Raw genomic sequence first — 648,441 nt, forward strand, 5'->3', positions numbered from 1 at the left:
AGCTCAGCTGGGAGAGCGCGTGCTTTGCAAGCATGAGGTCATCGGTTCGATCCCGATAGGCTCCACCAACCTTCGGTTGGTTCCGCCTATCGAGCCTTTGGTTGCGCGCCTTTGGCGCGACAGGCTCCACCAGCGCCTTTTGCGGCGAAGCCGCAAAACCCGCGAGACGATCTGATTGGCAGGTTCATCGGCTGATGAGCCTTCCTGTCCGATCGACGATCGCGACATTCAACTGACATCGTGAAGAGAGCAATACACGAGACGCTGTTCGGGCGCCTGCCAAGTGGGGCGGGAGCCGCGCAGTCGGCCGCGAGGCCGTCTGCAACGACAGCAGTCTTTCCAAGTCAAATGACACTGACCGTGGATCCTGTCTGGCCGTCGAGGCCGTTCAGGGTTCGCGAGCCGCGGCGCCTCTCTGCCGAGGGAGCGCCGTCGGGTCAACGACTTCCGACCAGATCGGGACGCGGGTTGAGGGATGAACCACCCTCGCGCAAAAGGGCCTGTCGTCTTCTGGATCGGATCAAGCGCGATAAGGGCGTTTGGTGGATGCCTTGGCAGCAAGAGGCGATGAAGGACGTGGCACTCTGCGATAAGCCCGGGGGAGGCGAGAGCACCCTTTGATCCCGGGATGTCCGAATGGGGAAACCCACCTGACAGTCTTCGATTATGAGAAGCCGGAGCGGACCTGCGCACAGCAGGGAAACTCCGACATGGCTTCTGATGATCGGAGGTTGAACCAGGTACTTTTGACCTGAACACATAGGGTTAAAAGAGCGAACCCGGGGAACTGAAACATCTCAGTACCCGGAGGAAAGGAAATCAACCGATACTCCGCTAGTAGTGGCGAGCGAACGCGGACCAGCCGAGCCTTGAGAGTTAGCAGAACCAGTTGGGAAGCTGGGCGATATGGGTGACAGCCCCGTATGCGACAACTCGATGGGACACATTAAGTAGGGCGGGACACGTGCAATCCTGTCTGAAGATCGGGGGACCACCCTCGAAGGCTAAGTACTCCTTGCTGACCGATAGCGAACCAGTACCGTGAGGGAAAGGTGAAAAGCACCCCGACAAGGGGAGTGAAACAGTCCCTGAAACCGGACGCCTACAAACAGTCGGAGCCTGCGACGATCTTCGGATCGATGACGGGTGACGGCGTACCTTTTGTATAATGGGTCAACGACTTGGTCTTACTAGCAAGCTTAAGCCGCTAGGCGTAGGCGCAGCGAAAGCGAGTCTTAATAGGGCGAATGAGTTAGTAGGATCAGACCCGAAACCGAGTGATCTAGGCATGTCCAGGATGAAGGTGCAGTAACATGCACTGGAGGTCCGAACCCACACCTGTTGAAAAAGGTCGGGATGAGGTGTGCCTAGGGGTGAAAGGCCAATCAAACTCGGAGATAGCTGGTTCTCCGCGAAATCTATTTAGGTAGAGCGTCGGACGAATACCCTCGGGGGTAGAGCACTGCATGGGCTATGGGGACTCACCGTCTTACTGATCCTAAGCAAACTCCGAATACCGAGGCGTACTATCCGGCAGACACACGGCGGGTGCTAACGTCCGTCGTGAAGAGGGAAACAACCCTGACCTGCAGCTAAGGCCCCCAATTCGTGGCTAAGTGGGAAAGCATGTGAGACGACCAAAACAACCAGGATGTTGGCTTAGAAGCAGCCATCATTTAAAGAAAGCGTAACAGCTCACTGGTCTAGACAAGTTGTCTTGCGGCGAAGATGTAACGGGGCTCAAGCCACGAGCCGAAGCTCAGGGTGCACCTTACGGTGCGCGGTAGCGGAGCGTTCTGTCTATGCAGACCCTGCCTCTTAGCATCCCCCTCGGGGAGTGCGCGGAGGCATGGGTCTCGGCGATGAAGCCGGCCTGTGAGGGACCGGTGGAGCATTCAGAAGCGAGAATGTTGACATGAGTAGCGACAAAGCGGGTGAGAGACCCGCTCGCCGAAAGTCCAAGGGTTCCTGCTTAAAGCTAATCTGAGCAGGGTGAGCCGACCCCTAAGGCGAGGCCGAAAGGCGTAGTCGATGGGAACCGGGTTAATATTCCCGGGCCAGGAGGAAGTGACGGATCGCAAAGCTTGTCGTCCCTTAACGGATTGGGACGGCCTGTCAGCGGTTCCTGGAAATAGCCCTCCATGAGATCGTACCCTAAACCGACACAGGTGGACTGGTAGAGCATACCAAGGCGCTTGAGAGAACTACGTTGAAGGAACTCGGCAAAATGCCTCCGTAACTTCGGGAGAAGGAGGCCCCGTTGGCGCGCAAGCGTTGGCGGGGGGCACAAACCAGGGGGTGGCGACTGTTTACTAAAAACACAGGACTCTGCGAAGCCCAAAGGCGACGTATAGGGTCTGACGCCTGCCCGGTGCCGGAAGGTTAAAAGGAGGGGTGCAAGCTCCGAATTGAAGCCCCGGTAAACGGCGGCCGTAACTATAACGGTCCTAAGGTAGCGAAATTCCTTGTCGGGTAAGTTCCGACCTGCACGAATGGCGTAACGACTTCCCCGCTGTCTCCAACGTAGACTCAGCGAAATTGAACTCCCCGTGAAGATGCGGGGTTCCCGCGGTCAGACGGAAAGACCCCGTGCACCTTTACTACAGCTTCACACTGGCATCAGGCCAGGCATGTGCAGGATAGGTGGCAGGCTTTGAAGCGGGGACGCCAGTTCCCGGGGAGCCTCCCTTGAGATACCACCCTTGCCTTGCCTGATGTCTAACCGCGGACCGTCATCCGGTTCCGGGACCCTGTGTGGCGGGTAGTTTGACTGGGGCGGTCGCCTCCCAAAGAGTAACGGAGGCGCGCGATGGTGGGCTCAGGTTGGTCGGAAATCAACCGTCGAGTGCAATGGCATAAGCCCGCCTGACTGCGAGACTGACAAGTCGAGCAGAGACGAAAGTCGGCCATAGTGATCCGGTGGTCCCACGTGGGAGGGCCATCGCTCAACGGATAAAAGGTACGCCGGGGATAACAGGCTGATACTGCCCAAGAGTCCATATCGACGGCAGTGTTTGGCACCTCGATGTCGGCTCATCACATCCTGGGGCTGGAGAAGGTCCCAAGGGTACGGCTGTTCGCCGTTTAAAGTGGTACGTGAGCTGGGTTTAGAACGTCGTGAGACAGTTCGGTCCCTATCTGCCGTGGGTGTCGGAGACTTGAGAGGAGTTGCCCCTAGTACGAGAGGACCGGGGTGAACGCACCACTGGTGGACCTGTTGTCGTGCCAACGGCAGTGCAGGGTAGCTATGTGCGGACAGGATAACCGCTGAAGGCATCTAAGCGGGAAGCCCCCCTCAAAACCAGGTCTCCCTTGAGGGCCGTGGAAGACCACCACGTCGATAGGCCGGAGGTATAAGTGCAGCAATGCATTCAGCTGACCGGTACTAATCGCCCGATAGGCTTCATCCGATCCGGAAGACGGCAGGACCGTCCTCCAAACCGGAAGTCGAAGAACCCGAGTGTCGCTGGCAACGCCAGCAAAAGACGAACGAAAGACGTCTCGTGTATCCCGAAACCCGGCTCCGCCGGACTTCGTGGGCTTTCCAGGTTTGGTGGCAACAGCGCGAGTGAAACACCCGATCCCATCCCGAACTCGGCCGTTAAGCACCGCCGCGCCGATGGTACTGCGTCCCAAGACGCGGGAGAGTAGGTCACCGCCAAACCTGTAAAGCCCACGAAAAACGCTCTCGACACGAACAGAACCGCCGGCTGTCAGGCCAGAACCCGACAAACCGGTGAAAACCATCCGCCTATGCCAAAATCGGCACACGGCAAAGACCTTGGCGCGGGGTGGAGCAGCCCGGTAGCTCGTCAGGCTCATAACCTGAAGGCCGCAGGTTCAAATCCTGCCCCCGCAACCAACGATACTTGCGAAACCTCCGCCGACACCGTCGCGGAGGTTTTTTGCTGTTCAGAACCATTCCGCAGTGATCGTCTGTTGCGCGTCCCCGCAACCAACGATCCCGGCGATGCGTCCTCTTCCAAGGGAGGGGTCCCATCGTCATCGCCATTTCGCAAAGATCGTCTGTTGCGCACTCCCGCAACCAACGATCCTTGCGAAAGCAGATTGTCCAAAGCCTCGGCCTCCGAAAGGAAGTCGGGGTTTTTCTTGCCCGCAGCAAAGCGCAGGATCGCACCGAGGTCGCCGCGAAGGACGATGGCCAGTTCGCCGTTGTCGGGCATAAGCGTGACCTGATCGACCAGTGAGCGGAAGGTCTCGGCGGCATTCACGCGACCGTCCTCGTCTTGCAGATGCTCGTAAAGCTGCCCGATCCGCCGGGAATAAAGCGCCGCCATGTTCGGATGGAGCAGGGGCGGAGGCACGTCGGCATTGGCCAGCTTCTCCGTCAGCTCGGCTTTGCGGGCTTCCAGCTTCTCGGATTTGTCTTTCAGCTTCGACAGAGGGAAGCCTTGCATGATCGCATCGACGATCTTGTCGAGTTCCCGGTCGATGCGCTGGAGTTCGTGCTTCCATCCCTCAAGGTCGGCGCCGCGCTCGATGCGCAGCCGGTTCACCTCTTTGGTGAACTCGTCGCAGAACTCCTTGAACAGGGCCGGTTCCATCAGGTGTCGGCGCAGGCCGTTCAGGATCGAGGCTTCCAGCGCATCGCGGCGAATGTTCAGCCGATTGTCGCAGGTGCCCTTGTTGCGCGCCGTCAAGCAGCCGAGCAGATCCTTGGAGATCATGGAATAGCCGCCACCACAGCGGCCGCATTTCACGAGCCCGGCAAAGAGATGCTTCGGCCTCCGGCGATCATTCATGAAGTTGGTCGTTTTCTCTGCTCCCGGCCCATAGGAAAGCTGGTTCTGGCGTTCCTTCACTGCATCCCAGACATCCTGATCCACGAGGCGAAGGTCGGGAACATCCTGCGTCACCCATTCGCTGTCCGGGTTCAGCCGCGACACACGCCGGCCCGTGTCGGGGTCTTTGATGTAGCGCAGCCGGTTCCAGATCAGCCTGCCGATATAAAGCTCGTTGTTCAGGATGCCCGTGCCGCGCTTCGGATTGCCGTGAATGGTCGATGGTCCCCATTCGCTGCCTTGCGGACCAGCGATGCCCCGGCGGTTGAGGTCCATCGCGATCGTGCGGGAGGATTTGCCGTCGAGGTAGTCTGCGAAGATGCGGCGGACAACGGCTGCCTCGGCTTCGTTGATTGTGCGATCGCCCCGCACTGCCTCGCCACGGTCATCGAACTTCTTCACGACGTCATAGCCATAGCAGAGCCCACCGCCCGACTTTCCGTCCTCGACCCGACCGCGCAGACCGCGACGGGTCTTGTCGGCCAGGTCCTTCAGGAACAGCGCGTTCATCGTCCCCTTGAGGCCGACATGGAGATGGGTGATCTCCCCCTCTGAAAGGGTGAACATCTTCACGTCGGCATAGGTCATCCGCTTGAAAATTCCGGCGATGTCCTCTTGGTCGCGTGACAGCCGATCCATGGCTTCGGCCATGATCATATCGAAGCGGCCGCGGGAAGAGTCGGTGATCAGCGCCTGGATACCGGACCGCAGGATCATGCTGGCGCCTGAGATGGCGTGATCGGTATATTCCTCCACCACCGTCCAGCCTTCCTTCTCGGCGCGCAGGCGGCACAGGCGCAACTGGTCGGCGATGGAAGCATCGCGCTGGTTGTCGGAGGAATAGCGGGCGTAGAGTGCGACTCTCATGCGAGGGCCTCCTTAATCAGGGAGGCGGTCGCGCGGCTGTCGGGCCGTCTCCTGTTGGACGAAATCGCGTGCAGCCTGGCGTGCGAGCTGGCGGACAAGATCGACGAGGCGGGGGGCCGGTTCGCGGGCCTCGGCAACACGCGCGACGGCTTCAGCACTGGTCTGGGCGACCAGGCGAAGCGCAGTAGCGGTGGTTTGTCGTTGCCGAGCCATTCCCGTCCCATATCCTGAAGAGCCTCCGATAAGACTACATAGGAATTCCAACAGGTTACAGAGAAGCGCCCGGCGGGATTTGGGATATGATCGGCGGTGGATTGAGACAATGGCGTAGTCCTGCGCAGCATGGCGTCGCGAAAATACTGGTGCGACACTTGTGCGAATTTGCGGCTCGCCAAGAGAATTGAACGTCTGCTCGCACAGCGCGACGTTCCAGCCATGTCCTGATGGCAATGTAACCCGGAGGCGGCATCCGTGGCAATAGAGGAGGGAGGAGTCGGCCCCGATGAGCACGACTAGTCCCGAGACTGGTTTGCCCTGTAGAAGCCGTCATCAAGCCTAGGCGTATCCCAGTTCCGTGTTGCGCCAGTCCAGCGATCGACATAGCGCTGAAACTCCGGGTCGCTGAGACGGAGTTGGAAGGTATAGAGCCGGTTGACGACCTGACGCATCAGGTCGCGCATTTCGCTGTCGTCGATCCGCGAGACCTCGGTCCAGGTAGTGCGGTTGCCTTCCGCATCGACGACAAAAACGTCGGAGAAGTCCCCGGTTCTGCTCACAGGCCCCCGACCCGCGTGTATGTCTTCCAGCATGGTGTTGCGAACGCAAATCATCGCCATGGCCTTGGCGAGCTTTGCCGCTGCTCGCTCTTCATCCTTACGTCTCATCCGCCGCTCCTGTTCTGTTCCTGCAAGCCCGGCAGCCCGAGGCTGAGCTGCCGGACGGCTGGTTCGTCTCCTTGCACCTCCAGTGAGGATAGCGTGACGCCGAGGAGGCGTATGCCCTTTTCGACCGGGAACAGGGGCTCCAGCAGTGCCGCGGCGATGCCGGCCAGTTCCCCGGCGCCGTGCAGGCCCCTGCCGATGGTCCGGCTGCGGGTGATCTGCTGGAAATCGGCGTATTTCACCTTCAGCGTCACCGTGCGGCCGGTCAGACCCTGGCCTCGCAGCTTCGCCAGACCTTGGCCGCCAGCGCCGCGATTTCGGCCCTTGCCGGAGAGGGGGTGAAGATGTCCTCGGCAAAGGTGTCCTCCGCGCCGATGGATTTGCGCTCCCGGTGCGGTTCGACCGGGCGATTGTCGATGCCGCGCGAGATGCGGTAATACCAGTCGCCGGACTTCCCGAAATGCTCGCGCAGGAACTCCGCCGACTTCTCGCGCAGGTCTGCGCCGGTGAGGATGTCCAGCTGCTCCATCTTTGCCGCTGCGGCCGGGCCGACACCATGGAATTTCTTGACCGGCAGCTCGGCCACGAATCGCGGCCCGCGCGCCGGGGTGATCACCGCCTGGCCATTGGGCTTGTTCAGATCGCTGGCCATCTCGGCGAGGAACTTGCCGTAGCTGATCCCGGCCGAGGCGTTGAGGCCCGTCACCTCCTCGATCTGGTCCCGGATGACGGATGTCGGTATAAGAACGACTAGTAATGCACCGCGATTTCATCCCGTGGGAGAGCAACATGCCTACGATCACAGCATTCAGAGCCTCGCCCGACAAAGGCGTAGGGCTGGCGCGGGACATGAGTGTCCGGTGGGTGCTGGAAGAGGCGGGTCAGCCTTACGATGCGCGGCTGCTAACGTTTGAAGAGATGAAGCAACCGGCGCACCTCGCGCTTCAGCCATTTGGACAGATACCGACTTTTGAAGATGACGGTATCGCCCTGTTCGAGTCGGGGGCCATTGTCCTTCATGTCGCGCAACGTCATGATGGCCTTCTGCCAGAAGGCGAAGCTGCGCGCGCCAAGGCGATAAGCTGGATGTTCGCAGCGCTGAACACTGTCGAGGCACCAATCGTGGAACTCGATTACGTGAGATACTTCGAAGCGGACAAGAGCTGGCAGGCAGAGCGCTTCGCCATAGTGGGCAAGCGTATCAGGACGCGGCTGGACCAACTCGCCACCGCATTTAGAGACGCGCCATGGTTGGTCGGCTCTTTCAGCGCTGCCGACATTCTGATGGTCCAGGTGATCCGCAGGCTGGAAGGCTCGGGGATACTCGAAGACTATCAGGTATTCATGGATTACATCGCCCGCGCCAAAGCTCGGCCCGCCTACAAGCGCGCATTTCTGGCCCAATACGAGGTTTTTCAGAATGCAACTCCTCATGAAAGCGGACACTCTGGTTAAGCGCTCATGCGGCAGCTTTCTTCCCGCATAGCGAACGACTAGTCGGGGAAAGGGGAGAAAGCCTTCCCCCTGGCCGACGCCAAGGTCGCCGGCACACCCCCTTCTGCGGGGAGACCCCGCAACGCCCCCATGGCAGGCGATCGTCCCGCGCGATCTTCAAAGCATGAGATGCCCGAGAAGAAGAAGGCGACCGAATGCGATTCCTGTTTCCTCATAGTCACGCCTTTCGGAAGGGCCGCGTGACCATCGACGATGACGGGCAAGCCGCGCCCGACTGCCTGGTCGAGTTCGGCGATGGCGTCACCGTCATCGCGGAGTGGCACGCCGAGGGCGATGCCATCCGTATCGCCGTTCCCGACTATCGCACCGCGCGCGGGACGCTGGTCACGGCACGGACCTGGCGGCTCGCCAAGGGCAAGGACGGCAACTGGCGCTCGGAGCGCGTGGCCTGATTGGAAAGCCTGTCTGAACCGGATGCGACGTGAGGCTCGTCGGCGCGGACGTGGTGCTCGGGCAAAGCACGGCGCCTGAAATCTTAGAGTAATACCAGCGCGCATAGGTCCTGACTCACGCGGGGGATTCCCCTGAGGGCGTTGTCGTGATTCATCATGGAGAACGAAGGGGTTTTCCATGGCGGCAGCGATCGGGCTTCGGGGTGATCTGGATGGTGACGATCTTCGCCGGCTGGCGCGGGACAGCCGGGATGCGAAGCAGGTGCGTCGGCTGCTGGCGCTGGCGGTGATCGCGGAGGGCGGCACGCGGACGGAGGCGGCGCGGGTCGGCGGGGTCGGGCTGCAGATCGTGCGGGACTGGGTGCTGCGGTTCAACGCGGAAGGCCCGTCGGGGCTGATCGACCGGCATGCCCCCGGCAAGGCGCCGACACTGACGGCAGAGCATCGGGCGGCGCTGGCGCAGGTGGTGGAGGCGGGACCTGAGCCCTGGCGCGACGGGGTGGTGCGCTGGCGGCGGATCGACCTGGTGCAGTGGCTCTGGGAGGCGTTCCGGGTGTCGGTGAGCGAGGCGACGGTGGGACGGGAACTCCGGGCGCTCGGCTTCCGCAAGCTTTCGGCGCGGCCGCGGCACTACGCCCAGGATCCGGAGGCGGCGGCGGCTTTCAAAAAAGTCTCCCGGAGCGCGTGGCGGAGGTCCGCGCCGCGCATCCCGGCAAGCGCATAGAACTCTGGTTCCAGGACGAAGCGCGGATCGGGCAGAAGAACAAGCTCACCCGAAGATGGGCGCGGCGGGGCGCCCGACCGCGGGCGCCGCACGACCAGCGCACCGCCTGGGCCTACATCTTCGGCGCGATCTGCCCGGCCGAGGGCAAGGGCGCCGGCATCGTCATGCCGTTCTGCGACACGCCGGCGATGCAGACGCACCTCGCGGAGATCAGCACCGCGGTGGCGCCGGGCGCCCACGCCATCCTCATCCTCGACCAGGCCGGCTGGCACCTCGCCCGCGCCCTCATCGTGCCGAAGAACATCACCATCCTGCCGCTGCCGCCCCGCTCGCCCGAGCTGAACCCGGTCGAGAACATCTGGCAGTTCATGCGCGACAACTGGCTCTCGAACCGGGTCTTCAAGGGCTACGACGACATCGTCGCCCACTGCTGCGCCGCTTGGAACGACCTCGTCGACCAACCCTGGCGCATCCGATCCATCGGCCGTCGGGACTGGGCGCAAGGGTTCTGATCAATGCGGGTTGGTATTATCCATAGACAGCGTTCCTGACGTCGATGGGGAAAGCACCCCCAATGCCTTCAAAGGCCGTGTTGGTGAGTGCCACAACGGAGATGCCGTTCTGACGGTCCATAAACCAATAGTGGCCATAGGCCCCGCCCCATTGCAGGGTTCCTGCCGCCTGCGGCGTGCCCGTTGGCAAAGGATCGTCCAGCACCGCCCAGCCGTAGCCGAAACCCCAACCCGGCCCCTGCGTTTCTGCTTGGGCACCGACCTGATCCTTGACCATGGATTCGACGGTGCCGGCCGTGAGGATCGGTGCGCCGCCCGCGCGGATTGCCTCTAGAAAACGCAATATGTCCTTAGCCGTGCCCGCCATGCCTGCGCCACCCGAGGGGTAGGATCGGGCGTCGAAAATGCGGGACGGGGCGAAGATCGCGGCCAGCCCTTCAAGCCCCCGCTGTGCGACCGCGATACCATCCGTCATTGCCACCGGCTCTGGATCGCCGTCCGCATACGCCTTGGCGAGCCGCGACACGTCGCGGATTGAGAAATCCGTATCCTCAAGACCCAGCGGGGCCGTCACCTTCTCCCGCACAATGTCCGGCAGACTCCGACCTTCAACCTTCTCCAGAACGCCGCCAAGCACATCCATCCCGAGCGAATAGAGCCAGCTCGTGCCCGGTGCGAAATTCAAGGGGGCGGCTGCGAGACGGGAAAGATTCTCTTCGAGCGACAGGCCGGGCTGATCTAGGCCATCGGAGACATTCAGCTTGTGATAGGGGCCGTCTGCTGGTTCGAGAAGGCCGTAACCCAGCCCTGACGTATGCAGGAGCAAGTGACGAATGGTGATCTCCGGCTTAGTCCCGTTCGTCAGGGTGGGGCAGAAGTCCGGCAGCCATCGCGTGACAGGAGCGTCAAGGTCTAGCCGCCCTTCCTCCACGAGCCGCATAGCCGCGGCCGTCACGAAGGGTTTGGTGACGGAGGCGAGAAGGAAAATTGCATCCTCACGCATCGGAGTGCGGGCTTCGCGATCCGAGTAGCCCGCAGCGCGATGATGGATGATCTCTCCGTTATGGGCAGCCAGCACAACGGTTCCGACGACACGCTTCTCGGCTAGGGCCTTGTCTATGGCCGCGTCGATGCGGACGGGCGCACTCGAAAAATCTGGGAGACTCATGTGGGATAGTCCTCTATAATCACAATGACCGTTCCCGAATATCTCACCTCGAAGGATATTTCTAGAGTGATCGATGTGAAAAATAAGGAAGATGTGCCGCGCCGTCGCGGACGGCCGCCCGCCTTCGACCGCGATGAGGTTCTGGCGAAGGCGACGGAAACTTTCTGGCGGCTCGGCTATGAAGGCGCGTCCATCGCCGAGCTGACGGCGGCCATGGGGATCACGCCGCAAAGCCTCTATGCGGCGTTTACATCGAAGGCCGATCTGCATCGCGAGGCGCTGGCTTGGTATCAGGCCCATATCGGAGCCTCGGCGACGCGCGCCTTCGAAGACCGAGACGTGGTAACGGCGCTGGCCGGAGTGCTTCGCGAATCCGCACACGAGTTTACTCGGCCCGACCGACCTCATGGCTGCATGATCTCGACGGCCGTGCTGACCTGCGCGGTGGAGAACGAGCCGGTCGCTCGTCATGTCTCCAGCCTGCGCAACACCACGCTCGATCTGCTGAAAGCGCGGATCGAGCGTGGCATCGCCGAGGGGCAGTTGAAGCAAGCCACCGACGCAGCAGCGCTTGCGCGCTTCGTCGGTGCGATGATTCAGGGCATGTCGGTGCAGGCGCAGGACGGCGCGTCCAAAGTCGCCCTCTCGGCTATGGCGGACCTTGCGGTAGCGGAGATCGAGCGTCATCGCGTCTAAAGACACGCCTGTCCATCTATCCCACCATCGGTGGATTGAGGCGGGCGAAACCCTCCTGCCGGCGATATGGGAAATGGGGATAGGGCGCGGTGACGGCGCTGGCCTCGTCCAGCTTTGCGACCTGCTCGGGTGTCAGGCTCCAGCCGATAGCGCCGAGGTTCTGGCGAAGCTGGTCCTCGTTGCGCGCACCGATGATGACCGAGGAAACGGTTGGACGTTGCAGCAGCCAGTTGAGGGCAATCTGCGGAACGGTCTTGCCGGTTTCCTCTGCCACGGCGTCGAGCGCATCGACCACGCGATAGAGGTGTTCGTCGTCCACGGGCGGGCCGAAGCTCGCGGTTTCGTGGAGACGACTACCTTCGGGCAGCGGTGTGCCGCGCCGGATTTTCCCGGTAAGCCGGCCCCATCCGAGCGGACTCCAGACCATCGCCCCAAGGCCCTGATCTTCGCCCAGCGGCATCAAATCCCATTCGTAGTCGCGCCCGACCAGCGAATAATAGACCTGATTGGCGACATAGCGAGGCCAGCCATAACGGTCGGCGACGGCCAGCGATTTCATGATCTGCCAGCCGGAGAAGTTGGAAACGCCGACATAGCGGACCTTGCCTGTCAATCGGCGCGGGATCGGGACCCCTGATCGGCTTCCAATAGGGACCCCCGTCGGCGAGGAGCGGGACCCGGCCCGGCGCAGCGGTGCGGGTGGCGGAGACGGGCCGGTTCCCGCTCCGGTGAGGCGGTGAGGGTGGGGTCAGGCGCGGTTTTTGAAGCGCCAGCTCTCGTTGCCGGTCTCGACGATGTCGCAGTGGTGGGTGAGGCGGTCGAGCAGCGCGGTGGTCATCTTCGGATCGCCGAAGACGGCGGGCCATTCGCCGAAGGCGAGGTTGGTGGTGACGACGACCGAGGTCTGCTCGTAGAGCCGGCTGACGAGATGGAAGAGGAGCTGGCCGCCGGCCTGGGCGAAGGGGAGGTAGCCGAGCTCGTCGAGGACGACCAGGTCCATGCGGCAGAGGTGGTCGGCGAGGCGGCCCTGGCGGCCGGCGCGGGCCTCGGCCTCGAGCTTGTTGACGAGGTCGACGACGTTGAAGAAGCGGCCCCTGGCGCCGCCGCGGATGCAGGCGCGGGCGATGCCGACGGCGAGGTGGGTCTTGCCGGTGCCGGTGCCGCCGACCAGGACCAGATTGCGCTGCTGCGCGAGGAAGCCGCCGCCGGCGAGGTCGCGCACCAGGGTCTCGTTGATCGGCGTGGCGTCGAAGACGAACTCGTCGATCTCCTTGGCCATCGGCAGCCGGGCGATGGCGATCTGGTACTTGATCGAGCGGGCCTGCTTCTCGGAGAGCTCGGCGGTCAGCAGGTCGCTGACCACCCGCTGCGGCTCGTGCTGGCGCTTCACCGCCGAAGCGACGATCTCGTCGTAGGCCGCCCGCATGCCGAAGAGCTTGAGCTCGCCCATCGTGGTCATGATCGCGCTGCGCTCCATCATCCGCTCGCCCTCCTGAGGCTGTCGTAGCGGGCGCAGTCGGCCGCGGGCTCGTGCCGCAGCCGCAGCGCCTCGGGGGTCATGATCGTCGCCGGCGGGCCGGGGTCCCGGCGCCGGGACAGGATGTTGAGGATGACGTCCGCCGAGTGGACGCCCTCCCTCAGCGCCTCGGCGCAGGCGGCCTCGACCGCCGGCAGGCCGTCGGTCAGCACGGCGCCGAGCACCTCGACCATCTGCCGGTCGCCGTCGGGCGCGGACTTCAGCTTGCGGCGCACCCGCTCGAGCGCGCCGGGCAGCACCCAGTCCTGAAAGGGCGCGCCGTTCCTGAGCGCGCCGGGTTTGCGCGCCAGAACGGGGACATAGTGCCAGGGGTCGTAGACGGTCTGGCCGCGGCCGAAGACGCGAGAGTGTTGCCCGACGATCCGCCCGTCCTGCCGCAGCTCGATGCGATCGGCATAGGCGCGAACCTCGACCGGCCGGCCGACCGCGCTCGCCATCACCGAGTATTTGTTGTTGTCGAAGCGAACGAGGCAGGTCTTCGACGGCGAGACCGGCGTCGCATGGAAGCCGTCGAACGGGCCGGCATAAGGCACGAGGCTCGGCCGCTCGGTCTCGAACATCTGCCAGATCGTCCTGTCTCGGACCTCCGGATGCGGCTGCGCCTTCGCCCAGGCGACGCAGCGATCGACGAGCCAGGCGTTCAGCTCCTCATAGCTCCGGACCCGCACCCGCGGCGAGAAGAACCGCTGCCGCACCGTCCCGACCTGGTTCTCGACCTGGCCCTTCTCCCAGCCCGACGCCGGCGTGCAGGCGACCGGCTCGACCAGGTAGTGCCCGCACATCTGCTGGAAGCGCCGGTTGTAGTCCCGCGCCTTGCCGACCAGGATCGCGTCCACCGCGGTCTTCATGTTGTCGTAGATGCCCCGGGTGCAGGCCCCCCGGAAGAAGGCGAAGGCGCGGTCGTGGGCGTCGAACACCATCTCCTGGCTCTCGCGCGGATAGGCCCGCACGAACAGCATCCGGCTGTGGCAAAGCCGGACCTGCGCCACCTTCACCGTCACCGTGGCGCCGGCGATCAGCACCACCTCGTGGCTCCAGTCGAACTGGTAGGCCTCGCCGGGCGCGAAGCTCAGCGGCACGAACGCCGCCGCCGTCGCCGCGGCCCGCTCGCGCTGCCAGCCGGCCGCGTACCGCCGCACCGCGTCGTAGCCGCCCTCGTAGCCGAGACCGCGCAGCTCCTCGAACACCCGGATCAGCGTCAGCCGCGCCCGGCTCGCGCGGCCCGCATTCTCCGCCAGCAGCCGGTCGAGCTCGCCCGCCAAGGCCCGATCTTCGGCTGCGGCTGCACGCTTCGCTCGTAGACGAACGCCGTCTCGCCGCCTCGAACCACCTTGCGGACGACCTTCCGCGAGACCTTCAGCTCACGGCAGATCTCCTTGATCGCCTTCTTCTGGACGAAATAGGCCCGCCGGATCTTGGCGATCGTCTCCACAACCAGCATCCCAATCTCGGCTCCCGATCATCCCTCGGGAGCACTGTGGACCCACTCGCAAAAGGGGTCCCTTTTGGAAGCCGATCACCCCGTAAGCGGGGTCCTTATTCCACGCCGATCCACACCTTGCCGGCGCGAACGAGGGTATCGAGTGTCGAAAGCACTTCCTCGACCGGCGTGCTGGCGTCGAAGGCGTGGAGCTGCAACAGGTCGATATAGTCGGTCTGGAGGCGGCGTAGCGCATCCTCGACGGCGCGGATCAGCCGGAAGCGCGAGGAACCGGCGTCATTCGGTCCGTCGCCCATCGGCAGGCTGGTCTTGGTCGAGATCAGCACCGCATCGCGTCGGCCCTTGATCGCTTCGCCAAGCACTTCCTCGGAAGCACGGTCTGAATAGACGTCTGCCGTGTCGAACAGGTTCACACCGGCCTCTAGGCAAATATCTACGAGGCGGCGGGCTTCCGTGGCGTCCGAATTACCCCAATTGCTGAACAGCGGGCCGGAACCGCCGAAGGTGCCGGCGCCGAAGCTGAGGCCCGGCACCTTGAGGCCGGATTTGCCGAGTGGTCGATAGTCCATGGGATACTCCTTAGTGAACGGGATTGCAGGAAGAGCTGAGGGCCGCGCCCTTGCTCGCCCGGACGGCGATCAACGCGGTGGCGATGGCGAGAAGCGGGAACAGCGCGGCCGTGATCGGCACCACGACAAGGCCCGGCCCATGGTCGATGACCATGCCGCCCGCCCATGCGCCGATGGCGTTGCCGAGGTTGAAGGCCCCGATGTTGAAGCTTGATGCGAGACTCTGGCCTGCGCCTTCGGCCTTGGACAGCACCCACATCTGCAAGGGTGCGACGGTGGCGAAGCCCGCCGCGCCAAGCAGGCCGGTGAAGACGATGGCCGCAATCTGGTTGCCGAAAGCAAAGGCCATCAGACCGAGGATGACGGCAAGCATCGCCAGAGTGCCAAGGATGGCGCGGACCAGGTTGCGGTCGGCCAGCTTGCCGCCCAACAGATTGCCCGCGACCAGTCCGCCGCCGAAAACCAGCAGGATCGGCGAGACGGCGCTTTCGTCGAAACCGCTGATTTGGGTGAGCAACGGCGCGATATAGGTGAAGACGGCAAAGACGCCGGCATAGCCGAGCACGGTGGTCAGCAGGCCGAGCAAGACCGGGCGACGGGCAATGGCGCGCAGGTCGGCCCGCCAGTCTGAGGCTTCGGGCGGCAATCGGTCCTGCGGCACCAGTGCGGCAAGGACGGCAAGCGCGACCAGCCCCACCAGCGTCACGGCCCAGAACGTCGCGCGCCAGCCGTAGTGCTGGCCGAGCCATGTGCCGAAGGGCACGCCGAGCACGGTCGCGACCGTGAGGCCCGTGAACATGATGGCGATAGCCGAGGCGCGCTTGTCCTCCGGGACAAGGCCGGTCGCGACCACCGCCCCAACGCCGAAGAACGTGCCATGCGTCAACGCGGTCAACACGCGCGCCGCCATAAGCCAACCGTATGTCGGCGCGAGCGCGCAGGCGGCGTTGCCGATGACGAAGATGACCATCAGCCCGACCAGCACGTTCTTGCGCCGCCAGCGAGCGGTCAGCGCGGTCAGGAGCGGTGCGCCGATGGTGACGCCGATGGCATAGCCGGAAATCAACAGACCGGCGGCGGCGATGGTGACGTTCAGTTCCCGGCCGACCTCCAGCAAGAGGCCCATGATGACAAATTCGGTGACGCCGATGCCGAAGGCCCCGGCCGTCAGGGCATAGAGCGCCAGCGGCATGATGCGATCTCGATCTTCATTCGGAACAGTTCCGAGGAAGATAGACGTTCGACACTCGATGAAATAGATTGCGCAAAGGAATATCACTTATGAGATGAAGTCACTATGGCGCGACTTGAGGTCAACCGATCCGGCGAGATGGAAGTGTTCGTTCGCGTGGTCGAGTTGGGAGGGTTCTCGCCCGCTGCGAGGGTCGCTCGCATGACGCCTTCGGCGGTCAGCAAGCTGATCGCGCGGCTGGAAACGCGCCTCGGCGCAAGACTGCTGAACCGTTCAACCCGGCAGTTGCAACTCACCCCCGAAGGCTGCGCCTTCTACGAACGGGCGACGCGCATTCTCGCCGATCTGGAGGATGCCGAGCGGGTAGCAAGCGTCGGCGAGCAAGCGGTGGGGCGCGTGCGCGTCAACACCAGCGCCTCCTACTTCAACCATGTCCTCGCCCCGGCACTGCCGGCGTTTCTCGCGCTGCATCCCGGCGTCACGCTCGACATTGTGCAAACCGACGCGGTGGTCGATCTTCTGGCCGAGCGCACCGATGTTGCTGTCCGCGCCGGGCCGCTGAAAAGCTCCAGCCTTGTCGCCCGCAAGCTCGGCGAGACGGCGCTGATGATCGTTGCCGCACCGTCCTATCTGGAACGGTGTGGCGAGCCGCGTTCCATCGCCGATCTCGACGGGCACAATCGCCTCGGTTTTGGCTATGCCCGCGCCGTCGACGGCTGGCCGCTGCGGGAGAACGGGGAAACCATCGTCGTGCCAGCGACGGGCCGCGTGCAGGCAAGCGATGGCGAAGGGCTTCGGCATCTGGCGCTCGCCGGCGCGGGTCTTACTCGTCTGGCCGCCTTCACCGTGCGCGAGGACATTGCCGCTGGCCGACTCGTGCCGGTCCTCGGCAAGCTCGATACGGGTGAACGCGAGGCGTTTCACGCCGTGCATGTCGGTCAGGGTGGTCCACTGCCCTCGCGCGTCCGTGCGCTGCTCGATTTTCTGGCGGAGCATGGAAGGGTGTCCTGATCTGCGTCGGCCTGTGCAGAACACCCCGACGAACTCCCTCTCCGATCCGACGCGCTCGGTTGATTCGACGTTGCGGCCGATGATGAAGACCGCCCATCTCGGCGAATCCGGGCCGCACCCCATGGTTGCCAGTGCCGCTCGCGAGCGGCTCAACTAATCCGACAACGAGCAATCGGGCGTGCTTTCCACCGCTATCTCGCTCCTCGGCCTCTGCCGCGATCCCGTCATCGTCGATGCGGTGAGAATATAGGTGAGCACCGGACAAGGCAGGTGATCTGATGCGATGGCCGCGGCGAAAAGGCTCCATAATCACCGCGAGATTTGCGGGGATTTTCATTGCCCATGCGGCGATTGCCGGCCATAATCACCGCATAAGGAGCGGTAGTTATGACCTATATCCATCAGCGAGCGGAATGGCCCGCCTTCACATGGGCGGCTGACAGTATCAGCACGACCCTGGCCGCGGTTCGCCACAGGCAGGGCCGTCTGGTTGGGCGGATGGAGGCGCTCGGCTTCGATCTTCAAGCCGAAGCCGTCCTCCAGACGCTGACGGAGGACGTTCTGAAGTCCAGCGAGATCGAGGGCGAGAGCCTCGACAGGCAGCAGGTGCGTTCCTCCATCGCCCGACGCCTCGGCATGGAGATCGGCGCGCTTGCGCCGGTCGATCGCGATGTCGAGGGTGTGGTCGAGATGATGCTGGATGCGACGCAGAACCATGCGGCGCCGCTGACCGCGGAGCGGCTTTTCGGCTGGCACGCCGCGCTGTTTCCAACGGGGCGCAGCGGCATGACCCGGATCGCCGTCGGCGCATGGCGCCCCCCGGAGGCCGGGCCGATGCAGGTCGTCTCCGGCCCCTATGGCCGTGAGAAGGTCCATTTCGAAGCGCCGGACGCGAAGCGATTGCCGGGCGAGATGGCCGCCTTCCTGGACTGGTTCGAGCGGCGGGACGCGACGGACCCGGTCCTCCGCGCCGCCATCGCCCATCTGTGGTTCGTGACGATCCACCCGTTCGAGGACGGGAATGGCCGTATCGCCCGCGCTATCGCCGATATGGCTCTGGCTCGTTCTGAGGGGAGTTCGCAGCGCTTCTACAGCATGTCGGCCCAGATCCGGCGTGAACGGGCCGAATACTACGCGATGCTGGAAGGAACGCAGAAGGGCGGGCTGGACATCACCGGCTGGCTCAACTGGTTCCTGCGCTGCCTGGACCGGGCCTTCGACGGCACCGAAGAGGTTCTGGGCCAGGTCCTGCGCAAGGCACGCTTCTGGGAGGCCGTGGCGGGCGAGACCTTCGGCGAGCGCCAGCGCGCAGTGATCAACCGGCTGCTGGATGGCTTTGAGGGAAAGCTGACATCCTCGAAATGGGCCAAGCTCACCAAGGTCTCCACCGACACGGCGCTGCGCGACATTACGGATCTTGTTGATCGTGGCCTGCTTGAGAAAGAGGAGGGCGGAGGCCGCAGCACCAGCTACAGGCTGGTTGAGCGGGGGCAGGGCTGAAGGCTGAGCGTTGCCCCAGTCCAATTCAGGCCGTTTGAAGCTCAAGGAGCAGTCAAAGATCGGTTTTCAAAGCTAAAATAATACGTTACGCTAAGCGGCAAGCTTCGGGATCTGGCTTTCGACCAATCGCAAGTATCGTTGGTGGCGTGCCCCCGCAACCATTTCTGTCATAAGTCTCTAGAAATCGAAGTGTGACAACAGCTTGCACCGAAATCGGCGAACCACACAAAGCCCCGGGCGCGAAAGCGTCGGGGCTTCTGTTGTTCACTCACGGCTTGCAACTCGAATCCCTTGCTTCCGGCAGCAGACGTGCGTGCTGTAACGGCAGAGGGCGATGGGGGCTGGGCTGCGCCGATCACGACAAATCTCCCAGCGGCGGGAGTGACCTCACGATCTTCATGGTCTCCAGGCTGACGGTAATGACGCGTTGGAACAGCCGCAGCGGATAGGCTGGGTCGCCGGCCGTTTCGATGGCATAGCGATTGGCGTCGTTGACGATGCCGCTGGCTTTGTCCTTTTTCACGCATTGACGTTCCATCACCCATTCGAGCGCAGGCTTACCGTTAACAACATAGTCGTATGCCTCAAGCGGGATACCGCTGATCGTGATATTGGCATTGTAGATCACGGTGGATTTATCGAGCTTCGGGCGCTTGCCCGCGAATTTCATCTGCTCCACCCGATAGAATCGCTCGGGATCAAGGGGCGGCACAAGCGATGTGTCGCCGCGTATGAAGGTGACGGGGTAGGGCTCCACCTGCTCGAAGTTCACATGCAGCGCCGCCAGTGCATGCCCTGCCCTGGAAAAAGCCCAGAAATCAGCAGCGGCCTTGACGCGGGGAATGCGCGGCAATTGCTTCGAGAGGTTATCGGCGAAACGGGTGCGATAGTCCTCTGAGTGGAGCAAGCCATAAATGTAATAGAACAGGTCTTTCTTGGTGATCGCCTCACCGGGATAGGCGGCCTGGAAATGGGCCAGACCTTGATCGGTGATCGCGTCGCGGCGAACGAGGCGGGGCTGAGAAACTTCTTTTTCAAACAGGTCGGCCTGCTTGTCGCTCATTTCCCGTCCTCCGTTTCGTAGAGGAACAGCGGAAAGCACTGGCTGCCGTCGATGTCCACCATATGGAGGCTTGGCAGCGCGTTGGTCATCAGGACGGAGAAGCCGACCTTCTGGCCCCCACCCGACGCGCAAATCACCAGATTTTTCTCTTGACATTCCGTCAATGTCAGGCAGCCATTCTCCGCTCCGCTCCGCTCCGCTCCGCTCCGCTCCGCTCCGCTCCGCTCCGCTCCGCTCCGCTCCGCTCCGCTCTATTTCTGTGTCCAACCCATAGAGATATTCCGGGAAACATTGCGTCCCGCCATCGGTTTGCAGTTCTGGGATGCTCTTGGTCATCAGTGCAAACTGACTGCCTTCATGCTGACGTTGCTTGACTATGATGACGTTGTTTTCCGCCTCGGCATCGCCCATCGGGAAGATGCGCGGCATTTGATAAACTCGTTCGTTGAAGGTCCGGTTGTAATAGAGCCACTGGTGAGTAAACGGCCGATAGAGGCTCGACACGATATTCGACTGATCAAAAGTGTGCGTGTTGTTTCGGACAATCTCTGTTTTCAAACCGTCTGACCAACTGATTTTGGTCGGGTTGGTGTCAATGAAACCGCCTATAGCCGCATCACGCGCCCTGCGGTCGGCATGGGGGTGGGTTGCGTTGAAGCGATCCAGTTCAGCATTATAGAAGTCGATCATGGCGCACATATTCGATGCTACGGCTTGGGGGCTGGCGTTGAAGCACCAGACGTCCCTCTGGCTTTTCAGCCCACTGGAATAGTTCGCAAATAGCGCCGTTGCGCCCTTTGTGTCCTTGTCACCCATCGCGATGAAGGTGTCGAAATTCTTGTCTCGCTGGCCCAGCCAGTCGCCATATTCGTCCGGGGTGATGGACTCCCAGCCACTGGCTGCGGTGATACCTCCAACGCTGCCGAACCGGGCAACGATAGACAGCTTTTCCTCACGGGTGAGATAATCGCCGATGTCGTGAAAATGGATGCGCCCCTGTTCGGCAGCATTGGGGTTCTTCACCAAAAGGGTGATGGCAACGGGGGTGCGGCTGCCGGAGCCGAAAATCTTGCCTCCCTCACGCTTCGACCGTTCGCCCGATGTCCGCTGATTGCCGCGTAGGTGGAACACATAGATGTTGGCGAACTCCTCTACCGCGCATTGGCGCAAGCCGTCCGCCGTGTTCGCATCCAACCAGCCCGCGTTGGAGACATAGGCGACAACGCCAGCATCACCGATACGGTCGCTGGCCCAGCGGATGGCGCGAATATAGCTGTCGTAAAGGGCGTTCTTATTAGTGGCACCGGAGCGGGCGGCGTAGGTGTCGCGGATACGCTGGTCCAGCTTGGGATACTCGATATTGGCGGCATTGTCGTTGGCGCTGCCTTGCCCTACGGAATAGGGCGGATTGCCGACGATCACGCGAATATCCAGCTCCTTTTGCCGGGTGCGACGATTGCTGTTATCCGCCATTAGATCGCTGATAAGGTCGCGTTCTTGTTCGTAAAGCTGGAAGGTGTCGGTGAGACAAATCCCCTCGAACGGCACATAGTCGCCGCCAGCCACGCCGTGGTAGGCCGCCTCGATGTTGATGGCCGCGATGTAATAGGCGAGCAGCACGAGTTCGTTGGCGTGAATCTCGTTGCGGTATTTGTGTTCCAGCTCCTCCGGCCTGATGAGGCCGGATTGCAGCAGGCGGGTGATGAAGGTGCCAGTGCCGGCGAACGGGTCAAGGATATGGACGCCCCGGCTACCGAGAGTCTGGCCGAACTCCGATTGCAGCACCTCGTTGACGGAATGGATGATGAAATCCACCACCTCGACCGGCGTATAGACAATGCCCAGCCGGTCGGTCAGCTTGGGGAAGGCATTGCGGAAAAACTTGTCGTATAGCTCGACGACAATTTTCTGCTTGGCGGTCGCGCTGTCGATGCCTTCGGCCCGGCGTTTCACACTGGCGTAGAATTGGGCGAGGCTTTCGGCTTCCTTCGCCAAATTATGTTCGTTGAGTGCAACCAACACAGCCTGCATCGCTTGCGATACCGGATTGGCTTCGGCGAAGCTGTATCCGTCGAATAGAGCGTCAAAGACAGGTCGAGTAATAAGGTGCTGCGCCAACATCTCGATGGCTTCGGGTTCCGTGATGCTATCGTTCAGGTCATCCCTGATTTCTCCAAGGAACGTCTCGAAGGCGGCGCGCTCTGAAGTTTCCGGCTTTACGACAAGGGAGGTGATGCGGGTGATATGCGTCTGGGCGATCTTGGCGATGTCGGTCGCCCAATCCTCCCAATAATCACGCCGCCCGCATTTCCTGACGATCTTGGCCATGATGGCCTTCGAGAACTCGTCAAAAACGAACGCACCCTGGGCAGGAGTGGTTGGCTTGATGTCACCCGGCTCATGGTTGTCATCCCCCCCGGCGGCGCTGCCGTGACCGATGTTGGATTTTCCACCTGCACTGTCTTTCTTGGTGGGGAGTTTGTTGCTGATGGCGATAACCTCGATGTGGTCCGACACGTCCACACCAAGGTCTGCCTTGTTGATCATCGCGTCGAATCGCTCGTCATGGGAGCGCAGCGCGTTCAGAATTTGCCAGACGACACGATAGCGTTCGTTGTCGTTCAAGGCCTCTTCAGGTGTTACACCAGCGGGGACACCGATGGGCAGGATGACGTAGCCCATGTTTTTACCCGGTGCGCGCCGCATGACGCGACCGACCGATTGCACCACGTCGATCTGCGATTTGCGTGGGTGCATGAACAGGATGGCATCAAGCGCCGGAACATCCACGCCTTCGGACAGGCAGCGTGCATTGGTGAGGATGCGGCAGGCATGATCGCCATGTTCCTCTTTCAGCCAGTCCAGTAGGCGATTGCGGGCTTTGGCGTTGAACGTGCCATCCACATGCTCAAGCTGACATTCCAGCGGCTTCGCATCGCCTTCGGCTTCCTTGCCCTCATCTGACGCCAGGTATTCCGCGATAACGGCGGCAAATTCGTTCTGCACCAGCTTCGATGTGGCGATGTCCTTGCAGAAGGCAAGCGCCCGGTGCATCGGCTCCGGGTCGGTCAGCAGCTCGCCTTTCAGGCCATGCTTGGTCAACGCCTTGTAGCAACCAATGATCTTGGTCGCGTCGTCGAGCTTGAGTTCCGCGCCTTCCTTGAGGCGGTTCTGAACGCCGCCGCTCACCATCTGCTCGTCCACGGCGAGGACCAGCACCTTGTAGTCGGTGAGCAACTTGTTCTCGACCGCCCAGCCGAAGCCCCGCGCGAACAGGGTCTCGCCATACAGGGTTTCGTCATCCATAGAGCAAAGGACTGCTGACGCTTCGCTCGCCTTGCTCTTCACCACATCGCCGAACACACGGGGCGTAGCGGTCATGTAGAGGCGCTTTTTGCCCGCGATGAAATCCTGATTGTGGATTTTGACGAAATTGCTTTCGTCCTCGCCTTCGAGCGTCGCACCCGTGGTCCGGTGCGCCTCATCGCAGATGATAAGGTCGAACGCGGGCAGGCCGTGCTTGTGCTGCGCGTCAGAAATGACCTGAATCGACTGGTAGGTGGAGAACACGACCATCATCCGGTCGGGCGCGGGTTGTGCGGCCTTCTGCGCCAGCTTCGCCGGATTGGTCGTCGCCGGATAATCAAGGTCGTGAACCTCGATTTCGGCGATGTCGGAATCCGATTTGCGGCGCTTGCCGACCTGAACATCGGAACAAACCGCGAAAGCCCGTATGGGCGTGGCGGTGTCAATCGTCCATTCCCGGACGGTCTGGCTCATCAGGGCCAGCGACGGCACTAGGAACAGGACCGTCTTTCCCGCGCCCGCCATGTCCTCGGCGATCTTAAGGCCCGTGTAGGTCTTGCCGGTGCCGCAAGCCATGATGAGCTTGCCGCGATCCGCGTCCGTCAAGCCGGCACGGACGGCCTCAAGCGCGTGTTTCTGGTGGGGGCGGATTTCCTTGGGTTTGGCAAGCTTCACCTCGTCGCGGAGAAGATAGGCCGACCAGTCGATGGGGCTGCCTTCGAGACGATCCAGACCAATCCGCGAAACGGGCTTGTCCTGCTCGTCAAGCGCGGTTGCGGCGTTGGTGCTCCACGGCGCGTCGGTCGTGTCGATGATCAGGCGGCGACTGAACTGGCGCTTGCCGGATGCGGTAAAGAAGCTGTCGATGTCGGCTTTCTGGACGCGGTAGCCTTCGCGGTAGAATTTGCACTGGATGGCACAGAAGGAGTCTTCTCCGCGAATCTTGGCAACAGCGTCGATTCCGGTGTCGCGCCCGTCCATGCCATGCGTGGCAGCCCATTCGGAAAAGAGCCAGGCATCCTCATACTCCTGCGCCATACCGTGGTCGTTCTTGATGAAATCGACCGCCAGCCGCTCGAAGTAGTTGCCCTTCTCGCGTTCGCTGCGGGCGGAGTCCCGGTATTGGCTAAGGAGATTGCGAAGGCTGCCCGCCTCGTGAGCGAGTGATTTGGCGTGGTGCTGGATCATCGCTCCCGATTGCCCTTTTGTTGTTCTTCTACCTTGTGTTTGATCCAGCTTGCGATGACCTGCCGCTCGAAGCGCCACGACCCGCCGACCTTGAAGCCGGGAATCTCGCCCGAGAGGGCGAGCTTGTAGGCAGTCTTCTCGTTGAGCTTGAGAAGTTCCGCCACTTGCCGGATCGTTAAGATTTCGTCGGCCATGTTCCCGCCGTGGATCACACCCAGCGAAGCATATATAGAAGATCAGAGAAAATTCGAGAAGATAGTGTCCCGTCCATCACCATTGCACGATGACACTGCGGTAAAGTCCCGGAATGCCCGGATGATGGCGGGCAGCGCTGCGATATGGGTTCTCCGAGCCGCCCGCCATCGGTCACGCCCGATCCCGCGGCGGTGCTCTGCTGTCATGCGCGCCTGCCGTCCGCTCCGCCGCGAACGCAGCCTTTCCCTTTCCGGCCCAGAGTTCCCGCGCCCGCTCACCCTCCTTGCTGTTGAGCTTTTCGGCCATCCAGATCATCGCGCCGTAGATCATGGCGCGGTCGTCATTGGTCAGGTCTACGACGCCCGCCTTGACGACGAGGCCGCCGAGTTCGATTAGGTGCCGGGTGCGCCTGCGGCGCTCGACCTGCCATTTCCGCATGTCATGCCGCGCCCGTTGTGCCTGATGCCGGTTGCGCGCCGCCTGGTTGCGTTTGAGCGCTGCCAGTATCGCGGTCAGATGCCGGAGCAGATCGCCGCGCCCGGCCCTGGAAAAACGTGGCACCGCGTTTCGCCCATGCCTCCCGCTTCGCGGCGTCCTTCGTCTCGGCCAGCACGACCAGCGCCCCGGCCAGTTCCTCGGCGGTGAGGGCATCTGCCCCGGTGGCGATCACCAGCTCACCCAGCCCCGTCACCTTGAGCGCTTTCAACTCCCGCGCCTTGTCTTCCAGCGCCTTCAGTTCCGCGTCATAGTCCCGTGGCTTGCGCATCATCGTCTCCATAAGCTGTTGATGCGGCAATGATAGTTGCGCAGACGGCTGAACGCAGTATTGTTACCGGGACGGTGTGGCACGGCCCGGTCCATCCCGAGATTTTTTCGAGGGAGGGCGCGCTTATACGTCGTTCCGACGTGCGCTTCGCCGTGCCAATGCTTGGATCGCGATGGCGATCTATCATCTTCACGTCAAGGTCATTGGCCGCAAGGCCGGGTCGAGCGCGGTGGCCGCCGCCGCCTACCGATCGGCTTCGCGGATGCGCGACGAGCGCATCGACCGCGTGCAGGACTTTTCCGCCAAGCGCGGCGTTGTCCATTCCGAGGTCATGCTGCCGGAGAACGCACCGGAGGCATGGAGCGACCGCGAACGGCTCTGGAACGATGTCGAGGCGTTCGAGGTCAGGAAGGACGCGCAGCTTGCGCGCGAGGTGGAGTTTGCCATTCCCCGCGAGATGACGCAGGCGCAGGGCATCGAGCTTGCCCGCGACTTCACGCAGTCGGAATTTGTCGATCAGGGCATGATCGCCGATCTGAATGTGCATTGGGATATGGCCGAGGACGGGATGCCGAAACCCCATGCCCATGTCATGCTCACCATGCGTAGCGTGGACGAGAATGGTTTCGGCCCGAAGGTGCGGGACTGGAACCGCACCGAGATGGTGGAGCGCTGGCGGGAGCGTTGGGCCGAGCATGTCAATGAGCGGCTGGCTGAACTCGATATTGACACTCGGATCGACCATCGCAGCCTTGAGGCGCAGGGCATCGACCTTGAGCCGCAAAGCCAGATCGGCGCACCGGCACAGCGGATCGAAGGCGAAGGGATCGAAGCCGCAGACCGCGCCAACATGCACCGCGAGATCGCCCGCAACAACGGCGCGCGGATCATTACCGATCCTTCCATCGCACTGGATGCGATCACACATCGGCAATCGACATTCACGCGCCGAGACATGGCGATGTTCGCGCATCGGCACAGCGACGGCATCGACCAGTTCAACGAGGTCATGGGCGCGATGCGCGGTTCGCCTGATCTGGTCGAGCTTGGGCAGGACGGACGCGGTGAGGATCGCTTCACCACCCGCGAGATGATCGAGGCTGAACAGCGGCTCCATCGCGCGGCGGAATTGATGGCGGAACGCGAACGCCATGAAATGAACGACGCCGACAGGGAGGCGGCACTTGCCCGAGCGGAACAGCGCGGCCTTGTCCTGTCCGGCGAGCAGGCCGACGCGCTGGCGCATGTCACGGACGGGCGCGATCTTGGCATTGTCGTCGGTTATGCCGGGACGGGAAAGAGCGCCATGCTTGGCGTTGCCCGCGAGGCTTGGGAAGCGGCAGGCTATGAGGTGCGCGGTGTTACGCTGTCCGGCATCGCGGCCGAAAATCTGGAAGGCGGATCGGGCATTGCATCGCGCACCATCGCCAGCATGGAACATGGCTGGAAGAACGGGCGCGACATGCTCACCAGCCGCGACGTGCTTGTCATCGACGAGGCGGGCATGGTCGGCACGCGCCAGTTGGAGCGCGTGTTGTCCCATGCCGTCGAAGCGGGCGCAAAGGTTGTGCTGGTCGGCGATCCGCAGCAGTTGCAATCCATCGAGGCAGGCGCGGCGTTCCGCTCCATCCACGAGCGTCACGGCGGTGCGGAAATCGGCGAGGTGCGCCGCCAGCGCGAGGACTGGCAGCGCGATGCCACCCGCGATCTGGCGACCGGCAGAACGGGCGAAGCGATTCATGCCTATGATGCGTATGACATGGTGCATGAGGCACAGACGCGCGAACAGGCGCGCGACGACCTGATAGACCGTTGGGACCGCGACCGGCAGGCATCGCCCGACAGCAGCCGCATCATTCTTACCCATACCAATGCCGAGGTGCGCGAACTCAACGAGGCTGCGCGCGACCGGATGCGGGCGGTGGGTGATCTGGGCGAGGACGTGCGCGTCACGGTCGAACGCGGAGAAAGAAACTTCGCTGCCGGGGATCGCATCATGTTCCTGCAGAACGAGCACGGGCTTGGCGTGAAGAACGGCACGCTCGGCACCATCGAACAGGTCAGCGCGCAGAGTATGACCGTGCAGACCGACGATGGCCGGTCCATCTCGTTCGACCTAAAAGACTATGATCGCATCGACCACGGCTATGCCGCGACCATCCACAAGGCGCAGGGCATGACCGTGGACCGCACCCATGTTCTTGCAACGCCGGGCATGGACGCGCACGGCAGCTATGTCGCCTTATCACGTCACCGCGACGGCATGGACCTGCATTATGGCCGCGACGATTTCGCCAATCAGGATCGTCTTGCCCGCATCCTGTCGCGCGACCGCGCCAAGGACATGGCGACGGATTACGGCCAGCAGACCGACCCCGCGCAGGATTATGCCGAGCGGCGCGGCATCACCTTCCGCGCCCGCGTCGCCCAGATCATGCGCAGGCTGATACCGGAGCGCGTGCGCGATGCCGTCGATGGGATGTTGGATCGCCTGCACCAGCCCGACAAAGGCGCGCCTGGCCGTGAAGTCGGGACCGGGCCGGAAAGGCAGCGTGCGGGAGGGGAAGCGCAGCGTCGGGCGGATGCGAAGTTCGAAACCGCAGAGCTTGATCCACAAGCAGCGATGCGCCGCGCCCGCACACAGGCCCTTATCCGGCATGCCCGGGCTGTGGATGCGTTTCTGGAGGAAAAGCGCCAGGGGCTTGTGCCGTCCGATGATCACTGGCGCGACCTTACTACGGCGCGTGAGGCTTTCAACGAACTGCGCCCCCATGGCTGGCAGGACGCCGAAACCGCTTACAACAAGGACAACAGCCTTGCCCGTGAGGCGGCGTCAGGTCGCGTTGTCCGCACCATCCACGCCCTGGAACTGGAGACAGAAATCCGCACCGACCCGCAGCACCGCGCGGATCGGTTCGTGGAGCGTTGGCAGAAGCTCGCACGGGACAGCCAGCACAAGTATGCGGCCGGTGACTACTCCGGCCACAAGGCCGCGCGCCGGGAGATGGGCAACATGGCGATGAGCCTGGAGCGCGATGCCCAGATGGAATCCCTGCTGCGCGGCCGCAAGCGCGAACTCGGCATCGACATGGATTTCGACTCAGGCCGCAGCCTCGGTCGGGCGCTGGCCTTCTCTCACGGTATCGACTTCGGTAGGAGAAGGGGACTCGGGTTGTGATCTGATAACACTGGCACTTCGAATTCCTGGTCGCATATCGATTGGTGCATACGGTTGAGTAGAGCGGGGGGGGGGGGGGGGGCGACTTCATTGGCATATGTGGGAAACGATATTGGGTCCGGGTTTGGCTGCGCGGCTTCTTCTGCTAGGATTTCCCAACCCGAAGACACCGCTGCCCGTGGTGTCCGGGTTTGGCTGCGCGGCTTCTTCTGCTAGGATTGCATGCTACCGTTCATCGGTGAGGACGCCAGTCCGGGTTTGGCTGCGCGGCTTCTTCTGCTAGGATGACCCCTGTTTCGCCACCAGTGCGGTTATGGTCCGGGTTTGGCTGCGCGGCTTCTTCTGCTAGGATCCAGAGGAGGATGCCTCAATGGCCATCACCGTCCGGGTTTGGCTGCGCGGCTTCTTCTGCTAGGATGATGTCCTTCTCCCCCGAGAAGTGGGTCTCGTCCGGGTTTGGCTGCGCGGCTTCTTCTGCTAGGATCTTAAGGACAAGCTGCGTATGCGCGTCATAGTCCGGGTTTGGCTGCGCGGCTTCTTCTGCTAGGATTATGCCCCGCACAACACCTTGTTGTGCGGGGATTTTTTCTTGAATCCGGGTGGAAAAAACGACGCCGAATCGGTCAGAACAGGGCAAGTTGGCGTGGTTTTTCCGTTGGCCGTGGCTGCGCGCTCCTGCCGCGAAAGACCTGTGTCTGCCCATATTGCTTGTCGGTGAAAAACAAAACCTGCACATGGCCCGCCTCCGGCACGGATTCGCCTATCTGCCGGGCGAGGGATTCGGCTTTCTCTTTGCTCCAAGCATGTCGAATATAGACTGAAAACTGCACCATCTCGAAGCCCAGATCGAGCAAGTCGTTGCGAAAGCGTGTCGCCTGCTTGCGTTCGGCGCTGGTTCCGACGGGAAGATCGAACAATACCCAAATCCACATGATGCGATACCCCGACAGTTTACTGTAACGCTCGATCTTCATCGGAAACCTCCGTTGGTATCGGATGCGACGGGAACGAGAGCTTGAGCTTGCGGTCCAGAAATGACTGCGCAAGGCTTTGGCCGAGGCGGATCAGTACATGGGAGAGCGGCGTTGCGCCGTTTTTGGTCGGGAAATCTGCCGTCAGGCAGCCGATCAGCGCCTCGCGCCCGTCCTCCACACTCTCGACCCCGCCAGAAACCAGGTCGTGGACGATAAGATCTACGGTTGGGCGGAACGGCTCCATCAGGTCGTCCGCCAGTGCCAGCGCATCGCCACCGGAACTGTGGTGCAAGGAAAGCGATGGGTGCAGTCCCGCGGCCACGATGGCACGTGCTGTGGCCGCCCGCAGGATCGCATAACCGTAGTTCAGCATCGCGTTCGTGCCGGGATTTTCTCGGTCGCGCCGGAAGCTCTTTCCCATCAGCAAGGGCCAATAGGTTTGAGCCGCTTGCGCTTCTCGATTGTCGGGATCGCCCGAGCGGACGGTCGCGGTCAGTCGATGCAGGCGTTCGGAAGGCAACCCGAGACGGTCCAGAACCTTGGCTTGCGCCGCGATCTTGTGCCTGACGATGGTCGCCCAAGCCTGCTTCCTGAATGGAAGCGAGGCATCCGCTTGTGCACGGAAACGCTCGGCTTGCGCATGATGGCCGTCAAGTGGCAGGATCACCGCGACCGGAGCGAAGTTCTGGCCGAGGAACATTACCGGAATCTGATGTTCGCTCAGTTCGGCGAGGGCTGTGCTGGACCAGGTAAGGCCCGGCGAGGAGGCAAGCACGGCCTCGATATCCTCGATGGCGAGTCGCCCTAGCTCATGTCCCTTTTCCTCTATGGCAAGAAACCCGCGCCGTTTATGCACGGCGAGGCCATTACGTGTCAGTTCCAATATGCGTCCAACCATGACAGACCCTCAGGATAAGAAGGCCCGACAGGTTCCCGTATATTTAGATCGTGCCGGATGGCACGGTCCTTAACCGCCCCAGTTCGTCTATTCTGACCCGCCGGGCTCGCCTGAGACGCAGCCGGTCGAACGCCGCCGTTGTCGAATTCGTATTTACGGCGTCGTTGACGGGTTGAATTCTGACGTAGTTGTTTGTGGTTGAGTTCGGAATCGATGTAACCAGCATGATCCGGTTCGTGCCCGGAATTATTGACTTTTCTTTGTCATCCCAGTCGAAAAGCTGAATGGTGTCGCCCTTGAACAGGCGCATGATGAACCGAGCATCGGGATGCGCCTCCTGCCAGGGGGCATCCGACCCGGACGCGTTGGACCACAGATCGACGCCATAGCGGAACCATTTCCCATCCGGCCCTTCCAGGATGTCGAGAAACAGGTTCTCGGCTGGGATCATCCATTTATAGGCCGTGCCCTCTCCGGGCTTGCCGAGGCGGGCATGGATCGCGCGCGCGCTTTCGTCGGGGGTGATAACGCGTAACCGGCTATGGCCCGTTCTGACGCTCCATGCGGCGAGTTCGGCTTTCAGCGCACGGTCGTCTTTCCACAGATGCCGCGTCGCCTCCTCCAGTTCCTGCCGGATTTTCTCGTCCCGAACCCGACCGATTTCCTTCGGGCTCAGGCTGATGACCGGCTTGCGCCTGACTAGATTGCCGATCGTTCGCGCTGCCTGGTTTTCGGGAACGTCGCGCACCCGGCCATAGGCGGTGTCCTCATGCAGCTTGCCGCTTGGGGAATGGTCCGGGCGATGGCTGACGACCACCGAGGCGATCCGGCCCCGGATCTCATCTGAGAACCCCTCATAGGGTTGCGGTGGGTCGGGAAGCAGGCGGTCGAGGTCCTGTGCCCCCATCCGGCCCGCATGTGTTTGCAGGTTCTGGATCATGCGCCGGTCGATGGCGCCGACCGTCGCTGCGTCCAGCGCATGGTGGCGGTGGTCGTCGCGGGTCTTGGCGTTGTGGTCGGGCAGATAGAGGCCCCAGCGGCGGCGCAGCATCGCCGTCATGCGGCCGGGCAGCACCCATGCATTGGATGTGCCGTCGCGTGGGAACAGGGCCACCGCATAGGCGCGAACCACTCTCGCAAGATGGCCGGTCGCGTGAAGCTGGCGATCCTCGAACCCCCGACGGTTTTGCCATTCCGCAAGCGCGCCGGGGAGGAACCGCCAGAGCTTCTGACGCATCCCGGGGGCGGCTTTCACACGCGCAAGGATATCATCGAGCGCGCCGCCCGACCAGGCATCGCCAGGACCGCGCTTCCCCTTGATCCGGTTCGCTTTCCTGTAGCACAGCGTCTTGTTGCCTGGGCTGTCCTCGAACGTATCCTCGAAGGGCAGGATATGGTCGATCTCCACCTCGTCCGAATGCAGCCTGTGCAGCGGGATCGGTTCGCCGGAATAGGGGCAGAGCCTGTCGGCGGGTGTCCTGCCCAGCTCCTCCCAGAGCCGCATCCGCAGCAGGTGATCCCCGACCCTTGCGCCCTCGGCAAGCAGGCCGGCTTCTTCCAGTTCGGCCCGCCATCTGTCGTTGCGTTTGGTGTTCTTGCGGATTTCGCTGTCGATCTCGTTCAATTCCCGCGCCGATTTCGCCATGTCGCGGGTGGTTTCCAGCACCACCTGCGCCGGCTTGCCATATTCCGCGATCAGCGCGTTCATCACCCGGCGGAACTGGTTCAGCGCGATATGCACCGTGGGGTTGGGGATGCGGCCATAGCGGATGTCGTCGGGGTCGTTTGGGTCATTGGTGCCGGTGCCGATCATGCGCTGCAATTCCGGCAGCCGGTTATAGGCGGGTAGCAGGTCGAGGCCATCGCCATGCCCGCGCAGGTCGGAGTGATGCCGCTCGATGCCCACTCCGAACAGGCCGGCTTCGCTGGCCTGTTTCACGGCATCGGAATAGACGATTACATCCTGGCGAAACATCTGCACGATGGCGCGGGTCGCGCGCTCGCCCAGCATCAGGTGGCCATCGGGCAGAGGGATTTTCTCGATACGCTCGGCGATGTCGTGGGGCAGGGGGATTTCGTCAACCAGCCTGTCGATGGCGCGCTCGGGTGAAGCCTCTTCGTCGAGGATCGTCAGCAGCCGCAGCCGCGTCTCATCGTCCATCCCGCGCCAGCGATCCGCCAGCGGGCCCGGCTTTTTCGCGGTTCCGGCAAAACGGGCGGCAAGCTGGTTGCTGGAAAGTTCCTTCAACCCGCCGGTTTCAAGGTTGATTTCCGTGCTGCGCGGCAGTTTCAGCTGGCTGCGCAACCCTGTCCAGGACAGCTTTTCCCCACTCATCAGATGCCGGGCCAGCAGGTCGCGCGCGGTCAGGTCGAGGGGGCGCTCAGTCTGATCATCGAGCCGCCGCAGCATGTTCAACTGTTGGAGGATCAGAAATTCCTGCGCGAGAGGGTGCCATTTCGGCAGGCGTTCATCCTCGGGAAAGAAGGTGCAGCGTCCAGGTTTGACCGGCTTCAGCGGGCGCTGAAAGAAGACCGCATCGCGGATGGCGGCCTTCGCCGCGTCGGTCAGCGCGGAATGGTGCTGTGCCTGTATGCCCCAGATATAGTCGAATTCCGCCTCCAGCATGGCGCGCTGCGGGTAGAATTCGTAGGCGGTTTCAGTGCCGCTGGCCTGTGGCCGCACCCGGACGGGCTGCTTCTGCGTGTGACGCGAGGCCAGCCAGGCACCATAGGTGGCGAAACCCTCCTCCACCAGCCGCTGCCGCAGAGTCGCGCTGGCCGAGGCGATCTTGCCGCTTTCGTCCTCATTGCTGCGATCCGTCTTGCGGTTGCTCTTGAACCCCCGATGTTTGGACATATGCCAGATGGCGCGGCCGAGGTCGTGGAGATCGGCCCTGCCCGTAGCAGCACGGGCCCGCGCCTCGTAGGGGTCGATGGCAAAGAATCCGTCCCGCCCTGACGGGGGCATCAGCCCAAACCCGACCAGATGCCCCTCCAACCGGGTGCGGCGATCTATCCGGCGATCAATTTGTCTGCGTTGCTGGCGTGGTTGACGGCGGCCTGCGGCCGTGGATTCCTTCGATTGCGGATCGCGCCCGGTCGGAAAGATGCGCGCGCCTAGGTTGACCAGGCCACAGATATGATTGTTGCTGTCCAGCCGGTAGACCGCCCAGCCAAGCGAGCCCGAACCCAAATCGAATGCGAAACGATGCATCTCCGATCCCCGCGAAATCTCTTGCTTGCGAGCATAGGCGCGAGTAGGTTGAAATTCCTAGCAGAAGAAGCCGCGTGGTCTTTCCCGCGATAAGGTTTTAGACCACAGGATCGGGGCAGGCTGCGGCCTGCCCCACTTCTTTAGCTGGATCACCTCATCACAGATGACGGGCTTGTTGCGGCAGGAGCGAGGCTTCCTGCTGGCGAACCCTGAATGCGCTTTGGACATATCCCACGAATCAGGCTGCCGATCATGTGCCGTATTCGCCGTTAAACGCTGAGTTGAGCCGAGTGACGGTTGGGGTCCCCGACTCTGGACCCGTCCCATTTGTAGCCCTCTCTACGCCACAGTACGACGGGGTGAAAATCCCTCTTGTCCGCCCGTAACTGCTTGTTCTGTCATGGATCATGAGCAGTCAGAAACAACCCGCAGGAGGCAGATCGGTCATGCCCGCACCAGATCGCATCATCCGTCTGAACACGGTCCTCGCACGCACCGGGCTGTCCCGGTCCACCATCTACCGCAAGATGGCCGAGGGCACGTTCCCGGCCCAGTTCAGGATCAGCACCAACGGCACGGGCTGGAAGGAATCCGACATCAACCGATGGGTCGAGAACCCCGCCAAATGGCGGCCAGAGGAAGAGGCCGGTGATGGCCGATGACAGAAAGCGTCCTGGCGGAGAGAGGCCGGCTAACGACAACCGACCACCAGATGGACGGGATGCTGGGGATAGGGCTGATGCATCTGCGCGACTGGATGCGGTGCTCCTGACCATCGCCCGGCTGATCGGCAGGCGGATGGCACGCGAGGACTACGAGAACGCCATGCGGGCAGCCAACGACAACGCTCCGCCAACCCGAGGTGGGGGCGGGCGGGATCGCGATGGCGATGCGTGAGGCTGCCGCATGAGGAGAATAGCTGCGTGGAATATTGACATCCAATGGGATGTCTATAAGTTATCCCCCATGAGGCTGGTTCTGGACACCAATGTGATCGTTGCGGCCTTCCGCAGCCGCAACGGGGCGAGCAACCTGCTTCTGCGGCTGGTTGACCGGGGCGCGCTGACGCCGCTTTGCTCGACGGCGCTGTTTCTGGAATACGAGGCGGTGCTGAGCCGGGAGGAAACCCGGAAGGTGACGGGGCACAGCCTGGAGGATGTGGAGGCGGTGATGAGTGCGCTCGCCGCCGTGTCCGAGGGCGTCGATATCTCGTTTCGGACGCGGCCCATGCTGTCTGATGTCGCGGACGAGATGGTGCTGGAGGCCGCGCTGAACGGGCAGGCCGAGGCCATCGTGACGCATAACGTCAAGGACTTCCGCCCGGCGCTTGCGCTGGGCGTCGCCATCGCAACGCCGGGAGAGATCGTCAGGAGACTGAACACATGACGCAGACCCAACGCTACAAATACCCGCTGCAACTGCCGCAGTCGCTGAAGGAGACAGCGGCGCGCTTGGCGCAGGAAGACGGCGTGTCGCTCAACCAGTGGATCGTATCGGCCGTCGCGCAGAAGATCGGCGCGGTGGAGACGGCGGCCGATTTCCTCAGGGCGCGCGCCGGGACGGCGAAGCGCGGTGACCTGACCCGGTTTCTGGACCGGGCACCGGACGTGCCGCCGATGCCGAAGGATGCCATCAAGGATTGACCGAACGGAGACTGCCGCCATGACCCGCGCTGCCCTTTATGCCCGCTATTCCGACGACAAGCAGAGCGAGGCGTCCATTGAGGACCAGTTCCGGCTTTGCCGCGAACATGCTGGGCGGGAGCGGTGGCAGATCGTCGGTTCCTACGAGGATGCGGCCATATCCGGGGCCAGCACGATCCTGCGTCCGGGCATCCAACGACTGATGCGCGATGCACAGCAGGGCGAGTTCAACATCCTGCTGGCCGAAGCGTTGGACCGGATCAGCCGCGATCAGGCAGACGTGGCGACGCTCTTCAAGCATCTGAAATTCGCGGGCATCACCATCGTCACGCTGGCCGAGGGCGAGATCAGCGAGCTTCATGTCGGACTGAAAGGGACCATGAACGCGCTGTTCCTGAAAGACCTCGCCATGAAGACCCATCGCGGTTTGCGGGGCAGGGTGGAGAAGGGCAAGGCGGGTGGTGGCCTATGCTACGGTTACAAGGTAGTGAAGAAGTTCGATGGAAACGGCGAGCCGATCCGCGGCGACCGCGAGATCATCCCCGCGGAAGCCGAGATCGTCCGGCGCATCTTCCGCGAGTTCGCGTCGGGCAAGAGTCCCAAGGCCATCGCCGTCGATCTGAACAAGGACAGAGTTCCCGGCCCACTTGGCCGCGCATGGGGAGATACCAGCATCCGGGGCCACCGCAATCGCGGCACCGGCATCGTCAACAACGAGCTTTATGCGGGCGTGCTGGTGTGGAACCGGCTCCGTTTCGTCAAGGATCCCAGCACCGGCAAGCGGGTCTCGCGCCCGAACCCGGAATCCGCTTGGATCAGGACGGAAGTGTCGCATCTGCGTATCGTGGATAATACCCTCTGGAACGCGGTGCGTGAGCGTCAGAAGGAGATCGCCGAAATCTTTGGCCCGAACCCGGCCAATACGCGGGAGGGCAGGGCGAAGCGGCTGCATCTGGCGAACCGGCCGGTTTCCCTCCTTTCCGGCCTGATGACTTGCGGATGCTGTGGCGGGAAGGTCGGCATCATCCTTTCCAACCGCCTCGGGTGCCTCAATCACCACCGGCGGGGCTTCTGCACCAACAACCGCACCATCCTGCGCGACAAGCTGGAAGCGCGGGTTCTGACCGGATTGCAGGAGCGACTGGTCTCCGCAGAGGCGGTGAAGGAAGCGGTTCGGGCCTATGTCGAGGAAACCAACCGGCTGAATCATCAGCGGCGGGCGCAACAGGATACCGACCGCCGCGCGATGGCGAAGATCGAGCGGGCCATCGCCGGGATCATCGCCGCCATCGAAGACGGCATGTATCAGCCGTCGATGAAGGCCCGGATGGGCGAGCTGGAGCGCCAGAAGGCCGAGATCGCCGCCCGCTTGGCGAAAGCCCCTGCCGATGTGCCGGATGTTCACCCGAACGTAGCTGCGAACTACAGCCGTAATGTCGCGCGCTTCGCCGAAGCTCTGCGTGATGCCGATGGCGGCAGGCAAGCCGCCGAGGCGCTGCGTTCCCTTATCGGCGAGATCATCGTTACCCCCGGCGAGAAGCGGGGCGAGGTCCATGCCGAGCTACGCGGCGAGTTGATGGGCATCCTCGGCGTCGCCACCGCCCAGCCGGAACAGGGGCCAACACATGTTATGTCCCCGGTGGCCGCACGCCCCCGCAACCAACGATACTTGCGAAACCCGTCGCATCAGCGGCGGGTTTTGTCGTTTTTGCAGATTTTCCAATGGCTTGTGATGTGCCCTGACCTGCCCCCTTCCTGATCCCTCGATTTGAGTGAGAGTCCGCCACCTGAAGGAGACGGACGAGAAGAAGAGCAGGTTTAGCGAAGCGCAGATCATTGGCGTGCTGCGCGAGCAGGAGGCGGGCGGGACGACCGACGAGGTCTGTCGTCGGCACGGGATCAGCCAGCAGACCTTCTACCGATGGAAGGCGAAGTATGGCGGCCTCGAGGTGTCGGATGCGCAGAAGCTGAAGGCGCTCGAGGACGAGAACCGGCGGCTGAAGAAGCTGCTGGCCGAGTCGATGCTGGATGTGGCGGCGCTGATCCTGCTGCGACGGCACTCTGTCGTTCGGGGTTGCCGGACGATCCATCTCGAACGCCATCTTTCCCAGCTTTGTCCAGACGCCGCGTGCGTGTTTGCCGTCCTAGCTCTTGAGCTTTTCGGCGATCCAGATCATCGCCCCGTAGATCATGGCGCGGTCGTCGCCGGTCAGGTCCACGACGCCCGCCTTGACGACGAGGCCACCGAGTTCGATCAGATGCCGCGTTCGCTTGCGGCGTTCGACCTGCCAGCTTCGCATATCATGCCGCGCCCGTTGCGCCTGATGCCGGTTGCGCGCCGCCCGGTCGCGGCGCAGTGCCGCCAATGTCGCGGTCAGGCGCTGGCGCAGGTCGCCGCGACCTGCCTCGAAAGAACGCAGCGCCACGCTTGGCCCATGCCTCCCTCCTTCCGGCATCGGTGGTTTCCGCCAGCACGACCAGCGCACCGGCCAGTTCCTCGGCGGTGAGCGTATCGGCCCCGGTGGCGATGACCAGTTCGCCGAGTTGCTGCACCTTGCGGATTTTGAGTTCCCGCGCCTTATCTTCCAGCGCCTTCAGTTCCGCGTCATAGTTCCGTGGTTTGCGCATCATCATCTCCATAAGCTTTTGATGCAGCGATGATAGTTGAGCGCCTGCCTGAATGCTTCTATGTTGCCGGGACGGTGTGGCACCGCCCGGTCCATCCCGAGATTTTTTCGAGGGAGGGCGCGCTTATACGTCGTTCCGACGTGCGCTTTGCCGTGCTGATGATGACCGCATGGCGATCTATCATCTTCACGTCAAGGTCATTGGCCGCAAGGCCGGGTCGAGCGCGGTGGCGTCCGCCGCCTACCGCTCGGCCTCGCGGCTGCGCGACGAGCGCATCGACCGCGTGCAGGACTTTTCCAACAAGCGCGGCGTAGTGCATTCCGAGGTCATGCTGCCGGATAACGCGCCCGAGGCATGGTCCGACCGCGAACGGCTCTGGAACGATGTCGAGGCGTTCGAGGTGCGCAAGGACGCCCAGCTTGCCCGCGAGGTGGAGTTCGCCATTCTGCGCGAGATGACACAGGCGCAGGGCATCGAACTGGCCCGCGATTTCGCGCAGGCTGAATTTGTCGATCAGGGCATGATCGCCGACCTCAACGTGCATTGGGACATCGGCGAGGACGGGCTGCCGAAGCCCCATGCCCATGTCATGCTCACCATGCGCAGCGTGGACGAGAACGGTTTCGGCCAGAAGGTCCGTGACTGGAACCGCACGGAGATGGTGGAGCGGTGGCGCCAACGCTGGGCCGAACACGTCAACGAGCGGCTGGCCGAACTCGACATAGATGCCCGCATCGACCATCGCAGCCTTGAGGCGCAGGGCATCGAACTGGAGCCGCAAAGCCAGATCGGCGCACCGGCGCAGCGGATCGAGGGCGAAGGGATCGAGACCGCCGACCGTGCCGACATGCACCGCGAGATCGCGCGCAACAATGGCGCGCGGATCATTGCCGATCCTTCCGTCGCGCTGGACGCCATCACCCAGCAGCAATCGACGTTCACGCGCCGGGACATGGCGATGTTCGCGCATCGGCACAGCGACGGCATCGAGCAGTTCAACGAGGTCATGGGCGCGATGCGGCGTTCCGTTCGATCCATGACCGTCACGGCGGCGCGGAAATCGGCGAGGTGCGCCGCCAGCGCGAGGACTGGCAGCGCGATGCTACCCGCGATCTTGCGACGGGCAGGACCGGCAATGCGATCCACACCTATGATGCGCACGACATGGTACATGAGGCCGCATCCCGCGAGCAGGGGCGCGACGAACTGATTGACCGATGGGACCGTGACCGGCAGGCATCGCCCGACAGCAGCCGCATCATCCTCACCCACACCAATGCCGAGGTGCGCGAACTCAACGAGGCCGCCCGCGACCGGATGCGGGATGCTGGCGATCTGGGCGAGGATGTGCGCGTCACCGTTGAACGCGGCGAGCGCGGCTTTGCTACTGGTGATCGCGTCATGTTCTTGGCTAACGAGCGCGGGCTTGGCGTGAAGAACGGCACGCTGGGGACCATCGAACAGATCAGCACGCAGAGCATGACCGTGCGCACCGATGACGGGCGCAGCATCGCGTTCGACCTGAAAGACTATGACCGCATCGACCACGGCTATGCCGCGACTATCCACAAGGCGCAGGGCATGACCGTGGACCGCACCCATGTTCTGGCGACACCGGGTATGGATGCCCACGGCAGCTATGTCGCTCTGTCGCGCCACCGCGACGGCATGGACCTGCATTATGGCCGCAACGACTTCGCCGGTCAGGACGGGCTCATCAATACCCTGTCGCGGGATCGCGCCAAGGACATGGCGACGGATTACGAACAGATCGACCCCGCACAGGATTATGCGGAGCGGCGCGGCATCAGCTTCCGCGCCCGTGTTGCCCAGATCATGCGCAGGCTGATGCCGGAGCGCGTGCGCGATGCCATAGACGAATATATCGACAATCTGCGTTCTCCCGGTGAGCATGTGCCCACAGAGCCGGACAGGGAGGCGGCGAGACGAGAGGTGCAGCGCGACCTTGAAGTCACGTCACGCAAGACCGGCGTCGAACCGGAAGAACTCTTGCGCCGCGCCAGTTCCGGGCAAAGCTTCGTTCGTCATGCCCGTGCCGTGGATACGATCTTCGCGGCGCAGGACCGGGGTGCCGCTGCGACGCCCGAGCAGGTGCAGGAGCTGCACGAGGCCCGCGCGGCCTTCGATGAGCACCGGCCTCACGGTTCCCGCGACGCCGAGGCCGTCTATAAACGTAATCCCGGATTTGCTGCCGATGTCGCCTCTGGCGATCCAGATCGCGCCGCGCCCGCCAGGCGCGCCCTGCAACTGGAAACCGAGATGCGCAAGAACCCCGACCTACGCGCCGACCGTTTCGTGGAACGCTTTCGAGACCTCAGGCAGACCGGCGAACGCCAGTATGCGGCGGGCAACTATTCCGGCTATCACGCCGCGCGGGCGGAGATGGGCAACATGGCAATGAGCCTCGAACGCGACCCGCAGATGGAATCCTTGCTCGAAGGCCGCAAGAAGCAACTCGGCATCGGCATGGATTTCGACTCAGGGATGAGGCTTGGTCGGCAACTTGCCCTCAGTCACGGCCTTGGCAGAGGCAGGGGCATCGGATTGTAGATCGTAGAACTATCCTATTTACCGCCGTTTCTACGCTACACCACTACGGAAGCTAAATATCTATTGCGCAACGATAAATCGTTGCCTTGTCTGGTCTCTGCAACTGTCAGAAACGACCAGAAGGAGGCAGCAGGACTATGCGCCAACCAGACCGCATCATCCGCATGAAGACCGTTCTCGCCCGCACCGGCCTGTCCCGGTCCACCATCTACCGCAAGATCAAGGAGGGCACGTTCCCGCCCCAGATGAAGATCAGCGCCAACGGCGCGGGCTGGCATGAATCCGACATTAACCGCTGGATTGCCTACCCCGCCGGATGGAAGCCGCGCGGCGAGTTCGACTTCTATGACTTCTGATAGCGAGGGCGGTGACGGAAAACAGAGGCCAGCGAACGACAACCGACCGCCGAATGGACAGGATGCTGGGCAGGCGGCGGATGCGTCCGCGCGGGTGGATGCGGTGGTGCTCACCATCGCTCGCCTGATCGGTAGGCAGTTGGCGCGGGAGCATTTCGAGGCATTGCAGGCCGCCAACGATAATAGCGTGCCATCGGAAGAAGAATGATTATCACGCCTCGCGCACCCCATATCACCGGCAAAAGTTGTCTCTACACTGTTGACACAGGCCGCACGACATACCATTGTATCTACATCATAGATACAGGAGGCGTGACCATGCAAGTGAGCATCAAGAAATGGGGCAATAGCGCCTCGGTTCGGATTCCGCATTCGGTGATGACCGCCGCCAACCTTCATGTCGATCAGGCGGTGGAGGTGCGCGAGGAAGATGGGAGGATCGTCATAGAGCCGGTCCAGAGCCTTTCCTATGATCTCGACAAGCTGCTGTCCGGGATGACGCCTGACACCTTCCATGACGAGGCGGATTTCGGCGCTCCGGTTGGCAAGGAAGTCTGGTGATGGCGGCATGGGTGCCAGACAGCGGCGACATCGTGTGGCTGAATTTCGATCCGCAGGCCGGGCACGAGCAGGCGGGCCATCGTCCCGCTCTGGTGCTGTCGCCCGCCCGCTACAACGGGCTGCGGGGCATGATGCTTTGCTGCCCGTTGACCACGAAGCTCAAGGGCTACCCGTTTGAAGTCGTCATCAGCCAGAATCCACCAAGCGCCGTTCTGGTCGATCAGGTCAAGAGCCTCGATTGGCGTGCCCGCAAGGCCAGGCACAAGGGCAAGGTGACTGCCGTGGTGCTCGCGGACGTTCGTGCCAAGCTCAGGGCACTGTTGCAAATCTAGGGAGGCCTGCGCCGCCCTTTACGCCCGCTACTCCGACGACAAGCAGAGCGAGGCGTCCATCGAGGACCAGTTTCGGCTTTGCCGGGAACATGCGGGGCGGGAGCGGTGGCAGATCGTCGGTTCCTACGAGGACGCGGCCATCTCCGGGGCCAGCACGATCCTGCGGCCCGGCATCCAGCGGCTGATGCGCGATGCGCAGCAGGGCGAGTTCAACATCCTCTTGGCCGAGGCGCTGGACCGGATCAGCCGCGATCAGGCAGACGTGGCGACCCTCTACAAGCATCTGAAATTTGCAGGCGTCACCATCGTCACGCTGGCAGAGGGGGAAATCTCCGAGCTTCATGTCGGGCTGAAAGGCACGATGAACGCGCTGTTTCTCAAAGACCTTGCCATGAAAACCCATCGCGGGTTGCGGGGCAGGGTGGAGAAGGGCAAGGCGGGCGGTGGGCTTTGCTACGGCTATCGCGTCGTGAAGAAGTTCGACGGTAACGGCGAGCCGATCCGAGGCGACCGCGAGATCATCCCCGAGGAAGCGGAAATCGTCCGCCGTATCTTTGGCGAGTTCGCGTCCGGCAAGAGCCCCAAGGCCATCGCCGTCGATCTGAACCGCGATGGCGTTCCCGGCCCGCTTGGCCGCGCATGGGGCGATACCAGCATCCGGGGCCATGCCTCGCGCGGCACCGGCATCGTCAACAACGAGCTATATGTCGGCGTCCTTGTGTGGAACCGTCTGCGCTTCGTCAAAGACCCGTCCACCGGAAAGCGCGTGTCGCGCATCAACCCACCCGAAAAGTGGATCAGGAGCGAGGTTCCGCATCTGCGTATCGTGGACGACGCGCTCTGGCAGGCAGTCAGAAATCGACAGAAGGACATTGCCGTGCGGTTCGAGGCGACAGCCGAGGGCGTCAGGAAGGCCAAGGCCCGCAAGCTGCATGAGAAGAAGCGGCCCGTTTCCCTTCTTTCCGGCCTTCTGACCTGCGGCTGCTGCGGCGGCAAATACGGCCTCATCATGCGCGACCGTTACGGTTGCCTGAACCATCACCGGCGTGGCACCTGCGACAACAGCAGAACCATCACCCGCGACAAGATTGAGGAACGGGTGCTATCCGGTCTCAAGGACAGGCTGATTTCCTCGCGCGCTGTCGAGGAAACCGTCCGAGCCTTTGCCGAGGAAATGAACCGCCTCAACCGGGAACGCCGGGCACAAGGCGAGCAGGACCGCAAGGTGCTGGCAAAGATCGAGAAGGCCATCGCCGGGATTATCGCTGCCATCGAGGACGGCATGTATCAGCCTTCCATGAAAGCGCGCATGGATGAGTTGGAGCGCCAGAAGGCGGAGATCATCGCCCGGCAGATGAAGGCCCCCACCGACACGCCGGATGTGCATCCCAACATCGCCAGCATCTATCGCAGGCGGGTGGAGAGGTTCACGGATGCCTTGCACAACGACGAGGATGGTCGCATCGCCGCCGAGGAACTGCGTTCGCTGATCGAGGAAGTCGTGCTTATGCCGGGCGACAAGCGCGGCGAGGTTCATGCGAGGTTACGCGGCGAGTTGTTCGGTATCCTCGACTTCGTGGAAGCGGAACACCGGCAAAGGCCCGGAGAAGTTAGGACAAAGGTTGAAGCCAGCCCCCGCAACCATCTTTACTTGCGATCCACCCCGCCCACCGGCGGGGTTTTTCGTTTGTGCGGAAATCATAAGAATTCCAGCGAGATCGCCCTTGACGTGCCCCCCTCCGGTCCCTCGATCATTGTGAGAGCCCTTGGTTTTGATAGCGGACCTCCGTCGCCGACGGTAGCGGGCGGGCGGCGGAGCGGTTTCCGGTTGGTCAGATAACGGCTCGCGCGGCGAGGGCCACGGCGTAGAACGGTCCCGAACTTCCGGCGATGGCTCGGGGGTCTTCAGCCTCGTCCAGGATGGCGGCCGCGAGTTCGGCGCCGCGCTCGTGACCGATCCCTGCATCAAGGCCGTCGGCTTCACCGGCTCGCTCGCAGGCGGACGGGCGCTCTTCGACCTCTGCGTCGGGAGCCCCGAACCCATCCCCTTCCAGGTTCTGAAGCTGGAAGGATTATATAGTGTGGATCGGCGTGCCTATTGACCCCACCTAGGCGTCCAAGCGTGACCCCCGCTCTGACCTGAATTCTTCTTGAAGACCAGAGATTTGGAGGCCGACGTATGGGGTCACGGTTCGGAGCCGATAGGGGTCATCGGGCGGCGTCGATCCGCAGCCTATGCCCTCGCCGCGCTGCTGCGCTTCCGCCGCACCCTCGACTGACCTGCCTTTTCCGCCTTCGCGCACGACGTTGCAAAAGGCGGTTGTGGCGATGTTGCACGCGGCATTCGCCGAACTGCGAACGGCCGGAGTGGGCGGAGTGGGCGGATTTCGTTAAAGAAGGGAGCTTGAGGGCGGCACGCCTGCACCGGAGCAGAATCGGCGCGAAGAGGGAATCAGCCGCGCGCCCCCCCGTAGAAAATTAACCTTGGAGTTGACTCGTGCACTCCACTCATGCGCTAGCTGACGTATCCCAACAGGGTATCAATACGATCCGGGTCCAAAAGGACCGGCAGGAGGAAGTCAGAGACGCCGGACGAGGAAGCTCTGTCGAATCCCGCAGGTGGCGGGGTAGTAAGGGTTTTCCTCGTCGGCGATCTTATTTGTGGGGGAAGACGCATGAAGCGCTGGATTCTATCAGGCGCGGCCTTGGCGCTGGTGCCGGGCCTGTCGTTCGGTCAGGCCATCTATCCGCTTGATCGGGCGACGATCCTGTCGGGCTCGAAGTTCGACTTCAAGGTCGAGTTCCCGACGATCGTGGCACAGGACGTGATCGCGGTCACGATCAACGGCCAACCCTACGAGGAGATCCTCGGCAAGACGGCCGAGTATGTCGAGAACGAGGACGGCAGCAGCGGCTCGACCCTCATCCTCCGCGACGTGAGCATCGCCGCGCCCGGCACCTACACCGTCGAGGCGAAGGCCGGTGACGCGACGAAGACCGTCGGCTGGGAGGTCTTCGCGACCTCGGCCGAGCCGAAGGCGAAGAACGTGATCTTCTTCCTCGGCGACGGCATGACGGTCGCGCATCGCACCGCCGCGCGGATCATCTCGAAGGGCAACACCGAGGGCAAGGCCGACGGGCGGCTCGCCATCGACGACTTCCAGCACATGGCCTTCATCGGCACCTCGAGCCAGGACTCGATCCACAACGACAGCGCCAACACGATGGCGGCCTACATGACCGGCCACAAGTCGGTGGTGAACGCCCTCGGCGTCTACGGCAGCCGGGCGGAGAGCAACTTCGACCATCCGAAGGTCGAGACCATGGGCGAGGCGATCCGCCGCCACAGCGACAAAGCGCTCGGCATCGTCACGAACACCGAGGTCCAGGACGCGACCCCGGCGGCGCTCGTCTCGCACACGGTCTCGCGCAACGACAAGGCCGAGATCACCGAGATGCACCTCGCCGTCGAGCCGGACCTGCTGTTCGGCGGCGGCTCGGCCTACTTCCTGCCGCAGGCGACGCCGGGCTCGAAGCGCAAGGACGACAAGGACATGATCGCGGCGTTCAAGGACAAGGGCTACGCCCTCGCCACCAGCGCCGCAGAGCTGGAGCAGGCCGTCGCCGACCACAAGGACGGCGGCAAGATCCTCGGCCTCTTCAACACCGGCAACCTCGACCCGACCCTCGACATCCGGGTGACGAAGAAGGGCACCGTCCCGGACTTCCCCGACCAGCCGCTCGTCGCCGACATGACCCGCGCGGCGCTCGACGTGTTGTCGAAGGACCCGGACGGCTTCTTCCTGATGGTCGAGGACGGCTGGACCGACAAGGCGACCCACGCCCTCGACTGGGAGCGCGCGGTCTACGACATGATCGCCCTCGATCAGGCGATCGCGGTCGCCCGCGAGTTCCAGGAGGCGAACCCCGACACGCTGATCGTCTTCGTCGGCGACCACACCCACGGCCTTTCGATCACCGGCACGGTGGACGACGACAAGCCGGGCGACTCCATGCGCGAGAAGGTCGGCACCTACCAGCACGCGGGCTTCACCAACTACACCGACGAGGACGGCGACGGCTTCCCCGACCGGATGGACGTCTCAAAGCGCCTGATGATGTACCTCGGCAACTTCCCGGACCACTACGAGACCTTCCGGCCGAAGCTCGACGGCATCTTCGTGCCGGCGGTGCAGGACGCGGACGGCAAGTACGTGGCGAACGAAGCCTACAAGGACGTGCCGGGTGCGGTGCTGCGGGTCGGCAACATCCCCACCAACATCAACGCCGGCACCCACTCGATCGACGACGAGGTGCTTCAGGCCGACGGCCCCGGTGCCGAGGCGTTCCGCGGCTACATGGAGAACTCGGACGTCTACCGGGTGCTCGCCGACGCGCTGGCGCTGGCGCCGGCCGCGAACTGAGCTATCCTGCGGGAGGGTCCGGGATCGCGAGATCCGGGCCTTCCTTTTTCCCGGGGAGGGGCCGCCATGAATGAACCCGCGACGCTCAACTTTGACGAGATCTTCGCCAGCGTCGGCGTGCTCGGCCACACGTTCTCCGAACGGCTCGCCGCCCTTGACGGCCAGACCGTGCGGATGCGTGGCTACCTCGCGCCCACCGGCCACGGCAACACCGACATCCTCGCCCTGACGCGCATTCCGGTCGCACCCTGCTCCGACTGCGGCAGCGGCCACGACCTTCCCGCCGATGCCGTCTTCGTCTTTCCGGCGGACGGCGACCGCCCGGGCTTCGTCCCGGGCCGCGAGATCGCCGTCGAGGGCGTGCTCGAGCACGGCAGTCTCGCGCTCCCCGAGGCGGAGGCGACGAGCCTTGTGCGCCTGCGCGATGCACGCTGGTCGAGCAACTGAGGAAGGCCCCATGTCCGCGACCCCGCCCCCGGTCGGCCGCCGCGCCTTCATCGGGCTTCTGCTCGGGATGGCGGCGCTCCTGCCGCACCGGGCCGACGCCGCGACCGAGCTTCCGCTTCGACGAGCTTTACGGCAAGGTCGGCGTACTCGGGCTCCAGTTCTCCGAGAAGGTGGTGGCCCTCGACGGCCAGACCGTCCGCATCGTCGGCTACATGGCGCCGCCGCTGAAGGCCGAGGCCGACTTCTTCGTGCTCGGCAAGCAGCCGATGGCGATCTGTCCGTTCTGCTCGTCCGATGCCGACTGGCCCGACGACATCGTCGTCATCTATCTCCGCCGGAAGCAGACCTTCGAGCACACGACCGGTCTGATCGCCGTCGAGGGGGTGCTCGAGCACGGCTCCTGGACCGATCCCGAGACGGGCTTCGTCAGCCTGCTGAGAGTGCGCGACGCGGACTTCCGGTCGGCCTGATGCTGCGCCTCGATATCGAGGGCGTCGCCGTCCGCTTCCCCGACCTCGCCGCTCCGGCGCTCGACCTGCCCCGCTTCGACGTCGCCGCGGGTGAAAGCGTCGCCGTCACCGGCCCCTCCGGCGCCGGAAAGAGCACGTTCATCAACGTCATCACCGGCCTCGAGCGGCCCACCGAAGGCGCCGTCCGCTGGAACGGCACCGACATCGCCCGTCTCGGCGAGGCCGCGCGCGACCGCTGGCGGGCCGGGAACGTCGGCCTCGTCATGCAGGACTTTCACCTCTTTCCCGGCCTCAGCGCGGTCGAGAACGTCCTCCTGCCGGCGCGCTTTCGCCACTTCCGCCTGCCCGACGGGCTCGCCGAGCGCGCCGCCGCGCTCCTCGCCGCGGTCGGCCTCGACGCGGGCGACCGCGGCATCGGCACCTTCTCGCGGGGGGAGATGCAGCGCGTGGCGATCGCCCGGGCGCTCCTGCCGCGGCCCGGCGTGATCGTCGCCGACGAGCCGACCGCGAGCCTCGACGCCGAGAGCGGCGCGGCGGTCGCGGCCCTGCTGACCGGGCTCGCGCAGGAGGCCGGCGCGACGCTTATCGTCGTCACCCACGATCCCGCCCTCTCCGGCCGGCTCGACCGGCGGATCACGCTCGCCGGCGGGCGGCGGACCGACGACACGCTCCGGGAGATCGCATGATCCGCTTCGTCCTGGCCGACCTGCGCCTCCACGCCGTCGGCGCGCTCGTCGTCATCCTCCTGATCGCGAGCGCCACCGCCCTCGGCATGGCCGTCCGCATCGAGGAGCGCGCGCTTCGGCTCGGCAGCGCCCGCGCCGCCGACCGCTTCGACCTCGTCGTCGGCGCGGCCGGAAGCGAGACGCAGCTCATCCTCTCGTCGGTCTTCCTCCAGCCGGCACCACTGACCCTCGTCAGCGGACGGGTGCTGAAGGAGCTCTCGGAGGACCCGCGCGTCGAGTTTGCTGCACCGGTCGGGTTCGGCGACTCCTTTCTTGGCTATCCCCTCGTCGGCACTACGGCGCAATTCGTCGAGAGCCTCGGCCTCGCCGAGGGCGGGCCCGCGTTCGCGACGCTCGGACAGGCGATCGTCGGCGCGAACGTCCCGCTCGAGGCCGGCTACGAGATCCGGCCCATGCACGGCCTGCCCGGCCAGGAGGAGGACGAGCACGAGGAGGTCGTCTATCACGTCTCCGGCCGCCTCGCGCCGACCGGAACGCCGTGGGACCGCGCCATCCTCGTTCCCATCGAGGGCGTGTGGGAGGCGCACGACCACGGCGATGACGAGCCCGGCGAAGAGGGGGATGAGCACGGGCACGGGCACGACCACGACGACGGATATGCGGAGGACGCCCATCTCGGCCCACCGTGGCCGGACGACGTGGAGGGGGTGCCCGCAATCATCGTCAAGCCCCGGACAATCGCGAACGCCTACCAGCTCCGGGGCGAGTACCGCACCGAGACGACGCTCGCGGTCTTTCCGGGCGAAGTGCTGACGCGCCTCTATGCCACCCTCGGCGACGCTCGGCGCGTGTTGACGGCGATCGCGCTCGGCACGCAGGCGCTGGCCGGCGCGGCGGTGCTCCTCGTCGCGATGGCGCACCTCGCCCAGCGCCGGCGCCAGATCGGCGCGCTCCGCGCCTTCGGCGCACCGCGGATCGCGGTCTTCGGGGTGGTATGGGCGGAACTGCTGGTCATCGTCGGGACCGGAGTCGCCCTCGGCGTGCTCCTCGGCTACGTGGGCGCCAAGGCGCTCGCGCTCGGCCTCAGCCGCGAGAGTGGGATCCGCCTTCCGGTGACGCTCGAAGCTTCCGACCTCGGCTTTGCCGCCGCACTCCTCGCGGTCGCCGCCACCATCGCCATCGTCCCCGCGGTCTGGGCCTACCGCCAGTCCCCCGCCGCCGCGCTCCGCGCCTGATACGCTCCACGGAGATCCGGGCGCCTCGCGCTCCTCCTGCGTCGTTGCAGACGTTCCCGGAACCACCCGCTCGCCCCAAGGGCACGGGGGCGCCTGCCAGGGGGCAGTATCCGTTTTGGTCAAGTGGGGTTCGGTGTCCATTTCGGCCTTCGCGAAGCAGGGGGCGTCAGCGAGGACCGGGAGCTTGCGCACGACGGCCGCCAGGGCGAGCTTCTTCGACTTTCCGGCCGCGACGAAGCGCCTGTAGGTGGCGCGCATGTCGGGGGTTGAAGCGGGTGGCGACCAGGGCCGGCATGTAGCGGGCGCGGCGCAGACTGGCCCGGCCGCCGCCGATGAAGGTCCGCCCGGTGGCTCGCCGCCACCTATAACCATCGAGGGTTCGACAGACCTCGCCTTCTCCGAGGACGTGGGCAAGCGCTTCGAGCGCCTACGGTTGGAACGTGATCCGCGTCGAAGACGCTAATGACATCGGCGCGCTCGATTGCGACTTCGCCTAGGTCCTCGGTGCCTTCGAAGTGGCGGGTACGGCGAGGACGCCCCGGCGATCCGCGCCGAGATTGAGCGGCGCGGGCTCGCCATCGAATGCGTCGGCCCGCCGGGGGGCGCGATGGTGCTCTCGTAGGCGATCTTCGCCTCGTTCAGCCGGTGCGGCGTCAGGTAGCGGTCCGCGATCTCGGCGAGGCCGTCGAAGGGGGCGGGGTCCTCGGCGAGGCAGACGAAGACCATGCCGCCGGCGTCCCGGCAGGCGACGGGCCGGAGGCCGTGGTCGGCCGGCTTGAAGTCCGCCCCCATGTCGCGGGCGAAGAGCAGCCGCCCGTCGAGCTCGTAGGTCCACTGGTGGTAGGGGCAGACGAGCTTCGGGCCGAGCCCTTGAGCGCGGTGCACACCCGGCTGCCGCGGTGCCGGCAGGAGTTGTGGAAGGCGCGGATCTGCCCGTCCGCCCCGCGCACGACGAGGACCGGATAGGCGCCGACCTGCAGGGTGACGAAGTTGCCGGTCTTCGGGATCTCGCAGGCCGGGATCGCGAACAGCCAGTCGCGATACCAGAATCTCGGCGAGGTCGACCTCGAGCATCGCGGGGTCGGTGTAGAAGGGCCGCGGCAGCGCGTGATCGGGCACGCGGCTCGCCAGCAGGTTCAGTGCCGTCGGGTTGACGACCATCTCTTTTTCTCCTCGGGGCTACCTCCCGTGGCCGTCCTTGGTTGTGCGGACGGAGAAATGCGACGGCCCCGCCGGCGCGGGCCGGACGGATTCCGTCCGTGCCGCCGCCCGCGGCTCGACGTCTCGCAAGGCTGGTTTCCGGGCTCCGGAGGGGCCTCTCGGCCGACGCGACGCCTTCCCGGGTCCCCAGTGGCATCTCGCCGCGTTCAGTCCTCCGCCACCGTTGCGGGGGCAGCGCCGGCATCCGACCGGCTTCCCAATTCTCCGCTCCTCCCGAAGCGGCACCTTGCGACGACGATGCTACGTCCGGCCGCCGCGCCCATGCACGCGAATTCCGACATCCGGGCGGCCGTTTCGGACCGCTCGGTCCCGCGCGGCAAGACGCGGACGGCAGCGATCGGGGACAACCCCTGCCTTCCGGGATAGGAGCCCTGATCGCCGAGACCGTCTTGTCAGGAGGGCGGGTTCGGGTTAGGGACGCATCGTCGGTTTCCTAAGGGAATTAATAGGGAATCCGTATCCGTCCCCGCGACGGTCAAACGGAACTGCCCCCGCAACTGTAGGTGGTAGTCAACCCCGGATATGCCACTGGGCGCGAGCCCGGGAAGGTCGGGGAAGGCGATGATCCATCAGTCAGGAGACCTGCCGACGCAGGCTGTTCAACCCGAGCGGGTGGGCTCGGGCGCGACAATGGCGTCGGCGCGTTTCCGCACCCGGCCCCCTGTCCGTCCTTCCGCACCGCTCACGATGCATCGGAAGGGACGCACGATGTTGAAGCTCACGTTGAGGCTCACGGCGGCAACCGCCACCACCTTCGCCCTGGCGCCAATGGCGCTGGCCGCGACCGAATACCCGCTGACGCTCACGAGCTGCGGCCACGAGATCACGATTCCGAAGGCCCCGGAAAGCGTGGTCAGCGTCGGGCAGAGCACGACCGAGATCCTCTACGCGCTGGGGCTCGCCGACAAGGTCGCGGGCACGGCGCTCTGGATCAACCCGGTCCTGCCGCAGTTCGCCGAGGTGGACGCGAAGGTCGAGCGCCTCGCCGATAACGCGCCGAGCTTCGAGAGCGTCGTGGGCAAGCACCCGGATCTCGTCGTCACCGCCTACGAGTGGATGATCGGGCCGCAGGGCGCCGTCGGTACCCGCGAGATGTTCGACGATTCGAAGATCCCGAGCTGGGTGATGCCGACCGAATGCGTCGGCAAGGACAACACCCAGAGCATGGACGGCGCGCGCACCGTGATGTTCGACCCCGAGCTCGTCTACCAGGGCATCACCGAGCTCGCACAGATCTTCGACGTGGAGGAGCGCGGCGAGGAGGTGGTCGCCGACCTGAAGGCCCGCGAGGCGGCGGCCACGGAGAAGGCGAAGGCGCTGAACCTGCCCGACAACGTCTCCGCCGTCTTCTGGTACTCCTCGGCCGACATCGAGATCGACCCCTACGTCGCCGGCGCCTATGGCGTGCCGGGCTGGATGCTCTCGACGCTTGGCGTGAAGAACGTCGTCGACTCCGCCGAGGAATGGCCGACCGTCGGCTGGGAGACCATCGTCACTGCCGATCCGGCCTTCATCGTCGCCGCCGAGATGAACCGCCGCCGCTTCCCCGCCGACGACATCGCGGTGAAGCGCGAATTCCTCGCCTCCGATCCGCTGGCGAAGGAGATGAGCGCGGTGAAGAACGACCGCATCCTGAGCATGGAAGCCAATGCGATGGATCCCTCCATGCGCTCGATCTTCGGGCTCGAGGCGCTGGCGGATGCGCTGGCCGGGTTCGACCTGTCGAAATGAGGTCGGGCGTCGCGGTCCGCGGCCACGGTTGGGGCCGAAGCTGGCTCTGGCTCGCGCCGGCCGTTCTGGCCGCGGCGCTGTTCTTCGGCACGGCGGTGGGCGAGACGCGGGTTCCGCTCGGCACCGTCCTCGACGTGCTGGCGGTGAAGTCCGGCCTCGCCGGCCGCGAGGTCAGCGCCGTCGATGTCGGCGTGATCTGGCACTATCGCCTGCCGCGGGCCGTCGTCGCCGCCTGCGGCGGGGCGAGCCTCGCGCTCTCCGGGCTGATCCTCCAGGCGCTCCTGCGCAACCCGCTGGCCGAGCCCTATCTGCTCGGCATCTCCGCCGGTGCCTCGACCGGGGCGGTGGCGGTCTCCGTTGCCGGCATCGGAGCGGGAATGCTGTCGATGTCGGCCGGCGCCTTCGCCGGGGCGCTCACCGCCTTCGCGCTCGTCGCGGCCTTGGCGCGGGCAGCCGGGAGCGACACGGGGCTGCGCGGCGCCGGCGTCATCATCCTCGCCGGCATCGCCGGGTCGCAGATGTTCAACGCGCTGACCGCGCTCATCATCGCCCGGTCGGCCAGCGCCGAGCAGGCGCGCGGCATCATGTTCTGGCTGCTCGGCAACCTCTCGAGCGTGCGCTGGCCCGACACCTGGATGGCGCTTCCCATGGCAGCACTCGGCCTCGGCACAGCCCTCTGGCATGCGAGGACGCTCGACGCCTTCACCTTCGGCGCGGACAGCGCCGCCTCGCTCGGCATCAACCTGCGCGTGACGCAAGCTGTCCTGATCGGCGCGGCGGCGCTGGTGACGGCGATCATGGTCTCGATCGCCGGGGCGATCGGCTTCGTCGGCCTCGTGGTGCCGCACGCGATGCGGATCATCGTCGGGCCGCGCCATGTCCGGCTGGTCCCGGCGACGGCGCTGGCGGGGGCGGTGTTCCTCGTAGTCTCCGACGTGGTCTCGCGCATCACCATCCCCGGCCAGGTCCTGCCCATCGGCGTCATCACCGCGCTGGTCGGCGCACCGGCCTTCGCGCTCATCATGATCCGGGGGCGGCAGCGGTGACGCCGATCCTCGAAGCCGTCGGCGTCAGCCGCGCCGTCCGGGGCCGCGAGATCGTCTCGGACGTGGACCTGCACCTTGCGTCCGGCGAGACGCTGGGCCTGATCGGGCCGAACGGCTCGGGGAAGTCGACGCTCCTCGGCATGCTCGCCGGTCTGACCAAGCCGAGCCGGGGCGAGATCCGGCTCGAGGGCCGGCCGATAACCCGGATGCCGCGGCGCGAGATCGCCCGCCGCCTCGCCCTCGTCGCCCAGTCCGCCGAGACGCAGGACCGCATCTCGGTGCGCGACGCGGTGGAGCTCGGCCGGACCCCGTGGCTCGGGCCGCTCGACCCGTGGGGGCCGGCGCACGAGGCCGCCGTCGCCGCCGCGCTCGACGCGGTCGGCATGAGCGCTATGGCCGGACGCGACTGGTCCTCGCTCTCGGGCGGCGAGCGCCAGCGCGTCCACATCGCACGCGCCCACGCCCAGGCCCCGCGGGTCCTGCTACTCGACGAGCCGACCAACCACCTCGACATCCACCACCAGATCGCCATCCTCGACCTGATCGAGGGGCTCGGCACGACCACGGTCATCGCGCTCCACGACATGCACCACGCGCTGCGCTGCGACCGGATCCTCGTGATGAACCGGGGCCGCGCCTTGGCGCTCGGGCCGCCCGCCGACATCCTGACCCCTGCGCTCATCCGCGAGATCTTCGCCGTCGAGGCGGCGCTGCTCCCCCATCCCGAAGGCGGCCGCCCGGTCTTCGCCTTCCGGCGCCTCGCCGACCATCCTCCCGCCTGAAAGGAGCCTCCATGCTGTTCCGCGCCACCCTGCTCGCCTGCCTGACGCCCCTCGCCGCCATGGCGGAGGTCCACGAGGTGAAGATGCTCAACCGCAACGACACCGGTCCGATGGTCTACGAGCCGGAGTACCTGGTGATCGCGCCCGGCAACTCGGTGAAGTTCCTCGCCACCGACCCCGGCCACAACGCCGCCACCATCGCCGGGATGATCCCGGGCGAGGGCAAGAAGTTCATCGGCAAGATCAACGAGGAGATCGAGGTGAAGCTCGACGACGCCGGCACTTGGGGGATCAAGTGCTCGCCGCACTATACCATGGGCATGGTGATGCTGGTCCAGGTCGGCGACACGCCCGCCACCGAGGCCGACCTGCCCGCAGACCTGCCCGACGCCGTCCGTCAGCGCATGACGGAGATCCTCGCCCGGCACGCTGCGGCGGAGTGAACCGGACCGGATACATGGTTGACATCTCTGGCTGACGACAAGGGTGGCCTGTGTTGGCCGCCATCGCCCGGCCGCCGCAGGGTGGCGTCGGGCCGGCGTAGGTCGGCAGAGCATCCTGATCACTGGACTGACGCCTATCGAGCCGGCGGCTCGAAGTGTCGCCCGTGCTGAAGACCCGTCGCGGATAACTGCGAGATCGGCATCGAGGACCTGAAATTTGGCATTCACGCCACTGGCGATCGGAACCTATGCGAATGCATCGAGGCTGGGCCGCCGAGTCGGGTGTGCTGAACTCGGTGCCGCTGATGATGAAGTCGCCTATGCGGATCGCTGGGACGTGCAGTCCATCGTTACCGCCGGTGCTGCCTCGCCGTTGCCGGTTCTGCCCGACAGTAATGTTGATGACGAGGCTACAAGAGCGAGAGAGCGAGGGCGACGGCGTAGAAGGGCGATACGCGACCCCGTCGGCTCCTGGTCTGGAAATAGGCGCTCGGAGCGAGACGTACCAAGTCGGTTCTCGATCGCTCTAATACCACCGGCCGCGCTTTCTGACTCTCTTGGGATTCCCAATTCGGCTGATCTCTGACTCACTGCGGTCGAGGCAGGAGGAGGCTGGGGATGTCAGCGGCGGTGCAGGTGACAAGAAGGGAGCTGACGGCGGCGGAGCTGAGGCGCGCGGCTGTCAGGAGCCGGGATGCGAAGGCGGCGCGGCGGATGCTGGCGATCGCGCTGGTACTGGAGGGGGTCGATCGGCAGACCGCGGCGGAGACCTGCGGGATGGACCGGCAGACGCTGCGGGACTGGGTGCACCGCTACAATGCCGAGGGGCTGGCGGGGCTCTCGAACCATCGGGGCGGGGCGCAGCCGCGACGGCTGTCGCCGGCGCAGATGGCCGAGTTCGCCTCCTGGGTGGAGGCGGGTCCCGACCCGGCGCCCGTTCCAGTGGGGGACGGGGTGGTGCGGTGGCGGCGGCAGGATCTCGGGCGACGGATCGCGGAGCGGTTCGGGGTGGAGGTGCACGAGCGGACGGTGGGCAAGTATCTGGCGGCGCTCGGCTACCGGCGCCTGTCGGTTCGTCCGCGGCATCCGAAGACCGATCCCGAAGCCCAGGAGGGGTTTAAAAAAGCTTCCCCGACGCGGTAGCCGCGGCGCTGCCCGAGGCGGCACGGGGCAAGCCGCTGGAGATCTGGTTCCAGGACGAGGCAAGGGTCGGCCAGCAGGGCACGCTCACCCGCATCTGGGCGAAGCGTGGCACCCGGCCAAGGGCGCCGCGCGACACCCGCTTCCAGTGGGCCTACATCTTCGGCGCGGTCTGCCCGGATCGCGGCGTGGCGGCGGGCCTCGTCATGCCCTTCGCCGACACCCCCGCGATGAACGCCCACCTCGCCGAGATCGCCGGCGCCGTCGCGCCCGGCACCCACGCCGTGCTCGTCCTCGACGGTGCCGGCTGGCACGGCGGAGGCGGCCTCGTCGTCCCCGACAACATCTCCCTCCTCGTGCTGCCGCCCTACAGTCCCGAACTGAACCCCGTCGAGAACGTCTGGCAATACCTCCGCGCCAACTGGCTCGCGATCAGCGTCTTCGACGACTACGACGCCATCGTCGATGCCTGCTGCGACGCATGGAACCGCTTCGCGACACAGCCAGCAGTCATCGCATCGATCGCATCAAGGGAGTGGGCGAAGGTCAATCCATAAGGCCGGTGGTATAACCAGTAGATCGGCTGCGGTACTTCCGCTTGCTTTGGCCGGGAACGCTACTCGGCAGTGGGCCCGCCGGATGACCATCGGCACCTTCAAGAAGATCGGCAACGAATACACCGGCGAGATCGTCACCCTGAGCGTCCAGGCCACGGGCGTGCGCATCGTCCCCGACCTGCGGACTTCGGGCGAGAACGCCCCCAGCCACCGGGTCCTGGTGGGCCGCGCGGAGATCGGCGCCGCCTGGAGCAAGCGCTCGAGCGAGGGCCGCGACTACCTCGGCCTGAAGCTCGACGATCCGAGCTTCGCGCACCCGAACCTCTTCGACGACGAGGACGGCGAGGGCTACAGCCTGATCCGGTCGCGCCCGAACGCCCGCCGGAGGGACTGATACCACCGGCCGCGCTTTCTGACTCTCTTGGGATTCCCAATTCGGCTGATCTCTGACTCACTGCGGTCGAGGCAGGAGGAGGCTGGGGATGTCAGCGGCGGTGCAGGTGACAAGAAGGGAGCTGACGGCGGCGGAGCACCGCCGCCAGCCTGCTCAAAAAGGGGATGTTCCCCGCCGCATCGGACGCACCAGGGGCGGCCTGAACTCCAAGCTGCACGCCGTCTGCGACGGTGAAGGCAAGCCATTGATATTGCTCATGACCGAAGGCCAGGTCAGCGACGATCGCGGGGCCGCGACACTTCTGCCCGCCCTGCCGGACGCCAAGGTCATGAGTGCCGATCGCGGCTATGACAGCGACTGGTTCCGCGAAGCTCTCACCGGCCAGGGGATCGAGCCCTGCATCCCCGGCCGAAAGAACCGCAAGCAGCCCGTCGACTACGACACCGAACGCTACAAGCAGCGAAACCGCGTCGAGCGCATGTTCGGCAGGCTCAAGGACTGCCGCCGCATCGCAACCCGATACGACCGCTGCGCACACACATTCATGAGCGCCATCTGCATCGCTGCGACCGTCATCTTCTGGGTATGAGTCCTGAACCTAGCCCATAGCCCATAGCGCTTCCTTCCACTCCTTGGAAAAGATTGCACCATCAAAGCCCGGGATCAAACAAGGACTGCGAAGATCTGTCGTGGCGTCATGGCGTATCCCCGTCTCGGGTGCGGCCCCCCACCTCAAGCCTCGTCAAGCGCTTCCAGGACGAGCTCGGCGGTGATGCCGCTGCTGTATTGCTGCTGGCCGGTGATCAGCCGCCCGTCCCGGATGGCGAAGGGCTCGTCGGGTCCGCGGCGGACATAGCCCGATCCGGCGACCCGCGCGGCCTCGCTCTCGATGGTGTAGTCGTTGAGCGTCATGCCGAAGGCGGCGTTGACGGCCGCCTCCTCGGCGTCGGTGAAGCCCGTCCATTTCCGGCCCTCGGCCAGGAACCGCCCGTTCGACAGGCGCGTCCAGAGCAGGAGCGCCGAGCCGTGGCAGATCAGGGCGACGATCCGGCCGGTTTCATAGAAGGATGCGATGAGGGCGTGGAGCGAGACGTCGTCCCGGAAGGTCAGCAGCGGGCCGCCGCCGCCGGCGACCCAGACCGCGTCGTAGTCCTCGACCCGGACGGCCGAGATCGGCAGCGTGTCGCCAAGCATCGCGCCGAACCTCGGATGGTTGACGAAGCCGAGGCTGATCAGGTCGTCGGTATAGGCTCCGCCCGGCGTGCGCGGGTCGCTGTGGGTGTCGTACATCACCGCGCCGCCCGCCGGCGAGGCGAGATCGACGCGATGCCCCGCCTCGGTGAACATCAGGAAGGCGCGGGTCATCTCCTCGGCGAAGAAGCCGACGGGAATACCTTTGAGTTCGGTGGTGTTCGAGACGATCGACAAAATCCGGCGCGGCTTGCGCCGCGCGCCCAACCGGGTTTCGAGCCTCAGGTCCGACGCCGCCATGGCGGAGCTCCTGTTTACTTGGTCGTATAGCCGCCGTTGACGAGGATCGTCTGCCCGGTCATCCACCAGCCGTCGGAGACCATCATCCGGATCCAGGGGACGATGTCGCCGATATCGGTGAGGCCGGTCTTCGAGAAGCCCGAGAGCGCCGCGGCCGATCGGTGATAGGTGACCGCGTCCTCGCCCTCGGCCGGATAGAAGAAGGGCGTGTCCATCGGACCCGGCCCGATCGCGTTGACCGAGATCCCCCGCTCGCCGAATTCCTTCGACGCCGCGCGGGTGAAATGCTCGACCGGCGCCTTGGTCCCGGCGTAGCTCGCGTAGAACGGCGTATAGGCGCCGAGCAGCGACGTGACGAGGGTCACCACCTTGCCGTTGTCGTTCAGGTGGAGCCCGCATTCTTTGAGGAAAAAGAACGCAGTCTTGGAATTGACCGCGCTCATCTCATCATACTCCGCCTCCGAGATCTCGGTGATCGGCTTCTTCAGCACCTTGCCCACGGTGTTGACTGCGATGTCCGGCCGCCCCACGGCGGCCAGGACATCCTCGAAGAGCTTCGCCATCGCCCCGGCCGAGGTCAGATCCGCCTGGAACGCCACCGCCTCGGCGCCCGCCTCGCGGATCGCGGCGACCGTCGCCTCCGCGTCGGCCGCGCTCGCGGCGCTGTTGTAATGGATCGCCACCGCCTTCGCCCCATGCGCGGCGAGATCGCGGCTCAGGAGCCCACCGAGGTTCTTGGCGCCCCCGGCGATCAGCGCGACCTTGCCTTCGATTCCGTTCGTGGTCATCTCCGCAGCCCTTTCTCTCGTTCCGTTCAGGCCGGAGGCGGTGCCCGGTCCGACAGGAGCGCCGCCGATGCGGCCTTCTGTCCCGGGATGCCGGGAGGTGACAAATCGCGCGACACGCACAGGCGAAGTTCATGGCGTCTTTCCGACAGGACGCTCGGATTTTGCAAAATCCGGGGCTGTCACCCGGGGCACGCACGAGCCTAAATCGGCATGGGACATGCGCCGACGGCGCCCTCCCGGACCAATCGCACCCCACACGGACTTTCGAAAGACTCCCGCATGATCCGCCTCGCCTTTCTCCTGCTCGGCGCCCGGACGATCAGGCCGCTCTGGCCCGCCCTCCTCGCCCTCGGCCTGGTCTGGATCGGGGTCGGCGCCTGGCTGCTCTTCAACCTGCGCGATCGCGAGGTCGTTTATGTCGAGGACACGCTGGCGATCTTCCTCGCCCTTGAGGGCGTCGTGCTCCTCGCCGCGGGGCTGATGATGGGAGCGCGCCGTTTCTGGGGTGAACTGGTCCGCGGGATCTGTTTCCTTTTCCTCGCCTTCCTCGTGTTCAACGTCGTCTGGGACCACAATTTCGGCGCCATGGTGATCTTCGGCGCGGCCTTTCTGATCGACGGCGTCTTCCGCGTCGCCTCCGCCCTCGTCCTGCGCGACAGCCGGCTGGTCCGCGGAGTCATCTCCGGGGTGATCTCGATCCTGCTCGGCTTCGTCATCTTCGCTCGCTGGCCGCTGCCGCGCGATCTCACAGTGCCGTTCTGCATGGCGCTGCTCTTTATCTCCTCGGGGCTCGCCACCCTGCGCCTCGCGGCCCAGCTGCGCCGCCTGCCCCCCGGAGGCTCCATCACCAGCCTGCCGATACATCGGGCCCGCAACTGGCAGGCCCGCGGCGTCGCCGTCCCGCCAGTCGACGGCGAGGTGGCCCCGGTCCAGGGCGCGCTCAACATCCGGGTCTGGACCGCGACCGGCTCCATCGCCGATCCCGAGCGACACCTGATCGTCGACCGCTACATCGCAACCCTCGACGCCAAGGGCCACGTCTCCACGGGCCACGCCGCCCTTGAACTGCCACCCGACCTCTATGTCAGCCACTATCCCGCCCAGGAGATCGAGCGAAACTCCGACGAATTGCTGACGATCCTGAACTCCGGCCGCCGCAACGACGTGCCGGGCAAGTTCCAGCCCTCGCTCGCCGTCGAGGCCGCGGACTGGTGTATGCCCGACCAGACCGTGACCCTCGCCAGATACAACGAGGCGGCGTTGCGTGCGTTCTGGGCGGACTATTCGCGCGATACCACCTACAATCTCGCCGCGCGCAATTGCTCCACCACCGTGGCACTCTGTCTCGACGCCGCTACCGAGGGCCTCGCCTCCACCGGCCGACCGTTGCGCGATTTCATCCGCCTGACGCTGAACCCGGAGTTCTGGATGCTGCACCTTGTGCGCGGCCGCGCGGAGGCGATGACCTGGACCCCCGGGCTCGTCCTCGACTATGCTCGCCTGCTGCGCCAGGTGCTGGAATTCGGTCAGCGCCGCTGGCGCGACCGCTTCGCCTATGCGCTCGCCGTGCGCCGGCGGGAGCGCGACCGATGAGCCAGCGTCGGACCCAGGTGGCCGTCATCGCGACCGCCGCCGCCTTCGGCCTCACCTATGGTCTCAGCGCTCCGCTGATCGCGCTTGAGCTCGCCGGGCGCGGCTTCTCCGGCACGGTGATCGGCGTCAACGCCGCGATGCACGCCGTGGGGGTCCTCCTCATCGCTCCCGTCCTGCCCCATGTCGTCGCCCGCGCCGGCCTCGCGCGGCCCGCGCGTGTCTCGCTGCTCGCCGCGGCGATCCTGCTCGCCCTCTTCCCGCTACTGCCTGCCCTCGGCCTCTGGTTCCTGCTGCGGATCCTGCTCGGCATGTCGGCGGAATCGCTCTTCGTCCTCTCGGAATCCTGGCTCTCCGAAAGCGCCGACGAAGCCTCGCGCCCGAAGGTGATGGGGATCTATGTCGCCGCGATGTCGGGCGGCATCGCGCTCGGCCCGACCATCCTCGCGGGGACCGGCCGCGATGGCGCCCTCCCTTTCCTGATCGGCGCGGCCCTTGCCCTCGCCGCGCTCCTGATCCTCGTCCTCAGCCACCCCGACGAGCCGCAGGCCGACCAGGCGCGGGAAGCGGGGCTCCTCGCCTGCTTCCGGCGCGCGCCCCTGCCGGTGGCTGCCGCCGGGCTCAACGCGGCCGTCGAGGCCGCGGGCCTCGCACTCCTGCCGCTCTATGCCATGGCGCTTGGCTGGAGCGAGGCGGGGGGCACGCTGCTGCTCAGCGTGCTCCTGATCGGTGCCATCCTCCTGCAAGCGCCGATCGGCTGGCTCGGAACGCGGATCGACCGAGGACGCCTCACCGTCTGGCTCGCGGTGCTCTCGGGTCTCGGTGCGCTCGCCTGGCCCATGGCCTTCGCCCATCCCTGGCTCGCCTGGCCGCTGGTCTTCGTCTGGGGAGGCGCTTTCGTCGGGATCTACACTCTCGCCCTGACCGAGGTCGGCGCGCGCTTTCGCGGGGCCGACCTCGCCGGGGTCTTCGCCGCCATGTCCGTCGCCTGGGGCCTCGGCGCGCTCGCGGGCCCCCTCCTCGGCGGCCTCGCCGTCGGTCTCCTCCGGCACGGCCTGCCGCTCCTGACCGCCGCGCTCTGCCTCGCCTTCGCCCTCGCCCATGCCGCTCGGCGCCGCTCCTGACCCCGCTCGGGCGCGAAGTCCTTGCGGCGCGTCCCGCCGGATGCTTCAATCCGCGCGAGAAGTGATCCCGCATGTTCGTTTCGGGATCGCCTCGTGATCCGTGGTGGGGACAGGCATATGCGGACCTTCCTTCAGGGCATTCCCGATTCATGGGGTCCGAAGCATTGCACCGCGACCGGGGCCGTCGCGCATACCCGGACCGGGCCGGACCAGATCGTCCTGACGCCGCCCGTGACCTTCGCCCTCATCCTGCTCACGCCGCAGCCCGACCGTGAAGTCGCGCTCGGGGCCGACCGCTGGACCATCGGCCTCGCGCCGATCGGTGGTGTCGAGATCGTGCCCGCCGGCGCCGACCTCTTCGCGCGCTGGCGGACCGAGAAGGAAAACATGCTCTTCGCCCTGGGGGCGGAGCAGCTCGCCGAACTCGCCGACGGTGAGTTCGGCGACGACGAGGTAACGTTACGACCGCCTGGCATCGGATTCATCGATCGCGGCGCGCTCTGTCTCGCCCAGATGGCCCGCGACGAGATCGGGCGGGGCGAGGAAGCGAACACGCTCTGCCTCGACAGCCTGATCGTCCTGCTCGGCACGCATCTGCTGCGCTCCTACTCGACCTTCGCCGGCCGTTCCCCTCGCCGTCATGTCGGCGGCCTTGCCCCGCTCCGCTGGCGGTTTATCCGTGACTATATCGAGTCTCATCTCTCTGAGAGACGGCTCTCGATCCGCGAGCTCGCGACCACCGTCGGCCTGTCGCCGAGCCATTTCCTGCGCGCCTTTCGCGAGACAGCCGGACAGGCGCCTCATAGCTACGTGATCGAGCGCCGTCTTGTTCTGGCCGAGCGGCTCATTCGCGAGGGCGACCTCCCTTTGAACGTCATCGCCTCCATGGCGGGCTTCGCCAGCAACAGCCATATGACATCGAGCATGCGCCGGGTCCGCGGCTATACCCCCAAGGACCTTCGCTCCGATGGAATGCGCCGGCTCATCTAGCAGGGCGCCCAAGAAGCCGGTCACCGAAATCCCGGAGACCGGCTATGACGAGATGAGCGCGGGCTTAACCTGAACGACAACGGCAAGGCGGTGATGCTCGTCACGTCGCTGCTTGGCGCCTGGCGCGCCACCCGTGCGCCGGAGATCGAGACGTCGACGATCCGGCAACTCCGGCGCTCGCCGCGACCCGGATCAGACAGCCCGCGGCTCGTCTCCCGGTCACGCGCCTTGCTTCCCTTTCGCCCTGGCGCGCCGCGCCAGCCAGCCCGCAGAACCACCCGGTGAAATGTAATGCGATTCTGCGAGAATGCGCGGTTCCTGACAGGATTCATGGGCCGCCCGTCCGGCTTCCATCCTATCCATGGACGACGAACGTGGTGATCAGCCGCGGGCCTGCCTCGCGGATGTAAAGCCACACGCAAGAGAAGGAAGGATACCTCTGTGAAAGCGCCCAGAAGCACACTCCTGGCCGGTTCGGTCCTGCTCGCCGCCATCGGACTCGGCGGCTGCGTCGATTTCGACAAGCTCGATCATGACAACTACGTCGCCGGGTGCAAGACGCTCGGAATCGACCAGAACTCGCCCGACTTCAACCAGTGCATGATGCAGCAGCAGCGGCTGAACGAAGCGGATACCCAGGGCATTCTCGACCGGGAGGCGGTGAAGGGCCACTGATACCAACCCGCATTGATCAGAACCCTTGCGCCCAGTCCCGACGGCCGATGGATCGGATGCGCCAGGGTTGGTCGACGAGGTCGTTCCAAGCGGCGCAGCAGTGGGCGACGATGTCGTCGTAGCCCTTGAAGACCCGGTTCGAGAGCCAGTTGTCGCGCATGAACTGCCAGATGTTCTCGACCGGGTTCAGCTCGGGCGAGCGGGGCGGCAGCGGCAGGATGGTGATGTTCTTCGGCACGATGAGGGCGCGGGCGAGGTGCCAGCCGGCCTGGTCGAGGATGAGGATGGCGTGGGCGCCCGGCGCCACCGCGGTGCTGATCTCCGCGAGGTGCGTCTGCATCGCCGGCGTGTCGCAGAACGGCATGACGATGCCGGCGCCCTTGCCCTCGGCCGGGCAGATCGCGCCGAAGATGTAGGCCCAGGCGGTGCGCTGGTCGTGCGGCGCCCGCGGTCGGGCGCCCCGCCGCGCCCATCTTCGGGTGAGCTTGTTCTTCTGCCCGATCCGCGCTTCGTCCTGGAACCAGAGTTCTATGCGCTTGCCGGGATGCGCGGCGCGGACCTCCGCCACGCGCTCCGGGAGACTTTTTTGAAAGCCGCCGCCGCCTCCGGATCCTGGGCGTAGTGCCGCGGCCGCGCCGAAAGCTTGCGGAAGCCGAGCGCCCGGAGTTCCCGTCCCACCGTCGCCTCGCTCACCGACACCCGGAACGCCTCCCAGAGCCACTGCACCAGGTCGATCCGCCGCCAGCGCACCACCCCGTCGCGCCAGGGCTCAGGTCCCGCCTCCACCACCTGCGCCAGCGCCGCCCGATGCTCTGCCGTCAGTGTCGGCGCCTTGCCGGGGGCATGCCGGTCGATCAGCCCCGACGGGCCTTCCGCGTTGAACCGCAGCACCCAGTCCCGCACGATCTGCAGCCCGACCCCGCCGACCCGCGCCGCCTCCGTCCGCGTGCCGCCCTCCGCGATCACCGCCAGCGCCAGCAGCCGACGCACCTGCTTCGCATCCCGGCTGTCCCGCGCCAGCCGGCGAAGATCGTCACCATCCAGATCACCCCGAAGCCCGATCGCTGCCGCCATGGAAAACCCCTTCGTTCTCCATGATGAATCACGACAACGCCCTCAGGGGAATCCCCCGCGTGAGTCAGGACCTATGCGCGCTGGTATTATCGTGCTGTCGTTCCAGCGCTTGCCGGTCGGGTTGGCAATGCCGTCGCGGTTGAGGTCGGCGGCAATGCGCTGCGGCCCCTTGCCCGCGACATATTCGCGGAAGATGCGGCGCACCACCTCGGCCTGTTCCTCGATGATCTCCCGTTCACCCCGGATCGGCTCGCCACGCGCATCGAGCTGGTGAACGACGCGATAGCCATAGGCGTTGCCGCCGCCGATCTTGCCGGCCTCTACCCGGCCACGGATGCCGCGACGAGTCTTGATGGCGAGGTCTTTCAGGAACAGCGCGTTCATCGTGCCTTTGAGGCCTACATGAAGCTCGTTGATCTCGCCTTCCGACAGGGTGAAGATAGTCACATCAGCGAAGCGCAGGCGCTTGAACACCCCGGCCACATCCTCCTGGTCGCGGCTGATGCGGTCCAACGCCTCGGACAACACCATGTCGAAACGGCCCGCCTGCGCGTCGGCTAGCAGGGACTGGATGCCCGAGCGGATGAGCGATGCACCGGAGATGGAACGGTCGGAATAGGTCTCCACGACGGTCCAGCCCTCGCGGGCGGCGCGTTCGCGGCACTGGCGCAACTGGTCCTCGATAGAGGCATCGCGCTGATTGTCGGACGAATAGCGGGCGTAAAGGACAACGCGGGTCATCGGGTCGGCTCCTATGGTTCAGGCTGGGGCGCGCCTGCTACAGGGCGTAGGGTTCGCGTATCCCCGGATCGTCGGGCGGAAAGTCCTTGGTGTTGCGGGTTACGAGCAGCCGCCCCGCCGTCTGCGCCGTGGCCCAGATCACTGCATCGGGTAGTTTGATGCGATGCGCGCGCCGTAACGCCACCGCGCGGTCGGCAATCGCGTCATTCAGTGCAACGATTTCAAAGCCGTCAAGAAATTGCCGGGTTGGCTCAACCAGATCGGTGCTGGCGCCGACCATTACCTCCATCCAGGTGATGATGCTGATGGCGCGGTTCTCAAAGCGCGCGATTTCATCACGCGCCTGGGGGACAGCGTTCAGGTGGTCAATGAGGATATTGGTATCGAACAGCGCGCCTACCATTCGGCGCGCACCTTCTCCTGATAGGTTAAGCCATCGACCTTGCGTTTACCCCACAAGCCGAATCCGTCCTCGACCTGTTCGCGGTGATGGCGGTCAAGATAATCGTCTATCGCCGCCCGGATCAGGGCCGCGCGGGACTGGCGCACCCGCTTGGCAAGAATGTCCAGAGCCTCGATCTGCGCATCGTTCATATCGACAAGGGCTCGCATCGCACTCTCCATATAGATTTGGAGTATGTATATCATATGTGGCAATGCGAGGGAAAGGGAAAGTCCCTTTCCGCCATGTTCAATCGGTATCTCTGGTTTCTGATGGCACGTTATCATTGGCGGCGAGCATGGCTTTCTCGAAGTCCTCGCGCGCCATACGACGGCCAATGATGCGGGCAAGCCGGAGGGCGACAGCGTTGACCTTGCGCAGCGCCTCAGGACCGGGGCGGCTCGCATTGCCGTTGTCATTGGCGGGGACGGGATAGCTTTCGTCATCGGGCGGGTCATTCGGCATCATGACTGGCCGCCTTTCCGCCTGGTGCATCATTGTCGTTGGTGGCGCGCCACGTCACGGGGTTGCCCACCCAGCTATTGATGTCGGACTCTCGCCATCCCGCGCCGTGGATGCTGATCCTGAGCTGGGGCGGGAAAGTGCCCTCTTTGATCTTGCGGTAGATCGTCGACCGGGAGAGGCCCGTGCGGGCGCGAACGGTCTCCATACGGATGATGCGGTCTGGTGCGGGCATGGCAGCTTTGCCTCCTGCTGCTTGTTTCCGGATGCCCCTGATCCAGTGAGAGCAAGACGTTATACCAACCCGCATTGATCAGAACCCTTGCGCCCAGTCCCGACGGCCGATGGATCGGATGCGCCAGGGTTGGTCGACGAGGTCGTTCCAAGCGGCGCAGCAGTGGGCGACGATGTCGTCGTAGCCCTTGAAGACCCGGTTCGAGAGCCAGTTGTCGCGCATGAACTGCCAGATGTTCTCGACCGGGTTCAGCTCGGGCGAGCGGGGCGGCAGTGGCAGGATGGTGATGTTCTTCGGCACGATGAGGGCGCGGGCGAGGTGCCAGCCGGCCTGGTCGAGGATGAGGATGGCGTGGGCACCCGGCGCCACCGCGGTGCTGATCTCCGCGAGGTGCGTCTGCATCGCCGGCGTGTCGCAGAACGGCATGACGATGCCGGCGCCCTTGCCCTCGGCCGGGCAGATCGCGCCGAAGATGTAGGCCCAGGCGGTGCGCTGGTCGTGCGGCGCCCGCGGTCGGGCGCCCCGCCGCGCCCATCTTCGGGTGAGCTTGTTCTTCTGCCCGATCCGCGCTTCGTCCTGGAACCAGAGTTCTATGCGCTTGCCGGGATGCGCGGCGCGGACCTCCGCCACGCGCTCCGGGAGACTTTTTTGAAAGCCGCCGCCGCCTCCGGATCCTGGGCGTAGTGCCGCGGCCGCGCCGAAAGCTTGCGGAAGCCGAGCGCCCGGAGTTCCCGTCCCACCGTCGCCTCGCTCACCGACACCCGGAACGCCTCCCAGAGCCACTGCACCAGGTCGATCCGCCGCCAGCGCACCACCCCGTCGCGCCAGGGCTCAGGTCCCGCCTCCACCACCTGCGCCAGCGCCGCCCGATGCTCTGCCGTCAGTGTCGGCGCCTTGCCGGGGGCATGCCGGTCGATCAGCCCCGACGGGCCTTCCGCGTTGAACCGCAGCACCCAGTCCCGCACGATCTGCAGCCCGACCCCGCCGACCCGCGCCGCCTCCGTCCGCGTGCCGCCCTCCGCGATCACCGCCAGCGCCAGCAGCCGACGCACCTGCTTCGCATCCCGGCTGTCCCGCGCCAGCCGGCGAAGATCGTCACCATCCAGATCACCCCGAAGCCCGATCGCTGCCGCCATGGAAAACCCCTTCGTTCTCCATGATGAATCACGACAACGCCCTCAGGGGAATCCCCCGCGTGAGTCAGGACCTATGCGCGCTGGTATGAGGCGCCGATGCCTCCGTTGACCGTGTCTTCCGCCAGTCGGCGCCCTCGCGGGCGCCGGCTGGCGGAAGGGCTAGAACCGGATCGTCAAGGTCGCGGCGAGCCGATTGGTCGCGGCGCCTGAGGCGAACTCGCCCTGATAGTCGACGGCGAGCGCGGAAGTCGGGCTGAGCGCCATGTCGAGCCCGAGGTCCAGAAGCCCCACGTCCTCCGCGATCGGCACGCCCGCGACCTCGAATCCCGCGCCGCCGTCGAAGGCCATCGTCGCGCTCGACGCGACGTCGCCGAAGGCGTGACGCCAGCCGATCCCACCGCTGAGCGTCGCCCGGGCCGCGCCGAGTTGCGTGTCGTGCGAGCCTCGCACCCCCAGCGTGGTGAAGGTCGTGTCCATCGACGCCGCCTTGCCCGAAAGCGCCGCCGCGCCACCCGTCTCCTCGAAGCCATCGGTCGTCAGATGGACATAGGCGAGCCCGACATAGGGTTCGAAGGCGGTGGCGCCGCTCTCGATCCGCCGGGCCAGCTCGCCGAAGATCTGCGCGGTGCGCCCGTCGTAGTCGGCCGAGAGATCCTCGTCCGAGGAGCGGCGGTCGGTTGAGATCTGGTTCCAGGACATAGATACGCCGGAGCGGAAGCCGACCGCGCCCCAGTCCCGGCCGGCATAGGCGCCGAGATGGAAGCTTTTCGTCTCGCCCGAGGAGGCGCGGTTGTCGAGGTCGTAGGAGCCATCGCCGAAGCCAATCATGCCGCCGACCCGCCAAAGGGCGATCGTCGCGTCGGCCCCGAGCAGAAGCCCGCCCGCGCTCTGGTCGAGCGTCGCCGCGTCGCCGTCGCCGTCGAGATGACCCCAGCCGCCATAGGCCTGACCCCAGGCCGCCGGCTGTTCGCCCGGCACCGGCGCGAAGGCCATCCTCCCATCCGCGAGTCCCGGCGCATGCGTGGCGCCGACCGCGCCCGAGGCCAGGCGCAGCCGCGCGATTAGGGCGTCGCGGGTATACTGGCTGTCCTGCGTCAGCGCGGCGGGCATCGAGGCGTGAATCTCGCCGGAGAGCAGGTCGAATTCGGCGCGCGCTTCCGCCCCGGTCATGCCGACCACGTCGTCGTAGAGCGAATTGCCAGCGCCGAGCGACTCGAGCCCGGTGGCGGTGGCGGCCTGGTTGCCCGTGTCCGCCACGTCGGCGAAGGCGGTTTCGCTCCGCTCCACCGCGAGCGCCAGTTCGGTCTCGCCCGTTTCCAGTTCGAAGGAGAGGAAGGGCGAGTTCTTCACGAGATCGCCCGTCAGCCTGTCATAGCCGCCGGAGATACCCTCCCCGGCGGTGAGGAGGGAGTAGCTCTCACCGACACCGAGCTTCGCCCGTGGCGGCGCGGTTGAGCACCAGCCGCGCGCCGGCTTCGATGGTGGCGGCGCCGGTCACGGCGATGCCAGCCCCCTTGGCGACCTGCCCGAACTCATAGCGCGAGCCAGCACCTTGGGTGAAATCCCCCGCCACCTTCAGCGAGCCGTCCCCGCCTGAGACGACCGCGCCGCCGGAGGCCACGTAGAGCCCGCCATAGCTGCCCGTTCCGCTCGCCACGCCGCCCGAGCGCACGCGGGTCGCGCCGCTGACCGTGCCGTGGTTGGCGAAGAGACCGGAGACCGAAACCGGGCTCGCAAGCGAGCCGGTCAGGATCAGCCCCGCCCCCCCGTCCACGCGCGTGGAGCCGGTATAGCTGTTCTCACCCGACAGCGTCTGCACGCCGCCCGCGACCGTCAGCCCGCCGCCGTGGTGCTTCTTTTCGTCGTCGAGATCGGAGATCGTGCCGGAGAAGCTGTCTCCCGCTTCGGTCAGGACCAGCCGCCGGTCGTAGAGTCGCACGGTGCCCGAGCCTGCGAGGCTCCTGATCCGGGCGTCGTCATAGGCGTCGGAGATGCCCCAAGCCTCGATCCGGTTTCCCTTGTCCCCGATGTCGAGCATCCCGTCCGCCACGACGCGGGAGGAGGATTCGATGCCGCCGATCCCGGCGAGCTCCAGCCCGCCCCCCGCCTCGATCATCGTTTCGCCGGTATAGGTGTTGGCATTGGTCAGGCGCAGCCAGGCATTCTCGGCGATGGTCAGATCGCCCGCGCCGGAGATCACGCCGGCGGCGCCGAAATAGCCGATGTCGCGTTGCTTGCCGTCCGCGTCCTCGCTGGGAAAGGCGCTGCCCATGTCCGCCGTCACCCGGGAGAGCTGGACCTCGCCCGCGCTGGGCGTGTCGGTCGTGAAATCGTTCGCGCTGACGAAATAGGGCGTATAGGCGGTGGTCTTGTTCTCGAGATCGTACATCACCGACTGGGACAGGAAGAAATCCTGTCCCGCGACGAAGGCGGCCCCAGAGCCGGATCCCGGGATGATCGTGACCGAGACATCCGAGAGGCCCACGGGATCGCCGTTCGGGGCGGTGATGGTCAGCTCCGCGATGCTGTAAGCGCCGTCCGCGTCCTGCGTCACCTTGGCGCCCGCGTCGATCAGCTGCTGGAGCTGCGTCACGCTCATCGAGAGCGCGCCCGCGCCCGGCGTCCCGGTATCGAGAAGCGCGGCCACGTCCTTGATTTCCACCGGGTCCTTGCCCTCGCCCGCCGAGAGGCCGAGCGTGTAGCTTCCCTCATACAGGCTCGACGCGTTCGCGCCGGACCCCGGAAAGCTGTCGGCGCTGCGGACAACGGACTCGAGATTTGGATTCTTCTCGCCCCAGGGCATGAGGGAGGTGAACTGCGCCCGCAGGCTCTGGTCGAGATCGACGATCAGGCAGGGCGAGCAGCCGGGCGTCGTGGCATGGGTCGCCTCCGCGCTGTTGCCGTTGGCCGCGACGATGTAGCCGGTCTTCGTGGTGGCGCCGATCGAATAGGTTCCCGGGTGGCCTTCCAAGGTGAAATTGCCGGCGCCGAAGGTGCCCGAGACCGTGCCGCCCTCGTCGGCCGGCTTCCCGGCCTCGATCAGCGCGCGCGCGTCGAGGTCGGCGTAATAGTCCGTCCGCGCGCCCGCGTCGTTCGTCGTGGAAAACACCGGTTCCGGCGACAGATTCAGCTTCGCGGCGCTGGGATTGTCCTTGGTGTAGACGATGTCGAGGATCCGGGCGACTTCGTAGCCCGACTGTCCCACAACCGGCAGCGTGACGTCCGCCGAGGCGTCGTCGAGCGCCGCCGGGTCGTGAAAGGTGAGCGTATCCGCGCCCGCCTGCTGGACCAGATAGCCATAGGTGGACGTGCCGTAGAGATAGAGCGTCTTCTCGCCCTGCGCCGTCACCCCGCCCACGTCCGGGCCGATCTGGGTGTTCGGCCGGTCCGAGCCGGTATCGAAGACGAGCCGTCGCGCCTTGTCGTCGTTGACCGACATCCAGATGTCGATCCGGCTGACATAGCTCTCGCCCTTGTCCGTCTTCTCATAAGAGTAGTCGAGCGGCACGAGCCTCGGCCCATCGGCGGCGATCGCCGCTCCCGGTGCGAGCGCGAGGCCGGGGCCCACGAGGATGGCCACCGATCGCCGGAGCCGTGCCAGCCGCCGCGCGCATCCGCCAGAGGCCGGGGTGGCGGAGAGGGAAAGGAATTCGTGCATGCCTCGGCCCGGATGATCGCTCATTGGTTGATCGCGGTGATGAAGACCGTCGCGGGTGTCGTGTCGCCGAGGCCCGAGAACCAGATCTCGCCATCGCCCACCATGACTCCCCTGGAATTGGCGGAGATGCTCGCGTATTCCTGCGCCGCGAGCGCCTTTTTGACCTTGGGGGTGACGATCTTGTCATACGCGGCCACGAAGTGGTGCGCGTCGCGCAGCGTGACTTTCTTGCCGCCGACCTGGGTCTCGAATGGATAGCTGACGAGCCCGGCGACCGTGGCCTTGTCATCAGCGGCGACCGCCTTCTGGAGCTTGCCGAAGAAGGCCTGGTAGGGCGCATGCTCTCCGTAGAGCTGGTCGAGGGTCGCATTGGTTTCGGCGACCGTCTGGGCGGCCGAAAGCTGGGGAAGGGCGGCCAGGGCGGCCGCCAGCGCGAGCGCGCGGAACGGATTTGGTATGAAGGCTTCTTTCATCGGATACCGGAGAGCCCCACAGGCATGTCGCGTGAGCGACCTTCGGATAGGCCTGTTGTCACGGCTGGCTCGCATAATTCCCATCGCATTTGCTCGCCTTCGCGACCGGCCGGGATGGCGGAGAGCTTCGAAGACGTGAAGCCAGTTTAGGGAGTCCGCAGCCTCAAGCGAGAGCGGTCACTGTCAGAATCCGCGCATACTGTCGAAATCGGAGCCAATCATCCGGTTTCGCATTCGTTATTCAATATCGAGAAGGAGGGGGGCCGCCTTGTTCTGCGCACAGCTTGCCTGCTGGAGCGTCGCCGCGCGTTCTTTTCGGGACAGGCCAAGATTCGTCTGACATACTAAACAACACAATTGACATTTTTGACACATATCAAGGATGTACGCAGGGTACGGGCCTCGGCCGTCCGCTCGTCGCCGGCTTCGGGCGACACTGCGGCCGATCCCGAGCATGCCTTCCTGCTGATCGGCGAGACGGTCACGAAGGTGGCGGGGCGGACCGAGGTTCTCGCGAGCCGACGGCGGGTGGACGACGGCCAGGTCGTGGTGGACCCTCTGCCGATACAGGGCTCGGCGAGCCTTGCGGCCCTCGCGGCAGCCGAGGGCCTCGTCGTCCTGCCGGACGACGCGACCACGGTCGCGCGCGGCACGGCGGTGATGTTCGTGTCGCTCTGCGGGATGCGAGGCGCACGAGAGGAGTGCTGTCGCACGCGTGAGGCGATGGTCGATCCATTGATATCGCGACGAATATCTTCGCGCTTTGACTTTTTGCAAGGGCGCGAGAAGGAGTCCCGTGCGGTGCGGAGCGTCAGTCCACGCCGACCATGACGTCGCTCGCCTTGATGACCGCGTAGGCGTCCTTGCCGACCGCGAGGCCAAGCTCGTCGACGGAGGCGTTGGTGATCGAGGCGGTGACGACGGTGCCACCGACGTCAATCTTGACGTGGCTGGTGGTGGCGCCCTTGGTCACCTCGACGATCTTGCCCTTGAGGGCGTTGCGCGCACTGATCTTCATAGGGTCCTCCCCGGATCAAAGCGATGGAGCGCAGACGGTGCGGCCGGCGGCCGCGACGTAGGCGACGGCGACCTCGACGCCGTAGAGATCGCGCAGGGCCTCCGGCGTCAAGATCGCGTCCGGCGTGCCGGCGGCGATGATGGGGCCACGGCGCATCAGGGCGACGCGGGTCGCGCAGGTGAAGGCGTGGCCGGGATCGTGGGGCGAAAGGACGACGGCGATGCCGCGGGCGGCGGGGGCGCCGATCCGGGCGAGGACGCGGGCCTGGTTGCCGAAGTCGAGGCGCGCCGTCGGTTCGTCCATGACGACGCGGCCGGGTTCCTGCGCCAGCGCGCGGGCGATCAGCGCCATCTGCCGCTCGCCGCCGCTCACCTCGGGAAAGCGGCGGTCGGCGAGATGGGCGATGCCGGTGGCCGTGAGCGCGGCCTCGGCGGCGCGTCGAACCAGCCGAACGGCAGCGCCAACGCGGCGCGGCCGGCCGCGACGAGGAGCACGAGGGCCGCAAGGAAGCTCCGCCGCAGCATGTCCGCTCTCCTGTCCGGGGCATGTCCGTCCCTTGCTATGTCCACCGGGCGATATCGGTCAAGCGGGAGCAATCCGGGCGAGCGAGGCCATCGTCTGGCAGAAATTCCTTCCCGAGGAGGCCGATGGACAGCTTCGGGCCACCCGCCTAAGCTACCGATATATCCAGTGGGCAATTTCGCATGAGGATCATTCGCCTCGTCAGGTCGGTTGCGCTGGCGGTCGGCCTCGCGGGTGCGTCGCAACCGGCGGCGGCCGAAGCGCCGCGGATCGCCGACCTCTGGTTCGCCCACAATGCGGTCGCCGCGATGCTCGGCGCCGGCGACCGCATCAAGGTGACGGTCAGCCCGCCGGCCACTTGCCCCTGGCTCTATCGCATGACCCCGGCGATGGCGGGCGCCGGTCATCGTCAGCGTCATCGTCAGCGGCAACGCGGCGCAGCCGTTGCCGACGCCATCGGGCGGCTGGGAGGGCCTCGCCGCCGTGCGCGACGGCAAGGTCTACCGCAACCCCAAGGGCGTGTTCCTGTGGGACCGCTACTCGCCCGAGTTCGCGCTGCAACTCCTGTGGGCGGCGAAGCTCTTCGCGCCGGATCGCTTCGCCGATATCGACATCGCCGCGGAGACCGGACGCTTCTACCAGCGCTTCTTCGACTACACGGCGAGCGACGGGGACATCGCGCGCATCCTCGCAGCGCTTCCGCCGGAGTGAGCGGCGGGTCTACATCCGCGCGTCGCGGCACCCGACCATTGACGTGGTGCCCGGCCGCGGCATGTTTTCGCTCGACAACGGTCGCGAGCGGCGCTTCCTCACACGCTCGACGCCGTGTGCGGTTCCCCGGTGATTGACCCGCCCGGGCAACGCCGCCGTCAGATATCAAGGGAGAGACGACCATGATCGAGAAGCGCGCATTCTACATCGACGGCGCGTGGGTGGCTCCGGCCGTGCCGCGCGACTGCGCGGTGATCGACCCGGCGACGGAGGAGCCCTGCGCGGTGATCTCGCTCGGCGACCGCGCCGACACCGAGGCCGCCGTTGCTGCGGCGAGCCGCGCCTTCCCCGGCTGGGCCGCGACGCCGCCGGCCGAGCGCAAGCGCCTCGTCGCGGGCATCCTCGCCCAGTACGAGAAGCGCGCCGAGGAGATGGCCCAGGCGATCAGCCTCGAGATGGGCGCACCGATCGACCTCGCCCGCAAGTCGCAGGCGCCCTGTCTGCCGTGGCACTTCAAGGGCTTCCTCGACGCCTTCGACGCGATCGAATGGATCCGCCCGCTGCGGGCAGACACCCCCCACGATCGCATCGCGCTGGAGCCGATCGGCGTCGTCGGGCTGATCACGCCGTGGAACTGGCCGATGAACCAGGTGACGCTCAAGGTCATCCCGGCGCTGATGGCGGGCTGCACCTGCGTGCTGAAGCCGTCGGAAGAGGCGCCGCTCTCCTCGCTGCTCTTCGCCGAGTTCGTCCACGACGCGGGGCTGCCGAGGGGCGTCTTCAACCTCGTGAACGGTGATGGCGCCGGCGTGGGGAGCCAGCTTTCCGTGCACCCGGACGTCGAGATGATCTCCTTCACCGGCTCGACCCGCGCCGGCCGGGCGATTTCGAAGAATGCCGCCGAGACGCTGAAGCGGGTGACGCTCGAGCTGGGCGGCAAGGGCGCGAACCTCGTCTTCGCCGACGCTGGCGAGGCGGCGGTGGTGCGCGGCGTCAGGCACCTGTTCAACAACTCCGGCCAGTCCTGCAACGCGCCGTCGCGGATGCTGGTCGAGCGGTCGTTCTACGACGAGGCCGTCGAGATCGCCCGCGGCGTCGCCGAGGCGACCCGCGTCGGCTCGCCGCGCGAGGCGGGCGGACACCTCGGGCCGGTGGTGAACGAGCGGCAGTGGACGCAGATCCAGGGCTATATCCAGAAGGGCATCGACGAGGGCGCCCGCCTCGTCGCCGGCGGCCTCGGCCGGCCGGAGACCCTGAACCGCGGCTTCTACGTCCGCCCGACGGTCTTCGCCGACGTGGTGCCGGGGATGACCATCGAGCGCGAGGAGATCTTCGGCCCGGTCCTGTCGATGCTGCCTTTCGACAGCGAGGACGAGGCGGTGGCGATCGCCAACGACACCGCCTATGGCTTGACCAACTACGTCCAGAGCGCCGACGGCGCCCGGCGCAACCGGCTGGCGCGGCGCCTGCGCGCCGGCATGATCGAGATGAACGGCGAGGCCCGCTCGCTCGGCGCGCCGTTCGGCGGCATCAAGGCGTCCGGCCGGGCGCGCGAGGGCGGGGTCTGGGGGATCGAGGAGTTCACCGAGGTCAAGGCGATCTCCGGCTGGGATGCCGACGTCAGCGTCGCCGCGGAGTAGGGCGGTCGTTCTCGACGGCCGGGCCCGGTCACGTGCCGGGCCCGGCAATGAACCGCGAAGCTGCGCGCGTGCTGGGGAGCGTGTTCGCGGAAGGCTTGCGGCGCGAAGCTCAGGGCCTCGCCGTCCCGGACGATCGAGGCGAAGTCGCTGATCGGCGCGGCGACCTCTGCCGGCGGCCGGAAGATCAGGCTGCCGGTGGCACTTTCGGGATGGGCGGCGACCGGCGCCACGATCGACGCGTGGCGGCCAAGCCGGCGAGCTTGCCCAGCATTCGGATCGAGCCGACTCCCAGCAGCGGGGGGCCTCGGCAAGAGTGTCGAGGATCGGCTGGATGGCTTCGCGGATCGTGAGGTCAAGTCGGCCGATGGCGACGGGATGGGCGAAACAGTCCGCGAGGGACGTTCGTGGCGCGGTGGCGAGCGGATGGTCCGGGCGCATCAGGGCGCCGCCGCGGATTTCACGGTGGACCATGATCTTCAGCGCGCGCTCGGGTCGCGTCAGGAAGCCGAAGCCGATCTCTGCCGAGCCGTCGAGACGGCGGGTGAGGACGCCTCGGGCCGGGACCACTTCCACATCGACGTGGAGGGTCGGATAGCGCCGGCTGAAGGCGACAATCAGCGCCGGCAGGAAGGAGACGAGACGCCGACGCTCTCGGCCGTGGCGATGCGGACCGAGCCGATCCGCAGGCCACGCAGCATGTCGAGCTCCGACACCGCCGCTTCGATCGGAGCGATGGCGCGATTGGCGTGGCGGTAGAGGATTTCGCCCGCCGCCGTCAGCCTGAGACGCCGGTGACCGCGCTGGAAGGGGGCCATACCGAGGGCATCCTCGAGCTGCCCGATCTGGCGCGAGACGGCCGAGGAGGCGACGTTCAGCCGTCGGGCGCATTCGCGCACCGACTGGAAGCTCGGCGGTGGTGCGGAAATAGACGAGAGCCGGCTGGTGGAACGCCCGCGCGAGCAGGGCCGGAGACAGTGCCTGCTCGCGCGGGCGGGCGAGTTTTCCGGTCGGCTCCATGACGTTCTCCATCGCTGCCGTTCCGGCAACGATCTGCGCTGAAATCAGAAGCGGCAAGAGCAAAGCGAATCCGGCAGTATGGCCGTGCACCGAAAGCCAAGGCCATGGACCTCAACGCGATCACGAGCCATCTCCGCCCCGCCGATCGCGGCGGCCTCCCTGTGCACCAGCCCGGCGACGCCTGTCTCGCCGGCGGCACATGGCTGTTCTCGGAGCCGCAACCGACGCTCCGGCGGCTGATCGACCTGACCTCCCTCGGCTGGGCACCGCTGGCCGCCACCGAGGACGGCCTCGCCATCGCGGCGACCTGCAAGGTCGCGACGCTCGACGCCTTCGAGCCGCCCGCGGCCTGGATCGGCGCGGAGCTGATCGGCCGATGCTGCCGGGCCTTCCTCGCGTCGTTCAAGATCTGGAACATGGCGACGGTGGGCGGCAACCTCTGCATGGGCCTGCCTGCTGGGCCGATGATCTCGCTCGCGGTGGCGCTCGACGGAGTCTGCACGATCTGGACGCCCGATGGCGGTGAGCGGCGCGTGCCGGTCGTCGATTTCGTGCGCGGCCCGCTTCAGCCCGACCTCGTGCCCGGCGAGGTGCTGCGCCGGATCGACCTGCCGCGCGCCGCGCTGGTCCGGCGGGCCGCCTTCCGGCGCGCCAGCCTGACGCCGCTCGGGCGATCGGGCGTGCTCCTCATCGGGACTTCGGGCGCGGGCGGGGACCTCGCGCTCACCGTCACGGCGTCGACGCGGCGGCCGGTGCGCCTCGACTTCGACGCGCCGCCTTCCGCCGACGACCTCGCACGGGCGATCGACATGCGCATCGAGCCTGCCCTCTACTATGACGACATCCACGGGCGGCCCGACTGGCGCCGCCACATGACGCATCTTTTCGCCCGGGAGATCCGGGACGAGCTGGCCGGGGCGATCCGATGACCTTCCGCGTGAACGGCCGGGATCATGATGCAGCCCCACGGCCGGGGCAGTGCCTGCGGACTTTCCTGCGCGAACTCGGCTGGTTCGGCGTGAAGAAGGGCTGCGACGCCGGCGACTGCGGCGCCTGCACCGTCCATCTCGACGGCAAGCTGGTACACAGCTGCCTCGTGCCCGCCATCCGGGTCGAAGGTATCGCGATCACCACCATCGAAGGCCTCGGCTCTCGAAAGAGCGCATCGCCTGGATGCAATCGGCATTGAAAATCACGTTGCAGGGGGGTGGCGTTGCCGGTCAAGGGCAACGATTATCGCCTTGTGGTGGCGGTCGACTTCGAGAAGGCCATCGTCTGGATCAAGTGGATCGGCACCCACAAGGCATATGACAGGATCGATGTGACGGAGGTCAGGCGAAGCGTGAGAAGTGGAAGGTAGTCGGCACCTATAAGGACGCCAGCATCTCCGGCGCGAGCGTGATCCTGCGGTCCGGCATCCAGATGCTGTTGCAGGACGCGCAGGCCGGACAGTTCGATATCGTGCTGGCCGACCGGCGTGCCAGCGTCGAAGGCATGAAGTTGCAGAAGGTCGATATAGTCCGTCTGGAGGCGGCGTAGCGCATCCTCGACGGCGCGGATCAGCCGGAAGCGCGAGGAACCGGCATCGTTCGGTCCGTCGCCCATCGACAAGCTGGTGCTGAGCCAGGCGAACGTCCGGCGGGTGACGGGCGATCGGCGGACGACATGCTGGGCACGGTCGGGCCGGGCAGGACCCTGCTCGCCGACGGGGCCTACGACAGCAACCGACTGCGCGACCATCTGGCCGCTGTCGGCGCCAAGGCCGTCATCAAGCCGATCCCGCGGCGATCCGCCCCGCCGCGTCTCGACCGCGACGCCTACCGACGACGCAACCGGATCGAGCGCTTCTTCTCGAAGCTCAAGCATTACAGGGCCGTCGCCACCCGCTACGAGAAACACGACGCCAACTTCCTCGCCCTCGTCAAGCTCGCCGCAACACGCATCTGGTTGTGCGCTTATGGGTCCCAGCTCTAGGTGTTCAGTCCCGGCATCTGGTGGATCGGGTTGACGATGAATCTGTCTGGCTCTGAAGTCCAGACCTTGCAGATATATTCGTAGGGCGTGAGACCGCTCAGCGTCTTGAGTCTGTGGGCAAAGTTGTAGGCTGCGATGAAGTCGGCAAGGTGCGCCCGCAACTGGCTGTGGCTGTCGTAGTGGAACCGCTTCACCGTCGCCTCCTTGATCGTGCGGTTCATCCGCTCGACCTGGCCGTTGGTCCACGGATGATTGGGCTTTGTCAGCCGATGCTCGATGTCGTGCTCGCCGCATACGCGGCCGAAGATGTGCTCGAAGGAATGGATGTCGCGGCTCCGATTTGTGAACTGCACCCCGTTGTCGGTCAGCACCGTGTGCAGCCGATAGGGAACGGCAGCGATCAGGTCGCACAGGAACTGGGCAGCAGCCATTTTCCCGGCCTTTTCGACAAGCCGGGTGAAGGCGAACTTGCTGGTGCGGTCGATGGCCACGAAGAGATAGAGCTTGCCTTCAGCGGTTCGCACCTCAGCGATGTCGATGTGGAAGAAGCCTATGGGATAGCGCTTGAACCGCTGCCGCTTCGGCTTGTCCCCTTCGACATCGGGCAGGCGGGAAATGCCGTGCCGTTGCGGGCACCGATGCAGCGCCGAGCGGGTCAGGTGCGGGATCATGGGTTGCAGGGCGTAGAGGCAGTCGTCCAGCGGCAGCAGCGTGTGACGCCGGAAGGCGACGATCATCGCCTCCTCTGTCTCGGTCAGGACGGTGGATCGTGGCTGCCTCGGCCCCGTCTTCAGATCCTCGACCGATACCCGCTTGCGCCACTTCGCCACCGTCTTCGGGTTGATGCCCAGTTCCCGGCTCAGCTGCGCGAGCGAAGCCTGCGATCGCTGTATTGTAGCTCGGACGGCGTGCGTGGTCGTGGCGCTCCCATGGCGAACCTGTCCCATACGGCTTCCTTCCATTCCAACGAAAGGATCGCACCATCAAACCATGGGAGCAAACACTTCACCCATGGCTTCCATCCTTCGAAAGCCCGGCGCACCGGTAAGTTCTCTTCAGCCAACCTGTTCGCCCCGAAGGGCCCACTCCACCGCTGGCCGACTTTTGCGCCATGCGGCGCCGCGAGAACGCCGGGACGAGGCGAGCGATCAGGACCGGTGTCGCCGCGCGACAACGCCCGAAGCCGCCACCGGAGGCAACGGAATATGACGATTTCAAGTGATTTTTGCATGATAATGCAAAAATCAAGCGATAATCTCCCGATACTAGCGCAATCAATGCATCGCGCTCTCATAGACTGACCGGAGCACGCTCTCCTGCGGAAGTCGAAATGTCCCAGCTCCTGGTTCCTGTTCAGTTGGCCAGCAATGAACGAGCCACGTACGATCGGCCTTATGGAGATGCTGAACGAAAGGTCGTCAGCATCGCTGGATTCGAGGCTGCAAAGGCTGAAATCGCGGCCTGGCCCGGCTATCTCCCGACACCCTTGGTCAGGATGTTCGGGCTGGGGCGGCGGCTTGGGCTGAGCGAACTGCACTATAAGGACGAAGGCCACAGGTTCGGGCTGGCGAGCTTCAAGGCACTGGGTGGCTCCTATGCCGTTCTGGCCGCGCTTCGGATGCGGCTGGAAGCGGCAGGTCGCGTGCCCTTCCCCGGAACCGCGGCGATCATCGCGGGGGAATCGCGCGATCTGATCGCGTCGGTGACCATTGCCACCGCAACCGACGGCAACCACGGAAAATCGGTGGCCTGGGGCGCCAGCACCTTTGGCTGCCGCTGCAAGATTTATCTGCACGAGCATGTCAGCGCGGAGCGCGAGCACGAAATCGCTAGGTTCGGAGCCGAGATCGTGCGCGTTCCGGGCGGCTATGACGATGCGGTGGCCGCCTGCGCCCGCGACAGCCTTGCGAATGGCTGGGCCTTGGTTGCCGACACCTCGGATGATCCCGATGCCGTGATCCCGTCACTGGTGATGCAGGGCTATACGCTGATAGCGGACGAGATTCTGACGCAGCTTGACGGTGTGGCGCCGACCCATCTGTTCGTGCCGGCCGGTGTGGGCGGTCTGGCTGCGGCGCTTGCCGGGCATTTCTGGGAAAGGCTCGGCCCCGCGCGTCCTCGCATCATCGTCGTAGAGCCGCAGCGCGCCGATTGCGTGTTTCGCAGCATTCTGGCGGGCGTGCCGACGAAGGTTCCGGGCAGCACTGAGACAGTGATGGCCTGTCTTGCCGCGGGATCGGTCTCGGCGCCCGCCTGGACGATCATGCAGCATGTGGTCGACGATGTCCTGGCCCTTGCAGAAGAGGCCGCGCCCCTGGCGATGCGGATGCTGGCGCAGGGTGTCGATGGCGATCCGCCGCTGATTGCCGGGGAATCCGGCTGTGCCGCAACCGCGGGGGTGATGGCTGCAGCCGGAAACCCGATTCTGTGCGCGACGCTGGGTCTGAGCGAGAATGCGCGCGTGGTGGTGATTGGCAGTGAAGGCGCAACCGATGGCCTTGCCTTCGAACGGATCGTCGGTCGGTCCGCCGAGATGGTGATCAACGGACGGTGACATGGGACGGCCACCATACCCGCTGGGAGGACGGGCGGTAGGTCGGAAGCAAAACGCGAAAGGGCGACAATGGCTCAGCTTTCCTCCAAATGGTGCGCTTTCCCCCAAGATCGGCACTTGGCCGCGTCGATCCCGGAGCCTGCCGCAACCCGTGCTGCCGGAAAGCTTGCGCTGATGGCGGTGGGCGATGTTCCAGCGGCCCGCATGGCTTGGCTGGCGGCTGCCCTGAACGCAGGCCGCCATGATCTGCCGGCCGCAGGGGCCAGGCACCTACCGGAATTCGCCGTCTTGTCGTGCGAGCAGCCGGTGCACGGATCGCGCCAGGTCGTTTCCTTTCGGCGCGAAAGGGCAGCGGTGGATGTTGACGGGATGGATTGTCTGGCTGTCACCTGCGGCGACGCGCCGCCGGACACCTTTGCCACCGCTTCGCTTGCACTGCTTGTTCGGGCGGCCGGTCATGGGCTGCCCCTGATCGGTATCGGAACGGGTGTCTTCGCCCTGGCCGCTGCGGGGCTCTTGTCGGGGCGGCGCTGCGTCGTCGTGTCCCGTCATCGTCCGCGATTTGCCGAGCTTTTCCCCGATAGCGAGATCGAGACCGATGTCGAGTTGATCGCCGACGGCCCGATTCTGACCTGCCTGGCTGGCGGCCGGTCCACCCTCGCCGCGGTGGGGCGGATCGCCACTCAGGATTTGGCGGTTGCCGCGGGACCGGCTGTGGGTCAGCAGGTGGCGCGGGCCATACAACTGATGCGCCAGAATATCGGCGAGCCGATCTCGATCGGCGATATCGCCGGCCGCGTCGGCCTGCCGGTGCGCCAACTGACCCGGCGCTTCCTGCAGGAGGTCGAGGCGACGCCCGCCGCGCTCTATCGCAGGATCCGCCTGGAGCAAGCCCGGGCAAGCCTGCTGCAGACCCGGCAGACGGTGACAGCCATCGCCTTTGATTGCGGCTTTTCAGATGCCGCACATCTGACCCGGTCGTTCAAGGCGCATTTCGGGGATCTGCCGTCCGCCTATCGCAGCGCCGCACGCCGACAAGGCGCGGCCGCGGCCCGGTAGCCGAACAGAGCTTTGCCTGCCGCGGCCCCGGTCGGCAGGCCCTCATCATTCTTCGCTGACGGCGGGGCACAACACAGGGAAACAGGAAAATGCAGAAAAGGACGCTCAATCGGCCGCCCCTCGGTATGAATCGACGGATGCTGCTGGGTGGCATGGCGGGGATGGTCGCGGCGGGCAGCCTGCTGCCGAAGCGCGCGCAAGCCGCTGGGCTGACGCAAGAGGACATCGCCGCGGCAACCGGCCCGCTGAACTTCATCGGGGCCGAACCGTATCAGGTGCGCGACACCTGGCCGGCTGGACTGGATATCAACTGGGCCTACAACACCAGCAACGAGGACGTGATCGTCAAGACCACGCAGGCCGGCACGTTTGATGCGCTGATCATTTATCAGGGCATGATCGATCAACTCCGCAAGCTTGACAGGATCGAGCCGATCGACACCAGCCTGCTGTCGAACTGGGATCTGGTCGCCCCGATGTTCCGTGATGCCGAGGTGATCCGGCGCGATGGAGAAATCTACGCCATCCCCTTCATGTGGGGCTATGGCTACCTCGAATACAACGCCGATTTCGTCAAGGCGCCCGCCAGCTATGAGGATCTCTGGCCCCGGAGCTGACGAAGAAGATCGGCCTGCCGGACGATCCCTATGCCGTGATCACGACCTTTGCGATCTTCGCGGGGGCCAAGCGGCCGAACAACCTGACGCGTGAGGAATTCGACAAGACCATTGCGCTGCTGAAATCCTTCAAGCCGCAGGTCTTGACGATCCATGGCGCCGGCGATGAGATCGGACTGTTGTCGCGAGGCGATATCTGGGTTGATTTCCCGGCCTATTCCAACTCGCTTGCCCTGTCGCGCGAGGCGGGCGCAAAGAGCCTGCAGCTGACGCAGCTTGCGGCGTGGAGCTATATCGACTGCCTGATGGTCGTGAAGGATCCTGTGAACAAGGCCGCCGCCTACAAGTTCATCAACTCTTGCCTGTCGACCGAGACACAGCTGGCGGTTGCCGCCTATAGCCTTGCCTTCCCGGTGAACGACGCGGCAATTTCGGCCATCACGCCGGAATTGCGCTATGGCTCGGCGGAAGAGGCGCTGAAACTTGCCCCGATGCTGCCCGGCGTCACGGTTGAAACCGATGGCCCGGATGTTCCGTTCCAGGAATGGATGGTTGCCTGGAACGAATTCAAGGCACTGTAACTGCTGTCCCCGGCGGCGCATTGATGCCGCCGGGATCGGCTCGGGCGATACCAGGACGCAGCTCGAGCATCCGAGGCATGGGTTCGGTCTCAGAGAAGGTTCATATATCAGTGATCAGCGGACAGAATGCAGGTGAAGGCCGGGTGCTGATGCCCGCAAGCGCCATTCCGGCCGCGGCCTATCTGTCACTGTTGGTCATCGCCCCTTTTGCCATGCTGGTCGTCTACAGTTTCTGGCGGGCGGATTTCTTCAGCGTGACGCCCGCATTCACCTTCGAGAACTTCGCCAAACTGGCCACCTCGCCGCTGTATCGCGGCGTGTTGCTGAAGACATTGCTTGCTGCCTCGATCGCCTCGGTCATCGCGGTTCTGGTCGGATATGTCGTCGCCTATGCCATCGTGTTCCGGTTCGAGGCCTGGGGGCGGCGCATTCTTCTGCTGATCATGGCCTCGCTTCTGGCGAGCTATATCGTCAGGGTCTATGCGCTGACGACGATTCTCGGCACCAACGGATTGATCAACCGATCGCTGCTTGGGCTGGGACTGATCGAGACGCCGATCAGCTGGCTTCTGTACGGCTATCCCACGATCATCATCGCACTGGTCTATCTGTATATGCCGATCGTGATACTGCTGCTGTTTTCCGGCATGCAGGGGATCGACACCCGGCTGTTCGAGGCTTCCCGCGATCTGGGGCGTGGACACTTCGGCACGCTGGTCCATGTGTTGCTGCCGCTGTCCCGGCCGGCGGTGCGGACAGCGTTCTTCTTTGTCTTCATCCTGATCGCGTCGGACTACGTGACGCCGCGCATGGTGGGCGGAGTGGACGGCCAGATGATCGGCACGATCATCGCCGACCAGTTCGGCGCCGCGAACAACTATCCGTTCGGCGCAGCGCTGTCGCTCGCCATGCTGGCGGGGTTTGCCGTCTTCATTGGCGGTTTCGCCCTGGCCGAGCGTCTTGTGACGCTGATCGCGCGGCGGATACCGGCCGGGCTGGCCAGGATCGCTGCGGTGTCTGGAGCCCGGATGAGCCTTCCCCGTCTGCCCGTGGCCGAGACCGTGACGATCGTCACGCTTGTCTGCCTGTTTGCGCCATTGGTTACTGTGCTGGTCTTTTCGTTCAACGAGGCCCGCAACCCCGGCCTGCCCTATACCGGCGTAACGCTGAGCTGGTACGGCGAGGTGTTGACCAGCCCCGATTTCCACAGGGCCCTGCTGACCAGCGTCAAGATCGCGGCCATCACCATTCTGGGTGGCGTGGCCTTGGGGCTGCCGACGGCCATCGCGCTTGCCTGGCGGGACTTCGCGCTGAAGCCGTCCTTTCTGGGGTTGACCTATCTGCCCATGATCGTGCCTGGCGTCGTCCTTGGGGTGGCGCTGCTGACCATCCTTGTAACGCTTGGCATTCGTCTGGGATATCTGGTGACCGCCGCCGCGCATACGATGCTGGTCCTGCCCTATGTCGTCCAGACCCTGCGCATCCGGCTGGAGCGGATCGATCCGCGCATCATCGAGGCGGCGGCTGACCTGGGGTCGGGGCGTTTGCGGGTGCTGCGGACAGTCACGCTGCCGATCCTTCTGCCCGCCTTGCTGGGCGCAGGGGTGCTGGCCATGGCCATGTCACTGGACGAGCTTCTGGTCACCAATTTCACTATCGGGCGTGATGTGACCGTGCCGGCCTGGATCGCTGCGCGGATGCGGACCGGCCTGACCCCCGCGCTGAATGCCGTCGCGATCCTGATGCTGGTCGGGACGCTGGCACTGATCGGATTGACGTCGCTGTGGCTTCGCTACCTTGAGCGCCGCGCGACGGCGGCCCAGAGACCGCACCTGCTGGAGAAGTGATGGCATGACCCGGCTCCCTGAAGATTTCCCGGTGCTGTGGGATACGACCGATGCGCCCTCTGCCTTTGAGCCGGCCGACTGGTTTGCCTATTGCAGCCGTCTGAATGGCCGTCCGATTCCGGTTCTGCCACCGCTGGCGATCCAGACCGTGACGCGCCCGATCTTTGACCTGGCTGTCAGCCGCCATGGCGCCAGGGTGGATGACTTCACCCTGGCGGACCATCCCTTTGCCCGGTTCGAAGTGGACGGCGTGCCGATGGTTATCGGCTATTCCGGGAAGGGGTCCTATGCGGCAGGGGGGCTGGACGAACTGATTGCGCTTGGTGCGCGAAAGGTCATCTTCCTGGGCGGGTCGGGATCGATCTCGCCCCGGGTTGCGGTGAACGACCTCGTGGTGGCGACCAAAGCCCTGCGCGACGAATGCGTGTCGTGCCACTATATCCCGCCATCGAGATATGCGTTCGCCGCAGCCGCCCTCTCGGATGCCCTCGCAGTCGAGGCGCAGAGCCGCGACAGAACCGTGCATATCGGGCCGGTCTGGACGACAATGGCCCATTTCCGCCAGACGCTGCCGCGGGTCGAAGCTTTCCGGGCCGAGGGCTGTCTTGTCGTCAACAACGAGGCATCGTCGGCCTTCGCCGTCGGTCAGGCCAGGGGGGTCGAGGTGGCCGCTCTGCTGAACACCGGCGATCTTCTGTATAACGGGCATTTCGAAGTGCCACCCGAGAGGACCGAGACCTATCAGGGTGGCAATATCGCGGCACAGTTGGACATTGCCATTGCGGCGCTGTTGCGCGTGACCAACGGGGACGGAACGGGGGATGACCATGCCGCCTGACTGGCCGGCGAAGCATCTGCAGTCCCCTTCGACCCGGAAGTGGAGGGATTTCCATGCTGCAACCGGATGAAGAAACCGGCCCCGCGTTGGCACGGCCGCCGATCCTGGATTTGCGGGGCGTCTCGAAATCCTACGCCGGGCAACCCGCCGTGCATCCGGTTGACCTGTCGATCGATCAGGGTGAGTTCATCACGCTTCTCGGGCCGTCGGGTTGCGGCAAGACCTCTTTGCTGCGGGTGATCTCCGGGTTCAACGACACCACGGACGGCCGGATCTACAGCCGGGGCGTCGACATCACCCGCCTGCGCCCTGAACGCCGCCCTTTCAACATGGTTTTCCAGAGTTACGCCCTGTTCCCGCATCTGGATGTGTTCGAGAATGTTGCCTATGGGCTGCGAGCCGCGGGCGTCGCCCCGGCGCAGATCCGCGAACGCGTCGATGCTGCACTGGAGATGGTGGGACTGTCGGCACATCGTCACAGCCCGGTCACCTCGCTATCCGGCGGGATGAGCCAGCGCGTCGCCCTGATGCGCGCCATCGTCATGCAACCGGCGATCCTGCTGCTGGACGAACCTCTGGCGGCGCTGGACCTGCGCCTGCGCAAACGCATGCAGCTGGAGCTGCGCGGAATCCAGAGGCGGCTGGACACGACCTTCATCCTTGTAACCCATGATCAGGAAGAAGCCCTAGTGATGAGCGATCGCATCGTGGTGATGAACCGCGGCCGGATCGAGCAGGTCGGCACCCCGCGCGAGATCTATTTCAGGCCGCAGACCCGCTTTGTGGCCGAGTTCGTCGGCGAAGCCTCGTTCCTGTCCTGCCGGGTCACTGCACGCGAGGGCACGATGGTGCGGGTGGTGACATCCTTCGGCTGGAGCGACCGCTTTGCCTGCCATGCGCGCAAGCCGGCATCGCCGGGCGATGCCGGCGCCGTTTCATTCCGGCCCGAGCAACTCTCGCTCACCGCGCCGGGCGAGGGCGATCTGCACGGCGAGGTCCGCGATCTGGTGTTCACCGGATCCGCCACGCTGGTCAGCGTTGCAGTCGCCGAGGGGGTGGAATTGCGGCTTGCAGCGGCGCACAGCCCGGCGGTGGGCGAGAGGGTCGGGATTCGCTATCAACCCGGCACAGGCGTCTTCACCCCGGATCCGGCGGTGGATTGATCGCGATGGACGCGCGGGACTTGACCGAAGACCTGATCCTTGCCGGAACCGAGGGTCGTCCCGGCCTGCGGATCGTCAATGCCCATGTGGCCGGGGTGGACGGCCCGGTGGCCATATCCATCCGTCACGGGCGGATCGTCGGCATCGGTCCCGGGCTTCGCGCGCCCGGGACGCTTGTCTACGATGCGCAAGGCGCTTTCGCCTTTGGAGGGTTTGTCGAAAGCCACATCCACCTGGACAAGGCCGGTATCCTTGATCGCTGCACGATCTGCGAGGGGACACTGGGCGAGGCTGTCCGGCTGACCGCGGTCGCCAAGTCGGGGTTCACCGAAACGGATGTCCATGCCCGAGCGGCCCGCGTGATATCGCGCGCGATCACGCATGGAACCGTGCGGATGCGCAGTTTCGTCGAGATCGATCCCCGCGCCGGTTTCCGGTCTTTCGCGGCGCTGAAGCGCCTGCGCGAGGAGTTCCGCTTTGCGATCGATCTGCAGATCTGCGCCTTTGCACAAGAGGGGCTGACGAATGAGCCGGAAACCCTGAAGATGCTGGATGCGGCCCTGGCGGACGGGGCCGATCTGGTGGGCGGCTGCCCCTATACCGATCCCGACCCCGAACGGCATGTTTCGCAGGTCTTCGACCTTGCGGCGCGGCATGGCGTTGCCGTTGACTTCCACCTTGATTTCAATCTGTCCCCCGATGGAGGCGCGCTGGACGAGGTGGTCCGGCAGACGTTGCGCCGCGGATGGCAGGGCCGGGCGTCCGTTGGCCATGTCACCACCCTGTCGGCCATGGCGCCGCATCGGGTGGCCCGCATCGGTCGGGCCTTGGCGGCGGCGGGTGTTTCCCTCATCGCGCTGCCGGCGACGGATCTTTTCCTGAACGGTCGTGATCATGATCGGCTGGTGCCGCGCGGTGTGGCGCCCCTGCATCTGCTGGCGATTGAGGGCGCGACCACCGCGATTGCGACCAACAACGTGCTCAATCCCTTCACGCCCTATGGTGATGCCTCGCTGATCCGGATGGCCAATCTGCATGCCAATGTCACCCAGCTGGCGCGGCCGGCTGATCTTGCCCGGGCTTTTGCGATGGTCGCTCCGATGGCGGCACGGGCAATCGGGGCCGACCATGGCTTGAAACCGGGCGGACCGGCCACGATCGTGTTGCTGGATTGCGCCGGCCCCGAAGCGGCGGTGCGCGAGGTTGCCCCGGTGATCGCCGGCTGGAAGGATGGCCGCCAGAGCTTTCACAACGGCAGAAGCAAGATCTTCACCCCCGATGGCGCGCGGGGGCCGTGATGACGGCAGGGAACCCACCGGGCGACTGCCTGATCGAGGCGGGCGCGGCCTTGATCGGCGTCGATGCCGATGGGCAGATGCAGACCCGCCCCGCGGTCGTGATCCATGTCCGGGCCGGGGTGATTGCCGCGGTCATGCCTGCCGATGCGGTTTCGCCCGAATTGCGGGATCTGCCGCGCCATGGCGGTGCCGGGCTGGTCGCAATGCCGGGTCTGGTGAACAGTCACCACCATTTCGGGATCACGCCGCTGATGGCGGGTGTTCCCTATGAACCGCTGGAATTCTGGCTGCCGCAGTTCCGGGCGATGCGGTCGGTTGGGCCGCGCCTGGACACGCTTTTCAGCGCGATCGAGATGCTGGAAAGCGGCACGACGACGGTTCACCACATCGCCAGCAGCCTCGTCGGCAGTCCCGAGGCATGGCACGAAACCGCCGATGCCGTGATCGGCGCCTATGGTGAAATCGGCATGCGGGCCGGCTACAGCGTGATGCTGCGCGACCGCAATATTCTGACCTACGACGGCGATACCGGGCTGTTGAGCCGTCTGGCGGCACCGCTGCGTGACTGGCTTGCCCCACGGCTCTACCCCGCGACTACCGATCTGCGAGCTTATCTGGAGTTTCACGAAGCCCTTGCCCGTCGTCACGCGGGCAATCCTGTCCTGAGGGTCAATTACGCCCCCGCCAATCTGCACTGGTGCTCGGACGAGTTGCTCGAGGCGGTTGCCGATGCGGCGTGCCGGGCCGGGGCGCAGATCCACATGCATCTGTGCGAGACCCGTCGCCAGGCTGAGTTTGCCCGCCGCAGGTTCGGGATGTCCGCAGTCCGTTATCTGGAACGTCTGGGGTTTCTGGGCGAGAACGTGACCTTCGGTCACTGCAACTGGCTTGATCCGGGAGATATCGAGACTCTGGCCGGTTGCGGGTGTTCGGTCTGCCACAATGCCTCGTCCGGCCTGCGGTTGGGCAGCGGGCGGGCCGAGGTGGCCGCTCTGGTCGCCGCAGGCGTGCCGGTCGCGCTCGGCCTTGATCAGTCGAACATCGCCGATGACCGCGACATGCTGCTGGAAATCAAGCTGGTCTGGTCCCTGCACCGTGGCACCGGTCTGTATGATTTCCGCCCGGACGCAGCGGCGGTCCTGCGTCAGGCCAGCGAGCATGGGGCGCGGACCGCGGGATATGGCGGTCTTGCGGGGCGGCTGGAACCGGGGCAGCGCGCGGATATCGTGCTGCTGGACCGCGCCACGATCGAGCGTCCGTTTGCCGATCCGCAGACCGCGCTGTCCGACCTTGTGCTGCACCGGTCCCGACGCGAGGCGGTTCGCCAGGTCTTCGTCGACGGGCGGCAGGTGGTGCGCGACGGTCGCGTGACGGGGATCGACCGCGACGCGGTGCTGGCCGAGATCAGCGCGCTTCTGCGTCGCCCGCCAACCCCGCAGGAAGCCGAGGCGCGCCAGATGGTTGCGCAGCTGATGCCCCTGCTGCGGCAGTATTACGCGGACACCCTGACCGACTGATCCCTGCCTGTGGCGGTTACGCGGCTTCGGCGCCGCCGTCGCTGCGCGGGTCATGCGCGCCCTTGATGCAGCCATCTGCATCAACGCGCAGGATCGCCGCCTGACCGCCCAGCTGGCTCAGGGCGTCGATCGGCACAACCGCATGGCCAAGTGCGGCAAGGCCGTCCATCTCGGCCCGGCGCAGGCCGCCTTCGATCTTCAGGCTGTCGTTTGGATCGGAAAAGGTGCGGCCAAGCAGAAAGCGGGGCTGCACCAATGCCGCCTCCGGCGAAAGCCCGTGATCGGCGAGAAGGCTGAGCAGCAGGGCCAGCGTCTGTGGCTGCCCGTCGGCCCCCTGCGTGCCATACAGCAGATGTGGCTGCCCGTTCCGCAGCGCCAAGCCAGGGTTCAGCGTGTAGAACGGGCGCTTTCCCGCAGCAATACGGTTGGGACTGGCGGGGTCCAGGCTGAAGGCCGCGCCGCGGTTCTGCCAGAGGATACCTGTATCGCCCGCGACCACGCCACTGCCCCAGTCGAAATAAAGGCTTTGCAGCAGGGCAGCGCAATTGCCGCGACCGTCGACGGCGGCCAGCATCGCGGTGTCCCCGGTGCGAAAGGGCTGCGGCCAAGGCAAGGCGCACCCGGGATCAATCCTGCGCGCCTTTGCGGCCAGGCGCGCGGGGTCCAGCAGATGTTGCGTCGGATCGCCGCCCCGATCCGGGTCGGCGATCAGATCGCGATCGAGAAACGCCAGTTTCACCGCCTCGACCAGCCGGTGATAATAGCCGGAGCTGCCGAGCGGAAAATCGGCCATGGGCAAATGTTGCAGGATCCCCATGATCGCCAGGGTCGTGGCGCCCTGCGTGGGCGGCGGCGGGGCCAGCAAGGTCAGCCCGCGATAGTCCTGCCGGATTGGATCCGCCTCGCGCGTGCGGGTACGGGCCAAATCGCGCGCGGTCAACGGAGCGCCGGTCGCCGCCAGCCCTGCGATGATGCGGCTGGCCAGCTCGCCCTCATAGAAGCTGCGGGCGCCCTGATCGGCGATCAGCCGCAGGCTGCGGGCAAGGTCGGGTTGGCGTTGCACCCCCTCGCGGCGAAACAGCGGGTGAAAGCCGGGCCAAGCGTCGCTGCCGTCCTTGCGGAAGTCATGCCAATACCTTTGCGAAGCGCTGACGGGAAACCCCTCTTGGGCCAGGCCGATCGCAGGTTCCAGCAAGGGGCCGAGACGCTCGGTTCCGCCCCAGTGCCCGGTCGAAAACCCCAGCAGGTGCTCCCAGCTGTCAACCAGGCAGGCGCTCGTGACGACCGAGCCCGGGCCGCGCAGCGGCAGGCGGGAAAGGCTGTCAGCGGCTTCGGTTGCCTGACCGATGGCCAGAAAGCACCGGCTGGTGCCGCGGATGTCGGAAACGATCCAGACCGCATCGCCGCCCAACCCGCAGAAATGCGGATAAAGCACCGCCAGCGCTGCCCCGGCTGCAATCAGCGCCTCGATCGCGGTGCCGCCTCGCCGCAGGATGGCCGCGCCCGCATGGGTGGCGCCGTCATGTGGCGTGGCGACCATGCCTCCCTCGGCCACGGTGCCGAGGGCCGACCGGGCGGGCGGCGGGGCGTCAGTTGAAAAGGGTGCCGCCGTCGACATTGATCGCCTGTCCGGTGACTGCGCGAGAAAGATGCAGGAAGGCCGCCGCAAAGGCGATATCCCGGGGCGACTGGCTGCGCCGGATCGCTTGGGCTGCCAGCCAGTCGTCGGTCGTGGTGCCGGTTCCGGCGGCAAGCGCGCCGATCATGGCGCTTTGCACCAGACCGGGGCAGATCGCATTCACCAAGATGTCGTCGCCCGCCACTTCCTGCGCCAGCGCCTGCGTGAAGCCCACGACGGCGAATTTCGACGCCGAATAATGCGCCAGCCGGGGATCGCCCCGCCTTCCGGCGATCGACGACAGCGAGAGGATCGAGCCCGGCCTTGCGTGATGGCGCATCTGCCGGACGACGGCGCGCGACATCAGGAAAACGCCCGTCGCGTTGACCGACATCACCTGGTTCCATTGCGCCAGCGTCATCTCGGCGACGGTGGCCACACTCAGCACCCCGGCATTGTTGACCAGCAGGTCGATGCCGTCCATGGCCTGCCAGGCTACCTCGATCCCGCGTTCCACTGCGGATTCATCCGTCACATCGATCTGCACGGCACTGCAAAGCGGGCCGCAGGCGGCGGCGGTATCGGCGGCCAGCGGGCCGGAAATGTCGGCGACTGCCACACGCGCGCCCCAGGTGATGAACGCCTCGGCCATACCCCGGCCGATGCCGCGCCCGGCCCCGGTGATCAGGATCCGGTGGCCGGAGAGATCCGGCTCGGCCAGATAGTTCGGGTGATCAATGCCAGCGGCCATTCACGCCCTCCGTCAGAATTTCAACATGACCGTCGTGGACCAGCAAGGTCTGCTCGGCCGAAGCCGTGCCAGTGCAGGACAGCGTGATCGTGCGCTCGATCGCCAGATACATGCCGGGCGTGATCGGCATCGTTTCATCCGCCGTGATCCAGGGCCTTTCCCAGCCCATGCCCAGTCCGTGACCCCAGTGTACCGGGAACCCGGAATAAAGCGATCCCGGCCCCGCATCGCTGTCAACCACCCCGGATTCGACCAGGGCGGCGTCGCCGGACCGGGCAATATCGGCGATGGTTGCGCCGGGGCTGGCCGCCGCGATGGCGCGATCAAGTGCGGCATGCAGCACATCCAGCAGTCGCGCCTGTGGCGCCGAGGGAGGCCCCATCACCCAGGTCCGGCCAAAATCCGACAGATAGCCGTCCAGCACGATCCCGGTATCGAACCGCATCATCTCGCCCGCCGCGATCTGCCGCGTCGAAAAGCCGGGCGCAGGGTGGCTGGCCAACCTGTCGATCCCGGGGCCGGAGGACATGACGGCAAAGTAGACGCCGCCGCCGCCGCGCAGCACGACATCGGCGAATGTCGCGATCAGACCCGCCTCGGTGCAGCCCGGCACCATCGCGGCCTTCATCGCCTGCACGGCTGTGACATGGAGCTGCGCCGCCCGACGGATCGCTGCAAACTCGGCGGTGCTTTTGCTGCGGCGCAGACGGTGCAGCGCCTCATCGCAGGGTCGCCAGGACAGACCGGGCATCCGTTCTGCCAGCAGGCCCTGCATCTGCCATGTCAGGACATCGCCGCCGACCAGCCCTGCTCCCTGTGCCGGGATGCCGAGTTCTGCCATGGCGCGCGCCACGCTTTCGGCGAAGGTGCCGATCCGGACGATCCCGCCCGCCAGAACACTGCCGGGCGCGAATTCGGCCACCGCTGGGCAAAGCCGGCTTTCCCCTGTGGCATTGATGACCAGGGCCGCATGGGCCCGCCCGGTGAAAAGCCCCGGCGTCTCGGGCATGTAGGAATAGCTCTGGTAGAAGCCCGAAAGGTAGAGCACATCGCCGTACCTGTCCAAGGTCGCTCCGCCGCGGGACAGCACGACCGCTCCGGCAAGACCCATCTCGCGCAGCGCGGCGGCGAATCGTGACTGCCGTATCTTGTATTCGCCGTCCATCCTGCGGGCCTGTCCATGGCATGGCTGTGGGTCGCCGCCTGCACCGATCATGTTCATCATATTGCCCCGGGCGGGGAAGGTATTGAACATCTCGCATTTTTTAGGCCCGTTCCGCGCACCGATCGGCCCAATTATTCAATATCTGATCGCAGGCATTCTATCTGGGCCGCACCGGTGGACCTATCCTGAACGGCATGACGCATGCGGGATCCGGGGAGGTCGCAATGGACGGCCAAGGGTGTAGCTGTATTGACAATGCGGTGGTTGATCTCACCTGCAGGCTGGTGCGGCTTGGCCGGATGTCGGGTGACGAAAGCGATGTTGCCGATCTGGTTGAAGGCGTGATGCGCGATCTGGGCTATCGCGAGGTCGCGCGTGACGGTCTGGGCAATGTCGTGGGCTTGGCCGGTCCGGCGGGGACAGAGCTGGAGCTTCTGTTCGACAGCCACATGGATGTGGTGCCCGCAAGCGGAACCTGGACGGATGATCCGTTCGGGGGCGAAATCCGAGACGGCCGCATTTACGGACGCGGCACGACTGACATGAAGGGGGCGCTTGCGGCCTCGATCCTGGGGGTGGCGGATGCGGCCCGCCGTGGTCGTCTGACCAGGCAAGTGGCCGTTTCGGCCTCGGTGCTGGAGGAGGTGATCGAAGGCGCCGCGCTTGGCCGGGTTCTGGACCGCTATGCGCCGCGGCGGGTCATCATCTGCGAACCGTCGTCCCTGACGATCAAACGGGCGCAGCGTGGCCGGATGGAGATCATTCTGGACGTGTTCGGAATTCCGGCGCATGCCGCCCATCCGGAAAAGGGAAAGAACGCGCTGCTTTTGGCCGCACAGGCCCTGTCGGCCATTCAGGCGATGGACTTGCCCGACGATCCGCTGTTCGGCCGGATGATCATGGTTCCGACGGATATTCTCAGCCATCCTTGGCCGTCGATCTCGGCCCTGCCCGAGCGGGTCAGCATCCGGTTCGATCGGCGCACCGGTGTTGGCGAGACGGAAGAGTTGATTCTCGCGCCGCTGCGCGCGGCGCTTGACCGCATTGATGCCACCGCCTTCAGTCTGCGGATCACCGACGATCCGGTTGACGCCTTCACCGGCGATCGGATCGTGCCGCGACGGATGCTTCTTGCCTGGTCGCAGGCCGAAGACAGTCCGCTTGTCCGCGCGGCCGAGGCAAGCCTTGCCGAGACGGGCTTGCCTGTCCGCGTCGGCCACTACGGCTTTTGCACCAACGGGTCGGAATCCGCCGGGCGGCGCGGAATTCCAACCATCGGACTTGGCCCCGGCGATGAGAGCCATGCCCATGTCATCAACGAATCCATAGCCATAGACGAGCTGATCGCCGCACGCGCGCTGTATTGCAACCTGACCCTTAAACTTGCGGGAGAGTCCTGACATGATTGGCAACGAGGGAACGCTCCTCGACATGTACAAGATGATGGTGCTGATCCGCACCGCAGAGGAAACCCTGCTGCGTCTGTTCGAAGCGGCAGAGATGCCCGGTTTCATCCATTCTTACATCGGGGAAGAGGCAACCGGCGTCGGCGTCTGCCGTGCGCTGCAACCGCGCGACATCATCACCTCGACCCATCGCGGCCATGGCCATGTCATCGCCAAGGGTTGTGACCTGGACGGGTTCTTCGCCGAACTCTACGGCCGGGCCACCGGCACTTGCAAGGGCAAGGGCGGCTCGATGCACGTGGCGGATCTGGAACTCGGGATCTATGGGGCGAACGGCATCGTCGGCGGTGGCGTGCCGATCGCGGCCGGGGCGGCGCTCGCCTCGTCCATGACCGGGGACAGCCGCGTGGCGGTCGCCTTCATGGGCGACGGCGCCACCGACATCGGGCCGTTCCACGAAACGCTGAACCTTGCGGCGGTCTGGAACCTGCCCGTGGTCTTTGTGGTTGAGAACAACGGCTATGCCGACTTCATCCGCGTCGCCGATCACCAGAACATCGAGCGGATCGCGATGCGCGCCGATGCCTATGGGATGGTCGGCGAAACCGTCGATGGCAATGACGTCGAGGCCGTTCACCGTGCCACGACCGCCGCGGTGGACCGGGCGCGGCGCGGCGAGGGGCCGACGCTGCTGGAATGCGTCACCTATCGCTGGCGAGGACATTACGAAGGTGATCCGCAGCCCTACCGTACCCAGGACGAGGTCGAATCCTGGAAAGCCCGGGATCCGCTCAAGACCGCCGAGGCGCGGCTGATCGAACTCGGCCTGGCGGATGCCGCCCTGTTCGATGCGATCCGCCGTGAAGCCGCCAGCCGCGTCGATGCCTCGGTGGCTTTTGCGCGCAATTCGCCGCGCGTCGACCCGACCAGTGCGCTGGAAGATGTCTACACGGACCTGGAGGTTCGGGGATGGTGATGCGTCTTTCCTATTCCAAGGCCGTGATCCAGGCGCTTTCCGAAGCGATGGAGGCTGATCCCGCGGTCTTTTGTCTCGGCGAAGATGTGGGGTTCGGCGGGGCCTACGGCGCAACCCAGGGCCTGCGTGACCGCTTCGGTGCCGCACGGGTGCGCGATACGCCGATCTCGGAAAGCGCCATCATCGGCCTGTCGGTCGGCGCCTCGATGAGCGGGATGCGCCCGGTGCCCGAGATCATGCATATGGATTTCATCGCGATCGCCATGGATCAGGTCGTCAATCAGGCCGCCAAGATGCGTTATATGTTCGGTGGCAAGGCGCGGGTTCCGCTGACCATCCGCTGCGGTGTCGGCGGCTATCTGAACGCCGCCGCACAACATTCGCAGTCTCTTGAAGCGTGGTTCACCCATGTGCCGGGGCTGAAGGTGGTGGCCGCCGGAACGCCGGCCGACATCCGTCAGGTGCTGCGGGATGCGATCCTGGATGACAATCCGGTTCTGGTGCTGGAATCGCTCAGCCTTTACGACACGGTCGGCGAGGTTCCCGATACCTATACGCCGCGCAAGCTGGGTTATGCCGACATCAAGCGCCAGGGCGAGGATATCACCCTGGTCACCTGGGGCCGAACGGTGCCCGAGGTGATGAAGGCCGCCGAAATCCTGGCGCGCGAACGGATCGACTGCGAAGTGATCGACCTTCTGACCGTGATACCCTGGGATCGCAAGGCGGTGATGGACAGCGTTTGGCGCACCAACCGCGCCGCCGTGATCCACCAGGCCCATCGCACCGGCGGATTCGGCGCCGAGGTCGCGGCCACGATCTGTGAAGAGGCGTTCAATGAACTGGACGGGCCCGTCCTGCGCATCGGAGCGCTGGATGTCCCGGTGCCGTTTACCCCCGAGCTTGAGAATTACGTCCTGCCTACAGCAGACCGGATCGTGACCGAAATCCGCAAGCTGTTCTGAACCATGAGACCACATGGGCGGATCCGGCCCGGGGAGCCGGCCGGTTCCCCCCGGCATTTGTAGGGGACGGCGATGACCGTTGACGGAATCCATGTTGTGACCATGCCCAAATGGGGCCTGGCGATGCATGAAGGCGTTGTTACCGGCTGGCATGTCGAGGCCGGCGCTCCGGTTGAGGCCGGTGCCCCGCTTTGCGACGTAGAAACCGCGAAAATCACCAACGAATTCGAATCGCCCTTCGGCGGGACGCTGGCCCGCATTCTTGTCGAGCCCGGATCGGTGGTCGAGGTCGGGGTCCCGATCGCCGTCATCACCAGTGACGGGGCGTCGGCGGCCGATGTGGACAGCGCGCTCGGCGGATATGCCGGACTGGCCGGGGACGAGGTAGATGATTCACCGCATTCGGTGGTGGTCGAAACCGGCCTGGGCCGTATCGGCATGATCCAGACCGGCGACGAAACTGCTTCCTGCGCCGTGCTGTTCATCCATGGCTTCGGCGGCGACCGCCTGAGCTGGCAGATGGTCCAATCCGCCTTTCCGGCAGGCAGGCGGGCCATCGCCATCGACCTGCCGGGCCATGGCCTGTCCGACACGAATGTGGGGGACGGCTCGGTTCGTGCACTTGCGACGGCGGTGCTGGCCTTTGTTGATGCGTTGGGGCTTTCCCGCCTTTGTCTCGTCGGGCACAGTCTGGGTGCCGCCGTCGCGGCCGAGGTGGCGGCACAGCACCCCGATGTGATCGCCGGGTTGGTCCTCATCGCGCCGCCGGCTTTCGGGGGCCGGGCCAATCCCGACTTCCTGACCAGATACATGGCCGCACGGCGCAAGAAAGATATGAAGCCCGTGATGGAAATGCTGTTCTCCCGCCCCGAGCTGCTGGGCCGTGAAAGCGTCTCCGGGGCGGTGTCGCGGCTGCGTGACGAAGCTGTGCGCGATGCGCTGCAACAGGTCGCGGATGGGCTGGTCAACGCCGCCCCCTCGGAACTGGCCGCGGATCTGACCTTCCTGAACCGCTGGCCATCCAGGCTGATCTGGGGCAACGACGACCGGATCGTTCCGCTTCCGGCCGGTCTGGTCGAGGCCGCGGGCACCCTGCTCATCCGTTTCCCCGGCATCGGCCACATGCCCCAGATCGAACGTCCCGCCGAGGTGGCAGAAATCGTTCTTGCCGTGTGACAGATGTACGACTGACCCGGACCGGATCAACTTCGGCTTGATTTTGCTTCCGCCTCAGACAGGTTGAGCCTGCGACAGACTGGCCTGGACACGCGCCACCCGCCGGGAAAAGATGAGTAAGTTCAAACTGGACAGGTTCGACCAGAAGCTGCTGAAAGTGGTTCAGGCAGACACCCGTCGCACAGCGCAGGAACTGGCGGGCGAGGTGGGCCTGTCGCCTTCGGCTTGCCTGCGCCGCCTAAAGCGGATGCGGGACGAGGGTATTATCGAAGCCGAGGTTGCCATCATCCACCCTGCGGCGATCGGCTATCAATTGACGATCCTGATAGAGGTTTCGCTGGAACGCGAACGCCCCGACATCATCAGCGATTTCAAAAAAGCGATCCGCGCCACTCCGGAGATCATGCAATGTTACTATGTGACCGGCGAGGTCGATTTCGTCCTTGTCGTGGCGATGCAGGACATGCAGGCCTATGAGAAATTCACCCACTCCCTGCTGTTCGCCAACAAGAACATAAGGCGTTTCAATACTTTGGTCGTGATGGATCGCGTCAAGGTCGGCTTTTCATTGCCGATCGAGTCTGACGTCTGATCAAGCGGTCCGGCCTCCGGGCATCCTCTCGGATCGCGCCCATCGCCATCGAGCTGCATGTTCGCCGAAGCGCGAATTGGGCCGTAGTCCAACCCCGGATGGCGCTGACGTTCCATGCCTGTGAGCTTCTGAGAACGTATGGACACCTCAATTCTCCGGCGTTTGAGGCTGGGCTGAGGTGCTTGAACAGCGTCGCCACATCGGCCTGATCGCGGCTGATGTGGTCCAGCGCCTCGGCCAGCACGATATCGAACTGGCCCGCCTGCGCGTCCTGCAATAGCGCCTGGATGCCGGGGCATAGGATCATGCTCGCGCCGGAGATGCCCGCATCCTTGTAGGTGCCGACGATCTTCCACTTCTCACGCTTCGCCTGCTCGCGGCAGATGCGGAACTGATCCTCGATCGAGGCGTCCCGCTGATTGTCGGAGGAATAACGGGCATACAAGGCAACGCGGGTCATCGAGGCAGTCCTTTCAAAACTCCATGGTTCAGCGGCGCACCGCGCCGCTCTTCTTGGCGCGGGCCAGTTCGAGGAAGCTGGCCCTGATCTTCGCAAACAGCCCCGGCGGGATGAAGCCATAGGCGAACTCGCCCCGCTTGCCGGGAACCGGCGACAGCCCGCTATTCGGCCATTCGTCGATATTATGCTCCGAGACGATCACCCAGCTCGGCGCATCGTCGAGGCCGATGGCCTGCTTCACCTTCGCCGGGATCTCGATGCCGACCGTATCGCCGGAGGGCGGCGTGTGCGTGATCGGCAGCAGCACCACATAACGTGGACGCACACGGGCGTCCGTCGCGGCGACGAGGCAGGCCGGGCGGTCCTTGCCCTGATCCTGGCCGGCGGCGGCCTCATGCGTCCAGAGATAATCATAGCGGAGGACGAGGCCGGGCTTCGGTTCAGGGATCGCCACGTTGCCCGCCTTACTTCAGCAGATCGTCGAGGTGGGCGTGTTCGGGGTCCATCTCGGCCCGCTCCACGGCGTCGATCACCACATCGGCGGCGTCCGCCGCGCGGTGTGTCCGCTGTGCGGCGGCGCGGAGCCAGTCGTAGTGATCGGCGGACATCAGCACGAACTCGCGCCGCCCGTGCCGGGTGATCTCCACCGGCTCGCGCTGCGCCTGATGCTGGAACTCGCCGAACTTGCGCTGGAATTCGAGGGAACCGACTGTCGGCATGGCAGGCATCCTTTCGGTTGGAATACCTGAATTATACGTGTAATTCGTGTTTTTGCAAGATTGACGTTACGCATCCTCGCCTGCCGGACGCTTCTTCTGCGCCCTGCGTTCCAGCGCAATTCTGCGCTCGAACTGCTCGCGGGCGATCTGGCGACCGATCAACCGGGCGAGGGAACGGATAGCCGCATCGGCGCGCGCAGGATCGTTCCGGCCGGGTTCCGGCGCTATCACCTCGATGCTGATCCTGTCGCGTTTGACCAAGCTGAAACTCGGCCCCATCGCCGACGACAAGCCCGTGAAGATCCGGCAGGCGAAGGGGAGACCGCAGGACGAAGCGGAGCGGATTTCCGGGGCCCGTGGCAGTGGCTATGCCGACGTGGCCGCACTCTGGCGCCGGGCTGGCACGTCGCTGAGGGTGCTGGCCGCGCTCGCTGGGGCAGGTGCGTTCGCGAGCCTCGGGCGGCGCCAGGGAACTGACGGCTGCCCGTCAGGCGACGCGCCTCAGTCTGCGGTCCCACGCGATGGCGCTGATCTGCGCCGCCCTCTGCGCCCGGCGGCGCGCTCGCGCTGAGCAGACGCGGACCCGGAGGGCTGCGGCCGCCACCGGGTCACGGCGGCGGCCGCACGACCGGCCGTGCCGCTCAGGTCGTCGCGTTCAGCTGCGCGACCAGCTTGTCGAGGTTGCCGCCGGCGGCGTCGAGCATGGAGCCCATGTTCGCCCGCTCGGAGGCGAGCATGGACACCCCCTCGATCACCAGATTGACGACCTTCAGCGACCCGCTCTGCCCGCTGATCTGCCAATCGACGTTCACCGTCTCCTGGCCCGGGCGAAGGACCTGGCTGTTGACGAGCACGCCGACCCGGCCGCCGTCCTTGGCGCCCGTCACCTTGATCTGGGCGTTCTTGTAGTCGCGGAACTGCTTGCCGTAGCGGCGCGAGAGATAGTGCGAGAACGCCTTGACGAACGCCTGCTTCTGCGCCGGCGAGGCGGCGCGCCACGGCGGGCCGAGTACGCTGGCGCCGATCGCCGTCAGGTCGGCGTACTTCGAGAGGATGTCCTCGAAGCCCTGGTACATCTGGCTGTCGCCGCGGCCGGAATTGACGAGCTGGGTCAGCTCGCCGGTGAGGCTGGTCACAAGATCCTGCGCCTGGCCGGTCGCCTGTGCACGGGCCGGCGCCCCCAGCGCCGAAAGCGCGCCGGCGGCGGCGAGGCCGAGCAGCAGGTCGCGGCGGCCGAGCCCGCCAAGGTTACTCGCTGGCATAGACATCCTCCAAGGTGTCGACACTGGTGCCACCGGCCAGCGCCGCCCGCATGCTCTGCAGGTAGGCGATCCGCGTGGCGTCATAGCTGTTGGCCGACTGGTGCATGAGCGCCTCGACCACCGAATCCATCTCGTACCGCTGGTTGACCGTGTCGAGGCCACCGACGACCAGCAGGCCGTTCAGCGCGTCCTGCGGCAGCACGAGGCTCACCGGGTCCGCCACGATGTCGAGGCCCCATGCGGCCCAGTCCCGCTCCGTGCCGGGGCCGCCGAGCGGCATCTCGAGATAGCCGCCCTCGGGAACGCCCCACTTGAAGAGCGTCTCGTTGAAGCCGGTGTCCTCGTAGGGAAGATTCATGTCCTTCGCCACGTCGAGAACGCCGCCGAGGCCGAAGGTGGTGTTGACGAGGAATCGCGTGGTGGATTTCGCCACCTCGAGGCCCTGTCCCTGCAGCGCGAACTGCACGACATGGCTGGGCAGGCGCCAGTTGTCGCGGACGTTGGTGATGCCGCGCCGGACCATCGGCGGCACGGTATCGCCATAGGCCCGCGCCACGGGCCCGTAGGCCACCCGGTCGACGCTGACGTTCACCTGATGGGCGGCCATGTTGAAATTGCGGTGCGGATCCCAGTCGAGGCTGTTCGGCTCCGGCGGCGTCGTGCAACCCGCGAGCAGGGCCGCGACTCCGACCCCTGCAATCAGATTTTTCAAATCACTTGTTCCTTCCCGATTACGCGAGTCGCCCTGTCTCTCGCACAAATGCCACCAATCCCGGCGGGATCAAGCCTGCGAGCGAATTTCCGCGGATGGGCGGCGCGAGCGGAACGTCGGATCGACGGAATGGGGGCGTCATGGTAGATTGGCGCGACATTGTCCCACTCGCATTGGTTGTGGAGATACACATGCTGATAGTTGGAACGATTTCGATCATCGTGCTTTGCGCGCTCTACGTCCAGCAGCGCGCCGAAGGCCGGAACGACGATCACCCCTGACGCAATATCCGTTCGGCCGGAACGGTCAGCGGATCGCGTCATCTCGACTGCACCTGCGCTGCCACGGCAGCGCTCTGCCCGCGGGCGGGAGGCCTTGCCACCCCGGGCCGCTCCGGGGTATCAGCGCCGCCGGGGGTGATTAGCTCAGCTGGTAGAGCGCCTCGTTTACACCGAGGATGTCGGCGGTTCGAGCCCGTCATCACCCACCATCCATCACACGCTAGTTGGCATCAGGCGGATCCATGCCGTCACGCCAGTCGTTCGGTCGCAGCCGGCGCTGCGTGACAGGCTCGCCCGACACGAGGCCGACAAGGCGGCGGATGCCGTTCGCGAGCCCGAAGCCGGCAGCGGCGAAGCCAGATCGCGAGGAACACCGCCGCGCCGAGGTCGCCCCGCCACGCGGAGCCGCCGAGCGCCCAGATCGCGATGAAGATCGCCGCGCCCCAGACGATCAGCCACAGCACCATGAAGCCGATGGAGATGCCCCGGCCGCGCGCGGGGCCCCCGCGACCCGGCACCACCGGATCGGGGGTCTGCCGGCCGCGGGGATCGGCCATCCGCGTCAGTTGTTCTTCTGGCGGTAGAGCAGGCGGCGCAGCGAGCCGGTCCGGGAGCGCATCAGGATCGTCTCGGTCTCCATCCACTCGCCGTCACGCTTGGCGCCCGAGACGATCGAGCCGTCGGTGACGCCGGTGGCGGCGAAGATCACGTCATCGGTGACCATTTCGTCGCGGGAATAGATGCGGTCGAGGTTCTCGATCCCCGCCGCCTTCGCCCGCTTCTTCTCGTCGTCGTTGCGGAACAGCAGCCGGCCCCACATCTGGCCGCCCATGCACTTCAGGGCCGCCGCCGCCAGCACGCCCTCCGGCGCGCCGCCCGAGCCCATGTACATGTCGATGCCGGTCTTCGCCGCCTCGGCGCAGTGGATCACGCCCGCCACGTCGCCGTCGGTGATGAGCCGGATGCGGGCGCCGGTCGCGCGGATTTCCCCGATCATCTTCTCGTGCCGCGGCCGCTCCAGCACGCAGACCATGACGCCCGAGCTGTCGGTGCCCTTGGCCCTGGCGAGAGCCGCGATGCGCTCGGTCGGGGTCATGTCGAGGCTCACCACGCCGGTGGCATAGCCCGGGCCGATCGCGAGCTTGTCCATGTAGACGTCCGGTGCGTGCAGCATGGAGCCGCGCGGCCCCATGGCGATCACCGCGAGCGAGTTCGGCATGTCCTTGGCGCAGAGCGTCGTGCCTTCCAGCGGATCGAGCGCGATGTCGACGCCCGGCCCCTTGCCGGTGCCGACCTCCTCGCCGATGTAGAGCATCGGCGCCTCGTCGCGCTCGCCCTCGCCGATGACCACGACGCCCTTGATGTCGAGCAGGTTGAGCTGGGTCCGCATCGCGTCGACCGCGGCCTGGTCCGCCGCCTTCTCGTCCCCCTGGCCCACCAGCTTCGCCGCGGCGATCGCCGCCGCCTCGGAGACCCGGGCGAGCCCGAGCGACAACATACGGTCGGCGAAAATGTGGTCTTCGGCCATCTGGGTTCTCCTGGTACTCGTGCTGCCTGCGTTCTAGGCGATGCGGGCCGCTCGCGGCAAGCGGTTCACGGCAAGGTTCGGCCGCCGGGGCCGAGCGCGCGCTGCATGAGTACCGTGTCGACCCACCGGCCGAACTTCAGGCCGACGTCGCGGAAGATGCCGACATGCTCGAAGCCGCAGCGGCGGTGCACGCCGATCGAGCCCGCGTTGCCGCTGTCGCCGATCACCGCCAGCATCTGCCGCGCGCCCGCCGTCTCGCACTCGGCCAGCAGCCGCTGGAGCAGCCGGGTGCCGAGGCCCTGCCCCTGCGCCACGGGGTCGAGATAGATCGAATCCTCGAGCGAGAAGCGATAGGCCGAGCGCGCCCGATAGCGACCGGCATAGGCGTAGCCGAGCAGCCGCCCCCCGGCTTCCGCCACCAGCCACGGCAGGCCGAGGTCCGTCACCTCCGCGAAGCGCCGCGCCATCTCGGCGGTATCGGGCGGCACCTCCTCGAAGGTCGCCAGCCCCTCCAGCACGTGAGCCGCATAGATCGCCTGCACCGCGTCCATGTCGGCGACGCCCGCAGGGCGGATCAGCGCATCCATCAGAGCGCCTCGATCCGGATCGCCACCGGCGCCTCGCGGCAGACGTCGAGGCCGGCGATCACGGCGAGCGCCGCGTCGAGCGGCTGGCGCTCGGTGTGGTGCGTGACGATGAGGACCGGCGCCTCCGGGCCGTCGTGCTCGACCTGCCGCATGCGGTTGATCGAGATGTCGGCCTCGCCCAGGGCCGCGGCGACGCGGGCGAGGACGCCCGGCGCATCCGCGAGGAGGAAGCGCAGATAGTAGGCGGCCGGCGCCGCCGCGGTGGCGCGCGGCGCCGCGACGAGGCCCGCGGCCGGCTGGCCGAACGGCGGTAGCACGAGGCCGCGGGCGATGTCGATCACGTCGCCGACGATCGCCGAGGCCGTCGGGCCCTCCCCGGCACCGGGGCCGGAGAGCACGATGCGGCCAACGAAGTCGCCTTCGAGGATCACCATGTTCGTCACGCCCTCGAGCTGCCCGATCGGCGAGCCGGCGGGGACGAGGCAGGGCTGCATCCGCGCCTCGATCGCGGCGCCCGCCGTCTCGGCGACACCGAGCAGCTTGATGCGATAGCCGAGCTCGGCCGCGTGCTCGATGTCGGCGAGGCTCACCCGCTCGATGCCCTCGACCGTCATCGACTCGAGCTCGACCGGCGCGCCGAAGGCGATGGTCGCGAGCAGCGCGAGCTTCTGCGCCGCGTCGATTCCGCCGACGTCGAAGCTCGGATCGGCCTCGGCATAGCCGAGCCGCTGCGCCGCCTCGAGCACCTGCGCATAGGGCGCGTCCTCGGCCTGCATCCGGGTGAGGATATAGTTGCAGGTGCCGTTCAGCACGCCGATGACCCGGGCGATCGCGTTGCCCGCCAGCCCCTCGGTCAGCGCCTTGACCACCGGGATGCCGCCGGCCACGGCGGCCTCGAAGCGGAGCGCCACGCTCTTCGCCTCGGCCTGACCGGCGAGCGCGATGCCGTGGCGGGCCATCATCGCCTTGTTCGCGGTGACGAAATGCTTGCCCCCGGCCAGCGCGGCCTGCGCCGTCGCGCGGGCCGGACCGTCCTCGCCGCCCATGACCTCGACCACCAGGTCGACATCGGGCCGTTTCGCCAGCGCGACGGGATCGTCCTCCCAGCCATAGGCCGAGAGATCGACGCCACGGTCCCGGCGGCGGGACCGCGCGGAGACGGCGACGATCTCGACCGGCCGGCCGGCGCGGGCGGCGACCAGCCCGGCGTGCGTCTGCAGGATTCGCACGACCCCGGTGCCGACGGTGCCGAGCCCGGCGAGCCCGATGCGGAGGGGTGCGGTCATCGTGGCGGATCCTTCTGCCGGAGAAATGCGTCCTTCTCGTAGTCGAGCCGCCCCCGCGCCGCAACCCGGGCGCCAGGGCCGCGAAACGGCGCCGCGGTTGCACTTGCATTTTTGCGAACATAGAGGGAACATTCGACGATGGATCCCCGACTCGCCTCGAAGCTGCGAATCCTCGCCGATGCCGCCAAGTACGACGCCTCCTGCGCCTCGTCCGGCGCGCCGAAGCGCTCCGGTGGCGCGAAGGGGCTCGGATCGACCTCCGGGATGGGGATTTGCCACGCCTACACGCCGGACGGGCGATGCGTGTCGCTCTTGAAGATCCTGCTCACCAACTGGTGTCTCTACGACTGCGCGTATTGCGTGAACCGGCGCTCGTCGAACACGCCCCGCGCCCGCTTCAGCGTCGAGGAGGTCGTCAGCCTCACGCTCGAATTCTACAAGCGCAACTATATCGAGGGGCTGTTCCTCTCCTCGGGCGTCGCCAAGTCTCCCGATGCCACGATGGAGGATCTGCTCCGCGTCGCCCGCACCCTGCGCCGCGATCACGGTTTCGCCGGGTACATCCATCTGAAGGCCATCCCCGAGGCGAGCCCCTGGCTGATCGAGCAGGCCGGACGATGGGCCGACCGGCTGTCGATCAACGTCGAGTTGCCCTCCGAGACCAGCCTCAAGACGCTGGCGCCGGAAAAGAGCGCGCCGTCGATCACCGGAGCGATGGACCAGATGCGCGAGCGCATCGACGAGGCCAAGGCCGAACGGCGGCGCTTTGCCCCGGCAGGCCAGAGCACGCAGGTGATCGTCGGCGCCGATGCGACCACCGACGAGGGCGTGCTGCGGGCGAGCAAGCGGCTTTACGGCACGTATCGCCTGCGTCGGGTCTATTATTCCGCGTTCAGCCCGATCCCGGAGCCGTCGGCGGTCCTGCCGGTGAAGCCGCCGCCCTTGCAGCGCGAGAACCGCCTCTATCAGGCGGACTGGCTGCTGCGCTTCTACGGCTTTTCCGTCGACGAGATCGCCGCGGGCGGCGACGCAGGGATGCTCGACCTCGAGGCCGATCCGAAGCTCGCGTGGGCGCTGAAGCATCGGGCGAGCTTTCCGGTCGACGTGAACCGCGCGCCACGCGAGATGCTGCTGCGGGTGCCCGGCCTCGGCGTGAAGGCGGTGGACCGGATGATCGCCGCCCGCCGCCATGCCCGCCTGCGCCTCGCCGACCTCGCGCGGCTCACGCCGTCGCTGAAGCGGGCGCTGCCGTTTCTCGTCGCGGCCGACCACCGCGCGGCCGGGCTCGATGGGCTCGACCTGCGGTCGCGCCTCGTCAAGCCGCCCGAGCAACTGGCGCTGTTCCCATGATCCACGTGGCGCTGAAGGAGGGTGCCGACCTCGACGGGTTTCGTGCCGCCGTCCGCCGGCTCGCCGCCGCCGGTGCCCGGCCGGAGGAGGTGGTGTTCGCCGACGGCAGCCTGTTCACCGCCGCGCCGGAGACGGACGCGCCGGCGGTGATGCTGTCGCGCCCGATGACCGACCTCGTGCGCCTCGTCGTGTGCCACAGCGATCCGGAGCGGTACGCCCTGCTCTACGCCGCGATCTGGCGGACGCTGCACGGGGAGAAGCATCTGCTCGAGATCGCGTCCGACCCGCTGGTCCACCGCCTGCAGCGGCTGGCGAAGTCCGTGCGCCGCGACCTGCACAAGATGCACGCCTTCGTCCGCTTCCGCCGCCTCGAGGTGCCGGGGGGAGAGCGCTTCGTCGCCTGGTTCGAGCCGGAGCATTTCATCCTCGAAGCGACGGCGGATTTCTTCGTGACGCGCTTTCGTTCGATGGACTGGGCGATCCTCACGCCGATCGGGCGGATGCGCTGGGACCGCACGCGCCTGAGCTTCGGCCCGCCCGCGCGGCGCGACGAGGCGCCGGAGGACGATCCGTTCGAGGCGGGGTGGCGCGGCTACTACGAGAGCACGTTCAATCCCGCGCGGGTGAACCTGACCGCCACGCGCGCCGAGATGCCGAAGAAATACTGGAAGAACCTGCCCGAGGCGGCGGCGATCCCGGAGATGGTGCGATCCGCCCCGTCGCGCGTTCAGGAGATGATCGCGCGGGAGGCTGCCATGCCGACGCATCGCACGCCGGAAAAGGCCCTCGCCGCCATGACCGACCAGGCGCCGGAAAGCCTCGACGCCCTCAACCGGATCATCGCGGCCGCGCCGCCGATGGTCGAGGGGGGGACGCGCGCCGTGCTCGGCGAAGGGCCGGTCGGCGCCGCTGTCGCCTTCGTCGGCGAACAGCCGGGCGATCAGGAGGATGTGGACGGCCGCCCGTTCGTCGGGCCGGCGGGACAGGTCTTCGACAAGGCGCTGGAGAAGGCGGGGATCGACCGGGCCGGCGTCTACGTGACGAACGCGGTGAAGCACTTCAAGTACGTCCAGCGCGGCAAGCGGCGGCTGCACCAGAGCCCGACCGCGGGCGAGGTGAAGCACTATCGCTGGTGGCTGAAGTCGGAGCTTGATCTCGTCGGCCCGAGGCTCGTGGTCGCGATGGGGGCGACGGCGGCGCTGGCGCTGGCTGGCAAGGCGGTGCCGGTCACGGCGAATCGCGGCGAAACGCGGTTCGACAGCCGGCCGGGGTACATCACGGTGCATCCGTCCTACCTGCTCCGCCTGCCGGACGAGGATGCGAAACGGCGCGAGTGGGATGCGTTCGTCGCCGACATGCGGCGGATCCGGGAGATCGCTTGAGGCCCTCAGGGGGCGCGCCGCTCGCGCCCGTCGCCCGCTTCCCCGTCACCGGGCGGCCTGCACGGGGGCAGATGTGCCCCGTTCCCTTGCGACCGGACGCCCCCGCGCATAGGTTGATCTCCGACCTCAGGAACGGGATCCGCTTGACCGACGCCGCGCCCTCGACCGACGCCTACCGGGTGCTCGCCCGGAAGTATCGGCCCGCGACCTTCGCCGACCTGATCGGCCAGGAGGCGATGGTGCGCACCCTGCGCAACGCCTTCGAGGCCGACCGCATCGCCCATGCCTTCGTGCTGACCGGCGTCCGCGGCGTCGGCAAGACCACGACGGCGCGGATCATCGCCAAGGGCCTGAACTGCACCGGCGAGGACGGCACCGGCGGCCCGACCATCGCCCCCTGCGGCACCTGCGACGCGTGCCGGGCGATCGCCGAGGGCCGCCACGTCGACGTGCTCGAGATGGACGCGGCCAGCCGCACCGGCGTCAACGACATCCGCGAGATCATTGACGGCGTCGCCTATCGGGCCGCCTCGGCGCGCTACAAGGTCTACATCATCGACGAGGTGCACATGCTCAGCACCTCGGCGTTCAACGCGCTCCTGAAAACCCTCGAGGAGCCGCCGCCGCACGTGAAGTTCATCTTCGCGACGACCGAGATCCGCAAGGTGCCGGTGACGGTGCTGAGCCGCTGCCAGCGCTTCGACCTGCGCCGCATCGAGCCGGAGGTGATGCTCGCGCACCTCTCCCGCATCACCGATGCCGAGGGCGCGACGGTTGCCGCGGACGGCCTCGCGCTCATCACCCGTGCCGCCGAGGGATCGGTGCGCGACGCGCTGTCGCTGCTCGACCAGGCGATCGCCCACGGCGCGGGCGAGACCGGGGCGGCCGAGGTGCGGGCGATGCTCGGCCTCGCCGACCGCGGCCGCATCCTCGACCTCTTCGCCGCGGTGATGGCCGGCGACGCCCGCGGCGCGCTGGCCGAGCTGGCGGCGGAATACGCCGCCGGTGCCGATCCGGCGGCGATCCTGCGCGACCTTGCCGAGGTGACGCACTGGGTCTCGATGCTGAAGCTCGCCCCCGAAGCGGCCGAGGACCCGACGGTCGGCCCGGACGAGCGCGCGCGCGGCCTCGACTTCGCCGCGCGCCTGCCGATGCGCGTGCTGACCCGCGCATGGCAGATGCTGCTGAAGGCGCTGGAAGAGGTGGCGACCGCGCCGAACGCGATGATGGCGGCGGAGATGGCGGTGATCCGCCTCACCCACGTCGCCGACCTGCCGGCGCCGGAGGAGATCGTCCGCCGCCTGACCACCGGCGCCGCCCCCGCTGCGGCGCCGGCGCAACCGCCGGCCGCCCCGGGCGGCGGCCCTGCCGGCATGCCCCGCGGTGGTGCCACCGCCCCCGCCCGCTCCGTCGCGGCCGCGGTGGCGCAGCCGGTCTCGGCCGCCGAGCCGGTGGCCGAGACCGGACCGCTCGCCCGCTTCCAGAGCTTCGCCGACGTGGTGGCGCTGATCCGCGCCCGTCGCGACATCAGCCTGCTCGTCGAGGTCGAGAGCCACATCCGCCTCGCCCGCTATGCGCCCGGCCGCATCGAGTTCGAGCCGGGGGACGGCGCCCCGCCCGATCTCGCCGCCCGCCTTGCCCAGCGCCTGCAGCTCTGGACCGGCGTGCGCTGGGGCGTCGCCATCGTCGGATCCGGCGGCGCGGCGACCATCGCCGAGGTGCGCGCCGAGCGGAGGGGCACGCTGCACGCGCAGGCGCTGGCGCACCCGATGGTACAGGCGATGCTCGCGGCCTTCCCCGGTGCCGAGGTGCGCGAGGTGCGCAGCCCGGACCTCGCCGACCCGACGACAGCCCCGCTCGCACCGGCCGCCGACGAGGCGGACGAGGACGACGAGTGGGATCCGATTGACCCGTTTTCAGAGGAAGACTGACATGCTGAAAGGTCTCGGCCAGCTCGGCGACATGGCCAAGCTGATGAAGCACGCGCAGGAGATGCAGAGCCGGATGGCCGACGCGCAGAACCGCCTCGACGACGTCGAGGTGGTCGGCGAGGCCGGCGCCGGCCTCGTCAAGGTGACGGCGACGGCGAAGGGCGCCGTGAAGGCGCTGACCATCGACCCGTCGCTCTTCGTCCCCGAGGAGCGCGAGGTGGTCGAGGACCTGATCGTCGCCGCGGTGCAGGACGCCCAGGCCCGCGCCATGGCCGCCGCACAGAGCGAGATGGCCAAGATCACCGAGGGCCTCGACCTGCCCGCCGGCATGAAGCTGCCGTTCTGAACGATGGCCGAGGCGGGCGATGCGCAGACGGATGCGGCGGTCGACCGGCTGATCGGGCTCATGGCCCGGCTGCCCGGCCTCGGCCCGCGCTCTGCCCGCCGGGCCGTCCTGACGCTGATCCGCCGGCGCGAGGCCCTGCTCGACCCGCTGTCGCAGGCGCTCGCCGACGTGGCGGCAACGGTGCGCGAATGCGACAGGTGCGGCAACATCGCGACGGGTGAGCTCTGCGCGATCTGCGCCAATCCCGCCCGGGCCACCGGCGAAATCTGCGTGGTCGAGACGGTGGCCGATCTCTGGGCGATGGAACGGGCGGGCGCGTTCAGCGGCCGCTACCACGTGCTCGGCGGCGTCCTCTCGGCGCTGGACGGCGTGACCCCCGCCAGCCTGCGCATCCCCGAGCTGGTGGCGCGCGTCGCCGACGAAGCCACGCGCGAGGTGATCCTCGCGCTCAACGCCACGGTCGATGGCCAGACCACGGCGCACTACATCTCCGGCGAGCTGTCGCCGCTCGGGGTCCGCCTGACGTCGCTCGCGAAGGGCGTGCCGATCGGCGGCGAGCTGGACTATCTCGACGACGGCACGATCGGCGCGGCCCTGCTGGCCCGCCGGGCGCTTTGAGGCCACGGCCGGACAAACTGCGCTGAAGGGATGCCCTCTGTGACCCGTGTTTCGCGGGCCTGTCGGGCACCGGCGCACCAGAACTCCCTCAAAGGCATGGCAGGGCCACCGCCAAAGCGCGGGACCATCGGATTGCAGGAAAACCGCTGTTTTTGGATCAGGCCGCGGCAAGACGTCTTGGACCCTTCCCCCTGTGACTTTCGGCGTATGTTCTTTATATGTTCTCATCATGTGCCACCCCGCCGCCCCGCCCCGCCTGCTTTCCGCCCGCGTCCATGAGGCGCAGGGGCCGGGGGCGGTCGGCTTTGCGGCGATGCAGGCGGCGGGGGTGGCGGGGCGGCTCGTCTGGTTGCGGCCGGAGGTGGCGGCAGCGGGGGAGGTCCTGCCGGCCGGGCTTGCCCGCTTCCTCGCCCCGGAGCGGCTCGTCCGTGTGACGGCGGGCAGCGAGGCGGAGCTGCTCTGGGCGACGGAGGAGGTGCTGCGGGCCGGCGTCGCCGGTCTCGTCGTCGCCGAGCCGCAGCGCCCGCTCGGGCTCACCGCCGGGCGGAGGCTGCAGCTCGCCGCCGAGGCGGGCGGCAGCCCTGGCCTTCTCCTGATCCGCGACGGTGCCGGCAGCCCGGCCGCCGAGACCCGCTGGCAGGTGCGCGCCCTTGCCGGCGACACCCCGGACTCGACACGCGCGGAATGGGCCCTTATCAGGAACAAAAAAGGAACACTTGGCGCCTGGACTGTGGAATGGGATGATGCGACGCATTCTGTCACTGTGGTTTCCGCGGCTGGCGAGCGATTGCCTGCTGCGGCGCGCGCCCCATGACGGGCCCTTCGCCCTCATCCTCCGGCAAGGCGGAGCCGATCATCTGCATTGCCTCAACGCGACTGCTGCGACGGAAGGACTGCACCGCGGCATGCCCCTCGCGGACGCCCGCGCACTCTGCCCGCGGCTCGCGACCGCGCCGGCCGATCTCGCGGCCGAGGCGGCCTGTCTCGGGCGGCTCGTCCGCTGGGCCGGGCGGTTCTCGCCGCAGGTCGCCCGCGACGGCAGCGACGGGCTTCTCGCCGACCTGACCGGCGCCGCCGCCCTCTTCGGCGGCGAGGCGGCGGTGCTCCGGGACGCCCGCGCACGCCTCTCCCGTGCCGGCATCGAAGGCGTCGGCGCCATCGCCGACAGCCGCGGCGCTGCCCGGGCGCTCGCCCGCCACGGCGGCGGCATCGCGCCCCCCGGCCGGCCGCTCGCGGCCCTCGGTGCCCTGCCGCCCACAGCCCTGCGCCTCGACGCCGCGACCGCGGCGGCCCTCGACGCGCTCGGCATCCGCAGCATCGGCGCGCTCGACGCCCTGCCGCGGGCGCCCCTCGGCCAGCGGTTCGGGCCGGGCCTGCTCGCCCGGCTCGACCAGGCCCTTGGCCGCGCGCCCGAGCCGCTGGAGCCGGAGGCGCCGCCGCCCGCCCTCGCCGTCCGGCTGACCCTGCCCGAACCGATCGGCCTTGTCCGGGACGTGGAGGCCGGGCTCGCCCGGCTGCTCGACCGGCTCTGCCCCACGCTCGCCCGGCACGGCCTCGGCGCCCGGGCGCTTCGGCTGGAGCTCGGCCGAGTCGATGGCGCCACTGTTGCGGTGACGGTCGGCCTCGCCCGCCCCGTGCGCGACCCAGCCCGGATCGCGCCGCTCTTCCGCCCCGGCATCGAGGGTGTCGACGCAGGCTTCGGCCTCGACCGCCTGCGCCTTGTCGCCACCCGCACGGAGCCGCTGGCCCCTGTCCAGATCGCGGCCGGCGGCGCGCGGGACGGTACTCCGCAGGCGGAAGCCCTCGCCGATCTCGTGAGCCGGCTCGGCAACCGCCTCGGCTTCGCACGCATCACCACCGTCGCGCCCGCCGAGAGCCATGCCCCGGAGAAGAGCTTTCTCGTCCTGCCCGCCGCCTTCGCACCGGAGGCCCCGACCGCCCCCTGGCCCCCCGGCCGCCCCCGCCCGCTCCTCCTCTTTCCGCCCGAGCCGGTCGAGGCGGACCCCGCCCCCGCGCCGCCCGCCGCCTTCCGCTGGCGCCGCGTCGCCTTCATCACCCGGGCCGCCGCCGGGCCGGAGCGGATCGCCCCGGAATGGTGGCTCGACGATCCCGCCTGGCGCACGGGCCTGCGCGCCTACTGGCGCGTCGCCACCACCGGCGGGCGCCGGCTCTGGCTCTTCCACACCCCGCAGGCCCCGGGCTGGTACGCGCAGGGCGAGTTCCCGTGACCGGATACACCGAGCTCTGCATCACCTCGAACTTCACCTTCCTGACCGGCGCCTCGCATCCCGAGGAGCTGGCGAGCCGCGCCGCCCTGCTCGGGCTCGACGCCTTCGCCCTCACCGACCACAACTCGCTCGCAGGCGTGGTCCGCGCCCACGTTGCCCTCCGCGAGATCGCCCGGCTCCAGGCGGAGGCGGTGGCCGGTGCCGCGATTCCCATCCGCTCGGAACAGGTCACCGACACCTGCAGCCGCCTCGCGATCGGCGCGCCGCAGGGCACCCCCGGCCCGGGCGCCGCCCCGCTGCCGCGGCTTGTCATCGGCAGCCGGATCGTTCTCGCCGACAGTCCGGTCCACTGGCTCGCCTATCCCGAGGACCGCGCCGCCCATGGCCGGCTCTGCCGGCTGCTCAGCCTCGGCCGCCGCCGCGCCGGCAAGGGCGCCTGCCATCTGGAGGAGGCCGATCTCGCGGCCTGGGCCGAGGGCCTCGTCCTCGTCGCCCTGCCGCCGGACGACGCGGGCGCGGAGCGGATCGCCCCCCTCGCCGACCGCTTCCCCGGCCAGGTGCATCTCGGCGCCGCCCCGCGCTACGACGGCCTCGACGACCGCCGCCTCGCCACCCGCGCGGGCCTCGCCGGGCGGCTCGGCCTGCCGATGGTGGCGCTTGGCGACGTGCTGCTCCACCACGGCAGCCGCCGCCCGCTCGCCGATGTGCTCACCTGCATCCGCGAGCGTTGCACCATTGACAGCCTCGGCCTCCGGGCGCTGCCGAATGCCGAGCGCCGGCTGCGTGGCCCCGCCGAGATGGCCCGCCTCTTTCGCGACCACCCGGAGGCCCTTGCCCGCACGGGGGAGATTGCCGCCCGCTGCCGCTTCTCCCTCGACGAGCTCCGCCACGCCTATCCCCACGAGGCGACGGCGACCGAGACGGCACAGGCCCGCCTCGTGCGCCTGACCGGCGACGGGATCCGCCGGCGCTGGCCGGCGGGAATGCCGGAAGAGCTGCGGGCGCGGCTCGACAAGGAATTCGCCCTCATCGCCGAACAGGGCTATGCGCCCTATTTCCTGACCGTCCACGACATCGTGGCCTTCGCCCGGTCGCGCGGCATCCTCGCGCAGGGGCGCGGCTCGGCGGCGAATTCGCTCGTCTGCTATGCCCTCGGCATCACCGAGGTGCCGCCGGAGCGGATCACCATGGTCTTCGAGCGCTTCATCTCGCGCGAGCGCGGCGAGCCCCCCGACATCGACGTCGATTTCGAGCACGAACGGCGCGAAGAGGTCATCCAGTGGATCTACGGGAAATACGGCCGCGACCACGCCGGCCTCACCGCCACGGTCATCCACTTCCGCACGCGTGCCGCCATCCGCGAGGTCGGCCGCGCCATGGGCCTGTCGCGGGACGCCGTCGCCCGCCTCGCCGGCCAGGTCTGGGGGTCCGCAGAGACCCCGATCGCGGCGCGGCTGACCGCCGCCGGCCTCGATCCGGCCGATGCCCGCTTCCGGCTGACGCTCCGGCTCATCGCCGAGATCATCGGTTTTCCCCGCCATCTCTCGCAGCATGTCGGCGGCTTCGTCATCACGGCGGACCGCCTCGACGAGATCGTGCCGATCGAGAATGCCGCCATGGCGGACCGCACCGTCATCGAGTGGGACAAGGACGACATCGACGCCCTCGGCCTCCTCAAGGTCGACATCCTCGCGCTCGGGATGCTCACCTGCCTGCGCAAGGGCCTCGACCTTCTCGCCGACCACGGCGGCCCGCGCCTGACCCTGCCCACGATCCCGCCCGAGGAAACGCCCGTCTACGATATGCTCTGCCGGGCGGATGCGATCGGTGTCTTCCAGGTCGAGAGCCGGGCGCAGATGAACTTCCTGCCGCGGATGCGGCCGCGGGAGTTCTACGATCTCGTCATCGAAGTGGCGATCGTGCGCCCCGGGCCGATCCAGGGCGGCATGGTGCATCCCTATCTGCGCCGCCGCCTCGGGCAGGAGCCGGTCGAGGATCTCGGCCCCGCGCTCAACGGCCTCCTTGCCAAGACCATGGGCGTGCCGCTCTTCCAGGAGCAGGCGATGCAGATCGCCGTCCTCGGCGCCGGCTTCGACCCCGGCGAGGCGGACCGGCTGCGCCGCAGCCTCGCCACCTTCCGCCGCATGGGCACCATCGCGACATTCCGCGACCGTTTCCTCAAGGGCATGGCGGCGAACGGCTATGCCGCCGACTTCGCCGAGCGCTGCTTTTCCCAGATCGAGGGCTTCGGCGAATACGGCTTCCCCGAGAGCCATGCCGCGAGCTTCGCCATCCTCGTCTACGCCTCCGCCTGGCTCAAATGCCACCACCCGGTCGTCTTCGCCTGCGCGCTCCTCAATTCCCAGCCGATGGGCTTCTATGCGCCGGCCCAGATCGTGCGCGACCTGCGCGATCACGGGCTGGAGGTGCGCCCGGTCTCGGTTAACGACAGCGCCTGGGACTGCACGCTGGAGCCGGCGGCGAACGGCCTCGCGCTCCGCCTCGGCTTCCGTCTGGTGAAGGGCCTCGGGCAGGACACGGCCGAGGCGATCCTGCAGGCCCGTGGCAACGGCTACCCGGATGTCGCGAGCCTCTGGCGCCGGACGGGCGCCCCGGTGCGGGCGCTGGCCGATCTCGCCGAGGCCGATGCCTTCGCCCCCCTCGGCCTCGCCCGGCGCGCGGCGCTCTGGCAGGTGAGGGCGCTCGGGCCCCGCCCGCTGCCGCTCTTCGAGGCCGCAGGCGGCGCGGAGATCCCCGAGCCCGCGGTGGCGCTGCCGGCGCTGACCCCGGGCGAGGAGGTGGTCGCGGACTACGTCAGCACCCGCCTCAGCCTGCGCGCCCATCCGATGGCGCTGCTCCGCGCCGCCTTCCCCGGGACGACGGCGCATGCGGCGCTGGCCGGGGCCCCCACGCGGGTGACGGTCTGCGGCATCGTCATCACCCGCCAGCGCCCCGGCACCGCCTCCGGCGTCATCTTCCTGACGCTGGAGGACGAGACCGGGGTCGCCAATGTCATGGTCTGGCGGCGCGTCTTCGAGCGTTTCCGTCCCGCCGTCCTCGCCGCCCGCCTGCTGCGCGTCTCCGGCCGGCTGGAGCGCGAGGGGATGGTCGTGCATCTCATCGCCGAGGAGCTTGCGGACGTCTCCGCCGCGCTCTCCAGCCTCGGCCACCCGGCACCGTCCCACCCCGAGCCCCACCCCGAGCCCCACCCGCCCCCGGCCCGCCACCCTCGCGATCAGGCGAAGGCGATCTTCCCGAGCCGGGATTTCCACTGAGATCCACGATGCCGCCGGTGTCCTGCTGCTCTCGACTCGGGTTGCGCTGTCCCTCGAACGGCACCCAGATGAGCAGGCCGTTCGGTGCCTCACTGCCGCCGACCTGAAGGCGCTGGATATCGAAACCGAGGCAGCTGTCGATCATTCCGTCCGGATCCTGGGCGATCTCGTTGTTGCAGACGGCCGTGGCCTTGACGGGGCGATCGCGACCCAGAGCCGGTTCGGACCAACGGCCGTGACAAGGGCAACAGCGGAGGTGCTCTGGAATGGTCCGGGCGATGCCGGCGACCGAGTTGCGGTGTGATGGGGAGTTCGGCGAGGGGCCATCGGTGCGGTATCCTGTCGCCGCCAGACCGCAGCCGGCATTTGGTCAAGCCTCTGAAGAAAAGCAGTCTTCTTTCGTCTCGCCGCGATTTTCCTCAGGTGAGGCGGTATCGCGTGGCGGGGATGCAGCGGAAAACCGGCCCGAAATGCTGTCCCTCGCGCGCGCATGTGCTATGTTGATCGCAAACAATGACCAAGGAGGAACCCCATGAGCATCGTTCAGATTGATGATTATGCGCGTCAGCTCTATTCCGCTCACGGCGATCGGGCGGAATACGAAGCGGCACAGCGTGCCAAGGACTATGCCGCAAAGGGCGATCGCGATACCGCCGAGCAATGGCGCCAGGTGCGCGAGGCGATCCGGGTGCTGCGCGGCCCGAACGTAAGCTGATCCTGCCGGGCGCCGGCCGGCCTTAGGGTCGAGCCTTGATCTCAACCACCAGATCATGACGGCTGCGAGGGCTATCGCGGAAGCGTGGTTGCCTGCGAGATTGTCGTATCGGGTTGCGGCGAGCCGCCAGTACCGGAAGCGGCAGACCATGCGCCAGATGATGTTGCGACGTCTGTCGCGGCGGGGATCCGTTCCGTCTGGCCGCTCGCTGCGGTCGCCGCCCGCGCCCGTTCGATGGCCCGCGCAAGGCGGGGCGCCTCCACCGGCTTCGTCACGTAGTCCACCGCCTCGAGGTCGAAGGCGCGGATCGCGTGGTGGTTGAACGCTGTCACGAAAACCACCCGCGGGACGTCCCGACCAAGCCGGTCGATCACGTCGAACCCGTCGCCGCCCGGTATCCGGATGTCGAGGAGCAGCAAATCCGGCGCGAGCCGGCGCGTCTCCGCCACCGCAGACGCGACATCGCCCGCCTCTCCCAGAACCTGAACGTGGGGAATGGCGCGCAGCAGGCGCCCGAGGCGGCGGCGCGCGATCGGCTCGTCGTCGACGATCAGCACGGTCAGTGTCATGCGACGAACGGCATACGCATCTCGACGCGGACCCGCCCCGGCCCGGCGGCGCTCGACGCGCAGCCGGAGCGTCCGGGCCAGCGCGCGGCGAGCCTCGCCGTGACGTTGGCAAGGCCGACCCCAAGCCCGGCGCCAGGACCCTTCGAGGCTGCTGCGGGGCTCTCGACCCAGAGCCGCAGTTCGTCTCCGACCCGGTCGGCGCCAATTTCGAGCACCGCGTGTCCGGGCGTCCGGGCGACTCCGTGCTTGATCGCGTTTTCGACCAGAGGTTGCAGGATCAGCGCCGGGACGCGGGCCTCCGGCACGCCGCCCGGCAACGACAGCCGCACCTCCAGGCGGTCGCTGAACCGGGTTTCCTCGATCGCGAGGTAGTCCGTCTGCAGCGCGATCTCCTCGGCGAGGCGCACGTCGACGGCGGGGTCGAGCGCCAAGGTCTGTCGCAGGAAGCCGGCGAGCCGCAACGTCATCTCCTGCGCCGGCTCGCGCGAGTCCTCCTCGATCAGGCCGGCGATCGAATTCAGCGTATTGAACAGGAAGTGAGGGTTCACCTGATACTGCAGCGCCCGCATCTGCGCCTTGAGGCCCTCCTCTCGCGCGGCGGCGAGCTGTCGTTCGGTCTCTCGCGCGCGGGCGTTGTACTGCAGCGCGAGGAACAGGCAGGACCAGCCGAAGAGCTCGGACGTGGTGAAGATCACCACCTGCGCGAAGGCCTCGGGATCGAAGGGCGCGACATTCGGCGCGGTGCAAAGGATTCTGGAGCCCCCGGTCGATCAGCGCGGAAATCGGCGCCAGCGCGAGGGACAGCAGGATGGCCGTCAGTGCCTTCAGCCCGAGGCTCCGCCGCCGCATCCGCCACAGGACCAGCGTGATGACCGCGGCGAGCAGCGCATCGCCTGCCATCCCGATCAGCTTTGACCCGGCACTCGCGACAGGATCGCTTCCCGCGATCGCCCAGACCAGGCTTGCCACGAAGAAATAGACCGTGGCGAAGCCGATCGCGAGATATGCGACCTGGCGACCGAGAGGAACAGAAGCGGGAAAGGGGTGGGTGGCGCTCATCGCGCGAGTCTCGTCGTCGTCCGGATGCCTGTCGAGTGGCGTCCAGCGACGATTCGAGGCCGTTCGAAGAATGCCCGCGTCGCTCGTCGGCGCCGCCATGTCGTTCGCAACTCGGGCGTTGCCCGCTTCGACCGCGCCTCCGTAGCGTCGTGCGCGGTAACGGAGCCGATCCGGTCGGGCTCCTGGCATGGTGGTGAGACGAACGACATGGCGAGGCTTTACGGCACCTCTGGGAACGACACGATTGCGGGCACCTCGAGCCCGGACATGATCTATGGATACCCGAGAGATGGCTTTCCGGACGAGGAATTCGGCAACGACGACCTCCGCGGCGGCGGCGGCAACGACAGCTACGACGGCGGCACGGGCGACGACGTCATCCTCGTCCTCGGCACGGGCGACGATCTGTTTCAGGGCGGCGCGGGAACCGACACGATCCAGCTTGCCGGCGATGTGGTGTACCAGCGGCTGACGCTCGATGTCGCTGCCGGCGTCGAGCGCGTCGATGTCGGGGCGTATCGGCTGTGGGGCAGCGCGTACGGCGACACGTTCGACTTCTCCGGGCTGACCGCCGTCGCGTACCGGAGCCAGTTCATCGACCTTGGCGCGGGCAATGACGTCTTTGTCGGGCACGTCGGCGCCGATTTTGTGCGCGGCGGCATCGGCGATGACCGTCTGACGGGCGGTGACGGCAACGACTTCCTGTCCGGCGGCGCCGGGCAGGACAGTTTCGACGGAGGTGCAGGAAACGACGTCTTCCTGATCGACGGCCGCGATTCGGACGTGTTCCTCGGCGGCGACGGCATCGACACCGTTCGGCAGGAGGCCGCGGCGGAGCGGTATCGGCTGATCCTCGACGCGGCCAGCGGTGTCGAGCGGCTGGATCGTGCCGGCTACGCCCTGACCGGCAGCAGCGGCGCCGATGCGTTCGACCTTTCCGGGCTCAGCAGGGTCAGCGGCGGCGGACCTGCGATCGCGCTCGGCGGCGGTGACGACAGTTTCGTCGGCTGGGGCGGTGCGGATGCGGTCGGGGGTGGCGATGGCGCCGATACCGTGCGCGGCGGCGCCGGCAACGATGCGCTGGCCGGCGACGCGGGCGATGATTTCCTGTCAGGCGGGGTCGGCAACGACCAATTGACCGGCGGCGCCGGCGCGGATCGGCTGACGGGGGGCGGCGGGGCCGACCGCTTCGTCTTCGCGTCGCCGCGCGACACGACGAGCGGCTCCCGTTTCGACGTGGTGGTGGATTTCTCGACCGGCACCGACAAGATCGACCTTTCCGCAATCGACGCGCGCAGCACGGCGGCGGGCAATCAGGCCTTTGACTATATCGGCGCACGGGCCTTCGGCGACCACGCGGGCGAGCTGCGGTTCGCCGGCGGGCTGTTGCAGGGCGACGTCAACGGCGACGGGCTGGCGGACTTCTCCATCCAGCTGGGGCGCGAGACGCATGTCGCGGCTGCGGACCTCATCCTCTGACCCGCGTGGCCGGGTTCCGGGGCGCAGGGCGCCGGCGCGTGCGGACCCGCGTGACGCCCTGCCGATCGCGGCGGCCCCTCCCGGCTGCGCGGCCGTCGGAGGGCCGCAGACGCCACTGGTCGCCGGAAGGCGGGTGGAACTCGCCGTCATGGTCAGTGGCGAGCCGACTGTCGTGCCGGCGGATGGTCTCGATGCTCGCCCGACTGGTGGGCAAAGGCGATCCTTGCGATCTTCCGCCGCTCCCGCGCGCCCGGCATCGGTCCGAGCGAGCGAGGACCTTGGACACGATTCTGGGCTCGACCCTAGGCCCTTAGTCGCCAGACCCGAGTCCCGACGCTGCAAGGGTCAATCCGCTGCGCCCGCCCCTGCCGCCAGTCGGACGCCGCGCCGGCCGGCGAGGTCGGTGACGTACTGCCACGCGACCCGGCCGGAGCGGCCGCCGCGGGTCTGGCTCCATTCGACCGCCTCGGCGCGCAGCTCCTCGTCGGTGATCTCGACGCCGTAGGCGTCGCAGTAGCCGCGGATCATGCTCAGGAAATTGTCCTGGTTGCAGGCATGGAAGCCGAGCCACAGGCCGAAGCGGTCGGAGAGCGAGACCTTCTCCTCCACCGCCTCGGTCGGGTTCACCCCGCGCTGGCGCTCGTTGTCGATCATGTCCTGGGGCATCAGGTGGCGGCGGTTCGACGTGGCGTAGAGAACGACGTTCTCCGGCCGCCCCTCGATGCCGCCGTCGAGCACGGCCTTCAGGCTCTTGTAATGGCTGTCGTCCTTGTCGAACGACAGGTCGTCGCAGAACAGGATGAAGCGGAACGGCGAGCCGCGCAGGAGCGCGAGGAGGCGTCCGATCGAGGGCAGATCCTCGCGGTGCAGCTCGATGAGCTTCAGCCGGCCCGGCGTCTCGCGCGCGGCCTCGGCATGGGCGGCCTTGACGAGGCTCGACTTGCCCATGCCGCGGGCGCCCCACAGCAGGACGTTGTTGGCCGGATGGCCGAGGGCGAACTGCCGGGTATTGGCGAGCAGCGTGTCGCGCGAGCGGTCGATGCCGATGAGCAGGCCGATGTCGACGCGGCTGACGCGGGCCACCGGGTCGAGCCGGTCCGGGCCGGTGGCCCAGACGAAGGCATCCGCGGCGCCAAGGTCGGGAACGGCCGCCGGCGCCGGGCTCATCCGCTCGAGCGCGTCGGCGATGCGGCGCAGGGTGCTCTTCATCGCCTTCACGCGCTGTCGGGGGTCTCGGGATCCTCGACCCAGGCCCCCTGGGCCTTCAGCTCCGCCTCCCGCTTGCGCTCGAAGAAGCGGACGAGGACGATGGAAATCTCGTAGAGCGGATAGATCGCTGCAAACAGGATGAGCTGCGACATGACGTCCGGGCCGGGTGTCACCAAAGCCGCCACGACGAGCAGGCCGACGAGGGCATAGCGCCGGAACGACGCGAGGCCCTTTGACGTGACGATGCCGGCCATGCCCATGAGGGTCAGCGCCACGGGCAACTGGAAGCAGAGCCCGAACGCCACCATGAACTTCATGGTGAGCGAGAGGTATTCGTTGATGGTGCCGAGGAACTGGATCGACACCTCCTGCCCCTCGATCGGGCCGGCGCCGAACTGCTGGAAGCCGAGGAAGAAGTCGTAGACCAGCGGCAGCAGGCCGTAGAACGCGAAGACGCAGCCGAGCACGAACAGCACGGGCGAGGCGATCAGGAACGGCAGGAAGGCGCGCTTCTCCTGCTTGTAGAGGCCGGGGGCGACGAAGCGCCACAGCTGGTAGCTGATGACCGGGAACGACAGGACGAAGCCGCCGAAGACCGAGATGCGGATCTGGGTGAAGAACCCCTGCTGCAGGCCGGTGTAGATGAGTTCCGGCTTCTGGCCATGCTCGATCAGGAGCTTGGCGAGCGGCGCGGCGAGGAAATTGAAGATCGGGCCGGCGACGGCGAACGCCGCGATCATCGCGATGCAGAACGCGATGACGCAGGTGATGAGCCGCGACCGCAGCTCCGCCAGATGTTCCATCAGCGGGGCGGTCGAGTCGTCGATGTCCTTGTCGTCGACGCTCATCCGTGGGCAGTCCGGGAACTCATCGACCGACGGCGACGGCGACTCGGCGAGCGGCGTCTCGGGCGGCGTCGGCTCCGTGCGGGTCTCGGCGGACGGGGAGGCGTCGGAGGATGGGGAGGCGTCGGCGGCAGAGGCCGGCGCAGGGCCGGTGGCCGGAACGTGCGGCCTGGCGGCAGCCCCGCCTTCCGTCGGCTGGGCCATCTGCCGCATCGGCTGGCTCGCGAACTTGCGGGCGGATTCGGTGGCGGAATTCAACGTCTCGTCGATCGAGCGCAGGCTCTTCGAGACCTCGCTCATGCCGGATTCGTTCGCGGCCTGCTCCAGCGACCGCTGGAACTCGCGCGCCATGGCCCTCGCCTTGCCGGTGAAGTTGCCGATCGTCCGGAACAGGGCCGGAAGATCCTTCGGCCCGACCACGATGAGCGCAACGACACCGATCAGGAAGAGCTCGCCCCAACCGATGTCAAACATGAGGTCAGACTTTGTCCTTCTCGGGCGTGATGTCGCGGGCGTGCTCCGCCGCGGCCGCCTGCTGGGCGCTCTCGATCTCCGCCTTGCCCTCGTTCAGGCCGCGCTTGAAGCTGGTGATGCCCTTGCCGACCTCGCCCATCAGGCCCGCGACCTTGCCGCGGCCGAAGAGGACGAGGACGACGACCGCCACCAGGAGCAGACCACCCGGTCCGATGTTGTTCAGCATGTCGCGTCTCCCAACCACGGGGCGGCCTCGGGCGCGCCCCGCATAAGGACGTTACATATGGCGTCGGGCGGGCGGGATCAAACCCCAAACCGCCGGCCCCCGTCAAATCAACCGTGATCGGCGGGGCCCCGCGAAGGGCCCCGGCCGGGCGATCGTCAGCCGACGTGGAACAGCGTGTCGAACAGCCGCGGGTCGAAGCTGTTCTGCCGGAAGGTCTCGCCCATCGTCAGGATCGACACGGCGTCGTGGCTGTGCAGCGATTCCTGATGGCTCGCCACGACGCGGAAGTCGCCGATGCGGCCGTCGCCCTTCAGGCTCTCGCACAGCAGGCGCACGGCGTCCTCGACGAAGATCGGGTTTGCGCCGTTCAGCTCGGCAAAGGCCTGCTCGTCCTCGCGCTTCACCAGTACCTGCGTCTCGGTCGGGATCGCGGCGTTGCAGAGACCGACCAGATCCTCGAACCAGAGCACATCCTCGCCGATGACCTCGGCCGACACGCGCGCGACGGAGCGCTGTGAGTGCGGGGTCGCGATCTGGCCCCGCGTGCGGCGCGCGTGCTCGGAAAGCTCGAGCGAGCACGGGCAAGTCGAGGAGTACACGTAGTCGATGTGAATGATCTTCTGCCGCGTCGCGGCGGTCTTCACCATCTCGAGCGCGATATTGTAGTACTGGTAGCCCTCGAGGCCGCTGCGCAGCGAGCGCTTCTTCATCGGATAGCTGAAGCGCAGCATGATCCGCGCATCGTAGCTGTCGAGATCGTGCAGGTAGCTGTCGAGCACCGCCTCGGCCACCTCGAACGAGAACTGCGTCTCGGAATGGCGATAGAAGGACCGCATGATGCGGCTCATGTTGATGCCCTTCTTGTCAGCCTCGAGGCTGACCGACCCCGTGACCGAGGTCTCGAGCTGCACCTCGCCACCCGCCTTGGTGCGGAAGCGGATCGGCAGGCGGAAATTCGAGATTCCGACGTGCTGGATTCCGGTCTTCGCGCCCTTGATGAGGCTCTCGGGGCCGTTCTGCAGGTCAGGCAGGGTGTCGAGATAGGCGGGCTCGACGGCGAAGTCGGCGGGGTAGCTGCGGGAAAACGTCGGATACGACGCTTCGGCCGCGCGCGCGAGAACCGCCGCCAGCGCGGGGTCCGAGAACTCCGCCGGGCCATGGCCCACCCAGCGCAACAGCGTCCGCGCAGCCTCCTCGGCGTCGGCCATGCTGGGGCGCGGCTCGAACCCGATGGGCTCTCCGGCTTCCGGCGCCGGGTTATACATGTTCATTTCCGTCCTTGCTCCTCACCATAGCCCGGAAGGTCAAATGGTGGCGGCTCCCCAAAATCAAAGGTCGCCTCGTCCACGCCCCGAGTCAAAGTTCAGCGCATCAACCAGAAATGGAAATCTGACCAAATTGCAATCGTCATGATACGGTAAGGTTTATATCACGCGACTGCCGTGTCGAGGGCTCCAAGGATGTCGGCCTTCAGATCCGCGGCGCCTTCAAGCCCGACGGACAGGCGGACCAGTCCGTCCGAAATGCCAAGCGAAGCGCGCTGCGCGGGGCTCAACCGCTGGTGCGTCGTGGTGGCGGGGTGGGTGATGATGCTGCGCGAATCGCCCAGGTTGTTCGAGATGAGCACGATCCGAAGCGCATTGATGAAGCGGAACGCCGCCGCCTTGCCGCCTGACAGTTCCAGCGCGAGCATGGTGCCGCCGGTTTCCATCTGCCGGGCGGACAGCTCGGCCTGCGGGTGGCTCGCGAGGCCGGGATAGATGGTGCGGGCGAGCGCCGGGTGGCCGTCGACCGCCCGGGCGATCTCGTCGGCGGTGGCGGCCTGCGCCCGGCACCGCAAGTCCAGGGTCTCCAGGCCCTTCAGCATCACCCAGGCGTTGAACGGGCTCAGCGCGCCGCCCGTGTGCTTGAGGAAGGTTTCGAGCGGCCCGCGGATGAAGTCGCGCCGGCCGAGCACGATGCCGCCGAGGCAGCGGCCCTGGCCGTCGACGTGCTTGGTCGTCGAATAGATCACCACGTCGGCGCCCAGCTCGATCGACCGCTGGAAAACCGGGGTGGCAAACACGTTGTCGACGACGACCTGGGCGCCGACGGCATGGGCAAGCGCCGCGACGCCCGCAATGTCGATCACTTCGAGCGTCGGGTTGGAGATCGCTTCGAGGAAGACGAGCTTCGTCGTCGGCCGGAGCGCCGCCTGCCACGCGGCGAGGTCGGTGCCGTCGACCAGCTCGATCTCGACCCCGAAGCGCGGCAGCAGGGTTTCGACGATGTAGAGGCACGAGCCGAAGAGGGCGCGGGCAGCAACCACATGGTCGCCCACCTCCAGCTGGCAGAGCAGGGCGCCGTGGACGGCCGCCATGCCCGAGGCGGTGGCGAAGGCGTCCTCGGCCCCCTCGATCGCCGCCATGCGGTCCTCGAACATCCGCACCGTCGGGTTGCCGTAGCGGGCATAGACGAACTCGTCCGGGCCGGACGAGATGAAGCGGCGCTCCGCGGTCTCGGCGTCGGGGTAGACGAAGCCCTGGGTGAGAAAGATCGCCTCGGACATCTCGCCATAGTGGCTCCGCCGGGTGCCTTCATGCACCGACCGCGTCCTCAGGCTCCAGTCCTCGCTCATCGTCCGATCCTCAGGGAATGACCGGCTCCGGGCCGGCCGCAGACGCGGCCAGTAGTCACTATCGCGCCCAGGGTCAACGGATCCCCGCGGTAGGGTTGCCACACGGCTGTTACGCTTCCGTCACGCTGGCTTGACGCTGGCCGGGTAGACCGGCCGCGGAGGGACCTGGCGATGGCGTATCTCGGTGTTCGCGCAACGGAAGCGGGGCTGGCGGCCTCGGAGCCGGGGCTGTCGCTGCGTGAGGGGTTGTCGCGGCGGCTCGCGGCGGGCGACGGCCCCGTGGCGGTTCTGGTCCATGGCTACAAGTTTCACCCGGAGCGGCGACGGCTCGACCCCGAGCAGTCGCTGTTCGCGCCGACGCCCCGCGGCGAGGGCGCGCGGGTGCGCAGCTGGCCGGCGGGTCTCGGCTTCGCCGACGATGGCGGCGAGAGCGGCCTCGCGATCGGCTTCGGCTGGCCGGCGGATGCGCCGCTGGTGCTGAGCGTGCTCGCGGGCCGGCGCAACGGCTTTGCCCGGGTCTATGCCGCGGCGGCCGGGTGGGCCGTCCGGCTCGCCGAGCTGGTGACGCTGGTTCAGGAGCTTGCGCCCGGGCGGCCGGTCGACGTGCTGGCGCATTCGCTCGGGGCACGGGTGGCGCTCGCCGCGCTGCCGCATCTCGCCGAGGCGCCGGGGCGGATGATCCTGCTCGGCGCGGCGGAGTACGAGGCGGAGGCGCGGCGTTGCCTCGCGGGCGCGCGGGCCAGGCAGACGCCGCAGGTCTACAACGTCACCACGCGGGCGAACGACGTCTACGACCTCGCGTTCGAGTGCTTTGCGCCGCGGCCGGCCGGCGCGGGGCGGGCGCTCGGGGCGGGGCTCGCCGAAGCGCCGCCGGACTGGCTGGATCTGCAACTCGACCACCCGGCGGTGACGGCGTGGATCAACGGCCAGGGCATCGCCCTGTCGCCGCCGGAGGCGCGGGTCTGTCACTGGAGCTTCTACACCCGGCCGGGCGCGTTCGCGGTCTATGCCGCGATCCTGCGACGGCTGCCGGGCTGGGACGTGGCGGAGCTGCGGCGGGTGCGCTGCCTCGCGGAACAGCAGCCGCGCTGGAGCCGGCTCCTGCCCCGGCGCGGCGGGTCGGACGGCTTCGGCGGCGGTCTTGGAGGCGGGGTCGGCCTCGGACACGCTTGATTGCGCCGCGGCCTGCGCCATGTAGCGGCACGGTTCCCAAATCGAGAGATGTGTCGATGACCCAACCAATCGCGCTTCACTTCTGGCCGACGCCGAACGGATTCAAGGTGGCCATTGCCCTCGAGGAGATGGGGCTGCCCTACGACCTGCATCTGGTGAACATCGGCAAGGGCGAGCAGTTCAGGCCGGAGTTCCTCGCGATCTCGCCGAACAACCGGATGCCGGCGATCGTCGATCCGGAGGGGCCGGACGGCGCGCCGATCTCGGTCTTCGAGTCCGGCGCGATCCTGCAGTATCTCGGACGCAAGACCGGGCGGTTCTACGGCGACTCCGACCGCAACCAGGTCGAGGTCGAGGAATGGCTGATGTGGCAGATGGGGGGCGTCGGCCCGATGGCGGGGCAGGCGAACCACTTCCTGCGCTACGCCCCGGCGATGGAGCCGCCGCAGGTGCTGCCCTACGCGCAGGACCGCTATCGCAACGAGGTGACGCGGCTCTACGGCGTGCTCGACAGGCGGCTGGCCGGACGCGAGTATGTGGCGGGCGACTACTCGATCGCCGACATGGCGATCTGGCCGTGGGCGCGCGGCTGGGAGATGCAGCAGCAGGATCTCGGCAAGTTCCCGAACCTGGCGGCGTGGCTCGACCGGATCGCGGCGCGGCCGGCGGTCAAGGTGGCGGTCGAGCTGGGCAAGGACGCCCGCAACGACCTGACACAGGACAAGGATGCGCAGAAGCTGCTGTTCGGGCAGGGCGCAAAGAGCTGAGTCCAAGGGTCGCGCCCGTCCGGGGTGCATGCTAATGGCACTGGAATCGCGGCCCTCCCGAGGGGCCGCCGTCCCTGACGCGAGAGGAGTTGCGATGTCCCTGGGCGGCTTTCCCCCCGACGCCGAGATGGCCCGCCTGACGGCCCGCATGCTGCTCGAAGTGAAGGCGGTGAACTTTCGCCGGGATGAGCCCTACAAGCTCACCTCCGGCCTCGCCTCGCCGGTCTACATCGACTGCCGCAAGCTGATCTCGTTTCCGCTGGTCCGCTCGGCGCTGATGGACTTCGCGGTGGCGAAGATCCTGCGGGACGCGGGCTTTGCCCGGTTCGACGCGGTGGCGGGCGGCGAGACCGCCGGCATTCCGTTCGCGGCGTGGATCGCCGAGCGGATGGGCCTGCCGATGCTCTATGTCCGCAAGAAGCCGAAGGGGTTCGGGCGGAACGCGCAGATCGAGGGCGATCTGGTCGAGGGCGCGCGGGTTCTGCTGGTCGAGGACCTGACCACCGATGGCGGCTCGAAGCTGCGCTTCGCCGAGGCGCTGCGCTCGGCGGGGGCCGAGGTCGGGCATACCTTCGTGCTGTTCTTCTACGGGATCTTTCCGCAGACCGAGTCGGCGCTGCTGGAGCAGGGCTTGCGGCTGCACTATCTCGCCACCTGGCGCGACGTGCTGGCCGAGGCGCGGGCCGGCGGGCAGTTCGACACCGGCACGCTGGCCGAGGTCGGCTCGTTCCTCGCCGAGCCGCTGGCCTGGTCCGCGGCGCACGGCGGCGTGACGGAAGTGGTCGGGTAGGGCGCCACGGCTTCCACGGACGAAACCATCGGAAGCGCGTTGGCTCCGGCGGGTTTCATCTCCCATGATCTCCGCTGGCGTCCTCGCTGATCTGGAGAGGGCGGCGCGGGTCGAGGGCGCGGACGCCTCCGGCGGGAGTATTTTCGGCAAGAGGAAGGCACGGGCGCGCTTGCAGAGCCTGCGCCCGTCGCCCTCCCGGCTTGAGGATCAGGCGTAGACCGTTTCCTTGCCGAAATGCTTGGTCAGCAGGTAGTAGACCACCGCGCGATGCTTGTTGCGGTTCGAGCGGCCATAGGTCTCGATGACCGCGTCGATGCCCGAGGCAAGCTCCGGCCCGTCGGCGAGGCCGAGCTTCTTCACCAGGAAATTCTTGCGGATCGTCTCCAGCTCGGCGGGCTGGCTGGCCGCGACGGTGTTCGAGTCGCTGTTGTAGATCACCGGGCCGAGGCCGATCGCGACCTTGGTCAGGAGCGCCATGTCCGGCTCCATCTGGCACTTTTCCCGGAGATCGGCGGCATAGACCGCGATCAGATCATCCCGTTTGCTCATGCATGTTCTCCCGTTGCGCGCGGTTCCGCGTCGTTCTGACGATACTCCCCATCTTGCAGCTTTGGAACCCGATGGAACCCGGCTGCGGGGAACGGTCGCGGGGAACGGTCGCGCGTGCCTCACGTTGCACCTGCGAACGACGGGGGCGCTGCATGGGCGAAGCGGAAACGATGGCCGGGCGTCGCGCGGCCTGGGGGGCGGAGACCGGGCCGGAGGGCACGCGCTTTCGCGTCTGGGCGCCCGCGGCGTCGGCGGTCGAGATCGAGGTCGGCGGCGCGCGGGGCCCGATGGACCGGGCGGACGGCGGCTGGTTCGAGGCGACGAGGCAGGTCGGCGCCGGCGCGCGCTATCGCTTTCACCTCGATGACGGGCCGGTCGGCGATCCCGCGGCGCGGGCGGTCGTCGGCGGGCTGGACGGCGAGGCGGTGGTCGACGACCCCGGTGCCTTTCGCTGGCAGTACCCGGACTGGCGCGGCCGGCCCTGGGCGGAAGCGGTGATCTCGGAAATCCACGTCGGCACCTTCAGCGCGGCCGGCACGTTCCGCGGCGCCATCGAGCGGCTGCCGGCGCTGGCCGAGGCGGGCATCACCGCGGTCGAGCTGATGCCGGTGGCGCAGTTCGGCGGCGCGCGGGGCTGGGGCTACGACGGCGTGCTGCTCTATGCCCCGCACGCCGCCTACGGCAGCCCTGACGACCTGCGCGCGCTGGTCGACGCGGCGCACGGGCTCGGCCTGATGGTGTTTCTCGATGTGGTCTACAATCACTTCGGGCCGGAGGGAAATCCGCTGCCGCGGCTGGCGCCCGAGTTCTTCCACCCGGAGCGGCATACGCCCTGGGGTGTCGCCATCGCCTACGAGCGGCCGGAGGTGCGGCGGTTCTTCATCGACAATGCTCTGATGTGGCTCACCGACTACCGCTTCGACGGGCTGCGCTTCGACGCGGTGGATCACGTGCGCGACGACGCTTCGGATGAGGAGATCCTCGTGGAGATCGCGCGGGAAGCTCCGCGCGCGCCTGCCCGGTCGGGAAGTGCACCTGCACACCGAGGACAACCGGAACATCACCCGGCTGCACGCCCGCGGCCCGGGTGGCACCGTCGAGCTGCACACGGCGGAATGGAACGACGACCTGCACAACGTCGCACACGTGATCGCCAGCGGCGAGACGGAGGGGTACTATACCGACTTCGCCGAGGACCGCTGGCGCAAGTACGCGCGGGCGCTCGCCGAGGGCTTTGCCTATCAGGGCGAGGAGTCGCGGCACGAGGGCGGGCCGCGGGGCGAGCCGAGCGCGCACATGCCGCCGCTCGCCTTCGTCGATTTCCTGCAGAACCACGATCAGGTGGGCAACCGCGCCTTTGGCGAGCGGCTGACGGCGCTGGCGCCTGCGCCGCTGGTCAAGTCGCTGACGGCGATCCTGCTGCTGGCGCCGCACGTGCCGCTGCTGCTCATGGGCGAGGAGTGGGGCGAGCGGGGACCGTTCGTGTTCTTCACCGACTTTGCCGGCGAGCTGGCGGATGCGGTGCGCGACGGGCGGCGGAAGGAGTTCGCGGGCTTCGCCGCGTTCAAGGGCGACGAGGCGCGGGAGCATATCCCCGACCCGAACGACCCGGCGGCGTTCGAGGCGTCGAAGCTCGACTGGTCGGCGCGCGACGGGGACGACGGCCGGGCGTGGCTCGGCTTCGTCTCGGCGCTGCTGGCGGTGCGCGCCCGCGAGGTGGTGCCGCATCTCGCGGGCGCGCGCGCCGGCGGGCGGGTGGTCGAGGCGGAGGACGGGCGCGTCGGGGTCGAGTGGCCGCTCGACGGCGCCACCCTTCGCCTGCGGGCGCGGCTGGTGCCGGAGGGGGACGATCCCGCGCCCCCGCCCGGGCGGGTGATCTGGACCGGCGGCGCGGCGCTCGCGCCCTACGCCGTCACCATGACCCTGGAGGCCGCATGACGCCGCGTGCAACCTACCGCCTGCAGTTCGGGCCGGACTTCGGCTTTGCCGAGGCGGCGGCGCAGGCGCCCTACCTCGCGGCGCTGGGCGTGAGCCATGTCTATCTCGCGCCGGTCTTCGCCGCGCGGCCGGGCAGCACCCACGGCTACGACGTGACCGATCCGACCCGGCTCAACCCGGAGCTGGGCGGGGAGGCAGGGTTCCGGGCGATGGCGGACGCCTTCCGGGCGGAGGGGCTCGGGATCGTGCTCGACATCGTGCCGAACCACATGGGCGTGGGGCCGACGAACGCCCGTTGGCTCGATGTGCTGGCGCGCGGGCCGGAGAGCCGCTTTGCCGGCTGGTTCGATATCGACTGGCAGGCAGGGGGCGGGCGCGTCGTTCTGCCGGTGCTCGGCGACGGCTACGGCGCGGCGCTCGAGTCGGGGGCGCTGGAGCTGAGGGCCGACGACGCGGGATTTTCGGTCTGGGCCCACGACACGCACCGGCTGCCGGTGCGGCCGCAGGATCATGCGGCGATCCGGGCCGCGGGGATCGCGGCGTTTCGCGGGCCGGCGCTCGATGCGCTGATCGCGCGACAGCACTGGCGGCCGGTGAAGTTCAGCCTGGAGCGGGACGGGCTGAACTACCGGCGGTTCTTTGCGATCAGCGACCTCGCCGGGCTGCGGATCGAGGATGTGGCGGTGTTCGCCGAGACGCAAGCGCTGGCGCTTCGGCTGGTGGAGGAGGGGGTGGTCGACGGGCTGCGGATCGACCACATCGACGGGCTGCGCGATCCGAAGGCGTACCTCCGGCGGCTGCGCGCCGGGACGGCGCGGCCGTTCTGGCTGCTGGTTGAGAAGATCCTCGCCGGGGGCGAGGTGCTGCCGGACGGCTGGGGGGCGGACGGCACGACCGGCTACGAGGTGACGAACCTGCTGGTGGGGCTGCTGGTCGATCCCGGCGGCAGCGCGGCGATGACCGAGGCCTATGCGGCGTTCACCGGCGGCGCGGAGCCGGCGGCGGTGGTGCGGCAGGGAAAGCGCGAGGCGCTGGAACGGCTGCTCGCCTCCGAACTGGCGGCGCTCTCCGGGCGGGTGAGCGCGCTTGCGGCGGGCAGCCTGCGGTTCCGCGACGTGGGCGCGGACAGCGTGCGGGTGGCGCTGGTCGAGGTGATCGCGGCGCTCGATGTCTATCGCACGTATGCCGACGCGGACGGGATGGGGACGGGCGACCGGGAGCGGCTGGCGCGGGCGGTGGCGCAGGGACGCGCGGCGGCCGCGTGGCTCGAGCCGGATGCCTTCGAGCTGGTGGCGGCGGTGCTCGGGCTCGACCTGGCGGCGTTCCCCGGCGCCGAGGCGGAGGTGCGCGAGGCGGCGCTGCGGGCGCAGCAGCTGAGCGGGCCTGCAATGGCGAAGGGGCTCGAGGACACCGCGCTCTATCGCTACTCCCGGCTGATCGCGCTGAACGAAGTCGGGAGCGAGCCGGGCCGGTTCGGCGTCGAGGTTGCCGCGTTCCACGCGGCGAATGCGGCGCGGGCGGCGGGGACGATGCTCACCACCTCGACGCACGACACCAAGCGCGGCGAGGATGCGCGCGCGCGGATCGCGGCGTTGCCCCGGCACGCGGCGGCCTGGGCGGCGCGGGCGCCGGCGTGGCACGGGTGGCTCGCGGATCCGGCGGCGGCGATCGACGCACGCGAGGAATATTTCTTCTACCAGTTGCTGCTCGGAGCGTGGCCGATGGCGTGGCGCCCGGGGACGGCGCTGGACGGCTGGGCGGACTTCGCCGACCGGGTGCGGGCGGCGATGCTGAAGTCGGTGCGCGAGGCGGCGGTCAACACCCGGTGGGTGAACGGCGATGCCGGCTACGAGGCGCAGCTCGCGGCGTTCCTCGACCGCGCGCTCGATCCCGACCCGGCGAACGGCTTTCTCGCGTCGTTCCGGGCGTTCGAGGCGGAGGTGGCGGCGGACGGCGCGGCCAATGCGCTGATCCAGGCGACGCTGCGCCTGACGCTGCCCGGGGTGCCGGACACGTACCAGGGGGCGGAGTTCTGGGAGCAGAGTCTGGTTGACCCGGACAACCGCCGGCCGGTGGATTTTGCCGCGCGCCGGGCGGCGCTGGCGGCGTTGCCGCCCGGGCCGGCGGCGTTCGGGGACTGGACCGACCCGGTGGCCAAGCTGGCACTGACCGCGCGGCTGCTGCGGCTGCGGCGGGCGCGGCCCGAGCTGTTCGCGGCGGGAGACTATCGCCCGCTCGACCTTGAGGCGCCGCTGGTCGGGTTTCGCCGTGCGGGCGGCGGGGCCGAGATGCTGGTGGCGGTGGCGCTGCGCCATGGCCCGGGCGAACCGGGGCGGCTGCCGCTGCCGGAGGGGCGGTGGCGCGAGGTGCTGACCGGGACGGAGATCGCCGACCCGGCCGCCGGGCACGCCTTCGACGTGCTGCCGGCGGCGGTCTTCGTCAGTTCGACAGGTTGAGCGCGACGAAGCGCGGCTGGTCGTCGCGGCGCACGAGCAGGAGGATCGAGTTGCGCCCCGCCTGCTCCGCCGCGTCGATCCGCGCCTGCATCTCGGGGGGCGAGGCGACGGCCTCCTGGCCGACCTCGGCGATGATGTCGCCCTCGCGCATCCCCTTGGCAAAGGCGTCGGAGCCGGTCTCGACCTTCGTCACCAGCAGGCCGGTCACGCCGTCGGGCAGGCTGAGCTGGCGGCGCAGCTTGTCGTCGAGGGCGGCGACGGTCATGCCGAGCACCGCCTGATCGGTCGGCGCGGTGGCCTCGGGCTTCGGCTCGCCCGGGGCGGCGGCCAGCGTCGGATCCTCGAGCAGGCCGACCGCGACCTTCAGGGTCTGTTCCTGGCCGCCGCGGAAGATCACGACGTCGACGGTCTTGCCCACCTCGGTGTCGGCGACGATGCGCACCAGCTCGCGCGTGTCGTCGATGTCGGCATCGCCGAACTTGAGGATCACGTCGCCCGACTTGATGCCCGCGGCGAGCGCCGGCCCTTCGGGCACGTCGGTGACGACCGCGCCCTTGTCCGACGGCAGCCCCATGGCCTCGGCCATGTCCTTGTCGACGTTCTGGATGCGGACGCCGAGCCAGCCGCGGCGGGTCTCGCCGAAGTCGCGCAGCTGGTCGACGACGCGCGAGACGACGGCCGACGACATGGCAAAGCCGATGCCGATCGACCCGCCGTTCGGCGACAGGATCGCGGTGTTCACCCCGATGACGTTGCCGTTCATGTCGAACAGCGGCCCGCCGGAGTTGCCGCGGTTGATCGCGGCATCGGTCTGGATGAAATCGTCGTAGCTGCCCTGAAGCGTCCGGTTGCGGGCGGAGATGATGCCGGCGGAAACCGAGAAGCCCTGGCCGAGCGGGTTGCCGATCGCCAGAACCCAGTCGCCCACGTGCGCCGAATCCGAGTTGCCGAACTCGACGAACGGCAGCGGGTCGTCGCTGTCGACCTTGAGCAGCGCGATGTCGGTGCGGGTGTCGCGGCCGATCACCCGCGCCTCGAGGTTGCCGCCGTGATACAGCTCGACCGAGATCTCGTCGGCACTCTCGATGACGTGGTTGTTGGTGACGATGAAGCCGTCCGGCGAGACGATGAAGCCGGAGCCAAGCGCGTTCGACCGCCGCTGCTGCTTCTGGTCGCCGAAATTCTTGAAAAAGTCTTCGAAGGGCGAGCCCTCGGGCAGCGTCGGCCGCAGGCTGTCGTCGACATCGGCGACCGTGGTGGTGGTGGTGATGTTCACGACCGCCGGGCTCAACCGATCGGCGAGCCCGGAAAAGCTCTCCGGGACGAAGCGCGGGCCGGGGTCGACGGTGAGCGGCGCCTTGCCCTGTACCTGCGCGTCTTCGGCGCGCGGCGCCGGCGCGCCGAGCGCAAGGGCGACCGCCGCCGCGGCGAGGCCAAGCGTGACCCGGGGGAAAAGCTCGATCCGGACTGCCACCTCGGCGCCTCCTCACACGTCGGGGATCCGCGGCGGCCGCCGGGACCCGGATAGCCTCGCCCGCCAGCGGTGCCGGCGGCAAGTCACGCCTTCGTGCGCGCGCCGCGCCCCTGCAAGGGGCCACGCGGCGAAGCGTCTCACGCCCGCGTCACCGAGACAAGCAGGATGCCCGCGGTGATCGCGAGCAGACCGAAGAGCCGCCGATGTTCCGGCGTCAGCTGGGCGAGCGCGGCGAGCGCCTGCTCGACCCGGCCGGGAGCGATCGCAAGCACCAGCCCCTCGACGATGGCGACGAGGCCGACGCCGAGGAGCAGGGCGCGGATCATTCCGCGGAGGCAGCGGCGGGGGGCATCCCGGGCGCCATCGCCTCCGGCAGGCTGCGCTGCTGCGGCGAATGGAGATAGCCGAAGAAGGCGCTGTCGGGCTCGACGAGCAGTGTCGCGTTGTCACCCTTCAGCGACGCGCGATAGGCGTCCATCGAGCGGAGGAAGGCGAAGAACTCCGGGTCGGCGCCATAGCTCTCGGCGAGCACCCGGTTGCGCTCCGCGTCCGCGCCGCCGCGGATCACCTGCGCGTCGCGATCCGCCTCGGAGACGATCTCGAGCGCCGTCCGGTCGGCCTGCGCGCGCACCCGCTGCGCCGCCTCCTGGCCACGGGCGCGCTCGTCGGCGGCCTCGCGCTGGCGCTCGGCCTCCATGCGGTCGAAGGTCGCCTTGAGGTTCTGCTCCGGGAGGTCGGCGCGCTTGAGCCGCACGTCGATGATCTCGATGCCGAGATCGCGCGCTTCCTGAATCGACTGGTCGCGGATGCGGTTCATCAGCCCGACCCGGTCGGCGGAGAGCACGGCCTCGGAGCGGACCGAGCCGAGCGCCTCGCGGACGTTGGCGTTGAGGATCGCCTCGAGCCGCTGGGTGGCGGCGGTCATGCCGGCGACGCCGACCGCGCGACGGAACTGCGCCACGTCGGAAATGCGCCACCGCGCGAACGCATCGACGATGAGCCGCCGGTCGTCGAGCGGCGTCACTTCGAGGGCGTTGGTGTCGAGGCCCTGGATGCGGCTGTCGTAGTAGACGACGTTCTGGATGAACGGGACCTTGAAGGCGAGGCCGGGGTTCTCGCGGATGTCGCGCACCTGGCCGAACTGCAGGACCATCGCCTTCTGCCGCTCGTCGACGGTGAAGACCGAGTTGAGCAGCAGGAAGCCGAGCGCCACGAGGACGCCGATGAGGATCGGGATGCGCATCAGTTGTTGCCTCCGGCCGGGGCGGCGGACGACGGAGCCGCCGGGGCGGGCGCCGGCGGCGCCGGGCGCAGGGTGTCGAGCGGCAGATACGGCAGAACGCCGTTCGTGCCGCCGCCGGGGGTGTCGAGCAGGAACAGCCGCACGTCGCCGAGCACGTCCTGCATCGTCTCGAGGTAGAGCCGTTCGCGCGTGACCTCGGGCGCCTTCACGTACTGCTCCTGCACGGCCTTGAAGCGCGCCGCCTCGCCGCTGGCGGCGTTCACCACCTGCGCGCGATAGCCTTCGGCCTCCTGCAGCTTCTGCGCCGCGTTGCCGCGGGCGGCGGCCAGCGTCTGGTTGGCATAGGCATCGGCGCGGTTCTGCAGCGTCGAGCGCTCCTGCCGGGCGGCCTGCACCTCGCGGAAGGCGTCGATCACGTCCTGTGGCGGGTCGGCCTTGTCGAAATTCAGCTGCACGACATTCACGCCCGAGCCGTAGGAGTCGAGGGTCTGCTGGATCAGGTCCTTGACCTCCTGGCTGATGATGCCGCGGTCCCGGTTGAGGATCGGCGCCAGCTGCGAGCGCGAGACGACCTCGCGCATGGCGGACTCGGCGACGGCCTGGATCGTCGACTCCGGGTTCGCGAGGTTGAAGAGGAAATCCTCGGGATTGCGCACGTTCCAGACGACCTGGAAGGTGATGTCGACGATGTTCTCGTCGCCGGTCAGCATCAGGCCGGCGGAGGTGCCGCGGATCGTTCCCGAGCCGATGTCCTCGGTCCGGAGGCCCGTCACCTGGACGATCTCGTGGGTGACGACCGGCCACGGCGCGAAGTTGAGGCCGGGCTGGCCGATGCAGTCGCCGCGGCAGGCCCCGAGGGTCAGCTCGACCGACTGCTCCTCGGGTTTTACCTGATAGACCGACATGGCGAGCCAGATTCCGACCAGCACCACCGCGCCGAGCAGCAGACCGCGCTTGCCGAAGCCGCCGCCGCCGGTGCCGCGGCCACCAGGCCGGCCGCTGCCGGCGCGTCCGCCCATGAGGATCTTGAGCTGCTCCTGCCCCTTGCGGACGATCTCGTCGAGGTCGGGCACCGGCGTCTGGCCGCGGTTGCCGCCGCGATCGTTGCCCCGGTCGTTGCCGCGGTCGCCACCCTGGTCGCCGCCGCCCCACGGGTCGCGGTTTCCGCCCTTCCTGTCATCGCCGCCACCGCCGCCCCAAGGACCGCCGTTGTTGTTGTAGGGCATCCGCCTCGAGACTCCTCTTTCCTTCCGGCCGAAGGCATGTGACGACCGGGCCGCGCGATTTCAACCCTTTGCTGGCCGCCGAGGCGGTTGGCCATTACCCCTCAACCGGCGCGGGCAGCGTCACCAGCTCCTCCGCAGCCGTCGGATGGACGGCGACGGTGCGGTCGAAGTCTGCCTTGGTCGCGCCCATGCCGACCGCGACGGCGGCGAGCTGGATCATCTCGCCGGCGCCGTGGCCGACGATATGGACGCCGAGCACGCGCTCGCTCCCGGCCTCGAGCACAAGCTTCATCAGCATCCGCTCGTCGCGGTGGGCGAGCACGTTCAGCATCGGGCGGAACGCGGTGCGGGCGATCGCCACCGGGCCGCGGGCGCGCGCCTCGGCCTCGGTCAGGCCGACGGTGCCGATCTCGGGCTGGGTGAAGACGGCCGTCGCGATGAGGGCGTGGTCGACTCGCGTCGGTTCGGCGGCGAAGACGGTGCGGGCAAACGCCTGCCCCTCGCGGATGGCGACGGGGGTGAGCGCGATGCGGTCGGTCACGTCGCCGACGGCATAGATCGACGGCACGCTCGACTGCGACCAGTCGCCGACCTTGACCGCGCCGTTCCGGCCGAGCGCGACGCCCGCGGCTTCGAGGCCGAGGCCGTGCGTGTTCGGCGCGCGGCCGGTGGCGAGGAGCACGTGCTCGACCACATGGCTCTCGCCGTTGGTCAGCACGATGCGCTTCTCCGCGCCCACCGGCTCGATCCGGGCAATGTCGCGGCCCAGCTCCAGCACCACGCCGCGGCTGCGCATGGCGTCGGCGACGTGGGCGCGCACTTCGTCGTCGAAGCCGCGCAGGATCTGCGGGCCGCGGTAGATCTGCGTCACGCGGGTGCCGAGGCCGTTCAGGATGCCGGCGAACTCGCAGGCGATGTAGCCGCCGCCGACGATCGCGACCGACTTCGGCTGCCCGGCCAGCTCGAAGACCTCGTTCGAGGTGATGGCGAGATCGGCGCCGGGCACCTCGGGCCGCACCGGCCAGCCGCCGGTCGCGATCAGGATGTGGCTCGCGCTCACCTCGCGCCCGTCGGCGAGGCGCACGCGGTGCGGGTCGGCGACGGTCGCGCGGCAGTCGTGGAGCGTCACGCCGGCCTTGGCGAGGCGGCTGCGATAGGCGGCCTCGAGCCGGGCGATCTCGGCGTCGCGGGCGGCGCGGAAGCGGGGCCAGTCGAAGCGGGCGCCCTCCACAGTCCAGCCGAAGCCGCGGGCGTCCTCGAAGGCGTCGGCGAAGGCCGAGGCGTAGACGAAGAGCTTCTTCGGGACGCAGCCGCGGATCACGCAGGTGCCGCCCATGCGGTATTCCTCGGCCAGCGCCACCCGGGCGCCGGCCTCGGCGGCGATGCGCGCTGCCCGGACCCCGCCGGAGCCGCCGCCGATGACGAAGAGGTCGACGTCGAACGCCATGGCGGGCTCAGGCGTCCCGGTTGCGCATCAACTCCACCTGGTCGACCGGCGTGCCGGGCGCGACGGGGCGCTCGATCACCTCGGTCGTGCCGTCGGCGTGGCCGATCACGACCGCGGCGGCCATGTCGATGAACAGCCCGCTTTCCACCACGCCGGGGATGGCGTTCAGCGCCGCGGCGAGGGCCGGCGGATCGCCGATCCGGCCGAGATGCAGGTCGAAGATATAGTGCCCTTCATCGGTGACGAGCGGCCCGGCCGAGCCGGTGCGCACCGTGATCTCGCGGCCGTCCACGTCCATGCCGTTCAGCAGCTCCGCCACCGCGCGGCGGGTCGAACTCCAGCCGAAGCGCACGATCTCGATCGGCAGCGGGAAGGCCCCGAGCCGGGCGACGCGCTTGCTCTCGTCGGCGATCACCACCATGCGCGCGCTCGACGCCGCGACGATCTTTTCCTGCAGCAGCGCGGCGCCGCCGCCCTTGATGAGGTTGAGGTGGCTGTCGAACTCGTCGGCTCCGTCCACGGTCATGTCGATGTGCCCGACGTCCTCGAGCTTCTTCAGCGGCACGCCGAGCTCCTGCGCGAGCCAGACCGTCGCGCTGGAGGTGGCGACGCCGGTGACGTGGATCCGCTCCCGCTTCATCCGCTCCGACAGCAGCCGCACGAACCAGCCCGCCGTCGAGCCGGTGCCGAGGCCCAGCGTCATGCCATCCTCGACCAGCTGGAGGGCGCGGGCGCTGGCGGCGGATTTGGCCTGGTCGGCGGGGGAAAGCGGCATCGGTGCCTCCGGGGCGGTCGGCGTTGCGGACGGTCGTCGCGGACGGAGCACGCGCGGCCGGGGCGTTATAGGCGGATTGCGCCGCCGCCGAAAGCCGAATTGACGCACACGCATCGGTGGAACCGGCGCCGCTCGACAACCTGTACCCGACGCCGCTAAGTGAGGCGCCCGCTGGACAGGCGGATGCCGAAAGGGGACGGACCATGAAACTCAGACACGCGATTGCCTCGGGCCTGCTCGCGCTTGCCCTGGCCGGCTGCGCGGAAATCAGCGGGCCGCGCAGCAACAACACCGCGTCGACGATGGTGACCACCGAGGCGACCGTCGTCTCCGTGGACCAGGCCACGCGCCATGTCGTCCTGCGCGGCGAAGACGGCACCACCACGCAGGTGGCGGCAGGCCCCGAGGTGCGCAACCTCGGCCAGCTCAAGGCCGGCGACACGGTGCGCATGGACTATTTCCGCGCCACCACCGTCAGCATGGCCGATCCCGCGGACACCGGCGAAGTGCAGAAGGCCGCGATCGCCGGCCGGGCGCCCGAAGGCGGGAAGCCCGGCGCGATGGCCGCGACCAACACCTCTATGGTCGTCACTGTCGTCAACTTTGACAGCAACAACGGCATCGCCACCTTCCGCACGCCCGACGGCATGACCCGGCAGGCGGTCGTGCCGCCGGAGCTGCGCGGCTTCGCGAGCCGGCGTGGCGCGGGGTCGCGGGTGCTGGTGTCGATGACCGAGGCCGTGGCGGTGACGATCGCCCCCGAGGCCAAGGGCTGAGCCTTCAGCCCGCGCCGCGGACGCTCGCAACCGCCAGGCCGAGCAGATCGGCCGGCAGGAGGACGATCATCCGCGGCGCATCGAATTCGAGGCTGACCGGCCCGCCGGTCGCCTCATTCGAGGTTCCGGTGCGCAGGTCGGGCCGGAAGCTCAGGCCGTCGATCGGCCAGCGGAGCCCGCCGGAGCGTCCCTCGACCGGGCCGAGCGGCCAGAGCGACACCCGCGCCCCGGCAGGCAGCGCGGCCTGCCAGCGGACGGGACAGAGGAAGGCCACGTCCTCGGCGCCGATCAGCAGCACCCGCCCGGCCGGCCGGCGCGCCAGCGCGGTGAGCGCGGCGAGCGTATGGTCCAGCCGGCCGCCGAGAAACCCGACCGCGAGATAGAGCGGCGCCTCGACGGAATAGAGGCATTTCTCGAGGTCGGTCGTGTCCTGCTCGGCGATCCGGTGGACCGGCACCCCCGCGGCGCGCAGCCGCTCCGCCCCGGCAAGGGAATCCATGTCGCCGATCGCCGCGCGGAGGCGCGCGCCGCCGGGCAGCGCGACATCGCCGCCGCCGTCGGCCGCCACCACCTCCGGCGCCAGCGCCAGCGCCGCGGCGAGCCTGTCCGCCGGAACCGGCCCGCCGCCGACCAGCGTGACGGGCCCGGACGCGCGGTAGAGCACGGGCCGGTCGTCGCTCACGGCGCGGGTGTCACGACGCGGGCGCCGTCACGCAGCGGCGTCGTCACCGGGCCGGTGCCGTCGCCGGGGTCGTGGGCGCCATGTCGTGGATCGCGACGGCCGAGATGCTGTTCTTCGGCGAGCCGTCGACCAGCTTGTCGGAGTAGGTGAGATACACCAGCGTGTTGCGGGCCTTGTCGTAGAACCGCACCACCTGGATGTGCTTGAAGAGGATGCTGGCGCGGGCGGAGTAGACCTCTTCGCCGTCGTCCAGCGTGTCGCGGAACGTGACGGGGCCGGTCTGCTGGCAGCTGACCGCCGCGTCGGACGTGTCCTCGGCCAGCCCGAGGCTGCCCTTGATGCCGCCGGTGCGGGCGCGGCTGATGAAGCAGGCGACCCCCTCGACCTCGGGGTCGTCGAACGCCTCGACGACGATCTTGTGGTTGGCCCCGAGGATCTTGAACGCGGTCGTCACCTCGCCGACCTCCTCGGCGCGGGCGGATCCCGCCATCGCCACGGCCATCGCCCCTGCGGCGAGCGCGAGCGCCGCGGCCGTCCTTGATGCTGTCATGCCGGTCTCCTCCGCTGTGGCGTCAGGGTTGCTCGTGGGGCGGCGTGTCGGTGCCGGCCTCTGGATCGTCGCGGCCGATGCCGGTGAAGACGGCGCGGAACGGCAGCGCCCAGAGCACGCCGAGGCCGCCATAGACCAGCAGCTCGATCCAGATCGACGGCCGCTCGATGAGCGCGAGCAGGCTCACCGCCGCGACGACGTAGGCAGGCAGGCCGACGAGGAGCAGGACGAGCGACCAGCGCCGCCGCGCCCGCCAGCTCAGGCTCATGCGGCGAACGGGTCGGTGACGAGGATGGTGTCGTCCCGCTCCGGGCTGGTGGAGAGCAGCGCGACCGGGCAGTCGATCAGCTCCTCGATGCGGCGGACGTACTTGATCGCCTGCGCCGGCAGGTCGGCCCAGGAGCGCGCGCCCGCGGTGGTCTCGGACCAGCCCTCCATCGTCTCGTAGACCGGCACGACGCGCTCCTGCTGCGCGGCCGCGGCGGGCAGGTAGTCGATCCGCTCGCCGTCGATCTCGTAGCCGGTGCAGATCTTCAGTTCGTCGAAGCCGTCGAGCACGTCGAGCTTGGTGAGCGCGATGCCGTTGACGCCGCTGGTCATGCAGGTCTGGCGCACCAGTGCCGCGTCGAACCAGCCGCACCGGCGCTTCCTGCCGGTGACGGTGCCGAACTCGCGCCCGCGCTCGCCGAGCCGCTGGCCGATCTCGTCGGTCAGTTCGGCCGGGAACGGGCCGGAGCCGACGCGGGTGGTGTAGGCCTTGACGATGCCGAGCACGAAGTGGACGGCGCCCGGTCCCATGCCGGTGCCGGTCGCGGCCATCCCGGCCAGCGTGTTCGACGAGGTGACGTAAGGGTAGGTGCCGAAGTCGATGTCGAGAAGCGCGCCCTGCGCCCCCTCGAACAGGATGCGCCGGCCCTCGCGACGCTTCTCGGCGAGGATGTGCCAGACCGGCGCGGCGTAGGGCAGCACCTGCGGCGCGATCGCGTCGAGCTGGGCGCGCAGCGCGGCGCGGTCGACCGGCTCGGCGCCGAGCCCGGCGCGCAGCGGGTCGTGGTGCGCGAGCAGGCGGTCGAGGCGGGTCTCGAGCGTGTCGGCGTCGCCGAGGTCGGCGACGCGGATCGAGCGACGGCCGACCTTGTCCTCGTAGGCCGGGCCGATGCCGCGGCCGGTGGTGCCGATCTTGGCCGCGCCGGCGGCTTCCTCGCGCAGGCGGTCGAGGTCCTGGTGCAGCGGCAGGATCAGCGGGGCGTTCTCGGCGACGAGCAGGCTCTCGGGCGAGATCGCCACGCCCTGCGCCGCGAGCTTGGCGATCTCGGCGACGAGCGCCCAGGGGTCGAGCACGACGCCGTTGCCGATGACGCTGAGCTTGCCCGGCCGGACGATGCCGGAGGGGAGCAGCGAGAGCTTGTATGTGGTGCCGTCGATGACCAGCGTGTGGCCGGCGTTGTGCCCGCCCTGGAAGCGGGCGATGACGTCGGCCCGCTCGCTCAACCAGTCGACGATCTTGCCCTTGCCTTCGTCACCCCACTGGGCGCCGACGACGACGACATTTCCCATGGCCGGACCTTCCCCCGCAATTCGCGTGGGTTATAGCGGCGCCGGCCGGAGGCCGAAACCCGTCATTTTGCGAGGGCCGGACAAGATCCCGCCCGGAGCCGGCTGTGCAGGCCGGTCCGGGCGGGTCCCTCGACCTCCGCTGTCACCGGTAAGCGATGTCAGCCGATGAAGCGGAAGACTTCGAGCGGGATGCGGTCGTCCTCGCTGTCGATGAGGAACGACGGCAGTTCGAGCGGCGCGGCATTGTCGAGCAGCGCCTGCTGCGCGATGCGGCGGACCCACGGGTCGGGGGCGTAGAGCTGGATCGCCTTCAGCGCCTCGGCCTGACGCTCCAGCCGGCGCTCGACGGTATCGACGTGATCGCTGAAGACGTCGAAGGCGAGCGCGAGGGCCGCGGGACCGCCGCCCTCGACGGTGCGGAAGGTGGCTTCGGCCCTGGCGCGGCGGGCCTTGTCGGCGCCGCGCCGGACCCGCTCTGCCGGCGGCAGGCCGGCGAGCCCTTCGATCAGCCGGGCGCGCTCCGGGTCGTCGGCCGCAGTCCCCGCGCCGAGCCGGGCGAAAAGCGACTGCACCGCGGAACGGACGGCCGAAGCGGCGCCGCGCTCCGGCACGCGGTCGGAGTGGACGTCGGCATGCGGGTCGGCGGCGAGGGTGGTCGTGCGGGTCATCCCTTGGAACTCCTGCGATCGCGGCCCCCCCGGGGGGAGCGGGTTGGGGTGGTTCCTTCGCACCGCCCGGGCGGGTGCCCGGGGATCGGCGCCGTTCAGTGCGTCGTCAGCGTGCGTGGCGATGCGTGCCGTGCCAGCATGCGGACGCCGGGCGACCGAGGGCCAGTGCGGATGCGATCCCGGCCAGCAGGTGCCGCAAGGTGCTGTCGAACGATGGGGGCGCGACGATCCTGGCAACAGCGACTTGTGCTGAGCGCCTGCGGGCGACATCGCGAAGCCAGGTGGGGTTTGGATCGTGCCTATCCATCATGCGGCCCTCCATCGTTCGACCTCTTAATCTCGATATACTTTATCGAGATTTGCAAGATATAAATTTGGAAAAATGATCGTTTTGAATCAGCGCATTGTCGGCCACCGTGTTTTCGGTAGCCGGAGGGTGCGCCCGGGAATCGATGAATCGGCGGCGCGTCAGGCCGCCTTGACAGCCTTCAGCACCGCGTCGACGTGGCCGGGCACCTTGACCTTGCGCCAGACCTGCCGGACGACGCCGCCGGTCACGAGGAAGGTGGCGCGGTCGATCCCCATGTACTTCCGCCCGTACATGGACTTCTCCACCCAGGTGCCGAAGCGCTCCACCACCTCGCCGGTTTCGTCCGAGAGCAGGATGACCTTCAGCTCGTGCTTGTCGCGGAACTTGTCGTGGCTCGCCACGCTGTCCTTCGAGACGCCGAGGACCACGGCGCCGGCGGCGGCGAAGTCGTCGGCGCGCTCGCTGAAACCGATCGCTTCCTTGGTGCAGCCGGAGGTGTCGTCCTTGGGATAGAAGTAGATGACGAGTGTCTTGCCCGGAAAGTCCGCCGGGCCGGCGGTGCCGCCGCCGTCGCGGGGCAGCGAGAATTCGGGAATCGGGTCGCCGACGTCGAGCATGGCCAAGATCTCCCTCCTGGAATGGCCGTCGCAAGGGACGACAATCCGGCTCGGGTTACAAGCCGGGTCGGCGCGGCCCCGGCGGAGGGATCGGGCGTCAGTCGACCAGCGGCGAGCGCCGCGCCTCCGCCTCTGCCTGGGCGCGGGTGATGCCGACGTCGCGGAGCGCCGCCGCGTCGAGGCGCATCAGCACCACCCGCGACCGCCAGAGGCCGTGCCACGCCACGAGCCGCGCACCGATGTCGCCGAACCGCACGTCCCACACCGGGCGCCAGCCGATTGTCACCTTTTCCAGCATGATTGTACCCCAAATATCGAGTCGATTGCCCGCCGGATTGTTACCATTGATCCGATGCACCTCGCAGCCTATACAATTGCCACCATGACAAATTGGATCCCTGAACCCGCAGGTGGCGAGGGCGCGTTCTACCGCCGGCTCGCCGACGGCATCGAGGCAGCCATCGCCAGCGGTGCGGCGCCGGAGGGGGCGAAGCTGCCGCCGCAACGCGATCTCGCCTACGACCTCGGGGTCACGATCGGCACGGTCGGCCGTGCCTATGCGCTGCTCCGCGAGCGCGGGCTCGTCAGCGGCGAGGTCGGGCGCGGCACCTACGTGCTGCCCCGGCCCGCGCCGTCCGGTGCGGCGATGACCGAGGTTGCGCCCGACGTCGCCGGCACCCGCACCGACGAGGTGGCGCCGGGCAAGCAGCGGCTCGACTCCACTGCGGCGCCCGACCTGGGGCAGGGGGCGGTGATCGGCGAGGTGCTGGCCGGCATCGCCCGGGACCACCCGCTCGAGGTCGCGAGCTATTCGCGCACCTTCCCGGCCAGCTGGGCCGAGGCGGGCCGGCGCTGGCTCGGGCGCAGCGGATGGATGCCGGCGGCCGACAGCGTGCTCTCGACGCTCGGCGCGCACTCCGGCGCCCTGACCGCCATGGCGGCCGTCACGGCGCCGGGCGACCGCATCGTCTTCGAGCAGCTGAGCTATTCGCAGGTCGCGCGCGGGGCGCGGCTGATCGGCCGGCGCATCGCGACGGTGGAGATGGACGCGCACGGGATGATCCCGGACGCCTTCGAGCGCGTCTGCGCCCAGCAGCACCCGAAGCTCGCCTTCCTGATGCCGACCGTGCACAACCCGACGCTCGCCATCATGCCGGAGGACCGGCGGCGGGCGATTGCCCGCATCGCGGCGCGATATGACGTCTGGCTGATCGAGGATGACATCTACGGCGCGCTCGCCGATGACCGGACGCCGATGCTCGCGAGCTTCGCGCCGGAGCGGACGTTCGTGCTCGGCGGGCTCTCGAAGGCTGTTGCCGCCGGCCTGCGCGGCGGGTGGATCGCCTGCCCGCCGCGGCTCCTGCACCGGCTGCGCGTGGTGCAGAAGATAACGATGGGGGGGTTGCCCTTCCTGCTCGCCGAGGCGGCGGCGCGCATGGTGCTGGGCGGGCACGCGGCCGACCTGCGGGCGCGGACGCTCGCCGAGCTCGCCGACCGGCAAGCCATCGCCAGCGCCGCCTTCGCCGGCCACGACTTCCTGTCCGTGCCGACGGCGCCCTATCTCTGGCTCCGCCTGCCGGAAACATGGCTGCCGGGGACGTTCAAGGCGGCGGCGATGGCCGAGGATCTGCTGATCGACGACGAGGACGAGTTCAAGCCGGCGCCGGTCGACCGGGCGTTCCGCCGGGTGCGCATCTCGTTCTCGTCGGTCGATGGGGCGAGCCTCGCCACGAGCCTCGCCCGCCTGCGCCAGCTGCTCGACAGCGGCGACGCCGGGTATGACGCCGTGGTCTGACGCCGGGTTTGACGGGCCGGGTTTGACGGGCCGGGCTCGATGGGCCGGGTTGCGTGCGGAGGCGATTTCCGGGAAACGCTGCGGGCGTCCCTGGTCTGGTGTGCGATGCGGCTTGACGAGTTCGACTATCACCTCCCCGAAGAGCTGATCGCGCTGCGCCCCGCGCGGCCGCGCCCGGCGTCGCGCCTGCTGGTCGTGGGGCCGGGCGAGATGCACGATTCGCACGTCTCCGACCTGCCGGACTGGCTCCGTCCCGGCGATCTGCTGGTGCTGAACGACACCCGCGTGATCCCCGCCCGCCTGACCGGCCGGCGCGAGCGGCCGGGCGGCGCCGGTGCGACGATCGAGGCCACGCTGGTCGGCGTGACCACCGGCGGCCTCTGGCGGGCGCTGGCCCGACCGGGAAAGCGCCTCGCGCCCGGTGACAGGATCGACTTCGGGCCGCTGTCGGCCGCGGTACGGGAGAAGGACGGCGCGGAGGTCATCCTCGCCTTCGACCGCGAGGGCGCGGCGTTCGAGGCGGCGCTGGCCGAGACGGGGCAGATCCCGCTGCCGCCCTACATCGCGACGCGCCGCGCCGCCGACGCGCAGGACCGCGACGACTATCAGACGGTGTTTGCCCGGCGGCCCGGCGCGGTGGCGGCGCCGACCGCCTCGCTGCACTTCGACACCGGCCTTCTGGAGACGCTGGCGGCGCGCGGCGTCGCCACCACGCGGGTCACGCTGCATGTGGGCGCCGGCACCTTCCTGCCGGTGAAGGTCGACGACATCGAGAGCCACCGGATGCACGCCGAATGGGGCGAGATCGGCGAGGCGGCGGTCGAGGCGATCCGCGCCACCCGGGCCGCCGGCGGGCGGGTGATCCCGGTCGGCACCACGGCGCTGCGGCTCATCGAGACGGCGGCGGCGGAGGCGGGCGGGATCCGCCCGTGGACCGGCGAGACCTCGATCTTCATCCGGCCCGGGCACGTGTTTCGCGCGACCGACGGCCTGATGACCAATTTCCACCTGCCGAAGTCGACTTTGCTCATGCTGGTGTCGGCCCTGATGGGTCTCGGGCGGATGCGCGCGGTCTACGCTCACGCCATCGCGGCGCGCTATCGCTTCTTCTCCTATGGCGACTCGTCGCTGCTCCTGCCGCACGGGATCTGAGGGCCCTTCATGCTGACCGTCCTCGCCAGTTCCTGGGCCCTGCTGTTCGGCATCCTGCTGCTGCTCGTCGGCAACGGCCTGCAGGGGACGCTGCTCGGGGTGCGCGGCGGCATCGAGGGCTTCGACGCCAGCACGATGGCCTGGGTGATGAGCGCCTACTACGTCGGCTTTCTCGTCGGCTCGCGCCGGGCGACCGCGATGATCGCCCGCGTCGGGCACGTCCGCGTCTTTGCCGCGCTCGCCTCGCTGATCTCGGCGGCATTCCTGATCTATGCCGTGGCGCCGAACCCCTGGGTGTGGATCGCCATGCGCGCGCTGGTCGGCTTCGCGTTTTCCGGCGTCTACGTCGTCGCCGAAAGCTGGCTGAACGACGCGGCGACCAACGAGACCCGCGGCAAGGCGCTGTCGCTCTACATGGTGGTGCAGATGCTCGGCATCATCTCGGCGCAGTTCCTGCTCAACCTCGCGAACCCCGCCGGCTACACGCTCTTCGTGGCGATGTCGGTGCTCGTCTCGCTCGGGGTGACGCCGATCCTGCTGACCGCCAGCTCGGCGCCCGCCTATCGCACGACCCAGCCGATGAGCCTCGGCGCGCTGTTCCGCATCTCGCCGCTCGGCTGCGTCGGGACGTTCCTGCTCGGCGGGGTCTATGCGGCGATCTTCGGCATGGCCTCGGTCTATGGCACGGTCGCCGGGCTGAGCGTCGCCCAGATCTCGGCGTTCGTGGCGGCGATCTACGTGGGCGGTCTCGCGTTCCAGGTGCCGGTCGGATGGCTTTCGGACCGGATGGACCGGCGCAAGCTGATCCTGGCACTCACCCTCGGCGGCGCGACCGTCACCCTCGGCGGCGCGGCCCTCGCCGACAACTACACCGTCGTGCTGATCCTCGGGTTCGTGATCGGCGGAGTGGCGAACCCGCTCTATTCGCTCATCATCGCCTACACCAACGACTTCCTCGCGCCGCCCGACATGGCGGCGGCCTCCGGCGGGCTGCTGTTCATCAACGGCACGGGGGCGATGCTCGGGCCGCTCGTCATCGGGCTCCTGCTGACGCGGTTCGGCGGCTGGGGCTTCTTCGGCTACGTCGGCGGGCTGTTCGCGCTGATGGGCATCTATGCCGCCTGGCGCATGACCCGTCGCGCCGCGCCGGAGGAGACGGCGGTCGCCTATACCGCGGTTTCGCCCACGGCCTCGCCCGTGGTGCTCGAGCTGTCGCGCGAGGTGGCGGTGGAGCGGGGCGATGCGCTCCGGGCGACCGAGTCGGGGTCCGGCGACGCGGCCGGCGACGCGACGGAGCCGGTCTGAGGCGCGCACGCCCGTTCTTTCGGGCCACTTCCCTTTTGCCGCGCGGTGGCGGAAACTGGGTGCCGGGATGGAAACTGCGGAGAAGGTCGATGGACCCGCGCGCCGAAGAAATTCTCGAGTTCTGGACCAGTATCGGTCCAAAGGGGTGGTACGAGGTCGACGACGCGGTTGATCGCGAGATCACCGAGCGGTGGGGCACGCTCTGGGAGAGCGCGCGCGCCGGCGGACTGCACGAGTGGCGGGCGGTGGCGCGGTCGTGCCTGGCGCTCACCGTGCTGCTCGACCAGTTCCCGCGCAACATGTTCCGGGGCGACGCCCGGGCGTTCGCGTCGGACGCCCACGCGCGCGCCGTGGCACGCGATGCCATCGCGGCCGGCTTCGACAAGGCGACTCCGGTGCCGGAAAGGCAGTTCTTCTACCTGCCCCTCATGCACTCCGAAGTCTCGTCGGATCAGGACCAGTGCGTCCGGCTGGTGCTGCTGAACCTTGGCCGTGGCGGGACGCTCGACCGTGCCCGCGCACACCGCGCGGTGATCCGCCGCTTCGGGCGCTTCCCGTATCGCAACGACGCGCTCGGCCGATCGTCGACGCCGGAAGAGGCGGCGTTCCTCGACGCGGGGGGATACCGCAGCGCGTTGGAGGCCGCCGCCTGAGCGCGACTGCCGATGCGACGCCCCCCGGGAGCACCCGAGGGGCGCCGCGGTTCAGTTCGTCATCATCGACTTGGCGTTCTCCGGCGTGATCGCCGTGGTGTCGACGGTTACGCTTGCCGGCACCTCGGTCGCGCAGTCGAGCAGGATCGACTTCGCCATCTCGATCGCCTCCTTCGCGCCCGTCGGATAGGTGAAGGTCGCGGCCCACTCGCCCTCGGCCACCGCGCGGATGCCGCCGGCCGGCCCGGGCAGGCCGTCGGTGCCGATGATCTTGATGTCACCGTCCGCCTTGCCGGCCCCCTTCGCGGCGAGCCGGGCACCGGCCGCCATCATGTCGTTCGAGGCGTAGACCATCTTGATGTCCGGATGCGCCTGCAGCATCGCGGCAAAGGCGGTCTGGGCCTTGTCCGGCAGCCAGTCGGCGGCCTGTTCGGCGACGACCTGGATCTTCGGATTCCCCTTCACGCCGTCCTTGAAGCCGTTCAGCCGCTCCACCGCCGGGGTGGAACTCGGCAGGCCCTGGAGCACGGCCACCTCGCCACCCTCGGGCAGCAGGGTCTTTGCGGTATATTCACCCGCCGCCAGCGCGATCTTGTAGTTGTCGCCGCCGATGAAGGCCGTGTAGTCCTTGCCGGGCTCGCCATTGGTCTTGCGGTCGAGTTCGATCACCGGGATGCCCGCATCCATCGCCCGCTTCACCGCCGGGGTGATCGGCGCCGCCTCGAAGGGCGAGATCAGCAGCAGGTCGACCTTCTGGGTGATGAAGTTGTCGACCTGGGAGGTCTGGGTGTTCACGTTGCCCTGGCCGTCGGCGATCTGCAGCGTGAACTGCGGCACCGCCGCCGCGGCCGCCGTCAGCTCGTCGTTGACATGCTGGCGATAGGGCTCGGCGTTGTTGGCCTGGCTGAAGCCGATCAGGAACTCGCCGTCCTTCTTGCAGTATTTCGAGATCGGATCGGCGGCGTAGGCCGTCCCGGCGAGCGCCAGGGCGGAGCCGGCGAGCAGGGCCGTGCGGACGAGGGTCTTCATGGGGTCCTCCTGTGGATCGACAAGCCGCTTCTTCAGCGCAGGCCCTCGCGGCGGCGAACGAGAGACTGGAGCACCGCCGCCAGCACGATGATCGCCGCGGTGGCGAGCAGCTGCAGGGCCGGGGTGATGTTGTTGAGCTGCAGCACGTTGGCGAGCGCGCCGAGCATGATCGTGCCGGCGACCGTGCCCACCATCGAGCCCGAGCCGCCGAAGAGCGAGGTGCCGCCGATGACGACCGCGGCGATCGCGGTCAGCTCGTAGCCGGTGCCGTCGTTGGCGCTGCCGAAGTTGAACTGGCCCGCGTGGACGATGCCGGCGAGCGCCGCGGCAAAGCCGGTGATGGCGTAGACCGAGGTCTTCACCAGCGTGACGGGCACGCCCGAGAGCTGCGCCGCGCGCTCGTTGCCGCCGACGGCGAAGACATAGCGGCCGAAGCGGGTGGTGTTGAGCACGACGGTCGCGACGGCGGCGAAAGCGATGAAGACGAGGGTCGCCACGGGGACGGTGTTGTTGAACAGCCGCTCGCCCAGCACCGCGAAGACCGGCGGCGCGAGGCCGGGGCCGTCGCCGTAGGAGATGTTGATGTACTGGTTGTCCGAGACGACGAGCGCGAGGCCGCGCGCGGCCTGCAGGCCGGCGAGGGTGACGATGAAGGGCTCGAGCCGGAAGCGGGTCGAGATCGTGCCCTGGGCGGCGCCGAAGACGGTGCCCATGAGCAGCACGAGGAGCAGGGTGGGCACGAGGCCGAAGCCGCCGGAGATCATCATCGTGGCGGTGACGACCGAGGAGAGCCCGAGCAGCGCGCCGACCGAGAGGTCGATGCCGGCGGTGATGATGACGAAGGTCATGCCGATGGCGATGATCCCGGTCTCGCTGACCGCGCGGACGATGTTGGCGATGTTGTCCGGGGCGAGGAACAGGATCTCGCCGTGGCGCCGGGGCGAGAAGATGATGCCGCCGAGGGCGACCAGCACCAGGCCGATGAGGCTCTGGAAGCGGACGAGGAGCGCGAGCGGGTCGCGCTTGCGGGCTTCGGGGGCCGCGAGGGGCTTGGCTTCGGTCATCAGGCGACCCTTCCGTTTGCCGCCTCGAGGACGGTGTGTTCATCGACCGCGCCGCTGAAGGCGGCGACGTTCCGGCCCGCGCGCAGCACCACGATGCGGTCGCAGAGGCCGATGAGCTCAGGCATTTCCGAGGACGCGACGAGGACGCCGAGCCCTTGCCCGGCAAGCTCGCGCAGCCGCGCGTAGATCTCGCCCTTGGCGCCCACGTCGACGCCCCGCGTCGGCTCGTCGAGGAGCAGGAGCCGCGGTTCGTCCAGCACCTCCTTGGCCAGCACCACCTTCTGCTGGTTGCCGCCGGAGAGCGCGCCGACGGGGATGGCGGGGTTCTTCGGGCGGATGTCGAACTGCCCGTAGGAGCGTTGCACCGCCGCCACCTCCCGCCCGGGCGACATGAGGCCGGAGGGAGATATCCGGCGCAGGATCGACATGACGAGGTTCTTCGCCACCGCCATGCGCAGCATCAGGCCGGTGCCGCGGCGGTCGTCGGTGACGAAGGCGAGGCCGGCGCGGCGGGCGGCGCGGATCGAGGAGAGATCGGCGGGCCTGCCGTCGACCTCGACCGTGCCGCGCCAGCGGCCGGCGGGCCCGGCGCCGAAGAGCGCGGAGAGCAGCTCGGTGCGACCCGCACCCATGACCCCGGCAAGCCCGACGATCTCGCCGGCGTGGACGTCGAGCGTCACGTCCTCCGGCGCCTGCCAGCCGGCGCGCGGGCGTTTCGGCTGGTAGGCGGCGCCGGCGAGGCGGAGCAGGCGCTTGCCGGTGGTGGCGGCCCGGGGCGGGAACAGCTCGTCGAGCGGCCGCCCGACCAGCAGCCGCACCAGCTCGCCCTGCGGCGCATCGGCGGGCAGCGTTCCGACCACCCGCCCGTCGCGCATCACCGTCACCCGGTCGGCGATCTGCGGCACCTCCTCGAGGCGGTGCGAGATGTAGACGATCCCGACGCCCTTCGCGGCAAGCCGCCGCATGATCCCGAACAGCCGCTCCACCTCGCCGGTTGTGAGCGCCGCGGTGGGCTCGTCCATGATGAGCACGCGGTCGGCGTAGGACAGCGCCTTGACGATGGCCACGACCTGCCGCTGGCCGATGGAGAGGTCGGCGACCCGGGTGTCGGCGTCGAGCGCCATCTCGAGCGCCGCGAGGCGCCGCTGCGCCTCGGCCCGCATGGCGCCGAAGCTGAGGAAGCCGCCCGAGGTCAGCTCCCGCCCGAGGAACAGGTTCGCCGTCACGTCGAGGCCGGGGGCGAGGTCGAGTTCCTGGAAGATCGTCGCGATGCCCGCGCCCTGCGCATCGCGCGGACTGCCGAAGCGCACGGGCCTGCCGTCGATCGAGACCGTGCCCTCGTCGGGGGCGTGGACACCGGAGAGGACGCCCATCAGCGTCGACTTTCCCGCGCCGTTCTCGCCGAGCAGCGCATGGATCTCGCCAGCGCGCAGGTCGAAGTCGACGCCGCGCAGCGCCTGCACGCCCCCGAAGCGTTTCGTCACGCCCTGCATCGTCAGGAGCGGTGCCGTCATCGCGGTCTCCCCACCGAATCACGCAATTTCACTTCCGCCGCCAGCTGGACGTGGCGTCGCGGCCCGTGGGGCTCGCGGATGCGCTCCATCAGGAGCGACGCGGCCTGCCGGCCAAGCTCGGCGCAAGGTTGCGCCACCAGTGTCAGCCGCGGCTCGAAGCAGTCGGCCCACTCGAAATCATCGACGCCGACCAGCGACAGGTCTGCCGGCACGGCTAGCTCGCGCGCGCGGCGCGCATTGCGGTGACGGTGACGAGGTTGTTGCCCGCGACCAGCGCCGTCGGCGGCTCCGGCGCGTCGAGCAGGCGGGCGAGCACCGCCTCGGCGTCCTCCGCCGAGCGCGTGCGGCCGGACGACCAGCCCGGCCCCTGCCCGGGATCGTCCTGGGTGTCGGCGAGCAGCACCATCAGGCCGGCCTTGGCGCACTGCGCCTCGATGGCACACACGATGTCGCGAAATAGGGGGTGGCGATAGTCGAGATGGCGAGCCCCACGGCGTTGGTCGAGGCGACCTTGAGCGCGCGGGCGAGCATGTTCGGTGCATAGCCGGCGGCGCGGATCGCCGCCTCCACCCGCTCCGCCGTCGCGGGAGCGACGCGCCGGGTGCCGTTCAGGACATGGGAAACGGTCGACGTCGACGCGCCCGCAGCCGCGGCCACCTCGGTGATCGTCACCATGGCAGATCACGCCAGAAACCGGCCCTGCGCCCCATCGTTTCATTCCCCGGCTGGCAGTCCACGCTGCCTCGGGAGGAGAGCTAGCAGCATCAAAACGATTGCGCAAGATTTTGCGCGCACAGGCACAGACACGGCGACGCCCGGAGCGCGCGGCTCCGGGCGTCAGCTCATCCGCATGCGATCGGTGTCAGTGGGCGGCGGCCCAGCTCTCGCCCCAGCCGGCATCCACCACCAGCGGCACGTCGAGCGCGACCGCCGGCAGCGCCGCCTCGGCCATGACCGCGCGGACCGCCTCGGCGGTCTCGGCCGCGGCGTCCTCCGCGACCTCGAACAACAGCTCGTCGTGGACCTGCAGCAGCATCCGGGCGGGCAGGCGGGAAATCGCGTCGGGCACCCGGATCATCGCGCGGCGGATGATGTCGGCCGCCGAGCCCTGGATCGGCGCGTTGATCGCGGCCCGCGAGGCGAAGCCGGCGTGCGGACCCTTCGCATTGATCTCGGGCGTATGGATGCGCCGCCCGAACAGCGTCTCCACATGGCCGTGCGCCTTGGCGAAGGCCACCGTGCGGTTCATGTACTCGCGGATGCCGGGGAAGCGCTCGAAATAGGTGTCGATGAAGCGCTGGGCATCGGCGCGCGGGATGCGCAGGTTGTTCGACAGGCCGAAGGCGGAAATGCCGTAGATCACCCCGAAGTTGATCGCCTTCGCCTGACGGCGGATGTGCGAGGGCATCCCCTCGATCGGCACGCCGAACATCTCGGAGGCGGTCATCGCGTGGATGTCGAGACCGTCGAGAAACGCCTGCTTCAGGGCACCGATGTCGGCCATGTGCGCGAGGATGCGCAGCTCGATCTGGCTGTAGTCGAGCGACAGCAGCACGTTGCCGGCCTCGGGCACGAACGCCTCGCGGATCTGCCGGCCCTCGTCGGTGCGCACGGGTATGTTCTGCAGGTTGGGCTCGGTCGAGGCCAGCCGTCCGGTTGCGGCCCCGGCAATCTGGTAGGAGGTATGCACCCGGCCGGTCTCGCGGTTGATCGCGTCCTGCAGGGTGTCGGTGTAGGTGGACTTCAGCTTCGACAGCGCGCGCCAGTCGAGCACGCGGGCGGGCAGGTCGTGGCCCTGCGCCGCCAGCTCCTCCAGCACGTCGGCGCCGGTGCCGTAGGCGCCGGTCTTGCCGCGCTTGCCGCCGGCGAGGCTCATCTGGTCGAACAGCACCTCACCAAGCTGCTTCGGCGAGCCGATGTTGAACGGCGCGCCGGCGAGGCCGTGGATCTCGGACTCGAGCGCGGCCATCCGCTGGGCGAAGTCGCCCGAAAGGCGCGACAGGCGGGCGCGGTCGACGCGGATGCCGGCGCGCTCCATCTCGGCCAGCACGGGCACGAGCGGCCGCTCCATCGTCTCGTAGACGCGGGTCACGCGGGCGAACGGCAGCTTCGGCTTCAGCGCGTCCCAGAGGCGCCAGGTGATCTCGGCGTCTTCGCAGGCATGGGTGGCGGCGTCGGCGATCGGGGTCTCGCGGAAGGTGAGCGCGGCCCGGCCGCCGCCGAGCAGCGCCTTGCGGGCGAGCGGCTGGTGCGAGAGGATTTCCTCCGCCAGCGTGTCGCGGCCGTGGCCATGCAGGCCGGCGTGCAGCGCGTAGGAGAGGAGCATGGTGTCGTCGACGGACGCCAGCGCGATCCCCTGCCGGGCGAGCAGCTTCACCGCGCGCTTCACGTCGTGGCCGATCTTGAGGATCGCGGGATCCTCGAGCAGCGGCTTCAGCCGGGCGAGCGCGAGGCCGGGCGGCAACTGGCCCTCTGCGGCGAAGAGGGTGCCCGCCTCGCTGACGTGGCCGAGCGGCAGGTAGGCGGCGGCGCCGGGGCCGATCGCGAGAGCGATGCCGGCGATGTCGCCCGTCACCTCGTCCGCGGTGCCCTCGACGGAGAGCGCGAGGACGCCGCGCGTGTGAACCCGCGCGAGCCAGGCCTCAAGCGCCGCCTCGTCGCGCAGCACGACGTAAGCGGCGCGGTCGATCGGCGGAACCGGCGGCGGTTCGACGGCAGCGGGACTGCGCGCGTCCGGCGCGGGCGAGGCAAGACCGGCGGTGTCGCCGATCACCGGCGCCTCGACCTTGAGCTTCTGCGCCACCCGGGTGGCGAGGGTGCGGAACTCCATCACCGCGAGGAAGTCGAGCAGCCGCGCCGCCTCGGGCTCGCGCACCTCCAGCGTCTCGATGGCGTCGGGCACGTCGACGTCGCGGCGCAGCGTCACCAGATCGCGCGAGATGCGGATCTGCTCGGCGAAGTCGATGAGGGTGGCGCGCCGCTTCGGCTGCTTGATCTCCTCCGCCCGCGCCAGCAGCGTGTCGAGATCGCCATACTCGCCGATCAGCTGCGCCGCGGTCTTGATGCCGATGCCGGGCGCACCGGGCACGTTGTCGACCGAGTCGCCTGCGAGCGCCTGCACGTCGATCACCCGGTCTGGCGCGACGCCGAACTTCTCCACCACCTCGTCCGGGCCGATCGGGCGGTTCTTCAGCGTGTCGAACATCTCGATGCCGGGGCCGACCAGCTGCATCAGGTCCTTGTCGGCCGAGACGATGGTGACGCGCCCGCCGGCCGCCGCGGCGCGGGTGGCATAGGTCGCGATGATGTCGTCGGCCTCGAAGCCGTCCATCTCGATGCAGGGCAGGTTGAAGGCGCGCGTCGCTTCGCGGATCAGGCGGAACTGCGGCTTCAGGTCGTCCGGCGGATCGGGGCGCTGCGCCTTGTAGGCCGGATAGATCTCCTTGCGGAACGTCTGCTCCGACTTGTCGAAGATCACCGCCACATGGGTCGGCGCATCGTCGCCCCGGGTCTCCTGCAGCATCTTCCAGATCATGTTGCAGAAGCCCGCGACCGCGCCGATCGGCAGGCCGTCCGACTTGCGCGTCAGCGGCGGCAGGGCGTGGTAGGCGCGGAAGATGAAACCCGAGCCGTCGATCAGGTGCAGGTGGCTGCCCTTGGCGAAGCTCACGCCCGGCCTCCGCTCGTCTGCCCGCCGCGCATCGGCCGCTCCCCCTGCTCGTTCTCTTGCCGGGTCTAGCGATGTGGCGGAGGGGGGGCAATGCCCGGCGGGAGCCGGCCCGACCGCGCCGTCCCGCCTCGGCACCGTCCAGCCGCGGCGGAATACCTGCGATTCTCCCGGGTTGCGTCAGGGAACGGAATCTTGATCGACACACCCTTGAGTTGCTATGGCAGGGGACGGCGCACCGATGCGGATGCGTCCAACCGGCACGGCCTTGGAGCCGGCCAAGCAGGAACAGGGGACGACCATGAGAACGATGACGCTGCTTCTCGCCGGCGCGCTGGCGCTCGGCGCCTGCGCCGCGATGGACCGGTTCGCCAAGCCCGAGACGGTCGGCAACTGGGTCATCACCAAGAATGGCGAGTCGGGGCCGGGCTGCGTCGCCACGCGGCAGTTCGTGAACCCGAACTCCCAGGTTCGGATGGGCATCAACGCCACCTCGACGCCGCCCTCGGGATATCTCGCGATCTACGTGCAGGGCTACGAGGGCATCAAGCCGGGGCAGTCGATCCCGGCGACCTTCAAGGTTGGCGAGCGGGTGTTCAAGGGCACCTTCACCGGGCAGAACCAGGCGGGCTTCGGCGGCGCCGTGGTGCCGGTCGACAACACCGACTTCATCTACAGCCTCGGCAACTACGACGCGATGACCGTCACCTACGACAAGGATCACCGGGTGATCGTGCCGCTCGACGACGTCGATCCGGCCATCGCATCGCTGCGTGCCTGCCAGGACAGCCTGACGAAGTGACCTGACGGCCGGCGGCGCCCGCACCCGCGGGCGCCGTCAGGCGTTGCAGCGGGCTCAGTGCTCGCCGGAAGCCGCCCCGGGCTTCAGCACATAGCGGCGGTCGCAATAGCCGCACTCCACATATCCCTTTTCCGGGTCGATCTGCAGCCAGACGCGCGGATGGCCGCTGGCGCCGCCACTGCCGTCGCAGGCGACGCGGCTCTGGGTGACTTCGATCGTCTCTGGGGCTGGTGCGGCCATGGGTGGCTCCGTCTGTGGCATTGGCGACGTCGCCTCAGGTCTAGCCCGAGCGCGGTGCCAGGGGCAATCGGGCGACCAACGAAAAAGGCCGCCCGCAGGCGGCCTCTCACGCTCCCGGTCGCCCGGTGGATCAGTGCAGCTTCGTCCCGACCTCGCCGATCGCCGAGTCGATCAGCTTGTCGACATCGCCGGGCTGCATCCGCTGCTTCAGCACGTCGCCGGCGGCGGCGATGGCGACGGCGACGGCGCGGTCCTTGATCTGGCGGATCGCGGCGTGCTCGGCCGCCTCGATCTGTTCGGTCGCCGTGTGCATCCGGCGGGCGACGGAGCGGCGGATCTCCTCCTTCGCCGTCTCGGCGGCCTTTTCGGCCTCGAGACGGGCGGCGGAGACGATCTCCTCGGCCTGGGCGCTCACCTCCTTCTGGCGGCGCTCGTAGGTGGCGAGCAGCGACTGCGCCTCGTCGCGCAGGGCGCGGGCCTCGTCGAGTTCCTGCTTGATGCGCGTGGCCCGCTCGTCGAGCTTCTTCGTCACCATCGCCGGCACGCCCACGTAGAGCAGGACGCCGATGAAGATGACGAAGCCGATGGCGACGACGATCTCGGTGTTGTTGAGAAAGCCCATGGCGTCAGCCCTTCAGCCGGTTGGCGATGGCGGCGTCGACCGCGGCCGCATCGTCGGCCGAGGGCAGCAGTGCGCGAACGATCTCGCCGGTGGTGTCACGCGCGACCTGCTCAACGCTCTTCGCGGCGTTGTCGCGGATCTCGGCGATGCGCTTCTCCGACTCGCCGGCCTTCGCCGCGATCTCGGCATCGGCCGAGGCGGTCAGCGCGGCGAGCTCCTTGTCGATCCCGGCCTTGGTCTCGGCCGCGATCCGGTGCGCCTCGTCGCGGGCCTCGGCCAGCGACTTGGTATAGGCGGCCTCGGCCTCCTCGGCCCGGCGCTTCAGCGCCGCCGCCGCCTCGATGTCGTTGGCGATGGCGTCGTTGCGCTCGGCGATCACCGTGCCGATGCGGGGCAGGGCGACGCGCGTCAGCACGAAGTAGAGCGCGACGATTGCGACGATCAGCCAGAAGATCAGGTTCGGATAAATCCCGGGATCGAGCTGGGGCATGCCGGATTCGGCATGTTCCATGTTCGCTTCCCCGAGCGTCTCCGTGTGGGCACCCGTCGCGTGCTCGGCCGCGTGCTCGCCGGTGGCCGGGGCCACCTCGACGTGCCCGGTCTCGGCCTGCGCGATCACGATTACGGCGTTGCCCGTTTCGGATTGATCGGTCGCCATGTCTCACTCCGTCCTCGAGCGGGCCCGGATCGGCCCGCGGCGTTGCGTCAAAGTTCGCGGATCAGACCGCGAACATCAGCAGCAGCGCGACGAGGAACGAGAAGATGCCGAGCGCTTCGGCGAAGGCGATGCCGATGAAGAGCGTGGCGGTCTGCTCGCCGGCAGCGGCCGGGTTGCGCAGCGCGCCCGACAGGAAGTTGCCAGCCACGAGGCCCACGCCGATGCCGGCGCCGCCCATGCCGACGCAGGCGAGGCCCGCGCCGATGAACTGGCCCATGTCCGCGATATTGCCTTCCATGTTCTTTCTCCTTTTAGGGGTCTTTGGAAGAAGGATTCCGTCGGGGCGTGCCCCCGGGTGTCAGTGGCCCGGGTGCAGCGCGTCGTTGAGGTAGACGCAGGTCAGGATCGCGAAGACGTAGGCCTGGATCACCGCCACCATCAGCTCAAGCCCGTACATCGCCGTGATCGCGAGGATCGGGATGAACGCCGCCGCGCCGAGCGCGCCGGCAAAGCCCGCGAACACCTTCAGCACCGCGTGGCCCGCCATCATGTTGCCGGCAAGTCGGACGGAGTGGCTGAGCGGGCGGACGAAGTACGAGATGACCTCGATCACCGCGAGCACGATGCGGAGCGCCACGGTCGGCGCGCTCGACACCCAGAACAGGTTCAGGAAGTGCGCGCCGTGCTTCACGAAGCCGATCACCGTCACGGTGATGAAGACCGCGAGCGCGAGGATCGCCGTCACCGCGATGTGCGAGGTCGCCGCGAAGCTGCCGGGAATGAGCGCGAGCAGGTTCGAGAACAGGATGAACAGGAACAGCGTCATCACGTAGGGGAAGTACTTGGCGCCTTCCTTGCCCGCGACGTCGGTGATCATCTTGTGGACGAAGCCGTAGGTCGCCTCGGCCATCGACTGCGCCCGGGTGGGCACGAGCGCCCGTCCGCGGGAGCCGACGAGCATCAGCGCGCTCGCCGCGACGACCGTCAGCGCCATCCAGAGCGTCGCGTTGGTCGGGGTGAACCAGTGGACGGAATGCCCGCCGAACAGCGAGTGAACCTCGAACTGCTCCATCGGGTGGATGTTGAACCCGCTGCCGCCCGCTTCTTCCGCCATCGCCCTCTCACTCCTCGTCGGGATCGCTTGGATCCCGCTTGTCGTTGCGTGCCGCGGTCGCGGCCGTCCGGTGCAGCGCCGCCTCGCCGCGGCCTTCGCGCACCTCGGCGGCGGTCCGCATCATCGTCTTGACCCCCGCCGCGAACCCCAGCAGCGCGAACACCACGAGGAAGATCGGCATGGTGCCGGCCGCCCAGTCGATCGCGTAGCCGATGCCGAGTCCGAGGGCCATGCCGGCCACCAGTTCCGTCACCATCCGCCAGGCGAGCGAGCCTTGGGTATATTCCCCGTGTCCCTTCGCCGGCGGCCCCTCCCGGGTCGCCTTCGCCGCGGCAATCCGTTCTTCGAGGCGCTTCAGGCGCTCGTCGAACGGGTCTTCTGCCATGGCCCGATCGTCCCCCCGGGCTGGCTGTTGCCCTGCGAGGTGGTAACGGAAAGCGGAGCGGGCTGTCAAGCGGGCGTGATCGGGCGAGGCATCTCGTAAATAATTGATATGTAATGGATTTGTGAAAGGCGCTGCCTTGGCCGGAAGGGTTTTTCGCAGCGTTCGGCCGTCGCGGCGCCGGATTCCGATCCTCAACCAAACGGTTGAATTTCTCGTTCGGCATCAGCAGGATGCGCCATGGCTGCCGATCTCGACCTGGTCTTCGCCGCTCTCGCCGACCCGACGCGCCGCGCGATCCTCGCGGCGCTGATGGCGGGCGACCGGACGGTGGGCGAGCTGGCGGAGCCACACGAGATGTCTCTCGCCGCGATCTCGAAGCACCTGCAGGTGCTGGCCCGCGCCGGTCTGCTGGCGCAGGAGCGGACGGGGCGCGTCGTCACCTGCCGGGCGCTGCCGGACGGGCTGCGCGCGGCAGGGATCTGGATGCAGGGCGTCGGCGGTTTCGATGCCGACGACCTCGATGCGCTCGAGGCGCTGGTGCGCGCCGGCCTCGCGGCTGGCGCGCAGGACTGACCGCGGTCGTCAGAGCACGACGTCGGCGTCCGAATACACCGACGCGCTCCGGCCGCCATCGCGCAGGAGGATGGCGATCTCGAAGGCCGCGTCGGAGTCCGTGTTGCCGCGCACGAGCGTGTCGGAGCCGAGGTTGACGTCGACCCCTCCAGCCGTTCGAACCCGCCGACCCGGCTGCCGGAGATGTCGCCGTCGAGCCTGAGGGTATCGGTGCCGGAGCCGCCGTTCAGGACGAACGGGTTGTCGTCGCTGGCGATGATCGTGTCGTTGCCGACACCGCCGTAGGCGAGGTCATCCGTCGAGACGTCGAGGAGGTCGTTGCCGCCCTCGCCGTAAAGCGTGTCCCGGGCGCCCTCGTCGTAGCCGTAGGAATAGTACGAGTAGAGTGAGTCGTTTCCCGTCCCGCCGTGCAGCAGGTCGGCGCCGCCGTACCCTTGCAGCGTGTCATTGCCACCACGGCCGCTCATCACGTCGTCGCTGGATCCTCCCGTAAGAGAATCCGGGAAACGCCCGCCATTGTAAGTTGTCATTAATATTGTCCTCCCGGCCGCCAGTTCAATGTATCCGAACGTATGTCGCGGCGCATACCTTGGTGCCAGTGGCGTCACGCGGCGGGTCGCTCTCCGGCTTGCCCGTGCCGGGGGCGCGGCGTAAGACGGCCCGGCTCCAGATCCGAGGACCCCGCATGGCCGAGCTTGCCTATTCCGAGCCCGAACCGAAGATCATCGCCGGCGCCAAGGGCGACTGGGAGATCGTGATCGGCATGGAGGTCCATGCGCAGGTCCTCTCCAAGGCCAAGCTGTTCTCGGGCGCCTCGACCGCATTCGGCGGCGCGCCGAACAGTCACGTCAGTCTCGTCGACGCGGCGATGCCCGGGATGCTGCCGGTCATCAACGGCTTCTGCGTCGAGCAGGCCGTCCGGACCGGGCTGGGGCTGAGGGCGAAGATCAACCCGTTCTCGCGGTTCGACCGGAAGAACTACTTCTACCCCGACCTGCCGCAGGGCTATCAGATCAGCCAACTCTACCACCCGATCGTCGGCGAGGGCGAGGTTCTCGTCGACATGAAGCCGGGCATCGCGCGGCGCGTGCGGGTCGAGCGCATCCATCTGGAGCAGGACGCCGGCAAGTCGGTGCATGACCTCGACCCGGAGCTGTCGTGCGTCGACCTGAACCGCAGCGGCGTGGCGCTGATGGAGATCGTCTCGAAGCCCGACATCCGCGGGCCGGAAGAGGCGGCGGAGTACGTGCGCAAGCTGCGCCAGATCCTGCGCTATCTCGGCACCTGCGACGGCAACATGCAGGAGGGCAGCCTGCGCGCCGACGTCAACGTCAGCGTGCGGCCCGTGGGCTCGGACACGCTCGGAACGCGCTGCGAGATCAAGAACATGAACTCGATGCGCTTCATCCAGGCGGCGATCGAGTACGAGGCGCGCCGGCAGATCGCCATCCTCGAGGACGGCGGAGCGGTGGAGCAGGAGACCCGGCTCTACGACCCGAACAAGGGCGAGACCCGCTCGATGCGGTCGAAGGAAGAGGCGCACGACTACCGCTATTTCCCCGACCCCGACCTGCTGCCGCTGGAGCTGGAGCAGGGCTGGATCGACGCGATCGGTGCCGGCCTGCCGGAGCTGCCCGACGCGAAGAAGGCGCGCTTCGTCGCCGACTATGGCATGACCGAGTACGACGCGGGCGTGCTGACCGCCGAGACGGCGAGCGCCGACTATTTCGAGGCGGTTGCGGCGGGGCGCGACGGCAAGCAGGCGGCGAACTGGGTCATCAACGAGCTGTTCGGCCGGCTCAACAAGGAGGGGCTCGGCATCGACGCGAGCCCGGTGGCGGCAGGCCAGCTCGGCGGGCTGATCGACCTGGTGGCGTCCGACGAGATCTCCGGCAAGATCGGTAAGGATGTCTTCGAGATCCTCTGGACCGAGGGGGGCGATCCGGCGACAATCGTCGCCGAGCGGGGCCTGAAGCAGGTGACGGACACCGGCGCGATCGAGGCGGCGGTCGACGAGGTGGTCTCGGCCAACCCCGAGAAGGCCGCGCAGGCGCTGGAAAAGCCCTCGATGGCCGGCTGGTTCGTCGGGCAGGTGATGAAGGTGACGGGCGGCAAGGCCAATCCGAAGACGGTCAATGCGCTGGTGCGCGCCCGGCTCGGCCTCGACTGACGCGACGCGGGATCCCCGGGGAGGACGGCATGACGAGCTACGACTACAAGGTGGTCCCGGCGCCGCGCCGGGCCCGGAAGATCAAGGGCGTGAAGGGGGCGGACGAGCTGTTCGCCCAGACGCTGGGCGAGGCGATCAACGAGGTTGCGCGCCAGGGCTGGGAATACGTGCGCACCGAGTCGCTCGTTGCCGAGGGGCCGGCCGGGTGGTTCCGCCGCGGTGCCACGACGGATCAGGTGGTGATGGTGTTCCGTCGCCCGCGTGAGGCGCTGGGCCCCCGGCTCGCCGCCGTCGGCTCGGGGCACGAGCCGACGCGCGAGCCCGAGCTGGTGGTGGGTGGCCGCGAGCGGCCCGCTGTCGACAGGGCGGTGGAGCGCGTCGTGGTCGACCGCCTGCAGTCGACCCTGCGCCACCAGCCGGCGCGGATGGAGCCGCGGCTCGACGACGGGGACGACATGTCGCCGGTGCGCCCCGGGCCCCGGCTCGGGCCGGCCGACCCGTCCTGAGCCAGACGTCCCCGGCCCCTGCGCCGGGGGGACACTCAGGCCGAGAGGTCGAGGGCCAGCGCGTGCACGCCGCCGGCAAGCTCGGCGGCCAGCGCCCGGTGCACGGCCCGGCTGCGCTCGATCCGGCCGAGGCCGGCGAGCGCGCTGGCCCGCATCACCACGCGAAAGTGCGTCGCGCCGCCCTCGCGCCAGCCGCCGTGGCCGCGATGGGCCTCGCTCTCGTCGATGACCTCGAGATGTTGGGGATCGAACGCCGCCAGCAGCTTCGCCCGCATGGTTTCGGCCACGGTTTCCGTCATGTCCCTCTCCTCGCTTCCGGACGGGCTTTTGGGGGGCGCCCGCCATGGTTTAAGCTCATGCCCTCCGAGTCGGCCGGACCCGCGTCGCCCCGGCCGAATCGCTCGACAGTACACTGAGGTCTCGCCTTGACAGCCGATCGCCGCAACCCGTTCAACCTCGACATGTCAGTCAGTGCTGACAAGAAACGGCGTTCGCGCAGCCGGGGCGGCCCGGCGGGCGTGGAGTCGACGGGGCGGCAGTGCGAGAAGCCGGGCTGCGCCAAGCCGGGCAAGTTCCGCGCCCCCAAGTCGCCCGACAATCTCGACGATTTCCACTGGTTCTGCCTGGACCACGTGCGCGAGTACAATCTCAAGTGGAACTTCTTCGAGACGCTGCCGGAAGACGAGCTGGCGCAGCGGGTCGAGGAGGATCGGCTCTGGGGGCGCGCCACGCAGCCGTTCGGCGACCGCGGCCCGGCGCATCCGCATTCCGACGGCCGCGCGTGGGAGCGGTTCGGCTATACCGATCCGATGGAGCTGCTCGGCGAGAAGGCGACGCTGAACCCCGGGGACCGCACCCGGCCGCAGCAGCGGCGCCTGCCACCGACCGAACGTCGCGCGCTCGAGATCCTCGACGCGCAGGATACCCAGAGCAAGACCGAGATCCGCCAGCAGTACAAGGCGCTGGTCAAGGATCTGCACCCCGACATGAACGGCGGCCGCCGCGACGACGAGGCACGCCTCGCGGAAGTCGTCTGGGCCTGGGAGCAGATCAAGGCGAGTCGCAGCTTTCGCGAGTGATGCGTGCGGCCGCCCCGGACGGGCCCGATGGCCCGTGCGGGACGGCCGCGGCGTTCAGGCGCGCAGGCGCGAGGCGGCCCGGCCATGGCTCTGGCGCGGCGTGAACCGCAGGGGCATCAGCCGGGACGCAAGGTCCTCGCCATCGCCGTTCGCCTGGGCAATCAGCCGCAGCGCCAGCTCGCGCCCCACGTCGTTCAGGTCGCTGTCGTAGTACGTGAGCGCCGGCACCAGCCAGCGCGCTTCAAACGGCGGGAAGGTGCAGAGCACCGCCACGTCGTCGCCCACGCGGTGCCCCAATCGCGTCAGCTCTCGGTAGAGCGACATCGCAAGGCTTTCGTGGGTGGCGACATAGGCCGTCGGTGCCCGCGGCCCCGCCATCAGGGCGCGCGCCTCGGCGGTCGGCTCGCCGTTCGCCATCGGGATCAGGCGCACGGTTTCCGGCGGCAGGCCGAGGCGGATCACCTCGGCCTGGAAGGCGGCGATGAGAAGGGCCTGATAGTTAAGCAGATCCTCGGCCGTCGCCACGCCCAGCCGGCGATGGCCGTCGGCCACGAAGCGCCGGGCCGCGTCGACCGCCATCGCCTCGAAATCGAAATCCACGAAGGAATAGCCGTCGATCCCGGCGCTGCGCCCGAAGGCGACGTACTCCACTCCCGTCGCCTTCAGGAAGGCAATCCGCGCGTCGCCGGGGATCGTCTGGATGATGACGACGGAGTCGGCGATCCGCCGCTGGACGATGCGCTGGAGGTGCTGGAGCGGGTCCTCGTCGGCCCCGCGGAACAGCAGGATCAGGTCAAGCCCGCGCTGCTGAAGGCTGCGGCGCAGGCCCTCCAGCACGACGAAAAGGCCGGGATCGCAGCCCTCGGGCCCTGCCTGCGAGGGGATGACCGCGGCGACGATGCCGGTGCGGCCACTTCGCAGGCTGCGGCCGGACTGATTCGGCACATAGCCGCTCCGGGCTGCCGCGGCCTTGACCCGGGCCCGGGTCTCCGGATTCACGTCCGGCCGGTCGTTGAGCGCTCTTGAGACTGTCCCAATGGACAGCTGCAGCTCCCGAGCGAGCTGTCTGATCCCCATTCGCTCCTCCTGGGGCTGTAAATCACAATATAAACTTTCTTGGGTATGGCCGCGGACTCGGCGAAACGCAATCCCAAGTCATCCGCGTCCATTTTTTTCGGCACGCGTCAGACGATTTACGATTTTCTCACGTTTGCCGGGCGCCCCGCCCTCTACGACAGTGCTCATCGCGGAATGCGACGGGATGTTCTCGCCCTTTCGGGAACGCATCCAGGTCGAGATGAGCCCATGCCCGAACTGTCTGTCGCCGATCCGATCCTGCCGAATCTCTTCGGGGCGGCGCAGCCGTCGGAGCGGTTCGCGGGTCTCGATCCGAGGTCGGCAGACGGCGCGGCCGAGCTGGCCGCGATCGCCGCGCGGATTGGTGCCACCCGGCGCCCGGGGGCGAAGTCCGACATTCCGGCCGGCGTCACCTATCTCACCCAGCTCGTCGTGCTCGACCTCGACTTTCCGACGCGCGAGGCCGCGGCCGGCGGGCCGTTGCTCGATCTCGGCGTGCTCTACGGCGACGGCCCGAAGCACAGCGCCTGCTGCTATCAGGTGCCGTTCCAGGCCGGCGTGGGCCGGCATCTGCTGCGCATCGGGCGGACCCGGCCGACGGCCTCGTCACCGGCGTGGGGCGCCACCCGCGACCTGCCGCGCGCGGCCTGCCCCAACCTCGATGCCCGCCCGGTGGAGAGCCGCAGCGAGGTGCTCGTCCCCGACAGCGCCTCGGACTCGAACCTGCTCCTCGCGCAGGTGCAGGTGCTCTGGGCCCTGCTGCACAACGCCGTCGCGGCCACGCTCTCGGAAACGCGCCGGCCGGAACTGGCGTTCGAGCTGGCCCGGCGCGTGACCTGCGGGATCTATCGGGACGTCGTGCGGCGGGATGTGCTGGGCAGCTGGCTGCTGCCGGCGCTTCGCGAGCGCTATGCCCGGCCGGTCGCCGCCGCCGGGTTGCACCGTGTGCCGGTCGAGTTCACCGCCGGCGTCGGCCGGCTCGGCCACGGGCTCGTGCGCGAGATCTACACGCTGAACACCCAGACACAGGTGGCCGGGCTGCGCACGCTCCTGCGGCACACCAGTACCGGGCGCCCGTTCGAGATGCCGCTCACCGAGGACTGGCTGGTGGACTTCTCCGGCTTCTTCGCCGTCGGCGACCGCGAGCCGCAGCGCGCCCGCGCGCTGGGCCCGCATGTCGCGCGGCCGTTCGCGACGGGCACGCTGCCCGGCGGCGACGCCGGCACGCTGGTGCTGCGCGACCTTCTCGCCTGCACGACGGGCGAGGTCCGCTCGGTCGGCTCGCTGCTGCATCGTGCCGACGCCGCGACACCCGGGCTCTTCACCGGCCGGTTCGGTGAGGACGGCCGATGGCAGGCGGCCCTCACCCGCTGGCTCGCCGATGCCGGTCTCCCGCCGGCCGCGGTCGAGCGCCTGTCGCAGGATCCGCCGCTGACGCTGTTCCTCATGCTCGAGGCCGAGGCGGACGCGGACGGCAAGTCGCTCGGCACGCTCGGCTCGGTCATCATGGGCGAGACCCTTGCCGCCGCCCTCGGGCCGGACCCGCTGGATGCCGCCGCCGACGCGGCGCGCGCGCTGGTGTTTCGCGATGGCGCGCCGGCCAGCATGGCTGCCGTGGTCCGGTTCCTGCAAGGCCACTACCGCTTTGCCGAAGGCGCGAGGCTGCATGCACTCGACGCGGCCGATCAGCCCGACTCGGCCGCTGCCCATCCCCATAGCGTTGTATCTGGAGGCTTCGAGATGCTTGACACAAACGCACCGGCCCGCCCGGCGATTCCGAGGATCGAAGTGGCCGACTATATCGAGATGGGGCGCCTCGTCGCCCAGTGGTCCGCCGAGCCGGCCACGCGGCCCAAGACGATCCAGGAGCTGCGCGAGCAGCTCGACGGGGTTGCGGTCGTCCCGGACCGGATCACCTCGATCGAGTTCACCCAGAGCCGGCTCGATCACCTGGTCCTGCCGCTGCCGCCGCGGGAGATGATCGAGGATGCGATCGACCGGATGTCCGACCCGATGTCGGACGGTCGTTATCCGCTGCCGCAGTTTTACGCCGATCATTGCCGGCCGGGGTTCGGCCCGGTGATGACGCCGCTCGATACCCTGCTGGCGCGGGTCGGCGACCACATCATTGCCCAGTGCCGCTAGCGGCACGCGGGCTCACGCCGCAGACCGTGCGTCCGGTTTGCTTCCTCCCTGACCACTGACTAGGCGGCTGGCGCGTCCAGCCGCCTTTTTTGCCGCTCTCTCTCCGCCGGGCACCGCGACGGCCTCATATGTCGACGATCGGGGCGAAGCCGCCGAAAATCATCCTCTGGCCGTCGAAGGGCATCTCGCTCATGTCCTGTGGCATCCGCGGGTCCTGCATCGCTGCCGCCATGCCGGCATCGCGCGCCGCCCGCGAGGGCCACCCGATCCATGAGAAGACCACCGTCTCGTCGTCTGCCTTCTTCGCGGCCATCGGGAACGACGTCACCTTGCCATCCGGCACATCGTCGCCCCAGCATTCGACACAACGCTGTGCGCCGTGGTCCCGGAACACCATCCGTGCGGTCAGGGCCTGCTGGCGATAGGCATCGCGGTTCGCGGTCGGCACCGCCACGACGAATCCGTCGACATAGCTCATGCGGGGAACTCCCTCCTGTTTTCCGGGGAGGCAACGCACGAACAGCCGATGCTTTCCCTCGCGGTCTGGCTGATTTTGCGTCAGCCGACGGTCGGGATGGGAAGGTTGTCGATCAGGCGCACATCGCCCAGCCACGCCGCGACGAGCAGGCGCGCCGGCTCGCCCGCGGTTTCCACCGGGGCGAGGTCCGCGTCGCGGCGCAGGTCCAGATATTCCACCTCGCGGAAGCCGGCCGCGAGGATCGCGGCGCGTGCGGCGTCGAGTGCGGTCGCGGGTGCGGTGCCGCCGGCGATTGCCCGTGCGGCAACCCCGAGCGCCTGAGCCAGTGCCGGCGCCGACGCGCGTTCCGCCGCCGTCAGCCGCAGATTGCGCGAGGACAGCGCCAGCCCGTCCGCTTCGCGCACCGTCGGCCGGCCGACGATCTCGCAGGGGATGTCGAGGTCAGTGACCAGCCGCCGCACCACTTGCAGCTGCTGCCAGTCTTTCTCGCCGAAGTAGGCGCGATCCGCGCCGGTCTGCAGCAGCAGCTTGGCGACGACCGTCGCCACCCCGTCGAAATGCCCGGGGCGGTGCGTGCCGCACAGCCCCTCGCTCACCCCGGCGACGGAGATCGTCGTGGCAAACCCCGGCGGGTACATCTGATCCCCGTCCGGGACGTAGAGGAGGTCGACGGCCAGCGGCGCGAGCTTTGCCGCGTCCTCCGTCTCGGTGCGGGGATAGGCCGCGAGGTCGGCGGCGTCGTTGAACTGCCGGGGATTGACGAACAGCGTCACCACCACGCGGTCGCTGCCGGCCGTCGCCGCCTCGACCAGGCTCAGGTGCCCGGCGTGCAGCGCGCCCATGGTCGGCACGACGCCGACCGTCTCGCCCGCGGCCTTCCAGCCGGCAACGATAGCGCGAAGCTCTGTGCGGCTGCGGACGGTCGGCACGGGCATGGCGGCCTCTGGCAAGGGCTTGGGTCAGGCGTCGGCGAACGTGTGCTCGGCCGCGGGAAATGCCCGGGCGCGCACGTCGGCGGCATAGGCGGCAATCGCCGCGTCAGCCGCCTGGCCGAGCTCGGCATAGCGCCGGACGAACGACGGGCGGAAATCGGTGAACAGGCCGAGCATGTCGTCGATCACCAGAATCTGCCCGTCGCAGGCGGGCGACGCGCCGATGCCGATGGTGGGGATCGCCACCGTCTCGGTGATCCGGCGGGCAAGCGGCTCGGCGATCTTCTCGAGCACCACCGAGAAGGCCCCCGCCTCGGCCACCGCCCGCGCGTCGGCCAGCACCCGCTCGGCGTCCGCACCGCGGCCCTGCACGCGATAGCCGCCGGTCATGTTCACCTGCTGCGGCATCAGGCCGACGTGCGCCATCACCGGGATCGAGCGCCGGGTGAGAAAGGCGATGGTCTCCGCCATCGTCTCGCCGCCCTCGAGCTTCACCGCGGCGCAGCCGGTCTCGGCCATCACCCGCGCCGCCGTCTCGAACGCCTGCGCGGGGCCCGCCTCATAGGCACCGAACGGCAGGTCGACGACGAGCAGCGCGTCGGTGGTGCCGCGCCGCACCGCCTGGCCGTGCAGGATCATCATGTCCGTCGTGACGCCGACGGTCGACGGCAGGCCGTGGATCACCATGCCGAGGCTGTCGCCGACGAGGATCACGTCGGCGTGCGGGTCGACGAGCCGGGCCATCGGCGTGGTGTACGCCGTCAGGCAGACCAGCGGCTCGCCGCCCTTGCGGGCGAGAACCGCCGCCGGCGTCATCGCCTTGCGCGGAACGTGCGTGCTCATCGGGACCCCGGCTCTCCCCGACAGGGGCGAAGGGGTCAGTCCTCGCCGCCGCCCTCGTAGATCGCCCGCTCGTTGGCCGTGGCGACGCGCAGGATGTTGGTGCTGCCCGCGACGCCGAACGGGATGCCGGCGGTGACGACGATACGGTCGTCCTCCTGGGCAAAGCCGTGCTCGCGGGCGATCCGGGCGGCGTTGACCACCGCGAGCTTGAAGCGGTCGACCTCGGGAACCACGGCGCAGTGCAGGCCCCAGCTCAGCGCCAGCCGCCGGGCGGTGCCGATGAGCGGCGTGAGCGCGATGATCGGCACCCGCGGCCGCTCGCGTGCGGTGAGCAGCGCGGTGGTGCCGGAGTGGCTGAAGCAGCAGATCGCCTTGACCTTGGTCGTCTCGGCCACCTCGCGCGCCGCGACGGTGATCGCGTCGGACACGCCGGAGCGGGCGGCGGTGCGCTGCGCCTCGATCACCGGACGGAACGTGGCGTCGCCCTCCACCGACTCGGCGACGTTGTTCATCGTCGTCACCGCTTCGATCGGATAGTCGCCGGCAGCGGACTCGGCCGAAAGCATCACCGCGTCGGCGCCCTCGTAGATCGCCGTGGCGACGTCGGACACCTCCGCGCGGGTCGGCACCGGGCTCGAGATCATGCTTTCCAGCATCTGGGTCGCGACGATCACCGGCTTGCCCACCGCCCGGCAGGCGCGGGTCAGCCGCTTCTGGATCGGCGGCACCTTGTGGACCGGCAGTTCGACGCCGAGATCGCCGCGGGCGACCATGATGCCGTCGGACGCGTCGAGGATTTCCTGGAAGGCGTTGACCGCCGCAGGCTTCTCGATCTTGGACAGGATCGCCGCGCGCCCGTCGGCCAGCTCGCGCGCCTCGAAGACGTCGCTCGCCCGCTGCACGAACGACAGCGCCAGCCAGTCGACGCCCATCGTGCAGGCGAACTCCAGATCCTTGCGGTCCTTCTCCGACAGCGCGGCCAGCGGCAGCACGACGTCGGGGACGTTGACGCCCTTGCGGTTGGAGATCTCGCCGCCGACCATCACCTCGGTCACGGCGTGCTGTGGCGAGCGCTCGGTCACGCGGACACGGATCTTGCCGTCGTTGACCAAGAGCATGGACCCGACCTGCAGCGCCTGGAAGATCTCCGGGTGCGGCAGGCAGACGCGGGTGCCGTCGCCCTCGGCCGGATCGAGGTCGAAGCGGAAGCTCTGTCCCTCGGTCAGGGTGTACGGCCCGTTGGCGAACGTGCCGCAGCGCAGCTTCGGCCCCTGGAGGTCGGCGAGGATGCCGATGGGACGGCCCAGCTCGGCCTCGACCTTGCGGATCATCTGATGCCGCTTGGCGATGTCGTCGTGCGTGCCGTGGCTCATGTTGAGGCGGAACACGTCGGCACCGGCGACGAAGAGGTTCCGGATCATCTCGTAACTGTCGGAGGCGGGGCCGAGCGTCGCGACAATCTTGACGTTGCGCTGGCGGCGGATCGTGGTCATGCGGATCTCATTCCCCATCCATGCTGACACGGCCGCCGTTATAGCGGAACAACCGGGCTATGGAACGGCTAATACACCGGGCGCGCCATTAATCTATCCGTGTGACTTATTCGCCGACGCCAGCGCCTCCGGCAGCGCCGCGGCGAACGCGTCGAGATCGGCGGGGCGCCCGACGCTGACCCGGATGCAGCGGTCCTGCGGCGCGACGCCGGGCTTGCGCACGAAGATGCCGCGTCGAACCAGCCCGTCCAGCACGGCGGTGGCAAAGCCGCCATCGCGGCCGCAGTCGATCGCGACGAAGTTCGTGGCCGAGGGCAGGGGGCGGAGGCGGTTCGCCTCGGCGATCCCGGCGATCCGGTCCCGTCCGGCCGCCACCTCGGCGCGGACGTGGGCGAGCCAGGCGCGATCCGACAGTGCCGCCAGCGCCCCGGCGGCGGCGATCCGGCTGACGCCGAAGTGGTTGCGCACCCGGTCGAACGCCGCGATCAGGTCGGGGTGGCCGATCGCATAGCCGATGCGGGCGCCGGCCATGCCGTGCGCCTTGGAGAAGGTCCGCATCCGGATCACCCGCGGCTCGCCGGGGTCGATGGGCGGAACGGCGTCGTCGGGCGCGAAGTCGGCATAGGCTTCGTCGAGGCAGAGCACCGCGTCGCCCGGCAGGCGGCCGATCGTCTCGGCGATCGTGCGCGCCGGATGCCAGCTGCCCATCGGGTTGTCAGGGTTGGCGAGATAGACGAGCGGCGCCCCGGTCTTGCGCGTGGCGAGCAGCAGCGCCTCCGGATCCTCCCGATCCTGCCGGTAGGGCACGGCATGCAGCACGCCGCCGAAGCCTGCGACGTGGTAGTTGAAGGTCGGGTAGGCGCCCGCCGAGGTGACGACCGGCGTGCCGGGCGCAACGAGCAGCCGCACGAGGGTGCCGAGCAGGCCGTCTATCCCCTCGCCCACGGTGATCGCCTGCGGCCTGACTCCGTGGTGCGCGGCCAGCGCCGCCTTGAGGTCGTGAAGCTCCGGGTCGGCGTACTTCCAGGCCTCCGACGCGGCAGCGGCCATCGCGGCGATCGCCTTCGGCGATGGCCCGAACACGCTCTCGTTCGCGCCGATCCGGGCGACGAACGGCCGGCCCAGGGCGCGCTCCTGCGCCTCGGGGCCGACAAAAGGGATGGTGGCGGGCAGCCCGGCAACGAGCGGGGTCAGGCGCATGGTTGGAACCGGGCGCTCACCGCTCGGCCTCCGGGTCGTTCAGCGCCAGCACGATGTCGCCGATCTGCGGCATGTAGCGCTCGCCCATGCCCATGGCCACGCCGAGCTTCAGCGTCTGCAGCGCGCCGTCGGACATCAGCGTCGCGGCGCCATGCCGGTTGGCCAGCCGGTTGTAGTACGTGAGATCCTTCGCGCCGTTCACGATCGTGAAGCGGTGCGCCCCGGCGTCGCGCTCCACCGCGTACTTCGAGAACGACTGGAAGTTGCCGCAGTTCATGCCGGAGTTGGTGACGATCTCGCGAAACACCGCCGGATCGGCGCCGACCTTCTGCACCATGGCGTAGCATTCGGCCCAGATCGCCGCATAGCCGAGCGCGACGAGGTTGTTGATGAGCTTCAGCGCGTGTGCCGCCCCCACGGGGCCGTTGACCGGAATGACCGCGTTCGCCCAGGTCGAGAGCAGCGGCCGCCATTTCTCGACGGTCTCCACCGGGCCACCGACATAGGTCGTCGCCTCGCCGTCCCAGGTGTGCTGCGGCGTCCGCGACAGCGGCGCGTCGATCAGGGTGATGCCGCGCGCCTCCAGCTCGCGCGCCAGCCGCTCGGTCACGTCCGGCTCGGAGGTCGACGAGTCGATGATCGTCAGTCCCGCACGCGCGGTGGTCACGATCTCGGCGACGCTCGCCTCGACCTGCGGCGCGCCGGTGACGCACAGCACGATGACGTCGCACTCGGCCGCCATCGCCGCGAGGCTGGGGCATTCGACCGCGCCCCGCTGCACCAGATCGTCCACCGCCTCGCGCTTGCGGTGCGCAACCACGCGCAGCGGATAGCCCTTCTCGACGGCGTTCTTCGCCATTCCCCAGCCCATCAGGCCCACACCCACGAACCCGACTACGGGCTTTCCGGTATCGGTCATGGAGCGCCTCCCCGCGCTTTCGTTGTTGTCGCGCTGTTAAACCTCGGGCCGGCGCCCCTCGTCCAGTGCTGCCGCGCCGTGGTCGGCGGCCGGTGGTTTGACGGCGATGGTCCGAAGGGGGTCGGACGGCTGTCGGGTGGCGACAGGATCGGGAAGCGGATCGGGACATTGTGTCGGGGCCTGCCGCGTGGTCAACATCGGGCCGCCATCAGGGGAGCGGAGCGATGAAGCCGGAAATCCTGCAGATCTGTCCGATGCATCCGCGCGTCGAGGCCGCCTTCGCCGCGGCCTATGTCGTTCATCGCTACTGGGACGCCGCGGACAAGGCCGGCGTTCTGGCCGCCCGCGGCCCGGAGATCCGTGCGGTGGCGACCGACGGGCACTATGGCGTCGCCCCGGAGATCATGGCGGCGCTCCCGCAGCTCGCCATGGTGGCGAGCTACGGCGTGGGCTACGATGCGATCGACACCGCCGCCTGCAAGGCGCGGGGCATCCGCGTGTCGAACACCCCCGACGTGCTCAACGACGCCGTGGCCGAGATCGCGGTCGGCCTGATGCACGCGCTGGTCCGCCGCATCCCGCAGGCGGACGCCTTCGTCCGCGAGGGCGGGTGGCTCGACGGCACCTTCGCGCTGACCGGCGAGCTGACCGGCGCCCATGTCGGCATCCTCGGCCTCGGCCGCATCGGCAAGGAGATCGCCCGGCGCCTGCAGGTCTCGAAAATGCGCGTCTCCTACCACGGCCGGCACGAGCAGCCGTTCGAGCCCTACGCCTATTATTCCGACCTCACCGCCATGGCGCGGGACGTCGACTGGCTCGTGGCGATCGCGCCGGGCAACGCCGCGACGCGCGGCATCGTCTCGCGCGAGGTGCTGACCGCCCTCGGGCCGCAGGGCGCGTTCGTCAACGTCGGGCGCGGGTCGCTGGTCGACGAGCCGGCACTGGTCGAGCTGCTGGTCTCCGGCGGCCTCGGCGGCGCGGCGCTCGACGTCTTCGCCGACGAGCCGCGCGTGCCCGCGGCGCTGCTCGGCCTGCCCAACGTCGTGCTCTCGCCGCATCAGGGCTCCGCGACGGAGAAGACCCGCGCGGCGATGGGCGACCTCGTGGTGAGAAACCTCGCCGCGTTCTTCGCCGGCGACCCGCTGCCGACGCCGGTGGTGTGAGCTACGGAGCCCTCGACAACTCCGGGAATCTGCGTTACATGTAACGCAAGCGGTCAGGGAGTTTCGCGCATGTCGGCTACGGTTGTCGCGCGCGTTCGAAGGCGGCGCGAGGCGCTGCGCGCTGCCGGATTGCGCCCTGTGCAGATCTGGGTTCCGGACACCCGCCACCCCGGCTTTGCCGAGGAGTGCCGGCGTCAGGCTGGCGTTGTCGCGGCGGCCGACCTGATCGACCCGGACCTCGGCGAGTTCCTCGATGCAACGCTCGCTGACGCCGCGGGCGCCGAGCCGGGGGCGTGAGGCGGGGCGATCTCGTCACGGTCGCGATCCCGGGCGACTTCGGCAAGCCCCGTCCGGCGCTCATCGTCCAGGCGGATCAGTTTGATGCGACGGGCACCGTTGCCGTTCTCCTGCTCACTGGAACGCTCGTGGATGCGCCGCTGCTGCGGCCGACGATCCAGCCGACGGCAGGCAACGGCCTGCGCAAGCCGTCGCAGGTCATGGTGGACAAGGTGCTTTCGGTGAAGCGCGACCGGCTCGGCGAGCCGTTCGGGCATCTGGAGGCGGAGGTGATGCTCGGAGTCACCCGCTCGCTCGCCGTGTTTCTCGGTATCGCCTGAGCCTGCGCTTGACGGCCCGGCGCCCGCGCCGTACCCGCGGGGCCATGGCCGAGCCTCCGCTTCTCACCCTTGCCGACATTCATCTCACCTTCGGCGGCGATCCGCTGTTCGACGGGGTGGACCTTGCCGTGCATCCGGGCGAGCGGATCGCGCTCGTCGGGCGCAATGGCTCGGGCAAGTCGACGCTGATGCAGGTGATCGCCGGCTCGGTGCAGCCCGACTCGGGCGAGCGCTTCGTGCGGCCCGGGACGCTCGTGGGCTACATGGCGCAGGACCCGGACTTTGCCGGTTTCCCGAGCCTTGCGGCGTTCGTCGCCGCGGACCTCGCCGAGGGCGAGGACTGGCGTGCCGCGGCCGCCATGGAGGGGCTGAAGCTCGACGGCACGCTCGATCCGGCCAGCGCGTCGGGCGGTGAGCGGCGGCGGGCGGCGCTCGCGCGGCTCATCGCCTCGGAACCCGACCTCCTGCTCCTCGACGAGCCGACCAACCATCTCGACATCACCGCGATCGCCTGGCTCGAGGCGCACCTTGCCGCCACGCGCACCGCCTTCGTGGTGGTGAGCCACGACCGGGCGTTCCTGAAGAACCTGACCGACCGGATCCTCTGGGTCGACCGTGGCGAGGTGCGCCGGCTCGACCGCGGCTTCGCGGCCTTCGAGGAGTGGCGGGACAAGGTGTTCGACGACGAGGACCTCGCGCGCCACAAGCTCGACCGGCTCATCAAGGCGGAAGGCCGCTGGGCGGTCGAGGGCATCTCGGCGCGGCGCAAGCGCAACCAGGGTCGCGTCCGCCGCCTCGCCGACATGCGGCAGGAGCGGCGGGACGCGATCCAGCGCACCGGCACCGCCTCGCTCGCCTTCGACTCCGGCCCGGTCTCCGGGCGGCTGGTGGTCGAGGCCGAGGGGGTGGCAAAGGCATTCGGCGACCGCGGGATCGTGCGCGACCTCTCGATGAAGATCGCCCGGGGCGACCGGGTGGCGCTGGTCGGGCCGAACGGCGCCGGCAAGACCACGCTGCTGAAGATGCTGACGGGCGAGATGTCGCCGGACACCGGCCGGGTGCGGCTCGGCGCCAACCTGATCCCGGCGGTCTTCGACCAGAACCGCGCCGCGCTCGACCCGGAGGCGTCGCTCTGGGAGACGCTGACCGGCGACGCGCCGGGGCGCAACGATCAGGTGATGGTGCGGGGCAAGCCGCGGCATGTCGTCGGCTATCTCAAGGACTTCCTCTTCGCCGAGTCGCAGGCGCGCGGTCCGGTGTCGGCGCTGTCGGGCGGCGAGCGGGCGCGGCTGCTGCTCGCGAAGCTGATGGCCAAGGAGTCGAACCTGCTGGTTCTCGACGAGCCGACGAACGACCTCGACGTCGAGACGCTCGACCTGCTGGAGGAAATCGTCGGCGACTACGACGGCACGGTGCTGCTCGTCAGCCACGACCGCGACTTCATCGACCGGGTGGCGACGACCACCGTGGCGATGGAGGGCGACGGGCGGGCGATCGTCTACGCTGGCGGCTGGACCGACTACCGCGTCCAGCGCGGCGAGCGCAGCGCGCCGGAGGCGCCCCGGGCGGCGCGTCCGGCGGCACAGGCGGCGCCGCGGCCCGCCGGGCCGGCGCGCGCGCGGCTGAGCTTCACCCAGTCGCACCGGCTGGGGCAGATCCCGGCCGAGATCGACCGGCTGACGGCCGAGATCGGCAAGCTCGAGACGCTGCTCGCAGACCCCGGCCTCTTCACCCGCGAGCCGGCGAAGTTCGCCAAGGCGAGCGAGGCGCTGATCGCCCGGCAGAAGGCGCTCGCCGCCGCGGAGGACGAGTGGCTGACGCTCGAGGCGCTGCGCGAGGAAGCCGAGGGCTGAGCCCCATGGCAAGGCCGGGGCCGGTCAGCCCTTGACCAGCGGGTCGCTCAGCTTGCGGTGCTCCTGCAGGGCGAAGCGGTCGGTCATGCCGGCGATGTAGTCGGCGACCACCCGGGCGCGGCCGGTGGTGTCGAGCGCCGCGCAGGCGTTCCATTCCGACGGCATCAGTTCGGGCGCCTCGGAGAAGGTGTGGAACAGCTCCTCCACCACCAGCCGCGCCTTGCGCCGCATCCGCTGCACCGTCCAATGCCGGTACATCCGCACGTAGAGAAAGCGGCGGATCGCCTTCAGCTCGGTGAAGGTGCCGTCAGAGAAGCCGATCACCGGGTGGCCGAGATGGCGGATCGCGTCGGCGCTCGCCGGGGCCGCGTCGGCAAGCCGGCGCTGGCTCGAGGCGAGCACGTCCTCGACCATCAGCCCGAAGAACCGGCGCAGCGCCTCGTGCTGCCGCCGGCTGGGTGCGAGACCGGGCCAGCGCGCGTCGACCGCGGCGACGCACGGGCCGATCAGCGGCAGCTCGCGCAGATCCTCGAGGCTGAACAGCCCGGCGCGCAGGCCGTCCGCGAGATCGTGGTTGTTGTAGGCGATATCGTCCGCCACCGCCGCCACCTGCGCCTCGGCGCTGGCGTGCGTGGCGAGGTCGAGGTCGAACTCCGCATTCGCATCGGCCAGCGCGAACGGCAGCTCGCCGGACACCGGGTCGGGCAGCACCGGGCCGTTGTGCTTGGCGATGCCCTCCAGCGTTTCCCACGTCAGGTTCAGCCCGTCGAAGTCGGCATAGTGCGCCTCGAGCCGGGTCACGATCTTCAGCGCCTGGGCGTTGTGGTCGAAGCCGCCGTGCGGCGCCATCACCGCCGCGAGCGCGTCCTCGCCGGTGTGGCCGAACGGCGGATGCCCGAGGTCGTGCGCCAGAGCCACCGCCTCTGCCAGCTCCTCGTTCAGGCCGAGCACGCGGGCGATGGTCCGCGCCACCTGCGCCACCTCGATGGAATGGGTGAGGCGCGTGCGGTAGTAGTCGCCTTCGTGCTCGACGAAGACCTGGGTCTTGTGCTTCAGCCGGCGAAACCCCGAGGAATGGATGATCCGGTCGCGATCGCGCTGGAACGGCGAGCGATGCGCCGACTCCGCCTCCGGGAAGCGGCGGCCGCGGCTGGCCTCGGGCAGGGTGGCAAAGGGAGCGATCATCAGCGGGTCCGAAGCGGGTTCCACGCCGTCATAGCCCATCGGCGCAGGGGCCGGAAGCCGCCCGCGCCACGCGGCGGCGACGGCCCTGCGCCGTCTTCACCCGCTGCAACGGGACACCCGGAGATCCCGGGCGAGATGGGCCGAATCCGCGCGGCGCGCCCGATCCCGATCCGCTCTGGCAGATCTTCGACAGCACCCCGGAGGAGCGCGGCGACTGGTATCCGAAGCTCTGCGGCTGATCGACGGGACAGAAGGTCGGCGGGGGGGCGTGGCGGGCGGAAGTGCCTAAGGGTTGAACAGTTCGCCCGCGCGTGCGACGAGACATCGGTGGCCCGGAGGTGGCCCGTCCCGCCCCCTCCGGGCCGCGTCCCGCCCACCGCGAGTCAATGCCATGTCCGTCTCCACCGCTCCCGCCCCGTCGCCCGAGACCCGCACCGCAATGGCCGTGCTGCTCGCGCTCAGTCTCTGCCACCTGCTGAACGACACCATCCAGTCGCTGCTGCCGGCGATCTATCCGGTGCTCCACCAGAACTATGCGCTGACGTTCACGCAGATCGGCTTCCTGCACTTCGTCTTCCAGGTCACGGCGTCGCTGTTGCAGCCGGCGGTGGGCTTCGTCACCGACAAGCGGCCGATGTTCCGGCTCGCGACCGCCGGCATGGGGGCGAGCCTCATCGGGCTGGTGCTGCTGGCGTTCGCGGCGCACTACTGGGTGATGCTGCTGGCGGCGGCGGCGATCGGCATCGGCTCGTCGATCTTCCACCCGGATTCCTCGCGCAACGCCCGCACCGCCTCGGGCGGGCGCTACGGCTTCGCGCAGTCGCTGTTCCAGGTCGGCGGCAACACCGGCTCGGCCATCGGCCCGCTGCTCGCCGCCTACATCGTGCTGCCGTTCGGCCAGTCGTCGATCGCCTGGTTCTCGGTGCTGGCGCTGACCGGGATGGTGCTGCTCTGGAACGTCGGAAGCTGGGCGAGGGCGCAGCACGTCCGGCGCCGCGCCTCCAGGGCGCCCGCGCCGGAATCGGCGCTGCCGCAGCGCAAGGTGATCGTGGTGATCGGCATCCTCGCGATGCTGGTATTCTCGAAGTATCTCTATCTCGCGAGCCTGACGAGCTACTACACCTTCTTCCTCATCGAACGCTTCGGCGTCTCGGTGCGCGATGCGCAGCTCCTGCTCTTCGTCTTTCTCGGCGCGGTGGCTCTCGGCACCTTCGCCGGCGGGCCGATCGGCGACCGGATCGGGCGCAAGGCGGTGATCTGGGTGTCGATCCTCGGCGTGCTGCCGTTCACGCTGGCCTTGCCCTATGCCAACCTGTTCTGGACGGCGGTGCTGTCGGCGATCATCGGCGTGATCCTTGCCTCGGCGTTCTCGGCCATCATCGTCTACGCGCAGCAGCTGGTGCCGAACCGCGTCGGGATGATCTCGGGGCTGTTCTTCGGCTTCGCCTTCGGCGTGGCCGGCGTCGGCGCGGCGCTGCTCGGCATGGTGGCGGACGCACGCGGCATCCTCTTCGTCTACCACGTCTGCTCGTTCCTGCCGCTCCTCGGCCTGCTCACGGTGTTCCTGCCGGCCGACAACGCGATCCGGCGGCGCTGACCCCGCGCCGCCGGGCGGGCGGTCAGCCCTGGGCCATCGCCTCCTCGTTGACGGCGCTGTCGGCGAGGCCGGTCAGCGTCTCGTCGGTCTCGCTCTCTTCCTTCAGCGTCGCGTCGAGCAGTTCGGCCGCCTCGTCCATGCCGAGCATGGTCGCCCAGCGCTTCAGCGTGCCATAGCGGGCGATCTCGTAATGCTCGACCGCCTGCGCCGCGGCGATCAGCCCGGCGTCGAGCGCCGGCGTGCCCTTGTACTCGGCCAGCGTCTCCTCGCCCTCGGCCAGGATGCCTTCGATCGCCTCGCAGGTCTTGCCCTGCGCCCGCTTGCCCAGCATCTCGAAGATCTGCTGCAACCGCTCCACGTGGGTCTCCGTCTGCGAGCGGTGGGTGTCGAACGCCTCCTTGAGCTCCGGCGACTGCGCGCCGCGCTTCATCTTCGGAAGCGCCTTCAGGATCGCGCGCTCCGCGTAGTAGATGTCCTTGAGGGTGTCGTGGAACAGGGTGTCGAGAGTCTTCTCGGCCATGGATGTCTCCTCCCGGGCTGCCGCGCCCGAAGTCCGGTCAACCTTTCGCCGCGCTGTGCGGTTCCGGCCGGACCACGGACGAATCCCTAATCTGGATCAGTACCTTTCACGGTGCCATCGCCGCTGCCTTGCCTACCTGCTGACAGGGGCGGGGCAAGGGGAGCGATGGCGTCGGTGGGGAGGATTGCGGCGATCTCGGACTTCTGCGCCCCGCTGCCGGTGGCGCCGCCGACCGTCGGCGCCGCGGCGTCCCGGGCCGCTCGGCAGCGCTCGGCGCGCCCGGCCTCCCCATCGGCGCCGGAGCGCTTCGCCCGCCACGGTCGCGTGCTGTTCGTCGAGGAGACGATCCCGACGACGCATCATCTGCCCTATCTCGAATTCCATGCCTTCGACGGCACCTCCGTCACCGCCATCCGCCCCCGCGTCCCCGATCGCGCCGCCCCGTCCGAGGCCGCCCGGCTGCTCTCCGGCCTCTACGCGCAGATGCTGGCGCTGCCCGGGGTCCGGGCGCCGGTGCTCTGGTTCTATTCGCCGACGGTGCCGCCGCGGTGGTCTACGACTGCATGGACGAGCTGCCCGCCTTCGACTTCGCGCCCGCCGGCCTGAAGGAGGACGAGGCCGCGCTGATGGCTGCCGCCGATCTGGTGCTCACCGGCGGTCATGCGATCTTCGAGGCCAAGCGTGGGCTGCACGACAACATCCACCCGTTTCCGTCCAGCGTCGACCAGGGCCATTTCCGCCGTGCCCGCGACCGAGCCCGTGACGGCCTGCTCCCGCCCGCCGACCAGCGGGCGATCCCCGGCCCGCGCCTCGGCTATGCCGGCGTGATCGACGAGCGCCTCGATCTCGGGCTCGTTGCCAGGCTTGCGGCGGCGCGGCCCGGCTGGTCGGTGGTGATGGTCGGGCCGGTGGTCAAGATCGACCCGGGCAGCCTGCCGCAGGCGCCGAACCTGCACTGGCTCGGGCAGCGGCCCTATCCGATCGCCAACCATCCCGGATGGGACGACGACCGTCCCTGCGAGAGCGGCCTGCTCGGCGCGGCCCGGGCCGGCGGCGATCACGTCCTTCGGGACTGGAACCCGGCACGTCGATCCGGGGTTGCGGCAGGTGATCCGCGCCACGCCGCTCCTCGCCGGCGGCGGCACGGGTCGCCCGAGCGGGGGCCTCCCGCAGCCCGCCGAAGCCGGAGGCCGCCGATGAGCAGAACCGCCCTCTTCCTGCGCTCGCGCGCGACGACGCTCGACGACCGCGAGCGGGCCTGCCTCGAGGCGGCGATCACCGAGACGCGCACCTACGGCCGGCGGCGCACCGTGATCCGCCATGGCACGGCGATCGACGTCAGCCTCTACCTGATGCGGGGCACGATGTGCCGCTACATCGACAACAACCATGGCGACCGGCAGCTGGTTTCGATCCAGGTCCCGGGCGACTTCGTCGACCTGCACGGCTATCCGCTCAAGGTGCTGGACCACGACGTCGCCACCGTGACCGAGGTCGAGGTCGCGCTGTTCCGCCACGCCGATCTCGACGCCCTCGTCGCGGCCGAGCCGGCGCTGGCCCGAAAGCTCTGGTTCTCGACCCTGCTCGACGCCGCGATCCACCGGGAATGGATCTTCAAGCTCGGGCGCCTGCCGTCGCATGGCCGTGTCGCGCACTTCCTCTGCGAGACCGAGCTGCGGCTGCGGGCCGTCGGCCTGTCGGATGGTGCTCGCTTCGGGCTGCCGCTGACCCAGCCGGATCTGGCCGAAGTCTGCGGCCTCACCAGCATCCACGTCAACCGCGTGCTCCGCGACCTGCGGGAGCAGGGGCTCGTCACCGTCCGCGCGGGGATCGTCGACATCCGCGAGCCCCGGGCCCTGGCGCGGCTCGGGGAGTTCGATCCGGCGTATCTCTACGTCGAGCGCGCTTCCATCGCCGTGTCGCCGGCGCGGGCCGTGCGGGAGAGGAAGGCCAATGGGTGAGCCCGAGGACAGGCGCCACGCCAGCTCCACGCCCGGCACCGCCGCCGCGGAGGCCGGGGTCGTGATCTTCGACGGCCCGCAGGGCGCCGTCGCGACGCTGACCCCCGAGGCCGCGGCGGCAACGAGCGAAAACCTGCGCCGCGCCGCCCGGGCCGCCGCCGAGCAGCGCCAGACCGGCCCGGAGCCGGTGAAGCTCGGAACCGCTGGCCGCGACGACTGAGCCCCCCAATCGGAACATCGCGGGGGTGGCCCCCGGGCGTGCGCGTCGGCTAGAACGGCGGCGGGCGGGACCCGGAGGAGACGAGATGCCGCAGAGCTACCCCAACCATGGCCGGATCGACGGGCCGGTGGTCATCATCGGGTTCGGGTCGATCGGTCAGGGGACGCTGCCGCTGATCGAGCGGCATTTCACCTACGATCCCCACGACGTGCACGTGATCGAGCCGAGCGACACGCACCGCACGTTCCTTGAGCAGCGCGGGGTGCATTTCATCCACCACGCGCTGACGGAAGAGAACTACCGCGCGCTGCTCGGGCAGCTCTTCAAGGGCGGCAAGGGCTTCTGCGTCAATCTGTCGGTTGATACCAGCTCGCTCGACATCATGCGTTTCTGCCGCGAGATGGGGGTTCCCTACATCGACACGGTGGTGGAGCCGTGGGCCGGTCACTACTTCGACCTGACCCTCGCGCCGGCCGACCGGACGAACTACGCCCTGCGCGAGAAGGTGCGGGCCGAGGCGCGGGCCAATCCCGGCGGCGCCACCGCGGTCTCGTGCTGCGGCGCCAACCCCGGGATGGTGTCTTGGCTGCTGAAGGAAGCGCTGCTGCGGCTCGCCGCGGACACCGGGCGGGACGCGACGCCGCCGAAGGACCGCGCGGGCTGGGCGCGGCTGATGTGGAACCTCGGCGTGAAGGGGGTGCATGTCGCCGAGCGCGACACCCAGGCCGGGCGCGACGCCAAGCCCCTGCACGCCTTCGTCAACACCTGGTCGGTGGAGGGGTTCGTGTCGGAGAGCTTCCAGCCGGCGGAACTGGGCTGGGGCACGCACGAGCGGTGGTTCCCGCCGAACGGGCACAGCTTCGACGAGGGCTGCCGGGCGGCGATCTACCTCGACACGCCCGGCCTGCTCACCAAGGTCCACACCTGGACCCCGGAGGCGGGCCCGCAGTACGGCTTTCTCGTCACCCACAACGAGGCGATCTCGATCTCGGATTACTTCACCGTCGGCGACCCGGCGGCGCCGGAGTTCCGGCCGACCTGTCACTACGCCTATCATCCCTGCGGGCAGGCGGTGCTGTCCCTGCACGAGATGCTGGGCTCGGGCGTGGTGCAGGAGCGGCTGAAGATCCTCGACGAGAACGAGATCCTCTGGGGCGAGGACTGCCTCGGCGTGCTGCTCTACGGTCATGACCGGAACGCGCTCTGGTATGGCTCGCGGCTGTCGATCCAGGAGGCGCGCGCGCTGGCGCCGTTCCAGAACGCGACGGGGCTGCAGGTGACGAGCGCGGTGATCGCCGGGATGGCCTGGGCGCTCAGGAACCCGAACGCCGGCATCGTCGAGACCGAGGAGATGGACCACGCCTTCTGCCTCGACGTGATGCGGCGATACCTCGGGCGGATCGAGGCGCACTATACCGACTGGACGCCGATCGCGACGCGCTGGGCGCAGTTCGCGGAAGAGATCGACGAGGACGATCCGTGGCAGTTCCAGAACGTGCTGGCGACCTGAGAGGGCGCATCCAGGGCCGCGGCCGGGCCCCGCTCACCTGACGACGGGCGGGCCGCTTGCCGGGGAGGCGCGTCGGCCCGCCCGCGGACGGGCGCGGCGCGGGGTCCTGGCGGGTGCGGGATCGGAAGCTCTGCGCCTTGGCGAAGCGGCGGCCTCCCGAGGGCGCCGCTTCGAGCGTGCGGATGCAGGTCCGGCCGCCCTTGACCCCGTCCCGTCTCACGGCGAAGGCTGCACGCTGCGCGGCGGGGAGGAAGACATGGGCGAGGCGGTTCCGGCGGGCATCGACGCGACGCAGGCGATGCTGGCGGGCGAGGGGTACGTCGCCGGGCGCGGGCTCGCGACGGTGGTGTTCCTGGCGCTCAGGCTCGGGCGGCCGCTGTTCCTCGAGGGCGAGGCGGGTGTCGGCAAGACCGAGATCGCCAAGGCACTGGCGAGCGGGCTGGGGCGCCGGCTGATCCGGTTGCAGTGCTACGAGGGCCTCGACGCCGCGAGCGCGGTCTACGAATGGAACTTCCCGGCGCAGATGGTGGCGATCCGCACCGCCGAGGCGGCGGGCGGCATGGACCGGCAGGGGCTGACGGCGGAGCTGTTCTCCGGCGACTACCTGATCCGCCGGCCGCTGCTCGAGGCGATGGAGCCGCACCCCGAGGGAGCGCCGGTGCTGCTGATCGACGAGCTGGACCGGACGGACGAGCCCTTCGAGGCGTTCCTGCTGGAGGCGCTGTCCGACTTTCAGGTGACGATCCCGGAACTCGGCACCATCCGGGCACCGGAGCCGCCCATCGTGATCCTGACCTCGAACCGCACGCGCGAGGTGCACGACGCGCTGAAGCGGCGGTGCCTCTATCACTGGGTCGACTATCCCGACTTCGACCGGGAACTCTCGATCCTGCGGGCGCGGGCGCCGGAGGCGGGCGAGACGCTGTCGCGGCAGGTGGTCGCCTTCGTGCAGGCGCTGCGCGGCGAGGACCTGTTCAAGCGGCCGGGCGTGGCGGAGACGATCGACTGGGCGAAATGCCTCGTCGCGCTCGACGCCATCGCGCTGTCGCCGCAGGTGATCGCCGACACGCTTGGCGCGCTGCTCAAGTATCAGGACGACATCGCCCGGCTGCAGGCGTTGGAGGCGAAGCGGTTGCTCGACGCGGCCGAGGCGGCGCTGGCGGCGGGATGAGCGGCGCCAGCGCCTGCGGGTCAGGACTTCGGGCGGACGTAGATCACGATGGGCTGCGGATCGTAGCAGGTCCGGAAGCCCTTGTCGTAAGTGATGTCTTCCGGGATCGCCGTCAGGTGCAGGTTGGCGTCGCGCCAGCACTGCGCGGGATCGAGCGCCACCGTGCCGTCCGGGCCGGTCTGGTCGTCGGTCCAGACATACCCGCCGTGATGGACGGTGCGGACCTGAGCCGGCATGAGGTTGCCGGTGCTGGCCTCTCGCACCTCGACGATGATCGGCTTGTCGAGGAAGTCGGCAAAGGCAGGAAGGACAGTTGCGGTCACGCCAGCGGCGGCCGCGAGAGCGACGAAGACGGGTTTCATCTGAAGTGTTCCACAATGAATTTCGACGCGGATGGAAAGTCCGGCGTCCGGGAATTGGCAGGTGACTCAGGCACGGCGTTGAATGGCGCAAGATTACCACTTCTGCGATGGTCTCTGCAATGGTGACGATTGCGGAGGCGCATCGTGCCGGGAACGGCCGGCTCGTCGACAACATCGCGCATTTCGCCCGGGCGCTGCGCGCGGCGGGGGTGCCGGCGGGGACGGGGCGGGTGATCGACGCGATCCGGGCGGTCGAGGCGGTGGGCCTCGGGGATCGGGGGGATTTCCAGGCGGCGCTGGAGGCGAGCCTGATCTCGCGGCCGGAGCATCGGGCGGTGTTCGGCGAGCTGTTCCGGCTGTTCTGGCGCGATCCGCGGTTCGACGAGCACATGATGGGGCTGCTCCTGCCCACCGTGCGGGGCATGGTGCCGGCGGCGGCGCCGAAGTCCGGGGAGCGGCGGGCGGCGGAGGCGCTGGTCGAGGGCGCGCACCTGCCGCGGCCGGAGCCGGAGGCGGGCGAGGAGGTCGAGTTCGACGCGACGCTGACCTTCTCCGCCGACGAGCGGCTGAAGCGGCTCGATTTCGAGCAGATGTCGCCGGCCGAGGCGGCGGAGGCGAAGCGGGCGATCGCGCGGCTCGCGCTGCCGGTGGAGCCGCTCGCCAGCCGGCGGACGCGGCCGAGCGCGCGGGGCCGGGTGCCGGACTGGCGCGGCACGATGCGCGCGGGCCTGCGCTCGGGCGGTGACGTGGAGCGGCTGGTGTTCCGGGCGCGGCGCCAGCGCTGGCCGAACCTGGTGGCGCTCTGCGACATCTCCGGGTCGATGTCGTCCTATTCCCGGATGCTGCTGCACTTCCTGCACGCGGCGGCGAATGCGCGCGGCGCGGGGTGGGCGCAGGTCCACGCGTTCACCTTCGGCACCCGGCTCACCAACGTCACGCGGCACCTGCGGCAGCGGGACGCCGACGCGGCACTGGCGGCGGCGGGCCGCGAGGCGGAGGACTGGGAGGGCGGCACGCGGATCGGCGAGGCGCTGCACGCCTTCAACCGCGACTGGTCGCGGCGGGTGCTCGGGCAGGGGGCGGTGGTGCTGCTCATCACCGACGGGCTGGACCGCGGCGAGCCGGAACGGCTGGCGCGCGAGATGGAGCGGCTGCAGTTGTCGGCGCGGCGGCTGATCTGGCTGAACCCGCTGCTGCGCTGGGACGGGTTCAGCGCGCGCGCCCGCGGCATCCGGGCGATCCTGCCGCATGTGGACAGCTTTCGCGCCTGCCATTCCATCGCCTCGCTCGAGGCGCTGTCGGCGGCGTTGAGCCGGCCGGACGATCCGGTTGATATGGCGCGTATCCGGCGGTTGCTGGACGACAGGCAGGCAGGAGAAGAAAAATGAGACGGATGGCTCTGGCAGCGGTGGCCGCGCTGGTGGCGGTTCCGATGGCGGCAGGACCGGCGGCGGCAGGGGATGCCTTCGAGACGACGGGCGACGTGCTGCGCTGGGCGCTGCCCGCGGCGGCGGCGGGATGCGCCTGGCAGCAGGACCGGCTGGCGAGCTACGCCGTCGGCCTCGGCACGGCCGCGGTGGTGACGGAGGGCCTGAAGAAGGGCCTCGGCGACTCGCGGATCAACGAGCGGCCGAACGGCGAGAGCGAGGGGTTTCCCTCGGGCCATGCGGTCACGGCGTTCTCCGGCGCGGGCGACCTGATGCTGCACTGCGCCCCCGGCAACCCTTGGGTGGCGGCGACGGCCGGCGGCGCGGCGGTGCTGGTCGCCGCCTCGCGGCTCGATGCCGACGAGCACGATCTGCTGCAGGTGGTGGCGGGCGCCGCGCTCGGGTTCTTCTCGACCGGCATCCAGGTGACGAAGGGCCCGGGCGGCAGCGGCTACGGGCTCAGCTACGAACTGCGGTTCTGAGCAATCTCTCCACGGGCTGCACGACAGTCCGCCTCTGCGGGCGGCGACCGCGTGTCCGTGATCGCCGGAGCGACCCCGGCCGGGCGCCGGATCCTCCGGCCGCTCAGCGCGGCTTCAGTACGCCGCCGATCAGGTGGACGACGCCGTTCGAGGCCTCGAGGTCGGCGAGCGTGACGGGAACGCCGTTGACGGTGAGCCCGCTGCCGGTGCCGTCGACGTTGAGGCTGGTGCCCGCGAGTGTCGTATAATTGATGTCGACGCCGGACAGGAAGGCGACGGTGAAGTCGCCCGGCACGACGTGATAGGCGACGAGCTTCGACAGCGCGCCGGGGTCGGACGGCAGGCCCGCGGCGGAAATCGCCCGGTCGGTCGGGGCGAAGAGCGTGTAGGGGCCGGGGCCGGAAAGGCGCTCGCTGAAGCCGGCCTTGCCGAGCGCGCCGACGAAGCGGCGGGCGCCGTTGGCGCGCGCGACGTCGAGCACGTCGCCGCCGGCGGAGCGCGCGGCCGTTCCGCCGCCGCCACCGCCACCACCGCAGGCTGCGAGCGGCAGGAGGCTCGCGGCGAGGAGGAGTTTCAGTCCGTCGCGGCGGGTCGGCATGGGCGGGCTCCTTGGCAGGCGCGGCGCTGCTGCGACAGGCGCCGGCGGGCGGCCACCCTAGGGGGGGCCGTCGCACCGGTCAACTCGCGCCGCGACCCGGCGTTCCGGCGCGGGGTTGAAGCGCCGGCCCCGGCGCAGTAGGCCCGAAGGCGGACCGTCAGGCGCGAGGACCCCCCATGTTCGACTTCGACGAGATCATCGACCGGCGCGGCACGCATTGCTCGAAGTGGGACATGATGCAGCCGCTCTATGGTGTTGCGCCGGAGGACGGGCTCGCGATGTGGGTGGCGGACATGGACTTCCGCCCGCCGGCCGCCGTCAGTGCCGCGCTCGAGGCCGAGGTGCGGCACGGGGTCCACGGCTATTTCGGCGGCGATGCCGACTGGAAGGCGGCGGTCGCGGGATGGATGGCGCGGCGGCACGGCTGGGAGGTGGAGCCCGCGTCGATCGCCACGACCCACGGGCTCGTCGCCGGCTTCGCGCTGTGCCTGCAGGCGTTCACCGCGCCGGGCGACGGGGTGATCCTGTTCACGCCGGTCTACCACGCCTTCCACCGGATCGTCCGGGCGAACGGGCGCGAGCTGGTGCAGTCGCCCCTCGTGGAGCGGGACGGCCGCTACGAGATGGACCTCGACGCGCTCGCCGGGGCGCTGACCGGGCGGGAAAAGGTGGTGGTGCTCTGCTCGCCGCACAATCCCGGCGGGCGGGTGTGGAGCCGGGAGGAGCTGCGAGCGCTGGCGGACTTCTGTGCGGCCCACGACCTGCTGCTGATCTCGGACGAGATCCACCACGATCTGGTGATGCCCGGCGGCCGGCACGTGGCGATGCCGCTGGCGGCGCCCGAGGTGGTGGAGCGGCTCGTGATGCTGACGGCGCCGACCAAGACCTTCAACATCGCCGGCGCGCTGACGGGAAACGTCATCATCCCGGACGAAGGGCTGCGGGCGCGCTTTGCCGCCGTGCAGATGGCGAGCGGCGGCAGTCCGAACCGCTTCGGCGTGCTGGCCGCGACGGCGGCCTATGCGGAGGGCGACGCCTGGGTGGACGCGCTCTGCGGGTATCTCGCCGGCAACGCGGCGGCGTTCGACGCGGGCGTCGACGCGATTCCCGGCGTGCGGTCGATGCGGCTGGAGGGGACATATCTTGCATGGGTGGACTTCGCCGGCACCGGCATGACGGCGGAAGAGGTGCAGGCCCGGGTCGAGCGCACCGCGCGGATCGCGGCGAGCCACGGCGCGACGTTCGGCCTCGGCGGCGAGAGCTTCATGCGCTTCAACCTCGCGACGCCGCGGGCGCGGATCGACGAGGCGGTGCGCCGGCTGCAGGCAGCGTTCGGCGACCTGCAGTAGGACGAGCGCACCCCGCAGGCGACGGCGGCGGCGACCTCCGGGGAGATCTCTGCCGGTCCCCGACGGCCCCTGCCGCGTGTCCGCGCCGCAGCGGGGGTGGCCTCGCCGGTTTTGCGTCCGCCGGCGGAATGCGCTAGCTCGGGGGCGTGGACAGGGAGACGCGCGCATGACCGAGATCATCCAGTCGCTGGAGGACGTCGGGCCGGGATACCGGACGCTGTTCTGCGACCTCTGGGGGTGCCTGCACGACGGGGTGAAGGCGTTTCCCGCGGCGGTGGCGGCGCTCGAGGCGTTCCGCGGCCGGGGTGGCACAGTGGCGCTCGTCACCAACTCGCCCCGGCCGGCGGGCGACGTGGCGCGGCAGCTCGACGGGCTCGGGGCGCCGCGCTCGTGCTGGGACCTGATCGTCTCGTCGGGCGACGCGGCACAGGAGGCGCTGAAGGCCGGGGCGTTCGGCCGGCGGGTCCACCACATCGGGCCGGAGCGCGACCTCGTGTTCTTCCGCGATGCCGAGGGGCGGCCGCTCGACGTCGAGCGGGTGCCGCTCGAGGCGGCGGAGGGCATCGTCTGCACCGGGCTGTTCGATGACCGGACCGAGACGCCGGACGACTATCGCGCGACGATCCTCTACGGCAAGACCAGGGGGATGAAGCTGCTCTGCGCCAACCCGGATATCGTCGTCGACGTGGGCGACCGGCGGATCTACTGCGCCGGCGCGATCGCCAAGGCGTATCAGGAGGCGGGCGGGCGCGCCTACTACTTCGGCAAGCCGCATTCGCCGATCTATGCGCTGGCGCGGCGCAAGGTCACGGCGCTGACCGGCGAGGCGCCGCGCGAGGACGAGATCCTCTGCGTCGGCGACGGCATCGCCACGGACATCCTCGGGGCGATGGGCGAGGGGCTCGACGCCCTGTTCATCGCCGGCGGCCTGGCGGCGGCCGAGACCGGCACGCAGGAATTCGGCGTGCCGGACCCGGAGCGGCTCGCGGCCTGGCTTAGCGTCGAGCGGCTGGAGCCCCGGTTCAGCATGGGCTTCCTGCGGTAGGGCAATATCCAACCGGGCGGAATCGTCCGGCGGTCGAGATATTGCGCCAGTTCAAGGCTCCAGAGCGGACGGCCCGGCTCTGCCGGGACGAACCGCGCTCCGGCCGTCAGCCGCAGAAGACGCGGGTGATCCTGTCGGTCTTGTCGACGCTGACGTTCATCCGCTCCTCGCGATAGTCCATCGTGGCGGGCGTGGTGGGGAAGAGCACCCGGGTGCCCTTCGGCAGCTCGACTTCGTTCAGAACGTCGACGCGCTTGCCGACCCAGTCCTGATGCGCGTCCGCCGGGCAGGTGCCGCCAGCGGTTTCCGCCGGCGCGGCCGCGTCGCCCGGCTTCTTCAGCTCGGCACAGGCGCCGAGCGCCAGGAGGAGGCCGAGGCCGACGAGCGGGAGGCGGGACATGGGCGCGGGTTCCTTTCAGGGGGGAGGCGGGACGGCCGCGAGGCAACCACAGCGCCGCGGGCTTGGCAACCCGGGCGCTGGGGTCCGGGCGGCACCATCGCCGCCTCAGCCGCACTGCACCTTGGCGATGCGGTTTGCGTCGTCGATCCGTACGGTGGTGCGTTCCGAGCGGAACATCGGGCCGCCGCTCTCGCCCGGGTAGAGCACGCGGAAGGCGCCGGTGAAGGCCGCGCCGTTCGCCGCGCTCGCCTGCTGGCCGACCAGCCCCTGCAGGTGGCTGGCGCCGCAGGTGTCGTCGGCGACGGGGAAGGCGATGCCGTCGCCGGCCGCGTCGCCCACTGCCGGCGCCGCGCCGGTGTCGCAGGCGGCCAGCGCGAGCAGCACCGGCAGCGCGAGTGCGATCCGCAGGCTCATGCCCGGTTCATCCTGTTGTCGATGAGGTCGTCGACGACGGTGGGGTCTGCGAGGGTCGAGGTGTCGCCGAGGGCGGCATAGTCGTTTTCGGCGATCTTGCGCAGGATGCGGCGCATGATCTTGCCGGAGCGGGTCTTGGGCAGGCCCGGGGCCCACTGGATCAGGTCGGGGCTGGCGATCGGGCCGATCTCCTGGCGCACCCAGGCGACCAGTTCCCTGCGCAGCGCCTCGGTGTACTCCTCGCCCGCCATCAGCGTGACGTAGGCATAGATCCCCTGGCCCTTGATCGAATGCGGGTAGCCGACGACGGCGGCCTCGGCGACCTTCGGATGGGCGACCAGCGCGCTCTCCACCTCCGCCGTGCCCATGCGGTGGCCCGAGACGTTGATCACGTCGTCGACCCGGCCGGTGATCCAGTAGTCGCCGTCCGCGTCCCGCCGGCAGCCGTCGCCGGTGAAGTAGAACCCCTTGTACTGGCTGAAGTAGGTGTCGACGAAACGCGCGTGGTCGCCCCAGACCGTGCGCATCTGCCCGGGCCACGAGTCGGCGATGCAGAGCACCCCCTCGCACGGGTTCGCGGTGATCTCCGCCCCGGTGCCCGGCTCGAGCACCACGGGCCTCACCCCGAAGAACGGCTTCGTCGCCGAGCCGGGCTTGGTCGGGATCGCGCCGGGCAGCGGCGTGATCAGGATGCCGCCGGTCTCGGTCTGCCACCAGGTGTCCACGATCGGGCAGCGGCCCTTGCCCACCACCTCGTCGTACCAGTTCCACGCCTCCGGGTTGATCGGCTCGCCGACCGAGCCGAGGATGCGCAGGCTCGAGAGGTCGTGGGCGTCCACCCACGCGCGCCCCTGGCCCATCAGCGCCCGGATCGCCGTCGGCGCGGTGTAGAAGATGTTGACCCTGTGCTTGGCGCAGACCGACCAGAACCGCCCCGCGTCCGGCCAGGTCGGCACCCCCTCGAACATCAGCGTCGTCGCCCCGTTCGCCAGCGGCCCGTAGACGATGTAGCTGTGCCCCGTCACCCAGCCGACGTCCGCGGTGCACCAGTAGATGTCGCCGTCGTGGTAGTCGAAGACGTACCTGTGGGTCAGCGCGGCATAGGCGAGATAGCCGCCGGTGGTGTGCACGACGCCCTTCGGCTGGCCGGTCGAGCCCGAGGTGTAGAGGATGAACAGCGGGTCCTCCGCCGCCATCGCCACCGGCGCGCAGTCCGCCTCGACGCCCGCCATCGCCTCGTGCAGCCAGATGTCGCGGCCCTCGGTCCACGCGATGTCGCCGCCGGTGCGCCGGACCACCAGCTGCTTCACGCCCGAAAGCCCGGCGAGCGCCTTGTCGGCGTTGGCCTTCAGCGGCGTCCGCCGGCCGCCGCGCGGCGCCTCGTCGGCGGTGACGACGAGCTTCGCGCCGGAATCCTCGATGCGCGAGCGCAGCGCGTCGGGCGAGAAGCCGGCGAAGACGATCGAGTGGATCGCGCCGATCCGGGTGCAGGCGAGCATCGCATAGGCCGCCTGCGGGATCATCGGCAGGTAGAGCACCACCCGGTCGCCCTTGCCCACCCCGAGGGACAGCAGCACGTTGGCGAGCTTCGAGACCTCGGCGTGCAGCTGCCGGTAGCTGATGTGCTCGGCGACCTCGGGGTCGTCGCTCTCCCAGATGATCGCCGTCTGCTCGCCCCGCGTCGCGAGATGCCGGTCGATGCAGTTCGCCGAAACGTTGAGCCGGCCGTCCTCGAACCACTTGATCGACACGTCCGGATACGCGAACGACGTCTCCTTCACCTTCGTGAACGGCGTCATCCACTCCAGCCGCTCCCCCTGCTCCCGCCAGAACCCCTCCGGATCCTCAACAGAACGACGGTACATCTCGACGTAGCCCGACGCGTCGATGTGCGCGTGGGCGGCGGTCTCCGGGGATGGCTCGTGGATAGACTCGGACATGGCGGTTCCCCCTGATTGATTTATTCCGGACCTTAGAAAATTGCGCAGGAGATGGAAAGCGCGTCCGATCAGGAAAGGCTGCGCCGGGCCGCGTCGATCGCCCGCATGACCTCGGGCATCACGAGGCCGGCGCCGAAATTGTTCAGGTGGTTGTCGTCGAAGTAGAGCGGCCGGTCGCCGAGGCTGTTGAGGCAGCGGCCCGGGACCTGCGTGTCGCAGAGGATCGACGCGGGTCGGACGCGGTAGAGGTTCGGGCTGTCGATGGCGTCGAAGGCGGCGATCACCGCCGCCTGGCGCCGGGCATAGGCCGCGGCGTCGGTGGTGAGCGTCACCGGCCCGGACGCGGCCTCGCGCCGGCGGGCGAGCTCTTCCGGGACGTTCCAGCCTGCCTCGGGGATCGGATAGACGAGAACGACGCGGTGGCCGCCGGCGAGCAGCGCCTCGATGCCGCGGACATAGGTGGCGATCACTGCCGCTTCGCGGTCGGGCGGCACCGGCTGGCCGAGCGGCGTGAGGACGTCGCCGGGCTGCCCCTCGGCGCCGCCCTCGCCGTTGTCGAAGCCGTGCGGCGCCGTACCGGCGGTCCAGCGGGCGGCGAGGACGACGACGGGGAAGTCCGACCGCGCCACGTAGTCCTCGACGCCGCGCACCCAGGCGTCGCAGGCGGGCGAGGCGGCGTCGCTGGTGCGGTCGAGGCCGGGGACCGGCGGGCAGGCGCTGCGGGTGACGGAGTAGAAGCGGAAGCCTTCGGCCTCGGCCGCGGTGAAGAAGGCGCCCTGCAGCGCGTCGGCATGGCTGTCGCCCCAGAAGGCGACGGCGGGCGCCGAGCCGTCGACGAGGCAGCCGGGGCGCGGGTGCACCGGGTTCGGGTCGGTGAGGCCGGTCTTGCAGGTCTCGCGGTGTGGGTTGGTGTCGGTGACGGTGGCGAGGATGGCGCGCACGGCCGCGGGTTTGCGCGCCTCGAGGCCGTTCGTGGCGATCCCGACGAGGCCGAGCGCGGCGAGGCCGGCGATGGTGGCGCCGGCCACCGCGAGGACCCGGGCCGACGGCGCGCCGCCGGGGCGGCGGAACGGCCGCTCGACGAAGGCCCAGGTCGGCCAGGCGAGCAGCACCGCGGCGGCGCCGAGCGCGAAGAGCACCGCGGGCGGCAGCGCGTCGCCGAAGCGGATGCGGGCGAAGGCGAGGATCGGCTGGTGCCAGAGGTAGGCGGAATAGCTGACAAGGCCGATGCCGACGAGCGGCGGCAGCGACAGGAGCCGGGTGGCGGATGCGCCGGGCCGGGCGCAGGCCAGGACCGCGGCGGTGCCGGCGCAGGCGAGCACGTTCGGCAGCACGCCAAGGTGCAGGCCGGCCGGCGCCGCGGCCATGCCGGCGACGATGGCCGCGAGGCCCGCCGCCGCCAGCGCGTCGGCGCCGCGCGGCGGGCGGGGCAGGGCGAGCGCGGCGAGGCCGCCGAGCAGCAGCTCCCACGCGCGGAACGGCAGCAGGAAGAAGCCGGCCGAGGGATGGCGCGTCTCGATCCACACGGCGGCGGCAAGGCTGGCGAGCCCCGCGACGGCGAGGATGGCGGTGCGTGCCCGGTGGTGCCAGAGCAGCGCGAGGAGGGGCGGGAACAGGATGTAGAACTGTTCCTCGATCCCGAGGCTCCACGTGTGCAGCAGCGCGAGGCGGTGGGCGTCGGGGCCGAAATAGTCGAGCTGCAGCCAGAACAGCACGTTCGAGACCGAGAGCGCGGTGGCGAGGATGCCCTGCCCGAGGCCCTTCAGCTCCGGCGGCGACATCCAGGCGAGGCCGAACGGGATGCAGGCGAGAAGGACGACCGTCAGCGCCGGCAGGATGCGCCGGGCGCGGCGCTCGTAGAAGCGGGCGATGGAGAAGCGCCCGGCGCGCAGGTCGCGGGCGAGGATCCCGGTGATGAGAAATCCCGAGATGACGAAGAAGACGTCGACCCCGAGATAGCCGCCGGCGAAGGCCGGGACGCCGGCGTGGAACAGGATGACGGGCAGCACGGCGACGGCGCGCAGGCCGTCGACCTCGCGGCGCCAGCCGCGGCTGGAAGGGGGGGAGGCGTCGGTCATCGGGCCGTGGCGGAGGCGGGCGGCCGGGCGGGCGCAGGCCGCGCCCGGCCGCGCACCGTCACATCAGCTCGCGCACGTCGGTCAGCCGCCCGGTGATCGCCGCCGCCGCCGCCATCCCGGGCGAAAGCAGGTGGGTGCGGCCGCCGCGGCCCTGCCGGCCCTCGAAGTTGCGGTTCGAGGTCGAGGCGCAGCGCTCGCCCGGCGCGAGCTGGTCGGGATTCATCCCGAGGCACATCGAGCAGCCGGCCATGCGCCAGTCGAACCCCGCCTCGATGAGCTTCTGGGCGATGCCCTCCTCCTCGGCCTGCGCCCGGACGAGGCCGGAGCCGGGGACGATCATCGCGCGGATGCCGTCCTTGACGCGGCGGCCCTCCATCACCTTCGCCACCTCGCGCAGGTCCTCGATGCGGCCGTTGGTGCAGGAGCCGATGAACACCGTGTCGATCTCGATGTCCTGCAGCCGGGTGCCGGGGACGAGGCCCATGTATTCGAGCGACCGCCGGGCGGCGTCGACCTTGCCGCCCGTGAAGTCCTCCGGGTTGGGCACGATGCCGGTGATCGGCAGCACGTCCTCCGGGCTCGTGCCCCAGGTCACGACCGGGGCGATGTCGGCGGCCTCGAGGATCAGCTCGCGGTCGAAGTGCGCGCCCTCGTCGGTGAAGAGCCCGCGCCAGTAGGCGAGCGCCATCTCCCAGTTGCCGCCCTTCGGCGCGTGCGCCCGGCCGCGGACGTACTCGAACGTGGTCTCGTCCGGCGCGATCAGGCCGGCGCGGGCGCCGCCCTCGATCGCCATGTTGCAGACCGTCATGCGGCCTTCCATGGAGAGGGCGCGGATCGCCTCGCCGCAGTATTCGATGACGTGGCCGTTGCCGCCCGCCGTGCCGGTCTCGCCGATGATCGAGAGGGTGATGTCCTTCGCCGTCACGCCGGGGCCGAGCGCGCCGCGGACCTCGACCTTCATGTTCTTCGACTTCTTCTGGATCAGCGTCTGGGTGGCGAGCACGTGCTCGACCTCCGACGTGCCGATGCCGTGGGCGAGGGCCCCGAACGCGCCGTGGGTCGCGGTGTGGCTGTCGCCGCAGACGATGGTCATGCCGGGCTGGGTCAGGCCCTGCTCCGGGCCGATGATGTGGACGATGCCCTGCCGCACGTCGGCGACGTCGTAGATCTCGACGCCGAACTCGGCCGCGTTCCGCCGCAGCGTCTCGACCTGGATGCGGCTTTCCTCGTTCTCGATGCCGTTCGCCCGGTTGATGTCGGTCGGAACGTTGTGGTCGGGAACGGCGACGGTCTTGCCGGGCGCGCGCACCTTGCGACCGGTCATCCGCAGCCCCTCGAACGCCTGCGGACTCGTCACCTCGTGGACGAGGTGGCGGTCGATGTAGAGCAGGCAGGTGCCGTCGGACGCCTCGTCGACGAGGTGGGCGTCCCAGAATCTTGTCATAGAGAGTTTTCGGAGCGGACATGCTTTCCTCCCGCGAGGATGGCTTCGACTTCTGGTTTGGGCAGGCTTGGTGGCAGGCGACGGCGCGCGATCAGCCGCGGGCGAGGATCCCGTGGGTGCTGCCGTAGAACCGCCAGGGGAGGCGGGCCCGGTCGTCCATGTCGAATATCCGTCGCATGGCCGCCGTATCTAGACCCGAATCGCAACCGCGACAAGCTGGCCGCGACAAGCCGGCGTGGTTGCGGTCCCGGCGCCGGCGCGCGATGCTGGCGGCATGGACTGGTCGGCGGCGCAGTACCGGAAATTCGAGGACCAGCGCACCCGGCCCTGCGTCGAGCTGCTGGCGCGGGTGCCGGGCGCGGTGGGGCGCGCGGTCGATCTCGGCTGCGGGCCGGGCAACTCGACCGAGGTCCTGTGCACCCGCTGGCCGGCGGCGCGGGTCACGGCGCTCGACAGCTCGCCCGACATGGTGGCCGCAGCGCGGGCGCGGCTGCCGGGGGTGGAGGTGGTCGAGGCGGATCTGGCGGCGTGGGACGACCCGGGGCCCTTCGACCTGATCCTCGCGAATGCCGTGCTGCAGTGGGTGCCGGCGCACGATCGGGTGTTTCCGGCGCTCGTCGATCGGCTGGCGCCCGGCGGCAGTCTGGCGGTGCAGATGCCCGACAATCTCGACGAACCGTCGCACCGCCTGATGCGCGAGGTGGCGGCCGGGGGCCCGTGGGCGCCGTCGATCGGCGACGCCGCGGCGCTGCGAACGCCGCGGCACCCGGTGGAGTGGTATGCCCGGCTGCTGCACGGCCGGGCGCGGCTCGACCTCTGGCGGACGACGTACCATCACCCGCTCGCCGGCGCGGCGGGGATCGTCGAGTGGCTGAAGGGGACGGGGCTCCGGCCGTTTCTCGCGCCGCTCGACGCCGGGCAGCGGGCCGGGTTTCTCGCGGCCTACGAGGCAGCGGTGGCGACGGCCTATCCGGCGCTGCCCGACGGGACGGTGCTCCTGCCCTTCCCGCGGCTGTTCATCGTCGCGACCCGGCGCTGAGCCCGGCCTTGCCGCAATGCCCGGCGGCTCCTATCTTCGGGGCAACAGTTGTCCAGAGGTCCGGGCCATGCTCGCCATTCCGCCGCGCGTCACCGACCGCGCCTTCGCCCGCCTGCGCGAGATCGGGGCGGTGCAGCCGCTGCGCGTCGCCGTCGAGGGCGGCGGCTGCTCGGGGTTCCAGTACGAGATCAAGCTCGACGATGCCGCCGAGGACGATCTGGTGCTGGAGAAGGACGGGGCGCGGGTGCTGATCGACCCGGTCTCGCTGCCGTTCCTCGCCAACGCCGAGATCGACTTTTCCGACGAGCTGATCGGGGCGAAGTTCGTGGTGCGCAACCCGAACGCCACCGCATCCTGCGGCTGCGGCACGTCGTTCTCGATGTGAGATCAGGGATCTCGCGCATTCGCTCGCTGGAAGCGCGCTGAGATCGCCGGGGTTCATATCGGATAGCGGCGCCCGAACCGGAGGCCGCCCCGCAGGATGTCCGGGCGGTCGCTTGCCGGATCTATCATCCTGGAGTCACGACTGCTCGCCCGCGAGGGGCTGGCGAGCGGCCGGTGGCAGGTAATTCGACGCGTCAGGCCGTTATCCTCCGTGCGCGGCCAGCCATGCCTGCATCTGCGCGATTTCCTTCTCCTGCGCCGCGATGACCCCCTCGGCGAGCGCCCGGATCTCCGGATCCTTGCCCTGCTCCAGCTCGATCTTCGCCATGTCGATGGCGCCCTGATGGTGCGGGATCATGCCCCGCACGAAGTCCACGTCGACGTTGCCGCTCGGCGGCACCATCATCGCCGCGTGCATCGTCTGCATCACCGCATCGAACGGCCCCGGCGCCTCGGCGGCCATCCCGGGCATCGCGCCCTTGGCCATTCCCGGCATCGTGTCCTCCGCATGGGCGGCTTGCGCCAGCAGCAGGCAAAGTCCCGTGAGCATCACGCGCATCTCGTCCTCCGACTTGAGTCTCGCCCGACCCTGCCGCTTCCCCCTGCTGGAAGGTCAACCCCCGCGAGACGGCTGTTGCCAACCCCGGGCGTCCGGTCCCATATCCTTGGCCGAAAAGGGAGGACTGACCTTGACCGCCGAGATCACCAAGGGCCTGCGCTCGCGCGCGTGGTTTGACAACCCAGGCAATCCGGACATGACCGCGCTCTATCTCGAGCGCTACCTCAACTTCGGCCTCAGCCGCGAGGAACTGCAGTCCGGCAAGCCGATCATCGGCATCGCGCAGACCGGCTCCGACCTCTCGCCCTGCAACCGCCACCACCTCGAGCTGGCCAAGCGCGTGCGCGACGGCATCCGCGACGCCGGCGGCATCGCGATGGAATTCCCCGTCCACCCGATCCAGGAGACCGGCAAGCGCCCGACCGCGGGCCTCGACCGCAACCTGTCGTACCTCGGCCTCGTCGAGGTGCTTTACGGCTATCCGCTCGACGGCGTGGTGCTGACGATCGGCTGCGACAAGACGACGCCGGCCATGCTGATGGCCGCGGCGACCGTCAACATCCCTGCCATCGCCTTCTCGGTCGGGCCGATGCTGAACGGCTGGTTCCGCGGCGAGCGCACCGGCTCGGGCACGATCGTCTGGAAGGCCCGCGAGATGATGGCCAAGGGCGAGATCGACTATGGCGGCTTCCTCGATCTCGTGGCGTCGTCGGCGCCCTCGACCGGCTACTGCAACACCATGGGCACCGCGACGACGATGAACTCGCTCGCCGAGGCGCTGGGGATGCAGCTGCCCGGCTCCGCCGCCATCCCCGCCCCGTACCGCGACCGGCAGGAGATGGCCTGGCGCACCGGCAAGCGCATCGTCGACATGGTGGCCGAGGACCTGAAGCCCTCCGACGTCATGACGCGCCCGGCGTTCATCAACGCCATCCGGGTCAACTCGGCGATCGGCGGCTCGACCAACGCGCCGATCCACCTCAACGCCATCGCCCGCCACCTCGGCGTCGAGCTCACCATCGAGGACTGGCAGGCGTATGGCGAGGAGATCCCGTTGCTCGTCAACCTGCAGCCGGCGGGCGAGTACCTCGGCGAAGACTACTACCACGCGGGCGGCGTGCCGGCGGTGTTCGGGCAGTTGATCGAGCACGACCTGATCGACGAGAGCGTGATGACCGTCAGCGGCAAGACCGTCGGCGAGTGCTACCGCGGTGTCGTCATCACCGACGAGAACGTCATCCGGCCGTTCGACCGGCCGCTGAAGGAACGCGCGGGGTTCCGGGTGCTGTCGGGCAACATCTTCCACTCGGCAGTGATGAAGATGAGCGTGATCTCCAAGGAGTTCCGCGACCGCTACCTGTCGAACCCGGCGCACCCGAACCACTTCGAGGGCCGCGCCGTGGTGTTCGACGGGCCGGAGGACTACCACCACCGGATCGACGACCCGAGCCTTTCGATCGACGAGAACACCATCCTGTTCATGCGCGGCGCCGGGCCGAAGGGCTATCCCGGCGCGGCGGAGGTGGTGAACATGCGGGCGCCGGACTATCTGCTGAAGCAGGGCGTGACCAGCCTCGTCTGTGTCGGTGACGGCCGGCAGTCGGGCACGAGCGGCAGCCCGTCGATCCTCAACGCCTCGCCGGAAGCGGCCTCGGGCGGCGGGCTGGCGCTGATCGAGACCGGCGACCGGGTGGTGCTCGACCTGAACGAGGGGCGGCTCGACCTGCTCGTCGACGACGCCGAGCTGGCGCGGCGGCGGGAGAATCTGGCGGCGGCCGGCGGCTATCAGTACCCGGCGCACCAGACGCCCTGGCAGGAAATCCAGCGCGGCCTTGTCGGTGAGCTGGAGACCGGGGCGGTGCTGGAGCCGGCGGTGAAGTACCAGCGCATCGCCCAGACCAAGGGCATCCCGCGCGACAACCACTGACGCGGGCGCTAAACGCGTCTCGAAGCTTGAGACGCGCGCGGTTTGGCACCAGTCGGAGCGCCGAAGAAAGACGGATTTGACGAGTGGCAAATCCGTCCGCGGCTGCCCCTCCGGGGGGCAGACGCGCAAGCGCGTCCGCCGGGGCAGCCACGGACGGATGGTGCGGTACGGAGAAATCTCGGCCCCCTGCGGCTTTCGATTGATCGAAAGCCGCCCGCCCCGGAAAACGCTCCACTGGAGCGTTTTCTTGTCGGGACGGATGTCGCGCGAGCCTACGGCCCGCGCGACATCCGTCAGGTCCCTCTGGGGACACCCGCTAACCCCGCAGGTGCAATCCTGCGGGGTTCAACCTCTCTTCTCAGAAAGATCTCCCGCCGGCGCTCAGCCGAGCGCCTTCTGCAGGTTCTCGTCGATCTTGTCGAGGAAGCCGGTGGTGGTGAGCCACTTCTGGTCCGGCCCGACGAGGAGGGCGAGGTCCTTGGTCATGAAACCGGACTCGACGGTGTCGACCGTCACCGTGTCGAGCGTCTCGGCAAAGCGCTGCAGCGCGGCGTTGTCGTCGAGCTTCGCGCGGTGCTTCAGCCCGCCGGTCCACGCGTAGATCGACGCGACCGAGTTCGTCGAGGTCTGCTCGCCCTTCTGGTGCTGGCGGTAGTGCCGCGTCACCGTGCCGTGCGCGGCCTCGGCCTCCACCGTCTTGCCGTCCGGCGTCATCAGGACGCTGGTCATCAGGCCGAGCGAGCCGAAGCCCTGCGCCACGGTGTCGGACTGCACGTCGCCGTCGTAGTTCTTGCACGCCCAGACATAGCCGCCCGACCACTTCAGCGCGGAGGCCACCATGTCGTCGATCAGCCGGTGCTCGTAGGTGATGCCCTTCTTCTTGAAGGCGTCGGCGAACTCGGCGTCGAACACCTCCTGGAACAGGTCCTTGAAGCGGCCGTCATAGGCCTTCAGGATCGTGTTCTTGGTGGAGAGGTACACCGGCCAGCCGAGGTTCAGGCCGTAGTTCAGCGACGCGCGGGCGAAGTCGCGGATCGAGTCGTCGAGGTTGTACATCGCCATGGTCACGCCGGCGGAGGGCGCGTCGAACACGTCCTTCTCGATGACCTGGCCGTCGTCGCCGACGAACTTGATGGTGAGCTTGCCCTTGCCCGGGAAGCGGAAGTCGGTGGCGCGGTACTGGTCGCCGAAGGCGTGGCGGCCGACGACGATGGGCTTGGTCCACCCGGGCACCAGACGCGGCACGTTGCGGCAGATGATCGGCTGACGGAAGATCGTGCCGCCGAGGATGTTGCGGATCGTGCCGTTCGGCGACTTCCACATCTGCTTCAGGCCGAATTCCTCGACGCGGGCCTCGTCGGGGGTGATCGTGGCGCACTTCACGCCGACGCCGTACTGCTTGATGGCGTTGGCGGCGTCGATGGTGATCTTGTCGTCGGTGCGGTCGCGCTCCTCGATGCCGAGGTCGTAGTACTTCAGATCGACGTCGAGATACGGCAGGATCAGCTTCGTCTTGATATAGTCCCAGATGATCCGGGTCATCTCGTCGCCGTCGAGTTCGACGACCGGATTCGCCACCTTGATCTTCGCCATCGTATGAACGCCCCTCGCAGCTTTGGCTCGCCCGTGGTCTAGGCGCTGCGGCCATAGACCACAAGCGCGGCGAAGGAAAGGGGTGGTATGCGGTGGTATGCTGCCGATTTCGTGGGCAGGTGCGCCAGGCGGCCGGCGCGACGGCCGTCAACCGTGGCTGGTCTGCATCACTGCGGCACATTTCGGCCTCGATCGGTCGACTGAAGCAGTCGGGATTAATACGATTTCGTGACCAGCCAGCGCGACCGCCAGCCGACGAACTTCCGAGCATGGGTGGGACGGAACGATGCGAACGGCTGGTGGGGTCGGCGCGGCGCCGACGTGGGTGCTGTTTCTTGGCACGGCGATGAGCGTCATGACGCTGCCGGCCGCGGCGCAGGAGATCGAGGACAGCAGAGACGAGACGGTCGAGGACGCCTCCGACGGCGGGATCGTGCTCGACACGATCGACGTGACCGCCGCGCCGGGCACCACGACCGAGGACACCGGCTCGTGGACGACCGAGTGGATGCGCTCGGCCACCGGCCTCGTGCTGAGCCAGAAGGAGACGCCGCAGTCGACGTCCGTCATCACCGACGCGCAGATGAAGGACCGCAACATCACCACGATCCCCGAGGTGATGAGCGCGGCCACGGGCATCACCGTGCAGGCCTACGAGAGCGACCGGGTCAACTACTACTCCCGCGGCTTCCCGATCGACGCCTACCAGTTCGACGGCGTGCCGCTGCCGCAGGAGGGCACCTTCGATTTCGGCGACAACGACCCGGACATGGTGCTCTACGACCACGTGGAGATCGTGCGCGGCGCGACCGGCCTGATGCAGGGGGCGGGCGAGCCGGGCGCGTCGATCAACTACATCCGCAAGCGGCCGACCAGCCTGCTGCGCCGCGAGGTCGCCGCCGGCTTTGCCTATCCGCTCGGCGCGCGGGTCGAGACCGACGTCGCCGGCCCGCTGAACCAGGCCGGCACGGTCCGCGGTCGCGTGGTGGGCGCGATCGACAGCCGCGAGGGCACGCTCGACGGCTACAGCAAGGACAAGTACGTCGGGTTCGGCGCGCTCGAGTTCGACCTGACCGACCAGACCGTGCTGAACCTCGGCCTGAGCTATCAGGCGACGCGCACGGACAACGTCACCTGGGGCGGTATCCCGCCGTTCGACAGCAACGGCGACCTCATCGACTGGCCGCGGGGCTTCAACCTCGGGGCGGACTGGACCTATCTCGACACCGACCGCACCGAGGCCTTCGCCGCTCTCGAGCACATCTTCGACAATGGCTGGACCGGGCGCGTGACCGCGACGCACATGCGCACCGAGACCGACATGGAGCTCGCCTGGATCAGCGGCATCCCGGATGCGGAGACCGGGCTCGGCATGGGGACCTGGGCCGCGAAGTACGATGGCGAGGCCGACATGAACTCGCTCTTCGGCGTGCTGAACGGCGATTTCGGCGCCTTCGGCCGGCAGCACCAGTTCGTTCTCGGCGTCACCGGCTCCAGGACCAAGGGGACGTATCGCGGCTATCCGGTCGACACCGCGACGCTCGCGACGCTCGGCAACATCTTCGAGTACCGCCAGGACATGCCGCGACCGAGCTTCGGGTCGGAAGCCACTTACACCTACTCCGCCGAGGCGACGCAGGTCGGCGTCTACGGCACCACGCAGATCCACGCGACGGACCAGCTCGCGCTGATCGCCGGCGCGCGGGTGAGCTGGTGGGACGGCAAGCAGACGCAGAACGGTGACACCTTCGCCTACGACTATACTGGCATCGTGACGCCCTACGTCGGGTTCACCTACGACATCACCGACGTCTACACCGCCTACGGCAGCATCACGAGCATCTACAAGCCGCAGCTGGTGCAGGACGCGGCCGGTAACTACTTCGACCCGGCGATGGGCTGGAACTACGAGCTGGGCGTGAAGGCCGGCTTCTTCGACGGGGCGCTCTATGCGTCGGCGGCGATCTTCCAGACCGACCAGAAGGACGTGGCGAACTACCTCTACTTCGACGAGCAGCTGAACCGCAGCGTCTACGAGCTGATCGACGGCACCAAGACCCAGGGCTTCGAGCTGGAGCTGGCCGGGGCGATCTCGGAGAACTGGAACGCCTCGCTCGGCTACACCTATCGCTACTCCAGGGATGACGACGGCAACGAGCTTTACACCGACCAGCCGCGCAACACGCTGAAGCTGGCGACCGACTACCGCATCCCGGGGGTGCTTCAGGACCGGCTGACCGTGGGCGGGGCGATGCGCTGGCAGAGCGCGACCGACAGCCTGGTGTTCCAGTCCGAGTTCGAGCAGCCGAGCATCCGGCAGAAGCCCTATGCGGTGTTCGACGTGAACGCACAGTACGACCTGACCGAGCAGACGGTGCTGTCACTGTCGGTGACGAACGTGTTCGACAAGAAGTACTACGCCACCACCGGCTTCTACGACACGGTGGTCTACGGCGACGGCATCGCCGCCGAGCTGATGCTGCGCGCCCGCTTCTGAGCGGTCAGGGTCGCAGGCGCAGGCCCGCGTCGTCGAAGTGGAAGACGCGGGCCGGATCCGGGGTGAGGAACACCGTCTCGTCCACGCGGAAGCGGTGCTCGCCGAAGAGCCGCACGGCGAGCAGGCCGTGCGGCTCGGCGCGGACGTAGACGTTGGTCTCGCCGCCGAGGTGCTCGACGTGGCTGACGGTGCCGGGGATCGCGCCGGGGATCGTGCCGGCGCCGTGGTCGATGCGCAGGTGCTCGGGCCGGACGCCGAGGGTCTTGCCGGGGGCGCCGAGGGGAGCCGCGGCGAGGACGTTCATCTGCGGCGAGCCGATGAAGCCCGCGACGAAGAGGTTCGCGGGGTCGTTGTAGAGCGTCATCGGCGCACCGACCTGTTCCACCCGGCCGGCGTTCAGCACCACGATGCGGTCGGCGAGTGTCATCGCCTCGACCTGATCGTGGGTGACGTAGATCATCGTCGCCTTCAGCTCGCGGTGCAGGCGGGCGATCTCGATGCGGGTCGCCACGCGCAGCGCCGCGTCGAGGTTGGAGAGCGGCTCGTCGAACAGGAACAGCTTTGGCGTGCGCACGATCGCGCGACCGATGGCGACCCGCTGGCGCTGGCCGCCGGACAGCTCGGCCGGCCGGCGGTCGAGCAGCGGGTCGAGCGCGAGCATGGCCGAGGCGGTGGCCGTGCGCGCGCGGACGGTGGCGGCATCCGCGCCGGCCTGCTTCAGCCCGAGGCCCATGTTGTCGCGGACGCTGAGGTGCGGGTAGAGCGCGTAGCTCTGGAACACCATGGCGATCTCGCGCTTCGCCGGGGGCACGGCATTGACCCGCCGGCCGTCGATCCGCACCTCGCCGGCGGTGGCGTCCTCGAGGCCCGCGATGATGCGCAGCAGCGTGGACTTGCCGCAGCCGGAGGGGCCGACGAAGACGCAGAACTCGCCGTCCTCGACCGTGAGGTCGACGCCCTTGATGACCTCGGTCGGGCCGAACGACTTGGTGACGGCCGAAAGGGTGAGCGCGCCCATCAGAGCCTGACCGGCCGGCCCGAGCGCACGCTCTCGTCGGCGGCGAGGCAGACCTTCAGCGAGGCGACCGCGTCGGCGAGGTGGCGCCTGAGGTCGAGGTCGTGCGCGATGGCGCGGGCGACGAACGCGGCCTCGCGGTCGCAGAGCTCTTGGTGCCCGGGCTCGTCGGCCATGGAGAGATCCTCGTCCGCCTGCCCGACCCGGTGCAGCCGGATGAGCGAGGTCTGGGTGTGGGTGTCGATGTCGTCGGAGCGGGCGGCCTCCGGCATCCGGATCGAGACGGCGCCGTTCGGCGAGATCACGTCCTTCACGAAGAACGCGGCGTCGGACATCATCGGCCCCCAGCCCGCTTCGTACCAGCCGAGCGAGCCGTCGGCGAACAGCACCTGGAAGTGGCCGTAGTTGTACATCGCGGGGGCGATCTCGTCGGACAGGCGCAGGCCCATGCCGCGCACCTCGACCGGGGCCGCGTCGGTGATCTGGCACATGACATCGACATAGTGGACGCCACAGTCGACGATGGGGGATGTGGTCTGCATCAGCGCCTTGTGCACCTCCCACGTCGGGCCGGAGGACTGCTGGTTGAGGTTCAGGCGGAAGACATAGGGCCCGCCGAGGGCGCGGGCCTCGGCGATCAGGCGTTGCCACGAGGGGTGGTGGCGCAGGATGTAGCCGACCACGACCTTGCGCCCGGTCGCGCGCGCGGTGGCGGCGACGCGCTCCGCATCGGCGGCGGTCGTGGCGAGCGGCTTCTCGACGAAGACATGGGCGCCGGCCTGCATCGCGGCGATGGCGTAGTCGGCATGGCTGTCGGAGTAGGTGGCGATGGCGACGAGATCGGGCTTCAGGCGGCCGAGCGCCTCGTGGAAGTCGCGGAACCGCTCGTAGGGGGCGAGTTCCGGCGGCAGCGGCGGGTCGGAGCGGTTGACGAGGCCGACGATCCGGAACGCCGGGTCGGCGTGGTAGGCGAGGGCGTGGCTGCGCCCCATGTTGCCGAGGCCGGCGACGAGGGTGCGGAGCGGGGTCATGCGATCTCCGGGTGGGAGGGGCGTCGGATTCGGGGCGCCGAACGACCGAAGCGGGGCTTTGCCCCGCGAGTCACGGGCGCGACGAGCGAACGCACTGCGTTCGCCGCGCCGACGGCGGGGAGCGCGGGGACCGCGCGGAGGCCGTCAGGGGTGGAGATTTCTGCGGAAGCGCGCCAATCCGGCCGTGGCTGCCCCGGCTGGCGCGGCAACGCGCCTGCCCCCCGCAGGGGCAGACGCGGACGGATTTGTCGACGGACAAATCCGTCCGGCGTCACCGTTTCAACAGGCGCTCCGGCCGGGGCGTTTCCCTGCCGCAGAGTGGACAATCCCTCCAACCCGCCGTTCTGCCCGGTCATTTCACCGCTCCTGCCGTGAGGCCGCGGATCAGCTGGCGCGAGAAGATCAGGTAGAGCACCAGCACCGGCAGGATGGCGAGCGAGAGCGCGGCCAGGACCGCGTTCCAGTTCGTCACGAACTGGCCGATGAAGACCTGCGCGCCGAGCGTCACGGTCTTGGTCGCCTCGGCGGGCGCGAGGATCAGCGGGAACCAGAGGTCGTTCCAGATCGGGATCATGGTGAAGACCGCGACCGTCGCCATCGCCGGGCGCACCAGCGGCAGCACGAGCCGGAAGAAGATGCGGTATTCGGACAGTCCGTCGATCCGGCCGGCGTTCTTCAGGTCGTCCGAGACCCCGCGCATGAACTCGGCGAGGATGAAGATCGCCAGCGGCAGCCCTTGCGCGGTGTAGACGAGGATCAGCGCCGTCAGCGTGTTGACGAGGCCGGAGGCGACCATCAGCTGCAGGATCGCCACGGTTCCGAGGCGGATCGGGATCATGATCCCGAGCGCGAGGTAGAGGCCCGTCAGCGCGTTGCCCCGGAAGCGGTATTCCGACAGCGCGAACGCGGCCATCGCCCCGAAGAGCAGCACGGCGGCGAGCGAGGCCAGCGTCACGACCAGCGAGTTCTGGAAATAGAGCAGGAAGTCGCCCTGCGCGAGCACGGTACGATAGCCGATCAGGTCGACCGTGGCGGGCGTCGGCAGCGCCAGCGGCTCGGCGAAGATCGCGCGCCGCGACTTGAACGAGTTCACCACCACGACGAAGACGGGAAAGAGCGCGATCGCCGTATAGAGCAGCAGGATGCCGTGGGCCGCCGCGCTCCGGCTGAGCGACGTGCGCGCGCTCGACATCGGCCCTCCTCCCTCGCGGCTGCCCGACGGAAGTCGTCTCACGGCCCCGCCCCTGCCGCAAGCCTCCGGTCGAAAGGGCTGGCGGTCGCCCGCGGTCGCGCTATTGCTGATGCCGACCGCCCCGGGGGAGTCTTCGATGCAGGCCGTAGCCAGTCAATCCGCCACCGGCGCGCTGACCAGCAATGCGATTTTCATCACCCTGAGCGTCGGGGAGAGCGATGCGGATATCGCGGCGGTGCGCGGGCTCTGCGGCGATCTCGCGTCGCTGGTGAAGGCGGTGGGGTTCCGCAGCACCGAGGTCGGGCTCTCGTGCGTCCTGGGGATCGGCGCGCGGCTCTGGCAGCGGCTGGCCCCCGGTGCCACGCCCGCGGGACTGCATCCGTTCCGCGAGATCGCAGGCATCCATCACGCACCCGCGACGCCGGGCGACATCCTGCTGCATATCCGCGCCACGCGCCCGGACTTCTGCTTCGAGCTTGCGACCCACATCATGGACCGTCTGGCCGGCGCCGTGACGGTGGAGGACGAGACGCAGGGCTTCAAGTTCTTCGACAACCGCGACCTCCTCGGCTTCGTCGACGGCACCGAGAACCCGACGGGCGACGCGGCCGCGCGGGCGGTGCTGATCGGCGACGAGGATCCGGCGTTTGCCGGCGGCGCCTATGTCATCGTCCAGAAGTACCTGCACGACATGGCCGCGTGGGAGGCGATTCCGGTCGAGCAGCAGGAGCGCATCATCGGCCGGCACAAGCTCTCGGACATCGAGTTTCCCGAGGCCGACAAGGCGCCCTACGCCCACAACGTGCTGACCCACATCGACGACGCCGCGGGCCATCCGCTCGAGATCCTGCGCGACAACATGCCCTTCGGCAGCCCGGCGCGGGGCGAGTTCGGCACCTACTTCATCGGTTATGCCCGCGAGCCCGGCAGGATCGAGCGGATGCTCGACAACATGTTCGTCGGCGACCCGCCGGGCACCTACGACCGGCTGCTCGACGTGAGCCGCGCCGTCACCGGCTGCCTGTTCTTCGTGCCGAGCGAGGATGTGCTCGACCGGCTGGCCGGCGGCGATCCCGTGGCGGCGCCGCCCGCCGACCCGGGGCCGGCGAAGACGGGCGGCGATGGATCGCTCGGCATCGGATCCTTGAAGCATGGGAACTGACATGGACCATCTCTATCGCGAGCTTGCTCCGATCAACGCCGCCGCCTGGGCCGAGATCGAGGAAGAGGCACGGCGCACGCTGGCGCGGATCCTCGGGGCCCGGCGGGTGGTCGACGTGCACGGGCCGGAGGGCTTCGACCTCGCCGCCGTCGGCACCGGGCACCTGCAGCCGGCGGCGGCCGTCGCCGAGGGGGTCGAAAGCACCCGGCGGGAGGTGAACCCGCTGGTGGAGTTGCGGGTGCCCTTCGATCTGAGTCGCGGCGCCATCGACGATGTGGCGCGCGGCTCGCGCGATTCCGACTGGCAGCCGCTGAAGGAAGCGGCGGCGCGCATCGCGCTGGCGGAGGACCGCATGGTCTTCTCCGGCTATCCCGACGCCGGGGTGAAGGGGATCCTGCCCGAGTCGAGCAACCCCGCGGTGCCGCTGCCGGCCGACGTCGCCGATTATCCCGAAGCCGTCGCCCATGCGATCAGCGACCTGCTGCTCGCCGGGGTGAACGGCCCGTACGCGCTCGTGCTCGGAACGGTGCCCTACCGGCTGGCGACCGGCGGCGCGGAGGACGGCTATCCGGTGCTGAAGCACCTCGAGAAGCTGGTCGACGTCCCCGTGGTCTGGAGCCCGGCGATCGAGGGCGGCGCCGTTCTGACGCTGCGCGGCGGCGACTTCGACCTGTGGCTCGGCCAGGACATCTCGATCGGCTACGCGGGCCACACCCGGGAGACCGTCTCTCTCTACCTGCAGGAGAGCCTCACGTTCCAGATGCAAACCTCGGAGGCAATCGTCGTCCTCACCCCGTGACGGGTGGCCCGACTTTACGGGCCACCCCCTTCGGCGGACTTGGCGAAAGGCGGGTTTCCTGCCAGATTCGCGCGCGGTGGCGGGGTGCAAATCGGTCGATGGTCAGAGCATTCGTTGTTCTCGCGGCACTGCTCGTGCTCGCGCTGGCACAGGCGGGCATCGCCGCGGAGGGGCATCTCACCGGAACGGTTGCGTTTCGCGACATCGGCCCGGTGCCGGCGGACGCGGTGCTGCAGGTCCTGCTCGCCGACGTCAGCCGCGGGACGACCGGCACCGCCCGCGCGCTGGGCGAGGCGACGCTGGCCCGGCCGGACGGGCCGCCCTATGCCTTCGACATCGCCTATGACACCGCCGACGTGAAGCCGGAGGGCACCTATGTCCTGCGGGCGGAGCTGTCGTCCGGAGGGCAGGTGCTCTACCGCTCGCGCGGGCTCCTGCCCGTCCTGACCCGAGGCGCGTCCTCCGATGCGACGCTCTGGCTGGCACAGGTCGACCCGGCGGAGGTCGCCACCGCGGGCCTCGACCTGCCGGTGACCTTCGAGGGCGCGATCCGGTGCAAGGACTGCCGGGACGTGCGCTATCAGCTGAACCTCTGGCCGAATCGGGTGTTCCAGCTGCGGCGGACCTGGGAGGGCAAGGACATGCGGCGGGACGCGATCGGCCTCTGGTCGGTCGACGCCACCTCGCGGACGCTCACCCTGCACGGCGGCGAAGATGATCTCGCGTTCGAGGTGCTGGGTCACGACCGGCTTCGGGTGATGGTGCCGCGCGGCGCCGCGCCTGCGGGCGACGGCGTGCTCGCCGCGTCGCCCGCCTTCGAGCCGTTCGAGCCGCAGCTGGCGATGCGCGGGCTGGTGACGTGGGCCGACAACCGCCTGAGCCTGGTCGAGTGCCTGACCGGGCGGCAGTATCCGGTGGTCGGGGAGGGCGACTATGACGCCCTGCAGCACGCCTATCTCGCGGCAGGAGCCGAGCCCGACGTGCCGCTGATGGCGAGCTTTGACGGCACGATCCTGCAGGGGCAGCACCCGGAGGCGGGGCCGGGCGCGGTGCGCATCGACCGGTTCGTCGGCGTCTGGCCCGGCGAGACCTGCGCCCGTGCCAGCAGCCCGGCGACGCTGCGCAACACCTACTGGCGGCTGCTGCGGCTCGGCGATGCCGATGTCGCCGCCTCGCCGAACCGGCGCGAGCCGAGCCTGATCCTGCGCGAGGGCGAGCGGCGGTTCAGCGCCACGGTCGGGTGCAATCCGCTCACCGGGCGCTTCACCCTCGATGACGGTCACCTGCACTTCGGCCAGATCACCGGGCCGCGGCTCGACTGCCCGGCGGCGCTCGACGCGCTCGAGGACCAGCTGGTGAGCGCGCTGACCGCGACGGCGGCATGGCGGATCACCGGACAGTCGCTCGAGCTCTACGACCTCGACGGCGACCGGGTGGCGCTGCTGCAGGCGGTCTATCTCTACTGAGCGCGCCTTTTCGCGGCGGCGGGGCCGAGGACCTGCAGGATCGGGCCGCTGGCATCGCTGCCGATGAAGACGTCGACGCCGTAGACGGCGGCCATGCGATCCGGCGTCAGCACGTCGAGCGGGCGGCCCGAGGCGATGATCCGGCCGCCGCCGGCGAGCACGACCCGGTCGCACCAGCGCGCGGCGAGCCCGAGATCGTGCAGCGACACGAGCGCGCCGCGGCCCCGGGCGACCAGCCGTCGCAGCGTCGCCATCAGCCCGACGGCGTGGGCCGGGTCGAGCCCGGCGGTCGGCTCGTCGGCGAGGAGCAGCGGCGCCTGCTGCGCGAGCGCCCGGGCGACGAGCGCGCGGGCGCGCTCGCCGCCGGACAGCTCGGTCGCGGGCCGTCCGGCGAGGCCGTCGAGGTCCATGAGCGCCAGCGCGGCGGCGACCGCCGCGGCGTCCTCCGCGGCGCTGGTCCGATGCGGCAGGCGCCCGAGGCCGACCAGCGCCGCAACGCTGACCGGCCAGGCGATCTCGTGCGCCTGCGGCACGTAGGCGGCGGCGCGGGCGCGGGCGCGTGGGCTCAGCCGGGCGAGCGGCGCGTCGCCGAGCGTGATGTCGCCCGCTGCCGGATGCAGGCCCAGCGCCGCGCGGAGCAGCGTGGTCTTGCCGCAGCCGTTCGGGCCGAGCAGGCCGACGACCTCGCCGGGGCTGACCTCGAGGCTCACCCGATCGAGCACTGGCCGCCCGTCCCGTTCGAGGCGCACGTCGCGGAGGCGGAGCAGCGTCATGCCAGCCTCTGCCGGCCGCGCCAGACCAGCCACAGGAAGAACGGCGCGCCGACCAGCGCAGTGACGACGCCGAGCTTCAGGTCGCGCTCCGGCGCGATCAGGCGGACGGCGATGTCGGCGGCGAGCAGCAGCGCCGCCCCGCCCAGCGCCGACGCCGGCAGCAGCCGCGACGGCATCGCCCCGGTCAGCGGCCGCAGCAGGTGCGGCACCACCAGCCCGACGAAGCCGATGGCCCCGGCCACCGCGACGCCCGCCCCCACCGCCAGCGCCGAGCCGAGCACGACCAGCGCCCGGGTGCGCCCGAGGGTGATCCCGAGCGAGGCGGCCGCGTCCTCGCCGAGGGTGAGCGCGTCGAGGTCGCGCCCGACGGTGAGGAGCAGGGCGAGCCCGGCGAGGATGAAGGGCCCCGCGATCGCGACATGCGTCATCGAGCGGTCGGCGAGCGAGCCCAGCAGCCAGTAGACGATCTCCGACGCGGCGAACGGGTTCGGCGACAGGTTCAGCACCAGCGAGGTGAGCGCGGCCGCGAGGCTCGACACCGCCACGCCGGCGAGGATGAGGGTGATCGAGCCGCCGCCCGACCCGGCCAGCGCCTGTACCAGCAGGGTCGCGAGCGCCGCCCCGGCCAGCGCCGACGCGGGCAGCGCCAGCGGCACCGCCGCGGCGAGCCCGCCGTAGAGCGCCAGCGCCGCGCCGAGCGCCGCGGTGCCGGAGATGCCGAGCAGGCCGGGCTCGGCCAGCGGATTGCGCAGGTATCCCTGCAGCGCCGCGCCGGCGGTGCCGAGGCCGGCGCCGATCAGCAGCGCGAGCAGCGCCCGCGGCAGGCGGATCTCGCGCATGATGAGCGCCGCGGCCGGGTCCGCCCCCGTCGCCAGCGCCGCCAGCCCGTGGCCGGGCGCGATCGGCGCCGGGCCGACGAGCAGGCTGCCGGCGAACAGCGCCAGCACGAGCAGCCCGAGCCCGGCGAGCGTCGCCCGCGGGGTCATGGCCGCGCGCTTCATGGCCGGGCCGCGATCAGGTCGGCAACCGCGTCGAGCGCCAGCGGCGTGCCGCAGACCCAGAGGTTGTCCGCCACGCTGGCGCGTCGGGTTTCGAGCGCGCGCAGCACGGGATGGCGCAGGATACCCTGTGCCAGCGCCGGCGTGGGATAGTCCTGGCCGAGGACGAGAAGCTCCGGCCGTTCGGTGACGAGCAGCTCGAGCGGCAGGCTGCCGAGCCCGGCGATGCCGCGCTCGGCCGCGACGTTGGCATAGCCGGCGGCGGCAAGGATCGCGTCGGCCAGCGTGTCGGCACCCGAGGTGTAGCCGTTGGCGTAGTAGAGCGCCGCCCGCGGCCGCGGCTCCGGCTCCGGCGGCGGCGCCAGCTCGGCGAGCCGGGTCCGCATCGCCTCGGCCAGCCGGCGCGCGTCGTCCGGGTTGCCGAGCAGGTCGCCCATGCGCAGGACGTTCGCCTCGATGTCGTCGAACGACCGTTCCACCGGAAAGGTCTCGACCCGGATGCCCAGCCGGCGCAGCAGCGCCAGCGTCGCAGGCGGGTCCCAGGCGCCGGCCAGCACCAGGTCGGGCGCGAGGCCGAGCACCGCCTCGGCGCTGTCGGCGTGGATGGGCACGGTTTCGGCCTCGCGCCACATCGCCGAGGACACCGGGTCGCGGGCGATGGGCGAGATCGCGACGAGCTGTCCGGGCCGGGCGAGCAGCATCGCGAGCTGGTCGGTGCAGAGGTTCATCGAGACGACGCGGCGCGGCGGCGGCTTCGGATCGTCCGAACGCGCGAAGGGCGCGCCGGCGAGGACCGCGGCGAGGGCCAGCGCCATGCTCCACCCCCGCCGGTCCACGCTCAGAACGTGCCCCGGACGCCGAAGTAGACCGCGCTGCCGGACGTCGAGTAGCCCTTCACCGTCTGGTACTGCTCATCGAGCAGGTTCTCGGCGCGAAGGTAGACCTCCGCCGCATCGGTCACGGCGTAGGAGACGCGCGCGTTCACCACCGTGTAGTCCGACCGCCAGGCGGCGCTGGTGGCAAACGGCTCGTCGGGCAGGCCGGCGGCATACTGCACCTCGACGCCCGCGGTCAGCCGGGGCATCGGCGTGGCCTCGACGCCGAGGTTCAGGTCGTGCAGCGGAATACGCACGCGCCGGGCGTCGTTGGCGTCCCGCGCGTCGGTATAGGTGTAGGCGCCGGTCAGGCTTACGCTGTCGGTCAGCGCGTAGGATCCCGCCAGCTCCACACCGCGGCTGCGGGCCGTGCCGGGCACCTGCTCGTACCGGGTGGTGAAGCTGATGAGATCGTCGATGTCGAGCAGGAACAGCGTCGCCGACACCTGGGCGCGTCCGTCGGCGAACACCTGCTCCACGCCGAGATCCGCGCTCACGCTCGTTTCCGGGTCGAGATCGGGATTGCCGAAGCTCGGCGAATACAGCTCGTAGAGCGAGGGCGCGCGGAAGCCGGTGCCGACGGACGCGCGCAGCGTGGTTCCGGGCCTGGCTTCCCAGGCGGCCGAGAGCCGCCCGGTCGGTTGGCTGCCGAACTCGGAGTGGTCGTCGTTGCGCAGCGCGGCCGTCAGGGTCAGCGTGTCCAGCGGCTGCCAGATCGCCTGGCCGAACACGCCCGCGACATCGGCATCGCCCGAGGTGTCGCCATAGGGGCTGGTGGTGTCGGCGGTCTCGCGCGTCCAGTCCGCGCCGAGCTGCAGCAGCAGCGCGTCGGACACGGTGTAGCCGCCGAGGTATTCGAGCCGCAGCCGGTCGCCGGTGAAGTTCGACGCGCCGAGGCCCTCCTCGTCGGTGTCCCGGTCGATGTCGTACCACGACACCGCGAGCCGGTTCTCGAGCGCGCCGGTCGTCAGGTCGAAGCCGCCGCGCGCGCCCCAGGTCGTCGTGTCGTAGGTGTTGTCCTGGTCGGTCAGCTGGAACGTCACCGGATCGTATCCGTCGAAGTCGCCGGATTCGTGCTGGGTGAACGCCGAGCCGAACAGCGACAGGCTGTCGGTCGCCTGGAACGTGCCCGTGGCAGACACCCGCGTCCCGTCGTAGCCGTCCGGCTCGGTGTTGCCGTCCGCCTCCTCGGCGGAGGAGAACCCGTCGGTTCGGAGGTGGGCGACGGTGAGCCCGAAGTCGCCGCGGTCGTTGCGGCCCGCCAGCGAATACGCCGCCCGCGCCGTGCCGTAGGTGCCGCCTTCGAGCAGGTAGGTCGATTGCAGGCCGTCCTCGGTCGCGCGGGGCGAGGTGATGTCGATGACGCCCCCGACCGCCTGGCCGCCGTAGAGCGCCGACTGGCTGCCGCGCAGCACCTCGATCCGCCCCACCCCGTCGAGCAGCAGCCCGGAGAGCGAGGGCTGCACCTGCGTGCTGGTCGGGTCGGAGATCTCGATGCCGTCGACGTTGACCCGCACGTACTGCTGCGGGGCGCCGCGGATGGCGAAGCCGGAGGTCGATCCCGCCGGCCCGGCCTGCGACACGGAGATCCCGGGCTGGGTCGAGAGGATGTCGAGCGCGAACGGCCGGCCGTCGGCGGTGATGTCTTCGGCGGTGATGACCGAGACGCTGGAGCCGGTCGCGGCGGCCGCGGTCGGCGTGCGGTTGGCCGAGACGATGATCTCCGGCAGGACGGTCGCGCCGTCATCGGTGGACGCATCCTGAGCGGCGGCGGCAACCGGCAGGGCGACGAGCGGGAAGGCGAAGGCGGCGAGCAGGGGCGCGGTGCGGCGCATGGCCGGGTGTCTCCTCGTTGCGGTGGCCCGGATGGGCGTCGGGAAGGCTCACCGCTGCGGGGGACCGCACCCTGGCACGCCCCGCGCCCGGGTTGGGTGACGGTCAGGGCAGGTCTCCTGGCTCGCGGGTCGTCGCCCGATGCGCCTCGCCTTCCCGGGAGCGTCCCAGTGGCATCTCGAGGCGCGGGCTCGCCGCCTACAGTTGCGGGGGCAGCCGCGGAGTCGGGGGAGGCCCCTGACCGCAGTTCCCTTTTCATCCCGCCCGTTGGGGCGGGAACCCTGACGCCGCCGTCATCCGTGCCGGGCGGGCGGTTGTCAAGGGAGAGGCGTGGACCGGAATGCGGCGCCCTGCCGGGAGGCGGGGTGCCGCGGACGGATGTCAGAGGATGAAGTCGCTCGCGTCGAAGCTCGCGAGGTCCTGCGCGAGGATCGTCACCGAGGTGTCCGCGTCGAGCTGGAACACCACGTCCGCGTTCGACTGCTGTCCGGTGGCGAGGACGTCGGCCGCGGTGGCAAAGGCGAAGGCCGATACGTCGATCCGGTCGTTGCCGAGGCCATAGTCCGAGATCGTGTCGTGGCCATCCCCGGCGGCGAAGCTGAAGGTGTCGGCGAGGCGGCCGCCGGAGAGCTGGTCGTCGTCCCAGCCGCCGCGCAGCACGTCGCGCCCGGCGCCGCCCGCAAGGGTGTCGGTATGGCTGCCGCCGATCAGCGTGTCGTCGCCCGCGCCGCCGTCGAGCCGGTCCTCGTAGGTGCGGCCGTTCAGGAGGTCGTTGCCGTCGTCGCCGAAGAGCTGGTCGCGGCCGTCGCCACCGTCCATGTCGTCGTTGCCGGCGCCGCCGAGCAGCGTGTCGAAGCCGGTCGAGCCGAGCAGCGTGTCGTTGCCCTCGCCGCCGTCAACCACATCGCCGGCCTGACCGCCGTCGAGGTGGTCGTTGCCGGTCCAGCCGATCAGCACGTCCTTGTTGTCCGCGCCCTCGATGATGTCGTCGGAGACGCCGCCGTTCAGGTAGTCCTGGCCGGCGCCGCCCCGCAGGAAGTCGAGCCCCTTGCCGCCCAGCACCGAGTCGTTGCCGCTGCTGCCGAACAGCGTGTCGTTGCCGGCAAGGCCGACGATCGTGTCCGCCAGCAATCCGCCGGACAGCGAGTCGTCTCCGTTGGTTCCCACAAGTACCGTCATCTTGCCCCTCGCGTTTTCCCGCACGGCGGCGAGGACTGCCGCCGCGCCTGCCGTGGCGCCCCTCTGGCGCCGGCGTCACCATGTTGGCGCGCCGCGGCAGGGTCGAGCGAAATCGCGGTTCCGTGATGCCGCCGCCGCGCAACCGTTGCCGCTGCGCCGCCGCGTGAACCCGGGGGCCGGGGAATTTGCCCTGCGACGGTGTGGCAATCTTGCAACCGATGGGCCCCGATCCTACCTTCCCGTCGTGGTCCTCCGCGATAGCGCCGCATCGGCGGGCATCGGGCGGAGGATGCCGGAAGGGGAGACAGCACATGAATTTCGAGAAGTTCTCGGAGCGGTCCCGCGGGTTCATCCAGGCGGCGCAGACCATCGCGCTCCGGGAGAACAATCAGCGGTTCCTGCCCGAGCACCTGCTCAAGGCGCTGCTCGACGACGACCAGGGGCTCGCGGCCAACCTCATCAAGGCCGCCGGCGGCGACCCGAACGAGGCGCGCGCCCAGGTCGAGGCGAAGCTCGCCAAGCTGCCGCGCGTCGAGGGCGCCGGCGATCAGCTCTACATGGACGGCCAGACCGCGAAGGTGCTGGCCGAGGCGGAGAAGCTCGCGGGGCAGGCGAAGGACAGCTTCGTCACCGTCGAGCGGCTGCTGACCGCGCTCGCCGTCACCAAGTCGGGCGCGAACGATGCGCTGAAGGCCGCAGGCGTCACCGCCCAGGGGCTGAACGCCGCGATCAACGACCTGCGCAAGGGGCGCACCGCCGACACCGCGTCCGCCGAGCAGGGCTATGACGCGCTGAAGAAGTATGCCCGTGACCTGACCGAAGCCGCCCGCGACGGCAAGATCGACCCGATCATCGGTCGCGACGAGGAGATCCGGCGCACCATGCAGGTGCTGAGCCGGCGGACGAAGAACAATCCCGTGCTGATCGGCGAGCCCGGCGTCGGCAAGACGGCGATCGCCGAGGGCCTCGCCCTGCGCATCGTCAATGGCGACGTGCCCGAGAGCCTGCAGGACAAGCAGCTCCTCGCCCTCGACATGGGCGCGCTCATCGCGGGCGCGAAGTACCGCGGCGAGTTCGAGGAGCGGCTGAAGTCGGTGCTGAGCGAGGTGCAGGCCGCGGCCGGCGAGGTGATCCTGTTCATCGACGAGATGCACACCCTCGTCGGTGCCGGCAAGGCGGACGGGGCGATGGACGCCTCGAACCTGCTGAAGCCTGCGCTGGCGCGCGGCGAGCTGCACTGCGTCGGCGCCACCACGCTCGACGAATACCGCAAGTACGTCGAGAAGGACGCGGCGCTGGCCCGGCGCTTCCAGCCGGTGATGGTGAGCGAGCCGACGGTCGAGGACACCATCTCGATCCTGCGCGGCATCAAGGAGAAGTACGAGGTCCACCACGGCGTGCGGATCACCGACTCGGCGCTGGTGGCGGCCGCGACGCTGAGCCATCGCTACATCACCGACCGCTTCCTGCCGGACAAGGCGATCGACCTGATGGACGAGGCGGCGAGCCGGCTGCGGATGCAGGTGGACTCGAAGCCGGAGGAGCTGGACGCGCTGGACCGCGAGATCCTGCAGAAGCGCATCGAGGCCGAGGCGCTGAAGAAGGAGCACGACTCCGCCAGTCAGGACCGGCTTGAGAAGCTGGTGAAGGAGCTGTCATCGCTCGAGGACCGCTCGGCCGAGATGACCGCCCGCTGGACGGCGGAGCGCGACAAGCTGAAGGGCGCCGCGGAGATCAAGGATCGCCTCGATCAGGCGCGCAATGAGCTGGAAGGCGCCAAGCGGCAGGGCAACCTCGCCAAGGCCGGCGAACTCGCCTACGGCATCATCCCGGGGCTCGAGCGCGATCTCGAGGCGGCGGAGGCGGCCGGCAGCCAGGCGATGGTCGACGAGGCCGTGACGCCCGAGCAGATCGCCGAGGTCGTCGAGCGCTGGACCGGCATCCCGGTCTCGAAGCAGCTCCAGGGCGAGCGCGAGAAGCTGATCCGCATGGAGGACGAGCTCGCGAAGCGGGTCATCGGCCAGTTTCCCGCGGTCGAGGCCGTCTCGAACTCGGTGCGCCGGGCGCGGGCGGGGCTGAACGACCCGAACCGGCCGCTCGGCAGCTTCCTGTTCCTCGGGCCGACCGGCGTCGGCAAGACCGAGCTGACCAAGGCGCTGGCGTCGTTCCTGTTCGACGACGACTCCGCGATGGTGCGAGTCGACATGAGCGAGTTCATGGAGAAGCACTCCGTCGCCCGGCTGATCGGCGCGCCTCCGGGCTATGTCGGCTACGACGAGGGCGGTGTGCTGACCGAGGCGGTGCGGCGGCGGCCGTATCAGGTGATCCTGTTCGACGAGGTCGAAAAGGCGCACCCGGACGTGTTCAACGTGCTCCTGCAGGTGCTCGACGACGGGCGGCTGACCGACGGTCAGGGACGGGTGGTGGACTTCAAGAACACCCTCATCATCCTGACGTCGAACCTGGGTTCGCAGGCGCTGAGCACGCTGCCCGACGGGGCGGATGCGGAGTCGGCGCGGGATCAGGTGATGGCGGCGGTGCGCGCGCACTTCCGGCCGGAGTTCCTGAACCGGCTCGACGAGATCGTCATCTTCGACCGGCTCTCCCGGAAGAACATGGACGGCATCGTCGACATCCAGGTCGGCCAGCTCGCCAAGCGGCTCGCCCAGCGGGGAATCGCGCTGGAGGTGGACGCAGACGCCCGGACGTGGCTCGCCAATCGCGGCTATGACCCGGTCTATGGCGCCCGGCCGCTGAAGCGGGTGATCCAGAAGGAGCTGCAGGACAAGCTTGCGACCGAGCTTCTGTCCGGCCGGATCATGGACGGTTCCGTGGTGCCGGTGACGGTTCGCGACGGCCAGCTCGCCGTCGGCGACGAAGCCGTGAAGCCGAAGGCGGCCGTGGTCCACTGAGGCCGCGCCGCCGCGCGACAGGGGTCGCCGGAAGAACCGCGACGAGTTCTCACTTGCGGGACATGACTATACTCGCCCCTTCTGGCCGCTTGCCAGGAGGGGCTTGCGTTTTATGCGCCTGTCATCCTGAACCAATCCCGAGGCGAAGCCCTGACTTGTGGAGCTGAAGGTCCGCCATTGGGGATTTCCTTGAACGCAGCACCCGGGCGTCACCGCCCAGCACTGGGAAGCCGGGCTGACATTCGCCTTTATTCCCAAGGGAACAGGCGTGCTGCTCGTGCCGGTTCCCAAGCGCGAGGCGCTGGCCGGAATCGCGAAGGGCGCGTCGCCGAGCGGCTATCGGGACCGATCGGACCGATCCTGAGGCGTGTCGCGTGCACAGGCTTGCAACAGCCGACGCCATCATTTTCGCCACGGCTCGCGCCCGGAATGCCACTCTTGTCACATGCGATGCGCATTTCGACGGTCTGCCCGGCGTTACGCTGATCGAGAAGGTCAAGTCGTAGACGCCTCGATCGTCCGCATCAGTGGGGTCCATCTCCCATGAGCGAGAAAGGGCCGCCGGGAGACCGGCGGCCCTTGGTCGTCTGCGGCGGTCAGGGTGTCCCGGCGCGGGGCGTCAGGCTGCGCTGCCGCCGACCGTCAGGCCGCCGATCAGCACGGTGGGCAGGCCGACGCCCACCGGCACCCACTGGCCGTTCTTGCCGCAGTTGCCCATGCCGGGGTCGAGCGACATGTCGTTGCCGATGGCGCGGATATGCTTGAGCGCGGTGGCGCCGTCGCCGATCAGCGTCGCGCCCTTGACCGGGGCGCCGACGCGCCCGTCCTTCACCCGGTATGCCTCGGTGCACGAGAAGACGAACTTGCCGTTGGTGATGTCGACCTGCCCGCCGCCGAAGCCGACGGCATAGATGCCGTCCTTCAGCCCGGCCAGCACGTCCGCCGGCGAGGCGTCGCCGCCCAGCATGTAGGTGTTGGTCATCCGCGGCATCGGCGCGGAGGCATAGCTCTCGCGGCGGCCGTTGCCGGTCGGCGCGACGCCCATCAGGCGGGCGTTCTGCCGGTCCTGCATGTAGCCGACGAGGATGCCGTCCTCGATCAGCACGTTGCGCCGGGACGGCGTGCCCTCGTCGTCGAAGCTGATCGAGCCGCGGCGGTCGGGAATCGTGCCGTCGTCCACCACGTCGACGCCGGGCGCGGCGATGCGCTGGCCCATCAGGCCGGCGAAGGCCGAGGTCTTCTTGCGGTTGAAGTCGCCTTCCAGCCCGTGCCCGATCGCCTCGTGCAGCAGGATGCCGGGCCAGCCCGGGCCGAGCACCACGTCCATCACCCCGGCGGGCGCCGGCTCGGCCTCGAGGTTGACCGCGGCGATGCGCAGCGCCTCGCGCGCCACCCCCTGCCAGTGGCCGGTGCCCATGAGCGGCGACAGGCCGTAGCGCCCGCCACCGCCGGCGGAGCCCGAATTCGCGGCGGCCGTCCTTTTCGACGATGACCGAGATGTTGAGCCGGACCATCGGCCGGGACTCGGCGAGGCGGGTGCCCTCGGGGCGGAGGATTTCGACCTCCTGCATCGAGGCGGCGAGCGAGGCCGTCACCTGCACCACGCGGGCGTCGAGGCCGCGCACGAAGGCGTCGATCTCGCGCAGCATCTCGACCTTCACCGAGAACTCGGCGTCGTCGAACGGGTCGCGGTCGGTGTAGAGCCGCTGGTTCGTCGGCTTCGGCGCCATCGCGAGCGTGCCGCCGCCCGCGCCGACCGCAAGGCGGGCGGTCTCGGCCGCGCGGCGCAGCGACGCCTCGGAAATCTCGGTCGAATGGGCATAGCCCGTCGTTTCGCCCCGTACCGCGCGCAGGCCGAAGCCCTCGCCGGCGTCATAGCTCGCATTCCGCAGCCGACCATCGTCGTAGGTGAGCGCCTCGCCGCGGCGGCGTTCGAGGAACACCTCGCCGTCGTCGGCGCCCGCCACGGCCTCGCGCAGGATCGCCAGCGCGCGATCGGCATCGAGATTGTCCTCGAAGGGGCGGAAGCGGGGGGAATCGACCATGGTTCGCAAGCTCCGTCGCGTCAGGGAGACGGCCGGGCCGGGCGTGCGCCCGCGGCAATCCCGCGTCTTGTTCTTCGCACGCTAATATGGTTGATCTGGCGCAAGCTACAACACGCAGGGCCAAGCCGCCACTCAAGAGCGCGCGAGGCCCGACGAACATGAGCGGACGGACACGCCGATGAAATTCTACCGCCTGGGGCTGGGACTCCTCCTCTCGACGCTGGCGGCGGGGTCCGCATTCGCCCAAGCGGCACCGTCCGGCGAGCCGCGCGACCTGCCGGTCATCGGCGCGCCGGTGCCGGGCGGCATCAACTACCAGCCCGCCGTGACCGAAGTCGCCCACGACACGCACTGGCTGTCGTTCTGGGTGCACGCCACGATGCTGGTGATCGTGCTCTTCGTCTGCGTGCTGCTCGCCATCGTCATCGTCCGCTTCAACTCGAAGCGGAACCCGGTGCCCTCGACGTTCACCCACAACACCAAGATCGAGATCGCCTGGACGCTGATCCCGGTGCTGATCCTGATCGTGATGGGCGCGTTCTCGCTGCCGATCCTGTTCAAGCAGCTCGAGGTGCCGAAGCCGGACCTGACGATCCGCGCCACCGGCAACCAGTGGTACTGGTCGTATCTCTACCCGGCGAACAACGTGAATTTCGACGCGCTGATGCTCAACGAGGACGAACTCGCCGAGCATGGATACGACCCGCAGTACCACCTGCTGGCCGCGGACAACGCCGTGGTGGTGCCGGTGAACAAGGTCGTCCACATGCTCGTCACCGGCGCGGACGTGATCCATTCCTGGGCGATCCCGGCCTTCGCGGTGAAGATCGACGCGGTGCCGGGGCGCCTGAACGAGACCTGGTTCCGGGTGGAGAAGGAAGGCATCTACTTCGGCCAGTGCTCCGAGCTCTGCGGCAAGAACCACAGCTTCATGCCGATCGTGGTGAAGGCGGTGAGCCAGGAAGCCTATGACAAGTGGCTCGACTGGGCGATCGACCAGTACGGCGGCACCCGTCCCGAGGCGGCCGCTCCGGGCGCCGCTGCGGCGGCCGAGGCCCCGGCGCCCGCCGCAGCTCCCGCAGCCGAGCCGGCCGCCCCGGCCGCCGAGCCTGCGGCGCCCGCGCAGAACTGAGCCCGCGATGACCGACGCCAGCTGGAGCACCACCGCCCGCGAGCCGGAATTCGGAGATTATGTCGAGCTTCTGAAGCCTCGCGTGATGCGGCTCGTGGTGTTCACGGCGGCCGTGGGCCTGCTGGCCGCGCCGGTCGCGGTGCATCCGGTGATCGCCGCCGCGTCGATCCTCTGCATCGCCGTCGGGGCGGGGGCGTCCGGCGCGCTCAACATGTGGTGGGACAGCGATATCGACGCGGTGATGTCGCGCACCAAGGGCCGGCCGGTCCCCTCCGGGCGGCTGACCCGCGGCGACGCGCTGGCGGTCGGGCTGGTGCTGTCGTGCTTCTCGGTGGTGATGCTGGCGCTGTTCGCCAACCTCGCCGCGGCCGCGCTGCTCGCGTTCACCATCTTCTTCTATGCCGTCGTCTACTCCATGTGGCTGAAGCGGGCCACGCCGCAGAATATCGTCATCGGCGGTGCCGCGGGGGCGTTCCCGCCGATGATCGGCTGGGCGGTGGCGACCGGGGGCGTCTCGGCGGCGAGCGTCGCGATGTTCCTGCTGATCTTCCTGTGGACCCCGCCGCACTTCTGGGCGCTGGCGCTGTTCCGCAACGACGACTACACCCGCGCCGGCGTGCCGATGCTGCCGGTGACGGCGGGCGAGCGGTCGACGCGAAACCACATCTTCGCCTATTCGCTGGTCCTGCTGCCCGTGACGATCGTGCCGGCGTTCTCGACCATCGGCGGGCCGGTCTATCTCGTGGGCGTCCTGCTGCTCAACGCGAAGCTGCTGCTCGGCGCCTGGGCGGTCTGGCGGCGGACGGAGGCGGCGGCGCAGGCGGACAAGTTCCGGGCGGAGAAGCGGTTCTTCGGCTTCTCGATCCTCTACATGACGCTGATCTTCGCGCTGATCCTCGCCGAAGCTGCCCTCCGGGACGGCGGGCTCGCGCCGGCCCACTGGCCGACGCTGTTCTGAGGGGGGCGCGATGAAGCCCGACAGCCACGAAATCTACGGACGCCGCCGCAGCCGCAACCGCGGGCTCGGGCTGGTGCTGGGCGCCTTCGTCCTCATCGTGTTCGCGGTGACGGTGGTGAAGCTCTCCGAGGGGGCCGACATGCGCTCGCCGGACAATTTCAACCAGTCGCCGCCGGGCGGGCACTGACATGGCCCGGGACAAGAACACCCGGGTCGCGCTCTGGCTCGTCGCCTTCGTCGGGCTTATGGTGGCCTCGAGCTTCGCCGCCGTGCCGTTCTATTCGTGGTTCTGCAAGGTCACGGGCTATGCCGGCACCACCGGCCGGGCCGAGGCGCCGCCCGCCGACGAGGTGGTCGACCAGACGGTGACGGTGCATTTCGACGCCAACATCGCGCCCGGGATGCCGTGGCAGTTCCGCCCGAAGCAGGCCTCGATCGAGGTGAAGCTCGGCGAGACCGGGCTCGCGTTCTTCGAGGCGTACAACCCCACGAAGGAGCCGATCGCCGGGCAGGCGGGCTTCAATGTCGTGCCGTTCTCGACGGGCGAGTACTTCGACAAGATCGCCTGCTTCTGCTTCAACCTCCAGGTGCTGCAGCCGGGCGAGCGCATTGACATGCCGGTGACGTTCTACGTCGATCCCGCGATGCTGAAGGACCCGGAGGCGCGCGACGTGACCGACATCACGCTCTCCTACACGATGTACCGCGCCGATCTGCCTGCCGGCACCGCCACCGGCCCGCGGACCGACGCGACGCCGGCCCGCGCCGCGCCCACCAAGCTCGCCGCCGGAGAAACCGGCGGCCAATCGACAATCGCACAGTAGAGGGACCGCCAAATGGCTGGGCACAAGAATCACGCCTACCACATTCTGCCACCCAGCATCTGGCCGTTCACCGGGGCGATCGGCGCTATCGTCATGCTCGCCGGCATGGTCCTCTACATGCACGATTCCGGCCCGTGGCTGGCTCTCGTCGGCCTCGTCATGGTGCTCTACACCATGTGGTCGTGGTGGGCCGACGTCATCGCCGAGGGGCAGGTGGGCGACCACACCCCGATCGTGCAGATCGGCCTGCGCTACGGGATGGTGCTGTTCATCATCTCGGAGATCATGTTCTTCTCGGCGTGGTTCTGGACGTTCATCAAGCACGCCCTCTATCCGAACTACACCATCGACGGCGTGACGGTGACGCCGGGCGTCTGGCCGCCGGCGGGGATCGAGACGCTCGATCCGTGGCATCTGCCGCTCATCAACACGCTGATCCTGCTCTGCTCCGGCTGCGCCTGCACCTGGGCGCACCACGCGCTGGTGCACGACAACGACCGCAAGGCGCTGAAGCAGGGGCTGTGGCTCGCGATCCTGCTCGGGATCCTGTTCTCGGTGTTCCAGGCCTACGAGTACGCGCACGCGGAGTTCGGCTTCTCCGGCAACATCTACGGCGCGTCGTTCTTCATGGCGACGGGCTTCCACGGCTTCCACGTCATCATCGGCACGATCTTCCTCGCCGTCTGCCTCGGGCGGGCGTATGCTGGCCACTTCACGCCGACCGAGCACGTCGGCTTCGAGGCGGCGGCCTGGTACTGGCACTTCGTCGACGTGGTGTGGCTGTTCCTGTTCGCCACCATCTACATCTGGGGCTCTGCCTGACGGGAGGATTGCGGGGGCGGCGATGAACGAGCGAGCGACCATCGTCCGCAGCCCCGCGACGTACCAGGACGTGCTGGACGCGCCGCCCGAAATGGTGGCGGAGCTGGTGGACGGCACCTTGCATCTGCATCCGAGACCAGCATCGAAGCATTCCCGCGCGAGCGTGCAGCTCTGCGGGCGGCTTGCTCCGCTGGATGGACCGACACGGGGCCGGGTCGGCTGGTTCTTCACCTTCGAGCCGGAACTCCACCTCGGGTCCGACGTGCTCGTCCCCGACCTGGCCGGCTGGCGGCGCGAGCGCATGGTGGAGTTTCCCGATACCCCCGCCTTCGACCTGCCGCCGGACTGGGTCTGCGAAATCCTCTCACCGGGCACGCGGCGGTTCGACCTGACCGAGAAGCGGGCGCTCTATGGCCGCTGGGGCGTCGGGCACCTCTGGATGCTCGATCCGGCGGCCGAGACGCTGGAAGCCTTCGAACTGCGCGAGTCCGAATGGGTGCTGATCGGCGGCTTTCAGGATGCCGACGAAGTGCGGGTCGCGCCGTTCACCGAGATCGGCTTTCCGCTCTCGAACCTCTGGCCGCGATGAATTGAGGCGCCTCCCATGACGCGGCGGATGATCGCGCCGCTCCTCTTCGGCATCGTCGGCGTCGCCATCCTCGTGTCGCTCGGGGTCTGGCAGGTGCACCGGCTGGCGTGGAAGACGGCGATCCTCGACGAGATCTCCACCCGGCTCGCCGCCGATCCGGTCGCGGTGCCGCCCGCGCCCGATCCGGCGCGCGACGCCTACCTGCGTGTTTCGGCGGCCGGGGAGATCGAGCCCGGCGAGCTCGACGTCTACACCTCGAACCCGCCCGAGGGCGTCGGCTACCGGGTGATCGTGCCGATGCGGCTGGCCGACGGCCGGCTGATCCTGCTCGACCGCGGCTTTGTCCCGATCGAGCGCAAGGCCGATGCCCGCCTGACCGGGCCAATCCGTGTCGAGGGCACGCTGGTCTGGCCGCAGGAGACCGACTATTTCACCAGTCCGCCGGATCGCGACAAGAACATCTGGTTCGCCCGCGACGTGGCCCTCATGGCTCCGGCGCTCGGCACCCTGCCGGTCATGCTCGTGACGGCGACGAGCGACGATCCGGCCGCGCCGACCCCGATGCCGGTCACGGTGAACATTCCGAATGACCACCTGCAATACGCCATAACATGGTTCCTGCTTGCAGTGGTGTGGGCGGGGATGACAGGCTACATGCTCTGGCGTATCAAGCGCCGGATCGACTGAAGGACTGCTTTCACCCCATGCGTTACGTCTCGACCCGCGGCAACGCGCCCGCGCTCGGCTTCGAGGAGGCCATGCTCGCGGGGCTGGCCCGCGACGGTGGCCTCTACGTGCCGGAGAGCTGGCCGGCGATGACGCCTGCCGAGATCGCCGACCTCGCCGGCCTCACCTATGAGGAGACCGCGTTCCGCGTGATGCGGCCGTTCGTCGGCGATGCGTTCTCCGAGGCCGAGTTCCGCGGCATCATTGCCCGGGCCTATGCCCGCTTCGACCACGCGGGCCGGGTGCCGCTGGTGCAGACCGGGCCGAACGACTGGCTGCTCGAGCTGTTCCACGGGCCGACGCTGGCGTTCAAGGACGTGGCGATGCAGCTCATCGGCGGCCTGTTCGAGGCGTCGCTCGCCCGTACCGGCAAGCGGATCACCATCGTCGGCGCCACCTCGGGCGACACCGGCTCGGCCGCGATCGAGGCGTTCCGCGGCAAGGACGGCGTCGAGGTCTTCATCCTCTTTCCCGACGGCCGGGTGTCGGACGTGCAGCGGCGGCAGATGACGACGCCGGTCGAGGCGAACGTCCACGCGCTCGCCATCGCCGGCGACTTCGACGACGCGCAGGCGCGACTGAAGGACCTGTTCAACGACCACGCCTTCCGCGACGGCGTGGGGCTCGCGGGGGTGAACTCGATCAACTGGGCCCGCGTGCTGGCGCAGGTGGTCTACTTCTTCACTGCCGCCGTCGCGCTCGGGGCGCCGCATCGCAAGGTCAGCTTCACGGTGCCCACTGGCAACTTCGGTGACATCTTCGCGGGCTTCGTCGCGAAGCGCATGGGGCTGCCGATCGACCGGCTGGTGATCGCGACGAACCAGAACGACATCCTGCACCGCACGCTCGCGACCGGCGAGCACCGCCGCGACGGCGTGGCGCCGTCGATCAGCCCGTCGATGGACATCCAGGTCAGCTCCAACTTCGAGCGGCTGCTCTTCGAGCTCTACGACCGCGAGGGCGGGGCGGTCGCCGCGCTGATGGGCGAGCTCGGCCAGGGCGGCTTCTCGCTGTCGCAGGGCGCCCTCGGCCGGCTCCGCGCCGAGTTCGACAGCGCGCGGGCATCCGAGGCCGAGACCTCCGTCGCCATCGCCGAGGCGTATCGCGCGACCGGGATGCTGGTCTGCCCGCACACCGCCGTGGGCCTGCATGCCGCGCGGCAGCGGCGGGGAGACCCGCGGGTGCCGATGGTGGTGCTCGCCACCGCGCATCCCGCGAAGTTCCCCGATGCGGTCGAAGCGGCCACCGGCCGCAGGCCGGACCTGCCCGAGCGTCTGGCGGAGGCGCTCGCCGGCCCGGAGCGGGTGGAGAAGGTGGCCAACGACCTTGGCGCGCTCAAGGCGCTCATCTCGCGCGACATCCGCGCTCGCGAGGCCGTGCAATGACCGTCGAGATCGAGACCCTGCCGAATGGCGTTCGCGTCGCCGTCGAGCCGATGCCGGGGCTGCACTCCGCCTCGGTCGGCGTCTTCATCACCGCCGGCGGCCGGCACGAGCGGCCGGAGCAGAACGGCGTCGCGCATTTCCTCGAGCACATGGCCTTCAAGGGCACGCCGACGCGCAACGCCCGGCAGATCGCCGAGGAGATCGAGGACGTCGGCGGCTATATCAATGCCTATACCGGCAAGGAGATGACGGCCTACTATGCCCGCGTGCTGGCCGCGGACGTGGGCCGCGGCCTCGACATCCTCGGGGACATCGTGCTGAATCCGCTGTTCGCCGGACCCGATATCGAGGTCGAGCGCGGCGTGATCCTGCAGGAGATCGGCCAGTCGCTCGACACGCCGGACGACATCATCTTCGACTGGCTGCAGGAGGCCGCCTATCCGGAGCAGCCGTTCGGACGGACGATCCTCGGGCCGGCGGAGCGGGTCGAGAGCTTCGGCCGCAGCGAGCTGTCCGGTTTCGTGACCGAGCACTACGGCCCCGACCGGATCATCGTCTCGGCCGCCGGCGCCGTCGACCCGGAGCAGGTGGTGGCGGCGGCCACCCGGCTGTTCGGCGGCCTGTCGCCCCGGCCGAGGCTGCCGGTGGCGCCGGCGCGGTTCCACGGCCAGGAGCGCCGCGAGAGCCGCGATCTCGAGCAGGTGCACCTCGCCATGGGCGTCGAGGCGCCCGGCGCCCGCGATCCGGACGCGTTCGTGTCGCAGGTCTACACCACCGCCATGGGCGGGGGCATGTCGTCGCGGCTGTTCCAGGAGCTGCGCGAGCGGCGCGGTCTCTGCTACACGATCTTCGCCCAGGCCGGCGCCTATGACGACACCGGCTTTCTGACCCTCTACGCCGGCACCGGCGAGGACCAGATCCGCGAGTTGGTCGAATTGACCGCCGACGAGCTGCGCCGCTCGGCGGACGGGCTGACGCCCGCCGAGGTGAACCGCGCCCGCGCGCAGATCCGCGCGGCCTCGCTGATGGGGCTCGAGAGCCCGTCGGCGCGGTCGGAACGCGCGGCGCGGATGCTGGCGATCTGGGGGCGGGTGCCGCCGATCGAGGAAACGCTGGCAAAGATCGACGCGGTGACGCCGGAGGGCGTCCGCGCCTTTGCCGAGCGGCTGGTCGGGCGGGCCGACCCCGCGCTCGCGCTGCTCGGCCCGGTCGGCGACGCACCGGATCGCGAGGCGCTCGGCCGCCGCCTCGTCGCCTGAGGAGCCATGCGCGTGCTGAGCTTCCGCCGCAGCACGCCGCCGGCCATCCAGACCGACCGCCTGAGCCTCCGCCTGCCGGAGATCGGCGACCATGCCGCGTGGTCGCTGCTCCGCCGCAATGGCGAGGCGTTCCTGCGGCCGTGGGAGCCGACGTGGTCGACCGACCACTTCAGCCGGCGGTCGTTCCGCAACCGGGTGTACTGGGCGTGGCGGGCGCGGGAGGAGGGCAAGGCGCTGGCGCTGTTCCTGATCCGGCGTGGCGACCGGCAGCTGATCGGCGCGATCACCCTCGACAACATCCGCCGCGGCCCGTCGCAGTCGGCACAGGTCGGCTACTGGGTCGGCCCGGCGCACGCGCGGCAGGGCTACATGCGTGAGGCGCTGGCGGCACTCGTCTCTCACGCCTTCGGCGAGCTCGACCTCGGCAGGATCGAGGCGGCCTGCCTGCCGGAGAACGCCGCCTCCCGCGGCCTGCTCGAGGCGTCGGGCTTTGCCTACGAGGGGCGGGCGCGGGCCTACCTGCAGATCGACGGCCGCTGGCGCGACCATGTGCTCTACGCCCGCCTTCGCAACGACCGGGATGCGGCGGACGTGCCGGCGTCATCGCTGACGGAGGCCGAGTGCCGTGACCCGTGACCTGATCCCCGCCGACGCCGGCTTCGTGGTGCGCCTCGCCGAGGCGCTCGGCCCGGACAGCGTGCGCCCGCCGGAGCCGCGCTATCTCGAGGAGCCGCGCGGGCGCTATCTCGGGCAGGCGGCGGCCGTGCTACGCCCCGCGTCGACCGAGGCGGTGGCGCGCGCGGTGCGGCTCTGCGCCGAGGCCCGCGTCGGGATCGTGCCCTATTCCGGCGGCACCGGGCTGGTCGGCGGTCAGGTGCTGCCGACCGGGCCGATGCCGGTGCTGCTGTCGTTCGAGCGGCTGAACCGGATCCGCGACGTGGACGTGACCGACGGCATCCTCACCGCCGAGGCGGGGTGCATCCTGGCCGACGTCCATGCCGCCGCGGCCGAGGTGGGACGGATGTTCCCGCTCACCCTCGCGTCCGAGGGGTCCGCGCGGATCGGCGGCCTGCTCGCCACCAACGCCGGCGGCGTCCACGTCATCCGCTATGGCAACGCGCGCGATCTCTGCCTCGGCGTCGAGGCGGTGCTGGCGGACGGCACCATCGTCCACGGGCTGAGCCGGGTGGTGAAGGACAACATGGGCCTCAACCCCCGGCACCTTCTCATCGGATTCGAGGGGACGCTCGGCCTCATCACCGCGGCCAGCCTGCGGCTCTTTCCCGCACTGGCGGAGACGGCGACCGCCTGGATCTCCGTCGCCTCGCCCGCCGCGGCGCTGGCGCTGCTCGCGCGCCTGCGCGCCGCGCTCGCCGGCACGATCTCGGCCTTCGAGCTGATTTCGGTCGAAGGCCTGCAGTTCCTCGCCGAGGTGCTGCCGCAGGTGTCGCTGCCGCCGGCGATGCCCGGGGAATGGCGGGTGCTCGTCGAGGTCGACGACGGCCCAGACGGCAACGTCGCGGCGCGCCTGGAGGCGGCGCTCGCCGATGCCATGGAGGCGGGCCTCGCCGGCGATGTGCTGGTCGCGCAGGGCGACGGCCAGCGTGCGGCGTTCTGGCGGGTGCGCGAGACGATCCCGGAGGCGAACCGCACGATCGGCGCCATTGCGAGCCACGACATCTCGGTGCCGCCGTCGCACCTGCCGGAGTTCATCGAGCGGGCCGGGCAGGCGATCGCGGCGATCGACCGCTCGATCCGCATCAACTGCTTCGGTCATCTCGGCGACGGCAACCTGCACTACAACGCCTTCCCGGCGCGGGGCGAGCGGCGGGACCGCTACGATCCCGTCCGCGCGACGGTCAGTCGCACGGTCCACGACCTCGCCCACGCGCTCGGCGGCTCGATCGCGGCGGAGCACGGCGTCGGGCGGCTGAAGGTCGCCGACCTCGAACGCTATGCCGACCCGGGAAAGCTCGTGGCGATGCGCGCCGTCAAGCACGCGCTCGATCCGCTCGGCATCCTCAATCCGGGGGCGGTGCTGGCCTGAGGCGGGGGAAGAAGGGGGCGCCCCAGTCTCCTGGTGGGGGGAACGAGGAGACTGGGGGCGGGAAATCCAGACGGGTGGGTCTGGCCTTCAGTGAGGCGCCTCTGCCCGGGGGGGAGGGCTGGGCGCCGGTTCCGGACGAAGCGTCCGAACTCTTGGTTGGTTGCGCTCCTTCCCCATCGGGGGGGACGAGGGGAAGGAGCGCGCTATCCAGACTGGAGGGTCTGAGTTTTGCAAGCAGCCCGTCCGCTTGGACACCCCCTTTGTGGCGGGGAATCGTTACCAAAGGTTTAAGGAGATTCCTGTTGATCTCCTAAAAGTTGATAACTCGCCGCGGGGCCGCGCGGGCGGAATTCAGGGTTTTTCGCGCGGTGCGCGCGTGATACCGCGGCGGCGAAGGCAGGACTTCGACTCGGGACGGGCGAGGGCGGGCGATTGGCCAGACGAACGGATTCTCTATCCCAGCAGCCCGGCGCGCGGCCGGCGCCCCGTGTCTCCCTGCGTCTGTCCGGGCCGCGCCCGCAAGCCTCCCCGGTGCAATGCTCCGCATCCTGCGTGAGGCGCCGCGCGACCTCGACGAGGTGGAGGCGCTGCTCGACCTGGCCTTCGCTCCCGGCCGCACGGCGCTCAGCTCGTACCGGCTGCGCGACGGGGTGCCGCCGCTGGCCGAGCTGTCGCTCGTCGCGCGCGACGACTACGACGCGGTCGCCGGCGCCATCCGCTACTGGCCGGTGCGGGTGGGCGCGGCCGGCGCCGCCGCGCTTCTGCTCGGCCCGGTCGCCGTCCATCCCACCCGGCAGGGCGAGGGGCTGGGCGCGCTGCTCATCACCGAAAGCCTCGATCGGGCGGCGGACCTCGGGTGGAACCGGATCATCCTCGTCGGCGACGAACCCTATTATCGTCGCTTCGGCTTCAGCCGGGCGGCGGCGCGCAGCCTCGACTATCCGCCGCCGACCAACCCCGACCGCCTGCTCGCCCGCGCCCTGGCGCCCGGCGCCTTCGACGGGGTGAGCGGCATGGTCCGGCGCTGGGAGGACGATCAGGCGTCCGGCAGCAACCCGGCGAGCGCATAGACCAGATCGAGCGCGGCGCGCGGCGTCAGCTCGTCGGGACGCACCTCGCGCAGGCGGGCCTCCACCGCCGAGGGTGCCGTCGCGACAGCCGGCGGCCGGGACGCGGCGGCGAAGAGCGGCAGGTCGTCGATCAGCGCCTTGGCCTTGCCGCCCCGCTCTCGCTCGCCGGTCTCCAGCGCCTCGAGCACCACGCGTGCGCGCTCGACCACCGCGGCGGGCAGGCCGGCGAGCTTGGCCACCTGCACGCCATACGAGCGGTCGGCGGCGCCTTCGATCACCTCGTGCAGGAACACCACCTCGCCCTGCCACTCGCGCACCGCGACGGTGGCATTGCGCAGGCCCGGCAGCTTCGCGGCGAGCGCGGTCAGCTCGTGATAGTGCGTGGCAAAGAGCGCGCGGCAGCGGTTGACGTCGTGCAGGTGCTCGAGCACCGCCCAGGCGATCGACAGGCCGTCATAGGTCGCCGTGCCCCGGCCGATCTCGTCGAGGATGACGAGGGCGCGCGGGCCGGCCTGATTCAGGATCGCAGCGGTCTCGACCATCTCGACCATGAAGGTCGACCGCCCGCGCGCCAGATCGTCGGCGGCGCCGACCCGGCTGAAGATCTGGTCGACGACGCCCACTTCCACCTCGCTGGCCGGCACGAAGGCGCCGGTCTGGGCCAGCAGCGCGATGAGCGCGTTCTGCCGCAGGAAGGTGGACTTGCCCGCCATGTTCGGCCCGGTCAGCAGCCAGACCGGCCGCGCCGCCGCACCGTCCGCGCCCAGACCGTCCGCGCCGAGGCTGCAGTCGTTGGCGACGAAGCTCTGGCCGGCGCGGCGCAGCGCCGCCTCGACCACCGGATGCCGGCCGCCGACGATGCGGAACGCCCGATCCTCGCGCACCTCGGGCCGCACCCAGTCACCGGCGACGGCCAGATCCGCGAGACCGGCGGCGAGGTCGATCTCTGCCAGCGCCTTCGCCGTGGCGCCGATCGGTCCCGCTGCGGCCAGAACTGCCTGACGCAGACCCTCGAAGATGCGCTTTTCGATCTCCAGCGCGTGCCCCCCGGCATTCAGGATCTTGGTCTCGATCTCGGCCAGCGCCAGCGTGGTGAAGCGGATCGCCCCGGCCATGGTCTGGCGATGCACGAACAGCTCGGCGAGCGGCGGGGCCAGCATCCGCTCGGCGTGCGCGGCCGGCGTCTCGATGAAGTAGCCGAGGACATTGTTGTGCTTGATCTTGAGCGCGCCAACCCCGCTCCGGCGCACATATTCCGCCTGAAGCTCGCCGATGACGCCGCGCCCCTCGTCGCGCAGCCGGCGGGTCTCGTCGAGATCCGCGTCGTGGCCCGCCGCGACGAAGCCGCCGTCGCGCAGCAGCAGCGGCGGCTCGGCGACGAGCGCGGCGGCGAGCAGGCCGCCGAGCGCGGCGTGGCCGCCGAGCGCCGCCCGGGCCGCGGCCAGCACCGGCGGCAGGTCGTCCGGCAGGACCGACCGCAGCCGCTCCGCCTGGGCGAGTGCGTCGCGCACCGCGGCAAGATCGCGCGGGCCGCCGCGGTCGAGCGCGAGCCGCGACAGCGCGCGCTCCAGATCCGGCACCGGGCGCAGCAGCTCGCGGACGTCGCGCGCCAGCGCCCGGTCTTCGACCATCTGCGCCACCGCCGCCTGCCGCGCCCGGATCAGCCCGACGTCGGTCGAGGGGCCGGTCAGCCGCGCCTCGAGCAGCCGCGCGCCGCCGCCCGTCACGGTGCGGTCGATGACGCCGAGCAGCGAGCCCTCGCGGCCGCCCGCCATGCTTCGCGTCAGCTCGAGGTTGCGCCGGGTCGCCGCGTCGATCTGCACCAGCCCGCCGGCACTCTCGCGCACCGGCGGGCGCAGCAGCGGCAGGCGGCCACGCTGGGTCAGTTCGAGATAGTCGACGATCGCCCCGAGCGCCGCCAGCTCGGCCCGCTCGAACGCGCCGAAGCCGTCGAGGGAGCCGACCTTGAAGACCGCCTTCACCCGCACCTCGCCGCCGGTCGACTCGAAGCTGGCGCGTGCCATCGGCGTCGCCACCGCGCCGGCCTCGGCGATCATCTCGCGCAGCTCCGCCTCCTGCGCCTCGGAGACCAGCACCTCGCGCGGGGCGAGGCGGGCGAGCATCGGGCCGAGCGTCACCCGCGGGCAGGGGGCGACGGAGAGATCGCCGGTCGAGACGTCGACCCAGGCGAAGGCTCCTTCTCCGCGCACCTCGGCGAAGGCCGCAAGATAGTTGTGGCGGCGGGCTTCGAGCAGGCTCTCCTCGGTCAGCGTGCCCGGGGTGACGAGGCGCACGACTTCGCGCCGGACGACCGACTTCGAGCCACGCTTGCGCGCCTCGGCGGGGTCTTCCATCTGCTCGCAGACGGCGACGCGAAATCCCTTGCGGATCAGCTGCAGCAGGTAGCCCTCGGCCGCGTGCACCGGCACGCCGCACATCGGGATGTCCTGGCCGAGATGCTGGCCGCGCTTGGTCAGCGCGATGTCGAGCGCGGCGGACGCAGCCTCGGCGTCGGCGAAGAACATCTCGTAGAAGTCGCCCATCCGGTAGAACAGCAGCGCGTCGGGGTTCTGCGCCTTCTGCTCCAGGTACTGCGCCATCATCGGCGAAATGCCGGGGGTGCCGTCCACGCGTCGCTCCTGCCCGTTCGAGGTGGCCCGGGTGTACCCGCGCGAGCCCACCCCTGCCAAGGGCGGGCTCGCGCCTCGACGGAAAGCGGGCGTCAGGCCCGCTCGGGCTCGGACAGGATGCCGGCCACATCCTCGTCGAACGTGCCGCCCAGAACTGCATGGGCGCGGGTCCGGTCGATGTCGCCTTCCCAGGCGGCGATGACCACCGTCGCGACGCAGTTGCCGATCAGGTTGCCGAGCGCGCGCGCCATCCCCATGAACCAGTCGACCGAGAGCACCAGCACGAGCCCGATTGCCGGGATCACCGGCACGGCGGACAGCGTCGCCGCCAGCACGACGATCGCCGAGCCCGGGATGCCGTGCGCGCCCTTCGAGGTGAGCAGCGCCACGCCGAGGATCAGCAGCAGGTCGGAGAACGCGAGCGGCGTGTTGGTCGCCTGCGCGATGAACACCGTCGCGAGCGTGAGATAGATCGAGAAGGCGTCGAGGTTGAACGAGTAGCCGGTCGGGATCACGAGACCGACGGTCGAGTCCTTGATCCCCATGTGCTCGAGCTTCTTCATGATCTGCGGCAGCACGCTGTCCGACGACGCGGTGCCGAGCACGATCATCAGCTCCTCGCGCAGGTAGCGCAGGAACTTGAAGATCGAGAACCCGGCCAGCCGCAGGATGCTGCCGAGGACGACGATCACGAAGAACGCCACCGTCAGGTAGTAGAGCACCACCAGCGTCCCGAGTTGCTGGAGCGAGCCGACCCCGTACTTGCCGACGGTGTAGGCGATCGCGCCGAAGACGCCGAGCGGGGCGAGGCGGACGATGAAGCTGATGATCTTGAACAGCACCTCGGTCGTCAGCTCGATGAGGTGCGTGACCGGCGCCGCCCGCTCGCCGACGATGCTGAGCGCCGAGCCGAACAGCACGGCGAGCACCAGCACCTGCAGGATGTCGCCGTCGGCGAAGGCGCCGACGAAGGTCGACGGAATGATCCCGAGCAGGAAGTCGACCGGCCCGTGCATTTCCTTCGTCCGCGCGACGTAGGAGGAGAGCGCGCTGGAGTCGAGCGCCGCCGTGTTGACGTTCATTCCGTGCCCGGGCCCGAACGCGTAGGCGACGAGGATGCCGAGGATCAGGGCGATGGTCGTCACCACCTCGAAGTAGACGATCGACTTCACCCCGACGCGCCCGACCTTCTTCAGGTCGCCGGCGCTGGCGATGCCATGGACGACGACGCCGAACACCAGCGGCGCGATCACCATCTTGATGAGCTTGATGAAGCCGTCGCCGAACGGCTTCATCGCGGCCGCGAACTCGGGCCAGAACACGCCGACGACGATGCCGAGCACGAGCGCGACCATCACCTGGCCGAAGAGGGATCTCAGGAATTGCGGCATGGGGCCTCTGCTGCGCGAACCGCGCCTCTGGGGATCAGGGGACCGGGCGACGGGCGCCGCCCGGCAGAAGGTGGGCTCAGGTGCGGCGGGCGGCGCGCATCATCACCGTGTAGGCGATGGCACCGGACACGGCGCCGATCACCCAGCCGAGGCTGTTCTCGGGCAGGATGTGGAAGAGCTGCGTCGAGAGCTCCCAGCCGATGGCGATGACGCCGGAGAGCGCGAGCGCCTTCAGGCCGACGCGGTTCCAGCCGCCGTCGTAGTGATAGCGCCCGCTCGGATCGAGGGTGTAGAGTTCGGGCGTCACGACCTTCTCGCGCTTCACCAGGTAGTAGTCCGCGACCATCACGCCGTAGAGCGGCGCAAGGATGGCCCCGAACACCGACACGAAGACGGTGATGGCGTGCGGCGAGTTCGACGAAGATCCACGGGCAGACCAGCACGGCGAGGATCGAGGTGATGAGGCCGCCGCGCTTGAAGTCGACATGGCGCGGGAACAGGTTGGCGATGTCGTAGGCCGGCGAGACGAAGTTCGCCACGATGTTGATGCCCATGGTGGCGATGATGAACGTCACCGAGCCGATGAACACCGCGACCTTGTTGTCGATGCGCGAGACGATCTCGACCGGGTCCATCAGCATCTCGCCGAACACCGCGACCGAGCCCGCCGTGACGATCACCACGATGATCGAGAACACCAGGAAGTTGACCGGCAGGCCGAGGAAGTTGCCGACCTTCATCTGCCGCTCCGACTTGCCGAACCGGGAGAAGTCGCCGAAGTTGAGCAGCAGCGCGGCGAAGTAGGCGACGACGAGCAGCATCGCGTTCACCATCTGGCCGAGCGTCGCCATGCCGGACAGCTTCACGTCGCCGAGCGTCAGGTTCAGCGAGCCGAGGCCGGCGTGGTAGAGGATCCAGGCCATCAGTGCGAACATGACGACGTAGACCGCCGGGCCGCAGAAGTCGATGAAGCGGCGGATCGTCTCCATGCCGCGCTGGAAGATCAGGAGCTGACCCACCCACATCACGAGGAACGAGATCCAGCCGAGCGTGTCGAGGCCCATGAACCCGGGCCCGCTCGCAAGCGCCGCCGCCGAGGGGACGAAGAGCAGGATGATCGTCGCGACGGCCTTGGAGGCGAAGTAGGTCTGCACGCCGTACCAGACGATGCCGACCACGCCGCGGATGATCGCGGCGAGATTTGCGCCCATCACGCCCATCGAGACGCGGGCCATGACCGGGAACGGGATCCCCTCGCGCAGCGACGGGCGGCCGATCATGTTCATCAGCACATAGACGACGAGGATGCCCGCCGTCATCGCGAGCAACACCTGCCAGCCGGTCAGTCCGAGCAGGAACAGCGAGGCGGCGAAGGTATAGCCGCCGACCGAGTGGACGTCGGACATCCACATGGCGAAGATCGAGTAGCCGGTCCAGGTGCGCCGATCCATCGGGACGGGCGCGAGGTCCTCGTTGTAGAGGGCCGGGTCGGCAGCGACAGTGCCGACGTGGTGCGGCTCGCTGCCGAGGGAGTGACTCAATGTAGCCATGTCTTCACGATCTCCACTGCGGGCGCTTTCTGGCGCGCCGATTCCCGGTTCCCCTTGTGTCGGGGCTTTTGTCGTCCTGCCTGACATGTTAGCTAATATGTGTGGGCGGCGACAATCGCGCGTGGCGAGAAAGACCTTCGGTTTTTGCCTGAAAGTGGATGACTGCATGGACGGTGCACAGACCCGGCTGAATAGTGTGCAGAACGATCCGCCGGCCTCGATGGCGGATGAGGCCCATGCGCGGCTGATTGCCGCGCTGCGCGACGGCCGGCTCGGCTCGGGGCAGTTCGTGTCGATGCCGGGCCTCGTTGCGCTGCTCGACCTGCCGCTCGCGGCGACGCGCGAGGCGGTCAAGCGGGCGGACGTGCATGGTCTCGTGCGGATCCTGCCGAAGCGCGGCGTGCTGGTGATGGAGGCGTCCCCCAAGGTCACGCGCGACTGCATCGACCTGCGCGCGATGCTCGACGCCGAGGGCGCGCGCCGGCTGGTCGGCGCGGCGCACTCGCTGCCGCTCGCGGCGCTCCGGGCCAGCCACGAGGCGCTGGTCGAGGACGCGCTCGCCCGGATGACGCCCGAGCTGCCGCGGCGCGCGATCCTGACCGACGTGTCGCTGCACGACGCGCTGGCGAGCGGGCTCGACAACCCGATCGCCGCCGAAGTCTACGCGGTGAATCGCGACCGGATCGCGGTGGTGCAGAATACCCGGCCGTTCCTGACCGACCGGATCGTGCCGGCGATGCAGGAGCATCTCGCCATCATCGACGCGCTGGAGCGCCGCGACGCCGAGGCGGCGGTCCACGCCATCCGGGCGCACTACCACTCCACCCTGCGCTGGTGGGGCATCCCCGAAGCGTGAGGCAGACCGTGCCGACGCGGCGCCCCTTCCCGCTAGTCGATCCCGCCGGGCGCGTCGTCCTCCGCCAGCCAGAACAGCGCCAGGTCGTAGAGCACGGCCAGCACCACCGGCCCGAGGAACAGGCCGATCAGCCCGAAGGCGATCGTGCCACCGATCACGCCGACGAGGATCACCAGCACCGGCACCGCGAGCCCCTTGCCCATCAGGAGCGGCTTCAGGAGGTTGTCGGCCAGCGCCGCCGGGAGGAGGTAGAGCGTGAGGAGCAGCGCCGGGGTCGCGTCCTTGGTGATCCAGGCCCAGACCAGCACCGGCGCGACCACCGGCAGCGCGCCGACCTGCACGATGCAGAGCACCAGCGTCGCCAGCGCGAGCAGGCCGGCCCCCGGCACGTCGGCGAAGATGAACGCCATGCCGATCAGGATGGTCTGGATCATTGCGACGCCGATCACCCCGCGCGCGACGTTGCGGATCGTGGCGGCCGTCAGGTCGACGAAGGTCGAGCCGTGCTCGCCGGAGATGCGCCCCGCGAAGCGCCGGACGCCGCGCTGCAGCCGCGGGCCCGGCGCGTAGAGAAAGCCGGCCAGAACCACGCCGAGAAGAACCGCGAGGAGCCCGCCGGCGATGTCCTCGACCCGGACGAGCAGCCAGCCCCCGGCCGAGAGCAGCCCGGCGCTGTGCTGCGAGACGAAGCCCTGGAGGTTCGCCGACGCGGCCGTCCAGAGCGGGGTCACGTCGCCGACGAGCGGCAGGTGGCGCAAGGCCGCCGGTGGCGACGGCAGCATGGGCGCGCCGTCGTGCAGCCGTTCGCCGAGGTGCTCCACCGACACCGCGAGGCTCGACAGCAGCACGGCCGTCGGCCCGAGCGTGACGAGGAAGAACGCGACGGTGAGCAGGCTTGCCGCCAGCCAGCCGCGGCCGCCGAGCCCGCCTTTCAGCCACTCGTAGAGCGGATGGAACGCCACCGCGAGGATGGCTGACCAGATCAGCACCGCGGCGAACGGGCGCAACAGCATCCCGGCGAGCCAGAGCAGCGCGGCGAGAAACAACAGGCGGACCGCCAGATCAATGGCGATCTGGTCGAGGCTGCGCTCGGGGCGACCGCCGGGATCAACGGGCATCGCGAAGACCTGTTCGAACCAGACCCCTCTAGCAGACTCCGGCGCCCTGCACCACGCCGGGCGGACGGCGCGCGGGCCCGGCCTATCCCCCGACCAGTGCCCACCGACATGGTGGTATCATGATACCTATATTGCAATACGTTGATCCGGTTCGGTAATTTCAGGGTCTCAGCGATTGACCCGCGATCGAATCTCCGTCATAAGCCCGCGATCCGGTCGGGCGATCGTCCCGGCCAGTTCGAGACATGCCGAGACACGGGGACGGACCTCAGATGAAGACCTACTCTGCCCGGCCGGCCGACATCGACAAGAAGTGGGTGCTGATCGACGCCGAAGGCGTCGTCCTCGGTCGCCTCGCGAGCCTTGTCGCCATGCGGCTGCGCGGCAAGCACAAGGCGACGTTCACGCCGCACATGGACATGGGCGACAACGTCATCATCATCAACGCCGACAAGGTGCAGATGACCGGCAACAAGCGCGCCGACAAGCGCTACTACTGGCACACCGGCTATCCGGGCGGCATCAAGTTCCGCACCGCCGGCCAGATCCTCGAGGGCCGCTTCCCGGAGCGGGTCATCGTCAAGGCCGTGGAGCGGATGCTCCCGGGCGGCCCGCTCTCGCGCAAGCAGATGAGCAACCTGCGCGTCTACGGCGGGACCGAGCACCCGCACGCCGCCCAGAACCCGGAAGTCGTCGACCTCGCGTCGAAGAACCCCAAGAACACCCGGAGCGCGTGAGTCCCATGGCAGATCTTTCTTCGCTCGAAGAGCTCCGCGACGCGGTTGCCGCCGCGCCGGTCGTCGAGGAGGCCCCGAAGCGGGAGCCGGTTCGCGACAGCCTCGGCCGCTCCTACGCCACCGGCAAGCGCAAGGACGCGGTGGCCCGCGTCTGGGTGAAGCCCGGCAACGGCAAGATCACGGTGAACGGCAAGGAGGTCGAGACCTACTTCGCCCGCCCGGTGCTGCGCATGGTGATCGGCCAGGCGTTCAGCGTCGCGGGCGTTGCCGGCGAGTTCGACGTGATGTGCACCGTCAAGGGCGGCGGCCTCTCGGGCCAGGCCGGCGCGGTGAAGCACGGCATCAGCCAGGCGCTCTCGCTCTATGAGCCGAGCCTGCGCCCCGCGCTGAAGGCGGCCGGTTTCCTCACCCGCGACAGCCGCGTCGTCGAGCGCAAGAAGTACGGCAAGCGCAAGGCGCGCCGCAGCTTCCAGTTCTCCAAGCGCTGACCCCGGCGCTTCGGGCCTCCGAATCGCGAGGGCCGTCCCGGCATCTGCCGGGGCGGTCCTTTTTCTTGTCGGCTCAGGACGGTTCGGGGCGGTGCACGCCCGTGAAGCAGTCTGGAATTCGGTGGGGGAAGGCTGGCGAGGGACTTCCGAGCTGCCGGCAGGAGAACATGAAGGCCGATACCGAGGATGCTGGCCTTCACGTTTGACGCGATCCCGGGGCGCGCGAAAGGCCCCGCCAGGCCGACCCGTCCGAGTCTTCGGACCGGCTCTCAGTGGCAGACGATCGGTACGATCGCGTCCTCGACCCCATCCGGCACGCCATCGTCGGGATCGAAGCGGCCGAGGCCGCCCGTCTCCGCGGCGATGCCGGCCCGGGAGAGGAAGGTGTCGAGTTCGGCCTCGCGCAGCGCGTAGTTGACGTTCTGCGGCAGGCTGCCCGTCGCCTCGACGATGTAGTCTTCCGACAGCCGCGCCACCACCAGCCCGAGCACCCGGCCGCGGGCGTCGAGCAGCGGGCCGCCGCTGTTGCCCGGCTGCACCGGCGCGCTGAAGCTGAAGTAGCGGGCGTCATCGTCGATGCCGGCCAGCGCGCTGACATTGCCGCCGGTCAGGGTCAGCGAGGTGCCGGCGATGCTGTAGTAGGGAAAGCCGATGGCATAGACCCGCTGGCCGAGGCGCATGCGGCCCTCGGCGAATGCGAGCCAGTGCGGCGCCTGCCGCGGCGCGCGCAGCACCGCGACGTCGAGCCCCTCGTCCGCCGCGACCGTCTCGAGCGGGGTGCCGTCGGCCAGCGACGGCGTGGTGCAGCCCGCGACGACATGCGCGGCGGTGAGCAGCAGCTGCGGCCCGACGTAGAACGCCGTGCCGGTGCCGCCCACCGCCTCCGCGCCGTCCGCATCGCCATCGCCGGAGGGCGGCAGCGCGGTGATCTCGGCATCGAAGCGCGCCGGCGTCGCCACCTGGCCCGCCGGGGCAGGGGTGGCGGCCTGCACCAGCCGCGCGGCGCTGTCGACCAGCCGGGCGAGCCGGCCATCGGCGGGCAGGTCGAACCCCTCCGGCCGGCCGGCGTGGAGACTGGCGGCGGCGAGGCGGAGCGCGCCCTCCGCCGAGGGTTCTGCGGTGAGGTAGACGGTGGCCCAGGCGCCCGCGATCAGGTCGGAGCGGGTGAAGAACGCCCGGCCATCGGCGAGGGTGCCGGTCGTGACGAGGCGGTCGGGTCCGCGACGGGTCTCGATCCGGCCGGCGGCGAGGCTCGCGGCGGTGTCGTGCCACGCCGTCGCATCGGCCCGGTCGAAGCGGTGGGTGAGCACCGCGAAGCTGCCGTCGGTGGTCCATTGGCGGGTGCCCCCGGCCTCGTCCACCGGCTGCGACAGCCGCGCGAGCGGCAGCGCCAGCGCGAGCCCGAGGTCGGCGAGCGGGACCTCGCGCCATCCGTCGTCACGGGCGGCATCGAGAAAGCCCGCCACTGCCGCCGCGGCGTGACCGGCGAGCGGCGCCGCACCGAATTCCCGCGCCGACCAGACGTCGAGCGCCGCAGCGCCGTCGTCGCTCCAGCGGCCATCAAGGACGCCGGCATAGTCGCCGCTGGCGGCCAGCGCCGCCTGCAGCACGCGGATTTCGGCCGGCTCGAAGCCCCCGGCGTCGAACGGCGCCTCGATATCCGCGCCGGTCGCCGCTCGCGCCAGCGGCGAGACCGACAGAATCGCCAGAAGGCAAAGAACCAGAACCCGCGGCATTGCCGAACCCCCCACACCCTTAAGGAGATGCTAACACGCGCGGGGCCGGTCCCCCAAAGGAAGCGTTGCATTTTCCTAAACAGCGCAGTGGCTTGGTTAACGCGAGCCCGCTCAGAGCAGCAGGTCGCCCGCCCCCGGCAGCGCCGGGCCGGCCAGCCCGATGCCGAAGTCCGCCCGCCCGTCGCCGTCGATGTCGCCCTGGATCAGGCCGGCGACGACGCGCAGTTCGCCGGGCTCGCCCCCAAAGGCGCCGTCGATCAGGTGGAACGCCTGGTCGCCGCGGGTCGACGGATCCGCATCCATGCCGGAGAGGTCGATCCGGTCGCCGGGCGCGAAGTCGCGGATGGTGTCGCGCGCCGCTCCGGTGCCGGCGTGCCCGGGATCGGCGAAGACGAAGACGTCCCGTCCGGCGCCGCCCGCCAGCACGTCCGTGCCCCAGCCCCCGGCCAGCCTGTCGGCCCCGGCGCCGCCCGACAGCCTGTCGTCCCCCGGGCCGCCGACCAGTGCATCCTGCCCGCTGCCGCCGAGCAGCCGGTCGTCGCCGCCGTCGCCGAGCAGCCGGTCGTGGCCGGCGCCGCCGCGCAGGAGGTCGTGGCCCGCACCCCCGCGCAGCAGGTCGTCGCCGCGGCCGCCGGAGATGCGGTCGGCGCCCCCGAGGCCATAGGCGGTGTCGGCGAAGGCGGTGGCAGCGAAGCGGTCGGCCCGGGCGGAGCCGAGGATCCCCGGCGTGCCGGTCGCGTCGGCCGCGACGCCGAACCAGACATAGAACACCGACCCGCCGTAGGGGCCGGCGCCCGCCGAACTGTCGAGGCCGACGCCGATCGCGCGGAAGCCGATGTCGTCGAAGCCGCCGGTCTCGGTCAGGACGGCGTCGTGCCCGGCGGAGGCCTTCCACCCGGCCAGCGCCTCGCTGCCGCCGGACTGGCCTGCGGCGGCGATCTCGTAGCCGCTGGAGGCATAGCCGGTGCCGAGCCGCGCCGGCGCCTCCCACATCACCGAGGGGTCGCGGCCATCCGCGTCGTATGGCGCGTCGCTCCAGCTGTGCAGGTTGGCGCCGGCGGGCAGGCTGTGGTCGGCGGCCCAGATGTTTTCCCGCATGTCGAGCACGTGGCGCCCGGCGGTGGCGGACAGCGCCTTGGAGAGGCGCAGCTCGGGCAGGCCCCGGCTGGCCCGATACGCCATGATCTCGTGGTAGAGCGCCAGCTCGTCGAGGCTGATGCCGTCCTGCGCGGTGTGGCGGTAGATGTCGACGGTCATGCGCGTTCCCCCCGGAGACGGGACTGCCCGGAGAGCCGGACGGTCCGGCCCGCCCGACGGTCCGGGCGGTCGCTCTACAGCATCGCAGGCACCACCTGGTCCGGCGGACGGTGGCCGTCGGCGAACGTCTTGATGTTGATGATGACCTTCTCGCCCATCTCGAGCCGCCCCTCGACGGTCGCCGAGCCCATGTGCGGCAGCAGCAGCACGTTCGGCAGGTCGCGCAGCCGGGGGTTGATGTCGTGGCCCTTCTCGTAGACGTCGAGCCCGGCGCCGCCCAGCTCGCCCGCGCGCAGCATCCGGGTCATCGCGTTCTCGTCGATCACCTCGCCGCGGGCGGTGTTCACGATCACCGCGTCGGACTTCATCAGCTTCAGGCGGCGCGCGTTCATCAGGTGGAAGGTCGAGGGCGTGTGCGGCACGTTGATCGACAGGATATCGACGCGGGCGAGCATCTGGTCGAGGCTCTCCCACCAGGTCGCGCCCAGCTCGGCCTCGATGTCGGGATGCAGGCGGCGGCGGTTGTGATAGTGGACGGCGAGGCCGAACGCCTTGGCCCGGCGGGCGATGGCCCGCCCGATCCGGCCGAGGCCGAGGATGCCGAGGTTCTTGCCGGCGATGCGGCGACCCATCAGCGCGGTCGGGCTCCAGCCCTCCCACTCGCCGGTCTGCATCAGGTGCGCCCCCTCCGGCACCCGGCGCGGGATCGACAGGATCAGCGCCATCGCCATGTCGGCGGTGTCTTCGGCCAGCACGCCCGGGGTGTTCGTCACCATGATGCCGCGCTGCAGGGCGGTTGCCACGTCGATGTGGTCGAAGCCGGCGCCATAGTTGGCGATGAGCCGCAGGCCCGGGCCGGCGTGCGCAAGGAGGCGCTGGTCGATGCGGTCGGTGATCGTCGGGACCAGCACGTCGGCCTCGCCGAGCGCGCGCCCGAGCGCCTCCTGCGACATCGGCTCGTCAGTCGTGTTCAGCGTCACATCGAAGAGCTCCCGCATCCGTGCCTCGACCGGCTCGGGCAGGCGGCGGGTCACGATGACTCGTGTCTTCTCGGGCATGCGATTTTCCAGTTTGTCGGGGCGCGTCGGCGCGGTATCTTCTCCCGCGAAAGATAATTGCACGGGGCGGTCTGGGAGATCCAGACACTTCCCGGCGTTGGGCAGACGAGCAGGATCTGGGCCATGGATGCGGTGACGCGGTTTTCCTCGGCATGCGGGCTGGTGTTCGCGGTTTCGCTGGCGGGCGGCGCGGCGGTGGCGGGCGGCGTCGGCACGGTGACGAGCCTGCCGATCCCGCGCTTCGTGTCGCTCCGGGCGGAGGAGGCCAACGCCCGGCGCGGGCCGAGCCTCGACCAGCGGGTCGACTGGGAGTTCGTCCATCAGGGCCTGCCGCTCGAGGTGACGGCGGAATACGGCCAGTGGCGGCGGGTGCAGGATGCGGACGGCATGGGCGGCTGGGTGCATCACGCGCTGCTCTCCGGCGTTCGGACCGCGCTCGTGACCGCGACCGACCCGGTGCCACTGCGCGCCGGCCCGGAGGACACGGCGGCGGTGCGCGGGATGGCCGAGCCCGGTGCGATCGGCCGACTGGAGAGCTGCGCGGGCGCGTGGTGCGAGTTCGGGGCGGGCGGCGTCTCGGGCTGGCTGCCCCGCACCGTCCTGTGGGGCGTGGGGCCGGACGAGACGGTGAAGTGACGCCCGGGTCGCCGGAGAAGCTTGCGCGCACGTGATCCCTGCCGCAGGGCGACGTGATCTGTAGTGAGCCGCCGCCAGAGGTGATCGGGACGGCGATCGACCCGACACCGCGGACATCCCGGGATGCCCCCCCGTCGCTACTCCGTCCCGAGGGGCAGGGCGGCCACCCGGCGCCGGATTTCCGCCACCATCGCGGCGTACGCGGGGCTGTCCACGTCGCCGAAGCGGCGGCGGAACTCGGCCTCGCTCAGGCCGCTGGGCAGGCCGTCGATCGGGGGCATGAGAATCCGCCTCGGACTCGATGCGGGCCAGCATGGCGGGCCAGCGCTCGGGCGCCGCGTCAAGAAAGGTGGTGGCGAACTGGACCCCGGCGAGGTCCGCGGCCATGTCGTCGAAGGAGAACCCGCTGCCGCCGGCGTTGCTGTCGAGCAGCTCCTTCAGCTCGCCCATGCCAAAGGCCGCGTCGCCGGTGTTCGCGGCATAGAGGCCGGCGGAGATCAGGAAGTGCTTCCGCAGATCCTCGCGGCCCGAGAGGGTGGTGTGAAAACAGCCGCGGGCGGCGCTCTGCATCTTCTCGTTGAAGCCGATGGCGATCGACCCGGCGAAGTCCGGGTCGCCGCAGACCAGCGCGAGGGCGTAGAGCGCGGCGCGCAGCTCTTCACGGTCGGCCTCGTGCCCGCGCGGCGCGCTCGCCACCTGCAGCGCCTGCCGCAGCCATGGCAGGACAGAGCCGGTGCGCGGCAGGCCACCCCGGCGCAGGCGCTGGTCGAGAAGCCAGGCCTGCATGTAGACGCGTTCGCGCGCCGTGCTGCCCGCCGCCTCGATCACCCGGGCGCGCAGCTTGTCGAAGAACTCGACGCCGCCGGCAGCGTCGAAATCGAAGGCGACGGTCGCCTCCGATGGGGCGAGGCGCACCGCGGCGATGCTGGCCAGCAGGTCGCTGCCGAGGCCGTCGCCGAGCTTTCGGTCGAGCACGAGGCGTGCGGCTTCGAGCGCCAGCGCCGGCGGCAGCGGCAGACGGCCGAGACGGGCCGATTCGAGCACCAGCCCGGAGTCGGACGGCAGCACCGAGAGGTGCAGGTTGGCCCAGAGCGCCCGCGGCACAACGGGCGGGCCGATCGAAAGATCGAGGGTCGCGCGGCCGGCGTCGACGTGCGCCGTGCCGAATGCCCCGGGCGCGAGGCGCTGGCCGGCCGCGAGCACGGCGTTCAGCTCGTCCTCGCCGAGTGTCAGCTGGGCCCGCGGCTCGCCCGCGTCGATCAGCGCCTTGAGCCGGGCCGCGACGTCCCGGGTCTGCTCCGCCGCCACCGCGTCGGGCGGCCCGGGGTCGATCACCCGCGGTCGGGTCTCGACCGCGAGCAGCGCGACGCCGACCGGCGAGAGCACGACGAGCGTCAGCGCCAGCGCGCGGAGGGCGCGGCCAAGGCGGGATGGCCGGGGTCGGCGGGAGATCGCAAGAGCCATGGGCGGAGCATCGGGCGGATCGCGCGACAGCACAAGTGCCGCGCGATCAAACAACCATCACGAGAGCTGCGTGGACAGGTGGTCGCCGAGCCGGAGGGCGAGCTGGACGATGGTGAGCGTGGGCTTCGGCAATCCCGGCGTCGGGAAGACGCTGGATCCGCTGATGTAGAGGTTGGTCATGCCATGGACCTTGCAGTCGGGATCCACGACGCCGGCCCGGGCATCGACGCTCATCCGGGTGGTGCACATGTGCTGGCGCCCGGCGATCATGCCGTTCCCGGTGCCGATCGCCGGCAAGCTGGGGGCGTCCTCGGCGATCCAGTCGCGCAGCTTCAGCCGCCCGATGCCCTGCTCCGCCACATGGGCCCCGAACGCGAGCGTGACCGCGCGCATGGTGTGATAGTCGCCGTCGGTCAGCTGCCAGTCGAGCAGCACCCGGCGCATGCCGAACGAGTCGCGGCGCTCGCACAGCCGCACCCGACTGTCGCGGTTGAGCTGCTGTTCCATCGAGACGCCGACGACGGCGACGGGGTGGTTTTCCGGGTCCTGATGGATGCCGAACTCGGCGAGGCCGCCGAAGACGCAGGGCGACTTTCCGCCGCGCAGCCGGGCCACCAGATGGGCCACCTCGGGCGTCAGGCAACCCGCGGTGCGCGCGAGCAGCTTCACCTCGTTGGTGATCGGAGCGACGCGCCGCGGCTCGATGGTGACGGCGCAGCGTGCGAGCTGGTTCTGCGCGGAGAAGGTGGCGGTCGGGGTGAAATACTGCGCCTCGTCCTCGGCCGGCTGGGCGAGGAGCAGGTTGGCGGTCGCAACCGCCGGGCGATCGCAGAAGTATCGCCCGACCAGATCGTTCTGGTTGCCGATCCCCGCCGGCAGCTGGCTGTCGAACGAGAGCAGCGCCCGGGCGTTCTCGAGCCCGCCGAGGCAGAGGACGAAAGCACGCGCCGTCACCTCGAACGACGGTTCGAGGCCGCCCCAGGCGCGGAAGACCGCGGTCGACACCGACTCGAGCCCGTCGGCGAGCCGCAGGTCGACGAGGCTGGCCCGGACGCCGAGGGTGATCCGCCCGGAGTCCGTGATCTCGTCCCGGAACTTGTCGCCGAAGCGGGTGGGCGGGCTCATCCGCCACCGGACGTGGCGAAAGCGCGCGTCCTCCTGACGCATTGGCACGTCCGGCAGGTCGACGGGCGACTCGAGGTCGACGATGGCGGAGGCCTCGGCGGCATAGGGGTCGAGATCGGCGCGGCCGATCGGCCAGCCGCTGCTTGGCATCCACGGGCGGGCGGCGAAGTCGTCGTCCTCGAAGGCCCGGCACTTGCCTTCCCAGTGGCCCGACGTGCCGCCGAACGCGCGGATCCGGCTCTCCTCGCAGGGATATTCGGGCAGGCCGGTCAGGTCACCGACATAGAACGCCTGCGAGGCGTCGCTATAGTCGATCTCGCCCGCCTCCATCAGCGCGACGTCATAGCCCCGGGCGGCGAGAGATCGGGCAAGGGTGATGCCCGCGGGGCCGGCGCCGGCAATGCAGACATCGAATGGACGGGCGAATGCGGCGCGGTCCGCGGTTGCGGCATCAACCAGCATGGCATGGCCCCACCGCACGGGCGATGTACGTTCTCACCAACTACTCCACAGCCGTTCCCACGAGGTCCGGGCCGCCGACCGTAGCACAGGCGGAGGCAACGACCAAGTTTGTTAACACCTCGCCCACGCCGATGGCGGCAGGCCCTAGCGCGGGCGCAGGCCGAGGCGGGCGACGAGGCCGAGAAAATGCCGGTCGCCGTCCACCGCGAGGAGGTCGAGCGCCGCGGGGATCGTCATCCAGACGGCGCGGTGCCCGGCCTCGGAGGGGGCGCCGAGGCGGCGAACCGGGCGCGCGAGGTAGACGTGGCAGACCTTGCGCGCCCAGAGGTCGTATTCCGGCATGTAGGTGTAGCGCTGGAAGGCGCCGAGCCGACGGGTCACGGCGATGCGCCAGCCGATCTCCTCCAGGCACTCGCGATGCAGGGCGGCGAGCGCCCCCTCGCCGGGGTCGAGCGCGCCGCCCGGCAGCTGGAATTCGCGGGTGGTGGCGGCCTGCTCGGTGACGAGCACGTCGTCGCCCTGCCGGATCACCGCATAGGCGCCGATCCGGTCGATGTAGCGCCGGCCGGCTTCGACGGGCTCGCCGAAGCGGCGCATCAGAGCACGTAGCGCGACAGGTCGGCGGAGCGGCTGAGTTCGCCGAGGTATTGCTCCACGAAGGCGGCGTCGACCGTCACCGCCTCGCCGGAGCGGTCGGGCGCGGTGAACGACAGCTCCTCGAAGACCCGTTCGAGCACGGTGTGCAGCCGGCGCGCACCGATGTTCTCCACCGCGCGGTTCACCTCGGCGGCGATGCGGGCGAGCGCCTCGATGCCGTCGTCGGTAAAGCTGATCGTGACGCCTTCGGTCTGCATCAGCGCGGCGTACTGCCGGGTGAGCGCGTTGTCGGTCTCGGTCAGGATGCGGATGAAATCGTGCTCGGTCAGCGCGCGCAGCTCCACCCGGATCGGCAGGCGGCCCTGCAGCTCGGGCAGCAGGTCCGAGGGCTTGGCGATGTGGAAGGCGCCGGACGCGATGAAGAGCACGTGGTCGGTCTTCACCGGGCCGTACTTGGTCGAGACGGTGGTGCCCTCGATCAGCGGCAGCAGGTCGCGCTGCACGCCCTCGCGGGAGACGTCGGCGCCGCGGGTCTCGGCGCGGGCGCAGACCTTGTCGATCTCGTCGAGGAAGACGATGCCGTTCTGCTCCACCGCGCTCACCGCCTCGCGGTTGACCGCCTCGGGGTCGAGCAGCTTGTCGGCCTCCTCGGTGATGAGCAGCTCGTAGGACGCGGCCACCGTCATCCGGCGGCGGACCTTCCTGCCGCCGAACGCCTTGCCGAAGATGTCGCCGAGGTTCATGCCGCCGGGCACGCCCCCGCCGAGCCCGGGCTGGCCGGGGATGTCCATCATCGGGAACGGGCTCGACGTGTCGGCGACCTCCAGCTCGATTTCCTTGTCGTCGAGCAGGCCGTCGCGCAGCTTCTTGCGGAACATGTCGCGGGTCTGGTCGCGGGCGCCGTCGCCGGCGAGCGCGTCGATCACCCGGTTCTCGGCGGCCTCGTGCGCACGCGCCTTCACCCGCTCGCGCATGTCCTCGCGCACCATGGCCACGGCGGCGTCGACGAGATCGCGCACGATCTGCTCCACGTCGCGGCCGACGTAGCCGACTTCGGTGAACTTCGTCGCCTCGACCTTGAGGAACGGTGCCTTGGCGAGCTTGGCGAGCCGGCGCGAGATCTCGGTCTTGCCGACGCCGGTCGGGCCGATCATCAGGATGTTCTTCGGATAGACCTCTTCGCGGATGTCCTCGGGCAGCTGCTTGCGGCGCCAGCGGTTGCGCAGCGCGACGGCGACGGCACGCTTGGCGTCCGCCTGGCCGATGATGAAGCGGTCGAGCTCGGAGACGATCTCGCGGGGGGTGAGTTCGGTCATGGCTTGCCTCTCGGGCTGAGCGGGCGTCGGGCTTACGGGCGTCGGGGCTTAGCGGGCGTCGAGGCTTTCCACCACCACGTTGCCGTTGGTGTAGACGCAGATGTCGGCGGCGATCGCCATGGCCTTGCGGGCGACGGCCTCGGCGTCGAGGTCGGTGTCCATCAGCGCGCGGGCGGCGGCCAGTGCGTAGTTGCCGCCGGAGCCGATGGCGGCGACGTCGTGCTCGGGCTCCAGCACGTCGCCGGCGCCCGTCAGGACCAGCAGGTCGCGGCCGTCGGTGACGATGAGCATCGCCTCGAGATTGCGCAGGTACTTGTCCATGCGCCAGTCCTTCGCCAGTTCGACGGCGGCGCGCTGGAGCTGGCCGGGCGCGGCTTCGAGCTTCTTCTCCAGCCGCTCGAGCAGGGTGAAGGCGTCGGCGGTGGAGCCGGCGAAGCCGCAGACCACCGGCTGGCCGCCGGGGGTGAGCCGGCGCACCTTGCGGGCGGTGCCCTTGATGACGGTCTGGCCGAGGCTCACCTGGCCGTCGCCGGCGACGACGACGCGGCCGCCCTTGCGCACGCCGATGATCGTGGTGCCGTGCCAGCCGGGAAACCGTTCGTGCTCCGCCATTCGCCCCTCTCCGCCATCCGCCCCTGGTTGGTCGGGCCGAGATATATGGGCTGCAACCCGGCGATGCCAGAGGGGCACGCGCGACGGCGCGGCCGCCCCGGGGAAGGCGACCGCGCCGCGGGTACAGACAACGCGCGGAGAACTCACACCAGAGCACGCGACGGCGGGGCCACGGGCCGCCGGATGTCAGTCGAGCAGACGGATCCCGGCCCGCACGAGTTCGGAGCGAGGACAATGAACGCCGGAGAAAGTGACAAAGGGATCAGGCTCGACTCGGCGGAAGGGCAGGAGAGTGGCGTCCTCGGCGCGGGGACCGCCGAGGTGTTCTCCGCGGTCGACGCGGGCCGCTGTGCTCGTGGTGAAGACCTGCATCGCCGGAACCTCCTTCAGCCACCGGCTCCCCATGGGCGCCGGTGCTCCAAGAGATGCCCGCGGCTTGTGTCGGTTTGGTCCGCGCGGATGTTTCGTCTGCCGCAGGCCTCAGCCCGCCCGGAGATCCACAAGCAGGCGCGCCACGTCTTCGGGCCGGGCGAGGTCCGTGCCGGGATGGAGCACCGTGGCACTGCCGGCCGCCATCCCGCGGAGGAAGGCGTCTTCCGGCGTCCAGCCCTCGGCAAGGGCCAGGGTCATGGCGCCGACGAAGCTGTCACCGGCGCCGGTCGCGCTCCTGGCCGGGACGTCGGGCGGGCGACGGAACACGGTGCCGGCCTCGCTGGCGAGGACGGCGCCTTGGTGGCCCATGGTGACGGCGACGATCTCGGCCCGGCCGGCGCGCACGAAGTCGAGCGCCGCCGCGGCGATGGCATCGGGCGTTTCGAGCGGCAGGCCCGTCAGCGCGCGAAACTCGCCATGGCTCGGCTTGACGAGGGCGAGGCCGCCGACGGCGACGGTGGCCGCGAGGGCGGCGCCGGAGCTGTCGAGCACCATACGGGCGCCGTGCTCGCGGCAGCGGTGCAGCAGCGAGATGAGGCAGTCGTCGGGCAGGCCCGGCGGGCGGCTGCCGCTGACCACCAGCCAGTCGAAATCGAGGCCGTCGACGACCGAGAGGATCTCCAGCCACTCGCCGGGCGAGATGGCCGGACCCTCGGGGACGAAGCGGTATTCGAGGCCGGTCGTGGTCTCGAACACGGCATGGCTGATCCGGGTGTGGCCGGCGATGGCGACCCGGTGGAACGCCAGCCCGCGCTCGGTCATCAGCTCGTCGAGCACGTCGCCGGTGGCGCCGCCCGCGGGATAGACCGGCAGGGCGGAGCCGCCGAGGTTCTGGATCACCCGCGCCACGTTGATGCCGCCGCCGCCGGGATCGTAGCGGTCGCCGGTGGTGCGGATCTTGTGGGTCGGCTGCACCCGCGACGTCTCGGCGGCGCCGTCGATCGAGGGGTTGAGCGTGAGGGTGACGATTGCGCGCATCAGAGGAGCCCTGACAGAAGGGGGAACAGCCGGTTCGCGACCGACGCGCGCGAGAACGGGGCGCCGGCCGGGAAATCGCGGCTCTCGGAGAGGTCGGCATAGATCAGGTCGAGGGCAAGCCCCCACCGGCCGTTGCGCGCCTCCGCAACGCCCATGAAACCGACGTCGAGGCTGGACAGGACGTCGCTCGCACTGAGGCTGAAGTCGAAATCGCCCTTGGCCGTGCCTGCGGACGTGTCGAGCCCGGGCAGCCACAGGTAGGGCGAGAGCGAGAAGCTCCGCGGTTCGGCAATGGCGGGCGCGGCGAGCCCGGTGGCAAGGGTGGCCGCGGTGAGAAGCGTGCGCAGCGGCGAAGTCCCCCAGGACGGTGCCCGGCCGTTGTCGCCCTTGCGCCCTCCTCCGTCAACGATCGCCATGCGAAGTCCCGGCCATGGAAAAGGGCGCACGGGTGTTCCCGGGCGCCCCTTGTGCCGTCGTCGAACCGAGGATCAGGCGAGCGTGCGCTCGACGGTCTCGGTCTCGAAGATTTCGATGACATCGCCTTCGCGCATGTCGTCGTAGTTCTCGAAGGCCATGCCGCACTCCTGGCCGACCTGGACTTCCTTCACCTCGTCCTTGAAGCGCTTCAGCGTCTTCAGCTTGCCCTCGTGGATCACCACGTTGTCGCGCAGCAGGCGCACGCCGGCCGAGCGGCGGGCGACGCCTTCCGTGACCTGGCAGCCGGCGACCTTGCCGACGCCGGTGATCTTGAAGACCTGCAGGATGCGGGCGTAGCCGATGAACTTCTCGCGGATCTCCGGGCTGAGCAGGCCGGACGCCGCCGCCTTCACGTCATCCACGAGGTTGTAGATGATCGAGTAATAGCGGATCTCGACGCCCTTCTGGTTCGCCGCCTCGCGCGCCGGCGCGTTGGCGCGGACGTTGAAGCCGATGATCGGCGCGCCCGAGGCGTCGGCGAGCGTGACGTCCGACTCGGTGATCGCGCCCACGCCCGAATGCAGCACGCGGATGCGCACCTCGTCGGTCGAGATCTTCTCCAGCGCCTGCACGATCGCCTCGGCGGAGCCCTGCACGTCGGACTTCACGACGACCGGCAGCTCCTTCACGTCCTTGTCGGCCTTGGCCTTGGCGAGAAGCTGGTCGAGGGTCGCGGAGGCACCGACCGCGGCGCGCTTGTCGCGGGCGAGGCGGCCGCGATAGTCGGCGATCTCGCGGGCCTTGGCCTCGTCGTCGACCACGTTCAGCACGTCGCCGGCCTCGGGGGTGCCGTTGAGACCGAGCACCTCGACCGGCACCGACGGCCCCGCCTCGTCCACCCGCTCGCCCTTGTCGTTGAGCAGCGCGCGCACCCGGCCCCACTGCTCGCCGACGACGAAGATGTCGCCGCGCTTCAGCGTGCCCTTCTGCACCAGCACCGTTGCCACCGGCCCGCGGCCGACGTCGAGCTTGGCCTCGATCACCGCGCCCTCGGCCTGGCGGTCGGGGTTGGCGGTCAGGTCGAGCAGCTCGGCCTGCAGCGCGATGTCCTCGAGCAGCGTGTCGAGACCCTTGCGGGTCAATGCCGAGACCTCGACGTCGAGCACCTCGCCGCCCATCTCCTCGACCACGATCTCGTGGTTCAGGAGCTGGGTGCGGACGCGGTTCGGGTCGGCACCGTTCTTGTCGACCTTGTTGATCGCGACGATGATCGGGACGCCCGCCGCCCTGGCGTGGCTGATCGCCTCGATCGTCTGCGGCATCACGCTGTCGTCGGCCGCCACCACCAGCACCACGATGTCCGTCACATGCGCACCGCGGGCGCGCATCGAGGTGAACGCGGCGTGGCCCGGCGTGTCGAGGAACGTCACCAGCGCGCCGTTCGGCGTCTTCACCTGATAGGCGCCGATGTGCTGGGTGATGCCGCCGGCCTCGCCGGAGACGACATTGGTCTTGCGGATCGCGTCGAGCAGCGAGGTCTTGCCGTGGTCGACGTGGCCCATGATCGTCACGACCGGCGGGCGCGGTTGCAGGTTGCCGGCATCCTCGCCGGACGCCTGGACGATGACGTCCTCGACGTCGGAGTCCGAGACGCGCACGACCTTGTGGCCGAACTCCTCGACGATGAGCGCGGCGGTGTCGGCGTCGATCGTCTGGTTCTGGGTCGCCATGATGCCGTTCTGCATCAGGGTCTTCACCACCGCGGCCACACGCTCGGCCATGCGGTTCGCCAGCTCCTGCACCGTGATCGCGTCCGGCACGTTCACGTCGCGGACCATCTTCTCGCGGTCGCCGGCCTGGCCGCCGGTGCGGCGCTTGTCGCGCTCCTGCCGGCGGCGCATCGCGGCGAGCGAGCGCTGGCGGCCGTCCTCGTTGGTCGCGTTGGCGATCGTGAGCTTGCCCGAGCGGCGACGGTCGTCGTCGGCCTTGCCGCGGCCGCGCTTCTCGTCGTTGACCGGGGCCTTCTCGACGGTCTTCTTGACCGGGCTGCCGGTGGCGCGGCCGGCCTCGGCCCGGGCGGCCTGGGCCTGGGCGGCGGCGGGATCGACGGCCTCGACCGCGGGCGCGGCCTTCGTCGGCTGCTGCTTGGCGCGCTGGGCGTTGCGCGCCTCCGCTGCGGCCGCCTCGGCGGCAGCCGCGGCGGCGCGCTGCTCCTGGATCTCGCGTTCCTTCTCGGCACGCTCGGCGGCTTCCTTCTCGGCGCGCAGGCGGGCGAGTTCGGCCGCGCGGGCTTCCGCGACCTCGATCTCCTTCTGGCGGCGATCCGCTTCCTGTGCCTTCGCGGCCTCGACGGCCTTCAGCCGGCGCTCGAACTCGGCGTCCGACAGTCCCGCGGTGGCGCCGGTGCGCCCCGGGCCGGCCGGCGAGCCGGGCTTCGGCGTCAGGACCCGCTTGCGCTTGTGCTCGACGGTAACGGATTTCGTCCGGCCGTGGCTGAAGCTCTGCCGAACGTGGCTCGTCTCGGTGCTGCCGCCCCGCAGCCCGAGGGTCTTGCCCTTGCCGGAACCGTCCTTCGTATCCACCATGTCGTCTCTAGCCTTTCCCGCGGGAGCCTTCCCCCGCCGATCCATTGCCTGCGCCCACCCCAGCCGAGTCCTCGGCCGAAGGCAGGTGCGTCTCATCCCGGATGCCTGACAGCCGCAGGGCCTCGTCCCGAATCCGGTCTCTTAGACCGCCCGCCAGCACGGCGGCATGTATCACACGATCGCGGGCGAATGCCAAACCCAATTCGTGTGCGAAAAGACACGTAACGAGGCTGTTCTCGCCCGCCGGCGGCCGAAGTCGGGCGCGTTCACGTTCCGACCCGTCTGCCGCCTGCAGGAGCAGCGTCGCTTCGCCGGAAACGAGCGCCGCCGTCGTCTTCTCGAGACCGCACACGGCCTGTCCGGCCTTGCGCGCCATCGCCACGAGTTCGGTGAGTCGCGCCGTAAGCAGCGCCTCCACCCGGTCCGCTAGGTCAGGCGGAACCGCCACCTGCCGCTTCGCCGCGCGGGCGAAGTGGCCCTTCTTCACGGCGAGCCGCAGGGTGTCTGCGTCGGCCGCGACGTACATGCCGCGGCCGGGCAGCTTCCCGGCCAGATCCGGCACCACCGTGTCGTCGGGGCCGACGACGAAGCGCAGCAGCCCCGCCTTCGGCCCGGTCTCGCGGGTGACGATGCAGCGCCGCTCCGGCTCGTCCCGGTCCTTCACCCGCCCCCCGCGCGTCACCTCAGTCCTGGCTCTCCGCGTCGCCGTCTTCGGACGCGTCCGCCTCGTCCTCCGCCTCGTCCTCCGGCTGCACCAGATCCGCGGCGTCGACCCAGCCGATCTGGACGCGGGCGTTCATCACCAGCGTCTGCGCCTCCTCGAGGCTCATGTCGTACTTCTCGAGCAGGCCGGTGTCCTTCACCCGCTTGCCGTCGACGGTGGTATAACCGCCGGCCAGCTCCCAGTCGGCGCAGGTGGCGAAATCCTCGAGGGTCTTGATGCCCTCGACCGCCAGCGTCTCGATCATCTGGGGTGTCAGCCCCTCGAAATCCAGAAGGCTCTGCTCGACGCCGAGTTCCTTGGCGTGCTCGATCGCCTTCGCGTTGATCTCGTCGATGCTCTCGCGGGCCCGGGCCTGCAGCTCCTCGGCAGTCGACTGGTCGAAGCCGTCGATCGAGGCAAGCTCCTCGGGATCGACATAGGCCACTTCTTCCAGCGTGGCGAAGCCTTCGGCCACCAGCAGCTGCGAGACGATCTCGTCGACGTTCAGCGCCTCCATGAACAGCTGGGTGCGCTCGGCGAACTCCGCCTGCCGCCGCTCGCTCTCCTGCGCGTCGGTCAGGATGTCGATGTCGAAGCCGGTGAGCTGCGTCGCGAGGCGCACGTTCTGGCCGCGGCGGCCGATGGCGAGCGAGAGCTGCTCGTCGGGAACGACGACCTCGATGCGCTCGCTGTCGTCGTCGAACACCACCTTGGACACCTCGGCCGGCTGCAGCGCGTTCACGAGGAACGTGGCCGGGTCCGGGTTCCACGGGATGATGTCGATCTTCTCGCCCTGAAGCTCGTTCACCACCGCCTGCACGCGGCTGCCGCGCATACCCACGCAGGCGCCGACCGGGTCGATGGAGCTGTCGTAGGAGATGACGCCCATCTTCGCGCGGCTGCCGGGGTCGCGGGCGACGGCCTTGATCTCGATGACGCCGTCGTAGATCTCGGGCACTTCCATCTTGAAGAGCTCGGCGAGGAACTCCGGTGCGGTGCGCGAGAGGAAGATCTGCGGGCCGCGGGTCTCGTGGCGCACTTCCTTGATGAGCGCGCGCACCCGGTCGCCGTTGCGGAACGCCTCGCGCTGGATGAGCTGGTCGCGGCGCAGGATCGCCTCGCCGCGGCCGACGTCGACGATGACGTTGCCGTACTCGGTGCGCTTGACGACGCCGTTGATGATCTCGCCCTGGCGGTCCTTGAATTCCTCGTACTGGCGCAGCCGCTCCGCCTCGCGGACCTTCTGCATGATGACCTGCTTCGCCGACTGCGCGGCGATGCGGCCGAAGTCCATCGGCGGCAGCGGGTCGACGATGTCGTCGTCGAGCTGCGCATCCGGCCGGATCCGCCGCGCGTCGGCGAGGGTCAGCTCGGTGAACAGGTTCTCCGGCTCCTCGACGACGTGGCGGTGGCGCGTCAGCGCGAGGTCGCCGGTCTTGCGGTCGATCTTGGCGCGGATGTCGTACTCGGCGCCGTAGCGGGAGCGGGCGGCCTTGCCGAGCGAATCCTCCATCGCCTCGATGACGAGGGCGGGGTCGATCATCTTCTCGCGGGCGACCGCGTCGGCGATCTGCAGAAGCTCCAGCCGGTTGGCAGAGGTCACGCTGCTCATTTCACTTCTTCCTCGTCTTCCTCTTCGGAGGCGTCGGTTTCGTCCGGCCCGCCCGCATCGTCGGAACCGTCATCGGAACTGTCGTCGGGCTCGATCTCGTCGAAGCCCTCGGGGATCTCGCCCGGGTCGAAGCCCTGGGCCTTGCGGCCGGCGAGGCTCTCGGCGATCAGTGCGTCGGTCAGCACCAGCTTCGCGTCCGACAGCATGTCGAAGCCGAGGCCGATCACCGTGTCCTCGGCGATCTCGACCAGCACCTCGCCGTCCTCGACACCCTGCAGCACGCCCTTGAAGCGGCGGCGGCCGTCGATCATCTCGTGCGTCTCGAGCTTGGCCTCGTGCCCGGCGTAGGCCTCGAAGTCCTTGAGCCGGGTCAGGGGCCGGTCGATGCCGGGAGACGAGACCTCGAGCACGTACTCGCCGGAGATCGGATCCTCGACATCGAGCACGGCCGAGACGGCGCGGCTGATCTTCGCGCAGTCGTCCACCTCGATGCCGCCGTCCGGCCGGTCGGCCATGACCTGCAGCACGTTGCGCTTGCCGCTCATCAGCCGCAGGCGGACAAGCTCGAAGCCGAGCCCTTCGATCGTGGGCGTGACAATGGCCGCGAGCCGGCGGTCGAGGGCAGCTTTGGCGATCAGGTCGGCCAAACGGGGCTCCAGAAAACAAAAAACGGGCCGCAGCCCGTTCAAGATTGCCGGTGGGGATTGGCCTAGTGACCGATCCGCCGCTGTTGGCAGCCATATAGGCCCCGCGTCTGGCCAATGCAACCCCCTTTCGCGCATCTCCCGAGCCCGGTGGGCGATGACCGGCCGATGCAATGCGAGCGGCTTCCTGCTTACGGTCGCGGAAGCCCGTCGAGGCGTCTTGTGCCGGTGCACACGAAAAGGCCAAGGTCGGCTGGGCGAGAGGGGAGGCACCCTCGCACCGAAAAATCGAGCAGGCAGCCAAAAAATGCAGACTGGTGCTGGGATCAGGCCGTACAGGCCGGATATAGATGGATTGCGTTCCATCGCGATACTGCTCATCCTGCTGGCGCATGGCGGGTTTACAACGTTTTCGGGTGGAGATACTGCGCTCGCCCCATTCTTCGTCATCTCCGGATTCCTGATTGCACAGGCGCTCGTTCGATCGAGCGGCGTGGTGTCGATCGGCGAATTCTACGACCGGCGGGCGCGGCGCATGTTGCCGACGCTGATCGTCGCAACGGCGGCAACCCTCGTGGCGGGGGCGCTGCTGCTGTCGCCCGTGGAAAGCGCGGCGCTGTCGCGCGCGGCCCTCGCGTCCGTGGCGCTGGTGTCCAACGTCGCGCCTTCCGGCGAGGCCGGCGCCGCGCCGCTGCTTCACACCTCGTCGCTGTCGACGGCGGCGCAGATCTTCCTGCTGCTGCCTGTCGTCGTCGCCTGCTTCGGCCGGGTCGGGGCGCGGGCGGTGGTGCCGCTGGTCGCCACGGCGACGCTTGCGTCCTTCGTGCTCGGCGTCGGCCTGCTGCCCGGGTCGGGTCTGCCGCAGATGCCGCACGCTCTCTGGCAGTTCGGCCTCGGCGCGCTGGTTGCGGTGCTGCCGTTCGGTCCGCCGCGCCGGCGCGTTGCCGAGATGCTCGCGCTGCTGGGGCTGGCCGCGATCCTCGTGCCGGTCATCGCCGCCGGCCCGGAGGCATCGCGGTTCTGGACGGGTGCGGTGCCGGCCGGGCTGGGCTCGGCGCTCGTCATCTGGTCGAACCGGCGCGAGACAGCGGCGCGCGCGCTGCTCGGGTCCCCGCCGATGGTGTTCCTCGGCGTGATCTCGTATTCGCTCTACGTCTGGCACTGGCCCATGCTGGTGTTCGCGCAGCGGATCTGGGGCGAGCTTGGCTTCCGGGGCGCGCTCGCGTGGCTCGCGGCCACCCTGCTGGTGGCAACGCTGTCCTGGTACTTCGTCGAGCAGCCGCTGCGCTATCCGACCGGCCCGATCCGCAGCCGCGCCGCGGTTCTCGCCGCGTCGCTCGCCGGATTCGCCTCGGTCGCCGCTCTCGCTGCCCTGATCGCGGCGGAAGGCACCAGCGCCGGCCGCACCGGCGTTTCCGCCGCCTTCGCGAGCGAGATCGGCTGGTAGCCGGGCGACCGGCCCGGTCGTCAGCCGGCGTAGGGGCGGATGATGTCGGCCTCGCCGAGGCGCTGGAACAGCACCACGCTGCCGGTCGAGTGGCGCGGATCGTAGACGAAACCGTTCGCATGCATCGTCGAGAACAGGCTACGCACGCCCGAGAGGCCGGTGACGTGATCGTGAGTCTCGACGAACACCCGGTCGACGCCGGAGAGGTCGGCGCCTGCGAAGAGATCGGCTTCGGCCCCCTCGACGTCGCAGACGATGAGGTTGATCGCCTCCTCGCGCAGCAGCGCGTCGAAGGATTTCGTCGGCACCTCGACCGTGCCGGTCCAGGCGTTCGGCTCGGCCGAGAGCGAGCCCATCCAGAAATCGCGGCGCAGGTAGAAGGTCGCCGCCGCCGCGGAGCCGTTGGTCAGCACGGCGTTCAGCCGGCGCACCTTGCGGACGTCGTTCAGGGCATGGAGCCGGGCCATGTAGTCGAGCAGATGTGGGTTGGCCTCCACCGCGATGACCTGGCTCACCCGGGCCTCGCGCGAGAGCAGGGTGGAGATGAAGCCGATGCCGGCGCCGATCTCGAGCACGCGGTCGCCGGGCCGCACGATGTGCGGGATCTGCGCCGCCTCCTCGGTCTCGAAGCGCCCGGCGATCATCGCCTCGCGGATCGCCGGCGTCAGCACCTGGCTGTCCTCGGGGATCGTCACCCCCGCGACGATGAGCCCGTCACCGGGAAACCCGAGGGGCGCGTCCCGTTCCGCCAACTGACCCGACATGCACGTTTCCTGTTCCTGATCCGGCCGGCCGATGAACCCCCGACCCGCTCGATTTGCGACAAGCAACTCATCTCATCGGAGATGAGTTCGCGCCAGCCTTTCGCGGAATCGTTAACGTATCGTTCACCGATTTTGTTTCAGGCCGCGACTGCACCTAGCGCGGGCTGCGCTTGCTCAGGATGCGCTGCAGCGTGCGCCGGTGCATGTTGAGCCGCCGCGCCGTCTCGGAGACGTTGTGGTCGCAGAGCTCGTAGACCCGCTGGATGTGCTCCCACCGCACGCGGTCGGGGCTCATCGGGTTCTCCGGCGGGGCGGGCTGGCCGGCGTCGGGGGCGAGCAGCGCGCCGAGCACGTCGTTGGCGTCGGCGGGCTTCGCGAGATAGTCCGTGGCGCCGATCTTGACCGCCGCGACCGCCGAGGCGATGGCGCCATACCCGGTCAGCACGACGATGCGGGCATCCGGCCGGCGGGCGCGCAGGAAGCGCACCACCTCGAGGCCGTTGCCGTCCTCGAGCCGCAGGTCGACCACCGCATAGGCGGCCGCGTGCCGCTCGGTCGCGGCCTTGCCGGCGGCGACGGAGTCGACCGCCGTCACCTCGAAGCCGCGCTTCTCCATCGCCCGCGCCAGCCGGCGGCGAAACGCCTCGTCGTCATCGAGGATCAGCAGCGTCGGATCGGGGCCGATCGCCGCGGGCTGCGGCGCCGGATCGGCCAGGACCGGCACCCTGCCGGCCGAATCGGAATGCTCCAGCATTCAGAGTTTCTCCGTGAAGCAGGCCACCGACTGCGCCATGTCCTCGGCCGGGGTATCCGAGGGGTAGAACTCGAGGAACCCCGCGCCGGGCGCCATCAGGTAGGTGAAGGTCGAGTGGTCCATCAGGTAGAACTCGGGGTCGTCGCCGGCCTTGCGATAGTAGACCTTGTAGGCCTTCGCCGCAGCGGCGATGTCTTCCGCCGAGCCGCTGAGCCCGACGATCGCCGGGTCGATCGCCGAGGTGAACGCCCGCACGGCCTCGGGCGTGTCCCGGTCCGGGTCGATCGTGATGAACGCCTGCCGCACGTCGACGCCCTTTTCCGCGAGGTCGGCAGCGGCCAGCGCGTTGCGCGACACGTCGGTCGGGCAGATGTCGGGGCAGAACGTGTAGCCGAAGTAGACGAGCGTCGGGCCCGTCACCACGTCCGCGTCCGTGACGCGGCGCCCGTCGGTGTCCGTGAGGGTGAACGGCCCGCCGATCGAGGCGGCACCCGCCGCCACCGCGCCGCGGCGGCAGTCCGCGAACGGGTCGCCATCCGCGGGGCGCAGCGCGAACCAGCCGCCGATGGCAAGGCCGACGACGGCAACGGCGGCGGCCACGATGGCGGAAACTCGTGTCATGCGGCGGCGTCACCTCGGTCGATCCAGCCGGGTTTCTCGCACGGCCCCCGGTGCATCACAAGATCGCGGGCCGGTCAAATCCGTTTGATGGGCCGATCCGCGCGCTGCTATGCCCCGCCGCATGGCCGAGTCTTCCTATGCCCCGTTTCCGGTCGGGACGCGCCGCTCCTGGGTCCGGCTGCGCACGCTGACCCTGCTGCGCTGGCTCGCCGTCATCGGCCAGACGGCGACGGTGCTGTTCGCCACGCTGGCGCTCGGGATCAAGATCCCGCACGTGCCCTGCGCGCTGGTCATCCTTGCCTCGGCGCTGTTCAACGCGGTCGGCATGGCGGTCGCGGCGCGCAGCCGCCGGCTGCGCGAGCGCGAGGCGCTCTACATGCTGCTCTTCGACCTCTGCCAGCTCGGGGCGCTGCTCTACCTGACCGGCGGCCTCGGCAACCCGTTCGCCCTGCTGCTGATGGCGCCCGTCACCATCAGTGCCTCCGTGCTGTCGCTGCGGGCGACGCTGTTCCTCGGGGCGGTGGCGGCGACGATCATCACCCTGCTCGTGTGGTTCTACGTGCCGCTGGAGCTTGCCACGGGCGAGCACCTGACGCTCTCGCCCGTGGTCGCGGCCGGCACCTGGACGGCACTGCTGACCGGGACGATCTTTCTCGCGATCGGCGCGCGCCGGGTGACGGGCGAGACGCTCTCCATGTCCGAGGCGCTGGCCGCCACCCAGCTCGCGCTCGCCCGCGAGCAGCAGCTCAGCACCATCGGCGGCGTGGTCGCGGCGGCGGCGCACGAACTCGGCACGCCGCTCGCGACGATCAAGCTCGCCTCGACCGAGCTGGTGGAGGAGCTCGCCCACCTGCCGCACCTGCAGGAGGACGCCGCCCTGGTGCGGGCGCAGGCGATCCGCTGCACCCAGATCCTGCGCGCCATGGGGCCGCGCGGCAAGCAGGACCTGATGGTGCGCTCCGCGCCGCTGTCGAGCGTCGTGGAGGAGGCGGCCGCGCCGCACGCCGGGCGGGGGATCCGGGTCATCACCCGGGTCGAGGGCGGGATCGCCGAGGACGCGCCGGACGACCAGCCGCAGATGCTGCGCCGGCCCGAGATCGTTCAGGGCCTGCGCAACCTGGTGCAGAACGCGGTCGACTTCGCCGCCACGACCGTCTGGATCGACCTCGACTGGACCGAGCGCGAGATCCGCGTCGCGATCGGCGACGACGGCCCGGGCTATCCCCCGGACCTGATCGGGCGCATCGGCGATCCCTTCGTGCGGCGCCGCTCGCGCCTTGCTGCCGAACGGCCGGCCTACGAGGGGATGGGCCTCGGCCTCTTCATCGCCAAGACCCTGCTCGAGCGCTCGGGCGCCCGGCTCGACTTCCGCAACGCCGAGCTGGAGCCTGGGTCCGTGCCGGACCCGGAGGCGCCGCCGCCGGAGTTCGCGCGGCCGACCGGCGCCGTCGTCACCGTGACCTGGCCGCGCCCGAGGGTGGCGCCCGAGGGCGTCGACGCGGTGCGGGGGCAGGCGCACGCTTAAGGCTTCGTTAAGCCCGCGAGTCTCTCATGTCCGGGCCCTTCCTCCGCCCGGACATACCCCATGGACTTTCCGTCGCTTTCGTTGCCCGACCTCGCCTCGCTCCGGCTTCTCGGGGCGATGCCCGAGGCGGTGACGGCGGCGCTGGTGAGTGCCGTCGCCACGATCGGACTGGCGGTCGGCTTCTCGGGCCGGCTCCGCGGCCGCCCGGCCGTCGCCGCGACGGGCGAGGACTCGGGCAGCTCGGAATTCCTGATCGACGGCGCGAGCGTCAAGCCGCTGACCGACGGTGCGAGGCGCGTGATGGAAGGGATCGCGCCCGGTGGCACCCGGCTCGCCGCGCTCGCCCGGCACTTCTCCACGGACTGCCCCGACCTCGTCGAAGACCTCGAGACGCTCGTTCTCTACGGCACGCCGTTCCGCCACCACTGCCTGCGCGGCGACGGCAGCGCGTTCGAGATCGTCGGAGAGCCCCGGGGCGGCGCCGCGCGGCTGTCGGTCCGGCCGGCGAGCGAGGATGCGCAGGCCCTGCGCGAGGCGCGGGCGGCGCTCGCGCGCGCGACCAGCGAGGCGGATTTCCTGCGCGGCGTGCTCGACAGGGCGCCGATCCTGGCCTGGACTCAGGGCCCCGACGGCCATGTCGACTGGGTGAATGCCGCCTATCGCGATCGCTTCGGCGCCGCCGGCCAGCCGGAGCAGCGGATGCCCGACGCCTTCGGGCGCACCATCGAGGAGGTGCCGCTGACCGCCCGGGGCAGCGAGACCCGCCGGCGCGTCGCCGTGCCGGGCCATGACGAGGCCGCGCCCGCCTGGTTCGAGGTGTCGCGCGCCAGCGGCCCCGGCGGCGAGGCGCTGGGCTTCGCCTTCGATGCCGGCGAGATCGTCGCGGCCGAGGCGACGCTGCGGCGCTTCGTCGAGACGCTGACCGAGACCTTCGCCCACCTGCCGATCGGGCTCGCGGTGTTCGACAAGAACCGCCGGCTCGGCCTGTTCAACCCGGCGCTCACCGACCTCGTGAAGATCGACGCGGTGTGGCTCGCCGGCCGCCCGTCCCTGCGCGATTTCCTCGAGCGCCTGCGAGAGACCCGGCAGATGCCGGAGCAGAAGGACTTCGCCTCGTGGCGGCGCAAGCTCTCCGAGCTGGAGGAGGGCGCGCGCGACGGGACCTACGAGGAGAACTGGGTGCTGCCCTCGGGCAAGATCTTCCGGGTCACCGGACGGCCGCACCCGCAGGGCGCGCTCGCCTTCCTGTTCGAGGACATCTCGACCACCATCATGCTGGAACGGAAGTACCGCTCCGAGCTGGAGCTGTCGCAGGCGACGCTCGACCGCCTCACCGAGGCGGTCGCGGTGTTCGATGCCTCGGGGATGCTCGCCTTCGTCAATTCCGCGTTCGAGCGGCTGTGGTCGATCGACCCGATGACCCGCCTCGACGGCCCGGGCGTGACCGAGATGACCGCGCTGTGGGCGGACCGCTGCGCGCCGAGCCCGGTCTGGTCGCGGATCGCGGAGTTCGCCACCGCGGACGAGGCGCGCGCCAGCTGGACCGACGAGGTCGAGACCCGCGACGGCCGGCGGATCGGGGTCATCGTGGCGCCGCTGCCGGATGCGTCCGCGCTGGTGGTGTTCGACGACAGGTCGGCCGCTGCCGCCGCGCCGACTGCCGCGTCCACGGGCTCGACGGCACCCGAGGCCCGGGCGGAGGGCGGCGACGGGCTCGCCGACCTCGCGCTCGACCTGCTGCGCCTGCCCGCCGAGGCGGCGGTGCAGAAGCTCATGTCGGCGATCCCGACGGCGCCGTCCGCCGGCACGTTCCAGGCGCTGAGCAGCGCCGCGCAGGGCCTGCGCGAGGGTCTCGCCCATGCCGAGGACCTCTGCGCGGTGCGCGGCGAGACGGCATCCGGGCCCTTGCCCGGCCTTTCCGCGGCACTCGCCCGGCGCAATCTCCGCCTGGCGGCTCCGGCGGACGCCGGCGGCTGGTCGCCGGAGGTGTGCCGCGCGGCGTTCCTCGTCGGCCTCGCCGCCGCCGACCTCGCCGGACCCGCGGCCGTCGTCACGCTGGCGCTTGCGGACGGGACGCTCACCGCCACGGTGGCGCCGGCGGCAACGGTGGCGGCCGGACGCGGCGAAGGCCCGGGCCTCGCGCTGGCCCGCCGCCTCGCCGAAGCCGCTGGCGCGACGTTCTCGATCGCCTGCGAAGGCGGCACCGCGGTCGTCGTCTCCACCGCCCCTGCCGCCACCGCTCCCGCCACCGCTCCCTCCGGGATCGCGTCTGCCGAAGTCACCTCTGCCGACGGCGCAGGGCAGCCGGACGTCCGACGCCGCGCCTGACGTCCCTCGGGGGCCACGTGCTCGCCATACGCCCGGGCGAGGCTTGCGTCCGGCGGCCCGGCGGGTAGAACGAGGCATCCCTCGACGGAGATGGACCGGCCTTGGAGTCTATACTGACGCTCGCGACTCCCGCGGCGACCGACGCCCTCGCCGCGGCGCTCGCGCCGCACCTCGGCGCGGGCGACACGCTGGCGCTGACGGGGGATCTCGGGGCCGGCAAGAGCCACCTCGCCCGCGCGCTCATCGCCACGCGGCTCGCCGCCCTCGGCCGCCGCGAGGACATCCCGTCGCCGAGCTACACGCTGGTGCAGACCTATGACCTCGGCGACGTGGAGCTGTGGCACGCCGATCTCTATCGCCTCGGCGATCCGGGCGAGATCGCCGAGCTCGGCCTCGACGAAGCGTTCGGCCGCGCCATCACGGTCGTCGAGTGGGCTGACCGGCTCGGCCCGGCGCTGCCCGCCCGCCACCTCGCGATCGCCCTCGACTTCGTGGCGGCACCCGAGGAGGCGCAGCGCGCCTCCGACATCTTCGCCGAGGAGGCGCGGCGCGCCACCGTCACGGCCGCGGGCCCGGGCTGGGACTGGCTCGGGGCCGCGCTGGAGACAGCGCGCGGGGTCGTGCCCGGGGTCGCACGATGAGCCGTGACGCCGAGATCGCCGGCTTTCTCGCCGCCGCGGGATGGGGGGCGGCCGTGCGCCAGCCGCTGGCCGGCGACGCCTCCGCCCGCCGCTACGAGCGGCTGCACCGGGGCGCGGCGCCTGCGATCCTGATGGACGTGCCGCCCGCCTCCGGCCTCGCCGTCGGGCCGTTCCTCGCCGTCGACCGCTGGCTCCGCGCCGCCGGCCTGAGCGCGCCCGAGGTGTTTGCCGCCGACGAGGCCGGCGGGCTCGTGCTGCTCGAGGACCTCGGGGACGACCTCTTCGCCCGGATCTGCGCCGCGCAGCCGGAGCGCGAGGCCGGGCTCTACGCCGCCGCCGTCGACCTCCTCGCCGATCTCCAGGCCCTGCCGCCGCCCGCGGGCGCGTGGTCGCCGCCGCCCTACGATCTCGCGTTCCTCCTGCGCGAGGCCGGGCTGATGCTCGAGTGGTATCTCCCAGCGTCCGCCGGATCGGCGGCATCGCCCGACCTCGTGGCGGAGTTCCAGGCGCTGGCCACCGCCGCGCTCGCCCCGGTCGCGTTGCAGACGACGGCGGTCTACCGCGACTTTCACGCCGAGAACCTGCTCTGGCTGCCCGGGCGTGCCGGCCATGCCCGGGTGGGCCTGCTCGATTTCCAGGACATGCTGATCGGCCATCCGGCCTATGACCTCGTGTCGCTGCTCGCCGACGCCCGCCGCGATGTCGCGCCCGACCTCGCCCGGGCGATGGAGGCGCGCTACATCGACCGCACCGGGGCCGACCGGGAAAGCTTCACCGCTGCGGCCCGTGTGCTCTCGGCCCAGCGCAACATGAAGATCATGGGCCTGTTCACCCGCCTCTGCCGCCGGGACGGCAAGGCGCGCTACGTCGACCTGCTGCCCCGGGTCTGGGGCTACCTCGCGGCCGATCTGGCCCACCCGGGCCTCGCACCGCTCGCGGCCTTCGTCGGGCGGCACCTGCCCGCGCCGGAGCCCGGCGTCCGGGCGCGGATCGCCGCATGACGCCGCGGGCGGTGATGATCTTCGCCGCGGGCCTCGGCACGCGGATGGGCGAGCTGACCCGGACCCGGCCGAAGCCGCTGATCGAGGTGGCCGGCCGGCCGCTGATCGACCACGCGCTCGCGCTCGCGGCCGGATTTCCCCGGATCGTCGTCAATACCCACGCCCACGCCGACCAGCTCGCCGCCCACCTCGCCCGCGTCGCGCCCGGCGTGCGCGTCTCGCACGAGACCGAGCGGCTCGAGACCGGCGGCGGGCTGAAGCGGGCGCTGCCGCTGCTTGGCGCGGGGCCGGTGCTGACGCTGAACGCCGACATGGTCTGGCGCGGGCCGAACCCGCTCGCGCTCCTGGCCGCGCACTGGCGGCCGGGCGATGGCGCGCTGCTCGCCCTCGTGCCGCGGGACGCCGCGATCGGCCACGGCGGGGCGGGCGACTTCCACCTCCGCGCCGACGGCACGCTCGACCGGCGCGGGGCGGCGCCGTCGGCGGATTTCGTCTATGCCGGCGCCGGGGTGATCGACCCGGCGGCCGTGGCTGCCTGTCCCGGCGAGGTCTTCTCCCTCAACCCGGTGTGGGACGCGCTCCGGGCCGAGGGTCGCCTGCGCGGCGTCGTCTATCCCGGCGGCTGGGTCGATGTCGGCCGGCCCGAGGGCATCGCGCTGGCCGAGGCGGAACTGTCCCGGGGAGCGTGGGGGTGACGCTGTTTCAGCCGAGCGACGGCCCGCGGGTCTTCGCGCTGCCTCCCGGCATCGACTTCCTCGGTGCGCTGATTGTGGGCCTCGAGGCGCGCCTGCCGTCCGGCGACCTGTTCGGGCCCGACCCGATGGCGCTGGCCGAGGTGGAGATCTGGGTCAACACCCGCCGCGCCGCGCGGGCGCTGGCCGAGCGGATGGCGGGCGGCGGCCCGCGCCTGCTGCCGCGCATCCGCGTCGTGACCGAACTGGCCGATGCCGCGACCGCGCCGCTCGACCTGCCCGAGCCGGTGCCGCCGCTGCGCCGCAAGCTCGACCTCGCCCGCCTCGTGCGCGGCCTCGCCGCCGCGGCGCCGGAGCTGGCCGCCGGCAGCGCCGTCTTCGATCTCGCCGACAGCCTTGCCGAGCTGCTCGACGAGTTGCAGGACGCCGGGCTGCCGCCATCGGTGCTGGCCGGCGTGGATGCGGCCGAGCACGCGGCGCACTGGCAGAAGAGCCTCGCCTTCCTCCAGCTCATCTCCGGCTATCTCGACGCCGCCGGGCCCGGCGGCGGGCCCGGGCGGCTGCGCGCGGCCGCCGTGGCGCTGGCCGCGCGCTGGGCGGTGGCGCCGCCCGCGCATCCGGTGATCGTCGCGGGATCCACCGGCTCGCGCGGGGCGATGCGGGTGTTCATGGCCGCCGTCGCCCGCCTGCCGCAGGGCGCCCTCGTGCTGCCCGGCCTCGACCCGGACCTGCCGCCGGCGGTCTGGGCGCGGCTCGGCCGCGACGACGCCGGCGCCTCCGATCACCCGCAGCACGGCTTTCGCCGGCTGGCCGACGCGATCGGCTTCGACCCCGCCGCCGTCCCGCCCTGGCACGCCGCCGCGGCGCCGGCGCCGGAGCGCAACGCCCTCGTCTCGCTCGCGCTGCGCCCCGCGCCCGTGACCGACCAGTGGCGCGAGGAAGGCGCCCGTCTCGCCGGCAGCCTCGCGCCGGCCTGCGCCGCGCTCGCGTGGATCGAGGCGCCCGATGCGCGCCGCGAGGCGCTCGCCATCGCCCTCGCGCTGCGCGAGGCCGCCGACGACGGCGCGCGCGCGGCGCTGGTCACGCCCGACCGCACCCTCGCCCGCCGGGTCGCCGCCGAGCTCGACCGCTGGGGCATCATTCCCGACGACAGCGCCGGCCGTCCGCTCGGCCTCACCCCGCCCGGCACGCTGCTGCGTCGCCTCGCCGCGCTGATCGGCCGCGACCTGACGCCCGCCGACCTGCTCGCGATCCTGAAGCACCCGCTGGTCGCCAGCGCGCCCGAGGCCCGCGGCCCGCACCTGCGCCTGACCTGGCGGCTCGAGCGCGACCGGCTGCGCGGCGGCGCGCCGTGGATCGACTGGCCCGATCTCGCGCGCTGGGCGGCGAAGGAGGGCGGCGAGGCGCCGGGCTGGATCGCCTGGCTCGCGGCCGCGCTCGCGCCGCTCGCTCCCGGCGGGCCGCGCCCGCTGGCCGACCTGCTGGCGACGCATCGCACCGCGGCCGAGGCGCTGGCATCCGGTCCCTCCGGCGACCCGGCGCATGGCCTCTGGGACGAGGCGGCCGGCGCGGAGGCCGCGGCGCTCTTCATCCTCGCCGACGCCGAGGCGGCAGCGGGGGGCGAGCTGTCGCCGGCCGACTATCGCAGCCTCTTCCAGTCGCTCCTGACCGGGCGTGACGTGCCGGAGGCGGCGGTCGTCACCCACCCCGGCCTCGCGATCTGGGGCACGCTCGAGGCGCGGATCCAGTCCGCCGACCTCGTGGTGCTCGGCGGCCTGACCGAAGGCATCTGGCCGCGCCTGCCCGGTGCCGACCCGTGGCTCGGCCGCGGGCTGCGCCGGGCGATCGGCCTGCCGAGCCCGGAGGACCGCATCGGCCTCTCCGCGCACGACTTCCAGCAGGCGATCGGCGCGCCGAGGGTGGTGCTCTCCCGCGCGCTGCGCGACGCCGAGGCGCCGACCGTGGCCTCGCGCTGGCTGCTCCGTCTGGAAAACCTGCTGCTCGGCCTCGGGCCCGAGGGCGCGGAGGCGCTGGCCGCCGCCCGCGCGCGGGGGCAGCGCCTCGTGGCGCTGGCCGCGCGCCTCGACGAGCCCGCCGAGCGCGTCCCGCCCGCCCGCCGCCCGGCGCCGCGCCCGCCGGCCGCCGCCCGGCCGCGCGAGCTGTCGGTGACGCGGGTCGAGACGCTGATCCGCGACCCTTACGCGATCTATGCCCGCGCGGTGCTGCGGCTGAGGCCGCTCGACCCGCCCGGCCGCACGCCGGACCCGCTGACGCGCGGCATCGTCATCCACGCGGCGCTCGACGACTTCGTGACCGCAACCCTCGACGGGCTGCCCGCCGATGCCGAGGCGATCTATCGGGCGACGATCGCGCGCGCGCTCGAAGAGAACGCGCCGTGGCCGGCGGTGCGCGCGATCTGGACCACGCGCCTCGCCCGGGCCGCGCGCTGGTTCCTCGACGGCGAGGCCGCCCGCCGCTGCCGGGGCACGCCGGGCGGCCGCGAGGTCGGCGGCCGGCGCGAGGTCCCCGGCCTCGCCTTCGCCGTCACCGCCCGCGCCGATCGCATTGATCTCCTGCCGGATGGCCGCGTCGCGCTCTACGACTACAAGTCCGGCAACGCCCGGAGCGATGCCGAGATCGCCACCTTCCACCTGCAGCTGCCGCTCGAGGCCGCGATCGCCGCGGCCGGCGGCTTCGACGGCCTGCCGCCGGCCGAGGTGGCGCACGTCGAGCTGCTGTACTTCGGCAACCGCGAGTCCCGCGTCATCGACCCGGCGACGCTCGCCGAAACCTGGAGGCGCTTCGCCAACCTCGCGGCCTGCTATCAGGATCCCGAGACGCCGTTCATCGCCCGGCTGCGGCCTCAGAAAATCTCCTGGGCCGGCGACTATGACCATCTCTCGCGCAGGGGCGAATGGTCCGACGGAGACGACCCATGACCCTCGCAGCGGAGGCGCAGAGACAGGCCGCCGCGCCGCGGCGGTCGAGCTGGGTGTCGGCCAACGCCGGGTCCGGCAAGACCCGCGTGCTGACCGACCGCGTGGCGCGGTTGCTGCTCGCGGGCACCGACCCGGCGCGCGTGCTCTGCCTCACCTACACCAAGGCGGCCGCCGCCGAGATGCAGACGCGGCTGTTCCGGACGCTCGGCGAATGGGCGATGCTCGACGACGCCCGCCTGCGCGCCGCGCTGGTGGCGCTGGGCGAGCCCGGCCACGACATCCCCGACCGCGAGCTGGCCCGCGCCCGCACCCTCTTCGCCCGGGCGCTCGAGACGCCCGGCGGCCTGAAGATCCAGACGATCCACGCGTTCTGCGAGGCGTTGCTGCGCCGCTTCCCGATCGAGGCCGGCGTCGCGCCGCAGTTCGCCGTCCTCGACGACCGGCAGGCGCGCGCGCTGCGCGAGGAGGTGCTCGACGCCTTCGCCCTCGACGCACCGCAGGACTTCGCCGAGCTGGCCCACCACTTCGGCCGCGAGGATATCGACGCGCTGCTGCTCGAGATCGCCCGCCACCGCGCCGCCTTCGTCCGGCGGTTCGACGCCGCGGCGCTCGCCGCGACCCTCGGCGCGCGGCCGGACGTGACGCTGGCCGGGATCGCGGACGAGGTGGTCGATCCGGCCGCGCGCCGGGCGCTCGCCGAGCTGCTGCCGCACCTGCGCGCCAGCGGGCCGCAGGACGGCAAGGATGCGGAGAAGATCGCGGGCGCGCTCGCGAGCGCCGAGCCGGGGGAGATGCTCGCGGGCCTCGAAGCTGCGCTGCTCTACGGCAAGTCGGCAAAGGCGCCGTTCGGCTCCAAGGCCGGGAAGTTCCCGACGAAGGCCGTCCGCACCCGGCTGCCCGCGCTCATGGAGGTGGTGGACGATCTGATGGACCGTCTCGCCGAGGCGCGGCCCCTGCGCCTTGCCAACGCGGCGTTCGCGAAGTCGGCGGCGCTGAACCGCTTCGGCCGGGCGTGGATCGCCGCATGGTCCGGGCGCAAGGCGGCGCTGGGCGTGCTCGACTTCGACGACATGATCGACCGCACCGAGGCGCTGCTGGCGCGGCCGGGGACCGCCGCCTGGGTGCTCTGGCGGCTCGACGGCGGCATCGACCACATCCTCGTCGACGAGGCGCAGGACACGAGCCCGGCGCAGTGGCGGGTGATCGAGGCGATCTCGTCGGAGTTCTTCGCGGGCGAGGGGGCGCGGCCGGTGGAGCGCACCATCTTCGTCGTCGGCGACGAGAAGCAGTCGATCTACAGCTTCCAGGGCGCGGAGCCCGGCGAGTTTGCCGCCAAGGCCGCGCACTACACCGCCCGGCTCGATGCGATCGGCGCCGAGCTGCAACGCTGCGACCTGCTCTATTCCTTCCGCTCGGCCGGGGCGATCCTCGAGCTGGTCGACACGGTGTTCGGCGGCCCGGCCGGCGAGGGGCTGTCGACGATCCGGCACCACGCCTTCGACACGGAAAAGCCCGGGCGGGTCGAGCTCTGGCCGTTCCTGCCGAAGCCGGAGAAGCCGGAGGAAACCGCATGGGACAATCCGGTGGACCAGCCCGGGCCGGACGATCCGGTGATGGTGCTCGCCCGTCGCATCGCCACGACGATCCGCGGATGGCTCGACACCGGCCGGGTGCTGCCGGGCGAAGGCCGGGCGATCCGCGCGGGCGACGTGATGATCCTCGTCCAGCGGCGGAACGCGCTGTTCGACGCCATCATCCGCGAGCTGAAGCGCGCCGCGGTGCCTGTCGCCGGCGCCGACCTGCTGCGCATCGGCGGCGAGCTGGCGGTGCGCGACCTGCTGGCGGCGCTGCGCTTCGCGGCGACGCCGCGGGACGACCTCTCGCTCGCGGCGCTGCTGCGCAGCCCGCTCGGCGGGCTGTCGGAGGACGAGCTGTTCGAGATCGCGCACGGCCGCGAGGGCAGCCTCGACGCGGCCCTGCGCCGCCAGCCGCCGGAGCGCTGGCCCGCGGTGCGGGCGCTGCTCGACGACCTGCTGCGGACGGCCGACTACCTGCGCCCGTTCGAGATCCTGTCGCGCATCCTCGTGCGCCATGGCGGCCGGCAGCGGCTGGCCGCGCGGCTCGGCGCCGAGGCGGAGGAGGGCATCGACGCGCTGCTCGACCAGGCGGTCGCCTACGAGGCGGTCGAGGCGCCGAGCCTCACCGGCTTTCTCGACTGGCTCGACCGCGACGAGGTGGCCGTGAAGCGGCGGATGGACGAGGGCCAGGACCAGGTGCGGGTGATGACCGTGCACGGCGCCAAGGGGCTGGAGGCGCCGATCGTCCTCCTGCCCGACACCGCGCCGCGGTCGGAAAGCGCCAATCCACCACAGATCCTGCCCCTCGGCGACGGCCGGGTGGTCTGGCGGGCCCGTGCCGACGAGGCGCCGCCCGCGATCGCCGGGGCCGAGGCCGCACGCTGCGCGCTGGTGCGGGCCGAGAACCGGCGGTTGCTCTACGTGGCGCTCACCCGGGCGAAATCGTGGCTGCTGGTGGCGGGCGCCGGCGATCCGAAGGCCTCCGGCGAGGGCTGGCACGCGCTGGTCGCCGACGCCATGGCCGGCCTCCCCTGCGCGCGCGAGGCCGGGCCGGACGGCGACACGCTGGTCCATGCCCGCGGCTGGACGGACGGTCCGGGCGCGCCGTCCCCGGCCCGGCAACCGGCCCCGGAACCGGCCCCGGCCATCGCATTGCCGGCCTGGGCGCGCGAGCCTGCCCGCGTGCCCGCGGCGCCGCCCCGGCCGGTCTCGCCCTCCGGCCTTGGCGGCGGGCACGTGCTGCCTGGCGACGCGGAGGGGGCGCTGCCCGAGGCCGAGGCCAAGGCGCGCGGCACCGCCGTCCACCGGCTGCTCGAACACCTGCACGGACGCCCGGCGTCCGAGCGGGCGGCACTGGCGGCGCGCCTGCTGCCCGGTGCGGCGGATCTGGACGAGCGGCTGGCCGAGGCGGCAGCCGTGCTCGACGCGCCGGAGCTGGCGGCGATCTTCGCCGAGGGGCTCGCCGAGGTGCCGGTTGCCGCCGACCTGCCCGAGCTCGGCGGCCGGCGCATCCTCGGCCGCCTCGACCGGCTGGTCGTCGGCCCGAAGCGGGTGCTCGCGGTCGATTTCAAGAGCAACCGCGCCGTTCCCGCGGCGGCGGAGGCGGTGCCCGAGGGCATCCTGCGGCAGATGGGCGCCTATCGCGCCGCGCTCCGCCGGATTTTCCCCGGCCGCAGCGTCGAGACGGCCATCCTCTGGACGGCCACGGCGCGGCTGATGCCGCTGCCCGACGCGCTGGTCGACGCGGCACTCGCGCGCGGCGCGCCCGGGTTCCCTTGACCAGCCGGGGGGGCGATCTTACGTTCCCCTCCGACTTACCCATTCTTCAGGAGATGCCACCATGTCGACCGTCAAGGTCACCGAGACCAGCTTCAAGGACGAAGTGCTCGAAGCGGACGTTCCCGTCCTCGTCGACTTCTGGGCGGAGTGGTGCGGCCCCTGCAAGATGATCGGCCCCGCCCTCGAGGAGCTGGCTTCCGAGTACGACGGCCGCCTCAAGGTGGCCAAGGTGAACGTGGACGATCACCCGTCGGTGGCGGCGCAGTACGGGGTGCGCGGCATCCCGGCGCTGTTCATGTTCAAGGGCGGCGAGGTCGTGTCGAACCGCACCGGCGCCGCGCCGAAGGCGTCGCTCAAGGGCTGGATCGAAGAGACGGTCTGACACGGGGACCGCAGTCCGTCCCGAGGCAAGGGTTAGGGGCCGGAGCGCGCGTCGCTCCGGCCTTTTTGCTGTCCGGGGAGGAGGGCAATCGCCTGCTGAACGACGACGAAGAACTCGGGCCTGCCATGTTTTGGGACGGCGACGCCAGACGGATTTGGCAGGTGACAAATCCGTCCGCGGTCGCCCCTGCGGGGGGCGACCGCGAGCCCGCGCTCGCCGGGGCGACCCCGGCCGGATTGGCACCCTTCCGCAGAAATCTCCGCCCCTGACGGCTTCCGCGCGTCACCGCGCTCCCTGCCGTTGGCGCGGCGAACGCAGTGCGTTCGCTTGTCGCGCCAGGTGACTCGCGGGCGCGAGCGCCCGCTTCGGTCATCTGTGCCCCTTGGCAGGCGTGGTGTGGGGTTGGGTGTTCCGCACTGCCAAACAATTCACGCTCAACGCGCGTCCCCGCCGCAGCCCCTCAGAGCGTCCGCACCAGCCGCAGGGCGTCGTAGATCGCCGCGTGGGTGTTGCGGGCGGCCACGGCGTCGCCGATGCGGAAGAGCTGGAAGCGCCCTGCGGGATTGCGGGTGACGGCCTGCGACCGGCGGGCGACCAGCGCCTCGTAGTCGACTTCGCCGAGATTGGTCGAGTGCGGGCGCAGGTCGAAATAGATCTCGTCGAGCGGACGGGTGCCGTGATTGACCACCACCTGATCGACCCGGCGCTCGCGCGTGACGCCGCCGTAGTCGCTGCCCACCTGCGCCAGCAGCTCGTTGCCGGCGCGGCGCACGGCGTCGAGCTTCCAGGTGACGGTGAAGGTCACGTCGCGCTTCTGCAGCTCGCGGAGCGAGGGGGTGAGCGACATCGCCATCACCTCGGGGGCGAAGCTGCGGTCGCGGGTCATGATCTCGACCCGGCCACCCGCCCCGGCGATCTTCTCGGCGGCCTGCAGGGCCGCGTAGTCGCCGGCGTCGTCGTAGATCAGGACGTTCGAGCCGGGGCGCGCGTCGCCGGAGAGAATGTCCCAGGCCGACACGACCAGATCGTCGCCCTCCGCCAGCACCTCGGTGTGCGGCAGGCCGCCGGTCGCGACGACGACCGCATCCGGCGCCGCGGAGAGCACGGTGTTGGCGTCGGCATAGCTGTTGAAGTGGAAGTGCGCGCCGAGCCGGGTGCATTCGTCGAAGCGCCAGTCGATGAGCGAGATCATCTCGGCGCGCCGCGGGGTCTGCGCGGTCAGACGCACCTGTCCGCCCGGGTCGCTTGCCGCCTCGTGGACGATGACCTCGTGTCCGCGCTCGGCCGCCACCCGCGCGGCCTCGAGCCCGGCGGGGCCGGCGCCGACGACGACCACGCGGCGCGGCGTGGCGGCGCGCTCGATGGCGTGCGGCTGCTCCAGCTCGCGGCCGGTCGAGGGATTGTGCAGGCAGAGCGCCATGCCGCCCTGATAGATCCGGTCGAGGCAGTAGTTCGCCCCGACGCACGGCCGGATGCGATCCTCTTCGCCGCGCAGCAGCTTTGCCACGATGTGCGGGTCGGCGATGTGGGCGCGGGTCATGCCGACCATGTCGAGCTTGCCGCTGGCGATCGCGTGGCGGGCGGTGGCGACGTCCTGGATCTTCGCGGCGTGGAAGGTCGGGAAGTTCGTGGCGGCGCGCACCTCGCCGGCAAAGTCGAGATGCGGCGCCGAGCGCATCCCCTGCACCGGGATCACGTCGGTCAGGCCCGCGTCGGTGTCGATGTGCCCCCTCACCACGTTGAGGAAGTCGACCATGCCGCAGTCCTTCAGCCGGCGCGAGATCTCGAGGCCGTCGGCCCTGGTCAGCCCGCCGGCGATGTCCTCGTCGCCGGTGTGGCGGATGCCGATCAGGAAGCGGTCGCCGACGCGGGCACGGATCGAGCGCAGCACGTCGAACGTGAAGCGCAGGCGGTTCTCGAGGCTGCCGCCATAGGGGGCGTCGAGCTCGTTGGTGAGCGGCGACCAGAACTGGTCCATCAGGTGGCCGTAGGCTTCGAACTCGATGCCGTCGACGCCCGCCGCGTGCATCCGCTCGGCGGCGTCGGTGTAGTCCTCGATGATCCGGGCGATGTCCCAGTCCTCGGCCTTCTTCGGGAACGCCCGGTGCGCCGGCTCGCGCGCGTGGCCGGCGGAGATGACGGGCAGCCAGTCGGCCTTGTCCCAGCGGGTGCGGCGGCCGAGGTGGGTGAGCTGGATCATCACCGCGGCGCCATGCTCGTGGCACTCGTCGGTCAGCGCCTTCATCCAGCCGACGACCTCGTCCTTCCAGGCGAGGATGTTGTTGAAGACCGGCGGGCTGTCGCGGGCGACCGAGGCCGATCCGGCGGTCATCGTCAGTGCGACCCCGGCGCGGGCGCGCTCCACGTGGTAGGCGCGGTAGCGGTCCTTGGGCATGCCGTCCTCGGGATAGGCCGGCTCGTGGCTGGTGATGATGAGGCGGTTCCTCAACGTCAGGTGCTTGAGCTGGTAGGGCTGGAGGAGGGGGTCGCTGGACATGGCTGGAACTCCGCTGGCTGGCGACAGGGATTCCAGAAATGTTCATATGTGTCAAGTTAAGGATCATGGCTGTTCATTCCGGTTGCCGCCGGCCGCGCCGACAGCTAGGATCGCCGGCATGACAGTTCAGGACGAGGTTGCCGGCGAGACCGGGAGGGCGTCGGGCTGGCGCGGGTCGCGCGAGGTCTGGCTGGCGGCGGCGCGGCAGGCGCTCGTCGACAGCGGCCTCGACGCGGTGAAGATCCAGCCGCTCGCCACCCGGCTCGGAATCGCCCGGACCAGTTTCTACTGGTTCTTCCGCGATCGCACCGCGCTGCTCGACGCGCTGCTCGAGGAGTGGGAGGCGAAGAACACCGGCGCGTTCCTCGATGCCTGCGGCGCCTATGCCGAGACGATCGTCGAGGGCGTGCTGAACCTGTTCGTGGTGTTCCACGACGAGGCGCTGTTCGAACCGCGGCTGGATTTTGCCGTGCGCGGCTGGGCACACCAGTCGGCGGAGGTGACGGCGCGGGTGCAGGCCACAGACGACCGGCGGCTCGACGCGATCCGCGACCTGTTCATCCGTTTCGGCTATCCGGCCGACGAGGCGGACGTGCGCGCCCGGACGGTCTATCTGGTGCAGATCGGCTATATCTCCATGCAGGTTCAGGAGAGCCGGGCGCTGCGCATGTCGCGGGTGGAGCGCTACGTCGAGATCTTCTCCGGCCGGACCGCCACCCGGCGAGAGATCGCGCGGTTCCATGCCCGCCTGCAGTTCGAGCCCGACGTCGCGCCGTGAGCGGGCGTCGGAGCGTCGGCCGTGTCGGGTCGGCCGTGTCGGGTCGGCCGTGTCGGGTCGGCCGTGTCGGGTCGGCCGTGTCGGGTCGGCCGTGTCGGGTCGGCCGTGTCAGGCGGACGGTGTGCCGACCACCTGCGCAACCGTCGCGGTCAGCAGCGCCAGCGCCTCCGGGCTGCTGAACCGATGGTCGGCGCCCTTCACCAGCGTCAGCCGGATGTCCGGCCCCTCCGCATGGGCGAGCAGGCGCAGCGCCACCGCGGGCGCCACGTCGGTGTCCGCCGTGCCGTGCAGCAGCCGCACCGGGAACGGCAGGCGCAGGGGAGAGCGCAGCACCAGGTTCTCGCGGCCGTCCTCGATCAGCCGCCGGGTGATCGGATAGGGCGCCTCGTGGTCGGAGGGCACCTCGACGCGCCCGTCGCGGATCAGGCGCTCGCGGATGGCCGCGTCCATCGCCGCCCACATGGAGTCCTCGGTGAAGTCCGGGGCCGCCGCGATGCCGACCAGCCCGGCGACCCGCAGCCCCAGCTCCGCCACCAGCCGCAGGGCGATCCAGCCGCCCATGCTGGAGCCGACAAGGACCAGCGGCCCGCGGGTCAGGCGGCCGATCGTCTCGGCCGCGTCGCGCACCCAGTCGCCGATCGCCCCGTCCTCGAAGCGCCCGGACGAGGCGCCGTGCCCGGTATAGTCGAAGCGCAGGAAGCCGAGCCCCGCGCCGGCCGCCCAGCCGTCGAGGCAGTCCGCCTTGGTGCCGGTCATGTCCGACCGGAAGCCGCCGAGGAAGACCACGGTCGGGCTCGCCCCGGGGCGGAGGCGATAGGCGATGCGCCGGCCGTCCGGCAGGTCGAGGAGATCGTGCGCCATGGCGCCGGCATAGCAACCCGGCGGGCAGGGGACCAGCCGGAGCCTTGAAATTCCTCGTTCGGGGAGCTAGGGCCGGGCGCGGTGGCGCCCGAGCGCCCGAGGGGACGGCGATGGACGGCATCAGCGAGCTGAAGACCCGGTATCTGGCGGCGATCGCCGACGCCTCTGACGAGGCGGGGCTCGAGGCGGTGCGCCTCGCCGCGCTCGGCAAGAAGGGCGAGGTCTCGGCGCTGATGCGCGGCCTCGGCGCGATGCCGGCGGACGAGCGTCAGGTGGCCGGGCCGGCGCTGAACGGCCTGCGCGACGAGCTGGCCGGTGCGCTGGCCGAGGCGCGGGCGCGGCTGGCCGACTCGGCGCTCGACGCGCGGCTGGCGGCGGAGTGGGCCGACGTGACGCTGGCGCCCCGCCCGGAGCGCGAGGGCACGATCCATCCGGTCAGCCAGGTGATGGAGGAGGTGGCGGCGATCTTTGCCGACCTCGGATTCGCCGTGGCGGAGGGACCGCAGGTCGAAAGCGACTGGTACAATTTCGACGCGCTCAACATCCCGGCCGAGCATCCGGCCCGGCAGGATCACGACACGTTCTACATGGCGCGGGCCGAGGGCGACAACCGGCCGCCGCACGTGCTGCGCACCCATACCTCGCCGGTGCAGATCCGGGCGATGGAGGCGCAGGGCGTGCCGATCCGGGTGATCGCGCCGGGCCGCGTCTATCGCGCCGACTATGACCAGACGCACACGCCGATGTTCCATCAGGTCGAGGGCCTGTGCATCGACCGGGACGTGTCGATGGCGAACCTCAAGTGGGTTCTCGAGGAGTTCTGCCGGGCGTTCTTCGAGGTGGACGGGGTGGAGCTGAAGTTCCGCGCCAGCCACTTCCCGTTCACCGAGCCGTCGGCCGAGGTCGACATCCGCTGCTCCTGGGCCGGCGGCCAGCTGAAGATCGGCGAGGGCGACTCGTGGCTGGAAATCCTCGGCTCGGGCATGGTGCACCCGAAGGTGCTGGCCGCCGCCGGCGTCGATCCGGAGAAGTGGCAGGGCTTTGCCTTCGGCATGGGCATCGACCGGATCGCCATGCTGAAGTACGGCATTCCCGACCTGCGCTCGTTCTTCGAGAGCGATCTGCGCTGGCTGCGCCACTACGGCTTTGCGGCGCTCGACCTGCCGACGCTGGTCGCGGGACTGAGCCGCTAGAAAAGGCGGGTCGCTTCGACCGACGGCGCGCCTGAATCTGGCACGAATGCCACATTAACCATTTGAATGTCATGGTTAATGAAACCCTGCGAAGTGCGAATCATCTGGTCAGTTCGGTTGAATCGGTGCATGGTAAACGAGCAATTAACGCTCGAAACCCTTTGCCGCCCTGCACCCGAACCGCAAGCCCGTGCGTTTCCCGCGCATCGAGGGAGAATTTGTCATGACCACCACGACCTTCACCACTGACGTCATCAGCGACGGCCATGATCCGGTCTTCGCCTTTGCAGCGGACGGCGACGGGCTGGTGGTCGGGGCCGGGGTCACGTTGTCGTCGCAGGGCGTTTCGGCGGTCGACGGCCGGGGGGCGCAGGGCCTGTTCGGCCTCACCGCGACGATCGGCGGCACGCTGTCGGCGCCGCGCTGGGCCGCGCTCGACGCCTTCGGCTCCTCGATCGACGTCACGGTGGAGGCCGGCGGCCGGGTCGAGAGCACGGGTGCAATGACGATCGAGGCGAGCTTCGACAGCAGCCTCGAGAACCACGGGACACTCTTCGCCCGCTACGGCTTTGGCGTGGTGATGGCCGATGCGACGGTCGCGTCTGTCGAGAACTGGGGCTCGATCTTCGGCGAGGTGGGGGCGGTCGAGTTCGTGACCGGCGCCGCCGCCAGCAGCGGCTCGGTCGTGAACCACGGGCGGCTCGAGGCGGGCGGCGGGGTGAACGACAGGGTGGGCGGCGCCGGCTCGAACCAGGCGGTCTATTCCAACCTCGACACGACGACCGTGGTCAACGACGGCACCATCATCGCGGCGGACAAGTCCGGTGCCGGAGTCTCGCTGATCGGCGATTCCGGGACGATCGACAACGACGGGACGATCCAGTCGACCCGCTACTGGGGCGTGCTGGCGTCGGGCACCACGGCGCTCGACATCACCAACACCGGCACGATCGCCGGCGGCAAGGGGGCCGTCTTGCTGGCTTCGGCGGCCGACACGGTGACGAACGACGGCCTGATGCAGGGGCGGGTCAGCCTCGGGGGCGGCGATGACGTCTATCACGGCGAGCACGGCCGCGTGGCGGGCGCGGTGTGGGGCCTCGGCGGCAACGACCTGCTGGTGGGCGGTGCGGAAGCCGACGTGCTGGGCGGTGGCGGCGGCAGCGATACGCTGACCGGGGGCGCCGGGGCGGACACGCTGACCGGGGCCGGCGGCGCCGACGTGATCGGGGGCGGCACCGGGGACGACGTGTTCCGCTTTGCGTCCGCGGGCGACGCGGCGGGGGACCGGATCGTCGCGACGGAGGGCGCGGTGGCCTTTGCCGGCGCCGGCACGGCGGGGGGCGACCGGATCGACCTCTCGGCGATCGACGCGATGATCGAGACCAGCGGTCACCAGCACTTCAGCTTCGGCACCACCCAGGGCATCGGGGATCTCTGGGCCGTCGACGTGGGCAACGTGACGCATATCCTCGGCAACACCGCCGGCGGCGCCGCGGCGGAATTCGACCTCGCGATCAACGACGGCGCCGGCGTCAGCGCCAGCGACTACGCGGCGCTGGATTTCATCCTCTAGCCACGACGATCCATGCCCGCGCGCCGGCCTTGTGCCGGGGCATCGGATCTCGATGCCGGCAGCCTGAGAATACGGGGCCGAGCGTGATCCTGCTGCCGGGCGCCGCGCGAGCGAGGGCCGATCGCCTGCCCGCGGAACGGGTCAAGCGCGGCGACCGTCTCGCGCGGCTTCGGCACCGGATCGCGCGGCATTTCCGCATCGTCTCCGGCCAGCCCCGGGGGCGGGTTTCATGCCACGCTCGCGCTGTCGAGGGCCCGGCCGGGCGTCACCGCGATCTTCGCGGGCAACGACACGATCGTGCTCGGCGCGCTGGCGTATCTCGGGCTCGCGGTTCCCGGCGACGTGTCGGTGGTTGGCTTCGACGACCTGCCGTTCGCCGGCTTCGTCGCGCCGCCGCTCACGACGGTGCGGATCGACGCGACGCATCAGGGTCGATGCGCCGCCGAGGTCCTGCTCCTTCGCCTGAAGGGCAAGGCGGTTCCGGAATCACGGCAGAGCTTCGAGTTGGTGTTCGTGCCGCGAGGATCGAGCGGCCCGGCCAGAACGTCCACCCGATAGGGGGCATTCGCTGCCGGCCTCGCCGGTCAGTCCTTTATCAGCAGGCGGCGCGGCACGTTGGCCAGGCACTCGACGCCGGTGGGGGTGATGAGGATCGTCTCGGTGATCTCGAATCCCCAGTCGTCCATCCAGAGCCCCGTCATGAAATGAAAGGTCATTCCGGCCTTCAGCTCGGTCCTGTCGCCGCGGCGGAAGCTCATCGTCCGCTCGCCCCAGTCGGGAGGATAGGACAGGCCGACCGAATAGCCGGTCCGGCTGTCCTTCTGGATGCCGTACTTGCCCAGCACGTCGAAGAAGGCGATCGCGACATCCTCGCACGTCGCGCCCGGCCTCGCGACGGCGAGGCCAGCCTCCATCCCTTCCACCGTGGCCTTCTCGGCGTCGAGGAAGGTCTGCGTCGGTTTCCCGAGGAACACGGTGCGCGACATCGGCGCATGATAGCGCCGGTAGACGCCGGCGATCTCGAAGAACGTGCCTTCGTTGTTGCGCAGCGGCTGGTCGTCCCACGTCAGGTGACAGGCGGCGGCGTCGGTGCCCGAGGGCAGCAGCGGCACGATGGCGGGATAGTCGCCGCCGAACTCGGACGTTCCACGGATCGAGGCGTCGTAGATCTCGGCAACCAGGTCGCACTTGCGCATGCCCGGCTCCATCTTCTCGAAGATGCGCCCGTGCATCAGCTCGACGATGCGCGCGGCCTTGCGCATGTAGTCGATTTCCCGGGGGCTCTTGACGGCGCGCTGCCAGTTCACGAGCGCGGTCGCGTCGACGAACCTCGCCTGCGGCGTGCCGTTCACCAGCGTCTGGTGCGCCAGCGCCGAATACCAGTAGTTGTCCATCTCGACGCCGATCACGTCCTTGTCGAGCCTGCGCTCGGCCAGGAGCCCGCACAGCACCTCCATCGGGTGGCAGTCCGGCGTCTGGACGTAATTGTCGGGGTAGGAAACGACGTTGTCGTCCGGGACATAGACGGTTCGCCGGGCGCCGTTCTCGTCGATGATTCGGCCGAACCAGATCGGATCGCCCTCGCTCGGCACGATGACCGCCTGGTGGACGTAGAACGACCAGCCGTCATACCCGGTCAGCCAGTTCATGTTCGACGGGTCGCTGACGATGAGGGTGTCGATCCCTCTCGCGTGCATGGCGGCGCGCGTCTTCCTCAGGCGCTCGGCATATTCTTCGAGACCAAAGTTCAGCTTCGAGGCCGCCATCGTCCGCACCTGTCCCAACGTATGCTCGCCGGGCGTACACCTGCGCGGCCCGGCGGCGGCCATCATCGGGCCGTTGGCACCCGTTGGCAAATGCCGTCCGGTCCGTAAACTGCGTTTGACCGGGCGGGCTCCGGGTGGCCCAATCCCGCAAGCGCCGATGCAGACGCCTCGCGCCCCTTGGAGCCCGCCATGCCAGTCCTCAACAGTGTCGCTGAATTCCGCGCTACCGCCGCCGAGTGGCGCCGGCACCTGCACCAGAACCCCGAGCTGGATTTCGGCGTTCACGAGACCGCCGCGTTCGTCGTCGAGAGGTTGCGGGATTTCGGCGTCGACGAGATCGAGTTCGGCATCGCCCGGACCGGCGTCGTCGCGCTCATCAGGGGGCGTCTCGGCGATGGGCCGGTGATCGGCCTGCGCGCCGACATGGATGCGCTGCCGATCCACGAGGCGACCGGAAAGGCGTGGGCCTCGAGGATCGACGGACGGATGCACGCCTGCGGCCACGACGGCCATACCGTGATGCTGCTCGGGGCGGCCAGGCATCTGGCCGAGACGCGCAATTTCCGCGGCGCCGTCGCGCTGATCTTCCAGCCGGCGGAGGAAGGCGCCGGCGGAGGTCGCGCCATGGTCGAAGACGGCTTCATGGAGCGGTTCGGGATCACCGAGGTCTACGGCATGCACAACATGCCGGGCATCGACGTGGGCAGCTTCGGCATCTGCGACGGGCCGATCATGGCGGCGCTGGACGAGTTCGACATCCTCGTCACGGGCAAGGGCGGCCACGCGGGATTGCCGCATCAGGCGATCGACCCGATCATCATCTCCGCCCAGATCCTGCTCGGGCTCCAGACCATCGTCTCCCGCGGCACGGACCCGCTGCAGTCGCTCGTCATCACGGCCACGAAGATCCACGCGGGCGAGGCGTACAATATCATCCCGACGACCTGCGAGATCGCCGGAACCGTGCGGACGCTCATCCCGGCCCTGCGGGACTTCGCCGAAACCCGGATCGAGGCCGTCGCTCAGTCGATCGCGGAGTGCTACGGGGCCCGGGCCGAGTTGAGGTATCGGCGCCATGACCCGGTGACGGTCAACTCTCCCGCCGGGACCCGGCGCGCCCTGGCTGCCGCCGCGAATGTCGTCGGCGCCGACAAGGTGAATGCGCAGGTCAGGCCGGTGATGGCGTCCGAGGACTTCGCCTTCATGCTGGAGGCGCGTCCCGGCGCATTCATCTTCCTCGGGAACGGACCTTCCGCCGCCCTGCACAATCCCGCCTACGACTTCGACGACGACGCGCTGCCGGTCGGCATCAGCTACTGGGTGTCGCTGGTCGAGACGGCGCTGGCGGAATGAGAGCAGACCGTCGGGGGCGCCGTTACCTGTCCGAGTGGGGGTGGCCAACCGGCGTTAAGGTTGTTACTTCTGCATATTGAGTTGCATCAAAGTAAAATCTAGCCTCGGGCGGCTGGCAATGATTCCAGCGCAGGATCGCTTGCTCCACGCCCGAGCGCGTCGGCTTCCGAGGTGTGTCCACGCCACAGGACCACGGTGGCCGCCAGCGTCGTGCGCCGGATAGCGCGGCGAGGGACGCCGATCCTATGGGAGGACGAATGAGCTGCATGAGACGGGCTGCCGCCGGGCTGGCGCTGACATCCGCGCTTGCCACCTTCGCGCACGCCGAGGACCTGACGATCGCGACGGTCAACAATGCCGACATGATCGTCATGCAGGAATTCTCCAGCCAGTGGGAGAAGGAAACCGGCAACCACCTGAACTGGGTCACTCTCGAGGAGAACATCCTGCGTGAGCGGGTGACGACCGACATCGCCACCAAGGGCGGGCAGTTCGATATCGTCACGATCGGCGCCTACGAGACCCCGATCTGGGGCGCCAAGGGCTGGCTGACCCCGATGGACGACCTCGGGGAGGACTACGGCTACGACGACATCTTCCCGACCGTCCGCAACGGCCTGTCGGCTGACGGCACGCTCTATGCCGTGCCGTTCTACGCGGAAAGCTCCTTCCCCTTCTGCCGCAAGGATTCTCTTCGAGAAGGCCGGGCTCACCATGCCGGACGAGCCGACCTGGGAGCAGATCGGCGAGTTCGCCTCGAAGCTCAACGACCCGGCCAACGGCGTCTATGGCGTCTGCATGCGCGGCAAGCCGGGCTGGGGCGAGAACATGGCCGTGGTCGGCACCATGGTGAATGCCTTCGGCGGCCGCTGGTTCGACGAGAAGTGGACGCCGCAGCTCGACACGCCCGAGTGGAAGAACGCCATCTCGTTCTATGTCGACCTCGTGCAGAAGTACGGGCCTCCGGGTGCGACCAGCAACGGGCACAACGAGAACCGCGATCCGGTCCCCTTCACGGGTGTCCAGTTCGTCGCGATCCCGGAGTTCCAGTCGATCGGCACCAACGTCGGCCAGCTCGTCGCTGCGGCGCTCGCGGGCCAGACGTCGGTCGATGATGCGCTCGCCGAGGCCCAGACAGCCACCGCGCGCGAGATGAAGCGCGCCGGCTACTGGTCCCCGCCGGATTTCCGGCCTGTCGCCCGGCGCACCCGTGCCGGGCGATTCCCTGCGGCGGAGGTGGTGCGATCCTGCCGCCTGACCGCAGGGGCTCCTTCGTTCTCGGGCAGTTCACAGGCCATTTGACATGAGACTAGCCGACAAATCCGCCCTGATCACCGGCGCCGCGCGCGGCATCGGCGCCGCCTTCGCCAAAGCCTATGCGGAGGAGGGCGCAACCGTCGCGATCGGCGATCTCGACATCGGCCGCGCCGAGGAGACCGCGGCCCGCATCGGTCCGCGCGCCTATCCGGTCCGCATCGACGTGGCCGACCAGGCCTCGATCGACGCCGCGATCGCGGCCGTCGTCGCGCGCGCCGGCGGCCTCGACATCCTCGTCAACAATGCCGGCGTCTTCGACATGGCGCCGGTCGCCGACATCACCCGCGCGAGCTTCGACAAGCTCATCGCCGTCAATGTCGCGGGCACGCTCTTCACGCTTCAGGCGGCGGCGCGCCAGATGGTGGCGCAGGGGCGGGGCGGCAAGATCATCAATCTCTCGTCCCAGGCCGGACGCCGCGGCGAGGCGCTCGCCGTGGTCTACTGCGCCACCAAGGCCGCGGTCATCAGCCTCACCCAGTCGGCCGGGCTCGACCTCATCCGCCACGGCATCAACGTCAACGGGATCGCCCCCGGCGTCATCGAGAGCGAGATGTGGGACGTGGTCGACGCCCTCTTCGCGAAATACGAGAACCGCCCCATCGGCGAGAAGAAGCGTCTCGTCGGCGAGGCGGTCCCCTATGGCCGCATGGGCGTCCCGGAAGATCTCGCCGGCATGGCCGTCTTCCTTGCCTCGCGCGACTCGGACTACATCGTCGCCCAGACGTACAACGTCGATGGTGGCAACTGGATGAGCTGAGCCGCGCGCGGCGAAAGCCGTCAGGCCGCGAGGCGCTGCCTGACGATCTCCTCGAGCCTGACCGTGTCGGCATTGAAGTTGCGGATGCCCTCGGCGAGCTTCTCGGTCGCCATCGCGTCCTCGTTCATCTGCCAGCGGAAATCGCTCGGCAATCGGCTCGGGCTGCGCCGTCGCGGCGGCCGGCGAGAGGCGGCGCGCCAGCGCCCCCTCCGCCTCCCCGAGGGCGGCGAGCAGGTCCGGCGAGATCGCCAGCCGGTCACAGCCGGCCAGCGCCTCGACCTGACCGACCGAACGGAAGGACGCGCCCATCACCACCGTGCCGATCCCGTTCGCCTTGTAATAGTCGTAGATCGCCCGCACCGACAGGACGCCCGGATCCGTCTCCGGGGTGAAGGTCTTGCCGGTGGCCTTGGTGTGCCAGTCGGTGATCCGCCCGACGAAGGGCGAGATGAGGAACACGCCCGCGTCGGCGCAGGCCCGCGCCTGCGCCATCGAGAACAGCAGCGTGAGGTTGCAGTCGATCCCCTCGCGCTGCAGCGTCTCGGCGGCACGTATGCCTTCCCAGGTGGAGGCGAGCTTGATGAGGATGCGCGATCGCTCGATGCCGCGGCGATCGTACGCGGCGACCAGCGCTCGTCCCTTGGCGACCGACGCCGCGACGTCGAACGACAGGCGGGCATCGACCTCGGTCGAGACCCGGCCCGGCACGATGCCGGCCAGCTCGGTCCCGAGCCCGACGGTCAGCGCCTCGACGATGGCCGGCACCGACCCCTCGCCCGCGCGGGCCTCGGCGACGGCGCGCGCGACCATCGGCTCCATCGCCGGATCGCGCATCGCCTTCAGGACCAGCGAGGGATTCGTCGTGCAGTCCTGCGGCTGCAACCGGCGCACCGCCTCCAGATCGCCGGTGTCGGCGACGACGACGGTCATGGCACGGAGTTGATCGAGCTTGCTCGGCATCCGGGTTCCCTCTCCATATATCTTTTGCTTCCTTCAATTGACATAAGTCGCAAATGAAGTCAAGAAAGCCGGAGAGACTCACAAGCCGGTGCCCCCATGCCCAAGGAACTTGTCGTCGACCCCGAGCAGATGCATCGGCGCAGCAGCCTTTCCTTCCGCCCGATCCCGATCCACGTCTATGAGCAGACGCTCGCGGACGAGCGCGACGCTCGCGGCGACGCGGCGCTGGTCCGCGTCCTGCGGCACATGCTGGTCGTGCGCGAATTCGAATCGATGCTCGGCAGCTTCAAGGCGACCGGCGCCTACCGCGGGATCCCGTTCGCCTATCGCGGCCCGGCCCATCTCTCGATCGGCCAGGAGGGCGCGGCGGTCGGCGCGGCGCTGGCGCTGGAGCCCGGCGACCATATCTTCGGCTCGCACCGCAGCCACGGCGAGTTCATCGCCAAGGGCCTCTCCGCCATCGCCAAGCTGACGCCGGAACAGTCCGAGGCGATCATGGACGGCCACGAAGGCGGCCGCCTGCGCGACACGGTGGCCAAGGCCCTCGGCGGCACCGGACGCGATCTCGCCGAGAACTTCCTGCTCTTCGGCCTCCTCGCCGAGATCTTCATGCGGGCGAACGGCTTCAACGGCGGTATGGGCGGCTCGATGCACGCCTTCTTCGCCCCCTTCGGCGCCTATCCGAACAACGCCATCGTCGGCGCCTCGGCCGGCATCGCCACCGGCGCCGCGCTCCGGCGCAAGCTCGTGCGCGACGGCGGCATCTGCGTCGCCAACGCCGGCGACGGCTCCACCGGCTGCGGCCCGGTCTGGGAGGCGATGAACTTCGCCTCGATGGCCCAGCTCAACCGCCTGTGGGGCGAGGCGGAGCGCGGCGGCCTGCCGGTGCTCTTCTTCTTCAACAACAACTTCTACGCGATGGGCGGCCAGACCATCGGCGAGACCATGGGCTGGGACCGCCTCAGCCGCATCGGCGCCGGGATCAACCCCGACCAGATGCACGCCGAGACCGTCGACGGCACCAACCCCCTCGCCGTCGCCGAGGCGGTGACGCGCAAGCGCGCGCTGCTGCTCGAGGGCAAGGGGCCGGCGCTGCTCGACGTCGAATGCTACCGCTCCGCCGGCCACTCGACCACCGACGCCAACGTCTACCGCTCGCGCGACGAGCTGAAGCTCTGGGAGCCCTACGATCCGATCACCCGCATGGCGCGCGGCCTCGTCGAGGCCGGCGTCCTGACCGAGAAGGGCGTCAGCGCCCTGCGCGAGGAGGTGGGCGCCCGCATCGAGGCCGTGACCCGCGCCGCGATCGACCCGGCCATCGCCCCGATCGTCGACGTGCCGGCCGACCCGACGCTGATCGGCAAGCTCATGTTCAGCAACACCGAGATCCCGGTCCCCGCCACCCCCGCGCCGCTGATTCAGCCGCTGGAGAAATCCGCCGCGCTGCGCGGTCTCGGCCGCAAGGCCCGCTTCGGGCTCGACGCCGAGGGCAACACCTTGCCCGGGATGCGCGCGATCACGCTGCGCGACGGGCTGACCGAGGCCGTGCTGCACCACATGGTCAACGACGAGAGCCTCGTCGCCTATGGCGAGGAGTGCCGGGAGTGGGGCGGCGCCTTCGGCGTCTATCGCGGCCTCTCGGACGTGCTGCCGTATCACCGCCTGTTCAACTCCCCGATCTCGGAGGCGGCCATCGTCGCCACCGCCGTCGGCTATGCCCTCGCCGGCGGCCGGGCGCTGGTCGAGCTGATGTACGGGGACTTCATCGGCCGCGCGGGCGACGAGATCTTCAACCAGATGGCCAAGTGGCGCTCGATTTCCGCCGGCCACCTCAGCGTGCCGGTGGTGCTGCGCGCCTCGGTCGGCTCCAAATACGGCGCCCAGCACTCGCAGGACTGGTCGGCGCTCATCGCCCACATCCCCGGCCTCAAGGTCGCCTATCCGGCCACGCCCTACGATGCCAAGGGCCTGCTCGCCTCGGCGCTGTCCTCGAACGACCCGGTGGTGTTCTTCGAGAGCCAGCGGCTCTACGACCAGGTGGAAATCTTCCGGGAGGGCGGCGTCCCGGCCGACTACTACCGCATCCCCTTCGGCGAGCCCGACGTGAAGCGGCAGGGCGGCGACGTCACCGTCCTCACCTTCGGACCCTCGCTCTACCAGGCGACGAAGGCCGCCGCCGATCTTGCCCAGACCGGCATCGAGACCGAGGTCATCGACGCCCGCTCGCTGGTGCCCTTCAACTACGACCCGGTGCTTGCGTCGGTGAAGAAGACCGGCCACCTGCTCATCGTCACCGAGGCGAGCGAGCGCGGCAGCTTCCCGATGACGATCGCGGCCAATGTCGCCCGTCACGGCTGGGGCGATCTCAAGGCGCCGCCGCGCGTGCTCGGCGCGCCCAACTGGATCGTGCCGGGGGCGGAGATGGAGAGCAGCTATTTCCCCAACGCCGATGACATCATCGACATCGTGACCGGAGAGTTCTACCCGGCCAAGCGATCCAACCGGCGCGGCCTGCGCGGCTGGGACGACCTCGACCTCGCCCGCCAGGGCCTCTGACAAGGACTGCAATCCATGACCTCCCCCGTCCTGGTGCCCCAGCTGGGCAACGAGATCACCGAGGCCGAAGTCACCGAGTGGCTGAAGGCCGACGGCGACACCATCGAGGAGGGCGAGCCCCTCGTCACCATCACCACGACCAAGATGGCGATCGAGCTCGAGTCGCCCGCCTCGGGGACGCTCCGCATCGCCATCGCCGAGGGTGAGCTGGTCGGCGTCGGCGCGACGCTCGCCGAGATCGAATGACCGCCGGCGCGACTCAGCCCGAGGCGCGGCTTTCCCTCGTCGGCGGCGACGGTCCCGATCTGGTCATGATCCACGGCTTCGGCTCGGACCGGCTGTCGTGGGCGGCGACGGCGCATGCCTTCTTCGCCACCCGCCGGGTCTGGGCAATCGACCTGCCCGGCCATGGCGAGGCGCCGGCCGAAGTGGCCGACGGCAGGCCGGAGACCCTCGCCGCCGCCGTGGCCGGGGCGGTGGCGAGCCTCGACCATCCGGTCGCGGTCGCCGGCCATTCGCTCGGCGGGGCGGTGGCGCTGCATCTGGCGCGGCTCCTGCCGGGCGCCGTCTCGGCGCTCGCCCTGATCGCTCCCGCCGGCCTCGGCCAGCGGCTCGACCCCGGCTTTCTCGACGCCTTCCCGGAAATCGACTCCGACGCAGCCGCCGAGGTGCTGCTGAAGCGGCTGGTCGTGCGCGAGAAGCTGATCCAGCCGGCGATGGCGCGCCATGTCGTCGCCGGGCTCGACCGGCCCGGCCGCCGGGAGGCCCTGCGTCGTGTCGGGGCGGCCCTCAAGGCGGTGGAGACACCGCCCCTGCCCGAGGGGGTGCCGCTGCGGGTGGTCTGGGGCGACGCCGACGCGATCAACCCGCACGATCCGGCGCGCGTTCCAGCCGAACGGTTGACCTTGCTGCCCGGTGCCGGTCACATGCCGCAGATGGAACAGGCATCCCGGGTCAACAAGGCGATCGCCGAGGCGCTCGCGTCATGACGGGCCGGCCGGCCGCGCGCCCGCTCGGCGACGCGTCCAGCCAGCGCCTGCGCGCGGCCTGGCTCTACCACAACCGTGGGATGACCCAGAAGCAGGTGGCCGACGCCCTCGGCCTCAGTCGCGCCACCGTCATCCGCATGATCGAGGACGGCCTGCGCGCCTCCGAGGTGCAGGTCTGGATCAACGAGGATCCGAAGGTCCCGGTCCGGCTCGCGATCGCGCTCGAGGAGACGTTCGGTCTCGCCGAGGCCGTCGTCGTGCCCGGGGCGGCCGATGCCACCCGTGCCGTCGGCGCCGCGCTCGGCGATCTGCTCTCGATCACGCTTGCCGACGGCATGACCGTCGGCGTCGGCTGGGGCAGGACGCTCCACGCGGCGCTGCCGCATGTGACCCGGCAGCGCCGGGACGGGATGCAGGTCGTCTCGCTGCTCGGCGGCCTCGTCACGCCCGGCGCCGCAAACCCGGCCGAGTTCGCCTGGCGCCTCGCCGGAATGACCGGCGCCGGCTGCCACCTGCTGCTGTCGCCGCTCTTCGTCGATTCCGCCGACACCAAGGACCGCCTGTTCCGCGCGTGCGGGCTTGGCAACGTCATCGCCATGGCCGGGCGCCTCGACGTCGCGGTGGTGAGCTGCGGCGACCCGCGCGTCGCCGGCGGCTCGCTCGCGACCGACCATCTCGGGCCGGAGCTGCGCGCCGAACTCGTCGCCCGCGGCGCCGTCGCCGATGTCATCAGCCAGTTCCTCGATGCCGAGGGCCGGACGATCGACCATCCGATCCGCCACCGGGTGATGTCCACCGACCTCGGGCTGGTCGCCAATGCCCGCCACGTCGTCCTCGCCGCCGGCGGCGCGGCAAAGGCCGTGTCGATCCGCGCCGCCCTGCGCCGCTTCCCCGGCTGCACCCTTGTCACCGACGAGACGGCCGCCCGCGTCCTCATCGAGCTGGACGCCTGAGGGTCAGCCGCCGGCGGCGCTCAGCGCGACCAGCTCCCGCGCCGCCGCCTCGTCGGTGACGAGCGTCCGGCAGCGGGTGCGCAGGATCGCCGCGCGGATCGCCGGCGCCCGCGCCCGCCCGCCCGAGGCGAGGATGACGTGGGGCGCGCTGGCAACGATGTCGAGGTCGACCGACATCACCCGATGGCGGATCGGGTGGTCGATCGTCCGGCCCTCGGCATCGAGAAACTGGCAGAGCGTGTCGCAGATCGCACCGGCGGCGAGCAGGCCGTCGAGGTCGTCCGGCAACAGGAACTGCCGGCTGAACGACGATCCCCCGGGACCGACATCGCCGCAGCTCACCACCGCGAGGTCGAGCCGCTGCGCCATCTCGGTCAGGGCGCCGAGCCCGCAGGCGTCGAGCAGCCGGTCCTTGGTCTCGGGGGAGTCGACGATGAGCGGCGCGAGGAACAGCGAGCACTCCGCGCCGAGCGCCGTGGCGATCTGCCAGGAGAAGTCGATGGGGTTCAGCGTGTCGGGTGCGAGCAGGCCGCCGAGCAGCGACACCACCTCGACATTGCGCCGCCGCTGCGGCCGGAACGTCGCCAGCGCCGCCGCCAGTGTCCGCCCCCAGCCGGCGCCGATGACCATGCCGTCCTGAATCGCGCCGGAAAGATAGCGGCCGAGCACCGCGCCGACGTCGGCGGCCGTTTCCTCCGGGGTCCCTTCGCCCGGGGCGATCAGCACCTCCGACATCCCGTAGAGGCCGCAGAGCTCCGCCGCGAGCCCGGCCAGCTCGCCCGGCGTCGGCTCGATCCAGATTCTGGATTTCGCCCCGCCGCCGGGCCTCCTCGAGCAGCTGGATCACGGTCGAGCGGCTGACGCCGAGGTCTTCGGCGATCTCGCCCTGGGTCCGCCGGCGCAGATGGTAGAGCCACGCGGCGCGGAGGCGGAGTGGCGCGGTGTCGGCGAGGGCGGTCTGCGTGGTTCGGGCGAGCTTCGGCATGAAGTCATCCTGTTCGACCACGACCCCGCCGCGGGCGAGGATTGCTGCCTGCCAGACCTAAGGCAGCCGCCGCCGCGCATCAAGGCGGACAACGTGCGGCGACTGACGCCGAGGGTGCCGGCGGTCCGGGGACCGCCGGCGTGTCGTCATCCCCAGCAGAGCTTCAGCCCCTCCTCGGAGGAGATCGAACTCGACGCCCGGGATCGGCTTGTCGGTGACGAGGGCGACACCAGTGTCGAGCGCGATGACGAGGATGCCGGCATCGCGGGCCTTCTTCACCTGCGGCACGATGCCAGCCGAGTCCGACGGCACGAGCAGGATGCCCTTGGCGCCGCTCGCGATGCAGGTCTCGATCGCCTGCACCTGGCTCTCGGTGTCGCCGTCGATCTTGCCGGCAAAGGTCTGCAGCTTGACGCCAAGCTCCTTGGCCTTGGCCTGGGCGCCTTCCTTCATCTTGACGAAGAAGGGGTTGGTATCCGTCTTGGTGATCAGGCAGGCCGATACGTCCGCGGCGTAGACGGGCGTTACGGCGCACAAGGCGAGCGCCGCGAGGACGCTCCGGGACAGGCTGGACGACATGCGGATTCCTCCTCTTCAATCTTGCTTGGGCCTTGCTGGCCTTGTGTGTCTGCCCGACGGCGTTCGTCGCAGGACCGTCCGAAGTGACCGCGGGCCGGGGCGTCAGCGGGACGTAGCAAGTCGAAGGTTACGGTTGACTTAGATATAATGAAATATACAAAAGTTGTAAACAAACGGGTGGACGCGCATGTACCTTGGCCTAGATCTCGGGACCTCGGGGCTCAAGGCCCTGCTCTGCGATTCCGCGCAGCAGCCCCTCGCCGTCGCCCGGGCTGCCTACCCGATCCAGTCCCCCGGGCCGGGCCTCGCCGAGCAGGACCCCGCGCTCTGGATCGCTGCCGCGCGTCAGGCCGTCGCCGAGATCCGCGCCCGCGTTCCCGCCGTCGCGCACGACCTCCGCGCCATCGGCCTCTCCGGTCAGATGCACGGCCTCGTCGCCCTCGACGCCGACGGCAGCCCCCTCCGCCCGGCCATGCTGTGGAACGACTCGCGCGGCGAGGGCTTCCTCGCCCGCGTCCGCGACGGCTTTCCCGACCTCGCGGCGATCACCGGCGTCGGCGCGATGACGAGCTTCACCGCGGCCAAGCTCGACTGGCTCGCGGAAAACGAGCCGGCGTGCTTCGTGGCGATCCGCAAGATCGTGCTGCCGAAGGACTTCGTGCGGCTGTGGCTCACCGGCGACTGGGCGACCGATGCCTCCGACGCGGGGGGAACCCAGCTCTTCGACCAGGGCGCCCGCCGATGGTCGCCCGAGGTCTGCGCGTTCCTCGGCCTCGACCCGGAGACCCTGCCGCCGATTCTCGAGGCGACGGCCACGGCCGGGACGCTCCGGCCCGCCGTCGCCGACGCGCTCGGCCTGCCGCGCGTGCCTGTGATCTGCGGTGGAGCCGATGCCGCCACCGGCGCCCTCGCCACGGCGTGCGTCGACTCCCGGCTGGCGATGATCTCGCTCGGCACCGGCGCCCTCTACCTCGCCGCCTCGGATGCGTATGCGCCGCCGGACAACCCGACGCTGCACCATTTCGCCCACTGCCTGCCCGGGCGATGGTATCGCATGGCGGCGATCCTCGGCTGCGGTTCGGTCTTCGACTGGGCGTGCGCGCTGACCGGCGCCGGCTCGCCCGCCGCCGCGCTCGACGCGATCGACGCGCGCGGCTGGTCCGGGCCGGGCCCGGTCCTGATGCTGCCCTATCTCGACGGGGTGCGCACGCCGCACGGCGACCCGCGGGCCAAGGGCGCGATCTTCGGCCTCGACCGCGCCACCGACGGGCGCGATCTCGTCCAGGCGGCGCTCGAAGGGGTCTGCTTCGCGCTCGCCGACGCGGATCGCGTGCTCCGCGCCTCCAGCACCGTCGCCGAGGTGCCGATGGTCATCGGCGGCGGGGCGCGCAGCCGGACGTGGACACGGATGCTCGCGACGGTCCTCGGCCGCCCCCTTGCGGTCGCGGACGGGGCCGAAGGCGGCTCGGCGCTCGGTGCCGTGCGGCTCGCGATGCTCGGCAGCGGCCTGTCCCTCGCCGAGGTGGCGGTGCCCCCTGCCGCGCACGAGGTCGCGCCCGATCGCGCCCTTGGCCCCGCCTGCGAGGATCGCCTCGCGGCCTTCCGCGCGCTCTACCCGCCGGTCGCGGCCTACGGCGGCGGCGAGGCTCGGGCCAGATCGACGGCCGATCAGGGATAGCGGGAAGGGGCTGGCCGCGAAGCCGGATCAGCCCGGCTCACGCGCCCGCCAGCCGAGACCGTCCGGTCGCCGACGCTGCGCGCTATCGCTTGCGCACGAACTCGGTGCGCAGCACCAGGCCCTTGATCGTGTCGTGGCGGCAGTCGATCTCCTCGTCGTTGTCGGTGAGGCGGATCGAGCGGATCACCGTGCCCTGCTTCAGCGTCTGGCCGGCACCCTTCACCTTCAGATCCTTCACGAGCACGACGGAGTCGCCGTCGGCCAGCGGGTTGCCCGATGCGTCGCGCACCACGCGCGCGCTGGCCGCCGCGATCTCGGAGGCGGGGCGCCATTCGCCGCTCGCCTCGTCATAGACGTAATCCTCGTCGCCGTCGGCCATCGCCTCGTCCCCTGCGTTGCTGCCGCCCGCATATGCGCCGACGGGCGGGAGGACCAGAGGCGGCGTGATGCGCTGCCGGCTCGACCACGCACCGGGCGCTCTCTCCCGCGCTGGTGCCGGCCGGCCAGCGCCGGCCAGCCGGTCGCGTGGTCAGTCCACGCCGACCATGACGTCGCTCGCCTTCACGACCGCATATCGAAATCGCCTCGCTCGGTACGATGTGACAAGGCTGAAGGCGTTCTGGACGAGGATCGGACGCCACGGCGCTGCCGCGCATTGCCCGCGGCGGTCAGCCCTCGGGCGCAGGCTGGGAGACGAGTGCGACACCCTTGATCTGGGCGAAGACCGGCTGGCCGGGGCCGAGATGCAGATGATCCCAGGACCGGCGGGAGATCCGGGCGAGGATGCGGGCCCCCGATCCGTCTGCACCGAGCGCGAGGACAACGGTCATCATGCCCGTCCCGTGCGGCGCCGCCTCGACGATGCGGGCGGGCGGACAGTTCAGGATGCTGCTCGACTGCGGCGGGTCGCGGACGAGCGCGACGTCGGATCCGGCGATGCGCACCCGCCGCAGGCTCCCCACCGCGCCGAAGCGGCCGGGCGCCAGCAACTGCGCCCCGCGCACCGCGAGCGTGGTGAGGTCGTAGGCCGCATCATGCGCGACAACCTCCGCGGCGAGCGTCACCGAAGCCTCCGGCATCCGCGCGAGCGGCAGGTCGGGCCGCGCCTGAAGCTCGGCGAGCGGTCCCGCTGCCGTAACGCGGCCGGCTGCCATCAGAACGACATGGTCGGCCAGGCGCTCCACCTCACCGATGTCGTGGCTGACATAGAGCGTCGGAAGCCCGAGACTGTCCTGAAGCCGCTCGAAATACGGCAGGATCTCCTCCTTCGCGAAGCGGTCGAGCGCGGACAGGGGTTCGTCCATCAGGAGCAGCCGCGGCTGGGAGAGCAGCGCACGGCCGAGCGAGACGCGCTGGCGCTCGCCCCCCGACAAGGCGCCGGGCGCCCGCTCCAGCAGGCGGGCGAGGCCCAGCAGGTCGACCACGTCGTCGAAGCGGATCGTCTCCGCAGCGCCGCCCTTCAGCGCCCGGCGGCGGCCATAGTCGAGATTGCGGCGCACCGACAGGTGCGGGAACAGGCTCGCCTCCTGAAAGACGTAGCCGATCGGGCGGCGGTGGACCGGCCGGAACGCCGAGCCGTCCTGCCAGACATCGCCGCCCAGCTCGAAGAAGCCATCGGAAAAGCGGTGCAGGCCGGCCACCGCGCGCAGGACACTGGTCTTGCCGCAGCCGGACGGCCCGAACAGCGCCGTGACGCCGCGCGCGGGCGCTTCGAAGGCGACATCGAGGGTGAAGCCGCCGAGCGTACCGTGGAAGCGGGCGGCAAGGCCCGACGCCGGGGGATCGACATCCCTCACCGCCCGATCCGGCTCATGCGCTTCTCCAGCACCATCATCGCGAGGATGACCGCGAAGGAGAAGACCAGCATCCCGGCCGAGAGCAGGTGCGCCGCCCGCCACTGCATGGTCTCGACCAGCTCGTAGATGGCGATCGACAGAACCTTGGTCTGGCCGGGGATCGCGCCGCCGATCATCAGCACCACGCCGAACTCGCCGACGGTGTGGGCAAAGCCGAGAACCATCGCGGTCAGGAAACCGGGACTGGCCAACGGCAGCGCGACCGTGACGAAGGCGTCGAGCGGCGAGGCCCGCAGCGTTGCCGTCACCTCGAACGGACGCGCGCCGATCGCCTCGAAGGCATTGCGGATCGGCTGGACGACGAAGGGCAGCGAGGCGACGACAGAGGCGATCACCAGCGCCTGAAAGGTGAATGCGAGCGTCCGCCCGCCCCAGAGCCCGGCGATCCAGCCGCCCGGTCCCTGCGGACCGAGGGCGACCAGAAGGTAGAAGCCGAGCACCGTCGGCGGAAGCACGAGCGGCAGGGCGACCAGCGCGGCCACCACCTCCTTCCATCGCGCCGTCGAGCGGGCGAGCCACCAGGCAAGCGGCGTACCGATGAGAAGGAGGATCACCGTCGTGACGGTCGCGAGTTCGAGCGTCAGCCGGATGGCCTGCCAGTCGATGCCCCAGCCTGTTCCCATGTCAGCCCGACGCGCCCTCCAGCTCGGGCGCGAGCGCGTAGCCGAAGGACTTGATGACCTCCTGCGCCTCGGGACCCTTCAGGAAGTCGAGGAACGCCTTTGCCGCCTCGTTGTCCGCTCCGGTCTTCAACAGAACCGCGTCCTGCTTGATCGGCGCGTGCAGATCCTCGGGCACGTCCCAGCGCGAGCCGCCCTCGATCTTGATGACCTGCGCCAGCGCCACGAAACCGAGCGCGGCGTTGCCGGTCTCCACGAACTGCTGCGCCTGCGCGATGTTGGTGCCCTGCACGATCTGCGGGGCCAGCGCGTCGTAGACCCCGAGGTTCTTCATCGTCTCGACGGCTGCGGCGCCGTAGGGCGCAGACTTCGGGTCGGCGATGGCAATGTGGTCGAAGCGCGGCTCCTTCAGCGTCTCCGGCCCGGTGACGAGCGCCGGATCCTTGCTCCACAGGACCAGCGTGCCGATCGCATAGGTGAAGACCGAGCCCGGTACGCCGAAGCCTTCTTCCACCGCCTTGGCCGGGCGGGCGGCGTCGGCGGAGAGGAACACCTCGAAGGGCGCCCCTTGGGTGATCTGGGTGTAGAACTGCCCGCTGGCACCAAAGCTCAGCGTCGCGGTGTGCCCGGTCTTCTCGGTGAAGAGCTTGGCGATCTCCGTCGCCGGCTCGGTGAAGTTGGCGGCAACGGCGACCTTGGTGTCGCCCGCAAAGGCCGCGGACGCGGACCAGATGAGCAGCAGGGCTGCGACGGTCTTCTTCATGGCAGTCTCCTTCATTCGACGGCGAGGATGACGTGGGCGGGGTCGATGGCTGCGACGGCCGGGTCGCCGACGCCGAAGCCGGGCGCGGTATCGGCGCCGCTGGCGAGGATGGCGCAGAGCGTCTTGCCGCCGCCGACGTCGAGGCTGATCTCGGTCGAGGTCGCGTCCTGCGCCACGTAGGCAACGACGCCCGCAATGCGATTGCCCGCGACGCTGGCCGCGGCGGGCGTCGGCAGGATAGCGATCATCGGCGCTTTGACGAGGGCCACGGCCGGCTGGCCGGGAAAGAGGCCGAGCTCGCGCAGGCTCCGGCTGGTCAGCGTCGCCCGCAGGATGACGCCCTCGGCGATCTCCAGCCCGACCTCGGCGTTGACCGCCCCCTCGACGGTCGACACCACCCGGCCCCACAGGGCGTTCCGGGCGCTGGTGCGGCGAAAGCCGACCAGCATGGCGCGCATGGCCTCGCCCGCGGGGCCCGCCGCAAGCTCGGGCGCGACCGCGTTGAACGCGCGCGCCATCTCGACCTGCAGGCGGCGAAAGCCGGCGATCAGCCGCACGCCGTCCTCGGTCAGGCGGGCGCCCCCGCCGCTGCGCCCGCCGGTCTGGCCCGCCACCAGCGGCCGGCCGACGAGGTTGTTCATCGCGCAGATCGCGTCCCACGCGCCGCGATAGCTGAGCCCGAGCGCCCGGGCCGCCCCCGAGATGCTGCCCTCGCGGCCGATCGCCTCGAGCAGCGCAATCCGCGGCTCGCCCAGCGGCGAGCCGTTCGGCGCGTGCAGCGAAATCTCGGCGTGGAGCGGCATCGGCGAGGCTTTATGCAGGTGAATCACATAACGCCATGCCTGCGCTGAATGCGCCCGGTTTGGCAAGTCCTCCGGCGGTAGGACGCGACTTGTGGAGGAGTAGAGGCATCGCCCGGATCGACGCCCGGATCCCTGCCGTTTCCGGCGAGCCCGCTTCTCAGGCGGGCGGCGTGAAGGCGGCGCGGGCGCGCGCCACCGCGGGCTTCAGCGCGCAGCCGTCGGCGTGGTCGTTGACGAGGCCCATGGCCTGCATGAACGCGTAGACCGTGGTCGGCCCGACGAAGCGCCAGCCGCGCTTCTTCAGATCCTTCGACAGCGCGACGGACTCGGGCGTGGTGGACACCACCGGCCCGCCGTCCCGCGCCGGCGCCTCGAACGCCCAGACATGGGCGGCGATCGAGCCCTTCTCGGCGACGAGCGCGCGGGCGCACCGCGCGTTGTTGATCGTCGCCTCGATCTTGCCGCGATGACGCACGATGCCGGCGTCGGCGAGCAGCCGCGCCACCTCCGCCTCGCCATAGCCCGCGACCGTCTCGATATCGAAGCCGTCGAAGGCCGCGCGGAATGCCTCACGCTTCTGCAGGATCGTCCGCCAGCTCAGTCCCGACTGGAACCCCTCGAGACAGAGCTTCTCGAAGAGCCGGCGGTCGTCCGACACCGGAAACCCCCACTCGGTATCATGGTAGGCGAGGTATTGCGGCGTCGAGAGGCACCAACCACAGCGCGGCAATCCATCGGGTCCGTCGAGCACCGCCAATCGCCGATCCTCCTGCCGCGCCGGCTGGAAACTGCCGCGCGCCGGGGGCGCCTGTCAATCGCCGGCGGGAGAGGGGGGTATCGGTTGCATACGTAATCAAAACGTGCTCTCTGACGGCGGACAAGCGCGAGGAGGGAATCATGGCGCGTCTGGAACAGGCCCGGTCGGACGACGAGGGGGACGCGTGCGGGGACGATGCCGGTCCCGTCGCTGCCCGCAGCGTGCTGCAGGTGGAGCGCCGCGATTTCGTCGATCTGGTGCCGGAAAACCGGCCGCGGGTGCAGCCGATGCGCGGGTTCGATCCGATCTATACCGACATCGTCGACTATATCGTCCGCTGCACGCACCTGATCTGGGACGAGCGCGACGTGGGGCTGATCTACACGCACTACACGCACAACCCTTATGTCTACCTGACGACCAAGACCCTCTACACCCGCGAGGAGGTGGTCCACGACACGATCCAGCGGCTGGTCTCGCTGCCGGAGCGGCGCGGGATGGCGACGCAGGTGATCTGGTCGGGGAACGAGGACGACGGCTTCTACACCTCGCACCTCGTCACCGGCACCGGGCGGCATACCCAGGCCGGGCACTACGGCGCGCCCACCGGGCGGACCTTCACTTCGCGCACCATCGCCGACTGCATGGTCTACGAGAACAGGATCTATCGAGAGTGGATCGTCGCCGACACGATGGCGATCCTCCGGCAGCTCGGACTCGATCCGCACGCCTTCGCCGAGGGGCTGGCGCGCGGGCATTTCGAGAAGGGGATGCTGGCGCTCGACATCGGCGAGAACCGGCGGCTGATCGGGCAGTATCCGCCCGAGGCGGAGCCCGACCTTGAGATCGCGCACAACGACATCGAGCGGGAGACGCTGCGCTGGATGCACGAAGTCTTCAACCGGCGGATGTTCGGCAGGATCAAGGACGTCTACGCACCCACAGTGATGTTCCACGGCCCGCTGATGGTCGAGCTCTACGGCATCGCCTCGGTCATGCAGCAGACGATCGGTCTGTTCGGGTCATTCCCGGACGCGGCCTTCCTGCCGCAGCACATCTGCTCGGTGCCCTGCGAGGAGGGCGGAACCAAGGTGGCGGTGCGCTGGATCATGGAAGGGCATCATCTCGGCTATGGCCTGCTTCAGTCGCTCGGCGCGCCGACCGGCAAGCGGGTGCAGGTCATGGGGATGAGCCATTTCCACTACAGGAGCGGCCGCATCGTCGACGAGTGGCGGGTCTATGACGAGCTTTCCATGCTGATGCAGGTGAAGCTCGCGCAGATGGCGGACAAGCGGGGCGCGGACGAGGTTTGAGGATCGCCGCCCTTTGGCGGCAACTTGAGCGCGCAGGTGCGCGCAGGCTTCTTTGCTGGGTGCGGGCCTGCAGGCCCGCACCGGCGGGGCGCTCGCCGCCCCCGCACCCCCGGCACTGCTCTCCAGGTTTCTGGCCGGAAGAAGGGACGTGGCGCCCACAGGTCAGCGGCGGCGCAAGTCGCGCAAGCGCGCCAGCACGTCGACGCCGAGCTGCATCAGCAGGTCGAGGATGTCGAGCGGGACCCAGTTCTCGCGGATCAGCCCCTCATGGTGCAGGTAGAAGTCCATCACCCGCATTCCGACCAGCCGCCCGGTGGGGCCGAGGCCGAGGAAGCCGCCGCCGGTGTGGGTGGCGGTGACGCTCGGCCAGCCGCCGGTGACGGAGATCGGGCCGTCGCCGATGCGGATATAGTGCTGGCCGCCCTTGCGGTTCGGGAAGGCGATGCGGAAGGGCAGCTGGTGCTGGTCGACGAAGCCGGGGAGGCCGCGGGTGGTGCCGATGCCCGCCGGGCCGTACCACATCATCCGCTCGTGCCAGTGCGCCCGCTGCGGCATGGCGAGGAGTTCCTCGCGGCCGGCATCCTCATGGTCGCGGAAGGCGCCGAGGGTGCCTTGCATGGCGAGCGTCTGGGCAAGGCTCGCGGCCGACTGCGCCGAGTTGGCCGGGGCGAGGCGCAGGCCCTCGCCGGTGATCGGGCCGGGCCACATGCCCTCGGCGCCGAGGCTCGGGGGGAGCGGCCAGAGGCCGGCCTGGCGGATCAGGTCGAGGATGTCCCAGAGGCAGCTCGACTGCACGATGCGCCCGCCCCGCACCTCGTGCACCTCGCCGTAGCGCAGATAGACGGTGCGGCCGGTGGCGGGAATGCCGAGCCAGTCGGCATGGAACACGCCGCAATAGTGCCCGACCGCCGCCACGTAGTCGCGCCCCTCGAAAGTCCCGGCCGCGACGATGAGGTCGCGGCGCTCGAGGTCGGGGCAGGCGGCGAAGAGCGGCTCCCAGACCGCGGCGGCGATCGCCTCGGCCCCGCGCATCTCGTTCAACGGGTGGGCGCCGCGCCATTCGGCGTCAGGGGCGTAGAGGTTGGCGAGCACGGCGGCCGCGCCCCCCGGGCCGGCCTCGGCGAGGCGCGCGAGCCCGGCGTGGAGCCAGTGCTTGGTCTCGAGATGGTTCGTCGGCACCGCTACCCCTCCTTTGGCGAGCGCCTCTGGATAGCACTTTGTGAATACGATTGCAAAGCGGCGTTGCAAGCGTATTCATGAAGTGTTAACACCGGGGCATCGGCGGGCCGCGGCGGCGAATCCCGAGGGCCCCGACCAGCAGAAGCAGTGCTAACCGGCCTCGGAGCGGAACGCCCGCGGCATCCATCAGCAGGAGGCTACCGATGAAGGGACTTCTCGTGGCGTCGGTCGGGGCATCGTTTGGGGCGGCCGCGCTCCTTGCGGGGTCGGCGGCCTGGGCCGACTGCGGCATCGAGAAGGGGTCGGTGCGCATCCTGTCGAACGACTTCGAGGCGCTCCACATCGTTGCGAGCGGCGCCGAGGAATGCGCAAGCGCGACGGTCACGGTGACGAAGAACCAGACCACCGAGCACAAGACCATCCAGGTCCCCGCGCTCACCACCGATCCCGCGACCTACACGGTCGCCATGGTGGCGAACAATTCCATCGTCCCGCTGCTGAACGGCGGCCTGATCCGGCCCCTCGACGAATACGTGGCGAAATGGGGCCAGCAGCTGACGCCGAACCAGCTCGTCAAGGTCGACGGCAAGGTGATGGGCATCGCCTTCATGATCAACGACCAGCATGTGGTCTACCGCAAGGATCTGCTGGAGCAGGCCGGCGTCCAGCCGCCGAAGACCTACGAGGACATCCTCGCCGCGGCGCAGGCGCTGCGCGACAAGGGGATCATGCAGGATCCGCTGGCCGCCAACTTCAAGCCGGGCTGGGACCTCGCCGAAGAGTTCGTGAACATGTACCAGGGCTATGGCGGCGAGTTCTTCGAGCCCGGCACCGCCAAGCTCGCCATCGACAACAAGGAGGGCGCGCAGGCGCTGGCGACGCTGAAGGCGATGTCGGGCTTCATGAGCCGGGACTTCGTGACCTATGACACCAACTCGGTGAAGCCGATCTGGGAGGCCGGCAAGGTCGCCATCGCCACCGTCTGGGGCTCGCGCGTCGGCGCCTTCGTCGATGCCGAGGGTGCGGCGCCCGGCGTCTCGGAGAACTCAGTCGTTACGGAGGCGCCCACGGTCGGCGGCGGTACGGTTCCGGCCTCCAGTCTCTGGTGGGACGGCTTCGCCATCGCCGGGAACATCTCCGACGAGGACGCCGAGGCGTCGTTCCGTGCCATGATGCACGGCATCCGCCCGGAGGTCGCGAAGGCGCACCCGGACGTGACCGCCTGGCTCATCGCGGGCGCCGAGCCCACGCCGGCCCTCGCCGGCGTCTTCGCCACCGCCAAGGCCGGCGCCAGGCCCTATCCGATGCTGCCCTACATGGGCATCCTGCACACCGCGCTCGGCAACGAGCTGGCCGAGTACATGCAGGGGCAGGAGGACGCAAAGAAGGCGCTCGCCGACGTGACGCAGGCCTACAATACGGCGGCGAAGGAAAACGGCTTCCTGAACTGAGAGCCCCTCCCGCCCTGTCCCGCGCCTCGCAACGGATTCCCGCCGATGCCGCACCGCACGTTCCTCGCCTTCATCGCGCCGTCGCTGGTGGTGATGCTGCTCTTCATCGCCCTGCCGATCCTGTCGGTCGCCTACCAGTCGCTCTACGTCGAGCATGAGCAGGTGGTGACGACTGTCGAGAGCTGCGGCCCCTTCGGCTGCCAGACCGAGACCAAGGTTGACGCCGAGGCGATGGCGAAGCTCCGCGCCGAGCAGCCCATGGGCCGGTTCAACTGGCTCGGCACCTACACCAACGCCTCGCACCTCGCCTTCGCCGAGGTGGCGAAGATCTGGCGCGAGGCCCCGGGCATCGGTGCGGCTCTCCGCGCGATGATGAACCTGCCCTTCTACAAGGCGCTGTTCTTCACCGTCGTCTACACCGCCGTCGTCACCCCCATCGTCATTGCCCTGGGCTTCCTGATCGCGCTGGGCGTCAATGGCGTCCCGAAGATCGTGAAGGGGCCGGTGATCTTCTTCTCGCTCCTGCCGATGATCGTGACGCCGCTGATCGGGTCACTGGTGCTCTTCTGGATGATCGACAGCCGCGGCATCATCGGCGGCACGCTGCAACTCCTGTTCAACGATCCCGACCTGTCGCTTAAGGCGTCCCCGACCCTGACGTGGCTGGTGCTGTTCCTCTACGGCGTCTGGCATATGGCGCCCTTCAACTTCATCGTCTTCTACGCCGGGCTGCAGACCGTGCCGGACGACACGCTCGAATCCGCGATGATCGACGGCGCCAGCCGGTGGGAGCGCATCCGCTTCGTGGTGATCCCGCACCTCGCGCCGCTCGTCACCTTCGTGGCGCTGATCCAGCTCATGGACAATTTCCGGGTCTTCGAGCCGATCATCGGCTTCTCGGCCCAGGCCAGCGCCACCTCGCTCTCGTGGCTCATCTACAACGACCTGCGCGCCGGCGACACGCCGCTCTTCGGCTCGGCCGCCGCCACCTCGATGCTGACGATCATCGGCGTCGCCATCCTGCTCACGCCCGTGCTGATCCGCACCTGGCGCGAGTTCAACGCCAAGTCGGCGAGGTAGGCCCATGTCCAGCAAGGCAACCGCCCGCTCCACCCCGCTCGTCGCGTTCTCGACCGTGTTCGTGCTCATCTGGCTCGTCGTCGCGGCCTTCCCCTTCCTCTGGACCGCCTGGGGCTCGTTCAAGGTCGAGGCCGACTTCTTCTCGCGCACGGACTGGATGAACGCGATCACCGGCCCGGCCACCCTGAAGCAGACCGGCCACGCCTTCACCGGCTCGGGCTACTGGGGCGCCTGGATCGGGCAGGGCTTCTGGAAGGCCGCGATCAACTCCGCGATCGTCGTCTTCTTCGTCGTCGTCATCTCGCTGATCATGGGCACGCTCGGCGGCTATGCGCTCGCCCGATCCGGCTACCGCTACACCTTCTGGCTCCTGATGGCGGCTCTCGTCTTCCGCGCCATGCCGCATGTCAGCCTGGTCTCGGGCTATCTCCTCCCCTTCTTCCAGATGAACATCTGGGGGATCCTGCCGACAACGATCATCGTGCTCGTGGCGATCAACCAGCCCTTCACGCTCTGGATGCTGCACAGCTTCTTCCTGTCGATCCCGAAGGACCTCGACGAGAGCGCCATGGTCGACGGCTGCTCGCGCTTCCAGGCGTTCCGCATGGTGGTGATCCCGGTGATGTGGCCGGGAGTGGTGACGACGGGGCTCTTCTCGTTCCTGCTCGCCTACAACGACTTCGCGGTGACCTCGCTGCTGCTCAGCCAGGACAACCAGACGATGATCCCGAAGATCGCGAGCTTCCTCGGCTCGACCCAGGCCGAGGGCAAGGTGATGTATGCGGTCGCGGCCGTGGTGTCGGCGATCCTGCCGCTCTTCCTGCTCGTCCTCTTCTTCCAGAAACAGATCGTCAGCGGCCTGACCGCCGGCGCGGTCAAGGGGTGAACCGATGGCGGAGCTGCGCCTGAAGAACGTGTCGAAGCGGTGGGGCGACTACGTGGCGGTCGACAACTTCGATCTCACCATCGCCGACCGGGAATTCCTCGTGCTGCTCGGCCCCTCGGGCTGCGGCAAGACCACGACGATGCGGATGATCGCCGGGCTCGAGGACGTATCGGGCGGCGAGATCTGGTTTGGCGACAGGCTCGTCAACGACCTCGAGCCCAAGGACCGCGACATCTCCATGGTGTTCCAGTCCTACGGCCTCTACCCGAACATGAGCGTCTACGAGAACATCCGCTTCCCCTTGCGCGTGCGCGGCGTGCCGGCGGCCGAGCACCGCGACCGGGTGCTGAAGGCCGCGAAGATGGTCGAGCTCATGGAGTTCCTCGACCGGCGGCCGGCGGCGCTCTCCGGCGGCCAGCGGCAGCGGGTGGCGCTCGGGCGCGCCATCGTGCGCCAGCCGAACGTCTTCCTGATGGACGAGCCGCTCTCGAACCTCGACGCCAAGCTGCGTGTCTCGACCCGGGCGCAGATCAAGCACCTGCAGAACGACCTCAAGGTCACGACGATCTACGTTACCCACGACCAGATCGAGGCGATGACCCTCGCCGACCGGGTGGTGGTGATGTCGAAGGGCGTCATCCAGCAGGTCGGCACCCCTACCGAGATCTACGACCATCCCGCCAACACCTTCGTCGCGAGCTTCATCGGCTCACCCGCGATGAACCTCGTGGACGGCACCATCGCGAACGGCGTCTTCGAGGCGCCGGGGATGCGCGTCCCAGGCCTGCCCGCGCACGTCGCCGGCCCGATCACCCTCGGCTTTCGCGCCGAGGATGCCGCCATCGTGCCCGCGGGGGGCGAGATCGCGGCGCCGATCTATTCGATCGAGCTGCTCGGCGAGGCTTCGATGATCGCCTACCGCATTGGCGAGGCGCTCGTCGCGGTCAAGGCGCCGAAGGAATACCGCGCCGGCATCGGCGCCGTCGTCAATGCCAGCGTCCCGCCGGCGATCTGCCATCTGTTCGACAAGGGCGCGGGACAGCGCCTCTGGGCTGGAAACGTGCCCGCCAACCTCTGACAGGGACCCCCATCATGAAGCTCGCCTTCCTGCTGACCGCCTCATCCCTCGCCTTTGCCGCTGCGGCCTTCGCGGACTGCGGCATCGACAAGGGATCGGTGCGCATCCTCTCGAACGACTTCCCCGCCCTCGGCGTCATCAACGCGGCGGCGGAGACCTGCGCCAGCCCGACAGTTACCGTCACCGTCAACCAGACCGCCGACCACCAGGACCTGCAGGTGCCGGCCCTGACCACCGACCCCGCGACCTACTCCGTCGCGGTCGTCGCCAACGACTCGATCGTGCCGCTGCTGAATGGCGGCCTGATCCGCCCGCTCGACGATCTCGTCGCCCAGTATGGGCAGGGCCTTCAGCCGAGCCAGCTCGTCAAGATCGACGGCAAGGTCATGGCCATCGCCTTCCAGATCAATGCGCAGCACCTGTGGCTGCGCCCCGACATCCTGGCCGAGGCGGGCATCACCACCCAGCCGAAGAGCTACGAGGACGTGCTGGCCGCCGCCGAGGCGATCCGCGCGAAGGGAATCCTGAAATACCCCCTCGCCGCCAGCGACAAGCCGGGCTGGAACCTCGCGGCCGAGTTCGTGAACATGTACATGGGCTACGGCGGCGAGCTGTTCGAGCCGGGCACCGCCAGGGTCTCCATCGACAACGACAAGGGCGTGAAGGCGCTTGAGACCATGAAGGCGCTCACCGCCTACATGAACCCCGACTTCGTGACCTTCGACACCAACGCCATGCAGGCGCAGTGGCAGTCGGGCGAGGTTGCCATGGAAAACGCCTGGGGCTCGCGTGCCACCGGCGTCATCGACCCGAAGGGCAAGGCCCCGGAGATCGGCGCGAAGACGCTCTTCGTCGGCGCCCCCACGGTCGGCGGCGGTGCCATCCCGGCCTCGACCCTCTGGTGGGACGGCTTCACGATCGCGAGGAACATTTCCGACGAGGACGCGGCCGCCTCCTTCCAGGCCATGGTCCACGCCATTGGTCCTGACACGGCGAAGGCCAACCCCACCGTCGCCGCCTGGTTGATCGCCGGCTACGAGCCGACCCCCGCCGCCCGCGGCGTCATCGAGACGCTGAAGGCCGGCGGCAAGCCCTACCCGATGGTCCCGACCATGGGCATCCTGCACACCGCCCTCGGCGACAACCTCATCGGCTACCTGCAGGGCAGCGAGACCGCCGAACAGGCGCTCGCCGACGCCACCAAGGCTTACGACACCGCCGCCAAGGAAGCCGGCTTCGTCAACTGAGGCGCGGACCTCGCAGCACCAAGGAGACTCCCGTGAAAGGTTCCCGTCCCGAGCAGGCCGTGCTCACCCGCGATACCGACCTCTCGAAGACCGACGCCACCCGCGCCGTCATCGAGGGCATGGTCGACGGCCTCAACGACCACCGCATCGACGATATCGGCCAGTTCTTCACCCAGGGCTTCCGCTGGCTCGGCAACTATGGCTGCGGCACGAAGACCGGCCTGAAGGAGTTCCAGGACAACTGGCAGCGCCCGTTCCAGGCGGCGTTTTCCGACAAGACCTGCGTCGACGAGGCCCGCCTCTTCATGGGCGAATGGGCCGCCGCCTTCGGCCGCCAGGAGGCGACGCACTCCGGCGAGTTCCTCGGCGTGCCCGCCACCGGCAAGCGCGTGGAAATCCGCTACATGGACTTCTGGAAGGTCGTGGACGGCAAGATCGTCGACAACTGGGTGATGGTGGACTTCCCCCACGTCCTCGCCCAGATCGGCGTCGACGTCTTCAAGGGCGAGGGCTGGGAGGCCTTCGACCGCGGCGAGCGCACCCCCCCCCGCGCCCCGTCGCCGCCGAGGCGTGAGGGCGGGGGCATGAGCATCGACCATCTCAAGCGCGGCAAGCCCGAGGCCGCGCGGGCCGAGGACGACGCCAAGGTGCGCGCCACCGTCGAGGCGATCCTGAAGGACATCGAGGCCCGCGGCGACGCCGCGGTCCGCGACTATGCCGAGACGTTCGACAAGTACACGCCGGCGAGCTTCCGCCTCTCGCCGGCGCAGATCGACGCCCTCGTCGCCGAGGTTTCGCCGCAGGATCTCGCGGACATCCGCTTCGCCCAGGCGCAGGTGCGGAACTTCGCGCAGGCGCAGCGCGACTCGATGCAGGATATCGAGATCGAGACGCTGCCCGGCGTCATTCTCGGCCACAAGAACATCCCGGTCCAGTCGGTCGGCTGCTACGTCCCCGCCGGCAAGTTCCCCATGGTCGCCTCGGCCCACATGTCGGTGGCGACGGCCAGCGTCGCCGGCGTGCCGCGCATCGTCGCTGCGACGGCGCCCTTTCAGGGCAAGCCCAACCCGGCGGTGATCGCTGCCATGCACCTTGGCGGCGCGCACGAGATCTACGTCCTTGGCGGGGTGCAGGCGATCGGCGCCATGGCGATCGGCACCGAGACGATCGCCCCCGTCGACATGCTGGTCGGCCCCGGCAACGCCTTCGTCGCCGAGGCCAAGCGCCAGCTCTACGGCCGCGTCGGCATCGACCTCTTCGCCGGGCCGACCGAGACCATGGTGATTGCCGACGAGACAGTGGACGCCGAGATGGTGGCCACCGATCTCCTCGGGCAGGCGGAACATGGCTACAACTCGCCGGCGGTGCTGGTAACGAACTCCCGCAAGCTCGCGGAGGCGACGCTGGCAGAAATCGACCGGCTGCTCGCGATCCTGCCCACGGCCGCCACCGCGGCAAGGAGCTGGGAGGACTATGGCGAGGTCATCGTCTGCGGCGGCTACGACGAGATGCTCGCGGTCGCCAACGACATCGCCTCCGAGCATGTGCAGGTGATGACCGATCGCGACGACTGGTTCCTGGAGAAGATGCACTCCTACGGCGCGCTCTTCCTCGGCCCGCGCACCAACGTTGCCAACGGCGACAAGGTGATCGGCACGAACCACACCCTGCCGACGAAAAGGGCCGGCCGCTATACCGGCGGGCTCTGGGTCGGCAAGTTCCTGAAGACCCACAGCTACCAGAAGGTCCTGACCGACGAGGCCGCCGCCCGCATCGGCGAGATCGGCTCGCGCCTCTGCATCCTCGAAGGCTTCGTCGGCCACGCCGAGCAATGCAACATTCGCGTCCGCCGCTACGGCCGCCGCAACGTCCCCTACGGCGCCCCGGCGCTGCCGGTGGAGACGGTGGGGTGATGTCAGACCAGGCGCACCGGACCAAGGTAGCGGGCAACGGTCCGGTTGGCCGTGAGCAGCACCGCGCCCTCGACCGTCGCCTGTGCAACCAGCATCCGGTCGAACGGATCACCATGGATCGGCGGCAACGCGCCAGCCGCCAGGGCATGCTCTGCCGTGACCTCGATCTCCACCCAGCCGTGAGCGAGGAGGTCGGTGCGCATGACCCTCGGATCAATGGCGAAGCCGCTCAGCCGCTTCGCCGCCTTGATCGCCACTTCCCAGACGCTGACGACGCTGAACATCGGCACGTTGTCCGGGTCCGTCAGGGCGGTGCGGGTCGTGGCGCTCAATCGGCCGACGTCGCCGATGCTCCACAGCAGCAGGTGCGTGTCGGCAAGACACTTCACTCGGCTGCCTTCGGCTTCGGCTTGAACTCGTCAGGATCGAAGGGTTTCGGCTCCAGGTGCGAGAACTCGGGGTTGAGCGCGCCCTTGTACTTGCCATCGAACATGGCGACGATCTCGTCCTGCATGAAGGTGTCGAAGTCGTCGGGCACCCTGAATTGCCCCTCCAGGAAGCCGATCCGCCGCTTCGCCCGCGCGACCCGCTCCGCCTCTGCATCCACCTCGGCCTCTTCCAGCGGCACCACCTTCACCAGGGGCTTGCCCGCTTTGGCGATGACGAAGGGCTCGCCCCGCGCCGCCGCCTCGACCAGCCGCGACAGGTGCGTCTTCGCCTCGTGGATGTTGACCTGCTTCACCGCTGTCTCCGAACTTAGTCCAGTGAACTTAGTTCACCAGCTCAGCCAAGGCAACCGATGACCCTCCCCCGCACCCCCTCCTTCCGCCTCGACGGCCGGCGGGCCCTCGTCACCGGCGCTTCGTCCGGGATCGGCCTCGGCGCAGCCGTGGCGCTGGCCGAGCAGGGGGCGGAGGTCGTGCTTGCCGCCCGTTCGGCGGCAAAGCTCGGCGAGGCGGTGGCCGCGATCCGGGCCGAGGGGCTGCTGGCCGAGGCGCTGCCGCTCGATGTGGCCGACGTGGCGACAACCGCCCGGGCGGTGGGCGAGGGCGGTCCCTTCGACATCCTCGTCAACAGCGCCGGGCTCGCCCGCCACGGGCCGGCGGCGGGCACCGCGCCGGAGGATTTCGACGCGGCGATGGGCCTCAACCTGCGCGGCGCCTATTTCCTCGCCCAGGCCGTCGCCCGCGGCCTGATCGCCGCCGGCCGGCCCGGGTCGATCATCACCATCTCGAGTCAGATGGGCCATGTCGGCGGCATCGACCGTGCGGTCTACTGCGCCGGCAAGCACGCGGTCGAGGGCTTCACCAAGGCGATGGCGATCGAGTGGGGGCCACACGGCATCCGCGTCAACACCCTCTGCCCCACCTTCATCCGCACCCCCCTGACCGAGGCGACCTTTGCCGATCCGGAGCGGCGGCGGTGGCTGGAAGAGAAGATCAAGCTCGGCCGTGTCGGCCGCGTCGAGGACATCATGGGCGCCGTCGCCTACCTTGCCTCCGACGCGGCCGCGCTCGTCACGGGCACGGCGCTGATGGTGGATGGCGGCTGGACGGCGGATTAGAGAAATGGCGAACGAGAAGGTGACATCGGTGGACGTGGCGAAGCGGGCGGGCGTCAGCCAGTCGGCGGTGAGCCGCGTCTTCACCCCCGGGGCGTCGGCGTCGAAGGAGACGACCGCCAAGGTGCGCAAGGCCGCGGCCGAACTTGGCTACCGGCCGAACGTGCTGGCGCGCTCGCTCATCACCGGGCGCAGCCGGATCATCGGCCTCGTGGTCGCCTATCTCGACAACTACTTCTATCCCGAGGTCGTCGAGCGGCTGTCGGTGGCGCTGCAGCAGAAGGGCTATCACGTCCTCGTCTTCATGGCTTCGCCCACCGTTGGCGACGTGGAGAGCGTGCTGCAGGAGATCCTCGACTACCAGGTCGACGGCCTCGTCCTCGCCTCGGTCTCCATGTCCTCGGTGCTGGCGGGCGAGTGCCAGGCGCTCGGCATCCCGGTCGTGCTCTTCAACCGCGACCAGGACGACGCGCGGCTCTCCAGCGTTACCACCGACAACCGCGCCGGCGGCCGGGCGGTGGCCGAGCACCTGATCGACATCGGCTGCGAGCGCATCGCCTACATCGCCGGCTGGGAGGGGGCTTCGACCCAGCGCGACCGCGAGCTTGGCCTGCGCGACGGGCTTGAGGCGGCGGGGCGCACGCTCTACGCGCGCGGCGTCGGCAATTTCGAGCATCCCCAGGCCCAGGAGGCGGCACGGCGGATGTTCGACCGCTCCGATCCGCCGGACGCGGTCTTCGTCTGCAACGACCACATGGCCTTCGCGGTCATGGACGTGCTGCGCTTCGAGCTCGGGCTCAGGATACCGGACGACGTGGCGGTCGCGGGCTTCGACGACGTGCCGCCCTCCGCCTGGCCCGCCTACGGCCTGACCAGCTTCCGCCAGCGCATCAACCGCATGGTCTCCGAGACGGTGACGACGCTCATGGACCGGATCGAGGGCGGCGGCACCGAGCCGCGCCGCATCGAGATCGACGGCGCACTGGTGGTGCGCGGATCGACACGCAAGACCGGAGGGTGAGTGACGTGAGGGGCTTCGACGCGAAATGGCGGGACGTGCCGCATTTCATCATCGGCATCACCCGGGAGATCTGGGAAGACCGCGAGATCGCGAGCCTGACCCACCGCTATCGCGAGGGCCTCATCGTGCGCTCGCCGGCCTCGGTCGTGGTCGGCAACGACCGCATCATCGCCGCGACCATGGCGACCCTCGCCGAGTTCCCCGACCGGGAGCTTCTCGGCGAGGACGTGATCTGGTGCGAGGACCCCGCACGGACCACGGCGGTGACCGAGGCCTATCTCTCCTCGCACCGCCTCGTCTGCACCGCGACCCACAGCAGCCCCGGCATGTACGGCGCGCCCACCGGGCGCCGCGCCACGTACCGCATCCTCGCCGACTGCGCGATCCGCGACGATCACGTCTATGACGAGTGGCTGGTGCGCGACCAGTCGGCCATCGTGCGCCAGTTCGGCTTCGACGTGGTGGACTGGACCCGCGACCTCATCGCCCGCGAGGGCGGCCCGGAGCGATGCGTCCAGCCGATGACTCCGGCGGGTGACGTGGCTGGCCCCTATGACGGCCGCGGCAACGAGAATGAGTGGGGCGCGCGCTACGCCGGCATCATTTCCCGGATCATGGCCGCCGACTTCGCGGTCATTCCCGCCGAATACGACCGCGCCGCCAGTCTTTTCTATCCCGGCGGCCAGGACGGCCTCGGCTGGTCGGGCGCCGATCAATTCTGGATGGGCCTGCGCGCCGCTTTCCCCGACGCGACCTTCACGGTCGAGCACGTCATCGGTCGCGACGACCCCCTGATGCCGCCGCGCGCCGCCGTGCGCTGGTCGCTCCATGGCAAGCATTCCGGCTGGGGCCGCTTCGGCATCCCGACCGGCGCCGAGGTCTACGTCATGGGCATGAGCCACGCCGAGTTCGGCCCCTTCGGCGAGGGCGGCGCCCCGAGCGTCCGCCGCGAGTGGACGCTGATCGACGAAACCGCGATCTGGAAGCAGATCCTGCTGAAGACGGGAGCGGTGCAATGAAGGGCTTCTCCCCCGAATTCGCCGACCTGCCGGACTATATCCTCAAGATCACCAAGGAGATCTGGGAGGATCGCGGCCTCCGCACCCTCGATCACTACTACGCGCGCGACATCATCATGCGCTTCCCCTCCGGCATCGTCTTCGGCAACCAGGGCGTCATCGACGGCACCCTCGCCACCCTGGCCGAGATGCCCGACCGGCGCCTCCTCGGCGAGGACGTGATCTGGTCGGGCGACGAAGAGGCGGGCTTTCTCTCCTCGCACCGCGTCGTCACCAGCGGCACCCATACCGGCCACGGGTCCTTCGGGCCGCCCACCGGGCGCAGCTTCACCGTCCGCGTCATCGCCGACTGCGCCGCGAAGGACGACGTGATCCACGACGAGTGGCTGGTCCGCGACTGCTCCGGCATGGCAAAGCAGCTCGGGTTCGAGCCTGGGGACTTCGCCCGCGCCCAGATCGCCGCCGAAGGCGGGCCGGAGACGGCGAAGCGCCCCTTCACCCCCGCCGACGACCGCCCCGGCCCCTACACGTCCCGCGGCAACCGGAACGAATGGGGCCAGCGGCTCGCGGATATCCTGACCCGGATCATGGACAAGGACCTGACCGTGATCCGCGCCCAATACGACCGCGCCGTGCGCACCGAGCATCCGGGCGCGGTGGGCGGCTGGTCCTGGGACTTCGCCGAGACGAGCTGGATGCGCCTGCGCTCCTCCTTCCCCTCGGCGGTCTTTGCCATCCACCACGTCATCGGCCGCTCCGACCCGCACCAGCCGCACCGGGCCGCCGTGCGCTGGAGCCTCGACGGCCGGCACGACGGCCCCGGCCTCTTCGGCGCCCCGACCGGCGCCCCGGTGCACGTCATGGGCATCTCCCACGCCGAATTCGGCCCCCGGGGCCTGCGCCGCGAATTCACGCTCTTCGACGAAATCGCGATCTGGAAGCAGATCCACCTGCACACGGGAGACATCTGATGGAAACGCTCGAACTGAGCCGCCTCACTGACGCCGACATGGAAAAGCGCATCGTCCGCTATGGCGACCTGCGCCCCTGCAAGACCGCATTCATCGACGCCCACACCCCGGGCTCTGACCAGAAGGAGAACTTCACCATCATCGGCGGCGGCGTCTCCGAGAGCCCGGACCAGCACGTGCACATCAAGGAGACGCCCGGCTTCAACATCGGTGCCGCCGGGCAGCCGCCGAAGTGCCGCAACTCGCTGCACAGCCACCGGACCGCGGAAGTCTTCTTCGTCCTCAAGGGTCGCTGGCGCTTCTTCTGGGGCCGCTGGGGCAAGGCGGGCGAGGTGGTGCTGGAGGAAGGCGACATCATCAACATCCCCACCGGCATCTTCCGCGGCTTCGAGAACATCGGCACCGACTACGGCATGATCATGGCGATCCTCGGCGGCGACGATGCCGGCGGCGGCGTGATCTGGGCGCCGCAGGTCATCACCGACGCGCAGGACCACGGCCTCGTCCTCGGCCAGAACGGCAAGCTCTACGACACGAAGAAGGGCCAGGCCCTGCCCGAGGGCGTGAAGCCGATGCCGCTCCTCACCGACGAGGAACTGAAGGCGTTCCCGGAAGCTCGGCGCCCTCGACGTGGTGCCGGGCTACGTCGCCCGCTACTGGGACCTGATGGCGCTCGCCGGCAAGGCGCCCGCGAAAGTGATCGGCGCCGACGCGATCCTGAAGGACCGCCCGGGCTTCGAGGTCGAACTTCTGACCCGCGGCTCGATCCCCGAAGCCGCCTATTCGACCGATCGCCACGAAGTCCTCATGGTGATGCGCGGCCACTGGCGGCTGGGGTGGGACGGCGGCGAGGCGACTCTCGCGCCGGGCGACACCTGCGCCGTGCCCCCGGGCCTCACCCGCAGCCTCGCGCCGTCGATGACCGGCGAGGCGTCGCTCTACCGGGTGCGCAACACCGACGACAAGGCCGGCCCCACCAGCCGGCTGTGAGCCCCGCGCTCCTGCGGTGCGGGCGGACCCTCCGTCCGCACCGCAGGTCAAAGAACGGTGCGATTTGGTGAGCGGATCAGTGAACAGTCAGATAAATCAACCTCTCGCCGGAAGTTGCGCGGGTGCGGCGCGCGGGCGCGGATGACGCCCCTCGTCCTCCTGCCCGGCATGATGTGCGACGCGCGCCTCTTCGCGCCGCAGATCGCTGCGCTCTCCGCCCGGCACACCCTCCTCCTGCCGAACCTCACCGGCGCCGACAGCATGGCCGCGCTCGCCGAGGCCGTGCTCGCCGCGGCGCCGCCCCGCTTCGCGCTTCTCGGCCTTTCCATGGGCGGTATCCTCGCCATGGAAATCCTCGCCCGCGCCCCCGATCGGGTCGCGCGCCTCGCCCTCCTCGACACCAACCCCTTCGCCGAGACCCCCGAGGCGACCGCCGCCCGCGGCCCCGCCATGGCCCGGGTCGAGGCGGGCGATCTCGCCGGGGCCCTCGACGGGATCATCCCGCGCTATTTCCCCGTCCCGCGCCCGGATCTCGCGGACCTCTGCCGCGCCATGGGCCTCGCCCTCGGCCCGGCGGCCTTCCTCAGCCAGTCGCGCGCCCTCATCGGCCGCGCCGACCGGCAGGAGGCGCTGGCCGGCTTCCACGGCCCGGCGCTGGTCCTGACCGGCGCCGAGGATATCGTCTGCCCCATGGATCGCCACGACCGCATGCACGCGCTGATGCCTGCCTCGCGCCTCGCGGTCATCCCCGGCGCCGGCCACCTGCCGACGCTGGAGGCGCCCGGCCCCACCACCGAAGAGATCAGCCGATGGCTCTCCCTGACCTGACCGACAGCCTGCTCGCGACCCTGCGCCGCGTCGACACCCCGACCGTCTGCAACGCCATCGAGGTGGTGCAGGGCCGGCGTGGCTTCGCCGCCTTCACCCGCGGCACCGTCGCCGCCGCGCACCCCGGCGCCCCGGCCATGGTCGGCTTCGCCGTCACCGCGAAGCTCGCCGGCGCCGCCGCGCCGACCGAGCCGCCGGAGGTGATCCGCACCCGCCGCATGGCCTACTACCGCATGATGGCCGAGGCGCCGCGGCCGGCGGTGGCCGTGGTCGAGGACCTGGATTTCCCCGGCTGCGTCGCCGCCTACTGGGGCGAGATCAACGCCACCGTCCACAAGGGCCTCGGGATCGCCGGCGCGCTGACCAACGGCGTGATGCGCGACCTCGGCGATCTGCCCGAGGGCTTTCCCGTCGTCGCGGGGTCCATCGGCCCCAGCCACGGTTTCGCCCACCTGCGCGAGATCGGCACCAGAGTGCGCGTCTTCGGCCTCGACGTGGCGCCCGGGGACCTCGTTCACGCCGACCGCCACGGCGCGGTGGTGATCCCGCCCGAGGTGATCCCGGCGCTCGGCGACGGCATCGCCCGGCTCCTCGCCACCGAGCGGCTGATCCTCGAGCCCGCCCGCCGCCCGGGCTTTGATTTCGCCGCCTTCGAGGCGGCCTGGACGGCGTTCGAGAATGCCCGCACCTGACCTGACGATCCCCGAGGCCGCCCTCCGCCTGCGGAACGGCAGTCTCACGGCGCGGGCGCTGGCGGAGGCGCATCTTGCCCGCATCGCCGCGCTCGACCCCTCGCTCCACGCCTTCGCCCTCGTCACCCGGGAGGCGGCGCTTGCCGAGGCCGACGCGGCCGACCGGGCACTGGCCGCCGGTGACGACCGCGGCCCGCTGCACGGCATTCCGCTGGCGGTGAAGGACCTCATCGACGCCGCGGCCCTGCCCACCGCCTGCGGCTCCCGCCGATCGGCGCCGCTCGCCGCAGCCGACGCCACCGTCGTCGCCCGCCTGCGCCGCGCCGGGGCGGTGATCCTCGGCAAGCTCGCGACCTACGAATACGCGACCGTCGGCCCTTCCTTCGACGGCCCGGCGCCGCCGGCGGTGAACCCGTGGAATCCCGAGCGGATCACCGGCGGCTCGTCCTCCGGCTCCGCCGCCGCCGTCGCCGCCGGGCTGCTGCGCGCCAGCCTCGGCACCGACACCGGCGGCTCGATCCGCAGCCCGGCCGCCTGGTGCGGCGTCGTCGGCCTGAAGCCGACACGGGGCAGGGTGCCCGCGTCGGGCGTCTTCCCGCTCTCGCCGAGCCTCGACACCGTCGGGCCGCTCGCCGCCACCGTCGCCGAGGCCGCCCTTGTCTTCGATGCCATCGCCGACGCCGGCCCATCCGCCAGCGCCGGCGTGGGCCAGAGCATCGCCGGCCTCGCCCTCGGTTATGCCCGCGACTGGTTCGCGGACGACCCCGCCCTCGACCCCCGCGTGCTGGCCGTCATCGACGCCGCCGTCTCGGACCTCAGCCTGCTCGGCGCCGGCATCGCCGAGGTGGCATTGCCCCGCTACGCCCCGCTCGAAGAGGCCGGCGGCCTCATCCTCGACGCCGAAGCCTACGCCGTCCACCGTGACGGCCTCGCCGTCGACCCGCGGAGCTACGGCCGCGCGACCCGCGACAGCCTCATGCGCGGCCGCGACCTGACGGATGCCGCCGTCGCCGCGGCCCGCCGCACCGGGGCCGAAGCAGCGGCCGCCGTCGACGCGGTGCTGATGCACCACCACGCGGTCGTCACCGCCGTCAACCTCGCGCCCGCGCCGCTGCTCGCGCCCTGTCGCAGTGGCACCGCCAGTTGGAACCCGATGCGCACGCTGCCCTTCAACCTCACCGGTCATCCGGCGCTGTCGATTCCCGCGGGGTTCGTGGACGGGCTGCCCGTCGGGCTCCAGATCGTCGGCCGCCCCGGCGCCGAGGCGCTGATCTGCCGGATCGGCGCGGCGTTCGAGAGCGCGACGGACCACGCCGTGCAGCGGCCGCAGGCCGGCCCGCCGGTCTTCGGGCAGATCGGGCCCGAGACGGAGACAATCGCGCTGCCTTGATCACTGCACATGGCAACAACCTCTCGATGGGCTGCGCCGGCGCAGCGCCTGCAACCACAAGCCCGCCCACTCGACGAGAAGGCGGGAAATGGAGCCCGGGCCTTACGCCGGCTCCGCCACCTGCAGCCGGTCAAGCCGCAGCTGCGCCGCCCGCCGGTGCCCCTCCAGCCCCTCGCTGGCGCTCTGGCGCACCGCCGCCGGCGCCACGGCGTGCACGCCCGCCGGCTCGAGCCACTGATGGGTCGCGACCTTCAGATACGTCCCGACCCAGAGCCCGCCGGTGTAGCGGCCCGCGCCCATCGTCGGCAGCGTGTGGTTCGTCCCGGAGCACTTGTCGGAGTAGACGACGCTCGCCAGCTCGCCGATGAAGAGCGATCCGTAGTTGCTCAGCTTCCTCGCGAAGGCACGCGGATCCCGGGTATGGACCTGCAGATGCTCGGCGGCGATCCTGTCCGAACAGGCGATCATCGCCGCCTCGTCCGCCGCGACCACGATCTCGCCGTAGTCCCGCCACGCCTGTCCCGCGGTCGCCGCGGTGGAAAGCCCGGCCAGTTGCCGCTCGACCTCGGCCAGCACCGCCTCGGCCAGCTTCCGGTCGGTGGTGATGAGCCCGACGCGCGTTCGCACGTCATGCTCGGCCTGGGCGAGGAGGTCGGTCGCGATCATCTCTGCGTCGCCGGTCTCGTCGGCCACCACGTAGATCTCCGACGGCCCGGCCAGCTGGTCGATCCCCACGGGGCCGAAGACTTGCCGCTTCGCCTCGTTGACGAAGGCATTGCCGGGCCCGACGATCTTCTCGACCTTGGGCACGCTCTCCGTCCCGAACGCCATGGCCGCGATGGCCTGCGCCCCGCCGATCCGGAAGATCCGGTCCGCCCCCGACAGGTGGCACCCCGCGATCATCGCCGGATGCGCGTTCGGCGGCAGGCAGGCGATCACCTCGCCAACGCCCGCCACCTTGGCCGGAACGATGGTCATCACCGGCGCGGAAAGGAGCGGATAGCGGCCGCCCGGAACGTAAGCCCCGACCCGCTCGATGGGGATCACGCGGTGCCCGAGATGCACCCCGGGCAGGATCTCGATGTCGAGCGCGGCCATCGTCCCGAGCTGTGCCTCGGCGAAGCGGCGGACATTGGCGATCGCGAACTCGGTATCGGCCCGCGTCTGCGGATCGAGCGCCGCGACCGCCGCCGCGCGCTCCGCCGGCGACACCTCGAACCGATCGAGCCGCACGCCGTCGAACCGTTCGGCATAGCGCGCCACGCCGGCATCTCCGTCTTCTGCCACCGCAGCGAGGATCTCGGCGACAAGCGCGCGCACGGGTGCCTGGTCCGAGGCCGCATTCCTGAGGGCCGACTTGATTTCGACGAGCGATGAAGTGTGCGCCATGGCTTCCCCCCGGGACAACGATTCGCCAATAGCTTGTATCAGATGTGCATACGAATGCAATTGCTCCCCGCGGTGTTCGCGCGCTCCGCAGGACGCGGCATCGCGAGCTGTCGACCTGAGTTGAGCCAGTGGCGGCGTGTGCTGATCGCGGGCCCGGTGCGGCTTGCTATTCCCGTGCCCGGAGCCCGGTGGTAGGGATCGGCTTCGACCACCGCAGCGGGATTTGGCTGACGAATGTCGAGCCCGCCAGGCTCCCATGCCCGCGTCACCGCCGGCATCCCGAGTGGCAAGACCCAGACAAGGCAGGGCGCGCCCGCACGCGAGCGCCTGCGAGGAGGTGACGGCATGACGACCAAGACCCGAGATCCGCTCGAGCTCGCGGACCCGAGCCTCCTGCGCGAGGCCGCGCTGGTCGGCGCCGACTGGATCAGCGCCGGCGGCCGGGGCATCGCTGTGACCAACCCCTCGACCGGGGCTCTCATCGGGCACGTCCCGGACCTCGGCAGCGCCGAGGCCGAAGCTGCCATCGCTGCGGCGGAGGCGGCGCAGAAGGGGTGGGCGGCCAGGACCGCCAAGGAACGGGCGGGAGTCCTGCGCCGCTGGTTCGATCTGATGATGGCGGCGCAGGATGACCTCGGGCGCATCCTGACCGCCGAGCAGGGCAAGCCGCTGCCCGAGGCCAAGGGCGAGATCGCCTATGGCGCGAGCTTCATCGAGTGGTTCGCCGAGGAGGCCCGCCGCGCCTACGGCGAGATCGTGCCGGGCCACGCGCCCGACAAGCGTATCCTCGTCACGCGGATGCCGGTCGGGGTGGTTGCGGCGATCACGCCGTGGAACTTTCCCAACGCGATGATCACCCGCAAGGCGGGGCCGGCGCTCGCCGCCGGGTGCGCGATGGTGCTGAAGCCCGCCTCGCAGACCCCGTTCTCGGCCATCGCCCTCGCGGTGCTGGCCGAGCGTGCCGGGCTGCCGGCCGGGCTCTTCTCCGTGCTGACCGGCAGCGCGCGGGTGATCGGGGCGGCGTTGACCAGGAGCCCGGTGGTGCGGAAGCTCACCTTCACCGGGTCGACGGAGGTCGGGGCGCAGCTCTACGCGCAGTGTGCGCCGACCATCAAGAAGCTCGGGCTGGAGCTGGGCGGCAACGCGCCGTTCATCGTCTTCGACGACGCCGACCTCGACGCCGCGGTCGAGGGCTGCGTGATCGCGAAGTTCCGCAACAACGGCCAGACCTGCGTCTGTGCCAACCGCATCTACGTCCAGGCCGGCATCTACGACGCCTTCGCCGCGCGGCTGGCGGAGCGGCTGGCGGCCATGAAGACCGGCGACGGCTTTGCGGACGGCGTGGTCTTTGGCCCGCTGATCGACGAGGCGGCCGCCGCCAAGGTCGCGGAGCACGTCGCCGATGCCGAGGCGAAGGGCGGCACGGTCATCCTCGGCGGGCATCCGCACGCGCTCGGCGGCACCTTCTGGGAGCCGACGGTCATCACCGGCGTGACCGCCGCGATGGCCGTCGCCCGCGAGGAGACCTTCGGTCCCGTCGCCCCGCTCTTCCGCTTCGAGACCGAGGCAGAGGTGGTCGCGGCGGCCAACGACACCGAGTTCGGCCTCGCCTCCTACGTCTTCACCCGCGACGTCGCCCGCGTCTTCCGGGTCAGCGAGGCGCTCGAATACGGCATGGTCGGGGTCAACTCCGGCCTCGTTTCCACCGCCGAGGCGCCGTTCGGCGGGGTCAAGGCGTCCGGCCTCGGGCGCGAGGGCTCGCGCCACGGGCTCGAGGACTTCATGGAAATCAAGTACGTCTGCCTCGGGGGGATCGCCTGAGGCAAGCGCGCGTCCCCACCGGCGGGCGGCGGCACCAAGGGCGGCGGGCGGCTTCGTCGTCCGCGTGCCAGACCATCCTGACCGGCCGAACGTCGTGAACGGCCGAGCCGGCGCGCGTCAGCCCTCCCGCCCCGCGCGCCGCTCCTGCCAGCGGATCACCGCGTTGGCGCCGAGCCAGGCGAAGGGCTGCGGCGGCGGGCGCTTCGGCGCGGCTGGTCGCTGAACTTCGCCAGATCGTCTGACCGGGTGCCGGTGGTGAGGTCGGCGGCCATCATGCCCGCGAGCGTGCTCTTCACCGTGCCGAGGCCGTTGCAGCAGCAGGCGGAGAAGAGGCCGGGCTCGACCTCGCCGAAGGCCGGGACGTGGTTGAGGCTGAGGCTGAGGCGGCCGGCCCAGCTGTTTTGGAAGGCGAGGCCCGCGAGGTCGGGGAAGCGGGCGTCGAAGGAGCGGCGCTGTTCGGCGGCGATGCCGGCGACGCGCCTCTCGGAGACCTGCGCGCCGGGGTCGTAGGTGAAGCGGGTGCGGACGACGATCCGCGACCCGGCCTCGCCGGTGATCTTGCGCACGGTCGCGCCCATCGGGTCGGCGGGCAGGAGGCCCCAGCGGTCGCGGCCGGCCTGCGCGGGGTCGAAGGGCGCGGTCATCGAGGCATAGGTGAAGACGTGCATCAGGCGGCCGCGGAACTGGCCGAATTCCTGCGCGAGGCCGTTGACGCCGAGGATGACCTTCGGCGCGGTGACAGAGCCCCTTGAGGTTCGGGCAGTCCAGCCGGCGCCGCTGCGCGTCAGCTCGGTGACGGGGGAGTTCTCGTAGAGCGCGATCTTCGGCGCCAGGCCGGTGGCGAGGCCGCGGATATACTCGGCCGGCTGGATCAGCGCGGCGCCGGGCGTGTAGAGCCCGCCGCGGTAGTAGTCGGTGCCGGTGATCTCGCGCATCTCGGCCGCGTCGATCAGGCGCAGCGGCTCGCCGATCTGCGCGAGCGAGGCGGCGAAGGCCGCGTTGAGCCGGTCGCCGCGGTCGCTCGCCGCGGCATGGCGTATTCGGCGGCGGCCTCCTTGGCGAAGGCGATGGCGACGCGGTTCTGCGCCATCTCCAGCATGGTGCCGCCGGCGTCGCCGGAGGTGTATTCGCCGCCCGAGAGGTTGTGCGGCACGTCGATCATGAAGCCGGAGTTGCGCCCCGCCGGCCCCTGCGCCAGCTCGCGGGCGTCGAGGACGACCATCCGCTCGCCCGGCCGCGTCCGGGTCAGGCGGCGGGCGGCGGAGAGGCCGGCGAAGCCCGCGCCGATGATGAGCCAGTCGGCGGTTTCGTCCGCGTCGAGGGTGCGCACGGGGAGGCTGCGGCGGGAGATCGCCTCCCACCCCGAGCGCCCGGTGTCGACGGGCAGACGCTTGACGCGATGGGTGGTCACCGCACGGGCTCGGGCTGCCGGGCGACGGCGGCGACCTCGGCCCGGAGCGCGGCGACCACATCGGCGAAGCGCGCCTTGTCCTCGGCGCCGAGCGGCAGCAGCGGCAGGCGGGGATTGCCGGCGTGAAGGCCGATCAGCTCGGCGCCATGCTTGATCTTCTGCACGAAGTTGCCCTCGTCGAGGTCGTTCATCAGCGGCAGCATCGCCGACATGATCCTGCGGCCCTTGGCGAAGTCGCCCTCGACCACGCAGGCTCTCATAGAGCGCGACATGCTCGGCGGGAAGGAAGTTCGAGCCGGCGCAGACCCAGGACGGCGCGCCCCAGGCGAAGAATTCGAGCGCGAGGTCGTCCCAGCCGCAGGAAAGCGAGATGTTCGGGAAGCGGCGCGCCAGCATGTGGAGCTGGCCGAGATCGCCGGAGCTTTCCTTGATGGCGACGACGTTCTTCGACGCGCTGACGCGGGTGAAATAGTCCTCGCCCATCGAGACGCCCATCCGGCCGGGGTAGTTGTAGAGCATGATCGGCAGGCCCGCCGCCTTGTCGATGGCGAGCGCGTGGGCGGCGTTCTCCGCCTCGCTCGGGGCCGCGTAGGGCGGCGAGGCGACGAGGATGGCGTCGGAGCCGATCTCGCGGGCGTGGGTCGCGTAGGCGATCGAGTCCTCGGTGCGGATCGCGCCGGTGCCGACGATCAGCGGCAGGCGGGTGCCGATCACTTCCTTTGCGTAGGCCGCGAGGTCGGTGCGCTCCCGCGGCGTGTGGGCATAGTATTCGCCCGTCGAGCCGGCGATGATGATGCCGTGCACCTTCGACGCGATCAGGTGCTCCAGCACCGCGGCAAAGGCCTTGCGGTCGATGGCGCCGTCCTTGTCGAGGGGGGTGTTGGCGAGGGTGTAGATGCCTTCGAACTTCATCTGGTTTCCTCCTTCTCGGGGTTATTCGACGCCGGCTTTCCACTCGCGCCACGCGAAGGTCGCCTTGGCGCCGATCAGGGTCAGCGGTCGCGGGGGCAGCGCCCGCGGGGCGGGATAGGCGCGGTAGATGCGGATGAGCGGGGTCTCGGTGCTGGTCACGTCGGCGACGGCGAGGCCCGAGGCGGTGGCGTTGGAGGCACCGAGGCCGTTGCAGCCGACGGCGGCGAGGATGCCGGGCGCGACCTCGCCGAGGGCAGGGACGCCGTTCCAGGTCAGCGCCATGGCGCCGCCCCGGCGGTACTGCATCTTCGTGCCGGCGAGGGACGGGAAGCGGTGCGCGAACTTCGCGTCGTGGACGGCGCCGGCGCGGCGGAGCGTGGCGTCGCCCGCGTCGAGGCCGGGGTGGCAGGTGTAGCGCGAGCGGACGAGCAGGCGGTCGCCGTCCGCGCCCGCGATGCGGCGGAGCCTGCCGTTCGCGCTGCCGAGCATCATGGCCGGGATCAACCAGAGCCTGATGATGGCCTTCGGCATGGTGGTGATCGCCGGCATCGCCGGCTCCGGGGGCCTGGGCGAGTCGATCTACGAGTTCGATCCGCACGCTCGACATCGGCAAGTCGATCGACGCCGCCATCGCCATCGCCATCGTCATCCTGACCATCGTCATCGACCGCATCACCCGGAACCTCGTTCGCCCGGCAAAGGAAAGCGCATGACCTTCTCCCCCGGTGCCGTCCTCGCCCCCGCCGTCGACTGGCTGAACCAGAACCTCCACCCGCTGTTCGGCGCCATCGCCGCCGTCGTCAACGCCGTCGTCAACGCCGTGGTCGGCACGGTGCAGGCGGTGCTGCTCTGGCCGCCGGCGCTCGCGGTCATCGCCGTCGTCGCCGTGCTGGCGCTCGTGCTGCTCGGCTGGCGGATGGCGGTGCTGGCGCTCGTCGCCCTCGGGTTCTGCCTGGTCATGAACCTCTGGAAGCAGTCGATGGAGACCGTCGCGCTCGTCGTCGTCGCGGTGGCGATCTCGGTCGCGATCGCCGTGCCGCTCGGCATCCTCGCCGCCCGCCGGCCGCGCGTCGAGGCGGCGCTGCGCCCCGTCCTCGACATCATGCAGACGGTGCCTCCCTGGGTCTACCTGATCCCCGCCGTCATCGTCTTCAGCCTCGGCCAGGTTCCTGCCATCATCGCGACCATCGTCTATGGAGTGCCGCCGATGCTGCGCCTGACCACGCTCGCCTTCAAGCAGGTGCCGAAGGGCCTGATGGAACTCGGCCAGGCGATCGGCGCCGAGCCCCGCACGATCATGACGAAGATCGAGGTGCCGGCCGCGATGCCCACCCTCGTCGTCGGCCTCAACCAGTGCATCCTGCTCTCGCTCGCCATGGTCGTCCTCGCCGGTCTCGTCGGCGCCGGCGGACTCGGCGCCGAAGTGACCCGCGGCCTCACCCGCATGGAGATGGGCCTCGGCCTGCGCGCCGGCCTCGTCATCGTCGCCGTCGCCATCCTGCTCGACCGCCTCTCGCGCGCCGCCCTCCAGCGCGACCGCAGCCGGGGGGCCGCGTGATGGAAGACTTCCCCCGCATCGGCATCGTCGGCGGCAACGGCTGGATCGGCGGTGCGCTCGCCCGGGCGCTGGTCGCCGCCGGCCTGCCGGCGGCGCGGCTCACGCTCTCCTGCCGCAGCGTGCCGCCGGGCTGGTTGCCGGACGCGCGGTGGACGCACGACAACCAGGCGCTCGCCGACGCTTCCGACGTGATCGTCCTCTCCGTCCGGCCGCAGGACTGGGGCACTGTCGCGCTGTCGGCGGCGGACAAGCTCGTCGTCTCGGTGATGGCCGGCATCCCGCTCGCCGACATTGCGACCGCGGTCGTCAGCGCGCGCGTCGTCCGCGCCCTGCCGAACGCCGCGGCCGACGTGGGCGCCGCCTACACCCCGTGGTGCGCCAGCGCCGCCGTCACCGAGGCCGACCGCGCCGTCGTCCAGCGGCTCTTCGGCACGTGCGGCACCGGGGACGAGGTGCCGCGCGAGGTGGATATCGACTACATGACCGGCTGCTCCGGGACCGGCCCCGCCTATCCGGCGCTGCTCGCCGCGGCATTGATCGCCGACGCGGTTGCCCACGGCCTGCCGGAGGCCGTCGCCCGCCGGGCCGCGGTCGGGATCCTCGTCGGAACCGGCCGCCTCTTCGAGAGGTCCGGCGAGGATCCGGCCGATACCGTCGCCGCCTTCGTCGACTATCGTGGCGTGACCGCCGCCGCGATCGAGGCGATGCGCGCCGCCGGGTTCGACGCGGCGGTCAGCGCCGGCCTTGCCGCGGCGCTCGTGAAGTCCGAAGCTCTCCGGCCCGCAAAGGACGCCCGATGACCCGCGACACCGCCCTCCAGACCTTCGCAGACGCCGCGCTCGCCGCCTATCGGACGCACAGTCCCGGCCCCGAGGCGGCCGCGTCGCTCGATCGGATCGCGGCGGCGCTTGCCACCCCGGCGCCGCGCCGCGCGCGCCCGGGCAGCCGGCTGCCCGTCTGTGCCCACCTCGACGCCGCTCTCGCCGTCGAGACCGGGGACGCCGGCCTCGCCACGCTGCTCGGCGCGTTTCGCGCGATCGAGCCGGACCTCGAATGGACGCGCCGCGCCGCCTGGGACGAAACGGCCAGCGCCAATTTTCCCGACGGCCACGCCAACGCGATGATCCTCGGGCCGGCAGGGCTCGAGAACCGCGACGATCTCTGGCTCGGCGTCTCGCTGCTCGCGCCGCGGGTCCGCTACACCGACCATGCGCATGCGCCGGAAGAAACCTATCTCGTCGTCTCGGAGGGCGAGTTCCAGCACGGCGACGGCGGCTGGTTCACCCCCGGGATCGGCGGCAGCTTCTACAATCCGCCGTGGATCCGCCACGCCATGCGGTCCGGCGACGCCCCGCTGCTCGCGTTCTGGGCGCTCTGGCCGGAACCGCGCTGAGCCGCCGACGCCGGGTCAGCCATCCTCCGGGCCCGGCGGCGCGCCCCAGACCACGGCGCGCTCATGGCGGCGGATGACGTGCTTGAGGTCGTCGAAAGCGGCGATGACGTGGCCGGCGAAGCGGACGGCCGCGGCGGTGCGGAGGCCGTCGGTGCGCCGGAGAATGCCAAGCGAGCGGTTGGGCTGCGGAATGTCGTAGGGCAGGACGGTGATCCGGCTCTCCCGGCGGAGCGCGAAGACCACCGAGAAGGGCAGCACGGCAAGGGCGTCGGTCTCGGCGAGGACGTTGACGACGCTCATCAGCGAGCCGCCGGAATACCGGATGTTGAGTTCGGACATCCCGATCGACATCAGGATCATCTGCAGGTCCGACATCAGCGGCGAGCCCGGCAGCGGCGCGACCCAGGGGTAGCGCGTCAGGTCCTGCGCCTCGAGCGGCCGCTTGCGCATCAGCGGGTGGCCGGGCCGGCAGGCGACGATGTTGCGGCCGGGAAGGATCTCGGTGAACTCGAAGCCCGGCCCGAGGTCGAGAACGCCGATCGGGACGATCCCGAGGTCGATCTGGGAGGCCTCCAGCGCGGCGGCGATCTCGGGCAGGTTCATGTAGCTCTGCTCGACGGTGACGCCGGGCTCGTGGTGCAGGAACTCGCCGATCATCCGGCTGATCATCGCGTCGAGGAAGAACGGCACGCCGGCGAGGCGGACGCGGCCGGTGGAGCCGCGGGCGAAGCCTTGCACGGTGTCGGACGCCCGGCGCGACGCCGCGATGATCGCGCGTCCCTGCACCGCCAGCTGGCTGCCGAGCGGCGTCGCCTGCAACGGCCGGCGGCCCCGGATGAACAGCGGCTCGCCGACGCGGGCCTCCAGCATGGCGAGCGAGCGGCTGACCGCGGGCTGGGTCAGGCCGAGCAGCGCCGCGCCCTCGGACACGCCGCCGGCGTCGAGGACGGCGGCCAGCTGCATCAGGTGGCGTTCGTTCAGCTTCATAGCACACTGCTATACTACCGGCGAAACAACTCAACCAAGGGCCATCCGCGGCGCGCTAAGCCTTCGCCAGGAAGACCGGGGGAGGCGCCGGCGGCATGTATGGCCAGCAGGAAAGGCTTCGCGCTGGCGGCGGCGAGCCGGCGGTGCAGGATACGGCCGGACCGGATGCGGCGGCGCGAGGCTTGGCCAGGGCGTTCGCGGCCCGGCTCGAGCACGCCGCGCCGTCCCGGCTGCGCGAGTCGGTCGGCTCGGCGGTGGAGACGCTGCACGGCCTCGTCGCCGGGCTGGGCCTGACGCCGGCCGAGCTGCGGGCGTCGGTCGCGTTCCTGACCGACGTGGGACACCACGCCGACGATCGGCGGCAGGAGTGGGTGCTCCTCGCCGATGTCCTCGGCGTCTCGTCGCTCGTCGAGGATCTGAGCGCCCCGCGGCCGGCGGGCGCCACGCCGAACACCGTCGCGGGGCCGTTCTACCGGGCCGACGCGCCGGATCTGCCTGCCGGGGCGACGATCTCGCGCGACGGCAAGGGCGAGCCGCTCGCGGTCTCCGGCCGGGTCGCAGCCCTCGGCGGGGGGCCGCTGGCGGGAGCGGTGGTCGAGGTCTGGCAGGCGAACGGCGAGGGCCGCTACGAGAATCAGGAACCCGACCGCCAGCCGGAGAACAACCTGCGCGGCCGCTTCCGCACCGACACGCAGGGCCGCTTTGCCTTCCGCTCGGTGATGCCGGCGGGCTACGCGCTGCCGGCGGACGGGCCGGTCGGGCGGCTGATGGCCGCGCTCGGCCTCGCGCTGCAGCGGCCGGCGCATCTGCATTTCCGTGTCACGGCGAACGGCCATGAACGGCTGACGACGCACGTCTTCGATCGCGACGATCCGGCGATCGACGGGGACGCAATCTTCGGGGTGAAACCCGAACTGAAGGTCGAGTTTCGCTGCACCACGGCGGGGCGCACGGTCGACGTCGACTTCGTGCTCTGCCCGCTGCGGCAGGGCTGACAAGAAACGGAGGAGGAAAAGAATGAGCAAGATCAGCGGCTATCACCACCTGACGCTGTCGACCGACGGCGCACAGGAGGACTTCGACTTCTACACCAAGGACCTCGGCCTGCATTCGGTGAAGCGCACCGTGCTGTTCGACGGCGTGATCCCGGTCTATCACCTTTATTACGGATCGCCCGCCGGCGATGCCTCGACGATCATCACGAGCTTCCCGTTCCGCAAGCCCGGCGTCTATGGCCGCCGTGGCACCAACCAGTCGCGGACGATCATGCAATCCATCCCGAAGGGCGCGGCGTCCTTCTGGGTGGACCGGCTGAACGGCCGCGGCATCGAGGCGAAGGCGATCAGCCGCTTCGGCGCCGACCGCGTGGTGTTCGCGCATCCCTGCGGCATCCCGCACGAACTCGTCGAAAGCGACGGCGACAACCGCGCGCCGATCACCAACGCGGCGCAGGGCATCGGCGCCGCGCACGGCATCAGGGGGATCTACGGCGGGCTGGTCGCCTGTTTCGACCGCACCTCGATGGACGACTTCATGACCATCGCGCTGCCGCTCACCAAGGAAGCGGACAGCGACGAAGGCACGGTCTACCGCGTGCCGGACGCCAACGGCGTGATCCAGCGCGTCGAGGTGGTCGAGGACCGCGTGAGCCCGCAGGGCACCTGGACGCTCTCGGGCGGCACGATCCACCACCTCGCGCTCAACACCGGCGACGAGGAAAACCAGATGTCGCTCCGCGCGCACATCGAGGGCCTCGGCTTCACCGACATCTCCGAGCAGAAGGACCGCAACTACTTCAAGTCCTGCTACGTGCGCTCGCCGGGCGGGGCGCTGTTCGAGCTGGCGTGGACGACGCCAGAGGGCTGGGCGCGCGACGAGCCGCCGGGGCAGATCGGCAAGACGCTGGTCTTTCCGCCGTGGTTCAAGGACCGCGAGGCCGAGCTGCGGGCCGGGCTCGAGGCGGCGGAATTCGCGTGAGCGACGCGCTCCACCTCGGAGCGGGCGCCGGGGCGAGGGCGGTCTGCGTCCTCGTCCACGGCCGCGGCCAGTCGCCGGAGGAGATGCAGGCGCACATCCTCGCGCGGCTCGACGTGCCGGACGTGGCCTTCGTGCTGCCACGGGCAGCGACAGGCTCGTGGTACGCCGCCAAGGCCGTCGATCCGCTGACCGCGGAGACCCGGAGCGCGCTTGCCGCATCGCTCGACGCCCTGGCGGCGGATGTGGCCGCGGCGCGGGACGCGCATCCCGGCCGGCCGCTGCTGCTCGCGGGCTTCTCGCAGGGGGCCTGCCTGTCGCTCGAATACGCCTTCTCCGGGCAGCCGACGCCGGACGCGCTGGCCGCGCTGACCGGCTGCCGGGTCGGGGTGCGGGCGGACACCCGGGACCGCGACCTCGCGCCCGGGCTGCCGGTCTACCTGACCGGCTCGGACGGCGACTCGTGGATCCCGGTGACGGCGTTCGCCGAGGCGGCGGTGGAGCTGGGGCAGGGCAGGGCACGCCTGCGGGCCGACCTGTTTCCCGGCCGCGCGCACGAGGTTTCCGACGCCGAGGTGGCGATGGTCGGCGCGATGCTCGCCGATCTTGCCGCAGGCGGGACGACACGGATGGCGGCCCCGCGCTGAGGGCCGGCGTCCGAACGACAACGAGAGGGAGGAAGCGATGCTGACCAGACGCAAGTTCCTGCACGCCTCGGCGGCCACGGGCCTGACGCTCGCCGCCGCGCCGCGCCTCGCCACGCCGGCGCTGGCGCAGGGGGCGAAGATCAAGCTCGGCTACGTCTCGCCGCAGACCGGGCCGCTCGCCGGCTTTGCCGAGAGCGACGCCTGGAACATCCAGTCCTTCCTGGCCTCGGATCTCGGCAAGAACTTCGACGTGATCGTCAAGGACAGCCAGTCGAACCCCAACCGTGCGGCGGAGGTGGCCAAGGAGCTGATCCTCGACGACGGCGTGAACCTGATGCTCGCCGCCTCGACGCCGGAGAACACCAACCCGGTCTCGGGCGTCTGCGAGGGCGAAGGCCTGCCCTGCATCACCACGGTCGCGCCGTGGCAGCCGTGGTTCATCGGCCAGCAGGGCAACCCGCGCGATCCGGCGAGCTGGAAGCCGTTCGACTATGCCTTCCACTACTTCTGGGGCATGGAGGACGTGATCGAGGTCTACACCGCGATGTGGGACCAGCTCACCACCAACAAGGCCGTGGGCGGCCTCTTCCCGAACGATGCCGACGGCAACGCCTGGGGCGACCCGGCGAACGGCCTGAAGCCCGGCCTTGCGGCGAAGGGCTACACGCTGACGAACCCGGGGCCGTTCCAGAACCTCTCGGACGACTTCTCGGCGCAGATCAACGCCTTCAAGGCGGCGAACACCGACATCATCACCGGCGTGCTGATCCCGCCCGACTTCACCACCTTCTGGAGCCAGCTCCGCCAGCAGGGCCTGAAGCCGAAGGCGGTCACGGTGGCGAAGGCGCTCCTCTTCCCGCAGTCGGTCGAGGCGCTGGGCGACGCCGGCAACAACCTCTCGTCCGAGGTCTGGTGGTCGCCCTCGCACCCGTTCTCCTCGACCCTGACCGGCCAGAGCTCTGCCGATCTCGCCGCCGACTTCACGGCGAAGACCGGGCGGCCTTGGACCCAGCCGATCGGCTTCGTCCATTCGCTGTTCGAGGTCGCGGCCAACGTCATGGGCCGCGCGGAGGACCCGACGGACGGCGACGCGGTGGCCGAGGCGATCGCGGCCACCGACATGACCTCGGTCGTCGGCAAGATCGCCTGGAACGGCGCCGGGATGCCGCCCTTCGCGGCAAAGAACGTCTGCAAGACGCCGCTGACCGGCGGGCAGTGGCGGCTGAAGGACGGCGGCGGCTACGACCTCGTGATCGTCGAGAACGGCGCGGCGCCGGAAATCCCGACGGGTGGCAAGATGGAGCCACTCGCCTGACCGTGTGACAGTCGGGTTATCCAGATGGGAAATTTGGCCATCTGAATAACCCGACGATATGTAATCTGGCGTTCTTCGAATTTGACTGGTGCGGCTCCGGCAGCCGATATGGACGAAATCGCCTGCGACAGATGGGCGGATGACACGGAGGAAGCGGATGGCCAGCCTGGAGCGGATGTTCGACGTGCGCGGCAAGTCGGTGATCGTCACCGGCGGCGCCAGCGGCATCGGCAAGGCCTACGCCGAGGTGATGGCGGAACAGGGCGCCCGGGTCTGCCTGTTCGACATCGACGCCGCCGGCCTCGACGCCGTGGTCGCCGCGATGACCGCCGCCGGCGGCGATGTCTGGGGCCAATCGGTCGACGTCGGCGACCGTCCGGCGATGGCCGCCGCCTTCGACCGCGTTGCCGAGCGCCACGGCCGCATCGACACGGTCTTCGCCAACGCCGGCATCGACCCGGGCCCCGGCTTCATGACCCCGACCGGCGAGCGCAATCCCGACGGCGCCATCGAGAACATCCCCGACTCGCAGTGGGACAGGGGCATCGAGATCAACCTCACCTCCGTCTACACCACGGTGAAGAACGCCGTCCGCCACATGAAACCTGCGGGCGGCGGCGAGATCATCGTCACCTCGTCGATCGCGTCGGAGATCAACGAGAGCATCGTCGGCACGTCCTACATGCCCGCCAAGGCGGCGGTGAACCACTTCGTCCGGCACATGGCGATGGAACTCGGCGCCTTCGGCATCCGCGTCAACGCCATCCTGCCCGGGCCGTTCATCACCAACATCGCCGGGGGGCGCCTGCGCAACAAGGCCGACCGCGAGGCGTTCGAGTCGCAGTCGCTGATCGGCCGCATCGGCGACGTCGAGGACATCAAGGGCCTCGCGCTGCTGCTCGCCTCGCCGGCCGGGGCCTACATGACCGGCTCGCTCGTCGTCATCGACGGCGGCTCGCTCATCCGCATGACCTGAGGACGCCTGCCCGCCGCACCGCCGCAGAGGCGGGCCGGGACAACGAAAACGGGAGGACAGAAGATGACCTACTACAACCGGCTGGTGAAATCCCGCGTCGGACGCCGCGCCGTGCTCCGCGGACTCGGGGCCGGCGTCGCGGTCAGTGCCCTCGGCTCCCCGGCCATCCTGCGCGCCGCCACCGCCGGCAAGATCAAGGTCGGCTATCTCACCCCCGCCACCGGCCCGCTCGGCCTCTTCGGCGAGACCGACGGCTACAGCGTCCAGAAGATCCGCGACCACCTCGGCGGCAAGCTCACCGTGGCGAGCGGCGACACCTACGACATCGAGTTCATCGAGCGCGACACGCAGTCGAACCCCAACAAGGCGGCCGAGCTTGCGGGCGACCTCATCCTGAACGAGGAGGTCCATCTCCTCTGCCCGGCGTCGACCACCGACACCATCCTGCCGTCGATGGAGCAGGCCGAGCTTTACGAAACCCCCTGCATCTCCTCCGGCGCCCCGTGGCAGGCGGTCATCATGCCGCGCGGCGGCGGCGAGTTCGACTGGACCTATCATTTCTTCTGGGGCCTCGACGAGGCGCTCAACACCTTCGTCGGCCTCTGGAAGGGGCTCGAGACCAACAAGCAGGTCGGGATGCTGTTCCCGCAGAACATCGACGGCGAGACCTGGGGCAACGACCAGTACGGCCTGCCGGTCCCGACCAAGGCCGCGGGCTTCGAAGTGACGATCCCCGGCTATTTCCAGCCGCGCACCAACGACTTCTCCGCTCAGATCGCCGAATTCAAGAAGGCGGGCTGCGAGATCATCGGCGGCATCACCTATCCTGACGACCTCAAGACCTTCGTCACCCAGGCGAACCAGCAGGGCTTCAAGCCCAAGGCCGTGACCGTCGCCGCCGCGCTCCTCTTCCCCGGCGGCGTCGAGGCGATGGGCCCGCTCGGCAACGGCATGAGCTCCGAGGTGTGGTGGACGCCGGCCTTCCCGTTCAAGTCCACGCTGACCGGGCAGGTCAGCCGGGACCTCGCCGACCAGTGGGAGGCGGAGCAGAAGCGCCAGTGGACCCAGCCGCTCGGCTACTCCCACGCGCTGCTCGAGGTCTCCCTCGACATCCTCAAGCGCTCGGAGAACCCGCTCGACCGCGAGGCCAACCGCGACGCGATGGCGGCGACCGACATCACCACCGTCGTCGGCCCGATCAAGTTCAGCGGCAAGCCCCACAAGAACGTCTCGGCCACGCCGATCTTCGGCGGCCAGTGGGTCAAGGGCGAGAAGTGGCCGTACGACCTCAAGATCGTCGACAACTCGGTCAACCAGCTGTTCGCGCCGGAACAGAAGATCGTGCCGCTGGCCTGGTGATCCGATGAGGGACGGGGCGGGGATGGCCGGCGAGATTCTCCTCAGTGCGCGCGGCGTGTCGAAGCGGTTCGGCGCGCTGACCGTGCTGCACGACGTGAGCTTCGACGTCGCGCGGGGCGAAGTGCTCGGCATCCTCGGCCCGAACGGCGCCGGCAAGACCACGCTCTTCAACACCATTTCCGGCGACCTGCGCCCGTCGGCCGGCGAGATCGCCCTCGGCGGGACGACGCTCGGCAACGAGCCGCCGTTCCGCCGCTGCAAGATGGGGATCGGGCGCACCTACCAGAATCCCGCGCCCCTACACCGGCATGACCACCTTCGAGAACCTGCTCGTCGCCGCGGCCTTCGGGGGCGGGCGCTCGGAACGCGACAGCTACGCCTTCTGCGCCGCCGTCCTCCGCGACTGCGAGCTCGAGGCCAAGGCCAACACCCCCGCCGGGTCGCTGCGGCTGCTCGACCGCAAGCGGCTGGAGCTTGCCCGGGCGCTCGCCACCGACCCGCGGCTGCTCCTGCTCGACGAGATCGCCGGCGGGCTCACCGACGAGGAGTCGCGCGATCTCGTGGCGCTGGTCCGCCGCATCCGAGACCGGGGCGTGACCATCGTCTGGATCGAGCATGTCCTCCACGCGCTCCTCGCCGTCGCCGACCGCCTTCTGGTGCTGAACTTCGGCGAGAAGATCGCCGAGGGGGTGCCGGCGCAGGTGATCGCCGACCCGGAGGTCAAGCGCGTCTACATGGGGATCGAGGCATGACCGCGCTTCTCTCCACCCATGGCCTCGTTGCCCGCTATGGTGACTTCCAGGCGCTCTATGGCGTCGATGTCGAGGTCGCTGCCGGGGAGGCGGTGGCCCTGATCGGCGCGAACGGCGCCGGCAAGTCCACCTTCCTCCGCGCCGTCATGGGCCTGCTCCGCGTCGAGCCCGACATGGTGCGCTTCGACGGCCGGCCGATCGGCGGCACCCCGGCCGACCGCGTGGTGCGCGAGGGCATCGCCATCGTCCCCGAGGGCCGGCGTCTCTTCACCGGCATGTCCGTCGAGGACAACCTCCGCGTCGCCGTCGACCAGGCCGCGCGCATGGGCCGGAGCGGCGGCTGGACCATGGCCCGCCTCCACCAGTTGTTCCCCATCCTGAAGGAAAAGGCCCGCGTGCCCGTGCAAAGCCTGTCCGGCGGCCAGCAGCAGATGGTCGCGATCGGCCGGGCGCTGCTCTGCCAGCCGCGCGTGCTGCTCTGCGACGAGATCAGCCTCGGCCTCGCGCCCAAGGTGATCCGCGAGATCTATGCCGCCCTCCCCGAGATCCGCGCGCAGGGCGCCGCGGTCGTCGTCGTCGAGCAGGACGTCGGCCTCGCGCGGTCCGCCACCGACCGCCTCTACTGCATGCTGGAGGGCCGCGTGACGCTCGCGGCCCGATCGGCAGACGTCACGCGCGAGCAGATCGGCGCAGCCTATTTCGGAGCCGGCCATGCAGTGGCTTGATCCCCTCGTCCAGGGCGTCCTGCTCGGCGGCATGTACGCCCAGTATGCGCTCGGCATGGCGCTGATGTTCGGCGTCATGCGCATCGTCAACGTCAGCCATGGCGATCTCGTCATCCTGCTGTCGCTGATCGGCATCTCGCTGGCCGCCCGCTTCGGCTTCGGGCCGTTCTCGGTGATGGCGGCGCTCGTGCCGCTGGCGGTGCTGCTGGGCTGGGTCCTCCAGAAGGCGATCCTGAGCAAGGTGGTGGGCGAGGACCCGCTGCCCTCGCTCATCGCCACCTTCGGCCTGTCGCTCGCGCTGCAGAACCTCATGCTGCAGATCTGGTCGGCGAACAGCCGCTCGCTGCCCGGCGGCGGCCTTGAAAGCCGGTCGATCGAGATCGGCGGCGTCTTCATCGGCCTCCTGCCGGTGATCGTCCTTGCCGTCGCGACGGCGCTTACCCTCGGGCTCGACCTGCTGCTGAAGCGCACCCGCTTCGGCCGCGCGCTCCGCGCCGCCGCGGCCGATGTCGAGGCGGCGGCGATGACGGGCATCGACCCGCGCTCGGTCTATGCGCTGGCGACGGCGATCGCGGTCGGCATCCTCGGCTTCGCCGCGGTCTTCCAGTCGCTGCGCTCGACCGTCGCCCCCGCCGACGGCCCGGCGCAGCTCATCTATGCCTTCGAGGCCGTCATCATCGGCGGCATGGGCTCGGTCTGGGGCGCCTTCGCCGGCTCGATGGTGCTTGGCATCACCCAGGCGATCGGCTTCCGCATCGACCCGGGCTTCGGCGTCCTCGCCGGCCATCTCGTCTTCCTGATCGTGCTGGCGACGCGGCCCCAGGGCCTGTTCGGAAGGGCCTGAGCGATGACCACCGTCCCCCTCGACAGCCTGCCCGAAGTCAGCGTCCGCCGGCAGACCACGTCCGGCCGCATCGCGCTGACGCTGTTCGCGCTCGCCATCGTCGCGCTCGTCGCGATGCCGTGGTGGGCGAAGACCGGCACCATCCGCATGTTGCTGGAACTCTGCTGCTACATCGCCGTCGCGCAGATGTGGAACCTCCTCGCCGGCTATGCGGGCCTCGTCTCCGTCGGCCAGCAGGCGTTCATCGGCGCCGCGGGCTACGCGCTCTTCGTGCTGGCGCAGACCTTCGGGGTGAACCCGTTCCTCGCCATCTTCCTGTCGCTCCTCGTGCCGGCCGCGCTCGCCGTGCCCTGCTATCTGCTCCTCCACCGTCTCGACGGCCCGTACTTCGCCATCGGCACCTGGGTCGTGGCGGAGGTCTTCCGGCTCGTGTCGTCGAACCTGACGCTGGTCAACGCTGGCGCGGGCATGTCGCTGACGGTGATGAAGGACTACTCGGCCTTCGAGCGGAACGTCGCGATGTCGCTGCTCTGCGCGGTGCTGACCCTCGTCACCACCGGCGGAAGCTACTGGTTCCTGCGCTCGCGCTACGGCCTCGCCCTCATGGCGATGCGCGACAATCCGGTCGCCGCGGCCAGTCAGGGCGTCAACGTCCGCCGCCTGCGGTTCGGCATCTACGTCGCCGCCGCCGTCGGCTGCGGCCTTGCCGGGGCGATCTACTTCATGGCCCAGCTCCGCATCAACCCGGCCTCGGCCTTCGATCCGATGTGGTCGAACGTGGCGATCTTCATCGTCATGGTCGGCGGCATCGCCTCGATCGAGGGCGTGCTGATCGGAACGCTGATCTACTTCGTCGCCGACCGCACCTTCGGCGAGTACGGCGCCACCTACTTCGTCGTGCTCGGCATCCTGACCGTGCTCGTCGCCCTCTACGCCCGCAGCGGCACATGGGGGCTGATCTCGAAGCGGTGGGATGCGCCGTGGTTCCCGATCCGCCGCCACCTCGTCATCGAAGGGACCGCCCGATGAAAGCCGCGATCTTCGACGCCGTCGGCGCGCCGCTCCGCATCGCCGAGGTCCCCGACCCGGCCCCCGCGCCCGACGAGGTGGTCCTGCGCACCGCCGGTTGCGGCATCTGCGGCAGCGACCTGCACATCACCGAGGATCCCGTTCCCTTCGGCATCGGCGCGGGCTTCGTCCTCGGGCACGAGATCTCGGGCGAGGTCGTCGCCACCGGCGCCGCCGTGACCGACCTGCGCCCCGGCGATCGCGTGGCCGTCGTGCCCATGCGCGGCTGCGGCCATTGCCCGTGCTGCCGCGCCGGCGACCCGGCCCGCTGCCCGGAGATGACGCTGATCGGCGGCGGCTATGCCGAGTACGTCACCGTTGCCGCCCGCCAGTGCCAGCGCCTGCCGGAGGGCGTCGCCCTCGTCGACGGGGCGCTGGCCGAACCGCTCGCCGTCGCGCTCCACTGCATCGTCCGGTCGGGCATGAAGGTCGGCGACCGCGTGGCGATCCTCGGCGCCGGCCCGATCGGCCTTCTCGTCGGCTTCTGGGCCCGCCGCCTCGGCGCCGCCCGGGTGGTCGTCGCCGACATTCACGACCACCAGCGTGCGCGCGCCCTCGCGCTCGGCGCCACCGGCTTCGCCCTGTCGGGCGATGGCCTTGCCGCGAACCTCGCCGACGCCTGCGGCGGTGCCCCCGATATTGTCTTCGAGTGCGTCGGCAAGCGTGGCCTGCTGCAGGCCGCGGCCGAGGCCGTGCGCCTGCAGGGCAAGGTCGTCGGCGTCGGCCTCTGCATCGGCGGTGACACGTGGGACCCCTTCATTGCGCTGTCGAAGGAGATCGACCTGCTGTTCTCGGTCTTCTTCCACCAGGGCCGCGAGTTCGCTGTCGCGCTCGACGCGCTGATCGGCGGCGTCCCGCAGGGGATCGTCACCGACCGCATCGACCTCTCGCCGGTGCCGCAGATCTTCGAGAGTCTTCGCCGCCGCACCACGCAGTGCAAGGTGCTGATCCAGCCCGAACTCGCCTGAGGAGGACCGCCATGGAAGCGCCAATGGACGCGGACATGAAGACCATGGACTTCGAGACCCTCGACTACGACGTCGGCGGCGTCCGCACCGTCGTCAGGGCGATCGGCCGCGGCAAGCCCATCCTGTTCCTGCACGGCGCCGCCACCCTCGAAGGCTTCGACTTCGCCCGCGGCCTCGCCGACCGCTTCCGCGTCCTCTGCCCGAGCCACCCCGGCATGGGCTTCTCCGGCGAGGCTCCCCACGTCTCGGGCATGGCTGACCTCATCGTCCATTACCTCAACCTCCTCGACGCGCTCTCCCTCGACACGAAACCCCACCTCGTCGGCTTCTCCATGGGCGGCTGGACCGCGACCGAGCTCGCCGCCGTCGCCCGCGAGAAATTCGACCGCGTCGTCCTCGTCGCCCCCGCGGGCCTCAACCACCCCGAGCATCCGGCGACCAACCTCGGCGCCGTCGCGCCGCAGGACCTGCCCGGCTACCTCGCCGACGACGTGACCGTCGCGCTCCGCTACTTCCCCGACGGGTCCGACCCCGCCTTCGCCGAAGCCTTCGGCGCCGACCGCGCCCGCGAGGGTGAACTCGTCGGCCGGCTCTGCGCCCCCTTCGGCATGGGCCACCCGAACCTCGCGCGGATGATCGCCCGCATCACCAACCCGACCCTCGTCGTCTGGGGCGACCGCGACCGCCTGCTGCCCGCGAGCCAGCTTCCCCTCTGGGTCGCGAGCCTTCCGAACGGCACGGCGCTCTCCGTGCCCGGCGCCGGCCACTTCGTCCTTCAGGAAAAGCCCGAAACCCTGGCGCGGATCGGCGACTTCCTCGCCGCCTGACGCCATCCGAAACAGGAGGAACACCGATGAACAAGCCCATGAAGCACGGCTACTGGGGCGCCACGGTCGACTACCGGGACATGCTCGCCAAGATCGCCGCGATCGGCCCCGCGCTCGAGGCCAACGCCCCCGGCGACGAGTCCCGCGGCGAGCTTTCGCCCGAGACCTTCGCCCTGCTGAAGCCCCTGCGTTTCTCCCACCTGCTCGCTACCGAGAAGCTCGGCGGCGCCCAGATGCGCCCGACCGAGGTGCTCCAGCTGCTCGAGGCCGTCACCTGGTGGTCGGGCTCCGCCGGCTGGGTCTCCATGGTCCACTGCTGCATCGGCGCCATGTCGGCGGCCTTCCTGCCGGACAGCGCCGTCGAGCGCCTGTTCGGCCCGGGCACCGACAACCGCTTCTCGGGGCAGGGCGCGCCGCTCGGCATGCTGAAGAAGGTCGACGGCGGCTATCGCCTGACCGGCAAGTGGAGCTACGGCTCGGGCTTCAGCCATGCCACCTGGTCGCACTCCGCCTGCTTCGTCGACGACGGCACCGGCAAGCCGGCCAAGAACGAGAACGGCGACGTCATCATCATGTGCGCCCACGCGCCGCAGGGCGAGCACGGCCAGCTCGGCAACTGGGACGTGCTCGGCCTCAAGGGCACGGGCTCGATCGACTACGACGCCAAGGACGTGTTCATCGCCGACGACCTCGTCTTCCCGATCCTGACCGCCCCGCCGCAGCGCCTGCAGGAGCTGTTCAGCCTCGGCATCGTCGGCCTTGCCGCCATCGGGCATACCGGCTGGGCGATGGGCACCGGCCGGCGGATGCTCGACGAGATCGCCAAGTTCGCCCGCTCGAAGTCCGGCCGCGCCGGCCTGCTCGGCGAGAGCGAGAAGTTCTGGCACGACTACGGCCGCGCCGAGGCGTCCTATCGCGCCGCGCGCGCCTTCGTCATGGAGGTCTGGGGCGAGATCGAGGCGAAGTGCGAGGCGGGCCAGACGATGGACACCCGCCAGATCAGCCTCGTCCACCTCGCCAAGGCGCAGATCCACGAGGCGGGCGCCGACCTCTGCAATTTCGCCTACCGCGCGTCCGGCGGGGCGGGGCTGCGCGCCGGCGTCATCCAGCGCACCTTCCGCGACATGATGGTGGCGGCGAACCACTTCACCATCGCCCCGTCCATCGTCACGTCCGCCGGCCGCGAGCTGGGCGGGCAGTGGTCCGACCGGACGTGGCAGTTCTACGACCTGGTCGACAAGAAGTGACGTCCCGCGGGAAGCGCACCTGCCCGCTTCCCGCCCCTCTCCCGCCCGAGGTCCTGCGATGAGCGATCCCCGACCCGTCAGCGCCGCCTTCCGAGAGGCCTTCCGCTGCCATCCCGCCGGCGTCGCGGTCATCACCGCGGACCCGGGCGGCCGGCCGGTGGCGATGACCGTCTCCTCGCTCGTTTCGGTCAGTGCCGAGCCGCCAACCGTCGCCTTCTCGCTCTCGTCCCGCTCCGGCTCCACCGCGGCGGTGCTGGAGGCGGGGACCATGGTCATCCACCTCCTGCGCTATGCCGACCTCGACCTTGCCCGGCTCGGCGCCACCCCCGGCGCCGACCGCTTCGGCGCCGGGGTTCCGTGGGAGCGCCTGCCCACCGGGGAGCCGCGCTATACCGCCGTCGCCACCTGGTTCCGCGCCCGCATCCAGGGCGCCCTGCCCGTCGAGGGCGCGACGCTCGTCGCGGCGGAACTCCTCGACGGCGCCACCGGCGACGCCTCGGACGCGCCGGAACTCGAGTCGCTCATCTACCTCGACCGCCGCTGGCACCGCCTGCGCGAGGCCCCGGGCGGCGAGGCAAGCCTGCTGCCGCTCGACATCGACTATCGCGACGTCTTCCGATGACGATCCTGTCGCTCGAAGGCGTCTCCAAGAGCTTCGGCGCGCTCAAGGTCGCCGACGACGTGACCTTCGCCGTCGAGGCGGGCGAGGCCGTCGGCATCATCGGCCCGAACGGCGCCGGCAAGTCGTCGCTCTTCAACCTCGTCACCGGCACCCTTCAGCCCGACGCCGGCCGCATCCTGCTCGACGGCCGCGACGTCACCGCCGAGACGCCGATGCAGCGCTGTGCCAGCGGGGTCGGGCGGTCGTTCCAGATCCCGCAGCCGTTCGGCCACCTCTCGGTCTATGAGAACCTGCTCGTCGCCGCCCGCTTCGGCGGCGGCATGACGGCGGCCGAGGCGCCGGACGCCTGCATGGCCATCCTCGCCCGCACCGGCCTCGCCCGCCTCGCCGACCGGCCGGCCGGCGGCCTGCCGCTGCTCAACCGCAAGCGGCTGGAGCTCGCCCGCGCCATGGCGACCCGCCCCCGCGTCATCCTGCTCGACGAGATCGCCGGCGGGCTGACCGACGGCGAGTGCGCCGAGCTGGTCGCGACCATCCGCGCGATCCACGCCGAGGGCACCGCGATCCTGTGGATCGAGCATGTCCTGCACGCGCTCACCTCGGTCGTCTCGCGCCTCGCGGTGCTGAACTTCGGCCGGCTGCTGATGATCGGCCCGCCCGCCGAGGTGATGGCGGCCCCGCAGGTGCGCGAGATCTATCTCGGGATCGAGGCATGACCGCGCTCCTCGACATCCGGGGCCTGACCGCCCACTACGGCGACTTCCAGGCGCTGTTCGGCATCGACCTCACCCTCGCCCGCGGCGAGACGCTGGCCGTGATCGGTGCCAACGGCGCGGGCAAGACCACCCTCATGCGCGCGATCACCGGCATCGCCCGCGTCACCGCCGGCGTCGTCACGCTGGACGGCCGGCGCATCGACCGGCTGTCCGCGCCGGAGATCCTGCGCGCCGGCATCGCCATGGTGCCTGAGGGCCGCCGCCTGTTTCCGAGCCTGACGGTGGAGGAAAACCTCCGTATCGGCGCGCACGCCCGCACCGGCAATGGCTTCTGGACGCTGCCCCGCGTCTTCGATCTCTTTCCCGTCCTCGCCGAGCGCCGCGCCCAGCCCGCCACCGCGCTCTCCGGCGGCCAGCAGCAGATGGTGGCGATCGGCCGCGCGCTGATGTCGAACCCGTCCGTCCTCCTCTGCGACGAGCTTTCCCTCGGCCTCGCGCCGGTCGTCATCCGCGAGATCTATGCCGCCTTCCCGACGATCCGCGACGCCGGCACCGCCATCGTGGTGGTGGAGCAGGACATCGGCCAGGCGCTGAAGGTCGCGACCCGGGTCCACTGCATGATGGAAGGCCGCATCACCCTGACCGGCCGCCCGGCCGATCTCGACCGGGCGGCGATCCACGACGCCTACTTCGGGGTGAGCCACGCATGATCTGGCTCGGCACCCTCGTCCAGGGCCTGATGCTCGGCGGGCTCTACGCGCTCTTCGCCGCCGGGCTCTCCCTCGTCTTCGGCATCATGCGCCTCGTCAATCTCGCGCACGGCGACCTGATCGTCCTGGCGGCCTACCTCATCCTCGGCATCGGCACCGTCACCGGGCTCAACCCCTTCGCCGCCGCGCTCCTCGCCATGCCGCTGATGTTCGCCCTCGGCTGGGTGCTGCAGACCGCGCTCCTCGACCGCGTGCTCGGCGAGGACATCCTGCCGCCGCTCCTCGTCACCTTCGGCCTCTCGGTCGTCATCCAGAACGGCCTGCTCCAGGCCTTCACCGCCGACAGCCGCAAGCTCCCCGTCGGCCCGATCGAGGCGCATTCCGTCGCCCTCGGCCCCGTCACCGTCGGCGTCATGCCGCTCCTCACCTTCGCCTCGGCCGTCCTCGTCATCCTCGCCCTGAACCGGCTGTTCTACCGCACCGCGCTCGGCCGCGCCTTCCGCGCCACCTCCGACGACGCCGTGACCGCGCAGCTCATGGGCATCGAGCCCCGCCGCGTCTTCGCCATGGCGACGGGCATCGCGCTCGTCGTCTCGACCATCGCTGCGCTCTACCTCGGCGCCCGCGCCAACTTCGACCCCTCGATCGGCCCAGCGCGCCTGCTCTACGCCTTCGAGGCGGTCATCATTGGCGGCCTCGGCAGCCTCTGGGGCACGCTGGCCGGCGGCATCGTCATCGGCGTCGCGCAGGCGTTCGGCGCCGCCGTCAACCCGGAATGGCAGAATCCTCGCCGGCCACATCGCCTTCGTCCTCATCCTTCTCGTGAGGCCGCGCGGCCTCTTCCCGCGCGCGAGTGACTGATGAAACGCGACAGAGCCCTCCGCCTCGTCCTCCTCGCCGCCGCGCTGCTGCTCGCCGCGCTGCCGCTCATCGCCTCACGCGCGCTGGTGCAGGACGTGTTCGGCGTCCTCTGCCTGCTCGTCCTCGCGCTCAACTGGAACATGCTCGCGGGCTTCGCCGGCCTCGTGTCCGTGGGACAGCAGGCGTTCGTCGGCATCGGCGCCTACACCATGTTCGCCGCCGTCATCCTGCTCGGCCTCGATCCCCTCGCCGGCCTCGTCCTCGGCGGCCTCGCCGCCGCCGTCCTCTCCGTCCCGATCGCCTTCTTCGCCTTTCGCCTGCATGGCGCCTATTTCGCCATCGGCACCTGGGCGGTCGCCGACATCGCCCGGCTGTCCTTCGGTCAGTGGAAGGCGCTCGGCGGCGGCACCGGCACCTCGCTGCCGCGCGACGCCACCCGCGACATGCTCGGCGTCGCCCCCCTGCGCGAAGCCCTCGGCATCTCCGCCGCCGCCGCCGTCGACGCGCTCACCTACTGGCTCGCGCTCGCCCTCGTCCTCGCGCTCCTCGTCGCGAGCTGGCTGTTCCTGCGCTCGCGCATGGGCCTCGGCCTGCAGGCCGTCCGCGACAACCCGGTCGCCGCCCGCGCCGTCGGCGTCGACCCCACCCGCCTCAAGGCCCTCGTCTTCGTCCTCGCCGCCTTCGGCACCGGGCTCTGCGGCGGGCTTCTCTTCATCCAGATCGGCCGCATCTCGCCCGACGCCGCCTTCTCGCTGCTCGACTGGACCGCCTTCGTCATCTTCGTCGTCGTCATCGGCGGCATCGGCACGCTGCCCGGGCCCGTCGTCGGCGTCCTCGTCTTCTACGGCCTCGAGCGGCTGCTCTCCGACTACGGCACGGTCTACCTGATCGTCCTCGGCCTGATCGGCATCGCGATCATGCTCTTCGCCCGCCGCGGCCTCTGGGGCAGCTTCGTCGAGCGCACCGGCTTCGACCCGGCGCCCCTCGGGCACGCGGCGCCGCACTCCCCTGTCTCCTGATCCCGGAGGACCCCATGACCTACTTTACCGAAGCCGCGTCCGCCGAGACGGTCAACGCCCGCATGGGACCGGACACCGCCCCGCGCCTCGCCGAGGTGATGGCGAGCCTCGTTCGTCACCTTCACGCCTTCGCCAAGGACGTGCAGCTCACGCAGGGCGAGTGGGAGACGGCGATCGCCTTCCTCACCCGCACCGGCCAGATCTGCTCCGGCGAGCGGCAGGAGTTCATCCTCCTCTCCGACGTCCTCGGCTTCTCGATGCTCGTCGACGCGATCAACAACCGCCGCCCCGCCGGCGCCACCGAAAACACCGTCTTCGGCCCGTTCCATGTCGCCGACGCGCCGATCCGCGCGATGGGTGCGAACATCTCGCTCGACGGCAAGGGCGAGAGCTGTCTCTTCGAGGGGCGCGTGCTCGGCATCGACGGCGCGCCGATCGAGGGCGCCACCGTCGACGTCTGGTCCGACAACGCCGACGGCTTCTATGACGTGCAGCAGCCGGGCATCCAGCCGAAGTGGAACAACCGCGGCCGCTTCATAACCGGGGCGGACGGGCGCTATTCCTTCCGCGGCATCCGGCCGGTCAGCTATCCGATCCCCGACGACGGCCCCGTCGGGCAGATGCTGGCGCAGCTCGGCCGCCACCCCTACCGCCCGGCGCACATGCACTACCTCGTGACCGCGCCGGGCTTCCAGAAGCTCGTGACCCACACCTTCGTCGGCGGCGACACCTACCTCACGTCGGATGCGGTCTTCGGCGTCAAGGACAGCCTCGTCGCCCCCTACGAGCCCGGTGCCCCCGGCGATACGCTCTGGCGCTCACCCTTCGATTTCGTGCTGGTCCGGGAGTGAGCCGATGCCCAACGTCAAGATCTTCGTCGACGAGACCCAGTATCCGGCGCTTCGGAGCGACCTCGCCGCGCTGCTTCCCGGCCTGCGCGATCAGCTCTGCGGCGACTTTGCCGTCGATCGGTCGGCCTGTCAGTTCGCCGTGATCCCCGTCCTCGGCCTGCCCGACCAGCCGCCGGTCAACGTCGAGCTCAACATCCTGTCCGGCCCGGAGCGGACCCGCGAGGTGGTGGCGGCGGCGGCCGCGCGACTGCGCGAGACGATCGGCGCCGCCACCGGCCGGCACATCGCCGTCCGCATCGCCCAGCTCGACCCCGAAGGCTATGTCGCGCTCAAGTAGCCCCGCCCTAGCCGCGCCGCCGCGTCACCTGCTGCTCGTGGTCCATCCGCGCCTGCAGCCGCTGGCACTCGGTCTCGAGGAACCCGGCGAAATGGCGCAGGGCCGGCGGACCCTGCCGGTCGGTCACGGTCAGGAGGCCGAGCTGCCGGTCGGGATGCTCGATCCGGAGCGGCAGCGCCTCGAGCGGCACCGTCCGGCGCGACAGGAACACCACCGAATACGGCAGCACCGTCAGCGCGTCGGATCCGGTCAGCACCGACTGGATCGACGCCAGCGACCCGCCGGAGAAGTTGACGCGAAAATCCTCCTGTCCGATCGACTTCAGCGCCCGCTGCAGGTCGCGAAAGAGCGGGCTGTCCGCTGGCGGGGCGATCCAGGCGTAGGGCGCGATGTCGCTGAGGGTGATCGCCTTCACCCGGGTCAGCGGATGGCTCGCCCGGCAGGCAATGACATTCCGCCCCGAGAGCAGCGGCACGAAGCGCATGTCCGCCGGCACCTGGCTCGGGTGCAGCGGCAGGATCGCGAGGTCGAGCCCGCCGTTGCGGAGCCCGGTCGCCAGCGCATCGAGATAGCCGTAGGACTGGTCGATCTGCACGTCGGCGTTGCGGCACTGGAACTCGGCGATCATCGTCGAGACCACGCCGTCCATGAAGATCGGCGATCCGCCGACCCGGAGCCGCCCGGCCCCCCCCTGCCGGAACCGCCGCACCAGCAGGCTCGCCTCCTGGTTTGCCGCGCGGATCCGCGCCCCGAGCCGCGCGAGGCTGGCGCCGAGCTCCGTCGGCCGCAGCGGCCGGCGCCCCGGCTCGAACAGCGGCAGGCCGATGCGCTCCTCGAGCAGCGCCATGCTGCGCGAGACCGACGGCTGCGACTTGCCGAGCGCGTCCGCGCCCTCGGTCAGCCCGCCCTTCTCGACGATCGCCGCCAGTATCTCCAGGTGCTCGCTGTCGATCTTCATACCGCAGAGCGATATAACGCCCGCCCGTTCCGATCAATATCGGCAACGAGTGGGTATAGGGTTGCCGCCAAAGCCAGAGGGGAGACGCCACTTGTCCTTCTTCCGTGATGCGTTCACCGCACGCAGCGCCGCCGTGCGCGTCCGCTTCGGTGCCGGGGTCCGCCGCGCCGTGGCCGACGAGATCGACGCCCTCGGCGCGCGCCGCGCCCTGATCCTGACGACACCGCATCAGGCGGCCACCGCCGACGAGTTCGCGGCCTGCTGCGGCGCGCGTACCGCCGGCCGTTTCACCGGCGCCGCGATGCACACGCCCGTGGATATTTCCGAGGCGGCGACGGCCTACGCCCGCGAGATCGGTGCGGATGTCCTCGTTGCCGTCGGCGGCGGCTCGACCACCGGACTCGGCAAGGCCATCGCGCTGCGCACCGACCTGCCGCAGATCGTCGTCCCGACGACCTACGCCGGGTCCGAGGCGACGGGCATCCTCGGCCAGACCGAGAACGGCGTGAAGACGACGCTGACCTCGCCAGCGGTCCAGCCCGAGGTCATTCTCTACGACGCCGAGCTGGTCGCGACCCTGCCCGTCGGCCTCACCGTCACCTCCGCGCTCAACGCCATGGCGCACGCTGCGGAAGGGCTCTACGCCCGCGACCGCTCGCCGCTCTCCTCGCTGATGGCGGTCGAGGGCCTGCGCGCCTTCCGCGACAGCCTGCCGGCGGTCATCGCCGCGCCGGCCGACCTGCCCGCGCGCTCGGAAACGCTCTACGGCGCGTGGCTCTGCGGCACCGTGCTGGGGCAGGTGGGCATGGCGCTGCACCACAAGCTCTGCCACACCCTCGGTGGCAGCTTCGACCTGCCGCACGCCGAGACCCACGCCGTCGTCCTGCCCCACGCCATTGCATTCAATGCGGCCGCGGTCCCCGACCTGCTCGCGCCGGTCGCCGAGCTGTTCGGCGGGGACGACCCGGGACTCGGCCTCTGGCGGTTTGCGAGGGAGTCGGGCGCGCCGATGGCGCTCCGCGACCTCGGCCTCGCCGAGGCCGACCTCGACCGCGCGGCCGACCTCGCCACCGCCAACCCCTACTGGAACCCCCGCCCGGTGACCCGCGAGGGCATTCGCAAGCTGCTGCGCGCCGCCTGGGCAGGGGACGCCCCGGCTGCCGATTGAGACACGCGGGACGCGGCGAAGTCCGCGCCCGGCCGACCTTGGGAGGAAACCATGCCTGACATTACAACCGACGTGCTGGTCATCGGCACCGGCCCGGCCGGCGCTGCCACCGCCGCGCTGCTTTCGACCTACGGGATCGCCAACATGGCGATCAACCGCTACCGCTGGCTCGCCAACACCCCCCGCGCCCACATCACCAACCAGCGCGCGATGGAGGTCCTGCGCGACCTCGGCCGCGACGTCGAGGACGAGGCCTATCTCTTCGCGACCCATCAGGCGCTGATGGGCGAGAACGTGTTCTGCGAAAGCCTCGCGGGCGAGGAGATCGGCCGGATGAAGGCGTGGGGCAACCACCCGCTGTCCGCGGCCGAGCACCTCATGTCCTCGCCGACGAAGATGAACGACCTGCCGCAGACCTACATGGAGCCGCTGCTCTTCAAGACGGCCTGCTCCCGCGGCACCCAGGCGCGGATGTCGACCGAGTACCTTTCCCACGTGCAGGACGAGGCCGGCGTCACCACCACCTGCCGGGACCGCCTGACCGGCAAGGAACTCACCATCCGCTCGAAGTATCTCGTCGGGGCCGACGGCGGCAAATCCCTCGTCGCCGAGCACGCCGGCCTGCCGTTCGAGGGCAAGATGGGCGTCGGCGGCTCGATGAACATCCTGTTCCGCGCCGACCTGTCGAAGTACGTCGCACACCGCCCCTCGGTCCTCTACTGGGTGATGCAGCCCGGCGCCGACGTCGGCGGCATCGGCATGGGCCTCGTCCGCATGGTCCGCCCGTGGAACGAGTGGCTGATTGTCTGGGGCTACGACATCGACGGCCCCGAGCCCGAGGTCTCGCCCGAGTTCGCCACCGGCGTCGCCCGCCAGCTGATCGGCGACCCCGACCTCGAGATCGAGCTGCTCTCCGTCAGCACCTGGACCGTGAACAACTACTACGCCACCCGCACCAGCGAGGGCCGGGTCTTCTGCATGGGCGACGCCATCCACCGCCACCCGCCCTCGAACGGCCTCGGCTCCAACACCTCGATCCAGGACGCCTTCAACCTCGCGTGGAAGCTCGCCATGGTGCTGAGGGGCGAGGCCGGCGAGCACCTCCTCGCCAGCTACGACGCCGAGCGCGCGCCGATCGCGAAGCAGATCGTCACCCGCGCCAACCAGTCGATCGGCGAGACCGGCCCGATCTTCGCGGCGCTCGGCATGGCCGAGGGGGTGGACCCCGACCAGATGCAGAAGAACCTTCAGGCCCGCACCGGGGGCACGCCCGAGGCCGAGGCGCAGCGCGAGGCGATCCGCCGCGCCATCGCCTTCAAGAAGTACGAGTTCGACGCCCACGGCGTCGAGATGAACCAGCGCTACCGCTCCGGCGCCATCGTCCCCGACGGCCAGATCGAGCCCGCCTTCGAGCTCGATCCGGATCTCCACTACCAGCCGACGACCTGGCCCGGCGCGCGCCTGCCCCATGCCTGGCTCTACCGCCGCGACGGGGGCGCCGAGGTGTCGACCCTCGATCTCTGCGGCCACGGCCGCTTCACGCTGCTGACCGGCCTCGGCGGCGAGCCGTGGGCCGCCGCGGCGCGCGCCGTGGCCGCCGATCTCGGCCTCGACCTCGCCGTCCACGTGATCGGCCCGCGCCAGACCTATGTCGATCACAGCGGCGAGTGGGCGCGCGTCTCGGAAATCCGCGACAGCGGCTGCCTGCTGGTCCGCCCCGACCACCATGTCGCATGGCGCGCCACCGGCGGTTCCGACTCGCCTGAGAAGGACCTCGCCCGCGTCCTCCGCGCGATCCTCGCCCGCTGAAAACGGCCGCGCGCGCCGTTGACCGGCGCGCGCGGCTCGGATCAGATGCGCGGTGTTGCAGGAGAGGGGCGAACCGACATGACTCTGGAATCAGGCCGGCGGAGGACCCTCCGGGCCGGACTTCTCGCGCTCGTGCTGCTCGGCGCCGGCGCGGCGCTGGCCGGCGCGCAGGAGGTGCCGGGCAAGCCGGAGCCGGGGCCGATCAAGATGGGGATCGAGCCGTGGCTCGGCTATGGCCAATGGCACATCGCCGACAAGAAGGGGCTCTTCGCGGCGCAGGGGCTCGATGACGTCGAGGTCGTCAACTTCAACACCGACGCCGACATCAACGCCGCGCTTGCCGCCGGCCAGCTTCAGGCGGGCAACATCGCGACGCACACGGCGATGAATTTCATCGCCAACGGCCTGCCGATCAAGATCGTGGCGCTCCTCGACGTCTCGAAGACCGCCGACGCGATCCTGACCGACGGGTCGGCGACCGACATCGCCGGGCTGAAGGGCAAGCAGGTCGCCTACGAGGAAGGCACGACGAGCGACATCCTGTTGAACTACGCCCTCGCCGCGCACGGCATGACCATCACCGACATCGAGAAGGTGCCGATGCCGGCCTCCGATGCAGGCGCCGCGCTCATCGCGCGCCAGGTGCCGGCGGCCGTGACCTACGAGCCGTACCTGACGCTGGCGATGCAGCAGGACCCGAAGGTCAAGATGATCTACTCGGCGGGCGAGGATCCCGGCCTCGTCTCCGACGTCTTCGTCGTGCGCGACGAGTTCCTGAAGGAGCGCCCGGGTGCCGTCGCGGCGCTGCTGCGCGCCTGGGACGCGGCGCTCGCCGACTACAAGGCCGACACGGCCGGCGGGCGCGCGATCATCGCCGAGGCGGTGGGCGCGAAACCCGACGAGCTGGCGACCGCGTTCGATGGCGTCGTCTACTATTCGATGCAGGACAATGCCGCCGAGCTGCCCGGGGCCTTCACGACGAAGATCGTGCCCGACGTCGAGGCCGCCGCGGTCAAGGCCGGCATCCTCGCCGGTCCGGTCGACATGAGCGGAGCCATCGACGCCCGTTTCGTCGATGCCGTCGGGAAGTAGCCGCCGGGCCTTCGGGATCGGTGGCCGGATGGCCGCGGGGCGCTTCGTCGCCATCGCGGCCGCCGTCTTCGGCGCGCTCTTCGTCGTCTGGTGGGGCGTGACGGCGGCGGGCCTCGTGCAGCCGCTGTTCCTGCCGCCGCCGGGCAAGGTCGCCGCCCGCCTCGCCGCGCTCTGGGCGTCGGGGCAGCTCGTCGCGGACCTGTCGGTCAGCCTCTACCGGATCACCGTCGGCTTCCTGATCTCGACGGCGATCGCGCTGCCGGTCGGCGTGCTCATCGGCTGCTATCGCGGGTGGGAGGCGGCGATCGAGCCGCTGGTCGACTTCATCCGCTACATGCCGGTCGTCGCCTTCGTGCCGCTGACGATCCTCTGGGCCGGGCCGACTGACACGCAGAAGTTCCTCATCATCTTCATAGGCACCTTCTTCCAGCAGGTGCTGCTCATCATGGACAACGTGAAGTCGGTGCCGCGCGACTTCCTGAACCTCGGGCGCACGCTGGAAATGCCCGAGCGGCGCATCCTCACGCGCATCGTCGTGCCCTCGGCCCTGCCGGCGATCTGGGATTCGCTGCGCATCAGCCTCGGCTGGGCATGGACGTGGCTCGTCCTCGCCGAGCTGGTCGCCGCGACATCGGGCCTCGGCTACCGGATCACCACGGCGCAGCGGTTCTTCCAGACCGACCTGATCTTTGGCTACCTGCTGCTCCTCGGCGTTCTCGGCCTCCTGACCGATCAGGCGATGAAGGCCGCCGGCCGGCGGATGTTCCGCTACCTCGCGGTGCGGGCATGACCGACAAGCTGGTCATCTCGGGCCTCGGCCGCAGTTTTGCCACCGACCGGGGCGAGACCGTGGCGCTCGCCGGCGTCGATCTCGCGGTCGGGGCGAACGAGTTCGTGACCCTCGTCGGCACCTCGGGCTGCGGCAAGTCGACGCTGCTCTCGATCGTTGCCGGGCTCGACGTGCCGACGGCCGGCACCGTCACGCTCGACGGGCGGCCGGTTCTGGGACCGGGCCGCGACCGCGGCGTGGTGTTCCAGAGCTACACCCTGCTGCCATGGCTGACGGCGCTCGGCAACGTCGAGTTCGCGCTGCGCGAGGCGGGCCGCTCGCGGGCCGAGGCGCGCGAGGTGGCGGGGGCGCATCTCGCGCTCGTCGGGCTCTCCGACTTCGCCTCGGCCTATCCGGCGGAGCTGTCGGGCGGGATGAAGCAGCGCGTCGCCATCGCCCGCGCGCTGTCCTACCGGCCGGACGTGCTGCTGATGGACGAGCCGTTCGGCGCGCTCGACGCGCTTACCCGCCACCACATGCAGGAACTCCTGACCCGGATCTGGGAACGGCACCGGCTGACCGTGCTGTTCATCACCCACGATGTCGAGGAAGCGGTCTATCTCTCCGACCGGGTGGCGGTGATGACCAACCGGCCGGGGCGGATCAAGACGGTCGTGCCGATCGACCTGCCGCGGCCGCGGCACTATGACATGGTGGCATCGCCCGCGTTCCAGACGCTGCACCGCGCCGTCCTCGACGAGATCCGCGCCGAGTCGATCGTGGCGGCGGGCCTCGACGGAGCCCTGGCGTGAGCGCGCTCGCGGGCCGCCGGGCCCTCGTCACCGGGGCGAGCCGCGGCATCGGCCGCGCCCTCGCCGCGGCTCTGGCAGAGGCCGGGGCACGGGTGGCCGTGGCGGCGCGCGATCCGGCGGCGCTGGCCGGGGACGTCGCCGTCGCCATGGACGTGACCTCGGTCGCCTCGATCCGTGACGCGACCACCCGGGCCGCCGACGCCCTCGGCGGGCTCGACATCCTCGTCAACAACGCCGGCGTCGAGCAGGTGGCGCCGTCGCTCGACGTGGACGAGGCGACGTGGGACCTGATCCTCGACACCAACCTCAAGGGCGCGTTCTTCGCCGCCCAGGCCGCGGCGCGCGTGATGGCGGCGGGGCAGGGCGGGGCGATCCTCAACCTCTGCTCGCTCACGTCCGAGCGCGGCATCCCGACCGCCGTGCCCTATGGCGCGTCGAAGTCCGGCCTGCTCGGGATGACCCGGGCGCTTGCCGCCGAGTGGGCGCCGCTCGGCATCCGGGTGAACGCGCTGGCGCCCGGCTACTTCCGCACGGCAATGACCGAAGGATTCTACCAGAGCCCCGGCTGGCAGGACGCGATGCTGGCGAAGATCCCGGCCGGCCGCTTCGGGGCGCTCGACGACCTTTCCGGCGCCGCGGTCTTCCTTCTCTCCGACGCCGCGCGCTACATCACCGGCACCTGCCTGCCAGTCGATGGCGGCATCCTCGCCTCGATCTGAGAAGCCCATGACCCGTATCAACCTCCACGATCTCGCCACCCTGTCGCCCGATGCCCGCAAGCGGCTGCTGACCCGGACCGAGGCCGATCTCTCGGCCTTCGAGGCGCGGGTCGACTCGATCATCGCTGCCGTCCGTGCCGAGGGCGACGCGGCGCTCGCCCGCTTCGCCCGGGACTTCGACCGTTCCCCGGTGGAGGCCGGCGCCATTGCCGCGACCGAGGCCGACTTCGACGCTGCCGAGGCCGCGCTGGAGCCGGAGGTGCGCGAGGCGATGGAGTTCGCCGCGCACTCGATCCGCCGCTTCCACGAGGACCAGAAGCCCGAGGAGATGTGGCTGCACGAGATCCGCCCCGGCGCCTTCGCCGGCGAGCGGACCCGCGCCATCCCGTCGGTCGCCTGCTACGTGCCGCGCGGCAAGGGGGCGTTTCCGTCGGTTGCGCTGATGTCGAGCATCCCGGCCAAGGTCGCCGGCGTGCCCGAGATCGCCATCGTCACGCCGCCGGGGCCGGACGGGCGCATCGACGCGGCCACCCTCGTCGCGGCGCGGATGGTCGGGATCGGGCGGGTCTACAAGGCTGGCGGCGCGCAGGCGGTGGCCGCCGTCGCCTACGGCACCGAGACGATTCCCGCCTGCGCCAAGATCGTCGGGCCGGGCAGCCCGTGGGTGGTGGCGGCCAAGCGGCGGGTGGCGCACGTCATGGACACCGGCACGCCGGCCGGCCCGTCGGAGCTGATCGTGCTGGCCGACGAGACCGCGGACGGGCGCCTCGCCGGGCTCGACCTCCTGATCGAGTCCGAGCACGGCCCCGACAGCTCGGCCTATCTCGTGACCTGGAGCCGGCGGGTGGCCGAGGCGGCCATCGCGGCCATCCCCGGCTACTGGGCGGCGATGGGCGAGCAGCGGCGCGGGTTCTCGCAGGCGGTGCTCGGCGGGCCGATCGGCGGCGTCGTGCTGGCCCGCGACGAGGCCGAGGCGATCGCCTTCGTCAACGACTACGGGCCGGAGCACCTCGAGATCCTCGCCGACGAGCCCTTCCGCTATCTCGGGGCGATCGAGACCGCGGGCGAGATCCTGCTCGGCCGCCACAGCCCGGTGACGCTCGGCAACTTCGTCATCGGGCCGAACCACGTGCTGCCGACGAGCGGCTGGGCCCGCACCGGCTCGCCGCTTTCGGTCTTCGATTTCGTCAAGCGCACCTCGGTCGTGCACGTGACCTCGCCCGCCTATCCCGAGCTCGCCCGCCACGCGCGCACGCTCGCGACCTACGAGGGCTTCGAGGCGCACGCGGCAGCCGTCTCGGAGATCCGCGACCGGCTGCTCAAGGGCTGAGGGGGGAGGGCGGGAGGCAGCGGTCCTCCCTGTCCCGCGCCCAAGCGCCGCGAACCTAGACGGCAACGACCTCCGAGCCGAGCGTGCAGGGCCATCATCACGACGTTGGGTGGGTTGCTTCCGGCCCACCCCGTCGCACAACGGCAAGCGGCGCCAGGCCTGTGGATCCTGAGCCGAGAGCGTTCGCGCGGACGGCGCCCCGCTCGACGCATTTCGCAGTCCGCGCCATTGGCTGCTCCGGCGTGCTACGACCTTGCGAGTTGTTGCATTCCACCTTGTCGAACCTACATTCGTCTCAGCAACTTATCGGGTGTTCTCGACATGGATTCGAGTCTCGCCGCATTCGCCCGCCCGGTTTCGCTGCGAGAAGTATTGCCCCATGCCCGCATCCATTGTCCTGTCCAACGTGTTCTGGTCCACGCCTGACGGCACGCCACTTTTCACCGACCTCAACCTGACCTTCGGGCCTGAACGCACCGGCATAGTCGGCCGCAATGGCGCCGGGAAAAGCACGCTCCTGCGGCTGATCTCGGGCGACCTTCGGCCAAGTTCGGGTCTTGTGAGGGCTTCCGGCACCATAGCAATGATGCGACAGGATGCGATGGAGCGTCCCGAGGACACCATCGCCGATCTGCTTGGCGTTCGCGCTGCCCTCGATCTTCTGGACCGGGCCGAGGCGGGGCTCGCGGATGCAGGCGAACTCGCCGATGCGGACTGGACCTTGCCCTCGCGGATCGAGGCGGCGCTTCTGCGTTGCGGTCTGTCCTGCGATGCCGAGACCCCCCTCGCGATGCTGTCTGGCGGCCAGCGCAGCCGGGCGGCCCTTGCGGCCCTGATCCTTGCCGGGCCGGATTTCCTGCTTCTGGATGAGCCGACCAACAATCTCGACCGTGACGGACGTGGGGCCGTTATCGACCTTATTCGGGGTTGGACGGGAGGCGCGGTCATCGTCAGCCATGATCGCGCCCTGCTGGAGGAAATGGACGCCATCGTCGAAATGACCTCGCTGGGTGTGACCCGGTATGGCGGGAACTACGGCGCCTACCGGCAGCGCAGGGAGGCAGAACTGGAGGCGGTGGCCCGCGACCTCGCACATGCGGAACAGGCTGGCAGAGAGACGGTCCGGCGCGCGCAGCAGGCTGCGGAGCGCAAGGCCCGCAAGGACAGCGCCGGGCAGAAGGCGCGGGCCAGGGGGGATCAGCCGAAAATCCTGATGGATGCCGCGAAGGGCTGGGCCGAGGCGTCTGGCGGTGTGGGTGCGCGCCTGCGCGAAGCCCGGCGCGAAGCGGCGGCAGAGGCCCTCTCTGCGGCGCGCGACCGGATCGAGGTTCTGCAACCGCTGCGCATGGACCTTCCGCCGACCGGCCTTGCCCCCGGCAGGACGGTATTGCGGCTGGATGCGGTGACCGGCGGCTATGACGCCACCCGCCCTGTCATCCGCGATCTGTCCCTGACGATCACCGGCCCCGAGCGCATCGTCATCGCCGGGCCGAATGGCAGCGGCAAGACCACGCTTCTGAAGATGATCACGGGGCAGATCGCGCCGCAACGCGGGCATGTCGAGCGGACGGTGCCCTTCGCGCAGCTTGACCAGCATGTCGGTCTGCTCGATCCGGCGCGGAGCCTGCATGACAATTTCTTGCACCTGAACCCCATGTCGGATCGGCACACAGCCCATGCGGCGCTGGCGCGGTTCGGTTTCCGGGCAGCGGATGCCTTGCGGCGGGCGGGTGAATTGAGCGGTGGCGAACGTCTGCGCGCCGGTCTCGCCTGTGTGCTTGGCGCGGTGCCGCCGCCGATGTTGCTGATCCTGGACGAACCGACCAATCACCTTGATCTTGACGGCATCGCGGCGCTTGAAGCCGCGCTGGCCGACTATGACGGCGCGGTGCTGGCGGTCAGCCACGATGAGGCGTTCCTCGGGGCTCTGGCGCCACACAGGACGATATACCTGCCCGGATGACTTGCTTGAGGGAAACAGGTCAAGGCTTCTTCAGTTCGGACGCGATCGTTCAAGCGCGCAAACGGTGCCGCCGAGAGAGCCTATCCTGCTATGGGCCTGATTCCGCCAAGGGATAGCGTGGCGCACCGATCCGACCCGACCGCCGTTCCCGCCTAGCCGCTTGTTTTTTGGAGGGTTGATGGTGCTGCGAGAGAGGATTGAACTCTCGACCTCTCCCTTACCAAGGGAGTGCTCTACCACTGAGCTACCGCAGCGAATCCCGGTGTCGGGCCTCATAGCCGAGGCGCGCGGTGGCTTCAACGGGCATTCTGGACCGGATCGTCACCATCGGGTAGAGAAAGCGTCGATGACCGAGACCCGCGCGCCCGGCGACAGCCCTCCTCCGACCGCCGCCGGCAACGACCGGCCGGCGAAGGGCGGGGGTGGCCGGGACGAACGGCTCGCGGGGGCGCTGCGGGCGAACCTCGCCCGGCGCAAGTCCCAGGGGCGGGCGCGGGCGGCGGCGGACGCTGTGGATGTCGACCGGCCCGGCGACGCCGGCGACCAAGAAGAGTGAAAAGAGGCGGAGCATGGACAGCATCCTCGTGCGGGGCGGCAGGCGCCTCAGCGGCACGATCCCGATCTCGGGCGCGAAGAACGCCTGCCTGACGCTGATGCCCGCGGCGCTGCTCACCGACGAGCCGGTGACGCTGACCAACGCGCCGCGGCTGTCGGACATCCGCACCATGACCGCGCTCCTGCAGTCGCTGGGCTGCGAGGTGGCGAGCCTGCAGCAGGGGCGGGTGCTGGTCATCGGATCGGAAGCGATCACCAACCACCGGGCGGACTACGAGATCGTGCGCAAGATGCGCGCCTCGATCCTGGTGCTCGGGCCGATGCTGGCGCGGGACGGGCACGCGGTGGTGTCGCTGCCCGGCGGCTGTGCCATCGGGGCGCGGCCGGTCGACCTGCACCTGAAGGGCCTCGAGGCGCTCGGCGCCACCATCGACCTGCGCGAGGGCTATGTCCACGCGACGGCGACGGGCGGGCTGAAGGGCGCGACGTTCGAGTTTCCGTTCGTCTCGGTCGGCGCCACCGAGAATCTGCTGATGGCCGCGACGCTGGCCCGCGGCACGACGGTGCTGAAGAACGCGGCGCGGGAGCCGGAAATCGTCGATCTGGCGCACTGCCTGCGCCGGATGGGGGCGCAGATCCAGGGCGAGGGCACCGACACGATCGAGATCCGGGGTGTCGACCGGCTGTCGGGCGCGACGCACCCGGTGGTGGCCGACCGGATCGAGCTTGGCACCTACATGCTCGCGCCCGCGATCACCGGCGGCGAGGTCGAGCTGGTCGGCGGGCGGCGGGATCTGGTCGCGGCCTTTGCCGACAAGCTGGAGGAGGCGGGGATCGAGGTGGCGACCACCAACTCCGGCCTGCGGGTGCGCCGGATGAACGGCCATGTCGGCGCGGTCGACGTGACGACCGAGCCGTTCCCGGGATTTCCGACCGACCTGCAGGCGCAGATGATGGCGCTGCTCACGCTCGCCAACGGGGTGAGCCATCTCGAGGAGAAGATCTTCGAGAACCGTTTCATGCACGCGCCGGAGCTGACCCGCATGGGCGCACGGATCGAGGTGCATGGCGGCACCGCCACCGTGACCGGCGTCGAGAAGCTGAAGGGTGCGCCTGTGATGGCGACCGACCTGCGCGCCAGCGTCAGCCTGATCCTTGCCGGCCTCGCGGCCGAGGGCGAGACGCTGGTCGCCCGGGTCTATCACCTCGACCGCGGCTATGAGCGGGTGGAGGAAAAGCTATCCGCCTGCGGCGCGTCGATCGAGCGCATCGCCGAGCGGGTGGCATGAGCGTGCCGCAGGACGCCCGCCCGCAGGGCGCCCCGCCGCAGGACGCACGCTTCGAGGATGGCGTCGAGCGGCCGCTGCGCCTGCGGGCGGAGTCGGTCGACGATCTGGCCGTGGTCTCGGCGCTGCTGCAGGACGCGGTGGCGGAGACGGGGGAAATCGCCTGGGCGCGGCGGCGGCGGCGGTTCACCCTGCTGCTCAACCGCTTTCGCTGGGAGGATGCCGAGGCGGCCCGTCTGCAGGGTCGGCCGTTCGAGCGGGTGCGCACGCTGCTCGTCTTCGACGACGTGCTCGCCGCGCGCAGCGAGGGTGTCGATCCGGCCGACAAGGCGACCGTGCTCGCGCTGCTCTCCGTCGGCTTCGAGCCCGGCGAGGACGGGGCCGGGCGGGTGCGGCTCGTCTTCGCGGGCGATGGCGAGATCGCGCTCGACGTCGAATGCCTGGACGCGACGCTGACCGACGTCACCCGACCCTACGAGGCGCTGTCGGGCCACGCGCCGAGCCACCCGGGCACATGAAGCCGCGCTTCACCCACACCGGCGGCCACCATCTGGAGGTGGCGGGCGCCCGGCTCTGGGTCGAGGAGATCGGCCGCCCGGACGGCCCGCCCGTCCTGCTGCTGCCCGGCGGCCTCGGGACGATCAACGACTTCGATGCGCTGACGCCGCATCTTGCGCCGCACGCCCGCCTGATCGGGCTCGACAGCCGCGGCCATGGCGGCTCGACGCTCGGCCGGGCCCGGCTGTCCTATGCCCGTCTCGCCGCCGACGTGCAGGCGGTGGCCGCGCAGCTCGGCCTCGAGGGTGTGACCCTCCTCGGCTTCAGCGATGGCGCGATCACCGGCCTGCGGCTCGCCGCCGCGGGCTGGCCGCGCCTCGCCCGGCTCGCCACCATCGGCGCGACCTGGCGGCTCCTGCCCGACGATCCGGTCGCGGCTCTGATCGGCGGCATCACGCCCGAGAGCTTTCGCGAGACGTCCCGCGATGCCTGGAGTGTCTATCACGCCGCGAACCCCGAGCCCGACCTTGCCGGCCTGATCGCCCAGATCCGCCGGCTCTGGCTCGATCCCGGCACCGACGGCTATCCCGGCGAGAGCGTTCGGTCGATCGCCTGCCCGGTGCTGCTGATGCGCGGGAACGCCGATCCCTATGCTACGCGCGCCGAGACGGTGGCGCTGGCCGAGCGCATTCCCGGCGCGCGGCTGCTGGATTTCCCCTGGTCCGGGCACGGGCTGCACGTCGATGCGCCGGTGGTCGTCGCCGACCTGCTGCGCCGGTTCCTCGCCGACGGTTGAGTGGGCGGCCGCGAGCGGCTATGGCTCGCCGCCGAGGAGATCCGCGATGCCCCAGCACCTCGCCACCAGCGATCCCGACTTCGCCGCCCGCTTCGCCGCGCTGCTCGCGCAGAAGCGCGAGTCCGATGCCGACGTCGACGCCGACGTGGCCCGGATCATCGCCGACGTCGCGGAGCGGGGCGACGCGGCGGTGATCGAGCTGACCGCCCGCTTCGACCGGCTGGAGCTGACCCCGGAGACGCTGGCCTTCTCCGAGGCCGAGATCGACGCGGCCATCGCCACCGTTCCCGCGACCGAGCGCGCCGCGCTCGAGCTGGCGGCGGCGCGCATCCACGCCTACCACGAACGCCAGCGCCCGGCCGATGCCCGCTGGACCGACGCGACCGGCGCCGAGCTCGGCTGGCGCTTCACCCCGGTCTCCGCCGCCGGCCTCTACGTCCCGGGCGGGCTCGCCTCCTACCCGTCGTCGGTGCTGATGAACGCCATTCCCGCCCGGGTGGCCGGCGTCCCGCGCATCGAGATCTGCGCCCCCACCCCGCGTGGCGAGGTGAACCCGCTGGTGCTGCTCGCCGCGCGCCTCGCCGGGGTCGGCCGGGTCTGGCGCATCGGCGGGGCGCAGGCGATCGCGGCGCTTGCCCACGGCACCGCGACGATCGCCCCGGTCGACAAGATCACCGGGCCCGGCAACGCCTGGGTCGCCGCGGCGAAGCGCCGGGTCTTCGGCCGGGTCGGCATCGACATGATCGCCGGCCCCAGCGAGGTGCTGGTGATCGCCGACGCCGACAACGATCCCGACTGGCTCGCCCTCGATCTGCTGGCGCAGGCCGAGCACGACAGCGCGGCGCAGTCGATCCTCGTCACCGACGATGCCGGCTTCGGCCGGCGGGTCGCCGCCGCCGTCGAGGCCCGTCTCGAGACCTTGGCCCGGCGCGAGATCGCCGGTGCGAGCTGGCGCGACTTCGGGGCGATCATCACCGTCGCCGACTGGGACGAGGCGGTGGCGATCGCCGACCGCCTCGCGCCGGAGCACCTGGAGATCTGCACCGCCGATGCCGAGGCGCTGGCGGCGCGCGTCCGACACGCGGGGGCGATCTTCATCGGCGCGCTGACCCCCGAGGCGATCGGCGACTACGTGGGCGGCCCGAACCACGTCCTGCCGACCGCCCGCTCGGCCCGGTTCTCCTCCGGGCTGTCGGTCCTCGACTTCCTGAAGCGCACCACCATCGCCCGCCTGACGCCCGAGGCGCTGCGCGCGCTCGGGCCTGCCGCCGCCTGCCTCGCGGCCTCGGAAGGGCTCGAAGCGCACGGGTTGTCCGTCACGGCCCGGTTGCAGCGGCTGAACGCGGAGCCAGGCCGATGACCGCCGAGCCGTCGACCGACCGGCTGGTCGAGGTGACGCTCGACGAGACCGGCCTGCCCGCGCCGACGCCTGAAGTGGAGCAGGAGCGCCGCGTGGCGATCTTCGACCTGCTCGAGGGAAACCGCTTCGGCCTGCCCGGCGACACGGTGCCGCCCGGCCCCTATCGCCTCCGCCTCGGCATCCGCGAGCGGCGGCTGGTCTTCGGCGTCCTGACCGAGGCCGGCGCCCCGGCGGGCGAGGTCGAGCTGTCGCTCGCGCCGCTCAATCAGGTGGTGAAGGACTACTTCCGGATCTGCGAGAGCTATTTCGATGCGGTGAAGCGCCTGCCCCCGGCGCAGATCGAGGCCATCGACGCCGGCCGGCGCGGCATCCACGACGAGGGCAGCCGGCTGCTGCTCGAACGGCTCTCCGGCAAGGTCGCGACAGACCTCGCCACGGCGCGACGGCTCTTCACGCTGATCTGCGTGCTGCACTTCAAGGGCTGAGCCGGCGCGGCAAGCCCTCCGCGCGCTCGCTCAGTACAGCCCGCCGCTCGACATCGAGCCGAGCGACGGCTTCGACGGCAGGGCGCGGCTCTCGCCCCGGACCGTCACCCGCTCGATCGCCGGCGAGTTGCGCACGTCGTCGAACAGCGGCACGTCCGAGCCCATCTTCCAGCCGCCGTCCACGGTCGTGCCATAGGCGCCGACCATCAGGTCCTGGCCGTCGCGGATATACTCGGCCTGCACCTCGTCGCCGGAGGCGTCGTCAGGCAGCCGCTGGCCGGTGTGTCGGTTGATCTTGATGAAATGCCCGCCCGGCGGCACCGGGAACGTCACCGGCCCCTGGCCCGCCATCGCCTGCTTGATGAAGTCGACGAAGATCGGCGCGCAGAGCGTGCCGCCGAACGCGGTCTCGCCGAGCGGCCGGGGGTTGTCGTAGCCCATGTAGCAGCCGGCGACGATCCGCGGGCTGTAGCCGACGTACCAGACGTCCTTGGCCTCGTTGGTGGTGCCGGTCTTGCCCGCGAGGTTCAGCTTGAGCTTGCCGACCGACGCGGCCGAGGTGCCGCGGCTGACCGCGCCCTGCAGCATCGAGGTGACCTGATAGGCGGTGATCGCGTCCATCACCCGCTCGGCGTTCGAATGGATCATCGGGTCGGGCGCGTCGGCCGCGGCGTCGGCGACGCACTCCTCGCAGTCGCGCTGGTCGTGGCGGTAGATCGTCTTGCCGTAGCGGTCCTGCACCCGGTCGACCAGCGTCGGCTCGACCCGGAGGCCGCCGTTCGCCAGCATCGCGTAGGCCGCCACCATCTTGTAGAGCGTGGTCTCGCCCGCCCCGAGCGAGTAGCTGAGCAGGTGGGGCATGTTGTCGTAGATGCCGAAGCGCTCGCCGTACTTCGCCACCGTGTCCATGCCGACGTCCTGCGCGATGCGCACGGTCATCAGGTTGCGCGACTGCTCGATGCCGGTACGGAGCGGCGTCGGGCCGTAGTAGGTGCCGCCCGAGTTTTCCGGCGTCCAGATGCCTGCCGCCGTCGCCACCTCGATCGGCGCGTCGAGCACGATCGTGGCCGGCGAATAGCCCTGGTCGAGGGCGGCGGCGTAGACGAACGGCTTGAACGACGAGCCGGGCTGGCGCAGCGCCTGGGTCGCGCGGTTGAACACGCTCGACTGGTAGGAGAAGCCGCCCTGCATCGCGAGGACGCGCCCGGTCTGGGTGTCCATCGCCATGAACGCCCCCTGGATCGCCGGGATCTGGCGATAGCTCCAGTGGTCGAAGCCGCCGTCCTTGTCGATCGCCTTGACGAACACCACATCGCCGACCTTCCACAGGTCGGAGGGCCCGCTGGGCGACCGCAGCCGGCCGCTGTCGTTCGCCCGGACCCGCGCCCAGGCGGCATCCGAGAACGGCAGGAAGTCGCCTTCTGGCGATGCGGGGACGCCTTCGATGCCGATCCGCGCCGACTTCTCGCCGAGCGAGAGGATCACCGCCGGGTGCCAGTCGGTGATGTCGCGCGGCACCGCGGCAGTCGAGAGCGCCTTGCGCCAGCTCGCCTCGTCCGCCGGGTCGAAACTCGCGGGATCAATCTCGGCCACAGGGCCGCGATAGACCTTCAGCCCCCGGTCATAGGCCTCGAGCCCGTCCCGCAGCGCCTGTGCCGCCACCGCCTGCAGCTTCGGGTCCACCGTCGCCCGAATCGACAGGCCGCCGGTGAACAGCTCGTCGTCCCCGAACTTCGCTGACAGCTGCCGGCGGATCTCCTCGGTGAAATAGTCGCGCGGCGGCATCTCGCTGCGCGACGAGACGATGGCGCCGGACTGGACGGTGACGAGGTCTTCCTTCTTCGCCGCCTCGGCCTCGTCGCGCGACACGTAGCCGTTCGCCGCCATCTGCGTCAGCACGTAGTTGCGCCGGTCGATCGCCTCGGCCTTGTCGCGCACCGGATGCAGGTTGCTCGGCTCCTTCGGCAGGGCGGCGAGATAGGCGGTCTCGGCCAGGGTGAGCTGGTCCAGCGACTTGGCGAAATAGGTCTGCGCCGCGGCGGTGACGCCATAGGCGTTCTGCCCGAGGAAGATCTCGTTGAGATAGAGCTGGAGGATCTCGTCCTTCGAGAGCGTGTTCTCCAGCCGCGTCGCGAGGATGATTTCCTTGATCTTGCGCTCGCCGGAGCGCTCGCCCGTCAGCAGGAAGTTCTTCATCACCTGCTGGGTGATCGTCGAGGCGCCGCGCAGCCGGCCGCCGTGCAGCGCCGCGTCATAGACCGCGGCGATGATCCCCCGGGGGTCGAAGCCGTGGTGGTTGTAGAAGTTCTTGTCCTCGGCCGAGATGAAGGCCTGCTTGATCTGGTCCGGGATCTCGTCGATCGGCGTGAAGATCCGCCGCTCGCGGGCGAACTCGTCCATGAGCTGCCCCTCGCCGGTGTAGATCCGGCTGAGCGTGGCGGGCTCGTAGGTGGCGAGCTGCTGGTAGTCGGGCAGGTCGCGGCCATAGATCTGGAACACGGCGGCCAACACGCCGAGCGCCATGATGGCGCCGATGGCCAACCAGCTGAACAGAAACCCGAAAAACCTGAAAATCCAGAGGAGCACGATTTTGGTCCCGACCGACGAAGCGCCACCCTATAGAACCCTGAGGTGAAGGTCAAAAACGCGGGTGTGAAAGAGTCCGCGATCAGTTGCGCAGCGCGATGACGGCGCCCGAGGCGACGAGCGCGAGCCCGACGAGGCGCAGCGGCGTCACTTCGCGCACCGCGATCCCGAAGAGCCCGAGGTGGTCGGCCAGCGTGGCGCCGACCAGCTGGCCCGCGACGATGCACATGACGAAGACGAGCGAGCCCGTCACCGGCGCGATCAGCGCGCCGCCGGCGACGAAGGCGGTGCCGATGAAGCCGCTCAGGAACACCCACCACGGCAGCGGGCCGAGCGTCGCGCGCGAGATCTCGCCGCGCCCGGCGACGGCGGTGACGAGCACGATGCCCGCGAGCGTGACGAGGATCGAGATCAGCGCCGCGCCGAACGAGCTGCCGATCGCCCGGGCGATCATGGCGTTCATCAGCGGCTGGTAGGCCACGATCACGCCGAGGCCGACCGCGGACACGAGGTAGGGGAGACTCTGCACGGGCGGCCCTTTCGCTCCTTGAGGACAGGGGAGAATAGCGCGCCGGCGCCGGCCAGCCATCCTGCGCCCGGAGCGCAAGCTCCTTCGCGGCGGGCCTGAAACTCAGGCCGTCCAAAGCTCAGGCCGTCCAAAGCTCAGGCTCCGGCGGCGGCGATCTCGGACAGGATCGCCCGGGCGGCGGCAACCGGGTCGGCGGCGGCCCAGACCGGCCGGCCGATGACGAGGTGGTCGGCGCCCGCGCGCAGCGCCGCGGCGGGCGTCGCGATGCGCTTCTGGTCGCCGGCCTCGGCGCCGGCGGGACGGACGCCCGGGGTGACGATCACCTTGCCGGCCGCCTCGGGCAGGGCCCGGATCGCCGCCGCCTCGTGCGGCGAGGCCACCACCCCGTCGGCCCCGGCGGCGAACGCCCGGCGCGCCCGCTCGATCACCAGCGCCTCGACCGCGCCCGCGACCATCAGGCCGTCGTCGAGGTCGCCCCGGTCGAGCGAGGTGAGCACCGTGATCGCGAGGATCCGCGTCGGCGCCGTGCCCCGGCCCGCGACGGCGGCGCGGACCACGTGCGGGTCGCCCTGCACGGTCAGGAAGTCCGGGCCGATGCGCCCGACCAGCCCCTTCGTCGCCGCCGTCACCGTGGCGCCGATGTCGAACAGCTTCATGTCGAGGAACACCCGCCGGCCCTCGTGCTTCAGCCGCGCCGCGAGGTCGAGCCCGCCGGTCGCGAGCATCCCGAGGCCGATCTTGTAGAAGCCGACCGCCGGTCCCAGCCGGTCCACCAGCGTGGCGGCGCTCTCGGCGTCGGGCAGGTCGAGGCCCACGATGAGGCGATCGTCTGGCATGGCAATCCTCCGGGAATGGCGCCTCCCGGTGCGCCGGCCGACGCCGCCTGTCAAGACCGCGAGCGACAGGGCGGGCAATCGCCGCCGCCCCCCCGCGACGGTTGCCGCCCGGCAGGACCGCCGGCCCCGGGCCGGCGGGTTGCGGCCCGCGCCCCGGGCGGGCTAGTCTCCGGCGGCGCGCAGGGGAGCTTTGGCACATGCTGGCGGGTCGCCGGATCCTTCTCGTCATCGGTGGCGGCATCGCCGCCTACAAGAGCCTCGAGCTCATCCGCCTGCTGACGAAGGCGGGGGCGGCCGTGGTGCCGGTACTGACCCGCGGCGGCGCCGAGTTCGTCACCCCGCTCAGCGTCTCGGCGCTGGCGGGCGAGGCGGTGCACGACGCGCTCTTCGACCTGACGCGCGAGGCCGAGATGGGTCACATCGAGCTGTCGCGCAGCGCCGATCTGGTGGTGGTGGCGCCCGCCACCGCCGATCTCATCGGCAAGATGGCGGGCGGCCTCGCCGACGACCTCGCCTCGACCCTGCTCCTCGCCACCGACAAGCGGGTGCTGCTCGCGCCGGCGATGAACGTGCGGATGTGGCTGCACCCGGTGGTGCAGCGCAACGTCGCGGCGCTGGCCGCCGACGGCGTGCTGTCGGTCGGGCCGAACGAGGGCGCCATGGCTTGCGGCGAGTTCGGCCCCGGCCGCATGGCCGAGCCGGCGGAGATCGTCGCGGCGATCGCCGCCGCCCTCGCGCCCGCCGTGCCCGGGTCGCTGGCCGGCCGGCACGTCGTCGTGACCTCCGGGCCGACGCACGAGCCGATCGACCCGGTGCGCTACATCGCCAACCGCTCCTCCGGCCGGCAGGGCAGCGCCATCGCCGCCGCGCTGGTCCGCCGCGGCGCCCGCGTCACCTTCGTCACCGGCCCGGCCGAGGCGCCGCGGCCGGCCGGCGCGACGGTGGTGGAGGTCGAGACCGCGCGGCAGATGCTCGATGCGGTCGAGAGCGCGCTCCCCGCCGACGCCGCGGTCTTCGCCGCCGCCGTCGCCGACTGGTACGTCGAGGGGGCGGGCGCCTCGAAGCTGAAGAAGGACGGGTCGGGCACGCCCCTGGCGCTGGCGCTGCGCGAGAATCCGGACATCCTGCGGACCATCGCGCGCCGCACCGAGGGACGCCCCGGCCTCGTCGTGGGGTTCGCGGCCGAGACCGACGACGTGGTGGCGAACGCCACGGCAAAGCGGCTGCGCAAGGGGGCCGACTGGATCGTGGCGAACGACGTGCGGCCCGAGACCGGCATCATGGGCGGCACGGAAAACGCCGCGATCCTCGTCACCGCCGACGGCGCCGAGCCCTGGCCGCGCCTGTCGAAGGACGCCACGGCCGAGGCGCTGGCCGACCGCATCGCCGGGGCGCTGGCATGACGCGCGGCACCGGGCCGGCTCCAGCCGCCAGCGCCCCGGCCGCCAGCGTCCCGGCCGCAGTTCCCGTCCGGGTCCTGCGCCTCCCCTCGCACGACCCTGCGCTGCCGCTGCCGGCCTACGCCACGGCCGGAGCCGCCGGGTTCGACTTCTACGCGAGCCTGCCGCCGCAGGACCGTGCCGACGGGATGACGCTGGCGCCGGGCGCGCGGGCGCTGATCCCCACCGGGCTCGCGGTCGAGATCCCCCCCGGCCACGAGCTGCAGGTCCGGCCGCGCTCCGGCCTCGCGCTGCGCCACGGACTCGCGCTGGTGAACAGCCCCGGCACGATCGACAGCGACTATCGCGGCGAGATCGGCATCATCGTCATCAACCTCGGCGCCGGGCCGGTGACGCTGACCCACGGCATGCGCATCGCCCAGGGCGTGCTCGCCCCCGTCACCCGCCTGACCTGGGTCGAGGCGGACGGCCTCGGCGACAGCGCGCGGGGGACAGGCGGCTTCGGTTCGACCGGAACCGGCTGATGGCGCTCTCGCTCGAGGAGCTGGAGCGCTACGCCCGCCACATCGTCCTGCCGGAGATCGGCGGCCCGGGACAGCAGGCGCTCGCGCGGGCCCGGGTGCTGGTGGTGGGCGCCGGCGGCCTCGGGGCGCCCGCGCTGCTCTACCTCGCCGCCGCCGGGGTGGGGCGGATCACGGTGGTGGACGACGACGCCGTCGCGCTCTCCAACCTGCAGCGCCAGCCGATCTTCACCACCGCCGACGTCGGCCGGCCAAAGGCCGAGGTCGCGGCCGAGCGGCTGGCGGCGCTGAACCCGCACGTGACGCTCTTGCCGCGCGTCCTGCGGCTCGACCCTGCGGCGGCGGCGGATTCGGTTCCCGCCGCCGACCTGGTGCTCGATGGCAGCGACAACTTCCCGACCCGCTACCTGCTCAACGCCGCCTGCGTGGCCGCGGGCCGGCCGCTCGTCGCCGCGGCCATGAGCCGCTGGGAAGGCCAGATCGCCCTCTGGCATCCGCAGGGCGGCGGGCCGTGCTATGCCTGCGTCTTTCCCGAGCCGCCCGACCCCGGCCTGACGCCGCCCTGCGCGCTCGCCGGCGTCATCGGCGCGCTTCCGGGGGTCATGGGCTCGATGATGGCGCTCGAGGCGGTGAAGGCGCTGACCGGCGCCGGACGCCCGCTGCGCTCCGCATTGCTGCTCTATGACGCGCTCGATGCCGAGGTCCGTCGCATCCGCACCCGCCCGCGCGCCGACTGCCCGGTCTGTCACGGCGCCGGTGCGCGCGCCTGACGGGACGGGATCAGGCTCGGGCGTCGTCCAGCCCCGCCGTCACCTTGTCGATGCCCTCGGCGATGCGCTCGCGCGCGATCGACGAGAACGCCATGCGGAAGAACCGGCAGGGCCCGTCGCTTGCCGCGAAGAACGGCGCGCCCGACTCGATCGGCACCCCCTCGCCGCGCAGCCGGTCGGCGAAGGCGTCCGCGTCGAGCCCGGCGCCGCCGTCGATCCAGAAGCCGGTGCCGCCGAAGGTCGCCTGACCGGCGATGCGAAAGCCGCCGTCGCCGAGTGCCTTCGCCATCCGCTCGTAGCGCCCGGCGTACTCCTCGCGCATCCGCCGGATCAGCGCGTCGTAGTGCCCGAGCGCGAGGAACGTCGCGGCCGTCCGCTGCAACTGCCCGGGCGGATGCTGCAGGATCAGCGCCCGCGCCTCGCGGATGAGCTCCGGCGGGCCGACGAGATAGCCGAGCCGGAGGCCGGGAAACAGCGACTTCGAGAAGCTGCCGACGTAGAGCACCCGTCCCGACCCGTTGAGCGAGCGCAGCGCCGGCGCCGGCGGCTCGAGATAGCTCATCTCGAATTCGTAGTCGTCCTCGACGATCAGGAAATCCCGCTCCGCCGCCAGTTCGAGCAGCCGTCGCCGCCGCTCGACCGGCATCCGCACCGCCGTCGGCGAATGGTGGCTCGGGGTGACGAACACCGCGTCGAGCCGCTCCGGCAGCCGCTCGGGCGGCAGGCCGTCGGCGTCGACCTCCACCGGGACCACCTCCGCGCCGGTGAGCGTCAGCGAGGCGTGGATGTCCGGGTGCCCCGGCTCCTCGAACGCCACCCGCCGCCCCGGCCCGAGCAGCAGCTGGCTGGCGATCCACAGCGCGTTCTGCGCGCCCACCGTCACCAGGATCTCCTCCGGCCGTGCCTCGATCCCGTGCCGTGGCAGCGATCGGGCCGAGATGTGCTGCACGAGGTCCGGGTCGTCGGCCGCGGCATAGTCGCCCGCGGTGACGCTGAAGTCGGCCCGCGACAGCGCCCGGCGCGTGCAGTCCCGCCAGGCGGCGAGGTCGAACAGCGTCATGTCGGTCTGGCCGTAGAGGAAGGGGTACGGATAGCTCCGCCAGTCGAGCGGCTTTCGGATCCGCTTGGCGATCGAGAACCGGCCGAGCCGCCGGCCCCAGTCGATGCCGCCGGCGGCCCCGCCGCCGTCGTCCTCGCGCGCCGCAGCCGCGCCACCGGCGTCGCCTCGGCGATGCGATAGCCGCTGCGCTCGGAGGCCTCGAGATAGCCCTGCGACACGAGTTCCTGACAGGCGAGCGAGACGGTCAGGCGCGAAATCCCGAGATAGCCCGCCAGCTTGCGCGTCGAGGGCAGGCGCGCGCCCGGCAGGATCCGTCCGCCGAGCACGCCCGCCACCACCGACTCGCGCACCTGCGCCCGCAGCCCGCGGCGCCGGTCGATGTGAAAGATGCCCTCGGAGACGACGGTTCGCATCCTGAAGGGCGTGCAGGCGCACACCATGGACGAGCTGACCGACGTTCTGCGCACCGCCGTGCGCGAGCAGATGCAGGACGGCGTGACAACGTTCGTCGAGGTGGTGCTCAATCAGGAGCTGGGCGAGCCGTTCCGCCGCGACGCGATGAAGAAGCCGGTCGCCGTCGCCGGCGTCCGCAAGGAGGACATGCGGCCGCAGCTCGTCGCGTGAGCCCTGATCCCGGAGGCGCCGGGCCGGCGCCTTCTCCCCCTGCCGGTCCTGCGCCAATCGACCGAAGCGTGCGCCTGCGCGTGCGAGTCACAGGCGCGACAAGCGAAACACTGCTTTCGCCGCGCCAACGGCTGTAGCATGGGACGTGCGGAGGCCGTCGGGGGGCAGATTTCTGCGGCAGGGCACAAATCCGTCCGGCGTCAGCGTCCCGACCCACGGCAGGCCGGCGTTCTTCTCCACCCGCGAACACTCACCCCTCACGTTTCATCGCTAGACCAGACCCCAAAAGCCCCGAGGATGCCCGATGACACATGCCACCTCCCTCCCGGACAGCCGCGTCCGCCGCCTCGGCGGGACGGTGCGCAGGCTCGCTCCCGGCGTCCTCGCCTGCGGCGTGATCGCGCTGGCCGCACAGTTCCTGTCGGATCACTACGGCGCCCCGACGCTGCTCCTCGCGCTCCTCCTCGGCATCGCCTTCCAGTTCCTCTCCGAGGAAGGTGCCGCCGTCCCCGGCATCGCCTTCACCGGCAAGACGGTCCTGCGTCTCGGCGTCGCGCTCCTCGGCGCCCGGATGAGCTTCGAGCTGCTGCTCGGCGTCGGGCTCGACACCATCGCGCTCGTGGTCCTCGCCGTCGCGGCCACCATCGGCTTTGCGCTCCTCACCGCCCGTGTCCTCGGCCGGGGTTGGCGCATCGCGCTGCTGACCGGCGGCGCCGTCGCGATCTGCGGCGCCTCCGCCGCGATGGCGATCGCCGCCGTCCTGCCCCGCAACGAGCACTCCGAGCGCAACCTCATCTTCACGGTGATCTCGGTGATGCTGCTCTCCACCACCGCCATGGTCGCCTATCCGATCATCTGCGCCGCGCTCGGCTTCGACGACAAGGCGACCGGCATCTTCCTCGGCGCCACCATCCACGATGTCGCCCAGGTGGTCGGCGCCGGCTTCTCGGTCTCCGACACCGCCGGCGAGGCCGCAACGCTGGTGAAGCTCTTCCGCGTCACCCTCCTCGCTCCCGTCGTCCTCGTCTATTCGCTCTCCATCCGCCACTGGGTCCCGGGCGAGGGCGTCGGCGAGGCCCGCCCGCCGCTGCTGCCGGGCTTCGTCGTCGGCTTCATCCTGCTCGCCATCGCGAACTCCGTCGGCCTCGTTCCCGCGCCCGCTGCCGCCTTCATGGTCGACGCGTCGCGCTGGGCCCTCGTCCTCGGCATCGCCGCGGTCGGCATGAAGACGTCGATGCGCTCGATCCGCGAGGTCGGCGTGACCGCGATCGCCCTCGTCGTCGCCGAGACGCTGTTCCTCGCGGTGTTCATCCTCGGCGGCCTGGAGCTGCTCGGCCACGGAGGCCACTGATGAAGCCCCTCGACCGGCTCCATGCCGCCGCCCGCGCCGCCCGCCGCCGCGGACTCCTGCGCCACCCTGCTCGACGAGGCGCCGCGCATCGCCATGCTCTCGTTCTCGACCATGGGCAGCGCGGCGCACGCCCGCGTCGACAAGGTCCGCGCCGCCACCGACCTCGTTCGCGCCCGCCGCCCGGGCCTCGCGATCGACGGCGAGCTGCAGTTCGACGCCGCCTTCGTCCCGCTGGTCAATGCCAGCAAGGCCCCGGGGTCTGCTACCCGCGGCGAGGCGAACGTGCTTGTCTTCCCCAACCTCGAGGCCGGCAACATCGGCTACAAGATCGCCCAGCGCATCGGCGGGGCGCTGGCGATCGGCCCGATCCTGCAGGGCTTGGCCCGCCCCGCGAACGACCTGTCCCGCGGCTGCACCGCCGAGGACGTCCATGCGCTCATCGCCGTCACCGCCGCCCAGCGGGCCGCCCCGGTGTCCTGACCCGCGACGGCCGCCGTGCGCGGCGGCGTCAGTCGATCGGCTGGAGCCCCGCCTCGATCGACGCCCGGCGCCCCTCGAGGAACGGCGGCAGCGACAGCCGCTCGCCCAGCGTCTCCAGCGGCTCGTCGACGGCAAAGCCCGGCCCGTCTGTCGCAATCTCGAAGAGAGTGCCGCCCGGCTCGCGGAAGTAGAGCGAGCGGAAGTAGTAGCGCTCGACCTCGCCGCTGGTTGCCACCCCGGCCGAGGCGAGGTGCCGCGTCCAGTCGTGCATCCGCTCGACGCTCGGGGTGCGGAAGGCGACGTGATGCACCGCGCCCGCGCCCTGCCGCGCCACCGGCAATCCCGGCTGCACCGCGACGTGCAGCTCCGATGCCGGTCCCGCCTCAGCCTGCCCGCCCGCGCCCATGCCGAAGACCCGCACCTCGCCCACGCCGTCCGGCGAGGCATAGGCCCGCAGCTCGGCCATCCCGAGCACCCGGGTGAGCAGCGCCGCCGTCGGCGCCAGCTTCGGCACGGAAATCGTCACCGGCCCGAGCCCGCGGATTCTGGTGCGCCGCCGGCACCGGGCTGCGCCCCCAGGCGTGTGCCGCGCCCAGGCCGCCGTCGTCGGTCAGGCGCAGCCGCTGGCCCTCCGGGTCCTCGAAGTCGAGCGTCGCCCGCCCATCGACCGTGGCGATCTCGCCGACGGAGAGCCCCTGCGCCGCGAGCCGCTCGCGCCACCAGCCGAGGCTCGCCTCGCCGGCGACCCGGAGGCCGGTCCGCGAGATCGAATGCGTGCCGCGCCGCTCGCGGGCCACCGGCCAGTCGAAGAACGTCAGGTCGGTGCCCGGCGAGGCCAGGCCGTCGGCGTAGAACAGGTGATAGGCGCTGGTGTCGTCCTGGTTCACCGTCTTCTTCACCAGCCGCAGGCCCAGCGTGTCGGTGTAGAACCGGCGGTTGCCGGGCGCGTCGGCGGTGATCGCGGTGACGTGGTGCAGGCCGGTCAGTTCGAGGTCCATGGTCTCTCCTCCCGTGCGGTGGATCGTTGCTGGACCGAACATCGGGACGGGGCCAGCCTTGCGAAAGGCCCCGTCCTGGAAACAGCCTGTTCCGGCTCAGGCCTTGTAGGAACGCAGCTTGAACGCGAGCAGGATGTGGTCGATCCCGAAGATGATCGCAAAGATCGCGATCATCCAGACCACCGCCAGCGCGCCGGCCAGCGGCTGCATCACCAGCACGAGGCCGAACAGGATCGAGATGACGCCGCTCACGATCAGCAGCCACTCGCCCTCGATCTCCTTGCGCAGGCGGATCGCGCCCCAGATCTGCAGGATGCCGGTCGCGATCGCCCACGCCGCGATGAAGAGCAGCAGCACGCCCGCCGTGCCCACCGGCCAGACGAAGGCGAAGATGCCCGCCGCGATGCCGAGCAGTCCGACGAGCAGCAGCCAGCCGCGCGAGCCCGCGCCACCGCCGGTGATCGCCGCCCAGAGCGAGGCAACGCCGTCGATCAGCGCATAGCCGCCCCAGAGGAACGTGAGCGACAGGGCGGTGATCCCCGGCCACATGAACGCGAGCAACCCGAAGATCACCCCGGCGATACCGCGCAGCAGGATCAGCCACCAGTTTGCCGCCAGCGCCCGGAGAAGCGGCTTGTTCGCCCGGTCGAGCGTTGGATTGAAAGTCATCGGCTCTTCCTTCCAAAGGAGAAAGCGCGATCCTACCCTCTTTCGTAAGGCGAGGTCACGGCCACCTGCGCCGGTTGACAGAGGCGTGCCCGCGGCGCAACACCGGGCGTGCCGCACGCCCCCGAGGGTCCGCATGTCCGCGCCATGTCCGCGCTAGTCTTTGCCGCCGTGCTCTGCGGCGCCGCACTGCACGCGAGCTGGAATGCCATCGTCAAGGGCGGCAGCGACAAGCTGCTCTCCACCGCGCTGATCGCCGCCGCGTCCGCCGCGATCGCGGTCGTCGTCCTGCCGTTCCTGCCGCAGCCGGCACGGGCGAGCTGGCCGTATCTCGCGCTCTCGCCCGCGCTCCAGACGCTCTATTTCGCCCTCGTCGCCGCCGCCTACCGCGCCACCGACATGAGCCGGGCCTATCCGCTGATGCGCGGGCTCGCCCCGACGCTCGTCGCACTGGCCGGCGCGCTGTTCCTCGACCAGCACCTGCCCGCCGCCGGCTGGATCGGCGTCGGCCTGGTCTCGGTCGGGGTCTTCGCCATGGCCTTCGCGCTCGGCGGCGGCGTGCCCGCCAGCCGTCGCGGCACGCTCTACGCGCTGGCCAACGCCGCGGTGATCGCCTGCTATACGCTGGTCGACGCCGCCGGCGTCCGGGCCTCCGGCGCGCCCGTCGCCTACGCCCTCTGGATTTTCGTGCTCGCGATCCCGGTCACGCTCTGGGCGCTGGCCACCCGCGGCGGCGCCTTCCTCGCCTATGCCCGCGTCAACCTCTGGCGCGGCTTCGTCGGCGGCCTCGGCAACCTCGGCTCCTATGGCATCGCGCTCTGGGCGATGACTCGCGCGCCGGTCGCCATGGTCGCTGCGCTGCGCGAGACCTCGATCCTCTTCGGTCTCGCCATCGCCGCGCTGTTCCTGGGCGAGCGCGTCGGCCCCGCCCGCGTCGCCGCCGCCGCGCTGATCGTCGCGGGCGCGATCATGCTGCGGCTGGCCTGACGTCAGGGCCGCGCCGCGACGAACGCCCCGAACGCCCGCGGTCCCTCCGGCACCGGGATCTCGCGCACCACCGCGTGGGTGGCCGCGTCGATCACCATCACCGTGTCGGAGAACCAGTTCGCCAGCACCAGCGACCGGCCGTCGGAGGTGGCGGCGATGCCCTCGGGATAGTCGCCGACCGCGATCGTGTCGGTGACGGCGAGGCTGCCGGCGTCGAACACCGTCACCGTCGAGCCGTACTGGTCGCTGACGAACCCCTCGCCGCCGGCGAAGGCCACCGCATACGGGCGCTCGCCGGTCGGGATCGTCCCGACCACCTCGCCCGCGGCCAGATCGACCACCGACACCGTATTGGCCAGAACGTCCGCCGTGTACGCCCGCCCCTGCCGCAGCGTCACGCCGAACGGGTGCTCGCCCACCGCCACCGTGCGGGTGGTCCCGGTCGCGAGATCGACGAGGCTGAGCGCGTTCGCGTCCCGATCCGCCGTCACCATGATCCCGTCCGCGATGGCGATCCCCGACGGCGTCGGCCCGACCGGAATCACGCGTCGCACCGTGCCGCTCGCGGGATCGACCTCGAAGGCCCGCGGCACCTGCCAGTCCGAGACGTAGGCAAGCCCGCTCGCCGGATCGACCGCCACGCCGAACGGCGCGCCGTCGAGCGCCACCTGCCGGAGTTCCTTGCCGGCGAAGTCGAAGACGTGCAGCCGCGCGGTCCCGACCGCCACCGCCAGAATCCGCCCGCGCGCGGCATCGACCGCCACCGCCGCCGGCTTGCCCGGCAGCACGACGGTCGCGGCGGTCTCGCCCGTCGCGGGATCGAGCAGGGTCAGCGCCCCCGCCCCCTGCGAGGTGATCGCCGCCAGGTCCGCCGCCCCGGCCGCCCCCGCGCTCGCGGCCAGCAGCAGGGCGGCGAGCTTCATCCGCCCGCCCCGAACCGCGTCTCGAGCGCGCCGAGGCCGGTGTCGATGAACGCCTTGGCCGCCGCCAGCGCCGCCTCGTCGTTCATCTCCGGCGGCGGATTGCCGTTCGGATCGCCGCGATAGAACGCCGCCGTCCACTTCACATGCGCCTTGCCGCCCTCGTCGCTCAGCACGATCGTGTTGGCGAAGTTCGTCACCGGGATCAGCTTCACGTCGTCATGCGTCCGGCGAAACGCGATCGTGTGCTTTTCGGCGTCGAACTTGCCCAGCTCCTCGGGCACCGTCACCTCGCCAAAGCTCACCGTGCGGGTCTTGCCGTCGGCGGCCGCCTCGGTCTTCGTCACCCCGGGATACCAGCCCATGTCGGCGAAGTTGCCGACCACCGCCCAGACGTCGGCGACGCTGGCCCCGAGCGTCGCCTCCTCGCTCGCCTTCTGCCGCGATGGCCCGTGCGCGTTCGCGACGCCGCCGCTCCCCGCGAGCGCGGCGACCAGCACCAGCCCGACCGCACCCCTCCGCCAACCTGCCATGGCATTTCCCCCGCGTTGTTTTTTGGTCCCGGGACGATACCGCCGCGGGGCTCGCCCGCAAGGCAACCAAAGTCGCAGCCGGCGGGGCGACCTGCCGGGGTCCGACCCGTAAACCTTGACGAACCGGAATCATTGCCCGCGGCCCGATGTTGCGCGCCAATTGGCGCACTCGCTCTTCGGGGAAGCGCCATGGCCGTCCTTCGCGCCTTTCGTCCGCTCGACATGGACCACGTCCTGCCTGACGCCGCCCCGGTCACGGCCACCGGCCGCATCGTCATCGACGGCGGCGACCTCGTGACCACGCTGACCGGCACGATCGGGGACGGCAGGTTCGGGGTGCATGGCACCGTCACCGCCCTTGCCCAGACGCTCGCGGGCGCGGCGGTCTTCGAGATCACCGGCGTCGAGCGCTCGGCCCGCACGATCCTGTCGATCGTCGCCACCGGCGACAACGACCGCCTGCTTGCCTACACGCTCTCGGGTGACGACCGCCTCGTCGGCAGCGATGGCGCCGACCACCTCGCCGCGATGGGGGGTGCCGACACGCTCCTCGGCGGCGCCGGTTCGGACAGCCTGATGGGCGGCAGCGACAACGACACCCTGAGCGGCGGATGGGGGCCGACTTCCTCGCCGGGGGCCTCGCGTCCGACCGGCTCGACGGCGGTGCCGGCCGCGACCGCCTGCTCGGCGGCGGTGGCGCCGACACCTTCGTGTTCCGCTCGGCCGCCGAGGCCGACGGCGACCGCATCCTCGACCTCGGCGCCGGCGACCGGGTGAACCTCGCGGCCATCGACGCCGACCTGACCCGCGCCGGCAACCAGGCGTTCCACGATCTCGGCGCCTTCGGATTCAGCGGCCATGCGGGCGAGCTGACCCTGCGCGCCGGCTGGCTGGCCGGCGATCTCGACGGCGACGGCGCCGCCGACTTTCGCGTGCACACCGGCGACATCGCGGCGCACACCCTCATCCTGTGACGCCCGCGGCCGGGCCCCGCCCCTCTCAGACGGGTGCCGCCTCGACCCGCACCGGCAAATCCGCCAGCCGCCGCAGGATGCGCTTCTCGCGCCGCAGCAGCCACGTCTCGAAAACCAGCATGTCGACGGGCCGCCACAGCGCCACCCATCCCACGATCACCACGCCGTCGCTCAACAGCCGGTGCGTCAGCCCGTCGCTGGGCAAGACCCGATCCAGCAGGACCGACAGCACGACACACACCAGGACCATGACCAGCGCCAGCCCCAGCGTCTGCAGTCCCTCGCGCCGCAGCGCCATCCGCCTGAGCTCGACGTCGCGCACCCGCACGTCCACATAGCGCCGGAGCCCCGTGGCCAGCCGCTCGGCGGCGCCGGCCTCGGGCCGGGGCATCCGCACGATCAGCGCGCCTTTGGCCGGAGGCAGGGCGCTCACCTGCGCCAGCAGCCGCTCGATCCCGGTCGACCGGCCGAAGCCCGGCGCCATCGGATCCTCCGGCGGTGGTGCGAACATCGCCTCCGGCCGATCGAGATCCACGGTTATGTCCCGACTGCCCACGCTTTCATCGCTCCTCGAGAGGGGTCTGCCGCAGCGATCCTGCATATTGCAGGCGGCAGCACAATTCCCCGGCCTTTCCCCGCGCAGGGTTGCGCTCCCGCAACGCCCCTCTATAACCCAGCGCAATTTGCCCGCCCGGACGAATCCAACTCCGCCGTGCCCACCGGGGACCGGCCAGATCGCGCAAGGCCACAAAATGCCGAAGAGAACCGACATCCGCTCGATCATGATCATCGGCGCGGGCCCCATCGTCATCGGCCAGGCCTGCGAGTTCGACTATTCCGGCGCCCAGGCCTGCAAGGCGCTGCGCGAGGAGGGCTATCGCGTCATCCTCGTCAACTCCAACCCGGCGACGATCATGACCGACCCGGAGATGGCCGACGCCACCTATGTCGAGCCGATCACCCCCGAGGTCGTCGCGAAGATCATCGAGAAGGAGCGCCCGGACGCGCTGCTGCCGACGATGGGCGGGCAGACCGGCCTCAACACCGCGCTCGCGCTCGCCGACCTCGGCGTCCTCGACAAGTTCGGCGTCGAGCTGATCGGCGCCAAGCGCGCGGCGATCGAGATGGCCGAGGACCGCAAGCTCTTCCGCGAGGCGATGGACCGCATCGGCCTCGAAAACCCCAAGGCGACCATCGTCACCACCATGGCCGAGGCGATGGAGGCGATCGAGTACGTCGGCCTGCCGGCCATCATCCGCCCGGCCTTCACCATGGGCGGCACCGGCGGCGGCGTTGCCTACAACCGCGAGGACTACGAGCGCATCTGCAAGACCGGCCTCGACGCCTCGCCGGTCAGCCAGATCCTCATCGACGAGAGCCTGCTCGGCTGGAAGGAGTACGAGATGGAGGTGGTCCGCGACAAGGCGGACAACTGCATCATCGTCTGCTCGATCGAGAACATCGACCCGATGGGCGTCCACACCGGCGACTCCATCACCGTGGCGCCCGCCCTGACGCTGACCGACAAGGAATATCAGGTCATGCGCAACGCCTCGATCGCGGTGCTGCGCGAGATCGGCGTCGAGACCGGCGGCTCCAACGTGCAGTTCGCCGTCCATCCCGAGACCGGCCGGCTCATCGTCATCGAGATGAACCCGCGCGTCTCGCGCTCCTCGGCGCTGGCGTCGAAGGCCACCGGCTTTCCCATCGCCAAGATCGCGGCGAAGCTCGCGGTCGGCTACACGCTCGACGAGCTCGACAACGACATCACCCAGGTGACGCCCGCGAGCTTCGAGCCGACCATCGACTACGTCGTCACCAAGATCCCCCGCTTCGCCTTCGAGAAGTTCCCCGGCGCCGAGCCGCTGCTGACGACCGCGATGAAGTCCGTCGGCGAGGCGATGGCGATCGGCCGGACCTTCCACGAGTCGGTGCAGAAGGCGCTCTGCAGCCTCGAGACCGGCCTCACCGGCTTCGACGACATCGAGATCCCCGGTGCGGACGGCCCCGACGCCAAGGCGACGATCATCCGGGCGCTCAGCGCGCAGACCCCCGACCGCCTGCGCCTCGCCGCCCAGGCCATGCGTCACGGCCTCAGCGACGACGAGATCCACGCCGTCACCCGCTACGATCCGTGGTTCCTCGCGCGCATCCGCGAGATCATCGACGAGGAAGCGCGCCTGATCCGCGACGGTCTGCCGCGCGAACCGCACGGCCTGCGCCGGCTGAAGATGCTGGGCTTTTCCGACGCCCGCCTCGCGACGCTCACCGCGCGCACCGAGTCCTCCGTCCGTGCCGAACGCCAGCGCCACGGCGTGCGCGCCGTCTTCAAGCGCATCGACACCTGCGGCGCCGAGTTCGAGGCCCAGACGCCCTACATGTACTCGACCTATGAGGTCGAGGCGATGGGCTCGGTCGAATGCGAGGCCCGCCCGACCGCGAACCGCAAGGTGGTGATCCTCGGCGGCGGCCCCAACCGCATCGGCCAGGGCATCGAGTTCGACTACTGCTGCTGCCACGCCTGTTTCGCGCTGACCAAGGCCGGCTACGAGACCATCATGGTCAACTGCAACCCGGAGACGGTCTCCACCGACTACGACACCTCCGATCGCCTGTACTTCGAGCCGCTGACCCTCGAGCACGTCCTCGAGATCCTGCGCGTCGAGCAGGAGAACGGCACGCTGCACGGCGTCATCGTCCAGTTCGGCGGGCAGACGCCGCTGAAGCTCGCCAACGCCCTGCACGACGCCGGCATCCCGATCCTCGGCACCACGCCCGACGCCATCGACCTTGCCGAGGACCGGGAGCGGTTCCAGGCGCTGCTGCACCGCCTCGAGCTGCGGCAGCCGCGGAACGGCATCGCCCGCTCTCCCGCGCAGGCGATGGCGGTGGCGAAGGAGATCGGCTATCCCCTCGTCATCCGCCCGAGCTACGTGCTCGGCGGCCGCGCCATGGAGATCGTCCGCGACGACGCCCAGCTCCAGCGCTACATCACCAGCGCCGTGCAGGTCTCCGGCGACACACCCGTGCTGCTCGACAGCTATCTCTCGAACGCCATCGAGGTCGACGTCGACGCCATCTGCGACGGCTCGTCCGTCCACGTCGCGGGCGTCATGGAGCATATCGAGGAAGCCGGCGTCCACTCCGGCGACAGCGCCTGCTCGCTTCCGCCGTGGTCGCTCGATGACGTGACGATCGCCGAGCTGAAGCGCCAGACCGAGTCCATGGCGCTGGCCCTCGGCGTCGTCGGCCTGATGAACGTGCAGTTCGCCATCCAGGACGGCGACATCTACGTGCTCGAGGTCAACCCGCGCGCCAGCCGCACGGTGCCCTTCGTGGCCAAGGCCACCGACAGCTCGATCGCCGCCATCGCCGCCCGGGTCATGGCCGGCGAGCCGCTCTCGAACTTCCCCCTGCGTCCGCCGTATCCCGCCGGCGCCGGCCCGGACGACACGCTGCCCTACGCCGACCCGCTCACCCTCGCCGACCCGGACATGCCGTGGTTCTCGGTCAAGGAGGCGGTGATGCCCTTCAACCGCTTCCCCGGCGTCGACACCCTGCTCGGCCCGGAGATGCGCTCGACCGGCGAGGTGATGGGCTGGGACCGCACCTTCCCGCGCGCCTTCCTCAAGGCGCAGATGGGGGCCGGGACGTCGCTGCCCGAGAAGGGCACGCTCTTCGTGTCCGTCAAGGACGCCGACAAGACCGACGTCCTGCTCGAGGCCGCCGGCATCCTGCACGCCCTCGGCTTCAAGGTGCTGGCGACGGCGGGCACCGCGAAGTTCCTGAGCGAGAACGACATTCCCGTGACCCGCGTCAACAAGGTGTACGAGGGCCGCCCGCACATCGTCGACACGATGAAGGACGGCGGCGTGCAGATCGTCTTCAACACCACGGAAGGCGCCCAGTCGATCAGCGACAGCCGCGCGATCCGGTCCCTGACGCTATCGGGGAAGATCCCGTACTACACCACGGCCGCCGGCGCGCGGGCGGCGGCGCTGGCGATGCGGGACCGGCTGGAGGGGGATCTAAGGGTGAGGGCGTTGCAGGGGTGATAGACGTGGAGATAACTGATGTCGCGGCTGCCTATCCCGGATGTTCCAGATCTTCCGAGACTTGAATACATACACGCTAACGTGTCTACCGAAGAGAGAAACGCGCTCTTTGAGCTAAATGCTCTTTTAGGACAATCCACTCGGAGGTATCGCGGTTCCGTGCCGCGATCGCTCTTGCAGACATTGGATTTGACCGGCGGGAAGTTCCTGTCTCATCAGCGCCGTGGCTCGCGTGGGATTTCCGTAGTGAGTGGCCAGTAATTGCGGCGCACGCCGCAATCGCCTGCTTGTTTCATATTAAGGACATCGTTAGATGTATCGGAGTTCGATTAACTTCGCCTGTCCTCAGGCGATATTTTTCGGGAGATAGTTCGGCGGCGAAGGCGGCTGCAGACTTAGATAAGATATTTCCTAAGGCCACGCAAAGCAGACACTCGACTGCGCACTCTGGTCAAATTTTGGTGGAAGCTGAAAAGAACTACCATAGAGCGCCCATTAGGAGAAAAGTATGCCTCGATAAATCAGGGTATAGGTGCATGATTTTTGAAAATCAATTTCATGATATAACCTTTATAACTACTCGGAATGGTGATATTCTTGAGTTTTATGTCACTTGGGAGAGTTATATAAGTCTGTTCGCCTGGTTTGATCGAATGATTTCCAAATTAGCTCGATCAATGCAAACTTCGGCCTGAGGTGGTTGAAGAGTAGAAGACATAGCGGGTGTTCGCGCCCACCAGCTTCAAGCAGCCCACCGTTCCTTACGCCGCCTCTCCCCCGACCCTGCGCCGATCCCCGCGCCCGGCCAGCAGCCCGTCGACCGACACGTCCTCGTCCAGCGCCTCCCAATGGATCCCGAACGGGCTGATCTCGAACCGCTCCCGCTCCTCAGCCGACGCCGCCCGCAGCCGCGGGAACCACGCCAGCGGCACGCCGACCACTCGCCCGTCCGACAGCCCGACCCACATCCGCTCGCCCTCAAAGCGCACAGTCTCAGCCGAAATACTCAAACCACGCCCTTTCGATGACTGCGCGGCGCTCGATGACCACCGCGCGCAGACGCTGGATCGTTCGCGCATCGAAGCCTCGGCTCGCCGCCACCGAAACCTCAGGATCGAGCCAGACCTTCACCTCGCATCCGTCCTTCAAGACGTGAACATGCATAGGCTCTCGCGGATCGCCCTCGTTCGAGTAGAAGAAGAACCGAAAGCCATCATAGCGGAAGATCGTCGGCACGGGGAGGGGTCCATGTCATCTGTCCGCGAACGACCGTCTTCGCCAATCGTTACGACCGTCTTTAGAAGTCGCGCACTCTCGATCGCAGGCGGCTTCAATGCCCGCCTTGCCAAGGCCGGGGGGCTCGGCGAAACCGGGCCACTGTCCTTGATCTCGGAGAAGCCGGCGTGACCGCAATCGTCTCGAGCCTTCCCCGCCTGACCCGGCCGGAGGGGCCGCGGCCGGGTGTCGGCATTGTCCACCTCGGGCTCGGCGCGTTCTTCCGGGCGCATGGCGCCATCTATGTCGCGGACGCGATGCGTGTCTCGGGCGGGGATTGGGGCATCGTCGGCGTGAGCCTGGTCCGGCCGGACCAGCGCGACCGGCTGGCGCCGCAGGGTTTCGCCTATACCGCGCTGGAGCTCGGGCCGGAGGGCGAGACGCCGCGGGTCGTCGACGTGATCGACGACATGCTGGTGGCGCGGGAGGACCCGGCGCTGGTGGTCGCGCGGATGGCGGACCCGGCCGTCCGCATCGTGTCGCTGACCGTGACGGAAAAGGGCTACTGCCACGATCCGGCAACCGGCCGGCTCAACTTCGGCCACCCGGACATCGTCCACGATCTCGCGTCCCCGGCGGCGCCGCGCTCGGCGCCCGGCTTCCTCGTCGCCGCGCTGGCGCGGCGGCGGGCGGCGGGCACGGCGCCGTTCACGGTGCTCTGCTGCGACAACCTGCCGGAAAACGGGTCGACGGTGCGTGGCGTGGTGCTGGAGCTGGCGGGGGCGAGCGATCCGGGCCTCGCGGCCTGGATCGCCGCGGAGGCGGCGTTTCCCTGCACCATGGTCGACCGGATCGTGCCGGCGACGAAGCCCGAGGACATCGAGCGGGTGGGGCGGCTGACCGGCCGGCTGGACCTGTCGCCGGTGATGCACGAGCCGTTCCGGCAGTGGGTGGTCGAGGAGCACTTCGTCGGCGGCGCCCGCCCGGACCTCGGCGCGGTCGGGGTGCAGCTCGTGCGGGACGTGCGTGGCTTCGAGGCGATGAAGCTCAGGATGCTGAACGGCACCCATTCGGCGCTGGCGTATCTCGGGTATCTCGCCGGGCATGAGACGATCGCCGCGACGGTGGCCGACCCGGTCTTCGCCGCGTTCGCCCGGCGGCTCTGGGCGGCCGAGATCGCCCCGACGCTCGTGCCGCCGGAGGGCGAGGATCTCGGCGCGTATGCCGAGGCGCTGCTCGCGCGCTACCGGAACCCCGGCATCCGGCATCGGACCTGGCAGATCGCCATGGACGGCAGCCAGAAGCTGCCGCAGCGCCTGCTCGGCACGCTCGCCGACAATGCTGCGTCCGGCCGCCCGTGCCCGGGGCTGATGCTCGCGGTGGCGGCCTGGATGGTCTACGTCGGCGGCCGCGACGAGGCGGGGGCCGAGATCGACGTGCGCGACCCGCTCGCCGCACGGCTGCGGGTGCTGAGCGATGGCGCCCCCGATCCGGCCGGGAAGGTTGCGGCACTGCTCGGCGTGGCGGAGGTGTTCCCGCCGGCGTTCGCGGCACTGCGGGACGATCTCGCGTCCGCCTATGCCGGTCTGGTCGCGCACGGCGCCCGCGCCGCAGTCGAGGCGCTCGCGGGGCCCGCCTGAGTGGCCGGGGTGCCGCTACCGGCGCGCGCGCGTCACACCAGTACCGCCTCTTCCCGCTGCGCGCCGACCGCGAACACCCGCTTGTAGCGCGCGATCTCCTCGGCCGGGCCGAGCGCCTTCGCCGGGTTGTCGGAGAGCTTCACCGTCGGGCGGCCGTTGGCGCTCACCGCCTTGCAGACCAGGCTGAACGGCGCCAGCGCGTCGCCGGGGGCGAGCCCGCGGAAGTCGTTGGTGAGCAGCGTCCCCCAGCCGAAGCTGAGCTTCACCCGGCCATGGAAGCGGGCATAGAGCGCCTCGATCCGGTCGACGTCGAGCCCGTCGGAGAAGATCACCAGCTTCTCCCGCGGATCCTGCCCGTGGCGCTTCCACCACTCGATCGCCACCTCGGCATTCTCCTCCGGCGAGCCGGAATCGACCCGGATTCCGGTCCACGAGGCCAGCCACTCCGGCGCGTGCTCCAGGAACCCTCGCGTGCCGTAGGTGTCGGGCAGGATCACCCGCAGGTTGCCGTCATAGTCCTGATGCCAGTTCTCCAGCACCCGGTAGGGCGCCGTCGCCAGCGTCGCATCGTCCTCGGCGAGTGCCGCGTAGACCATCGGCAGTTCATGGGCGTTGGTGCCGATCGCCTCCAGGTCGCGCCGCATGGCGATCAGGCAGTTCGAGGTGCCGGAGAACCGCGGCCCCAGGCCTTCCATCATCGCCTGCACGCACCAGTCCTGCCACAGGAACGAGTGTCGCCGCCGGGTGCCGAAATCAGAGATCCGCAGGTCCGGCAACCCCTCCAGCCGCTCGATCTTCTCCCAGAGCCGGGTCATCGCGCGGGCATAGAGCACCTGCAGCTCGAACTTGCCCATGCCGCGGATCACCGCCCGCGAGCGCATCTCCATCAGCACGGCGAGCGCGGGGATCTCCCACATCATCACCTCGGGCCACGACCCCTCGAACGTCAGCTCGTACTGGTCGCCCTTCCGCTCCAGCTGATAGTCGGGCATGCGGAAGTCCTCGAGCCAGGCCATGAAGTCCGGCCCGAACATCCACCGCTTGCCGTAAAACGTGTTGCCGCGCAGCCAGGTCGACTCGCCGCGGGTCAGCCGGAGGCCACGGATATGGTCGAGCTGCTGGCGGATCTCGCTCTCGTCGATCAGCGCCGCCAGCGGCACGGTCTTCGTGCGGTTGATGAGCGAGAACTTCACCCGCACGTCGGCGTGCCGGCGATAGACCGTCTGCAGCATCAGCAGCTTGTAGAAGTCGGTGTCGAGCACCGAGCGAACCACCGGGTCGATCCGCCAGGCGTGGTCGTAGGCACGGGTCGCGATGTCGGTCATGCGCTTTCCAGCTCCTCGGCCAGCGCGAAGCGCACGCCCTGTTCGCGCATCGCCCCGCTCATCCGCGCCAGCGAACCGTCGAGGTCGATCGCCCGGCAGGCGTCCTCGAGCAGCGTCACGCGAAAGCCCTGCGCCACCGCGTCGAGTGCGGAATGGGCGACGCAGAAATCGGTCGCAAGCCCGGCGAGCCAGACCTCGGACACCCCCCGCTCGCGCAGGTAGCCCGCAAGCCCGGTCGGCGTCGTCTTGTCGTTCTCGAAGAAGGCGGAATAGCTGTCGACGTGCGGGCGGAACCCCTTGCGCAGCACCATGTCGGCCATGTCGGTCGCGAGGTCCGGGTGAAACGCCGCGCCCGGCGTGCCCTGAACGCAGTGGACCGGCCAGAGGACCTGCGCGCCGTAGGGCATTTCGGTCACGGAGAACGCCTCGGCGCCGGGGTGGTTCGCCGCGAACGACTTGTGGTCCGGCGAGTGCCAGTCCTGGGTCAGCACGCGGACGGAGAACCGGCCGGCGACGCGGTTGACGAGGGGCACCACCTCCTCGCCCCCGGCGACGGCGAGCGCCCCGCCGGTGCAGAAATCGTTCTGGACGTCGATGACGATCAGCGCCGTGCCCGGTGCCATGCCGCTCTAGCCTCCCCGCGCCCAACCGGAGGCGCCAAACCGCTGGCGAGATTGGCAGCGATCCCACGGCTTTACAACAGGCGCGTCCAGCGGCGGCGGGGATGCCGGCGGCGCAGTTCCATCTCCGACTAAACGAATCGGGATTGACTCATCCTGAGTGAATTGGTCATGTAATCCCAGCCAGTCCGTCGGGGCGAGCCAACCCTCCGCAACCATGCAATCTGGAGCCGACCGGCATGTACCACGTCCGCTCGTCCGAGACCCGCAGGGCCACCCCGATGGACCGCGACCACGCCCCCCTCGACGGCTTTCTGCCGCATCCCCGCCGCGAGCCGGTGCGCCAGGCGCCACCGCCCGTCCACGACGCCCGCCTGCTGACCGGCGGCGGCAACGAGGCGGAGATCCGGCTCGACGGCGTGCGCTACGTCCTGCGCATCACGCGTCAGGGCAAGCTGATCCTGACCAAGTGAGCGCCATGCCGCGAAACCCGGGCGCGGCCGCCGTCGGCCGCCTCTCGGAACTGCCGCCGCTGGAGCGGCAGGTGATCCGCTGCCTCCGCTTCTGGTGCGCCGGGCCGAACGGACAGGGCGCACTCGGCCGCGAGCTGGCCCAGCGTCTTGGCGCCCCTGCGGCGGAGCGGGTGGCGGACGGTCTCGCCGAGCTGCTGCATGTGACCGCGAGCCACGCCCGGCGGCCGCTGATGGGCCACGCGCTCGACTGTCCCTGTGCCGGCGGCGACGAATGCGTGTTCGCCCGCTTTGTCTCGCTCGCGGCCGAGGGCGCGCGGGAGGAGGCCGTACTGATGGCGTCGCTGATCGTGCGGCCCGACCTCGCGCTCTGCCTCGCGCAGCTCGCCGAGGATGTCGGCCTCGGCCTGATGCGGGGGCAGGAGCCGCGCATCCTGCAGTAGGGCCCGGCCCGTCAGGGCCGGCGCCGGGCCACGATCGGGCCGCCCCGGGCGTCCAGCACCCGCCGCTCGACGTCCTCGAGGCGCTCCACGGCCACCGCCATGTGGTGCGCGTTCGCATGGACCAGCGTCTCGCCATCGACCATCAGCGCGACGTGGCCGCGCCAGAACACCAGATCGCCGCGCGCAGCCGGCGCCGCCGGCAGCAGGGCGTCGCCCACCAGCGCGGCCTGCATGTCGGAATCCCGCGGCATCGCCACGCCGCAGGCGAGATGCGCCACCTGCACCAGTCCCGAGCAGTCGATGCCGCGGATGCTGCGCCCGCCCCAGAGGTAGGGGGCGCCGACGAAGCGCAGCGCCTGCGTCACCGGATCGCCCGAGACCGCCTGGAGATGCGGCAGCGGCACGTGCCCGCCGCCCCGCAGCCGGGCGAAGCCGCCGGTGCTGCCGGAGACCGGCACGTCGGCGAGCAACGGCAGCTCGCCGGTGACTCTCCCCTGCACCGATGGCCGGTCGTAGACCTGCGACCACGTCGCCGTGACCGGCCGCCCGGCCCCGCGCTGCGCCATCAGCCCGTCGCGCGCCACGTATCCCACATAGCCGTCGAGCTGTGCCTGGCCCCAGGCCAGCCCGTCGGGGCGCTCCTCGTAGACGACGAACACCTCGCCGTGCAACAGCTGCGTCGCGCGCTCGGCACCGGCGTCGGGATCGAGCGTCAGGTCGAGCAGCGGCGCCGCGACCCGCGCGGGCCGTCCTTCGGCGAAACGCGCGGCCGTGACCCGGCCGCGCAGGTGCGCGGCCGCGAGGTCGGCGCGGGCCGGCATCAGGCGGCGGTGGAACGGTCCGTTCAGGTGCGGCAATACCGATCCTCCAGCAGCGCGAGAAGCGCCCGCGCCGCCTGGAACGCGCCGCCCTTCGGTCGTGCCGGCTTTGCCGCCGGTGTCCAGCCGTAGATATCGAGATGCAGGTAGTGCGGACTCGCCGTGACGAACCGGCGCAGGAACAGGGCGGCGGTGATGGCGCCGGCCATGCCGCCGGAGGGCGCGTTGTCGAGATCGGCGATGCCGGGCTCGATCAGCGGCTCGTAGGGCGCCCAGAACGGCAGGCGCCAGAGCGGATCGGCCACCCGCGCGCTCGCGGCGGCGAGATCGGCAGCCAGCGTCTCGTCGTCGGTGAAGAACGGCGGAACGTCGGGCCCGAGCGCCACCCGGGCCGCCCCGGTCAGGGTGGCGAGGCTGACGATCAGCTCCGGCGTCTCCTCGTCCGCGACGGCCAGCGCATCGGCGAGCACGAGGCGCCCCTCCGCGTCGGTGTTGTTCACCTCGACCGTCAGTCCCTTGCGGCTCGGCAGGATGTCACCGGGGCGCATCGCGGCGGCCGAGATGGCGTTCTCCACCGCCGGCACCAGCAGCCTGAGGCGGATGTCGAGACCCAGGCCCATGATGATCTCGGCAAGGCCCATGGCGGTCGCGGCCCCGCCCATGTCCTTCTTCATCAGGCCCATCGACGCGGACGGCTTGATGTCGAGCCCGCCGGTGTCGAAGCACACGCCCTTGCCGACCAGCGTCACCTTCGGCGCGTCTGCCCGGCCCCAGGTCAGATCCAGCAGCCGCGGCGCCTCGGTGGCGGCGGCGCCGACCGCCTCGATCATCGGCAGGTTGGCCGCCCGCAACGCCGGCCCGCCCCGGACCACGCCAAACGCCGCCCCATGCCGGGCCGCAAGCGCCGCGACGGCGGCCTCCAGCGCCTCCGGGCCCATGTCGCGAGCCGGCGTGTTGATCAGGTCCTGTGCCAGCGCCGCGCCGCGGGCCAGCGTCTCCACCCGGTCGAGGTCGACGCCCGGGGGGCAGACCAGCTCGACCGTCGACGGCTTGCCCGCGCGATACCGCTGGAAGCGATAGTCCGCGAGCCGCCACCCGAGGCATTCGAGCCCGGCGTCGATCTCCACGCCGCCCGGGTCGAGCACATAGCGCCCGGCCGGCAGCCTGGCCGCCGCGGCGGCCAGCGGAAAGCGGTCGCGTGCCCGGGTGCGCGCGCTGCCCCATCCGGCGAGGACACCGGCGATCCCTGCCTCTCCCGGCAGCGCCAGCACCTCGCCGATGCCTGCGCCAAAGCCTGACGCCTCGACCCAGGCGCGCACGCCGGGCGGGGCGCCTTCCACCCAGGACGCGAGCCCGTCGGCCTCGATCAGGCGCAGCGCGATTGTCCGGGCGTCTGGAGCGGCGACGAGTGGCATTCGGGGGCGCCTTGGATGGAGGGAGAGCGCCGCATCCTAGGGCGCGTCCCGCCGCCGTTACAAGGCCGAGTGGTCCGTAAACACGATGACGGAGAAGAGGGAATCCTCGCCGAGCCGCGAGAGCCGCGCCGAGACCGCTGCCGTGGCGATCTCGTCGCCCGTGGCAAGGCACCCGGCGAGATCCCGCGCGACCCGGGCGAAATCCGACAGGCCGACCTGCTCGGACAGCCCGGCGAGCCGCGAGGCCAGCGACTGGGCCTCCACGTCGTCGCCCTCGTCGAGCGCGGTCTGGAGCAGCCCGAGCCGGTCGGTCAGGTGGAACACCACCTCCGACACAACCTCGCGGCAGCGCTGGTCGCCGAGTGACTGACGCAGCAGATGAATCCGCGACCTGTCAAGTTCGGCATCCTCGTGCGCCGGTATGCTGAAAAGCTCCGCTCCCATGGCGATCCCCCCGGTTCCCGAGGCAGGAGATTGCCGCACAGCAGTAAAGGCATACTTGACGACGGCGCTTGCCGCAGCGCGGCATAAGCCCGAAAGTCGCCGCGACTTTAGCCAAATCCGACCGACGAATCGACCGGGGGACAAGCAATGGAACACGCGAAGCCGCTGCCGGAGGCGCTGGTCGCCCGCTATCGCGCCTGGCAGGATCGCCGCTCTTCGGACGAGATCGCCCGGTATGCCGAGCTGGCCGAGAAGGGGCAGAATCCGACGGCGATGATCATCACCTGCTGCGACAGCCGGGTGCTCATCTCCGAGATCTTCGGCAACGAGCCGGGCGACTTCTTCATTCACCGCAACATCGCCAACCTCGTGCCGCCCTACGAGCCCGACGGCGAGAGCCACGGCACCTCGGCGGCGATCGAGTACGCGGTGATCGCGCTGAAGATCCAGCACCTGATCGTCATGGGCCACCATGCCTGCGGCGGCGTGCGCGGATGCCATGACATGCTGGCCGGGCTCGCTCCCGACCTCGACACGCCGACCAGCTTCGTCGGCACCTGGCTGCGGCTGCTGAAGCCCGGCTTCGATTCCCTGGCCGGCCGCGGGCTGGGCTACGAGGCGCGCATCGCTGCGCTGGAGAAGCAGGCGGTGCTGGTCAGCCTCGAAAACCTGATGACCTTCCCGTTCATCTCCGACCGGGTCGCGACCGGCACCCTGCAGCTGCATGGGGTATGGAAGGACATCCGCGACGGTGGCCTCGAACTCTACGATGCGGAAAGCGGCGGGTTCGCACCGCTCTGATGCCGCACCGCGACATCAACTTCTGTTGATCCCGCGCCGGCTTGGCAGGCGCGCGGCGGCAATGGTTAGATCGCATCGCCCATTCGTTACCCAGACAGGGAGGAAGGCATGCGGAAGCTCTACGGCCTGGTCGGAGCGTTCGTCGTCGCCGGCACACTGGCCTCTGCCGCAGACGATCCCGTCACGGCCCGCGTCTCGCTGATGAGCGCCAACGGCGCCGCGACGGCGCTGGCGGGCGGGATGCTGAAGGAGCAGGTGCCCTATTCGCCCGCTGCCGGCAAGGCGGCGATCGCCACGTGGGAGGCGGTGGCGGCCTCGTTCGGCGCCTTCTTCCCCGATGGCAGCGAGGGCACCGGCCGCAGCGAAGCCTCGCCGAAGATCTGGCAGGACCGCGCCGGCTTCGACGCCGATCTCGCCAAGTTCCAGGAGGCGGCCCTCGCCGCCGTCAAGGCGGCCGGCAAGAGCGGCCCGCCCGATCTCGCCAGTTTCCAGAAGCTCGCGCAGCCGGTGATGGGCACCTGCAAGAGCTGCCACGAGTTCGTATCGTCTTCAGGACTGATGCTCGGCGTCCTGCGTCTCCTCGGCTGGCTCGCGGTGCTCGGCCTCGTCGCCGGGGCCGGGTTCTGGCTGCTGACCATGCCGCGCGGCCTGTCGCAGCAGACGCTGGCGGCGATGCCGGCGGGCGACGCGGAGCGGGGCGAGGCCCTGTTCTGGGTCGGCGGCTGCGCCTCCTGCCACGCGGCACCGGGGGCCAGGGGCGACGACCGGCGGAAGCTCGGCGGTGGCCGGGTGCTTGCGACGGAGTTCGGCGATTTCGCGCCGCCGAACATCTCGCCGGACCGCGAGCACGGCATCGGCGGCTGGACGCCGGCCGCGTTCGCGAACGCCATGCTCCGGGGCATCGGGCCGGGCGGCGAGCACCTCTATCCGGCGTTTCCCTATGCCTCCTACACGCGGATGACGCTCGGTGACGTGGCCGACCTCTGGGCCTATCTCCAGACCCTGCCGCCGGTGGCGGAGACGCCGGCCGCGCGGACGGCGCTGCGGTTTCCGTTCAGCGTGCGCCGCGGCGTGGGGCTCTGGAAGCTCGCGTTCCTCCGGGACGGCCCGGCGGTGACGCTGGCGGCCGCGACCCCGGAGGTGCTGCGCGGCCAGTACCTGAGCGAGGGGCCGGGGCACTGCGGCGAGTGCCACACGCCGCGGAACTTCGCCGGGGCGATGGACACGCGCCGCTGGCTCGGCGGCGCGCCGAACCCGGAGGGCAAGGGGCGGGTGCCCAATATCACCCCGGGTGGCAAGGTGCGGGACTGGTCGCCCGAGGACATGGTGTATTTCTTTCAGTCCGGCTTCGAGCCGGACTATAACGCCGTTGCGGGCAGCATGGTCGAGGTGCAGGAGAACCTGGCGATGCTGCCGGACGACGACCTGCACGCGATCGCGGCGTATCTCGCGGCGGTTCCGGCGATCGAGGGGGCGGCGCGGCCCTGAGGCGAGCCGGGGCCGGGCAGGAGCGCCGTCCTCGGGGGGCAAGCCCCCGCTCGGCCGGCGCTTGTCGGTCGGCCGCCTTTGCGGCCTCCCTTCAGCGGCAGCGGGCTTTCGCCCGCCGGGTCTCTTGGTCTCCCCGCTGTTGCGGGGCCCCTTGCGTCCTGCCCGATAGGGTTTCTGCCTGTATGAAAACCGGGACCTGCGAGAGAGGCCCCGGTCGCGGCGCGGGCGTCAGGCGACGGTCGCCGGCATGTCGCCCTTCTTCAGCACGCGGCGGCCGAGCAGCTCGGCGATCTGCACGGCGTTGAGCGCCGCGCCCTTGCGCAGGTTGTCCGAGACGATCCAGAGCACCAGCCCGTTCTCGACCGTCGGGTCGGTGCGGATCCGGCTGACGTAGGTGGCATAGTCGCCGACGCACTCGATCGGCGTGACGTAGCCGCCGGCCTCGCGCTTGTCGACGACGAGCAGCCCGGGGCTCTCGCGCAGGATCTCGCGGGCCTCGTCCTCGTCGAGGACATCCTCGAATTCGACGTTCACCGCTTCGGAATGGCCGACGAACACCGGCACGCGGACGCAGGTGGCGACCACCTTGATCGCCGGATCGACGATCTTCTTGGTCTCCGCCACCATCTTCCACTCTTCCTTGGTGAAGCCGTCCTCCATGAAGACGTCGATGTGCGGAATGACGTTGAAGGCGATCTGCTTCGGATAGACGCTCGGCTCGACTTCCTGGCCGGGGACGTAGAGGCCCTTGGTCTGGTTCCAGAGTTCGTCCATCGCCTCCTTGCCCGAGCCGGAAACCGACTGGTAGGTCGAGACCACCACCCGCTTGATCCGTGCGCGGTCGTGCAGCGGCTTCAGCGCCACCACCATCTGCGCCGTGGAGCAGTTGGGGTTGGCGATGATGTTCTTGTTGGAATAGCCCACGATCGCGTCCGGATTCACCTCCGGCACGATCAGCGGCACCTCCGGATCGTAGCGGTAGAGCGACGAGTTGTCGATGACCACGCAGCCGGCCTTCGCGGCGATCGGCGCGTACTTCTTCGTCGCGTCCGAGCCGATGGCAAAGAGCGCCATGTCCCAGCCCGCGAAGTCGAAGGTATCGAGATCCAGGGTCTTGAGGGTGCGCTCGCCGAAGGAGACCTCGGTGCCGAGCGACTTTCGCGACGCCAGCGCCGCGATGTCGTCGACGGGAAACTCCCGCTCGGCGAGGATGTTCAGCATTTCCCGGCCCACGTTGCCCGTGGCGCCGACGACCGCGACGCGGTAGCCCATCACACCTACTCCTGGAACAGTGCGCGTGCGCTGTTGCGCAAAAAGCCGGAAATGTAAACCGGAATCACTTCCGAAGCGGCCGCAAAGTCGCTTCGGAAGGGCACCTGCCGGCTGGCAACCGTGACGGGACGACGCGCGACGGCTATTCCGGCATCGTCTCGCCGGAGCCGCCGAACGCCGCCGGGAAATCCCTGAGCTTCGGCAGCCCGTCCTTCATCCGCAGCACCGTCTCGGCATAGTTGACGTGCACGCCCGGCACGAACGCCACCGTGGGGATCGTCGCGGCGTAGACGTCGACCAGCCCGAGCCCCGGATGGTTCGTCAGGACGTGCCCGCCGCAGACGGTGCAGAACTTGCGGTCGGAGACCTCGGTCTTGGCGTAGTGGCCGAGCTTGTCGGCGCCCTTCGTCACCGTCACGTTCTCCGGCTTCCAGAGCGTGAAGGCGTTGACCGGCCCGGCCGACCACGACCGGCACGAGGCGCAGTGGCAGTACCCCATCGCCTCCGGCGCGCCCGTGACCTCGACGGTGACGGCCCCGCAGAAACAGCTTCCCGAGTGGCTGTCCGGCATTTCAGTTCTCCCGCGTGGTGATGTCCGGGGGCGCAGCGGCCCTCGCGCCGGACGCTACGCCTGTTCTGACGCCACTGGAAGCCGTCGCCCCCGTTCCGCCCCGCGTCAGCGCGCCGGCAGGGCGAAGGCGACCACCTGATCCGCGACCTTGTCCGACAGGATCGAGTTGCCGCCGGCGACAAACACCACGTACTGCCGCCCGTTGTAGGTATAGACCGCCGGCAGGGCCACGGCCGGCGCGTCGACCGGCGCCTTCCAGAGCACCTTGCCGGTGGCGAGGTCGAGCGCGCGGACGCGGCTGTCCATCGACGCGCCGATGAAGACGAGGCCGCTCGCGGTGATGACCGGCCCGCCGATCGTCACCGATCCCCACGACTCGGGCATGTAGAAGCCCCACTTCTGCACCTGTCCGAACGGTTCGTTCCAGAGCCGCTTGCCGGTCTTCAGGTCGTAGGCCGCGATGGTGCCGTAGGGCGGCTTCCAGCAGGGCATCCCGATCGGGTTCAGGAACGTCGAGAGCTGCAACCCGTAGGGCGTGCCGGTCATCGGCGAGAATCCCCCGGTCTCGCCGCCGCGCGCGGCCGCGTCGTCGTACTGGTCGCGGGGAATGAGGCGGTAGATCTGCACGGCACTCGACGAGTTCACCACGTAGATGCCGCTGCGCGGATCGACCGCCCCGCCGCCCCATTCGGTGCCGCCCACGGTCGCGGGATACGTGAGCGAGCCCTTGAGGCTCGGCGGCGTGAACGACCCGTCGTCGCGCAGCCCCGCCGCCGTGCGCGTGCAGAAGCCGCCGCTGACCAGATCGGCGAGGCCGAAGACGCCGGGCCAGCGATCCGGGATCACCCGCTCCGGCAGCGGCACGTAGGGCTGGGTCGGCGACGACACCTCGCCCGGCACGTCGGTATGCGGGGCGGCGCGCTCCTCGATCGGATAGAGCGGCTCGCCGGTCTCGCGGTTCAGCACGTAGAGAAAGCCGGTCTTCGAGGTCTGCACCAGCGCCGGCACGCTCGCGCCGTCCTTCTGCAGGTCGACGAGCGTCGGCGCGGCGTTGGTGTCGAGATCCCACAGGTCATGGTGGACGAGCTGCCGGGTCCAGACCATCCGGCCGGTCTCGGTGTCGAGCGCCGTGACCGACGTCACCACCGGCAGATCGGCCGGCACCGCCGCCTGGTAGAAGTTCGGGCTCGGCGACGACACGGGGATGTAGAGCAGGTGCCGATCCGGGTCGATCGACATCGACGCCCAGACGTTCGCCGTGCCGGTCTTTTCCCGGACCTCGGCGGGCAGGGTGTCGAAGCGCCATTTCATTGCGCCGGTCCGCGCGTCGAGGGCGTAGACCGCGCCCGGCGAATCCACCGCCTCGGCCCAGTCCTTGCCGGCCCAGCCGACGAACAGCGTGTCGCCGAACACCGTCGGCGGTTGCAGCAGCGACAGCGGCCACTTCGCGTCCGAGGTGTTGAAGGCGTTGAAGTCGAGCACGCCGCCGCTGCCGAAGTCGGCGCAGGGCTTGCCGGTGTCGGCGTCGACCGCGTGAAGCTTTGCGTCCATCGTGCCGATGTAGACCCGCTTCTGGCAGGCCACGCCGCTTGCGGGCACTGCCGCCGCCCAGTAGGCGACGCCGCGGTTCTTCAGGTCCGGCTGGGTCAGGGCCGCGAGGGTGGCGTGGGTGTCGTAGGTCCACTTGACGTGCCCGGTGTCGGGCTCGACCGCGAAGATGCGGTAGAACGGGGTTCCGACGTAGACCGTATCGTTGACGAAAAGCGGCGTGGCCGACCAGACCGAGGGCGGCGGCACGTCCTCGTCGCCGGCGGGCCCGTGCACCCGCCCGTGCGGCCGGTGCACCCCGTCCGAGACGTCGCCGGTGTGCAGGCTCCAGGCTTCCGTGAGGGTGCCGACGTTCTCCGGCGTGATCTCGTCGAGCGGCGAGAACTTCTGCGCCATCAGGTCGCCGTTGAAGGTCTGCCAGGTCGGATCCGCGGCACGGGCGTCAAGCGGGGCGAGCAGCGACAGGGCGGCGAGGGTGGTGGTGGCGAGGACGAGGCGGGGGCAGGTCTGCATCTGGAACCTCCTCAGGCGGTCGGGCGGCGGGAGACGAGCCGGACGATCCAGCCGACGAGGCAGACACCCATCAGCGTGACGAGCAGCGGGCTCTCGATCAGCCGTCCGGTGAACGCCGTGCCGAAGATGCCGACGAGCGTCCCGAGCATCAGGAAGGCGACGAGCCACGGGTTGCGCGCGGATCCGGCGAGCACGAGACCCGCAAGGAACAGCGCCAGCGTCGCGGCCACCGCCAGCAGCGCGGCGGGCGTCCAGGCGATGGCGCTGGTCGGGGCGAACAGCCCGGTCGGCGCGACGAGGTTCCAGAGCGAGAGCGCGAGCGCCAGCCCGGCCCCGAGTGCGATCAGAAGCCCGCCGTCGTGTCGCATCCCTCGCCCTTTCGCCAGCCCGCCCGAGCGCAACGCGCGGGCGTCGAGATCGCTGCGCTCGCGGGCGGCTGGTGCGGCAAGATACCGCGGGTCTTCAGCCGTCCGGAAACCAGCAGTTGCGCGGCACCCGGAACGCCGCAAAGTCGATTGTGGCATAGCCCTGCGTCGGCCGCCAGTGCGCGACCTCGACGCCGGGCGTCCCCCCCGGGCGGCAGGCCGGCGGCTCGCCGCGGCTGACATAGAGCACCTCGCCCGGACCGGGCGGCAGCGGGTGCTTCTGCGCGTAGTGGTGCGGCGGAAAGCCGTCGACGGGCTCGGCATAGATCGCGAGGCCGGAGTCGCGCAGGGTGTAGAACAGATCGGCCAGGATCGCGCGGTTGTCGCTCACCACCACGCCGAGCCCCTGCGCCTGCGCCACGGCGTGCACCTGCCGGCTCACCGCGGCCTGTCCGACGTAGCGGTGCAGCACGAGGGTGCCGTCGACCTTCCAGCTGTCGGCGACGAGCGTGGCGAGCGGCAGGGCGAGGCAGACGGCGACGTTGAGGGCAAACCCCGTGGCGAGCCAGCGCGGCCGGGTCTCGAGCACCGCCGCGGCGAGGACGAGTGCGGCGAGATGCGCGGTGGCGGCCCAGTTGGCATTCGCCCCCGAGATCGTCGCCTGAACCGAGACGAGGGCGAGGATCGGCAGCGACATCGCGGCAAGGTAGCGCGTGCGCTCGTCGCGCAGCCGCGCCAGCCCGGCGAGGTAGGCCGTGAAGAACACTGGTCCCGCCACGCCGAACTGGCCGCCAAGAAAGGCCGCGAGCCCGGCGAGGTCGAGGCCGCCGTCGCGCCAGTCGGCGTTGTCGGCGGTATGATGCAGCGTCGCCAGCTGGTTCGACATGTTCCAGGCGATGTTCGGCGCCACGATCAGCAGTGCCACCAGCGCCGCCACCCCGGCGTCGCGGAGCGCGATGCGGGCCCGGGGCGCGACCAGCGCCGCGATGGCGGCGGCGATCGGGAAGTAGATCATCGCGTACTTCGCAAGCAGCCCGATCCCGACCGCCGCGCCGAGCGCGATCGCCCAGCCGAGCGAGCGGCGCTCGCCGAGGGCGATCTGCGCCCTGAGCGCCACGGCAAACGCGAGCAGCAGCGGCGTGTCGGTCGAGAGCAGCAGGCTGCCGAGCGCCACCGCGGGCAGCGTTGCAAAGCCGGCGCCAGCGATGCCGCCGACCCGCGGGCCGAAGAGCCGTCGCGCGACGAAGGCCAGGGTGACGGCGGTGGCGGCGTGCATCAGCGGAAAGGGCAGGCGGATCCAGAAGGGCGCGTCGGAGCCGATCGTGGTCGAGGCGCGGATGATCCAGGCGATCAGCGGCGGCTTGGAGTAGTAACCCCAGGCGAGTTCCTGCCCCCAGAACCAGTACTGCGCATCGTCGACGAACAGGTCGGCCCGGTCGAACGGCAGCAGCGCCACGCGCCAGAGCGTAATGGCGGCAATGGCGATCAGGCCGAGCGCAAACGCGCGCGTCGGGTCAGCCGGCCTGCGTGTGGGCATGAATCAGCCACAGGTTCCGCATGTAGACCACCAGGCCCATGCCCTGTCCGAGCATGAACACCGGGTCCCGCCGATAGATCGCATAGGTCAGCAGCACGACACCGCCCGCGAGCGAGAAGTACCAGAACGCGACCGGCATCACCGACTGCTTCGCGCGCTCCGACATGATCCACTGGATCAGGAAGCGCATCGAGAACAGCGCCTGGCCGACGAAGCCGACCACCACCCACCAGAATTCCCCCCAGTGGTCGACGCGAAAGATCTCGAACAGCGTCTGCATCATGCCTCGCCGTCGAGCGGTGCCAGCTCCATCGGTCGCGCCTTGCGCTGCCGCCGGATCAGCCACATGACACCGAGCAGATCCCAGACACCGGCAACCGCGCGCCCGAGGTTGGCATAGTTCGACCGGCCGGCATGGCGGGCGGCGTGCGCCACGTCGACGTGGATCGTGCGCCAGCCGTCGCGGGCGACCAGCGCCGGCAGATAGCGGTGCATGTGGTCGAAGTAGGGCAGGGCGAGGAACACCGCCCGGGGCATCAGCTTCAGGCCGCAGCCGGTGTCGCGCGTGCCGTCATGGAGCAGCCACTGGCGGATCGCGTTGGCCCAGCGCGAGGCGACACGCTTCGACGCGCTGTCCTGCCGCCCGACCCGCTGCCCGGCGATGAGGCCGACGCCGGCGGGAAAGCTCGTGCCCTCGAGCCGGGCGACCAGCTTGCGGATTTCCATCGGCGGGTTCTGCCCGTCGCCGTCGAGGGTGCAGATCACCCGGCCGCGGGCAAAGCCGACGCCGCTCGCGATCGCCGCCGACTGTCCGGCGCTGCTTCGGTGCTGCACGAGGCGCAGCATCGGCAGCTCCTGGCGCAGCGCCAGCACCCGGTGCGCGGTGTCGTCGATCGAGCCGTCGTCGACGAAGACGATCTCGAAGGGCGCGAGGTCGACACAGGCCGCGGCGATGCCCTCGGCGACGAAGACCACGTTCTCCGCCTCGTTCCTGAGCGGCACCACCACGGAGAGCCAGGGTGCGACCGATCCGTCCAAGCTCGACGCCATCTGCCCCCCCGCATCTCTACTTCGGCCATGCCGACCGCGACAGGTTTGTCCGTCGCCGGGGTAAACCGGGGACGGACAGCGGTCAAGCGACTGGCCCGCCGCGCCAGGGGGATCGCTTGAACGGGAGGGGGATTCCGGTCCGGGATTTGCTGTGATTCATTGGGGGGCCTCGAAGCAGCGGGGCAATCCATGTCGGGCAAGGCGTTTATCGACCATTTTTCTGCACTGGAGGACCCGCGGCAGGCTTGGAAGGTGGTCTACCCGTTGCCCGAGATCCTGCTCGTCGTGCTCTGCGCGACGCTCGGCGGGGCGGAGGACTTCGTCGAAGTGGCGCGCTGGGGCCAGAGGAAGCTCGACTTCCTGCGCCGGCTGTTGCCGTACGAGCGGGGCATCGCCTCGCATGACACCCTGAACGACGTGATGAACGCGCTGCCGGCGCCGCTCTTCGCCGAGTGCTTCACGGCTTGGGTGGAGAGCCTGCGCGAGCAGGCACCCGACATCGTGGCGATCGACGGCAAGACCTCGCGGCGGAGCCGCGCGAAGGGGAGCGATCCCCTGCACCTCGTCTCGGCCTGGGCGAGCCGGCAGCGGCTGGTGCTCGGGCAGGAGGCCGTGTCGGAGAAGTCGAACGAGATCAATGCGATCCCTCAGCTCCTCGCGCGGCTCGAGCTCGATGGGGCCCTCGTCACCATCGACGCCATGGGCTGCCAGACCGAGATCGCCAGGGCAATCCGCGGCAAGGGCGCCGACTACCTCCTCGCGCTCAAGGACAACTGGCCGGCACTTGCCGAGGAGGTGCGGCGCTACTTCGACACTGCGCCCGCCGACAGCCTCGCCAGCCACGAGACCACCGACGGCGACCATGGTCGCATCGAGGTCCGCCGCGCCTTCGTCAGCCACGACGTTGGCTGGCTCGCCTCCGACCGGCGCTTCCCCGGCGAGTGGCGCTTCCCGGACCTCGCCATGATCGGCATGGTCGAGGCCGAGGTCGAGCGCGATGCCAGAACCAGCCTCGCCCGCCGCTACTATCTTTCCTCCGCCCCCCTCACCGCCCCGGCCTTCGCCGCCGCCGTCCGCGCCCATTGGGGCATCGAGAACCGGCTCCACTGGGTGATGGACGTCGTCTTCCACGACGACCTCATGCGGCTCAGGACCGGCAGCGGGCCCGCCAACATGGCCACCATCCGCCACGCCGCTCTCAACATCGTCAAGGAGATACCCGACAAGGCCAGCCTCAAGGTCCGACGAAAGACCCTCGGATGGGACGACCAATACCTACTCGCCGCCCTCAAGCCCTCCCCCCAATGACCTTCGAGCGATCCCCCTGCCGCCGCGCGACAAGCCCTGTCGCAGGCGTTGCCTCCCGGCTATATCGGGGCGCATGACCGAGACCCTGCCCCCATGCCCCGAATGTCGCTCCACCTATGTCTATGAGGCGGATTCCCTGCTCGTCTGTCCCGAGTGCGGCCACGAATGGGCCCCCGGAGCCGCGTCCGCGGGCGCCGAGGTGCGCGACAGCGTGGGCAACCTCCTCGCCGACGGCGACACGGTGACGGTCATCAAGGACCTGAAACTCAAGGGCTCGTCCGGCGTCGTCAAGGTCGGCACCAAGGTCCAGAAGATCCGTCTCGTCGACGGCGACCACGACATCGACTGCCGAATCCCCGGAATCGGCCAGATCGGGCTGAAGTCGCAGTTCGTGAAGAAGGTCGTGGACTGAGGCAGGCGCTCGACACTAGCCAGGGAGCAGAAGCTTAAGCCCAGGCTCTCTAAACTACTGATTCCGCCAAAAACGGCATCATAAAATCCATTGACCACGCGGCTAAACGCATCCACTAAAGAATAGTTAGATTATAATTGCGGACAATGATAGACATCATTAAGGTTATCCACATCGTTCGTCAAGATATTCACCTTCCTTGAGCTACATTTTAATTTCTATAGAGAGGGGGGATACGATTATCACCAGAAAAACACATACCGACGCGCACGCAATAGCACCGATTTTTGACATTCTGAAGGGTGGAGGCAGCGTATAAACCATCTTTACCGTTAAAATCCAATGAATATACTTACAGATATATTATATACTACGTCAACCCATCTCGGATAGATATGTATCGGCGTAGTTGCGCAAAATGTGAGAGTCGCCATTATGACTATTGAGACGAAAAATCTTTGATCTGCCATGCGAGAATTCACAGAATCTCGCTCCCCCCCAATAAGCTGGCCTCGACTCTACGGCAGTTCCATGGTGAGCGGCAAACGGTGAATGCACCCGTGAGTTGTCTCTCGCGGCGGCATTTCGACGCTACAGGGCAGTCGCGGCACTCACGGAGCGATCAATCGGGAATCCGCGGACCCCGGCGCCATTGGCGCAGGCTCGCGCCCACTCGGCACGGGAAGGATGACCCTGTGATTTGAATGGTCGGAGTGAGAGGATTCGAACCTCCGACCCCCTGCTCCCGAAGCAGGTGCGCTACCAGGCTGCGCTACACTCCGACTGGCGCGTCTCTTAATGCGGTTGCCGGGGGAGCGCAACGGTCATCGCACAGGTTGGCGGCTGTCCGGCCGGATTCCGGTCAATCGAGATTGTCGAACAACAATGCGCCTGCAATCAAGGACATGCCGGCCAATTCGCTGGAGAAACCCAATGGTTTCACCCCGCGGTCAGTCATCGTCCCCCCGGCGCAGCAGCCGGCGCAGCAGGCTGATCCGCGGATAGATCCCCGACACGTACCGGCTTTCCGTCCGCAGGACCGGGCGCTTGCTCGACCGGCTGTCCTCGCGGAACACCACGTAGATGCCGCTCACGATGATGATCGCCGCGCCGAGCGCCGTCGCCCAGTCCGGCGTCTCGCCGAAGAACAGCGCGCCGTAGACCACCGCCCAGAGGATCTGCGAGTACTGCATCGGCGCCACCACCACCGCGCGGCCGGTGCGATAGGCGGCGATCTGGCACAGCGCCGCCATGAACCCGAGCAGCGCCATCAGCGCGACGCCCCCGAGGTGCAGCCCCGGCATCGGGCGATAGACGAACGGCAGGACGCAGCCCATCACCAGGATGTTCGCCACCATCGGATAGAGCAGCAGCACCGCGCTGCGCTCCTCCGAGCCGATCTTGCGCACCACCACCGCGGCGACTGACGAGCAGACCGCCGCGGCCAGTGCCGCGGCATGTCCGGCCGTCAGCTCGGTCGCCCCCGGCCGCAGCACCACGAGCACCCCGAGCAGCCCGACCATCACCGCGATCGACCGATGCAGCCCGACGGTCTCGCCGAGGATCGGCACCGCGAGGATGGTGATGAGCAGCGGCGCCGCGAAGATCAGCGCATAGGTCTGGGCCAGCGGCAGCACCGAGAAGGCGTAGAACGCCGAGCTGGTGCTCACCATCGCCGCCCCGGTGCGCAGCAGCGTCCACCACGGGTGCCGGGGCCGCAGGTTCCCCTGCATTTTGTCCCGGATCAGCATCAGCGTGACGATCGGAAAGCCGAAGAGCGTGGAGAAGAACACGATCTGGAACGGCGCGTAGACCTCGCCGAGAAACTTCACCACCACGTCGTGCGTGGAGTAGATGCCGAAGGCGGCGAGGGCGAACAGCGCCCCCCGGGCATTCGAGTTCAGGGGCATCCCTGTGCCTGTTCAGTCTCCGAGCGCCGCGACGATGGCATCGCCCATTTCCGAGGTCGATACCGGCTTGCCGCCGCCCGGGCCGATCAGGTCGGCGGTGCGCAGGCCGTCGGCGAGCACCCGCTCCACCGCCGCTTCGAGCCGGTCGGCGTCGGCGCCGGCGTCGAAGGAATAGCGCAGCGCCATGGCGAAGGAGAGGATGCAGGCGATCGGGTTGGCCCTGCCCTGCCCGGCGATGTCCGGCGCCGAGCCGTGGACGGGCTCGTAGAGCGCGCGGCGCCGGCCGGTCTTCGGGTCCGGCGCGCCGAGCGAGGCGGAGGGCAGCATCCCGAGCGAGCCGGTGAGCATCGCGGCCACGTCCGACAGCATGTCGCCGAAGAGGTTGTCGGTGACGATCACGTCGAACTGCTTCGGAGCGCGGACGAGCTGCATCCCGCCGGCGTCGGCCAGCATGTGGGTGAGCGCCACGTCGGGGAAGCGGGCGTGGGTGGCCGTGACCACCTCGTTCCAGAGGACGCCCGACTTCATCACGTTGCGCTTTTCCATCGAGCAGACGCGGCGGTCGCGGACCCGGGCCATCTCGAAGGCGACGGCCGAGATCCGCTCGATCTCGAAGGTGTCGTAGACCTGGGTGTCGATCGCCCGCTTCTGGCCGTTGCCGAGGTCGGTGATCGTCTTCGGCTCGCCGAAGTAGACCCCGCCGGTCAGCTCGCGGACGATGAGGATGTCGAGCCCCTCGACCAGCTCGCGCTTCAGCGACGAGAAATCCGCAAGCGCGTCGAAGCACTTCGCCGGGCGCAGGTTGGCGAACAGCTCCAGATCCTTGCGCAGGCGCAGCAGCCCGGCCTCGGGGCGCACGTCGTAGGGCACCTTGTCCCACTTCGGCCCGCCGACGGCGGCGAGCAGCACCGCGTCCGCCGCTTGAGCCTTCTCCATCGCCGCGTCGCTGATCGCGGCGCCGTGGGCATCGTAGGCACAGCCGCCGACCAGATCCTCGTCGATCTCGAACGGCCGGCCATGGGCACCGAACCAGCCGATCACCTTGCGGACCTCGGCCATCACTTCCGGGCCGATGCCGTCGCCGGGCAGGATGAGAAGGGTCGGGGTGGCCATGGCAAACCTCGGGGGCAGGGGGGAGAGACGGCCCCGCGGTATCCCCTCGCCCGGCGGCGGTCAAGCCGGCCGCTCATCGCCGGGAAGCGGGTCAACAGGGGTTCGGCAGGGCAGGCGGTCGGGCGCTGGCCAGGTCAGGGCAGGGACAGGTCCACCCAGACCAGCCGATGCGGCGAGGCGGCCGCCACGGCCTCGGCCAGCGGCGCGCCCGGGGCGGGCCAGAACACGCCGGCCCCGGCTACGGCCAGATCCGAGGACGGCAGCACGTAGTCCACCCGCAGGTTGCCGGGCCCGGCCTCGTCCCAGTCGGCGGTGTCGAGTTCCGGCGCGCCGGCGTGGCCCGGGCTCGCCGCTGCCCGGCCGCCGTCGCTCGTCGGCCGCGGATCCTGCAGCCGGGGGCTGGCGATGAGGCCGGCGATCCCGTCGCGCAGCCCCGCGCCGTCCGCCGGGTCGGCGTTGAGGTTGCCGAGCACCACGAAGTCCCGCGCCGGTGCGCTGGCGGGCTGCCCGCCGTCGTCGGGGAAGACGGCCCCGCCGAGCCAGGCGGTCCAGAAACCGATCTCGTCGTGGTTGCGCCGCCGGTTGAAGCCTTCCGCGCCATCGAACAGCGGCGGCGTCGGGGCCGAGGCGAGCAGGTGCAGCGTCCCGCCACCCGGCAGCGTCACCGGCACGTCCCAGTGCGACCGGGACGAGAGCCGCAGCTCCGCGGCCGACGCGGCATCGGGATACGGCGTGCCGTCCGCCCGGGTCGGCAGCAGGGCGCCCGGCAGATCGTGCCAGCGCAGCAGGCGGAAGGTGTGCGCGGCCGCAGCGTCGATCGGCAGGCGCGACAGGAGCGCCATGCCGCCGTTGCCGGGAAAGCGCCCCCAGCCCCAGCCGTCCGCCCAGTCGGTGCGCTTGCCGTTGCCGTCGAGGTCAAAGCCCGACGGCTCGCCCGCGTTCACCGCCGCGCGGAAGCGGTGCGGATAGGCGATGCCGTCCGGGCCCGCCGCAAGCATCGTTGCGAGCGCGGCGAGCGCCATCCCCTGATGGTCGTCGTCGACGCCCGAGAGCAGGACGACATCCGGCCGCACCGACTGCAGCACGGCGGCGACCGCGGCGATCTGTGGCGACGGCGGCTTGGCCAGCTCGCCCAGCAGCACACCCGCCCCGCCCCGCGCCAGCCCGACGTCCCAGGCGGCGACGCGCAGCGTCCCGGCCGCGGCGGGGCCGGCGAGACAGGCGAGGAGGACCAGCGTGCGCAGCATGGGGCGCAGGCTCGGGCGCCGGCGTTGACGGGAGGTTAACGACACGTGTCGCGGCGCGCCGGGCTGGCGCGTCGCGACAGGGGCGGCTAGGCAGGCGTCTCGCAACAGGAGGGCCGTTGCCGAACGGCGGCCGGATCGGGATGCAGGGCTGGAAGCGGCGGGCGGTCTATGTCGTCGCCTACGAGACAATCGCCATCGTCGTGACCGCGGTCGGGGTTGCCGCGCTCTACCGCGTGGGACCGATGCACGCCGGCGGCTTGTCGGTGCTGTCCTCGGCGATCGCGATGGCGTGGAACCTCGTCTACAACATGGCCTTCGAGGCATGGGAGGCCCGCCGTGCCGTCGCGGGTCGGACGTTCCGCTGGCGCGTCGCCCATGCGGTCGGTTTCGAGGGCGGCCTCGCGCTCATCCTCGTGCCGGTCGTCGCCTGGTGGATGGAGATCGGGATTGCCGAGGCCCTGGTCCTCGACCTCGGGCTCCTCGCATTCTTTCTCGTCTATACCTTCGCGTTCAATCTCGCATTCGACCGGATCTTTGGTCTGCCGGCGTCGGCAGCCGGAAAGCCGTCGTGAAAGTTTCGGTTGAACCGGCGGCGAGGCCGGCGGATGGTCGCGCCATGGTTGACGACCCCCGGGCGCCCGCCGCCCGCCCCTTGCTCAAGTTCCGAGGCCCATGCATCACCGCGAACCGCTGACGGAGCTGCCGCTCGTCGTCCCGCAGAGCCAGCCCGACACGCTCTATACCGATGCCGCCGCGGCGGTGGGCGATCTGCAGCGGCGCTATGCCGCCGCCACCGGCTTCCTGCGGGAAAGTTTTGCGCGGGTCATGTCGGGCGCGCGGCCCGAAGGGCACTATCGCGCGTTCTACCCGAACGTCAGCCTGACCACCGCGAGCTTTGCCAAGGTCGACTCACGCCTGTCGTTCGGCCATGTGACCGAGCCCGGGGTCTATGAGGCGACGATCACCCGGCCGGACCTGTTCAAGGGCTACCTGACGCAGCAGATCGGCCTGTTGATCCAGAACCACGGGATGCCGATCCGGGTCGGCACCTCCGACACGCCGATCCCGCTGCACTTCGCGATGGGCGAGTTCGCCCATGTCGAGGGCTCGATCGAGGACACGCTGCACCGGCCGCTGCGCGACCTGTTCGACGTGCCGGACCTCAACAACACCGACGACCACATCGTCAACGGCTTCGCCCGGCCGAATGCGGCCGGTGCGCGGCCGCTCGCGCCGTTCACCGCGCAGCGCATCGACTACAGCCTGGCCCGGCTGGCGCACTACACCTCGACCAGCGTCGCGCACTTCCAGAACCACGTCCTTTTCACCAACTACCAGTTCTACATGGACGAGTTCGTGGAATACGCGCTGGCGGCCATTGCCGATCCGGACTCCGGCTACACCGCCTTCGTCGAGCCGGGAAATGCCGTCATCACCCGCGAGGGCCGCACCGATGCACCGACCGCGCGGCTGCCGCAGATGCCGGCGTTCCACCTGATCGGGCCGAACCACTCCGGCATCACCATGATCAACATCGGCGTCGGCCCGTCGAACGCCAAGACGATCACCGACCACATCGCCGTCCTGCGCCCGCATGTCTGGCTGATGGTCGGCCATTGCGCCGGCCTGCGCAACTCGCAGTCGCTCGGGGACTACGTGCTCGCCCACGCCTACATGCGCGAGGACCATGTGCTCGACGACGACCTGCCGGTCTGGGTGCCGATCCCGGCTCTGGCCGAGGTGCAGGTGGCGCTGGAGAACGCCGTCGCCGAGGTGACGGGGCTCGAAGGCTACGAGCTGAAGAAGGTGATGCGCACCGGCACGGTCGCGACGATCGACAACCGCAACTGGGAGCTGGTCGACCAGTCCGGCCCGGTGGCGCGCCTGTCGCAGGCCCGGGCCATCGCACTCGACATGGAAAGCGCGACGATCGCGGCGAACGGCTTCCGCTTCCGGGTGCCCTACGGCACGCTGCTCTGCGTCTCGGACAAGCCGCTGCACGGCGAGCTGAAGCTGCCCGGCATGGCCACCGCGTTCTACAAGCGACAGGTTGCGCAGCACCTGCGCATCGGCATTCGGGCTGTCGAATCGCTCCGCGACATGCCCCTGGAAAAGCTCCACTCGCGAAAGTTGCGCAGCTTTGACGAGACGGCGTTCCTCTAGTTGGGACGCGCCAATTCCTTGAGCAAATTTGCAAAATGCAACCTAAGATTGAGCATTTATTGATGAATCGTTCGGGGGGCCTTCGATCCCCGGTTGAGTTTCCGGGACGCCGGTGCGTAAGTTCGCCCCCGTCGGCGCCAGGGCCGACCACAACCACAAACAACAGGAATCGGGGATGACCCAGAAGCCAATGACGAAGACGCAGCTGGTCGCCGCCATTGCCGAGAGCGCCTCGCTCGACAAGGCCGCCGCCAACCGCGCCCTCGACGCGCTGGCCGAGATCGTGACGAAGCAGGTCGCCGACGGCGGCGCCGTCACGCTGCCCGGCCTCGGCAAGTTCGCCTGCCGCGCCCGGCCCGAGCGCACCGTCCGCAATCCCTCGACCGGCGAGCAGATGCTGAAGCCGGCGGATCGGGTTGCCAAGGTCACGATCGCCAAGCAGCTCAAGGACGTCATCAACGCCTGACCGGCGGCCGTCAGGGGCGACGATCATCGCTTGATCCTGACGCCGATCCGGGTGAATCGAAAAGGCCGCGGCGTACGCGGCCTTTTCGTTGGGCGGGAGCAGAGACAGGTGTCCGAGGTCGACTGGAAGGGACTGGGGCTCGGCGTGCTGTTCGCGGCGATCTGGAGTTCGGCCTTCACCTCGTCGCACATCGTCGTACAGTACTGGCCGCCGTTCCTCGTGCTCAGTGTCCGCTTCCTGATCTCCGGCGCCATCGCGCTCGCCATCGGCTTCGCGGTCGGTCAGCGCATCCGGCTGACGGCGCAGGAATGGCGCCTGGTGGTGATCTTCGGCCTCTGCCAGAATGCGCTCTACCTCGGGCTCTTCCACTACGCCATGCAGACGGTGGAGGCCGGGGTCGCCTCGATCATCGCCAGCTCCATGCCGCTCGTCGTCGCCACGCTCGGCCGGGTGTTCATGGGCCAGCGCCTGCGGCCCCTCGCCCTCGCCGGCCTCGCGGCGGGGTTCGTCGGCGTGCTCGTCATCATGGTCGCGCGGCTCGGCCACGGTCTCGACCTGCGCGGCACCGTGGTCTGCATGATCGGCGTCACCGCACTGGCCATCGCCACCCTGACGCTGCGCGGCGCCGCGGCAGGGGGCAACCTCTGGATGGTGGTGGGGCTGCAGATGTTGGTCGGCTCGGTGGCGCTGCTGCCCGCCAGCCTGCTGCTCGAGACGTGGCAGGTCAGCTCGCCGCCGCGGTTCATCGCGGCGCTGGCCTATTCCGTGCTGGTCTCCGGGGTGGCGGCGACGATGATCTGGTTCGTTCTGGTCCGCCGCATCGGCGCGACGCGGGCGGCAACGTTCCACTTCCTCAACCCGTTCCTCGGCGTCGCCATCGCGGCGCTCGTCCTCGGCGAGCCGGTCACGCCGCGCGACTTCGTCGGCGTCGCGATCATCATGGCCGGCATCCTCGCGGTGCAGCTGTCCGGTGCCCGCGCCTCAGCGCCAGACAAGCCCTGAGGTGCGCGTCCACGGCCCGAGCACGACGTTCTGCTGCTCCAGCTCGGCCCGCGCGGTCGTCGAGCCCGCCCGCGCCCGATCGAGCAGCAGCGGCGCGTCCTCCGGCTGGTCGCCTTCCGCCGCGGAGGCCATCACGTCGCGCATGTGCACGAAGCCATACGCCTGCTCGGTGAGCGATGCGGCGTCATAACTCATCTGCCCGAGGCCGACGTAGTGCCGCACCGTGCCCGACCGCCTGAGCCGCTGCTCGAAGAACGCGCAGGCGATCAGGCACTCGTCGGCCAGCGCCCGCAGCACGTCGCGCGGCGCATCGCCGTCGAGCGCGCGCGTCACCCGCACGGTCAGCAGGTCCACCGTGACGTGACGGCCGATGAAGCGGGCGAAGGTGATGGAAAGATACGCTTCGAGCGTGGTCGAGAGCGGGATGCCGGCCTTGTCGATGCCGGCCTTGACGAAGTCGGAGGCGATGCCGAGGGTCGTGCCGTTCATCCGGGGTGCCTCCCTCCGGGGGCAGGGGGACTGGCCCTGCTGCCCTCACGAGTGCTCCCTTGGACGCCTTCGACCATGGTCACCTCACTGGTTCCGGGGAACCTTTCGACTTGCGACTATGAAACGCAGTTCTTAACCTTTCCTGATCGGACACGGGTCCACGTCCCGCGGACGCGGCTGTTCACGTTGACGACAGGGGACAGACGGGCGACCCGGGCAGGCGAAACGCTGAAGATGAACTTCCGTAGAGCCATCGGGTCCGATCGGCGAAAGGTCTTCCAAGGGTGACCATATCATGACTGGCCGACGAAACCAACGGTCTTGCTGCGCCGCGGCATGATCGAGAGCGAACTCAAGATCCTGCTCGATGACGCGGGCATGCGGGCGCTGTCGGCGCATCCGAGGCTCGATGCATTCCGGCTCGGGCCGCCGCGCACCGAGACTCTGGTGTCGATCTATCAGGACACGGTCGACGACCGGCTGCGGAGCGCGGGGATCGCGTTGCGCCTGCGCAAGATCGGCCGGCGCTGGGTGCAGACGGTCAAGCGCAAGGGCGCCGCGGGTGAGGGCGGGTTCTTCGCCAATGCCGAGGACGAGCGGCCCGCGCCGGGCGGCCGGCTGGTGCTCGAGGGCGACGATCCGGACGGCGCGCTCGCCGCGGTCCGCGCGGCCATCGGCGACGCGACGCTCGTGCCGGTCTTCGAGACGCGGGTGCAGCGCACGTCGCAGCGCCTCGGCATCGACGGCCTCGGCGAGGTCGAACTGGCGCTCGATGTCGGCGAGGTGCGCGCCGGCGAGCGCACGGAGCCGATCCGCGAGGCCGAGTTCGAGCTGAAGGCGGGGGGCGTCGGTGCGATCTTCGCGGTGGCGCGGCAGGTGCTCGACCGCGCGCCGTTCCGCCTCGGCACCACCAACAAGGCCGCGCGCGGCTATCGCCTGCTGCGCGACGGGGCGGCCCCCGCCTCCGCCCCGCGCAAGGCCGGCAGCTTCGACTTCGGCCCCGACACCGGGGTCGAGATCGTGGCGCGCGACGTGCTGCGGGACTGTCTCGCGCAGATTTCCGCGAACCTGCCGGTGGTGCTCGAGTGCGACGCGAGCGAGGGGCCGCATCAGCTCCGCATCGGCCTGCGGCGGCTGCGGACGGCGCTCCAGGTGTTCGCCCCGGAGCTGGGCGACGCCGGAATCGAGCCGATCGAGACGGCGGCGGCCCGGCTTGGTCGCGACGTCGGCCATCTGCGCGATGCCGACGTGCTGATCGACGAGGTAGTGGCACATGCCGCGGCGCACGGGCTCGACCCGGAGGCCCGGCGCGTGCTCGACGCCGCGCTCGCGTCCCGCCGCGAGACGATCCGCGCCGAGGTGCGCACGGTGCTCGCAGCACCGGAGACCGGGCGCTTCCTGCTCGACCTGCTCGAGTACATCGAGACCCGGGGCTGGCTCGATCGCGCCGACTATGGCCAGACCGCGCGGCTGGCGCAGCCGGTCGGCGAGCTCGGCCCGCGGCTGCTGCGCAAGCGGTGGCGCAAGGCCAAGTCGCTCGGCGAGGACATCCGCGAGCTGGAACCCGAAGAGCTGCACAGCCTGCGCAAGTCGCTGAAAAAGCTGCGCTATACCGTCGACATGCTGATCTCGCTCTATCCGGGCAAGCGGTCGGCGGCCTTCCTCGCGGCGCTCAAGGACCTGCAGGACAGCTTCGGCAGCCTGAACGACGCGGCGATGGCCGACGCGAAGCTCGGCACCGACCCCGTGGCGCCGGAGGATCCGATGGTGCAGCGGGCGGTGGGCTTCACCCTCGGCATTCTCGCCGGCGCGTCGGCGGCCGAACGCCCGCAGGTCTTCGCGCGGTGGGACGCCCTCGCCGACACCAAGCCATTCTGGACATGAGGCACTCGTGAAGCGATCTGAGATCAACGACATCCTGCGCGCGGGTGACGCGTTCATCCGCTCGTTCAACTTCCTGCTTCCGCCTTTTGCGGCCTGGACGCCCGACGACATGCGCGCGCGCCGCCCGAATATCGGCGAGATCATCGGCTCGGACCTCGGCTGGGACATCACCGACTTCGGCTCCGGCGCCTTCGAGGAGCGCGGCCTTTTCCTGTTCACCCTGAGGAACGGGCGGGAGGAGGATCTGCGGCGCGGGGCGGGCATGTGCTACGCCGAGAAGATCATGGTGGTGCGCCAGGATCAGATCACGCCGATGCATCGCCATATCGTGAAGGGCGAGGACATCATCAACCGCGGCGGCGCCACCCTCGCGGTGAAGCTCTACGCCTCCGACGAGGAGGGCGGCATCGACCGCAGCCACGACGTCCGCGTGGCGACCGACGGGCTGGTGCAGGAGCTGGATCCGGGTTCGATCCTGCGGATTGCCCCGGGCGAGAGCGTGACGCTGCTGCCCGGGGTCTGGCATGCGTTCTGGGCCGAGGGCGGCGATGCGCTGGTGGGCGAGGTCTCGACGGTCAACAACGACCGGACCGACAACGTCTTTGCCGAGCCGGTCGGCCGCTTTCCCGAGATCGAGGAGGACGAGGCGCCGTGGCGGCTCCTGGTGTCCGACTACGGGAAATGGTTCGCCTGAGGGAAGAAGGCGTCCGGCCTCACCGTTGCATGAGACGATGACGCCAGACTGAACTGGCGGGTGAAAAATCCGTCCGGGGCTGTCCCTGCGGGGTGCGCCACGGACGGACTGGCACTCTTCCCACAGAAATCTCCGCCCCTGACGGCTTCCCCGCGTTCCGCGATCCCCGCTGTCGGCGCGGCCGAGTCAGTGCCCGGGCTTGTCGTGGCCGCACGCTTCGGACGTTCAGGGCCGCACGGGCCGGCGTCGGGATCGTGTCGGGTGGCGTGAAATCCGCCGCCCTCAGGCGTCCTTGTCCCGCGCCAGCCATTTCTCCAGCCAGTGGATGCTGTAGCGCCCCCGCTGGATGTCCGGCTCCTCGAGCAGCGCGTGGAACAGCGGCGTCGTGGTGTCGATGCCGTCGACCACCAGCTCCGACAGCGCCCGCTGCAACCGGGCGATCGCCAGATCCCGGGTGCGGGCATGGACGATCAGCTTGCCGATCAGGCTGTCGTAGTACGGCGGGATCACGTAGCCGTCATAGACTGCGCTGTCCATCCGCACCCCGAGCCCGCCGGGCGCGTAGTAGGTGGTGATCTTCCCCGGCGACGGCCGGAAATCCGGCAGCTTCTCGGCGTTGATCCGGCACTCGATCGCGTGCCCGTTCGGCACGAGGTCGTCCTGGGTGAACGACATCGGCAGGCCGGCGGCGACGCGGATCTGCTCCTGCACCAGGTCGACGTCGAAGATCGCCTCCGTCACCGGATGCTCGACCTGCAGACGGGTGTTCATCTCGATGAAGTAGAAGTCGCCGTCCTCGAACAGGAACTCGATCGTCCCCGCGCCGGAATAGCCGATTTTCGCCACCGCATCGGCGCAGACCTTGCCGATCTTCGCGCGCGTGGCCGCGTCGATCACCGGCGAGGGCGCCTCTTCCATCACCTTCTGGTGCCGCCGCTGCAGCGAGCAGTCGCGCTCGCCGAGATGCACCGCCCCGCCCTTGCCGTCGCCGAACACCTGAATCTCGATGTGCCGCGGCGTGGTCAGGTATTTCTCGATATAGACCTCGTCGTTGCCGAACGCGGCCTTGGCCTCGGAACGGGCGGTCTGGAATGCGGTCTCGATCTCGGCCTCGGACTTCGCGACCTTCATGCCGCGCCCGCCGCCGCCGGCCGTCGCCTTGACGATCACCGGATAGCCGATCTGGCCCGCGACCTTGCGCGCGTCCTCCAGCGTCGGCACGCCGCCGTCCGAGCCGGGCACGCAGGGCACGCCAAGGCCCTTCATCGTTTCCTTGGCGGTGATCTTGTCGCCCATCAGCCGGATGTGCTCGGCCGTCGGGCCGATGAACGTCAGGCCGTGGTCCTCGACGATCTGCACGAAGGTGGCGTTCTCGGAGAGAAAGCCGTAGCCGGGATGGATCGCCTCGGCGCCGGTGATCTCGCACGCGGCGATCAGGTTCGGCATGGCGAGATAGCTCTGGCCGGCCGGCGGCGGCCCGACGCAGACGCTTTCGTCGGCCATCCGCACGTGCATGGCATCCGAGTCGGCGGTCGAATGGATCGCCACCGTCTGGATCCCCATTTCCTTGCAGGCGCGCACGACGCGGAGCGCGATCTCGCCGCGGTTGGCGATCAGGATCTTGCTGAACATGGGCGCCAGCTCCGCGCGGGGGGGTTATTCGAGGATCATCAGCGGCGCGCCGAACTCGACCGGCTGGCCATCGGTGATGAGGATGCGCTTCACCCGGCCGGAGCGGGGCGCCGCGATCTGGTTCATTGTCTTCATCGCCTCGATGATGAGGATCGTCTGGCCCTCGGCCACTTGGTCGCCAACCTTGACGAACGACGGTGCGCCGGGCTCGGCCTGAAGATAGGCCGTCCCCACCATCGGCGAGGGCACGACGCCGGGATCATCGGCCGGATCGGGCGCGGCCGGCGGCGCCGAGGTCGCGGCCGAGGCGGCGGGCGCAGCTACGGCCGGAGCCGGCGCCGCGACCGGGTAGGCGACCGGCGCCGGAGCGGGGGCCGGGATCTGGCGGGCGACGCGCACCGTCATGCTGTCGTCGTCGCCGAATTCGCGATTGACCTCGATCTCGGTCAGATCGTTGTCGCGCAGCAATTCCGCCAGGGCCTTGATGAACTCGACGTCCTGCTCCTGGGGTCTCTTGCTCATGGATGCGCCCTGTTGCCTCTTCGCGGACTCCGCCGCCTGTCCCTGCCTCGCAGGGTGCTCCTGTATAGGCGGGAGCAACGACGGTTGAAAGCGGAAAGCTTGCAGCCTCGGCCGACCGGCAAAGGCTTGCAGCACTCTGAAACAATTGGTTATTTGCCAGCGTCGGGTACGACGCCGGCTTATTCGACGGCCCGGGCCTGCTCCAGCATCCCCTCGATCTGGGCGAGCGGGATATAGCCACGGACCATGGTATCGGCCAAGACGAAGGTCGGCGTGCCGGAAATGCCCAGCGTCTCGGCCAGCGCGTGGGTCGCGTCGATCCGCCGCGTCACCTCGGGATCGTCCATCGCGGCGCGGGCCTTCGCGCCGTCGACGCCCGCCTTCGCGAAGGCGCGATCGAGGCTCGCATCAGTGATCTGGCCCTTGCTCGACATCAGCTCCTGATGCAGCCGGCCATAGGCTTCCGGCCCCTCGGACACCATCGTCGCCACCGCGGCGCGCGCCGCCAGATCCGACCCGGGCCCGAGGATCGGCATTTCCTTCACGATCAGGCGCACGTTGTCGTTCTTCTCGAGCAGCGCGGTGATCTCCGGCTGTGCCTTGCGGCAGTAGCCGCACTGGTAGTCGAGGAACTCCACGATGGTGAGCCTGCCGTCCGGGTTGCCGCCGACCCAGGAAAACCCGTCGTCGAAGATCGCCGGCGCGTTGGCTGCGACCAGCGACTTGTCGTCCGTCGCGGCGGCGGCCTTCTGCTTCTGGTCGAGGATCTTGACCATCTCCATCACGATCTCGGGATTCGCGAGCAGGTAGCTGCGGATCTCGGCGTGCAGCGCGTCGATCTGGTCGCTGCTGAACGGCGACGAGAGCTGCGGCGCGGCCGCGGCGCCCGGCACCGCATTCTGTGCAGCCGCGGCGCCCGGCGCCGCCTCCTGTGCGACAGTGGCGCTGGCGGCAGCGAGGGCGAGGGTGGCGACGGCTACTCGGGCAAGACGGCGGATCATGGCTTTCTCGAACTCTTCAGCGCGCGGGTGGAGATGGTAACGAGATCCTGCGCCCGCTGCCAGCCCGGCGAGGCGTAGGGTAACAGGTCCGCGGCGCGCTGGGCATTGCGCGCCGCATCGCGCCACTCGCCCGTCAGCGCGAACCGCTCGGCCGTCGCCAGCGCCGCTGCGCCGTCGTGGCCGAGCCGCGCCTCGGCCAGCGCCAGATCCCGCAGCATCCCCGGGTCGCCCGCCTTGTCGAGCGTCTGCGCCCGGGCCAGCACGTCGCGCGCCTCGGCGGTGGCGTCGTCGCGGTCCTCGTTCAGGAGCGCCCGGCCGAGGCCCGCGAGCACCAGCGGCTCGTCCGGGGCCAGCTCCGCGGCGCGTCGATAGGCCGCGGCCGCCGGCACGGCCTTGCCGGTCTCGAGCAGGAACTGTCCCTTGAGCTCGTTGTACCACGGATCGTCCGGGCGGATCGCGATCAGGCCGTCGATCGCGGCCGCCGCCTTCGCCGGGTCCGGCCGGCGGTGCCAGGCGACGGCGCGGGCAAGCCGCGCGGGCTCGCTCGTGTCGCTCTCGGGATAGGTCCGCAGCGTCGTCGCCGGGCTGTTCAGGAAGGCGTCGAGCTTCGCGACCATGCGGCGATACCAGTAGTCGTCCTCCGGCGACGGCGGGCTGCCCTTCGGCAGCTTCGCCACCCGGTCCTCGATCAGCGAGATGCGCTCGCTCCAGAGCGGATGGCTCTGGGCATAGGCGTCGACGTTGTAGCCGCCGAGCATCGCATCCTGTCCGCGGAAGTGGTCGAGGACCCGCAGCATCGCGTCGGGCTCGGCCCCCGCGGCGGAGAGGTAGCGCAGCCCGGACTGGTCGGCCGCCGCCTCCTCCGCACGGGTGTGGGCGAGGACGTTGCGCATCGCCGCCTGCGAAGACCCGGCGGCGATGGCGAGGCCGGCCTGCGGGCTGCCGGCCACCGTTGCGGCCGCCGCGCCGATCATCCCGAGCACGCCGAAGACCTTGGCGCCCGCCATCGCCTCGTCGCGGGTGATCTGATGGCCGCCGGTCAGGTGGCCGAGTTCGTGCGCAATGACGGCCTGCACCTCGTCCATCGAGCCAAGCTCGGTCAGGAGGCCGGTGTTGATGAAAATGTTCGAGCCGCCCGCGACAAAGGCGTTGGGCTCCGGGTCGTTCACGATGAAGATCCGCACGCTCGACGGGCTGACCGCCGCGGCACGGAACAGCGGATAGGCCAGCCGCTGCAACGTGCGCTCGATCTCGGCGTCGCGGATCAGGCTCTGCGCCGCCGCGGGCCACGCCTGGCAGATCGCGAGCGCCACGGCGAGCCCGCTGGCGACAAGCCCGCCGACGATCCTGCGGCGGAGGGCGTCGGTTGCACGGGGGCGGGTTTCGTGGCTCATGGGCCCGGGCAAGCTAGGAGAGGATTGGTGCGTACTTCAAGCCGCGGCGAAGTAGATCCCTTCATTGTTATGGACGTCATGGAGGCCGCGCGCGCCGAGGAGGTGGCCGGACGCTCGGTCATCCACATGGAGGTGGGGCAGCCCGGCACGCCGGCCCCGCGCCTCGCCCGGGAGGCGCTGGCCCGCGCGATGGAGGCAAGCGCGCTCGGCTATACGGTGGCGCTCGGCCTGCCGGCGCTGCGCGCGCGGATCGCCCGGCTCTACGGCGAGTGGTACGGCGTCGATCTCGACCCGAACCGGGTCGTGGTCACGGCGGGGTCGTCGTCGGCGTTCATCCTCGCCTTCACCGCGCTCTTCGACCGCGGCGAGCGGGTGGCGATCGGCGAGCCGGGATATCCGAGCTATCGCAACATCCTCTCGGCGCTCGACCTCGTGCCGGTCGGCATTCCGACCGGGCCGGACAGCCGCTACCAGCCGCGCCCGGAGGATCTGACGCCGGATCTCGCCGGCGCGCTGGTGGCGAGCCCGGCAAACCCGACCGGGACCATGCTCGGCACCGCCGATCTCGCGGCGCTGATCCACCGGGCCGCGGACCTCGGCCTCGGGTTCGTGTCGGACGAGATCTACCACGGCATCCAGTACGCCGGGCGCGCCGTGACGGCGCTGGAGATCTCGGACGACGTCTATGTCATCAACTCGTTCTCCAAGTATTTCTCCATGACCGGCTGGCGCATCGGCTGGATGGTGGTTCCCGAGGCGCACGTCCGGCGAGTGGAGCGGCTGGTGCAGAACATGTTCATCTGCGCGCCGCACGCCAGCCAGGTCGCGGCGCTGGCCGCGCTCGATGCCGGCGACGAGCTTGACGCCAACATGGCGGTCTATGCCGCCAACCGCGCGCTGCTGCTCGACGGCCTGCCGAAGGCCGGGTTTACCCGGATCGCGCCGCCCGACGGCGCCTTCTACATCTATGCGGACGTGGGCGAGCTGACCGACGACAGCCGCGCGCTTTGCGCGCGCATCCTGCGCGAGGCGGGTGTCGCCGTGACCCCGGGCCTCGACTTCGACCCGGGCCGCGGCGCGCGCACGCTGCGCTTTTCCTACGCCGGATCGACAGCCGACGTGGCCGAGGGGCTGCGCCGGCTGGAGGCGTGGGCCAGTGCGTCGCCGGCCCACGCGAAGACGTTCACGAGCCGCTGATCGCCCGCGACCACCAGCCGCGGCGCTTCGGCTCCTGAGGCTTGTCGTCCTCGACCGCCGTTTCGGCCACCGTTTCCATCGCGGCCTCGACCGAACCCTCGGATGCCGAAGCCATCTCGGGCTCGGGCGATGCCGCGGATTCGGGGGTGGGTTCCGGAGCGAACTCCGGGGCAGCCTCGGGCGTCACCGCCGCCTGCTCCGCGATCGCATCCGACGCTTCCGTCTCCGGCTCGCGCTCGGCTTCGGCGACATCGGACGCCTGCGTCGGCGCAAAGGCCGGCGCCACCGCCGCGACGGCTCCGGTGGGCACGTCGGCCAGCACCGTGGTCGCGGGCTTGCGCACCCGCTCCCGCGGCTTGCGCTGCGGGGCGTTGGCCTCCGGCACGTCGACGATCTGCGACACGGCCTCGTCACCCAACTCGATCACCTCGTCGAAAGGCGAGGCCGGTGCGACTGCGGGTGCAACCGCGGCAACCGGGGCGGTCTCGGCGGCGGCAACGGGGGCTGCCTCGGCCGCCGGCTCGTCGGCCGTGCGGCTGCGCGAGCGACTGCGCGAGCGGCGGCGCGGCGCGGCCTCGGCCTCCGGCTCCACGCTCACCGGCACGACCTCCGCGGCCGACTCCGGCGCATCCCCGACCTCGGGGGTGTCCTCGGCCACCGCGCCGTCGGCGTCGTCGCCCTCGGCCTCGTCGTCACCGGCGGCGTCCTGCGCCTCGTGGCCGTTCTCGCCGTTGCCCTTGCCGCCACGCCGCCGACGGCGCCGCTTGCGCTTGCCGTTCGACTTCTCGCCACCCGGGGCCTCTGCCGCCTCCGGCGTCGCGACGGCCTCGGCGATCTCTTCCTCTTCCTCCACCTCGTCCGGGTATGCCACGACCGGCAGCAGCGCGCTCGCCGCCGGCACGATCCGCGAGGCGGTCTTGAACCGCTCGACCCGGTAGTCCGGCGAGATCAGCGACGGATCGCCCTCGACCCGCACCGACAGGCCGAACCGGCCCTCGATCATCGCGATGTGCTCGCGCTTCTGGTTCAGCAGATAGTTGGCGATCTCGACGGGGGCGACGATCAGCACCTCCTTCGAGCGCTGCTTCACGCCCTCTTCCTCGATCTCGCGCAGCATCGCGAGCGCCATCGAGTCGTCGGAACGCACCCTGCCCGTGCCGTGGCAGTGCGGACAGCCCTTGGTGGTCGCCTCGATCATGCCGGGGCGGAGCCGCTGCCGGCTCATCTCCAGCAGGCCGAACGCACTGATCCGGCCGACCTGGATGCGCGCCCGGTCGCTCTTCAGCTTTTCCTTCAGACGCTTCTCGACCGCGGCGTTGTTGCGCCGGTCTTCCATGTCGATGAAGTCGATGACGATGAGCCCCGCGAGGTCGCGCAGCCGCATCTGCCGCGCCGCCTCTTCCGCCGCCTCGAGGTTGGTCTTGAGCGCGGTGTCCTCGATCGAGGCCTCGCGGGTCGCGCGGCCGGAGTTCACGTCGATCGCGACCAGCGCCTCGGTCACGTCGATGACGATGTAGCCGCCGCTCTTGAGCTGCACCACCGGGTTGAACATCGCCGAGAGATAGCTCTCGACCTGGAACCGGGAGAACAGCGGCAGCGGATCGCCGTAATGCCTCACGTTCTTCGCATGCGAAGGCATGAGCATCTTCATGTAGTCCTTGGCCTCGCGATAGCCGCGCTCGCCGTCGACCAGGATTTCGTCCATCTCGCGACTGTAGAGATCGCGGATCGCCCGTTTGATGAGGCTGCCTTCCTCGTAGATCGGCGCGGGCGCGATCGACTTCAGCGTCAGGTCGCGGATCTGCTCCCACTGGCGCAGCAGGTACTCGTAGTCCCGCTTGATCTCGGTCTTGGTCCGGCTCGCCCCCGCGGTGCGGATGATGAGCCCCGCGCCTTCGGGCACGGTGATCGACGACGAGATCTCCTTCAGCTTCTTGCGGTCGGCAGCGTTGGTGATCTTGCGGCTGATGCCGCCGCCCCGTGCCGTGTTCGGCATCAGCACGCAGTAGCGGCCGGCCAGCGACAGATAGGTGGTCAGCGCCGCGCCCTTGTTGCCGCGCTCCTCCTTCACCACCTGGACCAGCAGGATCTGCCGGACCTTGATGACCTCCTGAATCTTGTAGCGGCGCAGCTTCGACCGGCGCGGAGCGGTCCGCTCTTCCTGCACATCGTCGCCGCCGACGGACTCGTAGCCCTCGGGCGCATCGGCGTGGTCGTGGCCGCCATGGTCGTGGCCGTCGTGGTCATGGTCGTGCGACGCCGCACCGAGATCCTCTTCGTCCTCCTCGACCAGCGCGTCGGCCGGAGCCGCAGTCGCGGTGTCGGTCTCGAGGTGCGGATCGGCGGCCGCCGGGTCGATCGCCGCGGCCTCGGCCATGGCGTCCATCACCGGCGGCGGGGCGAGTTCGTCCGATGGGCGCTCCGGCTCGTCGGGCACCTGGATGTCGATGTCGCCCGCGGCGGCCGACGGCGGCGGCATATCGGCGAACTCCGCGGCGCCATCGACCTGCGTCACCACCTCCTCGGAGGCGATCACTGCATCCTCGACGGTCGCGCCGGCCGGTGCCGGGCGCTTGCGGCTGCGCGAGCGCCCGCGCGGCTTGGCCTTTTCGCGCGTGACCTCCTCGTCGGCCTGACGGGCGAACTCGGCCTCCTCGCGCAGCAGCGCCTCGCGGTCGGCCTTCGGGATCTGGTAATAGTCGGGGTGGATTTCCGAGAACGCGAGGAAACCGTGGCGATTGCCGCCATAGTCGACAAACGCCGCCTGAAGCGACGGCTCGACGCGCGTGACCTTCGCGAGATAGATGTTGCCGGCGAGCTGCCGCTTGTTCAGTGACTCAAAGTCGAAGTCCTCGACCTTGTTTCCGTCCACCACCACCACGCGGGTCTCTTCCGCATGGGTGGCGTCGATCAACATTTTCTTTGTCATGGCTTCTTTCGTGAACGCACACGACCGCCGGCGCGCGGAGGCGCAGGGCGGCGTGCATTCCAGGGGGTTGTGCCGTGGTGCGCGGAAGCGATGCCAGACCACCCTGTTCAGGGGAGGGGGTCTGGACCGATGCGGTTCCTGCGCGCTTCACAGCGGATCGTCTCCGGCGCGGGGCGGATCGCACGTCCCGTGCCCATACGTGGCGGACCTTGCGGTCCGGGGATGGCTGTCGCAGGTGTGCCGGGATCATCCAAGACGACGTCAGCGGTCTTGCAATGCCGCGAGCGTGCGACGAATACGTGAGCGGACGGAAGCGCATGCAACCGGACCGCCGGCCACCTTATGCACGCACGCGGCAGAATGACAAATGGTTTTTCCGTAGGCAGTCGGCAGAATGACCGGCCGTTTCTCGCGGCAACTGCGCGCGTGTGCGCTACATTAGCCGCTGCATTTGTCGCGGCCGTCTTCGCGGCCGTCTTCGCGATCGTGACCGGACTTGCCTGTCGCGCGGCCGAGCCGGCCCATGCGGATGGCGCGCGCTCGAGCCTGCGAGAGGGCTGGTTCGGCCGCAGCCTCGAGGTCGGGATCGCCCTCGACCGGCCGGTGCCGTTCCGGGTCTTCACGCTCGATGGCCCGCCGCGACTGGTCCTCGACTTCGCCGGACTCGACTGGGCCGGCTTCGATCCGCGCGACATCCGCCGAGACGGGGGCGAGGCTGCGATCCGGGTCGGGCGGATCGGGCCGGACTGGTCGCGCCTCGTGCTTGACCTGACCGGGCCGCAGGCGCTCGTCACCGCCGAGATGCAGCCCGATGGCCCGGGCGCGCGGCTCCGCGTGACGCTGCGGCGCACCAGCCCGGAGGCTTTTGCCGCCGCGTCCGGCGCGCCGCCCGGCGTCTGGCCCTCGGGCGGCCTGCCGTCTCCGGCCGTGCAGGGCACGGGGGCGGTCTTGGTGGCGATCGACCCGGGCCATGGCGGCATCGACCCAGGCGCTATCCGCGACGGCGCCGAGGAGAAGGATCTGGTGCTCGCCTTCGGCCTCGCGCTGCGCGATGCGCTGGCGGGGCGCGGCTTTCGCGTGATGATGACGCGGGACGGCGACGATTTCGTCGCTCTCGCCGATCGGGTGGCGCTGGCGCGGCAGGCGGGGGCCGATGTCTTCCTGTCGCTGCACGTCAACGCTGAATCGACACCCGCGGTCGCCGGGGCGATCGCCTTCACGCGGGCCGATCGCGGCTCGAGCCCGGGCGCCGCGGCGCGGGCGCGTGTCGAGAACGCTGCCGACGGCCTCGCGGGTCTCGATCCCGGCGATCCGGTGGGGGCCGTGCTCGCCGGCGTCGCGCGCATCGAGACCGATGCCCGCTCGGGCGTGCTGGCCGATGCGCTTGTCGACGCGCTGCGCCCGGTCGCGACCGTCTGGGCCGAACCGCGGCAGGCCGCGAACTTCGAGGTGCTGCGCGCGCCGGACATGCCGTCGGTGCTGCTGGAGCTCGGCTTTCTCTCCAGCCCCGCCGACCTCGCGGCCCTCACCTCGCCGGACTGGCGCCGCGGCACCGCCGATGCGCTGGCCGCCGGGTTGCAGGGGTGGCTCGCACAGGACGCGGCGCTCGCGGCAAAGCTCCGCCGCTGACCGGGCCGACGAAAGGGAAATTTTCCAGGGGAGAGTGGTGCGGTCGAGAAGACTCGAACTTCCACGGGGGTTAGCCCACAGCGACCTCAACGCTGCGCGTCTACCAATTCCGCCACGACCGCACTGCGCGGGCTTCTAGCAAAGGCCTCGGGCCGCCACAAGGCCCGAAGCGCAGGATTTGACGGCGCGGCCGCGCGTCAGTTCGAGGCCGGTTTGGGCAGGGCCATGACGGCCGGCGTCGTCGCCGTGGTGCCGGCGCCCGGCGTGCCCGGGGTCGTGTCCTTGGCGTCGATGACCGTCGCCTCGCTCTGCCCGAACATCAGCAGCGTGCCGGTCGTCTGCAGCAGGGCGAGCCGGCCGTCCTCGTCGGCGGTGACGAGCGGCGTGGCGCCGTTCGACAGCGCATCGCCGGCGGCGTTCAGCCAGTCGACCCCCAGCGAGCCCCGCGCCGCCACGCCGAAGCCGTTGATGAGATGGTAGGCGACGAGCTCGTCATAGGCCGCTTCGCCGAGCCCGACGAGCACCAGTGCCGAGGCGAGCGCCACATCCGGGTTGTCGGTGCGATAGCCGACGCCGAGGCAGATGCGCGCGTTCGCGCCCAGCTGCGCCGGCGGGATGCCGGTGCCCGACGCAAATTTGCGCAGCGCGTCGGTGGCCTGCTCCGGCGTTTCGTCGACGAGCTTGCCGACATAGGACGCCATGCTGGGGGCGAAGGCCTCGCATTGCGTCTGGATTTCGGCGGCGGTGAAGGTCTGGGCCGTGGCAGCGAGGCTCTGGCCGTCGTCGATCGCGTAGGTCCGCGCGAGGCAGAACTGTTCGTTGACGGCCTGCACCGGGTCGAGCTTGGCCCCGACCTTGTAGATCTGCGGCCCGCCGTTGCGGCTGGTGGCGACGGCGGTACGGTCGCACGAGTCCGACATCGAGCGTGCCGCGGGCGCGGCGATGAAGCTCGGCATGGCGCCGGGCGCCGCGCTTGAGGCGGTCGCGACGGCGGGCGGGGCGGTGGCCGGGATTGTCGCCGACGCCTCGGTCACGCCGGCCGTCGCCGCCTCGGTCACGACCGGATGCGGCACCACGGGGACCGGCGCGATCTGCTGCGGCGCGATCTGCTGCGGGGCGACCGGGGCCGCCGGAATGCCCATCTGCTCCTGCCGGTAGGCGATGAGCAGGCCACGGGTGCCCTGGCCCTGCGCGGCGATCGTCTGGCCGGTGGCGGCACCGCCGGAGATCGCCCGGTCGTAGGAACTGGTCAGGAACACGCGCTGGTAGTCGGTGAGGACGCCGGTGGCGGGCTCGCTGAGGAAGGCCTGGTACTGGCCGATCGCCGCGCGGCTGTTGGCGCCCATCACACCGTCCGGAACGCCGGCGGGGAAGCCGAAGTAGTTGAGCGCCGACTGTACCTGCCGGTTCGACTCGCGGTGATAGCTCGGCACGCTGGGGGCGATGTATGTCCGTTGGGTGACGACGCGCTGCGGTTCGCGCGCGTGCTGGACGGCGAGCGTGCCGAGCACGCCGGCCGCGACGCCACCGATGAAGGCGCCCGCGTCGCCGGCCGAGGCCGGATTTGCCACGGAGGCGAGCGCCATGGCGCTCGCGAGAGCGCCGGAAAGAGCGATGCGACAGGACATGAACGGAATCCCCCTCGAAATATTCTGTGTGGCTGCTCAAAAAGGCTTTCAGCGAAGCTTACGTGATTCGCGTCGGACAAAGAAAGACTATCGAATGGCCGAAGTCGCCAAAGTCGCAAAGCTGGCGGCACCTGTCCCGGAATGGAAGATTTCCACAGGTCTGGTGCCATATCCCGAGGCACTCGCGGCGATGGAGGCGCGGGTCGACGGAATCGTCTCGGGCCGGGCGGAGGAACTCGTCTGGCTGCTCGAGCATCCGCCGCTCTATACCGCCGGTACGTCCGCGCGGCCGGAGGATCTGCTCGACCCCGACCGCTTTCCCGTCTTCCCGGCCCGGCGCGGCGGCGAATACACCTACCACGGTCCCGGCCAGCGGGTCGCCTATGTCATGCTGGATCTGAACCGGCGGGGTCGCGACGTGCGCGTGTTCGTCCGCCAGCTGGAGGACTGGGTGATCCGCACCCTCGCAGAGTTCTCGGTCACGGGCGAGCGGCGCTCGGGTCGTGTCGGAGTCTGGGTGGTCCGTCCCGACCGCCCGCCCCAGCCGGACGGGAGTCCGGCGGAAGACAAGATCGCCGCGATCGGCGTGCGTCTGCGCCGATGGGTCAGCTTCCACGGCATCTCGATCAACGTCGAGCCGGATCTCTCGCACTTCGGGGGCATCGTCCCGTGCGGCATCCGGGAGCACGGCGTGACGAGCCTCGTGGACCTCGGCCTGCCGGTCACGATGGCCGATCTGGACGTGGCGCTGGCGCGCACCTTCACGCAGGTGTTCGGGAGCGCCTGACGGACGCTCGCGCCACCCGTCGGCCGGGCTTCAGTGCCGGCCGACTCCGGCGAAGGCCCGCGGGTCGATGCCGAGACGGCGCAGGTGCGCCGGGTCGGGACGCTCGTTCGCCTCGAGGGCGGCGGCGACATGGCTGGCGCTGCGGACGGTTCCGAGCGCATCCGTGATGCGGGCAACAATGCGGCTGAACGGCATGTCGGTCTGCTTTCGCTTGGGGGGGAGTCGGTGGCCGGGGCTCGAAGCCTCAGCCGTGGCCGATGCTCAGGAACACGCGCGGGTCCATGCCGAGGCGACGCAAATCCTGCGGGTCCGGCTGGCGGTTGGTCTGGAGCGCGGCGACCACCCGGCTGGCCGAGCGGGCCTGACCGAAGGCGTTCGAGATGCGGGCGGCGATGCGGTTGATGGTCATGACTGCGATACTCCTTTTGAACACACGGGAAAGATGGCACCTTTCCCCACGGCCAGTTAGGTGCGGTGCAACAGAGCCGTTATGCGCGGAGCGCAACGACGCTTACACTTTGGCAGTAGTTGCGGCGCGCTCGGACCGCGGCACGAATGCGAAGCCCTGCGGACCCGCGGCCAGGCTGCGCCGCGCAGACTGGCACCGACAGACCTGAAATCGGTCAAGCAACGGCAAAGAAAGACTTATTTCGTCAATGCGCGCGCTTCTCGATGCCGTCCGCCGTCCATGACACGCCGGAGCGGCGCGCCGCGCGCACCCGCTCCCGGTTCGCGCGGACGGTCGCCGGATCGACGTAGCCGCGCCCGTGGTCGAGGTGCAGCACCGACGCGAGATAGCGGGTATGCTGTCCGCGAATGCCGGCGTTCGCCAGCCTGACGCCCAGCTCCTTGTCCTCGCCGCCGTACTTCATCGACTCGTCGAAGCCGTTCACCGCGAGGAGCGCCGCCCGGAAGGCCGAGGCGTTCGACCCGCCCCACGCCCGCTGCACCGGCGTCAGGCGATCGAACATGGCGAGCGCCGGCCTGGGAAACGGCCGGGTCTTCAGCCACGTGCCGAAGCGGTCGATGGCGCGATGCGACCGCAGCCAGCCGGGATCGAAGACCGCGCCGGACACCACCAGCGGCTCTGTCACCTCGGCCGTCGCCGCCGCATCGAGGCGGATGAGACTGCCCGAGGACCAGCGGTCGGGCCGGGCGATCTCCAGGTGCCGCGCGACGAAATCCGGCCGGATCAGCACGTCGCCGTCGAGAAACAGCAGGAAATCCGCATCCGACGTGGCGATCGCCCGGTTCAGGATCGCGTTCTTCTCGAAGCCGCGGTCTTCGTGCCAGACGTGGCGCACCGGCAGCTCGGGGTGCGCCGCGGCGAATGCCCGGACCACGGCGGCGGTCTCCGGGCCCGAGCCGTCATCGGCGATGGCGATACCGCCGGGCAGCACGTCCTGCCGCGCGACCGAGGCGAGGCAGAGCTGCAGCGACCGCGGGTTCTGGTAGGTCGAGACGATGACCTCGGTCCGCACGCCTAGACCCCGAGCCGCGCCAGATAGTCGAGCGCCGCCCGGTCCTCCACTTCGTCCGCCTCGATGTTGGCCACCGTGCGGCGCACCTTCCGCTCGTACTCGCCCATCTTGGCGGCAAGGTTCGGGCCGCGCCCGATCTTCGCCGCCAGCTCGGACTCAGAGCGGGTGTAGTAGTGATTGAGCTGCAGGTGGTCCGCAGAATAGAAGGCCGGCCGGTCGCGCTCGCGCTCGGCCACCACGACGCCCCGGTCGTTGCAGGTCTGCCCGGAGCCGTCGGTCTCCATCGAATGCACGCGAAGCGCGGTCAGGTGGCAGGGATCGACGATGCACTTGAAGGCCCGCACCCCCCGCACGTCGCTCATCGGGTCGCGCGCCCGGCGCAGGTAGTTCCGCACCACGCCGCCGTCCGGTGGCGCGACGTGGCCCGAGCGGCCGAACATGTGCCAGGGCAGCGACAGGTTGCGCGCCTCGCCGAGATGCGCCAGCGCCTCGGGGATCGACGCGGCCCGCTTCGGCACGAGGAATTCGTCCGCGTCGATGAACGCCATCCAGCGCAGGTCGCCGCCGAAATTCGACGCGGCATGTGCATAGGCCAGCACCTGGTTGTGGATTTCCCGCCCCATGCGCGCGTCGCTGAAGATCTGCCGCCACGGGACGACCACAAGGGCCTCCGCCGGCAGCGTCTCGCGCAGGATCCCGATCGTGCCGTCGCGGCTGCCGTTGTCGTAGACGAGGAACCGCCGCACCCCGGCCCGGTGGTGAAAGTCGGCCCACTCCGCCACATGGCGCGCCTCGTCGCGGACGATGAGCGCGATGGCGATCCCGGAACGGCCCGGCTCGGCCGCAGGCGGCCGGATGCCGATCTTGCTGATCTTGCCGAGCGCCGGCAGCTTCCAGAACATGCCCCCGATCTAGTGCATCGCGCCCGGGCGCGGAAGCGCCCTTCGCCGGTTGTGTGCCCGGATCCGCTCGGGCAATACTCCGAGACGCTGGGAGCAGGAGACGCAGAGCATGCGCATGGGCGTGGACTACGGTGGAACCAAGATCGAGGGGATCCTGCTCGACGACGACGGCGCGGAACGCGCCCGCGCCCGAATTCCGACGCCGCGCGGCGACTATCACGGCGGCCTCGCCGCGATCCGCGGCCTGATGCAGGATCTGGAGCGGCAGGCCGGGGGCCGGGTGGCGCAGGTCGGCATCGGCGTCCCCGGCTCGGTCGACCGCGAGACCGGCCGCGTCAGCATGGGGAATTCCACCTGGCTGCATGGCATGGACCTGAGAGGCGACCTCGCGGCCGCCGTCGACCGCCCGGTCAAGGTGGCGAACGACGCGAACTGCTTCGCGCTCTCCGAGGCGGTGGATGGCGGCGGCAAGGGCGCGCAGGTGGTCTTCGGCGTCATCCTCGGCTCGGGCGTCGGCGGCGGCATCGTGGTGCACGGCCGCCTGATCGAGGGGGTGAACGCGGTCGGCGGCGAATGGGGCCACATTCCGCTGCCCACCCCGCTCGACGACGAACGCCCGGGCCCGGTCTGTTCCTGCGGCGTGCCGGGCCACACCGAGGCGTGGCTCTCGGGCCCGAGCTTCGCCCGCGACTATGCCCGCCGCGCCGGCCTGCCCGAGACGACCGGCCCCGCCGCGCCCGAGGTCATCGCCCGCGCCGAATCCGGCGAGGCGGCGGCCCTCGAGACGCTCGAGCGCTACGAGGACCGGCTCGGCCGCGGCCTCGCCACCATCGTCAATGTCCTCGACCCGGACGTGATCGTGCTCGGCGGCGGCATGTCGAACGTCCGGCGCCTCTACGACACGGTTCCGCCGCTGATCCAGCGCCACGTCTTCGGCGACAGGTTCAACACCCGGCTGGTCCCGAACGTCCATGGCGACAGCTCGGGGGTGCGCGGCGCGGCGTGGCTCTGATCTGTCAGTTCCGCCGCAGCGCGCCTGCCACCTGCGCCTCGCGCAGGACGGCGTAAAGGCCGGCGGCGAGGATCAGCGCCGCCCCCGCGACCGTCCAGGTGTCCGGCCGCTCGCCGAACAGCGTCACCGCGAGGATCGTGACGAAGAGCAGCTGGAAGTAAGCGAACGGCTGCACCGTGCCGGCCTCGGCCACCTCGTAGACCTTGATGAGCAGGAAATGCCCGAGGATCGACGTGACGCAGAGCGAGGCCATGAATGCCCAGTCGGCCGTGCCGTGGATCGGCGTCCACCAGAACGGCGCGACCAGGGTGATCGCCACCGCCCCGGCCACGCCGGTGTAGAAAAAGCTCGTCTCCGCACTGTCCCAGCGCGCCACCATGCGCGTGAGCAGCGAATAGAGCGCGAACATGAACGCGGCGAGGAGCGGGATCAGCGCCTGCGGACTGAAGACATGGAAGCCGGGGCGCAGGATCACCAGCACGCCGACGAGCCCGACGGCGATCGCGGCCTTGCGGCGCCAGCCCACCGGCTCGCCCAGCACCGGCCCGGCGAGCGCCGCGACGAGCAGCGGGAAGACGGCGAAGATCGCGTGGGTGCCGATCAGCCCGAGCACGACGAAAGAGACGACGGTCACGCAGATTTCCGCGACGAGCAGCACCGAACGGAAGATCTGCAGGCCCGGCCGCCGCGACCGCGCCGCGGCGCGCAGGCCGCCCGGGCGCCGCGCGGCGAGCATCACCACGAACAGCGCGAACACCCAGTAGCGCAGCATCACCACCGTCATCACGCTGTAGTGTTGCGCGAGATGCCGCGACACCGCGTCCTGCCCGGCGAAGATCGCGGTGACGAGGATCATCAGCGCGATGCCGAGGCGCGGGTTGTTGCGTTGCGGCCGCGCCGGATGCGGATGGTCCTCCGGCGTCTCGGCGACAGTGCTCAGAGCAGCCCCTCCGCCGCGAACAGCGCCTTGAGATCGGCTTCCGGCCGGGCGCCGAGATGCGAGATCACCTCCGCGGCCGCGACGTTGCCCATGCGGGCGCAGGTCAGCCAGTCGCGGCCGGTGACGATCCCGTGCAGCAGGCCCGCGGCGAAGAGGTCGCCGGCCCCGGTCGCGTCGACGACCTTCGTGCCGTGCGCCGGCGCATGCACCCGGGCGCCCCGGCTCACGACATGCACACCGGCGGCGCCGACCGTGCAGGCGGTGACGGGAACCTCCGCCGCGGCGCGGGCGATCGCGTGCTCGAGATCGTCGGTCTGGTAGAGCGACTTCAGCTCGTGCTCGTTCGCGACCAGAAGCTCGACGTCCGCCCGGATCATCGCCAGGAACGCCTCGCGGTGCCGCTCGACGCAGAACGGGTCCGAGAGCGTGACGCCGACCTTGCCGCCCTGCGCGCGCGTCGCCCGGATCGCCTTGGCGAACGCCGCGTGGCTCTCGGGTCCGTCGAAGCGATAGCCTTCGAGGAAGATCCACTCCGCCGCGCCCATCTGGTCGGCGTCGATGTCGTCCGGCGACAGGAACTCGGACACCCCGAGGTAGGTCGACATCGACCGCTCGCCATCCGGGCTCACCAGCACGATGCAACGGCCGGTCTCGTGGGCGTGGTCCGCCGGCGCGAGCGGCGTCGCATAGCCCGCGCCCTGCGCCCGCAGGTCGTGGGCGAAGATCGCGCCGAGCTGGTCGTCCTTGACCTTGCCGACGTAGGCCGTCGTCGTGCCGAGCGCCGCGAGCCCGGCGATGGTGTTCGCCGCCGAGCCGCCGGAGATCTCGCGCGCCGGACCCATGTGGCCGTAGAGCTCGACGGCCCGGGCGGTGTCGATCAGGGTCATGATGCCCTTCTCGACGCCGTGCTCCGCGAGGAAGGCATCCTCGACATGCCCGAGAACGTCCACGAGGGCATTGCCGATGCCGACGACCTGATAGGGCTTCATCTCCGCTCCTGCCTTCCGGGGGAATTTCGCTGCGGCGCACTCATGGCGAATTTCCGCGGCGAGGAAAACCCCCGCTCAGGCCGTGCGCGTCTCGACCGAGCCCGCGTGGACCGCCAGCACGCGCCGAACCGCGGCGTCCGCCTCCAGCCGTTCGACCAGGCCCCCGAGCGCGGGCCAGCGCTCCAGCTGCTCGGGCAGCTTCGCGCGCCCCCAACGCAGCATTGGCAGGGCATAGGCGTCGACCACCGAGCGCGCGTCCAGTATCCACTCCCGCCCGGCCATGTGCGCCTCGAGAAGGTTGAGTCGCTTTCTGACGAGGCCCAGTGCCGCCTCGACCACCTTGGCACGGCCCTCGTCGCTCGGGTCGGTGGTGTAGCGCATCGGCCCGAACACCGGAAAGAACGACGGGTGCAGGTCGCCGGTCAGGAACGACGACCAGCGATCGAGCTCCGCCGCGCCCCGCAGTCCGCCACTGCCACCGAGCCCGGCCTCCGGATGCTTCGCTGCGAGATATCGCAGGATCGCTCCACCCTGGGTCAGGATCCAGCCGTCGTCCTCCTTCAGCACCGGCACCGCGCCGGCGGGATTGAGCTCGAGCAGCAGCGCGGAGCCGGCGGCGACCGGCACCGCCTCGTAGGGCGCCCCGATCCATTCGAGCACCACATGCGGCGCAAGCGCACACGTTCCGTTCCTGAAATAGAGCGTCGTCATTGCTTCCTCCTCCCGTTTCGGTTCTGCGCGATCCGGCCAGCCGGTTTCGCACGCCTTCGGTATTCATACAGGCAGAAACCCTATCGGGCAGGACGCAAGGGGCCCCGCAACAGCGGGGAGAAACAAGCCTCGCGAGGCGCGAAAGCGCCTCGTTCCGCTGAAGGGAGGCCGCAACGGCGGCCGACCGGCAAGCGCCGGCCGAGCGGGGGCTTCATGCCCCCCGAGGCCGGCGCTCTCCCTCACGCCGCCTGAAGCCAGCTCCACACCCGCGACGGGGTGAGCGGCATGTCGACGTGCCGCACGCCTTCGTCCCAGAGCGCATCCAGCGTCGCGTTCGTCACCGCGGCGAGCGCCCCCACCGTGCCTGCCTCGCCGCAGCCCTTCATGCCGATCGCGTTCGCCGTCGACGGCGTCAGCTCGGCATGAAACGGGATCATCGGCACGTCGACCGCCCGCGGCAGCCCGTAGTCCATCAGCGAGCCCGAGAGCAGCTGGCCCTCCTCGGAATAGACCACGTGCTCGCTCAACGCCTGGCCGATGCCCTGCGCCACGCCGCCGTGCACCTGTCCGGCGGCGAGCATCGGGTTGATGAGATAGCCGAAGTCGTCGACCACCGTGTATTTCACCACCTCGACCTGGCCGGTCTCGGCGTCCACCTCGACCTCGGCGAAATGCGCCCCGTTCGGGTACGAGCGGCCCGGCACGGTGAACTCCTCCGTCGTGACCAGCAGATCGCTCTGCCCCTTCGCCCGCGCCACGCCCGAAAGGGTCATCACGTCGACCGCCCGGTCGGTGCCGGCGACCCGGAAGGCGCCGTCCTCGAACACGAGATCGACGCCCGCGACCTCGAGTTCCTCCTCGGCCAGCGGGCGGAAGCGCTCGATCATCACGTCGCTGGCGTGGTTGATCGAATTGCCCTGCATCGTCACCGAGCGCGAGCCGCCGGTGCCGCCGCCGGAGGCGATCCGGTCGCTGTCGCCCTGGACGAAGCGGATCCGCTCGAACGGAATGCCGCTGCGCTCCGAGAGGATCTGCGCGAAGGCCGTCTCGTGCCCCTGGCCGTTCGACTGGGTGCCGACCAGCAGCTCGACCATGCCGTCGTCCGCGAACGCAATCGTCGTCGTCTCGTTCTGCGCGCCGAGAATCGACTCGATGTAGTAGCTGAGCCCCAGCCCCCGCAGCTTGCCGGCCGCCGCGCTCTCGGCCTTGCGCGCGGCAAAGCCCGCGACGTCGGCCTCGGCGATCGCCCGGTCGAGCACCCGGTCGAAGTCGCCGGTGTCGTAAAGCTCTCCCGACGCCGTCCTGTACGGAAACGCCTCCGGCGGGATGAAGCTCTTGCGCCGCAGCTCCACCGGATCGACGCCGAGCTGCCGGGCGGAGACGTCCATCAGCCGCTCGATCACATAGATCGCCTCCGGCCGCCCCGCGCCGCGGTACGCGTCCATCGGCGGCGTGTTGGTGAAGACGCCGCGCACCCGGAAGAACGTGGTCTGCACATCGTAGACGCCCGGCATCACCTTCAGCGCCAGTTCGGACTGGATGAACTGGATGTAGGGCCCGTTGTATGCCCCGAGCCCCGCCACGCAGTCGATGCGGAGCGCCGTCAGCTTCATCTCCGCGTCGAACGCGGCCTCCGCCACCGTCACGTGGTCGCGCCCGTCGCAGTCGGTCAGCATCGCCTCGCCGCGCGTCGACATCCACCGCACCGGCCGGCCCAGCTCACGCGCGGCAAAGGCGCAGGCGAAATATTCCGGGTACGCCGCCGCCTTCATCCCGAAGCCGCCGCCGACGTCCGGCGTCGTCACCCGCACGTCGGCCTTGTCGAGCCCCATGGTGCTCGCCAGCTCGCCCTTCAGCCCCCAGACCCCCTGACCCGAGAACGCCACGTGCAGCCGCGACCCGTCCCATTCGGCGAAGCAGCCGCGTGGCTCCATCGGCATCGCCTTCGCGCGGTTGTCGACCAGCTCGAGCCGCGTCGTGTGCGCCGCCGCGGCGAACGCCCGCTCGGTCGCCTCGCGCTTGCCGTGCGCCCAGTCGAAGCCGACGTTCTCCGGCGCCTCCGCGTGGATCGCCGGCCCGCCGACCGCCGTCGCCAGATGCACCGGCAGCTCGTCGAAGTCCGCGACGATCAGCTCCGCCGCGTCGAGCCCGGCCTCGCGCGTCTCGGCCAGCACTACCGCCAGCGCCTCGCCGGCAAAGCGGACCACCTCCCCGGCCAGCACCGGCCGACGCGGCTTTGCGCCGTTCGTGCCGTCCTGATTCTTCACCACCGCCGCGTCGATCGAGTTGACGAGCTTGCCCTCGAGATCGGCGGCGGTGAACACCGCCACCACGCCCGGCGCCTCGACCGCCGCGCTGATGTCGAGCCGCTCCACCCGCCCGTGCGCAACCGGGCTGCGGAAGAAGATCGCGTGCAGCGCCCCGTCCGGCACCGCATCGTCGATGTACGTGCCGGTGCCGGTCAGGAAGCGCACGTCCTCCTTGCGGGCCACGCTCTGGCTGGTTCCGAACTTGCTCGCCGACGTGCTCACCTGCTGCCCTCCCAAGGTCGCGTGAAACGAGACACTAGCCGTCCGCGCGCGCCCGTCCAGTCCCCGCTGAAGCCGCCGCGCGGGCCGGGCTTTCGTTCGCACCGCGGCGGCGCTATGAGACGCCCCGGTACGAGCCCCGGGGATATTGCAGCCATGGCGATGGAAAAGACCTTCGACGCACGCACCGCCGAGCCCGAGGCGAGCGCCCGGTGGGAAGCGGCGGACGCGTTCCGCGCCGGCGCGGGCGCCCGCCCGGGCCCGGACGGCGCGGCGCCGGAGGCGTTTTCCATGCTGCTGCCGCCGCCGAACGTCACCGGCAGCCTGCACATGGGCCACGCGTTCAATCACACGCTGATGGACATCCTCGCCCGCTGGCACCGGATGCAGGGGCACGACGTGCTCTGGCAGCCGGGCCTCGACCACGCGGGCATCGCGACGCAGATGGTCGTCGAGCGCCGCCTCGCCGCCGCGGGCGGGCCCGGCCGGCGCGAGATGGGACGCGCGGCGTTCACGGCCAAGGTCTGGGAGTGGAAGGAACAGTCGGGCGGCACGATCCTCGAGCAGTCGAAGCGCCTCGGCGACTCGTTCGACCTCGGCCGCAACCGCTTCACCATGGACGAGGGCTTCCACGACGCGGTGCTGAAGACCTTCGTCGATTTCTACGACCGGGGCCTGATCTTCCGCGGCAAGCGGCTGGTGAACTGGGATCCGCATTTCGAGACGGCGATTTCCGACCTGGAGGTCGAGCAGGTCGAGGAAAAGGGCCATCTCTGGCGCCTGCGCTATCCGCTGGAAAACGGCGCCACCTACCAGCATCCGGTCGCCTTCGACGACGAGGGCGAGCCGACCGAGTGGGAGACCCGCGACTATCTCGTTGTCGCCACCACACGGCCGGAGACCATGCTCGGCGACACCGGCGTCGCCGTCCACCCGGACGATCCGCGTTATACCCACCTGATCGGCAAGACCGTGCGCCTGCCGCTGGTCGGGCGCTCGATCCCGATTGTTGCCGACACCTACGCCGATCCGGCGAAGGGCACCGGCGCGGTGAAGATCACCCCGGCCCATGATTTCAACGACTGGGGCGTCGGCGAGCGCGCCGGGCTCGCGGCCATCAACGTGATGGACACCCGGGCGCGGATCGCGATCCGCGACAACGCCGCGTTCCGGGAGGGGATCGAGGGGTCGGACGCACTGGCCGGCCTCGACGGGCTCGACCGCTACGCGGCGCGCGACCGGATCGTGGCGCTCGCCGGCGACGAGGGCTGGCTCGACGGCATCGACGCCGAGGTCCACATGGTGCCGCACGGCGACCGCTCGAAGGTGGCGATCGAGCCGTACCTCACCGACCAGTGGTTCGTCGACACCTCCGACCTCGCGCGGCAGGCGATGGACGCCGTGCGCGACGGCCGCACCCGCATCCTGCCGGAGCGCGACGAGAAGACCTATTTCCACTGGCTCGAGAACATCGAGCCGTGGTGCATCTCGCGCCAGCTCTGGTGGGGGCATCGAATCCCGGTCTGGTATGGCGACTATGTCACGCCCGAGGGGGAGCTCGACCACGCCGGCGGTGCGGCGGTCGACGAGCCGCATGTCTATGGGGACGGCAGCCGGCGCGTCCGAGCGTTCTGCGGCACGTCGGTCGTCGCCGTGCGCGAGGACGCGGAGAACTGGTATCGCGCCCGCCTCGGCGAGCGGGTGGTGGTGCGCTTCGAAGGGGAGCCCGTCGCGGACGCCGAGGGATTCCCGGAGGAGGACGACACCGTCGTCGTCACCCTCTACCGAGACCCCGACGTCCTCGACACGTGGTTCTCCTCCGGCATCTGGCCGCTCGGGACGCTCGGCTGGCCGGACGACACCGAGGAGCTGAAGCGGTACTACCCGACCTCCGTCCTCGTCACCGGCTTTGACATCATCTTCTTCTGGGTCGCCCGGATGATGATGATGCAGCTCGAACTCACCAAGAGCCCGGAGCATCCGAAGGGCCTCGTGCCGTTCCGCGACGTCTACATCCACGCCCTCGTCCGCGACGAGAAGGGCAAGAAGATGTCGAAGTCGCTCGGCAATGTGCTCGACCCGATCGAGCTGATCGACGAGTACGGCGCCGATGCGGTGCGCTTCACCCTTGCCGCGATGGCGGCGATGGGGCGGGACCTGAAGCTCTCGAAGGAGCGGATCGCCGGTTATCGCAACTTCGGGACGAAGCTCTGGAACGCGGCGCGGTTTGCCGAGATGAACGGCTGCGTGCCGGTCGAGGGCTTCGATCCCGCGTCGGTGACGCTGACCGCGAACCGCTGGATCGTCGGCGAGACGGGCAAGCTGCGCGAGACGCTCGACGCCGCGCTGGTCGCCTATCGGTTCAACGACGCGGCGAATGCGCTCTATGCCCATGTCTGGGGCAAGGTCTGCGACTGGTATGTCGAGCTGGCAAAGCCGCTGTTCCAGACCGACGAGTCGGGCGAGACCCGGGCGACGATGGCCTGGGTGCTCGAGCAGTGCCTCGTGATGATGCATCCGTTCATGCCGTTCATCACCGAGACGCTGTGGAGCGCAACGCGGGCGGATCTGCTCGCCCATGCGGCCTGGCCGGCCTACGGGCCGGAGCTGGTCGAGGCGGGCGCGGACGCGGAGATGAACTGGGTGATCGGGCTGATCGAGGAGATCCGCTCGGTCCGGGCGCAGATGCGGGTGCCGGTGGCGGCGAAGGTGACGCTGGTCGAGCTCGACCTCGCGCCGGCGCGGGCGGCGGCGCTGGAGCGGAACCGGGCGCTGGTGGCGCGGCTGGCCCGGGTCGAGAGCTTCGAGACCGCGGCGGACGCACCGAAGGGGGCGGTGACGATCACGGTGCCGGAGGGGACATTCTGCCTGCCGCTGGCGGACGTGATCGACATCGGCGCCGAGCGGGAGCGCCTGATCAAGGCGTTGGAGAAACTGGAGAAAGAGGCGAAGGGCCTGCGCGCGAAGCTGTCGAACGCGGCCTTCGTGGCGCGGGCGCCGGAGGAGGTCGTCGACGAGCAGCGGGCGCGGCTCGAGGCGGCGGAGGAGGAGATCGGCATCCTGCAGGCGGCGGAGGCGCGGCTCGCGGGGCTGTAGGTTGCGCGGACGCATCGGACAAGGAACTGAGGCGGCGTGGGAGACGCGATTGCGCCGCGGCGCGTGGCGTTGCCGCGCGTCGCAGCGGCTTTCCCGGCCCGGCGCTTCGGGGTATGGGTCGGAAAAGCCCGGGGAAAGCGATGTTTCCGAAGTCCATCAGCCTTGTGACGCTCGGCGTCTCCGACCTCGCGCGGTCGCGCGCCTTTTACGCGGCACTCGGCTGGGAGGCGCACACGGCGCAGGAAGGCGTTGTCTTCATTCAGCTTTCCGGGCAGGTGCTGGCGCTCTTCGGCGTCGATGATCTGGCCGACGACATGGGCGCGCCGCGGGGCAGCCTCGGGCACGGGGCGGTGACGCTGGCGCGCAACTTCGGCTCCGAAGCGGAGGTGGATGCGGCGTTCGAGCTGGCACTCTCGGCCGGAGCGAGCGTGCTGAAGCGGCCGGAGAAGGTGTTCTGGGGCGGCTATTCCGGGTACTTCGCCGACCCGGACGGGCATGTCTGGGAGCTGGCAATGAACCCGTTCTGGCCGCTCGGCGAGGACGGAACGTTGTTCCTGCCGGAGGCGCAGAAGCCCTGAGGACGCCATGCACGACCCATGCACAATCCATGCACGGATCATGCACATGATCTCCACGACCTGCGCCCGGGAAAGCACCGTTCCGCGGTGCCGCTCCTGACCATCGCCGCGACCCAGATCGGCGCCTGTGCGGCCGCGCTGGCCCTGCCCCGGGGCCGGCGGCTGCGGCGCTGATCGCCCGCGCGGCGTCGCGGCGGCGATCCCGCTCGCGGCCGGGGGGGCCGTGGGAGATGTGGCCTGGCCGCTGCTCGCGATGCTCGGGCTCGGGGTGCTGGCGAGCGTCTGGGCGGGGCTTCTCGGGGCCCTTCGGCTGGTCGGTGCGGCGATCCTGATCTGGATGGGGGTGCAGCTCGTCCGCAAGGCAGAGGCGGCGGCCTTGCGCGCAGCGGCCGGGACGGCGGAGCCCGAACGGCCGCTCGCCGGCGTTCTCGCCGGCGTCTCGATCACCGCGGGAAACCCGAAGGCGATCCTCTTCGGGCTTCCGGCATCGCCGGCGCCCATATCCCCGCCGGTGCGCAAGCACCGGCAGCGCCTGCCTGCCCCCCGGCAGGCGCTTCGCGCCAGCCCAGGCAGGCGCGCCGGTGCTGTAGTTCGGGACGATTCAGAACTCGCGCAACTGCCGGCGTCTGGAAGGAGGATCCGGGGGTAGCCCGGGGCGGTCAGGCGCCCTTCCTCAATACCCCTCCTCCACCCACCGCTGGCTCTCCTTCGCCGGGCGGACATATCCGTCGTCCTTCTGGCGCTTGCCGAGGCGGACCTTCACCGGCTCGATCTCCTCATAGGGGATCTGCTTCAGCAGGTGCGCGATGCAGTTGAGGCGGGCGCGCTTCTTCACGTCGGCGTCGACCACGTGCCACGGCGAGAGGTCGGTGTCGGTGGCGGCGAACATCTCGTCCTTGGCGCGGCTGTAGTCGACCCAGCGGGCGCGGGACTTCACGTCCATCGGCGAGAGCTTCCAGCGCTTGATCGGATTCCGGATGCGGTCCTGGAAGCGGCGCTCCTGCTCGTCGTCGCTGACCGAGAACCAGTATTTCACCAGCACGATGCCGGAGCGGATCAGCATCTCCTCGAACTGCGGCACGGCGCGGAGGAATTCGGCGTGCTCCTCGGGCGTGCAGAATCCCATCACCGTCTCGACCCCGGCGCGGTTGTACCAGGAGCGGTCGAAGAGCACGATCTCGCCCGCCGCCGGCAGATGGGCGACGTAGCGCTGGAAGTACCACTGGCCGCGCTCGCGCGTCGTGGGCGTGCCGAGGGCGGCGATGCGGCAGTACCGCGGATTGAGGCTCTCGGAGATGCGCTTGATGACGCCGCCCTTGCCGGCGGCGTCGCGACCCTCGAAGATCACGACGAGGCGCAGGCCCTCGCGCTTCACCCAGTCCTGCAGCTTCAGCAGCTCGAACTGCAGGCGGACGAGTTCGCGGATGTAGTCGTAGGGCGGGCGCTCTCGGGCCGTGGTCGGGGCGAGACGCCACGCCGCTTCGCGCGCGGTGGCCTCGATCGTATCGGCGCGGATCTCGCCGCCCTTGGGTGAGCCCCTGCGCTTCCTTGCCATCCTCGCCGTCCCCTGTGCCGGTGTCGTCCAGTGCCACCATAGGGCCGGGGAGGGCCGGGAGAAAAGCGCCAGATCGCCGACGGCCCGGCGCCGCGGCGCGTGCTCCGCATAAGCCTTTGACGGCGGCTGCAAAGCCGCGGCCGCGGATCGTACCGGCGCGTGACATTTCCCGCGGCGCCCGGTAAGGTGCGCCACCACTGCCCAAGGACCTCTCTCACATGGCTGAGCCCGCCCGCGCCCCTGAGGAATACGGCGCCGATTCCATCAAGGTTCTCAAGGGACTCGAGGCCGTCCGCAAGCGGCCGGGAATGTACATCGGCGATACCGACGACGGCTCGGGCCTGCACCACATGGTGTACGAGGTCGTCGACAACGGCATCGACGAGGCGCTGGCCGGGCACGCCACCGAGGTGAGCGTCACGCTGCATGCCGACGGGTCGGTCAGCGTGATGGACAACGGGCGGGGCATCCCCGTCGGCATCCACGAGGGCGAGGGCGTCTCCGCGGCCGAGGTCATCATGACCCAGCTCCACGCCGGCGGAAAGTTCGACCAGAACAGCTACAAGGTGTCGGGCGGCCTGCACGGCGTCGGCGTCAGCGTGGTGAACGCGCTTTCGGACTGGCTGGAGCTGACGGTCTGGCGCGAGGGGTGGGAGCATACCGCCCGCTTCGAGCGCGGCGACACGGTGGTGAGCCTGCACCGGGTGGCGGAGAGCGACAGGAAGGGCACGCAGGTGCGCTTCCTCGCCTCGACCGACACGTTCTCGAACGTCGAGTACAGCTTCAAGACGCTGGAGCACCGGCTGCGGGAGCTGGCGTTCCTGAATTCGGGCGTGAGGATCAGCCTCACCGACCGGCGGCACGCGGAGATCGAGCGGACCGAGCTGTGCTACGAGGGCGGGGTTCGGGAATTCGTCAAGTATCTCGACCGCTCGAAGACGCCGCTCATCAAGGAGCCGATCTACATCTCCGGCGAGGCCGCGGGGATCGGCGTCGAAGTCGCGCTGTGGTGGAACGACAGCTATCACGAGACGGTGCTGCCGTTCACCAACAACATCCCGCAGCGCGACGGCGGCACGCATCTCGCCGGGTTTCGCGGCGCGCTGACCCGGACGATCAACGCCTATGCCGGCGAGAGCGGGCTGGCGAAGAAGGAGAAGGTGCAGCTCTCGGGCGACGACGCGCGCGAGGGGCTGACCTGCGTGCTCTCGGTCAAGGTGCCGGATCCGAAGTTCTCGAGCCAGACCAAGGACAAGCTGGTTTCGTCCGAGGTGCGGCCGGCGGTCGAGAGCCTGATGAACGAGAAGCTGGCCGAGTGGTTCGAGGAGAACCCCGGCGACGCGCGCGTGGTCGTCGGCAAGATCGTCGAGGCGGCGCTGGCGCGCGAGGCGGCGCGCAAGGCGCGCGAGCTGACGCGGCGCAAGACGGCGATGGACGTCGCGAACCTGCCGGGAAAGCTGGCGGACTGCCAGGAGAAGGACGCGAGCAAGGCCGAGCTCTTCATCGTCGAGGGTGACTCGGCGGGCGGCTCGGCGAAGCAGGGGCGGAGCCGGCAGAACCAGGCGGTGCTGCCGCTCCGGGGCAAGATCCTCAACATCGAGCGGGCGCGGTTCGACCGGATGCTGGCGTCGGAAGCGGTCGGCACGCTCATCACCGCTCTCGGGACCGGGATCGGGCGCGACGAATTCGACCTGAGCAAGCTGCGCTACCACAAGATCGTCATCATGACCGACGCGGACGTCGACGGCGCGCACATCCGCACGCTGCTGCTGACGTTCTTCTTCCGGCAGATGCCGACGCTGATCGAGGCGGGGCACCTCTATATTGCCCAGCCGCCGCTCTACAAGGTCGCCCGGGGGCGGTCGGAGGTGTACCTGAAGGATCAGGCGTCACTCGATGCGTACCTGATCGAGGCGGGGCTCGAAGGCGCGATGCTGCGGCTCGGGTCGGGGGCGATGGTGGCGGGGGCCGATCTGCGGCGGGTCGTGGAAGACGCGCGCACCGTCCGCGCGACGCTCGCAGCGTTCCCGACGCAGTACCCGCGCCCGGTGCTGGAGCAGGCGACGATCGCGGGCGCGCTGCTGCCCGGCGCGCTCGACGCCGATCCTCAGGGGGTCGCGGATGCGGTAGCGGCCCGGCTCGACCTGATCGCGCTGGAGTACGAGCGCGGCTGGCAGGGGCGCCCGACGCAGGACGCGGGCCTTCGCCTCTGGCGGACGCTGCGCGGGGTGGACGAGATGCGCCTCCTCGACGGCTTCGCGCTGCGCTCGGGCGAGGCGCGCCGGCTCGGGGCGATGACCGCCGGGCTGCAGGAGATCTATGGCGCCCCGGCGTCGCTGGTGCGCAAGGACCGGGAGCAGGCGATCTATGGCCCGACCGAGCTGCTCGACGCGGTGACGCGCGAGGGCGAGAAGGGGCTGAGCCTGCAGCGGTACAAGGGTCTGGGCGAGATGAACCCCGAACAGCTCTGGGAAACGACCCTCGACCCGGAGGCCCGGACGCTGCTGCAGGTGCGCGTGGAGGATCTGGCCGAGGCCGACGACGTGTTCACCAAGCTGATGGGCGACGAGGTGGAACCGCGGCGCGAGTTCATCCAGACGAACGCGCTGAGCGTGGCGAACCTGGATTTCTGAGGGGGTGTGAGGGGCGAGGGCGCACCATCCCTCGTCCCTCGGTTCGTGCCGCCGCATCCTGCGTCGCTCCCCATTCTCGCAGGGTTGACGCCGCGACCGCGCGGAAGCGGAATCCCTGTTGCGGGACAGGGCCTTAGGCTAGCCGTAGACCATGAACCCGCGGCCGGTCTTGCGGCCGAGATAGCCGGCGCTGACCATCTGCTTCAGAAGCGGGCTTGCGCGGTATTTCGGGTCGTCGAAGCCCTGATAGAGGGTCTCCATGATGTTCAGCACCCCGTCGAGCCCGATCAGGTCGCCGAGCGCCAGCGGCCCCATCGGGTGGTTGGCGCCGAGCTTCATCATGGCGTCGATGTCCTCGGGCGTCGCCAGCCCCTGCGCCGCCCCCTTGCGGCGCTGGTTCGCGTGCGCCTCCGCGGCGAAGGCGAGCGCCTCGGTGAGGCGGAGGACCGGATCGTTCATGGCGTTTCCCTCATCCGAAGACCGCCCGCCGGCGGAAGCGGCGCGCCCGAGGGACGCGCCGCACAGGCTCCCCCGGGGACGGGATCAGAAGACCTGCGAGAAGAGGAAGAACAGCACGCCCGAGAGCAGCATCGAGGCCGGCAGCGTCAGCACCCAGGCGAGCAGCAGCGACCGGACGGTCGACCACTGGAGCCCGGAGCCGTTCGCCGCCATCGTGCCGGCGACGCCCGAGGAGAGGACATGCGTCGTCGACACCGGCAGGCCGTACATGTCGGCCGCGGCGATGGTGCCCATGGCGACGAGTTCGGCCGAGGCGCCCTGCGCGTAGGTGAGGTGCGTCTTGCCGATCTTCTCGCCGACGGTGATGACGATCCGCTTCCAGCCGACCATGGTTCCCAGGCCGAGGGCGATGGCGACGGCGATCTTCACCCAGAGCGGGATGAACTTCGTCGCGCTGTCGAGCGAGCCCTTGTAGGCGGTAAGCGCGGCCATGCCGGTGGCGTCGAGCGGTGCGGACCTGGCCTTGCCGAGATAGCGGATGGTCTCGGAGGCGAGGTACATCTCGTTGCGGGTGTTGCCGACCGCCGCCGCCGGGATCTGCTTCAGCGAGTCGTAGCCCTGAACATTGTCCTTCAGCGCCGTCACCATCGCGCCAAGCGCCGGCAGCGTGTCCGGCGAGATCGTGCGGGTCTCGACATACGTTGTCAGGACGGCATGGGGGTCGGCGACATCGACGGCCCCGACCTTGGCGATCGCCGCCGACGCCGCGTCCGAATTCTGCACGAAGGCGGCGATGCCGCTCTCGGGCATCGCGCGGTTGAGCGCATAGGCCGTCGGCATGGTGCCGATCAGGATGAGCATGATGAGACCCATGCCCTTCTGGCCGTCGTTGGAGCCGTGGGCGAAGGAGACGCCCGTGCAGGTGAAGATCAGCAGCGCGCGGATCCAGAGCGGCGGCGGCTGGTTGCCTTTCGGCTCCTGGTAGAGCTCCGGGTTGCGGATCAGCGCCTTCGCGGAGAGGAACAGCAGCGCCGCGGCGCCGAAGCCGATCAGCGGCGAGAAGAGCAGCGCCTTGCCGATGTTGGTCGCCTGGCCCCAGTCGACGCCCGACGTGCCGCTGGCGCCGTGCATCATCGCATTGGTGATGCCGACGCCGATGATCGAGCCGATCAGCGTGTGCGACGACGAGGACGGCAGGCCGAGCCACCACGTCCCGAGGTTCCAGATCGTCGCGGCGATCAGGAGCGCGAAGACCATGGCGAAGCCGGAGGAGGAGCCGACCTGCAGGATCAGCTCGACCGGCAGCAGGCTGATGATGCCGAAGGCGACCGCGCCGCTCGACAGCAGCACGCCGATGAAGTTGAAGAACCCCGACCAGACCACCGCGACGTTCGCCGGCAGGGCGTGGGTATAGATCACGGTGGCGACGGCGTTGGCGGTGTCGTGGAAGCCGTTCACGAACTCGAAGCCGAGCGCGATGAGCAGGGCCACGAAGAGCAGGAGGAAGGGGAGCAGCGTGGTCGGCTGGGCGCCGGCGTCCTGCACGTCGGAATAGATGCTGTAGCCGATGAAGGCGAGGGTCGCGGCGATCGCGGCCAGCATCAGGATCGCGGTCAACGGATTCGTCGGCGCGTCGAGGCTGGGGCCACGCGATCCGGCGGGTGGCTTCATGGTATCGACCGACATGGGGGCGGCTCCTGGATTCTCTGGACTCGGCGGCGGCCTGGCTGGACGAGGCGGCCGGGGGAACTATTCCGCGGCCGCCGCGACACCCGGGCCTTGGGAGAGGCGGCGCGCGGCGCGGGCGATCATGATTTCCTCGTTGGTCGGGACGACGAGGACATGCGAGCGGCTGTAGGAGCTGTTGATGCGCCTCTCGTTGCCCTCGTTGCGCGCGCGGTCCAGTTCGATGCCGAGCCAGTCGAGATTCTCGCAGATCCGCGCCCGGATGGTGCGGGAGTTCTCGCCGATGCCGCCGCAGAAGACGAGCGCGTCGAGCCCGCCGAGGACCGCGGCAAGGCCGCCAAGCTCGCGCCGGCAGCGGAAGACGAAATAGTCGATCGCCTCGTTGGCCTCGGTGGTGCCGGCGGCCTCGAGCGTGCGCATGTCGTTCGAGAGGTCGGAGATGCCGAGGAGGCCCGACTTCGTGTAGAAGAGGTCGCGCACCTCGTCGATCGTCTTGCCTTCCTGCTGCACCATGTAGAACACGACGCCCGGGTCGATCTGGCCGGTGCGCGTCCCCATCGGCAGGCCGTCGAGCGCGGTGAAGCCCATGGTGGAGACCATGGAGCGGCCGCCGATCATCCCGCACATCGAGGCGCCGTTGCCGAGATGGGCGACGACCACCCGTCCCTCGTGCAGGAGCGGGGCGAAGCGGCGGATCTCGCCCGAGACGTATTCGTAGCTGAGGCCGTGGAAGCCGTAGCGGCGCACGCCCTTGTCGTAATATTCGCGCGGCAGGGCGAACTCGTCGTTCACCCTGGGCTGGTGCCGGTGGAAGGCGGTGTCGAAGCAGGCGACCTGCACCGCGTCCGGGAAAGCCTCCATCGCCGCCTCGATGCCGGCGATGTTGTGCGGCTGGTGCAGCGGCGCGAAGGGCGCGAGCGCGCGCAGGGCGTCGAGAACCTTCGGGGTCACCACCGCCGGCTCGGCGAAGCGCGGGCCGCCGTGGACGACGCGGTGGCCGACCGCCGTTGCGCGCACGTCCGGGAAGCGGGCGCGCAGGAGGTCGAGGACGGTGGCGAGCGCGCTGCGGTGGTCGGAGGCGTCCGCCGCCGCGAGTTCGCGCGCCTCGCGGCCCTCGTCGGGCCCGAAGTCGACCTTGAGCCGGGGCTGGCCGCCGATGCGCTCGACGAGGCCCATGGCGCGCTCGACCGGCTCGCCTTCGATGTCGTAGAGGCCGAACTTCAGCGACGAGGAGCCGGCGTTGAGGGTGAGGGCGGTCGGTTTCATTCGGCCGCGAGCCCCCGGACGGGCACCGCGGACACCCGCGCGTGATGGATCGCCGCGACGGCGCAGGAGGCGAGCCGCGCCTTCTCGCCATCGGCCCGCGAAGTCAGGATGATCGGCACCTTCGCCCCCATGACGAGCCCGGCACCCTCGGCGCGCGAGATATAGGCGAGCTGCTTCGCCAGCATGTTGCCGGCGTCGAGGTCGGGCACCACCAGCACCTCGGCCCGGCCGGCGACGCGGCTCTCGATGCCCTTGGTGCGGGCGGCGCCGATGTCGATCGCATTGTCCATGGCGAGCGGCCCGTCGACGATCCCGCCCTTGATCTGGCCGCGCTCCGCCATCTTCGAGAGGAGGGCCGCGTCGACCGACGAGGGGATGGCCGGGTTGACCGTCTCGACCGCCGACAGCACGCCCACCTTCGGCTCCTCGATGCCGAGCGACAGCGCGAGGTCGATGGCGTTCTGCACGATGTCGACCTTGGTCGCGAGGTCGGGGGCGATGTTGATCGCCGCGTCGGTGACGAGCAGCGGATGCGAAAGGCCCGGCACGTCCATCACGAAGACATGGGTGAACCGCCGCCCGGCGCGCAGGCCGTTCTCCTTGCGCAGCGCGGCGCGCAGCAGCTCGTCGGTATGCAGGTGCCCCTTCATCAGCGCCTGCGCCCGCCCGGCCACCACCAGATCGACGGCAGCATTCGACGCCGCGCCGTGGTCGGCCACGTCGAGGATCTCGATGCCGCCGAGGCTCGCGCCGATCTCGCGCGCCGTCGCCTCGATCCGGGCCCGCGCCCCGACGAGGATCGGCACGATCAGGTGGTGGCGCGCCGCGAGCAGCGCGCCGCCGAGCGAGTTCGGCTCCTCGGGCGCCACCACCGCGACGCCGATCGGCGGCAACGCCTCGGCCCGCTCCAGCAGCGCGTCGAAATGGCGGTGCCGCTGCACCACGAGGCCGGGCAGGTCCCCGTCCTCGAAGCGGTGCTTGATCCGCGGTGCCAGCACCGTCGCCTCGCCGCGGACGATGACGGAACCGTCGCCGGCCCGCACCACCTCGGTCCCGAGCCGGACCGTCCCGTCCTCGGCCTTGGCGAGCACGGTGACGCGCGCCACGAGGTCGTCGCCGGCATGGGCGCGGTCGAGGAATTCGAAGCTCTGGCTCCGGTAGAGCGTGCCGACGCCCGGCAGCACGTTGCCGAGCACCGCCGAGATCAGCGAGCCGACCCACATCGACGGGGCGACGGCCTCGGTCGTCGGATCGTCGTCGCCGTCCTCGCCGGGCAGGTGCATCGGGTTGTGGTTCCCCGAGGTCACGGCGAAGGCAAAGAGGTCGTCCGCGGTGCAGGTGCGCCTGAGCTCGGCGGTATCGCCCGGCTGGAGCTCGGCGAGGGTGCGGTTCTCGAGGATCATTCCGCGGCCGTCCCGACCGCCTGAGCGGTCATCACCTTCGTGACCGTCGCCGGCACGGGGGCCAGCGGATCGGTCGTCACGTCCTCGGTGATCGGCGCGACGCCGAGCACCTCATGCAGGTGCTGCAACAGGTCGAGGGTGTGCGGCGCCATCTCGTCGATGCGGCCGGGGATGAACTGGACCACCCGCAGCGCAAGGTCGCGCTCCTTCTGCGTCGGCAGCAGATCCTTCAGCGTCTCGATCGCGTCCTTGCGGGCGAAGGTGACGATGAGCGTCTGTTCGCCGATGATCCGCTGGCGTTCGTCGACGGAGATCGAGCGGAAGGGCTCGTCGCCGGCCAGCACCTGCGCCGAGCGTTCCAGCCGGTCGCGCCGCACGCTGCCGCGCGACTCGGCGAGAAGGATCAGCATGCGGATGACCGCGTGGGCGAAGCCGCCCGACCGCATGTGCGCCAGCGCCATCGCCACCTGCGGCAGCGAGCGCAGCTCGGCCGGGTTCTTCAGCGTCCGCGGGGCGGTGTGCGTCCGCCCGCAGGCGCGGGCCCAGGGCGCATTCCAGACCGAGAAGAAGACCTGCTCGTTCATCGCGTCGCGCAGGTCGCGGGCGAGGTCCATCGACTGGATCAGCATCGACATCGCCGTCGCCTCGGCCGCGGCGAAGGGGTTCGCCGCGCCGGCCGGCCGGCGGATGTTCCCGACGATGCCCGCGGCCATCTGCACCGCCGCCATCATCGGGTTCTCGTTCAGATAGGTGATCGCAAGGTCCGCGCCCTGCGCCCGCAGCGCCTTCGCGCATCCCCAGGCAATCGACTGGTCGTTCGCGATCCCGACGACCAGCGCCTTCCGTCCCACAAGAGAAAACACGAATCGCCCCTTTTCCGCCGATACCGGCAGGTTATGCTGCGGCGCGGCAGAGGGCCCGCGAATTTTTTGCGACGCAGCAACCATTGCGCGAGCGAGCGGCCGGCTGGCCAAGGCCACCTCACGTGCAGATCATTGCCCGCATCCACGGCCGGGCCCGCAGAGCCAGAGGGACCAGGCTCACGGCGCCCGACCACCACGACGCTGCGCGTGCCCTCTCGTCTGTTTTCGCGTGACTGCCGAGTTCCAGTCGGTGCGTGAATGCGCCCGCCGTCTCAACGTCGCCTCCGCGGCCGTCTCGCGCCAGGTCGGGCAACTCGAGGACGCTCTCGGCATGGCGCTCTTCCAACGCGGCCGCGGACGGCTCAGGCTGATGGCGGCCGGCGAGAGCCTCCACCGCCACGCCAATCACGGCCTGCGAGGTCGCCCTGCACTTTGTGGAATGCCTTTCCCGCAGGGTTAGCGGCGCTCGGAGCCGTAACGAGGGGTGAGGGGAAAAAGGCGTCCCGACCGTCCGCGCCACGGTCTGATATGACTGCGGCAGGCTGCTCCCGCTGCGCCACATGCTTACGTGCCGGCAACGGTCCGCCGCATAAGCAAAAGGCGCCCCGGAGGGCGCCTTTTAGCGATTTGATTTCCCGGTGGAAATCTGGAGCGGGCGAAGGGATTCGAACCCTCGACCCTAACCTTGGCAAGGTTATGCTCTACCCCTGAGCTACACCCGCGTTCCGGGGGCGGATATAGGGGAGGCCGCTGGGGGGCGCAAGCGCAAAATTCGGCTGTCGTGACGGCGAAACGCCCGGCGCTTTCCAGGGGTCAGAGCAGGAAGTCGTGGGCGGTGTAGTCGTGCGCGCGGACGCGGCCGTCGAGGATGGCGATCTCGAACTCCGCGGCCGCGTCGTCGTCGACGTTGCCGTAGACGTGGGTGACGCCGCCCACGTCGTCGAGCCAGAGATGGCCGCGTCCGCTGCCCCCGAACGTGAAGCTCTGGCTGCCGTGCCGCACGACATCGGCGTCGATGCCGCGCAGGTCGATGACGTCGCCCGCGGCGTCCCCCGCGCCGTCGAAGGCGGGGGCGTGGCCGCCGGCGGCCAGCTTGTCGACGGCGCCCGGACGTGAGTCGGCGGTTCTGGCGAAGACGAAGACGTCACGTTGCCGGCCGCCGACGAGCGTGTCGGGACCGGCGCCGCCCACCAGACGATCGTGGCCGCCGCCGCCGCCCAGCCAGTCGTTGCCGGCGCCGCCGGCGAGCCGGTCGTTGCCGGCGTTGCCGATCAGGACGTTGCCGGCGGCATTGCCGGTCAGCACGTCCGACCCGGCGCCGCCGGTGGCGTTCTCGATCAGCGACCGGGCATCGCCGTCATGCAGCAGCGCGTTGAAGATGTTGCCGCGCGCGTGGCCGGCATTCGGGCCGCCGCCGAGGTCGGCGAGCTGCCCTGTCGAAAAGACCGACGCGGCGCCCGGGGCGAGGTTCACCTTCACCCCGGTGGCGTAGGCGGACAGGTCATAGGTGTCCCGGCCACCGCCGTCCCAGATGGTCGCGAAGATGCGGTCGCCGCCGGGATCGAGGCCGACGCTGCCGTTGACCAGCGTGCGGCCGGATCCGGGCGTCCAGCGATAGATCGTCGCGCCGGCATTCACCGTGTAGTTCGCGCCGTACATCTCCTGCAGGGCGGCGATGTCGAGCATCATGTAGGTCTGCGGCGCGTCCCACGCCCCGAAGCGGTAGCTGGTGGCCGGCGCCCCCGCCCAGGCGCGATAGGTCATCACGGTGAATTCGGGCGAATCGAGGGCGAGCGGCACCGCGCCGAAGCTGCCGGCCTCGTGGGAGTGCTTGAGGCCGAGGGCGTGGCCGAGCTCGTGCAGGACGGTGACGTAATCGTAGTTCCCGACCCGGGGCGCCCGCCCGGAGCCGCCGAACCAGACGTCGCCACCGGCGCCCTCGCCGGGCATGTAGCCGAAGGCGGTCGCGGCGGTGCTGCTGTTGCCGAGGCGGATGTCGGCGGCGCCGCTGCCCCCGGCGAGATAGCGCAGCGACAGCCCGGTGAAGCCTTCGACCGTGAACCCGGCGTGCGCGGCGCGCCCGGAGTCGGCGTCGAGCGCGGCGCGGGCGGCGGCGAGCGTCGCGGCGGAGACGCGGGAAAAGCCGGAGAGGCTGGAGGGATAGCCGCTGCCGAAGTCGGCCGCCTGGTCGGGATCGCTGAAGGTCAGGCTGAGACTGTCCCAGGCGTAGCCCGACAACAGCCCATCGACGCGCGCGTCACCGCTGCGCGCGACCGTTCCAAGACCGGCCATGGCACGTTCCCCTCACCACTCCCCCGAGCAGAATCCGAGGTAACGGCAACAGCTGCCGCCGCGCAACGATCGCGAGACGGTGTGGTGCAGGGGAGGTTAAGTGGCCGGCGCGCGCGGCTCGGGTGAGCCGGACGCGCGCTCAGACCTTGAGCTGGCCCGCGCTTTTCCGGCCGTCGCGGCCGTCGATCAATTCGTACTCGATCGGCTGGTTGTCCTTGAGGGTCTGGAGGCCGGCGGCCTGGACGGCGGTGATGTGGACGAAGATGTCCTTGCCACCGTCAGCGGGCTGAATGAAACCGTAGCCCTTTTCGGTGTTGAACCACTTCACAGTGCCTTTTGCCATTCCAAGCAACCTTTATCTTGCGCCGTCGACCCTTCGCGACCCCGCGGATGACTTGGAAGCAGCCTCAGGCAGCGAAGATCTTCAGGAGCAATGTTTACCCCAATTCGGGACTTAAAAAAAGCGAGTCGTCAGCGCGGGTGACGGCAGTTTCGCGCGTCCTGTGGAAATGCCTGCTCGTGAGGCAGTCCCGGTGGCGTCCATGCCGGCCCGCAGCCTCTGGCAACCGGGGCGGCGCGCCATTATGTTCCGGAGGCAACAGGCCGAGGGTGCCAACGTCCAGATGAATCAACCGATCGTGCGGCTGTTTGGATTTGTCGTGCTGGCGGCGATCGTGCTCGCCACCGGCTTCGGGGCGCTCGGCTGATGGCCCAGCGCTTCGGCGGCAGGTATTCGCCCGATGGCGCCCGGGACGGGGTGCGCCAGGATCGTCCCGTGCCGCTCGTCGCGGCCCGCCGGGCCCGTCGGGTCAGCCTGCGGGCGCGGCTCATGTTCCTGCTGCCGACGCCGCTGCTTTTCGCCGGTCTCGGGGCGATCTCGCGCGGCAACGCGGCCGAGATGCTGGGCGAGCTTGGCGCGTTTGCCGGGCTGATCGCCGGAGCGGTTCTGCTGAACGAGGGCCTGCGGGCGGAGGCGTCGTATGACGCGCGCACGGTGGCGCGGCCCCCGGCGATCCCGCGCAAGCTCTTCGCCGCGGCACTGACGGGAGTGAGCGTGCTGGCGGCCGGTGTGCTCAGCCTGGGTCAGGCGGTGCCGGTGGCGGTCGTCTTTGGCGCCGTGGCGGCAGGGGCACATGTGCTGGCGTTCGGGATCGACCCGATGCGGCGCAAGGGCATGGGTGGGGTCGACGATTTCGCCAACGACCGGGTGGCGCGAGCGATCGACCAGGCGGAGGATCTGGTGCGGCAGACGGTGGCGGCGGCCGCGGGGTTCGGCGACCGCCGGCTCGAGGGACGGGTCGACCGGCTCTGCGACAAGGCGCGCGATGTGTTCCGGGCGGTGGAGCGCGATCCGCGCGACCTGCCGCGGGCGCGCGCGTTCCTCAGCGTCTACCTGCTCGGCCTGCGTGACGCGACGGTCAAGTTCGCCGACGTCTGGGCCCGCAGCCGGGATGCCGGTGTCCGGGGCGCCTACGAGGATCTGCTCGGCGACCTCGAGACGAGCTTCGATGCGCAGCGGACGCATCTGCTGGAAGAGGACCGCAGCGATCTCGATGTCGAGATCGAGGTGCTGCGCGATCGTTTGAAACAGGACGGGCTCGTCGCCCGCTAGACCGACAGAGGAGACCGGCGATGGCCGAGGATGTGCGCGCGGAGGCCGAGGCGACGCTGAAGGACGTGGAGAGCGTGACCGCGACCCTGCTTCCGGAGCCGAAGGGTGAGGTGCAGCCGGCCGATGTCGCGGACCCGGCGACGCGGGCGGAGATCGAGCGGCGAAAGGCCGAGATCGACGTGACGAACACCCAGTCGATCATCCGCTTCGGCTCGGCCGCGCAGGTGGAGCTTCAGGCGATCAGCCAGGAGATGCTGTCCGGCGTCCGCAACAAGGACGTGGGCCCTGCCGGCACCTCGCTGCGCGAGATGGTGACGAGCCTGCGCGGCTTCACCGTCGACGAGCTCGACCCCAACCGCAAGCGCAGCTGGTGGGAGCGCATCACCGGCGGCGGCGAGCCGATCGCCGGCTTCATGGCGCGCTACGAGCAGGTGCAGGGCCAGATCGACCGGATCACCGGCGAGCTGCTGCAGCACGAGCACACGCTGCTGAAGGACGTGAAGTCGCTCGACAAGCTCTATGAGAAGACGCTCGCCTTCTACGACGAGCTGGCGCTCTACATCGCCGCGGGCGAGGCGAAGGTCGCCGAGCTGGACGCGAAGGACATTCCGGTCAAGCAGGCCGAGGTCGACGGCGCGCCGGAAGGCCAGGCGGTGATGAAGGCGCAGGAGCTGCGCGACATCCGCTCGGCCCGCGACGACCTGGAGCGGCGGGTGCATGACCTGAAGCTGACGCGGCAGGTGACGATGCAGAGCCTGCCGTCGATCCGGCTGGTGCAGGAGAACGACAAGAGCCTCATCACCAAGATCAACTCGACGCTCGTCAACACCGTGCCGCTCTGGGAGACGCAGCTGGCGCAGGCGGTGACGATCCATCGCTCGCGCGAGGCGTCGGGTGCGGTGAAGGAGGCGAACGACCTGACGAACGACCTGCTGCGGAAGAACGCCGAGAACCTGCGCACGGCCAATGCCGAGATCAGGACGGAGCTGGAGCGCGGGGTGTTCGACATCGGGGCGGTGGAGAAGGCGAACGAGGATCTCATTGCGACGATCGAGGACTCGCTGCGCATCGCCGACGAGGGCAAGGCGAGGCGCGCGGAGGCGGAGCGGAGCCTGCTGCGCATGGAGGGCGAGCTGAAGGCGACGCTCGCCTCGGCGCGGGCGCGTTCGGCGGCACCGGGCACGTCGGCAAAGTCCTGAGGAGCGTCATGGCAGCGGCGCCGCGTCGCGGCCCGATCCGTGCGGGACGGATGCAGCTCGGCGCGGGCGCGCTGGCGCTGGTCGTCGCCGGCTGCGCCGGCACCCCGGAGGTCGCCCCGCCCGCACCTGCCGCGGCCAGCCTGCTGGAAGACGCGCCGCCCGAGCCTCGGGCGCCGGCGAGCGGCACCCCCCCGTCGGACGTCGAGGCGTTGCGCACGTTCTACGCCGGTGTCGAGCAGCAGCTGTTCGCGGCCGGCCGGCTGCGACAGGATCCGGCGCCGCCGGACGCGCCGTTCAGCAACGACGACCTGATCCGGGATTTCGTGCACATCGCGCTCTACGACGAATACACCGACGTGAACGGCCGCTTCATGCACGAGGAGCGGCCGGCGCCGATCCGGCGGTGGGAGACGCCGGTCCGGGTTTCGGTGATGACCGGCGCGTCGGAGTCGCCCGAGGATGCCGCGCGCGACCGTGGCAACGTCGCCGCGTTCACCCAGCGGCTCGCGCACCTGACCGGCCGCGACATCGCGCTGTCCGACGGAACCAGCCCGAACTTCCTCGTGCTGTTCATGACCAGCGCCGAGCGCCAGGCCTTTGCCGATCAGGTGCACTCGACCTACCCGGACTTCGCGCCCGCCGTCGTCACCGCGCTGCGCAATGCCTCGGTGGACGACTTCTGCATCACCTACACCTTCTGGGACAAGACGAACTCGTCGGTCTACTCCGCCGTGTTCGTGCTGATCCGGGCCGAGCATCCGGCCTTCACCAAGATGTCCTGCGTTCAGGAAGAGATGTCCCAGGCGATGGGCCTGCCGAACGACAGCCCCGAGGCGCGGCCCTCGCTCTACAACGACGATCTCGAATTCGCGGTGCTGACGGAGCACGATGCCATCCTGCTCCGGATGCTCTACGATCCCCGCCTCAAACCGGGCATGACGGCGGCCGAAGTGCTGCCGCTCCTGCCCGCCATCGCCGCCGACGCCCGCGCCGCCGAGGAGCGCGACTCGGGCGTGACGGTGGCGACGAACTGAAGGAGCGACGCCTTGGCGATCTTCGACTTTCTGCGCGGCGAGTTCATCGACGTCATCCACTGGACCGACGACACCCGCGACACGATCGTCTGGCGCTTCGAGCGGCAGGGACATGCGATCAAGTACGGCGCCAAGCTGACCGTGCGCGAGGGGCAGGCGGCGGTCTTCGTCCATGAGGGACAGCTCGCCGATACCTTCGGGCCGGGCCTCTACCAGCTCGAGACCAACAACCTGCCGATCCTGACGACGCTGCAGCACTGGGACCACGGGTTCCAGTCGCCGTTCAAGTCGGAGATCTACTTCGTCAACACCCGCAACTTCACGGATCTGAAGTGGGGGACGCGCAACCCGATCATGTGCCGCGACCCGGAGTTCGGCGTGGTGCGGCTCCGCGCGTTCGGCACCTACACGATGCGGGTGAAGGATCCGGCGAAGTTCCTGATCGAGATCGTCGGCACCGACGGCACGTTCACCACGGACGAGATCGAGTTCCAGATCCGCAACATCATCGTCACGCACTTCAGCCAGATCATCGCGTCGAGCGGGATCCCTGTGCTCGACATGGCGGCCAACACGCTCGACCTCGCGAAGCTCGTCCATGAGCGCATCGCGCCGATGGTGGCCGCCTACGGCCTCGAGCTGCCGGCGTTCTTCATCGAGAACGTCTCGCTGCCGGCCGAGGTCGAGGCGGTGATGGACAAGCGCACGTCGACCGCGGTCGCGGGCGACCTGCAGAAGTACACCGACTTTGCCGCCGCCGAGGCGCTCGGCAAGGCGGCGGAGAACCCCGGCGGGGGCGGCGGCATCGGCGCGGGCATCGGCATGGGGATGGGCATGGGCATGGCCGACCGCCTGTCGCGCACCGGCCCGTGGGGGACGGCGCCGGCCGCGCCGGCCGCTGCCGCGTCCCCGGCCGCCGGTGCCCCAGCCGGTGCGGCGCCGGCGGCTGCGGCGCCACCGCCGCCCCCGGCCGAAACGAAGTGGCATCTCGCTGTCGACGGCAAGGCGACCGGCCCCTACGTCCGGGCCGAGCTGGCGCGCATGGTGGCCGACGGCACCGTCACCCGCGACAGCTGGCTCTGGACACCCGCCGGCCCGGACTGGGTGCGCGGCCGTGACGTGGCCGAGCTGGCCGAGGTCTTCGGCGCCGTGCCGCCGCCCCCGCCGCCGGCCTGAGGCCAAGGGACATGACGCTCGACACGGCCGCTCCGGCGGCGCTGGACCACCGTTTCGCCTGCCCGGCCTGCGGCTCGGAGCTGCGATTCTCGCCGGGCCCGGGCAAGCTCGTCTGCGATCACTGCGGCCACGAGGAGCCGGTCGAGGAGCACCGCGGCCGCCTGCCCGAGCTCGACCTGCGCGCCGTCGAGCGCGGCGGCCCGCCGCCGTCGGCGGTGCAGGACGCGCGCTTCGTGCAGTGCCCGAACTGCGGCGCCAAGGTGGAGCTGGGGCACGACGAACACGCCCGGGAATGCCCGTTCTGCGCCACGCCGATCGTCACGGACACCGGCATCGCCCGCCAGATCAAGCCGCAGGCGCAGCTGCCCTTCCTGATCTCCGAGGCCGAGGCGCGCGCCGCCATGAGCCGCTGGCTCGGGCGGCTGTGGTTCGCCCCGTCGAACCTCGTCGAGTATGCCCGCGCCGGCCGGGCGATGCAGGGGATCTACGCCCCGTACTGGACGTACGACGCCGAGACCGTGACCGAGTACACCGGCCAGCGCGGCACGGTGCATCACGAAAGCCGGCCGGTGACGGTGATGGTGAACGGCCGGCAGCAGACCCAGATGCAGCAGGTCGCCCGCGTCGTCTGGCGGCCGGCGAGCGGCCGGGTGTCCCGGACGTTCGACGACGTGCTGGTGCTCGGCTCGTCCAGCCTGCCGAAGCGGTTTACCGACGCGCTCGCCCCGTGGGACCTCTCCGCGCTGTCGGCCTATGATCCGAAGTTCCTCGCCGGGTTCCGTGCGGAAGGCTACACAGTCCCGGTAGAGGATGGCTATCGCGAGGCAAAGGACATCATGAACGCGGTGATCCAGTCCGACGTCCGACGTGACATCGGCGGTGACCAGCAGCAGATCGGCCGGCTCTCCACCGAGGTGGGCGCGCTGACCTTCAAGCATGTGCTGCTGCCGGTCTGGCTGGCGGCCTACCGCTACCGTGGCAAGAGCTTCCGCTTCGTGGTGAACGGGCGGACGGGCGCGGTGCAGGGCGAGCGGCCCTATTCCACCGGCAAGATCGCGCTGGTGGTGGTGGTGATGGTGCTGCTCGCGGCGCTGCTCGCCTTCGTGCAGATGGGAGGACGGTTCTGATGCGCCTGCTGACGGTGAGCCTCGGGGCGCTGGTGCTGGCCGGCCGGGCCTGGGCGGGCGCGGAGCCGCCGCCGGAGCTGATGGAATTCACCGAGGAGCAGACGGCATTCTGTCGCGATCTCGGCGGCACCCCCAGCATCCTCTCGGGCTACCAGACCGTTCGCGACCTGAACGGCGACGGCCGCGACGACTTTCTCGTCAATCTCGCCAACCTCGAGTGCAGGGACGCGTGGAGCGCGTTCTGCGGGTCGGCCGGCTGCCCGGTCAGCGCCTGGCTCTCCGAGCCGGGCAACGGTTATCACCGCTTCGATTTCGGCTATCTGCAAGGCGTCGAGATCGAGAGCGGCTCGCCTCTGCCGCGGGTGCTCGCCGGCTATCACGGTTCGCTCTGCGGCGAGGCCGATCGCATCGGCGCCGACACCTGCACGCGGACGTGGACCTTCGCGAGCAACGACCCGGCGGAACCCGCGATCGACGCACCCGCGCCGTCCGCCGGTGCTTCCAAGTCCGCCGGAGACGCCGCGCCGGCCCGGATTCAGGCGATCGCGCCGGGCTGGACGTTGCGCAACGTGCCGGGATCGAGCCCGGTGGCGCTCGGCGGCGGCACCGGCGGCATCGCGTTCCTTGCGGCGTTCTGCCTCGGCGGCAAGCCGTTCCTCGCCGTGACGTTCCACGAACGGCCGAAGGCGGATGCGGTCAGCCTCGGATTCGCGTTCAGTCAGGGGGCGGAGACGGTAAAGGCGTCGTTCGAGGAGGGCGCCGGCGGGGCCTTCGTCGTGCCGCTGGCGGACGGCGACCTGTCGGCCCGCCTCGGCGGACGGGACCGCGACGTGGCCGTGACCGTCGATGGCGCCACCGAGGGCAAGCTCTCGCTCTCCGGCTCGAGCCGCAGCCTGCGCGGCGCGCTCGCGGCGTGCCCGGTGGGATAGACCCCCGGGATCGGTCCCGGGATCGGCTCGGGCATCAGTCCCGGCGGCTGAGGATCGAGCGGGTTTCGGCGCTCGCCTCGGCGGCGACGAGACGGTCCTCGGCGGCGGGCTCCATCAGCCGGGCCGCCCCGTGCCCGCTCTCGCCCAGCCAGAGCGCGAAGTCGTCGGGCTCCACCACCACCGGCATCCGCTCGTGGATCGGCCGCAGGGCGGCGTTGGCCGGACAGGTGACGATGGCGACGCTCGGCATCAGGCCGTTCGGCCCGCGCCATGCCCGCCACAGGCCGGCGAAGGCGAAGAGGCCGCCAGCGGCCGGGTGGATCGCCCACGGCACCCGCGCGCCCTTCTCGCCCTGCCACTCGTAGAAGCCATTCGCGGGCAGCAGGCAGCGGTGGGTACGGATCGACTCCTTGAAGGCCGGTCGCTCGGCGATCTTCTCGGAGCGCGCGTTGATGAGCAGCGGCCCGCCGGTCGGCGACTTGTACCACTGGGGGATGAACCCCCAGCGCATCAGCTCGATGCTGCGCGTGCCGTCCTGGCTCCGCACGACCGGCACCTGCTCGGTCGGCGAGACGTTGGGCCGCAGCTCCTCGGGGCCGAGCTCGCCGGGCTCCGCCTCGAAAAGCTGCGCCATTGCCTCGAAGCTCGAGGTTATCATGTAGCGGCCGCACATCGGTCAGGCAGTCTCCGGTCAGCCGAGCTGGAAGCCGGGCGTCGAGCGCATGACCTCGAGTTCCGACTCGTTCATGTCGGCGCCGTAGGGCTCGAACAGCGGGGTCGAGAGATAGCGCTCGCCGGTGTCGGGCAGCATGGCGAGGATGACAGAGCCTGGCGCGGCCGTCTCGGCCACCTTGAGCGCCACCGCGAAGGTCGAGCCACCCGAGACGCCGGTCAGGATGCCTTCCTTCGCGGCCAGCTCGCGCGCCCACTTCATGCCCTCGGGGCCCGCGACCGGCACGAGCGCGTCGTAGTAGTGCCCGTCGATCGCCTCCTGCAGCACCAGCGGGATGAAGTCGGGCGTCCACCCCTGGATCGGGTGCGGCTCGAAGGCCGGATGGCTCGCCGCCGGCTCGCCTTCGGCGGTCCGCTCCTGCGGCTTGCCCGAGCCGATCAACTGGGCGTTCGCCGGTTCGGAGAGGACGATCTTCAGGTCGGGCCACTGCTTCTTGATGACCCGGCCGACGCCCGCGAGCGTGCCGCCGGTGCCATAGCCGGTGACGAAGTAGTCGAGCCGGCCCGTGCCGAAGTCGCCGACGATCTCCTGCGCCGTGGTCGACTCGTGGATCGCGGCGTTGGCCCCGGTCTCGAACTGGTGGGCGAGGAACCAGCCGTGCTTCTCGGCCAGCTCCCTGGCCTTCTTGACCATGCCGGTGCCCTTCTCGGCCTTCGGCGTCAGGATGACCTTGGCGCCGAGCATCCGCATCAGCTGCCGCCGTTCGACCGAGAAGGTCTCGACCATGGTGATGACGAGGGGATAGCCCTTGGCGGCGCAGACCATGGCAAGGCCGATGCCGGTGTTGCCGGATGTCGCCTCGACGACGGTCTGGCCGGGCTTCAGCCGGCCTTCGCGCTCGGCGGTCTCGATGATGTTGAGCGCGAGGCGGTCCTTCACCGAGGCGGCCGGGTTGAAGAACTCGCACTTGACGTAGATCGTCACCCCCTCCGGCGCGAGGCGGTTGATCCGGACCGCGGGCGTGTTGCCGACGGTATCCACGATGCTGTCGTACAGCCGGCCGCGGCCGGTGGTGCGGCGCAGGCCGCTCTCGCTTCCGTCCATGCCCATGGCGTTCATCCTCTCGGGGCCGGCCCGATGCCGGTCGGGGCGGCAACCTCTCACAGAGCCGTGCGCGGGGCAAGGAGAGGATTTCGCGCGGGAGGGTATGGGCAAGTAGTTGAAATATCGCATGAAAAGTCGCGCTTAGATTGTCCGGTCAGCGGCGCTCGGCGAAGAAGGCGCGCATCAGCGCCTGGCAGTCGCGCTCGGCGACACCGCCCCAGACCTCGGGCTTGTGGTGCGCCTGGGCGTGGGCGAACACCCGCGCGCCATGCTCCACGCCGCCGGATTTCGGGTCGGCCGCGCCGTAGCACAGCCGGGTGATGCGCGCGGCCGAGATCGCGGCGGCGCACATGGCGCAGGGCTCGAGCGTGACATAGAGGTCGAGGCCGGGCAGCCGCTCCGACCCGAGTGCGGCGCAGGCGGCCCGGATCGCGAGGATTTCCGCGTGTGCCGTGGGGTCGTGCAGCTCCCGCGTGCGGTTGCCGGCCTGCGCCACGATCCGGTCGGTCGCCGGATCGACAATCACCGCGCCGACCGGCGTCTCGGCCCGGGCGAAAGCGGCGCGGGCCTCGGCGAGGGCGGTCTCCATGTGCGGCGCAAAGCGGACCATGCCCGGTGCTATGGCGCCGGGGCCGGCGCGGGGCAAGGGACATTAACCTATCCGCGCCGGGGGATTTTGCCGCCGCGGGTCGTTCGCTTAACGTTCCGTTTAGGTTCGGGGTGGCGATGCGATTCGGGGTGGCGTCGGTGGAACAGGACATCTTGCTCATCGTGCTGGGCGCGCTTTTCCTCGCGGGATGGGGGGCGGTGCGCACCGCCATTGTGGACGTGTGGCGACATGGCCTAAGAGCGGGGCATGAGCGCGGCGGGCGACAGGGACGATGGCGGGGAACGCATTGCGCGGCGGATGGCGCGTGCGGGGGTGGCCTCGCGCCGGTCGGCCGAGGCGATGATCGCCGAGGGCCGGGTTTCGGTGAACGGTCAGGTCATCGACAGCCCGGCGCGGAACGTCACGGCGCGCGACCGGATCCTGGTCGATGGCCAGCCGCTGGCGGCACCGGAGCCGGCGCGTCTGTGGCGATACTACAAGCCGGTCGGGCTCGTGACCTCGGAGCGCGACGAGAAGGGGCGGGAGACGGTGTTCTCGCGCCTGCCCGCGGAGATGCCGCGTGTGGTGAGCGTCGGCCGGCTCGACCTGAATTCGGAAGGCCTGCTGCTCCTCACCAATGACGGCGCGCTGAAGCGCCGGCTGGAGCTGCCGACGACCGGCTGGCTGCGCAAGTATCGCGTGCGCGCCCACGGCGAGGCGACCGACGTCATGCTCGAGCCCTTGCGCCGGGGAATCACCGTCGACGGCGAACGTTTCCAGCCGATGACCGTCACGCTCGACCGGACTCAGGGAGCGAACGTCTGGCTCACGGTGTCGCTGCGCGAGGGGCGCAATCGCGAGGTGCGCCGGGCGCTCGAGGCGGTGGGGCTCAAGGTGAATCGCCTGATCCGCGTCTCCTATGGTCCGTTCCAGCTCGGCGAGCTGGAACCGGGCGGGGTCGAGGAGGTCCGGGCAAAGGTGCTGCGCGAGCAGCTCGGGCTCACCGGCGCCGGCGGCCCGGCCCGCGAGTCGGGCCGTGGCGCCTCGGGCAATGGCGCCTCGGGCAATGGCGACTCTGGCAATGGCGACTCTGGCAACGGTGGCTCGGGCAACGGTGGCTCGGGCAATGGCGACTCGGGACACAGCGGACCCGGCGCTGGCGGAAAGGGCAGGGGCCGCTCAGGCAAGGGCGCTTCGGGCAAGGGCGGTTCGGGCACGGGTGCCTCGGTCAAGGGCGCTTCGGGCAAACCCGGCAAAGGCGACTCGGGTCGAGGAGATTCGGGTCGAGGAAATTCAGGCCGGGGCGACTCGGGCGCAGCGGGAAGCGGCGCCCGCAGCCGCCCGGGCGACGCGGGTGGGCGCAGCGGGGTGAAGCCCTTCAAGGCCGCCAGTAAATCCCCCGGCAAGGCTGCGCCCGGCGCCGCCGCCGGGGGGGCTTCCGGCCGGGCCGCGGGCGCGGCGGAGGCGCCCGGGTCCGCCGCGAAGCGCGGCAGGGAATACTCGCATAAGCCGCATTCTGGAGGCGGCAAACCGGCGGCGACCTCGCGGGGAAAACCCGGGAAGCCGTTGACCCCGGCGCCGCGCCGGCCCAAGTAGGGCGCCGTGCGGACGGCCGGGCGACCGCGGCGCGAAAGTGTCGAGGAAAGTCCGGGCTCCAGGGAGAGATGGCGGCGGGTAACGCCCGCCCGGGGCAACCCGAGGGAAAGCGCCACAGAGAGGAGACCGCCGCCCCGATGCGCTGCCATGGATTCGTCCATGGGATTGCATGGGACGGCAAGGGTGAAAGGGTGGGGTAAGAGCCCACCGCGCCGGCGGCAACGTCGGCGGCATGGCAAGCCCCGCCAGGAGCAAGGCCAAATAGGGATCGCGCGGGGCCTGTCCCCAGGGTTTCTCCCGCCCGAGCGATCCGGGTTGGCTGCTGGAATCCGTCGGCAACGGCGGGTCTAGAGGAATGGTCGTCGGCGGTTTTCTGCCGTCACAAGACCCGGCTTACAGGCCGTCCGCACGAGAAATCCCAACGATTCGAGGCCGCAAGGCGACCGAGTGGACTCGGTTCCTGAGAGTGCACAACTTTAACGATTTTTTTGCGCCGCAACAAAACCTATGGTAGAGGCACATGTTGTGGTTTGCTGCAGATGCTAACGCAACTCTTGGGACAATTTCGCGTGAATACAGCTGTGCGCAACACTGTTTCGAAGAGAGGGGCTCAAGTCCCACAAAATTCCATTGAATCCCATGACCTCCCATGTTATCCACTGAATCACGGAAGGCAGCGGTATTCGGAATAAGGGCGAAAAGACCCGGATCAGAAACCAGGCAGGTTTCATACAGGCCCGCTACTTCCTCACTGAAAGAAGACCCGACCTAGACCAGACGGAACGAGCAGTAATACCGCGGCAGTCGGGCCAGGCCCAAAGGGACCAGATGGCGGGTCGTGCCCAGGCAGCACGGCCCGCCATTTTCGTTTCGCATGGGCGAAAGCGATGATCCGGCACAAGACCGGACCCGAGGACAGGAGAAGAGGCCGGTGATACGGCGCTTCAGGGGCGAGTCGGTCCACAAGGTGGACCAGAAGGGCCGCGTGTCGGTCCCGGCCCCGTTTCGCCGCGTCCTCGAAGACGGCGATCCCGACTGGGGCCCCGGCCAGAACCCGACACTGGTGCTGATCTACGGCATGCCGAGCGGCTGTCTCGAGGGCTTCACCGTCGAGGGGGCCACCCGGCTCGACGAGAAGGTCTCGAAGTTGCCGAGCTTCTCGCCGCAGAGAAAGGCGCTCGAACGTCTGCTCAATACTCAGTCGATCTATGCACAGGTCGACGAGAACGGACGGATGGTCTTGCCGCAGAAGATCCGGGAGCGATTCAACCTGACCGAAGAGGCGCTGTTCGCCGGCATGGGCGAGCATTTCCAGGTCTGGGCGCCGGCCGACTACGCGCAGGACATGGTGGATCTCGACGCCTGGCGCGACGGGCTCGCCGAGGGCGAGGATCCGTTCGCGGCGCTCGACGCTCTACCTGGAGGCGAATCATGATGGCCGCCCCGTTCGCCGCCCATGTCCCCGTCCTCCTTCATCCGCTGATCGAGGCGGTGGCCCCGGTCGCGGGCGTCTGGCTCGACGGCACCTTCGGCGCCGGCGGCTATTCCCGGGCGTTGCTCGACGCCGGCGCGGCGCGGGTGATCGGCGTCGATCGCGACGCGAGCGCGCTCGCCCGCGCGGCTGGCTGGGCGCCGGAGTTTCCCGGCCTGACGCTGGCCGAGGGGCGGTTCGGTACGCTCGACCGGCTGGCGGCATCCGCCGGCGCCCCGGCGCTCGACGGCGTGGTGCTCGACATCGGCGTGTCATCCATGCAGATCGACGAGGCGGATCGCGGCTTCTCGTTCCAGAAGGACGGGCCGCTCGACATGCGGATGGGCGGCACCGGGCCGAGCGCGGCCGACCTGGTGAACCGCCTGCCCGAGGCGGTGCTCGCCGACATCTTCTATGGCTATGGCGAGGAGCGTGCCTCGCGGCGGATCGCGCGGGCGATCGTCACGGACCGGGCCAAGGTGCCGTTCGAGACGACGCTGCAGCTCGCGGGCCTGCTGGAGCGGCTGCTGCCACGGCCGAAGCGCGGCGAGCCGCACGCGGCGACGCGGGTGTTCCAGGCGCTCCGCATCGCGGTCAACGACGAGCTGGGCGAGCTTGCGGCCGGGCTGGCCGCGGCGGAGCGGGCGCTGGCGCCCGGCGGTTGGCTCGCGGTCGTGACGTTCCACTCGCTCGAGGACCGCATGGTGAAGCGCTTCCTGCAGCTCCGCTCCGGCGCCGGGCCGCGCGGCAGCCGGCACGCGCCGGAGGCCGAGGCCGAGGCGCCGCGGTTCATGCTGGCGCCGAAGAAGGCGATCCTGCCGTCGGAAGCCGAGGTCGCGGCAAACCCGCGGGCGCGCTCGGCCAAGCTGCGTGTGGCGCGCCGGCTCGACGTGCCGGCGGGTCGGGTGGACCCGGTGGCGCTCGGTCTGCCGCAGGTCGGGTTCGGAGGTGTATTGTGAAACTGGTGCTTTATCTGTCGGCGTCGGTCCTGGTGGTGGTGTGCGCCACCTGGGCCTACCGGGTGAACTACGCGACGCAGGAAGCGATGAACCGCGTCGCCGACCTGCGCGAGGAGATCAGTGCGGAGCGCGAGGCGATCGCGGTCCTGACCGCGGAATGGGAGTACCTGAACCGTCCCGACCGGCTGGAGCAGCTGGTGAAGGCAAACGAGGCACAGCTCGGGCTGGCCGAGCTGACACCCGACCAGTTCGGCGACGTGGCGAACGCGCCGTTCCCGCCGGATCCGAAGGACGCGCTGGCCGACATGGTGGCGGGCGTCGTCGCGGCCAACCCGGCGCCGTCCCAGGGCGCGGCGGCGTCGAACGCCCTGCGCGCGGCCGCACGGATGCCGCTCGCACGACCCGTGGGAGATTCGCAGTGATCCGCCGCCCGCTCCGGCCGCTCGCCCGCATCCTGCGCGCCCGGGCAGAGGGCAGCGACCCCGATCTGGTGGAGGCCGAGGAGCGCGCCGCGCGCCTCGCCGAGCGGCACCGGGCCGAGCGGGCCAAGGCGGAAACGCGCCTCCTGCTGCTCGGGGTGGTGTTCATCCTCGGATTCTCGACCGTGGCGGGCCGCATGGCGCTGGTCTCGGCCTCGGTGCCGGTCGAGCCGCGGGCCGCGGGCGACGGCGAGCCGATCCATGCCCAGCGGGCGGACATCGTCGACGTGAACGGCGTGGTGCTGGCGACCAACATCGTCACCGCCTCGCTCTACGCCCAGCCGAAGGATCTGATCGACCCGGAGGGCGCGGCGCGGAAGCTCGCGGCGATCTTCCCCGACCTCGACGAGAAGACCCTGGCGGCGCAGCTGACCGACGGGCGCAAGTTCCTGTGGATCAAGCGGACGATCTCGCCGGAGCAGCGCCAGCTGGTCCATGACATCGGCGAGCCCGGGCTGCTGTTCGGGCCGCGCGAGACGCGGCTCTACCCGAACGGCGCGGTGGCGGCGCATGTGCTCGGCGGCGCGAGCTTCGGCCGCGAGGGGGTGGATGCGGCCGAGGTGGTGGGCACGGCCGGGGTCGAGCGGGTGTTCGACGCCCGCCTGCGCGACCCGGCCGAAGTGAACGACCCGCTGCGGCTGTCGATCGACCTGCGCGTGCAGACGGCGCTCGAGGACGTGCTGGCGCAGGGCGTGTCCGACCTGCACGCCAAGGGTGCCGTCGGCATCCTGATGCAGGCGAAGACCGGGCAGATCGAGGCGCTGGCCAGCCTGCCCGACTTCGACCCCAACAACCGCCCGGCGCTGCCGACCAAGGGCGACCCGGCGGACAGCCCGCTGTTCAACCGCGCGGCACAGGGGCGCTACGAGCTTGGCTCGACCTTCAAGCCCCTGACCGTCGCCATGGGTCTCGAAGCGGGCCTGATCTCGCCGCAGACGGTGATCGACACCAAGGGCCCGATGAAGTGGGGCCGCTTCACCATCCGCGACTTTCACAACTACGGGCCGCGGCTGACCGTCGAGGATGTGCTCGTCAACTCGTCCAACATCGGCGCGGCGCACATCGGCCTCATGGTCGGGGCCGAGCGGCAGAAGGCGTTCTTCGACAAGATCGGCATGATGGCGCCGTCGCCGGTCGAGCTGACCGAGGCGGCGAAGACCGCGCCGCTGCTGCCGAAGCAGTGGTCGGAGCTGTCGACGATCACCGTCTCCTACGGCCACGGCATGGCGGTGACGCCGCTGCATCTCGCCGCGGCCTATGCGAGCCTGGTGAACGGCGGCCTGCGGGTGAAGCCGTCGATCATCGCCGGCGAGGCGCCGCCGACCGAGGCCGACCGCGTGGTCTCCGAGCGCACCTCGCGGCAGATCCGCGCGATGCTGCGGCAGGTGGTGGTGCGCGGAACCGCCGAAAAGGCCGACGTGCCGGGCTACGACGTCGCCGGCAAGACCGGCACCGCCGACAAGCCGACCGCCTGGGGCGGCTATGCCCGCGACAAGACGATCGCGACCTTTGCCTCGTTCTTCCCGGCGGACGACCCGGAATACGTACTGGTGATCTGCCTCGACGAGCCGACGAGCTTCATCAACAACACCGCGTTCCGCACCGCCGGGCTGACCGCCGCCCCCGTGCTGGCGCATGCGATCCGCCGCATCGCTCCCGTGCTCGGGATGCGCCCGGAGGAACCCGCGCGGGCGGAGGCGCCGCTGCTTTACACGCTCGCCGGAAATCACTAGCCGAGGGGGGTGCGGGGCAATCGAGCCATGGGCCGGGTGCGAATGACGGGATCGGATCGGACGGACAAGCTGACGGAGTTCGAGACGCTGGGGCTCCTGACCGGGACGCGCCGGGCCGGCGACTGGTCGGGCCGCCTGCCGGAGCTGACCGGGCTGTCGGTCGACAGCCGCGACACCCGCGGCGGGCACCTGTTCGCGGCCCTGCCCGGCACGAAGGTCCACGGCGCGGATTTCGCGCCCGCCGCCCTGCGCATGGGCGCGGCGGCGCTGCTGACCGATGCCGCGGGGCTCGCGCGGATCGAGGCGACGCTGGGGCGGATCGACGTGCCGGTCATCGTCAGCGACCGGCCGCGGCACGTGCTCGCCATCGCCGCGGCCCGCTGGTTCCAGAGCCAGCCCGAAGTGATGGTCGCGGTGACGGGCACCAACGGCAAGACGTCGGTCTCGAGCTTCACCCGGCAGCTCTGGGAGGCGATGGGCGAGAGCGCGGTCAACATCGGCACCGTCGGCGTCGAGGGCGCGATCGCGGCACCGCTGTCCGCGACGACGCCCGAGCCGATCACGCTGCACCGCCTGCTGGCCGAGCTGGCCGACAAGGGGGTGACGCACGCGGCGATGGAGGCGTCCTCGCACGGGCTCGACCAGTGCCGGCTCGACGGGGTGCGGCTGCTCGCGGCGGGCTTCACCAACATCACCCGCGACCATCTCGACTATCATCCCGACTTCGAGGCGTACTTCACCGCAAAGCTCGCGCTGTTCGACCGGGTCCTGCCGCGGCAGGGGACGGCCGTCGTGAACCTCGACGACCCGCACGGGCCGCGGGTGCGGACGATCGCCAAGGGGCGGGGGCAGTCGGTCCTGACCGTCGGGCGGGCGCAGGGCTGCGACCTGCGCATCCTCGGGCAGCGGTTCGACGCGACCGGGCAGGAGCTGCTGTTCGCCTGGGGCGGGCGCAGCCAGAAGGCCCGGCTCGACCTGATCGGCGGCTTTCAGGCGCAGAACGCGCTGGTCGCGGCCGGTCTCGCCATCGCGGCCGGCGCCGCGGCCGAGGCGGTGCTGCCGGCGCTCGGCGCGCTGCGCACGGTGCGCGGCCGGATGGAGCGGGCGGCGACCCGGACGAACGGCGCGGCGGTGTTCGTCGACTACGCCCACACGCCGGACGCGCTGACGACCGCGATCAACGCGCTGCGCCCGCATGTCATGGGCCGGCTGCACGTGGTGTTCGGCGCCGGCGGCGACCGGGACCGCGGCAAGCGGCCGCTGATGGGCCGTGCGGCGGCGGAGGCGGCGGACGTGGTCTATGTCACCGACGACAACCCGCGCAGCGAAGATCCGGCGGTGATCCGCGCGGCGGTCCGCGAGGGTGCGCCCGAGGCGACGGAGATCGGTGACCGGGCCGAGGCGATCCTGACGGCCGTCGACGCGCTGGAGCCGGGCGACGCCCTGCTCATCGCCGGCAAGGGACACGAAACCGGCCAGATCATCGGCCAGGACATCCTGCCTTTCGACGACATCGAGCAGGCAAGCGTCGCGGTGGCGGCGCTCGACGGGCTCGGCGCGTGACGGCGGGCGGCGCGATGGCGGGCGGCGCGATGGTGGGGGACGCGATGGCCGTGCGCGCGATGCCGGCGCTCTGGACGCGCGACGCAGCGGTGGCGGCGACCGGAGGCGTGAGCGCGCGGGACTGGGTGGCGACGGGTGTTTCGATCAACTCGCGCTCGATCGCGCCGGGGGATCTCTTCGTGGCGCTGTCGGCGGCGCGCGACGGGCACGAGTTCGTCGCGGACGCGCTGGCGCGCGGCGCGGCGGCGGCGCTGGTCGCCCGCGTGCCCGAGGGCGTGCCGGCGGATGCGCCGCTGCTCGTGGTCGGCGATGTGCTCGACGGGCTGCGGGCGCTCGGACGGGCGGCCCGGGCGCGGTTCGGTGGCCGGGTGGTGGCGGTGACGGGCTCGGTCGGCAAGACCGGGACCAAGGAGATGCTGCGCACCGCGCTCGGGGCGCAGGGCTCGGTCCATGCGGCGGAAAAGAGCTTCAACAACCATTGGGGCGTGCCGCTGACGCTGGCGCGGATGGCGCCCGACCGCGACTATGCGGTGTTCGAGATCGGCATGAACGCGCCGGGCGAGATCGCGCCGCTGGCGCGGCTGGTGCGGCCGCACGTGGCGATGGTAACGACGGTCGAGGCGGTGCATCTGGCGGCGTTCCGCGACATCCGCGACATCGCGCGGGAAAAGGGTGCGATCGTCGAGGGGCTGGAGCCGGGCGGCGTGGTGGTGCTGAACCGGGATACGCCGACCTACCCGGTGCTGCTCGCCGCCGCGCGGCGGGCGGGCGTGCGCGCCGTCCGCTTCGGCGCGACCGGCCGGCCGGAGTACCGTCTGGCGGAGGTGCGCGTCGACGGTTCGACCACGTCGGCCGCAGCGGTCGCGGGCGGGCGGAAGTTCTACTACCGGCTCGGCGCGCCGGGGCGGCACCTGGCGATGAACGCGCTCGGCGTGCTGGCGGCGGTCGAGGCGCTGGGCGGCGATCTCGGCCGCGCGGTGCTGGCGCTCGGCGGCTGGCAGGCGCCGGAGGGACGGGGCGCGCGCTGGACGGTGGCGCTGGGGCCGGCGGGCGTCGACGGCGCGATCACGGTGATCGACGAGAGCTACAACGCCAATCCGGCGGCGATGGCGGCGGCCTTCGAGGTCTTCGCCGGGGCGCGGCCGGAGGATGGCGTCGGCCGGGTGGCGCGCGGGCGGCGCATCGCCTTCCTCGGCGACATGCTCGAGCTCGGGCCCGAGGAGCGGGCGCTGCACGCCGGGCTCGCGGCGGTGCCGGCGCTGGCGCAGATCAGCACGGTGCACTGCGCGGGCACACGCATGCGGGCGCTCTACGAGGCGCTGCCGGGCGGGCAGCGCGGCGAGTGGTTCCCGGACGCGGAGGCGATGGCGGCCAAGGTGCGGCGGCTGGTCGATGCCGGCGACATCGCCATGGTCAAGGGCTCGAACGGCTCGCGGGTCGGGCAGGTGGTCGAGGCGCTGAAGCGGCTGGGCGAGGCCCGGCTGGCCGACGCGGCCGAGTGACGAGTCGGGGCCTCCGGGCCCTCGTGATATCCCTAGAGGCGAAACCGGACGCATGCTCTATTACCTTGCCGAGCTGTCGCAGAATCTCAGCGCGCTCAACCTCTTTCGCTACATCACGTTTCGCGCCGGCGGCGCGTTCTTCACGGCGTTGATCTACGGCTTCCTGTTCGGGCGGCCGCTGATCGAGATGCTGCGGGTGAAGCAGGGCCGGGGTCAGCCGATCCGGGCGGACGGGCCGGCGAGCCATCTGGTGACGAAGGCGGGCACGCCGACCATGGGCGGCCTGCTGATCCTGTCGGCCATCGTCGCCTCGACGCTGCTCTGGGCGCGCTGGTCGAACGGCTTCGTCTGGATGGTGCTGTTCGTGACGCTGGGCTTCGGGCTGATCGGCTTTGCCGACGACTATGCCAAGGTGCGGAAGCAGACGGTGGCGGGCGTCTCGGGCAAGGTGCGGCTTCTCGCCGGCTTCCTGATCGCGCTGGTCGCCGCCGGCTGGGCGATGTACCTCCACCCCGCCGACCTGACCGGAGAGCTGGCGTTTCCGGTGTTCAAGAGCGCGCTCCTGAACCTCGGCTGGTTCTTCCTGCCCTTCGCGATGCTGGTGATCGTCGGCTCGGCCAATGCGGTGAACCTGACCGACGGGCTCGACGGGCTCGCCATCATGCCGGTGATGATCGCCGCCGGCTCGCTCGGGATCATCGCCTATGCGGTCGGACGCGAGGACTTCTCAGCCTATCTCGGGGTCCACTACGTGCCCGGCACCGGCGAGCTTCTGATCTTCGTCGCGGCGCTCGTCGGCGGCGGGCTCGGGTTCCTCTGGTACAACGCGCCCCCGGCGGCGGTGTTCATGGGCGACACCGGCAGCCTCGCGCTGGGCGGGGCGCTCGGCGCGATCGCGGTGGCGACCAAGCACGAGATCGTGCTGGCGATCATCGGCGGCCTGTTCGTGGTCGAGGCGCTCTCGGTCATCATCCAGGTCGCCTACTACAAGCGGACGAAGAAGCGGGTGTTCCTGATGGCGCCGATCCACCACCACTTCGAGAAGAAGGGCTGGGCCGAGCCGCAGATCGTCATCCGCTTCTGGATCATCTCGCTCATCCTCGCGATGATCGGACTTGCCACGCTGAAGCTGCGGTAGGGCGTGGCTTCAGGCGTGAACGAGTGGGTGAGGGGATGATTTCGCGGGGATTTGCCTTTGACCGATGCCGGGCGCCGGCGTGTCCCGCCGGGCCTCGCATGCAAGCGCGCTCCGGGCGTCCGGCGCCTGTCTCGATAGGAAAATACGCATGATCCCCGTCCGCGGCTATGACGGCCACAAGGTCGCCGTCCTCGGCCTCGGCCGCTCCGGCCGGCCCACGGTTGCCGCGCTCGAGGCGGGCGGGGCCGAGGTCGTCGCGTGGGACGACGGCGAGGCCGCACGGGCGGCGGCGGCGGCCGAGGGCATCGCGCTCGCCGACCTGACGAAGGCGAAGGCGTGGGACGGGGTGAAGGCGCTGATCGTCTCGCCCGGCATCCCGCACCTCTACCCCGCGCCGCACCCGGCGGTGCGCGCCGCCTGGGATGCGGGCGTCGCGGTCGACAACGACATCGGCCTGTTCTTCCGCTCGTTCGCGACGGAAGCGTGGCATGAGTTCGAGCGGATGCCCTCCGTCGTCTGCATCACCGGATCCAATGGCAAGTCGACCACCACCGCGCTCACCGCGCACGTGCTGGCCGCGGCCGGGCGGTCGGTGCAGGTCGGCGGCAACATCGGCCGGGGCGTCCTCGACCTCGACCCGGCCGAGGACGGCATGGTGGTGGTGCTGGAGCTGTCGTCCTATCAGATCGAGCTGGCCCGCGCGTTGCAGCCCGATATCGCCGTCTTCCTGAACCTCTCGCCCGACCACCTCGACCGTCACGGCGGCATGGGCGGCTACTTCGCCGCCAAGCGCCGGCTGTTCGCCGAGGGCGGGCCGTCGCGCTCGATCGTCGGCGTCGACGAGGACGAGGGGCGGTTTCTGGCGAACACCATGCGCGAGGAGGCCGGCACCGGCGATCCGGTGATCGAGATTTCCTCCGGCCGCAAGCTCGACCGGCCCGGCTGGTCGGTGTTCGCGCGCAAGGGCTTTCTCGCCGAATGGCGGCACGGGAAGCAGCAGGCGTCGGTCGACCTGCGCGGCATGGCGACGCTGCCCGGGGCGCACAACCACCAGAACGCCTGTGCGGCCTATGCGGTGGCGCGCTCGCTCGGGCTGGGGCCGCGGGCGATCGAGCCGGCGCTCGCCACCTATCCCGGCCTGCCGCATCGCAGCCAGCTGGTCGGCGAGTGGAATGGCGTGCGGGTGGTGAACGATTCGAAGGCGACGAACGCCGACGCCGCCTCGCGCTCGCTCGGCAGTTTCGAGCGGGTGCGCTGGATCGCCGGAGGGCGGCCCAAGGAGGGCGGCATCGCGCCGTTGCGCGGGCTGTTCCCGCACGTGGCGAAGGCGTACCTGATCGGCGAGGCGGCGGAGGATTTCGCGCTGACGCTGGGCGAGGTGCCGCACGTCGTGGCGGGCACGCTCGAAGCCGCCGTGGCGGCGGCGATGGCCGAGGCGGAGCCGGGCGACACCGTGCTGCTGGCGCCGGCCTGCGCGAGTTTCGACCAGTTCACCAGCTTCGAGGCGCGGGGCGATCGGTTCACCGCGCTGGTGCGGGAGCGGGTGGGGTAGGGATCGCCGCCAGTGCGGTAGCTGGAGCGCGCGCGCCTGCCCGGGGAGCTTGCCCGGGCGCTATCCCCGCATGAGCTCGAGCGCAGCGGCGTGCAGCTCGGGCGTCGCGGCGGCGACGACGGTGCCGCCACGCAGCGGGGGGGCACCGTCGAGGTCGGTCACGACGCCACCGGCCGCGGTGATGATCGGGGCGACGGGCTGGATGTCGTAGGGCTGGAGCGAGCTTTCGACGACGAGATCGACAAAGCCCATGGCGAGCAGGCAATAGGCGTAGCAGTCGCCGCCGTAGCGGACCATCCGCACCGCCCGGGCCACCCGGGCAAAGCCGGCGCGGGTGGCGTCGGTGGTGAAGATGTCGGGGTGGGTCGAATAGAGGATGGCGCCGCCGAGATCGGTGCGGCGCGAGGTGGCGAGCGGCGTCTCGACGCCGTTGCGCCGGTGCAGCGCGTGGCCGGCACCGCCGAGAAAGGTCTCGCCGGTGAACGGCTGGTGCATCATGCCGCCGACCGGCTGGCCCTCGTGACGCAGGCCGAGCAGCACGCCCCAGGCCGGCATCCCGCTGATGAAGGCGCGGGTGCCGTCGATCGGGTCGACGATCCACGACCACGGGCCGGTGCCCGGGGTGAGGCCGGCCTCCTCGCCTTCGACCGGGCAGTCGGGCCAGAGCGCGAGCAGGCGTTCGCGAATCAGCGCCTCGACCTCGCGGTCGGCGACCGTCACCGGGTCGAAGCCCCCGGCGCCGCCGTGGCCGGCGAGCTTGTTCTCCACGGCGAGCGGCTGGCGGAAGTAGCGCAGCGCATGCGCTCCGGCCGCCTCGACGATGGGCAGGGCCGCGGTCAGGCGGGTGGTGATGTCGGCGGCTTGGGTCATGCGGCGTCCTCGATGCGGCCCTGGTCGAGGCGCAGGGTTCGGTCCATGCGGGCGGCCAGCTCGGGGTTGTGGGTGGCGATGAGCGCGGCGAGCCCGGTGGAGCGGACGAGGCCGAGCAGCATGTCGAAGACGCGCGCCGAGGTCTCCGGGTCGAGGTTGCCGGTCGGCTCGTCGGCGAGCAGCAGCTTCGGGCGGTTGGCGAGCGCCCGGGCGACGGCGACGCGCTGCTGCTCGCCGCCCGACAGCTCGGCCGGACGATGGTCGAGCCGGTGGCCGAGGCCGACGGCCCCGAGCAGCTCGCCGGCGCGCGCGGCGGCGGCGGCGCGCGCAACCCCGGCGGCGCGCTGCGGCAGCGCGACATTCTCGACGGCCGAGAACTCCGGCAGCAGGTGGTGGAACTGGTAGACGAAGCCGACGCTGTCCCGGCGCAGGCGGGTGCGCGTGGCGTCCGAGGCGGTCTCGACCGGCTGGTCGAGCAGGCGCACACGCCCGGCCGACGGCTGGTCGAGCAGGCCCGCGATGTGGAGCAGCGTCGACTTGCCGGCGCCCGACGGCGCGACGAGGGCGACCACCTCGCCGGCCCGCAGCGTAAGGGAGGCGCCGTCGAGCACGGTGACAGCGGCGGCGGTGCCGGGGTTGTAGGTCTTGGCGACGGCGTCGAGGCGGAGGACTTCAGGCATGGGGGGCTCGCGACGTTGGAGCGGCACTCGGCTGGCAGCCGGTCGCGACAGCGGAGAAAGACGGATTTGACGCGTGGCAAATCCGTCCGCGGCTGCCCCTGCGGGGGGCAGACGCGATTCCGCGTCCGCCGGGGCAGCCGCGGACGGATGGCGCCCTGCCGCAGAAATCTCGACCCCCCGCGGCCTTTGACGGGTCAAAGGCCGCCCGCCCCGGAAGATGCTCCACCGGAGCGTCTTCTTGTCGGGCCGGGACTCGCGCGCGGGCGCGCTTCGGTCGAAAGAAGAAAAGCAGGGCGATCGCGACGGTCTCACTCATACCGCAGCGCCTCGACCGGGTGCATCCGGGCCGCGTTGCGCGCCGGCCAGATGGTGATGACGAACGACAGCAGCAGCGCCATGCCGGCCACGGCGCCCACGTCCTGCCAGCGCAGGCGCGAGGGGATCTCTGTCAGGTAGCGGATTTCCGGGTTCCAGAGCGAGGCGCCGAGCAGGCTTTCGACCAGCATCTGGATGTCCTTGATATAATACGCGAAAAGGCAGCCGAGCACGACCCCGAGCACCGTCCCGACCACGCCGATCAGCGAGCCGCAGAGGAAGAAGATCCGCATGATCGAGCCCTGGGTCAGGCCCATGGTGCGCAGGATGCCGATGTCACGGCCCTTGTTCTTCACCAGCATGACGAGGCCGGAGATGATGTTCATCGCCGCGATCAGCACGACGAGCGAGAGGATGATGAACATCACCCGCCGCTCGGTATCGAGTGCCGAGAGGAAGGCGCCGGAGGCGTCCTTCCAGGTCCAGAGCACGGCGCGCGGCCCGGCGGCGGCGGCAAGCGCCGGCAGCATCGCCTCGATGCGGTCGGGGTCCTCGACCATCACCTCGACTTCGTCGGCGCCGCCCTCGCGGTCGAAGAACGACTGCGCCTCGGTGAACGGCATGTAGACGCGGGTCTTGTCGATGTCGTAGCGGCCGACGCCGAAGACGTAGGTGACCGTGTAGTCGCTGACCCGCGGCTGCGTGCCGAAGGGCGTGTCCATGCCCTGGGGCGAGATCAGCGTCAGCGTGCCGCCGACCCCGACGCCGAGGTCGCGCGACACGCCGGCCCCGATGGCGATGCCGTTCCCGAAGTCGTCGAGGCTGCCCCCGGAGGTCTCCGGGTGGGCGACGAGCGGGATGCTGGCGAGGTCTTCCGGCCGGATGCCGATCACCTCGACGCCGGAGGCGCGGCCGTTGGCCGACACCATGACCTGCCCGCGGATCTGCGGCGCGGCGTGGGTCACGCCGGGCACGGCGGCCAGCCGCCGCGCGAGATCGTCGTAGTCGGGGATCAGGCGGTCCTGGTTGCCGTTCGCGTCGAACTCGGGCGCGTAGTAGACGGTGACGTGGGCGTTCGCCCCGAGGATTCGCTCGGTAAACTCCTCGCGGAAGCCGAACATCACCGCCTGCACCACGATCAGCGTCGCGACGCCGAGCATCACGCCGATCAGGGCGTACCAGGCGATGACCGAGATCCCGCCCTCCTTGCGCCGGGCGCGGAGGTAGCGCCAGGCGATCAGCCATTCGAAGGCGGCGAAGGGCGGGGGCGATGCGGCGTCTCTCATGGCGCGCGGACCCTGCGAGCGCCGGGCCGCGGGGTCAAGGGCCGTGGCGTGGCGTGGGGACGGATTCCGGCAGGCGGGCCGCCGGTTGACCCCGCCTGTCCGCGGTCAGGCGGCCCGTGCCGCCTCGGCAAGGCAGGCCGCGACCACGGCCACCGCCGGGCTGTCGCGGAGGTCGCGGTGGTAGGTGAGCCAGATGTCGCGGTCGAAGGACTCCGCCGGCGCCACCCGTTCCAGCCCTTCGGCGGCGAAGAGCGGGAGACTGACGACACCGGCGCCGGCCGCCGCCGCCGCGCGCTGCACGCCGAGGTTGTTGGAGCGCAGCACCACCGGCCGGCCCGCCGCCATCGCGGTCAGCCAGAGCTGGTGCGGCGCGCCGGCCAGACTGTCGTCGAAGTCGATGAAGCGCCACGCCTCCGGCGGCCGGGCGGCATAGCCGGGCGCCGCGTAGAGACCGTAGCGCATCCGGCCGACGCGGCGCACCATCAGCGTCGCGTCGGCGGGGCGCGACAACCGCAGGGCGAGGTCCGCCTCGCGCTGTTGCAGAGACAGCGTGCGGATCTCGGCGATCAGGGTCAGCCGCAGGTCGGGATGCTCGACCATCAGCGCCGACAGCCGCGGCACGACCAGCGCGGAGAACAGGAGCTGCGGCCCGGTCACGACGAGTTCGGCATCAAGCCCGGTGCGGGCGCCGACAATGGCCCGCTCCAGCGCCAGGGCCTCGTCGCCGATGGTCCGGGCATGGGCCGCGACGCGCTCGCCGGCCTCGGTCAGGCGGATGCGGCCGGCGCGGCGATCGACGAGCCGGGCGCCCACCGCCGCCTCCAGCGCCGCAATCCGGCGCGCCACCGTCGCGTGTTCCACCCCGAGCCGGCGGGCCGCGCCCGACAGGGTGCCGGCCTCGGCCAGCGCCGCAAAATGCCGCAGGTCATCCCAGTCAAACACCTGTCGATTTCCTCACAGTTGCTGCGCGGTCTTCCCCAATTTCGCACAGCCGAGGCGTGGGGCAAGGTGCCCCTGCAACCGAAGGAGACGAAGATGGACACGATTTAAGAAAACCCGGCCCGCGGGCTGCCCCGCTGGCGCAAGCTGCCCGCCCGCGCGCACGCCATCGTCTTTCCCGCCGTCCTGTCGCTGCTGATGTCGGGGATCGTGACGGTGGTCGCGCTGGCGCGGGCCACCGGCCTGTCGATGGACATGCTGCGCCACGTTCCGGCGGCGTGGGCCACGTCCTACCTGATCGCCTTTCCGAGCGTGCTGATCGTCCTGCCGCTGGTCCGGCGCATCGTGGCGCTTCTGGTCGCCCCACCGGCCTGAAGGTCGGTGGGTTCAACATGTGCCGGCCTGACGGCCGGCAGATTCAAGACACGCGTTGTACGGACGCGCCTCAGGCGCGCACCAGACCGTGCGGCGCGTAGATTTCCCGCAGCCGCGCGACCGCCACCTCGGGCGACAGCTCCTCGCTCTCGCCCGTCCGCCGCGAGGTCAGCTCGACCTTGCCGTTCGCGAGGCCGCGCGGCCCGACGGTGATCCGCCACGGCAGGCCGATCAGGTCCATCGTGGCGAACTTTGCGCCCGCCCGCTCGTCGCGGTCGTCATAGAGCGGGTCGATGCCCGCCTTTGTCAGCTCGGCATAGAGCTGCTCGCAGGCGGTGTCGGTCGCCGCGTCGCCCTGGCGGAGGTTGACGATGCCGGCGCCGAAGGGGGTGACGCCCTCGGGCCAGATAATGCCCTTGTCATCGTGGCTCGCCTCGATGATCGCGCCGATCAGGCGGCTGACGCCGATGCCGTGGCTGCCCATCTGCACCGGCACGCGCTCGCCCGCCTCGTTGACGACGACGGCCTTCATCGGCTCGGAATACTTGGTGCCGAAGAAGAAGATCTGCCCGACCTCGATGCCGCGGCCCTCGATGCGCCGGTCCTCCGGCACCTTGGCGAACTCGTCCGCATCATGGCGCTCGTCGGTGCGGGCGTAGGGCGCGGTCCAGGTTGCGACGATCTCGCTGAGCTGCCCGCGGTCGGCGAAGTCGATCGCCCGGTCGCCGAGGGTCAGGTCGGTGACGGCGCGGTCGTAGAACACCGCGCTCTCGCCCGTCGGCGCCAGCACCAGGAACTCGTGGGTGTGGTCGCCGCCGATCGGCCCGCCGTCCGCCCGCATCGGGATCGCCTTCAGCCCCATCCGCTCGTAGGTGCGGATGTAGCTCACCATGTGGCGGTTGTAGGCGTGCAGCGCGTCCTCGACGGTCAGGTCGAAGTTGTAGCCGTCCTTCATCAGGAACTCGCGCCCGCGCATGACGCCGAAGCGGGGCCGCACCTCGTCGCGGAACTTCCACTGGATGTGGTAGAGCGTCAGCGGCAGGTCCTTGTAGCTCGACACCGCCGAGCGGAAGATGTCGGTGATGAGCTCCTCGTTGGTCGGACCGTAGAGCATGTCGCGCTGGTGGCGGTCCTTGATGCGCAGCATCTCGGCGCCGTAGTCGTCATAGCGGCCGCTTTCCCTCCAGAGGTCGGCCGACTGCAGCGTCGGCATGAGCAGCGGGATGTGCCCGGCGCGCTGCTGCTCCTCGTGGACGATCTGCTCCAGCCGGCGCAGCACCTTGAAGCCGAGCGGCAGCCACGAATAGATCCCGGCCGAAGCCTGGCGGATCATGCCGGCGCGCAGCATCAGGCGGTGGCTCACGATCTGCGCCTCCGCCGGGGTCTCGCGCAGGATGGGCAGGAAATAGCGGGTGAGGCGCATGGGTCCGGGCTCCGGGGAGGGTCGTGGCGATGTAGGCCAAGGGGCGCGGCCCTGCAACCGGCGGGTCGCAGGGCGCGCCGCCGGTCAGCCGAGCTTGTACTCGCGCGTCGCTTCTGGATCGTGCGTCTCGAACGGCAGGGTCTCGAGTTCGGCCCAGAGTTCTTCCGGAATCGGGAAGGCGGCCCAGTCGAGCGTCTCCTGCACCCGCACGGGCCGGGTGACACCGCAGATCGTCGCGGCGATGCGCGGGTCGCGCACGGAGAATTGCAGCGCGGCGGCGCCCGGCGGCACGCCGAAGCGGGCACAGGCGGCCTCGACCCGGCGCACGGGCGCGCGCATCTCCTCCGTCGGCTCCTGATAGACGTAGCGCGCGTTCGCGGCGCCCTTCGCCAGCATTCCCCCGGCATAGGGGGCGGCATTGAGCACGGCGATCCCGCGCGCGGCGGCGAAGTCGAGCATCGGCTCGGCGTTGCGGTTGACCAGGGTCATGCGGTTGTGGGTGACGAGGCAGTCGAAATCCCAGTCGGCGAGGATCGGCATCATCACGTCGACCCGGCCGGCAGCGAGGCCGATGGCGCGCGCCAGCCCCTCGTCGCGCAGCGCGACGAGGGTATCGAGTGCGCCGCCCTTGCGCGTCACCTCGTCGAGATCGGCGGCATACTCCGGGTCGTGCAGGTGCAGGATGTCGACGCGATCGACGCCGAGCGCCGCGAGGCTCTCCTCGATCGAGCGACGGGCCTGGGCCGCGTCGAAGCGTCCGGTCTCGTTGTGCCGGTCGAGCTTGGTCGAGAGGAGACGGCCCGCGGGCCAGCCGCCGAGCCCGGCCACCGCCTTGCCGATGCGCGCCTCGCTGCGGCCGGTGCCGTAGTTGCGCGAGGTATCGAGCATCCCGTCGGGCAGCGCCAGCACCGCGCGGATGGTGTCGAGCGCCCGGTCCTCGTCCACGTCGTAGCCGTAGGTGTCCGGCATGCCGCCGAGCCCCGACGTGCCGAACACGATCTTGGGCAGCGTGATGCCGCGCGCCTGAGTGCGAAGTGCGGTCATGTTGCGGATAACTCCCTTTCCCCCCGTTTGCCCGCGAGGCATAGGACACGCGGTTCCGCCGGACAAGCGGGCGGTCGCACGGGCGCGCGCCCCGCGGGGCAGGCTCAGGGCGCCTTGCCCTGAAGCCGGTCGAGGAGGATGCGCTGCACTTCGCGGACCTGTTCGCCCGGTTTGAGCAGCGCGTAGGGATCGGTCTCGCCGTCGGTGGCCGTCGGCGTCTGGGCCGGCTTCGACGCCCGTGCCGCCGTGCGCGCGGGCTCTCCGGCGAGCCAGATCTCGACGCGGCCGGACACCGTCGGAGTCGGGTAGCTGGTGAAGTCGCGTGTCTCCGGTGCGCCGTCGAGCGCCCCCGCGAGCAGCGCGCCGGTGCTCTCGGCGGCCGGCCGGTCCGCATCGTGGTAGAAGCGCACGTTGGAGCGGCCGATGGCGAAGCCGACCGGCACGCTCGTGACAGCGGTGACGCCGGCGGCGCGCAGTTGCTCCGCCACCGTCGTGGCGAGCCCTTGCGCCGACCGTGGATAATGGATGGTGACGCTCTGCGGCAGCGTCGCGCCCGCCGATCCGGTCACGGGCGGCGTGTCGCTCGCCGCAGCCGACGCCCCTGCGGCCGGGCGCGGCGGCGGGGCGGCGGCGTCGATGAGCGCGCCGATCGCCGGCCCGGGCGACGCCACGGGCGGCGGCGCCGGCTCCGAGACCGGCGCGGCGAGCCGGGCCGGCGCCGGCTGCTCGGGGATCGCGGCCGGCCGCTCGGAAGCGCCGGCCGGATCTCCCGCGGCGGGCAGCTCCGCCGCCGGCAGGGCGGCAACGGCGACCGGCGGATCGCCCGCGTCAGGCGCCCCGGATTCGGTTGCGCTAGTCTCGACAGCGGGCGCTTCGGGCGTGGAAGCTTCGGGCGTGGAGGAAGCGGAATTGGTCGCGACGGATACGGCCGGAGCGGGCGCCTCGCGCGACGGGCGCAGGGCGAACGCCACCGCGGCGGCGCCGACAGCGAGTCCGGCGACAAACAGCAGCGCGGCCGGCGGCAGCCGGTTGCCCCTGGCTCGTTCCGGGACAGGCGTGGCGGCGAGCGGCCGGGCGGCGGGCGGCGCTGCGGTGTCGGGCGGGGGGGCGGGCATCGTCCGCGCCGGGCCGCCGGTGGAGGCGAGGAGCACGGGGCGCACCCGCGTCGTCGGTCCACGGGCTTCGGCCTGCACCGCGCCCTGCATGGCGGCCTCGTCCTCCGCCGTGTCGTCGTGCAGCCACGCCGGCGGCTTCGGGGTCAGCGCCACGGTCGGCCCGCGCTGCGACGCCGCGCTCTCGCTGCTCGACTCGCTTCCGCGCCGCGCCAGGGCCTCGGCGCGGCGGGCGCGCGCATCCTTCAGCCGCGCTTCGAGCGTCACCGGGTCCATCAGCTCCGCGATGGTGGCATCTGCCCCCGGCGCGAGCCCAGCCGCCTGCCCGTCCTCTGCCATTTTGTTCCCCTGCCGTCCGCTGGCGCGGCGACCGTTTCGCGGCGACCGCGCGCCGCCCGGCATGCGCCGGACCCCGCGGGAACCGCCAACATGTTAGCGCACCGGGAGAATTCAGGCCATCGGCGGGGCTATCCGTCTCGGGGCGCGGGATGGCCGGCCGGCAACAATCCGCCGACGTGGTGAGATTTCAGGCGGTGTCCCGCCCACCCCCCGAATCAGGAGAGTGAAGCCGTCGGCCTCGGGAATCCCGACCCCGGAAAAAACAAAGGCCGCGCAATCTGCGCGGCCCCGCATGTCCGACTGGCGGACAGATCAGCCCTGGCGGGCCTTGTAGCGGCGCTGGGTCTTGTTGATGACATAGACCCGCCCCTTGCGGCGCACGACGCGGCAATCGCGATGGCGCAGCTTCAGGGAGCGAAGCGAATTAACGACCTTCATGGCCTCTCTCCTCTGCGGCGCGCGTGCGCCTCTGGTTACGTTGCGGCCCCGCGGAGGGCCAGATCGACCCTATCGGGCCGAAAGAAATGGTGGGCGTAACAGGGATTGAACCTGTGACCCCTTCGATGTCAACGAAGTGCTCTCCCGCTGAGCTATACGCCCGAGAACCGGCCGCAAGACGCGTCCGTTTCGTCGGCAGTGCTATAGACGGGGCCGCAGCGGTGTTCAAGGCATTTCGCCGGCAGATTTCACCGGCTATGCTGCCGGCGAGGGGATGCACGATGGAAGATGCCTTCACGATCGCGCTGCCGGCCGACCACCGCTCCTGCGCGGTGTTCAGCTCGCCCCACAGCGGGCGCGACTATCCCGCCGCGCTGACCCGCAGCTCGCGCCTGACGCTGCGGCAGCTGCGCTCGTCCGAGGACGCGTTTGTCGAGGAACTGTTCGCCGCGGCGCCGGCCGCCGGCGCGCCGCTCATCGCCGCGCGTGCGCCGCGCGCCTGGGTCGACCTGAACCGCGGCCCGGAGGATCTCGACCCCGCCCTCATCGCGGGGGCGAGCCGCGCGGCGCAGAACCCGCGGATCGCCGCCGGCCTCGGGGTGATTCCCCGGGTGGTGGGCGAAGGGCGGGCAATCATCGAGGGCAAGCTCAGCCTCGCGGACGCAGAACGGCGCATCGCGGCGGTCTGGCGCCCGTTCCACGCCCGGCTCGCGTCGCTCGTCGCGGAGACCCGGGCGACGTTCGGCGTGGCCGTCCTGTTCGACTGCCATTCGATGCCGCACGACGCGCTGAACGCCACGCCGTCGGTCTGGGGGCGGCGGCCGAACGTCATTCTCGGCGACCGATTCGGCACGGCCTGCGACCGCTGGGTGATCGACCTGGCGGCCGACGTGTTCGGCGAGGCGGGCTTTCTGGTCGCCCGGAACACGCCGTTCGCCGGCGGCTACATCACCCAGACCTATGGCTGTCCGCGCCGGGGCGTGCACGCGCTGCAGATCGAGATCGACCGCGCGCTCTACATGGACGAGAGCCGGGTTGAGCGCAGCGCCGCGTTTGCCGAGGTTGCGGCCCGGCTTGCGGAGGTGACGCACCGGCTGGCCGCGATCAGGCCGCGCAGCCTGCCGATGGCGGCGGAATAGCTCCCGGCTTCATATCGCGCCGCGCGGCACCTCTGGCCTCCGGGCAAAAAAAGAGGCCGTGCACGAGGCACGGCCCAAGTTTAGGGAGGAAACGCCCGTAGGGCGTGTATGATGCAATGCATCACGTGACTGACTTTATGCCGCGCCGCAGCATAGTCAACTGCCCCAAAGCGAATTTTCGGAATCCCGCGCAAATTTTCGGTTCTGTGCACAGAAATGTGGCAACCGCACACCGACGTCGACCGAAAACGCCGCCTTCAATCCAGCGAGCGGCCCAGAATGATGGCCTTTTCACCAAATCGGGCGCGGATGCTGTCAGCGGCGCGTTCGGCTTTCAGCCTTCGCTCCGAGGCCGGGCTGAGCAGATCGCCCGATTCGGCGCCGAGCGCCGACAAGGTTGCGACGCCGATCCCGATCAACCGGAACGGACCGGCGCCCGTGTCGCGCTGCAGCAGGGGCAACGCCGTCCGATACATCCGGTCGGCCATGGCGGTCGGCTCGTCGAGGGTCTGGCGCCGGGTGAGGATCGAATGGTCGGCACGCTTGAGCTTCAGCGTCACCACCCGGCCGGCGAGCCCGAGCCGCTTGGCCCGCGCCGACACCTTCTCGGCAAGCTGCCAGAGGTGGCGGCCCAGCACCGCGACGTCGGCGATGTCGGCGTCGAAGGTCGTTTCGTGCGAGATCGACTTGAGTGGCCGATCCGGCGTCACGCTGCGGCCGTCCTCGCCGCGCGCGAGGTGCCAGAGCCGGTCCCCGAGGCTGCCGAAGCGGCGGACGAGGGTCGCGCGGTCGCGGCCGCGCAGGTCGGCGATCGTGCGAATTCCGTCACGCTCCAGGCTGCGCAGGCCGGCCTGGCCCACGCCCCAGATGATCGACACCGGCTGCGGCGCGAGAAAACCGTCGGTCTCCTCCCGTCCGATCACCGCGAATCCCCGCGGCTTGTCCCGCTCCGAGGCAATCTTGGCGAGGAACTTGTTGTGGCTGAGGCCGACAGACGCGGTGACGCCAAGCTCGACCTCGATCCGCCGTTGCAGGCGGGCGAGCAGCAGTGCGGGCGGCGCGCGGTGCAGCCGCGCGGTGCCGCTCAGGTCGAGAAACGCCTCGTCGAGGGACAGGGGCTCGACCAGCGGGGTCAGCTCCAGCATCATCGCCTGCATGGCCCGCGAGACTTCCGCGTAAAGCGCCATGCGCGGTGGCCGCACCACGGCATCGGGGCAGAGCTGCAGCGCCTTGAACATCGGCATCGCCGAGCGGACCCCGCGGACCCGGGCAATGTAGCAGGCGGTCGAGACGACGCCGCGATGGCCGCCGCCGACGATCAGCGGGCGGTCGCGCAGGCTCGGGTCCTCGCGCTTCTCCACCGCGGCGTAGAAGGCATCGCAATCGAGGTGAGCGACCGAGAGGCGATCCAGCTCGGCATGGCGCAGCAGCCGCGGGGAACCGCAGGCGGGGCACCGCACCGATTCGGCCGGGAGCGGAGAGAGGCAATCGCGACAGAAGCAGGGCACGACCGCAACGCGTCTCAATGCTTGTGAGGCTGGCATGGTTGCATCAGCTTCCTTAAATCTCAACCATGCGCGCCAAGCCCGACTTGACCGGTGGTCCGCCATAGGCGAATTTCAGCCGATAGGGTGCTTGTTCCGGGATGAGGGTCGAGATGCGTCACTTCTTCATCGCGATTGTCGCGGTCGCAATCGCTGCGACCGGCGCGTTTGCCGGGTCCGGGGACGCCGAGTTCGTCGAGATCACCGGTGCCGCCGGGGCGCTGGTCCTGCGCGAGGGGCCAACCACCGGCGCTGCCATCGTCGCCCGGCTGGACGACGGAACGCTGTTGCGCACCGTGAGCTGCCAGATGGCGGCCGGCCGCAAGTGGTGCGAGGTCAAACTGCCCGAGGATGCCGCGGTCAAGGGCTGGGTCGGCATGACGAATCTGCGCGTCGTCCCGGCACCGACTCCGACGAACTGACGCCACATTGCCGGGTCGGGGTGTGGCTGCGCGCACACCCGTTCCGGCAATCGGCGCTGCACTGCACCATCCTTTGACACCCTCCGCGCGCGGCTGCTACCACCCCACCGAGTTCGAATCAGTTGGTGGGGTACCCTAGAGATGACCGCGACGAACCTCGTGCCGATCCCGGAGCTTTACGTCTCGGCGGAAAGCGCCGTGAAGCTCAAGCTCGAGGCAACGGACCTCGTGTCCTGGGACCTGACGCCGCGGCAGATCTGCGACCTCGAACTGTTGATGAACGGCGGGTTCAACCCGCTCAAGGGCTTTCTCGGCAAGGCTGATTACGACGGCGTCATCAAGGACATGCGCCTCGCCGACGGCTCGCTCTGGCCGATGCCGATCACCCTCGACGTCTCCGAGGCGTTCGCCGGCAAGGTCGAGCCCGGCCAGGACATCGCGCTGCGTGACCAGGAGGGCGTGATCCTCGCCATCATGTCGGTCACCGACAAGTGGACGCCGGAGAAGTCGCTCGAGGCCGAGGCGGTGTTCGGCGCCGACGACCTCGCGCATCCGGCGGTCAACTACCTGCACCACAAGGCCGGTCCGATCTATCTCGGCGGGCCGATCACCGGCATCCAGCAGCCGACGCATTATGATTTCCGCGGCCTGCGCAACACCCCGAACGAGCTGCGCGCGCTGTTCCGCAAGCTCGGCTGGCGGCGGATCGTGGCGTTCCAGACCCGCAACCCGCTGCACCGCGCCCACCAGGAGCTGACCTTCCGCGCCGCGCGCGAGGCCCAGGCCAACCTGCTGATCCACCCGGTCGTCGGCATGACCAAGCCGGGCGACATCGACCACTTCACCCGCGTGCGCTGCTACGAGGCGGTGCTGCCGCAGTACCCGGCTTCGACCACGGCGCTGTCGCTGCTCAATCTCGCGATGCGCATGGGCGGCCCGCGCGAGGCGGTGTGGCACGGCCTGATCCGCCGCAACCACGGCTGCACCCACCTCATCGTCGGCCGCGACCACGCCGGCCCGGGCAAGAACAGCCAGGGCAAGGACTTCTACGATCCCTACGGCGCGCAGGACCTGTTCCGCCAGCACGAGGCCGACATCGGCGTCGAGATGGTTGACTTCAAGCAGATGGTCTACGTCCAGGAAAAAGCCCAGTACGAGCCGCGCGACGAGGTCGAGGAGGGGCAGACCATCCTCGACATCTCCGGCACCGAGCTGCGCCGCCGCCTGCAGGAAGGCCTCGAGATCCCCGACTGGTTCTCGTTCCCGACCGTCGTCGAGGAGCTGCGCAAGTCCAAGCCGCCGCGCGCCGCGCAGGGCTTCACCGTGTTCTTCACCGGCTTCTCCGGCTCGGGCAAGTCGACCATCGCAAACGCGCTGATGGTGAAGCTCATGGAGATGGGCGGGCGTCCGGTGACGCTGCTTGACGGCGACGTGGTGCGCAAGCACCTCAGCTCCGAGCTCGGCTTCTCCAAGGAGCACCGGGACATCAACATCCGCCGCATCGGCTATGTCGCGTCCGAGATCACCAAGAACGGCGGTATCGCGATCTGCGCGCCGATCGCGCCCTATGCCGCGACCCGCGCCGCGGTGCGCGAGATGATCGAGGCCTACGGCGCCTTCCTCGAGGTCCACGTCGCGACCTCGATCGAGGAGTGCGAGCGCCGCGACCGCAAGGGCCTCTACAAGCTGGCGCGCGAAGGCAAGATCAAGGAGTTCACCGGCATCTCCGACCCCTACGAGGAGCCGGCGAAGCCTGAGCTGAAGCTCGAGACCGAAGGCAACGAGATCGACTATTCGGCGCAGCAGGTGATCCTGAAGCTCGAGAACATGGGCCTCATCAAGGCCTGATCTTCGGGCGTGCTTCTGGTTTCGCGGCGCTGGCCCCCGGGCTGGCGCCGCGTGCGTTTCGGGGCCTTCGACAAAGCGGCGCGTCAGCCGCGCGCGCGGTGGCGTTCGGCGCGCGCCGCGCTGCGAGGGAGTCGCGGGTTTTGACCCGGGCCCTGCCGGCAACCTTCGCGAGGGTTGCTGCGTTTGAAGATCTGCGTGGGAGGCGCTTGATGAAGCGGCTGCTTCACCAAGGCGCCGCTTCCAGCCTCGGGTGCCGAGGCGGGCCGGCCTCAAGGGTGAAGGGCGGCCAGCCGCCCCGGGCCGCAGGCGGCCCGCCCTTGACCCCATCCCGACCCAGCCGGAAGAAAAAGGAGTCAGCCGCCCTCGGCGATGCGCACGAGGTAGCGGCCGTATTCCGTCTTGAGGTACGGCTCCGCCAGCGCCTTGAGCGCGGCGGCGTCGATCCAGCCCTCGGAGAACGCGATCTCCTCCGGGCAGCCGATCTTCACGTTCTGCCGTTCCTCGATCATCCGCACGAAGTTGCCGGCATCGAGCAGGCTGGCGTGCGTGCCGGTGTCGAGCCAGGCAAAGCCGCGGCCCATGCGCTCGACGTTGAGCAGGCCGTCGGCGAGGTAGGAGGTCAGCACCTCGGTGATCTCGAGTTCGCCGCGTGGGCTCGGCCGCACCGCGCGGGCACGCGCGGGCGCGCTGCCGTCGAGCACGTAGATGCCGGTCACGGCGAAGTTCGATCGCGGCTTCACCGGCTTTTCCTCGATCGAGAGCACCGTGCCCTCGCGATCGAACGCGACGACGCCGTAACGCTCGGGGTCGCGCACCTGATAGCCGAACACCGTGCCGCCCTCCGGCCGGGCGCCCGCCCGCTTCAGGAGCTGCGGCAGATCGTGGCCGAAGAAGATGTTGTCGCCGAGCACCATGGTCGAGGCGGCGCCGGCGAGGAAATCCTCCGCGAGGATATAGGCCTGCGCCAGACCCTCGGGCCGCGGCTGGACGATGTACTCGAAGCGCATCCCCCACTGGCTGCCGTCGCGCAGCAGCCGGCGAAACTGCTCCTGATCGTCCGGCGTGGTGATGATCGCGATCTCGCGCAGGCCGGCGAGCATCAGCACCGACAGCGGATAGTAGATCATCGGCTTGTCGTAGAGCGGCAGCAGCTGCTTCGACAGCGAATGCGTGATCGGATAGAGCCGGGTGCCGGAGCCGCCGGCCAGGATGATGCCCCTGCGGTCGGTCATGCGCTGGTTTCTCCGAGTTCCTCGAGCACCTCGTCGAGCGCGAGGCGCCAGTCGGGCTGCGCGATGCCATAGGCGGCCTCGATGGCGCTGCAATCGAGGACCGAGTTTGCCGGGCGCGCGGCCTTGGTCGGCCAGTCGGCGGTGGTGATCGCCGTCACCGCCGGCCGCTCTGCCCAGCCGGTGCGGGCGAAGATCGCCTCGGCGAAGTCTGCCCAGCTCACCGCCGGCGCGCCGGCATAGTGGAAGATGCCGGCCCGGCCGCGGCCGCGGCTCCAGTCGGCGGCGATGGTCCAGAGCGCCCCGGCAATGTCGGCGGCGGCGGTCGGGCAGCCGTGCTGGTCGCCGACGACGCGCATCTCCGGGCGGCCCTTGCCGACCTTGAGCATGGTCTTCACGAAGTTGCCGCCGTGGGCAGAGAACACCCAGGCCGTGCGCAGCACGACGTGATCGGGGCACGCGGCCACCACCGCCTGCTCGCCGGCGAGCTTGGACCGGCCATAGGCGCCGAGCGGCCCGGTCGGGTCGTCCTCGCGCCACGGCCGGCCGGGGGTGCCGTCGAAAACATAGTCGGTCGAGACGTGCAGAAACGGCACGCCCTTGTCGGCGCAGGCAGCGGCGATGACCCCGGGCGCGGTCCCGTTGATCCGCAGGGCAAGCTCCGGCTCGTCCTCGGCCCGATCGACGGCGGTGTGCGCGGCGGCGTTCAGCACGACATCGACGCTGGCCGCGCGCACGGCGGCGGCGCAGGCGTCGGGGTCGGCGAGGTCGGCGGCGGCGCGGTCGAGAAAGCTCGCCTCGATGCCAAGCTCGCCCGCGGCGCGCCGCAGCTCGCGGGCAACCTGGCCGGTCGAGCCGAAGACGAGGGCGCGCATCAGCCGCCGGCCTGCTTCAGGCCGAGGCGCTCCAGCGTGTGGCCGCGCGCCTGGATCGCCTGCCACCAGTCGCGGTTCTCGAGATACCAGCGCACGGTGCGGCGCAGCCCCTCGTCGAGCGTGACCGACGGCTGCCAGCCGAGTTCGCGGCGGATCTTCGTCGCGTCGATCGCATAGCGGAAGTCGTGGCCCGGCCGGTCTGTGACGAACTCGATCAGCCGCGCATGCGGCGCGCCCGCCGGATGCATCTCGTCCATCAGCGCGCAGATCCGCTCGACGATCGAGATGTTCGTCGCCTCGGCGTTGCCGCCGATGTTGTAGCTTTCGCCCACCTGCCCGCGGGTGGCGACCGCCAGCAGCGCCGTCGCGTGGTCCTCGACGAACAGCCAGTCGCGCACGTTCTCGCCACGGCCATAGACCGGGATCGGCTTGCCCGAGAGTGCGTTCAGGATCACCACGGGGATGAGCTTTTCCGGGAAATGGAACGGCCCGTAGTTGTTCGAGCAGTTCGACAGCACCACGGGCAGGCCATAGGTCTCGTGCCACGCCCGCACCAGGTGATCGCTCGCCGCCTTCGACGCGGAGTAGGGCGAGTTCGGCGCGTAGGCGGTCGTCTCGGTGAAGAGGCCGGTTTCGCCGAGGGTGCCGAACACCTCGTCGGTCGAGATGTGGTGGAAGCGGAAATCCCGCCCGGGCTTGTCGCGGCTGCCGCCCCAGAAGGCGCGCGCGGCTTCGAGCAGGGTATAGGTGCCGGTGATGTTGGTGTCGATGAACGCCGCCGGCCCGTCGATCGAGCGGTCGACATGGCTCTCGGCGGCGAGGTGCATCACCGCGTCGGGCGCATGCCGGGCGAAGATCGCGTCGAGCGCCGCGCGGTCGCGGATGTCGGCCCGCTCGAAGGCATAGCGGTTCGAGGCGGCGATGCTGTCGAGATTCGCCGGATTGGCCGCGTAGGTCAGCGCGTCGAGCACGATCACCTCGTGCCCGTCGGCCACCGCCTGCCGTGCCACGGCGGAGCCGATGAAGCCCGCCCCTCCCGTCACCAGAAGCCTCATGCTCGAACCCCTTACTCAGGCCGTCGCGAACTCGAACGGCGAGACCCACTCGCGGAATGCCGTCGCGGCCCGGTCCTTGTCGGACAGCGTCACCTCACCGGCGGGAACGCCCCAGTCGACGCCGAGCCCCGGCGAATTCCACAGCACGCTGCCATCGCTGGCCGCGTCATAGCCGTTGTCGACCTTGTAGATGACCAGCGTGTCGCGTTCCAGCGTGACGAAACCGTGCAGGAAGCCGCGCGGCACCAGCAGTTGCGCGCCGTTCTCGGCCGACAGCACCTCGGACACCCACTTTCCGTAGGTGGGCGAGCCGCGGCGCACGTCGACGGCCACGTCGCGCACCGCGCCCTTCGCCACCCGCACCAGCTTCGCCTGGGCGAACGGCGGCGCCTGGTAGTGCAGGCCGCGCAGCGTCCCGGGCTTTGCCGACAGGCTCTCGTTGTCCTGCACGAACTCGGTCGAGAGACCGGCCGCGGCCATGCGGGCCGCGCTCCAGGTCTCGCTGAAATAGCCGCGCGTGTCGCCGAAGCGGCGCGGGGTCAGTACCTTCACGTCGGGAAGGTCGGTGGCCCGGATATCCATGAGGCGCAGGCTTAGTCGATCCCCGCGCGGTGCGTCCAGAGCCTTTTGCGGTGCAGCAGGAGGCCGCGACCGTTGCGCTCCTGCATAAATCGGCGGGAATTTTCCGGCGGGATGCCGCCGCGCTTTGCCGGACGCGTTCGATTGCTTAAGATTCCCGTAACGAAGAAGAGGTGGGCAGGCATGGGGGCTCGGGCGGGAGATCGATTCCTGATGCGCGGCTTGCTTTGCGCGTCGGCGCTCGCCGCGGCTCTGGCATGTCCGGCGCCGGCCGGCGCGTTCACGCTGCTCGGGATCCACCTCTGGGGCGCGCGCGAGGACGAGAACCGCGTCGAGGTGATCGACCCGCTGACCTATACCGTGACGCTCGACGTGACCGGCCCCGGCGCCGGGCTGCGGGCGGGTCTGCAGCGGGCGTCCTCGCTCTGGACCGGCCGGAACGACCCGGCGTCGGGCACCGGCGGTCTGCTCTCCGTCGCCCGCGGCGACTACCGGCGGCTGCTCGCGGCGCTCTATGCCGAAGGATACTACGGCCCGTACGTCAGCATCACGATCGGCGGCAAGGAAGCCGCCGACCTGACGCTGGCGCGGGAGTTTCCGCAGGACGTGCCGGTGGCGGTGCGAATCGACACCGGGCCGCTGTTCCGGTTCGGCACGGCCGCGGTGGTGAACCCGCCGCCGGAGCAGATCTCGGCGAACGACGAGGTCGGCACGCTCGACTCGATCGGCTACAAGACCGGGCGCCGGGCGCGTTCGGCCGTGGTGACGCAGGCGTCGGCGCTGATGATCGAGCAATGGCGGCAGGTCTCGTACGCCAAGGCGCGCGAGGCCGACCGCGAGATGCTGGCCGACCACGCCAACGACCAGCTCGACGCGACGCTCACCCTCGATCCCGGCCGGCCGGCACACTATGGCCCGACCAAGGTCGTCGGCACCACGCGCACCGATCCGGCGTTCATCGCCTTCATGGCCGGGCTGCCGGAGGGGCGGGCGTTCGACCCCGACGACATCACCGCCGGCCAGGCGCGGCTGAACCGCCTCGGCATCTTCCGCTCGCTGCGCTTCGAGGAGGCGCCGGAAATCCTCGACGACGGCAGCCTGCCGATGACGATCAGCGTCGAGGACCGGGCGCCGCGGACGATCGGCTTCGGCGGCACCTACTCCACGATCGACGGCCTCGGCGTCTCGGCCTACTGGATGCACCGCAACCTGATGGGCCGCGGCGAGCGGCTGCGCTTCGACGCCAGCGTCGACGGTCTCGGCGCCTCGCTCGATCCGCAGGATTACGACTACAACCTCGGCGTGACGTTCACGAAGCCAGGCGTCCTGACGCCGGACACCGACTTCGTGACCTCGCTCGTGGGCAGCAAGGTCAACTACGACACCTACAGCGAGCGCTCGGTCACGGCGAAGGCCGGCCTGCAGCAGTCGCTCGGCCGCTTCATCACCGGCAGCGTCTTCGTTCTCGCCTCGCGGTCGCGTTTCGACGACGACTTCGGCATCCGTCACTTCACCAAGTTCGGCCTCGACGGCACGTTCCAGTACGATCGGCGCGACAACAAGTTCGACGCGACGCGCGGCTACTATCTCGCGATCACCGCAGACCCGTTCTACGAGGCGGAGTACGGCAACACCGCGCTCCAGACCACGATCGAGGGGCGCGGCTATCTCGGCTTCTTCGAGGACCGCAAGCTCGTGCTCGCCGCCCGGGCGCTGGTCGGCACCTACGTCGGCGCCAGCATCGAGGAGAGCCCGCCCGACATGCTGTTCTTCGCCGGCGGCGGCGGTTCGATCCGCGGCTATTCCTACCGCTCGATCGGCGTGCCGTTCACCAATGCCGACGGCGTGTCGTTCACCGCCGGGGGCCGGGGCATCGTCGAGGCGTCCGGCGAAGTGCGCTATCGCTTCACCGACAACTGGGGGGCGGTCGCCTTCGTCGACACCGGCTTCGTCACCGCCGACCCGACCCTCTCGGGCGACAGCGACTTCAAGACCGGCACCGGCCTCGGCGTGCGCTACTACACGCCGATCGGCGTCCTGCGCGGCGACCTCGCGACCCCGCTCGAGCGGGCAAGCGGCGACTCGCGCGTCGCGCTCTACATCGGGATCGGACAGGCGTTTTGAAGCGGATCCTCGCTCTTCTTTCGGTGCTCCTGCTCGTGGCAATCGCCGCGGTGGCGCAGGACGAGGCCAACGACCCCGGCGACAACACCTTCATCACCCGCTTCATCCAGAACCGCATCTCCGCCCCCGGCCGCGAAATCCACCTGAGCGGCGTCTCCGGCGCGCTCTCCTCGAGCGCGCGCATCCAGCGGATCACCGTCTCCGACGACCAGGGCCCCTGGCTGCAGATCGAGAACGCGCAGCTCGACTGGAGCCGCCTCGCCCTGCTGCGCGGCCGGCTCACCATCAACCGGCTGGCCGCGGACCAGATCCTCTGGCTCCGCCGCCCGGTGATGCCCCCCGCGCCCAAGCAGCTGCCGCAGGCCGAGACGCAGCCGTTCTCGCTGCCCGAGCTGCCCGTCGCGGTGAACCTCCGCGACCTGTCCGTGCCGCTCGTGCGCTTCTCGCAGCCGGTCTTCGGCCAGGCGGCGGACATCAGCGTCGCGGGCCGGCTCACGCTCGCCGACGGCGCCCTCGACACCGCGCTCGACATCAAGCGCCTCGACCAGCCCGGCGGCACCCTCGCCCTCAACGCGGCGTTTTCCAACGCCTCGCGCCAGCTCGACCTCGACGTGGCGCTGCACGAGCCGAAGGGCGGCATCGTCGCGACGCTGCTCCGCATCGAGGGCACGCCGGCGGTGGACCTGACGCTCGCGGGGTCCGGGCCGCTCGAAAAGGTCGACGTGAACTTCGCGCTCGACGCCGACCAGACTCGCGTCGCCGCCGGGCTCGTGGCGCTGCGGGCCAGGGACGACGGCCTCGGCTTCGACGTCGACTTCGGCGGCGATCTCGCGCCGCTGATCCCGGCGCAGTTCCGCGACTTCTTCGCCGGTCACAGCAGCGTCAGGGCGCAGGGCGTCTCCAAGACCGGCGGCGGCGTCCGCGTCGACACGCTGGCGCTCGCCAACGATGTGCTGAAGCTCGACGGCAGCCTCGAGACCGGCACCAACTATCTCCGCCGCCTGACGCTGACCGGCAACCTCGGTGATCCGGCCGGCCCGCCGATCACCCTGCCCGTGCCGGGCGCGCGCACGCGGCTCAATTCCGCGGCGCTGCATGTCACCTATGGCGACGCGGCGCACTGGGACGGCCTCCTCGTCCTCGACCGGCTGCAGGCCGCCGACCTCGCCATGGAGGACGTGACCTTCCGCATGGGCGGTCTCGCCCAGAACCTCGACGACCCGGCCACCCGCAACGTCACGGTCAACGTCGAGGGCCTCGCGACCGGCCTGTCGTCGCCCCGCCCGGAGGTTGCCAACGCGCTCGGCAAGCGGATCGACCTCTTCGCCGACGCGGTGCTGCCCCCCGGCGGCCCGGCGACGATCAACCAGCTCCAGCTCAGCGGCAACGGCCTGTCGATCTTCTCCGCCGGCGAGCTGAAGAATTTCGTCTACACCGGCCGCAACTCCGTGCGCGTCGCGGACCTCGCGATCTTCGCCGGCCTCGCCAACCGCGACCTCGGCGGCGCCATCGACCTGACCGCCGAGGGCAGCGTCAGCCCGCTGGTCGGCGGTTTCGACCTCGCCTTCGACGGCACGGCCAACGATGTGCGCGTCGGCATCTCGCAGGTCGACCCGCTGCTCGCGGGCGAGACGACGCTCTCCGGCCGCGTCGTCCGCGACAGCCAGGGCTTCCGCACCGAAGACCTCAAGCTCGCCAACCCGCAACTTGCCTTCGCCTCGAACGGCCAGGTGTCGAGCACGAAGACCGACATCGGCTTCGAGGCGTCGATCTCCGACCTCGGCCTTGTCGACCCGCGCCTCGGTGGCGCGCTCACCGCCTCCGGTCACGCCTCCGGCGCGGGCCAGCCCGTCGCCGTCAGCCTCACCGCGGCGATCCCGACCGGCCACCTCGCCGACCGGGCACTCACCAACGCCACCCTCGGCTTCAACGGCTCGGTCAACGGCACCGATGTCATGGGCACCGTCACCGGCGGTGGCGGCCTCGACGGCCTCACGCTGTCGCTCGCCGGCGACATCGCCTCGGTCGGGCAGGATCGCTCGGTCAAGGGTCTCGAAGTCATCATCGGCCCGAATCGCCTGAGCGGCGACCTCGCCCGATCCGGCAGCGACCCGCTGGTCGGCCGGCTCAACCTCCACGCCCCCGACGTCGCCTCGGTCGCGGCGCTCGCGCTCGTCGACGCCCGCGGCGCCGTTGATGCCGACCTCACCTTCGCGCCGGTCGATGTCGGGCAGGGCGCGGCCGGCCAGCGCGTGAAGATCGCCGCCGGCGCCAACGGCGTCGCCGTCGGCGCCACCCGGGTCGGCCAGCTCAACCTTCAGGCGGACGTCACCGACGCCTTCGGCGTGCCGCTCGTCGACGGCACGCTCAATGCCAGCGACGTGGCCGCCGGCGGCATCGCCGTCAGCTCGCTCAACGCCACGGCCAGCCGGGCCGAGGCGAACCGGATGCAGCTCTCGGCCAACGCCCGGCTCGCGATCGGCACCCAGATCGACACGTCGGGTGAACTCGCCCACCTCGACGGCGGCGGCGTCGAGGTGACGCTCGCCTCGCTCAACCTGCGGCAGCAGGACATGTCCGCCACGCTCGCCGCCCCCTCCACCGTCACGGTGCAGGGCGGCAACGTGATGCTGACCCCGCTGAAGCTCAGCATCGGCAACGGCAGCCTGACGGCAGAGGGCAAGGTCGCCGACACCTTCGACGTCGACGTGGCGCTCTCCGCCGTGCCGCTGGCGATCGCCAACACCATCCAGCCGGCGCTCGCCCTCGCCGGCACCGTCGACGGGCGGGTGCGGATCACCGGGCCGCGCGGCGCGCCCGACGTCACGTATGACCTCACTGCCGCCGACGTGGCGTCGGCGATCACCCGCAACGCCGGCCTGCCGCCCGTTCACCTCGTCTCCTCCGGCCAGACCCAGGCCGGCCGCCTCGTGCTCACCGCCAATCTCAGCGGCAACGGCATCGCGGCGTCCGCCAACGGTGCCGTGCCGCTCGGACAGGGCAACATCGACCTCGCGATCGAGCTCGGCTCGTTCCCGCTGGCCCTCGTCGACCGGGCCGCCGGCAGCCGCGGCCTGCGCGGCACCGTCGCCGGCACCGGCCGCGTCACCGGCACCCTCGCGAGCCCGCAGGCGGTGTTCAACGTCCACGGCACCGGGATCACCGCGAATCTCCTGTCGTCGAACGGCCTGCCGGCGCTCGGCTTCACGCTCGACGGCAACTTCCGCTCCAACACCGTCCGGCTCGAGTCTGCCCGGTTGACGGCGCCGGGCGGCCTCGACATCGCGGGCTCGGGGACGATCCCGCTCGCGGGGCCCGGCCTCGACGTGCGGGTGAACGGCAGCGTGCCGCTCGCCGTCGCCAATCCGTTTCTCGCCGAGCGTGCCGCCCAGGTCGCCGGCACGGCGCGGATCGACGCCACCGCCCGCGGCGCGCTCACCGCGCCGCAGCTCGGCGGCACCGTCAAGATCGCCGGCGCGACCTTCGTCGACCCGCAGACCAACGTCCGGCTGGAGGGGATCACGCTCGACGCTGCGTTGCAGGGCAATGCCGCGATCCTGCACACCTTCCGCGCCAATGTCGTCTCGGGCGGCTCGATCGAGGCCGAGGGCCGGGTGACACTGGCCGCCGGCTATCCCGCCGACCTGACGGCGCGGATCAACGACGTGGTCTACACCGACGGCGCCTTTGTCAGCACCCGGGCCAACGGCACGCTGGCCATGCGCGGGCCGCTCGTCGGCCGGGGCGGGATGCTGACCGGCCAGATCGACCTCGGCCGCACGGAGATCTCGGTCGCCGAGGGGCTCGGCGCCGGCGGGGCCGCGCTCGACCAGGTGGAGCACCGCGCCCCGCCGCGGCCCGTCTCGGTCACGCTGAAACGCGCCCGTCTGAACGAACCGCGCCGCGCCGACAGCTCGCCGCCGCAGATCGGCCTCGACATCCTGGTGCGCGCGCCGAACCAGATCTTCGTGCGCGGGCGCGGCCTCGACGTCGAGGTCGGGGGCGAGCTGCGGGTGCAGGGCACCATGGCCGACATCCAGCCGGTCGGGCAGTTCGACCTGCGCCGTGGCCGGATCAACATCCTCACCCAGCGCATCGAGTTCGACGAAGGGTCGGTGCAGCTCATCGGCAACCTCGATCCGCAGCTGCGCTTCGTCGCGGAAACCCAGTCGGGCGACGTGACGGCGATCGTCACCGTCGAGGGCCGAGCGTCGGCGCCGACCATCACCTTCTCCTCGCAGCCGGAGCTGCCGCAGGACGAGGTGGTTGCCCGCGTGCTCTTCAACCGCGCCACCGACAGCCTGTCGCCGTTCCAGCTCGCCCAGCTCGCCGCCGCCATGGCCGAGCTGGCCGGCGGCGGCGGTCCGGGCATCATGGACCAGCTGCGCAATGCCACCGGCCTCGACGATCTCGACGTGGTGACGACGGAGGACGGTGCAACCGCGGTGCGCGCCGGCCGCTACATCTCCGACCGGGTGTATGTCGACGTCCAGAGCGATACCCGCGGTGTCAGCCAGGCGCAGGTGAACTATCAGATCAGCAACTCGCTGAACGCCCGCGGATCGGTCGGCACCGACGGCAACACCACGATCGGCCTGTTCTTCGAACGCGACTACTGATCGAGGGACGGGCCGGCGGGCATGTCTGCGCCGCCCAGGGTATTCATACTGGCAGAAACCCTATCGGGCAGTCGCGAGGGGCCCCGCAACAGCGGGGAGACCAGATGACTCTGCGGGCGACAGCCCGCTGCCGCCGAAGGGAGGCCGCAAAGGCGGCCGACCGACAAGCGTCGCCCGAGCGGGGGGCGCCTCGCCCCCCCGAGGACGGCGCTCCCTCCCTACGCCAGCAGCCGCGCCACCCGCTGCCGCCCGCGCTCCAGCACGGTCCCCAGCTCGAAGCCGGTGAGCTGCCCCTCCGCGACCACCTGCCGTCCCTCGACGATCAGGTCGCGCACGGCGAACGGCCCGCAGAGCACCAGCGCCGCCACCGGATCCCAGGCGCCCGCGGCGCCGAGCCCCGAGACGTCCCAGACCGCCAGATCCGCCCGCCGCCCCGGCGCGATCACCCCGAGCTTCGCCCCCGCGGCCCAGCACCTCGGCGCCGCCGCGAGTGGCGATCTCCAGCGCCTCGCGCGCGCTCATCGCATCCGCGCCGTTCCGCACCCGCTGCAGCAGCATCGCCTGCCGCGCCTCCGAGAGCAGGTGCCCGGTGTCGTTCGAGGCCGACCCGTCGACCCCGAGCCCGACGCGCACGCCCGCGTCGCGCATCTGCCGCACCGGCGCGATCCCCGACCCGAGCCGGCAGTTCGAGCACGGGCAGTGCGCGACCCCCGTCCGGCTCCGCGCGAAGAGGTCGATTTCGCCGGCGTCGAGCTTGACGCAGTGCGCGTGCCAGACGTGCTCCCCGGTCCAGCCCAGATCCTCGGCATACTGCCCCGGCCGGCAGCCGAACTGGCTGAGCGAATAGGCGATGTCCTCGTCGTTCTCCGCGAGATGGGTGTGCAGCATCACGCCCTTGTCGCGCGCCAGGTCCGCCGCATCGCGCATGAGGCCGGTCGAGACCGAGAACGGCGAGCAGGGCGCGAGCCCGACCCGCACCATCGCGCCCGGGGCGGGGTCGTGGAACGCATCGACCACCCGGATCATGTCGTCGAGAATCGCCGGCTCGGCCTCCACCAGGCTGTCCGGCGGCAGCCCGCCCGCGCTCTCCCCGAGGCTCATCGCGCCGCGGGTCGGATGGAACCGCACGCCGACCGTCGCCGCGGCCGCGATGGTATCCTCGAGCCGCACGCCGTTCGGGAAGATGTAGAGATGATCCGAGCTGAGCGTGCAGCCGGACAGCGCCAGCTCGGCCAGCCCGATCTGCGCCGAGACGAACATGTCCTCCGGGTCCATCCGCGCCCAGATCGGATAGAGCGTCTTCAGCCAGCCGAAGAGCAGCGCGTCCTGTCCGGCGGGAACGGCCTTGGTGAGGGTCTGGTAGAGGTGGTGATGGGTGTTCACCAGTCCGGGCGTCACCACGCAGCCGGTGGCGTCGATCGCCGCGTCGGCCGGCCCGAGGTCGGGCCCGACCGCGACGATCACCCCGTCCTCCACCCGGATGTCGCCGACCAGCTCGCGCCGCTCGTCGTCCATCGTCACGATGGTGGCGTTCCTGACCACGAGGCTCGGCATCGCGTCCCTCCGCTTGCAGCGGGCGAGCCCCTCGCTCCTGCCCGACGCTCGAGCGTGCCGGGGGTTCTCCACCGGAACAAGACGCATCCGGCGGCAAGAGCTTCGGAAAAATCCTGAAAGTCGTGGGCTTGCAAGGCGCCAGCCGACGCGAGGCCGGCGCGGGCGGGGCGGCGGTCAGACCACCACCACCCCGTTGTGCTTGGCCTTGTCCTCGGGCTCGACGTGGATGGTGACGAGCGTCCCCTCCACCGCCTGCTTCAGCGCCCGCTCGATGCGGTCGCAGATGTCGTGCGCCGCACTCACCGGCATCTGGGCCGGCACCACCAGGTGAAAGTCGATGAAGGTCACGCGCCCGGCGTGGCGGGTGCGCACGTCGTGGGCCTCGATCGCGCCTTCCGCATGCTGGGCGATCACCTCGCGGATGCGGCTCAGCTCCTGGTCGGACACCGCCTCGTCCATCAGGCCGCCGAGCGACTGGCGGATCACCTTCCAGCCGGACCACAGGATGTTGAGCGCCACGAGACCGGCAAGCGCCGGATCGAGCAGCGCGATGCCGGTATAGAGCGCGAGGCCGATGCCGATCACCACGCCGATCGAGGTGACGACATCGGAAAGGAGATGCTTGCCGTCCGCGACCAGCGCCGGCGAGCGCAGCCGGCGGCCGCGGCTGACGAGGATCCAGCTCCAGCCGGCGTTTGCGACGCTGGCGAGGCCCGCGAGCGCAAGGCCGAGGCCCGGGGCCTCGATCGTCCGCGGCGCCCGGATCGCGCCCCAGGCCTCGCGCAGGATCAGGAGCGCCGCGATGGTGATGAGCGCGCCGGCGAGGACCGCGCTGAAATACTCGACCTTGTGGTGGCCGTAGGGGTGATTGTGGTCCGGCGGCTGCTCGGACAGCCGCACCGCCAGCAACGCGGCGATGGCGGTCGCCACGTTGACGAAGCTCTCGATCGCGTCCGAGTAGAGCGCGACCGAGCCTGTCACGGCGTAGGCGAGGTACTTGATCCCGAGGACGATCACGCCGACCAGGATGCTGCCGGCAGCGATCTTCACCGTCTCGCTCATCGTCCTCTCCCGACCTGCCGCTGGCGAGGGCTTTAGACGCCCCCGCCGGGGTGGACAACCCACGCGGGGCGAGTCCGTGGCGGGCGGGGTCAGTACCGTTCCGGCACGTAGAGCTGTTTCGGCAACACCTGGCGCTCGTAGTCCGGATTGAAGATGCGCTCCGGCAGGTGGATGTCCTCGTGCGGCACCGGCTCGTAGGGGATGAGGCCGAGCAGGTGGTCGATGCAGTTCAGCCGCGCCCGCTTCTTGTCGTTGCCCTCGACGATGTACCACGGCGCCTCGGGGATGTTGGTGCGGTCGAACATCTCCTCCTTGGCCTTGGTGTAGTCTTCCCAGCGGACCCGGCTCTGCAGGTCCATCGGCGACAGCTTCCACTGCTTCAGCGGGTCGTGGATCCGCATGAGAAAGCGCAGCTGCTGTTCCTCGTCGGTGATCGAGAACCAGTATTTGACCAGCCGGATGCCGGAGCGGACCAGCATGCGCTCGAATTCCGGCACGTCGTGGAAGAACTCGCCCACCTGGTCCTCGGTGGCGAATCCCATCACCCGCTCCACCCCGGCGCGGTTGTACCAGGACCGATCGAACAGCACGATCTCGCCACCGGCGGGCAGGTGCGGCACGTAGCGCTGGAAGTACCACTGGCTACGCTCCCGGTCGGAGGGCGCAGGCAGCGCGACGACTCGGGCGACGCGGGGGTTGAGGCGCTGGGCGATGCGCTTGATGACCCCGCCCTTGCCGGCCGAGTCGCGCCCCTCGAAGATCACCACGACCTTTTCCTTGTGGTACTGCACCCAGTCCTGCAGCTTGATCAGCTCGGACTGCAGCCGCAGCAGCTCGCGGAGATAGGTGATCCGCTCCATCGAGGGCGGGTGGTGCCGGCGATAGATCTTGCGGATCTCGCTGCTGAGCGCCGGCTCGGAAAGCTCGAGCTCATAGTCCTCGTCGAGGGTGTCGGCCAGTTCCGCCGCCAGCCAGTCGTCCGCCTCGTCCCGCATCTCTTCCATTGTCTCGCCCCTGTCCCGGTTCGCGTCCTGATGGCCCGCCGGAGGCGCGGGGGAAAGTGAACCTTTGGTGACGCCGGGACGAATGGGCAGGCAGCCGGTTCCCGCACATCGAGAGTGACGCATTCCGCGCGGTGGGACACGGGCCGAGTCCGCCCAAGCCGGTAGCGGCAGGTGTGCACCCACTTGGCCGAACCAACTCCAACCTGGCTCCACTCTTGATAAGTAGCGCCGATGGCGCTACTCTTGAAAATGTCGAAGGGCAATGAAGCCCGCCAGCCGCTGGAGGATCGACATGACCCAGGCCGAGCAGAACCTCGCTGACGACAAGATGCGCGCCGTGATCGCGAAGCTTCTTGCGGAGACGAAGCAGATCGGCCTCAACACCTTCCTTGCGCCATTCCTCGCCGCTGCCGGCGTGATGGGCGCTACGGCGGCCTTGGTGAAGATCTTCCTCGGATGAGTCCGGAGGAGTTCAAGGACGCCAGGCGCGAGCTGGGCCTTACCCAGTCGGAACTCGGGGCTATCCTCGACACGGCGCCCCAGACGATTCGCAAATGGGAAATGGCTGGCGAGCGCTCGACCGCACGCAGCGTCAATCCGGTGGCGGCTCGCGCCATGAACTGGTTCCTCTCCGGCTTCAGGCCGCCCGAGTGGCCGGACAGGGAGCCGTGAAGGATGCTCGGCGCGAATATTGGTGTTCGCAAGGAGCGTTGCGACAGGCGATCTCGGCCGTCCCCTCTGCGGTAAGATTTCAGGATCTTACGGCTTCTGCGTATGCGACGACACCTCGGGTGTGTCCTACCGCGCGGAATGCGTCACATCGAGAGGGAGGGGGTCGGGGTCGGCTCAGGTGACGGCCGATCCGCCCAAGGCGGCCGGTATCAGGCGGCCCGGGCGCCGAATATCGCCGAGCCGACGCGGACGTGGGTGGCGCCATGGGCAATCGCGGTTTCGAAATCGTCGCTCATGCCCATGGAGAGCCCGTCGAGGCCGTTTCGCGCGGCCATGGCGGCCAGCGCGGCAAAGTGCGGCGCGGGGTCTTCGTCGACGGGCGGGATCGCCATCAGGCCAAAGACCGGCAATGCGAGATCGCCGCGCAGCCGGGCGAGGAAGCCGTCGAGTGCATCCGGGTCGATACCGGCCTTCTGGGGCTCGCGGCCGGTGTTCACCTGCACGAACAGCGTCGGGCAGGCGCCGCGGGCCTGCACTGCATCCGCGAGCCGGAGGGCAAGGCTGTCGCGGTCGACGCTGTGGATCGCATCGAACAGCGCCAGCGCCTTGCCGAGCTTGTTGGTCTGCAGCGGACCGACCAGATGCAGGGTGATGCCCGGCACCTCGGCCCGGAGCGGCGTCCACCGGCCCTCCGCCTCCTGGACGCGATTCTCGCCGAAGACCCGCTGTCCGGCGGCGAGCACGGCGCGCACCCGCTCTTCCGTCTGCACCTTGGAGATGGCGACGAGCGTGACCGACCCGGGCGCCCGGCCGGCGCGGGCGGTGGCGGCCGCGATGCGGCTCTCGATGTCGGGAAGGGGCATGGGCGGGCGCTCCGGCTCGGCACGTCTGGCCGGCACGATATACGGCGGCGGTGCCGCGCGATCCAGACCGTGGCCGGAAGAAAGCGCGCCCCGGAGCACCGGAAGAGGGCGCGGCCAAAGAAAGGCGGGCCGAGGCCCGCCTTTCCCTCTCACTGTCCCGTTGTTCGGGATCAGAACGCCATCGTGATACCGAAGTCGCCGACGGTGTCGCCGTTGTAGTCCTGGCCGACGCCGCCGTTGACCGTGGCGCCGCCGCCGAGGTCGTACTGGCCGGTGACGGCGAAGGTGTCGTCGCCGTCGACGTCCGACAGGTCAATGGCCGTGCCGCTCGAGTCCAGCAGGGTGCCTTCGGCCTTCAGGATGTTGCCGTAGAAGGCGCCGAGCGTGAAGGCGTCGAAGCCGAACGAACCACCGACGAGCAGGGACTGGAACTTCGGATCGCCCGAGCCAGCCACGGTGCTGTCCATGTCGGCGTTGACGTAGGTCGCGCCGAACGAGAAGTTCTCGTACTCGGCCTTGAGGCCGGCCGACCACTGCTTGCCGTCGTTGTAGACGACGCCGGTGGTGGAGGTGAAGCCGGTGAAGTCGTTGTAGCCGAGGCCGATCGTCCAGCTGCCGCCGCCGAAGTCGGCGGTGTAGCCGGTGCCGACGACGATGTCGTCGAGGTCGCGGTTGGTCGACGCCGAAATGCCGAAGCCGGCGACATCGAAGTCGTAGCGGACGGTCGGACGCGCCGCCGGGTTGGCCGCGAAGGCACCGGCGTAGTCGTTACCGAAGTGGCCGCCGTTCGAGATGAACGAGGTCTCGTCACGATCGCCGAGGCCCGTGAGCGAGAAGTCGCCCGGGACGTCGCCAACCCACTGCTCGTCAGCCGCGTTGGTGTCGCCGTAGGTCAGCGTGCCCCAGCTGCCCGACACGAACACGTCGCCGGCCGTCTGGCCATCGGTGCCGCCCTGGCCGCCCGAAGCGTTGTCGGCGCGGATCGTGGCGCCGAAGGTGATGCCGCTGTCGGTCTCACCGGTCATGTTGACGCCGAAGCGGACGCGGGAAACCGCGCGCAGGTCGTCCGTGGTCTCGCCGTTGTCGCCGAGCCAGGTCGAACCGTCGTTCTGAATGTTGTAGCCGAGACCCAGACGGGCGTCGCCGAACAGCGCGATCCCCTGGGCCGAGGCCACACCGGCAATCGCCAGGCCGGCGAACGCGGTGGTTGCGAAGAGCACCTTCTTCATCGCTTTTCCTCGTTGTTCTTCTTTGAAACCCATCTCAAATCCGAGACATCCCGGACCCGTGAGCCTCTCATCTCTCATCGCCCGGCTCAGGGTCAAGCGAATGGCAGGCGGGCGAAAGATTGCCTGCGGCCCTGATGCAAGGACGCCACAGTGGCCGACGGGGCGCACCCGTGCTTTGGGCTTGCCGCCCGCGGGGCTTCACTTTACACACCGCGCGGAGATGCCTGAGGGACCGTCCGGCTCGTGATTGACAAGCGTGCATTCTGTCTCGCCCTTGCCGCCCTCGGGGCGCTGAGCGCCTGTGGCAACTCGGAGCTTCAGCGCCAGAAGGCCCTTGAGCGCCGCAACGAAGAGCAGGAGATCAGCGACGACAGCTTCTTCGACCTGTTCCGCGGCCGGGGCGACGTGAACCATCAGGTCGCGGTCAACCGATTCCTGTGGCAGGCGTCGCTCGACACGCTCTCCTTCCTGCCTCTCGAGGCGGCGGACCCGTTCTCCGGCCTGATCGTCACCAACTGGGGCAGCCTGAACGGCGGCGCCTATCGCGTGACCGTCTATATCTCCGACCCGTCGCTCGACGCGCGGGCGCTGAAGGTCGCAGCCTATCGCCAGCAGGGCGGCCGCGCCGTGCCGGTGGGGGACGCGGAGAACAAGGCGCTGGAGGACGCGATCCTCACCCGCGCCCGCCAGATGCGCATCGCCGTGGCGGGCCAGCAGGGCTGACCGCTGCCGCCTTTCGAGACCTGTTTTCGAGGAAGACAATGTCGCGCTACGACCCCCGCGAGATCGAGCCCCGGTGGCAAGCTGCCTGGGACGATTCCGGCATCTTCGTCGCGCGGCATGACCCGTCGCGGCCGAAGTACTACGTGCTGGAGATGTTCCCCTATCCGTCGGGGCGCATCCACATGGGGCACGTGCGCAACTATACCATGGGCGACATGGTGGCGCGCTATCGCAAGGCGCGCGGCTTCAACGTGCTGCATCCGATGGGGTGGGACGCCTTCGGCCTGCCGGCCGAAAACGCCGCCATGGAGAAGGGCGTGCAGCCCGGCGCGTGGACCTATGCCAACATCGACGCGATGCGGGCGCAGATGAAGCCGCTCGGCCTCTCGATCGACTGGAGCCGGGAGTTCGCGACCTGCGATCCCGAGTACTACGGCCGGCAGCAGGCGCTGTTCCTCGACATGCTCGCCGCCGGGCTCGTCACCCGCAAGAGCGCGCAGGTGAACTGGGATCCGGTCGACATGACCGTGCTCGCCAACGAGCAGGTGGTCGACGGCCGCGGCTGGCGCTCCGGTGCCGTCGTCGAGCGGCGCGAGCTGGTGCAGTGGTTCTTCCGGATCACCGACATGGCCGACGACCTGCTCGCCGCCATCGACCGGCTGGAGCACTGGCCGGACAAGGTGCGCACGATGCAGCGCAACTGGATCGGCAAGAGCCGGGGCCTGCAGTTCAGCTTCGAGACCCGCGGGGCGCCGTCGGACTTCCCGTCGCTCGAGGTGTTCACCACGCGGCCGGACACGCTGATGGGCGCGAGCTTTGCCGCGATCGCGCCGGAGCATCCGCTGGCGAAGGCGCTGGCCGCCGACCCGGCGGTCGCCGCGTTCATCGCCGAGTGCCGGCAGTCGGGCACCTCCGAGGAAGAGATCGAGACCGCGCCGAAGATCGGCTTCGACACCGGCATCCGGGTGGTCCACCCGTTCGATCCGAACTGGGAGCTGCCGGTCTGGATCGCCAACTTCATCCTGATGGACTACGGCACCGGCGCGATCTTCGGGTGCCCGGCGCACGACCAGCGCGATCTGGACTTCGCGCGCAAGTACGGCCTGCCGGTCGCCGATGTCTTTGCCGCGCCGGGCTCCGACGCCCGCGTCGGCAGCGAGGCGTTCGTGCCGCCGAAGACCGAGGCGGTGGCGTATCTCCGCCCGCTCGGGGCGGGTGAGGCGACGACCGGCGAGGTGATGACCGGCGAGGCGGCGGTCGAGGCGGCCATCGACCTCTGCGAGGCGAAGGGCGTCGGCCACGGTGTCGTGCGCTATCGCCTGCGCGACTGGGGGATCAGCCGGCAACGCTACTGGGGCTGCCCGATCCCCGTGGTCCACTGCCCGGCGTGCGGCGTGGTGCCGGAGAAGCGCGAGAACCTGCCCGTCCGGCTGCCCGACGACGTGAGCTTCGAGAAACCGGGCAACCCGCTCGAGCACCATCCGACGTGGGCGCGCACGACCTGCCCGGCCTGTGGCGGGGCGGCGCGGCGCGAGACCGATACGATGGACACCTTCGTCGAATTCGTCGTGGTACTACGCCCGCTTCACCGCGCCGCACGCCGAGGCGCCGACCGACATGGCGGAAGCGGCGTACTGGATGAACGTCGACCAGTACATCGGCGGGGTGGAGCACGCGATCCTGCACCTGCTCTACTCGCGGTTCTTCGCCCGCGCGATGGCGAAGACCGGCCACCTGCCCGAAGCGGCCGGCGAGCCGTTCGACGCGCTGTTCACGCAGGGCATGGTGACGCACGAGACCTACTCCACCGCGGGGCCCGACGGGCGCCCGGTGTGGCGCGACCCCTCCGAAGTGCTGCGGGACGGGGGGGAGCCGCGGCTTGCCGACGGGACGCCGGTCGACATCGGGCCGTCGACGAAGATGTCGAAGTCGAAGAAGAACGTCGTCGACCCGGCCGACATCATCGCCCACTACGGCGCCGACACCGCGCGCTGGTTCGTGCTGTCCGACAGCCCGCCCGACCGGGACGTGGAGTGGACGGCCTCGGGCGCCGACGCGGCGGCGAAGCATCTCGGCCGCGTCTGGCGGCTGGCGCACGAGGCGGCGGGCGCGGTCGGCGGCGAAGGTGATGCCGAGCCGATGATGCGGGCCGTGCATCGGGCGATCCGCGACGTGACGGCGGACATCGAGGGCTTTGCCTTCAACAAGGCGATCGCCCGGATCTACGAGCTGACCGCGGCGATCGGCCGGGCCGAGCGGGTGCCGGCGGAAGAGCGGCGGCTGGCGCTGCGCACGCTGGCGCAGCTCATGGCGCCGATGACCCCGCACCTCGCGGAAGAGGTCTGGGCGACGGTGGGCGGCGCGGGGCTGGTCGCCGCCGCGCCGTGGCCGGTGGCCGACCCCGCGCTGCTGGTCGAGGCGAACGTGATCCTGCCGGTGCAGGTGAACGGCAAGCGCCGGGCCGAGGTGGCGGTGCCGGCCGGGTCGGACGCCGCCACGATCGAGGCGCTGGTGCTTGAGGACGAGGCGGTGCGGCGGGTGCTGGCCGGGGCGGTGCCGCGGCGGCTGATCGTCGTGCCGGACCGGATCGTCAATGTCGTGCTCTGACGTCTCGCGGCGGGGGGTGCTCGGCCTCCTCGCGCTGCTGCCGGCGGCTTGCGGCTTCCAGCCGCTCTATGGCGAGGGCGCGCCGGCCGCGCGCATGTCTGGCCGGGTCGATGTCGGCCTGATCGAGGGCGAGGCCGGCTTCGCGATGCGTGAGCGGCTGACGAACCGCCTCGGCGAGCCGGCCGATGCGCCGTACCACCTCGAGGTCAAGCTCACGCTGACGAGCGCCGGCACCGCGCTGACGCAGGAGAACGTGACCACCCGCTTCGACGTGACCGGCGTCGCGGAATACACCCTGACGCCGGTGGCCGGCGGGCCCGCGGTCGCCTCGGGCGTGGTGCGGTCGGTGACGGGGTTCAACGCGCCCGACTTCGTCGCGTCGACGGCCTTTGCGGCGCGGGCGGCGGAAATCGACGCGGAACGCCGGCTGGCGGTGACGCTCGCCGACGAGATCGTGCAGCGGCTGGCGCTGTCGGCCGGCGGCTGGGCGTGAAGCGCCTGCCATGAAACTCTCGGGCCGCGATGCCGCCCGCTTTCTCGCCCGGCCCGACCCGGGCATTGCCGGCATCCTGCTCTACGGCGCCGATGCCATGCGGGTGGCGCTGAAGCGCAAGGCGCTCGTCGAGGCGCTGGTCGGGCCGAAGGCCGCGGACGAGATGCGGCTGACCCGGCTCGCCGGCGCCGATCTGCGCCGCGATCCGGCGGCGCTCGTCGACGCGGTGAAGGCCGTCGGCTTCTTTCCCGGCCCGCGGGCGGTGCTGGTGGAGGATGCGGGCGAGCCCGCGCTCGCCGCCGTCAAGGCGGCACTCGAGGACTGGGCGGCCGGCGATGCCGCCATCGTCGCCACCGCCGGCAACCTCGGGGCGGGCAGCGGGCTGCGCAAGGCATTCGAGGCGGCGAAGACCGCGGCGGCGATCGGCGTCTATGCCGACCCTCCCGACCGCGCCGAGGTCGAGGCGGCGCTCGCGGCGGCCGGGCTCGCCGGGGCGGGGCGCGAGGTGACGGGCGAGATCGAGTTGCTGGCGCGGGCGCTCGACCCCGGCGACTTCGCGCAGTTCCTTGAAAAGCTCGCGCTCTACAAGCACGGCGACGCCGGGCCGCTCGTCTCCGACGACGTGGCGGCGGTTGCGCCGCCCTCCGGCGAGGCCGAGATCGACGAGGTGCTGATGCTGGCCGCCGACGGCGACGCGCGCGGGCTCGCGCGCGCGTTCCGCGACCTCGGCGGCGGCAGCGCCACCTCGGTGACGATCGCCGCCGCCCGGTATTTCCGCACGCTGCACGCCGCGGCGGCGGCAGGCGATCCCGAGGCGGCGCTGTCGCGGGCGCGGCCGCCGGTCTTCGGTCCGCGGCGCAGCCGGATGGCGGGTCAGGCCCGGGCCTTCGGCCGCGAGCGGCTGGAGACCGCGCTCGGCCTCGTCATGGAGGCGGAACTGGCGCTGCGTTCGTCGCGGCCGGTGCCGGCGAGCGCCCTGGTCGAGCGGCTGCTGATCCGGATCGCCATGCTGCGCCGCGGGTAAGCTGGCGCAAGCGTGATGCCGCCGACCCCGCCGAGGGGGTGTCGGCGGCGGGCGGGCGTTCTACGACTCAGGACTGAAGAGGGGAGGGTGGCATGTCTGCACTGAACGTCGCTCTGCTGGGGCTCGTCCTCGCCGCGCCGCCGGTCGCGGCGGCCGAGGCGCTCTATTCGGTCGACGGCCAGAACCTGCACGTGCAGACGCTCGGCCGCGCGGGGCCGGGCGTGGTGTTCGAATCGGGCCTCGGCGCCGACAGCCATGCCTGGGACAAGGTGGCAGGGCCGATCTCCGGCTTCGGGCAGGTGATCCTCTACGACCGTGCCGGGCTCGGCCAGAGCCAGCCGCTGCAGGCCGCCGACCCGGTAACGGCCGAGACGGTGGCGACGCGCCTGCACGCGCTGCTTGACGCGGTCGGGGTGCCGCCGCCCTGGGTGCTCGTCGGGCACTCGCTGGGCGGGCTCTACCTGCAGATGTTCGCGCGCACCTATCCCGCCGACGTGGCCGGGCTGGTGCTGCTCGATTCGACCATCGCCGAGGAGCCGCCGGAGCTTGACCCGCTGTGGCAGATGGAGCCGGGGACGGCGGAATACCTCGAGGGCGCCGGGATGCCCGAAAGCAGCCGGCAGGTGCGCACCGCCGGGCCGTTCCCGGACGTGCCGCTGACGGTGATGGCGGCGACCGATCACGGCACCGACCTGCACGCGCTCGAGCCCGTCCTGCTGCGCTTTCAGGCCCGCCTCGCCGAGATGTCGCCGCAGGGCCGGCTGGTGATCGCCGAGGGCAGCGGCCACCAGATCCAGGACGACCGCCCGGATCTGGTCATCGACGCGGTGCGTGAGATCGCCGAGCGTTAGTCTTCCGCCCGAGGCTCCAGGCGGTCGAGGATCTGGTCGAGCCGGGTCAGGATGGCGTCGTCGAGCTTGGCCTGGATGCGCAGGATCTCGATCTCGGTGCGCAGGTTCACCTGATAGTCGAGCTGCGCCGCCAGCCGATCCTTATCGGCCTGGCGGTTCTGGCTCATCATGATGACCGGCGCCTGGATCGCGGCCAGCGTCGAGAGCATGAGGTTGAGGAAGATGTACGGGTAGGGGTCGAAGGCGATCCCCCAGCGGCCGAGCACATCGCTGTTCAGCACCATCCAGCCGAGCAGGATCACCGAAAAGCTGGCGATGAAGCCCCATGAGCCGCCGACCGACGCCACCTTGTCGGCCAGCCGGTCGCCGAGGCTGGCCTGGGCGGCGATGACCCGGTTTGCGTCCTGGCTGATCGGCTCCTGCCGGTCGATCTTGCGCAGCACCGCCGCCTCGGCTTCGGCGAGGGCGTGGATCTGCTTGCCGAAGAGGACCTGGGCGAGCCCTTCCTGCCGTTCTGCCATGCTGTCCGCTCCGCCCTGTCTGCCGTTGCGTGCGGCGGAAGATGCGGGATTTGCCGATGCCGTCAACTGCGTTCGCGCCGAGGTGATGCCGTGGCCGCGCAACCGCGGGCGGCACGATCGGCGAGCACACTTGCGTGGTACGCGCATCTGCCTAAACTGAGGGCAATTGCGCAGGGCGGGTTGGCGGCATGGGGCGGAGACGGGGCTCGTTGAATCGGCTCGATGACGCCGCCCGCGCGGGCTGGCTCTACTATGTCGCCGGGCGCACCCAGGACGAGATCGCGGCGGAGATGGGGACCTCGCGGCAGGTGGCGCAGCGGCTGGTATCGCTCGCGGTGTCGGAAAAGCTGGTGCGGGTGTGGATCGAGCATCCCATCGCCCGTTGCCTCGACCTCGCCAAGGCGCTCACGGATCGGTTCGGCCTGGTGCGGGCCGAGGTGGTGCCGACCGATCCGGGCAGCGACGGCGGCACCGTCGGGATCGCCGAGGCGGCGGCGGCGGAGATCACCCGATGGCTGCGGCGGGAGCAGCCGATCGTGATGGCGGTGGGCACCGGGCGCACGCTCAAGGCGGCGATCGACCACCTGCCGCCGATCGAGTGCCGGCAGCACTGCATCGTTTCGCTCACCGGCAACGTCGGGCCGGACGGCACGGCTGCGTACTACAACGTGATCTTCTCGATGGCGGAGGTTGTCGACGCCCGGCACTTTCCCATGACGCTGCCGGTCTATCTCGCGTCGCCGGAGGAGCGTGCGCTGATGCGTCAGCAGAGCCTGCTCCGCTCGACGCTGGCGCTGGCGGACACCGCGGACGTAGCATTCGTCGGCATCGGGCAGATGGACGAGGTGGCGCCGCTGTTTCTCGACCGGTTCCTGACGAGCGAGGAGCTGGCTGCGGAACGGGCTGCGGGGGCGGTCGGGGAGATCTGCGGCTGGATCTTCGACCGCGACGGCCGGCTGCTCGACGGGGGGGCGAACGCCCGGACCGCGAGCGCGCCGATTCCCGACCGTGCCCGCAGCACCGTCATCGCGCTGGCCAAGGGCCGCAGCAAGCGCCGGGCACTCGCCGCTGCACTGCGCGGCGGGCTGGTCAACGGGCTCGTTACCGACGAGGCCACCGCGGAGAGCCTGCTGGCCGACGTCTGAAGTCTGGCAGTTGCCCAGCGGACGGGCGAATGCTCTCAATCCAGATTGACAGGTCGACCGAATCTTGCGATCGTTGCGCCCAACGAAGAATGACCGCGATAGTGCGGTGCCAATGGAGGAAACATGCGTCCATTCGCCTTTCTCATGGGGGCGGCGTCCGCCCTTGCGTTCGCCGTCACGGCCAATGCCGCCGCGATCACGATTGCCACCGTCAACAACGGCGACATGATCCGCATGCAGGGGCTGACCTCGGAGTTCACCAAGGCGCACCCCGACATCACGGTGAACTGGGTGACGCTCGAGGAGAACATCCTGCGCGAGCGCGTCACCACGGACATTGCCACCGGCGGCGGCCAGTACGACATCCTGACGATCGGCAACTACGAGGTGCCGATCTGGGGCAAGCAGGGGTGGCTCACGCCGCTCGAGTTCTCGGCCGACTACGACGTGGACGACCTCCTGCCCGCGATCCGCGGCGGCCTGACCGTCGACGGCAAGCTCTACGGCGCGCCGTTCTACGGCGAGAGCGCGTTCCTGATGTACCGCAAGGACCTGTTCGAGAAGGCCGGGCTCACCATGCCCGACGATCCGACCTGGGAGTTCATCGGCGACGCGGCGCGCAAGATCACCGATCGGTCGGCCGGGATCAACGGCATCTGCCTGCGTGGCAAGGCCGGCTGGGGCGAGAACATGGCGCTGGTCAGCTCCATGGCCAACTCCTTTGGTGCGCGCTGGTTCGACGAGAACTGGGCGCCGCAGTTCGATCAGCCGGAGTGGAAGGAGACGCTCCAGTTCTATGCCGACCTGATGAAGGACGCCGGACCGCAGGGCGCGTCGTCGAACGGCTTCAACGAGAGCCTGACGCTGTTCCAGCAGGGCAAGTGCGGCATGTGGATCGACGCCACCTCCGCCGGCTCGTTCGTCTCCGACCCGAAGCAGTCGACGGTCGCCGACAAGGTGGCCTTCTCGATCTATCCGCACAAGGAAGGCGTCGACAACCACGGCAACTGGCTGTGGTCGTGGAACCTCGCGATCCCGACCAGTTCGAAGAACGCCGACGCGGCGAAGACCTTCATCGAGTGGGCGACCGACAAGGCCTATACCGAGATGGTCGCGGCCAAGGAGGGCTGGGTCAACGTGCCGCCGGGCACCCGGACCTCGCTCTACGAGAACCAGAACTACCTCGACGCTGCCGGCTTCGCGGCGAAGGCGAAGGCGGCGATGGACGCCGCCGACATCACCAAGCCGACGGTGAAGCCGGTGCCCTACACCGGCGGCCAGTTCGTCGCGATCCCCGAGTTCCAGTCGATCGGCACCACGGTCGGCCAGCTCTTCGCCGCGGTGATCGCCGGCCAGTCCAGCGTCGATGACGCGCTGGCGCAGGCGCAGAAGACCACCGAGCGGGAAATCCGCCGCGCCGGCTACGGCAAGTAGCGGCTTCCCCCAGACCGACCCGCCCGGGTACGTGCCCTGGGCGGGTCTTCGTCCCTGGGCACTCCGACGCGAGGAATTTCCCCATGGCCACGCGCCAGACCGCGAGCATCGCCCGCCTCATGCGGCTGCCGGCGATCGTCCTGCTCTTCCTGTGGATGATCGTTCCGCTGGTGATGACCGTCTACTTCTCGTTCCGCTACTACAACCTGCTGAACCCGGCGGCGGGCGGCTGGGCGGGCTTCGAGAACTACCAGTATTTTCTCACCGATCCCGCGTTCTGGCAGGCGATCCGCAACACGCTCGCCATTGTGCTCGGTGTGCTCGCGATCAGCGTGATCGGCGGCATCGGCGTCGCGATCCTGATCGACCAGCCGATCTTCGGGCAGGGCATCGTGCGGATCCTCGTGATCTCGCCGTTCTTCGTCATGCCGCCCGTGGCCGCGCTGGTGTGGAAGAACATGATCCTGCATCCGGGCTATGGCGTGGCGGCCGACATCGCCAAGTTCTTCGGCATGCAGCCCGTCGACTGGTTCGCCACCTACCCGCTGTTCTCGGTCATCCTCATCGTCGCCTGGCAGTGGCTGCCGTTCGCGGCGCTGATCCTGCTCACCTCGCTGCAGTCGCTCGACGGCGAGCAGAAGGAGGCGGCGGAGATGGACGGGGCCGGGGTCTTCTCGCGGTTCTGGTATCTGACGTTGCCGCACATGTCCCGGGCGATCACCATCGTAGTCCTGATCGAGACGATCTTCCTGCTCGGCGTCTATGCCGAGATCCTCGTCACCACCAACGGCGGCCCGGGCTATGCCTCGACCAACCTGCCGTTCCTGATCTACCGCGCCGCGCTGCTCAACCAGGACGTCGGCGGTGCCGCGGCCGGGGGTGTGGTTGCCGTCATCATCGCCAACATCGTCGCGGTCTTCCTGATGCGCGCCGTCGGCAAGAACCTGGACTGAGGGGAGAAACCATGGCCCGCGCCGTCTCGACCCGCACCAAGCTCAGCTTCACCGTCGCCGCCTGGGTGGTGGCGCTGCTGATCTTTTTCCCCATCCTCTACACGATCATCACCTCGCTCAAGACCGAGGGCGAGGCGGTGGCCGGGTTCAACCTGATTCCGTCGTTCACGCTGGAGAGTTTCCGCGAGGTGCAGAACCAGCAGAACTACATCAAGCCGTTTATGAACTCGGTGATCCTGTCGGTCGGCTCGACGGTCCTCGGACTCCTCGTCGGCATCCCCGCCGCCTGGGCGATGGCATTCTCGCCGACCAGGCGCACCAAGGACGTGCTGATGTGGATGCTCTCCACCAAGATGATGCCGGCGGCTGCCGTGCTGGTGCCGATCTACCTGATCTTCCTCAAGCTCGGCATCATGGATACCCGGATCGGCATGACCGTGCTGCTCATGCTCATCAACCTGCCGATCATCGTCTGGATGCTCTACACCTACTTCCGCGAGATCCCGGGCGAGATCCTCGAGGCGGCGCGGATGGACGGGGCGAACCTCTGGGGCGAGATCTGGCACGTGCTGACGCCGATGGCGGTGCCGGGCATCGCCTCGACGCTGCTCCTCAACATCATCCTCGCCTGGAACGAGTCGTTCTGGACGATCCGGCTCACCACTACCAACGCGGCGCCGCTCACCGCCTTCATCGCCAGCTTCTCGAGCCCGCAGGGGCTGTTCTGGGCCAAGCTGTCGGCGGCCTCGGTCATGGCGATCGCGCCGATCCTCATCATGGGCTGGTTCAGCCAGAAGCAACTCGTCCGCGGCCTGACCTTCGGCGCCGTGAAATAACTACCGGGGGAATTGAGACATGGGCACCATCCAGCTCCGCGACGTTCACAAGGCCTTCGGGGCGACGAACATCATCCCGAAGCTCGATCTCGACATCGAGGACGGCGAGTTCGTCGTCTTCGTCGGCCCCTCGGGCTGCGGCAAGTCGACCCTGCTCCGGCTGATCGCCGGACTCGAGGACACGACGAGCGGCAAGATCATGATCGACGGCCGCGACGTGACGCACGAGAGCCCGGCCAAGCGCAAGCTCGCCATGGTCTTCCAGTCCTATGCGCTCTACCCGCACATGACGGTGGCGAAGAACATCGCCTTCCCGCTCAAGATGGCGGGCGAGAGCCAGGCGGACATCGACAAGAAGGTGGCGAACGCCGCCCGGATCCTCAACCTCGCGAACTACCTCGAGCGCCGGCCCGGCCAGCTCTCCGGCGGCCAGCGCCAGCGCGTGGCGATCGGCCGGGCGATCGTCCGCCAGCCGTCGGCCTTCCTGTTCGACGAGCCGCTCTCCAACCTCGACGCGGCGCTCCGCGGCACGATGCGGCTCGAGATCTCCGAGCTGCACCAGAGCCTGGGCAAGACGATGATCTACGTCACCCACGATCAGGTCGAGGCGATGACCATGGCCGACAAGATCGTCGTGCTGAACGCCGGCAACATCGAGCAGGTCGGCAGCCCGATGGAGCTCTACCGCAATCCGAAGAACCTGTTCGTCGCCGGCTTCATCGGCAGTCCGACGATGAACTTCGTCACCGGCCCCTCGGCGGAGCGGCTGGGGGCGAAGACGATCGGCGTGCGGCCGGAGCACCTGAAGATCACCGTGACCAGCGGGGAGTGGCGCGGGGTGGTCGGCGTGGCCGAGCACCTCGGCTCGGACACGTTCCTGCACGTCCACACCGACGATCACGGCACGATCAACGTGCGCGCAGACGGCGAGATCCCGGTCAGCCACGGCGACGTGGTGTTCGTGACGCCGGATCCGACAAAAATCCACCTCTTCGACGCCAACGGGAAGGCACTCTGACAATGCGACTGGAAGGCAAGTCCGCCCTCATCACCGGAGCGGCCCGCGGGATTGGCGCCGCGTTCGCCAAGGCCTACGTGGCCGAAGGGGCGACCGTGGCGATCGGCGACATCAACATCGAGCGGGCCGAGGCCACCGCGGCGGCGATCGGACCGCAAGCCTACGCGGTGAAGCTCGACGTGACCGACCAGGCGTCGATCGACGCGGCCTTTGCGACCGTGGTGAAGCGCGCCGGCGGGCTCGACATCCTCGTCAACAACGCCGCGCTCTTCGACCTGCAGCCGATCGTGGAGATCACCCGCGAGAGCTATGACCGGCTTTTCCGGATCAATGTCGGCGGCACGCTGTTCTGCATGCAGGCGGCGGCGCGGCAGATGATCGCGCAGGGCCGGGGCGGGCGGATCATCAACATGGCGAGCCAGGCCGGGCGCCGCGGCGAGGCGCTGGTCGCGGTCTACTGTGCCACCAAGGCGGCGGTGATCAGCCTGACGCAATCGGCGGCGATGAACCTCGTCGAGCACGGCATCAACGTGAACGCGATCGCCCCCGGCGTGGTCGACGGCGAGCACTGGGACGGCGTGGACGCGCTGTTTGCGAAGTACGAGAACCGGCAGCTCGGCGAGAAGAAGCGGATCGTCGGCGAGGGCGTGCCCTACGGGAGAATGGCCACCGCGGACGATCTGGTCGGAATGGCGATCTTCCTCGCGTCGAAGGAAGCCGACTATATCCTGGCGCAGACCTACAACGTTGATGGCGGGCAGTGGTTTAGCTGACATGGAACTCGGATTGAACGGAAAGGTCGCCGTCGTCACCGGCGGCAGCGTTGGGATCGGCCTCGGCGTCGCGCGGGCGTTCGCGCGCGAGGGGGCGAACGTGCTGATCGCCGCCCGCGACCGCGAGCGCGTCGTGCGGGTCGCGTCGGAGCTGACGCAGGAGTACGGCGTCAACGTCGTCGGCCACGCCTGCGACGTCGGCACCGCCGAAGGCTGTGCCGGCCTGATCGCGGCGGCGAAGGCGGATTTCGGCGGTGCCGACATCCTCGTCAACAACGCCGGCACGGGCTCGAACGAGACGATCCTCGAGGCGCCGGACGAGAAGTGGCAGTCCTACTGGGACCTGCACGTCATGGCGGCGGTGCGGCTCGGGCGCGGGCTCGCGCCGATGATGGAGGCGAGGGGGGGCGGCGCGATCCTCAACAACGCCTCGATCTGCGCCACGCAGCCGCTCTGGTACGAACCGATCTACAACGTGACCAAGGCTGCCCTGGTGATGTTGTCGAAGACCATGGCGACGGAGTTCATCCCGAAGGGCATCCGCGTCAACACCGTCAGCCCCGGCCTGATCCTGACGCCGGACTGGCAGAAGACCGCGAGGCAGCTCACCGCCGACTCCGGCGGCGATTGGGAGGGCTATCTCCAGTCGGTCGCCGACGAGCATGCGGCGATCAAGCGCTTCGGCACGGTGGAAGAACTCGCCGACTTCATGGTCTTCCTCTGCTCCGCCCGCGCGTCCTACGCGGTCGGCGGCAACTACTTCGTCGACGGCGGCATGCTCCGCACCATCTGAGAAAGCGTCCTCATGGCCACCACGTCCCTCGCGACGCCGCTCTCGCTCGCCACGCTCGACAAGCTGCCAGCCGACGTGGCGCGACCGTCCTATGCCCGTGGCGATCTCACGGCCGGCATCGTGCATTTCGGTGTCGGCAACTTCCACCGCGCCCACCTGCACGTCTATCTCGATCGCCTGATGAACGCGGGCCGGGATCGGGACTGGGCCGTCGTCGGCGCCGGCGTCACGCCCTATGACGTGAAGATGCGCACCGCGCTGATGGGGCAGGACCTGCTCTCGACGGTGGTCGAGCAGTCGGCCGAGGCATCGAATGCCCGCGTGACCGGGGTGATGACGGATTTCCTGCCGCCGATGGACGGCGCGGCGATCATCAAGGGCCTCGCCGATCCGAACGTGCGCATCGTCACCCTGACCGTGACCGAAGGCGGCTATTTCGTGAATCCGGCGACGGGCGGGTTCGATCCGGAGAACCCGGCGATCGCCGCTGATGCCGCGAACCCTGACGAGCCGAAGACGGTGTTCGGCCTGATCCTCGCGGGCCTGAAGGCGCGGCGCGCCGCCGGCGTGCCGCCCTTCACCGTGCTCTCCTGCGACAACGTGCCTCACAATGGCCGCGTGTGCCGCGACGCCGTGGCGGGCCTCGCTGCGGCGCAGGATCCGGCCTTCGCCGCCTGGGTGCGCGAGAGCGTGGCGTTCCCGAACGCGATGGTCGACCGCATCGCGACCGTGACCAGCGACCGCGAGCGGCAGATCGCCCGCGAGACCTGGGGCATCGAGGACGCCTGGCCGGTGTTCTGCGAGGACTTCATCCAGTGGGTGATCGAGGACGACTTTCCGCAGGGCCGTCCCGCGCTCGAGACCGTCGGCGCGCAGTTCGTCGAGGACGTGACGCCGTTCGAGATGATGAAGCTGCGTATCCTGAACGCCGGGCACGCGATGATCGCGTATCCCTCGAGCCTGCTCGACATCCACTTCGTCCACGAGGGGATGGAGCATCCGCTGGTGCGCGCCTATCTGCGCAAGATCGTGCTGGACGAGGTGGCGCCGATCGTGGCGTCGGTCCCGGGCATGGAGCCGGCGCAGTACTTCGAGATCATCGAGCGGCGCTTTTCCAACCCTAAGATCGCCGACACCATGCGCCGCCTCTGCTTCGACGGCTCGAACCGCCAGCCGAAGTTCATCATCCCGTCGATCGCCGACCGTCTCGCCAAGGGCCTGCCCGTCGAGGGCCTCGCGCTCGAGAGCGCGTTCTGGTGCCGCTACTGCGCCGGCACGACGGACTCCGGCGCGGTGATCGAGCCGAACGATCCGGGCTGGAGCCACCTGCAGGCAACCGCGCTCAAGGCCAAGGATGATCCTGCCGCGTGGCTCGAGATGCGCGACATCTACGGCGCGACGGCCGACGCGCCCGCCTTCAGGGATGCCTTCGCCCGCTGGCTCAAGGCGCTCTGGCGGGACGGCACGGTGGCGACTCTCGAGCGGTATCTCGGCCGCTGATGGCGCGGCCGGGGCTCGTCATCTTCGACTGCGACGGGGTGCTGGTGGACAGCGAGCCGATCTCGCTGCGCCTGCTGCTCTCAATGCTCGCCTCGGCCGGGCTCGACCTCGCGCCGGCCGAGGCGGATGCGCGGTTTCTCGGCCGTTCGCTCGCGAGCACCCGCGAGATCCTGGCGCGTGACTTTAGCCTGACGGTCAGCGACGCGGCGCTCGACGACATGCGGCGCGACCTCTACGCCGCATTCCGCAAGGACCTGCAGCCGATTGCCGGGATCGGGCCGACGCTCGACGCGCTGGGGCTGCCGTTCTGCGTCGCCTCGTCGTCGCAGCCGGAGCGGATCGAGCTGTCGTTGCGCGTCACCGGCCTCTGGCCGCGCTTCGAGGGGCGGGTGTTTTCCTCGACGATGGTGGCTCGCGGCAAGCCTGCGCCGGACCTGTTCCTCTACGCCGCCGAGAGCCTCGGGCACGTGCCCGGGGACTGCCTCGTCGTCGAGGACAGCCCGGCGGGAATCATGGCGGCGCAGGCGGCCGGGATGCGGGTGGTGGCCTTCACCGGCGGCGGTCATGCCCAGTCCGATCGGCACCGGGCCGATGTCGCGAGCCTGAAGCCCGACGTCATCATCGACCGGATGCCGGCACTTCTCGATGTCCTCGACGCGTGAACTGGTCGCGGCCGTCGATGGTGCGTCGGGCGGCTGCTGGATGTCGTGCCGCCGTCCGGCTCGAGCGTTGCGGCGGGGGCGCATCACCCGGCCGAAATCGACGCGATCAACGCCGATGGCCGCGGCCGAGTTCAGGAAGCCAGTTTTAAATTATTGAACGACAAGGCGGAATGCCGCCGCGCTGGCGCCGTCCGGCCGGCGTTTTGACCGCCGGTTACTATTCATTAACACAATCGTCCCATGGTGCGGCTGATAAGCTTCAGCACTCCAAAGGGAGGCATCCGGATGTCGGGTCGAGTCTTGGTTGTGGATGACGTTGCCACGAACCGGCTCCTCCTGCGCGCCAAGCTATCCTCCGCATACTACGATGTGGTGGTTGCCGAGAACGGCACGCAGGCGCTCGAGATGGCGCGCAGCGAGCAGCCGGACATGGTGATGCTCGATGTGCTCATGCCCGACATGGACGGCTTCGAGGTTTGCGAGGCGCTGAAGGCGCGGCCGGAGACGGCGCACATTCCCGTCATCATGGTGACGGCGCTCGACACGCCGGAGGAGCGGATCCGCGGCCTCGAGGCGGGCGCCGACGACTTCCTGTCCAAGCCGTTCAACGATCTCGCGCTGTTCGCCCGTGTCAGAAACCTGATGCGGATGAAGATGATGTTCGACGAGCTGCGCCTGCGCGACATGACGTCGCGCGAGCTGGGGCTCGCGGACTTCGTCGGCGAAGTCGGGGCCGAGATCGACCTCGACACCGGCGGGCCGATCCTGCTCGCCCCGCCGTCGGATATCCAGGGCGCGCTCTGGGCGCGGCAGCTCAGCGACCGGCTGGCGATCCCCACGATCGTCACCCACTCGGAACGCGAGGCGATGAACCTCGCCCGGATGGAGCTGCCCGACTGCTTCGTGGTGCATCAGTCGCTCGCCGAGGGCGGCGACGGCCTGCGCCTCGTCTCGGCGCTGCGCTCGCGGCCGGAGACCCGGCAGTCGGCGGTGATTCTCGTCGTCGAGAACGGCGACGTGCAGGTGGCGGCGAAGGGCCTCGACCTCGGCGCGTCCGACTACATCGAGACGCCGTTCGACGTCAGCGAGCTGATCGCGCGGATTCGCTCGCAGCTGCGGCGCAAGCGGTATTCCGACCGGCTGCGTAGCAACCTCAGGAACGGGCTGAAGCTCGCGGTGATCGACCCGCTGACCGGGATCTACAACCGCCGCTATGCGAGCCAGCACATGCTGCGGGTGATGGAGCGGGCGCACGAGACCGACGGCGTGTTCGCGGTGATGATGATCGACCTCGACAAGTTCAAGTCGATCAACGACCGGTTCGGCCATGACGCCGGCGATGCGGTGCTGAAGGAGTTCTCGCGCCGGCTGCAGGAGAACATCCGCGGCGTCGATCTGGTCTCGCGCTTCGGCGGCGAGGAGTTCTTCGTCGCTATGCCCGACGTCGACCAGAGCGCGGCGGCGGCGGCAGCGGAGCGGATCCGGCGGGCGATCGAGGGTGCGGCGGTGCCGCTGCCCGACGGCGGCGAGGTCGAGGTCACGGTGTCGATCGGCGTTGCCATCGCCACTGCCGCCGACAGCGATCCCGAGGCGATCATCAAGCGTGCCGACTGTGCGCTCTACCGCTCGAAGGAAACCGGCCGCAACCGGGTGAGCTTCGCGCAGGCCGCCTGAGCGGCCTGCGGGCGTCAGGCCGTCTCCATTCCCAGCATCCGGTCGACCAGCAGCTCTGCCTGCGCGTTGAACATGCCCGCTCCCGGCATGATGGCGCACCCGAGCGCGCGGGCGGCGACCAGCAGCGGCGAGATCTCCGGCTTGGTGATGACGTCGGCGACGAACTGCGTGCCGGCGAGCTTCGTGGCATCGACGGGCAGCGGGTCGCCGTCGCGCATCCCGAGCGGCGTGGCGTTTGCCACGAGGTCGACGCCGGACGGATCCGCATCGCCGACCGAGATCCGGCCGGGGAAACGCTCCCCGAGGCGACCGACGATGCGGTCGCGGCGGGCGGTGTCGATGTCGTGGACCTTCAGGTGCGCGGCGCCACGCGCGAGGATCTCGTAGGCGATCGCCGCGCCCGCCCCGCCGGCGCCGACCAGAAGCGCGGTCTTGCCGGCGACGTCGAAGCCGCAGGCGGCGATCCCGTCCATGTAGCCCTGGCCATCGGTGTTGTCGCCGCGCCAGCGGCCATCCGCCCCCCGGCGCATGACGTTGGTCGAGCCGGCAAACCGCGCCCGTTCCGTCGGTTCGTCGCAATGGGCGAGGGCGGCCAGCTTGTGCGGCACCGTTACCACGATGCCGTCGACGTTCCGGGTGGCGCGCGCCGCCTGCAGGAAGAGCTCGAGGTCGGCCGGCGCGACATGGGCGGGGACGAGCAGCGCGTTGGCGCCACGTTTCATCAGGATCGCGGTCAGCGCGGGCGGCGACTTCACCTGAGCGATCGGGTCTCCCACGATATAGAAGAGGCGGGTTTCGCCAGTCAGCGTCACGTCCATTCGAGCCACCTCCCCGGGGCCGGGCCGAGCCGCCATGCGATTCGGCGACACGGCCTCCTGCATGGTCATAAACGGGCTTTCGTTCAAGTTTAGAATTACATTCCATTTATGGCGTGCATGTGCTACGACCGCGACGGAGACAACGCGGAGAGTCGCAGATGAGCGGCGTGCTGGAGCGAACCTTGGGCATTCTCGAGCTGCTGTGCGGGCAGCCCGGCGGCCTGTCGGTCGGGGCGATCGCCACGCGGCTCGACATCCCGCCGAGCGCGGCCCACCGGCTGCTGAATGATCTTGCGAGGCTCGGCTACGTCCGGCAGGACCGTGCGCAGGGCGACTATGGCCTGACGATCAAGCTTGCGGCGATGGGCCTGAGCTTCCTCGGCCAGAGCGGCATCACCGACGTGGCGCAGCCGACGCTCGACCGGCTGGCGGCCGAGTTCGGGCGAACTGGTGCGGCTCAGCGTGGTCGACGGCGAAAACCTGGTGTGGGTCGGGGTGGCGCAGGGCGCGACCACGGGCCTGCGCTACGATCCCGGCCGCGAGCAGGGCGTGGTGGCGCACCTCGCCTCCTCCGCCGGGGGCACGGCGTGGCTCTCGACCATGAGCGACGAGGCGGCGCTGATGGCGGCGGCCCGGCAGGGGATCGCGCCGACGCGGGCAGGGGCGGGCAGCCATGCGCCGACCGGCGCGACCGACCTGCTGGCCCGGCTCGCGGCGGCGCGTCAGTGCGGTTATGCGGTGGCGGTCGACAGCTATCTCGCCGGCATGGCAGCAATGGCGGTGCCGGTGCGCCGGCCGGACGATGGCAATGTGGTCGGTTGCCTGTCGATCGCGGGGCCGAGCGTGCGGCTCGACGCCGCCCGCATGGAGGCGCTGGCGCCGCCGCTGGCGGAGGCCGCCGCCGAGATCGGCGCGGCCAGCCGGGGATCGCGGTTCTTCACGCCCGGGCCGGCGCGGACGATCCCGGCATGAACGAGCGGGCCATGCCGCTGGTGCCGCAGGACGGCGCGCTGCTTCCGGCCACCTGCGATGTGCTGGTGGTGGGCTCGGGCGCCGGCGGTCTTGCGACCGCCGTCGTGGCGGCCCGCGCCGGGCTCGAGGTGCTGGTGATCGAGAAGGCGCCGGTGCTTGGCGGCACCAGCGCCTGGTCCGGCGGCTGGCTGTGGATCCCGCGCAACCCGCTCGCCGAGCGGGCAGGGATCATCGAGGACGAGACCGAGCCGCGGCGCTATCTGGCGAGCGAGCTCGGCAATGCGGCCGGCGATCCGCGGATCGACGTGTTCCTGGCCAACGGGCCGGAGATGGTGCGCTGGTTCGAGGCCGAGACCGAGGTGGCGTTCGTCGACGGCAACCGCGTCCCGGACTTTCACGCCACGCCCGGCCACGCGACCGGCGGGCGGTCGGTGGCGGGCGCGCCCTATGACGGGCGTCGGCTCGGGCCGTGGCTCGACAAGCTGCGGCCACCGCTCGACCTCATTTCCGTCGGTGGCATGGGGATCGCCTCGGGGGCCGACCTCGGGCATTTCGTCAACTGGCTGCGCTCCACCGCCTCGTTCGCGCACGTCACGCGCCGGTTCCTGCGGCATGGCCGCGATCTGGTGCGGCACGGGCGCTCGGCGCAGCTGGTGAACGGCAACGCGCTGGTGGCGCGGCTGCTGCGCAGCGCGCTCGACGCGGGTGTCGCGATCCGCACCGGGGCGCCGGCAGTGGCGCTGATCGTCGAGGACGGCCGGGTGGTCGGCGCGCGGGTGGCCGGGGCGGCGCCCGGGACGGTGCGGGCGCGGCGGGGCGTCGTGCTCGCCACCGGCGGCTTCCCGCACGATGCCGCGCGGATCGCGGCGATGTTCGAGCATGCGCCGGACGGCACGGGCCATCACTCGGCGGCACCGGAGGGGAACACCGGCGACGGGATGCGGATCGCCGAGGCGGTCGGCGCGGTGGTGGCCGACGATCTGGTGCACCCCGGGGCCTGGGCGCCCGTGTCGCTGGTGCCGCGCAAGGATGGCAGCGTCGGGCGCTTCCCGCATCTGGTCGAGCGGTCGAAGCCCGGCTTCCTCGCCGTCGACTCCCACGGCCGGCGTTTCGTGAACGAGGCCGACAGCTACCACGATTTCATGGCGGCGCTGTTCCGCGCGACGCCGGCGGGCGAGGCGCCCGTGGCGTGGCTCCTCGCCGACCACCGGGCGCAACGGCGCTGGGGCCTCGGCGGGGCAAAGCCGTTCCCGTTCCCGCTGCGGCCGTATCTCGCATCGGGCTATCTGAAGCGGGGCCGGACGATCGGCGAGCTGGCGCTTGCCTGTGGTCTCGATCCGGCGGCGCTGGAGGCGACGGTCACGGCATTCAACCGTGCTGCGGCGGCGGGCGACGATCCGGCGTTCGGCCGCGGCCGCTCGGCCTACAACAAGGTGCAGGGCGATGCGGCAGCGACGGGCCGGAACCCCTCGCTCGGGCCGGTCGAGGCCGGGCCGTTCTATGCCGTCAGGATCGTGCCGGGCAGCCTCGGCACGTTCGCGGGTCTCAGGACCGACGCGGCGGCGCGGGTGCTGGGCGCGGGCAGCGCGGCGATCCCGGGGCTGTTCGCCGTGGGCAACGACATGTCGAGCATCATGGGCGGCACCTACCCGAGCGGCGGAATCACCCTCGGGCCGGCCATGACCTTCGGATACGTCGCGGGCCGGGTGCTCGCGGGGCTGCCCGTCACGGGGTTGCCCGTGGGCGGGCTTGAGGAAACCAGGGAAGAGATCGGGGAAACCGCAGGATGAAGGTCTACGAGATCGCGACGCTGAAGACGGTGATCTTCGGCGCGGGCAAGGCGGCGCCGGCCATCGAGGCATGGGTGACGGCGCCGGAGGCGCGGGGAGCGCTGCTCGGGGCGTTCGGCTCGGACATCGGCGCGCTGAACGAGGTGTACGTGCTGCGCGGCTTCGACAGCCTCGACGACCTCGCGGCCGAGCGCGACCGGGCGCTCCGGAGCGAGAACCCGTTCGGGTGCCTCGAGCATCTGGTCGGCCTGACGTTCGACACCTACAAGCCGTTCGATTTCCTGCCGCCGGTGGTGCCGGGCAATTTCGGGCCGTTCTACGAGCTGCGCACCTACCGCGCGAAGCTCAACGGCCTGATGCCGACCATGGGCAAGTGGGAGGCGGCGGTTCCGAAGCGGAGCGACTACTCGCCGCTGACGATCGCCATGTATGCGCTCGACGGCCCGCCGCGGCTGACCCAGCTCTGGCCCTATCCGAGCCTCGAGGCGCGGGCAAAGGCGCGGGGGCAGTCGGTGGCGGATGGCGCCTGGCCGCCCAAGGGCGGGCCGGACTGGCTGAGCCCGGACATGACCTCGGCGATCCTGATGCCGCTCGCTTTCTCGCCGCTGCAGTAGGGGGGCGGGATGGCGCACCGGTATTCGCTGGCGTTTCTCACCGTCTTCGACCTCGGGCCGGTGCAGGCGGTGCGGGCGGCGGGCGCGGCGGGATATGACCTGATCGGGCTCCGCATGCTGCCGGCCGCGCCGGGGGCGGAGGCGGACTATCCGCTGCTGACCGATGACCGCGTGCTGGCCGAGACAGAGGCGGCGCTGCGCGACACCGGGGTGGGCGTGGCGGACATCGAGATCGTCCGGCTGAAGCCCGACACCGACGTGGCGGGGTTTGCGCCGTTCTTCGAGCGCGGCCGGCGGCTCGGGGCACGGAACGTGCTGGTGGCGGGCGACGACCCGGAGGAGGCGCGGCTGGCCGACAGCCTCGGCCGGCTGGCGCGGCTCGCGGCCGGGTTCGGCCTGACGGTGGACCTCGAGTTCATGCCGTGGACCAGGGTGCCCGACCTCGCGACCGCGCTCCGGATCGTCGAGGCGGCGGGCGAGGCCAACGGCGGGGTTCTGATCGACGCGCTGCATTTCGACCGCTCGGCAACGACGCTGGCCGAGGTGGCGGCGATGCCGCGCGACCGGCTCAACTACGTGCAGTTCTGCGACGGGCCGGCGGTCTACGATCCGTCCGACGCGGGGCTGATCGAGGTCGCCAGGCGGGGGCGGCTGATGCCGGGAGACGGCGGGATCGACCTCGCCGGACTGGCCCGGGCGATCCCGGGGGATGCCGTCATCAGCATCGAGATCCCGAACGTCGCGCTGGCCGAACGCGTCGGCGGCGCCGAGCGGGCGGCGCTGGCGCTGCGGGCGACGCGGGCCGTGGTCGAAGGGGTGGACGTGGCGTGAAATCGGCGATCTCACGGGTGACATCAAGCGGGTCGGCGACAAACATCTCTTCGTTGATCCCGAGCGGGGGGATGACATGAGACTGGCGGTGATCGGTGGGGGAGCGATCGGGGCGACCCATGTGCAGGCGATCCTGGAGACGGAGGGCTTCGAGATCGCCGGGGTCGCCGATCCGTTCGACGGCGGCGCGGCGCTGGCGGCGCGCTCTGGCACGGCGCACTACCGCGACCACCGGGCGCTCCTCGAGGCCGAGCGGCCGGACGGGGCGATCATCGCCACCCCGAACGAGACGCACGTGCCGATCGCACTCGACTGCCTCGCGGCGGGCGTGCCGGTGATCGTCGAGAAGCCGATCGGCAACACGGTGGCCGAGGCCGAGACGCTGCTCGCGGCGCAGGCAGGCAGCGGGCTCGCGGTGCTGGTCGGGCATCACCGCCGGCACCACCCGACGCTGCAGAAGGCCAAGGAGATCGTCGACGCCGGCACTCTCGGGCGGCTGGTCTGCGTCAGCGCCAGCGCCTGCATGATGAAGCCCGACGACTATTTCGCTCCGGCCTGGCGCCGGACGCCGGGGATCGGCGGGACCTTCCTCATCAACCTGATCCACGAGATCGACCTGTTGCGCTTTCTCTGCGGCGAGATCGTGTCGCTCGCGGCCTACGCGTCGAGCGCGACGCGCGGGCTGGCGGTCGAGGATACCGGCGCGATCACCTTCGAGTTCGCCGACGGGGCGCTCGCCTCGTTCGTCGTGTCGGACACCGCGGCGGGGCCGTGGAGCTGGGACCTGACGGCCGGCGACAGCCCGCGCTTCGCCGTGCACGACGTGAACTCGCACCGCTTCGTCGGCACGCATGCGTCCGTGACGCTGCCGCGGCTCGAGGTCTGGCGCCACGACGGGGCGCGCGACTGGACCGTGCCGATGACGATGACCCGGGCGGAGGCACCCCATGAAAGCCCCTACGCCCGGCAGATCCGCCACTTCCGGGCCGTGGTGGAGGATGGCGCCCCCACCCGCGTCGGTGCCATCGAGGGGGCGCGCAACCTCGCGGTGATGGATGCCGTCTGGCGCTCGATCGAGACCGGGCGGCGGGCTGACGTGGCGACGGTGGCAGCCCGCTGACCGCGCCTTGTCCGGGTGGTGGCGTATTCCCGCCATGACGAAGGGCGGAGCCGGGCGCGCGAGTCTCTGGAGGTGCGCGCGGCGGGTCGCCAGGACGCGCGGGCGCGGTCAGTTGCGAGGTCGTCTGCCATGAGCGCCATCTTTTCCGTCACCGGGCCGATCTTCGCGCTGATCGCGCTCGGCTATGCGGTGCGCCGGGGCGGGGTGTTCGGGCCGAGCGACCTGCGCGCGCTGGGGCGCTATGTGGTGATGCTGGCGCTGCCGGCGCTGATCTTTCGCGCGGTCGCCGGGCGCGAGTTCGGGACGCTGGTCGATCCGGCGTATCTGGCCGCCTATCTCGTCGGCTCGCTCACGACGTTCGGGCTGTTCTGGACCGTCGCGGTGCGGTCGGGGCGGACGGGCGGCGGTCCGACGTTCGAGGCGATGGGCGCGGCCTGCGCGAACAGCGGCTTCTTCGGATATCCGATCCTGCTGCTGGCGCTGCCGTCCATTGCCGACCGGGTGCTGGCGCTCAACATGATCGTCGAGAACGTGGTGCTGATCCCGCTGATCCTGGTGCTGGCGGAAGCCTCGCGCGGTGGGCGGGCCTGGGGGTGGACGATCGCGAGCGTTGCGCGCAACCCGCTCATCCTCGCGCTGGTGACCGGCCTCGTGCTGACGGCGCTCCGCATCCCGGTGCCGGTGCTGGTGTCGCAGGCGGTGGAGATCATCGCCCGCTCCAGTGCCGCGGTATCGCTGATCGTGATCGGCGGTGCGCTGGTCGACGTGCCGCGCGCGGCGCGGAGCGCGCGGGTGCTCTGGGTGGCGGCGGGCAAGCTCGTGGCGCATCCGCTGGCGGTGGGCGTGGTCTTCGCGCTGCTCTGGTTCGCCGGGGTCGCGCTCGACCCGGCGATGGTGCGCGCGGGCGTGCTGATGGCGGCAATGCCGGTGATGGGGGTCTATCCGGTCCTCGCGGCGCAGTACGGCGAGGGCGCGCCGGCGGCGATGGTGATGCTCGCGACGACCGTCGGCGGCTTCGTGACGATCGCCGGGCTGCTGCTGGTGCTCGGGCCGCCCTGAGCCGGTTGCTTGCCTCGCCCCGGAACCCCGGCCATATTTCCGGCCGCAGCAGGGTTGGCCCGTTGGGGGAGAGCGGAGATGGCGGCGGATATCGGACTGGTCGGGCTCGGCACCATGGGCGCGGCGCTGGCGCTCAACATCGCCGAGAAGGGCTTCGAGATTGCGGTCTACAACCGCACGACGAGCGTCACCACGGCGTTCGTCGCCGGGGCGGGGGACCTCGCGGCCCGGATCACGCCGTGCGACTCCCTGGAGGCGCTGGTGGCGGCGCTGACGCCGCCGCGGGCGATCATCCTGATGGTGCCGGCGGGCGCGCCGGTTGACGAGATGATCGACCGCCTGACGCCCCTGCTCGACACGGACGATCTCGTCATCGACTGCGGCAACGCCAATTTCCACGACACGGTGCGGCGCGCGGCCGCGGCGGCGGAGCGTGGCGCGCCCTATCTCGGCGTCGGCGTCTCCGGCGGCGAGGAAGGCGCGCGGCACGGGCCGGCGATCATGGGCGGCGGCCCGAAGGCGGCATGGGACCGCGTGGCGCCCGTCTTCGACGCGATCGCCGCGCGGTTCGGCACGACTCCCTGCGCCGGCTGGATGGGGCCGGACGGGGCAGGGCACTTCGTCAAGACGGTGCACAACGGCATCGAGTACGCCGACATGCAGATGATCGCCGAGGTCTATGGCGTGCTTCGCGACGGGCTGGGGCTGACGCCGCTGCAGGTCGCGGACGTGTTCGACCGCTGGAACGGCGGGCCGCTCAAGTCGTACCTGATCGAGATCACCGGCATCGTCGCGCGGGCGCTGGACCCGAAGACCGGCAAGCCGATGCTCGACGTCATCAAGGACAGCGCCGGGCAGAAGGGCACCGGGCGCTGGACGGCGATCGAGGCGCTGATGCTCGGGGCGCCCGACACCGCGATCGAGGCGGCCGTGGCGGCGCGCAACCTGTCCGCGCGGGTGGCCGAACGGGTGGAGGGCGCGCGGATCTTCGGCCTCTCCCCCGAGCCGGTGCCGGTGGACGGGATGGTCGACAAGCTGGAGGCGGCGCTCCTGGCGGGCAAGATCGCCTGCTATGCGCAGGGCTTCGGCCTGCTCGCGGCGGCGTCGAAGGAGTTCGGCTGGTCGCTGCCGCTCGGCGGCATCGCCCGGGTCTGGCGCGCGGGCTGCATCATCCGCTCGGCGATGCTCGACGACATGGCGGCGGCGATGGAGACGGGCGAGGGCGCGAACCTGATGTTCGCGCCGCAGTTCGCCGAGAAGCTGAAGCGCAGCGAGGGCGGCCTGCGCGCGGTGGTGGCCGCCGCGGCACTGGCGCGGATTCCGACGCCGGCGCTGTCGGCCGCGCTCGCCTATTTCGACACGATGCACACGGCGCGCGGCACGGCGAACATGCTGCAGGCCCAGCGCGACTTCTTCGGGGCCCATGGCTTCGAGCGGGTGGACATGGCCGGAGCGCATCATGGCCCCTGGGGCAGTCACGAGCAGTAGCCGGGTGGATGGTCCCGGAAAAGGAGCGGGCGGGGAAGACCCCGCCCGTTCAGGTGGAGAAGCGACTGACTGGGCCGCCTCTCGGGACATTTCGGAAGTGTTGACGAGGCGGCGCGCGGCCGCAAGAGCGTTAGCGGCGGGTTAAGCGCAAGATATCCTTCGGATTGTTTCGATCCGGGCCGTGCGCCTGCCTGCGCTCCTGCCGCTCAGGCGTCGATGAATTCCGCGACGAAGCGGGTGGCCGGACGGCTGCGGATCTCCTTCGGCGTGCCCACCTGCTCGATCCGGCCCATGGACATGACGACCACGAGGTCGGCCAGCTCCATCGCCTCGTCCTGGTCGTGGGTGACGAAGATGGTGGTGAGCCCGGTCTGGTCGTGAATTTCACGCAGGCCGGTGCGCAGCTCCTTGCGGACGCGGGCGTCGAGCGCGCCGAACGGCTCGTCGAGCAGCAGCATCCGCGGCTCGATGGCGAGCGCGCGGGCGAGCGCGACGCGCTGGCGCTGGCCGCCGGAGAGCTGCGCGGGATAGCGCCGGCCGATGTCGGGCAGCTGGATCAGGTGCAGGAGCTTGTTCACCCGGCGGTCGATCTCGGGCGCGGTCGGCCGGGTGGCCCTGGGCCGGGCACGCAGGCCATAGGCGATATTCTCGAACACCGTCATGTGCTTGAACAGCGCGTAGTGCTGGAAGACGAAGCCGGCGCGGCGCTCCTGCACCGACAGGCCGGTGGCGTCCTGGCCGTCGAAGAGCACGCGGCCCGAGGTCGGGAACTCGAGGCCGCCGAGGATGCGCAGCAGCGTGGTCTTGCCCGAGCCCGACGGCCCGAGCAGCGCGATGAGCGCGCCCGACGGGATCGAGAGGCTGACCGGCAGCAGGGCGGTGGTGGCGCCGAATTCCTTGGCGAGCTCTTCGACTTCGATATGCATCGGACTGGTTCCTCTCAGGGCTCGGGACATCTTGGGGCGCGGTAAGGCAAACGGGGTCAGTGGCGGCGGGTGGCGGCCAGCTCGCCGCCGTGACGCCACTCGAGCAGCGACTTCGCCGCCAGCGTGACGAGGCCGAGCAGCGCCAGCAGCGCGGCCAGCGTGAAGGCCGCGACCGGCATGTACTCGTTGTAGAACATCTCGATCATCAGCGGCATCGTGGTCGTCTCGCCGCGGATGCGGCCGGAGACGACGGCGACGGCGCCGAATTCACCCATGGCGCGGGCGTTCGACAGCAGCACGCCATAGAGCAGCGCCCAGCGCACGTTCGGCAGCGTCACGGTGCGGAACATCCGCCAGCCGGAGGCGCCGAGCGTCAGCGCCGCCTCTTCCTCGGCCCGGCCGTGCTCTTCCATGATCGGGATCAGCTCGCGGGCGACGAAGGGGAAGGTCACGAACATTGTCGCGAGCACGATGCCGGGCACGGCAAAGACGATGGGGTAGCCGTGCGCGACGAACCAGCCGCCGATCCCGCTGTTCGCGCCGAAGAGCAGCACGAAGCAGAGGCCGGCGACGACCGGCGAGACCGAGAACGGCAGGTCGATGAGCGTGATGAGGAACGCCTTGCCGCGGAAGTCGAACTTGGCGATCGCCCAGGCGGCGGCGAGGCCGAAGACGGCGTTGAGCGGCACCGCGAAGGCGGCGGTGAGCAGCGTCAGCCGGATCGCGGCCTGCGCGTCCGGGTCGGCGAGGGATTCGAGGGCCGAGCCGATCCCCTCCTGCAGCGCCTGCGAGAACACCGCGATGAGCGGCGCAAACAGCAGCACGCTCAGCAGCGCCAGCGACAGGCCGATGAGCGCGATGCGGAGCCAGATCGGCTCCGACGTCACGCTCCGCGGCATGCGCGACGACCGCCGGGCCGGGCGCCCGGAGTCGGCAGGGGAGAGGGCCAGATCGACCATGTACTCAAATCCTGTGGAAATGCAGCGGCGCGGCGGCGCGGCGGATGATGGCCGCCGGGCGGAGCGAGGCGAAGGCAACAACCGCGAACAGGGTCAGCGAAGCGCCGAAGCTGTAGGCGAGGAAAGCGGCGATCAGGCCGGCGCCGGAGGCGTACACCCAGGCCGCGAGACCGAAGCCGGTCAGCAGGCCGAGGAGCATCCCGGCGCGCGGGCCGAAGGCGCGGCGCTGTTCGCTGGAGCGGTAGATCGAGGGGACGAAGCGATCTTCAGGCATTGCCGTACTTCCTCCGGTTCAGGACCTGTACGAGGTTGATGGCCAGCAGCATGGTGAACGAGATGGAGAGCATGGCGATGGCGATGGCCACCGCGCCGTCGTAGTTGAATTCCTCGAGCCGGATGACGATGAGCAGCGGCGCGATCTCCGTCACCTGCGGCAGGTTGCCGGCGATGAAGATGACCGAGCCGTACTCGCCGACACCGCGGGCGAGCGCGAGGGCGAAGCCGGTGAGCAGCGCCGGCGAGAGCGTCGGCAGGATCACGCGCCAGAAGGTGCGGATCCGGCCGGCGCCGAGGGTGGCGGACGCCTCCTCGACCTCCCGGTCGAGCTCGGCGATCACCGGCTGCACCGTCCGCACGACGAACGGCAGGCCGACGAAGACGAGCGCGATCCAGATGCCGAGGGGGGTGTAGGCGACCTTCACCCCCATCTGCAGCGCGATCGAGCCAAGCACCCCGTTCGGGGCGTAGAGCGCGGTCAGCGCGATGCCCGCGACCGCGGTCGGCAGCGCGAAGGGCAGGTCGACCGCCGCGTCGATCAGGCGGCGGCCCGGGAAATCGTAGCGGGTGAGCACCCACGCGAGCATCAGGCCGAACACGAGGTTGAAGACCGCCGCGAGGAAGGCGACGCGGAACGACAGCGCCAGTGCCGCCCAGACGCGGGGCGAGTTGATGTCGGACCAGAGCTGGCCCGCCCCGATCTCGCCGCCCCGGGCGAGCAGCGCGACGATCGGCAGGATGACGACGATCGAGAGCACCGTCATCATGATGCCCGTTGCGAGGCCGAAGCCGGGGAGGGCGGACTTGTTGCGGAAGCGGGCCATGCTCGTCACTTTGCCTGATAGATCTGATCGAAGACGCCGCCGTCGCCGAAGTGTTCCGGCTGGACCTTCTTCCAGCCGCCCAGGTCGTCGATGGTGACGAGCTCGAGCTTCGGCAGCAGGGCGACGTCGGCCGGGTCGGCCTTGCTGGTGTCCCAGGCGCGGTAGAAGTTCTTCACCGCGATCGCCTGTGCCTCGGGGCTGTAGAGCCAGGACAGGTATTCTTCGGCCGCCGCCTTCTGCGAATCGGAGTGCAGGTTGCCGTCGACCACGGCGACCGTCGGCTCGGCGAGGATCGAGAGCGACGGGCGGACGATCTCGAACTGGCCTTCGCCGAGTTCCTTCTCGGCGAGGAACGCCTCGTTCTCCCAGGCGAGCAGCACGTCGCCGATGCCGCGCTGGGCAAAGGTGGTCGTGGCGCCGCGGGCGCCGGTGTCGAGCACCGGAACGTGGGCGAAGAGGTTGTGCATGTAGTCGCGGATCTGGTCCTGGTTGCCGCCGAAGTGCTTGTCGGCCCAGGCCCAGGCGGCGAGGTAGTTCCAGCGGGCGCCGCCGGATGTCTTCGGGTTGGGCGTGATGACCTGCACGTCATCCTTCACCAGGTCGCCCCAGTCCTGGATGCCCTTCGGGTTGCCGGAGCGCACCAGGAAGACGATCGTCGAGGTGTAGGGGGCGGAGTTGTGCGGCAGCTTCGCCTGCCAGTCCGCCGGGATCTTGCCGGTCTTCGAGGCGATGGCGTCGACGTCGGAGGCGAGCGCCAGCGTCACCACCTGCGCGTCGAGCCCGTCGATGACCGAGCGGGCCTGCGCGCCCGAGCCGGCGTGCGAGGTCTTGATCTCCACCGCGTCGTGGCCGAGCGCCTTCCAGTGCTCGGCAAACGCCTTGTCGTACGCCTTGTAGAGTTCGCGGGTCGGATCGTACGACACGTTGAGCAGGGTATCGGCGGCGAGCGCCGCGCCCGGATCGAGGGTCAGGCCGAGGCCGAGCACGGCGAATGCCGCGCCCGCGAGCCAACGCTTCACCACCGCGGGGGTGAGGCGGGCGGCATCGCGGAGGCCCTCTTCGCGGCGTTCGGCCTTTGGGTCCTCGCTGTCGTCGCTCGCCACCACCTGGTGGATCGCGCCGAACATGTCGAACACGTAGACCGTGCGGACTGCGGCGGCCTCGGCCACCTCGTTCGCAGCGCCGGGGAGCATCCGGTCCATGAAACCTCCATCACTTGTTCTTCGATAATGACGACAGAGTTTATCGTGATAATCAAGCAAAACTGAGTGGCAGGGAATTGCCTCGGATCAATGGGTTAACCAGGAGTTAAGAGGAGATTGCCGAATTCGAGCAGCGGCGCAGGCAGCTCATTGACCCGAATCAGGTCCTCGACGGTCATCGAACTCGACCAGCAGCAGGTAGGCGGAGAACACGTCGCCGAAGGCGCGGCGGATGGTGCAGGTCGCCTCGTCGACGCAGTCCTCGCAGCGCTGGTAGGCGCCGCGCGACAGGCAGGGCAGCGGCGCGATCGGCCCGTCGATCAGCCGCAGCACCGAGCCGAGCGTCACGGTCGCGGGGTCCTTGATGAGCTGGTAGCCGCCCACGCGACCGCGGCGGCTGCCGATCACGCCGCCGTTCTTGATGACGAGCAGGATGTGCTCGAGGAACCGCTTCGGCACGCCGGCGCGGGTGGCGATTTCCTCGATCGTGAGCGCCGAGCCGCCACGCGACCGCTCCTCGGCGAGCGTGCCGAGCGCCTTCAGAGCATACTTCGCCTTTTGAGAAATCATTCCTAGTGGTTAGGCTTCGCGGGCCTCGGTTTCAAGGATCTTGGCCTTGCCGAGGCAACCTTTCAGCGAACTGTCATCTTCGAAGGGCTTTCGGCGCGCCAAGATGACGCGGCAGCCTCTCGCCGGGACTGGCGCGCCGAGATCATCGGGCACGACGGGTTGGCGGTGCCGGCGCGATACGTCTTGTCGCAAGAGTGTCGGCGCACTACGCCCGATCCTGACGATGGAGGGGAGGCGGCGTTGGCAACAGCCCGGACGTCTGGCGCTGGTCCGGCCACCGTTTCCGGGGCGCAGCCGGGCCCGAACGGGCCGGAGCCGAACTGGCCGGAGCTGAACTGGCCGCTGGTGATCTGCGGCTACTTCGCGCTGCAGGTCGCGTGGCGCCGCCTGCTCGGCGGCGGGCTCAACCTCGACGAGGCGGAGATCCTGCTCTGGAGCCGGCAGCTCGCGCTTGGCTACGGGCCGCAACCGCCGCTTTATTCCTGGTTGCAGTGGGGGTTCCTCAAGCTTGTTCCCGACCCGCTACTGGCGCTCTCGCTCCTGAAGAACCTGGCGCTGGCGGCCACCTACCTCGCGGTCTGGCGGCTGCTGCGCAGCGCGCATCCGGCGCGCGTGGCCGGGCCCGCGGCGCTGGCGCTGTTCCTGATCCCGCAAATCTCGTGGGAGAGCCAGCGCGACCTGACCCACTCGGTGCTCGCGACGGCGCTGGCGGCGGCAACGGTGCTGGTGTTCGTCACGCGGACGCTGGCCGGCGCGCGGGGTGGCTGGGCGCTCCTCGGGCTGCTGACCGGGCTCGGGCTGCTGGCGAAGCCGAACGTCCTGATCGTCCCGGCCGCGCTGGTGCTCGCGGCGCTGACGCTGGCGGAGCTGAGGTCGCGGATTTCCGTCGTCGGGTTGCTGCTGGCGGCGGCGATCGCAGCGGCGCTGGTGGCGCTGCCGCTGCGCTGGGCGCTCGCGCATCCGGAGCTGGCATTCGCGTCGGCCCACAAGCTGCAGATGGCGGAGGCCGGCGGCGCGGCGGCGGTGGCGGGCCTGGCGGCGCTGGCGCGCGCGCTGGTCGACCTGCTGGCGCTGTCGCTGCTGGTCGCGGGCGGCATCCTGCTGCTGCTGCGGCGGCGCGAGCGGGAGACGCCGGGGCCGTGGACGACTCTCGACCGGCTGATCCTGCGGGCGGTGCTGATCGGGCTCGCCATGGCGGCGGCCGGCGTGCTGCTCAGCGGGACGACCAACATCCGCCGGCTCTGGCTGCTGCCGGTGGTCTATCTCGCGGCGCCGCTCGTCGCGGTGCGGCTGCTGCAGGCGATCGGCGCGGGCGGGGCGCGGGCGCTGCTGCGGACCATCGGCGTGCTGGCGGTGGTGGTGTTCGTCGCGCTCGGCATCAATATCCGCTACGGCGAGCCGGGCAATCCGGCGCTGAACCGGGCGCCGGTGGCGGCGCTGGCCGATGACATCGCGGCGCGCTTTCCCGGGGCGGAGCGGATCGTGGCCGCGCCGAGCTGGCTCGCCGGGAACCTCGTCTACCTGCGGCCCGACCTGCCGGTGGTCGGCACCGACGATCCCGGCGCGCCGCCAGCGGACGGGGCGCAGGTGGTGGCGGTGTGGTGGGACGGCGACCGGGGCGGGCAGATTACGGACGCGCTGGGGCGACGCTGGGGCGGGCCGGTGGCGCTGCGGCCGGCCGGCCGGGTGACGCGGGCGTTTCCGCTGCAACCGGACGAGCCGTTCGACGCCGATCTGGCCGAGGTCGTGCGGTGAGCCGGGCGCTGATCCTGACGCGGCCGGCGGCGCAGTCGGCGGACTTCGCCGCGGCGCTGGCCCGGCGCCTGCCCGGGCGTTTCGCGCCGGTCGTCGTCGCGCCCCTCCTCGCCATCGCGCCGGCGGGGGGGCCGGTCGAACTCGCGGGCGTCGGCGGGCTGCTCTTCACCTCGGCGAACGGGGTGGAGGCGTTCGCGGCGGCCAGCCCGGAGCGGCGGCTGCCGGCGCTCTGCGTCGGCGCGATGACCGCGGCGGCGGCGCGGGACGCGGGCTTCGAGGCGCTGTCGGCCGACGGGGACGTGGACGCGCTGGCATCGCTCGCCGCCTGCTGGTGGCGGCCGGGCGGGGGCGACCTGCTGCACGTCCGCGGGCGGCACGCGGCGGGCGACCTGCTGGGCGCGCTCTCGGCGCGGGGCGTGCCGGCGCGGGCGGCGGAGCTCTACGAGCAGGTCACGCTGCCGCTTCCGCCCGAGGCGCAGGGGATCATCGCCCGCGGCGACCCGGTGGTGGTGCCGCTGTTCTCGCCGCGCACGGCACGGGCGTTCGCCCAGGCGGTGGCGGGCCTCGATCTCGGCGCGGTCACGGTGGTCGGCCTCAGCGCGGCGGTGGCGGCGGCGGTGCCGGTGGCGGGGCGGCGGGTCGTGGCGCCGGGCCCGGGACGCGAGGGGATGCTCGCGGCGCTCGACGCACTCGACCAGCCCTGACCGGCCGTCAGGCGGGCAAATCCTCGGCCGTGCCGACGTCCTCGGGGGACAACGGGCCGCTCGCCCAGGGGCGAAAGCGCAGGCGGAAGGCGGCCAGCACGTCGGCGAGGCCGGCGTCCGCGAGCGGATAGCCGAAGCGTTCGGCGGCGGCGGCAAACGCCGGCTCGCCGCCCGGGGCGGCGCGCTCGGGCACCCAGACCGCGCGGCCGCCGAGGGCGAGGCGGCGCCAGTCGAACGCCCGGCCGGGATCGGCCTTGCGGCCCGGGGCCATGTCGGAATGTGCGATCACACCCGGGGCGCCGATGCCCCAGCGGCCGCGGATCCCGTCGAGCAGCGCCTCGAGCGTCGCCATCTGCGGCTCGGGGAACGGCGGGCAGCCGGCGAGCGGCCCGGGGTTGGCGAGCTCGATGCCGATCGAGCGGGAGTTCACGTCGCCCCGCCCCTGCCAGCTGCCTGCGCCCGCGTGCCACGCCCGCTCGGCCTCGTCGACGAGGGCCCAGAGCGTGCCGTCGCCGCCGATCACCCAGTGGGCGGAGACCTCCGCCCCCGGGTCGCACAGGCGCTCGACCGCGGCCTCGGCGGTCTGCATCGCCGTGTGGTGCAGCACGACCAATGTCGGCCGGAGGCCGTCGCGGCGGGGGCCGAAATTCGGGCTGGACGCGCGGATCAGGCGCATGGCCTGATGCCCGTGGAGGTCCGCCGATGCCCCGTCCCTCGCCGCTGCAGAACCGCGCCGCGCCGGACGGCAGCCTGCACGCCGTGGACGCGCGCGGGCTCCTGATGGGCAATCGCGGCGGGCGGCTGCACTGGGCAGACGGGACGCTCGGGGCCGCGCGATGGCGCAGCCGGGCGTGGATCGCCTGCCGGCTGACGTTTCACGGGCGACAGCGGGCGGTGATGGGCGCGGGCTATACCGAGATCTTCTTTCTCGACGAGGCAACGGCGCTGGCCGCCGGCCATCGTCCCTGCTTCGAGTGCCGCCGGGCCGAGGCACTGGCCTTCGCCGCGGCCTGGGCCCGGGCGCACGGGCTCGATGCGCCGCCGCGCGCTGGCGAGATCGACCGGGTGCTGCACGCCGAGCGGCTGCGGCCGCCCGACACGGTGCCGCGCGGCAGCCTGCCGCCGGGGGCGGTCTTCCGGCTCGACGGCGGGTTCCGCCTCAGCGTGCCGGGGGGCGCGCTGGCGTGGAGCTTCGGCGGCTACACGCCCGCGCGGGACGCACCCGCAGACGCGCCCGTGGTCGCGGTCACGCCGGCCGCCGTGCGGGCGGTGCTCGCCGCAGGATACGCGCCGGGACTGCACCCGAGCGCCGAAGCTCAGTTGAGCGCGCGGTAAGGCGCCGGATCCCACTTGCACGCGAAGCCGTCGCCGTCGGGATCGAGGCCGTTGGGGTCGCGATCCGGCCCGCCGGCGGCCAGGAAGGCGCGCTGGGCGTCGTCGTCGGACCGATAGTGGCCGCAGGCGCCGATGCTGGACACGCGCGCGCCGACCGAGCGGTCGTACACCTTCTCGCCCACCCGATTCGTCGACTGCTTGGCGTAGAGCGCGACGTTGACGCCGTTCTCCGAGGGTACGTTGGTCGGCTGGAACACCACGAGCTGCCGGCGGGCGTCGTCGAGGTCGGCCTGTGCCTTGGCGGCGTCGATCTTCTGCTGCGCGAGGGTCCACTGCATCAGGTTGATGCGGTCCTGATCGAGCGCCGCGCCGGTGCCGTCGGCGGACGGCGCGCCGACGGGCGGGATCATCGGCCCCTCCGGATGCGGCTCGCCCGAGAGGCTCGCCGAGCCATAGCTCGACGCACTGCCGGTGAGCGGCACCTCGGTCACGTTCGCATCACTCGGCACCGACACCACGCTGCTGGTGCATCCGGCGAGCGCCGCGCACAAAACCACCGCCACAATCCGCATCTAGTAGCCTGCCTTTCGCGTTAAGCCCGCTCGCTTTGCGGCGGTCTTACCACCATTTCGACGGTTTTGCAGCAAAACCGCTCGCTTGTTCGATCGCGAAGGCAACATCCAGCATTTCTGCCTCACCCCATGGCCTGCCGATCACCTGCAGCCCGAGCGGCAGGCCCTGCGCGGAGAGGCCGGCGGGCACGGCGGCCCCGGGCAGGCCGGCGAGATTCACCGTCACCGTGAAGACGTCGTTGAGGTACATCTCCACCGGATCGGCGTTCGCCATCGCGCCGATTCCAAAGGCGGCGGAGGGCGTGGCAGGGGTGAGGATCGCGTCGACGCCGGCCTCGAACGCCGCCTCGAAGTCGCGCTTGATGAGCGTGCGAACCTTCTGCGCGCGCAGATAGTAGGCGTCGTAGTAGCCGGCGGACAGCACATAGGTGCCGATCATGATCCGGCGGCGCACCTCCGGGCCGAAGCCTTCGGCGCGGGTGCGCTCGTAGAGCGCGGTGATGCCCTCGTTCGCACCGATCTTCGCCCGCCGGCCGTAGCGCACGCCGTCGTAGCGGGCGAGGTTCGAGGACGCCTCGGCGGGCGCGATGACGTAGTAGGCGGGCAGGGCGTACCTGGTATGCGGCAGCGAGATGTCGACGATCTCGGCGCCCGCGGCCTTCAGCATGTCGGCGCCCTGCTGCCACAGCGCCTCGATCTCGGCGGGCATTCCGTCGACGCGGTACTCGCGGGGGATGCCGATCTTCCGGCCGCGCAGGTCGCCGGTCAGCGCGGCCTCGAAGTCGGGGACGGCGCGGGGGGCGGAGGTCGAGTCCTTCGGGTCGTGGCCCGAGATCGCCTTGAGCATGATCGCGGCGTCGCGCACGGTCTTGGTCATCGGGCCGGCCTGGTCGAGCGACGAGGCGAAGGCGACGACGCCCCAGCGCGAGACCCGGCCGTAGGTCGGCTTCACCCCGACGATGCCGGTGAACGCGGCGGGCTGGCGGATCGAGCCGCCGGTGTCGGTGCCGGTGGCGCCGAGGCAGAGGTCGGCCGCGACCGCCGCCGCCGAGCCGCCGGAGGAGCCGCCGGGGGTGAGGGCCGTGTCGCCCTCGCCGCGCCACGGGCTGACCACGGGGCCGTAGACCGAGGTCTCGTTCGAGCTGCCCATGGCGAACTCGTCCATGTTCAGCTTGCCGATGCAGGTGGCGCCGGCGGCCCAGAGCTTCGCGGTGACGGTGCTCTCGTAGGGCGGGCGAAAGCCTTCGAGGATCCGCGAGGCGGCCTGGCTCTGCACGCCGTCGACGCAGAACAGGTCCTTGATGCCGAGCGGGATGCCGCAGAGGTCGGGCGCGTCGCCGGCCTTCAGGCGCTGCGCGGCGGCCCCGGCCTGGGCCCGGGCGAGGTCGGGGGTGGGCGCGGTGACGGCGTTGAGCGCCGTGGCGGCCCCGGCGGCCGCGAGGCAGGCGTCGGTCAGCTCCACGGCGCCGATCGCGCCGGAGCGCAGGCCGTCGCGGGCGGCGGCGATGGTGAGCTTGGCGAGGTCGGTCATTCCACCACCTTCGGCACGGTGAAGAACCCGTCGCGGGCGGCGGGGGCGTTCGAGAGCACGCGGGCGGCGTCGCCGCCGTCGTTCACCACGTCCTCGCGCAGCGGCGCGGACATCGGCGTGACCGAGGTCATCGGCTCGACGCCGTCGACGTCCACCTCGCGCAACTGCTCCATGAAGCCGAGGATGGCGCTGAGTTCCGTCGCCAGTGCCGGCAGCGCGGCATCCTCGACCTCGATGCGCGCGAGATGCGCCACCCGGCGCGCGGTCTGCTCGTCGATCGACATGGGGGCCTCCGCGGTCGGATCGGCGCCCGCTTTAGCGTGCGCATTGCCGCGGTGCAAGACGACGGGCGGAACCCGTATCCGGCGGGTGGCGTTGCTGCGGTTCACGTCATGGCGAAAGAGTGGGCGGATGCGGCTGAAGATCGACGTGCGGCTGGACTATGCGGTGGAGGATCTGACGACGATCCTGCTGCAGATCAAGGCGGCCGCGCGGGCGGATCAGCGCATCCTCGACGCGAAGCTCGACATCCGCGCGCCGGAGAGCTTCTCGCGGTTCCCCGGGGAGGATCTGGTGGGCGAACGCGCCTGGGTGCGGGTGCGCGACCGGCTGCGCTGCCACTACCGGGCGAGCGTGGAGGTGGACCGGGCGGAGCCGGATCTCGCGGCGATGCGGCAGGTGCCGACGCACGAGGTGCCCGGCGACGTGGTGCGCTACCTGATGGAGTCGCGCTACGTGCCGTCGGAGGCATTCCAGGGCTTCGTCGACACGGAGTTCGCCGGGCTCTCCGGCGGGGCGCTGGCGCTGGCGATCCGGGATTGGGTGAAGGCCGCGCTGAGCTACGTGCCGGGGTCGGGGCCGGATGCCGCGCCGTACTTCCGGGTGTTCAGCCCGGTGCGGCAGGCGGAGACCTACGATCCCGACGGCGCCTATCGCCGCCGCCTCCTCGATCCGGGCGAGCCGGACGCACGGGCGTTCTTCGACGCCGCGCCGCGCCACTGGAAGCTCGACCCCGGGGCGCCGCCGCCGGAGCCGCTGATCGAGGCGGGCGAGGGGCGCAAGCGCGCGCTCGCGGCCTACGAGGCGTTCCGCTGAGCGCGCCGGGGTGGTAGTCGGCAGAGGGCATTCGAGAGAGGGGACCCCGCGATGAAGCTTCGCTGGCTCGGACATTCCGGCTTCCGCCTGGAAATCGGCAATCAGGTGCTGTTGATCGACCCGTGGATCGGTAACCCGCTGTTCGACGCCGGCCGGCGGGGCGAGGCGATCGAAGGCGTCACGCATGTTCTCGTCACCCATGGGCATTTCGACCACATCGCCGACACCATCGCCATCGCGGCGGAAAAGCAGGTGCCGGTGGTCGGGATCTACGACCTCGTGACCTGGTGGCAGCAGGAGCACGGCATCGAGGTGATCGGCTTCAACAAGGGCGGCACGGTGAGGCTCGGCGACGTGGCGGTGACGATGGTGTCGGCGACGCACTCCTCCTCGTTCGGCGGCCCGCACGGGCCGGTCTATGCCGGCACCGAAGCGGGCTACATGATCGAGGGCGAGGGGCGGACCATCTACCTGTCGGGCGACACCGACGTGATGGCCGACATGGGCGTCTTCGAGGCGCTGCATCACCCGGAGATCGGCATCCTCTGCGCCGGCGGGCATTTCACCATGGACATGAAGCGGGCGGCGTTCGCGGCGCGCACGTTCTTCAACTTCCGCACGGTGATCCCCTGCCACTACCGCACGTTCCCGCTGCTGGAGCAGTCGGCCGAGCCGCTGCGCGCGGGGCTGCCGGGGGTGGCGGTGCTGGCGCCCGAGGTGATGGAGGAGGTGGTGCTGTGATGGATCTCACCCGCGATGCGCTGCCGGTCGAGCTGACGCAGCCGGAGGTGGCGCTCTGGTGGCTGGCGAAGGGCGACTTCACCGTCGGGCCGGCCTGGGCGCGGGCGCACGAGATCGCGCAGGCGAGCGAAGGCGTGGCGGCGTTCGACCGGGTGCATGCGCTGCTGCACTGGGTGGAGGGCGACCGGGGGAATTCCGACTACTGGTATCGCCGGGCCGGCGTGGCGCGCGCCGGCGCGGACCCGCGGGCGGAATGGGAGGCGCAGGTCGCGGATCTGCGCCGCTGAGGCACGACCAACCGAGAAGCTGCGGCCGCTGGCGGCCACGCCGCACGTAGTCCCACGGGTGCCATAGTTCGAGCGTTGGCAGGCTGGCGCGACGACCGCGCCGCGAGGTCGGCTGAAAGCCTTCAGCCCTCGATCGCGCCGAACACCGCCACGCGGTTCATCACCGCGCGGATCCGGTTCAGGAGGCAGAGGCGGTTCCGCCGGACGGTGGCGGAAGGGGCGTTGACGACGGTCGTCTCGAAGAACGCGTCGATCGGCGCCCGCAACCCGGCGAGGGCGGCCATCGCGCCGCCGAAGTCCTCGGCCGCCAGCGCCGGCGCCAGCGCCGCCTCGGCGGCGTCGAGCGCGGCGAACAGCGCGCCTTCCTCCAGCGTCTCGGTAAAGCGCGGGTCGGGATCGAGCGAATACTCGACGCCGTCCTTCTTCTCCTCCTGCGTCAGGATATTCACCGCCCGCTTGTAGCCGGCGAGCAGGTTTGCCCCGTCCTCGGTTGCGAGGAACGCCTGCAACGCCCGGACCCGGGCGACGAGGAGCACGAGGTCGTCCTGTCCGGGCATCGGGAGCGCTGCGTCGATGACGTCGTGGCGGATGCCTTGGTCGCGGAGGTAGACCTTGAGGCGATCGTGGAGGAAGGCGAGGAGGTCAGCGGACTTCTCAGCAGCCGCTTCTTGAATGTCTGCCGTCGCCGCTCTTTCGCTCGCCTTGTTGTATTCGGACAGCAACACCTCGAAGGCAGCCTGACCGATGCCTACATTGCCGCTATGCGCTATTAGATCAAGAAATGGCGCCTGCTGTATTCGAGAAATAAAGTAACCCTCCCAGCCGCCGATCAAGAGGTTAATAATTTGACGCAGTGGTAGTCGGAACTGGTTCCCAATGGCCAATCGAATAATCCCGAGCCCGGCGCGGCGGAGAGCGAAGGGGTCTTTCGAGCCTGTCGGCTTCTCGTCAATGGCCCAGAAGCTAGTCAGCATGTCCAGCTTGTCAGAAAGTGCCACGGTAACGGAGACCGGCGACGTCGGAACGGCGTCGGACGGACCAGTGGGCTGGTAGTGTTCAGCGGCGGCGTTGGCGACGGCCTCGGGCTCGCCAGTGCGGAGCGCGTAATATCGGCCCATCGTCCCTTGGAGCTTCTGGGAATTCGTAGACCATCTGACTCGCGAGGTCGGCTTTCGCAAGCCGGGCCGCCTGCCCTGCAAGGTTGGGGTCGGCGCCGACTTGGCCAGCGACGATGCGGGCGATAATCGCGATCCGCTCTATCCTCTCGCCTTGCGTGCCGAGCTTGTTGTGGAACGTCACCGCGTCGAGCTTCGCGGCCATGTCGGCCAGGGGCGTGCGCAAGTCGTTCTGCCAGAAGAATTCCGCGTCGGCGAGGCGCGCGGTCAGCACCCGGGCGTTGCCGGCGGCGATCGTCGCGCCATTGTCGGCGGTCTCGCGGTTGGCGACGATCAGGTACGCCGTCGTCCGGCCCCCGGCGTCACGCAGCGAGAAGAATTTCTGGTTCTCGCGCATCGAGGTGGTGGCGACCTCGGGCGGCAGGTCGAGGAAGCGCGGCTCGATGCGGCCCATCAGCACCACCGGCCATTCGGTGAGGCCGGCGTTCTCGGCGAGCAGGCCCGGATCCTCCACCAGTTCGAGGCCGTTGGCGAAGGCGAGCTGGCGGGCGTCGTGCTCGATCTTCGCGGCGCGCTCGGCCGGGTCGAGCAGGACGTGGGCGCGCGCGAGCTTTGCCGCGTAGTCGTCGAACGACGTGACGGCAAAGGGCGCGGGCGCGTGGAAGCGGTGGCCGCGGGTCACGTCGCCGGCCGCGATACCGTCGATCTCGAAGGGCACCACCTCGGCGCCGGCCTCGGTCGTGAGGATGCAGAGGATCGACTGCAGCGGGCGCACCCAGCGCAGCGAGCCGGAGCCCCAGCGCATCGACTTCGGCCAGGGGAAGTCGCGGACCACCGCCTCGACGGTCTCGGCGACGATCTCCGCCGCCGGCCGGCCGGGGCGGTCGATGACGGCGACGAGGATGTCGCCCTTCTTGTCGGCCCGGGTCTGCAGCGCGTCGCGGCCGAGGCCGGTCGCGCGCAGGAAGCCCTCGATCGCCTTCTCCGGCGCGTCGGCCCGCGGCCCCTTGCGCTCCTCGGTCAGGCGCGGCGAGGCGTCGGCGAGGCCCTCGATCGCCAGCGCCAGGCGCCGCGGCGTGGCAAAGCTTGCGGCATGGGCGTAGGTGAGGCCGCGCTCGACCAGGCCGTCGGTGACGAGGCGGCGCAGGTCGGCGCTGGCCTTCGCCTGCATTCGGGCGGGGATCTCTTCGGAGAAGAGCTCGAGGAGCAGGTCGGGCATCGGGGGAATCAGCCGGCGAAGAGGTGGAGGAAGCCCTGCACCACCAGCGCGTTCGCCAGGTCGACGAAGACGGCGGAGACGAGCGGCAGGACGATGAACGCGGTCTGGCACGGGCCGTACTGCTTCGTCACCGCGGTCATGGTGGCGATGGCGGTGGGCGTCGCGCCGATGACGAAGCTCGCGTAGCCGGCCGACATCACGCCGGCACGGTAGTCGCGGCCGAGGAAGCGGAAGACGACGAACCACGAGATGGCGACGGCAATGGCGGTCTGGACCAGCAGAACGGCGGCCAGGGTGCCGGCCATGCCCGCCAGCGCCCAGAGCTGCAGCGCCATGAGCGAGACGGCGAGGAAGACGCCGAGCGCGAACTCCGAGACGAGGCTGAGCGCGGGCGTGTGGCTGATCGGACGGACGAACGGCACCCACGGCATCACGTTGCCGACGATGATGCCGACGATGAGGCAGGGCACGAACAGCGGCAGCATCAGGCCGAACGACAGCACCGTCCGCTGCAGCAGGTAGCCGAGCGTGATGCAGGTGAAGATCCAGAGCAGCGTCCGCATCAGCGCGTTGCGGGTGATCGGCTCGACCGTGTCGCCTTCCGAGAGGCCGACCGGGTTCACCTCCGTCTCGGTCGAGACGAGGTTGTTGCCGCCGATCAGCGCCCGGCCGAGCGGGCCGCCGATGACGCTGGCGACCACGAGGCCGAGGGTCGCCATGGCGATGCCGATCTCCGGCCCGCCGGCCAGCCCGCGCTGGGTCAGCTCCGGCGACCAGGCGATGATCGTGCCGTGCCCGCCGAGCAGCGAGGCCGATCCGAATACCACGCCCATGCCGGCCGGCAGCCCGGTGATCCACGCCGCCGCAAGGCCGACGACGTTCTGCACCACAAGCAGCGCGGCGGTGACGGCGATCAGGATGCCGAGCGGCTTGCCACCGGAGAGCAGGTCGCCGATGCGGGCATTGAGGCCGACGCCGGTGAAGAAGATCAGCAGAAGCAGGTCGCGGGCGTGGGTGTCAAAGCTGACCTCGACGAGGCCCACCTGGCGCAGCGCGAGGAAGAACAGCGCGACGAGCAGGCCGCCCGTCACCGCATCGGGGATGTTGAACCGCCGCAGCAGCGGCACGCGGTCGTTGATCGCCTCGCCGATCAGATAGGCGACAAGGCCGATGGTGACGGCCATGAAGTCGGGAAACTGGATCTGCGGCACGGGAAACGGGCTCCTGCGGCGGGCGCCGCGCTCCATAGCGCGCGGGCGGGCGGCGGGTCAATCGCGGGTGCTGCGCGCACGGACCGTGTTCACGCGGCCGGAAAGAGCCCGGCACGGGACGTTTCCTGAAAACGGGAGCACCGGACCGATCTGGCGGGCGACAGGTCGGCAGAGGGTTTCGCGCCTGACGGCTTCCGCGCGGTCCTGTGCGTCGAACACAGCGCGTTCGCTGGTTGCATCAGTCGAATCGCGCGCGAAAGCTTGGCTTGGCGCCCTGCCGGCCGGGTCTCCGGGCGCGCGGGGGCCTGCCCGTCACTCCGCCCGGCGGCGCAGGCGGATCACCACGTCGATGCGGTCGAGTTCGGCGCCTTCGGGAATGATCGCCTCGCCGATCAGCTTCACCGCGTCGTTCGGGGCGTCGGTCAGGCTGCCGTCCTCTTCCCAGTAGTAATGCGGGTGCTCGTCGACGCGGGTGTCGAAATAGGTGCGGCTGCCGTCGACCGTCACCTCGTGCATCAGTCCGGCCTCGCAGAACGCGCGGAGCGTGTTGTAGACCGTCGCCAGCGAGACCGGCGAATCCTGCCGCGCGGCGGCGGCGTGCAGGCCCTCGGCGGTGACGTGGCGGTTGCGGCCGTCGCCGATCAGGAGTTCGGCCAGCGCAAGGCGCTGGCGCGTCGGGCGCAGGCCGCCGCCGGCAAGCCACGCGGTCGCCCGGACCCGGGCGGGCCTGCGATCCGTGGTTCTGGCTGGCATCATGGCGGGCGTCCTCCGATCGTCTGTCAAATAAGCAGAACGCGGGGCGGATTTCCAGTCCTCCACCCGTCCCGGGCAATACCTTTGACATTTCTGCCGGGGGGTTCCGGTCTTGCGCCGGCCGCGGCGCGGGTGCTAGAGGTCCGGCGATGTTCCGGCGGGGGAGGCCGGGCTTGCACATGACCGAAATGCCCTCATGACAGATCGCCCGACGCGCTTCGACTACGACGGCCTGATGGCATGCGCCCGCGGCGATATGTTCGGGCCCGGCAATCCGCAGCTGCCGGCGCCGCCCATGCTGATGATGGACCGCATCACCTCGATCTCGGCCGATGGCGGGCCGCACGGCAAGGGCCACGTCGTCGCCGAATACGACATCCGGCCGGACCTCTGGTTCTTCGGCTGCCACTTCATCGGCGACCCGGTGATGCCGGGCTGCCTCGGGCTCGATGCCCTCTGGCAGCTCACCGGCTTCAACCTCGGCTGGCGCGGGATGACCGGCCGCGGCCGCGCGCTCGGGGTGGGCGAGGTCAAGTTCACCGGCATGGTCACGCCGCAGGTGAAGCTCGTCGAGTACACGGTGGAGTTTACCCGCGTCATCGACCGCAAGCTGAAGCTCGGCATCGCCAACGGGATCATGAAGGCCGACGGCGAGACCATCTACACGGCCACCGACATGAAGGTTGGCCTCTTCACCGATTGAGAGGAGGGACGCGCATGCGCCGCGTCGTCGTCACCGGAATCGGCATCGTATCCTCCATCGGCAATGATGCCGACGAGGTGCTGGCCTCGCTGCGGGCCGGCAAGTCCGGCATCAGCTTTGCGCCGGACTATGCCGAGCACGGCTTTCGCAGCCACGTGCAGGGCAGCCTGAAGATCGACGTCACCGAGCACATCGACAAGCGGCAGCTGCGCTTCATGGGCGACGGGGCGGCCTATGCCTACATCGCGATGAAGCAGGCGATCGAGGATTCCGGGCTCGAGGACTCGGACGTCTCGAACGAGCGCACCGGGCTCATCGCCGGCTCCGGCGGACCGTCGACGCGGAACATGTTCGAGGCGCACCAGACGGTGATCGAGAAGGGCAGCCCGAAGCGGATGGGGCCGTTCATGGTCACCCGCTGCATGTCCTCGACCGTCTCGGCCTGCCTCGCGACGCCGTTCCGCATCAAGGGCCTGAACTACTCGATCACCTCGGCCTGCTCGACCAGCGCGCACTGCATTGGCAATGCGGTCGAGCAGATCCAGTTCGGCAAGCAGGACGTGATGTTCGCCGGCGGCGGCGAGGAGCTCGACTGGACGCTCTCGTGCCTGTTCGACGCCATGGGCGCCATGAGCACCCGCTACAACAACGATCCCGAGCGGGCGAGCCGGGCGTTCGACGCCGACCGCGACGGGTTCGTGATCTCCGGCGGCGGCGGCATCGTCGTGCTGGAGGAGCGCGAGCACGCGCTGGCCCGCGGCGCGAAGATCTATGCCGAGGTGACGGGCTATGGCGCGTCGTCCGACGGGCACGACATGGTCGCGCCCTCCGGTGCCGGAGGTGAGCGGGCGATGCGGCTTGCCCTCGCCTCGCTGCCGGAAGGCCGCCGGGTCGGCTACATCAATGCGCACGGCACCTCGACGCCGGTCGGCGATGTCTCCGAGGTCGAGGCCGTGCGCCGCGTCTTCGGCGAGGGAAGCGTGCCGCCGATCAGCTCGACGAAGTCGATGACCGGCCACAGCCAGGGCGCCGCCGGCGCCCAGGAGACGATCTATTCGCTGCTGATGTTGCGGGATGACTTCATCGCGCCCTCAATCAACGTCGAGACACTGGACGCAGGGATCCGGCCGGGCGAGATTGCCTTGAAGCGGGTGGACAATGCGGGGCTCGACAGCGTGATGACCAACAGTTTCGGCTTCGGGGGCACCAACGCCTCCCTGATCCTGAGCCGCCATGCCGGGTGAGCCGGTTCCGGGCGAGCTGCTCAAGGGCAAGCGGGCGCTGATCCTCGGGGTTGCGAACGATCATTCGATCGCCTGGGGCATCGCGCGCGCCTTCGCGGCACAGGGGGCGACGCTTGGCTTCACCTACCAGGGCGACGGCTTCGGCCGCCGGGTGATCCCGTTGGCCGAGAGCGTCGGCGCCAGCATGATCGTGCCGGCCGACGTGCAGGACGCGGCCTCGCTCGACGCGCTGTTCGAGACGGTGACGGCGGAGTGGGGCGGGCTCGACATCCTCGTCCACGCCATCGCCCACTCCGACAAGAACGAGCTCGACGGCAAGTTCATGGCGACCACCCGGGGCAACTTCCTGCACTCGCTCGACATCTCGTGCTACAGCCTCGTCGAGCTCACCCGGCGCGCCGCACCGCTCATGTCGCGCGGCGGCTCGATCATGACGCTCACCTACATCGGCGCGCAGCGGGTGACGCCGCACTACAACGTCATGGGCGTCGCAAAGGCCGCGCTCGAGGCGTCGGTGCGCTACCTCGCCAACGACCTCGGGCCCGACGGCATCCGGGTGAACGCGATCAGCCCGGGGCCGATGCGCACGCTCGCCGGTGCGGCGATCGCCGGCGCGCGCAAGGTCTACAACGTCACCGAGCGCAATGCCCCGATGCGGCAGAACGCGTCGCTGGCGGCGGTGGGCGGCACGGCCGTGTTCCTCGCCTCGGAGCTGTCGCAGGCGGTGACGGGCGAGGTGGTGTTCGTCGACGGCGGCTTCCACATCCTCGGCATGGCCCAGCCGGAATATCTCTGACCCCCGCGGGAGGCCGCCCATGAGCTTCACCACCTCCGACGGCCTCCGTCTCGACTGGCAGGAGGAGGGGAGCGGCCCGGCGGTCCTCTGCCTGCCCGGCCTCACCCGCAACGGCAGCGACTTCGACGAGCTGGCCGCCGCGCTCGCCGGCCGCGTCCGGCTGATCCGGCTCACCCTCCGCGGCCGGGGCCGCTCGGATCGTGATCCCGACTGGCAGAACTACAACCTCATGATCGAGGCCCGCGACGTCGTGGAGTTCCTCGATTTCCTCGGGCTGCCGCAGGTGACGATCGTCGGCACCTCGCGGGGCGGGCTCATCGCGATGGTTCTCGCCGCGACGGTGAAGGGTCGGCTCGCGGGCGTCCTGCTCAACGACGTCGGCCCGGTGCTGGAGGCCGAGGGCCTCGGCAACATCATGGGGTATCTCGGCACCGCCCCCACGGTGAAGACCTATCCCGAGGCGGCCTTCGCGCTGGAGGAGCGCATGGGCGCCCGCTTCCCGTGGCTGTCGCCCGGCAAGTGGCTGAGCCTCGCCGAGCGCTGGTTCGACCAGGGCCCGGACGGGCTCGTGCTCAACTACGATCCGAAGATCCGCGACGCGCTCGCCGCCGGGTTTCCCGCGCCGGACGCCCCCGCGCCGGACCTCTGGCCGCTGTTCGACGCGCTGGCCGGCCTGCCGGTCGCGGTCGTGCGCGGCGCGAACTCCGACCTGCTGTCGCCGGCCACCGTCGCCGAGATGGCCCGCCGTCACCCGGGGCTGATCGAGGCCGAGGTCCCCGACCGTGGCCACGTGCCGTTCCTCGACGAGCCGCAGGCGCTCGCCGCCTTCGATGCGCTGATGGCCGAGGTCGGCAAGGGATGACCGACATCGCCGCGATTCGCGCCGCCGCGGCGCGGGCGTGGGGCATCCGGGTCACGCCACTGCTCGAGTCGCCCGGACTCAACCGCCGCGCCGGCCGGCGCGTGCTGGTGAAGGCGGAATGCCTGCAGGTGACGGGCTCGTTCAAGGCGCGCGGCGCCTGGGCGGCGATCTCCGGCCTTTCGGAGGCCGACCGGCGCCGCGGCATCCTTGCCTATTCGTCCGGCAACCACGCGCAGGGCGTCGCCTGGGCCGCCGCCGCCCACCACGCGCCGGCCGTCATCATCATGCCGTCGGACGCGCCCTCGGTGAAGATCGAGGGGACGAGAGGCTTTGGCGCCGAGGTGGTGCTCTACGATCGCGGCCGCGACGACCGCGATGCGCTCGGTGCCGGCCTCGCGGCCGAGCGCGGCCTCAGCCTCATCCCGCCCTTCGACCATCCGGACGTGATCGCTGGCCAGGGCACGGTCGGGCTGGAGATCGCCCGGCAGGCGGCGGAGGCCGGCGTGACGCGTGCCGACGTGCTGGTCTGCTGCGGCGGGGGCGGGCTCTCCGCCGGCACCGCGCTGGCGCTCGAGGCCGAGGCGCCCGGCCTGCGCGTCCGCACCGTCGAGCCCGCCGGCTTCGACGACATGGCCCGCTCGCTCCGCGCGGGCGAGCGGCTGGCGAATGCGGCCACCACCGGCTCGATCTGCGACGCGATCCTGACGCCGCGGCCCGGAGTGCTGACCTTTCCGCTGCTGCAGCGGCTGGCGGGGCCGGGGCTGGCGGTCGACGACGACGAGGCGCTGGCGGCGGTGGCGGCCGCGTTCCGCCACCTGCATGTGGTGGTCGAGCCGGGCGGGGCCGTCGCGCTGGCGGCGGCGCTGTTCCGGCGCGAGGCCCTCGCGGGGGATGCGGTGATCTGCGTCGCCTCCGGCGGCAACGTGGCGACCGGGGTCTTCCTGCGCGCGATCGGCGGGGGCGAGCCGTGAACCCGTCGCCGCCATTGCCCGCGAGCTTCCTGCGTCTGCCGCTGGCGCACCGCGGCCTGCACGACCGGGCGGCCGGGGTGATCGAGAACAGCCGCGCGGCGTTCCGGGCGGCGATCGCGCGTGGCTATGGCATCGAGCTCGACGTGCAGCGCAGCGCCGATGGCGAGGCGATGGTGTTCCACGATCACGAGATGCCGCGGCTGACCGATCGGCCGGGGCTGGTTCACGACTACGACGCGGCAAGTCTCGCGACCATTCCGCTCTCGGGCGCCGCCGATGGCGAGACGATCCCGAGCTTTGCCGAGGTGCTGGCGCTCGTCGCCGGCCGGGTGCCGCTGCTGGTGGAGATCAAGGATCAGGACGGCGCGCTCGGTCCCGATGTCGGGCCCCTCGAGTCGCGGGTGGCGGCGCTGCTGTCGGGCTATGGCGGGCCGGTGGCGGTGATGTCGTTCAACCCGCATTCGGTGGCGGCCGTCGGCGCGGCGCTGCCCGGTTGCCCGCGCGGCCTGACCAGTTGCGACTACGACGACCCGGACCTGTCGGTGCCGGACTATCGCCGGGCGGAGCTGGTGGCGGCGCTCGCGGGCTTTGCCACCGCTGGCGGCGCCTTCATCTCGCACGACCGGCACGACCTCGCGAGCCCGCTCGTCGCCGGCCTGAAGGCACGGGGCCTGCCGGTCCTGACCTGGACGGTGCGCAGCCCGGCCGAGGAGGCCGAGGCGCGGCGGGTCGCCGACAACGTGACGTTCGAGGGATATCTCGCCGCGCTGTGAGCAGGTCTCACCTGCGACGCCGGCAGCGGTTGACGCGGCGCCACAAGCGACCATCTCCTCAAGGCGATGGATGGCGGCGCCTCGATCGAACTCACCGTGCTCGGCTCCCTCGGCGAGATCGCCGCGGACGACTGGGACGCGTGTGCCGGCGACGGCGGTGCAACCCCGGTCGATCCCTTCACCACCCACCGCTTCCTCGCCGCGCTGGAAGACTCGGGCTCGGTCGGTCGCGGCACCGGCTGGATCGCGCGGCATCTGGTGGCGCGGCGCGGCGGCACCGTGATCGGCGTCCTGCCGCTCTACGCCAAGACCCACAGCCAGGGTGAATACATCTTCGATCACAACTGGGCGCACGCCTTCGAGAACGCGGGCGGCGCCTACTACCCGAAGCTGCAGGCCGCGGTGCCCTTCACCCCCGCGACCGGGCGGCGTTTCCTGACCCGGCCGGGCCTGGAGGCGGAGGGCCGCTCGGCGCTGCTGCAGGGCGCGCTGCACCTCGCCGAGCGCATGGAGGTGTCGAGCCTGCACGTCACCTTCTGCACCGCGGCGGAACGGGAATGGGGAGAGCAGGTCGGCCTGCTCGGCCGGACGACGCAGCAGTTTCACTGGCTGAACCGGGGATATGGCGACTTCGACGCCTTCCTCGCCGATCTCTCGTCCCGCAAGCGCAAGGCGATCCGCAAGGAGCGCGAGCGGGCGCGGGATTTCGGCGGCGAGATCGTGGCGCTCACCGGCGACGACCTGCTGCCGGAGCACTGGGACGCGTTCTGGCAATTCTATCAGGACACCGGCAGCCGGAAATGGGGGCAGCCCTACCTGACCCGGGCGTTCTTCGACCGGATGCAGGCGACCATGCGGCGCGACATCCTGCTGGTGCTGGCCCGCCGCCGCGGACGCTGGGTCGCCGCCGCGCTGAACTTCCTGGGCCGCGAGACGCTCTTCGGGCGCTACTGGGGGTGCACCGAGGAGCACCCGTTCCTGCACTTCGAGCTCTGCTATTATCAGGCGATCGACTGGGCGATCGCGCACGGCCTCGCCCGGGTTGAGGCCGGGGCGCAGGGCGAGCACAAGCTCGCCCGCGGCTATCTGCCGGCGCCGACCCAGTCGCTGCACTGGATCGCCGACGCAGGGTTCGCGCGGGCGGTGGCGCAGCACCTGCGCGCCGAGGAGCGGGCGGTGGATCAGGAGATCGAGGTCCTGACCGCCTACGGCCCGTTCCGGCGCGGCGGCGAGACGCCCGAGCCGGACTGAGCCGGTGGTTTGCCCGGCGTTGGAAAAAGACTAGGCTGCGTGCTGCAGCGGACAGGGAGGCCCCATGGCCGACGAACTCGTCTTCTACACCAACCCGATGTCCCGGGGCCGCATCGTGCGATGGATGCTCGAGGAGGTCGGGCAGCCGTATCGCACCGAGCTGCTGGATTTCGGCCCTGCGATGAAGACCGACGCCTTCCGCGCGCTGAACCGCATGGGCAAGGTTCCGGTCGTGGTGCACGGCGACCAGGTGGTGAGCGAGGTGGCGGCGATCTGCGCCTATCTCGCCGACGCCTTCCCGGCCGCGGGACTGGCCCCCGAGCCTGCGCGGCGGGGTGCCTACTACCGATGGCTGTTCTTTGCCGCCGGGCCGATCGAGGCGGCGATCACCGACGCGTCGCTCGGCGTCACGGTGCCGGAGGAGCGGCGGGGCATGGTGGGGTATGGCACGCTCGACAATGTACTCGACGCGCTCGAGGCGGCGCTTGACGGACGGGCGTTCATCGCCGGCGATCGGTTCAGTGCCGCCGACGTCTATGTCGGCGCGCACGTGAGCTGGGGCCTGCGCTTCAGGACAATCCCGCCCCGCCGCGCGTTCACCGACTACGCCGAGCGTCTGGAAAGCCGCCCGGCTGCGGTCCGCGCCCGCGAGATCGACGACGCGCTGATGCCGAAGCAGCCCGAGGAAGCCGGCGCATGACCTATCGCCTGAGCGACGGCGAGCGGTCCGAGCTGCTGCCAGCCCTCGGGGCCGCCGGCTGGGGCGCGGTGCCGGAGCGTGACGCCCTGCGCAAGATCTGGAAATTCCGCAGCTTTTCCGAAGCGTGGGGTTTCATGACACGCGTGGCGCTGGTGGCGGAGAAGCTGAACCACCACCCGGAATGGACCAACGTCTACAACGTGGTGGACGTGACGCTGACCACCCACGCGTGCGACGGGCTGTCGCGGCTCGACCTCGACCTTGCCCGACGGATGGACACGCTCGCCGGGGATGCGGCGGAGGTGCAGCGCGACCACTCGGAGCCGGTGGAGTGCCTGTGCAAGCTGCAGCATGGGGACGGCGAGTAGGCGAGGCCCGTGCCTCAGGGCGTCCACCCGGGCAGCCCGGCCGCCTGGCGCAGCCAGCGCGAGAGCTGGTCCGCGTCGATCGCGTCGGCTTCGCCGATGTGCAGGAGGCGCGCCTTCGGGTCCTTCGCGGCGACCGGCGGCATCGGGTCGAGGCAGGCGCCGTCGAAGAACGTCACCTTGACGTAGCGGGTGAAGCAGTGGAACGACAGGAACCAGCCGCCACCCTCGACCCGGTAGAATGGCGAGTTCCAGCGCACCGCCCGCCGGACGTCGGGCACCGCGGCGGCGACGAGGGCGTCGAGACGCTCGCCGACCGGGCGTTTCCCCCCCGGCATCGCGGCGATGTCGGCGGCGGCCGGGGCGTCGCCATCGCCCTTCGCGATCTGCGGATTGCCGCCGGAGAGCAGCGTCGGCGGCATCGCGCGCGGCCTCAGGCCCGCCGCGCGCCGACCCGGGCCACGTCCATCAGGCCGAGCACCTTCGCCTCGATGTCCGCGGCGTTCATGCCGGCGACCGCGTACATCCGTTCCGGGCTGTCCTGCTGGATGAAGCTGTCGGGCAGCACCATCGAGCGGAACCTGAGGCCGCGGTCGAACACGCCCTCCTCGGCCAGAAGCTGCGCCACCTGACTGCCGAAGCCGCCGACCGAGCCCTCCTCGATGGTGATGAGCCCGGCGTGCTCGCGGGCGAGGCGCAGGACCAGCTCGCGGTCGAGCGGCTTGGCGAAGCGGGCGTCGGCGACGGTCGGGCGGATGCCCTTGGCGCCGAGCGATTCGACCGCCTTCAGCACCTCCGCGAGGCGGGTGCCGAACGAGAGGATCGCGATCCCGTCGCCCTCGACGACGATGCGGCCGCGGCCGATCTCGAGCGGCTGGCCGCGTTCGGGCATGTCGATGCCCACGCCCTCGCCGCGCGGGAAGCGGAAGGCCGAGGGGCGGTCGTCGAGGGCGGCGGCGGTCGCGACCATGTGGACGAGTTCGGCCTCATCGGCGGCGGCCATCACCACCATGTCGGGCAGGCAGGCGAGGAAGGCGATGTCGAAGGCGCCGGCATGCGTCGGCCCGTCGGCGCCGACGAGGCCGGCCCGGTCGATGGCGAAGCGCACGGGAAGCTTCTGGATCGCGACGTCGTGGACCACCTGGTCATAGCCGCGCTGCAGGAACGTGGAGTAGATCGCGCAGAACGGCTTCATGCCGGCCGCGGCCATGCCGGCGCAGAACGTCACCGCATGCTGCTCGGCGATGCCGACGTCGAAGGTGCGCGCGGGGAACCGCTCGGCGAAGAGGTTGAGGCCGGTTCCCTCCGGCATCGCAGCGGTGACGGCGACGATGCGCTCGTCGCGCTCGGCCTCGCGGATCAGGCTCTGGGCGAACACCTTGGTATAGGTCGGCGCGTTCGACGGCGCCTTCTTCTGGGCGCCGGTCAGCACATCGAACTTGGCGACGCCATGGTACTTGTCGGCCGACGCCTCGGCCGGGGCATAGCCCTTGCCCTTCTTCGTCAGCGCGTGGATCAGGATCGGCCCCGTTCCGCGGGCCTTGGCGACGCGCAGCACGGAGACGAGGCTGTCCATGTCGTGCCCGTCGATCGGCCCGACGTAGGAGAAGCCCAGCTCCTCGAACAGCGTGCCGCCGATCGCCATGCCCTTCACCAGCTCGCGGGCGCGACGGGCCCCCTGCTGGAACGGGGTCGGGAGCAGCTTCACCGCTTCCTTCGCGGCGGCGCGCAGGTCCTGGAACGGCTCGCCGGTGTAGAGGCGCGAGAGGTATTTCGACATGGCGCCGACCGGGGGCGCGATCGACATCTCGTTGTCGTTCAGGACGACGAACAGCCGTTCCTTCATGTGGCCGGCGTTGTTCATCGCCTCGAAGGCCATGCCGGCCGACATCGAGCCGTCGCCGATCACCGCCACCACGTCGCCCACCCCGGGCGCGCCGAGGTCGCGCGCGACGGCGAAGCCGAGGCCCGCGGAGATCGAGGTCGAGGAATGCGCCGCGCCGAACGGGTCGTACTCGCTCTCGTCGCGCTTGGTGAAGCCCGAGAGGCCGCCGCCCGCGCGCAGCGTGCGGATGCGTTCCCGCCGGCCGGTCAGGATCTTGTGCGGATAGCACTGGTGGCCGACGTCCCAGATCAGCTTGTCCCTGGGCGTCTGGAACACCGCGTGGATCGCCACGGTCAGCTCGACGACGCCGAGGGCGGAGCCGAGGTGGCCGCCGGTGACGGAGACCGCCGAGATCGTCTCGGCGCGCAGGTCGTCGGCAACGGCCTTCAGCTCCGGCACCGACAGCCCGCGCAGGTCGGCGGGGCTGTGGATCCGGTCGAGATGCGGGGTCTTCGGTCGATCGCTCACGGCTGTCTCCCCTCCCGAGACGTCAGTTGCCCCGCGTCAGCACGAACCGGGCCGCCCCGCGCAGGTTGGTCGCCGCCGAGCCGTAGGGCGCAAGCGCATCACAGGCGGCGGACACAAGCTCATGCGCCTTCTGCCGCGCGCCGTCCACCCCGAGGAGAGAGACGAACGTCGCCTTTCCCTGTTCGGCGTCCTTGTTCAGGCGCTTTCCGGCCGCGCCCGGATCCCCCTCGACGTCGAGCAGGTCGTCGCGGATCTGGAAGGCCAGCCCGAGCGCCGCGGCATAGGCGCGCAACGGCTCGGGGTCGGAGCGGCCGAGAAGCGCGCCCGACTCCGCCGACCAGACGAACAGCGCGCCGGTCTTCAGCGCCTGGAGCGTGCCGATCGAACTCGAGGTCGAGCGGCACCGCGGCGGTCTCGGCGGCGATGTCGAAGGCCTGGCCGCCGACCATCCCGCCGGCGCCGGCCGCCTGGGCGAGGCGCAGGATCAGGCGCACGGCGAGGCGCGGGTCGATGCCGCCCTGCGGCGCGGCGAGCAGCTCGAATGCGAAGGTCTGCAGCGCGTCGCCGGCCAGCACCGCGGTCGCCTCGTCCCACTTCACATGCACCGTCGGCTGACCGCGGCGCAGGTCGTCGTCGTCCATGCAGGGCAGGTCGTCGTGGACGAGGCTGTAGGCGTGGATGCACTCGACCGCCGCGGCGGCACGCAGCGACTGCGCCGCCGGCACGCGGAAGATCGCGGCGCTCTCGATGGCGAGAAACGCCCGGAGCCGCTTGCCGCCGGACAGCACCGCATGACGCATGGCCGCGCCGAGCGTGGTCTCGCCCGCCGGCAGCCAGTCGGCCAGCGCCGTCTCGGCGCGGGTCGCGGCCTGGCTCAGCGCCGCGTGGAATTGCAGGGTCTCCGGGTCCATGGCTCAGGAGATGTCGACGGTCCGGGACTTCAGCCCGTCGGCGCCGCGCGCGATCTCCTCGACCCGCGCCTCGGCGGCCTTGAGCTTGTCCTCGCAATGGGCGCGCAGCTCGGCGCCACGGGCGTAGAGCGCGATCAACTCGTCGAGCGCCACCTGGCCCTCGAGCCGCGCCACCACACGCTCCAGCTCGGCCAGCGCCGCCTCGAAGGTCATCTCCGCGACGGGCTGGAGCCCGCCCGCGTCCGTATCAGCCATATCCGCGATCCATCAGCACCCGAACGTGCGCCGCCACCGACGACGCCAGCGCGCTGAGATCATATCCGCCCTCGAGAGTCGAGACGACGCGCCCGCCGCAGTGCTTGTCCGCGAGGTCGCAGAGCCGCGCGGTCGCCCAGGCGAAATCGTCCTCGGTCAGGTTGAGGTTGGCGAGCGGATCGCGCGCATGGGCGTCGAACCCGGCGGAGATCAGCACCAGCTCGGGCGCGAAGTCGTCGAGCTCCGGCAGCACGCGGCCGAGCATGCCGGCGCGGAACACGCCGCCGCTCGACCCCGGGGGCAGGGGCACGTTGACGATCTGGCCATGCAGTCCCACCTCGTCGGCCGCGCCGGACCCCGGGTAGAGCGGCATCTGGTGCGTCGAGGCAAAGCGGACGCGTGGCTCGCCCCAGAGCAGATCCTGGGTGCCGTTGCCGTGGTGGACGTCGAAATCCATGATCGCCACGCGGCTGAGCCCGTGCTCGTGGATCGCGTGCAGCGCGCCGATCGCGACGGTGCCGAAGTAGCAGAAGCCCATGGCGCGCTCCAGCTCGGCGTGGTGGCCGGGCGGGCGGACCGCGCAGAACGCGTTGCGCACCTCGCCGGCCATCACCATGTCCACCGCCCGGCAGACAGCGCCGGCGGCGCGGCGGGCGGCGCGCAGGGTGGCGGGGCCGACGAAGGTGTCGCCGTCGATCGGCCGCCACCCCTCGTTCGGCACCATCGCCTCCAGCCGTTCGCGGTGGGGCGCCGGGTGGACGCGGTCGATCATCGCGTCGGTGGCGAGCGGCGCGTCCTCGCGCACGAGGTAGGCGAATTCCTCGGCCTCCAGCACCGCGTTGATGGCGCGCAGCCGCGCCACCTGCTCGGGATGGCCCGGCGGGTTCACATGGTCGAGGCAATCGTGGTGGCTGAGCAGCGCGGTGTTCATCCGGCGAGCTTAGGTTCCGTCCGCGCGCGTTTCAATCGAATCCGGCGCGCTTGCCCCCGCGCATCTCACGGGCCTATCCTCGGCCCCCGAGGGAGGACGATCATGCGAGCCCGACCGGCATCAGCCGCCCGCCTGCCACGCCCGCACCGCGTCGATCGGCCAGAGCAGCATCAGCACGTTCAGCGTCAGCCCGTCGCGGATCAGGACCGTCGTCAGGATCTCGAGACCGAGCGCGATTGCGACGGTCAGCCAGACCGGCAGGCGCGAGGCGAGCAGGAAGCCGACGATCATCGTCAGGATGTCGGACACCGAGTTGAGGACGCTGTCGCCGTAGTAGTCGAGCGAGATCGTCACCGCGCGGTAGCGGTTGATGATGACGGGGCTGTTCTCGACGATCTCCCACGCGACTTCCACCAGCGTCGCCACCAGCAGGCGCCAGCCGAGCGGCGCCCGCGGCATCAGGAGCCAGAGCAGCCAGTAGAACAGGAAGCCGTGGATCAGGTGCGACGGCGAGTACCAGTCGAAGATGTGCTGCGAGTTGCCCGAGTCGTTGACCGTGCCGTGCCACAGCTCGACGTAGCCGCAGGTGCAGACCGGCACCCGCCCCATCGCAAGCAGCACGAGCGCGGCACCCGCCACCGCCAGGGCCGTCAGGATGAAGGGCAGCGCCTGTCGTGCGGTCATCGCGATTCTCTCGTCGTTCGCGGCGGAGCCTAATGACAAAACTACGGAGGAAACGTTGAACCTTGCCAGCCTGCCGGACGCCTCCACCGAGGACGGCCGCCTCGTCGTCGTCTCCCGCGACCTGACCCGCGCGTCGGACGTGCGCCACATCGCGCCGACGCTGGCCGCGGCGCTTGCCGACTGGCCCGAGGCGGCGCGCGAGCTCGATCTCGTCGCGCGCGGCCTCGAGGCCGATGCCCAGCCCGAGGAGCGGTTCCACGAGCGCACCGCCCTCGCGCCCCTTCCGGCGCAGTGCCGCCCGGCCCGGGGCGCGAGCGTGCCCGCGGGCACCAGCATCACGGTCGGGTTCCACGCGGTGCCCGATGTCGCCGGGACGCCGCGTCTGCTGATGCTGATGGCCGAGGCGCCGGAGGCCCGGCTCAGCGTCGCCGCGCCGGCCGCGGTCGACGCGACCGTGCTGGAGGAGGCCGGCGTGCTGCGCCTGCTGATCGACGGCGCCGCCAGCGGCGAGGCCCCGGCGGCGCTCCGCGACAGCGGGCCCGTCGCCATCGTCACGGCCCCGCCGGGCGGCACCCTGCGGATCGAGGCGCAGGACGCGGCGGGGCGGCCGGTCTTCGGTGCGATCGAGCTGACCGGCATCGCGGCGGGCTGACCGGGTGGCGACCGACCGTCCGGCGATCGACTGAGCTGCGATCGACCGGGCCGCGATCGACTGGGGGCGCGCTTGCGGGCGCGTGCGTGCCCGCCTACATCGGTGCGATGAAAAGCCCGTTCGCCTTCCTCCGCCGCCGCCCGCGCGTCAGTGTCCTCCGGCTGGAGGGCGCAATCGGCGCCGCCGGCCGCCTGGGCGGCCCGTCGCTCACCGATGCCCGACTGGCGCCGCTCGTCGAGGCGGCGTTCCGCAAGGGCAAGCCGAAGGCCGTGGCGCTGTCGATCAACTCGCCCGGCGGCAGCGCGGCGCAGTCGAGCCTGATCGCGGCGCGGATCCGGCGCCTTGCCGACGAGCTGGGCATCCCCGTCCATGCCTTCGTCGAGGACGTGGCGGCCTCGGGCGGCTACTGGCTCGCCACCGCCGCCGACCGGATCCATGTCGATCCCAATTCCATCGTCGGCTCGATCGGGGTGATCTACGCCGGCTTCGGCTTTCCCGAACTGCTCGCGCGGCACGGCATCGAGCGGCGGGTGCATACGGCCGGCACCGACAAGTCGATGCTCGATCCGTTCCGCCCCGAGCGGCCGGAGGACGTGGACCGGCTGATGGCGCTGCAGCGGCAGATCCATGCGAACTTCATCGGGCAGGTGAAGGCGCGGCGCGGCGCGCTGCTGGCGGAGCGCGACCTTTTCACCGGCGAGATCTGGGTCGGGCAGGGCGGCATCGACGTCGGGCTTGCCGACGAGGTGGGCCATCTCGTGCCGACCATGCGCGCGCTCTACGGCGACGACCTGCGCTTCAGCGTCATCGCGCCGCGGCCGCCGCTCTTCCGCCGGCTCGGGATGCCCGGAGTGGCCGACGCGCTGGGCGAGGCGGTGGGCGCGGCCGAGGCGGCGAGCCTCTGGGCGCGCTTCGGGCTGGCCGCGCCGTGAGCCTGCGCGTCGCGCTCCTGATCCTGCTCGCCATCGCGGTGTGGAAGGTGATGGCGTGGCGCAAGCGCGTTGCCGCGCGACCGCCGGCGCCGTCGGTCGAGGCGACGCAACCCTGCCTGACCTGCGGCGCCTACGTGCTCGCCCGGCACCCGAAGCCCTGCGCCCGGCCCGATTGCCGGTTCCGCCGCGCCGCCTGAGCTTGTCCCGGGTCGTGCGATCGGCATGATTGGCGCCGGGATGAAACGAGTCGCAGGGCAATGAGCGAGACCACCCCCCGGGCGTCGGCGCTGGCGCCGCTCGGCATTCCCACGTTCCGGGCGATCTGGATCGCAAGCCTCGCGTCGAACTTCGGCGCGCTGATCCAGTCGGTCGGTGCCGCCTGGATGATGACGCAGATCTCCCGCGAGGCCGACATGGTGGCGCTGGTGCAGGCGTCGACCACGCTGCCGATCATGGTGTTCTCGCTCGCCTCCGGCGCCATCGCCGACAACTTCAACCGCCGCACGGTGATGCTGGCGGCGCAGCTGTTCATGCTCGCGGTCTCGGTGGTGCTGACGATCACGGCGTGGCACGGGCTGCTGTCGCCGTGGTTGCTGCTCGGCTTCACCTTCCTGATCGGCTGCGGCACGGCGCTCAACAACCCGTCGTGGCAGGCGTCGGTCGGCGACATCGTGCCGCGCAGCCACCTGCCGGCGGCGGTGGCGCTGAACAGCGTCGGCTTCAACATCACCCGCAGCGTCGGGCCGGCGCTCGGCGGGTTCATCGTCGCGGCCGGCGGCGCGGCGGCGGCGTTCGCCGTCAACTGCCTGAGCTATCTCGCGCTGATCGGCGTGCTGTTCTTCTGGCAGCCGCAGCTCGCGCCGAGCCGCCTGCCGCGCGAGCGGCTCGGCGCGGCGATGGGCGCGGGGCTGCGATACGTCGCGATGTCGCCGAACATCCTCAAGGTGCTGCTGCGGAGCTTTCTCTTCGGCCTGTCGTCGGTGGCGGTGCTGGCGCTGTTGCCGCTGGTCGCGCGCGAGCTGGTGCAGGGCGGCCCGACGCTCTACGGCGGGCTGCTCGGCGCGTTCGGGCTCGGGGCGATCGGCGGGGCGTTCCTCGGGGGGCGACTGCAGGTGTGGATGGCGAGCGAATGGATCGTCCGCCTCGCCTTCGCCGGCTTCGCGGTCTGCTCGGCCACGCTCGCGCTCGTGCCCTCCGCGCCGCTGATCGCGCTCGCCATGATGGTCGGCGGCGCGTCCTGGGTGCTGGCGCTGGCGCTGTTCAACGTGACGGTGCAGCTCTCGACGCCGCGCTGGGTGGTGGGCCGCGCGCTCGCGCTCTACCAGACCGCCGCGTTCGGCGGCATGGCGCTCGGCAGCTGGCTCTGGGGTCTCGTCGCCGCGGCCCACGGGCCGGCGGATGCGATGCTGGCGGCGGCGGCCGCATCGCTGGTCTTCGGCACGGTCGGATTCCTGCTGCCGCTGCCGGCGCGGGCGGACCTCGACCTGTCGCCGCTCAACTCCTGGACCGAGCCGGATGTCGCGGTGGCGATCCAGCCGCGCTCCGGGCCGGTCGCCATCTCGATCGAATACGTGATCGACGAAGCCGACATCCCGGAATTCCTCGACGCCATGGAGGAGCGGCACCGCATCCGGGTGCGCGACGGCGCGCGCAACTGGCAGCTGTTGCGCGACCTCGCGGACCCGCGGCTCTGGGTCGAGAGCTACGAGACGCCGACCTGGGTCGAGTACGTCCGGCACAACTCGCGCCGCACCAACGCCGATGCCGGCTGGACCGAGCGGCTGCGCGCGCTGCACCGGGCGCCGGGGCTGCCGGCGGTGCGCCGGCGGATCGTGCGTCAGGTGCGCTTCTCGCAGCACGACCCGATGCCCAAGGCGCCGGTGGACTTCCACTGAGGTTCAGGGCGCGTCCGGCGCGATCTCCACGGCGAGCACCTCGAGCTCGACCGGCGCGCCTCGGATCATCGCGGTGACGGTGCTGCCCGGCGTCGCGCCGATCAGCGCGCGGGCGACCGGGGCGGTATAGGCGATGCGGCCGGCGGCGGGGTCGGCCTCGTCCTCGCCGGTGATCGTCACGGTGCGCCGCTCGCCGTCCTCGCCCTCGTAGGTCACGCGGCTGCCGAACTGTGCCGACGGGTCGGACGGATCGGGCGCGCTGGGGCGGGCGGTGGCGTGGCGCAGCGTCCAGTAGCGTTGATCCCGCCGCAGGCGCGCCGTCTCCGCCTCCGGCGGGCCGGCCGCGAGCGCGGCCTCGATCCCGGCGATCTTCGCGGCGATCAGGCGCAGGCCGCGCAGCGTCACGAGGTTCGGGTGCGGGCTGACCGGCAGCTCCGGCAGCACCTCGGGCCGCGACCCGTCGTCCTCCTTCACGAATGCCCGGCTCATCGCGCCCCCCCTTTGCCAGAGGCTACAGATCCGCGGGGTACGGGGCAACGCGGCCGCGGCCGTCCCGGGTGCGGCGCCGCGAGGGGGCTTCCCGCCCCCTCCTGGCCGTTGGCCAGTTCACCCCCGAGAGTACTTTCGCCAAGAAAAAGCCTGCGAGGCGGACGCGCGGCGATCGCCTGTTCGTCTTGTGTTTGCACGGGCCTTCGCCTATTTCGCGGCCATGGCCATCCGTCCGATCCTGATCCATCCCGAGCCGCGGCTGCGCAAGGTCGCGGCGCCTGTCGAGGCGGTCGACGATGCGGTGCGCAGGCTCGCGGACGACATGCTCGAGACGATGTACAAGGCGCCCGGCATCGGCCTCGCCGCGCCGCAGGTGGGCGTGCTGCGCCGGGTGTTCGTCATGGACTGCGCCGGCAAGGATGACGAGCCGGCGCCGATGGTGCTGCTGAACCCGGAGATCGTGCTCGCCTCGGACGAGATGGTCACGAGCGAGGAGGGCTGCCTGTCGATCCCCGACATCTACGACGACGTGACGCGGCACGCCGAGGTGCGGATGCGCTGGCTCGGGCTCGACGGCGAGGTCCACGAGCGGGATCTGGGCGAGCGGTGGGCCATCTGCGCCCAGCACGAGCTGGACCACCTGAACGGCAAGCTCTTCATCGACTATCTCGGCGCGGTGAAGCGCACGATGATCACCGCCCGGATGAAGAAGCTGAAGAAGGAGCGGGCGCGGGCCTGAGCCCGGGCCGTCCCGCCGATGCGCGTCGTCTTCATGGGAACCCCGGACTTCTCGGTGCCGGCGCTGGAGGCGCTCCACGCCCGGCATGATGTCGTCGCGGTCTATGCCCAGCCGCCGCGGCCGAGCGGGCGGGGGCAGAAGCCGCGGCCCGGGCCGGTCGCGGCGCGCGCGGAGGCGCTCGGGATCCCGGTGCGGACGCCCGTGTCGCTGCGCCCGGCGGAGGCGGTGGCCGAGCTGGCCGCCTTTCGCCCGGACGTGGCGGTGGTCGCGGCCTACGGCCTGATCCTGCCGCAGGCGGCGCTCGACGTGCCGGCGCGCGGGTGTCTCAATATCCACGCCTCGCTGCTGCCGCGCTGGCGCGGGGCGGCGCCGATCCAGCGCGCGATCATGGCCGGCGACGCGGAGACCGGGGTCTGCATCATGCGGATGGAGGCGGGGCTCGACACCGGGCCGGTGCTCTTGCGCCGCCCGACGCCGATCGGGCCGCGGGACACCGCCGGCGGCCTGCACGACCGGCTGGCGTCGATCGGCGCCGAGGCGGTGATCGCGGCGCTCGACGGGCTCGACCGGCTGGGCGCGGAGCCGCAGCCGGCGGCGGGCATCACCTACGCGGCCAAGATCGACAAGGCCGAGGCGCGGGTCGACTGGGCCCGGCCGGCGGTCGAGGTCGACAGGCTGATTCGCGGGCTCGCGCCGTTTCCGGGTGCCTGGACCGAGGTGGGCGGCGAGCGGGTGAAGCTGCTGCTGAGCGAGCTCGCCGAGGGGATGGGGGCGCCCGGCGAGGTGCTGGACGGGCTCACCGTCGCCTGTGGCGACGGCGCGGTGCGGGTGCTGGGGGTGCAGCGCGCCGGCCGCGGGGCGATGGACGTGGCGACGTTCCTCCGCGGCTCGCCGGTGGCGCCGGGGACGCGGCTCGGGTGAGGCTCGATCAGGCGCTGGTGGCGGCGGGGCTGGCGCCGAGCCGGGCGCGGGCGCAGGCGCTGATTGCCGCGGGTGCGGTGACGGTGGACGGGCGCGTGGCGGGCAAGCCGTCGCTGCCCGTCACGGCGTCGGCGGCGCTGGTGGTCGACCAGACGGCGCTGCCGTGGGTGTCGCGGGCGGCGCTGAAGCTCGTGGCCGGGCTCGACGCCTTCGGGCTCGATCCGGGCGGCGCGGTGGCGCTCGATCTCGGGGCGTCGACGGGCGGCTTTTCCCAGGTGCTGCTGGCGCGTGGCGCGGCGGAGGTCTGGGCGGTGGACGTGGGCCATGGCCAGCTCGCGGCCGAGCTGCGGGACGATCCGCGGCTGCACGTCATCGAGGGGCTGAACGTGCGCGAGCTGACGGACGGGCATGTGCCGCCGCCGGAGTTCGTGGTCGCCGACCTGTCGTTCATCCCGCTTGCCGTTGCCCTGCCGCCGGCGCTTCGGCTGGCCCGGCCGGGGGCGGCGCTGGTGGCGCTGGTGAAGCCGCAGTTCGAGGTGGGGCCGGCGCGGGTCGGCAAGGGCGGGATCGTGCGCGACCCCGCCGCCTGGGCCGACGCGGTGGTGGGCGCGAAGACGCTGCTCGCCGGCGAGGGCTGGAGCGTGCTCGGCGAGGCGCCGAGCCCGATTCAGGGGGGTGACGGCAACCGGGAGTTTCTGGTCGCCGCGCGCAAAGGGTCGAGCGATACGCAGCCGGATGGGATCGGGCGCACTCCGCGCTAGACGGCCGGCGCCTCGGCAAGCAGGGCCTTCAGGTCGAGCCGCTTCGTCCCCATGGCGAGGCTGCCGTCGGCGTTGCGGGGCCAGTCCGCCTCCGGCCGGTCCCAGTACAGTTCCACGCCGTTGCCATCCGGGTCGTCGAGATAGAGCGCCTGGCTGACGCCGTGGTCCGAGGCGCCGGTCAGCGGGATGCCGGCGTCGATCAGGCGGCGCAGCGCGTCGGCGAGATCGGCGCGGGTGGGATAGAGGATCGCCGTATGATAGAGCCCGGTGTGGCCGTGCGGCGGCGGGGTGGCGCCGCGGCTCTCCCAGGTGTTGAGGCCGATGTGATGATGGTAGCCGCCCGCGGAGAGAAACGCCGCCTCGCGGCCGTATCTCTGCTGCAGCTCGAAGCCGAGCACGCCGGAATAGAAGGCGATGGCGCGGTCGAGGTCGGCGACCTTGAGGTGAACATGCCCGATCCGGGTGCCGGGTGCGACGGGTTTGGGCATTTGCGGTGCTCCAGAAGCTCGTTGATGGCAGGAAGATAATGCAAGGCCGTTCCCGGGATAATCGCGTCGAGTGGAAACAGAGGGTTTCATGAGTTGGGTGGTGCGGATCGAGCGGCTGGGCCGGGAGGGCGACGGGATCGCCGGCGCCGACCGCGTGCCGTTCGCGCTGCCCGGTGAGGCGTGGCGTATCGGCGCCGTCCCCGAATTGCTCGAGCCGGTGCCGGAGCGGGTGGCGCCGCCCTGTCCACACTTCGGGAGCTGCGGCGGCTGTGCGCTGCAGCACGCGGCGCCGGGGTGGCTGGCCGGATGGAAGGCCGGGACGGTGGTTCGGGCGCTGGCCGCGCAGCGGATCGAGGCGGAGGTGCGCCCGACGCTCACCTCGCCGGTCGCGTCGCGGCGCCGGGCGGTGTTTGCCGGCCGGCGGACGCGGAAGGCCGCGCTGGTGGGGTTCCATGGCCGGCGGTCGGACACGGTGGTTGCGGTGCCCGACTGCCGGGTGGTGCGGCCGGAGATCGTCGCCGGGCTGCCGGCGCTGCAGGCGCTGGCCGGGCTCGCCGCCAGCCGGTCGTCCACCGTCCGTCTCGCGGTCACATCCGGTCCCGTGGGGCTGGATGTGGCGGTCGAGGGCGGGCGGCCGCTCGACGCCCCGCTTGCCGCCGAGGTCGCGGGCGTGGCGGAGGAATTCGACCTCGCGCGGGTCGCCTGGGAGGGGGAGCCGGTGGCGGCGCGGCGGGCGCCGTGGCTCGCCATGGGCCGGGCGCGGGTGGTGCCGCCGCCGGGCGCCTTCCTGCAGGCGACGGCGGAGGGCGAGGCGGCGCTGGTGGCGGCGGTGCGGGGCATCGTCGGCGATGCCGGGCGGGTGCTCGACCTCTTCGCCGGCTGCGGCACGTTCAGCCTGCCGCTGGCCGAGGGTGCCTCGGTGGTCGCGGTCGAGGGCGAAGCGGCGATGCTGGCGGCGCTCGGCCTCGGGGCGAAGGCGGCGGCGGGGCTGCGCCCGGTGCGGACGCTGGCGCGCGACCTGTTCCGCCGGCCGCTGCTCGCGGCGGAGCTGGCGGCGGCGGAGGCGGTGGTGATCGACCCGCCGCGGGCCGGGGCGGAGGCGCAGGCGCGGGAGCTGGCGGCCTCGGGCGTCGCCCGCGTGGCGGCGGTGTCGTGCAATCCGGCGAGCTTCGCGCGGGATGCGCGGATCCTGATCGACGGCGGCTATCGGCTGGAGTGGGTGCAGCCGGTGGACCAGTTCCTCTGGTCCGGCCACGTGGAACTTGTCGCCGCCTTCGGCCGCTAGAGCGGCGTCCGTCCCGGAAAAGCCGCGCGGTCCGCTCTCGAATCCTGATTTGTCGCGATATCTGAACCGCCGGACGATCCCGTCCGGCTGGGTGTCGCTCAGCCGATCGTGCCGCCGGCGTCGCCGATCTGGCCGCGGTGGAGCAGCAGGTGGTCGAGGAGGCAGCAGGCGAGCATCGCCTCGCCGACCGGCACGGCGCGGATACCGACGCAGGGATCGTGCCGGCCCTTGGTGACGATATCGGTCTCCTCGCCGGTCACGGTGATCGTGCGCCGCGGGGTGAGGATCGAGGACGTGGGCTTCACCGCGAAGCGGACGACGATGTCCTGGCCCGACGAGATGCCGCCGAGGATGCCGCCCGCGTGGTTCGAGCTGAAGCGGGGCTGTCCGTCGTTGCCCATGTAGATCTCGTCGGCGTTCTCGGAGCCGGTCAGCGCGGCCGAAGCGAAGCCGTCGCCGATCTCGACGCCCTTCACCGCGTTGATCGTCATCATCAGCCCGGCGAGGTCGCTGTCGAGCTTGCCATAGACCGGCGCGCCCAATCCGGCGGGGACGCCCTCGGCGACCAGCTCGATGACGGCGCCGACGGAGTTGCCGGACTTCCGGAGGCCGTCGAGGGTGCTGGCCCAGGCGGCGGCGGTGGCGGCGTCGGGGCACCAGAACGGGTTGTTCGGCACCTCGTCCCAGTTCCAGGCGGCGCGGTCGACGCGGTGCTCGCCCATCTGGACGAGCGCGCCGCGGATCCGAATTGCCGGCGCGAGGGCCGCGAGCGCGGCGCGGGCGACGCCGCCGGCGGCGACGCGGGCGGCGGTCTCGCGGGCGGAGGAGCGGCCGCCCCCGCGGTAGTCGCGCAGGCCGTACTTCAGGTGATAGGTGATGTCGGCATGGCCGGGGCGGAATTTCCGGGCGATCTCGCCGTAGTCCTTCGACCGCTGGTCGGTGTTGCGGATCAGGAGCGAGACGGGCGTGCCGGTGGTGCGGCCCTCGAAGGTGCCGGACAGGATCTCGACCTGATCGGCCTCCTGCCGCTGGGTGGTGTAGCGGCTGGTGCCCGGGCGGCGGGCGTCGAGCCAGGGCTGGATGTCGGTCTCGGTCAGCGCGATGCCCGGGGGGCAGCCGTCGACGATGCAGCCGAGGGCGGGCCCGTGGCTCTCGCCCCAGGTGGTGACGCGGAAGAGGTGGCCGAAGCTGTTCATGGACATGGGGCGCGTTCTATCGCAGGGGGCGCGGGTGCGAAAGCAGGGATTTCAGGGGGCGAAGCAATTGGAAGCACGTTGAAATCATTGGATTCATCCTTGCCGATTCCGAACTGCAGTCTCCGCTCGGGCAACGCGCGGAAACTCCGGTTCTGCACGCAGGTCGGCGGCCGCCTTTGCGGCCATCTTGTGCGCGCGGGTGCGCGCAGAGTTCTTCTTCCCTTGTTTTCCGGCTGTTGCCGGAAAACCGTCTGCTCTCCAGGTTTCAAGGCCGTATGAAGACCTCGGGGTGAGCTTCAGCGGGCGAGCCATGCGGCGAGGGCGGCCGCGAGCTTCGGGCGTGTCGTCGCGGCGGCGGCGAGCCAGTCGTCGGGCGGCAGGGTGGCGAGGCTGGTGGCGTCGATCACCGGAAGCGGTGCGGGCGGAAGGGGCCGACCGGCAAGCAGGTGGCCGGGTGGCAGCGTGGCGCTGCGGGACCGCCCGGCGAGCGCGCGCGTGAGGTAGAGGCAGGCGTCGTAGTCGACGGCATAAAGGCTGCCGCCGGAGACGAGCAGGTTTGGATTCGTCGCGGTGCGGTCCATGTTGGCGAGCAGCGCGTCGGCGCGGGCGATGGCGTCGAGCGTGGCCGGATCGGCGGCGGCGATGTCCGCGGGGCCGGCCGGACGGGCGTCGGGGAGGAGCGCCACGCCGAGGTTCCAGCCGGTGCTGCGCAGGAGCATCGCGTCGAATTCGTCGGTGCCCACCTCCCACGGCAGGCCCGGGGGCAGCCAGAGGGGCCGGGCGGCGGGCACAGGGGCGCCGAGGGCGGCGGCAATGGGAAGCGCGAGGAGTTCGGTGAGAAGGCCCGCGGGGCCGGGGCCGGCGCCGGAGAACTTCAGCACGGCGCGGGTGCCGTCGCCGGTCTCGATGAGGGCCGGGGTGGTGCTCGCCGCCGGAAAGACGGCGAGCACCCGCGCGACGGTATCGGCCGGAGCGGGTGTCAGGCCCGCTTGTCCCCGGCGGAGTGAGCGCCCTTGTGCGGCGCCCAGATCTTCTTGTTGGTGAACCAGAGCAGCACGGTCAGGCCAGCGAGGAACAGCACGGCGGTCAGGCCGGCCTCCTTGCGCGCCATCATCTTCGGCTCGGCGGTCCACATCAGGAAGGCAGCCACGTCCTGCGCCATCTGCTCGACGGTCGCGGGCGTGCCGTCGGCGTAGGTCACCTGGTCGTCGGAGAGCGGCGGCGGCATCGAAATCCAGCCGCCCGGGAACACGTGGTTCTCGTAGAGCGTGACGCCCGCCTCTTCCTTGGTCTCGCCGGTGAAGCCGTGCAGCAGGGACGCGATGTATTCCGGCCCGCCGATGCCGTGCAGCAGCTGGTTGAAGCCGAGGCCGATCGGACCGTGGAAGCCGGCCCGGGCCTTGGCCATCAGCGTCAGGTCGGGCGCCACGGCGTCGGGCGAGTGCTGGAAGTGGTCCGACGGCGTGGCCGGGCGGTCCTCGCCGGTTTCGGCATCGGTCACGGTGTGCTGCGCGGCATAGGCGCGCATCTGGTCCTCGGGCAGCGCCGGGCCGCCCTCCTCCGCCAGCTCGCGGTAGGGCAGGAACTTCAGCCCGTGGCAGGCGGAGCAGACCTCTGTGTAGATCTGCAGGCCCCGCTGCAGCTGCGCCTGGTCGAAGCGGCCGAACGGCCCCTCGAAGGAGAAGCTGTAGTCGGTGACGTGCGGTTCTTCCGCGGCGACGGCGGTGCCTGCGCCGGAGAACGAGGCGCCGAGGGCAAGAGCGGCCGCGGCGGCGAGGAGGGTGGTCTTCAGCATGGTCATCGTCCCTCGCGCGCTCATTCGGCCGGCTTGCTGATGGCGGCGGTCTCCGTGCCCTGCTCGCCATGGCCGTAGTGGGCGAGGAAGTCGGCTTCGATGCTCGCCGGCGGGGTCGTCGGCTTCTCGACGATGCCGAGCACCGGCAGGATGACCAGGAAGAACGCGAACCAGTAGAGCGTGCCGAGCTGGCTCATGATGACGAACGGCTGCTCCGGCGGCTGCGAGCCGCACCACATGAGCATCACGAAGTCGACCACGAGCAGCCAGAACCAGACCTTGAACATCGGCCGGTAGCGGCCCGACCGGGTGCGGCTGGTGTCGAGCCAGGGCAGCAGCACGAGCAGCGCGATCGAGCCGAACATCGTCAGCACGCCCGCGAGCTTCGAGTTGATCCAGAGGATGTCGAAGGTGATCGCGCGCAGCATCGCGTAGAACGGCAGGAAGTACCATTCAGGCACGATATGTGCCGGGGTCTTCAGCGCGTTCGCCTCGATGTAGTTGTCCGGGTGGCCGAAGAAGTTCGGCATGAACCCGACGATCGCCGAGAAGACCGTCAGCACGAAGAGCAGCGCGAACAGGTCCTTGATGACGAAGTACGGCCAGAACGGCAGGGTGTCGCGCTTCACCTCGTCGCGCGAGCCGGTGCGCACCGGAACGCCGGTCGGGTTGTTGTTTCCGGTGGTGTGGAACGCCCAGATGTGGACGATGACGAGGCCGGCGATCACGAACGGCAGCAGGTAGTGCAGCGAGAAGAAGCGGTTCAACGTCGCGTTGTCGACCGCCGGCCCGCCGAGGAGCCAGGTCTGGATGTCCGGCCCGACGAGCGGGATCGCCGAGAACAGGCCGGTGATGACCGTGGCGCCCCAGAACGACATCTGGCCCCAGGGCAGCACGTAGCCCATGAACGCGGTCGCCATCATCGCGAGGTAGATCAGCATGCCGATGATCCAGGTGATCTCGCGCGGCGCCTTGTACGAGCCGTAGTAGATGCCCCGGAAGATGTGCAGGTAGACCGCGAAGAAGAACAGCGAGGCGCCGTTCGCATGCACGTAGCGCAGCGCCCACCCGGCGTTCACGTCGCGCATGATGTGCTCGACGGAGGCGAAGGCGAGGCTGACGTGCGGGGTATAGTGCATCACCAGCGCGACGCCGGTGGCGATCTGCAGCACGAGGCAGAACGCGAGCACGATGCCCCAGATCCACATCCAGTTGAGGTTCTTGGGCGTCGGGATGAACAGGGTCGTATGGATCAGCGAGAGAATGGGGAGCCGGGACTCCACCCACTTCTCGATGCCGGTCTTCGGTTCATAGGGGTCGTGGGGAATGCCGCTCATCTTGCTTCCTCAACCGAGCTGGATGACGGTGTCGGACGTGAACGACGCCACCGGGATGTGCAGGTTTTCGGGCGCCGGCCCTTTGCGGATGCGGCCGGCGGTGTCGTAGGTCGAGCCGTGGCAGGGGCAGAACCAGCCATTGTACTCGCCCGACTCGCCCAGCGGCACGCAGCCGAGGTGCGTGCAGACGCCGGTCATCAGCAGCCACTTCCCGTCCGGGTCCATGGCGCGGTTCTCGTCGGTGGCGGGCGCGTCCGCGGGCTTGTTGGCGTTGCGGGCAAGGCCGTCGGGCAGCTGCGCCACCGGCGTGTCGCGGGCGGCGGAGATTTCCTCCGGCGTGCGACGGCGGATGAACACCGGCTTGCCGAGGAACTTGATGGTGAGCTGGCTGCCTTCCTCGACCGCCGAGACGTCGACCTGGATCGAAGCCAGCGCCTGGACGTCGGCGCTCGGGTTCATCTGGTTGATGAGCGGCCAGATCGCGGCCCCGGCGGCGATGCCGCCAGCGGCGCCGGTCGCGACGTAGAGGAAATCCCTGCGGGTGACTGCCGGCTGGTGGGCGTGCTCGTCTACCTGGGCCACGCGTTTGCGCTCCTTAGTTTATTCTCGTGCCCGCCCCGGGGGCACCCCTCGTTGGCTCGCTCACTTTAGAGCGAGCGGCTCATTCGGGATTAAAGCCTCGGGCGGCTTTGGTCCAGCGGGTTTGATGTCGCGCCGGTTGCGCAGTTCCGCGCGCCGGTTCAGTCGGCGGGATCGGGGGCGGCCACGGGGGGCTCGCCGGAGTCGAGCGCCGCCGCGCCCGCGGAGGGCGGTGCGATGCGGCTCGAGAGCCACTGGAAGACGCCGAGCGCGATGAGCGCGAACATCGACCCGGCGAAGAGAAGCGCGGGATAGACGGATTTCGTCACGTCGGTCCGGCTGGTCTCGAACACCATGACCAGCGCCTCGAGCGAGGCGGCGATGACGATGATGGTGATGAACTTGGTGAGCGAGCGGCGGGATTCGACGGCGGAGCGCAGCTCCTTCTCGCGCAGGCCGATGATCTCGCCATGGAGGAGGGCGACCGCCGCCTCCCACACCGCGCCGAGCAGGAGGGCGACCGCGAGCAGCATCAGGAACCAGGTGGCGACGAGATAGTAGCCGTCGGCGATGCGGTTATAGAGCCGGCGCATGGGATCCCCCAAGGGTGGCCTTTCCGCGACAATCGCCGGAGCGGGCGGAGGTTCCGTCAGCCGCCGCGGTGGTAGGGGGAGCCCGTCAGGATCGAGGCGGCGCGGTAGAGCTGTTCGGCGAGCATGGCCCGGGCGAGCATGTGTGGCCAGACCATGCGGCCGAACGAGAGAGCGTGCGCCGCCTGGGCGCGAAAGCCGGGGTCGAGGCCGTCGGCACCGCCGATGGCGATGGCGAGGTCACGCGTCCCGGTGTCGGCGAGGCGCTGGAGCAGGCGGGCCAGTCCCGGCGAATCGGGCGTGTCGCCGCGTTCGTCGAGGACGGCGAGGGTGGCGCCGCGGGGCAGGGCGGCGGCGAGGAGCGCGGCCTCGGCGGCGGGGCCGGCGTTGCGCTTGTCCTCGACCTCGATCACCTGCGCCGGGCCGAGGCCGAGCGGGCGGCCGGTGCGGTCGAAGCGGGCGAGGTAGTCGGCGACGAGCGCCGCCTCCGGGCCGCCGCGCAGGCGACCCACGGCAAGGATGTGCAGGCGCATCGGACGCTATCGGCCTTCGCAGGGGGCAAGGTTCGGCAGGAACTGCTGGTCGGCGCGGACATTCTGGTCGTCCTTGTCACGATCTGCCAGTGGAGGCGAGATGAGTTGCGACGTGACGATGAGCGGGCCGTTGGCGAGGGGGGCGCCTGTCCGGCAGAGCTTGAAGCCGTAGCCGATCATGGCGTCGGGACGCTCGGCCATCGCGGGCAGGTTGCGCAGTTTGGTCAGCCGATCAGCGGGGGCTGTGAACGTGCGGCGGGTGCGCCCGTCCGACAGCTGTGCCGCTCCGGCGGGCGAAAGGCGCAGCTCCGGGGAGAACCAGAATCTCCTTTGGCTTCATCATGGGCCGGAACGTCGCGAAGTTGACCATCACCGACCGCTCGGCGACGCCGACGCCGGGGGGCAGGTCGATCCTGACCGTCGGCTGGCCGAAGGTCGTCGGCAGAGCGGTGGCGTCCGCGGGCGACATCGTTGCCGCGCGCGGCATCCCGACAGGGCCGCGGCAGCGGCGGCCGCAACGACAAGGGCGCGTCCCGGCATATCCCGCTCCGACAGCTGCAAGGCCACCCTTAGCACTGGCCGGGCCTGTGCTGAAGACGCTGCGCGGAAGGGGCCGAGGCGGCCCCGCTGGACTTTCAGGACACGGGAGTCAGAGCGTGCCGGCGGACTTCGGCTTTGCCTGGGCCTCGGGCAGCCACATCTTCTCGAGCTGGTAGAACTCGCGGACCTCGGGGCGGAACACGTGGACGATCACGTCGCCCGCGTCGATCAGCACCCAGTCGCCGACATCCTTGCCCTCGATGCGCGGCACGATCCCGGCCTCGCCCTTGAGCCGATCCGCGAGCTTTTCCGAGATCGCGGCAACCTGGCGCGACGACCGGCCGCTGGCGATCACCATGTGATCGGCCATCTCCGACTTGCCCGCGAGAGGGATGGTTACGATGTCCTCGGCCTTGTCGTCGTCGAGCGACGTAAGGACCAGCGACAGCAGCGCGCTGCTGTCCGAACGTCCCCCGAGCGGCAGAAAAGCCCCCGCGGGGGTGGTGGCCGAAGCCACCGGAGCGTGATGAGTTAGGTGAGACTCCTCCTGGCGGTCACGCCGCAGATGCCCGGCGCTGGCAGGTGTAATGTAGATGAGAAACGCGAATTTCTCAAGACGACGTATGGTTGACGAAAGGGACCCGCCTGCGACGAGCCCCCTGCCGCCGATCTCGATGCAAGCTCACGCCGTGACGAGTTGTCCCCGGACCAGCTTCTCGTAGTCGCGGGCGATCGACTTCGTCAGCTCGCCGACCTCGAAGGTGTACTCGCCGATCGAGCCGACCGGCGTGACCTCGGCGGCGGTGCCGGTCAGCCAGCACTGCTGGAAGTCGGCCATCTCGTGCGGCTCGATGTGGCGCTCGTTCACCCGGACGCCGCGCTCCTTGAGCATCTGGACGACCGTCTGGCGGGTGATGCCGTTCAGGAAGCAGTCGGGCTCGGGGGTGTGGACCTCGCCGTCCTTGACGAAGAACACGTTGGCGCCCGTCGCCTCCGCGACGAAGCCGCGGTAGTCCATCATGATCGCGTCCGAGCAGCCCTTGGCCTCGGCGGCGTGCTTCGACATGGTGCAGATCATGTAGAGGCCGGATGCCTTGGCCTTCGACGGGATGGTCTCCGGGCTGGGGCGCTTCCACTTGGAGATGTCGAGCTTCGCGCCCTTCATCTTGGCGTCGCCGTAGTAGGCGCCCCACTCCCAGGTCGCGATCGCCATGTGCACCGGGTTCTTCGACGAGGCGACGCCCATGTCCTCGCCGGAGCCGCGCCAGATGATCGGCCGGACATAGGCGTCGGTGAAGCCGTTCTTCGCCAGCGTCGCCGCCTTCGCCGCCTCGATCTCGTCGGCGGAGTAGGGGTGCGGCATGTCGAGCAGGTCGCAGGAGGCGAGCAGCCGGTCGGTGTGCTCGCGGCTCTTGAAGATCGTGCCGCTGTAGCAGCGTTCGCCTTCGAAGACCGCGCTGGCGTAGTGCAGGGCATGGGTCAGCACGTGGACCTTCGCGTCGCGCCACGGCACGAAGCCGCCGTCCATCCAGATGAATCCGTCCCGATCGTCGTATGCACCTGCCATGGCGGGTCCTTACCTTGAAAAAGATTGCGCGTCGACCGTTGCTTGCGATCGTTTGTTTCGTGCGGCGGAGGTCGAACTATCATTTGAGTCTTGGAATGTCAACATGCCTGACATAAAGTGTGAGCGAGGCCCGGCGCGAACGCGGGCGCGGGGGCAGGAAATCGAGATGGCGGCGCGCTTTACCACGAACCCGACGCGGAGCGAGCAACTCCTGTTCCTGACGGACGATCAGCTCCGGCAGGGGATCGAGCTGATGTACTTCGCCTATCGCGGCTTCACCGCCGACCCGGACCGAATCCTCGAGGAGCGGGCGTACGGGCGGGCGCACCACCGGGCGATCCATTTCATCAACCGCCGGCCCGGGCTGACGGTGAACGAGCTCATCGACCTGCTCGGCGTGACGAAGCAGAGCCTGAACCGCGTGCTGCGGCAGCTGGTGGACGACGGGCTGGTCGAGAGCCGGGTGGGGCTCGAGGACCGGCGGCACCGCAACCTGCACCTGACCGAGGCCGGGCAGGCGCTGGAGCAGGAGCTGACCGCGGCGCAGCGGCGGCGGATGCGGGCGGCGTTCTCCAATGCCGGGCCCGAGGCGGTGGCGGGCTTTCGCAAGGTGCTGGAGCAGATGATCGACCCGGAGCTGCGCGCCCGGGTGGTCGGCTGGCTTGACCGGCCGTGAGCCGGGTGGTGCGGACGGGCGCCGTGTGGCGGGTGGTGGCAGGCTCCTGCACCTCCCCGACGCCGGACTGGTGGGGGGCCAGTCTCCGCCGGTGCGCCGGCACCGGGAGCGCCTGCCTGCCCCCCGGCAGGCGCGCCGGTGCCACAGGTCGGGCGTTGTCAGGCTCGCTCATCTGTCGACGCCGGGAATGGCACCGGGCGGGCGCCCCTGTCCCCGCCGGCGCATCCGGCCGGGCGCGAGGCGCATGATGACTGACACCCAGGCGCATATTCTCGTGGTGGACGACGACCCGCGGCTGCGCGGGCTGTTGCAGAAGTTCCTGACGCGCAGCGGCTTCATGGTAAGCGGGGCGCGGGACGCCGCGCACGCCCGCAACCTGCTGCTGAGCCTTGAGGTCGACCTCATCGTGCTCGACGTGATGATGCCGGGGGAAGACGGGCTGACGCTGACCGCCAGCCTGCGCGACACGATGACGACGCCGATCCTGCTCCTGACCGCGCGGGGCGACGCGGAGGACCGGATCCGCGGGCTGGAGGCGGGGGCCGACGACTATCTCGGCAAGCCGTTCGAGCCGCGGGAGCTGCTGCTCAGGATCAACGCGATCCTGCGGCGGGTGCCGAAGCCGGCCCCCCGCGGCGAGCCGCCGCGGACGCTGCACCTCGGGGCGATGCGCTACGACATGGGGCGGGGCGAGCTGTGGCGCGGGCCGGAGATGGTCCGGCTGACCGCGACGGAAGCGACGCTGATGCGGATGCTCGCGGCGCGGCCGCACGAGCCGGTGAGCCGGCAGGAGCTGGTGGAGGATCTGGGCGGCGGCATTGCCGAAGCGCAGGAGCGCGCCATCGACGTGCAGATCACCCGGCTGCGCCGCAAGCTCGAGGATGATCCGCGGGCGCCGCGCTACCTGCAGACGGTGCGCGGCTCTGGCTACATGCTGGCGCCGGACTGAGGCCGGAGCGCGAGCCAGAGGGCCCCGGCGACGAGGGTCGCCGCGAGGTCCACCGCGACGAGCGCTCCGGGCGGCGCCGGCAGGACGAAGAGCGCGAGGGCGTCAAGCCCCGAGGCGGGCGCGAGGACGAGCAGCGCCACGACGTTGTTGGCGACGTGAAGGCCGATCGCGGCCGACAGGCTGCCGGTGCGCACGGTGATGTCGGCGAGGAGCAGGCCCGCGAGCGTTGCCGAGACGACGGCGAGGGGCGCGGCGTGGCCCTGATCGGCGGGGTTCCAGTGCAGCGCGCCGAAGGCCAGCGCCGGCAGCAGCCCCCAGACCAGCGGCGAGCGGAAACGCGTGGCGAGTCCCGGAGCAGGTAGCCGCGAAAGAACAGCTCTTCGGCCACGCTTTGCAGCACGACGAGCGGCACGGCCAGGGGCAGTACGCGCAGCCAGGCGGCCGGTGCAAGGCCGCGCGTCGGCGGTGCGAGGAGCGCGGCGGTGAGCCCGGACGCGGTGGCAAGGCAGAGGCCCGCCACGGCGCCGGCCGCGAGCGCGCGGCGATGCAGGCCGCGGGGGCCGAGCAGGCTTGCGAGACGCGCGCAGTGCAGCAGGCGCTGGGCGGCGGCGAGGCCGAGCACGAGCCCGCCGAAGCTCGCCAGGAACAGCAGGACTTCCGCGCGCCGGTCGCCGGCGCCAGGCACCAGCGAGAGGGTCGCGCCGAACCAGCCGCCGGCCGCGACGCAGGAGCCGGCGGCGAGCCGCCAGAGGCCGCCGCGGTCGGGCGCCGGCGCCAGCGGCGCCGCGGCGGGAGAGACGTCTCGGGGCATCCGGCCGGCCTTGGCTTGAGTTTGCGGGAGGGCTCGCCTATGCGGAGGGGTCTAGACGGCGCCGGGCGGGACGAGAAGCCCCCTCGAAGCGCGCACGTCCGGCAGGGGGAGGGACGGGCATGCGGATCGGTCGACTCGGACGCGTGTCTCTCATCCTCGCCGGCCTCGCGGCTCTGACGGCGTGCGATCCCTCGGCGATGGGCGCCGGGCTCGCCGGCGGCTCGCCGACCCGGGCGCGCTTCGACGTGGGCGGGGCCGGGGTGACGATCGCAGCACCGCCGGGCTGGTGCCTCGATCCGTCCACGGTGCGGAAGTCGGCCGACGGGGCGTTCGTGCTGCTGACCGACTGCGGCCTGCTCGGCAAGCCGGGGGCGACGGTCGGGCGCAAGGGCGCGGCGCTGACCGCGAGCATCTCGGCGGGCAGCCTGCTCGAGGCCGAGGGCGACGCCGATACGCTGGCCGATTTCCAGGACTTCGCCGGCAGCCGCGAGGGCCGCGCGGTGCTCGGGCGCAGCGGCGAGGCCGCGCGCGTGCGGATCCTCGCGACGCGCGAGAGCGGCGGGGTCTACTACGTGCTGGTGGAAGATCGCGGGCGGTTGCCGATTGCCGGGCTCGACCGGCAGTTCTGGCGGGCGTTCTTCGACGTGAACGGCCACACCGTCGCGCTGTCGAGCCTCGGGTTCACCGGCGAATCGGACGCGCAGGCCGAGCTGAACGAGCTGGCGACCTTCGCGCGGTGGATCCAGGCGGCGAACGGCGCGAAGGCCGGGGCGTGATCCGCCCCGGCGGGGTGCGGGCCGGGTGAGCGGCCCCGCGTCAGTAGTCCAGGGTCAGCGGCAGGTATAGCCGCCGTCGATCGGCAGCGTTACGCCGGTGATCATCGAGGCGCCGTCGGAGAGCAGGAAGACGATCGGCGCCGCGATCTCCTCCTCGGTGGCCCAGCGGCCGAGCGGCATCGACTCGATGAACGGCCCGGCGATCTCCGGGCGGCCCCAGTACCAGGCGGAGATCGGCGTCATCACCACGGTCGGGTTCACGCTGTTGACGCGGATGTTGTACTTGCCGAGCTCCAGCGCCGAGACCCGGGTGATGCTGTCGAGCGCCGCCTTGGACGAGGCATAGGAGATGTGGCCCCAGAGGGCGACGAGACCGGCCTGGCTCGAGACGTTGACGATCGACCCGCCATTGCCGAGGCGCACCATCGACTGCGACGCATACTTCGTGGCGAGCAGCGCGCCGCGGGTATTGATGGCGATCACCTTGTCGAAGACGGCGATGTCGGTGTCCATCGGCGTCGCGATCTCGCCGCCGAAGCCGCCGCAGTTGACGAGGCCCCAGAGGTCGAGACCCTCCAGCGCGCCCTTCACCTCGTCTTCCTTGGCGAGGTCGAATTCGAGCGTGCGGCAGCCGGTCTCGGCGGCGATCTTGGCGAGCGCCTCCCTGGAGCGGCCGGTGGCCACGACATCGGCGTTCGCGGCGACGAGCTGGCGCACGGTGGCGCCCCCGATGCCGCCCGAGCCGCCGGTGACGACGATGGTGCGTCCGTTGAAGTCGGTCATGACGGGCTTCTCTCCCTGAAGCGTGGTGCGCCGGCGCCTCTCGCGGGCGCCGGTCATGCGGGGCGGTCTGCCGGGAGGCGCGCGCCCCGTGCGCGCCCCGGCGTCGCGTCAGGCCGCCTTGGCTGCGGCGGTCTTCAGCACCTCTTCGGTAACGATCCGATCGTCGCTGAGCGGGCGGATCGGCTTCACGCCGAGCGTCTGCAGCTCGCCGTGGTAGGCGCGCACCGCCTCCTCGGGGGAGATGGTGCCGTCCACCACCTGCCGCATCAGCGCGACGAGGTGCAAGGGCAACTCGGCAAGGTTGATCTTGCGGCCGAACAGCGCAACGCGGGCGCCGTAGCGCTCGCCCTGCGAGAGCAGCTCGAAGGTGTCGCGGGTGGTGCCGGCGCCGCCGCCGAGGATGCCGACGATGAGCGACGAGTCGAAGCTCGCAAGCTCCTCAAGCGCCTTCGGGCCGTTGAACGGGATCTTCAGGAACTCCGGCCGCTCGGCCTTGGTGAGGCCCGCGAGCGAGGCGAGGATCGCGTCGTTCAGGTACTCGCCCAGCTGCTGCTGGGTCATGCCGATCTCGATGTTCGGGTTGAACACCTCGTAGAAGTACCGGAAGTTGTTGGCCTGGGCCTCTTCGCGGAAGCGCTTGAACTCTTCGAGGGCGTGGGCGTCGCGCTCGAGGTCGTTGAGGAACGTCACCGAATAGAGACCGAGGTCGGTGCCGGTGATCGGCGCGCCCGGTGCCGGCTGCGCCGTCCCGGTCATCGCGCGGGAGACGGTCACGGCGCGGAAGGCGCGCGAGGGGAACTGCCGGTAGGTGGCATTGCGGATGCCGGCCCAGCAGTCGGTGGTGCAGTTGGCGCGGATCGCCGGCTTCATCGCGGAATTCTTGAACGTGCCGCGCTCGTGCAGCAGCTCGAGGTTCGACACGGTGAGCAGCATGATGTCGAGGATGTCCTGCTCGACCAGCCTCTCGATGGCATCGAGGAATTCGGAGCGGGTGCGCGGCCGCGGGCCGGCCGGGTCGCTGTGGTCGAAGCCGGCGCAGGTGACGCCCGAGCCCGCGTCGCCGTCCTTGGCGTCGGCGATGATGAAGTCGGTGGGCTTGTAGCGGCCCGCGCGGATGTTCGCGAGCTTGGTGTCCATACGGGTGGTCATGGGGGCTCCTCCAGACGGGTCCGTGCCCTGGGCCGGACCGCGATATGAGGCCGTGAGGCCGCTGTTTCTCGGAATCGACGGGTTCGTTCGCCGGGTGATACCAGACGTTCTCAAACTCTGTCAAAGCCTTTCAGCATGTCAGTCCGTCCCGCCGTCGGCCATGTCCGTCTGCGCCAGCGTCACCGTGACGCCGGCCGCCTGCAGGGCGTCGAGATGCTCGGGCGCGATGCCCGCATCGGTGATGACCTCGTCGATCTCGGAGAGGTCGCCGAAGCCGCTGAAACAGGGCGGGCGGAACTTCGAGCTGTCGACGAGCAGGATGCGCCGCTGGGCGGAGCGCATCATCGCGCGCTTGAGCGCGGCGACCTCGATCGTCGCATCGGTCAGCAGCGTGCCGGTGACGGCGAGGGCGCCGACGAGGAAGACGTCGGCGTGGACGTCGGCGAAGAACGCCTCGCCGCCGCTGCCCGCCAGCATGGTCGAGCCGGTGCGCACCGTGCCGCCGGGCACGATGACCCGCCAGTCGGGGACCGCGGCGCTTTCGAGCGCGATCTCGAGGCTGTTCGTCACCACCGTGAGCGGCAGGGCGCGGCGGGCCACCACCCGGACGGCCTCGAGCACGGTGGAGCTGAATCGAAGATCACGCTCTGCCGCGCGGACAGCCGGCTGGCGGCCTCGAGCCCGATCGCCTGCTTCTGGGTGCGGCACATGGCCTGGTGCAGCGAGAACTCGCCCTCGAACGCCGCGCGCGCCGGCGGGATCAGCAGCGCGCCGCCGTGGGTGCGCTCGAGGTAGCCGGCTTCGGTCAGGTGCTCGAGGTCGCGGCGCACCGTCGACTGCGATCCGCCGATCACCTCGGCGAGCTGCTGGATCGAGGCAGGGCCGTGTGCTCGCAGGTATTCGAGGATCAGGGCCTGCCGCTTGGCGGGGACCAGCTCGACGCGCTTCGGCGGTGCCTCCACCGGCAGACCCCTCTCCCTCACCAGATCGTATAGCCGCAGTCGACCAGCAGGATGCTGCCGGTGCAGGCACTGCCGGCGTCGCTGGCGAGGAACAGGATCGCCGAGGCGATCTCGTCGGCGCGCGCCACCCGCTTCATCGGCGTGCCGGCCATCCAGTGCGGCATCAGCGTCGGGTCGTCGAAGCCGCCGCGCGACATGACCGTGTCGACATAGGTCGGCGCCACCGAATTGACCCGCACGCCGCGCTCGGCCCATTCGCCGGCGAGCGAGCGGGTCATGTGATGCACGCCGGCCTTGGCGGCGTTGTAGTGCGCCTGACGCTGCGGCTTGTTGGAGATGAAGCCCGACATCGAGCCGACGGTGACGATGGAGCCGCGGCCGCGCGCCAGCATCGGACGCGCGAACTCGCGGCAGGACCAGAAGGTGCCGTTGAGGTCGATGTCGATGATCTTGCGCCAGACCTCGTCGGGCATGTCCTCGCCGCCCGTGTCCGGCCAGGCGATGCCGGCGTTCGCGACCAGGATGTCGACGGCGCCGTGGCGGTCGTTGGCCTCGGTCGCGACACGGCGGGTGGCGTCCGGGTCGCTCACGTCGAGCAGCATGGTGTCGGCGTCGTGGCCTGCGGCGGCCAGCGCCGCGCGGCCGGCGTCGAGCGTGGCCGCGTCGATGTCCGAGATGATGACCTTTGCCCCCGCCTCGGCGAGGGCCTGTGCGCTGGCGAGGCCGATGCCGCGACCGCCGCCGGTGATGAAGGCGGTCTGGCCCGCGAGGTCGTACTTCTTCAGGTACATGTTGGGTCCTTTCGGGCCGCGGCCTGGTCCTGCTGCGCGGCGCCGAGCACGAGCAGGCAGCCGCCGGTGAAGCTGTCGCCCAGGCCGAGCGTCGTGACGGGGTGCGAAAGGTAGGGCGTCGAGACCGCGACCAGGTGCCAGCCGTCGCCAAGCGGGCCGCCATCGAAGGGCGGGGGCGCGAAGTGGGCGGCGGCGGGGACTGCGACGGTCGCGACCGGCGCGCCGGCCTCGGCCCGGGCGGCGGCGAGGAGCGAGCCGCTCATCAGCGCCTCGCGCTCGCGGTCCGGGTCGCCGCGGGTGACGGAGGCGGCCCACTCGTCGGCATGGACGCAGAGCCGGGAGACCCGGGTGCGCTCGGCAATGGTCCGCATCGCCGCGGGCGTGTCGACGCCGGGCGCGATCTGGCGCAGCTCGGAGTGGCTCATGCCGATCGAGGTGACGACGCCGGAGAACGCGTCGAGCACCGTCTCCATGCGCTCCATGGTCTCATAGCCGGCCATTTCCATGTGGATGAGGTGCAGCCCCGCGCCGCTCCAGCGCCGGCAGAGGCCGCCCACCCGCTCGATACCGGCCGCGAGGTCCTCGGCCGGGATGGCGTGGAAGCCGGAGATGAGGCCCGCGCCCGCGGTCGCGGCGAGGCCCGGGGTCACGCGGTCGAAGTCGGGGTCGACATCGAGCCCCGGGTCGGCGAGGCGGACGATGATCCGCGACGAGCGCGGCGGCAGCACGCCCGCCACCGGCACCCCGGCGGAGAAATCGAAGATGTAGATGTCGCCCACGCGCTCGCCCCGCGCCGCGAGATCGCGGCAGCGGACCAGCCGATCGCCGTCGACGACCAGGATGTCGGGCGGCAGCTGCGCCAGCATGTGGGTGCTGCGGTCGCCGAGCGACATGGCCGCCGGCGCGCCGATGGACGAGAGCACCCACGCGGCCTGTGCGCCGGTGCCGCCGAGCGAGCAGGCGAGGTCGAGGTGGGCCGCGAGCCACGCCGCGCCGTCGGGCCAGGGGAACAGCATCTCGCCGCCGACGCCGCGCCGCACCCGGTCGACGAGGGCGGCGCCGAGCGCCGCCGCCCGCGGCGGCGCGTCGGGGGCGAAGAGCGCGGTGGCCTGCGCCAGGTCGGTGCGGGCGTCGACGCAGGCGATGAAGCCGCCCATCGTCAGCCGCGCCGCCGCCACCTTGGCGGGGATCGTCGCGGCGAGGCGATGGTAGGCCCCGGCCCAGCTGGCCGAAGAGGGCATGTCGGTCGTCTCTCCCTGGACGAAGTTTTCACATTCTTCCAATTTTTATCTTTCGTTCCCGCTTTCCGGTCAAGGGTCCGTCGAAGCCCCGTGGCCGCGGCGCTCCCGACCCTCTTGGCGCGGCCGGCCAGAAGCGGCTATGGTCGCGCCCTTTCCCGGGGGAGGAGCGGATATGGCGGACCCGTTGGTCGGCATCGTGATGGGCAGCCAGTCCGACTGGGACACCATGCGCGGCGCGGCCGAGATCCTCGATGCACTCGGCGTTGCCCACGAGGTCCGCATCGTCTCGGCGCACCGCACCCCGGACCGGCTGTTCGCCTATGCCGAGGCGGCCGTCGGGCGGGGCTTCCGCGCGATCGTCGCCGGGGCCGGCGGGGCGGCGCACCTGCCCGGGATGCTGGCGGCGAAGACACGGATCCCGGTCCTCGGCGTGCCGGTGCAGTCCAAGGCGCTCTCGGGCATGGATTCGCTGCTGTCGATCGTGCAGATGCCAAAGGGCATCCCGGTGGGCACGCTGGCGATCGGCCCGGCCGGAGCCGCGAACGCCGGCCTGCTCGCGGCCGCGATGCTGGCGACGACCGACCCGGCGCTGGCGGCCCGGCTCGACGCCTGGCGGGCGGCACAGACCGACGCGGTGGCGGAGGCTCCCCATGAGCTTTGAGCGCCTTGCCCCTGGCTCGACCATCGGCGTCCTCGGCGGCGGCCAGCTCGGGCGCATGCTGGCGCTCGCCGCCGCGCGTCTCGGGATGAAGGTCCACGTCTACGAGCCGGCGGCCGACGCGCCGGCCGGGCAGGTGGCGAACAAGGTGACGCGCGCGGAGTGGGGGGACGCCGACGCGCTGGCCGACTTCGCCGCCGGAGTCGACGTCGTGACCTACGAGTTCGAGAACGTCGATCTGGCCGCGATCGACGTGCTGCTGCCGCTGGTGCCGGTGCGCCCCGGGCGCCGGGCGCTCGAAGTGGCGCAGGATCGCATCGCCGAGAAGGATTTCCTGACCGAGATCGGCCTCGTGACTGCGCCCTATGCGGCGGTCGACGGCACCGGGTCGCTCGACGCGGCGCTGGCGCGGATCGGCACGCCCTCGATCCTGAAGACGCGCCGCCTCGGCTATGACGGCAAGGGGCAGGTGCGGCTCGACCCGGGCAGCTCGGCGGATGCCGCCTGGCTGGCCATTGGCGGCGCGCCGTCGGTGCTCGAAGGCTTCGTCGACTTCGAGCGCGAGATCTCGGTCATCGCGGCGCGGGGCGGCGACGGCGCCGTCGCCGCCTTCGACCCCGGCGAGAACGAGCATCGCGACGGCATCCTGCACCGGACGACCGTGCCCGCGCGGGTGCCCGCCGGCACGGCGCAGGACGCGGTGCTGCTGGCCGGCCGGATCCTGACGGCGCTCGACTACGTGGGCGTGATCGGCGTGGAGCTGTTCGTCACCCGTTCGGGTCTGGTGGTGAACGAGATCGCGCCGCGCGTGCACAACTCCGGGCACTGGACCGAGGCCGCCTGCCTGATCGACCAGTTCGAGCAGCATGTCCGGGCGATCTGCGGCTGGCCGCTCGGCGACGGCACGCGGCACTCGGACGCGGAGATGGTGAACCTGCTCGGGGCCGACGCGGCGACCGCGCCCGGGCTCGAGCGCGCCCGCGTGCACCTCTACGGCAAGGCCGAGGCGCGCCCGGGCCGCAAGATGGGCCACGCCACCCGCCTCCGCCCCCGGACAGCGGCGGGGTAGGGCGGCCCGACCGCCCGGCGGCGGCGCTCCCCGCCTGCGCGCGGGCGGGACGCATCGCCGGACGCGACGCCGGGCGGCAAATCCGGCCGAACCGCAAGCTCCCGTGTTGACGCCGCGCCTTCCAGGCCATAAGGAGCGCGCACGCTCGGGGCCTCTGGCCCGGCATCCGTTGGAGGGGTGGCAGAGCGGTCAAATGCAACGGACTGTAAATCCGTCGGGGTAACCCTACGCTGGTTCGAATCCAGCCCCCTCCACCATCCTCTCCCGTTCCTCATGCCGCAGCACGCCACGGGGGCGAGACGGTCCCGCCTGGCGGCGGCCCGATCGGCTGGAGAGCCGCTTGACCGGCGTCGCAACCGGCCCCATACGGCGGGCCATGACCGACACCGGCCGCATCCGCAACTTCTCCATCGTCGCCCACATCGACCACGGGAAGTCCACCCTCGCCGACCGCCTGATTCAGGCGACCGGCACCGTCGCCGACCGCGACATGAAGGCGCAGCTCCTCGACTCGATGGACATCGAGCGCGAGCGCGGCATCACCATCAAGGCCCAGACCGTCCGCCTCGAATACACGGCGAAGGACGGCCAGGCCTATGTCCTGAACCTGATCGACACGCCCGGGCACGTCGACTTCGCCTATGAGGTCAGCCGCTCGATGCGGGCCGTCGAGGGCTCGCTCCTGGTGGTGGACGCCAGCCAGGGCGTCGAGGCGCAGACGCTCGCCAACGTCTATCAGGCGATCGACGCCGGCCACGAGATCGTGCCGGTGCTGAACAAGATCGACCTGCCCGCGGCCGAGCCTGCGCGGGTCAAGGAGCAGATCGAGGACGTCATCGGCATCGACGCCTCCGATGCCATCGAGATCTCCGCGAAGACCGGCCTCGGCATCCCGGACGTGCTGGAGGCGATCGTCGCCCGGCTGCCCGCACCCGGCGGCGACCGGGACGCGGCGCTGAAGGCGATGCTGGTCGAACTCGTGGTACGACGCCTATCTCGGCGTCGTCGTGCTGGTGCGCATCTTCGACGGCGTGCTCCGCAAGGGCGACCGGATCAAGATGATGCAGACCGGCGCGCTCTACCCGGTCGACCGCATCGGCACCTTCCGCCCGGGCATGCTGCCCGCCGACGAGCTCGGGCCCGGCGAGCTGGGCTTTCTCACCGCTTCGATCAAGCAGGTGCGCGACACCCGGGTCGGCGACACCATCACCCACGAGCGCAAGGGCGCGACCACGCCGCTCCCCGGCTTCCAGCCCTCGGTGCCGGTGGTGTTCTGCGGCCTGTTCCCGGTCGATGCCGCCGATTTCGAGGCGCTCCGCGACGCCATCGAGAAGCTGCAGCTCAACGACGCGAGCTTCTCCGCCGAGATGGAGACCTCCGCGGCGCTCGGCTTCGGGTTTCGGTGCGGCTTCCTCGGGCTGCTGCACCTGGAGGTGATCCGCGAGCGGCTGGAGCGCGAGTTCGACCTCGACCTCATCACCACGGCGCCCTCCGTGGTCTACCACGTCTTCAAGACCGACGGGGAGGTGCTGGAGCTGCACAACCCCGCCGACATGCCGGACCCGGTGCGGATCGACCACATCGAGGAGCCGCGCATCAAGGCGACGATCCTCGTGCCGGACGAGTACCTCGGCGACGTGCTGAAGCTCTGCCAGGACCGCCGCGGCGTGCAGCTCGACCTCACCTATGCCGGTAGCCGGGCGATGGTGGTCTACGACCTGCCGCTGAACGAGGTGGTGTTCGACTTCTACGACCGGCTGAAGTCGGTGACGAAGGGCTATGCGTCGTTCGACTACACCGTCACCGGCTATCAGGAAGACGATCTGGTGAAGATGCAGATCCTCGTCAACGACGAGCCGGTCGACGCGCTCTCGACGATGGTCCACCGGGCACGGGCCGACCTGCGCGGCCGGGCGATGGTGGAGAAGCTGAAGGAGCTGATCCCCCAGCACCTGTTCAAGATCCCGATCCAGGCGGCGATCGGCGGCCGCATCATCGCCCGCGAGACGATCTCGGCCCTGCGCAAGGACGTGACGGCGAAATGCTACGGCGGCGATATTTCGCGCAAGCGCAAGCTGCTCGACAAGCAGAAGGCCGGCAAGAAGAAGATGCGCCAGTTCGGGCGGGTGGAGATCCCGCAGGAGGCGTTCATCAACGCCCTGAAGATGGACGGGTGAGGGCGCGCGTTTCGCCGATGCGCGTCCCGGGGGCTGCCTCTCAGTCGGAGCCCACATCCGGCGGTCGGCGATCCCCCTGGGTCGGTGCTCAACCACCTTGCTTTTCGGCGGCAAAACCCGCATTCTACTGCTGCCACGTTATGACGTTCGACCCGCTGTCTCGCCTCACCGGCCTCAGCTTCGACCATCCGCTGACCGCGCCGGGCCGCCGCATCCTGCGGGCGGCAACACGAGAAGGAGACATCACGATGGCCAAGGGCACCGTGAAATGGTTCAACGCCACCAAGGGCTTCGGCTTCATCCAGCCGGACGGCGGCAACAAGGACGTGTTCGTCCACATCTCCGCCGTTGAGCGCGCGGGCCTGTCGGGCCTGCCGGACGGCCAGAAGGTCACGTTCGACATCGAGAAGGGCCGTGACGGCCGCGAGTCGGCCGCGAACCTCGCGCTCGCCTGAGTCGAGACCGGCGCGGTCCTGACGGGCCGCGCCATCGCCGGGCCGAGGCGGCTTTCCTCGGACCTCCGTGGCTTTGGCTGCGGAAGCGGCAAGGGAATGTCTGAAGCTTCCCTGCCACCATGCCCCCGCCGGGCGCTCATCTCTCATCCGCGCTCTGTCACACCGGCCGTCCTGCGGCCTCGCCCGGTGCTTCCGGGCGCCCGTCCGCCGGCACCGAATCAGCGGCTCCCGCGATTGTCGGATGGATGGCTCCGTGTCGTCGCGGCGCCGGCCCGTTTGCCGAAGATGCGGCGCAATGCTGGAAGATTGCGGCATAACCCGTTCGACACGCGTCGCTTCGAGCGGCTTCTATCACCGCGCGCCGGCCCCGACGGCCGCGAGGAGAAGGCCCGGATCGGGCCTCCATGCCGGCTCGCCGGCATGCGATCAGACGAGCGGTCTGCGGGCGCGAATCTGGGCGATCGAGAGCAAGTGAACGCTGCTGTGGCGAAATCGCGCTAAAATGTCCATCAGAGCGCCGAAAATGGTCCTGAAAAGGAGCGAGGCTGCCAGTGCCTCAACGCACTGACAGCCCCCACTTACCCCCAAACCCCGCGGTTCACACTCTTGAACCAGGTACTCGAACCGTCGCACCCCTCGACACAAACCCCGCGGGGACACCCCTCAATCAACACGCCGTCAGCAATAGGCGATTTCTTGCCGCAAGCCAAGCGGTGCTCGCGCAAAGAGTTGACATGTGTCTTTAGTGCCACGGACAGCGGCCTGTGTCAGGTGCCGCCAGAAGGAGCCTCGCGCTCGTCCCGCGATGTGCGCCGGGCAGCTTCCGCGCGGGCCGCGGTCTCGGCAACGCGGTCGAGCGCGCGTTCGCGCCCGAGGCTTTGCACCGCGGCGGCCCGCGCCCGCTCGATCTCCGGTGCGAGCGCCGCCCGCTGCTGCCGCACCATGGCCGTACGCTGGTCGATCCAGGCGAGACGCGCCGCCTGCCGGCCCGGCGGCAACGGCTCGCCGCTCGCGACGTCGGCGACGGCGGTGGCGGCCAGCGTCGCCAGCTCGGCATCGAGCGCCCGGGCCTCGCTGGCCAGCCGCTCCAGCCGGGCAAGGTCGCGGGCCTTGCGCGCCTCCATCAGGCGCCCGAGGTCGCGCAGGGCGGCGGGGGTCATCGGCCGCGCTCCCGGGCGGCCTTGCGTATGCGGTCGGAGAAGCGGATCGCGGCGGCGACGGCGCGATAGTGCTCAGGCAGGATCTCCTGGCCGACCTCCACCGTGGCGTTGACCGCGCGCGCCGTGGGCGGGTCGGAGTGCAGCGGCACGTTCGCGGTGGCCGCCACCTCGCGAATCAGGAGCGCCACCTCGTCCTCGCCCTTGGCGACGCAGATCGGCGCCGAGCCGCGGGTCCGGCTCCACTTCAGCGCGACCGCGACGTGGGTCGGGTTGACGATCACCACATCGGCCTTCGGCACGTCGAGCAGCATCCGGTTGGTCGCGATGGCATGGGCGCGGCTGCGCCGCTGCGACTTCACATGCGGATCACCCTCGCTCTGCTTCGTCTCGTCGCGCAGCTCCTGGAAGGTCATGCGATTGCGCTTCAGGAAGTCGAAGCGTTGCCAGACCAGATCGACGGCGGCGACGGCGACGGCGATGACGCAGGTGACCGAGAGCAGCACGACCAGAGATTGCAGCATGATCGCCCCGAGCACGCCCGGCTCGGCGGTGGCGGCGCCGATCATGCGGTCGGCGTCGCGGCGCAGGTAGATCGCCAGCGCCGTCGCGACCGCCGCGAGCTTGGCCGTGGCCTTCCCGAACTCGACGATGCCGGAAAGCCCGAACTTCTTCTTGGCGTTGTCGAGCACCGAGATCCGGGAGAGCTTCGGCTGGATCTTGTCGGCGGAGAAGGTGATTGCCTGCTGCGCGACGAGGCTGACGACCACCGCGACCATGGGCGCGAGAAACAGCGGCCCGAGCGCCCAGGCGATTTCGCCCAGCATCGAGGCGAGCAGGCCGGGGCCACCCGGCCCGAGGATGCGCCCCTCGAGCCGGTCCGGCTGATCGAGAAAGAACATCAGCACCGATCCGGCGTTCTTCAGTGCATAGACGCCGAGCGTCGTCACGGCGGCGAGCAGCCCGAGATAGGTCGCGGCGACGTTGACGTCGGCGGAGCGCGGGATGTCGCCCCGCCGCCGCGCCTCGGTCAGGCGCTGTGGCGTCGGGTCGTGGGTCTTCTCGCCGCCGCTCTCGCCGCCTTCGCTCATCGCGGCTGGGCCAGCGGATCGGCGAGGGTGAGGTCCAGCCGGTGGCCCCAGAAGTGCAGGATGACCGGCATCGCCAGCATGAGCAGCAGGATGCCGCCGGCGGTGATCGCCGGCGCGCCGATGAACGACACCATGAGCTGCGGCATCGCCCGGTTGATGACCCCGAGCGCCAGGTTGTAGGCAAACGCCGCGATCACGAACGGCGCGGCGAGCGAGAAGCCGAGGGCGAACGCCTGCGCGATCCGGGCCGTGCCCCAGCGCGCCGCATCCGCCGCCGGCACCGGCAGACCCATCGGCAGGATCTCGTAGCTGCGCGCCATGGTGACGGCGATCTTCACGTGCAGCCCCATCGCGAGCGCGAGGGTGACGCCCGCGAGCATCAGGATATTGCCGATCGCCGGCATCGGCTCTGGCGTGAGCCCGCTGCCGAACATCTGCGACAGCGACGTGGACTGTGCTGCGATGGTGCCGGCGATCTGCAACGCCATCACCATCAGGCGGATCGCGAGGCCGAGCATCAGGCCGATGGTCGAACTCGACGATCAGCATGGCGAGGAACGGCCGCGCCGGGTCCGCCACCAACAGCTCGGGCGCGATCATCGGCCAGACGACCAGGGTAAAGGCAACGGTGAGCCCGAGGCGGATGCGAACCGGGATCATCTGCTCGCCAAAGCCGGGCAGCAGCGCCATCACGCCGCCGACCCGGGCGAAGACGAGGATCGCGCCGACCAGCACCGCGTCCGTGATGTCGAGGACCTCACCCAGCCCCGCGAACATCAGGCGAGCCCGAGCACGGCGGGTTTCGCGCCTGTGCCGATTTCCTCGAACGAAAGGACGGGGTTTCGGATGCCCTTCGCCATGAGGACGGTGTGCAGGAAGCGCCGCCGCTTGGTCGAGGTGACGACCGCGGGATAGCGGCCCTGCGCGCCGGCGTGGGCGATCTTCTCCGCCACCGCGTTGGCCAGCCGGTTGAACTCCGCCGGCGGCAGCGCGACATCGACGATGCCCGAGCCGTCGGGCAGCTGGTACTTCTGGAACGCCTCCTCCCAGGCTGGCGCCAGCTGGATCAGCGGCAGGGCCCCGTCCGCCTCGGTCAGCCCGGCGACGAGCTGGAAGCCGAGGCGGTGGCGGACATGCTCGCACACCACCTCCGCGCTGACATGCGGGCCGTTCGCCTCGGCGATCAATTCGAAGATCAGCGGCAGGTTGCGGATCGACACCCGCTCCTCGAGCAGCAGGCGCAGCACCGACTGCAGCAGGTCGACCGGCACCTTGTCCGGCACGAACTCGTCGAGCATCCGCCGGTTGGCCTCGGCCCGCTTGGTGTCCGTCAGCGAGACGAATTCGTCGAGCAGTTTGCGCAGGCTGCGCCGGGTGAACAGCTTGCCGAAGTTCGCCTTGACGATCTCGAGCAGGTGCGTCGCCACCACCTCGGTCGGCGTCACAACCGCAAGCCCGAGCAGCGCGGCTTCCTCCTGATGGGCCGGCGCGATCCAGCGGGCCGGCGCGCCATAGACCGGCTCGGCGACGGACATGCCGTCCGGGGCTTTCGCGCCCTCGTCGGGGAGCAGCACCAGCACCCGGTCGGTCTCGATCCGGCTTTTCGCCACCTCGACGCCCTGGATGCGGATCGCATAGGTCCCGGACGAGAGCCCGGGATTGTCGGTCAGCCGGATCTCGGGAAGGATCAGGCCGAACTCGGTGGCGATGTGGTTGCGCATGTTGAGGATCCGCGCGTCGAGCCCGGTCGCGGCATCCATCACCACGGGCACGAGGTTGGGCGCGAATTCCATGTGGATCTCGTCGATGTCGAGCAGGTCGCCGAGCGACTTCTTGACCGGCGCCTTTGCCTCCGGCGGCGCGACGGCCGCGGCCGCCTCCTTGGCCTTCTGCTCCCGCGCCAGCCACGCCGCGCCGCCGAGGCAGCCGGCGCCGAGGATGAACGGCAGGAACGGCAGGCCCGGGATGAAGGCGAAGAGCGCCATCAGCACCGCCACGGTGCCGAGCGCCGTCGGATAGCCGCCGAGCTGGCGGATCAGCGCCCGGTCGGTCGAGCCGACGAGCCCGCCCTTGGAGAGCAGCATCGCCGAGGCGATCGAGATGATGACCGCCGGGATCTGGGTGACGAGGCCGTCGCCGACGGTGAGGATCGAATAGGTCTCGAACGCCTCGCCGACCGGCATCCCGTGCACCAGCACGCCCATGGCGAGGCCGACCACGAGATTGAGGAGCGTGATGAGCAGGCCGGCGATCGCGTCGCCCTTGACGAACTTCGAGGCGCCGTCGAGCGAGCCGAAGAACGTCGTCTCCTCCTGCTCGATCCGCCGCCGCTCCCGCGCCTCGGCGTGGCTGATCGCGCCGGCCGCCATGTCGCTGTCGATGGCGAGCTGCTTGCCGGGCATCGCGTCGAGGGCGAAGCGGGCGCCGACCTCGGCCATGCGGCCGGCACCCTTGGTGATGACGATGAAGTTGACGATCAGCAGCACGGAGAAGATCACCAGGCCCATCGCGACCGAGCCGCCCATGATGAACATGGCGAAGCCCTCGATCACGTGCCCCGCGGCCTTGGTCCCGGTGTGGCCCTGTCCGATGATGAGCTTGGTCGACGAGACGTTGAGCGACAGGCGCAGCATCAGCGAGGCGAGCAGGATCGTCGGGAACGACGAGAAGTCGAGCGGCCGCTGGATGAACAGCGTGATCGTGAAGATGAGGATGGCGAGCGCGAACGAGGCGGCGAGGCCGGTGTCGAGGATCCACGCCGGCATCGGCAGGACCATCATGGCGATGACCGCCATGAGCGCCATCGCCAGCATCACGGTCGGCTGGTAGAGGGTGCGGAGCGAGATTTCCATCAGAACAACCCTCCGCGCGGCGCGGTGAGCAGGGGCCCGCCGCCGGGCGCGAGCAGGCTGCCGCCGCCGCCGGCGATGAGCCCCCCGGCTGCGGGCAGGAACAGCGCGCCCGCGACGCCGCCCGCGGTGGGCGGCGGTGGCGGGCCGGCGGCGCGGATGCGCTCGGCGAGCGCCCGGCGCTGCGCCTCGCGACGCTCCTGCCGCGAGCTGAAGCGGTTGTCGGGCTGCGCCGCGGCGACCAGCGCCTCGGCCCCGGTCAGCGCCCCGGGCTCCAGCTCGGCCAGCACTTCGTCGAAGCGGGTGCGATAGGTCGCTGCCTCCTGCGGCGAGAGCGAGTGATAGGCCCCGGCCGCGGCCGACCAGTCGCCCCGCTCCTCGTAGAGCGTGCGCAGGAACTGCGCGGCATAGGTCGCCGTCCACTGCGGGTCGAACATGTCCTCGAGGGTCGGGAAGGCGTGGCCATGCCAGCGATAGTTGATCTGGACGCAGCCGACGTCGAAGCTCGGGCGGCCCTCAGCGAGGCTCTTGCGCGCAAAGGCAATCGCCTCGTCCCTGGACTTGAACCAGTAGCCCTTGCCTTCGCGGTTGATGGCCCAGGGCCAGGCGCGGAACGCGCCGTCGCGATGCTGTCCGGTCTCGGTCAGCGCCACCGCGTGCAGCACCTCGACCGGCACGCCGCCGCGCCGGGCGCCGGCGACGATGGCCGCATCGCAGAGCGCCGCAGGATCGGACTCCGCGGGATCGGCCCGTGCTTCGCCCGTGAGCGCGAGCGCGGCCGCCAGCGCGAGCCGCAGGCCGGTGCGAAGCGACATGGACAGGGCTTCTCCTCTGACCGACTGTTGGTTCGGTCTAGGCAGCCCCGGTTAACAAGGCGTTGTCAGCCGTTCGAGGTCAGAAGGTTCAGGATCCCCTGCGACCCCGAGCTGCTGCCGCTCTGCAGGAGCGTCAGCGCCGCCGCGCCCCGGCTGTTGGCGGACACGCCTTCCTTGAGCTGCGCCGTGACGAGGAAGCGGTTCATCACCGTCGTCACCGCGTCGGCGTCCTGGAACGCCGCGAGAGTGTCGGTGCCGAACAGCTGCTCGGTCTTCTGCGCGAGGGTATCGCGCTGCTTGTCGATGTCGATGTTGACGAAGGAAGCGGGCAACCCGTAGGCGCCCTCGAACACCGCCCGCAGCGGCTTCGAGGCGAGCACGGTGTACCAGCTCTTGCCCGTGCCCGCGGAAAGGGCGCCGATCTGGTCGCGGAAGTTCATGGCGAGGCGCATGGTGTCGCTCACCTCGCCCACCGCCGCCTGGAAGGCGTTGGTCTTGTAGGCCTCGGTGATCTTCGCGGCGAAGCCGGTCTTCGCCGTCTGCGCCCCGGCCTCGTTGCCGAAGCCGAAGTCCGCGGCCATCCTGGCATAGGTGGTGTCCGCCAGCCGGTTGGCAAACGAGTCCTCGGCCTCGGTGCCCTCCTCGAGCGCCTTGCGGATGAACGCCTTCGCGTCGATCTTGTCGCTGAGGCCATAGGCGCCGAGCGCGACCTTCAGCAGCCGGCGGTCGGCGACGAGATCCGCCGCCGACTTGATGGTGCCGATCTTCTGCGTGAAGTACTCGACATCCTTCTGCACCTCGGCGCTCTTGTCGAACGCCGCCTTCTGCGCGGTCTCGGTGCGCTGGAGAAAGCGCCAGCCGGCGATGCCGGAGAGCGGGACGACCGGGGTGTAGCTCATGGCCTCACTCCGGCCGGATGCCGAGCAGGCGCGCCTCGCGGGGCATCAGGCTGCGCAGCGCCCGCATCGCCTGATAGAACCGCCGGGTATTGGTCGCCTCGGTCGCGGCGTCGAGGGCCGCGCGGCTGTCGGCGTCCTGGAACACCTGGCTGAGCTGCTCGATGCCGCGCAGCAGCTGCCGCGCGCCTTCCTCCGGGTCGGCCTCGCCGGCCAGCACCAGCTGGGCGACGTAGCACACCCGCTTGACTGGCGTCTTGGCCTCGTCGGGATGGATCGCGTCGCGCAGGCGCAGCACGTTGGCGTCCGGGGTCAGCACGTTGAGCCGAGCCCGCCGGTCGCCGTTCTCCATGACGACGCCGTTGATGAGCACCCGTTCGCGGGGCCCGAGCTTCAGCACCAGGCCGCTCATGCTGCCCTCTCCGACTCTCCACGCAGACCCTTCATGATCGCGGTGTTGATGTCGATGAGCGCCTCGGCGCTGGCGTGGCGGCCGACGACGGCGCGGCCATGCCGGCGGACGAACTCGGCGAGCGAAACGAGCTGCGCACGCAGCGCCGGCGGCAGCTGGTTGCGGTCGTCGATCAGGTCGTCCTCGAGCATGCCCCAGAGCTTGGAGTTTTCGAGCACGGCCTCGCACAGGGCGGGGAAGTTGCCCTTGCCGGCTTCGTGCGCGTCGCGCAGGCGACGGGTCACGGTGGCAAAGGCGGAATACTCGGCGTCACGCGCGGTCCGGGTGGCGTTGACGTTGCCGTAGGCGGCGCGGGCGTTGGAATTGGGGGTCATGTCTCTTCCTCTCGTTGCCGGCACTCCGGGGGGAGGGGCGGCCGGCGGGCGTCAAGGCGCAGGGCGGGCACGTGGCCCGCCCTGCTCCGGATCAAATCACCTGAACAGCGAGAGGATCGTCTGCGGCGTCTGATTGGCGATCGACAGCGACTGGATGCCGAGCTGCTGCTGGGTCTGCAGCGCGGTGAGGCGGGCCGAAGCCTCCTCCATGTCCGCGTCGACCATCGCACCGATGCTCGTCGTGAAGTTGTCGGTCAGCTTCGAAACGAAGCTTGCCTGGGCTTCCAGACGGGCCTGGGCCGAGCCGAGCGACGCGGCGGCGCCGTTCACCGTGTCCGCCGCGGTCGAGACCGCGCCGAGCGCAGCGGTACGACCCGCGGCAGTGCTCACGTCGATGTTGGTGAGCGAGCTGAGGCCGCCCGAGTTCGCCGGCGTCAGCGAGAAGGCGACGTTGCGGTCAACCGCGCCGGTGCCGTCGTTGTTGACGATGAGCTCGCCCGGGTTGCCCAAGTCGTAGTCGAGGGAGAAGCCGGTCACGCCCATCGCATCGACGGCCGCCTTGAGCTTGACCGCGATCACGTCGGCCGGCGAGGTCGCCGCCAGGTCGTCCGTCGTGACCGAGTAGGTCGTGGCCTTGTTGCCGACGGCGATCGAGATCTTGTCGCCGACCGCAAAGTTGGTCGCATCGAGCGTGATGGTGTCGGCCGCAGTGGTGGCGGCGCTGACGGAGAAGGCAACGAGATCGCCGTCGGCGGCCGGAACCGCGGTCGCAGCCGTGAAGGCGTTGCGCGCCGTGCCGACGGTGCCGGTGGACAGGTCGAAGCCGGTCACGCCGATGAACGCCGCCGACTGAGCGCCCGTGGAGTCGCGGGTCAGCGACGACAGGACGTCGGTGGTGCCCGTCGAGCCGACGAAGTTCAGGCCGTTGATCGAGGCGGCGTCGACGATGCTCTGCATCTGGGCAGTGAGCGCGTCGATGTCATCCTGGATCGTCGAGGTGTCGGCACCGGCGGCCATGGACGCCGTGACCTTCGACTTCATCTGGGTCAGCAGGTCGGAAATCTGCTCGGCGGCGTCCACGCCGGTACCGACCGCCGCGATCGAGGCGTTGAGGCTGTCGGAAACCTGCTTGAAGCTGGAGACGTCGCTGCGCATGGTCTGGGCGATCGCCCAGGTCGAGGCATTGTCCTTCGCACCGGAGATCTTGAGACCGGTGGTGATCTCGTCCTGCGCCTTCGAGAGGCTGGAGTTGGTCGCCTTGAGGGACTGGAGGGCGGCCATGGCGCTGGTGTTGGTCAGGATGGAAGTCATGGTATCCTCGTTTGGTTGCGGTGCTTTCGACGCCGCTATGGCTTGGATGACACCGTGTTCCGGTGCCGGGGTTCCGCCTTCTGCGCTTGCGATCCGGTTTCCCTCCTTCGGGCCCGTCCGCGCCGGCCTTTCGACTGCGTGAAGGGACATTCGGCGAACACCGTGAAGCAAGAATGAAACGGGCTGGCGGATCATGCTTAACAACTGTCTGGGAAGACTTGCATTTTTCTCGATTGTTTTCGGGGGCGCCTTGCTCGCCTGTGCGGCGTCGGCCGATCCGCCCGGTCCCGGCCGCCGCGGGCCTGCAATCTATGGCGACTGGCGGCTCGATTGCCGGGCCGCGCCCTGCACCGCCTACATGCCGCTGCTCGGCACCGATGGCAGCGAGGTGCTGCGCCTCGCGCTTCCGCGCGGCGGGGCGGCGCTGACCGTAGGCACGGCGTTGCCGGTCTTCGTGCCGGATGGGGTCGTCCTGTCGATCGGCGCGCGGCCGATTCGCACGACGCCCTGGCGAACCTGCGGTCCCGACGGCTGCGAGGCGTGGTTCGCCCTGGATCCCGAGCTGCTCAATTCGCTGCGGAACGAGCGGGGGGGCAGCGTGACGTTGAGCCTCGCCGATGGCACGCCGGTGCGCCTGACCGTCAGCCTGCGCGGTTCGGCGGCGGCGCTGCGGGCCCGCGACGGGGTCAGGCCCGCGGGCTGACCGGATCGAGCAGGGCGGCCACCGTCGCGATCAGGTGGTCGGAGGCGAACGGCTTCGCGAGCAGCGGCACGTCGCGAAAGCCCGCGGGCAGTGCCGAGCGCCCATAGCCGGTGGCGAACGCGAACGGCACGCCCCGCGCCTGCAATGCCTCGGCGATCTCGCCGACCGGCCGGCCGCGCACGTTGGCGTCGACCAGCGCGGCGTCGAGCCTGGTCTCGGCGATCAGCGCCAGGGCCTCGTCGATGGTTCCCGCGGGGCCCACCACGTCCCAGCCCGCGGCGGCCAGCTGTGCCTCTATGTCCATCGCGATCAACGCCTCGTCCTCGACGACCAGCACGCGCCGGACACCCGGCGCCGCGGCCACCTCGCCGCCCACGTCCGGCCGCGTCTCCGGGCGCAGCCTGTCCTGCGGCAGCGGCAGGACCATCCGGGCCGCGAACATGTCGGGCCGGTCGTCCACCCGCACCGTCGCGTCCACCCCGTCCAGCATCCGCTCGATCACCGCCATGGCGCGCCGATCGTCGGTCGCGGCCGCGCCGGACCGCGGCGTTTCCTGCCACTCGAGTTCCAGCGCGGCGTCGCACCGCAGCCGCCACCTGACGTCCGTCTCGCTGCCCGCCCCGCCCATGGCCAGCTCGTTCAGGGCGAGCGCCAGCGGCACCACGAGGCGCGGGTCGAGCACGACGTCCTCGCCGGAGACGCGTACCGCCGCCTGCTGCGCGATGTCGGGGCCCGTGTCCGGCTCCGTGATGGCCTGCACCAGCTCGCGCAGGTCGGCGCCCTGAAGGCGGCTCCGGACCAGCAGGTCGTGCGCCACCCCAAGCGCCCGCAGCCGCCCGGTGAAGCTCGCGACGAAGCGCGCGGGTTCGACGCTGCCCGACAGCGACAGCATCGCGATCGACTGCATCGTGGCCAGCGCGTTGTTCACCCGGTGGGTCAGTTCGTCGAACAGCTTCGCCTGCAACCGCTCGGTCCGTTTGCGCGCGGTGACGTCGCGGGCGATCTTGGACGCGCCGACCACCGTGCCGGTTGCGTCGCGCAGTGGCGAGATGGTCAGCGAAATGTCGACCCGGCGGCCGTCCCTGGCGATCCGCACGGTATCAAAATGCTCGACCCGCTCGCCCCGCCGCAGCCGGTCGAGGATCGACTGCTCCTCGTCGTGGAACTCTGGCGGAATGATCCGAAGGATCGACTCCCCGAGCATCTCTTGCGCGCTATAGCCGAATATCCGCTCCGCCGAGCTGTTCCACGAGGTGATGCGTCCTTCGAGCGTCTTGCTGACGATCGCATCGTGCGACGAAGCGACGATTGCCGCGAGCCGCGCCCGATCCACCGCCTCGCCGGCCGTGCCGCTGTCCTCGGCCACGATGGCGACCACGCGCGTGGGCCGGCCGTCGTGATCGCGCTGCACGCGGGTCGAGATCACCACCGCGATCGGCGCCCCATCGCCGCGGTGCGCGGTGAACCGCGCGCCGGAGACCTCCTGGCCGTCGAGTCCGAGGGCAAGGGGGCAGGCCGGGCCGCGCGCTCCGCCTCGGCCGGTCAGGCCGAGCATCTCGACGAGGCTCGCACCCACGCGACCGGCCGCGAGCTCTGCCGCGGCGCGGTTCCGCGAAACGGGCGTTTGCCCAAAGTGCAGGGAAAATACGGCGACAGGCAGCGCCGCCAGCAGATCGCCTTGGTCCACCAGGTCCATCTCGTGCGCCACTCGCGATCCTCGGGCAAGCGTCACCCCGGGCACGTGGCACAGAGCAGCTGGAGTCTCGAACGCTCCTGACGGTGCCGTGTTCCGCCGGCTCCAAAAAGAAAGGGCGCGGCGGCCGTCCGGCTACCGCGCCCTTCCGATCCGTCCGCGCCGCTCAGTGCAGCTTGGTCAGCAGCTCGTCGAGCGACTTCTTCGCATCGCCGTAGAACATCCGGGCGTTGTCCTTGTAGAAGAGCGGGTTCTCGATCCCGGAGTATCCGGTGCCCTGGCCGCGCTTCATGACGAGGACGTGCTTCGCCTTCCACACCTCGAGCACCGGCATCCCGGCGATCGGCGAGTTCGGGTCTTCCTGCGCTGCCGGGTTCACGATGTCGTTCGAGCCGATGACGATGGCGACGTCGGTGTTCGGGAAGTCCTCGTTGATCTCGTCCATCTCGAGCACGATGTCGTAGGGGACCTTCGCCTCGGCGAGCAGCACGTTCATGTGCCCGGGCAGGCGGCCGGCGACCGGGTGGATGCCGAAGCGCACTTCCTTCTTCCGCGCCCGGAGCCGGCGCACCAGCTCGGCCACCGACTGCTGCGCCTGCGCAACCGCCATGCCGTAGCCGGGGACGATGATGACCGAGTCGGCGTCGTCGAGCATCGCGGCAACGCCGTCGACGTCGATCGCCACCATCTCGCCCTCGATCTCCATCGCCGGGCCGGTGGCGCCGCCGAAGCCGCCGAGGATGACCGAGACGAAGTTCCGGTTCATCGCCTTGCACATGATGTAGGAGAGGATCGCGCCCGACGAGCCGACCAGCGCGCCGGTGACGATCAGGAGATCGTTCGACAGCGTGAAGCCGATCGCGGCCGCGGCCCAGCCCGAGTAGCTGTTCAGCATCGAGATGACGACCGGCATGTCTGCGCCGCCGATCGCCATGATGAGGTGCCAGCCGATGAAGCCTGCGATCAGCGCCACGAGGATCATCGTCCAGATGCCGGCGCCCATGAAGTAGAGGATGCCGAGGATCAGGCAGACGAGGCCCGCGCCGATGTTGATCGCATGCCGGCCGGGCAGGGTCAGCGGCTTGGACGAGACCTTGCCTGACAGCTTCAGGTAGGCGACGATCGAGCCGGTGAAGGTGATCGCGCCGATCAGGATGCCGAGGAACACCTCGACCCGCATGATCGACAGCTCGACCGGCGTCTTGTGGGCCAGCGTGGCGGCGAAGCCGACCAGCGGCTCCGTCGATCCGCTGGCGAGATGCGCCGCGACCCGCGCCGCCTCGACGTCGGCGTTGAGGCCGATGAACACGGCGGCGAGACCGACGAGGCTGTGGAAGCCGGCGACCAGCTCCGGCATCTGGGTCATCTGCACGCGCGACGCGACGAACGCGCCGGCGACGCCGCCGACGATCACCATCGGCGCCAGCAGCCAGTAGTGGCCGGAGCCGCCGAAGATGGTGGCGATGACGGCGAGCGCCATGCCGATGATGCCGTACCAGATCGCCCGCTTGGCCTTCTCCTGGTCGGAGAGGCCGCCGAGGGCGAGGATGAACAGGATCGCCGCAGCGATATAGAAGGCGGTGACGAGACCGAGGCTCATTGTCTTGGTCTCCTCAGGACTTCTGGAACATGGCGAGCATCCGGCGCGTGACCAGGAAGCCGCCGAAGATGTTGACCGACGCCATCAGCGTCGCGAGCGCCGCGAGAATCGCGACGAACACGCTGCCCGAGCCGATCTGGAGCAAGGCGCCGAGGATGATGATCGACGAGATGCCGTTGGTGATCGCCATCAACGGCGTGTGCAGCGCGTGGCTGACGTTCCAGATCACGTGGAAGCCGACGAAGCAGCTGAGCGCGAACACGATGAAGTGCTGCATGAAGCTGACCGGCGCAACGGTGCCGATCAGGAGCAGCAGCGCCGTGCCGATGACGAGGAGCGCGGTGGTCCGGTTCGACGCCTTCTTGAACTCCGCCGCCTCGCGCGCCGCCTTTGCCTCGGGCGTCTCCTCGACGGCCTTTGCCTTCGGCTTCTGCGCGGCGATCGCCGCGATCTTCGGCGGCGGCGGCGGGAAGGTGATGGCGCCGTCCTTGGTGACGGTGGCGCCGCGGATGACGTCATCCTCCATGTTGACGACCGGCTGGCCGTCCTTGGCCGGCGTCAGGTCGTCCATCATGTGACGGATGTTGTTGGCGTAGAGCGTCGAGGCCTGCGTCGCCATCCGGGAGGGGAAGTCGGTGTAGCCGATGACCTTGACGCCGTTCGGCGTCTCGATCGCCTGGTCGGGCACCGTCAGGTCGCAGTTGCCGCCCCGCTCGGCCGCGAGGTCGACGATCACCGAACCCGGCTTCATCCTCTCGACCATGTCGGCGGTCCAGAGCTTCGGCGCCGGACGGCCGGGGATGAGCGCGGTGGTGATGACCACGTCCATCTCGGGGGCAAGCTCGCGGAACTTCTTGAGCTGCGCTTCGCGGAACTCGGGGCTCGACGGCGCGGCATAGCCGCCGGTCGCCGCACCGTCCTGCTGCGTCTCGGCGAAGTCGAGGAACACGAACTCCGCCCCCATCGACTCGATCTGCTCGGAGACCTCGGGGCGGACGTCGAAGGCGTAGACGATGGCGCCGAGCGAGGTGGCGGTGCCGATCGCGGCAAGGCCCGCGACGCCCGCGCCAACCACCAGAACCTTGGCCGGCGGCACCTTGCCCGCGGCCGTCACCTGGCCGGTGAAGAAGCGGCCGAAGTTGTTGCCCGCTTCGATCACCGCGCGATAGCCGGCGATGTTCGCCATGGACGACAGCGCGTCCATCTTCTGCGCGCGGCTGATGCGCGGCACCATGTCCATCGCGAGCGCCGTCACGCCCTTGGCCTTCAGCGCCTCGAGCAGTTCGGTGCTCTGCGCCGGATAGACGAAGCTGATGACGATCTGCCCGGGCCGCGCCAGCTCGACTTCGGAGGCTTCCGGCGGACGCACCTTGGCCACGACGTCGGCCTCGGCCCACAGGGCGGCCGCGGACTGCACCACGGTGACGCCGGCCTCCACATAGGCGGCGTCGGAGAATCGCGCGGCCTCGCCGGCCCCGGATTCAACGATGCACTGGTAGCCGAGCTTCTTCAGCGCGGCGGCCGACTGCGGGGTCAGCGCAACGCGCTTCTCCCCCGCGAAGATTTCCTTCGGCGCTCCGATCTTCACGGCCGGGTGTTCCCCCTCTTCCCCCGTTTCGCCCACCGGAGAATCGGGCGGGCGAGACATATTGTTGCGCCGGACGGCGCGGGCGTCCGCGCTTTTTTAGGGAGGCGCCCCAGCGAAGTCAAACCTGCGTGAGGCTACTGGTAGGCGACGATAGTCGTGGCGCCGCTTCCAACGCCGAGCTGTCCCGGTGTGCCCGCGAAGACGTTGAGATCGGTCAGTCCCTCGATGCCGTCGACGATGCCGGTGCCGGTATACTGCCAGAACGCCCACGCCTGCCCGGGATAGACCTCGGACGGGTGCCCGGCCACGGAGCGCAGCCAGAACGGATAGCCCCGCAGCTCCCACAGGCGGTTGTCCTGATAGAAGTCCACCGTGGTGTAGATCACCGGCCGCTTGCGGTAGTAGACGCTGATCGCCTGGAGGAAGGTCAGCGCCTCGCGCTGGACCGTGGCGGGATCCGGGCGCAAGGTGCAGGTCTTGGACTTGTGGGTCCATTCGAGGTCCAGCACCGGGGGCAGGGCGGACTCGTCGCGCGGCACGTGGTTCATGAACCATGCCGCCTGCTCCAGCGCCGGCCGGCAGAAGTAGAAATAGTGATAGGCGCCGCGCGCGACCCCGGCCGAGCTGGCGCCGGCCCAGTTGTCGAGAAATCGCTCGTCGGCATAGTCGCCGCCCTCGGTCGCCTTGATGAAGGCGAAGCCGACGCCGGAACCGCGCACCCGATACCAGTCGATGTCGCCCTGGTACTTCGAGACGTCGATGCCGTGGACGGAATACTGCGCCGGCGTGATGCCCGACCATTCGTGCGGGTCGGCGTCGCCGAAGGCCCGCGGGATCCCGGCTGCGCGGCTGATGCTCGGCGCATCGCTCGATCCACCGCCACAAGACATGAGCACGCACGCAGCGATGGCCGCGAGTACGACGCGCATGATGAACTGCCCTCGATATATGCCTGTTTTGGCACAGTATAGGTCCGGGCCGGGAGGGCGTCACCAAGTTTTTGTTGTAAATTCTATGGATCTGCGCCGGTCCGAGAGGCCGGGGGCGTCAGCCTTTCAGCCCGTCCAACTGCCGGTCGATCTCGAGCCGGAGGTCGTCCACCGCTTTGCCATAGGCATCGAGCGTCGTGGCGGCGGCAGGTAGCCGGGCGCCCAGTTCGGCACGCCAGAGATAGGCCGCGAGCGCCAGTCCGGCGAGCATCAGCGCCAGCGCGAGGCCCCGCCCGAACCGGCTCGGGCGCGGGTTGCGCCGCGGGGGCGGCAGGTCGTCCCGTCCGGTCCCGAGATCGAGCCGCGGCGCCGGGCGCAGCGCCAGGCCATCGCCCGCCAGCATCGGCCGCTCCGCCGGCTTTGCCGGCACCGCTCGCGGTGAGGGCCGCGGGAGAGGCGCCATCGGGGCAGCCACGGCGTCGGGCGCCACCGAAGGCGAAGGGGCAGGCCCCGGCGACGCCAGATCGGGCTCTACCGGCTTGAGTTCCCCAGGCTTGGACTCCACCGGCTCGGACTCCACCGGCCCGGGCTCCACCTGTTCGGCCGATAGCGGTTCGGGCATTGTCGGTTCGGGTGTTGTCGGCTCGCTTGTCGGCTCGAACGCCGCCGCCGCTGGTGCCGCCGCCGGCACCGGGCCCGGCTCGGCAACTGCGGCGGGCGTCGGCGTCGGCACGGCCCGCAGGTGCGAGCGCGCCTCCAGCCGCTGCATGATCTCGTCTTCGCTCTCCGTCCGCGGCGCCGCCCCCCGCACGAACCAGCGGGTATGGCAGTCGGTGCATTGCACATGCCGCCCGGCCACCGGCACCATGGCGTCGGCGATCTCGTACTCGGCACCGCAGGTGGGGCAGGTCAGTCGCATCGACACCTCGGGAGAACGGCCGGGGGAGTCGGCCGCGCGCACCTTCTATCCCCGGGCGCCGGGCATTCCAAGCGCACCCGCTTCCCGGGCCGACCGCCCCGTGTCTGCCACCTCTGTCCGAGCGCGAGCGACTCCACCGCCGGCGTATGGCGCGCGTCTCCCTCGCCGCGCGGCCATTCCGTCGGGGCGGGCAGCGTCGGGAAGATCGCGCCCCTTGCCGTTCCCGGCCGCTGCCGGCAGGTGACGATGCCTGCCACCCACCCGTTGGCTCGAGGCTCTTCATTGATGAGAGCGAACACGGAACATCTGCCCGCGCCCGGTCAAGCGCTCCCGTCCAGCCGGGCGAGACGCTCCGCCTCCCGGGGCATGCGGGCAAGCGTCGCGGCCAGCCGCGCACGCCAGGAAGGCCCGTTCGCCAGCGCCGCCGCATACGCCTCCGCGAGGTCGTCCGGCCGCTCCTCGGCCAGCACGTCGATCAGGAAGGCCGCCTGGGCCCTGTCCTTGCGGGCCTTCAGTGCCTCCGGGCCCTCCCTGCGCCGGTCGGCGACGATGAGCTTGTGGATGGCGAACCGCTCCGGCCGCGGGACCTGCACCAGGACGCCCGCCCGGTAGAGCAGTGGCGTCCGCAGCGGCTCGGCGATCAGGAAGTTCAGGAAATGCAGGCTCTGCGCGCTCACGCCCAGCGCGGGCAGGTCGCGGATGCCCTCGTCGGCGCTGAACGAGGGCGTCAGGAATTCGATGAGCGTTGTCCGGTCGGTCTGGCGCCAGCGCCAGACCCTGCCGGCGTCGAGCGAGGGGGTCGGCTCGAACTTCAGCTGGGAGAAGACATCGCCGAGCGAATCCCCCACGCTGTCGCCGAGCACGATCGACAGCCGCTCGAAGCTCGCGATGTCGATATCGTCCGTCACCGCCGCATGGTCGAGGCCGATGCGCACGCCAAGCTCGCCCTCGTAGAGCCGGAAGGCCTGGGTGCCGACGAGGGTGCCGCCGAGACGGAAAACCCCGGCCCGCGCCATGGCCGAGATCGCCTGTCCGGTGCCGGCGTCGGCCATGAGATAGCCCTCGGCGCGCAGCACGCGCATCAGCCGCGCCCGGCTCTGCTCGTTCTCCTTCAGCGCACGGGCGATCGCCGCGCTCCGCTCCAGACGCTCGCGCAGTTCGGGCGTGTCCTCGCCGATGTAGCGATCGACGACCTCGGTCCCCAGCCGGTACTGGTCGTACCAGTATCGCTTCCGGCCGACGGTCTTGAGCTTCGGAGAGCCCCGCAGGTCGGACAGGCTCGCGTCCTTCAGCATCCGCAGCAGATCGGTCCAGGCGGCGGTTCCGATGGCACTGTGATGCTGGACCATTCGCCTACCCTACGAAAAATGATTCGTAGGGTAGCACGCCATCCACTCCAATCCTACCCTACGAATAATTTCCTGTAGGGTAGGCTCAGCCGCCGAGATACGGCGTTGGGTCGACGTTGGTGGTGCCGCGGAACACGTCGAACTGCAGCTCGGGCTTGTCGCGCTCGGCCACCTTGCCGATCACCTGGCCGCTCTGAACCCGGTCGCCCTCCTTCACCGTCACGTCCGAAAGCGTGGAGTAGGTGGTGATGAGATCGTCCTTGTGGCGGATCAGCACGATGGTGCCGAGCCCGCCCACCGCGTCGGTGACGGCCGCCACCTCGCCCGACCCGGCCGCATGCACGGCCGTCCCGGGCGCGGCCGAGAAGGCGATGCCGTTCGGATGCGCCGCGTTGAACTTGCGCGTGACGGCGCCGCTCACCGGCGCGCCAAGCCGCCCGCCCTGGGGCGTGCGGTACTGACCGAGGTTCGGCGAGGCCGGCTCGGCCGCCTCGGCGATGTCGTCGGGCAGCGGCTCGGCGGCCAGTGGCGGCGGCGCGACGGGCGTGCCCTGGCCGGGCTGGGTGTCGACGTCGGCGGCGCTCGAGATCCGGTTGGCGTCGCTGACGATCGGGATCAGCAGCTCCTGCTTCTCCCGAACCGCGAGATCGGGCCCGAGCCCGTTCCACGAGGCCAGCGCCGTCACCGACACGCCGTAGAGCCGGGCGATGGAATAGGCGGTCTCGCCCTTCTCGACGCGGTGGCGCACCGGGTCGATCAGCGGGGTCTTCTGGCCGTTCTGGAACGGATTCGCGCTGCTCCCGGCCGCAGCCGGCGCCGGGGTGGTGCCGCCGGACGGGCTGGCGCCGTCGATCGCCGCCGCGGCGGTCGCGGCCGACCACGCGCCGCCGAGCGGCTGGGTCGACACGCCGCCGTCGTCAAGGCCGGTCGCGGGGCGGGCCACCCCGTCGGGCAGCAGCAGCACCTCGCCCTGGTGCAGCAGATAGTCCGCCGGCAGCGCGTTGCGCTTGGCCAGCGCCTCCGGCGTGGTGCCGACCCGGGCCGCGACGCTCTGCAGCGTGTCGCCGTCCTTCGTCACGGCCACCTGATAGCTCGCGTAGGTGATGACCCCGCGCGAATCCTCCGGCAGGTTCTGCACCGCGGGGGCAGGGGCCGCCGCGTCCACCGGACCGGCGTTGCCTCCCCACGGGTTCCAGGAGTTGCCCGCGCATCCGGCAACCCCGAGCGTCGCCGCAAGGACCAGCGCGAGACGCGCGATCGCAGCCGGACGGAGGGCCGAGTCGCTGCTGTCGGGGGTGCGCCGCATGCCCCTCTCTCCCGTCATTCCCACTCCGGTCACTCCAATACGTCGTGGGCCACGCCCTCCACAAGGGGAACGAATCGCACGGCGCCGAGGTCGGTGTAGTCGAGCCCGGTCTCGGTCTTGGCGATGCGGATCAGCGTCTGCACCGCGTTCGACTGCCCGACGGGCAGCACCATGATCCCGCCGGGGCGCAACTGGTCGATCAGCGGCTGCGGCGGATCCTCGGCGGCGGCGGTCAGGATGATCCGGTCGAACGGCGCCTGCTCCGGCAGCCCGAGCGAGCCGTCGCCGTGCACCACGGTGATGTTGTGCATCGCGAGTTTCAGCAGCAGATCCTTCGCCCGCCGCGCCAGCCGCCGGTGCCGCTCGACGGTATAGACCCGCCGGGCGAGGCGCGACAGGATCGCCGCCTGATAGCCGGAGCCCGTGCCGATCTCGAGCACCTTGCAGCGCCGCGTCACCTCCAGCGCCTGGGTCATCAGCCCGACCACGGTCGGCTGGCTGATTGTCTGGCCGCATTCGATCGGCAGCGGCGTGTCCTCGAACGAGCGCTCGCGAAAGATCCCTTCGAGGAAGTCGGCGCGCGGCGTCGACTCCATCGCCTTCAGCACCTCGGCGTTCGTCACCCCGCGCGAGCGCAGGGTGAAGACGAACTGCATCTGCTGTTCCGCGGGGTGCATGGGCGCAAGCCTCGCCCTAACCGAGGGCCTGCGCAAGCGGCGTGAGCAGGGCGCGCACCGTCAGGTCGGCCGAAAGCGGCGTCACGGTGACGAAGCCGTCGTGGCACTCGCGCGAATCCGAGCCCTCCGCCGTGCCGGCGTTGCCCGTCGCGTTGGTGAGCCAGAGGAACGTCCGCCCGTTCGGCGCCACATGCGGCAGCACGCCGAAGGTGGGCGCGGGGCGGGCGCCCTGGACCGTGGCGCGCACGCCGCGCACCGCCTCGGCGGCCACCGCGGGAAAGTTGATGTTGTGGAACGCGGCGTAGGGCGTGCGCGGCCAGATGTCGGCCGCGAGCAGCCGCCGGATCACCTCCGGCCCGTGCGCCCGTGCCGCCGCGAACGGATCGGCGGGCGCATTGGCCGGGGCGCCGTAGTATTGCGACAGGGCGATCGAGCGAAACCCGTGCAGCGCGCCCTCCATCGCCCCGCCGATCGTGCCCGAGTAAACCGTGTCCTCGGCGACGTTGTGGCCGCGGTTGACGCCGGACAGGATCAGGTCCGGGGGCGCGTCGCGCATGATCTCGCCGACGCCGGCGAGCACACAATCCGCGGGCGAGCCTTCGACGGCAAAGCGCCGCTCCCCGAGCTTTTCCAGCCGCATCGGGCGGATATAGGAGATGCAGTGGCCGACCCCGGACTGTTCGAACGCGGGTGCGACGGTCCAGACCTCGCCGCCGTCCCCCGCCAGCGCCGCGGCGATTTCCTCGGCGACCACGAGGCCGGGCGCGCTGATGCCATCGTCGTTCGTGACCAGAATCCGCATTCCGCCGCCCCTCTCCCCGTTTGGCGGCCGTTCTAGGGAGAAGCCGCGGGCGCGTCCAGCGGGGCCGGGCGAGGTGGGCGCGCGAAATCAGGGGGCTCTACGCGTGAAGCGGCGGGCAGTGCATTGTAAAATGGCAGCTTGGTACATGATGCGATGCTTGTGCGACCGAAGCGGGCGCCTGCGCACGCGAGTTGCAGGTGCGACAAGCGAAGGCACGGCTTTCGCCGCGCCAACGGCAGGGAGCGCGGGGACCGCGCGGAGACCGTCAGGGGTGGAGATTTCTGCGGAAGGGCGCCAATCCGGCCGTGGCTGCACCGGCTGGCGCGGCAACGCGTCTGCTCCCCGCAGGGGCAGCCGCGGACGGACTTGTCGACGGACATCCGTCAGGCGTCATCGTCTCGACTCGCGGGAGGCGGGGGCCTTCGTGGTGCGGCGGGTTGCCCGAAGCCCATGCGGCGACCCGATGCGCCGAGCGCCCCGCTACAGCGCCAGCCGGTATCCCGCCGCCTCGGCGATGTGCCGGCGCTCGACCGTCGCGCTTGCCTCGAGGTCGGCGATGGTGCGCGCCACGCGCAGGACCCGGTGATAGGCCCGGGCGCTCAGGCGAAAGCGGGCGGCGATGTCGGTCACGAGCTTGCGCGCGTCCTCACTCGGCTCGACGATGGCGTCGAGCAGCTCGCCTTCGGCATCGGCATTGACGCTCACGCCGTCGATGCCCTCGAAGCGCGCCCGCTGCACGGCCCGCGCCGCGGCGACCCGGGCGCCGATGGCGGCGCTCGGCTCGCCCGAGGGCGCGGCCGACAGTTCCTCCACCGGCACCTGCGGCACCTCGACCCGCAGGTCGAAGCGGTCGAGCAGCGGCCCGGAGATCCGCCCGAGATATTCCGCCCCGCACTCCGGCACCCGGGCGCAGGCGCGGGCCGGGTCGGCCAGATGCCCGCAGCGGCAGGGATTCGCCGCCGCGACCAGCATGAACCGGCAGGGATAGCGCACATGCGCGTTCGCCCGCGCCACCACCACATCGCCGGTCTCGATCGGCTGGCGCAGCGTTTCGAGCACCGTGCGCGGAAATTCCGGCAGCTCGTCGAGGAACAGCACGCCATGATGCGCGAGGCTGACCTCGCCCGGTTTCGCCGCCCGGCCGCCGCCGACGATCGCGGCCATCGAGGCTGTGTGATGCGGCGTGCGGAACGGCCGGGCGCGCGAGATGCCGCCCTCGTCCAGCAGGCCGGCGAGCGAATGGATCATCGAGGTCTCGAGCGCCTCGGCCGGCTCCAGCGGCGGCAGGATCCCGGGCAGCCGCGCCGCCAGCATCGACTTGCCGGAACCGGGCGGGCCGACCATCAGCAGGTGATGCCGCCCGGCCGCGGCGATCTCCAGCGCGCGCTTGGCCTTCTCCTGGCCCTTCACCTCGGAGAAGTCCTTGAGCGGCCCCGTCGCGGCCACCGTCCCCGGCTCCGCCGGCGGCAGGGCACCGCGGCCGGTGAAGTGGTTGACGAGCGCCAGCAGCGACTTCGGCGCGATCACCTGCACCGCCCCCACCCACGCCGCCTCCGCGCCGCAGGCCGCCGGGCAGACCAGGCCGCAGTCGGCCTCGGCCGCGGCCAGCGCGGCGGGAAGCGCCCCGATCACCGGCACCAGCGAGCCGTCGAGCGACAGCTCGCCCAGCGCCACCTGCGCCGCCACCTCGTCGGTCGGCAGCACCTCCATCGCGGCCAGCAGCGCCAGCGCGATGGGCAGGTCGAAATGCGAGCCCTCCTTGGGCAGGTCCGCCGGCGAGAGGTTCACCGTGATGCGCTTCGCCGGCAGCGCGAGGCCCATCGCAGTCATTGCCGCGCGCACCCGCTCCTTCGCCTCCGAGACCGCCTTGTCGGGCAACCCGACCAGATTGAACGCCGGCAGCCCGGCGGTGATGGCGCACTGCACCTCGACGAGGCGCGCCTCGACCCCCTGGAAGGCCACCGTATAGGCGCGCGCCACCATGCGCCGAAAGCTCCCGCGTTGCGATGCGGGCGACCGTGGCGGCGCGGCGTTGCGGAAGGGTTAACCGCCCGGCGGCTGTCTGGAGAATCGGCGGCGGAGGGCCGGCGAGAGGATTTTCGAGATCCCGTCCTTCAGACATGAACGCGAAAGACCCGCGAGGCCGAGCCGTCGGGGGCTTGCCGCCTCTCAGGCCAGCGGCCCGCGCCATGGCACCTCGGGCAGGTCGAGGTCGTGGTGCTCCTGCTCGACCGGATCGGCCACCACCGTCCGCGCCATCGCGCGCGCCGCCGGGTCGGCCGGCCAGAGACCGGCCTCCGGGTGCCGCTCGGCCAGCGTCTCGGCGATGGCGAGGCTGTCCCACAACGCGCGCTCCCGGCCATCCGCCGCGATGCGGAGCGCCGGCACCGTCCGCGCCGCGCCATAGCGCAGCAGCAGCGCTGGCAGGTCGGGCGAATAGAGCCGGCCGACCTCGAGCGTCACCGGCAGCCCGAAGCGGACGAACGTCAGCCAGCCGCGCAGGGACCAGCTGGAATAGGCGCGGTCGGCGATCGCGAGCGTGTACATGGCTTCGGCCTTCTGCCGTCGCCGCCACAGTTCACGCCATCGTGCGGTGGCGCAAGCCCGCTGGTGAAGAATGCTCCGATTGCAGCGGAATCCCGCAGGTTTCCGGGCAGTTGCCGCGAACTGGCGCCCGGCGGCCGCCGAACCGCCGCGGCGTCGCGGACGCAAATGCCCTATGAATGGAACGTCGGGGGTGATCCAGGGGTTCAGTCCGCGCGTAGCACGTTCAGAGACAGTTAAGGCAGGCTTGGATCGGGGCGCTCCCGCGCGCCGCGGAGCAACAGGAGGGCGCGACATGGCATTCCAGGAACCCGGGCTCCGAACGGTTGCGCGGCGCGCGATGGGCGCGGAGATGCTCGACGCCGAGACCGAGCTGGCGCTGGCCCGCGCCTGGCGCGACGAGCGCGACGAAAAGGCGCTGCACCGGCTGGTGAATGCCTACATGCGCCTCGCGATTTCCATGGCCTCTCGCTACCGCCGCTACGGCGCGCCGATGCCGGACCTGATCCAGGAGGCGGGCGTCGGGCTGATGAAGGCGGCCGAGAAGTTCGACCCCGACCGCGGCGTGCGCTTTTCCACCTATGCCGTGTGGTGGATCAAGGCGTCGATCCAGGACTACGTGATGCGCAACTGGTCGATGGTGCGCACCGGCTCCACCTCGTCGCAAAAGGCGCTGTTCTTCAACCTGCGCCGCGTTCGTGCCCGGCTGGAGCGCGAGGCCGGTGCGAACGGCGAGATCCTCGACGGCCAGCAGCTGCGCGAGAAGATCGCCGAGGAGGTGGGCGTGCCGCTGCGCGACGTCGAGATGATGGATGCCCGCCTCGCCGGCTCCGACTTCTCGCTCAACGCGCAGCAGGCGGGCGAGGAGGGCCGCGAGTGGCTCGAGACGCTGGAGGACGATGCGCCGCAGGCGGCCGAGACCGTGACGCGGAACGCCGACCTCGACCGGGTGCGCGGCTGGCTCGCCGACGCGCTGGGCTCGCTCAACGCCCGCGAGCGGATGATCATCGTCGAGCGCAAGCTCCGCGACGAGCCGCGCACGCTCGAAAGCCTCGGGCAGGAGCTCGGGCTCTCGAAGGAGCGGATTCGCCAGCTCGAGGCGCAGGCGCTCAACAAGCTGCGCAAGCGCCTCGAAGCGACCACCGGCTCGGCTGCCGAGTTGCTGACGACCGCCTGAAGCGGAATCGCGTGACCCTCCCGGCGGCGCATGCGATAGTGCCGCCGGTTCTTCAGGTCGCGGAGTTGCTTGCGTGCAACGGGTTCGGATTGCAGCACTGGCGTGCGCCCTGCTGCTGCCGGGCGCAGCGAGCCCGTCCAGCCTCGCCGAGGTCGTGGCCGGGGCGAAGGGCGCGGACATCGTTGTCGTCGGCGAAGTCCATGACAATCCCGCGCATCACGACAACCAGGCCGCAGTCGTGGCCGCGCTCCAGCCGGACGCGCTGGTGTTCGAGATGATCCCGCAGACCGCCGAGGACGAGGTGAACGACCTGCGCACGCACGGCGCCGGGCCCGGACAGATCGCCGCCGCGCTGCGCTGGGACCAGAGCGGCTGGCCGGACTTCGCCTTCTATGCCGCCATCCTCACCGCGGCCCCCAACGCGCGGGTCTTCGGGGCAGAGCAGTCGCAGGCCGACGTCAAGCGGGCGATGGTGGAGGGCGCGGCCGGTGTCTTCGGGCCGGATGCCAGCACCTACGGCCTCGACAAGCCGCTGCCGACGCCGGAACAGCTGCGCCGCGAGGCCGAGCAGGCGGCCGCGCACTGCGGCGCGCTGCCGGCCGAGATGCTGCCCCGCATGGTCGAGGCGCAGCGCCTGCGTGATGCCGAGATTGCCGACGCGGCGCTCTGGGCGCGCACCATGACCGGGGACGGCAAGGTGGTGGTGATCGCCGGCAGCGGCCACGCCAGCCGCCGCCGCGGCGCCCCCGCGCTGCTGGCACTGGCCGCGCCCGAGCTGAAGGTCTTCGCGGTCGGCCAGTTCGAGACGCCGCCCGACGATGCCGCCGACTACGACGCCGTGCTGCTCGCGCCCGTCGTTCCCCGGGGCGATCCCTGCGCCGGCCTCACCCCCGGGGAGCCGTGACCGCGATGCCCAAGGGTCTCCGTCCGCAGTTCTGGCGGCGCTATCCTCTCGACGAGCTGACCCGCGCGGAATGGGAGGCGCTCTGCGACGGCTGCGCCAAGTGCTGCGTCGTCAAGCTGGAGGACGAGGACAGCGGCGAGGTCGCCTATACCAACATCGCCTGCCGCCTGCTCGATCTCGACAGCTGCCGCTGCGGGAACTATGCGCTGCGCCGGCAGTTGGTCGCAGGTTGCGTCGCGCTCGGGCAGGAGAACCTCGAGGAGGTGCTGGCCTGGATGCCGCGCAGCTGCGCCTACCGGCTGGTCCACGAGGGCCGCGACCTGGAGCCGTGGCACCCGCTGATCTCCGGCGATCCGGAGAGCGTCCATCGGGCCGGCGTATCGCTCAAGGGGCGCATGGTGCCGGAGTATTCGGTCGACGAGGACGACTGGCCGGACCATGTGATCGAGGAGGACGTCTGATGTGGTTCGCTTCCGATAACACGAGCCCTGCCGCCCCCGAGGTCATGGCGGCGGTGCTCCGCGCCAACCAGGGCCATGCGGCGTCCTACGGCGCCGACGCGGCGATGGCCCGTGTCACCGAGCGGCTGCGCGAGGTGTTCGAGGCGCCGGATGCGGCGGTCTATCTCGTGCCGACCGGCACCGCGGCCAATGCGCTGGCCCTCGCCTGCCTGTGCCCGCCCTGGGCGACGATCTACTGCCACCGCACCGCCCATGTGGAAGAGGACGAGTGCGGTGCCCCGGAGTTCTACACCGGCGGCGCGAAGCTCACGCTGGTCGACGGCTCGCATGGCCGGATCGCGGCCGAGGCCCTTGAGGCCGCCCTTGGGTTCACCGCCCGGGCCGGGGTCCACAACGTGCAGCGTGGCGCGCTCAGCCTCACCAACGCCACCGAGGCCGGCACGGTCTACACGCCCGCCGACGTGGCGCGCCTGTCTGGCCTCGCGCGGCGGCACGGGCTGCCGGTCCACATGGACGGTGCGCGATTCGCGAACGCCCTCGCCTTTCTCGGCTGCACCCCCGCGGAGCTGACCTGGCGCGCCGGCGTCGACGTGCTGAGTTTCGGCGGCACCAAGAACGGCTGCATGGGGGTCGAGGCGGTGATCCTGTTCGATCCCGCGCGGGCATGGGAGTTCGAGCTGCGGCGCAAGCGGGGCGGGCACCTGTTCTCGAAGCACCGCTATCTCTCGGCGCAGATGGAGGGCTATCTCGGCGACGATCTCTGGCGCACGCTCGCCGGCGAGGCGAACGCTCGCGCCCGGCAGCTTTCCCAGGGCCTGGCGGCGCTGCCGGGAGCGCGACTGATGCATCCGACCGAGGCCAACGCGGTCTTCGCCGCCTGGCCGCGCGCCGGTCACCGCGCGGCCCGCGCCGCCGGGGCGCAATATTTCCTCTGGCCCGGCCACCAGAGCCTCGAAGGCGCGCCCGACGATCTGCTGTCGGCCCGGCTGGTCTGCAACTGGTCGACGACCGAGGCGGATGTCGACGCTTTCCTCCAGACCCTGCACACCGGAGCCCCCGTGGCGGTTCGGTAATTTCGTTTCAACATGTCTCGTCATTTGGTCGTATTCTTGCGCAAGATTGTTGCGTGAGCGTTCGTCCCGGGTTATGGTGCGTTGCACAAACTGGGGCGAGGGTCCGAGGCTGGACATGCGCGAACACACTTCTCCGGCCCGCCCGCTCTCCATGGGCCCGCTCTCCATGGGCCCGATCTTCATCGACGACATCGAAGTCGGGATGGAGCGCTCGGTGGCCAAGACGATCGGCGATCGCGAGATCGCGCTCTTTGCCGAGCTGTCGACCGACCACAATCCGGTGCATCTCGACGACGACTATGCCCGGGACACGATCTTCGAGGGCCGCATCGCCCACGGCATCCTGACCGCGGCGCTGATCTCCGCCGTCATCGGCCAGCAGCTGCCCGGTCACGGCACGGTCTACCTGAAGCAGAGCCTGCGCTTCCGCGCCCCCGTCCGCCCCGGCGACCGGGTGGAGGCGAGCGTCGTGGTCCGCGAGGTCGACCACGCGCGCTGCCGGGTCACGCTTGATTGCGCCTGCCGGGTGGGCGATACCGTGGTGCTCGACGGCGAGGCGCTGGTGCTCGCGCCGAGCCGCAAGTTCGACTGACGCGACGGGGCGGGCTTCATCGGCCCCGCCAGGGGGCCCATGAAGCTGATCCGAGACTATCGCGGGCTCGCGGCCGCCGATCGCGGCGCCGCCGTGGCGATGGGCAACTTCGACGGCGTCCACCTCGGGCACCAGTCCGTGCTGGCCCTTGCCCACGCCGCTTCCGCCGAGCTTGGCGTCCCGTTCGGCGTCGTCACCTTCGAGCCGCACCCGCGCGCGTTCTTTGCGCCCGGCGCGCCGCCCTTTCGCCTCACCACCGCCGAGGCGCGCGCCAGCCGCATGGCGAAGCTCGGCGTCGAGGTGCTCTACGAGCTGCCCTTCACGCCCGACCTCGCCGGGCTCGAACCGCGGGCCTTCGTCCGCGACGTTCTCGTCGAGGGCCTCGGCGTGCGCTTCGTCGCGGTCGGGGCCGATTTCCGCTTCGGCCGGGCGCGCAGCGGCGACACCGAGGCGCTGAAGACGCTCGCGGACGGCTTCGGCGTTGCCGTCGCGCCGCTGGTCTCGGATCACGCGGGCGACTATTCCTCCACCGCGATCCGCGCCGCGCTGGCCGCCGGCGAGCCGCGCCGCGCCGCACGCATCCTCGGCCACTGGCACCGGGTGCAGGGCAGGGTGGAACACGGCAAGAAGCTCGGCCGCGAGCTTGGCTTTCCGACCATCAACCTGTCGCTCGACGGCCTGCACCTGCCGCGGTTCGGCGTCTATGCCGTCACCGTCGACGTGCTGAGCGGCCCGCACCGTGGCCGCTACCCCGGCGCCGCGTCGTTCGGGGTGCGCCCGACCGTCTCCGGTGACGGGACGCCGAACCTCGAGGTCTATCTGATCGGCTTCAGCGGCGATCTCTATGACGAGGAAGTCTCGGTCGGCCTCGTCGACTTCCTGCGCCCGGAAGTGCGCTACGACACGCTCGAGGCGCTGGTCGGGCAGATCGGTCGCGACGTCGAGGACGCCCGCGCCCGCCTCGCCGAAGCCGGGGCGATGTGACACCGCTGCTCACCCCGCGCCTGCGGCTGCGACGGTGGGAGCCGCGCGACGCCGTGCCCTTCGCGGCGCTGAACGCCGACCCGGAGGTGATGCGCCACTTTCCGGCCCCGCTCGACCGCGCCGCGAGCGACGCGCTGGTCGAGCGCCTCGAGCGGGCGTGGAGCGCGGCCGGCATCGGCTTCGCCGCCGTCGAACGCCGCTCCGATGGCGTCCTCATCGGCATGGTCGGCCTCAACCGGCTCGCCCTGCCCGAGATCGGACCGCCGCAGGATGGCGCGCTCGAGGTCGGCTGGCGCCTCGCCCGCGCGCACTGGGGTCAGGGCTACGCCACCGAGGCGGCCCGCGCCTGGATCGACCACGGCTTCGCCACGTTCCCGGACGACGAGATCGCCGCCATCATCGTGCCGGCGAACCTCGCCTCGCAGGCCGTGGCGCGACGCCTCGGGATGCGGCCGCAGCCGTCGCTGGGCTTCGAGCACCCGCGCATCCCCGAAGGCCATCACCTGCGCCGCCACCTGTTTTTCACGCTCCCGCGGCGCGCCTGAAACAGCCATGCATCGGGCGCATGGCGGCTTCCCGGGCTTTGTGACGGTCTGTCACGCACGCGTCACACGAAAACGTTAAAGCAGCCGCGAACAAGCTGTCACATGGGGATCTCCCGATGCGTCTTTCCTTCCTCGGCGCTGCCTTCGCGGCTGCCATCGCCATCGCCGCGGTGGGCGCCCAAGCCCACGCCGAGACCCGCCTCACCGGCTCGGGCGCCAGCTTCCCGTTCCCGCTTTATTCGGCCTGGTTCAAGGACTTCTCCTCGAAGTCCGACGGCATCACCGTCGACTACCAGTCGAAGGGCTCGGGCGCCGGCATCCAGGACTACCTGAACAAGGTCGTCGACTTCGCCGCCTCCGACTCGGCCATGAAGGACGAGGACATCGCCAAGGCCGGCGGCAACGCCGTGCTGCTGCCGATGACGGCGGGCGAGATCGTGCTCATCTACAACCTGCCCGGCGTTTCCGAGCTGAAGCTGCCGCGCGAGGTCTACCCGCAGATCTTCCTCGGCCAGATCACCAACTGGAACGACCCGAAGATCGCCGCCGCCAATCCGGGCGTCACGCTGCCCGACATGCCGATCACCGTCGTCGTGCGGTCCGACAGCTCCGGCACCACCTTCAACTTCACCAACCACCTGTCGGCCATCGACGCCGACTTCAAGGCGGGCCCGGGCGTCGGCAACTCCGTGCAGTGGCCGGCCTCGAGCAAGCTGGTGAAGGCGCCGAAGAACGACGGCGTGACCGCCACCGTCATGCAGACGCCGGGCGCGATCGGCTACACCGAGTTCGGCTATGCCAAGCTCACCGGCACGCCGATGGCCGAGCTGGAGAACAAGGCCGGCAAGTTCATCCCGGCCGGCGGCGAAGGCGGTGCGGAAGCGCTCGCCACCGCGCAGTTCGACGACCAGATGCGCGCCTTCATCACCGATCCGGAGGGCGACAGCGCCTATCCGATCGCCACGTTCACCTGGATGATCTTCCCGAAGTCGGTCGCCGACCCGGCGAAGGCCGAGGCGATGAAGCAGCTCGTGGCCTACGGCCTGACCGACGGCCAGGCGATGGCGGAGAGCCTCGGCTACATCGAGATGCCCGAGGCGGTGATCGAGAAGGTCAAGGCCGCGGCCGAGAAGATCGGCGCCGGCTCCTGAGCCTGACGCGAAACGGAAACGTCGCCGGCGCGGTCAGGGGGACCGCGCCGGCTTTACCTTCGGGGGCAAGCGGATGAGTTCCACCGACTTCAGAGAAGAGGGCAGCCGGTCGGCATCGCGGCCGCCGTCGCCGGGCGAGATCCTCGGCGATCGGCTGTTCCGCGGCGGTGCCTACGCGGCGGGTGGGCTCGTCGTCCTCCTGCTCGCCTATATCCTCTGGGAAATCGGCTACCGCGCCATGCCCGCCATGGAGCGCTTCGGCTTCGGCTTCCTGACCGGCGCCGTCTGGGATCCGGGCAAGGAGCAGTTCGGCGTCCTCGCGGAGATCTGGGGCACGCTCTACAGCTCGATCCTCGCCCTCGCCATCGCCGCCTTCTTCGGCGTCGCGGTCGCGATCTTCCTGACCCAGGACTTTCTCGACGCCCGCCTCGCCCGGGTGTTCCGCACGGTGATCGAGATGCTGGCGGCGATCCCGTCGGTGGTCTACGGCCTCTGGGGTATCTACGTGGTGATCCCGGCGCTCCGCCCGATCGCGGCGTTCCTCCACGACACCTTCGGCTGGTTTCCGCTGTTCTCCACCTCGTTCTCCGGCCCCTCGATGGCGCCGGCGGTGATCGTGCTCGCGATCATGGTGCTGCCGACCGTGGCGGCGATCAGCCAGGACGCCTTCACGCTCATTCCCTACAAGACCAAGGAAGCGGCCTTCGGCCTCGGCACGACCCGCTGGGAGGCGATCACCAAGGTGATGATCCCGACCGCGACCTCCGGCATCTTCGCGAGCCTCGTGCTCGGCTTCGGCCGGGCGCTCGGCGAGACGATGGCGCTCGCCATGCTGATCGGCAACTCGAACCAGATCAGCTGGTCGCTGTTCTCGCCGGCGAACACGCTGGCCTCGCTCCTCGCCTCGCAGTTCCCCGAAGCCAGCGGCATCGAGACCGAGGCGCTGATGTACGCCGCGATCGTGCTCCTCGTCATCTCGCTCGCGGTGAATGTGGTCGGCACGCTCATCATGGCGATGTCCTCCAGGCAGAAGGTGAGCTGAGGTGGTTGCGATCATGACCGACAATCCGGGTACGCCCGACCTGCGCCATTCCTTTGGCGACCGTCGCGCCCTCCGGAACACCGTCCTCACCGTGCTGCTGTGGATCGTGGCGCTCGCCGCCGCGGTGCCGCTCCTCTCGGTGCTCTACATGCTCATCACCCGCGGCGGGGCCCGGCTCAGCCTCGCGCTCTTCACCGAGCTGCCGCCGGCCGGGTTCGAGATGGGCGGCGGCTTCGGCAACGCCGTGGTCGGAACACTGGTGGTCGTGGCGCTCGCCACGCTGTTCTCCGTCCCCTTCGGCATCCTCGGCGGCATCTTCCTCGGCTTCATCGCGCCGGACAGCAAGCTCGCCGACCTCACCCGCTTCATTGCCAAGGTGCTGACCGGCTTTCCGTCGATCCTCGCCGGCGTCTTCGTCTACGCGTCGCTGGTGCTCTGGATGGGCACCTACTCGGCGATCGCCGGCGGCGTCGCGCTCGCGGTGCTGATGCTGCCGACGATCATGCTGACCGCCGAGCAGTCGATCCGCATGGTGCCGCAGCGGATGAAGGACGCGGCCTTCGGCATCGGCTGCACCCAGACCCAGGCGATGCTGCGGGTCGTGCTGCCGACGGCGATGCCGGGCATCCTGACCGGCGTCATGCTCGCGGTCGCGGGCGCGGCCGGCAACTCGGCGCCGCTGCTGTTCACCGCGCTCTTCTCGAACTACTGGATCTCCAGCCTGCGCGAGCCGACCGCCTCGCTCGCGATCCTCATCTACAACTTCTCGGGCATGCCGTTCCCGAACCAGATCGAGCTCGCATGGGCTGCCTCGCTCGTCCTCGTGCTCATCGTGCTCGCCTTCAACATCCTCAGCCGGCTCATCAGCGCGCGTCGCGTCTGACCCCGGAACCGGAGATCAAACCCATGTCCGTCCTCGAAATGGCCCGCCCCGCCGCTGCCACTGCCGCGCAGTCGAAGGTCTCGTCCACCCCGGCAATCGACGCGAAGATCGACAAGATCCACTACGGCAAGTTCCTCGCCGTCCGCGACACCGACATCGCGATCCAGAAGAACGGCATCACCGGCTTCATCGGCCCGTCGGGCTGCGGCAAGTCGACCGTGCTGCGCTCGCTCAACCGCATGAACGACCTGATCCCGAGCTTCCGCCTCGAGGGCCAGGTCAACTTCCTCGGCCAGGACATCTATGCCCGCGACGTGAACCCGGTGGTGGTGCGCCGGCACATCGGCATGGTGTTCCAGCAGCCGAACCCGTTCTCGATGTCGATCTTCGAGAACGTGGCCTTCGGCCTGCGCCTCAACCGCTACAAGGGCGACTACAAGCAGCGCGTCGAGTACGCCCTGCGCCGCGCCGGCCTCTGGGACGAGGTGAAGGACAAGCTCAAGGAGAACGGCCTCGCCCTCTCCGGCGGCCAGCAGCAGCGCCTGTGCATCGCCCGCGCGATCGCCACGGAGCCGACCGTGCTGCTCATGGACGAGCCCTGCTCGGCCCTCGACCCGATCGCCACGCGCATCATCGAGGAGCTGATGCTCGACCTGAAGAAGGACTACACCGTCTGCATCGTCACCCATAACATGCAGCAGGCGATGCGCGTCGCCGACACCACCGCCTTCTTCTCGGTCGACATCTCCAAGGGCGGCCGCACCGGCTTCCTCTGCGAGGTCGGCGAGACCGAGCAGATCTTCCACGACCCGAAGCAGGACCTGACCAAGCGCTACATCTCCGGCGAATTCAGCTGAGGCCGGTGGAAGGGCGCTGATGGACTGGGCGCGGCTCGATCTCGCCGCCATCGAGGCGGCGCTCGACGCCCAGCGGGAGGCCAAGCTTCGCGGCGGCCTCGATCCCGCGCCCGCGACGGCGGCCGACGTGAGCCGCCGGGTGCTCGAAGGCTATCGCTACGTCGACGGGCTGCTGGCGGATCGCATCGAGCTCTTCGCCTACGGCGGTAGCGCGCGCATCCTCGAGCTGAACCTCCGCGTCCTCTGCGGCGTCACCCCCGAGCGCCGGGTGGCCTACGCCGACCACATCGAGGCGACGCGCGCCTGGTTCTATGACCGCCCCGGCCAGGGGGTGGACGCGCTCAACGACTGGGTGAAGCGCCACCGCACCGCCACGCCCCGCGCCTTCGCCGCCGGGCTCATCGTCCAGGTCGTCGCCGCGCCGCAGCTCTTCATCGAGGGCAACCGCCGCAGCTCTACGCTGCTCGCGAGCTACGTCCTCGCCCGCTCCGGCCTGCCGCCGCTCGTCGTCGCCCCCGACCGCATCCGCGACTATCGCGACGCCATGGAGGGGATCGGCGCCATCGAGCACACCGGGAGCCTGCGCAGCCGCATGGCCCTCATGTCCGCCATCGGCCGCACCCAGGGACTGATCGACAGTATGTCCGACCCCTGCTTCCTCGCCGCGCCCGCGCTGGCACGGTGAGCCAGGCCCGGCGTTCTCAGCGGGACTTCGCCCCCGCAACCTCCGCTCCGGTAGCGGGCGCCACGCTCACCTGCATCCCGAGCCCCCGCATGACGCCCATCAGGGTGCTGAGCTTCGGATCCCCCGTCTCGCTGAGCGAGCGATAGAGCGCCTCCCGCGCGATCCCGGCATCCCGGGCGATCGCGGTCATCCCGCGGGCGCGGGCCACCGTTCCGATGGCCTTTGCCACGTAGCCCGGATCGCCGGTCTCGAGCGCCGCGGAGATGAACTCCGCCTGCGCCTCCGGGGTATCGAGGTATTCCGCCGCATCGAAGGTGCGGAGCCTTTTCATAAGCCGTACTCCTTCGCGATCTTCTTCGCCCGCCTGATGTCCCGCTTCTGGCTGCTCTTGTCGCCGCCGCAGAGCAGAACGACCAGCACCCGGCCGTGCTCCTTCAGATAGACCCGGTATCCGGGGCCGTAGTCGATCTTCAGCTCGGACACCCCTTCGCCAACCGGCTCGACACGACCGAGGTTTCCCTCGCGCGCCCGGTCGAGCCGGACCGCGATGCGCGCCCTCGCCCTGTCGTCCCTGAGGCTCCGCAGCCACTCGGAGAACTCTTCGGTCTCCATGAGGGTGCGGAGGATCATGTAACCTGCATATCACACTCCAGGTCACAGGGCAAGGAGCCGTAACCCGCAGGTTACACCCGTCCCCGCATCCCGCCCCTTGATCCCGCCCGCAACGGCACGATACGGGAACCCCGACAGGGGGCACACCATGGACCACTTCACCTACCGCGACGGCATCCTCCACGCCGAGGACGTGCCCCTGCCCGCGATCGCCGAGGCGGTCGGCACGCCGGCCTACGTCTATTCCACCGCCACTCTCACCCGGCACTTCCGCGTCTTCGAGGACGCCCTCGCCGGCCTCGACCACCTGATCTGCTATTCGGTGAAGGCGAACTCCAACCTCGCCGTCCTCCGCCTCCTCGGCTCGCTCGGCGCCGGCATGGACGTGGTGAGCGGCGGCGAGTACCGCCGCGCCCGCGCCGCCGGCATTCCGGGCGAGCGCATCGTCTTCTCCGGCGTCGGCAAGACGCGAGATGAGATGGCCCTCGCCCTCCGGGACGGCATCCGCCAGTTCAACGTCGAGTCTGAACCCGAGCTTCTCGCCCTGTCCGAGACCGCCAGCGCCCTCGGCCTGACCGCCCCGATCGCGCTCCGCGTCAACCCCGACGTGGACGCAAGGACCCACGTCAAGATCGCCACCGGCAAGTCCGAGAACAAGTTCGGCATCCCGCTCGCCCGCGCCCGCGCCGTCTATGCCGAGGCCGCGGCGCTGCCCGGCATCGCCGTCGTCGGCGTCGATGTCCACATCGGCAGCCAGCTGACCGACCTCGCGCCGTTCGAAGCCGCCTTCACCCGCGTCGCCGATCTGGTGCGCGACCTGCGCGCCGACGGCCACGCCATCGCCCGCGTCGACCTCGGCGGCGGCCTCGGCATCCCCTACCGCCGCGCCAACGAGGCGCCGCCCCTGCCGTTCGACTATGGCGAGGTGATCCGCCGCACGGTCGGCCCGCTCGGCTGCGAGATCGAGATCGAGCCCGGCCGCCTCATTGCCGGCAATGCCGGCCTCCTGCTCACCCGCGTCATCTGGCTGAAGCACGGCGAGGGCCGCGACTTCCTGATCGTCGATGCCGCGATGAACGACCTCGTGCGCCCGGCGATGTACGACGCGTGGCACGATATCGTCCCCGTCGCCGAGCCGGCTCCCGGCGCCGAGATGCCGCTCGTCGACGTCGTCGGCCCGGTCTGCGAGACCGGCGACACCTTCGCCCGCGGCCGGCCGCTGCCGCCGCTCGGGGAGGGGGATCTCGTCGCATTCCGCTCGGCCGGCGCCTACGGCGCGGTGATGGCGTCGGAATACAACTCCCGGCCGCTGGTGCCCGAGGTGCTGGTCAACGGCGATCACTTCGACGTGGTGCGGGCGCGTCCGAGCTTTGACGAAATGCTGAAGCGCGATAGCATCCCGTCGTGGATCCCCGAGATCCCGTAAGGGAGACGGCGTGCCAGCAGAAAGCCCAGGCGGATGAGCGCGAAGCGGCCAGCGGATCGGGGTGGTGACGCCCTGGCGCGGGTGGTGCTGCGCAGCCGCCTCGCCATGGGGCTCGAATCGCTCGCCCGCGCGTTCTGGCCGTTCCTCTCCGCCGCCGGCCTCGCCTGGGCCGCGTTCGCCTTCGGCCTCGCCGAAATCCTCACCCGCCCGCAGGTCGCCGCCGTCGCGAGCGTCGTCGCCCTGCTGCTGCTCGCGCTCCTCGGCCTCGGCGCCCGTCGGTTCCGCTGGCCGACCGCCGATGCGGCGCGGGAACGCCTCGACGCCACGCTGCCCGGCCGGCCGCTCGCCAGCCTGCGCGACGTGCCCGCCCTCGGTGCCGGCGATCCGGGCGCGCAATCGGTCTGGGCCGCGCACATCGCCCGGATGCGCCGCGCCGCGGCCCGGGCCCGCCCGCTCGTCCCCGACCTGCGCCTCGCCCGCTTCGACCCGTGGGCGATCCGCCTCGGCGCGCTGGTCGCGGTCGTGGCGGCGCTCGCCTTCGCACCCGACCGCCGCGTCGAGTCGGTGGTCGCGGCGCTCGGCAACGTGGGCGGCCCCGCCGCCGCCACCGGCCCGAGCTTCGAGGGCTGGGCCGAGCCGCCCGCCTACACCGGCCGACCGACGCTCTACCTGTCGGAGGTGGCGGGCACGGCGCCCGTCTCCGTGCCGCAGGGCACGCGCGTCACCGTCCGCGCCTATGGCGACAGCCGCAGCTTCGCGCTGACCGAAGACGTCTCTGCCGCACCGGCCACGCTGGCAGAGGCCGCGCCGGGCATCCAGTCGGCGGAATTCGAGGTGACGAAAAGCGGCAGCGTCAGCCTCGACGACAGTCGCCACGCCCTCGGCGCCTGGTCCTTCGCGATGGAGCCCGACGTTGCCCCCACCATCGCGCTCACGGGCGGCGGGCTCGAGCGGGGGCCGAACGGCGAGACCAGCCTCGCCTACACCGCCCGCGACGACCACGGCATCACCGCGGCCCGCGCCGAGATCGCCCTCGACCTCTCCCGCGTGACCCGCACCTTCGGCCTCGCGGTCGACCCCGAGGCCCGGCCGCCCCTCGTCGCCGACCTGCCGCTGCCGATGACCGGCGGCAGCGCCGACCTGAGCGAGACGCTGGTCGAGGACTTTTCCAAGAGCCCGTTCGCCGGCCTGCCCGTGACCGTGCGCTTGACCGCCGAGGACGCCATCGGCCAGACCGGGCAGAGCCCGGCGGTTGCGACCGTCCTGCCCATGCGCTCGTTCTACGATCCGCTGGCGATGGCGCTGATCGAGCAGCGCCGCGATCTGCTCTGGTCGGCAGCCAACGCGCCGCGGGTGGCGCAGGTTCTCCGCGCGGTGACGTGGCAGCCCGACGACGTGTTCGAAAGCCCGCGCACCTACCTCGTCGTCCGCACCGCGATCCGCCGGCTCGCGGCCGCCGATGCCGCGGGCAGCGTGCCGCAGGTGCGCGACGAAGTGGCCGAGGCGCTGTGGAAGGCCGCCGTCGAGATCGAGGACGGCCGCCTCGGTGACGCGAAGGACCGCCTCGCCAAGGCCAGGCAGCGGCTGGAACAGGCACTGGAGAACGGCGCCGACGACCAGGAGGTCGCCCGCCTGATGGACGAGCTGCGCCAGGCGACCCGCGACTACATGCAGCAGATGGCCCGCGACGCAATCCAGCGCGGCGACCAGCAGCAGGCGCAGATCCCGCCGGGCCAGACCATGACCCAAGACCAGATCCAGCAGCTGATGGACCGAATTCAGGAGCTGTCCGAGCAGGGCAAGAAGGCCGAGGCGCAGCAGTTGCTCGACATGCTGCAGCAGATGCTCGAGAACATGCAGATGCAGATGGGGCAGGGCGAAGGGCAGCCCGGCCAGCAGGGGCAGGGCCAGCAGTCCATGCAGGGCCTGTCCGATGCGCTCCGCGAGCAGCAGGGCCTCGCCGACGACAGCTTCCAGCAGCTGCAGCGCCAGTTCAACCAGGGCAGCCCCGGCCAGCAGGGCCAGCCGGGCGGGGGAGAGCAGGGCCGGGGCGAGCAGGGGCAGGAGCGCCCGGGGCAGGGCGGCGCCGACTCGCGCAGCCTCGCCGAACGGCAGGAAGCCCTGCGCGGCCTGATGGAGCAGTTGAAGCGCGATCTGCCCGGCGGCAGCAGCGACGCCACCCGGCAGGCGCTCGAGAATGCCGAGCGCAGCATGGGCGAGGCGCGCGACGGCCTCGAGAAGGGCGACGTGCCCGGGGCCCTCGACAAGCAGTCCGATGCCATCGACAGCCTGCACGAGGGCATCCGGCAGATGGGCGACGACATGCGCCGTGCCGGCCGCGACCAGGCACCGGGCGAAGGCGAGCAGGGGCAGGCGGCGGGAGAGTCGACCGCCGAGGGTGGCCGCGACCCGCTCGGCCGTCCGGTCGGCTCGCGCGGCGGCATCGGCACCGGCCAGAACATGCTGCCCGAAGCCGACAGCATCGGCCGCGCCCGCCAGCTCCTCGACGAGATCCGCCGCCGCTCCGGCGACATGCAGCGCCCCGAGATCGAGCTCGACTATCTGCGCCGGCTCCTCGACATGTTCTGAGCCGGCCTCCGCTCCCCGCCGACCATGGGGTCGGCAGGCGCTTTGCATCCACCGATCGCGGCCCGTCAGGGGGCAAGACGGCGGGATGGAAGATTGTCGAAGATGAATCCCTTCTAAATCATCTGGATACCAACTATCTCACCCGTGAAATCCCGTGATTGCACACGGGTTGCAATCCGCCCCCCGCCGCTCAATATACGGCCCGAACCGACGGAGCGGACATGCAGACCTATCTCGACTTTGAAAAGGGCCTCGCCGAAATCGAGGGCAAGGCCGAGGATCTGCGGACGCTGGCCCGCAGGAACGCCGAGATGAACGTCACGGACGAGGCCGCCGCCCTCGACCGCAAGGCCGACAGCCTGCTCGACGACCTCTATCGCAACCTCGATCCGTGGCGGAAGACGCTGGTCGCCCGCCACCCGGACCGGCCGCACTGCAAGGACTACATCGAGGCGCTGTTTACCGAGTGGACGCCGCTGGCCGGCGACCGCAACTTCGCCGACGATCACGCCATCATGGGCGGCCTCGCCCGGCTCGACGGCCGGTCGGTCGTGGTGATCGGCCACGAGAAGGGCAACGACACCCGCTCGCGCATCGCCCGCAACTTCGGCATGGCAAGGCCGGAGGGCTATCGCAAGGCGATCCGCCTGATGGACCTCGCCGACCGCTTCGGCCTGCCCGTCGTCACCCTCGTCGACACGCCCGGCGCCTACCCCGGCAAGGGCGCGGAAGAGCGCGGCCAGGCCGAGGCCATCGCGCGGTGCACCGAGAAGTGCCTGCAGATCGGCGTGCCGCTGGTGTCGGTCATCATCGGTGAGGGCGGCTCCGGCGGCGCCGTCGCCTTCGCCACCGCCGACCGCATCGCCATGCTGGAGCACTCGATCTATTCGGTGATCTCGCCCGAGGGCTGCGCCTCGATCCTGTGGAAGGACGCGGAGAAGATGCGCGAGGCCGCCGAGGCCCTGCGCCTGACCGCGCAGGATCTGCTGAACCTCGGCATCATCGACCGGGTGATCCCCGAGCCCCGCGGCGGCGCGCAACGCGACAAGGCCGAGGCCATCGCCCGCGTCGGCACCGCGATCGGCGAGATCCTCGCCGAACTCGACGGCGTGAAGCGCGGCGAGCTGCGCAAGGCGCGCCGCAAGAAGTTCCTCGACATGGGCCAGAAGTCTCTCGTCGCCTGATGGCGGCAGCGCTGGTGCCCGAATTCGCCGTTCGGGACTGGGAAACCTCGCTCCGCTTCTACCGCGACACGCTGGGCTTCGAGGTGCGCTATCTGCGCCGGGACGAGGGCTTTGCCTATCTCGCGCTCGGGGCGGCCGAGCTCATGCTCGACCAGATCGGACTCGGCCGCGCGTTCGATCCGCTTGCCCGAGCTGATCGCCTCGGTTGCGGCGTCAACGTGCAGATCCGGGTTCCGGCCATCCACCCCCTCATGTCCGCGCTCGCCCGCGACGGGCACCCGCTGCACCTCGCGCCCGAGGAGCGATGGTATCGCCGGGAGCACCACGGGAGCGACCCTGACGAAGTCGGTCATCGCCAGTTCGTCGTCGCGGACCCGGATGGCTATCTTCTGAGATTTTACGAGGATCTCGGCCGCCGCTCGCTGTAGTCCGCAGCAACCCGCTCCGGCCGCGGACCCGGCTCGAACCCCGCCTCGCGCATCAGCTCGTCCGAGGCATCTTCGACCGCATTCTCCATCCGCGCCATGAACTCCGGGATCGCGAGCCCCGGCTCGATCGGCGGCAGGAAGGCCACCACGGCGAGCCCCGGCCGCTTGGTGAGCGTGCGACGGCCCCAGAACAGGCCCGCATTGGTGGCGGCGGGGATGCAGACGCCGCCCAGCCGGTCGTAGAGCACGCCCGCTCCCACCTTGAACGGGAGCCGCGCGTCCGGCGCCACCCGCGTCCCTTGCGGATAGATGACGAGCTGCCGAGGCTCCGCCTCGCCTTGCGTCGCCCGGCCGGCATGCGCGACCATCTGCGTCATCGCCTGCCCCTTGCGGCCCCGCGCGACCGGGGTGGAGCCGATGCGGAGCGCGTAGAGGCCGATGAACGGCGTCCACTTCAGCTCCTTCTTCATCACGAACTTCGCCCGCGGCGCCGCCTCGAAGATCATCAGGATGTCGAGGAACGACTGGTGCTTCGCCGCGACCAGCACCTCGCCCGACGGCACCTCGCCGCGGATCTCGACGCGGATCCCGACGATCCAGCGGGCGAGGAAGAAAACCACCCGGGCATAGCTGCGGCAGACCGCATAGGCGCCGTCGACCGACCAGATCGCGAGCGGCGCGCCGAGGATGCCCATCACCGCCATGACGAGATAGATCAGCACCTCGAACACCAGCGAGCGGATCAGCAGCATCGCCGTCAGCTCCAGCGCCGCAGGCTGGCCCGCGTCGCCCGCCGGGTCGCGATCCAGGCGACGGCGGCGGCGGCCAGCGGCACCAGCACCGGCGCGGCCCAGCCCCAGCCCGTGAGGCCGATGCCGACGAGGAAGAACCCCTGCTCGCTCGCCTGCGGCAGGAAGGCGAGCAGCAGCACCCCGGCCGCGGTTCCGAGCACGGCGCCCCCCGCGGCGCCGAGCGTGAAGCGCCGGGTGAAGGCCCGCACGATGAAGTCGTCGCGGGCGCCGACCAGCCGGAGGGTCTGGATCGCGCCGCCATTCGCCGCGGTCGCCGCCGTCGCCGCCAGCCCGAGCACCACGGCGAGCGCCAGCGCCATCAGCCCGAGACAGGCGAACGCGAACACCCTGAGCCGCTTTGCCGTCACCACCAGCGGCTGCCGCCAAGCGGCGTGGTCGTCGTAGACCGCGCCCGGGGCCTCTGCCTGCAGCCGCAGGCGCAGGCTCGCGAGGTTCAGCACGTCGCGGTCGGTCTGCACCTCGATCAAGAGCGGCAGCGGCAGGCTCTCAACCGGGATGTCCGGCCCCAGCCACGGCTCGAGCAGCTTTTCCTGTTCCGCCAGCTCGACCATCCGCACCGACTGGATGCCGGGCGTCGTGCGCAGCACGTTGAGCGCCGCCCGCGCCTGCTCCTCGATGCCGTCGTCTCCCGCGAGGATCTGCAGCGTCGCGGTGTCGGCGATCTCGCTCTCCCACGCGTGCGCCAGCCGGCCGGCGGCGAGCGCCAGTGCCAGCGCCAGCACCGCGAGAAACGCCATGACGCCCGCGAGGAAGCCGACCGACAGCCCGGCGTGCAGCCCGCGCGGCACCACCCGGTCGGCGCCGTCCGCGTCCGCGAGCCAGCCGTGGAGGGCGCCGAGGCGCGACCCGCTCACAGCTCGGCCCCCGCCGGCTGCAACGCGCCATCCGCGAGGCGCAGCACGCGCGCGGCCACCCGGCCCTTGGCGGCACGGATCAGGTTGAGGTCGTGGGTGGCGATCACCACGGTCTTGCCCATCCGGTTCAGCTCCACGAGGAGCGCCAGAAGGCGCTGCGCCATCTCCCAGTCGACGTTGCCGGTGGGCTCGTCGGCGACGATGACGTCGGGGCTGAGGATCACCGCCCGGGCCAGCGCCGCCCGCTGCCGTTCGCCGCCCGACAGCTCCGGCGGCCGGGCATCGACCCGCGCGCCCAGATCCACCCATTCGAGCAGCGCCTCGATGTCGCCCGCCCGGTCGGCTGCGGCAATGCCGCTCACCCGGAGCGGCAGGGCGATGTTCTCGAAGACGGACAGGTGGTCGAGGAACTGGCAGTCCTGATGGACGACGCCCACGGCCCGGCGCAGCGCGGCGATGCCGTTCCGGTCCGATGGCGCGATCTTCGCGCCGAAGAAGCGCACCTCGCCCTCGGACGGCACGAGATCCATGTAGCAGAGGCGGAGCAAGGTGGTCTTGCCGGCTCCGGACGGTCCGGTCAGAAAGTGGAACGACCCCGGGGCGAGCGTGAGCGACACGTTTCGCAACACCGAGGTTCCGCCATAGCTGAACCCCGCCTCATCGAATTCGATCACGAAAAGGCTCTCTCCGTCGCTGCGCCGGCATTTATACCGCCGCAGCCGCGCGGCGCAACGGCCCCGGCGCCGGACGACTGTGTGCGTTCGGGGGCGGAAGGCCGGGTTGCACGGAAGATCCCGGGGGACGTTGATAAATGTGTCGGTCCCATCCCGTGTGCGTCGCCGGGCAAACCCCGGCTGAGGCGGACGTCGCGACCCGTTCCGGCCGGAGGTGCCTGCCGCGATCTTTCCGCCCTGGTTACGAAAAGTTCACCGGCAGGGGGGTGAGTGGGACGGCGGCGCGCCGGCAGGCGTTCTGATCCGGGCGCGCCGCTCGATGTTCCCTTGAGGCATCTTCGGAACGTCGCTTCCTGCCCTGCGGATCGCCCGATCCGCAGGGCCTTTTGCTATCCCATCTGGGTCGAGGCGTCCGGCAGCACCCGGGCGCGGTTCTCCACGACGAATCGCGCCAGCGTCGCGGCGGCCGGCACCACGGGGCGGCCGGCGAGATGGACGACGAACCACTGGCGCACGATCGGCAGCCCGGGCGCCCGCGCCACCGCGAGCCGGCCGGTCGCCACCTCGCCAAGAACGGTGTTGCCGGACAGAATCGCCACGCCGAGTCCGGCCATCACCCCCTGCCTGATCGTCTCGTTGGTCCCGAGTTCCACCGAATCGTAGGGCCGCCCCCCCAGACTTTCGTCGAGGAAGCGCTCCGTCAGGATCCGCGTCCCCGAGCCGCGCTCGCGCAGGAGGAAGGTCTCCGCGCCGAGCCGATCTGCCGTCACCGCGCCCTCCAGCAGGCGGTGGCCGGGCGGCACGACCAGCAGGTGCGGGTTCGGCCCGATCGGTTCGCTGACCACATCGGGCGCCACCGGCGGACGGCCCATCACCGCCAGATCCGTCTCGCCGGACATCAGCGCGGCGATGGTCTCTTCGCGGTTGCCCACACGCAGCGCGATCGACACCGACGGCACCCGCGCGATCCTCGACATCGTGCCGGAGTCGCTGCACGCCCGCGTGCCGCTGGTGTTCGGCTCGGCCGACCTGGTGCAGCGCGTCGCCACCTATCACGCCGCACCGCCGCGCGAGCGCTCGCCGCTCTTCGGCGAGCGAGGACTCTTCGACGCGCGCAGCGCCTCCTGAGGATTGGCCAAACCACGAGCCGAAAGCATCCCATCGTCTCGGTGACGGGCTCGTCCGGTGCTGGCACCACGACGGTCAAGCACACGTTCGACCAGATCTTCCGCCGCGAGGGCATCTCCCACCCCGCGTGGGGTGGCACGCCGCCCGCGCCCCTTCCCGACACGAGGCCCCGATGCCCGAAGACGCCACCCTCGACCCCCGCCCGACCACCGTCGTCCTGCGCATGGCCGACCTGCTCCACCGCCTCGGCTATGTGCGCAAGGGCCATCTCGTCGCCGTCACGCGGGACGATCTGGTGGGCCAGTACATCGGCCATACGGCGCCCAAGACCCGCGACATCCTGAAGAAGGCCATGGGCGGCGTGCTCTTCATCGACGAGGCCTATTACCTCTATCGCCCGGAAAACGAGCGCGACTATGGCCAGGAGGCGATCGAAATCCTGCTGCGGGTCATGGAGAACAACCGCGACGACCTCGTCGTCATCCTCGCCGGCTATACCGACCGGATGGACCGCTTCTTCGAGTCGAACCCCGGCTTTCGCTCCCGCATCGCCCACCATATCGACTTTCCCGACTACAGCTCCGACGAGCTGCTCCGCATCGCCGAGCTGATGCTCGACGAGCAGCACTATGTGCTCACCCCTGATGCGCGCGCGGCGATGGCGGACTATATTGACCTCCGGCGCGACTAGCCGCATTTCGCCAATGCCCGTTCGATCCGGAACGCGCTCGACCGGGCGCGACTCCGGCAGGCGAACCGGCTTTTCGCCACCGCAGGGGGCCCGCTCGACGCGGCCGCCCTCTCGACGATCGACACGCCCGACATCCGGGCAAGCCGCGTGTTCCGCGGCGGCATAGACGGGAGGGCCACATGAGCCTCGACGCCGCAGATTTCGACCGCCGGGTGCTCATCGCGCCCTCGATCCTCTCCGCCGACTTCGCCGAGCTGGGCGCCGAGTGCCGCGCGGTCGAGGACCAGGGCGCCGACTGGGTGCACGTCGACGTCATGGACGGCCACTTCGTGCCGAACCTCACCTTCGGCGCGCCGGTCGCGAAGTGCATCCGGCCGCACATCCGCACGGTGATGGACGTTCACCTGATGATCGCCCCCGTCGACCCGCTGCTGGAAGACTTTGCCAAGGCCGGCGCCGACATCATCACGGCCCACGTCGAGGCCGGCCCCCACATCGACCGCACCCTCCAGTCGATCCGCGCCCTCGGCTGCAAGGCCGGCGTCGCGCTGAACCCCGGCACGCCGCCCGAGGCGATCGAGTACGTCCTCGACCGGCTCGACCTCATTCTGGTCATGTCGGTGAACCCGGGCTTCGGCGGCCAGTCGTTCATCCCGGCCGTGGTGCCGAAGATCGCGACCCTGCGCCGGATGATCGGCGACCGGCCGATCCACATCCAGGTCGACGGCGGCATCACCCCCGAGACCGCGCCGCTCGTCGTCGCCGCCGGCGCCAACAGCCTCGTCGCGGGCTCCGCGGTCTTCCGGGGGGGCAGCGTCGCCGATCCCGCCGCCTACGGCACAAACATCCGCGCGATCCGCGAAGCCGGCGAGGCCGCCCGCGTCCGCGCCTGAGCCGTCAGTTGCCGAACAGGCCCTGCAGGACGTTCTGCACCACGCTGCGCACGGTGTTCTCCACCGCGCTGGCCGCGACCGGCGTCTCCGGGGTCGCCTGCGCCACGCGCTGCTCGGGGATGCGCTCGGGCAGCGGCCGGATCGGCTGGCCGGCTTCGGCGCGGGTCATCGTCTCGTGCCAGATCTCGGCAGGCAGCCCGCCGCCGGTGGTGCCGGAGAGCGGCGTGTTGTCGTCGTAGCCCATCCAGACGCCGGTCACGTAGTCGGCGGTGAAGCCCACGAACCAGGCATCGCGCGCCGCCTGCGTCGTGCCGGTCTTGCCGCCGACCGGCCGGCCGTCCGGCAGCCGCGCCCGGCCGCCGGTGCCGAATTCCACCACCTGCCGCAGCATCCAGACCATCTCGCCCGCCGCCCGCTCGTCGAGCACACGCACCGGCCGCTGCGGCACGGCCTTCATCAGCACGCTGCCGTCCGCCTTGCGCCGCAGCTGCGTCAGGCCGTAGGGCGTCACCTTCTGGCCGTCGTTCAGGAAGCCGGCATAGGCCCCCGTTACCTCGAGCAGCGATGCTTCCGACACGCCGAGCGCCAGCGCCGGCCCGTCGGGCAGCGGCCCGGGGATGCCGAAGTCTTCGGCCATCGCGCGGACCCGCGCCCGCCCGGTCGCCTCCTGCACCCGCACCGTCGCGGTGTTGATCGAGTTCGCCATCGCCTGCGCGAGGTTGATGTCGCCGAGAAAGCTGCGGCTGTAGTTCTGCGGCGACCAGTTGCCGGAGCCGGGAACGTAGATCGTCAGTGGCGCGTCGGAGACGGGATCGTACGGGCTCGCCCCGCTCTGCAGCGCCGCGGCGTAGACGAACGGCTTGAAGAGCGAGCCGATCTGCCGGTTCGCCATGGTCGCCCGGTTGAATTCGCCCTCGCCGGCGCCAAGCTCGCGCCCGCCGACCATCGCGCGCACCGCGCCGTCGGGCGACATGATGACGATCGCCGCCTGGGCGTTGGAGCCGGACTTGAGCTTCTGCGAGAACACCGCCTTCAGGCCGTCCTCGGCCGCGCGTTGCAGGGCCGGGTCGAAGGTGGTGGCGATTTCGATGTCTTCGGTCGTGCGACGGGTGAGGAAGTCCGGTCCCGTCGACATGATCCAGTCGGCGAACGCGCCGCCCGCCTTTGCGGCCGCCGCCGCCGACAGCACGGCCGGATGCGCGCGCGCCTGTTCTGCCTGCGCCGCGGTCAGATAGCCCTGATCCTGCATCAGCCCGATGATCGTGCCCGCCCGACCCTGCGCGAGCTTCAGGTCGTTCGTCGGCGCAAAGCGCGATGGCGCGCGCAGCAGGCCGGCCAGCATCGCCGCCTCTGCCGGGGTCACGTCGGCGGCGGACTTGTCGAAATACCGCTCGGACGCCGCCTCGAACCCGGTCGTGCCGGCGCCGAGATAGGCGCGATTGAGATAGATCGACAGGATCTCGCTCTTCGAGAACTTCCACTCGAGCGCGAGCGCCGCCGGGATCTCCTTGATCTTGCGCTCGAGCGTGCGGGTGTTGTCGAAGAAGATCAGCTTCGCCACCTGCTGGGTGATCGAGGATCCGCCCTGCACCGTGCCGCCGGCGCGGAAGTTGGTCAGCGCCGCGCGCAGGGTGCCGCGCAGGTCGATGCCGAAGTGCCAGTAGAAGCGCCGGTCCTCGGTGGCGATGATCGCATTCAGCAGGTGCGGCGAAACCGTCTCGGCGTTGACGGCGCCGAACTGCTGCCCGCGCCAGGCAAACGTCTGGCCGGCGTCGTCGACCAGCGTCACCGAGCCGGTGTCGCGCGGGTCGAGCAGGTCGTCGAGCGTCGGCAGCTGGCTCGCGTACCACGCGGTGCCCGCGGCGAGCACCGCGGCCACCACGATCGCCAGCCGGACACCGACCCACCACGCCGTGCGCAGGGTGCCGCGCAGCACGCGGGACGCCAACGACGGCCGCCGGGCGGCCTTCTTCCTGCGAGTTTGCGCCATGCCTGGGCTTCTGCTCTTGATCTTGCTTTTGCCCCGGACGCTACCCGGAAAACGTTGTGAAGGCCAGACCGCCGTGGCCGGGTCACGTCAACGGCGCCGGGCTTTCAAATGCGCGCCATTGCTCCAGTGTCATGCGATATCTGCCTGTATTATAGGCACGAGTGCGCCTTTCTCCACTCCCGTATAGGGATTAATGCTTTGTTCGTAATTGTTTGTGGGCTCCAGAAATATCTGGCACGCGTCTTGCTTCGCACCCGTCGGTGCATGCTGCGCCGCAAGGCATAACGCAAGACGAGGACCCCTCATGAAATTGATCATCGCCGTGATCAAGCCGTTCAAGCTCGAGGAGGTCCGCGAGGCTCTGACCGCGCTTGGCGTCCAGGGGCTGATGGTGTCGGAGGTGAAGGGCTACGGGCGGCAGTCCGGCCACACCGAGATCTATCGCGGCGCCGAGTACGTCGTGAACTTCGTTCCGAAGGTGAAGCTCGAGCTCGTGGTGCCCGACTCGGTCGCCGCGCAGGTCGTCGACACCCTCGCGACCACCGCAAAGACCGGCAAGATCGGCGACGGCAAGATCTTCGTCCTCTCCGTCGAGCAGGCTCTCCGGGTCCGCACCGGCGAGACCGGCGACGAGGCGCTTTGAGCGAACCACCCAAGACACACATGCAAGGAATACGTTTCATGAGAATGCTTCCCAAGCTGCCCTGGGTGGCGCTGGCCCTTCTGGCCGCCGGGCCGGTCTTCGCGCAGGATGCGACCACGCCGGCACCGGAGGCCGTCGCCGAGGCGGTCTCGGCAATCAACAGCGGTGACACGGCGTGGATGCTCACCTCGTCGCTGCTCGTGCTCTTCATGACGGTGCCGGGGCTCGCGCTGTTCTACGGCGGCCTCGTGCGGTCCAAGAACATGCTCTCGGTCCTGATGCAGTGTACGATCATCGCCTCGGTGGTGATGGTCCTCTACGTGCTCTACGGCTATTCCGTCAGCTTCGGCGGCGGCACCAGCCCGTTCTGGGGCGGCTTCGGCAAGGTGTTCCTCGCGGGCGTGACGCCGGATTCGGTGTCCGGCACGATCCCGGAGCTGGTGTTCGTGGCGTTCCAGATGACCTTCGCGGCGATCACGCCGGCGCTGATCGTCGGCGCCTTCGCCGAGCGCATGAAGTTCTCCGCGGTCATCCTGTTCTCGATCCTCTGGGTGACGATCGTCTACTTCCCGATCGCCCACATGGCGTGGGACGCGGCCGGGCTCTACTTCAACTGGGGTGCCATGGACTTCGCCGGCGGCACGGTCGTCCACATCAACGCCGGCATCGCGGCGCTGGTCGGCGCGCTCATCATCGGGCCGCGCATCGGCTACAAGAAGGAGATCATGGCGCCGCATTCCATGACGCTCACCATGGTCGGCGCCTCGATCCTCTGGGTCGGCTGGTTCGGCTTCAACGCGGGCTCCGCGCTCTCGGCCGGTGGCGTCGCCTCGCTTGCGATGATGAACACCTTCGTCGCCACTGCGGGCGCGGTGGTCGGGTGGTCGGTGCTCGAAGCGATGCTGCGCGGCAAGGCCTCGATGCTCGGCGCGGCGTCGGGCGCGGTTGCCGGCCTCGTCGCGGTCACGCCGGCTGCGGGCTTCGTCGGCCCGGTCGGTGCGATCGTGCTCGGCCTCATCGCCTCGGCCTGCTGCTACTTCTTCGTGGACGTGGTGAAGGAGCACTTCGGCTATGACGACAGCCTCGACGTGTTCGGCGTGCACGGCGTCGGCGGCATCGTCGGCGCGATCCTGACCGGCGTGTTCGCCTCGTCGTCGCTCGGCGGCGTCGGCTATGCCGAGGGCGTCACCATGGGCATGCAGGTCATCACCCAGGTGAAGGCGGTCTGCGTGACCATCGGCTGGTGTGCGGTCATGTCGTTCATCCTCTACAAGCTGGTGGACATGATCATCGGCCTGCGCGTTGCGCCGGAGATCGAGCGCGAGGGGCTGGATCTGGCGGAGCACGGCGAACGGGCTTACGTGTACTGAGCAGGAGGGCGCCCGCCCGGGCGCCCTGCAGCGGCAGATCGAACGGGTCGGCGCCGCCGGCCCGTTTTTCGTTCGGCCCGTTTCCACGTCTGAAGGACCGCCATGAAGCTCATCATCGCCGTTATCAAGCCGTTCAAGCTCGACGAAGTCCGCGCCGCGCTGACCTCCGTGGGGGTGCGGGGCATGATGGTGAGCGAGGTGCGCGGCTATGGCCGGCAGTCGGGACACACGGAGATCTACCGCGGCGCGGAGTATCAGGTGAACTTCGTGCCGAAGGTGCGGCTGGAGATGGTGGTGCCCGACGATGTGGCGCCGGCGGTGCTGGACGCCTTGGCCTCGACCGCCCGCACCGGCAAGATCGGCGACGGCAAGGTCTTCGTGCTGGATGTCGGCGAGGCGATGCGGATCCGCACCGGGGAAACCGGCGAGGAGGCGCTCTGAGATGGGCCGGGACTATCGCGAGGTCGCGCAGCGGATCGAGGCGGCGGCGGAGGGCGAGACCGACGCGATCGCGCTGATGGCGACGGTTGCCTGCGAACTCTACCACGGGTTCGAGGGCTTCGACTGGGTTGGCTTCTACCGCGTGACCGCGCCGGAGATGCTGAAGATCGGGCCGTACCAGGGCGGGCACGGCTGCCTCGTCATCCCGTTCGCGCGTGGCGTCTGCGGCGCGGCGGCGCGCGAGGCGCGGACCCAGGTGGTGCCGGACGTCGACGCGTTTCCCGGGCACATCGCCTGCGCGAGCAGCACGCGCTCGGAGATCGTCGTTCCGGTGTTCGACGCGGCCGGAGGGCTCATCGCCGTGCTCGACATCGACAGCGATGCGCCCGCCGCCTTCGACGAGGACGACGCGCGGGCGCTGGAATCGCTGATGGCGGCGGTGTTCAGCCGGCCCTGAGCCAGGGCGTCGTCGACGCCTGCCGGGCCTCGTAAGTGTCGATCGCGCCGGCCTTTTCCATGGTGAGGCCGATGTCGTCGAGGCCGTTCAGCAGGCAGTGCTTGCGGAAGGCGTCGACCTCGAAGGGGATCGAGCCGCCGTCGGGGCCGGTGATGATCTGGTTTTCCAGGTCAATGGTGACAACGGCGTTGGCGCCCCGCTCGGCATCGTCCATCAGCATGTCGACCTGCTCCTGCGGCAGGGCGATCGGCAGGATGCCGTTCTTGAAGCAGTTGTTGAAGAAGATGTCGGCAAAGCTCGGCGCGATGACGCAGCGGATGCCGAAGTCGAGCAGCGCCCACGGCGCGTGCTCGCGGCTCGACCCGCAGCCGAAGTTCTCGCCGGAGACGAGGATCTCGGCATTGCGATACGCCGGGCGGTTCAGCACGAAGTCGGGGATCTCGTTGCCGTCGGCGTCATAGCGCATCTCGTCGAACAGGTTCTTGCCGAGGCCCGAGCGCTGGATCGTCTTCAGGAACTGCTTGGGGATGATCATGTCGGTGTCGACATTGATCAGGGGCAGCGGCGCCGCGACTCCGGCGAGCTTAGTGAACTTCTCCATGGCCATCGTCCTCCCGAGCGAGTCGGTCCCCTTAATCACATGGCCGGAGGTGTCGCAAGCAGCGGCAGGTCGCGGCGATCGCAAAGCAGCGATCCGTGAGCGCACGCAATCGAGAGTTGCCGATCGAGCCGGTCGGCGTAACCTTGGGGGGCAGAACTGAACGGTTCGGTTCTGCCGAACTCTCGGCTATACAGGAGACCACTCCATGAGATCGTTTCTGCTTTCTGGCGCAGCGGCCGCGCTCCTCGGCCTGTCGATCACCTCAGTCGCCTTCGCCCAGCAGGCCAGCCGACAGGGCGAGACGCCGTATCCGGCCATCGGTGCGGCCCCCGCATGTACCCAGCTCGAACTCGCGAACGGCATTCACGGCGCGGACTGTGGCAAGATGAGCCTGACCGAGGTCGCGAAGAAGAAGTTCAGCCACGACAACACGTGACGGCCGACACCTTCCGACCCGCGACCCGGCAGGCGCCGCGCGCTTGCCGGGTGCCGAAGCCATCGGTTGGCGACGCGACGACAGCACGGATGGCGGATCAGGCGGCGAGGGCTTTCCCCGCGCGCTCTGCGGTTCGCCAGCGCGCGCCGGCCTGACCGCAAAAAAAGCCCGGTCGGAAATCCGACCGGGCCGATTGTCGTCGACAGAAGCCGTCGGGCCTTACATCTTCTTCTGCGTGTCCTTCGCGGTGTCCGTCACCGCGGTGCCGGCGGACGAGATGTCCTTGCCGGCGCCCTGCATCGTGTTGCAGGCGGAGAGGGCCACGGCGGCGACGAGCGCGAACGCCAGGGTGCGGATCATGAAAGGCTCCTCGGTTGGACCGGGCATCCGCAACAGTCGGACGCATACCGGAATTGGCTGTCGATGAACGCGCCCTGACCGCGGAAGTTCCACGGCCGACGCATCCGCCGGAACCCTACCAGCGCGATTCGCGACCGGAAAGACCGTGCGTCAGCGGCGACGGCGGTCGTCGGTGCGCACGCGGACCGGCGCGGGCTTGCGGCTGGCAACGCAGACCAGGCCGGCAGTCAGCGCAATTCCGAGGGCGACTTCGAGGAGGGGGGCAAGGTAGGCCATTGGGTACTCCCGGAGCTGCCGCCATCATCAAGCACTTTTCCCGCAGATTTCAAGTGCGACGGAAGGTCGTGTCAAATGTTGCCGATTTTTCCGGCTCCGGCTTTTGCCGCGGGGGCCCGCGCCCTATATTCCGCGGGCAACTCGACCGGAGATTTGTCGATGTTCCCTGCCGCGCTCATGCCGCTCGCCTGGACCGCGCTCCGATTCGGGGCGGTGGCGGCGGTGGCGATCGTCGCCTCGCGGGCCGCGTCGCACCCCAAGGATGCCGGGCAACAGGCGGTGCTCGACGGGCTGCCGGAAGGCATGGGCGGCCACGCCCATCGGGCCGAGGACGAGCGCGGCGTGCATGGCCACGGCCGGATGCGCCGGGTGCTGCGGCTGAAGCCGGGCGGGCCGGCGGTCGAGATCGACGCCGCCGCGCTGGGCCGCGTCCGTCTGCGGCGGGTGCTCTGATGCGGCTGTTCCACAGCGCGACGTCGCCGTTCGTCCGCAAGGTCATGGTGGTGCTGCACGAGACGGGGCAGCTCGACCGGGTGGAGCTGGTGCCGGCCGCCGGGTCGCCGGTGGCACCCGGGACGATGCCGGTGGCGGTGAACCCGCTCGGCAAGGTGCCGACGCTGGAGCGGCCGGACGGGCCGGCGCTCTATGACAGCCGGGTCATCACCCGCTATCTCGATGCACTGGGCGAAGGCGGGCTCTACCCCGAGTCGCCGCGCCTGTGGGAGACGCTGACGCTCGAGGCGACCGGCGAGGGGATTACCGAGGCGGCGCTCCTCATGGTGTACGAGGCGCGGCTGCGCGAGGCGCAGGCGCAGAACGGCGACTGGATCGAGGGCCAGTGGAGCAAGGCGGCGCGGGCGCTCGACGTTCTGGAGGCGCGCTGGCTGGCGCATCTGGCCGGGCGGATCGACGCGGGGCAGATCGCCGTGGGGTGTGCCCTCGGCTATCTCGACTTCCGGCACGGCGCGCGCGACTGGCGGGCCGGCCGACCGGGCCTTGCCCGCTGGTTCGAGCGGTTCGGCGCGCGGCCGGCGATGGTCGCGACCCGGCCGGTGGAGTAGGGGGCCGGCTTCGCGCGTCGTCGCTATGCCGGCACGACCGTCCAGCCCGTGTCGTAGCGGTATTCCTCCAGGTTGACCCCCGTGCCGCCCACGCGGTCCACGATCAGGAAGTGGCCGGGGCGGCCGAGCGGGGTCAGGACGCCGTGCCAGACGTTACGCAGGTAGTTCACCCCCTGTCCCGGGCGGGTCAGGAAGGCGCGGGGCCGGCCCGGGCGGCCGCCCTCGTCGGGCGCCACCACCACCAGGAACGGGTCTTCGCCGATCGGCACGAAGGCCTGGCTGCCGAGCGGGTGCCGCTCCACCAGGTCGAAGGTGAGCGGCAGCGGGTAGGGGCGCCCGTAGCCGACGCTGATCCCCGCTCGGCCGCCCTCGGTGAAGTCCATCCGGGCGCGGTCGTGGAAGCGGTCGCACATGCCGCCGTTGATCGGATAGCTCTCCCCCGCCGCTTCGATCACGTCGCCGAACGGTGCGAAGGCGGCGGCATCGAGCGGCTCGGCGACGAGGGTGCGGTCGGTTGCGGCGAGATCGGACATCGGCGTTCCTCCGGTTTCCGCCTTGGTCCCCGCTGGCGGCGATTGCGTCAAGCCGGGCATTGCCCGGAGCACCTTCGCGGATAGAGTGAAGGTCAGCCGCCTGAGGAGACCCGGGGACATGGACGCGATCGCAGCCTATGACGAGATCTCGGCGCGGTTGCGCCGGATCGGGGCGCTGGAACAGGTGGCGGGGTTCCTGAACTGGGATCAGGAGACCCAGATGCCGCCGAAGGGCGGCGCGCAGCGGGCCGAGCAGGCGGCGGCGGTCGCCTCGGCGATCCACGACCTCGCCGCCGACCCGAGGCTCGGCGAGCTCGTCGCGTTCGCCGCGACGGCGCAGGGCCCGGACGCGGTGAATGTGGCCGAGGCCGGGCGGCTCCACCGCCGCGCCGCCAAGGTCCCGCCGGCGCTGGCGGCGGACCTCGCCCGGACGGCGTCGCTGGGGCAGGAGGTCTGGATCGCGGCGCGGGCGGCGAGCGACTTCGCGGCCTTCGCGCCGACGCTGGAACGGATCGTCGCGCTGAAGCGGGCCGAGGCGGAGTGCCTCGCGGAGCCGGGCGTCGGCGGCTATGACGCGCTGCTCGACGGCTTTGAGCCGGGCACGACGGCGGCGGAGCTCGACACGATCTTCTCGCGGCTTCGGCCCGGCCTTGTGGAGCTGGCCGGCCGGATCGCCGCGAAGGGCGCGCCGGTGCCCACGGTGGCCGGGCGATTCCCGGCGGCGGCGCAGATGGCGCTGGCGAAAAAGCTCGGCGGCGACTTCGGCTTCGACTGGCAGGCCGGGCGGCTGGATCTCGCGGTGCACCCGTCGTGCTCCGGCTCGGCCGGTGACGTGCGGATCACCACGCGGGTCGACGAGGCCGATCCACAGGATTGCCTCTACTCGACGTTCCACGAGGTCGGTCACGCGGTCTACGAGCAGGGCCTCGACCCGGCGCAGGCGCTGCTGCCCGCGGGGATGCACGCCTCGATGGCGGTGCACGAGAGCCAGTCGCGGCTGTTCGAGAACCAGATCGGCCGCAGCCGGGCGTTCTGCCGTTTCCTGTTCGGCGAGATGCAGGCCGGCCTCGGCGGGGAAAACGGCGGCGGGGCGGGGGTGGTCGATGCCGATGCGCTCTGGCGGCTGGTGAACGCGGTCGCGCCCGGGTTCATCCGCACCGAGTCCGACGAGGTACACTACAACCTGCACATCCTGATGCGCTTTGACCTCGAGCGCGCGCTCATCGCCGGCTCGCTCGCCGTGGCGGATCTCGAGGCCGCGTGGAACGAGCGGTTCCTCGCGGACTTCGGTCAGGCGGTGCCGGACGCCCGGCGCGGCGTGCTGCAGGATGTCCACTGGTCGGCGGGGCTGTTCGGCTATTTCCCGACCTACACGCTCGGCAACATCTATGCCGGCGAGATCCACGCGGCGCTGCGGCGCGACATCCCCGACCTCGACGACCGGCTGACCGCCGGAGATCTGGGCGCGGTGCTGGCGTGGCTCGGCGCGCGGATCGACCGGCGCGGCCGGATGGTGCCGCCGCGGCAGCTGATCGCCGAGGCGGTGGGGCACGAGCCGGACGAGCGTGCGCTGCTCGACTACCTCGGGTCGAAATACGCCGGCCTGCATGATCTCTGAGCCGGTGGTGCGCGTGGGCAGGCGGTGGCGGCGGGTGCGCCGGTGGCTGGTGCGGGGCGCTGCGGCCGCGCTGGCGCTGGCGGTGGCGCTGGTGATCCTGTTCCGCTTCGTCAATCCGCCGCCGGGCATCCACATGACCGCCGAGCGCCTGCGCCTCGGCGGGATCGAACGCGAGTGGGTGCCGCTCGATGCGATGGCCGACGACCTGCCGCTGTCGGCGGCGGCGGCCGAGGACGCGAACTTCTGCCAGCACTGGGGCTTCGACCTCGCCGGGATCCGCTCGGCGCTCGAGGACGGCGGACGGCTGCGCGGCGGGTCGACGATCAGCCAGCAGGTCGCGAAGAACGTGTTCCTCTGGCCCGGACGGACCTGGCTGCGCAAGGGCCTCGAGGCGGGGTTCACCGTGCTGATCGAGTTGTTCTGGCCCAAGCGCCGGATCATCGAGGTCTATCTCAACGTCGCGGAGATGGGCGAAGGCGTGTTCGGCGTCGAAGCGGCGGCGCAGCACTACTGGAAGATGGGCGCGGCAAAGCTGGGGCCGCAGCGGTCGGCCCGGCTGATGGCGGTGCTGCCGAACCCGCGCGAGTGGTCGCCGGTCTCGGGCAGCCGCTTCATCGTGCGGCGCGGCGCGCAGATCGAGAAGGGGGCGGCGACGATCCGGGCGGACGGGCGGGCCGCCTGCTTCCTCTGAGACGGTGGCCGACGTCGCCGGGGCGGCGCCGGGGCCTGCCGCTCTCGTCAGTGCCTGTCGGTGCGGCTGGTCACCCAGTCCATCACCGCGAGCAGCACGCCCGAAGCGACGAACGTGAGGTGAATGATGACGAGCCAGCGCAGCTGCGAGGCGTCGAGCGGCGTCCCGGAATGCGTCTCGCCGATCTCCATGAACCGCTTCAGCAGGTGGATCCCCGAGATCGCCACGATCGAGGCGATCAGCTTCATCTTGAGGCCGGAGAAGTCTACCGTGCCCATCCACGAGGGCCGGTCCACCGTCTCGGCGATGTCGAGCTTGGAGACGAAGTTCTCGTAGCCGGAGAACAGCACGATGAGCAGCAGGTTGCCGGCGAGCGTCAGGTCGATCAGCGTCAGCACGGCGAGGATGGTGTCCTCGCTCGTCATCGTCATGACCTGCGGCGCGTAGTGCGCAAGCTCGCGCATGAACGTGATGGCGAGTATCGCGAGCGAGACGACGAGGCCGAGGTACATCGGCGCCATCAGCCAGCGGGCGGCGAAGAGCCCCCGCTCGAACCGGGTCTCGAGTGCCGGCTTCTCGCTCATCTCTTCTCCCGTTCGCATGTGCAGCAACCATCTAGGGCTGGCGGCGGCGGGAGCAAGGGACAGGAGTGTCCGAAGGGGCGGGTGCGCCGGATGGGGCGGGGCGCCCGGGTGGGTGCGTGTGAGCGTCCGGCCGCGCGCCGGGTCTCGGACCCGGTTCCGGCGGAATTGACTCGGGCCCGGCCCTGCGCCACAAGGGCGCTTTCCCGCGGGGGTGCGGCCCGCGCGGGCCGTGCTTGCGCTCTCTCGAGGAGACTTCCGCCGGTGATCCCTCCCGTCCTTCCGACCTATGCCCGGGCGCCGCTCGCCTTCGTGTCCGGCGAGGGGCCGTGGCTCGTCGAGGAAAGCGGCGAGCGCTATCTCGACCTCGGCGGCGGCATCGCCGTCTGCGCGCTGGGCCATGCCAATCCGGTGCTGGTGCAGGCCGTGACCGAGCAGGCCTCGAAGCTCTGGCACACCTCGAACCTCTACAAGATCCCGCAGCAGGAGGCGCTGGCCGAGAAGCTGGTGGCGGCGACCTTCGCCGACACCGTGTTCGTGACCAACTCCGGCACCGAGGCGATCGAGTGCGCGATCAAGATGGCGCGCAAGCACTTCGACTTTGCCGGCGAGCCGCAGCGGAACCGGATCATCGCCTTCGAGGGCTCGTTCCACGGCCGCAGCTATGGCGCGATCTCGGCGGCGGGGTCGGAGAAGATGGTCAAGGGGTTCGGCCCGGTCGTGCCGGGCTTCGACCACCTGGCCTTCGGCGATCTCGACGCGGTTCGCGCCGCCATCGGACCGGAGACCGCGGCGGTGCTGGTCGAGCCGATCCAGGGCGAGGGCGGCATCCGGCCGCTCAGCGTCGAGCAGCTCCGCGAGCTTCGGGCGATCTGTGACGAGGCGGGAATCCTGCTGATCCTCGACGAGATCCAGTGCGGCATGGGGCGGACGGGCAAGCTCTTCCATCACGAGTGGGCCGGCATCACCCCGGACATCATGACGGTGGCGAAGGGGATCGGCGGCGGCTTTCCGCTCGGCGCCTGCCTCGCGACGGCGGCGGCGGCGGACGGAATGGGGCTCGGCACCCACGGCTCGACCTACGGCGGCAACCCGCTCGCCTGCGCGGTGGGCTGCGCGGTGATGGACGTGGTGACGGCGCCGGGGTTCCTCGATCAGGTGAGCCGGATTTCCGGCCGGTTCCGCCAGGGGCTCGAGGGGCTGGTCGCGGCGCATCCGGAGTTGTTCGAGGCGGTGCGTGGCGAGGGGCTGATGCTCGGCTTGAAGTGCCGGAAGCCCAACACCGACGTCGTGGCCGCCGGCTACAAGGCGCACGTGCTGGTGGTCGGCGCCGCGGACAACGTCGTGCGGCTGCTGCCGCCGCTGAACCTGACGGAGGCGGAGGTGGAAGAGGGGCTGCGCCGGCTCGACGAGGTGGCGACCGCGATCGAGGCGGCCGCGGCGTGAGGCACTTCCTCGACCTCCACACCACCGACGCGGCCGAGCTGCGCGGGATCCTCGATCAGGCCCGGGCGATGAAGGCGGCGCGCGCCGGCTGGCCGAAGGGGCGGCCGGATGCCGAGACGCCGCTGGCCGGCCACGTGATCGCGCTCGTGTTCGAGAAGCCCTCGACCCGGACGCGGGTCAGCTTCGACGTCGGCACCCGGCAGCTCGGCGGCAGCACGCTGGTGCTCTCGGGCGGCGAGATGCAGCTCGGCCACGGCGAGACCATCGCCGACACCGCGCGGGTGCTGTCGCGCTTCGTCGACCTCATCATGATCCGCACGTTCGAGGAGGCGACGCTGACCGAGCTGGCCGAGAACGCCAGCGTGCCGGTCATCAACGGCCTGACCGACGCGAGCCACCCGTGCCAGATCATGGCGGACGTGATGACCTTCGAGGAGCATCGCGGGCCGATCAGGGGCGCCAAGGTCGTCTGGTCGGGCGACGGCAACAACGTCTGCGCCTCGTTCCTGCACGCGGCGGGGCAGTTCGGCTTCGACCTGACCTTCACCGGGCCGGCGTCGCTCGATCCCTCGCCGGCGGCGATGGCCTTCGCCCGGTCGAAGGGCTCGACGGTGACGATCGAGCGCGACCCGATCAAGGCCGTTGCCGGGGCCGACCTGATCGTCACCGACACGTGGCTTTCGATGCACGACCCGCAGAGCGCCCGCGAGCGGCGGCATTCGCTGCTCCGGCCGTATCAGGTGACGACGAAGCTGATGGCGGCGGCCAAGCCCGACGCGCTGTTCATGCACTGCCTGCCGGCGCACCGCTCCGAGGAGGTGACGAGCGAGGTGATGGACGGGCGGCATTCGGTGATCTTCGACGAGGCGGAAAACCGGCTGCACGCGCAGAAGGCGATCCTGCGCTGGTGTCTGGAGGTGTGACGTCAGGGGATTTCAGGGGCGGTGCCATGCCTCTGAAATCACTTGTATAAGTCTTCACCAATTGTCGGTTGGCCGGATCCGCGGCCCCGGAGGGGCCGGGGCGGGGAGCACTTTCCCGGCCCGGCGATCGTACCCAGGCAGCGGAGGGCGGGCCCGCATCGGTTCCAGACCGGCGGTCGGCGGGTGTCTTTGGCGAGCGTCTGGCCGGACCTGCCTGCCGAGCGTCGCGCGCAGGCCCGGTCGGCCGCCTGATCGGCGGCCGCCCCTCGTCTACTCCGCCGCCTCGACCCGCGGGGCGGGGGCGTAGTTGAGGATCGGGGCGAGCCAGCGCTCCACCTCGGCGACGGGCATCGCCTTGCGGCGGGCGTAGTCCTCGACCTGATCGCGCTCGACCTGCGCCACGCCGAAATAGTAGCTCTCCGGGTGGGCGATGTAGAGGCCCGAGACCGACGAGGCCGGCCACATGGCAAAGCTCTCGGTCAGCTCCACCCCCGTCGCCGCCGTGGCGTCGAGCAGGCGGAAGAGCGTGGCCTTTTCCGTGTGGTCGGGCTGCGCCGGATAGCCGGGCGCCGGGCGGATGCCGCGGTAGGGCTCGGACACCAGCTCCTCCGGGGTGAACCGCTCGTCCGGCGCGTAGGCCCACAGCTCGCGGCGGACATGCTCGTGCATCCGCTCGGCGAACGCCTCGGCGAAGCGGTCGGCGAGCGCCTTGACGAGGATCGCGGAATAATCGTCGTTGGCCCGCTCAAAGCGTTCCGCGATCGTCTGGTCCTCCATGCCGGCGGTGACGACGAAGCCGCCGACGTAGTCCGGCGCCTCGGGGGCCACGAAGTCGGCGAGGGCGACGTTGGGCTGGCCCACCCGCTTGGAGCGCTGCTGGCGCAGGGTGAAGAGGGTGGCGAGCTCCTGCGTCCGGTCGTCGGCGGTGAACAGGCGGATGTCGTCGCCGACGGCGTTTGCCGGCCAGAAGCCGACGACACCGCGCGGGCGGAACCACCGCTCGGCGATGATCCGGGCCAGCATCGCCTGCGCGTCTTCCCAGAGCGCCCGGGCCGCCGCGCCCTGGGTCTCGTCCTCGAGGATCGCCGGATAGCGCCCCTTCATTTCCCACGCCTGGAAGAACGGCGTCCAGTCGATGTAGCCGGCCAGCTCGGCGAGATCCCAGTCGTCGAAGGTGCGGGTGCCGAGGAAGCCCGGCTTCGGCGGCACATAGCCGGTCCAGTCGACCGGAAACGGATTGGCCCGGGCGCTCGCGAGCGGCAGGCGGGTCTTTTCGCGCTCCGCCCGCTCGTGCGCCTCGGCGAGCTTCAGGTACTCGGCCTGCACGCCCGCGACGTAGGGCGCCTTTGCCTCCGCCGAGAGCAGCTGGCCGACGACGCCGACCGCGCGGCTGGCGTCGTTCACGTGCACCGCCTGCCCGCGGGCATAGCGCGGGTGGATCTTCACCGCGGTGTGGACGCGGCTGGTGGTCGCGCCGCCGATCAGCAGCGGGATCTCGAAGCCCTCGCGCTCCATCTCGGCGGCGACGTGGCTCATCTCCTCCAGCGACGGGGTGATGAGGCCGGAGAGGCCGATGATGTCGACGCCCTCGGCCCTGGCCGTCTCGAGGATCTTCTGCGCCGGCACCATGACGCCGAGGTCGATGATCTCGTAGTTGTTGCAGGCGAGCACGACGCCGACGATGTTCTTGCCGATGTCGTGGACGTCGCCCTTGACCGTCGCCATCAGGATCTTGCCGGCGCTCCGGCGCGCCTCGCCGCCGTTCAGGCGCTTCTCCTCCTCCATGTAGGGGAGCAGCACGGCGACCGCCTGCTTCATCACGCGGGCGGACTTCACCACCTGCGGCAGGAACATCTTGCCGGAGCCGAACAGGTCGCCCACCACGTTCATGCCGGCCATCAGCGGGCCCTCGATGACATGGAGCGGACGCTCGGCCGCCCGCCGCGCCTCCTCGGTGTCGGCGTCGATGAACTCGGTGAGGCCGTTGACCAGCGCGTGTTCCAGCCGCTTCTCCACCGGCCACTCGCGCCAGGCGAGGTCGCGCTCCTTCGCCTCCTTGCCGGCGGTTCCCTTGTAGCGTTCGGCCAGCGCCAGCAGCCGCTCGGTCGAGTCCGGCCGACGGTTCAGCACCACGTCCTCGCAGGTCTCGCGCAGCTCCGGGTCGATCGAGTCGTAGACCGCGAGCTGGCCGGCGTTGACGATGCCCATGTCCATGCCGGCGGCGATGGCATGGTAGAGAAAGACCGCGTGCATCGCCTCGCGCACCGGCTCGTTGCCGCGGAACGAGAAGCTGAGGTTCGAGACGCCGCCCGAGATGTGGACGTGCGGCAGGGTGGCGCGGATCTCCCGCGTCGCCTCGATGAAGTCGACGCCGTAGTTGTCGTGCTCCTCGATGCCGGTCGCCACCGCGAAGATGTTCGGGTCGAACACGATGTCTTCCGGCGGGAAGCCGACCTGCTCGGTGAGGATGTGGTACGCGCGGGTGCAGATCGCGACCTTGCGCTCCTTCGTGTCGGCCTGCCCCTGCTCGTCGAAGGCCATCACGACGACGGCGGCGCCATAGGCGCGGCAGAGCCGGGCGTGGTGCAGGAACGCGTCCTCGCCCTCCTTGAGCGAGATCGAGTTGACGATGGGCTTGCCCTGCACGCACTTCAGGCCGGCCTCGATCACCTCCCACTTCGAGGAGTTGATCATCAGCGGCACCCGGGCGATGTCGGGCTCGGCGGCGACGAGGTTCAGGAACGAGGTCATCGCGGCGGCGGAATCGATCAGCCCCTCGTCCATGTTGACGTCGATGACCTGCGCGCCGTTCTCCACCTGATCGCGGGCGACGACGAGCGCGGCGGGGTAGTCGCCGGCGGTGACGAGCTTGCGGAACTTGGCCGAGCCGGTGACGTTCGTCCGCTCGCCGACGTTGACGAACGGGATCTCCGGGGTGAGCGTGAACGGCTCGAGGCCGGAAAGCCGCATCCGCGGGGCGATCTCGGGGATCTCGCGCGGCTTGTGGCGGGCGACCGCCTCGGCGATGGCGCGGATGTGGTCGGGCGTGGTGCCGCAGCAGCCGCCGACGATGTTGACGAGGCCCTCCGCGGCGAACGCCTCGACCTGCCGCGCCATGAAGGCCGGGCTCTCGTCGTACTGGCCGAAGGCGTTGGGCAGTCCGGCGTTCGGATAGGCGCAGATCAGCGTGTCGGCGACCTCGGACAGCTCGGCGATGTGGGGCCGCATGGCCTCGGCGCCGAGCGCGCAGTTGAGGCCGACGCTCAGCGGGCGCGCGTGGCGGATCGAGTGCCAGAACGCGGTCGGCGTCTGGCCGGAGAGGGTGCGGCCGGAAAGGTCGGTGATGGTGCCGGAGATCATGATCGGCAGGCGGACGGATTTCTCCGCGAACACCTCCTCGCAGGCGAAGATGGCCGCCTTGGCGTTCAGCGTGTCGAAGATCGTCTCGATCAGGATCAGGTCCGCCCCGCCGTCGACGAGGCCGCGGATCTGCTCGGCATAGGCGGTGCGCAGGTCGTCGAAGCTGACCGCGCGGAAGCCCGGGTCGTTCACGTCCGGCGAGATCGAGGCGGTGCGGTTGGTCGGCCCGAGGGCGCCGGCGACGAACCGCGGCTTGCCGTCCTCGGCCGTCGCCCGGTCGAGGGCGCGGCGCACGAGGCGGGCGCCATGGAAGTTCAGGTCGTAGACGCGCGCCTCCATGCCGTAGTCGGCCTGGGCGATCGAGGTGGAGGAAAAGGTGTTGGTCTCGACGATATCGGCGCCGGCGATGGCATAGCGGTAGTGGATCGCCTCGATCGCATCGGGCTGCGTCAGGATGAGGAGGTCGTTGTTGCCCTTCTGCGCGTGCCCGTGGCAGGCGCAGGCTCCGTGACCTGTGAAGTCGTCCTCCTCGAGGCCGAGCCCCTGGATTTGCGTGCCCATGGCCCCGTCGAGCACGAGGATCCGCTCCCACGCCGCCCGGCGCAGCGCGTCGCCCGCGTCGATCCTCGTGTTCTCGGCCATGTCACTCTCCCGCATCCCGGACGTGCCCATATAGTCGCTCCGTCTGTCGCGGGAAAGTGCAGGCGATTCCCGGATTGCGGCGGCCCCGGGGCTCCACTATAGAGCGTCCCCAGGCACCCGTAGCTCAGCTGGATAGAGCGCTGCCCTCCGAAGGCAGAGGTCACAGGTTCGAATCCTGTCGGGTGCGC

At 70.0% G+C, this 648,441-nt stretch carries 614 protein-coding genes, 10 tRNA genes, 2 rRNA genes, 1 other RNA gene, 37 pseudogenes, 1 CRISPR repeat array and 3 riboswitches (1 of these 668 cut by a window edge); of the genes and pseudogenes, 352 read left to right on the top strand and 312 right to left on the bottom strand.

Translation table 11 applies throughout. The annotated features are described in order from the left end of the window. The 4 genes from QM699_RS16195 to QM699_RS16210 all read left to right on the top strand — a co-directional run. Positions 1–68, top strand: a tRNA-Ala gene (locus tag QM699_RS16195); it begins 8 nt to the left of the window's first position. A 450-nt stretch (positions 69–518) separates the two neighbouring features. Continuing rightward, positions 519–3,410 (top strand): 23S ribosomal RNA (locus QM699_RS16200). A gap of 139 nt (positions 3,411–3,549) precedes the next feature. Further along, positions 3,550–3,664: ribosomal RNA gene (gene rrf / locus QM699_RS16205) — 5S ribosomal RNA — on the top strand. Between the two features lie 121 nt (positions 3,665–3,785). Next, positions 3,786–3,862, top strand: a tRNA-Met gene (locus tag QM699_RS16210). Here the strand turns inward: QM699_RS16210 and QM699_RS16215 are convergent. Then, positions 3,819–5,615 carry a recombinase family protein gene (locus QM699_RS16215; RefSeq protein ID WP_415012779.1) on the bottom strand — a complete coding sequence of 599 codons (1,797 nt, stop codon included), beginning with the start codon at positions 5,613–5,615 and terminating at the stop codon, positions 3,819–3,821. The genes QM699_RS16210 and QM699_RS16215 overlap by 44 nt on opposite strands. Here QM699_RS16215 and QM699_RS16220 point away from each other — a divergent pair. Continuing rightward, positions 5,538–5,900, top strand: a complete 363-nt coding sequence (locus tag QM699_RS16220) for a hypothetical protein (protein ID WP_415012085.1) — start codon at positions 5,538–5,540, stop codon at positions 5,898–5,900. The genes QM699_RS16215 and QM699_RS16220 overlap by 78 nt on opposite strands. Before the next feature lie 281 nt (positions 5,901–6,181). On the opposite strand, the gene QM699_RS16225 is transcribed toward QM699_RS16220, so the two are convergent. Together QM699_RS16225 and QM699_RS16230 are read right to left on the bottom strand one after the other, a co-directional pair. Then, a complete protein-coding gene (locus QM699_RS16225) occupies positions 6,182–6,553 on the bottom strand; it encodes a hypothetical protein (RefSeq protein ID WP_415012086.1) in 372 nt (123 codons plus the stop codon). Then, positions 6,550–7,202, bottom strand: a pseudogene (locus tag QM699_RS16230) (hypothetical protein). Before QM699_RS16230 ends, QM699_RS16225 begins: the two are co-directional and overlap by 4 nt. 137 nt (positions 7,203–7,339) lie before the next feature. Here QM699_RS16230 and QM699_RS16235 point away from each other — a divergent pair. From QM699_RS16235 to QM699_RS16245, 3 genes are all read left to right on the top strand, one after another. Further along, complete coding sequence (locus tag QM699_RS16235) at positions 7,340–8,005, top strand: glutathione S-transferase family protein (protein ID WP_415012087.1); 666 nt, start codon at positions 7,340–7,342, stop codon at positions 8,003–8,005. A gap of 239 nt (positions 8,006–8,244) precedes the next feature. Further along, positions 8,245–8,457, top strand: a complete 213-nt coding sequence (locus QM699_RS16240) for a hypothetical protein (RefSeq protein WP_415012088.1) — start codon at positions 8,245–8,247, stop codon at positions 8,455–8,457. A gap of 178 nt (positions 8,458–8,635) precedes the next feature. Further along, positions 8,636–9,693, top strand: a protein-coding gene (locus tag QM699_RS16245; RefSeq protein ID WP_415009400.1) for an IS630 family transposase whose coding sequence is annotated in 2 segments (ribosomal slippage) — positions 8,636–9,116 and positions 9,116–9,693 — 1,059 coding nt in all. Because the reading frame shifts where the segments join, the coding sequence is not laid out codon by codon here. 16 nt (positions 9,694–9,709) lie between these two features. Here the strand turns inward: QM699_RS16245 and QM699_RS16250 are convergent. Beyond that, entirely contained in the window at positions 9,710–10,861 is a 1,152-nt protein-coding gene (locus QM699_RS16250; protein WP_415012089.1) for a serine hydrolase domain-containing protein, read from the bottom strand. A gap of 66 nt (positions 10,862–10,927) precedes the next feature. Here QM699_RS16250 and QM699_RS16255 point away from each other — a divergent pair, with 66 nt between their 5' ends. Then, positions 10,928–11,557: a TetR/AcrR family transcriptional regulator gene (locus QM699_RS16255; RefSeq protein WP_415012090.1), complete on the top strand. Its 630-nt coding sequence runs from the start codon at positions 10,928–10,930 to the stop codon at positions 11,555–11,557. Between the two features lie 16 nt (positions 11,558–11,573). Here the strand turns inward: QM699_RS16255 and QM699_RS16260 are convergent, their stop codons facing one another. The 5 genes and pseudogenes from QM699_RS16260 to QM699_RS16280 all read right to left on the bottom strand — a co-directional run bounded on the left by QM699_RS16260 (position 11,574) and on the right by QM699_RS16280 (position 16,296). Then, entirely contained in the window at positions 11,574–12,170 is a 597-nt protein-coding gene (locus QM699_RS16260) for an aldo/keto reductase (RefSeq protein ID WP_415012091.1), read from the bottom strand. 135 nt (positions 12,171–12,305) lie between these two features. Continuing rightward, a complete protein-coding gene (istB, locus tag QM699_RS16265) occupies positions 12,306–13,037 on the bottom strand; it encodes an IS21-like element helper ATPase IstB (RefSeq protein WP_415009310.1) in 732 nt (243 codons plus the stop codon). Between the two features lie 5 nt (positions 13,038–13,042). After that, positions 13,043–14,535 (bottom strand): annotated as a pseudogene (istA, locus tag QM699_RS16270) (IS21 family transposase); the annotation flags it as partial. A gap of 95 nt (positions 14,536–14,630) precedes the next feature. Continuing rightward, complete coding sequence (locus QM699_RS16275; protein WP_415012092.1) at positions 14,631–15,104, bottom strand: aldo/keto reductase; 474 nt, start codon at positions 15,102–15,104, stop codon at positions 14,631–14,633. A gap of 10 nt (positions 15,105–15,114) precedes the next feature. Further along, entirely contained in the window at positions 15,115–16,296 is a 1,182-nt protein-coding gene (locus QM699_RS16280) for an MFS transporter (RefSeq protein ID WP_415012093.1), read from the bottom strand. A gap of 105 nt (positions 16,297–16,401) precedes the next feature. Between QM699_RS16280 and QM699_RS16285 the strand changes: the two genes are divergently transcribed. The 3 genes and pseudogenes from QM699_RS16285 (at position 16,402) to QM699_RS16295 (ending at position 18,807) form a co-directional block, all read left to right on the top strand. Next, positions 16,402–17,307: a LysR family transcriptional regulator gene (locus QM699_RS16285; protein ID WP_415012094.1), complete on the top strand. Its 906-nt coding sequence runs from the start codon at positions 16,402–16,404 to the stop codon at positions 17,305–17,307. A 31-nt stretch (positions 17,308–17,338) separates the two neighbouring features. Beyond that, positions 17,339–17,542, top strand: a pseudogene (locus QM699_RS16290) (conjugal transfer protein TraG); the annotation flags it as partial. A gap of 152 nt (positions 17,543–17,694) precedes the next feature. Further along, entirely contained in the window at positions 17,695–18,807 is a 1,113-nt protein-coding gene (locus tag QM699_RS16295; protein WP_415012095.1) for a Fic family protein, read from the top strand. 355 nt (positions 18,808–19,162) lie between these two features. Here QM699_RS16295 and QM699_RS16300 read toward each other — a convergent pair whose 3' ends face one another. The 4 genes from QM699_RS16300 to QM699_RS16315 all read right to left on the bottom strand — a co-directional run bounded on the left by QM699_RS16300 (position 19,163) and on the right by QM699_RS16315 (position 25,325). Continuing rightward, positions 19,163–24,364, bottom strand: a complete 5,202-nt coding sequence (locus tag QM699_RS16300) for a DEAD/DEAH box helicase (protein ID WP_415012096.1) — start codon at positions 24,362–24,364, stop codon at positions 19,163–19,165. Beyond that, positions 24,361–24,558 carry a helix-turn-helix domain-containing protein gene (locus QM699_RS16305; RefSeq protein WP_415012097.1) on the bottom strand — a complete coding sequence of 66 codons (198 nt, stop codon included), beginning with the start codon at positions 24,556–24,558 and terminating at the stop codon, positions 24,361–24,363. Before QM699_RS16305 ends, QM699_RS16300 begins: the two co-directional genes overlap by 4 nt. Positions 24,559–24,730: 172 nt before the next feature. Continuing rightward, entirely contained in the window at positions 24,731–24,997 is a 267-nt protein-coding gene (locus tag QM699_RS16310; RefSeq protein WP_415012098.1) for a conjugal transfer protein TraD, read from the bottom strand. Position 24,998: 1 nt separating this feature from the next. Continuing rightward, positions 24,999–25,325, bottom strand: coding sequence for a conjugal transfer protein TraD (locus QM699_RS16315; protein ID WP_415012099.1), 327 nt, complete (start codon positions 25,323–25,325; stop codon positions 24,999–25,001). Positions 25,326–25,497: 172 nt separating this feature from the next. On the opposite strand from QM699_RS16315, the gene traA reads away from it, so the two are divergent. After that, positions 25,498–28,503, top strand: a complete 3,006-nt coding sequence (gene traA, locus QM699_RS16320; protein WP_415012100.1) for a Ti-type conjugative transfer relaxase TraA — start codon at positions 25,498–25,500, stop codon at positions 28,501–28,503. 116 nt (positions 28,504–28,619) lie between these two features. Beyond that, positions 28,620–29,053: direct repeats of the CRISPR family, unit length 36 nt; unit sequence GTCCGGGTTTGGCTGCGCGGCTTCTTCTGCTAGGAT. Positions 29,054–29,126: 73 nt separating this feature from the next. Here the strand turns inward: traA and cas2 are convergent. Genes cas2 through cas9 form a run of 3 tightly spaced genes read right to left on the bottom strand, consistent with a single transcriptional unit; the run spans position 29,127 to position 33,589 of the window. Then, positions 29,127–29,477: a CRISPR-associated endonuclease Cas2 gene (gene cas2 / locus QM699_RS16325; protein WP_415012101.1), complete on the bottom strand. Its 351-nt coding sequence runs from the start codon at positions 29,475–29,477 to the stop codon at positions 29,127–29,129. Next, the gene (cas1, locus tag QM699_RS16330; protein WP_415012102.1) at positions 29,455–30,375 is read right to left on the bottom strand and encodes a type II CRISPR-associated endonuclease Cas1; all 921 of its coding nucleotides are present in this window, start codon (positions 30,373–30,375) and stop codon (positions 29,455–29,457) included. Before cas1 ends, cas2 begins: the two co-directional genes overlap by 23 nt. A 43-nt stretch (positions 30,376–30,418) precedes the next feature. Beyond that, a complete protein-coding gene (gene cas9, locus QM699_RS16335) occupies positions 30,419–33,589 on the bottom strand; it encodes a type II CRISPR RNA-guided endonuclease Cas9 (protein ID WP_415012103.1) in 3,171 nt (1,056 codons plus the stop codon). 446 nt (positions 33,590–34,035) lie between these two features. On the opposite strand from cas9, the gene QM699_RS16340 reads away from it, so the two are divergent. The 5 genes and pseudogenes from QM699_RS16340 to QM699_RS16360 all read left to right on the top strand — a co-directional run. After that, positions 34,036–34,251: a helix-turn-helix transcriptional regulator gene (locus QM699_RS16340; RefSeq protein WP_415012104.1), complete on the top strand. Its 216-nt coding sequence runs from the start codon at positions 34,036–34,038 to the stop codon at positions 34,249–34,251. Between the two features lie 304 nt (positions 34,252–34,555). Next, entirely contained in the window at positions 34,556–34,975 is a 420-nt protein-coding gene (locus QM699_RS16345) for a putative toxin-antitoxin system toxin component, PIN family (RefSeq protein WP_415012105.1), read from the top strand. Then, entirely contained in the window at positions 34,972–35,232 is a 261-nt protein-coding gene (locus QM699_RS16350) for a toxin-antitoxin system HicB family antitoxin (protein WP_415012106.1), read from the top strand. Before QM699_RS16345 ends, QM699_RS16350 begins: the two co-directional genes overlap by 4 nt. A gap of 19 nt (positions 35,233–35,251) precedes the next feature. Beyond that, positions 35,252–36,991 (top strand): recombinase family protein, encoded by a 1,740-nt coding sequence (locus QM699_RS16355; RefSeq protein WP_415012107.1) that lies wholly within the window; start codon positions 35,252–35,254, stop codon positions 36,989–36,991. A 28-nt stretch (positions 36,992–37,019) separates the two neighbouring features. Continuing rightward, positions 37,020–37,274 (top strand): annotated as a pseudogene (locus QM699_RS16360) (transposase); the annotation flags it as partial. Positions 37,275–37,376: 102 nt separating this feature from the next. On the opposite strand, the gene QM699_RS16365 reads toward QM699_RS16360, so the two are convergent. Together QM699_RS16365 and QM699_RS16370 are read right to left on the bottom strand one after the other, a co-directional pair. After that, a complete protein-coding gene (locus QM699_RS16365; RefSeq protein WP_415012108.1) occupies positions 37,377–37,532 on the bottom strand; it encodes a conjugal transfer protein TraD in 156 nt (51 codons plus the stop codon). A gap of 1 nt (position 37,533) precedes the next feature. Then, positions 37,534–37,872, bottom strand: a complete 339-nt coding sequence (locus tag QM699_RS16370; RefSeq protein ID WP_415012109.1) for a conjugal transfer protein TraD — start codon at positions 37,870–37,872, stop codon at positions 37,534–37,536. 157 nt (positions 37,873–38,029) lie between these two features. Here QM699_RS16370 and mobQ point away from each other — a divergent pair. The 12 genes and pseudogenes from mobQ to QM699_RS16430 all read left to right on the top strand — a co-directional run. Continuing rightward, positions 38,030–38,614, top strand: a pseudogene (gene mobQ / locus QM699_RS16375) (MobQ family relaxase); the annotation flags it as partial. Between the two features lie 314 nt (positions 38,615–38,928). Continuing rightward, positions 38,929–40,431, top strand: coding sequence for a hypothetical protein (locus QM699_RS16380; protein ID WP_415012110.1), 1,503 nt, complete (start codon positions 38,929–38,931; stop codon positions 40,429–40,431). Between the two features lie 137 nt (positions 40,432–40,568). Further along, positions 40,569–40,787 carry a helix-turn-helix transcriptional regulator gene (locus QM699_RS16385; RefSeq protein WP_415012111.1) on the top strand — a complete coding sequence of 73 codons (219 nt, stop codon included), beginning with the start codon at positions 40,569–40,571 and terminating at the stop codon, positions 40,785–40,787. Between the two features lie 318 nt (positions 40,788–41,105). Continuing rightward, positions 41,106–41,348 (top strand): AbrB/MazE/SpoVT family DNA-binding domain-containing protein, encoded by a 243-nt coding sequence (locus tag QM699_RS16390; RefSeq protein WP_415012112.1) that lies wholly within the window; start codon positions 41,106–41,108, stop codon positions 41,346–41,348. After that, a complete protein-coding gene (gene mazF, locus QM699_RS16395) occupies positions 41,348–41,680 on the top strand; it encodes an endoribonuclease MazF (protein WP_415012113.1) in 333 nt (110 codons plus the stop codon). Before QM699_RS16390 ends, mazF begins: the two co-directional genes overlap by 1 nt. Further along, on the top strand, positions 41,649–43,520 hold the full coding sequence (locus tag QM699_RS16400) for a recombinase family protein (RefSeq protein ID WP_415012114.1): 1,872 nt from the start codon (positions 41,649–41,651) through the stop codon (positions 43,518–43,520). The genes mazF and QM699_RS16400 overlap by 32 nt, the downstream gene beginning before the upstream one ends. 55 nt (positions 43,521–43,575) lie before the next feature. Beyond that, positions 43,576–43,731, top strand: a pseudogene (locus tag QM699_RS16405) (aldehyde dehydrogenase family protein); the annotation flags it as partial. A 624-nt stretch (positions 43,732–44,355) separates the two neighbouring features. Then, a complete protein-coding gene (locus QM699_RS16410) occupies positions 44,356–46,104 on the top strand; it encodes an alkaline phosphatase (protein WP_415012115.1) in 1,749 nt (582 codons plus the stop codon). Between the two features lie 66 nt (positions 46,105–46,170). Then, the gene (locus QM699_RS16415; RefSeq protein WP_415012116.1) at positions 46,171–46,551 is read left to right on the top strand and encodes a hypothetical protein; all 381 of its coding nucleotides are present in this window, start codon (positions 46,171–46,173) and stop codon (positions 46,549–46,551) included. Between the two features lie 173 nt (positions 46,552–46,724). Next, positions 46,725–47,021, top strand: coding sequence for a hypothetical protein (locus QM699_RS16420; RefSeq protein ID WP_415012117.1), 297 nt, complete (start codon positions 46,725–46,727; stop codon positions 47,019–47,021). Continuing rightward, the gene (locus QM699_RS16425) at positions 47,021–47,707 is read left to right on the top strand and encodes an ABC transporter ATP-binding protein (RefSeq protein WP_415012118.1); all 687 of its coding nucleotides are present in this window, start codon (positions 47,021–47,023) and stop codon (positions 47,705–47,707) included. The genes QM699_RS16420 and QM699_RS16425 overlap by 1 nt, the downstream gene beginning before the upstream one ends. Beyond that, a complete protein-coding gene (locus QM699_RS16430) occupies positions 47,704–48,942 on the top strand; it encodes an ABC transporter permease (RefSeq protein WP_415012119.1) in 1,239 nt (412 codons plus the stop codon). The genes QM699_RS16425 and QM699_RS16430 overlap by 4 nt, the downstream gene beginning before the upstream one ends. Before the next feature lie 653 nt (positions 48,943–49,595). Here the strand turns inward: QM699_RS16430 and QM699_RS16435 are convergent. Continuing rightward, the gene (locus QM699_RS16435; RefSeq protein ID WP_415012780.1) at positions 49,596–50,054 is read right to left on the bottom strand and encodes a Rieske 2Fe-2S domain-containing protein; all 459 of its coding nucleotides are present in this window, start codon (positions 50,052–50,054) and stop codon (positions 49,596–49,598) included. 160 nt (positions 50,055–50,214) lie between these two features. Next, positions 50,215–50,407, bottom strand: a riboswitch (cobalamin riboswitch). A 165-nt stretch (positions 50,408–50,572) separates the two neighbouring features. Next, a riboswitch (cobalamin riboswitch) is annotated at positions 50,573–50,768 on the top strand. A 103-nt stretch (positions 50,769–50,871) separates the two neighbouring features. Between QM699_RS16435 and QM699_RS16440 the strand changes: the two genes are divergently transcribed. The 7 genes and pseudogenes from QM699_RS16440 to QM699_RS16470 form a co-directional block, all read left to right on the top strand. Next, positions 50,872–51,894 carry an ABC transporter substrate-binding protein gene (locus QM699_RS16440; protein ID WP_415012120.1) on the top strand — a complete coding sequence of 341 codons (1,023 nt, stop codon included), beginning with the start codon at positions 50,872–50,874 and terminating at the stop codon, positions 51,892–51,894. After that, on the top strand, positions 51,891–52,940 hold the full coding sequence (locus QM699_RS16445; protein WP_415012121.1) for a FecCD family ABC transporter permease: 1,050 nt from the start codon (positions 51,891–51,893) through the stop codon (positions 52,938–52,940). Before QM699_RS16440 ends, QM699_RS16445 begins: the two co-directional genes overlap by 4 nt. Further along, entirely contained in the window at positions 52,937–53,722 is a 786-nt protein-coding gene (locus QM699_RS16450; RefSeq protein ID WP_415012122.1) for an ABC transporter ATP-binding protein, read from the top strand. Before QM699_RS16445 ends, QM699_RS16450 begins: the two co-directional genes overlap by 4 nt. An 11-nt stretch (positions 53,723–53,733) precedes the next feature. After that, positions 53,734–54,165: a pseudoazurin gene (locus QM699_RS16455; RefSeq protein WP_415012123.1), complete on the top strand. Its 432-nt coding sequence runs from the start codon at positions 53,734–53,736 to the stop codon at positions 54,163–54,165. Between the two features lie 618 nt (positions 54,166–54,783). Beyond that, positions 54,784–55,862 (top strand): IS630 family transposase gene (locus tag QM699_RS16460; protein ID WP_415009471.1). Its coding sequence is split into 2 segments (ribosomal slippage): positions 54,784–55,291 and positions 55,291–55,862, totalling 1,080 coding nucleotides; the frame shifts between segments, so codons are not numbered across the junction. An 82-nt stretch (positions 55,863–55,944) separates the two neighbouring features. Then, positions 55,945–56,256, top strand: coding sequence for a DUF736 domain-containing protein (locus tag QM699_RS16465; RefSeq protein WP_415012124.1), 312 nt, complete (start codon positions 55,945–55,947; stop codon positions 56,254–56,256). Positions 56,257–56,410: 154 nt separating this feature from the next. Continuing rightward, positions 56,411–56,845, top strand: a pseudogene (locus QM699_RS16470) (IS5 family transposase); the annotation flags it as partial. A gap of 143 nt (positions 56,846–56,988) precedes the next feature. On the opposite strand, the gene QM699_RS16475 reads toward QM699_RS16470, so the two are convergent. Continuing rightward, positions 56,989–57,747, bottom strand: a complete 759-nt coding sequence (locus QM699_RS16475) for a type 1 glutamine amidotransferase domain-containing protein (RefSeq protein WP_415012125.1) — start codon at positions 57,745–57,747, stop codon at positions 56,989–56,991. A 14-nt stretch (positions 57,748–57,761) separates the two neighbouring features. Further along, positions 57,762–58,535: an SDR family oxidoreductase gene (locus QM699_RS16480; protein ID WP_415012126.1), complete on the bottom strand. Its 774-nt coding sequence runs from the start codon at positions 58,533–58,535 to the stop codon at positions 57,762–57,764. A 279-nt stretch (positions 58,536–58,814) separates the two neighbouring features. On the opposite strand from QM699_RS16480, the gene QM699_RS16485 reads away from it, so the two are divergent. From QM699_RS16485 to QM699_RS16500, 4 genes are all read left to right on the top strand, one after another. Beyond that, complete coding sequence (locus QM699_RS16485) at positions 58,815–60,128, top strand: HdeD family acid-resistance protein (RefSeq protein ID WP_415012127.1); 1,314 nt, start codon at positions 58,815–58,817, stop codon at positions 60,126–60,128. Next, entirely contained in the window at positions 60,125–61,249 is a 1,125-nt protein-coding gene (locus tag QM699_RS16490) for an MFS transporter (protein WP_415012128.1), read from the top strand. The genes QM699_RS16485 and QM699_RS16490 overlap by 4 nt, the downstream gene beginning before the upstream one ends. Positions 61,250–61,480: 231 nt before the next feature. Next, positions 61,481–62,239, top strand: a complete 759-nt coding sequence (locus tag QM699_RS16495; RefSeq protein WP_415012129.1) for a helix-turn-helix transcriptional regulator — start codon at positions 61,481–61,483, stop codon at positions 62,237–62,239. A 441-nt stretch (positions 62,240–62,680) separates the two neighbouring features. After that, positions 62,681–62,914, top strand: coding sequence for a hypothetical protein (locus QM699_RS16500; RefSeq protein ID WP_415012130.1), 234 nt, complete (start codon positions 62,681–62,683; stop codon positions 62,912–62,914). Between the two features lie 16 nt (positions 62,915–62,930). On the opposite strand, the gene QM699_RS16505 is transcribed toward QM699_RS16500, so the two are convergent. The 10 genes and pseudogenes from QM699_RS16505 to QM699_RS16550 all read right to left on the bottom strand — a co-directional run bounded on the left by QM699_RS16505 (position 62,931) and on the right by QM699_RS16550 (position 71,135). Next, positions 62,931–63,988, bottom strand: a protein-coding gene (locus tag QM699_RS16505) for an IS630 family transposase (protein WP_415009400.1) whose coding sequence is annotated in 2 segments (ribosomal slippage) — positions 62,931–63,508 and positions 63,508–63,988 — 1,059 coding nt in all. Because the reading frame shifts where the segments join, the coding sequence is not laid out codon by codon here. Positions 63,989–64,075: 87 nt separating this feature from the next. After that, positions 64,076–64,729, bottom strand: a pseudogene (locus QM699_RS16510) (recombinase family protein); the annotation flags it as partial. A gap of 37 nt (positions 64,730–64,766) precedes the next feature. Further along, on the bottom strand, positions 64,767–65,132 hold the full coding sequence (locus QM699_RS16515; RefSeq protein WP_415012131.1) for a type II toxin-antitoxin system VapC family toxin: 366 nt from the start codon (positions 65,130–65,132) through the stop codon (positions 64,767–64,769). Next, positions 65,126–65,341 carry a ribbon-helix-helix protein, CopG family gene (locus QM699_RS16520; protein WP_415012132.1) on the bottom strand — a complete coding sequence of 72 codons (216 nt, stop codon included), beginning with the start codon at positions 65,339–65,341 and terminating at the stop codon, positions 65,126–65,128. Before QM699_RS16520 ends, QM699_RS16515 begins: the two co-directional genes overlap by 7 nt. Positions 65,342–65,420: 79 nt before the next feature. After that, entirely contained in the window at positions 65,421–65,639 is a 219-nt protein-coding gene (locus QM699_RS16525) for a hypothetical protein (protein WP_415012133.1), read from the bottom strand. Beyond that, positions 65,626–65,868 (bottom strand): helix-turn-helix transcriptional regulator, encoded by a 243-nt coding sequence (locus QM699_RS16530; protein ID WP_415012134.1) that lies wholly within the window; start codon positions 65,866–65,868, stop codon positions 65,626–65,628. The genes QM699_RS16525 and QM699_RS16530 overlap by 14 nt, the downstream gene beginning before the upstream one ends. Positions 65,869–65,946: 78 nt before the next feature. Next, positions 65,947–67,004, bottom strand: a protein-coding gene (locus tag QM699_RS16535; RefSeq protein WP_415009400.1) for an IS630 family transposase whose coding sequence is annotated in 2 segments (ribosomal slippage) — positions 65,947–66,524 and positions 66,524–67,004 — 1,059 coding nt in all. Because the reading frame shifts where the segments join, the coding sequence is not laid out codon by codon here. A 159-nt stretch (positions 67,005–67,163) separates the two neighbouring features. Beyond that, a complete protein-coding gene (locus QM699_RS16540; protein WP_415012135.1) occupies positions 67,164–68,354 on the bottom strand; it encodes an autotransporter outer membrane beta-barrel domain-containing protein in 1,191 nt (396 codons plus the stop codon). A 67-nt stretch (positions 68,355–68,421) separates the two neighbouring features. After that, positions 68,422–70,584, bottom strand: a complete 2,163-nt coding sequence (locus QM699_RS16545) for a hypothetical protein (RefSeq protein WP_415012136.1) — start codon at positions 70,582–70,584, stop codon at positions 68,422–68,424. A 98-nt stretch (positions 70,585–70,682) separates the two neighbouring features. Then, positions 70,683–71,135, bottom strand: a complete 453-nt coding sequence (locus QM699_RS16550; RefSeq protein ID WP_415012137.1) for a hypothetical protein — start codon at positions 71,133–71,135, stop codon at positions 70,683–70,685. Between the two features lie 366 nt (positions 71,136–71,501). On the opposite strand from QM699_RS16550, the gene QM699_RS16555 reads away from it, so the two are divergent. After that, positions 71,502–71,966: a hypothetical protein gene (locus QM699_RS16555; RefSeq protein WP_415012138.1), complete on the top strand. Its 465-nt coding sequence runs from the start codon at positions 71,502–71,504 to the stop codon at positions 71,964–71,966. Here QM699_RS16555 and QM699_RS16560 read toward each other — a convergent pair. Both QM699_RS16560 and QM699_RS16565 read right to left on the bottom strand, forming a co-directional pair. Beyond that, the gene (locus QM699_RS16560; RefSeq protein ID WP_415012139.1) at positions 71,947–72,153 is read right to left on the bottom strand and encodes a TOBE domain-containing protein; all 207 of its coding nucleotides are present in this window, start codon (positions 72,151–72,153) and stop codon (positions 71,947–71,949) included. The genes QM699_RS16555 and QM699_RS16560 overlap by 20 nt on opposite strands. 15 nt (positions 72,154–72,168) lie before the next feature. Continuing rightward, the gene (locus QM699_RS16565) at positions 72,169–72,732 is read right to left on the bottom strand and encodes an ABC transporter ATP-binding protein (RefSeq protein ID WP_415012781.1); all 564 of its coding nucleotides are present in this window, start codon (positions 72,730–72,732) and stop codon (positions 72,169–72,171) included. A 387-nt stretch (positions 72,733–73,119) separates the two neighbouring features. On the opposite strand from QM699_RS16565, the gene QM699_RS16570 reads away from it, so the two are divergent. Further along, complete coding sequence (locus tag QM699_RS16570) at positions 73,120–73,386, top strand: hypothetical protein (RefSeq protein ID WP_415012140.1); 267 nt, start codon at positions 73,120–73,122, stop codon at positions 73,384–73,386. Between the two features lie 182 nt (positions 73,387–73,568). Beyond that, the gene (locus QM699_RS16575; RefSeq protein WP_415009801.1) at positions 73,569–75,026 is read left to right on the top strand and encodes an aldehyde dehydrogenase family protein; all 1,458 of its coding nucleotides are present in this window, start codon (positions 73,569–73,571) and stop codon (positions 75,024–75,026) included. Positions 75,027–75,640: 614 nt separating this feature from the next. Here the strand turns inward: QM699_RS16575 and QM699_RS16580 are convergent. Beyond that, entirely contained in the window at positions 75,641–75,922 is a 282-nt protein-coding gene (locus QM699_RS16580) for a LysR family transcriptional regulator (protein WP_415012141.1), read from the bottom strand. Between the two features lie 225 nt (positions 75,923–76,147). On the opposite strand from QM699_RS16580, the gene QM699_RS16585 reads away from it, so the two are divergent. The 4 genes from QM699_RS16585 to QM699_RS16600 are packed head-to-tail and all read left to right on the top strand — an operon-like array spanning position 76,148 to position 77,582. After that, positions 76,148–76,972 (top strand): FAD binding domain-containing protein, encoded by an 825-nt coding sequence (locus QM699_RS16585; RefSeq protein ID WP_415012142.1) that lies wholly within the window; start codon positions 76,148–76,150, stop codon positions 76,970–76,972. After that, the gene (locus tag QM699_RS16590; RefSeq protein ID WP_415012143.1) at positions 76,969–77,232 is read left to right on the top strand and encodes a (2Fe-2S)-binding protein; all 264 of its coding nucleotides are present in this window, start codon (positions 76,969–76,971) and stop codon (positions 77,230–77,232) included. Before QM699_RS16585 ends, QM699_RS16590 begins: the two co-directional genes overlap by 4 nt. A 57-nt stretch (positions 77,233–77,289) precedes the next feature. Then, positions 77,290–77,403 carry a type II toxin-antitoxin system HigB family toxin gene (locus tag QM699_RS16595; protein ID WP_415012782.1) on the top strand — a complete coding sequence of 38 codons (114 nt, stop codon included), beginning with the start codon at positions 77,290–77,292 and terminating at the stop codon, positions 77,401–77,403. A 23-nt stretch (positions 77,404–77,426) separates the two neighbouring features. Further along, positions 77,427–77,582, top strand: a complete 156-nt coding sequence (locus QM699_RS16600) for a hypothetical protein (RefSeq protein ID WP_415012783.1) — start codon at positions 77,427–77,429, stop codon at positions 77,580–77,582. Here QM699_RS16600 and QM699_RS16605 read toward each other — a convergent pair. After that, a pseudogene (locus QM699_RS16605) lies at positions 77,568–77,648 on the bottom strand (hypothetical protein); the annotation flags it as partial. The gene QM699_RS16600 and the pseudogene QM699_RS16605 sit on opposite strands and share 15 nt — an antisense overlap. On the opposite strand from QM699_RS16605, the gene QM699_RS16610 reads away from it, so the two are divergent. Then, positions 77,628–78,017: a transposase gene (locus tag QM699_RS16610; RefSeq protein WP_415012784.1), complete on the top strand. Its 390-nt coding sequence runs from the start codon at positions 77,628–77,630 to the stop codon at positions 78,015–78,017. The pseudogene QM699_RS16605 and the gene QM699_RS16610 sit on opposite strands and share 21 nt — an antisense overlap. Here the strand turns inward: QM699_RS16610 and QM699_RS16615 are convergent. Continuing rightward, entirely contained in the window at positions 78,014–78,964 is a 951-nt protein-coding gene (locus QM699_RS16615; protein WP_415012144.1) for an IS481 family transposase, read from the bottom strand. The genes QM699_RS16610 and QM699_RS16615 overlap by 4 nt on opposite strands. 383 nt (positions 78,965–79,347) lie before the next feature. Here QM699_RS16615 and QM699_RS16620 point away from each other — a divergent pair, with 383 nt between their 5' ends. The 9 genes from QM699_RS16620 to QM699_RS16660 all read left to right on the top strand — a co-directional run bounded on the left by QM699_RS16620 (position 79,348) and on the right by QM699_RS16660 (position 89,491). Beyond that, on the top strand, positions 79,348–80,571 hold the full coding sequence (locus tag QM699_RS16620) for a diaminopropionate ammonia-lyase (protein ID WP_415012145.1): 1,224 nt from the start codon (positions 79,348–79,350) through the stop codon (positions 80,569–80,571). A 69-nt stretch (positions 80,572–80,640) separates the two neighbouring features. Then, a complete protein-coding gene (locus QM699_RS16625) occupies positions 80,641–81,630 on the top strand; it encodes a GlxA family transcriptional regulator (RefSeq protein ID WP_415012146.1) in 990 nt (329 codons plus the stop codon). A gap of 137 nt (positions 81,631–81,767) precedes the next feature. Continuing rightward, positions 81,768–82,247 (top strand): hypothetical protein, encoded by a 480-nt coding sequence (locus tag QM699_RS16630; protein ID WP_415012147.1) that lies wholly within the window; start codon positions 81,768–81,770, stop codon positions 82,245–82,247. 35 nt (positions 82,248–82,282) lie between these two features. Next, complete coding sequence (locus QM699_RS16635; protein WP_415012148.1) at positions 82,283–82,828, top strand: hypothetical protein; 546 nt, start codon at positions 82,283–82,285, stop codon at positions 82,826–82,828. Positions 82,829–82,938: 110 nt separating this feature from the next. Beyond that, the gene (locus QM699_RS16640) at positions 82,939–84,675 is read left to right on the top strand and encodes an ABC transporter permease subunit (protein ID WP_415012149.1); all 1,737 of its coding nucleotides are present in this window, start codon (positions 82,939–82,941) and stop codon (positions 84,673–84,675) included. Between the two features lie 4 nt (positions 84,676–84,679). Then, entirely contained in the window at positions 84,680–85,513 is an 834-nt protein-coding gene (locus QM699_RS16645; RefSeq protein ID WP_415012150.1) for a hypothetical protein, read from the top strand. A gap of 53 nt (positions 85,514–85,566) precedes the next feature. After that, positions 85,567–86,676, top strand: a complete 1,110-nt coding sequence (locus tag QM699_RS16650; RefSeq protein ID WP_415012151.1) for an ABC transporter ATP-binding protein — start codon at positions 85,567–85,569, stop codon at positions 86,674–86,676. Between the two features lie 20 nt (positions 86,677–86,696). Continuing rightward, positions 86,697–87,974 carry an amidohydrolase family protein gene (locus QM699_RS16655; RefSeq protein ID WP_415012152.1) on the top strand — a complete coding sequence of 426 codons (1,278 nt, stop codon included), beginning with the start codon at positions 86,697–86,699 and terminating at the stop codon, positions 87,972–87,974. Beyond that, the gene (locus tag QM699_RS16660) at positions 87,974–89,491 is read left to right on the top strand and encodes an amidohydrolase family protein (protein ID WP_415012153.1); all 1,518 of its coding nucleotides are present in this window, start codon (positions 87,974–87,976) and stop codon (positions 89,489–89,491) included. Before QM699_RS16655 ends, QM699_RS16660 begins: the two co-directional genes overlap by 1 nt. Positions 89,492–89,507: 16 nt before the next feature. Here the strand turns inward: QM699_RS16660 and QM699_RS16665 are convergent, their stop codons facing one another. Genes QM699_RS16665 through QM699_RS16675 form a run of 3 tightly spaced genes read right to left on the bottom strand, consistent with a single transcriptional unit; the run spans position 89,508 to position 93,115 of the window. Next, positions 89,508–91,031 (bottom strand): gamma-glutamyltransferase family protein, encoded by a 1,524-nt coding sequence (locus QM699_RS16665; protein ID WP_415012154.1) that lies wholly within the window; start codon positions 91,029–91,031, stop codon positions 89,508–89,510. 49 nt (positions 91,032–91,080) lie between these two features. After that, positions 91,081–91,860 carry an SDR family NAD(P)-dependent oxidoreductase gene (locus QM699_RS16670; RefSeq protein ID WP_415012155.1) on the bottom strand — a complete coding sequence of 260 codons (780 nt, stop codon included), beginning with the start codon at positions 91,858–91,860 and terminating at the stop codon, positions 91,081–91,083. After that, positions 91,844–93,115 (bottom strand): M24 family metallopeptidase, encoded by a 1,272-nt coding sequence (locus tag QM699_RS16675; RefSeq protein ID WP_415012156.1) that lies wholly within the window; start codon positions 93,113–93,115, stop codon positions 91,844–91,846. Before QM699_RS16675 ends, QM699_RS16670 begins: the two co-directional genes overlap by 17 nt. Positions 93,116–93,249: 134 nt before the next feature. Between QM699_RS16675 and QM699_RS16680 the strand changes: the two genes are divergently transcribed. The 5 genes from QM699_RS16680 to QM699_RS16700 all read left to right on the top strand — a co-directional run bounded on the left by QM699_RS16680 (position 93,250) and on the right by QM699_RS16700 (position 98,140). Beyond that, complete coding sequence (locus QM699_RS16680) at positions 93,250–94,425, top strand: YgeY family selenium metabolism-linked hydrolase (RefSeq protein WP_415012157.1); 1,176 nt, start codon at positions 93,250–93,252, stop codon at positions 94,423–94,425. A gap of 1 nt (position 94,426) precedes the next feature. Further along, positions 94,427–95,407: a thiamine pyrophosphate-dependent dehydrogenase E1 component subunit alpha gene (locus QM699_RS16685; protein ID WP_415012158.1), complete on the top strand. Its 981-nt coding sequence runs from the start codon at positions 94,427–94,429 to the stop codon at positions 95,405–95,407. Then, entirely contained in the window at positions 95,401–96,372 is a 972-nt protein-coding gene (locus QM699_RS16690; protein WP_415012159.1) for an alpha-ketoacid dehydrogenase subunit beta, read from the top strand. Before QM699_RS16685 ends, QM699_RS16690 begins: the two co-directional genes overlap by 7 nt. Positions 96,373–96,444: 72 nt before the next feature. Further along, on the top strand, positions 96,445–97,548 hold the full coding sequence (locus QM699_RS16695; RefSeq protein WP_415012160.1) for an acetoin dehydrogenase dihydrolipoyllysine-residue acetyltransferase subunit: 1,104 nt from the start codon (positions 96,445–96,447) through the stop codon (positions 97,546–97,548). A gap of 112 nt (positions 97,549–97,660) precedes the next feature. Further along, complete coding sequence (locus tag QM699_RS16700) at positions 97,661–98,140, top strand: Lrp/AsnC family transcriptional regulator (protein ID WP_415012161.1); 480 nt, start codon at positions 97,661–97,663, stop codon at positions 98,138–98,140. On the opposite strand, the gene QM699_RS16705 is transcribed toward QM699_RS16700, so the two are convergent. The 6 genes from QM699_RS16705 to QM699_RS16730 all read right to left on the bottom strand — a co-directional run bounded on the left by QM699_RS16705 (position 98,100) and on the right by QM699_RS16730 (position 101,293). Further along, positions 98,100–98,600, bottom strand: coding sequence for a recombinase family protein (locus QM699_RS16705; RefSeq protein ID WP_415012162.1), 501 nt, complete (start codon positions 98,598–98,600; stop codon positions 98,100–98,102). The genes QM699_RS16700 and QM699_RS16705 overlap by 41 nt on opposite strands. 28 nt (positions 98,601–98,628) lie before the next feature. Beyond that, positions 98,629–99,054, bottom strand: a complete 426-nt coding sequence (locus QM699_RS16710) for a hypothetical protein (RefSeq protein ID WP_415012163.1) — start codon at positions 99,052–99,054, stop codon at positions 98,629–98,631. A gap of 10 nt (positions 99,055–99,064) precedes the next feature. Beyond that, complete coding sequence (locus QM699_RS16715; RefSeq protein ID WP_415012164.1) at positions 99,065–99,319, bottom strand: type II toxin-antitoxin system prevent-host-death family antitoxin; 255 nt, start codon at positions 99,317–99,319, stop codon at positions 99,065–99,067. 66 nt (positions 99,320–99,385) lie between these two features. Next, entirely contained in the window at positions 99,386–99,580 is a 195-nt protein-coding gene (locus QM699_RS16720) for a hypothetical protein (protein WP_415012165.1), read from the bottom strand. Between the two features lie 380 nt (positions 99,581–99,960). Beyond that, positions 99,961–100,581, bottom strand: coding sequence for an MlaC/ttg2D family ABC transporter substrate-binding protein (locus QM699_RS16725; RefSeq protein ID WP_415012166.1), 621 nt, complete (start codon positions 100,579–100,581; stop codon positions 99,961–99,963). Then, on the bottom strand, positions 100,568–101,293 hold the full coding sequence (locus QM699_RS16730) for a VacJ family lipoprotein (protein WP_415012167.1): 726 nt from the start codon (positions 101,291–101,293) through the stop codon (positions 100,568–100,570). The genes QM699_RS16725 and QM699_RS16730 overlap by 14 nt, the downstream gene beginning before the upstream one ends. A gap of 414 nt (positions 101,294–101,707) precedes the next feature. Between QM699_RS16730 and QM699_RS16735 the strand changes: the two genes are divergently transcribed. Beyond that, positions 101,708–101,783, top strand: a tRNA-Val gene (locus QM699_RS16735). Between the two features lie 39 nt (positions 101,784–101,822). Here the strand turns inward: QM699_RS16735 and QM699_RS16740 are convergent. The 4 genes from QM699_RS16740 to QM699_RS16755 all read right to left on the bottom strand — a co-directional run bounded on the left by QM699_RS16740 (position 101,823) and on the right by QM699_RS16755 (position 104,975). After that, entirely contained in the window at positions 101,823–102,131 is a 309-nt protein-coding gene (locus tag QM699_RS16740) for a hypothetical protein (protein WP_415012168.1), read from the bottom strand. A 5-nt stretch (positions 102,132–102,136) separates the two neighbouring features. Further along, positions 102,137–103,102 (bottom strand): class II fructose-bisphosphatase, encoded by a 966-nt coding sequence (glpX, locus tag QM699_RS16745; RefSeq protein WP_415012169.1) that lies wholly within the window; start codon positions 103,100–103,102, stop codon positions 102,137–102,139. Between the two features lie 65 nt (positions 103,103–103,167). Further along, complete coding sequence (locus tag QM699_RS16750) at positions 103,168–103,689, bottom strand: GNAT family N-acetyltransferase (RefSeq protein WP_415012170.1); 522 nt, start codon at positions 103,687–103,689, stop codon at positions 103,168–103,170. Beyond that, the gene (locus tag QM699_RS16755; RefSeq protein ID WP_415012171.1) at positions 103,689–104,975 is read right to left on the bottom strand and encodes a homoserine dehydrogenase; all 1,287 of its coding nucleotides are present in this window, start codon (positions 104,973–104,975) and stop codon (positions 103,689–103,691) included. The genes QM699_RS16750 and QM699_RS16755 overlap by 1 nt, the downstream gene beginning before the upstream one ends. Positions 104,976–105,113: 138 nt before the next feature. Between QM699_RS16755 and QM699_RS16760 the strand changes: the two genes are divergently transcribed. The 9 genes from QM699_RS16760 to QM699_RS16800 all read left to right on the top strand — a co-directional run bounded on the left by QM699_RS16760 (position 105,114) and on the right by QM699_RS16800 (position 116,820). Beyond that, positions 105,114–106,325 (top strand): putative DNA modification/repair radical SAM protein, encoded by a 1,212-nt coding sequence (locus tag QM699_RS16760; protein WP_415012172.1) that lies wholly within the window; start codon positions 105,114–105,116, stop codon positions 106,323–106,325. Next, a complete protein-coding gene (locus QM699_RS16765) occupies positions 106,322–107,707 on the top strand; it encodes a UdgX family uracil-DNA binding protein (protein WP_415012173.1) in 1,386 nt (461 codons plus the stop codon). Before QM699_RS16760 ends, QM699_RS16765 begins: the two co-directional genes overlap by 4 nt. Before the next feature lie 143 nt (positions 107,708–107,850). Continuing rightward, the gene (locus QM699_RS16770) at positions 107,851–109,638 is read left to right on the top strand and encodes a DNA polymerase III subunit gamma/tau (protein WP_415012174.1); all 1,788 of its coding nucleotides are present in this window, start codon (positions 107,851–107,853) and stop codon (positions 109,636–109,638) included. A gap of 1 nt (position 109,639) precedes the next feature. Continuing rightward, complete coding sequence (locus QM699_RS16775; protein ID WP_415012175.1) at positions 109,640–109,984, top strand: YbaB/EbfC family nucleoid-associated protein; 345 nt, start codon at positions 109,640–109,642, stop codon at positions 109,982–109,984. 3 nt (positions 109,985–109,987) lie between these two features. After that, positions 109,988–110,602: a recombination mediator RecR gene (gene recR / locus QM699_RS16780; RefSeq protein ID WP_415012176.1), complete on the top strand. Its 615-nt coding sequence runs from the start codon at positions 109,988–109,990 to the stop codon at positions 110,600–110,602. Positions 110,603–110,831: 229 nt separating this feature from the next. Further along, positions 110,832–111,416 (top strand): ImuA family protein, encoded by a 585-nt coding sequence (locus QM699_RS16785; RefSeq protein WP_415012177.1) that lies wholly within the window; start codon positions 110,832–110,834, stop codon positions 111,414–111,416. Beyond that, entirely contained in the window at positions 111,346–112,830 is a 1,485-nt protein-coding gene (locus QM699_RS16790; protein ID WP_415012178.1) for a Y-family DNA polymerase, read from the top strand. The genes QM699_RS16785 and QM699_RS16790 overlap by 71 nt, the downstream gene beginning before the upstream one ends. Further along, on the top strand, positions 112,827–116,105 hold the full coding sequence (locus QM699_RS16795) for an error-prone DNA polymerase (RefSeq protein ID WP_415012179.1): 3,279 nt from the start codon (positions 112,827–112,829) through the stop codon (positions 116,103–116,105). The genes QM699_RS16790 and QM699_RS16795 overlap by 4 nt, the downstream gene beginning before the upstream one ends. 532 nt (positions 116,106–116,637) lie before the next feature. Beyond that, positions 116,638–116,820, top strand: coding sequence for a hypothetical protein (locus QM699_RS16800; RefSeq protein ID WP_415012180.1), 183 nt, complete (start codon positions 116,638–116,640; stop codon positions 116,818–116,820). Positions 116,821–116,891: 71 nt separating this feature from the next. Here QM699_RS16800 and QM699_RS16805 read toward each other — a convergent pair whose 3' ends face one another. After that, on the bottom strand, positions 116,892–117,389 hold the full coding sequence (locus QM699_RS16805) for a LytR/AlgR family response regulator transcription factor (protein ID WP_415012181.1): 498 nt from the start codon (positions 117,387–117,389) through the stop codon (positions 116,892–116,894). Next, on the bottom strand, positions 117,386–118,087 hold the full coding sequence (locus QM699_RS16810) for a sensor histidine kinase (protein ID WP_415012182.1): 702 nt from the start codon (positions 118,085–118,087) through the stop codon (positions 117,386–117,388). Before QM699_RS16810 ends, QM699_RS16805 begins: the two co-directional genes overlap by 4 nt. On the opposite strand from QM699_RS16810, the gene QM699_RS16815 reads away from it, so the two are divergent. Continuing rightward, a complete protein-coding gene (locus tag QM699_RS16815) occupies positions 118,071–118,304 on the top strand; it encodes a hypothetical protein (protein WP_415012183.1) in 234 nt (77 codons plus the stop codon). The two genes, QM699_RS16810 and QM699_RS16815, sit on opposite strands and share 17 nt — an antisense overlap. A 351-nt stretch (positions 118,305–118,655) precedes the next feature. Next, entirely contained in the window at positions 118,656–119,927 is a 1,272-nt protein-coding gene (locus QM699_RS16820; RefSeq protein WP_415012184.1) for a calcium-binding protein, read from the top strand. Between the two features lie 345 nt (positions 119,928–120,272). Here the strand turns inward: QM699_RS16820 and QM699_RS16825 are convergent, their stop codons facing one another. From QM699_RS16825 to metZ, 6 genes and pseudogenes are all read right to left on the bottom strand, one after another. Further along, entirely contained in the window at positions 120,273–121,136 is an 864-nt protein-coding gene (locus tag QM699_RS16825) for an ATP-binding protein (RefSeq protein WP_415012185.1), read from the bottom strand. A gap of 5 nt (positions 121,137–121,141) precedes the next feature. Next, positions 121,142–121,984, bottom strand: a complete 843-nt coding sequence (gene tatC, locus QM699_RS16830) for a twin-arginine translocase subunit TatC (protein ID WP_415012785.1) — start codon at positions 121,982–121,984, stop codon at positions 121,142–121,144. Between the two features lie 279 nt (positions 121,985–122,263). Then, positions 122,264–122,455: pseudogene (tatB, locus tag QM699_RS16835) on the bottom strand (Sec-independent protein translocase protein TatB); the annotation flags it as partial. A 4-nt stretch (positions 122,456–122,459) separates the two neighbouring features. Continuing rightward, the gene (locus tag QM699_RS16840; protein ID WP_415012186.1) at positions 122,460–122,681 is read right to left on the bottom strand and encodes a twin-arginine translocase TatA/TatE family subunit; all 222 of its coding nucleotides are present in this window, start codon (positions 122,679–122,681) and stop codon (positions 122,460–122,462) included. A gap of 155 nt (positions 122,682–122,836) precedes the next feature. Beyond that, positions 122,837–123,952, bottom strand: a complete 1,116-nt coding sequence (folE2, locus tag QM699_RS16845) for a GTP cyclohydrolase FolE2 (RefSeq protein WP_415012187.1) — start codon at positions 123,950–123,952, stop codon at positions 122,837–122,839. A gap of 158 nt (positions 123,953–124,110) precedes the next feature. Further along, complete coding sequence (gene metZ / locus QM699_RS16850) at positions 124,111–125,298, bottom strand: O-succinylhomoserine sulfhydrylase (protein WP_415012188.1); 1,188 nt, start codon at positions 125,296–125,298, stop codon at positions 124,111–124,113. 171 nt (positions 125,299–125,469) lie between these two features. On the opposite strand from metZ, the gene QM699_RS16855 reads away from it, so the two are divergent. The 3 genes from QM699_RS16855 to QM699_RS16865 all read left to right on the top strand — a co-directional run bounded on the left by QM699_RS16855 (position 125,470) and on the right by QM699_RS16865 (position 128,028). Further along, entirely contained in the window at positions 125,470–126,471 is a 1,002-nt protein-coding gene (locus QM699_RS16855) for a hypothetical protein (RefSeq protein ID WP_415012189.1), read from the top strand. A gap of 56 nt (positions 126,472–126,527) precedes the next feature. Next, positions 126,528–127,238, top strand: a complete 711-nt coding sequence (locus QM699_RS16860; RefSeq protein WP_415012190.1) for a glutathione S-transferase N-terminal domain-containing protein — start codon at positions 126,528–126,530, stop codon at positions 127,236–127,238. Positions 127,239–127,332: 94 nt separating this feature from the next. Further along, positions 127,333–128,028 carry an orotate phosphoribosyltransferase gene (locus QM699_RS16865; RefSeq protein WP_415012191.1) on the top strand — a complete coding sequence of 232 codons (696 nt, stop codon included), beginning with the start codon at positions 127,333–127,335 and terminating at the stop codon, positions 128,026–128,028. Positions 128,029–128,235: 207 nt separating this feature from the next. Here QM699_RS16865 and QM699_RS16870 read toward each other — a convergent pair whose 3' ends face one another. Next, positions 128,236–128,577, bottom strand: a complete 342-nt coding sequence (locus tag QM699_RS16870; RefSeq protein WP_415012192.1) for a DUF2853 family protein — start codon at positions 128,575–128,577, stop codon at positions 128,236–128,238. 287 nt (positions 128,578–128,864) lie between these two features. Here QM699_RS16870 and QM699_RS16875 point away from each other — a divergent pair. From QM699_RS16875 to treY, 3 genes and pseudogenes are all read left to right on the top strand, one after another. Continuing rightward, positions 128,865–129,296 (top strand): annotated as a pseudogene (locus tag QM699_RS16875) (malto-oligosyltrehalose trehalohydrolase); the annotation flags it as partial. 310 nt (positions 129,297–129,606) lie between these two features. Further along, on the top strand, positions 129,607–130,515 hold the full coding sequence (locus QM699_RS16880) for a hypothetical protein (RefSeq protein ID WP_415012830.1): 909 nt from the start codon (positions 129,607–129,609) through the stop codon (positions 130,513–130,515). Next, positions 130,512–132,971 (top strand): malto-oligosyltrehalose synthase, encoded by a 2,460-nt coding sequence (gene treY / locus QM699_RS16885; protein ID WP_415012786.1) that lies wholly within the window; start codon positions 130,512–130,514, stop codon positions 132,969–132,971. The genes QM699_RS16880 and treY overlap by 4 nt, the downstream gene beginning before the upstream one ends. Here the strand turns inward: treY and QM699_RS16890 are convergent. The 6 genes from QM699_RS16890 to rpiA form a co-directional block, all read right to left on the bottom strand. Further along, a complete protein-coding gene (locus QM699_RS16890; protein ID WP_415012193.1) occupies positions 132,955–134,445 on the bottom strand; it encodes a Do family serine endopeptidase in 1,491 nt (496 codons plus the stop codon). The genes treY and QM699_RS16890 overlap by 17 nt on opposite strands. A gap of 137 nt (positions 134,446–134,582) precedes the next feature. Continuing rightward, the gene (locus tag QM699_RS16895) at positions 134,583–134,771 is read right to left on the bottom strand and encodes a DUF2065 domain-containing protein (protein WP_415012194.1); all 189 of its coding nucleotides are present in this window, start codon (positions 134,769–134,771) and stop codon (positions 134,583–134,585) included. Further along, positions 134,768–135,688 carry a protease modulator HflC gene (gene hflC, locus QM699_RS16900; protein ID WP_415012195.1) on the bottom strand — a complete coding sequence of 307 codons (921 nt, stop codon included), beginning with the start codon at positions 135,686–135,688 and terminating at the stop codon, positions 134,768–134,770. The genes QM699_RS16895 and hflC overlap by 4 nt, the downstream gene beginning before the upstream one ends. Further along, on the bottom strand, positions 135,688–136,914 hold the full coding sequence (gene hflK / locus QM699_RS16905; protein WP_415012196.1) for an FtsH protease activity modulator HflK: 1,227 nt from the start codon (positions 136,912–136,914) through the stop codon (positions 135,688–135,690). Before hflK ends, hflC begins: the two co-directional genes overlap by 1 nt. A gap of 94 nt (positions 136,915–137,008) precedes the next feature. Next, positions 137,009–138,361 carry a glutathione-disulfide reductase gene (gor, locus tag QM699_RS16910; protein ID WP_415012197.1) on the bottom strand — a complete coding sequence of 451 codons (1,353 nt, stop codon included), beginning with the start codon at positions 138,359–138,361 and terminating at the stop codon, positions 137,009–137,011. A gap of 7 nt (positions 138,362–138,368) precedes the next feature. Beyond that, positions 138,369–139,136 (bottom strand): ribose-5-phosphate isomerase RpiA, encoded by a 768-nt coding sequence (rpiA, locus tag QM699_RS16915; protein WP_415012198.1) that lies wholly within the window; start codon positions 139,134–139,136, stop codon positions 138,369–138,371. A gap of 203 nt (positions 139,137–139,339) precedes the next feature. Here rpiA and QM699_RS16920 point away from each other — a divergent pair, with 203 nt between their 5' ends. Then, complete coding sequence (locus tag QM699_RS16920; RefSeq protein WP_415012199.1) at positions 139,340–139,912, top strand: hypothetical protein; 573 nt, start codon at positions 139,340–139,342, stop codon at positions 139,910–139,912. Positions 139,913–139,916: 4 nt separating this feature from the next. Here QM699_RS16920 and QM699_RS16925 read toward each other — a convergent pair whose 3' ends face one another. The 7 genes from QM699_RS16925 to QM699_RS16955 form a co-directional block, all read right to left on the bottom strand. Then, entirely contained in the window at positions 139,917–140,594 is a 678-nt protein-coding gene (locus QM699_RS16925) for a thiamine diphosphokinase (protein WP_415012200.1), read from the bottom strand. 43 nt (positions 140,595–140,637) lie between these two features. After that, positions 140,638–141,144, bottom strand: a complete 507-nt coding sequence (locus tag QM699_RS16930) for a CreA family protein (protein ID WP_415012201.1) — start codon at positions 141,142–141,144, stop codon at positions 140,638–140,640. A gap of 22 nt (positions 141,145–141,166) precedes the next feature. Beyond that, positions 141,167–141,412, bottom strand: a complete 246-nt coding sequence (locus QM699_RS16935) for a DUF2842 domain-containing protein (protein ID WP_415012202.1) — start codon at positions 141,410–141,412, stop codon at positions 141,167–141,169. After that, entirely contained in the window at positions 141,409–142,701 is a 1,293-nt protein-coding gene (locus QM699_RS16940) for an adenylosuccinate synthase (protein WP_415012203.1), read from the bottom strand. Before QM699_RS16940 ends, QM699_RS16935 begins: the two co-directional genes overlap by 4 nt. Before the next feature lie 158 nt (positions 142,702–142,859). Next, on the bottom strand, positions 142,860–143,369 hold the full coding sequence (locus QM699_RS16945; RefSeq protein WP_415012204.1) for a hypothetical protein: 510 nt from the start codon (positions 143,367–143,369) through the stop codon (positions 142,860–142,862). Between the two features lie 468 nt (positions 143,370–143,837). After that, entirely contained in the window at positions 143,838–144,296 is a 459-nt protein-coding gene (locus tag QM699_RS16950; protein WP_415012787.1) for a peroxiredoxin, read from the bottom strand. Positions 144,297–144,393: 97 nt separating this feature from the next. Further along, positions 144,394–144,594, bottom strand: coding sequence for a DUF1127 domain-containing protein (locus QM699_RS16955; RefSeq protein ID WP_415012205.1), 201 nt, complete (start codon positions 144,592–144,594; stop codon positions 144,394–144,396). A gap of 84 nt (positions 144,595–144,678) precedes the next feature. Here QM699_RS16955 and QM699_RS16960 point away from each other — a divergent pair, with 84 nt between their 5' ends. The 4 genes from QM699_RS16960 (at position 144,679) to QM699_RS16975 (ending at position 149,201) form a co-directional block, all read left to right on the top strand. After that, positions 144,679–146,091, top strand: coding sequence for a PLP-dependent aminotransferase family protein (locus tag QM699_RS16960; RefSeq protein ID WP_415012206.1), 1,413 nt, complete (start codon positions 144,679–144,681; stop codon positions 146,089–146,091). Between the two features lie 105 nt (positions 146,092–146,196). Next, complete coding sequence (gene queA, locus QM699_RS16965) at positions 146,197–147,243, top strand: tRNA preQ1(34) S-adenosylmethionine ribosyltransferase-isomerase QueA (protein WP_415012207.1); 1,047 nt, start codon at positions 146,197–146,199, stop codon at positions 147,241–147,243. A 9-nt stretch (positions 147,244–147,252) separates the two neighbouring features. Next, on the top strand, positions 147,253–148,548 hold the full coding sequence (locus QM699_RS16970; protein ID WP_415012208.1) for an MFS transporter: 1,296 nt from the start codon (positions 147,253–147,255) through the stop codon (positions 148,546–148,548). Positions 148,549–148,637: 89 nt separating this feature from the next. Then, on the top strand, positions 148,638–149,201 hold the full coding sequence (locus QM699_RS16975) for a DUF924 family protein (RefSeq protein ID WP_415012209.1): 564 nt from the start codon (positions 148,638–148,640) through the stop codon (positions 149,199–149,201). Between the two features lie 51 nt (positions 149,202–149,252). Here QM699_RS16975 and QM699_RS16980 read toward each other — a convergent pair whose 3' ends face one another. The 7 genes from QM699_RS16980 to polA form a co-directional block, all read right to left on the bottom strand. Continuing rightward, positions 149,253–150,230: a substrate-binding domain-containing protein gene (locus QM699_RS16980; RefSeq protein WP_415012210.1), complete on the bottom strand. Its 978-nt coding sequence runs from the start codon at positions 150,228–150,230 to the stop codon at positions 149,253–149,255. A 32-nt stretch (positions 150,231–150,262) separates the two neighbouring features. Next, positions 150,263–151,294 (bottom strand): ABC transporter permease, encoded by a 1,032-nt coding sequence (locus QM699_RS16985; RefSeq protein WP_415012211.1) that lies wholly within the window; start codon positions 151,292–151,294, stop codon positions 150,263–150,265. After that, positions 151,294–152,808: a sugar ABC transporter ATP-binding protein gene (locus QM699_RS16990; protein WP_415012212.1), complete on the bottom strand. Its 1,515-nt coding sequence runs from the start codon at positions 152,806–152,808 to the stop codon at positions 151,294–151,296. The genes QM699_RS16985 and QM699_RS16990 overlap by 1 nt, the downstream gene beginning before the upstream one ends. After that, entirely contained in the window at positions 152,805–153,020 is a 216-nt protein-coding gene (locus QM699_RS16995) for a substrate-binding domain-containing protein (RefSeq protein WP_415012213.1), read from the bottom strand. Before QM699_RS16995 ends, QM699_RS16990 begins: the two co-directional genes overlap by 4 nt. A 2-nt stretch (positions 153,021–153,022) precedes the next feature. Beyond that, complete coding sequence (locus QM699_RS17000) at positions 153,023–153,214, bottom strand: hypothetical protein (protein ID WP_415012214.1); 192 nt, start codon at positions 153,212–153,214, stop codon at positions 153,023–153,025. After that, complete coding sequence (locus QM699_RS17005) at positions 153,214–153,483, bottom strand: LacI family DNA-binding transcriptional regulator (RefSeq protein ID WP_415012215.1); 270 nt, start codon at positions 153,481–153,483, stop codon at positions 153,214–153,216. The genes QM699_RS17000 and QM699_RS17005 overlap by 1 nt, the downstream gene beginning before the upstream one ends. A 187-nt stretch (positions 153,484–153,670) precedes the next feature. Then, positions 153,671–156,478, bottom strand: a complete 2,808-nt coding sequence (gene polA, locus QM699_RS17010) for a DNA polymerase I (RefSeq protein ID WP_415012216.1) — start codon at positions 156,476–156,478, stop codon at positions 153,671–153,673. Between the two features lie 298 nt (positions 156,479–156,776). On the opposite strand from polA, the gene QM699_RS17015 reads away from it, so the two are divergent. Continuing rightward, complete coding sequence (locus QM699_RS17015) at positions 156,777–157,277, top strand: hypothetical protein (protein WP_415012217.1); 501 nt, start codon at positions 156,777–156,779, stop codon at positions 157,275–157,277. Positions 157,278–157,331: 54 nt separating this feature from the next. Here QM699_RS17015 and QM699_RS17020 read toward each other — a convergent pair whose 3' ends face one another. The 6 genes from QM699_RS17020 to QM699_RS17045 form a co-directional block, all read right to left on the bottom strand. Then, positions 157,332–157,517 carry a zinc-finger domain-containing protein gene (locus tag QM699_RS17020; RefSeq protein WP_415012218.1) on the bottom strand — a complete coding sequence of 62 codons (186 nt, stop codon included), beginning with the start codon at positions 157,515–157,517 and terminating at the stop codon, positions 157,332–157,334. Between the two features lie 130 nt (positions 157,518–157,647). Further along, positions 157,648–158,139: an ATP F0F1 synthase subunit B gene (locus tag QM699_RS17025; protein WP_415012219.1), complete on the bottom strand. Its 492-nt coding sequence runs from the start codon at positions 158,137–158,139 to the stop codon at positions 157,648–157,650. 4 nt (positions 158,140–158,143) lie between these two features. Next, positions 158,144–158,797: a F0F1 ATP synthase subunit B' gene (locus QM699_RS17030; RefSeq protein WP_415012220.1), complete on the bottom strand. Its 654-nt coding sequence runs from the start codon at positions 158,795–158,797 to the stop codon at positions 158,144–158,146. A gap of 61 nt (positions 158,798–158,858) precedes the next feature. Further along, the gene (locus QM699_RS17035; RefSeq protein WP_415012221.1) at positions 158,859–159,095 is read right to left on the bottom strand and encodes a F0F1 ATP synthase subunit C; all 237 of its coding nucleotides are present in this window, start codon (positions 159,093–159,095) and stop codon (positions 158,859–158,861) included. Positions 159,096–159,155: 60 nt separating this feature from the next. Further along, entirely contained in the window at positions 159,156–159,911 is a 756-nt protein-coding gene (locus QM699_RS17040) for a F0F1 ATP synthase subunit A (RefSeq protein ID WP_415012222.1), read from the bottom strand. A gap of 7 nt (positions 159,912–159,918) precedes the next feature. Next, entirely contained in the window at positions 159,919–160,296 is a 378-nt protein-coding gene (locus QM699_RS17045; protein ID WP_415012223.1) for an AtpZ/AtpI family protein, read from the bottom strand. A 237-nt stretch (positions 160,297–160,533) separates the two neighbouring features. On the opposite strand from QM699_RS17045, the gene QM699_RS17050 reads away from it, so the two are divergent. Next, entirely contained in the window at positions 160,534–160,869 is a 336-nt protein-coding gene (locus QM699_RS17050; RefSeq protein ID WP_415012224.1) for an ArsR/SmtB family transcription factor, read from the top strand. Between the two features lie 395 nt (positions 160,870–161,264). Here QM699_RS17050 and QM699_RS17055 read toward each other — a convergent pair. Then, positions 161,265–161,399 (bottom strand): annotated as a pseudogene (locus tag QM699_RS17055) (calcium-binding protein); the annotation flags it as partial. A 155-nt stretch (positions 161,400–161,554) separates the two neighbouring features. Between QM699_RS17055 and gatB the strand changes: the two are divergent. Next, positions 161,555–163,039: an Asp-tRNA(Asn)/Glu-tRNA(Gln) amidotransferase subunit GatB gene (gene gatB, locus QM699_RS17060; RefSeq protein ID WP_415012225.1), complete on the top strand. Its 1,485-nt coding sequence runs from the start codon at positions 161,555–161,557 to the stop codon at positions 163,037–163,039. Between the two features lie 29 nt (positions 163,040–163,068). Continuing rightward, positions 163,069–163,545: a hypothetical protein gene (locus QM699_RS17065; RefSeq protein ID WP_415012226.1), complete on the top strand. Its 477-nt coding sequence runs from the start codon at positions 163,069–163,071 to the stop codon at positions 163,543–163,545. Between the two features lie 35 nt (positions 163,546–163,580). Here the strand turns inward: QM699_RS17065 and QM699_RS17070 are convergent, their stop codons facing one another. After that, positions 163,581–163,844: a BolA family protein gene (locus tag QM699_RS17070; RefSeq protein WP_415012227.1), complete on the bottom strand. Its 264-nt coding sequence runs from the start codon at positions 163,842–163,844 to the stop codon at positions 163,581–163,583. Positions 163,845–164,006: 162 nt separating this feature from the next. Here QM699_RS17070 and QM699_RS17075 point away from each other — a divergent pair, with 162 nt between their 5' ends. Further along, the gene (locus QM699_RS17075; protein WP_415012788.1) at positions 164,007–164,624 is read left to right on the top strand and encodes a DnaJ domain-containing protein; all 618 of its coding nucleotides are present in this window, start codon (positions 164,007–164,009) and stop codon (positions 164,622–164,624) included. Between the two features lie 54 nt (positions 164,625–164,678). Here the strand turns inward: QM699_RS17075 and QM699_RS17080 are convergent, their stop codons facing one another. Both QM699_RS17080 and QM699_RS17085 read right to left on the bottom strand, forming a co-directional pair. Continuing rightward, positions 164,679–165,569 (bottom strand): substrate-binding domain-containing protein, encoded by an 891-nt coding sequence (locus tag QM699_RS17080; protein WP_415012789.1) that lies wholly within the window; start codon positions 165,567–165,569, stop codon positions 164,679–164,681. A gap of 3 nt (positions 165,570–165,572) precedes the next feature. After that, positions 165,573–165,701: pseudogene (locus QM699_RS17085) on the bottom strand (LacI family DNA-binding transcriptional regulator); the annotation flags it as partial. Positions 165,702–165,929: 228 nt separating this feature from the next. On the opposite strand from QM699_RS17085, the gene QM699_RS17090 reads away from it, so the two are divergent. After that, on the top strand, positions 165,930–167,846 hold the full coding sequence (locus tag QM699_RS17090) for a hypothetical protein (RefSeq protein ID WP_415012228.1): 1,917 nt from the start codon (positions 165,930–165,932) through the stop codon (positions 167,844–167,846). 124 nt (positions 167,847–167,970) lie between these two features. Here the strand turns inward: QM699_RS17090 and QM699_RS17095 are convergent, their stop codons facing one another. From QM699_RS17095 to QM699_RS17120, 6 genes are all read right to left on the bottom strand, one after another. Further along, positions 167,971–168,324, bottom strand: a complete 354-nt coding sequence (locus tag QM699_RS17095; RefSeq protein ID WP_415012229.1) for a DUF1428 domain-containing protein — start codon at positions 168,322–168,324, stop codon at positions 167,971–167,973. An 80-nt stretch (positions 168,325–168,404) separates the two neighbouring features. After that, positions 168,405–169,259 carry a pantoate--beta-alanine ligase gene (gene panC / locus QM699_RS17100; RefSeq protein WP_415012230.1) on the bottom strand — a complete coding sequence of 285 codons (855 nt, stop codon included), beginning with the start codon at positions 169,257–169,259 and terminating at the stop codon, positions 168,405–168,407. A 24-nt stretch (positions 169,260–169,283) separates the two neighbouring features. Further along, positions 169,284–170,099 carry a 3-methyl-2-oxobutanoate hydroxymethyltransferase gene (gene panB, locus QM699_RS17105; RefSeq protein WP_415012231.1) on the bottom strand — a complete coding sequence of 272 codons (816 nt, stop codon included), beginning with the start codon at positions 170,097–170,099 and terminating at the stop codon, positions 169,284–169,286. Positions 170,100–170,134: 35 nt separating this feature from the next. After that, complete coding sequence (gene pyk, locus QM699_RS17110) at positions 170,135–171,583, bottom strand: pyruvate kinase (RefSeq protein ID WP_415012790.1); 1,449 nt, start codon at positions 171,581–171,583, stop codon at positions 170,135–170,137. 102 nt (positions 171,584–171,685) lie between these two features. Continuing rightward, on the bottom strand, positions 171,686–172,792 hold the full coding sequence (locus tag QM699_RS17115; protein WP_415012232.1) for a pyridoxal phosphate-dependent aminotransferase: 1,107 nt from the start codon (positions 172,790–172,792) through the stop codon (positions 171,686–171,688). A 16-nt stretch (positions 172,793–172,808) separates the two neighbouring features. Beyond that, complete coding sequence (locus QM699_RS17120) at positions 172,809–173,711, bottom strand: NAD(P)-dependent oxidoreductase (RefSeq protein ID WP_415012233.1); 903 nt, start codon at positions 173,709–173,711, stop codon at positions 172,809–172,811. Positions 173,712–173,935: 224 nt separating this feature from the next. Here QM699_RS17120 and QM699_RS17125 point away from each other — a divergent pair, with 224 nt between their 5' ends. The 4 genes from QM699_RS17125 (at position 173,936) to QM699_RS17140 (ending at position 177,344) form a co-directional block, all read left to right on the top strand. Then, positions 173,936–174,874, top strand: a complete 939-nt coding sequence (locus QM699_RS17125) for a 2-hydroxyacid dehydrogenase (protein WP_415012234.1) — start codon at positions 173,936–173,938, stop codon at positions 174,872–174,874. 69 nt (positions 174,875–174,943) lie between these two features. Beyond that, positions 174,944–175,171, top strand: a complete 228-nt coding sequence (locus QM699_RS17130) for an antitoxin MazE family protein (RefSeq protein ID WP_415012235.1) — start codon at positions 174,944–174,946, stop codon at positions 175,169–175,171. After that, positions 175,168–175,491 (top strand): type II toxin-antitoxin system PemK/MazF family toxin, encoded by a 324-nt coding sequence (locus tag QM699_RS17135; RefSeq protein WP_415012236.1) that lies wholly within the window; start codon positions 175,168–175,170, stop codon positions 175,489–175,491. The genes QM699_RS17130 and QM699_RS17135 overlap by 4 nt, the downstream gene beginning before the upstream one ends. Before the next feature lie 44 nt (positions 175,492–175,535). Further along, on the top strand, positions 175,536–177,344 hold the full coding sequence (locus QM699_RS17140; protein WP_415012237.1) for an ABC-F family ATP-binding cassette domain-containing protein: 1,809 nt from the start codon (positions 175,536–175,538) through the stop codon (positions 177,342–177,344). A 24-nt stretch (positions 177,345–177,368) separates the two neighbouring features. Here the strand turns inward: QM699_RS17140 and QM699_RS17145 are convergent, their stop codons facing one another. Beyond that, positions 177,369–178,529 (bottom strand): deoxyguanosinetriphosphate triphosphohydrolase, encoded by a 1,161-nt coding sequence (locus QM699_RS17145; RefSeq protein ID WP_415012238.1) that lies wholly within the window; start codon positions 178,527–178,529, stop codon positions 177,369–177,371. A 391-nt stretch (positions 178,530–178,920) separates the two neighbouring features. Here QM699_RS17145 and QM699_RS17150 point away from each other — a divergent pair, with 391 nt between their 5' ends. Then, positions 178,921–180,126 (top strand): MFS transporter, encoded by a 1,206-nt coding sequence (locus QM699_RS17150; protein WP_415012239.1) that lies wholly within the window; start codon positions 178,921–178,923, stop codon positions 180,124–180,126. Positions 180,127–180,148: 22 nt separating this feature from the next. On the opposite strand, the gene QM699_RS17155 is transcribed toward QM699_RS17150, so the two are convergent. After that, positions 180,149–180,646 (bottom strand): ferritin-like domain-containing protein, encoded by a 498-nt coding sequence (locus tag QM699_RS17155; protein WP_415012240.1) that lies wholly within the window; start codon positions 180,644–180,646, stop codon positions 180,149–180,151. Positions 180,647–180,820: 174 nt separating this feature from the next. On the opposite strand from QM699_RS17155, the gene QM699_RS17160 reads away from it, so the two are divergent. The 5 genes from QM699_RS17160 (at position 180,821) to QM699_RS17180 (ending at position 185,508) form a co-directional block, all read left to right on the top strand. Next, positions 180,821–181,252, top strand: coding sequence for a hypothetical protein (locus tag QM699_RS17160; RefSeq protein ID WP_415012241.1), 432 nt, complete (start codon positions 180,821–180,823; stop codon positions 181,250–181,252). Beyond that, on the top strand, positions 181,195–182,607 hold the full coding sequence (locus QM699_RS17165) for a helix-turn-helix domain-containing protein (protein WP_415012242.1): 1,413 nt from the start codon (positions 181,195–181,197) through the stop codon (positions 182,605–182,607). The genes QM699_RS17160 and QM699_RS17165 overlap by 58 nt, the downstream gene beginning before the upstream one ends. Further along, positions 182,600–182,827 (top strand): hypothetical protein, encoded by a 228-nt coding sequence (locus QM699_RS17170; RefSeq protein WP_415012243.1) that lies wholly within the window; start codon positions 182,600–182,602, stop codon positions 182,825–182,827. Before QM699_RS17165 ends, QM699_RS17170 begins: the two co-directional genes overlap by 8 nt. Positions 182,828–182,912: 85 nt before the next feature. Then, positions 182,913–184,337 carry a homospermidine synthase gene (locus QM699_RS17175; RefSeq protein WP_415012244.1) on the top strand — a complete coding sequence of 475 codons (1,425 nt, stop codon included), beginning with the start codon at positions 182,913–182,915 and terminating at the stop codon, positions 184,335–184,337. Between the two features lie 256 nt (positions 184,338–184,593). Then, the gene (locus QM699_RS17180; RefSeq protein ID WP_415012245.1) at positions 184,594–185,508 is read left to right on the top strand and encodes an AAA family ATPase; all 915 of its coding nucleotides are present in this window, start codon (positions 184,594–184,596) and stop codon (positions 185,506–185,508) included. Positions 185,509–185,528: 20 nt separating this feature from the next. Here QM699_RS17180 and QM699_RS17185 read toward each other — a convergent pair whose 3' ends face one another. Then, positions 185,529–185,870, bottom strand: a complete 342-nt coding sequence (locus QM699_RS17185) for a hypothetical protein (protein ID WP_415012246.1) — start codon at positions 185,868–185,870, stop codon at positions 185,529–185,531. Between the two features lie 119 nt (positions 185,871–185,989). On the opposite strand from QM699_RS17185, the gene QM699_RS17190 reads away from it, so the two are divergent. Together QM699_RS17190 and QM699_RS17195 are read left to right on the top strand one after the other, a co-directional pair. After that, positions 185,990–187,258, top strand: a complete 1,269-nt coding sequence (locus QM699_RS17190; RefSeq protein ID WP_415012247.1) for a vWA domain-containing protein — start codon at positions 185,990–185,992, stop codon at positions 187,256–187,258. Then, on the top strand, positions 187,255–187,779 hold the full coding sequence (locus QM699_RS17195; RefSeq protein ID WP_415012248.1) for a phosphatase PAP2 family protein: 525 nt from the start codon (positions 187,255–187,257) through the stop codon (positions 187,777–187,779). Before QM699_RS17190 ends, QM699_RS17195 begins: the two co-directional genes overlap by 4 nt. A gap of 103 nt (positions 187,780–187,882) precedes the next feature. Here QM699_RS17195 and QM699_RS17200 read toward each other — a convergent pair whose 3' ends face one another. Then, the gene (locus QM699_RS17200; protein WP_415012249.1) at positions 187,883–188,377 is read right to left on the bottom strand and encodes a fasciclin domain-containing protein; all 495 of its coding nucleotides are present in this window, start codon (positions 188,375–188,377) and stop codon (positions 187,883–187,885) included. A gap of 176 nt (positions 188,378–188,553) precedes the next feature. Between QM699_RS17200 and QM699_RS17205 the strand changes: the two genes are divergently transcribed. Together QM699_RS17205 and QM699_RS17210 are read left to right on the top strand one after the other, a co-directional pair. Then, the gene (locus QM699_RS17205) at positions 188,554–189,726 is read left to right on the top strand and encodes a MalY/PatB family protein (RefSeq protein WP_415012250.1); all 1,173 of its coding nucleotides are present in this window, start codon (positions 188,554–188,556) and stop codon (positions 189,724–189,726) included. Between the two features lie 166 nt (positions 189,727–189,892). Then, positions 189,893–190,771, top strand: coding sequence for a TIGR01459 family HAD-type hydrolase (locus QM699_RS17210; protein WP_415012251.1), 879 nt, complete (start codon positions 189,893–189,895; stop codon positions 190,769–190,771). 106 nt (positions 190,772–190,877) lie between these two features. Here QM699_RS17210 and QM699_RS17215 read toward each other — a convergent pair whose 3' ends face one another. From QM699_RS17215 to leuC, 5 genes and pseudogenes are all read right to left on the bottom strand, one after another. After that, positions 190,878–191,171 carry an I78 family peptidase inhibitor gene (locus QM699_RS17215; RefSeq protein ID WP_415012252.1) on the bottom strand — a complete coding sequence of 98 codons (294 nt, stop codon included), beginning with the start codon at positions 191,169–191,171 and terminating at the stop codon, positions 190,878–190,880. Positions 191,172–191,276: 105 nt separating this feature from the next. Then, positions 191,277–191,585, bottom strand: a complete 309-nt coding sequence (locus QM699_RS17220) for an I78 family peptidase inhibitor (RefSeq protein ID WP_415012253.1) — start codon at positions 191,583–191,585, stop codon at positions 191,277–191,279. Next, positions 191,582–193,525: an acetate--CoA ligase gene (acs, locus tag QM699_RS17225; protein ID WP_415012254.1), complete on the bottom strand. Its 1,944-nt coding sequence runs from the start codon at positions 193,523–193,525 to the stop codon at positions 191,582–191,584. Before acs ends, QM699_RS17220 begins: the two co-directional genes overlap by 4 nt. Before the next feature lie 68 nt (positions 193,526–193,593). Further along, positions 193,594–195,603 carry an acyltransferase family protein gene (locus QM699_RS17230; protein WP_415012255.1) on the bottom strand — a complete coding sequence of 670 codons (2,010 nt, stop codon included), beginning with the start codon at positions 195,601–195,603 and terminating at the stop codon, positions 193,594–193,596. Positions 195,604–195,661: 58 nt separating this feature from the next. Beyond that, a pseudogene (gene leuC / locus QM699_RS17235) lies at positions 195,662–197,069 on the bottom strand (3-isopropylmalate dehydratase large subunit). Positions 197,070–197,282: 213 nt separating this feature from the next. Here leuC and tam point away from each other — a divergent pair. Further along, entirely contained in the window at positions 197,283–198,086 is an 804-nt protein-coding gene (gene tam, locus QM699_RS17240; RefSeq protein WP_415012256.1) for a trans-aconitate 2-methyltransferase, read from the top strand. 67 nt (positions 198,087–198,153) lie between these two features. After that, complete coding sequence (locus QM699_RS17245; RefSeq protein ID WP_415012257.1) at positions 198,154–198,471, top strand: HesB/IscA family protein; 318 nt, start codon at positions 198,154–198,156, stop codon at positions 198,469–198,471. A gap of 201 nt (positions 198,472–198,672) precedes the next feature. Here QM699_RS17245 and QM699_RS17250 read toward each other — a convergent pair whose 3' ends face one another. Beyond that, positions 198,673–199,029 carry a DUF305 domain-containing protein gene (locus tag QM699_RS17250; RefSeq protein WP_415012258.1) on the bottom strand — a complete coding sequence of 119 codons (357 nt, stop codon included), beginning with the start codon at positions 199,027–199,029 and terminating at the stop codon, positions 198,673–198,675. Between the two features lie 124 nt (positions 199,030–199,153). Between QM699_RS17250 and QM699_RS17255 the strand changes: the two genes are divergently transcribed. Further along, positions 199,154–200,956: an IlvD/Edd family dehydratase gene (locus tag QM699_RS17255; RefSeq protein ID WP_415012791.1), complete on the top strand. Its 1,803-nt coding sequence runs from the start codon at positions 199,154–199,156 to the stop codon at positions 200,954–200,956. A gap of 381 nt (positions 200,957–201,337) precedes the next feature. On the opposite strand, the gene QM699_RS17260 is transcribed toward QM699_RS17255, so the two are convergent. Then, positions 201,338–202,549 carry an NADP-dependent isocitrate dehydrogenase gene (locus QM699_RS17260; protein ID WP_415012259.1) on the bottom strand — a complete coding sequence of 404 codons (1,212 nt, stop codon included), beginning with the start codon at positions 202,547–202,549 and terminating at the stop codon, positions 201,338–201,340. Positions 202,550–202,835: 286 nt separating this feature from the next. Here QM699_RS17260 and QM699_RS17265 point away from each other — a divergent pair, with 286 nt between their 5' ends. Further along, positions 202,836–205,046 (top strand): TonB-dependent siderophore receptor, encoded by a 2,211-nt coding sequence (locus QM699_RS17265; RefSeq protein ID WP_415012260.1) that lies wholly within the window; start codon positions 202,836–202,838, stop codon positions 205,044–205,046. Between the two features lie 4 nt (positions 205,047–205,050). Here the strand turns inward: QM699_RS17265 and QM699_RS17270 are convergent, their stop codons facing one another. From QM699_RS17270 to QM699_RS17280, 3 genes are all read right to left on the bottom strand, one after another. Next, complete coding sequence (locus tag QM699_RS17270; RefSeq protein ID WP_415012261.1) at positions 205,051–206,064, bottom strand: ABC transporter ATP-binding protein; 1,014 nt, start codon at positions 206,062–206,064, stop codon at positions 205,051–205,053. Beyond that, a complete protein-coding gene (locus QM699_RS17275; RefSeq protein WP_415012262.1) occupies positions 206,064–207,092 on the bottom strand; it encodes a Gfo/Idh/MocA family protein in 1,029 nt (342 codons plus the stop codon). The genes QM699_RS17270 and QM699_RS17275 overlap by 1 nt, the downstream gene beginning before the upstream one ends. A 352-nt stretch (positions 207,093–207,444) precedes the next feature. Then, positions 207,445–208,284 (bottom strand): carbohydrate ABC transporter permease, encoded by an 840-nt coding sequence (locus tag QM699_RS17280; protein WP_415012263.1) that lies wholly within the window; start codon positions 208,282–208,284, stop codon positions 207,445–207,447. 136 nt (positions 208,285–208,420) lie between these two features. Here QM699_RS17280 and QM699_RS17285 point away from each other — a divergent pair, with 136 nt between their 5' ends. The 3 genes from QM699_RS17285 to QM699_RS17295 all read left to right on the top strand — a co-directional run bounded on the left by QM699_RS17285 (position 208,421) and on the right by QM699_RS17295 (position 211,711). Then, positions 208,421–209,446: a Dyp-type peroxidase gene (locus QM699_RS17285; protein WP_415012264.1), complete on the top strand. Its 1,026-nt coding sequence runs from the start codon at positions 208,421–208,423 to the stop codon at positions 209,444–209,446. Position 209,447: 1 nt separating this feature from the next. Beyond that, the gene (locus QM699_RS17290) at positions 209,448–210,245 is read left to right on the top strand and encodes a family 1 encapsulin nanocompartment shell protein (RefSeq protein ID WP_415012265.1); all 798 of its coding nucleotides are present in this window, start codon (positions 209,448–209,450) and stop codon (positions 210,243–210,245) included. A gap of 98 nt (positions 210,246–210,343) precedes the next feature. Beyond that, positions 210,344–211,711 carry an META domain-containing protein gene (locus QM699_RS17295; RefSeq protein WP_415012266.1) on the top strand — a complete coding sequence of 456 codons (1,368 nt, stop codon included), beginning with the start codon at positions 210,344–210,346 and terminating at the stop codon, positions 211,709–211,711. Here the strand turns inward: QM699_RS17295 and QM699_RS17300 are convergent. The 5 genes from QM699_RS17300 to QM699_RS17320 form a co-directional block, all read right to left on the bottom strand. Beyond that, positions 211,705–212,484 (bottom strand): ABC transporter ATP-binding protein, encoded by a 780-nt coding sequence (locus QM699_RS17300; protein ID WP_415012267.1) that lies wholly within the window; start codon positions 212,482–212,484, stop codon positions 211,705–211,707. The genes QM699_RS17295 and QM699_RS17300 overlap by 7 nt on opposite strands. Then, positions 212,481–213,470, bottom strand: a complete 990-nt coding sequence (locus tag QM699_RS17305) for a FecCD family ABC transporter permease (RefSeq protein ID WP_415012268.1) — start codon at positions 213,468–213,470, stop codon at positions 212,481–212,483. Before QM699_RS17305 ends, QM699_RS17300 begins: the two co-directional genes overlap by 4 nt. 11 nt (positions 213,471–213,481) lie before the next feature. After that, positions 213,482–214,297, bottom strand: coding sequence for an ABC transporter substrate-binding protein (locus QM699_RS17310; protein ID WP_415012269.1), 816 nt, complete (start codon positions 214,295–214,297; stop codon positions 213,482–213,484). Positions 214,298–214,320: 23 nt separating this feature from the next. Next, positions 214,321–216,192, bottom strand: coding sequence for a TonB-dependent receptor plug domain-containing protein (locus tag QM699_RS17315; RefSeq protein WP_415012270.1), 1,872 nt, complete (start codon positions 216,190–216,192; stop codon positions 214,321–214,323). An 89-nt stretch (positions 216,193–216,281) separates the two neighbouring features. After that, positions 216,282–216,489, bottom strand: a riboswitch (cobalamin riboswitch). Positions 216,490–216,571: 82 nt separating this feature from the next. After that, positions 216,572–217,369: a calcium-binding protein gene (locus tag QM699_RS17320; protein ID WP_415012271.1), complete on the bottom strand. Its 798-nt coding sequence runs from the start codon at positions 217,367–217,369 to the stop codon at positions 216,572–216,574. A gap of 311 nt (positions 217,370–217,680) precedes the next feature. On the opposite strand from QM699_RS17320, the gene clpB reads away from it, so the two are divergent. Continuing rightward, entirely contained in the window at positions 217,681–220,281 is a 2,601-nt protein-coding gene (gene clpB, locus QM699_RS17325; RefSeq protein WP_415012272.1) for an ATP-dependent chaperone ClpB, read from the top strand. Between the two features lie 374 nt (positions 220,282–220,655). Then, positions 220,656–220,787: a PIN domain-containing protein gene (locus tag QM699_RS17330; RefSeq protein WP_415012273.1), complete on the top strand. Its 132-nt coding sequence runs from the start codon at positions 220,656–220,658 to the stop codon at positions 220,785–220,787. A 113-nt stretch (positions 220,788–220,900) separates the two neighbouring features. Here QM699_RS17330 and tldD read toward each other — a convergent pair. Beyond that, positions 220,901–222,326: pseudogene (tldD, locus tag QM699_RS17335) on the bottom strand (metalloprotease TldD). A 178-nt stretch (positions 222,327–222,504) separates the two neighbouring features. Between tldD and coxB the strand changes: the two are divergent. The 12 genes from coxB to QM699_RS17395 all read left to right on the top strand — a co-directional run bounded on the left by coxB (position 222,505) and on the right by QM699_RS17395 (position 233,138). Next, the gene (coxB, locus tag QM699_RS17340; protein ID WP_415012274.1) at positions 222,505–223,458 is read left to right on the top strand and encodes a cytochrome c oxidase subunit II; all 954 of its coding nucleotides are present in this window, start codon (positions 222,505–222,507) and stop codon (positions 223,456–223,458) included. 7 nt (positions 223,459–223,465) lie between these two features. Further along, positions 223,466–224,416, top strand: coding sequence for a heme o synthase (locus tag QM699_RS17345; protein ID WP_415012275.1), 951 nt, complete (start codon positions 223,466–223,468; stop codon positions 224,414–224,416). Positions 224,417–224,426: 10 nt separating this feature from the next. Beyond that, the gene (locus tag QM699_RS17350; RefSeq protein ID WP_415012276.1) at positions 224,427–224,603 is read left to right on the top strand and encodes a hypothetical protein; all 177 of its coding nucleotides are present in this window, start codon (positions 224,427–224,429) and stop codon (positions 224,601–224,603) included. Position 224,604: 1 nt separating this feature from the next. Further along, complete coding sequence (locus QM699_RS17355; protein ID WP_415012277.1) at positions 224,605–225,240, top strand: cytochrome c oxidase assembly protein; 636 nt, start codon at positions 224,605–224,607, stop codon at positions 225,238–225,240. Positions 225,241–225,252: 12 nt separating this feature from the next. Continuing rightward, the gene (locus tag QM699_RS17360) at positions 225,253–226,062 is read left to right on the top strand and encodes a cytochrome c oxidase subunit 3 (RefSeq protein ID WP_415012278.1); all 810 of its coding nucleotides are present in this window, start codon (positions 225,253–225,255) and stop codon (positions 226,060–226,062) included. 22 nt (positions 226,063–226,084) lie between these two features. Further along, positions 226,085–226,651 (top strand): Uma2 family endonuclease, encoded by a 567-nt coding sequence (locus QM699_RS17365; RefSeq protein WP_415012279.1) that lies wholly within the window; start codon positions 226,085–226,087, stop codon positions 226,649–226,651. A gap of 15 nt (positions 226,652–226,666) precedes the next feature. After that, positions 226,667–227,338 carry an SURF1 family protein gene (locus QM699_RS17370; protein WP_415012280.1) on the top strand — a complete coding sequence of 224 codons (672 nt, stop codon included), beginning with the start codon at positions 226,667–226,669 and terminating at the stop codon, positions 227,336–227,338. Between the two features lie 17 nt (positions 227,339–227,355). Continuing rightward, a complete protein-coding gene (thrC, locus tag QM699_RS17375; RefSeq protein ID WP_415012281.1) occupies positions 227,356–228,762 on the top strand; it encodes a threonine synthase in 1,407 nt (468 codons plus the stop codon). Next, complete coding sequence (locus QM699_RS17380) at positions 228,759–230,021, top strand: M16 family metallopeptidase (RefSeq protein ID WP_415012282.1); 1,263 nt, start codon at positions 228,759–228,761, stop codon at positions 230,019–230,021. Before thrC ends, QM699_RS17380 begins: the two co-directional genes overlap by 4 nt. Positions 230,022–230,033: 12 nt before the next feature. Next, positions 230,034–230,657: a GNAT family N-acetyltransferase gene (locus tag QM699_RS17385; RefSeq protein WP_415012283.1), complete on the top strand. Its 624-nt coding sequence runs from the start codon at positions 230,034–230,036 to the stop codon at positions 230,655–230,657. Further along, the gene (locus QM699_RS17390; RefSeq protein WP_415012284.1) at positions 230,647–232,068 is read left to right on the top strand and encodes an FAD-binding oxidoreductase; all 1,422 of its coding nucleotides are present in this window, start codon (positions 230,647–230,649) and stop codon (positions 232,066–232,068) included. The genes QM699_RS17385 and QM699_RS17390 overlap by 11 nt, the downstream gene beginning before the upstream one ends. A gap of 536 nt (positions 232,069–232,604) precedes the next feature. Next, positions 232,605–233,138 (top strand): GNAT family N-acetyltransferase, encoded by a 534-nt coding sequence (locus QM699_RS17395; RefSeq protein ID WP_415012285.1) that lies wholly within the window; start codon positions 232,605–232,607, stop codon positions 233,136–233,138. Here QM699_RS17395 and mutS read toward each other — a convergent pair. From mutS to QM699_RS17410, 3 genes and pseudogenes are all read right to left on the bottom strand, one after another. Then, positions 233,105–235,741: a DNA mismatch repair protein MutS gene (gene mutS, locus QM699_RS17400; protein WP_415012792.1), complete on the bottom strand. Its 2,637-nt coding sequence runs from the start codon at positions 235,739–235,741 to the stop codon at positions 233,105–233,107. The genes QM699_RS17395 and mutS overlap by 34 nt on opposite strands. A 119-nt stretch (positions 235,742–235,860) precedes the next feature. Beyond that, complete coding sequence (locus tag QM699_RS17405; RefSeq protein ID WP_415012286.1) at positions 235,861–237,159, bottom strand: C4-dicarboxylate transporter DctA; 1,299 nt, start codon at positions 237,157–237,159, stop codon at positions 235,861–235,863. 76 nt (positions 237,160–237,235) lie between these two features. Further along, positions 237,236–238,877 (bottom strand): annotated as a pseudogene (locus tag QM699_RS17410) (NCS1 family nucleobase:cation symporter-1). Between QM699_RS17410 and QM699_RS17415 the strand changes: the two are divergent. Then, on the top strand, positions 238,876–239,565 hold the full coding sequence (locus tag QM699_RS17415; protein WP_415012287.1) for a GntR family transcriptional regulator: 690 nt from the start codon (positions 238,876–238,878) through the stop codon (positions 239,563–239,565). The pseudogene QM699_RS17410 and the gene QM699_RS17415 sit on opposite strands and share 2 nt — an antisense overlap. Positions 239,566–239,597: 32 nt before the next feature. Here the strand turns inward: QM699_RS17415 and QM699_RS17420 are convergent, their stop codons facing one another. After that, the gene (locus tag QM699_RS17420) at positions 239,598–240,683 is read right to left on the bottom strand and encodes an AI-2E family transporter (protein ID WP_415012288.1); all 1,086 of its coding nucleotides are present in this window, start codon (positions 240,681–240,683) and stop codon (positions 239,598–239,600) included. Between the two features lie 272 nt (positions 240,684–240,955). On the opposite strand from QM699_RS17420, the gene rplM reads away from it, so the two are divergent. Then, the gene (gene rplM, locus QM699_RS17425) at positions 240,956–241,420 is read left to right on the top strand and encodes a 50S ribosomal protein L13 (RefSeq protein WP_415012289.1); all 465 of its coding nucleotides are present in this window, start codon (positions 240,956–240,958) and stop codon (positions 241,418–241,420) included. 5 nt (positions 241,421–241,425) lie between these two features. Beyond that, positions 241,426–241,908, top strand: coding sequence for a 30S ribosomal protein S9 (gene rpsI / locus QM699_RS17430; protein ID WP_415012290.1), 483 nt, complete (start codon positions 241,426–241,428; stop codon positions 241,906–241,908). A gap of 269 nt (positions 241,909–242,177) precedes the next feature. On the opposite strand, the gene QM699_RS17435 is transcribed toward rpsI, so the two are convergent. The 3 genes from QM699_RS17435 to QM699_RS17445 form a co-directional block, all read right to left on the bottom strand. Beyond that, positions 242,178–243,644, bottom strand: coding sequence for a S1C family serine protease (locus QM699_RS17435; RefSeq protein WP_415012291.1), 1,467 nt, complete (start codon positions 243,642–243,644; stop codon positions 242,178–242,180). Between the two features lie 111 nt (positions 243,645–243,755). Next, on the bottom strand, positions 243,756–244,901 hold the full coding sequence (locus QM699_RS17440) for a M10 family metallopeptidase C-terminal domain-containing protein (RefSeq protein WP_415012292.1): 1,146 nt from the start codon (positions 244,899–244,901) through the stop codon (positions 243,756–243,758). 74 nt (positions 244,902–244,975) lie between these two features. Further along, complete coding sequence (locus QM699_RS17445; RefSeq protein ID WP_415012293.1) at positions 244,976–245,959, bottom strand: 2-hydroxyacid dehydrogenase; 984 nt, start codon at positions 245,957–245,959, stop codon at positions 244,976–244,978. A gap of 123 nt (positions 245,960–246,082) precedes the next feature. Here QM699_RS17445 and QM699_RS17450 point away from each other — a divergent pair, with 123 nt between their 5' ends. Then, on the top strand, positions 246,083–246,595 hold the full coding sequence (locus tag QM699_RS17450) for an SH3 domain-containing protein (RefSeq protein WP_415012294.1): 513 nt from the start codon (positions 246,083–246,085) through the stop codon (positions 246,593–246,595). 137 nt (positions 246,596–246,732) lie between these two features. Here the strand turns inward: QM699_RS17450 and QM699_RS17455 are convergent, their stop codons facing one another. The 12 genes from QM699_RS17455 to rimP form a co-directional block, all read right to left on the bottom strand. After that, complete coding sequence (locus QM699_RS17455) at positions 246,733–246,876, bottom strand: hypothetical protein (protein ID WP_415012295.1); 144 nt, start codon at positions 246,874–246,876, stop codon at positions 246,733–246,735. A 1,240-nt stretch (positions 246,877–248,116) separates the two neighbouring features. Next, a complete protein-coding gene (locus tag QM699_RS17460) occupies positions 248,117–249,646 on the bottom strand; it encodes a GMC oxidoreductase (RefSeq protein ID WP_415012296.1) in 1,530 nt (509 codons plus the stop codon). Between the two features lie 144 nt (positions 249,647–249,790). Continuing rightward, entirely contained in the window at positions 249,791–250,246 is a 456-nt protein-coding gene (locus QM699_RS17465; RefSeq protein ID WP_415012793.1) for an NUDIX domain-containing protein, read from the bottom strand. Next, positions 250,243–251,559 carry an ATP-dependent protease ATPase subunit HslU gene (gene hslU / locus QM699_RS17470; protein WP_415012297.1) on the bottom strand — a complete coding sequence of 439 codons (1,317 nt, stop codon included), beginning with the start codon at positions 251,557–251,559 and terminating at the stop codon, positions 250,243–250,245. The genes QM699_RS17465 and hslU overlap by 4 nt, the downstream gene beginning before the upstream one ends. 48 nt (positions 251,560–251,607) lie before the next feature. Continuing rightward, entirely contained in the window at positions 251,608–252,171 is a 564-nt protein-coding gene (gene hslV, locus QM699_RS17475; RefSeq protein ID WP_415012298.1) for an ATP-dependent protease subunit HslV, read from the bottom strand. Positions 252,172–252,357: 186 nt separating this feature from the next. Beyond that, positions 252,358–252,543: a hypothetical protein gene (locus QM699_RS17480; RefSeq protein ID WP_415012299.1), complete on the bottom strand. Its 186-nt coding sequence runs from the start codon at positions 252,541–252,543 to the stop codon at positions 252,358–252,360. Positions 252,544–252,651: 108 nt separating this feature from the next. Further along, positions 252,652–253,581: a 1-phosphofructokinase family hexose kinase gene (locus tag QM699_RS17485; RefSeq protein ID WP_415012300.1), complete on the bottom strand. Its 930-nt coding sequence runs from the start codon at positions 253,579–253,581 to the stop codon at positions 252,652–252,654. Continuing rightward, positions 253,581–253,997, bottom strand: coding sequence for a hypothetical protein (locus QM699_RS17490; RefSeq protein WP_415012301.1), 417 nt, complete (start codon positions 253,995–253,997; stop codon positions 253,581–253,583). Before QM699_RS17490 ends, QM699_RS17485 begins: the two co-directional genes overlap by 1 nt. Positions 253,998–254,069: 72 nt before the next feature. Next, positions 254,070–256,583, bottom strand: a complete 2,514-nt coding sequence (gene infB, locus QM699_RS17495; RefSeq protein ID WP_415012302.1) for a translation initiation factor IF-2 — start codon at positions 256,581–256,583, stop codon at positions 254,070–254,072. Positions 256,584–256,590: 7 nt separating this feature from the next. After that, on the bottom strand, positions 256,591–257,265 hold the full coding sequence (locus QM699_RS17500) for an RNA-binding protein (RefSeq protein ID WP_415012303.1): 675 nt from the start codon (positions 257,263–257,265) through the stop codon (positions 256,591–256,593). Position 257,266: 1 nt separating this feature from the next. After that, positions 257,267–258,898: a transcription termination factor NusA gene (gene nusA, locus QM699_RS17505; protein ID WP_415012304.1), complete on the bottom strand. Its 1,632-nt coding sequence runs from the start codon at positions 258,896–258,898 to the stop codon at positions 257,267–257,269. After that, positions 258,895–259,545, bottom strand: coding sequence for a ribosome maturation factor RimP (gene rimP / locus QM699_RS17510; protein WP_415012305.1), 651 nt, complete (start codon positions 259,543–259,545; stop codon positions 258,895–258,897). Before rimP ends, nusA begins: the two co-directional genes overlap by 4 nt. 352 nt (positions 259,546–259,897) lie before the next feature. Here rimP and QM699_RS17515 point away from each other — a divergent pair, with 352 nt between their 5' ends. Further along, entirely contained in the window at positions 259,898–260,989 is a 1,092-nt protein-coding gene (locus QM699_RS17515; protein WP_415012306.1) for an acyltransferase family protein, read from the top strand. Between the two features lie 20 nt (positions 260,990–261,009). On the opposite strand, the gene QM699_RS17520 is transcribed toward QM699_RS17515, so the two are convergent. The 3 genes from QM699_RS17520 to QM699_RS17530 all read right to left on the bottom strand — a co-directional run bounded on the left by QM699_RS17520 (position 261,010) and on the right by QM699_RS17530 (position 263,128). Next, positions 261,010–261,753 carry an FkbM family methyltransferase gene (locus QM699_RS17520; protein ID WP_415012307.1) on the bottom strand — a complete coding sequence of 248 codons (744 nt, stop codon included), beginning with the start codon at positions 261,751–261,753 and terminating at the stop codon, positions 261,010–261,012. 154 nt (positions 261,754–261,907) lie between these two features. Next, positions 261,908–262,507, bottom strand: a complete 600-nt coding sequence (locus QM699_RS17525; RefSeq protein WP_415012308.1) for an ActR/PrrA/RegA family redox response regulator transcription factor — start codon at positions 262,505–262,507, stop codon at positions 261,908–261,910. After that, positions 262,508–263,128: an SCO family protein gene (locus QM699_RS17530; protein WP_415012309.1), complete on the bottom strand. Its 621-nt coding sequence runs from the start codon at positions 263,126–263,128 to the stop codon at positions 262,508–262,510. A gap of 121 nt (positions 263,129–263,249) precedes the next feature. On the opposite strand from QM699_RS17530, the gene regB reads away from it, so the two are divergent. The 8 genes from regB (at position 263,250) to trxA (ending at position 275,992) form a co-directional block, all read left to right on the top strand. Next, positions 263,250–264,653: a sensor histidine kinase RegB gene (gene regB / locus QM699_RS17535; protein WP_415012310.1), complete on the top strand. Its 1,404-nt coding sequence runs from the start codon at positions 263,250–263,252 to the stop codon at positions 264,651–264,653. Positions 264,654–264,713: 60 nt separating this feature from the next. Next, positions 264,714–266,981, top strand: a complete 2,268-nt coding sequence (locus QM699_RS17540) for a PAS-domain containing protein (protein WP_415012311.1) — start codon at positions 264,714–264,716, stop codon at positions 266,979–266,981. A gap of 101 nt (positions 266,982–267,082) precedes the next feature. Then, on the top strand, positions 267,083–267,622 hold the full coding sequence (gene tsaE / locus QM699_RS17545; RefSeq protein ID WP_415012312.1) for a tRNA (adenosine(37)-N6)-threonylcarbamoyltransferase complex ATPase subunit type 1 TsaE: 540 nt from the start codon (positions 267,083–267,085) through the stop codon (positions 267,620–267,622). Further along, on the top strand, positions 267,619–268,623 hold the full coding sequence (locus QM699_RS17550) for an aminoglycoside phosphotransferase family protein (RefSeq protein WP_415012313.1): 1,005 nt from the start codon (positions 267,619–267,621) through the stop codon (positions 268,621–268,623). Before tsaE ends, QM699_RS17550 begins: the two co-directional genes overlap by 4 nt. After that, positions 268,620–269,318, top strand: coding sequence for a nucleotidyltransferase family protein (locus QM699_RS17555; protein WP_415012314.1), 699 nt, complete (start codon positions 268,620–268,622; stop codon positions 269,316–269,318). Before QM699_RS17550 ends, QM699_RS17555 begins: the two co-directional genes overlap by 4 nt. Next, positions 269,315–272,254 carry a double-strand break repair protein AddB gene (addB, locus tag QM699_RS17560; protein ID WP_415012315.1) on the top strand — a complete coding sequence of 980 codons (2,940 nt, stop codon included), beginning with the start codon at positions 269,315–269,317 and terminating at the stop codon, positions 272,252–272,254. Before QM699_RS17555 ends, addB begins: the two co-directional genes overlap by 4 nt. Then, a complete protein-coding gene (gene addA / locus QM699_RS17565; RefSeq protein ID WP_415012316.1) occupies positions 272,251–275,610 on the top strand; it encodes a double-strand break repair helicase AddA in 3,360 nt (1,119 codons plus the stop codon). Before addB ends, addA begins: the two co-directional genes overlap by 4 nt. Positions 275,611–275,671: 61 nt before the next feature. Beyond that, on the top strand, positions 275,672–275,992 hold the full coding sequence (trxA, locus tag QM699_RS17570) for a thioredoxin (RefSeq protein ID WP_415012317.1): 321 nt from the start codon (positions 275,672–275,674) through the stop codon (positions 275,990–275,992). A 460-nt stretch (positions 275,993–276,452) separates the two neighbouring features. Here the strand turns inward: trxA and QM699_RS17575 are convergent, their stop codons facing one another. Further along, positions 276,453–278,489, bottom strand: coding sequence for an FAD-dependent oxidoreductase (locus QM699_RS17575; protein WP_415012318.1), 2,037 nt, complete (start codon positions 278,487–278,489; stop codon positions 276,453–276,455). Between the two features lie 118 nt (positions 278,490–278,607). Here QM699_RS17575 and QM699_RS17580 point away from each other — a divergent pair, with 118 nt between their 5' ends. Then, positions 278,608–279,267 (top strand): TetR/AcrR family transcriptional regulator, encoded by a 660-nt coding sequence (locus tag QM699_RS17580; RefSeq protein ID WP_415012319.1) that lies wholly within the window; start codon positions 278,608–278,610, stop codon positions 279,265–279,267. Positions 279,268–279,375: 108 nt separating this feature from the next. Here QM699_RS17580 and QM699_RS17585 read toward each other — a convergent pair whose 3' ends face one another. Continuing rightward, positions 279,376–280,128 carry an alpha/beta hydrolase gene (locus tag QM699_RS17585; protein WP_415012320.1) on the bottom strand — a complete coding sequence of 251 codons (753 nt, stop codon included), beginning with the start codon at positions 280,126–280,128 and terminating at the stop codon, positions 279,376–279,378. A 110-nt stretch (positions 280,129–280,238) separates the two neighbouring features. On the opposite strand from QM699_RS17585, the gene pheS reads away from it, so the two are divergent. The 3 genes from pheS (at position 280,239) to QM699_RS17600 (ending at position 283,452) form a co-directional block, all read left to right on the top strand. Further along, complete coding sequence (gene pheS / locus QM699_RS17590; RefSeq protein ID WP_415012321.1) at positions 280,239–281,321, top strand: phenylalanine--tRNA ligase subunit alpha; 1,083 nt, start codon at positions 280,239–280,241, stop codon at positions 281,319–281,321. A gap of 223 nt (positions 281,322–281,544) precedes the next feature. Further along, on the top strand, positions 281,545–282,894 hold the full coding sequence (locus QM699_RS17595; RefSeq protein ID WP_415012322.1) for a calcium-binding protein: 1,350 nt from the start codon (positions 281,545–281,547) through the stop codon (positions 282,892–282,894). A 120-nt stretch (positions 282,895–283,014) separates the two neighbouring features. Then, complete coding sequence (locus QM699_RS17600) at positions 283,015–283,452, top strand: substrate-binding domain-containing protein (RefSeq protein ID WP_415012794.1); 438 nt, start codon at positions 283,015–283,017, stop codon at positions 283,450–283,452. A gap of 26 nt (positions 283,453–283,478) precedes the next feature. On the opposite strand, the gene doeA is transcribed toward QM699_RS17600, so the two are convergent. Beyond that, positions 283,479–284,660 (bottom strand): ectoine hydrolase DoeA, encoded by a 1,182-nt coding sequence (gene doeA / locus QM699_RS17605; protein WP_415012323.1) that lies wholly within the window; start codon positions 284,658–284,660, stop codon positions 283,479–283,481. A gap of 189 nt (positions 284,661–284,849) precedes the next feature. Here doeA and QM699_RS17610 point away from each other — a divergent pair, with 189 nt between their 5' ends. The 3 genes and pseudogenes from QM699_RS17610 (at position 284,850) to QM699_RS17620 (ending at position 288,087) form a co-directional block, all read left to right on the top strand. Next, entirely contained in the window at positions 284,850–286,013 is a 1,164-nt protein-coding gene (locus QM699_RS17610) for a M20 aminoacylase family protein (protein ID WP_415012324.1), read from the top strand. Positions 286,014–286,270: 257 nt separating this feature from the next. Then, positions 286,271–287,183, top strand: a pseudogene (locus QM699_RS17615) (ABC transporter substrate-binding protein); the annotation flags it as partial. Positions 287,184–287,316: 133 nt separating this feature from the next. Continuing rightward, on the top strand, positions 287,317–288,087 hold the full coding sequence (locus QM699_RS17620; protein ID WP_415012325.1) for an L-iditol 2-dehydrogenase: 771 nt from the start codon (positions 287,317–287,319) through the stop codon (positions 288,085–288,087). Between the two features lie 261 nt (positions 288,088–288,348). Here QM699_RS17620 and QM699_RS17625 read toward each other — a convergent pair. Further along, positions 288,349–289,047, bottom strand: a pseudogene (locus QM699_RS17625) (transaldolase family protein); the annotation flags it as partial. Positions 289,048–289,143: 96 nt separating this feature from the next. Here QM699_RS17625 and QM699_RS17630 point away from each other — a divergent pair. The 4 genes from QM699_RS17630 to QM699_RS17645 are packed head-to-tail and all read left to right on the top strand — an operon-like array spanning position 289,144 to position 293,545. Beyond that, positions 289,144–291,603, top strand: coding sequence for a thiamine pyrophosphate-dependent enzyme (locus QM699_RS17630; protein ID WP_415012326.1), 2,460 nt, complete (start codon positions 289,144–289,146; stop codon positions 291,601–291,603). Between the two features lie 15 nt (positions 291,604–291,618). Further along, complete coding sequence (locus QM699_RS17635) at positions 291,619–291,849, top strand: biotin/lipoyl-containing protein (RefSeq protein WP_415012327.1); 231 nt, start codon at positions 291,619–291,621, stop codon at positions 291,847–291,849. Further along, positions 291,846–292,592: an alpha/beta fold hydrolase gene (locus QM699_RS17640; RefSeq protein WP_415012328.1), complete on the top strand. Its 747-nt coding sequence runs from the start codon at positions 291,846–291,848 to the stop codon at positions 292,590–292,592. The genes QM699_RS17635 and QM699_RS17640 overlap by 4 nt, the downstream gene beginning before the upstream one ends. Further along, the gene (locus tag QM699_RS17645; protein ID WP_415012329.1) at positions 292,589–293,545 is read left to right on the top strand and encodes a sugar-binding transcriptional regulator; all 957 of its coding nucleotides are present in this window, start codon (positions 292,589–292,591) and stop codon (positions 293,543–293,545) included. The genes QM699_RS17640 and QM699_RS17645 overlap by 4 nt, the downstream gene beginning before the upstream one ends. A 3-nt stretch (positions 293,546–293,548) precedes the next feature. On the opposite strand, the gene QM699_RS17650 is transcribed toward QM699_RS17645, so the two are convergent. The 3 genes and pseudogenes from QM699_RS17650 to QM699_RS17660 form a co-directional block, all read right to left on the bottom strand. Next, complete coding sequence (locus tag QM699_RS17650; RefSeq protein ID WP_415012795.1) at positions 293,549–294,346, bottom strand: sugar-binding transcriptional regulator; 798 nt, start codon at positions 294,344–294,346, stop codon at positions 293,549–293,551. A 25-nt stretch (positions 294,347–294,371) separates the two neighbouring features. Further along, positions 294,372–294,530 (bottom strand): annotated as a pseudogene (locus QM699_RS17655) (helix-turn-helix domain-containing protein); the annotation flags it as partial. Positions 294,531–294,587: 57 nt separating this feature from the next. After that, on the bottom strand, positions 294,588–295,109 hold the full coding sequence (locus tag QM699_RS17660) for a substrate-binding domain-containing protein (RefSeq protein WP_415012330.1): 522 nt from the start codon (positions 295,107–295,109) through the stop codon (positions 294,588–294,590). Between the two features lie 187 nt (positions 295,110–295,296). Between QM699_RS17660 and xylB the strand changes: the two genes are divergently transcribed. Further along, the gene (gene xylB / locus QM699_RS17665) at positions 295,297–296,787 is read left to right on the top strand and encodes a xylulokinase (RefSeq protein ID WP_415012331.1); all 1,491 of its coding nucleotides are present in this window, start codon (positions 295,297–295,299) and stop codon (positions 296,785–296,787) included. An 82-nt stretch (positions 296,788–296,869) separates the two neighbouring features. Here xylB and QM699_RS17670 read toward each other — a convergent pair whose 3' ends face one another. The 6 genes from QM699_RS17670 to QM699_RS17695 all read right to left on the bottom strand — a co-directional run bounded on the left by QM699_RS17670 (position 296,870) and on the right by QM699_RS17695 (position 301,586). Beyond that, positions 296,870–297,166: an alkylphosphonate utilization protein gene (locus QM699_RS17670; protein ID WP_415012332.1), complete on the bottom strand. Its 297-nt coding sequence runs from the start codon at positions 297,164–297,166 to the stop codon at positions 296,870–296,872. Between the two features lie 289 nt (positions 297,167–297,455). Further along, the gene (gene modC / locus QM699_RS17675; protein WP_415012333.1) at positions 297,456–298,583 is read right to left on the bottom strand and encodes a molybdenum ABC transporter ATP-binding protein; all 1,128 of its coding nucleotides are present in this window, start codon (positions 298,581–298,583) and stop codon (positions 297,456–297,458) included. After that, entirely contained in the window at positions 298,580–299,266 is a 687-nt protein-coding gene (gene modB, locus QM699_RS17680; RefSeq protein ID WP_415012334.1) for a molybdate ABC transporter permease subunit, read from the bottom strand. The genes modC and modB overlap by 4 nt, the downstream gene beginning before the upstream one ends. A 1-nt stretch (position 299,267) precedes the next feature. Further along, on the bottom strand, positions 299,268–300,026 hold the full coding sequence (modA, locus tag QM699_RS17685; RefSeq protein WP_415012335.1) for a molybdate ABC transporter substrate-binding protein: 759 nt from the start codon (positions 300,024–300,026) through the stop codon (positions 299,268–299,270). Positions 300,027–300,037: 11 nt separating this feature from the next. Next, positions 300,038–300,829 (bottom strand): TOBE domain-containing protein, encoded by a 792-nt coding sequence (locus QM699_RS17690; RefSeq protein WP_415012336.1) that lies wholly within the window; start codon positions 300,827–300,829, stop codon positions 300,038–300,040. 157 nt (positions 300,830–300,986) lie between these two features. Continuing rightward, complete coding sequence (locus QM699_RS17695) at positions 300,987–301,586, bottom strand: DNA-3-methyladenine glycosylase I (protein ID WP_415012337.1); 600 nt, start codon at positions 301,584–301,586, stop codon at positions 300,987–300,989. A gap of 140 nt (positions 301,587–301,726) precedes the next feature. On the opposite strand from QM699_RS17695, the gene QM699_RS17700 reads away from it, so the two are divergent. Continuing rightward, complete coding sequence (locus QM699_RS17700) at positions 301,727–302,899, top strand: ester cyclase (protein WP_415012338.1); 1,173 nt, start codon at positions 301,727–301,729, stop codon at positions 302,897–302,899. 162 nt (positions 302,900–303,061) lie between these two features. Here the strand turns inward: QM699_RS17700 and QM699_RS17705 are convergent, their stop codons facing one another. Next, positions 303,062–304,078: an ester cyclase gene (locus tag QM699_RS17705; protein ID WP_415012339.1), complete on the bottom strand. Its 1,017-nt coding sequence runs from the start codon at positions 304,076–304,078 to the stop codon at positions 303,062–303,064. A gap of 203 nt (positions 304,079–304,281) precedes the next feature. Here QM699_RS17705 and QM699_RS17710 point away from each other — a divergent pair, with 203 nt between their 5' ends. The 7 genes and pseudogenes from QM699_RS17710 to hisD (QM699_RS17740) all read left to right on the top strand — a co-directional run bounded on the left by QM699_RS17710 (position 304,282) and on the right by hisD (QM699_RS17740) (position 311,733). After that, positions 304,282–305,529, top strand: coding sequence for an ABC transporter substrate-binding protein (locus QM699_RS17710; protein WP_415012340.1), 1,248 nt, complete (start codon positions 304,282–304,284; stop codon positions 305,527–305,529). 45 nt (positions 305,530–305,574) lie between these two features. Beyond that, positions 305,575–306,609, top strand: a complete 1,035-nt coding sequence (locus tag QM699_RS17715; RefSeq protein WP_415012341.1) for a carbohydrate ABC transporter permease — start codon at positions 305,575–305,577, stop codon at positions 306,607–306,609. Between the two features lie 4 nt (positions 306,610–306,613). After that, positions 306,614–307,495: a carbohydrate ABC transporter permease gene (locus tag QM699_RS17720; RefSeq protein ID WP_415012342.1), complete on the top strand. Its 882-nt coding sequence runs from the start codon at positions 306,614–306,616 to the stop codon at positions 307,493–307,495. 4 nt (positions 307,496–307,499) lie between these two features. Continuing rightward, positions 307,500–308,573 carry an ABC transporter ATP-binding protein gene (locus QM699_RS17725; RefSeq protein WP_415012343.1) on the top strand — a complete coding sequence of 358 codons (1,074 nt, stop codon included), beginning with the start codon at positions 307,500–307,502 and terminating at the stop codon, positions 308,571–308,573. 14 nt (positions 308,574–308,587) lie between these two features. After that, positions 308,588–309,820 (top strand): ABC transporter substrate-binding protein, encoded by a 1,233-nt coding sequence (locus QM699_RS17730; RefSeq protein ID WP_415012344.1) that lies wholly within the window; start codon positions 308,588–308,590, stop codon positions 309,818–309,820. Positions 309,821–309,939: 119 nt separating this feature from the next. Continuing rightward, a pseudogene (locus QM699_RS17735) lies at positions 309,940–310,293 on the top strand (ester cyclase); the annotation flags it as partial. A 111-nt stretch (positions 310,294–310,404) separates the two neighbouring features. After that, positions 310,405–311,733 carry a histidinol dehydrogenase gene (hisD, locus tag QM699_RS17740; RefSeq protein ID WP_415012796.1) on the top strand — a complete coding sequence of 443 codons (1,329 nt, stop codon included), beginning with the start codon at positions 310,405–310,407 and terminating at the stop codon, positions 311,731–311,733. 2 nt (positions 311,734–311,735) lie between these two features. Here hisD (QM699_RS17740) and QM699_RS17745 read toward each other — a convergent pair whose 3' ends face one another. Continuing rightward, complete coding sequence (locus QM699_RS17745; RefSeq protein WP_415012345.1) at positions 311,736–312,122, bottom strand: type II toxin-antitoxin system VapC family toxin; 387 nt, start codon at positions 312,120–312,122, stop codon at positions 311,736–311,738. Then, on the bottom strand, positions 312,119–312,475 hold the full coding sequence (locus tag QM699_RS17750) for a type II toxin-antitoxin system Phd/YefM family antitoxin (protein ID WP_415012346.1): 357 nt from the start codon (positions 312,473–312,475) through the stop codon (positions 312,119–312,121). Before QM699_RS17750 ends, QM699_RS17745 begins: the two co-directional genes overlap by 4 nt. A gap of 57 nt (positions 312,476–312,532) precedes the next feature. Between QM699_RS17750 and QM699_RS17755 the strand changes: the two genes are divergently transcribed. The 8 genes and pseudogenes from QM699_RS17755 to QM699_RS17790 all read left to right on the top strand — a co-directional run bounded on the left by QM699_RS17755 (position 312,533) and on the right by QM699_RS17790 (position 320,205). Then, the gene (locus QM699_RS17755; protein ID WP_415012347.1) at positions 312,533–313,297 is read left to right on the top strand and encodes an SDR family NAD(P)-dependent oxidoreductase; all 765 of its coding nucleotides are present in this window, start codon (positions 312,533–312,535) and stop codon (positions 313,295–313,297) included. A gap of 4 nt (positions 313,298–313,301) precedes the next feature. After that, positions 313,302–314,315 carry a LacI family DNA-binding transcriptional regulator gene (locus QM699_RS17760; RefSeq protein ID WP_415012348.1) on the top strand — a complete coding sequence of 338 codons (1,014 nt, stop codon included), beginning with the start codon at positions 313,302–313,304 and terminating at the stop codon, positions 314,313–314,315. Positions 314,316–314,320: 5 nt separating this feature from the next. Beyond that, positions 314,321–315,334 carry an ester cyclase gene (locus QM699_RS17765; protein WP_415012797.1) on the top strand — a complete coding sequence of 338 codons (1,014 nt, stop codon included), beginning with the start codon at positions 314,321–314,323 and terminating at the stop codon, positions 315,332–315,334. After that, positions 315,331–316,305 carry an ester cyclase gene (locus tag QM699_RS17770; RefSeq protein WP_415012349.1) on the top strand — a complete coding sequence of 325 codons (975 nt, stop codon included), beginning with the start codon at positions 315,331–315,333 and terminating at the stop codon, positions 316,303–316,305. Before QM699_RS17765 ends, QM699_RS17770 begins: the two co-directional genes overlap by 4 nt. 38 nt (positions 316,306–316,343) lie before the next feature. Continuing rightward, a pseudogene (locus QM699_RS17775) lies at positions 316,344–317,295 on the top strand (cupin domain-containing protein). A 141-nt stretch (positions 317,296–317,436) separates the two neighbouring features. Then, positions 317,437–318,123 (top strand): alpha/beta fold hydrolase, encoded by a 687-nt coding sequence (locus QM699_RS17780; protein ID WP_415012350.1) that lies wholly within the window; start codon positions 317,437–317,439, stop codon positions 318,121–318,123. Continuing rightward, complete coding sequence (locus QM699_RS17785; RefSeq protein ID WP_415012798.1) at positions 318,120–318,815, top strand: RraA family protein; 696 nt, start codon at positions 318,120–318,122, stop codon at positions 318,813–318,815. The genes QM699_RS17780 and QM699_RS17785 overlap by 4 nt, the downstream gene beginning before the upstream one ends. Continuing rightward, positions 318,802–320,205 (top strand): amidase, encoded by a 1,404-nt coding sequence (locus QM699_RS17790; RefSeq protein ID WP_415012351.1) that lies wholly within the window; start codon positions 318,802–318,804, stop codon positions 320,203–320,205. The genes QM699_RS17785 and QM699_RS17790 overlap by 14 nt, the downstream gene beginning before the upstream one ends. Before the next feature lie 102 nt (positions 320,206–320,307). Here the strand turns inward: QM699_RS17790 and hisD (QM699_RS17795) are convergent, their stop codons facing one another. Next, positions 320,308–321,594 carry a histidinol dehydrogenase gene (gene hisD, locus QM699_RS17795; RefSeq protein WP_415012352.1) on the bottom strand — a complete coding sequence of 429 codons (1,287 nt, stop codon included), beginning with the start codon at positions 321,592–321,594 and terminating at the stop codon, positions 320,308–320,310. Between the two features lie 345 nt (positions 321,595–321,939). Between hisD (QM699_RS17795) and QM699_RS17800 the strand changes: the two genes are divergently transcribed. Continuing rightward, the gene (locus tag QM699_RS17800) at positions 321,940–323,415 is read left to right on the top strand and encodes an NAD-dependent succinate-semialdehyde dehydrogenase (protein WP_415012353.1); all 1,476 of its coding nucleotides are present in this window, start codon (positions 321,940–321,942) and stop codon (positions 323,413–323,415) included. Between the two features lie 155 nt (positions 323,416–323,570). Here the strand turns inward: QM699_RS17800 and QM699_RS17805 are convergent, their stop codons facing one another. The 5 genes and pseudogenes from QM699_RS17805 to QM699_RS17825 form a co-directional block, all read right to left on the bottom strand. After that, positions 323,571–324,455 carry an NAD(P)/FAD-dependent oxidoreductase gene (locus tag QM699_RS17805; RefSeq protein ID WP_415012799.1) on the bottom strand — a complete coding sequence of 295 codons (885 nt, stop codon included), beginning with the start codon at positions 324,453–324,455 and terminating at the stop codon, positions 323,571–323,573. Next, positions 324,365–324,826 (bottom strand): FAD-dependent oxidoreductase, encoded by a 462-nt coding sequence (locus QM699_RS17810; protein ID WP_415012800.1) that lies wholly within the window; start codon positions 324,824–324,826, stop codon positions 324,365–324,367. Before QM699_RS17810 ends, QM699_RS17805 begins: the two co-directional genes overlap by 91 nt. After that, a complete protein-coding gene (locus tag QM699_RS17815; RefSeq protein WP_415012354.1) occupies positions 324,823–325,098 on the bottom strand; it encodes a dihydrodipicolinate synthase family protein in 276 nt (91 codons plus the stop codon). The genes QM699_RS17810 and QM699_RS17815 overlap by 4 nt, the downstream gene beginning before the upstream one ends. Before the next feature lie 37 nt (positions 325,099–325,135). Next, positions 325,136–325,738: pseudogene (locus tag QM699_RS17820) on the bottom strand (dihydrodipicolinate synthase family protein); the annotation flags it as partial. Between the two features lie 21 nt (positions 325,739–325,759). Beyond that, the gene (locus tag QM699_RS17825; protein ID WP_415012355.1) at positions 325,760–326,287 is read right to left on the bottom strand and encodes a hypothetical protein; all 528 of its coding nucleotides are present in this window, start codon (positions 326,285–326,287) and stop codon (positions 325,760–325,762) included. Positions 326,288–326,447: 160 nt separating this feature from the next. On the opposite strand from QM699_RS17825, the gene QM699_RS17830 reads away from it, so the two are divergent. The 3 genes from QM699_RS17830 to QM699_RS17840 are packed head-to-tail and all read left to right on the top strand — an operon-like array spanning position 326,448 to position 328,689. Further along, positions 326,448–327,296, top strand: a complete 849-nt coding sequence (locus QM699_RS17830; protein ID WP_415012356.1) for an ABC transporter permease — start codon at positions 326,448–326,450, stop codon at positions 327,294–327,296. Next, the gene (locus QM699_RS17835; RefSeq protein ID WP_415012357.1) at positions 327,296–328,096 is read left to right on the top strand and encodes a pyrroline-5-carboxylate reductase family protein; all 801 of its coding nucleotides are present in this window, start codon (positions 327,296–327,298) and stop codon (positions 328,094–328,096) included. The genes QM699_RS17830 and QM699_RS17835 overlap by 1 nt, the downstream gene beginning before the upstream one ends. Then, entirely contained in the window at positions 328,093–328,689 is a 597-nt protein-coding gene (locus QM699_RS17840) for a dimethylsulfoniopropionate lyase (protein ID WP_415012358.1), read from the top strand. Before QM699_RS17835 ends, QM699_RS17840 begins: the two co-directional genes overlap by 4 nt. Before the next feature lie 15 nt (positions 328,690–328,704). Here QM699_RS17840 and QM699_RS17845 read toward each other — a convergent pair whose 3' ends face one another. Beyond that, positions 328,705–329,676, bottom strand: a complete 972-nt coding sequence (locus QM699_RS17845) for a LysR family transcriptional regulator (RefSeq protein ID WP_415012359.1) — start codon at positions 329,674–329,676, stop codon at positions 328,705–328,707. A 182-nt stretch (positions 329,677–329,858) separates the two neighbouring features. On the opposite strand from QM699_RS17845, the gene QM699_RS17850 reads away from it, so the two are divergent. The 21 genes and pseudogenes from QM699_RS17850 (at position 329,859) to QM699_RS17950 (ending at position 347,494) form a co-directional block, all read left to right on the top strand. Continuing rightward, on the top strand, positions 329,859–330,671 hold the full coding sequence (locus QM699_RS17850) for a dioxygenase (protein WP_415012360.1): 813 nt from the start codon (positions 329,859–329,861) through the stop codon (positions 330,669–330,671). 22 nt (positions 330,672–330,693) lie between these two features. Further along, positions 330,694–331,653: a glyoxalase gene (locus tag QM699_RS17855; protein ID WP_415012361.1), complete on the top strand. Its 960-nt coding sequence runs from the start codon at positions 330,694–330,696 to the stop codon at positions 331,651–331,653. Then, positions 331,650–332,297 carry an alpha/beta hydrolase gene (locus QM699_RS17860; protein WP_415012362.1) on the top strand — a complete coding sequence of 216 codons (648 nt, stop codon included), beginning with the start codon at positions 331,650–331,652 and terminating at the stop codon, positions 332,295–332,297. Before QM699_RS17855 ends, QM699_RS17860 begins: the two co-directional genes overlap by 4 nt. Before the next feature lie 37 nt (positions 332,298–332,334). Next, positions 332,335–333,612, top strand: coding sequence for an ABC transporter substrate-binding protein (locus QM699_RS17865; protein ID WP_415012363.1), 1,278 nt, complete (start codon positions 332,335–332,337; stop codon positions 333,610–333,612). 157 nt (positions 333,613–333,769) lie between these two features. Beyond that, positions 333,770–334,588 (top strand): SDR family NAD(P)-dependent oxidoreductase, encoded by an 819-nt coding sequence (locus QM699_RS17870; RefSeq protein WP_415012364.1) that lies wholly within the window; start codon positions 333,770–333,772, stop codon positions 334,586–334,588. 63 nt (positions 334,589–334,651) lie between these two features. Continuing rightward, positions 334,652–335,947, top strand: coding sequence for an ABC transporter substrate-binding protein (locus tag QM699_RS17875; RefSeq protein WP_415012365.1), 1,296 nt, complete (start codon positions 334,652–334,654; stop codon positions 335,945–335,947). Positions 335,948–335,969: 22 nt separating this feature from the next. Continuing rightward, positions 335,970–336,194: pseudogene (locus QM699_RS17880) on the top strand (ATP-binding cassette domain-containing protein); the annotation flags it as partial. Between the two features lie 61 nt (positions 336,195–336,255). Next, complete coding sequence (locus tag QM699_RS17885) at positions 336,256–336,699, top strand: hypothetical protein (RefSeq protein ID WP_415012366.1); 444 nt, start codon at positions 336,256–336,258, stop codon at positions 336,697–336,699. Further along, entirely contained in the window at positions 336,696–337,424 is a 729-nt protein-coding gene (locus tag QM699_RS17890; RefSeq protein WP_415012801.1) for an ABC transporter ATP-binding protein, read from the top strand. The genes QM699_RS17885 and QM699_RS17890 overlap by 4 nt, the downstream gene beginning before the upstream one ends. After that, positions 337,411–338,268: a branched-chain amino acid ABC transporter permease gene (locus QM699_RS17895; protein ID WP_415012367.1), complete on the top strand. Its 858-nt coding sequence runs from the start codon at positions 337,411–337,413 to the stop codon at positions 338,266–338,268. The genes QM699_RS17890 and QM699_RS17895 overlap by 14 nt, the downstream gene beginning before the upstream one ends. 3 nt (positions 338,269–338,271) lie before the next feature. Next, a complete protein-coding gene (locus tag QM699_RS17900; RefSeq protein ID WP_415012368.1) occupies positions 338,272–339,297 on the top strand; it encodes a branched-chain amino acid ABC transporter permease in 1,026 nt (341 codons plus the stop codon). After that, the gene (locus QM699_RS17905) at positions 339,294–340,304 is read left to right on the top strand and encodes a zinc-dependent alcohol dehydrogenase (RefSeq protein ID WP_415012369.1); all 1,011 of its coding nucleotides are present in this window, start codon (positions 339,294–339,296) and stop codon (positions 340,302–340,304) included. The genes QM699_RS17900 and QM699_RS17905 overlap by 4 nt, the downstream gene beginning before the upstream one ends. Positions 340,305–340,315: 11 nt before the next feature. Next, the gene (locus tag QM699_RS17910; RefSeq protein WP_415012370.1) at positions 340,316–341,131 is read left to right on the top strand and encodes an alpha/beta fold hydrolase; all 816 of its coding nucleotides are present in this window, start codon (positions 340,316–340,318) and stop codon (positions 341,129–341,131) included. A 26-nt stretch (positions 341,132–341,157) separates the two neighbouring features. After that, the gene (locus QM699_RS17915; RefSeq protein ID WP_415012371.1) at positions 341,158–342,378 is read left to right on the top strand and encodes an acyl-CoA dehydrogenase family protein; all 1,221 of its coding nucleotides are present in this window, start codon (positions 341,158–341,160) and stop codon (positions 342,376–342,378) included. Positions 342,379–342,436: 58 nt separating this feature from the next. Continuing rightward, on the top strand, positions 342,437–343,000 hold the full coding sequence (locus QM699_RS17920; protein WP_415012372.1) for a flavin reductase family protein: 564 nt from the start codon (positions 342,437–342,439) through the stop codon (positions 342,998–343,000). Continuing rightward, positions 342,997–343,716 (top strand): ABC transporter ATP-binding protein, encoded by a 720-nt coding sequence (locus tag QM699_RS17925; RefSeq protein WP_415012373.1) that lies wholly within the window; start codon positions 342,997–342,999, stop codon positions 343,714–343,716. The genes QM699_RS17920 and QM699_RS17925 overlap by 4 nt, the downstream gene beginning before the upstream one ends. Then, positions 343,713–344,426 (top strand): ABC transporter ATP-binding protein, encoded by a 714-nt coding sequence (locus tag QM699_RS17930; RefSeq protein WP_415012374.1) that lies wholly within the window; start codon positions 343,713–343,715, stop codon positions 344,424–344,426. Before QM699_RS17925 ends, QM699_RS17930 begins: the two co-directional genes overlap by 4 nt. Continuing rightward, on the top strand, positions 344,423–345,283 hold the full coding sequence (locus QM699_RS17935) for a branched-chain amino acid ABC transporter permease (protein ID WP_415012375.1): 861 nt from the start codon (positions 344,423–344,425) through the stop codon (positions 345,281–345,283). The genes QM699_RS17930 and QM699_RS17935 overlap by 4 nt, the downstream gene beginning before the upstream one ends. 3 nt (positions 345,284–345,286) lie before the next feature. After that, a complete protein-coding gene (locus QM699_RS17940) occupies positions 345,287–346,306 on the top strand; it encodes a branched-chain amino acid ABC transporter permease (RefSeq protein ID WP_415012376.1) in 1,020 nt (339 codons plus the stop codon). 14 nt (positions 346,307–346,320) lie between these two features. Further along, positions 346,321–347,157: an intradiol ring-cleavage dioxygenase gene (locus tag QM699_RS17945; RefSeq protein ID WP_415012377.1), complete on the top strand. Its 837-nt coding sequence runs from the start codon at positions 346,321–346,323 to the stop codon at positions 347,155–347,157. 4 nt (positions 347,158–347,161) lie between these two features. Next, a complete protein-coding gene (locus QM699_RS17950; protein WP_415012378.1) occupies positions 347,162–347,494 on the top strand; it encodes a hypothetical protein in 333 nt (110 codons plus the stop codon). Positions 347,495–347,501: 7 nt separating this feature from the next. Here QM699_RS17950 and QM699_RS17955 read toward each other — a convergent pair whose 3' ends face one another. Next, on the bottom strand, positions 347,502–348,452 hold the full coding sequence (locus QM699_RS17955; protein WP_415012379.1) for a LysR family transcriptional regulator: 951 nt from the start codon (positions 348,450–348,452) through the stop codon (positions 347,502–347,504). Positions 348,453–348,543: 91 nt separating this feature from the next. On the opposite strand from QM699_RS17955, the gene QM699_RS17960 reads away from it, so the two are divergent. From QM699_RS17960 to QM699_RS17995, 8 genes are all read left to right on the top strand, one after another. Continuing rightward, positions 348,544–349,620: a maleylacetate reductase gene (locus QM699_RS17960; protein ID WP_415012380.1), complete on the top strand. Its 1,077-nt coding sequence runs from the start codon at positions 348,544–348,546 to the stop codon at positions 349,618–349,620. A 51-nt stretch (positions 349,621–349,671) separates the two neighbouring features. Next, the gene (locus tag QM699_RS17965) at positions 349,672–351,429 is read left to right on the top strand and encodes an FAD-dependent oxidoreductase (RefSeq protein ID WP_415012381.1); all 1,758 of its coding nucleotides are present in this window, start codon (positions 349,672–349,674) and stop codon (positions 351,427–351,429) included. Between the two features lie 78 nt (positions 351,430–351,507). After that, entirely contained in the window at positions 351,508–352,521 is a 1,014-nt protein-coding gene (locus QM699_RS17970) for an ABC transporter substrate-binding protein (RefSeq protein WP_415012382.1), read from the top strand. Positions 352,522–352,549: 28 nt separating this feature from the next. Further along, entirely contained in the window at positions 352,550–353,311 is a 762-nt protein-coding gene (locus QM699_RS17975; protein ID WP_415012383.1) for an ABC transporter permease, read from the top strand. After that, positions 353,308–354,102 (top strand): ABC transporter ATP-binding protein, encoded by a 795-nt coding sequence (locus QM699_RS17980; protein WP_415012384.1) that lies wholly within the window; start codon positions 353,308–353,310, stop codon positions 354,100–354,102. Before QM699_RS17975 ends, QM699_RS17980 begins: the two co-directional genes overlap by 4 nt. Then, positions 354,099–354,821 (top strand): SDR family NAD(P)-dependent oxidoreductase, encoded by a 723-nt coding sequence (locus QM699_RS17985; protein ID WP_415012385.1) that lies wholly within the window; start codon positions 354,099–354,101, stop codon positions 354,819–354,821. The genes QM699_RS17980 and QM699_RS17985 overlap by 4 nt, the downstream gene beginning before the upstream one ends. A 7-nt stretch (positions 354,822–354,828) precedes the next feature. Next, positions 354,829–356,151, top strand: a complete 1,323-nt coding sequence (hisD, locus tag QM699_RS17990; RefSeq protein WP_415012386.1) for a histidinol dehydrogenase — start codon at positions 354,829–354,831, stop codon at positions 356,149–356,151. 379 nt (positions 356,152–356,530) lie between these two features. Further along, a complete protein-coding gene (locus tag QM699_RS17995) occupies positions 356,531–358,114 on the top strand; it encodes an ABC-F family ATP-binding cassette domain-containing protein (protein ID WP_415012387.1) in 1,584 nt (527 codons plus the stop codon). Positions 358,115–358,293: 179 nt separating this feature from the next. Here QM699_RS17995 and QM699_RS18000 read toward each other — a convergent pair. Further along, a tRNA-Thr gene (locus QM699_RS18000) sits at positions 358,294–358,368 on the bottom strand. 92 nt (positions 358,369–358,460) lie between these two features. Between QM699_RS18000 and QM699_RS18005 the strand changes: the two genes are divergently transcribed. Genes QM699_RS18005 through QM699_RS18030 form a run of 6 tightly spaced genes read left to right on the top strand, consistent with a single transcriptional unit; the run spans position 358,461 to position 363,094 of the window. Next, positions 358,461–358,670 (top strand): hypothetical protein, encoded by a 210-nt coding sequence (locus tag QM699_RS18005; protein WP_415012388.1) that lies wholly within the window; start codon positions 358,461–358,463, stop codon positions 358,668–358,670. Positions 358,671–358,683: 13 nt separating this feature from the next. Further along, positions 358,684–359,958, top strand: coding sequence for a UDP-N-acetylglucosamine 1-carboxyvinyltransferase (murA, locus tag QM699_RS18010; RefSeq protein ID WP_415012389.1), 1,275 nt, complete (start codon positions 358,684–358,686; stop codon positions 359,956–359,958). Further along, on the top strand, positions 359,955–360,473 hold the full coding sequence (locus QM699_RS18015; protein WP_415012390.1) for a DUF2948 family protein: 519 nt from the start codon (positions 359,955–359,957) through the stop codon (positions 360,471–360,473). Before murA ends, QM699_RS18015 begins: the two co-directional genes overlap by 4 nt. Further along, a complete protein-coding gene (locus QM699_RS18020; protein WP_415012391.1) occupies positions 360,470–361,249 on the top strand; it encodes an alpha/beta fold hydrolase in 780 nt (259 codons plus the stop codon). Before QM699_RS18015 ends, QM699_RS18020 begins: the two co-directional genes overlap by 4 nt. Positions 361,250–361,295: 46 nt before the next feature. Next, the gene (hisD, locus tag QM699_RS18025) at positions 361,296–362,609 is read left to right on the top strand and encodes a histidinol dehydrogenase (RefSeq protein ID WP_415012392.1); all 1,314 of its coding nucleotides are present in this window, start codon (positions 361,296–361,298) and stop codon (positions 362,607–362,609) included. Beyond that, positions 362,606–363,094: a UPF0262 family protein gene (locus QM699_RS18030; RefSeq protein ID WP_415012393.1), complete on the top strand. Its 489-nt coding sequence runs from the start codon at positions 362,606–362,608 to the stop codon at positions 363,092–363,094. Before hisD (QM699_RS18025) ends, QM699_RS18030 begins: the two co-directional genes overlap by 4 nt. 30 nt (positions 363,095–363,124) lie before the next feature. Here the strand turns inward: QM699_RS18030 and QM699_RS18035 are convergent, their stop codons facing one another. From QM699_RS18035 to pyrF, 3 genes are all read right to left on the bottom strand, one after another. Next, complete coding sequence (locus QM699_RS18035; RefSeq protein WP_415012394.1) at positions 363,125–365,680, bottom strand: penicillin-binding protein 1A; 2,556 nt, start codon at positions 365,678–365,680, stop codon at positions 363,125–363,127. 82 nt (positions 365,681–365,762) lie between these two features. Continuing rightward, the gene (locus tag QM699_RS18040; RefSeq protein ID WP_415012395.1) at positions 365,763–366,209 is read right to left on the bottom strand and encodes a DMT family transporter; all 447 of its coding nucleotides are present in this window, start codon (positions 366,207–366,209) and stop codon (positions 365,763–365,765) included. 134 nt (positions 366,210–366,343) lie between these two features. Further along, a complete protein-coding gene (gene pyrF / locus QM699_RS18045) occupies positions 366,344–367,045 on the bottom strand; it encodes an orotidine-5'-phosphate decarboxylase (protein WP_415012396.1) in 702 nt (233 codons plus the stop codon). Between the two features lie 197 nt (positions 367,046–367,242). Between pyrF and coaBC the strand changes: the two genes are divergently transcribed. The 3 genes from coaBC to QM699_RS18060 are packed head-to-tail and all read left to right on the top strand — an operon-like array spanning position 367,243 to position 369,736. Beyond that, on the top strand, positions 367,243–368,448 hold the full coding sequence (gene coaBC, locus QM699_RS18050; RefSeq protein WP_415012397.1) for a bifunctional phosphopantothenoylcysteine decarboxylase/phosphopantothenate--cysteine ligase CoaBC: 1,206 nt from the start codon (positions 367,243–367,245) through the stop codon (positions 368,446–368,448). Further along, complete coding sequence (gene dut / locus QM699_RS18055) at positions 368,445–368,969, top strand: dUTP diphosphatase (protein ID WP_415012398.1); 525 nt, start codon at positions 368,445–368,447, stop codon at positions 368,967–368,969. The genes coaBC and dut overlap by 4 nt, the downstream gene beginning before the upstream one ends. Beyond that, positions 368,969–369,736: a HesA/MoeB/ThiF family protein gene (locus QM699_RS18060; protein ID WP_415012399.1), complete on the top strand. Its 768-nt coding sequence runs from the start codon at positions 368,969–368,971 to the stop codon at positions 369,734–369,736. Before dut ends, QM699_RS18060 begins: the two co-directional genes overlap by 1 nt. 10 nt (positions 369,737–369,746) lie before the next feature. Here the strand turns inward: QM699_RS18060 and QM699_RS18065 are convergent, their stop codons facing one another. Then, a complete protein-coding gene (locus QM699_RS18065) occupies positions 369,747–370,796 on the bottom strand; it encodes a PLP-dependent aminotransferase family protein (protein ID WP_415012400.1) in 1,050 nt (349 codons plus the stop codon). After that, entirely contained in the window at positions 370,793–371,131 is a 339-nt protein-coding gene (locus QM699_RS18070) for a GntR family transcriptional regulator (protein ID WP_415012401.1), read from the bottom strand. The genes QM699_RS18065 and QM699_RS18070 overlap by 4 nt, the downstream gene beginning before the upstream one ends. Before the next feature lie 79 nt (positions 371,132–371,210). Between QM699_RS18070 and QM699_RS18075 the strand changes: the two are divergent. The 3 genes and pseudogenes from QM699_RS18075 to QM699_RS18085 all read left to right on the top strand — a co-directional run. Further along, positions 371,211–371,420 (top strand): annotated as a pseudogene (locus QM699_RS18075) (sulfoacetaldehyde acetyltransferase); the annotation flags it as partial. A gap of 304 nt (positions 371,421–371,724) precedes the next feature. Continuing rightward, on the top strand, positions 371,725–372,771 hold the full coding sequence (locus tag QM699_RS18080; protein WP_415012402.1) for a YeiH family protein: 1,047 nt from the start codon (positions 371,725–371,727) through the stop codon (positions 372,769–372,771). A 21-nt stretch (positions 372,772–372,792) separates the two neighbouring features. After that, positions 372,793–373,251 (top strand): phosphate acyltransferase, encoded by a 459-nt coding sequence (locus tag QM699_RS18085; RefSeq protein ID WP_415012403.1) that lies wholly within the window; start codon positions 372,793–372,795, stop codon positions 373,249–373,251. A gap of 28 nt (positions 373,252–373,279) precedes the next feature. Here QM699_RS18085 and QM699_RS18090 read toward each other — a convergent pair whose 3' ends face one another. The 3 genes from QM699_RS18090 to QM699_RS18100 all read right to left on the bottom strand — a co-directional run bounded on the left by QM699_RS18090 (position 373,280) and on the right by QM699_RS18100 (position 374,918). Beyond that, a complete protein-coding gene (locus QM699_RS18090; protein ID WP_415012802.1) occupies positions 373,280–373,726 on the bottom strand; it encodes a VOC family protein in 447 nt (148 codons plus the stop codon). After that, entirely contained in the window at positions 373,635–374,249 is a 615-nt protein-coding gene (locus tag QM699_RS18095) for a VOC family protein (RefSeq protein ID WP_415012404.1), read from the bottom strand. Before QM699_RS18095 ends, QM699_RS18090 begins: the two co-directional genes overlap by 92 nt. 96 nt (positions 374,250–374,345) lie before the next feature. Further along, positions 374,346–374,918: an HdeD family acid-resistance protein gene (locus QM699_RS18100; protein WP_415012405.1), complete on the bottom strand. Its 573-nt coding sequence runs from the start codon at positions 374,916–374,918 to the stop codon at positions 374,346–374,348. A gap of 144 nt (positions 374,919–375,062) precedes the next feature. Between QM699_RS18100 and QM699_RS18105 the strand changes: the two genes are divergently transcribed. Next, positions 375,063–375,902, top strand: a complete 840-nt coding sequence (locus tag QM699_RS18105; protein WP_415012406.1) for an EamA family transporter — start codon at positions 375,063–375,065, stop codon at positions 375,900–375,902. A 2-nt stretch (positions 375,903–375,904) separates the two neighbouring features. Here QM699_RS18105 and QM699_RS18110 read toward each other — a convergent pair whose 3' ends face one another. Together QM699_RS18110 and QM699_RS18115 are read right to left on the bottom strand one after the other, a co-directional pair. After that, positions 375,905–376,825, bottom strand: a complete 921-nt coding sequence (locus QM699_RS18110) for a YncE family protein (protein ID WP_415012407.1) — start codon at positions 376,823–376,825, stop codon at positions 375,905–375,907. Beyond that, entirely contained in the window at positions 376,822–377,355 is a 534-nt protein-coding gene (locus QM699_RS18115; RefSeq protein WP_415012408.1) for an SRPBCC family protein, read from the bottom strand. Before QM699_RS18115 ends, QM699_RS18110 begins: the two co-directional genes overlap by 4 nt. A gap of 222 nt (positions 377,356–377,577) precedes the next feature. Here QM699_RS18115 and QM699_RS18120 point away from each other — a divergent pair. From QM699_RS18120 to QM699_RS18130, 3 genes and pseudogenes are all read left to right on the top strand, one after another. Then, positions 377,578–377,961: pseudogene (locus QM699_RS18120) on the top strand (calcium-binding protein); the annotation flags it as partial. A gap of 5 nt (positions 377,962–377,966) precedes the next feature. Next, positions 377,967–378,020: pseudogene (locus QM699_RS18125) on the top strand (hypothetical protein); the annotation flags it as partial. Between the two features lie 45 nt (positions 378,021–378,065). After that, complete coding sequence (locus QM699_RS18130; protein ID WP_415012831.1) at positions 378,066–378,329, top strand: hypothetical protein; 264 nt, start codon at positions 378,066–378,068, stop codon at positions 378,327–378,329. A 25-nt stretch (positions 378,330–378,354) separates the two neighbouring features. On the opposite strand, the gene QM699_RS18135 is transcribed toward QM699_RS18130, so the two are convergent. After that, positions 378,355–378,864 carry a hypothetical protein gene (locus tag QM699_RS18135; protein WP_415012409.1) on the bottom strand — a complete coding sequence of 170 codons (510 nt, stop codon included), beginning with the start codon at positions 378,862–378,864 and terminating at the stop codon, positions 378,355–378,357. Positions 378,865–379,081: 217 nt separating this feature from the next. On the opposite strand from QM699_RS18135, the gene carB reads away from it, so the two are divergent. Beyond that, a complete protein-coding gene (gene carB / locus QM699_RS18140; protein WP_415012410.1) occupies positions 379,082–382,384 on the top strand; it encodes a carbamoyl-phosphate synthase large subunit in 3,303 nt (1,100 codons plus the stop codon). 761 nt (positions 382,385–383,145) lie between these two features. Here carB and QM699_RS18145 read toward each other — a convergent pair. Continuing rightward, complete coding sequence (locus QM699_RS18145) at positions 383,146–383,373, bottom strand: DUF2442 domain-containing protein (protein ID WP_415012411.1); 228 nt, start codon at positions 383,371–383,373, stop codon at positions 383,146–383,148. Positions 383,374–383,377: 4 nt separating this feature from the next. Then, positions 383,378–383,620 carry a DUF4160 domain-containing protein gene (locus tag QM699_RS18150; RefSeq protein WP_415012412.1) on the bottom strand — a complete coding sequence of 81 codons (243 nt, stop codon included), beginning with the start codon at positions 383,618–383,620 and terminating at the stop codon, positions 383,378–383,380. 176 nt (positions 383,621–383,796) lie between these two features. Between QM699_RS18150 and QM699_RS18155 the strand changes: the two genes are divergently transcribed. Then, on the top strand, positions 383,797–385,239 hold the full coding sequence (locus QM699_RS18155; RefSeq protein ID WP_415012803.1) for a mannitol dehydrogenase family protein: 1,443 nt from the start codon (positions 383,797–383,799) through the stop codon (positions 385,237–385,239). Between the two features lie 32 nt (positions 385,240–385,271). On the opposite strand, the gene pncB is transcribed toward QM699_RS18155, so the two are convergent. Further along, positions 385,272–386,564 (bottom strand): nicotinate phosphoribosyltransferase, encoded by a 1,293-nt coding sequence (gene pncB, locus QM699_RS18160; RefSeq protein WP_415012413.1) that lies wholly within the window; start codon positions 386,562–386,564, stop codon positions 385,272–385,274. Then, positions 386,561–387,187 (bottom strand): bifunctional nicotinamidase/pyrazinamidase, encoded by a 627-nt coding sequence (pncA, locus tag QM699_RS18165; RefSeq protein ID WP_415012414.1) that lies wholly within the window; start codon positions 387,185–387,187, stop codon positions 386,561–386,563. Before pncA ends, pncB begins: the two co-directional genes overlap by 4 nt. Before the next feature lie 278 nt (positions 387,188–387,465). Between pncA and hemP the strand changes: the two genes are divergently transcribed. Together hemP and QM699_RS18175 are read left to right on the top strand one after the other, a co-directional pair. Continuing rightward, positions 387,466–387,657 (top strand): hemin uptake protein HemP, encoded by a 192-nt coding sequence (gene hemP, locus QM699_RS18170; protein WP_415012804.1) that lies wholly within the window; start codon positions 387,466–387,468, stop codon positions 387,655–387,657. A 5-nt stretch (positions 387,658–387,662) separates the two neighbouring features. Continuing rightward, positions 387,663–388,097, top strand: a complete 435-nt coding sequence (locus tag QM699_RS18175) for a hypothetical protein (protein WP_415012415.1) — start codon at positions 387,663–387,665, stop codon at positions 388,095–388,097. 11 nt (positions 388,098–388,108) lie between these two features. Here QM699_RS18175 and QM699_RS18180 read toward each other — a convergent pair whose 3' ends face one another. From QM699_RS18180 to QM699_RS18190, 3 genes are read right to left on the bottom strand one after another with little or no spacing between them, the layout of a single operon-like run. Continuing rightward, positions 388,109–388,954: a C40 family peptidase gene (locus tag QM699_RS18180; protein WP_415012416.1), complete on the bottom strand. Its 846-nt coding sequence runs from the start codon at positions 388,952–388,954 to the stop codon at positions 388,109–388,111. After that, positions 388,942–390,330, bottom strand: coding sequence for a leucyl aminopeptidase family protein (locus QM699_RS18185; protein ID WP_415012417.1), 1,389 nt, complete (start codon positions 390,328–390,330; stop codon positions 388,942–388,944). Before QM699_RS18185 ends, QM699_RS18180 begins: the two co-directional genes overlap by 13 nt. Before the next feature lie 57 nt (positions 390,331–390,387). Beyond that, complete coding sequence (locus QM699_RS18190) at positions 390,388–390,774, bottom strand: hypothetical protein (protein WP_415012418.1); 387 nt, start codon at positions 390,772–390,774, stop codon at positions 390,388–390,390. Between the two features lie 147 nt (positions 390,775–390,921). On the opposite strand from QM699_RS18190, the gene QM699_RS18195 reads away from it, so the two are divergent. Both QM699_RS18195 and QM699_RS18200 read left to right on the top strand, forming a co-directional pair. Then, the gene (locus QM699_RS18195) at positions 390,922–391,575 is read left to right on the top strand and encodes a carbonic anhydrase (protein WP_415012419.1); all 654 of its coding nucleotides are present in this window, start codon (positions 390,922–390,924) and stop codon (positions 391,573–391,575) included. Between the two features lie 108 nt (positions 391,576–391,683). Next, a complete protein-coding gene (locus QM699_RS18200; protein ID WP_415012420.1) occupies positions 391,684–393,063 on the top strand; it encodes a cytochrome c in 1,380 nt (459 codons plus the stop codon). Between the two features lie 228 nt (positions 393,064–393,291). Here QM699_RS18200 and QM699_RS18205 read toward each other — a convergent pair whose 3' ends face one another. The 7 genes from QM699_RS18205 to QM699_RS18235 form a co-directional block, all read right to left on the bottom strand. Further along, complete coding sequence (locus QM699_RS18205; protein WP_415012421.1) at positions 393,292–394,335, bottom strand: aspartate-semialdehyde dehydrogenase; 1,044 nt, start codon at positions 394,333–394,335, stop codon at positions 393,292–393,294. A gap of 142 nt (positions 394,336–394,477) precedes the next feature. After that, positions 394,478–394,906: a GFA family protein gene (locus tag QM699_RS18210; protein ID WP_415012422.1), complete on the bottom strand. Its 429-nt coding sequence runs from the start codon at positions 394,904–394,906 to the stop codon at positions 394,478–394,480. Positions 394,907–395,011: 105 nt separating this feature from the next. Continuing rightward, positions 395,012–396,967: a PQQ-binding-like beta-propeller repeat protein gene (locus QM699_RS18215; protein WP_415012423.1), complete on the bottom strand. Its 1,956-nt coding sequence runs from the start codon at positions 396,965–396,967 to the stop codon at positions 395,012–395,014. 11 nt (positions 396,968–396,978) lie between these two features. Continuing rightward, positions 396,979–397,335: a hypothetical protein gene (locus tag QM699_RS18220; protein ID WP_415012424.1), complete on the bottom strand. Its 357-nt coding sequence runs from the start codon at positions 397,333–397,335 to the stop codon at positions 396,979–396,981. A gap of 94 nt (positions 397,336–397,429) precedes the next feature. Then, complete coding sequence (locus QM699_RS18225) at positions 397,430–398,869, bottom strand: ArnT family glycosyltransferase (protein ID WP_415012425.1); 1,440 nt, start codon at positions 398,867–398,869, stop codon at positions 397,430–397,432. Beyond that, a complete protein-coding gene (locus tag QM699_RS18230) occupies positions 398,847–399,149 on the bottom strand; it encodes a lipid-A-disaccharide synthase N-terminal domain-containing protein (protein ID WP_415012426.1) in 303 nt (100 codons plus the stop codon). Before QM699_RS18230 ends, QM699_RS18225 begins: the two co-directional genes overlap by 23 nt. Beyond that, positions 399,149–399,919 (bottom strand): glycosyltransferase family 2 protein, encoded by a 771-nt coding sequence (locus tag QM699_RS18235; protein WP_415012427.1) that lies wholly within the window; start codon positions 399,917–399,919, stop codon positions 399,149–399,151. The genes QM699_RS18230 and QM699_RS18235 overlap by 1 nt, the downstream gene beginning before the upstream one ends. 189 nt (positions 399,920–400,108) lie before the next feature. Between QM699_RS18235 and QM699_RS18240 the strand changes: the two genes are divergently transcribed. Continuing rightward, positions 400,109–401,227, top strand: a complete 1,119-nt coding sequence (locus QM699_RS18240; RefSeq protein WP_415010499.1) for an ISAs1 family transposase — start codon at positions 400,109–400,111, stop codon at positions 401,225–401,227. Between the two features lie 73 nt (positions 401,228–401,300). Next, positions 401,301–401,639 carry a zinc ribbon domain-containing protein YjdM gene (locus tag QM699_RS18245; protein WP_415012428.1) on the top strand — a complete coding sequence of 113 codons (339 nt, stop codon included), beginning with the start codon at positions 401,301–401,303 and terminating at the stop codon, positions 401,637–401,639. Between the two features lie 705 nt (positions 401,640–402,344). Here the strand turns inward: QM699_RS18245 and QM699_RS18250 are convergent. The 4 genes from QM699_RS18250 to QM699_RS18265 form a co-directional block, all read right to left on the bottom strand. Continuing rightward, positions 402,345–402,421 (bottom strand) — tRNA-Pro (locus QM699_RS18250). A 168-nt stretch (positions 402,422–402,589) separates the two neighbouring features. Beyond that, a complete protein-coding gene (locus QM699_RS18255; protein WP_415012805.1) occupies positions 402,590–403,543 on the bottom strand; it encodes a DMT family transporter in 954 nt (317 codons plus the stop codon). A gap of 18 nt (positions 403,544–403,561) precedes the next feature. Further along, positions 403,562–404,662, bottom strand: a complete 1,101-nt coding sequence (gene leuB / locus QM699_RS18260) for a 3-isopropylmalate dehydrogenase (RefSeq protein WP_415012429.1) — start codon at positions 404,660–404,662, stop codon at positions 403,562–403,564. Positions 404,663–404,796: 134 nt separating this feature from the next. Next, positions 404,797–405,909 (bottom strand): endonuclease/exonuclease/phosphatase family protein, encoded by a 1,113-nt coding sequence (locus QM699_RS18265; RefSeq protein ID WP_415012430.1) that lies wholly within the window; start codon positions 405,907–405,909, stop codon positions 404,797–404,799. A 116-nt stretch (positions 405,910–406,025) separates the two neighbouring features. On the opposite strand from QM699_RS18265, the gene QM699_RS18270 reads away from it, so the two are divergent. The 4 genes from QM699_RS18270 (at position 406,026) to QM699_RS18285 (ending at position 409,540) form a co-directional block, all read left to right on the top strand. Next, positions 406,026–406,481, top strand: a complete 456-nt coding sequence (locus tag QM699_RS18270; protein ID WP_415012431.1) for a PACE efflux transporter — start codon at positions 406,026–406,028, stop codon at positions 406,479–406,481. Positions 406,482–406,581: 100 nt separating this feature from the next. Beyond that, positions 406,582–408,072, top strand: a complete 1,491-nt coding sequence (locus QM699_RS18275; RefSeq protein WP_415012432.1) for an AMP nucleosidase — start codon at positions 406,582–406,584, stop codon at positions 408,070–408,072. Between the two features lie 175 nt (positions 408,073–408,247). After that, positions 408,248–408,538, top strand: coding sequence for an HU family DNA-binding protein (locus tag QM699_RS18280; RefSeq protein ID WP_415012433.1), 291 nt, complete (start codon positions 408,248–408,250; stop codon positions 408,536–408,538). A gap of 108 nt (positions 408,539–408,646) precedes the next feature. Next, positions 408,647–409,540, top strand: a complete 894-nt coding sequence (locus QM699_RS18285) for a DMT family transporter (protein WP_415012434.1) — start codon at positions 408,647–408,649, stop codon at positions 409,538–409,540. Here QM699_RS18285 and QM699_RS18290 read toward each other — a convergent pair. Then, positions 409,520–410,029, bottom strand: coding sequence for a hypothetical protein (locus tag QM699_RS18290; protein ID WP_415012435.1), 510 nt, complete (start codon positions 410,027–410,029; stop codon positions 409,520–409,522). The genes QM699_RS18285 and QM699_RS18290 overlap by 21 nt on opposite strands. 321 nt (positions 410,030–410,350) lie before the next feature. Between QM699_RS18290 and QM699_RS18295 the strand changes: the two genes are divergently transcribed. Then, the gene (locus QM699_RS18295) at positions 410,351–411,913 is read left to right on the top strand and encodes a CHAD domain-containing protein (RefSeq protein ID WP_415012436.1); all 1,563 of its coding nucleotides are present in this window, start codon (positions 410,351–410,353) and stop codon (positions 411,911–411,913) included. Positions 411,914–411,920: 7 nt separating this feature from the next. Continuing rightward, positions 411,921–412,607, top strand: coding sequence for a D-lyxose/D-mannose family sugar isomerase (locus QM699_RS18300; protein WP_415012437.1), 687 nt, complete (start codon positions 411,921–411,923; stop codon positions 412,605–412,607). Between the two features lie 282 nt (positions 412,608–412,889). Here the strand turns inward: QM699_RS18300 and accC are convergent, their stop codons facing one another. The 4 genes from accC to QM699_RS18320 all read right to left on the bottom strand — a co-directional run bounded on the left by accC (position 412,890) and on the right by QM699_RS18320 (position 417,156). Next, on the bottom strand, positions 412,890–414,239 hold the full coding sequence (gene accC, locus QM699_RS18305) for an acetyl-CoA carboxylase biotin carboxylase subunit (RefSeq protein WP_415012438.1): 1,350 nt from the start codon (positions 414,237–414,239) through the stop codon (positions 412,890–412,892). Between the two features lie 24 nt (positions 414,240–414,263). Then, positions 414,264–414,761, bottom strand: a complete 498-nt coding sequence (gene accB / locus QM699_RS18310) for an acetyl-CoA carboxylase biotin carboxyl carrier protein (protein WP_415012439.1) — start codon at positions 414,759–414,761, stop codon at positions 414,264–414,266. Between the two features lie 179 nt (positions 414,762–414,940). Further along, positions 414,941–415,762: a DsbA family protein gene (locus tag QM699_RS18315; RefSeq protein ID WP_415012440.1), complete on the bottom strand. Its 822-nt coding sequence runs from the start codon at positions 415,760–415,762 to the stop codon at positions 414,941–414,943. After that, positions 415,759–417,156, bottom strand: coding sequence for a M48 family metalloprotease (locus QM699_RS18320; protein ID WP_415012441.1), 1,398 nt, complete (start codon positions 417,154–417,156; stop codon positions 415,759–415,761). The genes QM699_RS18315 and QM699_RS18320 overlap by 4 nt, the downstream gene beginning before the upstream one ends. Positions 417,157–417,183: 27 nt before the next feature. Here QM699_RS18320 and QM699_RS18325 point away from each other — a divergent pair, with 27 nt between their 5' ends. Further along, positions 417,184–418,353 (top strand): pyridoxal phosphate-dependent aminotransferase, encoded by a 1,170-nt coding sequence (locus tag QM699_RS18325; RefSeq protein ID WP_415012442.1) that lies wholly within the window; start codon positions 417,184–417,186, stop codon positions 418,351–418,353. On the opposite strand, the gene QM699_RS18330 is transcribed toward QM699_RS18325, so the two are convergent. Then, a complete protein-coding gene (locus QM699_RS18330; RefSeq protein WP_415012443.1) occupies positions 418,340–421,282 on the bottom strand; it encodes an Rne/Rng family ribonuclease in 2,943 nt (980 codons plus the stop codon). The two genes, QM699_RS18325 and QM699_RS18330, sit on opposite strands and share 14 nt — an antisense overlap. 486 nt (positions 421,283–421,768) lie before the next feature. Between QM699_RS18330 and QM699_RS18335 the strand changes: the two genes are divergently transcribed. Next, complete coding sequence (locus QM699_RS18335) at positions 421,769–422,911, top strand: N-acetylmuramoyl-L-alanine amidase (protein WP_415012444.1); 1,143 nt, start codon at positions 421,769–421,771, stop codon at positions 422,909–422,911. Between the two features lie 35 nt (positions 422,912–422,946). Here the strand turns inward: QM699_RS18335 and QM699_RS18340 are convergent. Together QM699_RS18340 and QM699_RS18345 are read right to left on the bottom strand one after the other, a co-directional pair. Then, positions 422,947–423,033: transfer RNA gene (locus QM699_RS18340), tRNA-Leu, on the bottom strand. 75 nt (positions 423,034–423,108) lie between these two features. After that, positions 423,109–424,539 (bottom strand): peptidoglycan-binding domain-containing protein, encoded by a 1,431-nt coding sequence (locus QM699_RS18345; RefSeq protein WP_415012445.1) that lies wholly within the window; start codon positions 424,537–424,539, stop codon positions 423,109–423,111. A gap of 94 nt (positions 424,540–424,633) precedes the next feature. Here QM699_RS18345 and lipB point away from each other — a divergent pair, with 94 nt between their 5' ends. Then, positions 424,634–425,326, top strand: coding sequence for a lipoyl(octanoyl) transferase LipB (gene lipB / locus QM699_RS18350; protein WP_415012446.1), 693 nt, complete (start codon positions 424,634–424,636; stop codon positions 425,324–425,326). A gap of 30 nt (positions 425,327–425,356) precedes the next feature. On the opposite strand, the gene QM699_RS18355 is transcribed toward lipB, so the two are convergent. From QM699_RS18355 to QM699_RS18370, 4 genes are all read right to left on the bottom strand, one after another. Continuing rightward, the gene (locus tag QM699_RS18355; RefSeq protein ID WP_415012447.1) at positions 425,357–425,521 is read right to left on the bottom strand and encodes a hypothetical protein; all 165 of its coding nucleotides are present in this window, start codon (positions 425,519–425,521) and stop codon (positions 425,357–425,359) included. A gap of 49 nt (positions 425,522–425,570) precedes the next feature. Further along, positions 425,571–425,735 carry a hypothetical protein gene (locus QM699_RS18360; RefSeq protein WP_415012448.1) on the bottom strand — a complete coding sequence of 55 codons (165 nt, stop codon included), beginning with the start codon at positions 425,733–425,735 and terminating at the stop codon, positions 425,571–425,573. A 244-nt stretch (positions 425,736–425,979) separates the two neighbouring features. Then, positions 425,980–426,807, bottom strand: a complete 828-nt coding sequence (locus QM699_RS18365) for a glycosyltransferase (RefSeq protein ID WP_415012449.1) — start codon at positions 426,805–426,807, stop codon at positions 425,980–425,982. Positions 426,808–426,809: 2 nt separating this feature from the next. Next, positions 426,810–427,709 carry a glycosyltransferase family 92 protein gene (locus tag QM699_RS18370; protein ID WP_415012450.1) on the bottom strand — a complete coding sequence of 300 codons (900 nt, stop codon included), beginning with the start codon at positions 427,707–427,709 and terminating at the stop codon, positions 426,810–426,812. 109 nt (positions 427,710–427,818) lie between these two features. Between QM699_RS18370 and QM699_RS18375 the strand changes: the two genes are divergently transcribed. After that, positions 427,819–428,721 (top strand): ROK family protein, encoded by a 903-nt coding sequence (locus QM699_RS18375; protein WP_415012451.1) that lies wholly within the window; start codon positions 427,819–427,821, stop codon positions 428,719–428,721. A 4-nt stretch (positions 428,722–428,725) separates the two neighbouring features. Here the strand turns inward: QM699_RS18375 and QM699_RS18380 are convergent, their stop codons facing one another. From QM699_RS18380 to QM699_RS18395, 4 genes are all read right to left on the bottom strand, one after another. Beyond that, entirely contained in the window at positions 428,726–429,577 is an 852-nt protein-coding gene (locus QM699_RS18380) for a DMT family transporter (RefSeq protein WP_415012452.1), read from the bottom strand. 80 nt (positions 429,578–429,657) lie between these two features. Continuing rightward, positions 429,658–430,650 carry an adenosine kinase gene (locus QM699_RS18385; RefSeq protein WP_415012453.1) on the bottom strand — a complete coding sequence of 331 codons (993 nt, stop codon included), beginning with the start codon at positions 430,648–430,650 and terminating at the stop codon, positions 429,658–429,660. Positions 430,651–430,725: 75 nt separating this feature from the next. Then, the gene (locus tag QM699_RS18390; RefSeq protein WP_415012454.1) at positions 430,726–431,361 is read right to left on the bottom strand and encodes a glutathione S-transferase family protein; all 636 of its coding nucleotides are present in this window, start codon (positions 431,359–431,361) and stop codon (positions 430,726–430,728) included. A 239-nt stretch (positions 431,362–431,600) separates the two neighbouring features. Continuing rightward, complete coding sequence (locus QM699_RS18395; RefSeq protein WP_415012455.1) at positions 431,601–433,892, bottom strand: xanthine dehydrogenase family protein molybdopterin-binding subunit; 2,292 nt, start codon at positions 433,890–433,892, stop codon at positions 431,601–431,603. Between the two features lie 153 nt (positions 433,893–434,045). On the opposite strand from QM699_RS18395, the gene QM699_RS18400 reads away from it, so the two are divergent. The 3 genes from QM699_RS18400 (at position 434,046) to QM699_RS18410 (ending at position 438,212) form a co-directional block, all read left to right on the top strand. Continuing rightward, the gene (locus tag QM699_RS18400; protein WP_415012456.1) at positions 434,046–436,985 is read left to right on the top strand and encodes a valine--tRNA ligase; all 2,940 of its coding nucleotides are present in this window, start codon (positions 434,046–434,048) and stop codon (positions 436,983–436,985) included. Between the two features lie 140 nt (positions 436,986–437,125). Further along, positions 437,126–437,563, top strand: a complete 438-nt coding sequence (locus QM699_RS18405) for a VOC family protein (RefSeq protein ID WP_415012457.1) — start codon at positions 437,126–437,128, stop codon at positions 437,561–437,563. A 127-nt stretch (positions 437,564–437,690) separates the two neighbouring features. After that, positions 437,691–438,212, top strand: a complete 522-nt coding sequence (locus QM699_RS18410) for a LysE family translocator (protein WP_415012458.1) — start codon at positions 437,691–437,693, stop codon at positions 438,210–438,212. 24 nt (positions 438,213–438,236) lie between these two features. On the opposite strand, the gene ppk2 (QM699_RS18415) is transcribed toward QM699_RS18410, so the two are convergent. Next, positions 438,237–439,118 (bottom strand): polyphosphate kinase 2, encoded by an 882-nt coding sequence (ppk2, locus tag QM699_RS18415; RefSeq protein WP_415012459.1) that lies wholly within the window; start codon positions 439,116–439,118, stop codon positions 438,237–438,239. A gap of 218 nt (positions 439,119–439,336) precedes the next feature. Between ppk2 (QM699_RS18415) and gyrB the strand changes: the two genes are divergently transcribed. Further along, a complete protein-coding gene (gyrB, locus tag QM699_RS18420; protein WP_415012460.1) occupies positions 439,337–441,751 on the top strand; it encodes a DNA topoisomerase (ATP-hydrolyzing) subunit B in 2,415 nt (804 codons plus the stop codon). 138 nt (positions 441,752–441,889) lie between these two features. On the opposite strand, the pseudogene QM699_RS18425 reads toward gyrB, so the two are convergent. The 5 genes and pseudogenes from QM699_RS18425 to QM699_RS18445 form a co-directional block, all read right to left on the bottom strand. Continuing rightward, positions 441,890–442,126: pseudogene (locus tag QM699_RS18425) on the bottom strand (3-hydroxyacyl-CoA dehydrogenase family protein); the annotation flags it as partial. A 168-nt stretch (positions 442,127–442,294) separates the two neighbouring features. After that, positions 442,295–443,896, bottom strand: coding sequence for an inorganic phosphate transporter (locus QM699_RS18430; RefSeq protein WP_415012461.1), 1,602 nt, complete (start codon positions 443,894–443,896; stop codon positions 442,295–442,297). Between the two features lie 63 nt (positions 443,897–443,959). Beyond that, positions 443,960–445,162: an acetate/propionate family kinase gene (locus QM699_RS18435; RefSeq protein WP_415012462.1), complete on the bottom strand. Its 1,203-nt coding sequence runs from the start codon at positions 445,160–445,162 to the stop codon at positions 443,960–443,962. Further along, positions 445,159–446,565: a bifunctional enoyl-CoA hydratase/phosphate acetyltransferase gene (locus QM699_RS18440; protein WP_415012463.1), complete on the bottom strand. Its 1,407-nt coding sequence runs from the start codon at positions 446,563–446,565 to the stop codon at positions 445,159–445,161. The genes QM699_RS18435 and QM699_RS18440 overlap by 4 nt, the downstream gene beginning before the upstream one ends. Beyond that, on the bottom strand, positions 446,562–447,428 hold the full coding sequence (locus QM699_RS18445; RefSeq protein ID WP_415012464.1) for an SDR family oxidoreductase: 867 nt from the start codon (positions 447,426–447,428) through the stop codon (positions 446,562–446,564). Before QM699_RS18445 ends, QM699_RS18440 begins: the two co-directional genes overlap by 4 nt. Between QM699_RS18445 and QM699_RS18450 the strand changes: the two genes are divergently transcribed. Next, a complete protein-coding gene (locus tag QM699_RS18450) occupies positions 447,316–447,888 on the top strand; it encodes a helix-turn-helix domain-containing protein (protein ID WP_415012465.1) in 573 nt (190 codons plus the stop codon). The genes QM699_RS18445 and QM699_RS18450 overlap by 113 nt on opposite strands. Positions 447,889–448,075: 187 nt before the next feature. Here QM699_RS18450 and QM699_RS18455 read toward each other — a convergent pair. The 3 genes from QM699_RS18455 to QM699_RS18465 form a co-directional block, all read right to left on the bottom strand. After that, positions 448,076–448,150: transfer RNA gene (locus QM699_RS18455), tRNA-Gly, on the bottom strand. Positions 448,151–448,241: 91 nt separating this feature from the next. Then, positions 448,242–449,720: a M10 family metallopeptidase gene (locus QM699_RS18460; protein ID WP_415012466.1), complete on the bottom strand. Its 1,479-nt coding sequence runs from the start codon at positions 449,718–449,720 to the stop codon at positions 448,242–448,244. 139 nt (positions 449,721–449,859) lie between these two features. Then, positions 449,860–450,063: a cold-shock protein gene (locus QM699_RS18465; protein ID WP_415012467.1), complete on the bottom strand. Its 204-nt coding sequence runs from the start codon at positions 450,061–450,063 to the stop codon at positions 449,860–449,862. 199 nt (positions 450,064–450,262) lie between these two features. Between QM699_RS18465 and QM699_RS18470 the strand changes: the two genes are divergently transcribed. The 7 genes from QM699_RS18470 to QM699_RS18500 are packed head-to-tail and all read left to right on the top strand — an operon-like array spanning position 450,263 to position 456,797. Next, positions 450,263–450,427 carry a hypothetical protein gene (locus QM699_RS18470; RefSeq protein WP_415012468.1) on the top strand — a complete coding sequence of 55 codons (165 nt, stop codon included), beginning with the start codon at positions 450,263–450,265 and terminating at the stop codon, positions 450,425–450,427. After that, positions 450,427–451,332, top strand: a complete 906-nt coding sequence (locus QM699_RS18475) for a 5-bromo-4-chloroindolyl phosphate hydrolysis family protein (RefSeq protein WP_415012469.1) — start codon at positions 450,427–450,429, stop codon at positions 451,330–451,332. Before QM699_RS18470 ends, QM699_RS18475 begins: the two co-directional genes overlap by 1 nt. A 20-nt stretch (positions 451,333–451,352) precedes the next feature. After that, positions 451,353–452,531 (top strand): toxic anion resistance protein, encoded by a 1,179-nt coding sequence (locus QM699_RS18480; protein ID WP_415012470.1) that lies wholly within the window; start codon positions 451,353–451,355, stop codon positions 452,529–452,531. A gap of 8 nt (positions 452,532–452,539) precedes the next feature. Then, positions 452,540–453,565, top strand: coding sequence for a DUF2927 domain-containing protein (locus tag QM699_RS18485; RefSeq protein ID WP_415012471.1), 1,026 nt, complete (start codon positions 452,540–452,542; stop codon positions 453,563–453,565). 12 nt (positions 453,566–453,577) lie between these two features. After that, on the top strand, positions 453,578–454,741 hold the full coding sequence (locus tag QM699_RS18490; RefSeq protein WP_415012472.1) for an SPFH domain-containing protein: 1,164 nt from the start codon (positions 453,578–453,580) through the stop codon (positions 454,739–454,741). Between the two features lie 11 nt (positions 454,742–454,752). Then, the gene (locus tag QM699_RS18495) at positions 454,753–455,868 is read left to right on the top strand and encodes a primosomal protein N' (replication factor Y) - superfamily II helicase (protein WP_415012473.1); all 1,116 of its coding nucleotides are present in this window, start codon (positions 454,753–454,755) and stop codon (positions 455,866–455,868) included. Beyond that, positions 455,868–456,797: a hypothetical protein gene (locus tag QM699_RS18500; protein WP_415012474.1), complete on the top strand. Its 930-nt coding sequence runs from the start codon at positions 455,868–455,870 to the stop codon at positions 456,795–456,797. Before QM699_RS18495 ends, QM699_RS18500 begins: the two co-directional genes overlap by 1 nt. Positions 456,798–456,831: 34 nt before the next feature. Here QM699_RS18500 and QM699_RS18505 read toward each other — a convergent pair whose 3' ends face one another. From QM699_RS18505 to QM699_RS18515, 3 genes are all read right to left on the bottom strand, one after another. Further along, positions 456,832–457,470 carry an SOS response-associated peptidase gene (locus QM699_RS18505; RefSeq protein WP_415012475.1) on the bottom strand — a complete coding sequence of 213 codons (639 nt, stop codon included), beginning with the start codon at positions 457,468–457,470 and terminating at the stop codon, positions 456,832–456,834. A gap of 18 nt (positions 457,471–457,488) precedes the next feature. Then, the gene (gene cysK, locus QM699_RS18510) at positions 457,489–458,580 is read right to left on the bottom strand and encodes a cysteine synthase A (RefSeq protein ID WP_415012476.1); all 1,092 of its coding nucleotides are present in this window, start codon (positions 458,578–458,580) and stop codon (positions 457,489–457,491) included. 148 nt (positions 458,581–458,728) lie between these two features. Then, positions 458,729–459,184, bottom strand: a complete 456-nt coding sequence (locus QM699_RS18515) for a nucleoside deaminase (RefSeq protein ID WP_415012477.1) — start codon at positions 459,182–459,184, stop codon at positions 458,729–458,731. A 246-nt stretch (positions 459,185–459,430) separates the two neighbouring features. Between QM699_RS18515 and QM699_RS18520 the strand changes: the two genes are divergently transcribed. From QM699_RS18520 to murD, 10 genes are all read left to right on the top strand, one after another. Further along, entirely contained in the window at positions 459,431–460,759 is a 1,329-nt protein-coding gene (locus QM699_RS18520; protein WP_415012478.1) for a pseudouridine synthase, read from the top strand. An 8-nt stretch (positions 460,760–460,767) separates the two neighbouring features. Then, an RNA gene (gene rnpB / locus QM699_RS18525) (RNase P RNA component class A) lies at positions 460,768–461,171 on the top strand. Positions 461,172–461,690: 519 nt separating this feature from the next. Beyond that, on the top strand, positions 461,691–462,194 hold the full coding sequence (gene mraZ / locus QM699_RS18530; protein ID WP_415012479.1) for a division/cell wall cluster transcriptional repressor MraZ: 504 nt from the start codon (positions 461,691–461,693) through the stop codon (positions 462,192–462,194). Beyond that, the gene (gene rsmH, locus QM699_RS18535; RefSeq protein WP_415012480.1) at positions 462,191–463,189 is read left to right on the top strand and encodes a 16S rRNA (cytosine(1402)-N(4))-methyltransferase RsmH; all 999 of its coding nucleotides are present in this window, start codon (positions 462,191–462,193) and stop codon (positions 463,187–463,189) included. The genes mraZ and rsmH overlap by 4 nt, the downstream gene beginning before the upstream one ends. Continuing rightward, a complete protein-coding gene (locus QM699_RS18540; RefSeq protein ID WP_415012481.1) occupies positions 463,186–463,611 on the top strand; it encodes a cell division protein FtsL in 426 nt (141 codons plus the stop codon). Before rsmH ends, QM699_RS18540 begins: the two co-directional genes overlap by 4 nt. Continuing rightward, entirely contained in the window at positions 463,608–465,401 is a 1,794-nt protein-coding gene (locus tag QM699_RS18545) for a peptidoglycan D,D-transpeptidase FtsI family protein (RefSeq protein ID WP_415012482.1), read from the top strand. The genes QM699_RS18540 and QM699_RS18545 overlap by 4 nt, the downstream gene beginning before the upstream one ends. A gap of 42 nt (positions 465,402–465,443) precedes the next feature. Further along, a complete protein-coding gene (locus tag QM699_RS18550) occupies positions 465,444–466,964 on the top strand; it encodes a UDP-N-acetylmuramoyl-L-alanyl-D-glutamate--2,6-diaminopimelate ligase (protein ID WP_415012483.1) in 1,521 nt (506 codons plus the stop codon). A 59-nt stretch (positions 466,965–467,023) separates the two neighbouring features. Further along, complete coding sequence (locus tag QM699_RS18555) at positions 467,024–468,466, top strand: UDP-N-acetylmuramoyl-tripeptide--D-alanyl-D-alanine ligase (RefSeq protein ID WP_415012806.1); 1,443 nt, start codon at positions 467,024–467,026, stop codon at positions 468,464–468,466. A 52-nt stretch (positions 468,467–468,518) separates the two neighbouring features. Next, positions 468,519–469,604, top strand: a complete 1,086-nt coding sequence (mraY, locus tag QM699_RS18560) for a phospho-N-acetylmuramoyl-pentapeptide-transferase (protein ID WP_415012484.1) — start codon at positions 468,519–468,521, stop codon at positions 469,602–469,604. Between the two features lie 148 nt (positions 469,605–469,752). Then, on the top strand, positions 469,753–471,156 hold the full coding sequence (murD, locus tag QM699_RS18565; protein WP_415012485.1) for a UDP-N-acetylmuramoyl-L-alanine--D-glutamate ligase: 1,404 nt from the start codon (positions 469,753–469,755) through the stop codon (positions 471,154–471,156). A gap of 60 nt (positions 471,157–471,216) precedes the next feature. Here the strand turns inward: murD and QM699_RS18570 are convergent, their stop codons facing one another. The 4 genes from QM699_RS18570 to QM699_RS18585 form a co-directional block, all read right to left on the bottom strand. Beyond that, positions 471,217–472,026 (bottom strand): inositol monophosphatase family protein, encoded by an 810-nt coding sequence (locus tag QM699_RS18570; RefSeq protein WP_415012486.1) that lies wholly within the window; start codon positions 472,024–472,026, stop codon positions 471,217–471,219. Next, positions 472,023–472,706 carry an ABC transporter ATP-binding protein gene (locus QM699_RS18575; protein ID WP_415012487.1) on the bottom strand — a complete coding sequence of 228 codons (684 nt, stop codon included), beginning with the start codon at positions 472,704–472,706 and terminating at the stop codon, positions 472,023–472,025. Before QM699_RS18575 ends, QM699_RS18570 begins: the two co-directional genes overlap by 4 nt. Before the next feature lie 308 nt (positions 472,707–473,014). Next, positions 473,015–474,307, bottom strand: a complete 1,293-nt coding sequence (locus tag QM699_RS18580; protein ID WP_415012488.1) for a lipoprotein-releasing ABC transporter permease subunit — start codon at positions 474,305–474,307, stop codon at positions 473,015–473,017. Between the two features lie 105 nt (positions 474,308–474,412). Next, positions 474,413–475,249 (bottom strand): LysR family transcriptional regulator, encoded by an 837-nt coding sequence (locus QM699_RS18585; RefSeq protein ID WP_415012489.1) that lies wholly within the window; start codon positions 475,247–475,249, stop codon positions 474,413–474,415. Between the two features lie 195 nt (positions 475,250–475,444). Here QM699_RS18585 and QM699_RS18590 point away from each other — a divergent pair, with 195 nt between their 5' ends. Continuing rightward, positions 475,445–475,621, top strand: a complete 177-nt coding sequence (locus QM699_RS18590; protein ID WP_415012490.1) for a DUF2798 domain-containing protein — start codon at positions 475,445–475,447, stop codon at positions 475,619–475,621. A gap of 70 nt (positions 475,622–475,691) precedes the next feature. Here the strand turns inward: QM699_RS18590 and proS are convergent, their stop codons facing one another. From proS to QM699_RS18615, 5 genes are all read right to left on the bottom strand, one after another. Continuing rightward, positions 475,692–477,044: a proline--tRNA ligase gene (proS, locus tag QM699_RS18595; protein ID WP_415012491.1), complete on the bottom strand. Its 1,353-nt coding sequence runs from the start codon at positions 477,042–477,044 to the stop codon at positions 475,692–475,694. A gap of 84 nt (positions 477,045–477,128) precedes the next feature. Further along, positions 477,129–478,088, bottom strand: a complete 960-nt coding sequence (locus tag QM699_RS18600; protein WP_415012492.1) for an aldo/keto reductase — start codon at positions 478,086–478,088, stop codon at positions 477,129–477,131. A 104-nt stretch (positions 478,089–478,192) separates the two neighbouring features. Continuing rightward, positions 478,193–479,539: a hypothetical protein gene (locus QM699_RS18605; protein WP_415012493.1), complete on the bottom strand. Its 1,347-nt coding sequence runs from the start codon at positions 479,537–479,539 to the stop codon at positions 478,193–478,195. A gap of 312 nt (positions 479,540–479,851) precedes the next feature. Further along, positions 479,852–479,977, bottom strand: a complete 126-nt coding sequence (gene ykgO / locus QM699_RS18610) for a type B 50S ribosomal protein L36 (protein WP_415012494.1) — start codon at positions 479,975–479,977, stop codon at positions 479,852–479,854. Positions 479,978–480,064: 87 nt separating this feature from the next. Then, positions 480,065–480,139 (bottom strand) — tRNA-Val (locus tag QM699_RS18615). Positions 480,140–480,258: 119 nt separating this feature from the next. Between QM699_RS18615 and QM699_RS18620 the strand changes: the two genes are divergently transcribed. Further along, positions 480,259–481,116 (top strand): N-formylglutamate amidohydrolase, encoded by an 858-nt coding sequence (locus QM699_RS18620; RefSeq protein WP_415012495.1) that lies wholly within the window; start codon positions 480,259–480,261, stop codon positions 481,114–481,116. Between the two features lie 257 nt (positions 481,117–481,373). Here the strand turns inward: QM699_RS18620 and QM699_RS18625 are convergent, their stop codons facing one another. Beyond that, a complete protein-coding gene (locus QM699_RS18625) occupies positions 481,374–482,624 on the bottom strand; it encodes a DNA polymerase IV (RefSeq protein ID WP_415012807.1) in 1,251 nt (416 codons plus the stop codon). Between the two features lie 149 nt (positions 482,625–482,773). Between QM699_RS18625 and QM699_RS18630 the strand changes: the two genes are divergently transcribed. Both QM699_RS18630 and QM699_RS18635 read left to right on the top strand, forming a co-directional pair. Further along, positions 482,774–483,082 (top strand): SH3 domain-containing protein, encoded by a 309-nt coding sequence (locus QM699_RS18630; RefSeq protein WP_415012496.1) that lies wholly within the window; start codon positions 482,774–482,776, stop codon positions 483,080–483,082. Positions 483,083–483,223: 141 nt separating this feature from the next. Continuing rightward, positions 483,224–484,930, top strand: coding sequence for a bifunctional sulfate adenylyltransferase/adenylylsulfate kinase (locus tag QM699_RS18635; protein WP_415012497.1), 1,707 nt, complete (start codon positions 483,224–483,226; stop codon positions 484,928–484,930). 353 nt (positions 484,931–485,283) lie between these two features. Here QM699_RS18635 and rfbA read toward each other — a convergent pair whose 3' ends face one another. From rfbA to rfbC, 4 genes are read right to left on the bottom strand one after another with little or no spacing between them, the layout of a single operon-like run. Then, entirely contained in the window at positions 485,284–486,162 is an 879-nt protein-coding gene (rfbA, locus tag QM699_RS18640; protein ID WP_415012498.1) for a glucose-1-phosphate thymidylyltransferase RfbA, read from the bottom strand. After that, a complete protein-coding gene (rfbD, locus tag QM699_RS18645; protein WP_415012499.1) occupies positions 486,159–487,034 on the bottom strand; it encodes a dTDP-4-dehydrorhamnose reductase in 876 nt (291 codons plus the stop codon). The genes rfbA and rfbD overlap by 4 nt, the downstream gene beginning before the upstream one ends. After that, complete coding sequence (gene rfbB / locus QM699_RS18650) at positions 487,034–488,089, bottom strand: dTDP-glucose 4,6-dehydratase (RefSeq protein ID WP_415012500.1); 1,056 nt, start codon at positions 488,087–488,089, stop codon at positions 487,034–487,036. The genes rfbD and rfbB overlap by 1 nt, the downstream gene beginning before the upstream one ends. A 15-nt stretch (positions 488,090–488,104) precedes the next feature. Beyond that, positions 488,105–488,671 (bottom strand): dTDP-4-dehydrorhamnose 3,5-epimerase, encoded by a 567-nt coding sequence (gene rfbC, locus QM699_RS18655; RefSeq protein WP_415012501.1) that lies wholly within the window; start codon positions 488,669–488,671, stop codon positions 488,105–488,107. A gap of 210 nt (positions 488,672–488,881) precedes the next feature. Here rfbC and QM699_RS18660 point away from each other — a divergent pair, with 210 nt between their 5' ends. After that, the gene (locus tag QM699_RS18660) at positions 488,882–490,792 is read left to right on the top strand and encodes an autotransporter assembly complex protein TamA (RefSeq protein ID WP_415012502.1); all 1,911 of its coding nucleotides are present in this window, start codon (positions 488,882–488,884) and stop codon (positions 490,790–490,792) included. Further along, positions 490,789–495,411 (top strand): translocation/assembly module TamB domain-containing protein, encoded by a 4,623-nt coding sequence (locus QM699_RS18665; RefSeq protein WP_415012503.1) that lies wholly within the window; start codon positions 490,789–490,791, stop codon positions 495,409–495,411. The genes QM699_RS18660 and QM699_RS18665 overlap by 4 nt, the downstream gene beginning before the upstream one ends. A gap of 218 nt (positions 495,412–495,629) precedes the next feature. On the opposite strand, the pseudogene QM699_RS18670 reads toward QM699_RS18665, so the two are convergent. The 3 genes and pseudogenes from QM699_RS18670 to ppk2 (QM699_RS18680) all read right to left on the bottom strand — a co-directional run bounded on the left by QM699_RS18670 (position 495,630) and on the right by ppk2 (QM699_RS18680) (position 499,022). Continuing rightward, positions 495,630–496,965, bottom strand: a pseudogene (locus QM699_RS18670) (8-oxoguanine deaminase). A 174-nt stretch (positions 496,966–497,139) separates the two neighbouring features. Next, positions 497,140–498,027: a cation diffusion facilitator family transporter gene (locus QM699_RS18675; protein ID WP_415012504.1), complete on the bottom strand. Its 888-nt coding sequence runs from the start codon at positions 498,025–498,027 to the stop codon at positions 497,140–497,142. Between the two features lie 89 nt (positions 498,028–498,116). Further along, positions 498,117–499,022, bottom strand: coding sequence for a polyphosphate kinase 2 (ppk2, locus tag QM699_RS18680; RefSeq protein ID WP_415012808.1), 906 nt, complete (start codon positions 499,020–499,022; stop codon positions 498,117–498,119). A 301-nt stretch (positions 499,023–499,323) separates the two neighbouring features. Between ppk2 (QM699_RS18680) and QM699_RS18685 the strand changes: the two genes are divergently transcribed. Both QM699_RS18685 and QM699_RS18690 read left to right on the top strand, forming a co-directional pair. Then, positions 499,324–499,491, top strand: coding sequence for a hypothetical protein (locus QM699_RS18685; RefSeq protein ID WP_415012505.1), 168 nt, complete (start codon positions 499,324–499,326; stop codon positions 499,489–499,491). Then, entirely contained in the window at positions 499,488–499,703 is a 216-nt protein-coding gene (locus QM699_RS18690; protein ID WP_415012506.1) for a helix-turn-helix domain-containing protein, read from the top strand. The genes QM699_RS18685 and QM699_RS18690 overlap by 4 nt, the downstream gene beginning before the upstream one ends. Before the next feature lie 209 nt (positions 499,704–499,912). On the opposite strand, the gene QM699_RS18695 is transcribed toward QM699_RS18690, so the two are convergent. After that, on the bottom strand, positions 499,913–500,566 hold the full coding sequence (locus tag QM699_RS18695) for a YggS family pyridoxal phosphate-dependent enzyme (protein ID WP_415012507.1): 654 nt from the start codon (positions 500,564–500,566) through the stop codon (positions 499,913–499,915). 170 nt (positions 500,567–500,736) lie between these two features. Continuing rightward, a complete protein-coding gene (locus tag QM699_RS18700) occupies positions 500,737–501,795 on the bottom strand; it encodes a porin (protein ID WP_415012508.1) in 1,059 nt (352 codons plus the stop codon). Positions 501,796–502,038: 243 nt separating this feature from the next. On the opposite strand from QM699_RS18700, the gene QM699_RS18705 reads away from it, so the two are divergent. The 5 genes and pseudogenes from QM699_RS18705 to QM699_RS18725 all read left to right on the top strand — a co-directional run bounded on the left by QM699_RS18705 (position 502,039) and on the right by QM699_RS18725 (position 507,493). After that, a complete protein-coding gene (locus QM699_RS18705) occupies positions 502,039–502,518 on the top strand; it encodes a DUF3576 domain-containing protein (RefSeq protein ID WP_415012509.1) in 480 nt (159 codons plus the stop codon). 38 nt (positions 502,519–502,556) lie between these two features. After that, positions 502,557–505,125 (top strand): annotated as a pseudogene (gene leuS, locus QM699_RS18710) (leucine--tRNA ligase). After that, on the top strand, positions 505,112–505,618 hold the full coding sequence (lptE, locus tag QM699_RS18715; protein ID WP_415012510.1) for an LPS assembly lipoprotein LptE: 507 nt from the start codon (positions 505,112–505,114) through the stop codon (positions 505,616–505,618). Before leuS ends, lptE begins: the two are co-directional and overlap by 14 nt. Before the next feature lie 10 nt (positions 505,619–505,628). Beyond that, positions 505,629–506,642, top strand: coding sequence for a DNA polymerase III subunit delta (locus QM699_RS18720; protein ID WP_415012511.1), 1,014 nt, complete (start codon positions 505,629–505,631; stop codon positions 506,640–506,642). Between the two features lie 92 nt (positions 506,643–506,734). Further along, positions 506,735–507,493 (top strand): alpha/beta fold hydrolase, encoded by a 759-nt coding sequence (locus QM699_RS18725; protein WP_415012512.1) that lies wholly within the window; start codon positions 506,735–506,737, stop codon positions 507,491–507,493. Here the strand turns inward: QM699_RS18725 and QM699_RS18730 are convergent. Then, positions 507,490–508,014 carry a DUF1003 domain-containing protein gene (locus QM699_RS18730; RefSeq protein WP_415012513.1) on the bottom strand — a complete coding sequence of 175 codons (525 nt, stop codon included), beginning with the start codon at positions 508,012–508,014 and terminating at the stop codon, positions 507,490–507,492. The genes QM699_RS18725 and QM699_RS18730 overlap by 4 nt on opposite strands. A gap of 209 nt (positions 508,015–508,223) precedes the next feature. Here QM699_RS18730 and QM699_RS18735 point away from each other — a divergent pair, with 209 nt between their 5' ends. The 10 genes from QM699_RS18735 to QM699_RS18780 all read left to right on the top strand — a co-directional run bounded on the left by QM699_RS18735 (position 508,224) and on the right by QM699_RS18780 (position 518,802). After that, on the top strand, positions 508,224–509,159 hold the full coding sequence (locus QM699_RS18735; RefSeq protein ID WP_415012514.1) for a sugar-binding transcriptional regulator: 936 nt from the start codon (positions 508,224–508,226) through the stop codon (positions 509,157–509,159). A gap of 123 nt (positions 509,160–509,282) precedes the next feature. Then, the gene (locus tag QM699_RS18740; protein ID WP_415012515.1) at positions 509,283–510,593 is read left to right on the top strand and encodes an ABC transporter substrate-binding protein; all 1,311 of its coding nucleotides are present in this window, start codon (positions 509,283–509,285) and stop codon (positions 510,591–510,593) included. Positions 510,594–510,676: 83 nt separating this feature from the next. Beyond that, positions 510,677–511,546: a carbohydrate ABC transporter permease gene (locus QM699_RS18745; protein WP_415012516.1), complete on the top strand. Its 870-nt coding sequence runs from the start codon at positions 510,677–510,679 to the stop codon at positions 511,544–511,546. A gap of 11 nt (positions 511,547–511,557) precedes the next feature. Next, positions 511,558–512,382, top strand: a complete 825-nt coding sequence (locus QM699_RS18750) for a carbohydrate ABC transporter permease (protein ID WP_415012517.1) — start codon at positions 511,558–511,560, stop codon at positions 512,380–512,382. Positions 512,383–512,401: 19 nt separating this feature from the next. Then, complete coding sequence (locus tag QM699_RS18755; protein ID WP_415012518.1) at positions 512,402–513,400, top strand: ABC transporter ATP-binding protein; 999 nt, start codon at positions 512,402–512,404, stop codon at positions 513,398–513,400. A 2-nt stretch (positions 513,401–513,402) separates the two neighbouring features. Then, positions 513,403–514,173, top strand: a complete 771-nt coding sequence (locus tag QM699_RS18760) for an L-iditol 2-dehydrogenase (RefSeq protein ID WP_415012519.1) — start codon at positions 513,403–513,405, stop codon at positions 514,171–514,173. Positions 514,174–514,186: 13 nt separating this feature from the next. Further along, positions 514,187–514,966, top strand: coding sequence for an SDR family NAD(P)-dependent oxidoreductase (locus QM699_RS18765; RefSeq protein ID WP_415012520.1), 780 nt, complete (start codon positions 514,187–514,189; stop codon positions 514,964–514,966). A gap of 12 nt (positions 514,967–514,978) precedes the next feature. Beyond that, positions 514,979–516,466, top strand: coding sequence for a mannitol dehydrogenase family protein (locus tag QM699_RS18770; protein WP_415012521.1), 1,488 nt, complete (start codon positions 514,979–514,981; stop codon positions 516,464–516,466). Further along, complete coding sequence (locus QM699_RS18775; RefSeq protein ID WP_415012522.1) at positions 516,466–517,128, top strand: HAD family hydrolase; 663 nt, start codon at positions 516,466–516,468, stop codon at positions 517,126–517,128. Before QM699_RS18770 ends, QM699_RS18775 begins: the two co-directional genes overlap by 1 nt. Positions 517,129–517,413: 285 nt before the next feature. Continuing rightward, the gene (locus tag QM699_RS18780) at positions 517,414–518,802 is read left to right on the top strand and encodes a PleD family two-component system response regulator (RefSeq protein WP_415012523.1); all 1,389 of its coding nucleotides are present in this window, start codon (positions 517,414–517,416) and stop codon (positions 518,800–518,802) included. 14 nt (positions 518,803–518,816) lie between these two features. On the opposite strand, the gene QM699_RS18785 is transcribed toward QM699_RS18780, so the two are convergent. Next, positions 518,817–519,620: a shikimate dehydrogenase family protein gene (locus QM699_RS18785; RefSeq protein WP_415012524.1), complete on the bottom strand. Its 804-nt coding sequence runs from the start codon at positions 519,618–519,620 to the stop codon at positions 518,817–518,819. Positions 519,621–519,778: 158 nt separating this feature from the next. Here QM699_RS18785 and QM699_RS18790 point away from each other — a divergent pair. From QM699_RS18790 to gndA, 8 genes and pseudogenes are all read left to right on the top strand, one after another. Further along, positions 519,779–519,895 (top strand): annotated as a pseudogene (locus QM699_RS18790) (helix-turn-helix domain-containing protein); the annotation flags it as partial. Positions 519,896–520,070: 175 nt separating this feature from the next. Then, complete coding sequence (locus tag QM699_RS18795) at positions 520,071–520,592, top strand: IclR family transcriptional regulator C-terminal domain-containing protein (protein ID WP_415012809.1); 522 nt, start codon at positions 520,071–520,073, stop codon at positions 520,590–520,592. Continuing rightward, the gene (locus tag QM699_RS18800) at positions 520,589–522,382 is read left to right on the top strand and encodes an FAD-dependent oxidoreductase (protein WP_415012810.1); all 1,794 of its coding nucleotides are present in this window, start codon (positions 520,589–520,591) and stop codon (positions 522,380–522,382) included. Before QM699_RS18795 ends, QM699_RS18800 begins: the two co-directional genes overlap by 4 nt. Beyond that, complete coding sequence (locus QM699_RS18805; protein ID WP_415012525.1) at positions 522,379–522,996, top strand: NIPSNAP family protein; 618 nt, start codon at positions 522,379–522,381, stop codon at positions 522,994–522,996. Before QM699_RS18800 ends, QM699_RS18805 begins: the two co-directional genes overlap by 4 nt. A gap of 9 nt (positions 522,997–523,005) precedes the next feature. Next, a complete protein-coding gene (locus QM699_RS18810; RefSeq protein ID WP_415012526.1) occupies positions 523,006–523,827 on the top strand; it encodes a sugar phosphate isomerase/epimerase family protein in 822 nt (273 codons plus the stop codon). A gap of 76 nt (positions 523,828–523,903) precedes the next feature. Beyond that, positions 523,904–524,947 carry a Gfo/Idh/MocA family protein gene (locus QM699_RS18815; RefSeq protein ID WP_415012527.1) on the top strand — a complete coding sequence of 348 codons (1,044 nt, stop codon included), beginning with the start codon at positions 523,904–523,906 and terminating at the stop codon, positions 524,945–524,947. A 129-nt stretch (positions 524,948–525,076) separates the two neighbouring features. Then, positions 525,077–526,006, top strand: coding sequence for an AEC family transporter (locus QM699_RS18820; protein WP_415012528.1), 930 nt, complete (start codon positions 525,077–525,079; stop codon positions 526,004–526,006). A gap of 78 nt (positions 526,007–526,084) precedes the next feature. Then, on the top strand, positions 526,085–527,494 hold the full coding sequence (gene gndA / locus QM699_RS18825) for an NADP-dependent phosphogluconate dehydrogenase (RefSeq protein ID WP_415012529.1): 1,410 nt from the start codon (positions 526,085–526,087) through the stop codon (positions 527,492–527,494). A 206-nt stretch (positions 527,495–527,700) separates the two neighbouring features. On the opposite strand, the gene QM699_RS18830 is transcribed toward gndA, so the two are convergent. From QM699_RS18830 to QM699_RS18855, 6 genes and pseudogenes are all read right to left on the bottom strand, one after another. After that, positions 527,701–528,420, bottom strand: a complete 720-nt coding sequence (locus QM699_RS18830; RefSeq protein ID WP_415012530.1) for a sulfate/molybdate ABC transporter ATP-binding protein — start codon at positions 528,418–528,420, stop codon at positions 527,701–527,703. 56 nt (positions 528,421–528,476) lie between these two features. Further along, positions 528,477–529,379, bottom strand: a complete 903-nt coding sequence (gene cysW / locus QM699_RS18835; protein ID WP_415012531.1) for a sulfate ABC transporter permease subunit CysW — start codon at positions 529,377–529,379, stop codon at positions 528,477–528,479. A 4-nt stretch (positions 529,380–529,383) separates the two neighbouring features. After that, on the bottom strand, positions 529,384–529,653 hold the full coding sequence (locus tag QM699_RS18840) for a hypothetical protein (RefSeq protein WP_415012532.1): 270 nt from the start codon (positions 529,651–529,653) through the stop codon (positions 529,384–529,386). Beyond that, complete coding sequence (gene cysT / locus QM699_RS18845) at positions 529,646–530,479, bottom strand: sulfate ABC transporter permease subunit CysT (RefSeq protein WP_415012533.1); 834 nt, start codon at positions 530,477–530,479, stop codon at positions 529,646–529,648. The genes QM699_RS18840 and cysT overlap by 8 nt, the downstream gene beginning before the upstream one ends. Before the next feature lie 5 nt (positions 530,480–530,484). After that, positions 530,485–531,681, bottom strand: a complete 1,197-nt coding sequence (locus tag QM699_RS18850; protein WP_415012534.1) for a sulfate ABC transporter substrate-binding protein — start codon at positions 531,679–531,681, stop codon at positions 530,485–530,487. 95 nt (positions 531,682–531,776) lie between these two features. Next, positions 531,777–532,251, bottom strand: a pseudogene (locus QM699_RS18855) (RrF2 family transcriptional regulator). Between the two features lie 240 nt (positions 532,252–532,491). On the opposite strand from QM699_RS18855, the gene QM699_RS18860 reads away from it, so the two are divergent. Together QM699_RS18860 and QM699_RS18865 are read left to right on the top strand one after the other, a co-directional pair. Then, positions 532,492–534,006, top strand: a complete 1,515-nt coding sequence (locus tag QM699_RS18860) for a glycosyltransferase family 39 protein (protein WP_415012535.1) — start codon at positions 532,492–532,494, stop codon at positions 534,004–534,006. Next, positions 534,003–534,710, top strand: coding sequence for a uroporphyrinogen-III synthase (locus QM699_RS18865; RefSeq protein WP_415012536.1), 708 nt, complete (start codon positions 534,003–534,005; stop codon positions 534,708–534,710). Before QM699_RS18860 ends, QM699_RS18865 begins: the two co-directional genes overlap by 4 nt. 7 nt (positions 534,711–534,717) lie before the next feature. On the opposite strand, the gene QM699_RS18870 is transcribed toward QM699_RS18865, so the two are convergent. Continuing rightward, positions 534,718–535,386, bottom strand: coding sequence for an N-acetylmuramoyl-L-alanine amidase (locus QM699_RS18870; protein ID WP_415012537.1), 669 nt, complete (start codon positions 535,384–535,386; stop codon positions 534,718–534,720). Between the two features lie 26 nt (positions 535,387–535,412). Here QM699_RS18870 and QM699_RS18875 point away from each other — a divergent pair, with 26 nt between their 5' ends. Then, positions 535,413–536,045 carry a hypothetical protein gene (locus tag QM699_RS18875; RefSeq protein WP_415012538.1) on the top strand — a complete coding sequence of 211 codons (633 nt, stop codon included), beginning with the start codon at positions 535,413–535,415 and terminating at the stop codon, positions 536,043–536,045. Here QM699_RS18875 and QM699_RS18880 read toward each other — a convergent pair. The 3 genes from QM699_RS18880 to gatC are packed head-to-tail and all read right to left on the bottom strand — an operon-like array spanning position 536,027 to position 538,432. Further along, positions 536,027–536,617: a hypothetical protein gene (locus QM699_RS18880; RefSeq protein WP_415012539.1), complete on the bottom strand. Its 591-nt coding sequence runs from the start codon at positions 536,615–536,617 to the stop codon at positions 536,027–536,029. The genes QM699_RS18875 and QM699_RS18880 overlap by 19 nt on opposite strands. 46 nt (positions 536,618–536,663) lie before the next feature. Beyond that, positions 536,664–538,148 (bottom strand): Asp-tRNA(Asn)/Glu-tRNA(Gln) amidotransferase subunit GatA, encoded by a 1,485-nt coding sequence (gene gatA, locus QM699_RS18885; RefSeq protein WP_415012540.1) that lies wholly within the window; start codon positions 538,146–538,148, stop codon positions 536,664–536,666. After that, entirely contained in the window at positions 538,145–538,432 is a 288-nt protein-coding gene (gene gatC / locus QM699_RS18890; RefSeq protein WP_415012541.1) for an Asp-tRNA(Asn)/Glu-tRNA(Gln) amidotransferase subunit GatC, read from the bottom strand. Before gatC ends, gatA begins: the two co-directional genes overlap by 4 nt. A gap of 127 nt (positions 538,433–538,559) precedes the next feature. Between gatC and QM699_RS18895 the strand changes: the two genes are divergently transcribed. The 3 genes from QM699_RS18895 to QM699_RS18905 are packed head-to-tail and all read left to right on the top strand — an operon-like array spanning position 538,560 to position 540,271. Then, entirely contained in the window at positions 538,560–539,243 is a 684-nt protein-coding gene (locus QM699_RS18895; protein WP_415012542.1) for an FAD-binding domain-containing protein, read from the top strand. A gap of 51 nt (positions 539,244–539,294) precedes the next feature. Continuing rightward, positions 539,295–539,984, top strand: a complete 690-nt coding sequence (locus tag QM699_RS18900) for a metal-dependent hydrolase (RefSeq protein WP_415012543.1) — start codon at positions 539,295–539,297, stop codon at positions 539,982–539,984. Continuing rightward, complete coding sequence (locus tag QM699_RS18905) at positions 539,984–540,271, top strand: hypothetical protein (protein ID WP_415012544.1); 288 nt, start codon at positions 539,984–539,986, stop codon at positions 540,269–540,271. The genes QM699_RS18900 and QM699_RS18905 overlap by 1 nt, the downstream gene beginning before the upstream one ends. 122 nt (positions 540,272–540,393) lie before the next feature. On the opposite strand, the pseudogene glyS reads toward QM699_RS18905, so the two are convergent. From glyS to irr, 3 genes and pseudogenes are all read right to left on the bottom strand, one after another. Next, positions 540,394–542,605, bottom strand: a pseudogene (gene glyS, locus QM699_RS18910) (glycine--tRNA ligase subunit beta). Between the two features lie 8 nt (positions 542,606–542,613). Next, complete coding sequence (gene gltS / locus QM699_RS18915) at positions 542,614–543,816, bottom strand: sodium/glutamate symporter (protein WP_415012545.1); 1,203 nt, start codon at positions 543,814–543,816, stop codon at positions 542,614–542,616. Positions 543,817–544,128: 312 nt separating this feature from the next. Beyond that, the gene (irr, locus tag QM699_RS18920) at positions 544,129–544,572 is read right to left on the bottom strand and encodes a Fur family transcriptional regulator Irr (protein WP_415012546.1); all 444 of its coding nucleotides are present in this window, start codon (positions 544,570–544,572) and stop codon (positions 544,129–544,131) included. A gap of 193 nt (positions 544,573–544,765) precedes the next feature. Here irr and fabA point away from each other — a divergent pair, with 193 nt between their 5' ends. The 9 genes from fabA to QM699_RS18965 all read left to right on the top strand — a co-directional run bounded on the left by fabA (position 544,766) and on the right by QM699_RS18965 (position 552,237). Then, entirely contained in the window at positions 544,766–545,272 is a 507-nt protein-coding gene (gene fabA / locus QM699_RS18925) for a bifunctional 3-hydroxydecanoyl-ACP dehydratase/trans-2-decenoyl-ACP isomerase (protein WP_415012547.1), read from the top strand. 14 nt (positions 545,273–545,286) lie between these two features. Beyond that, positions 545,287–546,516, top strand: a complete 1,230-nt coding sequence (gene fabB, locus QM699_RS18930; protein ID WP_415012548.1) for a beta-ketoacyl-ACP synthase I — start codon at positions 545,287–545,289, stop codon at positions 546,514–546,516. Beyond that, positions 546,506–547,312, top strand: a complete 807-nt coding sequence (locus QM699_RS18935; RefSeq protein ID WP_415012549.1) for an enoyl-ACP reductase — start codon at positions 546,506–546,508, stop codon at positions 547,310–547,312. Before fabB ends, QM699_RS18935 begins: the two co-directional genes overlap by 11 nt. Positions 547,313–547,331: 19 nt before the next feature. Then, complete coding sequence (locus tag QM699_RS18940) at positions 547,332–548,174, top strand: alpha/beta fold hydrolase (protein ID WP_415012550.1); 843 nt, start codon at positions 547,332–547,334, stop codon at positions 548,172–548,174. Continuing rightward, positions 548,171–549,145, top strand: a complete 975-nt coding sequence (locus QM699_RS18945) for a threonine ammonia-lyase (RefSeq protein ID WP_415012551.1) — start codon at positions 548,171–548,173, stop codon at positions 549,143–549,145. Before QM699_RS18940 ends, QM699_RS18945 begins: the two co-directional genes overlap by 4 nt. Continuing rightward, positions 549,142–549,918, top strand: coding sequence for a glycerophosphodiester phosphodiesterase family protein (locus QM699_RS18950; protein ID WP_415012552.1), 777 nt, complete (start codon positions 549,142–549,144; stop codon positions 549,916–549,918). The genes QM699_RS18945 and QM699_RS18950 overlap by 4 nt, the downstream gene beginning before the upstream one ends. Before the next feature lie 66 nt (positions 549,919–549,984). After that, positions 549,985–551,169 (top strand): GNAT family N-acetyltransferase, encoded by a 1,185-nt coding sequence (locus QM699_RS18955; protein WP_415012553.1) that lies wholly within the window; start codon positions 549,985–549,987, stop codon positions 551,167–551,169. 64 nt (positions 551,170–551,233) lie between these two features. Next, positions 551,234–551,869, top strand: coding sequence for a glutathione S-transferase family protein (locus QM699_RS18960; protein WP_415012554.1), 636 nt, complete (start codon positions 551,234–551,236; stop codon positions 551,867–551,869). After that, positions 551,866–552,237 (top strand): 4a-hydroxytetrahydrobiopterin dehydratase, encoded by a 372-nt coding sequence (locus QM699_RS18965; protein ID WP_415012555.1) that lies wholly within the window; start codon positions 551,866–551,868, stop codon positions 552,235–552,237. Before QM699_RS18960 ends, QM699_RS18965 begins: the two co-directional genes overlap by 4 nt. Positions 552,238–552,251: 14 nt before the next feature. Here QM699_RS18965 and QM699_RS18970 read toward each other — a convergent pair whose 3' ends face one another. The 6 genes and pseudogenes from QM699_RS18970 to QM699_RS18995 all read right to left on the bottom strand — a co-directional run bounded on the left by QM699_RS18970 (position 552,252) and on the right by QM699_RS18995 (position 557,368). Next, positions 552,252–552,656: a DUF1801 domain-containing protein gene (locus QM699_RS18970; protein WP_415012556.1), complete on the bottom strand. Its 405-nt coding sequence runs from the start codon at positions 552,654–552,656 to the stop codon at positions 552,252–552,254. An 11-nt stretch (positions 552,657–552,667) separates the two neighbouring features. Continuing rightward, positions 552,668–554,587, bottom strand: coding sequence for a 1-deoxy-D-xylulose-5-phosphate synthase (gene dxs / locus QM699_RS18975; protein WP_415012557.1), 1,920 nt, complete (start codon positions 554,585–554,587; stop codon positions 552,668–552,670). Between the two features lie 22 nt (positions 554,588–554,609). Then, a pseudogene (locus QM699_RS18980) lies at positions 554,610–555,498 on the bottom strand (polyprenyl synthetase family protein). A gap of 3 nt (positions 555,499–555,501) precedes the next feature. Continuing rightward, positions 555,502–555,753 carry an exodeoxyribonuclease VII small subunit gene (locus QM699_RS18985; RefSeq protein ID WP_415012558.1) on the bottom strand — a complete coding sequence of 84 codons (252 nt, stop codon included), beginning with the start codon at positions 555,751–555,753 and terminating at the stop codon, positions 555,502–555,504. After that, complete coding sequence (locus QM699_RS18990) at positions 555,746–556,684, bottom strand: histone deacetylase family protein (RefSeq protein WP_415012559.1); 939 nt, start codon at positions 556,682–556,684, stop codon at positions 555,746–555,748. The genes QM699_RS18985 and QM699_RS18990 overlap by 8 nt, the downstream gene beginning before the upstream one ends. A 120-nt stretch (positions 556,685–556,804) precedes the next feature. Next, positions 556,805–557,368, bottom strand: coding sequence for a DUF2585 domain-containing protein (locus QM699_RS18995; RefSeq protein ID WP_415012560.1), 564 nt, complete (start codon positions 557,366–557,368; stop codon positions 556,805–556,807). 55 nt (positions 557,369–557,423) lie between these two features. On the opposite strand from QM699_RS18995, the gene QM699_RS19000 reads away from it, so the two are divergent. The 4 genes from QM699_RS19000 (at position 557,424) to QM699_RS19015 (ending at position 560,847) form a co-directional block, all read left to right on the top strand. Continuing rightward, a complete protein-coding gene (locus QM699_RS19000; protein ID WP_415012561.1) occupies positions 557,424–558,020 on the top strand; it encodes a hypothetical protein in 597 nt (198 codons plus the stop codon). A 107-nt stretch (positions 558,021–558,127) separates the two neighbouring features. Continuing rightward, the gene (locus QM699_RS19005; RefSeq protein WP_415012811.1) at positions 558,128–558,952 is read left to right on the top strand and encodes a S49 family peptidase; all 825 of its coding nucleotides are present in this window, start codon (positions 558,128–558,130) and stop codon (positions 558,950–558,952) included. Continuing rightward, positions 558,949–559,149 (top strand): hypothetical protein, encoded by a 201-nt coding sequence (locus QM699_RS19010; RefSeq protein ID WP_415012562.1) that lies wholly within the window; start codon positions 558,949–558,951, stop codon positions 559,147–559,149. Before QM699_RS19005 ends, QM699_RS19010 begins: the two co-directional genes overlap by 4 nt. A gap of 60 nt (positions 559,150–559,209) precedes the next feature. After that, a complete protein-coding gene (locus QM699_RS19015) occupies positions 559,210–560,847 on the top strand; it encodes an MFS transporter (RefSeq protein WP_415012563.1) in 1,638 nt (545 codons plus the stop codon). Between the two features lie 3 nt (positions 560,848–560,850). Here QM699_RS19015 and QM699_RS19020 read toward each other — a convergent pair whose 3' ends face one another. After that, a complete protein-coding gene (locus QM699_RS19020; protein WP_415012564.1) occupies positions 560,851–561,336 on the bottom strand; it encodes a GreA/GreB family elongation factor in 486 nt (161 codons plus the stop codon). Between the two features lie 220 nt (positions 561,337–561,556). On the opposite strand from QM699_RS19020, the gene def reads away from it, so the two are divergent. From def to QM699_RS19035, 3 genes are read left to right on the top strand one after another with little or no spacing between them, the layout of a single operon-like run. Further along, positions 561,557–562,075 carry a peptide deformylase gene (def, locus tag QM699_RS19025; protein WP_415012565.1) on the top strand — a complete coding sequence of 173 codons (519 nt, stop codon included), beginning with the start codon at positions 561,557–561,559 and terminating at the stop codon, positions 562,073–562,075. A gap of 18 nt (positions 562,076–562,093) precedes the next feature. Further along, positions 562,094–562,996, top strand: a complete 903-nt coding sequence (gene fmt / locus QM699_RS19030) for a methionyl-tRNA formyltransferase (protein WP_415012566.1) — start codon at positions 562,094–562,096, stop codon at positions 562,994–562,996. Beyond that, positions 562,993–563,757 (top strand): TlyA family RNA methyltransferase, encoded by a 765-nt coding sequence (locus tag QM699_RS19035; RefSeq protein ID WP_415012567.1) that lies wholly within the window; start codon positions 562,993–562,995, stop codon positions 563,755–563,757. The genes fmt and QM699_RS19035 overlap by 4 nt, the downstream gene beginning before the upstream one ends. On the opposite strand, the gene QM699_RS19040 is transcribed toward QM699_RS19035, so the two are convergent. Next, complete coding sequence (locus QM699_RS19040; protein WP_415012568.1) at positions 563,754–564,245, bottom strand: VOC family protein; 492 nt, start codon at positions 564,243–564,245, stop codon at positions 563,754–563,756. The genes QM699_RS19035 and QM699_RS19040 overlap by 4 nt on opposite strands. Before the next feature lie 88 nt (positions 564,246–564,333). Between QM699_RS19040 and QM699_RS19045 the strand changes: the two genes are divergently transcribed. Further along, positions 564,334–565,530 carry a class I SAM-dependent RNA methyltransferase gene (locus QM699_RS19045; protein ID WP_415012569.1) on the top strand — a complete coding sequence of 399 codons (1,197 nt, stop codon included), beginning with the start codon at positions 564,334–564,336 and terminating at the stop codon, positions 565,528–565,530. 98 nt (positions 565,531–565,628) lie between these two features. On the opposite strand, the gene aroC is transcribed toward QM699_RS19045, so the two are convergent. The 11 genes from aroC to QM699_RS19100 form a co-directional block, all read right to left on the bottom strand. Further along, entirely contained in the window at positions 565,629–566,732 is a 1,104-nt protein-coding gene (gene aroC / locus QM699_RS19050; protein ID WP_415012570.1) for a chorismate synthase, read from the bottom strand. 290 nt (positions 566,733–567,022) lie between these two features. After that, positions 567,023–567,676 carry a hypothetical protein gene (locus QM699_RS19055; RefSeq protein WP_415012571.1) on the bottom strand — a complete coding sequence of 218 codons (654 nt, stop codon included), beginning with the start codon at positions 567,674–567,676 and terminating at the stop codon, positions 567,023–567,025. A 29-nt stretch (positions 567,677–567,705) separates the two neighbouring features. Continuing rightward, a complete protein-coding gene (locus QM699_RS19060; RefSeq protein ID WP_415012812.1) occupies positions 567,706–568,521 on the bottom strand; it encodes a cytochrome c1 in 816 nt (271 codons plus the stop codon). Between the two features lie 20 nt (positions 568,522–568,541). After that, positions 568,542–569,858: a cytochrome b gene (locus QM699_RS19065; RefSeq protein WP_415012572.1), complete on the bottom strand. Its 1,317-nt coding sequence runs from the start codon at positions 569,856–569,858 to the stop codon at positions 568,542–568,544. Positions 569,859–569,867: 9 nt separating this feature from the next. Then, positions 569,868–570,440 (bottom strand): ubiquinol-cytochrome c reductase iron-sulfur subunit, encoded by a 573-nt coding sequence (petA, locus tag QM699_RS19070; RefSeq protein ID WP_415012573.1) that lies wholly within the window; start codon positions 570,438–570,440, stop codon positions 569,868–569,870. 158 nt (positions 570,441–570,598) lie between these two features. After that, positions 570,599–571,030 carry a hypothetical protein gene (locus tag QM699_RS19075; RefSeq protein WP_415012574.1) on the bottom strand — a complete coding sequence of 144 codons (432 nt, stop codon included), beginning with the start codon at positions 571,028–571,030 and terminating at the stop codon, positions 570,599–570,601. A gap of 56 nt (positions 571,031–571,086) precedes the next feature. Continuing rightward, a complete protein-coding gene (gene rlmH / locus QM699_RS19080) occupies positions 571,087–571,560 on the bottom strand; it encodes a 23S rRNA (pseudouridine(1915)-N(3))-methyltransferase RlmH (RefSeq protein ID WP_415012575.1) in 474 nt (157 codons plus the stop codon). Between the two features lie 6 nt (positions 571,561–571,566). After that, complete coding sequence (locus QM699_RS19085) at positions 571,567–571,761, bottom strand: hypothetical protein (RefSeq protein ID WP_415012576.1); 195 nt, start codon at positions 571,759–571,761, stop codon at positions 571,567–571,569. A 31-nt stretch (positions 571,762–571,792) separates the two neighbouring features. Continuing rightward, entirely contained in the window at positions 571,793–572,029 is a 237-nt protein-coding gene (locus QM699_RS19090; RefSeq protein ID WP_415012577.1) for a hypothetical protein, read from the bottom strand. A 180-nt stretch (positions 572,030–572,209) separates the two neighbouring features. Continuing rightward, positions 572,210–572,617 (bottom strand): ribosome silencing factor, encoded by a 408-nt coding sequence (gene rsfS / locus QM699_RS19095; protein WP_415012578.1) that lies wholly within the window; start codon positions 572,615–572,617, stop codon positions 572,210–572,212. A gap of 165 nt (positions 572,618–572,782) precedes the next feature. Continuing rightward, positions 572,783–573,667 carry a branched-chain amino acid aminotransferase gene (locus QM699_RS19100; RefSeq protein ID WP_415012579.1) on the bottom strand — a complete coding sequence of 295 codons (885 nt, stop codon included), beginning with the start codon at positions 573,665–573,667 and terminating at the stop codon, positions 572,783–572,785. 166 nt (positions 573,668–573,833) lie between these two features. On the opposite strand from QM699_RS19100, the gene QM699_RS19105 reads away from it, so the two are divergent. Beyond that, entirely contained in the window at positions 573,834–574,343 is a 510-nt protein-coding gene (locus tag QM699_RS19105) for a MarR family winged helix-turn-helix transcriptional regulator (RefSeq protein ID WP_415012580.1), read from the top strand. 247 nt (positions 574,344–574,590) lie between these two features. Then, positions 574,591–575,292 (top strand): response regulator, encoded by a 702-nt coding sequence (locus tag QM699_RS19110; RefSeq protein WP_415012581.1) that lies wholly within the window; start codon positions 574,591–574,593, stop codon positions 575,290–575,292. Here the strand turns inward: QM699_RS19110 and QM699_RS19115 are convergent. Further along, the gene (locus tag QM699_RS19115; RefSeq protein WP_415012813.1) at positions 575,271–576,041 is read right to left on the bottom strand and encodes a lysostaphin resistance A-like protein; all 771 of its coding nucleotides are present in this window, start codon (positions 576,039–576,041) and stop codon (positions 575,271–575,273) included. The genes QM699_RS19110 and QM699_RS19115 overlap by 22 nt on opposite strands. 181 nt (positions 576,042–576,222) lie before the next feature. On the opposite strand from QM699_RS19115, the gene QM699_RS19120 reads away from it, so the two are divergent. Then, complete coding sequence (locus QM699_RS19120; protein WP_415012582.1) at positions 576,223–576,879, top strand: hypothetical protein; 657 nt, start codon at positions 576,223–576,225, stop codon at positions 576,877–576,879. Positions 576,880–576,933: 54 nt separating this feature from the next. Here QM699_RS19120 and QM699_RS19125 read toward each other — a convergent pair whose 3' ends face one another. From QM699_RS19125 to QM699_RS19150, 6 genes are all read right to left on the bottom strand, one after another. Beyond that, entirely contained in the window at positions 576,934–577,662 is a 729-nt protein-coding gene (locus QM699_RS19125; protein WP_415012583.1) for an SDR family oxidoreductase, read from the bottom strand. Between the two features lie 108 nt (positions 577,663–577,770). After that, on the bottom strand, positions 577,771–578,811 hold the full coding sequence (locus QM699_RS19130; RefSeq protein WP_415012584.1) for a hypothetical protein: 1,041 nt from the start codon (positions 578,809–578,811) through the stop codon (positions 577,771–577,773). Between the two features lie 138 nt (positions 578,812–578,949). Next, positions 578,950–579,411 carry a DeoR/GlpR family DNA-binding transcription regulator gene (locus tag QM699_RS19135; RefSeq protein ID WP_415012814.1) on the bottom strand — a complete coding sequence of 154 codons (462 nt, stop codon included), beginning with the start codon at positions 579,409–579,411 and terminating at the stop codon, positions 578,950–578,952. Further along, positions 579,378–579,773, bottom strand: a complete 396-nt coding sequence (locus tag QM699_RS19140) for a DNA glycosylase AlkZ-like family protein (RefSeq protein WP_415012585.1) — start codon at positions 579,771–579,773, stop codon at positions 579,378–579,380. Before QM699_RS19140 ends, QM699_RS19135 begins: the two co-directional genes overlap by 34 nt. A gap of 17 nt (positions 579,774–579,790) precedes the next feature. After that, positions 579,791–580,564 (bottom strand): SDR family NAD(P)-dependent oxidoreductase, encoded by a 774-nt coding sequence (locus QM699_RS19145; RefSeq protein WP_415012586.1) that lies wholly within the window; start codon positions 580,562–580,564, stop codon positions 579,791–579,793. Next, positions 580,555–581,805 carry an ADP-dependent glucokinase/phosphofructokinase gene (locus tag QM699_RS19150; RefSeq protein WP_415012587.1) on the bottom strand — a complete coding sequence of 417 codons (1,251 nt, stop codon included), beginning with the start codon at positions 581,803–581,805 and terminating at the stop codon, positions 580,555–580,557. The genes QM699_RS19145 and QM699_RS19150 overlap by 10 nt, the downstream gene beginning before the upstream one ends. Positions 581,806–581,977: 172 nt before the next feature. On the opposite strand from QM699_RS19150, the gene purE reads away from it, so the two are divergent. The 5 genes and pseudogenes from purE to QM699_RS19175 all read left to right on the top strand — a co-directional run bounded on the left by purE (position 581,978) and on the right by QM699_RS19175 (position 586,164). After that, entirely contained in the window at positions 581,978–582,466 is a 489-nt protein-coding gene (gene purE / locus QM699_RS19155) for a 5-(carboxyamino)imidazole ribonucleotide mutase (RefSeq protein ID WP_415012588.1), read from the top strand. Then, on the top strand, positions 582,456–583,532 hold the full coding sequence (locus QM699_RS19160; RefSeq protein ID WP_415012589.1) for a 5-(carboxyamino)imidazole ribonucleotide synthase: 1,077 nt from the start codon (positions 582,456–582,458) through the stop codon (positions 583,530–583,532). Before purE ends, QM699_RS19160 begins: the two co-directional genes overlap by 11 nt. A gap of 171 nt (positions 583,533–583,703) precedes the next feature. After that, positions 583,704–583,789, top strand: a tRNA-Tyr gene (locus QM699_RS19165). A gap of 119 nt (positions 583,790–583,908) precedes the next feature. Then, positions 583,909–585,709 (top strand): annotated as a pseudogene (lepA, locus tag QM699_RS19170) (translation elongation factor 4). 248 nt (positions 585,710–585,957) lie between these two features. Next, entirely contained in the window at positions 585,958–586,164 is a 207-nt protein-coding gene (locus QM699_RS19175; protein WP_415012815.1) for a cold-shock protein, read from the top strand. A 767-nt stretch (positions 586,165–586,931) separates the two neighbouring features. Here the strand turns inward: QM699_RS19175 and QM699_RS19180 are convergent. The 10 genes and pseudogenes from QM699_RS19180 to QM699_RS19225 all read right to left on the bottom strand — a co-directional run bounded on the left by QM699_RS19180 (position 586,932) and on the right by QM699_RS19225 (position 595,219). After that, entirely contained in the window at positions 586,932–587,324 is a 393-nt protein-coding gene (locus QM699_RS19180) for a hypothetical protein (RefSeq protein ID WP_415012590.1), read from the bottom strand. Continuing rightward, positions 587,321–588,412 carry a flagellar type III secretion system protein FlhB gene (gene flhB / locus QM699_RS19185; protein ID WP_415012816.1) on the bottom strand — a complete coding sequence of 364 codons (1,092 nt, stop codon included), beginning with the start codon at positions 588,410–588,412 and terminating at the stop codon, positions 587,321–587,323. Before flhB ends, QM699_RS19180 begins: the two co-directional genes overlap by 4 nt. Continuing rightward, complete coding sequence (locus QM699_RS19190) at positions 588,409–588,930, bottom strand: flagellar biosynthetic protein FliR (protein WP_415012817.1); 522 nt, start codon at positions 588,928–588,930, stop codon at positions 588,409–588,411. The genes flhB and QM699_RS19190 overlap by 4 nt, the downstream gene beginning before the upstream one ends. Positions 588,931–589,006: 76 nt before the next feature. Beyond that, positions 589,007–589,189 (bottom strand): annotated as a pseudogene (locus tag QM699_RS19195) (flagellar biosynthetic protein FliR); the annotation flags it as partial. Next, positions 589,189–591,264: a flagellar biosynthesis protein FlhA gene (gene flhA / locus QM699_RS19200; RefSeq protein WP_415012591.1), complete on the bottom strand. Its 2,076-nt coding sequence runs from the start codon at positions 591,262–591,264 to the stop codon at positions 589,189–589,191. The pseudogene QM699_RS19195 and the gene flhA, both read right to left, overlap by 1 nt. Further along, positions 591,264–592,076, bottom strand: coding sequence for a hypothetical protein (locus tag QM699_RS19205; RefSeq protein WP_415012592.1), 813 nt, complete (start codon positions 592,074–592,076; stop codon positions 591,264–591,266). The genes flhA and QM699_RS19205 overlap by 1 nt, the downstream gene beginning before the upstream one ends. A gap of 65 nt (positions 592,077–592,141) precedes the next feature. Beyond that, positions 592,142–592,975: a DUF1217 domain-containing protein gene (locus QM699_RS19210; protein ID WP_415012593.1), complete on the bottom strand. Its 834-nt coding sequence runs from the start codon at positions 592,973–592,975 to the stop codon at positions 592,142–592,144. 4 nt (positions 592,976–592,979) lie between these two features. Further along, entirely contained in the window at positions 592,980–593,384 is a 405-nt protein-coding gene (gene flbT / locus QM699_RS19215) for a flagellar biosynthesis repressor FlbT (protein WP_415012594.1), read from the bottom strand. Then, on the bottom strand, positions 593,381–593,758 hold the full coding sequence (flaF, locus tag QM699_RS19220; RefSeq protein WP_415012595.1) for a flagellar biosynthesis regulator FlaF: 378 nt from the start codon (positions 593,756–593,758) through the stop codon (positions 593,381–593,383). Before flaF ends, flbT begins: the two co-directional genes overlap by 4 nt. 96 nt (positions 593,759–593,854) lie before the next feature. Next, positions 593,855–595,219 (bottom strand): flagellin, encoded by a 1,365-nt coding sequence (locus tag QM699_RS19225; protein WP_415012596.1) that lies wholly within the window; start codon positions 595,217–595,219, stop codon positions 593,855–593,857. A 100-nt stretch (positions 595,220–595,319) separates the two neighbouring features. Here QM699_RS19225 and QM699_RS19230 point away from each other — a divergent pair, with 100 nt between their 5' ends. Next, positions 595,320–595,772, top strand: coding sequence for an invasion associated locus B family protein (locus QM699_RS19230; RefSeq protein ID WP_415012597.1), 453 nt, complete (start codon positions 595,320–595,322; stop codon positions 595,770–595,772). Here QM699_RS19230 and QM699_RS19235 read toward each other — a convergent pair. The 11 genes from QM699_RS19235 to QM699_RS19285 all read right to left on the bottom strand — a co-directional run bounded on the left by QM699_RS19235 (position 595,756) and on the right by QM699_RS19285 (position 609,182). Next, on the bottom strand, positions 595,756–597,480 hold the full coding sequence (locus tag QM699_RS19235) for a PAS domain S-box protein (RefSeq protein WP_415012598.1): 1,725 nt from the start codon (positions 597,478–597,480) through the stop codon (positions 595,756–595,758). The genes QM699_RS19230 and QM699_RS19235 overlap by 17 nt on opposite strands. Before the next feature lie 151 nt (positions 597,481–597,631). Further along, complete coding sequence (locus QM699_RS19240; RefSeq protein WP_415012599.1) at positions 597,632–599,065, bottom strand: NAD(P)(+) transhydrogenase (Re/Si-specific) subunit beta; 1,434 nt, start codon at positions 599,063–599,065, stop codon at positions 597,632–597,634. Between the two features lie 13 nt (positions 599,066–599,078). Continuing rightward, a complete protein-coding gene (locus tag QM699_RS19245; protein WP_415012600.1) occupies positions 599,079–600,653 on the bottom strand; it encodes a Re/Si-specific NAD(P)(+) transhydrogenase subunit alpha in 1,575 nt (524 codons plus the stop codon). Positions 600,654–600,787: 134 nt separating this feature from the next. After that, positions 600,788–601,585, bottom strand: a complete 798-nt coding sequence (locus tag QM699_RS19250) for a GH25 family lysozyme (protein ID WP_415012818.1) — start codon at positions 601,583–601,585, stop codon at positions 600,788–600,790. A gap of 115 nt (positions 601,586–601,700) precedes the next feature. Then, on the bottom strand, positions 601,701–602,543 hold the full coding sequence (locus QM699_RS19255) for a zinc-ribbon domain-containing protein (RefSeq protein ID WP_415012601.1): 843 nt from the start codon (positions 602,541–602,543) through the stop codon (positions 601,701–601,703). 278 nt (positions 602,544–602,821) lie between these two features. Further along, the gene (locus QM699_RS19260) at positions 602,822–603,850 is read right to left on the bottom strand and encodes a GSU2403 family nucleotidyltransferase fold protein (protein WP_415012602.1); all 1,029 of its coding nucleotides are present in this window, start codon (positions 603,848–603,850) and stop codon (positions 602,822–602,824) included. Positions 603,851–603,935: 85 nt separating this feature from the next. Beyond that, positions 603,936–605,156: a peptidoglycan DD-metalloendopeptidase family protein gene (locus QM699_RS19265; RefSeq protein WP_415012603.1), complete on the bottom strand. Its 1,221-nt coding sequence runs from the start codon at positions 605,154–605,156 to the stop codon at positions 603,936–603,938. 29 nt (positions 605,157–605,185) lie between these two features. After that, positions 605,186–605,833, bottom strand: coding sequence for a protein-L-isoaspartate(D-aspartate) O-methyltransferase (locus QM699_RS19270; RefSeq protein WP_415012604.1), 648 nt, complete (start codon positions 605,831–605,833; stop codon positions 605,186–605,188). Between the two features lie 16 nt (positions 605,834–605,849). After that, the gene (gene surE / locus QM699_RS19275) at positions 605,850–606,635 is read right to left on the bottom strand and encodes a 5'/3'-nucleotidase SurE (RefSeq protein WP_415012605.1); all 786 of its coding nucleotides are present in this window, start codon (positions 606,633–606,635) and stop codon (positions 605,850–605,852) included. A gap of 480 nt (positions 606,636–607,115) precedes the next feature. Further along, a complete protein-coding gene (locus tag QM699_RS19280; RefSeq protein ID WP_415012606.1) occupies positions 607,116–608,618 on the bottom strand; it encodes a YifB family Mg chelatase-like AAA ATPase in 1,503 nt (500 codons plus the stop codon). 186 nt (positions 608,619–608,804) lie between these two features. Continuing rightward, entirely contained in the window at positions 608,805–609,182 is a 378-nt protein-coding gene (locus QM699_RS19285; RefSeq protein WP_415012607.1) for a glutathione S-transferase N-terminal domain-containing protein, read from the bottom strand. Between the two features lie 292 nt (positions 609,183–609,474). Between QM699_RS19285 and QM699_RS19290 the strand changes: the two genes are divergently transcribed. The 12 genes from QM699_RS19290 (at position 609,475) to QM699_RS19345 (ending at position 619,533) form a co-directional block, all read left to right on the top strand. After that, positions 609,475–610,356: an RNA polymerase factor sigma-32 gene (locus QM699_RS19290; protein ID WP_415012608.1), complete on the top strand. Its 882-nt coding sequence runs from the start codon at positions 609,475–609,477 to the stop codon at positions 610,354–610,356. Positions 610,357–610,429: 73 nt separating this feature from the next. After that, positions 610,430–611,260, top strand: a complete 831-nt coding sequence (locus QM699_RS19295) for a ChaN family lipoprotein (protein WP_415012609.1) — start codon at positions 610,430–610,432, stop codon at positions 611,258–611,260. 5 nt (positions 611,261–611,265) lie between these two features. Further along, on the top strand, positions 611,266–611,721 hold the full coding sequence (locus QM699_RS19300; RefSeq protein ID WP_415012610.1) for a YcgN family cysteine cluster protein: 456 nt from the start codon (positions 611,266–611,268) through the stop codon (positions 611,719–611,721). Further along, complete coding sequence (locus QM699_RS19305) at positions 611,721–612,794, top strand: threonine aldolase family protein (RefSeq protein ID WP_415012611.1); 1,074 nt, start codon at positions 611,721–611,723, stop codon at positions 612,792–612,794. The genes QM699_RS19300 and QM699_RS19305 overlap by 1 nt, the downstream gene beginning before the upstream one ends. A 115-nt stretch (positions 612,795–612,909) precedes the next feature. After that, positions 612,910–613,386 (top strand): MaoC family dehydratase, encoded by a 477-nt coding sequence (locus QM699_RS19310; RefSeq protein ID WP_415012612.1) that lies wholly within the window; start codon positions 612,910–612,912, stop codon positions 613,384–613,386. Between the two features lie 39 nt (positions 613,387–613,425). Beyond that, on the top strand, positions 613,426–614,370 hold the full coding sequence (locus QM699_RS19315) for a bifunctional riboflavin kinase/FAD synthetase (RefSeq protein ID WP_415012613.1): 945 nt from the start codon (positions 613,426–613,428) through the stop codon (positions 614,368–614,370). Beyond that, entirely contained in the window at positions 614,367–614,915 is a 549-nt protein-coding gene (locus QM699_RS19320; protein ID WP_415012614.1) for a GNAT family N-acetyltransferase, read from the top strand. Before QM699_RS19315 ends, QM699_RS19320 begins: the two co-directional genes overlap by 4 nt. Before the next feature lie 116 nt (positions 614,916–615,031). After that, entirely contained in the window at positions 615,032–616,066 is a 1,035-nt protein-coding gene (gene pstS / locus QM699_RS19325) for a phosphate ABC transporter substrate-binding protein PstS (RefSeq protein WP_415012615.1), read from the top strand. 73 nt (positions 616,067–616,139) lie between these two features. Then, complete coding sequence (gene pstC / locus QM699_RS19330; protein WP_415012616.1) at positions 616,140–617,108, top strand: phosphate ABC transporter permease subunit PstC; 969 nt, start codon at positions 616,140–616,142, stop codon at positions 617,106–617,108. Positions 617,109–617,121: 13 nt separating this feature from the next. Beyond that, positions 617,122–617,991 carry a phosphate ABC transporter permease PstA gene (gene pstA, locus QM699_RS19335; RefSeq protein WP_415012617.1) on the top strand — a complete coding sequence of 290 codons (870 nt, stop codon included), beginning with the start codon at positions 617,122–617,124 and terminating at the stop codon, positions 617,989–617,991. A gap of 38 nt (positions 617,992–618,029) precedes the next feature. Next, the gene (pstB, locus tag QM699_RS19340; protein ID WP_415012819.1) at positions 618,030–618,848 is read left to right on the top strand and encodes a phosphate ABC transporter ATP-binding protein PstB; all 819 of its coding nucleotides are present in this window, start codon (positions 618,030–618,032) and stop codon (positions 618,846–618,848) included. A 19-nt stretch (positions 618,849–618,867) separates the two neighbouring features. Then, positions 618,868–619,533 carry a hypothetical protein gene (locus QM699_RS19345; protein ID WP_415012618.1) on the top strand — a complete coding sequence of 222 codons (666 nt, stop codon included), beginning with the start codon at positions 618,868–618,870 and terminating at the stop codon, positions 619,531–619,533. Between the two features lie 16 nt (positions 619,534–619,549). Here QM699_RS19345 and QM699_RS19350 read toward each other — a convergent pair whose 3' ends face one another. Together QM699_RS19350 and QM699_RS19355 are read right to left on the bottom strand one after the other, a co-directional pair. Continuing rightward, entirely contained in the window at positions 619,550–619,864 is a 315-nt protein-coding gene (locus QM699_RS19350; protein WP_415012619.1) for an addiction module antidote protein, read from the bottom strand. Next, positions 619,861–620,163, bottom strand: coding sequence for a type II toxin-antitoxin system RelE/ParE family toxin (locus tag QM699_RS19355; RefSeq protein WP_415012620.1), 303 nt, complete (start codon positions 620,161–620,163; stop codon positions 619,861–619,863). The genes QM699_RS19350 and QM699_RS19355 overlap by 4 nt, the downstream gene beginning before the upstream one ends. Positions 620,164–620,293: 130 nt before the next feature. Here QM699_RS19355 and lysA point away from each other — a divergent pair, with 130 nt between their 5' ends. From lysA to QM699_RS19375, 4 genes are all read left to right on the top strand, one after another. Further along, positions 620,294–621,571 (top strand): diaminopimelate decarboxylase, encoded by a 1,278-nt coding sequence (lysA, locus tag QM699_RS19360; RefSeq protein WP_415012621.1) that lies wholly within the window; start codon positions 620,294–620,296, stop codon positions 621,569–621,571. Between the two features lie 33 nt (positions 621,572–621,604). Then, the gene (locus QM699_RS19365) at positions 621,605–624,160 is read left to right on the top strand and encodes a TIGR02302 family protein (RefSeq protein WP_415012622.1); all 2,556 of its coding nucleotides are present in this window, start codon (positions 621,605–621,607) and stop codon (positions 624,158–624,160) included. Positions 624,161–624,381: 221 nt separating this feature from the next. After that, positions 624,382–625,344, top strand: a complete 963-nt coding sequence (locus QM699_RS19370) for an acetyl-CoA carboxylase carboxyltransferase subunit alpha (RefSeq protein ID WP_415012623.1) — start codon at positions 624,382–624,384, stop codon at positions 625,342–625,344. Next, positions 625,344–625,772: a bleomycin resistance protein gene (locus QM699_RS19375; protein WP_415012624.1), complete on the top strand. Its 429-nt coding sequence runs from the start codon at positions 625,344–625,346 to the stop codon at positions 625,770–625,772. The genes QM699_RS19370 and QM699_RS19375 overlap by 1 nt, the downstream gene beginning before the upstream one ends. On the opposite strand, the gene QM699_RS19380 is transcribed toward QM699_RS19375, so the two are convergent. The 4 genes from QM699_RS19380 to QM699_RS19395 form a co-directional block, all read right to left on the bottom strand. Then, positions 625,742–626,524: a lysophospholipid acyltransferase family protein gene (locus QM699_RS19380; protein ID WP_415012625.1), complete on the bottom strand. Its 783-nt coding sequence runs from the start codon at positions 626,522–626,524 to the stop codon at positions 625,742–625,744. The two genes, QM699_RS19375 and QM699_RS19380, sit on opposite strands and share 31 nt — an antisense overlap. 5 nt (positions 626,525–626,529) lie before the next feature. Beyond that, complete coding sequence (locus QM699_RS19385) at positions 626,530–627,438, bottom strand: cell division protein FtsX (RefSeq protein WP_415012626.1); 909 nt, start codon at positions 627,436–627,438, stop codon at positions 626,530–626,532. Further along, positions 627,435–628,112, bottom strand: a complete 678-nt coding sequence (locus QM699_RS19390; RefSeq protein ID WP_415012627.1) for a cell division ATP-binding protein FtsE — start codon at positions 628,110–628,112, stop codon at positions 627,435–627,437. Before QM699_RS19390 ends, QM699_RS19385 begins: the two co-directional genes overlap by 4 nt. A gap of 389 nt (positions 628,113–628,501) precedes the next feature. Continuing rightward, entirely contained in the window at positions 628,502–629,062 is a 561-nt protein-coding gene (locus QM699_RS19395) for a LysR substrate-binding domain-containing protein (RefSeq protein WP_415012628.1), read from the bottom strand. Between QM699_RS19395 and QM699_RS19400 the strand changes: the two genes are divergently transcribed. The 4 genes and pseudogenes from QM699_RS19400 to rpe all read left to right on the top strand — a co-directional run bounded on the left by QM699_RS19400 (position 629,037) and on the right by rpe (position 630,824). Next, a complete protein-coding gene (locus tag QM699_RS19400; RefSeq protein WP_415012629.1) occupies positions 629,037–629,240 on the top strand; it encodes a hypothetical protein in 204 nt (67 codons plus the stop codon). The genes QM699_RS19395 and QM699_RS19400 overlap by 26 nt on opposite strands. A gap of 2 nt (positions 629,241–629,242) precedes the next feature. Then, positions 629,243–629,356: pseudogene (locus tag QM699_RS19405) on the top strand (hypothetical protein); the annotation flags it as partial. A gap of 89 nt (positions 629,357–629,445) precedes the next feature. Then, positions 629,446–630,114 (top strand): annotated as a pseudogene (locus QM699_RS19410) (AAA family ATPase); the annotation flags it as partial. Then, positions 630,111–630,824, top strand: coding sequence for a ribulose-phosphate 3-epimerase (gene rpe, locus QM699_RS19415; RefSeq protein ID WP_415012630.1), 714 nt, complete (start codon positions 630,111–630,113; stop codon positions 630,822–630,824). The pseudogene QM699_RS19410 and the gene rpe, both read left to right, overlap by 4 nt. Before the next feature lie 4 nt (positions 630,825–630,828). Here the strand turns inward: rpe and QM699_RS19420 are convergent, their stop codons facing one another. Beyond that, the gene (locus QM699_RS19420) at positions 630,829–632,814 is read right to left on the bottom strand and encodes a transglycosylase domain-containing protein (RefSeq protein WP_415012631.1); all 1,986 of its coding nucleotides are present in this window, start codon (positions 632,812–632,814) and stop codon (positions 630,829–630,831) included. A 304-nt stretch (positions 632,815–633,118) separates the two neighbouring features. Between QM699_RS19420 and QM699_RS19425 the strand changes: the two genes are divergently transcribed. The 4 genes from QM699_RS19425 (at position 633,119) to QM699_RS19440 (ending at position 635,725) form a co-directional block, all read left to right on the top strand. Continuing rightward, the gene (locus QM699_RS19425; protein WP_415012632.1) at positions 633,119–633,457 is read left to right on the top strand and encodes a P-II family nitrogen regulator; all 339 of its coding nucleotides are present in this window, start codon (positions 633,119–633,121) and stop codon (positions 633,455–633,457) included. A gap of 38 nt (positions 633,458–633,495) precedes the next feature. Further along, a complete protein-coding gene (locus tag QM699_RS19430) occupies positions 633,496–634,827 on the top strand; it encodes an ammonium transporter (protein WP_415012633.1) in 1,332 nt (443 codons plus the stop codon). A gap of 102 nt (positions 634,828–634,929) precedes the next feature. Continuing rightward, positions 634,930–635,268, top strand: coding sequence for a P-II family nitrogen regulator (locus QM699_RS19435; protein ID WP_415012634.1), 339 nt, complete (start codon positions 634,930–634,932; stop codon positions 635,266–635,268). Between the two features lies 1 nt (position 635,269). Beyond that, the gene (locus tag QM699_RS19440; RefSeq protein WP_415012635.1) at positions 635,270–635,725 is read left to right on the top strand and encodes a GAF domain-containing protein; all 456 of its coding nucleotides are present in this window, start codon (positions 635,270–635,272) and stop codon (positions 635,723–635,725) included. Here the strand turns inward: QM699_RS19440 and leuD are convergent. Then, positions 635,712–636,326: a 3-isopropylmalate dehydratase small subunit gene (gene leuD, locus QM699_RS19445; RefSeq protein WP_415012636.1), complete on the bottom strand. Its 615-nt coding sequence runs from the start codon at positions 636,324–636,326 to the stop codon at positions 635,712–635,714. The two genes, QM699_RS19440 and leuD, sit on opposite strands and share 14 nt — an antisense overlap. 205 nt (positions 636,327–636,531) lie before the next feature. Between leuD and QM699_RS19450 the strand changes: the two genes are divergently transcribed. Then, a complete protein-coding gene (locus tag QM699_RS19450) occupies positions 636,532–636,762 on the top strand; it encodes a hypothetical protein (protein WP_415012637.1) in 231 nt (76 codons plus the stop codon). A 219-nt stretch (positions 636,763–636,981) separates the two neighbouring features. Here the strand turns inward: QM699_RS19450 and QM699_RS19455 are convergent, their stop codons facing one another. Further along, positions 636,982–637,122 (bottom strand): entericidin A/B family lipoprotein, encoded by a 141-nt coding sequence (locus QM699_RS19455; protein ID WP_415012638.1) that lies wholly within the window; start codon positions 637,120–637,122, stop codon positions 636,982–636,984. Between the two features lie 150 nt (positions 637,123–637,272). Next, entirely contained in the window at positions 637,273–637,398 is a 126-nt protein-coding gene (locus QM699_RS19460) for a hypothetical protein (protein WP_415012639.1), read from the bottom strand. A gap of 159 nt (positions 637,399–637,557) precedes the next feature. Here QM699_RS19460 and QM699_RS19465 point away from each other — a divergent pair, with 159 nt between their 5' ends. Next, positions 637,558–637,851, top strand: a complete 294-nt coding sequence (locus QM699_RS19465; protein ID WP_415012640.1) for a hypothetical protein — start codon at positions 637,558–637,560, stop codon at positions 637,849–637,851. Beyond that, positions 637,851–638,459: a glutathione S-transferase gene (locus QM699_RS19470; protein ID WP_415012641.1), complete on the top strand. Its 609-nt coding sequence runs from the start codon at positions 637,851–637,853 to the stop codon at positions 638,457–638,459. The genes QM699_RS19465 and QM699_RS19470 overlap by 1 nt, the downstream gene beginning before the upstream one ends. Before the next feature lie 23 nt (positions 638,460–638,482). Here the strand turns inward: QM699_RS19470 and QM699_RS19475 are convergent, their stop codons facing one another. Beyond that, entirely contained in the window at positions 638,483–638,992 is a 510-nt protein-coding gene (locus QM699_RS19475) for an ureidoglycolate lyase (protein ID WP_415012642.1), read from the bottom strand. A 118-nt stretch (positions 638,993–639,110) separates the two neighbouring features. On the opposite strand from QM699_RS19475, the gene QM699_RS19480 reads away from it, so the two are divergent. Then, positions 639,111–640,610 (top strand): carboxypeptidase M32, encoded by a 1,500-nt coding sequence (locus QM699_RS19480; protein ID WP_415012643.1) that lies wholly within the window; start codon positions 639,111–639,113, stop codon positions 640,608–640,610. Further along, positions 640,600–641,301 (top strand): monofunctional biosynthetic peptidoglycan transglycosylase, encoded by a 702-nt coding sequence (gene mtgA, locus QM699_RS19485; RefSeq protein ID WP_415012644.1) that lies wholly within the window; start codon positions 640,600–640,602, stop codon positions 641,299–641,301. The genes QM699_RS19480 and mtgA overlap by 11 nt, the downstream gene beginning before the upstream one ends. Before the next feature lie 47 nt (positions 641,302–641,348). Here mtgA and QM699_RS19490 read toward each other — a convergent pair whose 3' ends face one another. Further along, positions 641,349–641,885 carry a TIGR00645 family protein gene (locus tag QM699_RS19490; RefSeq protein ID WP_415012645.1) on the bottom strand — a complete coding sequence of 179 codons (537 nt, stop codon included), beginning with the start codon at positions 641,883–641,885 and terminating at the stop codon, positions 641,349–641,351. A 261-nt stretch (positions 641,886–642,146) separates the two neighbouring features. On the opposite strand from QM699_RS19490, the gene QM699_RS19495 reads away from it, so the two are divergent. Both QM699_RS19495 and argF read left to right on the top strand, forming a co-directional pair. Continuing rightward, positions 642,147–643,328: an aspartate aminotransferase family protein gene (locus QM699_RS19495; RefSeq protein ID WP_415012646.1), complete on the top strand. Its 1,182-nt coding sequence runs from the start codon at positions 642,147–642,149 to the stop codon at positions 643,326–643,328. Then, positions 643,325–644,251, top strand: a complete 927-nt coding sequence (gene argF / locus QM699_RS19500) for an ornithine carbamoyltransferase (RefSeq protein WP_415012647.1) — start codon at positions 643,325–643,327, stop codon at positions 644,249–644,251. Before QM699_RS19495 ends, argF begins: the two co-directional genes overlap by 4 nt. A gap of 270 nt (positions 644,252–644,521) precedes the next feature. Here the strand turns inward: argF and metH are convergent, their stop codons facing one another. Further along, positions 644,522–648,253, bottom strand: a complete 3,732-nt coding sequence (metH, locus tag QM699_RS19505) for a methionine synthase (protein WP_415012648.1) — start codon at positions 648,251–648,253, stop codon at positions 644,522–644,524. A 113-nt stretch (positions 648,254–648,366) separates the two neighbouring features. Between metH and QM699_RS19510 the strand changes: the two genes are divergently transcribed. Further along, positions 648,367–648,440: transfer RNA gene (locus QM699_RS19510), tRNA-Arg, on the top strand. Position 648,441: the final 1 nt, after the last annotated feature.

The organism is Amaricoccus sp. (assembly GCF_047602525.1).
In the GTDB taxonomy this organism is placed as follows: domain Bacteria; phylum Pseudomonadota; class Alphaproteobacteria; order Rhodobacterales; family Rhodobacteraceae; genus Amaricoccus.

Coding starts and splice junctions, on each gene's coding strand:
- QM699_RS16690 (WP_415012159.1), top strand. CDS start 95,401: ATGGTGATGCGTCTTTCCTATTCCAAGGCCGTGATCCAGGCGCTTTCC.
- QM699_RS19075 (WP_415012574.1), bottom strand. CDS start 571,030: ATGCGCCGGCTCTATAACCGCATCGCCGACGGCTACTATCTCGTCGCC.
- QM699_RS18505 (WP_415012475.1), bottom strand. CDS start 457,470: ATGTGCGGCCGCTACATGATAACCTCGAGCTTCGAGGCAATGGCGCAG.
- QM699_RS18185 (WP_415012417.1), bottom strand. CDS start 390,330: ATGCCACTCGTCGCCGCTCCAGACGCCCGGACAATCGCGCTGCGCCTG.
- QM699_RS17005 (WP_415012215.1), bottom strand. CDS start 153,483: ATGGTGACGATCACCGAGGTGGCCGCGGCTGCGGGCGCGTCGACGTCG.
- QM699_RS16285 (WP_415012094.1), top strand. CDS start 16,402: ATGGCGCGACTTGAGGTCAACCGATCCGGCGAGATGGAAGTGTTCGTT.
- QM699_RS17195 (WP_415012248.1), top strand. CDS start 187,255: ATGAGACGGATGGCTCTGGCAGCGGTGGCCGCGCTGGTGGCGGTTCCG.
- QM699_RS18965 (WP_415012555.1), top strand. CDS start 551,866: ATGACCTATCGCCTGAGCGACGGCGAGCGGTCCGAGCTGCTGCCAGCC.
- QM699_RS17720 (WP_415012342.1), top strand. CDS start 306,614: ATGTCCAGCAAGGCAACCGCCCGCTCCACCCCGCTCGTCGCGTTCTCG.
- QM699_RS18820 (WP_415012528.1), top strand. CDS start 525,077: ATGAGCGCCATCTTTTCCGTCACCGGGCCGATCTTCGCGCTGATCGCG.
- hisD (WP_415012352.1), bottom strand. CDS start 321,594: ATGGCGCACACTTCATCGCTCGTCGAAATCAAGTCGGCCCTCAGGAAT.
- QM699_RS17095 (WP_415012229.1), bottom strand. CDS start 168,324: ATGAGCTATGTCGACGGATTCGTCGTGGCGGTGCCGACCGCGAACCGC.
- murA (WP_415012389.1), top strand. CDS start 358,684: ATGGACAGCATCCTCGTGCGGGGCGGCAGGCGCCTCAGCGGCACGATC.
- QM699_RS17830 (WP_415012356.1), top strand. CDS start 326,448: ATGACCTTCTCCCCCGGTGCCGTCCTCGCCCCCGCCGTCGACTGGCTG.
- QM699_RS17320 (WP_415012271.1), bottom strand. CDS start 217,369: ATGACGGTACTTGTGGGAACCAACGGAGACGACTCGCTGTCCGGCGGA.
- QM699_RS19455 (WP_415012638.1), bottom strand. CDS start 637,122: ATGATCCGCACCCTGGCGTTCGCGCTCGTCGCCGCCGTGGCCCTCTCC.
- QM699_RS17755 (WP_415012347.1), top strand. CDS start 312,533: ATGACCCTCCCCCGCACCCCCTCCTTCCGCCTCGACGGCCGGCGGGCC.
- QM699_RS17440 (WP_415012292.1), bottom strand. CDS start 244,901: ATGACCGTCGACATCTACCGCCACACCGCGCAGGACGGCATCAGCCTC.
- QM699_RS17295 (WP_415012266.1), top strand. CDS start 210,344: ATGGTCAGAGCATTCGTTGTTCTCGCGGCACTGCTCGTGCTCGCGCTG.
- QM699_RS17530 (WP_415012309.1), bottom strand. CDS start 263,128: ATGACACGAGTTTCCGCCATCGTGGCCGCCGCCGTTGCCGTCGTCGGC.
- QM699_RS16515 (WP_415012131.1), bottom strand. CDS start 65,132: ATGGTAGGCGCGCTGTTCGATACCAATATCCTCATTGACCACCTGAAC.
- hisD (WP_415012392.1), top strand. CDS start 361,296: ATGCCCCAGCACCTCGCCACCAGCGATCCCGACTTCGCCGCCCGCTTC.
- QM699_RS17145 (WP_415012238.1), bottom strand. CDS start 178,529: ATGATCGCTCCCTTTGCCACCCTGCCCGAGGCCAGCCGCGGCCGCCGC.
- mazF (WP_415012113.1), top strand. CDS start 41,348: ATGGCGGCATGGGTGCCAGACAGCGGCGACATCGTGTGGCTGAATTTC.
- QM699_RS17995 (WP_415012387.1), top strand. CDS start 356,531: ATGCCCGCATCCATTGTCCTGTCCAACGTGTTCTGGTCCACGCCTGAC.
- QM699_RS17670 (WP_415012332.1), bottom strand. CDS start 297,166: ATGGCCGACGGCGACGAGGATTACGTCTATGACGAGGCGAGCGGCGAA.
- pheS (WP_415012321.1), top strand. CDS start 280,239: ATGGACGGCATCAGCGAGCTGAAGACCCGGTATCTGGCGGCGATCGCC.
- QM699_RS18620 (WP_415012495.1), top strand. CDS start 480,259: ATGGAAGATGCCTTCACGATCGCGCTGCCGGCCGACCACCGCTCCTGC.
- QM699_RS18555 (WP_415012806.1), top strand. CDS start 467,024: ATGCCGGCGCTCTGGACGCGCGACGCAGCGGTGGCGGCGACCGGAGGC.
- QM699_RS17760 (WP_415012348.1), top strand. CDS start 313,302: ATGGCGAACGAGAAGGTGACATCGGTGGACGTGGCGAAGCGGGCGGGC.
- QM699_RS19145 (WP_415012586.1), bottom strand. CDS start 580,564: ATGTACCTGAAGAAGTACGACCTCGCGGGCCAGACCGCCTTCATCACC.
- hslV (WP_415012298.1), bottom strand. CDS start 252,171: ATGGCGGAGCACGAACGGTTTCCCGGCTGGCACGGCACCACGATCATC.
- QM699_RS18370 (WP_415012450.1), bottom strand. CDS start 427,709: ATGTTCTGGAAGCTGCCGGCGCTCGGCAAGATCAGCAAGATCGGCATC.
- QM699_RS18470 (WP_415012468.1), top strand. CDS start 450,263: ATGCCGGCCCGCAGCCTCTGGCAACCGGGGCGGCGCGCCATTATGTTC.
- QM699_RS16350 (WP_415012106.1), top strand. CDS start 34,972: ATGACGCAGACCCAACGCTACAAATACCCGCTGCAACTGCCGCAGTCG.
- QM699_RS18210 (WP_415012422.1), bottom strand. CDS start 394,906: ATGCCGGACAGCCACTCGGGAAGCTGTTTCTGCGGGGCCGTCACCGTC.
- QM699_RS18405 (WP_415012457.1), top strand. CDS start 437,126: ATGTTTCCGAAGTCCATCAGCCTTGTGACGCTCGGCGTCTCCGACCTC.
- QM699_RS17895 (WP_415012367.1), top strand. CDS start 337,411: ATGCAGTGGCTTGATCCCCTCGTCCAGGGCGTCCTGCTCGGCGGCATG.
- QM699_RS16615 (WP_415012144.1), bottom strand. CDS start 78,964: ATGGGACAGGTTCGCCATGGGAGCGCCACGACCACGCACGCCGTCCGA.
- treY (WP_415012786.1), top strand. CDS start 130,512: ATGACGCCGCGTGCAACCTACCGCCTGCAGTTCGGGCCGGACTTCGGC.
- QM699_RS16970 (WP_415012208.1), top strand. CDS start 147,253: ATGCTGACCGTCCTCGCCAGTTCCTGGGCCCTGCTGTTCGGCATCCTG.
- QM699_RS18575 (WP_415012487.1), bottom strand. CDS start 472,706: ATGCCTGAAGTCCTCCGCCTCGACGCCGTCGCCAAGACCTACAACCCC.
- lysA (WP_415012621.1), top strand. CDS start 620,294: ATGGACCACTTCACCTACCGCGACGGCATCCTCCACGCCGAGGACGTG.
- rpe (WP_415012630.1), top strand. CDS start 630,111: ATGAGCCTCGACGCCGCAGATTTCGACCGCCGGGTGCTCATCGCGCCC.
- trxA (WP_415012317.1), top strand. CDS start 275,672: ATGTCGACCGTCAAGGTCACCGAGACCAGCTTCAAGGACGAAGTGCTC.
- QM699_RS17635 (WP_415012327.1), top strand. CDS start 291,619: ATGACCTCCCCCGTCCTGGTGCCCCAGCTGGGCAACGAGATCACCGAG.
- QM699_RS18235 (WP_415012427.1), bottom strand. CDS start 399,919: ATGGCGTCGAGCTTGGACGGATCGGTCGCACCCTGGCTCTCCGTGGTG.
- QM699_RS17275 (WP_415012262.1), bottom strand. CDS start 207,092: ATGACCCCGCTCCGCACCCTCGTCGCCGGCCTCGGCAACATGGGGCGC.
- QM699_RS17420 (WP_415012288.1), bottom strand. CDS start 240,683: ATGCCCGTTGATCCCGGCGGTCGCCCCGAGCGCAGCCTCGACCAGATC.
- QM699_RS18280 (WP_415012433.1), top strand. CDS start 408,248: ATGACCCAGAAGCCAATGACGAAGACGCAGCTGGTCGCCGCCATTGCC.
- QM699_RS16310 (WP_415012098.1), bottom strand. CDS start 24,997: ATGCGGAAATGGCAGGTCGAGCGCCGCAGGCGCACCCGGCACCTAATC.
- QM699_RS18330 (WP_415012443.1), bottom strand. CDS start 421,282: ATGACAAAGAAAATGTTGATCGACGCCACCCATGCGGAAGAGACCCGC.
- QM699_RS18175 (WP_415012415.1), top strand. CDS start 387,663: ATGCCGCGAAACCCGGGCGCGGCCGCCGTCGGCCGCCTCTCGGAACTG.
- infB (WP_415012302.1), bottom strand. CDS start 256,583: ATGGTGGATACGAAGGACGGTTCCGGCAAGGGCAAGACCCTCGGGCTG.
- pstC (WP_415012616.1), top strand. CDS start 616,140: ATGAGTTCCACCGACTTCAGAGAAGAGGGCAGCCGGTCGGCATCGCGG.
- QM699_RS17155 (WP_415012240.1), bottom strand. CDS start 180,646: ATGGCCGAGAAGACTCTCGACACCCTGTTCCACGACACCCTCAAGGAC.
- QM699_RS19180 (WP_415012590.1), bottom strand. CDS start 587,324: ATGACCCCCGCCGCCCTGCGCGACCTCGGGCGCCTGATGGAGGCGCGC.
- QM699_RS17575 (WP_415012318.1), bottom strand. CDS start 278,489: ATGTCCAGCGACCCCCTCCTCCAGCCCTACCAGCTCAAGCACCTGACG.
- QM699_RS19300 (WP_415012610.1), top strand. CDS start 611,266: ATGCCCAAGGGTCTCCGTCCGCAGTTCTGGCGGCGCTATCCTCTCGAC.
- QM699_RS16825 (WP_415012185.1), bottom strand. CDS start 121,136: ATGAAGAGCACCCTGCGCCGCATCGCCGACGCGCTCGAGCGGATGAGC.
- QM699_RS16550 (WP_415012137.1), bottom strand. CDS start 71,135: ATGAAAGAAGCCTTCATACCAAATCCGTTCCGCGCGCTCGCGCTGGCG.
- fabA (WP_415012547.1), top strand. CDS start 544,766: ATGACAGATCGCCCGACGCGCTTCGACTACGACGGCCTGATGGCATGC.
- QM699_RS18195 (WP_415012419.1), top strand. CDS start 390,922: ATGGAACACGCGAAGCCGCTGCCGGAGGCGCTGGTCGCCCGCTATCGC.
- accC (WP_415012438.1), bottom strand. CDS start 414,239: ATGTTCAGCAAGATCCTGATCGCCAACCGCGGCGAGATCGCGCTCCGC.
- QM699_RS18870 (WP_415012537.1), bottom strand. CDS start 535,386: ATGCGCCTGATCCGCGCGTCCAGCCCGAATTTCGGCCCCCGCCGCGAC.
- coxB (WP_415012274.1), top strand. CDS start 222,505: ATGAAATTCTACCGCCTGGGGCTGGGACTCCTCCTCTCGACGCTGGCG.
- QM699_RS17305 (WP_415012268.1), bottom strand. CDS start 213,470: ATGACCCCGCGGGCGACGCTCGCCGGGCTCGGGCTGCTCGTGCTGGCG.
- QM699_RS16355 (WP_415012107.1), top strand. CDS start 35,252: ATGACCCGCGCTGCCCTTTATGCCCGCTATTCCGACGACAAGCAGAGC.
- QM699_RS18970 (WP_415012556.1), bottom strand. CDS start 552,656: ATGCCGCCGACGCTGCTCTCCGGCGGCAATCCGCAGATCGCGAAGGGC.
- QM699_RS17070 (WP_415012227.1), bottom strand. CDS start 163,844: ATGACGGAAACCGTGGCCGAAACCATGCGGGCGAAGCTGCTGGCGGCG.
- QM699_RS17140 (WP_415012237.1), top strand. CDS start 175,536: ATGGCCGAGCCTCCGCTTCTCACCCTTGCCGACATTCATCTCACCTTC.
- QM699_RS17630 (WP_415012326.1), top strand. CDS start 289,144: ATGCCCAAGGAACTTGTCGTCGACCCCGAGCAGATGCATCGGCGCAGC.
- QM699_RS17580 (WP_415012319.1), top strand. CDS start 278,608: ATGACAGTTCAGGACGAGGTTGCCGGCGAGACCGGGAGGGCGTCGGGC.
- QM699_RS19240 (WP_415012599.1), bottom strand. CDS start 599,065: ATGAGCCTCGGTCTCGTCACCGCCTTCTATATCGCTGCGGCGATCCTG.
- QM699_RS18725 (WP_415012512.1), top strand. CDS start 506,735: ATGTCTGCACTGAACGTCGCTCTGCTGGGGCTCGTCCTCGCCGCGCCG.
- QM699_RS16700 (WP_415012161.1), top strand. CDS start 97,661: ATGAGTAAGTTCAAACTGGACAGGTTCGACCAGAAGCTGCTGAAAGTG.
- QM699_RS16960 (WP_415012206.1), top strand. CDS start 144,679: ATGACAAATTGGATCCCTGAACCCGCAGGTGGCGAGGGCGCGTTCTAC.
- QM699_RS18760 (WP_415012519.1), top strand. CDS start 513,403: ATGCGACTGGAAGGCAAGTCCGCCCTCATCACCGGAGCGGCCCGCGGG.
- def (WP_415012565.1), top strand. CDS start 561,557: ATGGCCATCCGTCCGATCCTGATCCATCCCGAGCCGCGGCTGCGCAAG.
- QM699_RS18220 (WP_415012424.1), bottom strand. CDS start 397,335: ATGCGACACGACGGCGGGCTTCTGATCGCACTCGGGGCCGGGCTGGCG.
- QM699_RS19355 (WP_415012620.1), bottom strand. CDS start 620,163: ATGATCCTCCGCACCCTCATGGAGACCGAAGAGTTCTCCGAGTGGCTG.
- QM699_RS18495 (WP_415012473.1), top strand. CDS start 454,753: ATGACGCTCGACACGGCCGCTCCGGCGGCGCTGGACCACCGTTTCGCC.
- QM699_RS17185 (WP_415012246.1), bottom strand. CDS start 185,870: ATGAAACCCGTCTTCGTCGCTCTCGCGGCCGCCGCTGGCGTGACCGCA.
- QM699_RS18805 (WP_415012525.1), top strand. CDS start 522,379: ATGAAGGTCTACGAGATCGCGACGCTGAAGACGGTGATCTTCGGCGCG.
- QM699_RS16465 (WP_415012124.1), top strand. CDS start 55,945: ATGACCATCGGCACCTTCAAGAAGATCGGCAACGAATACACCGGCGAG.
- QM699_RS18630 (WP_415012496.1), top strand. CDS start 482,774: ATGCGTCACTTCTTCATCGCGATTGTCGCGGTCGCAATCGCTGCGACC.
- QM699_RS16695 (WP_415012160.1), top strand. CDS start 96,445: ATGACCGTTGACGGAATCCATGTTGTGACCATGCCCAAATGGGGCCTG.
- rfbA (WP_415012498.1), bottom strand. CDS start 486,162: ATGACCGACCGCAGGGGCATCATCCTGGCCGGCGGCTCCGGCACCCGG.
- QM699_RS18605 (WP_415012493.1), bottom strand. CDS start 479,539: ATGGCAGAGGACGGGCAGGCGGCTGGGCTCGCGCCGGGGGCAGATGCC.
- QM699_RS17835 (WP_415012357.1), top strand. CDS start 327,296: ATGGAAGACTTCCCCCGCATCGGCATCGTCGGCGGCAACGGCTGGATC.
- nusA (WP_415012304.1), bottom strand. CDS start 258,898: ATGAGCAGCGTGACCTCTGCCAACCGGCTGGAGCTTCTGCAGATCGCC.
- QM699_RS18030 (WP_415012393.1), top strand. CDS start 362,606: ATGACCGCCGAGCCGTCGACCGACCGGCTGGTCGAGGTGACGCTCGAC.
- QM699_RS17130 (WP_415012235.1), top strand. CDS start 174,944: ATGTCGGCTACGGTTGTCGCGCGCGTTCGAAGGCGGCGCGAGGCGCTG.
- QM699_RS17490 (WP_415012301.1), bottom strand. CDS start 253,997: ATGGCGATCGTTGACGGAGGAGGGCGCAAGGGCGACAACGGCCGGGCA.
- QM699_RS18460 (WP_415012466.1), bottom strand. CDS start 449,720: ATGGCCGGTCTTGGAACGGTCGCGCGCAGCGGTGACGCGCGCGTCGAT.
- QM699_RS16820 (WP_415012184.1), top strand. CDS start 118,656: ATGGCGAGGCTTTACGGCACCTCTGGGAACGACACGATTGCGGGCACC.
- QM699_RS18750 (WP_415012517.1), top strand. CDS start 511,558: ATGGCCCGCGCCGTCTCGACCCGCACCAAGCTCAGCTTCACCGTCGCC.
- ykgO (WP_415012494.1), bottom strand. CDS start 479,977: ATGAAGGTCGTTAATTCGCTTCGCTCCCTGAAGCTGCGCCATCGCGAT.
- QM699_RS18095 (WP_415012404.1), bottom strand. CDS start 374,249: ATGGACCTCGAACTGACCGGCCTGCACCACGTCACCGCGATCACCGCC.
- modB (WP_415012334.1), bottom strand. CDS start 299,266: ATGGGAACAGGCTGGGGCATCGACTGGCAGGCCATCCGGCTGACGCTC.
- cysT (WP_415012533.1), bottom strand. CDS start 530,479: ATGGCCCGCTTCCGCAACAAGTCCGCCCTCCCCGGCTTCGGCCTCGCA.
- QM699_RS16920 (WP_415012199.1), top strand. CDS start 139,340: ATGAAACTCAGACACGCGATTGCCTCGGGCCTGCTCGCGCTTGCCCTG.
- QM699_RS17345 (WP_415012275.1), top strand. CDS start 223,466: ATGACCGACGCCAGCTGGAGCACCACCGCCCGCGAGCCGGAATTCGGA.
- QM699_RS17920 (WP_415012372.1), top strand. CDS start 342,437: ATGAGCGATCCCCGACCCGTCAGCGCCGCCTTCCGAGAGGCCTTCCGC.
- QM699_RS17150 (WP_415012239.1), top strand. CDS start 178,921: ATGTCCGTCTCCACCGCTCCCGCCCCGTCGCCCGAGACCCGCACCGCA.
- QM699_RS17710 (WP_415012340.1), top strand. CDS start 304,282: ATGAAGGGACTTCTCGTGGCGTCGGTCGGGGCATCGTTTGGGGCGGCC.
- hisD (WP_415012796.1), top strand. CDS start 310,405: ATGAGCATCGACCATCTCAAGCGCGGCAAGCCCGAGGCCGCGCGGGCC.
- QM699_RS17405 (WP_415012286.1), bottom strand. CDS start 237,159: ATGCCGCAATTCCTGAGATCCCTCTTCGGCCAGGTGATGGTCGCGCTC.
- QM699_RS17660 (WP_415012330.1), bottom strand. CDS start 295,109: ATGTCGTCCAGCCTGTCCCGGAGCGTCCTCGCGGCGCTCGCCTTGTGC.
- queA (WP_415012207.1), top strand. CDS start 146,197: ATGCGGCTTGACGAGTTCGACTATCACCTCCCCGAAGAGCTGATCGCG.
- QM699_RS16490 (WP_415012128.1), top strand. CDS start 60,125: ATGAGCCAGCGTCGGACCCAGGTGGCCGTCATCGCGACCGCCGCCGCC.
- QM699_RS17955 (WP_415012379.1), bottom strand. CDS start 348,452: ATGAAGATCGACAGCGAGCACCTGGAGATACTGGCGGCGATCGTCGAG.
- QM699_RS18785 (WP_415012524.1), bottom strand. CDS start 519,620: ATGGACGTGACGCTGACTGGCGAAACCCGCCTCTTCTATATCGTGGGA.
- QM699_RS16860 (WP_415012190.1), top strand. CDS start 126,528: ATGACCCAACCAATCGCGCTTCACTTCTGGCCGACGCCGAACGGATTC.
- QM699_RS18115 (WP_415012408.1), bottom strand. CDS start 377,355: ATGGCAGGTTGGCGGAGGGGTGCGGTCGGGCTGGTGCTGGTCGCCGCG.
- QM699_RS16660 (WP_415012153.1), top strand. CDS start 87,974: ATGACGGCAGGGAACCCACCGGGCGACTGCCTGATCGAGGCGGGCGCG.
- QM699_RS16530 (WP_415012134.1), bottom strand. CDS start 65,868: ATGCCCGCACCAGACCGCATCATCCGTATGGAGACCGTTCGCGCCCGC.
- QM699_RS17700 (WP_415012338.1), top strand. CDS start 301,727: ATGGCGCGTCTGGAACAGGCCCGGTCGGACGACGAGGGGGACGCGTGC.
- rpsI (WP_415012290.1), top strand. CDS start 241,426: ATGGCAGATCTTTCTTCGCTCGAAGAGCTCCGCGACGCGGTTGCCGCC.
- QM699_RS16250 (WP_415012089.1), bottom strand. CDS start 10,861: ATGAGTCTCCCAGATTTTTCGAGTGCGCCCGTCCGCATCGACGCGGCC.
- QM699_RS17065 (WP_415012226.1), top strand. CDS start 163,069: ATGACGAGCTACGACTACAAGGTGGTCCCGGCGCCGCGCCGGGCCCGG.
- QM699_RS17115 (WP_415012232.1), bottom strand. CDS start 172,792: ATGCGCCTGACCCCGCTCGTTGCCGGGCTGCCCGCCACCATCCCTTTT.
- hslU (WP_415012297.1), bottom strand. CDS start 251,559: ATGACCGAACTCACCCCCCGCGAGATCGTCTCCGAGCTCGACCGCTTC.
- QM699_RS16370 (WP_415012109.1), bottom strand. CDS start 37,872: ATGGAGATGATGATGCGCAAACCACGGAACTATGACGCGGAACTGAAG.
- carB (WP_415012410.1), top strand. CDS start 379,082: ATGCCGAAGAGAACCGACATCCGCTCGATCATGATCATCGGCGCGGGC.
- QM699_RS18875 (WP_415012538.1), top strand. CDS start 535,413: ATGCCCCGTCCCTCGCCGCTGCAGAACCGCGCCGCGCCGGACGGCAGC.
- QM699_RS19315 (WP_415012613.1), top strand. CDS start 613,426: ATGAAGCTGATCCGAGACTATCGCGGGCTCGCGGCCGCCGATCGCGGC.
- QM699_RS18480 (WP_415012470.1), top strand. CDS start 451,353: ATGGCCGAGGATGTGCGCGCGGAGGCCGAGGCGACGCTGAAGGACGTG.
- QM699_RS18945 (WP_415012551.1), top strand. CDS start 548,171: ATGACCGACATCGCCGCGATTCGCGCCGCCGCGGCGCGGGCGTGGGGC.
- acs (WP_415012254.1), bottom strand. CDS start 193,525: ATGTCCGAGTCTATCCACGAGCCATCCCCGGAGACCGCCGCCCACGCG.
- QM699_RS19425 (WP_415012632.1), top strand. CDS start 633,119: ATGAAATTGATCATCGCCGTGATCAAGCCGTTCAAGCTCGAGGAGGTC.
- QM699_RS19420 (WP_415012631.1), bottom strand. CDS start 632,814: ATGGCGCAAACTCGCAGGAAGAAGGCCGCCCGGCGGCCGTCGTTGGCG.
- QM699_RS18685 (WP_415012505.1), top strand. CDS start 499,324: ATGACCCAGGCCGAGCAGAACCTCGCTGACGACAAGATGCGCGCCGTG.
- QM699_RS16715 (WP_415012164.1), bottom strand. CDS start 99,319: ATGCCGACAGTCGGTTCCCTCGAATTCCAGCGCAAGTTCGGCGAGTTC.
- QM699_RS16750 (WP_415012170.1), bottom strand. CDS start 103,689: ATGGATGCGCTGATCCGCCCTGCGGGCGTCGCCGACATGGACGCGGTG.
- QM699_RS16415 (WP_415012116.1), top strand. CDS start 46,171: ATGAATGAACCCGCGACGCTCAACTTTGACGAGATCTTCGCCAGCGTC.
- flhB (WP_415012816.1), bottom strand. CDS start 588,412: ATGAGCGAAGGCGGCGAGAGCGGCGGCGAGAAGACCCACGACCCGACG.
- QM699_RS18515 (WP_415012477.1), bottom strand. CDS start 459,184: ATGGTCCGCTTTGCGCCGCACATGGAGACCGCCCTCGCCGAGGCCCGC.
- glpX (WP_415012169.1), bottom strand. CDS start 103,102: ATGGCCGAAGACCACATTTTCGCCGACCGTATGTTGTCGCTCGGGCTC.
- QM699_RS16670 (WP_415012155.1), bottom strand. CDS start 91,860: ATGGCCGCTGGCATTGATCACCCGAACTATCTGGCCGAGCCGGATCTC.
- QM699_RS16620 (WP_415012145.1), top strand. CDS start 79,348: ATGTCCCAGCTCCTGGTTCCTGTTCAGTTGGCCAGCAATGAACGAGCC.
- QM699_RS18840 (WP_415012532.1), bottom strand. CDS start 529,653: ATGCCTGAAGATCGCTTCGTCCCCTCGATCTACCGCTCCAGCGAACAG.
- QM699_RS19005 (WP_415012811.1), top strand. CDS start 558,128: ATGAAAAGCCCGTTCGCCTTCCTCCGCCGCCGCCCGCGCGTCAGTGTC.
- QM699_RS16475 (WP_415012125.1), bottom strand. CDS start 57,747: ATGGCGGCGTCGGACCTGAGGCTCGAAACCCGGTTGGGCGCGCGGCGC.
- QM699_RS19110 (WP_415012581.1), top strand. CDS start 574,591: ATGACTGACACCCAGGCGCATATTCTCGTGGTGGACGACGACCCGCGG.
- QM699_RS17945 (WP_415012377.1), top strand. CDS start 346,321: ATGACCTACTTTACCGAAGCCGCGTCCGCCGAGACGGTCAACGCCCGC.
- QM699_RS16840 (WP_415012186.1), bottom strand. CDS start 122,681: ATGCTGAACAACATCGGACCGGGTGGTCTGCTCCTGGTGGCGGTCGTC.
- QM699_RS19020 (WP_415012564.1), bottom strand. CDS start 561,336: ATGAGCCGGGCATTCGTGAAGGAGGACGACGGGTCGCGGCCCGAGGTG.
- mraY (WP_415012484.1), top strand. CDS start 468,519: ATGCTCTATTACCTTGCCGAGCTGTCGCAGAATCTCAGCGCGCTCAAC.
- QM699_RS18290 (WP_415012435.1), bottom strand. CDS start 410,029: ATGAACGGCACGACCCTCGGCATCGCCTCCGACTTCGTCAAGGCCGGC.
- QM699_RS18660 (WP_415012502.1), top strand. CDS start 488,882: ATGCGCGGCTTGCTTTGCGCGTCGGCGCTCGCCGCGGCTCTGGCATGT.
- QM699_RS16560 (WP_415012139.1), bottom strand. CDS start 72,153: ATGAAGATCAGTGCGCGCAACGCCCTCAAGGGCAAGATCGTCGAGGTG.
- QM699_RS17620 (WP_415012325.1), top strand. CDS start 287,317: ATGAGACTAGCCGACAAATCCGCCCTGATCACCGGCGCCGCGCGCGGC.
- QM699_RS16940 (WP_415012203.1), bottom strand. CDS start 142,701: ATGGGAAATGTCGTCGTCGTCGGCGCCCAGTGGGGTGACGAAGGCAAG.
- recR (WP_415012176.1), top strand. CDS start 109,988: ATGGCCGAGGCGGGCGATGCGCAGACGGATGCGGCGGTCGACCGGCTG.
- QM699_RS18815 (WP_415012527.1), top strand. CDS start 523,904: ATGAGACTGGCGGTGATCGGTGGGGGAGCGATCGGGGCGACCCATGTG.
- QM699_RS17690 (WP_415012336.1), bottom strand. CDS start 300,829: ATGCCGCTCCACGCCGAGATTTCGCTGCACGCGCCGAACGGCTCGCCG.
- QM699_RS19365 (WP_415012622.1), top strand. CDS start 621,605: ATGAGCGCGAAGCGGCCAGCGGATCGGGGTGGTGACGCCCTGGCGCGG.
- QM699_RS18780 (WP_415012523.1), top strand. CDS start 517,414: ATGTCGGGTCGAGTCTTGGTTGTGGATGACGTTGCCACGAACCGGCTC.
- QM699_RS18690 (WP_415012506.1), top strand. CDS start 499,488: ATGAGTCCGGAGGAGTTCAAGGACGCCAGGCGCGAGCTGGGCCTTACC.
- tatC (WP_415012785.1), bottom strand. CDS start 121,984: ATGAGCGTCGACGACAAGGACATCGACGACTCGACCGCCCCGCTGATG.
- QM699_RS18385 (WP_415012453.1), bottom strand. CDS start 430,650: ATGAAGCCCTATCAGGTCGTCGGCATCGGCAATGCCCTCGTGGACGTT.
- QM699_RS16305 (WP_415012097.1), bottom strand. CDS start 24,558: ATGGCCGACGAAATCTTAACGATCCGGCAAGTGGCGGAACTTCTCAAG.
- QM699_RS18225 (WP_415012425.1), bottom strand. CDS start 398,869: ATGCCCACACGCAGGCCGGCTGACCCGACGCGCGCGTTTGCGCTCGGC.
- QM699_RS16675 (WP_415012156.1), bottom strand. CDS start 93,115: ATGTTCAATACCTTCCCCGCCCGGGGCAATATGATGAACATGATCGGT.
- QM699_RS17260 (WP_415012259.1), bottom strand. CDS start 202,549: ATGGCGAAGATCAAGGTGGCGAATCCGGTCGTCGAACTCGACGGCGAC.
- QM699_RS17365 (WP_415012279.1), top strand. CDS start 226,085: ATGAACGAGCGAGCGACCATCGTCCGCAGCCCCGCGACGTACCAGGAC.
- QM699_RS18440 (WP_415012463.1), bottom strand. CDS start 446,565: ATGATCCTCGAGAACCGCACCCTCGCCGAGCTCCAGCCGGGCGATACC.
- QM699_RS17360 (WP_415012278.1), top strand. CDS start 225,253: ATGGCTGGGCACAAGAATCACGCCTACCACATTCTGCCACCCAGCATC.
- QM699_RS17035 (WP_415012221.1), bottom strand. CDS start 159,095: ATGGAAGGCAATATCGCGGACATGGGCCAGTTCATCGGCGCGGGCCTC.
- QM699_RS18315 (WP_415012440.1), bottom strand. CDS start 415,762: ATGATCCGCCGTCTTGCCCGAGTAGCCGTCGCCACCCTCGCCCTCGCT.
- QM699_RS16485 (WP_415012127.1), top strand. CDS start 58,815: ATGATCCGCCTCGCCTTTCTCCTGCTCGGCGCCCGGACGATCAGGCCG.
- QM699_RS16385 (WP_415012111.1), top strand. CDS start 40,569: ATGCGCCAACCAGACCGCATCATCCGCATGAAGACCGTTCTCGCCCGC.
- QM699_RS17220 (WP_415012253.1), bottom strand. CDS start 191,585: ATGAGCCTGCGGATCGCACTCGCGCTGCCGGTGCTGCTCGCGCTGGCC.
- gndA (WP_415012529.1), top strand. CDS start 526,085: ATGGCGGCGGATATCGGACTGGTCGGGCTCGGCACCATGGGCGCGGCG.
- QM699_RS16665 (WP_415012154.1), bottom strand. CDS start 91,031: ATGGTCGCCACGCCACATGACGGCGCCACCCATGCGGGCGCGGCCATC.
- QM699_RS18905 (WP_415012544.1), top strand. CDS start 539,984: ATGGATCTCACCCGCGATGCGCTGCCGGTCGAGCTGACGCAGCCGGAG.
- QM699_RS16345 (WP_415012105.1), top strand. CDS start 34,556: ATGAGGCTGGTTCTGGACACCAATGTGATCGTTGCGGCCTTCCGCAGC.
- QM699_RS18205 (WP_415012421.1), bottom strand. CDS start 394,335: ATGGGCTACCGCGTCGCGGTCGTCGGCGCCACGGGCAACGTGGGCCGG.
- QM699_RS16430 (WP_415012119.1), top strand. CDS start 47,704: ATGATCCGCTTCGTCCTGGCCGACCTGCGCCTCCACGCCGTCGGCGCG.
- pstA (WP_415012617.1), top strand. CDS start 617,122: ATGACCGACAATCCGGGTACGCCCGACCTGCGCCATTCCTTTGGCGAC.
- QM699_RS19290 (WP_415012608.1), top strand. CDS start 609,475: ATGGCATTCCAGGAACCCGGGCTCCGAACGGTTGCGCGGCGCGCGATG.
- QM699_RS18065 (WP_415012400.1), bottom strand. CDS start 370,796: ATGACGCTGTTCGACCTCGCCGCCTGGCGGGACTGCACGCGCCGGGCG.
- QM699_RS16705 (WP_415012162.1), bottom strand. CDS start 98,600: ATGACCCGCGTTGCCTTGTATGCCCGTTATTCCTCCGACAATCAGCGG.
- QM699_RS19350 (WP_415012619.1), bottom strand. CDS start 619,864: ATGAAAAGGCTCCGCACCTTCGATGCGGCGGAATACCTCGATACCCCG.
- QM699_RS16950 (WP_415012787.1), bottom strand. CDS start 144,296: ATGCTCGACGTCGGCGACCCGATTCCCGAATTCTCGCTGCCCCGCGAC.
- QM699_RS18275 (WP_415012432.1), top strand. CDS start 406,582: ATGCATCACCGCGAACCGCTGACGGAGCTGCCGCTCGTCGTCCCGCAG.
- QM699_RS18955 (WP_415012553.1), top strand. CDS start 549,985: ATGGATGGCGGCGCCTCGATCGAACTCACCGTGCTCGGCTCCCTCGGC.
- QM699_RS16855 (WP_415012189.1), top strand. CDS start 125,470: ATGGCGTATCTCGGTGTTCGCGCAACGGAAGCGGGGCTGGCGGCCTCG.
- ppk2 (WP_415012459.1), bottom strand. CDS start 439,118: ATGGCAAGGAAGCGCAGGGGCTCACCCAAGGGCGGCGAGATCCGCGCC.
- QM699_RS17825 (WP_415012355.1), bottom strand. CDS start 326,287: ATGCCGGCGATCACCACCATGCCGAAGGCCATCATCAGGCTCTGGTTG.
- QM699_RS16870 (WP_415012192.1), bottom strand. CDS start 128,577: ATGAGCAAACGGGATGATCTGATCGCGGTCTATGCCGCCGATCTCCGG.
- QM699_RS17395 (WP_415012285.1), top strand. CDS start 232,605: ATGCTCCGCATCCTGCGTGAGGCGCCGCGCGACCTCGACGAGGTGGAG.
- QM699_RS16765 (WP_415012173.1), top strand. CDS start 106,322: ATGATCCACGTGGCGCTGAAGGAGGGTGCCGACCTCGACGGGTTTCGT.
- QM699_RS17870 (WP_415012364.1), top strand. CDS start 333,770: ATGGCCAGCCTGGAGCGGATGTTCGACGTGCGCGGCAAGTCGGTGATC.
- QM699_RS16425 (WP_415012118.1), top strand. CDS start 47,021: ATGCTGCGCCTCGATATCGAGGGCGTCGCCGTCCGCTTCCCCGACCTC.
- QM699_RS17550 (WP_415012313.1), top strand. CDS start 267,619: ATGAGCCGTGACGCCGAGATCGCCGGCTTTCTCGCCGCCGCGGGATGG.
- QM699_RS17640 (WP_415012328.1), top strand. CDS start 291,846: ATGACCGCCGGCGCGACTCAGCCCGAGGCGCGGCTTTCCCTCGTCGGC.
- QM699_RS18500 (WP_415012474.1), top strand. CDS start 455,868: ATGCGCCTGCTGACGGTGAGCCTCGGGGCGCTGGTGCTGGCCGGCCGG.
- QM699_RS17770 (WP_415012349.1), top strand. CDS start 315,331: ATGAAGGGCTTCTCCCCCGAATTCGCCGACCTGCCGGACTATATCCTC.
- QM699_RS16740 (WP_415012168.1), bottom strand. CDS start 102,131: ATGGCCGATCCCCGCGGCCGGCAGACCCCCGATCCGGTGGTGCCGGGT.
- QM699_RS17445 (WP_415012293.1), bottom strand. CDS start 245,959: ATGCCCGAGAAGACACGAGTCATCGTGACCCGCCGCCTGCCCGAGCCG.
- gatB (WP_415012225.1), top strand. CDS start 161,555: ATGGCCGAGCTTGCCTATTCCGAGCCCGAACCGAAGATCATCGCCGGC.
- QM699_RS16650 (WP_415012151.1), top strand. CDS start 85,567: ATGCTGCAACCGGATGAAGAAACCGGCCCCGCGTTGGCACGGCCGCCG.
- QM699_RS19130 (WP_415012584.1), bottom strand. CDS start 578,811: ATGACCACCCGTATGGACACCAAGCTCGCGAACATCCGCGCGGGCCGC.
- QM699_RS16865 (WP_415012191.1), top strand. CDS start 127,333: ATGTCCCTGGGCGGCTTTCCCCCCGACGCCGAGATGGCCCGCCTGACG.
- QM699_RS18265 (WP_415012430.1), bottom strand. CDS start 405,909: ATGCTGCGCACGCTGGTCCTCCTCGCCTGTCTCGCCGGCCCCGCCGCG.
- QM699_RS19375 (WP_415012624.1), top strand. CDS start 625,344: ATGGCGGCAGCGCTGGTGCCCGAATTCGCCGTTCGGGACTGGGAAACC.
- QM699_RS17910 (WP_415012370.1), top strand. CDS start 340,316: ATGGAAGCGCCAATGGACGCGGACATGAAGACCATGGACTTCGAGACC.
- QM699_RS18400 (WP_415012456.1), top strand. CDS start 434,046: ATGGCGATGGAAAAGACCTTCGACGCACGCACCGCCGAGCCCGAGGCG.
- QM699_RS17075 (WP_415012788.1), top strand. CDS start 164,007: ATGTCAGTCAGTGCTGACAAGAAACGGCGTTCGCGCAGCCGGGGCGGC.
- QM699_RS17120 (WP_415012233.1), bottom strand. CDS start 173,711: ATGACCGATACCGGAAAGCCCGTAGTCGGGTTCGTGGGTGTGGGCCTG.
- lipB (WP_415012446.1), top strand. CDS start 424,634: ATGGCCGAAGTCGCCAAAGTCGCAAAGCTGGCGGCACCTGTCCCGGAA.
- QM699_RS18465 (WP_415012467.1), bottom strand. CDS start 450,063: ATGGCAAAAGGCACTGTGAAGTGGTTCAACACCGAAAAGGGCTACGGT.
- murD (WP_415012485.1), top strand. CDS start 469,753: ATGATCCCCGTCCGCGGCTATGACGGCCACAAGGTCGCCGTCCTCGGC.
- QM699_RS17350 (WP_415012276.1), top strand. CDS start 224,427: ATGAAGCCCGACAGCCACGAAATCTACGGACGCCGCCGCAGCCGCAAC.
- doeA (WP_415012323.1), bottom strand. CDS start 284,660: ATGGCGGCCTCGAAGCTGAACTTTGGTCTCGAAGAATATGCCGAGCGC.
- QM699_RS16225 (WP_415012086.1), bottom strand. CDS start 6,553: ATGAGACGTAAGGATGAAGAGCGAGCAGCGGCAAAGCTCGCCAAGGCC.
- cas1 (WP_415012102.1), bottom strand. CDS start 30,375: ATGGTTGGACGCATATTGGAACTGACACGTAATGGCCTCGCCGTGCAT.
- QM699_RS17980 (WP_415012384.1), top strand. CDS start 353,308: ATGACCGACAAGCTGGTCATCTCGGGCCTCGGCCGCAGTTTTGCCACC.
- QM699_RS16575 (WP_415009801.1), top strand. CDS start 73,569: ATGATCGAGAAGCGCGCATTCTACATCGACGGCGCGTGGGTGGCTCCG.
- QM699_RS19105 (WP_415012580.1), top strand. CDS start 573,834: ATGGCGGCGCGCTTTACCACGAACCCGACGCGGAGCGAGCAACTCCTG.
- QM699_RS19305 (WP_415012611.1), top strand. CDS start 611,721: ATGTGGTTCGCTTCCGATAACACGAGCCCTGCCGCCCCCGAGGTCATG.
- QM699_RS19125 (WP_415012583.1), bottom strand. CDS start 577,662: ATGACCGACTTCAACGGACGCACCATCGTCGTCACCGGCGGCTCGGGC.
- rfbB (WP_415012500.1), bottom strand. CDS start 488,089: ATGAGGCTTCTGGTGACGGGAGGGGCGGGCTTCATCGGCTCCGCCGTG.
- QM699_RS18635 (WP_415012497.1), top strand. CDS start 483,224: ATGACCGCGACGAACCTCGTGCCGATCCCGGAGCTTTACGTCTCGGCG.
- QM699_RS17380 (WP_415012282.1), top strand. CDS start 228,759: ATGACCGTCGAGATCGAGACCCTGCCGAATGGCGTTCGCGTCGCCGTC.
- QM699_RS18960 (WP_415012554.1), top strand. CDS start 551,234: ATGGCCGACGAACTCGTCTTCTACACCAACCCGATGTCCCGGGGCCGC.
- QM699_RS16945 (WP_415012204.1), bottom strand. CDS start 143,369: ATGACCCGCACGACCACCCTCGCCGCCGACCCGCATGCCGACGTCCAC.
- addA (WP_415012316.1), top strand. CDS start 272,251: ATGACCCTCGCAGCGGAGGCGCAGAGACAGGCCGCCGCGCCGCGGCGG.
- surE (WP_415012605.1), bottom strand. CDS start 606,635: ATGCGGATTCTGGTCACGAACGACGATGGCATCAGCGCGCCCGGCCTC.
- QM699_RS18375 (WP_415012451.1), top strand. CDS start 427,819: ATGCGCATGGGCGTGGACTACGGTGGAACCAAGATCGAGGGGATCCTG.
- QM699_RS17355 (WP_415012277.1), top strand. CDS start 224,605: ATGGCCCGGGACAAGAACACCCGGGTCGCGCTCTGGCTCGTCGCCTTC.
- QM699_RS17000 (WP_415012214.1), bottom strand. CDS start 153,214: ATGGTGCTGCTCGCCGACACCCAGGACGATCCCGGGCAGGGGCCGGGC.
- QM699_RS19480 (WP_415012643.1), top strand. CDS start 639,111: ATGGACGCGATCGCAGCCTATGACGAGATCTCGGCGCGGTTGCGCCGG.
- QM699_RS19370 (WP_415012623.1), top strand. CDS start 624,382: ATGCAGACCTATCTCGACTTTGAAAAGGGCCTCGCCGAAATCGAGGGC.
- QM699_RS16800 (WP_415012180.1), top strand. CDS start 116,638: ATGAGCATCGTTCAGATTGATGATTATGCGCGTCAGCTCTATTCCGCT.
- QM699_RS19040 (WP_415012568.1), bottom strand. CDS start 564,245: ATGCCCAAACCCGTCGCACCCGGCACCCGGATCGGGCATGTTCACCTC.
- QM699_RS16525 (WP_415012133.1), bottom strand. CDS start 65,639: ATGATGCCGAATGACCCGCCCGATGACGAAAGCTATCCCGTCCCCGCC.
- QM699_RS17610 (WP_415012324.1), top strand. CDS start 284,850: ATGCCAGTCCTCAACAGTGTCGCTGAATTCCGCGCTACCGCCGCCGAG.
- gyrB (WP_415012460.1), top strand. CDS start 439,337: ATGGCTGAGCCCGCCCGCGCCCCTGAGGAATACGGCGCCGATTCCATC.
- QM699_RS16980 (WP_415012210.1), bottom strand. CDS start 150,230: ATGAAGACCCTCGTCCGCACGGCCCTGCTCGCCGGCTCCGCCCTGGCG.
- QM699_RS18590 (WP_415012490.1), top strand. CDS start 475,445: ATGTCGGGGATCGTGACGGTGGTCGCGCTGGCGCGGGCCACCGGCCTG.
- QM699_RS19015 (WP_415012563.1), top strand. CDS start 559,210: ATGAGCGAGACCACCCCCCGGGCGTCGGCGCTGGCGCCGCTCGGCATT.
- QM699_RS17045 (WP_415012223.1), bottom strand. CDS start 160,296: ATGGCAGAAGACCCGTTCGACGAGCGCCTGAAGCGCCTCGAAGAACGG.
- QM699_RS16955 (WP_415012205.1), bottom strand. CDS start 144,594: ATGCTGGAAAAGGTGACAATCGGCTGGCGCCCGGTGTGGGACGTGCGG.
- QM699_RS16930 (WP_415012201.1), bottom strand. CDS start 141,144: ATGACAGCATCAAGGACGGCCGCGGCGCTCGCGCTCGCCGCAGGGGCG.
- QM699_RS17930 (WP_415012374.1), top strand. CDS start 343,713: ATGACCGCGCTCCTCGACATCCGGGGCCTGACCGCCCACTACGGCGAC.
- QM699_RS17915 (WP_415012371.1), top strand. CDS start 341,158: ATGAACAAGCCCATGAAGCACGGCTACTGGGGCGCCACGGTCGACTAC.
- QM699_RS18230 (WP_415012426.1), bottom strand. CDS start 399,149: ATGCAGACGCTGTTCGAGATCTTTCGCGTCGACCACTGGGGGGAATTC.
- QM699_RS18775 (WP_415012522.1), top strand. CDS start 516,466: ATGGCGCGGCCGGGGCTCGTCATCTTCGACTGCGACGGGGTGCTGGTG.
- QM699_RS18755 (WP_415012518.1), top strand. CDS start 512,402: ATGGGCACCATCCAGCTCCGCGACGTTCACAAGGCCTTCGGGGCGACG.
- QM699_RS18770 (WP_415012521.1), top strand. CDS start 514,979: ATGGCCACCACGTCCCTCGCGACGCCGCTCTCGCTCGCCACGCTCGAC.
- QM699_RS18085 (WP_415012403.1), top strand. CDS start 372,793: ATGCCGCCGCCCGCGCCGCCCGCCGCCGCGGACTCCTGCGCCACCCTG.
- QM699_RS18700 (WP_415012508.1), bottom strand. CDS start 501,795: ATGAAGAAGGTGCTCTTCGCAACCACCGCGTTCGCCGGCCTGGCGATT.
- flbT (WP_415012594.1), bottom strand. CDS start 593,384: ATGAGCGGCCTGGTGCTGAAGCTCGGGCCCCGCGAACGGGTGCTCATC.
- QM699_RS18060 (WP_415012399.1), top strand. CDS start 368,969: ATGGCGCTCTCGCTCGAGGAGCTGGAGCGCTACGCCCGCCACATCGTC.
- QM699_RS17040 (WP_415012222.1), bottom strand. CDS start 159,911: ATGGCGGAAGAAGCGGGCGGCAGCGGGTTCAACATCCACCCGATGGAG.
- QM699_RS18695 (WP_415012507.1), bottom strand. CDS start 500,566: ATGCCCCTTCCCGACATCGAGAGCCGCATCGCGGCCGCCACCGCCCGC.
- QM699_RS18430 (WP_415012461.1), bottom strand. CDS start 443,896: ATGTCGGTCGATACCATGAAGCCACCCGCCGGATCGCGTGGCCCCAGC.
- traA (WP_415012100.1), top strand. CDS start 25,498: ATGGCGATCTATCATCTTCACGTCAAGGTCATTGGCCGCAAGGCCGGG.
- thrC (WP_415012281.1), top strand. CDS start 227,356: ATGCGTTACGTCTCGACCCGCGGCAACGCGCCCGCGCTCGGCTTCGAG.
- QM699_RS17925 (WP_415012373.1), top strand. CDS start 342,997: ATGACGATCCTGTCGCTCGAAGGCGTCTCCAAGAGCTTCGGCGCGCTC.
- QM699_RS19210 (WP_415012593.1), bottom strand. CDS start 592,975: ATGAGCTACACCCCGGTCGTCCCGCTCTCCGGCATCGCCGGCTGGCGC.
- irr (WP_415012546.1), bottom strand. CDS start 544,572: ATGATGCCAGCCAGAACCACGGATCGCAGGCCCGCCCGGGTCCGGGCG.
- leuD (WP_415012636.1), bottom strand. CDS start 636,326: ATGGAGAAGTTCACTAAGCTCGCCGGAGTCGCGGCGCCGCTGCCCCTG.
- rpiA (WP_415012198.1), bottom strand. CDS start 139,136: ATGCCGCTTTCCCCCGCCGACCAGGCCAAATCCGCCGCCAGCGCCCGC.
- metH (WP_415012648.1), bottom strand. CDS start 648,253: ATGGCCGAGAACACGAGGATCGACGCGGGCGACGCGCTGCGCCGGGCG.
- QM699_RS18190 (WP_415012418.1), bottom strand. CDS start 390,774: ATGGGAGCGGAGCTTTTCAGCATACCGGCGCACGAGGATGCCGAACTT.
- QM699_RS19190 (WP_415012817.1), bottom strand. CDS start 588,930: ATGCTCGGCCTCGCGATCCGCCTGATGGTGATGGCGTTGCAGATCGCC.
- QM699_RS19470 (WP_415012641.1), top strand. CDS start 637,851: ATGCGGCTGTTCCACAGCGCGACGTCGCCGTTCGTCCGCAAGGTCATG.
- QM699_RS17265 (WP_415012260.1), top strand. CDS start 202,836: ATGCGAACGGCTGGTGGGGTCGGCGCGGCGCCGACGTGGGTGCTGTTT.
- lptE (WP_415012510.1), top strand. CDS start 505,112: ATGTCGTGCTCTGACGTCTCGCGGCGGGGGGTGCTCGGCCTCCTCGCG.
- rsmH (WP_415012480.1), top strand. CDS start 462,191: ATGATGGCCGCCCCGTTCGCCGCCCATGTCCCCGTCCTCCTTCATCCG.
- QM699_RS17215 (WP_415012252.1), bottom strand. CDS start 191,171: ATGTCCCGCCTCCCGCTCGTCGGCCTCGGCCTCCTCCTGGCGCTCGGC.
- QM699_RS16775 (WP_415012175.1), top strand. CDS start 109,640: ATGCTGAAAGGTCTCGGCCAGCTCGGCGACATGGCCAAGCTGATGAAG.
- QM699_RS19380 (WP_415012625.1), bottom strand. CDS start 626,524: ATGCTGCTGATCCGCTCGCTGGTGTTCGAGGTGCTGATCTATCTCGTC.
- aroC (WP_415012570.1), bottom strand. CDS start 566,732: ATGTCCATGAACAGCTTCGGCCACCTCTTCCGCGTCACCACCTGGGGC.
- QM699_RS19450 (WP_415012637.1), top strand. CDS start 636,532: ATGAGATCGTTTCTGCTTTCTGGCGCAGCGGCCGCGCTCCTCGGCCTG.
- QM699_RS17310 (WP_415012269.1), bottom strand. CDS start 214,297: ATGGCGCTGGCCCTCGCCGCGGTCCTCGCCGGCGCGCCCTTCGCGCGT.
- QM699_RS18675 (WP_415012504.1), bottom strand. CDS start 498,027: ATGAGCGAGACGGTGAAGATCGCTGCCGGCAGCATCCTGGTCGGCGTG.
- QM699_RS17645 (WP_415012329.1), top strand. CDS start 292,589: ATGACGGGCCGGCCGGCCGCGCGCCCGCTCGGCGACGCGTCCAGCCAG.
- QM699_RS16520 (WP_415012132.1), bottom strand. CDS start 65,341: ATGCGAGCCCTTGTCGATATGAACGATGCGCAGATCGAGGCTCTGGAC.
- QM699_RS16985 (WP_415012211.1), bottom strand. CDS start 151,294: ATGACCGAAGCCAAGCCCCTCGCGGCCCCCGAAGCCCGCAAGCGCGAC.
- QM699_RS17965 (WP_415012381.1), top strand. CDS start 349,672: ATGCCTGACATTACAACCGACGTGCTGGTCATCGGCACCGGCCCGGCC.
- QM699_RS19310 (WP_415012612.1), top strand. CDS start 612,910: ATGCGCGAACACACTTCTCCGGCCCGCCCGCTCTCCATGGGCCCGCTC.
- QM699_RS19435 (WP_415012634.1), top strand. CDS start 634,930: ATGAAGCTCATCATCGCCGTTATCAAGCCGTTCAAGCTCGACGAAGTC.
- QM699_RS17015 (WP_415012217.1), top strand. CDS start 156,777: ATGAGAACGATGACGCTGCTTCTCGCCGGCGCGCTGGCGCTCGGCGCC.
- QM699_RS19225 (WP_415012596.1), bottom strand. CDS start 595,219: ATGTCCCTTCACGCAGTCGAAAGGCCGGCGCGGACGGGCCCGAAGGAG.
- proS (WP_415012491.1), bottom strand. CDS start 477,044: ATGCGCCTCACCCGCTATTTCCTGCCCATCCTGCGCGAGACCCCGGCG.
- QM699_RS17780 (WP_415012350.1), top strand. CDS start 317,437: ATGACGCCCCTCGTCCTCCTGCCCGGCATGATGTGCGACGCGCGCCTC.
- QM699_RS18580 (WP_415012488.1), bottom strand. CDS start 474,307: ATGAGAGACGCCGCATCGCCCCCGCCCTTCGCCGCCTTCGAATGGCTG.
- QM699_RS17975 (WP_415012383.1), top strand. CDS start 352,550: ATGGCCGCGGGGCGCTTCGTCGCCATCGCGGCCGCCGTCTTCGGCGCG.
- rfbD (WP_415012499.1), bottom strand. CDS start 487,034: ATGCGCGCCCTCGTCTTCGGCTCGACCGGCCAGGTTGCCCGCGAGCTG.
- modA (WP_415012335.1), bottom strand. CDS start 300,026: ATGAAGAAGACCGTCGCAGCCCTGCTGCTCATCTGGTCCGCGTCCGCG.
- QM699_RS17285 (WP_415012264.1), top strand. CDS start 208,421: ATGCAGGCCGTAGCCAGTCAATCCGCCACCGGCGCGCTGACCAGCAAT.
- cysW (WP_415012531.1), bottom strand. CDS start 529,379: ATGGTCGATCTGGCCCTCTCCCCTGCCGACTCCGGGCGCCCGGCCCGG.
- QM699_RS16315 (WP_415012099.1), bottom strand. CDS start 25,325: ATGCGCAAGCCACGGGACTATGACGCGGAACTGAAGGCGCTGGAAGAC.
- pyrF (WP_415012396.1), bottom strand. CDS start 367,045: ATGCCAGACGATCGCCTCATCGTGGGCCTCGACCTGCCCGACGCCGAG.
- QM699_RS17865 (WP_415012363.1), top strand. CDS start 332,335: ATGCTGACCAGACGCAAGTTCCTGCACGCCTCGGCGGCCACGGGCCTG.
- QM699_RS16235 (WP_415012087.1), top strand. CDS start 7,340: ATGCCTACGATCACAGCATTCAGAGCCTCGCCCGACAAAGGCGTAGGG.
- QM699_RS19060 (WP_415012812.1), bottom strand. CDS start 568,521: ATGCTGAAGACCACCCTCCTCGCCGCCGCGGCCGCTCTTGCCCTCGGC.
- QM699_RS18080 (WP_415012402.1), top strand. CDS start 371,725: ATGACACATGCCACCTCCCTCCCGGACAGCCGCGTCCGCCGCCTCGGC.
- QM699_RS19285 (WP_415012607.1), bottom strand. CDS start 609,182: ATGTACACGCTCGCGATCGCCGACCGCGCCTATTCCAGCTGGTCCCTG.
- QM699_RS17190 (WP_415012247.1), top strand. CDS start 185,990: ATGGTGACGATTGCGGAGGCGCATCGTGCCGGGAACGGCCGGCTCGTC.
- QM699_RS19120 (WP_415012582.1), top strand. CDS start 576,223: ATGCGGATCGGTCGACTCGGACGCGTGTCTCTCATCCTCGCCGGCCTC.
- QM699_RS19465 (WP_415012640.1), top strand. CDS start 637,558: ATGTTCCCTGCCGCGCTCATGCCGCTCGCCTGGACCGCGCTCCGATTC.
- QM699_RS16785 (WP_415012177.1), top strand. CDS start 110,832: ATGTGCCACCCCGCCGCCCCGCCCCGCCTGCTTTCCGCCCGCGTCCAT.
- QM699_RS17025 (WP_415012219.1), bottom strand. CDS start 158,139: ATGGGCTTTCTCAACAACACCGAGATCGTCGTCGCCATCGGCTTCGTC.
- QM699_RS17855 (WP_415012361.1), top strand. CDS start 330,694: ATGAGCAAGATCAGCGGCTATCACCACCTGACGCTGTCGACCGACGGC.
- QM699_RS17315 (WP_415012270.1), bottom strand. CDS start 216,192: ATGCGCCGCACCGCGCCCCTGCTCGCCGCCTTCGCCTTCCCGCTCGTC.
- cas2 (WP_415012101.1), bottom strand. CDS start 29,477: ATGAAGATCGAGCGTTACAGTAAACTGTCGGGGTATCGCATCATGTGG.
- QM699_RS18345 (WP_415012445.1), bottom strand. CDS start 424,539: ATGTCCTGTCGCATCGCTCTTTCCGGCGCTCTCGCGAGCGCCATGGCG.
- gatC (WP_415012541.1), bottom strand. CDS start 538,432: ATGTCGATCGACGAGCAGACCGCGCGCCGGGTGGCGCATCTCGCGCGC.
- QM699_RS16275 (WP_415012092.1), bottom strand. CDS start 15,104: ATGGACTATCGACCACTCGGCAAATCCGGCCTCAAGGTGCCGGGCCTC.
- QM699_RS18215 (WP_415012423.1), bottom strand. CDS start 396,967: ATGCAGACCTGCCCCCGCCTCGTCCTCGCCACCACCACCCTCGCCGCC.
- QM699_RS18390 (WP_415012454.1), bottom strand. CDS start 431,361: ATGACGACGCTCTATTTCAGGAACGGAACGTGTGCGCTTGCGCCGCAT.
- QM699_RS18475 (WP_415012469.1), top strand. CDS start 450,427: ATGGCCCAGCGCTTCGGCGGCAGGTATTCGCCCGATGGCGCCCGGGAC.
- QM699_RS18355 (WP_415012447.1), bottom strand. CDS start 425,521: ATGCCGTTCAGCCGCATTGTTGCCCGCATCACGGATGCGCTCGGAACC.
- QM699_RS17970 (WP_415012382.1), top strand. CDS start 351,508: ATGACTCTGGAATCAGGCCGGCGGAGGACCCTCCGGGCCGGACTTCTC.
- QM699_RS17300 (WP_415012267.1), bottom strand. CDS start 212,484: ATGACGCTGCTCCGCCTCCGCGACGTGCGCCTCGAACGGGACGGGCGG.
- QM699_RS16585 (WP_415012142.1), top strand. CDS start 76,148: ATGGACCTCAACGCGATCACGAGCCATCTCCGCCCCGCCGATCGCGGC.
- QM699_RS16895 (WP_415012194.1), bottom strand. CDS start 134,771: ATGATCCGCGCCCTGCTCCTCGGCGTCGGCCTCGTCGCCATCGTCGAG.
- QM699_RS16365 (WP_415012108.1), bottom strand. CDS start 37,532: ATGCGAAGCTGGCAGGTCGAACGCCGCAAGCGAACGCGGCATCTGATC.
- istB (WP_415009310.1), bottom strand. CDS start 13,037: ATGATGGAGCGCAGCGCGATCATGACCACGATGGGCGAGCTCAAGCTC.
- QM699_RS17415 (WP_415012287.1), top strand. CDS start 238,876: ATGGACGGTGCACAGACCCGGCTGAATAGTGTGCAGAACGATCCGCCG.
- QM699_RS17885 (WP_415012366.1), top strand. CDS start 336,256: ATGACCACCTTCGAGAACCTGCTCGTCGCCGCGGCCTTCGGGGGCGGG.
- QM699_RS18570 (WP_415012486.1), bottom strand. CDS start 472,026: ATGACCCAAGCCGCCGACATCACCACCCGCCTGACCGCGGCCCTGCCC.
- QM699_RS19460 (WP_415012639.1), bottom strand. CDS start 637,398: ATGGCCTACCTTGCCCCCCTCCTCGAAGTCGCCCTCGGAATTGCGCTG.
- QM699_RS18800 (WP_415012810.1), top strand. CDS start 520,589: ATGAACGAGCGGGCCATGCCGCTGGTGCCGCAGGACGGCGCGCTGCTT.
- QM699_RS17245 (WP_415012257.1), top strand. CDS start 198,154: ATGCTCGCCATTCCGCCGCGCGTCACCGACCGCGCCTTCGCCCGCCTG.
- QM699_RS17790 (WP_415012351.1), top strand. CDS start 318,802: ATGCCCGCACCTGACCTGACGATCCCCGAGGCCGCCCTCCGCCTGCGG.
- cas9 (WP_415012103.1), bottom strand. CDS start 33,589: ATGCATCGTTTCGCATTCGATTTGGGTTCGGGCTCGCTTGGCTGGGCG.
- accB (WP_415012439.1), bottom strand. CDS start 414,761: ATGAGCAAGAGACCCCAGGAGCAGGACGTCGAGTTCATCAAGGCCCTG.
- QM699_RS17125 (WP_415012234.1), top strand. CDS start 173,936: ATGAAGCCGGAAATCCTGCAGATCTGTCCGATGCATCCGCGCGTCGAG.
- mutS (WP_415012792.1), bottom strand. CDS start 235,741: ATGATGGCGCAGTACCTGGAGCAGAAGGCGCAGAACCCCGACGCGCTG.
- QM699_RS17555 (WP_415012314.1), top strand. CDS start 268,620: ATGACGCCGCGGGCGGTGATGATCTTCGCCGCGGGCCTCGGCACGCGG.
- QM699_RS16685 (WP_415012158.1), top strand. CDS start 94,427: ATGATTGGCAACGAGGGAACGCTCCTCGACATGTACAAGATGATGGTG.
- QM699_RS17845 (WP_415012359.1), bottom strand. CDS start 329,676: ATGAAGCTGAACGAACGCCACCTGATGCAGCTGGCCGCCGTCCTCGAC.
- QM699_RS16455 (WP_415012123.1), top strand. CDS start 53,734: ATGCTGTTCCGCGCCACCCTGCTCGCCTGCCTGACGCCCCTCGCCGCC.
- QM699_RS19345 (WP_415012618.1), top strand. CDS start 618,868: ATGGACTGGGCGCGGCTCGATCTCGCCGCCATCGAGGCGGCGCTCGAC.
- QM699_RS16805 (WP_415012181.1), bottom strand. CDS start 117,389: ATGACACTGACCGTGCTGATCGTCGACGACGAGCCGATCGCGCGCCGC.
- QM699_RS16755 (WP_415012171.1), bottom strand. CDS start 104,975: ATGACCGCACCCCTCCGCATCGGGCTCGCCGGGCTCGGCACCGTCGGC.
- QM699_RS16390 (WP_415012112.1), top strand. CDS start 41,106: ATGCAAGTGAGCATCAAGAAATGGGGCAATAGCGCCTCGGTTCGGATT.
- QM699_RS17715 (WP_415012341.1), top strand. CDS start 305,575: ATGCCGCACCGCACGTTCCTCGCCTTCATCGCGCCGTCGCTGGTGGTG.
- QM699_RS18985 (WP_415012558.1), bottom strand. CDS start 555,753: ATGGCTGATACGGACGCGGGCGGGCTCCAGCCCGTCGCGGAGATGACC.
- QM699_RS18360 (WP_415012448.1), bottom strand. CDS start 425,735: ATGACCATCAACCGCATCGCCGCCCGCATCTCGAACGCCTTCGGTCAG.
- xylB (WP_415012331.1), top strand. CDS start 295,297: ATGTACCTTGGCCTAGATCTCGGGACCTCGGGGCTCAAGGCCCTGCTC.
- QM699_RS19205 (WP_415012592.1), bottom strand. CDS start 592,076: ATGTCGCTTCGCACCGGCCTGCGGCTCGCGCTGGCGGCCGCGCTCGCG.
- QM699_RS17525 (WP_415012308.1), bottom strand. CDS start 262,507: ATGCTGGAGCATTCCGATTCGGCCGGCAGGGTGCCGGTCCTGGCCGAT.
- QM699_RS17815 (WP_415012354.1), bottom strand. CDS start 325,098: ATGTCGCGCTCTATGAGAGCCTGCGTGGTCGAGGGCGACTTCGCCAAG.
- QM699_RS16480 (WP_415012126.1), bottom strand. CDS start 58,535: ATGACCACGAACGGAATCGAAGGCAAGGTCGCGCTGATCGCCGGGGGC.
- metZ (WP_415012188.1), bottom strand. CDS start 125,298: ATGAGCGAGGACTGGAGCCTGAGGACGCGGTCGGTGCATGAAGGCACC.
- QM699_RS16630 (WP_415012147.1), top strand. CDS start 81,768: ATGCTGCTGGGTGGCATGGCGGGGATGGTCGCGGCGGGCAGCCTGCTG.
- flhA (WP_415012591.1), bottom strand. CDS start 591,264: ATGGAAATCTCGCTCCGCACCCTCTACCAGCCGACCGTGATGCTGGCG.
- QM699_RS19065 (WP_415012572.1), bottom strand. CDS start 569,858: ATGAGCGGCATTCCCCACGACCCCTATGAACCGAAGACCGGCATCGAG.
- hflC (WP_415012195.1), bottom strand. CDS start 135,688: ATGCGCATCCCGATCCTCATCGGCGTCCTCGTGGCGCTCGGCTTCCTG.
- QM699_RS16440 (WP_415012120.1), top strand. CDS start 50,872: ATGTTGAAGCTCACGTTGAGGCTCACGGCGGCAACCGCCACCACCTTC.
- QM699_RS18550 (WP_415012483.1), top strand. CDS start 465,444: ATGACGGGATCGGATCGGACGGACAAGCTGACGGAGTTCGAGACGCTG.
- QM699_RS18850 (WP_415012534.1), bottom strand. CDS start 531,681: ATGGACCGGATGCTCCCCGGCGCTGCGAACGAGGTGGCCGAGGCCGCC.
- QM699_RS17175 (WP_415012244.1), top strand. CDS start 182,913: ATGCCGCAGAGCTACCCCAACCATGGCCGGATCGACGGGCCGGTGGTC.
- QM699_RS19090 (WP_415012577.1), bottom strand. CDS start 572,029: ATGTCGCCCGCGGACGCCACCGCTCTGCCGACGACCTTCGGCCAGCCG.
- QM699_RS18320 (WP_415012441.1), bottom strand. CDS start 417,156: ATGAGCCACGAAACCCGCCCCCGTGCAACCGACGCCCTCCGCCGCAGG.
- QM699_RS19160 (WP_415012589.1), top strand. CDS start 582,456: ATGAGCTTTGAGCGCCTTGCCCCTGGCTCGACCATCGGCGTCCTCGGC.
- QM699_RS18740 (WP_415012515.1), top strand. CDS start 509,283: ATGCGTCCATTCGCCTTTCTCATGGGGGCGGCGTCCGCCCTTGCGTTC.
- QM699_RS17935 (WP_415012375.1), top strand. CDS start 344,423: ATGATCTGGCTCGGCACCCTCGTCCAGGGCCTGATGCTCGGCGGGCTC.
- hisD (WP_415012386.1), top strand. CDS start 354,829: ATGACCCGTATCAACCTCCACGATCTCGCCACCCTGTCGCCCGATGCC.
- QM699_RS17250 (WP_415012258.1), bottom strand. CDS start 199,029: ATGCGCGTGATGCTCACGGGACTTTGCCTGCTGCTGGCGCAAGCCGCC.
- QM699_RS18935 (WP_415012549.1), top strand. CDS start 546,506: ATGCCGGGTGAGCCGGTTCCGGGCGAGCTGCTCAAGGGCAAGCGGGCG.
- QM699_RS18435 (WP_415012462.1), bottom strand. CDS start 445,162: ATGAAACCGACCGCCCTCACCCTCAACGCCGGCTCCTCGTCGCTGAAG.
- QM699_RS17585 (WP_415012320.1), bottom strand. CDS start 280,128: ATGGCGCACGATCTCCTCGACCTGCCGGACGGCCGGCGCATCGCCTAT.
- gor (WP_415012197.1), bottom strand. CDS start 138,361: ATGGCGTTCGACGTCGACCTCTTCGTCATCGGCGGCGGCTCCGGCGGG.
- QM699_RS17725 (WP_415012343.1), top strand. CDS start 307,500: ATGGCGGAGCTGCGCCTGAAGAACGTGTCGAAGCGGTGGGGCGACTAC.
- QM699_RS19430 (WP_415012633.1), top strand. CDS start 633,496: ATGAGAATGCTTCCCAAGCTGCCCTGGGTGGCGCTGGCCCTTCTGGCC.
- QM699_RS17200 (WP_415012249.1), bottom strand. CDS start 188,377: ATGCCGACCCGCCGCGACGGACTGAAACTCCTCCTCGCCGCGAGCCTC.
- QM699_RS17280 (WP_415012263.1), bottom strand. CDS start 208,284: ATGTCGAGCGCGCGCACGTCGCTCAGCCGGAGCGCGGCGGCCCACGGC.
- QM699_RS18900 (WP_415012543.1), top strand. CDS start 539,295: ATGAAGCTTCGCTGGCTCGGACATTCCGGCTTCCGCCTGGAAATCGGC.
- QM699_RS18810 (WP_415012526.1), top strand. CDS start 523,006: ATGGCGCACCGGTATTCGCTGGCGTTTCTCACCGTCTTCGACCTCGGG.
- QM699_RS18600 (WP_415012492.1), bottom strand. CDS start 478,088: ATGACCGCACTTCGCACTCAGGCGCGCGGCATCACGCTGCCCAAGATC.
- clpB (WP_415012272.1), top strand. CDS start 217,681: ATGAATTTCGAGAAGTTCTCGGAGCGGTCCCGCGGGTTCATCCAGGCG.
- QM699_RS17840 (WP_415012358.1), top strand. CDS start 328,093: ATGACCCGCGACACCGCCCTCCAGACCTTCGCAGACGCCGCGCTCGCC.
- pstS (WP_415012615.1), top strand. CDS start 615,032: ATGCGTCTTTCCTTCCTCGGCGCTGCCTTCGCGGCTGCCATCGCCATC.
- QM699_RS16625 (WP_415012146.1), top strand. CDS start 80,641: ATGGCTCAGCTTTCCTCCAAATGGTGCGCTTTCCCCCAAGATCGGCAC.
- QM699_RS19100 (WP_415012579.1), bottom strand. CDS start 573,667: ATGGCAGGTGCATACGACGATCGGGACGGATTCATCTGGATGGACGGC.
- QM699_RS17230 (WP_415012255.1), bottom strand. CDS start 195,603: ATGACCGACGCCTCCCCCCCTTCCAGCCGCGGCTGGCGCCGCGAGGTC.
- QM699_RS17890 (WP_415012801.1), top strand. CDS start 336,696: ATGACCGCGCTTCTCTCCACCCATGGCCTCGTTGCCCGCTATGGTGAC.
- QM699_RS17460 (WP_415012296.1), bottom strand. CDS start 249,646: ATGCTGGTTGATGCCGCAACCGCGGACCGCGCCGCATTCGCCCGTCCA.
- pncA (WP_415012414.1), bottom strand. CDS start 387,187: ATGGCACCGGGCACGGCGCTGATCGTCATCGACGTCCAGAACGATTTC.
- QM699_RS19045 (WP_415012569.1), top strand. CDS start 564,334: ATGAGTTGGGTGGTGCGGATCGAGCGGCTGGGCCGGGAGGGCGACGGG.
- ppk2 (WP_415012808.1), bottom strand. CDS start 499,022: ATGCGGGACGAGGCGGACGACTGGCTGGCGGCGGAACTGGCCGACACC.
- QM699_RS17905 (WP_415012369.1), top strand. CDS start 339,294: ATGAAAGCCGCGATCTTCGACGCCGTCGGCGCGCCGCTCCGCATCGCC.
- gatA (WP_415012540.1), bottom strand. CDS start 538,148: ATGACCGACCTCGCCAAGCTCACCATCGCCGCCGCCCGCGACGGCCTG.
- QM699_RS17210 (WP_415012251.1), top strand. CDS start 189,893: ATGACCGAGATCATCCAGTCGCTGGAGGACGTCGGGCCGGGATACCGG.
- QM699_RS16975 (WP_415012209.1), top strand. CDS start 148,638: ATGGACCCGCGCGCCGAAGAAATTCTCGAGTTCTGGACCAGTATCGGT.
- QM699_RS16935 (WP_415012202.1), bottom strand. CDS start 141,412: ATGAGCCTGAGCTGGCGGGCGCGGCGGCGCTGGTCGCTCGTCCTGCTC.
- coaBC (WP_415012397.1), top strand. CDS start 367,243: ATGCTGGCGGGTCGCCGGATCCTTCTCGTCATCGGTGGCGGCATCGCC.
- panC (WP_415012230.1), bottom strand. CDS start 169,259: ATGCCCGTGCCGACCGTCCGCAGCCGCACAGAGCTTCGCGCTATCGTT.
- QM699_RS17875 (WP_415012365.1), top strand. CDS start 334,652: ATGACCTACTACAACCGGCTGGTGAAATCCCGCGTCGGACGCCGCGCC.
- QM699_RS16590 (WP_415012143.1), top strand. CDS start 76,969: ATGACCTTCCGCGTGAACGGCCGGGATCATGATGCAGCCCCACGGCCG.
- QM699_RS19260 (WP_415012602.1), bottom strand. CDS start 603,850: ATGGTCCAGCATCACAGTGCCATCGGAACCGCCGCCTGGACCGATCTG.
- QM699_RS16680 (WP_415012157.1), top strand. CDS start 93,250: ATGGACGGCCAAGGGTGTAGCTGTATTGACAATGCGGTGGTTGATCTC.
- QM699_RS17205 (WP_415012250.1), top strand. CDS start 188,554: ATGTTCGACTTCGACGAGATCATCGACCGGCGCGGCACGCATTGCTCG.
- QM699_RS17290 (WP_415012265.1), top strand. CDS start 209,448: ATGGACCATCTCTATCGCGAGCTTGCTCCGATCAACGCCGCCGCCTGG.
- rlmH (WP_415012575.1), bottom strand. CDS start 571,560: ATGCGCCTGCACATCCTTGCCGTGGGTCGCCTGCGCGGCGGCCCGGAG.
- QM699_RS18895 (WP_415012542.1), top strand. CDS start 538,560: ATGCGGCTGAAGATCGACGTGCGGCTGGACTATGCGGTGGAGGATCTG.
- panB (WP_415012231.1), bottom strand. CDS start 170,099: ATGAGCACGCACGTTCCGCGCAAGGCGATGACGCCGGCGGCGGTTCTC.
- QM699_RS18200 (WP_415012420.1), top strand. CDS start 391,684: ATGCGGAAGCTCTACGGCCTGGTCGGAGCGTTCGTCGTCGCCGGCACA.
- QM699_RS19440 (WP_415012635.1), top strand. CDS start 635,270: ATGGGCCGGGACTATCGCGAGGTCGCGCAGCGGATCGAGGCGGCGGCG.
- hemP (WP_415012804.1), top strand. CDS start 387,466: ATGGACCGCGACCACGCCCCCCTCGACGGCTTTCTGCCGCATCCCCGC.
- QM699_RS18110 (WP_415012407.1), bottom strand. CDS start 376,825: ATGAAGCTCGCCGCCCTGCTGCTGGCCGCGAGCGCGGGGGCGGCCGGG.
- QM699_RS19490 (WP_415012645.1), bottom strand. CDS start 641,885: ATGAGCGAGAAGCCGGCACTCGAGACCCGGTTCGAGCGGGGGCTCTTC.
- QM699_RS16760 (WP_415012172.1), top strand. CDS start 105,114: ATGGATCCCCGACTCGCCTCGAAGCTGCGAATCCTCGCCGATGCCGCC.
- regB (WP_415012310.1), top strand. CDS start 263,250: ATGGCCGAGTCTTCCTATGCCCCGTTTCCGGTCGGGACGCGCCGCTCC.
- QM699_RS16790 (WP_415012178.1), top strand. CDS start 111,346: ATGCGACGCATTCTGTCACTGTGGTTTCCGCGGCTGGCGAGCGATTGC.
- QM699_RS17020 (WP_415012218.1), bottom strand. CDS start 157,517: ATGGCCGCACCAGCCCCAGAGACGATCGAAGTCACCCAGAGCCGCGTC.
- folE2 (WP_415012187.1), bottom strand. CDS start 123,952: ATGAACATGTATAACCCGGCGCCGGAAGCCGGAGAGCCCATCGGGTTC.
- QM699_RS17455 (WP_415012295.1), bottom strand. CDS start 246,876: ATGCCCCCGATCGACGGCCTGCCCAGCGGCCTGAGCGAGGCCGAGTTC.
- QM699_RS17950 (WP_415012378.1), top strand. CDS start 347,162: ATGCCCAACGTCAAGATCTTCGTCGACGAGACCCAGTATCCGGCGCTT.
- rfbC (WP_415012501.1), bottom strand. CDS start 488,671: ATGGATATCCGGGCCACCGACCTTCCCGACGTGAAGGTACTGACCCCG.
- QM699_RS17480 (WP_415012299.1), bottom strand. CDS start 252,543: ATGCAGGTCTTCACCACGAGCACAGCGGCCCGCGTCGACCGCGGAGAA.
- QM699_RS19265 (WP_415012603.1), bottom strand. CDS start 605,156: ATGCGGCGCACCCCCGACAGCAGCGACTCGGCCCTCCGTCCGGCTGCG.
- QM699_RS18485 (WP_415012471.1), top strand. CDS start 452,540: ATGGCAGCGGCGCCGCGTCGCGGCCCGATCCGTGCGGGACGGATGCAG.
- QM699_RS16295 (WP_415012095.1), top strand. CDS start 17,695: ATGACCTATATCCATCAGCGAGCGGAATGGCCCGCCTTCACATGGGCG.
- QM699_RS18940 (WP_415012550.1), top strand. CDS start 547,332: ATGAGCTTCACCACCTCCGACGGCCTCCGTCTCGACTGGCAGGAGGAG.
- QM699_RS18730 (WP_415012513.1), bottom strand. CDS start 508,014: ATGGCAGAACGGCAGGAAGGGCTCGCCCAGGTCCTCTTCGGCAAGCAG.
- QM699_RS17800 (WP_415012353.1), top strand. CDS start 321,940: ATGACGACCAAGACCCGAGATCCGCTCGAGCTCGCGGACCCGAGCCTC.
- QM699_RS19475 (WP_415012642.1), bottom strand. CDS start 638,992: ATGTCCGATCTCGCCGCAACCGACCGCACCCTCGTCGCCGAGCCGCTC.
- hflK (WP_415012196.1), bottom strand. CDS start 136,914: ATGCCCTACAACAACAACGGCGGTCCTTGGGGCGGCGGTGGCGGCGAT.
- QM699_RS17180 (WP_415012245.1), top strand. CDS start 184,594: ATGGGCGAGGCGGTTCCGGCGGGCATCGACGCGACGCAGGCGATGCTG.
- dut (WP_415012398.1), top strand. CDS start 368,445: ATGACGCGCGGCACCGGGCCGGCTCCAGCCGCCAGCGCCCCGGCCGCC.
- fabB (WP_415012548.1), top strand. CDS start 545,287: ATGCGCCGCGTCGTCGTCACCGGAATCGGCATCGTATCCTCCATCGGC.
- QM699_RS18005 (WP_415012388.1), top strand. CDS start 358,461: ATGACCGAGACCCGCGCGCCCGGCGACAGCCCTCCTCCGACCGCCGCC.
- QM699_RS17050 (WP_415012224.1), top strand. CDS start 160,534: ATGGCTGCCGATCTCGACCTGGTCTTCGCCGCTCTCGCCGACCCGACG.
- pstB (WP_415012819.1), top strand. CDS start 618,030: ATGGCCCGCCCCGCCGCTGCCACTGCCGCGCAGTCGAAGGTCTCGTCC.
- QM699_RS19085 (WP_415012576.1), bottom strand. CDS start 571,761: ATGGCCGAGCGTCCCGACGCCATGATCGGCTACGGCTTCAAGCTCTGC.
- QM699_RS19150 (WP_415012587.1), bottom strand. CDS start 581,805: ATGCCCTCTTCGGCCAGCTGGGCCGGGGCCTACCATCGCCTCGCCGCG.
- QM699_RS17435 (WP_415012291.1), bottom strand. CDS start 243,644: ATGCCGCGGGTTCTGGTTCTTTGCCTTCTGGCGATTCTGTCGGTCTCG.
- QM699_RS18240 (WP_415010499.1), top strand. CDS start 400,109: ATGTCGGGCAAGGCGTTTATCGACCATTTTTCTGCACTGGAGGACCCG.
- QM699_RS16410 (WP_415012115.1), top strand. CDS start 44,356: ATGAAGCGCTGGATTCTATCAGGCGCGGCCTTGGCGCTGGTGCCGGGC.
- QM699_RS17270 (WP_415012261.1), bottom strand. CDS start 206,064: ATGGGCGCGCTCACCCTTTCGGCCGTCACCAAGTCGTTCGGCCCGACC.
- QM699_RS18995 (WP_415012560.1), bottom strand. CDS start 557,368: ATGACCGCACGACAGGCGCTGCCCTTCATCCTGACGGCCCTGGCGGTG.
- QM699_RS18020 (WP_415012391.1), top strand. CDS start 360,470: ATGAAGCCGCGCTTCACCCACACCGGCGGCCACCATCTGGAGGTGGCG.
- QM699_RS17540 (WP_415012311.1), top strand. CDS start 264,714: ATGGACTTTCCGTCGCTTTCGTTGCCCGACCTCGCCTCGCTCCGGCTT.
- QM699_RS19175 (WP_415012815.1), top strand. CDS start 585,958: ATGGCCAAGGGCACCGTGAAATGGTTCAACGCCACCAAGGGCTTCGGC.
- cysK (WP_415012476.1), bottom strand. CDS start 458,580: ATGGGCATGGACGGAAGCGAGAGCGGCCTGCGCCGCACCACCGGCCGC.
- QM699_RS16340 (WP_415012104.1), top strand. CDS start 34,036: ATGCCCGCACCAGATCGCATCATCCGTCTGAACACGGTCCTCGCACGC.
- QM699_RS17450 (WP_415012294.1), top strand. CDS start 246,083: ATGGATGCGGTGACGCGGTTTTCCTCGGCATGCGGGCTGGTGTTCGCG.
- QM699_RS18880 (WP_415012539.1), bottom strand. CDS start 536,617: ATGCGGATTGTGGCGGTGGTTTTGTGCGCGGCGCTCGCCGGATGCACC.
- QM699_RS17520 (WP_415012307.1), bottom strand. CDS start 261,753: ATGTCGGGTCAGTTGGCGGAACGGGACGCGCCCCTCGGGTTTCCCGGT.
- QM699_RS18720 (WP_415012511.1), top strand. CDS start 505,629: ATGAAACTCTCGGGCCGCGATGCCGCCCGCTTTCTCGCCCGGCCCGAC.
- QM699_RS18990 (WP_415012559.1), bottom strand. CDS start 556,684: ATGAACACCGCGCTGCTCAGCCACCACGATTGCCTCGACCATGTGAAC.
- QM699_RS17370 (WP_415012280.1), top strand. CDS start 226,667: ATGACGCGGCGGATGATCGCGCCGCTCCTCTTCGGCATCGTCGGCGTC.
- QM699_RS16645 (WP_415012150.1), top strand. CDS start 84,680: ATGACCCGGCTCCCTGAAGATTTCCCGGTGCTGTGGGATACGACCGAT.
- QM699_RS18380 (WP_415012452.1), bottom strand. CDS start 429,577: ATGATCCTCGTCACCGCGATCTTCGCCGGGCAGGACGCGGTGTCGCGG.
- QM699_RS17030 (WP_415012220.1), bottom strand. CDS start 158,797: ATGGCGACCGATCAATCCGAAACGGGCAACGCCGTAATCGTGATCGCG.
- purE (WP_415012588.1), top strand. CDS start 581,978: ATGGCGGACCCGTTGGTCGGCATCGTGATGGGCAGCCAGTCCGACTGG.
- mtgA (WP_415012644.1), top strand. CDS start 640,600: ATGATCTCTGAGCCGGTGGTGCGCGTGGGCAGGCGGTGGCGGCGGGTG.
- fmt (WP_415012566.1), top strand. CDS start 562,094: ATGCGCGTCGTCTTCATGGGAACCCCGGACTTCTCGGTGCCGGCGCTG.
- QM699_RS18015 (WP_415012390.1), top strand. CDS start 359,955: ATGAGCGTGCCGCAGGACGCCCGCCCGCAGGGCGCCCCGCCGCAGGAC.
- QM699_RS17485 (WP_415012300.1), bottom strand. CDS start 253,581: ATGCGCGCAATCGTCACCCTCACGCTCAACCCCTCGATCGACGGCGCC.
- QM699_RS18105 (WP_415012406.1), top strand. CDS start 375,063: ATGTCCGCGCTAGTCTTTGCCGCCGTGCTCTGCGGCGCCGCACTGCAC.
- QM699_RS16725 (WP_415012166.1), bottom strand. CDS start 100,581: ATGCCAGCGAGTAACCTTGGCGGGCTCGGCCGCCGCGACCTGCTGCTC.
- flaF (WP_415012595.1), bottom strand. CDS start 593,758: ATGACCCCCAATTCCAACGCCCGCGCCGCCTACGGCAACGTCAACGCC.
- QM699_RS16445 (WP_415012121.1), top strand. CDS start 51,891: ATGAGGTCGGGCGTCGCGGTCCGCGGCCACGGTTGGGGCCGAAGCTGG.
- QM699_RS17090 (WP_415012228.1), top strand. CDS start 165,930: ATGCCCGAACTGTCTGTCGCCGATCCGATCCTGCCGAATCTCTTCGGG.
- pncB (WP_415012413.1), bottom strand. CDS start 386,564: ATGACCGACATCGCGACCCGTGCCTACGACCACGCCTGGCGGATCGAC.
- QM699_RS17900 (WP_415012368.1), top strand. CDS start 338,272: ATGACCACCGTCCCCCTCGACAGCCTGCCCGAAGTCAGCGTCCGCCGG.
- QM699_RS18245 (WP_415012428.1), top strand. CDS start 401,301: ATGACCGAGACCCTGCCCCCATGCCCCGAATGTCGCTCCACCTATGTC.
- rplM (WP_415012289.1), top strand. CDS start 240,956: ATGAAGACCTACTCTGCCCGGCCGGCCGACATCGACAAGAAGTGGGTG.
- QM699_RS17940 (WP_415012376.1), top strand. CDS start 345,287: ATGAAACGCGACAGAGCCCTCCGCCTCGTCCTCCTCGCCGCCGCGCTG.
- QM699_RS16280 (WP_415012093.1), bottom strand. CDS start 16,296: ATGCCGCTGGCGCTCTATGCCCTGACGGCCGGGGCCTTCGGCATCGGC.
- QM699_RS16300 (WP_415012096.1), bottom strand. CDS start 24,364: ATGATCCAGCACCACGCCAAATCACTCGCTCACGAGGCGGGCAGCCTT.
- QM699_RS19280 (WP_415012606.1), bottom strand. CDS start 608,618: ATGGTGGCGCGCGCCTATACGGTGGCCTTCCAGGGGGTCGAGGCGCGC.
- QM699_RS16990 (WP_415012212.1), bottom strand. CDS start 152,808: ATGACGGCACCGCTCCTGACGATGCAGGGCGTGACGAAACGCTTCGGG.
- QM699_RS18520 (WP_415012478.1), top strand. CDS start 459,431: ATGAGCGCGGCGGGCGACAGGGACGATGGCGGGGAACGCATTGCGCGG.
- QM699_RS18745 (WP_415012516.1), top strand. CDS start 510,677: ATGGCCACGCGCCAGACCGCGAGCATCGCCCGCCTCATGCGGCTGCCG.
- QM699_RS17730 (WP_415012344.1), top strand. CDS start 308,588: ATGAAGCTCGCCTTCCTGCTGACCGCCTCATCCCTCGCCTTTGCCGCT.
- QM699_RS17595 (WP_415012322.1), top strand. CDS start 281,545: ATGACCACCACGACCTTCACCACTGACGTCATCAGCGACGGCCATGAT.
- QM699_RS17170 (WP_415012243.1), top strand. CDS start 182,600: ATGGGTGAGCCCGAGGACAGGCGCCACGCCAGCTCCACGCCCGGCACC.
- QM699_RS18100 (WP_415012405.1), bottom strand. CDS start 374,918: ATGACTTTCAATCCAACGCTCGACCGGGCGAACAAGCCGCTTCTCCGG.
- QM699_RS19270 (WP_415012604.1), bottom strand. CDS start 605,833: ATGCACCCCGCGGAACAGCAGATGCAGTTCGTCTTCACCCTGCGCTCG.
- QM699_RS18830 (WP_415012530.1), bottom strand. CDS start 528,420: ATGCATATCGAAGTCGAAGAGCTCGCCAAGGAATTCGGCGCCACCACC.
- leuB (WP_415012429.1), bottom strand. CDS start 404,662: ATGGCCACCCCGACCCTTCTCATCCTGCCCGGCGACGGCATCGGCCCG.